Source organism: Leifsonia sp. Leaf264, assembly GCF_001422325.1.
Lineage (GTDB): Bacteria > Actinomycetota > Actinomycetes > Actinomycetales > Microbacteriaceae > Orlajensenia.
The window spans coordinates 400,351-1,090,986 of sequence record NZ_LMMR01000001.1 but is presented as its reverse complement, the minus strand read 5'-3'; the positions used below and the strand labels follow the sequence as shown (position 1 = coordinate 1,090,986).

Here is a 690,636-nt window from a genome sequence, read left to right as displayed (position 1 = left end):
CCGCTCTTTTGCTGCGGAAATGGCGTGTAACAGTGCCGCCGTGTCACCAAGAGAAGCGCGATACCCCACAACTGAATATTCGACGCCAGGAGGCGTGTGTAACACTCTTCGTGGTTTCTGCCGGTGTGGCGTAGTGGTAACGCGGCTGTCTTGTAAACAGTTGTCGCGGGTTCGATTCCCGCCACCGGCTCTCAGCTCTCTCACTTCGGCAAATCCGAGTGATTTCGGCGAGTCGTAGATGGGACAAGCCTCTGAGGCTCGCGCGCGCGAATGCATTGATCGGGCGTACGGAGATCCTGAGCGAGATCCAGACGCGCGACCTAGCTGACGCGTTCCACCTTGGGCGGCAGCCATGTGCCATCGATGATCGCCTGCTTCGGCCAGTAGGCGCGGATGTACACGGAGAACGCTTCGGCAGGAGCTGGCAGCCAGTTACTCGCGGGTGCATCGGCGGGCTTTTCGTTGCCGACGTAGATGGTTAAGGAGCCGCCGTTACCGAACTGCAGGTCCGGGTTCTTGGTACCGAGGGAGTACCGGCCCAGTTCGTTCTCGTAATAGAAGTGGTGCTGGTTGTACAGGGTGAGGGAGAAGAAGCCGTCCACCGGCGGAAGTTCGCCGGCGGCGAAGGTGACCGTGTAGCTGTGGGTGCCGTCGAGTTGGTTCCCGTCGACGTCCGTGTCGGTGAAGATGTACTTCGTCTCCTGGGGCGCGTTCTCGAACATGTTCGAGCGGGCGATCGCCGTGCGGGTGAGGTAGTCGGTGCCGAACGCCGAGTTGTTCTTCGGTGAGTACCATCCGTTGCCAGCTTCAGGACCGTTGTGCTCCCAGCGAAGCAGCGGGGTGATCAATTCCTGTTCCGCTTCACGGGCCGCTTCGACCAGCGCCGACTTCACCGATGAATCAGCGGCTGCAGCATCGAGCAGGGCGCTGAACTGCTGATACAGAGCTTCCTCGCCCGGGAGGGGAGGCACTGTTGCGAGCACGTCGACGAGCTGGTCGAAGAAGGTGTCTGGGTTCACCCAGTGGATCTCCCCCTCCGCTGCCGCTTCCGGCACCGGGAAGCTGGGCACGTTGGCCCAGTCGTACTCGTGCACTGTGCCGTCGAACTCGTCGAGCGGGTAGATGTTCACCTTCGGGATCAGGGCGGCAACCGCGGCTCGGTCTTCGGCCGTGTCCTCGATGAAGACCCGCGGGCAGAAGGCGGCGAGTGCAGTCGGCGAGCGGAAGACGCCGGTGATCCCGTCGGGAATCTCGCCGTTCCAGTTCGGTCCCACAACGGCGTAGAAGCCGGCCTCGGTTCCGTACTGCGTGCCCATCTGCGCGAACGAGTCCGTGCGGTGATCCCATGCGGCGGCCACCCAGAAGCGATCGCCGAAGTCGGGGATCTGGAAGACGGCCGGCTGCTCGTCGAGGCTTCCGAATCCGAAACCGTAGAGGACGTCCTGGTTCGTGCAGGCGACGAAACGCTGACTTGGCGCGATGTAGTCGGTCATCATGCAGACCCGACCGACTGGAGCGTTCGGTAGGACTCCTCCGCGCATTCCAGGCTCCGGTACGGAGGTGAGGCCTGTGCGGCGGTTGATCATCGACACCATCGGCCAGCCCCACACATATGCGAACCGGCCAACAGCCTTTACGTACGCATCCGTCATCGTGGTGCCTGAAACCGGCCCCGGAACAGTTGTCGACATCTACGCCCCCATCTCGTGTCCCCGCAGTCTGGGAACGTCCTCCTATCCTGTCTGGGGTCGGCAGGTAAGTCGAGGGCGTTTCTTACTGACGCGTGAATGCCCGCCCACTCGATGACGGCCCACGGCGCCGCCCCTCGCCGCGGTCGTCGGTGCGGTGTTGACCGACACCTTCACGCCCGCAGTCAGCCCTTCGCCCGCCCGGCGAGGCTGACGACGTTCTGGGCGGCATTGAGTTCCTCACGCAGTGCCCTGGTCTGCTCGGTCAGGTAAGCGATCTGAGTCGCAGCCTTCTTCACGTCCTTCCGGGCCTCTACGAGGTCGTCGTGATGGCGTTTGGCTCGTCCGCGAACTTTCGCCAGCTCAGAGCGAAGGTGCTCGATTTCGGCCACCCTCGGGTCCGGTGAGGTGCCCCGCATCTGGATTCGAAGGGTTTGCTCCTCGAAGTCCTCCGCGATGGATTTGTACTCAGCCCTGTAGAGGTACGGACGCGGTACTCCGGCTTCCTCAGCCAACGATTTGAGTGTGAGCTTCCCGTTCGAAACGGTGGCGCGCCCGGCAAGAAGCCGCTCTGCGGCGTCCCGAAGCCGCCGTTGATTTCGCTCCGTAACCGAGCTGGATGGTTCGTTCACTGCATCCTCCCCACGACGGGTGCGATCGTTTCTTCCATGCGTTGGGCTTTCGCGGCCAGTCGCTCTCGCTCGCCCTTAGGTACCCGAATGTCCTTCAGAGTTGCCCGCAGATCCTCAATTCCGGATACCCAGATGGGGGCATGCTTGTCGTGGATCGTCGCTTGAGCGCACAGGTCGGGTTGACATGATCCGACGATAGGTCGGCTCTTGTCGGCGACTCCACGTAGACACCGCGCGCGTTCGGGATCGGTGAACCAACAGTGCACGAGCGGCGTGATGTGGAGGGTGTCAGCGCGTGCGCGAGTGAGCGCAACGAGGGCATCGTCGCGGAGGCGCACTTGCGGCCCGTCTGTGGTCGCATCGGGCAGCGCGGCCACTGCGGCTACTAGGGAGCGTGCGCCAAGACCGGCAACAGGCTCACCACGTTCGACCGCTTCGATGACGACCCGCACCTCATGTTCGGCAGCTCGCCGTCGTTCGGACTCCACTTCGGCCAAGAATGCGTTGGCGGATTCGCCGCGCCGACCGGCATACCCTTCGGTCGTAGCGACCGATACGTGCTTTAGATGGATCTTGCCCGCGATCACACCGTTGGGCCGCCAGGCGAGTTCACGTGCCAGAGTGCGTCGGAACTGTCGTGGGCGCAGCTCCCAGTCGGACGGGATCTGTTCCAGTCCGTGCGCTGCGCCGGCGCCGTTTACCCAGCCGCGCAGTTCGGAAATCGACTCCGAGAAGTACTGGCCGTTCAACGGGTGGTTGTCGTCTGAAAGCTGTTCCGCGAGGCGCAGGGCGTCCGCGACCGGCTCGACCACCGTCCAGATCTCTCTGCGACCCCCAGGCGGTTCGCCTTTGAGGAGCTTGCTGTGGACGCGATAGCGGACGACTCCGCCGTCGAGAACTTCGCGGCGGTAGGCCGAGCGCTCGATGGCGGCCAATTCGCTTGAGCGCATGCCGGAAAGGGCAGCGACCACGACGTAGCAGGCGGTCGACACCACTCGAGTCATGTGGCTAATCATCGACCGGCTGAAGGAGAAGCGTGTCCCGGGGGTATTCAGGCCCGTCCGGGCCAGCCCGAGTTCGTCGGCCGCCTGCGTCAGCTTGGCCCAGCGATCTGGCCGCAGTAGAGCGCTCTGATCGCGCAGGCTTATATTGAGAGCGACCATGGGAAGGTCGATGGCGTGTGAGCGACCATACGAACGCTGCGCTTGCGGAATCGCTCGCTGATCCCGGCGGGCCGCAGCGAGGTAGTCGTCGAGTCGCGCATCGAAATCGACTCGCACACTGCCCCGTGATGACGGGATCGCGGTGAGTCTCGCTAGCTCCGCGCGGGCGGCGATCAGGTCCGGGCCGAGTTCTTGGACGAGGAGTAGGCACGCTGCCAACAGCGGCGCGAATACCCGATCCGGAATCGGAGGAGTCTTGTTGCCGGCGTCGCCAAGCCCTGGCTGCTCCGATGCGCTCTTAGCGCTCAAGTCTCCCCAAGGGCGGAAGTCCGCTGCGTAGCGGTCGTAGGTGAGCGCGGGACCGTAGTCCGCGAATGCGCGGATGGCGGTGATGGCGATGTGACGCGAGTCCGGAGTGATCGTCTTGAGGAACCCATCGCAGGTGGTCTGCGTCACTGTCGCCAAACTGGTGTGGCCGTTGCTTTGCAGGAATGCGAACCATCGTCGCCAGTAGGAGAGCCGCTGGTAGGGCATCGCCCATGGCGGGTATGGCTTTCGTCGCGCCCGAGGAAGGCGCCGCTCGATGGCTTCCTTCGGTTGCATGAGCAACAGCGCCACCTCCTTGGCGCTGACGCGCCAGTTCGGGTTCTCGATGGTGTCCCAGATCAGGTCGGATCGGGGGCTATAGGCGGGCCAGGTGGGAATGCTGTCGAGACGCCATCGAGCGTCGGCGAAACGTGTGGGCGGTGTTCCGGAGGGCGCCCGGGCAGGGAGGATCGCGTACACGTCGAGCTCCGGCGCAAACAAGGCGGACGGCGGTTCCGAAGGCGATTGGGTTAGCTCGAGTGCACGGTCGAGGCTCATCATGACTCCAAGGGTTCAATTGGCATCGGCAGGTCGAGGTTCTCTTCGACAATCCGCCTTGCTTCGGCGATCACCGATTCGGCGAACTTCGGGAAGATGCGGGTCGTGAGCTGAACCCAGGCCGGGCCGTAGATGCGTAGCCATTCCGTCTGCGTGACGGCTGCGGATTGGTCACGCAAGTACCCTTCGAGCCGCATCAGAGCTGGCAGTTTGGATGGGGTGATCACTGCGAGCGGACACACGAGACAAGACCAGACGGCGGCGGTGCAGAAGGTACCCTTCGGGCCGAACGGTGAAGAGAACGGGTCGCGACAGGCTGCAGCGAACATGTCCCAGCCCGAGCTGTTGGAGCCTTCCCCTCGTTGCGTTGCGAACGTGGGGTCATCGACCGCGTCGGCAAGTGTGTCCTCGTCAGCCACAACTAGGGCGACCGCTTGCGCACGCCTCATGAGGTCCTGCTGGGCTCCCTCGATCGTCGTATCGACTTCATCGAGGTCGGCCGATCGCGTCAGGTAGTTGTCCCCCTCCACCTTCGCGCTGTGGTTGGGATCGACGGTGACCGCGCCGTGCCAGTACTTGGACTTTCGTGCAGTCCACGTCGTCCTGAGCCTGCGCATGTCGAGGGAGAGTGGTCGGCCGTCGTCGTCTTCAAGGCCGGCAGCTTGGAGGAACGCTTTGCGCCGCCCCCACCACGCGATTGCCGAGAACCTGACGGTTTCAGCCTCACCCGGCCGTGGGGACCAGATCCATATCGCGCCGCTATCTTCATTGACGCGCAGCGGAGCGGAGGCTTGGAGCCATCGCTCGATGAGTTTTGGACCAGACCATCGGCCAGAAGCTCGGAACGTCCTGGCTTGCGGCCCGTCTGCGCGTCGCTTCACGAACTCGACACGGAGGTCACGTTCTCCTTGCCAGCGAAGGTCCTCGACGCGAAGCGCATCAACGCACTCAGGAGGCAAGCCGAGCTCAAGCCCCAGGAGGATGCGGAAAGCGAGAGTGACACGTGCATCAGGCAACGTCCGCGGACGCACTTGATCCCACGACTCAATCTCGGCACGACAAGCCGCAACGAGACGTTGATACTCGCCCGCTGTATAAGCGCGTAGAGGAGTCGATTTCGGCTTCGGTGGACTGATCGCTGGACCGTTGAGATGCTCCCGAACTTCATCGGTGACGGGCCGTTTGACGCCTGCAGCGGGTGTAGCCGATCGGAGGAGAGCACGGGTCCGCCGCTCTACACTTGACTCCTCATACCGTCCGAACTCGTAGAGATGGTCGACGGTCAGTTCGTCAAGGTCACCAGCGAACCCTTGGCTGTCCAGCCAACGGGCGAATCGTGCGATTGCCGCGGTGTAGTGACGTGCCGTCCAGTTCGTCTTGATGTCGCCCAACGCGTTCGTAGCGTCGAGGAGACCCAACGCGAGGGATCGAACGACTGGCCGGCAGGGCAGTCTGTGGAGCGGAATGTGGAGCGGGTCATCGTTGAGGAAGGCGAGTCGGAGGCCCAGCGGCACTTCTTCCAAGCGCTGGGGGCTGACAGTCATGATGCCCAGTCGTCGAGTTCGTCCGTCTCGGCAAGGTCTAGCTCTTCGAGGAGGTCAAGCTCGGCGTCCGTGAGCACGGTAGTGGCGTCTTGGGCGGCGAGGTAGACCTCTGTGGTGGACAGGTGCTTGTGACCGAGAAGGTCGCGCAGGACCAGAAGCGGATCGTTGCGACGGAGTATCGCCATCAGCAGAGGGTCGGCACCTGTAACTCGTGCGAGGCGCTCAGCGCGGGAGAGGGCACCCCGGGTCAGGGCGGTGAGCGTTTCCATCGCAAACGTGTGCCTCAACATGTGAGGAGTGACGTCTGGGAATGTCGGCGAGAACTCCCGGCATCGGTCGGCGGCCGAGGCGAACGTGTACCGCCAGTTGTTCTCCTCGACCGGCGAACCGTTGCTGCTGACGAAGAGTAGAGCACTTCCACCGTTGGGACCAACGAGCCGGCGTCGGTGCTGAATGGAGAGTTTCGCCCAAGTGACCCGTCGGCCATTGACGATGCCAGAACGCTCATTCGGCTCTTCTACATGCAGTGGCCGCTCAGGCATCCAGTCGGAGCCTTCCACTGCGATCGCACGTTCGAGATCGATGTAGGTTCGGACATCGTCCAGCGCCTCATTCGTCGCCCACGTGACACGCGCATGAGCGCCTTTGGCGATGGTCCGGGGGACCGGCAGAGCCACGTAGTCACTGAACGGACCGAGGGAGCGAGGTGCCTCCCAAACGAGCAGGTTGGAGAACTCCTGGCGCCGAAGACCGCTGCGCCTCACCAGGTGGCCCAACGCTCGATTTCGGGCTGCGAGACGACCGCGAAATGCTAGATCCGGCTTGCCGTCGAGGAGCTCACCACCCAGGCCGACCTTGATGAACATGTCAGCGAAGTCGACCTCGAGATGCCGCATCGTCGCCAGGGGAGAGCCCGCTCTTGCTTTCGCGAGGTTCTTCTGCGTGGTCTCGCCGGCGAGTGCTCCTTGCCACACTCGCACTTGCTTGTATCTGAACGGCTTCGACACGATTCGGCGTTCGTCGACGGCCCAGGAGTAGAAGTTCTCCATCGCCGCTACTGCGCGGTTCCACGCGCTCGGTCCGAGCAGCTCGTATGGTCCGTCGGGGTCGCCCTGCAAGCGGACTTCCCGATAGTGAGCGACCGCTTGGACGAGAGCTTCGTGCCCGTCAAAGACTGACTTGCCACGTTCCTGAAGGAAGGAAGCCCACGCGACCATGTCATCGGCGTAGCCGCTCCACGTGCGGGGCGAGTGGCATCCTCGCTGGGGCAATGAGCGTAGCCAGGTGTTGATCTCCTCGACCGGCGTGAAGTCGTCGTCCAGAACGAAGGGCATACCATCGGGGAGGCTCACAATTGGCGACGGGTGCAATTCGTCGACACTCTTCGAATCGAAGAGGAACTTCCTCATTGGAGCCCCTTGTCGTCGCAAATCAAGTAACACGATGGTGAGGTATTGCAAATGAGAATGCACCACAGTGGAGTAGGTCAAGGTATGACACGCCGGTTGACCGCAGCAAACGCTCTTGTAAAGCGGGGGTTGCGGGTTCGAGTCCGCAGCCGGCCCCGATCGGGGGAAACACACGTGACACAGCAGGACGCGCCGTAACACGATGGTGAGGTATTGCAAATGAGAATGCACCACAGTGGAGTAGGTCAAGGTATGACACGCCGGTTGACCGCAGCAAACGCTCTTGTAAAGCGGGGGTTGCGGGTTCGAGTCCCGCAGCCGGCCCCGATCGGGGGAAACACACGTGACACAGCAGGACGCGCCGGCCGAGACGGTGACGACTCACTCCCCGCCGGCTCGTTCCGCCGTCATCATCGCCATCGCCTGTGCAGTGGTCGCCGGTGTCCTCGTCGCCGTGCAGTCGCGCATCAACGGCGAGCTCGGCCAACGCCTCGACGACGGCTTCGCCGCCGCGCTGATCTCCTTCGGAAGCGGCCTCGTCATCCTGCTGATCGCCCTCGCCGTGTGGCGTCCGGGACGAGCCGGATTCCGCCGTCTGCCCGCAGCCCTCCGCGACGGCCGCCTGCGCTGGTGGATGCTCTGCGGCGGTGCCGCCGGAGCCTTCCTCGTGCTCAGCCAGGGACTCACCGCCGCCATCCTCGGCGTCGCGCTGTTCAGCGTCGCCACAGTGGCCGGGCAGTCGATCAGCGGACTGCTCGTCGATCGCACGACTCTGGTCTCCGGCGGACCCCGCCACCTCACGGTGCCGCGCGTCGTGGGTGCGGCGCTGGCGGTCCTGGCCGTCGTCATCTCCGTGGCGACGCAGTTGAGCGGGGCAGCGCCGCTCTGGATGCTGCTGCTGCCGTTCTTCGCCGGCCTGGGCCTCGGCTGGCAGCAGGCCGTGAACGGACGGGTGCGCGAGAGCGCCGAGAGCGCCCTCACCGCCACCGTCGGCAACTTCGCGGTCGGCACCGTCGTGCTGCTGGTCGCCTTCCTCGTGCACGGGCTCGCCGCCGGTTGGCCGCAGTCGCTGCCGACCGAACCGTGGCTCTACCTCGGCGGCGCCATCGGCTGCGTCTTCATCGCGGCCGCCGCCGTCCTCGTGCGCATCACCGGAACCCTGGTGCTCTCGCTGGCGATGATCGCCGGGCAGCTCGTCGCTGCCATCGTCATCGACACCATGCTGCCCGGACACGCCGGCTCCCTCGCCGTGTCGACGGTCATCGGCACGGTCCTGGCCCTCGCCGCCGTCGTCGTGGCCGGCGTGAACTGGCGCGGGTTCAGCCGAGCAGCGTGAGGAACGCTCCGGCGTCGACGGGCTTGCGCCTGGGCTCGCGGATGCCGTCGGGGACGCCGCCGACATAGAGCCAGCCGAGCAGTCGCTCGTTCTTCGCCAGGGCATGCATGCGCCGCACCGCCTTGGTGCGCGTGTAGGGACCGGTGCGCCACATGACGCCCCACCCGGCCTCGTCGAGCAGCAGGCTCATGGTGTGGGCGACGCCCGAAGCCACGGCGTCCTGCTCCCAGCCGTCGACCTTCTCGCTCGGTTGCCTGCGGCTCACTATCGCGAGCAGCAGCGGCGCCCGCAGCGGCTTTCCCAGCAGGGCGTCGCCGTCCCGGCCGGCGCGTCGTGCCGAGGCCGCCAGCGCCCGTCCGAGTCGCTCGCGGGCCTCGCCGCGCAGCTCGATCACTCGCCACGGGGCGAGCGACCCGTGGTCGGCGACGCGTCCGGCGGCTCCGAGCAGTCTCAGCAGCTCGTCGCGTGTCGGTGCGGCATCCGTGACCCGCGACCGGGAACGCCGCTCACCGGCGGCTTCGAAGGCTGACCCCACGAGTCAGGCGTCGGGGGTGAAGTTGAGCGCGATCGAGTTCATGCAGTAGCGGTCGCCCGTCGGCGTGCCGAAGCCGTCGGGGAACACGTGGCCGAGGTGCGAGCCGCAGCTGGCGCAGCGCACCTCGGTGCGCTCCATGCCGAGGGTGGTGTCGGCGATCAGCTGCACGGCCTCGGGGCGCACCGACTCGTAGAAGCTCGGCCAGCCGCATCCGGAGTCGAACTTCGTTCCGCTCTTGAACAGTTCGGCGTTGCAGGCGCCGCAGGTGTAGATGCCGCCGCGCTCCTCGTCGAGGAGCTCGCCGGTCCACGGCCGTTCGGTCGCGGCTTCGCGCAGCACCTGGAACTGCTCGGTGCCCAGCTCCTCGCGCCACTCGTCGTCGGACTTCGAAACCTGGTAACTCATGGGGATCCTTCCGGGAACACGTCGTCGAGAACGACAACGTCAGTATCGATGATCGCATTCCGACGAGCCGGGTCGCGCTCAGCTGCCGGACGATGGCTCGTGCATAGGATGGCGGCAAGCCGACCCGAACCGGTCGCGGTCGTCTGTGGGAGGTGCGCATGGCCGAGGCGAATGAGAGCCGACACGACCGTTCGCGCACGTCGTCCGGCCTGTCGGAACGCGACGAGGCCGTGCTCGCATTCGAGCGCCAGTGGTGGGTGCACGCCGGGGCGAAGGAGCAGGCGATCAGAGCCGAATTCGGCCTCTCCGCCGCCCGCTACTATCAAGTGCTGGGAGCCCTCATCGACTCGCCGCTCGCACTCGCGCACGACCCCATGCTCGTCAAGAGGTTGCAGCGTCTGCGCGACACCCGCACCGCTGCACGCCGCCGGCGCTCCCTCGGCACAACTGACGACACGAACTGAACCGGGAAGAATGGCCACCTCGTACCCTGAAGACCGCTTCGACGACATCCCCAAGGATCTCGAGCGGGTCGGAGCCCACCGTTCCCCCCGCAAGCGCGGCCGTGGCTGGATCGCATTCGGCTGGGCTGCTCTGGCCACCATCGTGCTCGTCGCGATCGGCGCCGTCGCCATCATGATGCTGAACTCCGGCCTGGATGCAGCTCCCGGTGACACCTCAGCGCCCGAGACGTCGACAGCCGCGCCCACGGCCACGGCAGAGCCGACCCAGGACCCGTCGGTGACGATCACCGTGCTGAACGGCACGGCGACCTCCGGCCTCGCCGGCGAGGTGGCGGACACCCTCCGCGGAGCGGGCTGGACGGTCGGGGCTGCATCCAACGCCGACAAGCAGGACTACAAGGACACCGTCGTCTACTACGCGGACCCCACGCTCGAAGGCGCTGCCCGCGGTCTCGCCGCGGCGGTCCCCGGGGCCGACGTCCAGCTCTCGCAGGACTTCGCCGACGCCGGAGCGCAGCTCGTGCTGGTGATCGGTTCCGACTACGAATCCCCGGCGTGACGCTCGCTTCGAGCGCCTGTCACGGGGTCTGTGACGAATCGTTGCCAATCTGCGATGAAAAGCAGCGTTCTTTCCCTTGTCGTCGCCGTCGATTTCAGTAACATCTGGTGCTGGTCGAACGTTTTCCGCGAGAGCGGGGAAGCAGGCGCAGTTCACTGCGACAGGCCCGGTACAGGCAATTGGGCAGGTGCTGCGAGTTACACAGCAATGGGAGCAACGAATGGCGAACGGAACCGTCAAGTGGTTCAACGCTGAAAAGGGCTATGGGTTCATCACGGTCGACGGTGGGGGTCAGGACGTTTTCGTTCACTACTCCGCCATCGACATGGCGGGCTACAAGGTTCTCGAGGAGGGCCAGCAGGTCGTCTTCGAAGTCGGAACCGGGAACAAGGGTCCTCAGGCCGAGTCCGTCCGACTCGCCTGATCAGCACGATCTGCGGGCTCAGCCCGTGTCCTAACGCCGTCCGGGTGACCGGGCGGCGTTAGTGTTTCGTCGAGGAACCGACTGAGGGGTGCGGATGCGTCGAAGAGTAGTGCTGTCCACGATCATCGTGTTGCCCATGCTCCTGCTGGCAGCGGGATGCACCGCGGCGCCACCGAAGAAGTCGGCGAGTCCGACGCCGACCGAGCCGGCGTACGTCTCGACCTATGAGGCGCCGGCCGCCACGGAGATCGCCCCACTGCGCGGAACGACGGTGCCGGCGGGGAGCCTCGCGCATCCGTCTCTCGCAGCCAAGATCGACAACCACGAGGAAGCGCGGCCGCAGTACGGACTCGACCGCACCGACATCGTCTTCGAGGAACTCGTCGAAGGCGGCCTGACCCGGTACGCAGCGGTCTGGCAGTCGGACGTCCCCGATGAGATCGGCCCTGTGCGCTCCATTCGGCCGATGGACCCCGACATCATCTCGCCGTTCGGCGGCATCATCGCCTACTCCGGCGGCCAGCAGATCTTCGTCGACATGATGATGGCCACCCCGGTGAAGAACCTCGTCTTCGACTACGACACCTCGGGCATCTTCTACCGCAACGACGTGCACGATGCGCCGCACAACGTGATCCTGCGTGCGAAGGATGTCGTCGGCCAGTCCGCCGCTCTCGCGGCTCCGCAGCAGCAATGGGCGTACTCGACCGACATCGCCACCTCGACCGCCGCGCTCGACGGTGCGCCCACGGGCAACATCGCGGTCTCGTTCTCCCCGGAGCGATACCCGAACTACACCTGGGACGAGGCCACGAAGGTCTGGCTGCGCAACCAGGAGGGGTCTCCCGACCTCGACGCCAACGGCAAGCAGCTGCAGGCGACGAACGTGATCACGATGCGGGTCGACATCGACGGCACCTACGGCGAAGTGCCGAAGACCGTGCTGACCGGGTCTGGAGCAGCGACTGTCTCCACCGGTGGCAAGACGGTGAACGCCACCTGGTCGAAGGCCGACGCCGGGAGCCCGATCCGCTTCGTCGACGGCAACGGCGTGGTCGTGCGGCTGGCGCCGGGCAACACCTGGATCGAGCTGGTGCCCAACGGCACGGGGTCCGTCACGCTGCAGTAGACGTTCGCTTCCCGGAGCGTCGCACCGGCTTGCACTCGGGGCATCAGAGTGCCAGAATTGAATTAGCACTCGTTTGGATTGAGTGCTAACTAGACGCAGATTGAAACGTCCGGGAAGGGACGAGAATCACACATGGCAAAGATCATTGCTTTCAACGAAGAGGCCCGTCGTGGCCTCGAGCGCGGACTCAACATCCTCGCGGACGCCGTCAAGGTGACGCTTGGCCCGCGCGGTCGTAACGTCGTCCTCGAGAAGAAGTGGGGCGCCCCCACCATCACGAACGACGGTGTCTCCATCGCCAAGGAGATCGAGCTCGACGACCCGTACGAGAAGATCGGTGCGGAGCTCGTCAAGGAGGTCGCCAAGAAGACCGACGACGTCGCCGGTGACGGAACCACGACCTCCGTCGTGCTCGCCCAGGCGCTCGTGCGCGAGGGCCTCCGCAACGTCGCCGCCGGTGCAGACCCCATCAGCCTCAAGCGCGGCATCGAGAAGGCCGTCGCAGCTGTGACCGCCGAGCTCGTCGCCAACGCCAAGGAGGTGGAGACCAAGGAGGAGATCGCAGCGACCGCTTCCATCTCCGCCGGAGACCCCGAGATCGGCGCGCTCATCGCCGAGGCCATCGACAAGGTCGGCAAGGAGGGTGTCGTCACCGTCGAGGAGTCGAACACCTTCGGCACCGAGCTCGAGCTGACCGAGGGCATGCGTTTCGACAAGGGTTACCTGTCGGCGTACTTCGTCACCGACCCTGACCGTCAGGAAGCCGTCTTCGAAGACCCCTACATCCTGATCGTCAACGGCAAGGTCTCCAACATCAAGGACCTCCTGCCGATCGTCGACAAGGTCATCCAGACCGGCAAGCAGCTCCTCATCATCGCCGAGGACGTCGACGGCGAGGCCCTGGCCACGCTCGTCGTGAACAAGATCCGCGGCATCTTCAAGTCCGTCGCCGTCAAGGCTCCGGGCTTCGGTGACCGTCGCAAGGCGCAGCTGCAGGACATCGCGATCCTCACCGGTGGTCAGGTCATCTCCGAGGAGGTCGGACTCAAGCTCGAGAACGCCACCCTCGACCTGCTCGGCAAGGCCCGCAAGGTCATCATCACCAAGGACGAGACGACCATCGTCGAGGGTTCGGGCGACGAGGAGGCCATCGCCGGCCGCGTCGCGCAGATCCGCGCCGAGATCGAGAACACCGACTCGGATTACGACCGCGAGAAGCTCCAGGAGCGCCTCGCCAAGCTCGCCGGCGGCGTCGCCGTCATCAAGGCGGGTGCAGCGACCGAGGTCGAGCTCAAGGAGCGCAAGCACCGCATCGAGGATGCAGTGCGCAACGCCAAGGCAGCCGTCGAGGAGGGCATCGTCGCCGGTGGTGGCGTCGCTCTCATCCAGGCCGGCAAGACCGCGTTCGAGAAGCTCGAGCTGGTCGGCGACGAGGCAACGGGTGCGAACATCGTGCGTGTCGCCATCGACGCTCCGCTCAAGCAGATCGCCCTCAACGCCGGCCTCGAGCCCGGCGTGGTCGTCGACAAGGTGCGCAACCTCCCCGTCGGCCAGGGCCTCAACGCCGCGACCGGCGAGTACGTCGACATGCTGGCCGCCGGCATCAACGACCCGGTGAAGGTCACCCGCTCGGCACTGCTCAACGCAGCGTCGATCGCCGGCCTGTTCCTCACCACCGAGGCCGTCGTCGCCGACAAGCCCGAGAAGAACCCGGCTCCGGTCGGCGACCCCACGGGTGGCATGGACTTCTAAGTCCCGCTGAAGCACGAGAAGAGGGCGTCTCCCGTTGCGGGAGGCGCCCTCTTTCGCGTCCTGGCGCGGGCCGACCCGGCCGCCCACCTTGCGCGCACGGGCCCACGGTACGTCGCGGGCCCGTGCGTCGAAGGTGGGCCGAACGGATGCAGGCGTTCAGCGTCCGAACAGCCGCAGGTTCGCCTGCTCGGTCTCGGCATACTGCGCACCGGCGCTGCCGAGCGCTGTGGTGATACCGACGAGGCTCTCCTCCACGCGCTGCTGGGTCGCACGCCAGTCGGCGACGACGGATTGGAAGGCAACGGACGCCTGCCCACTCCAGGAGCCCTCGAGGCTCGTGAGCTGTCCGAGGAGCGCCTGCACTTCGGTGCGGAGGCGTTCGATCGATCCGTGGGCGCTCCGAGTGGTCTGGATGACGGCGTCGCTGTCGACGTGGTAGGTGGTCATGGGTATGGGTCCTCTCCCTGTGGCCTCCGATCGTAGGAACCCCGCGCGATCGGAACTCGCGGAGCCGAGGATGGTGGGCTTCGTGCGCTGAATGGCGCGGCGGGGAGGAGCAGCAATATTCCGCTTCGCGTATGAGCTCGGGTGCGTTACCGAGTTGGAATATGACTCGCTGTCGCCCTGAACGATCCAACCGCTAGCTTGAGCCCATGACGAAGTCGTGGGGGCTGGCTACGGGGATGCTCGCGCTGGTGCTGTTGGCGGGATGTGCGTCTCCGCAGCGTTCGGGGGCCGAACCGCCACACCCCGTCGCTGCATCCGCCACCCCGACTCCAGCGCCGTCGGCCACCGTGACGCCGGAGTCCACGGCATCCCCGGAGGTCTCGTCGACAGGTGTCGATGCTCCTGAGCCGCGGACGCCGATCGGCTGTGATGATTCGCTTCCGGTGGACGTCGTCGCGTCCGTCCTCGGCCCGGACGTCTCCCCACTCGACGTGGCGACTGATGTCGAGTTCGATTCGCCGCTCCACGCTGCGCCGGCAGGACGGGGCGCGCTGTTCTGTTCGTGGGGATCGGAGATGCGGAATCGCTGGTGGATCACCCAACCCGGATTCGGCGGCGCGTCACTTTCGATCACGCCCGTCACCGACGACGAGTGGACCGAGTACGGAACCACGTGGTCGTACGACAACGGGGATGCCATGCACACCTGGTGCTGGCCGATCCGGGACGGCTCGGTGAGTTCATGCTACTTCGAGGGGCGCGTGAACGGGTACTTCGTCGAGTTCCGCTCCTCTCGCCTCGCCGGTGGAGCCGACCTGACCCAAGACGAACTTCTCAGTCTGATCCAGCCGGTCATCGACGGGATCACGGCCTCTCTCGAGGCCGAAGTGGCGGGCTCTCCCGAACCATGGACGCCCGCGGAGCCGTCGCTCGCCCTTCCGACGGAATGCAGTGAGTTCCTCACGACCGAGCAGGCGGAAGACCTCACCGGACAGTCGCCCCTCACCGTGGCTCGGTGGTGGGATGGGCCGAGCCGCGGCACCGCCTGGATCGTGAGCTTGTTCACGGGCGCGTCGCGCAAGTGCGACGTCGGATACTCCCATCTGGACTCGGTCATCGGCAGTGTGAATGCCATGGTCGACGGGGCGTGGGCCGGTGCCGAACGCATGGACGCCCATCTCCTTCTCGGTGATGCGGCGACTGTGGCGGTCCCCGGACTCGACGACGGGGAGCGGGCGACGCTGCGTTGCGACGACCCGGACGACCTGTGCGTGGTCGACTTCACCATCGACGGGAACTGGATCCAGGTCTCGGTCGCGTGGGAGCCCCGAGACGGTGATGGAGACGGGGTGGGAGATGGCCCGGACACTCTCATGGCTCGTCAGAACATCCTCGCCATCGCAGGATCCGTCGTGGAGAACCTGACGACCTGACGAGGGGCGCGTCAGACGACGGGCGTGGCCGCTGTCGGGGTGCCCGTGGCATCGAGCGACTGCGGTGCCGAGGACGAGGTGGCCAGCGGCAGGCTCACGCGGAACGTCGCTCCGCCGCCCGGGGTCTCGACGACGTCGACGGTACCGTTGTGCGCGGCGATGATCGCGGACACGATGGCCAGGCCCAGGCCGCTTCCACCCGTCTCGCGGGTGCGCGAGGTGTCGGCGCGCCAGAAGCGCTGGAAGATCTTCTCGCGGATCTGCGGCGGGATGCCGTCGCCGTGGTCGATGACCGAGAGCACGGCCCTGTCGGTCGACTCGTCGATGGCGACGCCGATCTCGATTGGGCTGCCCTCGGGTGAGAACCTCATGGCATTGCCCAGCAGGTTGGTCAGCACCTGCCGGATCTTGTTCTCCTCGGCGAGCACGATCGCCTCGGGGGCTTCGGCCTGTTCGGCGGCTGGAGTCGGGGCCGCGGCCGAGGCGACGATGGTCCCGGCGACGACGGATGCCGCATCCGCCTTGCGATAGCGGCGCCCGCGCAGTCGGGCGAGGGTGGCGCCGGCGAAGGCGACAGGGCCGGTGGCATTGCTCGTTCCGAGGCGCTCAGGGGTGGTCGTCGTGGACGCCGAGCTGTCGTCAGGGGAGACAGCGGCGTCGGCGTTCTCGAGGTGGTGCTGCGGGCTCGGCGGCAGGATGACCGTGACGGTGCGATCGGGCGATGACGCCATGGTGTCGAGGGCAGCGTCGCGGGCGATCGGTACGAGGTCGACCGGAGCGAGCTCGAGGGGCTTGGTCTCGTCGAGGCGGGCGAGGGAGAGCAGGTCCTCCACCAGGCCGCCCATGCGGATGGCCTCCTTCTCGATGCGCTCCATGGCCTGGGCGACGTCGTCCGGCGTCTGCAGCGCGCCCATCCGGTACAGCTCGGCGTAGCCGCGCACCGACACGAGCGGCGTGCGCAGCTCGTGGCTGGCGTCGCCGACGAAGCGGCGCATCTGCTCGATGCTGCGCGCGCGGTCCTTGAAGGCGCGATCGATGCGATTCAGCATGGTGTTGAGCGAGCGGTTGAGGCGACCGACCTCGGTGTTGGGCGTCGCACCGCCGAGTCGCTGGCTGAAGTCGCCGTCGGCGATGGCAGCGGCTGTGCGCTCCACCTCGCGCAGCGGCGAGAAGGTCGTCGTGACGAGCATCCGGGTGATGAGCCCGCCGAGGATGACCACCCCGATACCGAAGCCGAGGAAGATCGACAGGTAGGTGGCCATGATGTTGTCGGTCTCGCGCATCGAGACCGCGATGAGCGCGGTGCCGGTCGTGCCCTGGGCGTCGATCGAGATCGGCACGGCGATGGCGTGGAACATCGTGCCGTTGGAGTCGCGCAGTTCGCGGATGGATCCCCCGAGGGAGACCGTGGTCTCGAGCGGGAGGCTGCTCGTCATGACGGGCAGGTCGTCGAGCGGATGCCCCTGCCAGTTGTGCACGATCGGGTTGCCCTCGGTGTCGAACGCCGCCACGAAGTAGTCCGACGGAGCGGACTCGCTCGTCACGGTACTGATCTCGCCGTCGTCGTCTCCACCGAAGAAGCGGTTGAGGTTGCCCTGCGCGACAGTCTCCAGCCGCTGGTCGACCTGCTGGGTCACGTACTGGCGCAGCATGGCCATCGTGCCGATGCCGGAGACCAGGAGTCCGAGGGTGAGCATGAACACGGTGACACCGGTGATCTTGCTGCGCAGGGAGACGCGGTTCCACCGCTCGGAGAGTGATTCATGCATGGCGGCGTCAGTCTACGAATGCAGTCTGAGCATCAGCCCACCGATGACCGGGCATCTGCCCGCGACCTCCGGGATCAGCCCTTCGAGCTCTTCAACATGTAGCCGAAGCCGCGCTTGGTCTGGATGAGCGGCTCGGTGGAGTGCTGGTCGAGCTTGCGACGCAGGTAGGAGATGTAGCTCTCGACGATGCCGGCATCGCCGTTGAAGTCGTACTCCCAGACGTGATCGAGGATCTGCGCCTTCGACAGGACGCGGTTGGGGTTGAGCATCAGGTAGCGCAGCAGCTTGAACTCGGTGGGGGAGAGCTCGATCGGAACCTCGCCGACGAGCACCTCGTGGGTGTCCTGGTCCATGGTGAGTTCGCCGGTGCGGATGACGGCCTCTTCGTCGGCGTGCATCGTGCGGCGCAGGATGGCGCGGATGCGGGCCACGATCTCGTCGAGGCTGAAGGGCTTGGTCACGTAGTCATCGCCACCGACGGTGAGGCCGGTGATCTTGTCCTCGGTGTCGTCCTTCGCTGTGAGGAAGAGGATCGGCGCCGTGTAGCCCGCGGTGCGGAGGCGCTTGGTGACGCCGAATCCGTTCATGTCGGGCAGCATGACGTCGAGAATGATGAGGTCCGGCTCCTCTTCGAGGACGGCGGAGATCGCCTGGGCGCCGTTGCCGACAGCACGCACCGCGAAGCCGGCGAAGCGCAGGCTCGTGGTGAGGAGATCGCGGATGTTGGGTTCGTCGTCGACGATGAGAATGCGGGGACCGTCAGCCATGGCTCCAGTATCTGCGCGTTTCCTGAAACCTGCCTGAGAATCGAATGGAGGCGAGTCGGGTGAACACTATGCCCCGTCTCGGAGGCCGGTGACGGGCGTGCTGGGAGTCCGGCGACCATCTGCGACGGTGCTGGGCGGTCATGCGACCGGCATGGAAGACTCGGCGGTATGAGCGTTCAGCAACGGATCGTCATCGTCGGAGGCGGGCTCGCGGCGGCGCGAGCTGCCGAGAGCGTGCGCAGCGAGGGCTTCGACGGCGAGGTCACGGTAGTCGCCGGGGAGGCGCGGCCGCCCTACGAGCGTCCGCCACTGTCGAAGGGCTACCTGCTCGGCAGCGACGACGCCGCCGCGACGATCCCCTTGGATGCCGCCTGGTACGCGGCCCACCACATCGATCTGCGCACAGGGGTGGAGGCGACCGCACTCGACACCGTCGGCCACACGGTGAGCGTCGGCGACGAGAGCATCGCCTACGACAGGCTCCTCCTCGCGACCGGTGCCTCCCCCCGAGCGTTCACAGGCCCGGGAGCGGCACTCACGGGTGTGTACACGCTGCGCACCCTGCACGACTCCACGGTGCTGCGCACGGCGCTCGCCCGAGGCGGCCGACGCGTCGTCGTGATCGGTTCCGGATGGATCGGACTCGAGGTGGCCGCCGCCGCCACGACCTATGGGAACACCGTGACGGTCATCGGCCACGGTGCCGTTCCCCTTGCGTCGGCGATCGGCCCCGTGATGGGCGAGGTCTTCGCCGGGCTGCACCGTGACAACGGCGTCGACCTGCGCATGGAGTCGGCCGTGAGCGCCATCCGCGGCCCCGGGCACGGCTCGGGACACGTGACCGGCGTCGTGCTGGGCTCGGGCGAGGAGCTCGATGCCGACCTCGTGGTCGTCGGCATCGGCGCGACCCCGAACACGACCCTGGCCGCGGCATCCGGGATCACCGTGGACGACGGGATCGTGACGGATGCCGGCCTCCGCACGAGCGCGCCCGACGTGTTCGCGGCGGGCGACGTCGCCAATGCCTACCATCCCGTTCTCGGCAGGCGACTGCGCGTCGAGCACTGGGCCAACGCGGGCTCGCAGGGGGCGGCTGCGGGTCGGGCGCTGGCCGGAGCCGACATCGAGTACGACGAGATCCCCTACTTCTTCACCGACCAGTTCGACCTCGGCATGGAGTACTCGGGGTACGGCTCCCTCGCGGCAGGCGGCGAGCTGGTGGTGCGCGGCGACCTGGCCCGGCGCGAGTTCGTGGCGTTCTGGCTGCGGGACCGCCACGTGGTCGCCGGCATGAACGTGAACGTCTGGGACGTCAACGAGCACGTGCAGAAGCTCATCCGTGCCGGGGTGCGGGTCGATCCGGTCGCGCTGGCGGACCCCGACGTGGCCCTCGACTCCCTCCTGCCCGCGTGAGCGCGTCCAGGGCATCGGCCCCGGGCCCGAGCATCCAGCCGATCCGGCGGATCGGCCCGCGCACCTTCGACTTCTCGCGGCAGGTGGCCGTGATGGCCATCGTCAACCGCACGCCGGACTCGTTCTACGACAAGGGCTCGACCTTCGCCCTCGACGCGGCTGTCGCGGCAGCTCACCGGGCTCTCGCCGACGGAGCCGACTGGGTGGACGTGGGCGGGGCGAAGTTCGCTCCGGGGCCGCCGATCCCGGTCGAGGAGGAGATCGCCCGGGTGGTGCCGGTCATCGAGGCCCTGCGGGGGTCGGGGGCCGTCATTTCGGTCGACACCTTCCACGCGGCTGTCGCCGAGGCGGCCATCGCCGCCGGCGCCCACGTCATCAACGACACCACCGGCATCCACGACCCCCGCATGGCCGAGGTCGTCGCCGCCAGCGACGCGACCATCGTCGTCACGCACAGCCTCGCCGAGCCGCGCACGGCTTACCCGGCGCCCCGCTACGGCGACGTCGTGACGGAGGTCGTCGACTTCCTGCGGTCGCGGGTCGACAGGGCGCTCCAGGCCGGGGTGCCGGCGGAGCGCATCGTCGTCGACCCCGGCCACGACCTCAACAAGAACACGGTGCACTCGCTCGAGCTCACGCGCCGGCTCTCGGAGATCACCGCGCTCGGGCATCCGACCCTCGTCGCCCTGTCGAACAAGGACTTCATCGGGGAGTCGATCGCCCGCGACCGTGGCGACAGGGTGGAGGGGTCCATCGCCGCCGCCGTGTACTGCGTGCTGCAGGGCGCACGCATCGTTCGGGTGCACAACGTGCGTCAGACGGTGGACGCCATGCGGATGATCGAGACCATCGCCGGATGGCGGGAGCCCGCGGTGCTGCGGCACAACATGGCGGCTGATGAGGTGCGGGAGACCCGGCATGGCTGACGCGGCTGGGTTGGACCACGACACCCTCGCCGCCGCCTACGCGCTTCCCGACAGGGGGACGCCGCGGGTGCGGATGAACTTCGTCGTCTCCCTCGACGGGGCGGCGACAGTCGACGGCCGCAGCGGAGGACTGGGCGACGACGAGGATCAGCGGGTCATGCAGGTGCTCCGCGGGGCCGCGGACGTTCTGCTCGTGGGCGCGGGAACGGTGCGCGCCGAGGGCTATGGCGGCGTGCGGATGCCGCTGGCCGTGGTCTCCGGTTCACTCGACATCGATGCGCGGCATCCGGTGTTCACCGCGACCGATGCAGCCCGCTACGTGATCACCCACGCCGGATCGCCGGTCGATCGGCGCGAAGCCCTCTCAGCCGTCGCCGAGGTGCTGGTGCTCGGCGACGACGCCGTCGACCTGACTGCGGCGACGGCGGCGCTCGCCGAACGCGGCCACCCGCAGGTGCTCTCCGAGGGCGGACCGCACCTGTTCGGCGAGCTGGTGAACGCCGACCTCGTCGACGAGCTGTGCCTGAGCCTCAGCCCGGTACTGGTAGGCGGAGACGCCGGGCGCATCCTGAGCGGTGCCTCGGAGCAGCTGCGACGGATGCGGCTCCTGCACGCACTGCAGGGGGAGCGCCTGCTGTTCCTGAGGTACGGGCGCGACGCTCTCGTCGGGTAGGCGACGGCGCGGGCAGGTGGTCGGCGGGCGCCGGCGTCAGGCCGCCACCGCGTCCAGAGCATGCGCATCGAGGATCGTGTAGCTGTAGCCCTGCTCCGCGAGGAACCGCTGGCGGTTCTGCGCGAAGTCCTGGTCGACGGTGTCGCGGGCCACGAGAGTGTAGAAGTTGGCGGTGAGTCCGGACTCCTTGGGGCGCAGCAGGCGTCCGAGGCGCTGGGCCTCCTCCTGACGCGAGCCGAACGATCCCGACACCTGGATGGCGACTGTCGCCTCGGGAAGGTCGACGGAGAAGTTCGCCACCTTGGAGACGACGAGCACCTCCTCACTGCCCTCTCGGAACGCCTGGTACAGCCGCTCGCGCTCGTCGACGGGCGTGGCCCCGGTGAGCTTCGGAGCGTTCAGCGCCTCGGCCAGTTCGTCGATCTGGTCGAGGTACTGGCCGATCACCAGGATGCGCTCGCCCGGATGCCGGGCCACGAGCTGGCGCACGACGCCGAGCTTCGCGGGCGCCGTCGCGGCGAGACGATAGCGCTCGTCGTCCGCGGCGGCGGCATAGGTGAGTCGATCGCTCTGCGGCAGGTCGATGCGCACCTCGTAGCAGGACGCGGGGGAGATGAAGCCCTGGGCCTCGATCTCCTTCCAGGGAGCGTCGAAGCGCTTCGGTCCGATGAGGGAGAACACGTCGCCCTCGCGGCCGTCCTCCCGCACCAGCGTGGCGGTGAGGCCGAGACGACGTCGGGCCTGCAGTTCGGCTGTCAGCTTGAACACCGGCGCCGGCAGCAGGTGCACCTCGTCGTAGACGATGAGGCCCCAGTCGAGGGCGTCGAGCAGGGCCAGGTGCGCGTACTCGCCCTTCCGCTTGGCGGTGAGGATCTGGTACGTCGCGATCGTGACGGGCTTCACCTCCTTGATCTGGCCGGAGTACTCGCCGATCTCGTCCTCGGTGAGCGAGGTGCGCTTCAGCAACTCGTCGCGCCACTGCCGAGCCGAGACGGTGTTCGTCACCAGGATCAGCGTGTTCGTCTTCGCCGTGGCCATGGCCCCGGCGCCGACGAGGGTCTTGCCGGCGCCGCACGGAAGAACAACGACACCCGACCCTCCGTCGAAGAAGTTGGTGACGGCCTTCTTCTGGTAGTCGCGCAGGCTCCAGCCGTCTTCGGCGAGGTCGATGGCGTGCGGTGTGCCCGGCGTGTACCCGGCGAGGTCCTCCGCCGGCCAGCCGAGCTTGACCAGCTCCTGCTTCAGGGCGCCGCGCGCCCACGGCTCGATGAGGTAGGTGTCCGACGACGGATGCCCGATGAGCAGCGGCGCTATGCGCTTGGCGTGCGAGATCTCGGTGAGCACGGGTTCATCCGTCGACCGGAGCACGAGCTCGCCGTCGTCGTTGCGCTCGATCACCAGGCGGCCGTAGCGGCCGACGGTCTCGGCGATGTCGATCGTCACCGTCTGCGGCACCGGGAACTTCGAGTACCGCTCCAGCGTCGCCAGCATGTCGGATGCCTCATGCCCGGCCGCGCGGGCGTTCCACAACCCCAGCCGTGTGATGCGATAGGTGTGGATGTGCTCGGGAGCGCGCTCCAGCTCGGCGAAAACGGCGAGGTCGTGGCGGGCATCCTCGGCGAGCGGATGCGCCACTTCGAGGAGCACTGTGCGATCGCTCTGGACGATCAGGGGTCCGTCTGACATAACCGTCAATCCTAGCGTCGCTTGCTGTGGCATCCGAGTACCGCGAGGGGGTGCCACGACGCCCGCCGAGGTCGCTGTCAGGAGATCCCGTCGATGCTCGACAGCGGCAGGGTGCGCTCGATGTCAGCGCGGCGGTCGCGGGCGCGCATCCGTCCATTGGCCACGGAGGTGGGCTCGAGCAGGTAGTCGGAGACCGTGCCGCCCGGCATCCGCACGCTCACGGTCAGGGTGCGCTTCTCCCGGATGGCCGCCTCGATCTGACGGGCGAGGAAGGCCTGGCCGGTCTCGCCCATGTCGGCATCCGCTGCCCGCAACCGGACGACGAGATCGATGAGGGGATCGGGCTTGACGGCGGGCGGTGGGCGGCGGATGGTACGGCGGGCGATGTGCACGATCTGCTCGCTGTCGTTCTCGGCGGCGACGGGGTAGCGCGCGTCGCTGAGCGCCCAGAAGACGATGCTGGGCTCGAAGCGGCTGGCGACCCGATGTCGCCCCGTGCGCACCAGTGCGAGGGCGCCCAACGTCTTGTCGACGCTGATCTGGCCGATGAGCGACTCGTCGTCGCTGCGCACGTAGCTGCGGAACTGGTCCTCGCCGTTGGTCGCGCCGACCCGCACCCGACCGTAGCGGGCGGCCGTCTCGGAGATCAGGTAGCCCAGGGGCTGCGGCATCCCGGTGAGCGAGATCTCGCCCAGGAAGGAGAGCATCGACTCCGCGGTCTCGCCGACGGCGAGGGCCCGTTCGACCGATGCCGCCGTCACGCGGTAGCTCGACGCGAGCTCACGGCTCTCCACGTCGGCGAGGGTGCGCAGGCGGGCGTCGAGGCGTGGAGCCAGGGGTCCGGGGGAGATGACGGTGAGGTCGTGCTGCAGGTAGACCTTGTCGACCTCGTGCGGCAACAGGCCATCGAGGGCGGCGACGGCAGCTGCCCGCTCACCCCGGAGGACGAGCGCTCCGACGAGACCGGGCGTGCTGCCCGCAGTGATGCCGAGCAGCTCCGCATCGGCCGAGAACTCGTCGATGCGGGCCTCGAGGGCAGACCCTGACGCCGGATAGAGCCACGCGACGTACGCACGGATGCCAGGACCCCACGGCACCCGGGCGCTCGCCAGGATGTCGTGCACGTCGGTGGGCATCGCCTCGTACCAGGCCGAGGCGAGGGCCGACCAGCGCTCGGGGGTGGAGCCGTTCAACCAGTCGCCACCGGCATCCGTCTGCATCCAGTCGGTGACGTTCAGTGCGACGAGCCCGGCGCGAGCCGCCACCCTCAGGTGGCCGGCGACCTGCTCGATGGGGATCGACATGGCCAGCGCGAGCCGTTTCGCATCGGGGAGCGAGAGGCCGCCCTTGCCCAGCTCGCGGGCCGGCTCGGTGCCGACGGCCGCCACGAGTTCGGCTATCGCTGCCACTGTCGAGAAGGAGCGCTCGGCGGCGAGGGCATCGAGCATGCGCGTGTCAGCGGCACCATCGGCGACCGGTGTCGGAGGGAAGGGGGCGGCAAGCTCCATGAGTGACGGAAGCCCCTCGGACGGCCACGCCGCAAGTCGCTCACCGACGCCGCGGAACACGGCGATGCCGTCGTCGTCGGCCCGGCAGAGCAGCACGGCGGCGAGATCCCGGGCGGCGGTGCGCACATCGTCGGCTCCGATCGGCTCGACGCGCGATTGCGACAGCCGTTCTGCGACGGCGGCGTAGGCCACTGTGCTCTCGGGCTCGGCATCGGTCTCAGCGACGATGGCGGCTGCCGCGCCCAGGACCGCCAGATGGGTGCGGTCGAAGTCGGCGAGGGCCGACTGCACCGATGTCGGCGTCAGCAGCCACTCCGCCAGGTCGAACAGGTCGCGCATGCCGGTGCTCGGCACGCCGCGCGCGTGCAACGCCTCGACGAGAGCATCATCGCTCATCGATCGTGCGAGGGCGGCCAGCGCGATCATGGCAGGGAACGAATCAGCTCTGCCTCGACGAGGATTCTCGAGAGCGTCTGACGCCGGACACGATGATGAAGGCGATGATGAACAGCAGCCCGATCGGCAGGGCGATGAGCGGGATGACGAGCACGACGACCCAGATGCCGCCGCTCATGTCGAGCCCGGCGGCGCTGCCGATGAGCAGGGCGACGATGGCGAGCACGGCCAGGCCGACGGTCGTTCCGGCCATCGAGGCGAGCGCGCGCTCCAGGCGGTGCTTGCCGGGGACGGTCGGTTCAGAGGTCACCCGAACAACAATACGAGCATTCCGGGTGTGCCGAGCCCTCGCGCGGCAGCGCCGCCCCGAACGGGGTGGGCACGAACGATCAGCGGGCGGATGCCGCCGGCTCGGCGCGCGGCATCCGTCACCCCTCTAAACTAGGAGGAGGACTGCGTCGCGATTCGGCGCGCCCGCACACTAATCGAGGTTCAGTATGCCCACCGGCAAGGTCAAGTTCTACGACGACGACAAGGGATTCGGCTTCATCAGCGCCGATGACGGACAGCAGGTCCACCTCCCGGCGTCAGCCCTGCCCGCCGGCGCTGTCGTCAAGGCGGGCAGCCGCCTCGAGTTCGGCATCGCCGAAGGCAAGCGCGGCCCGCAGGCCCTCTCCGTGCGGGTGCTCGACACTCCGCCGAGCCTCGCCAAGATGAACCGCAAGCCGGCTCACGAGATGGCGATCCTGCTCGAGGACCTCGTGAAGTACCTCGACACTCTCGGCGGAGACCTGCGTCGCGGCCACTACCCCGACAACGCGAAGACCCGCACGACCGCTGCGATGCTGCGCAAGGTGGCTGACGAGCTGGATGTCTGATTCCGACGGAACGACCGACGCCGAGCTCGCCCGCGAGGACGAGGTCGTCGTCGAGGGCGAGTCGGCGACGGATGCCGCTGCCGACGACTCACGCACGGATGCCGCTGCCGGTTCCGAGCCGGTGACGGATGCCGCCGCCGACCAGGCTGAGGCCGCTGATGACACCGCGCCGGTCGAGCCGGTGGCGCCGCTCGTCGCCGACGACGTGCTGCTCGCCGCAGTGGCGCTCGCGCGCACGGCGCTCGCCGAGATCACTCCTGAGGAGACCATCGGCGAGCCAGCCGGTCACATCGTCGAGGGGGAGCACGCCCTCTCGCTGCTGTTCGAGACCCGTCTGGCCGGTTATCCCGGCTGGCACTGGACCGTGACGCTGGGACGCGTCGAGGGTGCGGAGCCGACTGTGCTCGAGGCCGAGCTCATGCCCGGTGAGCGCGCGCTGCTCGCGCCGGACTGGGTGCCGTGGTCGGATCGACTGGCCGACTACCGTGCCGCTCAGGAAGCCGTAGCCGCGGCGGCTGCAGAGGCTGCGGCCGAGGGTGACGATGACGGAGACCTCGACGAGGACGACGAGGACTTCGACGACGACCTCGACGTCGACGTCTTCGGCGACGACCGTGCCGAGTCCGATGACGACGAGCACGACGACGACGAGCACGATGACGAGTCCGACGAAGACGACGACGAGTCCGAAGACGACGACGAGTCCGAAGACGATGACGAGTCCGAAGACGACTCAGACGACGACGAGGAAGACGAGTCCGACGACGAATCGGACGCCGACGAAGACGAGTGACGCGGCCCGGGGCTGACTGCGGTCAGCCCCGGCGCATCACCTGCACGACCACCAGGCCGATGACACCGAGCGCGATGCCGGTGATGCACATCCAGAGCCACCAGCCGTAACCGGCGTCTGTGAGCGCGCCGTCCCAGATGAACCAGACGACGAGGGCGATGACCCACGCGGCTGTTCCGGCGACGACGGCCTTGCGCCCATCGGCCCGAGCGGGCTCAGGATCGGGTCTCCGCTCACTGTCCTTCAGCCAGATGCGCATGCCTCGACCCTAGCGACTGGTCTCGCGGATCAGCGGGCGGTGTTCTCGACCACGTACTCGATCGATGACACAAGCGCACGCACGTCGTCGGGCTCGATCGCGGCGAACGTGGCGAAGCGCAGCTGGTTGCGGCCGAGCTTGCGGTAGGGCTCGGTGTCGACGATCCCGTTGGCCCGCAGCGTCGAGGCGATGGCGGCGGCGTCGATTCCGTCCACGAAGTCCACGGTGACGACGACCTGCGACCTGTGCGCGGCATCCGTCACGAACGGCGTCGCGTAATCCACCCGCTCTGCCCACTCGTAGAGCACATCCGACGACTCCTTGGTGCGGGCGGCGGTCCACGCCAGTCCGCCGTTGCCGTTCATCCACTCGAGCTGGTTCTCGAGCAGCAGCAGGGTCGCGAGGGCCGGGGTGTTCAGCGTCTGGTTGAGACGTGAGTTGTCGACGGCGTTCTTGAGCGACAGGAACTCGGGGATGTACCGGTCGGATGCCGCGATGCGGTCGATGCGCTCGAGGGCCGCGGGGGAGAGGAGGGCCAACCAGAGGCCGCCGTCCGAGGCGAAGTTCTTCTGCGGCGCGAAGTAGTAGGCATCGACCTGCGACGCGTCGAAGTCGATGCCGCCGGCGGCGCTCGTGGCATCGATCACGGTGAGGGCTCCTGCATCGCCGTTCACGCGCTCGATCGGAGCCGAGACGCCCGTCGACGTCTCGTTGTGCGTCCAGGCGTAGACGTCGACGCCGTCGACGACCTCGGCCGTGGTACGCGATCCGGCCGGAGCGTTGCGCACGTCGGGGGCCTGCAGCCACGGCGCCTTCGCGGCGGCGGCGAACTTGCCGCCGAACTCGCCGAACACCAGGTTCTGGCTGCGGTTCTCGATGAGGCCGAACGCAGCGGCATCCCAGAAGGCGCTCGATCCGCCGTTGCCGAGCACGACCTCGTAGCCGTCGGGAGCACGGAACAGCTCGGACACGCCGGAGCGCACTCGCCCGACGAGGTCCTTCACCGGCGCCTGGCGGTGAGAAGTGCCGAGGATGGCGGCGCCGGCGGTGACGAGGTACTCGAGCTGCTCGGGGCGCACCTTCGACGGACCGCATCCGAAGCGTCCGTCAGTGGGCAGGAGTGACGTGGGAATGGTCAGCTGGGGCATGCGTAGATTCTAGATGGAGCCCCCAGCGAGTGACGGCGAGTGACGTCTCGGGGCGGGTAGGCTAGCGGGGTACGTGCCAAGGCGACAGGGGAGGCGTGAGTGACGGACCTCATCGACACGACGGAGATGTATCTCCGCACCATCCTCGACCTCGAGGAGGAGAACATCGTTCCCCTCCGGGCCCGCATCTCCGAGCGTCTCGGTCACTCCGGTCCCACGGTCTCGCAGACGATCGCTCGCATGGAGCGCGACGGCCTCGTCGTGGTCTCCGGTGATCGCCACCTGGAGCTGACGGATGCCGGACGCCTCAAGGCGGTCCACGTCATGCGCAAGCACCGCCTCGCCGAGCGCCTGCTCTCCGACGTGATCGGACTCGAGTGGGAGTTCGTGCACGAGGAGGCATGCCGCTGGGAGCATGTGATGAGCGAGCAGGTCGAGCGCAAGCTCCTGGAGATCCTCGATCACCCCACCGAGTCGCCGTACGGTAACCCCATCCCCGGGCTGGAAGAGCTCGGCGAACCGGCATCGACGCCGTTCATGACCGGCGTCGTGAACATCGTCTCGCTGGTCGCCGAAGGCGGAACCGCCGTGCCCGGCCGCATCCGTCGCCTCGCAGAACCCGTGCAGTTCGACCCGGAACTCCTCGCGCAGCTCAAGCAGTTCGGCATCCTTCCCGGTGCCCAGGCGTCATTCTCGAACGCCGGCTCGTACGTGCGCATCGAGGTCGACGGCGTCGACGGCGGCCTCGAGTTGCCGAACGAATCGGCCGGCCACATCTTCGTCGAGGCCTGATCTGCTGGTCCTCCGCACCCTGAGAAACCGCTCTCAAAGGCGGCATGCCGCGTCACCCGATGTGACATGACCGTGACCTTCGGCTAGCGTCGAGGAGTCCCACAGACCGTCCCCCCTGGTCGAAGGACTCGGATCAAGACGCCTCCCACCCCGTCTCTTGACCTTCCGATACGCACGCGATACCCGCAGTGGACGGACCAGCCGCATGGCTGCCGGAGGCGCCGGAGGTGACTTTGGCCCAGCTACACAATCGTCGAGACCCACAAGACAACTCAAGAACCATCGCGGCAGCCCCCGGCGCTGCGATCGAGAAGTCCAAGCCCCGCGCCAAGCGCCGTGGTGTGGCCTCGAACCTCACAGTGATGGCCGTCGCCGTCGGCCTCGTGGCCACAGTGGCGCTGCCCGCGTACGCCAGTGCGCCAGGAGTCGGCGAGCAGGCTTTCGCGGAATCCGACGTGAACCGTGCCATGAAGGCCGGCGAACAGGAGGTGACCGTCGACAAGAAGGCGGCCACGATCACCGTCGCCCGCGACGGCTACTCCGCGACCACCAAGGCCTCCATCGATGCCGCTGCTGCCGCAGCCGCGGCCCAGGCTGCCGCGACCGCCGCCGCCGAGATGAGTGCCTACAGCGCCGCCTTCTCGGGCCCCAGCGTCGGTGACCTCCTCGCCAACCCGCCGTTCCCCGGTGGCTTCGACCTGGGTGCCGTATACAACGTCGCGCTCCAGTACCAGGGCGTGCCGTACGTCTACGGCGGCAACACCCCGGCCGGTTTCGACTGCTCCGGCTACGTGCAGTACGTCTTCGCCCAGTTCGGTGTCAGCCTCCCGCACTCGTCCTCCGGGCAGGGTGCCATGGGAACCCCGATCTCCATCGCGGATGCGCAGCCCGGCGACCTGGTCATCATGGACGGCCACGACGGCTTCTACGCCGGCAACGGCAACATCCTGCACGCTCCCTACGAGGGTGCATCCGTGCGTATCCAGCCCATCTGGACCGGCGACTACACGATCGTGCGCCTCGGCATCTGAGAGTTGCGGCATCCGACTTCCCTCGTGAACGTCCTGTGACGATCGGATGACGACACTCGGCACTCGGCGCGCCTGATGGTGAGTGTTCCTCCGCGGTGGTTTAGCCTGAAGCTCTGACAACCGAGTTCTCAGGAGAGCCCATGCACGATTCACGCAGCATCCGCACCATGGATGACCGCTGTGCTTTCGTGCGTCGGCATTCGAGTCGCACGCAACTCCACCCGCGGGTGGTTGGTAGGGCATCGTCTGCGTGACGGTGCCCTTTTCTGTTCGCCCTCCCTCCTGAGATCCCGCACGTCGGGGTAGTTCGAATGGCTGGAAGCCGTCCAGCCTCATTCGAGAGGGAGAGACATGCGCACACTGGTCCTCAACGCCGGCTACGAGCCGCTCGCCGTCATCTCGTTCAAACGAGCACTCATCCTGGTGATGAATGGCAAGGCCGTCCTGCTGCAGTACGACGCTGATCACCCCGTGTGGGGTCAGTCCGGATCCTGGGAGCGCCCGTCGGTGATCCTGCTCACGCGCTACGTGCGTGTCCCATACGCCCGCGACGTTCCGGTCAGCCGCCGGGGCGTTCTCCGGCGTGACAATCACCGTTGCGGCTACTGCGGGAAGTCGGCCGCGACGATCGACCACGTGCTGCCACGTTCGCGCGGAGGGCGTGATTCGTGGGAGAACCTCGTTGCCTGCTGTGTGCGCTGCAACAACGTGAAGGCGGACAAGACGCCCAACGAGATGGGCTGGCACCTGCGCTTCACACCCACGATGCCGCAGGGCACGGCGTGGCTCGTGCGGGGCTTCGAGCGTCCCGAGCCGCAGTGGGACGAGTTCCTCACGCTTGCGGCCTGAGTTCTCGCGCGTGCCGTCGGATGCGATGCGCCCGCCTCGGCTGTGCATGAGAGCCCTCTCACGCGCAGGCGCGCACTTAGCCGTTTCCCACCGTGACAACCTCCGGGCTATCACGTAGTCTGGGGCAGGTCGCGCCGCGGGACCCCCATTCCAGCGGGCGATGTGCCCCCATGTACGACGACGCGGCGTTACCAGCGCCTCGAAGGACCATCTGTGACTGAACCCGGTAACCCCGACCGACTCGTACCAGAGTCGGCTCCGGAGACCACCGGCACCAGTCTGCCCGGCGAGCTTCCCACGCGCCGTTCGCTGCGTGCCGGGCGCGAAGCGTCGTCGGCGACGAGCACCGGATCCGTGCCGGCCGTGCAGTGGCCGACGCCAGGCACCATCTCCGGTCGCGATGAGCGAACGGATGCCGCAGACCCGCGGGCAGCCCACACCGTCGTCGCGCCGGACGCCTCGGCCGCGGTGGCTCCGGCGACTGCATCCGTCGTCCCAAGCTCAACGGCCGCAGCCGCAGCCGCTGCTCGCCCCGTCGCCTCGCCGGCGGCAGCACGCGCCGCAGCCTCAGGCAGCGGTGTGCCGCCGACCGGATCAACGCCCACCATCAGGACGGCTCCGCGCAAGCGCCGGAATCCGCTGGGCGCACTCGTCGCCCTGGTCGTCGTTCCGGGACTGTTCCTCACCGTCGCGCTGCCGGCTTATGCCTTCGCACCGACGGGGGAGGGGTCGGGGTTCGGCGAGACTGACTCGCACGAACTCGCAGTCGCATCCGCCCAGGAAGTCGACGTCTCGAGCTCGGCCGCCAAGATCACCGTCGCTCGCGACGGCTACACCGCTGTGAGCGGCGAGGAGATCCGTCGGCAGACCGAGGAGGCCGAAGCGGCGGCCCGTGCTCAGGCCGCGGCCGAACTGGCGGCCCAGGTCGGCTCCTATTCGGCGCCGGCGCAACGGCAGGAGGGCGACGACTACCCGTGGCCCGGCGGCCCGGTGGGCGTGCTCTCCCCGCTCAACTACGAATACCGCGAGTGCGTCGACTTCGTCGCCTGGCGCCTCAACCGCGATGCTGGAGCCACCGGCCCGTTCCGCTGGGTCTGGTCGAACCTCACACCCGGCGGCGGCAGTGCGTGGAACTGGGCCAACGCCTGGTACGCGAACGGCTGGCAGGTCAGCCACGACCCGATCGTCGGATCCGTCGCCTGGTTCACCGGCAACCACGTCGCCTACGTGCAATCGGTCAACGGCGACGGGACGGTGACGATCGAGGAGTACAACCAGAACTCCGACCACAATTATCACCGCCGCACTATCGGTGTCGGAGACGCGGCGCTCTACCTCTACCCGCCGCCCGCGTAGCTGTCTGCCCGGCATCCACCGCCGACGGGTCGTCGGTGAGCTGGACTTCCACCAGCGTGCGGGGCCTTCGTTCGCGGCTATCTCTCATGGCGTCCATAGCCGGGTCATAAGGTGCCAGTGCATTCTGGGAGCGTTCGGCGTGCGTGGGCGCGCCCGGAGGGCAGGTTCACCATGTCAGGCATCACCTCAGCAGCCGGTTCGGTACCTGCTCCGGCATCGGTTCCGGCATCGGTTCCGCCAGCGACGACGGCACCCGACGGCAGGAGTGCATGGGCGCGGCACCTGTGGCTCTGGCTGTCGCTCATCGCTGTCGGCATCGCCATCGTCTTCTTCGCTCTCGGATTCGCCACGTCGTCGTTGGCGCAAGCGGCATCGCACTCGGTGCAGCATCTCCTCGGCGGCGATGACCAGCGCGGACCCGGCCCCGGCTTCGACGGACGCGGCGATGGCACCGACGGCCGAAGCTTCCCGGGCCGACCCGGCGATCGGTCCGACACCGGCGGCGGTACGCAAGGCGGCGACGCCCCGACGAGCTAGCGTCGGCATGACCGGCCGCGTTCCCGCCGGCATCCGCGACCCGATAAACTCGGTGGGTCAGCCTCTGTAGCTCAATGGAAGAGCAGTTCCGTCCTAAGGAAAGGGTTGGGGGTTCGAGTCCCTCCAGGGGCACCGTTGAGAGCGTCGATTGATGACGGATCTCATTCAGAGTGAGACTCGTCTCATATCGGTGAGACTAGAACGGCTTCCGAGGTGCGAATACGCGAAGCTCACGTTGGGGCAATAACTGCTGGTCAGTGCTCGTATCCGTGCAGAGCCCGCGGCTAGCGATGCTGCGGGAGCTCCTGGGAGCCGACTCGCGACAGCTGTAGCTCGGCCTTGAACACCGCGGCTCTAAGGTGAGCGGCAGGCACTTCGCGGGATGGTTCGACGACCGTTGGTTCAAGAGTTCGTTGTCCTGCTGCTGTCGAAACTGGACTTTCCGCAAGTAACTGGACTCGTTCGGCATTTCCGAATCTGGACTGGTGTCGGTGTCGGCGTCAGTCGAGGTGGGCATTCGCTTGTCGGCGGACGTGTGGATTTGGTTGTTGTGCGGTCGTGACGGACGAGCGCATGGTTGTTGCGGTTGTCGCACCTTCACCGGGCATTTTCGCGGGCGGGGTCTACGGGACCGAAGATGCTTCGGCCGTCGCGCGGACTCGGCACGACATCAACCAACACGTTGAGGGACCCCTCATTGGAAGGCATCGAGCATCAAATCCTGCGACATGATGGTCGCATGCATGGGAGCGAACAGTCGAGACCACTGACCGAAAGTGTGCTGCGGCTGTTGACTGAACTGGATCCGTACGGTCTTACTCCCGGAGAGGCGGATGGTTCTCCTGCGGACGAGTACATCCTTGAGGCGAAGCCGATGGCCGATCTGCTTAGCGAGGAAGGGGTGATCAGAGTTGTCCAGGTCGATTCAATCTGGCGCGAATGGTTTGGTGAAACGTTGAGTTCGATCGTGAGCGATCAGGGAGTCGCTGACCTCGTCGTCAAGCTCAACCAACTCGCAATTCAATCGCCATAGACGGACCGGCTTGCGGGCGGGCACTATTGCTGGAGCTTGCGGGCGGGCACTATTGCTGGAGAGTGCAGCTGAGGCGGCGTCGGAGGAATATCAGCTCGATCCGTTCATGCCAGGCGAGCCTTCGGAGAAGTTTCACCGGCGTCCACGTTTCGCCTCGATGTTCCGTCGTGAAGGATCGCGGCATCTCCAGAATGACGCGCCCTATGTGGCGGGCTGATGCCTCCAACTCAGTGCGGAGGTCGTCGACTTGGCCGAGCTGAGGAAGCCCGCACCACCTGGGGTACGCGCGGGCCTCCGTGTCCGCTATGTGGTGCAAGATCTGTCGAGGCGTGCGCCAAGGCATCCACGGCGGCTGCTCCACGGTGGGATCCTGAGTATCCAAATCATCCTCGCTGACAGCATCGAGCAAGGAGAGGGTCCGGGATCGGTGCAGCTCGAGGAGCTGCAGCGTCCTGGCGATCTGCTCGTCGGATGCGGGCGCGAGGTCCTGCTTGAAGACGGCGCGAGGACCAGTGATGCGCTCGGCAACCCTTAGCTCGTTCGGAGCGACGTGGACGCGGCGCGAGAACAAGGTCAGAGCAGAGGTATCGTCAGGTGCTTGCGTGCATTCACCCCACGCCTCGAGGTCGAACGACCATATCGCGACCTCGCCGAGCCGAGCCATCACACTGCTGGAGTCAATCACCACGTCCACCCGGAAACGCTATCGCCATGCACGTTTTAGTCGCGAGGCATTGTCGGTTGCCGGTGCCGTCCATTATCCGTATGCGGATCCCATGGGGCACTGCTATCCGTATGCGGATCCCATGGGGCACTGCGCGATAAGGGGACGCGGGCTGGCAATCGGTGCTCGATCACCATCCGACCCATCACGCTCGTAGTCGAAAGCTGCATGTCAGCCTCGAACGGCGCGGCAGGAAGATTTGATCTGCTCGGCGGATTCTGCCCATTGAGCACGCGCGGATTGTGCGCTCGCTTATCGCCCTCTGCCATTGCCTCGCTGCTACGGCACAGTAGATTGTGGTCATGCCACCGACGCCGACCCCGACGCCGATTCTCATTCAGGTGGTAGGGAGTGGACCTAACCTCGATTGGCTCGGGTGGGTACTGACAGGCTTTTTCACACTCGCGGGTGTCACCTTGGGTTATCTCTTCAACCAGCGTGCTGAGAAGCGGAAGGCAGAACGCGAGCGGCTCGAGCGTTGGGACGAGAACCTGCTCAATCACACGTCGAATGTGATCACCCTGACTAAGCAGCTTCGGTCGGCGGCGGCTGACTTCCACACGGCCGAACGAGCCCAGACTGAGGTGATGCTCGATCAGCAAAAGAGGGGCGAGTCCATTGGCTACCCAACCATTGCGCAGCCGGCGTTGAACGCCTTCATGGACGCGTTCGAAGCACTATCGCATGAATGTGATCAGCTCGCGCTCGTTGCTCCGCCGAGTGTTCGCGATACCGTTGAGAGGCACTGGGAGCTCGCCGCGGCGGTTGTTCGAGCTAGTACCTCTGAAGACACCTTCACACCGCAGCACGACCTTGCGGAGCACTCGGATTTGCTTGCGAAGTCTGTCCGGATCTACTTCGGCATTGAAGAAGGACGGCGCCACTCTCGTAACGCTCCTGGAGTCTGACTTCGTCCCGGTGGGCCAACCTGACCACTTGCGTTTGGCCTTCGCCGTGTCTCAGGCCCTTCGCGCTTGCTTGGCCCATGATCTTCGGCGAATCTCCAATACATCGCGACCGCATGGCGGTCCGTCAGCGGACGTCCGGAAGCGGATCCTTCAGCGGACATCCGAGGTGGATCCGCAGCGTCGGCGCGCGCCCTGTCCAGATTCCGCTTCGATGCGACCCGATCACCTTGTGATCGGGCGGAAGGGGTTGAGAGGGCTCCGATTTTGGAACTTGGACGGCATAGGGGCCACGCTGCTTGCGGTCACAATGTGAGGTCGCGGAGATAGTCCATGAGTTGGCGGCGGGATGTGATCTCGAGTTTTCGGAACACCTTGCGGAGGTGGTAATCGACGGTGTTGGCGCTGATGAACAGGGTGGCGCCGATCTCGGCGTTGGTCGCTCCGCTGGCAGCAAGGCGGGCAACTTCATCTTCCTGGGGCGTCAGGGTCGGATTCACCTTGGGCCGATCGACTACAGTCGCGCCCGTTGCGCGCAGTTCGCGACGTGCTCGCTCTGCGAATGCCGTTGCACCCGCGATGCTGAACGCGCGCAGCGCGCCCTCAAGTTCGATGCGGGCGTCGGATCGGCGGCGTACTCGGCGCAGCCATTCGCCGTAAAGCAGCCGTGATCGTGCGCTGTCGCCGCGATGTCCGACGCCATGGAAACTCCGAATCGATGCACGGAACAGCGCTTCTGCTTGATCGGCCTCTGCGAGCAGAGCGTGGGATCGTTCCATGAACCCGCGGGCGACGGGCGATTCGCTTGACACGGCGTACATGTCGAGCGCTTTGGCGGCTTCCAAAGCTGCGGGTCGATTCCCGCTTCGGACGGCCGCTTCGACGAATTCTGGGATCTGATGGAACGTAGCCTGAAGGAAGGGGTGACGAACGATGGGTGTGAGCCGTTCGAAGGCTGGCGCGTATTCGCCGGCCGCGATCTCCTGTGTGGCGATCGCACCGGTTGCCATCCGAGCGATACCGCCCCAGCCTGCTTCATTGAGGGCGTAGCTGACCTGTTCGACAAGGGATGAAGGGGTTCCCTGCCACGCAAGCAGCGCCGCGTTGACGGCGAGCTCATCCAAGGATCCGAGAGCGCGTCGTAGTTCGGCCGCCTGCTCGAGGTACAGGCTGGCGAGGGCCGGGTCGCCGCGTGTCATCTCGACGGCGCTGAGAATCCAGAGAGCGCTGTCGACTGCTCTGAGTGCGCCTGTTTCACGGCCGATTCGAACAACCCGTCCGAGAAGCCGAGATGCCGCGTTCCAGTCCCAGAGGGCAATGGTCGGCACAGTCACCGCGAACGTGAACTCGATTACGCGAGCGTCGTCCAAGGCATCGAGTGCGGCGACCGCGCGGCGTAGATGTGGGACTGCGACGGGATACGGGTCCAGAATGAATGAGCTGACTGCCTCCAGGACGGCTGCGGTGGTGTGGTCTCCCGAGGACACGTCTCTCATCTTCTTGGCGAGGTCGAGCACGTTGGCCCCTGTGGCACGGTCCTCTTGCCCGGTTGCCGAGTTCATCGCCAACAGCAGCGCGTGTTGGGCGAGGTCAGGTGCTGACTGTTCCATCAGGTCGGCGGCATGGATGAGCTTTGCCATTCCGCCGCGAAGCGCGACGGATTCGGACAAGAACAGGCCGCACATGGCCTCGACGATGAGTGTTCGTCCTATCCCGACATCATCGAGTCGGTCTGAATCGGCATTCGAGAGCATCTGCAGCGCAAGAGTAGCTGCGCCCGCGCTCAGGCATGCTTCTGCTGCCGCGATGTAACGTTCGCTCCGGAGAGCCGGGTCCGGCGTGAGTTCGGCTGCGCGGCCCAGCAGGTGCGCGCGGGAGAGCATTCCGCCGCGAGATCCTGCGATACCGGCGGCATCCGCGACTTGATCGGATACCGCCTGGTCAGGCCCTGGAGTCGCCGCGGCCGCGTGCCATGCCGCCAAGTCAGGTCGATCATTGTCCCGGGCGTAAGCCGATAAGGCGTGATGCGCGCTGAGCCGATCACGTTCTGCGGCACTGAGGTAGATGGCGGAACGGATCAACGGATGCCGGAACCGGATCGACCCATGCACCACCGTGACGAAATCGATCTGCTCCGCAGGGCTGGAGGCATGCGCGGGGATGCCCCTCGCCCGCGCGGCCGCTTGCACCGCGGCGCTGTCACCGGTGGATTCCGCCGCTGCAAGCAGGAGCCACGCTCTGGTGGGCTCGGGCAGTGTTTCGATGCGCTGGGTGTAGAGCTGTTCGAGGTGGCGGCCGATCGGGATCGGCGAGTGCCCGATTGCGGATGCGGTCAGTTCTTCGGCCGTCCTCTCCGAGGCAATCTCCCGTAGTGCCAATGGGTTTCCGCCGGTGTACGTGACGTACTCGAGCACGACGGTCGGGTCGAGGTTGCCGCGTACCTTCTGGCGCAGCAGCGCTGATGCTGAGGCGGCATCCAGACCGCCGAGTTCGAGCCGAGGAACACTGGCGAGCGAGCTCGCGACGACGTCGCCGGGTCGTGAGGCAAACAGGAGGACCACCGATTCGGCGGACAGTCGGCGCGCGACGAACCCGAGAGCGAGCAAGCTTTCCTGATCGAGGTGGTGAGCGTCGTCGATGATGCAGACGGTTGGTTGATCGTCGCCAGCGCGTGCCAGCAAGGACAGGGCACCCAAGCCGACGAGTGGCAATTCGGGCGGCGGTCCTTCGTCAAGTCCTACCGCCACACGGAGGGCCGCACGCTGGTTCTCGGGTATGTCCGACGCGAACTTCGCCAGCGGTCGCCCGATGCGCTGCAAGGCCCCGAAGGCGATCTGCGCTTCCACCTCGACACCCTGCACGCGGATTACCCGCATGGACTCGTGTCCCCGCAGCGCCGCTTCGATCAGGGCCGTTTTACCGATTCCTGGTTCCCCCTCGATGAGCGTCGCCCCGCCAACGGCGTTTCGGGCAGCGGAGAAGAGCGTGCGGACCCGCTCGAGTTCGGCCGCACGCCCCAGCAGATCGGTCGCGTCAATGGGATCAAGTTATACCGACCGTCATCACGCGCGAAAGAGTTGTGAAACGCGTAGCGCTCGTCTCACACCGCCTCCGGGGACTACGAGCATCACGTGGTGCGGCCGAGTACCCCCACGGGGAACCATGAGCTCATCCGAGCCGCTGGAGGAACACCATGCCGTACGTGACAACTGATGACGGTGCCCAAATCTTTTACAAGGACTGGGGAACCGAAGGTTCACCCGTCCTTCTCAGCCACGGCTGGCCTCTGAACTCGGATGCATGGGAGGCGGCAGCCTTGTTCCTGGCCGAACATGGGCACCGCGCCGTCGCGCACGACCGTCGCGGTCACGGGCGATCCACTCAGACGTGGGCCGGGAACGAGATGGACACCTACGCAGACGACCTTGCCTGTCTGATCGGTCATCTCGACTTGACCGGCCTCACTCTCGTCGGACACTCCACCGGCGGCGGCGAGGTCGCCCACTATCTCGGCCGGCACGGTAGCGAGCGCGTCGCGAAGGTCGTGCTCGTGTCCGCGGTCCCGCCGATGATGGTTCGCACCGACGACAACCCAGGGGGCCTTCCCGTCGAGACCTTCGACGCGATCCGGAGCGGCGAGTCAGCGAACCGCTCGCAGCTGTACCGGGATCTCGCCGACGGTCCGTTCTTCGGCAACAACCGCACCGGAGGCGTGCCGCAGGGCACCCGCGACGCGTTCTGGCTCCAAGGTCTGGCATCCGGAACCCGCAACGCGTATCAGTGCATTGCCGCGTTCTCGGCAACGGACTTCCGTCCCGACCTTGCCAAGATCGATGTTCCAACCCTGATCATCCATGGCGATGACGACCAGATCGTTCCGTTCGAGGTAGCGGGAAAACTCTCCGTCCAGCTCATTCCAGATGCTCAGTTGATCGTCTACGAGGGTGGCGCCCACGGCCTGCCAGATACCGCACGCGACCGCCTCCACGCCGACCTGCTCGCCTTCATCGACTCCTGAGCCCCCACCCGAAAGGAACCTCATCATGACCGAAGAATCAGACACCCCCGACACCCCCGACACCATCGTGCTCGTGCACGGACTGTGGATGACACCCCGCAGCTGGGAAGGCTGGAAAGCACGCTTCGAAGCCAAGGGGTACACCGTACTTACTCCCGCTTACCCGGGGTTCGAGATCGAGGTCGAAGCGCTACGCGAGAACCCCGACATCATCGCCAAGCTCACCGTCCCCGAAACCGTCGATCACATTGCCTCGCAGATCGAGGCCCTGCCGAAGCCGCCGATCATCATGGGCCACTCCTTCGGCGGCACCCTCACCCAGCTGCTCCTCGCCAGGGGGCTCGGCGTGTCCGCTGTCGTCGTGGACTCGGCGCCAACTGAAGGAGTTCGGTTAAGCCCGCTGTCGCAGGTGAAGTCGCTGTTCCCTGCGTTGAAGAACCCGGCAAACCGGCACAAGGCGGTCGCGTTCACTCAGGAGGAGTTCCACTACGCGTTCACCAACACGCTCTCCCGAGAGGACTCCGACGCCGCCTGGGAACGCTACGCGATCGGCGCACCCGGCAACTGGGTGTGGGCCTACGGCCTCATCGCCAACTACAAGCCGGGCCACCAAGAGACGTGGGTGGACTACACCGCCGACCGTGCGCCGCTGCTTTTCATCGGCGGCGAACTCGACCACATCATGCCGCCGTCCGTGAACAAGTCCAACGCCAAGCACTATGCGGCCGGCCCGTCCGTCACCGACTACCACGAGTTCCCCGGCCGCGACCACTGGACCTGTGCGGCACCCGGCTGGGAGGCCGTCGCTGACTACGCCCTCGATTGGGCGCTGACCAACGCCCGAACGGCCGCTATCGCTGGCACGCCGGCAAGCTGACTGCCCAGCCGGCGAAGCGGTGAGGATCCGACATGCGTATGACCAGGATCGGCGGGCCGAGCATCTTCGTCGAGCTGGACGGATGGCGGATCCTCATCGACCCGACCTTCGACCCGCCGGGCAGGAGATACCCTTTCGCGCTGGGTACCTCCAGCGTCAAAACCCGCGGACCGGCCGTCACCGCCTCGAGCCTCGGCCGGATCGACCTGATCCTGGTCAGTCACGACCATCACGCCGACAACCTCGACACGGCCGGCCGCGCTGTACTGCCTTCCGCGACGCATGTGATCACGACTTCGAGCGGCGCGAAGCGCCTCGCGATGCCGCATGCCCACGGCCTCACAGCGGGCGAGAGCATCCGGATCGAAACCGACGGGAAGGCGCCGCTGGAAGTCACCGCGACCCCGTGCCGGCACGGCCCAGTGTTCAGCCACCCAATCGTCGGTGACGTCATCGGCTTCGCTATCCGCAGACCTGGACAGGCTCGGGTCGCACTGTGGATTACCGGCGACTCCGTCCTCTACCCGGCCCTCCGCCGCACAGCCGTGGAACTCGATGTCGATGTCGCGATCGTCAACGCCGGCGGAGTGGGGTTCCCCGCGACCGGACCGCTCAAGTACACGATGACGGGCGCAGACGCAGTGCGACTCATCGCCGAGATCGATCCACGCGTTGCTATCCCTGCTCACTACGACGGCTGGTCCCACTTCCGAGACGGTGAGAAGGGGATGTGCTCAGCCGTCGCCACAGCCCCACCCGACATCCGTTCACGCATCCGCTGGCTCCCCGACGGTCAACCGGTCGACGTCTGACCCACCCCGCCGAGGTCACCCGAAACACCCGACTCCACCATCGAAGGGAACACTCATGATCCGCAACAAACGACGAGGGCTCATCGCCCTCGCGGCGGCCGCCGCCCTCGTCCTCGCCGGCTTCGCGGCGCCGGCCGTCGCCCAGAACGAAACCAAAGCACCAGCGGTCGTGGCGGCAGCCAAGGCTGCGAAGCCGACCATCGTCCTCGTCCACGGGGCCTTCGCTGACTCGAGCGGCTGGACCCCGGTCGCAACAGCCCTCCAGCTCAAGGGCTATCCCGTGATCGCGTTCTCCAACCCGCTGCGCGGGCCGGCGTACGACGGCGAGTACCTGCGGCAGTTCCTCAGCACCATCACCGGCCCGATCGTCCTCGTCGGCCACTCCTACGGCGGGGCCGTCATCTCCAACGCTGCGACCGGAAACCCGAACGTGAAATCGCTCGTCTACATCGCCGCTTACGCGTTGGCTGAAGGCGAGTCGGTCCAAGCGGCGAATGCACTCGGCGGCGGACACACGGACGTCATCGACCATCTCGTCCTCCGCCCGTTCCCGGGAGCGACAGAAGGTGACGGCGATGCGTACATCGATCCGGCGTTCTTCCCACAACTCTTCGCACAGGATCTCCCGAAGATCATCGCGCAGGGTATGGCCGCGTCGCAGCGCCCCGGAGCGTTGGCGTCCCTGGTGACGCCCTCCGGGCCGGCCGCGTGGGAGTCCATTCCGAGCTGGTACATGGTCGCGAGCAATGACCGGATCATCCCACCCGAAGCGGAACGAGCGATGGCAGCACGAGCGGGTGCCACCACAGTCGAGATCAAGAGCTCGCACGTACCGATGCTGAGCCACCCCCTGGATGTGCTCAGCCTCATCGAGAAGGCAGCACGCTAGCGTCATCTACCAAATGAAAAATGAAGAGGAGGCTTCACCCCGATTCCATAGGGTGAGCCTCCTCTTCCCAACTGGATACACACCAGCCTCTAATCCGATCGCACTGAGAGATCCGTATGCGGTCACCGCACTTTGGGTGGACTGCAGGGCCGAATCGGTGCGAGGATCGCGCAATGGACCCTAAGCGGGACGATGAGCGCCGCATGCGGATCGCGACCGAGGCTTTTGACCTCATCGAAGCGGAGGTTCGTCCGCTCCTTGCCTCAGGTGGCCGGTTGTGGTCGAAGGGGTCGGGAGGCTACCCGAGTCGTCTACGTCAGATTCTTCATGGACTGGACAAAGCTCACGACGTCACATTCGCGACGATTGATGCGATTCAGCTACCGCGTGGTCAAAGAGTTGTGGAGCATGTGATCCCGTTCAAACGAATCGTCATAGAGATCGTCGATCCAAGCCAGGCGGACCCCAGATCGAACACTCACAATGCGCCGATCGCTGGTGGCCCTGCCACTTCTCCAGAACACCTGATCTCGATCTTCGACCAGCTTCTCCAGAAGTGTTGGGTCACGAAGGATGAGCACGACCGTCTGAATCGTGCCGGCAGCAGTCTCCAGTGGGACGCGCCAGATGGCGACGGATGGGCGCGCTATCGACATGCAGGGGTTGTCGCGCATTGCCTCACGGAGGTCGACGATCAATCTCTCTAGCCCCGCGAGGGATCCGGCTGCGGCATCACCCCGCGCCCGCCGTACTGACTGAGGCGCAGACGACGCACGAAGCAAACGGGCGGTAGTTGCCTCCCTGACAACTACCGCCCTAGCGGCTCTTCTGGGGGCGCTCTAGAGACGTCTAACCAAGAACGTCGTGCGACACACCTCGTCTACTCGCCTGTCCTTGCGTGTGTCTGACGCTGGATAGTTCTGTAGACGGTCGACCGTGCGACGTTGAATAGTTCGGCGAGCTCAGCTGTGGTGTGAGTACCGGAGTTGTGGACTTCCATGAGGTGACGCTGCTGGGGGACCGAGAGTTTCGGCTGCTTGCCGCGGAGCCGGCCCTTTGCTTTCGCAACTTGCATGCCTTCGCGAGTGCGAGCTCGGATCAAGTCCGACTCAAACTCAGCCACCATCGCGAGCACATTGAACAGCAGCCTCCCGACCGGGTCGAGTGGGTCGTGGACGGACCCGCCGATGCTGAGTTTGACGTGTTTCGCAGTGAGCTCATCGACGATGTCGCTGGCGTCGCGGAGCGAGCGTGCCAGCCGGTCAAGCTTCGCCACTNGGACCCGCCGATGCTGAGTTTGACGTGTTTCGCAGTGAGCTCATCGACGATGTCGCTGGCGTCGCGGAGCGAGCGTGCCAGCCGGTCAAGCTTCGCCACCATCGGCTGATGTGGTCTCCGCCCTCACGCCGGAGCTGCTCTTTGATGCCATCGCGATCCAGATCGACGGACCGCGAGCGTGGGACGAGAAGTTGAGCATCGAGATCGTGCTCACGGACACCGACGCCTGCTACCGACTTTGCCTCTCGAACGGCGCTCTCACCTACAGTGCCGCGCCGCAGAAGTGCGACCCCGACGTTACTCTGACGACGACCAGACGAGCCCTGCCCGCTCTGGCAACGGGCGCCCTCACCGCTGACAGTCTGGCTTCGGCTGGCATCGAGTTCAGCGGAGACGCCACAGTCCTCCAACGGCTCGCCGTCCTGCTCGATCCCGGCGACAAGGACTCGGCCATCGTGACGCCCTAGCCGCAACCGCCGTCGACGCCCGCTCGGGTGAGGACCTGTTCCTCACCGGGGCGGGCCTGCTAGAAACATCCGCAGCCCGGAGAGATGAGCGGTCGCAACGGGGCAGGTCGTCGGGCCGGCCTACACCTTGATCGGGAACGTGGCTCCGACGATGATGCATCCGATTCCCACGACGACTCCCATGCCGAGAAGCGCTCTTCGCATCCACGGCGTGAGTTCGCGTTGTGACATCGCCGTGAGGAAGAGCACCAGGGCGAACAGGACTGTGAGCAGCGAGTAGTTGTCGCCCCGCTGATTGCTCTCCAACGCCTGGTCGAACTTCGCGTCAGCCCGCGCATTCAGCGCTACCGCTTCGTTCGTGCCAGGTGGAACGTACTCCACCATGGCGAGGGGCCCCTTTTCGACTCGACCGCCTGCATCCCATGCGTCGAAAGCGACGCGGAACTCAGGGGTGAAGCGTTCCTCGATGAACTGTTGCAGCTCCGTGCGCTGGTCAGCCACGGCCAGCACCCACTGGGTATAGATCGTCAAGTCGTACTGGCGCGCATCACGTGCAGTCCCATCCGCGGCGGTGGCCTGGACCCGGGCACTCGATGCCTCGCTGAAAGCGATCGACATCTCGCCGCCCCACTTCGATGCCTCGAAGCCGCACCAGGCTGTCAGAACCGCAGTGATCGACAGCACGAACACAGTCACGATGTCGAGCGCGTGACGCTCTTTCGCGCCTGTACGACCCTGATCCATGTTTTGCCCCCTCGCTCGATTGAATCAGCACCGGGAAGCTCCGACAACCCTCTCTGAAGGCGGTCATTTATCCGCTCCGCTGAGGCTTGTGGGCAAGCGGATTCACTCAGCGACTGTGTGGAAAGCATCTCAGTCCTCGCCGCCCTCGTAAGGACCGGTTTGCGGGCGGCGGCCGCGAGACGTACTCGAGCTCGTCGGGAAAACGGCGCGTGCGTCTGGCCTCGTCCTGGAGCGCTTCACCGATAGATTCAGCTGAGCACCCATCACCGCCCCCTCCGAAAGGCGCCTGTGTCCGACACATTCACCCCCACAAAGCTGCGTGTTCGTCCTCGCGTCTGGATCGGCCTCGCCATCTGGGCCGCGTACGTCCTGCTCGTGTTCATCGTGCAAAGCCTTAGCGGCATCCCGTACACCGAGTGGGGAGAGAACGGCGGCAACCTCTTCCTCGGCGCCGGCCTCTCGCTGATCATCGGAACAATCTTCCTCGCTGTCACCGCGAGCCTGCTGGGGTGGTGGCGGCCGTCACTGTTCGACCGCCAGCACAGTGTTCGCTGGCCGGTCTTCGTCCCCGCCCTGATGGCCGTCGCGCTCCTGATCAACCTGGCGAGCACCGACTGGGGCTCCTACGACGCAGGGTTCTTCGCCGCGTCGATCGTGCTCATCCTCGTCGGCTTCACCGAAGAGATGGCGAACCGTGGCCTGCTCGTCGTGGGCCTCCGCAGCAAGCTCGGTGAAGGCTGGGTGTGGTTCATCAGCTCGGCCCTGTTCGCCGTGATGCACCTGACGAACGTGTTCACGGGACAGGGCCTCGCGCCCACCCTCCAGCAGGTCGGGCTCGCGTTCCTCGGCGGCACGGTCTTCTACATCCTGCGCCGCACGACCGGCACGCTCATCTGGGCGATGGTTTTGCACGGCCTCTGGGACTTCTCGACCTTCGCCGTCGGGCACGGCACCCCTGGCCCGTTCGCGGCATTCGGTGGCATCCTCAACATCATCGCGGGCGTCCTCGGGCTCATCGTCGTCGCCTTCGTCATCCGAGGCTCCAGCGAGCGGCTCAAGTAGGACGCCCGGCCATACAAGAACATCGCGCGCCAACCCGATCAACCACCGAGAGCCCCGCCTTATCGGCAGGGCTCTCGCCTGTTTGCCCCATGGTGCTGGTGGGGTCTCCAGCGGTGCCCCGCTGAGGTAGCCCCCTCGGGAGGAAGTGCTGATACGGGGTGAATAGGGAGCAGGCTTCGGCACCGGGCTATCCGGACCGGAGCCTGCTTTTGTCTAAGGGCCGGTAGGCCCTGTCTAGGCCTCCAAGGTTGTGTGCGACGCCCAGTCTTCGAGCTGCGCGGACGTTCGCACATCGCAAGCGCCCTCGACTAACCTGCCGCCCCGGTACAGGATGGGAGGACGTTCCCTAGACTGTGGGAACTCGAGATGGGGGCGTCGATGTCGACAACTGTTCCGGGACCGATTTCAGGCACCACGATGACTGACGCTTATGTGAAGGCCGTCGGGCGATTCGCGTATGTGTGGGGGTGGCCGATGGTGTCGATGATCAACCGACGCACTGGCCTCACCTCGGTTCCGGAGCCTGGAATGCGTGGCGGCGTTCTCCCGAACGCTCCAGTCGGTCGGGTATGCATGATGACCGACTACATCGCACCCAGCCAGCGTTTCGTCGCCTGCACGAACCAGGACGTGCTCTACGGGTTCGGATTCGGGAGCCTCGACGAGCAGCCGGCGGTGTTCCAGATCCCCGACTTCGGGGACCGCTTCTGGGTTGCCGCCGCGTGGGATCACCGCACGGACTCGTTCGCGCAGTTGGGCAAGCAGTACGGAACCGAACCGGGCTTCTACGCCGTTGTCGGACCGAACTGGGACGGGGAGATCCCTGACGGCATCACCGGCGTCTTCCGGTCATCGACCGCCCTCGCCGCATTCTGTCCCCGGGTCTTCATCGAGGACACGGCGGAGGATCGAGCCGCGGTCGCCGACCTGATCCCGAAGCTGAACATCTACCCGCTCGACGAGTTCGACGGCGCTGTCCACGAGTACGACTGGGCGAACGTGCCCAGCTTCCCGGTGCCGGAAGCGGCGGCGGAGGGAGAGATCCATTGGGTGAACCCCGACACCTTCTTCGACCAGCTTGTCGAGGTGCTCGCAACCGTGCCACCACTCCCCGGCGAGGACGCCCTGTACCAGCAATTCAGCGCCCTGCTCGAAGCTGCAGATGCCGACTCATCGGTGAAGGCGGCGCTGGTCGAAGCCGCGCGGGAAGCGGAGAAGGAATTGATCACGCCCCTGCTCCGCTGGGAACACAATGGCCCCGGTGCGGGCAACGGATGGTACTCGCCGAAGAACAACTCGGCATTCGGCACCGACTACCTCACCAGAACGGCGATCGCCCGCTCGAACATGTTCGAGAACACGCCCCAGGAGACGAAGTACGTCTTCACCGACACCGACGTCGACGGTAACCAGCTCAACGGCACCCACAAGTACACAGTCACCTTCACCGCCGACGGCCTCCCGCCGGTCGACGGATTCTTCTCTCTCACCCTGTACAACCAGCACCACTTCTACTACGAGAACGAACTCGGGCGGTACTCGCTCGGCACCAAGAACCCGGACCTGCAGTTCGGCGACGACGGCTCACTGACCTTCTACGTCGGCAATGAACTGCCGGCCGATGCGCCTGCGAGCAACTGGCTGCCAGCTCCGGCTGACGCCTTCTCCGTGTACATCCGCGCCTATTGGCCGAAGCAAGCGATCATCGATGGCACGTGGCTGCCGCCCAAGGTGGAACGCGTCAGGTAGGTCGCGCCCGGATCTCGTTCATGACCGTTCGGTCCACACGATCAGTACCTTCGCGGCACAGGGCGGACCTGGCCGGACCGGCGGGTCTGTACCGTTGAGAATTCGAGCGTTGGTGTTCAGGCCGCTCCTCCGTGGAACCGGAGTTGGTTTCTTCACCCCTCGCCGGAGTCAGGGTGTGACTATTGCGAAGTCGGGGTCTGGCGAGTCGATGTACGTGCGCAGCCGTGCGAGAGCGCCAGCGTCGCCGGTGGTCTCGCCGCCGGCGCCGGCCGGATCGGCAGCGGTCAGCGCGGCGAAGAGACGTCCAGACGGGACTGTGATCGTCACGTCCGCCGGTCGCTTCGACGACGCGGCGGTGTGGGTGAGGACGCCGTTGCGCAGGGTGACCCTCTAGGTCGTTTCGCGGTCCGGCAGCACGACATCCAGGTAGATGGTGTCGTGCCAGGAGCGTGGGCCGTCGATCTGCACCGCGATGGCGTCGAAGATCTGCGGTGGGGTGAGCTGGGCGAGAGTGTCGGCGGAACTGCTCGAGACGGGGGTCCGAAGTTGCCGTGGCGCAGCTCGTGGGTGCAGGCGAGGAAGACGTTGTGCCAGGTCCCGTTCTCGGCTCCGTACCCGAGCTGTTCGAGGGCATCTGCCAGGAGAGCCTTCGCCTCGGCGTTGTCCGGTTCTGCGAACACGACGTGACTGACCACCTCGGCGACCCAGCGCAGATCACCGTCGGCCAGCGACTGCCGTGCGCGTTCGAGGACGGCGGCGGCTCCGCCCATGTAGCCTACGTACCTTTGCCCTGCTCGACGGGGGTGTGCTGCCACAAATGGGCCGAGTTGCCGTCGAACCACCCCATGTACCGGTTGTAGATCGCCTTGACGTTGTGGCTGACGGATCCGTAGTAGCCACGCGCGTGCCACGCCCGCTCGAGTGCCGGCGGGAGTTACACCATCTCGGCGACCTCCGAGCCGACGTGGCCCTTGTTCAGCAGCCGCAACGTCTGGAGTCAGCAGGTTGTGCTGCGCGTGGGTGGCGTTCTCCGCCACGCACAACGCCCGATGGTCGGGCAGGTGGAAATGCATCTCGGCGGGAGCCTCGGTGCCCGGGGCGAGCTGGAACACGATCCGGACGCCGTCGATCGTGTGCTCCTGCCCGCCATTCAATCGGTGTCAATTGCCACTGGCAAGCAAGCCAGGTCCAAGCGACGTTGTGTCTCGACCATTTGCCGCTCACTCGCAGACATGGTCCAGGTCTACGACCCAGCTACCGCCATCGTCCATCCTGAAGCGGGTCCCGTGGCATGGGTCTAAACCGAGTCTGCAAATTGATTGCATTCTTAGCGCCCGCATGCGGATCCAACCCGGGCGGTCGGCTGCGAGCTAGGCGGCAGCAGCCCGCTCGGCGAGTGCCGCAGCGTCCCGTATCGCTTCCGTGAAGGCGAGCGGTGCTTCTTGCGCCAGGTTGTGACCCGCGTGCGGAACCTGGCGGTGCTCGTACGGTCCGGAGAATCGTGCGCCGGCTATGGCAGTGTCTCGGGCAGGGAAGTTACCGTCGGCGAGACCGTCCAAGGTGATGGTCGGCACGAAGATGGAGGGCAACTGCGCCAGCTGGGCTTCCAGCCGGGAGTACTCGGCGGCCCCGGATACGCGGAAGAGTCGGTGCCGATACGAGTGGATCACGACGTCGACGTAGTCGGGGTTCTCGAACGCTTCCGCGGCACGGTCGAGGTCACCTTCAGTGAACGCCCAATCCGGCGAGTTGCGACGCCAGATGACTTCAGCGATGCCCCGCCGGTTGTCCGTGAGCCCGGCACGACCACGCTCGGTGAGGAAATAGAAGAAGTACCAGAAGCCCGCCTCCAGGTCCGGGCGTATGGGCTGCATCGATGCGCTGATGTCCTGGATGAGGTACCCGTTGACGGACACGAGGGCGGTCACGCGCTCGGGCCACAGTGCTGCGACGACGCAGGCAGCGCGGCCGCCCCAGTCATAGCCCGCGAGGATCGCCTGAGGAATCTGAAGAGCATCCAGGAGCTCGAGAGTATCCCGTCCCAGCGCGGCCTGTTGGCCGCTGCGGGGAATGGTGTCGTCCAGGAAGCGTGTGTCACCGTGCCCGCGCAGGTGCGGCACGATGACACGATAGCCCGCGTCGGCCAGCGTCGGCGCGACGTCGACGTAGCTGTGGATGTCATACGGGAATCCATGCAACAGCAACACCGGCGGGCCCTCTGCTGGACCTGCTTCGAAGTAGGCGACATCGAGGTGCGCTGTTCGGATGTGTCGCAGCGGTTCGAGACGATGTGTCCCAGTCATGTGTGCTCCCTCTCCTGCAATGGCTCGTCAATGGCGTATCGCCTGGCACGTTGGCACGACCATGCCATCAGCTTCGACCGGGCAGAGCGCCGCTCTGTGACGAGGGCGTGACGAGGGTCGACGGAGCCGTCCACAGCGTTGGTCCGTCTGTCACAGTCGGCCGCTGGACCCGGTCGTAGCTGGCACGAGCATCCGTCAGAGATGTTCCTGTCCGACGAACGACGCACAACGGAAGGCACCCATCATGAACGCGCACATCCTCGACCCCGAGGCCCAGGCCATCGCCGACGCCTCGTCGACACCCCCGTTCCTCTATCAACTGGGCGCGGACGGCGCCAGGAAGGTCCTCGACGACCTGCAGGCCGCTCCCATCTCGAAGCTCGACATCGACGAGGAGTGGATCACCGTTCGCGCAGCCGTCGGCGACGTGCGGGTACGGATCGTCAAGCCGGCCGGCTCGATTGGTCTGCTGCCGACGATCCTCTACGTCCATGGCGGTGGCTGGGTCATCGGCGACGCCGCCACGCACGACAGGCTCGTGCGCGAGATCGCAGTCGGTGTCGATGCCGCCGTGGTGTTCGTCGAGTACAACCGCTCGCCAGAGGCGAAGTATCCGGTCGCCATCGAGCAGGCCTACGCCACCGCCCAGTGGATCACCCGATCCGGATCGGAGAAGGGCCTGGATGCCCAGCGACTGGCGGTGGCCGGCGACTCCGTCGGCGGGAACATGACCGCGGCGGTGACGATCCTGGCCAAGGAGCGCGGCGACGTGTCCTTCGTGCACCAGTCGCTCTACTACCCCGTGACCGACGCTGCCCAGGACACCGACAGCTACCGGGAATTCGTGGACGGGCCGTACCTGACGGCGGCGGCGATGGCGTGGTTCTGGGACAGCTACCTTCCGGATGTCTCGAAGCGGGCCGAGATCACGGCCTCACCGCTTCGCGCGTCGCTCGAACAGCTGGCTGGACTCCCTGAGGCGTTTCTGCTGACCGACGAGAACGACGTACTCCGCGATGAAGGCGAAGCGTATGCGCGGCGACTCGCGGAGGCAGGGGTGCGGACCACGAGCGTGCGATACAACAACACCCTGCACGACTTCATGATGCTGAACCCGCTCCGGCCCTCTCCTGCCGTGACCGCCGCAGTCGAGCAGGCAGTGCACGTGCTCCGCAAAGCCCTCGGGCGCTCTTGAGCGCGTGGGGGACCAGGTGACGACTGCGCTTCAGCGCACCGCCGCGTTGCTGGTCCCGACCTACGACTCGTTCATCGCGTTCCTTCAGGGAGCGCGGTGAACGTGTCGTAGCCGCAGAGCGCGAATGTCACGCCCTATCGCTCTGGAGCGATCACGTCCGCGTATTGCCCGTTCTCGGCGATGAACGCAGCGACGACCGGGCACTGCACCGTAACCTGCGTGCCACGATCACGGATGTCGTCGAGTGCATCGGCGATGAGTTCTGAGGCGATGCCCCGATTGCGGAACTCCGATTCCACTGTCGTGTCACGGATGATCACCCGACCATCCTCGACGTCATATCGGACGCTCGCGATCTGCTTGCCGTCGATCAGCGCAGCGTAGACATGGTCCTCGGATCGGTGACGCAACTGGATCTCGGAGTCGGCGTCGTCTGAGGGTCGATCGACCTCACGGACAGCCCTCAGCGTCACGTCGTCAACAGGGGCTGTTGTGCCCTCGTCCAGGAATCCGGCGCCGTCAGGGTAGCCGGCGGAATCGGGGTACTCGAACGGTCGGGTTTCATCGTCTGCACTCATGAGGACCTCCTAGGGTCGATTGCGAATCATGACAGGATTCGGCGGCGGGTGGGACCAGCCATGCTCTGCTTGGCGCAACCTCCGAGAAGGCCGCCTGAAACCCGGTACTCCCGCTCTTCTCTCACGACTCGGCCGAGCCTGTCGTAAGTAGTGACCGGGTTGACCACAGAGTTGTGACTGAACAGGAAAATCGCTCCAGTGGCCTTCTGCAGGCGAGCTCACGAAACGGACGACGTCGTCACAAGTCGCCATCCCTCGTGGTCAGAGTGTGTATCCCGTCCGCACCGGGCGGACGGGGGTTCGAGAAGGGCATCAGTCATGTCAGATCAGAATCCGACCGTCGTGTTCGTGCACGGCGCATTCGCGGAGTCCGCCAGCTGGAACGGCGTCATCGCCGCCCTCCACGCCGAGGGCATCACCTCCGTCGCGGTCGCCAACCCGCTCCGCAGCCTCGCCGGCGACGCCGCCTACGTTCGGGACGTCATCGCTTCCGTCGACGGGCCTGTAGTGCTGGTGGGCCACTCCTACGGCGGACTCGTCATCAGCGAGGCATCCGCCGGAAACGACCAGGTCGTCGGCCTCGTGTACGCCTCCGCCTTCGTGCCCGAGCCCGGGGACAGCGCCTTCACGCTCTCTGCAAGCGAGCCCGGCTCCACGCTCGGCGACTCCCTCGACGCTCACCCGATCTCGACCGGAGGTGTGGAACTGGTGATCCGCCGACCCTTGTTCCGCGACCAGTTCGCCGCCGACGTGCCTGTGCAGGTCGCCGGCCTCATGGGTGCGACTCAGCGTCCCGTGACGGAGACCGCCCTGAAAGACACAGTGCAGGCGACGACGCCCGGATGGAAGGACCGCCCGTCATGGCACGTGTTCGGCAGCGAGGATCGCAACATCCCGGCGGCGGTGTTCCGCGCCGGCGCTGAACGCGCGGGCTCGCGGGGCACGACCGAACTCACGGGTGCCTCGCACGCCGTCAGCGTCTCGCAGCCCGAAGCAGTGGCAGCAACGATCCTGGACGCGGTCCGCGGCGTGACCCAGGACCGTGCAGCCGCATAATCCACGGCCGCAGCTCCATGCTCGGAGTGCGCGGGGCGAACTTCTGTCCCGCGCACTCGCACCGCAGTAGCGGTCACACGGCATCTCTTTTCAGGGGATTCCCTTGATCACGTCACAACTGTGCGTTACAACCGGTCAGAGTTGGCAAGGACAGCTGGTGTTCCTCGACCGACCGGCAGGATGAGAAATGGATGCAACCCTCGACGATGCACTCGCCGCCTTCCAGGCCGTCCGCGGAAGGCTGTTCGGCATCGCGTATCGGATGCTCGGCAGCGCAAGCGAGGCGGAGGACATCGTCCAAGACGCGTGGCTGCGCTGGCAGGGGACTGACCGCACGTTGGTGCAAGACCCCCCAGCGTTCCTGGCAACCGTGACGACCCGCTTGGCGATCAATGCGCTCCACTCGGCGCGTGCGCAGCGGGAAACCTACATCGGGCCGTGGCTGCCGGAGCCGGTCGACACCAGCGCGGATCCGACCCTCGGCGCCGAGCGCGCTGAAGCGCTCGGCTTCGCGGTGCTCGTGATGCTCGAGCGCCTCACCCCGACGGAGCGGGCGGCGTACGTGTTGCGCGAGGCCTTCGCGTACCCCTATGAACAGATCTGTGAGATCGTGCAGGTGTCCGAGGCCGCTGCCCGGCAACTCGTCTCTCGAGCGCGGAAGCACCTGACAGGTGAACGCCGGCGTGAGGTGCCGCAGTCCGAGCAGCGGAGGCTGCTCACCGCGTTCTTGACTGCAGCGAAGACCGGCGATCTCGTCGAACTGGAGCACCTCCTCTCCGAGGATGTCGTCTCGTACTCCGATGGCGGCGGGGTCGTGCGAGCTTCGAAGTTCCCGGTGATCGGCCGCGAGCGGGTCGCGAAGTTCATTCGCGCCTTCCACACGCATTTCTGGGATGGCGTTGACACCGTCGAATCCGAGACCAACGGCCAGGCTTCGGTGCTCCTGTCGAAGGACGGCACGATCTTCGCAGTACTGACTGTCGTAGCGGGCGCCACGGGCATCGATCAGGTGCTCTGGATGATGAATCCTCACAAGCTCGAGGCAGTGACCCTTCGTGCCGTCGTATGACCTGACCGCTCGCCTGCGCGCCGCATTGGACCACGGCGACGACCTTGCTCTTGTCAGTGTCCTGCACCGTGACGTATCCCTGGTCACCGACTCCGGTGATGAGTCCGGCGGCGAGGTGAGCGGCCGCATGCGTGTCGTCAGTGCACTTCACGATCTCCAGACGCGACATCCAGATGCTGGCTTCTTCACGGCGAACGTCAACGGGCAGACGGGCCTCGCCCTTCGGCGTTCGGGCGGTGAGGTCATCGGTGTGCTCAGCGTCGAGGGCGCGACAGCGATCGCGAAACTATGGCTATGCACGTCGCCGCCGAAGCTCGCGAGCTGGAATCGGCGCCATTCGACCCACTGAACGAGTGTTCAAATGCCGTCACAGATCGCATGGGTGCCCGGTCTGAGCTTCATGAAGGCAGCGGACCAGCCGCTGCCCTGACAGAAGGCAGTGAAGTCATGAAGATCGTCGTCATCGGAGGTACCGGCCTCATCGGGTCCAAGGTCGTCGAGCGCCTCGCCCAACACGGCCACGAGGCCGTTGCTGCGTCGCCGAACTCGGGTGTGAACACCATCACGGGGGAGGGATTGGCGGAAATGCTCGGTGGCGCACAGGTGGTTGTCGACGTGTCGAACTCGCCGTCGTTCGCTGATGACGACGTGCTCGCGTTCTTCACCACGTCGACCGCCAACCTGCTCGCTGCTGAGCGTGAGGCCGGCGTCACCCATCACCTGGCCCTGTCGATCGTGGGCGCCGAGCGCCTGCCGAGCAGCGGCTACCTACGGGCGAAGGTGGCTCAGGAGAAACTGATCAAGGAGTCGGGACTGCCCTACTCGATCGTTCGGGCCACGCAGTTCTTCGAGTTCGTGGGACGGATCGCTGACGAAGCGACCGTCGGCGGCACTGCACGCCTGTCCACAGGACTCATGCAGCCGATTGCGGCAGCGGACGTCTCGGCGGCAGTCGCCCGCGTCGCGGCCAACGATCCAATCAACGGCACGGTCGAAGTCGGTGGACCCGAGCGCATTCCCCAGGACGAGCTCGTGCGTATTGCCATGGCAGCCAATGGCGACTCCCGGGTCGTGATCGGCGACCCTGAGGCCACCTACTTCGGCACGAAGATCACAGGCACCGAGCTTGTGCCCGAGAGCGCCGACGCCCAGCTCTCGACCACCACGTTCGCGGACTGGCTCGCCGCCCAGCCGACAGCCGTGTAGCGCGCCAGCGCATCCAGGGCTTTCAGCATCCGCCCCCCCCGGAGGGTCAGCCCGCGTCACGCCACGTGAGAGACGCCGGCATGCGCTCCCTCGGGCGTGACCGGCTGGCCCGCCGAAGGGAACCACCGTGCGACTGTCACGGAGGGAGTGCGCCGCCGGTCGTCGTAGTTTGCGGGCCGATACCCGCGGGAATGGAGTCAGAAGATGTCCGAAGAGAAGGATGCTCCCGCCCTGTTGGGTGCGCTGGGATCTGAGCAATTCCTGCTCCAGTCGATCGCCAGTTCCACGATCAGTGAAGCCGGAACTCGCTGCATGGTCTATCTGTCCACACTGTCCGGTGGCCTGGTGGCGATCGGGTTCACGAGCAGTTCCGAGGGTCTCCTCGGCCCACTCGCCTTCACGGTCCTCCCCACCATCTGGGTCCTCGGATGGTTCACGGTCGTACGCCTGGTGGACACCACCATCGAGAACATCACGGTCGCACGCCGGATGGAACGGATCCGAGCTCACTACGCCACCCTCGGCCCGTACGCCTCAACGTTCTTCACCGAGGAGGATCCCCTCACCACCGGGAAATACGGTGTGCACTATTCCAAGTGGTCCATCCTCTTCGGAATGGCCAGCATGATCGGCGTGGTCAACGCCGTGCTGGGCGGTGCGATCACGGCTCTCGCCTTGAGCGTCGGAGTCGGTGCGTCGAATACGGCCGCCACGGGGTCTGGCGTGCTCGCAGGCATCCTCGTGTTGGTGGCAACGTTCGCTTACCAGCGTCGCCGCGTCCGTGCGGTCATCGCTGGTAGCAGGGGTGCATGATGACACTCACGTCGAAACAGCAGATCCGGAACGATGCGGCTGGCACCAGCCGTGCCTGGCCCACCATGTGGGAATGGCTGGCCAGACCCATGCACTACAGAGCAGTGCGCAGGTTCCGTCTGGCAGCTGAGCACGCGGATGCGGCGGACCTCGCTGCTCTCCTCGATCCCGGAATAACGGTCGTCGTGGACTCCGGCGAGACGACTCCACCGACGATCAGGGTGGTGAGAGGAACCGATGACGCCGTCGCGCTGCTGCGCCACGGCATGCGAAGCCGAGACGGCTTGGTCATCGTCGAGCGCTCCGTGAATGGGCAGGCCGGTCTCGTACTCAGCCGAGACGGCACAGCGACCGCGGCGATGACCGTCGACTTCGCGGGCGAGCTGATCAGCATGGTGTGGATTCGCCTTCATCCGGAGACCCAGCGTCACTGGAACACCGTGTAGCGGCCGAGCATCGCCGCGGACGGTCCTCACCGGTCACAGATTCGTTCGGCATCCGGTCCTACTTAGTGAGAGGAGACGATCGTGAGGAAGATTCTTGTTGTAGGCGGAGGCTATGCCGGGTTCTACACGGCGTGGAAGTTGGAGAAGAAGCTCCGTCGTGATGAGGCTGAGATCACGATCATCGATCCCCGCCCGTACATGACCTACCAACCCTTCCTGCCCGAAGTCGCAGCGGGGTCCATCGAAGCTCGCCACGCCGCAGTCTCGCTGCGAAGCCATCTACGACGCACCAAGCTCATCTCTGCGACTGTCATCCGAATCGACCATGCGACGAAGACCGTAGTCGCTGCGCCGAAGGACGGGCCCGAGTTCGCAGTCGGCTACGACATCATCGTTGTGACTGCCGGCGCCGTCACTCGCAAGTTCCCTATCCCGGGCCTGAGTGACGAAGCGATCGGCCTGAAACACGTCGAAGAGGCTGTCGCGATCCGCGACCGCCTGCTGACGGCGTTCGACCGCGCATCCACCATGCCTGCCGGACCAGATCGGTCCCGCCTCCTGACCGTCACCGTCGTGGGCGGCGGGTTCGCCGGCGTCGAAGCATGTGCAGAGCTGCTCTCACTCGCGACCGCGCTGCTGAAGTCGTACCCGGAGGTGAGTTTCTCCGAGCTCGGTCTTCACCTCGTGGAGGCCTCCGGCCGGATACTCCCCGAAGTCACGGACAAGGCAGGAGCATGGGTTGTGCGTTCTCTCGAGGAACGCGGGGCGCACGTGCACCTCAACAGCCAGCTGCTGTCCGTCGACAGCGGCCACGTCATCCTGTCAACCGGGGAACGATTCGACTCGCCCCTCGTCGTGTGGACAGCCGGAAATGCCGCAAACCCGATCGTCGCACAGCACACCGACCTCCCGATCGATGCCCGCGGCTCCGTGATCGTTCGTGCCGACCTCCGCGTCGGAACCGACAGCGACCCCGTCGCAGACGCATGGGCTGCGGGCGACGACGCGGCAGTTCCCGACCTCGCATCGCCGTTGCCGGGCGCACGAACGGTTCCCAACGCCCAACACGCGGTCAGGCAGGGCAAGCACCTCGCGAAGAACATCGCGGCCAGCATCCGCGGCGGGCGCACCCGGGACTACGTCCACCACAGCCTCGGGGTCGTCGCGACCCTGGGCATCGGCCGAGGCATCTTCCAGTACCGGAGCCTCACCGTGACCGGCCTGCTCGCCTGGCTGATGCACCGCGGCTACCACGTCCTGGCGATACCGACATGGGAACGCAAGGTGCGGGTACTGCTCGTCTGGTTCTCAGCACTGCTGTTCGGAAGGGACATCGTCTCCCTGCTGTCTGTCCAGCATCCCCGGGAAGCATTCGTGCGCGGCGGTGATCCGACACTCGACATACCGCGGGTCGGAGCTTCTGATGCCCATTGACCGACGTGCGCCGAGGCGGCCCCTCACCGACCGCGCAGCTCACCTGCTCGCAACCACTCCGCTTGGCGGAAGGCTGAGCTCCTTCGTCGCCGAGCTCCGCACCCGGCGTGTTCCACTGCACTGGACGAACATGTTCGGCGTGGTCTCGATGGCCTGCGTCGCCGTCATCTTCGTCACCGGCGTGTTCCTGACGCTCCTCTACGAACCCTCCAGCGCCCCCGTCATCTACAACGGGCGGTACGCCCCACTGGATGGGGTGACGATGTCCGAAGCAATGCGGTCCACGATGAACATCTCATTCGAGGTCCAAGGCGGAATGCTCATACGTCAGGCGCACCACTGGGCGGCGCTTCTCCTGCCGGCATCCCTGATCCTGCAGCTCCTCGTCACCTACTTCACCGGTGGGTTCCGACGTCCGCGACGACTCGGCTGGGTCCTCCTGTTCTTGACCCTCATCGTCGCGCTCGTCGGAGGGTGGAGCGGGTACGCGCTCCCGGACGACGTGCTCGCGGGGACTGGTCTTCGCATCGTCGAAGGCATCGTGCTCGGCATACCGGTCGTCGGGACGTCCCTCGCATCCATTCTGTTCGGAGGCGAGTTCCCCGGGTCAATCATCGAGAACCTCTACCCGATCCATGTTGCACTGGTGCCGGGCGCCCTGATCCTCTTGCTCGCCGCACGCATCCGGGTCGGATGGTCGCGCAAGCCAGCCCAGTTCGCAGGTCCGGGAAGGACGGAACGCAACGTGGTGGGCCTCACCCTCTGGCCGGCAGCTGCGACCCGAGCATTCGGTCTCTTCGCGATCGTCAGCGGACTTCTCGTCCTCATATCGGCAACAGTGACGATCGGCCCATCCTGGCTGTACGGTCCGTCGTCCCCAGGAGACGCCTCCGCAGGCAGCCAACCGGACTGGTACACCGGCTTCCTCGACGGTGCTCTGCGTCTCGTGCCGCCGGGCTGGGAGGTCGAATGGCTCGGACACACGTGGACGCTCGCAATCCTGATACCGCTGGTCGTCGTCAGCCTCTTCCTCCTGGCAGTGGTGGCCTATCCGTTCATTGAGGAATGGACAACCGGTGACAGTCGCGACCACAACCTCCTCGACCGACCCCGAAACACTCCGGGCCGTACAGGATTCGGTGTTGCCGGGATCGTGTTCTTCGGAGCTCTGTGGGGAGCGGGGAGCGCCGACATCGCTGCGACGCATTTCCGGCTCGGAATCGAGAGCGTCGTCCACACGTTCCAGGTCTTGCTGCTCGTCGGACCGATCATCGCCTTCGTTCTGACCAGACGCATCTGCCTCGCGCTGCAGAACAAGGACCGCGAGTTGCTGCTGCACGGATTCGAGACAGGACGGATCGTACGGCTCCCCGGCGGCGAGTACACGGAAATCCATCAAGCGGTGGACACCTACGAACGATGGAGCCTCCAGAGCGCCAACGACCAGAACCCATACCAGGCCCGCCCTGATGAACGCGGGCGACTCCGGCCAGTGAACGTACTGCGAGCTCGGATCTCTCGGTTCTTCTTCGCTGACACACTCGCACCCATTCCTCCTGGCGAACTCGGCCAGCCGACCACCGGCGTCGTCCCTGCAGGATCAGCTCATGTCGAAGATGCCCAGCGCGTGGAGGTCGAAGATGCCCAGCGCGTGGAGGTGGCATGACGAAACCACGTGCTGGTCGTGCCTGCCGTGGTATCGAGCCTGCACTGTCCCGGTGAGCGATCCCTCTGCGGCTGTCCGCTGTCCGCCGGCCCGGCACCGCGAACGCTGCCGTGTAAGCGCAGCGTGAGAGCGATGAAAGTACCGGCCATCAGACTTGTTGGATGGCGGAATATCGATCAGTTGTTTCACGTGACGGCACCGAGATCAGTTATGCGCACGTGGGTACTGGTCCGGGTCTGGTGATCGTGCCCGGCAATAACCGGATGGCCCACAACTATCGCCGGCTAGTAGGCGAGCTTGCCCACCGTTTCGCGGTTTCAGTGATCGACCGGCGAGGGCGCGGCGCTAGCGGCCCCCAAGGCGCTGCGTATGGGCTTGACCGCGAGATCGAGGATCTGCGAGCGGTTCAACGCGCCGAGCATGCCGGACTCGTGTTCGGTCACAGCTACGGCGGCCTGATCGCGCTTCAGGCGGCGCGCGGGGATCGTCGCATCCAGCAACTCGCCGTCTATGAACCCGGCGTGTCCCTCAACGGCTCTTTCGATGCGTCATTCCTGCCTGAATTCGAGGAACTCCTTGCCGCGAACCGTCACATCGCTGCGATGTCCCTGTTCCTCAAACGGACTCGATTGACTCCGTTTCCGGCCTCAACCCCTCGCTTCGTGTTCAGTGCTCTCAGCGCTCTCATGGTGGGTGGGAGGAATGGCGCGGAGATGCGGAGCCTGATGCCGACCACACCACCTGAGATCAGGGAGATCATGAGACTCGACTCCGACGGAGCGAACTACGCAGAGATCACCGCCGACACGCTTCTCCTCGGTGGCTCGAAGACTCCCACGTATCTCACTGGGGTACTCGATCCTCTGCAACGGATGATCCCAACTGCTCGCGTGGCGATGCTTGACGGTGCTGACCACAATGCTCCCGATGAGAGTTCTCCACGTATTGTGGCGCAGCGGCTGGAGACATTCTTTGCTGGTTAGCGAATGGCTTCTAGACGACAGCGCCAGAGCTGTCTATGGGATCCGCTCCTCGTGGCGTGGCGTGGCGTGGCGTGGCGTGGCGTGGCGTGGCGTGGCGTGGCGTGAGCGGGCGCGGCAGGTTGTTCTAGCCGCGTAGCTCCCGGCACCAGGAACTCGCGGATTCCGGCCGTGCGCCAGTGTCTCGGAATCCGATCAAGGATCGGCATACGCTGTCGGTGATGCCGACCGAAGGATTCGCCGTGTCCGATGACAACACTCCTGACCACCACATCCCCTCCGCGGATGAGCCCAGCTTTCCTGAGCTCGAGGCTGACGAGACCATCCCGCCGCGGCCGGAGGAGGAGATCGCCGACGTGTTGCGGGCCGAGCCCGACCTCGAGGACCACAGCCGGCACCCAGACGCGTGAGCCGCGTCAGTTGACGATGGTTGAGCTGTCATAGAGGATCCGACGCGCTGCCCTCCTCGCCGGGTGCGGCAAAACGGAATCGGATGTCGTACAGACATTCACTGGCTGCTGTCGCGTCGGCGAGTGCACGGGTCGCAGCCTTCCGCCGGTCGCTCCAGCGCGCGGAGTCGGAGTCCAAATACTGCTGAAACAGGATCAGCCCGTCATCCGGTTTGCTCTCGAGGGGGGAGTGGAATGATTGACAGATGCCGTCGTTCCTATTCATCTACCGGGCTGGCCCTGACCCCGTACCCGCCGACCGTGTCGCGGAGAACCGGGAGGCATGGGGTGCCTGGAACGCCGCCGTCCAAGAGGATTACGGGATCCGTACCTCGGGCGGGAAGTTTGTGACCTCGTCAGGAGTGCACGACTCCGATGGCATCGCGCGCGGCGCGTCCATGGTCGAGTTCGAATCCTTGGAAGCCGCCGTCGCCATGGCGAAGAAGAGCCCCAACCTCGCATTCGGTGGCAGCGTCGAAGTCCTCGAAGAATGGGCGCGCCCCAACCAGTAGTTTGTGGCAGCCTGCCACGTTTCGCCGCTCAGCGGGCACGAAGCGCCCCTGGGCGAGGCTGGGTAGTAGGGGGAGAGTTGAATGAGGAGAGGCCTGCCGCGTTGACCGTGGGGCTTCCTCGTGGGTCAGATGTCTGCGAGAAGTTCTTGCACCCGCACCTTGATATCGTCGCGGACACGCCGAACCACGTCGATGTCCTGACCGGCGGGGTCTTCGAGTTCCCAGTCCTCGTAGCGCTTGCCAGGGAAGATCGGGCAGGCGTCACCGCAGCCCATGGTGATGACGGCGTCGGCGGCGCGGACATCGTCGGTCTGCAGCAACTGGGGGACGGCTTGACTGATGTCGATGCCCTCCTCGCGCATCGCTTCGACCGCGACCGGGTTGATGGCGGTTCCGGGCTCCGACCCTCCCGACAGGACGGTGACGCGACCGCCGGACAGGGCGTGGGCGTAGCCTGCGGCCATCTGGGAGCGGCCGGCGTTGTGGACGCAGACGAAGAGGATGGTGGGCTCGGTCATGGGGTTGCTCCGTTCGTGGTGCTGCGTCGTTCGATGAGGATGGTGTCTCGCCAGGCGCCGGCGTGGGGCCCGTGGGACATGAGCGCGATCCGTTCGCGGCGACCGACGGTCCGGAAGCCGGCGGTCTCGTGCAGGCGCAGGCTGGCGGTGTTCTCCGGGAAGACGGAGGACTGGATGGTCCAGTATCCAGCCAGGTCGGCGGCGGCGATGAAGGCATCGAGGAGCAGCCGTCCGACACCGGTCCCGCGGGCACCGGCGGCGACGTAGACGGAGTGCTCGATCACTCCTCGGTAGACAGGTCGGTTGGAGGCGGGCGTCGCTGCAGCCCAGCCGATCACCCGGTCCGCGGCCACCGCCACCAGCCGGAGGTCGTTGAGTCTGCTCGTGTCGAACCGCTCCCAGTCGCGCGGGGGCTCGGTCTCGAAGGTGGCCTGGCCGGTGGCGATCCCGTCGGCGAAGATGGCGCGGACATCCGGCCAGTCACTAGGGACCATCGGGCGAACGTCCATCATGACCAGGACGCCTCAGTGGCGGTTCCGCAGCAGGATGCCTCAGACGATTGATCGGAGGAGCCCACACCGGTGGCGGGGAGGGTCAGGGCGACGGCGGATGCGGCGGCGTGGTCGCCGTCGAGGTGCGCGACGATCGAGCGGACCTGTTCGTATCCGGTGGCGAGGAAGAACGTGGGGGCGCGTCCGTAGCTCTTCATCCCGGCGAGGTAGAAGTCCGGTTCGGGCTGGCGCAGCTCGGTGACCCCGTGCGGGGCGACGGTGCCGCAATTGTGGATGTTCGGGTCGATCAGTGGTGCGAGCCGGCGGGGTGCTTCGACGATCTCGTCCAGGTCGAGCCGGATCTCGCGGAGCATGTCGAGGTCGGGTCGGAAGCCGGTGGCGTTCACGACAGTGTCGCCGGTCAGTGTGGTGACGGTCCCGGCTCGGCTGCCGGTGAGGGCGATCCGGTCATCGTCGCGGTGCAGGCGGATGATCTCGAACCTGTCGACGACCTCGATGCGTCCGTCGGCGACGAGCTGGTCGACACGACGGCCGATCGATGCACGGGCGGCGAGCTCATCGTCGGCCGAAGACGTGACCCGTACCGCTGACGCGTTCCGGATGACCCAGCTGATGGTGGTTCCTGCTTCGGTGTCGGCGAGCTGGGCGAGGTTGAGCAGCGTGTTCGCGGCGGAGTGGCCGGCGCCGACGACAACGGTGTGGCGGCCAGCGAACTGGATACGGTCATGACCCAGCACATCGGGCAGGGCATGGCTGACGAGGTCGGCGACCTCAGGCAGTCCGAGCGGGTCCAATCCGGAGGAGGCCAGCGAGTTGGGGCTCCGGTAGGTGCCGGAGGAGTCGATGACGGCGCGGGCGGTGACCTCGGTGACGGTGCCGTCGTCGTCGCGCAGGCGGAGCAGGAACGGCGTCTGGGCGCGGCCGGCGGTTCGGGTGCGGTCCATCCCTGCCCGGCTCACGGCGACGATCTCCACGCCCGTGTGGATGTGTTCGGCGAGCTGTGGCAGTGCCGCCAGCGGGTGCAGGTAGGAACCGATGAGCTCACCGCCGGTGGGCAAGCCGTCGTTGGCTGGATGCTGCCATCCGGCGTCTTCGAGCAGTCGCCGCGATGCAGGGTCGACGAGGTGCTTCCAGGGGGAGAACAGGCGGATGTGCGCCCACTGCGCGATCGAGTCAGCGACAGCGTCACCGGCCTCGTAGACGACGAACGGGATGCCGCGTTCGGTGAGGTTCGCGGCAGCGGCCAGTCCGATCGGTCCGGCGCCGATGACGGCGACAGGCAGAACATCCAAGCGGTTGTCGCGGACGGCCGGTGCGGTCAGATCGATGAGGGTCACAGTGCTCCTCCAGAGCATCGAAGAATGTCGATGCGTTGAGCTTGGAACATCCATCGACGTTTGTCAATATTCGGGTACAGTGTGTTCCATGACCGGTCTGATCGAGCTTCCCCTGCTGCAGCCGGACGCCTGCTGCACTCCGCTGACGAAGGAGACCATCTCCGCAGAGGATGCCGAGAAGACCGCGCTGCTGTTCAAGGCGCTGGCGGACCCGACCAGGCTCCGACTCATCTCGATCGTGGCAGCCTCCGAAGGCGAGGAGGCCTGTGTGTGCGACCTCACGGATCCGATCGGGCTCAGCCAGCCGACCGTCTCCCACCACCTGAAGATCCTCATGGATGCCGGCTACCTCACCCGCTCCAAACGCGGCACATGGGCGTACTACAAGCTCGTCCCCGGTTCTCTCGACCGTCTCGCCCAGGTCCTCCTCACCGACTGACGGGATTGGTGTGGGCCACGGCTGAATGCCGCCGTGCGAGCACAGAACGCGGCCGCAGGTGGTTCGGGGACGTGCGCAAACCGATGGGTGGACTCGCGGTGAGCATCAGCACGTCCAACCACACCATTTTCCATTGCGTCAGAAATGGCCCCGACAGACTCCTACCGACGCCATCTGTTCGGACCGCGACTGGGGATTCACAGCCGCGCTGTCAGAGTGATCGCCTGCATGGTGCTCTCGAGACGATCTGTGCCGAAGCGTGCGACCAGGGCCCGCGCCGCGTCGTCCGTTGCCGCTTGCAGACCGTCGGCTTCCCGCGATTCGATCTCGGCTCGCACCGGGGTGCCCTGACACACTCCGATCGCCGCGTCGAGCGCTGCGTCTGCTCGACTGGGCAGGATCACCGTCTCGGCGGCGACCTCGGAGAAGCCGGATTCGATCAGTTGTGACCGGATCAGGTCGACGTCGAAGTACCCGAACGGCACGCGTTCGAAGAACGACGGAGGATCCTCGGGATACCGTGCCGTCAACGCGTCCGCGATGATGCGGGTGACCTCGTTGACTGCGAGTCTGTCCCAGACCGTGAAAATGAACGCGCCGTCGCTCGCCAACACCCGGGCGACCTCCTGGTACGCCCGGGTTCGTTCGGGAAAGAACATCACCCCGAACTGGCAGGCGACGAGATCGAAGCTGTCTCCGTCGAAGGGCAGCGCCATCGCGTCGCATTGCGTCCACGTGGCGTGGCCGGATCCCCGCGTCGTGGTGGCGACGTCGATCATCGCCTGATTCAGATCCGTGGCCGTGATGACCGTGTCCTCGCCGAGCACCCGTTCCAGCTCGCGGGTGACGACGCCGGTACCGGCCGCAGTCTCGAGCAGCCGTCGCGGGGCAAGCGGAGCGATGCGTTGTGCGATGTCAACCGCGTAGGGCTCGAAGAGCAACGGCGAGAGATATCGCTCGTAGATGACCGGGATGGAGCCTTCGAAGGCGGCGTCAGAGTTCGGCATGATCACTCCTCGTCCAAGGCAGGTAGAACTCGGTGCCGGCCGGTGCCGGTACGCACAGTATGCGCGTCATTGAAGGCCGGCGCCATGGACCATGCCCATCGGTGCGCCGGGAGGACAGCAGCTTCCGCTGGCGTGACGCCCCGGCCGATGCAACACCCCTGCGCGTCGCCCGAGCGACCACGTCTCAGATGGCGCGGATGCTGTTGTTGCGCGGGCCGTGGGTGAGTTCGGCCAGGCCGAGCGCTTCCAGCAGAGGCGGAAGATACATCCCGAACCGGCCGCGATACCCGTTCCGGAGTCCGTACCATCCTCCGACCGGATTCTGGGCGGAACGACCCCACGCCTCGACGGTGCCGGCGGCGGCGTCCTTCTTCTCGTCTGCTGCGCCCAACGGCACCCAGTCCCCTTGCGCGCGGAGCCACGCCGCCAGATCGTCCACCGCGCTGAGGTGGTACTTCAGCGTCGTCGATCCCACGACGCATACGAGAGCGGGCGGATCGCTCGCCTCGTCGCGGTACATCTCATAGCTTGAACTGCCCGGGGCCGTGGTGAGCCTCCAAGGATCCGACTGGGTTCCGTCGCCGTCGACCATGGTTCCCTCTTCTCGACCCGGCCAGTCTGGCACCGCGCCCGCGCAGAATCCAGGGCCGAATTCGGGTGGTATGAAGCTCAGTCGCCGTTCGGATACGGGCGCGGAATGTCGGTCTCCGTCGCCCAGGCAGCTGGCAGCTGGCAGCGGGCAGCGGGCGACTACCGCCCCGATTGGTAGTCGGTGTCTCGGCGATCTGAGTCTTTGTAACCCGCCTGGCAAGCCAGCACCGTAGCGCCCTACTTTCGTCTCGCTGGCTCGTCGGTGCGTGGCGTTGGGGCGGTGCTGATGGCCGCGCTTGCTCTCGGCAGACGAGGGGATCGCCGAGCTAGGGTCAGGAACGCGGTTCCGGCCAGGGCGACGCTGGTGATCGTGACGATGCCGAGGGGCAGGATGCTGGTTGCGCCGGCGATTCCGACGAGCGGGGCGGCGATGCCTCCGAACCCGAATCGCACCATGCCGAGTAGGGATGAGGCGGTGCCTGCGATCTGCGGGTAGCCGACCAGAGCGATGGTCGTTGCGGGTGGTGATGAGATGGCGACCCCGCTGGCGAGGGCAAGCAGCGAGACGATGATCACCCACAGTGGCAGCGCGGTGATGCCGGAAGCGAGTATGCCGGCAGCGCCCAGACCGGCGATGAGAATACCGATGCTGAGGGTGCCGGGGATGCTCCATTTTTCGGCGCTGCGGCCACCGAGGTATCCGAAGAGCATGAATCCGGCGGAGTTCAGCCCGAATGCGAGCGCATACTCCTGTGGGGAGAGGCCGTAGATGCCTTGCAGTACGAAGGTAGCGCCGGAAAGGTAGGCGAACAGGGCGGCGTAGAGGAAGCCTTGGGTGAGCACGGCGCCGAGGAATGCGCGGTCCGCGAGGAGTGTGCGGAAGTCGTGCAGGATGTGGGCGAATCCGCCGCGGGTGCGATGCTCGACCGGGAGAGTCTCGCGGAAGATGAGGAGGATGGCGATGAGGATCCCAGCTCCGATGGCGGCGAGGAAGAGGAACAGTCCTCGCCAGTCGGTGACGGTGTTGAGCAGGCCTCCGAGGAGCGGTCCGACGATCGCGGCTAATCCGCCGATGACGGTCAGTCGTCCGTAGAACCGGATCAGCGGTCCGCCGGAGTAGATGTCACGTCCGGCGGCTTGGGCGATGACGATGCCGACGCCGCCGGCGAAGCCTTGAACCAGTCTGGCGATGATCAAGAGTTCCACGCCTGGGCTGATCGCGCACAGTACGGACGTGAGGATATAGGCAATGGTGCCGATCAGCAGGATCCAACGGCGGCCGAATCGGTCGGAGAGGGACCCGGCGATCAACTGACCGCCAGCGAGTCCGATCAGGCAGGCGGTGACGGTCAACTGCGCGATGGATGTCGCTGCTCCGAGCTCGGTGGTGAGAGCGGGAAGAGCGGGGAGGTACAGATCCATCGAGATCGGGCCGAACACGGTCAGCAGGAGCAGCAGTGTGGGCAGCAGTCGACTGAATGCGGGTGTCTTCTCCGCGGGTCGAGCGTCGCTGGGTGATTCGGACACGGGTCTGTCTCGTTGTCGGGTCGGACTAGCGGCCGACGTAGCTCATGTGCTGCTCGTTGTACCGGTCACCGTGCACGCCGATGGTGTACGCGACCGCGTTCAGGTCGGCGAGTTCGTCCGCGGACAGGGCAACGACGGTCGCCCTTGCGTTCTCTTCGAGGCGTTCACGTCGTCGGGTGCCGGGGATTGGGACGATCCACGGTCGTTGCGCGAGCAGCCAGGCGAGCGCGACCTGGCCCGGTGATGCGCCTTTGGTGGCGGCGAGTTCGGCGACGTGGTCGACGAGGAGTTTATTGGCGGTCCGGTTCTCGGAGCTGAATCGTGGGATGGTGCCGCGCACGTCGCCATCAGCGAACGCGGTGTTCGGCTTGACGGTGCCGGTCAGGAATCCTTTGCCGAGCGGGCTGAATGGCACGAATCCGATGCCGAGTTCAGCGAGGGTGGGAAGGATCTCCGGTTCCGGGTCACGGGTCCACAGCGAGTACTCGCTTTGCACAGCGGTGACCGGGTGCACGGCGTGTGCAGCACGGATGGTTCCGGCCGCCGCCTCGGAGAGGCCGAAGTGGCGGACCTTCCCCGCTTGGACGAGCTCCCCGACCGTCCCGGCGACGTCCTCGATCGGAACGTCCGGGTCGACACGGTGCTGGTAGAACAGGTCCAGCGTGTCCACGCGCAGGCGGCGGAGGGAATCGTCGGCGACCTGGCGGATGCGGTCCGGGGTGCTGTCCAGCCCCACAGACCTGCCGTTTTCGATCCGCCAGCCGAACTTGGTTGCGATGACGACCTGATCGCGGATCGGTTCGAGTGCCTCACCGACGAGTTCTTCGTTGACGAATGGGCCGTACACCTCGGCCGTGTCGAAGAAGGTGATGCCGATCTCGACCGCGTCTCGGAGGACGCCGATCATTGCCTGCCGATCACCCGGGTTCGGGCCGTAGCTCTGGGACATGCCCATGCAGCCGAGGCCGATGGCCGAGACCTGGAGTCCCTGTCCGAGTGTGCGTGTGTGCATGAGTCGTGCTCCTTGCTGGGTGTTCTTCCGCAGGATCGGCCGTGACGGGCCGGAGGGCGGTTCAGTCGTTCTGGTCGTCTTCGTTGACACGGTCCGGCGCGAATGCGCTCTTGGCTGCGTTCATCGCCGACATGGCTTTGGGCCACCCGGTGTAGAAGGCGAGGTGCGTGATCGCTTCGATGAGTTCCTGCTCGGTGACGCCGTTGTCGTGGGCGAACGGCAGGTGGAAACGCAGCTGGTCGATGTTTCCTCCAGCGATCAATGCAGCGACGGTGACCAGGCTGCGGTCACGCTTGGACAGGCCGGGCCGCTCCCACACCTCGTCGAAGAGAACCTGGTCGGTGTAGTGAACGAGGCCGGGGGCGAAGTCGCCGAAGGCGCGTTGCCCTCCGGTCCAGCCGGTGGTCGGAGAATCAGTGTCGAGTGGCATGACCCCAGTGAACGCCCATGCGGAGACGTGAGGCAGTCCCTTGCGAAACGTGTACCGGCAGTGCATCCCTCAGCAGGAGTCACTGGCGTAGCGTCGACTGCGTGGACAACCGAGACGAGGTCCGCGAGTTCCTCACCTCGCGGCGAGCCAGGCTCACCCCCGCGGATGCCGGAATCACCGGCGGAAGCAACCGGCGTGTGAGCGGCCTTCGTCGCGGCGAAGTGGCGATGCTCGCCGATGTCAGCGTCGAGTACTACGCCAAACTGGAGCGCGGCAACATCGCCGGCGCCTCTGATGGTGTTCTCGACGCGGTCGCCACCGCGCTGCAGCTGGACGACGCCGAACGAGCCCACTTGTTCGATCTATCCCGGATCGCCAACGCCCCGATCAACGCGAAAGCGCGACGCCGCCCCAACAGGTCGACCGCCGTTCGCCCCTCGCTTCAGCTCGTGCTCGACACCATCACCGGTGGTCCGGCTTTCGTCCGCAACGGACGTATGGACATCCTCGGTACGAATGACTTGGGCCGCGCCTTCTACGCGGAGGTGTTCGACGGCCCCGGCCGAGGCAATATCGCCCGCTACAACTTCCTCGACCAGCGGGCCAAACAGTTCTACCCGAACTGGGAGATCGCCGCCGACATCGTCGTCGCCATCATGCGCACCGAAGCCGGCCGCAACCCCTACGACAAAGGCATGCAGGATCTCGTCGGCGAACTCTCCACCCTCAGCGACGCCTTCCGCACCCGGTGGGGTGCCCACAACGTGCGAGAACACGGAGCCGGCGTGAAGACCTTCCACCACCCGATCGTCGGCGATGTCACTCTCGTCTACGAAGACCTGACACTCACCTCCGATCATGGCCTCACGCTGCTGATCTACACCGCCGAACCCGGAACCTCCTCGGAGGAACGGCTCCGACTGCTCGCAAGCTGGTCAGCCCCCGGGAAGGCGAGCCGCAGAATGATCGAGTCGACGGGTACGACCGGCCCTCGCCCTGCAGTCGACTGACAACAACCTCCCCGACGCTCTGCGATCCCATGCGCCGCTGGCGTGACGTGACCTTGCTGATGCCGGCAAACAGGGCCCACCTATGCGCCGATGATCGGTCCGACGATCGGCGTCACGCCTAGTTCTCACTCGACCTATCGCACGACGGCGTGCGAAGGTTCCTCACGCGGCTCGATCCCCCCGCCGATGAGACTCCACATCCCTTATGCGGCTCAGGATCGACCAGTGAATGCGGGTATTTGGACGCGCGCAAGAAGCTGAAGTCAAGCCCTCTCCACCCGCGATCGTCGCGGCCTACCGTAGTGGCCTGGTTGGCGACGACGCCAGCACGGAAGGGAGCCCGTATGACGCCGTCGAGTAATACCAGCCTTCGAACATCTGGTGTCACAAGTGGCCCCTGCTGTGGCGGGGCCACCCCGCGAAGATGAGGATGCCCAACACCATGAAGATATGCCGAGAGCACGGAGTGCGCGTCAGCGAGGCGATGAAGCCCTCTCGAGACGTCAGGGTCGGCGGACCGCGGGCTGAGTTCGTACCCGCCGGATATGTCTGTCCCATGAGCCCCACCCGCGTGCTTCGCGAGGACGAAGTGATCGACCCAGACGACTGACTGCCTATCCGCGGGCTTCCATCTCGTCAGTATCAAGAGGATGGTTGGCGTCCTCACCGACTTATCTCGGCCGATGTCACCACAGCACCCGCTGCGATCGCGATGAGCGACCCGTTGATGAGCCGGTCTGGCGGTCGCTTCGGCGCATGTTCGACATCACCCTCGACTACGTGCAGGACGAGAATCAACGGGCACGTAACGACGCGGTGGACCGTATCGTGGAGGGCTTCCCACAACTCAGCGCCCGCTACCTGGAGAAGATGCAGCGCACCCAGGAACTTCCAGCGAACACCTCGACCAGGCGATGTCAGCGTTCCAGCTCACCGATTAGCGTGAAGAAGCCGCGACCGTTTTCGCAGGTCGCAGTGCCGCCTGCTGATTGATCGGCTGTCGAGCGGTCGGTGACAGTGAGTGATGAGGGTGTCGGCGGCCTCCGCGCTTGAAACGCGCCGTGCCTGGCGGCGTTGTAGTTGTCCGGCATCGCCATGTGGCCCCTACGGCAGTGCGGGGGTGAACGAAAGCGTGCCGAGCGCGCTGCCTTCCGGGGTCGTGCCGGTCGCTGTATAGGTGGCTCCGTCAAGCACGAGGTCGATGTCGTATCGATAGGGCGCTTCGCCCAGCGAGCTGGTCTCGTCGTCGGTGAGTTCGGAGTAGAGAGACACGTCCCCCGTTATTGCGCACTCCCCATCCCGCTGTGAGGGCGTGGAAGCGACCGGTTGCTCGCCGGAACCGGTGAGCACCACTCTCGCCGACACCGAATCAGGTGAATCAGAGAGGCCGGTGATCGTGAGGCTGACCGAGGCGGGTTCGTTCTCGACCGCGACCACATCGATCGACGCAACAGCCGGAGGCAGGGGGCGATCCGTCACTGTCTGCAGCGTGACGTATGCACCCGCCGCGCCCACCTCACCGCCGAGCGGCAGACCCGGACCGCTGCCCGCGCTGAGCTGAAGTGTGTAGGTGCCGGCCGGTCCTACTGGGCGGATGGCCCACCAGCCGCCACCGATGTCATCCTGCGCCGGCTCAAGGGATCGCTCGTCGCATTCGTACGGCTCGCCAGTGAACTGCATCGCGGACAGGGTCCAGCCTGCCGGTCGCACGAAGACATACAGATCGTCGGCGACGATGGATGGCAGGTCGTCGGTAATCGGATCGAGGTTCACAGCGGCATCCATTGAAGCGATGTGAAGTTCGGTGTCGTTGTACCTGATGACCAGATCGTCGTCCCCGTCAGGCGTTCCGAACGACTCGGTGGTCGACGGGGTGGGTATGCCGCTCGGCGCCGGGTCGGACAATGAATTCGGCGCCGCGCAGCCCGCCAGCAGAGCAACGAGGGCGATCAAGAAGACGGCGGGGGAGCGTCGCATGGAATCATTCTGGTGCCGCTGAGGCTCTGCGCCGGGCATTGCAATGCCCGGTCACCGCCACGGTGAGGGACGAAACGGATCCTCCATCGGTCACAGGCAGCGGACCTGAGAGGATCGCCGTCACCCCGAGGTGACGGCGGACCTCACCTGCTGGAGCTTCGTTGGCTTCCCGGGGCTGCTCGGAGTCATCCAGAACGTATGATTCGGCAGGTTTCGTGCGCTGGTAGCCTCCGTGAATCGCCGTGCGTTGAAATGACTGGTCGAAACCAGGTTCCGACCCTTCCACCGCTGGTTGCGACGACGTCCGACAAGCTCCAGCCGAAAGGGAAATCATATGTTCAACGACAATGGGTCGTTCCTGCTCGCACTCTTCGAGTTCTTCCTGTTCTTCGCCTGGTTCATGTGCCTGTTCTGGGTGATCGGCGACATCTTCCGAAGCAGCGACCTCGGAGGGGGCGGGAAGACCCTCTGGATCATCTTCGTGATCCTCATTCCGTGGCTGGGCATCCTGGTCTACGTGATCGCGCGCGGCAGCGGCATGCAGGAGCGCCAGCTGGAACAGGCGAAGGCCATGCAAGCGAGGCAGGCTGAATACATCCAGTCCGTCGCCCAGTCCTCCTCGACGTCAGCGACTGAACAGATCGCCTCGGCCAAGTCGCTGCTGGACTCGGGAGCCATCACACAGGCCGAGTTCGATGTCCTGAAGTCGAAAGCCCTCGCGTAGCGCTGACCGATCGTTGTTCAGGATCCGCTGAGGAGTAGCGGAAGGAGTTGCAGGCCGATCGCGCTTGCGACCAATCGATGACGTCGGTTGCTGGTCAGCTGCGCCACCCAGTCGAAGACTCCTAGATCCACGATCTCGTGAAACACCCCGTCACTGTCGTGGACGCCGTACCCGATGCGGAGGCCCTGGTAATAGGTCGAGTCCAAGTGCTCCTCTCGAATAGCGACGTCTGGGAAGGATGCGCAGATCGCAACGCGGAGGCGTGTGCTGATCGCGGGAAGTGCGTCGTTCGTACGAAGGATCAGAGCGGGACGCTCCCACGCGAGCCCGTGTGACTGCGCTGCGGCGTCGAGCAGTCGCCGATAAACGCTGAGGTGAGCGATGACGGCGGTGACTTCGAAGCCGTCCTCAGGCAGTCCCGCGCCTGCGTCGGCGAGCATCAACAGCCGGAAATGCTTCGAACGTCCGCTGTCGGTAGTGGTCGGCTGCATCCGAAGCAACTGATGAACCGTGCACAGGCGAACATGCGCAGCCGAGTCACGGCGGAGCCGCAGCGCGCACTCCAGCGCGAGCACGTTCGTCGCGTCCGAAACGACCTCGGTGCCGCGAATAGTCGATAAGACGCGGTCCTGAGACGTGGGCGCAAGCACCGAGGTCACGCCTATCGGCGCGACCGGTGACAACAGCAACGCCTCGTAGTCATGCGCGGCGTTGAGCGCGAGCACGTCCAACGCCACACTCGTTCGCAGATCGACTGCACTCGGACGCACAGTTGGATCACTCGTCCACTGCACGAGGAGATCCGCCGGCCGCCGTCTGCTCGCCTCAAGCCGCGCCCCAGCAAGCTGATCACCGCGGCGATCACTCGGCGCTGTTCTGCCTCCTCGACGGCGCTCTTCCACCCGTTCATCATCCACCACCAAGGAGATGAGCGATCCGATCCGCTTGCGGACGATGTTGGGCCGGGCTACTCCTGCGAGAGTCGGAGCATCGGCGAGCTGGGGGAGGATCGGCGCGCCCGTGCGCGTGCGCGGGTCGGTCCGTAAGACTGGCAGCATGCCTGTGTTCGATCACCTCGGAATTTCCGTCGAGAACCTCGACCGCTCCATCGCTCAATTCGGCCCCATCATGGCGGGGCTCGGATTCGAGCGCACGGACGGCGACGGATCGGTTTCCTGGTATCGCGAGGGCGAGGTCGAGTTCATCATCTTCCAGGCGCGCGAGACCGGCTCCGGCCCGCACGTCCACGGACGCGTCGGGTGGCAGCACCTGGCTTTTTCGGTCGATTCGCGCGACGACGTCGACGGGTTGCATGCGGCTGCGGTGGACGCCGGTTGGACGGTCGTGCGAGACCCGAAGCTCTACCCGCGGTTCAACGACCGCTATTATGCGTCGTTCCTCGAGGACGAGAACGGCATCCGCATCGAATTCGTCTTCAATCCCCCGAAGGATGCCGCTCCCGCCGGCTGAGGACGTGCGGCGTGCACCATCAGCCGCGCTGAGCGACCGCCGACGAGCGGCGACTACGCTCGGGATCATGGATGCCGCGACACCGCGGATTCTGGTGATCGGGCTAGACCCGTATCGGGTTCCCGGTCCCTGGGACCCCAGACCCGTAGCCGAAGCGATCGAGAGGTCCACCTCGCGATACGCCGAAGTAGGCCTCGAGGTGCAGAACTGTCTCCTCGGGCTCGACGGCGATGACATTCCAGCGGTGGTCACTGCTGCGTTGAGCGCCCACGCCTGGGACTGCGTCGTCGTCGGGGGAGGCATCCGAAAAGCTGAAGAACTGCTCGAGGTGTTCGAGGTGACCGTCAACCTCATCCGGCAACACGCTCCCGGTGCACCCATCGCCTTCAACCGGGATCCCTCTGACATCGTCGACGCCGTCACACGGTGGGTGCGTTGAGGCACGGCCAGTCGTCATGCCGGGCGGCAGTTCTCGCGTGAATCAACGACGACCCTGGATGCTGACCACGGATGTGGCCGAGGTCTTGACATCACACTTTCATTTTGGAAGTGTTGGCTGCATGAGCCTTTTCATCACCTGCCCTGTCGAGAATGTCGAGCGCGCGACTGCCTTCTACACCGCCCTCGGTTGGACTCTGAACGCCGAGATGTCAGATCACAACGTGTCGTGCTTCGCGATTGCGCCCGAACAGTACGTCATGCTCGGCAGCCGCGAGATGTACGCGAGCGTCGGCGCTACCGAGGAGTTGGTCGGCGGGCCCGACACCCCCTCGAAAGTGACGGTCTCGTTCGACCTCGGCAGCCGGGAGGCTGTCGATGAACTCGTCGAACGCGCCGGCGCTGCCGGCGGTCGTGTCGGTGACATCGATGACTACCCCTTCATGTACCAGCGCCAGTTCGATGACCCTGACGGCTACCACTACTCGCCGTTCTGGATGAAGCCGGACGCCGATCCGATCGCGTGAGCGACCTCGCCGCAGCCCTCGACATCGTCGGAGCACGGTGGGCCCTGCTCATCGTGGAGCGGCTGCTCGACGGGCCGCAACGATACGGCGACCTGCAGCGCGACCTCGGGATGGGGACGAACATGCTCGCGACCCGGTTGCGTGAGCTCGAAGCGGCTGGCGTGCTGCACCGTCTGCCCCTCCGGCACAACACCCGTGCCTACGCGCTGACCGATCGCGGGCTCGCCCTGCGCCCGGCGATCATCGCGCTCGGACAATGGGCCGCTGATCAGGGCTAGGTACGCCGAGATCGTCGAATCGCCCCGTCGACTCACTTGTAGCCCGCGTGCCAGGCGATATGGTCGGCCGATGATGCGGGTTGCAGCTCGAATACCACTCCTTATCGGAGTGATGCTGGGGTGCGTCTTCACCTTGGCCGGGTGTGTGAGCAGCGGGGGTTCGAGCTACTCGGATCTGGAGCGAGCCCAAACAGACGCGGATCAGCTCGTCGGCGTCGTTCCACCACGAGTGCTGGACGGCGTGAAAGAAGAATCCACCCGGTTCGTCGGGGAGTTCGACGAGCTGCCGATCTTCATCGGCAGCTCTGTCGACGGGCGCTCGCATTGCCTCCTCGTCAACACGAGCCCGGAGAACAATGACAGCTGGCTGGTGGGTCGCGGCGGCCCCAGCCTCGCGGTCAGCCTTCAGGATGACACCACGTTCAAACTCGTGCCCGACGGCGCGGTCGCGAAGGACGATGAGCAGCTCGTAGGAGTCAACGTCCTCGTGGAGCCATCCGAATGGCAGCGAGACGCGACTCTTTCGGGTTGATAGCGAGACCCAGGACCCGGCGATGCTAGTGGTTCACTCAGACTGACTTCGAGGCGCGCGCTGGGCGCACGGTTGTATGACCGCGCGGACCGCCCATGAGGGCCGAACCCCTACTGTTTTGCCATGGCGACGCGGAATCGCTCCTCGGGTGAGATGAGGTGGTCGAGGTCCTCGGCAGCCTCATCAATGTCCAGCTGGACCCATGCCACCTTGCCTGCGAAGTCGTTGCCCGACGGCCCGTACTCCTCCGAGACGGGCGCTCCTGCATCGCTGCCGACCTCGGTCGTCTCGTCCATGGAGAAGATGCCCCAGTGCGTGCGCTCGACTCGCCCGGATCCGACCGGCGCGCCATCGACGTAGAGGGTGACGTCTCCGCCCTTGCCAATACCGCCGCCGTCGTAGGCGAACTCCATGCGAACCTGGTGCGTGCCTGCCGGCAGATCGGCTTCGGCGCCGACGTAGTAGTAGCGCGCCCCGGTGAAGTTGTAGGCGTACCGCAGCTTCCCGTCTAGTGCGTACAGCGACCAGCCACCGGTGCTGCCACCCTGGGCGATGATGACACCGGATGCTCCGGCATCCGGAACCGTGATCTCGGCCGTCACCGCGTGAGACTTGTTGCGGATGTTGATGACCACGTTCTCCTGCAGGCGGCGCATCCCGCCGAACAGCATCTGGGTGTTGCCGACCACTGGGTTCGGTCGGCCGGCGAGATCCGCGTTGAATCGTTCGGCGAATCGCGGCTCGAGCGGGAACACGTTGTACTTGCCGGCCTCGAGCTCGAAGAGGCGCTGCAGGGACTTGAGCTTGTCGGGCATCTCGGCGGCGAGGTCGTTCGACTGCGACCAGTCGACGTTGGTGTCGTACAACTCCCACACATCGGCGTCGACGTCTTCACTGCGCCCGGAGAACTCCCACGGCGTCGCGTGCTTCGTGACCGCGGTCCAGCCCTTGTGGTAGATGCCGCGGTTGCACATCATCTCGAAGTACTGGGTCTCGTGCCGCTCGGCGGCCTTCTCATCGTCGAAGCTGTAGGCCATGCTCACCCCGTGCAGCGGCTCCTGCTGAACGCCGTTGACCGCCGTCGGGAACGGGATGCCGGCGGCCTCGAGCACCGTCGGGACCACGTCGATCACGTGGTGGAACTGCTCGCGCACCTCGCCGGCCGACTCGATCCGGCTCGGCCAGTGCACGATGGTGCCGTTGCGGGTGCCGCCGAAGTGCGAGGCGATCTGCTTGGTCCACTGGTAGGGCGTGTCCATGGCGTGCGCCCAGCCCACGGCGTAGTGGTTGTAGGCGCGGGGGCTGCCGAGGTCGTCGATCCGGTCGATGAGCCACTCGGGCGTCGAGAGGTCGGGGGCCTCGGAGACCATGATCTCGTTGGTCGTACCGATCAACGTGCCCTCGCCCGATGCGCCGTTGTCGCCGATGATGTAGTACACGAGGGTGTCGTCGAGGATGCCGAGATCATCGAGCGAGTCGATGACCCGTCCGACGTGGTGGTCGGCGTATTCGAGGAAGGCCGCGTAGACCTCCATCTGCCGAGCGAGCACGGGCTTCAGCTCCTCGGGCTGGTCGTCCCAGGCCGGGATCTCGCCTGGGCGGGCCGTGAGCACGGTGTCCTCGGGGATCACGCCGAGAGCCTTCTGGCGGGCGAACATCTCGTCGCGCAGGGCGTCCCATCCGGCGTCGAAGCGACCCTTGTACTTGGCGATCCACTCCTCGGGAACGTGGTGCGGCGCGTGCGTCGCACCCGGCGCGAGGTAAGTGAAGAACGGTTTGTCGGGCGCCATCGACTTCTGCTGCCTGATCCACGAGATGGTGTGATCGGCCAGGTCCCCCATCAGGTGGTAGCCCTCCTCCGGCGTTCCCCAGGGTTCGACCGGCGTCGTCTGCTCGTACAGCGCGGGATACCACTGGTTGTTCTCACCACCGATGAAGCCGTAGAAGTACTCGAAGCCTCCACCCGGATGCGGCCAGTGATCGAATGGACCGATCGGGCTCGACTCGAAGACCGGAACCTCGTGGCACTTGCCGATCTGGGCTGTCGAGTAGCCGTTCAGTCTCAGGATCTCCGCGAGAGGGGCGCATGTGTTCGGGCGAAGAGAGTTGTAGCCCGGGGCCGAAGTGGCCATCTCGGTGATCGCACCCATGCCCACAGCGTGGTGATTCCGACCCGAGAGAAGCGCGGCCCGTGTAGGCGAACACAGGGCTGTGGTGTGGAACCGGTTGTACTTGAGCCCGGATGCCGCCAGCCGCTCCGCTGTCGGCGTTGCGCAGGGACCGCCGAAAGCGCTCGATGCGCCGAAGCCGACGTCGTCCAGCAGGATCACGAGCACGTTCGGAGCGCCGGCGGGCGGACGCAGGGGTGTGATCGGTGGGAACTTCGTGTCGGGATCCTTCGTCGTATAGGTGGTGAGACTCACCGGCCTGACATCCGGAATCGGCAGGACCTGGCGGGGCACATCAGTCATCGAGGCACTCTCTTCTCTCAACACGCACGATTCCCCTCACCCTATGCACGAGTCGCTCCGTGAACCAGAGGCGGAAGGTAAACAGTTGCGCAGTGCGAAGCCCGGGTCGGTCACAAGCCATTCGCCCACGTTCGGCAGGAAGCGCTGATCGGGTTGTGTCTTCAGGGCAACCAGCACGGCAACGATGAAGACGGTGAAGGCTGCCACAGAACCGTCGATCTGATGTGCAAGTCACGATGCGGGTGAGCATGCCAACGTCGGTCGCCCGTTGGCGGATCGGCTTCCGGACGTCCGGTGAGGGACCGGCTTGCGGTCATTGAGCGGTCCGAGTTACGCCCGCGTGTCTGGCGCGGCATGAGTGGTTGTGGGCATGATGTGGGTGGGACGGAGAGCTGATGGCTGATGCGATTGCTGTGACTGTGGAGAACTTCCCGCGCGCGGAGACGGACCGCATGTTCGCGAGCTTGGCCGAGAGGGCAGGCGGAACGAACCGCTGGCATCACGATCGCGAGCCGGGCTCGATCGACGACCAGCGGGTGATCCGGCAGAACCGCGACACGCTCTACAGTCTCGCGATCGTGGACCTCCGCGACGGTGCAACCCTCACACTGCCGGATGCGGGCGACCGCTACATGTCCGTGATGGTGGTCAATGAAGACCACTACATCAACCGGGTGTTCCATTCCGGAGGCACGTACGACCTCACGACGAGCGAGTTCGACACCCCATGGGTACTCGTGGCATCCCGCATCCTGATCGACCCGGCGGATCCGGCCGACGTTGCCGCGGTCAACGCCCTGCAGGACGGGCTGAAGATCGAAACGTCCTCTACGGAGGACTTCTCGATGCCCGTGTACGACAAGGACTCGTTCGACACCGTCCGCGACGCACTGCTGACGCTCTCCCGTCACCTGACGAAGTTCGCCCATGGCTTTGGAAAGCGCGACGAGGTCGACCCGGTGCTGCACCTGATCGCGACAGCGAACGGGTGGGGCGGCCTCCCTGACGAGGAAGCAAGATACGCGACGATCGAACCGAACCTGCCGGTCGGCACCTACGAACTGACCGTCGGCGATGTGCCCGTGGACGCGTTCTGGTCCATCTCGGTCTACAACAAAGCCGGCTTCTTCGAGAAGAACGAGAAGGGCGTTTACAGCATCAACAGCGTGACCGCGGCGAAGAACGACGATGGCTCCACCACGATCAGATTCGGCAACGGAAACCTGCCCAACACGATCCCGATCATGGACGGCTGGAACTACGCCGTTCGCATGTACCGCCCACGCAAGGAGATCCTCGACGGGACCTGGACATTCCCACCCGTCAGCGACTCGGTCGGGTAACGCCAAGCGCCCGCCCGCGGGCCGATCCGCTCGCACGTCCGATGAAGGACCGCCCTTCGGGCGAGCTGAGTCTTGAACTCAGTTTCTGGCGGAGAAGCCGCTGTCGCCGGTCTGCTTCAGGGAGGCGCACAGCTCGTTCCCGCCAAACAAAGGGTCGAGTGTTGCGTCATGGATCCAGCGGTCAGGGGCGACCCGGAAAATCGCACCGCCCCTGACCTCGTCGGATCAGTGCTTCGCCGCCACAGCCTTCGCGGCCGCGATGATCACAGAGGTGACCACGAGAGGCTTGGAGATCATGGCCAGATGGGACGATTCCACCGAAGTCACTTTGGACCCGGCTCGCGATGCCTGCTGGAGCTGTGTCGCCGGCGGCAGTACGAGGTCCGACTTACCGAGCACGTACCAGCTCGGGAGGGTCTTCCACGCTGCACTGGTTGCCGGCTCACCCAGGGCGCTGAGAGTGATCGGCTTCTGGCCGGCGCCGAGCGCACGCGCCACCGGCTTGGAGAGGTCACCGGCGAAGAGTTGCTCGAAGGCGGCCGGCTTCAGGTAGGCATCGAGGTCGCCCGTCGGTGCGCCGGGGTAGGCGACGAAATTGAAGACGGTGGTCGGATCCGCCGCGTTGAGGGCAGACGACGAACCGCCCACGATCTGTCCCACGCTCTCACCGACATCGGGCACGAATGCATCGACGTAGACGAGGCCGGCGACGTCCGGGTCCGAGAGCGCTGCGTTGCTGATCACAGCGCCGCCGTAGGAGTGCCCGACCAGTACGACTGGCCCAGTCGTGGCCTGCTGGAGGTAGGCGCTGAGGTACGCGGAATCGCTCGACAGGCCTCTGAGCGGGTTAGGCGGGACGAGCACCGTGTAGCCCGCGGTCTGCAGCGCAAGCGTCACCGGCGTCCAACTCGAACTGTCAGCCCACGCGCCGTGAACGAGCACGATCGTGGGCTTGGCGGGTTGTGCGGGTGCGCTGGGCGCGGCGGCTTGGGCCGCCTGGTGTGGAAGCAGCACGGTGAGAGCCAACGCGAACGCTGCGAAGATGCCAAGCGCTCGCATCCCCGCTCGCCGCGGGAGCGAGCGGATCATGAGAGCACCGGCTTTGAGTCCTCGGCGTATGTGCCGTAGCGAGATGCGACTTTCAGGTCGTTGATGTCGACGTTCATTTGGTTCTCCTCAGAGTGACGCGGGCAGCGGGAAGCTTCCCGATGGTTGTGAAGCCAATGCCGGGAGGGCATTCGCACATGAACAATTCGGGGCGACGGTGGTGACCTCAGAACCCCTTGGACGCCAACCAAACGAGAACGTCGTCAGCGACGTCTTTCCATCCGGCGTCGAGGGTGAGCGAGTGCCCCTTGCCCTCGTACTCGTGGTACTCCGTCACTGAAGCGGTGTTGTCGGCGTAGAGCTTCGCGACAGCGGCGGTCACGACCTTCGGCACGGTGTGGTCTTCTGTGCCCGAGGTCAGCAGAAGCGGTCCACGCACGGCGGTGTGGGTGTCCACTGCTGCGGGCGAGTTGCGCACGAAGTTCGCGGTCGCGTCCTCGAACAGCGGGCGGCCCGGGCCGGGGATCGTCCAGGCAGCGTGCAGGGCATCCGATTCCTCATCGCTGATCGCATTGCCGAAGGCGTACTTGAACTGCTTCTCGTTCAGAGCGACGGTACGCGACTTGTTGCCGGGGTTGCCGAGCACCGGAAAACCGGATTTCAGCTGCGCGAACGGCAGCACCTTGACGCCCTTGATCGGAGCGGGGTCGATCGCCACGGCGGCGGCGACCAGGTCGTTCGCGAGCAGTTCCTGGGCGATCAGGCCGCCGAAGGAGTGCCCGACGACGATCGGCTTCTCATCGAGCTGAGCGATGGTCTCGGCGTAGTAGTGGCAGATCTCGGAAATGCCCTGGTTGTTGAGCCCTTCCGGGGTCGCCCGGGTCGCTTCGACGGTGTCCAGATCGCCGGGCCAGCCTGGAGCCGAGGTCGTGTAGCCCTGTTGTTCGAACAGATCCTGCCAGGGTCGCCACGCGCTGGAATGGATCCAGAGTCCGTGGATGAAGACGACGTTCTTGCTCATGCGTGCTCCTAGGTTGTGTGCGGGTGGATCAGAGGGTCTTGATGAGTCCGCCATCGATGAGGAAGTCCGCCCCTGTGACGTTGCCGGCGCGGTTGCTGGCGAGGATGATGGCGAGGTCGGCGACCTCGGACGGCTGGGTGAACCTGCCCGTGGAGAACCCGCCCTGGCTCGCGACCACGCGGTCGCGAGCGGTCTCGAAGTCGACGCCCATGCTGCGCGCAGCCGTGGCCGCAACGCCGTTCTCACCGAGCCAGAGCTGGGTGGCCACCGGCCCGGGGCTGATGGTGTTGAACCGGAGGTTCTGGGCGCCGAACTCCTTGGAGAGCGACTTCGACAGGTTCCACACCGCGGCCTTGGCCGCCGAGTAGTCGACCACGGGCGGGTCGGGCAGGAACGCGTTGACCGACCCGATCGTCACCACATTGCCGCCGCCACGCTCGATGAGGAGAGGTATCGCTGCGCGCGTTGTGCGCACCGCGGCGAGAAAGCTCAGGTTGAGGGTGTCGAACCACTCGTCGTCAGTGATTGCCAGGAATCCGTCGAAGCGCAGGGTGACCGCGCCGACGTTGTTCACCAGGATGTCGAGTCCGCCGAGGTCAGCCGATCGCGCGACGAGCCTCGCCGGAGCATCCGCTTCTGATAGATCGACGCTCTCGAACAGAACCGCGCCCGTCGCGATGAGCATGTCGAGTTCGGCAGATGAAGACCGGGCGCCGGCGATGACTCGCGCGCCTTCGGCGACCAATGCCTGCGTTATCGCGAGTCCTATTCCCTTGCTCGCTCCGGTCACGACAGCGGTCTTGCCAGTGAGTCCGAGATCCATGGGGCGAGATTAGGGCTCGGTGTTCACGCCGCGCGTGCCCGGGATGTGGCTAGTACTGCCGCTACCTGCCTGCGGCCAGATCGGCAAGTGCCGCCTCGGACCGAGTACCCGGTTCGGCGTAGTAGGCGAAGATCGTGTGATCGGTCGTGCCGGCGAGCGGGAATTGGGCGTAGTGGAGCGATAGCGACCCGGCGACGGGATGGTTCATCGGATGGGTGCCCTCGGTCATCCCCTCGATGTCGTGGCGGTGCCACAGCTCGCGGAACCGCTCACTGTGCTGGGTCAACTCGGCGATCAGCTCCTGGGTGCGAGCATGATTTGGATCGAGGCCGACTCTCGACCGCAGCAGCCCGATCGAGCGTCGACTCAACCCGTCCCAATCGACGTAGAGCTCACGGACCTCAGGGTCGAGCAACAGCACGGCGAGGGCGTTGTGGCCCTCCCGATACCCGTTGACCAGGGTGGCCATCAAGGAGTTGCTCACGACGATGTCGTTATGGCGATCCAGGATCATCGCCGCGGTCATCGGCCACGAATCGATCAGCCACCGGGTGCGCTCGAGGACAGGAGTAGTGAGCGGCTGGGCAGGCCGACTGACAAGACGGGCGAGCGCGTGCAGGTAGGAGTTCGCCGTGGCATCGAGCTGCAACGCCCGTGACAGTGCGTCGAGCACTTGGTCAGTCGGGTTGGCCTCCTGGCCCTGTTCCAATTTGACGTAGTACTCAGTGCTGATGCCCGCCAAGGCCGCAACTTCGGACCGACGGAGGCCCAGCACCCTGCGCATTCCCGGACCGTCAGGCAGCCCGACGTCTGCCGGGCTCAGGAGCTCGCGTCGGGCTCTCAGGTAGCCGCCGAGCGGATGAGGAATTGGTGTGCCGGATACCATCGGTCTACGCATGAATGGCGATGGCCAGCAGAGGATTAGTCCTCCGATGTCTGTCCGGAAGCGGATCCCCGTGGGCCCCCGGGGTGGCAAGGACAACAAACCCGGTCCAGACCTTTGGCGCAACGCACATTCCCACTCCACTTCATCGCTGGAAGCCCTTCGCAGGCGGCATTGAAGCTCAAACTACTGGATACGCATAACCAGAAGCGAGTGAATTGTTGACCTGACCGGTGGATCCTGCCGTCGGCGAGTCCGGGTCATCCTGCACAGAACGCGGCGATGCGCAGACCTCCGCAAACTCGATCGATCGATGGCCGCCGCCAGCTTGCATCGGTCGCAGGGGATCTCTGGTCGACCCCTCGACGCGTCATTGTCCCAGCCGCTCTTCTCGACTCAGGTTGGGGAGTTTTCAACCTCCGTCGTGAGCGCGCGACGGAGTTTCGCCTTGGCGGCGGAGTAGCGAGACCGTGCTGTGGATGGTGACACGGAGGTGATGCTTGCCGCCTCAGCGATGCTGAAGCCTTCCCAGTGCACGAGTTCGACAAGTTCCCGCATCTCGAGCGGAAGGTTATTCACCGCATCACGGACAGCCAGAACGTTGTCAGGGTCGTCGGCCGCCGAGACCAGACTGAGTTCCACGCGCAGGCGACTGGTGGCGTCATTTCGCCGGCTCGTCGCCCGTCTGGCGTTCAGCAGAGTGTTTCGGGTGATGGCAAACAGCCACATCCGTGCAGCGACGTCGTCAGAGGGCAGCCTGCTTGCCTTCTTCCACGCGACGATGAGCGCTTCACTCAGCACATCCGCAGCGTCAGCTCGCGGGTCGATGCGTCGCTCCAGGTACGCGAGCAGGTCTGAAGCGGTCGCGCGGATGACAGCTTCCAACCGGTCCTCTCGTTCCGCGCGCTTCACTCGCCGACCCTGTCGCACTGGGCGCCACCCTCGATCGAGAAACGGCTGTCGTCCAGACCGCGCTCCTTGACTCCGGCGACCACCACCTCATAGGCGGTTGCGGACAGCATCTCTGTTTCGGGATCCCACATCGGCGGTGCCATCGGTGCTTCGGGGTGTGCGGCGTTGTACTCGTCGAAGTACTTGATCTTCTCTGCTCTGCGCGCGTCGGAGTACCTGTCGTCATCGCGAATGTGGGCTGGGATCTTGAGCGTTTCGAAGTCAATCGCCCGGAAGATCTGTTGCGCCGCCAGGAACGATGGGTCGTCCATCTCGACGCCCTCCGGACGGACGATCATCCCGGCCGCGCAATAGTCGCCATCGGCGTTCCGGTGCTGGATGGTGTGATCGGGTGTGAAGCCCAACCAATCGAGAAGGTACTGCGATGCGAACGCGGTCGTCGTGCCGCCGAGGAGCACCACTGACAGGGTTGCCCCCGCTATCAACATCCGTGTGCGCCTGCGCCTTGGCGGCCGGCTCTCGGCAACAACGCCCTCAATCGCGGCGCGGACAGCCGGTGTCCGATGCGCAACCGACGGAGCTGATGACGCTACGCGTCTGTCGAACTCCTCATCGTCCATGTCGATCTCCCTGTCAGTGATGCTCTCACTAGACACATGTCCGGTCGGACGTGAAACGTCCATCCAAAGCGGAGATTGTTGCGATCGGACAGAACACGGGCTCGAGTCCTTCGGAGCATGGCAAAGCGAGTCAGCCTGGCTTCACCCGGCGATCCATGATCTTGACGGCCATCCGAGGCTGTCAGGAAAGCGAAATCGCGCGTCAAGCATCATCCCGATCTACCGAAGTGGCTCCGGACGGCGACGACCGCTAGCCGATCGGCTTGCGAGACGATAGGAACAGGCATCAAGCCCGCCGATCTCTGTAGCCCTGAGTATCGTCTCCGGAGTGAACACTTTGAGGTTGATCCGCTTATCGGATCTCAGCCACGCGGAATATGCCGACGCATCGATCGTCAGAACGGATAGCGAGACCGTCTTTCTCGCTGGGGTATGTCCTCTCGACGCGCAGGGCGCGGTGGTTGCCCTCGGGGACATCGCCGAGCAGACCCGTAGAGCTCTCCACAATATGGACGTGATCCTCGAGCGTTGTCGCGTCGCCCTCGACGACGTGGCGTTCTTGCGGATCCTCGTGGCAACGGACCGATCAGAGGATCTCGGATTGGCTTGGAACGTCGTCAGGGAGCACTTCGGCAGCCATGAGGTGCCCGCGACGTTGCAGGGAGTCTCCGTCCTCGGTTATCCGGGTCAACTTGTCGAGCTCGAACCCATCGCGACAAGATCGCCGCGCTAGTCGCGACTGTCTCGCTCGACGTTCCGCTTTCGAATCACCGTCTTTAGATCGGATGTCGCGACGCTCAGCTGCGTCGCCCTTGTGCGTGCGTCGGGCTAGCGTGGCGTCATGCCCACTCTCACGGTCTGCAACTTCGTCACGGTCGACGGACGGTACGAAGACGACGAGCACGACATCATCTCGTTCTTCGAGCATCAGCACCCCGACTACCACGGCGCCGACACATTCGACCACTACACGACGAGCCTTCTCGCCGAGGCGGACACCGTGCTGCTCTCGGGGCGCCGCTCATCGCTCGGCAACCTCTCCTACTGGGCGAGCGTCCGCGACGATCCGGGCGCCACTGAGATCCGCCGCAGATTCGCGGAGCTGTTCGCCCGCGTCGACAAGGTCGTCGTCTCTGACACCATCACGCCAGACGATCTCGAGCCCTACCCGAACACGCGCATCGTCGCCGTCGACGATGCGCGTGCCGAGGTCGCTGCACTCAAGCAAGGGGAGGGGCGCGGCATCCTGATCCTTCTCGGCCGCATCCTGTGGAACGACCTGATGCGAGCCAGGCTCGTCGACGAACTGCACCTCGTCACTTTCCCACTCATCGGCGGCGGCGGAGTGTCGCTTTTCGATGAACGGCCGTTCGTCGCGCTGAAGCTCCTCGAGACACGTGCATGGCCCGAGTCGGGCAACGTGCTCATGCGCTGGAAGATCGAACCCGCATAGGCCGTGCCGTCGCGGCTTCCTGATATGCATGCTCCGGCCGCCGGAGTAGCGGCCGCCGAACGGCAACGGCATGCGCCCGTCGGGCCGGTCGAGTGAGTGCGATTTCAAGTCAGACGAGGCGCCCCAACCCGACGCGATGATGTTCGCACGTTGCACCGAGGAGACCTAGCCGCTGATCGGCCCGCAGCGGGATTGCTGGCGGTTCAAGAGGTCAGTGCATGTTGTCGTTGCCGGTGGCGTGTGTGGCGTAGCCGGAGCATCCGGCGTCCTGCCATCGGTAGGCGGGTCCGACTCCGGCGTCGCCGTCCATGTCGGCGACCCACTGTGATTGCTGGTCGGGTGAGAGTCCTTCGGGCATGCCGGCCGGCAGGTTCGGATTGCTGGGTTGCGCTGTCGGATCCCATGATGATGTGAAGCCGAGGAACTCGTGTCCTTTCTCCGCCATGCACTTCCGGATGACGTCCTCGAATGCGAGTTGGGTCTGGCGGGGAGTCGGCCGGCCTGGATCGACAGTGGGCACGGCCCCGCTCAGCGGTGTCCCCGCCTCCCGTGCAGCCTCGGCTGCAGCTTCTCCGACACCGGAGCATCCGCCACCCGGTGATGGCATGTAGATGTCGTCGCCGTTGAGCGCTTTGAGGAATGCGATCGATGCTTCGAATGAGAGGCCATGAGGCTGGGGTGACTCACCGAAGCGTGGATCGGCGGCCAGGTACGGTTGTCCTTTCGACTCCATGCACTCCTTGATCACTTCCTGCTGGCCGAACCATTCGGAGAGCATGGCGGTGCTGAGGTAGTCAGGGTCGCCCGGTGTGGTGGCGGGGTTGTACTCCGCGGAGAACGGGTCGGTGCCGTCGTCAGGTGCCGGGGGACTGTTGTCTGACGCTGGCAGCGGGCTGCTTCCGACGGCAGCTGGGGCCGCCTCGACATCCGGGGCGACGTTCTGCTCTACCGTGCGCGGCGGCCCGGCGGTGAACGTCGCATAGGCGCCGGTCGCGAACCCGCCGATCGATGCCGCTCCTACGACCGCCCCGGCCAGCGCGACGATCGCTGCCACACGTTTACGTGTGTTCATTCGTCACCGCCGGCCGCGTGGGTCTGGAGGGATGCGGTGACCGATGTGAGTGATGGGAACCACCACACCGCCATGGCAGCGAAGAACAGCACCGCGCCGATGCTCAGCCCATGTGAAAGCTCGACGGGATAATCGGTCGTGAAGTACATCGCACTGATCGTTGTGCTGCTCGCGATCAACGCGTACATCCCGTAATGCACTACCAGGTAGGCCGCGGCGCTGAGCCAGACTGCACCCATCCACCGCTGTCGCGCACGGCCGGTCATGATGGCTCCGCAGACTGCGATGGCCGTGCCGAGGATGACGGCGAGAACCAGGTCGGCAGCACCGGCCCATTCACCGCGCGCCATCGCCATCAACACCCTGATAGAGACGAGGCATCCCCACGCGATCAACAGGGCGGTGACGACGGATGCCGTGATCGGCAGGCCGACGGGGAACGTTCCCCGTTGGTCGTCGGTCACGGCTTGGCGTTGCTGGTCCAGACGCCACGTGAGGTCTGCCGGGATGCCTCGGAGCCAGCGGCTGGCGACGTCGCGGCCCGTGGCTCCGTTCACCCGGTCTTCGTAGAGGTCGGAATCGATCTCGCCCGTCCTGTCGTCGACCGCGGCATCCGGCAGGTCGCGGGTGTACCACCCGACCCAGCGCAACACGAGCCGATCGATCTGGCTTGTCGGCTCCGAGTCCTTCGTCCCGTGGAAAACTGAGGTGAAAGCGTCGAAGTCCTCGTCCTCCGAGGCCAGGCTCACGCGAAGGCCGCCTTGCCCGCCGGGGCCTCACCCTCTCGCAGCACGGCCTCGGCCGCCTGAGCGCGCACACCTGCCCCGCTGACCAGATAGAGCCGGCGTCGGGGGCGCCCTTCTTCTTCGGCGATGTCCGGGTCTTCCCACACCGCATCCAAGAGCCCCGAGTCCTTCAGGCGTCCGAGCGCTTTGTACAGCGTGCCGTGGGCGGTCAGAGCAGTCGACGCTGTTTCCTCCGCCAGTTTGCGGGCGAGGGAGAATCCGTAGAACGACCCCTCCTCAGCCTGCAGTTGCATGCCGACGGTGAGGATGTCGAACTCGAGATCGACCAAACGACCTGCTCGTCTACGCACCATGCATCGATTCTAGGAAGATAGCTGCACAGAATGCAACCGTCGTCATCCGCGTTTGGTCAGCCCGTCGTGGCGGCTCGCCGCGAGGTGGTGGACGACCCGGCCGATTCCGTGAACCGCGACGCAGGCGGCGACGACAACCACCCCCAATGCACCGCATCCGGCCCCGAAGAAGCCGTAGATGAAGAAGCTCATCTCAGACCCTCCGACCCCCGCGGAAGGCGCATCGGGTAGAGAGCCGAGGTAATGGCCCCAATCCATGGATGCGACGCCCAGGAGGGACACCGAACTGCACACCAGCGCCGCGATGACATAGCGCCGACGCCCCGACAATGCGGTCGGTCTCAGCCTGGCGAGGAGCAGAAGGAGCAGGCAGATCGTCGCGATGGCGATCAGTGCCGCGACGAAGACCCACATCAGGTAGCACCTCCAGGTCGGGTATTGACATCTGAGAACCTATCTTCCCATAATCGGGACGGGGATTACTTCGATGAGTACGGGGGACTAGTGGCGATCACATTCGGGACCATCGCGGTGGAGCACCAGGCGTCGACTACACGGCTCTCTTCGCGCACGGAGCGGTTCGGCACTGGCGTCCTCGCTTTCATCAGCTTCATCGCCTTGAGCGCTGTCGCCGGGCTGCTGGTCGCCGTCGCGGTGACGCCCGCCATAGCGATAACCGGCCTCGGGGCAACGGCCGCCATCAACATCTTCGAGAAGCTGCCGAGCTACCTCGCCATAGGTCCGCTCCAGCAGAAGACCAACGTGTACGCCATGCAGAACGATGGTCAGCCGTACCTTCTCGCCTCGTTCTACGACCAAGACCGTGAGGAGGTCGGGTGGGGCGACGCCTCTCAGTTTGCGAAGGATGCCGCCGTCGCCGCCGAGGACCCGAGATTCTACGAACATGGCGGAATCGACGTGCAGGGAACCGCGCGCGCCATGGTGTCGACGTATCTGCTGAAGGGCCAAGCACAGGGTGGGTCGAGCATCACCCAGCAGTACGTGAAGAATGTGCTGGTTCAGAACGCCGAGAGTGAGGCGAAAACGCAGGAGGAGCTCGACGCCGGCTACGCCAAGGCCGTCGAGCAGACCCCCGATCGCAAGATCAAAGAGATGCGCCTCGCGATCGGCCTGGAGAAGAAGTACACCAAAGACCAGATTCTGCTCGGCTACCTCAACATCGCGCTCTTCGGGGGCCAGATCTACGGCATCGAGGCCGCCTCGAACTACTATTTCGGCGTCTCCGCGAAAGACCTGAGCCTCGAACAGGCCGCCACGCTGCTGGCAATGGTGAACAATCCGGTCAAGTACCGCATCGACGAGCCCGACAGCCTCAAGAACGGCGCGGCGAACGGCTACGCGGCCGCGAAGGAGCGCCGCGACTACATCCTCGACAAGATGCTGCTGCACAAGAAGATCACCCGCGAGCAGCACCAGAGCGCTGTCGCGACCCCGGTGACCCCGGCGATCCATCCATCCAGCACCGGATGCGTCACGGCTGGTGGCGCCGCATATTTCTGCGACTTCGTCTACCGGACGATGCTGAACGACCCGGCCTTCGGCGCCACCGAAGCCGACCGCAAGAAGACCGTGAGCCGGGGCGGACTCGACATCTACACCACCATCGACCTCGATCTGCAGACAGCCGCAGAGAGCGCCATGAACGACAACGTCCCGCGCACCGACCCGCGCTTCGACGTCGGCTCGAGCGCTGTCACGGTGCAACCCGGGACGGGCAGAGTGCTGGCGATGACGCAGAACAAGGCGTTCTCGAACGATCCCGACGTGATCGCGACGAGCACCGATTTCAGCGCCATCAACTTCAACACCGACTTCGACTACGGCGGATCGAGCGGGTTCCAGCCGGGCTCGACGTACAAGGTCTTCACCCTCGGTGACTGGATCGCTGAGGGCCATTCTCTCCGGGAGACCTTTGACGGACGCAAGCGCGCCTTCACAGGTTTCGTCAACACCTGCGACGGCAACTGGAGCGGCCGCTTCGAGCCGAACAACGATGACGGCCGCATCGCCAACAACGCCGTCGACGCCACGGCCTGGTCGGTCAACTCCAGCTTCATGTCGATGGCGTCACAGCTCGATCTGTGCAAGATCAAGGGAGTGGCTGAGGCGTTCGGCGTGCACCGTGCCGATGGCGACCCCCTGCAGATGAACCCCTCCGACGTTCTCGGCACCCAGGAGATCGCCCCGATCACCATGGCGTCGGCCTTCGCGGGAGTCGCCGCAGGCGGGCTGGTCTGCGAGCCGATCGTCATCGACAGGATCGTCAAGCCCGACGGAAGTGAGATGACACCTCCGTCGGCCGACTGCAGGCAATCCGTCGACCCCAACGTCACATCGGCCATGGCCTATGCCATGCAGCGCACCTTCGAATCCGACGGGACAGCTGCGGCATCCAACACCGGAACCGGTGTTCCCCACATCGGCAAGACCGGAACCACCGACTTCGCCAAGGACACCTGGATGATCGGCGCAAGCACCAAAGCGGCCACGGCTGTCTGGGTCGGCAACGTCACTCGCGACGCGAACCTCCGCACGCTGGATTTCGCCAGCGGTGCAGCGGCGACCGCCCGCCACCGGATCTGGCCACGCATCATGTACGTGGCCGACACCAAGTGGGGCGGCGACGCGTTCCCCGAGCCAGACGCATCCGCGTTCCGGCAGGTCTTCTTCGATATCCCTGACCTACGAGGAAGCAGCATCGCGGATGCCGAAGCCAAGGTCACCGCCGCCGGCTTCATCTTCGCCGACGGCGGTCCACAGGACTCGGTGCTACCCGCCGGACAGGTGACGGGCACGAACCCGAGCGGACAGGCCGGTCGTGACACCGTGGTCACCGTCTACACGTCGAACGGATCACTCATCCTGGTGCCCGATGTGGCCGGGATGGACGAGGCGGCCGCGCGACGGGCGATGGCCGCGTTCCAGGTGACGGTGCGGAGCGCAGAGGTGAACGATGCCGGTCAGGTCGGAAAGGTCGTCTCCACCGATCCCCCCGCCGGGGCCGAGGCGAAGTCCGGCAGTGCGGTCACGATCACTGTCGGCACGGCGAAAGGCAAACCATGAGCGGACGACAGGCGCCCGAGACTGGAGTCGGGCGACGTAGGAAGCGCTCACCTCGAGCGGGCATGAGCTCGAGGGAGTTGCACGCTTGAATTGGACCGTTGCGTCGCTACTCGTTCCTGTTGTCGCAGTGATCGGCGGAGCCGCCCTGTTCAGAAGCCGCCCGGGCACCCGGGGATGGGCTTGGTTCGCTGCAGTGTTCGGGCTGGCTGCCGCCGCTCTGCTCCTCAATCCGGTCACCTTCAACGCGTATCTGCCCACTACGGACCCCGAGCTGGCTGACGGACGAGGACTGGACCTCCGTGGACTCGGTTTCCTGATCGGCGGTGGGCCGCCCGGCGTGCTCACCACGATCATCGTCATCGTCGCGCTCATGATCCGAACCGCGCAGGGATTCGACCGTAGTCACGACGGGCGGCCCGACGAGCAAAAGGGGAACGAGTGACACCGTTCCGCGAGTCGATGAATGGGCACCATGTACCGCCGAGTGTCGGGCCGGACCGTATGCCGACGCGGCATCCGGCGAATCGTCACTCGGGAGCTCTTGCCGCCATCACGACCACGCTCCTGATCATCGGATTCGGGTTCGCGGTCTTCGGCTTCACCAGTGGACTGTTCGCTGCTCTCTACATGGGACTCTTTGCCGCTTACGCCGCGCTGCCCTATACCGTCCTGGCGATTGCCATGCGCGAGATAACCGCGAGACGCGGGCGACGCGTCCGCGCGACACTCGGGGACAGGAACTCCGACCGAAGCGACGAGGCGATGCGATTTGGCAGGTTCAGCCAGCGGGCATCGCTGACGACCGCGATCGTCATGCTGGTGGCCCTCCTTGTGCAGGTCGTTCTTGGCGGTCCGTGGGACGAACAGACCGGCTCCGCTACTAACTCGGTTGGGAACATGAGCCTGGCGTTGTTCGGCGCTTTCGCCGTCGTCGCCAGCGCCCTCGCGATCGTGGTGAATGCGCCCTCGATCTTTGCATCGGCAATCGTCGGGGCCGAGCGCCGTGCGGTCCGGGAGCGCATCGGGGCATGGAAGCTCATCCTCGCAACCACGGTCCTCACCACGACATCGTGGATCGCCTATTGCGGGTTCGCGATGCACATCCTCATCCACGTGATGTGGCAGCAGTAGCTGCTGGGCAGCCGATGACGCCTCCAACACGACCGGCTGCCGCGTCAGCGTGGCTGTGTACCGAGGCGAATCGTTCTTCTACGACCGACGATCGCTGTCGGGGAGCGTTTTCGGTGCTCTTCCTGCGCCCAGCCACTCGCCGGTCGCCTCGTATCGACGCACGGTGCGGTAGTGGTCTGCGAGAGCGGCACGGACCGCAGCCCGGATGATCGCATAACTCAGCCACAGCCCCGCTAGCACGAGCAACAGGTAGATGACGATGATGATCGCGCTCGCACCGGAGCTGGTCATTCGAGAGTCCTTTCGCCGCGTGAGCCACAACGTATCGGCGGACGACGTTCGAGCGTTGGTCGGCACGCCCTACGACGTAGGTTGGCCTCGACGAGGGAGTGTCACCTCAGGAGTATTCTCGCCCCATGAGTCGCAGACACCCGGCTGTTCCGATCTCCGTCACCGCCGCCGTTCTGCTTCTCACCGGGTGTACGGGCCCTTCGGCGATTCCAGCGCCGACAGTCACTACGACGACTACCGTCACCGCGACACCCACCACGCCGGCACCCACGACCACGGCCGCCGCGAAGACAGTCCCGGTGGAGCCTGGAGAGTGTCCGTTCGACCCCGCCGGCGGTGGCGCAGTGGCGTTCTCGATTCTCGCGGACGACGACACGACACCGATCACCCTGACCTGGTCGTCTTTCCGCCCGGAAGGGGAACCCGTGATCCGCACGGCCACAGTTGTCGGACCGGTCATCTCCATTCTGCAGAGCAACTGCGGCGAGGGTGTCGCCAGTCATCCGTGGACGTTCACTGCGACGAGCGCGACGGGCGGCGGCCTGAGCTGCGTCGCCAGTTACGGGGGCAAGATCATCGCGACGAAGAGTGACTTCTCCGAGGGCGACATCGCCCGTGGTGATTCCGTCGATTGCTCCGGCCATCCCGGAATGTGACCTGTTCGCGCTGTCCACGCCTGTCGAGAGGCGTCCTCAGCGGTACACGGTGAGGTTCGTCAGATCGTCAAGTGCGGAGACGTGGGTCAGTGACGTGGAGTTCCAGAGGTGGAGCTGGGTGAGCTTCGACAGTCCGGCGAGGGGAGTCACGTCTGACAGGCTCGGATCGTCGCTGAGATCGAGCCAGGTCAAGTTCGTCAATGGATGCCGCTAGACCGCCGGCTCGGGGATGCCTTGGCGCAGGTGGCGGCCGGTGAGCACGAGATCGAGCACGCAGATCGCGGCGACGAAGAGGAGGCATCCCTTGGTCACGACGTCGGCGTAGGGCTGCACGAAGATCGGACCGGCCACGACCCACCAGATGAGCAGGGCGACCCAGAGCACGTTCCCAGCGACGGCGAGCAGTCTGGTCGTGCGCGTCCAGCGGCCCGTGACGAGGAGGGCGATCATGCTCGCCAAGGTCGCCGCCCAGAGCACGAGTGCCCACGGAGCCCGCGTGGTCAGGAAGTCCTCGTCGATCACGAAGGCGTCGAGCACCGGCTGTGGCAGCGCCGGCCACCAGCTTGCGAGGTTGATCGCGGCCACCAGAGCCGCAATGCCCACGAGGGCGCCCGCGATCGCGAGCACATAGAGCGGGCGGCTGATGCGGTCGCGGTCGAGCCTCGCCGCCGCCTGGGGCGTCCACTCCGGAGCATCACCGCCGCGTCTCGCCGAGAACACCGCCGCGACGATGCTCAACGAGACGAGCAGTCCGGGCCACCAGAACGCCCCGAGCCCCGCGGAGAGCCACCATGTTCCGAGCCGGCTGAGCCAGTCGTCGCCGGCGCCGGTCGCGGGGGCGGCGTAGGTCGCGCTGAGCGTGATCACCCATTGGACCGCCACGCCGACGAGCGAGATCCACGCGAAGCGGGGCGCGTCCGCGGGTCGGATGATCGTGAACCCGGCCGGCCGGTAGCGGTCGGCCACCTCGGCGGGACGCCCGAAGTCTGCGAGCAGGTCGAGCGTGGTCGCGGTGTCGGGCTCGCTGTCGCCGGTGCGGCCGCGCAGTTCCTCGGTAAGCAGCGAGCGCAGTTCGAACCCGACGTCGGCGCGCTGCCTCTTCGGCAGGTGACGCACGACTTCGGCGACGTAGGACTCGATGAGGGCATCCGGCTTCATCGCTTCTCCCCTTCCAACAGCTCGGACATCACGGTCACGAGAGAGGCCCATGATTCAGACAGCTCTCGGCAGAGCTCGGCGCCTGTGGCGCTGAGCACGTAGTACCGGCGCGGTGGGCCGTTCTCCGCCTTCCACTTCGAGGCGAGAAGGCCCTGCGCCTCGAGCCGTCGCAGCAGGGGATAGAGCGTGCCCTCTTCGATGGGCATCCCGCGCAGGGCGAGCGCCTGCCGCAGCGAGTAGCCGTACTGCTCCTCGCGCAGCTGGGACAGGACCGCGAGCACGAGGACGCCCTTGCGAAGGTCCTGTTCGTGCTTCGCGATGGCTACCATGCGGCATACATTACATAGAGCCACACAGTATCGCAAGCACGCCCGTCGTGACGGCTTTTGGTGAGCGGAGGCGCTACTTGCTCAGGAAGGCGAGCTCCGTCTGCCATCGGGTCTTCCGTGGCTCGGAGCGCGGATCGGTGATGTAGATCTCGAATCGGCCTGCCCAATTGACCCCAGCGTCGGAGTCATCGGTGTCGAAACCGATCTGTTGCGATTCTGCCCATTCGAAGAGGAGGCGGTGCGCGCGAATGGAGTGATTGCAGTAGCGCAGGACAACGTATTGTCCGCCAGACATCTCGCCCGCGACCACCAATTCGTCGCCAGTCCCAGCCGCGAACGCTCCGACTTCCAGGTTCATCTCCCCGTTCATGTCGACGGTGTGCAGCCGCAGATAGAACGAACCGTCCGGCTCGACGCCGTTGTCCTGCATCCAGTCGATGAGAACCGCGAGCAAGCGATCGCGTTCCGCGAGCATCCCGCGAAACGGAGTGCGCTTTCGGATGCCCAGTGTCGGTCGCGAGGGTCGATTTTCGACGCGCGGACCGCTCAGCACCTCCACGTTCGTTCCTCTCCGCTCGGCCGCCTCAACGGTAGCCCACGCTCGCCTTTCTACTTCCGATACCTCACGCGAGATGCGCCCGATACTCTGTTTCTGAAGCGTTCCTGGGGGAAATCATGAGTGGCATCGTTCTTGCGTTCATCTGGACCGGAGCCGTCGTCGCGGCTATCGCCTTCATCGTGATCATCGGGCTTGCGAGTCGTCGACGTCGACTCTCCTCGAGCATCCATGATCCCGAGATGCAGCAGTCGCTGGACGAGATCCAGAGCCAGATCGACAGCGGACGTGGCAGGTTGTACTAGGCCGCGAGCTCTGCGGGCGAGTCACGGAACTCGATCATTCGGCTGAGCTATCGGCGAACTTCGCGCTGCCGGTAGCGTGGGCCAATGGCAGACAGCAGTCGGACGAGGGTGCTCACTTCCCAGGAGGATGATTTCCCCCGCTGGTACCAGGACGTCTTGGAGAAGGCCGAATTGGCTGAGAACGGTCCGGTGCGCGGCACGATGGTGATTCGACCGTATGCCTACGGACTGTGGGAGCGGATGCAGGCCGAGGTCGACGGGCGCATCAAGGCGACCGGAGCCGAGAACGTCTATCTGCCTCTGTTCATCCCGCAGTCCTACCTGGAACGGGAGGCGCAGCATGTCGAGGGTTTCAGCCCCGAACTTGCCGTAGTCACGCACGCGGGTGGTAAGGAGTTGTCTGAGCCGGTCGTCGTCAGGCCGACGAGCGAGACCGTGTTCGGCGAGTTGATGTCCAAGTGGATCCAGTCGCATCGAGATCTGCCCATGCTGTTGAACCAGTGGGCGAATGTCGTGCGGTGGGAGATGCGGCCGCGCCTGTTCCTGCGGACGTCGGAGTTCCTCTGGCAGGAGGGCCACACCGCGCATGCCACCCGCGAGGACGCGAACGCTTACGCGCTGCGCATCCACCTGGACGTGTATCGCGATTTCTTGCAGAACGTTCTCGCGATTCCCGTACTCGTCGGCGTCAAATCCCCGCGCGAGCGGTTCGCGGGGGCGATCAACACGATGACCTGCGAAGCCATGATGGGCGATGGCAAGGCGCTCCAGATGGCCACCAGTCACGAGTTGGGGCAGAACTTCGCGAAGGCATTCGACATCACCTTCGCCGACAGCTCGGGGCAGGTCGAGACGTGCTGGACGACGTCATGGGGCTCCAGCACGCGGATGGTCGGTGGGCTGATCATGGCCCACGGTGATGACCGGGGAATCCGCATCCCGCCCCGTGTCGCGCCGGTGCAGGTCGTCGTCCTCGCGGTGAAGGACGATGAGCGCACCATGACTACGGCGTCCTCGCTCGTCCACGAACTGAAGACGGCAGGAGTGCGAGCCCGGCTCGACGATCGGACGACGCAGGGCTTCGGCCGGCGTGCCACGGAGTGGGAACTCAAGGGCGTCCCGGTGCGTCTGGAGGTCGGTCCCCGCGATCTCGAATCGGGCCGAGCGACGATCGTGCGGCGCGACAGGGGCACCAAGGAAGCGGTCACGCTCGACGCGATCAGCACTACCGTTGTCGCTCTGCTCGAGAGCATGCACGCTGAGATGATCGCGACCGCCCGCCAGAGACTGATGGACCGCACAGTGGAGGCTGCGTCCGTGGCAGAGGCTCTCGACGCCGCCCGGTCAGGATTCGCGCGAATCCCATGGGCGCAACTCGGAGAGGAAGGCGAGGACGCACTCAACCGCGAGGCTGTCAGTGTCCGCTGCCTGCAGACCCGGGAAGGAACAGTGCCGGGCAGTGGAGGCTCGGAGTCCGACCTGATGGCGATCGTCGGCCGGAGTTACTGACCATCCACGTCGTGCGAGTCGGATGCTCGCCCTGATGTACGGGCTCGGTCTTCGTGGCGAATGTCATCTCGTTGCGACGTTGAGTTGCACGGCCTCAGCCACGAGCGCCTTGACAGCCGCTTCGTCCACGTGGTCGCCATCGAAGTAGTCGATTGAACGGACGACTTTGCTGTCCAGTCGGGTATTGAAGAGATCGTTGCTCTTCATGCGGGCGCCCCGCGCGAATGTCAGCCTGACAGCGCTCTTGAGCACGTCGGCGAAGCAGACGTCTCCGCCATGCGTCCAGAACGCAACTCCCTCCGGCTTGGAGGGTTTCTTGTACTTGACCACCTCGACGGCGGCCGGGTCGGCGGCCATGATCGCAGCGCGCAGCGCGACGAGCACGTCGTGTTTCCAGCCGGTCTGTTGCGCGATGATGTCGTCGATCTGCTCGCTATCGGACTTGTCACTCATGTGCGAATACTTGCGAAGGGAGCAGACAAAATCAACAGCGCGGTCGGTCGCACAGGCGCGTGAAGGGCAGCTCCCGTCCCGTCATCCGTTCACGTACGGTCTCAGGGCGTCGGCGGACCGTCGATGACACCGATGCCGATGGCCTCGTGATCAGGTTCAGCGTCGTCGGGTTTCGTAGCCCGTGGTTCTTCCCCGGGCTCGTTCTCTGTGCTCGGCTCTTCGAGCACCTCTTCGTCCGGCACCGTGGCGTCGGGAGCCTGCTCCGCTGATTCAGCCGTTTGAGAGACAGCATCTCCCTCGGAATCCGTGGCATCTGACATGTGGTCCTCCTCGACTGTCTCGTTCGCTGCATCCAGCATGGGGGAGGGAGTGCCGGATGGGTACCGGCTTGACGATGCGCGACGGGAGAGGTAGATCTCGCCCGTTCGAAATCGCCTGGCTGGTGTGAGCAACCCGTTGACGGCATGGGTTCAGCCAGACACGGTTGCAGGATGACAACTGACGACGACTCTGGCCGCACCGAACCCGGCCAGGCGGATGCTCCACAGGCCGAAGATCGGATGTCGGATGCGATCGACGACAATCCGGACGACGCGCACATCCGCCCGCCCGGAACTTCGGATGCGACGGTGGAGGCGCTGGGCAAACTGTCCGAGGCGTTCGAGATCGCGGAGGATGCTCGGGGTCACCTCTACGCCTTTCATCGGCTCACGGGGCAATCCGACCTCACTCTCGGTGAGGCAGCAAGAATGCTCGAGGCGGCCGGCCACGGCGAGCTCGCCGACCAGATCACGAACGAACTGAGCGGACGCAACGTGCTCGCCGGGCGTTGGACCTTCCAGATCGTCGAGGAGTACGACGACGACTACTTTGCGATGTTCCGAGCTCTCGAGCGCAAGGCACGTGACGAACTCGTGGGCGGCCGCCGGCACCTCTTCGAGGCGGAGATGAAGGAAGCGCGACGAACCCACGGCCACAGCGACCATTCAGCCAGACCCGACGACGGAGCGACCCTCACAGACACGACCGCGACCTGAGCCCGTCGCGAGCGAGGAACGTCGAGATGACGATGCTGCGCGAGAACGGCGCTGCTAGGGTTCCGACAAGGGGAGGGGACCGCGCATGGAGTTCGTCATCGCCGCAGTTGTGATTCTCGTGCTGGCAGTTGTACTCATAGTGGTGCTCGAATTGCGCGCCAGGAGATCCAGACCCACGTCGAATGACGATGCTCCCCAGGATTCGCACCATGCCGAGGCGATGGCTCGCGCATACGCGGCGGGGGTTGCACGCGATCTCGGTACGGGCCCTTTCTGACCGGCTCGAGAATCGGACGATCACGTCCGCGCGGCATCCGTCACCGCGCGGGTCTGTCGTGGTCGGCGTGGTCGTCCTCATGGTCGTCCTCGAGCAGCATGCCGACGGACGTGGCGCAGGCGTCGCCGCGCCAGGCTTCGACGCCTTCGCGGATGGCGAACGCTGCGATGACGAGGCCGGCGATCGCATCGGCCCACCACCATCCGAACAGGCTGTTGAGGACGAGCCCGACCAGCACGGCTGCGGACAGGTAGGTGCAGATCAGGGTCTGCTTCGAGTCCGCGACGGCCGTCGCCGAGCCGAGCTCGCGGCCGGCCCGGCGCTCCGCGAGCGACAGGAACGGCATGACGAGAACACTGAGTGCCGTGATGACCAAGCCGAGCGTGCTGGGTTCAACGTCGGCGTGCAGGATCAGCGCGAGCAGCGAGGAAGCGGTCACGTAGGCGGCCAGGGCGAAGAAGGCGACCGCGATGACGCGCAACGTGCCCGTCTCCCATCGCTCGGGGTCGCGGCGTGTGAACTGCCAGGCGACCGCCGCCGCGGAGAGCACCTCGATGGTCGAGTCCAGCCCGAACGCGATCAACGCCGACGAGGACGCGATGGCGCCGGCCGTGAGCGCGACAACAGCTTCGATCAGGTTGTACGCGATTGTCGCCGTGACGATCCAGCGGATCCGGCGCTGAAGGATGTGCTTCCGTTCGGCGGACTGCGTAGGCGTGTGGACCGTCATGCGCAGGAGCAGCCTTCTCCGGCGCAGCAGTCGGGATCGACGAAGAGCACGACCTGCAGCAGTTCGTTGAGCGCGGGCGCGAGGTGTGGGTCGGCTAGGCGGTACCAGGTGCGCCGCCCGTCCGGAACGGTCTCGACGAGACCGCATCCGCGCAGGCAGGCCAGCTGATTCGACATGACCTGGCGGGAGACGCCGAGCGCATCGGCCAGGTCGGATGGATAGGCCGGAGCCTCACGGAGTGCCAAGAGCACGCCGGCACGAGTCGCGTCCGAGAGTGCGTACCCGAGTCGGGCCAGTGCTGTGGTGTGCGTTACGGAGGCGGTGGCGGTCGACATGAGAGCGACAGTACAGGAATCGCTGAATTAATGCGGTGCTGTATCACTGCACAGATGCAAGTCGCTACAGCGGCGTTGATCACGAATCCGTTCGAAGCGGGCTGACCTCCTTGCCGTCCGATAGGGAGGGAACAAGGTAATGCTGCTGGGTGAGATCGGCGCCCGGTTGTCAAGCCTCAGCGACAACCCGCGCCGACACGTAGCCTCAGAGTGACGGATGGGGAGCCTCAACTGATGAGTTCAATGTTCTACGGCGAGACCGGAACCGAGATCGTCGTCGCCGACAGTGTCATCGTCCACCTGCGAGCCGCCATCACCGAGAAGCTGCGGCGGAACGAGAGGTTCCTGCTGTCGTGGCACGAGCCGGACGTCGTGGGCGACGGGACGAGTTCCGTCTGGCTGGATCCGTCGATCCCGCTGCGCTACCACGTCGACCACGGAGTGGACGCGACCGTCGATCCAGGCGTCGTGGAAGAGATGATCCTCGCGGCGTCGACAGACGAGGGATTGGTGATCGGATCGGTCTCGAGGCTGTCACGCGGCTGAGCGCACGAGGACCCGAGCGCGGAATACCGCCCGTCGTGCGATGCGGAGCCACGGCAGGTCGTGCGGCCAGTGCATCACCACGGTATGGATTCCGCGTCTCCACCGAAGAGCGCCTCTCCCATCGCTGAGAGGTCGGATCGAGATGCCGGCCCGCAGTGCCGGGATGTACCGGATGGAGTTCCGCACACCGATGTGGAACGACAGGTCGAGGTCATCGTGCGTCAGTGCGTCGTGGAGATGCACCTCGTCGCGGATGCTGTGCCACACGTGCCGTCTGAGCGCCAGGTTCGATCCGAACAGGGGGACGTGGCCGAGGGCCATCCCGGTGAGCGCGAAGTAGGAGCCGAGGTAGGCCAGAGCGGCGGGTGCTCGAAGCCATCGAGGCCCGTCGGTGAAATGCGCCGGCCCGGTGATGGCCGCGACGTCGTCGCGCACGCTGAACGTGGAGCTGACGGTCTCCACCCAATCGACCACGGGGATGGAGTCCGCATCCAGCCGCGCCAGAATGTCACCGGTTGCTGCGTTGTAGCCGGCCGCGCTGGCGATCCCGATCCCAGCCGAGGGCTCGAAGACGACCCGTGCGCCGAACCGCTGCGCAACGCTGGCCGTATCGTCGGTCGAGCCGTTGTCGACCACGATCACCTCGAATGGATCGATCGATTGCGATCGAAGAGCGACGAGGCACCGCTCGAGCTGGGCGGCGTCGTCCTTCACCGGGATGACGACGCTCACGAGGAGCGGTCCTGAGAGCGGTGCCGGCGACGGGGGAACGGATTTGAGAGCGCGGCGGCGGTTCATCGAGCACCACCGGCGGGCTCGCGCTCTGTTGCTCTCTCGGTGGCAGGAGTCGCACGGGAGAACCCGCCGTGGGGGAGGAGCGACAGGGCGAGGCCTGCGATGAGACCCCCGACTCCGTCTGCTGCGAGGTCTCCGATGGTGTCGTCGTAGCCGACGAAGATCACAGCGTCGGTGAACGTGTGCCCCGCCCACTCGAGCATCTCCCAGATGCTACCGACGGCGAGGCCGACGGCCGCACCCGACAGTACGAGGGCGAAGCGAGGAGAGCCCGTCTGCGGCAGGAGTCCGCCGCGCTGGGCCGCCGTGACGACGAGGATCGTGACGGCTCCAGTGAGAGCGGCATGCACGATCTTGTCCCAGCCGACGATCTCCGTGTAGAGATCGAACACGTTGCTCCACGCTGCGATCAGCATGGTCACGCCGATACTGATGTCGACCGAGGGACGGATGCGGAGTGCCCGTGGTGCGAGCGCCCCGAACAGCGCGAGCATGAAGATGCCCACCTGCACCGGGCCCCATCCGATCCCGGCGACGAGCACACTGACGATGACGAGTAGTCGGATGCCGTCCGCGGTGATCTCCGCCACACCGACCGGGCGCCGCACGAATGCCTGGACGAGGCCGGTGGACGTGATCGGACGCCGCGGCGCCCGAGGTCGTGGCGCTCGCACCAGGCGATGTCCAGCCCGCTGGACTTCATCAGCCGTCACGAACTGCCCCTCCGGCCTGTGCGCGGTCACCGGGAGGTCGAGTCGCGTACGCGGGTGAACCTCCGGTCGGGCCCGGAGCATCCGAGTGACGGATGCGGGCACTAATGGATCGCACCGGACTTCGCCGCGGTCCGTGATGCCGATACACGACGAGCGATGAGGAAGACGGCGGCGCCGGCGACGAGCACGATCGCTCCGAACAGCCACACCTGCGGCGACTGCTGGGTCAGAAGCAGCACGCAGGAGGCGATGCCGAGGATCGGCAGAACCGTCCACGCCCGGAAGTGCGGGTGATCGACCTCGTCGCGGCGCAGTACGAGCACCGCGATGTTGGTGCTGGCGAACACGAACAGCAGCAGGAAGACCACCGTCTCGGCGAGCACGGAGAGATCGCCCAGCAGGGTGAGGCCCATCGCGATGAGCGTGGTGGTGAGGATGGCGACCCACGGCGTGCGGCGCTTCGGGAGCACCCGTCCGAACACGCGGGGGAGGAGGCCCTGCTCGGCCATGCCGTAGGTCATGCGGCTCGCCATGATCATGGTGAGGAGCGCTCCGTTGGCGACGGCGATCAACGCGATAGCGCTGAACAGCCATTCCGGAACGCCGAGGCCGGATGCCGAGACGACGGCGAGAAGCGGACCACTCGACTCGCCGAGTTCCGAGGGGGAGAGGGTGATCGAGCTGGCGAGGGCGACGAGCACGTAGACGGCCCCGGCCACAGCGAGGGCGCCGAACAGAGCCCGCGGATAGTTGCGCGGAGTCCGCAGTTCCTCGGCGACATTCGCTGACGTCTCGAAACCGACGAACGAGTAGAAGGCGATGATGGTGGCGCCGAGCACGGCGCCCCAGGGCGAGACGCCGTCGCGGAACTCGAGCACGCGCGCCGGTTCGCCGTTGCCCGAGCCGAGTACGACCGCTCCGGCGACGATGACGATGAGCAGTCCGGTGAGCTCGATCACCGTCATGACCACGTTCCCGGCCATCGACTCGCGGATGCCGCGGGCGTTCAACGCAGCGACGAGCGCCAGGAAGACGATGGCCGCCGGGATGGGTGGCGCGTCGATGAAGGTGCCGAGATAGTCACCGGCGAAGGCGAGCGCGAGGCCGGCCGCGCTGACGACTCCGGCCGAGAGCATGCAGAACCCGACGAGGAACGAGACGACCGGACGCTTGAAGGCCCGTTCGGCGTAGACGGCGGAACCACCGGCCCGGGGGTACTTGGTGACGAGCTCGGCGTAGGAGCCGGCGGTGAAGAGTGCCATCACGAGGGCGAGAAGCAGCGGAAGCCAGAGCGCTCCGCCCACTTCCTCGGACAACACCCCCATGAGCGCGTAGATGCCGGCACCGAGGACGTCGCCGAGGACGAAGAGGAAGAGGAGCGGGCCTGTGATCGATCGTCGCAGTCGCGTGTCACCGCCGACGGCGTCGGTGGTATCGGCGGCCTCGGCGAATGTCGGCTGCGCCTCAGCCACGGGAATGCCCGGCCGGGAGCAGTGCGAGCTGGCGAGCTGGTGCGGTGTGGTGCATCCGCTCATTGTGCACGTCCGCCCTCACCCGTGCGGGCCCCTTGACGCAGGGTCTGAAGTATGGCGTCAGGATGCCTCGATGCGACACCGAGGCGGATCTCATGCCATGACCTGACCGCAGCGCGAGCTACGGTTGTGGCGATGAACCCCGTCCTTCGCATGCTGCTCGGGCTCGTTCTGGTGCTCGTCTTCGGGGCATTGGCCCTCGTGTCCCTGGCGTTCGGTGTCACGCTCGATGGCAAAGGCGACCCAGCGGTGCAGTGCACGTTGTCGGCGCCACGCCCCGAAGTCGGTGGCCCCTATTTCGAGTCCACGATCACGACCGGTGAACGAACGTGGTTCCCGCTCGGTGTGAACTGCACGTACGACTCACCGGATGACGAGGTCGGACCACAGACCGTCGTGAACAGCAATTGGACTGCGACCGGCGTGTGCCTGGCGAGCTCGATCCTCACCCTTGTGGGCATGAAGCTGCTGCTGAGGCCCGCTCCGCCGACGAAGCGCGTTGGAATGCGTCCGCGCGGCCTGTGACTCACCCCCCCCATGTCGCAACCGCTCGTGAGGGTGTTCGGTCAGAGACGCAGGACTCAGCGAGCAGAGCGCCCGCCGGTTTACTCCGCGATCCGGCCATCGTCGCTTCGTGGGCTCACGCGTGCGCGGACAGTTGCCTGATCCGCCCATCTCCGAGACGATGACTGGAGCGGCGGCGCGGCGTTCGTGCCCGGAACCGGAGGTGCTTGTGCGCGACACGACGGGAAAATCGGCTTGGACGAGGTTCTGGGACAACGGCCGGTGGTGGAAGGCACTGATCCTCGCCGTGGGCTATCTCGTGCTCTACAACCTCGCGTCGCTGCTGATGCTTCCGTTCGTCTCCGACACCGCCGACCCGAAGTCCGCGGTCTATGTCCTGCTCGTGTACGTCGTGCCGATCTTCCTCGGCGGAGTCATCCTGGTGATCTTCGGAGCATCGGTGGGATGGCTGCGCGATCTCTTCGGTCCGCAGCCGATCAGCGGTCGAGGATGGATGTGGGTCGCCGTCGCCGTCGTGCTGCTGTTCAACATTCTGCGGTTCCTCACGATCGATTACAGCGCAGCCGGCTTCCAGTACGTGATGACCTGGCTGCTGGCGGGCCTGTTCATCGGATTCGCTGAAGAAGTCCTCACCCGGGGATACGTCGTACGCATCATGCGGGAAGCGGGCCACCCCGAGATCGCGGTCGCGCTGGTCTCCGCTGGACTGTTCGCCCTCCTCCACGCCAGCAACCTGCTCACCGGTCAGGCCCTCCTGCCGACCCTGTTGCAGGTGGTGTACACCTTCTTCTTCGGCATCTGCATGTACCTCGCGCTTCGCGTATCCGGCACTCTGATCGCGCCGGTCCTGCTCCACGCCAGCACCGATCCGAGCATCTTCCTCCAGACGGCCTTCCCGGCGACGGGCATGCTCACGACCGTCTCGGGATTCGGCAACATCGCCGTCGTGGTCACCGGCCTCGTGCTGGTGTTCTTCATCCGAGGCCGCGTGCAGCAGAAGCCCGCCGGAGGGGTGCTCGCGGACCTGTGACGCTGGGCCGCATCCGTGGGCCATTACGCGACCTCGCGGCAGTTCGACGGGGGCACGCTCGAAGAAGAAGGGGCAGTCATGTCGGGGAAATCGGTATTCACTGCGGAGGAGTGGCGGACCGTGGGTGGTCTCCCGTACTACGCGGCGGCGTTCGTGGTCGCGTCGGGTCCGCATCACTCGCTCAACACGATCCGCAACATGCTCGCCGGCGCCAGCGAGTTCGCACACGGTCCTGCCACCACCAACCGGCTCATCACCGACGCCCGCGAGGACTCGGCCGGGCCCAACGGTAACCCCGGACCCACGAAGAACACCGACGAGAACCTCCACCGGCTTCGAGACGTCATCGAGCATGCCACTCGCCTGATCGACGACAAGGCAGGTGACGACGGAATCGGATTCAAGACCGAAGTGGTCAGGATCGCCACAGCTGCGGCAGCAGCGTCGAAGGATGGCCAGTTCGGGACTTCGGGGGAAGCCACCAACGAACATGAATCCGCCGCACTCACCGCCCTTGCGACGATGCTCGGCCTGAACCCGGCGACATAGAGGCCTAGAACCCCGGACGGTGGAACGGTCCCCTGACCGCGACACTCGGTGTGCCCCCCCCTGAGCGGCCGGTGTGGGGGAGGGGTGACCGGCGCGCCTCGTCTCCTAGGCTTCCCTTCATGTCGTCGATCGTCGAAGCTGCGTACTCGGACCGAGCCGACGAGTACGTGGACAAGATCGGCTCCATATCCTCTGCTCATCCCTCCGACGTGCAACTGATCACGTCGTGGGCTTCACAGGTGACGGGTCCACTCCTGGATGCGGGCTGCGGCCCGGGACAGTGGACCGCCTACCTCACCGAGCGCGGCAACGACGCCCGCGGCGTTGACCAGGTGCCCGAGTTCATCGACCACGCCCGCGCAACGTACCCCCGGGCGGCGTTCGAGCTGGGAAGCTTCGACCGGCTACCCGACGCGGCGGGCAGCATCGGTGGAATCCTGGCGTGGTACTCCCTGATCCACCATGAACCGCGCACGATCCGCGCCCCACTCGACGAGTTCTCTCGTGTCCTCCGGCCGGGCGGCACTCTTCTGGTGGGTTTCTTCATCGGGCCGGTCGTTGAGCCGTTCGAACATGCGGTGGTCACGGCCTACCGCTGGCCTCCGGAAGTTCTCGCCATCGAGTTGCAGGCCGCTGGATTCGAGGTCATCGAGACCCACACCCGCACTGGACGTGACCCCAAGCCTCGACCCCACGGAGCGATCATCGCCCGGCTCGCACCAGCGACCTGAGTCCCGGCTCGTCGTTGCTCACGGTTTGGTCGAGCCGTGGGCGGTCGAACGCGCGGTTGTCCGGGTCTCGATCCCCATCGCGAGCTCGGATCGGATCGAATCTGCGCATCCATCTACCGCTGCCGTGCGGCGCGGTGTCAGGATTGTCGTGCCTGCCTCGACCCGAAGGGAGTGCTCGCGATGACGGATGCGCCCGACTCCCTGGAGGCGCGCATCCGCCGCCTCCAGCGTCTGCTCTATGCAGCGGATGCCGATGCTCTCACAGAGCTCGAACGGGCAGCGGCCGCACGTGAGCTCGACGAGCTCGAGGCGCTGCAACGCGGCACTGGCGCTGGGTCAGCGAGAACGCATCCGTCGAAGAACAACGCAGCTGCGGTGATCCCGTCAGCCGTCGCCCGAACGGGCGTTTCCGAGGTCGACGGTCGAATCACCGCCCACTCGCATTCCGAGCGCCCCCACCGCCCCTGGATCGCCGTGGGCTTCGTGGCGTCGATCCTCGTCGTCGGTGTCGCCATCGGTGCGGTCTCGTCACAGGCGCTCACGGGCGAGACCCCCACCGCAGAGCCGACCTCTGCCCTTGCAGACGATGCCTTCGCCCGCTTCGACGCACCGCAGACCGCCGCCGACGTGCCGAAGATCTCACCACCGGCGAGCCTCGTGGAGGGCAGCTTCCGGCACCTCGTCACGGCGGGGCTCGACACGCTCTACCTCGCTCGTGATCGCTCGCACCAGGTGTGCCTCGTCGTCGTCATCGAGACGAGGCGGTTCGCGGCGACCTGTGCTCCGGAGTCCGAACTCACCGCCGACGGCCTCAAGCTGCTGTGGTCGAGCGAGACTCCGTACAGCGACCGTGCCGATGAGTCGAAGGCCGTGAACTTCATCTTCATCTGGCATCCGGACGGCGACAGGGAGATGCGCGCCGACGAGTAGCCGTGGGCGTTTGGCCGGTCGCCGACCCGGTCGCCAGCCCTCTGCATGTAGGGGAATGGCTGGCGAGTCCGGCAGAACTTGACGATCTCGCGACCAACCGTCACGATCGAGGCATGCGCCACGAGATGTCTCACTGTTGAAGGCCGACCTGCGCGACGAGGTCGCGCGCATGCAACCCTTCCCACGCGCACTCATCGACCGGTCTCGTGTCATCGTGGACGCCAACATCGCGCTGGAGGTCTGGGCCAGCAGGCCGACCGGAACGCTGGTCGGGATGCCTCTGGCAGGCGTGCTCGGTGTCGATGATGATGAGCTCGCCGCGGCGCTCGCCACCGGTAACCCGGGCGGCGTCCGCCTCGCGTCGACGACCCACAGCTATCAGGAGACCCGCAGCTCCATAGTGATCCGTGCCGTCCGGATATCCGGAGGGCACACGATCGTCGCATTCGACCCCGAGCTCGCGGCAGTGGGCGACCAGACCCGCGCCCTCGGACTGCGCGAAAGCGAGCGGCTGCAACTGCTGCTGTCGGCATCCGTCGCCTTCGCGAACACGCGATCGGAGGAAGAGCTCGGCGAGCTCCTGTCGGAGACCGCGCGCCGCGCGTTCAATGCGAACGCGTGCAGCGTGCACACCGGCGAAGAGGGCACGTACGCGCTGGTCGCGGGAGAGAACATGCTCGCCGCAGTGTGGCCGGATGACGCACCGCCGAGAGCCGGTACGACCGTGCAGCTGGGACGTGTGATCACGATCGAGACGCCCGATGAGGCTGACACCGTTGTTCCGGGCATCGGGTTGGGTGACATCTTCAGACGAGCCGGGGTGTTCTCGGTCATCGGCGCACCGATCATCGAAGACGGCACCCCGTTCGGTGCCTTCGCGTGTTACTTCGACCAGCCACGAACCTTCGACGACCAGGCTGTGCCGTTGGCCGAGGCGTTGGCGCAACTTGCCGGGCAGGTCCTCGTGCGGCTGCGCCTCGAAGCCCGCCTGCGGCGGGCGGCGATGCTCGACGAGGTCACCGGCCTGCCCAACAGGCGGCTGTTCGACGAGAACCTGCAGCAGACGCAGCGGGCCCCCGCCGAGCAGATCGCCGTGCTCTTCGTCGACCTCGACGGGTTCAAAGCCGTCAACGACACCCTCGGGCACTCCACCGGCGACGCCGTACTCAAGGAAGTCGCCGAGCGCCTGACCCATGTCTTCCGTCAGGAGGACTCGATCGCCCGCTACGGCGGCGACGAGTTCATCGCCGCCCTGCACGTCGCGGACACGGCCGATGCCGTCGAGCTCGCAGACCGGGCTCGAGTGGCCATCGCGCAGCCGTTCCGTGGCATTCCCGCGGGACTGGACATCACGGCCAGCGTCGGCATTGCGATCACTGACGGCGATGCCGCCGGGGCATCGATCGACCAACTCATCCGATTGGCCGACCAGGCGATGTACGCCGCGAAACGGGGCGGAGGCGACCGCGCGATCGTCTTCGACGCTCGGTAGCGAGCAGCAGGCATCGGCGGAGGGCCCTCCCAGGCCGGATCGTAGAGTTGAGTGGTGCGGTTCGACCTGGCTTCGTTGATCGATTCTGAGTTGTGGGCGTTGGCCGACGAATCGAACGCGTTCTATGCGAGCCGGAGGCCCGGTCGGGGCGCGAGCAGCCTCGACGAACTCCTGAGATTCCGGTCGGGTGCGCCGGCACCCGTTCTCTCAGACCCGCAGCCGATCCTCGAGGTGGCATCCGCCGGCGGTCGAAGCGTGCCGGTGCGGGTCCACCTGCCCGTCGACGACCCGCCTGTCGGCGTCGTCCTGGAGATCCATTCCGGCGGCTTCTTCATGGGCTCGGCGGCGTCGAGCGACGTTCGGAACCGGCAGTTGGTCGACGCTCTCGGCGTCGCCGTCGTCAGTGTCGAGTACAGGCTCGCGCCCGAGAACCCGTGGCCCTCCGCCCCCGACGACTGCGAGACGGCAGCGCTCTGGTTGGCCGAACACGCTCAGGAACGCTTCGGTACGTCGCGGCTCGCCATCGCCGGGTTCTCCGCCGGAGCGACCCTTGCGATGGCGACGCTCGTGCGCCTGCGCGACCGCGAGCTCGCGGCCTTCACATGCGGTGTGCTGCAGTGCGGAACCTACGATCTCTCCGCACAGACGCCGGCCGGTCGACGGATCGCCGACGAGTACTTCCTCGACGCTTATGCCGGGGCGGTGCCGGACCGCACCCATCCGGACTTCTCGCCCGTGTTCGCCGACCTGGAGGGCCTGCCACCCGTCATGATCGTGATCGGAACCGACGACATCCTTCTCGAGGACAACCTCGCGATGACCGCACGGCTCGCAACAGCAGGCGTCGACGTCGACCTGCGCCTCTACCCTGCGTCGCCCCACGCGTTCACCGGGCACCCGACTCCGATGGCTCGCGCAGCCCTGAACGACATCGACGACTGGTACCGGGCGCGGCTCGTCCAGGCCGACTGAACGCCCGACCAGCAGGTGCTCATTCAGAGGATCGGCGCTGGGCGAAGACTCGTGTCCGGCCGTCGGTCGTGCGGCATAGGCTCACCCCATGGCGACTCTCGACGACCTGCGCCGGACCGCTGCCGGGCTGCCCGGCAGCGAGGAGCGTGCGACGACCGGCGGCGCCGCATGGTTCGTTCGCGGCAAGCTGTACGCGTGGGAGTGCCATCCGTGGCCGAGCATCCCCGCAGACGTACGCGAGCTGATCGCGGCCGAACTCGTCGTCGGGGTGAAGGTCGCCGACAGACTGGACGCGCTGGCCCTCGTCGACATGGCGCCATCTGTGTTCCTGCGCACCACGACGCCCTGGGGCGAGCCGAAGATCGCATTCCGCATGGCCGGCATCGACCAGGATCATCTCGCCGAGCTCGTGACGGAAGCCTGGCGCGTGCAGGCTCCCAAGTACCTGCGGCGCGAGCTGGACGAGACCGACTCGTAGGAGTTCGGATGAGCCGTGGGTCGGCTCAGTGCCGGCTCACCGCGTCGACTAGCATTCGGGGATGACGAACCCGGCTCCGCTCGACGACATCGCGATCGGTGGTGAGTCCATCCGCCTGGGGCAGTTCCTGAAGTTCGCGGGGCTCCTCGACTCCGGTGGTGAGGTGAAAGAGGCCATCATCGACGGCTTCGTGACAGTGAACGGCGAGGTCGATCGTCGACGCGGGCGCCAGCTGCAGCCCGGCGATATCGTCGGCTTCGACGGCCGCCGGGTGCGCGTCTGCGTGTGAGGAGACTCGCGCGCGGCGATCGAACCGTTTTCGCCGTAGGGTGTGCGGATGGTGGACGGACGTAGCGGTAATCCCGGCGTGGCCGAGAAGCTCTTCGCGATCGCGGATGCCTTCCAACGCGGTGGCGAACTCACGCTCACCGAAGTCGCGCAACGCGCCGGCCTGCCGATCTCCACGACCCACCGCCTGCTGGCGGAGTGGACGAGATGGGGCGGCCTCGTGCGCGGGGAGGACGGGACGTACCGCGTCGGCATGAAGCTCTGGCGCCTGGGAGCTCGACAGCCCACGGCGAGGCGCTTGCGCGACGCCGCCCGACCGTACCTCGACGACCTCCTCGATGCCACGGGCGAGCACGTGCATCTGGCGGTACGTGATGACCTCGGAGCCGTGTACCTGGAACGCCTGTCAGGAAACGATGCCGTTCCCGTGATCTCGGATGTCGGCACACGGCTACCGTTGCACGCCACGGGCGTCGGCCTGGTGCTGCTGGCCCATTCGCCCCCGGAGGTCCTCGACGCCGTGCTCGCGGCCGGTCCCCGTCGCTACCTGCCGAACACCCTCACGACGGAGGGCGAGCTGCGGGCGCGTCTCGCCGAGATCAGGCTGACCGGCGTCGACGACTCCGTGGAGGAACTGACGCGCGGGGCGTTCTCGGTAGCCGCTCCCGTCCGGGACGCCGATGGATCGGTCGTGGCCGCGGTGTCGATCGTGGCGCGCGTCGAGCGACGCGGTGAACCGCAGTTCGTGCTCGGGGTCCGGATGGCGGCCCGGGGCATCTCCGCCGCTCTCGGCTGATGTCCTGACGCCGTCACGCCGCAGCAGAGTTTCCACTGAGTGGAAACGCGAGTGTCGCGAGGGTGGGCCGACGGCAGAGTTGGGAACACCTTCCCATCGACGCGAGAGGCGTTCCGTGCAGACGAGCGTGGCCATCATCGGAGCGGGCCCGGCCGGGTTGCTGCTCGGGCATATCCTCGGCAGGGCCGGTGTGCCCTTCGTCATCCTCGAGCGCAGCTCGAGGGAGCACGTGCTCGGTCGCATCCGGGCCGGAGTGCTGGAGCAGGGCTCCGTCGACATCGTCACGTCGCTCGGACTCGACGCCGGGCTCCGCGAGCGCGGCCTCGAGCACGGCGGCATCCACCTGCAGTACGAGGGACAACGGCGCCACGTCGACTTCCGTGACCTAGTCGGGCGCACAGTCACGATCTATGGCCAGCAGGCGCTGGTGACCGACATGCTCGCCGAACACGAGCGGCTCGGCTCGACCATCCTGTTCGACGCCGACGATGTCGCCCCGCACGGCACGGACGGACCCGATCCCATCGTCAGCTACACGCTCGACGGCACCCGGCACGAACTCCACGCCGACTTCGTCGTCGGCACCGACGGCTACCACGGCATCTGCAGGCAGAGCTTCCCGACCGGGACCCTCGAGTCCTACGAGCGCAGCTATCCGTTCGCCTGGCTCGGCATCCTCGCCGACGTCCCACCGTCGACCGACGACCTCATCTACGCCCTGCATCCCGACGGCTTCGCCATGCACTCGATGCGATCGCGCACGGTCTCGCGGCTCTACCTGCAGGTGGGGCCAGACGAGTCGATCGACGACTGGAGCGACGAGCGCATCTGGGACGGGCTGCAGACCAGGCTCGGCCTGAGCGGCTGGACCCTGGAGGAGGGTCGGATCACGGAGAAGTCCATCACCCCCATGCGCAGCTTCGTCACATCGTCGCTGGCCAGCGGTCGACTGTTCCTGGCGGGGGACGCCGGCCACATCGTGCCGCCGACGGGTGCGAAGGGCCTCAACTCCGCGATCGCCGACGTCGCCCTGCTGGGCCGGGCGCTGCTCGAGCAGCGAGCCGGCGACGATGCGCCGCTCGCGAGCTACAGCGACCGTGCCCTCGCCCGGCAGTGGCAGGTGCAGCAGTTCTCGCAGTGGATGACCGAACTGCTGCACGTTCACCACGAGGATCCGGATGCCTCCGCTCGGGCCTTCCGCTACCGCAGCCAGGTCGGCCAGCTCGAGTACGTCACCGGTTCGCGGAACGCCATGGCCGGTCTCGCCGAGCAGTACGCCGGCCTCCCCTTCTGAGAGCGAGAAACCCCATGACGATTCCGGCTGACCAGCTGACCCAGGACATGATCTCCGCGGAGATCTCCCGGATCCATGCCGAGCACGTGCAGAGCTCCCGAGCGGCCGGGAGCCCGGGCCCGGTGCATCCGCCCCGGGACTTCTCGGCGTATCGGAGCACCCTCCTGCGGCATCCGACGCACGAACTCGTGCGCGCAGACCCGGAGGGGATCGAGCTGGCCTCTCCGGCGTTCGGTCACACGGACGTCGCCGTGGAGGAGAGCGACCTCACCATCCAGCACTCAGGGGAGCCACTCGGTGAGCGCATCATCGTGACCGGACGGGTGCTCGACGGCGACGGCCGGCCGGTACGCAACCAGCTCGTGGAGATCTGGCAGGCGAACGGCTCCGGCCGGTACGTCCACAAGCGGGACCAGCATCCGGCACCCCTCGACCCGAACTTCACCGGGGTCGGGCGCCTCATCACGGGAGACGACGGCAGCTACAGGCTCACCACGATCAAGCCGGGCGCGTACCCCTGGAAGAACCATCGCAACGCGTGGCGTCCGGCGCACATCCACTTCTCGTTCTTCGGCTCGGCGTTCACGCAGCGCCTGATCACGCAGATGTACTTCCCCGGGGACCCGTTGTTCGGCCTCGACCCGATCTACCAGTCGATCGTCGACCCCGCGGCGCGAGAGCGACTGGTCGCGTGCTACGACCACGAGGTGAGCGAGCCGGAATGGGCCATCGGCTACCGCTGGGACGTCGTGCTGACCGGTCCGAGATCGACGTGGATGGAACCGGAGGACGCCGACCATGCCTGATGCGACCGAGCAGGGTTCGCCGCGGGAGTTCCTGCAGACCCCCTCGCAGACCGTCGGCCCCTTCTTCGGCTACGCGCTGCCGTACGCCGGGGGAGCGCAGGTGGCCCCGCCGTGGCATCCGCAGGCCATCCGACTGCACGGCACCGTGTTCGACGGGGCCGGAGAGCCCATCCCCGACGCCATCATCGAGATCTGGCACGCCGACGCCGATGGGGCCGTGCACACCGAGCGCGGCAGCCTCGAGCGCGACGGCCACTCGGTGACGGGCTTCGGTCGCGCGTCCGTCGATCGTGGCGGTCACTACGATTTCTCGACCATCAAGCCGGGAGCGACTCGAACGGATGCTGCTCCGTACGCACTCGTGACGGTGTTCGCACGCGGTCTCACCCATCACCTCTTCACCCGGGCCTACTTCGGCGACGAGACCGTGCGCAATCAGGGCGATCCGTTCCTCGCCGGCGTGGATCCGGCGCGGCGGCAGACCATGATCGCTGCGCCGGACGCTCCACGGAGCTACCGTTTCGACATACGACTGCAGGGCGACGGCGAGACCGTCTTCCTCGATTTCGATGCGGAGAGTCATGCCTGAGGATCAGACCGTCTGGGGATTGCTCGAGCCGCTGTCGGCATCCGCCGGGGCCACCGGCGATGACGCCGTGCTCGCTGCCCTCATCGATGTGGAGCGCGCCCTGCTGCGCACTGGGGGAGGCCTGGCGAATCGCGACCTCGACGCCGTGGCCGACGCGTTCCTCCCCGAAGCCATTGATCGGCCCGCGTTGCTGGCAGGAAACCGCAGCGGTGGCGTTCCCGTCATCCCGCTCGTGGTGCAGCTGCGCGCCATCGCCGAGTCCGTCGTGCCCGGCGCGGGCCCGGCGGTGCACGCCGGCGCGACGAGCCAGGACGTGCTCGACAGCGCGCTCGTGCTCGTGGCGAGCCGCGCCCTCCACGTCGCACGCTCACGCCTCACGGATGCCGGCACAGCACTCGTGGCGCTCGCCGAGGACGAGGTGCAGACCCTGGCGATCGCCCGCACCCTCGGCCAGCACGCCGCCCAGAGCACCGTCGGCGTGCTCGCCGCCGGATGGCTCGACGGCGTGACATCGGCCATCGAGGACATCGATTCCCTCGCGTTCCCGGTGCAGGCGGGCGGCGCGGTCGGCACCGGAGAGGACCTGGGCGCCGGCGTGCGCGCCGCGCTCGCCGCCGAGCTCGGACTCGACGACCCCGGCCGGTCGTGGCACACCGAGCGCGCCCCGATCCTCCGCATCGCATCCGCCGCTGCCGTCGTCGCCGCCGTGCTCGGCCGCCTCGGCCGTGACGTGGCATTCCTCGCCCGCACCGAGATCGGCGAGGTCGTGCTCGGTACGACGGGCGGCTCGTCTGCCATGCCGCACAAGCACAACCCCGTCGACGCCGTGCTGCTCACCGCGAACGGGCTGCGGGCCCCCGGACTGCTCGCGACCGTGCACACGGCCGCCGTCTCGCAGGACGCGCGTCCGGCCGGTGAGTGGCACGCCGAATGGTCGGCGCTCCGCGGACTCGTGCGGATCGCGCTCGAGAGTGCGGATGCCGCGTCCACGATGCTCGCCACTCTCACCGTCGACCACGCCGCGGTGGAGCGGTCCCGCGCCATCAGCCCGGGACTGCAGCACGATGCGGCCTCGACGATCGCCGCCTCCCGGCGCGTCGTCGGCGCCGCCGTCCGGCGTTTCCATTCCCTCCCGACGAAGGAGTCCCGATGACCGTCCCCCGACTGCACGGCTCGATCTCGCCGGCGGCCGCCACCGCGACAGAGACGGGGCTGCTCGTGCTGCTTCCGTCGCTCGGAACGACGACGGCAGTGTGGGACGGTGTCGTCAGCGAGGTGGCCAGGGCGGCACCGGCGCTCCGCATCCTCCGCGTCGACCTGCCGGGCCACGGCGCGAGCCCCGCAGCCGGTGCACCGTTCACCATCGCCGAGCTCGTCGAAGCCACCCTGTGCCTCGTCGATGAAGCCGGAGGCGGCCGCTTCCACATCGGCGGGCTCTCGCTCGGGGGAGTCGTCGCCCTCGAACTCGCCGCATCGCATCCGGAGCGGGTGCAGACGCTGGCCTCGTTCTGCAGCGGTGCGCGCATCGGCGACGCGGCCGGCTGGGCCGAGCGTGCCGCCCAGGTGCGCGCGTCGGGCACGGCGTCGGTGGTGACGGGGAGCGCGGCGCGCTGGTACGCGCCGGGGTACCTCGAAGCGCATCCGACAGGGGCGGGTGCGCGTGGGCTCGGCACCCTCGTCGAGGTCGACGACGAGTCGTACGCACTCTGCGCTGAGGCGCTCGGTGCATTCGATCGCACGGCGTCGCTCGGCGGGATCGCGACTCCAGCGCTCATCGTGAGCGGCGAGCACGACCTCGTCACGACGACGGCGTCGATGCGCGCTTTCGCCGAGGCGCTGCCGTCGGCGCATTTCGCCGAGATCGCCGGAGTCGCCCACCTCGCCCCCCTCGAGGATCCAGTGGCCTCGGCGGCCCTGCTGCTCGAGCTCATCGAGCAGCACTCGCCGCGGGACGCGCGCGCGACCGGCACGGCCGTCCGCCGCTCGATTCTCGGCGACGCCCACGTCGACGCGGCGACCGCAGCCTCCACGGCCGAGACCGCGCCATTCCAGGACTTCATCACGCGCTACGCGTGGGGGGAGATATGGGCCCGCCCCGAGCTCTCACGCCGGGAACGCAGCATCGCGACGCTCGCATCGCTCGTGACCGGCGGTCATGAGACCGAGATCAGGATGCACGTGAGCGCAGCCCTCCGCAACGGACTCAGCCGTGTCGAGATCGCCGAAGTCATCCTGCACACGGCGCTATACGCCGGCCTTCCGGCGGCGAACGCCGCCCTCGCCGTCATGCGCGAGGTGTTCGCCGACCCGACCACACCAGGAGATCCCGACCATGGATAAGACCGTCGCCAGTGCAGCCGAGGCCGTCGCCGACATTCCGGCCGGGGCGTCCCTCGCCGTGGGCGGCTTCGGGCTCTCGGGAGTTCCGATCGTCCTGATCCGGGCTCTCCTCGCCAGCGGAGTCGACGGACTCGAGGTGGTCTCCAACAACTGCGGCGTGGACGGCTGGGGACTCGGCGAACTACTCGGTGCCGGCCGCATCCGTCGGGTCATCGCGTCGTACATCGGCGAGAACAAGGAGTTCGCGCGCCAGTACCTCGGCGGCGAGGTGGAGGTCGAGCTCACCCCGCAGGGAACGCTCGCCGAACGGCTGCGTGCCGGCGGCGTCGGCATCCCCGCGTTCTACACAGCGACCGGGGCCGGCACGGCCGTCTCGGACGGCGGGATGCCGCTCCGCTACGCCGCGGACGGATCCGTCGCCCTCACCAGCCTGCCGAAGGAGCTGCGGCCCTTCGACGTCTTCGGTGCCCCGCGGGAGTACGTGCTCGAGCAGGCCATCCGCACCGATTACGGGCTGGTGCGGGCGGCGGTCGGCGATCGCCACGGCAATCTCCGCTTCGAGAAGTCGACCCGGAACTTCAACCCCCTGGCCGGAATGGCCGGGCGCATCACCATCGCCGAGGTGGACGAACTCGTGGAGCCGGGAGTGCTCGATCCTGACGACATTCACCTGCCGGGCATCTACGTGGACCGGATCGTGCAGCTCACGCCGGCGCAGGCCACGGAACTTCCGATCGAGAAGGTGACAGTTCGGCCCAGGCCGGGCACGAACGAGAAGCAGGAGAGCGACTGATGCCGCGCACACGAGACGAGATGGCGGCCCGCGCGGCCGAGGAGCTCGAGGACGGCAGCTACGTCAACCTCGGCATCGGACTGCCGACCCTCATCCCCAATCACCTGCCGGCCGGCACCCACGTGGTCCTGCATTCCGAGAACGGCATATTGGGGGTCGGTCCCTATCCGTGGGAGGGCGAGGAGGACCCGAAGCTCATCAACGCGGGCAAGGAGACCGTCACGGTGCTTCCCGGAGCGAGCTACTTCGACTCGGCCGCATCCTTCGGGATGATCCGCGGCGGTCGCATCGCGACGGCCGTGCTGGGTGCCATGCAGGTCTCGGCCGCAGGGGACATCGCCAACTGGGCCGTGCCGGGCAGGATGGTCAAGGGAATGGGCGGGGCGATGGACCTCGTGAACGGCGCCGAACGGGTGATCGTCGTGATGGAGCACGTCGCCAGGGACGGCACGGCGAAGCTCGTGGCGGAATGCACTCTGCCACTCACCGGGCGCGCCTGCGTCGATCGCATCATCACCGACCTCGCGGTCATCGACGTCAAGGCCGACGGCCTGGTGTTGCGTGAACTCGCACCGGGGGTGAGCCTCGAGCAGGTCATCGACGCGACAGGCGCCGAGCTGTCCATCGATCCCGCGCTGCAGGCCACATCGTGACCGAACTGCGCGACGTCGTCGTCTGCTCTGCCCTGCGCACCCCCGTCGGACGGATGGGCGGCTCGCTCGCCCAGGTCTCGGCACTCGACCTCGCGACGACAGTGCTCCGCGCCGTCATCGAGCGCAGCGGCATCGACCCCGCCGCCGTCGACGGTGTCATCGCTGCGCAGGGCTATCCGACCATGGAGGCACCGGCCTTCGGCCGGGTCGCGGCCCTCGATGCCGGGCTGCCCGTGACGACCACCGGTTACCAGCTCGACCGCCGCTGCGGCAGCGGCCTCCAGGCCATGCTCAACGCGGCCATGGAGGTGCAGACCGGCATCAGCGACGTCGTCATCGCCCTCGGCGCCGAGTCGATGAGCAACGCGCCGCTCTACACGGTGCAGGGACGGCGGGGCGTGCCGCCCGGCGGCCTGTTCCTGCACGACGCGCTCGCCCGCGGACGGGAGACCGTCGGCGGGCACCGTCATCCGACCCCTGACGGCAACGTCGGTACGGCCGAGACCCTGCGGGCCGAGTACGGGATCAGCCGGGAGGCCCAAGACGCTCTCGCGCTCCGCTCGCACCAGCGCGCCGTCGCCGCCCAGGCCTCGGGCGCCTTCGACGCCGAGCTCGTCCCCGTCGAGGTGCCGGGTCGCCGGGCCCCGATGCTCGTCGATCGCGACGAGCATCCGCGGGCCGACACCTCCCTCGAGGCTCTGGCCTCGCTGCGAGCCATCCTGTCAGGGTCGGATGCCGCAGCCACCGTGACGGCCGGCAACTCGAGCGGACAGAACGACGCCGCAGCGGCCGCCATCGTCACCACGCCGAGACGGGCGGCCGAGCTCGGACTCACGCCCATGCTCCGGCTAAGATCGTGGGCGCTCGCAGGCAACGAGCCGGAGCGGTTCGGTGTGGCACCGGTCGCCGCCTCGAACCGCGCCCTCGAGCGTGCCGGCGTGCGCTTCGACGACCTCGACGTCATCGAACTCAACGAAGCCTTCGCCGTGCAGGTCCTCGCCTGCCTGAGCGACTGGGGGATCGACGCCGAGGATCCCCGCCTCAACCCGCGGGGGAGCGGCATCTCCATCGGCCATCCGATCGGGGCGACAGGCCTGCGCATGCTCACGACGATCGCCCACGAGTTGCCGTCACTGGACGGCTCGCTCGCCCTGGCGACGATGTGCATCGGCGGAGGACAGGGCCTGGCGGCTATCTTCGAGCGGACCTGACGACTGCCGACCCCGTATTGCATGACGCCTCATTCGAATCTATGTTCGAGTGGTGAAGTGGCACCCGATCCTCGCCGCAGCCGAACCCGAACCGGGCGTCTGGGTGCTGATCGATGCGCAAGGCAACGAGTACGGGCGCGTCGCCGTCGTCCGGTTGAATGGGGACGTGCGCTTCCGTGCCGAGTTCCGGGGCGAGCTCCTGGGCTACGGCGCCTCTTTGCGCGGGGCGTGCGAACGGGTGCACCACGAGTTCATCCGGAGCCACGGGCCGGCGCCGTTTCAGGGGTACCCGGACTTCAGGCCGACCAGACCGACCAGGCCGAACCCACCGGAGCTGCGGTGACGGGCTCGTGGCCGACAACGAGCTCGCAGGATTCCAGAGGCGCCCCGATCGGCGTGCGGATCGAGACTCCGGATGCCGCACGCACGACTATCGGAACCGTCAGCTGAGTCGTCTGCGGCCGACCGCGAGGCCGCCGACGCCCAGGAGCAGCAGCATCGCCGCCGCGAACAGCAGGGGCGCCGGGTTGGTGCCCGTGCTCGCCAGGTCACTGGCATCCGGCGATCCGGCAGCGGTGTCCGGCAGTCCACCGGAACCCGGTGTCCCGGGGACAGGCGGTCCGGGGAGGGGCGGCTCGGGGTCGGGCGGCTCGGGAGTGGGCTCGTCGCCGACGACGGTCCAGACGCCGAGAGCGTCGTTGTCGGTCTCGGAGGCATCGGTGTCGGTGTCGATCGTCGGCACGACGAGGGGACCGAACTGCTCCACGATCTGGTCGACGAATCCGTCGCCGTCGAGATCGGTGTCCTCGGCCGGGGCGATATAGGCGACGTCGCGCATGGCGGACTGTCCCGATGGCGCCGACACGATCCGTACCACGACGGTCAATCGCGGACCATCGCTTCCGGGCGGGAGTTCGGCCGTCGCCGTGGCGGTGTCGTCGACGACGGTGTATTCCGCACCGCGGATGGAGACGAGTTCGACGCCGTCCGGCAGGAGTTGGGTGACGGACCAGCCCGCCGGCGCCGCGCGCGGGCCGTCGTTGTGCGGGGTCAGGAACCAGGCGACGATGTCGCCGATGCGGAACCGATGGCCATCGGACGCGTCGACCCTCTCGTTGAGTGACAGGTCGATGCAGGTCATCGGGTACAGGACCGGCGCCACCGTGAGTTCCTGCACCTGAGCCCCGCCGCCGTCGTAGTACGAGGCGTCGTCGAGGAAGCCCGTCGCTTTGCAGGCGGCGCCCCAGTCGTTCGGATCGTCGTAGTCCCGTGCGTCGACCGCGACAGGGCCGTCGGCCACAGCCACGAGAGGAGCGACATCCGTCGGAGTGGCGGTGTCGTCGCCCACGACTGCGTTCGGCAGCGTGACGATCGCGGTCGAGGCTGCGGGAATGCTGTTCCCAGTGAAGCGGACGGGGTCGCTCAAGGTGCGCCGGGTCGCTTCGTCGGATGCGCCGTCGACGGTTCCGACGCGTAGCCAAGTGCCGCCGCCGCTGAAGGTGTTCCCGATGATCTGCACCGCCGACGACGAGTACGACCCCGGCAGGGCGCCGTCCTCCCAGAGCGGCGCGACGACGATGGCTGCGGTCTCGTCGCTCCCGACCTGATCGATGGTGTTGTCGGCGATCAGCAGGTCGTGGGCGGATCCGACGGTGACGACATCCGGCTGTCCGCTCACGGTGTTTCCGGTCACCTGCACATCGGTGGTGCCCTGCAGGACCTGGATGCCGCTGTCGTTTCCGGTCATCGTGTTCCCATGCACCGCGATGTCGTGACTGATGCCGTTGGCCGGCGTCGTCACGACGAACAGGCCGACGGCCGAGTTGTCCGTGAAGGTGACGGCACTCACGTCGAGGTTGGCGACGCTGCGTCCGTAGACGCCGTACTCGAGGAGGTTCGCCACGGTCGCGTTGGTCACGGTCGAGCCGTCGGTGGCGGAGTAGAAGAATCCGTAGGAACCGGCGTCGATGGAGGCGCTGTCGACGTTGACGTCCTGCGATCCGTACGCGCGCAGGATGGCAGCGCCTGTCACCGACGTCGGTCCTTCGTGGCCGTGCACGGTGATGTCGTGGGCGTCGACCCCGACGGACTGGTGGATGACGAGCGCGGCGCCGGTGATGTCGGCCGTGACGTCTTCGATGGTGGCGTTCTCGACCCCGAGCAGGTAGACGGCGTTCGAGGCGTTCGCCGCCCCGGTCACGGTGAGGTGCGAGATCGAGATGTCGACCCGATCCGACGTGGGATCGAAACTGGACTGGGAACCGATCGCGTAGAGGAAGCCGTTGGCGGTTTCATTGGTGATGGTGACCCGACCCGCGTTGACGGTGTTGATGCCGGTGCCTCCCGACCACGTCCCGGCGTCGAGCACGGCATCCGTGATGATCGCCCCCTGCGTCGAACCCAGGGTGATGCCGCCCAACGCCGTGATGGTCGGCGCGCTGATGGTCGGCCCGTCACCGACATTCGCCGAACTCGTGGTGATGCCGTACTGCACCCCCGAGATCGTCGGCTGCTCGATCACCACACCCGTGGCCATGAGGGTGAGGATGCCCGTGGACTGGATCGCGTCGGTGCCCGCGATGTTCGGTCGCACGATCACGGCCGCCGATGTCGCGCCCAGGGAGATCCCCTCGCGGAAGGTTCCGCTGACCACGGCGTCGGTGATGGACGGCCCGGCACTCGTGTTGGTGGTGGCGGCCCCGATGCCGCGGGCGAAGCCGCTCACCGTCGCGCTCCGGACGTCAGCTCCGCTGGACTTCGCGAGGTCGATTCCCGTGCCGGTGCTGCCCGGGCCCGTGACCGTGAGACCCGTCACCGTCGGTGCTGTCGCGGTGCCGAGTGAGACGCCCGTGGTGGCCGCCGAGATCGAGCCGCCACTGATCGAGACGCCCTCGACCGTGGATGCCGCCGTCGCCGTCACACCGACAGCGACGCCGACGATCGTCGGGTCGGTGATGGTGGCAGCTCCGGTGGTGAGGTTGACCCCGTAGGAGAAGTCCTCTCCGTTCCCGTCCATGTCGAATCCCGCCACCACGACACCGGTGACACCGGCGCCCAGTTGGATCCCCGTCGGGCGCGGCACCGGGGTGGGATTGCGCACAGTGATGTTCGTGAGCGCAGCGCCTGCTCCGGTCACGCTGATCACGGCCCCCGTGTTCGCCGCGCCGATCGCGACGTCGTCTGCGAGCGTCAGGCCGCCTGCGCTGACGGTGAACCTGCTGTAGAGCATGGAGTCCGTCGCCGAGTCGAGCGTCACAGCCTTCGTGATCGACAGGGCCCCCGTGAAGGCGTAGTCGTTCGAGATGAAGGACACCGTGTTCGAGGTGGTCGTCGTGGCGTTGATCGCCGCCTGCAGAGTGAGAAGGGCCGCGTCTGCCGGTTGCTGGTCCGGAGTCCCGACCCACGCCATGCGCACGGTGTTCGCACTGGGCACGATGTCGGGGGAGTCCGGTGGAGGTACCTCGACGATCGTCTCGTCGGGGTCGGGTGTCGGCTGATCGAGGCCGCCAGGAGCGGACGGGTCGGCCGGTGGGGGCGGATCGCCGGTGTCGATGGTGTCGGGTGGTGATGCGGCGAGCGCCCCCTGAGTCGGCAGGAGCACGAGCGCCGTCCCGAGTGCGGCGATGCCGAGTGCGGCCGCACAGGCCCGCAGCATCGTGCGCATATCGAGCCCCCTCGCCGCGGCGTGTTCTGCGAAGACGCCGGCGATTCATCGTTCCACGCACCCGAGCATTCCTCAAGTGCGTGGTGGCCCGGAGCGCCGCTCAGTGCTGGAGCGACGCGGGGGAGGACGTCGGCCCGACGGGCGCGTCCGCCGCTGCGCTGCCGCGCGCTCGGACCAACCCGAACACGACGAATGCCGCGGCCACGGCGGTCAGAGCGAGACCGGCGATCGTGACGGCGCTCTGGAACTGGTTCGACTGCTGCGCCGTCCAGTCCGGCGCGGCGATGCTCCCGGTGAAGAGCGCGGCGAGGATGGTGCCTGCGATGGCGACCCCGACGCCGTTGGCGACCTCGGTGGTCGTGTCGGTCAGTGCTGCGCCGATGGAGGTGCGGTTCTTCGGCAGACCCGTCAGCACGTTGACCGCTGCGACGACGCCGACGACACGCAGTCCCGCGGCGACGAGTGCGAGCGCGATGGCGATCCACACGTACCCGAAGCTGTTGAACAGACCGTAGACGGCGAGACCCACGACGACCGTGGTCGCACTCATCCACGCTGCGCGGTTGATGCCGACGCGTTCGACGAACGGATTGACGAACGGGCCGAGTGCCAACAGCACGATCACCTGGGGCAGCATCCCGAGTGCCGCGAGCGCCGGCGGCCAGCCCCAGGCCAGCTGAAGCTGGAGGGTCACGAGGTAGCTGAGTCCGGCGGTCGCGAGCCCTGCGGCCGCCTTGAACGCCAGGCCGCTCGAGACGAGTGGGCGGGCGATGAGGGCGAGATCGAGCAGCGGATGCTTCGCGGTGCGCTCGCGCATGACGAAGCCGACTGCGGCGAGGAGCGCCGCTGCCGTCGTCGCCCACGGTCCCCACGAGCCAGCGCCCTGGTCGATGAACAGGGTCGGAGCGACGAGCGCGAGAACGATGGTCGCCGTCGCGAAAAGCGCGCCGACGATGTCGAGCGGGTCGCGGTGGAGTTCGGCCGGGTCGTCGGCAGCGATGCCTCGACGGATGCCGACGATCGCGAACGCCGCGATGGGCACGTTGATGAGCAGCAGCACCTGCCAGGGCGCGACTGCGAGCACCAGGCCTCCGACGGTCGGGCCGATGGCCAGTCCGACGAGACCCACCGTGGAGATGAGGGTGATGGCTCGAACACGCAGGCTCTCCTCGTCGAACAGCCTGAATGCGAGCGCCATCGAGCCCGGTGTCGTCATCGCGGCCGCGACGCCCATGGCGGCGCGCACGATGATCAGTTGTTCTGCGTTCACGACGAAAGCCGTCGCCAGACTTGCGAGGCCGAGCAGCACCAGCCCGACGAGCATCACCCGTCGACGGCCGAAGCGGTCGGCGATGGCACCGAAGAGCAGCATCAGCCCGCCGAAGACGACGGCGTAGACGCCGGTCACCCACTGGAGTGCCGTCGTCGAAGCCTGCAGGTCGCGGCCGATGGTGGGCAACGCGACGTTGAGGATCGAGTTGTCGAGCATCTCGAAGAGGAACACCGCCGACAAACCGGCCAGTGCCATCCACGAGCCGCGCAGGCTTACCTTGGAACGTTGTTCGTAAGTCACGAACACTGTTCTATACTTGGAACGGCGTTCGTGTCAAGTTAGGATGGGCCCATGGCTCCCTCCCCTCAGCTGCGCCGCTCGGCCCGTCACGCGACGGGCGCCGACGCGCCAGCGCCGCGCAAGGCACCGATCACGGTCGAACGGATCACCGACGCGGCCCTCGGGATCGTGGCATCCGACGGCTACGACGCCCTGACAATGCGCAACGTCGCCTCCGCCCTCGAGACCGGGCCCGCTTCGCTGTACGCGCACGTGGTCAACAAGGCCGACCTCGACGAGCTCATCATCGGCCGGCTGTGCAGCGAACTCGTGCTGCCGACGCCCGACCCCTCGACGTGGCGTGAGCAGATCACCGACGTCTGCACGCAGTTGCGTGACCAGTACCTGAGGTATCCCGGCATCTCGCGTGCGGCACTGGCGATCGATGTCACCGACCTCGACCTGCTCCGGGTGAACGAGGGGATGCTCGCGATCCTGATCGCCGGCGGGATCGCGCCGCAGACCGCGGCATGGACGATCGACGCCCTCTTCCTCTACGTCGGCGCCTACGCGATGGATGCCGACGCCGCCAGCGATGATTCGGTCACCGGTGAATGGAGGCGTAGCCCGCAGGGGCACGACGACCTCCTCGCCCGCTTCTCGGGGCTGCCGACCGACCGCTTCCCCATCATCGTTCGCCATGCATCCGAACTGACCTCAGGATCGGGGCATGAGCGGTTCGACTTCACGCTCGGCCTGATGCTGGGCAACCTGGGCTAGACGGGAACGATTCCCGTGATGAGCGGCCGCGAAACGCGACGACCGGATGTCGCCTCGATCGAACTGATCGGGGGTCCGGAGAGGCTCGAGCTCGAGCTGCACGACTACGACCACAGATGGGTGGACATCTACCTGGACCACCGTCGGCGGATCCGGAATGCACTCTCCTCCTCGGGCGTCGAGATCCACCACATCGGTTCCACCTCGGTTCCCGGCCTGGCAGCGAAGCCGATCGTCGACATCGTGGTCGTGGTGGATGACATCACTGCCGAAGAGGACTACCTCGATCCGCTCCTGGCGGCGGGATACGTACTGCGGGTGCGCGAACCCGGGCATCGTCTCGTGCGCACGCCCAACCGCGACGTGCACGTGCACCTGTACGAACGCGGCCATTCCGCCGTCGGCGACTACCTCCTTCTCCGCGATCATCTGCGATCCGACGCTGACGATCGAGCCCTCTATGAGAGCACCAAGCGGAACCTGCTCCTCAAGCGGTGGGACGACATGAACGACTACGCCGATGCCAAGACCGACGTGATCCTGGCGATCAAGACGCGCGCACGAGCGGCCCGCGCCTCAGGCTGAGTCGGCCGACGAGCAGCCGGCACCGTCGCGGCGGGTCGTGACTCGACCGATCGGCATCCGTCAAGCCCCCTGCGTGCGCGAGTGGCCGCACGTAGCGTGAAACGTGACGACGGAGGACCGAATGACAGAACGCACGCAGTACACCTTCACGAACCCGGCGGAGCTCTACGCGGAGTTCCAGCCCGAGAAGCAGCACCAGGCGGAACCCGGATCGGATGCCGAGCTGACGCCGCTCGCGGACCACGGCGAGGACAGCTATCAGGGCAGCGGACGGCTGGCCGGGCGCAGGGCGCTCGTGACCGGCGCCGATTCGGGCATCGGGGCGGCGACTGTGATCGCCTTCGCCCGCGAGGGGGCATCCGTCGCCATGTCGTATCTTCCAGACGAGAGGGAGGACGCCGACAAAATCGCGGCGATTGCGCGGGAGGCCGGCGTCGACGTGCTCCAGATCCCGGGCGATCTCCGGGATGCCGCCTATTGCCGCGACCTCGTGGAGAAGGCCGCACACGGGCTCGGCGGTCTCGACATCCTGGTCAACAACGGCGGAAAGCAGGTCTTCAACGAGGATCTCGAGAGCCTCACCGACGAGCAGTTCGACGACACCTTCACGACCAACGTGTACGCGATGTTCTGGATCACCAAGGCGGCCCTGCCGCATCTGGTTCCGGGATCGACCATCATCAACACGACGTCGATCCAGGCCTACTCGCCCTCCGAGATCCTCGTCGACTACGCGTCCACGAAATCGACCATCAACACCTTCACCAAGGCCCTCGCGCAACAGCTCGCGCCGAAGGGCATCCGCGTCAATGCCGTCGCCCCCGGGCCGATCTGGACACCCTTGCAGGTGACCGACGGGCAACCGCAGGAGAAGCTCGACTCCTTCGGCGAGAACACCCCACTGGGACGCGCCGGGCAGCCGGCCGAGCTCGCGCCCGCCTATGTGTTCCTCGCATCGGCCGAGTCGAGCTACGTGATCGGCGAGACGCTCAACGTCAATGGTGGCATCCCCTCGCCGTAGGCCAGCGACTGGAGCTCACCAGTTCGACTCGGGTCACGCGTGCGGCGGGAAGCCCAAGACGAGTCGGGCTGCGTCGCGGTAGAGATCGTCGGAGCTGCGATCGGCCGCGAAGTACTCGCCGATGGCCTGGAACATGACCGGGAAGCGACGTTGCAACTCTGCGACGTCGGGGGCCTGCTGGCCGGAGTCGACGGGGGCCTGCTCCTCGAGGACGTAGCCGACGGTGAAGCGCTCTCCAGCGAGCACCAGGAGCCGGGCGCGCTGCAGCTCGATCCCATGGCCGACGAGCGTCGACATGGCGGTCTCGGAGAAGTCGGCGCGTCGCAGCGCCGTCCTGGCGCCGGAGACGATCCGAGCCCCGTCACGACGACGGAGCATCGCGGCGCGTAGGGCGACGAGGGCGGCCAGGAGCCAGTCCGCCCAGTCGTCATGGGCGAGGGATGCCGGAACCCTCCCGATGGCGTCGTCCATGATGGCGTCGGCGAGTGCGTCGAGGAGTTCGGCCTTGCTTCCGATGTGCCAGTAGAGGGTGGGAGCCTGCACGCCGAGGCGTGCGGCGAGAGTGCGGAGGCTCAGCGAGTCCAGGCCCTCGTCGTCGAGCAGGTGCAGGGCCTCGTCGATGACCTGCTGTCGGTCCAGTGCCACTGCCCCTCCTTGCACGATCACTCTTACAGTGTTAGAAATAGCCTATCGCTCTAACGCTGTAAGAGAGAAGGGTCGCGAAAGTGAAGGCAGCAGTCGTCGACCGCTCTGGCGGCGTACCGCACGACTGACACCTGAAGGACCTCCCATGAACAAGCTCGTCACCGCAGCGCACGACGCCACCCATCTCGTACCGGGGGTGCCCGCCCACAGCGATGCTCCCGCCCAGCACGACCACCGCACGCACACCGGAGCCCGCCGACCCAGCAGGGGTCCGCGCTTGCAGAACTCGAATCGGCACCACCAGGCCCCGCCGCGGATCCTCGTCGCATGGCAGGGCTGGATCGGCCGTCGGGTCGCGCGCCGGAGTCGCGACGAGGCCTGACCCGGCCCCTCCACGCGTAGCCACCGGCGGTCGGATCCTCGACGTGAGAGTCGACCCGATCGGACCGCGATAGTAGGGTGCCGATCGAGGCTCCCGACGAGGCTGGATGGCGAAGGGGGCACCGTGATCGCAGAACTGAATCGTCTCGTCGAGTTCGTCGAGAATCGACTGACCGACGACATCGACGTGACAGCGTTGGCACTCGAGCTCGGCACGACGGAGTACCACCTCCGTCGGATGTTCTCGTCGCTGGCCGGGATGCCGCTGTCCGAGTACATCCGGCGCCGACGGATGACTGCAGCGGCGGCGGATGTCACCGGCGACGACGACCTGCTGAGCATCGCGGTGCGGTTCGGCTACGGCTCCACCGAGGCGTTCGGCCGAGCGTTCCGCTCGGTGCACGGCGTCGCACCCGGCGACGTGCGCCGAGACGGCGGCCCCCTTCGCACGCAATCGCAACTCAGGTTCCGCCTGACCGTGGAAGGGAACATCACCATGAACGCTCGCATCATCGATCGACCGGCCTTCAGGCTCGTCGGCCATTCGGCCCGGGTGCCGCTCGTCCACCTCGGCGCCAATCCGCATATCCAGGCTCACATCGCCGGGCTGCCAGCCACCGAACACGCCCGGCTCAAGGAACTGAGCAGCACGGAACCGGCAGGCCTGCTCCAGGTGAGCGCCGACGTCGATCCGGACTACACGGAGGGCAGCGAATTGACCTACCTCCACGGCGTCGCCAGCGCCGAGGAGGAACCGGTGCCCGCTGACCTCGACGTGATCGACGTGCCGGCCGGGGCCTGGGTGGTGTTCCGCGTCGAAGGAGACTACCCGACGGCCCTGCAGTCGACGTGGGCGGCGACGGCGACGGACTGGTTCCCGTCGAACCCGTGGCGTCTGCGCCCCGGCCCGTCGATCGTGGCCGTGCTCGACCGCGCCGCCGACTTCAGCTCGGCCACCTGCGAGCTGTGGCTCCCCATCGAGCGCGCCTGACGGCACGCCGCAGGCCGCGGTGCGCGAGTCTGCCTCTGTGAACCAAAGCCGAACGGTGTATGGTTTTGACGACTCAAGGAGGCGTCAGTGTCACAGCTTGCAGAGGCTCCGGCCGAGCCGTCGGCGATCCGCGAGACCATCGCGTCGCCGCTCTATCGCGGCGCGACCGTCGCGATGTTCCTGTCCGGCCTCGGCTTCTCTGGCGCTGCGCCGCAGATCGCGTCCTTCCTGGTCAACGAACTCCATGCCTCGCTGACGACCGCCGGCCTGTTCTATCTCACCAATCTCACCGCACCCGTCGTGGGCTACCTCGTCGGAGCGCGGTCCGATCGCACGGGCAAGCGCCTCGGCCTCTTCAGGCTGTGCGCCCTCGCGGGATTCCTCGGATGGCTGACGATCGCATTCTCGTCGGAGATCTGGATGCCGTTCGTGATCAGCGCGGTCGTGCTCGCGTTCGCGGGCGCAGCCACGTCCCAGCTCTTCGCTGCCATCCACGATGACCTCGAGGCCCACGCCAGTCCCGTGGCCGACGGAGTGACGTCCATCGTGCGCATGGCGCTGACCGCCGGATGGATCGTCGGCCCCGTGGTCGGGTCGTTCCTCGCCGCAGCGTTCGGTCCCCGGACCATGCTCGTCGCCACGGCGGTCTTCACCCTCGCCCAGATCCTTCCCCTCGGGTTCCTGGGCTCCGGCGAGAGGACGGCATCCGTTCCCGATGCTGGCGTGGCCGCAGGAGGGGTCGGCAGCGTGGTGCGACGTCCCGGCGTCCGGATGATGCTGCCGCTGCTGACCTTCACCGGGCTCTATGTGCTGGTCTACGCCGGCGAGCCGATCAAGTACGGGTACCTGCCGATCTACATGAACGACGACCTGCACCTGCCTGCCGTCGTCAGTGGCGCCGTCATCGGCATCCAACCGCTGGTCGAGCTGATCCTCATGCCGGTCGCCGTGATCGTGGCCCGTCGCATGGGGATCATGCATCTGATGATCATCGGCGCTGCCTTCGGCGTCGCGGCGAATCTGTGCTTCGCCCTCACCAGCAGCGCGGCCGGTATGTTCGCCGGACAGATCTGCATGGGTGCCGTGTGGGGAGTCTTCGCCGGACTCGGAATCGTCGTCGCGCAACGGCTGCTGTCCGGCGCGATCGCGACGGCGTCGGCCGTCTTCATGAGCGCCCCGGCTGTCGCCAGCGCACTGGGCGGCCTGACGGGCGGGCTCGGCGTCGGATGGCTCGGACTCCCGCTCGTCTTCCTCCTTCCCGCTGCGTACGCGGTCCTGGCCACCTTCGGAATCGCCGTCATGAGCCGCTCGCGACACGCGGTCAACTGAGGCCCGCTCGTCCTGCTGCACGGCTACCATGACGCCTGGGCGCGGATCGAGCACTATCCCCGCGCCACATTCGTGGCGCTGGACGCGGCCGGGCACAACGTGCATCTCGACCGGGCTGCCGTCGCCAGTGCACTCGTGGCCGACTGGCTCGACCGCATCCGTGCATAGACGGCGCCGCTGTCGTCAGTCGAAGTCCTCCACGCGCCACTCGTCATGCCAGTCGATGAGCACCCTGTCGCCGTCGAAACGCAGCGGCAGCCAGATGTAGTCGGCGATCGAGGTGTCGGGGTCCGGCAGCGGCACGGCACCCCACTCGGTCGGGTCGAAGCCGGGGCTGAACACCTTCTCGAAAAGCTCCGGGATGTCGGGCAGGTCGGCCGGAGGATCCACGACCCACCGGTCGGCCACAGCGATGTAGAGGTCCTTCTTCAGCGGATGCCGGAAGATCGACGAGATCTGCGAGCGGAACGACGTGCGGGTCTCGTCATCGGGATGCGGGTCGCCGACGATCGTCCAGGGCCCGTGGTATGTGTCAGCGACCGCGACCTCGGACTGGTTGGGGAAGTAGCCGGTCGTACCCGAGGTGATGAGGTGGTGCCTGCGGTTGCGCAGGAAGTACGCGGGGGCCTCGCGCACGAACGGCGGCTGCGGCCGTGGAAAGTGGGTCGAGTAGTACCCCGTGACATCCGTGTAGTCGTCGGTGAGGTCGGCGCAGATGAGCTCGCTGTGCACGCGCTCGAAGTAGTAGTAGCCCTTCCCGTCCGAGGGATCGACGACGAGGTCGAAGTCGCCGGCGTTCATGCCGAGAGGGCGGATGCCGCTGCGCACGAGTTCGTACGGACCGAGGATGTCGTCGGCGGTGAAGACGCTCGAGAGCTGGCCGCCGTCGCGCTGCATGACCTTGACCCAGCACACGTACTTGCCTGTCCGCGCGTTGTGGATGATGTGGGGTCGATCGGCGAGCTGCGACGGGTGCAGTGGATGCGTGGAGTCGCCTTCGACGGGCGGGATGATGAGCCCGCGATCCTCCCAGTTGTAGAGGTCCGTCGACGAGTAGCAGCGCATGCCCCAGTGCCAGATGTCGCCACCAGGCCGGGTGTGCTCCTTGTTCTCGCCGTACCAGTAGAAGACGCCGTCGACGTGGAGGACGGATCCGCCGTGGGCTTGGATGCGCTCTCCCTTCGTGTCGAGCCAGGGCTGACCGGGGCGGATGGAGTTCTGCATGATGTTCCGTTTCATGGTGGGGATGGTCGTCAGCGTATGGCGCGGGGCCGAGCGAGTTCGTCCTCGATGCGGCTCCAGGCTTCGTCGGTGAGGTGCACTCGTGGTGCGGCGAGCGAGTCCACGGCGGTCTCGGGGCGGTTCGCACCGGCGATCGCGATGATCGACGATGACTGCTTCAGCACCCAGGCGAGGAGCACGCGCTGGAGTGAATGCCCGGAGCCGGCCGCGATGGCAGCGGTCCGCGGATAGGCCTCGCGCAACGGGTGGACCCGCGAGGCACCCCCGAGTGGGGAATAGGCGAGAAAGGCGATGCCCAGTTCCTCGCACCGCCGAGCGACGCCGGTGTGAGTCGCATTCAGGGCGGAGAACTCGTTCTCCACGGCGTCGATCCCAGCAACGGCGAGTGCCCGATCGAGGTCGGCGCCGGAGACGTTCGAGAGTCCGATCGCGCGCACCTTGCCGGAGCGCCGCAACTCATCGAGGGCTCCGACGCTCTCCTCCAGGGGGACTGCCGGATCCACCTTGTGGAGAAGGTAGAGGTCGATGGCATCGACGCCCAGGGCGCTGAGACTCGCGTCGCAATCGGCGGCGAGGGCCTCGGGGGTGCCGTCCACGATCCACTCGTCCGCGCTGACGCGCACATGGCCGCCCTTCGTCACGATCATCGGGTCGGCACCGGGATGCTGACGCAGGGCGCGGGCGATGAGGGTCTCGTTGTGGCGGGCGGCATCCGCCGTCGTGTAGGCCGCCGCCGTATCGATGAGGTTCGCGCCCAGGTCGAGGGCAGCATGGATCGTGCGGATGCTGCGAGCCTCATCGACCGCGTCGCCGATCGACCACCACGCGCCCCCGAGGCCGACGGGCCACACCGCCCGCCCGGCCACCGGACGGGCGATGGGCTCCATGAACGTTGTCACCACCGCCGGAAGTCGGGCTTGCGAGCATCATCCGACGGATCCCGGAAGGTGCAGTGGAAGGTGTGTCGGCCGGCCGCGACCTCGTGCACCCCGCCGCCTCCCGGCAGCACGACAGTGGCCGTGGCGCCGGCTGGGACGACGACATCGAGCTCGAAGTTCGTGCCCTCCCTGCGCCAGGACGACGAGCTGAGGCCGAGGGGCCCGCGATGGGCTGTGGAGGCATGAGTCAGCCCGCCGCCAGGCTGGGGCTCGATCCAGAGACGCTCGAATCCGGGTTCCCGCGAGTCGAGTCCGGCGACGACGCGATGCATGAAGTCGGCGACGGCACCGAGCGCATAGTGGTTGAACGAGGTCATGTCGCCGGGGTTGACCGTGCCGTCGGGAAGCATGCTGTCCCAGCGCTCCCAGATCGTCGTGGCTCCCATCGACACCGGGTAGAGCCAGGACGGCAGCTCGTCCTGCAGCAGCAGATGGTAGGCGGCATCCAGGCCTCCGACACGTACGAGGGCATCGCAGATGATCGGTGTTCCGACGAACCCGGTGCTGATGTGGAAGTCGCCCGCCGCGACGAGTTCGAGCAACCGCCGGCCGGCGTGCCGCACCTGGCTCTCGTTCGCGAACAGGTCGAAGACTATGGCCAACGCGATGGACGTGACGGTGTCGCTCACGACGCGGCCGGAGGGGGCGATGAACTCGGCTTGGAATGCCGAGACGGCCCGAGCGGCGACGGTGTCGTAGTGGTCGGCATCCGTCGACTTGCCCAGCAAACGAGCGGTCTGCGCGAGGATGCGTGCAGTGCGTACGTGGTAGGCGGTCGCCACGAGGTGCTTGTCCGTGTGAGATTGCCCGGGGCTGTCGGATGGAGCGGCGGGATCGAGCCAGTCGCCGAGCTGGAAGGTCGTGTTCCACAAGCCGGTGTGCCCGGTCAGGTCGTCGACGAGGTCGACCCAGGCGCGCATGCTGTCGTACTGGTCGGCGAGGACACGTGCGTCGCCGTCGTGCCGGTACAGCTCCCACGGCACGATCACGGCCGCGTCGCCCCAAGCCGCCGTCGGGAAGTTCGGGAACCCGCACTCGATCCACGGTACGAAGTTGGGCACGTGTCCCTGGTCCCGCTGCTCGTGCGCCACATCGCGCAGCCAGCCCGTGAGCGTGCCGTGCGCACCGAACAGCGAGAGCGCCGTCGGGGTGAACACCTGGATGTCGCCGGTCCAACCGAGGCGCTCGTCGCGTTGCGGGCAGTCGGTGGGGAGGTCGACGAAGTTGTCGCGCATGCTCCAGACGACGTTCTCATGCAGGCGGTTGAGTCCAGGATGAGAGCTCTCGAACCAGCCCGTGCGCTCCAGGTCGGTGTGCACCACGAGTGCTTCGACGTCGAGGGCGGCCACGTCGCCGGGCCAGTTCTCGACCTCGGCGTAGCGGAATCCGTGGATGGTGAACCGGGGGCTCCATTCCTCGACGCCATGGCCGCGGCACGTGTAGCGGTCGATGGATTCGGCTGAGCGGAGCGGGCGTACTCCGAGGGTGCCGTTCTCGAGCACCTCCGCGTGATGCAGGGTGATCGTGTGCCCGGCGTTCCCGCGCACGCGCAGTCTCAGCTTGCCGGAGATGTTCTGCCCGAAGTCGAGCCGGATGCGCGATCCGGGCAACGGCTCGACGCTCACGGGTCGCAGTACCTCGGTGACCCGCACCGGCGGGCCGGTCGGCGCCTCGAGTTCGGCCGGGAATCCGGTGAGGGCGAGTCGCTTCGGCGACTGCCATCCGGTGGCGTGGAAGTCCGGTTCGCTCCAGCCGGCTGGGAGCAGTGTCGCGTCGTAGGTCTCGCCCTCGTACAGGCCGACGCGGGTGATGGGCGATGGCTTCCACTGCCAGGAGTCCTCGAGGGGCACTGACACGACCGAGCCGTCCTTCAGGGTCAGCTCGAGCTGCAGCAGGAGAGCGGCATCCGCTCCGTAGACGTCCCAGAGTCCGCCCTCGAAGCCGATGCGGCCGCGGTACCAGCCATCCGCGAGCCACGCGCCGATCGTGTTGCGACCGGGACGGATGCCGGCACTCACGTCGTAGGTCTGGTACCTCACGCGGTGGGTGTAGCTCGTCCAGCCCGGGGCGAGGATGTCCTCCGACACGGGCAGCCCGTTGAGCTCGAGTTCGTAGACTCCGTGCGCCGTCGAATAGACGCGAGCGCGGCTGATGGTGGACGGGTCGATGCCGAGGTCCTCGATGTTCCAGTCGGCCCGCAGCAGGTAGCCCGGCCGCAACTCTCCCTGAGGTGCAGTGACGGACGGCGAGACGAAGTCGTTCGTCCAGTCCGAACGCTCGAGCAGCCCCACCTCGATCGGCAGCGGTGCGCTCCAGTCGCCGATTCGGTCGTCGTCGTGGACGAGTCGCGCACGAAGCACGACCGCTGCACGGGACTGGAGCGGCGGGAACGGCCAAGCGAGGAGTCGGCGTCGGCCGCCGGCCTCGGTGTGGCGGTGCGCCGTTCCGCTCGCATCCGTGAGTTCGAACTCGACAGCGGAGACCGGGGCGGTGCCGTCGGACAGCCAGGACAGCCGCGGGCTGCGCTCGCCGATGCCGAGGGTCGACGCGCCACGACGGTTCTCGAGCCAGAGATCGGTGATGGTGTCAGTCGCGACTGTCGTCGCTGGAGTCGTTGTCGTCATTTCCTAGCCCTTGACCGATCCGGCCGTGAGGCCCTTCATGACCTGCTGGTTGAGGAACAGGTAGATGGCGAGTGTTCCGAACACGTTCACGGCGATGGCCGCGAAGGTCGGGCCGTACTGCACAGCCCCGTACTGCCCCGTGAAGTTGAGCAGGCCGACCTGGATCGTGCGCAGCGCGTTCGAGTTGGTGAAGGTCAGGGCGATGAGCAGGTCGTTCCACATGAAGAAGAACTGCACGAGCCCGACGGTGAAGACAGCGTTCTTGACCAGAGGGAGTCCGACGGCCCAGAAGGAGCGCAGGATGCTCGCGCCGTCCAGCGTCGATGCCTCGAAGATCTCGCGCGGGACCGATCGGAAGAAGGTCGCCATCATGAACACGGTGAGGGGCAGACCCGTGGCGATGTACGTGAGGATCATCGGCCAGTAGCTGCCGGTGAGCCCGGTGCGGAAGTAGATGGTGAAGAGCGGCAGAAGGATCATCTGCGTCGGCACCATGATGCCGGCGAGGAAGAGCAGCAGGACTGTTCCGCGCCCCTTCCACACCATGATCTCGAGCGCGAATCCGGCAGCGACGCCGAACACGAGCACGACGGCGAGCGACGGGAACACCACGATGACGCTGTTGAGGATGTACTGCCCGAACCCGCTCTCGAACACCGAGACGTAGTTGTCGAGCGACCAGGTGCTCGGCAGGGTCCAGAACGGGTCGTTGAGGAACTCGCTCTGCGTCTTGAACGATCCGAGGAACATCCAGACCATGGGGTAGATCTCGACGATGAGCAGGATCGCGATGATGATCCGCAGGGGGAGGCGGGCGAAGAAGCGCTTCGGTGCCCCCCTGCCGGTGCTGGGAACCGAGGTGCGGGCGAGGCGGCGAGGATTGACGCTCGGAATGGCGGTCGTCTGAGTGGTCACTGGCTCAGCCCTTCGTGAGGTCGCGGCGCGTGGACCGGAAGATGAACACGGTGAAGAGCAGGCAGAGGATCGTGAGCATGAGCGCGATCGTGCTGCCGTAGCCGTATTCGCCGTAGGTGAACGAGGTCTGGAACATGTACAGGGTGAGCGGAGTGGTCGCATTGCCCGGGCCGCCGTTCGTCAGTGCGACGACGGTGTCGAACACCTTGAGGGTGCCGTTGATGCTGAAGATCAGCGATGAGAGCAGCACGGGCAGAGAAAGCGGGAGCACGATGGTGCGGATGAGCTTCCACCCGCCTGCCCCGTCGAGCCGGGCCGACTCGAGCAGTTCCTCGGGGATGTCGAGGAGGCCGGCGTAGAGCAGCACGGCGTAGAAGCCCATGGAGCGCCAGAGGTCCATCAGGATGATCACCCAGAACGATGCATCCGGGGTTCCGAACCAGTCGACCGATGGGATCCCGATCAGGTTGAGGAACGAGTTGACCGGACCCGTCGTCGGCGCGGCCTCGAACAGGCGCTGGAACAGGAGCGCGACGGCCACAGTGGGGAGAACGACGGGGAAGAAGACGATGGTCCGGATCGCCGAGGATGCCCGCTTCAGCCAGAAGACGTAGAGCAGCGACAGGCCGAAGCCGACCCCGACCTGGAGGACGGTGAGCACGAGCGCATAGCGCAGGGTGAACCAGATGGCACTCCAGGCGGCCGGGTCCTGGAAGAACTTGGCGAAGTTCCCGAGCCCGTTGAAGGTGAACCCGAGGATCGGGTTGCCGTCGAAGACGGTGTAGCCGAGCGACCAGAAGATCGGCACGAGCATGATGATGGAGTAGACCAGCAGGGCGGGTCCGAGAAGGATGAAGATGGCGCGTTTGTCGCCGAGCACTCTGTCCATGGATCAACAATCTGTCAGCTGCGCAGGACGCAGCGGTGATGAACGGGGTCGCGGCGCGGACACCGCGACCCCGCATCAGGTGGAGAAGGGTCAGCCCTCGTCGTTGGCGGCCTGAACGAGCTTCATGAAGTCAGCTCCGCTCAGCGTGCCGTTCGCGAGGCCACCGCCGTTCGTCTGGCTCACGCTGGTGCCCTTCGAGGTGAAGAGGGCCTCGAACCAGAGAATGCTGGAGGGCGCGTCCTTGATGACCTGCTGGACTGTCTGCGTGGTCTCCGGCAGATCGGTGGGCGGGTTGTCGAGTGCGAATCCCGACACGACGCCGCTGTCCTTCAGGACAGTGTCGCCGTAGTTGGAGACTATGCACTTCAGCCAGGCGGCCTGGTCGTCGCCGAAGCCCTTCTTGGCGAACATCACGGGGATTCCGACGTTGGCCGGAACCTGGTCGATGGCGCCAGCGCCGCCCTCGACGGCCGGGAACGGTGCGTAGCCGATGTTGTCGGCGCCGATCGTGTTCTGTGTGGCGTCATTGAAGTTGGCGAGTGCCCAGCTGCCCATGTAGAAGAAGGCGGCCTTCCCAGTGAGGAACTCGTTCATGGCGGCGTTGTAGTCGACGGACCCGACGGCGTCACCGAAATAGCCGGCCTTGCCGAGCTTGGCGACCTCGTCGGCGGCCTTCACGTACTCGTCGTCGGTCAGCTTGGCCTTGCCGTCGGCGACGTCCTTCAGGGCGTCGGGGCCGAGGTCGCGGGCGATGTAGTCGCCGACGAGACGGGTGATGGGCCAGCCGTCCTTGCCGTCGGCAGCGAACGGCTGAACGCCGGCGTCCTGGAGTGTTCCGGCAGCAGCGACCAGGTCGTCCCAGGTGGCCGGAGCATCGATGCCGTTGTCGGCGAGGAGCTTCTTGTTGTACCAGAAGCCCTCGATGTTGAGCTCAGTCGGCAGCGAGTACAGCTTGTCCTCGCCGTAGAGGGCCTTGATGGTGGATTCGGCTGCCGGGAGGATCTTGTCGGCGACGCCGAGCTTGTCGAGCTCAGCGGACAGGTCGACGACCTGGCCCGCATCGATGAACTGCTTCATCAGGGAGGGCGTGCCTGCAGACATCGACATGTTCGACAGGGCGTCCTGGCCGGCGAGAAGCTGGAGCTTCTGATCCCACTGCGTTCCGGCGACCGAGTCTGCCGTGAGCTTCGCGGCCTTCTCCTCGGGGGCGCACTGGTTCTTCGCGAGGTCCTTCAGCGTTCCGATGATGGTGGTGTTCTCGGTCTGGCCGAGATACGTGAACTGGCCGTTGCTGGCGGAGCCGCCGCTTCCCGACCCGCAGGCGGTGAGCATCAACGCTCCCGCTCCGACGATGGCCACGAGCGGTGCGATACGCCGCAGTCGTGATTTCGGTGCTGTGGTCACAATTCCTCCTTGAATGGCGACGCCTCCGTTGAAGCGTTTCAAGAGTAGTAACCCACCAAAGCCGGGTCCGTGTCAAGTTGAATCCGCTAGTATTTTGAAGCGCTTCATCACAATTGGGCAACGAGCCGACAGTCGCGATCCGCGCGGAAGGCACGTGAGCCATGATGGGCGTCAGTCGACAGGTCGTGTGCAAGCATGGCAGCCGAGCTCACAGTTCTGCAGATGCACGAGGAGGTGTCCGATGGTGACCGACGACAGGCGCGCCAGCAAGGCACAACCCAGCATGACGGATGTCGCCCGCCGCGCCGGGGTGGCCCTCGGAACCGTCTCGAACACGCTCAACAGCCCCGACAAGGTCTCCGAACCGACCCGCCGTCGCGTCCTCGCTGCGATCGCAGAACTCGGCTTCGTCCGCAACGACGCCGCCCGCTCACTGGCCGCAGGCACCAGCACGACCATCGGCCTCGTTCTCGCCGACCTGGGGAACTCCTTCTTCGTCGACATTGCCCGGGGGGCCGAGGCGACCCTGCGCAAGCACGGCATGAACCTGCTCATCGCCAACAGCGACATCGACCTGGCCAAGCAGACCCGCAACCTCGAGACGTTCGAACAGTCTCGCGTCGCCGGCGTTCTCATGGCGCCGCTCGACACCGCACAGGTGCGAGAGGAGGGTGCCCACCTGCTGCGCAAGACCCCCCTGGTTCTCGTCAACTACGCCTCGCCCGACAGTTCCTACTCGGGGGTCGTCGTCGACGAGCGTCGAGGCGGGTACCTGGCAGCACGTCATCTCATCGACCTCGGCCGCACTCGACTGCTGTTCGTCGGCGGACCCTTCCTCCTCACAGCGGTCGCTGAGCGCTTCGAGGGTGTGCAGGCGGCGATAGCCCAGAGTCCCGGCGTCACGCTCGAGACCATCGAGACGCGAGGACTCAACATCCGCCACGGACGCCAGGCCGGGCGCGAGATCGTCGAGAGGGGAGCCGATCGCTACGACGGAATCATCGCGGCCGCCGACCTCCTCGCGATCGGTGCGATCCAGGTGCTCGAAGACGCTGACGGGTTCTCCGTGCCCGCCGACATCGCCGTCACGGGATACGACAACAACCACTTCGCCTCGGAGAGCGCGATTCCCATCTCCACGATCAGCCAGCCCGGGGAGGAGATGGGCAGGGTCGCTGCGGAGTTGCTGATGGATGAGATCATGACGGCCGACGGTGTCGAGAAGCGCACGGTCGTTCTCGAGCCCCACCTCATCCCGCGACGTTCCACCCTCGGGGAGATCTGGCGACGCGACTGAGAACCTGCCGCCGGGCAGCCTCGATCAGTTGATGATCTCGCCCCGCGCGTCGGCACTGAGTTCCGCCAGGCGCTCCTTCCACACCTGCAGTGCCTCCGGTGTCTGCCGGATCCAATCCGTCACCTCGCCGACGACTCTGAGCGGCTCGGTGCTCCGGTACGACCGGGTGGGATTGCCGGGGAACTTCTTGTCGGTGACGTTCGGGTCGTTCTCGAATGCGCCGGTCGGCTCGACGACGTAGACGCGCGGAGCGCCGTCACCTGCGGCGAGTTCCGCGGCGAGCCCGGCGCCGTTCGGAAGAGCCGTGAAGTAGATGTGGTTCATCACCACCTCGGGGCGGTAGTTCGAGCGGAATCCCGCCGTGAGCAGATCTCCCTCGCGGAGATCGGCCTTGGTGCCGTGGAAGAACGGACCGTCGTCCAATGCGTCGCTCACGACGACAGCATAGGCCGACGGTTCCTGCATCGCCGCGACGACCGAGCGCCGGCAGCCCATAGCCATCGCCTATGCGTCTCAGTGGAACTCGGTAGTTCTGCGCCGTGCATGCCGATGCCAGACTTGCGTGCCGTCCCCCCTGCCTCTTGGAGCCGCTGATGTCGAACCTGGTCACCTCCGTCGACAGGGAACCGGCGCTCGGGCTCGGACGGGGGATCGACGCCGCCACGCCAGGTCGGTCGACCGAGACAGAGCTCCTCGCATCGGTGCCGGATCGGCTCTTCATCGCCGGTCGCTGGGAGGCCGGCTCCTCGTTGCGCCACCTCGACGTGTTCGATCCGGCGACAGGTGGGCTGCTCAGGCGAATCGCCGATGCGACGCCAGACGACGGGGCGCGGGCGCTCGATGCCGCTGCCGCCGCCTCCGAGGACTGGGCGCAGACGGCGCCCCGCGTGCGCGGCGAGGTGCTGCGCAGTGTCTTCGACCTGCTCATGCAGCGACGCGACGAGGCCGCCCGACTCATCAGCCTGGAGATGGGCAAACCACTGTCCGAGGCCGCTGGAGAGGTCGCCTACGGTGCCGAGTTCCTGCGCTGGTTCGCCGAGGAGGCCGTCCGGATCTCGGGCCGCTACGGTGAGAATCCCGACGGGACCGGACGGATGCTCGTCTCCCGGAGACCCGTCGGCCCGAGCTACCTGATCACTCCGTGGAACTTCCCCCTCGCCATGGCGACGCGCAAGATCGCACCGGCCCTCGCCGCCGGCTGCACAGCCGTGGTGAAGCCTGCCGAACTGACGCCATTGTCCACGCTGTTCCTCACCCAAATCTTCGAGGAGGTGGGCCTGCCTGCCGGCGTGCTGAACGTGGTCACGACCTCGGATGCGGCTGGAGTGAGCGAGCGCATCATCGGTGATCCGCGCCTGCGGAAGCTGAGCTTCACGGGATCGACACGGATAGGACGGATCCTGCTGAAGCAGGCCGCCGACACCGTGCTCCGCACATCGATGGAGCTCGGCGGCAATGCCGCGTTCGTGGTGTTCGCCGATGCCGACATCGATCGCGCGGTCGAGGGGGCCATGACCGCGAAGTTCCGCAACTCCGGTCAGGCCTGCACGGCGGCGAATCGCTTCCTGGTGCACTCCTCGATTGCCGCCGAGTTCACGCGACGTCTGGCGGCTCGCGTCGCCGACCTCCGGGTCGGCCCGGGTACGGAGCAGGGAGTGGAGATCGGCCCCCTGATAACCCACGACGCCGTCGACAAGGTCGACCAATTGGTGCAGGATGCCGTGAGTCGCGGAGCCGAGCTCGCCACCGGTGGACGACGACGCGACGGGGTGGGCAGCTTCTACGAACCGACGGTTCTCGCCGCCGTGCCGTCGGACAGCGACATCCTGCGCGAGGAGATCTTCGGTCCCGTGGCGACGATCGTCGAGTTCGAGACCGAGGCTGAGGCGGTCAGGCTCGCCAACCACACCGAGTACGGACTCGTCGCCTACGTCTACACCGAGGATCTCGCGCTGGCGCAGCGCATGATCGACAGGCTGGACACCGGCATGATGGGAGTGAACGTCGGTGCCGTGTCCGATGCCTCGGCTCCCTTCGGGGGAGTGAAGCAGTCGGGCGTCGGCCGAGAGGGTGGCATCGAGGGGATCCAGGAATACCTCTCCACCAAGTACACCCTCATCCCCGGCGTCCTGACCACGATGAGCTACTGACCGAGGACGATCGACATGCCGACCACCCGTTTCGAAGTGACCGCCACCTCCTGGGTCACCCCGTCGCTTCGTCGACTGCAGCTGCAGACCGACGACCTGTCCGGCTTCCGCGAGAGTGTCTTCACCGACCGCTACGTCAAGCTCGTCTTCCCGAAGGCCGGCGTCGTCTACCCCGATCAGATCGACGTGCGGGCGATGCGCGGAACCATGCCGCCCGAGGACCTGCCCGTCGTGCGCACCTACACGGCACTGCATCCGGATGTCGATGCCGGCACTCTCGACATCGATTTCGTCGTGCACGGCGACGAGGGCATCGCGGGACTGTGGGCAGCGAACGCCACGATCGGCGACAGACTGCTCGCCAACGGCCCAGGCGGGGCCTACAGCCCCGACCCCACGGCGGACTGGCACCTCCTGGTGGGCGACGAGTCGGCGCTTCCCGCCGTGACCGCGGCACTCGAGGCGCTGCCGAGCGATGCCGAGGCGCGCGTCATCGTCCTCGTCGACTCCGCCGCACATGAGCCGACGCTGGTGGGCCCGGCCGGTGCGACGATCACCTTCCTCCACCGCGACGGCGGCTCCGTCGACGGGCTGCTCGCGAACGCGGTTCGCGAACTGGAGTGGATGGACGGACGCGTTCACGCCTTCGTGCACGGGGAGGCCGAGGAGGTCATGCGCGGGGTGCGACCGTACCTGCGCACCGAACGCGGCCTCGGTCGCGATCAGCTGTCGATCTCCGGCTATTGGCGCCGCGGTCGGACCGAGGACGGATTCCGGCAGTGGAAGGCCGAGTTCGCTCGAGTCGATTCCGACGGGAACGACGACGCGGGCGCGAACGCGGACTCGGTCCGCATCCACGCCCGCGGCAGATGACCGGTGGCGCCGGCGCTCAGGGCTCTGGCCCTGAGGCTCGGTGGCCTAGAGCTCGATCGGCAGGTTGAAGAGTCGCTTCGCGTTGCCCGCCAGCACGAGGTCGCGGTCGGCGTCGCTGATCTCGAGCTGGTTCTGCACGAAGTCGACCCCCTGGCTCATCCAGCTGTAGAACACCGGGAACGATGAGCCGAACAGGTAGTGGTCGGCGCCATTGATCTCGAGCGCCGCCTCCACCTGGGTCTTGCCCCACGAGTGCGGGTGGGTGAGGTCGAAGAAGATGTTCTCGCGGAGGTACTGCTGGATCTTCTCGCCGCCGGTGGCCTCCAGGCGCTGCATGGCCTCCTGCTTGGGTGAGGCGTGCGGCGTGAGCAGTGCCGTGTTCGCGAACCAGTTGCCGCCGAGCATCGTGTGGATGAAACGGAGGTTCGGGTACTTGTCGAACATCCCGCTGAAGAGTTCACGCCCCACGGCGATGCCCTGGTCCATGATCCGTCCGTACTCGCGACGCAGGTTGGTGTAGTCGACGACGGACTTCCACTCCACGGGAAGCGGGGTGTGGTGGACGATGACGGGAACATCGAGCTCGTTGAGCACCTTCAGGTACGGGTCGAACGCCTCATCGTCGAGGTAGAGCTGCCCGTAGTGGCAGGCCAACTGCACTCCCACGACGCCGAGCTCCTTCACGCAGCGCTCGAGCTCGTAGATGCTCGCCTTGTCGCCCCACGGCGGAACGCACGCCGTCGCGAACAGCCGGCCGCCAGAGCGGGCGACGATCTCCGCCGCATTGTCGTTGACCGCCCTGCACGTCTCGAGGTCGAGCCATTCCTGCCAAACGGGCACGCGCATGATGCCGTAGTCGACACCGGCCTCGTCCATGGCGGCCAGCTTGGCCTCGGCCGAGTAGTCGCCCTCGACGTAGTTGAGGTTCTGGAAGCCCTTCGGCTTCTCGAGGATGAGCTGCTTCTTCCCGCTCTCCATCTCGATCACCCGGGCGATCTCCCCGAATCCTCGGGGGGCGCTCCCGAGGAAGCCCTGGAGCATCTTCTCGTTGCTGAAGAGATCCTCCGGCAGGTGGTGGATGTTGATGTCGACGACTGTCATGGCCTGTACTCCTGTCTCGCTTCTTTGCGTTGTTCCGGACACAGCCTAGGTGAATTTCCGTCGATCGTGTTGGAAATCGTGTGTGATCCTATGTAGGATGATCCCACGCTTCACCGTCGAGCGCACGTCCTCGACCCGAACAGAGAGGACGACGAATGTCCCAGCTGGCCTCCCGCGATGTCGTGTACTCACACGCCGACATACGGATGATCGGGCGGCTCAGTTCGCCGGCTGACGGCGTCGGCCTGCCGGGTGTCCTCCTCATCCACGACGCGTTCGGACTGGGCGCGGACATGGCGGCCATCGCCGACCGCTATGCCGAGCTGGGCTATGCCGTGTTCGCAGCCGACGTCTGGGGCGAGCGTCTCGAGCCGACGTCGGGCCAGGAGATCGGCGGTCTCATCGGAGGCATGGCGAGCGACCGCGCCGCGTGGATGGGGCGCATCCGTGCCGCCCACATCGCTGCAGCGGCCCAGCCGGAGGTCGCGGCCGATCGGATCGCGATCGCCGGCTACTGCTTCGGCGGGTCATCAGCACTCGAGTACCTCCGCACCGGGGGAGACGTCCTCGGCGTCGTCAGCATCCATGGCGGACTCGACCTCGTCGAGGGCGACTGGTCCGACCCGACATCATCGACCCGCGTCCTGCTCTGCACCGGGGCCGACGACCCGATGGCCGCACCGCAGCACTGGCAACCCATCAAGGCGGGCCTGACGACAGCGGGCATCGACTGGGAGTTCGACCTGTACAGCGGTACCCGGCATGCCTTCACGAATCCGAAGGCGGACGGCCTCGGGATTCCGGGCGCCGCGTACAACGCACGCAGTTCTGCCCGCGCCTGGGCCCGCACTGTCGCCTTCCTCGACGAACTCTTCACGACCGAGTCCACGACGTCCTCGTGCGACGCCTGACAGAACCACAACGAAGGAACACCATGACAGACATCGCGATCATCGGCGCCGGGCCGGGCGGGCTCATCACCGCGCTCCGGCTCCATCAGGCGGGCATGACCCCGACGATCTACGAGTCCGTGCCCGAACTGCATCCCCTCGGTGTCGGCGTGGACATCAAGACCGTCGGCACTCGTGAGCTCGACGAGGTCGGCCTGCTCGAGGAGTTCCGTGCGATCTCGGTGGATGCCGAGGACTCCATCTTCTTCAACCACCACGGCCAGGAGATCTACGCCGAGAAGTGCGGCGTGCACATGGGCTATCTCCACGAGCAGCGATTCGTGCACCGCGGATACCTGCAGATGCTCCTGTACCGGACCGTGCTCGAACGACTGGGCGCCGATGCCGTCGTGCACGGTGCGCGCGTCGTGCAGTACAGCCAGGACGAGTCGTCGGTGACGCTCGACATCGAGCACCGTGACGGTCGAACCGAGCAGGTGCGTCACGAGGCCGTCATCGCCGCCGATGGCATCAAGTCCGCCGTCCGCAAGCAGATGCATCCGGATGCGGCCGAGCCGCACTTCTCGGGAATCACGATGTGGCGCGGCACGACGTTGCGGGAGCCGTTCCGGAACGGACACACCATCCTGCACATCGGCGACCCCCGAGTCTCGTCCATGATCATCTACCCGATCGCGAACGACTTCGAGGGCACAGGCCTCGACCTCGTGAACTGGGTCGTGGAGACGAACGGCGAGGAGACCATCGAGGACTGGAACCAGGTCGGCGACATCAGCGAGGTCGTTCCCCTGTACGACAGTGTCGACATCGACTTCATCGACGTGCAGCAGCTCATGCGCGACGCACGCGAGGTCTACCTGTTCCCCCTGATCCGTCACGATCCACTCGACAACTGGGTCGACGGCAGGGTCGTCCTCCTCGGCGATGCCGCCCACGCCATGTACCCGCGCGGCGGCAACGGGGTGACGCAGGCGATGCTCGACGCCCGCGTGATCGCGGAGAAGATCGTCGAGATCGGCGATCCGCATGCCGCGTTCGTGGCCTACGACGCCGTTCGCCGCGAGGCCGTCAACCGGATCGTCATGGCGAGTCGCGGCGAGGGCTACGAGGTCATTCGCCGCATCGTCGCCGAACGCACCGACGGAGCGCCCTTCGACGACATCGAGGACGTTCTCCCGCTCGCCGAGGCCGATGAGATCTTCAGCTCGTACCACGCCCTCGTCGGCGCGCCCCGCCCCGGGCACGAGGCCGGCGAGGCGACGGGCTACCGCACCTGGGAGACCGGCGACGCCGAAGTGGGTGCTCGGCATGACTGAGATCCGCGAGGCGCAGCCACGCGAGCGTGCCGACATCCTCGCCCTCGAGGCGAGCCGACAGGCGGCCCTGATCGACGGGGACCTCGACACGTTGGCCCGCATCTTCGACGACCACCTCGTGCACATCCACGCGCCCGGGCTCGTGCATGACAAGTCCAGGCTGCTCGAACACGTGGGCACGCGCCGCGCCTACCAGGCGATCACGCGTGGCGACCTGGAGATCCGGATCGTCGGCGACGTCGCGATCGCGACGGGCCCGATCGTCAACGAACTGCGCAACCCCGACGGCAGTCACCGTACCCAGCGCGGTGTCGTGACGCAGGTGCTCGTGCGCGACGACGACGATTGGCGGTTCGTCAACTTCCAACTCACACCGCTCGGCGATGAGGTGTGGGGCCAGCTCCCCTCGGAGCAGGCCGCCGACACCGACGAGGAGGCACGACGATGAGGCTCGCGAGATTCCGCGTGGGCGGCGGTCAGTCCAGGATCGGCCGCGTCGACGGCACGTCGATCATCGACGTCTCCGACGTGCCAGGGGTCGGCACCTCGTTGCGAGAGATCCTGCCGGCGCTGTCCGAACTCGCGCCAACCATCCACAAGGCTGACGGTGCGCGCTTCGCCCTCGACGATGTCGAGCTCGAGGCTCCGATCGACGGCCCGCAGAAGTACCTCGGCATCGGCATGAACTACAGGGGGCACGCTGAGGAGGCGCGCCAGGCGGGCATCCCCACCCCGACGAGCCAGCTGTGGTTCAACAAGCAGGTCTCCTGCATCGTCGGGCCCCACGACGACATCGTCAGGCCCGCCGTCTCCGACCAGCTCGACTACGAGATCGAACTCGGCGTCGTCATCGGGCGACGCGCCCGCCACGTGAAGGCGGCCGACGCACGGTCGGTCATCGCCGGCTACCTCGTCGCGAACGACGTGTCGGTGCGTGACTGGCTCCAGAAGCGTTCGCCGACCTTCACGCTCGGCAAGTCGTTCGACACGCATGGCCCGATCGGCCCGTGGCTGACGACGGATGACGAGATCGATGACCCGCTCGACCTGCGGATGACGCTCACGGTCAACGGGGAGGTGCGCCAGGACTTCCGCACCAACGACATGATCTACGACATCTACGAGCAGATCGAGTACCTGTCGACGGTCATGACGCTCATGCCGGGCGACATCCTCGCGACAGGCACCCCGGCCGGCATCGGCGCCCCAACGGGCAGGTTCCTGGAGGCCGGCGACGTCGTCCGGGCCGAGATCGAAGGCCTCGGCGCGATCGAGAACCGGGTCGTGGAGGAGGTCTGACATGGCACGCACGAGCATCCATCTCGATTCGTTCGCCCACGAGAACCCCGTGCCGGCGGCGAGCCGCATCGGCCCCTTCCTCTACTCCGGCGTCCTCACGGGACGCGACCCGCGAACCAAGGTCATACCCCAGGACCTCGACGGCCAGCTGTCCGAAGTGTTCGACCGTATCCGCGACGTCATGGCCGCGGCCGGCGGGGGAGTCGATGACATCATCAAGCTCACGTTCTGGGTCGCCGACTACCGCGATCGTGCCGCCCTCAATCGCGAGTGGACGGCCATGTTCCCCGACGAGCGCAGCCGTCCGGCCCGTCAGGTCATGGCGGCGCAGCTGGATCGTGGCTCGCTCGTGCAGTGCGACCTGGTCGCCGTCCTTCCGACGGGCGACTCGGAAGCGACCGCACGATGACGCCGCCGATCCAGCGCGGTATCGCATATGATGTCGCACACGATCATGTCGACGACGAACAGACGACGCCGATCGACAGCACGAGAGCAGTGCAACGCAATGAAGCGAAGACGGGAGCGCGAACAGCGATGACGGACACCAAGACGGTAACAACAGAGACGGTGTCGGTCGCCGCGGCACGGGCGGCGCAACCGCGTTCCCGATTCGGCTGGGCGTCGTCCCGCTTCGCAGTCATCGCCGTCTGGGTGCTTCTCATCGGCATCTTCATGGTGCTGCGCCCCCAGAACATGTTCCACGCGGGAACCTGGGCGTCGATCTTCGGCGGCCAGTCGGACCTGGTCTTCCTCGCGGCCGGCCTGCTGTGCACGATCATCGTCGGCGAGTTCGTCGACATGTCCGTCGCGTCCAACTTCGGCCTCGCCTCCATCCTCGTGGTGGTGCTGACGGTGAACAACGGCTGGAACGTCTGGCTGGCGGCGCTCACGGCCATCGTCATCTCCACGCTCGCGGGCCTCGTGAACGGTCTTCTCGTCGTCAGGCTCGGAGTGAACACGATCGTCGTCACGCTGGGCATGGGAACAGTCCTGCTCGGATGCGCGAGCTGGGCGAGCAACCTCCAGCCCGTCAGTGGCCTGCCGGCCGAGTTCACGCGGATCGCGACGTACACGATCGGCGGCCTGCCGACGACGTTCTACCTGGCCCTGATCCTCATGCTGGGCTTCGCCTACCTGCTGCAGTTCACGCCCCTCGGTCGCAACATGCGCTTCGTAGGCGAGAACCGCGAGGTCAGCCGCCTCGCCGGAGTTCGGGTGAACCGCATCCGGATCGGCGCCTTCGTCTCGGCCGGTGTCATCGCCGGCATCGGCGGGGTGCTCTCGGCGGCGTACTTCGGTGGAGCCGAGGCCATGACGTCGCAGACCTACCTGCTTCCGATGTTCGCGGCCACCTTCCTCGGCACGGCGATCTTTCAGCCTGGCCGGTTCAACCCGCTCGGCACCCTCGTCGCCGTCTACTTCCTCGCCACGGGCGTGCTCGGCCTCAAGTTCCTCGGGGCGAGCCCGGCCATCTCGAACATCTTCTATGGCGGCGTTCTCGTCATCGCCGTGTCCCTCTCCACAGTGCTCCACCGTCGCGCCCGCTAGGGCATCTCACAGCAACACCCGCACATCCGAACTGTCAAAGTCGCCAAGTAAGGAACACACCGCATGAACAAGACAACAGCCCACCGCCTTCGCGGACTGCTCGCCGTCGGGGCCATCGCCGCAACGGCCGTCACCCTGGTCGGCTGCAGCGATGCAGGCACCGACACGCCCTCGGGCGGCTCATCGACCTCGTCGAGCGGCGATGCATCGCTCGACTCGGCACTCGAGAAGGTCTCCAAGCCCCTCGACGCTTACCCGGTCCCGACCGAGAAGATCAGCGGGGTCGCAGACCTCGCCGGCAAGACCGTCTACTACGTGCCGATCACGCTGCAGTCGCCGCAGTTCGCCATCGTCAGCAAGCAGCTGACCGAGGCCCTCGACACAGCGGGCATCGACGTGCAGGTCTGCGACGGCAAGGGCAACCCCAGCGACATCGGCTCGTGCATCGGTCAGGCCACTCAGGCGGACGCCGCGGCGATCGTCACGGATGCCGTTCCCTACGGCCTCGCCGCGAACGCGCTCGATGCAGCCCAGGCGGCCGGCATCCCCGTGGTCATCAGCAACCAGATCCCCGATGACTCCCACCCCGCCTCGAAGACCCTCGGCTACGTTCCCGCCGGTGGCTCCGACCAGGAGATCGCCATCGCCCAGTGGATCACCAAGGACTCCGGCGGACAGGCGAACATCCTCCTCAACCAGACCTCCGACGGACCGTCGCCGGCCGTCTACGTGAAGGCCGGCACCGACGAGCTGAAGTCGATCTGCCCCGACTGCACGGTCACGATCAACGAGGTCTCGTCGTCGAACTTCGCCCAGGTCACCCCGTCGGTGAGCGCAGCCCTGCTCAACGATCCCGACATCGGCTACGTCGTCAACGACTTCGCCCAGTTCCTCCAGCCCACCCAGGGTGGCGTGCAGTCGGCCGGCGCCATGAACACCGTGAAGGGCGTCACCGGCTCGGTCGGCCTCGGCGGCCTGCAGGCCCTCGCTGCGAACAACTACCTCTACGCAGCGGCCGGCCAGGCGAACTCCTTCCAGGGCTGGGTCGAGGCCGACCTCGCGCTGCGTCTCATGACCGGTGCCACGGTGCCCGAGTACACGATCCCGGTGCGTCTCTTCACGCGCGACAACATCGACTCGGTCACCCTCACCGACGAGGCCGAGGCATCGGGCGAGTGGTTCGGCCCGACCACGTTCCGCGACGAGTTCGCGACTCTGTGGGGCGTGTGATGACTCTTGGTACCACCTCGGGGGTGCGGATGGCAGCATCCGCCCCCCGGGCCACCCGGCTCTCGGTCGAATCGCTGTCGAAGACCTTCGGCAGGAGCCGAGTCCTGAAGGACATCTCCTTCGACGTGCGCCCCGGTGAGGTGCATGCTCTCGTCGGCCAGAACGGATCGGGCAAGTCCACCGTCGCCAAGATCCTCTCCGGGCTCTACACGCCGGATGCCGGCGGCGTCGTGTCGTTCGACGGTCATGCCTTCGAGCTCCCCGTCACCCCGCTCGATGCCCGAACGCGCGGAATGGCCATCGTGCACCAGAGCCTCGGACTCGTCGACACCTTCACCGTGCTCGAGAACCTTCGCGTCGGGCGGTTCCAGCCGAACGGGATCCTGCGCCGCATCGATTGGAAGCGCGAGCGCGCAGCGGCCAGTGCCGTCTTCGAGCGCATCCAGCGCAGCGTGCCCCTCGATGCCCTCGTCGGCTCGCTCAACGAGGAGGAGCGCGCCGTCGTCGCTATTGCGCGTGCGCTGCAGGACGCGACGCCGGGCAGGGGCCTCATCATCTTCGACGAGTCGACGCGGGCCCTCGGGCGTCGCGCGCTCGAGGGGTTCTTCGCCCTCCTGGACGAGATCGTCGCGACGGGAACGGCGGTGCTCCTCATCACCCATCGCCTGGAAGAGGTCGTCGATGCGGCCGATCGCGTGACTGTGCTGCGCGACGGCGAGGTGGTCGAATCGGGTCGGGACGTCGCCGGCATGACGGAGGCGACGCTCACCTCTCTCATCCTCGGCCGAGAGCTCATCGACCTCGAGCGGCCCGCGTCGCGGACTGTCGCGGGCACTCCAGTGCGCGTCGAGGGCGTCACCGGACTCGGCGTGCACGACATCGGATTCGAGATCCGCCCCGGAGAGGTGCTCGGTCTCACCGGCCTCGCCGGGTCGGGCTACGACGACGTGCCGTACCTCCTGGCCGGGGTATCCCCGGCCTCAGCAGGCACCGTCACGATCGCCGACGCCAGTATCGCCGTCCCCGGGCTCACGCCCGGCACAGCGATCGCCGCCGGCTTCTCCCTCGTCCCGGAAGGGCGGGAGCACTCCGGCGTCGCCGCGTCGATGTCGGTATCCGAGAACGTCGCCTTCCCCCAGACGTCCCGATCGCGGCGCGCCCTCCTCCCGTACTCCACGAAGTCGGAGCGCACCCTCGCCGAGGACTGGATCGACAGGCTCGACGTGCGCCCGCCCCGACCCGACGCGCCCGTCGGAACGCTGAGCGGCGGCAACCAGCAGAAGGTCTTCGTCGCGAAATGGCTCGCGACGGATCCACGGCTGCTCCTCCTGCACGAGCCGACGCAGGCCGTCGACATCGGCGCTCGCCAGGTCATCGCCGGGGCGATCAGGCAGGCCGCGGCTGCCGGCACCTTCGTGCTCCTGGCCGGATCGGACGAGAACGAACTCGCCCTCATCTGCGATCGCGTCCTGGTGTTCTCGGACGGCGCGGTCAGGCAGGAGCTGTCGGCCCCGATGACCCCGGACGACATCGTGGGAGCGATCTACGCCGACGGTTCGCGCGCGAGACTTCGTCAGCGAGCCGCGGTGTTCACTCGCCACCAGGACGAGCAGCATGACTGACGACACCGACATCGACGGATTCTTCTCCACCGCTCGCGTCAGCGGGCGCGACGAGGCCGTCACCCTCGACTCGGACAGCTATCGCGCCTACGTCTACCCTCCCGACGACGAGGAACTGGCCCCGTGGCGAGGGATGTCGTACGAGGAGTTCACCGCAGCCCGGCAGGAGAACGAGTTCCTCAGGCAACTCCTCGCCGACTGGGACGCCCTGTACGACGAACCTTTCGTCGGCATCACGACCGATGGCACGCCGCGCACTGATGCGTGGCCCCTTCCGGCAGAGGGAGTCGTCGACTCGGCTCTGGCCGCGGCGGCTGTCGACGCCCTCGAGACACTGACCGCCGATCAGCGCGACAGCGTCCAGTATCCGATCGACGCACCGGACTGGCGCGGATGGAGCAACCCCGAGTTCGTCTTCCATCGCAACGGGCTGCGCCTGGAGGACCTCGCCGATGCGCAGGTCGAGGCGATCCTGCGACTCGTCGAGGCCTCGCTCAGCCCGGAGGGCTACGGGCGGGTGCGCGAGGCGATGGAGCTCAACGGCTTCCTCGGCGAGGTGACCGAACTGCCCACCATCATGAACGACCGGAGCTACTGGTTCTCGCTCTTCGGAACCCCGTCGACGGACGACCCATGGGGCTGGCAGCTCTTCGGGCACCACGTCGCCGTCAACTTCGTCACCGTGGCCGGCCGCGACGTGGTCGCCCCGATCTTCCTCGGCGCCGAGCCGGCCCTGTCCGACGGTGCGAGACCACCCCTCTTCGATGCGCGCGAGCGCCGGGCACTCGAGCTCGCCGGCTCATTGACCGATGCGCAGCGCTCCGAGGCCGTCGTGTTCGAGTCGGTGCTCGACCCGTCCATGCCGGAGGGCCGACTGCATCCGGCCGACGAACGCCACGTCGCCGGCGCATTCCGCGACAACCGCGTCGTGCCCTACGAGGGCATTCCCGCGGCGCGTCTGGACACGCACCAGCGCGACCTCCTCCGGCAGATCGTCGCAGACTTCCTCGGGCTCCTCCGAGAGCCGCACAGGGCGCTCGCGCTCGAGCGCTACGACGCCTGCATCGACGAGACGTGGTTCTCCTGGTACGGCGCCACCGACGGCACGCAGCCCGTGTACTTCCGCATCCAGAGTCCCGTGATCATCGCGGAGCTCGACAACCATGCCGGCGTCTGGCTCAGCAATCGGCTGCCGGCGCGATTCCACGTGCACACCACCCTGCGACTGCCGAACGGCAACGACTACGGCCGTGCCTGGGTCGAGGCCTGGAAGGCGCTCACGCGAGGCTGACGTGCTGTCGGCCGACAGCACGTGCCGAGGCGGCCTGGCGCGTCAGGCGAGCTGCGACTCGTTCGGCGAGTGGCCGGCGATCGCGCTGTCGTAGGTCGTCACAGCCACGAGGGTGTTGACCTCGTGCTGGCGTGCCGCAGTCTCGACGGCGTCGGCATCCGCGCCGCTCTCGATCAGTTCGAGAAGGGTCTCGTGCTCCTTCACGGATGCCTGGGCCCGGCCCGGGGCGTACCAGTAGGCGGAGCGACGGATGAAGTCCAACCGCGCCCACTCGTTGCCGACGAGCTCGTTGAGGCGCTCGTCGTCGCACTTCGAGCAGAGCAGCTGATGGAAGCGGCGATTGAAGACGCCGAACAGGTTCGTGTCGAAGTTCTCGAGCGCATCCGCCATCTGCGCGTTCAGCGCGCGTGCCTCAGCGAGGTCGTCGGCAGTGAGATTCGGTGCTGAGAGAGCCGTGGCCAGGCCTTCCAGGCGGGCCAGGAGCCGGATCGTGCGCTCGAAGGCGTGGGCGTCGAAGGTGCGCACCAGCGCCCCGACGTTCGGGACGATCTCGACCCAGCCCTCGGCCTCGAGTCGCCGCAGGGATTCCCGCCAGGGGACAGAGCTGATGCCGTGCTCGCGCGCGAGTTGGTCGATGACGAGGCGGTATCCGGGGCCGTAGGTGCCGTCCATGATCCGTGCCTTGAGGATGGCGTACGACTGCTCTGTCTTACTGGTTGCCATCCTTGGTCCTCCCGTGCGTTCCACGATTGTATGGGAAATCACACACGATTTGTGAGTACCGCGCCCTGGGGTGTCGCCAAGAGGTCGAGCAGCCGCCGCACGGTCGGATCCGCGGAGGCGCCACGGGGAGTCAGCACCAAGGCGCGAAGTGCGCCCGGATCCGGGTGGAGCGGGCGGACCGTGACGTCGAACCGTTCCAGGCTCGCCTGATCCGGGTCGGGCAGGATCGCGGAGCCGACGCCGGCCTCGATGAGCGGGAGGATCGTCTGGATCGTGTCGACTGTGCGTATCTCCCGTGGAACGATCCCGTGGCGCAGGAAGGCGGCCTCGACGAGTTCCGGCAGGCTCGGCACTGCGGCGGTGCGATGGGGGAGCAGCACGATGCGGTCGTCGAACGCTCGAAGCGGAACCGTTCCCGTCTCGGTGGCCTCGGGAGGCAGGACGGCGACGAGGGGGACGTCGCCCCAGTCGTAGACGTCGAAGGAATCGCGGTGACGGGCGAGGAACCGCCGATGATCGGCGATCATGACGGCAGCCAGGTCGACCTTCCGCTGGGCGATGAGGTCGATCGCCGTCCACGGCGGTGGGTCGACGAGTCGCACCTCGACATCAGGTGCCACCGCGGCGTGCCTGCGCAGGAGTTCCGGGATGCGGTGCCACATGAGCACGGGAACCGCGGCGATGGTCATGACCCTGCTCGCACCGCCGGACGAGCGCCGGATCGTCGCGACGATCTCGTCGAGCTCGCCGAGCACTCGGGACGAGGCGTCGAGCAGATACCGGCCGGCGCTCGTCGGTTCGACGCCGCGCGGGGAGCGGACGAGCAGGGGAACTCCGAGGTCCGACTCGAGCTGCGCTATCGCGACACTGAGCGGCGGTTGGGACATGTGCAGGTTCTTCGCGGCGGCGGTGAGCGACCCGGCCTCGACCACAGCGACGAAGTACCGCAAGTGTCGTAGCTCCATGAGGCAGAGTGTATCGCGTCACCTCCGATATACACGCGGCCTATGGCTGCTACAGGCGATCGGTAGTTCCGCGGTCAGGCCGTGACTGTCAGGCTTGCGCTGCACTCAACGGAAGGACACTGGCGATGCTGCCGGAATGGAACCAGAACCCGCCCTTCGCGATCACGCGTGCGAGCCATGTCGCGCTCGCGGTCACCGATCTCGAGGCGAGCCGCGACTTCTACCGCGACACGATCGGTCTCGTCGTCACCGAGGAGACCGACGACGCTGTGTACCTGCGCGGTCTCGAGGAGGCATCGCACCACAGCCTGCGACTCGAGCTGGCGTCCGAGGCCAAGGCCCTGCACGTGGGTCTCCGGGTCCGGACCGACGACGACATCATCGCCGCCGAGCGCCACTTCCGCAGCGTGGGCATCGACCACGAGCGGGTCGAGGTTCCCCACCAGGGGCCGACCCTCCGCTTCCGCGACCCCGTCGGCACGCATATGGAGCTGACATCGTCGATGGAGGTCGTCGACCGCCGGATGCAGCACTTCGACCAGTTCGTGGCCGGTGCGCCCCAGCGCATCGACCACTACCAGGTCGTCACCTACGACGTACAGGCAGCCACGGACTTCTGGACCGGCCTGGGCATGCGGATGAGCGAGTACACGGCCACCGACGGCAGCGACGAGCTCTGGGGAACGTGGATGGAGGTCAAGGGGAACACCCACGACCTCGTCTTCACCAACGGCCGTGGGCCGCGGCTGCACCACTTCGCGTTCACGGTGCCCGATGCGAGCGCCCTCATCCACGCCGCGGATGTCGCCGGCGCGCGCGGCTTCGGGCAGGAGATCGACAGGGGCCCCGGACGGCACGGCATCAGCAATGCGCTGTTCCTCTACCTGCGCGACCCCGACCAGCACCGCGTCGAACTCTTCACGACGCACTACCAGTTCATCGACCTGGAAGCCGAGCCGATCCGCTGGGACACCTCGAATCCGCAGCGTGCGCAGCTGTGGGGCATGCCGGCATCTCGTCGCTGGTTCTTCGAGGCGAGCGAGTTCCCGGGCGAGGCTGTGCTCGACCCGCTCGTGACAGCGAATCCCGCGACGCTCGAGGACTTCCTCGGCGTGCACTGATGCTTGAGACGGAACAGATCGCCACCATCGCCGACGACCTCTACGCCGCCCAAAAGGCGCGGACAGTGCTGCCGCGGCTCACAACGCAGTACCCAGGAATGGTCGTCGAGGACGCGTACGCCGTGCAGGCCGAGTGGGGGCGTCGCCGAAGGGCGGACGGCCGTCGCGTCGTCGGCCACAAGATCGGCCTCACGTCGAAGGTCATGCAGGCCGCGACCGGGATCACAGAGCCGGATTACGGGGTGATCTTCGACGACCAGATCCATGAGTCGGGCGTCGTGTTCGAGCACGCCGCGTTCAGCAACGTGCGCGTCGAGGTCGAACTCGCGTTCGTGCTCCGGGAGCCGGTCTCCGCCCCGGCCACGATCTTCGACGTGCTCCGCGCCACGGAGTACGTCGTGCCGGCACTCGAGGTGCTGAATTCGCACCTGGAACTCGAGGGCCGCACGATCGTCGACACGATCTCGGACAACGCCGCGCTCGGGGCCGTCGTCTATGGTGGCCGGCCGGTCGCCGTCGATGAGGTCGACCTGCGCTGGATCTCCGCGGTGCTCTACCGCAACGAGACGATCGAGGAGTCGGGCGTCTCCGCGGCTGTCCTGGGACATCCCGCGCTCGGCGTCGCCTGGCTCGCGGGCAAGCTCGCGCAGCACGGTGAGGCGCTCGCCGCAGGAGAGCTCATCCTCGCCGGTTCATTCACGCGGCCCATGTGGGTGCAGAAGGGCGATACCGTGCATGCCGATTTCGGTCCGTTGGGAGCGGTGACGTGCCGATTCGCCTGACGCTCCCGCCCACCCTCGCCGCCAGACTCGACGCCGCAGGCCGACCACTGTTCGGCATCTGGGTCGTCTCGGGCAGCCCCGTCGCGGCCGAGATCGTGGCGGGCAGCGGAATCGACCTGGTGTTCATCGACGGCGAGCACTCGGCGAACAGCCTCGCGTCGATCCAGGCCCAGTTGCAGGTGTGCGCGGCGTTCCCGGTGACCGTGGTCGTGCGGGTCCCGGCGAACGATGCCGTCGCCGTGAAGCAGTATCTCGACCTCGGGGCTCAGAACCTCATCGTGCCCATGGTCGACACCGCAGAACAGGCTGAGGCCGCCGTGCGGGCAGCGCACTACCCTCCGCGGGGCAGCCGCGGCGTCGGAAGCGCCCTCGCGAGAGGCGGTCGCTGGAACCGAGTGGAGGACTACCTGGCGGATGCCGCCGACCACGTCAGCCTCACCGTGCAGATCGAGTCGACCACTGCCGTCGCGAACGCCTCGGCGATCCTCGGGGTGGATGGGGTGGATGCCGTCTTCATCGGCCCCAGCGACCTCGCGGCATCGATGGGCCTCATCGGCCAGCAGGAGCATCCGGAGGTCCTCGCGGCCGTCGAACACGTCATGGCCCTCGCCCGCGCCGCCGGCGTGAAGGCCGGAGTCAACGCGTTCGCGCCCGCCGTCGCCGAACGCTACGCCGCTTCAGGCGCCGACTTCGTGTTCGTCGGGGCCGACGTCGGGCTGCTCGCGCGGGCCACGGAGTCGCTGGCGGACACCTTCATCGGCACGGTCGGTGAGACGGCGCGACCGAGCTACTGACTGGCCGAGCGTGTGATGTGCATCGGCGCGACGCGCTGACGAGAGGGAGAACCATGACAGAAACCGTGAACGACGGAGAGCGGAATACCGCCGACGTGACGGGGCTGCTGCCCGGAGGGCTGTCCCGTGAGCTGAGAGAGGCCCTCGAGGTCACGCCGGTGTCCACGCTGTCGAGCGCGTTGAGGAAGCGGGGCTACGTCGACGTCTTCATAGACGGAGTCTCGACCAACCAGCCGGGCGTGCGCATGGTCGGTCCCGCACGGACTCTGCGGTTCCTTCCGCACCGGCCCGACCTCTTCGCCAGCCACGCTGTCGGTCACAACGCCCAGAAGCGCGCTTTCGACACTGTGAACGAGGGCGAGGTGCTGGTCATCGACGCGCGAGGCGAACGCGGCTCGGGCACTGTCGGCGACATCCTCGCGCTGCGGGCGCACCTGCGCGGTGCGGCCGGCATCCTCACCGACGGCGGGGTGCGGGACTGGGCGCAGGTCGCAGCGATCGGGATCCCCGTCTTCAGTCAGGGCGCCCATCCGTCGGTGCTGGGCAGGCGGCACGTGCCGTGGGAGACTGACGTGGCCGTGGCCTGCGGCGGAGCCGCCGTCGTTCCGGGCGACATCATCGTGGGCGACGCGGACGGAGCCATCGTGATCCCTGCAGCCCTCGTCGGGGAGATCGTGGCGGAGGCCGTCGCTCAGGAACAGGAAGATGCCTGGGTGGCCGAGCACGTCGCCGCCGGGCACTCCATCGAGGGACTCTTCCCGCCGAACGCCGAGTGGGCGGCGAAGTATCGCGAGCAGCGTCGCAGCTGATCGGCCGTGAGGTGCTGACCTGCTGTCCGTCGAATGGACAGTGGGGGGACACGGCGAGGGCTCGCGGTGGCCTCGCGATCGCCACGCTCTCGTAGAGAGCCAAAAGTCATGTTCGTATGCACAGAAACAGTTTTGTTGACGATTTGAGCCTCATTCTCTACATAATTCCAATTTGTGTATACATTGGGATCATGATGATGGCTGTGAAGGCAAGCGCCCGGGCATACGAGGCTCTGCGCGAAGACATCATGGAATGGCGTCTGGCGCCCGGTACCGTGCTCGGAGAGGTCGAGCAGTCCGAGCGGCTCGGCGTCTCCCGCACGCCGTTGCGAGAGGCTCTGGCTCGCCTCGCCGCCGATGGGCTCGTCGTCGCCCAGGGCGGCCGTGGGCTCGTCGTCACGGCGGTCTCGGTCGAGAACATCCGCCAGTTGTTCGAGCTGCGCGTCGCACTCGAGCAGGAGTCGGCTCGTCTCGCCGCCCGGCGCCGCGACAGCGAGGTGTTCGTCGCGCTGCGCGATGAGTTCACGGCGGCGCCCGACCTGCTGGATGGCCGGGACCCCGCGCACGTCGACTATTACGACCTCGTCTCCCGATTCGACGACGCCGTCGATGACGCGACAGGCAATCCCTATCTCGTCGGAGCGTTGCGCGGCCTCCGGCCTCACCTGGTGCGCATCCGCCGTGTCGCCCAGGACGACCCGACACGACTCCGCGCGGCGGCGGCTGAGCACCTGCTGATCGTCGACGCCATCGTCGACGGGGATGCCGAGCTCGCGGCATCCGCCACCCGGATCCACCTGTATCGAAGCCTGCGCAACATCCTCGCGTCGGCCGAACGACTCACCGCGGTGAGAGAGGACGACAAGTGAGACTGCACCCAGTACGCGTTCATCGCAGTGACGAGAATCTCGCCCGCGAGGATCAGTTGGCGTGGAAGATCGCGGAGGTCGCCGCCGACCCTGTAGCCGTGAGCGATGACGTCACAGAGATGGTGATCAATCGCATCATCGACAATGCCGCCGTCGCCGCCGCGTCGATCACCCGCGGCCCGGGCATCGCGGCCCGGGCACAGGCCGAAGCGCATCCGGCGACTCCAGGCTCGACCGTGTTCGGCGTCACGGACCATGTCAGTCCCGAGTGGGCGGCCTGGGCGAACGGGGTGGCCGTGCGGGAGTTGGACTTCCATGACACGTTCCTCGCCGCCGAGTACTCGCACCCGGGCGACAACATCCCGCCCATCCTCGCTGTCGCCCAGCACGCCCGGAAGTCCGGCGCCGACCTCATCCGCGGCATCGCGACCGGATACGAGATCCAGGTCGACCTGGTGAAGGCGATCAGCCTGCACCAGCACAAGATCGACCATGTCGCCCACCTCGGCCCATCAGCCGCCGCCGGCATCGGCACCGTCCTCGGACTTCCCGTCGAGACGATCTTCCAGGCGGTCGGGCAGGCGTTGCACACGACGACGGCCACCCGCCAGTCGCGCAAGGGCGAGATCTCCACCTGGAAGGCGCATGCTCCGGCGTTCGCCGGGAAGATGGCCGTCGAAGCCATCGACCGTGCCATGCGCGGACAGACCAGCCCGACACCGATCTACGAGGGCGAGGACGGTGTCATCGCCTGGCTGCTGGACGGTCCGGATGCCGCCTACGAGGTGTACCTGCCCGAGGCGGGGGAGCCGAAGCGCGCCATCCTCGACACGTACACGAAGGAGCACTCGGCGGAGTACCAGGCGCAGGCCTGGATCGACCTCGCCCGGAAGCTCCACAACGAGTACCCCGAGCTGACGGCCGACCGCATCGAGCGGGTCATCATCCGCACCTCGCACCACACCCACTACGTGATCGGCTCGGGAGCGAACGACCCGCAGAAGTACGATCCGAACGCCAGCCGGGAGACGCTCGACCACTCGATCCCGTACATCTTCACCGTCGCCCTGCAGGACGGCACCTGGGATCACGAAGCCTCGTATGCGCCGGCGCGTGCCGGCCGCCCGGACACTGTCGCCCTCTGGAACTTGGTCGCGACCGAGGAGGACCCCGAGTGGACCCGGCGGTACCACTCCAACGATCCCGCCGAGAAGGCGTTCGGCGGCAGCGTGGCGATCACGCTGACCGACGGGTCGACGATCGTGGACGAGATCGCCGTCGCCGACGCCCACCCGCTCGGCGCCCGGCCGTTCGCCCGCGCCGACTACATCCGCAAGTTCCGCACTCTCGCGACCCCGGTCCTCGACGGGGCGGAGACCGACCGCTTCCTCGACGCCGTGCAGCGACTGCCCGAGCTCGCCGTCGGGGAGCTCGACGGACTCAATATCGTCGCCAAGCCGGGCGTTCTCGGCGCCGGCCCGAAGGGACTGTTCTGATGCTGTACTCCCAGACCACCGCAGCACAGAAGCGCATCGACCTGCGTGCGGCCCTCGCAACGGGTGAGCTGCTGCGCTTCCCCGGCGCATTCAACCCGCTCAGCGCCAAGCTCATCCAGGACAAGGGCTTCGAGGGTGTCTACATCTCCGGCGCCGTGCTCGCCGCCGACCTCGGGCTGCCCGACATCGGCCTCACGACGCTGAGCGAGGTCGCCGGTCGTGGCCAGCAGATCGCCCGGATGACCGAGCTGCCCGCCATCATCGATGCCGACACCGGGTTCGGTGAGCCGATGAACGTCGCGCGCACGGTGCAGACCCTCGAGGACGCCGGTGTCGCCGGACTCCACATCGAGGATCAGGTCAACCCCAAACGATGCGGACACCTCGACGGTAAGGCGGTGGTCGACCTGGAGACCTCGACCAAGCGCATCCGCGCCGCCGTCGACGCCCGCCGTGACCCGAACCTGCTCATCATGGCCCGCACCGACATCCGTGCCATCGACGGCCTCCAGGCGGCGATCGATCGGGCCAAGGCCCTCGTCGATGCCGGAGCCGACGCGATCTTCCCCGAAGCCATGGCCGACCTGAGCGAGTTCGAGGCCGTCCGCCGGGCCGTCGACGTGCCGATCCTCGCCAACATGACCGAGTTCGGCAAGAGCGAACTGTTCAGCACCCGCCAGCTCGCCGACATCGGCGTGAACATCGTCATCTACCCCGTGAGCCTGCTGCGCATCGCCATGGGCGCGGCGGAACGCGGACTCGACGCTCTCACCGCCGAGGGATCGCTCAACTCGCAGGTGCCGACGATGCAGACTCGAGCGCGACTGTACGAACTGCTGGACTACGAGGCCTACAACGCGTTCGACACGTCGATCTTCGACTTCCAGGTCCCCAGCGGCCGCTGACGTCCCGCGCACTGAACCATCACGAAGGAGTGACATGAGCACCGATACGACCACGAGCACGGCCGCGCCGGAGATCCGCAAGGGCCTGGCCGGAGTGACCGTCGACTACACGGCCGTCTCGAAGGTGAACCCCGAGACCAACTCTCTGCTCTACCGGGGCTACCCGGTGCAGGAACTCGCGGCGAACTGCTCCTTCGAGGAGGTCGCCTACCTGCTCTGGCACGGGGAGCTGCCGTCGCCGGAACAACTGGCCGAGTTCGAACGGATCGAGCGTGCCCAGCGGGCGCTCGACCCTGCGGTGAAGATGGTCATCGACGAACTGCCGCTCACGGCGCACCCCATGGACGTCGTGCGCACCGCCGTCAGCGTCATCGGCGCGCTCGACCCGACGTGGGACGACGCCAGCCCGAGCGGCAACCTCGCGAAGTCCTACACCCTCTTCGCGAAGCTCCCCGCGATCGTCTCCTACGATCAGCGCCGCCGTCGGGGCTTGGACGCGGTGCCGCCGGATGCGGCCCTCGGCTATTCCGCCAACTTCCTGGCGATGTCGTTCGGGGAAGTGCCCTCCGACGTGGTGGTGAAGGCGTTCGACGTGTCGATGATCCTCTACGCCGAACACTCCTTCAATGCGTCGACCTTCACGGCGCGCGTCGTGACGTCGACGCTCTCCGACCTGTACTCCGCTGTCGTCGCCGGCATCGGTGCGCTGAAGGGACCCCTCCACGGCGGCGCGAACGAGGCGGTCATGCACGTCTTCGACGAGATCGGCACCGCGGAGGCGGCCGGGGCCTGGCTGGATGATGCATTGGCGAGCAAGCGCAAGATCATGGGCTTCGGCCACCGGGTGTACAAGAACGGCGACTCCCGGGTGCCGACCATGAAGGCCTCGCTCGACCTGTTGGTCGAGGAGTACGAACGCCCCGACCTGCTCGCGCTCTACGACGCGTTGAACACGGCCATGCAGGCGCGCAAGGCCATCCAGCCGAACCTCGACTATCCGTCAGGCCCGGCATACCACCTCATCGGCTACGACACCGAGATGTTCACGCCGCTGTTCGTGGCATCACGGGTGACGGGGTGGACTGCGCACATCATGGAGCAGCTCGCGGCGAACGCCCTCATCCGCCCGCTCTCCGCCTACAACGGCGTCGACGAGAGACACGTCCCCGTCCAGCACTAGGGGGCGAGGACGGCCTGGATGGCCGGAGCGACGACCTCGACGAGCTTCTCGGTGTCGGCGTCGACCAGCAGGGGAACCCCGATGATCCCCCGGCTCGTCACGAGTCCGACGAGCATGGCTGACGCGAGGCCGGCCCGGAGGGCGGCATCGCTGCCGTCATCGGCGGTGCTGTGCGTACCGGCCAACAGTCGGGACTGGATGAAGTCGGCCAACTGGGCGCTGGCGTTGTCGTTCACGACGGCGCCGCGGAGCATCGCCATGAGCGGATGCGATTCCTCGGGGGAGCCCTCCCACGCACTCAGGTAAGCACGGACCACCCGCTCTCCGAGATGCTCGTCAGGGCCGTCGAACGCCGTGTCGAATCGCTCCAGGGCGGATGCGGGCACTGCCATCACCGCGGCGAAGAGCTCATCCTTCGAGCCGAAGAACTGCATCACCTGAGAGGCGTCGACCTGCGCATCCGCGGCGACAGCGCGGATGGTGGTCGCGGTGAAGCCATCGCTGGCGAATCGTGCTCGCGCTGCATCCAGCACTAGCTGTCGCGTGTTTCCGGGGCCTGGGCGCCGGCCCCGGCGCTTCGGCGTCTCGTCGGTTGTCATGCCTCTCAATCTAGCCGTTCCTGTGCATTATCTCAACGGGTGTTGAGTTATGAACGAAACCGACGTACGCTCGGCACATGGCGCGAGCCCGAATCCGGGCGACATCGATGTGAGGAGCCGACCATGAGCGAAGTCCAGAAGATCTACACACCATCCAGCCCGCTGCCCCCGGCGAGGACGGGTCGGTTGACCGAGTTCGATCCCTCTACCCGCACCCTGGAGGCGGGCTTCCAGATCGCGCCGCCCTTCCTGCCGCTCCCGGTCGACGTGGTGTTCGAGAAGGACGTCGCCGTGCAGATGCGCGATGGCGTGACGATCTACGCCGACATCTTCCGTCCGGCCGGTGCCGAGAAGGTCCCCGTCATCGTGGCGTGGAGCCCCTACGGCAAGGCGCAGGGCACCTCGCTGAGCGTCATGGGCGTCTTCGGACTGGTCGGTCTCCCGAATGGCATCGTCTCGGGCCTGGAGAAGTTCGAGGGAGCCGACCCCGCCTACTGGGTCGCCCAGGGGTATGCGATCTGCAACCCGGATGGCCGTGGCATCGTCAACTCGGAGGGCGACAGCGTTCTCTGGGACCGTCAGGACGGCCGCGACGCCTACGACCTGATCGAGTGGCTCGCCGAGCAGGAGTGGTCCAACGGCAAGGTCGGAATGAGCGGTACCAGCTACCTCGCCGTCTCGCAGTGGTTCACCGCGGCCGAGCAGCCGCCGCACCTCGCCGCGATCAACCCGTGGGAGGGCGTCAGCGACGTCTACCGCGACCTGGTGATGCGGGGCGGCATGCCCGACACCGGCTTCGCCCGCCAACTGCAGGAGGGAAGCTTCTTCGGTAAGAACCAGAAGGAGGACATCCTCGCCGAGGTCGAGACCTACCCGCTCGTCAACGAGCTGTGGGAGAACAAGATCCCCGCCTTCGACCAGATCACCGTGCCCGCCTACATCGTCGCCAGCTACTCGAACACGCTGCACACCGCCGGAACTTTCCGTGCCTGGCGCCGGATCGCGTCGGCGGACAAGTGGCTGCGCATCCACAACAGCCAGGAATGGCCCGACTACTACGACGAGGCCAACCGCGAGGAGCTCCGGCACTTCTTCGACCGCTACCTGAAGGACGTCGACAACGACTGGGAGCACACCCCGCGGGTGCGCTACTCGGTACTCGACCTGCAGGGCGGCGATGAGGTCAACGTCGCAGCCGACCAGTTCCCGCCAGCAGACGTCGCGTCGACCAAGTACTACCTCGACGGACGCACCCGCGCTCTGACAACGGATGCCCCCACGGACGAGGTTCCAGCGGCATACGTGGTGGCATCCAACCCGAACGCCGTGTCGTTCATCACGACCTTCGCCGAGGAGACCGTGCTGGTCGGCTACCCGAAGGCGCACCTCTTCGTCGAGGCCCGCGATTCAGACGACATGGACCTGTTCGTCCTCGTGCAGAAGCTCGACGCCCACGGCACCCCGCTCGAGGCCTTCACCACGCCCAACCACAGCGCGATGATCCACGACCTCACCGACCACGGCGCCACGATCCTCAAGTACAAGGGATCCGACGGACGTCTCCGCGTCTCCGCCCGCCACCTCGACGAGAACCTCACCACCGACGACGTCCCCGCCCACACCTTCGACCGCGTGGAGAAGCTCGCACCGGGCGAGATCGCCGAGATCGAGATCGACCTGTTCCCGATCGGGCTCAAGTTCCACCCGGGGGAGTCGCTGCGCTTCATCATCAGCTCGCGCAACCTCCTCGGCACGCTGATGCCCGCGATCGAGGAGTACGTCGGGGCCAACAGTGGACAGCACGTCATCCACACCGGAGGCCACCACGCCTCGTACCTGCAGCTCCCGGTGCAGGCGCTCTGACGGCAGGATGCCGGCGCGGGTGCCTCACCGGTCGGTGAGGCACCCGCTTCGGCCGCGATGCTCAGAACGGGTACCGGCCCGGCTCGCTGCTCATGGTCGTCATGCGAATCTCGGTGAAGTCCTCGATGGCATAGTGGCCGGAACGGCCCCAGCCGCTGTGCTTGACACCGCCGACGGGCAGGGACGCTTCGCTCGCCATCGTCGGAGCATTCACGTGCACGATTCCGGTGTCGAATCGCTGGGCCATGTCCAGGCCCCGGCCGCGATCGCGCGTCATGATCGACGCACTCAGCCCGTACGGAGTGTCCTGGGCGTCGCGGAGCGCGACCTCGGGGTCGTCGAAGGCCTCGACGACCAGCAGGGGACCGAACGTCTCATCGGCTCCGGTCGTGCAGATCGCGTCCGCGGGAACATCGGTGAGGATCGTGGGTTGGTAGAGCCGCCCGTCGGCCTTCCCGCCCGTGATCAGGGTTGCGCCGCGATCGAGGGCATCCTGTACCCGTGTCGCGATCTGCTCGACCGCCCTGTCGTCGATCAGCGGCCCGATGACGACGTCCGGATCGGTCGGATCCCCGATCTTCAGCGCTCGCACCCTGTCCGCGAGGCGGGCGACGAACTCGTCGTGGAGCGGGCGGGCGACGTAGACCTTGCGCGAGTTCATGCAGACCTGGCCCTGGTGCAGGAACGCTCCGAACGCCACGGCCTTGATGGACTCCTCGATATCGGCGTCGTCCAGGATGATGACCGGATTGAATCCGCCGAGCTCGAGGACCATGCGCTTGAGGGACCTGCCGGCGCGCTCGCCGAGGATGCGCGCGGTCCTGTCCGAGCCGGTGAAGTTGATGCAGCGCACGGCCGGGCTCTCGAAGAACACGTCGGCCACGGCGGATGCCGCTCCCGGCGCGTGCGTGACCACATTGAACGACCCAGGCGGAAATCCGGCCTCGTCGAGGATCTCGGCGTGCACGAGTCCGGCCGACAACGGCGCCAACTCCGAGGGCTTGATGACTGTCGTGTTGCCGAAGGCCATCGGCAGGAGGAACGTGCGCCACGCGAGGTAGAACGCCCCGTTCCAGGGCGTGAACCCGGCGACGACGCCGAGCGGCTTGCGGGTGACGAAAGCCATCCTGCCTGGCGTATCGCTCCGCAGCACATCGCCGGCGGGCTGGTAGCCCCATCCGGCCGCCTGACGCAGCATCGCGGCCGACAGTCGGATCTGGAAGGTCGAGAACGCCCGACTGGCTCCGCCCTCGACCGCCATCAACCGCACCAGCTCTTCCGTTCGGCGCTCGACGATGTCGGCCGCTTTCAGGAACAGCTCCTGCCTGGCGCCCGGTGCCAGGTTCGCCCAGGCGGGGAAGGCGGCGGCCGCAGCAGCGACGGCGGCCTCGGCTTCCGCGACGCCTCCGGCGGCCGCCTCGGCGACGAGGGCGTCGTCGAGGGGATTCCGAACCGGGAACGTCGTCCCGCCGGGTGTCGTCCAGGCGCCGTCGATGAAGTGCGACGTCACGGCGTGGCCATCGGGGCCGTCGAAGATGCTCATCTGGAGTTCCTTGCTGATTCGGTGGGTGCCGGATTCATGTCGCGCGCGGAGGCTCGCCTCAGATGCGAAGAAGCGATTCGGCATTGCCGTGGGCGATCTTCGCCCGATCGGCAGGGCTCACTGGCGCCGACAGCAGGTGTGCTGTCGCCTGTGCGCTGTTGCCGAAGGGGTGGTCGACCGAGAACAGCACGTGGTCGACCCCGAACGCTGAGAGGGCGCAGAGCAACGGCGCATCCGAGTTGTAGCCGGAGGTGGTGAGGTACAGGTTCCGGCGCAGCGTCTCTGCGACGCTCAGGGAGTGTCCGGTCACCACGGGATCGAGCATGTTCTCGATCCTGTCGAGATGGAACGGGAGCCCTTCACCCATGTGGCCGACGATGATCTTCAGCTCGGGAAGCTCCTCGAACACCCCGGCCGCGACCATCCGCAGGACATGCATTCCGCATTCGGAATGCCAGCCCCATCCTGACGTCGACAGGCAGGCGCTGATCGCCGGCGGCAGGCCCGAGTAGTACGCGTCGTGCACGACCTGCGGCGGTGGTGCCGGGTGCAGGTAGATCGGCACATCCAGTCGTGCCGCCGCAACGAGGACCGGCCTGACGGATGGATGGTCGAGGAACACCCCGTGGGTCTGGCCGTGGATCATCGCGCCGACGAAGCCCAGTTCCTCCACGCTCCGCGTGAGTTCGTCGACGGATCGGGCCGGATCGGCAACAGGCAGCGCGGCGAAGGCCCGGAAGCGATCCGGGTACGCCGCTACGGCCCCGGCCATCCGGTTGTTCAGCTCGCGGCTCCACTGCACCGACTGCTCGGGCGCGAGATCCTGCACGAAGTAGCCGAGTGCGGAGAGCACCTGAACGTCGATGCCGGCGTCGTCCATGACCTTCAGCCGGCCGTCGCCCAGGTCATCGAGAGCCGCGGCCCGACCGCCGGCGCGCAGCCCCAGGTCGATGCCGGCGGCCTCGATGACGTCGCGGGGCAGCATGTGCTCCTCGAGGGCGATGACTTTCATCCGGATCCCTCAGACTCGACGGATGCCGCCGCACCACACACCGGTGATGGTGCGGATGGCGCCGATGTCGGTGCTGGGATCGCGATCCAGGAGCACCAGGTCTGCCCGAAGTCCGGCCTCGATGCGACCGCGATCGTCCAGTCCGAAGTGCTGCGCGGCCTCGGACGTTGCAGCGTTCAGGGCCTCGACCGGCGTGAGCCCGGCATCCACCAGCAGCTCGAGCTCGTCATGGAGGCTCGTGCCGAAGGCGGGTGACGCCGGTGCTGCGGGCGTGGCGTTGGCATCGGTGCCGGCGAGGATCGGCATCCCGGCCGCGTGCAGAGCCGCGACAGATGCCCGCGCCGGCGCGTAGCTCGGCCCGGGGCCGCCTGCCGCCGCCACCCGGGCGACGATGCCCTGCATCATCGTCAGCGTCGGCACGATCACTGCGCCGGCTGCCGTGAGTTCGGCCGCCTGGGCTGCCTCGATCGGCCGATCGAGCGGCGCGTGGGTCAGGATGTCCACGCCGGCGCGCTGGGCCATGTCGACGGCATCGTGACGGGACGCATGCGCCACGACCTTCAGTCCGCGCGTATGGGATGCCGCGACGAGGGCGTCGACGGTCTCCTGGTCGAATCCGGGCAGGTCGATGACCACCTTGATGTAGTCGGCGCCCTGGTCCACGTGACGGGCGACCCACGCGTCGGCGTCGGCCGGGCCGGACACGTGCGCCTCCTGTGCGCCCGGGATGGCCTTCAGACGCTCGGCGTGGGCGCTCGTGGGGGAGCTTGCAGCGATGAGGGGGCTGCGGATGTCCGTCACTCCCGGCAGTCCGCGCAGCGCCGCCACCAGTGGAGCCGGTGAACTCATGTCCAGTCCCGTCGTGACACCGTGGGCCGACAGCGCCTCCAGGGTCTGCGACCCGTACAGGTGCACGTGGCAGTCGATGAGGCCCGGTACGAGGTAGCCGCCAGAACCGACCTCCTCGGCGCCCGCGGAATCCGTTCCGATGACGCCGCCGTCGATCACGACGTCCTCCGGTTCCCCGAAGGTGTCATCGCGGTAGACCCTGACACCGCGAAGGACGGTTCGCGTCATGCCGCGACCTTCACCGCACACGCCAGTGCGAAGTCGAGCTGCGAGCCCTGGAACTCGGAGCTCGGCAGGTGGAAGTCGATGCAGTGGCCTGCTCCGGGCTGCAGCCGGGCATCGATCGATGCCGCAGACGTGAAGCCGGCTCTGTACTCATCGACCTCGCCCTGGTCGGTGACCCAGAGGTGATCGAATTCGGCCTGCCTGTGGTGCACGGGCACGGTGACGCGGCCGCAGGTCTCGGCGCGCCGCTCGATCCACGCTCCGGTGATGTCGAGCAGCTCGACCTTGGGCACGAGAGTGTTCGAGGGGTAGCTCGCGGCGGGCATGGAGTCGTCGAGGGTCTCGGCCGGCCCGAACATGAGCTGGTTCTTCATCGGTACCGGCAGGTCGATCATCGGGATGGGCGGCAGTGCCGCCCACGCACCGGCCGACTCGGCGGGCACACGCACGAGGCAGCCGGAGGTCGCCAGGCCGAGCAGCGGCCACGACTGGGGAGTAGCTGCGATCGCCGTCGCCACGGCACCCCCGATGGAGTGGCCGATGAGCACGACACCGGTGGTGCCTGCGCCGTACTGCTCCCAGATCGATCCGATGGCGTCGCCGATGACCTCGGCGTTGGCGAGGATGATCGATCCTTCCGATGTCAGCGGCGAGGAGTCGATGTAGTTGGGGCGGTCGATCGCGATGACGGGGATGCCGCGCTCTGCCGCGTTGTCGAGCAGCGAGTGGCCTGCGATGTCGAAGTACTCCGACGAGTAGGTGCCGCCGTGCAGTGCGATGACCAGCGGGGCATCGGGGCGCACGTCGAGGTCAGCACCGATGTTGGTGCGGCCGCTGAAGCTGAAGCCGGATGCTGCGCCGGAGCCGTTCACGGAGTGGGTGAGGGGAGTGGACATCGTCGTCCTTTCGGTTGGGGTGGGTGGGGTGGTGGGGGTGGGTCAGAGGGGGGAGACTGCGAGCGCCGCCCGCACCTCGGCGCCGCCGGCGAGCGCCGCGTCGAGGTCGCGGTGTTCCGCGCGTTGCGCCAGGATCGCCGCGCCCTTGAGTTCGGGCGGAAGATCGGCGGGGCGGGTGATGACGAGGAAGTGGAAGTGCGGGTAGTTCTCGCCGAAGCTCAGGAAGTACACGGTGGGCGCATCCGTCGCCTGCTGGATGGCGGCGACGAGCCTCTGGGACAAGGGACCGAATCCGGCGAGCTCCTCAGCGGTGGCACCGGACCAGCCCTCGGCATGACGGCGCAGTCTGAGGATGAACCAGCCCGGGACGTCGTACCCGGAGGCGATCTCGCACGACCAGGTGTCGTCCCTGTAGACGACGGCCGCTGCGTCGGCTTCCTCGAGCTCGCAGGGCAGGCACGCGGTCATGCCGAGACCTGTTCGCGCTGGAGGGTCTCATCGAGGAAGGCCTCGATCGTGCGCGGTGCGTTCCCGGTGACGGATCGCACGGTGTCGGTGACGAACTCCGACTCGCCGGCCTTGAAGAGCTCGTACATCTCGCGGAAGTGGTCGGCCTCCCACGGCGCCATGCCCCGGTCGATCAGCGAGGCCCGCACGCCGTCGAGCGACGCGTCGACGACGGTCGGGGTGATGTCGCTGCGCTCCGAGACGAGACCGGCGATCTCCGGGTAGCTCACGGCGCGGGGGCCGGTGATGCTGAGTGTCTGACCGTCCCAGTCGTGCCTGGTGAGCACGTGGGCCGCGACAGCGCCGACGTCACGCGCGTCGACCAGGCTGATCCCGGCAGTCCCGATCGGGTTGATGAGGTTGCCGGTGGCCCGGAGTGACGGGAGCATGAGCTGTCCGACCAGGACCTGCAGGAACGAGTTCGGCCTCAGGATCACGAATGGCTGGCCACTGTCCTCGAGGACGCGTTCGATCTCCCAGTGTTCCCGGCAGACGTGAGGACCGTCCGGCGTGATGGCGGATGCGGTTCCCGAGAGCTTCACGATGCGGACGCCGGTGCGGCGCAGGGCGCGGATGACCCCGAGCTGGTGGTCGGCCATGGTGAAGCTGTGCGGGGAGAGTAGGAAGACGGTGTCGATGCCGGCGACGGCCGACTCGAGGGTCGCCGGATCCGTGGCGTCGCCCGCGATGATGTCGATGCCGTCGCCGAGGATGGTGCGGGCTCGATCGCCGTCGCGCACGAGAACACGCGGGGCGTGGCCGAGAGCGGTCAGTTCTGCGACGACGTGGGGACCGACATTGCCGGTGGCCCCCAGAACCAGAACAGACATCAGCGTCTCCTCGCTATTCGCTACGATATATTCCGCATGCTAGGTGAATCCGGGCGCGGACACAACCCGCGCATCCGGGTGGTGGTCAGTGCTCCTCGAGCGGCGCGATGTGAGCGCGGATCCGACTCTCGTTCGTGCTGAGGTGCACGCGGAGTGCTTCCGTCATCCCCGCCGGGTCGGCGATGAGTGCGGCATCCCGCAGTACCCGGTGGGTCTCATACCGACGGGCACGCTCCTCATCCGTGATCTGCGTGGGATCGAAGACGAGATGGGTGTAGCGCTCGGCCGCGAACCAGAGCGTGTGCAGCACGCGGTCGTCCCATGCGTTCGCGGCCGGGTGGACGAGGGCCTCGTGGAAGTCGTAGTGCGCCTGCCAGGCGATCTCGGGGTCGAGGTCTCGGCTCGCCTCGAGCAGGGCGTCGAGTTCGGAGACCTGCGGGGGAGTGCGCATCCCGGCTGACGCGCCGGCGAGGGGGAGCTCGATCTCGTAGCGCAGGCGGTAGATCGCGGCCAGGTCGGCCGTGCTGAGGGGGGCGACGCTCGCGGCCCTGGCCTGGCGCAGCACGATGAGTCCCTGCGACTCGAGCCGGCGGAGCGCCTCGCGGATGGGGATGTGACTGACGCCGAGTTGGGCAGCGAGGTCGCGGATGGAGAACTCGGCACCGGCAGCTAGGGTTCCCGTCAGGACGGCGCGACGGATCTCGGCGGTCACGAGATCGACGGCCGAACTGTTCGCGGATGCTATCGAGCGCACCTGTCCCTGAATCACCATGCAGCTCTCCTCGCCATTGCCTAGTCTCATCGTGTCACTGCGGCGGGGTTGATCGTTGCAGCGCCGCTCCGAATATCGCTACGCTATAAGATATAGTCTACGCGAACAAGGGAGTTCGGATGAGGACCGACGCCGGCTCGACGGGCACTGTCGCTCGCCGGGAACACGTCCTTCCACTCTCATCACCACCGATCTCGAAGGAGAGACCACATGCCTGAGAACAAGGCGACGAACTGGCCGGCGAACCCGCCCAAGCTGCACCACACCACGTTCACGACACTGCGTATGAACGAGATGGTCGAGTGGTACGGACTGGTCTGCGGCCTGCGCCCGGTCTTCCAGAGCGATGAGGCGTCGTGGCTCACCAACGACGACGCGAACCACCGCATCGCCCTGCTCTCCCCTCCCGGACTCAAGCACCCGACCGACAAGGGCCACGAGACCGGCATCCACCACACGGCCTTCGAGTTCGGCACCTTCGACATGTGGATGAACAACTACATCCGCCTGCGCGACCACGGCATCCTGCCGTTCCTGCAGCTCGACCACGGCATCACGATGTCGGTGTACTACCAGGACCCCGACGGCAACGGCGTCGAGATCCAGGTCGACGGCTTCGGCGACTGGGCCGACTCGAGCGAGTGGATCGCCAACGCCAAGGAGTTCGCCGAGAACCCCATCGGAACCTTCTTCGACTCCGAGAAGCTCGTCGCGGCGCGCGAGTCCGGCCTGTCGTTCCAGGAGATCCACGAGCGCACTCGCGCCGGCGACTACCTGCCCGATGTCATCCCCGAGGACATCTTCCTTCCCGAGGTGTGGTGACCCGCCTCGAAGCGCAGGCGGATGCGGCGGTCCAGACGCCCGTCGTCATCGTGGGCGGCGGGCCGGTCGGCCTGACCGCGGCAGTGGAGCTGGCCCATCACGGGGTGGCCTCGGTGATCGTCGAGCCCCGCACCGAGGTCGATCACTCCCGTCCGCGCGCGAAGACCACGTCGGCGCGCACGATGGAGCTGTTCCGTCGCACGGGGGCGGCCGCGGAGATTCGCCGGAGGGCGGCCATCCCCGCGGCGTGGTCCGACGAGGTGCGGTTCTGCACGACGGCGAGCGGGTACGAGATCACCCGCTTGGGCGGCGTGCTCGGACTGGAGCTCCTCGACTCCGATCTCACGGCCGAGGGTGCTCAACAGGTCACCCAGTCGGCGGTCGAGGAGGCCCTCCGCGCGCTGGTCGAGCGCCATCCGCTCGTCACGACCCTGTACGGGAGCCGGGTGGTCGAGGTCGACGCGACGGAGCCTCGACCTCGGGTGCGTGTCGAATCCGCCGACGGAACGGCTTCAGTCATCGGAGCCGAGTACGTCATCGGTGCCGACGGATCACGCAGCGTCGTCCGCGATGCCGTGGGTGCACGGTACGAGGGTGCGGCTGGCGGACGCCCTAACGTCAACATCACATTCCGCTCGGCCGAGCTCGGGGCAGTGCTGCCGCAGCGTCCAGCGATCCATCACTGGGTCCTCAACCCGGCATTCCCCGGGGTGGTCGGACCGCTCTCCCTCGACGGTGAGTGGTGGGCCATCGCCACGGGCACGGCCTCGATCGCGAACGACGACGAGGCCGTCGCCGTCGTGCGCGGCCTCGTCGGAGCCGACATCGACGTCGAGGTTCTGGCGACGGACCCATGGCAGGCACGGATGCTGCTGGCGGACTCGTACGGCGCCGGGCGGGTCTTCCTCGTCGGTGATGCTGCACACCAGAACCCGCCATGGGGCGGCCACGGCTACAACACCGGTGTCGGCGATGCGGTCAACCTCGCGTGGAAGATCGCTGCGGTTCACCAGGGCTGGGCCGGCTCCGAACTGCTGGAGAGCTATGAGGCGGAGCGGCGCCCGATAGCGCAGCAGACGATCGACCTCGCGGCGGGCAACATGCGCGCGCTCTCGCACGACCTGACGACCCCGGCCATCATGGCTGACGGCGAGGAGGGCGACGCGGCCCGGTCGTCGGCGGCGCTCGCCATCGAAGACGTCAAGCGCGCCGAGTTCTACAGTCTCGGGCTCGTGCTCGGATACGGCTACGGCCCGGAGTCCGCGAGTCAGGCTCCCACTCCAGACGTCTACCAGCCGATCGCAGCTCCGGGCAACAGGCTGCCGCACAGCCGCAACTCTGCAGGCGACTCGCTCTACGACGCTCTCGGGCCGGAGTTCACGGTGCTCGGTGGAAACGCCGAGGAGTGGACGCTGGCCGCGAGCCGCCGGAGCATCCCCCTGACGTACGTCGATCCCGGAGCCGAGGGCTTCCAGCCCCCGGCCGACGAGCTCGTCGTCCTCGTACGCCCGGACCAGCACATCGCCTGGATCGGGAGCACCTCGGACGATCCGGATGCCGCATTGAGTGCGGCGCTCACAGGCTTCATCTCGCACCACTGACGCACTGCGTGCAGACGCACTGCCTGAAAGGAATTCCCATGCGCATCGCCACTTCCGCCGGCCGGCTCGTCCTCGTCGAGGGGGACCACATCCTCGATGTGGAATCAGCGAGCGGGAGCCGTTTCGCGGCTGACCCCGCCCTCGTCTTCGCCCGGTGGAACGAGTTCGGAGACTGGGCGGCATCCGTCGACGTCTCCGGTCATCCGGATGCCGCGCCGCTCGGCGGCGCCGAGCTCGGCGCACCGTCGCCACGGCCGCGGCAGGTGATCGGTGTGGGCCTGAACTATGCCGATCATGCCGCGGAGTCCGGCCTGCCGATCCCGGAGCATCCCGTCGTCTTCACGAAGTTCGCCTCCTCGGTGAGCGGACCGTCGACCGAGGTGCGGCTGCCCGGGGACACCGTGGACTGGGAGGCGGAACTGGTGGTCGTGATCGGCACCGGCGGGCGCCACATCCCGATCGAGTCCGCTCGGGAGAGCATCGCCGGCTACACCGTCGGTCAGGACCTCTCCGAGCGCACAGTCCAGTGGCAGGGACAGCCCGCGCAGTTCAGCATGGGCAAGTCGTTCGAGGGCTTCGCACCGACAGGACCCGTGATCGTCACCCTCGACGAGTTCGCCGATCCGGACAAGCTCGCGATCTCGACGACGATAGTCTCGCCCGACGGCACCGAGACCGTCGTGCAGCAGGGCAGTACCGACCAGTTGATCTTTGCCGTCGACGACCTGGTCAGCCGTCTGTCGGACATCATCGAACTGCTGCCCGGAGACATCATCTTCACGGGCACGCCGCCCGGAGTCGGCGCCGGAATGGACCCCAAGCGGTTCCTCGTCGCGGGGGAGATGTTGGTGACCTCGATCGAGGGAATCGGCACCATCACCCAGCGATTCGTCGACTGAGGCCGGTCGCGTGATCCTGGTCACTGCGGCGAACGGGAACCAGGGCAGGTTGCTCGTGCCGAAGCTCGTCGCCGCCGGCGAGTCCGTGCGCGCGATCGTGCGGTCGGAGGCATCCGCGGTTCCACTGCACGCGATGGGCGCGACCGACGTCGTGGTCGGTGACGCCGCCGATCCGCGACTGCTCGCACGTGCGGTCGATGGCGTCAGCGCGATCTATCACGTCGGGCCGACCCTGAATCCCGACGAACGGGCGATGGGCTTCGCGATCATCGACGCGGCGCGGGCGGCTGGCGGCGCTCATGTCGTGCTCAGCTCGGTGCTCCACTCGATCGTCACGGACCTCGTGCAGCACGAGATCAAGCGGGACGTCGAGGAGCACCTCCTGGCTTCCGACCTCGAGTTCACGATCCTGCAGCCCTCGAACTACATGCTCCCGCTCAAGCTCCGTCCGGCCTTCGAACGCGGCGTCTTCGAGCTGTCGTGGTCGCTCGATCGGCGCCAGTCGCTGGTGGACCTCGACGACGTGACGGATGTGGCCGTCATGGCCCTGACCGATGCCGAGCGTCACGCCGGCGCGACGTACGAGCTCGTCGCCCCGGGCCGATACACGGCCTTCGAGCTGAGGGACGTCATCGCGCGGGTGATGGGCCGCCCTCTCGACGTTCGCGAGATCGACGCAGACACCTACGCGAAGGCGTGGCTCGGTGATCGTGATCCCGCCGATGCCCCCCACCAGCTCGCTGTGCTGCGATCGATCTCCGCCCGCTACAGCGCCCACGACTTCGTGGGCAACGCGAACGTCCTGACGTGGCTGCTCGGCCGCGAGCCCACCAGCTTCGAATCCTTCGTCCGGCGAGAGTGGCAGCGCCACACGGCGAGTGGAAGCTCACGCGACTCGACGAATTGAGCTCGCGGGATCTTCCGTCCGCCCGTGTGAAGGATATATCTTATAGGCTCTACAGTTCTATCGCTCATTCGACAAAGGAGTCGTTTCACGATGACAACAGCCCGTACCCATTTCCGTCCCATCGCCGAACGAACGCTGCTGACACTCGCGTTCGCCCTGGCCATCCTCGAGGGCTACGACCTCGCATCCCTCGGTGTCACCCTGCCGACACTGCTCCAGGAGCCCGGTCTGGGACTGACGACGGCACTCGGCGGGATCGCCGGAGCGGTCACAGCGTTCGGCATGCTCATCGGTGCCGCGCTCTCGGGTGCGTTCACCCACCGCGTCGGACCCCGGTGGCTGATCATCGCCTCGAGCATCCTCGTTCCCCTCGGCATGATCGTGAACACACTCGCCCCGACGGCCGGCGTGTTCATCGGCGGCCGAGCGATCGTCGGCATCGGTCTGGGCATCGTGCTCCCGACCCTGCTCGCCTTCGTCGCCGAGCTCTCTCATGCGGGGCGACGGGCGCGCAACGTCGGCATCGTGATGGCGGGAATGGCACTCGGCGGACTGTGTGCTCCGCTTCTCGCGTCGGTGCTGCTCCCGGGTCAGTCGTACCGCTGGATCTACCTGGCCGGGGTCATCCCCGCCGTGATCGCCATCCCGTTCGTCATCCGCCTCTTCCCCGAGAGCCCCGTCCACCTCGTTCGCACGGGACGCGGTGCCCTGGCAGAAGAGCTCACCGCAGGCATGCGCATCCCGATGCCCGCCATCGATGCCGGCGACAAGCCCGGCGCCCTCGGACTGCGTGTGTTGTTCCGTCCCGGGCTGCGTGCGGTCACCATCCTGTTCTGGCTGACCGTCGCCTGCGCGCTGCTCCTCGTGTTCGGCATCACGGCCTGGCTTCCGACGATCATGCAGGCGCAGGGCTTCGCGCTCAACTCAGCCCTGCTGCTCACGGCTGTCGTGGCGACGGGTGCCGGCGTCGGGATGGTGATCGGCGGTCGCGTCGCGGATGCCGTCGGGCCCAAGCGCGTCACGGTGACGGCGTTCATCGCTGGAGCCGTGTGCCTCGCCCTCATCGCTCAGAAGCCCGACCTCTGGGTCCTCCTCATCCTGCTCTTCCTGTGCGGCTTCGGACTCATGGGATCGCAGGCGTTCGTCAACGCCTTCATCGTGACCCGGTACCCCGCCGACCTGCGGGCGAATGGATTGAGCTGGGCTCTCGCGGCCGGCCGACCTGGTGCCATGCTCGGCCCGGTGCTGGGCGCCGCCGTCCTGGGTTCGAGCCTTCCCGTCCAGTGGAACTTCTACGCCTTCGCCATCGTCGCCGTCCTCGGCGCCGTGCTCGCACTGTTCGTGCCCGTGTCGGTGCGGCTGTCGGCGCCGAATTCTCAGCCTGCCGCCGCAGCTGCCACGGAGACTGTCGCCGGGGAGCCTCAGCCGACCGCGGGATGACGCAGAACGACAGCGCCCTCCGCACATCGCGTGCGGAGGGCGCTGTCGTGTCAGCCCACCAGGTCGAGCGCTGCTCGCACGATGCTCTCGGTGTCGATGCCGTGGTACCTGTACACCGACTTCAGGTCACCCGCCTGGCCGAAGCGAGAGACGCCGAGGTGCCGCGCCTTCACCCGATTGATGCCGGCGAGGAACGCGAGGGTGTGCGGGTGCCCGTCGAGCACTGTCACCATCGGGCGTGCGCGATCGGTCGGGAAGGCCTGGTCGATGATCCACGACGGGGCGTCCGACTCGCCGTGACGGGACTGCGCGGCCTCGAACAGCAGGCCGGCGCTCGTGACGCAGACGACGTCGGCGCGCACGCCCATGGCCTCGAGCCTGTCGGCTGCGGCCAGTGCATCCGTGATCATCGCGCCCATCGTGACGATGGTGGTCTGCGGATCGGTGGCGGCGCGCAGCAGGTATCCGCCGGCCACCACCTGTCGGCGACGGCGTTCCCGGGCGGCGGGATCCGCCGGGATCGCGGCGAGCTTCTGGTCGACGGGCCTGGTCGACAGGCGCAGATAGGCGGACTTCCCGCCCGGGCGTCCGAGCTGGCCCATCGCGGCCAGCAACGTCCATTCGACGTCCACGACGAATCCGGGTTCGTAGCTGATGCACTCCGGCTGCTCCAGGCCGATCGAGGGCGTCTTGATCGACTGGTGAGCTCCACCCTCGGGCGCGAGCGTGACACCGGACGGGGTGCCGACGAGGATCGACTGCCCGCCGGCGTACATCCCGTACGACCACGGTTCCAGGGCGCGCTCCACGAACGGGTCGTAGATGGTGCCGATCGGGAAGAGCGTCTCGCCCCACCGGCTCCACGTCGTGCCCAGTTCGCTGATGAGGCTCACCAGGTTGACCTCGGCGATGCCCAGCTCGATGTGCTGGCCTGTTGGCCGCTCGCGCCAGTGCAGCAGTGTCTCGCCGTCGTCATCGAACCAGTCGTGGCGTTCCTGGGTCGACCAGACTCCCACCTTGTTGATCCAGCCGGCGAGGTTGGTGCTCGATGAGACGTCGGGGCTGACAGTCACCACTCGGCGGGCCGCTTCCGGCGCGACTCTGGTGAGGTCCAGAAGCGCGCGGCCGAGTGCCGCCTGGGTCGTCGCCGATCCCGTCGGCGTGTGGCCGAGGTCGGTCGGGACCATCGGAGGGGCGAGAGCCGGTATCGCCGGGCGCTCCAGGCGCGATGCTGCGGCCTCGCAGATCACACCGGCGCCCGACTCGGGCGCGAACCGCGACCATGGCGCATCCGTGCGCTCTCCGAAGCTCGCGGCGAGACCCTCGTACTGCTCGACTGTCAGCAGCGAGGAGTGGTTCTGCGGGTGCCCCTCGATCGGCAGGCCGTGACCCTTCACCGTGTACGCGAGGATGACTGTCGGCCGGGTGTCGTCGATCTGCGCATAGGCGGCGCGGAGTGCGTCGAGGTCGTGACCGCCGAGATTGCGGATGCCCGCGGCCAGGGTCGCGTCGTCGATTGCCGCGATCAGTGCTGCCACCGCGGCGGCTCCGTCTCCGGCCCCGGGAAGGCGCAGCCGCAGTTCGTCGGGCGAGCAGCGCAGCAGTCTCTGGTACTCGGCGTTGGACATGTCCACGATCCGCCGCCGCAGAGCGTCGCCGCCCTGGCGTGCCATGAGGCTCTCGAGCAGGTGGCCGAACCGCACGGTGATGACCTGCCATCCGGCGGCATCGAACAGCTTCTCGATCTTGCCTGCTGCGATGTTGGGCACGACCCGATCGAGCGACTGACGATTGAGGTCGACGATCCAGACGATCTCGCCGAGGTCCTGAACGGCCGAATCGAGCACGGCCTCCCAGATGGCTCCCTCGTCGAGCTCGGCGTCGCCGAGCAGCGAGTACTGGCGTCCGCGGTTCGGGGTGCCGGTGAGGGTCTCGGTGTAGCGCCGGCTCATGGCGCCCCAGATCGGAGCCGTCGCCCCGATGCCCACCGATCCCGTCGAGTAGTCGGCGGGGTCGGGGTCCTTGGAGCGGCTCGGGTAGCTCTGCAGGCCTCCGAACTGACGCAGCGTCGTGAGGTAACGCTCGTCGAGGGTGCCCAACAGGTAGTTGATGGCGTGCAGCACCGGCGACGCGTGCGGCTTCACCGAGACGCGATCCTCGGCGCGCAGCTGCTCGAACCAGAGCGAGGTCATGATGGTGACCATCGAGGCGCTCGAGGCCTGGTGGCCGCCGACCTTGATGCCCGAGGTGTTCGGCCGCACCCTGTTGGCGTGATGCACGATCGAGGTGGCGAGCCAGAGCACGCGCTGCTCGATCTCGCGCAGGGCGTCGTCGGGTCCACGGCCGACTGTGGCGCCGGTGGTGGTGGGGAGGTCGACTGCTGTGGTCGGCTGCAGGATGGCGGCCGGAATGGTGTTCATCATTGATCCTTCGGAACGCGAGGCTGGATGGCGGCCGTCCGGAAGGCGGGATCCCCTCCCGACGGCCGCGTGCCTCCTCTTGTGGAGAAGGATGCTCGGCACGCGGTTGACGCATTGCTTGCAGATATTCGAACACCGCTGCCCGTGTTGCGCAATATGCGGCAGATGACATGCGCATAATGGTCGAATCAGGCATCCACCCCCTCGAGATCGGTGATCACAATGAGCAACCAGCGCCGTGCCGACGCGATCGACGTCGCCCTGCTGTCCCACCTCGTGGCGCATCCCGATGCCACGAACCTCGCCATCTCCGAGGCGACCGGCCTCGCCCGCAACACGGTGAGGGCCAGGCTGGCGCGCTATGCGGACGAGGAGTCGCTGCATTCCTTCGACAGGCGCATCGATCCGGCGTTCCTCGGCTTCCCCCTGCAGGCCTTCATCGTGACCACCGTCAAGCAGCGCAAGCTCGGCTCCGTGTCGGCCACTCTCGCCGAGGTGCCGGAGGTCCTGCAGGTGCACGGGCTGTCCGGGGTGGCCGACCTGCTCGTGCACGTCGTGGCCCGGGATGCCGACGACCTCTACCGGATCGCCGGGCGCATTCTCGCGATCGATGGAGTCAAGCGCACCACGACGGGACTCGTGATGGGGGAGTTCGTCGAGTACCGCATCGTGCAGCTTCTCGGTGCCTGATCGCCTACGAGGCCGCCTCGGTCATGACGGGGCTCCACAGGTCCCGGGTCAGTGCCGACTGGATGAAAGCCTCGAGCGGGGCGGCGAGCCGGGTGTCCTGAGGGCGCAGCAGCCATTGGAGCTGCAGCCCGTCCTGCACGGCGACGAGGTCCCTGGCGAACCGACGGGCGTCGATATCCGTCTTCAGTGCCCCCGATGCTCGGGCGCTGTCCAGCGCCCACTCGGTGCCATCGAGGATCCGCGCGTAGTGCTGAACGAAGTACTGGTGGGCCGGATGGTCGTGGGCCGTCGCCTCAGCGGAGAGTGCGACGTAGAGACGCACCAGGCCCGGGCGTTCCTCGTTGCGCTGGGCCAGGCGAACCATCCCGCGCAGCACTCCGATTCCCCCCTCCTTTCGTGAGCCGCTGGCGACGAAGACCTGCCGGTCAGATTCCTCGCGATGGTCGAGCACTGCCATCAGGAGGTCCTCTTTGGACTCGAAGTGATGGAGAAGCCCGGCGCGCGAGATGCCGACTTCGGCGGCGATCTCGACGACGGATGCCCCCTCGAAACCTGCGCGCGCGAACACCTCTGTCGCGGCCTCGACGATCGCCTGACGGCGGAGCAGACCTTTGGGATAGTGACCGGTGGACAGGGCGCCTCCAAAACAAACATCAGTGTAGGTTTTTCATGCTACATTGCATTTTGTCGTCGTCTCCTACAAATAGGAGGACGAGTCTCATTAGGACGAAGGAGTCACTAAATGTCACAAACCACGGCAGCCCCGGCGCCGTTCGCCGTCGATAGGCCCGGCAAGGAGCCTCGCGGCTACACGCCCACCTTCGCACTCGCGGCGTTCGGCCTGTACTTCGCCATCCTCACCCCGATCCTCGGCGGACTGTCGGTCAAGCTGCAGGGACTCGTCAGCCTCGACCAGGTCCCCGTCCAGCTCGGTATCGTGACCGCCGTCGGCTCGCTGTTCGCGCTGGTGTCCCAGCCGATCGCCGGCCGTCTGTCTGATGCGACGATGTCGAGGTTCGGCATGCGCCGTCCGTGGATCATCACCGGCGTCGTCGGCACCTTCCTCTCCTTCCTGCTCGTGGGCATCGCCCCGAACATGTGGGTGCTGCTCATCGGCTGGTGCGGCGCGCAGCTGTTCAGCAACTTCGCGCAGGCCGCAGAGTCCGCCACCCTGGCGGATCAGGTGCCCGAGCACCGCCGCGGCTTCGTCTCGGGTCTCGTCGGAGCAGCCACCCCTGTCGCCATCCTCGCCGGCGCCATCTCGCTGAACGCCTTCCCGAACGACTTCCTCCGCGCAGTCATCCCCGCGACGGTCGGCCTCGTGCTCGGACTCATCTTCGCCTTCGTGCTGAAGGACAAGGTCCGCACCGAGCGTCGCCAGGAGCGCATGGACATCCTGAACCTCCTCAAGACGTTCTGGTTCAACCCGAAGAAGCACCCCGACCTCGGCTGGGCCTGGCTCACCAAGGCCATGATCATGTTCGGCTACGGCAGTGTCGCGGCCTACCTGACGCTGTTCCTGGCCACCGCCTACGGCATGTCGATCACCGAGCAGCTGTCGTTCAACCTGACGGCCACGTTGGTGTCGACGGTCTTCCTCATCGTCGTCAGCATCATCGGCGGAAAGCTCTCCGACAAGCTGGGCCGGCGCCGCATCTTCGTCTCCCTGGGCGGTATCTTCCTCGGCGTGGGTGTCATCCTGCTCGGGTTCTCGCACGCGTTCGGCGACAGCGCCGGCCTCACGGCCATCCTCGTCGCCGAGGCGTTCATCGGCATCGGCGGTGGCCTCTTCTTCGCGGTGGACCAGGCGCTCTGCATCGATGTGCTCCCCGACCCCGAGAACACCGCCAAGGACCTCGGCGTTCTCAACATCGCGAACACCCTCCCAGCGATGGTCGTCCCCCTCATCGCCGGCATCCTGATCATCCCGATCGGGCAGAGCCTGTTCGGAGCGGGCTACCTGGCGTGGTTCGTCTTCGCTGGACTCGTCGCTGGAGTCGGAGGCGCCCTCGTCTTCCGGATCCGCGGCGTCCGCTGACCTGACACCTCTCTGAAAGGAATCCCCATGCCCGCCGCACACGCGCGCTTCCCGTACCAGGACCCGACATTGGCCCCCGAGGCCAGGGCCCGGGACCTCGTCAGCCGGATGTCCATCGAGGACAAGGCCGGAACGATGTTCCTGTCGATCGTGTCGGTCGGTCCCGTGGACGAGCCGAACACGATGTTCGGGCTGCCGTCGCTGGCGTCGCTCGCGATCAACCACCGACTCACGCACCTGTACGTGATCGGTGACGCGAACGACTCGCGCGAGTTCGCCCAGTGGGTCAACTCGGCGCAGGAGCTCGCGCTGCGGTCGGGCCTGGGGATTCCGATCACCTTCTCGACCGATCCGCGCCACGGCTTCGTGGACAACCCGGCGGCATCCGCTCTGTCGAGCATGTTCTCGCTGTGGCCGGAGAGCATCGGCCTCGCGGCCCTGCGCTCCCCGGAGCTGGTCGAGAGGTTCGCGGATATCGTGCGCCAGGAGTACGTCTCGGTCGGACTCCGGTCGGCTCTGCATCCGCAGATCGACGTCGCCACCGAGCCCCGCTGGGCTCGGGCGGGCGCCACGTTCGGCGAGGATGCGGGGCTGACCACCGAGCTGGCGGCGGCCTACGTCCGGGGCCTGCAGGGGGAGAAGCTCGGCGCCTCCTCGGTCTCGGCGATGGCGAAGCACTTCCCCGGCGGCGGCCCGCAGAAGGACGGGGAGGACCCGCACTTCACCTACGGCAAGGAGCAGGTGTACCCAGGAGGCAACTTCCGCTACCACCTCGAGCCGTTCATCGCCGCCATCGACGCCGGCGTCGCCTCGATGATGCCCTACTACGGCATGCCTGTCGGCACGGAGTACGAGGAGGTCGGATTCGCCTTCAACAAGGCGATCGTCACCGACCTGCTGCGCAACCAGCTCGGGTTCGACGGCGTCGTCTGCACCGACTTCGGACTGTTGACGGATATCGAGATCCTCGGCGCCCCGATGCCGGCCAAGGCGTGGGGCCTCGAGACGAAGACCAGGCAGGAGCGCATCGTGCGCCTGCTCGACGCCGGCGTCGACCAGTTCGGCGGCGAGATGTGCACGGAAGAGCTCGTCACGGCTGTGCGGCTCGGTCGCGTGCCGGAGTCGCGTCTCGACGAATCCGTGGTGCGACTGCTCACCCAGAAGATCGAGCTCGGCCTGTTCGAGCATCCCCTCGCCGACGAGGAGCAGGCCGTTGCGATCGCCGGCAATGCGGCCTTCCACGAGGAGGGGCTGCGGGCGCAGCAGGCATCCATGACACTGCTCAGCAACACCGAGCGCGACGGTGTCGCCACCCTGCCGATCACCGGCGCCGTCAAGGTGTACGCCGAGAACATCGACATCTCCGGCGAAGCGGGCTGGACCCAGGTCGACAGCCCGGAGGACGCCGACATCGCCGTTCTCCACCTCGGCGCTCCCTTCGAGCCGCGTGGGCCCGGTTTCGAGCTGTTCTTCCACGCCGGATCCCTCGAGTTCACCGCTGAGGAGCAGGACCGTCTGCGCACCATCTGCGACACGGTTCCGACGGTCATCGACATCACCCTCGACCGTGCGGCTGTGCTGGGCGACCTCGTCGATCACGCGGCCGCCGTCATCGCCGACTACGGCGCGTCGGACCGGGCCAGACTCGACGTCCTGACCGGGCGCGCGACGCCGATGGGCAAGCTGCCCTTCGATCTGCCGTCGTCGATGGACGCCGTGCGGGCGAGCCGTGAAGACACGCCGTTCGACACCGAGGCACCCACCTTCCGCTTCGGCCACGGCCTGAGTTACGCCGACTGACGCCGACTGACGCCGACCGCAGCCGACAGACGCCGACCGCCGCACCCATGCGCGCGGCGTCTCTCGGCGCAACCCGCACCCACCCGATCTGCACACGGAAAGACCTAGTCACCATGGAAACCAACCAAACCCAGGAGCGCGTCGAGATCCCGACCTCGGGGACTCCCGACGAGCGCGCAGCGTTGCTTGCGGCGCAGCTGACGATCGAAGAGAAGGCACAGCAGCTCGTCGGCATCATGCCGATGGGCCTGGTCGGCCCCCACGGGATCGTGCCGGCCGCCGTCGAACAGGCGCTCGGTGGCGGAATCGGCCAGGTGTCGGGGATCGGCATGTTCGGTGCGCAGAGCGCTCCGCAGGTTGCCGCCTCGGTTAATGCGCTGCAGCGCTACCTCGTCGAGAACACCCGTGCGGGGATCCCCGCGATCTTCCACAACGAGGCCTTGAACGGCGTCGTCGCCCCGGGCTTCACGTCGTTCCCGACCGCGATCGCGCTGGCGGCCACCTGGAACCCTGACGCCGTCGAGGAGATGGCCGAGCTCATCCGACGGCAGATGCGCTCGGTCGGCCTCACCCAGGCGCTCTCGCCGGTACTCGACGTCGCGCGTGACGCCCGCTGGGGCCGGGTGCACGAGACGTACGGCGAAGACCCCTACCTCGCATCGGCGTTCGGCGTCGCCTTCATCCGGGGCCTCCAAGGACCCGATCTCACCGACGGCGTGATCGCGACGGGCAAGCACTTCCTCGGCTACGCGGTCACCGAAGCCGGCCAGAACATGGCCGGCACGGCGGTGACGCGACGCGAGCTGCGCGAGGTCTACGCCCGACCGTTCGAGGCGGCGATCCGCCTCGCTGGCCTCGCCTCGGTCATGAACTCGTACTCGACGATCGACGGCGTTCCCGTCGCTGCGTCCCCAGAGATCCTGCGCCGGCTCCTGCGCGACGACCTCGGCTTCACCGGCAGTGTCGTGTCGGACTACATGACCACGCAGATGCTCGTCGAGCGCAACGAGGTCGCCGAGGACAAGGTCGAGGCAGCCGCCCTCGCCCTCGCCGCCGGCCTCGACGTCGAACTCCCCAACCCGTACGCCTACGGGCCGGTGCTGGCGGGTGCCGTCCGCGACGGTCGCATCGCGGAGAGCCTTCTCGATGAGGCCGTGCACCGGGCACTCCGCGACAAGTTCGCGCTCGGCCTGTTCGAGCACCCGTACGCCAGCGAGGACCCGATCGAGATCACCGAGGTCGCCGGGCGTGGCGGCGAGCTGGCTGCCTCGCTCGCCGTCGAATCGGTGACGATGTTGAAGAACGACGGTGTGCTGCCGCTCTCCGCAGCGACGCGCCGCATCGCCGTGCTCGGCCCCCACGCGGAGTCGGCGTACACCAGTTTCGCCGCGTACACGCAGCCTGCCGGGATCGAGCTCATGAAGGTCATGATGTCGGGCGGCATGGGGAACATGGCCGGCGTCGAGGCGCCGACCGACGTGCCGGAGGACGTCGCCGCCGAGGCGGCCGAGGCCATGGCCGCGTTCCAGTCGATCGACCTCGAACAGGTCGTGCGCGGCGCCTACGGTGCGCAATCGATCACCGACGCGCTGCGCGACGCCCTGCCGGCGGCCGAGATCGCGTCCGTCGTCACCCCGCTGCGCGATGAGGACTGGGACCCGGCTGAGGCGCTGCGCGTCGCCGCTGATGCCGACGTCGTCGTGCTCGCACTCGGCGGACGGTCGTCGTGGCTCGCCGGCGCTGTCGGCGGGACGGAGGGGGAGGGCGTCGACACGGCCGACATCGACCTTCCGGCCATCCAGGTGCGCCTGGCGCAGGAAGCAGCCCGACTGGGGAAGCCCGTCATCGCGGTCGTGCAGATGGGACGCCCCTATGCACTCAGCTCGATCGAAGGGTCCGTGTCGGCGATCGTGACCGCCTACTTCGGTGGTCCCGAGCAGGGTCGGGCGCTGGCATCCGTCATCGCGGGTGCGGCCAATCCAAGCGGAAAGCTGCCGTTCACGATGCCCCGCACGACGGGCCAGGTTCCGATCTACGCCGGCCAGCACCGTGGCACGGGCTACCGTCGTGGCGACGGCGACATGCACAAGGGCTACCAGGACCACCCGGCGACGCCCCTCTACGCCTTCGGACACGGCCTGTCGTACACGACGTTCGAGTACGGTGCGATCGACCTGGCGGATGCCGCTGTCACGACCTCCGGCTCGATCTCGGCGACAATCTCGATCACCAACACCGGTGGGGTGGCCGGCGACGAGGTCGTGCAGGCTTACGTGGCCGACCGCGCTCGCGGCGTCACCCGCCCGGCGCAGCAACTCGTCGGCTTCACGCGCGTCGCACTCGCGGCGGGCGAGTCCAAGCGGGTGACGGTCGACTTCGACCTCAGCCAGCTCGCCTACATCGGCATCGACGACGATGGCTTCGTCTTCGAGCCCGGCGCGATCGAGGTCGCGTTCGGGGCGGCATCCGACGACCTGCGGCAGTCGGCGCGCGTCGAGATCACCGGCCCGACGGTGCGGATCGGCGCTGACCGCAGCTTCCTCGCCCGGGTCAGCGTCGAGTAGCCGGCGTCGCGTAGCGCGGGGACCGGGGCGTCACGACGCCACCGCGTCCTCGCGCACGCTCGGCGCGAGGGTGAATGACGCGCCGGTGGAGGCGCGCACCTGCTCGAGGGAGACATCCGGGGCGAGCTGGGTGAGCACCAGCCCGTCGTCCGTGATGTCGAAGTCGGCCAGGTCCGTGATGATGCGCTGGGCCACGCGCAGTCCGGTGAGGGGCAGGGTGCACTCCTCGACGATCTTGGGGGAGCCGTCCTTGGCGACGTGCTCGGTCAGTACGACGACGCGTCGAGTGCCGGCGACGAGGTCCATGGCGCCGCCCATCCCCTTCACGAGCTTGCCGGGGATCGACCAGTTGGCGAGGTCGCCGGATGCCGACACCTGCATGGCTCCCAGGAAGGCGACGTCGATGTGACCGCCCCGGATCATGCCGAACGACGCCGCGGAGTCGAAGATGCTGCTGCCCGGCAGAACCGTCACGGTCTGCTTGCCGGCGTTGATGAGGTCGGCATCCTCCTCGCCCTCGAACGGGAACGGACCCATTCCGAGCAGTCCGTTCTCACTCTGCAGCGTGATCGAGAGGCCGTCGGGCACATTGTTGGCCACGAGGGTCGGGATGCCGATCCCGAGGTTGACGTAGTCGCCGTCGTGCAGTTCCGAAGCGGCGATGGCCGCCATCTGGTCGCGTGTCCATGGCATGGCAGGTGTTCTCCTTCTCGTTCGAACTCAGGCGACGGGTGCGTCGGTGCGCTGGCGGACTGTGCGCTGCTCGATGAGCTTGGGACGATCGGATGCCTGCACGATCCTGTCCACGAAGATGCCGGGCGTCACGATCACGTTCGGATCGATCTCGCCGGCTTCGACCACGCGCTCGACCTCCGCGAACGTGCGCCGCCCCGCCGTGGCGACGGCGGGATTGAAGTTGCGGGCGGTGTACCGATAGGTGAGGTTCCCCTCGGTGTCGGACAGGTGGGCGCGCACGAGGGCGATGTCGGCCGTGATGGCGCGCTCGAGGAGGTAGATGCGCCCGTCGAACTCGGCCGTCGGCTTGCCCTCGGCGACCAGGGTCCCGACGCCGGTCCGTGTGTAGAAGGCCGGGATGCCGGCGCCGCCGGCCCGCAGTCGCTCCGCGAGGGTGCCCTGCGGCACGAACTCGACGTCGAGACGCCCGTCGAGGTACTGGCTCGCGAACAGCCTGTTCTCGCCGACGTAGGAGGCGATGACCTTGGCGACCTGGTTGTTCTCCAGGAGCACGCCGAGACCTTGGCCGTCGATGCCCATGTTGTTCGACACGATCACGAGATCGGTGGCCCCCGACTCACGCACGGCATCGATCAGGTCGACGGGCACTCCACTCAGGCCGAATCCGCCGACGGCGATGGTCATGCCATCGCTGATGGCCTCACCGATCAGGGTGGTGGCGTCTGATGCCAGTTTCGTCATGGGGGTTCCTCACCGTTGAGACCTGCCGTTCAGCGATCAGAACCGACCCTAGGTCGGTCGGGCGCGAGGTGCCAACATGTGGATACGATGTGGAAACATCCGAGAGAAAGTTCCACAATATGGATCGCAGAGGCTTCGGTGACGCTCCGGCCGGCACCCAAGTAGTGCAGCGCGTCGGGATGCTGCTCCGCCAGGTGGCGGCATCCCGCAGCAGCGGCATGCGGTTGAACGGCCTCGTGGCCAACACCGGGCTGACCAAGCCGACGGTGCATCGACTGCTCAACTCCCTCGGTGCCGAAGGGCTCCTCGACCAGGACGAGAAGACCGGGCTCTGGCACCTCGGCCCCGAGATGTACGTCATGGGTTCGGCAGCGGCGAGCCGCTTCCCGATCGAGGAGATCGCGCATCCGTCGCTCCAGCGGTTGGCCGCATCGACGGGGGAATCGGCCTTCCTCTCGATGCGTCGCCGGGATGAGACGATCTGTCTCATGCGGGAGGATGGGAGCTTTCCCATCCGATCCTTCGTGCTGGCCGAGGGCACGCGCTTCCCGCTCGGCGTCGGTTCGGCCGGTCTCGCGATCCTCGCGCACCTCGACAGGGCCGAGCAGGAGGAGCACCTGTCCCGCCTCGACCTCAGCGACGGCCGCCACGGGGTGAACCAGTCGCTCGCCGCGATCCGCGCGACCATCGCCGACGCTCAGACGCTCGGCTACGTCGTCAACCCCGGGCGCATCGTTGAGGGGAGTTGGGGCATGGCGGCCGCGATCTTCGACAGGGCCAACCGCCCGATGTGGGCGTTGACCCTCACGGGCATCGAGAGCCGATTCCGACCCGACCGGCAGAAGGAGCTCGGGCGGGCGCTGCTGCTCGAGGCCCACCACGTGTCGCGGCGGATCGCGACTGGCGCCGTCGACTGACGCGTCGCCGATGGGCGAGACTGGCAGGGGTGCGACCGGGACTGTCGGTCCGCCGACCCGGAGGGAGACCGACATGGCGACGGGAACGGTTCAGCAGGCGAGCGTCGACAGCGTGCTGGCAGCGCTGGCCGCCCTGGAGGACCCGAAGATCCGTGCGGTGAACGAGCGGCACGGCGATGACCACGGCGTCAATCTCACGAAGCTGCGCGGCGTCGCGAAGGACCTCCGGATCCAGCCGGAGCTGGCCGTCGAGCTCTGGGGGACAGGCGGCACCGCCGCTCGACTCGTGGCCATCCTGATCAGCCGGCCCAAGCAGTATTCGGCGGCCGAGCTCGACGCCATGGTGCGGGAGGCCCGCGTGCCCAAGGTGCACGACTGGCTGGTGAACTACATCGTGAAGAAGAATCCGCACGCCGAGGAATTGCGGCCGCTGTGGTTCGGCGACGAGGATCCGGTCGTCGCCAGCGCCGGGTGGGCCCTGACCAGTGAGCGGGTGGCGAAGTCGCCCGGCGACCTCGACCTGGATGAGCTGCTGGACACCATCGAGGCGCACATGAAGCACGCCCCCGATCGGCTGCAGTGGGCGATGAACGAGTGCCTCGCGGGTATCGGCATCCATCACCCCGACCATCGTGCACGAGCCCTCGCGATCGGCGAGGAACTCGAGGTCCTCAAGGACTACCCGACTCCTCCGGGGTGCACCTCGCCCTTTGCTCCCATCTGGATCGCCGAGATGGTGCGTCGCCAGGCGACGACGTAGCCGCGTGGGTCAGCCGGCGGATGCGGGCCGGATCTCCGTCGGCTCGTCGCCGAGGATCAGGCCGGAGGCGCGCGACGCCGAGAGCATGAGGCTCTCGATCCATTCGCGGTTGATGCTCGGGGTGCGCGAACCGCTGTAGTAGAACCTGATGGGCACGCCGTTGTCGATCCAGATCGAGTGCCGCCCGCTGCCGCGCTCCATCGGCAGCGACCAGGTCAGGAAGAAGTCCTCCCGGCGGCGCAGCTTCGTCGAGACGACCAGCTGCAGGTGTGCGAGGACGCGATCGTCGAATTCGAACTCTTCGCCGTCGTAGTAGAGAGCACCCACGTAGATCCCGTCACCTTTCGCCGCCGCAACGCGGCACGTCCAGCACTTTACATCGCGCTGCGCCGTGCCTCGCGCCAGGGCGCGCGCCTCGCCTCGCGCCGGCGACGCCGACGACACCGGGCGCCGCGCCCACGTCAGCGAGCGAAGCGCTTCGACCGCCGTCGACGGAGTAGCCTTGGCGGGCGACCTGCTCGGGTCGCCGATCGAAGTGGAGTGGCTGGGTGATCATCAACAGACTGACTGTCGACGGCAAGGACTACTTCCTTCCGGATCCCGTCACCGAGCTCAAGAACGAGATCCTCGCGGCGATCAAGGCCGGCGGCGGCTACGTGAACATCCCGCCGCTCAAGTCCGGCGGCTCGGGGCTCGACATCCTGTTCTCCCCGGGCATGCCCGTCACCTGGACCCGGCTCGACGTCGGCGGTGCCGAGGCTGATGACAGTGCGGCCGCCGCCGCACAGGACTTCGACCTCGACGTCTGAGCCGTCCTAGCCGATCCGCTCGGCGATGAAGTCCTCGACCTCGTGCCGGGGGAGCGGCCGCGAGATCAGGTATCCCTGCACGCGATCGCAGCGCAGGCGCCGCATGCGCTCGAGCTGCTGCTCCGTCTCGACGCCCTCGGCGACCACGCGGAGTCCGCGGCGATGCACGAGGTCGACGATGGCGTCCAGCGTGCGCTGAGAATCCGGACCCACCTCCCGCACGATCACCTGGTCGATCTTGAGCTCCGTCACGGGCAGGGCGACGACCTGTTCGACCGTCGAGTGGCCGGTGCCGAAGTCGTCCACGGAGATGCCGACGCCGAGGGAACGCACCCGCTCCAGCTCCCTGACGGCTGCCGGCACGTCGGCGATCATCTGCGATTCGGTGATCTCGATGGTGAGTCGGCCGGGCTCGACGCCCTCGCGGGCGTGGGTCTCGCCGAGGTGATCGAAGAAGTCGACGGCGAGTTGCTTCGCTGAGACGTTGACGGCCACCTCGACGGGCAGCCCGGCACGTTCCCAGTCGGCGGCCAGGCGGCAGCCGTCCTCGATCATGAAGCGGCCGATGGAGTGGATGCTTCCGGTCTCCTCGGCGACGGGCACGAAGACATCGGGGGCGATGAGGCCGAACTCCGGATGCCGCCAGCGGCACAGCGCCTCCACGGCGACCACGCGCCCCGTCATGGTCGCGACCTGCGGCTGGTAGTGGGCCAGGATCTCCCCGCGTTCGACGGCCACCTCGAGGTCCCGCGCGATGCGGTCCGCGGTGAGTGCTGTGCGTGAACTCATGTGCCCCTGGTTCATGGTCGTGGGTCTGCGTCCATCGTGGGTGGTCACGGGGCTGGGTGCAACCGCCGCGGAGACCGCCGCGGATGCTGTACTCTCTGCCCAGCACGCCCTCAGTGCGCCCGTGGCACGTCGTCAGCCACCGGTCGCCGGCCTGTCGGCCAGTCGCGGATCGACCCCCCCCGACGCGCGCGGGACCGCACCGTGGGGGTCCGCATCCGTCTCCCATGTCCTGCGGCTAAACTGGGATCACCACTCAGGCCCGCGATTGTCGGGGGCTCGCAGAGCCGCCCCATAAGGAGCCCACAGTGACGATGGCCCCGCCTCTCGATACCGGCGTGCTGAGCCGCAACAACGTGAAGATCTCGGGGAATCCGGCTGGTCGTCCCATCGTCTTCGCCCACGGTTTCGGATGCAGCCAGGAGATGTGGCGGCTCGTCGCACCGGCCTTCGAGAACGAGTTCCTCGTCGTGCTCTTCGACCATGTGGGCGCCGGCGGTTCCGACCTCAGCGCCTACGACCGCGCGAAGTACGACTCGCTCCACGGCTATGCCGACGACGTGCTGGAGATCCTCGAGGCACTCGACCTGAGCGACGCAGTGTACGTCGGTCACTCCGTGAGCGCAATGGTCGGTGTTCTGGCCGCGACTCACGACCCGTCGCGCTTCGGATCGCTCGTGCTCGTCGGCCCGTCACCGCGCTACGTCGACGACGTCGACTACACCGGCGGCTTCACCCAGGCCGACATCGACGGCCTCCTCGACACCCTCGACTCGAACTACCTCGGTTGGTCATCGCAGCTGGCGCCGCTCATCATGGGAAACAGCGAGCGCCCCGAGCTGGGCGATGAGCTCACCTCGAGCTTCTGCAGGGTCGACCCGGCCATCGCCAGCCACTTCGCCCACGTCACGTTCACCTCCGACAACCGCGAGGACCTCAAGAACGTCGTGACTCCGACCCTGATCCTGCAGTGCAACGACGACATCATCGCGCCGCTGGCCGTCGGAGAGTTCGTGCACGGCCAGATCGCCGGCAGCACCCTGGTGGTTCTCGACGCCACCGGGCACTGCCCCAACCTCTCGAGTCCAGCCGAGGTCGTGACCCGGATCCGGGAATTCCTGCGATGACCGAGCCCGAGTCGTCCTACCGGGAGCTCTACGAGCACGCCCCCTGCGGGCACTTGACGTTGACGTCGGACGGCGTCATCGTGCGGGCCAACAGCACCTTCCTCGACTGGACCGGGTACACCTCCACTGAGCTCGTCGGCAGGCTCTTCGCCGAACTGCTCACCCGCGGCGGCCAGATCTTCGCCGAGACCCGCTACCTTCCCCTGCTCCGGCTGGAGGGCGCCGTCAACGAGGTCGCCCTCTCCATGAGACGAGCCGACGGTTCCACGCTGCCGACACTGGTCAACTCCGTGCTCGCCGAGCAGGCCGATGGGCAGCCCGGCCTCATCCACCTGGCCGTCTTCGACGCCACAGCTCGCCAGAACTACGAGCGCGAGCTCCTGACGGCACGCCGCCAGGCCGAGGCCTCGGAGGAGCGGGTGCGCGTGCTCCAGCACGCGTCGTCCGCTTTCATGACGAGCACCACCGAGAACGCCGTGGCGGAGGCCGTCGTCGACAGCATGCGGCACGGCTTCGCTGCGGCATCCGTCGCCGTGCTGCTCATCGACGAGTCGGGTGACCTCGTGCTCACCGCAGGGGAGATCCCGGGCCGGCCTGTTGGCGATGCCCCTGATGGCGATGCCCCTGATGGCGATGCCCCCGATGGCCACCCCCTCGATGGCGACACACCCGGTGGCGACGCCCCGGATGACGTCGCACAGAGCCGCCCGGAGGGCCCGGAGCACGAGGCCATCCACAGCGGAGAGGTCGTCGTGCTCGCCGACCGTCGGGCGTTGCGGGAGCGCTACCCGGCACTCGGCGAGGAGTTCCGCGCGGGACGGGTGGAGGCGCTCACGGCGGTTCCGCTGTCGTTCGACGGAACGGCATCCGGCGTGGTCCTCTGCTTCTTCGGTCGCGCCCGCACTTTCGACAGCGACGCCATCGAGGTGCAGGAGGCCGTGGCCAGGCAGGCATCCGAGGCCCTCGTGCGCGTGCGACTGCAGCGTCGACTGGAACGGATGGCTCTCTTCGACCAGCTGACTGGCCTCGCCAACCGCCAGCTGCTGAAGGTGCGACTCGAGGAGGCGCTCGGCACAGCTGAGCGCACCCGGCACTCGACAGCCCTCATCTTTCTCGACCTCGACGGCTTCAAGACCGTGAACGATCAGTTGGGGCACGTCGTCGGTGACGCGGTGCTGCGCGAGGTCGCCGGCCGCCTGCGGGCCACGATCCGCCCCAGCGACGTCGCCGGGCGGTTCGGGGGCGATGAGTTCATCATCATCTGCGAGGACGCCGACACCGATGCCGCGTCGGCCATCGCCGACAGGCTCCGCGCCGTCGTGGGCGCCCCGATGTCGATCGTGCCCGACGAGTACGCGATCTCGGCGAGCGTCGGGGTCGCCGTGTACTCGCCCGGTGTCTCGCCGTCGGTCACCCCCGACAGGCTGTTCACCCTCGCCGACACGGCGATGTATCGGTCGAAGAACGCCGGCAAGGACAGGACGACCGCGATCGTCTTCTCCTGACCCGTCAGGCGCGGCGTCGGGGTCCGAGGTCGCGCAGGATCCGGCGCAGCTCGCCGCACACCTCGGCCGCGGACGGTCGACGGCCCGGATCGCCGGCCGTCATCCGCTCGAGCAGGGGTCGCCACGGAACGGGCACGAGGTCCGGCGGCATCGCGGGGCCCTGCCGCAGGCGGGCTATCGCCGAGGCCACCGGGATGCCGGGGAAGGCCTGCGTGCGGGTGAAGCACTCGAGGAGCACCAGCCCGAGCGAATAGATGTCCGATGCCGTCGTCAGCGGCTGGTTCCGCACCTGCTCGGGACTGAGGTACGCGGGTGTCCCGGTGATCGTCTCCGACTGGAACACCGCCGACTCGGTCTCCACGGCGATGCCGAAGTCCGTGAGCATGGCCCGCTCACGAGCGTGCTGGGTGCCGTAGTTGACGATCATGACGTTCGAGGGAGTGATGTCACGGTGGATGACGCCGTTCGCGTGGATGTACTCGAGGGTCTCGGCCACCTCGTAGCCGATCTCCCCGACCTCGCGCACCGACACGACCCGAGCGGCGAGCCTGTCGCGCACGGTGGTCCCGCGCACCAGTTGCATCACCAGGAAGGGGCGGGGATCGTCGGGGGCCGAGGTGTCGACGCCGGCGTCGATGATCGAGACCACGCCGTGGTGACTGAGCCCGGCGAGCATGCGGAGCTCGGCACTGTAGGTGTCGATGTGCTCCTTGTTGCCGCCGCTGAACACCTTGATGGCCACATCGCGACCGAGGTATTCGTCACGTCCGCGGAAGACCGCTGCCATGCCGCCTCGTGCGATCAGGGCGATCGGGCGGTAGCGCTCGAGGAGGAGGGGTGCGTCGAGCGTTCGCCTCCCGCTCATGCCCGCCCCTCATCCATGCGCTCACCATATGCGGATGCGGGTTCGGCGGCGAAAATCGGACTGGGGGATTGACACGGATGCCGCGATGCTGTTCGGATCGGGCGGCATCCGTGCAGTCCGGCGGCTCAGGGCTGGATGACCACCTTGATGCATCCGTCGGCCTTCTCGTTGAAGGTGTCGTACATCTCGGGGGCGCGGTCGAGCCTCACCCGGTGCGTCACGAGGTCTTCGACGCCGAGCGGATCGCTCGGGTCCTCGACGAGCGGGAGGAGTTCGTCGCGCCAGTGGTGCACGTTGCACTGGCCCATGCGCAGTGCGATCTGCTTGTCGAACATCGACACCAGCGGCATCGGGTCGGCGGCTCCGGCGTAGACGCCGCTGAGGGAGACGGTTCCGCCACGTTGCACGGCGTCGATGGCCAGGTGGAGGGCGGCCAGGCGGTCGACGCCGGCCTTCTTCATGAGGGGCTTGGCGATGGCGTCGGGAAGCACGCCGACGGCGGACTGGATGAAGGAGGTCCCGGGGTTGCCGTGGGCCTCCATGCCGACGGCGTCGACGACGGAGGACGGTCCGCGCCCGTCCGTCGCGTCGCGCAGGCGCTCGAGGACGTCGTCGGTGAGGTCGAGGGTCTCGATGCCGTGACGCTCGGCCATGGCCCGACGCTCGACGACCGGGTCGACCGCTATCACGCGGTGCCCGAGGTGACGCCCGATCCTGGCGGCGAACTGGCCGACGGGACCGAGCCCGAGGACGGCGAGGGTGCCACCGTCGGGAACCTGCGCGTACTGCACGCCCTGCCACGCCGTCGGGAGGATGTCGCTGAGGAAGAGGTAGCGCTCGTCGGCCAACTCGTGGCCGACCTTGTACGCGTTGAAGTCGGCCCGGCGCACCCGCAGGAATTCGGCCTGGCCTCCGGGAACCGAGCCGTAGAGCTCGGAGAAGCCGTAGAGGTCGGCTCCGCTGCCGCTCTGGTGGTTCTGGGTGGTCTCGCACTGGCTGGTGAGACCGTGACGGCACATGTAGCAGTCGCCGCACGCGATCACGAACGGGATGACCACCCTGTCGCCGACGGCGAGGGTCGAGATGGCGGAGCCGACCTCGACGACGATGCCCATCGGCTCATGGCCGAGCACGTCGCCCTTGTCGAGGAAGGCACCCAGCACGTTGTACAGGTGCAGGTCGGAGCCGCAGATCGCCGACGACGTGATGCGGATGATCGCGTCGGTCGGTTCCTCGATCCGGGGATCGGGGACTTCTTCGACGCTCACGGTTCCGGTCGACTGCCATGTCAGAGCTCTCATGTATCGAGTAGACGCCCTATTCCGGATGCACGCGCGGGGGTTGACAGGCGCACGTCCGGGCTCCGCTGCCGACGCCTCCGCTCAGTGGCTCGGCGACCCGGGGGCGACGGCGGAGCGTCCCGGCCGAGGCAGCGCCGTTCGATCGACCTATCGCGTCGCCAGCGAGTAATCGCCCTCGGCGCAGCCCGTCACACTCCAGCCGCCCTCGACCGCCGTCGTCTCGACGTCGGCGATCCCGGTGACGGTGAACTCCGGCTCCGCGTCTCCGGGGATCCAGACCTCGAGTCCGCATCCGCGCTCCTGCGTCGTGCCCGCGAACTCGATCTGCGCCCCGTCGCCACGGAGGGAGGTCAGTGCTCCCGGAGCCGAGCGCGGGTACGCGCGGGTGAGGATCTGCAGCAGGTCGTCGCGGGGTGCAGCGTCGCCGCCGGTCTCGCAGTCCTGCACCATCAGCCCGTTGCCCGTCGGACCGATGCCGTTCTGCGGGTCGCCGCATGCCTGCTTCCACACCCAGTAGGCACTGCCGAGCAGATGGGCGTCCTCGGCGGCGGCATAGCGCTGCAGTCGGTCGACGACGTCCTCCTCCTCGCCCCAGTAGCCGTACTCGCCCGACCACAGCGGTGCGCCGTAACCGGCCGCGACCCGCTCGGCGAGGGTGAACTGGCGGTCCATGCCGACGATCGGCGGGATGCCGAGCGAACGGTCCATCGTCAGCGATTCGGCGTAGAGGTGGGGCGAGAACACGATGTTGGCGTCGTCGGTGAAGGCCGGCGGCGGACCGCTGTCGAACCCGAGCCCCGACCAGAAGATGCTGGGTTCCACGAACACGATCTGCGGGGCTCCCGCCGCACGGATCGCCTCGATGGCGCGGTCGTAGTAGCGGCCGAGGAGGTACGACGTTGTGACGGGAGCCGTCTCGCCGAAGCCGGGCTCGTTGAGCAGGTCGTAACCGGCGATCGACGGCTCGTCGTGGAAGACGGCGGCCAGCCGGCCCCAGGTGTCGACGAGGGCGCTCTGCACGCCGTCGGTGTCGAAGTAGAAATGCTGGAACGCGCGGTTGCCCGCGGGTGAGATGTCGCGCCCCTGGAACTGGCAGCGCGGTGCGTCGTCGGTGATCGTCGCCCACTCGGGTGCGCCGTCGTATCCCCACATCGGATCGGTCCCCGGTCGGCACTGCGTCCCGTCCGCGGTCGCGCCGTTGAACCAGGAGTCCTGGTGCATGTCGAGCACGGTGCGGATGCCGTACTGCTTCGCCCAGTCCACCGCGTCGGTGATGCGCCCGAGGTAGGCCTCGTCGAAGTCTCCGCGTTCGGGCTCGAGCGCCGACCACGACAGGTTGAGCCTCACGACGTTGAAGCCCTGCGCCGAGATCCCGGCGAAGTCGTCCTCGGTCAACGGGCGGGTCGTCGCCACGTCGGGGTCTGGAGCGTAGAAGTCGACGAGCTGGTTGACGTTCACGCCGCGCAGCAGCACCTGGTTGCCGTCGCCATCCGTGATGATGTCTCCCTCGGCGCGGAGGAATCCGGCCGGAGCGGCGACGGATGCCGCCCCCGCTGAAGCCGCACCCGCTGCCGGCAGCACGAGCGCCAGGCTCACGGCGATCACGGCGACGATCGCCGCAGCCAGCTGCAGTGCTCGTGCAGGCCGGCCGGAGCGAACCCTGTCGACGGCGATCGCCGTCACCCCCACGAGCCAGCCGAGGCAGGCTCCGAATGACAACCCGTCGGCGACGGCGATGTATGCGGTCATCGCAGGCCAGAGGTCTCCGCTCAGGCCTCCGTCGACCACCAGGGCGATGACGGCCTGGATGACGCCGACGATGCCGCCGGCGACGAGCGCCGCGAGCCAGCCGCCCAGGAGGCCCGGCACACGGGCGCGCATCCAGCGCAGGCAGAGCGCGGTGACCACGGCGATGAGCAGCACGGCGACCAGCAGGGACAGCGCCCCGCGATCGGCCCGCGCGGCCGGAACCCCCGGCGCGTACGCGGCCCCGGTCCACCACAGTCCGGCCAGCAACGGCGTGAGAGCAGCGAACACGACTGACGGCAGCCAGATCGCCACCGCCGGCGGCCACAGCGACGCCGGAGGGAACGACGTGCGAGTCGCGCGGCCTCCGAACCAGTGGGTGACGGCGGCGACGATGAGAGCGGCCGGTACGGCCTTCGCCGTCACGTAGCCGGCGGCCCACGTCGACAGGCCGAGATTCCACGTCATGACGAGGCAGGTGGCGGCCTGTGCCAGCAGCACGGCAAGCACGAACCCGGCCACCAGGGTCCAGAACCTGTCGCCCGCGCGGATCGTCACCCACCAGGCCACGGCGAGGAGAACGGGAATGAAGACGAGGTACGGAGCGAGGGGCCACACGCCGTCGTCCAGTCGCAGCTGGGCGCCCGAGAACCCCACCAACGCGAGCAGCCCCGTCGGGTCGGCGATCGCCTGGATGACGACGAGAACGAGCAGGGTCGTCAGGGCTGTGGCGGGACGTCGAACCGACTTCATGAGACTCCATCGTCGTGGGGGGCCTGCACAGCATCCGCTATGGCGTGCCAGCTGTCAAAACCCGCGTTCGGGGTCGTCCGCCGCGGGTCCGCCTCGGGTCGTCACGGTCGCCGAAGGAGACGTCATCCGTGCTCGACGGACGACGGCTCCAGCCTGCCGCCGGGAAGGCTCAGTCGGCTGCGGTGACGCCGCGCCCGAAGGTGAACGCGCGGATGACCTGCATCACGCCGAGCACGATGAGCGCGATTCCCGTCACGAGGAACAGCAGTTGGGCACCCCAGACCGGCGCGAACAGCAGGGCGATGCCGGCGACGATGCTCACGATCGCGAAGAAGACCGCCCAGCCCCTCGACGGTGCGTCGCCCAGCTGCACGAGGGTCGTGATCCCCTCGATGATCCACAGCACGCCGATCAGGATGCCGAGGAAGACGGCCAGGAACGCCACGGTGCCGGACAGGTTGGCGAATGCCAGCCCGGCGCCGACCAGGAACAGGAGTCCGAGGAGGATGTCCAGGGTCCTGGTGCCGCCGGAGATCCCGCGGGCGAAAATGCCGATCCCGACGTAGACGAGGCCGGCGACGATGAAGTAGATCCCCAGCAGGATGGCGATGGTGGTCGCCGCCGCCTGAGGCTGGAACGTCACCAGTAGGCCGACGACGAGCGCGACGATCCCACCGACGCCGAGGGCGACGCGGATGGTGTTCACGGCGGACTTGGTGAGTTCAGCCGAGTCGAGAGAGAACGCGCTCAGCGCCGAGCCTGATTCCGTTGGCACCTGATACCTCCTGGTATTCGGTAGTCGAATGCCCTCAGGGTATTGCGGGGCCCCGTGGCGCGCCACCCTCGCGTGTGGCGTGCCGCGTGCGGGGGCTGCTCACGGAGGCCCCGTGCGGGTGGCAGTCAGGCCGAACGTGGCTTCAGAAGGTCGGCGCGATCCGGATGGGCGTCGAACCACTCGGCGACGTACCAGCACATCGGGATGATCCGCAGCCGGGTGGACCGTTCGACGTCGTCGACCGCGTACTCGACCAGTCGACCGGCCAGGCCGTGCCCGCGGAGCCGGGGATTCGTGTACGCCCGTGTCATCGAGATCGAGTCGCCGCGCACGGAGTAGTCGAGGCTCGATGCGATGACGCCGTCGCGCAGCAGCACGTATCGCTGCGCGTCGGGTTCGTTGCTGAACTGGTCCGTCATGATTCGAGGCTACGCCTCGCCTCCTCGGGATGGTCGGCGGCCACCCGACGGCGGATGACGAGGGGGACGCCCACCCACAGGCATAGGGCCACGACAATGACGGCGCCGCCGGCGATCCATCCGGCCGGCGCCGGCAACAGGAAATCGAACAGGAACAGCACGATCCCCGCGAACAGCAGGGAGCTCGCCGCGAGGCAGGCCAGCAGGATGCGGCTTCCCGTGTTCACGAGGGTGGGCTTCGCGTGGCGGCGGAAAAGGAGGCGATGCAGGCTCACCGGCGTGAGCGCGAGCAGCGTGAGAAGCACGGCGCCGACCACCAACGTCAGGTAGACGCCGACGTCGAAGGGGCTGAGCTGATCGAACCGCGACTGGAAGGGAAGGGTCAGCAGGAATCCGGCGAGGATCTGGGTTCCGGTCTGCAGCACCCGGAACTCCTGCAGCAGTTCGTTCCAGTTGCGATCCGACCGCTCGTCGGCGGTCTCGTCGCGCCCGTCATGAAGGTCAGCGTCGGCGCTCAGATCGGGCATGGGGCCTCCGTCCTCGTCGAGGTCACGGTGCCCGAGCGTAGCCGACATCCGTCACTCGTCACGGGTGCCATGCGTCAGGCTCCGACGACGTGTCGCAACGTCGAGGCGTTCCGGACGGCGTTTCCTCCGCCGTCGTTGTTGAAGTAGACGTAGACGTCGCGCCCGTCGTCCGACCATTCGCGCACCCGGGCGGCCCACCACTGGAGGTCGGCGTCGGAGTACGAGCCGCCGTAGAGGTGGTCGTCGTCGGGTCCGTGCATCCGTACGTAGACGATGTCCGCTGTGGCCCGCAGGATGCACGGGAGCCCAGCACCACTCATCACGGTGTACGCGGCCCGATTCTGCTGCAGGATCTCGAACACGTCGTCGCAGTGCCACGACGGATGCCGGAACTCGACGGCGAGCCGCACCCGCGTCGGCATGGCCCGGAGGAAGTAGGACAGCCTGGCGTCGTCGCGGGGCATGCCCGGCGGCAGCTGCACCAGGAGCACCGCACGCGTGTCGCCGAGCTCATGCCAGCCCGCGGCGATCCTCGCGATCCAGTCCTCGGGAGCGTAGAGCTTCTTCGCGTGGGTGAGCCCGCGCGGTGCCTTCACCGACAGCGCGAACCCGTGCGGCAGGCGCTGGTGCCAACTGCGGAAGGCTGCAGGGCGAGGCCAGCGGTAGAAGCTCGCGTTGAGTTCGACGGTCGAGAACCGAGTGACGTAGTTCCCGAGCCGCTCCCGCGGCGGAAGCCCCGGCGCGTACAGCACGTTCTCCCAGTGGTCGTAACTCCACCCCGAGGTTCCGATCCGTATTGCCACGGATGCCGCCCTCAGCTGGTCGTGAGCCGCGGCAGCAGCTCCTTCTCGAAGAAGTCGAAGAAGCCGTCGGGGTCGGGCCCGGCGTTCATCAGGGCGACGTGATCGAAGCCGGCATCAGTGAAGGCGCCGATGACCTCGAGGTGCCGCTCGACGTCGGGCCCGCAGGCGAACTGCTCGCGGATGTCGTCCTCGCGCACGGTGGCTGCAGCGGCCTCGAAGTTCACGGGGTTCGGCAGCTCGGCCAGCACCTTCCAGCCCGCGACCGACCACGCGTTGGTTGTGTGGGCCGCAGTCACGGCGGCCGCCTCCGTCGTCGCCCAGGCGAGAGGAGCCTCGCAGTAGAGGGGTCCGGTGCCCCCAGCGGCGCGGTATCCGGACACCAGCTCCTCCTTCGGCTCGACGGCGAACAGGCCGTCGCCGTGCTCGGCGGCGAGGGCGATGGAGTCGGGACCGCTGACGGCGACGGCCATCGTCGGCAGCACGTCGGGCAGGTCGAAGATGCGGGCGTCCTCGAGCTTGAGGTAGGTGCCGTCGTAGTTCTGGTAGCCGCCCTGCCAGAGCAGGCGGATGATGTCGAGAGCCTCATCGAACATGGCGTGGCGCTCGTGCACTCCCGGGAAGCCGCGGCCGACGATGTGCTCGTTCAGGCGCTCGCCGGACCCGACACCCAGGGTGAACCTACCGTCGGAGAGGAGGGCGAGCGTGGCCGCGGCCTGGGCGATGATCGCGGGGTGGTAGCGAACGCTCGGACAGGTCACGCCGGTCGCGAGCCCCAGCGTCGACGTCTTCGCCGCGATGGCGCTGAGCACGTTCCAGACGAAGGGGGAGTGGCCCTGCGCCTCCACCCACGGATGGAAGTGGTCGCTCATCTCGACGAAGTCGAAGCCAGCCTGTTCGGCGCGTACGGCCTGGCGCACGAGGTCCTGTGGGCCGAAGCCCTCCGCGATGAGCTTGTATCCGATCTTCATGCTTCGACGCTACGCAGACTGCCGAGCGGGACAAGGCGCTTGCCGTGGCAGGCCGCAGGGGTGACAATGCGCCGCTGAACGGCGGCGGGTCAGCCGAGCAGTGCGATCTCGTCGAGTCGGGCCAGGAGATCGGCCGGGTCGTCGAAGACCACCCGGGCTCCGGCATCCGTCAGTGAACCGCTCGCGATCCCTCCGGAGAGAACGGCGTAGGGGGTGACGCCCGCTCGTGCTGCGGCCTTCATGTCCCAGACGGAGTCGCCGATGAAGAATGCGTGGTCAGCCTCGACGCCTGCCCTGGAGAGAGCGACCTGCACGATGTCGGGCTCGGGCTTCGCCGTGTCGACGTCGTCGGCGTTGGTGGTGGCGTGGATGAGGTCGTCTGCGTCGATCACCGGCAGCAGGAGATCGAGTTCCTCCTGCGGGGCCGACGTCGCGAGCACGATGACCACGCCACGGTCGGCGAGAGTGCGCAGCAACTGCGTGACGCCGTCGAACCGGCGCAGCCGCGGCGCGAGCTCGCTGTAGTACCGCGCGTTGAGGGCTGTCGCCTCGGAGGTCCAGGCCTCGCTCTTCTCGCCCACGAGCGAGGACAGCAGCTGGCCGCCGTCCTGACCGATCGATCGATGGATGCGAGCGGCGTCGACATCGGTTCCCAGGTCGTGGAGGGCGTGCTGCCAGGCCTCGACGTGCAGGTAGTTCGAATCGACCAGGGTTCCGTCGATGTCGAAGAGGGCCGCGATCCGTCCTGTCATCGATCTCTCCTCCGGTGCCGTGGCACGTCTCTAGGCGGCGACCGACGGGGTCGGCGGGCCGTTCTCGAGGTGCTCCTCGGTGAGCAGGATGCCGCCGGTCGTGCTCGCCGAACGCAGGATGCTCTCGATCCACTTCGTGTTGAGCTCGGGCTGCACAGGATTCAGGAACTCGAAGCGGATCGGGATCGACGGGTGGATCCAGATGGTCGATCGTCCGGGGGGCTGGTCGCCCGTGTGCACCCAAGAGAAGGTGAAGCTCTCGGCTCGGCGCATCTTCTGGACGATCGCGATCTTCACGTGCGCGAGCGTACGGTCGTTCATCTCGATGGCCACACCGTCGTAGTAGAGAGTTCCCACGCTGCGCACCCTACGCGATTCCTCGGCACTCCGGGGTGCGGCGCTGGGTGGTGCGACGACAGTCGTCGTCGGGGATTTCGTCGTGGATGCCTGTGGCATGTCGTCCTCGTCTCATTCGAGATCGACGCCGAAGCCCAACGTTCCTCCTCAGCTGAGGATACGCCCGATGCGACGCTCGAGCGTCTTAGGCTGGATGCACGCCCATCAGGAAGCACCGATCCGCCCCATGCCCGTCGTCAGCACGACCACCGCCCAGCCTCTCGATTCCGCCGAGATCGCCGCCATCCGGCGCGACTTCCCGGCGCTGGCGCAACAGGTGAACGGGCATCCGCTGGTCTATCTCGACTCCGGCGCGACCTCGCAGAAACCTCGCATCGTGCTCGACGCCGAGCGGGACTACTACGAGAACCGCAATTCCGCCGTGCACCGCGGAGCGCACACCCTGGCTGCCCTCGCCACCGAGGACTTCGAGGAGGCGAGGGAGGTCGTCGCCGCCTTCATCGGGGCATCGGCCGAGGAGGTCGTCTGGACCTCAAACGCGACGGAGGGCATCAACCTGATCGCCTACGCGATCTCGAACGCGAGCCTCGGGCGCGGGGGAGAGGCCGCAGCCCGGTTCAGCCTCGGAGCGGGTGATGAGATCCTCGTGACCGAGCTCGAGCACCACGCCAACCTCATCCCCTGGCAGGAGCTCGCCGCCCGCACCGGTGCGACGATGCGGTTCATCCCCGTCGAGGACGACGGATCGTTGCGCCTCGACGACCTCGACTCCCTGCTCACCGAGCGCACGAAAGTGGTCGCGTTCGCCCATGTGTCGAACGTGCTGGGAACCGTGAGCCCCGTCGAACTCCTCGTGGAGCGCGCCCACGCCGTCGGTGCCATGGTCGTGCTCGACGCCTGCCAATCGGCACCCCACCTGCCCCTCGACGTGCGCGCCCTCGACGTGGACTTCGCCGTGTTCTCCGGGCACAAGATGCTCGCGCCGACCGGCATCGGCGTGCTCTACGGACGCCGCGAGATCCTCGACGCCCTTCCACCCTTCCTCACCGGCGGATCCATGATCACCACCGTCACGATGGAGCGCGCGGAGTACCTGTCGGCGCCGTTGCGCTTCGAGGCCGGAACCCAGCGGGTGTCGCAGGCCATCGCCCTCGCTGCCGCGGTGCGCTACCTCGACGTCATCGGCATGGATCGCATCGCGGCGCACGAGACCGTGCTCGGCCGACGCCTCACCGACGGCCTGTCGACGATCGACGGCGTCCGCATCCTGGGTCCCGTGACCGGGGTCGACAGGGTCGGGCTCGCCAGCATCGACGTGCCCGGCATCCATTCCCACGATCTCGGCCAGTTCCTCGACAGCCTCGGCATCGCCGTGCGGGTCGGTCACCACTGCGCCCAGCCGCTGCACCGCCGCCTCGGCGTCACCTCGTCGACACGGGCGAGCACCTACCTGTACTCGAGCGCCGACGACGTCGACGCCTTCCTCTCCGGTGTCGCCGCCGGCATCGCGTTCTTCGGAGGTGCACGATGAGCGAACTCGCCTCGCTCTACCAGGAGCTCATCCTCGACCACGCCAGACGGCCGCACGGCTTCGGCCTGGTCGAGCATCCGTCGGCCGAATCGCACCAGCTGAACCCCACCTGCGGTGACGAGATCACCCTGCAGCTCAACGTCGCCGACGGCACCGTGACCTCGGTGACCTGGGAGGGGCACGGATGCGCCATCTCTCAGTCGTCGGCCTCGCTGCTGGCCCAGCTCTTCGACGGCCTGCCGGTCTCGGAGCTGGAGCCGCGCATCGACTCCTTCCGCACGATGATGCGCTCCCGCGGAACCGTCGAACCCGACGAGGAGCTCCTCGGCGACGCCGCCGTGCTCAGTGGCGCCTCGAAGTTCATCGCGCGCGTGAAGTGCGCGATGCTCGCCTGGGTCGCCGCCGAAGACGCGCTCAGCAAGCTTCCCGACGCTCCGCGACGCGGCGCCTGAACCGCACGCCGGGCGAGATCCGCCCGGGTCCCGGACGGAGGTGTCCGCTACGGCGCCGTCGGAGCCTGCCCGATGCTGAGCCAGCCGTCTGAATCGTCGCCCTTCGAACCGCGGATGCCGTCGGTCCCGTCGGACTTCATGGCCGCGAGTTGGCGCTCGATGTCGGCCCGTGAGGCCAGCTCCGACAGCTGACGCTCGATGTCGGCATCCGGTGCCGCCGTCAGGTCTTTGAGCGCGCCGCTGGAGAGCAGTTCGTCTGTGGCCTGTGCGCGGGCCTGCATCTGGGCGACCCTGTCGCGGGCGCGATCGAGGCTGACGCCGACGTCGTTCATGTTCGCACCGATGCCGGCCACGGCCTCGTTCGCGCGCACCTGCGCCTCGGAGGCGCTGTAGGTGGCCTTCATCGTCTCCTTCTCGATGCGGAACGCGGCGATCTGCTCGGCCAGCCGGCGTTCCCGCTCCTGAAGCTGAGACGTCTGCTTCTGCAGGGAGGCGTGCTGCTCCTGCAGTTTCGCCACCTGGCCCTCGAGGGCGGCGCGTCGTTCGAGGGCAGCACGCGCGAGATCCTCACGCCCGTGCTCCATGGCCTCGCGCGCCTGGTCGCCGAGGCGCCTGTAGCGGGCGCCCATCTCCTCGCCCTGCAGCTCGATGCGCTTCTTCGCCGTGGCGACTTCGGCGACGGCCTGGCGCACCTGGTGCAGCAGCTTCACCTGCTGCTCGTAGCTGTCGTCGAGCGCGTCGCGCGGGTCCTCCATGCGGTCGAGCGCCTTGGAGGTCTTGGTGCGGAAGATGGTGCGCAACCGTGCTGTGTTGTCGCTCATGACTGGACTCCCTTGTTCTGGAGGCGATCGGTGGGTGAGGGGCGAACGGCCTCGAAGCGGCCGTCCTCGGCGTTGAGATGGCGCAGCTCCTCGACCCCGGCGTGCAGGGCGGCGACCTCACGGTCGACCTCCGCGCGGAGGGCGGCGAGCGATGCGCCGGTCGGATCGCCCAGTCCGGCGGCGACCGATCCTCGCAGACGCTGGATCATCTCGGAGACCTGGTCGACGCGCAGGGTCGCTGCCGGGAGCTCATCGGCCAGGGCGGCTCCATCGGTCTCGGTCTCCAGAAGCCTGAGCTGGGCCTGGAGGGCGACACCCTCGGCCTCGATACGACGGAAGATGCGCGGGAGTTCGCCGCGTCGCCCGTTGCTGCGCACGGCGAGGTCGATGGCCGCTCGCCCGCTCTCGAGTGCGTCGTTGAGCTTGAGCTGCAGGCCGAGCACCTGTCGCTGCGGTCCCCAGCTCAGCCTGGCGCGACCCTTCAGCATGGCTCCGTTCAGGGTGCGACTGCGCCGGATGCGCTTGTAGACCGAGCGCACCACGAGAACGACGGTGGTGACGGATGCGGTGACGATGACCGCGAGCGAGAGGAGGACCGACATGAGCACGTCCATCAGCGCACCCGCCCTGCAGTCTGATTCGAGTCCACGAATACCCCCTCCGTCGGCGTCGTGTGCTCGGCGACGGTGTCGGCGCGCAAACGCGATATAACGCAATCTACGCTCGCTGTGGCTGGAACGTAAGGGCTCTCACGAGATCCCCAGATCCGCGCCTCGGAGAGATCGACGAACGGGCACGGACCGCAACACCGACCGGTGGCAGTGTCGCATCCCGGCTGCGGCATGTCTGTCGACGTAGCCTTACGGGATGGCCCATGCCCACACAGACACGCCCCAGTCCTTCGCTGATCGGCCCTGGCTGAGCTCCTACGCCGATGGTGTTCCCGCCGACATCGACGAGCCGACCGAGACGCTGGTCGACATGCTCGACGCCTCGGTCAAGCGATTCGGATCGAAGGTCGCGCTCGAGTTCTTCGGCGCGCAGACGAGCTACCGCGAGCTGGGCGAGCAGGTGTCGCGGGCCGCGGAGGGGCTGCGTCGGCTCGGCGTCGGCCCCGGCGACAGGGTGGCGCTGGTGCTGCCGAACTGCCCGCAGCACGTCGTGGCCTTCTATGCGGCTCTCCGCCTCGGAGCCATCGTCATCGAGCACAACCCGCTCTACACGGCGCGCGAGCTGAGACACCAGTTCGAGGACCACGGTGCCGGCGTCGCGCTCGTGTGGGACAAGGTCTACGACCTCGTGGCCGACATGCCGACCGACGTCAAGCTCGCGCACATCGTGTCCGTGGACATGACGGATGCCCTTCCGTTCGGCAAGCGCCTCGCCCTCAGGCTGCCGCTCAAGAAGGCCCGCGAATCGCGCGCCGCCATGACCGAAACGCCGCGGGCGCGCAAGGTGTTCACCTGGGGTCGCCTCATCGGAGGTGGGCGGCTGTCGAAGCGCGTCATCCGTCCCGTCATCGACGACACGGCCCTGCTGCAGTACACGAGCGGTACCACCGGCATCCCGAAGGGCGCCATCCTCTCGCACCGCAACCTGCGGGCGAATGCCGCCCAGGGCAGGGCGTGGGTGCCCGGCCTGACTGAGGGCGCCGAGACCTTCTACGGGGTGCTGCCCCTGTTCCATGCCTACGGCATGACCCTGTGCCTCACGTTCGCCATGAGCATCGGCGCCAAGCTGGTGCTGTTCCCGAAGTTCGACCTCGACCTGGTGCTCGGGGCGCTGAAGACGTCGCCGCCGACCTTCCTGCCCGCGGTTCCGCCGATCTACGACGCTCTGGCCCGGGCGACGAGCCGCAAGGGGGTCGACCTCTCCAGCATCCGTTTCGCCATCTCGGGGGCCATGAGCCTGCCTGTCGCGACGGTGACCCGGTGGGAGGAGGTGACCGGCGGGCTGCTCGTCGAGGGCTACGGGATGACGGAGACGTCGCCTGTCGCTCTCGGCAATCCGATCGGGCCGTCCCGTCGGCCCGGCACCGTCGGCGTGCCGTTCCCGAGTACCGACATCCGGGTCGTGGATCCGGATGCGCCGTCCCTGGATCGCGCCTTCGGCGAGCCCGGCGAGTTGCTGCTGCGGGGGCCGCAGGTGTTCCAGGGTTACTGGCGTCGGCCGGCCGACACGCGGGCGACGCTCCTCGAGGGCGGGTGGCTGCGAACCGGCGACATCGTGACGGTGTCGGCGGACGGCTTCGTGACGGTGATCGACAGGGTCAAGGAGATCATCATCACCGGTGGCTTCAACGTGAGCCCATCGGAGGTCGAGGAGGTGCTCCTCAGTCATCCCGACGTCGCGTCGGCCGCCGTCGTCGGCCTGCCTCGAGCCTCGGGCGGGGAGGACGTGACGGCCGCCGTCGTCATGCGGGCCGGCACCAGCTTCGACGGGGGAGCGCTGCGCGACTTCTGTCGCACCAGGCTGGCCGCCTACAAGGTGCCGAAGCGCGTGGTGCAGCTCGATGAACTGCCGACATCGCTCATCGGCAAGGTGCTCCGCAAGAAGGTGCGCGACGGGCTGCTCGGCGACAGCTCGAGCTAGACGTCGACGCCCTCACCGCCGATACGCCTCAGCGCCTCAGTGCATCTGAACCGTGAGAGGCGCGGATGTCCCGACCGAGCGCGCCCGTGTCGGTGCCTCCGAGATCCCCATCGCGTCGGACTCCCGCATGACCTGCATCCCGCTCTCGTTGACCGCCGAGGCGTCGAGTGCGGCCAGCCATTGACGGTTCAGCTCCGGTGGCCGGCTGCCCGAGAAATGGAACTGGATCGGGATCGATGGCGACACCCAGATGCACACGCGTCCTGATCCGAGGCTGGCCGGGTTCGTCCACATGACGTAGAACGACTCCTTGCGCCGCAGCCGCACGCCGGCGGCCACTTTCAGGTGCGCAAGTGTTCGATCGTCGAGTTGATACGCCGTGCCTGCACCGTAGATCAGTTCACCCATGCGTGGAGTATGTCACTAACTTGGTTAGCTAAACGACTTTCACACCGATTCCCAGTAATCCCTTCTCGCCGAACCGTGGCTTCCCTCGGCACTGGGACGAGCTGACCATCCGTCGTCGGTCCAAGCCTGTCAACCCCCAACCTCGCACGCAGCGCTCGACATATGCTCGCTCGATGAGCGACACACCAGAGAACGACCGGGACGACACCATGACCGGTACACCTGAGCCCGGCTCGAACGCGGCCGATGCCGCTGACAACGCCGAGAAGAAGAACGCGTCGACGTCGGCGACGGAGACCGACGTGCACGGCGAGCCCGAGAACCCCTCCGGAGGATGACGGGCCCGCGATCCCGTACGGTGGCGGGATGACCGCTGTTGATGCTCGACCAGAATCCCAGCCGAGCCGACGGGCGGCAGTGATCTACAACCCCGTCAAGCTCGACGCCGACGCCGTCCGGCCGCAGCTCGCCGCCATCGAGGCTGAGGCCGGGTGGGGGCCGGCGCTCTGGCTGGAGACCACGGTCGATGATCCCGGCGCCGGGCAGGCTGCCCAAGCGCTCGCCGACGAGGTGGACGTCGTGATCGCCGCCGGTGGTGACGGAACGGTTCGCGTCGTGGCCGAGGCGCTCCGCGGCTCGGGTGTGCCACTGGCGCTGTTGCCGTCGGGCACGGGCAATCTCCTCGCCCGCAACCTCGAGCTCACGCTCGACGACTCCGAGCATTCCCTCCGCACGGCCCTGACCGGCACTGATCGCCCCATCGACATGGCTGTCATCGACATCCGCGGCGACGACGGCACGACCAGCCGCCACGCCTACCTCGTGATGGCGGGGCTCGGGCTCGATGCGAAGATGCTGGCCAACACCGATGACGACCTCAAGGCGAAAGCTGGCTGGCTCGCCTACGTGAAGGCGATCGGCCTGGCGCTGCGCGACAAGAACCAGTTGCGCCTGCGCTACAACCTCGATGGTCGGGGGAACCGTTCACTGCGCGCCCACACCATCATGGTCGGCAACTGCGGGTCGCTGCCGGCGAACATCCTGCTGCTGCCGGATGCCGCCGTCGACGACGGCGAGTTCGACATCGTCGTGCTGCGACCGGAGGGCTTCTTCGGCTGGGTGCAGATCATGACGAAGATCTTCTGGGAGAACGGCGTTCTCCGTCGTACCACCGCTGGTCGACGCCTGATGGGTCTCACCAAAGAGGTACGCGCCCTCAACTACCTGAAGGGCAAGGAACTCGTGGTGTCGTTGAGTCGGGCCGAGCAGATCCAGCTCGACGGCGACTCCTTCGGTGAGGCACGAGCGTTCAAGACCTGGGTCGATCCGCTCAGCCTGATCGTGCGGATGCCGCCCGAGGGGTGATCTCGAGCGGCATCCGGTCGTCTACTTCGTCGGCACGGGTCCGAACATCGCCTCGACGTCAGCGAGTTCCATCTCGGCCGTCGCCTGGATGAGCTCCATGAGGTCGGCGTCGAGCCCCGGCGAGAACTCCTCGAGCCGCTCCGGCGAGATCGTCGACGGAACGCCCTCCGGCGCCTGTTCGGTCGCGTCGAGCTTCGAGCCGTCCTTCGACGGCGACATGCCCTGGAAGATGCGGCCGGCCTCGGACTTGCCCTCGAGGTCGAAGCTGTACTGCTTGGACTGCAGGCCCAGGTCGAGGAGCTTCTTCACCTCGGGGAACTGCTCGGCGTTCGTCTTCGGGATGGGCAGCAGCTTGTTCCAGTCGACTCCGAGCGACTCGAGTGCCTTGGCGTAGGCGTTCTCGTGGGCCTGGTCGCGCACGATCAGGTAGGCGACGGTCGAACGCGCGGTCTTGTTGTCGGTCATCTCGTAGATGCGGCACTTCTGCAGGCGTCCGGTCGACTCGAGCATGAGGTTGTAGAGCAGGTCGAGGGGCAGATTGCCGGAGTTGTAGACGTAGCTGCCGCTCCACGGGTTGCCGACGGAGTCGACGGGCAGGGCACCCTGTGCACCGACCAGGTAGTGATGGATGTTGCCCTCGCTCAGCGCGAGGTTGAGCGGGATCGCTCCGCCGGCGCCGGGGGTGTCGAGCGGGTCCGTGAGCTTGCCCGTGTAGCGGGGCGAGCCGTCGAGCAGGCGCGAGATCGTGGTTCCGATGAGCTCGACGTGGCTGATCTCCTCGGTGCCGATGCCCTGGATCAGGTCGCGGTAGGGCTTCGCTGCAGCCCCGCGGAAGTTGATGCTCTGGAACAGGTACTGCATCATCGTGCGCATCTCGCCGAACTGACCGCCGAGCCCTTCCTGCAGAGCATTGGCTGCCGCCGGATCCGGCTCATCCGCTGCGATCTCGTTGATGTAACGCTGTGCGTGGAAGTACATGGACGTCCCCTCAGATGATCCCGCGTCGTCGCGAGGTGGGGCAAACGTACGTCCGGACGGCGGTGCCCACTCCGGGCTTGACAACTGCCCGGCGTCGGGCCTCGGGAGTGTCATAGTGTCGATTCGTGCCCTTCGATCCAGAACACCCGGAGCGCGCGGAACGGCCGGCGCTCTCGGCCGAGGCCGTCGACCTCCTCATCGCCCGCATCACTTCGCTGACGGATGCGGCGGGTCGGCGGTTGCTCATCGGCATCACCGGCAGCCCCGGAAGCGGCAAGACGACGCTGGCGAAGGCTGTCGTCGACAGGATCAACGGCGGCGGTCCGGATGCCGACCCCCACGTGGGTTCCGACGTGCCGGGCACCGCCGTCCACCTCCCGATGGACGGCTACCATCTCGCCAATTCCACGCTCGATCGCCTCGGCATCCACGACAGGAAGGGTGCCATCGAGACCTTCGACGGCTGGGGATTCGTCGCCCTCCTCGACAGGCTGCGGTCCGAGAGCGGGCACACCGTCTACGCGCCGAGCTTCAAGCGCCGGGTCGACGAGGGCGTCGCCGGCGAGATCGCGGTCGACGACTCGGCCACGATCGTCGTGATCGAGGGCAACTACCTGCTCTCGGACGTCGAGCCGTGGAGCGGCATCCGGGACCGCCTCGACGCAGCGTGGTTCTGTGCGACCCCGCAGGACGAGCGCGAGCGCCGCCTGATCGATCGACACACCCGCCACGGACGCACCCCCGAGGCGGCCACGGCGTGGGCACGCGACGTCGACGGTGCCAACGCCGTGCTGATCGAGCGCTCACGGGAACGCGCCGAGCTCGTGATCTCCGGCGTCACAGGCGAGGTCGTGGCCGACGTCGTCTAGCGCCGATGCGCCCTGTGCCCTGTGCCGCACGCGCCCGTCAGACGATGTGGATCGTCACGTCGTCGACCCAGAGGGCCGAGGCGAGCAGGACGGCGAGGCTCCCGGTCACGGCAAGGAGGCCGGGATGGGCGAGCCCGACCACGACCGCATGGGTGCGGGGAGTGCCCTCGAGGAACCCGTCGGGCAGTCGGGTGCCCTTCGGGTGTGCACTCCACCCGCGCAATCGAGACAGGTACCAGGCGTAGCGGAAGGTCAGCACCAGCCAGAGGAACAGCACGACCACGGGGACCGCGGCCAGAAGCCAGCTCGCCCCGATGCCCAGGGTGGCGTTCTCGCTGCCCTTCCCCTCGCTCTGGAGCTGTGCGGCGATGGTCGCGCTCAGCACCACCGAGATCGTCCACGCGACGAAGGCGAAGGTGTAGCCGGCGAAGCGGCCGAAGAAGTGGGAGAGCACGGATTCCGGTCGCTCCAGGTGGGAGTGCGGGGTCTCGCTCAAGACGACGACTGTCGCCGCGAAGCTCGGAAGGACCGCGATCACGACGAGCACCACCCAGATCACGGCGTGCAGGGCGAAGTGGTCGGCGACGAACAGCAGCGCCACCCAGAACGCCGCCCAGATCCATCCGGCGGCGAGAGCGTGCTCCACCAGCCACCCGGGGTGGTGGTGCTCCATGCCACGGGCGAGACAGCCCGCCGGGGTGCGCGCCGATGCGCGCGGCAACGCTGCAGCGTCGGTCGGCGCCTGAGGCCGGTCGTCCCGGTTCGGTTCGTCCATCGACCCCATCCTGCCGTGCGCCGGTCGGTTACAGGTCATCCGTGCCTAGGCTGATGAGCATGTCGGATGCCGCCATCGAGCCGTTCAGTCCACACGCCGACCCTGCCGCCCTCGCCGATCTGCGCGCGCGACTGGTCGCGACACGCTGGCCCGATGCCCCCGACGATGCCGGGTGGTCGCTCGGCACCGACCTCGACTACCTGCGGGAGCTGGTCGCCTACTGGGTCGACGGCTTCGACTGGGCGGCGCAGGAGGCCGCATTGGCCCGCCTGCCGCGCTTCAGGGTGCGGGTGGGCGGGCTCGGCATCCATGTGGTGCACGCTGCCGCGGCTCCGGCATCCCCCTCCGCCCTCCCGCTCATCCTGACGCACGGCTGGCCGGATTCGTTCTGGCGCTTCTCGAAGGTGATCCCGCTGCTCACCGATCCCGCAGCGCACGGCGGCGACCCCGCCGATGCCTTCGAGGTGATCGTGCCCGACATGCCGGGCTTCGGCTACTCGGAGCATCCGTCGGCCCCGCTCGACTCACGGGCCGTGGCCGGACTCTGGGCCGAGCTGATGGGCACGCTCGGGCATGAGCGGTTCGGCGCGGCCGGCGGCGACATCGGCAGTCACGTCAGCCGCTATCTGGCCCTCGATCACCCCGACAGGGTGGTGGCCGTGCATCGAACCGATGCCGGCATCCCCTCGCCCGGCGTCGACCTCTCGGAGCTCGCCCCCGACGAGCGCGCGCTGGTCGCTGACGCCGCGTCGTGGAATGCGGCGGAGGGGGCCTACGGGGCGATGCACCGCACCAAGCCGCAGACGGCGGCGTTCGGCCTCACCGATTCTCCCGTCGGACTTGCGGCGTGGATCGTCGAGAAGATGCGGGCTTGGAGCGACTGCGGCGGAGACATCGAGCGCAGTTTCACGAAGGACGAGATCCTCACGAACGTCACGATCTACTGGCTCACGGGCAGCATCGGCTCGTCGATGCGGATGTACAACGCGAACTCGAAGCTGCCGCCCGAGCAGCTCGCCCGACGTGTCGAGGTGCCGTCGGGCTTCTCGATCTTCCCGGCGGACATCGTGCGCCCGCCGCGAGCCTGGCTCGAGCGCACCGCGAACGTCGTGCGGGCGACGGAGCCGGAGCGCGGCGGGCACTTCGCCGCCTTCGAGGAACCGGAGCTCTACGCACGGGAGTTGCGCGAGTTCTTCAGGCCCTTCCGGCAGTAGGCGTAGGCGCGGGAGCCGTCAGGCCGATGTCTCCACCCACTCGAACCCGTCGGGGTCGGTGAACGCACCACCGTCGCCCGCTATGCCGAGTCGGTGCGATCCGCTGCCGTCCGGCGTGACACCGGCTGCCTTGGCGAGGGCCTTGCGACTGTAGAGGCCCAGCTTGACCCCGCTCGACGCCAGGTCGAACTCGGTGTACGCACCGAAGCTCTTGCCGACCTTCAGGCCGCGCTCGACGTAGAAGCGCTTGGTCGCCTTGACGTCGGCGGCGGCGAGCAGCAGCACGACCTCGTCGATCCGACGGGTCTCCGGTCCGGTCTCCTTCTTCGCGGACGTGGCGATCTGCCAGATCGCGCCGTCCGGCGCCTGCACCACGCCGCCGTGACCCCACAGCGACTTCTGGGCGGGCTTGACCAGGGTCGCGCCGGCGGCGACGGCGGAGTCGACGAGGCTGATGACGGTCGACGGCTGCGCGACGATGAGCGACAGCGTGTAGCCGCGGAAGCCGGAGGATGGCGCGGCCGCATCCGTCACAGCTCGAAGTCGCAGCTGGGGGATGGAGCCGAAGGCGGCGGCGTAGAACTGCTCCGCGGCCGCGGTGTCGGGAACGTCGAGGACGACCGAGTCGATGGTGCTGAGTGCTGTGGTGGTGTTCATGACCATCACGCTAGGCGGGGGAGTATGCGCGCTGCTTCTCCGATCCTGCTCCATCGGCGCGCAGCGTCGTGGGCCATGCAAGAAGGGAGGGCCGGGGGCAATGTGCTCCCAACCCTCCCTGTCTCTGCGGCTCAGTGCCTCAGATGCTCAGCCCGTGGCCGAAACGGAACAGCGGGTCCTTCGTGTCGAACGGCACGTCCTCCCGGCTGGCCTCGACGGCGGCCATGCTCGATGGCAGGTCGAACGGCAGCCGGCCTTTCGCCTCGGCCGCACCCGTGAGCACGTCGAGGAGGGCGCGGGCGTTCGCGCCGTAGTTCCCGACGATCGCGACAGGGGCGCCGGGCTCGGCGACGATCGGCGTCAGGATCGCCGGGCGATCGAGGTGCACGTCGACGATGGTGGGAACGGATGCCGCCACCTCGCGCAGGTGCTCGACGGCCTCGTCGGTGAAGTCGAGCGATCCCTGGTGGAAGAAGTTCTCGAACATCGTGCCGCGCACCTCGAAGGGAGCCTGCGTGCGGATGATCGCGACGTCGGCGTCCGACGGCGAGTCGACGACAATGCCGTACTCGCCGGCGACTGCCGCGTCGATGCCCTCGACGTAGAGGCGCAGCCCCGTCGCAAGCGGCAGAGCCGGCGTTCCGGCATCCGTCACCGAGTTCGTCAGCACCGTGATCGAGGCGCGCTGGGCGGCCTCGCCGGCTGCGACGAACTCGGCCGAGCCGACGACGACACCGGCCTTCTCGATGTCGACGTAGGGCTGCTCGAACAGTCCGAGCACGAACTTCTCGCGCAGCAGCCTGCGTGCGGACTCGTCGAGGCGGGCCTCGCTGATCTCACCGGACTCGACGAGCTCGATGAGCAGTTCGGGGATGGCCTCGCCGCCGAACTGGTCGACGCCGGCCTCGATGACCTTCACCATGCGCTCGCGCGGGGTCAGGTGCTCGACGCCCCAGGCGCGGGCCGGGAAGGGCTGTCCGAAGATCTCGGAGTCCGAGATGAGTCCCCAGTCGGTGCAGACGATGCCGTCGAAGCCGTAGCGCTCACGCAGCAGGCCCGTGATCACGCTCTTGTTGAAGCCGAAGCCGACCTCCTCGTACTCGGTGCCGACGGGCATGCCGTAGTACGGCATGATCTGGCTGGTGCCGGCCGCGAACGCCGCCTCGAAGGGCTTGAGGTGCAGCTCGAACTCGCCACCGGGATAGACCTGCTCGCGACCGTAGGCGAAGTGGGCGTCCTCGCCGTTCATCTGCGGGCCGCCACCCGGGAAGTGCTTGGTCATGGTCGAGACCGATGCGGTGCCGAGGGCGTCGCCCTGGAAGCCGCGGATGTAGGCGGCTCCGAGGGCGCTCGTGAGGTCGGCGTCCTCACCGAAGGTGGCGACCTGGCGGCCCCAGCGCGGTTCGGTGGCGAGGTCGATCTGCGGATGCAGGGCGACGCGGATGCCGACGGCCGTGTACTCCTGCCGCGCGATGTCGGCGAACCTCTCGACCAGGGCCTCGTCGCGGATGGCGGCGAGTCCGATCGTCTCGGGCCAGCTCGAGAACGGGCCCGACAGCATGCCGGCGAGCGGGTTGTCGCTGAACGAGTGCCGCGGATCGGTGGAGATCGTCACGGGGATGCCGAGACGGGTGGATGCGGCCAGCTCCTGCAGCTTGTTGTGCCAGGCCGCCATGAGCTCGGCCGAGGGGGCCGAGCCGAGCACGTTGAAGTGCGTCATGCCGGTTCCGATGACCATGTCCTCGTTGGAGCGCAGCCCGAACGTGGGATCGGCCGGGGCGAGCTCGCCGTCCTGGCTCATGGCGATCATGGTCTGGAAGAACAGGCCGGCCTTCTCCTCGAGCGTCATCTGGCCGAGCAGGTTCTCCACGCGCTCCTCGATCGGGAGGCCGGCGTCGCGGTAGGTGGGGTCGACGGGTGCTGAGCCGGCGGCATCCGTCACGGTGGAATCGATGGTGTCTGTCATGGTGTTACTTCACTCCCTTGATGCGGTAGACGAGAACGGCGCCGGCGAGGGCGACGAGCGCGCCGAAGAGGTAATAGACGGTGTAGCCGCCGAGCGCCGTGGTGGCGCCGAAGGCGATGATGGCGGGGGCGATCGCCGGGGCGATGGACTGCGGGAGGGCGTTGGCGATGTTGAGCACGCCGAGGTCCTTGGCGGCGTCGGCAGCGTTCGGCAGCACCTCGGTGGCCAGCGCCATGTCGACCGACATGAACGAGCCGGCACCGAAGCCGATGATCGCCTGGGCGACGAGCACGGCGCCGACGCTGGGGGCGAAGGCGAGAACGACGAGGCCGATCACCATCACGCCGCCGGCGACGGCGACGAAGGGACGGCGCTTGCCGATCTTGTCGGAGAGGATGCCTCCGATGGGGCCGGAGACCGCCATGGCGGCCATGGAGGCGAGGTTGGCCATGAGGATGGTGCCGATGGCGTCCTGCTCGCTGAGCTTGAACTGCTCGACGAGGTAGAACGGCAGGAATGTGGCGATGCCGGCGTAGCCGAACATGACGAGGAACTTGGTGAGCCAGGTCCAGCCGAAGTCGGGGTGCTTGCGCGGGTTGAAGACGAAGGAGCCGAAGAACTCCTTGACGCCGTAGCGCTCGGACGGCTTCTCGGTGAGCACACGGTCCTTCAACACCACGACGAACACTGTGACGGCGATGACGGCGATCACGCCCGGAACGACGAAGCGGCTGATGTCGTCGGCGAGGAAGTTCACCAGGAAGCTTCCGCCCAGGATGCCGAGCGGCGTGGTCAGGCCGATGATGCCCGACACCTTGCCGCGGCCGGAGACGGGGACCTGGTCGGGAACCGTCGCGGTCGACGCCGCGAGCACTCCGTTGAGGGCGGCCTGCACGATGCACCAGGCCAGCAATACGATCCAGATGCTGGTGGCGACGCCGATGAGAGCGAAGGCGCCCAGGGCCACGATCACGCCGCCGAGCATCCACGGGCGACGCATGCCGAAGCGCGAGGTCGTGCGGTCGGAGAGGCGACCGATGAGCGGGTTGCAGATCAGGGCGAACAGGGCGCCGACACCCATGATCATGCCGAGCTGCGCCGTGGCCTCGGCTGCCGAGGAGGTGATGTGCTGCACCTTGAAGGCCAGTGAGACCATCACCGGGGTGAGGAGGGCGAGGTAGACGCCGAAGTTCGAGAATGCGAGACCGGGGATGAAGCCGCGAGGGGCGCGCCCGCCCTGCTTGCCCGGAATGGCCGATTCGGCCAGGAGGAGATCGGACTGCGCGCCGAGCGATGTCGCTGCGCCAGCCACTGACGACTCTGTCATGGGGGTTCCTTTCGAATGAACCTGAGCCGCCATCGGCTCGCGGACGAGCATACATGAAATTCGACCGATTGGTAACTCAATAAGGACCACGTGGTAATCGGATGCCGTCCGGCCGGTAACCGACTGTGGGAGGATGGGGCCCGACGAACCGATGGAGGACCGATGGGCGTGGCGATCGAGGCACTCGCCTCTGCGCGAGCAGTCGGGGCCGCGCGCACTCGCGCCGCGATCCTCGAGTCGGCCTCAGCGCTGTTCGTGGAGCGTGGATTCGGCGCCGTGTCTCTGCGCGATATCGCCGCCCAGGCCGGGCTGTCGCATCCGGGAGTCCTCAGGCACTTCGCCTCGAAGGACGAGATCCTCGACGTGATCGTCGACGATCTGGAACGCGCCAACGAGGATCGCATCGGCGAGCGCAGCATGGACATCGAGGTCTTCGTCGAGATCGCACGACAGAACTCTCTGCGACCGGGCTACATCCCGTTGTTCGCGACGTTGGCCGGGGAAGCGACCAGCTCGGCGCATCCCGCTCATGCGCGCTTCCGTGAGCGCCACCGTCGACTGCGCGGACTCTCGGGCGATTTCTTCGGGCAGGCCATCGCCAGCGGGATCCTTCCGGGCGAGACGGATGCCGTCGGCGAGGCGATCCGCCTGGCCGCGGCCTGGGACGGCCTGCAGCTCATCTCCCTCTACCTGCCCGATCGCGTCGATGTTCCGGCGATGCTCGAGACGCATCTCCGTCAGCTGCAGGGCGTCGCGCCGAGGGTCGACGTCGCGGCGCCGGTGGCGTCGGCCGGCTCGGCCGCGGAGTTCGCGACGTGGACGAACGATCTCGGCTACGCACCGGGTCGCGAGCGCCGCGAGCGCATCATCGTGGAGGCATCCGCGGTCTTCGCCAGTCGCGGCTTCTATGCCGCGAGCCTTCGTGAGATCGCCGAGCAGGTCGGCATCGGCAAGTCGACGCTGCTGCACCACTTCTCCAGCAAGGAGGACCTGCTCGCCGCCGTGATCGAGCGTCGCGACTCGACGATCGGCGAGCGCGCCGTCTTCGATCCCCAGACCGATCCACGCGGAACCCTGCTCGCCCTGCCCGATGGAGCACGACACGACGCGGCATCGGAGCCCGGACTCATCGAGCTCTACGCGGTGCTCTCGGCTGAGGCCGCGGCGCAGTCGCACCCGGCCCACGCCTACTTCGAACAGCGCTTCGCGATGGCCATCGACCGCTTCGCCGGGATGATCAGCCGGCTCGAGCTCGGGCCCGCCGTCGACCCGTGGTTCGAGGCGGCCTGGCTCGTCGCCCTGTGGGACGGCCTGCAGCTGCAGTGGCTCTACGATCCGGACAGCGTCGACGTCGGAGACCAACTCGAGGCGCACATCACCGGGCTGCTCGCTCGGTGAGCCGTGTCCCGCTGATCGAGTGCGCCGCGAGTGTGGCAAGTAGTCCGCTGATGGAGTAGCCCCCAAGCGCGGCGAGTTCCCGCAGCTGTATGTGGAGTATCCGCTGATTGAGTAGCCCGCGAGCGTAGCGAGCAGGCGTATCGAAACCACCCCTGTTGCGCGCTCCTTTTCCGCCCTCCTCCCCAGGGTGTCTCCTCTGCTCCGGTTTCCACAGACTGTGGAGAAGAATTTCCTGATCAATGGGTGTATTCGGGGGTTCGAGTGTCGGTGGGTGTCCGTAGCGTGGGGGTATGGAATCACTCAGGCGACGGATGCGGGAGGCAGTGGCGGCGAACCGTGCGCTGCTCGCCGAGGTCGCCGCGGCCGGGGTGCTGGATGGTGTGTCGGAGGAGGATCTGCTGCTCGTCGCCGCCGTGGGCGAGGCCGGCGGCCGGGCCATCGACGCGGTGCGGGTGCTGGCGGCGGGGGAGGTCGGCCACCGGTCCCGCCCGATCCTGGGATCCGAGTCATTGGCGAAACGGATGGGGTTCCCCACCCCGGCGGAACTGCTGGAGCATCTCACCCGGGTGGGTCTGCCCACCGCCCGGGCTCGGCTCCGGCTCGGGTCCCAGACTCGTCCGAACACGACTCTGACCGGGGAGGTGCTGCCGGCCGAGTTCGACGCCGTCCGGGCGGGCCTGGCGTGTGGCCGGTTGGGTCTCGATTCGGCGCGGATCATCACCCGCATCCTCGGTCAGGCGAAGGTGGGTGCCCCGACCGACACCTACTCGAGGTTCGTGCCCGCTGAGCATGAACTGGTGTGTGCGGCCATCGGGGAACCCGTCGAGCCGGGTGCGGTGGCCGAACCTGCGGTGCCGCCCTCTGTCACTGAGATCCACGCCCACACCTGGGCGGCGTACCTGAACCCCGACGGGGCCGAACCGACCGAGAAGGAGTTCGCCTCGCGGGGGTTCTGGTTCCAGCCCGCCCGCAACGGCATGATCCCCTGTGGAGGCTTGGTCGTACCCGAGCTCGCCGGGGCGATGCAGGCGGTGTTCACCTCGATGACGAACCCGCGCCAGTCGCAGAAGTTCCTGAGCGACGAGGACCGGGCAGAACTCGAACGACAGGTCGAAGAAACCGCGCTGGACCCGGTGCAACTCAAGGACCCCCGCACCCGCAGCCAACGCCAGCACGACGCGTTGGCGACAGTGTTCGGTATTGCCGCCCGCTCCGGAGAACTCCCCACTCTGGGCGGGGCAGCACCGACGATGGTGGTCACCGTGCATGCCGACGACCACACCTCCGGGCACGGGGTCGGACACGTCGACGGCCTCGACGTTCTGATCCCGATGATCGCCGTGCAACAACTCTGCTGTGCGAACGGCATCCAACCCGTCGATCTGGCCGCGAACGGGAAGATCCTCGCCCTCGGCACGACGGAACGATGCTTCAACCGCGCCCAACGCCGGGCCATGGACGCCCGCGACGGCGGCTGCGTCATCTGCGGCCGCCCCGCCGTCGAAACCGAAGCCCACCACGTGGTGCCCTGGGTGGTCGATCGCAGGACTCACGTCGACAACGGGGTGCTCCTCTGCTGGTTCCACCACCGCACCATCGACACCCGCAACGGCTGGCGAGTACGCATGATCGACGGCAGCCCCCAGATCATGCCCCCACCCGAACTCGGACCACCCGTCTGGCAACCAGCCCGAACATCCCGAGTACGACAATCCGACGCACTCCGACAACACATGCACCGACAACAGTGAACGGGAGGCGAGAGCGCCCGGTCGAGTGCTCAGCGGTAGTGCAGCTCGCCGCGCTCGGCCTTCTCGATGACGTCACGGATGCGCGCTGCACGCACGGCAGGGGTCTTGATGTTGCCGATACGGAAGTACACCCGGAACTTCTCGATCTTCGTCATCGTCTCGAAGAAGGCCGTCGCATCGGGGCTGGCGTCGAGGGCGAGCTGCAGGTCGGGCGGCGGCACGGCGTCCTTCTGGCGGTAGGCCGCGTCCCAGCGGCCGTCGGCCTTGGCCCGCTCGATCTCGGCGAGGCCGCCCGGGCGCATCCGTCCCTCCTCGATGAGCCGTGCCACGTGCTCGCGGTTGATCTGCGACCACGGGCTGTTCTTGCGGCGCGGAGTGAACGCCTGCAGCGTGTAGTCCTCGTCGAAGCGGCCGGCCTGGCCGTCGATCCAGCCGTAGCAGAGGGCCACGTCGAGGGCCTCCGACCAGGTGATGCCCGGGGCTGACGAGTTCTTCTTGCGGAGCTTCAACCGCACCCCGCCGTCGTCGGGGGAACCCGCGAGGTACGCCTCCCACTCCTCGATCGTGTAGTCGAGGATCGGCTTGTCGGCAAAGCTCACCATGGCTATGAAACTAGCGCGACCTACCGTCGCGCATCCGGAACCTCCATGCGCATCACGGTGTTGCCCTGGCCCTTCGGACGAACGAAGGTGAAGCCGACACGTTCGTAGAGGGTGCGGGTGGCGTTGTAGAGGAAGGACGCCGACGTCTTTTTGCCCGGCGGAAGGTCGTGCGGGTATCCCTCGACCATGCCGCCGCCTGACTGGCCGATCAACTCGACGGCACCACGGACCGCGATCTCGGCGATGCCCTCGCGGCGGTGGTGCTTGTCGACGAACAGGCACGTGATCCTGTAGTCGGGCAGGCGGTCCAGGGTGGCCGTGTACTGCTTCAGGTGATGGAGCACGGGCAGCTCGGCAGGAGTTCCGTACTCCGCCCACGCGATGGCGGTGTCGCCCTGGAAGACGAGGGCGGCGTGGGCGCGGCCCTCCCGAACCAGGCGCTCCTTGTAGGCGCGGTTGCCCTCGGCCGTCTTCCCCTTCTCCTCGCAGTCCGGATGGAACCAGGTGCACCAGCATCCGCCCCACACTCCGTTGTGCCGTTCCGCGAGGTCGGCGAAGGCGTCCCACGTCTCCACTGTGAGCGGCCTGATCTCGTGGTCGTCCATGCCGGGACTCTACGACGGCGCCGAGCACCGCGCTACGGTGGAGCGGTGATCCAGCACACAGTGAGCTTCGCCCTGCGGCATCCGGCCGGCTCGACCGAGGAGGGTGGGTTCCTCGCGGATGCCGCTGCCATCCTCCCCTCGATCCCGGGCGTGCAGCACTTCATCGTCTCGCGACAGGTCAGCCCGAAGAGCGCCCACGCCTTCCAGTTCTCCATGGAGTTCGCGGATGCCGCCGCCTACGAGGCGTACAACGCGCATCCGGCGCACGTGGAGTTCGTCGCGACGCGCTGGGTGCCCGAGGTGGCCGACTTCCAGGAGCTCGACCTCGTGCCGCTCGAGTAGTCGCTCGCCAGCGACGACCCACGGCGGGACAGACGGCGCTGGTCGATCGCGGGCAGCGGAGGGCCGCCTCAGCGGCGCGGGATGGTCGATCCGCGGATGACCAGTCGCACCGGCAGGTGCTCGGTGCCGCTGGCGACCTCGGTTCCCTCGAGGGCGTCGAAGATCCTGGTGGCGGCGGCGCGTCCCAACTGCTGGAGATTCGCGTCGATCGTCGTGAGGCCGGGACGGGAGTTGGTCGCGAGGATCTCCCAGTTGTCGTAGCCGATCACCGCCACGTCACCAGGCACCTCGCGCCCGAGGTCGCGGAGGGTGTCCAGGGCGCCGCGGGCGATCTGATCCGAGCCGCAGACGATGCCATCGACGTCGGGGAACTGGCGCAGCAGCATGGCCGACGCGTCGCGTCCCCAATGCTCCGACCAGTCGGAGTACATGGGAGAACCCACTAGCTCGAGGCCGGCGTCGCGCAACGCCTCCGTCACGCCCACCGAGCGATCCTGGGCGGCGGCGAAGGAGGGATCGCCCGAGATGAGGGCGATGCGGCGGCGGCCGCAGGAGATCAGGTGCTCCACGGCGAGGCGGCCGCCAGCGCGATTGTCCGGGGTGATCGAGATGTCCGTCGGATCGTCGGACGGTGCATAGGCGTAGACGACGGGCACCGGGATGTCGTGCCCGAGTGACGGACGCGGATCGGTCTGGCGGCCCACGACGATGATGCCGTCGACCCGGCGCGTGAGCAGGGCCTTGAGGTGATGCTGCTCGCGGATCGAGTCCCCGCGTGCATCGCACAGGAAGACGTTCACCTGGCCGGCCCCGAAGGCGTCTTCAGCGCCCATGAGGATGGGGATGACGAAACGACCCTCGAGGTCGCTGGTGAGCAGGCCCACAGTGCCCGTTCGTCCGTTGATCAGACTGCGCGCGAGCTCATTCGGCGTGAAGGATATCTTCTCGGCTGCTGCCATCACCCGTTGCCGCGTTGCCGGAGCCACTTGGTCTCGGCCGTTGATGGCCTTCGAGGCCGTGGCGATGGAGACCCCGGCCAGCTTGGCGACATCACTGAGGGTCGCCGCACGTCCGGTCGACCCGCTCGCTTCCCTGTCTGCCATCAACGTGCTCCCCTCGCGTTTCGTAAACGTTACAGGATGTGGCACTTGACGGGCCGGATTCGCCCGCGATACCGTACCGAAAGGCGTTTCGGATATTTCGGTCGCTCGACCGCGGATCGCACACCCGGGCACCACCCAGCACCACAGCACCGGGCCCCACCCGGCCCACTCAATGACGAGTTCGAAGGAGTTCTTCCATGACACGCACCATGAACCGACGGATGCGCAGGGTCGGGGCCGTGGTCACCGCCGGCATCCTGCTCGCGGGCCTCGCCGCCTGCAGCAGCGACGATCCGGGCACCTCAGCCTCGAGTGCCGGCCCCGAGGGAGTGGACGACGGTACGTCTCTCACTCTGTGGACTCGTGCCCCGCTCGAGAAGCAGGCGAACCTGCTGGTCGACGCCTACAACGCCAGCCACGACAACCAGGTCAAGCTCACCGTCGTTCCGAACGACGACTACGTCGCCAAGGTCGGCGCCGCTGCCGGCTCGAACAGCCTGCCCGACCTCTTCGCCGCCGACATCGTCTACGTGCCGAACTGGGTGAAGCAGGGCCTGTTCCAGGACCTCACCGCGAACATCGACGGTCTCGACTTCAAGGACTCGATCAACCAGGGCCATCTGGCCGCCGGAACCGCCGACGGGAAGGAGCACGTGCTTCCGTTCGTGCTCGATCTGTCGATGCTGTTCTGGAACAAGGAACTGGCGACCGAGGCCGGACTGGACGCTGAGACCGGACCGGCCGACCTCGCCGAGTTCGCCGAGTGGGCGAAGGCGATCCAAGGGCTGAACAAGCCAGACACCTACGGCACCGCGACCGGCCTCAACTGCGGCGGATGCCTCGTCTTCACGTGGTTCCCGAGCGTGTGGGCCGCCGGCGAGCAGGTCATGAACCCCGAGGGCACGGAGTCGCTGCTCGCCAGCGACACCGCCAAGGAGATCTACAGCACGTGGGCCGACCTGTGGAAGTCCGGTGCCGTGCTGCCGTCGTCGAAGGACGAGGCCGGCCCCACCTGGACCGCCGGCTTCACCGAGGGCAAGGTGGGCCTCATGCCCTACCCGGCCACGCTGCTGTCATCGACCCCGTTCGACGTCGGCGTCTCCGGCATCCCCAGCCCGAAGGGTGGTGGGTCCACCTTCGTCGGCGGCGATGGAATCGGCGTTTCGAAGGACTCCAAGAAGGCTGCACAGGCGTGGAACTTCCTCAACTGGATGATGTCGGAGGAGGCTCAGGTCGGTGTCCTCGCCAAGGACAACGACGTGGTCTCACGCTCCGACCTCGCGACCAACGAGTACTCCGAGAAGGACCCTCGCCTCATCACCATCAACGAGGTGGCAGGCAAGGGAGACACCCCCGTGTCGCTCAACTTCCAGGAGGCGTTCAACTCGCCGACGAGCCCGTGGCTGACGCTCGTGCGCAACGCGGTGCTCGACGGTACCGACACCGTCGACGCCGACAATGACGCGATCACGGACGTGCTCTCGCAGTAGGGGACTGACGGCTGCGCCGGTCGACCGACAGTCGGCCGGCGCAGCCCTCTCCCTCCGTGTCGACATCCAGCGCACCGAAAGGCATCACCATGAGCGTCACCGCTCCTCTCATCAGGGCGACGGAGGCACGGCCGATGCGCCGCCGCCGGACTTCCGGCAGAGCCGGCATCGGGTGGCTGTACGCCCTGCCGACGGCGCTGTTCGTGCTGTTCCTGTTCGTGCTGCCGCTATTGCTGGTCTTCAAGATGTCGGCATCCGACTGGCCGCTCCTCGGCGGTGATCAGGGCTGGAACTTCCCGGAGAACTACACGGCAGCAGTGACCAACCGGTTCTTCGTCGACTCGGTGCTGTTCACGCTGAAGTACGCCGTGCTGGCGACGATCCTGCTCATCGGCCTGGGACTCGGGCTGGCCCTGCTGGTGCAGGAGTCGAGTCGCTGGAAGGGATTCCTCCGTGCGTCGTTCCTCATCCCGAGCGCCCTGGGTCTCGCTTCGGCCTCCCTGCTCTTCTACGTGCTGTACTCGCCCATCGCCGGTCCGTTCGCCGAGCTCACCCAAGCATGGGGCTTCACCTTCCTCGGGACTCCGGATGCCGCCCTCTGGTCGACACTGTTTCTCATCGTCTGGCGCTATGCGGGCTTCTACATGCTGCTCATGCTCGTCGGACTGCAGGGGATTCCCGACGAGGTCTACGAGGCGGCACGCATCGACGGGGCGTCCCGGTGGCAGACCTTCCGCGACGTGACAATTCCGCTGCTCCGACCCACCCTGGCCCTCACGACGGTGCTCTGCGTCACCGGCTCCCTGCTGGCGTTCGAGCAGTTCTACATCCTCACCAAGGGCGGCCCCGACAACAGCACCATCACCGTCGTGCAACTCATCTACAGCATGGCCTTCCAGGGTCAGAACGACCTCGGGGTCGCCGGAGCGCTGTCCGTCATCGTGCTCGCCGCCCTCGTCGTCATCAACATCGTGCAGATCCGGGGCTTCAGCCGGAATGCGGAGGACTGAGCCATGACCAATACCCTCGCCCGACCACCGCGCACCGAGACGTCGTCCATGGCCTCAGTCGCTCCGCGCCCGAACCGCCGCAGATACTCCGTCGCCGGCATCGCCCTGCAGATGCCGTTCTGGGTCTTCACAGCCGCCATCGCCATCATCTTCCTGTACCCGCTCGTGTGGACGGCGGTGTCATCGGTCGCCCCACGCGCCGGCACCAATCAGACCGAAGGGTGGGGGCTCGGCAACTACACCACCCTGGCGAACTACCAGGACGGGATCGGGCAGTACATCCTCAACTCGGTGTTCGTCTCGCTTCTCACGGTGGTGCTCACGCTCGTGATCTCGCTGCTGGGCGGCTACGCCTTCGCGCGTTTCGAGTTCCGGGGCAAGAATGCGTTGTTCCTGGCCACCATTGCGATCCTCATGGTGCCCTACGCCACCCTGCTCATCCCGCTCTACGTGTTGCTGAACATGGTCGGCCTCTCGAACTCGTTGGTGGGGGTCGCGCTCGTGCTCACCATGTTCCAGCTGCCGTTCTCGACCTTCATGATGCGCATCTCGTTCGAGTCGATTCCACGTGAGCTCGACGAGGCGGCGATGGTCGACGGCTGCACCTCGTGGGGCGTGCTCTGGCGGGTGCTGGTTCCCGCGGTCAAGCCCGGGCTGATCACAGTGGGCCTGTTCGCCTTCCTCGCGGCCTGGAACGACTTCATGGCCCCGCTCATCCTCATCAACGACTCGGCGCGCATGACCCTGCCGCTGGCCATCTCCAACCTGCGCGGGCAGGTGCAGGGCGTCGTCGACTACGGAGCCACCGAGGCCGGCGTCGTCGTGCTCGCGCTGCCGTGCATCCTGCTCTTTCTGATACTGCAACGCCACTACGTGCGCGGATTCATGTCCGGCGCCTTCAAGGGATGACCATGACCACCACCACACGCATCATCGCGGCGCCCGTCGTCCCGTCCACAGGAGCACTGCGCCCACTGGGCGTCGACGAGGTGCACATCACCGACGGATTCTGGGCTCAACGCCAACGCGTCAACGGGTCGGCCACGCTGCCGCACATCGAGCACTGGTTGGAGAAGGACGGCTGGCTCGCGAACTTCGACCTCGCTGCATCCGGGACCCTTCCCGCAGGACGCCGTGGCCGCGAGTTCTCCGACTCCGAGGTCTACAAGTACCTCGAGGCCGTGGCATGGGAGATCGGTCGACGGGGAACGGATGCCGCTTTCGAGGCTCGATTCCGCGCCGTCGTCGACCGTGTCGCAGCGGCGCAGGAGGCCGATGGCTACCTGAACACGAACTTCGGTCGCCGCGGTCAGGGCGCCCGCTGGTCCGACCTCGAGTGGGGTCACGAGCTGTACTGCCTCGGGCACCTGTTCCAGGCCGCAGTGGCCAGGGAGCGCACGCGGCCGGGCGCCGACGACGGGCTGCTCGGTGTCGCCACGCGCGCGGCGGACCTGGTCTGCTCGGTGTTCGGCGAGAGCGGCATCCAGTCGGTGTGCGGGCACGCCGAGGTCGAGGTGGGGCTGGCAGAACTCGGCCGGCTCACGGGGGAGCCGCGCTACCTCGCGCAGGCGGCGCTGTTCCTCGACCGGCGCGGCCATGGAACCCTCGCCGACATCGAGTGGGGACGGTCGTACTTCCAGGACGACGTTCCCGTGCGTGAGGCCGAGGTTCTCACCGGCCACGCAGTGCGCGCAAACTACCTCGCGGCCGGGGCCGTCGACATCGCGGTCGAGGGCGACGACACAGAGCTGCTCGGAGCCCTCGGAGGGCAATGGGAGCGTACGGTCGCCCGCCGCACCTACGTCACCGGCGGACAGGGCTCCCACCACCAGGACGAGGCCTTCGGCGAGGACTGGGAGCTTCCCTCCGACCGCGCCTATTCCGAGACGTGCGCCGGAATCGCGTCGATAATGTTCAGCTGGAGACTGCTCCTCGCCGAGGGCGGCGGCTCCGGCGCCGACGGGCGGCCAGACGGTCGCTATGCCGACCTGATCGAGCGCACCCTCTTCAACGTCGTGGCGACCTCGCCCTCGGACGAGGGCACGGCATTCTTCTACGCGAACACGCTGCACCAGCGCCGACCGGGAGAGCCTGCCCCGTCCGATGTGATGTCGCCGCGGGCGTCGTCGTCGTTGCGCGCGCCGTGGTTCGAGGTCTCCTGCTGCCCGCCGAACGTCGCACGCACCTTCGCGAGTCTCGCCGGATATCTCGCGACGACAGATGATGACGGCCTGCAACTGCACCAGTACGCGTCGGCCTCGATCCGCACCCGATTGGCGGACGGGCGCCTCGTTGCCGTCGACGTCGCGACCAGGTATCCCGACGACGGCACCGTCACCGTCACCGTCACCGACGACATGCCGGAGGCGACGACCATCAGTCTGCGGGTGCCGGCGTGGGCTGCATCCGCGAGTCTGGTGCTCCGCGCAGTCGACGGCTCGATCGAGACGGTGGACTCGTCGCCGGGCTATGCGTCGATACGACGCGCGTTCAGTTCCGGCGACGTGCTCGAACTCAGCCTTCCGATGCGAGCCAGGTTCACCGTGCCGGACCCTCGCATCGATGCGATCCGCGACAGCGTAGCTGTGGAGCGAGGCCCGATCGTGTACTGCCTCGAGTCAGTCGACCTTCCGGCCGGCGCCGGAGCGTTCAGCGGGTTGCAGGTCGACAGGACTGCCGACCCGGACGACCGCGGCGACGGCGTCTCAGTGCTCCTCCGCACGGCATCGGCGGATGCCGAGGCCTGGCCCTACACGACGACTGATGCCGCAGGCCCCGATGCCGAGCCCGTCGAAGCACCTCTCGTCCCGTACCACCGGTGGGCGCAGCGAGGGCCATCGACGATGCGTGTCTGGCTGCCCGTGCATCACGCGCGATGAGACTCGGGCTGCGGCGGTCGTCCAGGACGCCGCAGCCCGTCATCCACGCGGGCTAGGCGAACGGGTCCACCAACGCGCTGTACCCGCAGCCGAGGCAGCGCAGCGAGATCAGCATGCCGACGTCGTCACCGCCGAGCACGCCGCCGTTCATGATGTCGCCGCATTGCGGACAGGGCTCCGGGCTCACGAACCGCGGGTCGTCGCCGTCGTCGATCTCCACGAGGGATCAGCGCAGCTCGGCCAGCGCCATCGCGCCGTTGAAGACCTGCCGCACCCGCCACGACGAGACGCCGCGGTGCGCGGCGATCCGCTGGGCGGCATCCTCGGCCTCGCTCTGCGAATGGAAGGTGCCGACCAGCTGGGGCTTGGTGTCGAACTCGATGACGTACTCCACCACTTCAGGCTAGCCCGAGCATGACGTTCGGACGACCTCGGGCGGGCTCGGGCGGGCTCGGGCGGCGTGGAACGACGAAGCCCCCGATCGTCGTGGATCGGGGGCTTCCTCGTGCGGATGCCGCGCGGGCTGCATCCGCGACGGCGTCGTGACTAGCGGTCGAAACGTGCGCCAGCCGGGTCGGAGTCGAGGATGAAGAAGACCAACAGGATGATGCCGCCCACGAACGGGATGAGGCCGATGAACCAGAAACCCCCGGAGCGGTTGGTGTCGTGCAGGCGCCGCCAGCTGATCGCGAGCGTCGGGATGATGATCGCGAGGCCCCAGACGATGTAGACGATCGTCATGATGATGGCGAACGCCGACGGATTCGGCGTCGTCACGCCGGTCACGGCGTCAGTCGTGACGCCCCCGCTGACCAGTCCGATGAGAAGCAGGATGTAGAGGACGGTGCTGATCGCACCGATGAAGAGGTACGACCACCAGAACTCGCTGCGGCTGGCGCGTCCGGAGAAGGTCGCGTACTTCGACCAGTACCGGGAGACGGCCTGCCCGAAGGAGGCGCCGTAGAGAGGGGCGTCGAGGGGAGCCGCGGGTGCGGGGGGAACGGTGGTCATCGGCAGGTCTCCAGAGGTGTGAACAGTCGAGTCGGGCAGGATGCGCCCCGGTGCGGGCGCTGCGGATTCGAGAGTGGCAGATGAGGAGGGCTCATGCACGGAGGCGCGCAACGTGAGTTCACGAAAGCACGGGTCGAACAGTCTGCGTCGACGAAAGTCAGCGTCGTTCACCCGGGGGTGCCAGACTGTGGGGCCAGTTGCAACACCGACGAACGGATTGCTCGAATGGCGAAGAAGAAGACCGAGAAGGCTGCCGAGAAGGCATTGGAGAAGGCCAAGGACGCCGTGGCCGAGGCCAGGCGTACCGCCAAGAAGGTCGATGCGAAGGCGAAGAAGCGCGCGAAGAAAGTCGAGTCGGAACTGAAGGACCTCGCCGCGAAGATCGAGAAGGATGCTGCGAAGAGGGCGAAGCGCGCGAAGAGGCTCGCGTCGAGTTCGACGGCAGCGCCGAAGCCGTCCACCGTGCTGAACACGCCTGCTGCGACGAAGAAGTCCGCGACGACGAAGACGACTGCAGCGCCGAAGCCGCCTGCCGCGCCGACCTCGGTGCCGAGCGACGACGATGTCGTGATCGTCGCCGTCCACGCAGAGCCGGCCAGCGTTGTCCCCGTCAGCACTCCGACGCCCCATCGGGCGACGGCCCTCGTGGACGAGGCCGTCGAGCGCGGCGACCTGAGCGCACTCACCGTGGTTCAACTGCGTGCCAGGGCACGCGAGGAGGGCGTGACAGGTTACGGGAAGTTCACCAAGGCGCAACTCATCGCTTCCCTCGCGGACTGACGCGCGACATACGATCGGCCGAGGGTCGTGCGGGCTGAACTCGCGGGCGCGCACCCCGTGATTCGATGCGAGTTGGAGTGAGCACGTGACCGCACCTCTCGCCGGAATCCTCGACCGCGCCTCCGAAGCGCCGCCGCCGCGCACCCTCCTCGACGTGCTCCGGCAGACGACGATGGAGCATCCGGACTCCTCAGCCATCGAGGATGCCGCCGGGGCACTCAGCTACAGGCAGCTGATGGCCGCCGTCGTGAGATCGGCGGCCCGATTGCACGATGCCGGGGTCCGCCGCGGCGACAGGGTCGGCATCCGCATGGAGTCCGGTGCGCGAGAGTTGTACGTCGCCATCCTCGGCGTCATCGCGGCCGGCGCAGCCTACGTGCCCGTCGACGCCGACGACCCGCAGGAGCGCGCCGACCTCGTCTTCAGCGAGGCGAAGGTGGTGGGCGTCATCTCGGGACGAGGGGGCTTCGTCGCCTCCGCGACCCCGAACGCCCACACGAACGCCCACACGAAGGTCGACACGAACGCCGACACGGATGCCGCCGTGTTTGCGGAGGCGGATGCCGCCTCCGCCGTCGAGCTCTTCGACGGGGCCGCGGCTCATCCGAGCACCCACGCCACGCCGAGCCTCACGTCTCCGACCGTCGCCGACGATGCGTGGATCATCTTCACCTCGGGCTCCACGGGAACACCGAAGGGCGTCGCGGTGACGCACCGGTCCGCGGCGGCGTTCGTCGATGCCGAGGCGCGGCTCTTCCTGCAGGACGCCCCGCTCGGGCCCGGAGACCGTGTGCTCGCCGGGCTGTCCGTCGCCTTCGACGCCTCCTGCGAGGAGATGTGGTTGGCGTGGCGCCACGGCGCCTGCCTCGTGCCGGCGCCGCGCTCCCTGGTGCGTTCCGGCATGGACCTCGGGCCATGGCTCATCACCCACGGGATCACCGTGGTCTCGACGGTGCCGACTCTGGCGGGGCTCTGGCCTGTCGAGTCCCTCGAGAACGTGCGACTGCTCATCTTCGGCGGCGAGGCCTGCCCGCCGGAACTCGCCCAGAGGCTGGCCTCGGCCGAGCGGGAGATCTGGAACACGTACGGCCCGACCGAGGCCACGGTCGTCGCCTGTGCTGCCCTCCTCGACGGATCGGTCCCTGTGCGCATCGGCCTGCCGCTCGACGGCTGGGCGCTCGCCGTGGTCGATGCCGATGGCAACCCGGTCGCCGACGGCGAGGTCGGCGAACTCATCATCGGGGGAGTGGGGCTCGCCCGCTATCTCGATCCGGCGAAGGACGCCGAGAAGTACGCGCCGTTTCCGAGCATCGGATGGGACCGGGCCTATCGCAGCGGCGACCTGGTGCAGTTCGAACGCGCAGGGCTTGTGTTCCAGGGCCGCGCCGACGACCAGGTGAAGGTGGGAGGCCGACGGATCGAGCTCGGCGAGATCGAAGCGGCCGTCCAGGCGCTCCCCGGCGTCACCGGTGCTGCTGTCGCCGTGCGCAGGACCGAGGCCGGCAATCAGGTGCTCGTCGGCTATGTGGCCGTGTCCGACCGCGCCGCTTTCGACCAGGGTGCTGCTCGTGCTCGCCTCGTCGAAGAACTCCCTGCCGCCATAGTTCCGCTGCTCGCCGTCGTCGACGAGCTCCCGACCCGCACGTCGGGCAAGGTCGACAAGGCTGCGCTGCCCTGGCCGCTGGAGGCCGAGCCCGTCGTCGACGATGACGTGGACTCGACGACGCAGTGGCTGGCCGCGCAGTGGCTCGCCGTGCTGGGAGTGCCGGCATCCGGAGCCGATGCCAGCTTCTTCGACCTCGGCGGCGGGTCGCTCTCTGCGGCCCAGCTCGTGACCCGCATCCGCGAGCGCGACCCCGAGTTCACCGTCGCCGACATCTACGACTACCCGCGGCTCGGCGCCATGGCAGCAGAACTCGACGTCAGGGTGCGCGCCCGGAGCGGCGACGATGCCGCGACGGGGTTCCGCGAATCGGCGCCGACGCCGCGGTCGACCCAATGGCTGCAGACCCTCGTCGGTGTGCCCCTGTTCATCCTGAGCGGGGTGCGCTGGCTGCTCTACCTGCTGACGGCCACGCAGGTGCTGGCCTGGGTCGGCGAGGACTTCTCCTACCTGCCGGTCGTGCCGCTCTGGCTGCTGATCGTCGGCATCCTCGTGTTCATCACCCCGTTCGGGCGCATGGCCATCGCCGTGGCCGGGGCCCGGATGCTGCTCGCCGGCGTCGAGCCCGGTGACTACGCGCGGGGCGGATCCGTGCACATGCGCATGTGGCTCGCCGACCAGATCGCGCACCAGATCGGCGCCGTCGGACTCGCCGGCGCTCCCTGGGTGAGCTACTACGCCCGTGCGCTGGGAGCGAAGATCGGCCGAAACGTCGACCTCCACACCATGCCGCCGGTCACCGGAATGCTCACCATCGGCGAGGGCGCGGCGATCGAGCCGGAGGTCGACCTGGCCGGGTACTGGATCGACGGCGACGTCGTGCGCATAGGCCGGATGCGCATCGGAGCCCACAGCACCATCGGCGCGCGCAGCACCCTGCTGCCCGGCGCCCGCATCGGCAAGTACGCCGAGATCGCGCCCGGTTCGGCGGTGTTCGGCCGGGTCCCGTCGGGTCAGCGCTGGGCGGGCTCGCCCGCGGAGCGGGTCGGCCCGGCGCCGGCGAGGCGCGATCGCCCCGAGCCGTCTCGGCGCACCCGCTGGGTCTGGGCCTACGCCGTGGCGTCCCTGGTGCTGTCGCTGCTGCCGATCATCGCCTTCGCGGCCGGTGGCATCGTCATCGCGGCCGGCATCCGGGGTGCTGGCGACCTCGCGTCCGCCGCGCTGGCGGCCGTGGCGTGGCTGGTGCCCGCGACCCTCGTCACGGGCGTGGTCTTCGCCGGTCTCGTCGTCGTGCTGGTGCGACTGCTCGCCATCGGGCTTCACGAGGGACGGCATCCGGTGCGCAGCCGCATCGGCTGGCAGGCGTGGAGCACCGAACGCCTGCTTGACGCCTCGCGCACCCTCCTCTTCCCGCTCTACTCCAGCCTGTTCACGCCGGTGTGGCTCCGCCTGCTGGGAGCGAAGGTGGGGCGGGGTGTCGAGGCGTCGACGGTGCTGCTGATCCCGTCGATGACGACCATCGACGACAACGCCTTCCTCGCCGACGACACCATGGTCGCCTCCTACGAGCTGCAGGACGGCTGGATGGTCATCGGCCCGGCCCGCATCGGCAAGCGGGCATTCCTCGGGAACTCGGGCATGGCGGCGCCAGGCCACAGGGTGGCCAAGGACTCGCTCGTCGCCGTGCTGTCGGTGGCACCGGCGAAGTCGAAGGCCGGATCCTCCTGGCTGGGCTCGCCGCCGGTGCGCCTGCGCCGAGCGAACGTCGCCGGTGATGAGACCCGCACCTACAGCCCGACCTCCGGGCTGCGGCTGGCCCGCACGCTCTGGGAACTCTGCCGCATCCTGCCGGTCTTCGTGACCTGCGGAATCGGTCTCGGGGTGTTCTTCGCCCTCGCCGTCCTCATCGAGTCCACGGGACCCGTCGCCACGGTGCTCCTGAGCGGCGTCGTCATGCTCGTCGCGGGCGGGGTGGCTGCGGCCGTCACGTCTGTCGCGAAATGGGTCGTCGTCGGGCGCATCAGGGTGGGGGAGCATCCGTTGTGGTCGAGCTTCGTCTGGCGCACCGAGGTCTCCGACACCTTCGTCGAGATGGTGGCTGCTCCGTGGTTCGCCCAGTCCGCGGCCGGCACGCCGGCGCTCGCCGTCTGGTTGCGCACCCTCGGAGCGTCGATCGGTCGCGGCGTGTGGTGCGACAGCTATTGGCTTCCCGAGGCGGATCTGGTGCGCCTCGGCGACGGATCGACCGTCAATCGCGGCTGCGTCGTGCAGACCCACCTGTTCCATGATCGAATCATGAGCATGGACGTCGTCACTCTCGATGCCGGTGCGACCCTCGGGCCGCACAGCGTCATCCTGCCCGCCGCCCGCATCGGCGCGCACGCAACAGTCGGCCCCGCCTCGCTGGTGATGCGCGGCGAGGAGGTTCCCGTCGGCAGCCGATGGAGCGGCAACACGATCGGACCGTGGCGCGTCGTCTCGACGGCTGACTACCACGTGCGGGTGCGGTGATGGCTGCTGCCGGGATCGGTGCCGAGAGCGCCGGTGATGCCTACCTGCCCGCCAGCGGCAACGGCGGCTACAGCACCGCGGCCTACGACCTCGACCTGAAGTACCGCATCAGCACGAACAGGCTCACGGCGATCGCGGTGATCTCGGCGGTCGCCACCGAGCCGCTCACCAGGTTAAGCCTCGACCTGGTCGGGCTTCGGGTGTCACGCGTGAGCATCGACGGCCGCCGGGTCGCATTCCGGCAGACAGCGACGAAGCTGCGCGTCGACCCGGCCCAGGCCCTGGCCGCCGGCGAGGCGTTCAGCGTCACCGTCGAGTACGCCGGTGCTCCGAAGCCGCGCCGCACGCGGTGGGGAACCCTCGGGTGGGAGGAACTCGACGACGGACTCCTCGTCGCCTCGCAGCCCTCGGGCGCTCCCACCTGGTTCCCGTGCAACGATCACCCGTCGGACAAGGCGAGCTACAGCATCCGTGTCGAGACCGATGCCGCCTATCGCGTCGTCTGCAATGGTCGCCTCACGGACTTCCGGGTCGCGTCGGGCCGGGGTCACTGGACCTACGAGCAGCCCGAGCCCACGGCCACCTACCTCGCGACGGTGCAGATCGGGCGCTATGCCGCGACGGATCTCGCTCTCGGCGCCACGCCAGGCACGCTGTACTTCCCCCAGGAGATCGAACGCGCCGTGCGGAGCGACTTCGCCGACGTCTCGCGCATGATGGCTGTGTTCGACCAGGCATTCGGACCGTATCCGATGGAGTCGTACGGCATCGTGGTGACGGCCGACGAACTCGAGATCCCGCTCGAGGCGCAAGGGCTCGCCGTGTTCGGGTCCAACCACGCCGACGGCCGTGGCGGTTCCGAGCGGCTCGTGGCGCACGAACTGGCGCACCAGTGGTTCGGCAACAGCGTCGGTGTGGCCGCCTGGAAGGACATCTGGCTCAACGAGGGCTTCGCCTGCTACGCCGAGTGGATCTGGTCGGAGGCCTCGGGGTCGGTGAGCGCCGACGCCCTCGCGAGGCAGTTCCGCGTCGGGCTGTCTCGGTTGCCGGCCGACATCCTGGTCGGGGATCCCGGCGCGGCCCACATGTTCGACGACCGCGTGTACAAGCGCGGGGCGCTCACGCTGCACGCGCTGCGGCTCACCGTCGGCGACGAGGCGTTCTTCGGGGTGCTGCAGGCGTGGACGACCCTGAAGCGCCACGCGACGGCCTCGACCGCCGAGTTCGTCACCCTGGCCGAAGCGCGCACCGGCCTCGCGCTGGGCCCGCTGTTCACGGCCTGGCTGTACTCGGCCGCGCTGCCCGTCCTGCCCCTGGGCTCGGCTCGCTGACCGGGTCCGCGATCGCGATGCTCATGACGGCACCGCGGCGAAGGCCCCGACGGCCGATGCTCCGATCGAACAGGGCGTAGTCCGCTTCGCTCCCGTCGACGGATGCCGCGAGCCTGCCGTCCGCCCGCTGCAGGGTGACGGCACTCGGGTCCACCCGCAGGCCGCGCCCGTCGGCCTTCAGTACGGCCTCGACGCGGGTCCACGCCCGGAGCGCGCCGCGGGTGCCGTGTCCATGACCTCGGGCACCCCGTGCTCCCCGGAGGTCGGGCGGCACCAGCGCATCGATCGCAGCGCGTCGCTCCGAGGAGCCGGCGACGGCCTCGACGTCGATCCCGAGCGCGGATCCGCGCGTCGCCGGCAGGACCGCAGCCACCACGAGTCCGGCGGTGTGGGAGAGGCCGGCGCGTAGGGGAATCGCTCCGTCGACGGCGATCTCAGGTCGGCCGTGCGGCCCGCCGCAGCTCGGGCACACCGCCAGCACCGTGACGGCCTCGAGCGGGATCTGCAGCGACTCGGCGCTCAGTTCGCGGAGCAGCATCCGCCCGACGAGGAATCGATCGCCCGGTTCGCCGGATGCCGCAGCCTCCCAGCGGGCGCGCTCCGCAGCGCTCAGCAGTTGGAGGATGCGTCGTCGGCGCTCGTCCGTCAGCGTCGGCGGTTGCCAGCGCACGATGGCGCCGCCCGCATCCCTGATCTACGCCACCGAATCGGAGGTTCGCGCGTGCAGCTTCTGCTTGGCTCCGCGCTCGACCAGCACCGGTACGTAGGTGCGTACGGGACGACCGTCGTAGGCGTGATGCTCGCTGTCGACCACGGCCTCGACATCGGCGCGAGGAGCATCCGGGAATCGAGTGGCCAGACGGGAGACGATCTCCGCCACAGCCTCGTCCTCATTCGGCGTCTTCATCCTCCGAGTGTGATGCAGCGCTCTCCCGACCGTCAAGTGCGCGTCGGCGACCGACAGGTGAACTCAGTGGTGCACAGCATCCGCCGTGGTCGACCGGACCTGCGTGCGCTGCAACTCGACCTCGAGCGAGTCGCCGGCCTCGATGGGGGAGCCGGTGCCGGACTCGATGAGGTCGCGCAGGCTGGCCGTGATGTACGAACCCCAGGCGTTGGAGCAGAGGTCGTAGCACTCGAAGGCCGGTGTCAGCCCGACGTGGGTGAATCGCACCTCGGTGCGCCCGTCGCGCTCGACGATGTCGAAGACGACGTCGGTGCCGTTCCACTCGTCCTGGTCCTCGACGAGGCTGATGATCGTGTCCGTCACGTGCCAGACCACGCGCCGGCCGGGCACCACCTCGGTCAGTGTCATTGTGCTGCGGTGCACGCCGGGGAAGTCGAAGACGAACACGTCGCCGAGCTTCTCGGTGTCGCCCGTGATCATCTCCGACCACCAGGCACGCGGATGCGTGATCGCGGCGAATGCGGCATCCGGGGTCTGCGTCACCGAGATCGTCGCCGTGTAGTCCTGCTCGCTCATGGGTTCGTCCTTCGCTCTCTTGTTCGCTTGCTTCGCGCTGTTGGCTGTTGGCTGTTGGCTGTGCTTCACTCGTCAAGTTACTCAACCATAAGGGTGAATATAACACCGAACCTCGGATGTCGACAGGGGCGGGCGTAGGGTTTCAGGAATGACCGAGATGTCCAACGACGAGAAGCGCCACGATCAGCTCACGACGGCACCGAAGGCGACCGAGGCCGACGCAGCGCCGCGCATCGAGGTGGAGGAACGGCTCGACGGAACGACTCGCATCGACATCGCCGACACCGCTGCCGTGCGCCCGGGGCGCCCAGCGGAGGAGTAGACCGAGCTCGACTTCGCAGTTTCGGTTGCTCGCGTCCGCACGCAGGCAGCCACGACTGCCAAGTCGATGCCGGGTGGGTCGTCAGGCCGGGGCGGCCCAGGCCGCGAGTTCGGAGAGGCAGTCTGTCCAGCCATCGAGGTGGGCGGCCCGCGCCGACTCGTGCGGCAGGTGCTCGTGGGTGACGGCGACCAGGGTCCCGGCATCCGTCGCCGTGAAGTCGACGGTCACGCGGGTGTCGGCGTCCTCGGTGAATCGCGACCGCCAGGTGAAGGCGAGCCGCCTGGGTCGGTCGACCTCGAGGTAGGTGCCGCGGTGCAGCACCGGTGCGTCTGGCATGTGCATCAGGATGCTGAACTCGCCCCCGACGCGGGCGTCGGCCGTGACCTCGGTGTGCGTGGTGGCGCCGGGCTGCATCCAGGCGGCGAGGCTGCTCGGGTCCGTCCAGGCGTCGAACAGCGCCTCGGGTGACGCCGCGATGACCCTGGAGACGACGAGGGCCGGTGCTGGTGCCGGGGAGCCCGCCGGTGCTCCGACGGTCATTCGGATGCCGCTTCGGCCGTGCCGGCCGGTGATGCGCCGATGGCCTCTGACCCGGCGGTGGCAGCCCCGGTGGCCGCCGCACCCGTCACGAAGCGGTCGAGTGCGGCCAGTCGATCCGTCCAGAACTCGCGGTAGAACTCCATCCACGCCGCGGCCTCGGCCATAGGTGCCGCATTCAACGAGAGCACGTGATTGCGGCCCTGCACCGACCGGGTCACGAGTCCGGCGCCCTCCAGCACGCGCACGTGCTTCGAGACGGAATTGAGCGACATGGAGAAGTGGCTCGCCACATCCGTCACGCGCTCGTCGGATCGCGAGAGCCGCAGCAGGATCTCGCGCCGGGTCGGATCGGAGATCGCACCGAAGACCCGATCCAGAGTCATCGTCGTTGGTTCACCCATGAGGGTGAATGTACCACGCCCCGGTAGCAGGCCAGCGAACCGGCGCCTCAGATCAGCCGGCGGAGCGCCTCATCGACGGTGATGCCGAGGTCGGCCGCTGTGCGCGCGAGGCGGGCGTGCTCGTCAGCGGTCAGTCGGACCGTCACCGGGTGCAGCTCCTCGGCGGCCGGCTCGTCGTCGAAGAGCGAGAGCTGCGGGGCAGCGGATGGCGCCGGCCGGGGGGCCGATGGCTCAGCAGGAGCCGGCGCGGCAGGAGCTGCGAGGGGAGTGGCGGCATCCGTCACCGACGTGCCAGCGCCCGGAAAGCCGGGACCACTCGGAACCGGGCGACCGCGCTGGTAGGCCTCAGCGGCGGCGCGGGCACGCTCGTCGGCGGCCTCGTTGAGCGGGTGGCCGGCGTGGCCCTTCACCCACTCGAACCTGTAGCGGCGGCCCGTGATGGCGGCGTCCAGCTCTTGGATGAGTTCGAGGTTCATGACGGGCTTGCCGTCGCCCTTGCGCCAGCCCTTGCGCTTCCAGCCCGGCATCCACTTGGTCACCGAGTTGATGACGTACTGGCTGTCGCAGAGGATCAGCAGGTCCTCGTCGAGGTGCGCGGTGGAGCGGAACAGTTCGAGCACGGCGGTGAGCTCGCCGATGTTGTTGGTGGCGTGCTTCCAGCCGCCGGCGGCCCAGGTGTTCTCGTCGATGTACCAGGCCCAGCCCGATGGTCCGGGGTTGCCGAGGGCTGAGCCGTCGGCTGCGGCGGTGATCGTCACGAGGGGCCTTCCGAAGGGGCGAGCGCAAAGCTCCATCGTATTCGGGTCGCGACGGGAGTCCGCGCAGAGGCTCCGCCGCGCGGTCACCTGTCGCTCGCTCCGGCCCGGGCTGCTGCGGCTCCGGCTCGGGCTCCGGCTCGGCCGGCGCCCACCCGGTTGGCCCCGGCTGCGGCTCCGGCTCGGCCGCTGCTGCCCTGCTCCGCCGAAGTCCTGCTCCGCCGAGGTCCCGCTCCGCCCTGTTCCGCCCCGCTCCGCCCTGCTCCGCCCCGCTTCGCTCGCCACTTGTGGCCGCAAGGCGGTGACGGATGCGGCCACAGGTGGCGAGCGACACCGGAGCATGCGGCCACGTGTGGCGAGCTGCCTACCGGGCGGGAGCGGAAGCGGCCACTAATGGCGAACGCCCGTTGCGGCGGGGCGGATGCGGCCACAGGTGGCGAGCGACGCCCGCGGCGCCCGACGGATGGGGCCACAAGCGGCGACCAGACCCGACGCGCCGCGCCGCGAACTACGACGTGGGGTCGGCGTCGGCAGCGCCTGACGTGGGATCGGCATCCGTCTTCGGATCCTTCTTCTGCCACGGCCAGCGTCCCGAGATCTCGAGCTCGAGCGAGAAGCTGAGGAACGTGCGGATGAGGACGATGCCGCCCAGCACCGCGACGCTCTCGAGCGTCGGCGTCAGGGCCACCGTGCGGATGATGTCCGCCGCCACCAGCAGCTCGAGCCCGAGGAGGATCGAGCGCCCGAGGGAACGCCGGAACGGCACGTAGACGGCACCACGCTTCGCCGCGAGTGCCCGCACCGCCACGACTGTGGCGATGAGGGCGCCGACGACGATGGCGGCCACGCCGGCAGCGTCGATGACGGTGCCGATGGCCTCGATCACGGATTGGAATGTCATGGTCGAGTCACCGTCGCCGCATCAACGCGTGTCGAGCCGGGGCTCAGTCGTGCCGCGGCTTGCGGTACGGGCGGTCGCCGCCGTCGGAGTCGCGGTTCGCACGCGACGGTCCTCCGCTGTCGGGGCGCAGCTCGATGAGCTTGCCCGAGATGCGCGTGCCGCTCAGCTTCGACAGCGTGTCGTCGGAGAGCCCGGCCGGAAGCTCGACGAGCGAGAAGTCGGGACGGATGTCGATGACCCCGAAGTCCTGGCGGCTGAGGCCGCCCTCGTTCGCGAGCGCACCGACGATCTGGCGCGGCTCGACCTTCTGGCGCTTGCCGATGGCGATGCGGTACATGGCCATCGGTCCGCTGCTCGGCCGCGAGCGACGCTCGGGACGGTCACCGCCGGCGCCACGGTCGGCGTAGCGGTCGGGGCGATCGCCGCGCCCACCACGGTCGGTGCGGTCGCCACGGTCCCAGCGGTCGCCGCCGCGCGAACCCCCGCGGTCGCCGCGGTCGCCACCGGAGCGCTCGTTGCGCTCCTTCTCGCGTTCGAAGCGCTCGGCGCGCTGCTGGGCGCGCTCGTCTTCGGCGGAGAGCAGCAGGGGAGTCTCGCCCTGCGAGACGATGGCGAGCGCCGCGGCCACGTCGGCCTCGGGCACGTCGTGGTGCTCCACGTAGTGGGCGATGATGTCGCGGAAGCGGTCGAGCCGTTCTTGCTGGCCGAGGGCCTCGGTGATGGCGTCGTCGAAGCGGGCCAGGCGCGTGGCGTTCACGTCGTCGACGCTCGGCAGCTGCATCTGGGTGAGGGTCTGGCGGGTGGCCTTCTCGATCGAGGTCAGCATCCGTCGCTCGCGAGGCGTGACGAAGCTGATCGCCTCGCCGCTGCGACCGGCGCGGCCGGTGCGACCGATGCGGTGCACGTACGACTCGGTGTCGATGGGCAGGTCGAAGTTCACCACGTGGGAGATGCGCTCGACGTCGAGGCCGCGGGCAGCGACATCCGTGGCCACCAGGATGTCGAGCTTGCCCGACTTCAACTGGTTGACCGTGCGCTCGCGCTGGGCCTGCACGACGTCGCCGTTGATGGCGGCGGCGGAGTATCCACGGGCGCGCAGCTTCTCGGCCAGGGTCTCGGTCTCGTTCTTGGTGCGCGTGAAGATGATCATGCCCTCGAAGTTCTCGACCTCGAGGATGCGGGTGAGGGCGTCGACCTTCTGCGGGTACGACACCACCAGGTAGCGCTGCGTGATGGTCGAGGAGGTCGTGGTCTTGGTCTTGACCGTGATCTCTTCCGGGTTCTTCAGGTACTGGGCCGAGATGCGACGGATGGCGGCGGGCATGGTGGCCGAGAACAGCGCCACCTGCTTCTCGTCGGGAGTGTCGGCGAGGATCGTCTCGACGTCTTCCGCGAAGCCCATCTTGAGCATCTCGTCGGCCTCGTCGAGCACGAGGTACTTGAGCTCGGTGAGGTCGAGCGTGCCCTTCTCGAGGTGATCCATGATGCGGCCGGGGGTGCCGACCACGATGTGCACGCCGCGACGCAGCGCCGAGAGCTGTACGCCGTAGCCCTGTCCGCCGTAGACGGGCAGCACGTGCACGCCGCGCACGTGGGAGGCGTACTTCTCGAACGCCTCGCACACCTGCAGGGCGAGCTCGCGGGTGGGGGCCAGCACGAGGGCCTGCACCGACTTCTGCGACACGTCGAGGTTGGAGAGGATGGGCAGCGCGAACGCCGCGGTCTTGCCGGTTCCGGTCTGCGCGGTGCCGAGCACGTCGCGGCCGGCGAGGAGCGGGGGAATCGTGGCCGCCTGGATGGCGGACGGGGTCTCGTAACCGACGTCTTTGAGGGCCTTGAGAACTGCGTCTGAAAGGCCGAGATCGGTGAAGGTAGGCTCGGCGGGGGTGGTCTCCGCCTCGCTCTGCGGGGTGGAGTCAGGGGACGTCATGGTTCCAACGGTACCGCGCCCTGCTGTGCAGCGGTGGTGCGGCCTCCTCCGACACGTACGGTCTGGGGTCGCCGTGCGCATTCGGGCGGCATCCGGTGCTTGGATGGACCCATGGCTGAGACGGATGACTCACTCCCCGGCTTCGCTCGCTTCAGGCGCGTGATCCTCGATCGTGGCGGGGCGACGGATGCGGCATCCGATGCCCACGGCGCCGACGAAGTCGCAGCTGAGACGACGCACCCCACGCAGGTGCAGCCGCCGGGCTGGCCGCACGAGCCCGGACCCTTCGACGAGCCCCCGACGGACGAGGTCGTGCTCGACGAGGACGAGCTGCCCTGGGAACTGCGCGACGAGGTTCCGCCGACCGAGCGGTAGTCGCGAAGCCCGCTGTTGACGGGGGTCGGCGCGAGCGGGACGATGGTGCCATCGACGCCGGCCTCTCGGTCGGCGCCTGGGCGCTGGCGAGCGACGACGCCGCCGGGCCTCCCGACCCGAAGGGGCAGGCACGATGGAGACACGTCCGCGACCGCTCGTACTCATCAGGGGCTTCGGCGGCCTCGACATCGAGGACGACAGGCGCAACGCCTACCAGGGCTTCAACGACGGCACGGTCTATCCGAGCAAGCGCGGCCAGAACTACATCTACGAGGGCTTCGTGCTGAAGGCGCTCAAGTCGTCCGAGCATCCGTACAACGACGCCACCGACGTCATCGGGTACTACCCGTCCGCCGTCGAGGGACCGGCCGAGATCGCCGGCTGGGACCCCGAGTTCGTGAAGGGCTCCGTCGTCATCGACCCGCGCATGGTCGACGATCACGACGGCTGGAACACCAGGGGAACCATCTGGGTGTACCGCTACTACGACCTGAACCCGCGCAACATCGACACCTTCGCGCAGGGACTCGTGCAGCTCATCGAGCGCATCGCCTACCTCGCCGAGCGCAACGGCGAGCCCGCTTTCGACGGGGTCGACGTCATCGCCCACAGCATGGGCGGCCTCGTCATGGTGCAGGCCATGCGGCTGCTGCACGAGGCGGCGGTGGCGAAGGACCCGAACGTCACGCAGGGGGCGGCGAAGTCCATCCACCGGGCTGTGACCCTGGGCACCCCGCACCGCGGGATCGCCTTCCAACGGATGCCCGAGGCCTTCCTCTCCTTCGTGCACGTGAAGGCGGCGAGCGAACTCGGCGCATTCGACCCGACGAGTACGGCGTTCCTCGACGTTCCGACGTGGTTCCCCCTGTCGAACCTCCTCACCGTCGTCGGCACGAACTACCGCGACTACAACATCAAGGTCTCCTCCGCCGGCAACAGGCTGGCCAGTCTGCTCGCCGGCGACGGCATGACCTACAACCGCAGCGACGGGCTGGTGAAGCAGGCCGCGGCCCAACTGCCGGGCGCGCCGCGCACCTTCGTGAACAAGTGCCACGGCGGAACCGATTCGCTGGTGACCAGTCGCGAGGCCTACGAGATCGCCATGCGGTTCTTCCACGGCACCCACAGCATCCGCCTCTCCCTCGACGATGCGAGGATCAACGGAGACGAGAAGGACTTCTTCGGCCGCAGCGAGTTCTTCTTCGGGGTGACGATCAAGCCACGTTTCGTCGACTTCTCCCTGTTCGAGCAATCGGCCGCCGCTGAGAATTGCTACGGACCCTTCCGCACGGTCGACCTCAGCGACGATGGACCCGGTGCACTTCCGGCCGCGCTGAGCAGGCCGCTGTCGGAATCCGACCGGGCCATGGGCTGGGCCGGTGACGGCAGACTCATCTGGGAGGGCTGGATCGACTCCAACGCCAATCCGAAGGCGCCCGACATGGTCTTCCGCCTCGACGTCTACGTGGCCGAACGCGACACCATCGGCATCGGTTTCTCCGACAACGTGATCTTCTCCGGCCAGTACTGGCTCCAGGTGATCAAAGGCACCCACCCGGTCATCTTCATCCACACCACCGAGCAGACCCTCAAGCTGACGAGCGGTCTGACCGACGCGGATGCCGACACCGTGATCGACCCGCGCATCAGCCGGGCGACCGAGGACGCGACTCCGGAGAACGCGTCAGCAGCAGCGTGGACCTTCCCCGTCGGTGGCCCGAACTTCGCGGCGACGCTGCGTGTCGAGGTCGCGGCGTCAGATCAGGCTGCGTGAGGCATCCGCATCCGTATCCGCCGCCGACGACGACGACCCGACGGTGCGCGCGAATGCGCCCCTTTCTGGAGGCGCGGACCCGCCCGCCGCATCTATAACGTCGAGAGCATGTCCTCGGGGGGAATCATCAGCATGCGGTCGTTCAGGATTCCGGTACTCACGGCTACGGTGGCGCTTCTGGGCGGGCTGCTCGCCCCGGTCCAGGCAGCAGTCGCCGACGACCCGGCATCGGATGCCGCGGTCCACCTCGTCGGCACCCTCGTCGTCATCCAGGCGGAGGAGTCGCCCACCCCGGTGACGCCGCCGCAGGCCGCAACGGGGGCCGCAGCCACGCTCGGAGCACACGTCATCCTCGCCGACGGTGCATCCGTACCGATCGAGGGAGGCCTCATCCCCGCGGATGCAGCCTCCGGTGCACCCGTGGATGTCGTGGCTGCGCCCAGTGCCGAGGTGCTGGCCGACGCCGGCGTCGTGGCATCCGGAACCGTCGCCGCCGACTCCGCCGAGGGCCAGCTGATCGTCGAAGCCGCCGTCGTCGCCGACGACCCGCTGACCGTCGTCGCGGGCGAGATCGGCGACGTCGACACGCAGGCCGCAGCAACGGCGCACACCATCGACGTCGCCGTCGTCTCCGACGGCTCGACTGAGCCGTCCGCGAGCACCGATTACGTCACGAGCGTGGTGGCGAAGGCCGGGGCGTTCTGGACGGAGCAGTCGGCGTCTCTGGTGCCGGCGATCACCCTCACCACGATCAAGCGCTATTCATCCACGAAGGGCTGCGGCACTGAGGACTCGACTCTCGCACTCTGGGACGAGGCCGCCAAGAAGTTCGGACACGCGGGCGGGATGGACGATTACCTCGTAGCCGGCACGAAGCACCTCGTCGTCATCAGCCCGGCGTCGTGCGCCCGTACCTTCAACGGCCTCGGATCGGTGGGCGACGGCATCGGGAACGGTGGCGTCGTGTGGGCGGCCTTCGACGGCGGCGACGGATCAGGGGACGAGCTGACCCTGGCCCACGAGATCGGTCACAACTTCTCGCTCGATCACGCGAACGTGCAGCAGTGCACCTATCCCGAGTCCGATGCCAAGGTCGTCGGCGCCTCCTACGGTTCGTCGTCGTGCGTCGAGAACCCTTACGCCGACCTCTACGACGTGATGGGCATGTCGTTCGTGGTCAACGACGGAACGAGGGTGCACGGGAATGACAACACCCCAGCCCTCAACGCGATCTCCAAGGTCCGGCTCGGACTCATCTCCGCAGCGGACGCGCCGGTCCTGACGGCGACAGTCCCCACGACCGCCGACTACACCCTCAACGGCGCATCAGCCCAGTCCGGCCGCCGCGCACTGAACATCGTCGACCCGATATCGAAGGAGCGCTACGTCGTCGAGTACCGCAACGCCCAGGGGCGCGATGCCGGGGCGCTCTACGCCCGTTTCGTGAACCCGCCCGCCGGTTGGAATATGTCCTCCATGGGCCCGGGTGTCCGCATTCTCAAGGCCGGCCCCGGGGGCACGAGCTCGGTCGTCATCCCCGACGCCGTGTCTGCGACAAGCCGTCGCCTGGCGTTCGTCGCCGGACACTCGTTCACATCACGCACGGGCGGCCTGAAGATCACCGTCTCCTCTCTGACGACGTCGGTCGCCACCGTCACCGTGGTCATCACGCCACCGGCCCTCGCCTTCGCTGGTACCAAGCCACCCACGATCGTCGGCAATCGTCAGGTGGGACTGACCCTCACGGCGACATCCGGCAGCGATTGGACACCCACCCCGACGACACTGGCGTACAAGTGGATGCGCAACGGGGCCGCGATCTCCGGGGCCACGTCCGTCAGCTACACACCGGTCGCAGCCGACGCCGGCACCTTCACGACTGTCGCGGTCACCGCGGCGAGGACCGATTACCCGAACAAGACGTGGACATCGACGACCACGATCAAGACCGTCGCCGACACTGCCTTCGCCGGGGAGAAGCTCCCCATCGTCACGGGAACACGCGCCGCCGGAAAGACCCTCACCGTGGCCCCCGGTGACGGCTGGACTCCCACGCCGACGTCCTACACCTACCAGTGGTATCGCGGCTCGGCGGCCATAGCCGGCGCCACCGAGTCCAGCTACACCCAGCGCCCCGATGACATCGGGGCCATCGTGACGGCATCCGTCACGGCGGTGAAGGCCGGGATCACGAGTCGGAGCTACCGCTCGGCGACAGCGGCCACGACGACCGGAGCCTTCAGCGGGTCCGCGGTGCCCACGATCGTCGGCGAGCCGTTCGTCACGCGCACCCTCACCGCGAAGCCGAGTGCGGCGTGGGTTCCCGCTCCCACGTCGTACGGGTACCAGTGGTACCGCAACGGCACGGCGATCGCCAAGGCGACGGCGAGGACCCACGTGGTCGTGATCGCAGACAAGGGTGCGAAGTTGAGCGTGCGCGTGACCGCGATGAAGACCGGGGTCACATCTCGCGCCGGAGTCAGCGCGGCGACCGCCACCATCGCATCGCTCAAGTCCTTCACCGGCACCGCCCTGCCGACGATCTCCGGCACCCGCAAGGTCGGCTCGACCCTCACTGCGAAGGCGGGCTCGAACTGGGCTCCCACGACGACGGGCACCACCTACAAGTACGCCTGGTATCGCGGCACGACGACCATCAGCGGTGCCACGGCGAAGACCTACAAGCAGGTGGCGGCGGATGCCGGCGCCGTCGTGCGCGTCAAGGTCACGGCCGTGCGCTACGGCTACGCCTCGAAGAGCGGGACATCGACCTCGACGGCCGCGAAGACCGTCAAGTAGTCGGCGGCTCGGTCTCGGCAGGCCCGGCAGGCCCGGCAGGCCTGGCAGGCTCGGCCGGCGCAGCCTCGGCGACGGCCGACTTCGGCCGCCCACCCGTGCGACTGCGGCCCTCGATCCGGGCCGCGACGGCCTCGATGTCGTCGGCCAGCCAGACCACGCCGCGGGCCAGGGGTTCGGGAAGGATCGATGGAACGCCACCCGTCGCCCCGGCATCGCGATGAGTGAGCCAGACGCGCACCGTCGAGGTCGACACGCCGAATCTGGCGGCGACGTCGGCGACGGTGAGCAGGGCTGGGCGGTTCTCGGAGGACATGAGCGCGATCGTAGCGCTGTCAAGCCCCTGCCGACGGGCGTGCGGCGAACTAGCGTCGAGGGAGCCGCATCCGAAGAAGGAGAATCCGATGACCGACACGACAGAAGATCCCCGCATCCGCATCGTCGAACTCGCGCGGAAGATCCCGATCGCCATGCTCACCACGATCGATGGCGAGGGCCACGTCGTGAGCCGACCGATGGCGCCGCAGGAGATCACCGACGAGGGCGTCATCTGGTTCATCGCCGAGGCGGGCTCCCGCGACGCCGGCGAGATCGGGATGAACCCGAGCGTCGGGATCTCCCTCACCAGCGGTTCCTCGTTCGTCTCGTTCTCCGGGTCAGCCGAAGTGCTGACCGATGCCGCCAAGCTGCACGAGCTCTGGAACCCCGCCGTGGAGGCCTGGCTGCCCGACGGGCCCGACAGCGAGCAGGCCGTGCTGTTCAAGGTGACGGCCGAGAGCGGCGAGTACTGGGACTCACCGGGCGGCCGCATCGCCACGGTCATCAGCTTCGTCAAGGCGAAGCTGACCGGCGAGCGCTACGACGGCGGCGAGAACGAGACTGTGTCGCTGCCCTGAGAGAACTCTGTCAGCCGTATTGTCAGCGGAATAGCGGCTGATCATCAGGCGTTCTTGTCATCGTAGGGCGAACGAAGTCAAGACTCACCAGCAGCCCTCGGAAGGCAGGGAAACCCCGTGAGACGTGTGAACGAAGAAGTCGAGCTCGAGAAGGGCGTCGTCACCAAGTACCGCCGGCACCCCAACGGCGGCGGATTCGTCTCGCCCAAAGCGCACGTGGATGCGACGGCGTTCGTGGCCTCGACCGCGTACGTCGAGAACGGCGCCAGCATCGCCCGTGACGCTTTCGTGGGCGCAGGCAGCTGGATCGACCGCGACGCCATGCTCGGATCGCGCTCCTTCATCGGTGCCAACGTGCACGTCGGAGCCGGAGCCGTCGTCAGCGACGGTGCCCGGGTCGGCAGCCACTCGCGCATCGGAGCCAACTCCAGGATCGTCGCCGGTCATCACCTCGAACGCGATGCCATGATCCCCGACAACGTCGTGGTCGGTGGCACCGAGGGACCGAAGACGCGCTACGTGCGCGCTGCCTGAGCTGATCCCGACATCGCCGGTCTGACGAAAACCCGACCCGCCTCCGACGGAATGCGCTCGTATCGATTTAGGGTGTCCGTGTGTGGCGCCTCGACCGAAAGACTGACGACGAACCTGATCCGACGTCGTCGAACGTTCCCCCTGCCCAGGTGACCGCTCCGCACGCCGTCACCACGGGCGATCCGGGGGATCGTCCGGCGAACATCGCCGAACCAGAATGGCAGCGCTGGCGCGACGAGTTGGCCGCCATCGGCGGCCGGTCGCCGCTGCTGCACTTCGACGACCAGCCGCGCACGCGCATCGAGCTGAGCGTGACGCATCCCGGCGGCCTGCCGCAGTTCATCACGGGCAAGACCGTGCTGCTGTCGAGCCTCATCCGCGACGAGCTCGCCCTGCGCAACGCCAGGCTCGCCGCCGGAGCCATCACGCAGAAGGGCATCGAGCTGCGCTCCATGCGCGGGATCGAGAGCGTGCACCTCGGCATCGGCCTCGCACAGTGGAAGCTCGACGGCGAGGACTACCTCGCGCCGGTCCTGCTGCGACCCATGGCCATCCGTCGTTACGGACGCGACTTCGAACTGAAGCTCAAGGGCGCACCGTTCCTGAACCCCGAGCTGGCCAATGCGCTCGAGGAGCAGTTCCAGATCACGCTCGACGCCGACGCGTTCGTGGCGCTCGCAGTCTCCAACGGCGCGTTCAAGCCTCAGCCCGTGATCGACCGCCTCCGCGGCCTCACGTCGCACCTCGCCTGGTTCAGCGTCGCCCCGCGTCTCGTGGTCTCGTCGTTCTCCGACGTCGGTCGACGGATGTCGACGGATGCAGCCAAGCTCGACCACCCCGTCATCGACGCCGTCGCCGGCAACCCCGCTGCGCGCGAGCGCATCGAGACCGCCTACAACCCCGTTCAGGCCATGGGCCAGGACTCGCGCCCGCCCGCCACCGACGTGCTGCTGCTGGACGCCGATCCCGAGCAGGAGAACGTCGTCGCGCAGATCTCGGCCGGCAACTCTCTCGTCGTGAAGACGCTGCCGGGCACCGGCGGCACCCAGACGATCGTCAACGCCCTCGGCACCCTCATCGGCCAGCACAAGCGCGTACTCGTCGTGAGCGCGCGGCGCGCGAGCCTCGAGGGCATCGCCCACAGGCTCGGACAGGTCGGCCTGCCCGGAGCCGCCGTGTCGGCGCGCACCCTGCGACGCGACCTCATGCTCTCGATCGGCCGCAACGAGAAGGCCGACCGACCTCAGGTCAGCGACGTCGACGACGCGCTGGTGCGCCTCCGCAAGGTGCTCCTCGACTATCGCGGCGCCCTCACCCGCCGCGACCCGGCGCTCGGTGTCTCGGTGCTCGACGCTCTCGGCGAACTCACCCGCCTGTCGCTGCTGCCGACGCCGCCGGCCACGACGGCCAGGCTCGACCACTCGTCGATCGTCGCCCTCGCGACCGATCGCGCCGGTGCTGCAGCCGCGCTCATCAAGGCGGCGGTGCTCGGCGAGTTCCGTTACGGTCCCGGCGATTCGCCCTGGTACGGGGCGTCCTTCACGTCGACCCAGGATGCCGACAGCGCTCACGCGCTGGCGAAGCGACTCAACACGCAGGAGCTGCCCCGCCTCATCGAGCGGGCGAACGCCCTCGTCGGCCAGACCAGGCTGCGCCCGTTCGAGTCGATCGCCGAACTCGGCATCTACCTGCGGCTGCTCCTCGACATCCGCGAGACCCTCGACAAGTTCCAGCCGTCGGTCTACGACCGCTCGCTCGTCGAGCTCATCGCGGCCACGTCAACGCGCCGCGACGCCCCTGAGATGTCCGGCGCGAACCGCCGCCGCCTCAAGAAGCTCGCGCATGAGTACCTGCGACCGGGCGTGCACGTCACCGACATGAACGAGGCCCTGCGCCGGGTGCAGCAGCAGCGCACGCTCTGGCAGCGCTACGTCGTCGCCGGGTCCACTCCGGCCGTTCCCGTCGGCATCGCCGACGTGCACGTCGCCTACCAGCGCGTCACCGACGACCTGGCCCGGCTCGATGCGCCGCTCGGAGTGTCTGGCACCCCGCGTCAGCTGGCCTCCCGCCCCATCCGCGAGCTCATCTACACGATGTCGGGCCTGGCGGCCGAGTCCGAGGTGCTGGCCAACCTGCAGGAGCGCACGGCACTGCTGGCTCGCCTCCGCGAGCTCAACCTCGACCCGCTGCTCACTGACCTGTCCCGTCGCCACGTCGCGGAACAGGATGTCGCGGCCGAGCTCGAGCTCGCCTGGTGGCAGTCCGTGCTCGAGTCGATGCTGGCCGGCGACAAGGCGCTGCTCAATGCCAACACCGGCGTTCTGGACAGGCTCGAAGCCGACTTCAAGCTCGTCGACGAGGCCCACGCCTCGGCATCCGGCGGGCTGCTCGCCGCGCTCCTCGCCGAGACCTGGAAGATCGGCGTCGTCGACTGGCCCGAGGAGGCCGACAACCTCCGTCGGCTGCTGCGGTCCGACCGGACCAGCCCCAGGAACCTCCATCTCGCCGCCCCGCACCTCGGCAAGGTCGTCGCCCCGGTGTGGCTCGCCTCGCCGTACGACGTGGCCGAGATCACCGACGACATCGTCTTCGACACCGTGCTCCTCGTCGACGCCGGCGCCACCAGCTTCGCCGAGAACCTGGGCGCCATCCGTCGTGGCAAGCAGATCGTGGCCTTCGGAGACCCCGTCACCCAGACGCCATCGCTCTTCGAGACCGGCATCCGTGATGCAACGGATGCCGCCCCCGAGGCCACGACGGGCCCGGGAGTCGACGCGCTGCACGCCGACTCGGCGCTGGCGCGCCTCGGCGAACTGCTTCCGACCCTCACCCTCACGCGCAGCTACCGCGCCGGGGGAGAGGACCTCGCCGAGCTCGTGAACCGCCGCTTCTACGCCGGGCGCATCGACGCCCTGCCCTGGGCCGGCAGCTTCCTCGGACACGGCAGCCTCAACCTGCATTACGTGGAGGGCGGCCACGGCATGCCCGACAACGAGAGCGGTGCGGTCGAGAGCGTCGACGCCGAGGTGGCGAAGGTCGTCGAGCTCGTCATCGACCATGCCGTGAAGCGTCCGCGCGAGTCGCTCATGGTCATCACGGCGTCGGGCCGGCACGCGGTGCGCGTGCACCAGGCCGTGCTCGCGGCGTTCGCGAAGCGCACCGACCTGTCGAGCTTCATCCTGAACGACACGGCCGAGCCATTCACCGTGCTCACGCTGGAGCAGGCGACGGCCCAGAGCCGTGACCGCGTGATCTTCTCGATCGGCTACGGCCGCACCCCGCACGGCCGACTGCTGTCGAACTTCGGTGCGCTCGGCGAGGCCGGCGGTGATCGACTGCTGGCCGTCGGCATGACGCGCGCCCGCCGCGCCATGGACATAGTCTCCTGCTTCCGCCCGAGCGACATCGACGAGGACCGCCGCCGCCACGGCATCCTGGCCCTGGCCCAGGTGCTCGAGCAGATCGACCTCGCCGAGACCACGCCGCCGACGGCCATCGCGAGCGAGGCCATGCTCATCGACCTCGCCGAGCGCCTGCGGGTGCGCGGCGTCACGGTCGAACTCGGACACCGCGAGAAGCTCGCCTTGGCGGCGTCGTTCCGGGGCAAGGCCATCGTGGTCGAGACCGATGCCGTCGTCGGCACCATGAGCCTGCGCGAGTCCCTGCGCCTGCGGCCCGACGTGCTGCGCCGCCTCGGCTGGCACTACCTGCGCGTGCACGCCTTCGAGCTGTTCGCTGATCCGGATGCCGTGGCATCGCGCATCGCCGGCGTCATCGGAGCACCCACGACGGTGGTTCCGGGCATCGACACCGAGACGGCGCCGATCACCATCGTGTCGCCCTCCGGTCTTCGCTGATCGGTCTCGCCCGCCGGGTGCTCAGAGGCAGCGGACCGGCACGACGTCGAGCGTAGGCTGGACGACGTGACTGAGGACGAGCCCCGCCAGCACGTGCAGAAGCACGGCACCCGCAATCGGCGCGCTCGGCTGACGGCGGTGCCCGGCACCGACACGAGTCCGGAGTCGCCCGTCGAACGCGAGGAGTCGCCTGCGGCATCCGGTCCGATCGGACCGAACGACGAGCGCCTCAAGCGCGACAGGCCGCCGCACTGGTGACAGTCGGCGCGTCGGCTCCGTCGTCGACGATCAGTCCCGCGTGCGCGACTGTGCCGCGAGAAGGTCGCGGATCTCGCTCAGCAGGTCGAGCTCGGTGTCTGGCGCGTCGGGTTCGGTGACACCGGCCTTGCGCCGGCGCTCCTGGGCTTCCTTGAGCTTGTTGATCGGCAGCACGAACACGAAGTACACCACGGCTGCAACGATCAGGAACGTGATGATCGAACCCAGGACGGCGCCGTAGCCGATCTCGGCATTGCCGATCGTCCAGACCAGGGAGTCCAGGCTCTTCGCGTCGAAGATCGCCCCGATGAGCGGATTGAACAGGTTCGTGACGATGGAATTGACCACCGCCGTGAACGCCGCACCGATGACGACCGCGACGGCCAGGTCGATGACATTGCCCCGGAGGACGAATTCCCTGAATCCCTTGAGCACGTGCTTCCCCTCGTCGTACGCAGACTGTCTGTCCATCGAGGCTATGACGAGGAGGTGCTTCCCGTCGAACCCGATCCGGATGACGACGAGGACGAAGACGAGGACGAAGACGACGAAGACGAGGAGGAGCCCGAGCCCGAGCCCGACGACGAGGACGAGGCACTCGACCCTGTGACGCTCCCGGCGGACTTCGAGCCTCCCGAGGCGCCGGCGCGGGAGTCGTTGCGATAGAAGCCCGAGCCGTTGAAGGTCACGCCGATGGTGTTGAACACCTTGCGCAGGCGTCCGCCGCAGACCTCGCAGATCGACAGGCTGTCGTCAGTGAACGACTGCTGGATGTCGAACGCGTTGTCGCACTCGGTGCAGCGGTAAGAGTAGGTGGGCACTGGTTCTCCGTGCTGTGTGGTGCTCGTGGGTCGAGGGGTTCGAGAAGGTCAGAACGCGAGGATGCGCGTGGGGGTGACGGCGCCGTCGACTGGAGCGTCGTGCCGTTCACGGGGCACGGAGTCGACGACCTCCGAGTCGAAGACGACGGCGTACACCGGAGGACAATTCTGCATCGAACCGAGCGTCTTGTCGAAATAGCCGCGGCCCCACCCCATGCGCATGCCCGTGGAATCGACGGCGGATGCCGGAACGATGATGAGGTCGACGTCGTTGATCGCGATCGGGCCGAGCAGTTCCCCGACGGCCTCGGGCATCCCGTAGATGCCCTCGGTCTCGACCTGCTCCTCGCCGACCGTCCAGTCCAACAGGCCGTCCTGCCTGCTGATGGGGAACAGCACCCTGATCCCCTGCGACTCGGCCCAGTTGATGTAGGGGCGCGTGTTCGGCTCGGTGGGGAGGGAGAGGTAGCAGGCGATGGAACGGGCCGACAGGTCGATCGTGATGGCCTCGAGGTTCTCGGTGAATCCGGCCGTCGCGGCCTCGCGTTCCCTGGTCGACATGTTCTGCCGACGTTCGCGGTGCTCGGCTCGGAGGGCGCGCTTCTGATGAGCTGCGTCGGTTGCCATGGGCTCAGTCTAGGCGGGGGGATGTTACGAGCAGATGAGCATCGTGTGCGCGAAACGAAACCGAGCCCGTCGCTTGTGTAGCCTTGCGAGCATGAGTCATCGGATCACCAAAGCCGTCATTCCCGCTGCCGGACTGGGAACGCGCTTCCTTCCGGCCACGAAAGCCATGCCGAAGGAGATGCTCCCGGTCGTCGACAAGCCGGCCATCCAGTACGTCGTCGAGGAGGCCGTCGCGGCCGGGCTCGAGGACGTGCTCATGATCATCGGGCGCAACAAGAACGCCCTCGCCAACCACTTCGACCGCGTCACCGAGCTCGAGAGCAACCTCGAGGCGAAGGGCGACCTCGACAGGCTCGAGCGCACGAAGGCGCCGAGCGACCTGGCCGACATCCACTTCCTGCGTCAGGGCGACCCGAAGGGCCTCGGTCACGCCGTGCTGCGCGCTCGTCGCCACGTCGGCGACGAGCCCTTCGCCGTCCTGCTCGGCGATGACCTCATCGACGCGAAGAGCCCCATCCTCCCCAAGATGATCGCCGAGCTCGAGAAGCGCGACGCCACGATCATCGCCCTGCTCGAAGTCGACCCCGCGCAGATCCACCTCTACGGTGCCGCCGCTGTCGAGGCGACGGATGACCCCGACGTCGTACGCGTCACCGGCCTCGTCGAGAAGCCGGCCACCGAGGACGCCCCGTCGAACCTCGCCATCATCGGCCGCTACGTGCTGAAGCCCGACGTCTTCGACGTGCTCGAGCGCACCCAGCCCGGCAAGGGCGGCGAGATCCAGCTGACGGATGCGCTGCAGGAGCTCGCGGCCGATGTCGAGGGCACCGGCGGCGTGTACGGGGTGGTCTTCCGCGGTCGTCGCTTCGACACCGGCGACCGTCTCGACTACATCAAGGCGATCGTTCAGCTCGCCGTCGAGCGCGAGGATCTCGGTCCCGACCTGCGTCCGTGGTTGCGGGAGTTCTCCTCCGACCTCGAATAGTCTGGAGCCGTGCCCGCCCCGACCCCCACACTGCGCGAAGGCGCGATCACGATCCGGCCCATCCGGTTGCGGGACTCGCGCGTCGTGGAACGCGAGCTCCTCGAGAACCGACGCTGGTTGCGCCAGTGGGAGGCCACGAGCCCGCACGCCCCGATGAACTTCGACATGAAGGCGAGCATCCGGAGCCTGCTGTCGCATGCGCGCCTGGGCACAGGCCTGCCGTTCGTGATCGAGTACAACGGCGAGATCGCCGGTCAGCTCAACGTGTCGAGCATCACCGGCGGCTCGCTCGCCTCGGCGACCATCGGGTACTGGGTGTCGGAGCGGTTCGCCGGCAAGGAACTCACCCCGACCGCCGTGGCGCTGGCGACCGACTACTGCTTCTACAGGCTCGGGCTGCACCGCATGGAGATCTGCATCCGTCCCGAGAACGGTCCGTCGCTTCGCGTGGTCGAGAAGCTCGGCTTCCGCTACGAGGGGCTGCGTCGGCGCTTCATCCACATCAATGGCGACTGGCGGGATCACTTCTGCTTCGCCCTCGTCGTCGAGGAACTCACCGACGGCGTGCTGCGCCGCTGGCTCGACGGCAGGGTGCCCGAGGATGCCGCACGGGTCAGCGATCACGACCGCGCGGCGGCGGCCGTTCCGCTCCCGGTCACGACGCGATTCTAGAAAGTCTTCGCAACACGCCCCCGGTGCCGCGGCCGCGTGGACTGACACTGCCCTACCGTGGACCCCATGGGTGACGCGCTCAGCGGTGGGGTGATGGTGGCGATCGCCGCTGCGCTCTGGATCGCCTACCTCGTCCCGAGCTGGCTGCATCGTCGGCAGTACCTCGCCACGGAACGCAATGCCGTGCGACTGCAGCAGACCCTGCGCATCCTCGCCGAGACGGCTGAGACCCCCGAGGCTGTGCGCCTGGAGACGACGGCACGCGCCGTCGCGGCCCAGGAGCATGTGCTGCGGGAACACCAGGCGGCGGAGCGCGCTCGCCTGAAGGCCGAGGCGACCATCGCCACCGAGACCCGTCGCGCCGCCGAGCGCGAGGCTGCCGAATCCGTGCGTCTGGCGCGTGCCGCCGCCGCTCGTTCCGCCTCCGCTGCGGGCCGTGCCCGTACTCGTGCCCGAGCCGTCCGCCGCAACCGCGCGCTCACCTCTCTCGGCCTGCTGCTGTCGCTCATCGCCCTCGTGGCCGGTGTCGTGACCGGAGCCCTCGGAGCCACGTGGACTCTCGCCGTCGCCGGGCTGGGCGGCACCGTCGTCGCCCTGTTCGTGCTCTCGTCGTTGGCGAAGGCGGGTCGGCGAGTGCCGGTATCCGTCGCTGCTGCCCCTGCCGCAGTCTCCGAGCGGTTCGTGCCCGTGGAATTCGCGGATGCCGCCCCGGTGGCGACCCGCCCAGCCTGGACTCCGCGCCCGTTGCCGAAGCCGCTCACCCTCGAGCGAGGCTCCGTCGCGGCCGCCGCGATGGACTCCGTGGAGGAGGCCGCCGCCCTGCGCCGTGCGGCCGTCTTCGCGGCGATGAGCGAGAAGGCCGCGGCCATGAACGCCGGTGCCCCGGTGCCGCTGCGTCGTGCTCCGGCAGCGTCGGCGCCGGCCGCAGAACGGACCGCCGCGCCAGCTTCCGCATCCGTCCCCGCCGTCGACAGCCGCTTCGCCCGCATGGGCATCATCGACGACGCTGCGCCCGGAATGAGCGACCTCGACGCCGTTCTGCGCCGCCGCCGCGTGGGCTGATTCCGGCTGGTTCGAGACCGTCCGGATCGGATGGTATCGTTGGAAATGTCAGGGCCTATGGCGCAGTTGGTAGCGCGCCTCGTTCGCATCGAGGAGGTCAGGAGTTCGAATCTCCTTAGGTCCACAGACACCGAAGAACCCCCGGGAGCCGAGCTCCCGGGGGTTCTTCGGTCTCACCAGCCCAGCGTGCCCGGCTCGCCCTTGAACGGTCCGACGACGGTCGAGGTGATCCAGCCGCCGTAGAAGCCTCCGGGCTGCGGCACGACGATCTCGCCGTCGACGCTCGCGTCATCGACCTGGCCGGCATAGACCGCCACGCGGTCGCGCAGCAGTTCGTATCCCGGCTCGGGAGTCGGATAGGTCCAGGCCGCGCGCTCGGCCGTGGCGTCGCCTGACGTGAGCGAGAAGTACCGGGCCGAGCCCTTGAACTCGCAGAACGAGGAGCCCGCGGCCGGAATCACGCTTCCCGGCGAGAAGTCGGCGATCGGCAGGTAGTAGACCGGCGGATGGCTGGTCTCGAGCACGCGCACGACGTCGCGAGTGTCGACGATGACAGTGCCGCCCAGGCGGATGCGCACCCGGGCGTCGATCTGCTCGATCAGCGGGGGCCGAGGGTAGTCCCACACCGATTCCTGGCCGTCGGCGGGTCGGATGGGCGTCACAGGAGTCCTCATGGCCGGATGCTACGCCGCAGGCTGGGTAAACACCCGGGAACGCGGAACGCCTCCGCCCGGATCGGGCGGAGGCGTTCTGTCGAAGGTCAGGGTCAGCTCTTGAAGGCGTCCTTGACGTCGTCGCCGGCCTGCTTGACGTTGGCCTTGGCCTGGTCAGCGTGCCCCTCTGCTTCGAGACGCTCGTTGTCGGTCGCCTTGCCGACGCCCTCCTTGACCTTGCCCACAGCCTCTTCGGTACCGTGCTTGATCTTGTCGTCCAAACCCATGAGAGTCCTCCTTCGATCGATTGATTCCACGCTCTCAGGATCGCCGGTGTGCTGCTAGGGGTTGACTTCCCAGCTGACCGACGTCACCTCCCGAGTCCGCGGTAGTGCGCCTTCTCGGCAGCGTCCAGGTGCTCGAGCGCGTTGCTCAGCATCACGCGAGGCATGGCGGCCGCGTGGGCCTCGAGGAACCCCAGGAGAGCCGGGCGGTCGGCGTCGCCGGCGTAGCGCAGCATCCATCCGGCCGCCTTCGTGACGAGGGGTTCCGGGTCGGCGAGCAGAAGTTCGGAGATGGCGAGGGCATCGGCGACCTCACCGGCCCTGATGAACCACGCCGTCGCCAGCAGGGCCGAGCGTCGGTCGGGCCAGAAGGAGGAGCGCGCCAAGGTGTAGAGCGGGTCGCGCGGCTTGTCGCTGAGCCAGCCGCCGAGCACGTCGCGAGCGGCGAGGTCGACCAGGTCCCAGTTGTTCACGCGGTCGGATCGCCGCAGGTAGAGCTCGTACAGTTCGCCGCGGCGTTCGACCGTCGCCGTCTTCGCCGCCGCCGACTTGCCCATGATGCTGCAGGCGCCGACCCTGACCTCGTGCACCGGGCTCTCGAGTATGAGCTCGAGCTCGGACACCGGCATGGCGAGGTGGCGCTTCGACAGCTCGAAGATCGATCCCATCCGCACCCCGATGAACTGCTCGTCGGGGCCCGCGGTGAAGTAGCGCAGGATCTTCGTCAGTTCGGCCGGGTCGCGGAGCGCCTCGAGCTCCGCGATGAATCCCGCCGCCGTCGACGTCATGGCTCAGCTCGTGGCATCCGTCAGCATGGTGAGGGTGGGGGTTCCGTCGACGTCGGCGAGTTCCAGCGACACCGAGAGCGAGCCGAGTTCGGAGAGGGCGGACACGTGGGTTCCGCCGCAGGGGATGCTGACGGATGCTTCGGCCAGGTCGGCCACCCACGATCGGCGGTCGGTCAGCCCGGGCCCGGCGACCTCGATGTGCACAGGGGCGTCCTCGGAGATCCAGGTCGCCAGGGTCGCCGCCGTCGCCGCCTCGATCTCGGCGAGCTGTTCGGCGAGGCCGTCGGTGCTGAAGCCCTTGCGGCGCAGGGACTTGTTGAGGCGGAACACGTCGGTGGAGCCCTGGGGACGGATGAGCGAGCTCGCGATGGCGGCACCGTCGAAGTCGGGCTCGCCGAGACCGTCGGCACGTACCTCCTTCGTCCAGCGGTCGGCGACTGCACGGTTGAGCGCCAGCGAGGCCAGGTGGCAGGCTGTGTGGCCGATGGAGAGGGCGTTGCGGTACTCCTCGTCGACCACGACGGTCACCTCGTCGCCGGCGGCGATGGCGGCATCCGGGTCGAGCAGGTGGGCGACGACGAAGGCCCAGCCCTCCTCGCCCTTCCGAACGGGGACATCGGCCCCGATGAACAACGTCTCGCCGTCGGTCGCGGCGACGACGGCCTCGGTCACAGCCACCTCATCGCCGGCACCGGTCACCAGGACGGCGCGGTCGGAACCCTGGTCGGGCCAGCCGGCGTCGACGGGGTGGCAGGACGTCTCATCGAGGAGAACGACGATGCGTCCGTCGGCCACGGTCTCGACGTGCAGCACCGTGGCGCCGTTGCGGGTGCTGCCGGCCGGGTAGAGGACGACGGTGTCGGTGGAGGGAAGTGTCATGCCTCTATTCTGCTGGAGGCTGCAGGACCGACAGGATGTTGCCGGCGGGATCGGTGAACCAGGCGATGTCGGGCCCGGGATGCTTTCCACCCGGCCGCTGGATGCCGCGCTCGTCCTGGCCGAAGCCCTCGTAGCGCAGCAGCCGGACGCCGGATGCCTCGAGCGAATCGACTGCCGCGTCGATGTCGGCGACCTCGAGGTTGAGGATCGTGTACGTCGCCGGCACGTGGTCGGGCTTCGGGTAGACGAAGATGTGGTGGTCGTCGCCGAGATCGAGCACGAGGCCTCCCATCTGCTCGGTGACGCCGAGGCCGAGGGTGTCGGCGTAGAAGGCCTTGGCGGCCGGGACGTCGGGCACGGCGAAGCCGCTGAAGATCCGCGTTGATTCGATCATCGCCCCAGCCAAGCACCGAGTGGCCCCGACGACAAGACCGACAACGAGTCCGTCGCCACGTCCGTCGCTCAGACCCGGTCGGTGTGCTCGTGCACCTTCTTGCGGCCGAGTTGGATCGGCAGCGCCATGAGCGGTCCGACGAAGCGGCGCTGCAGCTTCCGGGCCGGGCCGAGCGCTGCCTGCACCAGGTACTGGCCGAGGATGGCGCCCGCTGCCAGCGCCGCGGCGACGGCCGCCGCGGTGAGGAGCGACAGCAGGCCGTCGATGTCGGCATCAGCCACCTGCAGCAGACCCTGGAACAGGATGAGGCCGGGCACCAGCGGCACGAGGGCGGAGACCACGGCCACGAGGGGCGGCACCCGCACGACGAGCACCGCGATGGCGGCGAGGACGCCGACGATCACTGCGGCGCCGGCCGAGGCGAAGACTATGCCGGCCTCGGCTCCGACGAAGAGCAGGTAGAGCAGTTCGGCGGCGGCGCCGAGGAGGCAGACGGCCCAGAAGGCCCGCAGCGGAACCTGCACGGCGAGGGCGAAGCCGAGGACTATGACCACGGCGGCGACGAGCTGCATCGGCAGGTTGTCGATGGACGGCGACATGGTGGCGTCGATCTCGAGCACGATGCCGAAGCGCGTCAGCAGCAGGGTGGTGCCGAGCACGCCGGCGACGAGTCCGCTGGTGATGAGCACGGCCTCGACCAGTCGCGCGGTTCCGGTGACGTAGAAGCCGGACAGGGTGTCGTGCACAGCCCCGAAGGTGGTGACCCCGGCCAGCAGCATGATGATGGTCGCCACGACGACGAGCGAGGGATTCACCCCGGGATCGAGCGTGTAGACCACGGCGGCCACGAGCGGGCCGATGGCTCCGCCCACGACCGACTGGTAGAACACCGGGACCCGGCGACGTTGCAGGGCTGAGGTGATGAGGTCGATGAAGAGGGTGGCGATGAAGGATGCCGCTGCCACGATGAGACCGCCACCCAGCAGGAGCGCGGCACCGGTGCCCACGAGCGCCCAACCGATGCGGCGGAGCGCCTGCGGGTAGGCCGGCGCTCCGCTGACGATGGCGGCCACCTGGCGTCGGGCATCCGGAACCGAGGGCGGATCATCGATGATGCGGCCGATGAGCTCGGTCGCCCTGGTGAGCTTGTGGTAGTCGAGAGTGCGGTACTTGACGTTGCGGCTGCGCGAGATGGTCTCGTAGGTCGACGGGTTCTCCCAGCTCAACGAGATGAGCGTGTGGGTGATGTCGGCCTCGATGTTGCGCAGCCCGTAGGCGTGCGTCACGGCCTGCATGGCCGCCACGGCGTCCTCGGCACCGGCACCGTTGGTGAACAGCACCTCGGTCACCCTGATGGCGATGTCGAGGACGGCGCGCGTGTAGTCCGCGGCGTCGGTCGAGCTCATGCCCGCCGTGCCGTTGGAAACCGCCATACGAGCAGGTTAGCGGGGGAGCGCGCCTTCGATGAGGTCGACGATCTCGGGGGCGTCGGGCTCCGTCGTCGGGCGGAAGCGGTGCACCTGGCCGTCGGGGGTGATCACGAACTTCTCGAAGTTCCACTTGACCTTGCCGGCCTTGCCGTTGGCGTCCTCGGTCTTCACCAGCTCGGCATAGAGCGGGTGCTGGTTGCGCCCGTTGACCTTGATGCGCTCGAACATCGGGAACGTGACGCCCCACGTGGTCGAGCAGTACTCGGAGATGGCCTCCTCGCTGCCCAGCTCCTGCAGGAACTGGTTGCTCGGGAAGCCGAGCACGGTGAATCCGCGGTCCTCGTACTGCTTCTGCATCGCTTCGAGCTTCTCGTACTGGGGTGCCAGTCCGCAGCGCGATGCGACGTTGACGATGAGCTTGACCTGGTCACCGTAGTCGGCGAGCGTCGTCGTCTCGCCGGTGATGGTCGTGAGCGGAATGTCGTTGATGGTGGTCATATAGATGACAATGCCACCGCTGGCCGGATTATGCCCGCAGAAACCCGATTCGCGGTGGATCGACGGTTCCATCCGCCTCAGGAGGCGCGGGCCAACGCCCGGCGCTTGAGGGTGGCCTTGAACCAGCGTGCATCTGGGACGCGGGCGAGGATCGGGCCGAGGATGACCGTGATGAGCACGTACGCCGTGGCCAGCGGTGCCAGCAGCGGTGCGACGCCGGCCCCGACGGCGAGGCCGGCGATGACGATGGAAAACTCGCCGCGGGCCGTGAGCGCGAAGCCGGCGCGCCAGCGGCCGGGGACGCCGATGCCGGCGCGCTTCGCCGAGATGTAGCCCGTTGCCACCTTGGTCGCCATCGTGACGGCGGCCAGGATGATGGCGGGCACGAGCATGCCGATCAGCTCGCCCGCATCCGTCGCCAGTCCGAAGAAGACGAAGAAGACCGCCGCGAAGAGGTCTCGGAGGGGCGTGAGCACCTCGCCGGCGTTCTGCGCCACCCGTCCCGACAGGGCGATCCCCACGAGGAACGCCCCGACAGCCGCCGACACGTTCACCTGGGCGGCAAGGCCGGCGACGAGCATGGTGAGGCCGAGCACGCCGAGCAGGAGCGGCTCGTTGTGTTCCGGCGTGAAGATGCGCGAGATGACGTGCCCGTACCGCAGGGCGAGGAAGAGGATGAGCACGACGGCCCCGACGGCGATGGCGACGGTGATGGCGCCCTGCAGCAGGCTGACGCCGATCACGACGGCCGACAGCACCGGCAGGTAGAACGCCATGGCCAGGTCCTCGATCACGAGGATGGCCAGCACTGTCGGAGTCTCGCGGTTCGAGATGCGGCCGAGGTCGCGGATGGTCTTGGCGATCACCCCGGACGAGGACACCCAGGTGATGCCCGCGAGGGCGACGGCCGCGACGGGCCCCCACCCGAGGAGCAGGGCGAACGCAGCGCCGGGGAGCGCGTTGAAGAGCGCGTCGATGATGCCGGCGGTCTTGGACTGCTTGAGGTTGGTGAGCAGCTCGCTGGCGGTGTACTCCAGCCCGAGGAGCGCGAGCAGGAGGATGACGCCGATCTCACTGCCGATGGCGAAGAAGTCGCTGCTGGCATCGAGCGGGATGAACCCGCCCTCTCCGAACGCGAGCCCGGCGATGAGGTAGAAGGGGATGGGCGAGATGCCGATGCGGATGGACAGGCGCCCGAGCAGACTCATGCCGAGTAGCAGCGCGCCGACTTCGATGAGGATCAGCGTGTTGTCATGCACTGGCGCGCCCCCGGATCAGTCGGGGCCGTTGGCCATGAGCCGACCGGCGGCGTCGAGACCGTCCCGCGTGCCGACGGCGACGATGACGTCACCGGGGCGGAGGATCTCTGCGGGGGTCGGAGAGGGGATCACCTTCTTGTCGCGCACGATGGCGACGATGGAGACGTGCGTGCGGGTGCGCGTCTTGGTGTCGCCGAGCGGCCGATTGATGAAGGGCGAGTCGGTCGCGAGTTCGAGCTGCTCGGTGTAGAGCCCCTCGGTGTCAGCACTCAGCCGGGTCAGGCGGCTGAGGGTGACGGAGGTCCCGAGGACGTCGGCGAGAGCCTCGGCCTCGTCCTCGGTGATGGGGATCGAGTCCCGACAGGCGTCGGGGTCGTCGACGTCGAAGATCCCCAGGTTGCGCTCGCCGTCGCGATAGGACACGACGCTCAGGCGACGGCCGCTCTCGGTGACGAGATCGTGACGCATGCCGATGCCCGGCAGGTCGATCTTCTCAATGCGAATTCCCACGCATACAAACTACTCCGGTTGGGGACGGCATCCGTTCGCGCCCTCTCCGGGCGCTGGGGCACGTGCGAACGGAGATCTGGTGGGCATCGTCGAATTCGCAGTTTGGGCGGGTGGTGCAGCATCCGCACCCGCCGAGAGGTCGTACTCGGTGAGCGCCACTCGCAAGAACTGGGGAGTCGAGGAGCGGCAACTAGCCGATCGGGCCCAGCCAGGCGTTGGCGACCGTGCTGTGCGCGGATTCGGCATCCGACGGGTGGAAGATGCCGGCGAGAACGTCGCGGTAGAGCCGTCCCAGCTCGCTGCCGGCGAAGTAGGAGCTTCCGCCCGAGACCCGCACCGCCTGGTCGACGACGTGGCGGGCGTTCTCGGTGGCGCGGATCTTCAGGCCCACGAGCTTCGGGAACCACTGGGCGCCGTGGTCGACCTGCTCGTCGACGTCGCGGGCGAGGGCGACGAGCTGGGGTCGGATGCCGTCCTGCGCGATGGCGGCATCAGCAATGCGCCAGCGGATGTCGGGGTCCTGTGCGTACGAGCGGCCATCGGCCTTGAGCGAGGTGCGGCGGTGCGCTGCCGCCACGGCGAGCTCGAGGGCGCGCTGGCCGACGCCGGTGTAGACGGCGGCGAGCAGGATCTCGAAGTTCGAGAAGATCGCGAACACCAGTGGGTCGGGGTTGGGGCCGGGGTCGAGCCGTCGGATGATGCGATCCGCGGGGGAGTGGGCACCGGCGAGCACAGTCGACTGGCTCTGCGACGCCCTCATCCCCAGGGTGTCCCAGTCGTCCTTGCGGGTGACGCCGGGGTCGGCGCGGTCGACGAAGCCGTAGACGATCTTCGGCGCATCGGGTGACGTGGTGTCAAGGCCCATCGTGCCGAGCCTGGTCCACGCCGGGGAGAGCGAGGTGAACACCTTGGTACCCGTGAACGTGTAGCCGCCGTCAGGCTCAGGGGCGGCATCCGTCGTCGAACCGAACAGCACCAGGTCGTTGCCGGCCTCGCTGATGCCGAAGCCGAACACCTCGCCGGCGCCGGCCTCGCTCAGGAGGAAGTCGAGGGAGGAGTCGCCGCGGTCGTGCAGCACCTTGGCCACGCCGGTCCAGACCAGGTGCATGTTCACGGCGAGGGCCGTGGCAGGAGCAGCCGATCCGAGGCGCACCTGCTCGAGAGCGACCTGCTCGAGCGTGAGTCCCAGGCCACCGAACTCGACCGGGACGAGCGCGCGCAGGTAGCCGATGGCCACGAGTTCGTCGAAGTCCTCGGTGAAGAAGGCGTTGTCGCGGTCGTAGCCGGCTGCTCGCGCACGGATGCGCTCCAGCAGGGCGTCGTCGAGGAGCGGGGAGTCGGATGCGTTGCTCACGCTCCACACATTACGCGCGGGTGTCGACCGGATCGGGCTCTGGAGCAGGCTCCGGCGTGAGGTTCGCGTTCGGCGGAGCACCCGGTCCCGGGGCGGGTGCCAACGGCCCCGGCGGCGTTCGAGGCTTCCGTCGCGCCGCCCGCACGATGAGCAGCACGATGAGCGCGATCACGCCGAACAGCAGCAGCCAGGGCAGGAAGGCGCCGATCACGACCAGGGTGCCGGCGAGGAATCCGACGAGGGCGTTCCAGCCGGCGATGAAGCCGTCCCAGAAGGTCTGCGGGGAGCCCGCCGACACGACGCCGGGCGCGGTGAACTCGACCGAGAGCGTGGAGAACTCAACCTGGTCGGCGAGGAGGTCGCGTTGGGTCGTCAGGCTGTCGAGTTCCGCTTGGCGGGCCGACAGTGCGTTCTCGATCTCGATGAGGTCGGCGGTGCTGTCGGCATCGGCCATCAGGCTCTCGAGTCGCTTCGTCGAGGTCTCGAGCGCACGGATGCGGGCATCGATGTCCTGCTTCTGCTGCGTGACATCGGCGGCCTGCGTCGAGTACTGCGTCACGTGGCCGAGCTTCTCGAGGTCGGCGACGACGGCCTGATACCGATCGGACGGGATGCGCAGCACCACCGACGCACTGGCCGCCTGGAAATCCGTGCCGGGCTGCTCGTTCTGCGAGTCGATGCGTCCGCCGGCGGATTCGGTCAGCGTCACGGCCTTGCCCGCCGCCGACACCGGATCCTCGGCCGTCACCCACAGCGTCCCGGTGGTGACGACCTCGCGGGTCGTCGCATCGGACGCGAGCTGGCCGGCACTGTCGGCGGCACCGGCCTCCCGGCCCGCGTCGACCACGCCGTCGTCGGCCCCGGCCGGAGCCGGCTCGGCGACGGAGCCCCCGCCGTCATCGGAGTCGGAGGAGCCTGATGCCGAGCATCCGGCGAGGGTCAGCAGGGCGGCCACGGCGACGACAGTGGCGAAGTGCGCGCGCTTCATGTCTGCACTGTAGAACCGCAGGTCAGCGGACGGGTGCGACGCAATCCGATCGTGATGTCACGATCGGGTGTCGGCGAGGATGCCGGGGGATCACCGGGCCAGGAGCGCCGCGCTCGTCTCGATGTAGGCGTCGCCATCGAAGGCCTCGAAGATCGTCGACTGCACCATGTAGCCCTGGCAGATGCCGATGTAGACCCATGCCTCCCGGGTCGCGCGTGCCTCGGCCTCGGCCTCGCTCAATCCGGTCGAGCGAACGTGCCACGCCGCGAGATAGGTCTGGAAGACGTTCCGGATCGAACCGGCGATGGCGTCGGCGACACCGCGCAGTCCGGCATCCGTCGCTGCAGCAGCCCAGAGCTGGAGCAGCACGCTGAGGTCGACGAACTCGCGCTCCACGCCGCGCAGGAAGACTCCGATGAGCTCGCCCGGCTCCATGAGCTCCTCGCGCTGGAGGGCGATCTCCACCTCGGCCATGCGCTGGCCGAGCAGCTCCGAGACCGCCAGCTGGATGAGTTCGTTCTTGCTCTTGTAATGCCCGTAGATGGCGCCGGCGGACAAGCCGGACTCGGCGATGATGTCGGCCACCGAGGTACCGTCGAAGCCCTTGCGCGCGAAGCAGCGCATCGCGGCCTGGGCGATCTCGGTGCGGCGGGCGATCCGATGCTCTTCACTGACTTTCGGCATACTCACATAATAAAAAGAACGTTCGTTCTTGACAAGCCGATGCGGTGAGTTCACAATAAAGAACGATCATTCGTTTTCAGCGATCACTTTCCCCCGCGTAATACCCGTAGGAGCCGTCATGTCCGAGACCATCGTCACCAGCCCGCACACGAAGTGGGGGCGTTCCATCGGCATCGCCATCGGGGCAGCACTGGTCGCCGCCGTGTTCGTGCTCGCCTTCATCTGGCCGGGCATGACCAGCTCGATCAAGGACTTCCCCATCGCGGTCACCGGTGATGTGAAGCAGGTCACGGCATTCACCGACGCCCTCGACGAGAACGCCGCGGGGCGCTTCGACATCACGACAGTCGACTCCCGCGATGACGCCGTCACGGCCATCGAGGAGCGGGTCGTGTACGGGGCCGTCGTGCTGAGTGATGACCCCGAGGTGCTGACCGCCAGCGCCGGCGGAACCGTCAACGCCACCGTGATGGCCCAGGTCGCGTCCCAGCTGCAGCACCAGGTGACGGCGGCCGTCACCGAGGGTGTTCAGGCCGGCATCGCGAAGGCATCGGCAGCGCAGGCTGCCGGGCAACTGCCGGCCGATCAGGCCCTCGCCATCATCGAGAAGGCGAGCGCCGTCACAGCTCCGACCGTCACCACGACGGATGTCGTCCCCCTCGCCGACACTGATCCTCGCGGCGTCGGCTTCGCCTCGGCCGCATTCCCCATGGTGATCGGCGGCATGATCGGCGGCGTCCTGATCTCGCTGCTGGTCACGGGGGTCTGGCGCCGCCTCTCCGCCCTGGCTGCGTACGCCGTCGTCGCGGGGCTCGGACTCACGGCGATCATGCAGACCTGGTTCGGTATCCTGCAGGGCGACTTCCTCCTGAACTCCGTCGCCGTCGGGCTCTCGTTGCTCGCAACCGCCAGCGTCATCGTCGGAGCGACGGCCCTCATCGGTCGGGCCGGCATCGCCGTCGGCGCCCTGCTCACGATGCTCGTCGGCAACCCCCTGTCAGCGGCCACCCAGCCCATGCAGTTCCTGCCGGGCGCCTGGGGTGCGATCGGGCAGTACTTCGTTCCCGGCGCCTCGACCACCCTGCTGCGCGATCTGTCGTACTTCCCCGAGGCCGACGCCTCGCAGGCGTGGCTGGTGCTCGGCGGCTGGGCTGTCGCCGGAGTCGTCCTGAGCGTGCTCGGCCACTTCCGCAGCCAGGAGGTCGTCCACGTGGAGGGATCCCTCGAGGCGCCGCGTACCACCGGCAGCCTCGCCGCGCTGCCGGCCTGACGTCCCCCTAGTCTGGAACCATGGAGCATCACACCCTCGGACGTACCGGCCGCACAGTCTCGGTCATCGGACTCGGCACCTGGCAGTTGGGAGCCGACTGGGGTGAGGTGAGCGAGTCGGATGCGCGTGACGTGCTCGCGGCATCCGTCGACGCCGGGGTCACGTTCTTCGACACCGCCGACGTCTACGGCGACGGGCGGTCGGAGAGCGTGATCGGCGCGTTCCTGGCCGACAACCCCGGCCACGACATCACCGTGGCGACCAAGATGGGCCGTCGCCTCGAGCAGCTGCCGGAGAACTACGTGCTGGCGAACTTCCGCGAGTGGACCGACCGCTCGCGTCGGAACCTCCGCGTCGACACCCTCGACCTGGTGCAGCTGCACTGCCCGCCGTCTGCGGTGTTCACCAGTGACGAGGTCTACGACGCGCTCGACACGCTCGTGTCCGATGGGGTCATCGCGAACTACGGCGTGAGCGTCGAGACCACCGCGCAGGCGCTCGACGCGATCGCCCGACCGGGCACCGCGACGGTGCAGATCATCCTCAACGCCTTCAGGCAGAAGCCGCTCGATGAGGTGCTTCCTGCGGCACAGGCCGCCGGAGTCGGCATCATCGCCCGCGTTCCGCTGGCCTCGGGACTGTTGAGCGGCAAGTACACCCGCGCCACGACCTTCGCCGCGAACGACCACCGCACCTACAACCGCGACGGCTCGGCGTTCGACGTGGGGGAGACGTTCTCGGGCGTGCCATGGGAGACCGGGCTCGAGGCCGCGCACGAGTTCGCCGATCTGGTTCCGGATGCCGTTCCCGTGGCCGAAGCGGCCCTGGCGTGGATCGCCCAGCACCCGGCCGTCAGCGCCGTCATCCCCGGCGCGCGCTCGGTGAAGCAGGCCGTGGCGAATGCCGCGGCTGGTTCCACGCCTCCGCTCGGTGCAGCGTTCGACTCGGCCGTCGCCGACCTGTACGACCGCAGGCTGCGGGAGCTCATCCACCCGCGTTGGTGACTTCCCGTTGATCGAGTAGTGCCACGACGAAGTCGGACACGTATCGAGATCACGCTGAAGTGCGCTTCCTCGAGAGGCGCCGTCGGGAGTGGTCTCGATATGCCTGCTCGCTTCGCTCGCGGGCTGCTCGACCGGCGGGGTCTGCTCGCTTCACTCGGTTCTCAGCGAGCGGGGATGGCGAAGCGCACCTAGTCGTCGTCGGGGTCGCGACCCGTGCGCTCGCCGGCGTCGAGCCGGGCGATCGCCTCGAGGTCGGCATCCGTCAGCTCGAAGTCGAAGACGTCGGCGTTCGCGCGGATGCGCTCGGGCGACGCCGACTTCGGGATGACGACGTTGCCCTGCTGCAGGTGCCAGCGGATGGCGACCTGCGTCGCTGTCGCCCCGTGACGCTCGCCGATGGCCGTCAGCGTCGGGTCGTTCACGGCCCGGCCGCGGGCGAGCGGGGACCACGCCTCGGTGACGATGAGGTGCTCGGCGTGGAACGCGCGCAGCTCGCGCTGCTGGAGCCACGGATGCAGCTCCACCTGGTTGACGACCGGGTGCACGCCCGTCTCGTCGAGCAGGCGCTGCAGGTGGTGGGCGTGGAAGTTGGAGACGCCGATGGAGCTCGCGCGGCCCTCCTCGCTCAGCCTGATGAGAGCGCGCCAGGTCTGGACGTAGAGGTCGGTGCTCGGCACCGGCCAGTGGATGAGGTACAGGTCGATGCGGTCGAGGTTCAGCCGCTCCATGGTGGCGTCGAAGGCGCGCAGGGTGGCGTCGTAGCCGTGGTCGGCGTTGCCGACCTTCGAGGTGACGAAGACGTCGTCGCGCTCGATCCCGGAGTCGTCGATGCCGAGCCCGACGCCGGTCTCGTTCCCGTACAGGGCGGCCGTGTCGATGTGACGGTACCCGGCGTCGAGCGCGGCGACCACCACGGCGGGGGTGTCGGCATCCGAGATCTTGTACACGCCGAGACCCAGCTGCGGGATGCTCAGCCCGTCGCTCATGGTCAGCCGATGCGAGAGGTCCATCAGCTGGGCTGCACGCTCACTGGCTCGGTGTCGGGAAGCGGACTGGCGTCGCGACCGCGCAGGTCGGGGTGCCAGCGCTTGCCGACCACGGGGACGATGAAGCCGACGAGGGCGAACGCCGTGGCGGCCCAGAACGCTCCGACGGGACCGCCGGTGTCGATGAGGAACCCCGCCGCGGCGGAGCCGAGGGCGGCGCCGATGAGCTGTCCGGTGCCCACCCAGCCGTAGGCCTCGGCCGTGTCGCTGAACTTCACGCTGGCCGACACCATGGCGAACAGCACGGCGAGGGCCGGAGCGATGCCGATTCCGGCGACGAACAGGGTGACGGAGAGCCAGAGGAACTCGTTGCCCTCCATGGCGACGAGGCCGAGCATGGCCGCTGCGGTTCCGATGAAGACGATGAACATGCGTCGTGCGCTCGCCCACGGGCCGATGGCGATGTGGCCGAAGCTGAGTCCGCCCGCGATCGAGCCGATCGAGAAGATCGCGAGCACGATGCCGGCCTCGGCGCCGCCGTGCCCGAAGACGGCGACGACGCCGGCCTCGATGGCGGCGCAGGCGCCGACGAGGAGGAAGCCGACGATGGTCGCGAGCATGACCGGAGGACGACGCAGCACTGTGCCGAAGCGGCGCTTGCTGCGGGGAATGCGAACGCGACCGAGCTCTGGGGAGGACAGGAACCAGAGTCCGCCGCCGACGAGGAAGATGACGGCGGTCAGGATGCCCCACACCGTGCTGATCTGGGTGGCGATGAAGGTCGTCACGACAGGTCCGACAACCCAGATGATCTCCTGCGCCGTGGCGTCGAGCGAGAACAGGGGTGTGAGCTGGCGGGAGTTGACCATCTTCGGATAGATCGTGCGCACTGCAGGCTGGATGGGCGGCATGCTGAGCCCGGCGAGAGCGCCGACGGCCATGTACCAGGGGACTGTGAGCGGCAGCAGTGCTATCGCCGTCACGGCCGTCGCGCAGATGGCGATGGTGACGGCGATGACCTGGCGCATGCCCCACACGCCCATGAGGCGGCTCGTCAGCGGACCGGCGATGGCCTGGCCGATGCTCGTGGCCGCCAGCACGAGGCCGGCGGAACCGTAGGAGCCCGTCTGCTGCTCGATGTGCAGCAGGAAGGCGAGCGAGAGCATCCCGAACGGGAAGCGGGCCGTGAGCTGCGCGCTGATGATCCGGGCCACGCCCGGCGTCTTCAACAGATCCGAGTAAGCGCTCACGATGATCCAGACTATCCGGTTGGTCGGGACGCCCGTCAGGGGGTTAGCGTGTACTGATCACGAACCGAAGGGTGCCATGTCAGACCAGCTCATCAGTGTTGACGAGCTTGCCGCAGCGCTCTCGGGCGACGCCAGACCACGACTGCTCGACGTGCGCTGGAGCCTCGGCGGGCCGGATGGGCGCGGCGAGTTCGCGCTCGGCCACATTCCCGGCGCCGTGTACGTCGACCTCGACGAGGAGCTCGCGCGACACGGCGAGCCGACGGACGGACGGCATCCGCTGCCCGAGATCGCCGATCTCGAGCAGTCCGCCCGCGCCTGGGGCCTGAACGTCGGCGATGCCGTGGTGGTCTACGACGACCGCGGCGGACAATCGGCCGCTCGGGCGTGGTGGCTGCTGCGCCACGCCGGCCTCGCCGACGTGCGCCTGCTGGACGGCGGGTGGTCAGCGTGGACGGCTGCGGGTCTTCCCACGACGACGGATGCCGCCACTCCGCCTCCCGGCGACGTCGTCCTCGAGTACGGGCACCTCGCCGTGCTCGGCATCGACGAGGCGGCGGCCCTCCCTCATCACGGCGTGCTCATCGACGCGCGCGCGGCCGAACGCTACCGGGGCGATGTCGAACCGATCGACCCGCGCGCCGGCCACATCCCGGGTGCCGTCAATGCCCCGTCGGCCGACAACCTCGGCCCCGACGGACGCTTCCTGTCGCCCGCCCGTCTGGCCGAGCGCTTCGCGTCGCTCGGAGTCGACTCCCGGCATCCGGTCGGCGTGTACTGCGGTTCCGGCGTGACGGCCGCTCACGACGCCCTGGCCCTGACCATCGCCGGATTCGAGCCGGCGCTGTATCCAGGCTCCTGGTCGCAGTGGTCGAACCACCCCGATCGCCCAGTGGCCACGGGCACCCCCAGCTCCACCATCTCCACCAGCACCGACTAGAAAGTAGAACCCCCATGCGCCTCTCCAGATCACTGCCGGTCATCCTCGCCGCAACGGCGGCGACGGCACTGCTGCTCACGGGCTGCGTCGACAACTCGACGCCGGCCGCGACGACGGGCGGCGGCTCCTCGACGGCCGCAGTCGCGAAGGACGATGCCGCGGCCAAGCTCCTGCCGGAGAAGGTCGCCTCCTCGGGCAAGCTCATCATCGGCACCGACCCGACCTACGCGCCCAACGAGTTCAAGAACGAGGCCGGCGAGCCCATCGGCTGGGGCATCGAGCTCGCCGCAGCCGTCGCGGCCAAGCTCGGCCTGACCCCTGAGTACCAGGTCGCCAAGTTCGACAACATCATCCCGAGCGTCACCGGCGGCAAGGCCGACATCGGCGAGTCCAGCTTCACCGACACGGTCGAGCGCGAGAAGCAGGTCGACTTCGTCAACTACTACACGGCGGGCATCCTCTGGGCGTCGGCGAAGGGCAAGGACGTCGACCCCGAGAACGCCTGTGGACTCACCGTCGCGGTGCAGGCGACGACCTACGAGGACACCGACGAGGTTCCGGCCAAGAGCGACGCCTGCGTGAAGGCAGGCAAGGACCCGATCGACAAGGTGCAGTACGACACGCAGGATGCCGCGACCAACGCCGTCGCACTCGGCCAGGCCGACGCCATGAGCGCCGACTCGCCCGTCACGCTGTACGCGATCTCGAAGACCGACGACAAGCTGCAGGCGGCCGGCGAGTCCTTCGACGAGGCTCCCTACGGCATCGTCGTCGGCAAGGACTCGGGACTGACCGAGGCCATCCAGGCGGCCATGCAGTCGCTCATGGACGACGGCACCTACGGCGAGATCCTCGACACCTGGGGCGTCGCAGACGGCGGCATCTCCGAAGCCACCATCAACGCCGCGGCGAACGGCTGATCATGTCGGACGACGAGCGTCGGCCTGAGCCGATCAAGGCCATCAAGCTGAAGCATCCGTGGCGGAACGTGTTCGCCGTGGTGCTGATCCTCATCGTCGCGCTCGTCGTCATCGACGCCGCCCAGCGGCCGGCTTTCGACTGGGCGTCGGTGGGGAAGTACATCTTCGACCGTCGCATCTCGCAGGCCGCCGTCGTCACCCTCGAGCTCACCGTGCTCTCGATGGTGATTGCGATCATCCTCGGCATCGTGCTCGCCGTCATGCGGCTCTCGCCCAATCCCGTCGTGAAGAGCGTCGCCTGGGTGTACCTCTGGATCTTCCGCGGAACACCGGTCTACGTCCAGCTCACGTTCTGGGGCCTCATCGCCGTCATCTACCAGTCCATCGACATCGGCGTTCCGTTCACCGAACCGTGGATCTCCATGGAGACCAAGAACGTGATCAGCGTGTTCTGGATCGCCGTGATCGGCCTGGCGCTCAACGAGGCCGCCTACATGGCTGAGATCGTGCGTGCCGGACTCCTCTCGGTCGACCCCGGGCAGGAGGAGGCGGCGAAGGCACTCGGGATGAGCTGGTCGCAGACCATGCTGCGCGTCGTGATCCCGCAGTCGATGCGGATCATCATCCCCCCGACGGGCAACGAGGTGATCTCGATGCTCAAGACCACCTCGCTGGTGACGGCCGTGCCGTTCGGCCTCGACCTGTACAACCGGGCGCGCGACATCTCGGCCGAGACGTTCAACCCCATTCCCCTGCTCATCGTGGCGTCGCTCTGGTACCTGCTGTTCACGTCGATCCTCATGATCGGCCAGTACTTCCTGGAGAAGCGCTTCGCCCGCGGTGTCGGCGACCGCCGACCAGACAAGGGGGCTGGGCCCACCGGGACCCTGCCCGTCGTCGGCGCCGGTCAACCGACCGTCATCGCCCCTTCCCACGAGGCCGGAGGCCACTGATGACCGACACCACATCCGTCGCGGCGTCTGTTCCGATGGTCCTCGCCGACGGCGTCTCGAAGAGCTTCGGCACCAACGAGGTGTTGAAGTCCATCTCGCTCGAGGTGAAGCGCGGCGAGGTGATGTGCCTCGTCGGGCCGTCCGGCTCCGGCAAGTCGACCTTCCTGCGGCTGATCAACCACCTCGAGATCCTCTCGGCCGGGCGTCTCAGCGTCGACGGCGACCTGGTGGGCTACAGGGAGACGGCTGGGAAGCTCTACGAGCTGAAGCCGAAGGAAGCGTCCATGCAGCGACGCGACATCGGCATGGTGTTCCAGCGCTTCAACCTGTTCCCGCACATGACGGCGCTCGAGAATGTGATGGAGGCGCCCATCCGCGTCAAGGGCCAGCCGAAGCAGGAGGTGCGCAAGCGCGCACTGGAGCTCCTCGCCCGGGTGGGTCTCGCAGAGCGTGCCGACTACTACCCGGCTCACCTCTCGGGCGGCCAGCAGCAGCGCGTCGCCATCGCGCGGGCGCTGGCGATGGACCCCAAGCTCATGCTCTTCGACGAGCCGACCAGCGCGCTGGACCCCGAGCTCGTCGGCGAGGTGCTCGACGTGATGAAGGAGCTCGCGACGTCAGGGATGACCATGATCGTGGTGACGCACGAGATGGGCTTCGCCCGCGAGGTGGCCGACTCCCTGGTCTTCATGGACGGTGGCGTGGTCGTGGAGTCCGGCGATCCGCGCGAGGTGCTCTCGAACCCGACGCACGAGCGTACGAAGGCGTTCCTCTCGAAGGTGCTGTGATCCCGACGGTTCGCTGAGCGTCGGATGCGGCCCGCGGGCGAGCGCGGGTCGCACGTAACTCGACGCAACCGCGGCGATGCGGCATCCGCTGCCGACGTAGCCTGTCTGTCATGTCCATCGCCGAGTCGCCGTCGCCTGAGCTGTCGCCAGCGCTCGCGTCAGCCATCGACGCGCCGGCCTGGGAGGTGCTGCCCTCGGTGGCGCACCTCATCGGCGAGACGCCGATGGTCGAACTCAGTGTGCTGACGCGCGGGCTGCCCGTGCGCATCGTCGTGAAGCTCGAGGGTCGGAACCCCGGCGGCTCGGCCAAGGACCGTGCAGCGCTGAACATGGTGCGCGCGGCGGAAGCGTCGGGCGCGCTCGCTCCTGGCGGCACCATCGTGGAGTCGAGCTCGGGCAACACCGGCATCGGCCTCGCCCTCGTCGGCCGCCTGACCGGACATCCGGTCGTCATCGTGCACGACGCGAACACCTCCGCCGAGAAGAAGGCGCTGCTCGCGGCGTTCGGCGCGAGGCTGGTGGAGGCCGACTGGGACGCCTCGCCCGACGACCCGGCGAACCCACGGGCCATCGCCGCCGGCATCACGGCGGAGACGCCGGGCGCGTGGCAGTCGCGCCAGTTCGACAACGCCGACAACCCCGAGGCCCACGTGCTGACGACAGGCCCCGAGCTCTGGCGCCAGACCGCCGGCCTCGTCACCCACTTCGTCGCCTCGATCGGCACCGGCGGCACCATCAGCGGCGTCGGTCGCTACCTGCGCGACGTGTCCGGCGGAGGCGTGCGCATCATCGGCGCCAACCCCATCGGCTCGACCTACGGGGGCGGCCCTGACGGACCCATCCGCATCGACGGCGTCGGCACGCGCTGGCCGCGCGAGTGGTGGCCGCTGAACGTCGACTCCGCCGTCATCGACGAGGTGCGTACCATCGACGATGAACGCGTGCACGAGGTGGCGCGCTCCCTGGCACTCGAGGAGGGCCTGCTGCTCGGGCCGTCATCGGCCCTGGCCGTGGCCACGGCCCTGGAGGTCGCCCGTGAGGCGCCAGCCGGATCCGTCATCGCCGTGATCTCACCGGATTCCGGCCTCAACTACCTGAGCAAGGGACTGTACACATGAGCCTGCTGCACTTCGGATGGTTCCTGGGGGCCGGCTTCGGAGTGCAGGGGTGGGGTGACGACAGCTACGGCGTCGGATACGACTGGAAGAAGCCGCAGGTCTACCAGGACGCCGCACGCGTCTTCGAGGCATCCGGACTCGACCTCCTGGTCATCGAAGACGGTGTGACAGTACCCGACACCTACGGCGGAACGGCCGAGGTCAACCTCGCCAGCGCGCGCTTCGTGCCCAAGCACGATCCGCTGCCCCTCGTGCCCTACCTGCTCGGCGCCACGTCGAAGCTCGGAATCGTTCCGACGCTCTCGGCCAGCTTCTACGAACCCTTCACAGCCGCGCGCCTGTTGTCGACGCTGCAGCATTTCGCGGACGGGCGGCTCGGCTTCAATGTCGTGACGAGCGGCAGCGACCTCGCCGCGCAGAACTACGGCCTCGACAAGCAGATCGAGCACGACCTGCGCTACGACCGTGCCGATGAGTGGATCGACGTCGTGCGCAAGCTCTGGCGGTCGTGGGAGCCCGACGCGATCGTCGAGGACGTCGCCGGCGGGGTGTTCGCCGACTTCAGCAAGGTTCACACCATCGACCACGATGGCCGCTTCTTCAAGGTTCGCGGACCCCTCACGAACGCCCCGCTGCCCGAGGAGCCCGTGATGGTGCAGGCCGGCGCCTCCGGCCGTGGGCAGGCCTTCGCCGGCAAGAACTCCGACGTCGTGCTCGCCCTGGCGTCGACACCGGAACGGATGCGAGCCCACCGCGACTCGGTGCGCCAGGCCGCCGCCGACGCCGGCCGCTCGCCCGACGACATCCGCGTGCTCTTCGTCGTGCAGCCCATCGTCACGGCGAACGCCGAGGAGTCGGCCTCGGTGCGCGCCCGTCGCGCCGAGCTGACGACCGCCGCGATCGACGAGGCGCTCCAGTCCATCTCGTACCTCTCGGGCGTGGACTTCAAGCAGTTCGACCTCGACGCGCCGCTGCCCGAGCTCACGACGAACAGCAATCAGGGCACACTCGACAACTTCGTGAAGAGCGCGCCGGCTGGTTCGACGCTGCGCGAGATCCTGCAGACCCGGGCGAAGGGCGACGGCCTGGCCGTCATCGGAACGCCGGACGAGATCGCCGATCACCTCGCGACGCTGGGCGAGCAGGTAGGCGGCGACGGTTTCCTGTTCACCGGCCACGTGCACCCGGCGAACGTGCACCGCACCCTCGATCCGCTCGTCCCGGCACTGCGCCGCCGCGGGGTGCTGCGCACGGAACTCGGCGACGGCGGCCTGCGGCGGAATCTGCTGGACTTCTGATGACCGTCGAGCTCGGGGCCGCCGCGACGACGCCGGACGACATCCGTCGGATCGCCGCCGGAGAGGCCGTCGTGCTGGCGTCGGCCGCACTGGATCGCGTGCGGGCGTCGCGGATCGTCGTCGAGCGCGTGCTGGCGTCGGGGGAGTCGGTCTACGGACTCACGACGCGGCTGGGGTCCGGACGCGACGAGCGGATCGATCCGGAGGACCTGCTCGCCTTCCAGCGCCAGGTCGTGGCGAACCATGACGGCGGTGTCGGCGAGCTCCTCCCCGATGACGCCGTGCGGGCCATCATCGCCGCGCGCCTCGCCGTGCTGCTGAACGGCGGGGCCGGGGTTCGCGAGGAACTCGTGCACGCCGTCGCCGCCCTGCTCGACGATCCGCCCGCCGTGCGACGGCTCGGCTCCGTCGGTGCGGCCGACCTCACCCACCTCGCCGCGCTGCTCGCGGCCCTGGGCGAGCAGGGCTTCGTGCTGGCTCCCCATGAGGCCGCCGCCTTCCTGAGCGCGAATGCCGCCACGATCGGACTGGCCGCTCTCGCCGTGGGGGAGGTGCGTGAGACCGTCGCGTCCGCCGACGCCATCGTCGCACTGAGCCTCCAGGCCCTCGGCGCCCACGGTCCGGCGGGCTCCCTGACGCCGTACTCCGCCGTCGTCCAGGCAGCCACGGGTCGCTCGGGCGCCACCGCGAGCGCCGAACGCATCAGGAACGCCATCGCCGGAAGCTTCCTCGACGACCCGGACCGCATCGTCAGCGTGCAGGACCCGCTATCGCTGCGCACGGCGCCGCAGATCCACGGCGCGGTCTCGGACATCGCCGACCGCATCGACGACGAACTCGGCATCGAACTCGGCTCCCGCCCGGAGAACCCTGTCGTGGACGGCGACAGGATGCTGTCCGGCGGCAACTTCTCGGCTGTGGGGCTGGCGATCGTCATCGAGAGCGCCCGTCTCGGCCTGGCCCACCTCGCGGCGGCGAGCGAGCGCCGCACGGCGCTGCTCTCGTCCGAGCTGCGCACCTTCCGGTCCGCCGGTCGCACCACGCTGGCGGGCCTCAGCTGGTACGCCGCCGCAGATGCGCTGGCGGAGCTGCGCCAGATCGCCGCCCCGGTCTCTCTCGGTGCGACAGTGCTGTCGGGCGTCGAGGACGTGGCCTCCTTCGCGCCGGCCGCCCTGCGTCTGCTCGAGCGCAGCCTGGAGCTGACGCGATCCGTGCTCGCCGTTGAGGCATTGCACGCGGCCGAGCTGCTGGCGCTCGCCGAGCAGCCGCCTCGCCTGTCGGCGGAATCCGCGTCGCTCTACGGTGACGTGACGGCCCTCCGCGAACGCCCGGCGGCCGACGCGGTGGCTGCGGCATCCGTTCTCCTGACGCGTCTCCAGCGCTGAGGAGACGCGCGCGCACGGTCGTGCGGCAGCGGGACAGTGCGCAGGCGTCCCCTCAGTGCTGGGGGAGGTCCTTCTCGAAGGCCAGGTAGCCGACGGCCTCCCAGTCGCCGTCGAGGTCGAACAGCGGCGTGTAGCCGAGGCTGCGGTAGAGGGCGACGGCCTCGGGCTGACGGGCTCCGGTGGTGAGTTCGAGGCGACGGATGCCGCGACGCGACGCCTCGGCCTCGAGCTCGGCCATCACGCGCCGGGCGAGGCCACGGCGGCGGTGGGCCGAGTGCGTCCAGACGCGCTTGATCTCCACGGCGTCGTCGCCTGCGCGCTTGAACGCGCCGCCGGCGACGGGGTCCCCGGCCCCATCGAGCAGGAGCAGGAAGTCGCCGCCGAACTCGGGCGTGAACAGCTCCGCCGGATAGCGCGAGAGCTCCACCGACGACGGGATGCCGTCGTTCAGTCCGTAACGCTCGTCGTACTCGCGCGACAACTCCTCGACGAGGGGGCGGGCGAGCACGTCGTCGGAGCGGACGTGGACGACGGTGACGGATGCTGTGTCGACATCAGGCATGCGAGAACGCTACTCGCGTGCGGCCGGGTGGCCGCCCAGCATGACGAACCGTTGCGCCCGTGCGAGGTCAGCGCCCGCCCAGCACCTTCACGATGCGCTGCAGCGACACAGTCTCGGCGGCGCGCAGCTCCTGTGCGAACAGGCTGATGCGCAGTTCCTCGATCATCCAGCGCGCCCTCACCAGGGATGGCGTCGCGCGCGCGTCGATCGGGATCGTGCCGCCGGCCTCCTCGTAGCGCGCCGTCGCCTGCTGCACCTCGGTCATCCACACGCGGTCGCGCGCCGGGTTCTCGCGGAGCTTCACCACGCGGGCGAGGATGCCGCTGAGGTAGCGCGGAACGTGTCGCAACCGCTCGAGGCCCGTGGCCGAGACGAAGCCGGCGTAGACCAGTCCGCCCACCTGCTCCCGAGCATCCGTCAGCGCCGAGATGACCTGCATGCTGGTCGCCTCCTTCAGCGCCTTGTCGACGGAACGCGAGGCTGCCAGGGTGCGCGACACCAGGCCGACGGTCTCGAACATCGACTCCATGATCACGCCCGAGACGCGGTCGCGCACGGCCTCGAACTCCGAACGCTGGAACAGCATCCCGTCGGGAGCGATGCGGTAGAGCACGTCATCGATGCAGGCGAGCAGGCAGTCGTCGAACAGCGCGTTGGTGCTGCGGTACGGGCTCGCCGCGAGAGCGAGCTTCTCGGTGTTCGTGAGGTGCTGCTGCACGTAGCTCGACGGCGACGGCACGGCGAGGGCGAGCAGTCGACGGATGCCGCCCGGCATGGCCTTCGCCTGGTCCTCGGCCGTCGGCAGCAGGCGCAGGCTCACCGACGCCCCGTCATCGACGAGGGCGGGGTAGGCGCGGATCGAGTTGCCGGCGACCCTGGTGTCGACGTGCCGCGGGATCTCATCGGTGTCCCAGGCGGTGATGCCGGTGCGTTCGCTGAAGCCGCCGCTGGGCCGCAGGCGGGTGCCGGTGAGGGCATCACGCGCGGCGGCGACCTGCGTCGGTCCGCCGGCGCGCTGCCGCGGCGGACGCTCGGCGAAGGTGCGAGCGACAGCGTCGCGCGCCTTGTCGGCGAGCTGCAGCTGCAGGGCGCGCAGGTCCTTGCCCGAGGCGACGGGTCGTCCGCGGTCGTCGACGACGGAGAAGGTCACGCGCAGGTGACCGGGGATGCGATCGAGCTCGACGTCGGCCGCTGTCACCGCGGTGTACGTCAGTCGCTGGATGATCGCGGCGACGGCTGCTGTGAAGGGTTCGTCGGCCGGCTCATCCGGGAGCTCGGCCGCGATCTTCACGGCCCAGTCATTGGCCGGGACGACCTGGCGGCGGATCGCCTTCGGCAGCGCCTTGATGATCGCGGCGATCAGCTCGGTGCGGAGGCCGGCCACCTGCCAGTCGAAGCCGTTCGGGCTCACTCGGGCGAGCAGTGCGAGGGGGATGACGGCTGTCACGCCGTCATCGACAGCCCCGGGCTCGAACCTGTAGCGCAGGGTGAAGCGCTGGTCGTCCTGGCGCCAACTCGGCGGATAGGCGGTCTCGTCGACCTCGGGCGAGTCTTCGGGGGCGAGAGCCTCCGGCGTCATAGTCAGGAGGTCGGGGGTCTCGGTGCGTGCACGCCGCCACCAGCCTTCGAAGCTGCGCGTCGAATAGACGTCGGCGGGAATGCGCTTCTCGTAGAACTCGAAGACGGCCTCGTCGTCGAACAGGATGTCGCGGCGACGGGTGCGTTCCTCGAGTTGCTCGAGCTCGGTGCGCAGCTTGCGGTTCGCACGATCGAAGGCCTGCTTGGAATCCCATTCACCCTGCACGAGCGCGTGCCTGATGAACAGTTCGCGGGCGTAGGGCTGGTCGATGCGGGCGAACTGCACGCGGCGGCGCGGGATGATCGGAACCCCGTAGAGCGTGACCTTCTCGTACGCGACGACGGCGCCCTGCGTCTTCTCCCAGTGCGGTTCGCTGTGGCTGCGCTTGAGCAGGTCGCCGGCGAGCGGCTCCGCCCACGCCGGATCGATGGCGGCGTTCATGCGGCCGAACAGGCGACTGGTCTCGACGAGCTCGGCGCTCATGACGGCATCCGGCTGCTTCTTGGCGAGAGCGGATCCCGGGAAGATGGCGAACCGGGCCTGACGCGCACCGACGTACTCGATGCGCGGTCGACCGGCGGCGCCCTTCGCCGGCTTCTCGTCCTTGAGGCCGATGTGCGAGAGCAGGCCGGCGAGCAGCGCCCGGTGGATGCCGTCGCCGTTGATCTCGCCGCCGGCGTCAGTCACGGCCAGCCCGAGCGGCTTCGCGAGCTGGCGCAGCTGACGGTAGACGTCCTGCCACTCGCGCACGCGCAGGTAGTTGAGGAACTCGCTCTTGCAGAGGCGGCGGAACGCGCTCGACGAGAGCGCGCGCTGCTGCGTCTCGATGTAGGTCCAGAGGTTCAGCAGCGTCAGGAAGTCGCTCGTCGGGTCGGCGAAGCGCGCGTGCAACTGGTCGGCCTGCGCACGCTTCTCCAGCGGTCTCTCGCGCGGATCCTGGATGGTGATGCCGGCGACGATGGCCAGCACCTCGCGGCTCACGCCCTGCGCCTTCGACTCGATGACCATGCGCCCGAAGCGCGGGTCGATCGGCAGGCGCGAGAGATCGCGGCCGATGCGCGTGAGGCGCAACGAGCTGCCCACTTCCGCCGGTTCAGAGCGTCTCGCACTAGCTGAAGTGGGCGGTTGGCGGGACTTGTCCAGCGCGCCGAGTTCCGCGAGCAGGTCGAGACCGTCCTTGATGCCGCGGGAATCGGGCGGGGTGAGGAACGGGAAGTCCTCGATGGACCCGAGTCCGAGCGAGATCATCTGCAGGATGACGGCGGCCAGGTTCGTGCGCAGCACCTCGGGTTCGGTGAACTCGGGGCGACGGCTGAAGTCCTCCTCCGAGTACAGGCGGATGGCGATGCCGTCGCTGGTGCGGCCCGAACGGCCGGAGCGCTGGTTCGCCGAGGCCTGCGAGATGGCCTCGATGGGCAGGCGCTGCACCTTCGAGCGCACGCTGTAGCGGCTGATGCGCGCGGTTCCGGCATCCACCACGTACCGGATGCCGGGAACCGTGAGCGAGGTCTCGGCCACGTTCGTCGCCAGCACGATGCGACGGCGAACGCCCGCGGTCTTCGACGGCTCGAACACGCGGTGCTGGTCGGCGGACGAGAGCCGGCCGTACAGGGGGAGGACCTCGGTGACGGATGCCCCACCCTGGTAGTGCCCGCGCACGGCCTCCTCGGCGTCGCGGATCTCGTTCTCACCCGAGAGGAAGACGAGGACGTCGCCGGCCGACTCGCGCGCGAGCTCGTCGAGGGCGTCGAGGATGCCCTGCAGGTAGTCCTTGTCGTCGCGGGCGGCTCCGTCGTCGTCATCGTCGTCGCCCTCCGTCTCGGCGACCAAGGGCCGATAGCGGATCTCGACGGGGAAGGTGCGACCCGACACCTCGATGATGGGGGCGGGCCTGCCGTCAGCGTCAGCGAAGTGCTTCGCGAAGCTCTCGGGGTCGATGGTCGCCGAGGTGACGATGACCTTGAGGTCGGGGCGCCGGGGGAGCAGCTGCTTGAGGTAGCCGATGAGGAAGTCGATGTTGAGGCTTCGCTCGTGGGCCTCGTCGATGATGATCGTGTCGTACTTGCTCAGCAGCCTGTCGTGGTGCATCTCGTTGAGCAGGATGCCGTCGGTCATCAGTTTCACGCGGGTGTCGGCCGACGAGCGATCGGTGAAGCGCACCTGGTAGCCGACGAGACCGCCCAGCTCATCGCCGAGCTCCTCGGCGATGCGCTCGGCGATGGTGCGAGCCGCGAGGCGCCGGGGCTGGGTGTGGCCGATGTTCTTTCGACCCAGCTCCAGGCAGATCTTGGGCAGCTGCGTGGTCTTGCCCGAGCCTGTCGCGCCGGCCACGATCACGACCTGGTTGTCACGGATGGCGTCCGCGATCTCGCCGCGCATGCGGCTGACCGGCAGCTCCGGAGGGTAGGTGATGACCGGGATCGTGGGGGTGGTCGCGGTCTCAGCCATAGCCCTCCATCTTAAGCCGCCCGTGCGTGGGCATCGCTCCGTCCTCTCCGCTGAACGGATGCGGTCTGAAACGCGGTTAGCGTTGGAGGCACTATGCCGATGACCCCGGAACTCCTCGCCCTGCTGCAGAAGCCCAGCCCCTGCTTCCTGTCCACCCTCATGAAGGACGGCTCACCGCAGGTGACCGAGACCTGGGTCGACACCGATGGCGAGAACGTCATCATCAACTCCGTCACCACCCACCTCAAGGTGCGCAACGTCCGGCGCGACCCCCGCGTCGCCGTGGCCATCCAGGATCCCGAGAACCCGTTCCGTTTCATCCAGGTGCGTGGCAAGGTCACGTCGATGACGACCGAGGGCGGTGCCGAGGGCATCGAGGCCCTCTCGCAGAAGTACACCGGCCGGCCCTACCCCTGGTACGGCGGGCGCGACCAGCAGCGCATCATCCTCACGATCGACCCGGAGAAGGTCAGCGGGCAGGGCTGATCGACCTTCCGCGCCATTTCGTGGGCCTCAGCGCCACATCAGCTGGCGCAGCACCCCGCGAAATGGCGCAGGGCAAAGCTGGCCGGGAGCGGCAGGCACCAGCGCGGGTATTCCCGCATTCGCGCCGAGCGAACGCCACGTCAACCCCCGGGTGTGTCCGCGGCATCCGTGGTGGGATGGATGACATGACGAACACGGTTCCCAGCATCACCCTCAACGACGGCCACACGATCCCGCAGCTCGGCTTCGGCGTCTTCAAGGTCGACCCCGCCGAGACCGAGCGCATCGTCACCGACGCGCTGGAGGTCGGCTACCGCCACCTCGACACCGCCAAGGTCTACGGCAACGAGTCCGGCGTCGGCAAGGCCATCGCCGACTCGGGCATCGCCCGCGACGAGCTGTTCGTCACCACCAAGCTGTGGAACGACGACCAGGGCACGCAGTCGGCGCTCGACGCCTTCGACCGCAGCCTCGAGCAGCTCGGCCTCGACTTCGTCGACCTGTACCTCATCCACTGGCCGAGCCCGAAGAAGGACCGGTATGTGGAGAGCTGGAAGGCGCTCGAGCAGATCCAGGCCTCAGGGCGGGCGCGCTCCATCGGCGTCTCGAACTTCCTGGTTCCGCACCTCGAGAAGCTGCTCGCGAACACCGACGTGGTTCCGGCGGTCGACCAGATCGAGCTGCACCCCGCCCACCAGCAGCCCGCCGTCACGGCTTTCGCGCGTGAGCACGGCATCCACATCGAGGCCTGGGGTCCGCTCGGACAGGGCAAGTACCCGCTCTTCGAGGCCGAAGCCGTGACTTCGGCTGCAGCGGCCCACGGCAAGACGCCCGCGCAGGTCGTCATCCGCTGGCACCTGCAGACCGGCAACATCGTCTTCCCGAAGTCGAACCGCCGCGAGCGCATGGCCGAGAACTTCGACGTCCTCGATTTCTCGCTGACGGATGCCGAGGTCGCCGCCATCACGGCTCTCGAGCGCGAGGGCCGCGTGAGCGCGCACCCCGACGAGGTCGAGTAGGCGATCGCCTCAGATCGGTTCCGATCGGCTCAGATCGGTTCCGATCCGCTCAGCCTGTGAAGCCCACTGGCGACCCCGACAACGAGAACGTGCCGTCGCGGTTCCAGTGGGCCTCGACCTGCCACGGGGTCTCGGTCGGAACCGGACCGTCGGCGAGCAGGCTGACGGGCCGCGGCGGCGGGACCACCGCGGTGAGGCGCAGCCCTTCCGCGGCGATCTGGGCGGCGGAGCCGCAGTTCGCCTCGTACTTCTCACCCGACTTCAGCAGAACGAGGCAGAACAGGTCGCGGTTCTTGCGAGCGGCGAAGATGTCGTAGCCGCCCCCGTTGGTCGACGGATCGTAGATGCGCTGCACGTCGATCGCGTCGAACTCGGCCAGGATCTCGGTCGGCAGCGTGCGCACGTCGGGTGGCGTCTGGTCGAAGATCGCCAACACGTCGCCGGTCGGCGGCTCGGCCGCACCGAAGTACGACACCGCGCCCGTCGCGCCGGTACGAGCCGGCGGCTCCAGTCCCTCGATCACGTTCTGGGCTCCGGATGCCGCCACGAGGCCGACCGCCACACCGGCGGCGACGAGCGCGGCAGCTCGCCACCGGCGTCGCGTGCGCGGCAGCGGTTCGGCCTCCGATGCGTCGGCGCCGGGTTCCGCCTCGGTGTCGCGGGCGTCCGTCGTCGTCGCCGCCGCCGTCGCCGCAGCGGCGGTCAGGGCCGCCTGTTCGGCCGCCAGCCTGTCGAACTCGCGCAGCGCCCACTCGCTTGGCCGCATCCGCAGTTCGACTCCCGAGACCGGATCGACGTAGACCTGCTCGATCTCGGCCCCGCCCGCGGCTGAGTAGACGGCGGCGAGCAGCGCTGAGCGCTCGTCCACGCCATCGTCGGCAGCCGGCATGCGGCCAGAGTACGCCGCGACGCCAGCCGTAGGCTGGGAACATGGCGCCCAACCGCTTGGCCGATTCCACCTCTCCGTACCTCATCGCGCACGCCGACAATCCTGTGCCGTGGTGGCCGTGGGGTGCTGAGGCCTTCGCCGAGGCGAAGCGCCGCGACGTGCCGGTCTTCGTCTCCATCGGCTACGCCACCTGCCACTGGTGCCACGTGATGGCACGTGAGAGCTTCAGCGACCCCGTCATCGCCGCCTATCTCGATGCGAACTTCGTGGCCATCAAGGTCGACCGCGAGGAGCATCCTGATGTCGACGCCAGCTACCTGGCCGCTGCCGGCGCCTTCACGAAGGAGCTCGGCTGGCCGCTCAACGTCTTCACGACCCCCGACGGCCTCGCGTTCTTCGCCGGCACCTACTTCCCGCCCCGCCCGGTGCACGGCGTGCCCGAGTTCCTGCAGGTGCTGGGTGCGGTGACTGATGCCTGGGCGAACCGTCGCGCCGACCTCGAGGGCACGGCCTCGGCCATCGGCGACGCCCTCGCGGCGGCCGCCGCAGCCGCGGCCCAACCGTTGGACGGCAGCGTCGACCTCCCCGATGCCGCCACCCTGGACGATGCCGCCGCGCGCCTCATCGTCCACGAGGATCACAGCCACGGCGGTTTCGGCACGGCGCCGAAGTTCCCCGTGGCGCCGGTGCTGGAATTCCTGCTCGAGGGCGGAGGGGAGGGGGCGGCCTCCGCCGTGCGCACGCTGAAGGCCATGGGTGCCTCAGCACTCCGCGACTCGGTCGAGGGCGGCTTCTTCCGCTACGCCACCCGTCCCGACTGGACCGAGCCGCACTACGAGCGCATGCTCTACGACAACGCCCTGCTGCTCGACGACTACACGACAGTGTGGCTGCAGAGCCCCGACGACAGACCATGGGCCGCCACCGTCTCCGCCGAGGTCGCCCGCTTCCTGCTCGAACGGATGCAGCTCCCCGACGGCGGGTTCGCCAGCGCGCAGGACTCAGAGAGCACCATCGACGGCCGACGCTCCGAGGGCGGCTACTACGCGCTCGACCGCGAGGGGCGCACCCATGAGACGCCGCCGGCCCTCGACCGCAAGCTGCTGACAGGGTGGAACGGCCTCGCGATCGGGGCACTGAGCCGCGCCGGATTCGCCTTCGACCGCGCCGACTGGACCGCGGCAGCCGCCCGCGCCGCCGACCTCCTCCTCGACCGGCACGTGCGCTCCGATCGCCTCGTGCGTTCGTCGCTCGACGGCCGGGCTTCCGACGCCACGGCCACCCTCGAGGACTACGGCATGCTCGCCGGCGGCCTCATCGACCTCGCCCTCGCGACCGGAGTCGCCCGGTACGCCGTGGCGGCCCGTGACCTGGTCTCGGCGGTGACGACCCGACCCGACGCCCTCTTCGCGGTCCCGGGCGGCCCGGATCCGGTGCTCGCAGCGCAGGGCACGGCCCTCGGCGTCGACCCATCCGAGGGTGCATATCCCTCGGGCCTCACCGCCACGGCCGACGCGGCGTACAGGCTGTTCCTGCTCACGGGTGAGCGGGGCTTCCTCGACGCCGCGACCACGGCGGCCGGCTTCGCAGCATCCGGAGCCGTCGCCAACCCGCTCGCGGCCGGCGGCGCGCTCGCCCTGCTCCGACGCCTCACGCAACCGATCGTGCAACTCGTGACTGTCGTTCCGGATGCGGCGGGCGCGGTCGCGCCAAGCTCGGCCGCTGAGCACGCAGCCACCGCGTCGTCCGCCGACCCGCTCGCTGCGACAACCCGCCGGCATCCGGCATCCGTCAGCACGATCCTGACCGATGCCCAGGCCGCCGATTTCGCGCGTGCCGGGTTCGAGCTGTTCGAGTCGCGTACGAGCATCTCGGGGGTGGCGGCCGCCTACCTGTGCCGGGATTTCGTCTGCAGGCTGCCGATGACGGAGTCGGCCGAATTGCAACGGCAGCCGTAACAAAACGCACTCTTACGTCGTGTTGCTGGATCGCTGGCGGCACGCTGGGCACGCGCCTAGCGTCGCTGCCATGCCCATCCTGAATGTCGTCGCCGTCTCCGGAAGCCTGCACGCTCCCTCGAAGACCACAGCCCTCGTGCACGAGATCGTGCGAGTTCTCGAGCGCACCCTCGGCGGTGCCGTCGACGTGCGAACGCGGTTCGTGGAGTTGAGCGTCAGCGGCCCCGCCTTCGCGGGTGCGCTGCGGCGTGACCAGCTCTCCCTCGAGGCGGAAGACGAACTGCGCGCCATCGAGGCGGCAGACCTCCTCATCGTCGCCAGCCCCGTCTACAGGGCGTCGTTCACCGGGCTGTTCAAGCACCTCTTCGACTTCGTCGGGCAGTACGCCCTCATCGACAAGCCCGTGCTTCTCGCGGCCACCGGCGGCAGCGACCGCCACGCGCTCATCATCGAGCACCAGTTCCGTCCGCTGTTCTCCTTCTTCCAGGCACTCACCCTGCCGATCGGCGTGTACGCGAAGGATGCCGACTTCACCGACTACGTGGTGACGAACCCGGCCCTCGACGAGCGCATCGAGCAGGCCATCGGCCGGGGCCTCCCGATCATCCGCACCATCGTCGCTCCCGAAGACGTCTCGGCCTACGTCGGAACCTGGTGAGCGCAGTGACCATCGCCGAGAGTTCGCTGCTGGGGGTCGTCGGATCGTCGCTGCGCGTTCCCCTCGTCACGGGGCGCGAGCAGCGCTACGTCAACCTCGACTACGCGGCGAGCGCCCCGGCCCTCAGCGTGGTCGCCGAGCACGTGACAGAGCTGCTGCCGCTGTACGCCAGCGTGCATCGGGGCGCCGGCTACGCCTCGCAGGTCTCCACGAGCGTCTACGAGAACGCCCGCGCCATCGTCGGTGAGTTCGTCAACGCCCGCGAGAACGACGTCGTCGTCTTCACCCGCAACACCACGGATGCGCTCGGCCTGCTCGCCAGCGCGGTTCCGGGCGAGACCGTGCTGCTCGACATCGAGCACCACGCCAACCTGCTGCCCTGGCAGCGCGGCGCCTCCCGCATCGTGCTCTCGGGTGACACCGTCGCCGAGACCCTCGAGCGCCTCGACGCCGAGCTGGCCTCCCGCCCCGCCGCCCTCGTCACGGTGACGGGCGCGAGCAACGTCACGGGGGAGACCCTGCCGCTGCGGGCCATCGCCACGATCGCGCACCGCCGGGGCGCCAGGCTCGCTGTGGACGGTGCCCAGCTGGTGCCGCATCGCCGGGTCGACCTGCAGCGCGACGGCATCGACTACCTCGCCTTCTCGGGCCACAAGATCTACGCACCGTTCGGCGCCGGCGTGCTCGTCGGACGCAAGGACTGGCTCGACGTCGCGCCGCCGCTGCTGCAGGGCGGGGGAGCCGTGGCCGAGGTCACGCTGCACGGTGCGACGTGGCATCCGGCCCCGGCCAGGCACGAGGCGGGTTCCCCCAACGTCGTCGGTGTCGCAGCCCTGGCTCGGGCGGTCTCCGAGATCGGCCGCCTCGACGCCGAGAAGTGGGCCGCGCACGACCGCGCCCTGCGCCACCGCCTGATCACAGGACTCGAGGCCCTGCCCGGCGTCCACCCGCATCGCATCTTCAGCGACAGCACCGACGCCGTCGGTGTCGTCTCGTTCTCGATCGACGGCACGGATGCCCGCCTCGTCGCGGCCTTCCTCTCGGCCGAGCACGGCATCGGCGTGCGCGACGGGCGCTTCTGCGCGCATCCGCTTCTGGCCAAGCTCGGCATCGACGGCCCGGCGCTGCGTGCGAGCTTCGGAGTCGGATCCACGGATGCCGACGTCGACGCCCTGCTCGGGGCCCTCACCCTCTTCCTCGCCAACGGTCCGGTCTGGCGCTACGAGCTCGTCGACGGGCAGTGGGTTCCGCTCGACGACGCCCGTCCCCGGCCGGACTGGGCGCCGGCCCTCGACACGACGGCCGTGCGGTTCGGCTGCGCCGCCTGATGGGCACCGCCGCCAGAGAGCACATCATCATCGGGGCGATGGTGCGGGCGCTCGGCGCCTACCCGTCGGGCTGGCGCATCCCGGGTGCGCACGCCGACCCGCGCACCGACACGGCGGTGCTGCGGCGCACGGCGAAGCTCGCGGAGGCCGCCCACCTCGACTACCTGTTCTTCGGCGACTGGCTGGCGACGGGCAGCGACCTCGAGGTGCGGGATCCCTACCTGCTCGCGCGCATCGATCCGCTCTCCGCCATCACCTACCTCTCGGGCATCACCAGGCGCATCGGCCTGATCGCGACGGCGAACACGACCTACAGCGATCCGTACACTCTCGCCCGGGCGACGGCATCCGTCGACGCCCTCAGCTCAGGACGCGCCGGACTCAACCTGGTGACCGGTGCCGAACCTCGCGCCGCCGGCAACCACGGCCGCGACGCGCACTGGGGCAACGAGCATCGCTACGACCAGGCTGCGGAGTTCATCGAGGTGCTGCGGCTGCTCTGGGACAGCTGGGAGGATGACGCCTTCGTGCACGACAGGACGACGGGACGACTCATCGATCCGTCGCGCCTGCACAGCGCCGAATACAACGGCGAGCACGTGCGCGTCGCCGGCGCTCTCAACGTGGTGCGTCCGGTACAGGGACACCTGCCCATCGTGCACGCGGGAACGGCGCTGCGCTCCCGTCAGCTCGCGGCCGCGACGGCGGATGTCGCCCTCGTCGCCGTTCCGACTCTCGCCGAGGGCGTGCAGTTGAGCGCGGAGCTGCGACGACAGACCGTCGCGGCGGGGCGTTCGGTCGATGAGCTGCGCATCATCTCGCCCGTGCTGCCCGTGGTCGCCGAGACGCGCGAGCAGGCCTGGGCGATCTTCGACCAGTTGCTCGAGCTCGTGCCGCTCGACGACGGCTCCGAGCTCTCGCTGTCACCGGACTTCCCGGCAGGCCGCGGCATCCGTGCCCTGTCGCAGGCGGTCGGAGTGGCCCTCGGGCCGCAGCCTCTGGATTCCGTCGTCACCCGTCGTCTCGCCGAGCGCTTCAGCGATTTGGGCCAGCACCTCATCGAGCTGGTCGCCGTGCGCACGGGGCGTCGGGTGGGCGACGGAGAGCGGCCGATCACCCTGCGGCACCTGCTCGCGACGCACCTGGTTCCGAGCGCCGCCGTCGTCGGCGACGCATCGATCGTGGCCGATCACCTGCAGGAGTGGTTCGAGGCCGGCGCCGTCGACGGGTTCAACGTGCTGACGGCGTTCCACGGCGAGCAGTTCGAGGCCTTCACCTCGCTCGTCATTCCCGAGCTGCAGGGCCGGGGCCTGTTCCGCACGGCCTACGAGGGCCGTACCCTGCGTGAGCACCTCGGACTCGATCGCCCGGCGAACCTGCATGCCGCCGCACGCGAGGCGCGCGTCGCGCAGGCTGAACTGCGCCGCGCCTGACCTGCGCCTGAACTTGCGCCGCGCCTGACCTGCCTCGCCTAGGCCGCGTGCGGCAGCCGGGCGAGCACGCCCCAGACTGCTGTGGAGAGCTCCGGATGCTCGAGGGCGATGGAGCGCAGCAGCTTGTACTCGAACGCCTCGGCCGCACCGCGCGGCGAGGCCGGGTGGTGGGCACGGGCACGCTCACTGGTGAGGCGGGCGTCGGAGAGGCGCTCGGCGCGAATGGTCGCCACGACCTGCTCGTCGACGGAGGGCAGGTCGGGAAGGAACTCCCACGGGTCCTCGCCCTGTCGGCACTTGATCTCGATGACGGCCGACAGCTCGTCGCGTGCCTCGTTGCGCAACTGCTCCAGCAGCAACGGTTCCAGCGGTGCTTCCCACATCTGAATATCCCTCCCCTTGCTCACACAGTACGCACGCCGTGTGACACGCACGTTAACGGGATTTCGTCGTGTGTCGGCCGCTCGGATTGGGCGGTCGGCGTCATCCGGGTTCGGTGCAGCGGGTCGTGCTCAGGATCGTGACATGCGGAACCCCCGTGTCGGCCGTCGCGACGACGCTGACGATGATGGTCTGGGGAGTGACCAGCCGCACCTGGGCGTCGGCCTGCTGGTTCAGCTGTTCGAAGTCCGACGCCCAGCCCTCGCGCCCCCGGAAGGTCTCCTCGAGGTCGAGCATCCACTGCCGCCGGTCGAGCTCGGGATCCACCGTGATCTCGTGTCGGATGCGCATCTTCTGAGCGCCGCTGCGCACGCAGGCTGCAGTCTCGACCTCTTCGACGACATCGACGACGGATGCCGCCGGCACCATGCCATGGATTTCATCGACCACGGCCATGACCTCGGCCTTCACGCCGGCGAGAGTGGTGGGGGTGTCGGGGCGCGTGTTCATGACCACGATCCACACGGCGAGCACCAGTGCACCCGTGAGGACCGCGGCGACGACCGTGACGATCGTGTTCCTCGAGCGTCGCCCGCTCTTCATGCCCAGATGGTACTCCCGTGCCCATGGGCTCGGCGACCGTAGGATCGATCACCATGAGCTCCGATGCGCGTCCCCTTCTCGATCGCCTTCCGGAGTCGACGGATGCCGACGTCATCTTCGAGGCGTTCGAGGGCTGGGTGGCCGACACCGGCCTCAGCCTCTATCCCGCCCAGGAGGAGGCGCTCATCGAGATCGTCTCGGGCGCGAACCTCATCCTCTCGACTCCCACCGGCACTGGGAAGTCACTCGTCGCGGTTGGCGCCCACTTCGCGGCGATGGCCGCCGGAAAGCGTTCCTTCTACACGGCACCGATCAAGGCGCTCGTGAGCGAGAAGTTCTTCGCCCTCGTGGAGACCTTCGGGGCGGCGAACGTCGGCATGATGACGGGCGACTCGGCCGTGAACCCCGATGCGCCCATCATCTGCTGCACCGCCGAGATCCTCGCCAACCAGGCGTTGCGGCACGGCGACGACACCGAGGCCGACGTCGTCATCATGGACGAGTTCCACTTCTACGCCGACCAGGACCGCGGCTGGGCCTGGCAGGTCCCGCTGCTGCTGCTCCCCTCTGCCCAGTTCGTGCTCATGTCGGCCACCCTGGGCGACACCACCGAGATCGCCGACGACCTCACCCGGCGCACCGGCCGCGACACAGCATCCGTCACTGGCGTCGAACGCCCGGTGCCGCTCAGCTACTACTACGAGACCACGCCGGTGCACGAGACCATCGACGACCTGCTGCAGACGAACCGGGCGCCCGTCTACATCGTGCACTTCTCGCAGGCGTCGGCGCTCGAGCGCGCCCAGGCGCTGGCGAGTGCGAAGATCGCCAGCCGGGAGCAACGCGACGAGATCGCCGAGCTCATCGCGGAGTTCAGGTTCACGACGGCCTTCGGCAAGACGCTGTCGCGGCTGATCCGCATGGGCATCGGCGTGCACCACGCCGGCATGCTGCCGAAGTACCGCCGGCTGGTCGAGACTCTCGCCCAACGGGGGCTGCTCCGCGTCATCTGCGGAACCGACACCCTCGGTGTCGGCATCAACGTGCCCATCCGAACCGTCCTGCTCACGGCCCTCACGAAGTACGACGGCCAACGGATGCGGCAACTCACGGCACGCGAGTTCCACCAGATCGCCGGCCGGGCCGGCCGGGCCGGCTACGACACCACCGGCACCGTCGTGGCGCAGGCGCCCGAGCACGAGTCCGAGAACCTCAAGGCCATCGAGAGGGCCGGCGACGACCCGAAGAAGAAGCGCAAGATCATCCGCAAGAAGGCTCCGGACGGCTTCGTGTCGTGGGGTGAGCCGTCGTTCCGCAAGCTCATCGACGCCGAGCCCGAGGCCCTGCGCTCGCACATGCAGATCACCAGCGCGATGCTGATCAACGTGATCGGTCGCGGAGGCGACGTGTTCGCGAACGTGCACGCCCTGGTGTTCGACAACCACGAGCCGTGGAAGCGCCAGCTCGAGCTGGCCCGCCGTGCGCTCGGCATCTACCGCACGCTCCGGGCATCCGGAATCGTCACGCAGGACGGCGACGTCATCCGCCTCGCCGTCGATCTCGAACCCAACTTCGCGCTCAACCAGCCGCTGTCGCCGTTCGCCCTCGAGGCGTTCGAGCTCATCGAGCCCGAATCGCCGAGCTATGCGCTCGACATCATCTCGGTGCTGGAGTCGACGCTCGACGATCCACGCGCGATCCTCGCGCAGCAGCAGTTCGTCGCGCGCGGCGAGGCCGTCGCCGCCATGAAGTCCGAGGGCATCGAGTACGAGGAACGGATGGAGCTGCTCGAGGGCATCACGCATTCGCAGCCTCTCGCCGAGCTCCTCGACGCCGCCTACGAGACCTACGCGGCGGTGCAGCCGTGGGTGCGCGACTTCGCGCTCAGCCCCAAGTCCGTCGTGCGCGACATGTACGAGCGGGCGATGTCGTTCGGCGAGTTCATCGCGTTCTACAAGCTCGCGCGCTCGGAGGGGGTGGTGCTGCGCTACCTCTCCGACGCCTACAGAACGGCTCGGCAGACGATCCCGCTCGACCTGCGCACGGAAGACCTCGCCGACCTCATCGAGTGGCTCGGCGAGCTCGTGCGACAGGTGGACTCCAGCCTGCTCGACGAGTGGAACGAGCTCGCGCATCCGGATGCCGCAGCTCATCACGCGCTCGAGACGGCCGTCGTGCCCCCTGCGCCCAGCCGCCTCACCACGAACATCCGCGCCTTCCGCGTGCTGGTGCGCAACGAGCTGTTCCGCAGGGTGCAACTGGCGGCCCGCGAGGACTACGCAGCGCTCGACGAACTCGACTCTGCGCACGGATTCGGCGAGGTCGCCTGGCGGCAGGCCCTCGACGGCTACTTCACCGAGTACGACTCGATGGGAATCGGCCCGAATGCCCGCAGTTCGGCGCTCCTCGTGCTTGACGAGAGCACCCGCGTCTGGACGGCCCGCCAGATCTTCGACGATCCCGACGGCGACCACGACTGGGCGATCGAGGCCACGGTCGACCTCGACGCCTCCGACGACGCGGGCGAGGCCGTCATCCGCGTCACGCGCGTGGGCCCGGCCTAGCCGAGCGACGATCTGAGGTGGCTGCAGCCTCGATCTAGGGCATCCTCCCGATCCGCCGGGTAGGGCTCGGCGAGCACGCTGGACCTATCGAATCAGGAGGTCCACAATGCAGTTCGCAGCTCAGTACATGGCGGAGACGCTTCATCGTCACGAGTCGACCGCAGCCACTCAGTGGCTGGAGCAGCGCCGTCGCGTGGAGGAGGCAGGAGAGCCGGAGGAGGACGCCGGTCCGGTGCGACGACACCACGCCTGGGCGCCCCTGTTCCACCACAGGAACCCGACGGCAGCGCGACTCGCGCACCGATGACAGATGTCGGCGGTCCGTGGCACGATCGGAACGTGCCGTCGTCGATGTCGAGCCCGCAGATGGTCGGGCGTGAGGGTGATCTCGAGCGGCTTCGAGGACTCCTCGAGGCCGTGACCGACGGCGTGCCCCGCACGGCCGTGGTCGGCGGTGAGGCCGGTATCGGCAAGACCCGGCTGCTCGCCGAGTTCGAGGCATCCGTACCGTCAGAGGTGCTCGTGCTCCGCGGCCAGTCCGTCGACCTCGGCTCCGTCGCTGCACCCTACGCGCCGGTCAAAGACGTGTTGCGCAGCCTCGTCGCCGAGTTCGGCGCAGAAGCCGTGATGGATGCCGCGGGCCCGGGCCGATCTGCACTGATCGCCCTGCTCCCCGAACTCGCGCAGGGCGATGCCGACGCAGGATCGTCGGCGCAGCTGCACGAGGCCGTCGCCGTCGTCCTGGAGCAGTTCTCGCTCGGCCGATCCCTCGTCGTCATCGTGGAGGACCTGCACTGGATCGACGCGGCGAGTCTCACCCTGCTTCGCTTCCTCATCAGGGCCGTGCGTCGCGGCCGCCTGCTCCTCCTGCTGACCTATCGCAGCGACGACGTCACCCGTGGCCATCCCGTGCGCGGATTCCTCACCGAACTCGATCGTGGGCGGGCCGTCGATCGCTGGGAGCTGGGTCGACTCACGAAGGCGCAGGTGCGACGGCAGGTGAAGGCGATCCTCGGCGAGGCTCCCGATCCCGACATCCTGGCGCGTACGGCCGAACGCAGCGAGGGAGTGCCCTTCTTCGTCGAGGAGCTTCTCGGTCTCGGAGGCTGCCCCACCGATGACGGACTGCCCGACACCCTGCGCGACCTGCTCCTCGCCCGGTACGAGCGACTCGAGGCGAGCACCCAGGCCGTGCTGCGACTGCTTGCGGCAGGAGGCGTCCGTGTGTCGCACGCCCTGCTCACCGCCGTGCACACGGGCGGGCCCGAAGACCTCGACGCCGCCATCCGCGAGGCGGTGTTCGCCAGCGTGCTCGTGGCCGGCGATGACGATTATGCGTTCCGGCATGCCCTCGTGCGCGAGGCCATCCACGCCGAACTGCTTCCCGGGGAGCGCGGCCGCTTCCACGCCGCCTACGCCGAGGCCCTCGAACGCACGTCCGGCGGCCGCCGGGTCGCCGCCGAGGTCTCCTATCACTGGATGGCGGCGCACGTTCCCGAGAAGGCGTTCCCCGCCACGCTCGCCGCCAGGGAGGAGGCACGCGCCGCCTTCGCCTATGCCACGGCCGGGCAGATGGGCGAGCGCGCCCTCGAGCTCTGGGATCAGGTCGCCGACCCCGAGCGCGTCTCCGGCATGAATCGGCTCGAACTCCTCGGCCGAACGGCGTCGCACCTGCGCAATGCCGGTGAGAACGAGCGCTCCCTCGCGCTCATCGATCTCGCGCTGGCCGAGGGCGGGCCCGACCGGCCGCTGCAGTATGCCCGAGCCCTCCGCGACAAGGCGTTCTACCTCGGCAATGCCGGTCGTACGGGCACGGTGCCGCTCCTCGAGCGGGCTGTCAACCTCGTTCCGCCCGGCAGCCCCGGTGAACTTCGCTCCACCATGCTCACGGCACTCGCCGGGCGCCTGATGATCGAGGGGCGCACGCAGGAGGCCATCGCCATGGCGGCGGATGCCGCGACCGAGGCAGCGGCAGCGGGCTCCGACCGCTATTCCTCGGTCGCCCACAACATCGCCGGCGTGAGCATGGTGCACAACGGCGACATCGAGGGTGGACTGGCAATGCTCGAGCGGGCGCGTGTACTGGGCGATGGCGATCGCGTTGCAGGCCTGCGCTACAGGGTCAACATCTCCGACGTGCACTACCTGCTCGGCCGGTATCGCTCGGCCGTTGAATTGGCCGAGAGCGGCCTGATGCGGGCCCGCGAACTCGGCGTCGAGCGCATCTCGGGCGTCATCCTGGCCTCCAACGCCGTCGACCCGTACTACGCGCTGGGAGAGTGGGACCGCGCGGACGCTCTGATCGAACGGGGGCTCTCGCTCGATCCGCCGTTCGCCTTCAGGGTGTACCTGCAGCGGGCGCGCATGTGGGGGATGCTCTGGCGGGGAGACGTGACGGGTGCTGCCGTCATGTTCCGGTCGCTGGATTCCACCATCGCCTCTCTCGTCGAGGTCGAGATGCAGACGAGGCTCGGCATCGCCCGCCTCGCGGCCGAGATCGCCATCGCCGAGGGCGACGACGAGCGGGCGTGGGCCGAGGCGAGCGTTGTGTTCCGTCCCGAGCACCGCAGCATTCCGGGCTACGACCTGCCTCTCCTCGCCGTGGCCGCCCGCGCTGTCGCCGGCATCCGCCGCTCAGCAGGGGGTGCGGCGTCCCCGGTCGACGTCGACGCGGCGGCCACAGACCTGCGACTGGCCTCGGCCGAACTGGACTGGTGGCCCACGGCACCGGTGTGGAGCGCCTTCGTCGACGCCGAGTTGGGCGGCGACGCCGGCACCGGGCTCGATCCCGTCCTGTGGCAGCGGGCGCTGGCGGCTGCAGCTGGCGGACCGGTGCACCTAAGCCCGTATGCCGCCCTCCGGCTGGCCGAGGCGCAGATCGACGCCGGTGACAGGGTCGGCGCGCACGAGAGCCTGCAGTCGGCCGTCAGCGAAGCCGATCGCATCGGCATCGGGCTTGTCGGCGATCAGGCTCGCGCGCTGGCACGACGGGCACGGCTGAGCGCGGAACCCCAGCCACAGCCCGAGTCGGCATCGGATGCCGCGACCGAGCCGCTCACCCCTCGCGAGCAGCAGGTGCTCGATCTCGTCGCCCGGGGCCTGAGCAACCGTGAGATCGGCACCGAGCTCTTCATCAGCGGCAAGACCGCGAGCGTGCATGTGTCGGCGATCCTCCGCAAGCTCGGAGCGTCGTCGCGCACGGAGGCCGTGTTCCTGGCCGGAGCCGCAGCCGGAGCCGCACCCGGCGTCGGAGCCGCAGCCAGTGCCGGAGCCGCCCCTCGCTGACAGCGTGCCACGATCTCTCGCTTAGGATCAAGGGAGACCGACGAGGGGAGGCGGGTCCACATGACCGAGCAAGCACACACGGGGGACCGGGTCGACCGACCCGTCGCATTCGGGCGCCCGCCCGCGCCGAAGCGACGCCGCGGATCCCTCTCCGCCCTGCCCGAGCCGCTGCTGATCGGTGCTCCTGACGGCCGCACCCGCTTCGACCGCGACGACCTCGTGCTGCGCAAGGGCCAGTACGCCCTCGCGACGGGACACTTCACGCCGCGCGAGTCGATGATCGAGGACCTCATCGCCGTGCGCGACGCCCTCATCGCCGCAGGCATCGAGTTCCTGTTGGTGCGCGGAGACGGTGATCGTGCCGTCATCGCCGTCGACCGACGCAGCCGCCGAGAGGTGTGCGCCGCACTCGCGAGCGCGTTCGCCAATGAGCCGTTCTATTCGCAGACCGTCGACCATGACGACATCCGCGACGTGCTGGTGGCCGACGGAACCCTGTCCGCCAAGCGCAAGGCCTCGGTCTTCAGGCTCTACCGGCCGCGCATCGAGCCCATCGGGCGCCTCCGCTACGGCGCCGAGACCGCCTTCCAGCTGGAGTTCTGGCGCTTCGGCGACGAGGAGATCGTCGCCCCGCGCCCGAACAGCCTGATGCGGGCACGGATGCCGCGATCCGAGGCCGTCGAGGACTCGGTGGAGCTCTACGGCCGTCGCTGGCGCACGCTCGAGAACATGTTCGCTCCGCACGCGAGCGACATCGACTTCGACGTCGACATGGTGTTCTCCTGGGTCGACGGCTCGAGCGCCGACTTCGTGCGTGAGCGGGCGAAGCGGATGCAGGCCTACGTCGTCGGCGACGGCGACGACAACGAGGCGCGCTATCGCCAGATCGACGAGCTCAAGTACGCGCTCCGCAGCGTGTACATGTTCGCGCCGTGGGTGCGTCGCATCTTCATCGCCACGGATTCGCCGGCGCCCGAGTGGCTGGCGGACCACCCCCAGGTCACGATCATGCGCAGCGAGGACTTCTTCGCCGACACGAGCGTGCTGCCGACGCACAACTCGCACGCCGTCGAGAGCCAGCTGCACAACATCCCGGGCATCGCCGAGCACTTCCTCTACTCCAACGACGACATGTTCTTCGGCCGCCCGCTGTCACCCGAGCTGTTCTTCTCGCCGGGCGGCATCACCAAGTTCGTCGAGGCCTCCACCCGCATCGGCCTGGGCGAGAACGACCCGACCCGCAGCGGATTCGAGAACGCCGCCCGCGTCAACCGTCGACTCCTGCAGGATCGCTTCGGCAAGGTCACCACTCGGCACCTCGAGCACTGCGCCGCGCCGTTGCGCGCCAGCGTCATGCGCACCATGGAGACCGAGGAGTTCCCCGAGGACTTCACCCGCACTGCCGCCAGTCGCTTCCGCTCGGCCACCGACATCTCGGTGACCAACTCGCTGTACCACTACTACTCGCTCATGACGGGCCGCGCCGTGGTGCAGACGCAGGCGAAGGTCAAGTACATCGAGACGACGCTGGCCATGGCTCCCGACCAGATGTCGCGCCTGCTCAAGCGCCGAGACCAGGACATGTTCTGCCTGAACGACGGTTCCAAGCCCGAGATCTCGGTCGAGGAGCGCACCGCTGCGGTCACCGACTTCCTCGAGCGCTACTTCCCGTTCCCGGCGCCGTGGGAGAAGGTCAGGCCAGAATCTGGATCGGAGTCGTCGGCGGCGCGGAGCGATGCGCGCTCTGCTGCACCAGGGGCCTGACCGGATCCGCAATCCGGATGCCGGCGGCATCGAGCCTGCGCTCGGTCTCCGTGGCATCGACGTAGTCGAGCGCCGGGAACTCGCCCAACGGCACCACGGAGTGCAGCACCGTCGTCGGGTACACGTGCACGAGGTTGAAGGCGCGTGCGCCATCGCGGGGCCTGGTTCCCCCGACGGGCACAGCGAGGTCCTGCGTGTAGCAGCTCGCCGACGCGACCGACACTGGGATCCCGGCGAAGGTGGCCATCGAGGAGTAGTGCAGGTGGCCGGCGATGATGCTGCGCACGTCGCTGCCGGCGAGGACCTCCGCGAGGTCCATCTGGTCGCGCAGCTCCACGGAGACCGCGAGGTCGAGCACCGACGGAACTGGCGGGTGGTGCATCGCCAGGATCGTCCCGTCGGGTGCTGTCGTCGCCAGCTCGGCGGCCAGCCAGTCGAGCTGCGCGCCGGACACCTCGCCGTGGTGGTGACCGGGAACGCTGGTGTCCAGCGTGATGATGCGCAGGTCGCCGATCCAGGTCACGTCGTCGACGGGTGTCGTCGATGGCTGCTCGTCGCGCAGGCCGTGGCGGAACGCGGCACGATCGTCGTGGTTGCCCATCACCCACACGACGCGTGAGCCGAGCCGTTCGGCGACAGGGTCGACGATGGCCCGGATGCGGCTGTAGGCGTCGGCTTCGCCTTTGTCGGCGAGGTCGCCGGTGAAGATTATGGCGTCGGGGCGTCCGCCCGAGGCCTCGAGGGTGGCGAAGAGATCACGCAGGTGACTCTCGCTGTCGACTCGTCCATACAGCTTGCCGTCGCCGGCGAGAAGGTGGGTGTCGCTGATGTGCAGGAGGAAATGGTCGGGCCGCGGGTGTTCAGCCGTTCTGGGGATCACGGGGCAACCCAAGCAGAGAAGACTGAACGGCGAGTGAATATTGCTCCGCGAGTCGGATGCCGGATCGAGAATTGCTCAGTGGATCTCAGGACCCGCCCCGAGGGCCTGTGGGGCCATCCCCGAGCCCCTGGCGACAGGTTGAGGTCACGCTGGAGGAATGCCCGCACTCAGCCCGTACACAGCCCAGACCATCTTCCGCACCGACGACGACGTCGCCGTCGTGCGCGAGCTCGAGATCCGCCGTCGCCGCGCCCAGGCCGCCCGACGCCAGTCCCGCCACACCTTCCGCGCTCGCCTGCGGGCGTGGGTCCTCGTACCGGCTCGCACCGAACGCCACCGTGCGCAGTCGTCCGGCAGTCGCATCGTCCACGGCTGAGGTTCAATAGGGGTGTGAACCCCGTCGACCTGCTCCGAACCGATCTCACCGCCGCCGGCTATTCAGTACCGGCCCTCGCGGGACTCTGGGGCCCGGATGCCGCCGAGGCGTTGCACCGCGGCCATCGTGTTCCCGCCCGCCGTGCGATCGACGCGCTGCGCGACTCGCGTTCAGCGCTGCCGGCCGTGGCCATCCTCGCCGACCTCTTCGTGCTCGGCCGGGAGGTGCCCCGTTCCGAGCTCGACGCTGCCTTCCCCGCGCTGGGCGCTGCCGGCGCCGTCGACCTCGGCCTCGTGGCCATCACCGCCGATCAGGCGCGTGCGGCACTCGACCTGCGCCCGTACTCCTTCGAGGACACCGACGGCGCCGGCGCCTGGTGGATCGTCTCCGACCTCGGCGAGCTCGCCACGGGCGGGCCGCTCGCCGAAGACCACGTCCTGGGGGTCGGGGGAGCCTCGCTCACCCTCAGCGGCCTGATGTTCCAGGCATCAGTCGACTCCGTACTCGATCTCGGCACCGGATGCGGCATCCAGGCCATGCACGCGGCCCGACATGCCCGGCGGGTCGTCGCCACCGACATCTCGCAGCGTGCGCTCACCATCGCCGCCGTGAACGCGGCACTGAACGGCTTCGACAACATCGAGTTCAGGCTCGGCAGCCTGTTCGAGCCCGTCGCGGGGGAGCGCTTCGACCGGATCGTGTCGAACCCGCCCTTCGTCATCACTCCGCGGGTGGACGGGGTTCCGTCCTACGAATACCGTGACGGCGGGCTGGTGGGCGATGCTCTCGTGCAGGCCGTTCTCACCGGCGTCGCCGATCACCTGAATCCCGGCGGCGACGCCCAGCTGCTCGGCAACTGGGAGTACCACGACGGCGATGACGGACTCGAGCGCGTCCGCGGCTGGCTCGACGCCGTCGCGCTCGACTACTGGATCGTCGAGCGCGAGGTGCTGGGAGCGGCGCTCTACGCGGAGACCTGGATCCGCGACGGTGGCACGACCCCGTCGACGCCCGACTTCGACCGCCTGTACGGTGCGTGGCTCGACGACTTCGCCGGGCGCGGGGTCTCGGGCGTCGGATTCGGCTACGTGGTGCTGCGGGTGCCGCAGGCCGGCGCATCCGTCACCCTCACGCGTACCGAGCAGCAGCACGGCCCGCTCGGTGATATCGAGCCGCAGGGGGTCGGCGCCCACCTCGAGGTGGGCGTGGCCGCACACGACTGGCTGGCCGGCACCGACGACGCCGGGCTGCTCTCGACGTGCCTCACCGTCGCCGGCGACGTCACGGAGGAACGGCACTACTGGCCGGGCGACGAGAACCCGACCGCGATGATACTGCGCCAGGGCGGCGGCTTCGGGCGCGCCGTCACTCTTGACACGGCGCTCGCCGCCCTCATCGGAGCGTGCGACGGCGAACTGTCTGTGGGCGCCATCTGCGCAGCGCTGTCCCAGCTGCTCGAGGTCGACGAGGTCGCGCTGACGGCCGAGCTGGTTCCGGCGGTGCGCGAGCTCGTGCTCGACGGCATCCTCAGCCCGTCTTCGTCCAGTCGAGGTTGATGACGGTCCCGATGTAGATGTCCTCGCCGAAGTCGGGGATGCTCGGGTTCATGCGCAGCAACTGCTGCTGCGGGAGGTCGAAGCGCTGGGCGATGTCGAAGAAGCTGTCGCCCGCGACCACCGTGTAGCTCACCAGCGCCCCGTTGCCGTCGGTCGCGGGAGCGGCCGTGGCGCCGTCGCGGGCACCGAGATCCTGTGCCGGGCCTTCCTCGACGGGAGGAGCAGGTGCGTTCGGCACCGGGACGACGACCTCGAACGAGGGCTCCGGAGCCGGTGCCTCAGGGGTGGGAGTCGGGGTGGGTGTCGGCGTCGGCGTCGGTGTCACCGTGACCACCACTGTGACCGGAGGCGCGGGTGGAGCCGGTGTCGCACAGGAGGTCAGGGCGACGACCGCCGCGATGCCGAGGGCTGCAGTGCCCACTCTCAGACGTGCAACCATGCTGTCCCCCCGACAGAACGGATGCGCCGCCCTGGCGCATCCGTATCGTGACTCTACCCTCTCCTCCCCACGGGCCGGTGCACGTTGGGGCGTGCACCGATATCGGAGGTGACCTGCGATTCACGGATGCCGTCGAGGAGGCTGGAGCACATGACCCTCAGCGCAGACGAAGCCACGCAGCAGCCCATCACGAGCGATCAGCAGGTGCTCGAACGGGTGGATGAACTCATCGGGAAGGCTGTGCGACGCCAGCTCTGGCTGCTCTTCATCGACGAGCAGGATCGCCAGATTCCGCTCGTGATCCCGATGGCTGACTACCCGGCAGCCCCGTACAACAACAACGCGGAGCTGCTGGCTGCCCGCATCGCGGAGGTGGTGGAGAAGACAGGGGCGGCGCAGGTCATCGTCGTGTGGGAACGACGGCTGCGAGCGACGACCACTGAGGCCGATCGAGCCTGGGCGCGGGAGCTCGCCGCGGCGTGCGCCGACGCCGACGTGAGCATCCGTGCCCAGCTCATCAGCCACCGCGACGGCACGCGTTGGTTCGCACCGGATGACTACCTGTAAGTGGGTTAGCCTCGATCAATGCCCGACAGTCCGATCTCGGCGACGCCCTACGAGGTGCTCGGCGTCAGTCCCTCTGCGACCGACCGTGAACTGAAGCGCGCTTTCCGTGCCCTGCTGAGGCAGACCCATCCCGATGCCGGCGGATCGGCCGAGCGATTCCACGCCGTGCAGATCGCCTGGGAGAAGGTCGGAACGCCGGAGGCGCGCGCGGCCTACGATCGTGCTCGCCCGTTCGCGTCGGCCGACGCCCCGCCGGCCTGGTCGATGCCGCAGGAACGACCACGCACCGACTCGCGCCCGACGGCGCGATCCTTCGGCCACCCCGGCGGCTGGTCGCGCGAGTACTTCCTCGACCACATGCGCGAGTGGCTCGGTCGCGGCGAGACCGTCCCCGATCTCTACGACCCGCAACTCGTACGTCGCGCTCCGCGCGAGATCCGCCACCTGCTCGCCAACGCCCTCGCCGAGGAGGCCACAGCACGCCAGCTGTCGACCCTCGGCATCGGCTTCACCATCTGGCACGACGTGGCGACGGATGCCGCCGGCCCGCAGGTGCCGCCGAAGATCGACCACGTCGTCCTCGGCCCGAGCGGGCTGTTCGCGATCCAGAGCGAGGACTGGGGCGACCCCGTGAAGGTGAAGCGCGGCGAGCTGATCGGCCAGGCCCTCGGGGGCGAACGTCCGATGCACGACCTCGCCACCCGCGCGAAGTCGGTCGCTCGCGCGGCCAGGGTCAAGTTCACGGGCCTCGTCATCGTGGTGCCCGACGGCGCCCCGGCGCAGTCGCTCGAGGTCCTGGGGCACGCCCGCGGTGCGGTGACCGCCCTGGTGGAGCAGTCGAGACTGCCCGGAGTGCTCCGCGACGGGTTGCCCGGTGCGGCCCGCATCAACGGCACCGAGCTGTTCGAGGTGCGCACCCGCCTGCAGGAAGCCGTGCGGCACGTCTGAGGTCGGCGCGACCTCAGACGAGCAGGGGCGCCAGTCGGCGCGATCCGTCGACGAGGGTGTCGAGCAGTGCGCCCGGTTGCTGTATCCGGTCGCGCGTGGAGGAGAGGGCCAGACCGGCGACGAGGTGGCCCGATGCGTCGCGGATAGGCAGGGCGAGGCATCCGCGATTCGCCTCGAACCCGCCGACCTGCGTGGCGTAGCCACGGCGCAGGGTCTCGGCCACGACGTCCTCGCCGATGGCGGCGACCCCGAACGACTGCTCAGCCAGTAGCAGCCGGCCGAGTGCCGAGGTCGGCAGGTCGCGGAGCAGCCGCGGTTCGTCGACGAGCGGGTACTCGGGGTCGATGTCGACGGTCCGCAGGCTCAGGGCGTCGTAGCGCACCAGGTGGACGCCTCCGCGGATGCGCGAGCGCATCTCGTCGATGACCTCACGCGCCGCCTGCGGAGCCCGCTCGGGCACCGCGACGAGGGTGACGAGCTCGCTCACCTTCCGCCCCAGAGCGAAACCCGCCGGGTCGAGCAAGCGCACCAGGTACTCCTCCTGCACCAGCAGGTTGAGCAGCCTGTACGTCGTGGCCCGCGGCATCCGCAGGTTGTCCGACACCTCACGGGCGGTGACGCCGGCACCGCAGCGGGCGACCTCCTCCAGCACGGTGAAGGCGCTGTGGATCGCCTTGGGCTGACGGGCGCGCAGGTCGAGGGTGTCGGTCATGGGCCGGTGCTGCCCCCGAGCACGTCGGCCGCCACCGGGGAGTCGTAGACGCCGATGGCGGTTCGCAGCCAGGGCCGACGCGCCACGCGGATGGCGTAGCTTGCGACTCCGACCGCCAGCACGCTCCAGAACACCCAGACGCCGACGACACGGCTCGTAGACGACTCCTCGATCATGTACACCGCGAGGATGCCCGTGAGGGCCATCGCCGCGACGGCGGCCCGCACGACGGGCCATGCGGTGAGTTCGCCGATGCGGTGCAGGAACACCGGTGCGGCGACGCAGACGAAGACGTAGGCGGTGATGTACCCGGCCGCCGAGCACAGGATGAGCACCTCCATCACGGGCCAGATCGCGCCCGTGAGCAGCACGGCGACGATCGGAACCACGGTGACGACGGGCACGGCGATGGCGATGGCGACGATCGGGGTGCGGAACCGCGGATGCGTCCGGCCGACGGCGTAGGGCAGGCCGCCCTCCCGTCCCATCGCGAACAGCACCCGGCTGAGTGCCGTGATGCTCGCGAGGGCGCAGGCGAAGAACGAGGCGACGATCGAGACGTCGAGCAGGATGCCGGCCGCGGGAACGCCGAAAGCCGCCGTCAGGTCATTGGCCGGGATGCTCGACGCCAGGTCGACGCCGAGGCCGTCGAAGGCGCTCAACTGGGCGAAGGTGGTGACGAGGTAGAGGCCGCCCGATGCGATGACGGTCCAGGTGATGGCCCGCGGGATGACGGCGAAGGGTCGTTTGGCCTCGACCCCGAGGGTGGCCGAGCTCTCGAAACCCACGTAGGCGGTCATGGCGATGGCGGTGCCGACGACGATGCTCGACGGGGAGGCATCCGTGAATCCGAGCACGCCCCAGTCGAGCCCGGCTCCGGTGCTGACGAACAGGGCGACGACCAGCACCAGGATGATGGCGACGGAGACCAGCTCGATCACCAGCGTCAGCCGAGTGGTGAGCCTCACGCCGCGGGCCACCACGAGGAAGCCGACGGCGCCCATGACGGCCATGACGATGGCGGCGACGATGACTGCCGACGGCATCCCGGGCCAGAGCCTGGCGAGCAGGATCGACACGTAGAAGCCGGCGCCGGTCAGGGTGAACATGGCGATGAAGCCGTAACCGATGAGCAGCGCGATGCCGGCGACCACGGCTGACCCGGCGCCCAGCCCGCGTGCGACGAAGGTGTAGAGCGAGCCTGTGGCCGCGATGCGCCGGGTGAACTGGTTGACCGTGCTCGCGACGAGCAGCGCGACGACGAGAGCCGTGCCCATCGACCAGAACGAGGCGGATCCGGCGACGGCCGCGACGATGACAGTGGTCGTGGTGGCCGCAGCCGCCGGAGCGACGGCCGAGACCGACTGCCCCAGCACGTCCGCGAATCCGATGCTGCGGCGGGCGAGGCCGGCGACGGGGGAGACGGCGGGGAGTCCGCCCACCCGCACGGGAGAACTGACCGCTCGTTCCAGTGCACGCATCCGATCGACTCCCATCGCTGCTGCGACGGTAGGCCGCGCATGTTTCGGTCGTGTGTCGTCCAAATGAGACAGGGGGGACGGAACCGTCTCATTCGGGAGTCGTCAGCTTTTACCGGCGCAGCATTCCGGTGAAACGTCGCCGGTTCAGTCTGGCTGCATCCCCACCCGCCCCGTGCCCAGGAGAGACCATGACCAGTCTGAAAGTTCCCGTCGGAACCGCCGCCGGAACAACCGACGCCGCACCGCGCACCCTCACCGGATCGCTCGGCGTCACCGCCATCGTGTTCATGGTCGTGGCGGCGGCAGCCCCGCTCACGGTGGTGGGAGGTGCGGCCCCGCTCGGCATCCTGTTGGGCAACGGCGTCGGCTTCCCGTCGCTGTACGCGATCTCCGCCGTCATCCTGCTGCTGTTCTCGGTCGGCCTCGCCACCATGACGAAGCACGTTCCCAAGCCCGGCGCCTTCTTCACCTTCGTCGGCTACGGGCTCGGTCGGCCGCTCGGGCTCGCGGCCGCCTACCTGGCGCTGTTCACCTACACGGCCATCCAGGTGGCCGTGCACGGCTACGTCGGCTACATCATGAGCGTGACCATCGCCGGCCTCGGCGGACCCGACATCCCCTGGTACGTGTACTCCCTCGCGATCATCGCGCTGGTGGGAATCCTCGGGTACCGTCACATCGACCTGAGCTCCAAGGTGCTCGGCATCATGCTCGTCGGCGAGATCGCGATCGTGCTGGCGCTGGTCATCGCCGTGGTCGTCAGCGGCGGACCCGAGGGCCTCTCGCTCGCGCCGTTCCTGCCCAGCAACGTCTTCTCGGGCGCCCCCGGCGTCGGCCTGATGTTCGCCATCGCCGCCTTCATCGGCTTCGAGGCCACGGCGATCTTCCGCGACGAGGCCAAGAACCCCGGGAAGACCATTCCGCGGGCCACGTACGTCGCCGTCATCGGCATCGGAGTCTTCTACACCCTGGCCTCGTGGGCGCTCATCATGGCGTGGGGCCCGAGCAAGGTCGTCGAGGCTGCGGCGGCGGACCCCGGTGCGATGGTCATCATCACCACGCTCGACTACCTCGGCCCGATCGGCGAGATCATCATCAACGTGCTGCTCATCACGAGCATGTTCGCCTGCGTGCTCTCGTTCCACAACGTGATCACCCGGTACCAGCACTCGATGTCATCGGCCGGAGTCCTCCCCGGCAGCGTCGCGTCGGTGCACGCCAAGCACGTCTCCCCGCACGTGTCCTCGATCGTGCAGACGGCGACGGCCGCCGTGCTCATCGCCGTGTTCGCCGTCATGGGACTCGACCCCGTGCTGCAGGTCTTCACCTGGTTCTCCGGGGTCGCGACCCTCGCCATCGCCCTGCTCATGGCCCTCACGAGCATCGCCGTGATCGTCTACTTCGCCCGGACCAAGAAGGACACCAGGCTGTGGAACACCGTCATCGCCCCGTCGCTCGGCTTCATCGGACTGCTCGGCGCGGCCATCATCATCGCCCTGAACTTCCCGATGCTCCTCGGCGACGTGGATGCGGCGGGCGTGCCCACCTTCGGCAGCATCACCGGCATCATGCTCGGCCTCACGATCGCGTTCCCGGTGTTCGGCTACCTGCAGGCGCTGTACCTGAGGAAGTCGAAGCCGGAGGCCTACGCGAAGATCACCGAGGCGATCGCCGGCTGACGACCAGCATCGCCGGCCGACCGGCATCCGTCCAGCTCGAACCATGAAACACAGGAGACACCCATGACGATCATCGACGTCGAACTGACCACCGGCCCCACCGGCCACGACGCTGACACCACCACGGCCCAGCACCCCCTCGGCAGCCTCACCTCGGCCGAGATCGTGCGCATCCGCGACACCGTGACGGCGGCATCCGACTTCACCTCGACCACCCGCTTCGCCTACGTGGGCCTCGAGGAGCCGCACAAGGCCGAGGTGCTCGCCTGGCAGGCCGGCGACGCCGAGCTTCCCGACCGCCGGGCCCGGGTGATGCTGCTCGACATGGCGACGGGCCGGTCCACCGACAACGTCGTGTCGATCACGACTGGGGAGTTCCTGTCCACGGTGGAGCTCGACGGCTCGCACGGCCAGCTGCCCGTCCTGGTGGAGGAGTTCGACGCCGTCGGCGAGATCGTCTCGGCCGACGAGCGCTGGCTCGCAGCACTCGCGACGCGCGGCATCGACCCCGCGACGATCATCTACGTGCCCCTGTCGGCCGGCTACTACGAGTTCCCCGAGGAGGAGGGCCGTCGCATCCTCCGCGTCCTCGCCTTCCGCCAGGACTACCCGGAGGACCACCCCTGGGCGCACCCCGTCGATGGCCTGTCGGCCTACGTCGACGTCGCCGCGCGCACAGTGACCCGGCTGGTGGATGCCGCGGTGATGGCGATACCGGTGGAGGGCGGCAACTTCGACGACCCGGCCGTGCAGGGCGAGCCGCTGACCTCGCTGAAGCCGATCGTGATCTCGCAGCCCGACGGCCCGAGCTTCACCGTGGACGGCGAGTGGGTGGAATGGGCCAACTGGAAGTTCCAGGTGGGCTTCGACCCCCGCGAGGGCCTCGTGCTTCGCCAGCTCTCGTTCAACGACCGGGGCGAGCAGCGGCCCGTCATCTACCGTGCCTCGATCAACGAGATGCTCGTGCCCTACGGAGACCCGTCGCCGACGCGCTTCTGGCAGAACTACTTCGACACCGGTGAGTACCTGTTCGGCCGCTTCACCAACTCGCTGGCCCTGGGCTGCGACTGCGTGGGAGAGATCAGGTACTTCGACGCCGTGCTGGCCGACGAGACGGGCAACCCTGTCACCATCGAGAACGGCATCTGCATGCACGAGGAGGATTTCGGCACGCTCTGGAAGCACCAGGACATGTTCACCGGCTCCAACGAGGTGCGCCGTTCTCGTCGCCTGGTGATCAGCTTCTTCACCACCGTCGGCAACTACGACTACGGGTTCTACTGGTACCTCTACCTCGACGGCACCATCGAGTGCGAGGCGAAGCTCACCGGCATCCTGTTCCCGTCCTCCTACCCCGAGGCCGATTACCCCTACGCGAGCGAGGTGGCCCCGGGTGTCGGTGCTCCGTTCCACCAGCACCTGTTCAGCGCCCGACTCGACATGACCGTCGACGGCATCTCGAACGCGGTCGAGGAGGTCGACGCCGTGCGCGTTCCGATCGGACCGGGGAACGAACACGGCAACGCCTTCACGAACAAGCGCACCCGCCTCATCAGCGAGTCGATGTCGGGCCGCACCGCCGATGGATCCGTCGCGCGCAGCTGGCACGTCGTCAACACCGAGAAGACCAACCGGCTGGGCAAGCCGACGGGCTACGTGCTCTATCCGCAGGAGTCCCCGACTCTGCTGGCGGATGCGGCATCCTCGATCGCCCGGCGCGCGGAGTTCGCCCGCACCCACCTGCAGGTGACGCAGTACGAGCCGACGGAACGCTACGCGGCCGGGGACTTCGTGCACCAGAACCCGGGCGGAGACGGCGTTGCGGCCTATACGGCCGGCGACCGCTCCCTCGACGGCGAGGACGTCGTGCTCTGGCACACCTTCGGGCCGACGCACTTCCCGCGGCCCGAGGACTGGCCCGTCATGCCCGTCGACTACGCGAAGTTCACGCTCAAGCCAGTCGGCTTCTTCGACCGCAACCCGGCGTTGAACGTGCCGGCGCCGCAACCCGGTGGGCACACGGCCGACGCGCACGGCACAGCCGCCGCGCACGGCGCGCACGGCTCAGCCGGTGCCGCTTGCTCCTGCGGCCACTGAGGCGGCCCCAGGTGGTCGAGATCGTGCACATCGGGGCGGTGCTGCCCGCCACTGTGGGCATCTGCTGCACCATCGGCGCCAGGGAACGGCGGACGCGCTCGGTCGTGCCCGCGCTGGTGATGCTGCTCGCGACGCTCGACCTCGCCGTCGGGCCCGGCCTGATCCTCCCGTTGCTCTGGGCGGCGATCATGGTCGGGCTCGCGGTGTGGACCGTAGTGGGGGTGCGTGCGGGTCGCAGCCACATGCCGCTGCACCGCTCGCTGGGGCTGCTGGTGATGGCGGGTCTGACTCTCGCCATGGCGGCCCCGGCCGGCCCCGCTGCATCCGTCGCCGGGTCGGCCCACGCGCATGCGGCATCCGGGGTGCTGATCCCGCTCGTCGCGGCCGGGGTCGCCGGCTACCTCGTCTACACCGCGTGGCTCGCGCTGGTGGCCATGCGCCGCCGATCACTGCTGGCGCGGGTCGATGCGGCGAGCATGGGGCTCATGGCCGTCGTCATGGGGGCGGCGCTTCTGGTGTGACCTGCGGGCTCGCGAGCCGAGCCGGACCGGGCGCGCGGTCAGACGCCGGCCGGCACCCAGGCGCCGATGATGACGGACATCACGAGGACGGTCACGAGCTCATGGGCGATGTTGAGGATGGTGAGCCCACTCGGCCGTTTGTCGAAGGCGTCGTGCGTGATGAATCGGGCGGCGGTGAATCCGGCCCAGAGGATGGCGGCGGTGAACACGGTGTTCCAGAAGAAGCTTCCACCGTAGAAGTCCCACGCTATGTAGGAGGCGCCTGCCAGAACCCAGGCCGTGATGAAGCTCACGAACACCGTCACGACGATCGGGCCGATGGCGTCGGCCGAGTTGCCCGATGGCGTGACGCCGGCCTGCTTCATCCAGTAGTTGCCGAACACCTTCGGGGTGTACCAGATCGAGCCGACGACCATGCTCGAGAGCGTGGCGAGGATGACGGCCCAGTAGTTGATCTCGGGAACCATGGCGGGATCCTTTCGGCGGGCGCGATGCCGCTGTGCAGCGCGGTGGCCGCAGTCTATTCCCCGCGCGAAATCTGAGGGGGTTGGTGCCGGATCTGAGGAGGGGGTCCGGATGCGGCGGCCGGGTCGCGGCGGCAGCCTTGAGATGCGCGAAGCCCGCGCGTCGAAAGGCAGATCATGGTGCACGAGACCCGACTCCCCGCTGTGATGGCGGTCGCCTTCGTCGTGGGGGTCGGCATCTGCGCCCTCCTCTTCGGGGTGCCGACGGCAGACGCGACACCCGGACCGGATCCGGAGGCCGCGGGCACTGCAGTCGCCGTGGCGGCCACCGGAGCCGGTACGGCTGACTCCCTCGAACGCTTCGTCATCAGGCACGGCGGCGTCGAGGTGCGAGCCACCGTTCCGGTGGATCGTCGGGGAGCGCATCCGGCTCCGAAGCGACTGCCGAGGCCGCTCGCTCAGCGCTGAACGGGAGCCGCGGCTCTCCGGGCCAGGTCGATCCTGTTGCTGGCTCCGGTCTTGCGCAGCAGGTTGGACACGTGCGAGCTCACAGTCTTCTCGCTGATGACGAGGCTGCGGGCTATCTCCGAGTAGGTGCGCCCGGCCACCAGCTGGTCGAGGATCTCGCGCTCGCGGGCCGTGAGCCGGGGGAGCCCGTCGGCGACAGGGGAGGTCGCGATCGGAGCCGGGTCGGCCAGCGGGATGTGGGCCCCGCCGACGAGCGACTCGATCGTTGCGGTGATGCCGTCGGCGTCGAGCCGGCGACCCAGCTCCACGCCGCGCCGCGCGAGAACGGCTGCTCGTTCCCGCGAGCCCGAGCGGTGCGTGAGCTCGGCTTCGACGCCGCGCATGCAGGCGTAGGCCTCGTCCCACGGCAAGCCGGCCTCGCGGCAGAGTGTCGCGGTCTGCTCCCAGCCCTCACCGATGCCCGCCACCGCCCGAGCCCGGGCGACCTCCGTCCGGTAGAGCGCGAGGAGGGCCGCGGCATCCGCCGCCGGCGTCTCACCGATCCCGCGATGCTGGATGCCGGGATGGGCCAGCTCGAACGCCGTCAGCTGCGCGAGCGCCCGGTCCAGGCCCACTCCGGAGTCGCGCGCCCTCTGGGCCAGGTCGGCGAGGGCACGAGCCGCGACGGGAACGAGCCATTCGCTCATTCCGCCGGGGGGAGCGTGATCCAATCCGGCCGTTGCGGCGGCCAGCGCTGCGTCCGGCTCTCCTGCTGCCAGGTGCACGTGAGCACGCACAAGCGCGAAGTCCGATGCGAGGTAGCCGGATCGGCCGTCGACGAGCTCCTCGGCTCGACCGAGGTGGGCCGCGGCCTCGGCCGCCCGTGACTGCATCGCGGCGAGCCTCGCCGCCGTCAGCCTCACGCTGACGTCGGCGAGGAGCCCGGGGTCGGCGCCGAGAGCCGCGCGCACGCCCTGACGCACGGCTTGGATGTCACCCACGATCAGCCATTCAGCCGCCTCGTAGGCTGCGATCGTCGCCACACAGGAATGCGGAGCTCCCGCACTGCTCAGCCGGGACCTCCGGGCCGCGAGGCTGTCAGCACCCCTCCGCCTCGAACGGAGCGCCGTGGCCTCCCAGATGGCGCAGCGGATGACGGGCCAGAAGTCGTGGGCGCGCACCGAGGCCTCGAACACCAGGTCGCCCAGTCGCCTCGATTCGCCAGCGTCGTAGCGCGTGCCGGCGAGGAGGCCCTGGGCCGAGAGGGCGTAGGCGATGGCCTCGTCGCTGCGGCTCGCCGCCGCGACCTGCACGGCGTTGTCCACGGTCGCGGATGCCGCCGGATCGCGTTCGAACACCTGGGTGTGCCCGAGCTCGGCCAGCGCGAAGGCGTACTGCCAACTGGCCGGATGCGCCGCGGCGAGGCGCAGGGCCTCCCGGGCCTCTGCCGAGACCATGAAGCCGCGCCCGGTGCGGAAGCGCAGATGCATCCGTCTCACGAGCATCTCGGCCGCGAGGAGCGGGTCGGACTCGCGATCGAGGGTGGCGAGGATGCCGTCCACGGCCTCGAGCTCGTCAGTGACGGCTCCGGTCTCGGCCGCGGCCCTGCGGAAACGCAGGAGGAGCTCCTGCACCGGGACGGCCGAGTCGGGCAGGCCCCGCCGCAGCTCGATGCACCGGCGCAGCAGGCGCAGCATCTCGAGGTCGCCTCCGACCCGGTGCACGGCATCGGCCGCGATGAGCCCGGCGGACAGCGCCGCCTCATCGTCGCCCGCGCGATCCAGGTGCACGGCACGCGACACCAGCCAGTCCGCAGGAGCACTGTCCTCCGCCGCTATGGCCGCCGCGTAGAGGTCGGCGGCGTGAGCGTGGCGACGGCGCGCCTGTTCCGGCGTGATGGCGCCGATGACCACCTCGGCTATGAGCGGATGGTGGAACCAGGCGCGTCCGTCGGAATCGAGCGCGAGGATGCCGAGGCCGACGGCCTCGGTGAGCGCATCCGCCACAGCATCGGGGTCCGAGTCCAGGACTGCCGTGAGCGCTCGCTCGGTGAGCGGCCGCCCGCCGATGGCGAGCATCGTCGTGAGCTCGCGTGCCGATTCTCCGAGCCGGAGCCAGTCATGCCGCAGCGTCGACTGCAGGTCCGGCGGAAGCTCGCGGGGGATCTCCCTCGCATCGGCGGGCAGTCCCCGCGCGACGAGGGTGGTGAGGTAGGGGTTTCCTGCTGTCCGCTCGAACACGTCCTGGACCAGCGACTCGTGCGGTAGGTCACCGAGCAGCCGGGCGAGCTGTGCCGTCGTCGCTGAGCGATCGAACGGAGCGACCGGGAGCGAACTCACTCCGGGCAGGGTGGCGACGTCGGCCAACCACCTGGCTATCGGCTCGTCCTCCGCGTACTGGCCGTCCCGTACTGTCGCGAGGATGCCCAGAGTGCGGCGGGCGGGTCCTGCCATGAGGTACATGAGGGCGTCCAGCGTGCTGCGATCAGCCCACTGCAGGTCGTCGATCGCCATCACGACGAGGCCAGTGCGGCAGAGGCCGTCGATCCACTCGTCGAGGAGCACGGGAACGTATTCCGGCGTGTGATCACCTGTGCCGAGTCGAGGCTTCGGGTGCTCGGGAATCTCCGGGGAGCTCCGCACGATGTCGCGCAGGGCGAGGAAGGGCACGGCCAGACTGGCCAGAGGCAGGCAACGACCGCGCAGCACCACGGCCGAGTCGTTGACGGAGTCGCAGGCCGCATCCATCAGGGATGACTTGCCGACTCCGGGCTCACCGAGGATGAGAATCGAGGCGGCGGTGCCGCTGCGCGCGCGATCGAGCTCCGCGAGCATCGAGCTCAACTCGGAACCACGACCGACCAGACCCTCGGGTGGGAGCGCCATGCCATCAGTCTGGCAGGATGCCGGGCCTCCGTGGTCGGCGGATCTCGGCGCCGCTCTCGGCGCCGATCGCGGACTGCAGCACCGCCAGGCCCCTCGCCAACGCCAGGTCGGTCGGTGCCGCGTAGCCGAAGACGATTCCGTGATGGACGGATGCCGCCGGTACCGCCGCGTATTCGCGGAGGTCGGCGACAGCCACCCCGGCCTCGGCCGCGAGCGTGCGCACCCGCTCGGCCGCGGCGGCGGTCGGCAACTCGACGACGCCGTGCAGGCCGCCCTCGAGCCCGCGGAGCCGTGTGCCGGGCACGTCGCCGAGGGCGCCCATGACGAGGTGTCGACGGTGGGCGTAGTCCCGGCGTACAGCGGCGATGTGGCGCCGCACTGTGCCGTCGGCGAGCAGGGCCGCCATGGCCTCCTGCGCGATTCCGGCGATGGGGGCTGCGACGTCGGCGCGCACTCGTCGCAGTGCCGCGTGGAGCTCGGGTCGCCGCGGCAGCACGATGTAGCCGAGCCGCAGCCACGGGGTGAGCACCTTGGAGAAGCTGCCGATGAGCGCCACGCTCTCCGAGCGGTCGAGAGTCGCGAGGGCGGGGAGCGTGGCTGCGCCGTGGCGGAACTCGCTGTCGTAGTCGTCCTCGATCACGAGGGCATCCTGCTGCCGTGCCCACTCGAGGATCTCGAGTCGGGTGGAGACCGGCAGCCGGCCGCCGAGGGGGTATTGATGGCTCGGGGTGAGCAGGACGGCACTGGGCGCGGGGTCCACCGCCGCGAGTGCGTCGAAACGCAGGCCGTCGACATCGACCGGCAGGGGGATGACCTCGCACCCGAAACGCTGGAGCGCTCGCCGCGACGACGGATAGCCCGGGTCCTCCATGGCGACGCGGGCGCCCCGCGGATGCAACTCGCCGAGTGCGAGCGCGAGCAGCATGACGGCCTCGCTCGTGCCGGCAGTGACGAGGATGTCCGCGGCGTCGCAGTCCACGCCCCGGGCGCGGCGCACGTGATCGGCGATCTGCGCACGCAGCGCTGCGGTGCCGAAGTCGTCGGCCTGGACCGTGGGCACGGGCTGGGCGGCCGCCAGCCGCCAAGCGGCCCGCCAGGCGCGCTCGTCGAGGCGGGAGGTCGACGGATACCCGGGCAGCATGTTCACCTCCGTGGCGGGCGTGCTCGGTGTCGAGGGAACCTGCGGCCTGCCGCGTCTCATCGACGCGTCGACGGCAGCGACACGGCCGGCCGCGCCCTGCGACATCTCGAGATAGCCCTCGCCGGCGAGTTGGTCGTAGGCGACGACCACGACGCCGCGTGAGACGCCGAGAGCCGAGGCCAGCGCCCGGGACGACGGCACGACGTCGCCGTGGGCGAGGGAGCCCGCGAGTACGGCCGAGCGGATGGCGTCGACGATCTGGCGGGACAGCGGGGCGGCATCCGTGCGATCGATGCTGATGGCGAGGTCGGCCATGGATTCCTCACTGGTCTGGTTGGATCTGCATGCACTGGACTTCTGTGTATACCAGTCGAACCACGAGGCTGGCATCATGACCTCGCTGCCCACTTCTGCCGCCACCACCCTCAACCGCATGGCCGAACGCCAGGTGTTCGATCGCGATGCGCTCAACGCCCTGCTCGACGAGACCCTGATCGCGCACATCGCCGCGGTCGTGGACGGCGAGCCCCTCGTCATCCCGATGGCGTTCGCGCGAGACGGGGACGCCATCCTGATCCACCTGTCGACCGGGGCCGGAGCCGCCCTGCGTGCAGGGCGCGAGGCCGCTCCGCTCGCGATCAGCGTGTGCGCGGTCGACGCCCTGGTGTACGCCACGACGCTCTACGACAGCAGCATGAACTATCGCAGTGCCGTGGTGCACGGCGTACCGGAGGTGGTGCTGGGCGAGGCGAAGAACGCCGCCCTCGAGCTCATCGCCGCCAAGCTCATGCCGGGGCGGGCGGCCGAGGTGCCCGAGAACTCGCGACGCGAACTGGCCGGCACCCTGGTGCTGCGCATTCCGATCACCACGGTGAGCATGAAGGCGCGCAGCGGCGAGCCCGGTGTGAGCGAGCGGCTCGACGACGGAGCCTGGGCCGGGCTGCTGCCGCTCCTGCAGTCCTGGGGCGAACCGGCGACGGCGACGTTCGTGGCCGGAGGGGTGGAGGTCGCGGCATCCGTCGGGGCACGCGTCGGTGGCACCGTCGGCGCGCGTGCCGGTGGCACCGTCGACGGTGGCGCCGGCGTCGCTGCCGGCGGCAGCGCCCGAGGGAGCCGCGTGCCGGTGCTTGGATAGGGGTATGACGCTCGACACCGCCAGCTACATCGACGCCCTCGCCGGATTCATCCAGGCGGCCCCCTCCTCGTACCACGCGGCAGCCGAGGTGGCCGCACGTCTCACCGCTGCCGACTTCACCCGGCTCGACGAGACCGCGGACTGGCCGGAGGCGCCCGGCAGGTACGTCGTCGTGCGCGACGGCGCTGTCATAGCGTGGATCGTGCCCGAGGGTGCCGGCCCGCTCACGCCGTTCCGGGTGTTGGGGGCACATACCGATTCGCCGGGCTTCAAGCTCAAGCCGCACCCGACGACGTCGGTGAACGGATGGCTGCAGGCCGGTGTCGAGGTCTACGGCGGTCCGCTGCTCAACTCCTGGCTCGATCGCGAGCTCGAACTGGCCGGGCGTCTGGTGACGACGGACGGTACGGAGCACCTGGTGCGCACCGGCCCCTTCCTGCGCATCCCGCAACTCGCGATCCACCTCGACCGCGGAGTCAATAACGACGGGCTGACGCTCGACAAGCAACGGCACACGCAGCCCGTGTGGGGTGCTGGAGATTCGGCCCGGTTCTCGCAGGACGGCCTGCTCGAGCACCTGGCGTCGCTCGCCGGAGTGGCGGCATCCGACATCGCGGGCTACGACATCCTGACCGCCGACACCGCTGCACCGGCGCGCTTCGGGCTCGACGACGCGTTCTTCGCGGCGGGCCGCATGGACAACCTGACCAGCGTCTTCGCCGGGCTCACGGCGTTGCTGGCTGAGGCGTCATCCTCGGAGAGCGCGACGGGTCACATCAGCGTGCTCGCCGCCTTCGACCATGAGGAGCTCGGTTCGGAGTCACGGTCTGGGGCGGCCGGACCGTTCCTCGCCGACGTGCTGGAGCGCATCGGCGCCGGCCTGGGAGCGTCGGCATCCGACAGCCTGCGCTCGCTCGCGGGCTCGTGGTGCGTCTCGGCGGACGCCGGGCACGCCGTGCACCCGAACTACGCCGACCGGCACGATCCGGTGAACAAGCCCGTACCCGGTGGCGGTCCGCTGCTGAAGATCAACGCGAACCAGCGCTATGCGACGGATGCAGCCGGCTCGGCCCTCTGGGCACGGCTGTGCGCGGCCGCCGGGGTGCCGTTCCAGGCGTTCGTGTCCAACAACGCCCTGCCGTGCGGCTCGACGATCGGCCCGATCACGGCGACGCGTCTCGGCATCCGTACGGTGGACGTCGGGGCACCGCTGCTCTCGATGCACTCGGCCCGCGAACTCGTGCACGTCGATGACGCCGCAGCGCTCGCCGCGGCAGTGACGGCGTTCTTCGCGGGGGAGTAGGCGGCGCGGTCCGTCCCTGCGCCATTTCGCGCGGGTGTGCGCCACATCACGTGGCGCTGGCACCCGCGAAATGGCGCACAGGCCGGCCTCGGCGGGAACACGTGTTGCGGCGTGTGACAGGGGCGCGTGACTCCGGCGCCACCCCTCCTTACCCTCGAAGAACCAGCCCGCCGCACCAGCGGGGGCTCGAGCCGGGGAACGGAGGAACGTGATGTCGAATCTCAAGCCTGGAGTGCAGCGGGTCATGACATGCGTTTCCGAGACCTGCGAGACCCACGGTGCCGGCCACGCGATCAGCCCCATCCGCGAACGCGCGGCGAACGCGACGCCGAGCAAGTGGCGCGACGCCTTCGTGGCTCACGTCGACTCCGACGGCTGGATCGCCGTCGACCTGTTCGAGACCGGGGAGCGTGTGTGGGCGTGGCATCACGAGGACCTCACCGCGCGGGTGGACATCGGGCAGCCCGTAGCCCTGCACGGCGTCTACGACGTGCTGTCGATCGGGCACGCGCGCGTCAGCGTGCTGGTGGCCGCCGGGGCCTAGCCCTCCGCCATCATCTTCTGCATCGAGTCCATCATCTTCTCGCACGCCATCGCGGCCTGACGGCAGGCTTCGGCGCAGACGCGGCAGTCCTCGTGCATGTCGGCGTGCTTCATGCACTCGTCGGCGCACATCCGGCACTGCATCATGGTGGCGTCGAGCATCCGCATCATCGAATCCATCATCATGCCGCTCGGACGCAGCATCATCCGCATCATCGTGTTGCACATGTCGGCGGTGTTCATGCACATCTCCATGTGCATCGCCGTGCCCTCGCCCATCATGCAACTGGCGCACATGGTGCAGGCCTGTTCGCAGGCGGAACAGGCCTCGATACATTCAGCCATCAGCGTCATGTCCATCCCGGGCATCGACGACTCGGCCGAGTGCATCTCCATCATCTGCATCGTCATGTCCATCATCAGCGCTCTCCCCAGACTGTGGTCACCGAGCGCCGACGGGTGTTGACGCTGTCAGCGGCATTCCACGTTCCACTTCGCATCCTACGGACGCAGGCAGCTCCTGTCAGCGGGCCGACCAGCACGTTCACAGTCCCGAAACACGAGGCCCGGCTCTCCAGAGGCACCGGGCTCAGCGGTCGATGCGGAAGCCGCGGGAGCCCGAGGGAACGGCATCGGTCACGTCGACTGCTGTGACGGATGCCGCAGGCGGGCCGACCCGCAGCCACGCGAGCATCGCCTCCAGGGCCGCATCCGTCCCCTCGATCACGGCCTCGACGCTGCCGTCGCCGCTGTTCCGGATCCAGCCGGCCACCCCGAGCCGTCCCGCCTCTTCACGGGCGAACCAGCGGAAGCCGACCCCCTGCACGCCACCGCGGATGACGATGTGCCTGGCTGTCACGATCTCCCCGGACGTCATCGTGCATGGATACTCCGCCCCGCGAACCGGTGTCAAGGATCGCGGATGCGACTCTGGCGCGAAATCGTGGATCGTCGGCAGCCGACAGCGCGCGCGGACGGAACCCATCAGTCACCCTTGATGCATGACCGACACTCTGCTCAGCACCACCCCGAACACCCTCGCCGTCGAGCACTTCCGCGCGAAGCTCGCCCTCGAGACCGACGCGAGCGACGTCTTCGTCGCCATGCAGGAGGGCGCCGACTTCGTGCTGATCGACACGCGCGGTCAGGCGGCCTGGGACCAGGGACACGCCGCCGGCGCCGTCCACCTGCCGACTGCTCGCATCCCCGAGGAGGTGCCGGCGCGCTACCCGGCAGGCACGCGCTTCGTCGTGTACTGCTGGAGCCCGGGTTGCAACGGCGGCGACAAGGCCGCCCTCGCGCTCGCGATCCTCGGCTACGAGGTTCAGCTGATGATCGGTGGATTCGAGTACTGGGCCCGCGAGGGCTACCCCGTCGAGACGGCCATCGGCACCGTACGCCGTGAGGTCGACGAGCTCGTCGGGCCGCGAGCGACCGGGCTCTCGACGTCGGTCGCCGGCATCTCCTGCGAGTGCTGAGCGGATCCCAGGGTTCCTGCGAGTCGACCGCAAGGCCTCGACGCGCCGCCTCGCGGCGTGCCTAGACTGACCCATGACAGTCACCCTGCGCGGTCTCCGCACCGCAGTTCCTCCGACAGTGCTCATCCAGGAACAGGTGCGTGACGTGTTCGCGGCGCAGCCCGGACTCTCCAGGCTCGCTCAGCGCATAGTGCCGACCTCGTTCAACGTCTCGGGGATCGAGACCCGTCACACCGTGATCGAGGAGCTCACCTTCGACGAGGTCGACGGCGATCGCGAGTTCTTCGACCCGGCGACCGGCGAACTGCTCATGCCGGGTACCAAGGTGCGCAACGAGCTCTACATCCGCGAGGCGACCAAGCTCTACGTGGAGGCCGGTCGGCTTGCGCTCGACGCCCTCGATGACGTGGCGGCATCCGACGTCACGCACGTCATCACCGTCAGCTGCACGGGCTTCTACGCACCGGGGCCCGACTACATGCTCGTGCGCGAACTCGGACTCGACCTGGCCGTGCAGCGCTTCCACCTGGGCTTCATGGGCTGCTACGCCACCATGCCGGCGCTGCGGCTGGCCAAGCAGCTCGTCCAGGCCGACGCCGACGCCGTGGTGCTCGTGGTCACGGCGGAGCTGTGCACTCTGCACCTGCGGTCCTCCAACGATCCCGACACCATCGTGGCGTCGTCGTTGTTCGCCGACGGGGCCGGTGCCGGCATCGTCAGCAACCGGATGCCGGCGCCCGGCGAACTCGCCTTCGGACTCGACCGCTTCGAGACCGTCATCACTCCGGTCGGCGAGGCCGACATGGCCTGGAAGATCGGCGACAACGGCTTCGAGATGATCCTGTCGACCTACGTTCCGCACATCATCGACGAGCACATCGAGAGCGCCATCGCGCCCCTGCTGGCACCCGAGCCTGCTCTCCTCGCCGATCCCGCCGGGGCCGTGGCGCACTGGGCGATCCACCCGGGTGGGCGCAGCATCCTCGACAAGGTGGAGTCGAAGCTCGCGCTCAGCGAGGCGCAATTGGTGCCGGCACGGGAGACCCTGCGCGACTACGGCAACATGTCGAGTGCCACGATCGCCTTCGTGCTGCGCAACATCCTCGACGGCACGACAGCCCCGGGAGACCGCGTGCTCGCGATGGCGTTCGGGCCGGGCCTCACCGTGGAGACGGGCCTGCTCACTGTGCTCGAGGGCTAGGTGGTACCCGACCTGCGGCGGCGCGCCACCGACCTCAGCGAGCTGATGGATGCGCCGGACTGCGACCCGCGGCTGCTGGAGAACACCTACGCGCAGTTCGCCGCCGTCAACGCCGTGTTCTCGGGGTGGCACGGGATCTACCGACGCGGCATCCGTCCGCTGCTGTCGACGACGGTCGTCACGAGGGTGCTCGACGTGGGATCCGGCGGCGGCGACCTGACGCGCGCCCTGGCGCGCTGGGCGGCCCGAGACGGCCTGCGGCTGCGCGTGACGGGCATCGATCCCGACCCGCGGGCCGCCGCCTACGCTGAGGCGCTGCCACCGATGCGCGGAGTGGAGTTCCGCCGTGCCTTCAGCGCGGAACTCGTCAGGGCAGGGGAGCGCTTCGACGTCGTGGTGTCGAACCACCTGCTGCACCATCTCACTGCGGCCGAACTCGGCGGCCTCCTCCTCGACAGCGAGAAGCTCGCCCCCCGGTCCATGCACGCCGACATCACCCGGTCCTTAATTGCATATGCCGGATTCGGCATACTGACGGCGCCCTTCTTCCATGACTCCTACATCCGGTCGGACGGCATGAGATCGGTTCGTCGTTCGTTTACCCCGTCCGAGCTCGATGCGGCGGTTCCGCCGGGCTGGCGGGCCGTGCCCCGGGGACCGTTCGGCTACGTGCTGGAACACGATGCCGGGGTGACGGATGCCTGAGGTCGTCGTGGTCGGAGGCGGTCCGGTCGGGCTGCTGCTGGCCGTCCTGCTGGCGCAGCGGGGCGTCGATGTCGTCGTGCTCGAGGCGCGCGTCGACGGCTCGGCGCATTCGCGGGCCATCGGCATCCACCCGCCGGCTCTGGGCGTGCTCGAGTCGGCCGGCATCGCCGACGACGCCATCGGCAGGGGAGTCCCGATCACGGCCGGCGAGGTGCGCTGCGACGGGCGCATGCTCGGCAGCCTCGACTTCGCCGAGGCCGGTGCGGCGTATCCGTTCGTGCTCTCGCTGCCGCAGCGCGAGACCGAGGCGCTGCTCCGGCACAGGCTGCGCCAGCTCGCCCCCGATGCGGTGCGGCGGGGTGTTCGGGTGACGGGAGTGCTGCAGCGCAGCGACGGCGTCGATGTCGTGCTCGACGACGGGAGTGCTGTCGCCGCGTCGTTCGTGATCGGCGCCGACGGGTCGCGCAGCGTCGTGCGGGCGGCATCCGGGATCCAGTGGCTCGCTCGCGGCGACAGGGTGGACTACGTGATGGCCGACTTCCCCGATGACACGGGTCACGGGGAGAGGGCCCTGCTGTTCTTCGAGCGCGGCGGGGTGGTCGAGTCGTTCCCGCTGCCTCACGGCGAACGCCGATGGGTGGCGATGACCGATCGGGAATGGACGGGCGTCACGTCACAGCAGCTCGCCGAGCTCATCGAGGAGCGCACGGGGATGCGCACGACGCCGGGCCCTGGAGCCGTGAGCGCCTTCTCCGTGCGTCAGCACCTGGCGACGAGCATGGCCGTCGGACGGGTCGCCCTGGTCGGTGACGCCGCTCACGAGATCAGTCCGATCGGCGGACAGGGCATGAACCTGGGCTGGCTCGACGCGCGGATGCTGGCACCCGCCCTGACCGCGGCCCTCGGCGGCGACACCGAATCGCTCGGGCGCTACGACCGGGACCGTCGGCGCTCGGCGGCGATGGCATCACGACAGGCGGCCTTCAACATGGGCATGGGCAAGCCCGTGTCCGGCATGCGACTGGGTGCCCGGAATGCGTTGGTGCGCTCCCTCGCCGTGCCGCCGACGCGTGCCCTGGTGGCGCGGGCGTTCACGATGCGCTGGTTGTGAACCTCAGCCGGCGGCTGCCGTGACCAGCGGAGCGTCGGCATCGGCCGACCACTCGCCCAGCGACCCGTCGTACACGGCGACCGCCGTGCGACCCTCGAGGGTGAGCGCGAGAGCGCCGAGAGTCGCGGCGATGCCCGCGCCGCAGTAGAGGATGACGGGATCCTCGGATGCCGTCGCGGGTGCCAACCGCTCGGCCAACGCGTCTCCGCGCAGGAGGGTGCGGTCCTCGCGCTGGACGAGTCGACCCGATGGCACGTTGACGCTGCCGGGGATGTGTCCGAGCCGCGAACGGGCCCCGGTCTCGCCGGCGAAGTCGCTCGGCGGCAGCGAGCACACGAGGGTCGCTGCGCGCTCCCCGGCGAGGACAGCCTCGACGTCGGCCTTGTCGGCCCAGAACCCGGGGATGGCCGTCGCTTGGAAGGCGGCATCCGGGGTCACCGAACCCGCTGCGACATGCCCGAACTCGAGCGGGCGCTCGCCGGCCCGCCAGTTCGTGAGGCCGCCGTCGAGCACCGAGACGTTCTCGAAGCCGAAGGAGCGGAACAGCCACCACAGGCGCGAGGCCCACTGGCCGATGGAGGTGTCGTAGACGACGACCCTCGAAGCGGTTCCGATGCCGAGACCTGCGACGGCGCTGCTGAACTGCTCGGCGCTGGGGCGGGTGAACGCGAAGCGGCCCGACGGGTCGGAGAACTCCTCGAGCACCTCGGCGAACAGCGCCCCGGGGATGTGGCCCTCCACCAGGTACTGGTCGTAGCCGCTCAACCACGTGCGTCCGCCGGCGGGGGAGGCGACGTCGAGCACCGTCGCGTCGAGCACGACGAGGCCGTCGGTGCCCAGGTGGTCGGCGAGCCACTGCGTCGAGGCGAGCGGAGTGGACGGGGCGAGAAGGCGTGTGCTGTTGTCGTTCGACATGCCGCCACGCTAACCCGGAGCTTCGCGGCTCGCGATCGGGACCGCAACCCTGCGTCACACGTGTCCGTACACTGGGCGCATGACCGAGCAGAACCAGCCGTCCACCACGCCGCCGGCGTGGTTCCGCATCTGGTCGGCCGTGGCCATCGCCGGCGGCATCGTCGCCCTCATCGGCATGATCGCCCTGCTGGTTCCGGCTCCGGCGGCCTCGTTCGGCTGGTTCGCCTATCAGCCCCTCGACCAGAGCGTGTTCCTGCCGTCGATGTCGTTGCTCTCGCCCACGACGATCTGGGGCGCGCTCGCGCTCACCGTCGGGCTGCTGGTCGTGGCGTTCAGTGCCGGCTTCCTCATCGGTCGACGCACGCGGACGACGGCTTCAGACTGACTCCGCCACCTCGCGCAGCATGTGCGCCGAGGTGACGGCCATCTGCGGGAACGTGTCGCGGTAGTAGGCGAGCGCGATTGACGCCTGGGCGATGGCCCAGCCGCGACCTCGCCGCCAGGTGTGGTCGTCGACGCCGAGCACGTCCCGCAGTTCGGCTCGGGCATCCGCCGGCAGGATGCTCCAGGCGGCCAGCAGGTCGCAGGCCGGGTCGCCCACCCCGGCGCAGGCGAAGTCGAGCACGCCGCTGAGCCCGCCTGGCCCGCCGCCAGGGTCGTGCACGAGGAGGTTGCCGCTGAGCAGGTCGCCATGCGTCCAGACTGGAGGGCCCGACCAGGCCGGCGCGTCGAGGGCATCGTCCCAGAGGCGCAGCAGCAGCGGGGTGTCGACGAGATCGGACACCGCCGTGAGGCTCGTCCGTGCAGCGGAATCGAGCCCGTGGAACGAACCGCTGCGGTAGCCGGGCGGCGCATCCGTCGTGTCGATGCGGCGCAGGGCCGTCAGGAGGGCGGCGACGTCCGCGACCAGCGCTGAGGTGCCTGCGGCCTCGATGGCGCCTGGCGTCGGGGTGATACCGGGCAGCCAGGTGAGCACCAGCCAGGGGCACGGGTAGTCGGGGCTCGGAACACCCGCGGCCAGCACCCGGGGAATCGGCACGGCGAGCTCCGCGCCGAGCACCGGCAGCCAGCGGCGCTCGAAGACGATGTCGTCGGCCGCCCGCTCGACGACGGGCAGGCGCACCACCATCTGGTCGCCGAGCCTGAACATGGCGTTGACCGTGCCGGTGGCGAGAGGCGTCACCGGCAGCCGGGCCCAGGCCGGGAACTGCTCGGCGACGAGTCTGCGCACGAGTTTCGCGTCGACGGGGAGTTGGTCGTCGTGCATCCGGCCCTGCGTCATCGCGGGCTCAGCACTCGATGACGTTGACCGCGAGACCCCCGCGACTCGTCTCCTTGTACTTGGTCTTCATGTCGAGGCCGGTCTGGCGCATGGTCTCGATGACGGTGTCGAGGGAGACGATGTGGCTGCCGTCGCCGTGCAGGGCGAGGCGGGCCGCCGAGACGGCGGTCGACGATGCGATGGCGTTGCGCTCGATGCACGGCACCTGTACGAGACCGCCGACAGGGTCGCAGGTGAGGCCGAGATGGTGCTCGATGGCGATCTCGGCTGCGTTCTCGATCTGCTGCGGTGTTCCACCGAGGACCGCGCAGAGGGCTCCGGATGCCATCGCGCACGCCGAGCCGACCTCGGCCTGGCAGCCGCCCTCGGCTCCGGAGATCGACGCATTCGCCTTGACCAGCGAACCGATCACGGCCGCTGTCAACAGGAAGTCGCGGATGCCCTCCTGGGAGGCATCCGGAGTGAAGCGCAGGTAGTAGTGCGCGACGGCCGGGATGATGCCGGCCGCGCCGTTGGTCGGAGCCGTGACGACCCGGCCGCCCGAGGCGTTCTCCTCGTTGACCGCGAGGGCGAAAGCGTGCAGCCATTCGGTCGTGGTGTCGCGGCGGGCCGCATCGCCGCTCTGCTCGTAGGCCTCGAGCTGCGCCCGCACGGCCGATGCTCGGCGCTTGACGCCGAGACCGCCCGGCAGCACGCCGTCGGTCTCGAGGCCGGCGAGCACGCACTGCAGCATCGACGCCCAGATGAGGTCGAGCCCGGCATCCAGGGCCTCGGCCCCGTGCATGGCCTCCTCGTTGGCCCGCGCGATCTGCGCGATGCTCAGCCCGGTCTGCTCGCAGAGGGCGAGCAGCATGGCGGAGGAGGAGAACGGGTACGGCTGGGTGGCCGAGGGCGATGCGGCCGGAGCCGGCTGTTCGCCCTCGCGGCGGATGAACCCGCCGCCGACGGAGTAGTAGGTCTGCTCGGCGACGGGGAGGGCGGCATCCGTTCCCCAGGCCTGCAGGGTCATCGCGTTGGGGTGCGCCGGAAGCCGCGTGAACGGCGCGAAGGAGATGTCGTCCCGGGCGAGCTCGATCTCATGGCTGCCGTTGACGGCGATGGTGGTGTCCCGCCAGCTGCCGTGCACTGCCGCGGGATCGCAGGTCTCGGGTCGGAGTCCTGCGAGTCCGGCGACGATGGCATCGGGGGTGCCGTGGCCGATGCCCGTGGCTCCCAGGGAGCCGTAGAGGGCGCAGGTGATCCTGGTGACCTGCTCGAGCACTCCGTCCGAGGCGAGCGAGTCGGCGAAGTGCAGTGCGGCCCGCATCGGGCCCACCGTGTGGGAACTGGAGGGGCCGATCCCGATCGAGAAGAGGTCGAGGGCCGAGACGTACGCTGTCACGCTCCCAAGGCTACGCGGTGCTGCTGATGCAACGGCCCCGGTGCGCGAGTGAGCAGGCGTGAGCGGCTGTAAGCATCCCGTGATCGCCGTGAAAGCGGCAGGCCGCACCATCGAGACATGACACACACATCACTCACCAGCGACTGGGCCGTCGAGGCCGACGGGCTGGTCAAGACCTTCGGCTCGAATCGCGCCGTCGACGGAGTGGACCTCCGCGTCAAGACGGGCACCGTCTACGGCGTGCTCGGCCCCAACGGCGCCGGCAAGACCACCACCATCAGCATGCTCGCGACCCTGCTGCGGCCCGACGGCGGCAGCGCCCGCATCTTCGGACACGACGTGCAGCGCGAGTCGCAGGTCGTGCGCCAGCTCATCGGCGTCACGGGCCAGTACGCCTCGGTCGACGAGACCCTCTCGGCCACCGAGAACCTCTACCTCTTCTCCAGGCTGCACGGGCTCAGCGGATCGGCCTCGCGTCGCAAGTCCACCGAGTTGCTCGAGGAGTTCGGACTGACGGATGCCGCGAAGCGACCGCTCAAGAACTTCTCCGGTGGCATGCGCCGTCGACTCGACCTCGCCGCGAGCCTCATCTCGCAGCCGCCGCTCATCTTCCTCGACGAGCCGACGACGGGCCTCGACCCGCGTACCCGCATGCAGATGTGGGACACCATCCGTCGCCTCGTGTCCTCGGGCTCGACCGTTCTGCTCACCACGCAGTACCTCGACGAGGCCGATCAGCTCGCCGATCGCATCGCGGTCATCGACCGCGGACGGGTCGTCGCGGAGGGCACGGCCAACGAGCTCAAGGGCTCCGTCGGCGAATCCAGCCTCGAACTGCGCCTGGCCAACCCCGCCGACCTCGACGACGTGCGCGTGGCGATCGAGCGCGTGCTCGGCGTGGCCGCGACGGTCTCCCCGGAGGCCGGTCGCATCACGGCCCCCATGAACAACCCCGACCTCGTGACAGAGCTTCTCCTCACGCTCCGCGACGAGGGCATCCACCTCGCCGAGATGAGCGTGCAGAAGCCGACGCTCGACGAGGTCTTCCTCACCCTCACCGGCCACGGCGTCGAGACCGACGCCGACGACGCCGGCGCATCAGCAGAGCTCGAAGGGAGCCGCGCATGACCACGACAACGCTTTCCCCCAAGGCGACGACCGAGTCGCCGATCGTCCCGGGTGTCCAGCGCACTCTCCGCAACCGCGTCTCGATCCCCGAGACCATCTCGCACACGTTCACGATGGCCTATCGCGGACTGCTCAAGATCAAGCGGACCCCCGAGCAGCTGTTCGACGTGACGCTGCAGCCGATCATCTTCACGGTGATGTTCGTGTACATCTTCGGTGGGGCGATCTCGGGCGACATCCCGAGCTACCTGCCCATCATCATCCCGGGCATCCTCGTGCAGACCGTCATCACGGGCTCCATCGTGACGGGCGTGCAGTTGCGGGAGGACATGGACAAGGGCGTGTTCGACAGGTTCCGGTCGTTGCCCATCGCCCGCATCGCACCGCTCTCGGGAGCACTGCTCGCCGACACCCTGCGCTACGCGATCGCCACCACCATCACGCTGGCCATGGGCTTCCTGATGGGCTTCGAGCCCGGTGGTGGAGCCGGCGGAGTGCTGGTCGCGGGACTGCTCGTGATCGCCTGCGCCTGGGGGCTCAGCTGGATCTTCGCCTTCTTCGGCGTCGTGGCCCGCACCGCCTCGAGCGTGCAGGGCATCTCGATGCTCGTGCTGTTCCCGCTCACCTTCCTGTCGGGTGCCTTCGCTCCGACCGACACCATGCCGGACTGGCTGCAGACCGTCGTGGCCTACAACCCGGTCACCCACCTGGTCGACGCCGCTCGCGAACTCATGAACACCGGCACCTTCGGTGCCGACGCCTGGCTCACCCTGCTCGGTGCTGCCGTGATCGTCGCGATCTTCGCACCGCTCACAGTGAAGGCCTACATGCGCAAGGCGTAGTCCACGCCCCGTCCTTCGTCACCTGAGTCGCCCGTCTTCGTCGCCATGTCGCCCTCCGGGGCCCGTCGTGGCGACGAAGACGGGCGATTCGCCGCGTAGGGAGGGGCGGGGGCTGCGTCTACGGCGTGGAGACCGGCAGCGCGATCAGTGCGTAGGCGCGCGTGGCACGCGTGTCGAGCGGCAGGCTGGCGGCGGCATCCTGCGCCTCGTGCACCCTGTCGACGCCGAACGTCTGCCTGGCCATAGCGAGGTAGGGGGCGAGGTGCAGCGCCGGCAGGTCCTGGCGGGCGTGCATGGCCTCGGCGAGGGCGAACAGTTCGAGGCCCCTGTCGGCGAGCTCGGGCTGCGACATCGCCCAGACCGACCATCCGACGACGGATGCCGCCAGCACGGGCTTGTCGACGTAGTCGGGCCTCGCGCGATGGAGCGCGAGGATGCGGGCACGGAGGCGGGCGGCCCAGCGCGCGATGTCGCCGGCATCCTGGTCACCGTCGATGACGGCCGAGGAGACGCGTGCCGACAGCGTCATGTAGAACCACGGAGAGGCCCGTGACGCCGGAGTGGTGAACGACGCAATCGCGCGCAGGTAGCGCTCGGCGGCGTCCGCCGAACGGCCCTCGATCCTGGCGAGCTCGGCGTGACCGAACTCGCCGACGGAGACCATCTCGAGGCCGTCGTCGATCGTCAGGTCGTTCGTGACCATATCGTCGAAGAGTGCACGGGCGTCGTCGAGCCGGCCGAGGGAGAGCAGGCTGCCGCCGAGGATCCAGTTGATCTGCTGCAGGTCCTGCACCACCTCGAGCTGCACCATCCCGGTACGCGCCCGATCGACCCACACCAGCACCTCGTCGGCGTGAGCCGTCTGGCTGGCCAGCTGCGCGAGGGACATGGCCGCCATGGAGCCGATCCAGATGTCGCCGGAGGTCTGCGACAGGTCGTAGGCGCGGCGTGCTGCCACCCGTGCCGTGTCGGGATCGCCGTCGTTCTCGGCGATCTGCGCCGAGATGATGCTGCCGATCAGGGCGGAGGGGACATCGTCCGACGCCGCCATCCTGGCAAGCAGGGCTGGGGCCCGCTGCATGTCGGGGAACGCCAGCAGGAAGCCCATCGTCGCGGCGATCCACGGCTGGAGGACGAGGTCGCTCCGGCTGATCGTGCGCAGGCGCGACATCGCGCGGAAGCCCTCCCTGTTGCCGATCACGAAGTTGGTGCCGGTGAGCATGATGTACGCGAAGGCGGCGGCGTCGGCGTGCTCGGCATCCGCGGCGTACCCGCCGGTCGCGTCGAGCACGGCCTTGCTGAAGGAGAACACCTCGGTGTGAGCACCGCGCACGCTCCAGTAGTAGCCGAGCAGGGCGAACACGCTCAGCACCATCCGGGCATCCCGCGCCGCGATGGCGTCGCGCAGCACGGCGACGAGGTTGTCCTGTTCCATCGACACGTCGTGGAACATGCCGACCTGACGTGTCCCCATCGCATGGCGCATGGCGCGCATGCTGAACGCCTCGGCCCAGGCGAAGACCGCGTCGCGGGCGGATGTCTCGTCTTCGGCGTCGGCGAGCGCGGCCTGGCCGAACTCGCGCACAGTCTCGAGCATGCGGAATCTCAGGCCACCCGTCGCCGCATCGTCGGTGACGGTGAGCAGCGACTGGGTGACGAGAGCGTCCAGGAGCTCGGCGGCGTCGTCACCGGTCACCCACTGCGCGGCGTCGAGGCCGAAGCCGTCGACGAAGAGCGAGAGCCTGCGGAGGGCGCGCTGCTCCTCGGGGCGCAGGAGGGTCCAGCTCCACTCGATGACGGCCTGGAGGGTGCGATGCCGCTCGGGTGCCGACCTGTCGCCGCTGGTGAGCAGGGTGAAGCGGTTCTCCAGTCGCGCCTCGATCTGCTCGACCGACATCGAGCGCACCCGGGCGGCGGCGAGTTCGATGGCCAGGGGCAGGCCGTCGAGGCGGGTGCAGAGTCTGGCGACGGCGTCGGTGGGCAGAGCCACCGACGGGCGGGCGGCGCGAGCCCGCTCGGTGAACAGGCGCACGGCGGGCCCGGGTTCTCCGGCTGCACCGTGGGCCGGGAGGGATTCCAGCGGATAGGCCTGCTCGGCGCCGATCAGCAGCGGGCTGCGGCTGGTCGCCAGCACGCGCAGGCGCGGCAGGGAGGCCAGCAGGTCGGCCGCCCAGAGGGCTGCGCCCTCGACCACCTGCTCGCAGTTGTCCAGGATGAGCAGGGTGGGGCGCTCGCCGAGCTGGGCGATGATGCGCTCGCGCAGGTCGGGTCGAGGTGTCGTGTCGACGAGTTTCTGACCGGGGGAGACCTCGCGGATGCCGAGGGTCGAGGCCAGCGCGAGGGTGACGTCGGCATCGGTCCTCACGCTGGCGAGTTCCACGAAGACGACGGCCGGCGTCGTGGCGCGGGCGCCGAGCTCCTGCGCCAGGCGGGTCTTCCCGAGGCCGCCGGCGCCGAGCAAGGTCACGAGGCGTGCCTGCTCGAGCAGGCCCTGTACGGCCTCGATGTCGTGTTGCCGTCCGAGCAGCTCGTTGGGGGCGACGCGCAGGCCTATGCGCACCCGGGTGTCGCGCGGCGGCGGCGCGGAGTCCTCCTGCAGGAGGCGGGTGTTCAGTGCCACCAGCTCGGGAGAGGGGGAGGAGCCGAATTCGTCGCGCAGCAGGGTGCGGAACGCGGCGAAGGCTGCGATCGCCTCCTGCCTCCTGCCCAGCGCTGACAGGGCGCGCAGACGGACGAGCTGCAGGTTCTCGGCGAAGGGATGCGCCTCGATGAGGTACTCGAGGTCGCTGATCGCCCGCTCGGGCTGTCCGGCCTCCACGAGGCAGCGGGCGCGGGTCTCGAGCAGACCGCTGCGGGCGGCTGCGGCCTCGTCCATGAGCTGGGCGCGCACGGGAGAGTCCGGCAGTTCGGCGCCGGGCTCGCCGCGCCACAACGCGAGGGCCCGGTCGAGCAGGGCGACGGCCGCGAGGGGATCGTCAGTTGCGACGGACGTGGCCTCGCGGCCGAGCAGGCGCGCCTGGCCGACGTCGGTCTGATCATCGTGCACGGCCAGGGCGTAGCCTCTGGCCGTCGAGACGACGAGTCCCTCGGCGGCGACGGCGCGCAGGCGGGAGACGAGGGTCTGCAGCGCGGCCTTCGCGTTGCGGGGCAGCTCGTCGCCCCACAGTTCGTCGGCGATGGTCTCCACGCTCACGGCGCTGCCGGCCGGACGCCCGGGATCTCCGACCAGGACTGCCACGAGTGCCTTGGCGAGAGCGCCGGGCGGCTCGATCGATCGGCCGTCGCGGCCGTCGATGAGCACGGGTCCGAGAACCGCGACCCGCGGTGTCTCAGCGAGGGCTTTCAGCACTCTGCCGAGCTTACTTGGCAGGGTGTGCCGACGAGCGCAAGGGCCAGCGCCAGCCCGCACGCTCTGCGTAGGGTGAACGGATGCGTCTGCTCAGGATTCCGTTGATCGCCGCCGCCCTCCTCCTCGGCCTGACCGGGTGCGCGCCGGGCACCGGTGGCAGTCCGCTCGACCCGGCCGGCGAGCCGGTCGCTCCCGCCGCACCGAGCGGCCAGGCGTCCGCTGATGCCGATCAGCGCTGCGCGGACGGAGCGCCGCTCGAACTCGACGGGCAGGGACTCGAGTTCCACGTCACCGGAGACTGTGGGGCCGTGAGCGTGCGCGGCCAGGACCTCGAGATCGAGCTCGAGTCCGCCGCCTCGATCCTCATCGAGGGCCAGCGCAACGATGTCGAGGCGCGCGCCGACATCGGCAGCCTCGAGATCCGCGGCGACGACAACGACGTCTCCTCCGATGACGGCATCGGGTCGGTGTCGATCAGCGGTCAGTCGAACGAGGTCGAGGCTCCGACGATCGGGTCCGTGGCGATCCAGGGCGGAGCCAACGTCATCGAGTCCGACAACGAACCGGCGGGGGCCACGGACGCGACCGGCGACAACGTGGTGAAGCGCCGCGACTGACGACGGCGCAGAGGTCGGCTAGCGCCCGACGGCGCCGCGGCGGCTCGAGATCTGGCCGGTGTCGAAGCCGAGCAGGTGCAGTCCGCCGCCGAAACGGGCGTGCTCCACCTTGATGCACCGGTCCATCACGACGGTCAGGCCACGGGCCTCACCCTCGTAGGCGGCATCCTGGTTCCAGATGCCCAGCTGCACCCAGATGGTCTTCGCCCCCACGGCGACGACGTCGTCGATGACGCTCGGGATGTCGCTGCCGCGGCGGAACACCACGACGATGTCGGGAACCTCGGGAAGCGACGCCAGGTCGGGATAGACCTTATCGCCGAGGATCTCGGAGGCGTTCGGGTTCACGAAGTACAGGCGATAGTCGCTGGACTGCTGCAGGTAGGTGCCGACGAAGAAGCTCGAACGGGCGGGATTCGGCGATGCTCCGACGATGGCGACGCTCTTCGCGGCGCGCAGGATCCTCAGTCGCTCCTTGGCGTCGGGCCCGACCCACGTGCGCTGCGACTTGAGCAGCTTCGCGAGCGGGGAACTGGCCGGAAGGTCGCAGCTCAGTCCGTTGACGAGGCGGACGGTCTCGGTGTCTTCGACGACGGTGCTCATCACTTGCCTTCCGTAGCAGCGGTCAGTGCCTGGTCCAGATCGTAGATGATGTCATCGACATCCTCGATGCCGACGCTGATGCGCACGATGCCGGGGAGCACACCGGCATCCACCAGCTGCTGCTCGGTCAACTGCGCGTGAGTGGTCGATGCCGGGTGGATGATCAGCGTCTTGGCGTCACCGATGTTCGCCACGTGGCTGGCCAGGTTCACGCCCTCGATGAGCTTCTGGCCCACGGCGCGACCGCCCTTGACCTCGAAGCTGAACACCGAGCCCGGCCCCTTGGGCAGGTACTTGAGGGCCCGGTCGTGGTGCGGATGCGCCGCGAGGCCCGCCCAGTTGACGGCCTCGATACGCGGGTCGGCGTCGAGCCACTCGGCGACGGTGCGCGCGTTGTCGACGTGGGCCTGCACCCGGTAGGGCAGGGTCTCCACGCCCTGAGCCAGCTGGAAGGCGGCCTGCGCCGACAGCGACGGCCCGATGTCGCGCAATTGCTCGGCGCGCAGGCGCGTGAGGAACGCGTACTCGCCGAAGTTGCCCGACCACTCCAGTCCGCCGTAGCTCGGCACGGGCTGGCCGAACAACGGGAACTTGTCGCTGTGCCAGTGGAAGCGTCCGCTCTCGACGACGACGCCGCCGAGGGTGGTGCCGTGTCCGCCGAGGAACTTGGTGGCCGAGTGGGTGACGACATCCGCGCCCCACTCGATCGGACGGTTGAGGTAGGGGGTCGCGATGGTGGAGTCGACGATGAACGGGATGCCGTGGGCGTGAGCGACGTCCGCGAGGCCCTCGAGGTCGGCGATCTCGCCCGACGGGTTGGCGATGGTCTCGGCGAACAGCACCTTGGTCTTCTCGGTGATGGCCGCTGCGTAGTCGGCGGGATCCGAGGACTGCACGAAGGTGGTCTCGACGCCGAAGCGGCGCAGGGTCACGTCGAGCTGGGTGATCGAGCCGCCGTAGAGATTGGCGGAGGCGACGATGTGGTCGCCGGCGCCGACGAGGCTGGCGAAGGTGATGTACTGCGCGGAGAGTCCCGACGCCGTCGCCACGGCGCCGAGGCCGCCCTCGAGGCTGGCCACGCGCTCCTCGAAGCTCGCCACAGTCGGGTTGGCCAGGCGGGAGTAGATGTTGCCGTACTTCTGCAGCGCGAATCGGGCCGCGGCATCCGCCGTGTCATCGAACACGAACGCCGTGGACTGGTAGATGGGCAGGGCCCGTGCACCGGTCACTGCGTCGGGGATGTTGCCTGCGTGGATTGCACGCGTCTTGAAGCCGTACTCGCGATCTGCCATGCGGGCAACGCTACCGGTGGACTGATGCACGATTCCGTGCGCGGCGTAACGCGCCGAAACGCATACGATCGAATGCAGTGACCGTACCCGAGCAAGCCCCAGCCGCCCAGCGGCGTCGCTTCGTCGACCTCGCGCCGCTGAAGGAGTCCCCGGCCTTCGCCAGGCTCTGGATCGGTGCAGCGGTCTCCGGCATCGGGGCGCAGCTCACCATCGTGGCCGTCGGACTGCAGATCTACGACATCACGGCCTCCACCCTGGCGGTCGCCCTCGTCGGCGGCATCGCCCTCGTCCCGATGATCGTCGCCGGCCTCTGGGGCGGCATGCTCGCCGACGCCTTCGACCGCCGTATCGTCCTGATCATCTCCGCGCTCACCGGCTGGCTCGCCACCATCGCGCTGGTGGTGCTGTCGCTGGCGGATGCCGTGCTGGCGGCATCCGGAACCCGCGTGGAGGTGTGGCCGTTCTACGTCTTCACGACGCTGAACGCCATCGCTGCCACGATCACCGGAGCCACGCGCTTCTCGGTCTACCCGCGCATCCTCCCCGAGCACCTGGTGTCGAGGGCCAGCGCCCTGAACGGCATCTCCTCGGGGTTGCAGCTGACGGTGGGACCGGCGCTCGCCGGCGTGCTCGTCGCCCTCGCCGGCTTCCCGATCACCTTCGCCGTCGACGCCGTGCTGTTCACAGCGGGTTTCCTCGGCATCCTCTCGCTGCCGAAGCTGCCGCCGCTGACGCACACGGTGCGACCCGGCCTGCAGTCGCTGCGGGACGGCTACGCCTTCCTCCGCCGGGCGCCCAACATCCGGATGAGCTTCCTCGTCGACATCGTGGCCATGTCGTTCGGCCGCCCGTTCGTGCTGCTGCCGGCCGTCGGCGCCGTCGTGATCGGCGGGGGACCCGTGACCGTCGGCATCCTCACGGCCGCCGCCGCCCTCGGCACCTTCGCCACCGGGCTGTTCAGCGGCCCCGTCGCCCATGTGCACCGCTACGGGATCGCGATCGGGCGGGCCATCACCGTCTACGGCGGCTTCATCCTCCTGTTCGGGCTCGTCATCGCCGCGATGCAGACGGGCTGGTTCGGACCCGTCGGGCCGACCATGGGCGAGGTCAACTGGGTCGCGCTGGTCATAGCGGGCATCGCGCTCGCGGGTACTGGAGCCTCCGACGAGGTGAGCGCCATCTTCCGCTCGACGATCCTGCTCACGGCCGCCCCCGACGAGATGCGCGGCCGACTGCAGGGCGTCTTCACCGTCGTGGTCACCGGTGGCCCGCGCATCGGCGACCTCTACGCCGGCATCCTCGCATCGCTGGTGGCGCTCTGGTTCCCGCCCGTGCTCGGCGGGCTGCTCATCATGGCGATCATCGGCGTGCTCCTGCGCATGACACCGGGCTTCAGGGCCTACGACGCCCGCAACCCGACGCTGTAGCCGGCGGTAGATTCGAGTCCATGGAATCGATCACCCCTGCAGAGCTCTCCGCCCTCGACATCGCGGGCTCGATCATCGACGTGCGCGAGGTCGACGAGGTGGCCGGCGTTCGCATCCCCGGCTCCGTCAACATCCCGATGAGCGCCTTCATGGATCGCCTCGAGGAGGTGCCGCTCGACGAGACCGTCTACATCGTGTGCGCCGTGGGAGGGCGCAGCTCCCAGGTGACGAACTACCTCGACCAGCGCGGGTACGACGTCGTCAACGTCGACGGCGGGATCGTCGGCTGGGAACGAGCCGGTCTCGCCGTCGAGCACGGACCGGCCGCATGATCCTCGAGCACGTCGTGCTCCCGGTGACCCCGGGGCGAGAGCGGGAGTTCGAGGAGGCCTTCGCCGAGGCGCGCACCATCATCGAGCTGATGCCCGGATTCCAACGCCTCTCGCTGTCGCGCGGGATCGAGTCGCCATCGTCGTACCTGCTGCTCGTGCACTGGGACTCGGTCGAGGCGCACGAGGTGGGGTTCCGCGGCTCGCCGGAGTACCGCCGCTGGGCCTCGCTGCTGCATCCGTTCTACGATCCCTTCCCCGTCGTCGAGCACTTCGCCGAGGTGCACAGGGCCTGATCAGGGGCCGTTGCTATCCTGATACCAGGCCGCACGACAGCAGCCCCGGACGAGGGATCAGTACCCGGAACGCGACAAGACTGACCACAGGAGTGGATCAGTCATGGCATGGATCGTTCTCGTCGCGTCCGGAATCCTCGAGGCCGTCTGGGCCACGGCGCTCGGCAAGTCTGAGGGCTTCACGAGGCTCTGGCCGTCGGTGGTCTTCGGCGTCTCGCTCATCGCCAGCATGGGTGGCCTCGCCCTCGCGATGCGCAGTATCCCCATCGGAACGGCCTACGCCGTGTGGGTGGGCATCGGGGCGGCGCTCACCGTCGGCTGGTCGATGATCTCCGGCGACGCCTCGGTGTCGTGGGTGAAGCTGGCGCTCATCATCGGCCTGGTCGGCTGCGTGGTCGGGCTGAAACTGGTCGACCACTGACGTCGACCGACTGACGGCCGGGCTGCACCGAACGGGACAGGCAGCACCGAACGGAACAGGCCGGATGGGCTGGTCCCGAGGGAGCCAGCCGATCCGGCCTGTCGTGGTGCGAGCGGATGCCGCTAGTGCGTGCGGAACCGTGCCGTCATCGGGCAGTCGAACGGATCACGTGCCGAGAGGCCGACCCTGTTGAGGTAGTCGACGACGATCGCGTAGCTCTGCACGAGGCCGGTCTCCGTGTAGAGGATGTTGTGGTCGCGGCAGTACTCGCGCACGATCTCCCCGGCCTTGGCCAGGTGCGGGCGCGGCATGTTCGGGAACAGGTGGTGCTCGATCTGGTAGTTGAGGCCACCCATGAAGGTGAGCATGCGCCAGTCGCCACGGATGTTGCGCGAGGTGAGCACCTGGCGACGCAGGAAGTCGACCTTGCTGTCGTGGGCGAGCTGCGGCATGCCCTTGTGGTTGGGAGCGAACGAAGCCCCCATGTAGATGCCGAAGACGGCGAGCTGCACTCCGATGAAGGCGAAGGCCATTCCGAGCGGCAGGAAGTAGAAGATGACGGCGACGTAGGCGACCAGTCGCGTGACGAGCATGGAGATCTCGAGCCAGCGCTTGTCGACCTTGCCGCGTCCCATGACAGTGCGGAGGCCGTGGAGGTGCAGGTTGAAGCCCTCGAGCATGAGCATCGGGAAGAAGAACCAGCCCTGCTTGCGCGTGACGACGGCCTGCAGGCGGCCCACCTTGGCCGCTTCGGCCGGCTGGAAGACGATGAAGTCGTTGTCGATGTCGGGATCCTTGCCCACGACGTTCGGGTTCGCGTGGTGACGCGAGTGCTTCGTCATCCACCAGGAGTAGCTGATGCCGACGAAGGCGTTCGCCAGGATGCGTCCGGCGGTGTCGTTGGCCTTGCCGGACTCGAACACCTGGCGGTGCGATGCCTCGTGCGCCAGGAACGCGAACTGGGTGAGGATGATGCCGAGCGCGCCGGCCATGAGCAGCTGGTACCAGGTGTCACCGAGCAGGATGAAGCCTGTGACGGCGCCGCCGAGTGCTGCGAGCAGGATGGCGAAGACCATCCAGTAGAAGCCGGTGCGGCGGCGCAGGAGCCCGAGGTTGCGCACTGTGTGCAGCAGCGCCGAGTACTCGGTGGTCGGATTGGCACGATCCCCGCCGGGCTTGGTTCTGATGATGCGGACCCCGGTGGAGGGTGCGACAACGGCTTCTGACACGTGTCTGCCTTCGATCGGTGTGACTTCCCAGTCGAAAAGATGAGGCAGGTGCCGCGCATCGCGGGTGGATCCCCAGCGATCGGATGCCCCCCAGCGTAGGGGAGAAGGCTGGGGATTGCCCGGTTATTTCCGCGGATCGCATGCCGTGGCGGGCATATGCCAGGCGGTATCAGGGCAGCAGCACGGCGCCGTAGGCGAGCACGGCGATGAGGGCCCAGGAGGTCAGCCCCACCACGAGGGCGCGCCATCCCGTCCGGGCCAGCTCGGCGACCCGGATCGACGCTCCGAGCGCGAACAGCGCCATCGCCAGCAACGTCGTCTGGGCGATATCGGCCACGTCGAGGACGACATCCGGAACCGGCAGGACCGTGCGCACCAGCACGGCGCCGAGAAATCCCAGGACGAATAGCGGCACGATGGCGGGGCGTGGCCCGGAGGCATCCGTCGATCGGCGGCGTTCGACGACGGCCGTGACGGCCACCATGGGCGCGAGCAGGAGGACGCGGGTGAGCTTGACGACGACGGCGACGGCCAGCGCGGCCGGCCCGGCGATCTGCGCCGTCGCCACGACCTGTCCGACATCGTGCACGCCGGCGCCGACCCAGTGGCCGAACTGCAGGTCGCTGAGGCCGAGCGGATGCCACAGCAGGGGGAGCACGGCGATGGCGAGCGTTCCGCACAGCGTCACGAGCGCTATCGGCGTCGCCTGCTCGTCGTCTCGCGCCTTCACGACACCGCCCATCGCGCCGATGGCGGAGGCGCCGCAGATGGAGAAGCCGCTCGCCACCAGCAGCGGCTGGTGGCCCGGCAGGCCCATGGCCCGCCCCAGCCAGAGCGTTCCGGCGAAGGTGACGACCACGATGAGCACGGTCGTCGCGATCGTGAGAGCTCCGAGCCCGGCGATGTCGCCGAGGCTGAGCTTGAGGCCGAGCAGCACGATGCCCACGCGCAGCAGCCGACGCGCGGCGATCCGCAGGCCCGGGGCGAGCACGCCGTCGAGGAGACCCCTCGCTCCGGGGAGCTGACCGACGACGATGCCCAGGGCGACGGCAGCCGTGAGCAGTGGCACGGCGGGCAGGAGCGCGTGCACGCCCCACGCGAGGAGGGCGGCTGCGCCAGCGACCAGCAGGCCGGGCAGCAGGCGGGTCACGTCAGCGCCAGCTCGGAAGCCAGATGTGCAGCTGCCAGTACCAGAACGGGATGCGCTCACCGGTCCACAGCGGCCAGAAGAACACCGACACCAGGACGGCCACGGTGAGGAACACCGCGACGACGCCGATGCCGCGTTGTCGTCGCCAGGTGACGTCGTCGGGTTGGCCGAGGATCAGCGCGATGACCGCGGTCAGCGCGAGCATCAGGTAGGGCTCGAAGGCGATCGTGTAGAACTGGAACACCGTGCGGTTGGCGTAGAGCAGCCAGGGCAGGTAGCCGGCGGCGAGTCCCATGAGGATGAGGCCCACCCGCCATTCGCGGTACCGGGCGAGCCTGTAGACGAGGTAGAAGGCCGCCGCCGTCGCCGCCCACCAGATGATCGGGTTGCCGAGCGAGGTGATGGCGTCGGAGCACGAGTCGACGGGGCATCCGTTCTCCGACGTCGTCCCGAGGTAGTACATGCTCGTCGGGCGGATCATGAAGAGCCAGGTGAACGGATTGGCCTGGTACGGATGCGGCGTGGCCAGCGAGATGTTCCATTGGTACGCCGCCGCCTCGTAGTGCCAGAAGCTCTGCAGCGAATGCGGCACCCAGGCGAGCGCGCCGGTCCAGGCGTTGCCGGCCTCGTCGGCCCAGTGCCGGTAGTAGCCCGTGGCCGTGGCGAACCAGCCCGTCCAGGCCGCGAAGTAGGTGACCACTGCGATGGGCACCATCAGCAGGAAGGAGATCGGACCCTGCTTGAGCAGTGCGCCTGTGGCCCAGAAGGTGATGCCGGCCCGACGCCGCGCGAGCATGTCGACGACGATCACGTACAGGCCGAAGCCGGCGAGGAAGTACAGGCCGGACCACTTGACGCTGCTGGCGAGCCCGAAGGCGAGTCCGGCGGCGAGCAGCCAGGGCCGCCACCACAGTGCAGGACCCCAACTGCCGGCATCCGGGTCCGAGGCCCGACGCCGGTCGAGCCACAGCGTGAGTCGCCGCTCGTTCCAATCGCGGTCGAGCAGGATGGCGCCGAACCCGAGCAGGGCGAAGAACATGATCGAGTTGTCGAGGATGGCCACCCGCGACATCACGATCGCGTGGCCGTCGATCGCCAACAGGAACCCGGCGATGACGCCGATGAGGGTGGAACCGCGGAACAGCCTGCGGGCGATGACCGTGATCAGCAGAACAGCGAGGATGCCGACGATGGCCGTGCTGATGCGCCATCCGAAACTGTCGCCGGCGCCGAAGACGGCGAGCCCGAGGGCGATGATCCACTTGCCGAGGGGCGGATGCACGACGTAGGAGCCGTCGGAGTTGTAGATGTCGGTGTCGCCGGCGTTGAATCGCGCGTCAGCGTCGTCGGGCCAGGTGCTCTCGACGCCGTTGCGGAGCAGGGTGTAGGCGTCCTTGACGTAGAAGGTCTCGTCGAAGACGAGACTGTGCGGGTTGCCCAGGTTCCAGAGTCGCAGCACGGCGGCGAGCAGCGTGACGGCGATGGGGCCGCCCCAGTACCAGAGCCGCAGTCGCAGGGGCGTGGACAGCATCCGTCCCCACCAGGCGTCGAGGCGCGTGCCGCGGGGTTCGTCGACGTCGTCCCGACTGTCGTCGGCCTCGAATCCGTCGTGTCCGTCGTCGCCGGGGCCGTCGATGATGTCGTCGATGGCGATCTTCGGGGCGTCGACACTCATGGCGCAATGCTAAACGAGCGCGAGGGGCCCTCGGGCACGCCACGGTGCGAGAGACTGGGGGCATGATCATCCTGGCGGGCACCCCCATCGGCAACCTCGGGGATGCATCCGCCCGGCTCATCGAGGCTCTCCGCACGGCAGAGGTCATCGCCGCGGAGGACACCAGGGTGACGCAGAGGCTGCTCGCCGCCCTGCACGTCGAGAATCGGCCGCGCCTGATCCCGCTGCACGACCACAACGAGAGGCTGAAGGCCGCCGAGCTCGTCGAGCTCGGACGCGACGCCGACCTGCTCGTGCTGAGCGATGCCGGCATGCCGACGGTCTCAGACCCCGGATTCCACCTCGTCGAGACCGCCGCGGCGGCCGGCGTTCAGGTCACTGTGATCCCGGGTCCGAGTGCCGTGCTGGCGGCGCTCGCCGTCTCGGGGCTCCCGACCGACCGGTTCACCTTCGAGGGCTTCCTCCCGCGCAAGCACGGAGACCGCACCTCCACGTTCCGCGAGCTCATCGACGAACGCCGCACCATGGTGTTCTTCGAGTCGCCGAACCGGCTGGCCGCCGCTCTCACCGACCTCGGCGCCGTCTTCGGCGACGACCGCACCGTCGTCGTCTGCCGCGAGCTCACGAAGTTCTACGAGGAGGTGCGGCGGGGGTCGGCCTCCGAGCTGGCGGCCTGGGCCGCTGAGGGCGTGAAGGGCGAGATCTGCATCGTCGTGGCCGGGGCCCCCAAGCGGGTGCACAGCCTCGAGGACGGCATCCGTCAGGTGCAGGCCCTGGTCGCTGCGGGCGAGCGGATGAAGGATGCGACGGCATCGGTCGCGCTCAGCACCGGCCTCGGCAAGCGCGAGCTGTACGAGGGCGCGCTGGCTGCTCGCTAACCGAGTTAGCGATTCACCGCCCATTCCCAGCCCGCCGGGAGGACGCTGGGGAGAGGTCCACCACCTGATCCACGGAGGTGCGCGATGGTGCGAGCAGTTCGTTTCTCAGAGTTCGGCGGACCGGAGGTTCTCGAGGTCGTCGACATCGAGATGCCGGTCCCGGGCGTCGGTGAGGTGCTCGTGCAGGTCGTCGCCGCCGGCACCAATCCCGTCGAGAGCGCCATCAGGTCCGGAGCGGCTCCAGAGCGCTGGCCCGTCGTCTTCCCCGAAGGGCAGGGCCGGGACCTGGCCGGCATCGTGGCTGGGGTCGGACCGGGTGTCACCGAGTTCGCCGTCGGAGACGAGGTCATGGGCTTCGTGGCGCGCGGTTCGCACGCCACCCACGTCGCCGTGCCGGTCTCGCAACTCGCCGTCAAGCCTCGCAGCGTGCCGTGGGAGACCGCCGGCAGCCTCTACGTCGCCGGAACGACGGCCCTCGACGCACTCCAGGACACCGCCGTCGGGGCTGGCGACACCGTCGTCGTCACCTCGGCGGCCGGCGGTGTCGGCTGCCTCGTCGTGCAGCTCGCCGTGCGCAGGGGTGCCAGGGTGATCGGAACCGCGGCAGCGCGCAACGCCGACTACCTGCGGCAGATCGGGGCCACGCCGATCGAGTACGGACCCGACCTCGCCGACCGCATCCGTGCCGTCGCCCCTGACGGGGTGGACGCCTTCATCGACTTCCTCGGCGACGGGGTCGCTGCAGCCGTCGAGCTGGGCGTTCCGTTGGGACGCATCAGCACAGTGCTCGACTGGCGCGCCGTCGACGAGTACGGCGTGCAGCGTGCGACCGCCGGCAGCGTTCGCGAACTCCTCGTCGTCGCCGAACTCATGGAGCAGCACGCCGTGCGGATGCCCATCGCCGACGTGTTCTCACTCGAGGATGTCGCCGACGCTTACCGCAGGCTCGACCGTCGGGAGTCCGTCGGCAAGATCGTCATCGGCATGAACGTCGTCGCCTACAAGAACCAGCGACTGCACCAGAGCGCGATCAAGCAGCAGGATGCGACTCTGGGAGTGGCGACTCCGCATCCTCAGACTCAGGCTCACGAGGTTCTTCCTCCGGTGTTCGGTCACCGGAAAGGCTTCGTGCCCACGTCCCCCGCGGATCGGCATCCAGCAGCAGGAGCTTGAGCAGCAGCGTCAGCGGAACCGCGAGCAGCGCACCGAGCGGCCCGAGCACGAAGCTCCAGAAGATGACTGAAGCGAAGGTGATCGTGAAGCCGAGGCTCACGGCCACCGCCACGAAGCGCGGTTGCACGAGCACCTGCAGGGTGACGTTGACGATGCAGTAGACGGCGAGCACGATGAGCGCGAGCCCCCATCCGCCGGTCACCAGCGCCATGACGGCCGGCGGGATGACACCGATCACGAAGCCGATGTTGGGGATGAAGTTCGTGATGAACGCCAGCACCGCCCAGATGAAGGCGCCCGGAATGCCCAGGGCCCAGAGGATGAGGCCGTCGAGGACGGCGACGATGAGCCCGAAGATCGCGTTCACGATCATGTACTGGCGTACGCCGTGCGCGTAGCCGGCCAGAGCGGCGATGACGTGAGCGTGCGAGTCGCGGAACCTGGCGAACAGCGGCGCGATATAGGCGGCATCCGCGGCCATGAAGAGCGGGTAGGCGAAGACCAGCACAACCACGGTCAACGAACTGAGCGTGGATTCAGCGAGGCTGAGGGCGACTCCGAAGAAGGCGGAGGGATCGACGGCGCCGGTCAAGGCCTCGGTCTGGGAGCTGCTGAGCCCCAACGTGCCGATCCAGTCGGTGAGCGCAGTCGCCTGTGCCTTGAAGGCATCGGCACTCTCGGAGACGAGCCTGGCGAACTGCGCGAGTGCCGTGACGAGGAGCACGCCGAGGGCCAGCAGGATCAGGTAGACGACCACGATCACGGCCGTCGTGGCCGCCCAGCGCGCCCAGCCCCTGCGCTCCAGGATCGCCCGCACCGGGTGGGCGATGATGACCAGCACGATCGAGAGCACGATCGGGCCGATGATCTCCTTGGCGGCGGCCATTCCGGCGATGGTGATCGACGCGGCTGCGAGCGTGATGAGCACCCGGGTCGCCAGGCCGAGGCCGACGGGTCCGACGGGCGGCTGCAGGGGAGGAGTGGCATCCGTCATGCCCTCATGGTGGCCCGGTAACACGGCAGGGAGGCCTCGGCGCGCCGAATAGGATGGTCACCATGTCCGACGGCTCCTCCTTCTACATCACCACGCCGATCTTCTACGTGAACGACGTTCCCCACATCGGGCACGCCTACACGGAGGTCGCCGCGGACGTGCTCGCGCGCTGGCACCGCCAGAGCGGAGACGACACCTGGTCGCTCACGGGAACAGACGAGCACGGCCAGAAGATCCTGCGCACGGCCACGGCCAACGGCGTCACCCCCAAGGAGTGGGTCGACAAGCTGGTGGCCGAAGCGTGGAAGCCGCTGCTCGAGGTCGTCGACCTCTCGAACGACGACTTCATCAGGACGACGGACGAGCGTCACGAGACCAACGTGCAGAAGTTCCTGCAGCACCTCTACGACGCCGGCCACATCTACACGGGCGAGTTCCAGGGCTACTACTGCGTCGGCTGCGAGGAGTACAAGCAGCCGGGCGACCTGGTCGACGGCGAGGGCGACTACGAGGGCCAGAAGGTCTGCGCCATCCACTCCAAGCCCGTCGAACTGCTCAACGAGAAGAACTACTTCTTCCGCATGAGCGCGTTCGCAGACCAGCTTCTCGCCCTCTACGAGGAGCGGCCCGACTTCGTGCAGCCCGAGAGCGCCCGCAACGAGGTCGTCTCCTTCGTGAAGTCCGGCCTCGCCGACCTCTCCATCTCGCGCACCTCGTTCGACTGGGGCGTGAAGGTCCCGTGGGACGAGTCGCACGTCGTCTACGTCTGGTTCGACGCCCTGCTCAACTACATCACCGCCGTCGGCTACGGCGCCGACGAGGAGGAGTTCGCCCGCCGTTGGCCCGCGACCCACATCGTCGGCAAGGACATCCTGCGCTTCCACGCCGTCATCTGGCCCGCCATGCTGCTGGCCGCCGGCCTCGAGGTTCCGAAGCAGGTCTTCGGCCACGGCTGGCTGCTCGTCGGCGGCGAGAAGATGAGCAAGTCCAAGCTCACCGGCATCGCGCCGTCGCAGATCATCGACACCTTCGGTTCCGACGCGTTCCGCTACTACTTCCTGCGCGCCATCTCCTTCGGCCAGGACGGCTCGTTCTCCTGGGAGGACCTGGCGGCCCGCTACCAGGCCGAGCTCGCGAACGGCTTCGGCAACCTCGCCTCCCGCGTGATCGCCATGGTGTCGCGGTACTGCGATGGCGTCATCCCGACGGCGGGCGAGCTGACCCCGGCCGAGGAGTCCATCGTGGCTCTCGAGCGTTCGGTGACGGATGCCGCCAGCGAGGCCATCTCGCGCCTCGCCATCCACGAGGCGATCACCTCGGTGTGGGAGCTCGTCGACGCCCTCAACCTCTACATCACCGAGCAGGAGCCGTGGGCCCTTGCGAAGGACCCGGCGAACCGGGCCCGTCTCGAGACCGTCCTGGCCACGGTCGTGCGCGGCCTCGGCACTCTCGCCGTGCTGCTCTCGCCGGTGACGCCGAAGGCCACGGCCAAGCTCTGGACCGCCCTCGGCGGCGAGGGCTCGGTCACCGAGCAGCGCATCGACCGGGCGTGGGAGTGGACCGGCGGAGCATCCGTCGCCCCGCTCGAAGCCCTGTTCCCGCGCATCGAGGCGAGTGGTGAGTAACGAGGAGCCGACAGGCGACTTCGTGCGCGTCCGCGAGCAGACAGCCGGACGCGACCTGAACTATCCGCCGCTGCCCGAGCCGCTGCCGGTGGGCGTGTACGACAACCACACCCACCTCGAGATCGCCGACGGTGAGGGACTCGACTACCGCGAGCACCTCGACCGTGCGGCTTCCGTCGGCGTGCTCGGAGTCATCCAGGTGGGCGGCGACATCGAGACCTCGCGTTGGTCCGCTGCGACTGCAGCCATCGAGCCGCGCATGCTCGCGGCCGTGGCCATCCACCCCAACGAGGCCGCCGAGTACGCCCTGCGCGGCGGGCTCGACGAGGCCATTGCCGAGATCGACAGGCTCGCCGGGCAGCCCCGGGTGGTCGCCGTCGGTGAGACCGGGCTCGACTGGTTCCGCACCGAGAGCGCCGAGGGGCGGGCCGCCCAGCAGCGCTCCTTCGAGGCCCACATCGACATCGCCAAGCGGCACGGCCTCGCCCTGCAGATCCACGATCGCGACGCGCACGCCGCCGTCATCGAGACCCTGCTGCGCGTCGGAGCGCCCGAACGCACGGTGTTCCACTGCTACTCGGGCGATGCCGAGATGGCGCGTGTCTGCGCCGACAACGGCTGGTACCTCTCCTTCGCCGGCAACGTGACGTTCAAGAACGCCGAGAACCTGCGCGAGTCCCTCGCCGTCGCGCCGCGCGAGCTGGTGCTGGTCGAGACCGACGCCCCCTTCCTCACGCCCACGCCGTTGCGCGGGCGGCCGAACGCGCCGTACCTCATCCCGCACACCCTGCGGGCCATGGCCGGCTACCTCGACACCGACGTCTCGGTGCTCGCCGCCCAGATCGGCTCGAACACCGAGCAGGTCTATGGACGCTGGGATGCCGAGCCCGTCGCCAGCACCGTCGTCCCGTCAGGAGGACTCGCATGAGTGGAGAACACAGCGCGGGCGGTGCCCGTCTCCTCGGGCCGGCCGAGATCCGCGATCTCGCCGAACTGCTGGGGGTCACGCCGACCAAGAAGCTCGGCCAGAACTTCGTCATCGACGCCAACACGGTGCGCCGCATCGTCAAGACCGCCGGCGTGCAGGCGGGGGAGCAGGTCGTCGAGATCGGGCCGGGGCTCGGCTCGCTGACCCTCGGGCTCACCGAGGCTGGAGCATCCGTCATCGCCGTCGAGATCGACGGACGACTGGCCGAGCAGCTGCCGAAGACGGTCTCGTTGATGCAGCCGGATGCCGCCCTCGAGGTCGTGCACCAGGATGCGCTGCGCATCCGCGAGCTGCCCGGAGCGCCCGTGCGCCTGGTCGCGAACCTGCCGTACAACATCTCGGTGCCCGTGCTGCTGCACTTCCTCGAGCACTTCCCGTCGATCCACGCCGGCATCGTCATGGTGCAGGCCGAGGTCGGCTTCCGCATCGCCGCGCCGCCCGGATCGAAGGTCTACGGCAGCCCGAGCGTGAAGGCCGCGTGGTACGGCGACTGGCGCACTGCCGGCAACGTGAGCCGTCAGGTGTTCTGGCCCGTGCCCAACGTCGACTCCGTTCTCGTCGGCTTCGATCGACGCACCGACGCCATCGGCACCGAGGCCGAACGCCTCGCCACCTTCGCGCTCGTCGACGGCGCCTTCCAGCAGCGCCGCAAGATGCTGCGGCAGTCGCTCTCGGGCGTGCTCGGCGACTCCGCGACGGCATCCGCCGCCATGGAGGCGGCCGGGGTCAAGCCGACAGCCCGTGGCGAAGAGCTGACGGTGCACGACTTCCTCGCCGTGGCGCGGGCATCGCACCTGACGGACTGAGCGGATGCCGGCCGCATGCACGTCGGGGTGGCTGACGGCGGCGGCATCCGGGCTAGGTTAGAAGCATGACCCTGCCTGCCGCATCGCCTGCCGCGCATGCGCGGGCACCGGGCAAGATCAACGTGTTCTTCAAGGTCGGCGCGCGTCAGGACGACGGATACCACGATGTCGCCTCCGCCTATCAGGCCGTCTCGCTCTTCGAGGACGTGCGCGCCTATCCGGCCGACGACTTCTCGGTGACCTTCAGCGGCAGCGTCGACACCTCGGGGTTGGCGACCGACGGCAGCAACCTCGCCATCAAGGCGGCCAGGCTGCTCGCCCGCAAGACCGGATTCCGCGGGGGAGTGCGCCTCGAGGTCGAGAAGCACGTGCCCATCGCCGGCGGAATGGGCGGGGGTTCGGCGGATGCCGCCGCCACGCTCCTCGCCTGCGACGCGCTCTGGGGCACCGAGGTCGGGCGCGACGAGCTCATCACCCTGGGCGCCAGACTCGGCGCGGACGTTCCGTTCGCGCTCCTCGGAGGCACGGCCATCGGCACCGGCAGGGGCGACCAGCTCAGCCCGGCGCTGGCCAAGGGCACCTTCCACTGGGTGCTCGCCATCGCCGAGTTCGGCATGTCGACCCCGGCGGTGTACGAGGAGCTCGACCGGCACCGCACCCGCAACGCCCGCGACATCCAGCCGGCCGAGACGGCGCCGACCGTCGACACCGAGGTGCTGCAGGCCCTCCGTGCCGGTGACGCGCGCATGCTCGCCAACGCACTCTCGAACGACCTGCAGGCTGCAGCGCTGCACCTCGCTCCCGGGCTCGGCCACATCCTCGAACTCGGCGAGGAGAACGGCGCCCTGGCCGGGATCGTCTCGGGGTCCGGCCCCACCGTCGCGTTCCTCGCCCAGGATGCGGACTCGGCACTCGAGCTGCAGGTGGCCCTCTCGGCAGCACGCCTCACCGCCGTGCGTGCCACGGCGCCGGTGCACGGCGCGCGCCTGCTGCACGACTGAGCCGCGGCATCCGCCCTGTCCGGGTCGGGGATCCGTCGTCTCGGCGGAGGTTCGGTGACACGGCGGATGGTCGTGCGTCCGCCAGGTCACCGACACCCCGCCAGGTCACCGACACCCCGCCGTGTCACCGAGACTCCGCCAGCTCCCGACGACGGAATCCGTCGCCGGCCCACGCGGGTAGGGTTGACCGGATATGGCACACCTGCTCGGCGGCGAGAAGCTGCGACTCGAATTCCCTACGCGCGTCATCTTCGACGGCGTCACGGTCGGCCTCAATGAGGGCGATCGCGTCGGCGTCGTCGGCAAGAACGGCGACGGCAAGTCGACGTTGCTGCGCCTGCTCGCCGGCCGCATCGAACCCGACGACGGACGCGTCACCCGACGACGCGGCGTCGACATCGGCATGCTCGACCAGTCGGACACCGTCGACCCGACGCTGACCGTGGCGCAGGCGGTGGTCGGCGGCATCGACGAGCACGTGTGGGCCGGCGACGCCCAGGCCCGCGACGTGATCGGCGGACTGCTCGGCGACGTGCCGTGGGACGCGGTGGTCGGCACCCTCTCCGGTGGCCAGCGCCGGCGGGTCGGCCTCGCCGCCCTGCTGGTCGGCGACCACGACGTGATCTTCCTCGACGAGCCGACCAACCACCTCGACGTCGAGGGCATCGCCTGGCTCGCCGGGCATCTCCGCAAGCGCTGGGCGCAGAACTCCGGCGGCCTCATCGTCGTCACCCACGATCGCTGGTTCCTCGACGAGGTGTGCAACTACACCTGGGAGGTCCACGACCAGATCATCGAGCCCTTCGAGGGCGGTTACGCGGCCTACATCCTGCAGCGCGTCGAGCGCGACCGGATGTCGGCGGCGAGTGAGGCCAAGCGGCAGAACCTCATGCGCAAGGAGCTCGCCTGGCTGCGCCGCGGCGCGCCCGCCCGCACGGCGAAGCCCAAGTTCCGCATCGACGCCGCCAACGAGCTGATCGAGAACGAGCCGCCGCCCCGCGACACCGTCGAGCTCAAGCAGATGGCGACCTCGCGCCTCGGCAAGGACGTCGTCGACATCCTCGATGCCGGCGTCGTCTACGACGGCCGCACGATCCTCAAGGACATCGAGTGGCGGATAGCACCGGGGGAGCGCACCGGCGTCCTCGGCGTCAACGGTGCCGGCAAGTCCACCCTGCTCGGCCTCGTCACCGGAACCGTCAAGCCCACCAGCGGCAAGGTCAAGCGCGGCACCACGGTGCGCATCGCGAGCCTCACCCAGGAGCTCAACGAGCTCAAGGACGTGCAGCACGAGCGCGTCTCGACCATCATCGGCCGCCAGCGCTCCAGCTACGTCGCCGGGGGCAAGGAGCTCACTCCCGGACAGCTGCTCGAGCGTCTCGGCTTCACCAGCGCCCAGCTCGCCACACCGGTCAAGGACCTGTCGGGCGGCCAGAAGCGCCGCCTGCAGCTGCTTCTCATCCTGCTCGACGAGCCGAACGTGCTCATCCTCGACGAGCCGACCAACGACCTCGACACCGACATGCTTGCGGCCATCGAGGATCTCCTCGACTCGTGGCCGGGCACCTTGCTCGTCGTGAGCCACGACCGCTACCTCATCGAGCGCGTCACCGATCAGCAGTACGCCGTCATGGACGGCCACTTCAGGCACCTGCCCCGCGGCGTCGAGCAGTACCTCGAACTGCGTCGGGGAGTGACGGATGCCGCGACGGATGCAGCGCGCAAGCCTGCGGCATCCGGAGCCTCGGCCGCATCCGGAGCCTCAGCGAAGCCGGGCAAGCCGGCCCTCGGCGGGGCGGACAAGCGCAACGCCGAGAAGGAGCTGTCCTCGCTCGACCGGCGCCTGAAGAAGTACCAGGGCGAGATCGCCGCGGCCCACGAGAAGCTCGCCGTGCACGACCAGAGCGACTACGCCGGACTCGGCGCCATCACCGCCGAGCTGCAGAAGCTCGAGTCGACGGTGGCCGACCTCGAGGTGCGCTGGCTCGAGGTCTCGGAGCTGCTGGAGGGCTGAACCGGAGAGTGCTGGCGCGCCACGAACCGCATGCGGCGGTGCTGTACCCCGATTCGCGCCCGGCGTGACGAAGTGTGACCCGCCGATTCCGCCCGTGACGACCACGCTGGATACCGTCGAAGACATGTCACGCAGCAGCAAGAAGTCTCTGTCCATCGTCGCGGCCCTCGCCGCCATCCCCCTCGTCGTCGCCCTCGCGGGGTGCGCCAACGGTTCAGCCAGCGCGTCGGGCGACGACGCTGACAAGACCGTCACCATCGGCGTCGTCGGCAAGAGCGACCCGCAGTGGGCGCCCTTCGTCGAGGCGGCCAAGGACGAGGGCATCACGGTCGACCTGGTCGACTTCGCCGACTACGCCCAGCCGAACCCGGCGCTCACCGAGGGCGAGCTCGACCTCAACCAGTTCCAGCACATCGTCTACCTCGCCGGCTACAACGTGTCGGCCGACGAGGACCTCGTGCCGATCGGTTCCACCGCCATCTACCCGCTGGGCCTGTACTCCACGAAGTACGACTCCGTCGAGGACATCAAGAAGGGCGACACCGTCGCGATTCCGGATGACGACGCCAACCTCGCGCGTGGCCTCCTCGTACTGCAGTCGGCCGGCCTCGTCAGCCTCAAGGGCGGCGGCAGCATCTACTCCGGCCTGAACGACATCGACACCGACAAGTCCAAGGTGAAGGTCACCACGCTCGAGGCGTCGCTGACCCCGTCGTCGCTGCCCGACGTCGCCGCCGCGATCATCAACAACGACTACGTCGAGGATGCCGGACTGAAGGCCTCCGACGCCATCGCCCAGGACGACCCGGCCGACGCCTCCGCCCTTCCGTACGTGAACATCTTCGCCGCCAAGGCCGAGGACAAGGACAACGCAACGTACAAGAAGCTGGTCGAGATCTTCCAGGACACGAAGGCTGTGCAGGACGGCCTGCTCGAGGCATCCGGTGGCACCGCCGTCGCGGTCAAGACCCCTGTCGCCGACCTCGAGGCCTCGCTCAAGACCGTCGAGGCCGACACCCGGAAGAACGGCTGAGCGCACCGCGTGAGCCTCGTCAGTCTGCGCAACGTCACCAAGACCTACCCGTCGCCCGACAAGGGCGGTGAGCCGATCGTCGCCATCGACGACGTCTCCCTCGACATCGAGGCCGGGGACGTCTACGGCATCATCGGCTACTCCGGAGCTGGGAAGAGCACGCTCGTGCGTCTCATCAACGCCCTGGAGCCGGTGACCGATGGCAGCGTGGTGATCGACGGCGAGGAGATCTCGGGGCGGCCGGAGCGGGAACTCCGCTCCGTCCGCCTCGGGATCGGCATGATCTTCCAGCAGTTCAACCTGTTCAACGCCAAGAACGTGTGGAACAACGTCGCCTACCCCTTGAGGGTCGCCGGCTGGCCGAAGGACCGGATCGCGGCTCGCGTCGACGAACTCCTCGATTTCGTGGGGCTGCGCGAGAAGGCCCGCAGCTATCCCGACCAATTGTCGGGAGGTCAGAAGCAGCGCGTCGGCGTCGCCCGCGCCCTCGCGACGGAGCCGCGTATCCTGCTCGCCGACGAGGCGACGAGCGCCCTCGATCCCGAGACGACGCAGGAGGTTCTCGCCCTGCTGAAGCGCGTGAACACCGAGTTCGGCGTGACCATCGTGGTCATCACCCACGAGATGGACGTGATCCAGTCGATCGCGACGAAGGTGGCCGTGATGGACGGCGGTCGTGTGATCGAGAAGGGCGACGTCTTCGACGTGTTCTCCGCGCCGCAGAACGCGTCGTCACGCCGCTTCGTGTCGACCGTCATCAAGGGCGTTCCGTCGCCGGCCGAGATCTCCGTGCTCCAGGAGCGCCACCGCGGACGCATCGTCACCATCTCCTTCCGCGACGGCAACGCCGACCAGGCCGCCGTCTTCCTCGAGATCGTGAACGCCGGAGTCGCGTTCGAGCTCGTCTACGGCGGCATCAACGACATCCAGGGCCGGGCCTTCGGCCATCTCACCCTGGCTCTCCGCGGCGACGACGCGGCGATCGACGCCGCCATCGCCCGTATCGCTGAACGCACCCACGTGACCGAGGTGAGCTGATGGACGCCCTCATCGAGCTGCAGTCCGAGTTCTGGAAGGCCGCGGGCGAGACGCTCTACATGGTCTCGATCACCCTCCTCGTGGGTGGCGCCGCCGGATTGCTGATGGGCCTGGTGCTCTACGCGACAAGAGCCGGCAGCCTGCTGCCCAACCGTGCGATCTTCGTGACGCTGAACGTCGTGATCAACTTCTTCAGGCCGATCCCGTTCATCATCTTCATCGCCGCCGTGCAGCCGCTGTCGCGTCTCATCATCGGCACCGGCATCGGCATCAACGCCGTCATCTTCGCGCTCTCGCTGGCCGCGTCGTTCGCCATCGCCCGCATCGTGGAGCAGAACCTGGTGACCGTCGCCCCCGGGGTCATCGAGGCCGCGCGGTCGATGGGCGCCGGGCCGTACCGCATCCTCGGAACCATCGTCATCCCCGAGGCCCTCGGGCCGCTCATCCTCGGCTACACCTTCATCTTCGTGGCGATCGTCGACATGTCGGCCGTGGCCGGACTGATCGGCGGCGGCGGCCTCGGCTACTTCGCGCAGCTCTACGGCTACAGGCAGTTCGAGCCCGTCGTCACCTGGGCGGCTGTGCTGCTGATCGTCGTGTTCGTGCAGATCGCGCAGTTCGTCGGTAACAGGCTGGCCCGACTGGCCCTGCGGCGCTGAGCCGGGCCCGCATCTGTTCGACGTTCCGACGAGAGCGGCTATGACGCGAACCTATGCGGAGAATTCGTAGCGGTGCCGGATGTGGTTCCGATCGTGCCGCGCCTGCCAGAACTCGATCTCGCGGGGATGTACCGCGTACACCTGCCAGGTCGGGTTCGCCGAGCCGTCGGAGCTCGGCCTGGCCGCCCAGTCCGCCGCCGACGTCTCGTCCGAGAGTTCGACGGCGTCGCCGGTCACCCGCACCTGCCGACCGAGCTCGGCCCAGAAGAAGTTCAGCGCGACGGCAGAGTTCTCCGCCAGTTCGCGACCCTTGCGCGAGAGCCGTGAGGTGGCGAACCACCAGCCGTCGGCGTCGATGTCCTTGAGGATCAGCATCCGCGACGACACCAGGCCCGCGGCATCCGTCGTCGCGAGAGAGAAGGCATGGGGCTGACGGATGCCGCGGACCACAGCGGCCTCGAGCCAGTCCTGGAACAGTTCGACGGGGTCCGACGGCGCCGTGTCGGGGTCGAAATCGGGGAGTTCGTCGGGGAAGTCGGGCAGGGCGCGCAGCATCCGCCTGAAGGATTCACTCACGTGCCCCACCCTATTAGGCTCGCCCCATGACTGATCGGTCCGAGCGGGTGGAACGTCGCACCGGCGCCGAGAATCGGTACAAGCGCCTGCTGACCCAGGGCTCGAGCATCGAGCGGACCGTGTTCTTCAGCGACGCCGTGATGGCCATCGCCATGACTCTGCTGGTGCTGGAGATCCATATCCCCGATGTCGCGCCCAGCGACATCGGCGCTGCGCTCCTCGATGACCTGCCCGTGTTCGGCGCCTACGTGCTGAGCTTCGCCATCATCGGCATCAACTGGATCACGCACAACCGCAAGTTCACGGTCATCCGCCGGTACAACGCCCCGCTGCAGGCGATCAACCTGGGCGTCCTGTTCTTCGTCGCGCTGCTGCCCGTGTCGACCAGCGCGCTGAGCATGTACCAGGAGCCCGTCACGGTCGTGATCTACGCCGTCAACGTGGCTGCCATCAGCCTGATGCAGCTCTGGCTCTGGGTGTACTCGTGGCGTCACGACTTCCTCGACGAGATCGTCGACTTCGACGTCTACGCGCTCAGCGTGCGCAACCAGTTCCCGACGCCGGCGATCTTCCTCCTGTCCATTCCGATCGCGCTGTTCGTGGACCCCTCAGTGGCGATGTACTTCTGGATCCTCATCCTGCCGCTGTCGATCATCACCCAGCACCTGCCGCTGCCGAACCAGCGACGCAGCGAGAAGCTGGTGCAGATCCGGGTCGAGGCCAGAACCGCCGAGAACGAGCAGCTCGAAGAGGAGGACCTGGCCATCGCCGCCGTGGAGGCGGCCGCAGCGCTCGGGCGCCGGCCTCAGTCGTAGTCGAGGCTGAGCTTGCGCAGCAGCCCGGCCAGACGATCCTGATCCGTCGCGCTCAGCGTGTCGAGGAGGTCGGCCTCGGCGTCGACGAGCTGGGTGATGGCGGCGTCGACCTGGTCGAGGCCCGCCGGTGTCATGACCACGAGCACGCCGCGGCCGTCGCGAGGGTCGGTCTGCCGCGTCACCAGGCCGACGTCGACGAGCCTGTCGATGCGGTTCGTCATGGTGCCGCTGGAGACGAGAGTCTGCTGCAGCAACTGCTTGGGAGAGAGCTGGTACGGGGCGCCTGCGCGTCGCAGCGCCGAGAGCACGTCGAACTCCCACGACTCCAGGCCGGCCCGGGAGAAGGCGCTGCGGCGCTCGCGGTCGAGGTGCTTCGCGAGTCGACCGACTCGGGACAGCACCTGGAGGGGGGAGAAGTCGAGATCGGGGCGCTCGCGTCCCCACGCATCCACGATGCGGTCGACCTCGTCGTTGCTCGGCATGGCTCCATTATCCCGTTCGAATGCTCTCCGTCGCGTCACGGGCGCGTCATGCGTTCTGGCAGACTGGAGGGCGCGTTCGGCCTCGTGGCCCGGCGTGGTCCGCCGTGGTGTAATGGCAGCACGACAGCCTTTGGAGCTGTTAGGTCCAGGTTCGAGTCCTGGCGGCGGAGCCCTTCGAGCAGCATCCAGGGAGACCCATGACCGATCCGAAGCTCGCCATCGTCGTCCTCGCCGCAGGCCAGGGCACCCGCATGAAGTCGTCGCTCCCGAAGCTGCTGCATCCGCTCGGCGGCATGCCGATCGTGTCGCACGTGCTCGCCACGGCCCGCAAGCTCGACGCCGCGCACGTGATCAGCGTCGTGCGCTACGAGCGCGACAGGGTGGCCGGCGTCATCGGCGTCGACATGCCGGAGAGCGTGATCGTCGATCAGGACGAGATCGCCGGCACCGGCCGTGCGGTGGAGCTCGCCATCGCGGCGCTGCCGGCCGACTTCGCCGGCGAGGTGCTCGTCGTCAACGGCGACGTGCCCCTCCTCGATGCCGAGACCCTCGGGCGCTTCGTCGAGGCGCATCGGGCCGATGCCGCGGCCGCCAGCGTCATGTCGCTGTTCCCGCACGACGTCACGGGTTACGGGCGCATCGTGCGCACCGAGGACGGCGCCTTCGACCGCATCGTCGAGCAGAAGGACGCGACGGAGACCGAGCGCGCCATCGGCGAGGCCAACGCCGGCATCTACGTCTTCGGGGTGAACGAGCTCCGCGACCAGCTGGCCAACGTGACGACGGACAACGCCCAGGGCGAGAAGTACCTCACCGATGTCATCGGCCTGCTCCGCGAGGCCGGCAGCGAGGTCGCCGCCGTCCCCGTGGACGAGGCCTGGCTCGTGGCCGGGATCAACGATCGCGCCCAGCTCTCCGAGGCCGCCCTGCAGCTGAACGCGCTCATCGTGCGCGGATGGCAGCTGGCCGGCGTCACCATCCAGGACCCGGCCACGACGTGGATCGACGTGAAGGCCGTGCTGGCTCCAGACGTCACGGTGAAGCCGGGCACCCAGATCCTCGGGGCTTCGGTCATCGCCACCGGAGCCGTGATCGGTCCCGACACCACCCTCGTCGACACCGAGGTTGGCGAGGGAGCGACGGTCAAGCGCACCGACGCCACCCTCAGCGTGATCGAGGCCGGCGCGACCGTCGGCCCGTTCTCGTACCTGCGTCCGGGCACCATCCTCGGCGCCGATGGCAAGATCGGCGCCTTCGTCGAGACCAAGAACGCGAACATCGGCGTCGGCAGCAAGGTGCCGCACCTCTCCTACGTCGGCGATGCCACGATCGGCGAGGGCTCCAACATCGGCGCCGGTTCGATCTTCGCCAACTACGACGGCGTCGAGAAGAACCGCTCCGAAGTGGGCTCGCACGTTCGAACCGGGTCGCACGGGGTGTTCGTCGCCCCCGTTAGGATTGGTGACGGAGCGTACACCGGCGCCGGAACAGTCGTCCGCAAGGACGTCCCACCCGGGGCCCTCGCCATCTCGGTCGCGCAGCAGCGCAACCTCGACGGCTGGGTCAGCCGCAAGCGCCCCGGAACGGCCGCCGACACAGCGGCCCGGGCCGCCTCACCGGCGTCCGACGACTAAACGGCCATCGAGTCGCAGAGCAGAGCGGAGTCCGAGTGTCCGGCATCAACATCACCGGCCAGAAGCACCTCGTCCTGGTTTCCGGGCGTGCGCATCCGCAGCTCGCGAAGGACATAGCGACCGAGCTCGGCAGCGAGTTGGTGCCGACGGATGCCCGCACCTTCGCCAACGGCGAGATCTACGCGCGCTTCGACGAGAGCGTGCGCGGCTGCGACGCCTTCGTCATCCAGTCGCACACCTCGCCGATCAACGAGTGGCTCATGGAGCAGCTCATCATGGTCGACGCCCTCAAGCGTGCCTCGGCCAAGCGCATCACCGTCGTCTCGCCGTTCTACCCCTACGCCCGTCAGGACAAGAAGGGCCGCGGTCGTGAACCGATCAGCGCCCGCCTCGTCGCCGACCTCTACAAGGCCGCCGGTGCCGACCGCATCATGAGCGTCGACCTGCACGCCGCCCAGATCCAGGGCTTCTTCGACGGCCCCGTCGACCACCTCTTCGCGATGCCCGTGCTGCTCGAGCACTTCCAGTCCAAGCTCGACCCGGCCACCCTCACCGTGGTCTCGCCCGACATGGGCCGGGTGCGCGTCGCCGACATCTGGAGCGACAAACTCGGCGTTCCCCTCGCCATCATCCACAAGCGCCGCGACCCGCTGGTGCCGAACCAGGTCTCGGTGCACGAGATCGTCGGTGAGGTCAACGGACGTGTCTGCCTGCTGGTCGACGACCTGATCGACACCGGCCGCACGATCGTGAAGGCGGCTGAGGCCCTCAAGGCCGCCGGCGCCATCGGCGTCGTCGTCGCAGCCACCCACGCCGTCTTCAGCGATCCGGCCACGGAGATCCTGCAGAGCGACGCCGTCGACGAGGTCGTCGTGACCGACACCCTGCCGGTGCCGGAGGAGAAGCGCTTCGACAAGCTCACGATCCTTCCGATCGCGCCGCTTCTCGCCCAGGCCATCGACGCCGTCTTCAACGACGAGTCGGTCACCTCGATGTTCGACGGGGCTGCGTAGGCGCCTAGCCCCAGGCGTCTGTCGGCGCCTTGACCATGTCGGCCGGGCGCGAGCTCCAGTGCGCCCCGTTTGCGTAGTGGCTCGACGCCCACGGCGACGCCCAGATCGCCGCTTCGATCTCACTCGTCGGAGCGGACGCCGCGAAGCCGGCCGCGATGGCGGAGTAGCCCGAGTTGCGGTGCAGGGCGTCGGCGCACTGCTCGGCCGCCGTCACGAGCGAGTCGTAGCTGCCCAGGCCGCTGCCGCCGCCGGAGCCCCAGCCGTTGTTCAGCGGGTTGTTGCGGTTCCACCAGTTGTCGACGCCGTTCTCCTGGCGCATCCAGCGCGTGAACACCGTGATGTTGCTCTCCGTCGTCGGCCAGCCGGCGAACACCAGCACGAGCTTGGCCCAGTCGTAGTTGGTTCCGTTGGCGGCCAGGGTCTGCGCGCCGTCGGTGGCGCTGTAGCCGTCGCGGTCCACGGAGATGTCGGGCACCGTCGCCGCGACGGTGATCGACTGCTCCGGCAGCGTCGTCCCGCTCGCCTGAGCCGTCTCGGCAGCGCTCGGAAGCGGTGGGGGCGCCATCATGAGGGCGGCGCCCCAGGCGATGACGGCCAGCGCCGCCGGGATCGCCATCCGGTTGCGCGGATGCGATGTCGTCTTCCGCGGCGCGCCCCGTCGCGCCGCGGTGTGCCGCGACGAGCTGCGAGGTCGGATGTGTTCGGAGGTCATAGGCCTTCGCCCGAGGGTAGCAGGGCACCCTGATGATGAGCCCGGCGCTACTGTAAAGGGGTGATCACGACCCCCCGCCCCTGGCTCGACTCCTACGCCGAGGGCGTGCCCCACGACATCGAGCTGCCCGACGGTTCCCTCTACGACATGCTCGCGGCGTCGGTTCGGCAGTATCCCGACAACGTCGCCCTCGAGTTCTTCGGCCGCACCACCACCTACGCCGAGCTCGGCGCCCAGGTCGACCGGGCGGCGGAGGGCCTGCGCCTGCTCGGCGTGCAGAAGGGCGACACGGTCGCCCTCGTGCTCCCGAACTGCCCGCAGCACGTCGCGGCGTTCTACGCCGTGCTGCGACTCGGTGCCATCGTCATCGAGCACAACCCGCTCTACACGCCGCGGGAGCTGCGCCACCAGTTCGAGGACCACGGGGCCACGGTGGCCATCGCGTGGAACAAGGTGGTCGAGACGATCCAGGACTTCCCGGCGGATGTCGCCGTCGAGACGATCATCTCGGTCGACGTGACCCGGGCCATGCCCTTCCTCACCCGTGCCGCGCTGAAGCTGCCGGTCGCGAAGGCGCGCGAGTCGCGTGAGGCCCTCACCACGTCGGTGCGCGGCACGACCCCGTGGGACGAGCTGCTGAAGGCTGCGCCCATCGACGAGCACATCGTGGCGCCATCCGTCGACGACGTCGCGCTGATCCAGTACACCAGCGGTACGACGGGGTCTCCGAAGGGCGCGACGCTCACGCACCTCAACCTCGCCGCCAACGCCGCACAGTCACGGGCATGGGTGCCGACCATCGAGCGCGGCACCAGCGTCGTCTACGCCGTGCTGCCCATGTTCCACGCCTACGGCCTCACCCTCTGCCTGACCTTCGCGATGAGCATGGGGTCGCGACTCGTGCTGTTCCCGAAGTTCGACCCCGACCTGGTGCTCGCCGTCATGAAGAAGCGTCCGGCCACCTTCCTGCCGGCCGTGCCGCCCATCTACGAGCGCCTACGGCACGCCGCGGAGAAGGAGGGCGTGTCGCTCGCTGGCATCCAGATCGCCATCTCCGGCGCCATGCCCCTCTCGGCCGAGGTCGTCGAGCCGTGGGAGGCGCTCACCGGCGGCTACCTCGTCGAGGGCTACGGGCTCTCCGAGACCTCTCCGGTGCTCATGGCCAACCCCGTCGCCCCGACGCGCAAGGCCGGAACCGTCGGCCTGCCGCTGTCATCGACCGAGGTACGCGTCGTCGACCCGGAGGACCCGACGCAGGATCGCGGCACAGACGAGGAGGGCGAGCTCATCGTGCGCGGGCCGCAGGTGTTCTCCGGCTACTGGAAGAAGCCCGACGAGACCGCGGCCGTCTTCGTGACGGCGACGGATGGCGGAGCCGACTGGTTCCGCACCGGCGATATCGTCGCGCTCGATTCCGACGGCTTCGTGAGGATCGTCGACCGCATCAAGGAGCTCATCATCACCGGCGGCTTCAACGTGGCGCCGAGCGAGGTCGAGGAGGCGCTGCGCGCGCACCCCGACGTGCTCGACGCTGCAGTCGTCGGTCTCCCGAACGAGCACAGCGGTGAGCAGGTCGTGGCCGCGGTGGTGCTGCGCGACGGCGCCGAGCTCGACGAGGCGTCCATCCGAGCGTTCGCGCGCGACCAGCTGACCGCCTACAAGGTGCCGAAGCGCATCGTCGCCGTCGACGAGCTGCCCAAGTCGCTCATCGGCAAGGTCATCCGTCGACAGGTACGCGATCAGCTGCTGAACGGCTGAGTCAGGACGTCTGCTGCGGGATGTGCGGTGCTGACGGGATGAGGCCGAGCGATCCCAGGTACTCCCGCGGACCGCTCGTGCTCACGGCGTAGCACTGCCAGCCCGGGCCGTCCTGCGCGAACAGCTGGAAGTCGACCGACGAGCCGCCGGCGTCAGGGCGCAGGTACGCCGCATAGGCGGCGCAGGCGCGGGCGGCCGTGCCCTGGGCGACACCCCAGGTCACCAGGACGCCCGGGAGCACGAGGGCGACGATGCCGACCCAGACCACGGCCCGGAGCATGCGACCGCGGCGGCCGCCGCGGAGCGGGCGGGCGAAGTCGTCGTCGTCCTCGTCGGCGCCGAGCAGCTCCGGATGCGTCGTCATGGTGGCGACCCTAACAAACGTTCACGCTGCATCGCTAAGGTCGGCCTCGTGAGCGCACTCCTCCGGCGGATCGGCACAGGCCAGGCCATGGGCATCGGCTTGGCATCGATGGTCGGGGCCGGTGTCTTCTACGTCTGGGCACCGGCCGCCGCTGCGGCCGGTGGAGCGCTGCTCGTCGGGCTGGTCCTCGCCGGCATCGTGGCCTCGCTCAACGCCCTGAGCACGGCCCAGTTGGCGATGGCCCATCCGGTGTCCGGCGGCGCCTACGCCTACGGGAGGGCGACGATCGGGCCGTGGACCGGATTCGCAGCGGGCTGGCTCTTCGTCTGCGGCAAGACAGCCTCGGTGGGCGCGATCGCACTCATCGCCGGGAGCTACCTCTGGCCGGAGCAGGCGAAGCCCGTGGCCGTGGCCGCCGTGGCCGTGCTGGCCGGAGTCAACGCGACGGGCATCCGCAGTACCGCCCGCGTCAGCCTGGTGATCGTGGCCGTAGTGGGAGCCGGCCTCGTCACCCTGATCGGTGCGACCCTGCTCTCGGGAGCGGCGGTCGGACCCGTGCTCGAGCTCGGAGCGACGGATGCCGGCTGGTACGGCGTGCTGCAGTCCGCCGGCCTGCTGTTCTTCTGCTTCGCCGGCTACGCCCGCATGGCGACGCTGGGGGAGGAGGTGCGTGATCCCCGGCGCACCCTCCCGCGGGCGATCATCTCGGCGCTGGCCATCGCACTGGCGCTCTACGCGACCATCGGCGCACTCTGCCTGAGCGTGCTCGGGCCCGACGGTCTGGCGGTCTCGGCGTCGCCGATCGCGGATCTGGCCGCCGTGGCTCTCGGCGGCACCGGATGGGCCGTCGTCGTGGGTGCCGTCGCCGCCCTCGCGAGTCTCGGGTCGTTGATCGGCATCCTCGCCGGGCTCAGCCGCACCTCGCTCGCGATGGCACGGGAGGGCGACCTGCCCGGCGCGCTCGGCCGCATCTCGACCCGGACGTCGGCGCCGGTCGTGGCCGAGGCATCCGTCGCCCTGATCGCGATCGCGGCGGTGGTACTGCTCGATCCGCGCCAGCTGGTCGGATTCTCGGCCTGCGCCGTGCTCGGCTACTACGCGATCGCGCACGCCTCGGCACTGCGGCAGCCGCGCTCGGAGCGCTGGCTGCCGCGCGCCGTGCAGTGGATCGGGCTCGCCGGATGCCTCCTGCTGGCCCTCACCCTGCCGTGGCAGGCCGTCGTCGGCGCCGTCGTGGTGCTGGCGGTCGGGCTGGGCGCCCGCTCGCTGAGCGTCATGATGAGGCGCCGGGAAGCCGCCCCGAAGTAGCGGGGACGGCCAGCGCGACTAGTGGCTGGAGCCTGCCGATTCGATCTCGGAGCGGTCGCCCGACCACAGGGTGTGGAAGGTGCCGTCCTTGTCGACGCGCTTGTAGGTGTGGGCTCCGAAGAAGTCGCGCTGGCCCTGGATGAGGGCTGCCGGCAGTCGGTCGGCACGCAGGCCGTCGTAGTAGGCCAAGCTCGACGAGAACGCGGGCGAGGGGATGCCGGCCTGGGCCGCCACGACGACGACGCGGCGCCACGCCTCCTGGGTGCCCGCGAGGGCCTCGGCGAAGTACGGGGCCGTCAGCAGCGCCACGAGTCCGGGGTCGGCGGCGTAGGCCTCCGTGATGCGGTTGAGGAAGCGGGCCCGGATGATGCAGCCGCCGCGCCAGATGGCCGCGATGTCGCCCTTCTTGATGTCCCAGCCGTACTGCTCGGCGCCCGCGACGATCTCGTCGAAGCCCTGCGAGTAGGCGACGATCTTCGAGGCGTAGAGGGCGCGACGCACGTCCTCCACGAACGCGTCCTGGTCGGCATCCGCCACGGTCCACGCCTCCGACGGGCCGGGGAGGGCGGATGCCGCCGCGCGCTGGGCGGGCTTCGACGACAGCGACCGCGCGAACACGGCCTCGGCGATGCCGGACACCGGGATGCCGAGGTCGAGCGCTGTCTGCACGGTCCAGGCTCCGGTGCCCTTCGCGCCGGCCTGGTCGAGGATGACGTCGACGAGCGGCGTGCCGGTCTCGGCGTCGACCTGGCGCAGCACCTCGGCCGTGATCTCGATGAGGTAGCTCTCGAGCTCGCCGCGGTTCCACTCCGAGAAGATGTCGGCGATCTCCGACGGCGACTTGCCGGTTCCGCGACGGATGAGGTCGTAGGCCTCGCCGATGAGCTGCATGTCGGCGTACTCGATGCCGTTGTGCACCATCTTGACGAAGTGGCCGGCGCCGTCGTGCCCGACGTGGGTCACGCACGGCTCGCCCTCGGCGATCGCTGCGATGGACTTGAGGATCGGTCCGAGGGTGACCCACGACTCGTCGGAGCCTCCGGGCATGATCGACGGGCCGTTGAGGGCGCCCTCCTCGCCGCCGGAGATGCCGGCGCCGACGAAGTTGATGCCGGTCTCGCGCACGGCCTTCTCGCGGCGGATGGTGTCGGTGAAGAGCGCGTTGCCGCCGTCGACGATGATGTCGCCCGGCTCGAAGACCTCGGTGAGGGCGTCGATGACGGCGTCGGTGCCCCGTCCGGCCTGCACCATGATGATCGCAGTGCGCGGCTTGCTGAGCGTCGCGGCGAATTCCTCGTAGGAGGAGGCGGGCACGAACTCGGCCTCGGGGTGCTCGGCGAGCAGGGTCTCGGTCTTCTCAGGAGAGCGGTTGAACACTGCGACGGTGTTGCCATCACGGCTGGCGAGGTTGCGTGCCAGGTTGGATCCCATGACGGCCAAGCCGACGACGCCGATGTTTGCTGTTGCCTCGGGCACGATTGCGCTCTCCTTCGATAGTCGGATTCCAGCGTAGTGTTCGCGCCTGCTTCATGACGCTGTGCTGCCGCATCCGCCAAGCCTGATAGACTCACAGACTGGTTTCCCGTGCCGCTCGCGGTGCAGGGGACTGAAGACTTCGGCGAGGGATGCTCCGGCATCCGTTATCGACGCGGCGGATGCGGCTTCCCCTGGCTTTTCCTCACGCTGACATGCGTTCGAGTTGAACACACAGACCACTGATCTGGGCCACGAGCCCGCAAGGAGATACATCATGAGTGATGACAACAAGGTTGTCGCCGAGGTTCGCGAGTCCTTCGGCAAGGGCGCTGCCCGCAAGATCCGCGCCGTCGGCAAGATCCCGGCCGTCATCTACGGCCACGGTTCCGACCCCCGCCACGTGACCCTGCCCGCCCACCAGATCGGACTCATCCTCCGCAAGGCCAACGCCCTGCTCGAGCTCGACATCGACGGCAAGACCGAGCTCGTGCTCGTCAAGGACGTGCAGAAGGACCCGGTCCGCCAGATCATCGAGCACCTCGACCTCATCGTCATCCGCAAGGGCGAGAAGGTCCAGATCGAGGTTCCCGTGCACGTGACCGGTGAGAGCTTCTCCGGCACCATCGCCGACCTCGACGCCAAGACCCTCCTGCTCGAGGCCGAGGCGACCCACATCCCCGAGAACGTCGTCGTCGACATCGAGGGCCTCGAAGAGGGCGCCCAGATCTTCGCGAAGGACGTCGAGCTGCCCAAGGGCTCCTCGCTCATCAGCGACCCCGAGACGCTCGTCATCAACGTGCACGTGCCCGCCGCCGGTCGTGGCGAGGGCGTGGAAGAGGAAGAGGCTGACGCCGAGGCCGCCGCCGAGGCTGCCGAGTAGTCATCCTCGGTCTCTTCCGTTCACGACAGAACGTTCACGACGTGGACGAGAACACCTGGCTGGTAGCCGGGCTCGGCAACCCCGGGCCCGGCTACTCCGGCAACAGGCACAATGTCGGGCAGATGGTGCTCGACGAGCTCGCCGGCCGCATCTCGGCGTCGTTCAAGACGCACAAGGCGAACGCGCTCGTCGCCGAGGGGCGGCTGCGCCCCGGCGGACCGAAGCTCATCCTGGCCAAGCCCGGCACCTTCATGAACCTCTCGGGCAAGCCCGTCGCGGCGCTGCTGAAGTTCTACTCTCTCGACGCCTCGCGGCTCATCGTCATCCACGATGAGCTCGACGTGCCGTTCGACACCGTCAAGCTCAAACTGGGCGGCGGCCACGGCGGCCACAACGGCCTGCGCGACATCATCGCGGCCATCGGAACCCCCGACTTCACCCGCGTGCGCGTCGGCGTCGGTCGTCCGCCCGGGCGACAGGATGCCGCCGACTTCGTGCTGCACGACTTCTCATCGACCGAGAAGAAGGTGCTGCCGAATCTGCTGACGGATGCCGCAGACGCCGCCGAGCACGTCATCACCGACGGCCTCGCCTCGGCCCAGCTGCGCTTCCACTCACCGGCCTGACGTCGGCCGGAGCATCCGCGCCCCCGAACGCAGTGAGTCCCGGCTCCGAGGAGCCGGGACTCTGCGAGGGTACTGCGTGGTTCCACGTTTCGGTGTTCCGCCATCGTCGTAGGGGACTCCGGCGACTCCGACACTAGGGAAGGCCGATCACCCCCTGCGCGTCCCAGATCGGGTGCTGCCCGTCCGGGTGATTCCCCATCCGGGGGACGTGACGACGGATGCCCGTCGGTGGCCGGCCGTAGACTCGTACGGTGATGCTCCAGGGCTTGATAAACGCGCTCGAGCGCGCCTCCACGTTCGACGCCGCCCTCGCACAGGCGAACCGCGATGCCGACTTCTCGCTCCCCGAGGGGATGAACGCGCCGCTGCTCGCGGGGCTCCTCGCCCGCCGCGGCGCCGAGCGCGGCGCGCAGGCCGCCTTCGTCATCACGGCGACCAGCCGTGAGGCCGAGGCGCTCGAGGCGAGCATCGCCGCCTACGCCCCCGACGCCGTCGTGCTCGACTTCCCGGCGTGGGAGACCCTGCCGCATGAGCGGCTGAGCCCCAGCGCCGAGATCGTCGGACGCCGCATCGAGGCCCTGCGCACCCTGCGCGTCTGGAGCGAGGCCGATGCCGCAACGCGCGCCCCGCTCGTCGTCGTCGCCTCGGTGCGCGCCGCGCTGCAGCCCATAGCCGACAACCTCGCCGACAGGCCGGCGGTCGTGCTCACGCAGGGCGGTCGAGGCTACGACCTCTCGGCCCTGGCCGGGGAGCTCGTCGACCTCGCCTACACTCGCGTCGACATGGTGACCAGGCGCGGGGAGTTCGCCGTGCGCGGCGGCATCCTCGACGTCTTCCCGCCTGTCGCCGACCACGCGTACAGGGTGGACTTCTTCGGCGACGAGATCGACCAGCTCCGGGCCTTCTCCGTGGCCGACCAGCGCTCGCTGCCCGAGCCGGTGGCATCCGTCAGCCTGATGCCGAGCCGAGAGATGCTGCTCAGCGACTCGGTTCGCCAGCGTGCCCGGGAGATGCGGCACGAGTTCCCCAGCCTGGCGCAGATGCTCGAGAAGATCGCAGAGGGCATCCCGGTCGAGGGCATGGAGTCGCTGGCTCCGGCCCTCGTCGACCGACTGGTACCCGTCACCCACTACCTGCCACCGGATGCCGTGATCGCCGTGGTCGGGCCCGAACGCGTGAGCGGCCGGGCGCAGAGCCTGGCTGAGACGAACCGGGAGTTCCTCGCCGCAGCCTGGAGCGCCGCGACGGCCGGCGCCGAGGCGCCGATCGACCTCGACTCCGGGGACTTCCTGTCGCTGGGCGAGCTGCGTGACTCCGTACGCTTCTCGGCGCCGGGCCAGAAGGCGCCGGACCACCCCTGGTGGACGTTCTCGGCCTTCGACGCCGGCGACGCCGATCTGTCCGACTACATCCGGGTGGCCGCCGAGGCCGTGCCGAGTTTCGCCGGCAACGTCGAGGGCGCCCTCGAGCACGTCGGCGCTCGCCTGTCCGACGGCTGGTCCATGGCCATCGTGGCTGCCGGCCACGGCCTCGTCGAGCGTGCCCGCGACGTGCTGGCCGACCGCGGTTTCGCCGGTCGTGTCGCCGACGAGTTCCCGGCCCAGCCAGAACCCGGTGTCGCCTACCTGCTGCAGGCCGGGGTCTCGCGCGGCTTCGAGGTGCCGTCGGCGAAGATCGGCGTGCTGAGCGAGGGCGAGTTCTACGGCCGCACCGCAGGCTACGACTCGCGGCAGATCAAGAAGCTCGCCAGCCGCCGCAAGAACGTCGTCGATCCGCTGCAGCTGAAGCCGGGCGACTACGTGGTGCACCAGACCCACGGCATCGGTCGCTTCGTCGACATGACCCAGCGCACTGTCGCGTCGGGCAGCCGTCCGACGGGCCCGAGTCGTACTGCCGGCATAGCCCAGCAGCCCACCATCGTGCGCGAGTACCTCGTGCTCGAGTACGCGTCGTCCAAGCGCGGACAACCGGCGGACAAGCTGTTCGTGCCGACGGACCAGCTCGATCTGCTCACCCGCTATGTCGGCGGAGAGGCGCCGGCGCTGTCGAAGATGGGCGGCAGCGACTGGTCGAACGCCAAGAGCAAGGCCCGCAAGGCCGTGCGCGACATCGCCGTCGAGCTGGTCAAGCTCTACTCGGCGCGCATGGCGTCGCGCGGGCACGCCTTCGGACCAGACACCCCCTGGCAGCGTGAGCTCGAGGAGGCGTTCCCCTACGCTGAGACCCCCGACCAGCTGCAGACCATCGACGAGGTGAAGGCCGACATGGAGCGGCCCATCCCGATGGACCGCCTGCTGTCCGGCGATGTCGGCTTCGGTAAGACCGAGGTCGCCGTGCGCGCCGCGTTCAAGGCGGTGCAGGACGGCAAGCAGGTCGCGATGCTGGTGCCGACGACGCTGCTTGTGAAGCAGCACGTCGAGACCTTCCAGGAGCGCTTCGCCGGCTTCCCTGTGCATCTCAAGGCCCTCAGCCGCTTCCAGACCGACAAGGAGGCGCGGGAGACCCTCGCCGGGCTCACTGACGGCACCGTCGACGTCGTGATCGGGACCCACCGCCTGCTCGCCGACGGCGTGATCTTCAAGGACCTGGGCCTGGTGATCATCGACGAGGAGCAGCGCTTCGGCGTCGAGCACAAGGACAAGCTCAAGAAGCTGCGCACGAACGTCGACTTCCTGGCGATGAGCGCGACCCCCATCCCGCGCACGCTCGAGATGGCCGTGACGGGCATCCGCGAGATGTCGACGCTGGCCACGGCTCCCGAGGACCGGCATCCGATCCTCACCTTCGTCGGCCCCTATTCCGAGAAGCAGGTGACCGCCGCCATCCGCCGCGAGATGCTGCGCGAGGGCCAGGTGTTCTTCGTGCACAACAGGGTGTCGAGCATCAACCGCGTGGCGGCCCAGCTCGCTGAGCTCGTGCCCGAGGCGCGCATCGCGGTCGCCCACGGCAAGCTCCCCGAGAGCGTGCTGGAACAGATCGTCGTGGACTTCTGGGAGCGCAAGTTCGACGTGCTCGTCTCGACCACGATCATCGAGACCGGCCTCGACATCGCCAATGCGAACACGATCATCATCGACAGGGCCGACAAGTACGGCCTCAGCCAGCTCCACCAGCTGCGCGGTCGCGTCGGCCGCGGTCGTGAGCGTGCCTACGCCTACTTCCTCTACGACGAGAACACCCCGTTGAGCGAGACCGCCCACGACAGGTTGTCGACCATCGCCGCGAACAACGAGCTCGGATCGGGCATGCAGGTCGCGCTCAAGGACCTGGAGATCCGCGGGGCGGGCAACCTGCTCGGCGGCGAGCAGGCCGGTCACATCGCCGGGGTCGGATTCGACCTCTACCTGCGCATGATCGGCGAGGCCGTCTCGACCTTCCGCGGCGACGTCGCCGAGGGCCAGACCGAGCTCCGGCTCGAGCTGCCCGTCGACGCGCACATCCCCGAGGACTACGTCGACAGCGAGCGACTGCGGCTGGAGGCGTACCAGAAGCTCTCCACGGCGAGCTCGCCGGCGGCCAAGGACGGCCAGATCGACAGCGTGCTCGAGGAGCTGACCGACCGTTACGGCGAGCCGCCGCAGGCCGTGCTCACGCTCATCGCCGTGTCGCGGCTGCGGCGTCAGGCACAGCGGGCGAGCCTCGGCGAGGTCGTCGCCATGGGGTCGAACCTGCGCGTCGGCCCCGGCACACTGGCCGACTCCATCCAGGTGCGACTGCAGCGCATGTACCCGGGTTCGCGCTACTTCACGCAGACCGGTGTGCTGTCGGTCCCGCTGCCCGACAAGCACGGCCAGCCCCTCGACGACGCCGAACTCATCGCGTGGGTCACGCAGTTGCTGACGGCGATCTTCCCGGCTCCGGTTGCGGAAGCGGCACCGGCTGGCTCCGCAGACGCCGGTAGTGCCGAGCGCGCAGGCTGACGGCCACGGCGGAGACGGCGATGGCGACGCCCGATCCGATCAGGACGGCGAGGACGCCCTCATCGGCGACCTCGCGGTTGCCGCGGAACGCCAGTTCGTTCATCAGCAGTGACACTGTGAAGCCGATGCCCCCGAGGGCGGCGACGGGCACCAGATCGGCGATCCCGAGGGCACCGGATCGGCGGCGGAAGATCCACCCTCCGATGAGTCCGCCGACGGTGATGCCGACGAGCTTGCCGACGGGGAGTGCGACGAGGATGCCCCAGAAGGCCGGGCTGAGTTCACTCAGGGAGACCGCTGGGATGACGACGAGTGCAGCCGAGAAGGCGAAGACGGGGAGGATGACCCCGTTCGACCACGGCTCGATGGCGTGCACGGCACGACCGCCGGGGCGTCGGCTGATGACGAAGCCCAGTGCGACGCCCGCGATCGTGGCGTGCACGCCGGACTGATAGGTGAAGAACCAGGCGAGGACGGCCAGCACGACCATCGCCGTGATGACGGGCCAGTGCGGCCGCCGCGACAGGAACCAGGGTGAGCGTGGCCGGAGCAGCCTGCTCAAGGCGCCGAAGGCCGTGATCGCGATGGCGGCGAACCCGATGGACGCGAACCTGACGTCGGTCGTGAAGAAGAAGGCGATGATGAGGATCGCCACGAGGTCGTCCAGCACCGCGAGGGCCATGAGGAAGACCCGCACCCGGGTCGGCAGCGCCGACCCGAAGATCGCCAGGACCCCGAGGGCGAAGGCGATGTCGGTGGCCGTCGGGATCGGCCAGCCGTCGACCACGGCCGTTCCGGCGGTGAACGAGAAGTAGACGAGTGCCGGCACGACGACGCCGCCGATGGCGGCGATGGCGGGCAGGGCTGCCTTCGCGAGCGAGTTCAGCTCGCCGATCACGAGTTCGCGACGGAGCTCGACAGCGACGATGAAGAAGAAGACCGCGAGGAGTCCGTCGCTGATCACATGACTCACCGAGATGTCGAAGCCGATCGCCGCGATGGCGAGGTGGTCGCCCATGAATTCCAGCAGTCTCGGCCCGACGACGGTGTTCGCGACGACGAGGCCGGCGATGGCTGCCACCAGAAGCAGCCCGGCCGCGACCCGCTCGGAGCGGAACGGCGACGTGCGGTGGCCGTCAGTGTGCTGGATGGTCATCGATGGATCCCCTCGAGGCTCGCGTTCTGCGCTCAGAGCGGCTCCGCCGCCCGCCGACCAGACTTCCCGGCGCACCGCGGCCAAGTCTAGCGAGGGCCCCGACGGGCCTGTCGGACGACGCCGCCTAGCATGATGGCATGACCAGCGAACTCGACAGCCTCATCGCGACAGTCGCCCTGCTGCGTGCCCCGGGCGGTTGCCCCTGGGATGCCGACCAGACCCACGAGTCGCTCGTGCGCTATCTCGTCGAGGAGAGCCACGAGCTCATCGACGCGATCGAGGCCGGCGACAGGGCCGAGATGATCGAGGAACTCGGCGACGTGCTCTACCAGGTGCTGTTCCACGCAGACATCGCCGCGCACACGGCGGGGGAGGACTTCGACATCCAGGATGTCGCCGCCCACATGAACGCCAAGATGATCGGGCGGCATCCGCACGTCTTCGGCGATCGCCAGGCGTCCACGGCCGAGGACGTCGTGGCCTTTTGGGACGACCTCAAGGCGGAGGAGAAGCCGCATCGCACCAGCGTGCTCGACGGCGTGCCCCAGGGCATGCCGGCACTCGCGCTCGCCGACAAGACCCTCGGCAAGGCCGCGAAGGTCGGGGTGCGGAGAACGGATGCGAACGTCGACGACTTCGACGACGAGTCCGCGCTCGGCGCCCACCTGCTGGCGCTCGTGGCGAACGCCCGGGAGAAGGACCTCGACCCCGAGCGCGCGCTGCGTGCCGCCATCCGTGCGCTCGGAGACGACGTGCGATCGGCTGAGAGCGCCTGAGCAAGCGCTGACCGATTGCGGCCCGTGACGAGCCGCCGGGTCAGGCCACGCGCATTCCCTTCGGCAGGCGCTTGGCCGGGGTGTCCGTGCGCCGCCAGGCCCAGACGAGAGCCCCGGACGCGATCACGACGTGGATGATCGCCCCGACGAACCACGACGGCACGGATTCCGCGTAGATCTGCTCGGCCGTCTGCGCGGGTTGCTGGGACTGGAGGCAGTCGTTGTACTCGTCGACCAGCTCCGGCGTCTGCTGGGCGCCCCGCACCGCGACGCTGATCCAGGTGAACAGGTCCTCCGGAGCACCGACGGAGCTGAATGCGGCCGGGGAGGCGTCCGCGAGGATGACATAGGGGTTGGCGGCGAGGATGCCCCAGTAGTGGTCGAAGCGCGGGATCTGGTACTCGTAGCTGGTCACTTCGGTACAGGTCGCGCCTGGAGCGAGTTCGCCCGTCTGCGGGTCCCACGCACTCTCGGGATACCCCGTCGTCGTCACTGCCACGGTCGACTGCGTCGCTGCGCCGGCGAGTCCGAAGGCGATGAGGGTGCCGACGCTGAGGAACGCGATCACCAGGTAGGTGACGACGATCGAGAACAACGGCCGGGTGATGACCCCGGAGAGGCCGACGCCGATCGCGGCCACGACGCCGAGCTCGAACGCGAGCACCATAGTCGACACCGCGATGGTGAGCGCGGACACCTTGCCCAGGGCGACGGCGAAGACGAGGAACGGCAGCGCTCCGAGCAGGAAGGCGAGTGCAGTGATCCACGCGGCGATCCATTTGCCCAGGACGATCTGCCAGGTCGTGACGAGGGTGACCTGGGTGGTCGCCAGGGTGCCGCCTTCCCGCTCGCCGTTGATCGCGTTGCCGCTGAGGGCGGGCGACACGAGGGTGCCGAGCAGGAGAACGAAAAGGATGATCGTCGAGAAGGTGCCCCCACCGCCGTCGCTCCAGGCATTGGTCGCGATGACCAGCAGCACGGTGACGCACAGCACGATGAGCATGAAGATTCCGAGCAGCACGTACCAGGCGACCCCGCGAACGCGCTGGCGCAGTTCGACCGTGGCGATGAGCCAGGTGCCGCGGATGGTGCCCAGGGAGGCTGACGGGGCGCTCATGCCGAGCCCTCTCCGCGGTTGAGCTCGAGGAACACGTGCTCGAGGTCGCCGACAGCCGGCCCGTAACTGGAGACCTGCACTCCCGAGGCGATGAGGGCCGAGAGCAGGCGCGCGGCCTGGGCCTCGTCGCCGATCGGAACGAGCGAACCGAGGTTGTCGGTGCGGATGAGTTCGACGGGCACTCCGGCCGCGATGAGCGCCGGTGCGAGGACGGCCGGGTCGATGGCACGGATGCGCCAGTCGCGCGCAGTGCGCTCGGAGCGGGCGACGGCCTCCGCCGTGGCGGTGACGCCGGCTGAGACGTAGACGGCGGCATCAGCCATCTCGTCGAGCTCGGCGAGCACGTGGCTCGACACCAGGACGGCCTTGCCCTCTCCGGCGAGGCGGCGCACCGAGTCGCGCAGGTCGGCGCGGGCGTGGGGATCCAGGCCCGACGCCGGTTCGTCGAGCAGCAGGACGTCGGGGTCGTGCACCAGCGCCCGCGCGAGGCTGAGCCGTTGCTTCTGGCCGCGCGAGAGGACGCGGGCCGGTCGATCGGCGAGGGCGTCGAGCCCGACGAGCCTGATGAGCTCCTCGGCGCGCACTGCGGCCTTCTCCCGGTCGATGCCGTACATCCGTCCGGTCGTGGTGATGGTCGAGCGCACAGACAGCGACGGCCACGCGCCCAGGGTGTCGGGCATCCAGCCGATCCGCGAGCGCACCTCGCGGGCATCCGTCACCGGATCGAAGCCGCCGATGCTGATGGTTCCGGAATCGGGCTGCACCAGTGTGGCGAGCATGAGCAGCAACGTCGTCTTGCCCGAGCCGTTGGGGCCGATGAGGCCGGCGACGGAACCCGGTTCGACTGTCAGCGACACGTCGCGCACGGCATGCACGTCGCCGAACGAGCGTGCGACCGACTCGACGACTATTCCCCCTGAGATCGACATGGATCTCCTTCCCGAGGGCGATCCTATGGGTGGGCTGTGAGCTGAGGGCGATCGTTCGCTGTCCGGCGCGTCACGGCGCCGATCAGGGCAGCCTGTCCTGCCTAGCGGAGCTCCGGATGCCGCCGCTAACGTCGGAGCCATGACTGAGCAGAGCTTCAACGACCTCCTGACAGCCCAGATCGGGAACGAGTTCTCGGCGTCGCAGCAGTACATCGCGATCGCCGTGTGGTTCGACGACCACGACCTCCCGCAGCTCGCCAGGCACTTCTACCGGCAATCGCTCGAGGAGCGGAACCACGCCATGATGCTGGTGCAGTACCGCCTCGACCGCGACCTCGGCGTCAGCATCCCCGGCGTCGACGCCCCGCAGACGGCGTTCGCGAACGTCGTCGAGCCCATCGCGCTCGCGCTCGCGCAGGAGAAGCAGGTCACGACGCAGATCGAGGCGCTGTTCCGGGCGGCCCGTGCCGACGGCGACGCCCTGAGCGAGCAGGCGATGCTGTGGTTCCTCAAGGAGCAGGTCGAGGAGGTCGCGTCGATGTCGACCCTGCTGACAGTGGCCCAGCGCGCCGGCGACAACCTGTTCGACCTCGAGAACTTCGTGGCCCGCGAGGCCATCGGCGACGGCGGCCTCGACGCCGATGCTCCGGCCGCTGCCGGCGGCGCCCTGTAGCCACGCTGCGCTGGAGGTGTACAGACCTGCCGCCGTGTGAAGGCGACGCGCCCGCCGTGTGAAGGCACCGGTCCCATGAGTCGCGGAATCCCGCGGATCACCGGCGGCGGGTGCCTTCACACGGTGGAGCGGGGGTCGATGCCGGGAATGGAAGAATGGGCGCATGGCCCAGACTGTGACCCCGCCCCGCGGCATGCGCGACTTCCTTCCCGCCGACAAGGCCCGCCGGGAGCACGCGCTCGGGACGATCCGCTCCGCCTACGCACTGCACGGCTTCGATGAGATCGAGACGCCGGTCATGGAGGACGCCGCCTACCTGCACTCCGGTCTGGGCGGGGACAACGAGAAGCTCGCCTTTGCCGTGATGCGCCGCGGCATCACGACCGAGATGCTGGCGGCAGCCGCCGAGGCCGACGATGCGCTCGGCCTCGCGGACCTCGGGTTACGCTTCGACCTCACGGTGCCGCTGGCCCGCTTCTACGCCAGCCACCGCGCTGAGCTCCCGGCCGTGTTCCGCGCGATCCAGATCGCTCCGGTCTGGCGCGCCGAACGCCCGCAGAAGGGGCGATTCAGGCAGTTCCTGCAGTGCGACATCGACATCATCGGAGAAGCCGGCGCGCTCGCCGAGGTCGAGCTCATCACGGCGACGGCCGCGGCTATCTCAGCCCTGGGACTCGACGGATGCCGCATCCGCATCAACGATCGACGCATCCTGACCCGCCTGCTCGAGACCTGGAGCGTGCCGACCGAGCAGCACGAGCGCGCCCTCATCACCATCGACAAGCTCGACAAGATCGGTGTCACGGGCGTCGTGGACGAGCTCGGATCGCTCGGCATCGACACCGCGGGGATCGCCGACACCCTCGCCTCGATCGAGAACGCCGGCTGGCACCTGCACGACGGAACGCTGCCGCCCCCAGCCTGGCTCGACCTCGACGTCTACGCCGAGCTCCGGGCCATCCGCGACGCCGTCTCTGGCATCGAGCTCGACTTCGACCCCACCCTGGTGCGTGGCATGGGCTACTACACCGGGACCATCTTCGAGATCTCCCACCCCGAGCTCACCTACTCGCTTGGCGGAGGAGGGCGCTACGACGGCATGATCGGCCGCTTCCTCGGAACGGATGTGCCCGCCTGCGGGTTCTCGATCGGCTTCGAGCGCATCGTCGACCTGCTCGACACCGACGCCGCAGGCAGGGCCGATGCCCTGCTCCTGGTGCACGACAAGGACGCCGAGCCCGCAGCCCTGGTGGCGCTGAAGGGCTCACTCGTCGCATCCGGTGCCCGTGTGCGACTGGCCAAGCGCACCAAGAACGTGCGTGCGCTCCTCGAGCGGGCCGAGGCCGACGGGTTCACCCGCTACGCCTTCGTCGCTTCGGGCGAGACGGATGCCGCCGCTCTCGAGTTCAAGACCATCGGCTGACCGAGCCGCTCACGTCTGCCGCAGCGGGCCGCCTGCAGGGCGGACGCGGGCAACTCGCGGGCCGCTGTGACCGCGCCCTAGACTGACCACCGAGGAACAACGGCGTTCTCATACAAAACACACCCGGTTCCAAAGGAGATAGTTGTGGCTCTCATCGAGGCTGTAGGCGCTCGCGAAATTCTTGATTCCCGTGGCAACCCGACCGTCGAGGTCGAGGTTCTGCTGGACGACGGCACGGTGGCTCGCGCCGGCGTTCCCTCCGGCGCCTCCACGGGCGCCTTCGAGGCGTACGAGCTGCGCGACGGCGACAAGGACCGCTACGACGGCAAGGGCGTTCAGAAGGCCGTCGACGCCGTCATCGGCGAGATCTCCGACGAGATCGAGGACATGGAGTCCACCGAGCAGCGCCTCATCGACGCCGCCCTCATCGCGCTCGACGGCACCGAGAACAAGAGCCGCCTCGGCGCGAACGCCATCCTCGGCGCCAGCCTGGCCGTGGCGAAGGCGTCGGCCGACTCGCTCGACCTGCCCCTGTTCCGCTACCTCGGCGGCCCGAATGCGCACACCCTGCCCGTTCCGCTCATGAACATCATCAACGGCGGCTCGCACGCCGACAACGACGTGGACATCCAGGAGTTCATGATCGTCCCGCTCGGTGCCGAGACGTTCAGCGAGGCGCTCCGCTGGGGCGTCGAGACCTACCACGCCCTCAAGGGCCTGCTGAAGTCGAAGGGCCTCGCCACAGGCCTCGGCGACGAGGGCGGATTCGCCCCCAACCTGCCGAGCAACCGCGCCGCCCTCGACCTGATCGTCGAGGCCATCGGCATCGCCGGTTACGTTCCCGGCAAGGACATCGCCCTCGCGCTGGACTGCGCTGCGAGCGAGTTCTACAAGGACGGCGCCTACCACTTCGAGGGCAAGCAGCTCTCGGCCACCGAGATCGTCGCCTACTACGCCGAGCTCGTCGACGCCTACCCGCTGGTCTCCATCGAGGACCCGCTGGAGGAGGACGACTGGGACGGCTACACGCACCTCACGGAGCAGCTCGGCCACAAGGTGCAGATCGTCGGCGACGACCTGTTCGTCACGAACCCCGAGCGCCTGGCCAAGGGACTGAAGCTCAAGGCCGGAAACTCCATCCTCGTCAAGGTGAACCAGATCGGAACCCTCACGGAGACCCTCGACGCCGTCGCCCTCGCGCAGCGCTCCGGGTACACCGCGATCCTGTCGCACCGCTCCGGCGAGACCGAGGACACCACGATCGCCGACCTCGCCGTGGCGACCGACAGCGGCCAGATCAAGACCGGTGCGCCTGCAAGAAGCGAGCGCGTCGCTAAGTACAATCAGCTTCTGAGGATCGAAGAGGAACTGGGCGACGCAGCCGTCTACGCCGGACGCAGCGCGTTCCCGCGTTTCTCGGCCTGAGGACTGAACGGAGGAGGGGCACATGCCGACCTCTCCTGACGGAACACTGAACCAGCGGTCGACGCGCATCCCCGTCGCCCTCCGCCGTGAATCGGCGGCGGGCGGCTGGATGCGCGGCCTCCGCTTCTCCGGGTTCTCGCTCATCATGATGGGCCTCGCGGTGCTCGCCGTCGTGGTGCTCGCTCCCACGGCACAGGCCTGGGTGACGCAGCGCCAGCAGATCGCCGCCCTCCAGCAGGCCGTCGCCGCCGAGAAGAGCGAGGTCGACTCGCTCACGGCCGAGCGCGAGCGCTGGAACGACACCACCTTCATCACGACGCAGGCGCGCGAGCGCCTCGCCTACGTGATGCCCGGCGAGGTCAGCTTCCTCGTCATCAACGATCTGCCGGCGCTCGACGCCGCCGCGGAGCCGGCCAGCGTCTCGACCGAGGTGCAGGCCACGAAGTCCGACTGGATGCGCTCGTTGTTGGCCTCCACGATGGCCGCGGGCCTGGCTCCGGTCGCGCCGGAAGGAAAGACCAAATGACCACGCCGCCGTTCGACCCGCCGTCGAAGCGCGACATCGCCATCCTGTCGGCGCAGCTCGGTCGCCCCGTCCGCAGTGTGATCGGCGTCGCAGCCCGCTGCGTCTGCGGCGCCCCGACGGTGGTGGCCACGGCGCCGCGACTCGACGACGGCACCCCGTTCCCCACCCTCTACTACCTCTCGCACCCGGCCGCCACCGCCGCCATGTCCTATCTCGAGGCCGCTCACGTCATGGTCGAGTTCCAGGACCGGCTGGCCGAGGACGAGGAGCTGAAGGCCGCCTACCAGAAGGCTCACGAGAGCTACCTGGCCGACCGTGAGTCGATCCTCGTCGTGCCCGAGATCGCGAACTTCTCCGCCGGAGGCATGCCGGAGCGCGTCAAGTGCCTGCACGCGCTCGCGGGCCACGCCCTCGCTGCCGGCCCCGGCGTGAACCCCATCGGCGACCTCGCCCTCGCGCAGTCGGTGTGGAGCCCCGCAGTGTGCGCCTGCGTCGACTACCCGGGAATCGACGAGATCGGCGACGAGTGACGGTGCGAGCGAGGCGCTCGGCGGCGGGGGCGCTGATCGTCGCAGTGGCACTCCTCGGTGCGAGCCCCATCGTCCTCGACGCGCAGCCGGCGCATGCCGACCCCGTGCGCGACCTCGAGTACTGGCTCAACGACTACGGCTTCAGCCAGGCATGGACCACGAGCAAGGGCGCCGGAGTCACCGTCGCCGTCATCGACACCGGTGTCGACGGCTCCGTCGCCGAGTTGAAGGGCGTCGTCGTCGGGGGAACGGATGTCTCGGGCATAGGCTCCGCGAACGGGCAGAAGCCCGTCGGAGACGAGAACTCGCACGGAACGCAGGTGGCGTCGCTGCTCGCGGGACGCGGGACCGGCGAGGGCAACGGCGTGCTCGGAGTCGCTCCTGAGTCCCAGCTGCTGAGCATCTCCGTCGCGTTCGGCTCCGACTCGACGTCGGAGGTGTCGACAGACGACCAGATCGCGAAGGCCGTGCGGTGGGCCGTCGACAACGGGGCCGAGATCATCAACATGTCCCTCACCCGGAACACCCTGGACTGGCCGCAGAGCTGGGACGACGCCTTCCTCTACGCCTTCCAGCACGACGTCATCGTGGTGGCCGCAGCCGGCAACAGGGCCGGCGGAACCTCGCAGGTCGGTGCTCCGGCCACCATCCCGGGCGTGGTCGTGGTCGCGGGCGTCGACCGCAACAAGGAGGCCAGCTTCGACGCATCCTCGCAGGGGATCGTCATCTCGGTCGCAGCTCCCAGCGAGGAGCTCGTCGGCGTGGTTCCGGGCGGCGGCTACGTCGCCTGGAACGGGACCAGCGGTGCGACCCCGCTCGTCTCCGGACTGCTCGCCCTCGTGCGCAGCGCCTATCCCGACATCAGTGCCGCGGATGCCATCAATCGCGTCATCGCAACGGCCGACCCGAACGGCCACGATGTTCCGAGTCCGATCTACGGCAACGGGCTCATCGATGCGGCGGCCGCAGTCACGGCCGATGTCGCTCCGGCCACCACCACGCCGGAGGAGCAGCTCACCGATTGGATCCGCATCCATCGCCGGGCGCAGCCGCCTGCGGAGGAGACGACGGCGCCGACACTGACGCCGACGACGCCGGTGCCGGATCCGATTCCCGAGGTCGAGGCCGAGGACCAGTCGTTCATGGCCACGGACTGGACCCTGCGCTATCTGACGGTGCCGTTCGCCGTGCTCCTGGGGTTTGGTAGTCTTGCTGTGCTGCTGGGCATCGGCGCCACACGGCATATCAAGCGGGCGTTGCGAAAACAGTGACGGTCCGCACCAACGTGATCATGTAGGAGACCGTTCCACTGTGCCCAGAATTCTGATCGTCGGCGGAGGCTACGCCGGGTTCTACACCGCCTGGAAACTCGAGAAGCAGCTGCGCAAGGGCGAAGCCGAGGTCACGATCGTCGACCCGCTGCCCTACATGACGTACCAGCCCTTCCTCCCCGAGGTGGCGGCAGGTTCCATCGAGCCGCGCCACGCCGTGGTCTCGCTCCGTCGTCACCTCAAGAAGACGACGATCCTCGCGGCCAAGGTCACGAACATCAACCACGCCGACAAGCGGGTCACGATCGAGCCCATCGCGGGCGAGGCGTACCAGCTCGACTACGACATCGTCGTGGTCACGGCCGGTGCCGTCTCGCGCACCTTCCCGATCCCGGGCATCGCCGACAACGCGATCGGCCTGAAGACGATCGAGGAGGCGGCCGCGATCCACCAGCGCGTGCTGACCAACTTCGACAAGGCGTCGATGCTCCCGGCCGGTCCCGAGCGCGACAGGCTGCTCACCTTCACGGTGGTCGGCGGCGGCTTCGCCGGCATCGAGATCTTCGCCGAGCTCCGTTCGCTCGCCAGCGCCCTGATCCCGAAGTACCCGACGATCTCCTTCGAGGACACGCACTTCCACCTCATCGAGGCCATGGGTCGCATCATGCCCGAGGTGTCGCTGGAGACCAGCTACTGGGTCATCAAGAACCTCGATCAGCGCGGCGCGCAGATCCACCTCGACACGCAGCTCGCCAGCGCCGTCGACGGCAAGATCGAGCTCTCGACCGGTGAGTCGTTCGAGTCCGACCTCATCGTCTGGACCGCCGGTGTCATGGCCAACCCCACCATCGTGCGGAATACCGACCTCCCCATCGAGGAGCGCGGTCGCCTCCGGGTGCGCGCTGACCTCCGCGTCGGGACCGAGGACGAGTTCATCGAGGGCGCCTGGGGCGCCGGCGACGTCTCGGCCGTTCCCGACCTCTCTGGTGGTGGCGTCGGCGGCTACTGCGTGCCGAACGCCCAGCATGCCGTCCGCCAGGGAAAGCTGCTCGCGAAGAACCTCGTCGCCGACCTCCGCGGCGAAGGCGTCAAGGAGTACAACCACAAGAACCTCGGCGCTGTCGCTGGCCTCGGCATCGGCATCGGCGTGTTCCAGTCGGGCAAGCTCGCGATCAAGGGCTTCCCGGCCTGGGTCGCCCACCGCGGCTACCACGGTCTGGCCATGCCGAGCTGGGAGCGCAAGCTCCGCGTCGTCGGCGGCTGGGTCGCCAACTTCTTCCTGGGGCGCGACATCGTCGCCATCGAGGCCGTGCAGCACCCGCGCGCAGTCTTCGAGGAGTTCGCCGCTCGCCCGAAGCCGCCGGCAGCGGCTGCTCCGGCCGCTCCCGCAGCCCCCGCCGTCGAGGCTGCGCCGAAGAAGGCTGCGGCCAAGCGCAAGCCTGCTGCCGTCAAGGCTGCGCCTGCAGCACCGGCCGAGCCCGCTGTCGAGTCGCCGGCATCCGTCGAGGCAGCTTCCGCCAAGTAGTCCGGTCCTCACGAATCGCCCCGTCCGTTCCTTCGTTCCGCGAAGGACGGGCGGGGCGTTCTTGTAGGTTGAACCTGCGGAACACCACCAGCTCCCGTAGCCCAATCGGCAGAGGCAGGCGACTTAAAATCGCTCAAGTCAGGGTTCGAATCCCTGCGGGAGCACTGTGTGCGACGGATGCGCGCCGTGCGCGTGCGTGTCAGGATGCGTCTCATGACGCGTTTCGTGATCGGACCGGATGTCGCTCTCGTGCTCGCCGCCGAGCGGGCGACGATCGCGCCCGACCACCAGCTCGTCGCTCCGACGCTCCTGCGCTCCCAGGTGCTCACGATGCTCTTCGAGGCAGTCGCGCGTGGGGAGCTCGACCGCGCCGAGGCGTCACGACGGCTCGACTTCCTGCGGGGGCTGAGGATGCGGCTGCTCGGCGACAGGGTGCTGCAGGCCAACGCCTGGCGCATCGCCGACGAGCTGGGGTTCCCCGACACGTACACGGCCGAGTACATCGCGTTGACCCGGCTGCAGGCCGACGCCTTCGTCACGCTCGACCCTCGACTGGCCGAAGCCGTGCGGGGGCTGGTGCGCGTCGCGCCGCTCGACGACCTTCGCTGAGCTCACGCCGGGGAGGCGCTGAATCACGACTCGGTCACGACCCGACCGCATCCGGCGCGACACGTGCATGCGCATCCGTCGCGATAGTGCATACTGAGTCATCGCCTCGAGTGGGTCGATCGTCCCACTTATCCTGTCCCGTCGTCGTGTGAGGAGTCGCAGTGCCCCGCATCCCCGCCTCCGAGCGCCGCGTCGCTCTCGTGCTGGCCGCGGTGCAGGTCATCGGGCGCGGGGGAGTGTCTGCCGCCACGACCCGGGCCATCGTGGCCGAGGCCGGGATGTCGCTGGCCAGCTTCCACTACGCCTTCACCTCCCACGACGAGCTGATGGCCGAGGTCGTGCGCTGGGTGATCTCCGAGGAGCGTGGCGCGATCCTTCCGGAGGGCGTCGCGGCCGGGTCCCTCGAGGACGTCGCGCGCGCCGGTCTGCAGCGCTACTTCGAGCTGCTGCGCGCCGACCCCGACCGCGAGCAGGCCGTCAACGAACTCGCCCTGCACGCCCTGCGCACACCGGGCATGCAGCACCTCGCACGCCAGCAGTACGCGGGCTACCACGCCCTCGCCGCTGCTGCCCTGACTTTCGCCGCCGAGCACACCGACAGCGAATGGAAACGCCCCGTCGAGGAGGTCGCGCGACTGCTGGTCGCCCTCACCGACGGTCTCACCCTGTCGTGGCTGGTCGACCGTGATGACGCGGCGGCCTCCCACCTCATCGACAATGCGGCCGCACTGGTCGCAGGAATGGCGCACACACGATGACCACAGCATCGGCGACCCAGCCGGCCGTCTTCAGCGAACCGACGCAGCGGGTGACCGGCGCCTGGATCGCGGCGTTCGGAGCCGCCTGGCTCGGAATCTGGATGGCGCAGCTCACGCCCATCCAGCTGCTCCTGCCCCAGCAGATCGATGCTGAACTGCATCCCGAGAACTGGATCGACAGCGTCGTCGCCTTCGGGATCATCTCGGGCATCGCCGGCCTGTTCGCCATCATCGTCTACCCGCTCACTGGCGCACTCTCCGACCGCACGACCTCGCGCTTCGGCCGACGTCGGCCGTGGATCGCCGGGGGAGCGCTGCTCTTCGCCGTCGCCCTCGTGCTGCTCGGCCTGCAGCACGACCTCGTCGGAATCGGCGTCTTCTGGGTGCTCGCCCTCTCGGGCTTCTGCGTCATGACCGCAGCCCTCACCGCCACCATCTCCGACCGCGTGCCGGTCGACCAGCGCGGCTACGTCTCGGGCTGGCTCTCGGCACCGCAGGCCGTCGGCACCATCCTCGGCATCCTGCTCGTCACGGTGCTGGCTCTCAGCCTGCTGGCCGGATACGCCCTCGTCGCCGTGCTCCTGCTGGTGCTCACCATCCCGTTCCTGATGCGCCCGGATGCCGTGCTCGCCCCCGAGCAGCGCGAACGCATGAGCGCCCGCGGCGTCATCGGCAGCCTCTGGATCTCCCCGCGCGAGCAGCCCGACTTCGGCTGGACCCTCCTCGGCCGCATCCTGGTCAACTTCGGCAACGCCTTCGGCACCACGCTGCTGTTGTACTTCCTCATGTTCGGACTCGACCGCACCGACGCCGAGGACGACCTGCTCATGCTCACGGCGGTGTACATGGTCTTCGTCATCATCGCCGCGCTGGTGCTCGGACGCCTGTCGGACAAGCTCGGCCGTCGCAAGATGTTCGTCATCGTCGCGTCGGTGCTGCAGGCCGTCGCGGCCGTGCTCCTCGCGTTCTTCCCCGACTTCACCGTCGCGCTCGTGGCAGCCGGTCTGCTGGGGCTCGGCTACGGATGCTTCCTCTCAGTGGACCAGGCCCTCGCGACGCAGGTGCTGCCCGATCCGGAGAACCGTGGAAAGGACCTCGGAATCATGAACATAGCCTCGGCTGTGCCCCAGGCCATAGCGCCCCTGCTCGGAGCCGGCATCGTCGCCATGATGGGCGGCTTCACGGGCCTCTTCCTGCTGGCTGCAGTGTGTGCGGCGCTCGGCGCCGTCGCCGTCATGCGCGTGAAGAGCGTGCGCTGATGGCCGCCGCATCGAACACGGCATCGAGCTCCGTGCCCAGCACCACGCTGCTCGGCCTCGACAAGGTCCCCACAGCGCAGCCGTGGCTGGAGACGGGCCCGTTCTGGTCGAGCCTGGACCGCGCCACGGCCGAACTCGACCCGCCGTTCGGCGTACTGAGCCTCGACGCCATCCGCCACAACGCCCACGACATGCTGCGCCGAGCCGGCGGAACCCCCATCAGGGTCGCCAGCAAGTCGATCCGGGTGCGCAGCGTGATTGAGGAGCTGCTGCAGCTGCCCGGCTACAGCGGCGTGCTCGGTTACACCCTGGCCGAGGCGCTCTGGCTCGCCGAGACCATCGACGATGTCGTCGTGGGATACCCGACCGTCGACCGCGCGGCCATCCGTCGCCTCGCCACGTCGCCGCAGCTGGCCTCCCGCGTGACGATCATGGTCGACTCGCCGGCGCAGCTCGACGTGGTCGACGCCGTGCTGCCTCCCGGGCAGCGGGAGAACATCCGCGTCTGCCTCGAGCTCGACGCCTCCTGGAACTCGCCCGTCCTCGGCCACATCGGGGTCCTGCGCTCTCCGGTGCACGACGCCGACGCAGCGGCCTCCCTCGCCCAGTACATCGCGGGTCGCGCCGGATTCACCCTCGTGGGAATGATGGCCTACGAGGCCCAGATCGCCGGAGTGGGCGACAGGCCCGTTGGCAAGCCCCTCGACGGAGTGGTGAAGCGCTGGATGCAGTCGCAGTCCATCGAGGAGCTCCACGCCCGCCGCGCGGCTGCGGTCGCCGCCGTCAGGCGCGTCACCGACCTCGAGTTCGTCAACGGCGGCGGCACCGGCTCGCTGGAGTCGACCCACGAGGACGGCTCCGTCACCGAGATCGGTGCAGGCAGCGGCATCTTCGGCGGCCACCTGTTCGACAACTACAGCCGCTTCACGCCGGCACCCGCGGCATCCTTCGCCATGTCGATAGTGCGTCGCCCGGTGCCCGACACGGCGACGATCCTCGGAGGCGGCTGGATCGCGTCCGGACCTCCCGGACCCGACCGCCTGCCGAAGATCGTGTGGCCCGCCGGACTCTCCATGGCACCGCGCGAATCCGCCGGTGAGGTGCAGACCCCCGTCAGCGGACGGGCAGCGCGGACCCTCCGGCCCGGCGACAGGGTGTGGATGCGCCACACCAAGTCCGGCGAGCTCGCCGAGCACCTGAACGAGTACGCGCTCGTCGACGGCGACACAGTCGTGGGTGCGACCCCCACCTACCGCGGAGAAGGGAAGGCATTCCTGTGAGTGCGACCGGCGCCGTCTGGCGCAACTGGGGACGGACCGAGTCGGTTCGTCCGGCTCGGGTCGAGCGGCCGGCCACGACCGGAGCCGTGCAGCGCGCGGTCGAGGCTGCGGCACGCACGGGGATGCGCCTGAAGCCCGTCGGCGCCGGGCACTCCTTCACCGGCATCGCCGTGGCCCCCGGCGTGCAGCTCGACCTCACCGACCTCAGCGGCATCATCGACGTGGATGTCGCCCGGCAGCGGGTCACCTTCGCCGCTGGCACCCGCCTGCATCAGCTCCCGCGCCTGCTGGCGCCGTACGGCCTCGGCCTGACCAACATGGGCGACATCGACCGGCAGTCCATCTCCGGAGCCACCTCGACGGGCACGCACGGCACGGGCGGGCGCTTCGGCGGGATCGCGACGCAGATCCGCGCGCTCACTCTCGTGACGGCATCCGGCGAGCTCCTCCGCATCAGCGAGACCGAGAACTCCGAGCTGCTCGGTGCCGCCGCCCTCGGGCTCGGCGCCCTCGGTGTCGTCGTCGACGTGACCCTGCAGCTCGTTCCGGCGTTCGCCCTGCAGGCCGTCGAGCGTCCCGAGCCGCTGGAGGACGTGCTGGAGCAGTACCTCGACCGCAGCCACTCGGCCGACCACTTCGAGTTCTATTGGTTCCCGCACACCGCGACGGCCCTCACGAAGACCAACACCAGGCTGCCGGCCGATGCGCCGCTGCACCCCCTCGGCAGGTTCTCCCGCTTCGTCGACGACGAGGTCATCGCGAACGGTGCCTACCGCGTGCTCTGCGCGCTCGGCACGGCGTTCCCCGGCACCGTGCCGGCGACGGCCCGTCTTGCCGAGAGGTTCTCGGGCAATCGGGACTTCACGGATGCCGCACCGTCGGTGTTCGTGACGAACCGGAGCGTGCGCTTCCGCGAGATGGAGTACGCGCTCCCGCGCGAAGCCGTTCCGTCGGCCATGCGCGAGGTGCGCGAGCTCATCGATCGCAACGACTGGAAGGTCTCCTTCCCGTTGGAGGTGCGGTCGGCGGCCGCCGACGACCTCTGGATGTCGACGGCATCGGGTCGCGACTCCGGCTACATCGCCGTCCACCGCTACTACCGCGAGGACCAGCGGCCGTACTTCAGCGCTGTCGAGGCCATCATGCGCGCCCACGACGGCCGCCCTCACTGGGGCAAGATGCACGGGCTGGATGCCGCGGAACTGGCGACGATGTATCCCCGGTTCGACGACTTCGTGGCCCTGCGCGATCGCCTCGATCCCACCGGAATGTTCGCGAACCCCTACCTCGACCGTGTTCTGGGCGTCGCTCCGGGCCGTCCCAGTCCGGGGGGCGCGCAGTCCCTTCACCGATCTCGCTGATTATCTGCTTGATCAGGAAATCCATCCAAACTGAGGGCTTCTCGATTAACCCCCTCTTCGGGTGGGCGGCCGTCGCCGTGCTCGCACGGGGGCGTTGACAGTCATTTCTCCGCGCTGAGAACCTGTGGCTGTCGGCACCCCCTACAGTGCCGGTGGCCTTGCCTCCCAACTCCCTACGGTTGCGTGGCGACCGCGTGTCGCCCGAATGGAGACCTGATGCACCCGAACCGCTCCGACGCCTCGACGACCGAGCGCAGCAGAAGCCCGTGGTTCACGGCCGTGGCGATCCTCCTCGCCACGGTCGTGATCTCGGCCGGAACCACCGCTGCAGCGGCTGCCCAGGCGGCGGAACGCAGTGAGCGGGTCGCCGAGGCCCGCACCGCGGCCATCGCCGAGGCCGCCCACCGCGTCGGCCTCGGAGCCGGGGGTCTGGACCTGTCGGCCGCTCGCCTCGCCTCGGCCCGCGACCTGGTCGCCACCGAGCTGGGCCTGGCGGCGACGGCCTTGTCGGCGAGTGCCGGCAAGGCGACCGATGCCACTCGCGCGTCGTTGCAGGAGGCGACGGATGCCGCCGGCATTGCGTCGTCGACCGACGTCGACGCCGTGCTCGCCTCGGTCTACACGCTCCGCGAACTCGAGAAGAAGACCACGGAGGAGATCGCCGCCTGGCAGAAGGCCGAGGACGCCCGCATCGCCGCAGCTGCCGCTGCTGCGGCCGCAGCCCAGGCCGCCGCCGATGCCGCAGCCGCGGAGGCCGCTGCCGCAGCCGCGTCGTGGTCGGACGAGTCCTCTGACGACGCCTGGGTGGAGCCCGCCGCTGCTGCGGCGACGCCGGAGGGGGCCGCAGCGCCCGCTCCGACATCCGAAGCACCGGCCAATGACAGTTGCGGTCCCTGCCCCGGTGCGACGCTGGTACCCGTCGTGTACGAGGGCGTCACCTATTGGGGCTGCCCGTAGGGCCCCATCCCCAGCCCGGGCGCAGTCCCGGTTGCAGCGCTTCGGGTGCGCTCCGACCGGGACCGCGTCCGCCTCTCGATCGGCGGCGGTCCGCTATGGCGTCCGCCGCCGCAGCGTGATCGAGCCGAGGACGATGGCACCCACGATGAAGGCGCCGATGATGGCGATCTGGCCCCAGATCCAAGCCGCGCTCTCGCTGTCGGCTGCGACGGCGTTCAGGGCGTCGATCGCGTGCGACAGAGGCAGCCAGTCGCTGATGGCCTCGAGCCCGGCCGGCAGCTGATCGCGCGGAAGGAAGATTCCGCCCAGCAGGATCTGCGGGAAGACGAGCAGCGGCATAAACTGCACGACCTGGAACTCGGTGCGGGCGAAGGCGCTGGCGAGAAGGCCCAGGGCCGTGCCGAGGATCGCATCGGCCAGGGCGACGACCAGCAGCAGTCCGATGCTGCCGTCGATCGTGAGCCCGCACACCCACACGGCGAAGGCGACGGCGATGGTGGCCTGGAACACGGCGAGCACGCTGAACGCCAGCGTGTAGCCCAAGATGAAGTCGCCCTTGCCCAACGGCATCGCGAGCAGGCGCTCGAGCGTTCCCGAGCGGCGTTCACGCAGGGTGGCGATGCTCGTCACGAGGAACATCACGATGAACGGGAACAGCGCGATCATCGCCGGTCCGATCGTCTCGAAGACGTCGGTGTCGACGAAGATCCACGCCAGCAGTCCGATGAGCAGGGTCGGAACGACCAGCAGGAGGGCGATGGTGCGGGGGTCGTGCCTGATCTGCATGAGCACCCGACCGGCAGTGGCGAAGGTGCGGCGGGCGTTCATCGCTCGCCCTCCTCGCCGCGCGAGGCGATGATGGCCAGGAAGGCACCCTCGACATCGGAGGCGCCGGTGGCTCCGAGCAGCGCCTGGGGCGTGTCGTCGGCGAGCATCTCCCCGTCGCGCATGAGCAGCAGCCGATCGCACCGGGTGGCCTCGTCCATGACGTGGCTCGAGACCAGCAGGGTGGTTCCGGCATCCGCGAGCCTGTGGAACAGCTCCCAGAGCTGCACCCGCAGCACGGGGTCGAGGCCGACGGTCGGCTCATCGAGCACGAGCAGCTCCGGTCGCCCGAGCAGAGCGGCTGCGAGCGAGACCCGGGAGCGCTGGCCGCCCGAGAGGGTGCCGACGACGCGGCCGGCATACCGCGTGAGGTCGGTCTCCTCGATGACGCGGGCGACGTCGGCTCGCGGGGCGCCGAGCACGGAACGGAAGTAGGCGATGTTCTGCGTCACGGTGAGATCGTCGTAGACGCTCGCGGCCTGGGTCACGTAGCCGACCCTGTGCCGCAGCGGCACGCTGCCGGCTGGCTCCCCGAGCACGGTAACGACTCCCGACTTCACCACCTGCACGCCGACGATGGCGCGCATGAGCGTGGTCTTGCCGCTTCCGCTCGGCCCCAGCAGGCCCACGACCCCGCCGCGGGCGATGGCCAGGTCGAGGCCGTGCAGAACCGTGGTGGTTCCTCGCTGCACCCGCAGATCCCGGATGTCGACGGCCGGGGCCGCGCTATTCATCATGTGATGAATTATTCGCCTGCCGTGACGGCTCCGTCAAGGGGGAAGCCGGTCAGGTGCCACTGCACCGCCGGCCCGAGACGGGCGACGAGGTCGTCGATGGGGGCGCTGGCGAGCGGCTCCAGGCGCAGGACGTAGCGTGTCAGCATGATCCCCACGATCTGCGATGCGGCGAGTGTCGCCCGCAGATCGGCGTCGGGGGTGTCGAGCGCGGCCGCGATGCGCCGGAACACCTCGCGCACGAGGAAGTCGCGCAGCAGGTTCGTGCCGTCGGTTCCGACGACGGATCGGATGAGGGCGGTGCCACGGGCACGCACGGCCGGCTTCTCGAACTCCTCGAGCAGGAACCGCACGATGTTCACGCCGATGTCCTCGCGGGGCCCGGCGAGGACCGCCTTGATGGCGCGGTCGGGGCGCAGGGGAGCGGCGATCACCTCGGCGAACAGGTCGGCCTTGTCGTCGAAGTAGTGGTGCACGAGCGCCGCGTCGACGCCGGCGCGCCTGGCCACGGCACGCAGCGACGTCGCGTCGTAGCCACGAGCTGAGAACTCGCGCTCGGCCGCGGTGACGATCCGCGCCCTGGAGTCGCCTGCGGCGCCGAGGCGAGGGCGTCCGCGCCGACGCGGGCCGGCGTCCTCCGGGGTCTCGGCCGCTCTCTCGCTCACGAGTGCAGAGCCTACGCCTGCCGTGTTGCTTGGAGAGTGATGGGAACGCGCTGCGAGCCGAGTATGCCCCGTTTAGGATGAAGGAGTCGCGCGATCGCGCCTCTCACGCCCAAGGAGTCCTCGCCATGGAATGGCTCATTCCCCTCATCGTCGTCGTCGTCCTTGTCGCCATCGTCGGCCTCTACCTCTGGGCGACGTACAACTCCCTCGTCACGCTGAACGTGAGGGTGGATGAGGCGTGGAGCGACATCACGGTGCAGCTGAAGCGCCGGGCGGACCTCATCCCCAACCTGATCGAATCGGTCAAGGGCTACGCGGCGCACGAGCGCGGCGTCTTCGAGTCGGTGACCCGTGCGCGGGCCGAGACCCTCTCGGCGCAGGGCCCCGTCGAGGCATCCGCCGCTGAGAACCACATGCAGCAGGCGCTCAGGTCGATCTTCGCCGTCGCCGAGGCCTATCCTCAGCTGCAGGCGAGCCAGAACTTCCTGCAGTTGCAGGCCGAGCTCGTCGACACCGAGGACAAGATCCAGGCGGCGCGCCGGTTCTACAACGGCGGCGTGCGCGAGCTCAACACCAAGATCAAGGTGTTCCCGAACAACGTCTTCGCGAAGCGCCTCGGCTTCTCCGAGCGGGACTTCTTCGAGGTCGCGGATGCCGCGGCCATCGCAGAGCCCCCGCGCGTCCAGTTCTAGCCGTCAGGAGCCCTGAGGCCCCTTGTACAGCGCCATAGCCAAGAACAAGCGCAACACCGTCGTCATCATCATCCTGTTCATCGCGATCATCGCCGGACTCGGATGGTTGGCCGGATACGTCTACGACAGCCCGACGATCGTGGTCGTCACCATCGTCGGTGCCCTCGCCTACGCGATCTTCCAGTACTTCTTCGCCGCCTCCCAGGCCGTCGCCATCTCCGGCGGCGTGCAGATCGAGAAGGCCGACAACCCGCGACTCTGGCGCACCGTCGAGAACATCGCCATCTCGCAGGGACTGCCGATGCCGAAGGTGTACATCGTCAATGACCCGGCCCCCAACGCCTTCGCGACGGGCCGCGATCCGCAGCACGCCGTCGTGGCCGCGACCACCGGACTGCTCGATCTGATGGAGGACTCCGAGCTCGAGGGCGTCATGGCCCATGAGATGGGGCACGTCAAGAACTACGACATCCGCGTCTCCATGATCGTGTTCGGCCTGGTGGTCGCCGTCGGCTTCATCGCCGACATGTTCCTGCGCATGGCCTTCTTCGGCCGCGGGCGCGACAACAACAATCCCGTCGTGCTCGTCTTCGGACTCGTCGCCATGCTGATCGCCCCGCTCGTCGCCGGCCTCGTGCAGGCGGCGGTGTCCCGCCAGCGGGAGTACCTCGCCGACGCGACCGGGGCGCTCATCACCCGCCACCCCGAGGCCCTCGCCAGCGCCCTAGCCAAGCTCGGCGCCTACGGCAGGCCGATGCAGAAGCAGAACAGCTCGATGGCGCACCTCTGGATCTCGAACCCGCTCGCCGGCGGCGGTATCGCCAAGCTGTTCAGCACCCACCCGCCCCTCGAGGAGCGCATCGAGCGCCTGCAGACCATCGGCGGGCAGTTCTAGCAGCGCTTCGGCCGCGCGCTCCGCGCGGGCCTCAGCGAGCGGATCTGGGATCGCCGCTTGTCGAGGGCAGAGCGAAGCGACCGCCCGAAACGCTTCAGCGTGACGCCAGCTCCGCCTCCAGCGCCGCGCTCAGCGTGCCGCGACCGACGACCTCGATCGAGTCGAGCGCCTGCCACCCCGAGATCTCGTGCAGCACCCCGGCCACCCTGGCGGCGATCTCGGGAACCGATGCCGCTGGCACTCCCTCCTCCAGCCAGGCCGACTGCACCCGAAGCACCTTCGCCTGCCGGTCGTTCTTGAGGTCGATGCGTCCGACGAGGGCGTCGTCGAGGAGAATCGGCAGGCTGTAGTAGCCGAAGATCCGCTTCTCGGCCGGCGTGTAGATCTCGATGCGGTAGTGGAACCCGAACATGCGCTCGGTGCGCGCGCGCTCCCACACCACGGGATCGAAGGGCGACAGCAGCGCTGCGGCCTGGACACGGCGGGGGAGTCTGGCGTCGCGGTGCAGCCACGCCGGGAAGCGCCATCCGTCGACCGTAACCGGCACCAGGGTTCCGGCCTCCTCGAGCTCGGCGATGGCGGCCTTGGTGTCGGCACGCTTGAGCCTGTAGTAGTCGGCGAGGTCCTTCTCGGTGCCGATGCCATGGGCGGCAGCAGCCCGCTCGACGAGCTGCACGTGGGCCTCGTGCCGCGGCACCTCCCGTTCGATGACCGCGGCAGGCAGCACCTGCTGCGGAAGGGCGTAGGTGCGCTCGAACCTGGTGCGTCCGGCCGACACGACGTCGCCCTGGCGGAACAGCACCTCGAGCCCGCGCTTCACGTCGGACCAGCCCCACCACGGTCCGCGGCGGACGTTCGAGTCGTGCTCGATCGCACTCGCAGCCATCGGGCCGTTGGCCGCGAGCTCCTTCACCAGCCACTCGAGCATCTGCGGGTTCGCCGCGGCCCAGGAATCGCGGCCGCCGAAGTAGGCCCTGTAGTCCTCCATGCGCCAGCGCCACGACGACCAGGTGTCGACGGGGATGACGGCGGCCTCATGCGCCCAGTACTCGACGTAGCCGCCGCGCGTCGGGAAGGTGAGCCTGTCCAGTCGGGCCTTGTCGTAGGCCCCGAGGCGGGCGAACACGGGCTGGTAGTGCGAGCGCTCGTAGACGTTCACGGAGTCGAGCTGCAGCAGTCCGAGCCTGTCGATGACGCCGTTCAACTGGCGGGTGCCGACGGATGCCGGCCGCGGCCGGCCGAAGCCCTGGGCGGCGAGAGCGATGCGGCGAGCGAGGGCTGGAGAGACGGACTCAGGCATGGTCCTGCGACGATAACAGTCGGTGCCGACACCGGCGATGCGCGCCGGCGAGCCCGAGCTGGCGGCATCAGCGACCATAGACTGAACCGATGAGCGAATCTTCGGGTGAGCAGCGCGGGTGGTGGCCGTTCGGGCGACGGAAGCCTGAGGCGGAACCCCCCTTCAGCGTCGAGTCGTCGATCCCCGACGGAGTACGCCTGGCTGGCGGCTGGTCGTGGCGCCTGCTGGTGATCGGCGCCGTCGTGGCGGTGCTGATCTTCCTCATCATCCAGTTGCGACTGATCGTCATCCCCCTGTTCGTGGCCGTGCTCCTGGCCGCCCTGCTCGTTCCCTTCGTCGGCTTCCTTCGGCACCACCGCTGGCCGGCGTGGCTGGCCATCGCCGTCGCGATGCTCGGCACCCTCGTCGTGGTCGCCGGCCTGCTGGTGCTGGTGATCACCCAGATCCAACGTGGAGCGAGCGACATCGCCGGACGCGCCGTCGAATCGTTCGACGATCTGAAGGCGTGGCTGCTCGCCTCTCCGCTGGAGCTCAGCGAACGCGAGATCAACGACTGGATCGCGCAGGCCTGGGCCGGCATCCAGCAGGACAGCGAGGTCTACGTGTCGGGCGCGCTGTCGCTCGGATCCTCCATCGGACACCTGGTGGCCGGGCTGTTCCTCACCCTGTTCAGCCTGCTCTTCATCCTCATCGACGGCAGGGGGATCTGGCGCTGGATCGTCAGCCTGTTCCCGAAGAAGGCCAGGGCGGCCGTGGACGGCGCCGCCATCGCGGGCTGGACCACTCTCACCAACTTCGCCAGGGTGCAGGTGCTGGTGGCGGCGATCGACGCCGTGGGCATCGGCCTCGGCGCCTTCCTGCTCGGGGTGCCCCTGGCCATTCCCATCGCCGTACTGGTCTTCCTCGGCTCGTTCATCCCCATCGTCGGCGCCGTCGTGACGGGCACGCTGGCGGCGGTCATCGCCCTCGTCTACAACGGACCGTGGATCGCCTTCTGGATGATCGTCGTCGTCCTGGCTGTACAGCAGCTCGAGGGCCACGTGCTCCAACCCCTCATCGTGGGCAGCGTCGTGAAGGTGCATCCGCTGGCCGTCGTACTCGTGGTGGCGACGGGATCCCTGCTCGCCGGCATCCCCGGAGCGCTCTTCGCGGTCCCGGTGGCGGCGGTCATGAACGTCATGGTGCGGTACATTTCCAGCGGGGTCTGGAAGACGAGACCCCCGGTCGAACCGGCGCTACCGCAGTCGATGCTGTGGCAGACGGTTCCCCAGCCCCGCCCGGGCTATCGAAAGGACGACACGACGGATGCCTGATTCCGCGAACACCCCGCTCGCCTCGACCGGAGCGGCCGGCACCATCGCGGGGCCGCAGCTCGCCGAGTTCGAGGCGGCGCGCGCCACCGTCGCGCGAGTCGTGCGCATCACTCCCGTCGAGACCTCGCGTCACATCGCCGAGGTGCTCGGTGCGCCGGTGTTCCTGAAGTGCGAGAACCTCCAGCGCACGGGCTCCTACAAGCTGCGCGGGGCGTTCAACAGGCTGTCGTCGCTGAGCGACGAGGAGCGCGCCCGCGGCGTCGTCGCGGCATCCGCCGGCAACCATGCCCAAGGCGTTGCGCTCGCGGCACGGGAGCTCGGCATCCGGGCCACGATCTTCATGCCCGTCGGCGTCGCCTTGCCCAAGCTCGAGGCCACCCGGGACTACGGGGCCGACGTCGTGCTGCGCGGCAACGTCATCGGCGAGACCCTCGAGGCCGCCGCAGCGTTCGCCGCGGAGTCGGGCGCTGTGCTCATCCCGCCGTTCGACCACCCCGACGTCGTCGCCGGCCAGGGAACCCTCGGGCTCGAGATCCTCGAGCAGGTTCCGGATGTCGACACCGTGATCGTGCCGATCGGCGGAGGCGGTCTCGCCTCGGGCGTCGCTAGTGCCATCCGCCAGCAGTCGCTCGCGACGGGACGCAGCGTGCGCATCGTCGGCGTGCAGGCGGCCAACGCGGCGCCGTACCCCGTCTCCCTCGCCGCGGGGGAGCCCGTGAGCATCCCCGTCGTGCCGACCATCGCCGACGGCATCGCCGTCTACAGGCCGGGCAACCTGAACTTCGAGATCATCCGCGACACCGTCGACGAGATCGTCACGGTCTCGGAGGACGACGTGGCGCGCGCCATCATCGTGTTGATGGAGCGCGCGAAGCTCGTCGTCGAGCCGGCCGGAGCAGTCTCCGTGGCCGCGATCCTCTCGGGCGCCGTGACGGCCGACGGGCCGACCGTCGCGATCCTCTCCGGTGGCAACATCGACCCGCTGCTCATGCAGCGCGTGATCAGCCACGGCCTGGCGGCATCCGACCGCTATCTCACGATCTCGATCATGCTTCCCGACCGCCCCGGCCAGCTCGCGCGCACGGCCGAGCTCGTCGCTGCCGCGAACGCCAACGTGGTCGAGGTGCTGCACACCAGGCACGGTGCCGGTCGCGAGATCAGCGACGTCGAGCTGCAGCTGTCGATCGAGACCAGGGGACCGGCGCACAAGGACTTCGTCGTCGAGACCCTGCGTGCTGCCGGCTACGACCCGCGCATAGTCTGACGCACGGCGCGCGCCGCGCCGCATCCCTGCCCCCCAAACGCCGAACTGCCCACTTCCGCTAGTGGCGAGGGCCTCGCACTGGCGGAAGTGGGCAGTTCGGTGACGGATGTGACGGACGGACGGACGGACGAGCTGCGCTGCTACTGCCCGGTCCAGGTCTCGACGGCGGTGATGGTCACGGCGATCTCGCGCCCGTTGGGGGCCGTGTAGCTGGTGGAGTCGCCGACGGCGAGGCCGATGATGGCGGCGCCGAGCGGGCTCTGCTCGCTGTAGGCGTCGAGCTCGCTGCCTTCGGCGATCTCGCGGCTGCCGATGAGGAACGTCGTCTCGTCACCCGCGATGGTGGCCGTGATGATGGTGCCGATCTCGACGACACCGTGGCTCTCCGGCGCCTCGCCGACCTCGGCGGTGCGGAGCAGCTCGGTGAGCTGACGGATGCGCGCCTCCTGCTTGCCCTGCTCCTCCTTGGCGGCGTGGTAGCCGCTGTTCTCCTTGAGGTCGCCCTCCTCGCGCGCCGACTGGATGCGGTCGGTGATCTCCTGGCGCCCCGTGGTGCTGAGGGTCTGCAGCTCGTTGTTCAGGCGGTCGTAGACCTCCTGGGTGAGCCACGTGACGGATGCGTCCTGCGACATGTTTCTCCTCGAGAAGTGTGTACTGCTCAGATGGTGCTGCGGATAAGAATGACGCCCCAACGTGACCGTCGGGGCGAATGAGCCATGTTAGGTCGCCCAGCAGCTCGAAATCAAACCCGTGTTGCTCTGGCGTGACGTGCGCACCTCTTCGGTGAACGAGCGCGTGTACACCGACGCCGCAGGAATGTCGACGACCTTCCAGCCGACGATGGAGAAGTCCTCGTTCAGCGCCTGCACGGCGCAGCTCGCCGTGGTGCCAGCCGGCATCGAGATCTCGAACGTCACGCTCACAGTGCGGGCGTCGATGATGGTGTGCTTGGTGTCCTGGGCGTCGATGGTGGGCTTCGCGCCGTCGAGGCCGGCCCAGACCACCCAGGCGGCGAACACCACGACGAAGGCCGCCGCGACGATGCCGATGATCCAGCCGTCGCGTCGGCGCCGCGTGCGCGTACGTCCGTAGCGCGCGTCGAGTTGGGTGGTCATGGAGCTCCTGGCTGTCGGGACACGTGCCCCGCAAAGGTTAAGCTGGGTCTCTAGGCTAACAAGAGCGATTCAAGGAGTTGTCACGCGTGCTCGTGAGCATCACCGACCTGCTGGTACGGGCATCCGTCGTCATCGAGACGACGGCGCCGACTCCTCCCGATGAAGACCTCATCACACCGGGCGTGGTCGGCTTCATCGCCACCTTCTTCGTGGCCGTGGCCACGGTGCTGCTCATCATCGACATGGTGCGGCGCGTGCGTCGGGTGAACTACCGCGACCAGATCCGCGAGAAGCTGCTGCTCGAGCAGGCCGAGGCCCAGATGGCGACGACGGATGCCGCAGACCCCGACGCCGACCCCGATGCGGCGCCGGCGGTGCCGACGACGCAGGCCGGCGATCCCGCGGCTCCGGGCGACGAACCGAGGTAGCTGCCGCTATCCCGCGTGGTAGGCGGGAGCGAGTGCGATCAGCAGCACGGCCGTCCAGTGGCACAGGAACGCGAACAGCGTGCAGGTGTGGAAGATCTCGTGGAAGCCGAACCGCCCCGGCCACGGGTTGGGCTTCTTCAGTGCGTAGACGATGGCCCCGCCCGTGTAGAGCAACCCGCCGATGACGACGAGCACCATCATCGCCACGTTGGCGTTCAGCAGGTCGACGATGTACATCATCGCCGCCCAGCCCAGCGCGATGTAGATGGGGACGTAGAGCCAGCGCGGGGCGCCGATCCAGAAGACCCTGAAGCCGATGCCCAGGAGGGCTCCCGTCCAGACGAGTGCGAGCAGGAGCCAGCCCTTCTCGGGCGGCAGGGCCAACACGGCCAGCGGCGTGTAGGTTCCGGCGATGAGCAGGAAGATGTTGGCGTGGTCGATGCGCTTCAGGATCACCTTGGTGCGCGGCTGCCAGTCGAAGCGGTGGTACAGCGCCGAGTTGCCGAACAGCAGCAGCGAGGTGAGCACGAACACTGCAGACGACCACTGGGCCCACGGACCATCGGCGAGGCAGATCAGCACGATCCCCAGCACCAGGGCAAGGGGGAACGTCCCTGCGTGGATCCAGCCGCGCCAGGTCGGCTTGACGTCGTCGGGATTGGCCGGAGAGGCATCCAGGAACGGGATGTTCGGCAGGTCGGGGCCGAGGTCCTCATCGGTCGCCACAGCGGCGTCCGAGCCGCTCAGTTCCGCTCGGGGCTCATCGAGGTGCTCGCGCACATCCTGGGGTTCGCGGGGGTCGACGGCGCTCATGCGCCCAGCCTACGACAGCGGGCATCACGCCCCGCTGTGAGGGCGGCGCGGCTCGTGCACTACCGTTGACACCGTGCAGAAGAGGGAAGAACCGCTGGGGCGTGGCCTGCTCTACGACCTCTACCAGCGTCGTCTCCGGGGCGGTCTGAGTCCCGAGACCATGCCGCGACACGTGGCCATGATCATCGACGGCAATCGTCGGTGGGCCCGTCAGCTCGGCCTCGCGACGGCAGCCCACGGGCATCGGGCCGGCGCTGCCAAGATGAGCGAGTTCCTGCAGTGGTGCGACGACCTCGGAATCAGCGTCGTCACCCTGTACCTGCTCTCCAGTGACAACCTCTCGAACCGTGCCGGCGAGGAACTCGATGCCCTCGTGGAGATCATCGCCGAGCTCGCCGAGGACCTCTCCCACCACGGCGACTGGAGGGTGAAGCACGTCGGCTCGACGAGCGGCCTCCCGCAGGCTCTCGTCGACAGCCTCGCCGCGGCTGAAGCGCGCACGGCCGGTCACACCGGGCTGCACATCAACCTCGCCGTCGGCTACGGCGGCCGCACCGAGATCACCGATGCCATGCGCTCGATCGTCGCCAGTCACCATGCCGAGGGCCGCAGCCTCGAGGACCTCGCCGAGAGGCTCACGCCCGAGCTCATCGGCGAGCACCTCTACACAGTCGGCCAGCCCGACCCCGACCTCGTCATCCGCACCTCCGGCGAGCAGCGGCTCAGCGACTTCATGCTCTGGCAGGCGGCGCACAGCGAGTTCTACTTCGTCGAGGCGCTCGGACCAGACCTCCGCGAGGTCGACTTCCTCCGCGCCCTCCGCGACTACGCCAGGCGTCACCGCCGCTTCGGTGCCTGAGCGCGCCGGGGGCAGGCGCCCCGACATCCTTCCCAGTTCCCACGAAAGGCAGGCGCGATGACAGCGCTCGACGACTACCGCGACGGCTTCCTCGAGGAACCCGGCTACCTCGACTTCGGCCGCGTCGGCCCGCTGTCGGCGCGGGTGGTCGCCGAGTCGCAGGGGATGCACGACATCCTGGCCAAGGCGCGGTTCGGCTCCCTCGCCGACTTCGACGCCCAGGAGGAGCGTGCTCACGCCGCGGTCGCCGCGGCCACGGGCTTTCCGGCCGAGCAGATCGTCACCCAGCCCAACACCTCGATGGGCGTCACCCATGCGATGTTCGGCCTGACCGGCGGCGTGCTGCTCTCTGCTGGCGAGTTCCCCACCCTTCCGATCTCGGCTGTGCGTGCAGCCGAGGCCCTGCACGTCGTCACGCCGGTGTGGCTCGAGACCGACCACGGCAGGGTCACCCCGGGCCAGGTGCGCGATCAGCTCACCTCGTCGATCGAGGCCGTCGCCGTCACCCTCGTCGATTCGCGCACGGGCTACCTGACCGATCTCGACGGCATCAGGCAGGTGATCGGCGACCGCCTGCTCATCGTCGACGCGATCCAGGGATTCGGGGTCGTCGATGCCGCATACGAGGCGGCCGACGTCGTCGTGTCCGGTGGTCAGAAGTGGTGCCGCGCGGGCTGGGGCACCGGATTCCTGGCACTCAGCGAACGCGGCATCGATCGACTGACGCCCGTGATCAGCGGCTACAGCGGAACCGGAGCGGCCGAGGTCTGGGACGAGGTGCCGCCGCCGGCCCCCGGCGCCCGGGCCTTCCGGGTGACGAACCCGGATCGCATCGCCCAGGGCAGGTTCGCGGCCGCGCTCGAGGAGATGAACGAGGTCGGTGCCGACGTGATCCAGTCGGCCATCGCCGAGAACGTCGACCGCGTCATCAACCTCGCCGATGAGTTCGCCATCCCCGTGTCGTCGTCCCGCGACGAGGGCGAGAGGGCCGGGCTCGTCGTCCTGGAGCCGCCGATCGACCAGCTCACCCTGCTGACCGCATCGCTGTTCAACCACGGTGTCACGGCGACGACGCGCACCAGCTCGGTGCGTCTCAGCGTGCACGCCACGCTCCACGACGACACCGTCGAGATGCTCCGCGGAGCCTTCACCTCGTACTCGACCGCCGCCATCTACTGAGCCCATCGGCGTGTCGTGTGACGGGCGGGAGTCTTCCCGCGTGTCGTACCGGCATCCGTCTCGACCGGACGTACGTTGCCCTCATCAGATAAGGCATCTGATCGAGTCGGCCACATAAGACGGCTCGAAACCCGCCACGTGGCCGCTCGCAAGTTCCGAGTGCGAAGCTCGGGGTGGGAGCGGTTGTGACCTCACTGGAAATCCAGAAGTCGGTTCAGCACGGTGCGGATGCCGGGACCCGAACGCTCGAGCGCACGTACGTGCTCGACACGTCGGTGCTCCTCAGCGATCCGGGTGCGCTGTTCCGCTTCGCCGAACACGCCGTGGTGCTGCCGGTCATCGTGATCGCAGAGCTCGAGTCCAAGCGACACGACCCCGAGATCGGCTTCTTCGCCCGCAAGGCGCTCCGCACCCTCGACGACCTGCGCGTCGAGCACGAGCGACTCGACTTCCCGATCCCCGTCGGTGACGACGGCGGCTCGCTGCGAGTCGAACTCAACCACTCCAACATGTCGGTGCTGCCGAACGGCCTCCAGCTGAACGACAACGACACCCGCATCCTCGCGGTCGCCCTCAACCTCGCGAACGAGGGCCTCGACGTCACAGTGGTCTCCAAGGACCTCCCGTTGCGCGTCAAGGCGGCGTCGATCGGACTCGCCGCCGAGGAGTACCGGGCCGAACTCGCCGTCGACTCCGGTTGGACCGGCATGGCCGACGTCACGCTCGGTTCGCGGGAGATCGACGACCTCTACGAACAGGACTACCTCGAGACCCGCATGGTCGCCGACCTGCCGATCAACACCGGCGTCGTCGTGCATTCCGACCGCGGCAGCGCGCTGGCCAGGGTCATCCGCAAGGGTGAGCTGCGGGTCGTGCGCGGCGACAGGGAGCTGTTCGGCCTGCACGGTCGCTCGGCCGAGCAGCGACTCGCCATCGACATGCTCCTGGATCCCGAGATCGGCATCCTGTCACTCGGGGGCAGCGCGGGAACCGGCAAGTCGGCCCTCGCGCTGTGCGCCGGACTCGAGGCCGTGCTCGAACGGCAGCAGCACAAGAAGATCATGGTGTTCCGCCCGCTCTACGCCGTCGGAGGCCAGGAGCTCGGCTACCTGCCCGGTGATGCCGGCGAGAAGATGAACCCCTGGGGGCAGGCGGTGTTCGACACCCTCGGCTCGGTGGTCTCCGACAACGTGCTCAACGAGGTCGTCGAACGCGGCATCCTCGAGGTGCTGCCGCTCACGCACATCCGCGGTCGCAGCCTGCACGATGCCTTCGTGATCGTCGACGAGGCGCAGTCGCTCGAACGCAACGTGCTGCTCACGGTGCTCTCGCGCATCGGCCAGAACTCGCGCGTCGTGCTCACCCACGACGTCGCGCAGCGGGACAACCTGCGCGTCGGCCGTCATGACGGCGTCGCGTCGGTCATCGAGACGCTCAAGGGCCACCCGCTGTTCGGGCACGTCACCCTCACCCGTTCCGAGCGCAGTGCGATCGCGGCTCTCGTCACCCAGATGCTGGAGGGCAACGAGCTGGCCTAACAGCCCGACTCAGGGGTCCTCGCACCCGAAGCGAGGGCGTCCTGCTCGAAACGCCCCCATCCGTTGCGGATGGGGGCGTTTCAATCCGCTCACCTCGTCGATCGTGAGGTCGGGCGGGAGGTGCTACATCCTGACGGGCGGACGCGTCATCGACAGCACGTCGAGGGCGCTGTCGAGCTGCTCGAGCGAGACCTCGCCGCGCTCGACGAATCCGAGGTCGATGACGGCCTCGCGCACGGTGATGCCCTGGGCGACGGAGTGCTTGGCCACCTTGGCGGCGGCCTCGTAGCCGATCACCTTGTTGAGCGGGGTGACGATCGACGGCGACATCCCGGCGAGGGCTGCGGCGCGCTCGACGTTGGCCTCGAGGCCGTCGACGGTCTTGTCCGCGAGCACACGGGTGGCGTTCGACAGGAGGCGGATCGACTCGAGCAGCGCCGTGCCCATCACCGGGATCTGAACGTTGAGCTCGAACGCTCCGGAGGCACCGCTCCAGGCGATCGTCGCGTCGTTGCCGATGACCCGCGCCGCGACCATGAGAACGGCCTCGGGGATGACGGGGTTGACCTTGCCGGGCATGATCGATGATCCGGGCTGCAGGTCGGGGATGCTGAGCTCGCCGAGTCCGGTGTTGGGGCCTGAGCCCATCCAGCGGATGTCGTTCGAGATCTTGGTGAGGCTGACGGCGATGGTGCGGAGGGCACCGGATGCGTCGACGAGGCCGTCGCGGTTGGCCTGGGCCTCGAAGTGGTCGGCCGCCTCGGTGATCGGCAACTCGGTCTCCTGCTGGAGCAGCTCGATCACGAGCTGGGGGAAGCCGGCGGGGGTGTTGATTCCGGTGCCGACGGCGGTGCCGCCGAGCGGGACCTCGGCGACCCGGGGGAGTGCAGACTGCACGCGCTCGATGCCGAGGCGCATCTGGCGGGCGTAGCCGCCGAACTCCTGCCCGAGGGTGACCGGGGTCGCGTCCATGAGGTGGGTGCGGCCGGCCTTGACGACGCTCGACCACAGCTCCGCCTTCGCCTCGAACGCCACAGCGAGGTGGTCGAGGGCGGGGATGAGGTCATCGATGAGCGCGCTGGTCACGGCGATGTGCACGGAGGTCGGGAACACGTCGTTCGAGGACTGCGAGGCGTTCACGTGGTCGTTCGGGTGCACCGGGCTGCCGAGGCGGGTGCTGGCGAGGTTCGCGAGCACCTCGTTCATGTTCATGTTCGACGAGGTGCCGGAGCCGGTCTGGTAGACGTCGACGGGGAACTCGGCGTCGTGGCGCCCGGTGATGACCTCGTCGGCCGCCCAGGCGATGGCGCCGGCGACGTCACTGCTCAGCACGCCGAGGCGCTCGTTGGCGATGGCGGCCGACTTCTTGATGCGCGCGAGAGCGGCGATCTGCGCCGGCTCCAGCGTCGATCCGGAGATCGGGAAGTTCTCGACGGCACGCTGGGTCTGGGCGCTGTACAGGGCGTTCACGGGAACGCGCACCTCTCCCATCGTGTCGTGTTCGATGCGGTACTCGGACTCAGCCGCGGTGCTCACGTTGTGTGTCATGCCTTTCGAAAGGAGGGGTTCGGCACTAGACCGTGCCGACGACGATGTCGGTCTCGGCGCGGCCCTCGACGAGCCGGTAATTCGCGCCGACGATAGCCAATCTACCTTCTGCGATCGCTTCGCTGATCATCTCGCTGGACTCCAGCAGCTCGGCCACGGTGTCGCGCAGGTGCTCCCGTCCGACGAACGATGCGTCGATGTCGGATGCGTCGATCGGCGCATCGCCCACGGGACCGACGACGCGGTGGACGGCCGGCATGATCTTGTCGACGAGGCTCTGGATGTGCACGGGCAGGGGAGCGGCATCCGGACCCACCGAGTTGATGGCGGCGCCGACGGCACCGCACTCGTCATGACCGAGCACGAGGATGAGCGGAACGCCGAGCACGCCGACCGCGTACTCGAGCGAGCCGAGTACGGACTCCGAGATGGTCTGACCGGCGTTGCGCACCACGAACAGGTCGCCGAGGCCCAGGTCGAAGATGATCTCGGCCGACAGTCTGGAGTCGCTGCAGCCGAAGAGCGCGGCGATGGGAGCCTGACCGGCCGCGATGACGCCCCGACGGCCGACATCCTGGTTCGGATGCAACGGCTCACCCGCGACGAACCTCTCGTTGCCACGACGCAGTTCCCGCCACGCGCTCGACGGGGTGTGCGTTGTGTGTGCCGGAACTGTCGTCATCGGTGTCTACTCCTCGGCGGTGATGGTGGGGGCGAGAGTCGTGGCCAGGGTCTCGAACTCGGACGGCGTCCCGGTACCGGCCAGCACCCAGGTGCTGTCGCCCGATGTCGTGACGAGGGCGTAGCGTGCGTTGCCCAGATCATCGGTCGACGCGCGGTTGTCGTAGACCGTCCAGTCGACGCCCGCGACGGTGACGGAACCCGTCGCGATGGTGTTCTTCAGCTCGGTGGCGACCCAGGTGTCGTTGGCGTCGAAGGCCTGGCTCATGCCGATGAACTCGTCGCTCGGGGTGAGGAAGCCGATGAACCAGACGTCGACGCCGTCGGCCGCTCCGTTGCGGTACGCCGCCGTGTTGGCCCGCCAGCCCTCGGGCAGCTCAGGGCTGCCGAGGGTCTCGGGCACGCCGGTCTGGGCCGTGGCGGCGAGCGACCGCCAGTCGACGGTGTTGTCGAAGCTCGTGTCTCCGCGCGGAACGGCGAGGAAGATCACGAAGGCCACGGCGACGCAGACGATCAGCGAGAGCACGAGGTTGTTGGGGGTCTTCCGGGCACGGTAGAGCCGCGAGTTCTCGGCCTTGCGGGCGGCAGTCTCCTCCGGAGTCTCGGGGCGACCCAGTTCGGCGACGACGCGGGGAGGCTTGGCGGCCATCAGACCGCATCCGATGCTGCAGGCGCTGCGGATGCCGCAGCCGAGGACGACGCCCCGGCACGTGCAGCCTCGAGGCGCGCCTTTGCACCGATGAGCCATTCCTCGCAGCGCCGGGCGAGCTGCTCGCCGCGCTCCCACAGGGCGAGCGACTGCTCGAGCGTCGACGACCCCTGCTCGAGAGCGCTCACGACGCGGATGAGCTCGTCGCGGGCCTCCTCGTAGCTGAGGGTGGCTGTGTCGTCGTTCGTGGGCATGGTGTCCATTCTATTTCGTCGCCGAGTGCACTCTCTGAGCCGGACCGCCGGACTCGGCGCCGATGACGCCGTCGGCGAGGGTGAGCACGAGCTCTGTTCCGGCCGGCGCCTGCTCCGCTCGTCGCAGCACGTGCCCGTCGGGCAGCTGGGCGATGGCGTAGCCGCGGTCGAGCGTCGCCTGCGGAGACAGGGCACGCAGCCGTGTCGCCAGCTCGGTCGTCGAGGCCTGCGCCCGTTCGATGGTGCGCTCGAGGAGGTCGGATCCGCGGGCGAGGTAGTACGTCAGGTCCTGCGCGCGCTGGTCGATGATCCAGTCCGTGCTCGCCAGCACAGGCCGGCTGCGCAGCTGCCCGATGCGGTCGGCCTCGTGGCTGAGCAGGTGGGTGAGCCGCGTGCCCAGGCGGGCGCGAGCCTGATGCACGCGGGAGAGCTCGTCGGAGACATCGGGCACGACGCGCTTGGCGGCATCCGTCGGCGTCGATGCACGGAGGTCGGCCACCTCGTCGAGCAGCGGGCGATCGGCCTCGTGTCCGATCGCGCTCACGATGGGGGTGCGTGCGGATGCCGCGGCCCGCAGCACGCGCTCGTCGCTGAAGCCGAGCAGGTTCTGGAAGTCGCCGCCGCCCCTGGCCACGATGATGACGTCGACCTCGGGGTCGGCGTCGAGCTTCACGATGGCGGCGGTCACCTCGGGGGCGCAGCGGTCACCCTGCACGGCGGCGTGCACCACCCTGAAGTCGACGGCGGGCCAGCGCAGCTGGGCGTTGCGCAGCACGTCCTTCTCGGCATCCGAGTCCTTACCGGTGATGAGGCCGATGCAGTGCGGGAGGAAGGGCAGCGCCTTCTTGCGGGACGCGTCGAACAGGCCCTCCCCGGCGAGTTGCCTGCGCAGGCGCTCGAGGCGTTCGAGGAGGTCGCCGAGGCCGACGTGCTTCAACTGCACGACGTTCATCGTGAGGCTGCCGCCCTTGACCCACCAGTTGGGCTTCACCAGGGCGACGACGCGGTCGCCCTGCTTGAACTCCTCGCTGAGTCGGGCACGCACGGAGGACCAGAGCTGGATGCTCACCGTGACGTCGGCGTTCAGGTCTTTGAGCTTGCCGTAGACGTTTCCGCCCGAGACGCTCCACTGCGTGAGTTCGCCCTCGACCCAGACGGTGCCGAGGCGGTCGATGTAGTCCTTGATCTTGGTGGTGAGCACCGAGACCGGCCAGGGCGTCTCCATGCTGGGGCCGGTGGAAGCGGGCGGAGCGGTGGTCGCATCCGTCGTCGCATCCGTCATGTAAGCCCCTCACCAAGTCGTGCCGGAACATCCCGGTAGAATCGGAGACGTGACCAGCAGTACGGAAGCCCCGCCCATCGGCCTCGGAATGCCGCGGATTCCCGGCGTGCGGGGGCGGCTCAAGAATACCCCGGTGCTCGGACAGAAGAAGGTGCTCCTCGCTGCGCCGCGAGGATACTGCGCCGGCGTCGATCGTGCGGTGATCGCTGTGGAGAAGGCCCTCGAGCACTACGGCGCTCCCGTGTACGTGCGCAAGCAGATCGTGCACAACATCCACGTGGTGACCGAGCTCGAGAAGAAGGGCGCGATCTTCGTGGAGGAGGTCGACGAGGTGCCATCGGGCGCCCACGTCGTCTTCAGCGCCCACGGTGTATCGCCCGCCGTCGTCAACGCCGCGGCCGATCGCGGCCTGCTGGCCATCGACGCCACCTGCCCGCTGGTCACCAAGGTGCACCGCGAGGCCGTGCGCTTCGCTCGAGACGACTTCGAGATCCTGCTGATCGGCCACGAAGGACACGAAGAGGTCGAGGGAACCGCCGGCGAGGCGCCGGACCACGTCACCATCGTCAACAGCCCGGCCGACGTCGACACCCTCGTCGTGCAGGACCCAGACAAGGTCGTCTGGCTGTCGCAGACCACGCTCTCGGTCGACGAGACCATGGAGACGGTGCGCCGCCTGCGGGAGAAGTTCCCGAACCTTCAGGACCCGCCGTCGGATGACATCTGCTACGCCACGCAGAACCGCCAGGTGGCTATCAAGAAGGTGGCGGCGGATGCCGAGCTGGTCATCGTCGTGGGCTCCGCGAACAGTTCCAACAGCGTGCGCCTCGTCGAGGTCGCGCTCGAGTACGGCGCGTCGGCGGCCTACAGGGTCGACTACTCCAGCGAGATCAAGCAGGAGTGGCTGGACGGCGTCGCCACGGTGGGTGTCACGAGCGGCGCGTCGGTTCCCGAGGAACTCGTCGAGGAGGTGCTCCGCGATCTGGCGGATGCCGGCTACGGCGACATCGAGGTCGTGAAGACGGCGGAGGAGGACCTCATGTTCTCGCTCCCCAAGGAGCTCCGCAAGGACCTGCAGGGCAAGCAGGACGAGCGGGCTCTCGGCGGTCGCGTCTCCTCGTAGCGAGGATCGCCGCGGAGCGGCGTGCAGGCGCGAAGCGACCGCCGACGTGTCGTGGCGCTAGCTCGACATCTCGGCGAAGTGGTTGAGTAGGGCCGTGTCGGTCAGCAGCACCGACGTCAGCACGAAGATGACGGCAATGACCGAGAGCACGCCGACCAGGATGGGAATCCAGAACGCCCGGCGCCGGCGCCGGATTTGCAGCAGGGAGAGCCCTGCCGCCAGCAGCCAGAGCACGATCTGCACGATTCCGCCGATCAGCACGATGGTCGGCACCACGGGCGATGGCGTGTAGTCGGCGATGCCCTCCTGCGCGTGGATGATCGCGATGGACTGCGTGATGCTCGACTGCAGCTGGATCGAGATGATCACCCCGAAGATCCCGAACACGAGCAGGGCGAGGGTCACGGCGCGATCCCACGGCGGTGCAGCCTTGGCATCGGTCGGAACAGCGGATGACGCCCCTGATGCCGCTGCCGGAGGTGTCGGCGCCTCGCCGAAGAGGGTTCCCGATGCCGCCTTCGCCGGCTTAGCCGGCTTCTGGGCCTTGGCGGGCTTCGGCGGTGTCTGCGGGGCGTTCTGGCCGTGCGCCGGCTTGTGCACCACCATCGGCTCCTGCTGGTGGCCCGTCTTCGAGTCGGCCGGCGGCTTCCACACCCAGCCAGGAGGGGCGAGCTCGCCGAACTGCGGCTTCGGCCTGGTGTCGGCGGGCGGAGCGGTGGCGGGCTGGGAACCCGACCCTTCCACAGGGTCCGGAGTCGGGTTCTCAGCCATCAGCGACCTACGCCGAGTGCCCGGCGGAGCCGAGCTGCTTGGTGGACTCGACGACGCGAGCGGCCATGGCGGTCTCGGCCACCTTGCCCCAGGCGCGGGGGTCGTAGAGCTTCTTGTTCCCGACCTCGCCGTCGACCTTGAGCACGCCGTCGTAGTTCTTCAGCATGTAGTCGGCGATGGCGCGGGTGAACGCGTACTGGGTGTCGGTGTCGATGTTCATCTTCACGACGCCGTTGGCGACGGCTGCAGCGATCTCGGCATCCGTCGATCCCGATCCGCCGTGGAAGACGAGGTCGAGCGGCTTGGGTCCGGTGCCGAACTTCTCGGCGATGCCGGCCTGGATCTCGCCGAGGAGCTCGGGGCGCAGCTTCACTCCGCCGGGCTTGTAGACGCCGTGCACGTTGCCGAAGGTGAGAGCGGCGATGTACCGGCCGTTCTCGCCGAGGCCGAGGGCCTCGACGGCGCGAGTGACGTCGCCGACCGTCGTGTAGAGGGCCTCGTTGCTGCCCTCGTGCTCCACGCCGTCCTCTTCGCCACCGACGACGCCGATCTCGACCTCGAGGATGGCGTTGATGGCCTTGGTGCGCTTCAGCATGTCCTGGGCGATCTCGATGTTCTCATCGAGCGGGACCGCCGAGCCGTCCCACATGTGCGACTGGAAGATCGGGTTGCGGCCGGCCTTCACCTCCTCCTCCGAGGCGGCGATGAGCGGCAGCACGAAGTCGTCGAGCGCGTTCTTGGGGCAGTGGTCCGTGTGCAGGGCAACGGTGATCGGGTAGTTCTTGGCGACCTCGGTGGCGAACTTCGCGAAGGCGAGCGCACCGGCAGCGCGGTTCTTGATGGTCTGGCCGGCGAAGTAGTCCGCGCCACCCGTGGTGACCTGGATGATCCCGTCGGATCCGGCCTCGGTGAGGCCCTGGAGCACGGCGTGGATGGTCTGCGACGACGAGACGTTGAAAGCGGGGTAGGCGAATCCGCCGGCCTTGGCCTTGTCCAGCATCTCGGCGTACTGCTCGGGTGTTGCAACGGGCATGGCGACTCCTTCGGGAATGTCTGCGGGGTGTTCTCGAAGTCTATCCAGTCGTCGGCGGGGGCGGCGCCGGGCGGATGCCTCGCCGTGGTCCGGGAGGATGGAACCATGACCGTCATCACCCCGGCACTCGAGCAGGCCTTCGTCGATGCGACCCGGGTGGCGGCGCGGGCGGTGCATCCACTGGTCGGATCGGGCGACAAGGACGCCGTCGACGACGCCGCCGTGGTGGCACTGCGTGGCGCGCTCGATGGCATCGCTGTCGACGGCCGGGTCGTCGTGGGCGAGGGCGAGAAGGACGCGGCGCCGATGCTGTTCGTGGGGGAGCGGTTCGGCTCCGCCGTGGGCTCAGCGGCATCCCTGCCCGCCGTCGACATCGCCGTCGATCCGGTGGACGGCACCCGATCGGCCGCCGCCGGGGTGCCTGGCGCCATCGTCGTGCTCGCGGTCGCCCCGCGCGGGTCGTTGCTCGACCTCGGCCCGGCGTACTACCTGCAGAAGCTGGTGTCGTGGGTTCCGGATGCAGCCCGCTCGCTCGACGAACCCGTCGCCGTCACGCTCGAACGCCTGTCCGTGAGGACGGGCCGCCCGTTGTCGGAGTTGACCGTCGCCGTGCAGGATCGCCCGCGCAACGCCCGATTCGCGCAGGATGCTGCTGCGGCCGGCGCCCGAGTGGAGCTCTTCGCCGACGGCGACGTCGAGCGCGCGTTCCGAGCCCTGCTGCCCGGGGGCGACATCGACCTGCTCCTCGGGATCGGCGGCGCCCCGGAGGGCGTCATCACGGCCGCTGCAGCGCGCATGCTCGGCGGCACGATGCTCGCCCGTTTCGCCCCGCAGAGCGCCGCCGAGGGGGAACGACTGCTCGCGGCTTCACTCGACGCGAGCCGCACCTACGAACGCGACGAGCTCTGCGCAGCCGACGCCTTCGTCGTCATCAGTTCGGTCACGGGAATCGACCTCGGGGAGGGCGCGCTGCTCAGCCCGGTGTCGGCCGCCGGCCGCGTCCACACGTGGACGCTCGGTGCCGACGGAACCACGGTGTCACCCGGCTGACGGCATCCGATTCGTGCGACATTCTGTCGGCGGACCGCCGGATCCGGGGCAGATACCCAGGCGGAACATTAACATCGGGCGATCTTTCGGTGTCGGGTGGCGGGATTCGCCCGCTGCCGACTGGAGGCTGTGGCTAGGCTCGAAGAGGCGGTGGCCGACCGGCCGACCGCGGTCCGATGACGGGCCATCAGTCGAAGGAATGCGTCCGGGAGGACCCAGATGAGCACCACGGAAACCGCCAGCCTCGATCAGCACCCCGATCGCAACCTCGCCCTGGAGCTCGTTCGAGCCACGGAGGCGGCGTCCATCCGCGCCGTGCCCTGGATCGGCCGCGGCGAGAAGAACAGCGCCGACAAGGCCGCTGTCGACGCCATGCGCGCATTCCTCGCCACGGTCAACTTCGACGGACTCATCGTGATCGGCGAGGGCGAGAAGGACGAGGCGCCCATGCTCTTCAACGGCGAGCACGTCGGCAACGGCCGGGGCCCGGCCTGCGACATCGCCGTCGACCCGATCGACGGCACCAGCCTCACCGCCGCTGGCCGCCAGAACGCCCTCTCCGTCATCGCCGTCTCCGACCGGGGGACCATGCTCGACGCGTCATCGGTCTTCTACATGGACAAGATCGTCACGAACGCCGCCGGTGCCGGGGTCATCGACATCGAGCGCCCGATCGGCGACAACATCCGGGCGTTCGCGAAGGCGATCGGCAAGGACGTCGGCGAACTGCGCGTCGCCGTGCTCGACCGCCCGCGCCACGAAGGGCTCATCGCCGACATCCGCGCCGCCGGAGCAGGCACCCGCCTCATGCTCGACGGCGACGTGGCCGGTGGCATCAACGCCGCCCGCTACGAGTCGCGCATCGACATGTGCGTGGGCATCGGCGGCAGCCCGGAGGGCATCACCACGGCCGCGGCCATCAAGGCGCTCGGCGGATTCATGCAGACCAGGCTCGCCCCGCGCAACGACGAGGAGCGCGAGAAGGGCATCGCAGCCGGCCTCGACATGGACCGCACCTACGAGGCCGACGACCTGGTCGCCGGCAACAACACCATCTTCGTGGCCACGGGCGTGACCGACGGCGGACTGGTCGCCGGCGTCAGCCGTCGTGGACCGACCCTGCGCACGGAGTCGATCGTGCTGCGGTCGCACTCGGGCACGATCCGTCGCATCGTGGCCGACCACCTCGCCTCGAAGTGGCACTAGTTCGTCGGTCGATGGCCCATCGGCCCTGCCGCATCCGGGCCTCGCTGTGTAGCGTGAAGAGGTAGCGCTCGAGCCGGGCGCAGACGCTCGATGGGGGAGTCGACATGGCGACGACGGATGCCGCGACGCGCCTCCCGCGTGCCCTCAAGCCCTTCGCCGACGGCCAGTACAGGCTGCTCATCGTCGCGTTGACCTTCTCGCTGTTCAGCGGCGGCTGCTGGCTCGTCGCCTCCGTCTGGCAGGTCGTGCAGCTCGGCGGGAGCCCGGCGGACCTCTCGCTCGTCGCCGTCGGAGCGAGCGTCGGACTCGTTCTCGCCGTGCTGTTCGGGGGCGTGGCAGCGGACCGCATCCCGCAGCGGCGAATCCTGCTCGTCTGCGAGAGCCTGCGCGGGCTGGCCTTCACTGTTGCCGCCGTTCTCGCCCTCACCGGAACCATCGAGATCTGGCACCTCGCCGTGATCGCCTTCGTGCTCGGCGTCGCCGACGGCTTCTTCTACCCGGCGTACTCGGCCTGGCTGCCATCGATCATCCCCGCCGAGCAACTGCTCGCCGCCAACGGCATCGAAGGGGTGCTGCGCCCGGCCGTCATGAACGCCGCCGGTCCGGCGGTCGCGAGTGCGCTCATCGCCGTCTTCGCTCCGGGGCTGGCATTCCTCGTGATCGCCGTGCTGCAGGTCGGGGCCGCGGTCTCGCTGTTCCTCATGCGCACGACGCCGGTGCGCCGCGATCTCGAGGGCGAGCGGCGGCATCTGCTCGTCGAGACCTTCATCGACCTGCGTTCCGGCTTCGGCTACATGGTGAAGACGCGGTGGCTGTTCGCGACCCTCATGTTCTCGATCCTGCTGATCCTGGTGATCATGGGACCGATCGAGGTGCTCCTCCCGTTCGCCGTGAAGGACCAGACCGGCGGCGGAGCCGGCGCCTTCGCGCTGGCGCTGGCCGCCTTCGGTGTCGGCGGTGCGATCGGCTCGCTCACCGTCGCCTCACTCAAGCTTCCGCGCCGCTACCTCACGCTCATGATCCTCGGCTGGGGCGTCGGCTGCGCTCCGCTGGCCGTCATCGGCTACACCAGCCAGCTCTGGGTCATGGTGATCGCCCTGCTCGTCACCGGCTTCCTGTTCTCGGGGGCGAGCGTCGTCTGGGGAACGCTGTTGCAACGGCGGGTGCCGCCGTCGATGCTCGGTCGCGTCTCGAGCCTCGACTTCTTCGTCTCCCTGGCGTTCATGCCCATCTCGATGGCCATCGCCGGACCTGTCGGAGAGTCGATCGGCATCGCCCCGGCCTTCCTGTTCGCCGGTCTCGTGCCCGTGGGGCTGGCCCTGGCCACGCTGCTCATCGCCAGGCTCGGACCGGACGAGCTGGCGCATCCGTTGGACGACCTGCCCCCTGACGCCGATGGCGGTTCCGACGCCGTCACGGGGCCCGAGGTCGCAGCGGGGTTCGACGCCCCAGCGGACGAGCGGCACGACGAGGAGGCCGATCGTGAACGGCGGCCTGGCGGCTGACGCCCGGCTGGTGGCCGAGATCCTGGCCACGGCTGAAGGGGAGGCGCTCAGCTCGGGCGCACCGCACATCGGTGCTGAACACCTCGTGATCGGATGCCTCACGGCCAGCGACCCGTCGGCGCGAGCTGCCCTGGCCGCCGACAGGGTCGATGATCGCGCCGTCCGTGCCGCACTGGCGCGCGTGCTCGATCGCGCAGTGCTCCGGGCCTCGGTCGATCCGATCGGGGAAGTCGATGACCCCGATTCCGTGGTCGAAGGCACGCCGTCGCTGTCGGCCGACGCCGCCGCAGTCCTCGCCCGGGCACGGGTGCTGTCCCGATCGCATCGCCCCCGCGGGCTGCAGTCGGCCGACGTACTGGTCGCGGTGGCAGAGCAGCGTGACGGCGTCGCGGCCGAGGTGCTCGACGATCTCGGGGTGGACCGGCAGCGGTTGTTCGACTTCCGGGACTGGTCCGCCGGACGCTGAGGCGCTCGGCCGGCGGGCCGGAATCGCCCGGTGGCCGCAGTCGGTCAGATCGAGCGGATGCGCTCGTCGATCTCTGCGGTGACGTCGACCTCGAGGTCGTCGTCGCCTGCCTCGGATGCGCTCGTCGGGGCCGGCTCGATCACGAGCGTCGCATCGTCGGCGTCGGTCACAGCATCGATGCTCACGTCGTCATCGGTCAGCTCGGGAGCCGTGAGCGGGCGCGGGGCCTCGTGGATGACTTCGGGCTCGGTCAGCAGCGCGATCTTGGTCTCGTCGATGCCGGGGAACTGTCGGGCCGTGACAAGCACGCGGGACTCGAGCGAGTTCGCGAAGTTGTTGTAGCTCGCCACGGTGCGCTCGATGGCCTTGCGGAGGCTGTCGGCGTGACCGGCCAGCGTGCCGATGCGCTGGTAGAGCGTGTTGCCGAGATCGAACAGCTTCTTGGCGTCGTCGGAGACGGCCTGCTGCTGCCAGGTGAAGGCGACAGTCTTGAGCACGGCCCAGAGGTTCACGGGGGAGGCCAGTGCGACGCGCTTGCCGAAGGCGTAGTCGAGGAGGGCCGGGTCGGCTTCGAGGGCCGACGACAGCAGTGATTCGCTGGGGATGAACGCGATGACGAACTCGGGGCTGGCATCGAGGCCCTCCCAGTAGGTCTTCTTGGCGAGGGCGTCGATGTGTCCGCGCACGGCCTTCACGTGCTTCTCGATCAGCGACTTGCGGCGTGCACCCTCCTCACCCGTCGCCGTCATGGCGATCTGGCTGGCTTCGATGTAGGCCTCGAGCGGAACCTTGGCGTCGAGGGGGATGGTCTTTCCGCCGGGAAGGCGCACGACCATGTCGGGGCGGCCGGAGCCGGCATCCGTCGTGATCGACTGCTGAGTGTAGAAGTCCACGTACTGCGTGAGTCCGGCGGCCTCGACCACGCGGCGCAGTTGGGTCTCGCCCCAGACGCCACGCGTGCTGTTGGATCGCAGAGCCGAGGCCAGCGACTCGGTGGTGGCACGCAGCTCGGCGTCGGAGACCTGCGCCTGCTTGAGCTGCTCGGCGAGTGAACCGTACTGCTCACTGCGCTGGCGCTCGAGTTCGGTCACCTTGGTCTGCATCGTCTGGAGCGTCTCGCGAACGGGGCTGAGAGCCTGGAGCACGGCGCTCTCCCGCTTCTCCCGCTCGGCGCGCTCGGCCTGGTCGGAGCGGTTCTGCTCGACCAACTCGCGATACTGGCCCCGGTGGTGCTCGATCTGCTGCTCGAGCGACTCGGCCTTCGCGAGGGTGGATGCCAGCTCGGACTGCAGGGCCGACCGCACCTCGTGCTCTGCCGCTCGGATGTCGGCCTGGACGGCCAGCTCGGCTGCCCGCAGTTCGGCGAGCTGCGCCTGGTGCCGCATCTCGACGACGGCCGGGTCCTCCACGACCACGCCGGACTGCGCGGCAGCTTCGCGAGCCGCCGCCGCACGACGCTGCAGCAGGAACGCGGTCGCGAGGGCGCCGAGCGCGATGCCGACGACGAGGCCGATGATCAGTCCGAGGATGTCCATGGCTCCAGTGTCGCCTGCCCCGCCGACACTCGACGTTCGCGCCGCCGCGAGCCGCGGCATCCGTCGGCCCGAAACGTCAGGCCAAGGCCATCGGACCGTGCGTGGCGGCCTTCTCGGCCGTGGCGACGGGGCCGATCGCGCCGAACTTCACGCCGACGACGCTCGCCAGGGCGTCCATGTCGTCGACCCCGTGGCGCGCGGCCGCGTCGATCATGATGTGCGCGCACGCCTCGGCGTCGGCCAGGGCGTCGTGGTGGGTGAAGCCCTCGAAGCCGGCGGCCATGGCGGCGACGGGCAGTCGGTACGAGTCGAGCGCGTAGGTCTTGCGCGCCACCTGCAGGCTGCAGAGGTAACGGAAGTCGGGCACGGCGGAACCGACGAACGTCGACGCCGCCTTGATGACGCCCATGTCGAAGCCGGCGTTGTGCGCGACGAGCACATCGCCTTCGGCGAAGGCGAGCAGGTCGGGGAGCTGGTCGCCCCATTCGAAGGCGTCGGCGCACTGCTCCGGCTGGATGCCGTGGATGCGGATGTTCCACTCGTTGAACTCGTCATGCGGGAACGGCGGGCGGATGAACCAGCCGACGCGTTCGACGACCCTGCCGTCGCGCACCTTGGTCATGCCGACGGAACATGCCGAGACATTCGATCCGTTGGCGGTCTCGAAGTCGATCGCGGTGAAGTTCACTGGCACCCTGACATCGTTACACGCTCCGACGACACGGCCGGCACCGGCGGCGGCCTGTCGGCATCCGTCGGCATCCGACGGCATCCATCGCCGTGGCCAGACGACGCTCGTCGCCCTCAGCCGCTCGCGCGCACCACCCGTCACCCGTCGTTCACACCGATGTCAGGGGGCGGTCGTATCGTGAGCGCACCCGGTCACCCGGCTCCGTCGCCCCGTCGGCTCCGCAGTGATCAGGCAGAGACGGAGTCGCAGTGCCGCACGACCATGCTGATCGCCTCATCGAGACGCTGTTCCTCGACCTCGACGGAACCATGCTCGACTGGAGCAGGCTCCGCGAGGCCATCAGGTCGACCTGCGAAGGGCTCTCCGTCGCCCACCCGGGCCTCGACGCACTCGAGATCGAGAAGGTGAACGACGCGGTCTGGGACACGTACTGGCCCGAGATCGAGCTCGACTGGTATCGCGGCGACCTCGACAACAACGAACTCGGCCTCGAGGCCTGGCGCCGCACGTTCGAACGGTTCGGCCTGCACGACGCCGAACTGCTGCAGGCGACGACGGATGCCTACCACCGCGCCGAGCGCGGAGGACACACGCTCTTCGACGACGTCGTCGACACCCTCGCGGAGGCACGGGCGGCCGGCATCCGTCTCGCCGTCGTCACGAACGGACCGTCGGGCGCCCAGCGCGCGAAGCTGGAAGCCCTCGGCATCGACCTGAGCTTCGACGCCGTCTTCGTGTCGGCCGAGGTCGGTGCAGCCAAGCCGGAGCGGGCCATCTTCGACTTCGCCCTCGCCGAGCTCGACGCCGACGCGGCCACGGCGTGGCACGTCGGCGACCTGCTCGACAAGGACGTGGCCGGGGCGCAGGCTGCCGGCATCCGGGGCATCTGGCTCAATCGACTGGGCGAGCGGGTCGGTGTCGGTGACGCCGTGCCAGACCTCGAGATCACCTCGTTGCGCGAGCTCCTTCCCGCGCTGCAGACCCCTGCCCGCACCGGAGCGCGCCGGTAGGCGTCCTTCACGCATCGCTCGGCCCGACTTGGGCGCTCGGGCCCGCGTTCCGGCACGGGCCGCAGCGCTCACGGTGGGCCGAACGCAGCTGATCGGCATCCGTCGGCGCCATCGATACCGTGTGTGGACAGGCCCCCGCGCCCGTGCACGGCGGCGACAGGTACGATTGACCCCCGTGGCTCTTACAATCGGCATCGTCGGCCTGCCCAACGTCGGCAAGTCAACCCTCTTCAACGCACTGACCAGGAATCAGGTGCTCGCGGCGAACTACCCGTTCGCCACGATCGAGCCGAACGTCGGTGTCGTGAACCTGCCCGACCCGCGCCTCGAGACCCTGGCCGGCATCTTCGGCAGCGAGCGCATCCTGCCCGCCCCGGTGTCGTTCGTCGACATCGCCGGCATCGTGCGCGGAGCGAGCGAGGGCGAGGGGCTCGGCAACAAGTTCCTCGCGAACATCCGTGAAGCGGATGCCATCGCCCAGGTCGTGCGCGGATTCACCGATGACGACGTGGTGCACGTCGAGGGTGTCGTCGACCCCAAGGCCGACATGGAGACCATCAACACCGAGCTCATCCTCGCCGACATGGAGACCCTCGAGAAGGCGATCCCGCGGTTCGAGAAGGAGCTCAAGACCAAGAAGATCGGCTCCGACGTCGTCACGGCCGCCCAGGAGGCGCTGTCCGAACTGCAGAAGGGCATCCCGCTCTCAGCGTCGAAGGTCGACATCGCGCCCATCAAGGAGCTCGGCCTGCTCACGGCGAAGCCATTCATCTACGTCTTCAACGTCGATGAGGCCGTGCTGACGGATGCCGCCAAGCGGGCCGAGCTCGAGGCCCTCGTCGCTCCGGCGCACGCCGTGCTCCTCGACGCGAAGATCGAGTCCGAGCTCATCGACCTCGACCCGGCCGACGCCGCGGAGCTCCTCGCCTCCACGGGCCAGGACGAGTCGGGCCTCGACCAGCTCGCCCGCATCGGGTTCGAGACCCTCGGCCTGCAGACCTACCTGACGGCCGGTCCCAAGGAGACGCGCGCCTGGACCATCCCGCAGGGCGCGAAGGCACCCCAGGCGGCCGGCGTCATCCACACCGACTTCGAGCGCGGCTTCATCAAGGCCGAGGTCATCTCCTTCGAGGACCTCGTCGCCACGGGTTCGATCGCCGAGGCCCGTTCGCACGGAAAGGCCCGCATCGAGGGCAAGGACTACGTCATGCAGGACGGCGACGTCGTGGAGTTCCGCTTCAACGTCTAGAGCCACCCGTCGGCGGGAGCGAAGCGGTACCTAGGTGACGCAAACGGTCCCATCCTCGGGCCCTGGGCAGCGGTTCGCGTCACTTCGCTGAGTGCAGCGGCCGTCGCGCAGGCTCCGGGGAGGTGCGGTCAGGGCTACGCGTCGACGTGGCTGTCTCGCAGCTCCGCGGCATCCAGGGCCACTGTCGCCGCCCGGCGTCCCTCGGCGATGAGACGCGACGCGTCCCTCATCGTCCACTGGGCCATGCCCTCCATCTCGGGCTGGATGAGCACGACAGACGAGTCGTTCCTGAGGTCGCTGGTGCGGGTGACCGTGCGCATCATGCGCACGTTCTCCCACTTCGCGTGCAGACGCACCACGATCACCCGTGATGCTCCGAGTCCGCGAGTGGCCGTGACGGGAACGTTGTCGATCATGCCGCCGTCAGCCAGCAGTGCACCGTCGCGGCGGACGGGCGGAAGCAGCCCGGGGACGGCGATGGTCGACTTCAGCGCCACGCTCAGTGGTCCCCGATCGATCGTCACGGTGCGACGGGTGCGGAGGTCGGTGGCGACGGCTCCGAAGTGTCGGGGGAAGCTCTCGATGAGCGGATCGGTGCCGAACACGCGCAGCACGGCGTCGTCGAGGGCATGCGTGTCGAGCAGGCCCCATCGCGGGGCGAACGACCACCGGGCTATGGCGCGCCAGCGAAAGGCGAGAACCGCGCGCTCGATCTCCGCCGGTTCGAAGCCGGCGGCGTAGGCCGCTGCGACCAGAGCGCCGGAGCTGGTCCCCGACACGATCCCCGGGCGGATGCCGCGTTCCTCGAGCACCTGCAGGACGCCCACATGCGCCGCGCCGAAGGCGGCGCCGCCGCCGAGCGTCAGCCCGAGAGCACGATCATCACCCATGTGTCCTCCGCTCGGGTCTGCCGCCCAGAATCTAGCGTGCGGGCATTGGAACTTTCTGGGCGTTCGTGGTGGGCTTCCTGAGCGCACGCTGACCGACTCGCATTCGTGTCGGGGGCCCAAGCGCGTGCCAGCGGTCGCGGCGGCCACTACCGTTGGTGGGACCGTTGCTCCCAGGAGGACCCATGTCGTACGTCGTCGACTTCGTGAACGTTTCCACCGTCGGACTGGAGTCGTCTCCGGTCGCGGACGCCCTCGCCGGCCTGCGCGCCAACGAGGCGCGCTACTACAAGAACAAGTTCGACCACACCTTCACCGTCAGTACGGCCGACGAGGACCCGGATGCGCTGGAGCGGGTGAGCCGCGTCCTCAAGGAGGAGCGCGACATCGTCATCGAGTCCCGCCCGCTCGAGGTCACCGACTTCGAGGTCGACGGCACGCGGATGACCTACGTGTTCTACGAGTCCGGGCTCTCGATCAACGTGATGTACGGGCTCGAGGAGGGAGGCAAGCGCGCCGTCGGCTTCAAGCTCTCCGACGGGATGGAGGTTCCCGAGGAATTGGCCTCGCGCTTCAAGTTCGCGCGCCAGAAGTCCAAGCTGGCCGGCACCATCCGTGGCTCCTTCTTCGTGATCAAGGGCGAGTACTGAGCGACTACCGCCACGCATTCGCTGGCGAGTGATGACGATCCGGTGCAAGATCCATGGCGGCCGAGACACAGACAGGGTGTGAGGATCGCCAGCACAGCAGCCGACGCCGACGTGACCGAGGGAGCAGGGATGCCCGAGAGCGCCGACCCGCCACGAGCTGATCCGCCCCGAGGGGCCGACGCGGCGAGCCACGATGCCCTGTGGTTCACCGAGGTCGTGCGCGCGTACTCGACGGCCCTGGTTCGTTATTTCGCGCGACGCGGACCCAGGCAGGATGCCGACGACCTCGCCGCCGAGGTGTTCGCGACAGCTTGGCGCCGCCGCGACGACGTGCCGGACGACGCCGTACTGCCCTGGCTGTATCGCACGGCCGGGTTCACCCTCGCCAATCACCGGCGCAAGACGATCGATGTCCCCGTCGACGAGGTGCCGGAGGCCGGCACTGTGCGGGTGGGAGAGGACCCCGAACTCGCCGCCCTGTTCGATGCGGAGCTGCGGGGCGCCCTTGCGGCCGTCGGCGAGCGCGACAGGCAGATCCTCCTCCTGCACGCGTGGGAGGGTCTCGACGGCGAGGAACTCGCCGCGGTTCTCGGAATCTCCAGGTCGGGGGCGGATGCCGCTCTCTCGCGTGCCCGCAAGCGGCTCCGCGCATCCTGGGGCGAACGGATGTCGTTCTAGGCCTCGTGCAAGGTTCCCCGCTCGGCGCACATAGGCATGAGTAGGCGCACACACGGAGGCTGACATGAACGACGACAACGAACTCGACCCGGTCGCGCGGCTGCGCGCCGCCGATCCGGCATCCGAGGTCGAACCCCGCGCGGGATTCATCGACGACGTCGTCGTGGTCGCCACCGGGGAACACCCGGCGGGGGAGCCGGCCTCACCGGCGGCGGGGGAGTCTGAGGTCGAACCGACCCCCGTCGTCGATCTCGGCACCGAGCGTGCGCGCCGCAGCCGCCGCTGGATCCCGATCGTCGCTGTCGCGGCCTCCCTGGTGGTCTTCGGCAGCGCCGGCTACGCGGTCGGGGCGTCCACCGGCGCACCGTCGACGGTCGCCGAGGGTGCGGCACCGCCCATTTCGCTGCAGGGCGCGAGTCGGGACTCGGGCAGCGAGGCCGGCGTCGGATCGGGAAGCGAGCCGAATGCCGCTGCCGGGCAGGCCCCGTCGGCGCAGAAGATGGCCGGGGGCGTCGACTCGATGTACGCCTACGGGTACGGCCGCAACAGCTTCAGCTCGTCGGGGCTCTCGACGGCGACCGGAACGGCGGCTGGCTACGGATTCGACGCCCGCGCGGCCTCGAATGCGGAGACTGTAGCGGCGCTCGCCGCAGCTCTCGGCGTGGACGGCACCCCCGAATTGAAGGACGGGGCGTGGATCGTCGGCTCCCGCGACGGCACGGCGCCTTCGCTGACAGTGAGCCTGGACGGCCTGCTGTCCTTCTCCTACTCGGATCCGCTGATCGTGCCGTGGCCCTGCGTGGACGGGGCCGAGCCCGCTCAACCGTGCGAGCAGACCGGCACCGGCGTGGTCCCCACCGAGGAGGAGGCGATCGGCAGCATCCGTTCGCTCATCGAGGCGGCCGGACTCGACCCCGAGGGCTTCGAGTACACCTCGGAGACGTGGGAGGGCTCGCTCACCCGCACGGCCCAGGCGTGGCCCGTCGTCGACGGTCAGCGCATCGACCAGCCGTGGAGCATCGAACTCGCCTCCGACGGGATCTTCTCCGCCTACGGCCCATTGGCGACTCTCGTGGCGCTCGGGGACTACGACGTCGTGAGCGAACAGCAGGCCTTCGAGCGACTCTCCGATCCGCGGTTCGGCGCCCAGATGACCAATCTGCCGATAGCGCTGCGCGACCCCGCTGCCGGTGCCGCACCGGCCGACGCACCGCAGGAGTGGGTGCCTCCGACAGAGCCGCCCGCGGCCCCGAGCGCCGGTGCCCCGGTCTCCTGGCCCGTCACCGACGTCGCCATCGTCAGCGCCAGGCTCGGCCTCGCGAGCCAGTGGCAGCCCGACGGAAGCGTGCTCGTCGTTCCCGCCTACGAGTTCACCGACGAGGGCGGCGGCACCTGGTCCGTCATCGCCGTCGCGGACTCGAAGCTGGACTTCGCGACGCAGTGACGCGACGCCGGCGGAACGGCATCCGTTGCCCGGGTTCACGGTGTCGGCCGTCTGTGGGAGGCTGACGTCATGCCGGAATCACCGGAAGTGCAGGCACTCGCCGAGGAGCTCGACGCCCGATTGACGGGTCGAGCGCTGTCGGATGCCGACGTGCTCGAGTTCCGCACGACGAAGACGAGGACCCGCCCGCCGGCATCCCTCGTCGGTCAACGGGTCACCGGCGTCACGAGACACGGCAAGCTCCTCGATCTCGCCTTCGGACCCCAGCATCTCGTGGTCTCGCTCGGTCGCCACGGCTGGGCCCGCTGGGGAGGAGCGGATGCCGCGGAGCCGCCCGCCGCCTCCGATGCCGCAGCGCCACCGCCCACCCTCGTGACGCTCGGCTTCGACGAGGAACCGGCGCTCGAGTTCACCGATGCCGGCGGCTGGGTCTCGCTCGGTCTCTGGGTCGTCGACGATCCCGCTGCTGTGCCCGCCGTGGCGAAGCTCGGTCCCGACCCCGCCGACCCCGCCTTCTCACGTGACGACTTCGACGGAGCCTTCGTCGGGCGCCGCAAGCAGCTGAAGGCCGTCCTGCAGGAGCAGGAGTCGCTCGCCGGCATCGGCAACGCCTACTCCGACGAGATCCTGCACGCGGCGAAGCTGTCACCGGTCGTGCACGCGTCGGATCTCGCCGCCGACGAGCTGACCCGGCTCTTCGACGCCACCGTGACCACCATCAACGGCGCGATCGATGCGCGGCGCGGCGTGCCGATCGCCCGGCTGAAGGAGACCAAGGTCGCCGCGATGCGGGTGCACGGCCGCACGGGCGAGGCCTGTCCGGTCTGCGGGGACACCATCCGCGACTTCTCCTTCGCGAGCACGACGGCGCAGTACTCTCCCGACTGCCAGACCGGTGGCGAGGTGCTTCCACTGAAGTCGTCCTGACCGACGACGACATCATCGAGCGAGGTTCCGATGCGCCGGAGTAGGGTCGGAATCGCCCAGCGCCGCAGCGGTCGTGGGCCGAGGGGAGCATCATGAGCAACCACACGTACCGGGTCACCGAGATCGTCGGAACATCGCCGGAGAGCACCGACACCGCCATCCGCAACGGCATAGCCCGGGCCTCGCAGACCCTGCGGAACATCGACTGGTTCGAGGTCGTGTCGACGCGTGGCGAGGTCGCCGACGGCGGTGTCGCGCACTTCCAGGTCACGCTCAAGGTCGGGTTCAGGCTCGAGGACTGATGGGTCGGCAGTGTCGAATTCGGTGAGGCGTCATCGATGGCTGTGACGGATGCCGACCGTCGGGTTCTCGCGCGCGCCGTCGAGTTGGCCCGCGAGGCGCTGGAGGCCGGCGACGAGCCGTTCGGCTCCGTGCTGACGGATGCCGCAGGCTCGACGCTGTTCGAGGACCGCAACCGGACGTCCGGTGGCGATGAGACCCGGCATCCGGAGTTCGAGATCGCTCGCTGGGCCGCGAACAACCTCGACCCGGACCAGCGTGCGCAGGCCGTCGTCTACACCTCCGGCGAGCACTGCCCGATGTGCTCGGCCGCGCACGCCTGGGTGGGCCTCGGTCGTATCGTCTACGCGGCATCGGCGACCCAGATCAGCGGATGGCGCTCCGAGTGGGGTGCTGCACCGAGCGCCGTCGCCGTGCTTCCCATCACGACGGTCGCGCCGGGCCTGCAGGTCGACGGCCCCGTGGATCCGTTCGCCGCCGAAGTGAGAGAACTGCTGAGACTGTCGACTGCCCGCGCCTGAACGCAAGCTCTCGCGAATGTCTCACGCTCTTGCCACACTGGAAGCGTGCCCGAGATGCCCGAGGTCCACGCGCTGGTCGCCTTCCTGGCGGAGCGCACCGTCGGCCACGCCATCAGCAAGGCGACGATCACCTCGTTCTCGGCGCTGAAGACCTTCGACCCGCCCATCGACGTGCTCTCCGGAGCCACGATCACGGCGGTGCGGCGGCACGGCAAGTTCATCGACATCGAGACTGATGCCGCCCATCTCGTGTTCCACCTCGCCCGCGCGGGCTGGCTGCGCTGGTCGGACGTGGTTCCTCCGACAGTCATCAAGCCCGGCCGCTCACCCATCGCGCTGCGCGTCAGGCTCGACGACGACTCGGGTTTCGACCTCACCGAAGCCGGCAGCAAGAAGTCGTTGGCGGTCTACGTCGTGCGCGATCCACAGGACGTCCCCGGCATCGCCCGACTCGGACCCGATGCCCTCGCCGACGACTTCACCCTGGAGGAGTTCGCCGAGCTGCTGCGTGGGCGCCGCACCCAGATCAAGGGACTGCTGCGCGATCAGTCCGTGATCGCGGGGATCGGCAACGCCTACTCCGATGAGATCCTCCACGTCGCCCGACTGTCGCCGTTCGCCATCGCGGCGTCGCTGACGCCCGAGACCGTCGAGAGCCTCTACGGCGCCATGCGTTCGACCCTGGCGGATGCCGCCGCGACGGCCTCGGGCAAGCCGCCGGCCGAGCTCAAGGATGCCAAGCGCGCCAACATGCGCGTGCACGCCCGGTCGGGCCTGCCGTGTCCGGTGTGCGGTGACACCGTGCGCGACGTCAACTTCCACGACTCGAGCCTGCAGTACTGCCCCACCTGCCAGACCGGGGGCAAGGTGCTCGCCGACCGCATCCTGTCGCGGTTGCTGAAGTAGGCGCGCCGATTCAGATGCCGGCGACGAGCGCGTCCCTCAACTCCTCGGTGATGTCCGGCGTCTCGTCGACGTCGACGGCGAGGGCCTGCACCGCGCGGCTGTAGTAGTTGCGAGCCGCGGCGGCCAGGGTGATGTCGAGGATCTCGCGGTCGGTGAAGCCGACGTCCCGCAGGCGCCGGCTGTCGGCATCCGTCATCACCGAGGCGTCGATGCTCACCTGCTCGGCGAAGGCCATCATCGCGACCTCGGCCTCGGTCAGGTCGGCGTCACGGTAGTCGCGCGCGAGGCGCACCAGCTGATCCTCGTCGAACAACGACAGGGTGAGCGTGCGTCGGCCGTGTGCCAGCCTGCAGTGCTGCGAACGGGCACCCCGGGCCGCGGCGAGGGTCACGAGCTCGTAGCGCCGCTTGCCCATCGGGCGACCGATCGCGGTGATCAGGGCCTCCCAGGCGTCGTAGGCCTCCGGATGCAGCCCCATCACGCGCGTGTGAGCGGCGACGAAGCCCTGATCGGCGATGTCGTCCGCGTAAAGCTCGGCCAGCCTGCCCGTGGCCTCGTCGTCGGGGACTGTGCGGATGATCGCCATGATCGTGCCTCCTCTGCTGGCCGTCCGTCCATGCTCGCACCGGGCCGGGCCGGGCGGAAGAGACGATTTCCTCGTCGGCCGCGCGCTATTCCGGCTCGGTGAGCAACCGGGCGTAGTTCGCCATCGAGCGCCGGTACCGGGGGAGGTGAGGCACGAGCGCCTCGATCGCCACACGGAGGGCCTCGTCGGAACGGCCGAGGTCGTGCAGGATCAGCGCCCGTACCGCGCTCGGTGCCCCGCCGAGGGCATGCGGGTCGGCGTCGGCGATGATCGCGAGAGCGGCATCCGGATCTCCCAGCACCCGCCGAGAGCTCGCCATCTGCACGAGGGTGCGCGCGTGGCGCACGGGGGCGAGTCCCGCGGCGAGACCGGCTTCGTAGTGGCCGACGGCCTCCGCGGTCCGACCCGTCGAATCGCGGATGCAGCCACGCTCGAACTCTGCGCGGCCATCGGCCGTCGGGCACTCGGCCGCGAGCGCGTCGAGACGCGCGACCAGGGGATCCGCTTCCTCATCGCTCTCCGGAGGAGCGGCGTCGAAGGTCTCCCAGAATGCGCGGATGCCCTGTTCCCAGTCGTCGATGCTCATGCGGCAACGCTACAGAGCCGCCCGGTGCTGCCGTGGCAGGCGGTGCCGCGGGCGGGTGACCGGGCAACGACCGGGCGACGACCGAACGACGGCCGGGCGTCAGGCCGCTGCGTACCTCTTCGCCGAGCGTGCCCTGGCCTTCTCGGCCTCCTCTTCGCGGCTCTTGGGCGGGGAGCTGCTCACGAGGTCCTCGAGGAGGTGCCCGGTGATGTGGGCGATCTCGGCGACGGCCTTGTCGAAGGCCTCGGCGTTGGCCTTCGACGGCTTGGTCGTCCCGCTGATCTTGCGCACGTACTGCAGGGCTGCGGCGTGCACCTCGTCATTCGTCGCGGCGGGCTCGAAATTGTGGAGGGTGTGGATCGATCGACACATGCATCAAGGGTACGCAGCACCCCCGACGTCTGGAAAGGCCTCGCCACCCCGAACCGCGCCGCTGATTCCTGTCCTCTGACCGTGAAGCATGGTCATCTCCGCCGTGACGTGGTTCGCTGGCATCATGGCCGAGCAGTCGCACGGGTGACCACCGTGGGCTTCGCGCGACGGCCGTGACGGACTGGGACTGGGGGATGCCATGCCGACCGATGACATCGCGACACTCGCGATCTACTCCGACCACTTGAGCGCAGCGGCCGTCACGACGGCGCTGGGGGTGGAGCCGACCTCCATCCACGAGATCGGCGACACCCGCCGGCGCTCACGGTCGCGACGGGCGGGCAGCCATTCGCCGACGCAGTACACGCACTCGCTCTGGGAGCACACAGTGCGAGCGGATCCGGGGCTGTCGACGGTGGCGGATGCCGCAGGCTCGACCAGCATCCGTCTGCTCGTCGAGGTGTTCCGCGAGAAGCAGGCGCAGCTCGACCGGCTGCGGGACGACTACGAGCTGCGCCTGTGGTGGTCGGCCATCTCGTCCAGCACCCAGGCGCCGTTCGTGTTCGACGCCGAGCTCATCCGCGGGCTCGCCGTCATCGGCTGCGACCTGTACGGCACCGCGTACCTCGAGGCCGACGGCATCGATGCCGTGCTCTGAGCGCGGCCCGGGTCGCCGACGCCGATTCGTCGTCAGTCGGTGACGGATGCGGCATCCGGCAGCCGGGTTCCCGTGAGCTGTTCGGCGACGGTCCACAGCGACGCGGCGAGGTCGACACCCCGTGCCGAGCGCGGCGGATCGACGCGTTTCGTCGGCCCGACCAGTCCCAGTCGGTTCGGTCCGTAGTAGGCACCCTGCGGTGCGTGGGGAGCTGTGGCCGCGAACAGCAGCGGCTCCGTGCCCTGCTCGACATCCTGCGACGGCACGATGGTGCGGTCGCCGGCGAGCAGCGACCGGCGGGGTGTCTCACGGCCGAGGTTCGCGCCGGAGCTCTGCAGGTTGGTGCGGGTGAAGCCGGGGTGGGCGAGCGTGCTGATCAGAGGCCAGCCCCGCTCCTCGGCGATCCGGGCGAGGTGCTGGGCAGCGAGCATGTTCGCCAGCTTCGACTGGGCATAGGCCAGCATGGGCACATAGCGCCGGTCGACGTACTGCAGGTCGTCGAAGTGGATCCGCCCGGCGTTGGCCACACCGCTCGTCAAGGTGGTGACGCGAGGCCGGGCGCCTTCCAGGACGAGCGGGAGAAGCAGGTTGGTCAGGGCGAACGGACCGAGGAAGTTGGAGCCGAACTGCAGCTCGAACCCGTCGCGGGTCTCCATCCGCTTCGGCGGTGCCATCACACCGGCATTGTTGATCAGGGTGTCGACGGGTCGGCCATCGGCGATGAGCGAGTCCGCGAAGGCGTGCACCGTCGCCAGCTCGGACAGGTCGATGTGCCTCACCTCGAGGCTCGCGGCCGGGACCTGGTCCAGGATGTCGGCGCGGGCCGCCTCGCCCTTGTCGGGGGAGCGAACGGCCATGACGACGTGGGCACCCGCTGCAGCCAGGCGCTTGGTGGCCTCCCGGCCGGTGCCGCTGTTCGCGCCGGTGACGACGATGAGGCGTCCTGACTGATCGGGCACTGTGTACATGGAGGCTCCTTCGGGCGATAATAGACCGCTGGTCTGTTATGGCCACGGTAACAGACCGCGGGTCTGTTATTTCCGACGATGAGGAAAGACTCAGGATGAACGTCGCAGCACCGTTCCATCGGGCTCGCAGCGACGAGCAGCGCGCCGAGCGGCGCGAGGCGATCCTGGATGCCGCTGCAGCGGTCCTCGCCGAGTCGCGCGTCTCCGAGCTGAGCCTCACGGCCCTGGCGCACCGCGTCGGACTCGCGAAGTCGAATGTGCTGCGCTACTTCGATTCTCGCGAGGCCGTGCTCCTCGAGCTCTACGATCGGGAGTTCCGTGCCTGGCTGGCGTCGGTGACGACGTCGACGGATGCGGACCCCGCTGCGGCCGCGACGATCGACGGCCTCGCGGCCATCATCGCCGCCACCGCCGCCGACAGGCCGGTGTTCTGCGACCTCTGCGCCAGTGCCGCCGTGGTCCTCGAACGGAACGTCTCCGTGGCGGCGGCCGCCGCCTACAAGCGCTCGGCGCTGGAGACCACGCGTGCCCTGGCCGACATCGCCCGTCCCGTGCTCGGTGACGATGCGGATGCGGCAGCCCTCGCCTTCTCGGGTGGCACGATCATCGTCATCGGCGGACTGTGGGCGGCATCCCAGCCCTCCCCGGCGATGGCGGAGGCCTACGCCGCCGATCCGGCCCTCGCGGCCATGCGCATCGACCTGCGCACGGGGATCAGGGAGCTCGTCGCCACGCTGCTGGCCGGCCTGCGCGAACGGGTGCCGCGGCTCGACTGAACGACCTCGTGCGATCCGTCGCGCTTCGGATACACTGACGGCGACCCCCTGACGGGGGACAACCACAACTGCACGTACTCTGGCTGCTGACGGCCTCGTATCGACAATGGAGTGATCGTGGGACGTCACACAGTGAAGCGACGCCGTCCGGGCCTGATCTGGGGTTCCATTTCCGCGCTGGTCGCCGTGTGCCTCGTCGCCGGCGGCGGCATCGCCTGGGCCAACGGCTCACTCGACGACATCCTTCCCACGGGCTCTGCCACTCCTGACTGCGAAGCGACGACCTCGTTGTCCGTCGTCGTCGATCCGGCCATGGCGCCGGTCATGAAGGCCATCGCCGCCGAACACGATGCCGACACGGGCTGCGCCGAGACCACGGTGACAGCCCAGGACTCGGCCGATACGGCCGCGGTGCTCGCTGCCGGCGGCGACCCTCACGCCGACGTCTGGATCCCGGATTCCGCCGCCTGGGGCAGCCGCACCGACGCGACGGCCGCGTCGCTCGGTCGCCCGGCTCCCATGGTGGACTTCGGCGAACCCGTCGCGACCACGCCCGTCGTGTTCGCCGCCCCGGCCGCGCAGGCGTCGACCTTCGCCGAGAAGCAGGGCGTGGGGTGGTCGTCGGTCCTCGACGGGTCAGTGGTCGCCCTGCTGCCCGACCCCGAGGCCAACGGAGCCAGCCTCGCCGCGCTCGGCGCCCTGGGCCAGCATGCGCCTGCTGACGACCCCCGCCTGTTCGCCGGTGCGATGATCGCTCTGGGCAAGTCCATCCCGCGGTCGCTGGACGCCGCGCTCGCCTCGGCGGAATCGGCATCCGATCCCACCGTCGTCATCACGACGGAGCAGGCCGTGGCGGCGGCCAACGCCACCCCCGGCGAAGACCAGTTCCTCGCCCTCTACCCGTCGGACGGCACGGCGGGCGTCGCGTATCCCTTCGTCCGCATCGGTGGGGAGTCGACCGGCGACGACGGTCTCGACGCCGCCATCGACGATTTCGAGAAGGCCGTGCACGCCGCGGCCGACATCATCACGGCTGCGGGTTTCCGCGAGGGCGACGGCACCGGAGCCGTCGACGCTCCGGGCGTGGTCGCCCAGCCCGTCGTGCTGATGGCCGGAGCCGACGGCGCATCGCAGCTCGGCATCCTGCGCACGTGGGGCGTGCTCACCCTGCGGTCGCGCATGCTCGCCGCCATCGACGTCTCCGGCTCCATGGCGGAGCCCGCCGAGAGCGGGCTCCGGCGCATCGACATCTTCCAGCAGGCGGCATCCGGAGCCCTGCAGAAGTTCTCGGGCGAAGTGGAACTCGGGGTCTGGGTGTTCTCGACCCGACGCGACGGGGAGCAGGACTGGGAAGTCCTCGCGCCGATCTCACCGCTGGGGGATGCGGCGCACAGTCGACTGATCGCCGACATCATCGCCTCGCTGCCAGCCCGGCTCGGAGGGGCCACCGGCCTGTACGACACCACCCTCGCCGGCGTCGAGCGCGTGCGTGACGGCTACGACGCGTCGAAGGTCAACTCGCTCCTGGTCATCACCGACGGGAGGAACGAGGACGAGAACGGCATCTCCCTCGACGAGCTGTTGGCGCGATTGGAGCAGCAGGCCGACCCCGACAAGCCCGTGCCCGTCATCATGATCGGCTTCGGCCCCGACACCGATCTCGACGCCATGACGAAGATCGCCAAGGTCACGGGAGGAGCCGCCTATTCGGCGACCAAGCCCGAGGACCTGGGTGACGTGCTCGTCGACGCGCTCTCGCAGCGCTCCTGTCGCCCCGACTGCTGAGCCGACGGCGCTTCGAGTGCCTGCCCGATCCGCCCCGCGATCAGGGAGATTCCTCCGAGAGCGCTGGGAGCTGTGCAGAGGGGATGCGCCCCGAACGGGGGAGTCGCTACTGTAACCACTAATGGTCACAGAAGGGATCAACGAATGACCGACGAGTACACCCGACGTCTCGCCTCTCAGTTCGCCGTCGATCGCACCCAGATCGACAATCGCCGTATCCTCGGCGACGACCTGTCCCGGCTTCGCGAGGTCGAACATTTCGCCTCCTTCCCGACGGATGACGACGCCCAGGCGGCCGTCCGCGAGCTCGAACGGCTGTCGTTCCGGTGCTCGACGATGTCGACGAGCTCGTCGCACGTCATGTGCGCCGTGCGCCTCGACGCTGTCGACGAGGAGAGCGCCCGGTACTTCGTGCGTGCAGTCACGGCCATCGTCGACGCTCACGCCGGAGACTACGACGGCTGGGGCGCGCCCGTCGTCACAGCTCGTCGGCCCCTCGTGGTGGTTCCCGATTCTCCTGACGAGATCCGCTGGGCGTGACGGCCCTCCGTCTCGCACCGTGGCGGATTCTCGACGAAGTGTGACCCTCGACCGGCGGCCGTGGAGCGAGCTGCACTGGCAGAGTTGACTCCCATGAGCATCGTGATCGTGCCCGGGATCGACGGGTCGGGTGACCGGCACTGGCAGACACTCTGGCAGCGTGCCGACGCCGGCATGGTGCGCATCGAGCTGGCCTCCTGGAGCGAACCCGACCTCGAGGACTGGATCGCCGCACTCGATGACGCCGAGGCACGCGCGCGGGCGGTCGACCCCGGATCCGGCATCCTCGTCGTGGCCCACAGCCTCGGATGCCTCGCCGCCGTCGAATGGCTGGGGCGCGGGCACGGGGCGGGAGTCGTCGGCGCTGTCCTGGTGGCACCGCCCGACGAGGCGATCGCCGTGTTCCCGGAGCGCTGCCCGAGCTTCATCGGGATCGCCCGGCACCCGCCATCGGTTCCGCTGCTGCTGATCGCGAGCAGCGATGACCCCTTCTGCTCGACGGATGCCACGGCTCGGCTGGCGGAGCGGTGGAGCGCCGAGCTCGTCGTCGCCGGCGATCTCGGGCACATCAACAGCGACAGTGCGCTCGGGACGTGGGCCGACGGCCGGAGGCTCGTCGACGACTTCGCGGGCAGGGTGTTCAGCGCCGCAGCCTGACCGGCGTCAGTGCGCCATGACTCCCTCGGGGGCGTCGACGGGCTTGCGGATGAAGAACGCCGCGACGATGCCGAACATGGAGATGATCGCTCCGGCCAGGAACGCCGCCTGCACGCCGCCGGCAGCCGCCGCGTCTGCACTCGCCCCCGCAGCACTCAGCGTCGCCGTCTGGGTGGCCATCAGGGTGATGAAGAGGGCGGTGCCTGCAGCGCCGGCCACCTGCTGCACGGTTCCGATCACGGCGCTGCCGTGCGAGTAGAGGTGCGGTTGCACCGAGCCGAGTCCCGCAGTGAACAGTGGGGTGAACAGGAAGGCGAGGCCGACGCTCAGCACGATGTGGGCCGCGAGCACGAAGAGCGGCGACGTGTCCTCGGACACCGTCGTCAGCGCCCACAGCACTCCGCTCACGACGATGGCGCCGGGAACGAGGAGAACGCGCGGACCGACCCTGTCGTAGAGGCGCCCGACCAGCGGTGCGAGCAGGCCCATGATGAGCCCACCGGGCAGCAGGATGAGGCCGATCTGCCAGGTCGGCAGGCCGAGCACCTGCTGCATGTAGATCGGCAGCACGATGATGGTGCCGAACAGCGCCATCATGCTGACGGCCATCATCACGACGGAGAACGAGAACGTCCGTGAGGTGAAGACGCGCAGGTCGAGAAGTGCGCGGTCCCGGCGCTGCAGCAGGAGCTGGCGCAGGATGAACGCGGCCAGCGAGAGGATGCCGACGCCGAGCGAGATCCACATGGGCATCGCGGCGATGACGGCGTCCTCGCCGGCTGCCGGAGTCTCGCCGATGCGGCTGAGCCCGTAGACGATGCCGCCGAATCCGAAGGCCGACAGCACGACCGAGAGGGCATCGATGGGGGCCTTGCGCGTCTCGCCGACGTTCTGCAGGCGGCGGTAGCCGAGCAGGAGCATCGCCAGCGCGATGGGAAGCACGATCCAGAACATCCAGCGCCAGGACAGCAGCGAGAGCACGACGCCCGAGATGATCGGACCGATGGCCGGGGCCACCGAGATCACGATCGACACGTTTCCCATGGTCCTGCCGCGTTCGGCCGTGGGAACCACGGTCATGATCGTGGTCATCAGCAGCGGCATCATGATGGCCGTTCCCGAAGCCTGGATGATGCGGGCGGCCAGGAGCACCTCGAAGCCCGGAGCAAGGGCGGCCAGCAGGGTGCCGATCGAGAACAGCGTCATCGCCGTGATGAACATGGCCCTGGTGGTGAAGCGCTGCAGCAGGAAGCCCGTCACGGGGATGACGATGGCCATGGTGAGCATGAACGAGGTCGAGAGCCACTGGGCCGCACGTGCGTCGATTCCCAGGTCGAGCTGGAGCGTCTTGATGGCGACGCTCATGATCGTCTCGTTCAGGATGACGACGAATGTGGCCACCAGCAGTACCCACAGGACGTTGCGTTCGCGGCCGGCGCGTGACGAGCGTTCTGCGGCGGTCTCGGCAGCACCGACGGCATGGCCGGTGGCGAGATCACTCGGCGCCGGGGCGTCGGCGGTGGTCTTGTCGGTCACGGGGATCCCCTTAGCGATGCGAGGTCTGGGCTGGGCGAACGAGGGCGGCGCCGGCCCCGAACAGCTTTCGCGTGTACTGAATGCGAACCCGACCGGGAGGATGCACATTCCCGATCCGATCGAGAATTCACTTCGAGGTGCGAGTCTTCAGCGAGGGTAACGCGACCCGCCGACAGGGCGGCGTACTCTGAGGCCGTCCGTCCGCCCCACCGAAGGATCCCATGGCCGTCATCGACAACGCCGTCTACGTCGACGGGAAGCGGGTGGCGACGCCCGAGACCCTCGACCTCACCCTCGAGGCCAAGGCCGAACTCGGCGGCTTCGCCTGGATCGGGTTGTACAGGCCCAGCGAGACCGAGCTGAGCGCCGTCGCGGCCGAATTCGGCCTGCACCACCTTGCGGTCGAGGACGCCAGCACCGGACACCAGCGCGCGAAGCTGGAGCGCTACGGCGACACCCTGTTCGTCGTGCTGCGCCCGGCACGCTACCTCGACGACGTGGAGGAGGTTGAGTTCGGCGAGGTGCACATCTTCGTCGGGCCGGACTTCGTGGTCAGCATCCGTCATGCCGAGGCACCCAACCTCGCTGCGGTGCGACACAGGCTCGAGGCGGCACCAGACCTGCTCGCCCAGGGACCCGAGGCCGTGCTCTACGCCATCCTCGACGAGGTCGTCGACGAGTACACGCCGGTCATGGCGGGCCTCGAGAACGACATCGACGAGATCGAGGACCAGATCTTCGATGGCGACCAGGCCGTGTCACGCCGCATCTACGACCTCTCGGGCGAGGTCATCAAGTTCCAGCGCGCCACCCAGCCTCTCGTCGGCATGCTCGCCGGCCTGCAGGCTGGTTCGGAGAAGTACGGCGTCGACATCGAACTGCAGCGCCATCTGCGCGACGTGAACGACCACGTGCTGCGCATCATCGACCGCGGCGACTCCTACAGGCAACTGCTGCAGAGCGCCCTCACGGTGCAGCTCACCCTGGTGGGCCAGCGCCAGAACGACGAGATGCGCAATCTCTCGGAGACGAACATCGCCCAGAGCGAGGAAGTGAAGAAGATCTCCAGCTGGGCGGCCATCCTGTTCGCGCCCACCCTCGTCGGAACCGTCTACGGCATGAACTTCGACCACATGCCCGAGCTGCACTGGACCCTGGGCTACCCGTTCGCCCTGCTGCTCATGCTGGCGATGGGGTTCGGGCTGTACAAGGTGTTCAAGAAGCGCGGCTGGCTGTAGGGCGCCAGCGCGTAGGCGTGTCGGCGGTCGGCGCGTCGGCGCGTCGGCGTGTCAGTGCTTCAGCCGCGGATGCCGGAGACGGCCTCGACGGCCTGAGCCGTGGCGGCGGCGGCCGTCGCGAGCTCGTCGGCCGTCGTCGTGCTCGCGAGGGTGAAGCGCACGGCCGTCTGCGCGACCTCGGCGTCGAGGCCGAGCGCCAACAGCACGTGCGATGCCTCCTCGCTGCCGGCCGCGCACGCCGATCCGCTGGAGCTGATGATGTCGCGCTGCTCCAGTTCGAGGAGCACGGCCTCGCCGCTGGTTCCCGGGAAGACGAAGGATGCGGTGCCGGGCAGTCGCCGGGTCGCGTCGCCGGTCAGACGTGCCGAGGGGACGGACGCGAGCACGGCCGCGATGAAGGCGTCTCGGCGCTCGGTCGCCCCGGCCGCCGCGTCAGCCCGCTCCGCCTCGGCCAGGCGCAGCGCTGTGGCGAAGGCGACGGCTCCGGCCACGTTCTCGGTGCCGCTGCGGCGTTCGCGCTCCTGACCGCCACCGTGGAGCACGGGTTCGAGCGGGATGCGTCCGCGCACGATGAGGGCGCCGATGCCCTTGGGTGCGCCGACCTTGTGCCCGGCCAGCGAGAGGGCGTCGACGCCCAGCTCGTCGATGCCCAGGGGGAGCCATCCGGCAGCCTGCACGGCATCGGTGTGGAACGGGATCCCGCGTGCCGAGGCCACGGCCGCCAACTCGGCGATGGGCTGGACCGTGCCGACCTCGTTGTTCGCGTACTGGATGCTCACCAGGGTCGTGTCGTCGCGGATCGCGGCGGCGAGATCGGCGGCCGAGACGAGGCCGCCGGCGTCCACGGGCAGCACCGTGACCTCGAAACCGTGCACCCGCTCCAGGAACGCGACGGACTCGAGCACGGCCTCGTGCTCGATCGGCGTGGTGACGATGTGCCGGCCCCGAGGCGTCGCCAGGGTCATGCCCTTGACGGCCAGGTTGTCGGCCTCGGTGCCGCCCGAGGTGAAGATCACGTCGCCGGGTCGGCATCCGGTCACGCGGGCGACCTCGGCACGGGCGTCGCGCAGGGCACGGGCGGCGATCTCGCCCACGGAGTGCACGCTCGACGGGTTGCCGAAGCTTCCGGTGAGGAACGGCCACATGGCCTCGATCGCCTCGCGCCGCACCGGCGTCGTCGCGGCGTTGTCGAGGTAGATCACGGTGAGCTCGTGCTGGCGGATGGAGCCGTGACGGATGCCGCGGATCCTGCGGTCGCTGTCGAGTTTGCGGTCGCCTCGATCACCACGTCGAGCCCGAGGTCGAGTGAGCGCACGGAGTGGGTCAGGGCGCCAACCGAGATGACGTCGACGCCGGTGGCGGCGATGGCGCGGACGGTGTCGAGGTTCACGCCCCCGCTGGCCTCGACGATCGCACGTCCGGCGACGATGGCGACGCCCTCCCGCAGCTGATCCGGTGCGAAGTTGTCGAGCATGATGGTGTCGATGCCGGCCGCCAGCACGGGCTCGATCTGGTCGATGCGGTCGACCTCCACCTCGAGATGCGTCGTGTGCGACAGGCTGGCGCGCACGGCGAGGAGCGCATCCGTCACCGACAGGCCTCCGGCGGTGAGAACGGCGAGGTGATTGTCCTTGGCCATGACCGCATCCGAGAGCGAGTGTCGGTGGTTGTGGCCGCCGCCATCGCGCACGGCCTGGCGCTCGAGCACCCGGAGCCCCGGCGTGGTCTTGCGGGTGTCGACGATGCGCGCCCTCGTGCCCTCAGCCTCGGCGACGTAGCGGGCCGTGAGGGTGGCGATACCGGCCATGCGCTGCACGAAGTTCAGCCCGATGCGCTCGGCCTGCAGGATGCCGTGGGCCGGGCCAGAGACCTGGGCGAGCACGGCGCCGGCCGCGAAAGGCTCGCCGTCGGCCACGTCGAGCGTCACGACGATGCGCGGGTCGGTGAGCCTGAAGGCCGCCTCGAAGACGCTGGCGCCGCTGAATACGCCGGACTCGCGCGCCACGAGACGGGCTGTCGCCGACGCGGCCTCGGGGATGAGGGTCGCGGAGGTGATGTCGCCCCACGGAGCGTCCTCCTCGAGCGCGGCGGCCACGATGCGGTCGATGGCGGCTGGGGTCAGCATGCGAGCGAGTCCTCTCGAAGGGGAGCGCGAACCGCCTGGTGCGGGTTCGCGACGGGGAAGTCGGAGCGGAAGTGGGCGCCGCGCGACTCCTCGCGGGCGAGGGCGGCGTCGACGATGAGTCGGGCGAGGTCGAGCAGGTTCGCATCCTCGATGACGGATGCCGCACACGCACGCGTGGTGGCTGGTCGCTGCAGCCCTGCGAGTTCGGCGCGAGCGGCGCGGAGGCCGTCGCCCGATCGCAGCACTCCGGCCCGCTCCCAGAGCAGCCCCTGGATCCGCTCACGGAGGGTGCCGGCAACCTCCGCGTCCGCCGCATCCGCCGCCGCATCCGCCGCCACGTCCGCTGGCAGAGCCACAGACGCGCCAGCGGCTGCGGCGAAGCCGAGGAGACCAGTGCGTGGTCCCTTTGCTTCGCGGCGCTCGCTTCGCTCCCGTCGCTCTGCGAGCGGGGCAGTCCCCAGGTCACGCACGGCCCGATCCGCGAAGACCGCAGCCTCGAGCAGCGAGTTCGACGCCAGGCGGTTCGCACCGTGCACGCCCGTGCACGCGACCTCGCCCACGGCGTACAGGCCGGCGAGCGAGGTGCGCCCCCACGTGTCGGTCGCGACGCCGCCCATCCAGTAGTGCGCGGCCGGCGACACCGGAACCGGCTGCACGGCCCAGTCGTAGCCGGCGGCCCTGCACGCTGCGGTGATGGTGGGGAAGCGGGCTTCGAGCTCCTCGCGGCCGATGGCCGTGGCGTCGAGCAGCACGGGGGAGCCGCCCTGAGCCGCCATCTCGACGGCGATGGCCCGAGCGACCACGTCGCGGGGAGCGAGTTCGGCGAGCGGATGCACGTCGAGCATGAGGCGCTCGCCGCGGGCGTTGCGCAGCACGGCGCCCTCGCCACGAACGGCCTCGGAGACGAGGGGCGTCCCCGGGACGGCCAGCGCCGTGGGGTGGAACTGCAGGAACTCGAGATCGGCCATCCGCGCACCGGCCCGCCACGCGGCCGCGGCGCCGTCGCCCGTCGCAACGGCGGGGTTCGTCGTGTGGCGGTACAGCTGGCCCGCGCCTCCGGTCGCGAGGATCACGGCGTCGGCGCGGATCTCCCAGCGCGAGACCGGAGTCGCTGCGGGTGGGAAGGGCTTCGGACCCGCAGCATCGTCGTTCTCGGCGGCGCGAGGGGCGCCGGCGGCAACGCCCGACCACTCGGGACCCTGCAGCAGGGCACCGACGACGCCGCCGGCATCGGTCATCAGCTCGACGAGCAGGGTGTGCTCGTGGATCTCGGCAGCACGCTGCCGCACCGTCGCGATGAGGGCGTGCTCGATGGCGGCGCCTGTCGCGTCGCCGCCGGCGTGCAGCACGCGAGCTCGACGGTGCGCGGCTTCGAGTCCCCGTGCCAGGCCGGAGCCCGACGCGTCGCCGTCGAAGGCGACGCCGAAGCGGATGAGGTCGCGCACCCGGGCCGGTCCCTCCTCCACCAGCACGCGGGCGGCATCGATGTCGCAGAGGCCGTCGCCGGCGCTCAGGGTGTCGAGCAGATGGGCGTCGGTCGAGTCGTCGGGGAACAGGGCAGCCGCGATGCCGCCCTGGGCGTAGGCGGTGTTGCTCTCGGCGAGGGCGCCCTTCGTCACGAGCGTGACGCTGTGGCCGGCATCCGTCGCCCGCACGGTGGCGAACAGCCCCGCGAGGCCGCTGCCGATCACCAGCACGTGCATGGTCAGGCTCCGACGACGGCGGTGACAGGGGCCGGGGCGGTGACGGATGCGGATCCGCCGCCGGATGCCGGAGGCCTGGCGGCCAGCATCCGCTCCAGTGCGACCCGGGCCGGAGCGGCGACGTCGTCGCCCACCGTGATGCGGTTGAGCACCTCGGCCGGCCGCTCCGCCGAGCCGACGAGGGCCTCGAGCACCCACGCGAGGTAGCCCGGGTGGATGCGGTACATCGTCGAGCAGGGGCAGATCACCGGATCGAGGCAGAAGATCGTGTGCTGCGGGTACTGCGCGGCGAGACGCTGCACGAGGTTGATCTCGGTGCCGATGGCGAAGGTCGAGCCCGCCGGCGCCGCGGCGATCGCCTTGGTGATGTAGTCGGTCGAGCCGTACTCGTCGGCCGCATCGACCACGGCCATCGGGCACTCCGGGTGCACGATCACGCGCACGCCGGGGTGGTCGATGCGCGCCTGCGCGATCTGGTCGACCGTGAAGCGGCGGTGCACGCTGCAGAAGCCGTGCCAGAGGATGACCTGCGCGTCGAGCAGCTCGGCCTGCCCGTTGCCGCCCAGCGCCTTGCGCGGGTTCCACATCGGCATCTGCTCGAGGGGTACTCCCATGGCCTTGGCGGTGTTCCGGCCGAGGTGCTGGTCGGGGAAGAAGAGCACGCGCTGGCCGCGCTCGAACGCCCACGCCAGCACCGTCTCCGCGTTCGACGAGGTGCAGACGATGCCGCCGTGCTCACCGCAGAAGCCCTTGAGCGCCGCCGACGAGTTCATGTAGGTCACGGGGATGACGGGAACACGGCCGTCCGCATCGGGCTCGGTGCCGTAGAGGGCCTCGAGCTGCTCCCAGCACTCCTGCACGGAGTCGATGTCGGCCATGTCGGCCATCGAGCAGCCGGCGGCGAGGTTCGGCAGGATGACGGCCTGCTCCGGCCGCGACAGCAGGTCGGCGGTCTCGGCCATGAAGTGCACGCCGCAGAAGATGATGGCCTCGGCGTCGGGCTTCGCCTTCGCCGCGTTGGCGAGCTGGAACGAGTCGCCCACGAAGTCGGCGTAGGCGATGACCTCGTCGCGCTGGTAGAAGTGCCCGAGGATGACGACGCGCTCGCCGAGGGTCTCCTTCGCTGCTCGGATGCGGGCGTCGAGCTCGTCGGCGGATGCCGTGCGGTAGGCGGACGGAAGCTCACCCTGCCGCGGTGAGCCGACGGGGATCACGTCGCCCATCGACGACCCGGGTCCGTAGCCCAGGGGGCCGGCGTCGAACTCCCAGGGGCCGGCGGCGAGGTCGGGGGAGCAGGTGCTTCCCTCGGCCTGGCCGGCCTGGACGAGCTGGATGGTGCGGTCGACGGATGCATCGACGGATGCGCCGCCGAGCTCGATGCGCGAGATGGTCATCGCTGTTCTCCTGTGGATGGAACGGACGGAGCGGACACTGACGGGCCGGCCACTGACTGGCCGCCCGGAACGGACTCTGGGCCGAGGGGCCCGCGGTCGGCGAGGTCGATGGAGGCGTCGTAGCGGTACAGCCGCGGCGGGCGATGCCTGGTGCCGGCGACGACCTCTCCGGTCGCGACGACGGTGCCGGATGCCTCGACCGTGCGACGGAAGTTGGCCGGGTCGATGGGGCGTTGCAGCACGGCCTCGTAGACCTCGCGCAGCTCGGCGAGGGTGAAGGTCGCCCCGAGGAAGGCGTGCGCGATGGCGGCGTACTCCACCTTGGTGCGCAGCCGCCAGAGCGCGTAGTCGATGATGCGGTTGTGGTCGAAGGCGAGCGGCGGCAGTTCGTCGGCGACGAACCAGCGCACGTTCTCGCTCTCGGACGCCCGTTCGGCCTCCGCGGACTGCACCATCGCCCAGTAGACGACCGAGACGACGCGGCGGCCGGGGGAGCGCTCCAGCTCACCGAAGGTGTAGAGCTGCTCGAGGTAGGTGGGCGCCAGCCCCGTGGTCTCGCCGAGCGTTCGAGCCGCAGCGCTGACCAGCTCCTCGTCGACGGGGAGCCAGCCGCCTGGCAATGCCCAGAGGTCCTTCTGCGGGTTCCTCGTGCGGCGCACCAAGGGGATCCAGAGCGTCATGCGCCCGGTCGTCTCGTGCGGACGCAGCGCGAAGATGACCGTCGAGACGGCCAGGGCGGCGGCGTCCGTCGCCCCCGGTGCCCGTTCCGGCATCGCTCCTGCTGCAGTCATGGCCGCATCCGTTCGAGTGGAAGTCGAGTAAAGGTCAGAGTGACCGTAACTCACTGGACTCACCTTACAGTCATATCGACCTGAACTCCAATCCGAGCACGCGGCCACCGTCTGAAGGCGAAGCGGCCTCGGTGTGAAGGCGCCGGTGCCTCGAGCCGCGGATTCCCGGGCACGCCGCAGCGCCGATGCCTTCACACGGTGGCGGCACGAGGCCGAGCATGCGCCTGCACCCGGTAGACTGTGGCGCACAATCGCATATCGGGCCATCGACGCCTTGCGGGAGAGCCGGATCAACCGGCACCGACGGAGCAAGCCTCCCCGCCAATCTCTCAGGTCACTACACCGCAAGAACGAGGCCGCTCTGAAAAGCGGATGTCGCCACGCGACGTCCCGCCGACGGTGAAAGTCCGAGCGCCTCGCGCGCCGGGTGAAACTCTCAGGCCAATGACAGAGGGGGAGTTCCCAGCGGCTTCGGTCGCGCCTTTCTGCGCACACTCTGGAGAACTCTCGTGTCCGATCGTTCGAGCCCCCTGCACGACCTGCACGTCACCGCCGGTGCGAGCTTCACCGACTTCGGCGGCTGGCAGATGCCCGTCCGCTACTCCAGCGATCTCGCCGAGCACCACGCCGTGCGCACAGCCGCCGGCATCTTCGACATCTCGCACATGGCCGAGATCCTGGTGGAGGGCGCCGAGGCCCCGGCGTTCCTCGACCACGCGCTCGCCGGGAAGCTGAGCGCCATCGCCCTGGGCCAGGCCAAGTACAGCCTGCTCCTGGCCGAGTCCGGCGGCATCATCGACGACCTCGTCGTCTACAGGCTGGAGGAGCTGAAGTTCCTCGTGGTCGCCAACGCCGGCAACCGCGAGGCTGCCGTCGCCGCCCTCACGGAGCGCGCCGCGGGGTTCGACGTGCGCGTCGAGGACCAGAGCGACGACATCGCGCTCATCGCGGTGCAGGGCCCGAACGCCCGCGCCATCCTCGAGGCCACCACGGCCATCACGGAGCTTCGCACCCCGCTGGCCGACCTCAAGTACTACTGGTCGAGCGACGGCTACTTCGAGGGTGTTCCACTCTTCATCGGGCGTACGGGCTACACCGGCGAGGACGGCTTCGAGCTCTACATCCGCACGGATGCCGCAGCCAGGCTCTGGATCGCCCTCACCCAGGCCGGCGCCGACCACGGCCTCGTGCCCGCCGGCCTGGCCAGCCGCGACACCCTGCGCCTCGAGGCCGGGATGCCGCTCTACGGCCACGAGCTCGGGCTCGACACCTTCCCGGTGCAGGCCGGCCTCGGCCGCGTCGTCGCACTCACCAAGGAGGGCGACTTCGTCGGTCGCTCGGCGGTCGAGGCCGGTCCTCCCGCCGACGCCCGCATTCTCGTCGGCCTGACCGCCGATGGCAGGCGCGCCGGCCGCGCCGACTACGAGGTCTACGCCTCCGCCGAGACCGAGGCCGCACCGGTCGGCGTGATCACGAGTGGCGCACTGTCCCCGACGCTCGGCCACCCGATCGCGATGGCGTACGTCGACGCCAACCGATCCGAGGTCGGCACCGCGCTCTTCATCGATGTCCGCGGCACCCGCATCCCGGCATCCGTCGTCGCGCTCCCGTTCTACAAGCGCCAGAAGTAATCCCAACCCCCTGAGAGGACGCCATCATGGCTGACAAGACCACGCTCCAGTACACCGCCGAGCACGAGTGGGTGCTCGTCGACGGCGACACCGCCACCGTCGGCATCACCGCCTACGCCGCCGACAAGCTCGGCGACGTCGTCTTCGTCGACCTCCCCGCCGTCGGCACCGAGGTCGAGGGCGGTGTCGTCGTCGGCGAGATCGAGTCGACCAAGTCCGTCGGCGAGCTGTTCGCCCCCATCGACGGAACCGTCGCCGAGATCAACGACGCGGTCGTCGACAGTCCTGAGCTGGTGAACTCCGACCCCTTCGGCGACGGATGGCTCATCAAGGTGACCTTCACGGAGCTCCCCGCCCTGCTCTCGTACGACGAGTACAGCGCGATCGTCGGCGAATAGCCGAACCTCCTCCTGCATCCACGAATCTGATCGGATCACGCGCGCAATGACTTCAGCCTCCTCGGCCTTCGACATGGACGCCTTCGGGCGTCGCCACATCGGCGTCGGCCTCGACGCCCAGGCCGCGATGCTCACCGAGCTCGGCTACGACTCGCTCGAATCGCTGATGTCGGCCGCCGTGCCGGCGTCGATCGCGATCGGCGAGCACCTCACCTCGGTCATCCCCGAGGCTGCGACCGAGCGCGAGGCCCTGGCCGAGCTGCGCTCCCTGGCCGACCAGAACACCGTGCGCACCTCGCTCATCGGCCTGGGCTACTACGGCACGATCACGCCGGCCGTGATCAAGCGCAATGTGTTGGAGAACCCGAGCTGGTACACGGCGTACACGCCGTACCAGCCCGAGATCTCGCAGGGGCGCCTCGAGGCGCTGATCAACTTCCAGACCATGGTCACCGACCTCACCGGGCTCGACACGGCGAACGCATCGATGCTCGACGAGGGCACGGCCGTCGTGGAGGGCATGCTTCTGGCCCGACGCGGGTCGAAGTCGAAGAGCCCGCGCTTCATCGTCGACGAGGACGCCTTCCCGCAGACTGATGCCCTTCTCGCCTCGCGCGCCGAGGCCGTGGGGATCGAGCTGGTGCGGGCTCCGCTCGCCCGCCTCGACGAGGCCGGTTTCGCCGAGCTCGGCGAGCACTTCGGCGCCTTCATCCAGTACCCCGGCGCATCGGGCAACCTCTGGAACCCCGCCGCGATCATCGCGGCCTCGAAGGCGCAGGGCGCCCTCACCGTCGTCGCGGCCGACCTCCTCGCGCTCGCCTTGGTCACCAGCCCGGGTCAGCTCGGCGCCGACGTCGCCGTGGGCACGAGCCAGCGCTTCGGCGTTCCGATGGGATTCGGCGGACCGCACGCCGGCTACATGGCCGTGCGCGCCGGACTCGAGCGCCAGCTCCCCGGCCGCCTGGTCGGAGTGTCGCAGGATGCCGACGGCCACCCCGCCTACAGGCTCAGCCTGCAGGCCCGCGAGCAGCACATCCGCCGCGAGAAGGCCACGTCGAACATCTGCACCGCCCAGGTGCTGCTGGCCGTCATGGCCTCGATGTACGCGGTCTACCACGGTCCCCGCGGCATCCGCTTCATCGCGACCAAGACCGCGCTCTCGGCGCGCGCCCTCGCCGCCACCCTCACCGAGTACGGCCTCACACTGGCGAGCGACGACTTCTTCGACACCATCCGCGTGAACGTGCCGGGCCTGGCCTCGACCGTGGTCGAGCGCGCCCGCGAGCTCGGCTACAACGTGCACCTCGCCGGCGAGGCCACGGTCGGCGTCTCGGTCGACGAGACCACCACGACCGACGACCTCGCAGCCATCGCGCACGCCTTCGGACTGCCCGAGCGTCTCGAGTTCTCCCTCGACTACTCGGCCGACGCCGTGAAGGCGGCTGTTCCGGCCGACCTCGCCCGCGACGGCGGATACCTCGAGCACCCGGTGTTCAACACGCACCACTCCGAGACCGCCATGATGCGCTATCTCAAGCAGCTCGCCGACCGCGACTACGCGCTCGACCGGGGGATGATCCCACTCGGCTCCTGCACCATGAAGCTCAACGCGGCGACCGAGATGGAGGCCGTCACCTGGCCCGAGTTCGGCGCGCTGCATCCCTTCGCCCCTGAAGCCGACGTGGTCGGCTCTCTCGCCCTCATCGAGCAGCTCGAGAACTGGCTGGCGGAGGTCACCGGGTACGACTCGGTGTCGCTGCAGCCGAACGCGGGCAGCCAGGGCGAGCTCGCGGGGCTCCTGGCCATCCGCGGGTACCACCGCTCCAACGGGGAGGCCGAGCGCACTGTGTGCCTCATCCCCTCCAGCGCCCACGGAACGAACGCTGCGTCGGCCGTCCTGGCCGGGATGAAGGTCGTCGTGGTCGCCTGCGACGAGCTCGGAAACGTCGATCTCGACGACCTGCGCGCGAAGATCGCCGCCAACGCCGAGACCCTCGCCGCGCTCATGATCACCTACCCGTCGACTCACGGCGTGTACGAGCACGAGGTCACGGCCATTACGCAGGCCGTGCACGACGCCGGCGGACAGGTCTACGTCGACGGCGCCAACCTCAACGCGCTGCTCGGCTTCGCCCGTTTCGGCGACTTCGGCGGCGACGTCTCGCACCTGAACCTGCACAAGACGTTCTGCATCCCGCACGGCGGCGGCGGACCCGGAGTCGGTCCCGTTGCGGCGAAGGCGCACCTCGCACCGTTCCTGCCCGGCCACCCGATGGCCCAGCGCCGCGACCACGGCATCTACAACCACGACGGCGGGCCCATCTCGGCCGCTCCGTACGGCAGCCCGAGCATCCTGCCCATCTCGTGGGCGTACGTGCGCATGATGGGCGCCGAGGGCCTCAAGCAGGCCACCGGAGCCGCCGTGCTGAGCGCCAACTTCATCGCCGCCCGCCTGCGCGAGCACTACCCCGTGCTGTACACGGGCGACAACGGCCTCGTCGCCCACGAGTGCATCCTCGACCTGCGCCCGCTCACTGCGGCGACCGGTGTGAGCGTCGACGACGTGGCCAAGCGGCTCGTCGACTACGGCTTCCACGCGCCCACCATGTCGTTCCCCGTCGCTGGGACGCTCATGGTGGAGCCGACGGAGTCCGAGGACCTCGCTGAGATCGAGCGCTTCATCGAGGCCATGATCGCCATCAAGGGCGAGGCGGATGCCGTAGCCCGGGGTGACTGGCCGGCCGATGACAACCCGCTGCGGAACGCCCCGCACACGGCGCGGTCGGTCATCGAGGGGGAATGGACCCACCCGTACACCCGGGAACAGGCCGTCTACCCCGTGCACACGCTGGTGCGGAACAAGTACTGGGCTCCGGTGCGCCGCATCGACCAGGCCTACGGCGACCGCAATCTCGTCTGCGCCTGCCCGCCGATCGAGGCCTTCGCGGACTAGGACTCGCTGAAGTCCGGCCGGAGGCCGCGACCGAAGCGGTTCGAGCGCGGGCTTCGCCCGGCTCTCAGCGAGCAGAGACTCTAGCCATCCGGCCCCTCCCGGCGTACCGTTGCGAATCTACGCGACGTCTACGTCGGGAGGACTGCCATGAACGTCTTCGACCTGCTCTGGACGACGGCCTCGTTCGGTTTCATCGGACTCATCGTCGCCCTGTCAGTGATCGGCAATCGGCTCAGCCTGGAGTCACGGGCGGCGGCGCTGCAGCGGACGGACCCGGGGAGGGCATCCGCTCTCCTGCAGGCCCAGGCCGTGAGCGACCACGCCTACGGGCTCGGGATGTGGCTTCCCGAGGTGATGGTGGTCTGCACCCCGTCTCGGCGGGCCGCCCTCGCCCACGACGACGACGTCGAGCGTCCGGTGACGCCCCCGCAGCCCGTCCTGCCCCTTCATGTCGCCGCTGAGGCGCACCTCGCGACGGGACGTGTCAGAACAGTCCCGGCCACCACGCGACGGCCAGCGGGTACCCGACGAACGACACGACGTCGAGAATCGTATGAGCTATGACGAGTGGCATCGTCCGTCCCCATCGCCAGTAGCACCAGCCGAACACCACGCCCATCGCCGCGTTCCCGACGAAGGGACCGAAGCCCTGGTACAGGTGGTAGCTGCCACGCAGGACCGCCGCCGAGAGGATGATCGTCCACTTGCCCCAACCGAGTTCGCGCAGCCTGGTGAACAGGTAGCCCACCACGATGATCTCCTCCGAGAGGGCCGACCGCAGGGCTGAGAGCACCAGGATCGGGATCGTCCACCACGCAGCGTCCAACGGCGACGCCTGCACGTCGACGGTGATGCCGAGCAGGCGGCCGCCCGCGTAGAGCGCCAGGCCGGGAATGCCGATGGCGGCCGCGAGGCCGAGCCCGCCCAGGGCGTCGCGACCGGGACGCGTGAGATCGAACCCGATGCGCCGGAACGGACTGATGCCGGGCTGCCAGAGCAGGTACAGCACCAGCGCCACCGGGAACAGGTCGAAGAACACGCCGAGGAACTGGTACGTGAAATCGAGCCACTCGCGCGGCGACTGCGAGGGGTTCAGCGCGGCGGACTGATCGCCGAGGGCGGTCTCCGCTGTCACCCGCGCGATGATGGCGACGATCGAGTACACGGCGCTGGCCCCGAGCGAGAGGCCCAGAACTATGGTGATCTCGATCCAGAGTCGCCGGCGCTGGCTTCCGGATGCTGTACCCCGAACGGCATTTACCCCTGCTGATCGGGTGGAAAATGCGTCATGCGCGTCACTCATGTGGCCATCCTGTCATTCTCGAGCGCGAAAGCGGGGACAGGGTTCGGCAAACGCGCGTCGGGCGCAAGGATCTTGCGAGGAACCGTCACCTCGTGCAGATTCACGGTCGGCCAGGTTTCTGATCTGTAACGTTTCCCGGCACAGTTTGGTTTCTGCCTCCGCGCTCCATATTTTGTAGTTACTCAGGCCATCGTGCGCGCTCGAAAACCGAGGCGGCGAAGCCCTTTTCACCAGGAGGAAAATTGAGAACCAAGAGATTTGGCGTTGCAGCCATCGCTCTTGCCGCGGCGGGAGCACTCATCCTGTCCGGCTGCAGCACCGGCGGCGGCGGAGACGAGGCGCCCAAGGGCGACGCGACCGCAATCATCACCACGAACGGATCTGAGCCTCAGAACCCGCTCATCCCGACCAACACCAACGAGGTCGGCGGCGGAAAGATCCTCGACGCCATCTTCGCGGGCCTCGTGTACTACGACGCCAAGGGTGCCCCCGTCAACGACATGGCCGAGTCCATCGAGTCCGACGACGCTCAGAACTACACGATCAAGATCAAGCCCGACCAGAAGTTCACCAACGGTGAGCCCGTCACGGCCGAGTCGTTCGTGAAGGCCTGGAACTACGGCGCCGCTCTCGACAACGCCCAGCTCTCGAGCTACTTCTTCGAGTCGATCAAGGGCTTCAGCTACGACAAGAACGTCCCCGAGCTCGAGGGCCTCAAGGTCGTCGACGACACGACCTTCACCGTCGCGCTGAGCCAGCCGGAGTCCGACTTCCCGCTGCGCCTCGGCTACTCGGCGTTCTACCCGCTGCCCGAGGCAGCGTGGAAGGACATCGCCGCCTTCGGTGAGAACCCGATCGGAAACGGTCCCTACAAGCTCGCTGAAGACGGCGCGTGGGAGCACAACGAGAAGATCTCGCTCGTGAAGAACGACGACTACAAGGGTGGCCGCAAGGTCGTCAACGGTGGCCTCGACGTCATCTTCTACGCCACGCAGGAAGCGGCATACGCCGACCTCCAGGGTGGAAACCTCGACGTTCTCGACGCGATCCCCTCGGGCGCGCTCGGAACCTACGAGGACGAGTTCGGCGACCGCAGCGTCAACCAGGCTGCTGCGATCTTCCAGTCGTTCACCATCCCGGCGCGACTGCCGCACTTCTCCGGTGAAGAGGGCAACCTCCGTCGCCAGGCCATCTCGATGGCCATCAACCGCGACGAGATCACCGACGTGATCTTCTCGGGCACCCGTACGCCGGCCCACGACTTCACGTCGCCGGTCATCGACGGTTACTCGGAAGACCTCGACGGCAGCGACGTCCTGAAGTACAACCCGGACGAGGCCAAGAAGCTCTGGGCCGAGGCTGACGCCATCGCTCCGTGGGACGGCACCTTCAAGATCGCTTACAACGCCGACGGCGGCCACCAGGGCTGGGTCGACGCTGTGTCGAACAGCATCAAGAACGTTCTCGGCATCGACGCCTCCGGCGACCCGTACCCGACGTTCGCTGAGGCTCGCACGAAGATCACCGACCGCAGCATCCAGACGGCGTTCCGCACCGGATGGCAGGCCGACTACCCGGCTCTGTACAACTTCCTCGGACCGCTCTACGGCACGGGCGCAGGCTCGAACGACGGCGACTACTCGAACCCGGATGTCGACAAGCTCCTCTCCGAGGGCCTTGCTGAGACCGACCTCGACGCCGCGAACAAGAAGTTCCAGGACGTTCAGGTCCAGCTCTTCAAGGACCTGCCGGCCATCCCGCTCTGGTACGCGACCGTCAACGGCGCATGGAGCGAGAACGTGGACAACGTCCAGTTCGGCTGGAACTCTGTCCCGCTGTACTACGAGGTGACGAAGACCGCCGCCGAGTAATTCTCGCGGCACACCGCTGAGGGGTTAGTATTCCTGAAGCACTCTGTGGGGCGGTAGCTATCAGCTGCCGCCCCACTCCCACGCTCATCCTGCAGATTGCGTCACAGCGCTACTCTGGAGTCATCGAGCTTGAAAGACAGATTGGTTCTCTCATGCCAAAAACCCCGGATTGCGGGGCCTGATCCATGGCCGGTTACATCCTTCGTCGAGTGCTTCAGGCCGTGCCTGTCCTGCTCGGCACCACCTTCCTCATCTACTTCATGGTGTTCGCCATGCCGGGTGACCCGATCGTGGCCCTGTTCGGCGACAAGACGCCGAATCCCGCCGTGATCGAGCAGCTCCGTGAGCGCTATCACTTCGATCAGCCGTTCATCGTGCAGTACCTGCTCTTCCTCAAGGGGATCTTCGTCGGCGACTTCGGCATCTCCTTCTCCGGCCAGCCGGTCACCGAGATCCTCGCCAAGACCTTCCCGGTCACGTTGCGCCTGGCCGTCATCGCCATCTTCTTCGAGATGATCGCCGGCATCAGCGTCGGCCTGATCTCCGGTCTGCGCAAGGGCAAGTTCTTCGACTCGAGCGCTCTCGCCGTGAGCCTCGTGCTGATCTCGCTGCCGATCTTCGTGATCGCCTTCGTCGCCCAGCTCGTGTTCGCCATCAACCTCGGTTGGTTCCGGGCAACGGTCGGGCCGGGTGCTCCACTACAGGACCTGATCCTGCCCGCGATCGTGCTGGCCACAATCAGCTTCGCCCAGATCCAGAGACTGACACGGTCGTCAGTCATCGAGACCGGCGGACAGGACTTCGTGCGCACAGCGGCGAGCAAGGGCCTCAGCCGTCGTCGCATCGTTCCCGTGCACATCCTGCGCAACTCCCTCATCCCCGTCGTCACCTACCTCGCCGTCGACTTCGGCACGCTGATGGTCGGCGCGACGGTGACCGAGGGAATCTTCAACGTGCCCGGCGTCGGGCGCACCCTGTACCAGGCCATCATCCGAGGAGAGCGCCCCACCGTCGTCGCGTTCGTCACGGTGATGGTGCTGATCTACCTCGTGGTGAACCTGCTGGTGGATCTTCTGTACGCCGTTCTCGACCCGAGGATCCGTTATGCAAAGTAGGAATTCCCAGCAGAATCACTTCGTCGCCCCGCTCGAGGAGACACCGCTCGTCGCGATCGACCAGGTGAAGACCGACGGCAAGCCGTCCAACCTTTGGATCGACGCCTGGCACGACGTGCGCAAGCGCCCGATGTTCTGGATCTCGTCCGTCATGATCCTCGTGATCGTCATGGTCGCCCTCTTCCCGAGCCTGTTCACTTCTGTCGACCCGGCGTTCTGCGAGCTCTCCAAGAGCCTCGACGGGCCCGGAGACGGCAGCGTGCTCGGCTACACCAAACAGGGTTGCGACATCTACGCGCGCATCGTCTACGGCACGAGCACCTCCCTGTCGGTAGGCATCATCGTGACTGTGCTGGTCTTCGTGCTCGGCATCGTCTTCGGAGCGCTGGCCGGGTTCTACGGCGGCTGGGTCGACGGTGTGCTGTCCCGGGTCGGAGACATCTTCTTCTCGATCCCCTACATCCTCGCCGCCGTCGTGATCATGAGCGTCTTCTCCGCTTACCGCAGCGTCTGGGTCATCTCGCTCGCGATCGGAATCTTCGCGTGGCCGTCCACGGCCCGCGTCCTCCGAGCCGAGATCTTCAGGGTGAAGAACGCCGACTACGTCATGGCCGCGACGGCCATCGGAGTCTCGCGCTTCCGCATCCTGCTGCGTCACGTGCTGCCCAACTCGATCGCGCCCGTGATCGTCGTCACGACGATCTCGCTCGCGGCCGCGATCGTCGCCGAGGCGACGCTGTCCTTCCTCGGTGTCGGATTGCCGGGTACGACCATGTCGTGGGGCAATGACATCAGCCAGGCGCAGAACGACCTCCGCGTCGCTCCCCAGACCCTGATCTACCCGTCGATCGCCCTGTCCCTCACCGTGCTGAGCTTCATCATGCTCGGCGAGGTCGTGCGTGATGCGCTCGACCCGAAGGCGAGGGCCGCACGGTGAGCACAGTGACGACAGGCAAAGACGGGAACACCGTGAACTCTGAGAACACCGAACGCCCGATCCTCGAGATCAAGGACCTCCAGGTCGGCTTCACAAGCCAGACCGGCACGGTCAAGGCCGTCGACGGCGTGAACATCACCCTGTACCGCGGGCAGTCGCTCGCGATCGTGGGGGAGTCCGGATCCGGCAAGTCGACGACGGCGCACGCCATCATCAACCTGCTCCCCGGCACCGGCAAGGTGACCGGAGGGCAGATCCTGCTCGACGGACAGGACCTCACCAAGGCCAGCGCCAAGGAGATGGACGACATCCGCGGACGTCGTATCGGCTTCGTCCCGCAGGACCCGATGTCGAACCTCAACCCCGTCTGGAGCATCGGCTTCCAGGTGGAGGAGGCTATCCGCTCCAACGGGATCGCCAGCGGCAAGAAGGCCGTGCGCGCGCGGGCCATCGAGGTGCTGAAGCAGGCGGGCCTCGGCGACGCCGACCGCCGCCTCAAGCAGTACCCTCACCAGTTCTCCGGCGGCATGCGCCAGCGCGTGCTGATCGGCATGGGCCTGGCCGCCAACCCGCAGCTGCTCATCGCCGACGAGCCCACCTCGGCGCTGGACGTGACGGTCCAGCGGGTGATCCTCGATCACCTCGAGACCCTGACGCGCGACCTCGGCACGACCCTGCTGTTCATCACGCACGACCTCGGCCTCGCAGCCGAGCGCGCCGAGCAGCTCGTGGTCATGTACAAGGGCCGCGTCGTCGAGTCCGGCCCGTCGGCGAAGATCCTGAAGGACCCGCAGCACCCGTACACTCAGCGTCTGGTGGCCGCGGCACCGAGCCTCGCCTCGCGCCGCATCCAAGCCAGTGACAAGCCGCTGGGTGAGCTCGTCGTTCACTCGCACACGCACACGCCTCCTGTCGCCGAGGTCGTCGACCTCATCGCGACGGCCGAGGCGCGCGCCGAGCTGCACTCGGCCGCCGAGGCGCTGCCTCCTGCGATCGTGGTCGAGGACCTGACCAAGGTCTACAAGATCCGCGGATCCGGCGACTTCAAGGCCGTGGACGGCGTCTCGTTCCAGATCGCCAAGGGCACCACGATGGCGCTCGTGGGCGAGTCGGGTTCCGGCAAGTCGACCGTCGCGAAGATGCTGCTCAAGCTCGAGGACGCCACGAGCGGCAAGATCATCGTCGGTGGCAAGGACCTGAACGCACTGGGCGGCAAGGAGCTGTTCAACCTGCGCAGCCGGATGCAGCCGGTGTTCCAGGACCCCTACGGTTCTCTCAACCCGCTGCGCAACATCGGCAACACCATCAGCGAGCCGCTCGCCGTGCACGGCGTCGGAACGCGCAAGTCGCGTCAGGCCCGAGTGTTCGAGCTGCTCGACCAGGTGTCCCTGCCGAAGATGCTGGTGAGCCGCTACCCGAACGAGCTGTCGGGCGGACAGCGTCAGCGCATCGCCATCGCGCGGGCGCTCGCGCTGAAGCCCGAGATCGTGATCCTCGACGAGGCCGTCTCGGCTCTCGACGTGCTGGTGCAGGCTCAGATCCTGCGACTGCTCGCCGACCTGCAGGCGGAGCTCGACCTGACGTACCTCTTCATCACGCACGACCTCGCCGTCGTGCGCGTGATCGCCGACCACGTCGCCGTCATGCAGAAGGGCCGGATCGTCGAGTACTCGGCGACCGACGACGTCTTCGACAACCCGAAGAAGCAGTACACGCAGGATCTCCTGGCCGCCATTCCGGGCGGGAACATCGAGCTCGCCTCCTGATCAGGCGACGACTTGGTGAACGGCGGGTCCACATGGACCCGCCGTTCAGCATTACAGGCTAAACTCGAGTGATTGGGCTGTGCGCACTTCTGCGCGCCGACCCGCAGACCCCACCTGAGCGCCGCATCCGCGACGCCTTGCGCGCCCGACACCGAGCCGACGCCCGATGATCGCACAGAGCGCGAACCGAAGAAACCAAGGACAAGACTTATGGCAATCGCCCTGCGCTCAGACATCCGGAATGTGGCCATCGTGGCTCACGTCGACCACGGCAAGACGACCCTCGTCGACGCCATGCTCGGACAGACGCACTCCTTCTCCGACCACGCCCACGTCGAAGAGCGTGCCATGGACTCGAACGAGCTCGAGCGTGAGAAGGGCATCACGATCCTCGCCAAGAACACGGCGATCTCGTACAAGGGCGTCCACGCCACCGACGGTGCCATCACCATCAACGTGATCGACACCCCCGGCCACGCCGACTTCGGTGGAGAGGTCGAGCGCGGCCTGTCCATGGTCGACGGCGTCGTCCTCCTCGTCGACGCCTCCGAGGGCCCCCTGCCCCAGACCCGCTTCGTGCTGCGCAAGGCGCTCGAGGCCAAGCTCCCCGTCATCCTCCTGGTCAACAAGACCGACCGGCCCGACGCGCGCATCGACGAGGTCGTCGCCGAGAGCCAGGACCTCCTGCTCGGCCTCGCCTCCGACATGCACGACGACGTCCCCGACCTCGACCTCGACGCGATCCTCGACGTTCCCGTGGTGTACGCCTCGGGCCGCAACGGCGCCGCGAGCCTCAACAAGCCCGAGAACGGCACCCTGCCCGACAACGACGACCTCGAGCCGCTGTTCGGCGCCATCCTGGAGCACATCCCGGCTCCGAAGTACGACGACGAGGCTCCCCTCCAGGCCTGGGTCACCAACCTCGACGCCTCGCCGTTCCTCGGCCGCCTCGCGCTGCTGCGCGTCTTCAACGGCACGCTCAAGAAGGGCGAGACCGTCGCCTGGGTGCGTCACGACGGCCAGGTCAAGAACGTGCGCATCACCGAGCTGCTGAAGACCCGCGCGCTCGACCGCTACCCGGCCGAGAGCGCCGGCCCCGGCGACATCGTCGCCGTCGCCGGCTTCGAGGACATCACCATCGGTGAGACCCTCGCCGACCCCGACGACGTTCGTCCGCTTCCGCAGATCCACGTCGACGACCCCGCGATCTCGATGACCATCGGAACGAACACCTCGCCGCTCGTCGGCAAGGTGAAGGGCCACAAGCTCACCGCGCGCATGGTCAAGGACCGCCTCGACCGCGAGCTGGTCGGAAACGTCTCGCTCAAGATCGTCGACATCGGACGCCCGGATGCCTGGGAGGTCCAGGGTCGTGGAGAGCTCGCTCTCGCCATTCTCGTCGAGCAGATGCGTCGTGAGGGCTATGAGCTCACCGTCGGCAAGCCGCAGGTGGTCACCAAGCGCGTCGACGGCAAGCTGCACGAGCCGTACGAGCACCTCACCATCGACGCTCCCGAGGAGTACCTCGGCGCCATCACTCAGCTGATGGCATCGCGCAAGGGCCGCATGGACAACATGGCCAACCACGGCACCGGCTGGGTGCGCATGGAGTTCATCGTTCCGTCGCGCGGCCTCATCGGCTTCCGCACCGAGTTCCTCACCACCACACGCGGAACCGGCATCGCCAACGCCATCTCGCACGGCTACGACGAGTGGGCCGGTGAGATCGTCACCCGCAACAACGGCTCGATCGTCGCCGACCGCGCCGGCGTCGTCACGCCGTTCGCCATCATCGCCCTCCAGGAGCGCATGAGCTTCTTCGTGAACCCCACCGAAGAGGTCTACGAGGGCATGGTCATCGGCGAGAACTCGCGCGCCGACGACATGGACGTGAACATCACCAAGGAGAAGAAGCTGACCAACATGCGTCAGTCCACCTCCGACACCTTCGAGTCGATGACGCCGTCTCGTCAGCTCTCGCTCGAGGAGTGCCTCGAGTTCGCCCGCGAGGACGAGTGCGTCGAGGTCACGCCGGCCAACGTGCGCATCCGCAAGGTCGAGCTCGACGCGCAGTCGCGTGCCCGCTCCACCTCGCGCCTGAAGAAGCAGAACCAGAACTAGTCGTTCGCGACACCTCGGGTGTCGGCATCCGCTCTCCTGCAGAACGGATGCCGGCACCCTTTGTCGTACCGGATGCCCCGCGTACGCTGGAACGACCCGAACCTCTGGAGACACCATGCCGATCCGCGCCCGTCTGGCTGTTCCCGCGATCGCCGTCGCCCTGCTGCTGACCCCGGCCCTCGCCGGCTGCGGGATCGTCGAATCGGCGGTGGATCAGGCCACAGGAGGCAAGGTGAGCGTCGGCGGGAAGCTGCCGAAGGGGTGGCCTGAGGAGGTTCCCGTCGTCGACGGGAAGATCCTGGTGGGCGCCGGAGGCCAGGGCGAGAACGGAAGCGGCTGGATCGTGACCGTCGATGCGACGGCCGCCGATCCGATCGCGGAGGCCACGGCACAACTCGAGGATGCCGGCTTCGTCACCGACGACACCGCTGCGACCGCGACGACGGAGGACGGCGGCTTCGTCGCGATGACGAACGACGACTACACGGTTCTCGTCGCCGGCACGAAGGACGGCCTGCTCTACACCGTGACGCCGGTCGCGAAGTAGTCGGACCCGGCCCGACTCAGGCGAACAGCGGCGCGCCCACGTAGGAGCCGTCGTGCGCACCGGGCGGGACGGCGAAGATCGCCGAGCCGACGTGCTTGATGTACTCGTTCAGGGCGTCGGACGCGAGACTGCGTTGGATGTCGATGAACTGCTGCGGTGAGCGCTGGTACGACATGAAGAACAGGCCGGCGTCGAGGCGGCCGAGTTCGTCGTTGCCGTCGACGAAGTTGTAGCCGCGGCGCAGGAGGCTGGCGCCGTTGTTGACGTCGGGGTGCGCGAGCCGCACATGAGCGGCATCGTCGATCGCCGGCGTGCCCGCAGCCGTCTGCGCCTCGAAGTCCGGAGCCGTGAACTCGGTGCCGCCCGAGAGCGGTGCTCCCTCGCCCTTGTCGCGCCCGATGACCCGCTGCTGCTCCTCGAGCCTGGTGCGGTCCCAGGTCTCGATGATCATGCGGATCTTGCGGGTGACGAGGTAGCTGCCGCCGGCGAGCCAGGCCGGCGAGTCGCCGGAGCCGACGAACACCTGGTCGTCGACGAGCTTGGTGTCCTCGGCCTTCACGTTCGCCGTGCCGTCCTTGAACCCGAACAGGTTGCGCGGCGTGACCTGGGAGGTCGAGGTCGACGATGTGCGGCCGAAGCCGAGCTGCGACCAGCGGATGGAGGCGCGCCCGAAGGCGATGCGGCTGAGGTTCCGGATGGCGTGGACGGCCACCTGGGGGTCGTCGGCGCACGCCTGGATGCACAGGTCGCCGCCGCCGAGAGCGGGACGGAGCGAGTCACCCGAGAAGCGCGGCAGCGTGGTGAGCAGGTCCGGCCGCTTGGCCGCGATGCCGAAGCGGTCCTCGCCGTCGTCGGTGCTGAACAGCGTCGGGCCGAACCCGAAGGTGATCGTGAGGCCGGCGGCCGGCAGGCCGAGGGCCTCCCCGGTGTCGGCGGGCGGCGCGAGAGGCGAGCCCCCGACAGCTCCGCCATCGGTCACCTCGAGGCCTTGGGTCATGCGGGCCGCGGCGTAGGTCCAGTCCTGCAGCAGCTCGATGAGGTCGGAGCGATCCGCACTGCCCGACATGTCGTAGGAGGCGAAGTGCAGGCGGTCCTGGGCCGGCGTCGTGATGCCGGCCTGGCGGGCGCCGTAGAAGGGGTAGACGGCAGCGCTCTGCGACGATGCCGACGCCGTTGCCGCTCCCACCGCAGCCCCGGCCGCTCCGCCCACGACGAGTCCGGCTGCTCCGGCGCCGACGAGCCCGAACAGGCCACGCCTGGACAGGCCGGATGGCGCTGCAGGGGCGGGCGAAGGCGCTGCCGCGACAGGCTCGGCCGGGATCGGGTTCTCGGGCGCCGAATCGGTGCCGGCGTCAGGATTCATCCCGCTCATCGTACTTCCTGCATCCGTGGAGAAGCTGATGAGCCGACCGGCGGATGCACTCCGCGGGCCGGCTCATCGAGCTGGGGTCTCTGCTACTCGCCGAGCACCAGGGCCGTGAGCTGCGAGAGCGGCTCCGACAGGGCGTTGACCTGGTCGGAGAGCTCCTTGCGCTGCGCGTCGGTCACCGTCGCGTAGTCCACGAAGCCGTCGTCGATGCTGCCGTACTGGGCGAGGAGGGCGTCGAGGGCGTCGAACTCGGTCTGGATGTCGGCGACGAGCCTCTTTCCGTCGTCGCCCTTGCTGAGCGCGATGGCCTCGACGTTGCCGAAGGCCACCTCTGCGCCCTGGACGTTGGCCTGGAAGTCGGTCAGGTCGGTCCCGGACCACCAGTCCTCCTCGCCGCTGATCTTGCCGCTGGCGACCTCGTCGAGCAGGCCGATCGAGCCGTTGCTGATGTCGGCGACGCTCACGGTGAAGTCGTCGGCGTTCACGAGGTCGTGCAGCTGCTGGGTGTCTGCGACGAGCCCGGCGGCGAACGCCGCCCGCTCCTCGGTGGTCGACGGTGCCCAGTCGAGGAAGGCGCTGGTGCCGTCGGAGTTGAGGTCACCCTGTGCCGGCGGCCAGAGGTCCTTCTCGATGCGGTGGAAGCCGGTCCAGTCCAGGCCCTCGGCCACGGCGTCGACCTCGCGGTAGTCGATCTTGGGGTCGAGGTCGCCGAACGCCTCGGCCGTCGGCTCGATGCGCTCGTAGAAGGCGCGGGTCTGGGCGAACAGTCCGCGTGCGGTCTCGTCGTCGCCGGCGGCGTACGCCGTGGTGAGGGCGGCCACGGCCGGGATGAGCTCGCCGACCTGCGAGCGGATGTAGGCGATGTAGTTCGTGACGGCGGCGTCGTTGAGCTCGGCGGCATCGGCGTCGACCGCTGTGGCGTCACCGGTGACGGTGAACTCGGCCAGTCCGATGGGGGAGCCGATGAGCTGGAACTTGCAGGCCGTGTAATAGGTGCCGGGCTCGAGCTGCGCGACGTAGGAGACGGTCTGCCCCGGTGTCACGTTCTCCTTCTCCCCGACGATGCGGAGCTTGTCCTCGGCGAGGATCTCGAACTCGTTCACGTCGGTGCCGCTGTTGCTGAGCTCGAAGGTGACGGCGCCCGACTCCGTGGTGTCGGTGGAGACGTCGCAGGCGTCATCCGCGATGGCGACGGACACTGCAGTGCCACCGGCGTTGTTGGGGACGCACCCGGTGAGGGTGAGGGCGATCAGCCCTGCGCCGACCAGGCCGACGGACAGAGTTCTCTTCATGGATGGGCTCCTGTGATGGACGTGCTGTGGGAAGGGGGTCAGGCCGAACGAGCGACACCGCTGTCGGCGAGGGGGGCGTCGACCGGACGTGCTGCCGTCGGCGCCGTCGCAGCGGGTGCTGTGCGGGTGAAGATCTGGCGCAGGAAGAAGAAGGTCACGACGACGGCGTAGCCGAGCCAGCCGATCACCTGGGCCCAGGTCGGCTCCGGCGTGAAGTTGAAGACGCCGCCGAGCAGCGCGCCGTACCAGCTGGAGGGCGGGATGGCTCCGGCGAGGCTGTAGGCGGGCTGGCCCCAGCCGGGGATGACGCCGGCCTCCTGCAGGTCGCCGATGCCGTAGGCGAGGACTCCGGCGGCCACGAGGATCAGGAACAGACCGGTCCAGGTGAAGAACCGCGAGAGGTTGATGCGGATCAGGCCGCGGTAGATCAGGTAGGAGATCGCGACGGCGGTGAGGATGCCGAGCAGCGCTCCGATGGTGGCGATACCGGCGTTGCCGCTCGCGTTGACAGTCGCCCAGACGAACAGGGCCGTCTCGATGCCCTCGCGGCCGACGCTGAGGAATCCGAGGACGACGATCCCGGATGCTGCACCCACGAGGGCCACGTCGAGCTTGGACTGCAGGTCGTGCTTCAGCCCGCGGGCGTGGTTGCCCATCCAGAAGATCATCCAGGTGACGAGGGCGACGGCGAGGATCGACAGCGTGCCGCCGAGGATCTCCTGCGCCTGGAAGCTCAGCCCGTACGGGCCCCAGGTGAGGATTGCGCCGACACCGAGGGAGAGCGCCACCGCGATCCCGATGCCGATCCAGAGTCGCGGGAGCACGTCGCGCCGCCCGAGCTTCTGCAGGTAGGCCACGAGGATGCCGACGATGAGGCCGGCTTCGAGGCCCTCACGCAGGCCGATGAGAAAGTTTGCGAGCACGCTGATTCCGATGGAGCGATGGGGGAGGGCTGGAAGTGATGGTAAGGCTAACCTAACCGGCTACGACTCTAACCCGCCCTCTCGGCGCTGTCCAGCCCGCAGGGTCTCGGCGGCCGACGCCGCCTAGAATCCAAGCAGTGGCGCGAGCGCGCCGATCGGGTCACGGGACGGAGAAGGCATGGCGAATCGAGCGGATCGCGCCGTGTTCGTCTTCCCCGACGCCCGCTCCGCCGTCGCCGTCGCCGGAGGCACCATGGCCCGAGTCGTCGAGGAGGGTGGTACGAGCACGCTCATCACGGCTCTCCCGCTGTCGCCGGGCGAACACGACGCCCTCGCACGTCTCACCGGGGGCGATCACGTCGTCGCGGCCGGGCCTGGCGACGTGGTCGACGTTGCGGAGAACCGCGCTGCGACGGTGCTGATCGCTCCCGGTGTCGCCTCGCCGGCGGCCGCTGCCGTCGCCGTGGCCGCCGGCGAGGCCGCCCACCGCCTCGGCGTGCCGCTGTTCCGGGTGACCGATGGCGCCGAGCCCTCGCGCCGCATCGACATCGGACTCCAGCGCGACGCCAAGCTCGACGCCCTCGTCGTCCTCGGTGGAGCGACCGGAGCCACGGCCGACGCCGCCGGCGCCGCGACGGAGAGCTTCCAGCTGGTCGACGACGCAATTGACGGCGGGTCAGCGGATGCCTCGACGACAGCGGCGACGGCCTCGCGGGCCGCATCCGTCGCCGAACCGACGACAGTCGGCAACAGGATCTGGTCCGTGGTGCTCGCCTTCGTCATCGGTGTCGTCGTGGGAGCCGTCGGAACGGTCGCGCACACCACGACAGTCGCGATCGCCGGGGTCGACGTCCCGATCGGGCTGATCCTGGCCATCATCGCCGTGGTGTCGCTGCTCGTCGGCCTCCGGCTCGTGATGCACGACAGGCTCATCGTCGGCGCCTGCGCCGTCGGTCTCGTCGGCATCGTGGCACTGTTCACCCTCCCGAGCTTCGGCGGGTCCGTGCTCATCCCGGAGGGGATCCTCAGCGTCATCTGGACCCTGACACCGGCTTTCACGGCGGCGCTCGTTCTCGCCTGGCCGTCGCTGCCACCGCGGGCGCAGCATGCTCATCGCGCAGCGGGTTGAGTCCGCTCCATCGTTCGGCCGACTGCGCTCACACCGCCGGAGGTTGCGTAGACTTGCCGTTACGGCTCGTTGAAGGGATTCCTGCACTGTGACCTATGTGATCGCTCTTCCCTGCGTGGACGTCAAGGACCGCGCCTGCATCGACGAATGTCCGGTCGACTGCATCTACGAGGGCGAACGTTCGCTGTACATCCATCCCGACGAGTGCGTGGACTGCGGCGCCTGCGAGCCGGTCTGCCCCGTCGAGGCCATCTACTACGAGGACGACCTCCCCGAGCAGTGGGCCGACTACTACAAGGCAAACGTCGAGTTCTTCGACGACATCGGGTCGCCCGGTGGAGCGGCCAAGATCGGCGTGATCCCGAAGGACCACCCCGTCATCCTCGCGCTGCCGCCCCAGGCCCACTAGCCGGCGTCCGCGTGCTGAAGCCGCTGCCTGACTACCCCTGGGAGTCCATGGCGCCGTTCGCCGAACGTGCCCGCCGTCATCCCGGCGGGATCGTGGATCTCTCGATCGGTTCACCCGTCGACCCGACTCCCGTCGTCATCCGAGACGCACTCGCTTCCGCGACGGATGCTCACGCCTACCCGCTCACGGTCGGCACGCCGGCGCTGCGTCGAGGCATCATCGACTGGTACGAGCGCCGCCGCGGGGTCACCGGGATGTCCGAGCGCAACGTGCTGCCGACGATCGGCTCCAAGGAGCTCGTGGCGCTGCTGCCCTTCATGCTGGGAGTCGGGGAGGGTGACATCGTCGTGCATCCCCGGGCCGCCTATCCGACCTACGCCATCGGCGCGGCTCTCGCGGGAGCGGAGTCCCTCGCCTCCGACGATCCTGCCGAGTGGCCCGAGGGTACGAAGCTCATCTGGCTGAACTCGCCGGGCAACCCCGACGGACGGGTGCTCACCATCGAGCAGCTGCAGGCAGCCGTCGCCCGCGCACGCGAGCTCGGGGCCGTGATCGTGAGCGACGAGTGCTACGCCGAGCTCGGCTGGGACGCCCCGTGGAACGAGGAGCGCATCCCGAGCATCCTCGACCCGCGGGTGATCGGACAGAACCGGCGCGGGACCCTCGCCATCTATTCGCTCAGCAAGCAGTCCAACATGGCCGGTTACCGTGCGGCCTTCGTGGCCGGATGCGGCGACATCGTCGCCCAGCTCACCACTGTGCGCAAGCACGCCGGCCTCATGCTTCCCGCACCCCTGCAGGAGGCGATGGTCGCTGCCCTCGGCGATGACGAGCACGTCGACCGGCAGCGCGAGCTCTATCGGGCACGCCGTGCCGTGCTCCTGCCGGCAGTGCAGGCCGCAGGGTTCCGCGTCGACGACAGCGAGGCCGGGCTCTACCTGTGGGCGACGGAGGGTCGCGACGCCTGGGAGAGCATCGACAGACTGGCCGAGCTCGGCATCCTGGCCGGCCCCGGCCACTTCTACGGTGACATCTTCCCGGAGCACGTTCGCTTCTCGCTCACGGCGACCGACGAGCGCATAGCGGCGGCGGCTGAGCGGCTCTCGTCGGTTCGCTGAGCCGTCGTCCTGTCGGTTCCGTCAACGGATGCTGCCGGGTCTTGGCCGATGCGACAGTATGCCGCCGTGCCGATTAGGCTGTATGCGGGGTTCTCACGGTTGCTTCACAGAGCATTGCCGTGTTCCCCGCCATGATCTTCAAGCGCTCAGGAGGCGATGTGGGCAACGAGGCACTGGACGGCCAGTCACAGAAGGCTGTACTCAGCTACCCCGGCGGTCAGGCCGAATTCCCGATCCTGCCCAGTGCAGACGGGGCATCGAGCATCGACTTCTCGACGCTGACGAAGCAGACGGGCCTGACGAGCCTCGACTACGGGTTCGTGAACACCGCCGCCACCAAGTCGGCGATCACGTACATCGACGGCGACGCCGGCATCCTCCGATACCGCGGCTACCCGATCGAGCAGGTCGCGAAGAACGCCACCTTCCTCGAGACGGCCTGGCTGCTCATCTACGGCGAGCTGCCGACCCCGAGCGAGCTCAGCGACTTCGACAACCGCATCCGTCGCCACACCCTCCTGCACGAGGACCTCAAGAAGTTCTTCGGCGCCCTGCCGCACGACGCGCACCCCATGTCGGTGCTGTCGAGCGGCGTCTCGGCCCTGTCGACGTACTACCAGGACTCGCTGAACCCGAAGAACCCCGAGCACGTCGAGCTGGCCACCGTGCGCCTGCTGGCCAAGCTTCCCGTGATGGCGGCGTACGCCCACAAGAAGTCGATCGGCCAGGCCTTCCTCTACCCCGACAACTCGCTGAGCTTCGTCGACAACTTCCTCAAGCTCAACTTCGGCAACCTCGCCGAGACCTACGAGGTCAACCCCGTGGTCTCGCAGGCCCTCGAGCGCCTGCTCATCCTGCACGAGGACCACGAGCAGAACGCGTCGACGTCGACCGTGCGTCTCGTCGGCTCGACCGAGGCCAACCTGTTCGCGTCGGTGTCCGCCGGCATCAACGCCCTCTTCGGGCCGCTGCACGGTGGCGCCAACGAGGCCGTGCTCACCATGCTCGCGGAGATCCGCGACTCCGGCGAGGGCGTCGCCCGGTACGTGGAGCGGGTGAAGAACAAGGAGGCCGGTGTGCGCCTCATGGGCTTCGGCCACCGTGTCTACAAGAACTACGACCCGCGCGCCAAGCTCGTCAAGGAGAGTGCGGATGCCGTGCTCGAGGCGCTCGGAGTGCAGGACCCCCTGCTCGACATCGCCAAGGAGCTCGAGCAGATCGCCCTCGAGGACGACTACTTCAAGGAGCGCAGGCTCTACCCCAACGTCGACTTCTACACCGGAGTCATCTACAAGGCCATGGGCTTCCCGACCCGGATGTTCACCGTGCTGTTCGCGATCGGCCGCCTGCCCGGGTGGATCGGCCACTGGCGCGAGATGAACGAGGATCCGCAGACCAAGATCGGTCGCCCGCAGCAGCTCTACACGGGCTCCGTCGAGCGCGACTGGCCCGTTCGATAGGCGAGACACCATGCCCCAGCTGATCACCGAGGACGACCTCCAGAAGCTCGACGAGAGCTACGAGGAGATCGTCGACCTGCCCGACGACCTGGCCGAGACCGGCGACGAGGTTCCGCTCACGCCCGATGAGCACCGCGAGATGGCCGACGTCATCGAGGCCTGGGCCACCGACACGGCGGCCTACACCCTCGGTGGCGAGCTGACCGCCCCGCTCCTGCTGCTCATCGCGGCCGAGCACAGGCACGCTGCTGGTGACCTCGAGCACGCCCACAGTCTGGCCGGCCGGGCGCGCGACCACGCCGACGCCGAGCCGTTCGAGGCGCATCCGACGTTCATCGAGTTCGCCCTCGTCGCCGGCGACCTCGAGACGGCCGGCGCCCTCGCCGCCGAAGTGCTCGACGCCCGCCCCGTCGATCTCGCGTTCTACACGATGATCGGCGAGTCCTACGAGGACAACGGCGACGAGACCACCGCAGAGCGCTGGTACACCCTCGGCCTCGAGATGATGGCCGAGACCGAGAACACCGACGATCCCGAGTACCTCGGCCTGCTCATCAGTCGGTCGATGCTGCGCCGCGACCTGGGCCTGCCCCTCGACGACTTCGACCAGCAGCTGGAGCGCTTCACCGAGGACTGAGCCTCATCCGGCTCGTACCGCCTTCGGGGTGCGCACCGGTGCCGCCGACGGGATCCCGCGCGAGAACAGCAGCGAGAAGAACGCGATGAGGATGAGGCCGAAGAAGGCCACTCGCAGGGACGACACCTGGGCGTCGCCGTAGATCCGCGTCAGGTTCGCGGCATCCGTGCTCGACAGCCCCGCGTCGGTGGCGATGGTGTCGACGGTCGACGACGGGATGATCTCGACCCCGCCCTCCGTCTGCTCCGCGATCACGCTCTTCGCCTCGGCGGGCAGGGTGCTGGCTGCGACTCCCGCGGCGAACGACGTCGACAGGGCTCCGATGAGCACCGAGCCGATGAGCGCTGTGCCGAGCGATGATCCGAGGTTCTGGAACACGCCCTGGAGTCCGCCGACCTCACTGGTCTGTTCGGGCGGCACGCTGGACATGTTGACGTTCCCGAGCTGGGAGGCGAGCAGTCCGAGGGCCGATCCGGCCGTGAACATGCCGATGCCGAACGCGAGGCCGCGGAGGTCTTCGTCGACGGATCCGAGCAGAACGACCGAACTCACTACCAGGATCACCTGCCCCCAGCGCACGATGCGCCGTGGCGACCAGCGACGGGACAGCACCGTGCCGACGAAGGAGAACACGATGAGGGAGACGGAGAGCGGGAAGATCTTGAGGCCGGTCTCGACGGCGTTGAGGCCGAGCGTCATCTGCAGGTAGACGGGCACCATGAAGAACAGGCCGGCCGTGATCGCGTACTGCGCACCGAGCACTGACAGGCCACTGCGCAGCTGCGTGATGCCGAACATCGAGACCTGCAGGAGCGGTGGCCGGCCGGTGTCGACCAGACGGCGTTGGCGTACGACGAACATCCAGATCAGGAAGCCGCCGATGAGCATCAGCCAGGCCGACGGTGAGATGCCGAACGGGGCGATCTCCACCCCGTTGATCTGCGGGGGAGCGAGGGGGATCACCCAGCCCCAGACCTTGGTCTGCAGCATGCCGAAGACGAGCAGGATCAGTCCCGAGGCCGACAGCACGACGCTCAGCACGTCGATGCGCACGGCACGGGGAGGCGTCGCATCCGTGATGAACCGGGCGCAGAGCACGACTCCGGCCATGATCACGACCTCGGCCACGAAGACGTAGCGCCAGTCGAAGTACGTCGTGACGAACCCGCCGATGAGCGGACCTGCGGCGACGGCGGCTCCGGAGGTCGCTCCGATGATCGCGTAGGCCGTGATCCTTGCCCGGCCGGTGTAGTTGTCGGCGATGAGGGCGGCGATGGCCGGGATGACGAGCACGGCTCCCAGTCCCTCGATGACCGACCAGCCGAGGAACAGGACGCCGATGTTCGGGGCGAGTGCCGTCAGCCCCGAGCCGACGGCGTAGATGCAGGAGCCGATCACGAAGGCCCGTCGACGGCCCCAGACGTCGCCCAGCTTCGCGCCGAGGAGCATGGCCGAGGCCATCGTGAGGGTGTAGAAGGTGATCGCGGCCTGCATGGCCGAGACCGTGGTGTCGAGGTCCGCGACGACGGTGGAGATCGACACGTTCATCACGGTGCCGTCGAGGACCATGACGAACTGCGCCGCCGCGAGGATGATGACGACAGTCCATGACTTCATGTACAGCACCTGACCTTCTGAGCGCGTGCTCCCGGTCAGTATGGCAGCGGACGTCCGCCGGACGGTATGGATGCGGCCGGGCGAGCCGCGACGCTACTGCGTGGCCTTCAGCACCAGGGTGTCCTTCGCCGCCTTCTCGATGGCGGAGAGCGTGAACTTCCATGGTCGCGTCTGGTTCGACTGCCAGAGCGGCGTCTGGTCGTCGTAGTTCGGGTGGAAGGCGTGGCCGGATGCCCCGGTGAGGTTGATCCAGGTGGAATCGTTGAAGTCGGCGAGGCTGATCACCTGGCGCATCGACGGCACCCAGTGCACGTCGTAGCTGCTCTCCGTGGCATCCCAGCCGACGGCGTTCACGACCGAGGAGCTGCCGCCGACGGAATACGGTCCGCGGTTGAACAGCCACTCGATCGGCGCGATGCCGGATTCGCCGAAGCTCGAATTGGTGAGCTCGAGCGTGTGCAGCTGCCCCCACGTCCAGCGCTTCCGGTCGGATCCCATCGACTCGACGCCCTCGTCCCATGCCTGCTCCGCCGCATAGGCGAGCATCGCGTCGCGGCCCTCGATGCCGAGCTTCTCGTTCCTCCACCACGGCGATTCCGGATCGTCGAGCAAGGAGCCGACGACACCGAACCAGCGGTCGCCGCCGGCCGGCTTCGTGCCGTCGGGGAGCTTGTCGTCGAACATGGCCGTGAGCAGGTGTCGCCAGGTCATGTTGAAGTAGGCCGCCGCCGCACTGTCGACGTCGTCATGGTGGTCCCACGTCGAGAGCAGCGTCGCCCCCTTCTTCGCATCCCCGGACAGGTCGAGCTTCGCGATGATCGGCGCCAGGGTGACGGCGTTCAGGTCGAGGTCGTCAGCCTGGATCGAGGACATCGTCTTCGTCGTGATCGGATGCTTCGCCTCGACCTCCTTCTGCAGCCGCGTGGTGATCTGCTGGGCACGGTAGCCCAGGTCCCAGTCTTCGGTGATGAGCGCCGGATAGTCGGGACCGACCGCCGCGTTGTTCGCCGTTGCGATGTATCCGCTCGACGGATTCAGCACGCTCGGCAGGGCGTCGAAGGGAATGAAGCCAGACCAGCCGTTGGCGCTCGTCCAGCCGGGGAGGGGGACAGTGCCGTCTCCGGACTTGCGCACGGGGATGAGGCCGGGAGCCTGGTAGCCGATGTTCCCGTCGACGTCGGCGTACAGCAGGTTCTGCGACGGCACGTCGAACAGGGCAGCCGCGGCGCGGAAGCCGTCCCAGTTCGCGGCCCTGTCGAGCGCGAAGATGGCCGCGCCGGTGCGGCCCGGCGTCAGGGCCGTCCACTGCAACGAGAGCGCGTAGTCGGCCGTCGGCAGGTCGGCGGATTCCGGATAGTCCGACGCGATCGATGCGAAGGCGTCGCTGATCCCCGTGACGAGGGGCCCGCGCTCGGTGGAACGGATCTCGATCGTGACGGGATCGCCGCCGGCGACGTTGATGGTCTCGGTGTGCGAGCGCAGGGCGATCGTCGCGCCGTCGAGTTCGTAGTCGTCGCCCGACACCTTCTCGAGGTAGAGGTCGGCGACGTCGGGCCCGAGGTTGGTGAAGCCCCAGGCGACCTTCTGGTTGTGCCCGATGATGACCCCGGGCACACCCGAGAAGCTGTAGCCGGCCACGGCGAAGGGACAGTCCGTCGTGACCTCGACGCACCGCAGTCCCACCTGGTACCAGACTGAGGGCATCACGGCGCCGAGGTGCGGGTCGTTCGCGAGGATGGGGGCCTTGGTGTCGGTCAGGTCGCCGGAGGCCACCCACGAGTTCGAGCCGATCTCGTTTCCTGCGGGGCCGAGCAGTTGAGGAAGGCCGGCGAGAGTGGCCTGCAGCTGGCGGAGCGCCGGGGCCGATGCCGTCGCGGCCGTGCTCGCCGCATCCGTGTCGATCGGGGTCGATGAGACGGATGCCGGAGCGGCGACGGCGCCGCCGACGATCGTCGGGTGCGAGTCGAAGGGGTAGGCGGGGTGCAGCTGGGCCACCTCCTTCGGCGTGAGCTTCGTGGAGAGCAGGGCGCGGTCGATCTCGTCCTCGAGGTTGGAGCGGAGGTCCCAGGCCATGGCCTTGAGCCACGCGAGCGAGTCGGCCACGGTCCACTTGTACGGCGTGTAGCCGGGGTTCTGCAGGCCGAGCACGGCGTACTCGAGGGAGATGTCAGCACCGGAGTGCGTCTTCAGGTAGGCGTTCACGCCGTCGGCGTAGGCCTGGTAGTAGCTCACCGTGGTCTTGTCGAGCAGCTCCACCTCCTTCTCGGCCACAGCGCGCCAGCCGAGGGTGCGGATGAAGGTGTCGGTCGGCACCTGGCTCTCGCCGAAGAGCTCGGCGAGGCGGCCGCTGGTCACGTGCCGGCGGAAGTCCATCTCCCAGAAGCGGTCCTGCGCGGTCACGTAGCCCTGCGCCATGAACAGGTCTGTCGCCGTCTCGGCGACGATCTGCGGGATGCCGGCGGAGTCGCGGTACACGGTCACGTCGCGGTGCAGCTCGGAGAGGTCGATGCGACCGGACAGGGTGGGGAAGGAGCGATGGACTGTCCAGACGCCGACACCCGCGGCGACGACGGCGATCACGAGCACGCTGACGAGGAGCCCGACGAGAACCTTCGTGCCGCGGTGCCTGCTCGTGCGGGGGGAGTCGGTGCCCACGTCACTCCTTCGTGATCAACGCCAATGCAGTCTGGGCAGCCTATCCGTCGGCTCGCCGACTGGGCTACGGGCGCGCCAGTAGCCGCAGTGACGGCCGCCGGTGCTCGTCATTCCACCAGGTCGCCGGGGAGACGATCCGACGAGTCTCGCCGGGCTCTAAGCGTGCAGCGCCTCGTTGAGCAGGATGCCGTGGCCGCTGCGCGCCAGCACCTCGACGGCGCCCGAGACCGAGTTGCGGCGGAACAGCAGGTTCGGCACGCCCGAGAGGGTCGCGGCCTTCACGCTGCGCTGGATCGGGTTCGACGGGTCGACGACGACGACCTTGGTGCCTGCCGTCACGTAGAGGCCGGCCTCGACGACGGTGTCGTCGCCGATCGAGATCCCGATGCCCGAGTTGGCGCCGAGGAGGGCGCGCTCGCCGATGCTCACCCGCTGAGTCCCGCCGCCCGAGAGCGTGCCCATGATTGAAGCGCCGCCGCCGATGTCGCTGCCGTCGCCGACGACGACTCCCTGCGAGATGCGGCCCTCGACCATCGAGGTGCCGAGAGTGCCGGCGTTGAAGTTCACGAAGCCCTCATGCATGACCGTCGTGCCGGGGGAGAGGTGCGCGCCGAGGCGCACGCGGGAGGCATCCGCGATCCGCACCCGCTCGGGCACGACGTAGTCGATGAGCCGCGGGAACTTGTCGAGACCGAGGGCACTGATGCCGGCGCGCTGCAGCGTCGGGCGCAGCCGCGCGAAGTCGTCGGGGTGCACGGGGCCGGCTGTCGTCCAGGCGACGTTGGGCAGGTGGCCGAAGATGCCGTCGAGGTTGATGGTGTTCGGAGCCGTGAGCAGGTGCGAGAGCAGGTGCAGGCGCAGGTAGGCATCAGGGGTCGACGCCGGGGGAGCGTCGAGGTCGATCTCGACCGTCACGATCTCGGTGCGCACGTTGCGGCGGTCGTCGGGTCCGCCGGCGTTCTCGAGATCGAGGGGCACGGATGCCGAGGCCGGCCGTGCGCCGAGCTGCGGCGCCGGGAACCAGGTGTCGAGCACAGTGCCGTCGCCGGCGATGGTGGCCAGGCCGTGGCCCCAGGCGGCGCGGGCGGACGAGGGTGCGGAGGCGTCGGTCTCAGGCATGCCCTCCAGCGTAACGGCGGCGAAGGCCGGGGCGGTGCGATCAATAGACTGGGGGCATGCCGGTGAACGACGTCTCCACGCCCGTGCTCGACCTGTCGGCGGACGTCGTCTCCATCACCAGGGCCATCTGCGACATCGAGTCGGTCTCGGGCGGCGAGACCCCGCTGGCGGATGCCATCGAGGCCGCGCTCGCCGGCCTCGCTCACCTCGAGGTCATCCGCGAAGGCGACACCATCGTGGCCCGCACCAACCTCGGTCGCGCCAAGCGCGTCGTGATCGCCGGGCACATCGACACCGTGCCGCTCAAGGACAACCTGCCGACCCGATTCGAGACCGAGGACGGCATCGACTACCTCTGGGGTCGCGGAACCGTCGACATGAAGGGCGGAGTGGCGGTGCAACTCGCCCTCGCACCCGAGCTCACCGAGCCGAACGTCGACATCACCTGGCTGTTCTACGACGGCGAGGAGGTCTCCTCCGACAAGAACGGCCTCGGGCGGCTGGCCCTGACCCGACCCGACCTCCTCGAGGGGGATTTCGCCATCCTCGGCGAACCGAGCAACGCCTCCGTCGAGGGAGGCTGCAACGGCACGGTTCGGGTGGAGCTGCGCGCCTTCGGTCGGCGCGCGCATTCCGCCAGGTCGTGGGTCGGGGAGAACGCGATCCACAAGGTCGGTCCGCTGCTCGACAGGCTCGCCGCCTACCAGCCGCGCTCGGTCGAGGTCGAGGGCCTGGTCTACCGTGAGGGCCTCAACGCCGTCGGCATCAGCGGAGGGGTGGCCGGCAACGTGATCCCCGACGAGGTGATGGTGCACCTCAACTACAGGTTCGCGCCGAGCCGGACAGCCGCTGAAGCGATCGATCACCTGCGCGAGCTCTTCCCCGAATACGAGCTCACCGTCGTGGACCAGGCGGAGGGAGCGCGCCCCGGCCTCGATGCGGCGCTGGCCCAGGAGTTCATCGCGGCCGTCGGAGCGGAGGCGAAGCCCAAGTACGGCTGGACCGACGTCGCCCGCTTCAGCGCCCTCGGCATCCCCGCCGTCAACTTCGGCCCCGGTGATCCGCTGCTGGCGCACCACGACCAGGAGCGCGTGCCGGTCGAGCAGATCACCGCGTGCGTCCGTGCGCTGCGCACATGGCTGAACGGACGCTGACCCCCGATTCCGAGGCCCCTCGCGTCTCGGAGCGGCCGCAGAAGCGCATCCTGCCCCTCGGCGTCGTCGTGCGCTGGCGGCTCATGCCGTGGTGGCTGCGGGTGATCGTCGTGTACGCGGCATCACGCGTCATCACCACCGTGCTGATGCTCGTCCTGGCGGGGATGCAGGAGGCGAACCCGTGGACGGGCGCGCATCCGGCCTACGCCGCCTTCGCCAACATCTGGGACGGCCGCTGGTACGAGATCATCGCGGGTTACGGCTATCCGAGCACTCTTCCGCTGACGGATGACGGCCACATCGGCGAGAACGCCTGGGCGTTCATGCCCGGCTACCCGGCGCTCGTGCGGGTGCTCATGGAGATCACCGGACTGCAGTGGAGCGGCCTCGCCGTGTTCGTGTCGGTCGCCTTCGGCCTGGGTGCCGCCCTGCTCTTCCACCGGCTGCTGCGCACCCGCCTCGACGCATCGTCGACGTTGTTCGCCGTCACCCTGTTCTGCTTCGCACCGCTGTCGCCGATGCTCCAGGTGGGCTACGCGGAGGCGATGTACCTCTTCCTCCTCACCCTGGCCCTGCTGCTGCTCGTGCGGCGGCGCTACTGGCTGCTCTTCCCGGTGGTCGCGGTCATGGCGCTCACCCGCCCGAGCGGACTGGCCTTCGCCCTGGCGCTCGGCCTGCACGTGATCCACCGGTGGTTCACCCGTGCCCGGGATCCGTTCCCGGCGGGGGAGGTGGTGGCATCCGTCTCCGTCACGATCTTCACGGGGCTGATGGGCCTCGCGTGGCCTGCGGCCGCGTGGATCGCGACGGGCAGCATGACGGCGTACTTCGACACCGAACTCGCCTGGCGGGCCCCGTACATCGGCTACCAGGAGCTCATCCCCTTCACGGCCTGGTTCCAGAGCGGTGCCTGGTGGCTCGGGAGCCCGCTCGGCTACATCGTGGTCGCAGCCGTCATCCTGGGTTTCGGAGCAGCGCTGTTCCTCCCGTCAGTGCGGCGGTTGGGAGTGGACCTACGGTTCTGGGTGGCTAGCTACGGGCTCTACCTGCTCGCCGTGTTCTTCCCGCAGTCGAGCACCTTCCGCCTGCTGACCCCGATGTTCCCCCTGTTGGGTGCGCTCGCACAGCCGCGGTCACGCCTGTACAGGGTCGCGCTGGTGCTGGTCTTCACGGCGCTGCAGTGGGGCTGGTTGTACATCTGCTGGGCCTACATCGGTTACGACTGGAGCCCACCGTGACGTCGGAACGGCCATCCGGGCGTACTGGGGGCATGGCCGCGATTTCGGATAGTTCTCCCAGCAGGGGATAATAGAAGCAGTCTTGCCACGAAAGGGGAACTCAATGGCGGCGATGAAGCCACGCACTGGTGACGGACCGATGGAGGCCGTGAAGGAGGGTCGTCTCATCATTGTTCGCGTTCCACTGGAGGGCGGCGGTCGACTGGTCGTCTCAGTGAACGACGCCGAGGCCAAGGAACTGCACGACGCCCTCGAGAAGGTCGTCGCGCCGGTCTGACCTGCGCAGATGTGAAGCTGGTCCGGAAGCCATGAGGCGCCGGGCCAGCTCTTTCTGTCTCAGCGGCGGAGCTCGAGGCACCAGCTCCCGAGACGTGCTCGTTCCACGTACGATGCGGATGCTGCAGACCCCGGCGCGCTGGGGCCAGTGAGACGTCAGCGCGACCCGCTCTGGGAGTTACTCGCTCTAGGAGAGCAGCTTCGAGATCTGCAGCAGGCCGTCGCCGGCCGGTGACACGGCGCTCAGGACTGCGCTCGAGCCGGAGATCTCCGAGATGAGCGACCTGAAGCCGCTGGCGACCTCGTCGCGCTGGGCCGGATCTGCCACGCGTCCGCGCCAGAGGGCGTGAGGAACCAGCACGGTGCCTCCGGGCTTGGCCAGGCGCAGGCCGTGCTCGACGTACTCGATGACCGACTGGGGATCGGCGTCGATGAAGACGACGTCGTAGGAATTCTCGTTCATGCGGGGGAGCACCTCGCTGGCCCTGCCGGCGATCAGGCGGATGCGGTTGGCCGCGACGCCGGCATCGAGCAGGTTCGTGCGGGCGTGCTGCTGGTGGTCGACCTCGGAGTCGATCGACGTGAGGGTGGCATCCGGGGCTCCGCGCAGCAACCAGAGGCCCGAGACTCCCACCCCGGTGCCGATCTCCACGATTGCCGTCGCGGCGTGAGCCGCGGCGATCACGGCCGACTGTGCTCCGATCGCGGGGGCGATGGGTTCGATGCCCAGCTCGAGCGACTGCTGACGCGCCTTCGCGATGGTTTCGGGCTCGCCGACGATGTCGTCGACGTACTTCCAGTTGAGGTCTTTGTCAGACACGTTCGCTCCCAAGATGATCGCTTCCAGCCTAGAGCCGGCCCCGAGCGGCGAGTGGATGCCTCGCCGCGGGTTATCCTGATGGCATGTTCGGGCTGACCTTCGAGAAACTCCTCATCATCGGGGTCATCGCGGTGTTCCTGCTCGGGCCGGAGCGCCTGCCCCACTACGCGGCCCAGCTCGGCCGACTCGTGCGCCAGCTCCGCGACATGGCGAACGGCGCCAAGGACCGCATGCGCGACGAGATGGGTCCGGACTTCGACGACGTCGACTGGAAGAAGCTCGATCCGCGGCAGTACGACCCGCGTCGCATCATCCGTGAGGCGCTCCTCGACGAGGAGCCGGTGACGCCGACGGTGTCCAGGTCGGGAGCCGCAGTCGGCGCCGTGGCCGGTGCTGGTGCTGGTGCTGCGGCATCCGGAACTATCGGCGTGAACCCGAACTCCGCCTACCTGCAGAAGAAGCGGTCGGCCGAGATGGCTGCGATGCCGACCCCGTTCGACTCCGAAGCCACCTAGGTCTCTCCGCGGCTCAGCCCTTCGTCAGGTCCTCGGCGAGCATCACGATGATCCCGCTCGGGCCGCGGAGGTACGTGAGCTTGTACACGTCCTGATAGTTCGCGACGCCGCGAAGCGGGAAGCATCCGTGCCTGGCGGCGATGGCCAGCGACTCATCGATGTCGTCGACGGAGAAGGCGACGCGGTGCATGCCGATCTCGTTGGGACGAGTCGGTTCCGTCTCGATCGCATCAGGGTGGATGTACTCGAACAGTTCCAGCCTGCCGTGGCCGTCAGGCGTCTGGAGCATGGCGATCCTCGCGTGATTGCCATCGAGGTCGACGGCGGTGTCAGCCCACTCGCCGCTGACGGTGTCCCGGCCGATGAGGGTGAGGCCGAGGTCGGTGAAGAAGGAGATCGTCGCTTCGATGTCGCGCACGGCGATGCCGACATTCTCAAGAGTGATGGGCATGGATGCATGGTACCGATGGTCTCCGGACGATTGAGTGGCGCCGGAGAGTTCCACTCGCCCTCGGTGGAGTGGTGCCTGAGCGGAGCGAGGTTGGTATCCCTGACGACGGACTTCTCCGGGCTGTCCTCGGCGTCGGATCCTCCTCCTCCACAGACGCCTCAGGTGGGGCGGATTTCCACAGGATGTGGATCGATAATTCCCGGTCAGGCACTGTATTTCGAGTGGTTGAGTGTCGGTGGGTGCACGTAGCTTGAGGGTATGGAGACGTTCCAGACTCGGATGCAGGAGGCGATAGCGGTTGGGGCCGCCATCCTCGCTGAGGTGACTGCGGTGGGGATGCTGCCGGGATCAGCTGATACGGAGCTCTTGGCCGGTGCTGCGTTGATGGAGGAGTTCGGTCGGTTGGCCGATGCCGGCCGGATCGCGTTCGCCGGCGAGGTGGCCGACAGGTCGCGGGCGATTCTGGGTCCGCAGACGCTGCCGGACCGCGTGGGATGCGCCACCGCGGTGGAACTGCTGGAACGCGTCGCCCGGATCAGCCCGCAGACGGCGCGGGCCAGGTTGAAGCTCGGCGCCCAGACTCGTCCGGAGGTGTCGTTGACCGGGGAGGTGTTGCCGGCCCCGTTCGACGTGGTTCGCCGCGGCCTCGCCGCCGGCCGGTTGGGTGTGGACTCCGCGACTGTGATCACGACAGCCCTCACGAAGGCGATGGTCGGTTGTCCGACTGACACCCTGTCGAGGTTCCTGCCCGCCGAACACGAGTTGGTGTGTGCGGCGATCGGCGCCGCCCCGTCGGCCGATGCGAGCGCACTGCCGCCGGTGACTCCGACCGAGACGAACGATCAGGCGTCGGTCTGGGTGCTGGCATTGAACCCTGATGGTGCCGAACCGTCGGTGACGGAGTTCGAGTCGCGATCGTTCCGACTGCATCGGGCGCGGAACGGCCTGATCCCGGTGAGCGGGTCCCTGTTGCCCGAAGTCGCCGGACAACTGCAGGCCGTCTTCGACGCCACCACCAACGTGCGCTCATCACTGAAGTTCCTCACCGACGAGGAACGCGCCGCCGTGGAGGCAGATGATGGGCCACGCGATCCACGCACCCGTGGCCAACGCCAGCACGATGTGCTCGCGGCCGTGTTCGGGATGGCCGGCCGGTCCGAGGAACTCCCCACCCTCAACGGTGCCTCCGCGACGATGGTCACCCATGTTCTGGCGACCGACCTCGACGAGCACACGGGAGCGGTCACCGGACCCGGCCGCATCGACGGCGTCGACCTCCCGATCTCTGCGCGAGCGGTGGAGCAACTCTGCTGCGCGAACGGCATCCAACCCGTCAGCATCAGCACCGACGGCGCCATCCTCCGCCTGGGCAGCACGGAACGCTGCTTCACCCGCACCCAACGGCGGGCATTGGCCGCTCGCGACGGCGGGTGCATCATCTGCGGCATCCCGCCCCAGTACACCGAAGCGCACCACGTCATCCCGTGGGCCATCGTTCACACCACGCATGTGTCCAACGGGGTACTGCTGTGCTGGTACCACCACCGCACCATCACCACATCCGGGTGGAAGATCCGCATGATCAACGGGCATCCCGAGACCATGCCGCCTCCCGCCCTCGGACCCCAGGCATGGCGACCAGCCCGCGGCTCCCTCACCTGTCAGACCGACACCATCCGCAGGCGACTCCGGCAGTGATCTGCCGAAGTCACGACAGGTCTGTCGATCGCTGAAGCACGGGCCGCGAATGGATGCCTGTGGCTCGTTCCACGCTTGCGCAACGGCCGGTGTTCATTCCGACACGCGAGCGGCGGTCGTCAGCGCTGGCGGGCGCCCTTCATGACACGAGCCAGGAGAACCATCGGGCCGGCCATCGACGCGAACTCCGAGCCCGTGCGCGGCAGCTGCAGCAGGCCGGTGGAACGCGACACCGTGACGGCATCCACGAAGCGCAGAAGGCCCTCGCGGCCGTTGCGGCGGCCGAGGCCCGACTGCTTGATGCCGCCCATGGGGGCATCGACGGTGGAGAACGAGCCGCGGTAGCCCTCGTTGATGTTCACGCTGCCGGCGTCGATCACGGCGGCGAGCGATCGTGCCCGTGCTGTCGATCCACTCATGATCGAGGCGTTGAGGCCGTAGTCGGAGTCGTTGACCGCGATGACGGCCTCGTCGTCGGTGTCGACGGTGTAGATCGACACCACGGGGCCGAAGGTCTCGCCCGCGGCGCAGTCCATGTCGGCGGTCACGTCGGTGAGAACGGTGGGCTCGTAGAAGAACGGACCGAGGTCGGGGCGTGCCTTGCCGCCGGCGAGGACCGTGGCGCCCTTGGCGACGGCGTCGTCGACGTGGGCCGTCACGCGAGCGAGCTGGGCGGCGCTGGTGAGCGATCCCACATCGGTCGTGTAGTCGAACGCCGAGCCGATGCGCAGCGATTCCACCCTGGCGGCGAAGGCCTCGGTGAAGGCGCGGGCGACACCGCGCTGCACGTAGATGCGCTCCACCGAGACGCAGAGCTGCCCGGCCGAGGCGAAGCATCCGTAGGCCGCATCGGCCGCGGCCTTCAGCGGGTCGACGTCGTCGAGCACGATCATGGCGTTCTTGCCGCCGAGCTCGAGGGATGCCCCGACCAGTCGTTCGGCAGCGGTCACGGCGACGCTGCGACCCGTGGCCGTCGATCCGGTGAAGCAGATGTAGTCGGCGTTGCCCGTGACGGCGCCGCCGATGACGGGGCCGTCACCGGTGACGACGGACCAGAGCTCGGGCGGGAGTCCGGCGTCGACGAAGGCGCGGCGGAGCGCGAGCACGCTCAGGGCGCCCTGGTCATCGGCCTTCTGCACGACGCCGCAGCCGGCGGCGAGGGCGGGCACGACGTCCATGGCGGCGAGGCTGAGCGGGAAGTTCCACGGGGTGATGACGCCGACGACGCCCTTGGCCCGGTACCGCACGGTGGTGTCGACGATGAGCGGCAGGGCCGAGCGGCGTCGGCCTCCGCGCAGCACTTTGGAGGCGGCCAGGGCGTTGTAGCGAGTGACAGTCGCCGACTGGAAGACCTCCTCGAAGGCCTGCCCGCGAGTCTTGCCGGTCTCCGACTGCAGGATGTCGAGCAGGTCCTCGCGTCGCTCGAGCAGCAGGTCGTGCGCACGCAACAGAACGGCGCGGCGTGCTGCGAAGCCGGCGCGGGCCCAGGCCAGCTGGGCGAGGCGTGCCCGCGCGAACGCGTCGGCGACGTCATCGGGCGTGCTGACCGGCAGCTCGTGCAGCACCTGGCCCGTCAGTGGGGCGATCACGGTCGTCGAGGACCCCGAGGTCGCGGAGACGTCGGCGTCGAGGTCGTTCAGGATCGCGAGATCCGGCATCGTTGCGGGCATTGCGCCATTCTAGGACAACTGTCCCACTTCATCGGCCCCACTTCGCGGGGCCGGATCCGGACGGTGCGGCGAGATCGCGCCGACGAGGTGCGCTCACCTTCGGCGACTGGTCCGGCACCGCGCGGAACGACGGCTACACTGCCGCAATGATCGCTACGCCGCGGGTGCTCACGCGCACCACCGTCGCCGGATACGCCGCCGGTTCCCTGGGCACCGGTGGCTTCGCCACACTGCCCGGCCTCGTGCTGGTGTTCTACCTCACGGACACCCTCGGCGTCGCGGCCCTGCTCGCCGGACTCCTGGTGACCCTGGCGAAGGTCTGGGACGTCATCATCGACCCCTTGATCGGCGCCTGGAGCGACCGTTGGCTGGTGCGCACCGGCAGCCGTCGCGGATTCATGCTGCTCGGAGCATGCACCCTGCCACTGTTCTTCGTGTTGACCTTCTCGGTGCCGGCGACGCTGTCGCCGCTGGCTGCCGGGATCTGGGTCTTCGTGGCGTTCCTGCTCACGGCCACCTCCTTCAGCCTCTTCCAGGTGCCGTACATCGCGCTTCCGGCTGAGATCGCCGACAGCTACGACCAGCGCACGCGCCTCCTCACCTGGCGCGTCGTGGTGCTCACGCTGGCCATCCTGCTGTTCGGTGCCGGCGGCCCGGCGCTGCGCAAGGTCGCCGACGACGAGTACGTCGGCTACATCGTGATGGCCGTCGTGGCCGGGGTGGTGATCGGCGTCGGAATGCTCATCGCCGTGCTCGTCGCGGTTCCGCGGCGTGCACGCGGTACCGCGGTCGAGGCGGCCGTTGCCCCGCCGGAGAAGACCTCGCTCCGCCGTCACTACGCCGAGGGCTTCGGAGCGCTGCGCCGCAGCCAGCCGTTCCGGGCCCTGCTCGCCACCTTCCTGCTGCAGGGCCTCGCCACAGGTCTCATGCTGGCCGCCGCGAACTACGTTGCCGTCTGGGTGCTGGACTCGGAGGACGCACTCACCTTCCTCTTCGTCGCCCTCATCGCGCCGGCCCTCCTGTTCGCACCGCTCTGGGGAGTGATCGCGCGCCGACTCGGCAAGGAGCGCAGCTACCTCTACGCGAGCATCCTCTACGGCGTCGCAGCGCTGTCGCTCATCGGAATGCTCTGGGCCCCGAGCGGCTGGGTGTACCTGCCCGTCGCCCTCGCCGGAGCCGGCTACGCCGGAATGCAGTCGCTCCCGATGGCCATGCTTCCCGACGTGATCTCGCACGACGCCGTCACGGCCGGCCCCGGTCGGGCCGGCACCTTCGGTGGCATGTGGACCGCGGGCGAGACGACGGGCATGGCGCTCGGAGCCACCGCCCTCTCCATCGTCTTGGCCGTGACCGGATACACGCAGTCATCGGGGTCCGAGACCGTGACGCAGTCGCCGACGGCCATCGCCGGTATCGTCGTGAGCTTCAGCGTCGTGCCGGCCGTCATCATCCTCGCCAGCCTCTTCACACTGCGCGGCTACAGGCTGCGCAAGGCTGACATCGACCTCCTCGCATCGTCGTCAGCCGGCGATCTCGCAACACAGACAGGACAGTGAGAGCGTGACCGCCTTCGCCCAAGAACCATCGGACATCCTCGACCGCCTGGCGGACCTCCGCCGCGCCGACGCCCCCACCCATGGCGGACGCGTTCTGTCGTACGTCTACGACTCGGGCCTCGCAGCGCTCGACGAGCTCGCGGCATCCGCGATCCGCGCCGTGCAGCCGCTCAACGGACTGGACCCGACGACGTTCACCTCGATCGCCGTCATGGAGCGCGAGCTCATCGGCTTCGCTCGCGAGGTACTGCACGGCGACTCCGATGTGGTGGGCACGATCACGACCGGCGGCACCGAGAGCTGCCTGCTCGCGGTCAAGACGGCGAGGGACGTCTGGCGTGCTGCCGGCGGCACCGGGGTCCCGCGGCTGCTCGCGGCGACGACGGTGCACGCTGCCTTCCACAAGGCTGCGCACTACTTCGGCCTCGACCTCGACCTCGTGCCCGTCGACCCCGCAACAGGCGCTCCCGCCGTCGAGGCCATCGACGCCAGGCTCGACGCATCCGTCGCCCTCGTCGTCGTGAGTGCGCCGTCGTATCCGACGGCCACCCTCGACCCCATCGCCGAGGTCGCCGCCCTGGCAGCGGAGCGGGGGATCGCCTGCCACGTCGATGCCTGCATCGGCGGTTTCGCCCTGCCGTGGTGGCGGGGCGGCACGGTGCCGGCCTGGGACTTCAGGCTGCCCGGTGTCACCAGCATCTCCGCCGACCTGCACAAGTACGGCTACGCCCCGAAGGGCGCTTCGGTGCTGCTGCAACGCGGTCGTGACAGGCAACGGATGCAGTACTTCGCCACGACGCGATGGATGGGCTACCCCGTCGTCAACCCGACCATGCTCGGCTCGAAGTCGGCCGGGCCGCTCGCGGCCGCCTGGGCCATCGTGAACGCGCTGGGCGCCGACGGCTTCGCCGAGCTCACGGCGACGGCCGAGCGGGCCACTGACGCCCTCGTCGAGGTCGTCAACGGCATCGAGGGCCTGCGCGTTGTCGGCGACCCGGTCGGACCCCTGTTCGCTGCAGCTGTCGACGAGAGCGTGGACGCCGATCGCCGAGTCGATCCGCATCGCTGGGCGGATGCCGTCCGCGGCCACGGATTCGTGATCCAGCTGCAGCCGGGTCTCAGCCAGGCCGACGGCACCCGCGTTCCGCACACGACTCACCTGACCATCACGCCGGTGACCGAGGTGCAGCTCCCGGCTCTGACGGCGGCGCTCGTCGCTGCCGCCGACGAGGTGCGCGGCGTTCCGCAGGCATCGGCCGACGGCATCCTGGAGGCCCTCGGCCCCGTGCTCGCGGCATCCGGCGGAGCACTGCCGAACTCGGAGGAGGCGGCGGGGCTGCTCGCCGCCGTGGGCATCGGCGCGGACGGCTCGGGCCTCCCGTCGGAGCTGGCGCCGCTCCTCGCCCTCATCGAGGCTCTGCCGTCGGCTCTCGCCGAGAGGCTCCTCACGGAGCTGCTCGCGCGTCTGGTAGAACCGGTCTGAGAAGCGGGCGAGGGGTCCTCAGTCGCCGCAGACCTCGCTGATGTACGAGTAGACCTGCGCCTTCACCGCGGGCGGCAGGGGCAGCAGGTAGCGCCCCTCGCGGCCCGTCGACGTCGCGGAATCGATCACGAGCACGGTGCCGACCTTGTCGTCCGCGAGGGCGTGCGGGTCGCAGCGGGTGGGTCGCATCGGCAGGGTCACGGGGCGGGGTTCGGATGCCGCATCCACGGTGAATCCGAGGGGCCAGCTGTCGGCGCCATCGGCCGGTGACATGAGCGTCGTCGAGCGGATGCCGTCGAAATCGGCGCTCCCGTCGGCGCCCGTGGGCGTGAAGGTCAGGTCGATGAAGGCCTGCGCTGACGACCCTGTGCCCTCGACACGCAACGCCGTCGGCGGCTCGATCCTCACGACGGCGTCCACGTCCTCGACGAGGCAGCCCTCGCGCAACAGCCTGTCGACGGTGTTGTTGGGGTCTGTCGGCACCAGCGTCAGGGCTGTCGGCGTCGCGCCTGATGCGCCGTCGGTCACGGTGAGCTCGACGGTGCCGATGTCGCCGGTGCCATCGGCGGCGGCGTGGTCGCAGGCGAGGGCGGGGATCGGCGCCCGCAGTGCGATCCGCTGGCCCGGACTCAGGGTCACGGGGTCCCCATCGCGCACGGCGGCATCAGCGAAGCGCGGCGAGCTGAACGAGGCATCGACGATGGTGACGGGGGCCGGCGCCGTGTTCGTGACCTCGATGGAGAACACGCCCCGGGTGTAGTCCGTCCTGCCCTGCACGATGGCGGCCTCGGCGCTGAACGACGGGGTCGAGGGCGATACCGACGGCCCGCTGGTGCAGCCAGTGAGAGCCGATGCGGCCAGCACCGCCGTGCACGCGATGACGCCCGCGACGGCGGAACGAACGCGGACCCGGCCCATGGGTCTACCGCGGCGAGAAGGGCAGTGGACGCCCGGCCAGGTTGCGCGAGCGGGTGGCGAGGGCATCCGCGACGGCCCGGATGGCGACGCTCGCCGGCTCGTCGGGGTGGGCGAGCACGACGGGTTCGCCGGTGTCGCCGCCGCTGCGCAACGCGATGCTCAGCGGAACCTGGGCGAGCAGCGGCACGTCGGCGCCGTCGACGGAGAGTCGACGGGCCACCTCGGCACCGCCGCCGGAACCGAACAGCTCGAGCACGCTGCCGTCGGCCTGGGGGAGTCCTGCCATGTTCTCGATCACGCCGTAGACGTGCTGGCCGGTCTGCCGGGCGACGAGGGCGCTGCGCTCGGCGACGTCCGCGGCCGCCGGCTGCGGGGTCGTCACGACGATCACCTCGGCATGCGGCAGCAGCTGGCCGATCGAGATGGCGACGTCGCCGGTTCCCGGGGGAAGGTCGAGCAGCAGCACGTCGAGGTCGCCGAAGTACACGTCGGTGAGGAACTGCTGGATGGTGCGGTGCAGCATCGGTCCGCGCCAAGCGACGGCGACTCCGGCACCGTTCGCACCGGGCTCCACGAACATGCCGATGGAGATGACCTTCACGCCGTAGGCGACCGGCGGCAGGATCATGTCGCCGACCTGTGTGGGACGGGTGGCACGCTCCGTGCCGGTCGCGGCATCGGTCTCGACGAGACCCAGGATGCCGGGGATCGAGAAGCCGTGGACGTCGGCGTCGACGATGCCCACCCGGAGCCCCGACGCGGCGATGGCGACCGCGAGGTTGGCTGTGAGCGTCGACTTGCCGACTCCGCCTTTACCGCTGGTGACCAGGTAGACCCTGGTCAGGGACTCCGCCGTGAACGGGATGCCGCGCTTGGCCTTGCCTCCACGCAGCTTCTCGGTGAGCGCCGTGCGCTCCTCGCGGGTCATGATCGTGACATCGACGGATGCGAGCCCGGCGCCCACGACACTCTCGGCCGCTGCGAGGGTGTCGCGCTCGATGCGGTCAGCCGCCGGGCAGCCGACGATCGTCAGCTTGATGCCGACGTCGACGCCGCCGTCGGGCCTGGCGAAGACGCCGCCCACCATGTCGAGCTCGGTGATGGGCTTGCGGATCTCCGGATCGATGACGCGGGCCAGTGCGGCTCGCACCCTGGATTCGAGCGCGGCGTCGACGGTCGCGTCAGCGGGCATCCGGCTCGTCGTCCGTGGTGTCGTCGTTGCGCTCGTCCGACCGCTCGTCGATCTGCTCGAGAAGTGCGCGCAGCTCGGAGCGGATGAAGTCCTTCGAGGCCATGTCGCGCATGGCCAGTCGCAGTGCGACGACCTCGCGGGCGAGGTATTCGGTGTCGGCGAGGTTGCGCTCGGCGCGTTGGCGGTCCTGCTCGATCTGCACCCTGTCGCGGTCGTCCTGACGGTTCTGGGCCAACAGGATGAGCGGTGCGGCGTACGAGGCCTGCAGCGAGAGCACGAGAGTGAGGGCGATGAAGCCGTAGTCAGCACGGTCGAACTGCAGGTCGGTGGGGGCGAAGAGGTTCCACACCATCCAGGCGACGACGAAGAGGGAGAGCCCGAGGAGGAACCACGGCGTGCCCATGGCGCGGGCGACGCCCTCGGTGAAGCGACCGAAGCGGTCCTTCGATGCGCGGTTGCGCTTCGCGGAGTTGCGCAGACCCTTGGGAGCGTCGAGACGCTGGTCGGCTCGGCTAGCGCGTGCCATTGGCGTTCCTCCTTCCGTTCTTCTGGGGCTGCCCCTGGATCGGGATGCTGCCTGTCTTCAGCTGGGCTCGTGCGGCCGCGCGTCTCGAGACGTGGTCGTCGTCGGCGTGCGATCGCCAGTCGTCGGGGAGCAGGTAGTCGAGGATGTCGTCAATGGTCACCACCCCTACGAGGCGATGGTTGTCGTCGACAACGGGAACCGAGACGAGGTTGTAGCTCGCCAGGATGCGGGAGACCTCGGCCGCCGACGCATCGACCGTGACGGGATCGAGGCCCTGGTCGAGCAGGGTGCCGAGGCGTTCGTGCGGCGGATAGCGGAGCATCCGCTGGAAGTGCACCATGCCGAGGAAGCGGCCGGTCGGGGGTTCGAACGGCGGCAGGGTGACGCAGACTGCAGCGCCGATGGCCGGGGCGAGCTCGTGGCGACGGATGAGCGCGAGGCCCTCGGCGACGGTCGCGTCAGCCGAGACGATGATCGGCTCGGTGGTCATGAGGCCACCCGCCGTGTCAGGGGCGTAGCTGAGCAGCATCCGCACGTCGTCCGCCTCTTCGGGCTCCATGAGCTCGAGCAGGTGCTCGCCACGTTCCTCCGGCAGCTGGGCGATGAGGTCGGCGGCGTCGTCCGGCTGCATCTGGTCGAGGACGTCGGCGGCGCGGTCGTCGTCGAGGCGGCCGATGATCTCGACCTGGTCGCTCTCGGGCATCTCCTCGAGCACGTCGGCGAGCCTGTCGTCCGAGAGCTCCTCCGCGACCTCGTGACGCCGTTCCTGCGGCAGGTCGAGCAGGGTGTTCGCGAGGTCGGCCGGCTTCATCTCCGAGTAGGTGGCGATGAGCTGCTCGGCCGACTGCGCCTCTCCGACGATGGCGCTCTCACGCACCTCGCGCCAGCTGACGAACGCCGTCGTGCCCTTGGCGAAGGGCGATCCGCCGGTCTTCGGACGGCGCACGAAGAGCTGGCTGACCTGCCACTCTCCGGGGGCGGCCTCCTCGATGGCGACGTCCTCGACGATGGCCTCGCCCGAGTCGTCGGCGAACAGCACGCGGCGGCCGAGCATCTCGGCGATCACGCGCACCTCGCCGCCGCGCTGCTCGAAGCGTCGCACGTTGATGAGGCCCGTCGTGATGATCTGGCCAGCACTGATGCTGGTGACGCGGCCGATCGACACGAAGACCCGGCGCTTGCCCGGGATCTCCACGATCAGACCGACGACGGATGGCGCGTCTGCGCGTCGATAGACCACGAGGACGTCGCGCACCTTGCCGACCCTGTCGCCTGCGGGGTCGAAGACGGCGCACCCGGCGAGCCGGGCGACGAACACTCTCGTGGCACTCACGAGACAAATCTATGCCCTCGACGACCGGCCGGCTGCCGCCGCCGTCGCCGATGCCCCTGCTGCAGCGATCCGGTGCGTGGGAGAATCGTGGGCATGAGCACTCAGAACCCCTTCGCCGGTCGCCGACCCACCGCATCGCCGGTGCTGCCGCGCGGCGAGGTCGTGGCGACGTACGAGACCTACGCCGAGGCCCAGAACGCCGTGGCAGCTCTGGCCCGCGCCGACTTCCCGGTCACATCGCTCTCCATCGTCGGCAACGACCTCAAGACCGTCGAGAACGTCACCGGACGCATGACCTACGCCAGGGCGGCCCTCGCCGGTGCGGCATCCGGAGCCTGGCTCGGTGTGTTCTTCGGACTGCTGTTGTTCATCTTCGTCGCCACGGGGGTCGACTTCGCCCTGGTGCTCGCCGCCGTGCTCATCGGAGCCGGATTCGGCATGCTGTTCGGCATCGTGACCTTCAGCGTGAACCGCCGGCGCCGCGACTTCACCTCGACCATGCAGGTGATCGCCTCGAACTACCAGGTCATCGTCGACGGCGCACTCGTGAACCGGGCCCGCAACGTGCTGGCCGGGGTGGTCGAGGAGGCCGAGCCCGAGTTCTCACTGGGAGACGCCATCCCGATCGATCCGGGCCCCGAGGAGCCTCGCGCCTCCTAGCGCCGACCGGTCAGCCGCGCTGCCGACCGGTCAGCCGCGCTTCGCAGCCATCCACGCCTCGACCTCGTCGGCCGTGCGGGGGATGCCGGCCGAGAGGTTCTCGGCTCCGTCGGCCGTGACGAGGATGTCGTCCTCGATGCGCACGCCGATGCCGCGGAACTCCGCGGGAACGGTGAGGTCGTCGCTCTGGAAGTAGAGGCCGGGCTCGATGGTGAACACCATGCCCTCCTCGACCACGCCGTCCTTGTACATCTCACGTCGGGCCTGCGCGCAGTCGTGGACGTCGATGCCGAGGTGGTGGCTGGTGCCGTGCACCATGTAGCGGCGGTGGTGCTCATTGTCGGGCTGCAGGGCCTCCTCGGCGCTCACCGGCAGGAAGCCCCACTCGGCCGTGCGCTTCGCGATGACTTCCATGGCTGCGGCGTGCACGTCGCGGAACACGATTCCGGGGCGCACGATGGCGAAGGCCGCATCCGCCGCCTCCCGCACGGCCTCGTAGACCAGGCGCTGCTCGGCGCTGAACTCACCGTTGATCGGCAGCGTGCGCGTGATGTCGGCCGTGTAGAGGCTGTCGACCTCGACGCCGGCGTCGATGAGGATGAGCTCGCCCGGCTTCACGGCGCCATCATTGCGGGTCCAGTGCAGGATGGTCGCGTGGGCTCCGGATGCCGCGATGGTGTCGTAGCCGACGGTGTTGCCGTCGAGCCTGGCGCGGGTGTTGAAGACGCCCTCGACCACTCGCTCACCCCGCGCCTCGGCCGTCGCCCGCTCGAACGAGCCGAGCACGTCCTCGAAGCCGCGCTGCGTCGCGTCGACGGCGAGGCGCATCTGCTCGATCTCGTAGGAGTCCTTCACCAGGCGCATCTCGCTGAGCACCTCGGCGAACTTCGCGTCGGGGGCGTGCTCGGATCCGACCTCGATGCTGAAGGCGCTGTCCGAGGCGTTGGTCGACAGCGCCTGTTCGGCGGCGAAGCGCAGGCGCGCGTCGTCCACGTGGTCGGCGATGGCGGCATCCGCTTCGCGCATGACGAGGGTGGCCGTGTCGACGGAACGGATGACGGCGTCGAAGCCGGCGATGCCCGCGGTGGTGACGGCCAGGTCGCCGGCGACCTGGGCGAGCGACGGGCGCGGGCCGATCCAGAACTCGCCGATCTCGGGGTTGGCGTAGAACTCGTCGGAATCGCGTCCGGCGCGCTCGCGGAAGTAGAGGGTGACGTCGTGACCCTCGACTGTCGGCTCGAAGACCAGCACGCTTCCGGGCTCGGAGTCGGAGCCCCAGCCGGTGAGGTACGAGAACGCCGAGTGAGCGCGGAAGGCGTAGTCGGTGTCGTTCGAGCGCTGCTTCGGGCTGCCGGCCGGAACGATCAGGCGCTGCCCCGGGAAGGCCGCCGAGACGCGGGCGCGGCGTTCAGCGGCGAACGCGGCCTGCTCACGGGCTGCCGGCACGGTCTCGTCGCGTTCGGCCCACTGGCCGCCGATGTAGGCCTTGAAACCCTCGGACCCTGGCGTGGTGGAGCGATTCGTCGTGGCGCGAGGCGCTTCAGTGGTCGCCTCGGGCGCATCGGCGTGCGCGGACGTGTCGGGGCGGGCGGATACAGAGGTGTCGGTGCTCGTGGCCATGCGTCCATTCTCGCACCGCCGACTGGGTGCGGGCCAAGGCCGTCTCCGTCCGGGATGGGCGCTGGCCAGAGCCGGGCGCAGGCGAATCGGTACGAGTCAGGAGCGCGTGAGTGTTGACACGATGGGCCGGTGATCGCTGCCCAGCGAGTCCAGGCTGGTGATGACCTCGAAGGAGGTGGCCGTCCAGCCGTCGGTCGTCATGACGTGGTCGATGGGGGCGCCGAGCAGCAACGGGATGTCGCTCGGCCAGGTGCCGAGAGCGGCGGCGCCGTTCGCGGCGGCGGCGTCGCGGCACGCGCCGAGGTCGCCGCCATCCGTTCCGCGTCCGATCATGTGGTCGATGGTGGCGTTGAAGTCGCCCGCCATGATCACATCGCTGCCCGCGGCGCACTGCGCGGCGAGCCAGTCGAGGTCACTGCGCCAGTTGGTCATCTCGCCGCGGAGTGGTGACACGGCGTGCACGGCCACGATCGTGGGCCCGTCTCCGGAGTCCGGCGTGGCGACGACGGTCGGGGACACGTTGGTGTTGCCGGGAGGACCGGTGCCGCCGGCCGATTCCACGCTGTACTCGCCGAGGTCCGGGCTGATGAGCACGGCGGTGGAGCGGGCCTCGTAGATCTCGCTGAACGAGAGGCCGAGCGCCCACATCGGGCTGCCGCCGTCGCGCATGAGCTCGGCCACCTCGGTGGCGAAGGCGTCCGTCGTCTCGGGGAGCGACACGATGTCGGCACCGCGATCGAGGGCGAGCCGGGCCACCTCGTCAGCGCCGGGGGAGCCGCCGAGGGTGTTCCAGCTGAGAACCGTGATGGTCTGCGCCTTCGTGCTCGGGGCGGCGGATGCCGGTGCCTGGCTGAGACCGCGGACCCCGAGGATGGCGGCATTGGCCACGGCGAAGACGAGCAGCACGACGCCCAGCATCACGGCGATGCGCCGGAGCGGGCGCAGCAGGGCGAGCAGCGACAGCACGACCACGCCGACGACGGCGCCGATGGCCAGCAGCGCGCGGAACGCCACGAGCTGGGCGATGACGATCTGGTCCTGCAGGCCGAACACGGCCGGCCACACCAGGATGAGCGCGACCAGGGCGGCGATGAGAGCGACGACGGGGGCGACGAGACGGGCGACCATGGCCCGTTCACCCTAGGCGAGAAGGCTGAGCGGATGCCCGCGCGACGCGCAGGGTCGTCGCCCCGCTCACCATCGCGGCAGACGATGCCGTTGCTGCGTGGTCCCCCGTTCGGGGGAGTATCCTCGTTCGCGTCAACGGACGTTCACTCGGGTAGGAAGGGGCCACGGACATGGACATGGACATGTTGTCGCGTGGGGAGATCGCCGAGGCCGGCCTGACCGACTGGCGCAAGCTGGCCCAAGGGCTGCATGCCCGCTACCTGGTCGACGACTTCGGCACCGGCGCACGATTCGTTGTCGCGGTGGGCGAGGCGGGCGATGCTGTCGGACATCACCCGAGCGTGTCGATCGGCGCCGGGTACGTCGACCTCAAGCTGGTCAGCGCCGACGCCATCTACAGGGACGACGAGGGCACTGAACACGTCGTCGAGTGGGTGACCCGTCTAGACGTCGACCTCGCACGACGGATCACGCAGATCGCCGCCGAGCACGGCGTGCCCGCCGACCCGGCCTCCGTCAGCGTCGTCGAGCTCGGCCTCGACACCGGGCGCTCCGCGACCATCGCCCCGGTGTGGGCCGCCCTGCTGACCGGCGACGCCGAGGCCCAGGGCCACGGGTCTCCCAGCGACGAGATCCGGGACCCGACGGGGCGCGTGCCGAACCTGTGGTTCGGCGACGCCGACGAGCTCCAGACCGAGGGCCAGCGGTTCCACCTCGAGGTCTACGTGGCGCCCGAGGTGGCCGCGCAACGAATCGCGGCCGCCGTCGCAGCCGGCGGTACCGTCGTCGACGACAGCGACGCGCCATCGCTCACAGTGATCGCCGACCACGACGGCAACACTGGGGTCATCTGCGTTGCCGCGTCGCCCGAGTCGACGTCCTGAGCGCCGAGACTGCGACGGCCGGATGCCGGAAGAGATCGGCGACACCGCAGCCCGGACCTAGCATGGGGTGATGCAGCGCTTCCGGGGTCCGATCGACCTGCACGCCCACTCGAGCGTGTCGGACGGGACCGAGTCGCCGACGCAGCTCGTGCGTCAGGCGGCAGAGGCCGGTCTCGGCACCGTGGCGATCACCGACCACGATGCGACCGCGGGCTGGAGCGCCGCCGCCGAGGAGGCCCGTCGCGTCGGCATCACGCTCATCCCGGGGATGGAGCTCTCGACGCAGGTGCAGTTCGCGAGCGTGCACATGCTGGCCTACCTCTTCGATCCGGCCAACGAGGCCCTTCAGATCGAGACGGCGCGCATCCGTGCCGCCAGGCTGACCCGGGCCGAGGAGATCGTGCGCCGCATCTCCCGCGACTACGACCTCACCTGGGACGACGTGCTCGCGCAGACGACGCCTGACGCCACGGTGGGCCGACCGCACATCGCCGACGCCCTCGTCGCGCGCGGTCACGCCCCGAACCGCTCGGACGCCTTCGCGGGCATCCTGCACTGGCGCCGCGGCTACACGCAGCCGCACTACGCGCCCGACCCGCGGGAGGGCGTGCGACTCGTGCGCGAGGCCGGGGGAGTGCCGGTGCTGGCCCATCCCGGTACGCGAGGGGCCGAGGCCGTGATCCCGGCGGAGCGGCTGCGCGTGCTGGTCGACGACGGGCTGTTCGGCCTCGAGATCGACCACCGCGAGAACCTGCCCGACGCGAAACGGCGTCTGCGCGAGCTCGCTGCGCGATTCGGGCTCGAGATCACCGGGTCGAGCGACTGGCACGGTTCGGGCAAGCCCAACCGGCTCGGCGAGAACACGACGTCGCCGGAGGTGCTCGAGAAGCTCATCGCCGAGGCGACCGGGTCGGCGCCGGTGTATCCGGAGATCACCGGCCGCTGAGGCCGAACGCAGGCGCGTTACTGCGGGGCCGACGTCGGGCGCGGGCCGCGACGACGACGACGGCGCGGTGCGCTGTTGCCGTCGTGGTGCTCGTGACCCTGACCGTCGTGGGTGCCCGCTGCGACATTCGTGTCGACGGATGCGGCATCCGTCGTCGCCTCAGACGACTCCGAGGCCGGGGCCGTGGTCGATGCGCCCGGGCCCGACGTGCCCTGACCGCCGCGTGTGCGACGTCGGTTGCGGTTGCTCGAGCCTTCGGAGGAACCGGAGCCCTGACGGCCCGATCCTCGGTTCTCGGCGGCGGCACGGGGCGCCGTCTCCTTGACCGGAGTCGCCTTCAGACGGCCCTTCGACCCGGCGGGGATGTCGAGGTCGCTGTAGAGGTGCGGCGACGAGGAGTAGGTCTCGACGGGCTCGGGCTGGTTCATCTCGAGCGCGCGGTTGATGAGCGCCCACTTGTGCATGTCGTCCCAGTCGACGAAGGTGACGGCGATGCCCGTCTTGCCTGCGCGGCCGGTGCGGCCGGCGCGGTGCAGGTAGGTGTCGTGGTCGTCGGGCACGGTGTGGTTGATCACGTGCGTGACGTCGTTGACGTCGATGCCGCGGGCGGCGACATCCGTGGCGATGAGCACGTCCTTCTTGCCGGCCTTGAAGGCCGCCATGGCGCGCTCGCGCTGGTCCTGGTTGAGGTCGCCGTGCACGGCGGCGGCGTTGAAGCCGCGGTCGTTGAGCTCCTCGACGAGCTTGGCTGCTGCGCGCTTGGTGCGGGTGAAGATGACGGTCTTGCCGCGGCCGTCGGCCTGCAGGATGCGCGAGACGACCTCGTCCTTGTCGAGCGAGTGCGCGCGGTAGACGACGTGCTTGATGTTGGCCTGCGTGAGGCCCTCGTCGGGGTCTGTCGCACGGATGTGGATGGGCTTCGACATGAAGCGGCGGGCCAGAGCCACGATCGGGCCGGGCATCGTGGCCGAGAACAGCATGGTGTGGCGGGTGGGCGGAGTCTTGGCGAACAGCTTCTCGATGTCGGCGAGGAAGCCGAGGTCGAGCATCTTGTCGGCCTCGTCAAGCACCATCTCGGTCACGTTGCCGAGGTTGAGCAGGCGCTGCTGCGCGAGGTCGAGGAGACGGCCCGGGGTTCCGACGACGATCTGGGCGCCGGCCTTGAGCTGCTCGACCTGACCCTCGTACGCCTTGCCGCCGTAGATGGCGACGACGGAGGTGGCGCGGTTGCTGGTGGCCAACTCGAGGTCCTCGGCGACCTGCACGCACAGCTCACGCGTCGGGACGACGACGAGGACCTGTACGCCGGGCTCGGGGTTCAGGCCGATGCGCTGGATGATGGGGAGTCCGAAGCCGAGGGTCTTGCCCGTTCCGGTCTTCGCCTGACCGATGATGTCCTGGCCGCTGAGGCCGAGGGGGATGGTCTGCTCCTGGATGGGGAAGGGCTCGATGATGCCCTTGGTTGCGAGGGCGTCGACCATGTCCTGGTCGATCTGGAGATCTGCGAAAGTCACGTGTGCCTGTCAGTACTTGAAGAGGAATGCGCCGGTTTCGTGAGAGGCGCACGGTTGGGGTCCGATGCCCGCAACGCGACCAGTCTATCCGGGCGGCCTGAGCGGGCGGCTCCGGACGCTCCGGAGCACGCGGCACGGATGCAGATGACAGCGAGCCGCGGCTGCCGGCGGCGGTCGGCATCCGCCCCACGCTCTAGGCTGTCAGCGTGATGAAGTGGTTCCCGCAGGCTCGACGGCGCACTGAGGCGCCTCGCCGGCAGCCCCGTGCGTCCGCCGTCGCGACGACGAAGGTCGAGTTCGGCGAGCTGACCCCGGAGACCCTCCCGTTCCTCGGCCAGGCGGCCTACATCCAGCTCGAGCTGTTCGAGAACCTGGCGCGCGCCATGGCGACGGCACCGACGCTCGCGGCGAAGGCCGAGCTCAGCACGGCCGCACGTTTCACCCTCCGCAAGCACCACAGGCTCGCCGAGGAGATCCGCGCCCTCGATGAGGAGCCGGCCGTGGTCATGGCGCCGTTCGCGCCGGCCATCGACGCGTTCCGTGCGGCCACGACGGGATCGACCTGGCCCGAGCTCATGATCACGAACCTGATCACGGCGGGCATGCTCGACGACTTCTTCATCAGCCTGTCCGGGGCTCTGCCCGACGGCATCGGCGGGCGGGTCGCCGCGATCCTGTCGCGTCGACCGCGCACGGATGTCGTCGCCGATTCCCTCGCAGCGGCCATAGCCGCGGATCCCCAGCTGGCGTCGCCGCTGGCGATGTGGGGGCGCCGCCTGGTGGGCGACACCCTGCTCGTCGCCCGCTCCGCGCTGCGGGACGCGAATGCGCGCGGACCGGTCGACGCGAGCATCGAGCCCGTGTTCACCGAGCTGATCGCAGCTCACACGCGGCGGATGGACAGCCTCGGCCTGACGGCCTGACGGCCTGACGGCCTGACGGCACTGACGGCCTGACGGCACTGACGGCCTGTCCGCGAGCGCGTCAGCGCGTCAGTGGGCGACCGCGGCGGTGCCGGTGAGCTTCGTCAGCAGTGCGGCATCCGTCTGCACGCGGTGTCGTCCGATCAGCAGGTCGAAGGCGACCACCGCGACAGCGGCGGCTCCGAGGCTCGCCCACCAGATCCAGCCGCCGTCCCATGCCCAACCGAGCCAGGTCAGTGCGACCCAGACGACCATGGCGACGACGGCGCCGACAGCCGGGACGAGCACGGCTCCGTGCTCATCCCGGTGCGGAAGCGAATAGCGTGCGATGGCGCCGAGGATGGCTCCGCCGAGGAAGACGAAGAGCAGCTCCATGTCAGCCGACGAATCCGATGCGGCGGGCCTCGTCGCTTCCGAGTTCGACGTAGGCGATGGTCGCCGTCGGGACGATGTACGTGGTGCCCTTGGAATCGAGCAGCTTCAGGTAGCCGGTCTTCTCTGCGAGAGCGGATGCGACCGCCGATTCGAGCTCGGCAGCCGGCTGGCTGGTCTCGAAGCTGATCTCACGCGGGGAGTTCTGGATGCCGATGCGGATTTCCACCTGTATGCGCCTTTCGTTGCGTCTTCGCTCAGGTTACGACAGATCGACCACGGCGCTGCGCCGGTTCACTGTCGGCGGAACCGCTTAGCGTTGTCAGCGTGACGATCACGGCATTTCAGAGCACATCAGCTGGAGCGGGCGCTGCCGTGGTCCCGGCGTCTGAGCGCGTCCCCCTCGACCCGGCCCAGCTGGCCGTGCTCGCGCTGCCCGACGGCCGATCGGCCGCCGTGATCGGCGCCCCGGGCTCCGGCAAGACCACCGTCGTCGTCGAACTGGTGCGCGACCGCATCCGCACGCGGGGATACGCCCCCGGCGAGGTCCTCGTGCTCGCCGCGACCCGCGCATCCGCGACCCGTCTCCGCGACCGCATCGGCCTGCGCGTGGGCGTGCCCACCAACGGACCGCTCGCCCGCACCGGCAACTCGCTCGCCTTCCAGGTCGTCAGGGGCGCGTCGACGGATGCCGACAATCCCGTGCTGCTCACCGGTGGCGAACAGGACCAGATCATCTCCGAACTGCTGGCCGGCCACCTCGCCGACGGCACCGGGCCGGACTGGCCATCGCCGCTCACTCCCGAAGTTCGTGGGCTGCGCGGGTTCCGCACCGAACTGCGCGACCTGATGGCCCGCTGCACCGAGTACGGCGTGTCGCCCCATCGTCTCGCCGGACTCGGCCGAGACCTCGAACGCCCCGAGTGGGTGGCGGCGGCCGAGTTCATCGACGAGTACGGCGAGGTGACCGACGCCTACCGCTCGCGTGCCTTCGACTCGGCGTCGCTCGCCCAGGAGGCTGCCGCGATCGTGCGCGAGGCGCCGGCCGGGGCCGCGGCATCCGTCACCCTCGGATCCCTCGCCGGACTGCGCCTGCTCGTGGTCGACGACGCCCAGGAGCTCACCCGATCGACCCTCGCTCTGCTGCGGCGGTTCGCCGCGCGTGGCGTCGCCATCGTCGCCGTCGGCGACCCCGACGTGAGCACGGGGTCGTTCCGCGGCTCCCACCCCGATTCGCTCGGCCGCCTGGCGCAGCACCTCGCGCTCGAGAGCGTCGACACGATCGTGCTCGACAGGGTCCACCGCCACGGCGCCGGCATCCGCAGCGTCGTCGCCGCCGTCAGCGGCCGCATCGGCACAGCGGGCACGACAGGGCGCCACCGTCGTGTCGGCGCGGCCTCGCCCGCCGGCGTCGCCGCCGGCACCGACGCCGTCGCAGCCGCTGATTCCGGCCCGGGCCGTGTGCCGCCGGTCCGCACCCGTGTCGCCGCGAGCCCGGCCCAGCAGCTCGAGGTCATCGCCCGCTCCCTGCGGGAACGACACGTCTTCGACGGCGTCGCCTGGAGCGACATGGCGGTCGTCGTGCGCAGCGGCTCGCTGGTGGAACCGCTCTCGCGAGGGCTCGCCGCCCTCGAGGTGCCGACGACGGTCACGACGGCGGGTTCGGCCCTGCGGGACGAACAGGTCGTGCGTGCCTTCGTGCTCGCTCTCGACGTGGCCATGGGTCGACGCGAGCTCGACGGCTCCGCCGCGGTCGAGCTGTTGTCGGGGGTGCTCGGCGGCCTCGACCCCATCGCGCTGCGTCGTCTGCGCTCCGCCCTCCGGCGCGAGGAGCTCGCCGGCGGCGGCAGCCGAGGGGCCGATGAGCTGCTCGTGGAGGCGCTCGATCGGCCCGGCGCCCTCGCCACCATCGACACGGCGACAGCGCGGCGAGCCGCACGTGTGGCCGAGAGCGTTCGCACGGCGTCGGCCGAGGCCGCTGCCGGGGCGACGATCGAAGAGCTGCTCTGGGGCCTCTGGCAGCGCAGCGGCCTCGAACGGGCGTGGACAGCCCAGGCCAGGGAGTCCGGCATCGCGGCCGACGAAGCCGATCGCCACCTCGACGTCGTCGTCGCCCTGTTCACGTCGGCACAGCGCTTCGTCGAGCGCGAACCCCTCGCGCCGCCGGCGCTCTTCATCGACGAGCTCACCGGCCGAGACGTCGCCGAGGACACCCTCGCGCCGCGCGCCGTGGGTCAGGCCGTCACGGTCTCGACGCCGACGGGCGTGGTCGGGCGCGACTTCGAGATCGTCGTCGTCGCCGGCCTGCAGGAGAACGTCTGGCCCGACATGCGGGTGCGTGGTTCGCTGCTCGGATCGGGCGACCTCGCCGCCGCCGCGGCCGGCTTGTCCGACGACACGACGGATGCGCGCACCGCGGTCCTGCACGACGAACTCCGGCTGTTCGCCCATGCCGTCTCCCGCGCCCGCGGCGAACTGCTCGTCACCGCCGTGAGCGACGAGGACCAGGCCCCGTCGGCGTTCTTCTCGCTGCTGCCCGAGCCCGACGACAGCCCGGTGGAGCGGCATCCGCTCTCCCTGCGCGGTCTCACTGCCCGGCTCCGTCGCACGCTCACCACCGACGCCGACCCGTTGCGCAGCCGGCAGGCCGCGTTCGACCTCGCCCGGCTCGCCTCCGAGGGTGTCGCCGGCGCCGACCCGGTGGACTGGTACGGCATCGCCGACGTCTCGACGGAACTTCCCCTGCACTACGCGGAGGGCGGCGACGGTCCGGTGCGAGTCTCTCCCTCCCGCATGGAGGCCTTCGAGACGTGCGAGCTGCACTGGCTCATCGACCAGCTCGGCGGATCGGCCCCCAACACGGCCTCGAGCCTCGGCAGCATCATCCACTCCGTGGCCGAGCACGCGACCCCCGAGACCGACATCAGCCCGGCCGGCCTGCTCGCCGACGTGCGCGAGCGCTGGGAGGAGATCCCGTTCGAGTCCGAGTGGCAGTCGGGGCTGGAGGCTGCCAGGGCGGCCGACCTCACCGAGAGGCTCTCCGCCTACCTCCGCGACTTCCGCGCTGCCGGCGGGGAGCTGGTGCAGGCCGAGGGCGGGTTCTCACTGCCCGTCGGCGACGCCGTCCTCAACGGCAAGATCGACCGGGTCGAACTGCGCGGCGGCGAGCTCTTCATCGTCGACCTCAAGACCGGTCGCAGCGAGCCGACCTCCGATGAGGCCGTCGCCGAACACGCGCAGCTCGGCGCCTACCAACTCGCCTTCGCCGCAGGGGCGTTGGGCGAGCTGCCCGACGCGCCCCTCGGCGGCGCCAGGCTGGTGGTGGTCTCCGGGGGCACCAGGGCGCAGCCATGGCGGCAGCCGACACAGGCGCCGCTCGACGACGACCAGCTCGCGGCATTCACGGCCCGAGTCGAGGAGGATGCCCGCCGCATGGGTGGAACCACGTTCATCGCCCAGATCGGATCGCACTGCGTCGATCCGTACTCGCACGGATCCTGCCGCATCCACGTCGTCGGGTCGGTGAGCGCATGAGCACCGCTGGCCGCGACCTCGCCCCCCACGTCCTCGCCCAGCGCATCGGCGACGAGTTCTCACCCACCGACGAGCAGTCCGCCGTCATCCGTGCCGACCTCTCACCGACCCTCGTCATCGCCGGGGCGGGCAGCGGCAAGACCGAGACCATGGCCAACCGCGTCATCTGGCTTCTCGCCACAGGCCGGGTCCGCCCGGAGCAGGTGCTCGGCCTGACGTTCACGCGCAAGGCCGCCGGCGAGCTCGCCGAGCGCATCCAGCGCCGCATCGGCCGTCTCGAGGAGAGCGGGCTGATGCCCGGACACGTCCGCGACGACGACGAACCCGGATCCGCCGGTGCCACGGCCCTGTTCGACCGCCCGACGGTATCGACCTACAACGCCTTCGCCAACAGCATCTTCCACGACAACGCCGTCATCCTCGGGCGTGAGCCGGAGTCCCAGCTGCTCAGCGAATCATCGGCGTGGCTCCTCGCCCGTCGCGTGACCGTCGAACACGGCGACGACAGGCTGGTGCGCATCGGCAAGCGAGTCGACGACGTGACGGATGCCGTGCTCCGCGTCAGCCGAGCCCTCGCCGAGAACGAGGCCGACGCAGACGACGTGCGCCGGTTCATGCAGGACTTCACCCGCCTCGGGGAGCTGCCGTACAACGAGAAGACGGGCGCGGCCAAGCAGTACGCCGACGTGACAGCGGCGCTCGCCCACGTCGATTCGCTGGGCGTCCTCCTCGACCTCGCCGCGCGCTTCGACGCCGAGAAGCGGCGCCTCGGCCTCGTCGAGTTCTCCGACCAGGTCGCCCTCGCCCGGGCGGCCTGCGAACGCAGCCCGCGGGTGGTCGAGGGCTATCGCGAGCGCTACAAGGTCATCCTGCTCGACGAGTACCAGGACACGTCGGTGGGCCAGACCCGCCTGCTCTCCACCCTGTTCGCCGGCCAGGGAGTGATGGCCGTGGGCGATCCGCATCAGTCCATCTACGGATGGCGCGGTGCCAGTGCCGACAACCTCAGCCGCTTCTCCTCCGACTTCGCCGTCGCCGGCTCCCTCGCCCAGACGCTCAGCCTGTCGACGAGCTGGCGCAATCCCACGGTCGTGCTCGATGCGGCCAACCGTCTCGTCGAGCCGTTGACGGCGATCACGAGGGTGGGCGTCGCGACCCTGGCGTCGCGACCGGCGGCACCGATGGGTGTACTGACAGCGTCGTTCCACGAGCAGATGGCCGACGAGGCTGACTCCGTCGCCGACTGGTTCGCGGAGCGACTCGATCCGGCCGCGGCTGAGACCGAGCAGCCGAGTGCGGCGATGCTGTTCCGGGCTCGTCGACACATGGAGTTCTACGCAGAGGCACTGCGCCGCCGAGGCGTCCCGTGCCACATCCTCGGCATCGGGGGCCTGCTGTCGACTCCCGAAGTGGTCGACCTGGTCGCCACCCTGCGGGTCGTCCACGACCCGGCCGCCGGGTCGTCGTTGCTGCGTCTGCTCGCGGGTGCCCTGTTCCGTATCGGTCCGCGCGACCTGGCCGAGCTCGCCCGCGTGTCGACCTGGCTGCAGAGCCGGGACTGGCAGCAGAAGGACGTGGGAGACGAGGTGCGTCGAGCGCTCCGTGAATCCGTCGCCATCGACGATGCCGCCTCCATCGTCGACGCCCTCGACTTCGTCTCGACGGCACCCGCCGAGCACCGCCAGCTGGCCGGCTTCAGCGATCTCGGCCTCTACAGGCTGCGGGGTGCAGGAGCGCGCCTGGCGTTCCTGCGCTCCAGGGTCGGCCTCGCCCTGCCCGACTTCGTGAGGCTGGTCGAACAGGAGTTGCGGCTCGACATCGAGGTGAGCGCCAACGAACGGAACGAGCGCGGGCTCGCGAACCTCTACGCCTTCCACGACGAGGTCGCCGCGTTCGTCGCCGCCGACGAGCGGGGAGCCCTCGGCAGCTTCCTCGCCTGGCTCTCCCGCGCGGAGAAGGCCGACGACCTGGGACCGCGCAGCGATCCCGGGGAGCACGGTGTCGTGCAACTGCTCACCATCCACGGGTCGAAGGGCCTCGAGTGGGACTACGTCGTCGTTCCCGGCATGACTGAGGCCGGACTTCCCAGCGCGCCGCGCGAAGGCGGCGGGTGGGTCTCCTTCGGCCAGTTGCCCTACGAGTTCCGTGGCGACAGCCTCGAACTGCCCGTGCTGCCGTGGCGCACTGTCGCGACGCAGCAGCAGTTCCGCGACGAGTTCGTGGCCTTCAAGGCGCAGCTCGCCGAGCGGAGTGCGCTCGAGGAGCGTCGCCTCGCCTACGTCGCCGTCACCAGGGCCCGGCAGGAGCTGTTGCTGACTGGGTCGTTCTGGGCCGACGGCTCCAGGCCGAGGCGACCCAGCCGCTACCTGCAGGAGCTTGCTGATGTCGGCCTCATCCCACAGCCCCCCGAGGCTCCGGTGAACGAGGAGAACCCGTCCGACCGCGCCGGTCGCACCGGCGAGTGGCCGTTCGATCCGCTCGGCACCAGGCGCACCGCGGTCGAACAGGCTGCCGACGCCGTACGCTCGGCCGCCCGCGAGCGCTCCAGGACCCTGCAGCATCCGGCGACCCCGTGGAGCCGGGACATCGACCTGCTCCTCGCCGAACGACATCGTCGCGCCCAGCCGGAGCCCGTGGCGCTGCCCGCTCGCATCCCGGCGTCCAGGTTCAAGGACTACGTCGACCGACCGTCCGAGGTCGCCGAGGGCCTGCGCCGACCGCTCCCGCAGCGTCCGTACCGGGCGACCAGGCTCGGCACGCTGTTCCACAGCTGGGTCGAACACCGATCCGCCGGGGTGGCGTCATTCGATCTGCTCGATGTCGACCCGCGGGAGACCGACGCCGAGGCCGTGAGCGAGCACGACGCCGTGATCGCGACGCCGGAGAGCGACAGGCTCGCCGAGCTCCAGGCCACCTTCGAACGCTCGGAGTGGGCCGACCGTGCGCCGGAAGACGTCGAGATCGAGATCCACCTCGCCCTCGCCGGCCAGGTGTTCATCTGCAAGCTCGACGCGGTCTACCGCACCGAGAGCGGGTACCAGGTCGTCGACTGGAAGACCGGGCGCGCGCCGACGGACGCCCGCGACCTCGAGCTGAAACAGACCCAGTTGGCGCTCTACAGGCTCGCCTACGCACGTTGGAAGAACGTGGACCCGTCTAGTGTCGACGCCGTGTTCTACTTCGTGGCCGATGACGTGGTCATCCGCCCCGAGCGCATCTACGAGGAGGAGGACCTGCTCGCGCTGTGGTCGTCGGTCTCGTCGGACACGGACTCGGCGCCGGACGCAGCATCCGAGGCATCCGAGTCCTCGGCGTCATCGGCCGGCATCGTGAACAGCTCGATCGGGCCGGTCTCCACGTCGTCATGAGCCGCGAACGGCTCCCCGGTCTTCGACAGGGTGTGCCAGGCCGGCTTCTCGGGTTCGCCGTAGCTCTCCAGCTCGAACGACGACTGGTCGTAGGAGTCGGTGTGCAGTTCGGCGCCGCCGCCGCGGCGCAGCTCGGTGCGGGGAGTGTCGGCCAGCATGGCCTCCACGTCGGAGACGGCCATGATCGGTCCGGTCATGGGAGAGATCGGGTTCATCACGTCGGCGTGCACGCTGTCGACGAGCCCGTCGAGCATCGCGACTGCGTCGGTGACGACGGTCTCGTCGTGCGTCTCGACGCCGTGCAGCAGCCAGCGTGCGAGTTCGAGCTCCGCGTAGAGCATGGCGCGCTGGGTGATCAGGCGATCGGATGCCGAGCCTCGGCCAGCCGTGTAGGCGGCGATCGCCGTCTCGGCGGCCTCGCCGCGGGAGGCCAGCAGCCAGTGCAGGTCGCGAGCGCTGTCTCCCACGCGCAGGCCCGACCAGCCGATGATCGCCGAGACCGCGTCATCGGAGACGAGCAGCGAGGCGGCGCTCAGCGTGCCGTTGATCACGACCGGAGCGAACTGCCAGAGGCTGTCGTCGTCGGTCGCCTCCTCCCACCGGCGCAGCAGGGCTGCAGGAAGGTGGCCGGTGTCGGCAGCGCGCCCGATGAGGGTGATGGCGGCGGCTCGCGCATCCGGAGCCGTCTGCTGGGGGAGACCGGCATCGGAGATGAACGCCGTCGGCAGGGAGTGCACGGCGGCGATGGCACGACCGACGCTCGCGGCGAGGCCGGCGTCGCCGGTGAGGTGATCGAGGCCGACGGGGTGGCCGGGGAGGAAGTCGTAGGCGAGTGCCCGGGTGCCGTTGATCGGCGCCTGGCCCAGGTACTCGGGCAGGTCGAACGGAAGACGACTGCGCACGCCCGTGGTGAGCGCCCGCAGGGCGACGAGGTCCGCAGCCTGCTCGGTCTCGGCCGCCTGGCTGCGCGGCATCCGCACGATGACCTCGCGACCGTCGCGCGCTGTCACGACGGCGGAATCGAACTCCCCGTGACCGGAGCCCGTGTGGCTGCGTGCTGACTGCACGTCGAGGCCAGGGACGGCTGCGGTGGCCAGCGCGGCTAGAGTGAGATGGGTTCGGGCCATGCCTTCAGGGTACGTCCTCGTGCTTCGGCTCCGGCCGACCGCCACGCCTTCGCCGAGAGCCTCGTTCACGACTCGGTCGGCGGGCGCAGACGTGATGGCGAACGCACGCGCCCGGCGTCGACAGTGCGCCAGTGAGTTGAGGAGAAGCCCGGTGAGTCAAGGCCCCCTGAGCGTTCCGCTCGCCAGGCACCTGCTGGATCGCGATGCCGACGCGCGCTCCAGAGACGGCCTGCTCGACCAGCTCCTCGGCGATCCCGGCACCCGTGTGATCGCCGTGCACAAGGGCCGTGCCCTGATGACCGGGGCGGATGCAGTCCCGGCGCTCGCTCTCCTGGCTCCCGACGCTGCCGTCGGTGCGGAGCAGTACCTCTACCTGGGACGCACCACGGTCGACCACGGCGTCGACCACGGCGTCGACCACGCCGTCGGCACCGTCCGTGTTCCGCGCGGAACTCCACTCGTCGCGGCCATCGTCGGTGACACCCTCGCCGCCGCGATCGAACCGGATGCCGCAGCGTGGATGGCGTTGCGCGCGGCCGCCCCGCTGCTGTCCGACTCCGATGCCGGGCTGTTCGCCGAGATCGTCGCCATAGCCAACTGGCATGGCACGCACGGCTACTGCCCGCGATGCGGCACCGCGACCGAACCGCAGCAGGCAGGTTGGGTGCGACACTGCCCCAAGGACGACATCGACATCTTCCCGCGCACCGACCCCGCGGTCATCGTGCTCATCACCGATGCCGACGATCGCGTGCTCCTCGGCTCCAACGCCAACTGGACGCCCGGCCGCTATTCGCTGCTCGCCGGCTTCGTCGAGCCCGGGGAGTCGCTTGAGCACGCCGTCATCCGCGAGATGAAGGAGGAGGCCGGGGTCGACGTCGTCGATCCGCTTTACCGCGGCTCGCAGCCGTGGCCGTTCCCGGCCTCGATCATGCTCGGCTTCCACGCCCGCCTGTCCGCGGACCAGGCTCCGGAGAGCGTCGTCCCCGACGGCGTCGAGATCGTCGACCTGCGCTGGCTCAGCCGCGAGCAGCTCGCGTCACCGGGTGCTGGCGTGCTCCTGCCCGGCGCCGCCTCCATCGCCAGGGCCCTGCTCGAGGACTGGTACGGCGGGGCGATCCCCGATCATGGCGGCCGCTGGTGAGCCCTGACGACCTGCTCGCCGGCCTCGACGTGCAGCAGCGGGTCGCCGCCGAGGCGCTGGTCGGTCCGGTGAGCATCCTCGCCGGCGCCGGAACCGGCAAGACCCGCGCCATCACCCACCGCATCGCCTATGGAGTCGCGACGGGCGCGTACGCTCCCAACCGCGTCATGGCGCTCACATTCACGGCGCGCTCGGCGGCTGAACTGCGCGGACGACTCCGGATGCTGGGAGCCGGCGGTGTCGCCGCGCGCACCTTCCACGCCGCAGCCCTCTCGCAACTGGGGTTCTTCTGGCCGCAGGTCGTCGGCGGCACGGCCCCGGCCATCATCGATGCCAAGGCGCGCGTGCTCGCCCACGCCGCCGAGACCATCCACCTCAAGGTCGACACGGCGACGCTGCGGGATGCCGCGGGCGAGATCGAGTGGCGCAAGGTCAGCGGGCTGTCGATGGAGCAGTACGCCGCAGCCGCCCACACGCGATCGCTCCCCGGCCAGCTCGACCTCGAGCGCACGATCGCGTTGCAGCAGGCCTACGAGGACCTCAAGGACACCCGCCGGCAGTTGGACTTCGAGGACGTGCTGTTGGCCGTCGCCGGAATGATCGAGCAGGAACCGTCCGTCGCGATGCAGGTGCGCGAGCAATACCGCTTCTTCGTCGTCGACGAGTTCCAGGACGTCTCGCCCCTCCAGTACCAGCTGTTGCAGCTCTGGCTCGGCGACCGTCGCGACCTGTGCGTGGTGGGCGACGCCAGCCAGACCATCTACTCCTTCGCGGGCGCCCGGTCGGACTACCTGCTCGACTTCCCCACGCGATTCCCGGACTCCACGGTCGTGAGGTTGGAGCAGAACTACCGCTCGGCTCCGCCCGTCATCGACACGGCCAACAGGCTGATGCGCGGTCGTCCCGGCGCTCTCACCCTGCTGCCGACGGTCGGTGACGGAGCCGTGACCGGTCCCGAGGTGGCGGAGCGCAGCTTCCAGACCGACATGGGGGAGGCGCGCGGCGTGGCCCAGCGCATCATCGAACTCCTCGACGCCGGGGCGAAGGCCGAGGACATCGCCGTGCTGTTCCGCGTCAACGTGCAGTCGGCCGCGTTGGAGCAGGCCTTCGTCGAGGCGGGCCTCAGCTACCTGATCCGCGGGTCGAAGCGCTTCTTCGACCTGCCGGAGGTCAAGCAGGCCGTGCTGGCCCTGCGGGCGGCATCCGTCTCGATCGTCGGAGAACCACTGTTCAAGTCGGTCAGTGACGTGCTGCGTTCCATCGGCTGGAGCCAGAGTCCGCCGGAGGCACGCGGCGCCGTGCGGGATCGCTGGGAATCACTCGACGCCATCATGGGGCTCGTCGACGTGGCGCCGCCGGAGACGACATTCCGTGCCTTCACGGACGAGCTGCTCGAGCGCCAGCGCTCCCAGCACGAGCCGACGGTGTCTGCCGTGACCTTCGCAACGCTGCACTCGGCCAAGGGGCTCGAGTGGGACCACGTCTTCGTCATCGGACTCAGCGAGGGGCTCGTGCCGATCAGCTACGCGAAGACCTTCGAGCAGATCGACGAGGAACGCCGCCTGCTCTACGTGGGAATCACCAGGGCCCGACGCTCGCTCACGCTGACCTGGGCTCAGCTCGGACCCCATCAGCGCGCACTGCGGGAACAGTCGAGATTCCTGACAGAGCTCGGCAGCCGCACTCCGCGTGCGGCTGGAGCGTCCGGAGCGAGTTCGCGCCAGTCCTCGCGTCGATGACGATGGCCGCCCCGGTGAGCCCTGATTCGCCGGTGCGAAGCCAGCGGTCGATCGCGCTGCCGGCAACAGCCGCACCCAGCAGGCGCGCGACGGGTTCCTCGCTCGACGGCGGGCGATAGGCCAACTGCGTCGCGATGACCTGCCACGCGGGATCGGCGTCCTGGCGGGCCAGGTCGAGGCAGCACAGGCAGGGCGCCTCGGCACCCGGCAGAACGAACGGGCCGACGGTGAGAGTGGTGTCGCCGAACACGACGGCGAGGTGCGGCACGTCGCGGCGGAGCCAGTAGCCGTAGCGTGCCGGCCTCACGACGTGGTGGGCGACGAGCACGACGACGTCGGGCCGGCTCTGCCGCTCTACTGGGTCGGGCAGGCCATCGGAGCGACGGATGCCGTGGCCGAGGCCGCCGAGGGTGTCGGCGATGGCGTCGGCTGTGGGGCCGCATCCGTCGACGACGACAGTGCCGATGCGCGGCGTCGTCACGTCGTCGCTGTCGAGGATGACCGGAGCGAGTTGTCGGAGCAGAGCGTCGACCTCGGCCGGATCGCTGCCGACCAGCCGCGCGACCACGTCCAGGGTCGCGCGCGGCAGACCGGCCTGCAGTGCAGCGATCAGGCGCTCATGGGTCGTCGTGACCCCGCTGATCGTGGCGACGGGCGTGTCGACGCCGACCTGGAGGGTGTCGGGAGTGCGCCAGACGAGTGGGATGCGGGGGTCGAGTCGCAGCGACATCCCAGCAGTGTGCTCCGGTCGCGCCCGGCGCGCCCAGAACCGTCCACAGGGGGAGTGGTCCGCTGCGACCCGCTCGCCTCGGGCTGGCCCGCGAGCTAGACCTGCGGCTCGTTGGGCCGCTCGGGCCCGTCGTCGCGCAGCAGGTCCTCGAGGGCCTGGTCGATGTCGTCGAGGACGGGTTCGCCGCCCTCGGCCGTCTGGGTGAGGCGGCCGACGAGTCCCATCGGGTCGTCGAGGTCGTCGGAGGTCGGCAGGATGTCGGGGTGCGCCCACAGCGCATCGCGTGCTTCGCCGCCGACGGCATCCGTCACCGCCTGCCACATGGCCGCGGCCTCGCGCAGACGACGCGGCCGCAGTTCGAGGCCCACGAGCGTGGCGAAGGCCGACTCGGCCGGTCCGCCGGCTGCGCGGCGACGGCGAACCATCTCGGCGATGGCGACGGACTTCGGTAGACGCGCCGTGGCGGCAGCGGTCACGACATCGACCCAACCCTCGACGAGGGCGAGCATGGTCTCGAGCCGGGCGAGAGCGCTCAACTGCGCCTCGGTCTTCGGGGGGATGAGCGAACCGTTGGTGAGCGCGTCGCGGAGCTGCTCGGCGTTCGACGGATCGAACTGCTCGGCCAGTTCCTGCAGCTGATCGTTGTCGATGCGCAGCCCGCGGGAGAACTCGGTGATCGAGGTGATCATGTGCAACCGGAGCCAGCGTGCGTGCCGGAACAGCCTGGCGTGAGCGAGCTCGCGCACAGCGAGGTAGATCTGCACCTGGTCGTCTTCGACGTCGAGTCCCTCGCCGAAGGAGGCGACGTTCTGCGGGAGCAGTGCGGCCTCGCCGTCACCGAGCAATGGGATGCCGACATCGCCGCCGGAGACGACCTCGCTGGCGAGCTGTCCGACGACCTGGCCCAACTGCATGGCGAACATCGTGCCGCCGATGGAGCGCATGAGTGAGCCCGCGTTGGCCACCATGCCGCGCATCTCTTCGGGCGCCTGCTCCGTGAGCGCCCGGGTCAGCGCATCCGCGATGCTCGATGCGACCGGCTCGGCGAGCTGGGTCCAGACGGGCATGGTCTTCGTGACCCACTGCTTGCGGGTGATGATCTGGGGCGTGTCCGAGAGCTCGCTCACGCTGATGACCTCGTCGAGCCAGAGCGAGGCGATGTTGAAGGCCGCGTCGAGCTGGCTGCGCTGGTCGTCGGTGGGGAAGAGCTGCGTCGCGGCAGCCCTGTCCTCGCCCGCCTTGAGAGCGATGCTCCAGTCGATGCCCTGGCCCGTGGAGCGAAGCGCTCCCTGCAGCTGGCTCATCAGGGCGGCGATGGATGCCGGGTCGTTCGGCAGGCCTGCCGCACCGGCGAGCTGGCTCGGATCGAAGCCGGATCCACCCGCCAGGAACTGCTGCAGCATGTCGCGCAGTTCGTCTTCGGAACCGGGCTCGTCGTTCCGGTCGGGGTTCTCGGCCACTTCAGGCACCTCTCAGTCGCGTATCCCTACGCTAGCCCCGGAACCTTGGTAACTTGTCGGGAAATGCGTCCGCAGGCGGGCCTTGGCGTCCGCCCGTCGCGAACAGCGAGAGCGCGGGGTCGTACAGATGAAGGGAACCCGTTGTCACTGTTCACGGATGCCGCCGCCGATGACGGCGCCAGGCCGCCGCGTCGTGCGCGCCCAGGCTGGATCCTCCTCGGCATCGCCCTCGTCGCGGTCATCGTGCTCGGGCTCATGCCGGCTCCGTACGTGATCGACCTCCCCGGGCCGGTGTACAACACCCTCGGCACGGCGGAGCACGACGGCAAGCAGGTTCCGCTGATCAGCATCCCCGACGAGAAGATCTACGACACGAAGGGGTCCCTCAACCTGCTGACGGTGTCGCAGAAGGGCAATCGCGAGCAGCAGCCCGGCTGGTTCGAGGTGGCCACCTCGTGGTTCGACCCGACGCGGGCAGTGCTGCCGATCGACTCGGTCTTCCCCGAGGACGTCTCGGACGAGCAGATCCAGAAGCAGAGCCAGGCCATGATGGTCGACTCGCAGCAGGACGCCATCGCTGCGGCCCTCGTGGAACTGGGCTACGACTTCCCCCGTGAGGTCACTGTCGCCGGCCTCACCGAGGGGTCGCCGGCCGACGGCGTGCTCGAGGAGGGAGACGTCATCACCGCCCTCAACGGCACCGCAGTGCACGACACCCAGGCACTGCGCGACGCCGTCGCCGAGAACGGCACCGACAAGCCGGCGACCGTCGACTACGAGCGCGACGGCACAGCCGCCACCGCTCAGATCACCCCGATCGACTCCGGGGGCACCCCGCTCCTCGGCGTCGGAGTGCGCATGAACTACGAGTTCCCATTCCAGGTCGACATCCAGCTCGACAACGTCGGCGGTCCCAGCGCCGGCCAGATGTTCGCGCTCGGCATCATCGACAAGCTCACCCCCGGCCTGCTGAACGGCGGCGAGGATGTCGCGGGGACGGGCACGATCGATTCCGCCGGGAACATCGGAGCCATCGGCGGCATCCGCCAGAAGCTCTACGGTGCGAAGGATGCCGGAGCCGACTGGTTCCTCGCACCGGCATCGAACTGCAACGAGGTCGTGGGGCACGTGCCCGACGGGCTCACGGTGTTCAGCGTGACCACTCTCGACGACTCGATGAAGGTGCTCGATGCGATCGCGAATGGCGACGACACCAGCGGATTGCCGTCCTGCGCCGCGGCATCCTGAGTATCGGCTGGGCATCCCGTGCACGGCAGCACGCTCAGTGAAACGTTATCCGGCAGTGCCTAGGATGAGTCCTTGAAGCAGTTCAACAGACGAGCAATGAGGCATCTTTCGTGACATCAGCCACCTCCGACCCCTCCGATCGCCGTAGACGGGCACCACTCGTCATCACGATCGTGATCGTCGCCGCCCTCGTGGTGGCGTTCTTCGTCTTCGCGGGCGTCTACGCCGACGTGCTGTGGTTCGACGATCTCGGGTTCCTCTCCGTGCTCACCACGCAGTGGATCGCCGGAGCATCGATGTTCGTCATCGGCTTCCTCGCCATGGCCGTTCCCGTGTGGGTCGCGATCCAGGTCGCGTATCGTTCGCGTCCGGTCTACGCCAAGCTCAACTCGCAGCTCGACCGCTACCAGCAGGTCATCGAGCCCCTGCGCCGCCTCGCCATGTGGGGCATCCCGGTGCTGCTCGGCCTGTTCGCCGGCGTCTCGGCCTCCTCACGCTGGGAGCTCACGGCTCTCTGGCTGAACCGCACCCCGTCGGGCACCACCGACCCGCAGTTCCACCTCGATATCTCGTTCTACCTCTTCGACCTGCCGTACTTCCACGCGCTGCTGGGCTTCGCCTCGGCCGTGGTGCTCATCGCCCTGCTCCTCGGAGTGGCGACGAGCTACCTCTACGGAGCCATCAGGGTGAGCGGCCGCGAGGTGCTCATCGCGAAGGCCGCCCGCATCCAGATCGCCGTGACGGCCGGTCTCTACCTGCTGCTGCAGGCCGTGAGCATCTGGCTCGACCAGTACACCACCCTCACCGACGCCAACGCGAACATTACCGGTGCGGCATACACCGACGTGCACGCCACGATCCCGGGTCGCGCCATCCTGGCGGGCATCGCCCTCGTCGTCGCCGTCCTGTTCTTCGTCACGGCCTTCATCGGCCGCTGGCGCCTGCCCCTGGTCGGCACGGCTCTGCTGATCGTCTCGAGCCTCATCCTCGGCTCCCTGTACCCGTGGATCATGCAGCGCTTCACAGTCGACCCGAGTGAGAAGACGCTCGAGGAGCCGTACATCCAGCGCAACATCGACCTCACCCGTCAGGCCTTCGGCGTCGACTCCGTCGAGGAGATCCCATACAACGCCACGACGGATGCCGAGCCCGGGGCTCTGCGCTCCGACGCCGAGACCACGGCGAGCATCCGCATCCTCGACCCCTCGATCGTGGGAGACACCTTCTCGCAGCTCGAGCAGTTCCGGCAGTACTACCAGTTCCCGAAGGAGCTGAACGTCGACCGCTACACGATCGACGGCAAGAGCCAGGACACCGTGGTGGCTGTCCGCGACCTCAACCTCGCCGGCCTCGACGACGCCCAGACCTGGGTCAACTCCTCCCTCGTGTACACCCACGGCTACGGTCTGGTCGCCGCCTACGGCAACCAGCGTTCCGCCGACGGCCAGCCGGTGTTCCTCGAGTCGGGCATCCCGACGTCGGGCGAGCTCGGCGACTTCGAGCCGCGCATCTACTTCGGCACCAACTCGCCGACGTACTCCATCGTCGGCGCCCCCAAGGACGCCAAGCCGGTCGAGCTCGACTACCCGTCAGGCGACCAGGGCGAAGACCAGAAGTACACGACCTTCGACGGCGACGGCGGGCCCAAGCTCGACAACGTCTTCAAGAAGCTCGTCTACGCGCTGAAGTTCCAGTCGGAGCAGATCTTCCTGTCGGATTCGGTCACCACGAGTTCGCAGATCCTCTACGAGCGCGACCCCAAGGCGCGCGTGCAGAAGGTCGCCCCGTACCTGACGCTCGACTCGGAGACCTACCCGACAGTCGTCAACGGACGCATCGTCTGGGTCGTCGACGGCTACACGACGAGCGAGAACTACCCGTACTCGACGAAGCTCAGCATGGGCGATGCCATCGCCGACACCGAGACGCCGACCCCCACGTTCGCGATCGACAACGTCAACTACATCCGCAACTCGGTGAAGGCCACGGTCGATGCGTACGACGGCAAGGTCACGCTCTACGCGTGGGACGACACCGATCCGCTGCTGAAGAGCTGGCAGAAGATCTACCCGTCGACGGTCAAGCCGCTCTCGGCGATGTCGGGTGCTCTCATGAGCCACGTGCGGTACCCGTCCGACCTGTTCAAGTTGCAGCGCGCCACCCTCGGCCGCTACCACGTGACCGACGCCTCCTCGTTCTACTCGCGGAACGACGCGTGGGTGGTGCCCGACGACCCGACCGCGGCCGAGGCCTCCAACACGCTGCAGCCGCCGTACTACCTGACGATGCAGATGCCGGGCCAGGACGCCCCCGCCTACTCCTTGTACTCGACGTTCATCCCCGAGTCGAAGGGCTCGGTCAGTCGTAACGTCCTCACCGGTTATCTCGCCGTGGATTCGGATGCCGGTGCCGAGAAGGGCACCAAGTCGAAGGGCTATGGAAAGCTCCGCCTGCTGACCCTCCCGAAGGACGACACTGTTCCCGGTCCCGGCCAGGTGCAGGCGAACTTCGACGCCGACACGAGCGTCTCGCAACAGCTCAACCTGCTGCGTCAGGGCCAGACCAAGGTTCTCAACGGCAACCTGCTGACCCTGCCCGTCGGTGGCGGCCTGCTGTACGTGCAGCCTGTCTACGTGCAGTCCAGCGGTGGCACGAGTTACCCGCTGCTGCAGAAGGTGCTCGTCGCCTTCGGTGACAAGATCGCCTTCCAGGACACCCTCGACGAGTCTCTCGACGTGCTCTTCGGCGGTGACTCCGGTGCGAATGCCGGCGATCAGGGTTCCGAGCAGCCCGGCGACACTCCGGCCGATCCCGATACCGATCCCGGAACGACGCCGACGACAGGGGATCCCGCCGTCGACGCCCAGCTCAAGTCGTTGTCCAACGACGCCAGGCAGGCGCTCAAGGACAAGCAGACGGCACTGACATCAGGCGATTGGGCGGCCTACGGCGCGGCCGACGCGAAGCTCGCGGAGATCGTCGGCTCGATGATCGCCCTGCTCAACGGCTAGCGGTCGGGGAGGACGCGAATGGTGGACCTGAGCGACGGCGACTGGCTCGATGACAACCGGGCCAACTGGAACGAGCGGGTGCCGGTGCACCTGGCGAGCGGGTTCTACGACTCGGCTCCGTTGCGTGCAGGGGGGAGCGTCCTCGACCCCATCGTCGCCGCCGAGATCGCCGAGCTGTTCCCCGACGGTCTCGACGGCAAGCGCGTGCTGCACCTGCAGTGCCACTTCGGGTCGGATTCGCTCTCGCTGGTGAACCTCGGAGCGACGGTCGTCGGTCTCGACTTCTCCCGTCCGGCCGTGCAGGAGGCCAGGCGGATGGCAGCGGAACTGGGGCTCGCCGATCGGGCGCGCTTCATCGAGGCGAACCTCTACGACGCCCGCCACATACTGCCCGAGCCGGAGTCGTTCGACCTCGTGTTCACCACCTGGGGCACCATCGGCTGGCTCCCCGACGTGGCCGAGTGGGCGCGCATCGTGTCGTGGTTCGTCAAGCCCGGCGGACGGTTCTACTTCGCCGACGGGCATCCGACGGCCTTCGTCTTCGACGGAGACTCGGCGGCTGACGGGATGCCGTCGTTCGCCTATCCTTATGTGAGCGACGAGCCCGACATCATCGACGACCCCGGGGACTACGCGGACGAGGACGCCGTGCTGGAGAATGCACGCACCTGGGAGTGGATGCATCCGCTCGGCGAGGTGATGGCGGCATTGCGCGACTCCGGACTGCGCATCGACATGTTCCGCGAGCACCTGCAGGTGCCGTGGCGCATGTTCCCCGTGCTGGTCGAGAAGGAGTCCGGCATGTTCGGCTGGACCGACCAGCAGTGGCTGCCCCTGGCGTACTCGCTCGTGGCCGCGAACCCGGCCACCCCTGGGCGCTGAGTCCTGGGGGAGTCCGCGGTGCACCGCGATTCGGGATGCGGAACAGCTCGACAGGGATCGACCGAGCGCTCGATTCGTCGGATGGCGAAAGCCGTGATAGGTTATTCCTTGTGCCGCGGGGTGGAGCAGTTCGGTAGCTCGCTGGGCTCATAACCCAGAGGTCGCAGGTTCAAATCCTGTCCCCGCAACAAGAAGGCCCGATCAGAAGAGATTCTGATCGGGCCTATTTCTTTCCCATCGGCTTGATCAACCGACGGACGATCCACGACGGCGAGCGATTCCCCAGCCGATCAGGGCGAGGCCCACGATCACGACGATCGGACCGAGCACAGCCCAGAGGGTCGCGCCGCTCATCGCCGATCCGGGCAGGACGTTCAGGCCCTGCAAGGTCCAGACGACGCCGACGAGCACCAGCAGGATGCCGCCTCCGAGGATCAGCCAGTTCTTCATCTCTGCGCCTTCCCTGCCTCGGCGACTCGTGCGGACGCCGGTCACCCATGAACGTAGTCCCCGCGCTGTCGTTGCGGAAGCGGAGCGACACTGCTGGTCGAGCGGCCCTCGAGCCATGCCATAGACTGATGACACCGGCACGGCCGGCCCGATCGAGTAATCGAACGTGGCTGGAGCAGTGCGAAGGTTGACCGCCGTCACGGCGGTCGGTGCCGCGGGGTGGAGCAGTTCGGTAGCTCGCTGGGCTCATAACCCAGAGGTCGCAGGTTCAAATCCTGTCCCCGCAACAGAACAGTAGATACGAAGAGGCCGGAAGCGAAGAGATTCGCTTCCGGCCTCTTCTGTTCCCATCGCGCGAACGGGCACGAGGCTGCGGGAGACGCTGCGGCATCCGCTCGAACGGCATCCGGCAATCATTCGGATGAGGTGATCTGCTCGGCGAACCGACTCTCTACAGTGAAGGCGTCGAACACGGTGTGGAGGCCACATGAAGATCGAATCCCCGATCGTGCCGAGGGTGGTCGCCACGGCCGCGGGCGTGGCTCTCGTCGTGGCCACTCTCGCCGGCTGCTCAGGCGACCTGAGCCGGGTGGATGTGGCCCAGGCGAAGGTGACGGCGGCGGAGAAGACCGTGACCGAGGCCGAGGCGACCCTGAAGGACGCTTCGAGCGACTTCTGCGCCGCGAGCGAGGAGTACATCGAGGCGCTCGACCGGTACGGCGACGTGCTCAACGCGACGGAGCCGACGGTCGGAGACGTCACTGTGGCTGGAGCCGATCTCGCCAAGCCGAAGGACAGAGCCTTCGACGGTGCCGATGTGGCGCTCGACGCCCACGAGGCCCTCGGTGTCGCGCAGCAGGAGCTCACCGACGCCCAGATCGCCCTGGAGCAGGCCAAGGCAGGCCCGACGGGCACGCCGAGCCCCGTGGCCACAGTGCCGCCGAGTGCTCCTCTCGTGCCCACGGCGACGGTCGAGGCGGTCGAGAAGGCCGAGTCCGACTTCGATGCGGCACAGAGCTCGGTGACCGAGGACACTCCGTTGGCCTTCGCCTCCGAGCAGTTCAACAGCGCAGCCGTTGCGCTCGAGATGGCGTGGCTGCGTCTGTTCGCCGACGCCGGCTGCCTCTCCGACGAGCAGAAGCAACAAGCTGCGGATGCCGTGGGCTCGTACACGGCGGCGCTCCAGCAGAGTCTCGCCGATACCGGCTACTACTCCGGTGCGGTCGACGGCGTGTACGGACCGGACACCGTCGCGGCGGTCGAGAGTCTGCAGACCGCGCACGGGCTGCCGGCGACCGGCACAGTCGACAAGGCGACGGCCGATGCGCTGCAGGCGGAGCTCGAGGCGGTCCACGGCGTTGCGACACAGGAAACCGTGGCCGTGACGGCGGCCGTGCAGCAGACCCTGCGGCTCGTCGGCTTCTGGGACGGACCGGTGGACGGCATCTGGACTCCCGCGCTGACTGAGGCGGTGAAGGCGTTCCAGACGAAGCTGGGCGTCGAACCGACGGGAACGATCGACGCCGCGACGATCACCGCTTTCGAGAAGGCCATCGCCGATCTCACCACCCCGCCGCCTCCGCCGGCCCCTGCGCCGACGCCGACGCCGACGCCGACGCCGGCACCGTCAGCGGAACCCGATCCGACCCCGTCGCCGACAGCATCGACCTGAGCCGCATCGCCTGCGAATCGTCCGCCATCCGTTCATCCACCACGGCCGATTCGGGCCCAGCAGGCGCGACCGTCGGACAGGATGGGACCATGACATTCGAACCCCTGTCGGCCGACGGTGCGCGGCCTGCCGGCCACGCCGCATCCGACACCGGGCGGCGGTGATCCACGGCGCGCCGGCGCGGGCCTCGTTCCTGAGGCTCGTGCTCACCGGAGCGGTCGGCGGACTGCTGTCGGGTTCCTTCGGCGGAGGTGGCGGAATCCTGATGGTTCCGCTGCTCGTCACCTTCGTCGGCATGGACCAACGGCGCGCCTCGGCGACCTCGCTTGTTGCGATCATTCCCGCGGCGATCGTGGGGTCGCTGACCTACGTCGCCCATGGCAGCGTCGACGCCTTCGCGGCCATCTTCCTCATCATCGGCGGCGTGATCGGTTCGGCTTTCGGCTCCCAGGTGATGCGCCGAACTCCGATCGGGGTATTGAGGTGGCTGTTCATCGCGCTGCTCCTCGTCGTCGCTGTGCGGATGCTGCTGATCGTGCCTACGCGCGGCGGTGCCGACACCGTTGAGAACTCGTGGGTCGCCGCGCTCCTCCTCATCGGCGTCGGACTGTTCATCGGCGTCGCCTCCGGGCTCTTCGGCATCGGCGGCGGCGTGATCGCGGTCCCCGCCCTCATCGCGCTGTTCGGTGTCGGGGACCTCGTCGCGAAGGGCACGTCGCTCCTGGTCATGATTCCGACCGCCGTGAGCGGCACGGTGGGAAATCTGCGCGGGCATGTGGTCGACATGCGAGCCGGCCTGATCGTGGGGGCGGCGGCCGCCATCGCATCCTTCGCCGGGGTGGCGCTGGCCCTCGTCATGCCACCGCAGGCGTCATCCGTGCTCTTCGCCGCGCTTCTGGTCGCCTCGGCGATCCAACTGGCGGTGAGGGCGCGGCGGGATCGCGGGGAGCCCGGCGACCCGGCACAGGATTAGCCGCGCTCCGGTCGACCTGCCGCCGAGCGACACCGCGTGGTCGACACCGAGTTCGTTCGAGTTCGTCTGAGTCCGGCCGGTCGGCGATGAGTGCTCCTCACCCTCAATAGAGTGGGACATGTCGAACGGAGACCCACATGACCGACGCGCCCTACCGCGTCCTCGTGATCGAAGATGACGAGGACGTCGCGCTGTTCACGCGCACGGTCCTCGAGAAGCGCGCCGGTTGCGAGGTGCGCGTGCTGTACTCGGCCATCGGCGCTATTGACGTGGTGCGGGAGTTCCGCCCCGATGTCCTGGTGACGGATGTCGAACTTCCCGGCGCCAGCGGACTCGACGTCCTGGAGCAGTCCCGCCTCGTCGACCCGTCGCTCCCCGTGATCGTCATGACGGCGCACGCCTCCGTCGACTACGCGGTCCGTGCGCTGCGCGATCGAGCCGACGAGTTCCTCACCAAGCCGGTGCCGAGCTCCGTGCTCGTCGACACCGTCAACCGTCTGGGCGCGAAGTCCCGCGCGGCTGCAGCCGCCCGCCGCACCCGCACCGTGCTCGCGATCGGCGCCCACCCCGACGACGTCGAGATCGGCGTCGGCGGGGTCCTCGCCGCCCACGCCGCTGCCGGCGACCCCATCGTCATCCTCACGCTCTCGCGAGGCGCCCGTGGGGGAGCCGCTGACGACAGACAGCACGAGTCGCTGGCCTCGGCCGAGATCCTCGGGGCGCGCCTGTTCATGGAGGACCTCGAAGACACGCGCATCCCGAATGCCGACCCCACCGTCGGCATCATCGAGCGCGTCGTCGCCGAGGTCTCGCCCGGCATCGTCTACACCCACACGAAGCACGAGCGGCACCAGGACCACCGTTCGGTGCACGAGGCCACGCTCATCGCGACGCGGCGGGTTCCGACCGTCGCCTGCTTCCAGAGCCCCTCGTCCACGATCGAGTTCCAGCCGAGCCGCTTCGTCACGATCGACGGCCACACCGACACCAAGCTGGCTCTGCTCCGGGCGTTCGCGTCGCAGAGCGGCATCCGCGACTACCTCGAACCCGACTTCGTGCTGGCGACAGCTCGGTACTGGTCGCGGTTCGGCACCGGGCGCTACAGCGAGCCGCTCGAGATCATCCGTGACAGCGCCTCCATCGGCGCTCCGTCATCCATCGACAGCTCGGCCGGCGTCATCTCGTCGAGCCCGAGAGCAGGGGAGGAAATGTGACCATCTCACGAGTGCTCGTCACGGGCGCTGGGGGACCGGCGGGAGTCGCGGTCATCCGTTCGCTGCTGAAGCGCGATGACCTGGAGGTCTTCGCCGCCGACATGGACGGCTGGGCGAGCGCCCTCTACCTCGTGCCTGCCGAGCGCCGTCGGATCATCCCGGCCGGCCTCGCTCCGGAGTTCGTCGACGCGATCATCGCTCTCGTCGCCGCCGACGGCATCGACGTGATCGTCTCGACGGTGGATGCCGAACTCCCCGGCCTCGCCGACCGCCGCGGCGAGCTCGGTGCCGAGCTCGCCGCGCCCTCGGCCGAGGCACTGCACACCACGCTCGACAAGTGGCTGCTCATGCAGGCCGTCGAAGGCAAGGCACGCATACCGCACACCGAGCTGCTCACCCAGGAGGGTGCGGAGTACGACTGGGTCTTCCCCGTCATCGTCAAGCCGCGCAGCGGCGCAGGCTCTCGCGGTGTCCACCTGGTGCACACCCGAGCGGAGCTCGAGGCGGCCGCCGGCGACACCAGCCAGATCATCCAGGAGAACCTCCCGGGCGACGAGTTCTCGGTCGACGTCATCCTCGGCGCCGACGGCCACGTCATCTCGGCCGTTCCCCGCCTGCGCGCCCGGGTCGACTCCGGCGTCGCCGTCGCGGGCCGCACCGTTCACCGCGCCGAGCTCGAGGACACGGCGGCGGCCTGCGCGAGCGCAGCCGGACTCGTCGGCGTCGCGAACGTGCAGCTGCGCTACGCGACCGACGGTACGCCGGCGCTGCTCGAGATCAATCCGCGATTCTCGGGCTCGATGCCATTGACCGTGGCGGCCGGCGTCGACATGCCGTCGCTCGCCGTAGACCTCGCCCTCGGGCGCGAGCTGCCGCACGCGGTGCCGTTCCGGGAGATCGCCGTCACCCGCTTCCTCGAGGACATCTTCCTGCCGGTCGACGAGATCATCGCGTCGTCATGAGCGCGCCCTCGCATCCTGAGCTGAACGGCGACTGGCATGTCCACTCGCAGTTCTCCGACGATGCGACCAGCACGATGTCGGAGAACATCCGCGTCGCGGCCGAGCGCGGCATCCGTCACCTGCGACTCATCGACCACGTGCGCGTGAGCACGACGTGGGTGCCCGAGTTCCTCGCCGCCATCGCCCTCGAACGCGCGGCAGTGCCCGACTCGCTGACGTTGCACACCGGCGTCGAGGCCAAGATCCTCGATGCGTCCGGAGCTCTCGACATCCCGTCGGATCTCGTCATCGGTGCTGGCGGCGTCGACGGCATCGTCATCGCCGATCACCAGTTCCCGGGCGTCGACGGCCCGTGGACCCCCGATCGCACCCGGGCGGAGCTGGCTGCAGGCCTCTCGGCGACGGATGCCCTGGCCACCCTCGTGCACGCCACGATCGGCGCGATGCGACGCGCGCCCGGCGGCCAGCTGGCGCATCCGTTCTCGATCCTGCCCAAGATCGGCCTCGACGAAGACCAGATCTCCGACGACCTGCTCGCGGAATGGGCGGATGCCGCCGCCACGACGGGCACCAGCATCGAGGTCAACGAGAAGTGGGCCTGTCCGGGTGCGCGGGTGATCCGTGCAGCGCGAGCCGGGGGAGCCGTCGTCGTCGCCGCCACGGACAGCCATGTCGCCGCGGACGTCGGGCGTTACGACAGGGTGGTCGCCCTCCTCGATGCCGCCGACGACCGGACGACGTCGTGACAGCCGACGACTGGTGGACCCTCCTCGAGAACGTCCTCGTGGTGATCCTGGTGATCTTCGTCGCGGTGGGCGTGGTGCCGGTGGTCATGATGGCGTACCAGTTCCTGTTGATCCCCTTCCACGCCGTGCGCAATCACTACAGGAAAGCCGCTCCCTACCTTCCGAACGTCGCCGTGATCGTGCCGGCGTGGAACGAGGGCGCCGTGATCGGCGCATCGATCGACAGGCTGATGGCACTCGAGTACCCGGCTGGGGCCCTGCGCATCTACGTGGTCGACGACGCGTCGACCGATGACACGCCCGACGTCGTCAAGGCCAAGGAACTGCAGTACCCGGGATCCGTCGTGCACCTGCGTCGCGACGTCGGCGGTGAGGGCAAGGCGCACACGCTGAACCACGGCATCCGTCACGTGCTCTCGGGGGACTGGATGCAGGCGCTGCTGATCATGGATGCCGACGTCATCTATCTGCCCGACTCACTGCGGCGCATGACGCGCCACCTGGCCGACGAACGCGTCGGTGCCGTGACGGCGTACATCCGCGAGGGCAGCCGCGAGAAGAACTACCTGAGTCGGTTCATCGCCTTCGAGTACGTGCTGTCCCAGATCGGAAGCCGGCGCGCCCAGAACGTTCTCGGTGCGCTGGCCTGCCTAGCCGGTGGGGCGCAGCTGCACTCCCGCGTGAACCTCGAGGCCATCGGCGGAGCCATCGACACCAGTTCCCTCGCCGAAGACACCGTGACGACCTTCAAGACGCAGCTCGGGGGCAGGCGGGTCGTCTTCGAGCCATACGCCGTCGTGCTCGCCGAGGAACCGCATCAGATCGGCGCCCTGTGGAAGCAGCGCCTGCGCTGGGCCCGCGGCAACGTGCAGCTGACCAAGCGCTACAAGAATGTCTGGTTCCGTCCGAAGCGGGAACACAACCTCGGCAATATCTCCTTCGGACTGTTCTGGTTCAGCGTGTTCCTGCTCCCGGTGATCATGATCGCGTCGTCCACAGGACTCATCGGGCTCTACCTGATCGGCTCGCCGCTCGCCTCGACGGTGTTCCGCGCGTTGTGGATCATCGCCGCCTGCACCTACGTCTACACGATGATCCTCGCGGCACAACTCGATCCGGCGACGGGGCGCTCGAGTTGGCGGGAGGCGATCCTGTTCCCCGGCTTCGTCTCGATCCTCGTGATGATCACGGCCTTCTTCCCCGGCCTGCTCGAAGTGCGGATCCCGGCGCTGTTCGGAGTGACGATCAGCGACGATGCGCTCGTCGTGTGGACGCTGTTCACCTATGTGTGGATCTCGGCGGCCATGCTCGCCGCATGGGGAACGAAATGGGTCGACACGACGAGAGCCGGACGCATCCTCAGTCCTCTGCTCGTCTACCTCATCGGCTACGGACCCATCCTGTGCGCGATAACCTTCGATTCCTACATCAAGGAGGCCCGTGGAGCCGCGATGGTGTGGGACAAGACCGAGAAGACTGGACGGGTGATGGGATGACCGAGCTGGGTGACCGCTTCCTCCAACGCGAGATCGACGAGAACCGTCGCTCCGAGCGCCGCCTCTTCCCGCAGGCGCTGTTGGCGCTCGTCATCGTCGTGATCCTCGTCGTCGTGCGTCAGGTGTACTTCCAGTGACGGATGCCGCCAACCCGCGCCGCGTGCTCATCGTCGAGGACAGCGACGACCAACGTGCGCTGCTCGGCCGCCATTTCGCGAAGGCCGGGTGCCTGGTCGAGTTCGCTGCGACAGGTGAGGCCGCTCTCGAAGTGGTGCTCGAGTTCGGCCCCGACATCATCGTGATCGACCTGTTCCTCCCCGGCCTCGACGGCTGGATGATCGCATCGCGCATGCGCGCACTCTCGCCGCGGTCGGCCATCGTCATCTCCTCGGTTCTCGACCCCCACGACTATCCCGCGGCGGATGCCGTCCTGCCGAAGCCGTTCACCGGCCCGCAGGTGCGAGCCCTCGTCGAGCGGTTCGCGAAGGAGCGCCCCGATGTCGGCTGAGTCCACGCCGCTGCGTACACTCGTCGCCGACGACGACCCCGACATCCGTTCCCTCATGGAGATCACAGCGATCATGGCCGGCCTCGACGTCGTCTCGGTCGTCAGCAACGGGCGTTCGGCCCTCGAGGCGATCGAGGCGGGCGGCATCGACCTCGCCATCCTCGACATCTCGATGCCCGAGATGAGTGGTCTCGAGGTATTGCAGCGGGTGCGCACGAGTCTTCCGCGCACCGAGCCACGGGTCGTCCTCGTGTCGGCGAGCGTCGATGCCGCCTCCCTGGCCGCCGGCCTCGACTCCGGTGCCGATGACTACGTGACGAAGCCCTTCAGCCCTCGTTCCTTCGCCGGGCGGCTGCGTGAACTCGCTCAGGAATGGGAGACGCAGTCATGAGCGGTCCGGGGTGGGTCAGTCGTCTGGTCCTCGACTCTCCGACGCCCGGCTTCAAGCAGCTGCCGTCAGCGGCTGGGCTCCTCCTGGCGCTCATCGCCATCGGAATCCTGCCGGAGGCGGTGGTGTCGCAACCGCTGGAGTGGTGGTTGGGGGTCGCCTTGGTCGCGCTGGCCACCATCGCAGCCTTCGCGTTGCCGTGGCTTCGCATTCCGCACGGGTGGACCATCGTGCTGCCCCTGGTGACCATGGCGGGATTCGGACTGTTCCGGGTCGGTACCGGCGGCATCAATTCACCCTTCGGTGCGCTGATCATCCTGCCCGTCGTGTGGATCGCCAGCGAGGAGGGTCGCCGCCATATCGCCATCGCCGCTGCTGCAGCCTGCATCGCCCTCCAGCTGCCGTATCTCCTCGGCGACGCATCGTGGAACAACGGGTTCGCGTTGCGCGGCTTCTTCACGCCGGTGATCTACCTGATCGTCGCAGCCATCCTCAACGACCTGGCGCATCGCCAGAGGCTGCAGATCGCCTCCCTGCGATCTCTCGCGGACCAGCGGGCGATCCTGCTCGCCGATGCCGACGAGCACGCGGTCGAATTGGAGGAGAGCGAGGCCAGGCTGCGGGAGTCCGAGCAGTTCAACCGGAGCATCTGGGACGCCGTCGTTGCCGAATCCGTCGTCGCCGTCGACATGCACGGCCTGGTGGTGGCGTGGAATCCCGGTGCCGAGCGGATGCTCGGATTGTCGGCGGACGAGGCCGTCGGCATCCGCTACATCACGGATTTCATCGACCCTGCCCAGTTGATCGAGCGGGCGGCCGGATTCGACTCGTCGATCGACCCCGTCAACGACCACGATCGCTTCGCCGAACTCCTCGAGGCTGCGCGTGCCTCCTACGGCGACAACGCCGAATGGACGTATGTGCACGCCGACGGAACGCACATCCCAGTGCAGCTCTCAGGCTCGCCGCGCACCGACGGCTCGGGGAACGTCGCCGGCTTCATCTTCATCGGCACGGACCTCACGAAGGCCCGCGAGGTGAACAGGCTCAAGGACGAGTTCGTCGGCATGATCTCGCACGAGTTGCGCACCCCGCTCAGCTCCATCCTCGGATACCTCGAGCTCATCCGCGAGGAGGCCGAGGAACCGCTCACCCCTGAGCAGCTCACCTATCTCGCCGTCGCCGAGCGCAACGCCAACCGGCTGCTCTCACTCGTCGGCGACCTGCTGTTCACGGCTCAGGTCGAGGCCGGCAAGTTCCCCCTCGAGCGGCAGATCGTCGAGCTGGGCGAGATCGTTGCAGCTGCGGTGGAATCGGGACGCCCCGCGGCGGAACGAAACGGCGTGAACCTCATCGCAGACCTTCCGGCCGGGCAGGTCGTCGTCGATGGAGACCCGACGCGCCTCGCACAGGCCTGTGACAACCTCATCTCCAACGCCCTGAAGTTCACCGGACGCGGCGGGTCCGTCACGGTGTCGCTTGCCGAGACTGATCTCGAAGCGGTGATCAGTGTGCAGGACACGGGGATGGGCATCCCGGCGGCAGAGATCGACCGCCTCTTCACGCGGTTCTTCCGGTCATCGACGGCGACGCGGCAGGCCGTGCAGGGAGTCGGACTCGGCCTCAGCATCACGAAGGCCATCGTCACGGCGCACCACGGACGCATGGACGTCGCGAGCGTCGAGAACGAGGGAACCACCTTCACCATCTCACTTCCCCGCACCCTGGTGGCCAGCCGCACAATCGAGGTCATCGGGGACCCGACAAACGAGGAGACGACGGCATGAGCGATATCGACATCAGGCGCAACGACGAGGGCAGCCGCTACGAGCTGTCGATCGACGGCGAGATCGCGGGATACGCAGAATTTAGGTCGGTGCCCGGCCAGATCATCGTGACCCACACGCAGACCCTGCGCGACTACAAGGGTCAGGGGGTGGCCACGCGCCTCACCGAATGGCTGCTCGCCGATGCGCGCGCTCGAGGGGAACGGATCGTGCCCAAGTGCCCCTTCCTGGTGGAGTACCTCGAGACCCACCACGACTTCGACGACATCATCGATCGAGGCTGACGGATGCCGCCCTTCGACGACCGGGCAGGCGGTGAGGCAGCGGCGATCGGTGTCGCCGTCGCCCAGTTCGCGCCGACGGATGACGCAGGCGCCAACCTCGCCGAGATGACACGGCTCGCGCGCCTGGCGGTGTCGCGTGGTGCGTCTCTCGTCGTCTTCCCCGAGTATTCGGCGTTCTTCCGCCCCGACATCGATCAGGACATGGTCGACGCCGCCGAACCGCTCGACGGTGAATTCGTGCGCGCGATCGCCGCCCTGGCGAGCGAGCTCGGGGTGCATATCGTCGCCGGGGTGCTCGAGCAGACGACGGATGCCGCCCGCTTCTCGAACGCTCTCGTCGCCCTGAACCCGCGGGGCGAACTCGTGGCGGTGTACCGCAAGCAGCACCTCTACGACGCCTTCGGTCAGACCGAATCCGACCGCGTCGTCCCCGGCGCCATCGACGAGCCCCAGACGTTCGTCGTCGGAGGCATCAGGGTGGGCATGCAGACCTGCTACGACATCCGCTTTCCAGAGGTGACCCGTCGGCTCGTCGATGCCGGCGCCGACCTGGTGCTGGTTCCCGCCGAATGGGTGCGCGGCCCGCTCAAGGAGCACCACTGGCGTACCCTCGCGACGGCCCGGGCCATCGAGAACACGGTCTACCTCGCCGCGGCCGACCACGCGCCTCCCGTGGGCGTCGGCACCAGTTTCGTGATCGATCCCATGGGCGTTGAGCTCGCGACGATCGGCGAGACGACGGATGTCGCGCTGGCGTTCATCACGGCCGAGCGCATCGCGGCGGTGCGCCGCACCAACCCGGCTCTGGCGCTGCGGCGCTATTCGGTGGTGCCGCGCTGAGCCTCGGCGGCCCTAGGCTCGGCGTCTCGTCGCCTCGGCGTCGCGCGTCTAGGTCCGCAGGCGCGCCAGCTGGTCGACGGCACGCTCGATCACCGCGGTCTGCTTGCAGTATGCGAATCGCACGAGTGACGCGTACTCGGCTCGCCGCTGCTCGTGCACGAACGCCGTGATGGGCACGCCGACCACGCCGGCGAGCTCGGGCAGGGCGCGGCAGAGGGCCACGGCATCGGGGTGACCCAGGGGAGCGGCATCCGCCACCACGAAGTAGCCGGCCTGGGGGAGGGAGACGCTGAAGCCGGCATCCGTCAGGCCTGACGACAGCAGGTCGCGCTTGGCCCGCAACGTGCGCGCAGCCGTGTCGAAGAAGGCGTCGGGCAGTCCGAGTCCCACGGCGATGGCCGGCTGGAACGGGGCACCGTTGACGTAGGTGAGGAACTGCTTGACAGCGAGCACGGCGGTCACGAGCTCCGCCGGTGCTGTGATCCAGCCGATCTTCCATCCCGTCGTGCTGAAGGTCTTGCCGCCGGAGGAGATGGTGATGGTGCGCTCGCGAGCGCCGGGCAGCGTCGCGATCGGAACATGACGCTGCTCGAACACGAGATGCTCGTAGACCTCGTCGGTGACGATGATGGCGTCGTGCCGGTGGGCGAGTTCGACGATGAGCTGCAGCACCTCGGGTCCGAACACCGACCCTGTCGGATTGTGCGGAGTGTTGATGAGGATGAGCCGGGTTCGGTCGCTGACGGCGGCGCGCAGTTCGTCGAGGTCGGGCTGGAAGTCGGGGGCGCGGAGCTGCACGGTGCGGTGGACGCCGCGAGCCAGGGAGATCATCGCCCCGTAGGAGTCGTAGAACGGCTCGAAGGTCACCACCTCGTCGCCGACGTCGACCAGCGCGAGGATCGTGGCGGCGAGGGCCTCGGTAGCGCCCGCCGTCACCAGTACCTCCGTCTCAGGGTCGACGTCGAGACCGTAGAAGCGCTTCTGGTGTGCGGCTACAGCCTCGCGCAGGACCGGCATTCCACGGCCGGGCGGGTACTGGTTCACGCCCGCCGAGATGGCGGCACGGGCGGCATCCAGGACCTCTGCGGGGCCGTCCTCGTCGGGAAAGCCCTGCCCGAGGTTGATGGCTCCGGTGCGGGTGGCGAGAGCGCTCATCTCAGCGAAGATCGTCGCCGCGATGCTCCCGTCGGGCGCCAGGAGCCCGGCCCCGCGTGCCGCCCGCTGCCAGGGTGCGTCGGTCGTCATCGATCTCCCGTCGTTGCCACGAGGCATCCGGGACACGGATGCTCCTCCCCACCAACGGTAGGCGATGGGCGCGCGGCTCCTGTGGATTTCTCCCACGAGAGGACTCGAGCATGGCCTACTGTGACTGGATGCGCGTCGCATCGCACCGCTCCACGCTCGTGAGTGCGGTGCTGCTCGCAACGCTGCTGTCCGCCGCCGCACTCGCCGGCTGTGCAGAGACGCCGAAGCCACAGCCGTCGGCCAGCGGCACCCCGGATGCTGCCCCGGTGTTCGCCTCCGACGACGAAGCGCTCGCGGCGGCGGAGAAGGCGTATGCCGCGTACCTGGCTGTCGAGAGCGAGGTTCTCGGTGATGGTGGCAAGGATGCGGGCCGGTTTTCCCGTGTAGCGACAGGTGAGGCATTGAGCACAGCGGTAGAAGATGCTGAAGGGTTCGAGGACAAGGGTTGGCGGGGCGATGGAAAATCTCTCTTCAAGACTCACTCGATTGAAGCCATAGAGATCAGCGATAGCGCCGTTTCGATATCGCTGTATGTATGCGACGACGTAGGTTCCGTTGATGTACTGGATCAGACCGGTGCGTCCGTCGTTAATCCAGATGGAACGTCCGTCACACCGTGGGAAGTTGTACTAGAAGGCGCTACGGGCGAGCCACTATTGGTGAGTCGAAAGAGCTTCTGGACTGGTGGCAACTTTTGCGAATAGCACGGTTGACCCTGATATTTCTCTCGGTGGGCGTGGCTACGGCACTTACTCTCGTGACCGTGCCGGCACGTGCAGCAGGGACTTGCGCAGTAGCCGACAAGTGGACTCGAACCTGTGTGACCAACGACGGCGACTCTGTGGATCTGACTGGTCATAGCGATGGAGGAACAGACGCATCCAGCGATGACGGCGATCAATCTGGATCGGACGACGACGACGACTCCGGCCCGCCACCCGACCTGATCATCCACCCCGTCGTCGGCGATGACGGCACCGATGTGAGCCTGCGCACGATCACCGGGGGCGACGGCGATGGCGGATCCGTGACGTGCGGGGCCGTCGTCGACTGCGACCCGGCGGAGCCGACGCCTCCCACAACGCTCTCCCTCGACGACATCGCATCGTTCCGACCGGCCTCTCCGGTGCAGGGCATGGAGCCGGATGGCTGGGCTGTCGCAGGTCTGCCGGCCAACTTCTTCATCACGGCGGAAACCGAGACCGTGGCAGGGACCCTGCTCGGATTCGACGTCCGGGTGAGGTTCACGCCCGTCGGCTACCACTGGAGCTCGAGCGACGGCGCTTCGGCCTCCAGCTCGGTCGGCGGCGCGAGCTGGGCGGCCCTCGGAGTGCCCGAGTTCGCGCCGACACCCACCAGCCTCACCTTCACCAGCATCGGTCGGATCAGCGTGAGCGCATCCGTCGACTACGCAGCCGAGTTCAGCTTCGGTTCACAGCCCTGGCGGGAGATCGCCGGTACGCTGGCAGTGTCGGCGAACGAGATCATCGTCACCGCTGCAGACGCGGAGACCGTGCTCGTCGCTCGGAACTGCGTACGGAATCCGTCGGGTCCGGGCTGCTGACAGCACGCACGTCTCGCGTCATAGGGAACTCTTATGTGCGCGCAAGACTGCTCTCAGCCTCCATGAATCCAATGCACAGCTACGGACGACATGCTGGCAACGCTTGGAAGGAGCAACCATGACCGAGAGCAACACCACCCCGGACGGCGCCACGGAGCCCGAGGCTTCGAACAACGCCCCCGAGCAGACCTCCCCTGAGGCAACGACGCCCACCGGACCCACCGAGGTCATCGAGCCCGCGGCAGCGCAGGTCGCAGCCCCTGCTCCCGCAGACAACACTCCGGCGGCACCCGTGGCCCCCGAGCCCGCGACTCCGGCAGCGCCCGTCGTGACGCCGCCTGCTGCGGCAGCGCCGGTCACGCCCGCTGTGCAGCCGGCGCCCGTCGCAGCGACCCCCGCCCCGGCCACCCCGGCGCCGGTCACCCCCGCGCCCGCTGCCCCCGCAGCAGCCGTCGCTCCTGCCGCTGCGCCCGCCCACCCCGGTGCCCACCCGCAGACGACCGACGCCTTCGGCCAGCCTGTCGCTCCTGCCGGACCCGCCGCCACCGTCTACGCGCCCGGAACGGCACCCCAGCCCTACGCGCAGCAGACGCAGCCCACCCAGCCCTACATCGGCATCCCCGCTCCCGCTGGAGCCGGAGCTGCCGGCGGCAACGGCAACGGTGGCGCAGGCGGATCAACGACCAAGCGTCGCGCGACCCTTCCGATCGTCGCAGCCCTCATCGCCGGCGCCCTCATCGGCGGCGTGTCCGGTATCGGCGTCGCCGCAGTGCTGTCGAACAACGACGACTCCACCCAGTCGTCGACCTCGGCCGAACCGCAGAACGTCGTCGTGAACAACACCGACTCCGTCAACGAGATCACCGCCGTCGCGGCCAAGGCCTCGCCGAGCGTCGTGACCATCTCGGTGCAGTCCGACAGCGGCGCCGGAACCGGATCCGGCATCGTGCTGTCCAAGGACGGCTACGTTCTGACCAACACCCACGTCGTCACCCTCGACGGCAGCGCCAGCGACACGCAGATCCAGGTGCAGATGTCCGATGGCACGCTCTACGCGGCGAAGCTCGTCGGAACCGACCCCGTCTCCGACCTGGCTGTCATCAAGCTGACGGATGCCTCCGGCCTCACGCCGCTCGAGTTCGCCGACTCCAGCAAGCTCAACGTCGGCGATTCTGCGATCGCCATCGGCGCACCGCTGGGCCTGGCCGGCACGGTCACAAACGGCATCGTGAGCGCGCTCAACCGTTCCATTCAGGTGGCGTCCTCGGCGGCTCCGGACGACTCGTCGCAGGACCAGCAGGACCCCAACGACCAGAACGGTCAGGGCGGCGACAGCCCGTTCAACTTCTGGAACCTGCCCGATGACGGCAGCGGACAGCAGCAGACCCAGACCCAGGCGACCTCGACGATCTCGCTCCCCGTCATCCAGACCGACGCCGCCATCAACCCGGGCAACTCGGGTGGCGCCCTGCTCAACTCGAAGGGCGAGCTCATCGGCGTCAACGTGGCGATCGCCAGCGCCGGTGCCACCAGCGAGGGCAGCCAGTCCGGCAGCATCGGCGTCGGCTTCGCCATCCCGGCGAACCTCGCCGAGCGCGTCGCGAACGAGATCATCAAGGACGGCGAAGCATCGCACGGCCTGCTGGGCGCCAGCGTCCAGGACGCCACGAGTGCCGACGCCGGCGTCGTCGGCGCCCTGATCAAGGAGGTCGTCTCCGGCGGAGCCGCCGCCGATGCGGGCCTCGAGGCCGGGGACATCGTCACCAGCTTCAACGGTGTGCCGATCTCCAACGCGACCGACCTCACCGCCCAGGTGCGCTACCTGGCCGGAGGCGACAAGGCCGACCTGACCTACGACCGCGACGGCAAGACCGTGACGGCCACCGTGACCGTCGGCGAGTACACCGCCGGCTGATCCGCAACATCCGGAAGCCGCCGCACAGAGCCCCTCTGTGCGGCGGCTTCCTGCATGTGCGGCTCCCGTCGGCGTGAATCCCGTGCGGTAGGCTCAATCGACCGTCTGACGAGTGGATGCAATGACCGAGAACGCCCCCAGCGGCCCAGCAGAGCTGCTGCCTGGCGTCTCCTATGTCATGCCCGTGCTCAACGAGGTGACGCACGTGCGCGCCGCCGTGAAGAGCCTGCTGGAGCAGGACTACGCCGGCCCCTTCGAGGTGGCGATCGCGCTCGGCCCCAGCATCGACGGCACGTCTGAACTTCTGGCCGACATGGCCGCAGAAGACCCGCGCATCAGGGTCATCGACAACCCGATCGGCTCGACGCCGGCGGGGCTCAACGCCGCCATTCGTGCCTCGACGCATCCGATCATCATCAGGGTCGACGCGCACTCGAGTCTCCCCACCGACTACGCCCGCGTCGCCGTCGAGACCATCCTCGAGACCGGGGCTGCCAACGTCGGCGGCATCATGGACGCTCGCGGTCACAGTCCGTTCCAGAAGGCGGTCGCCATCGCGTACACCACCCGCGTGGGGTTGGGCGGTTCGTCTTTCCACGTCGGCGGCGTCGCCGGTCCGGCCGAGACCGTGTACCTCGGATGCTTCCGCCGCGAGGCCATCGAGGCCGTCGGACTCTTCGATGAGGGCATCAAGCGCGGCCAGGACTGGGAGCTCAACCGACGCCTCCGAGCGGCGGGGGAGACCGTGTGGTTCACGCCGCGTCTCAAGGTGGTCTACAGGCCGCGGCCGAGTGTCTCGCGTCTGGCCCGGCAGATGTTCTCGACCGGCCTCTGGCGCGGCGAGCTCGCACGCCGATTCCCGGCCAACAACGGCCTGCGCTACTTCATCCCGCCGGCCATGGTGGTCGGTGTGGTACTCGGCGTGCTCCTCGGACTCGCCGGCATCGTGCAGGCGCTCGTCGGCGCCACCCCGTGGCTGCTGCTCGGCTTCGCCGTGCCTGCCGTCTACGCCCTGTTCGTGATCGTCGCGACTGTCCTGTCAACCAGGGGGGCCGGAATTCGCGTGTCCCTGTGGTTTCTCCTAGTCTTGCCCTGCATCCACTTCTGCTGGGGTCTCGGCTTCCTGCCGGGCTATCTCTCACTGACCAGCAACATCGCGGCGCACACGGGGAGATGAGCTTGGCGGCAACACACGAGTCGGCGGCGGCTCCCGAGCGTCCGGCGCGTCCGTCGTCGATCGCCGAGCTGCGCGCTGTCGCGCAGCCGCCCGAAGTGCGCGGCCGCCGGAACGCCGAGCACTGGACGGCATCGCTGTATCTGCGCAATCTCTCGCCGTACCTCACCTGGATGCTGCTGAAGACCCGCATCTCGGCGAACGGCGTGACGGGGCTGATGATCCTCGTCGGCTGGTCGACCGCTGCCGCGCTGCTCATCCCCGGCATCTGGGGTGCCTTACTCGCGCTCATCCTCGGCCAGCTGCAGATGCTCGTCGACTGCTGCGACGGAGAGGTCGCCCGGTGGCGCCGCACCTCGTCGCCGGCCGGCGTCTTCCTCGACAAGGTGGGGCACTACTCCACCGAGGCGCTCATCCCCATCGCTCTCGGCGTCCGTGCTGCAGCGTGGCCGTTCGATGCTCCGGAGGACTACCTCTGGACCACTCTCGGCACCCTGCTCGCCCTGCTCATCGTGCTGAACAAGGCTCTCAACGACATGGTGCACGTCGCTCGGGCCAACGCCGGTCTCACCAAGCTCGCCGACACGCACGGCGAGTCCGCACCGACCCACAGCGTCATCGCGACCCTGCGCCGTGCCGCCCGCTTCGTGCCGTTCCACCGGCTGTACCACTCGGTCGAGCTCACCATGATCGCCTTCGTCGCCGCGGTGATCGGGCTCTTCGCCGGTCAGCCGGAGGTCGACCGCATCCTCATCGTCGTTCTCGTTCCGCTCGCCCTGCTCGCCCTGGTCGGTCACTTCGTCGCGATCATGGCCTCCAAGCGTGTCCGTTCCTGATCCCACCGTCGGCGTCGTCGTGCTCACCCAGGGCACGCGTCCCGACGACCTCGGCCGCGGCATCCGCTCGCTCCTCGACCAGCGCGGCGTGCAGCTCGACATCGTGTGCGTGGGCAACGGCTGGGAGCCGTCAGGCTTGCCGGCGGGCGTGAAGGCCCTCGCCCTGCCCGAGAACCTCGGCATTCCGGCGGGCCGCAATCGCGGAGTCGCCCAGGTGAGCGGCGAGTATCTGTTCTTCCTGGACGACGATGCGAGCCTTCCCGACCTGGGCTTCCTCGCCGCGGCGGTGGCGAAGCTGCGTGCCGATACGTCGATCGGGCTCATCCAGCCCCGTGTCGTCGACCCGTCGGGCATCACGCCGCCGAAGCGCTGGATCCCGCGCATCCGCAAAGGTGATGCCGAGCACTCCAGCAATGTGTTCTCCGTGTGGGAGGGGGCGGTGATCCTGCCGCGCGCCGTGTTCGACGCGACGGGCGGCTGGGCCGAGCCGTTCTTCTATGCCCACGAGGGCATCGAACTGGCATGGCGGGTCTGGGACCAGGGAAAGCGCACCTGGTACGCGGGCGACCTCGTGGCGAACCACCCGGTGATCACGCCGACCCGGCACAGCTACTACTACAGGCTGAACGCACGCAACCGTGTCTGGTTGGCCCGGCGCAACCTTCCGGCCGCGTTCGTGCCGCTCTACGTCGCATCGTGGACCGGGGTTCAGCTGCTGCGTTCAGTGCGCAATCGCGATGGGCTGGCTGCCTGGTGGGGCGGCTGGCGCGAGGGCTGGAGAACGGATGCCGGCGAGCGGCGGCCCCTGCGCTGGCGCACGGTGTGGCGCATGACCCTGGCCGGGCGACCTCCGGTCATCTGAGCGCGCTCGTCGGCGGAGCTGGCCTCCGACCTTCTCTGCGGCTGCCAGCGACACCACCGGCGGCATCAAGGGCGGCATCCGTCGTGGGAGCCGTCCGAGTGCCCGGGTAGGCTGGCATCCGTGGGTGTGATGAAGGATGCGAAGCTCGGCTATCGATTCGTGCGGAGCGTCTTCGCCAACCGTCGCACCCAGTCGGTGCTGCGCCAGAAGCTGGCCCAGCTGCCGCCGCTCGAGCCGCATCGGTTCAAGGTCGCCGTGTACTTCGCCGACGGCAAGGTCAACCTCTACCAGATGCGCCAGTGGTACAAGCCGCTCGAGGAGCTCTCGAAGACCTGGCCCGTGCTCATCCTCAGCCGGGCATCGGGCTCGGCGACCGCACTGCTCGACGAGGCTCCGCTGCCCGTGGCCTATGTGCGCAAGGTCGTCGACCTCGAGCGGGTCATCGACGAGCAGGACCTGCACGTCATCTTCTACGTCAACCAGAACGCCAAGAACTTCCAGATGATGCGCTACGGGCGCCGCTGGCACGTTTTCATCAACCACGGTGAGAGCGACAAGATGTACATGACCACGAACCAGTTCAAGGCGTACGACTACGCACTCGTCGCCGGCGACGCTGCGCTCTCGCGTCTGAACAAGGTGCTCTGGGACTACGACTTCGACAAGCGTGCACTGCCCATCGGCCGCCCGCAGGCCGACCACTACTCCGGTGAGCTTCCGTACACCCCGGATGCCCGTGAGGTCGTGCTCTACGCCCCGACCTGGGAGGGTGACCGGGCGGCGGCCGCCTACGGCTCCATCGCCACCCATGGGGTGGCTCTGGTGTCGGCGCTGCTGGCGAGCGGGCGCCACCGCGTGATCTACAGGCCGCATCCGCGGTCCGGTGTCGTGGACGACGCGTACGGCTCCGCCAATCGCGAGATCATCCGCATGATCGCCCAGGCCAACGCCGCCGATCCGACCGCGCAGCACGTCTACGACCAGGGCCCGGAACTCGGCTGGCAGCTCGCTGCGGCCGACGTCGCCGTCGTCGACATCTCGGCCATGGTCTACGACAGGTTGGCGACGGGCAAGCCGCTGATGATCACGCGGCCGGCGAATCCGGCCGCCGAGATCGACACCGGGGGATACCTGTCCGACTGCGAGTGGCTGACGACGGCGGATGCCCCCGGCATCGTCGCCCTCGTCGACGAGCTGGCGCACGGCGACGACGCGCGCGAACGGCTGAAGGTGTGGGTGGAGCGCTACTTCGGTGACGCGACGCCTGGAGCCGCCACGGCCAGGTTCCATGCCGCCGTGCAGCACCTCATGGACGAGTGGGAGCGCAACGCCGCCCTGCACGCCGGCGACGGCGACGTCGACGAGCACGACGTCGGCGAGGACGACGAGCCCGGACTGCTCGGAGAGTAGCCGTCGCCCGAGTCCTCGCTTCGGCCCTGACGCCGACGATCGGAGCAGGCGCGGCCGCTCGTCAGCGCTGGCCCGGAGTCCCGTCCGTGCGGCCGTCGTCCGGCCGGCCGGCGGCATCCGACTCGGGCAGGGGCTCGCCGAACAGGTCGTCGAGAGGGTCCGGCTCCAGAGCAGCATCCGATGCTCTCGCGCCCTTCCGGCGTGGGCCGATGGAGCGCACCCGCACGTTGATGGCGTTGCTCATGCGGGAGACGCCGCCGTTCACGCCGCTGACCGCCCGGATCGCGAGGTTGCCCTTCGATTCGCCGATCACCACGTCGTCGAGGCTCGGTTCGAGCTCGCGGGGGAGCCGGGCCGGCGCCTGTCCGAACGCCAGGCGTGATGACTGCACCACTCGACCCGAGACAATGCGGTTGCCGACGCCGCCGATCACGGCACCGACGCCGAACGGGATGGCCTTCGAGAACACGCTCGCGCCGGCCCCGACGGCGAACTTGCGCACGAACATGGTCTTCAGCCTGTCGGCGAGCGGCCCGACGAGGGTCCGCGGCAGGTTGGCTGTGACGAGTTCGCCCCAGTACGCCGATCGTACGGCCCCGGTGCCCGTGGCCTGCCCCGCGAGCTGACGGACGAGGTTGGAGCCCTCCGAGCCGAGCATCATCGTCATGATGAGAGCGCGGGCGCGATCGGGGTCGGCCACAGCGATCCCGTGCACCTCGGCGACGGACTGCGCGAACAGTGCCGTGGCCTCGAGGAATCCGGCTGTCTCCACGCCCGAGAGCACGATGGTCAGGCCGGTGCCGATGCCGGGGATGACGGCCGTCGCTCCGACGGCGGCCCCGCCCGTGGTCGTGGCCGCCATGTAGCGTCGCTCGAGGATGCGCACGAGCTGCGCCGGCGTCGCATCCGGGTTCCGCCGACGGATGCTGCGGATGTGCGCCAGCACCACGGGGCGCTGCACGCCCAGTCCGAAGTCGATCGTGCGGATGAGTCGAGGCGGCAGCTCGCCGCCGACGGGGGAACCGCCGGTTGACGAGACGATGGGCTTCGGTGTGCGTGCCATAGGCTCCGAGCCTATTGCCGTCGGCTGGGGGATCCCCCTCCCTTGCGCATGGACACCGGATGTGGCACGCGGTGCCGGATCCGACTCAGGCCCCGGGGGCTTTGGGCACTCCGTAGTCGGCGTTGTAGGCGTCGAGCACATCGCCGATCGGCCCGTCGAGCTTCAGCACTCCCTTGTCGAGATAGAGCCCGCGCGTGCAGAAGCGGCGCAGGTCGCGCTCGTTGTGGGAGACGAAGAACAACGTGCGTCCGCCGGCGAGGAGCTCCTCGATGCGGGCGTAGCACTTCTCGCGGAACGCCTTGTCGCCGACGGCCAGCACCTCGTCGACGAGGATGATGGGCTCCTCGAGGCGCGAGATCACCGAGAAGGCTATGCGCACCTTCATGCCGCTCGACAGGTGCTTGTAAGGCGTGTCGAGGAAGTCGCCGATGTCGGCGAAGTCGATGATGTCGTCGAAGCGCTCGTCGATCATCCCGCGGGTCATGCCATGCAGGCCCGCCGTGAGATGGATGTTGTCGCGCACCGTGAGGTCGTCCACGAACCCGCCGGTGATCTCGATCAGTGGCGCAACGCCCCCGTGGACCGTCACGCTGCCCTCGTCCGGCAGCATGACGCCGGCCACGAGCTTCAACAACGTCGACTTGCCCTGGCCGTTCCGGCCGACGACGCCGATGGCCTCGCCCTGGTGCACGTCGATCGACAGGTTGCGCAGCGCCCAGAACTCGCCGGGGCGGCTGCGCCGTGACTTTCCGGCGAAGAGGTCCTTGAAGTTGCGGCGACCCCGTTTGTTGCGACGGAAGCGGATGCCGGCATCCGCCACCCGGATGTCGACGGCCGGAGTGCCGGCCGGGGTGTCGATGGCAGCGTCGCTCATCAGATCTCCTTCAGCACGGAGCGCTCGAGGCGGCGGAACAGCAGGATGCCGACGACGAGGAAGGCGACGGACACGAGGGCGGAGATGCCGACGTCGAACCAGTTGAGCTGCTCGGCGAAGAATCCGGCGCGGTAGATGCCGAAGATGCCGGAGAGCGGGTTGAACGCTGCCCACACCTGCAGGTTGTCGGGCAGGTCTGTCGTGCCGTAGATGATCGGCGATGCGTAGAACAGCAGGCGCAGGATCAGTTTCACGGCACGTTCGATGTCGCGGAAGAACACGACGAGCGGGGCCACGATGAGGCCGACTCCGACTGTGAGCACTGTCTGCAGCACTATCGCCAGAGGGAAGTACAGCAGGTCGATGTTCACCTGAGCGCCGGAGAACACCGCGAACAGGGCCAGCACCGGCAGGGAGGCGATGAACTCGATGCCCTTCGAGACCACGATGCGGTTCACCCAGATCGTGCGGGGGATCGTCGTCGAACGGATGAGCTTCGCCTCGCGCAGGAACGCCCGCGTCGAATCCGAGATGGCACCGTTGAACCACATCCAGGGCAGCAGGGCCGTGAGTAGGAAGACGATGTACGGCTCGGCTCCGACGGTGCGCTCGAAGATGACGGTGAAGACGAACCAGTAGATGGCCGACATCAGCAGCGGATCGAGGATCGACCAGACGTAGCCGAGGGCCGAGGTGGAATAACGCACGCGCAGGTCGCGGCGGGTGAGCAGCCAGAGCGAATGGCGGTAGCGCGAGAACGGGGTCCACTGGGGGCGCGACTCGGCGTAGGAACTCACGCCGTCCATCGTATGCGTCGGGCGGCGTGCACCCGTTCACCCCGCTCACCACGCTCACCACGCTGGCGAGGGTGGGCGCGTCGCACCGACCGACTGCGGAGGTGACCGAGAACGGGATGAAATGACGAAAGCAGGCCCGATGGGCCTGCTTTCGCGAGAATCAGCCGTTGCGGCCTGTCACGGCGCTCACACGAAGTGGTTGGCCCGCTCGAGGTCTTCGGCGAAGTCGATCTCGACGGCGTACAGGTCGGAGATGTCGACCGGCTCCACCAGGATGCGCTCCTTCTCGATCGCGAGCTCGAGGCCGCGCTCGAAGTAGTCCTGGTCGTTCACCTTGATGAGGTGGCGGATGAAGGTGGCCTTGTCGGCGCTGGAGATGTAGTTGATGCCGACGGCCTCGCCGAGCCCGCCCTTGACGGTCTTGGAGAGTTCCTTGATGTAGCCCTCGGCGCTCATCGTGTACTTGACCTCCTCGTCGGAGACCTTGGAGTGGTTCACGGTGACGAAGGACTGGTCACGGGCGATCATCGCGGCAGCCCGGTCGAGAACTGTCGGGTCGAAGACGACGTCGCCGTTCATCCAGAGCACGCCGCCCGCCTGCGACGCCTGCAGCGCGCGGAGGAGGCTCTTCGAGGTGTTCGTCTGGTCGTACTGCTCGTTGTAGACGAACGATGCCTCGGGGAACGCCTCGATGATGTGCTCGAGCTTGTAGCCGACGACGATCGTCACCTTGGCGTTCCGACCGAACGCGTGCTCGATGTTGTCGAACTGCTGCTGCATGATCGTGCGGCCGTCGCTGAGCTCGGTCAGCGGCTTCGGCAGCGAACGGCCGAGACGGCTGCCCATGCCTGCGGCAAGAATGACGACCTGGGTGGTCATAGTGATCTCCTCGATGGATTCGGGTAGATCGCCTGTTCGGTGACATCCTCCATCGGACGTTCACCTGCGATTCACCCACACGTGTATGTGAAGACACGCCTTCATGCCCGATTCACCATATCGTGCCGGGTCGCCCGGGGGCCAGACATGGGGGACGGCGTGCCCGGATTGTGACCACGTGCTGAGCGGATTCACAGGGAGCAGCGTCATCTGTCGTTCGGCTGTCGCAGGGGAGTTGGTAGGTTTGCTGCGTGAGTTCTGCGCAGCGATTCCCAGACCCGCACGACCAGGGGGCGACGGCCGAGGAGGCCGCGAACGCGAGCGCTTCCACGACCGCGAATCCTGTGAGTCCGGCGCGTTCACGGGGGACATCGCCGGTCGCTTCGACGACTCCGGATGCCGCTCCCGAGGCGAACGCAGCCACGTCCGCGTCCTCTGACGAGCAGCCCGAGCCGGCCGCGCGCAAGCCTGCCGCCCGCAAGCCCGCTGCCCGTAGACCCACCGCACGCAAGCCGTCTGCGAGCCCCGCACCTGCGGCGCCGACGACTGACACGGAGTCAGCCCCGAGCGCACCCGAGAGCGTCGCCTCGTCGACCGGATCCGCGCCGTCGACGCGATCAGGCTCCACCAAAGCGCGGCCGGCCACGGCCAGGAAGCAAGCCGCACCCAGGAAGCCTGCAGCTCCCCGGAAGCCCGCCGCTGCTGCGACCTCCACGGACTCGACCGACTCGGCTGAGGCGTCGACTGCCACCCCATCGACGACCCCCAAGGCCGCCGCGAGGCCCAGCACCGCGAAGTCCACGACGGCGCGGCGCACCACCACGAAGTCCTCGACCGCGAAGACCTCTGCGAAGACTCCCGCGGCCTCGGCCTCGCCCAAGGCCGCGGCCAAGGCGCCGAGTCCAGCACGATCCACCAGCACCCCGGCTCGAGCCGCGGCGAAGGCCGCGGCGGCATCGGCGGCGGCATCCGAGTCCGCAGCGAGCGAAACGGGGGACAACGTCACCCCGATGCCGAAGGCGACCGCACCTGCGCGCACACGCCAGGTGCGCGCTCCCAAGGCACCTCCGGCCGCAGCGAAGCCCGCGCCGACGGTGGCCGCGGCCGAGGTCGTGCGCGACACCGCGACGGCCGAGCCCCGCCATCCGGTGACCGGCAAGGACGCAGTGACGGAGCTTCCCGAGTCCGCCGCAGCGGCTGACGCACCCCCGACGGCCGAGCCGGAGACGGTCGAGGACACCGCCGTCATCGCCGCCTCGGAGGCCGAATTCCCCACCGAGGACGAGCTCGTCGCCATCGGTCTGGTCGATGCCCCGCCGGCCGAGCTGACCATCGAGGACACCGCCGCTGCCATCGCCGAGTTGGAGCTCATCGAGGAACTCACGATCGAGCAGATCGATGAGGCCGAGGCCGACGCCGAGGCGGCAGCTGCAGCGGCGAAGGCCGCAGCCCGCAAGAAGCGCAGCGCTCGCTCGAAGCTGCCCGTGGCCACCAAGGCGCCCCCGGCATCCGCCCCAGTCGTGCTCTCCATCGCGGGACTCGCCAAGAGCTACGGCGCGACCCAGGCAGTGAGCGGCATCGATCTCGAGGTGCGCACGGGGTCGTTCTACGGCATCGTCGGTCCCAACGGAGCCGGGAAGACCACGACCCTGTCGATGGTCACGGGTCTGCTGCGACCGGATGCCGGAACCGTCATCGTGCACGACGTCGACGTCTGGAAGGAGCCGGCGAAGGCCAAGCGCATGACGGGCGTCCTGCCCGACCGCCTGCGCCTCTTCGACAGGCTCACCGGCGCGCAGCTGCTCTACTACTCCGGCGTGCTCCGCGGCCTCGATGCGCAGACCGTGCGTACCCGCTCCGCCGACCTGGTCTCGGCGTTCGGGCTCGACGAGGCGATCAACCGCCTCGTCGCCGACTACTCGGCCGGCATGACCAAGAAGATCGCCCTGGCCTGCGCCATGATCCACTCGCCACGGCTGCTGGTGCTCGACGAGCCCTTCGAGGCCGTCGACCCCGTCTCGGCCGCCAACCTGATCGAGATCCTCCAGCGCTACGTGGCTGCGGGCGGCACCGTCGTGCTCTCGAGCCACGGCATGGACCTGATCGAGCGCGTGTGCGACAGTGTCGCCATCATCGTGCAGGGGAAGGTCCTGGCCTCGGGAACCCTCGACCAGGTGCGCGACGGCGAGAGGCTCGAGGATCGCTTCGTCGAGCTGGCCGGCGGCCGCAAGGTAGCAGAGGGGATGGAATGGTTGCACAGCTTCTCGGACTGAAGGTCCGGCTCTTCGGCAACCTGTTCCGCCGCGGCCCCTGGCAGATCGTCGGCATCATCGTCAGCCTGATCTACGGGCTCGGCATCGCGGTGTTCCTGATGTCCCTGCTCATCGGACTGCGTTTCGCGCCAGACGTCGAGTTCCTGCGCGACGGCATCGTGCTCGTCGGTTCGATCGTCACCGTGTGCTTCATCATCGTTCCGCTCTTCATGGGCTCGGATGACGCCCTCGATCCGCGACGGTTCTCGCTGTTCGGCATGCGCAACCGCGAGCTCTCGTTCGGGCTCGCACTGGCGGTCTTCATCGGCATCCCGGCCGTGGCCCTCGCGATCACGCTCGTCGGCTTCATCGTGACGTGGACGCGCGGCTTCGGCGAGACCGTCCTGGCCGTGATCGCAGCCGTGCTGGCCCTCGTCACCTGCATGATGCTGTCCCGCGTCTCCACCTCCCTCGCGAGCCTCTTCCTCGCCACCAGGAGGGCACGAGAGGTGAGCGGGGTGCTCGGCGTGCTGGTCCTGGTGCTGATCTCCCCGATCATCGTGCTCCTCGCCCAGGTCGACTGGGCGTCGTCGGGTCGCGGCCTCATCCGCGACGTCAGCGGCATCCTCTCGTGGACGCCCATCGGGGCCATGTGGGCGATCCCCGGCGATGCGGCGGCCGGCGACTGGGGGGCTTCCGTTCTCAAGCTGCTCATCGCGGCCGCCACGGTGTGGTTGCTGTGGCTGGCGTGGCAGGCCCTCGTCGCGAAGACCCTGGTGACGCCAGGGCGCCAGACGCAGTCGCACGCGTACCACGGCCTCGGATGGTTCGACAAGATGCTGCCCGGCGCGACGGGAGCGGTTGCGGCCCGATCGCTCACCTACTGGATCCGGGATGCCCGCTACTGGGTGTCGCTCATCATGATCCCGGTGCTTCCCGTGCTCCTGGTGGTGCCGCTGGCCGCGGTCCACGTGCCGACGGGCGTGCTGGCCCTGCTGCCGGTTCCCGTGATGTGCATCTTCCTCGGGTGGACCGTGCACAACGACGTCGCCTACGACTCCACGGCCGTGTGGCTGCACGTCGCCTCCGGTGTCAGCGGCCTCGCGGACCGCATCGGCAGGCTCGTGCCGGCGTTCTTCCTGTCGATCCCGCTCATCGCCCTCGGCACCATCGTGAGCATGCTGCTGTACCGCGACTGGAGCGTGCTGCCGTCGTTCGTCGGCGTGTGCGCGAGCCTGTTCCTGGTTGGACTCGGATGCAGCAGCTACACCTCGGCGCGGTTCCCCTATCCGGTCCCCAAGCCCGGTGCCAGCCCGTTCGCCCAGCCGCAGTCCTCGGGCACGGCAGCCGCCGCCGTGCAGTCGCTGACCTTCCTGGTCGCGTTGATCCTCACGCTCCCGGCCCTCGCCTTCGGCTACCTCGCCCTCTTCGTCGACCCGGCCTGGCACCTCGCCACCCTCATCGAGGGCGTCGGCGTAGGCGTGGTGGCGCTCGTGCTCGGCGTGGCCTGGGGTGCGCACACCTTCAGCAAGCGCGGGCCCGAGATCCTGGCATCAGCGATCCGGGCGTGACAGCCACCGAACCGGCCCTGATGCTGCATCCGAACCCCGCGGATGCCGCAGTGGTCGTTCTACACTGGAACCCATGAGCGAAACCTTCCGTGCGAGCATCGCCGACCCCGGTCAGCCCGGAGGCGGCACGTCCACCCTCGACCGTGAACTCGAGGAGCTGCTCGAGCAGGAGTCGATCGAACCCGGTGATCACGAGCGCTTCTCGCACTACGTGAAGAAGGAGAAGATCCTCGAGTCGGCCCTGTCCGGCAAGCCGGTGAAGGCGCTGTGCGGCAAGAAGTGGACGCCGGGGCGCGACCCGGAGAAGTTTCCGGTCTGCCCCACCTGCAAGGAGATCTACGAGAAGCTGAAGGCCGAGTAGGCCCGCTCGGCGTCGGGAGCAACGCTCCGCGCCGACCCGCGACTACGTTCGAGTCAGCGGTAGACCGTGGGGATGGCGGCTTCGCCGGCCCCGAGCCTGAACGCCTCGATCGGCAGCTCCTGCATCACGAGCGCGCGGTGCTCCCGCGCTGCGCGGGTGCCCTCGGCGCCGAGGAACGCGCGATCAGCGACCCCGTCCCGCATGAGGGTCGCCTGCAGCGGGCGCTCCCGCGACTCGTCCTGGGTGCCCTCGGGCTCGCCATCGGGGCCATCGCCCAAGTACACGATCTCCTCGCGCGCCGTGCGCGTCGAGTCGATCCGGCGCACGGCGGTCTTCCGGCCGCCGACGCTCACCTTCTCGGCGCTCGCCTTGGCGACGGAGACCCACTCCCCGTCATCGCCGCGCCGGGCGACGAGCTTGTAGACCATGCCGGCCGTGGGGGCGCCGGAACCCGTGGCCACGGAGGTGCCGACGCCGTAGGCGTCCACGGGTGACCCCGAGAGGGCTCCGATGAGGTATTCGTCCAGGTCGCTGGTGACGGTGATACGGGTGTTCACGGCACCGAGCCGATCGAGCTGGTCGCGAACCGACGCCACGACCGATGGCAGGTCGCCGGAGTCTATGCGCACGGCGCCCAGGCCTGTGCCGGCGACGCGCACGGCTGTCTCGACGCCCTTCTCGACGTCGTAGGTGTCGACGAGCAACGTCGTGCCGGCGCCGAGCGCCTCGACCTGGGCCCGGAACGCCGCCTCCTCGGTGTCGTGCAGCAGTGTGAACGAGTGCGCGGCCGTGCCCATGGTCGGAACGCCCCAGGTGCGACCCGCCTCGAGGTTGCTGGTCGCGCCGAAGCCCGCGATGTAGGCGGCACGCGCCGTGGCGACGGCGGCGTACTCGTTGGTGCGACGCGACCCCATCTCGGCGAGCGGGCGGCCCAGGGCGACAGACACCATGCGAGCGGCGGCGCTGGCCACGGCCGAGTCGGAGTTCAGGATGCTGAGGATCAGGGTCTCGAGGATGACGCCCTCGGCGAAGCTCGCATTGACGATGAACAGCGGCGAACCGGGGAAGTACGCCTCGCCCTCGCGATAGCCCCAGATGGTGCCGCTGAACCTGTAGTCCGCCAGCCAGTCGAGGGTCGACGGATGCACGACATCGGCGGCGCGCAGCCAGTCGAGTTCGGCATCCGTGAACCTGAAGCGTGTGATGGCCTCGAGCAGCCGCCCGGTTCCCGCGACGACGCCGTAGCGGCGTCCGGCGGGCAGGCGGCGCGCGAAGGCCTCGAACATCGACTCACGATGAGCCGTGCCGTCCCGGAGGGCGGCGTCGAGCATGGTGAGTTCGTAGCGGTCGGTGAGGAGCGCAGAGGAGCCGGTCACGAAAGATCACCCTATCCCGCACGACTAAGCTTGCACGTCGTGACGGATGCGCCGATTGGAATCTTCGACTCGGGCGTGGGCGGCCTCACGGTGGCCCGCGCGGTGAAGGACGCGCTGCCGAACGAGTCGATCCTCTACATCGGCGACCTCGAACATTCCCCGTATGGTCCGAAGAAGATCGCCGACGTGCGCGGCTACGCCCTCGACGTCCTCGACGACCTGGTCGACCAGGGCGTCAAGATGCTGGTGATCGCCTGCAACACCGCATCCGCCGCCATGCTCCGCGATGCCCGCGAGCGCTACAGCGTTCCCGTCGTCGAGGTCATCCAGCCGGCTGTGCGCCGTGCCGTGGCCGCGACCCAGAACCGCCGGGTCGGCGTGATCGGCACCGCGGGAACCATCAACTCGCGCGCCTACGAGGACGCCTTCGCCGCCGCTCCCGACCTCCAGCTGTTCACGGCGGCATGTCCGCGTTTCGTCGAGTTCGTCGAGTCGGGCGTGACGACAGGCGCCGAAGTGCTGGCCGTGGCCGAGGAGTACCTCGCACCCCTTCGCGACGCCGACATCGACACCCTGGTGCTCGGCTGCACGCACTACCCGTTCCTCCGCGGCGCGATCTCCTACGTGATGGGGGAGAAGACCACCCTCGTCTCCAGCGACACCGAGACCGCCAACGACGTCTACAGGGTGCTCGTCTCCCAGCGGCTCGAGCGAACGGCGACGACCCCGCCCAGCTACCACTACGAGGCGACGGGCCCGAGTGTCAGCGCCTTCCTCGACCTGGCCCACCGACTCATCGGCCGCGACATCGACGCCGTCGACCTCGTGCAGACCGGAACCATGCACATCATCCGCTGACCGGCCCGCCGGGGCGCCCGCCTCGGCTGCCGCATCCGTTCGATCCCACAGACAGGAATCCACCGTGACAGACCTCATCCGCGTCGACGGCCGCGCCGCCGACGACCTGCGCCCCATCACCATCGAGCGAGGCTGGAGCGACCAGGCGGAAGGCAGCGCGCTCATCTCGTTCGGACGCACCAAGGTGCTCTGCACGGCGTCCTTCACCAACGGCGTTCCGCGCTGGATGTCCGGCAAGGGCAAGGGCTGGGTGACGGCCGAGTACTCGATGCTGCCGCGCTCGACGAACAGCCGCATGGACCGCGAATCGGTCAAGGGGAAGATCGGCGGCCGCACCCACGAGATCAGCCGCCTCATCGGCCGCAGCCTCCGCGCCGTCGTCGACATGAAGGCCCTCGGCGAGAACACCCTCGTCATCGACTGCGATGTTCTCCAGGCGGATGGCGGCACCCGCACGGCCGCGATCACCGGTGCGTACGTGGCCATGGTCGACGCCATCGAATGGGGTCGCCAGCACAAGTTCATCGGCCAGAAGGCCAAGCCGCTGATCGACAGCGTCTCAGCCGTCTCGGTCGGCATCATCGACGGCGTCCCCATGCTCGACCTGGCCTACACCGAGGACGTGCGAGCCGAGACCGACATGAACATCGTCGTCACCGGACGCGGGCTGTTCGTCGAGGTGCAGGGAACCGCTGAGGGAGCGCCGTTCGACCGGCGCGAGCTCGATGCCCTCCTCGACCTCGGTGTCGCCGGGGGTGCCACGCTGCGGGATCTGCAGACGGCGGCTCTTGCCGACGCCGACGACGCGGCATCCGTCACCGCCTGATGTCCCTCGAGGTGGTGCTGGCCACGCACAACCAGCACAAGGTGGAGGAGTTCCAGCGCATCCTCGGAGCAGCCATGCCGTCGATCACTGTCGTGGCCTACGACGGTCCCGAGCCCGTGGAAGACGGCCTGACCTTCGCCGAGAACGCCCTCATCAAGGCGCGAGCCGCAGCGGCGCACACCGGTCTCGTAGCCCTCGCCGACGACTCCGGCATCTGCGTCGACGTCCTGGGCGGCGCGCCCGGCATCTTCTCGGCACGGTGGGCCGGTGGGCGCGACAGCGCCGACAACCTCGCGCTGCTGCTCGCGCAGGTGAGCGACATCGCCGATCCGCATCGTGGCGCGCACTTCACCTGTGCCATCGCGATCGTGGCTCCGGATGCCGCGGGCCGGCCGGGGTTCGAGGAGGTGGCGTCGGGCGAGTGGCCGGGGCGTCTGGCCTCTGCGGCATCCGGTGCCCACGGCTTCGGCTACGACCCGATCTTCGTGCCGGACGGCCACGACATGTCGGCGGCGGAACTGGCGCCCGAGGTGAAGAACGCCGAGAGCCACCGGGCCCGCGCGTTCACCGCTGCGATCCCGGTCCTGCAGCGCCTGGTCTGACGCTTCGCCGTCGGCGGGTGGATCGGGCCCTGCTGATAACGATTCCCGGAGTCGTTCCCAACTGCGCGGAAGCGTCCGATCGGGCGGGTTTCCGGCCTACCCTTGAAGAGCCATGGCCCACGATCACGCCCACCGGAGCTCGAACAGGTCCCGACTGCTCATTGTCATCGGGATCGTCTCCGTCGTGCTCGTCGCCGAGGTGGTCGGCGCAGTCGTCAGCGGGTCGCTGGCGCTGTTCGCCGATGCCGGACACATGCTCTCCGACCTCACGGGCCTCGTCGTGGCACTGGTCGCCGCCATCGTGGCCGCGCGGCCGGCATCCGAACGGCAGACCTACGGCTACCAGCGTGCCGAGGTGTTCGGGGCGCTCATCAACGCTCTCATCCTGATCGTCGTGGCGCTGTTCGTCGGCATCGAAGCCGTTCGCCGCCTGGTCGAGCCCGGAGCGGCCGAGGTGCAGGGCGGCCTGATGCTGATCGTCGCCGGCATCGGCCTGGTCGCGAACGTGATCGCGTTCCTCGTTCTGCGCCGTGGTGACACGACGTCGCTGAACATGCGCGGGGCAGCCCTGGAGGTGCTCGGCGACCTTCTCGGCTCCATCGCGGTGATCGTGGCCGGCATCGTGATCATCGCCACGGGATTCTCGGCGGCGGATGCGATCGCGTCGCTGCTGATCGCCGTCATGATCGTGCCGCGGGCGGCGTCGTTGCTGCGCGACGTCGTGCGGGTGCTGAGCCAGTCGGTCCCCGTCGACACCAGCGTGGCCGAGATCCGCGAGCACATCCTCGGAACCGACGGCGTCGTCGACGTGCACGACGTTCACGTCTGGGCGATCACCTCGGGGGAGTACGTGTTCAGCGCACACGTGGTGGTCGAGCCCGACGCCCTCGCGGGGGAGCGGGCCGGATGCCTGCTCGACGAGCTCAGCGACTGCCTCGCGCACCACTTCGACGTGGAGCATTCCACGTTCCAGCTCGAGCCTGCCGAGCACGCGGCGCACGAGCAGCCGCATCACGCGTAGCGGCATCCTCGCGCCGCCGCACGTCGACCGTGCGATGCGGCGGGAGCCTAGACGCCGTCGGGGCGGTGCTCGAACACGTCGGGATCGAGGGCGAGGTGGGCGGCCTCGTCGGCATCGGTCACCACGTCTTCTCCGGCTTGCGCCGCTCTCTTGGCCTCGCGCGCCGAGTGGACGTAGTGCCACAGGGTGGGGATCAATGTGATGACGACGGCTCCGAGCAGGATGAGGTCGATGTACTCCTGCACGAAGTTCGCGACCGGCGGGATGTAGCCCAGCAGGTAGCCGAAGTAGGTGAGGCCGGCACCCCAGATGAAGGCGCCGATGAAGTTGTAGAGCGAGTACCTGCGGTAGTTCATGTGACCGACGCCGGCCGCCACCGGCGCGAAGGTGCGCACGATCGGCACGAAGCGGGCCAGGATGACGGCGAGGGCGCCGAAGCGGGTGAAGAAGGCGTTCGTGCGTTCGACGTTCTTGACGCTGAACAGGCCGGATTCCTTCTTCTCGAAGACCCGTGGGCCGAGCTTGTGCCCGATCAGGTAGCCGACCTCGCCGCCGAGGAATGCCGCGAAGCCGATGGCCAGGCAGACCCACCAGATGTCGACGCCGAACACCAGCGACGTGTGCGTGAGAAGGCCGGAGATCACGAGAAGGGTGTCGCCGGGGAGCAGGAATCCGACGAGGAGACCGGTCTCCGCGAACACTATCGCGCACACCACCACGAGGGCCCAAGGGCCTGCGCCGGCGATGATGGTCTCGGGGTCGAGCCAAGGGATCAGGGCGGTGTGCATGCGCCGCAGTCTACTGGGCCGAGGAGACGTCAGCCTGAGCAGAAGCTGCGCGGTCGGCGCGTTCCAGACGCCACGCGCGAATGCCCGCTATGACGGATGCCGTGATGAAGACGCCGGCGATCACGTAGGCCAGGACCTTCACGCCGGGGATGGATGCGGCGTAGTAACCGATCACGGTGATCCCGACGCCCCAGGCGAGCGCGCCGACGATGTTCGCGGTGACGAAGCGGGCGTAGCCCATCCGTCCCACGCCGGCGATCACCGGCACGAAGACGCGCCCCCACGGGATGAACCGGGCGATGACCACCGACCACCAGCCGAACGTGCGGTAGAAGTGCTCGGTGCGGGTGATGACCCGCTGCATCCGAGGCCCACCCCGTCTGTCGAGGTACGGTCGCCCGTATCTGCGCCCCAGGAGGAAGCCGACCTGGTCGCCGAGGAAGGCGGCGATGCCCACGCCGATGGCGAGCACCCAGATGTCGATTCCCGATGCCCCGGCCGCGATGATGCCCGAGGCGAAGAGCAGGGAGTCACCCGTGATGAACGGCACGAAGACACCGACGAACAGGGCGGTGCCGGCGAAGACGAGGCCCCACACGACGAGGTAGAAGACCACGACGCCGACCTGGCCGAGCAGGTCGGAGAGCTGGCCGTCGAGCGCCGCCGTGCGGAGCACGAGCTCAGCCTCCGAGCGCGTCGAAGACGGCGCTGTTGAAGTCGAAGGCGGCGTCGGCCTCGTTCACGAATGCGTCGACCTCGGCGGCATCGAAGCCGAGGGCGTTGAGGTTCTCGCGGTAGGCGCGCTTGTAGAGCACGATGTCGTCGATCTCGGTGAATCTGAAGAAGCTCAACTGCTCGGGGGAGGCGTCGTAGTGACGCGCGACCAGGCGGGCGATGGCCTGCCCACCCGACAGATCTCCGAGGTAGCGGGTGTAATGGTGTGCCAGGTAGCGCGGGAGGTCGTCGGGCGCGATGGCGCGCAGGTCGTCGGCGTAGGCCGCCGTCGCGGGGAGCGCAGGGTGGTCGGTGCGCCAGGCCGAGGTGCCCAGGGCGGCGAGGTCGCTCTCCATCGCCGCGAAGCGATCGAGCCTGTGAGCGTCGATGATCGCCGGGTCGCCGGTCTGCGACGGGCGGGATTCGAGCGCCTCGTAGATCCACGCCAGCTGGGCGAGGTAACGCGTGTAGGCGGCGAGATCGAGCTCGCCCTTCATGAGAGCCGTGATGAACGGCTTGCTCTCGGCGGACCTGTGGGCGTCCATCGTTCGCTCGCGGACGATGGCGGCGACATCCGTCGCGTCGACAGTGAGGTTAGGCATACCTAAGACAATATCGGACGCGAGCTTCCGTGTCTCACCCCGAAACGGGCATCGGCGTGGCGCAGTTCTCAGCGATGCACCTGACACCGCAGCCGCGGCCGGGCGCTGCGGGCCCGTGGAGGCACAGTGCGGAAGGTGGGACTCGAACCCACACGCTAAAAGCACAGGAACCTAAATCCTGCGTGTCTGCCAATTCCACCACTCCCGCTGGTGCCGTCCCAGTGTAAAGGTCCTCGCCCTGTGGACAGTTCCTGCGACCGCCGGAGCGGCCGCGGCACGATGAACGGATGACCGAGGCGGTTCGCACCATCACCGAGCACGTGCGAGCCCGGGTGCGCGACGACGGCGTCGATCTGGCGACGGACGCCGCTCTCGCCGAGCGTTACGCCCGCGACGCCCTGCGTGACTACGTCGAGCGCTCGATCGGCGGGGCCGGCCCTCTGATCACCGACGAGGAGCAGGCGACGCGCGAGGTCATCGCGTCGCTCACCGGGTTCGGCCCGCTGCAGCCCTACCTCGACGACCCGACCATCGAGGAGATCTGGCTCAACTCGCCGACGAGGGTCTTCGTCGCCCGCAACGGCGTCCCCGAACTGACGCCGACGGTGCTGACCGAGAGCACCGTTCGCGACCTGGTGGAACGGATGCTGCAGTCCAGCGGCCGCCGTGTCGACTTGTCGAGCCCGTTCGTCGACGCATCGTTGCCCGACGGGTCCAGGCTCCACGTTGTGATCCCCGACATCACGCAGAGGCACTGGGCCGTGAACATCCGCAAGTTCACCCGTCGCCTCCGCGACCTCGGACGTCTGGTGCAGTTGGGCTCCCTGTCGCTGCAGTCCGCCGAGTTCCTCCGGATGTGCGTTCTGGCCGACCAGAACATCCTCGTCTCCGGCCCGACTCAGGCGGGAAAGACGACGCTCCTCGGCGCTCTGCTGTCGAGTGCCCGGCGCGACGAGCGCATCGTGACGGTGGAGGAGACCTTCGAACTCGACATCGACGCCCGCGACATCGTCGCCATGCAGTGCCGTCAGTCGAGCATCGAGGGAACCGGCGAGATCACGCTGCGACGTCTCATCAAGGAGGCCCTGCGGATGCGCCCGGACCGCCTGGTGGTCGGCGAGGTGCGCGAGGCCGAGAGCCTCGATCTGCTCATTGCCCTGAACAGCGGACTGCCCGGCATGTGCAGCATCCACGCCAACAGTGCCCGCGACGCACTGGCCAAGCTATGCACCCTGCCGCTGCTGGCCGGGCGCAACATCGACGCGGCCTTCGTCGTTCCCACTGTCGCGGCGTGTGTCGACATCGTCGTGCAGTGCGAGATCGACCGCTCCGGCGCACGCCGGGTGACCGAGATCGTCGCGCTCAGCGGGGCCGTGTCGGGATCGGTGGTCGAGGCGAGTCCGCTGTTCCAGGTGCGCGACGGTCTCCTGCAGGCGACGGGTGGCCATCCGCTCAAGCTCGCCAAGTTCCGAGCGGCGGGCCTCGATCCCTCCATCGTGCTCGCCCGGAACGCGGCATGATCTCGGCCCAGGCCGTCGCCGTGGCCTGCGTGGCCGGTGCCGGCGTGCTCCTGGTGGTGTCGCCCTGGCTGTGGCCGCGATCGGCCGAGCGCGTTCCCCGGTCCGACACCGCCGGGCAACGGATGCGCACCCGACTCGCTCTCGCCGGGTTGGGCGGAGTGCCGCCGGTGGCGCTCCTGCTCCTCTCCGTCCTCGCCGGCCTCGCCGCCGCCGGCCTCCTGCAGTCCGTGGTCGGAGTCGCCGCACTGTCCATCGCCGCCGGACTCGTCGGCTTCTGCGCTCCGGCGCTCGTCGTGACGCTCCGCGCACGGGCACGCCGGGTGGCCAACCGCGCTGTCTGGCCCGACGTCGTCGATCATCTGCTGTCGGCCGTGCGCGCCGGGATCGCGCTGCCCGACGCCGTGGCGTCGCTGGCGCAGTCCGGGCCGGCCGGAACCCGGGCGAGCTTCTCAGCGTTCGAGCGGGAATACCGGGCCACGGGCAACTTCTCCCACTCCATCGATCAGCTGAAGGAGGACCTCGCCGACCCGGTCGCCGACAGGCTTCTCGAGACGCTGCGGATGGCCCGCGAGGTCGGCGCCGGCGATCTCGGCGAGGTGCTGCGCTCCCTGGCCGCCTACCTGCGTGAAGACGCCGTGGTGCGGGCCGAACTGAGGGCCCGCCAGTCTTGGATCGTGAATGCGGCCCGACTCGGCGTCGTCGCGCCGTGGATCGTGCTGCTGATGCTGGCCACCCGTCCGGAGGGGGCCGCCGCCTACAACTCCCCGGCCGGAGCCGTGCTCATAGTGCTGGGACTCCTCGTGTCCGTGCTCGCCTACCTGCTCATGATCCGCGTCGGGCGCCTGCCCGAGGAACAGCGTTGGTTCCGATGACTGTGGATAAGTCAGGCGTGGTGCACTCGGAGGAGGCCATGATGCCGCAATGACCGGCGTCGATGCGGTGGTGGGCCGGCGGAGCAGCCGATGAGCGCGCCGCAGGCATTGTCCCTCGTCTTCGGCTGTACCTTGGGGCTCGGCCTCTGGTCGCTGGCGGCCATGCTCCCGAGCCTCCGCCGACCTCGTCTCGCCGATCGCATAGCGCCCTACATCCTGGATGTGTCGCCGGCCGCGCGCGAGCACGTCCGACGACGCACCGTCGACCCGCTGCCCGTGATCGGAACCCTTGCCGCCCCGGTGATCGGCGCCTTCTCCACTCTCCTGTCGCGCCTGTTCGGGGGACCGGAGACCGCTGGCCTGCGGCTTCGGCAGGCCGGATCCGCGGCATCCGTCGAGAGATTCCGTGCCGAGCAGGTGATCTGGGCCCTGTTGGGCACTGCTGTCGGCATCGTCGTGGTCCTCGTCTCCGGCACACGACTGCCTCCGGCGCTCGCCGTGGTCGTGCCGGTGCTCGGCGCGTTCTCGGGCGCGGCGTTGCGCGACCAGATGCTGCGTCGAGTGGCCTCGGCACGGATCTCGCGGATGACCGATGAACTGCCGACGGTCCTCGAGTTCCTCACGCTCAGCCTGTCGGCCGGTGAGGGCATCCACGATGCCCTGCGCCGCGTGGCCAGGACGAGCTCGGGCGAACTGGCCGGGGAGTTCGCCGGGGTGCTCTCGCACGTCGGCGCCGGGGTCCCGCTCGCTCGTGCGCTCGAGGAACTCTCCACCGGACTGCGGATGCCACCGCTGAGTCGTGCGATCGAGCAGATCACTGCGGCCATCGAACGGGGAACTCCGCTGGCCGGCGTCCTGCGGGCGCAGGCGCAGGACGCGCGCGGTGAAGCCAGGAACAGGCTTCTCGAACGCGCCGGTCGGAACGAGATCGCGATGCTCATTCCGCTGGTGTTCCTCATTCTGCCGCTCACGGTGGTGATCGCGATCTTCCCCGGACTGTTCGTACTTCAGGCGGGTTTCTAGGTGACTGATGACAGGAGAGGTGAGGCGATGACGACTCGGATGCTGAGTGCAGCCATGGCGCTGCGGTGGCGACTGGTGCAGGAGCGAGACGATGAGCGTGGCGACGTGCCCGGCTGGGTGCTCATCACATTGATGACGGCCGGACTGGTCATCCTGATCTGGGCGCTGGCGGGCCCCGCGCTGACCGGCGTGTTCCAGGACGCGATCGACCGCGTCTCCGACTTCTGAGCGCACGGGTGACAGCCAGGCCGACCATGTTCGGGCGGATGCTGCACTCGGTGCTGCGTGACCAGCGGGGCTCGGCGGTCGTCGAGTTCACGCTGGTATCGGTGCTGCTCACGACGCTCGCCCTCGCGGTCGTGCAGCTGGCGTTGGCGCTGCACGTGCGCAACACCGTGCTCGACGCCGCGGCGGAGGGCGCCCGATTCGCGGCGCTGGCCGACAACACGTTGGCCGACGGCGAGGAGCGCACCCGCCTGCTCATCACGACAGCCCTCGGTGGCGACTACGCCAGGCACGTCACCGGCAGCTACGGGAACTACGCCGGATTCTCGAGCGCCGAGGTGCACGTCACGACGCCGCTGCCACTCGCCGGCCTGCTCGGCCCGGACCGTGCGATGGAGGTGGTCGGCCGTGCCGCTGTCGAGAGTGCGCCGTGAGCCCGCTGAGCCCGCCGAGCGCCCTGAGCCGGCTGAGTCGGCTGCGCGTCTGGCCGACGAGTCGGGGTCCGCGTCGCTGGAGTTCATCACGGTGGGGCTCATCCTGCTCGTGCCCCTCGTGTATGTCGTGCTCGCGGTGTCGGCCATCCAGTCGGCGTCCCTCGCCGCCGAGGGCGTCGCCCGCCAGTCGGCCCGCGTGTACGTGCAGTCGGCCACAGTGGACGAGGGCCGCGCCGGTGTCGACAGGGCGCTCGCGGTCGGTCTCGCCGACTACGGGCTGGCGACGGCGGTCCCGTCCGTCGGAATCGCCTGCGATGATCCGACCAACGGATGCCTCTCCCGAGGGAACTCCGTCACCATCACGGTGCGACTGCAGGTCGCACTTCCCCTGGTGCCCGACGTGCTCGCGCTTCGCGATGTCGTCAGCGTGCCGCTCGAGGCGCAGGCCACGCAGACCGTGTCGCGGTTCTGGGGAGCCGCCGGATGACCCGGCCCGCCGGGCGCCTGCGAGCGGTGCTGCGCGACGAGGGCGGCTCGACCCTGCCTCTCGCGATCTTCTTCATGTTCCTCGCGGTCGTCGTGATCCTCGGAGTGATGGGCGCTACCAGCCTGTACATCGAGCGGAAGCGCCTGCTGACTCTTGCCGACGGCGCGGCGCTCGCCGGTGCCGAGGCGTTCGAGCTCACCGCCGTGACGCCGACCGAGGCCGGGCTCCGCGTCACCCTCGACTCGGCTGACGTCGGTGCTGCAGCCGCCGATTATCTCTCCGAGGCGCCGCACGGGTCGCTCGAGGGGATCAGGCTCGAGTCCGCGGGGTCGCCCGACGGTCGCAGTGCCGAGGTCGCGCTGTCGGCCTGGTGGCGGCCTCCGGTGCTCGTGCTGGTGCTGCCCGACGGCATCCGCCTCGACGTGACATCGACGGCCCGGTCCGTGTTCGGCTGAACCTGATTCTGAGTCTGGGCCTGCGCGCCGGCTCCGATGCCGTACCGGCTGCTAGTCGATCGCGGCCGCACCGGCGCCGCGAGGACGCCGGGGCACGTAGCGCGGCACGTAGCGTCCGAGGACGGCGGCACCGATCAGCCCGAGCATGCCCATCACGCCGGCGGCTGCCGAGATCGAGACGACAGCCGTGATGCCGGCGACGGCGAGTGGGGCGGCCGCCCCGCCGAGGTCGCCAGTGAATCGCCAGGCGCCGAGGAACGGAGCCGGGTTGGCCGGCGGGGCGAGATCGGCTCCGAGGGTCATCAGGATGCCGCTTCCGATGCCGTTCGCGAGCGACAGGAACATCGCGATGCCGACGAACCACTGCACGTTCGTGGGCAGGTCGTGGGTGAAGGCGAGAACCAGGTGGCCGAGTCCGAGGCCGATCATCGACGGCAGGGCGCTCCAGAGCCTGCCGAAGCGATCCATGATCTGTCCGCTGGCATAGAACAGGGCGAAGTCGATGGCACCGGCGAGGCCGATGATGATGGCGGTGTCGCGCTCCGAGATGCCGATCGAGAGCGCCCACAGCGGCAGGATGACCGTGCGGCTGGCCCGGAGGGCGCCGATCAGGCCGGCGCCGGTGCCGAGGCGCAGCAGCACGGCGCGGTTGTCCCACAGGGTGCGGCCGAGACCGTGCGACTCCTCGGCGGCGAGCTCCTCACCCGGCGTGCGGGAGCCGCCGTCGGGTACCGGCACCCGCTCGGCCCGGCCGAACATGGTCTCGGGGTCGGGGAGCACGAGCAGGACCACGACGGCGCCGAGGCACGCCGTGATGAACACCCAGAACACGATCTGGGTGTCGTCGATGACATGGAGCAGTGCTGCCGACAGCAGTGGGCCGATGAACCACCCGGCGCGGAAGATGCCGCCGAGGGTCGACAGCGCTCGTGCACGGTAGCGCTGCGGCACGTAGCTGGTCATGAAGGCGTGCCTGGCGAGGGCGAACACGGCCGTGGCGATGCCGATGAGGAAGATCCCGATGCCGAGCATCCACGGGGTCGTGGCCACGAGGCAGAGGATCGTCGCCGCGATGGCGAGGACGGCGCCACCGATCATGGCCGTGCGCTCTCCGATGCGACTCACGATCCAGCCGCTCGGGATGTCGCCCACGAGTTCGCCGAGCATCACCATGGAGGCGATGAGGCCGGCCACGGCGAGCGTGGCGCCGAGGTTGTTCGCCACCGTCGGGATGAGCGGGATGATGGCGCCTTCACCCACCGAGAATAGGAACGTCGGCAGGTAGGCGGCGAGGGCGACGGAGCGGAGGGAGAAGGGGCGCTCGGTTTCCGTCATGACCATTCCACCCTATGCCTGCGCTGCCAGCCGCGGGTCGCCGCCGCCTCGGCCACGTTCCCCGGTGCCGAACTGCCCACTTCCGCTGGTCACGGGTGGCCGGCACTGGCGGAAGTGGGCAGTTCGAGGCGACGGCCCACGCCGGTAGGCTGGCTGCAACATGATTGACCTTGATCTCTCTGAACAGATCGCCGCGTTGCGCGTCACCTTCGGTGACATCAGCTCCGTCGTCGATGTCGAAGCCCTCCGCACCGAGATCGACCGCCTCAGCGAGGAGGCCGGCGTTCCCGACCTGTGGGATGACACAGTGAACGCGCAGCGCGTCACGAGCGCCCTCAGCCACCGGCAGAGCGAGCTGGCGAAGATGACCAGCGTCGCCTCACGGCTCGATGATCTCGAGGTGCTCATCGAGCTGGCCAACGAGGCGGGCGACGAGGAGAGCGCCGAGGAGGCGCGCGTCGAACTGGTGAACCTGCAGAAGGTCATCGGCGAGCTCGAGGTGCAGACTCTCCTCGACGGCGAGTGGGATTCCTACCCGGCCGTCATCACGATCCGTTCGGGAGCCGGGGGAGTGGATGCCGCCGACTTCGCCGAGATGCTCTTCCGCATGTACCTGCGCTGGGCCGAGAAGCACAAGTACCCCGTCACCGTCATGGACACGTCCTACGCGGAGGAGGCCGGCATCAAGTCGGCGACCTTCGAGGTGTCGGCGCCCTATTCCTTCGGCACCCTCAGCGTCGAGGCCGGCACGCATCGCCTCGTGCGGATGAGCCCCTTCGGCGCGGCCGGCAAGCGCCAGACCAGCTTCGCGGCCGTCGAGGTCATCCCGCTCATGGAGGAGGCCGGCGAGGTCGAGATCCCCGAGAACGACATCCGCGTCGACGTCTTCCGCTCCAGCGGTCCCGGCGGCCAGTCGGTGAACACCACGGACTCCGCCGTGCGCATCACGCACCTTCCCACCGGCACCGTCGTCTCGATGCAGAACGAGAAGAGCCAGATCCAGAACCGAGCCGCCGCCATGCGCGTGCTGCAGTCGCGACTGCTCCTGCTGCAGAAGGAGGCTGAAGCCGCACAGAAGAAGGAACTCGCCGGCGTCATCACGGCCAGCTGGGGCGACCAGATGCGCTCCTACGTGCTCGCGCCGTACCAGATGGTCAAGGACCTGCGCACGGACTACGAGGAGGGCAACCCCTCGAAGGTGTTCGACGGAGAGATCGACGGCTTCATCGGTGCCGGCATCCGGTGGCGCAAGCAGAAGACCGACGACTAGGTCCGAGGACTGAGCGAGTCGCTAGCCACATTGCGGCATCCTCTGCTTAGCATCGAGTGAAATGATCCGCTTCGACAACGTCTCCAAGAAGTACCCGGGCACCAGCAGGCCGGCGCTGAACAGCATCGACCTCGAGATCCTTCGGGGCGAATTCGTGTTCCTCGTCGGAGCCTCGGGCTCCGGCAAGTCCAGCTGCCTCCGCCTGATGCTCAAGGAGGAGAAGCCCAGCACGGGATCCATCCACGTGCTCGGCCAAGACCTGGGCTCCATCTCGAACCGCAAGGTTCCCTACTTCCGGCGCAATCTGGGCGTGGTCTTCCAGGACTTCCGACTGCTGCCGAACAAGACCGTGGCCGCCAACGTCGCGTTCACCCTCCAGGTGATCGGCAAGTCCCGCGGCTTCATCCAGGAGGCAGTGCCTGACACGCTCAAGATGGTCGGCCTCGAGGGCAAGGCGCAGCGACTTCCGCACGAGCTCTCGGGCGGTGAGCAGCAGCGCGTCGCCATCGCGCGCGCCATCGTGAACAAGCCGCAGGTGCTCCTCGCCGACGAGCCGACGGGAAACCTCGACCCCGTGACCAGCGCCGGGATCATGACCCTGCTCGAGCGCATCAACGCCTCAGGCACCACCATCGTCATGGCCACGCACGAGGCCGGCATCGTCGACCAGATGAAGCGTCGCGTGATCGAGCTCTCGGCCGGCAACATCGTCCGTGACGAGCGTCGCGGAGGCTACGGCGCCACCACGGCGATCCCCGTCGTGGCCGAGACCGCTGACGCGTCGACCCGGACCGGCGAGGCCCCCGTCGTCGCGGCCGGGACGGCATCCGTCACCGCAGGTGGCATCGCGGTCGAGCAGGCACCGGCCGCAGCGGCCCCCAAGGTGCCGACCTCGGTCATGGAGAACGCGCAGCCGCTCTACATCGAGCCCGAGGTGACGGATGACGTGACGGATGCCGCAGCAGCCATCACCGCGGCCGCCACGAGCTCCATCCCGGTGGTGCCCGTCGAGCCGCCGCCCACGACGATGTCGCGTCCGGTGCTTCCGGTCACGGCCGAGAACGACGTACCCGAGCAGCTGACCCTGGCCGAGAAGCTCGGACTCCGGGCGCCGGGAGCACCCTCGAACGACACCGGTGAGCAGGAAGTTGGGCCGACCCGATGAGACTCGGTCTCGTACTCACTGAGGCCGCGAACGGCCTGCGACGGAACGCGTCGATGGTGGTCTCCGTCGTGCTCGTCACGTTCATCTCCCTCACTTTCGTCGGCACGGCGATCCTCATGCAGATGCAGATCGGCCAGATGAAGGACTACTGGTACGACCGCGCCCAGGTGGCGGTCTACATGTGCACCGACATCTCGGGGTCCTCCAATGAGAACTGCGTCGGCGGTGAGGCGAACGAGGAGCAGCTCGCCGCCGTCAAGGCCGAGCTCGACGGCCCCACCCTGTCGCCGTTCATCAAGAAGTTCTACTTCGAGGATCACGACCAGGCCTACGAGAACTTCCAGAAGCAGTTCAAGGACAACCCCGTCTCGGCGTACGTCACTCCCGACCAGCTCAACCAGACCTACTGGGTGAACCTCAAGGACGTGACCCAGGCCGACGTGCTCGTCGAGAGCCTGTCGGCACTGCCGGGCGTCGAGGCCGTGACCGACCAGCGCAGTTATCTCGACCAGATCTTCGCCGTGCTGAACGCGGCCAGTTTCACGGCCATCGCCATCGCCGCGATCATGCTCGTGGCGGCTGCACTGCTCATCGCGACGACCATCCGCCTGTCGGCGTACTCGCGCCGCAGGGAGCTCGGCATCATGCGTCTCGTCGGCGCGTCGAACCGGTTCATCCAGACGCCGTTCATCCTCGAGGGCATCTTCGCCGCCCTCATCGGCTCGCTGCTCGCCGGCGGTGCCATCTGGGCGATCGTGCACTTCTTCATCCAGGGCTGGCTGAAGGACCGCCTGCAGCTGACGTCGTTCGTGACGGAGAGCAGTGCACTGGTGGTGGCACCGATCCTGCTGCTCGTCGGCATCGTGCTGGCGGCGTTCTCGGCCAACTTCGCGATCACGCGGTACCTCAAGGTCTAGGCACTGTCCGAGGGGCGCGGGTCAGCGGGTCGACGACGACCGGATGCCCCTGCGCGCGTTCCGGGCCCGCTGGCCCGGTTCGCGCGCGATCGCCTGCTGGTCGCATCCGTCGCACTGCTCGCTGTGACCCTGCTCGCGACGGCCGGCCTGCAGAGCGCGGCGGCGACGGCGCTGCAGGCGACCCTCGACGCCCACTGGCGCGGCGCCTACGACATCCTCGTCACCTCGAAGAAGGCGGCGAGCGATGATCTGATGTCGCCCAATGCCTTGATCGGCGATGACGAACGGATGCCGCTCGACCTGCTCGCGCGCATTCGGGGCATCGACGGGGTCGCGGTGGCAGCACCGATCAGCCAACTGGTGGTGCCATCGTCCAACTTCGGTCAGATCAGTCTCGCCGCGCCTGTCGACACCTCCAAGCGCGAGCTCGACCCGCAGCGCTATCGGCTGCGTGTGCAGTACCTGACCGATGACGGCCTCGGCCAGCGCCTCGCCTTCGCCAGGACGTACAGACTCACCCTCGACCAGACCGATGCTCCCCGCGACATCGCCGTCGACCGCAGCGCGTACGACGACTCGAGCGGATGCACCACCCAGGTCGGCGACATCACCGTGGACTGCACGTACGTCTATCCCGAGACCGAGCCGCGCTTCACCGCGGTGGTGCAGCCGGAGTCGCCGGATCTCGCCGATATGGGATCGAACATGTCGAACACTCTCGTCGACGGCGAGGTGCAGGTTCCGATCCCGTCGATCGCCCTGCCGCCGAGCAGGATCACCCTTGTCGACCCCGTGGCCGAGCAGGCGTTGCTCGGCGCCGGAGGCGGGTTCCTCGATCCGCTCGTCGGTGTCGGACCCGGCGCACCGCGCTCGATCGACGAGATCTCCGACTGGATGGCGACACAGCCGACGACGGACTTCTCTGCGACGGTCGCCTCGGCGGCGGAACAGCAGCAGGCCAGCCTCGACGGCTTCGAGGCCAGTGATCTGTACCGCAAGTACGTCGCCGAGAAGCTCAAGCGCGGCGAGACCCCGCTGCCGGTCGAGGACGTGTATCCCGCGGGCCGCTATCTTCCGGTGATCGTCGCCCCCAGCACCGATGTGCCGCTCACCATTCGCATCGAGGTGGAGGGCATGGGCCCCGGGACCATGCCCGACATCGCTGCGATGGGCTGGATGGACCCGACGATCGACGACGCCGGTGTCGCCGGAGTTCCGCTCGGCACCATCTCGGCCGATGCGCGGCAGCTCCTCGATCCATTCTCGACGCAGCTGTTCACCATGCCCTGGCTCGGCTCGACGTCCGCGACGCCCGAGAACGGCCCAGCGGGATTCATCGGCGGCTGGTTCGGCCAGGCTGCCCGTTCCTCGCCGGCCCGCCCGACGATGAAGGACGGCGTGCGAACGCTCGAGTCCACCGGTTATCTCGGCAATGACGTGCAGGACTATTGGGGCGGCGACCCGAGTGTCTGGGTGAAGCGCGGCCCCGGAACGGCGACGGGATCGCAGTCGACGTACTCGACCGTGCAGACCGAGCAGGTGGTGCAGGACTTCGATGGTGGCGGCAGCTCCTTCCTCCCTGTCGGCGGCTTCGACGCCGATGACCTGGTCGCCGCGGAGGACCCGCTGTCGTATGTGCCGCTCGGCGCCTACGACCCGGCCGGGATGACACTCGTCGCGGATGCATCCGGCGCCGCGACAGGTCCGACCGAGCTGAAGCCGCTGGCCGGCGGACTCGGCCTCGTCGGCGCCCGCACCACGGCGATCGCCGACATCGCAGCGGTGTCGAGCGCACTGCAGACCCCCACGATGGACGCCGTGCGCGTGCGGGTCGCCGGTGTCGACCGCTACGACGGCGCCGGCATCGCCGCTGTGGGTGCAGTCGCCGACGAGATCGAGAAGCTCGGGCTCTCCGCCACCATCGTCGCCGGGTCGAGCCCGCAGACCGTCCGGATGGCTGTCGACGGCTATGCCTTCGGAACGACGGATGCCGCCGGTGTGCAGAAGGTCGGGGCGCTGGGCACCGTCGAGCAGCAGTGGTCGGCGCTGGGAGCGGCCGCCAAGCTCGGCACGAGCGTCTCGGAGGCGACACTCGCCCTGCTCGCCACGGTGATCGCCGCCACTCTCGCGTTGTTCGCGGTCGGTTCGCTGTCGGGCAGAGGCACGCGCCGCTCGGAGTCCGCGACCCTGCGCACCGTGGGCTGGACCCGTGGCCGCATCATGCGTTGGCTGCTCGCCGAGCAATGGCCGGCCGTGGTCGCCGTTCTGCTCGCCGGCGGGCTCGCGGTACTGCTCGCAGCCGATGATGCCCTCGTGCTCTCGACCACCGCATCCGTGGTGCTCGGCGTGCTCGTGATCGCCGTGCTTCGTGCCGTCACAGGCTCGAAGGGGCAGCGCGTGCGTCTCGCCACGAGCGACGAGCTGCACCGGGATCACCCGGCGGATCGGCCGGAGGTGCGCTGGACCAGCGCACCCTCCGCGGAGATCCACGGCGGCTACGGCCTGCCATCCGAGGTGCCCGATGCGCCTCAGGCTCCGGATGCCGCTGCCGGCGTCGCCGACGGGATACAGCGCGTGGGCCGGCGCACCCGGCGCCTGCGCCTCGGTGCCGAGTCCCTCGTCGGCTTCGGCCTGCGTCTGGTGCGCGGCCACGTCGGCGGCTCGATCGGCAACGCGGCAGCTGTGCTCATCGTGATGGCCACGACGGCCTGCTTCGTGCTCAGCATCGACCTCGGCCGGACGGCGGCAGGCACCAGCCTCCTCGCGCAGTTCGGAACCGCCCAGGCTCTCGTGCCGCAGGTCCTGCTCGGTCTCGTGGGAGTCGCGACCGGAGCGCTGCTGACCGTGCTCGTCAAGGCGCAGACGCTGCAGCGCCGAAGCCGGGCGCGCGCCGTGCTGCGCGAGCTCGGCTGGGTCGGCAGCGACATCCGCCGCGCTGAACGCGCGGAGGTGCTGTACGTGGGAGTACCGGCCGCGCTGCTCGGCTGCTACCTGCTCTGGTTCTCCCTCTATGCCGCCGGGCTCGACGGCATCGACACTGCGGTCTCCGCAGCCCTCGTCTCCGGGCTCGCCGTCGTGGGGATCCTGCTCGCCACCACCAGGAAGGCCACCCCGACGCCATGAGTGCAGCCCTCGAGTTCGACGACGTCACGGTCGCCTACGCCCGCCAGAACGCGGCACCGCTGGTTCTCGTCTCCGGATGCGACATCACAGTGCGCCCCGGCCGGCTGCACTGCGTCGCCGGTCGCAGTGGCTCGGGCAAGACCAGCGTGCTGCGCGTCGCTGCAGGCCTCGTCGCGCCGAGCGAGGGGCGGGTGCTCTGGGACGGCCTCGACCTCGCCGGCCTGGCCGACGACGCCGTGACGCGACTGCGGCGCGAGCGCGTCGGCTTCCTCGATCAGTCGGGGGCGCTGATCGACGGCATGAGCGTTCTCGAGAACGTGATGGTGCCGGCCGTTCCGGCGCGGCGTGTACGCGAACTGGGGGAGAGGGCCATCGGCCTGCTCGACAGGGTCGGCATCGCCGACAGGGCGTCGGCTCGTCCGGCCGAACTCTCCGGCGGAGAACGCCAGCGCGCGGCCCTGGCCCGCGCCCTGCTCCTCTCTCCGCAGTTGCTCATCGTCGACGAGCCGACGGCCGGGCTCGACCGGGCGACCGCTGACGACATCATCGAGCTGCTCGTCGCGCAGCGCGACGCCGACGTCGCCGTGTTGGTCGCCTCGCACGACCCGCACCTCATCGACGCGGCGGATGCGCGCACGCATCTGGCGTGACGACGGCGAGGCCAGCCGGCCGACGCCGGCCGATGCGCGAGTGCGGCCCGCGGCATCCGTTAGACTGAACGGCTGCCCGAGCAACGGGCATACCAGCAGACATCCACCGAGGAGGAGGAATCATGCCGAAGGAACGCGGAGAGAACGTCGTCGCGACGAACCGCAAGGCGCGCCACGACTACCTCATCGGTGAGACCTACGAGGCCGGCCTCGTGCTGACGGGCACCGAGGTCAAGTCGCTGCGCGCAGGGCGTGCGTCACTCGTCGACGGCTACGCCTTCATCGAGGGCGGCGAGATGTGGCTCGACGCCGTGCACATCCCCGAATACAGCCAGGGCACCTGGACGAACCACCCGCCGCGACGCAAGCGCAAGATGCTGCTGCACAAGGCCGAGATCATCAAGATCAGCCACAAGACCAAGGAGGGCGGCTACACGCTCGTCCCCCTGAAGATCTACTTCTCCGACGGCCGCGCCAAGGTGGAGATCGCCGTGGCCAAGGGCAAGAAGGACTACGACAAGCGCCAGGCGCTGCGCGAGCGCCAGGACAAGCGCGAATCCGATCGGGCGATCTCGAGTCGCAAGCACCTGGGGGAGTAGAGCATGCCGGCGAACGAGGCCATCCGGGTACCCGGCACCTACAACCTGCGCGATGTCGGGGGATACCCGGCGAGGGACGGCGTCGTACGCTCCGGCGTGCTGCTGCGCTCCGACGGCCTCGGCCGCCTCGACGACAGCGGTCGGGACGCCCTCCGCGCCCTCGACGTTCACACCATCATCGACCTGCGTGACGGTTTCGAGAGCACCTCGATGCCGGATGCGATCGACGGCCTCGACATCGACACGGTCTCGCTTCCGGTGTTCGAGGGCTCCGGGGCCTCGCACACGGAGAAGACGATCACGCTGGAGGCGCTGTACGAGCGCATAGTCACGCAGCACGCGCCGGTCGTGATCGAGGCGATCCGCACGATCGCCCGGCATCGCGACGGCGCCGTGCTCGTGCACTGCACAGCCGGCAAGGATCGCACCGGCGTCATCGTGGCTCTCGCGCTTCTCGCCGTCGGCGTCGACCGCGGTCTCGTGATCGAGGACTATGCGGCCACCGAGGCGAACCTCGCGGGCGAGTGGCTCGAGGGCATGATCGCGATGATCGGCGAGTACGGGGTCTCAGACACCCCTGAACTGCGGATGCTGATGGGCGCGAGCCCTGCAGCCGCCCTAGAGGCGACCATCGACCTCATCGAACGCGATCACGGAACGGTGCGGCAGTACCTGCTCGAGTCCGGCCTCACCCTCGACGAGCTCGCCGACCTGGAGAAGGTGCTCGTCGACCGTCAGGCATAACCGCGCGAATTGCACTCGATCCACTGAAGTGCAAGAATGCACTACGTGACTGAGAGTGCAACTACGGGACTGCGTGAGCGGCGGATGGCGGAGACCCGTCGCGCCCTGTCGCAGGCGACGCGCACTCTCACCGCCGAGCACGGCCTGCACGGGTTCACGATCGAGCAGGTCTGCGAGAGGGTCGGCGTCTCCCGCCGCACCTTCTTCAACTACTTCGAGGCCAAGGAGCAGGCCATCGTCGGGCACCCACGCGAGTGGTTCGACGACGCCGCCGTCGACATGTTCCTGGCGATGCGACCACCCGGCGACGGCATCTCGGTCACGCTGTTCGATGACCTCGTCGCCCTCGAGATGGCGCACGTCGCCCAGCTCGCCCAGTCGCACCAGGAGCTCCGTGACCTCCTCGCCGCCATCGAGACCGAGCCGCAGCTCCTGCAGCGCATGATGAAGGCTGGGATGCTGCGCAACGACCAGCTGAGCGATCTGGTCGCGCGACGCGAAGGTCTGGAAGCCGGCGACCCCGTGGCATCCGTCGCGGTGCTCATCGTCACCACGCTGATGCATTCCTCGGCAGAGATCTACTTCACCCCCGAGAACACCCTCACCCTCGAGGAGATCGTCGCTCCGCGCGTCGCGGCGGCCCGGAACATCCTCGGCGGCACGGCCACCTCACAACGCTGATCGCGCATCACCACCCGCTCCACCCGTCGCGCCGTCCCCCCCCCCCCCCCCCGCTCTCCATCCACCGACCCCGTCAGAACCTCCACGAACAGGAACCGCATGTCCTCCCAGCCCACGGCATCCGTCGGCGCAGCCCCCGTCCTGCTCACGCAGAAGCGCATCTGGATCATCTTCTCGGCGCTCATCGCCGGAATGCTGCTGTCCAGCCTCGACCAGACCATCGTCTCGACAGCCATGCCGACGATCGTCGGCCAGCTCGGCGGCGTCGAGCACCAGGCCTGGATCACCACGGCCTACCTGCTCGCCACCACGATCGTCATGCCGATCTACGGCAAGTTCGGCGACGTGCTCGGTCGGCGCAACCTCTACCTGATCGCCATCGCCCTGTTCACGCTGGCGTCGGTGGGACTCGCCTTCTTCGCGACCGACTTCTGGACCTTCGTGGCACTCCGTGCCGTTCAGGGCCTCGGTGGCGGTGGCCTCATGATCCTCTCGCAGGCGATCATCGCCGACATCGTGCCGGCGAACCAGCGCGGCAAGTACATGGGTCCGCTCGGTGCGATCTTCGGTCTCTCGGCCGTCGCCGGACCGCTGCTCGGCGGCTACTTCGTCGACCACCTGACGTGGGAGTGGGCGTTCTACATCAACATCCCCGTCGGCATCGCCGCCTTCGCCATCGCCTGGTTCGCACTCACTCTGCCGACGAAGAAGGCCGAGAAGCGCATCGACGTCATGGGCGTGGTCTTCCTCTCCATCGCCACCACCTGCCTCATCTTCTTCAGCGACTTCGGCGGTTCGGCCCAGCACGGCTGGGACGTCATCGAGACCTGGGCGTGGGGCGTCGGCCTGCTGGCTGCGATCGCGGCGTTCATCTGGACCGAGGCCAAGGCCGACGACCCGATCATCCCGCTCTCGCTGTTCAAGAACCCGATCTTCATCAACGCCACGGCCATCGGCTTCACGCTCGGCCTCGGCATGTTCTCCGCCATAGCCTTCGTGCCGACCTTCCTGCAGATGTCGTCTGGCACCTCGGCAGCCGAGTCCGGCCTGCTCATGCTCCCGATGATGGCCGGCCTCATGGGCACGTCGATCTGGTCGGGAATCGCGATCAGCCGTTCCGGCCGCTACAAGATGTACCCGATCCTCGGAACCATCATCACCGGTATCGCGATGCTGGCGTTCACCACGCTGACGGCGGCCACGCCCATCTGGCTCATCTGCGTGTTCCTGTTCTTCTTCGGAGCCGGCCTCGGCCTCATCATGCAGGTCGTGGTGCTCGTCGTCCAGAACGCCGTGAGCCCCGACATGGTCGGAACCGCCACGAGCACGAACAACTACTTCCGCGAGGTGGGTGCCGCACTCGGCGTCGCCATCTTCGGAGCCATCTTCACCAACTCGCTCTCGAGCAAGCTGACGGATGTCTTCACCCAGGCCGGCGCCACCCCCGACCAGGCCGGCAACGCGACGGCCACGCTCGACCCGCAGGCCCTGAACGCGCTGCCGGACTCCGTGCGCGACGGCATCGTGAACGCCTACGCCGACTCGCTGGCTCCGGTGTTCTGGTACCTGATCCCCTTCATCGTCATCGCCCTCGTGTTCGCGATCTTCATGAAGCAGATCCCGTTGTCCGATGTCTCCGGCATGGTCGCGCGCGGTGAGGCGATCGGCGGCGAGGAGGCCGAACGCCTCGAGGCCGAGAGGTTGGAGTCCGAGCGCATCGAGCGCGCCGGGCGCGTCGCAGCGGGTGACGTGATCGACGCGAACGACGACGAACTGGAGTCCGAGCTGAAGTAGCGGGCTGGGTGCCCCGGCCGCGCGGACGCGCGGCCGGGGCACTTACGCCGTCTCGAACCGCACGTGCACCGTCGCGGCGATGGTGATCGACTGCGGAGCGAAGCCCATCGCCGGGGCAGACCCCTTCATGCGGAGCGACGCTCCCATCGGAACTGCGCCGTGGTCCGGCGCGCCGCTGTCGAGCAGGCCGGGATCGGCTACGGCGACAGGCGTCAGTCCGGTCAGCGCGAGTGCGGCGGCGTAGGTGGCCGCTGCGCGTACTGCGGCCTTCACTGCCTGCACGCGCACGTCGGCGGTCACCTCGGCCGTCGTGGCATCCGTGAGCGACCACTCGACGCCGTTCACGACCACTGCGTCATTCGTCGCCACGGAGCCCAGCCAGTCGGAGAGCCTGCCGGCATCCGCGAAGGTGACCGAGATCGGCGCCGTGGCCGTGTGCACGAACGGGAGCCGGAGTCCGTCCTGGTTCCAGGGTCGAGACGATGACACTGTCACGCCGTCGCTCGTCCAGCGCGTGATCACGCCGGCCTCGGCGTCCTGAAGCGCGACGATTCCGGCGATGATCACCGCGTGGATTCCGCCGGCCTCGTCGACGACGCCCTGCCGATCGGGGCCCTCGGTGCTCACGCTGAGATGGACGGTTCCGAGTTCGGCCGCCCGCTCGACCTCGGCCTCGCCCGCCACGGTGATGGTCGTCATGAAGGGATCCTCTCGCGCCGCCGCGGTCGTTCCGCGGGCCCTCCACACCCTAAACCGACCGGCTTCCGAGGAGTAGGAGAACTCCGGCGCATCGTTGTAGAATGGAGGGCTGCATCCGTTTCCCGAACGGGGCGGATGCAGCACTTGGTAATTCAACAGCGTGTGACAGCGGCCCACTCAGTGCGTCCGACCTCAGGGCCGGTCGCGAGTGCTCATGGGGATGATCGGTTTCGACATTGCCTGTGAGACTGTGAGAAGCGGGCCGAGGATCCAGGGTTATCTCGTAAACGATCTCTGGAAAACACAAGTGCCAATTCAAAGCGCACTGACTTCGCTCTCGCTGCGTAAGCAGTAGAGCCCTAAAAGTCCGTCAGACCGGGCCAGACCTCGCCCCGGACCCTGACGTCATCTAGAGGACTAGCTGCGTACCGACGCCTCGAGCGGTACGTGGGACTTGCACTCGGGCTGGGCCCGTCCACCTAGATGCCTGCAGCAAAGGTGGGGGCCGAGTAGAACGACTTGGCAGGCTACGCCCGTAGAAGGCATGGAATCTCAGCAGTGGACCCGGGTTCAATTCCCGGCATCTCCACCACTGGTCGCTGTCACACGTTGTTGAACCCCTGTCTCGGCCTGCGGCATCCGCGGCTCTACACGATGCTGCCCGCGAAAGCGATCCCTTCCCCCTGGGCGACTGCCGAGCCTAGGCTCGACGAGCAGACACCGGACTTCCCGGTGCGCAGATTCAGATGGGGGCATCATGCGCAGATTTCTCACCCTGCTGCTCGTCGCCGCGATCCTCGCCGTCGGCTACGTCTACGGTTCGAGGGCAGGCAAGGGCCCGTACCGCGACGTGATGGCATCGCTCGACGCGCTGTGGAACGACCCGCGCGTCAAGAAGGCACGCAAGCACGCCCTGAAGGACGCCCAGAACGCGGCCAAGGCCGCCGAGAAGAAGATCGCGAAAGCGGCAAAGGGATAGAACCGATGGCAGAGAACACCACGAACACCTCTGACGGCGCATTCGACGACGCTCGCGAGAACCTGGCCTCGGCGGCGGACCGCGCCGCTGATGCGGCCAAGTCTGCGGCGTCGAGCGCGAAGAAGACGGCGACGGATGCAGCAGGCAAGGCTCAGAAGGCCGCATCCGAGGCTGCTGCCAGTGCCAGGAAGAGTGCAGAGACCGTCGCCGACGATGTGAAGGTCTCCGCCTCGAAGGTCGGCAGCGAGGCCAGTGGTGCCGCTGCCGACGTCGTCGGCTCCGTCTCGGATGCGACAGAAGACGTCGTCACGCGCATCAAGCAGGCCGGTGCCGACGTCGCTGGCACGGTGTCAGCGTCCACGGCACGCATCGTCGACGAGACGAGCGAGCAGTACCGGCGCAACCCCGTCGTCGTGATCGCGATCGGAATCGTCGCGGTGGCGGGCCTCGTGGCCATCCTCCGCGCCATCTCGAAGCGCTGACGCCGCATCACCTCTGAAGCCGGTCCTTCCTTATGGGGGCCGGCTTCGGCGTTCCCCGTCGGTCGGCGCCTTCCTGCTCACGGACGGATGCAGCCGTAAGGCGGGTTCAGCCGCCCACGGCCTGCGCGCACGCGATGCAGAGCGCGGCTTCAGGGCGGGCGCGCAACCTGTCGATGGGGATCGATTCCCCGCAGCGCACGCAGGTGCCGTAGCTGCCGGCCGCGAGACGTTCGAGGGCGGCGTCCAGCTGCACGAGTTCGTCGTCGACGGCCAGCTGGGTGCCTGCCAGTCGTGACCACTCCGACGACATCGTCGGGCCCTCGGGGTCGTGCTCGTCGTCGGCCATTCCGTCGCTGCGCGATTCGCGCACATCAGCGAGTGAGCCGTCGAGCCGGGCTCGCTGGGCGGCGACGTCAGCTCGGCGTGCCAGCAGCACGCCCTCGAACTCGGCGACCTGGGTGGCGTTCAGCGTGCGACGATGCATCCGCCGATGCTACGCGCCCTGCAGCCGAGATCAGCGCAGCGCGCTGACGACGGCGTCGTGCAGGAGTCCGTTCGTGGCGAGCGAGCTGCCATGGGCGAGTTCGACGTCACCGGTCACACTGGTGAGACGGCCGCCGGCCTCCTCGACGATGGGCACGAGCGCGGCCAGGTCGTAGGGCTTCACGTCGAACTCGGCGACGATGTCGACGAGGCCCTCCGCCAGGAGCATGTATGACCACAGGTCGCCGTAGGCGCGGTCGCGCCACACGGTCTCGGCGAGGCCGAGGAGTCGATCGAGGTAGCCGGCATCGCGCCACTGGCCGATGCTCTGGAAGCTCAGCGAGGCGTCGGCGAGTTCCCGGACGCCCGATACCGCGATGCGTCGGGCGCCGCCGTCGGCTGCGGCATCCGCGGTCCACGCTCCGGCGCCCCGGGATCCCCACCAGCGGCGTCCGAGCGCGGGACTGGAGGCGACGCCCACCACGGGAACGCCGTCGATCGTGAGGGCGATCAGGCTGCCCCACACGGGCACGCCGCGCAGGAAGTTGGCCGTGCCGTCGATGGGGTCGATGATCCATTGCCTGTTCGAGTCGCCCTCGACGCCGTACTCCTCGCCGAAGATGCCGTCACCGGGGCGAGCAGCGGCGATCCGCTCGCGGATCGCACGCTCCACGGCCTGGTCGGCATCGGTCACCGGCGTGCGGTCGGGCTTGGTCTCGATGACGAGATCCGCCGCACGGAACCGATCGATGGCGATGGCGTCTGCCGCGCCGGCGATCGCGAGGGCCAGGGCCAGGTCGGCGGAGTGGTCGAGGGGAGCGGATGCGGCGGTCACGACACCCAAGCCTAGCGACGTCGGCGCGGCGGCATCCGTCGGCGGAGAACACGCTGGGCCGGCCTCGATTGGCGTTGACCGCCGATCGGATGCTAGAGTCATCACTCGGTTCGGGAAGCAATTTCCGGGCCGAAAACGCACCTCTAGCTCAATCGGCAGAGCAACTGACTCTTAATCAGTGGGTTCTCGGTTCAAGTCCGAGGGGGTGCACGAAAAGCCTCGAACCTCTCGCCAGGTTCGGGGCTTTTTTGCTGTGCGCTGCACTGCGGTGGGGGACAATCGGATGGTGGACCTCGGACCCGTTGCGCAGGATGCCACCGCCTCATCGACCCGGCGGAGTCGCCGTCGCGGCCTCGCGATCGTGGTGGGGGTTGCCGTCCTGGTCGTCGCGGTCCTGACCGGTGCGACCTGGTACGGCGTCTCCTCGTCCGAACTCGCCGCTGCCCGCTCCAGCTTCACCGAGTCATGGGCGGTCCTTGCGGAGCGCGCAGCCGAGGTCTCCGCCATCGTCGAGCGGGTGGGAGAGGACGTCGCGACGGCGGAGGACCTGCACGCGAGCTCGGCCGACCGCACGCTCGACGAGGCCGCCCGAGAGACCCTCGCGCACACCGTGGCGAAGATCGGCGTCGAACTCGCGGATGCTCGCACGGCGGTGACGGAGGCGACCACGACGTTGGCCGCCACCGAGAGCACCGAACGCTGGGGCACCGCCGAGTACCGGGCGGGAAGGCGGGCCGTCGACACCGCATCCGTCGGACTCGACAGGGTTGCCGGGCTGTCGACGGCCACAGCCCTCCTGCCCTCAGCCGTCGCCGCCGTCGACGCCGCCATCACAGCGCGGGCGGCTCGCGACGCTCTCATCGCCTCGGCCTATCGCGAACACGTCTGGGCCGCGGGGTGGGACCCGGAGCTCGACGCCTGCCAGGGGTCTGTCGACATCAGCGCCCACTACGGCGTCCCCGCCATCGCGGAGCACTGGTCGTGCACGGGCAAGGAGTTCCCGCGGGATGCTGGAGCCATCGTCGTGTTCGACGGCGTCGTCACGGGCGTCTTCCGGGTCGATGGCATCGCGGCGATGCTGGACTCCAGCGTGAACTCGGTGGCCGACCTGCCCAGTGGCCATGATCTGCTCTACCAGACCTGCATCGACGGGCAGCCGTCGACGATGGCCGAGGTCGCTCTGACCAGGATCGGTTGAGCGCACCGCAGCATCACCGGAGCGCCCGGGTGAGGGCCCTCGGCGCTTCGAGGAGCCGGTGTCAGCCCAGCCGGGTGGTCTCGTGGGCGTCGAGCAGGCCGAGCTGGATCGCTCGTTCGATGGCGGCGTCGCGCCCCGTCACGCCCAGCTTCCGATAGATGTGGCCGAGGTGCGTCTTGATGGTGTTCGTGGACACGAAGCAGTGGGCGGCGATGTCGGCGACGGTGTACCGGCTCGGCAGGTAGGTGAGCAGTTCCAGCTCGCGCGGTGTCAGGTCGTCGACGGGGCGTTCATCTCGGGGGGATGCCATCGCCCGCAGGCGTGCCGTGACGACGCGACCGAACTCCGATCGCCCGCCCGGCGCCTCCTCGAGGGCATCGACGATCTGGGGCCCGACCTTGGTGAACGGATGCAGCAGGCGTTCCTGCTCCGCCATCAGGAGCGCGGCGGCGAAGCGATCGCGGCTGTTGGCGCGACGCCCCTCAGCGATGCACAGCCAGCCGCCGAGCAGTTCCATCTCGACGGCGGCGAGCGGTGTGACGGGCGCGGTGAGCGCCCCGAAGTGGGCCAGGCGGACACGGGCCGCGGCGGCGTCGCCCGACGCGAGGAGCGCGGCGACCTCCTCGAAGGCGACGGCCGTCCACGTCGTGGCCGGCGTCCGCGGCGAACTGGGGATGCCGCGCCGACGAGAACGCCGGAGTTCGAGCGCGGTCAGTCCTCGGCGCACGAGCGGTGGCGGGGGACCGGGGGGCTCCTCATCGAAGGCCGTGCCCGATAGATCCATCATCCGGGCGGCGAGATGGGCGATCCACATCAGCTGGGTCCGGTGGTTCGCGGCGGCCCTCAGCTCGCCCTCTGACAGCGCGATTGCGGCGGCGGCGGGTTCGTCGCGCTCGATGGCCACCACTGCTCGGGCGAGGAAGGCCTCCGACGGCGCCGGGTGGGCCAGAAGGTCGAAGTCGCGGGCCGCTTCGAGAGCCTCGTCGGCGTGGCCGGCCGCTGACACCAGTCGGCCGGACATGGCCTCGACCAAGGCGAGGCAGCCGAGTGTCTGCACCCTGTACGGCGCGTAGGTCAGCAGTCCCGAGTCGACGGCCGCCAGAAGGGCGTCGCGGGCCTCCACGAGGCGCCCGAGAAGCAGCAGGGCACGTGCGAGTGACACCCGACTCGTCATGATGAGCATCGCGCGGGAGGTTAGGCCCATCAGGTCGGGCAGCTCGGCGTCGGGGTGCTCCTGCAGCAGGGCGAGCGCCCGCCGGGCGGAATCGAGGAAGACTTCGGCGTTCGGTTCGAACTGCACCCCGGCTGCGATGTAGGAGAGAGCGACCTGTCGCTGCCCGATCGTGAGGGCATCGGTCGCGAGCAGACTGTGGAAACCACTGGCTGCCAGCACCGGATGCCCGCCGAGGCTGAGCGTGATGGCCAGGAGCAGCTCGGCGTCGGGCCGGGTGGCCCGCACCTCCTCGGGAACCGATGACAGCCACCGAGCGACAGTCGAGGTGCGGGTGTCCTCGTAGACGTCCCGACCGCTCCGCAGCACAGTGTCGAGCACGCGCTCCCAGCTGCGCGCGCGCAGCAGGCACTCCACTGCATCGTCGATCTCGCCCCTGGCGGCGTACCAGTCGGCCGCAGCCTGGTGCACGCGCGACTCGGCAGGGCCATCCGTGGCCCGGAGACGATAGAGGAGCAGATCGCGGAAGAGGTGATGGAAGCGGAACCAACCCGGACGTGAGGGAACGGGAACGATGAAGAGCGAGTCCCGCCCGAGTCGTTCCAGGAACTCGGCACCGGGAACGTCCGCCACGGCCTCGACCAGCCCCGCGCTGACCTCATCGAGCACGGCCAGCCGCATGAGAGCGCCGCGCCGCGCCGGATCCATCGGATCGAGCACCTCTTCACTGAAGTAGTCGACGACGAGCCGATCGGTGTCGGTGAAGCCTTCTCCGAGATGATCCGGCTCGGTCGCGAAACGCAGGCTGAGCGCTGTGAGTTGCACGCCGACAGCCCATCCCTCGGTGCGAGCCGTGACGGCGGCGGCCAGGTCGTCGGCGACCTCATGCCCCGTGATCGATTCGAGCACCTGCGCTGTCGTCTCCGTGTCGAAGGCGAGCTCCCGCTGGCGGATCTCGACGAGGCCGTGTCGGAGTCGGTGTCGGCTCCACCCGAGTTGAAGGTCGACTCTCGAGGAGAACACGGCGTGAACGTTCGGGGGCAGCAGGTCGACCATCCGCCACAGATCCGTCAGCAGTCCGCCCGCCGGCAGGCGATCGAGGTCGTCGAACACCAGCACGATCGGGCCGAGATCAGCAAGGTTTCCCGCCAGGTCCTCGAGGAACGCCTCACCGAGCCGGCCGGCGGTCGCGCTCACCGGCGTCGAAGGTGCAAGGAACTCGGGCGCGACGGCGGCGATCCCCGCGACGAGTTCGGCGGCGAATCCGGCGACGGCGGTGTCCGATGAGGCTATGTCGAACCAGGCGACGATCGCGTCGGGTTGTCCCAGCGCCCACTGAGTCAGCAACACCGTCTTTCCTGCGCCGGCAGGAGCGACGACGAGGGAGAGGGGCGCCGCCATGCCGGAGTCGAGCCGACTGCGTAGGGCCGGCCGATCGACGGCGTGCTGCGGGATCTCTCGCGGTCTGGTGTTTGGCATTCGTTCCCCCTGAGGTTCGCTCACCCCTGTTCTCGAATCATTCCACAGGGGTGACGCCAAGGCGAGCAGGACGCGGGCACACTGTGCTGACGAGCCGGGTACGCCCGGCAGCCCCATCGATCTGCGGGGAGGAACCCGATGGAGAGCCAGGAGATCGAGATCGTCGTGCGCGGGAAGCTCGGGCCGGATCTCGTCGCTGCCCTTGACGGATTCTCGGTGAGCAGCAAGGCCAGCGGCCGCACGCGCGTCGTCGGGGTGGTCTTGGATCAACCGCGGCTACTCGGCATCCTCGCGATGTTCGACGAGCTGCACATCGACGTCATCTCGGTGAACCCCGTGGACGCCGGATCCGCGTGATTCTCACCCGCCCCGGGTGACGTGGAGCCGCTGGGCTGCTCGTAGCTTTCGGACTGTGGTGGACGATCGGTCCACTCGATGACGAGGGGTGTTGACATGGACTTCTGGGGCTGGATCGCGTGGTTCTTCTGGGTGTTCGTCTTCGTCGCGTACCTCATGGTGATCTTCTCGATCATCGGGGACATCTTCCGCGACCACACGTTGAACGGGTGGCTCAAGGCGCTCTGGATCATCCTGCTGGTGTTCGTGCCGTTCCTGACCGCCCTGGTCTACCTCATCGCCCGCGGAACGGGGATGCAGCGCCGGTCGCTCGAGCAGGCGCAGGGGCTTCGGGCCCAGCAGGATGCGTACATCAGGGCCACGGCTTCGGCCGGCTCACCGGTCGATGAGATCGCGAAGGCCAAGGCCCTGCTCGAGTCGGGGGCCATCACGCAGGCCGAGTTCGACGCGCTCAAGGCGCGAGCCCTGGCCGCCTGAGCCAAGATCACCCGGCCCGCATGACGCGAGTGCCGGATCCGCAGCAATAACGTCCAGACAGCGCCGGCGCGGGAGTGGATCCCGCTCGATCGGAGCGCATTTCCAGTTCGATGAATCGAGGAGGTTGACCAGATGAGTACAGTCGGCAGCGAAAGGACCGCATGGGTCGGGTGGGGCACATTCGCCGGGGTGATCATCCTGATGAGCGGATTGTTCAGCGTCCTGCAGGGACTCGTCGCCCTGATCGGCTCCAACGTCTACTACGCGGTCGTGGACGGGACCCTGTTCCTGTTCGACGTGACCGGCTGGGGCTGGTGGAACCTCATCATCGGAGCTCTGCTCGCACTGACGGCCATCGCCCTCCTCGTCGGCCAGACGTGGGCGCGGGTCGTGGCCATCATCCTCGCGATCCTGAGCGCGATCGGCCAACTGCTGCTGATCCCGGTGCAGCCGTGGTGGGCCATCATCATCATCGCCGTCGATGTGCTCGTCATCTACGCGCTGACTGCTCACGGCAAAGAGATGCGCTCGGAGTAACAGCTTGGTGGCAGTGACCACCTGACGTTTGGAGAGGAGTCGCCATGGAGTACCTGGTGGTCGCCCTGCAGGGGTGCATCGTCATCGGCGCGATCGTCATGGGCGTGCGCACCGGAGGTCTCGGCCTCGGGCTCTGGGGTGTCGTCGGCACCGTCATCCTGGTCTTCGTCTTCCATCTGCCGCCCGGCGCGATCCCGGTGGACGCGTTCTTCATCATCATCGCGGTGATCACGGCGTCCTCGGCGATGCAGGCGGCAGGCGGCATCGACTACCTCGTCGCGATCGCGTCGAAGATCATCCAACGCAACCCGAAACGCCTCACCTATGTGGCTCCCCTCGTCGCATTCGTGTTCACGGTGCTCTCGGGCACGTCGAACATCTTCTTCGCCCTGATCCCGGTGATCTACGAGACGGCGTACCGCAACGGTCAGCGACCTGAGCGGGCTCTCGCTGCATCGACCGTGACGTCCGGCCTGGGCATCACCGCCAGTCCGGTCTCGGCGGCGATGGCCGCGTACCTCGTGCTGATGGCTGGCACGGGGTACGGGCTCCCGCAGATCCTGCTCATCACCATTCCCGCGGCCGTCGTGGCCTGTTTGGTCGCGTCGCTGGTGCAGCAGCGGCTCGGCAAGGACCTGCTCGATGACAAGGAATTCCTCAAGAGGGTGAAGGCCGGCAATGTAGCGGTGCCCGCCGCCCTCCAGGCCCGCTACGAGGCCAGGTTCGGCACCGCCGGCGTGGCCTCGGTCGGAAGCACGACGGCAGCGGGTGGAACGGCTGCGACAGCAGTGAAGGAATCGCCCGCGCTGATCGAGCATCCTGTGCCGAAGGGCGGCAAGACCGCGGCGATGATCTTCGTGGCTGGAACCCTCCTCATCGTCCTGCTCGGACTGTTCCCCGACCTGCGACCGGCCTTCCCCGACGAGGACGGTGAGCTCGTGCCGATCGGCATGTCGACAGTGATCGAGATGATCATGTTCACGGTCGCCCTCGTGATCATCCTCGCCCGCAGGATCAAGCCGAGCCTCGTCGTCGAGCAGCCCCTCCTCAAGGCCGGTTTCGTCGCCGCCGTCGCACTGTTCGGAATCGCGTGGATGGCCGACACCTTCATCGCGGCGAACCAGGAGACCATCATCGAGCCGCTCGGCGCGATGATCGAATCGAACCCGCTGCTGCTCGCCGTCGCTCTCTTCATCGTCTGCGGTCTCACCACGAGCCAGTCGGCCACGACCAACACCATGATCCCGATCGCTCTGGCCGCCGGCCTCGCGCCCGGTGTCATCACGGCGATGTGGCCCTCCCTCATCGGAGTGTGGCTGTTCCCGGCGAACGGTTCGCAGATCGCGGCCGTCGAGACCGACCTCACCGGGTCGACGAAACTCACCCAGGTGCCGGTCTGGCACTCCTTCACCATCCCGATGCTGGTGTCGTGGGTGGCCGTCGTCGCCGCGGGACTGTTGATCCAGCTCCTCATCCCGGCGTGACTCGAGCACACGCCCTGCACTCGCACTGACCGAGTCGGTGCTCGGAAGACCCAATGAAGGGGGACCTCATGTCCGATTCTGCCGACCTCGAGGCTGCAGTCGCGCAGCTCATGCCGGAGGTCATCCACCGGCTCGAGACTCTCGTTCGGATCCCCTCGATCGCCTTCCCCGGCTTCGACGCGGCACCGGTGCACGCGATGGGGGCCGCGGTCGTCGACCTGTTCATCGACGCAGGCGTCTCCGGCGTGAAGCTGCTCGACGTGCCGGACGGCTATCCGTGCGTCTACGCAGACATCCCCGGTCCTGACGGATCCCCGACGGTGCTGCTCTACGCGCACTACGACGTGCAGCCGGCGCCCGCCAGCCAGAACTGGACGAGCGAGCCTTTCGAACCCGTCACGAAGGACGACGGCCGGATCTACGGACGTGGCGCCGCCGACGACAAGTCGGGGCTGGTCATCCACTACGGGACGCTGAAGATGCTCGGAGCCGAGCTGCCCTGCAACCTGAAGATCCTCGTCGAAGGCGAGGAGGAGACCATCTCGCACCTCGAGGCCTTCGTCGAGGCGAATCCCGAGCTCTTCACCGCTGATGCCTACGTCATCGCCGACATCGGGCCCCAGCGTGTGGGCCGTCCAGGGCTGACCACCGCTCTCCGCGGCGACGTGGCCTGCACCGTGACGGTACGCACCCTGGCGAATCCGGTGCACTCCGGCATGTTCGGCGGAGCGGCGCCCGACGCGCTGACCGCGATGATCCGCATCCTCGACACCCTTCACGACGAGAACGGCGACACCGTCATCCCCGGCGTCGACAGCTCCCGGTGGGAGGGCGCCGACATGGACGAGGACGTGTACCGCGAGGGATCCTCGATCCTGCCCGGCGTGGAGTTCCTGGGCACGGATTCGCTCTCCGACCGCATCTGGGCGAAGCCGTCGGTCACAGTGCTCGGGATGGACCTGCCCAACACGACCGAAGCGTCGAACGTGCTCTTGCCCGCGGTGACGGCCAAGCTCTCGATGCGCATAGTCCCCGGGGCCGACGGCGATGCCCAGCTCGAGGCCCTGATGGTCCACCTGCGCTCGCAGCGCCCGTGGAACTGCGAGGTCGAGGTGGCCAAGGTGAAGGTGGGCCACGCCTTCGCTGTCGATGCCTCGCACCCCGCCGTCGTCGCCGCGGAGGCAGCGCTGGAGGAGGCCTACGGTTCACCGGTCGAGAACATCGGCAGCGGGGCGTCGATCCCGCTCGTCGCATCGCTGAAGAAGGTCTCGCCCGACGCGGCGATCCTGCTCTGGGGCGCCGAGGACACGGCGCAGTCCCGCATCCACGCGTCCGACGAGTCCGTCGACCCGGCCGAGATCGAGCGCATGATCACGGCCCAGACCCTGTTCATCCGCAACCTCGCCGCCTCGGCCCGGGGCGAATAGTCCGATTCGGGTTCGATCGTCGGTCGGATGCCGGCATCCGACCGACGGCCAGCCGGTCCGCCCGGTGGTCGGTGCCGGGTGGTCGGCGTCAGGCCAGGAGCGTCTCGGATGCCGGCGCTGCCGGGTCGGGGAGCTTCCGCATGCGCAGGGCGTTCAGTGCGCCGCCCAGCGCGGCGAGGATCGGGACCGCGAGGGCGATCTGGAGGGCGAAGGGGCCGGCCTCGTCGTTGATGCGGATGATCTCGTCCGACACCTCCGGCGGCTCGTCGGCCAGGAGCGTCTCGAGTCCGGCCGTCGACATCAGCTCGGCATCATCCTCGAGCACGGTGGAGACCTGGGTCTTCTGCTCACTGGAGAGCACCGTGCTCGCATCGGAGAGGTTCGTGAAAGTGAGCGCCAGCGTGGCGAGCATGATGGCCCCGGCGAAGGCGAGTCCGAAGGAGAGACCGAAGGATCCCGCGGCGGAGTTGACGCCGGCGGCCTCGCTGACGCGCTCCTCGGAGATCGGCGACAGGGTGTAGTTGTTGAGCTGGGATACCAGCAGCCCGAGCCCGCATCCGCAGATGATCAGGGGAATGACGAGGAACCAGCCGCTCGAGGCTATCGGCACGATCGGAACGAGCACGACGATGCCGACGAAGGCGAGGACGAAGCCCATCAGGATCAGGTTGGCCGGGCGTCCCTTCGCCCGCCGCCCGGCGAGCAGGGCGACGGCGAACATGCTGAGGGAGAGCGGGGCGATCGAGAGTCCGGCCTGGAACGCGTCGTAGCCGAGCACCATCTGCAGATACAGGGGAAGAACGATCATGGTGCCGCCGAGCGTGACCTGCTGGAGGAGTTGCCCGCTGGCCCCGGTGCGGAAGGGCTTGGACTTCATCAGGTCCGGGTCGAGGAGGGTCGACCGGTTCCTGCGCTTGCGCGCGACCAGCCAGAATCCGAGACCCACCAGTGACGCCACGCCGACGGCGATCGTGGCGCCGACGTAGCCGCCGCCTTCCTGCCAGACCAGGATGCCCAGCACGATCCCGCCCATGCCGATGACCGACAGCGCCGATCCGACGACATCCAGGGAACGTCTCCCGGCGAACGCCACATCCTTCACCAGGGGCGAGCCGATCAGGACGATGGCGATGATCACAGCCTCGAGGAGGAACCCGACGCGCCAGGAGAGGAACGTGGTGATGGCGCCGCCGATGAGAGGTCCCACCGCGGCTGCGATGGCGGCCGACGCGCCGACGAGGGCGTACACCCGCTTCTGGTGATCGCCGGAGAAGTTGCCATGGATGAGCGACTGCATCGCCGGGAGGAGCAGCGACGCCCCCAGCCCGCCGATCACCGCCCAGAAGACTATGACCGCGGTGAGGCTCGTGGCGAGAGTCATCGCTATGGCGCCGATGGCGTAGCCGAGAAGACCGAGGATGTAGGCGAGCTTGCGTCCGATGAGGTCGCCGGTCTTGCCTCCGATGAGGATGAACGCCGCCGAGACGAGGGCCTCGAGCGCGATGGCGCCCTGCACCCCGCTCGCCGTCGCTCCCAGATCGTGCACGACGGCGGAGATCGACACGTTCATCAGTGAGGTGTCGACGACGAGAACGAACATCGCCATGGCCAGCAGAATCGCCAGGCGGCCGTTGAAACGTGCAGGCACCGCATCCCCATCGGTCATAGCGGAAGCCAATCACAACGGCGTTTCCGGGCGAATGCCTGCGGTGAAAATCACCTAGCACGGGTGAGCGGGGGCGGCCGTACACTGACCCCATGAATTCGCCAGGCACTCAAGCGCCGCCGCAGCCCGTCACTCCTGTCAGCGCGACGCCGCACACCGAGTCCGAAGCGATCTACGCCGCGTTCGCCGCCGGTGTTCTCGGCGCCGTCTACGGCTACGTCGTGTCCCTCGTCGTCGGCTCCCTGGAGCTCGCCGGCGAGAACCCGTTCGCCGTCTGGGCAGCCACGGGGGCGATGGTGGTGGCAGCCGCATCCGCCACCGCCGGATACTGGCGCGCGAGGGGGAACCCGGGCCAGGAATGGCGCCGTGACCTTCCGGCGTGGAAGTTCACGGTCAACACCGTGTCCGTCGTCGTCGTGCACACAGCCCTCGCCTTCCTCGCGACCTACGCCCTGTTCCGGCTGCTCGCGCTGGGTTTCATCGGGCTTCCTGTCGTCACCTTCTGGGCGGTCGTGCTGATGTCGGTGACCCTCGGACTCACGAGTTATGTCGTCTACCTGTCCTCCTCCAGCATGACCACGCAGCGCACCTCGTCGCTGCTCATGCAGTTCATCGTCATCGGAACCCTCACATCGATGATCACGTCCCCCGATCCGACGTGGTGGAAGTTCCACTTCAGCCAGTTGGGCACCTTCGACACCCTGTCGAGCTGGGTCTTCAACGGCACCCTCATCGCCGGGGGACTCCTCGTCACCACCTTCGCCGTCTACATCGCCAAGGAACTGACCACGCTGGTCGGTGCGGGAGCGCTGGGCAACCAGCACGCGCCACGCACCGTCTCCACGTTGTTCGTGATCATGGGCATCATGCTGGCCTGCGTCGGCATCTTCCCGGTCGACATCAACCTGGCGCTGCACAATCTCTCCGCGACAGGCATGGCGGCGATGTTCCTCATCCTCCTGATCAGTGGCCCGAGGGTGCTCCGCGGGATGCCGCGGACCTACTTCGTCGCGTCGTGGACCTTCCTGGCCGCGACAGTGGCATCCGTCGTGCTGTTCGTGGTCGGATACTTCTCGCTGACGGCATTCGAGATCATCGTTTTCGCCCTGATTTTCGGGTGGATCTCCGTGTTCGTCCGGTTCCTCGGTGCCGCGGGCGCTCGGGCGTGAATCGGTGCCGGTCTGCCCGGGCGCGGCGGTCCGTGGCGTGATGACGCAGCGGCGATCGAAGATCACCCCGCCCGGGTGACGGGCCGGGAGTAGCGTTTTTTCATGAGCACCCTGTCGAGCGCCCCAGACCGCCCGTGGTACACGCAGGATGCGGATGCCGTCATCGCCGTGGTCGACACGAATCGCGAGGTCGGACTGTCGCGGGCCGAGGCCGCCCGACGGCTGGCCGAGCACGGTCCGAACTCGATCGCCGCCGAACCAGCCCCGTCGGTCTGGCAGGTGTCGCTGCGGCAACTGGCCGATCCGATGAACGTGATGCTCATCGCCGTCGCCATCATCAGCCTGTTCATCAACCAGGTCAGCGTTGGAATCCTCGTCGGCGCCCTCGTCCTCCTGAACGTCGTGCTCGGCGCACGGCAGGAGCTCAAGGCGATGGCCTCGGTCGACGCGCTGGCGAAGATGCAGATCCCGTTGGCGAAGGTCATCCGTGACGGGGTGCTGGAGCAGGTCGACGCGACCACGATCGTCCCGGGTGACGTCGTGTCGCTCGAGGCCGGAGACATCGTCCCGGCGGATGCGCGCATCATCCGCTCCGCGACGCTCGAGACGCAGGAGGCCGCGCTCACAGGCGAGAGTGCGCCCATAGCCAAGGACCCGTCCGTGATCGACGATCCCGAGACGACGCTCGGGGACCGCGCCAACATGGTGTTCCAGAACACCCAGGTGACCAGAGGCACGGCATCCGTCGTCGTCATCGGCACGGGCATGGCCACCCAGATGGGCCAGATCGCCTCGATGCTGTCGGCTGTGAAGCCGGCCAAGTCGCCGCTGCAGCGCGAGCTCGATTCCCTCACCGGTGTACTCGGATGGATCGCCTGGGGAGCCGTCGCGATCATCATCATCACGGGCCTGCTGCGCGGTCAGGAGATCGCCTCGGTCATCCTCCTCGGCATCTCGATGGCGATCTCGGCCATCCCGACCGGAATGCCGTCGTTCGTGCAGGCGATCCTCTCCTACGGATCACGACAGCTCGCCGAGCACCAGGCCGTGGTCAAGAACCTCACCGATGTCGAGACGCTCGGTGCGACGAGCGCTATCAACTCCGACAAGACCGGCACCCTCACCATGAACGAGATGACGGTGGAGTCGCTCTACTTCGCGGGGGAGTGGTTCACCGTCGCCGGCACCGGGTACGAAAAGACCGGGGAGATCCTCCAGGCAGCAGGCCAGCCCGTCCCCGACTTCACCCAGCTCGCACTCGGCCTCACCCTCTGCAACGACGCCACGGTGTCCGACGAGGGCGACGTGATCGGCGATCCGACCGAGGCGGCCCTCGTCGTGCTCGCAGCGAAGATGGGCGCCGACTCCGACCTCAGCCGCGCGCAGTATCCCCGTGCCGCCGAGGTGCCGTTCGACTCCGCGTACAAGTTCATGGCCACGTTCCACGAGCTGCACGAGGCGGGCTCGTCGCGCCTCGTCGGGCTCGTCAAGGGCGGTCCGGATGTCGTCCTCGACCGCTGCACCTCGGTCGCCACTGCCGACGGCGACAAGCCGATCGCCGAGCTGCGTGAGACGGTCCTCGAAGCCAACCGCGTGCTGTCCGAGAAGGGCCTGCGCGTTCTCGCCTTCGCCGTGCGGCGTTTCGCCCCCGGAGTGGCCGTTCCCGCCGACCCGATGAGCGCGATCGAGGATCTCACCTTCATCGGTCTCGTCGGCATCATCGATCCCCTGCGCCCCTCATCCGCGGAGGCCGTGCGCATCGCCAGGGAGGCCGGGATCGAGGTGCGCATGATCACCGGCGACCACGCCATCACCGCGGCGGCCATCGGAGCGAAACTCGGGCTGGGCCCCGGCGCTGCGAGCGGTGCCGAGATCCAGGCGATGACAGACGCCGAACTCAAGTCCCGCCTGCCCAACCTGCACGTGTTCGGTCGCGTGACGCCGGAGGACAAGCTGCGGCTCGCGCGCCTCATGCAGGAGGAGGGCGCGATCGTCGCGATGACCGGTGACGCCGTGAACGACGCCGCCGCGCTGAAGCAGGCCGATATCGGCGTCGCGATGGGCTCAGGCAGTGCCGTCACGAAGCAGGCCGGCAAGATGATCCTCATCGACGACAACTTCGGCACTCTCGTCACAGCCGTCCGTCTCGGGCGGGCGATCTACGAGAAGATCGTGAGCTACGTCCGCTTCCAGATGTCGCAGCTCTTCGCGCTCGTGCTGCTGTTCCTCGTCGCCAGCGTCTTCGCGATCAACGACGGCGTACCACTAACGCCCATCATGGTGCTGTTCCTCAACTTCTTCGTCGCGATCTTCCCGGTGATCGTGATCCTCCAGGATCCCGCGCCCGCCGGAATCATGGTCAAGCCGCCGCGCGATCCCAAGCGCACCATCGCCAACCGCGGCGCAGTCGTGCTCTGGTTCCTTTACGGCGGCCTCATCTTCATCACGACCCTCATCCCGCTCCTGATCTACCCGGATGAGCTCAGCTCCACCGAGCCCAACGTTCCGGTCACGATGGCGTTCGTGGTGTGTGCGCTCGGCTCCATCTTCGGCGGCCTGGTCATGCGCCGCGATCCCGAGTCGGGCCTGGCCGCACCGATCCTCGTCGCCGTGAAGTGGCTGTCGATCCCCCTCGCCCTCACTGTCGCCGCCGTGGAGATCGGCTTCATGCAGCGCCTCATCGGAACGACCTCGCTGAGCGGGAACGAATGGCTCGTCTGCCTGGGACTCGCGCTCCTCGTCCCGTTGCTGATCGAGTTGGAGAAGTGGCTGCGTCGCCGGCGTCTTCGCCATGCGAGTGCGGTCGAAGCTCTCCGATGACCGACGAGCAGATCGGCCTCACACCACGACTCCAGCGCATCCTCACGACGGAGGAGGCCGTTTACGGCCTCATCCTCGTGTCGGGCATGATCGTCTTGAGCGGCACGACGACGGGCACCTCGGTCGATGCGTTGATCACGGTCATCGTCACGGTGCTCATCTTCTTCGCCGCCCACGTGTATGCCGACACTCTCGCTCGGCTCGCCGCGAGTGCTGGGCAATCGGGCATCCGTGCGAGCCTGCTCGCCGCGATCAAGCAGTCCTCCGGTCTGCTGGCCGCCAGCGTGATCCCCATCGCGATCCTCACCCTCGGCACGACGGATGTGGTTGAGGACAGGACCGCCATCTGGCTCGCCCTGATCGCGAACACCGTGCTGCTCGGCGCCCTCGGCTGGATCGCGGTCGCCCGCTGGAGTTCGCACTGGACGGCCCGAGTGCTCGGTGCCCTGATCACGGCATCGTTCGGCGGTGCGCTCATCCTGTTGAAGGTGCTCGTCCCGCACTAGGTCTGTACGCTGCATCCGACGGTGATTCCGCGGTCGAGGCACTCCCCAGTCCGCGCGATAGCGTGGAGGCAACTCGACGGAGGGCATGATGATCGAAGCGGGACTGTACCGCCATTTCAAGGGCGGTCTGTACGAGGTGGTGGGCGAGGCGACGGACTCGGAGACCGAGGAGCGGGTCGTCGTGTACACCTCGGCCGACGGGCGGCTCTGGGTGCGCCCGGCCGCCATGTTCGCGGAGTCGGTCGTGCACGACGGAGTCCTCGTGCCGCGGTTCAGTCCGATCGCCCGTGCCGAGTCGTCAGACGGTGAAGCCGCCAGCCCGGCGCGCTGAGAGTCCGTGACGCCGTCCACGCTGAGGACCTACTGAATGTTCACCAACAGCCACTTCCCTCAGCCCCCACTCAGGGGGCATACTCGATCCACGCGGGTCGGGGGATCCGTGGAACGGGGGAGACGATGACGACTCAGATCGACCTGGCGGTCCTGATCGCCGAGCAGCTCGCGGCCGTCGCAGCCGCCGATGCAGAGCTCGGCGACTGACGCCCTCGGTGCAGGCGGGGCCGGCCGCCTGACGCTCGATCGAGCCCGGGCCGATCAGACGTCGGGCGTGAGTCGGCTGATGACCGCCAGAAGGGCATCGAGGTCGGTCGGGACAGCGACGGATGCATCCAGCCCGTCGTCGGCGATGGCCGAGTTGTAGTACAGGCCATCGCTCACGAGCATGATCAGGCGCGCCACGGCCGGGTCGCCCACGGCCTCCTCGATGGCCTCGAGCCAGCCCGAGTTCACGGTGGCGATGGCCGACTTCGCACCCTCGTGCCGGCCCTGGGCGAGGCGGTAGGCCCCGATCATCGCGCGATCGAGGGGAGAGCCCGTGTCGACGGAGTTGCGGATCAGGTGGTCGACGGCGCCTGACGACGCGGTGCGGATCTCCTCGGCATCGACGGCGGCCAGCACCCGCAGCCGGTCGAGGAGTCCGACGGCCAAAGCGTCCTTCGAGGCGAAGTGGTACAGCAGCCCGCCCTTGGACACTCCGGCCGCGGCCGACACGGCGTCCAGGGTGGCTGCACGCTCGCCGCCATCGATGAGGAGATCCTGGAAGGCATCGAGGATGCGGTCGCGGGTGGTCGAGGCCATGGCGCCATCGTAACCAATCGCTCGAGCCTGGGGCCGAGGCGCGGGCGCTGGACCGCGTCCGCGACTGGCAACTGTACCGGGTAGACGGTACACTAAACAGATCAGTCACGAAACGAACCATGAGTAGAAGAATGAACACGCAGAGCGCATCACCGTCGACGGCATCCGTCGCCATCCAGCCCGAGACCTCGAGCCCGACCAGCGGATCCCGCCGACGCTGGTTCGCCCTCGCCGCCCTGATGCTCCCGGTGCTGCTCGTGTCGATCGACAACACCGTGCTCAACTTCGCCCTTCCGGCCATCTCGGAGGCCCTGCAGCCCAGCGGCGTCCAGCTGCTCTGGATCATCGACGTGTACCCACTGGTGCTGGCCGGACTCCTCGTCTCGATGGGCAGCCTCGGCGACAGGATCGGTCGTCGTCGGCTGCTCCTGATCGGGTCCGTCGGCTTCGGCGCCGTCTCGGTCGCCGCGGCCTTCGCGCAGAGCGGGGAGTCGCTCATCGCGGCTCGCGCGTTGCTCGGTTTCTTCGGCGCGATGCTCATGCCGTCGACGCTGTCGCTGCTGCGTTCTGTGTTCACCGATCGCAACGAGCGCCGGCTCGCCATCGCGATCTGGGCGACGGGCTTCGCGGCCGGCAGTGCGCTGGGTCCTGTCGTCGGCGGCATCCTGCTCGAGCACTTCGCCTGGGGGAGCGTCTTCCTCCTGGCCGTGCCGTTGCTGCTGCCGCTCGTGGTGCTGCTTCCGATCCTCGTGCCGGAGTCCCGCGACCCGAACCCCGGCCGCATCGACGTCCTCAGCATCGTGCTCTCGCTGCTGACGATGGTGCCCGTCGTGTTCGGCATCAAGAGCATCGCCGAACACGGCCTCGACGCGCTGGGCGTCGGCTCGATGCTGGTGGGACTGACCGCGGGCTTCCTGTTCGTGCGTCGGCAGAACCGCATCCCGAACCCGATGATCGACATGGAACTGTTCCGCCGCGGCTCGTTCAGCGGCGCCATCGGGGTGAACCTGTTGAGCGTGCTCGCCTTGGTCGGCGGACTCTACTTCGTGTCCCAGCAGCTGCAGCTCGTGCTCGGCCTGTCGCCCTTCACGGCGGGCCTCGTGCTCGTTCCCGGGCTCATCGCGATGATCGTCTCCGGTCTGGTCGTCGTGCCGATAGCCCGACGCGTGCGGCCGTCGCGCCTGGTGCCCGTCGCGCTCCTGATCTCCGCGAGCGGCTACCTGAGCGTGGCGCTGACCGGTGGCCGTATCGACGCCATCGGCATCGGGGCCGCGTTCGTCGCGCTCGGCATCGGCATCGGCGCGGCGGAGACCGTCTCCAACGAGCTCATCCTGGCGAATGCGCCGGCCGCGAAGGCCGGTGCGGCATCCGCCGTCTCCGAGACGGCCTACGAAGTCGGCGCCGTCCTCGGCACGGCCATCCTCGGCACGATCCTCACGGCGTCGTACCGGGCGTCGGTCGAGCTCCCCGCCGTCCTCGACGCCGCGCAGCGGCATGCGGCCGGCGAAACCCTCGGCGGAGCCGTGTCGGTCGCGGGGGAGCTTCCCTCGACGGACGCGGCCACCCTGCTCGCCTCGGCCACGGAGGCGTTCGGCAGCGGTGTCGGCCTGACGGCCTGGATCGGCTTCGCGCTGGTGATGGGAGCGGCCATTGTGGCGGCCACGAGCCTGCGTCGAGCGCGCTGACGCCGTTCAGTCGTCGACGCCGCGCGCGATGAGGGCATCGCCGAGCTCGTCGGAGGACTGCAGCGCGCGCACGATGACGGGCACCGCGATGGCCCGCAGCGAACGGTCGACGCCACGTGCCCGCCTGGCTTCCAGCACCGAGCCCACGATCTCGCCGAGCAGAGGGATGGCGCGGATGGTGAGGGCGAGCAGCAGTCCGACGCGATCGGCGTCGACGCGGGGAAGCGGCCTCAGGAGCGTGTCGACGGCGCCGAGCACCTCGGAGACGGTGGTGGTGAGGGTGAACAGCCCAGCGAGAGCCACGACAGTCACGACGCGGATGCCCATGGTCAACGCGGACTCCCATCCGACCAGCCAGCCGTTCAGGGGAACAGCCAGAAGGAGCACCCAGAACACGGGCAGGATCACGCGGCCGGCGAGCCTGGGCGGTATCCGCGCGATCAGGTACAGCAGGACGGTGATCGTCAGGGCGATGCCGAGGGCCTCGGGAGAGCGGAGGAACGCGACGACCGTGACCGCGACGGCCAGGATCAACAGCTTCGCGGCAGCCGGCATCCGGTGCAGCAGCGATCTGCCGGGGTGATAGAAGCCGTTCACCGGATCAACGCCCTGTAGAGATCGAGGGCGACGGCCGGTTCGTCGTCGGCGACGACGCGACCGCCGTCCATCACGATCACGCGGTCGACATGCTCGAGCAACTCGAGCTGGTGGGTGACCACGATCAGCTGCTGGTCGAGGGAGTCGAGGTAGTCGGTCACGATGCGGGCATTCCGCCCGTCGAGCAGGGTGGTTGGCTCATCGGCGATGACGATCGACGGCTCGGAGACGAGCACCGCCGCGAGGGCGAGGAGCTGCTTCTGCCCGCCAGACAGCTTGTGCGCGGCCCTGTCGGCGAGAGCCTCCAGACCGAAGCGTTCGAGTGCGGCGTCGACCCGTGCAGCGGCCTCGTCCGAAGGGAGCTTCAGTCGACGCAGGCTGAAGGCCACGTCCTCGCGCACAGTCGGCATGACGATCTGCGTGTCGGGGTTGGTGAACACGAATCCCACGCGGCGCCGCACCTCTCGCGCGTGCTTCGACACATCCTGCCCGTCGACGAGCACCCGGCCCGATCGTGGCGTGACCAGTCCGTTGACCAGGCGCACCAGGGTGGACTTGCCCGACCCGTTGGCGCCGACGACGCCGATGCGCTGCTCGGTGAGGTGCAGGTCGATGCGCTGGAGCACGACCTCGTCGCCGAAGCTGTGCCCGACGCCCTCGAAGCGGATGTCGCCCATCCGTCAGGCGTCGACGGCTGCGGTGGAACTGCCTGCCGCTGCGCCACGGCTGCGCCGCCACGGGCGGGGAGTGATGAGTCCGGGCCAGGCGCGGTGCACGGCCTTGGCGACCGAGACGGTCACGAGCACCTTGATGATGTCTCCGGGGAGGAAGGCCACCATGCTCGCGGCGACGGCCCCGATCGGTGTGTTGGTGGTGACGGAGAGCCAGGGCACTCCGATCACGTAGACCGAGAGGATGCCGCCGACGGCGGTCAACGCGAGCGCGGGCCAGAACGGGTACGAGGGGAGCAGACGAGCGGTCAGCCAGCCCACCACGAACGCGCACAGGATGAAGCCGAACAGGAAGCCGCCGGTGGGACCGAACAGGACGCCGAGTCCGCCGGTGCCGCCGGCGTAGATCGGAAGCCCGATCGCGCCGAGGGCGACGTAGACCACGACGGCCAGCGTCCCGTTGCGCGGGCCGATGATCGCGCCGGCGAGCAGGACCCCGAGGGTCTGCAGGGTGATCGGCAGCCCGAGGGCGCCTGTCGGAATGGAGCCCGGCAGGGTGAGGGCTGCGATGAGCGCGGCGAACACGGCGATCTGGGCGATGTCGCGGGCGGTTATGCGGGCGGATGCCATGGGCGAACTCCGTTGGGCGTCAGGGCCGCATCATTCGCGACCGGGTGACTCTCAGACTAGGAAATCACCGGGGTCGCTCGCGGCGATCGGCGTACAAGATCGCGGGCAGGATTTTGTACGCGCGTCGGAACCGCCGGGGCGGCGCGGCGCGGCGATGGCCTGCAGGAGGGAAGGATCAGGTCAGGCGACGAGGCGGGCGTGCTCGGAGGCATGCCGCGCCGGAACGATCTCGTTCGCGTCGGTGTCGGTGGTGTCGAGGAGCTCGCTCATCGGAGCCTCGGCGATGTCGACGGCGTCACGCTCGGCCCACTCGGTGATCGGAGCGGGAACCCAGGACAACGCTGCGGGCTGCGGGGCCGGCTCGCCGCGGAGTGCGGAACGCTCGGCCAGGAGCGCCTGCGTCAGCTCCGACGCGACCTGGTGCGTGAGCATGGCGTGGAAGATCTCGTCGGTGTCGGCATCCGTGCGTCGAACCATGGTCCAGCTGCCGTGCGCGCCGATCACATCGGCGAGGCGGCTGTTCAGCAGGTCGAAGACCTGCTCGGGGGTGAGCTCGGGGACGGAATTGGCCACGACAGGAGCATCGTGCCTCCGTCGCCGGAACATTCCGGTGCCCTTCGCCATGCTGATGCCCTTTCGTACCGCGGATGCTACCCACAGTCTCGTTCAACGCAAGCCGCGCGAGCGGGGGACACGCCGCGCGAAAACGCCGGAATCAGCGGATTTCCGCGGATCGACGGGGTTCGGATGCCGAAAACTGCTCGTGTCGGCATCGTGAAGGGTTCGCGGGTCGTGGATCAGTCGCCGATCGACTTCGCGTCGGACTCCTCCTTGACCGTTCCGATGGCGACGGCGAGGGTGAGGCCCCAGGTGATCCAGGTGAGCAGGAGCTTCCAGTCGCGCGGTCCACTGCGGGTGCGCTGCACGACAGACCAGCCGCCGATGACGCTTCCGATCACGGCTCCGTTGAACAGGTACTTGCGCATGTGACATCCCTTTCGTCGTCGTCAACGCTATCGCTCGGCGTCGATGTGCAGCAGGGGTATTCTTTGCGAGGCATATCGTCTAAGAGGCGAGCCGACTGGAGGCTCGAAGCATGAGGACGGCGCTCATCGGCGCAGCTCTGCTCGTCGTCGGCGGAGTCGCCCTGATCACGGGCATCCTGCCCCTGGACGAGGCTGCCGCCCTCGTGGATCGCGTCTGGCCCGTACTGCTCTTCGTGCTGGCCATGACTGTCGTCACCGAACTCGCCGCCGAGGCCGGCCTGTTCGACTGGCTGGCCCAGCACGCCACGACCTGGGCGCGTGGCCGGTCCTGGCTGCTGTGGCTCATCGTCGTCGCGCTGGCCACGGTCTGCACGATCTTCCTGTCGCTCGACACCGCGGCCGTCCTGCTCACTCCCGTCGTCATTGTGATGGCGAGGCACGTGGGACTGAGTCCGCTTCCCTTCGTCTTCACGACGGTCTGGCTGGCCAACACGGCCTCGATGCTGCTGCCTGTCTCGAACCTCACCAACCTGCTCGCCGAGTCGAAGCTCGAGCAGATCGTGGGGCATCCGGTGGGCCCGGCGGAGTTCGCCGCCCTGACCTGGGCGCCGGCTCTCGTCGCGATCCTGGTTCCGGTGGTCATCATCGCGCTTCTCCACCGGCGCAGGCTGTTCACGCGCTACGACCCCGAGCGTCCAGAGCGCATCGCCGACCCGACGCTGCTCGTCGCGAGCGCCGTCGCCGTCGTGATCCTCATCCCCGGCCTCCTCTCGGGGCTGCCCGTCTGGATCCCGGCCTGCGTGGCTGCCGGCACCCTCGTGATCGCCTTCGGCGTGTCGCGGCCTGCCGTCCTGCGGATCGGCCTCATCCCGTGGCCGTTGCTCCTCCTGGTCTCCGGTCTCTTCCTCGTGCTCGAAGCGGCCCACGCGCTCGGTCTCGGCGATGCCCTCGCGACAGTCGCCGGCACCGGCGACGATCCCCTGAGCCTCCTCCAACTCGCCGGCATCGGTGCCGGCGGTGCGAACATCGCCAACAACCTGCCCGCGTACCTGGCACTGGAACCGTCCGTCGATTCACCGGCCCGGATGGTGGCCCTGCTCATCGGGGTGAACGTGGGGCCGCTCATCACGCCGTGGGCGTCGTTGGCCACCCTGCTCTGGCACGACAGGCTGCGCGCGATGGACGTCGAGATCCGGTGGTCGCGCTACGCCCTTCTCGGTCTGCTGGTCGCGCCTCTCGCCGTCGTCGCGGCCACGGGCGCGCTCGCGCTCCAGTGACGATCAGGTTGCCGATCGCTGGGAGATCGCCGCGAATCTGACCGATCGTGCAGTTGCTGACCGATCGGTCAATTAGCGTCGGATCATGCCTGTCGACCCACCTGTCTCCGCGCGCGCCAAGCCCGGTCTCGAGCTCCAGGCCGTCGCCCTGGAACAGTTCGCCACCCGTGGCTTCGCCGGCACCTCCCTCCAGCAGATCGCCGACGTCGCCGGCTATTCGAAATCGAGCGTGCTGTACCACTTCGCCTCCAAGGAGGCCCTCCTCGATGCCGTGCTCGCACCGGCGATCGACGAATTCGGCCGCATCCTCGACGCGTGGCTGTCTGACGGATCGACGGATGCAGCCCGCCAGTCCTTCCTCGAGTCCTTCGTCGACCTGCTGCTCCGGTACAGGCTCGAGGTACACACCTTCATCAGCCAGGGCCAGTCCCTCGAGGACGTTCCCGTCGTCGCCCGCGCCAATGCAACGATCCTGCGGATGGCCGAGGCGGTCTGCCCTCCCGGGGCGAGCGTCGAGGACCGGCTGCGCTTCGGCATCGCCCTCGGCGGAGCCGCCTACACGCTCACGGCCGACCTCACCTTCGGCGGCGGAATGGCTGGTGGCGGCACGGCGAGCGACGCCGAACTGCGTCCAGCCCTGATCCATCTCATCTCAGAACTTCTCTCGCCAGTCCCGGCGCACTCCGTGCCGGCCTCGACCCGTTAGGACCCGCTCGTGGCCACCTTCCTCTACCGCGTCGGTCATTTCGCGTATCGCCGTGCCTGGCTCGTCGTCGCCGTCTGGATCGCGCTCCTCGTCGGCATCCTCGGTGGCGGCCTCGCCCTCGGCGGGCAGACCCAGGAGTCCTACGCCATCCCTGGCACCGAGTCGCAGGAGGCCATCGACAAGCTGGCTGCGGTGTTCCCGCAGACCGCTGGAGCGTCGGTGCAGGTCGTCATGCAGGCGCCGAAGGGCGAGACCCTGACGGGCGGTGAGCAGAAGGCCGCCATCGAGAAGATGGCCACAGAGCTCGAGTCCATCGACGGCGTCGAGTCGGTGGTCGATCCGTTCGACGAGTACGCGGGCAACGCCGTCTCCGACGACGAGCGCACCGCCTACACGCAAGTTCAACTCGACTCCCCGTCGACGGATGTCGCCCCTGAGACCCTCACGGCCATCCAGGACACGGCGAAGACCGGCGAGGACGCGGGACTCGACGTCGCCTTCGGCGGTCAGGTGTTCCAGGACCAGACCTTCGGGCTCACCATCACCGAGGGACTCGGCGTCCTGTTCGCCGGCGTCGTGCTGTTCATCGCCTTCGGCTCGCTGCTCGCCGCCGGCATGCCGCTGTTCACCGCGCTGATCGGCGTCGGAGTCGCCGTGGCCGGGGTCACCGTGGTGTCGGCCTTCACACCGGTGTCGAGCACCGCGCCCATGCTGGCCGTCATGCTGGGACTCGCCGTCGGCATCGACTACGCGCTGTTCATCCTGTCGCGCCATCGCACCCAGCTGGCCAGGGGCGAGGATCCCGAGGAATCGGCGGCCACGTCGGTGGCGACGGCGGGGTCAGCGGTGATCTTCGCCGGCGTGACAGTCATCATCGCCCTGCTCGGCCTCCTCGTGGTCGGCATCCCGTTCCTCAGCACCATGGGCATCGCTGCGGCCTTCGCCGTGTTCGTCGCGATGATCGCCGCCGTCACCCTGCTGCCGGCAGTGATGGGGATCTTCAAGGCCAGGCTGGTGCCGAAGCCCACCAGTCGCGCCGCCCGACGAGCCGTGGCCTCCGACGATGCGAAGCCCACCATGGGGCGGCGCTGGGTGAACCTCGTGCTCAAGGCACCCGTCGTGGCCGTCGTGCTCGTCGTCGGCATCCTGGGTGGTCTGGCCATCCCGGCTCTCAGCCTCGACCTCAACCTCCCGTCGGGGGCGAGCGAGCCCGAGGGCTCCACCACCCGTGACGCCTTCGAGATGCTCTCGGACGGCTTCGGGCCCGGCTACAACGGGCCGCTGATCGTCTCCGTCGACATCACGCAGACCACCGACATCCTCGACGACCTCAAGGACATCGGCACGGAGCTCGGACAGCTCGACGGCGTGGCCGAGGTGGGCCAGGGCATCCCGAACGCCTCAGTCGACACGGCCATCATCCGCGTGATTCCGGACACGGCGCCCGACGATCCGGCCACCAAGGTGCTGGTGCAGGAGATCCGTGATCTCGCACCGCACATCGACGACGAGTACGGCACGCCCATCACGGTCACCGGGGCGACAGCCGTGTCCATCGACATCTCGAATCGGCTGACGGATGCCCTGGTCCCGTTCGCCCTCGTGGTCGTCGGACTGTCCGTGCTGCTTCTGATGATGGTGTTCCGCTCGGTGTTCGTGCCCATCAAGGCAGCGCTGGGCTTCCTGCTCTCGGTGTTCGCCGCCATCGGCGTCTCCGTGGCGATCTTCCAGTGGGGGTGGTTCAGCGACCTGCTGCACGTGGAGACGACCGGACCCATCCTGAGCTTCCTGCCGATCCTGCTCATGGCGGTGCTGTTCGGCCTCGCCATGGACTACGAGGTGTTCCTCGTGTCGGGCATGCGGGAGGAGTACGTGAAGACGCGCGATCCACGGGGATCGATCGTGCACGGCTTCCAGCATTCCGCGCGGGTCGTCACATCGGCGGCGCTCATCATGTTCTTCGTGTTCTTCGCCTTCGTCCCCGAGGGCAGCGGCCCGATCAAGGGGATCGCGCTCGCGCTCGCCGTGGGCGTGGCCTTCGACGCCTTCCTCGTGCGCATGACGCTGGTGCCGGCGGCCATGGCCCTGGCCGGCCGGGCGGCCTGGTGGCTGCCCCGCTGGCTCGACCGCATCCTGCCCGATGTCGACATCGAGGGCGAGCACCTGCGCCATCACCTCACGGATGCCGCCTGGGCGCGTACCGAGCACGCCGCGATCTCTGCGGTCGGCGCCACCTTCGGCGTCGACGACGCACCGATCGGCCCGCTCGACCTCGCGGTCCCCGCCGGGGACGTGCTCCTGGTGACAGGGGGAGCGGCAGACCGTCGAGTGGTCTCGGCCACCATCGCCGGCCGCCTCGCGCCGGTATCCGGCCGACTCCAGGTGCTCGGTGCCCCGCTGCCGTCCGAGAGCCGGCGGGCCATGCGCCGGGTGGCGCTCGTCGACATCGCCGCCGGAGAGGCGGCCTTCGGCGACCGCACCGTCGGGGAGGTGCTCTCCGAGCGCATCGACCTCGGGCAGCCCTGGTACCGCGCCCGCACCATCGACGCGCAGGCACGTCGCTGGATCGACCAGGTGGGCATCGCGCTCGCCGACGACACGTCGTCCGATCGCGTGCGCTCCGAGGCGCAGATCTCCTCGCTCGACAGGCTCGAACGCTCCGCCGTGCTGGTGGCGGCCGGTCTCGCCGAGCGTCCCGGCATCCTCGTGGTCGAACTCGGCGACGACTTCGACAGCGACGATTCGGGCGACGAGCTCATGCTCCTGATCGGGACCCTCGCCCCGGTCGGGACGACGATGGTGCTCACCGGCTCCGGCCTGGACGCACCCGAACGACTCGGAGCCCGCGTCGTGCACGCCGTCGCGCTCGCCGACAGCTCTCCACTCACCATCTCGAACAGGAAGGCCGTGCTGCGATGAGCTCGCGACTCGACAGTCTCTTCGGACGCACCCGCACCCAGCGCCGGTGGCGCTTCGCGGCCGTCATCGTCGGTGTTCTCGTCGTGCCCCTCGCCGTCGCCGGGCTGGTGACCGGCGGCCTCGCCAGCGCGGACGATCGCCTCGACACAGTTCCCGCACTCATCGTGAACAACGACGAGATGATCACGACGACGGCCGCCGACGGAACGAAGACGCAGATCCTCGCCGGCCGCCTGTTGGTGACCCAGCTGACGGATCCGGGCGAGGCCGGGTTCGACTGGCAGCTCTCGAACACCGAGGAGGCGGACAAGGCCCTCGAGGCCGGAACCGCCTATGCCGTGCTCACGATCCCGAAGGACTTCTCGGCATCGATCAGTTCGATCTCGGGGTCCGATCCGCAGCAGGCCGATCTCAACATCCGCACCGATGACGCCCACTCCTACCTCGCCGGTTCCGCCGCCCAGTCCGTGGGCGGGGCCATGACGGATGCCTTCGGCCGCGCCATCACGGAGCAGTACCTCAAGGGCTTCTACTCCAACCTGGCCGGTATGGGCGGCTCGCTCTCCTCGGCGGCCGACGGCGCGACGAAGGTCTCCGACGGCGTCACCAGCCTCGCGGGCGGCCTCGACCAGCTCGCTTCCGGGGCGTCGTCGGCGGCATCCGGTGCGGCGGATGCGGCATCCGGGGCCGACCAGTACGCCGACGGTGTGACCGACTACACCAACGGTGTCGACGGCCTTGCCGGTGGACTGCGCACCCTGAGCAGCCAGACCTCGGCGCTGGGCGACCTCGGCACCGGCGTCGCGAGCTACACGCAGGCCGTTTCCGGTACGAGCGCCCAGCTCGACGCCCTCACCCAGCAGGTGCTCGGCGGCACCATCGCCCCGGCCGACCTGGCCACCCAGCTGGCGACGATCAGTGGCACCTTCGACGCCATCGCGGCGCAGGGCCAGCCCTTGGCGGACGGCGCAGCGGGACTCGGCGCCCTGTCGACCGGGATCGCCCAGACCTCGGCCGGCGCCGATCAGCTCGCCGGCGGATCCGCGGCGCTGCGCTCGGGCGCGGACGACCTCGCGAGTGGTGTCGGCTCGCTGTCCGACGGCCTGTCGACGCTCTCGACGGGAACCGCCTCCAGTGCCTCAGGCGCCCACCAGCTCGCTGACGGCGCAGGGACCCTGGCCACCGGCCTCAGCGACGGCGCCACCCAGGCGTCGGCCCTCGGCGACATCGATGCCGACCAGACGGCGAGCGTCGTCTCGCAGCCCGTCACGGTCACCACCCACCGTGACAACCCCATCGAGAGCATCGGCGAGGTGATCGGAATGGTGTTCGTGCCCGTCGGCCTCTGGATCGGCGCTCTCGCCATCTTCCTGCTCCTGCGGCCGATCAACGCCACGGCGCTGCAGAGCACGGCGTCCACGAGGCGCCTCGTGATGCGCTCGCTCGCCCGAGCCTCCGGCCTAGCCCTCGCCCAGGCGGTGCTCGTGGTGTCGCTGCTGCACACAGTGCTCGGGGTGAGCTGGGAGACCTTGCCGGCGACCCTCTCGTTCGCGATGCTGATGGCGCTGGCCTTCTCCGCCATCCACCAGTTCCTGACCGTGGCGTTCGGCCGCGTCGGCATCGTCATCTCGTTGCTGCTCGTGATAGTCCAGCTCACATCCGCGGGCGGGATCTACCCCGTGGAGATCCTGGCCGTGCCGTACCAGATCATCACGCCCTTCCTCCCGCTCACCTGGGCGGTGCAGGGCATGCAGCAGATCATCGCCGGCGCCGGGGGAGCATCCGTGGCCGCTGCGGCCGCCGGTCTCGCAGCGCTCGGACTGCTGGCCCTCCTCGGCTCGTTCGTCGCCGTGGCCCGCAAGCGCGGTGCCAGGTCATGGGGCTTTGCACTCGCCCGGGGGTGATCGCAACCCCCGGGTCGGGGCCGGCCGCCCGCTGGTAGCCTGAGAGAACGCAAGGAGGCGCTGGCCGACAGGCCGGTGTCGGAAAAGGATCGTCGCCATCTCGCAGCCCACTCAGACCCCGAACCGCGACCAGTCCTACAGCATGGTCGTGGTGTCCAACCGCCTGCCCGTCGATCACGTCGTCAACGCCGACGGCTCCGCCGGCTGGAAGTCGTCGCCAGGCGGACTCGTCACTGCCCTCGAGCCCGTGATGCGCGCGGCCGAGGGCGCCTGGATCGGCTGGGCCGGAGTCGCCGACACCGAGTTCGAACCCTTCGAGAACGACGGCATCGAGATCATCCCGGTTCCGCTCAGCGCGTCCGAGGTCGAGCAGTACTACGAGGGCTTCTCCAACGACACCCTGTGGCCGCTCTACCACGACGTCATCGCCCCGCCGCAGTACCACCGCGAGTGGTGGGAGGCCTACGTGCTGGTCAACCGGCGCTTCGCCGAAGCCGCAGCCCGCTATGCGGCGAACGAGGCCGTGGTCTGGGTGCAGGACTACCAGCTGCAGCTCGTTCCGGAGATGCTGCGCGAGCTCCGCCCCGACCTCGTCATCGGATTCTTCGACCACATCCCGTTCCCGCCCTACGGCATCTTCTCCCAGCTCCCGTGGCGCAAGCAGATCCTGAAGGGGTTGCTCGGCGCCGACGTCATCGGGTTCCAGCGGGTGGCGGATGCCGGCAACTTCACCCGTGCCGTACGCCGCCTCTACGGTTTCACGACCCGCGGCAACGTCGTCGAGGTCATCGGCGACGACGGAGACGTGCGACACGTCGTCGCTCGCACCTTCCCGATCTCGATCGACGTCGACGGCTACGAGGAGATCGCAGCCAGGCCGGAGGTCCAGGAGCGCGCCCGCCAGATCCGGCACGACCTCGGAGACCCGAAGGTCGTCATGCTCGGCGTCGACAGGCTCGATTACACCAAGGGCATCGGCCACAGGCTGAAGGCGTACGGCGAACTGCTCGCCGAGGGCAGGCTGCAGGTGGAGGACGTGACGCTGGTGCAGGTCGCCAGCCCCAGCCGCGAGCGCGTCGCCACCTACATGGCCCTCCGTGACGAGATCGAGCTGCAGGTCGGGCGCCTGAACGGCGAGTACTCCACCATCAGTCACAGCGCCATCGCCTACCTGCACCATGGCTACCCCCGTGAGGAGATGGTGGCGCTCTACCTGGCCGCCGACGTCATGCTGGTCACGGCCCTCCGCGACGGCATGAACCTGGTCGCCAAGGAGTACGTCGCCTGCCGCCGCGACAACAGCGGCGTCATGGTGCTGAGCGAATTCGCCGGCGCCTCCGATGAGCTGCGCCAGGCGATCATCGTGAACCCCCACGACATCGCAGGCCTGAAGGACGCCATCGTCGCGGCCGTCGAGATGCCGAAGAGGGAGCAGGCCAAGCGGATGCGGGCCCTGCGCAAGTCCGTGCACGGGAACACCGTGAACGACTGGTCGAAGTCGTTCCTCGACACCCTCACCGGGCGTGCAGCCGTTCCCCGCGGCATCCCCGAGACCCTCGTGAATGCTCTCCGCGAGCTCGCATCGGCCGATCAGCTCCTCGTCGCCCTCGACTTCGACGGCACCCTGGCTCCGCACGTCGACCAGCCGGAGGAGGCACGCGCCCTCGACAGCGCTCGCGAGGCCGTGCTCAGGCTCATCCGCCTGGCCGACACCCGTGTCGCCTTCGTCTCCGGACGCGCACTCGTGAGCCTGCAGCAGGTCGCCGATCCGCCGGAGGACGTCCTGCTCACGGGGTCACACGGTGTCGAGCTCAAGCTCGACCAGCCCGATGTCACCCTCGATCTGCTCGCCAGCGAGATCGACAGACTCGAGCACGTCACGGCGATCCTCGAACGCATCGCGGGCAGTGCCGAGGGTGCGTGGGTGGAACGCAAGCCGGCCGGCCTCGCGCTGCACACCCGCCTACTGTCGCCAGCGGCCGGCCAGAGCCTGCAGCGCAGCGCCCGCACCAGGGTTCGTGCAGCCGAACCCGGTCTCACGGTGCGCGAGGGCAAGAACGTCATCGAGTTCGCGCTGCGGCCGGGCAACAAGGGCGACGCCATCGCGAAACTCCGTGAGCACACCGATGCCACGAGCGTCTTCTACGCCGGAGACGACGTGACCGATGAAGACGCCTTCGTCGCCCTCGGGGCCGACGACCTCGGCATGAAGATCGGACAGGGACGCACCGCGGCCGGGCACAGGGTGCGCGGTCCGGAGGAGGTCGCCGAGGCGCTCGCGCTGCTGGCCGACTTCCGAGCCGGATTCCTCGAGGCGCAGAAGCGCGAGCGTGCGAACACCGGCGCGCATCCGGTCATCACGGGCTGACCCCGCGATGCGCGGGGGTCGGGCCGTTCGCCGATCCGCGCGCGGCCTGCGGCATCCGTCGTATGCGAAATGGGCATGTTCGCAGGTCATAGACTTCTGACCATGGCGGAGATCGATCTGAAACCACGTTCGCGAGTAGTCACCGATGGCATCGAAGCCACCACGAGCCGCGGCATGCTGCGCGCCGTCGGCATGGGTGATGAGGACTGGGACAAGCCCCAGATCGGCATCGCGAGCTCGTGGAACGAGATCACCCCCTGCAACCTGAGTCTCGACAGACTGGCCCAGGGCGCGAAGGAGGGCGTGCACTCCGGCGGCGGCTACCCGCTGCAGTTCGGCACCATCTCCGTCTCCGACGGCATCTCGATGGGTCACGAGGGCATGCACTTCTCGCTGGTGTCGCGCGAGGTCATCGCCGACAGCGTCGAGGTCGTCATGAACGCCGAGCGCCTCGACGGTTCCGTGCTGCTGGCCGGATGCGACAAGTCGCTGCCCGGCATGCTCATGGCCGCCGCCCGCCTCGACCTGGCATCGGTGTTCCTCTACGCCGGCTCGATCGCTCCGGGCTGGGTCAAGCTCAGCGACGGCACCGAGAAGGAGGTCACGATCATCGACTCGTTCGAGGCCGTCGGCGCCTGCAAGGCCGGGACCATGAGCGAAGAGGACCTGAAGCGCATCGAGTGCGCCATCGCGCCGGGCGAAGGCGCCTGCGGCGGCATGTACACGGCCAACACCATGGCATCCGTCGCCGAAGCCCTCGGCATGAGCCTGCCCGGCTCGGCATCGCCGCCCTCCGCTGACCGTCGCCGCGACTACTTCGCCCACCGCTCGGGCGAGGCCGTCGTCAACATGCTGCGCCTCGGCCTGACGGCCCGCGACATCATGACCAAGAAGGCGTTCGAGAACGCCATCACCGTCGCCATGGCCCTCGGCGGCTCGACCAACGTCGTGCTGCACCTGCTGGCCATTGCTCACGAGGCCGAGGTCGAGCTCACGCTCGACGACTTCAACCGCATCGGCGACAAGGTGCCGCACCTCGCCGACATGAAGCCATTCGGCAAGTACGTCATGAACGACGTCGACCGTCACGGCGGCATCCCCGTGCTCATGAAGGCCCTGCTCGACGCCGGCCTCATCCACGGCGACGCCCTCACGGTGACGGGCAAGACCGTCGCCGAGAACCTCGAGGCGCTGAACCCGATGCCGCTCGACGGCGAGGTCATCCGCACCCTCGACAACCCGATCCACGCCACGGGCGGCATCACGATCCTCAAGGGCACCTTCGCTCCCGAGGGCGCCGTCGTCAAGACCGCCGGCTTCGACGCCTCGGTGTTCGCGGGCCCGGCGCGCGTGTTCGAGCGCGAGCGCGGGGCGATGGACGCCCTCACCAACGGTGAGATCAAGGCTGGAGACGTGATCGTCATCCGCTACGAGGGTCCGAAGGGCGGCCCCGGCATGCGCGAGATGCTCGCGATCACCGCCGCCATCAAGGGCGCAGGCCTCGGAAAAGATGTACTACTCTTGACTGACGGTCGATTCTCAGGCGGCACAACCGGACTGTGTATCGGCCACATAGCACCCGAAGCGGTGGACGCAGGTCCTATCGCCTTCGTGCGCGATGGTGATCTCATTAGGGTCGATATCGCAGCTCGCTCCCTCGACCTACTTGTCGACGAGGCTGAGCTGGTTGCTCGCCGTGAAGGCTGGGCTCCGCTTCCCCCGCGCTACACCCGTGGCGTCCTCGCGAAGTACTCCAAGCTCGTGCACTCCGCCGCTGTCGGCGCAGTCACAGGCTGATCTTCGCGCCAGATCATCCATACGCAATCAAGGGACCACACACGCATGTCCACGGAAACCTTCCCCGTGCCATCGCCCGCTGCCCCCTCTCCGAAGGGGCCTGAACTGCTGACCGGGGCCCAGGCCGTCGTCCGCACGCTGGAGCTGCTCGGCATCACCGACGTCTTCGGCCTGCCCGGTGGCGCCATCCTCCCCGTCTACGACCCCCTCATGGACTCCACCAAGCTCCGCCACATCCTGGTGCGGCACGAGCAGGGTGCCGGCCACGCCGCCGAGGGCTACGCATCGTCGAGCAACAAGCTCGGCGTCTGCATCGCCACCTCCGGCCCCGGCGCGACGAACCTGGTCACGGCCATCGCCGACGCGCACATGGACTCGGTCCCGATGCTCGCCATCACCGGCCAGGTCTTCTCCACCCTCATGGGAACGGATGCCTTCCAGGAGGCCGACATCGTGGGCATCACGATGCCGATCACCAAGCACTCCTTCCTCGTGACCGACGCCAACGACATCCCGTCGACCATCGCCGCGGCGATGCACATCGCGACCACGGGGCGACCCGGCCCGGTGCTGGTCGACATCACCAAGGACGCGCAGCAGGACACGGTGCCGTTCATCTGGCCGCCCAAGGTCGACCTCCCCGGCTACCGCCCGGTCATGAAGGCGCACGGAAAGCAGATCCACGCTGCGGCGCAGCTCTTCGCCGAGGCGAAGAAGCCCGTGCTCTACGTGGGTGGCGGCGTCATCCGTTCGCAGGCGTCGGAGGAGCTGCTTGCCCTCGCTGAGACGACGGGCGCTCCGGTGGTCACCACGCTCATGGCGCGCGGCGCGTTCCCCGACTCGCACCCGCAGCACCTGGGCATGCCCGGCATGCACGGCACGGTCCCGGCCGTACTCGCGCTGCAGGAGGCCGATCTGCTGATCTCCCTCGGAGCCCGCTTCGACGACCGTGTGACCGGCAAGGCGTCGCTGTTCGCCCCCAACGCCAAGGTCGTGCACGTCGACGTCGACCCCGCCGAGATCTCGAAGATCCGCGTCGCCGACGTTCCCATCGTGGGAGACGCGCGCGACGTGATCATCGACCTGACGGCGGCCTACGCCGAAGCGGTCCGCGATGCTCCGGCAGACATCAAGGACTGGTGGGAGTACCTCGACGGACTCCGCACCGAGTTCCCGCTCGGCTACGCTCCGACGACCGACGGCGCCCTGGCTCCGCAGTACGTGATCAGCCGTATCGGCGAACTCACCGGCCCCGAGGGCGTCTACGCCGCCGGCGTCGGCCAGCACCAGATGTGGGCGGCGCAGTTCATCAAGTACGAGCGTCCCAACTCCTGGCTCAACTCCGGCGGCGCCGGAACCATGGGCTACGCGGTTCCGGCCGCGATGGGAGCCAAGGTCGCCCAGCCCGACCGCCACGTGTGGGCGATCGACGGCGACGGATGCTTCCAGATGACCAATCAGGAGCTCGCGACCTGCACGATCAACGACATCCCCATCAAGGTGGCCGTGATCAACAACTCCTCGCTCGGCATGGTGCGGCAGTGGCAGACCCTGTTCTACGAGGGCCGCTACTCCAACACCGACCTCAACACCGGTGCCGACACCATCCGCGTTCCCGACTTCGTGAAGCTGGCCGAGGCCTACGGGGCCCTCGGCATCCGTGTCACGAAGGAGGAGGAGGTGGATGCCGCCATCAAGCTCGCGCTGGAGACGAACGACCGCCCCGTCGTCATCGACTTCGTCGTGAGCCGCGACTCCATGGTCTGGCCGATGGTGCCGCAGGGCGTCTCGAACAACTACGTGCAGTACGCACGCGACCACAGCCCGGCATTCGACGAGGAGGCGTAGCCACCATGAGCACCCATGTCCTGTCCCTCCTCGTCGAGGACAAGCCCGGTCTGCTGACCCGTGTCGCCGGCCTGTTCGCACGCCGCGGCTTCAACATCGAGAGCCTCGCCGTCGGCAAGAGCGAGATCGAGGGTCTGTCCCGCATCACCGTCGTGGTCGATGTCGAGGACCTTCCGCTCGAGCAGGTCACGAAGCAGCTCAACAAGCTCATCAACGTGATCAAGATCGTCGAGCTCGACACCGCCCAGTCGGTGCAGCGCGAGCACCTCCTCATCAAGGTGCGTGTCGACAACGCCACGCGGTCGCAGGTGCTCGAGGCCGTCAACCTGTTCCGCGCCCGCGTCGTCGACGTGGCCACGGACGCCCTCGTCATCGAGGTCACCGGCGACTCGGGCAAGACCAACGCGTTCCTCAAGGTGCTCGAGCCCTACGGCATCAAGGAGATCGCCCAGTCGGGCCTCCTCGCCATCGGTCGCGGGTCGAAGTCCATCACCGAGCGCGTCTTCAAGAACTAGCGCCTTCACGAATTAGCTGTACGAACACAAGGAGAGAAACACCAATGGCTGAGATCTACTACGACAAGGACGCCGACCTGGCGATCATCCAGGGCAAGAAGGTCGCCGTGGTCGGCTACGGCTCGCAGGGCCACGCGCACGCGCAGAACCTCCGCGACTCGGGCGTCGAGGTCGTCATCGGACTCAAGGAGGGCTCGAAGTCGAAGCCCAAGGCCGAAGAGGCCGGATTCCGCGTGCTGAGCGTCGCCGAGGCAGCAGCCTGGGCCGACGTCATCGTCATCCTGGCTCCCGACCAGTTCCAGCGTCACATCTACGCCGAGTCCATCAAGGACAACCTGGCCGACGGCAAGACCCTCGTCTTCGGACACGGCTTCAACATCCGCTTCGGCTACATCGAGGCCCCCGAGGGTGTCGACGTGATCATGGTCGCCCCCAAGGGACCGGGCCACACCGTTCGCCGCGAGTACGAGGCCGGCCGCGGCGTTCCCGTGATCGTCGCCGTCGAGAAGGACGCCACCGGCAACGCCTGGCCGACCACGCTGAGCTACGCCAAGGCCATCGGCGGCCTCCGTGCCGGCGGCATCAAGACCACCTTCACCGAGGAGACCGAGACCGACCTGTTCGGCGAGCAGGCCGTGCTCTGCGGCGGCGTGTCGCAGCTCGTCCAGTACGGCTTCGAGACCCTGACCGAGGCCGGCTACCAGCCGCAGGTCGCCTACTTCGAGGTGCTGCACGAGCTCAAGCTCATCGTCGACCTCATGTGGGAGGGTGGCATCGCCAAGCAGCGTTGGAGCGTCTCCGACACGGCCGAGTACGGCGACTACGTCTCCGGCCCCCGCGTCATCGACCCGAGCGTCAAGGAGAACATGCAGGCCGTTCTCGCCGACATCCAGTCGGGTGCCTTCGCCGAGCGCTTCATCGCCGACCAGGATGCCGGAGCCCCCGAGTTCCTCGCGCTCCGCGCCAAGGGCGAGGCCCACCCGATCGAGGCCACGGGCCGCGAGCTGCGCAAGCTGTTCGCGTGGAACGCGTCGAACGACGACGACTACGTCGACGGCGAGGTCGCGCGCTAGTCGCGCTGGGCTCACCACACCACTCCCGCGCTACCGGAACTCCGCCGCGCTGCTGTTCTTTCAGCAGCGCGGCGGGGATTCGGTAGCGCGACCTCGTTTCAGGAGCACCATGACAGCTGTCGAGATCGCCGTACAGGACCTGGCCGGCGTCCGCATCGCCCTCGAGGAGGGCGCCGACCGCATCGAGCTGTGCATCGCCCTCGACCTCGGCGGGCTCACGCCGTCGATCGGGCTCGTCGAGGCGGCGGTCGCGGCGGCAGCCGAAGCGCGGGTAACCGACTTCGTTCACGTGCTCGTGCGCCCGCGCGGCGGCGGCTTCGTCTACGACGAGAGCGAACTCGCCGTCATCGAGCGCGACATCCGCGCCGTCTTCGCGGCAGGCGCCGACGGGATCGTCGTCGGCGCGGCCCACGCCGACGGCACGCTCGACGAGACTGCGCTCGCGCGCTTCGTCGAGGCATCCGATGGCATCGCCGTCACAGTGCACCGCGTCATCGACGCCGCACCCGACCCCGTCGGGGCGCTCCGCCCACTCGCTGCTCTCGGCGTCAGCAGAGTGCTGAGCTCCGGGGGAGCTGCGGACTGCCGCGCCGGGGCGGCCGTGCTGGAACGGATGCGGGACGCCAGCGGCGGCGCCGTGCAGATCATGGCGGGCGGCGGCGTGCGTGTCGAGGACATCGCGCTGCTGGTCGCATCCGGCGTCGACGCCGTGCACCTGTCGGCTCGAGGGCGCACGGAACGTGGCGGCGCCAGCGGGCCGGGCGGGGGAGCGGCAGGCTTCGACGTGACGGACCGCGCCCTCGTGAGCGCCGCGGTCGCTGCCGCTCGGGCCACGCAGCGCTGACCCCGGCCACCGCACTGCCGTTCCACCCGGGGTCGATCTCGGCGGGCTGATCCGGCTGTGCCGACGGGTGGCCATCGACCCTCCCGGTAGTCTGAGTGAATGGCTGCAGCACGCGACGACGACGCTCTCAACTGGGCGGGCGACGACGATCCGACGCTCGTGGCGAAGGACTCGGACGCCGTGACGGATGACGCAGTGCAGGAAGCCGTGCCGACGAAGCCCGGCGCCGAGGCCGGAGCCCTTCCCGCCGGCTGGACTCCCGTGGGGGAGCCGGGCCGCGTCGAGGACGCCGAGACGACGGATGCAGCATCCGACGCTCCTGCGCAGACCAGTTCCGCCACTCTCATCACGCTCGGCGTACTCGGCGGCGTCTACCTGATCTACATGCTCGGGTGGGGCGTGGTCGCGACGCGGATGTCGACGGGGACCCTCGATCCCGTGGCGCAGTTCATGTTCGGACTCGGCAACTGGTTCGCCATCCTCGCCGTCCCGCTCTGGTTCGGCGTGACGCTCTGGCTCACGGCCGGCCGACCCCGCCGTCGGCTGATCTGGCTGTTCGCCGGAGTCGTGGTTCTGCTTCCATTGCCGTTCCTCCTCGGAACGGGGGTGACCTCGTGAGCGCCGAGACCATCGACTCCGCCGAGTCGACCCGCCCCGCCACCCCGCTCTGGCTGGCGGTCGCCCTCGCCGTGCTGTTCGGCCTGTTCTACGCCTACGACGTGTTCGAGGCCCTCGGCAACCTCATCGGGATCTCCGATTTCGCCAATCAGCTCGACGCATCGATCAACGGCTTCGGCTGGACGCTGCTCGTGCTCGGCCTCGTGCTGCCGCTCGCACTGTTCGCGACGGCGTTCGCGCTCGGTCGTCACCGCGGCCCGCTTGCACAGATCGCCTTCTACGCCGTCGGCCTCGGCGTGTCGGCAGCGCTCAGCCTCGACATCATCGCGGCGTTCGCCCGCTGGATCCCGATCGGCTGATCCCCGCGCTCACAGGGCGGCGAAGAGGCACAACCCGATCAGCACCACCTGGGCGATGAGCCGCGGAACGAGCGGGATCGACAGGGACCGGAAGGTCTCCGGATGCCGTGCCGCGTACGCGTTCGCCGGGAAGACGCAGACCAGGAACACGGCGAGCAGGATGCCGGCGGCGAACTGCGTCGCCGGGATCAGCAGGCCGATGCCGCCGGCGATCTCGCAGACGCCGGTGAAGCGCACCAGGTTGATCGGGCTCAGCACGCCCTCGCGCCGCATCCGGGGCGGGATCATCTTCGCCATGATCTTCGCGGATCCTCGACGGAAATGGTTGACGCCCATCCCGATGAAGACGATGGCGAGAAGGATGCGCACCACCCACTGGGCGATCTCGACGATGTCGTGCGCCGTCATGAATTCCTTTCGACTTCGAGGCCTCGGCTAGAGTTTCACATGATTGCGTCCCCGTGACGGCGACGCGCGTCATCTCCCTCTGCTGCAAAGGAATCGATTCGTCGTGTCAAAGCCGGTCGTGCTGATCGCTGAAATCCTCTCGCCCGCCACGATCGACGCACTCGGTCCCGACTTCGACGTCCGCCAGGTCGACGGAACGGATCGGCCGGCGCTGTTCGCCGCCCTCGCCGATGCGAATGCCATCCTCGTGCGCAGCGCCACGCAGGTCGACGCCGAGGCCATCGCCGCGGCGCCGAAGCTGCAGGTCATCGCCCGTGCCGGCGTCGGCCTCGACAACGTCGACATCAAGGCAGCCACCACGGCCGGCGTCATGGTCGTGAACGCGCCCACCTCCAACATCATCTCGGCGGCCGAGCTCACGGTGGGCCACATCCTGAGCCTCGCCCGCCACATCCCGGCGGCGCACAACGCTCTCGCCCAGGGGCAGTGGAAGCGGTCGGCCTACACCGGCACCGAGCTCTACGAGAAGACCGTCGGCATCATCGGCCTCGGCCGCATCGGTGCGCTCATCACGGCCCGCCTGCAGGCCTTCGGCACCAACGTGATCGCCTACGACCCCTACATCACCAGCGCCCGCGCCCAGCAGCTCGGCGTGCAGCCTGTGAGCCTCGACGAACTGCTGGAGCAGTCCGACTTCGTCACCATCCACATGCCGAAGACGCCAGAGACCACGGGCATGATCAGCACCGAGCAGCTCGCGAAGATGAAGAAGACGGCCTACGTCGTCAACGTCGCCCGCGGCGGCCTCATCGACGAGGACGCCCTGCACGACGCCCTCGTCGCCGGTGAGATCGCCGGAGCCGGACTCGATGTCTTCGTGAGCGAGCCGCCGAAGGACTCGCCGCTCCTCGCCCTCCCCAACGTCGTCGTCACCCCGCACCTCGGCGCGTCGACCGACGAGGCTCAGGAGAAGGCCGGTGTCTCGGTGGCGAAGTCGGTGCGCCTCGCCCTCGCCGGCGAGCTGGTTCCGGATGCCGTGAACGTCGCCGGCGGCGTCATCGACCCGTACGTGCGTCCGGGCATCCCCCTGCTCGAGAAGCTCGGCCAGGTGTTCTCCGGCCTCGCGCACTCCAGCCCGCTCACCAGCGTCGACGTCGAGGTGCGCGGCGAGCTCGCCGACTACGACGTGAGCGTGCTGAAGCTCGCTGCTCTCAAGGGCGTGTTCACGAACGTCGTGAGCGAGACGGTCTCCTACGTCAACGCCCCGCTGCTCGCCGAGCAGCGCGGCATCGGCGTGCGCCTCATCACCGATGCGGTCTCCGAGGAGTACCGCAACGTGATCACCCTTCGCGGTGCCCTGGCCGACGGCACCCAGGTCTCGGTCTCGGGAACACTGACGGGCACGAAGCAGACCGAGAAGATCGTCGAGATCAACGGCTACGACGTCGAGGTGCCGATCGCGAAGAACCTCATCGTCATGCAGTACACCGACCGTCCGGGCATCGTCGCCGTCTACGGCCGCGAGTTCGGCGAGGCCGGCATCAACATCGCCGGCATGCAGATCGCCCGCCACACGGCGGGCGGCGAGGCCCTCAGCGTGCTGACCGTCGACTCGCCGGTTCCCGCCGAGATCCTCGACGCCGTGCGCGTCGCCATCGCCGCCGACGTGATGATCGAGATCGACATCACCGAGTAGAACGCGCAGACAGACATGACGAAGGCCCCGGATGCGAGCATCCGGGGCCTTCGTCGTTCGGAGGTCGTGCAGGCTAGAGCTCGGGTGTCGAGCTCTCGTTGCGGGTGACCTGGCTGCCGTTGGCGGGATCGACGGAGGTCGCCGTGACCGACGTCGACTGGCGACGACGGAACATCAGCACGAGGCCGATGATCACGATCACGACGCCCGCGATCATGAGCACGTAGCCCACCATGTCGAGGTTGATCCATTCGACCTCGACATTGAGTGCCCAGACGAGGATCGCTCCGACGGCGATGAGGAAGATGCCCAGACCGATACTCATCGGGTCAGGCCTTGTTGCCCGAGACGACGCGGATGAGCCAGGCGATGATCGCGATCACCGCGAGGATGATTCCGACCCAGAGGAGCCAGCTCAGCGCGCTGTTCAGGCCGCCGAGGATGGCGAGGACGACGGCGACGACGATGATGATGATGAAGAGGAGATTCATGGTGGATCCTTTCGTGGGGAACCGGTTCAGCGCCGATTCACGACGAGAGGAGACGTCCGCTCGCAGCTTCATCGACACCTGAGCCCCTGATCGGGGGCAACCCGACGATACTCAGCATCTGCGCCCAGAGATAGACCGTTGCGGGCGAGTCGGATCTGTGATTACGGCGTGGACGAGCCGACATCGCACGACGACTACGCTGGAATGACACCTTTTCACCGCTGCGAGGAGCGAAATGTCGCGTGTCATCTCCCTGGCCGTCATCCCCGGTGACGGCATCGGTCCCGAAGTCGTCACCGAGGGTCTCAAGGTGCTCGATGCCGTGACGGATGGCGGCGACGTCGCCTTCGAGAAGACCACCTTCGCGCTGGGAGCCGCACGCTACCTCGAGACCGGGGACACGCTCACCGACGAGGACCTCGCGGCGATCTCTGGTCAGGATGCCATCCTGCTCGGTGCCGTCGGCGGTGTTCCCGGAGATCCCCGCCTCGCCGGCGCGAACATCGAGCGCGGGCTGTTGCTGAAGCTGCGTTTCTCCCTCGACCACTACGTGAACCTGCGGCCGTCGGTGCTGCACGCCGGCGTCACGAGCCCACTGGCCGATCCCGGCGCGATCGACTTCGTCGTCGTGCGTGAGGGAACCGAAGGACCGTACGTGGGCAACGGCGGCTCGATCCGCCAGGGCACGCCGCACGAGGTCGCCAACGAGGTGTCGGTCAACACGGCCTACGGCGTCGAACGCGTCGTGCGGCACGCCTTCGGAGTGGCATCCGCTCGCCCCCGGAAGCACCTCACGCTGGTGCACAAGACCAACGTGCTCGTCTTCGCCGGCGGCATCTGGAAGCGGGTCGTCGACGAGGTGGGTGCCGAGTTCCCCGACGTCACGGTCGACTACCTGCACGTCGACGCGGCCACGATCTTCCTGGTGACGAATCCTGCTAGATTCGATGTCATCGTCACGGACAACCTCTTCGGCGACATCCTCACCGATCTTGCGGCCGCGATCAGCGGCGGCATCGGCCTCGCAGCCTCCGGCAACATCAACCCGGACGGCCGATTCCCCAGCATGTTCGAGCCGGTGCACGGTTCCGCGCCCGACATCGCCGGGAAGGGCATCGCCGACCCGACTGCCGCCATCCTCTCCGTCGCGCTGCTGCTCGATCACCTCGGGCTCACGGATGCAGCGACTCGAGTGCAGGCGGCCGTCGCAGCCGACATCGCCGAACGTGGTGAGGCCTCCAGGTCGACGTCCGAGATCGGCACAGCGATCGCCGACCGGATTCGCGCACACTAGACGTAATCGAAGAAAGAGCAGCCCATGACGATCCAGCTTCCCCTCGCAAGCCAGAGCCTCATCTGGCAGGTCGTGCGCAATGACAGCCCCGTCTCCGTCGAGGAGCGCGAGGCCATCCTCGCCGACCCCGGATTCGGCAATCACTTCACCGATCACATGGTCGACGTGTGCTGGTCGGAGAAGGGCGGCTGGCACCGACCGCGCGTCTCGCCCTACGGTCCCATCCAGCTCGACCCGGCGGCCGCCGTGCTGCACTACGCGCAGGAGATCTTCGAGGGCCTCAAGGCCTACAGGCACGCCGACGGTTCCGTGTGGACGTTCCGTCCCTACGAGAACGCCGCGCGGATGCAGCGCTCGGCGCACAGGCTCGCCCTGCCGGAGCTGCCGTCCGAGCACTTCATCGCCTCGCTCAAGCAGCTCGTCGCCGTCGACGCCGACTGGGTGCCCACGGCGCCGGAGACCAGCCTCTACCTGCGTCCGTTCATGTTCGCGAAAGAGGCGTTCCTCGGTGTGCGACCGGCCAAGAAGGTCGCCTACTACCTCATCGCCAGCCCCGCCGGCGCCTACTTCAGCGGGGGCGTGCAGCCCGTCAACATCTGGCTGTCGACCGATTACGCCCGCGCCAGCAAGGGCGGAACCGGAGCGGCCAAGACCGGCGGCAACTACGCGTCGAGCCTGCTTCCGCAGGCCGAGGCCTACGAGCACGGCTGCCAGCAGGTGCTGTTCCTCGACGAAGGCAGGTACCTGGAGGAGCTCGGCGGCATGAACATCGTGCTCGTCCGCAAGGACGGGACTCTCATCACGCCGGAGTCCGAGTCGATCCTCGAGGGCATCACGCGCGATTCGGTGCTGCGCCTGGCCGCGGACCGCGGCCACCTCATCGAGCAGCGCAAGGTGACGCTCGACGAGTGGCGTGAGGGTGCGGCATCCGGCGACATCGTCGGAGCCTTCGCCTGCGGCACCGCCGCGGTCATCGTACCGATCGGCCGACTGCTCTCCGAGGACTTCGAGATCGTGCACAACGGCCCGCAGGCCGAGGAACTCGCCCTGTCGCTGCGCGAAGAGCTCACCGGCATCCAGTACGGCCGCGTCGAGGATCGCCACGGCTGGCTGGTGCGTCTCGACGCGTGAGCGGTGGACTGACTGACGCCGCCGCGCTGCAGCTGCGTGCCTTCGAGCGCGACGACACCGAGAGCGTCGTCGCGCTCTGGCACGCCTGCGGACTCGTCGTGCCCTGGAACGACCCGCACCGCGACATCGAGCGCAAGCTCGCCGAGCAGCCCGAGCTGTTCCTCGTGGGGGAGCGCGATGGCCGCGTCGTGGCCTCGGTCATGATCGGCTACGACGGTCACCGCGGCTGGATGAACTACCTCGCCGTCGACCCGGCCGAACAGGGTCGGGGCCACGGGCGAGCCCTGGTGCGGGAGGCCGAGCGGATGCTGACAGCACGCGGATGCCCCAAGCTCAACCTCCAGGTGCGCGGCACGAACACCGCAGCCCTCGGCTTCTACGAGGCGATCGGCTACGCGCCCGACAACGCCGTGAGTCTGGGCAAGCGTCTCATCGCCGACGACTGAGGAGTCGGTGCAGCTGCGGCATCCGCCCGCCGTGTGAAGGCATCGCCGCGGACCCACCCGCGAATTCCGGGGCCTCTGCCGCCCGCGGCCTTCACAACGCGTACGCGTCGCCTTCACACGACGGGAGGTGGGCGGCGCTGGACTGCGCCCGGTAGCGTTGAGCCATGAAGATCGCACGGTTCAGCCACGACAATCGCATCGCTTTCGGAATCGTCGACGACGACGACCTGGTCGTCCTGGCGGGCGACCCGATGTTCGCCGGCTACGACACCACGGGGGAGCGGGTTCCGATCGCGGATGCCACCCTTCTGGCTCCGTCGATCCCACGGTCGAAGGTGGTCGGCGTCGGCAAGAACTACCGCGACCACGCCACCGAGATGGGCACGGCCGTTCCGGACGAGCCGCTGCTGTTTCTCAAGCCGAACACCGCCGTCACGGGACCCGGCGACTACATCGTCCTGCCGAAGCAGAGCAGCCGCGTCGAGTTCGAGGGCGAACTCGCCATCGTGATCGGCACGATCACCAAGAACGTGACCGAGGAGAAGGCCATGGAGCACGTCTTCGGCTTCACCATCGCCAACGACGTGACCGCGCGCGACCTGCAGAAGTCCGACGGCCAATGGACGCGCGCGAAGGGCTTCGACTCGTTCTGCCCGATCGGTCCGATCGTCGACACCGAGTTCGACTTCCCGTCGGCCGAGATCGTCACGCGCGTCAACGGCGTGGTGAAGCAGCAGGCGCCGCTCACCGACATGGTGCACGACATCGAGACGATCATCGCGTACGCGTCGAGCGTCTTCACGCTCCTGCCGGGCGACATCATCCTGACCGGCACTCCGGCCGGCGTCGGCCCGATCGAGAACGGCGACACCGTCGAGGTCGAGATCACCGGGCTCGGCATCCTGACGAACCCTGTCGTGCGTCCGCGCGGCTGAGTCTCAGGTCGGCCTGCCGAGCGCCGTAAGCGCGTCGGCGACGTCCTGCTCGTCGTTCCAGAGGTGGAACGCCACGCGGGCGCATCCGGCGCGCCCCGATGCAGTGATCCCCGATGCCGTGAGCCGGGCGAGGTCGCTGCCATCGGCGTCGGGCCAGGTGATGATCGCCTGACCGGGCCGACGTTCGAGCCCCAGCCCGTCGGTGAACGCCCCGGCCAGCCCGGTGACGTGAGTGTGCACCTCCGCGATGTCGAGCGCCGCGAAGAGCCCGATGGCAGCCTCCGCTCCCACCCAGATCGGCCATGCCGGTGAGACGTCGAAGCGGCGGGCATCGGTGGCGAGGGTCATCGCCGGGCCGTAGCACGACGACCAGGGGTCCACTCCCGCGTACCAGCCCGTCTGCGTCGGCGCCACCGCGTCGGCGAAGGTCGCCGAGATGGTGAGGAACGCGGCTCCACGAGGGGCGCACAGCCACTTGTAAGAGTGGCAGATCGTGGCGTCGAAGAGCGCTGCGTCCACCGGCATCCAGCCGACGGCCTGCGTGGTGTCGCAGAGGGTGCGGGAGCCGTGCCGGCGCGCGGCCGCCACGATGGCGTCGGCATCGGCGACGGCACCGGAAGCGGACTGCACGAGTGAGAAGGCGATCAGCCACGTCGATCCGCTGACCGACGCCGCCAACTCGGCCACCGGCACCGAGCGCACCACGACGCCCCGGTGCGCCTGGCTTAAGAACGGGAACACGATCGAGCTGAAGTCGCCGTCGGCGCAGAGCACCTCGGCACCGTCGGGAACGCTCGCCGCTATCACAGCGGCCATGACGGAGGTCTGCGAGCCGATGGCGACGCGGGAGGCGTCGACGCCCACGAGGGAGGCGTAGGAACTCCGGGTTCGTTCGACCACGGCCGTGTAGTCGACCGCGCAGGCCTCACCCCGAGCCCAGCGCTCGGCATCGCCACGCATGGCGGCGCTGGTCTCCAGCGACGGCAGGCCGAGCGTGCAGGCGGCGAGGTAGCCGCGACCGGCGGCGAAGCCGACGCGAGCCTCATCGAGGGTGAGTCGGGTGCTGACTGTGGTCATGCCTCCATCGTGCGACGGACGCTCTCATTCGACAATCGCAGATGAGTGCTGTCATTCATAACGTGGCATTATGTGATGACCGAACCCGCGCTGCGCGCCCGTATCTGCGTCCCGCTACTGAGATCACGACAGCGTCGCGAAAGAACGACGGCGCAGAACTAGGAGGACACCATGGTCGGCACGCCCGACATCGACATCGACTCGCATGCGTTGCGCGTCGTGCTGGCCATCGCCGAGCACGGTTCCATCACTGCGGCATCCGAGGCCCTCGGCTACAGCCAGCCGGCCATCAGCCAGCAGATGAAGCGCCTCGAGTCCCGGCTCGGCATGCCCGTGCTCGAGCGCACAGGGCGCAGCATCCGTCTCACCGAGGCCGGAGCGATCCTGGCGAGGCACGCCCAAGCCGTCGCCACGGCGCTGGATGCAGCTGCAGGCGAGATCGCTGAGCTGCGGGGGCTCCGCTCCGGGCGGGTGCGCATCGCGGCCTTCCCCTCGGCGTCGGCCACGATCGTGCCCAGGCTGCTCGCGGTGATGGCGGCACGGCATCCGGCGGTCGCGATCAGCTATCTCGAGGCCGAACCGCCGGAGGCCGTCGCCGCCGTGCGCGAGAACCGCGCCGACATCGCCCTCACGTTCAGCTACCCCGGAGACCGCGACGACCCCCACCGAGAGAGCGCCCGCGGACTGTCGGTGCGCACGGTGGGACAGGAGCCGGTGCACGTCGTGCTTCCGGATGCGCATCCGCAGGCAGCGGCAGCATCCGTCGACCTGGCCGCCCTCAGCGGCGAGAGCTGGATCGCCGGATGCCCGCGCTGCCGCGGTCACCTGGTCGAGCTCTGCGACGCCAGCGGCTACGTTCCGCGCATCGGCTACGAGACCGACAATTTCGTGGCCGTACTCAGCATGGTGGCGGCCGGGCTCGGTGTCGCCACGCTGCCGCGACTGGCCCTCGCCTCGACCCGGCTTCCGGCGGGAGTCGTCGCGCTGCCGACGACGCACGCCGACCACCGCACCCTGCATGTCGTGACTGCCGAAGGAGCAGAACGCGTGCCCGCCATCGGTGCCAGCCTGCGCGCGCTGGCCGGCATCGACCGCACAGAGTGGACCGGCGACGGGGCCTGATGCCGCTGGCTAGACTTGAGGGCGATGTCTGACACCGCGCACCCCTTCTCCACAGCCACCGGAACCGACGTTCGCGTTCGCTTCTGCCCGTCGCCCACCGGAACGCCGCACGTCGGCCTGGTGCGGACGGCGCTCTTCAACTGGGCCTACGCCCGTCACACCGGCGGCAAGCTCATCTTCCGCATCGAGGACACCGACGCAGCGCGCGACAGCGAGGAGAGCTACGAGCAGCTCCTCGATGCCCTGACCTGGCTGAACCTCGACTGGGACGAAGGGGTCGGCGTCGGCGGACCCTACGAGCCGTACCGCCAGTCCCAGCGCAGCGCGATCTACCTCGCCGTGATCGAGCGCCTGAAGGCCTCCGGCCACATCTACGAGAGCTTCTCGAACGCCGAGGAGATCGACGCCCGCAACGAGGCCGCCGGCCGCCCCAAGCAGCTCGGTTACGACAACTTCGACCGCGACCTCACCGACGAGCAGCGCGCGGCCTTCCGAGCCGAAGGACGCGAGCCCGCCCTGCGCCTGCGCGTTCCCGACGACGACCTCTCCTTCACGGACCTCGTGCGCGGCGAGATCACCTTCCCGGCCGGATCGTTCGTCGACTTCGTCGTCGTCCGGCCGAACGGTGCTCCGCTCTACACGCTCGTGAACCCCGTCGACGATGCCATCATGCAGATCACCCATGTGCTGCGAGGCGAGGACATCCTCTCCTCGACTCCGCGCCAGATCGCGCTGTACCACGCCCTCATCGACATCGGGCTGACCACGTTCGTCCCGCAGTTCGGTCACCTGCCCTACGTCATGGGCGACGGCAACAAGAAGCTCTCGAAGCGCGACCCCGAGTCGAACCTGTTCCACCACCGTGACCGCGGCTTCATTCCCGAGGGCCTGGTCAACTACCTGTCGCTGCTCGGCTGGTCGCTCTCGCACGACAGGGATGTCTTCACCGTGGCCGAGATGGTGGCCGCGTTCGACGTGGCCGACGTGAACCCGAACCCGGCGCGTTTCGACCTCAAGAAGGCCGAGTCGATCAACGGCGACCACATCCGCATGCTCGGCGTGCAGGACTTCGCCGCGCGCACGGTTCCCTACCTCGAGGCCGCCGGCATCCTCACCGGCCCCATCACGCCGTCGCAGGAGGCGATCCTCGCCGAAGCGGCCCCGCTCGTGCAGGAGCGCATCGCCCTGCTGGGAGAGGCGCCGGGCATGCTCGGCTTCCTGTTCACGGATGCGGCGAGCCTCGCGTACGACGACGGTGTGGTGTCAGGACTCCCGGCCGACGCGGCTGCCGTGCTCGCGGCATCCGTCGACGTCCTCGATCGTATTCCGCCGCTGGAATGGACTCACGAGACCATTCAGGAGGCTCTGTCCGGCGCCCTCATCGACGGTCTGGGCCTCAAGCCGCGCGTCGCGTACACGCCGTTGCGGGTCGCCGTCTCCGGGCGCCGAGTGTCACCGCCGCTGTTCGAGTCGATGCAGATCCTCGGCAAGGACGACACCCTGGCGCGTCTGACGCGCCTGCAGGGGGAGCTAACCGTCTAGTCGACTCGACGCCCGCGGCACGAGGCTCCCTCGATTTTGAGGGGGCCCCATCCGTAGGTTAGAGTTGCATGTCGGCCGGGGGTTCGCCTGCGGCTGGTGGGGTATGGTGTAATTGGCAACACGGCGGTTTCTGGTACCGTTGTTCTTGGTTCGAGTCCAGGTACCCCAGCTCGAAAGGCCCGGATTTCCGGGCTTTTTCTGTATCTGCAAGAGGGTAGCCAGAGTTGTAATAGGCCGAACTCCCCATAATCTCCCCATAAATTGCGATCGCATCGACGGTCAAGGCACGCAAAAGCGCCCCTCCACCCTGGAGAGGCGCTTCTGCTGGATGAGTCAGGCGGCCGACCGACTGGACAGTCGTTCGAGGACGGCGCGAAGGTCTGGGGCCTTCTTCTTCCTTTCCACATAGATGTCCTGAGTAGTGCGCTGGTCCTCGTGGCCGAGCTGAGCCTGCGCTGCAGCCAAGCCGACGACGTCGGCGATCTCCGATGCGGCGGTCTTGCGGAAGATGTGGCTCGACACCCACTCAAGTTCAGTGCCCTTGGTGACCTTGTTGAGCTGGACAGCGAACCTAGAGCGCCACATCGGACCACCGTCCCGGTTCGTCCAGAGCCACGTCCCGCCGCCGTAGATCGTACGCCGCAGAATGAGTTCCGCGGCAGACTTCGGGACGGCGATCTCGCGGTTGGATGCGTCGGTCTTGGGACGATCCTGACGATGGATGCCGAGGCCCTTCGCGTAGACGAGTGTCGAACGGAGGCGGAGGCAGACGACGTCCTCGCCATCGTCGTTCGTCTCGACGAACACATCATCGGGCTGCAAGGACAGAATCTCCGAGATGCGAGCGCCGGTCCCGAGCATTACGTCGATGAGGTCGATCAGGTCGTTCGTCGGACGAGGTCCCATCGTGCCTGGCGCCGTCCGCCACTCCGAAACGAGTTTGCGGAGCTCGATGAGATCGCCCATGGTCAGGCGCCGCGGGGACTTCTTCGGCACCTCGATCCGGACTGCCGCGGCGACAACGGGGTTCATAGCGATGGCCTTCGCCTTGACCGCTTCGTGGAACACGCCCCGCAGGACAACACGGCAGTTGCGAGCCTCGGAGAGATGGTTCTCCGACACCTCGTCGAGGAAGTCGATGATGTCACCGGCTTCGACTTCGCTGGCTCGGAGCGCTCCGAACCCATCCAAGACGCGGTTGTTGGCGGAGGACCGGTACCGTTCCTCCGTCTGGACCGCGAGTTTTCCCTGCTCTGTAAGTCGCCGTACCCGCGCCAAGTAGAGGTCGATGAACTCAGAGACGAGCGGGTCCTTCGACACCGCGGGTTTGCCGGCACGGGCGCGTCGTCCACACTTATCCTTGATGTCGTCGGCCGCCAGCTCCTTGGACTCGCGGGTCACTTCGATGTCGAATGAGCCGCCACGCAGGTCTCGGCCGCGTCCACGGGAGAACCAGCGGCCGGCGGAAACCTCGACGGGCTCGGTGAAACTCCAGGAGCCGCGGGCGCGGCCGGGCCGCCCTACGCCGGCCATCAGGCAGCCTTCTTCCGGCGGCGGTCCGAGCGCAGGTCGACGCCGACATACTCGTTGTCTTCGCGGACCGCTGCCACGACTGGAGTCGGCTCCTTCTGCTCGGCGGCCCAGTCGATGACGTCCTGCGGCTCCCAGCGGACGTTGCGGCCGACGACGATGGCGGGCGGGAAGGTGATGCCTGCCACCTTGCCGGAACGCCAACGCTCGACGGTCTTGACGGAGACGCAGAAGTATTCCGCGACGTCGTCGAAGGTCCAGACGCGGATGGGGGTTACGGGAGCGATCCCGGCCGGTTCGATTGAAGTCATGCTTTGTGCTTTCTGTGCGGGGTAACTAGATGAGGGCCCCTGAGGGCTTCGTGTTAGTTACATGCGCGGCACACCCCAACTTTCTGATTTCAGACCTTGCTGATGGCACTTCTCATCAGGTCGACGTACTTCACCTCTTTCTCCACGGCGATAACCCGCCCGCCGCCGCCCAACTCAGCCAGCCGCCGCGCCGCGGCCAGCGCAAGACTTCCCCCGCCGGCGAAGGGCTCGAGGATGGTCATGTGTGGTGCCACAGTCAGTTCCGCCAGCCAGGTGGCGAGCGACTCGGCTTTGGCCGTCGGATGCCCGCCGGGTGTTGCGCGTGGCGCGTAACGGACCTGGCTGAACAGGCGTGAGGCCCGCTCGCGGCCAGCGCGGTACTTCTGCCGGCCGCCTTCATCGACGACGGTCGCCGGGCACGTCTCGGCGCACTCCGAATCGGTGCACCGGGGCTCGTGCTCCAGCACGACGTTGCTCGGCCACCGGCCAGCAGCGTGCGCGTCGACCCGACCGTGGCCGCGACGCTGAACACGGACCGCGTGCTCGGCCCGCACCTTCCCGGGCATTCGTGATCGGTCCTCATTTGTTGGGATTCGAACCGCGTCGACATCGAAGGCGTGTGCTTCGCCCGCTCGCAGCGAGCCTCCGAATGTCTGGCCGGGCGCCAGGTTGGCTGCGACAACGATCGGCTCGACAGCCGGGCGCAGACGGGTGTGGCGGCCGTCGACCTGGACGTCGCCGGCCGGGAAGCCGTGACCGCGGAGTGTCACGATCTGATCGAGGATAGTGAACCCCGCATCCTCCAGGGCGGTGGCCACCCGGTGACCGGTCCGCGTGGCGGTGAACGATAGGACGAGCGCGCCGGGACCCAAGGTTCGGCGAACGCCCGCCCAGAAGGCCGAAGAGAAGGCGAGCGAGTCGTGGTCGAACTTCGGCTCGCCCGGCGTCCGGTCGGTCTGGCCGATCCCGAAAGGGGGGTCGGTCAGGACAAGGTCCACGGACCCAGCGGCGATCGTCGGCAGAAGATCGCGGACGTCAGCGTGATGAATCGAGAGGTAGTCAGACAGAGGCACGATCACAGACCCTACATGCGCGGCACGTCGCTCGTCGCGCCGACCGTTGCGCCGCCACCACCGTCAGGCCGGACCTGCGTGGCTGCGTCGGGTTGGGGCCAGCATGAGGCCGTCGAGGCCGTCGACGTACTGCGGGTCGCTCTCGGCCCGGGGCTCGGTCAGGTGGTCGCGAGGGGATTCGTGCCGCCCCTACGTTTGCGGCCCCATCCGCGCGCGCCTCGGTTCACCGCGTCCCGTGCTCGATCCGATCCCCGGCCAGGCTGGTGAACCCGCCCGCCCGCCACAGGCTGGCGATGAGAGTTGACGGTGATTGCGGATCGATGGTCAGCAGTTCACCGTCGCCCACGCCCATCGGCATCTCGTAGTGACCGGCTAGAACGACGACCGGAACCCGCCCGGCATAGACGTCGCTGGGCGGTGGCCCGAGCCGGTGGTGCCGAGCCCATGCGACCTCCTCGTCGGTCAGCATCGTGATCCCGAGGGCCGGGGCGCGATCGAGGAACCTGACTGTGAGCATTTCGGCTGCGGCCGCCGAGAGCCGTCGGTAGAACGCCGGCAGTCCCTCGAGTCGATCGAATCCGCGCGGTGCCGGTTCGACGGCCAGGAAATCAGCGATCACATCGAGCAGATATGCGGGGGAGTCGCAGACGGTAAGGCCGGGCAAGAGGGGGCCATCGGCCAAAATCCGGTTGGCGCGCGGATCCTCGCGCCCCTCGAGACGTTCCGCACGGAGCAGGCCTGCCCGGACCAGGGACTCCGCGAGCGGCTGAGCACCGGACGCGTCGAGGATCCGTAAGTTGAACTGCGATCGACTCCAAAGGATCTTGGCGCGTTCCTCGCCCCACGCGTCGGCCACGACCGTCCTCGTTGGATACTCGGGCTTCCAGCCGCGGAGGTCCTTGGCCGTGTGGATGACGACGGCGTCCGCGTCCCAGACGCAGTCGGGCGCCTGGCGGTTGGCGGCAGTCCAGCGGGCTCGGGTCGCCGTGTTCTCATCCTCCGCCAGCTCGGTCGCCCATGCGAGGAGCGCGGTGTGGCGATCGGCGGACTCGATCGGCGGGAGGTCGTTGATGAGTGTCTCGACCACCTCGCCGAGCGTGTCGACCAGGATGTGGCGGTCGCCGAGCAGACGGCCGGAAACGGCGAGTGGCATGGTGGGGTCCTTTCCACCCGACTCATGCGCGGCACTTAGCCGCACACTTACTCAGCAGACCTCCCGCGCCCATCCCACCGACGGAGAGGAACACCTGGGATGGCATTCAACGAAGAACAACGACGACACGATGACGGACGCTGGCGAGCAACCCTGCTCTCCTCACCCGAGCTCACGCTTGACCGCTGGTCCCCGGAAGCCCGCTTCCGCCCGTCATTCGACGCACAGTGGACGCCGCCCGGTGACCCGCTCCTAAAGACCTCGGAGCGTGCCGACGGCCGTGTCAGCATCTCCGGGTGGGGGTTCGACCAGGGTGTCCAATCTGCCGTCCGCCAGGGCGCTGGTGCTCGCTGGGACCCGGACGGCAAGACCTGGCACGTCGACCGCGGCTACTTGGTGACGGTCGAGCAGATCATCGCAGACCACCGACCCGGCGCCCGCCGGTTCGCGGTCGTCGAGTCGACGGTCGACACCGATGACACGGAACAGTGGGCGACGCCCGTGCTCGCGAACGTGCTCGGTCCAGGATCGCTGCTCCGCGCATACGACGACGGCAGCATCTGGGCGATCACCGAGCTCGGACGTGGTGGCCAGGTCGTCTGCCGGCTCGCCACACCCGACCAGGTGCTTGAAGCTCGGCACAGGATCGAGTCCGGCCAGTCTCGGGCGCACATAGACCCTGAGCTCGACCTGGACGACGCGGAAGGTGAGGTCGGCGAGGTGCTCGACGCCCTCGCCTGGCAGGAAGCGGCGCTCCGCGAGCGTCTGGCGGCCTAATGCGTGCACGAGGCGCATCGGCATCCCACTGATGTAGTGGAGACCGGTGGACCGTCGACCGCTTCGATCTGACGGATGCCGACCAGGCCGCGGGTCCGGCAGAAGGCGAGCAGCAGGCTGGCGACCGCGCGGCGGGACGAGCGGGGGTCGAGGATGATGACCGACGTGCGACCGCAAACCGGTGGGTCGAACGGCTCGTATATGGGCCGGACTAGCACAAGCGGGACGGGCGCTTGCCATTCGGCACCGGCCAGCGACCAGTGGACCTGGCCCTCATCGAGAGCCCGGATCTCCTCCGCGGTCAGACGGCTCCATGACAGCCCGGCGTCGGTTGCAGCCGAGATCAACGTGAGCTGCGCCCGAGTCCGGTAGCCCTCGAGTACGCGCTGCGCACGCCGGGCCGATGCCGGCGCCGGCAGGTCAGGGGCGACGGCCGCCAGGACGCCGGGGAGCCCGTCAGCGAGCACCGTGTCGCCGACGGCGTGACCCTGTGCCCAGAGGAGGGCGGTGGCCGTGTGAGGTTCTGCTGTCATGCCAACCACATGCGCGGCACGACGTCCAGGCCGAGAATCGGCCGGCACCTCAGCCGCCACTGATCCAGGTGATCGCGCCCTGCTCACGGAGCTCGCACACGAAGTCGTCGACGCTCCGGCATTCGGCGAGAGCCACCTCCACACGCCGTTCATGAAGCTTGGATTCCAGGCGCCGGGCATAGGCGTTTGTGTCCTCCTGATCGTGGCGCGGGAGCAGCGCCTCGAGTATGTCGTCCGGTGTCATGCCGACGGCCACCACCTCGTCGGCTCGGCGAAGCGCACGGACCGCGGGACCGCCGAGAGCCACGTCGCCCACTGCGTCCACCATCTCCTCTTCGGCGATCATCCCGATCAGCTCATCACATCCGATCCGCCCGTCGACCGTCGCACGGTGAACCTGCCAGCCAGCCGTCCTGCGGAATGGGTACATCTCGAAAGCCTCGTCGAGCGGCAGGGAGACGGTGCGGAACGGATTCGGGATCCGGGCGAGCTCCCGGATCAGGTGGTGGCGGCCGATGACACCGCTCGTGAACTCGCCGATCAGCCTGGTCACCGCCGTCTCGATCTCAGCCCCCAGCGCGCGGATCTCCGACCAACGTTCGGTGACTAGCTGGCGGACGGCTGCGGGGCTCACGACGGTTCGGCGTCGTCCAGGCGGAGGGTAGGCAGGTGCCCGGCCGCCGCCAGCTGTGCGAGGTCGGCTTCGGTCCAAAGCCTCTGCGCTTCGAAAGCGGCGGAGGACAGGGTGATGTAGCCGTCGGGTGGTCGTTTCATGGTCATGTGTGGTTCATGCGCGGCAACGGACGGCAAACGGTCGGACCGGTGTCCGAAGGGGCGGGCGAGCGTGGCACAGGCTCAACGGCGCAGGTGTGCGGGATGGGGGTCGGTCAGCCGATCAAGTCGGCCCTGTCCGCAGCCCTCGATCAGGTCAGCAAGTCCGTGTCGCCGAAGCTCTGCTCCATCCCGCGGGCACCCACCCGCCGAGGTCGGTGAGCTTCTGCGTGGCGGTCGCTTCGGCTCGCTGCTCGATCTCGCAGATGTTCAGGATGCTGCCGTCTCCGTCCACCTGCGCGACACGGGACTCGTGGTCCGCGCGGTGCTGCTCTTCGTGAGCGAGCGCGTCGATCGTGAACGCGGCCTTCTCGAGCGCGAGTGGTGTGACGGTCAGTCCGAAGTTCCACCCGTACTCGCCGAGTTGGCCGCCGACCCCGTCGACGATCGAGACCGGGGCGGTGATGCCGAGCGTCTGAACGCCCCAGGCGAGACGCTGCTCGTTGGTCATCGACGGCCAGTCGATGCCGGCCGGCGACCACTCGGTCGGGGCCGCTGGCGCAGGTGCCAGTGCAGGCTCGGGTGTCACAGGCGTGGCAGCTACCGGCTCGGCGACGTGCGCCGGTTCGACGGTCGGCTGGGCGACCGGCTCGGCCGGCGACGCGGCGGTTGCGGGTGCAGGTCGGGGCTTGGCCGGAGCATGCGACGCGGCAACCGCGGTTGGTTGTGGTGCCAATGCCACGGCGACGGACGTGCCGGCTAGGGCCAGGGCGACGGCGCCCGCGGTGATCGTGATGGTTAGGGTGCGCTTGCGCATGTGGGTTCTCCTCCGTTTGGCACGCTGCCCTGTTCGGACGGTCGAGCGCTCATCGTGAAGGCATGTGGCGAAACGAGGGGTCAGGGTGAGGATCCGCGGAAAGTTCCTCAACGCCGAACCAAATCAAAAAAATGAGGCGCGTTCAGGTACCAGAATTACCGAGATCGCCAGCGCTGGTATCGCTCTGGGTAACGGCTACAGCCCAGCAAACATAAGGCCTCTACTACTACTTACTACTACAGTTACCCAATTACCCATTCAAGTTAAGAGTTAAAGGGCCTTCCCTTTCCTTCCTTTTGAGAGAAGAGGTATATGCCCCTCTGTATATGCACATGGTGCTGCAACTGGGTAATCGGGTAACGCGATGCATATTCCTCCAGAAATGCCTGATCACCTAGATAATCTGGCGATACCCGACGCTGGTCCCAAGCTGGTATCCGGGTATCGCCGAGATTCTCGGTGAGTGCGGCGCATGTGGTCTCCGTGACCACCGAGGAACCCAGTACCCGCCTAGTACCTGCCTACGCCGCCGAGACCCAGCTCGCCCGCCGCATCCGCCGTCGCGGGGATCGCCCGGTGACACGAACTCGGGGGAGTGCCGCGCATGTTGCGTGCATGACCGACCAAAACCCTGACGCCCCACAGCCCCTCGACGCACAGCTGATCGCCGAGGCCATCGCCACGTATTGCCGGACGGCGCAGGTCGGAGGCCGGCTCGGGCTGGTTGGCGGGCGGCTCGTGTTGGAGGCGGAGCTTGGAAATCCGGACGTGGGGAAGGCCGCGTTCTTCACTACTCGTTCCGGCTGGGCGTCGTTCTCTTGCTGGCCCAACAGCTGTGGATTTTGCGATAGTTGCTGACCGGCGGGCGTGGAGGTGACCCGTCTGGGATCGGGGGCCACGGTCAGCCGGACGTCAAGGGATGCCCAGGGAGGGGCGCGGGCAGAGGGTTGAGTTGGTCGAGGTGCGTTCAGTTCCCTGGCAGCGAGGCGGCGAGTGGGCGGAGCGAGCGCGCGCCGCGGGTACGTTCCCTGTGCGAAGTGCACTCCGGAATCATGAGCGACAGAATATCGCCCCGGCTGGCCGCGGCAGCGTTGCATCAAGGTGCCGCTGAGGACCAGCGACGGAAACCCGCCGTTTCGGGCGCCACAGCCATGCTTCCTTCCCGGGGACGCCGAACTCTGGTCGAGAGGGTCGCCGTGTTGCACAGGACCGCCTTCAGCTGCCTGCCCTTTGAGAAGAACCAACGTGCTGGGGCGGTTGCGTCCCGACACTACGCTGGAGTAGCCGCACGAGGGAGGCAAGAACCATGATCGAACGACCGGCCGAACCACTGGTCAAGTCGAAGAAGCGGGTTGCTGATCACGGCGAGGTGTTCACGCCCGACTGGATGGTTGAAGGCATGCTCGACCTGGTAAGAGATGAGTCGGCACGCATTGATTCGAGGGTGCTGGAGCCCGCGTGTGGCTCAGGTAACTTCCTTGTGCCTGTGTTATCCCGAAAACTGGCGACCGTCGAAGCCCGCTATGGAACGAGCGAATTCGATCGACGGCATCACGCTCTACTCGCTCTCATGTGCATCTACGGAATTGAGCTGCTCGAGGACAATGCTGTCGAATGCCGGGGAAATCTTCTCGGGGCATTTGCCAAGGGCGTCGGAACGAAACCGGGCGATGACTTGTATCGTGCTGCCGAACACGTGCTCGGCACGAACATCATCAGGGGCGACGCCCTATCTATGACCACTTTCGAAGGAAACCCGATCGTCTTCCCGGAGTGGGGGTACATCGGCAAGGGTCGGTACCAGCGCCGTGACTTCCGCTATGACAGCCTGACCCAGCGGGCTTCCTTCCAGGGCACCCTTTGGGACCACCTGGAGGAGCACGAAATCTTCACGCCGACGAGGGAATACCCACTGATGACTATCGAGGAGCTGGCGGGATGAGCCGAGCGACCTTCGCGTTACGTGGCCGAAACCCGGATGTGCTTACGTGCATCGCGAACCTGTCGAATGACGAGGTCTTCACACCGCCCGAATTCGCGAACTGGATGCTCGACACACTGGAAACCGCGTGGGCGGAAGCGCACGGCGGCGCGAGCATCTGGGCCGACTCGACGGTGACCTTCTTAGACCCTTTTTCGAAGTCGGGCGTCTTCCTCCGAGAGATCACATCGCGACTGACCGACGGGCTTGCGACAAAGATCCCGGACCTGTGGGAACGGGTCGATCACATCCTCACGAAGCAGGTCTTCGGTATCGGCATCACACAGCTCACCGCCATGCTCGCTCGGCGGAGTCTGTATTGCTCGAAGTGGGCGAACGGCAAGCACTCCATTGCGAAGTCCTTCACGACGGAGGCAGGCAACGTCTGGTTCGATCGGACTGAGCACACCTGGAGGAGGCGAAAGCGGGAACGACAGGTCGACCCAATCAACGGAGGAGAAGTTCTCGTTGAGGTTGCGGGTACAGGGCGCTGCGAATTCTGTGGGGCGAACGAGGCGGAGTACGCGCGAGGAGACGATCTTGAGTCGCACGCCTACGCATTCATACACGCCGCAGACATCAACGCGCGGATCGCGCAGATATTTGGACACGACATGCACTTCGACGTCATCATCGGGAACCCGCCCTACCAACTCGACGACGGTGGCAACAGCAACTCGGCGACACCTATCTACCAGCTCTTCGTCGAGAACGCGATGGCCCTCGATCCGAAGTGCCTGGTGATGGTCACGCCTTCCCGCTGGTTCGCGGGTGGACGGGGCTTAGATAGGTTCCGGGAGCGTATGCTCCGCTCCCACCAGTTGAAGAATCTCGTTGACTTCCCGAAGCTGTACGACGGGTTCCCGGGCGTGAAGATACGTGGCGGCATCTCATACTTCCTGTGGGAACGCGACTACGACGGCCCCTGCACGATCCAGACGATGTGGGACGGAAAGCCTCTAGGTGCCGCGGTCGCTCGGCCCCTAGACGCTTATGACGTACTCGTGCGTCGCAACGAGGCAGTGTCCATCCTCGACAAGGTGCGCGCCAAAGGGGAGTCGGCTCTCGACACAGTGGTGTCAAGCCAGAAGCCATTTGGTCTCCGCACGTTCTTCCACGGTAAGTCGTCCCCTGAGGGCATCAAGGACCCTGTCCGGCTTTACGGCTCTCAGAAGATCAGTTGGGTCGAACGCTCGGAGATCCCGCAGAACCTCGGGTGGATTGATGAGTGGAAGGTGTTGATGACGCGAGTTCAGGGCACCAGCGCGGCAGTTGAAACAAAGTTTCTGAGCAAGCCGATTCTTGCGGGGCCAGGAACTGCCTGCACGGAAAGCTACTTGGTTGCGGGACGCTTCAACTCCGAGGTCGAGGCAGGTCGATATGCGCAATATCTTCGAACCCGCTTCATGCGTTTCATGGTCTCGCTCCGCAAATCAACTCAGGACGCTCCGAAGAACGTTTACGCCTTCGCGCCGTGTGTGCCTCTCACCGAAGAGTGGACCGACGCGAAGCTCTACGCACGCTATGGCCTCACCGCTGAAGAGATCGCGTTCATCGAATCTCAGGTTGCGCCGCACAAGGATGAAGCCCTCCCTGATGAGGAGTTCTCGGATGAGCCGGCCGATGAGTAAATCCCTCGATGAGCTGATGCCGGAGCGTCCTGACGGACAGCTTCGCATCTACGCCTATGCGATTCACGACGACCGCCACCACGGCTGGTTGAAGGTCGGACAGACCGCGAAGGACGTGAAGGCACGTGTCTCGCAGCAAGTGAAGACCGCCGCGGTAACGAACTACACGATCGAGGTCAACGAGGCGGCGATCCGCGACGACGGCACCTACTTTCGAGATTTTGATGTGCGGGAGCGACTGAAATCCAAAGGGTTCGCGAACCCCACGCTCGAGTGGATGGAGTGCTCGGTCGCCGACGTACTGACTGCAATCACGGAAATACGTACCGGGCAACGCGTTCGCGGCACTCACCACGAGACCTTCCTGATGCGTCCGGAGCAGAAGCGGGCGGTCGAGAAGACGCACGACTACTTTCACTCAATCTGGAAGGAGGATATGCACGCGGTTCCGCGCTTCCTTTGGAACGCGAAGATGCGCTTTGGAAAAACCTTCACGAGCTACCAGCTCGCGAAATCGTTGGGGGCGACCCGTGTGCTAGTTGTCACATTCAAGCCCGCAGTGGAGGACGCTTGGGCGACCGATTTGCTGTCGCACCACGACTTCGATGGCTGGCAGTACGTCTCGAAGTCTTCCGGCATTGACCCGGCAACTGTCGACAAGCGGAAGGCTCTCATTTATTTCGGTTCGTTCCAGGACCTGCTCGGCCGAGACAAGGACACTGGGCTGATCAAGGCCCGGAACGAATGGATTCACGCAATCAACTGGGACCTCGTGATCTTCGATGAGTACCACTACGGCGCGTGGCGAGAGAGCGCGAAGGAACTCTTCGAGGGCGAGGATGAGAAAGAAGCGAAGAAGGAGCTTGCCGGGGCGTACAACGAGGCTCTCAATACCTTCGACGAGGAGCTCGACGAGCTCGGGAGCGATGAGAAGGACTTCCTACCGATCACGACTCGCGCCTACCTATACCTCTCCGGGACGCCGTTCAAGGCGTTGGCCACTGGGGAATTCATCGAAGAACAAATTTTCAACTGGACCTACACCGATGAACAGCGGTCGAAGTCTGAATACGCGAGCAAGCATCCGGAAAAGCTGAATCCTTACGGTGCTCTCCCGGAGATGCGACTTCTGACATATCAGATGCCCGATGAACTACTGACGGTTGCAAGCCAGGGCGAGTTCGACGAGTTCGACCTCAACGCGTTCTTTGCCGCTACTGGCGTCGGTCCGAATGCGGCGTTCACGTACAAGGACGACGTCCAGAAGTGGCTCGACATCATTCGCGGCCAACATCTGCCGACTCAAGTCGATTCCCTCAAGACGGGTACAAGGCCGCCATTTCCGTACTCAGATGCACGCCTGCTTCCGTACCTGCAGCACTCATTCTGGTTCCTGCCGAATGTCGCGGCCTGCCGGGCGATGGCGAACCTGCTGACGGAGAAACAGAACCTGCCCTACTGGGGGCAGTACCAAGTGCTCAACGTCGCAGGTCCCGGCGCCGGAATCGGGTTGGAGGCGCTTCCGCCGGTCCGCGAGGCTATCGGCAACGGCGTCGATACCAAGACGATCACACTTTCTTGCGGGAAACTGACCACTGGTGTGACGGTCGCGCAATGGACTTCGATTCTCATGCTCCGCAATCTCAAGTCCCCGGAGACGTACTTCCAGGCAGCTTTTCGTGTCCAGTCGCCCTGGTCAATCAAGAATCCGAATGGTGACGATCCGAGCGAAGAAGAGGTCGTCAAGCCCGTCTGTTTCGTCTTCGACTTCGCGCCGACACGCGCTCTCCAACAGTTATCGGATTACGGAATCGGGCTGTCACCCGACGAGCCGAATCCGGAACGCGCTGTCGAAGAGTTGGTGTCATTCCTTCCGGTACTGGCGTACGACGGCGCAAATATGACTCAGGTCGACGCAGGCGCCATCCTCGATATTGCTATGGCTGGCACGTCCGCCACGTTGCTCGCCCGCAAGTGGGAGTCGGCGATTCTCGTGAACGTCGACAACGACACACTGAAGAAGATCATGGGTAATGCGGCTGCGATGGCCGCGGTGATGAACATTGAGGGATTCCGAGCCCTTGGCAACGACGTCTTCGAGACGGTGGTTAACAAATCCGAATCGGTAAAGGGCACGAAAAAGGCGAAGGGTGATGTCCTGACCCCGAAGGAGAAGAAGGAACTCTCCGACGAGGAGCAGGAGTACAAGTCCAAACGGAAGAAGATTCAGGAGAAGCTGATCAAGTTCGCAACGCGAATCCCGGCGTTCATGTACCTGACTGACTACCGCGAGAACACGTTGAAGGATGTGATTACCAAGCTGGAGCCCGCGCTCTTCAAGGCCGTGACCGGTCTCAGCGTCGAAGACTTCGATCTGCTCGTCTCGCTGGGCGTCTTCAACTCATCACACATGAACCAGGCGGTGTTCGCGTTCCGCAGGTACGAAGATGCTTCCCTTTCTTATACGGGCATCGCCTCGGATGATGGGGTCCGGCGAGTCGGCCTGTACGACACAGTCGTCGCCGTGAATGCGAGTCAATAGGGTGGGGCCGGTTTCAGCTTCACGAGGCCTCCGAGAGTCGCCCCTGATGTTCGCCTGCCCGTTCACGCGTGCGTCGAGCCACCGAGCCGCCACGTTGCTCGAGGCCACTGCGATTGGCGAGGTCGGCAACCATCGCGCCTGCACTGATCCGCCGAACCAGCGGACCTTTCAGCCGTCACGGCCGTGGCGCCGGGGCGTCGTGAAAACTTTGCGCACATAATTCTGAATGAAGCTGATGACGCTGTGGCAGGAGTGTCGTACATGCATTCGAGTTCGGCTACGATCGACCCATGGGTCAGCAACGCCGGTACGCCGCATGGAGCGCCGCTGGCATATCTCGCCAAATCGAGAAGCTGGCGCACAAACCGGAGCCGGTCTCCTTGTTCGAGGATGAGATCGCCGGCACTGGCAAGCGCCGTCAAGCCGAGGGCGATGGCATCCCGGTCGAGGCGTGGGTCAGGCACATCGTCCACTACGAAGAAGCTCACCGCGTCGTCGGCCGCGCCGTGGAGTTCACCGACAGTGCGGTACTCGTCGAGTTCAATGGTGAAGCCGGTCAGACGCACCGAGCTTGGGTGTGGGCGAGCGCCGTCCGCCGAGCCCAAAGAGAGAAACCATGAAGATCATCGCCACCGTCGCATCCTCGGAAACACAGCGCATCGAAGTCGAAGCAACAGACTACGAGCGCGGTCTTGCCGATGCCCGCTCTCAGGTCCCCGAAGGCTGGCATCTGATCTCGATCCGCGTTCAGCGGTAGCCATGGTCGCCGAGTTGCCACCCGGCTACACCGCCGTCACCACCGATCGCGTCGAGCATCGCACCGGCAACCTGATCGATGCAGTCCTCTCAACGAGCCGTGCCGGCCGGCGATCAATGCGCCTCTTCTGGTGCGTGAGAGTGCTGGTCGACGGGCGCTGGTTCGATGGATACTGCCACGAGACGCTGGACATCGCTATCGAGGCGACGGAATTCGTTCTGAGCGGCGACGGGCAGGCGATCAAGAAGCTGGCACCGACGTTCCCGCCGGACGGGGTGCAGTGGCGGTAGTCGGTGAGGCAGCGGGCCCGTCAGCCTCGCTGCCGTGGCTCCGGCACTACCCCGCCGTTGGCGCGCATCGCGGCGTCGCGTGCGCCCTGCCGTGACAGGCGCGCGGCCGTCGCGATCCGCGCCCATGGGTACCCTTCACGCCGTGCGGCCGCGATTGCCTCGTCGCGCCTCACAGTTGCCGCATCGATCACAGCCTGTGCATCCACGATCGTCTCGGCAGCCGTCTCGATCCGCTTCAGGTCATCCACGTCAGCCGACCATACGGCAGGGCTGCGGGGCCGACTCGGCGGCGCGCTGGTGTGGGTCTGACGGCGGCGGGCGGCGGACAACGTCGAGCTTGGGGACCGGGACCGGAGCCCGGCACCGGAACCCGCGCAGCTGAACGACCCGGTAAGCCATGCCGGACATCGGCGGAGCGAGCGGAGCCCCAGTCGGAGGGCCGCTCGCATTGGGGGAGATGCTTCGTCTGACCTCGGCACCGCACGCAGATAGTTTGGTTTGATGCCTACCGAACCCGCGACCGTCATTGTCACGGCCACTGTTCGTGCCAGGTCCGGGCTCCTAAGCGTCCTCGAAGCGACCGCCTCGACCTACGCCGTGGCGGTCGAGCTGATCGACGGACAGCTCGATGACGACCAGACGGTCCTGCACCTGCGGGCGAACAGGTAGTCCGTGTTCAACTCCTTCGTGGCACGGTCGTGGAGCTGATCGCCTAGGCGGCCTTCTGGCGGCACCAGCGACCCGAAGTCTGTGACAACCGATAGGTAGCCGTGATTCGTCGATGCTTGGACCGCGACATCGCAATCACGAACCACGCTGGGTCCGCAATCGTCCCCAGCTTTGGGAGACGCGAAGTGTCTGCCCGCACCGGTAGCTTTCGGTCATGCCGTCACACGCCCCGGAACAGCTCGCCGCATTCCAGTCCGGCGACGTGAGGATGGTCTACGGCCGCGACAAGTCGAATGGTGCGCTCTACCTACTCGATCACGGGTCAGCCAACGATGTTCGCGTCTGGGCGAAAGCGAACCTCCAATGCGTCGTCCCGGGCTGCCCGACCGGCAATCTGACGACAGTGTCCCGTCCCCAGCACAGAGATGGGTTCCGCCACCTCGTTGCAGCTGATCACCCGGGAATGAGCGAGCTGCACGCTCAAGCGCAGTACCGGCTCCAACACTGGTTAAAGTCACAAGCACCCGAGGCGAGTGTCGACTTGGAAATCAGCACCGAACGGCGCGACCGCCGCGCGGACGTCATGCTCAGTCGTGGAACCAGCCATCACGCATTCGAGATCCAATACTCAGCACTGGAATACAACTACTTTGCCACCCGCAGCGACTCCTACATGCGCCAAGACGTCGCCGTGACCTGGTTGTTCGGCTCCGTCGGCCCGCAGCTGAAGGTCGGGAGAGACGGCTACGTTCGCCTCACCAAAGTGCAGAAGGCGTTGAGCTCTGCGAGCGAACCAGTTCTCTGGTTCAACCCCATCACGTTGCAGGTCGCGGTGGCCTACGACATCGAGTACGTCAGGGCGAAACAGGTCCCGGTCTTCCCCCGCGGGCCGAAGGCTCGGCTCCAGATATTCAGCCTGGACGATTGCGAACTTCTGGAGAGCGGCATCCGTTCCGACGTTCTTCGGAAGCTCTACGACGGTGAGGCCGCGTTTCGGTCCGACCTCCGTGAGCGAGCTGAGCGTGTCCGGGCCAGAGAGGCGGAGCTGGCAGCTCAGGAAGCAGAAGCGGATGCACGTCGGACTCGAGAACTCGGCCAACTTCGATCTGCGATCGTCAACTGGCAGGGGTCGAGTGCTCGTGCCGATCTGCTGGCAAGGTACGCCGGGCGGTTGCCGGACCATTTGACGTGGCGGATCCCACGCAGAACGCGACCGTTTCGCGGCAAGGAAGTCAGGGAGCCGCGGCCCAGTATCCATTTGCCACGCCAGCAGTGGCAGGCCGCCATCTGGTTGGAACATATCCAAGGGGCTCGGAAGAGCGCCAAGCTTGACTTGGATGGGATGATCGCCACAGTAGACGAGCTTGCGTTGGCCGCCGGCGTGCCGACCGATCCCGTGGAACACCGAGGCGCCGTCCTCGAGTGGCTGGACCATCTCGCTGCGCTGAAACTCGTGCAGGTGATCCGCCACTATGTGAACGGAAGCCAAGACCCGACGTACTACGCGCCCAGACCGGATCGCAACGAAAACGTTGTCCGAGATGGCGCCAACTTCCCTGAGTGGGCGGCGCTGTATGTGAGGAGCGACGGGACGCGAACAGACGACAGCGCTGGCGGTGCCTACCGTCGGCCGCCGTGGGAACTCAGCCGCGCTCAACGCGAACAGATCCGCCCACGAAAAGAGACGGGGTACACATGCGTGCAGTGTGGCCTGCCGCTAGACCCAATCCTCGCTGACACCGGCCGCCATATTCTCTGTTGACCCTGAGGCTGGGCCGTTCACCGCGTTGGTGCCGTCTATACCTGGCGGGGCAGCGGATAGCGCTCCGTTTGTGGCGCCGCCCCCGGGGGTTGCCGCCCGGCGTGCTGACGAGCCGAGGCGCGTGATCAAACCTGGGCTCCAACGCAAGGCTGGGCGTGGGGTGACACGAACGGGTTGTGCCTCGTTGTCATGAGCTGGCGCCTCACTGGCTCATCTGCCGACCCGGCTGGGAAGGATTTCGTTCGCTGCTCAAGGCCTCGCCTGTGGACAACGAAAACGCCATCGCGAGGACCGCGATTAGCCTTCTTCGATGCGCGCGGACCCGCACACACTCCTCGTCGCCGAACCCACGGGGGCGATGGTCGAGCCGCCGGTCGAGCTGGACCTTGCGGACGCATTGTGGAGCACCCTTGATGACCCACACATAGCGTTGGAGGAGGGCCGGTGAGGGTGATGAATCACCAGTTGAGAGCGTGCTGGGCGAGGCATGGTTCTCGACCCTCGGCGAAAGGTACAGGCTTGGCGGGCGGGACTAGGGCCTGTCTCCCAATGGCTCTAGCCGTTTGTGGTGATGCTTGATGGGTGTCGCGTACTTCTGTTCTGTCTGATTCTCAGTGGGCTCTGATCGAGCCGATTCTGGTGACGTTCCCGGCGCGCCAAGGACGGTGCCATCCAGACGTCGAATTCTCTGCTCGCTATCGACGGCATCGTCGTCGTATCAGGTGCTTGCCCGGCGCTGATCGAGCACGCGCCGGGTTACCTGTGGGATCCGAAGGCGGCGGCGCGTGGCGAGGATGAGCAGATCAAGGAGAACGACGACGAACTCGATGCGTGGCGATACGTCGTGTACTCGACCCGGCGTTTCTGGCGCGACATCGTGCGAGTGTCTGCCGCGTCGGACCATGCGGCGGGCGTTCGGGACCTGGATGAGTACGCCGCCGCTTGACGACGGAAGCCTCTCCATGACCTCTGGAGCCTCAGGGGCTCGTCGCATTTCCAAGGTCACGGAAGACCCCACGGGATGCCGAGGACCGGCTCATCGCGATAGCCTCTGCGGCGGATCAACTCCTCGGACAGCTAATCTCGGGCAATGGACGTCTTCTGGGCCACGATGGTGGGCGCGATTGTGGGTGCCGGGGTGGGCGCTTTCTCGTCTTGGCTGTTTGCACTGGACCTGCGACGTCGAGAGGCGAGAGAACGGGCAGAGAACCGTGAGCACGAGCGTCTGGATCGCGCCGCTGAACGCGAAGATGCGAGACGAGAGCGCCAGATCGAGATGAAGCAGCTTTCTAACCAGAAACGGATTCTGACGATGCGCGGCGGGCTAGCGGGTGTCTGGAGCATTCTGTGGGACTGGACGTTGGCTGAAACGGCGGTCGAACGGGCGGAGCGACAAGCGCTGTTTGTTCAAGCGCTCCATGAAGCCAAAAGCGAAACCCGTCACGAAGAGTCGGACCTGTGGTGGGAGCTCTACCGGATGGCGAGATACCCGATCTTCGAGCGCCTACCCCAGGTGGCTGATCTTCTCCAGGACTACCTCGCAGGATACGGGAGGATCTCGAACCCGCGCAGGGCGGCAATCCGCGCCACTTCCAAGCCGTTGCGTCCCGTGGAATCCATTGAGGACTAGGCGTACCGGTCAACTATGGCGTGTCTCCTCATGCCTTTGACCAGATGGTGATGGCGCGGAGGACCGCTCCACCGCGGTAGGTGAGGGCGAGTTTGTCGTAGCGGGTGGCGAGGCCACGCCACTCCCTGAACGTTGAGAAATTGCGTTCGAGGACGTTGCGGTTCTTGTAGTCGTCACGGTCGAAGCCCGGTGGCCGCCCACCCTTGCTGCCCCGGCGGATGCGGTGCCCAACCTGGTCTTAGGGTTGCGGGATGACAGCGCCGATACGTCGTCGCTCACGCAGGTGAGAGCGGATAGCGCGCGACGAATACGCCTTATCTGCCCGAACCCGATCCGGTCTGGTCCGCGGGCGCCCCGGGCCGGCCTCCTACGTGTGGTGCGTCAGTCGTCGAGGTTCCGCAGCCGTGTCGGCACCGTTGCCGCGGCGACCGTACCCTGCCCCGGGCGGTCGTAGACCAGTCCGTCGAGGTGAGCGGCGACCATCGGCAGCTGCCAGAGCTTTGGAATCTCCAGCCGGTTGTCAGCCCGCAGCCGGACCCGCTGTACCGGCGCCGTCTGTCGGAGCAGTGCCGCATTAGCCATCGATGCCCGTGCACGCGGGTTGGCCGCCCACTCGGCAGGTGGAGTGACAGCCGCCGGGTCGAGAAGCGAGACCCGCTCCCACCCTCCGGCGATCAGCGGGCGCTCAGCCGCGAGGTGGAGGAATGCCGGAGTGGTGACTGGGCCATCCTCGCCTGGCGTCGGGAAGAAGTCCGTGCTCCAGTCTGCGATGAACACGCGTTGCCAGACCTCCCGCGCGCCTGAATTGAGAGGCGGCTGCTCGTCCATGAATTTGCGGAGGCCTGCGACGACGGATGCCCGAACGCTGTTGGTGAGTCCGGCATCGGCCGGTGAGTTGCCTGTGCGCTTAGCGACGGTCACGACGAGCAGCGTCAGCTCAGGGCTGCCGAGAAGCACTCGGCAGAGTGCGAGGATCTTGTTGACCAGCCGGGGCGACCCACTAGATGCCTGCAGCTCGCAGAGGATCGGCAGGCCGTCTATCGCCCTGATTAGGACACCGTCGACCGTCGCCTGAACGTCGGACTCATTCGACTTCTTCACCTTCGCCTGAGCCGGTGCTTGGGCTTTGGCAGGCCACCGGCCAGACACCAAGTAGTGCCCTCCGAACGCCTCTCCGAAGGAGCACGCGACCTCCGGAATCCATGCCGCAGTACGCCGCAGCAACTCAGTCATATGCCCATCGTGACGCGCGAAACGACGCTTGGTGGACAGCTCCGCGCTGCCCGATCCGGTCACGCTTACGAGCTCGGAGAAGGTCAGGAGCGGACTGACTTCGCGCTCGAAAACGTCGTTCGACGCGAGCCGCCACAGTACAAGTCCGGGCGTCCGGCGGAAGTGCGACGTGGTCGCTGTTTCGATCAAGTTGGCGCTCCACAGGATGCGGAGGATCTGTGACCGGGAGTCACGAAGGCGTGCGTCACCAGTCCAGAATGCGAGCTGTTCCGACGTCGCCTCGTGCACCGAATTGAGAACGGCCAAGACCGTGAGACCGACGCTTCTCGTCTCCTCACGGCCCACCCATTCTTGACCTTTCGCGCGTGGTTCGAACACCGCCGATGGCAGCGGAACGCCGGTGGCCAACGCCACCTTCTCGGCCGCCGCCCGACCAAGAAAAGCAGGCGCCGAATCATGCCAGCGGTGCCAATGAATGTCGAGCTCCGCGGCCCGCGATCCGTCCTTATCCAGCGGTCCGAGCGGAGGCAGCGCGGAGAAGGGCACTCGCTCGGAATTCGTTGCAGTCGTCATGCACGTTACGTGTGCGGCGCGCGCCGTCCGTCCGTGAACTGCGGCGGGTCTTGGCGTAGATCGTCGACTTGTCGGGGCCGCAAAGCCCTGAAACAGCGGCAAGGCCGTCGCGAGCCCGCTCCCTCCCTCTCCACCATCACCCTCCGGTGCTGCCAGACAGCTCACTCGCACCTACGCAGTGGGTCCCACCCAGGCCCTCCGCTCGCGCCGTCGCAACTCCTCTGCGATGAGCCACGCCGCCACTCGCTCGGCAGCACAACCTGCGCACCTGTCGAACCACCGCACGCGCACCGCACGCCATCCGCTCACCGACACCAACGTCGCGCTGCGCGCAACATCGTCGCCGGCTCGCTGGTTCCGAGGTAGGTCACACCCTGCGTTCCTGCGTAACGTGTGTCGTCTCGACAGCCGAACCGACGTCCGTTGCGCATCGATCATCAGAACGCCATCCGATCCGAACCGGTGGTGTCGGAGGCCACCTGGCCGATGAACGCCAGATCGTGTGGCACGTCGGTCATCTGAACGGAGGAACATCGCTCAGCTGGCTGACCGAAGGACAGGCGAACGGAGTGAGCCGCTGGACGTTGCCCGGGCCGAGTACCTGCAGATCGTCGGGCGGAGCGACGGAGGCGCGGAGCCCATGACGTCGGACTCGGAGGGGATCAGGATGATGGGCGTGGCGAGACGCGCAGCGTGGAGCCACATGAAGATCGGCTCGGCGGGGGACAGGTCGCCTGGGCGGGCGGAGACAGCCGCAGGCTGGCGGAGCCCATGGCGTTGACCACGACGGAGTGCACACGGATGGTCGGGGCGGAGACAGCCGGCAGGCTGGCGGAGCCCACATGGCGATGGACAGGGCGTGGCACAGCTGGATGGTCGGCGGAGACGGCCGGAGGCTGGCGGAGCCATCATGGCGATGGGCAAGGCGCGGCACAGGTAGATGGTCGGGGCGGAGACAGCGCAGCCGGCGGAGCCCTCGGCTCGGTTGGAACGTCGGCAGGCAGCTCGGCTACGCCTCGTGGAAAACAGGTCGGACGGCATGGAGGGAATCGGGTAGAGGAGGCCGAAGGCGGACGGCGGGCGCGAAGCGAACGGCAGGAGACGGAGGCCTCTACTTACAGCAGACCTCACCCGCTCCAGTGCCGCTCGGGCACTTCCCACGTCGTATGGTCCGTCGGCGGCTATCGCCGGGGGCTTGCCGACCGGGGTCGGCTCGTGTCGTGGTTCGAGAGCTAGTGTCGGCAGCTCGGCGCGGGAGGCTGACACTCGGGGCCGAACTTGGAGTTACGCGGTCCGTGGCCTCCGAGACGCGGTCACCGAAGCGGCACGCCGCGGCGGTCAGTTCCAGCTGACCAGTGGTGCATCTGCGCGCACGTACAGCGGATGCCGTGGGTGTCCGGCATTAGAAATGCCGAGAACTCTGAACTGCAGTGCGGGTATGAGCGCGCGCACCTGGTCGACGCGGGCACGGGTCGCGTTGACTCCCCAGGCCGTCACCACAGGGCGGCCATCGCTCACATTCGCCTGCGCAGACACCGGACGGTGCTGCACAGACGTACGTGTGCGGCCCGCGGATGGTTCAGGGCAGCGGTCGAGCAAGCCGTCCACATCGCTTCTCCATGACGAGCGCCGGCGTAACTATCCTGAGCAGATGCGCTTCCGGACGCCGCGATTCCTCGTTGAGTTCCGCGCGTCGTCCATCAGGGCCGTTGACGCTTTCCGGACTTCGCCTTCTCTCGCAGCCGTAGAGCCCCCGCCGGTGGAGCCGGACATCGCCCAGCCGAGACAGTTCCCAGTGGTCTCCACCGCGGCCGCGGCCGTCCTCGCCATCATCTGCCTCGTCCTATTCGTGCCGGCGGTCGCAGACGCCCAACCTTCCGCAGGCGAGCGCGACCGGATCGTGATAGACGGCGGTCCGGGCTCCGACGTCTGGGAAAGTGGGCGGGATGTGAGTTTCTATGTGAGCTATGACACGCAAGCTGAGGGTGGACGGGCGCACGCCGGGCTAGAGGTCACTGTGGCCTCTACAACCGGTGCCGATGTAAGCATCGCGGCCTACGGCCCGGCTTCCCACCTACTACAAAGCTGCGACACCGACGCAATCTTCGGCCCGAACGGTGGGGCTGCGAAGGTCGTAAAAACCACCGAGGACCGAGGCAAATACGCCAGGCCAGGAGAAGCCAGCAAGACTGTGCTCATCCACCTCCTAGCCGACTCCGGAAGTGTCACGATCGACTGCGACTTCGACGCGGCATACGCTGCAGCGTCGCGGATAGGGTCCCGGCGCACCTACGTTCCGACGATCATCGTGCGGGGGCTGAATAACCCGACCTGCATCGAGAACACGTACAGCCGGACGACCGGAGACCAGAGTTACAGGTCCCAGTCAGTCAGTTCCGGATGCGTTGACCCTGACGGTGTCATCTTGGATGAGGCGGGAACCGGGAAGGACGTCACAGCGTTCAGCGTGCCGTCAGACGCTCGCCTGTGGGAGGTCCCCACTGAACAGGCGGCCAGAGACGCATACCTGCTCTGGGCGGGCCTACTCGGGGGTTTCGCCCTCGCCCTGGTCGGCCCGCTGCTCTCATGGGCGGATGACCACGCTAGTTACGCGTTGAAGCGAAGATGGAAACCCGACGGGAACTCCTGAGGATGAGGAAAGCCCCGCCCTGCCGAGGAGGGGGAGCGGCAGATGCGGGGCTTCGTGGGGAGAGGATCCACATGAGGCCCGGGGTACCTCACCAACGTCATGCGCGGCACCTTACAAGTTCTGCTGTGGCCGGGCGAACATGACGCAGACCAAGTCAGCATCTGTCAGCGGCACGCTGCCCGGTCGGGTCCTTGCACGGAGGGCCGAGCGGTCCAGTGTTGATGACCGACCCGCCGGAGCCGACGGCAGCACTTCCGACTTCACCCCACGCGCCCCCGTAGCCGTACCAAGGTGAGGTGACTGCGTTTCGCATCGGTACGGCCCACGTCTGCCAGACTGCGCCGCCCGGACGGTGACATCGCCTCGACCCTCAACTCGACCGCACGCCGAGCTCTTGCGCAGGTCGACAAGCCACGGGTAGGAAGCGTGGGAACCTTGTGCGGAATAGACGATCGGGTGGGTTCCGTTGGACACGGCACCGTTTCCAGCCGTACTGTCGGTCATCGCTGCCCAGGGGACCGCGGGCCAAGTCTCCGGTCGACACGTGTGGACGAAGTACTGGACGGACTTGGCTGTGTTGTCGGCGTTCAGGTTCACCATGATGCGTTCCCATTCACCTTCGTGCCTGTCGACGAGTGCGCCCGCTGCCGTGGCGGCGGGATTGAAGCCGTACATGAACCAGTAGGTGATGTACTTGCCGGGCACGAAGTTGTAGCTGAGCGGGCTGCTGACCTTCCCATTCACGGGCTGGTCTCCGACTCGCATGGCATTCGGCAGGTCCAGGAAGAAGCCTTCTCTGCGGTCCAACCCGGATGGTTTCCCTGTGGTGTTGTCTGGGCGGGTGAGCTGGGCGGAGTTGTAGCGCGTGCCGGTGTGCCGGCAGGTCCAGTTGGTGGTCTCCTGATGGTCGTAGCCGCCATCCCCGAGCGTGGTGAGGTTGATCTGGCCTGCACGTACCACTGTGTCATCTGGGCACGCCCAGTCATGCGACCACCTCAGCGCTGACGCGGCCGCGAACTCGTCGACACCCATAGGGAAGTTCGTTTCGCCCGGGTGAAGCCGAACTTCCGGTGCGTAGCAGAGGACCGGGTTGGATTGCGGCGTAGTGCACTTGTTTGCTGGGGGCGGTGGAGGGACGGAGGGGTCCGTCGGTGCCGGGTCGGACGTGTCTGGAACGCCATCGTTGTCATCATCGGTATCCGTGGCGTCGGGGATCCCGTCACTGTCTGTGTCCAAAGGAGGCGGAGTGGTGGTGCAGGAAGGCGCTCCGGTGACAGGGTCGGTTCCGCATGGGTCGACCGGGTCGGGGATGCCATCATCGTCAGTATCGGTGTCCGAGGCGGAAGTCTTCTGTTCGTATTCGGCGCAGTCGCCCATGCCGTCGCCGTCTGAGTCAACTGAGATGTCGCAGACCGTTCTGCGGAACACGATCGTTGAGACCCGGTCACTGCGTTCATACCCGATCGACGTGGAGTCGGAGCTCTCCTCGTCGCATGTTTGAACGAACGACTGTTGGTTCAGGTTCAAAATAGTGAAGTGGCAGTGAGCCCCTGCGATGTTCCACGAGTTCTGGAGCGTGCTGCTCACGACAGTCCCGTCGATGCAGTTGCCCTCTGTCCAAAAGGACGTAACGGGGAGAGGGGCGTCGGACCCGAAGCCAGCGAAGGCCTCATCGCTGATGGAGAGCGGCCAGTCGATGAAAGCCCATCCGTCTCCTTTGGCGCGGCCGGCGCCCTCGTGGGTAAGCGGTGCGCCGTGCAGGTCATCGCACCGGTTTGTGCCTTCCCCCTTCTCGTGCGCTCCTGCGGAAACCGTAGCCCCGCAGGTCGTTGGGTCTTGAACCGTGACCCCCGGCTGACTTGAGTACAGGGCGACCGAGGATTCCCTTCGAGTGCCGCTGCCTTGTTGACCGTCGTTGTAGTGCTCCTCGAACCCGTATGTGAATACGGCCGACCCGTACCACTGGCAGGCCTGGTCAACTTGCGGTGGCGGGATCGGATCGAACTCGACCGGCAGGTAGCCACCATCGAGAGGGTTCGGGTCAACTGTTGCGTAGGCGGCTGGCGCTATTGCGAGCGCGGCTACGAGCCCTAAGGCTGCGAGCACAGACAGTATTGCTCTGGCGGCTCGATTGTTTGTTCTTCCGTGCACGGGTCGGGATCCCATGACGCCTCGCTTCATTGCGACTGACGGGTGACGCGTCAGGGTCCCACAGAGGGATCGGAAGCGCTAATACCCCGAATGGGGGTCACGAGCCTATCTGGCCCTCGAACCGCACCGACCGCACCGACCGCACCGACCGCACCTGCCGCGCATGAGAGAGCATGGAAACCCTTCTGCCCGCTGACGCGTTCCCGGCTCCGGGGTCGCCTTGGCCCTCGACATCGACGGTGTGCTGAACGCGATCGATGTTGCCCAGTGGGAGCGGAACAGCAGGGCTGGAATGACTTTCGAGAAGGCGATGCCTCCGATCGCTGACGGTTGCCAAGGGAGCACGCGACCTCAGGTTCGGCGATCATCCAGTGCCACAGCAGGGTCCATTAGTTCCCATGCGTCCGCTCAAGCCGGTCCGCTGAGCCGAGGAGCCGGAGGGCGATACCCGGGACGTTACGGCGTTAGGCCGCGAACCCGTTCCAGGCCGGCGCAGCAGAATTTGTACCTGCGCCCGCTGCCGCACGGACAAGGTCGATAGTCGCCCTGCTGGTAGCCTTCGATTTCCTTGACCGGGATCGGGAAGTCGCCAAGTAACATCCCGGCTGTTATCTGAACCTGCATGGACGGTTCGGTAGCGCCGGGCCAACCACTGCCTTCGGCCACCTTCAGGCGTCCGGAGAGCTCGGACTGCACCGTTCTGCCGTGCCGAACAAGAGCAGACCAGATGCGCTTCGTCCCTGGCTTCCCCGAATTCTCGCTGTACCCATCGGCGATCGCGCCGCCCGCCCCGAGCAGGACACCAAGTCCACCTGTCTGGAACACAACATCGCTGATGAGCCCTGCGGCGACTGTGTACTTCGCACTTGTGACGGCGGCCCCCGCCCGTCGGAGGAACCCTTGGTCGAGCGCACCCTCGGTCCTGCGGAGGATCGGGGCGAGCAGCGTCCGTTCTTGGTCACGAACATACGCGCCGAGCTCGGCTGACGACGAGTTGAGAGGCGCATTCTGGTAAAGCCCATGCAATTCCGAACGGAACTCGCCGAACGCGTCGTCATCATGGATCTTGCTGATGAGGAAAGGTGTCAGCCCTGCGAAAATCGGCAGCTCCGATTGCAGCAGAGCCTGGCTCACAGCCGTGGAGGGCCCGGCGATCTGGGCAACGCCCTCGCGACAAAGGTGGCGCTCGTGATCGAAAGGCGCCACGTAGGTCGCCCCATACTCGTTGGCGAAAATGTACTCGCGTGCGAAGTACCGGAACCCGTGACGCATCGCCCGGCGTATTTGCTCTTCAGGCTCGAGTGAAGGGGCGAAAACGAACAAGCCGCGGACGTTTCCTTCTGTCGCGATGTCTGCCGGCCCGAACTTTTTCGCATAAGCAGTGAAGTCCGAGCCGACCGCCGATTCCAGCAGCCCTGTCAGAGCCTCGACCTCCGGACTTCGTCTGCGGTGCACGCTCTCCGCAGGTGTCATCACAATGATTCCCGCATCAATAAGAGGGCGAAGCCGGTAGAGCTCAGGTACCACGGTGCAGAGAAAAGCTCTGGTCCGATCCATGCGAATCGCATAGCCGTCGCTCGAATCGCGGTACCCCGGCCTGGACGGAATCATGTGCTCTATGAAGTACTGATCATCGGAGAACCAGTCCGCGAGAGGGTCCCGCACGAGAACCTGCCCGCTGTACAGCAAGTTGCTGAGAATGAGATCGCCTTCGACGGCCCAGAAACTCGCTGACGGCCAGCCGCCGATGTAGACCGGGTGGGCGCTTTCCTCGAGAGCAGGCGTGGCTTCCTCCGCATACGACCGGATCTTCTCACCGAGCTCATGAATGGCTCTGCCCGGCATCGTGGCGAAATCCAGATCGCCGCGCAGGACGCTGAACTCATCGAGGACGTCGAGCACAGACCGCATTTGAACTCCCGACTCCTAATGCACATGCGACGGCGATAGCCGCTGCCAACCCGTCGTCGGCTCAGACCAAGAACCTACCGCGGGCACCATAGCGGGATCGATCAGATCGAACAGCGCAGCTGTGTGGAAGACGGATACGACGAGCTGAAGGAGCCAGGGATGACCGCGGCCGAGGCCGTTCAGGACGTGCGCTGCCAGTCCCGGACATGTAGCGGTCAACGGCCAGCTGTGCGCGGCGGTCAACTGACCGGCCAGGATGCCGACGCGGACATGACGCGGAGACCGGGCCGCGCGGAACCGCGGGCGGTCCGATTTTCGTTCCGCCGCCCACCCGGAAGGTCAGGTCGGAGGATGGAACGTGAGGCTGACCGCCCGCCGGCCCTGTCAGCTCGCCGACACTTGCCGTCCTCCGGAATGAGAATGGGCCGCCCCGAAGGACGGCCCGTTCACCTGCGCGTCAGTCAGTCGGCCTGCGCGGACTCCCACTCCGAGCGGGCACGCTTCGCTGTCGACTCCGAGCACTTGGCCTCTGTCACGATCAGCGGGATCGACGGCCGGACTCCAGCTGTGGCGGCCAGACGGTCGATGACCGCTATAACATCCGCCCGCGACCCCAGTACCGCTGGCTTCCGCAGCGCGCGGACCGTCGGTGTCACCACCACCTCGGCGGCCAAGACGTCGGCGGCGGCCGCAGCACGAGCCGCCGCAGCCTCGGCCTTCCGCTGGGCGGCAAACTCCACCTCGATCTGCTGGCGGATCTCCAGGTCGGACAACGGCCTCACCGCCGGCTTTAGGAGGAGGGTGAGGAGGTGCGTTCCGAGCACCAGAGCTACCGGGGCTGTGGCGCCGACGATCCACCGCTCCGACGGGTCAAGATGGTCGGTTCCGGCGCTGTGAAGTCCGTTGGCCCAGATCGAGATCGAGGCGCCGAGGGCCAGAACGAGGAATCCGTAGACACGCAGAGCGCGTGACCGCGGCTCCAGGATTACGGCGGCGAATGTGGCGACTGCGATCAAGCCATCGACTGCCACGGGAAAGGCCGGTGCGATCCATTCCGGGATCCGACTGGCGACGGCGACCGCCGTTAGGCTCTGGAAGGAGATGAGGAACGCTGCGCCGAGGATGACTACGACGCCGACGGCCGTCGCCCAGATCAGGCCGGGCGCGTCCGGGCGCAGGACGCGAGCGTCTTCGGAATTGCGGCGGGTTAGGTTGAGCGCGGTCATACAGTTCTCCTCGGTTCAAGCGGTTCAGAACCTTCATGCGCGGCACAGGTCGGGAGAACCGTTTGGAACCGGTTCAAGGTCCAGCGGTTCATGCCACCCTCCAGAACTGGTTCTGCGTCGGTTCAGGCAACACTGCGCTGGACCGGTCATCCAGAATTTCGGCGAACTGGTCGTGGACGGGTCCGAACACCTGGTCGACAGCCGCGGCCACAGCATCGGCCACCTCGGACTCGTGCTGCTCGATCAACAGCTCGACCAGCTCCGAGATGTTGGCCTGCTCGGGTTCCAGGTCGAAGAGGGTGACGAAGGACGGCTCGGGCGACGCAGCGGCTTGTTTCGTGCGAACACGTTTCGCCGGTTCGACGGTCTCGACGGCATCCAGGTCGAACAACCCAGCCGGCTCAGTCTGGTGGTCGGCTGGGCTGATGGGCGTGACGGTCCGCGCTTCGGTGGTCTGGGCGGTGGCCGGTGCGGTGGCCTGCGGGGTCATTGCGAATCGCCAGAGACCCTCGTCGAGCAACTCCTCGGCATCGGTCGTTTCGAGGTAGCCGGCGCCCGCGAATACCTGCCGGGCCACGTAGTCGAGAACACCGTGCAGTTTGCGAACGGTCCACGATGACACGTTGAGCGTTGCGGCGAGCTCATCGACGGTCGGTGCGACATGGGTCTCGAGGAGCTTCGTGAAATGGATGCGAGCGGCGATACCGACCAAGGGGTTGTCGAATGCTTCCAGGTCGGCGATGGTCCTCTCGATGACGACAGCCATGTCGAGCTCGTCGACGGTCTCCTCCTCGAATGAGGGCTCGGATGCCGCCTTGGCGAACGCGGCGTAGGCCACCGGTTCGGTGGTTGCGTCGATGTCGAGCGAGACCGTCGCATGGCGGTCACCGTTCAACGCCGTCTCGACATCCTCGGTAGTGACGAACGCGCCCTGCTTGACCGGGTTGACGCGAGACTCGAGGGCTTCCGCGTTCATGGTCTCGGCGACGTGCTCGACGGTTGGCACATGCCCGAGCTCCTGCGTGAGCTCGTCAGCGCGAGCCACGATCCGCTGACGGCGGCGGTGGTCACCGGTTGTGCCAGCGACTTGGCGGGCGCTGGCGCCGTTCAGGTAAAGAGAGGTTCCGCCGCGGGCGACTCGGATGAGCCAGCCGGTGGGGTTCTCGATCAGCTGGCCACGGTCAGGGCTCTTCACCAGAGCTGCGAGCTCTCGTGAGATGGCGACGAGTGCGGCACCGAGAACATCCTCGGAATTGGCGAGGCCTGCTTTACGAGCTCGTTTCGACGCGCCGTTCGCGAGGAGCGGCCACAGCTCAGCGACCAGCGCATCAGAGAGGCGGGCACGCCGGTGTTCGACCGGTTCGGTGACCAGCTCGTGGAACAGGCCGTTTGCGCGGGTGGCGTTCGTGGACTTGGTCATCGGGTCACCTCCCCGTCTTCGACGAGTGCGACCAGGTCGGCATCGGTCATGTCGGCGCTCCAGATGCCGAGCGACTCGCGTGCCTCGGCGATCGAGCTGTAGGAGGTGGAGTTGGCGGCCTGGGCCTCGGTCGGTGCTGTGGCCGGCTCGGCGCTCGGCACCTGATCCCATGGGCTCGGTGCTGGCTTGATAGGTGGCTGGGGGAGTGGCTCACCCCAGGCGTCCGTCGTCGGACGGGTGGTGGTCGGCCGGGGCGACGTAGGCAGGGCTGCGAACGGGAAGCCCCGCCGGACGAGTGCGCGGCGGCCGGATGGCAGGAGCTTGCGCTCCCGGGCGACAGCGTCGGCGAGGGCTTGGATGCCGCGGCCTCCGTGGCGGGCGTCCACGATGTGAACGAGGAGCAGGCGGCGGTCGCGGTCTGCGGCGGTTGAACCGAGCACGACGTGATAGCGAGACTCGATCCGGCGGACCGCTGCATCCCCGATGCCATCGAGCTCCAGAAGGACCTGGCGGAGGGACAGGCGGCGGATCGCCCTATCGCGGGCGGCCTGCTCAATCGCGTCCGCCAGGGTTAGGACACCCTCGGAGATCCCGAGGAGGAGGTCAGCTCGGTCGCGGTCCGCCTGGGCTGCGGCAGAGTGGAGCTTGGCGGGTGGGTTGATTGGCGGGCGGGTCATCGGGAGGCCCGCTCGTCGGTGCGAGCTTCGGCGGCTTCGTACTCGTTGACGGTGCGCTGCCAGATCGCGGTGGCCGTGCGGCGGTTGCGTCGGGCCTCGCGGCGAGCGGCGGTGATCTGGTGGCGGCTGGCGTTTCCGGATCCTGCGTGGAATGAGTTGGACATGGGTTCCTCCTGTGGGTTTGGCCTTCTTAGGCCTCACACAGAGGTGCCGGGTTGTTTGCCGGCCCCAGCTCAGGACGGTGCCATTCCGGTGAAATCGGCCACCGGAATGGCGCCGGAATGCCCAACAGGCCCGGAATCACGAGGATCGCGGGGGTGTCATTCCGGAATTCCCGGTATGCCGCCAGATGTGGCATGCCCCCTGTAGGAACTGTCATGAGTGACAACGAATCGTTGAAGTAGTTGCCAACCCTCTCTTCTCAGAAGGGGGGTGCTGTTTTCACCGGAATGCCCTATGTATCTCTCTCTTGCTCTCAAGAGAGAAGAAGAAGAGAGGGACAGGCCCGGAAACAAGCCGATCTCGGGGTGCTGGCTGATCGGCTTTGCCATTCCGGTTGCCATTCCGGTCGGCCGTTTCACCGGAATGGCAACCGGATTCGGGCTCGCATGATGTACGACAACACCCCTGAGGACCGCGGAAACATGCCGATCTTGGCTCTGATCGCCGTCGATTCCGATCGTCGTTGCCATTCCGGCTACCGGAATGGCCCGGAATGTCGGCTGGGATCACCGGCAAACAACCCGGCACCTCTCTGTGAAGCCCGAAGCGGCCGATCACAGAAGGACACCCATGTTCAACGAATCCATTCCCTACGACGACACAGACGTTCCTGCGTACGCCGACGCCGATGCCCCGAAACCTGATGCAACGGAACCAGACGTCCCGGGGTTCGACGGCGAGGACGTCGTTTACGCGACGATCGAGGATGACGAGCCGGCCGAGGTTGACGAGCGCCCGGTCCTCACGATCACCGACAAGCACCGCGAGCTCCTGGAACACGTTGGGCGCATCCTCATCCTCGATGCTCCGGACGATGTTGCGGTTGTCGCTGAGCATGCCTCGGGTGGGCTGATCGTCGTTGGGCTGGACGGGGCTGACGGGTGGCACGAGGAGGCCAGCCTCCCGCGGCCCGAGATCGCGGATCTGCTGAGGCGTGACGACGCGCACATCACGATCGCATTCACCGGCATGAAAGGTCGCGCCAGCATCCACGCCGAAGCCGCTGCACTCGGCGCCCACCTCGGCACGCTCGCCAAGGTCGACTACCTCCAATTGGGCGCTGCCTCGCCGGCAGCCACCCTCGCCGTGACCCCTGACGCACGGCGGACTGCCTACCTCGACGGCCTCCTCAAGAGCGCGAAAACGTCGGTGGGCGCCAAGCCGCCGGCTGAACGCGTCGTGGCCGAGAGGGCGGTCGCGGTGGCTGTCCCGAAACCGAAGCCGCTCGCCCCGATGGTCGACGTCGCGCGCGGCGTCATCGTCACCCCGGGTGCGGAGCTGATGGATCCGGAGACGGTGTGGCTGAACGCGGCCGTCGAGCGTGTTGTCACCTACCGGGCCTGGAACGACCTGACCAACCCGAAGGCACAGAAGCCGGTCATCAGTCACGACCTCCTGATTCATATCCCCACATCGTTCGGTCTCGAGAAGTATTTGGTCGAGGATGTCCGCGATGAGGATCTCAAGTTTCCGCGCCGGTATCTGAACTCGGCGCCAGGCGGCGAAAGTGTCACCCTCAACTACATGTTCGCTGCGGGCAGGGTCGGAGAGACGGTCGACGCTGCTATCCGCGGTCACGGCGAGGACAACATCGAGAGGCGAGAAATCATCCTGCGTAACGGGTTCCGACACCGCCTCGACCGCTGGGGTTACCTGACACCGGACGGGACTGTCACCGGCATGGGGATGGATGTCTCCGCTCGGGCGAAGCTGTCCAAAATGCACCAGGCGCACACGCTCCTCGACACTGCCGGCATGTCTCGCGACGAGGAGCTCGCGGCGGCCGTGGAGGCACTCGCAGCGCTCGGTCACCTCGGAACCTGGGGTATCCGCACCGGGCTCATGGGCGCGCTCGCGTACGGGCTCGGGGCGATGACCGGTGCTGGCCGCGGTGCTGGCTCCGTGACCGTTCTCGTCGGGATTCGCGGTTCCGGAAAATCTTCGATCCTCCGCCGATTCCATAAGGCGTTCGTCGCCCCTAATGCGATCGGCCCGACGATGCGTGCGCACGACAAAGCCGCTATCCACCGCAACGGTTACCGAGGCATGGAGAACGGGATCGTCACCGTCGACGACTTCAAGGCTGTGCACTACGACCCCCGCGACGACAGCGAGTACGCCCGTTTTGATTCGGCAGTGCGCCCCGGATACGAAGGCGGGGCGGGCGGCAGCGCGAAGAGCGTCCAGGATGTGGTGACCGGTGAGTGGGACTCCGACACCTCAGATCCCAGCTGCCCAACGATGTACATCGGTACGGAGAAGGTCCCCACCGGTCCGGCGCGTGACATCGGCTCGACGATGGAGCGTCTGTTCGCTGTGCGTGTGACAGCGGCGAACGCGTTCACCAGCGGCCGTGCCCTCGAGTGGGAGGAAGCGACGAACAACAACCCGCTCCTGCACCTCCACACCTCCGCGTACGTCGCCTGGGTGTGCCGTCAGCTGGACCGTGCCGGCACCCTCGACGTCTGGCGAGCACCGTGGTTGGAGATCGAGCAGGAGGAACGCGCGAAACTGCACTCCGTTCACTCGAAAATAACTCCCCGTGGCCGTGAGGTGGCTGTCGCCCCGGTCATAGGAATGATGATCTGGACCACCTACCTCCTCGAGATCGGTGCGATCTCCGAGGCGGAGCGCGAGGAGATCATCTCCAAATCCCGTGAGGCTGCGTGGGCGATCGCTGTAGAGCACAACCGTGCGATCGGTGATGACGTTCCGCTGCACGCCCGGATACTGGACGTGCTAACGGCCGGCGTCATCTCCGGGCGGTACCGCCTCAACCACGGCAATGACGACGAGTCGACGAGCAACGCACCGGTCCTGGCACTGGGGCGGGTGGTCGACGGGATCGACGCTGTCGCGGTCATTCCGACGATCGCCGTCCAGGCGCTGCGTGCCGACCCGGAGTTTGCGTCGTTCGACCGCACGATGCTCGTCGAGGCGATGAAGCCGCTGATTGCCGCGTCCACGACCGGCCAGGCGACGAAGAAGCTGCATTTCGCCGGTGCGAGCGGCAACTTCATCGTCATCCGTCGCGAGGAATGGGGCGATGCTGGCCTGCTCGACCCGGACGCCGAATCCATCGACGAAAACTAACAGTCCCGTCATTTGAAAGGGCGCCCTGGCCATCGAGTGCCAGGGCGCCCTTTCCTTTGATTTCGGGACGGTGTAACGGGTTCATAACAGTCCTGTTCAAGCAGAAAAATCCCTCTCCAGAGCTGGTTCTTCGCCACATGTCTCACCTCTGCAACCGACGAAACGCGTCGGGGCAGAGAGCGAGACAAAATGTCCCTCCCCACCCTCACCAACGAGGTCATCCGTTCCGAGATCGCCCGCATCGAAGCACGGTCGATCACCCCGTCTAGGAAGCCGACCGCTGACGTGGCTGGCCGATACGGCACCGGCTGGCAGCGTCAGGAAGCGGCGCCGCTCATGCGGGCGATCATCGCCCGGTTCGGCGGCATCACTGTCCGTCGTCACCTGGATCGTGCCGACGCTGCGACCATGGCCATCGAGGCGTGGCTGGCTGTGGGCATGAACATCCCGGCCAGCGCCGACGCCGTGAAATGGACCGCCGGCGCCATCAAGGCTCTCGCCCGCGGTGAGCAGCAGTTCTCGATGTTTCTGACATCCGGCGAAACGAACAACGCGGAGTACGTGCCGCAGACCAAGACCGTGAAGCCTCCTAAGCCGGTCCCCGGTGCACCGTTCGACGGTGTCGTTCACAACACGGAGGGTGCCAGTTTTGCCGAGCCCTCGTGTGTCCCTACCCGTTTCGGTGTCACCCCTAACCCGGTGATCGGCGCGATCCCCGGCAGTACCGCCATCACGATCAACCGCCTGTCTCTGCTCGTGGCCGAGGCCGCCGTGGTCTCCGCGGGCATGGACGACATGACGGCTGGCGCGCTGCTGCACGAGCTGGTCCGTCGGGTCGCTCCTACCCAAGCGCAGCTCGTCGGAGAACTTGAGCAGCGCACTGGTCGTCCGTCCGGCGCATCGACGCGTCGTTCCGCGGTCGTCACCCTTCAGAACGCGCGTCAGGACATCGCGGGACGCGCTCGCGTTTCCGAGGATGCGGTGACGATCGTCACGCAGATGCTGTTCGGTTCCCGCACCGCCGGCGGTCTGCTGGAACGGGAGCTGGACGTCGACTCGGAGTTCCAGGAGATGCTCGCGGAAATGAGCGGGGAGGTCGGATCCGACTACCTGTTGGACCGTCGCACTCAGTTCGTGACGGAGGAACTCACCGACTACGCGCAGCCGTTCGTCACCCGTCTGCGAGAGCTGGCTTGAGCGCGGCCGGCAAACAACTCCGCACCTCAGTGCAGAAGCCTAGAAAGGGGCAGTCATGACAATCGATCTTGAGACCGTGGATGCGCAGGTGATCCGTGAGGCCATCGCCACGCTGGAATCCCTCGCGCGCTTCGCTGAACACCGCCAGACAAGCCTGGGAGTCGACCTTGCCCGTGGGCGCTCCGTTGTCAACCGCGTCCTGTCGACTTGGCCGGGCGACCGAGGCGGGGTGAACTGATGACCCGCGTCGAACTTCTCTCCGAAGAACTACTGGCCAACGATGTGCTTCACGCAATCCTGCGCGCGAGCATCGAGGTGGGTGGCGGGAACCCCGATGTGGAGACCGACGTCCGGGTCGCGTTGCTCGAAGCGGCATCCCGTCGGATCCTGGCGGACGCCATCGACGAGATCGATGGGCAGCCGGCACGGAGGTCGGACCGGTGACCATCGAGCTGCACAAGGAGCAGTGGCTGGCGCAGTATGCGGCGGTTTGGGGCGGGTACGACTGGGGTGACAGCGGCGACCTTCTAGTGATCAAACACCCGTTTGTGAACAAGAAGGGGCAGAACACGTTCCGCGTTGCTGGTCGTGTCCCGATCGCGGACGATGAAGGCGCGTGGCGGATCATCGCGCGCGTCGCGGAACGCGGAGTTTCCACCTATGTCGACGTCCATACGATCGACCCGGCGATGATCGACGCCCCCGACTACCGAACCGGGACCGGGTCGGAGCACCGGTACATGGTGGCGTTGATCCTGGACCTGGACACGGTTGACGGGGAGCACTCGAATCTCAACCAGCCGACCCGCGAGCAGGCGCTCAGGTTGCTCGCTGACGCCCCGATCGCCCCGTCCAGTGTCGTCGATTCAGGTGGCGGATTTCACGTCACGTGGAGGCTGCGCGACGCGCTGGAGCTGCATCACGAGTTCACCCTCGAACTGGTCGACCGGTGGCGGTTTTACTGGGAGTGTGTCGCGGCAGCAACCGGTTTGAACATCGACGTTCCGTACATCTCGTCAGCGACCTCTGCTGTCCGCCCGGCCGGCTCATGGAGCACGAAAGCGGGAGGCCGCCCGGTGCGACTGGTCAGCGCTGACGGCACCCAATACGACTATGAGGAGCTCATGGAGCTTCTCGAACCTCGCCCCGAAACAGAGAACGAGTGGGAGGGCGGTGGAGCATTCTCTGGTGCACCTGAGCCGGGCGACCCAAACGAGAGGATCGGCTGGCGGTTCTCCCGCCAGGTGGGGGCGGACGAGTTCCTCATCAGGGTCTTCGGCGCTGAACTGCGGGGTTCTCGAATGAGTCTGCCACTGGCTCACGAAACCAGCCAGTCATCGACGGCGATCGTCACCGATGACCAGGGAATAACCCGTGCGATCTTCAATTCGACCACCGTCCAGCAAGGATTTCTCCTCGACGGCCCCGGTGGGCTGAAAAGCTTCGACCTGCTCGCCGCCTGCCTCGGGCAGGATTTTCACGCCGCCACCCGCCTTGTGGGGGAGTGGGAGGTCGATGGGAGTTGGACGGGGAACCCGGCGTTCATCGACGCGATCCGTGGCCACATGTGCGCCCAGGTCCGTACGTTCTTCGGAATTCCGGAGCCGTCGATGATCCCGTGGGGTCCTAACCATCGCCGGCGCCGGCAGGCGACCACACCTACCGAATCGAAGGTCACTGACGAACCGAGCGAGGCGGATGACAACCTCGCCCTTGCGCGTCTACTCGGACGGGCGCCGCTGCCTGTCTCTCCCGAGACCGCTGACCGTCTCCGCTCCGCGGTCACAGGCCTGCTGTCCGCGGCCAGCCGCAATCAGGACGGCGGCGAGTTCATCCTCACGACATGGGGGACTGACCTGGAACGGATCCTCGAGCGCACGACGATCGCCCGTGCCTACGCGGCTGCCGGACCAGCATTCGACCTGACGATTCTCGCCAAGCAACTCCGTCGTTACGCGCAGCCGTTCGACGGCGGGGAATCGATTCGATTGCGACTGCCGGAGGGACAGTGGGGGATCGCCGACCGGGTGTTCGCTCGCCTGGCGGCGACCACGGTCACGGACTCGCGGGGAGCTCTGCGGATCGAACTGGCGCAGGCGCCTGCCTCTCCTAATGCCGCGGCGCCCGTCACCACCGGGCAGCTGTTCGAGCTCGGTGAGCTGATGGCGGCCCGCAGGCGGACGCTGGACGAGACAACTGCCTTGACTGTCGCGCATCAGAACCTCACCTCGCGGATTGGGGAGTGGCTATTCCACCGATTCGAGGGTGGTCGCATCATCGGTCGGACTCCGGATGGCGGTCAGATCGTGGAGACAGCGGCGGGGGAGCAGTTCGAGTTTGGTGGAGCTGCGCTGCCGTTCAACTCGATCTTCACTCTCACCCCGTTCGTCAACGGTCACCTGCCCGCGAACCGGGTGGTGCGTTCGGCCGAGTACCGGGCCGCTCATTTCGCTATCGAGTCACTGGAACGTGCCGCAACTGAGTGGCTTCTCGGGCACCCGATACTCCGGACCGCGCTGCAGCTGGCCCCAGAACCAACGACGATCATCCGTCCTCCAGCGCAGCAGGGGCCGTCGGCGCTTCCCCAGTCAGAACCGTTTGAACTGGTCATCCTCTGACTGGCGGCAAACAACCCGCCACCTCTCTACGACCGACGCGAACACCGCCACGGTCCACGATTCGCCGCTCAGGCGGCAGAGAGGAGGTCCACGAATGGACCTTGGTCAGGACATCAGAACCGTCGACGAGGAGGGAGTTGTCTGCCTGTGCGAATGGGAAGGCGCCGTCGAACACCAGCACGACATATGCGAGAACCGCACCGCCGGCCGCTGCACTCACCGTGAGGACACCGGTCTCCGTTTCGGTTTCTCCTCCGAGGATGAGTACCGACACTCGATCGGCTCTCCGTTCGAAACCGCAGACGGTTGGCGTATCCCGATCCTCGCCGCGTGGGAGACCGAAACCGAAACGGTGACGGACATCGACGGCACGACATTCGAAGCGCCGTACTCGTTCCAGAGGATCGTCTCCAGGCGAGCGTCGCATGACGAGAGTCGGGTAGGGCAGCGGGAACGCACGACGGCGCAGGCTGTCGACGAGGCGCTCGACAACGAGGTGCGGGAGGTGGGACGCGCGGAGGAGGGGTTCACCGCGTTCGCGTGGCAGCAGATCCGCGGAGCTGCGTTCACCCGCGCCTACCTCGACGTCGATCAGCTGCGCGCCACACTCGATGCAGGCGAAGCGTGTCGGTTCACGGTCACGGCTGAGCGGCGCGGATGGCACGCTGCGTTCGCCATCGTCCAACAACCGGGCTCCGTTGACCGGAGGATTTGGATCGAGGAGACCGTAGGCGGTAACGGCGTGAACAGGCCCCACACATCCACGCTCCACGCGTTCCGCTGGTCAGGGTCGCTGGACGAGCTCGTCGCCCGTCTGGGCCGTCAGATCACCGCTACGCGGGGCGGCCAGGGCCGGGAGGTGGACTACCGATGAACAGCTCCAACGTGATGCTCGACGCCAACATCGGAGGAGAACTGTGGCTGCCCCGATACCCCGAGTTCGAGTCCGTGGTCGGCGAATCGGCAATCCGGCTGGTCGAAAACGACGTCCGCGATTTCCGCGCAGAGGTGGGCGACGTTGAGGGATGGCCGCAGCTCGGCTGGCGGTACACCGACCTGGTGCGCGGGGCGCTGGCCCTGGCCGATGACGCGATCCTCGCCGCCAAGGACACCGACGGCCTCTACGTGAGCCCGCGCGGCGACATCCAGGTGTCGCATCTGGTCCTGCTGCCGTCGATCCACGGCGGGCATTTCCGCGTGCGGATGACGCTCGCCGAGACCTTTGGCGTCGTCCACACGGGCCTCACCGTGTGGAACGACTACCTGGTCGGCGATTTCCGCGGGCAGGCGGCTGACCACCCGGACTTCGACGAGCACAACGACGCGATCGCCGATGCCGTTGCCGATCTTCTGGAGGCTGTGTTCGACGGGCGGCCGGTCGGCGAGGGGACTCGAACCTCGACTTCTGACTAGCGGCAAACAACTCGGCACCTCTATGTGAGCGGGACGAAGAGCCCGGAAGAACACAACCGAAGGACAGCCAATGCCAACCGACCGTCAGATCTCATTCCCCCTCTCGCTCCTCGCGAAGAGCGGCTACTCGAGCAAGTACATGACCGCTGCCTACTCCTTCACCAACAGCCCCGAGGTCAACACCCTCCTGAACGAGGTCGTCTCCGGCCGCCGCAGCCCGGTAGCAATTGTCGGCCGCCATGGTTCCGGCAAGACCAAGCTGATCCAGGCTGTCGCCCGCCTCACCCTGCACAACCTCCCGGAGCGCGCCGGCTCTTTCGTCCCGCTGATCGAGGTGGAGTCCGCCTCGCTGGTCTCGCACCACATCGGCGCCGACCGGATCATCGACCTGGACGAGGTCGGCCTCGACATCGATGCGATCCGCGCTGCACTCGTCGATGTCCCGACTGTCGGCCTGGCTGTGCCGGGCGACGGATGGGTGACGACCGTGACCGGACTGCGCTGGGCGATCAGCGAGACGCGTGGCGAGACGCCGACGAAGGCCCGATGGGTGAACGGCGGCTTGGGCATCAGCTCTCCTGAGCCACTCACCGCCCCGGTCGTCGACTACGGCGTCTGACAACCCCGTTCCCCGCCACTAGCGGGGGTTGCCCTTCGACTAGCCAGCCGAAGAGCACACCGAACCGAACCGAACCGAACTGAACCGAACCGAGCCGAGAGAGAAGAGAGACCTGAAATGACTTCATACATGCTGGCGGCTATCGCCCTGACCTTGATCGCGGGCGTCATAGCTGCGGTAGTGCTCGGCCCTGTGACGTACGCAATCGCGACGATGGTCGTGGCCGCTCACGCCAACCGGGTGCACCGGAAGGCTGGCCGATGAACGCTGCTCACACCCAGCTGCTGTCAGCTGGCGCCACACCGCCCGACGCCACCCACCTCCACGGTTTCACCGCGGTCCGCGACGCCCTCACCGACCTGACACTCCGCACCCTTGTCCGGGAGACCAACACTGTCGAGCTGACGTTCGGTCGCGACCACGGGCCACGACACGACGTCGATGTTCGCGTCGGTGACCTGGCCGTTGACGGTTCGGCGGACGACGGGTTGCTGAGGCTGGTTGCGGAGGAGGTCGCGCAGGCGATGGTCGACGGCGGTCTGCGCGGGCGGGTCGCGTTCGGGCATTGGTCGCGCGGGGTTCAGGCGATGGACGTGACGACAGAGGTTGGCTCCGTGCGTCGGGTTTCGAGGTCGGGGGAGCGGCGCGGCATCCGTCAGCAGGCGGCGTCCACCGCACACAGCGTCTTGCAGGGCCGACGGGTCGGCGAGGGCCGGGTCGTTTACGGCGATGACCGTCGCTTTCACGACTTCGTGGACGTTGCGGTGACCGACCCCGGTGTCCTGACGGACGGTGAGATCCGGACGATCCTGCGCATGGCAACGATGGCTCGGCAGTGGCAAGTTACGACGTCAACCGGCGGCTCGCTGAGCCATCAGAACAACTACGAAGCCAGCTGGGATCTCAGCTGGTGATGGCGACCGGAAGGTCAGACAAAGGAGAACGCAATGCAAACAACAACAACAACACGACGCGAACTCGAGGTCCAGCTGAAGGAGGCCTTCACCTTGGTGGAGCCTCGGCCCGGGTCACTCCTCGAGTACCGGATCGAAGGCGTACTCGGCAGGGATACCCCTGTCGAGTTGACGGTGCACGGTTTCCGCGGGGCGGTCGCCGTGAGGACGTCCGTCGCCGAGATCGAGATCGCCTCGTACCGGTCGTCCGTTGACTCGTACGACGACGTGGAGACGGCGATCACACGGGTGGCAGATGCACGCGGACGGGCTCTCGCGATGAACCTCTGGCCACCGCGGCGCGAGGAGGCCGCTGCGCAAGGACAGCTGACCTGGCTCGGCAACGGTCTCAACAACGACTACTACCGCGAACAGAAGGAGTTCGGCCGTTTCGACAGTGCGGCGGAGCAGTTCGACGCGGTGGTTCGCATCCTGCAGGTGCAAGGCGGAGCCGACGAGGCAGAAGCGCGGCGACTGGCGGGCTTCCGCGGGCTCCGCCACGGGCTCACTTGGTGGCAGATTCGCCAACTGCACGTTGGTGCTCTGTCGACGACGTTCGAAACTGGCCAGCATGGCCGAGGATCCGATGACTTCGGCTACGGCACCGGGTTCTGGGTTCTCGGCGCGATGGCGACTGAGGAGTCCGCGACGCCGGAGATGCTCGCGACGGTCACCGAGCGGATGACCGAGACTCTCGCTCAGCTGGGCAAGACCGGTCGTGTCGAAGTGACGCACGAGAAGTACGACGGCGCGCGAGACCCGTTGCCCAGGATCACCGTGCACGTCGACGATCGATGGGCGCTCGGGACCGACGCAGTGAGCGATGTGGAACGCGTTGCGACGCCGTATGCGACGTCCGGCTACATCCCGAACTTCACGGTGGGGTTCCGAGATGACGACGGCCCGTTCACTTGGCACTCGATCTGGCGGCCACGCAGCACCGCGGAAACCGCCGGCGAGAACGACGTGGACAACTTCTGATGAAGACGCGTACCGAACCTACGGCGGCCTCGGGCACCCAGGCTGAGGAGAACCTGCTGGCCATCGGCGTGCCGCCGGAGTGGGCGCACCACGCGGCCCGATTCGCGCAGGTGCAGTGGGCGGCTGGCCGCTTCACGTCATGGGAGGACTGGGACTCTCGCCTCATCCTCGGTGAGAACGGCTACGAGTTTGTTCACTACATCGGGCGGGACGCCCACCCCGGCGATGTGTCGGTCGACGAACTTCAACGCCTGGTTCTCAAGCTCGAGGAAGTACTCCTGGCCATCGGCCTTCACGGCGACGTCGAGTTCGCCTATCGGTTCAACTACCGATGGCCTCAGGTGGATGTGATGGTCACCGGGTGCGTGACCGAGGAGTTGCGGCTTGCGGCTTGCCGTACCCTCGACGGGATCATCAGGCCGATCGAGGTTTTGATGTGCGGCGAGAACGGACACGGGAGGAACATCCAAGTGCAGGTCTCGACCGATGCCGACTTCGGGGTGTCAACTATCGTTCACCTCAGAGCCCGGTCGCCGCGCCTTCGATCTATGAAAACAGCGATGTCTTCTGACCAGCTTGACGAAGAGCCCGGCCGCCATGACTGGCGTGCCGGACTCTTGGGGTGATGATGGAGGACGGCAGGGTTCGTCGACCTTGAGCTAGCTCATGGTCGACTTAGGGTCGTGCTGTGCATGATGGCCGCAGAGGGGACCTACCGGGCCATCGGGATCCGCATCTACTGGCTCGGCTTAGATCGACGACTGCCAGCCGGACCCATACACCGTGCCGGGCACCGCGGATGTGAAGGTCCTCGACCACATGTCCTGGCGAGGAGACCCGCCGTAGCGAGCGTTTTCAGACAGGGCGTCACGTACGGGTTCTGTGATGTAAGTCGAATAGCCGAGATCGAGCGCTGCCATCTTGGCCGCGTTATTTGCGGCATTCCCGACCCAAACCAGGTCGTTGGACGCTCGTACGCCGGTCTTTGCAACGAAGAGTTCAGAAATGTCGATGCCGACCTTCTGCCTGAGCACGAAACCTTTGAGGCCGTCGCCGAACTGACGTACGAGGGCGGGGTTGAGGATCTCGCGGACGGCGTAGTTGATTTTCAGGCCGGCGAGTGCCGCATCATCGGCTTTGGTATCGCCGATGAACACGCCCATCACTCTGTCCCCGTCGTAGGCGGTGATCGAGCCACCGCAGCTGGTGATGATCCGGCCTGCGCAATAGAGGTAGGTCTTGTAGATGTCTGCGGCGAACCAGTTGTAGTAGCCGCGCACAAGCGCGGTTGACTCGGTGAGGTCTGCGTAGAGTACGGCGCCTTCGAATGTGACGGCTTGGTTGCCAGCAGTGAGGTCATCGACGTCAGGAACCTTACGTCCCGCCCGTGTCGTCCAAGCGGCGCGATATGTCTTGTCTGCAAAGCCGACGAGCTCGTTCTCGAAATAGGTCATCTTCGTCGGGTTTCCTTTTCGTGTCGGCGGTGAGGCCGACTGCTGCCGTCTGGGCGTCTCATGCCGCTGGCCAGAACGATGCGATCAACCCACAAGCCACCAGAGCAAGGCCGCCGAGTGTCGCCGACCACAGCGACCATTGCACCCGGACATGCTTCTTCCACGAGATCTTGGCCATCGCGGTGATCTGCCGGGAGAGCTGCGGGAGTATGTCGGTTGTCCGGAGGGCGGCTTCCAGATCGGTTGCCTTCCAGTTGCGGGCGTGCCCGAAGTAGATGTAGTTCGAAGCGGACTCGGACCTGGCTGTACGGCCCCGTAGACGAGGGGCCACGACGGTCACGGCGAGCCCGGCGCCGACTAAGAGCAACAACAGACCGGGCCAGTACAGCCAAGGCGTGAGTCCGGGCAGAGCAGAGAACAGCCGGTCTTTCGCGGACAGCGCTACGACGGTGGCGATCGCTGCCGACTCGAGTGCGAACGCGAAGGACGCCTTCGCGTCGACCTTGCCAGTCCATTCGGTCTGGGCGGCATGGATACGCCAAGCGGTGTCGATAGCGTTCGGATTCGTGGAAGCCGCCTCCTCGGACGTCCGCCTCTTCATGGCTTCCGCATCCAGCCGCAGCTGTAAGTGGAGACGGCGTGAGGGCCGACCGCGGCTTCATCCCTCTTCTTCCACATGGCTGTGTCGCCGGACATTTTGTTGCCTTCGCTGAGCACGTCGTACACGCGGCTCGTGATCGTGATGCTCCCGCTTTCGCCCCGAATGCCGCTGAGCTTCGCGGCTATATTCGGCGCGTTGCCGATTGACACGAGGTCGCTGTTGTTGCGGGCACCTCCGCGGACGATGAGTGTCTCTCCGTCATCGATGCCCGACCGGTGGGCGACAGACCATGTAGCCGAGTTCGACCTTGCGAGCCATGCCTTTAGTTTCGGGTTGATGACCTGATCGACAACCCATGAAAGGTTGAGGGCAGCCTCGACGGCGTCGTTCCTGCGCCTGTCGCCGATGAACACGCCCATCACCCTGTCCCCGTCGAAGCTGCGGATGTGACCGCCCCTGTTGCGGATGCAGTCGACGGACGCGCGCATGTACATGCGAACGACTCGGGCTGCGAATTCCTTCTTGTACCTCTTGACGAGGAGGGTGGAGTCGGCCATGTCCGCGTACATGAACGTCGCCTCGATCAGCTTGGCGCCGTCACGCTGGGCGACGTCTTCCGTCTTCGGCACAACCCTTGCATTCTCCGAGTTCCAGGGCGTGGCGAGGATCTCGTTCATCTTGCCGTCGAACGCGTCACCGAATTGCGTCATCGATCTCCCTTGGTCACTGGTGGTCGTCACTCTATCTGCGGCTTCAGACATGCATGTCGTATCCCTTCTCCGGCACTCCCTGGGTCGTCGCACATACGTGAGACGCCTTGGCGACGCCCGTAGATGGTCTAGTCGCGCCTGCGTTCTCAGCGAGGGAGGCCAAGATCTCGGTCCTGGCTGATCCCGACACACGGCTATTGGGATCGACGAAAGGCGGACTTGGAAACGAATGACTTCTGAACGTGCCTCACGAAGAGCCCGGCCACCACGACTGGCGTGCCGGGTTTCGTCGCGGGCGGCTACCTAGCCGATGAAATTCCAGAGTTCGCGCTAGAAGTTCTTCGCGATGGTCTGGCCCTCGTGGCGAGCGTTACCCGGCCAACGACGAGGAGATCACCGAGTTCATCAATCGCTAAGTCGCCAGTGCGGATCGTTTTCGCCGGTCAGTAGAGCGTGTTCGGTCGTCACCGGTGCCTCATTCCTCCTGAGATGGTGGATCGACATCAAGTTCAATGTTCGAATCCGCCGCATGGATCGGTTCTTCGAGCTCGTCGTCTCCGTCGTCCAGGTCGACCTCTTCCAACTGCTCAGCTTCGGCGACCAGCGACGCAGCGACCGCCAACGTCTGGATGGCAGCAGTGATGTTGGCGAGTGAATCAGTAGAGAGGTTCAAGGCGGGCCAGTTCGTCGGGAGCTTGATAGTGGGCACCACCCCCCGATTCTTTGCTACGACAGCGAAGGCCTTCTGCATCCCCTCAAGCACCCCTGGGCTGAGGAAGACGGGCGGGGGAGGCGGTGGAAAGAACGAAACGTTCGGCACGTGGACTCTCGCATGCGTGGCGGCGGTAGCAATTTCGCGGGTGACTTCGTCGACGGTGGCTTGCTCGACCGTCGCGAACCGCTTGGTTACCCCACGGTAGAACGCGGCCGAGTCGATGACGTCTACTAGCTCGCCGGTGTTCCTATAGAACTCCGTGAGCAGTTCGGGGAGTGGCCGACCGCCGCGGCTCCAGTCATCCTTCGTGCTGTCGTCCGTCACAAGGATGACGCCTCGGCGCGACCTCTTCGCCTGGCGCATCGTTTGAACCCAGAGGAACTGATCCCCGAACGCCGCGTCGCCAACCTTGTCTACGTCCGAGAACCCCGGCGGGATCTTCTCGACGATGCGCAGTTCGGCTCGAGCACGCTCCTTCGTCAGCCGCTTCGGGGAGAAGGGCTTACCGACGCGTTCGTCCGTGTAGAGCTGATCGAGCTCGTCGAGTACGGCATCCCGGTTACCCGCACGTTCCGTCTCGAAGCGCTTCCTGGAGTCATCCAGCGCCTCTTTGACCTTGCTGACCGCCTCTTCGAGGGCGACCAGGTGAGCGTCGGCCTGGAGGAGTTCATCGCGTGCGCCGAGCCGTTTCACCTCGCGTGCGGCAGTCTTCACTGCATCCTCAAGCGCCTTTGTGGCTGACGCGTGGGGTGTAGTCGCATCTTTGGCGACTCGACGGCGGTTTCGATGGAACTCAGTGCCGACTTGGTGCGGCATCCACAGCCGGTCCGCGACTGACTTGAGTCCTTCGATGTAGGAGGTGCGGGCTGAGTCCCCGAAATCGTAGAGGGCTAGAAGCACGTTGCTGTCGAGAACGAACGTCGCGTTCTGCCAGAGATGTTCGCGCTCGTCGTGCGTGAGCGGGTAGTGCCCGCGGAACTGTTCCTTCATTGCATCCTCTGCCCTGGCAGCCACCCACTGAGGTCGCCGGCCGCCGGCTTCGTCCTGGTACTCGCATCGCTGACCGTCGAGTACCGGTCTGGCTGCCGCGGTTCGGCGGATGGTCCGACTCCGAAGCTTGTGTTGCAGACGACACAGGTGAGCCAGTCACCGTGATCACGGACGACGTCTGTGGATTCGCAGAGTGGGCATTCTATGTCATATCCGAGCATGGTGCGCAGCCTATCGACGCTGGGTCGTGCAGGGGGCGCCCCAGTCAGGGTGGTGGCCTATTTGGACTGCGCTCCGTCCATCTTTCCCTGGACGCACTCCCTGTGCTCTCGATCCCACCTCACGCCGACCTCCCCGCTCGCCGCACACGTAAACCCCACACGAGCTCACCGCCTGCCATCCCGGCCGTCGCAACGCTCGCCAACATGGGGAGGCCACATCCAATGAACTCAGACAGCGAACTCGACCTCAAGGGGGCCTGGGACACGTTCTGGACCACGATCAGTGGCACATACTCCGGCTCGCCGATCGAAACCATCGTCACCTGCGTTGGTATCGGTCTGATCGCGTTCTCTGTTCTGAAGTACTTCTGGGACAAGCGCCGCGGCAACGCCGGCATCCGCGGGCACTCAGCCATCTGGTGGAGCCTGGGATTCGGGGCCCTCTTGACGGGACCTGCGGCAACCATTCCCTTCGTCCTCGGCCTTCTGCAGGTCGTGATCGACATCGCGATGAACCTCATCTCCTCGGCCACCAGTACCGGCGCTTAGACGCGCAAGGACCGGAACCCACCATGAGAACCCACATCCTCATCAAACTCGGCGTCGCCGCGGCGATCGTCATGGCGTCCCTCGGGGCGACAGCCGGCACGGCGCAGGCGGCTGAAATGCCAGCGGGTGTGGCTGTGTCGCAGGTGGCCGTGACCGGTATTGACGACGACGGCACCGACCTCCCGCGTGCCGAAACTGTCGGACCGCGATCCGATCTGATCCCTATAAACAGGTGGTATGCCGCGGACCGGCTCATCCACAAACCCGGCTCGGTTGACCCGGCGGTCGCGGCGGCAGGCGCCGTCGCCGGTATTGACGGGCTGACGCTGCGCGGAGCCAATGCGCTCTGGATCATGACCACGGTCTTCGTCGTGGGCGCTGCCGGCCAGGGTTTCCTCGACTCGGTGTTGGCGATCGCCGACCAGTTTGCCGGGGCGATCGGCGAGGTGCTGAGCGCCAACCTTGTATGGGCGGTGGCGGCAGGTGTCGCGATGGTCGGGGCGGTGCTCTGGGCGGGTCTCCGAAATCGATCCACCCGGCATCTGTGGCGGCGGATGGCGACCGCCACCCTCCTCCTCGCCTTCCTATTCGTGACGACAAACGCAGCCACCCTGACAACGGGTGGCAGCAACGGCGAGCCCCTCAAGCCCGGCACCGGTAGCCCAGCCTGGATCGTCAAAGGCGTCTCGAACTTCTCCGGCAACATTCTGAATGGTGCCATCTCCGGCATCACGAACTTGACCATCGGCGACAACGCCGGGAAAGGCCCTGCGGGGGAGATGAGTTGCGACCGCTACATCCAGAACCTGGACGACTACACGACGGCCGGGGCTCGTGTCGATGCGACGCCCGTCCGCACCATCTCGAATCTATTCATGCGGTCTTGGGGTTGGGCTATTGCTCAGACAGGGGACGGGGCAGTCGGAGTCAAATACGTGGCGTGCCATGTGGCCGATTGGCAGGCCGACACCCCCGCAAAATCCCAGATTCTGATGTCGACGGTCGGAGTGGCTGGCGGCGACAAACTGCGTGCAGCCGCGGACCCCGAGTCGCCTGCATTCGCGCCGAAAAACGACCGCGAATCGACAAAGGCCGCCGCCGGTTGGGCAGCATGCACGTGGACAGGTGACGCCTGGGCGGTCCGCCCAGGGTGGGAATTCGTCGATCCGGCCGTGTGCACAAAATGGTGGTCCGGCGGCAAGGACGCCAATCTCGATATGGGGGTTGGGTCCACCAGCGGTCTGAATCTGAGTGCCCGCGAGCAAGGCGCGCCGCCCAAAACCATCTCCCAGCTGACTGACGACGAGGACGTCATCAATTTCGTCAGGACCCAGCTGGGCGTGACTGGTGGCACACCGTCTGCCCTTCCAGCGATCGCCGGGTTGATCGCCGCGCTCACGGTGTTCGTCGTTTTCGGGCTCGGGCTCAGCCTGCTGATCCTCGGTGCGAGCGCGCTGGCCGGTGTCGCCGTCGCAATCTCGCCGTTCCTGCTAGTGGCGGCTGTCTTCGCCCCGGCCGGACCCGGCAGGCACATCAAACGTCTCTCCGCCCAGGCGTTCGGTGCCGTGATCCTCGCGAATTCCGCCAAGCTCGTGCTTTGGGCGGTGACCCTGTCCACGCAGCTGATTCAGTCGCTGGGTGCTGGTTTCGGTGGCTCCGGGAGCCTGGGCGGCGCGATCTTCGCGGCCATCACTCCGATCCTGGCCATCGTCCTCCTCCAGCAGCTGTGGAAGCGATTCGCTGGCGGCAAGGCGAATCCGTTCACGGTGGGCGGTGCCATGAAACTGGCTAAAGGCTTCGGCGGCGACCTGGGGGCGAACGCCGCCTCGAGAATCGCGGGCGCAGCGAGGGGCTACGGCAAGGCGGGCGCCCGTGCAGGCGGTCGAGCACTTCTCCGGAAAGCGACAGGCGGAGCACTCGGGAACGGGCCGACCGGCACCGGTCGGACTGGTGCCCCAGCACAGGCCCGCCGCGGTGAAGGCTCGATCCCTCGCAACGAGCCGCGCCAGCAGACCAAGAAGGAGGAGGCCGAGCACCTGGCATCAGGCCGTGCGCTGCTAAAGACCGCTGGCGCCGTCCTCGGTGAGAATGTCACCGTCGGCCAGAAGGCGGCGGCAGCCATGAAATCCGCCACCGTGAAGGTGGCGGCGAAGACCGCAGCGGCAGCGAGTAGCGCCGCCCGGTTCGCCACCGACCCGGCGGCTCGCAGTCAGGCCCGGGAGCGCGCCTCCGAGCGGCTGCGCAATCTCAGTCCGGCGACCCGGGCTGCCGTCGCGACAAGCGTCAAGGCTGTGAACCGCGGTTTGGATCGGCTCGATGAGGGCCGTGAGCACGAACGCCAGGTTGTGGGAACCGCTCTCCGCGAGCAGGCCAAACGGCTCGGAACCCACGTCACGGAGCACCCGTTCCAAACTGCGTGGTCGGTGACGAAGACGGCCGCGACCGCGACCGCAATCATCGGGACAGCCGGCCTCGCAACGCCGATCGTCCTGGCTCCGACGGTCGGACGGACTGTGGTCGCAGCGAAGAAGAAGGCAGCGGCCATGACCGCCGCACGCGTCGCCAACAGGGTCGCTGGCGAGCAGGCACTGATCCAGCGGGCGTCGGAAGCCTACGCACCCGATCGTGGGCCGATCCCAGCCACACCGCCACGGCCCGTGCCGATGCCCGCACGACCTGCTGAGCGACGTCGGGTGCCGTCAAAACCGCGACCGACAACCACGCCCAGGCCGACCCCCCAGCCCAGGCCGACAACTCAGCCGAAGCCTGCACCGAAGCCGCCTGCCAGCTGACATGAGGGCGGCGCCCGCGGACAACACCGGGCGCCGCCCACATATAGGTGTAGATCCACCTACCGAACGGAGAATTCACCCATGAGCATCAACGAAGTCCTCGACTTCAAGCCCCAGGCTGCCGCCGAATGGCTGGCTGCGAACCCGGCCGCGACGCAGGCCTATTCGGAGGCGCGCGTCAATCAGACGCTGGCGACGCTCCCGACCCTCCCACCGCTCCTCGGCCCGTACCTCGCCGAGAATTTCGGGACGCGCGTCGAATGGGGGCTGGCACCTGAGAATGGTGTGGACGGCCAGTTCCGTGGCGTCTACTCTCTGACGACGACCGTCGACGGCCTGCCAGTCGAGATCCCAGCGGAGGCAACCAGGTGGGATTCTGTCGACCCGGAGTCAGACGTCGAGCTCGTGGCGATGATCGTCGGATTCTCCGCGGACGCGCAGACCTATGTGCGTGAGACGCCTGGCGCCGAAACTCCGTGGACACCCGAGTGGCAGCACCTGCTGGTGCACCGCGCCGGGTTCATGCTCGACCTGGCGGAGAACGCCGTGGCATGGAACCCGGACGCGTATCATTTCGCGTCCTATGTCGCCCTTCACCTCGTTTCGCAGGGCGTCGATCTGGAAACGGCCGTCGAGTTGGTGACTGACGAGTCCGAACAGGTGGCCGGGTCGCAGCTCGCGGGGGAGACCCCTGAGGTGTGCGCAGCGCAGCTACTGAACGGCTAGTCAGAGATGGTTGCCGCCGAGGCTGCGAAGGCCGCGCTGAAAGTGGCGCCGGTCCTGTCGTCGGCGATCCCCGAGAAGCTCGACGCTGACGGCAACCCGCTCGGTCCGGGTGCGGTGGTGGGTGCCGCCGAGCTCGCGGTCGGCGTCGGCGGGAATCTGGCGGTGGGCAATGTGGCTGGTGCCGTCATCTCCGGACTCAAGACCGTGGCCACGAACCGGGTTTTTCGGAAGTGGGCGATCTGGGTCGTAGCTCTGACCGTCGGTGTCACCGCTATTCCGTTGACCGCGGCCGTCCTCCTGCCCGTCCTCGCGACGTCGTCGCTGACCTCGGCGGTCGACGGCGCGCAGACCGAGTCGGTGCTGGCCAGCGGCATGACCTCGGACGAGTTCGGGTCTGTATTCAACGAAGCATCGGACGCGAAACTGCCGGTGGCGATTGTCGCAGCGCTCCGCCAGCAGCACCCTGAGGTCCAGCTCGAGGCCCTCGCTGACAAGCTGGCCGAGGGCGGGAGCGATAGCACTTCGCAGAACCTGCTTGCCGGGCACCTGATCTCGGCGGACGGCGGATTCGAGGCTGATCAAGATTCAGCGGGTATTGCTGCAGCCCAGCGTGTGAAGGAGGTGTGGGTGACGGCCCTCGTTGGTGTCGGGCTCTCGCAGACAGATGCTGAGCGGACGTTCGCGACGGCCCTCAGCTACGCGCTCGGTGAGGTGGTGCGGTGCACGACATCCTCCAGCCCCGCGACCGTCGACGGCATCCCGCTGACCGCTGACCAAACGTCGATCGCCCAGACGATCATCGGCGTCACGAAGTCCGCAACGACGAACGTCCCGGCCGCCTCCCGTCAGCGTGCGGCGGAGATCGCTATAGCCACCGGGCTCGTCGAAACCCACCTGACGAATCTCAACCATGGAGACCTCGACTCCCTGGGCGTCTTTCAACAGCGCGCGAATTGGGGCTCTGCCGAGCAACGCACCGACCCGACGTGGGCCACAGCCAAGTTCCTCTCAGTGCTCTTCACGATCCCCGACTGGCAGCAGGGTGACGCCGGCGCCGTTGCACAAGCCGTCCAGGTCTCGGCGTTCCCCACTCGCTATGCGGAGCAGATGCCGCAGGCGAAGGCGATCGTCGCGTCCCTGTGGTCATCAAGTACCGCCGTTCCGTTGCCCGCCGACCTGGATTTCAGCTCAACAACCCAGCCGGGCATCGCCCCAACCCTCTGTGTGACTGCAACCACCGGCTGGGTCTTGCCCTTCGACCCGGCGACCGGCGCGAAAATCTCCGATTGGTTCTCGTCGGGCGACGTCATCCGACCTGGTGCGCGCCGGCACGACGGGGTTGATATTTCGATGCCATCGGGTGCGCCGATCATTGCCGCGGCCCCCGGCACCGTGCTCGAGACGAGCGGTGCGAGTCCGTCGTCCGGGCTCGGCTTCTACGTGGTCGTCGATCACGGCAGGGGAGCGGTCATGCGGTACCTGCACATGGTGTCGATGCCCCTGGTGAAGAAGGGTCAGGCCGTCACCGCCGGCCAGCAGCTCGGAGGCGTCGGAACCACGGGTGATTCCACCGGCGACCATCTCCACATTGACGTCTCAGTTGACGGGAAGCGCGTTGACCCGGTGCCGTTCCTGCTGGAACGCGGCGTTGATCTGACCGTGATTCCGCGCCTCGGGGACTTGTGGGCTTACTGAGCGTCGCCGGTGTAGAACTTGGCGAGGAGTTCCGCGGCGCCTGCCGGGTCCAGGGCAAAGATCTCGTCTTCACTGACCCCGAACTCCTGCAACGCTCGCACGAGATGGAGAGGTACCGCCTTCCGCTCCGCGCGGGGAGCGGGTTGGCCGCGATCAGGTAGGAGACCGTCCTGCGCGCATGACCAGAACTCGTCAGCAGTCACATGCAGCTGCTCGCGGAGGATGTGCCCCCAGACTTTGGCGCCGTACGTTGTTCCGTCAACAGGCTTTGAGATCCGCGTCCGGTAGATGCGGCCGTCCCACAGCGTTAGCTCGTAGGTGCGATGGTGTTGCACTGGGCGTCCGGTGGCGCCGCGCACGAGTGTCCACCTCTCGGTGTCGCAGAACTGGTCGTGATGCTCGCGGGTCGGAGCGGGATGGCGGTCACTCACCGCCGTGGTCGAGCCATTCGAGCAGCTGCTCGTCGGTGGAGAGCTTCACGAGCTGAACTAGCGCCCATGCATTTGCGTGGTTCGGTGCGTGCTGCAGCCGGTCTTCCCAGTCCTCGGCGTACTCACGGAGGCTAAGAGCAAGATCGTCGAGCGCCTCGTTCACGTCAGATCCTTCGGAGACGAACGGTCGATCCTTCATCAGGGCGACGACCACCTCGCCTTCCTTGAATACCTCAACCCGTGGCGACACTGTGCGGAAGAAGAACGTGCGGAGCTTTTCGGCTGGCAGCACGGCGGTGAGCTGTTCGTCGCGACGAACTGTGACTGTGCGACCTCGCGCGGTGGCGTCGAGCACGTCCTTTAGATGGTTGCGCGCATCAGTGAATGAGCCGTAGTCGGCTACGAGTGACATTTTTCCTCCGTTGCGTACGTGAAGTACGTCATGTACATCTTACGGGTCTGTGCACAAGGTAGTGCATTGCAGTTCGGTCTCAGTCGCCGATCTCATGCGCGGCAGTGCCGAATTCGATCCGGAGTCGCGGCCTGTCGCTTTCGCCACATGTCTCCCGCACACGTGTGCGGCTCTCTCGTCAACAGAAGTTGACGCGTGCCGCGCATGATGCATTCGAGAGCCCATGGTTCTCGCCCCTGGCTCACCAGCCGCCATACGAAACCAACAGGATGCGAAACCGACGACCGAGGAGACATTCGAGCAGCTAGACGACCAGGGGACCGAAGCGAACGGATTGGAACCCACACTATGAAGCTCACCACTCGAACCAAGGCAGTCACCAGGAGCATCGCCGCTCTGGCCGTTGCCGCGGCCATCGCCGTGCCGCTAACCATCACGCCGAACGCTGAGCCGGACCCGGCAGCCTCGGCCAGCGCCACCGACTGGCATGCAGAGAAGGTTGCCGCGGCCGACGCACGGGCACGCGCGCAGAAGGTCGAGCCGGATGGCAGGGGCGGCGGTGCGCCGGCTACGCGGGTCAAGAAGCCGCCAGCGGCGGCACCCGAAGCGGTGTCGAAGGCGGCTCCGGCTCCGGTCGTGGACGCACCGGCTCCTGCACCGGCTCCAGCTCCTGCACCGGCTCCAGCTCCTGCACCGGCTCCAGCTCCTGCACCTGCACCGGCTCCTGCTCCTGCGCCTGCGCCAGCTCCCGCTCCTGCGCCAGCTCCGGCTCCAGTTCCCGCTCCAGCGCCGCACAATGGCGTCAAAGTTCAGACGAACTCCGCCTACCTGCCAGGGTGCGGCGGCCAGGGCATGGTTGAAGAGGGCTCTCACAACCCGGGCGCAGGTGGGACGTCGGTGTCAACTCTCACCCTGCCATGGGACTACCTGATCGATGACGACGGCACGGTTCACTACTTCTACTGCGCGATCTTCTAGGCCACAAAGACCAGTAAATCGTCGCCAATTCGACGCGAGGCCGCTTCGATCCTGATTTTCGCCACATGTCTCCTCCATGAGGCTGTCCGCACTGTCGTGGACAGCGGGTTGGGAGACTCAAATGAACCTTTTCTTGGGGCGTAGAAACGCTCGCACATCACAAGCGGCCCATGTCGCAACCGCCCTGCCGCCGCGCAAGCGGGTCGCGCGCTGGGCCGGGGCCGCCGTCGTCACTTCTCTGATCGCCGGCATTGTCGCCGTGACGGTTCCTGCGTCGGCTGCGACGACCGGGGCCGGTTTCGAAGACCAGACACCAGCTGGAGGCTTCCTTGGCAACTACGTCCTGCCGGACGGGACCCGTGGGTACTGTGCTGACGTCCAGCTCGACTGGCCTTCGGGCTCGACGGGCGGCAACAGCTCGATCTCCACGCTCGACGCCACCACTGGAACCCGCGCTGTCGGCGGCGACGACATCCGCCGGCTGAATTTCATCCTGGGCAAATACGGTCAGACCGCCGACCCAGTACAGGCAGCAGCTGTTTCAGCGGCCGTCTACGGGTTCACGAGCGCCAACTGGGCATACCCCGGCGGTTCGTTGGCCGGGGCACAGCATTACGTTGACGCGGACGGTCACGGCATCAACGCCAGGCTGCAGACCATCTGGGATGACATGAGCAATCACTGGGCGGATGGCGTGACCGGGAGCCCGAGCGGTTCCATCACCTACTCGATCGCCCACAAGACCAACTACTCGGGCACGGTCAGTGTTGCCTATGCACCCGCCGCCATGACCGGCACCCTGACTCTCTCGAACGCGGTGTTCACGGACTCCGGGTCGACGAGCCGTGCGATCAGCGGCCCGGGCACGTTCTCAATCAAAGGCAAGCCGGCTGACGGCCAAACACATTTCAACGTCGCCACGACAGTCAATGTGGGTGCCGCAGGAGGCTACGACCAGGAAATCAAGGTTGCATACACCGGCAGCCAGCAACGCCTCATCTCTGGAACAGGCGCGACGCCAGTTACGTGGAAGATGACGGTCTCTGACCCCGATGAAATCGCAGGCGTCTTCTCACCGGTCATTTCCACGCAGGTGTCGACACGATTCTTGGACGCCGGGGAAAAGCCCGTTGACCGCCTGACATTCTCGACAGCTGCGGGCAGCGATCCGTGGCGCCGACTCGTGGACGGCCGATACATTCCGGTCGAAGCGACCGGCACTCTGTACGGGCCGCTTGCAACCCAGCCTGCCCGCATGGCGACAGTCAAACCGTCATGGCCGGTGGCTGCGACGACCACGCTGACGACATCACTCGCTGACGGACCAACTAAGGCTTATACCGCCGAGATGCCGGCGGTGGCAGCAGACGGTTACTACACGTGGGTGTGGCGCATACAACGAACTGACCAAGCCGCGCTCACGCAGACTTACCTTCCCGGGTCGTATTCATGGCGAGACGACGCCTGGATCCCTGGCGAGTCCCAGCTGGTCCTCCCGAAATGGCACACCGAAACATCGGCCGCCCAGACAACGCCCGGCACCTCGATCACCGACACCCTGGTCACTGACGGCATCGCCGTCCCTTCCCAAACGACAGTCCGGTTCAGCTCATTCAAGAACCCGCCTGCGGGCGCCCTCACCTGCAGCGCGGCGAACCGTCTCACGCAGAGCGGATGGCTGACCGTCGGATCGAAATCGAAGAGTTCGGCCGCGCTCCCGCTGACGATGGCACATGTGAACACGCGTGTCGTTTGGCAAGCCGAAGTCCGCGTCGAGGGCACCCCGGTGTGGACGGAGCCATGCGGCTCGCCCAGCGAAGTGACAAAAGTCACGGTCCCAACATTCGCCACAACCGCGTCAACGGCCGAGACGACACCCGGAACCTCCGTCAGCGACCTGGTGCAGGTGGTCGGATTCGTTCCCGCTGCAGGGATCGAAGTCACCGTACAGGCATTCCGGATCGACCCGGCTTCGCCCGTATGCAGCGCGTCCACCCTGGCCTGGTCGTCACCCATCATGCGGGTGATCACGGCAGGAACGGTGACAACTGCGGAGATGCCCCTGACCATGGCAGATGCCGGGACCATCACGTTTGTGGCGACCTCGAAGATCGGCGGAGTTCAGATATGGCAGGACGACTGCGGAGTCCCGGCCGAGAGTGTTCGTGTGTCGGTTCCGACCTTCAAGACGGATGCGACGGATGAGTCCACACCCGGCTCCACCGCCGCTGACAGGGTGACCGTGGATGGATACGTGCCAGCAGTCGGCGTCGACGTCACTTTTGAGGCCTTCAACCAGCCCGAGGATGCTGTCGCACCTGTCTGCTCTCCGGAGAACCGGGTGCTTCTGAGCTCTTCTCCAACGCGCCTGACTGCTGCGGGCCCGGCCACATCGGAAACGTTCAACCTCGACATGACTCACGCCGGCACTCTGCTGTGGGTGGCGACAGCCACGATCGGCGGGATCCAGGTGTGGCAGGACACATGCGGCTCCGACCCAGATGAGTCGACGTTGGTTTTAACTCCCGTGATCATCACCGACGCACTCGACCGGTCAGTTCCCGGCTCCACTGTGACTGACACCGCCACCGTCACCGGGTTCCTCCGCAGCGAAGGAATCGACCTGACCTTCGAGGGCTTCCGTCAGGATCCGGCCGGCGACGGCACCCCGGTGTGCCTCCCGGAGAACCGTGTCTACAACTCCACTGCTCCCACCCACCTCGCTGAGGCCGGCGACGCACTGTCCGAACAGTTCGAGGTGCTGATGTCCGACGTCGGCGAAGGCGCGAACGACGTCACCATCCTCTGGGTGGCCACCGCCCACATCGGGACAGTGCAGGTCTGGCAGGACGTCTGCGGCCAGAACCCGGACGAGGCGTCCAAGCTGACCTTGCCGACGGTCACGACGACCGCTGAGCCGTTCGCCACTCCGCTGTCCACTGTCCGCGACCAGGTGAAGGTGGACGGGTTCCTCCCTCCCGAAGGATTGAACATCCAGTACAACGGATACCTGCAGCCGACGAAGGACGACAACGACGAGACCACACCGATCACCCCGGTCTGCAGAGACAACAACCGCATCTATCAGTCCAGGGATCTGCAGCACTTCACCGACGAGGGTGACCGCAAAGGCACGTCCGAGGACTTCAACGTGCTGCGCACCGACGTCGGCACCATCTACTGGCAGGAGGTGGCGTCCGTCGACGGCACCGTCGTTCACGTCGGTGAGTGCGGCAACCCAGACGAGACCACGCAGGTCGCTTTCCCCACGTTCGTCACTGACGCAGCCCAGGGTTACATCGGTGAGAACGCCTACGACGTAGCGACGGTCACCGGACTGGTCGCCGAAGGCAGCTACCTCCGGTTTACCGCCTATTTGCAGCCGAAGGGCGACGAAGCCGTTCAGGCCGATTCCGCGATCTTCAACAAGAGCTGGGCTGACAAGAGATTCCCGGTGACGGGCGAGTCCACAGCCCCGGCCGGCCAGCTGCAAAACGACCAGACGAGCACCATCCAGTCAGACGGAGTCCTCGTCACGCAGCTCGGAACAATCCGGTGGATCGGCTCCCTGTACGGTCCGGACGACCAGCTGATCTCGGCCGGCGATTTCAACGACCCGAGTGAGATGACGGTCCTGAAAAGGAGCAAGATCAAGGGCATCACGATGGAAAGCTTCGCCTTCTCCGGTTTCAACGCCAGCTCGCTGCTCACGGCGATCGGGGCCATCACACTGCTCGCAGCCGCCTTGATGTTGGCAGCACTCATCATGTACCGCCGCCAGCGGAAGGCCTAAACCGCCAGCCGCACACACATTCCCCATAGACCGGCGGCGAGGTGCCCTCTCCCAGCCCCCTCGCCGCCCTAGCACCCCGTCCAGCACGTCTGGATGGGTTCCGCCCCGTCACACGATTCGAAGTGGGTTCCGATCGTGTGGCGGAGCCCCGCTTAACCTGCGCGCGAGCAAGGTGAGCGCCGCACACGTATGTGTCATGGCCAGAGGCCTCGACTCAGAAACGGAACCCACCACAATGCAAGGATCAGCACCTTTCCGCCGCCGCTTCCGTGGCATCGCCTCCAATGTCCGAGCCGCGATCGATCTCGCATCAATCATGGTCGGCGTCATCGTCATCGGGATCATCGGTGGTGTCATCTCCGCCACCGTGTTCGCAGTCATCCCGTGGGCGCAGAACGAGGCTGCTAAGCAAGCCCTTCAGAGCGTGGCGGTGGCCGAGTCCGCCTATCATCTGTTGGGCGACGGCGTCTGGGGCACCTTGGAACAGCTCGCCGCCGAACCGAACAGTTTCGTCCGTCGGACCGACACGCTCTGCATCGCCGCGACCGAAACGGGATACACGGCGATTGCCGCATCGGTCGCAGGCACCTTCTTCTCGATCACGAATTCGTCCCCAAAACCGGCCGAGTCTGATCAGGGGGCCTGGGATGGATGCACAGGCACGGCCGCTCCGGCACCCATCAACTATGTCGACTCGATTACGTGCGGCGGCACCACCTACGGATACACAGCCGAGGAGCGCGACCGAGACCCCTCCACCCCCACCGCCGACGGATGGTCCTCGGTTGTGTCAGACATCCCGAGCCCGGGGTACCGCCGGATCGTCTGGTTGGACGCTATTGGCAACCCGATGGGAAACCAGACCACTCCGTCTGAGGTGATGATCTACACCGATGGATCTTGCAATGCGTCTTGGTACAACTGGTCGGGCAACTTCCAATATGAAGGGCTTTATGTGATCAAGTCGTTCTGGCCGAACGGCAACCCCCAGACGGATATGGCGACCTACTACTCGACAGGCATGACCGCATGGATCCTCAACTATTACGAGGACGGAACCAAGGAGTCGGAGACCTTCCACACCGAGTTCAACGTCCTCTACCGGGAAGACGGACCCGCACATAAGGTTTGGTGGCCCAACGGCCAACCGAGGTACGAAGAGTGGTACCTCAACGGCGTTGAGCACCGCGAAGACGGCCCGTCCTCCACCGAATGGGACGAAGAAGGGAACGTCATCGACCAACGCTGGGAGTGAACTACAACCGGCCTGACCTCCCGCACCGAGGTGCGGCCGTTCGCCCTGCTCGCCACATGCCTCATCGGCGCCGGTCCCAATGACCGGCAAAACGACATCGGCCCACATGACCGCGGCGGTGGCGAAGCGAAGCACGCCCTGATCCTCGGATCGGCGGAACGGCGGCCCGGAATGAAAACCGGGCCGCCGTGCCTTTTCTCCGGGCGGCAGTTTTCGCCACATGTCTAACTAACGTGCCAGCCGCTCTCTCCCGGCGGCACAGTTCGGTTCTAACAGGGCCGGGCCAGCACGTTTTGATCTCCTCGGCGTGCGGGCCCGGCCTTCTCCGTTGTATCGGCTGATCTGGCACGCGCGAGTGGTGGTCAGCCGCACACGTACTGGGCATCGGCAGGCCGCCGACCTTGACGATTGGAACCCACCGATGATCAGCCCACAGGAGAGTCTTGAGATGGCGTTCGCCGCCGACCCAACGAAGATGCTCGGCCTCCCTCAGCAGGCTCTCGCCGACCTGCTCGCCGAGTACCCGGGTCTCACTGAGCCGCTTGTTGATGTCAGGGTGGCCGACCTTCTCGAGGCGATTTCGGAGGGCTCCGCCGATCTGGGGCTGCTCGATCCGGAGCGCTTGGCCCTCGATTTCGTGGAGACCGGAGCGCCGTTTGTCCTCCGCCTCATCGTGATCGACGTGCGGTCCGGTGTGCGACATGACTCCGGGATAAAGTGGGACGCCGCCGACCCGTTCACCGACGGCCTCGCGTGGGTTTCATGGGCGATGCACCTCGTTGAGATGAGCCTGCTCGAGGCCGACCACGCTGCGGTCCTCGATATAGAGGGTTCCGTCGAACGTGGCGAGCTGGCGTGGTCGAGCGCCGCATTCGCCCTGCCGGCTCTGTGGTCGCGAGTTGGTCACGGTGAGACTGCCGATGACCATGATGTTGCGGGCGAGCTGACGCATGCTGCCGAGGTCGTGTCGTTGGCCGTCGCCCTCGAAGGCATCCCGTACGGCCGGGCGATCGGGGCTATCGCTGGGCAGCGTCCTTATGTTCGGTCATGCTTCGTCGCTGGCCGTTCCTCGGCTGATGTTGCGGCCGAGCTCGCGGAGCACCTAGACGGGGGAGTCGCAGCATGAGCACCAAGATCGTCGTCCACCAGCCGCGCGTCCACACCAACAACCCGCGTCAACCGCACGCCATCGTCTCCGCGCTCATCTCACCAGCACCACGCTGGGGTGAGACGGTCCCTGCTGGTATCAGCCCGCAGGCGCATGCCCTCAGTCACGCACGCGAGGACCTGGCGTTCGAGCTGGCGCAGCTTGCCGGCACCCATGCAACGCTGCTCCTGGCTGGTGACGGCTGCACGGTTCCGTTCCATGAAATCTGGCTGCGCGGGGATGTCGAAGCGCAGTTGGCCGCAGCGTTCACCGCCGCGTTCAGCCCGTGGCCGGTGGCCGACGGAAAGCCGGTTCTGCGGTTGGTCGGCGCCTGACCGAGAGGGGCTAGCGCAAAGGTCGCCTCGCGCCCAGATGCTTAATCTCGGCTGCCCAGATGATCGGAGCGCCGGTCTTAACTACCATCGCAGCGTCGCCAGCATCGTGGTGTGCACGGGTCAGGATCATCGCTCGGGCCCGCCCGAGCTTCCGGACGGCGCGGGTTCGAGCGCGTTTCTCGACAGCTGTCAGCGTCCGGTCTACGGTGACCATCGACAGCTGATCGAGGATCTGCTCGGCAGTCGCAGCCTGCGCCAGGAGATGAGCGTCGGGCGGGAACGGGCGGGCGGTCGGCATGGGATCTCCTCTGCTGATCAGGTTCGATGCTCACTACGTGTGCGGCTCCAGCACCGGGCCCGAGGCGACCCACGAGCAATCGCTCAGTCCGACCTCTGTGCCCGCCCAACCTCGCCGGGACGCGGATTGTCCGTACCCAATCGCAGCTCTCAACGAGGCCAATCCCATGGCGCGGAAGCGCAGTGCACTGGGATTTTCTGAAAGTCGTGGTGATTCACCATGAACCGTGATAGGTTAGTGCTCGTTCACGAAGAATCAACCGAAAGGCGTCGATTATGACGATCCCGCAAGACACTCCCGCGTCGCAATTCCAATTCGTCCCCGTCCCGAACGAGCAGGTGCCGGCCGTCTACCGGCTCCTCGCCGAGCTGGCCGCGACCAGCGCGCGTACCGGCGCTGGCACCGAAACTGCGTTGCGGGTCGGCTCCACCGATGACTGGACCGACGAGCAGCTCCAGAGACTCGCACGAGGCGATGCAACCTCAACGCAAGCTCTCACCGACATCATGGATTTCCTCTCAAAGCACCCCGGCGAGTGGTTCTCGCAGGAGAGCCTTGTCGAAGCCACGGGCCGTACCCGTGGGCAGCTCCTGGTCGTCTGGACAAAACTCACCCCTCACTTCGAGAAGCACTACAACACCGCAGCTTGGCCGCTGAACGCTGAGCGTGGCGATCTCCTCACCCCGCCCCGCCCCAGCACGGCTCACTACTCTGTGACCCCTGCCCGCGCAGAACAGTGGAAGCGCATACGCGGCAACTGAAAGCGCCAGACCTAGCACCTGCGCGGTCCATCGCGCTCCCAATACTCCCGCCCTCATGGGCGGTTCAACTCTCCGTCACTCACCCCACACGAAGGTAAGACAATGACGAACGGTATCACCGACCGCACCGGCCACGAGAAATGGCTCATCTACTGCCCGCAGATCACCCCGAACACCCTGCTGCACCTGAGCATCCAGGGAACCAGCTACGCCCTCCGCGACTTCACTGGGCACCTCATCGGCACGGAGTACCGCAGCGGCGCCGGCCAACCATTCCAGGTTCACGATGAAGCGGGTCGGACCCTCGCCACGACTGCCGAGTTTGAGCGGGCCTTCGACTTTGAGTGGAAGGTCGATGTCTATGACGAGGGCGTCGCGCTCACCAAGGTGGACCGCTGGCGCGACATCATCACCCGACGCAACCTCCGGCTCGGCATCGGCTAGTTGATTGTTCTCAGCTGGAGCCCGACGGGCCATTCAAGGAGTGATCTCGGTTCGGGATTCAACCGAGATCCGAGGATGAAGAATGCTGCGGCCGCCCCACGGCATGCCACCTAGCTCGCAATCCATCCCGGCGAGCGCCTCTGTGCACCGCTCCGGCCAGGCTCCCTACCGGACTTCCGACCGTCCGCTGCTCCCGGATCCGGGTCCGGGTCGTGACCGTCTGAGCGTCGTGGAGGAGGTCGGACCGCCGGTCGGCCAGGATCGTGGGTGGGTGGACACCGGGTTGGTGGCGGTGGCTGGTGGAGTTTTCCCGCCGGGGGAGCGGGCTGCCGCACACGTAGAGGGGCATGACGAACCCACGAACTTACGACCAAGTGTCCCGCGGACGACGTTCCGCCACAACGCTCCGCTCGGCGACCAGATCTGCGCGCTCTGTGCGCGCCATGATCGATTTGGCCTCGATGATGGTCGGCGTCTTGGTCGTCGGGATCATCGGTGGCGTCATCTCGACCACCGTGTTCGCCGTCATCCCGTGGACGCAGGATGAGGCAGCGCGCGCGGAGGTCACCGAGGTCCGGGAGGCGGCGGTCGCCTTGAAGTTGCGTGACGGCATGGCTGGTTTCCCGACGCTGGCGCAGGTGCGGGCAGCAGGGTTCTTGCCCGCTCCGACAGTCACCGCCGACGCGCACGCTTTCGCGGGCGGTAGCGGCGCCGGGATCCGCGCGGCAGCGCCGGTCCCAGTCGACAACCTTGGGATTTCGTTGGGGACGGACCACACCTGCGCAGTGTTCGCGGCTCGCAGCGCGACCGGCCGGGTCTTCTGGGCGGTCAATGACCAGATCAAGGTTGGGAAGGTTGAAGCCGGGGGAGTGGCACCCACTGTTGACTGTGTCGGAGCGACCGTCCCGATGGTCAGCCCTCCACCCGCGACGGGCCCGTGCGACTCCGGCACAGCATGGGTGCTGCCAGACGTCGTTCTTCGCGACGCGGTCACCTACAGGCTCCGTTTGCCCCGCGGCGCAACTCTGACGATGGCGCAGGCGTGTGCCTTCACAGCGTTCTCCAGCAAAGGTTGGACGACCTGGCCGGGAGTCGTCGATGATCAGGCGTCGACGGCGCCGGCGGCGTTGCGCGGGTACTGGTCGGTCTACGGCGCGCAGAAGCAGCCGTCTCAGTTCAACGTCCGGGACTGGGCTGGAATCGGAAAAGCCAACCTCACGGTTGCAGAGTTCGACGGCACCGCAGCCAACACCACCGAACTCCTCACCCTCGATAGCCTCACCAACCTGACGATCTACCGCGCCTCAGATGCCGTCCTGCGTGAAGTAGCTGATCTGCCCACCCTGATTGGGCTGAGCCTCCTGTCGCCGAGTGGGACCAGTTTCACTCCGCTGGCAGGCAGCAATGTCGAGGTCCTCAACATCGGCAGCGGTTCGAACTATGGACTGGCGCCGGTCGGGACCAAGTTCCACTGGACCCTGGACGGCCTCGGCGGGCTACCAGCCTTGAGCTACCTGACGGTGAAAGACACCGACATCACGGACTGGAGCGCCGGATCAGAGGTGCCCCACCTGTCGCACTGACCGGCTCCAGCCGACCGTTGGGCGACGAGTCAGGGTCCGTCCGCGCATGAGGTCTCCGACACCAAAAGGAGACCCATTCATGCGCCTGATCGATCGCTCAACCCTCAGTTTCCGCGGTTGGCCCGCCGAGCTGATCCCGAAGTACCTGAGGCCGGCCGCCTACGTCCCAACCCGCAGCGGTCACCGCTACCCAGTTTGGGATCTGGAGGCCGTCATCCAGGCAGAGTCCGTCGTCAACATCACCCGCCCTGTCCTCGAGTTCCGCCCGGCCATCCAGCCGCCCCGACCTATGCCGCCCGCTCGGAGGTCGTGGCGGCCGCCGCACCGAAAGGTGGCATGACTGCGTGCTGATGAGAACTCGGAGGAGTGCCGCGCATGTTGTTCTCGGACGACCTGCACCGCTGTCATCGACGAAAACTCGGAGGCTGCCGCGCATGAAGTCCTCGGAGGCAGGAAACCCATCCTGCCTCCGGTTCTCCCGGTCAGCTTGACGGCCCGCTTCTCCTTAAGAGGCGGGCCGTCGGCACTGGAGCGGGAGGACTACTCATCTGCAACACACCTTGACCGAGGAGAACAAACATGCACACCACACGAATCAACTACGCCGACCCGAAGATCATCGTCACGTGCAGCCGATGCGGAAATACGGAACGCAGCGTCGTCGCCGGCAAGCTCGGCTGGAACACGGATGCACGCGCCGGCGTCATCGTGGCCATCATCTGCTCGGGCTGCCAGACCGCGGAGGAGAACGCTGAGGCGGAAATCAACCTCGCCACCACCCGCTACAGCGTCGACGCGTTCGGGCGGATGGTCGGCTTCGCGCGCATCTGAAGAAGCACCACCACCGGCGCTTGCCGCCTCACACATACATGACTATGGGCGCCCACGGTGGCTCACCTTCGCGTCGAGATTCGGCGCGGACAACTGACCGAAGGAGAAGAACGACGTGAGTTTCAATGAGCAAGAACACCCGCGAGGGGCCGGTGCACGATTCGTCAAAAAGGGGCGGTCCGAGCCTGAACTTCAGTTGGGCGGAACTCACAGCATCGCCCTGCTGGACCTGATGCGCTTCTCATCGCGCCCGGATCAAAGGTGATTCTCGAAGCTGTTCGAGGGACCGGGAACGGGCTGGCTCGGGACCAGAGATGTCGGTGCTGGGCAGATGCAGGTCGACAGCTCCACGGTGCCCGAGGGGTTGGCACGAGCACCGTGGATCTGTGAACGGCATTTACCAGCACCAGGGATAGCCATTCTTCACGTAGGCAAAGCGCGAGCCGTAGTATCGGCAGACCGAATCCCAGCTGTAGTACTTCTTTACAGTGTGAGGGAAGCCAGCGCCCCACGGGATTACCCACCATTTGCAGGTTACGCCCGATGCTTCCTTATAGGCGTTCATGTAGCCGGCCTTCGCCGAGGTGATACCCACTGGACGTGTGTTCGCACAGAACTGGTACCACTCCGGGATCGAAACCGTCCTCACGTTGAGGTTAGTAGCCTCCTGAACGCGATTGCCCGCAGCCAACGAGGGGCTTGTCGTCAACGGCGCTAGCACTAGCAGTGCCGTGATCGCTCCTATCAGGGCCAACTTCATCGTTTTCATCGGATCTCCTTTGGAGTGTTGGGTGAGAGCTGGTCGCCCTTCCTACATTCACCTTGGATTCAATTGCGCGCCCTGGTATATCCGAACACGTGCGCTGAACATGAAGTTGTGCTGGACGGCTGTATAGAGCCCAGTACCCTGCATTTCGTGAGTGAAAGCTGGGATGCGCCTATAGACAGCCGAAGACGGCATGGAATGCTGTGTCCTGTGTGTGGATCACCTACGTCCGTGCCAAACACCCGCCCGAGTTCCGAGAGCTCGCGCGTCCAACGCCTAAGGCGTTGCGAGAACGGCCACAGTTTCCGAACTGTCGAGACGCCGATCGCCCCTGACATAAGCCTGTATGCGCTTCGGCGGTCCAGCGACAATGCTCTAGCTCGGGGGACCTTCAGTGGACAGCGCCTGCGCGACGATCTTGAGCGAATCCTCTTCGGACGGAAGGGGCCACTTGATTCCACAACTCTGGAGAACGTGGCGGCGCGGGCGACTGAACGGATTGAACGGAAGTTGAGTTCGAATACGACGCGACTCACCCCTGAGGAATTCCGCAGCCGTCCGGACATTGTTGGTGCTATCCCCGACACGCAAGTGTCGGAGGCGGTGGAGGCGATCATGAGGATCGGTACCGGCAACCAGTACAGGATGGCCGAATTGCTCTACGTCATGGCGATCCAGGGTCGCAATGACTATCGCGAAGGCTGGTTGGACGCGGAATGCGTACTGGCGTGGGTGAATCGGCGGTACCCGAACCTTAGAACGCGTGCCCAGCAAGGGCACTTCACCGATGGTGTAGGTCCACGGCCGCCGGCTCCCAAGCGGCTTGAGTGGCGACCCGAGAGCGTTCTCAAACGTGACGGCCGCACACCGGATTTTGCGTTGCGACAACTTCTAAAGGGCGTAAGCGCAGCGCTGTGGGGTAGACGAGATGCCGACGCCAAGTCCTTGATCGTTGCTCACTTGGTCTTGAACGACCTTCGAGGTCAGCGGGCCGTCCACTCCACCCAGGTCTCAGCGTCAGTTCTGGCTGGGCTACGGCGTGTCGACGACATCGGGTATCTCAGATGGGCGACGGTCGCGAAGAACATTCGTGGGGTCCGAGAGTTCGCGGACGAAGTCGACGACCTCATCCGTGCTCCGTCTCACCGACTCATCGTGTCGAAAGACTGGAGGCGGTGGGCGAGAGCGCTGTGAGACGTTGTTTCGCCCATTGGCGCTGCTCTAGTTTCTCGCTATTGCGCAGGCTGTCACGCATACCGCCGACACGAGACTTCCACGTTGGAATCCTGGTTGGGCTGATCTGACCCTTCAGAAGGATCACTATCGAACTTGGAGCAGCTGTCCGTGGGCGCTGTCTTCCAACCATCGGAGCCGCCATCCATGTCAGAAAGAGGGCGATCCAATTTCTGCGGTAGCGGCTTGAATCGGACTAGGAGGCCACTCCTCTTCCTCTTGAGAGGTCTCCGGAAGGTTGCCCGTCACTGGGTTGTCCAGCATCTTATGCTTCACCGCAAAGGGCACCGCTGCGGGCAACCACACCGGGCGGGCTAAACGGGCACGACCTATTGCAGCCTCCACCTACGCGCGAGAACTCGATCATCAGGTCCCGTTGGCGACTGCCTTTCGGGCTACACCTCCAGGACGTATCGCGTTCGCAGGGCCAGCCTGTCTAAAGACCGAAGTCCCCAAAGAACTCGCCCTCGCTCGTTTCCATAACCGCTTCTGTGGGAGCAGCCGTATCGGCGGAGATGGCCTGGCTCAGGAAGTATGCAGTGGACAGGTCTGAGGCGATGGAGTAGCTGACGAACAGGTAGAACATGGAGTTCGGGTCGCCCCAGAGGGGGTTGGCGCCGGCGTTGCCGAACAGGCGTTTGATGGACCCGGGCTGTCTTTTCTCCACCAGTGTCGCGGTGGCTGCGAGTGAGGCGGGGGTCGCGTCGGCTGGTCTTTCGTCGTTTGCGGCGGCTCGGGCGACGAGCTGGTCGAACATCAGGTCTCGCTGCGCGTAGCTCATTTTCGCGAACGCTTCGGTGTGTACCTGTTCGACCGTGTCGGGGCTGGCGTTGCGAAGGAGGTATTCGTAGCGCTGAACGGCGAGTTCGTCAGCTGTTCCCGGTGTCGGGGTGAAGGGTGCGGGGACGGTCGGTTCGCGGAGCTTGCGGCCGAAGAGGGTGTCGATGATGCCCATGAGGTTCTCCTGGATGTTGTGGGTGCGCCCGCGTCGTTCCGGTATGCGGAGCGACGCGGGCGCTGGTGGTTTCCGTGTGGCGAGCGGTGTTGGCTACGGGCGGGTGGGGTCCGCGCCGGGGATGTAGTTCGGGATGGCGTAGAAGTACGGGCTGATGACGACGAAGCCGGCGCTGTTCGCGAGGTAGGCGTAGCTGATGAGGCCGCCGACGCTCATGAAGCTCCATCCGCCGAACCAGCGGTTCAGGGCGGCACGGATCCTGCCCTGCTTGGCGTGCTGGGGGGTGCTCTGCAGGCCGGCCTCGGTGAGGAGGTTGTGGAACTGCGGGAGGGTGAGGTCCTGGAATGCGTCTGCCGGGGCCTGGGCGGTGTTCTTGTCTGCCGCGGGGAGTGCGGCCTGGAGCTGGTTCATGAGAATCGGTTCTCGGATCTGCGTAGGTGTTACTTGGGTTGCTTAGCTGTTGAAGGAGACGTCGCTGAGGGCGAGGGTGATGGGAACCCAGGACAGGTCGGGTGTGCGGTCGTCGTTGCGGATGTGGACGTACCGGAGGGTGGGTACCGGAAGTCCGTCGATGAGGTCGGTCTCCTGGATGTAGTGGGCGGTGGGGGAGTAGCCGTTCACGACAGGCTGGTAGTCCATGCGGCGGAGCAACCCGGCCTCGTTGAAGTAGTACAGCTCGACTTCGTTGTGGGCATCGATGGTCTTCGGGTAGGTGACCTGCAGGACCCGCCAGGTCTCGTCGCCTTCGGTCCACGGCTCGATCTCGTGAGCCTCGACGCCGGGGAGGGTGAAGACGATGGGTTCGGCGAGGTAGTGCCATACGGCGTAGCTGCGGAAGTACCCGGCCTGTGCGGCGGTCCACTTGGTCTCTGTCGTGTAGCCGTCGAAGCTGGCGCGTGGGTTCTCGAGCTCGTCGACGACCTTGCCGTCGGCGTCCATGATGATGACCTTGTCGGCCTTCTTGTAGTACTCGATCACGCGGCCGGTTTCGGGTTCGGTGTGGCGGATCCATTCCTGGTAGAGGTCGGCTTCGACGATCTCAGTGACGGCGAAGTCCGCGTTTCCCTTGAACTCCCAGAACGGGCCGCCGTAGGTGATGGTTGCCTTGACGGTCTTCAGTTCGTCCCAGCGGGCTTTGCCGCCATGAGCTTCGAGAACCTTTTCGAGTAGTGCGTCCATGATGTTTACTCCTTGTTTAGTACTGCGTAGTCCTAAAGTAGCACCAACTGGTGCGTTTAGGGTAATCTTTTTTTATGAGCGAACGAAGTTATGCAGATGAGTGCGGCGCAGCCCTGGCCTTGGATGCCGTCGGTGAGCGCTGGGCGTTGCTCATCGTGCGCGAGTTGATGTTCGGTCCGAAGCGATTCGCCGACCTTAGATCGGGGCTTCCGCAAGCCAGCCAGAACGTGTTGAGTCAGCGGCTGAAGGAACTGGAAGGGGCCGGCGTCATCCAGCGCGTCAAGCTCGGCCCTCCGGCCAGAGCTCAGGTGTATGAGTTGACTTCGGCCGGCGTCGCACTAGAGCCAGCGGTCGTCGCACTGGCGCAGTGGGGTGCGCGTCTGGACGTGCACCACGGTTCCAAGATGAGTGCCGACTCCTTGGCATTGCTCCTGAAGGCTCTCTACAGGCCTGCCGGGCCGTCCACCGTATCGGTCGCTCTCCAGCTCGGCGATGACCAGTTCGCCATTCACCTCGACAGCGACGCGATCCAGATCAAGCGGGGCGCAGCGCAAGAACCCGACGCAGTGCTGCGGGGGACAGTGCAGAGTTGGTGGGATGTACTCTTCGGCAGCGTCGGCGTGGAGGCTTCACTCGATACCGGGGCGATCGAGATCACGGGTGACCGAGCCGCGGCCGACCAGTTCCTTGAGTCATTCCCCGCACCTGGAGTCTTCACGGGAACTGGATCGCTCGTGGATCGCGCAGCGGGCTGAGAGACGCTCCCGAGCCGCGCTGGGCGCTCGCGACGTCATCTTTGTCGACATGATGTGCTCCAACACTCTTGGGCTACCTCACCGGCATCGAGAAGCCCCGCCGTCACAACACCGCTGACGCGTCAAGGGGCTTGACTGCAAAGTCATTGTGTTGGGACTTTCCGACAGTTAGCCTGAATGCGGAGTTCTAAATTGTCCGAAGCTCGGAGCATCCGGATCGACGACTAGACCCACACCGGGGGCAGACTCAGCGGATCGAGACGACCATGGTGACGGACAACGGGGATGATGTTGTCACGTTCGCGGGCGGGATCCTCGACCAACACCGACATGTGTGCGCCTTCGTCAACTGGCAGGACGAAGACCTCGCGGTGCTCGATTCGTTCGTACGCCAAGGGATCGAAAGCGGAGACCGGATCGTGTACCTCGTTGATCCGGCAGACGTGGCCGAGCCAGTCAACCGCCTGCAACACCTTGGGTACGACGCTGCCGACTTACTGAATCGTCGCCAGTGCGAAGTGCAGAGTTGGGCTGACACCTATCTGAACGGTGGGCGCTTCGACCCGGACGCTATGCTCACCCTCCTCGACCGGATGTTCGACGACCAGGACTCTCCCCGTGTCCGCCTCGTCGCCAACATGGGCTGGGCAATCGGCGAACCCGGCCTCACTGACCAGCTCATTGAATTCGAAGCGCGAGCCAACTTCGTCAACCTGCGGCGCCGACACATCGCCATCTGCGCCTACGACACCGCCCAGTTCGATGGTGCACTCATCATCGACATCCTCCGTACCCATCCGATGGTGCTCGTCGGGGGAGTGCTGCAAGAGAACCCGTTCTTCGTGCCGCCTGCAGAGTTCCTCCGCCAGAAGAATCTCCGTTAGACGGAATCGACGTCACCATGAACATGGAAACGACACTGGCCGACAACCTCTACGGCCGAGACGAAGGTGACGTTTCCGCGTCAGAGTCGAGGCGCTGGATGCGCGACCTCGGCGCACTCCTGGCCTTGCCGGCCATGTGGGTGGACCAGGACCCGATCGAAATTGTCACCGGTCTGCTGAGCGTCCTGTTCGGCATGCTGCAACTGGACGGCGTGTACGTTCGATTCGATGAACACCAACCGGCGCTTCTTGTAGAAGGGTGGCGACCGATCGGCCCCAACGTCCCTGCCGAACTCCGCGACTTGAGCGCAACGAACTCGACATTGGTGTCCGGAGTGAAGACGATCGCCGTTCACTCTTCCGATCTGGGCGCGGTTCGCGTCGCCAGCCTGCAGATCGCGCTGCCCTGGGAAGCTGGCATCGTCCTTGTGTCGTCAGTGCGCACCGACTTCCCCACCGTCACGGAAACACATCTGCTTCGCGTGGCAGCCGGACAGGCGGCGATTGCCATCCACACCGCCCGCAGCCTCTTGAACGAACGCCAGAGCCGAACAGCAGCTGAGGCTAAACTCGCCCGTCAAGCTGAGATCCTTCGGACACTCATCGACGATGTCGAACCCTCGCTCACCTTGGTCTCAGACCGAATCCGGGATGCCGCTGCTGCCGTCGCCGAAGGCGCGCCGCCCGGCGACCTCGAGTCGGCCTCGGCCACAACACAATCTCCTGTCCCCATTCTCGGAGCCATCCGTGTCAGCTCGCCGGGACTGCCGTTGACGCGACGGGAAACAGAAGTCCTGGGACTCCTCGCGCAAGGGCTCACCAATAAAGAGATCGCAGCGTTGATGTGGCTCAGCGACCGGACCGTGGAGCGTCACGTCACCAGCCTCTACCGGAAGATCGGTGTACGCCGCCGCAGCGAAGCCACCGCTTTCGCCCTGCGGAACGCACTCATCTGACCCATCGGCCGCCCTCCGGTCACCAGGCTTCAAAGATGAGGGGTTCACGCCACGGGCAGACCGCTCGAGCTCTTCATACCGACGGGCACTACGGATGCCGGGCCGATGCGACGGGGCGATATTGGTCTTGCAGGTCTCTCTGACCTGAGGACACAACCACCCAGGTGCCCTCACGCCGCGTACAGCTCGACGGACCACCCACCGTCCACAGCAACCGGCGACCCTGCGCGCTGCTCGTCTTGTCGAGCGGCTATCCCCGTCTGCACTCTCCGACGGCTATTGAAAGGGGACCAGCGTGTCCCAGTACACAGCGCCTAATCTGCACATCGACGGTCCGAACGGCAACTCGTACGCATACCGAAGGTTCGGCCGAACCGGCACCACCCCGGTCATCTTCCTGCAACACTTCCGCGGCAACCTCGACGGCTGGGACCCCGACCTGGTCGACCCGATCTCGGCCGAACGGGAAGTCGTTCTCTACGACCCGAGCGGTATCGGGCTATCCACCGGTGCGATCCCCGACACTTTCCGCGACTTCGCCCGCGATGCTCTGACATTCATCGACACCCTCGGCTTCGACCAGGTGGACATCTTCGGCTTCTCCATCGGCGGGATGATCGCCCAGGAAGTCGCCCTCCAACGGCCAGCGCTCGTCCGCCGGTTGATCCTTGCCGGTACCGGCCCGGAAGGCGGCCGCAACATGCACGGCTGGACCGACACCCCCCGCGCCCATGCCATGAAAGACGAGCAAGGCGCTGAAGACATCCTCTACCTCTTCTTCGCCCCAAACCCCGACAGTCAAGCCAAAGGGGGCGAGTTCGTCGGCCGCATCTTCACCCGGGCCGATGACCGCGACACCCTCCCCAGCCTCGCCGTGCGTGACGCACAAGCCGCAGCCGCCATCGAGTGGGGGATCAAGGACTACGCCCGCTTGGCCCGACTGGAGAACATCCTGCAGCCCACCCTGGTCGCCAACGGTGACAACGACATCATGGTGCCGACCGAGAACTCCTACCTCCTCGCCGGACACCTGCCGAACGCCCGCCTCACGATCTACCCCAACGCCAACCACGGGTTCCTCTTCCAATACCCCACCGAGTTCGCCGCAGAAGTGAACGCCTTCCTCTCCGAATAACAGGCACCGCCCACATACCGCCCAATGAAAAGAGCCCCATCATGGACATGAAACTTGAAGTCGTCGTCATCCCAGTCAGCGACGTCGACCAGGCCAAGAACTTCTACGAATCACTTGGCTGGCGCCTCGACGCCGACTTCGCCGTCAGTGACGACTTCCGCGTCGTCCAGCTCACACCACCCGGTTCGGAAGCCTCGATCATCTTCGGCACCGGCCTCACCACCGCCGCTCCGGGCTTCGTCCAAGGCCTCCAACTCACCGTCTACGACATCGAAGAAGCCCGCCAAGAACTCCTCGACCACGGCGCCGACGTCTCCGAGATCTTCCACGACGCCGGTGGCATCTTCCACCACGCCGGAACCGAGCAGCGCCTTGCCGGCCCGCACCCGGAACGTGCCGACTACGGCAGCTTCGCCAGCTTCGAAGACCCCGACGGAAACGGCTGGATGCTGCAGGAAATCAAGAAGCGGGCACCCGGACGATGAACGACACCTCAGCTCCGCTCACACCGGAAGCCACCCTCACCGTCGTCCTCGACATCCTCAATAAGGCTGCCGAAGCCCACGGTGTGCACGAAGCCACGGTCCTCGGTGGCGTCCACGACGACGAATGGCCGCAATGGTACGCGGAACACATGGTCGCCAACCTCGAAGCCCACGGATACCAGATCGTCGGCCCGACACCATGAACCGGCTGTCGACCCACCAAGGGTCACCCCAAGGAACGTCACCTCCCCGCCACCCGGGTCGGGAGGACCCTGTTGCGGAGCAGCTGATGAACCTCGAGCAAGTCCGCCAGTACCGGCGACGCTTCAGCGCAGGTCAGCACACAGCGATCACCACCACCCAGATCGACGCATACGAGGGCCTCACGCTCGCTCAGTTCGACCTTCTCTACCGGCGGGCATTCCCAACGCCCGCAGACAATCATCAACGCGTCCGTTCCATGCTGAGCACCATGCTGCGGTATATCCGCCTCCTTGGATGGGATCTGACCGCATCAGGTCTCGGCCAAGCACTCCTAGTGAACACCGGCTGCGGATACCTGGCGCTCCCCGCGTGCCAACCACCCACTCCCAACACCCGCAGCTACTAATCCGCCCCGTCCAGGAAAAGAATCCACCATGGTTACGAACGAATACGATCTCATCGTCCTGGGCGCTGGAGCTGCCGGCGAGAACGTCGCTGATTACGCCGTTCAAGGCGGGCTGACTGCTCTCCTTGTTGAGAGCGAGCTCGTTGGAGGCGAGTGCTCCTACTGGGCCTGCATGCCATCCAAAACGCTTTTGAGGTCAGCGCAAGCACTTCGCGCAGCTCAACATGTCGACGGGGCCGCACAGGCAATCACCGGGACCCTCGACGTGCAGCGAGTCCTTGATCGCCGCGATTCCTTCACCCACCACTGGTCGGATGCCAGCCAAGTCAGCTGGGCGGAAGGAGCCGGCATCGACGTCGTCCGAGGGATCGGCCGGATCAGCGCACCCAAGCAAATCACCGTCACCGCCCCTGACGGTGCCGTCACCACGTACACGGCACGTCACGCTGTCGCCGTCGCCACAGGTTCCCGACCGCTCATTCCCCCAATTGCCGGTCTCGTAGACGCACAGCCGTGGACGAGCAGGGAAGCCACCAGCGTCAAACACCTTCCCGCCCGGTTCGCAATCATCGGCGGCGGCGTCGTGGCAGCCGAGATGGCAACCGCCTACGTCGGGCTGGGATCGACAGTCACCCTCATCTCCCGGGGCGGACTGCTCGCCGGAATGGAACCGTTTGCCGGCGAGATGGTGCACCAATGGATGAAGGAGCAAGGCATCACCGTCCTGCTGAACACGGAAACCACAGGCGTCACCAGAAGGGATGGCGAAGTCACCATCACCATGAACGGCGGGGACACGATCGTCGCCGACGAATTCCTCGTCGCCACAGGCCGCACACCAGCAACATACGACATCGGGCTCGAAACCATCGGCCTCACGCCCGGCGACTGGATGAACACCGACGACACCCTCCGCGTCGACGGATTCGACTGGCTCTACGCAGTCGGCGACGTCAACCATCGTGCCCTGCTGACCCACCAAGGCAAGTACCAGGCACGGGCCGCGGGCAGTGTCATCGCCGCCCGCGCACTGGGCGAGACGATACTCGACCAGCCTTGGGGCGAGCACGTCGCGACAGCCGATCATCAAGCCGTTCCTCAAGTCACGTTCACCGAACCCGAAGTCGCTTCCGTGGGTCTCACCTCTGAAGCCGCCACGAAGGCCGGCTACGAGACCCGTGTCATCGACTACGAGATCGGCTACCTCGCCGGATCCAGCGTCCGCGAAGACGACTACAGGGGCTCCGCCCGCATGGTCGTTGACGAGAAACGGCAGAGGATCCTCGGGGTCACGTTTGTTGGTCCCGACGTCAGCGAACTCATCCAGACCGCCACCCTGGCAATCGTCGCAGACGTACCCATGGCCCGGCTTTGGCACATGGTCCCGGCCTACCCCACGGTCAACGAAATATGGCTCCGGCTGTTGGAAACCTATGGCCGGCCAGCGCAACACCGGGAAGACGAAGAACGCCAGCCGGACTACCCCTCCGAAGCTGTCGCGTAATCCGCATGGACATAAACCACCCCAACGAAACGGAACAAGACCATGCCCACCAAAATCACAGTCCTCTACGACAACCCAACTGACCCCGTCGAGTTCGAACGAGCATACGAGGCCAATCAGTTGGTCGGACTGGCCCGCAAGGTGCCAGGGCTGGAGCGATTCGAAACATCCAAGATCTGGCCCAAGGAAGACGGGACTCCGACTCCCGCCTACCGTCAGATCGACATGTACTTCTCCGACTACGCATCCGCATCCGCCGCAGTCACGACCGCGGAGGCCGGCGCACTCTTTCCGGCGCTAGGCGAACTGGCTACCGGCGGCGTCAAGTTCATGTTCATGGACGTCGAGGAATCAGAGCTCACCGCGGCCGCGCCCAATCGAGACGCTGGCGCAGCCTGACGCTCGATATGTCACTCCGCATTGAGGACTACGCACTGATCAGCGACTGCTACACAGGCGCTCTTGTTGGCAGTGACGGCAGCATCGACTGGTTGTGCATGCCCCGCTACGACTCGTTGTCACAATTCGGTGCACTCCTCGGGTCTGAGGAGCACGGGCGGTGGCTCCTCGCCCCCGCTGATGCCGCCGCCACGTCCACACGGCGGTATGACGGCGACACGATGATCCTCATCACGCACTGGACAACTGACACAGGAACGGTGGAGGTCACCGACGTCATGCCCATGGACGACCGACGCGCCAACCTCATCCGGCGCGTAAGAGGCGTCACCGGCGCAGTCCGCATGAAGCAGGACCTTCGATTCCGCTTCGGTCACGCAGCCACCGTCCCGTGGCTACGGAAAGACCACTCCGAACAACCAGCATCGATCATCGCTGTCGCCGGACCAGACTCGATTGTGGTTCGAGGCCCACTACTTCACCCAGCCGGGCACAGCCACGTCGGCGAATTCGCCGTACAAGCCGGGAGCACAGTTGACCTGAGCCTGACCTGGTATCCCGCCCACCGTGACACTCCGCCCGCCCCTGACGTCGACGCTGCAATGCTCCTCACACACGCGTGGTGGAAGAAGTGGGCGGGAGATTGCGATCACGAAGGACCGTACCGGACTGCTGTCGTTCGGTCGCTCCTCCTTCTGCGTGCGCTAACCCATTTGCAGACCGGAGGCGTCGTTGCGGCAGCCACCACATCGCTCCCCGAGAGCTTCGGCGGAGAACGCAACTGGGACTACCGCTACGTCTGGCTCCGGGACGCATCACTGGCAATCTCCGTCCTCCTCACCCACGGGTACAGCGATTATGTGAGCTCGTGGCGCGGGTGGTTGCTCCGAGCGGTCGCTGGTGATCCCGCAGACCTGCAGATCATGTATGGCCTGTCGGGGGAGCGAAACCTTGCCGAGAGCGTCATCACCACCCTGCCCGGCTACAAAGGAGCCGCCCCTGTTCGGATCGGCAACGGCGCATCGACACAGTTCCAAGCCGACGTCATCGGCGAGGTCATGATCGCTCTCGACGACGCGCGTCGCAGCGGCGTGCCAGACACGCGATTCTCCTGGGCACTACAACGGTCCCTCATCACATACCTCGAGGACCACTGGGAGGACCCCGACCATGGCATCTGGGAAATCCGCGGAGAACAACAATCCTTCACCCATTCCCGAGTGCTGGTCTGGGCCGCGTTCGACCGCGCAATCCACGCCGTCGAGGAGTACGGATTGGACGGCGACCTCGCCCGGTGGCGCGTGCTACGCGAAAGAGTACGAGCAAACATTGAAGAGAACGGGTTCGATGCTTCGCGAAACACGTACACGCAGACCTACACCGGTCCTGAGGTCGACGCCTCGTTGCTGCAGCTCGCACAGGTCGGCTATCTGGATTGGGCCGATCCTCGGATGCTCGGAACCGTTGCTGCCATCGAAGCGGACCTCCTCCGTGATGGCCTTGTTCTCCGCTACCGCACCGAAGCCGGTGTCGACGGGCTCCCGGGAGATGAACATCCCTTTCTCGCCTGCTCCTTCTGGCTCGTTGAGCAGTACGCGCGATCGGGTCGACCCGATGAGGCCATCGAGCTCATGGACCGGTTGGTTTCGTACGCCAACGATGTCGGCATGCTCTCCGAGGAGTACGACGTAGACGGTCAAACCCAAGTAGGCAACACACCCCAAGCACTCACGCACCTCACGCTGGTCCGCGCCGCCGACGCCATCTCGGAGATGGCGGCGAATCCGCTTCCAAGCCTGTCCACCTCTGTGATGTGAACGAACGTTGAGGAGCACGCCGTGATCCAGTTCGAATCCGTCTCGAAGACCCACCCGGACGGCACAACCGCGGTCGCCGACGTCAACCTCACCATCCCAAGCAGGTCCACAGTCGTGCTGGTGGGGTCGTCCGGTTCGGGTAAGACAACGCTCCTCCGCATGGTCAACAGGATGATCGACCCGACCGCCGGACGAGTCCTCATCGACGGCGCAGACCTCGCCGCGACAGACCCGGTGGAGCTGCGCAGGTCGATCGGCTACGTGCTGCAATCCGGGGGACTGCTGCCACATCGAACCGTCGTCGAGAACATCTCGGTTGTACCCCGCCTGAACGGAGCATCCAAAGCAGAAGCGCGCACTCGTTCATTCGAGATGCTCGAACTGGTGGGCTTGGACCCGGAGTTGGCGCAACGGTACCCGGCACAACTCTCCGGCGGGCAGCAACAACGCGTCGGGGTGGCTCGAGCGTTAGCGTCCAACCCCAACATCTTGCTGATGGACGAACCGTTCGGCGCTGTCGATCCGATCGTGCGACGCACCCTGCAACAAGAACTGATCGCTCTGAAACGCGAGCTTTCCAAGACCATCCTGTTCGTCACTCATGACATCGACGAAGCATTCGCTCTCGCCGACGAAATTGTGATCATCAAGGCTGGCGGGGTCATCGCCCAACGAGGAACACCCACGGAGATTCTCGCGCAACCTGCAGACGAGTTCGTGGCTGAGTTCGTCGGCGTCGATCGTCCGGAACGGCGACTCCAACTGCACACTCGGAACGGTGTCGAGCTGGTCCTCGACGCAGAAGGCCGGCCCATAGGAGCTCTGCAACGATGAAGTGGCTCAGCCAGAACATCGACGGAGTCGCCCAACTGTTCATCGTTCACCTCGCCCTGGCGATACCTGCGGTGATCCTCAGTGTCATCATTGCCGTGCCAATCGGCTGGGTTGTGCAGGGTCGGGGGTGGGCACGCGAACCATCCCTCGCCGTCGTCGGGCTGTTGTACGCCATTCCTTCCCTACCGCTTTTCGTGTTAATCCCCGTGATATTCGGGGTCGGGCTGAGGTCTGCATGGAACGCCATCATCGTGCTGACCGTCTACGCGACGGCGATCATGGTCCGCGCCTCAGCAGATGCATTTTCGTCCGTGCCAGAGCAAGTACGACTCGCGGCGTCCGCAATTGGCTACTCGTCCCTCGGCCGGTTCTGGGCCGTCGACCTCCCCCTCGCCGTGCCGGGACTCATCGCAGGCTTGCGTGTCGTTGTTGTCAGCACGGTGAGCCTGGTCACCGTGTCGTCAGTCATCGGCATCAGCAGCCTCGGCACACTCTTCACGGACGGGTTCCAACGAGGGATCGTCGCTGAAGTCATCACAGGGATCTGCCTCGTTGTACTCATCGGCGTCCTCCTCGACGGTCTGTGCGTGCTCACCGGCCGAGCGGTCGCTCCGTGGGCGCGCCGCCAGAAGGCGGCGTGATGGAGCTCATCGCTCAGGCACTTCAATGGCTCGCGGACCCCGAATCGTGGAGCGGCGACGGGGGAATATGGGCGCGGCTGGCAGAGCATCTCGCGATCACCATCGTCGTGGTGCTCATTTCAGCTGTCATCACAATCCCCGTAGGCGTCGTGGTTGGGCATCGACGTCGAGGGACGGTCGGCGTCGCTCTCGTCGCGGGAGCTGCCCGGGCTGTTCCGACTCTCGGCCTGCTGACCCTGCTCGGCTTGGCCGTCGGCATAGGGCTGGTCGCTCCGATGATCGCGCTCATCGTGTTGGCCGCCCCATCCATTCTCGCCGGGACGTATTCCGGCGTCATGGCCGTCAGCAGCGAAGTCGTCGACGGTGCCCGAGCCCAAGGTATGTCCGAGATGCAGATCGTCTTTGGCATCGAGATTCCGCTCGCCGCACCGGCCCTCCTCGGCGGTATTCGCTCCGCCACCCTCCAGGTCGTCGCCACCGCCACCCTCGCCGCCTATGTAGCCGACGCGGGTCTCGGCCGCTACATCTTCATGGGCTTGAAGACCCGGAACTACGCCGAATTGATCGCCGGCTCCTTGCTGGTCGTTGCACTCGCCCTTCTTCTCGACGGCATCTTCGTCCTGATCCAGAAACGATTCTCGTTCCGATCGAACGCCACCCGGCATCACCTCACCGAAAGAACATCATGACGAAACCAAGCCGTCGGCACCTCACAGCTCTCCTGACCCTAACGACTATGAGCGTCCTCCTCTCTGGTTGCGCGACCGGCAACCTAGATGGCAATTCCGCTGGAGCGGACAGCGCCATCGTTGTCGGGTCTCAGGACTACTACTCGAACGAGATCATCGCCGAAATCTACGCACAAGCCCTCGAAGCCGGTGGTTACTCAGTCGAGCGCGACCTCCGAATCGGTCAACGAGAGGTGTACATCCCGGAGATCGAGAGCGGAGCCATCGACCTTTTCCCGGAATACACAGGCCCACTCCTCCAGGTCTGGGAACCGGAAACCCCAGCTCGGCTCGACGCAGACGTCTACGCCGCACTCGTAGACGCTGCTCCGGCAGGCGTACGCATCCTTGACGAGTCGTCAGCAACCGACCAAGACGCATTCGTGGTCACGGAGGAGTTTGCCGAGAAGTGGGGGCTCACCACAATCAACGACCTCTCCAAAGTCACCGAACCGCTAACGCTCGGTGCCAACTCCGAAGCAGAAACGCGTCCGTTCGGACCCGCCGGCCTGGAAGCAACCTACGGAGTCGACGTTGCATTCACGCCGATCGAAGACGGCGGTGGACCCTTGACGGTGAAAGCACTGCGCGACGACTCCATTCAGCTGGCGGTCATCTATACAGCTGATCCGTCCATTGAGGAGAACAACCTCGTCGCACTCGAAGACACCGAAGGCCTGTTCCTGGCCTCCCACGTCGTCCCCGTCGCCAGCGACGCTCTCGACAAGAAGGGCACCGCCATCGTCAACGCAGTGAGCGCCGCACTAACCGCCGATGGCTTGGTCGCGCTGAACGCGGAGAGCGTGAACGAGCAGGCGCCGGCCGAGAGCATCGCGAAGCAGTGGTTGACGGAAAATCCGATGCCCTAGTTCGCATTTGCGGATGAGCGGTCCAGTGATGGGTCGACGCGTTAGGGGATCCCTTCCGGGCGTCCGGTGGAGGACCCCCCAACGGGCTCAACAGGTTGGTCTTATTGCCGCGTGGTGATGATGCGCATGCGTTCTTCGGGGCTGATGAGGTGGTCGTTGTCGTTGGCATCGTCGCCGAGGTCGATTTGCACGCGGTGGATGCGGCCGGTGAAGATACTGCTGCGGCTGTCGTAATCCTCGCTGACCGGGGTCGCTGTGTCGGAGCCTACGTCCATGGTCTCGTCGCCGGAGAACGCCAACGGCACCGTGGCATCGATGCGACCGGTGGCGATCTGGACCCCGTCGAGGTACAGGTCCGCGCTGGCGCCCTTGCCGAGTCCGCCACCGTCGTAGGTGAACTCGAGCCGTACCTGGTGATCGCCGGCAGGTACCGGTTGCTCAGCGCGGATGTAGGAGTGCTGCATGCCGAACAGGTTGTAGCAGTATGTCGGCCGGCCGTCGTGGAGGTAGATGGACCATCCGCCGAAGGCGCCGCCCTGGGCGATGATGACACCATTCGCGTTGCCGTCGTCGGGCACGGTCAAGTCTGCGGTGACCGCATGGGATTTGTTCTTGACGTTGAGGACGACGTTCTCAGTCAGTCGACCCATGCCACCGAACAGGACTTGGCTGTTGCCGTGAATCAGGGTTGGTCGCCCGGCGAGGTCGGAGTTGAACCGCTCGATCCGTCGGTCGTCCAACGGGAAGACCTTGTATTTGGATGCCTCGAGCAGGAACTTCTGCTGCAGGTGAGCCAGCTGCGCTGGGTTCTCTGCTGCGACGTTATGGGCTTGGGTCCAGTCGTCGGGGCCGTAGAGCTCCCACATGTCGTCATCGATCGGTGGGAGCGGTTTGCCCTGGTCCCAGGGGATG

The 690,636-nt window shown here is 67.8% G+C and carries 669 protein-coding genes, 11 tRNA genes, 1 other RNA gene, 9 pseudogenes and 2 riboswitches (1 of these 692 only partly in view); of the genes and pseudogenes, 419 read left to right on the top strand and 271 right to left on the bottom strand.

Annotated elements, in window-relative coordinates:
• Positions 1–119: 119 nt before the first annotated feature.
• A tRNA-Thr gene (locus tag ASF30_RS05210) sits at positions 120–190 on the top strand.
• 130 nt (positions 191–320) lie between these two features.
• Here the strand turns inward: ASF30_RS05210 and ASF30_RS05205 are convergent.
• The 5 genes from ASF30_RS05205 to ASF30_RS05180 all read right to left on the bottom strand — a co-directional run bounded on the left by ASF30_RS05205 (position 321) and on the right by ASF30_RS05180 (position 7,300).
• Positions 321–1,493: a DUF1254 domain-containing protein gene (locus ASF30_RS05205; RefSeq protein WP_200918421.1), complete on the bottom strand. Its 1,173-nt coding sequence runs from the start codon at positions 1,491–1,493 to the stop codon at positions 321–323.
• 380 nt (positions 1,494–1,873) lie between these two features.
• A complete protein-coding gene (locus ASF30_RS05200; RefSeq protein ID WP_055902313.1) occupies positions 1,874–2,320 on the bottom strand; it encodes a hypothetical protein in 447 nt (148 codons plus the stop codon).
• Entirely contained in the window at positions 2,317–4,350 is a 2,034-nt protein-coding gene (locus ASF30_RS05195; RefSeq protein WP_055902312.1) for a hypothetical protein, read from the bottom strand. The genes ASF30_RS05200 and ASF30_RS05195 overlap by 4 nt, the downstream gene beginning before the upstream one ends.
• Positions 4,347–5,891 (bottom strand): hypothetical protein, encoded by a 1,545-nt coding sequence (locus tag ASF30_RS22570; protein ID WP_157496992.1) that lies wholly within the window; start codon positions 5,889–5,891, stop codon positions 4,347–4,349. Before ASF30_RS22570 ends, ASF30_RS05195 begins: the two co-directional genes overlap by 4 nt.
• A complete protein-coding gene (locus tag ASF30_RS05180; RefSeq protein WP_055902304.1) occupies positions 5,888–7,300 on the bottom strand; it encodes a tyrosine-type recombinase/integrase in 1,413 nt (470 codons plus the stop codon). The genes ASF30_RS22570 and ASF30_RS05180 overlap by 4 nt, the downstream gene beginning before the upstream one ends.
• A gap of 259 nt (positions 7,301–7,559) precedes the next feature.
• On the opposite strand from ASF30_RS05180, the gene ASF30_RS05175 reads away from it, so the two are divergent.
• Both ASF30_RS05175 and ASF30_RS05170 read left to right on the top strand, forming a co-directional pair.
• Positions 7,560–7,624: transfer RNA gene (locus tag ASF30_RS05175), tRNA-OTHER, on the top strand.
• Positions 7,625–7,643: 19 nt separating this feature from the next.
• Positions 7,644–8,636, top strand: a complete 993-nt coding sequence (locus tag ASF30_RS05170; protein ID WP_235480266.1) for a DMT family transporter — start codon at positions 7,644–7,646, stop codon at positions 8,634–8,636.
• Here ASF30_RS05170 and ASF30_RS05165 read toward each other — a convergent pair.
• Positions 8,620–9,171, bottom strand: a complete 552-nt coding sequence (locus ASF30_RS05165; RefSeq protein WP_055902301.1) for a nitroreductase family protein — start codon at positions 9,169–9,171, stop codon at positions 8,620–8,622. The two genes, ASF30_RS05170 and ASF30_RS05165, sit on opposite strands and share 17 nt — an antisense overlap.
• A 3-nt stretch (positions 9,172–9,174) precedes the next feature.
• The gene (gene msrB / locus ASF30_RS05160) at positions 9,175–9,576 is read right to left on the bottom strand and encodes a peptide-methionine (R)-S-oxide reductase MsrB (RefSeq protein ID WP_055902299.1); all 402 of its coding nucleotides are present in this window, start codon (positions 9,574–9,576) and stop codon (positions 9,175–9,177) included.
• Between the two features lie 158 nt (positions 9,577–9,734).
• Here msrB and ASF30_RS05155 point away from each other — a divergent pair, with 158 nt between their 5' ends.
• From ASF30_RS05155 to groL, 5 genes are all read left to right on the top strand, one after another.
• Positions 9,735–10,040, top strand: a complete 306-nt coding sequence (locus tag ASF30_RS05155) for a DUF3263 domain-containing protein (protein ID WP_055902295.1) — start codon at positions 9,735–9,737, stop codon at positions 10,038–10,040.
• 10 nt (positions 10,041–10,050) lie between these two features.
• Complete coding sequence (locus ASF30_RS05150) at positions 10,051–10,599, top strand: LytR C-terminal domain-containing protein (RefSeq protein WP_055902292.1); 549 nt, start codon at positions 10,051–10,053, stop codon at positions 10,597–10,599.
• Between the two features lie 220 nt (positions 10,600–10,819).
• Positions 10,820–11,023 (top strand): cold-shock protein, encoded by a 204-nt coding sequence (locus ASF30_RS05145; protein WP_055820931.1) that lies wholly within the window; start codon positions 10,820–10,822, stop codon positions 11,021–11,023.
• 94 nt (positions 11,024–11,117) lie between these two features.
• Positions 11,118–12,152 (top strand): DUF3048 domain-containing protein, encoded by a 1,035-nt coding sequence (locus ASF30_RS05140; protein WP_082467454.1) that lies wholly within the window; start codon positions 11,118–11,120, stop codon positions 12,150–12,152.
• A gap of 132 nt (positions 12,153–12,284) precedes the next feature.
• The gene (gene groL / locus ASF30_RS05135) at positions 12,285–13,904 is read left to right on the top strand and encodes a chaperonin GroEL (RefSeq protein ID WP_055902287.1); all 1,620 of its coding nucleotides are present in this window, start codon (positions 12,285–12,287) and stop codon (positions 13,902–13,904) included.
• A gap of 156 nt (positions 13,905–14,060) precedes the next feature.
• Here the strand turns inward: groL and ASF30_RS05130 are convergent, their stop codons facing one another.
• A complete protein-coding gene (locus tag ASF30_RS05130) occupies positions 14,061–14,351 on the bottom strand; it encodes a WXG100 family type VII secretion target (RefSeq protein ID WP_055902283.1) in 291 nt (96 codons plus the stop codon).
• Positions 14,352–14,557: 206 nt separating this feature from the next.
• Between ASF30_RS05130 and ASF30_RS05125 the strand changes: the two genes are divergently transcribed.
• A complete protein-coding gene (locus ASF30_RS05125) occupies positions 14,558–15,784 on the top strand; it encodes a hypothetical protein (protein ID WP_157496990.1) in 1,227 nt (408 codons plus the stop codon).
• An 11-nt stretch (positions 15,785–15,795) separates the two neighbouring features.
• Here ASF30_RS05125 and ASF30_RS05120 read toward each other — a convergent pair whose 3' ends face one another.
• Complete coding sequence (locus tag ASF30_RS05120; RefSeq protein ID WP_055902276.1) at positions 15,796–17,553, bottom strand: sensor histidine kinase; 1,758 nt, start codon at positions 17,551–17,553, stop codon at positions 15,796–15,798.
• 74 nt (positions 17,554–17,627) lie between these two features.
• The gene (locus ASF30_RS05115; RefSeq protein ID WP_055902273.1) at positions 17,628–18,320 is read right to left on the bottom strand and encodes a response regulator transcription factor; all 693 of its coding nucleotides are present in this window, start codon (positions 18,318–18,320) and stop codon (positions 17,628–17,630) included.
• 168 nt (positions 18,321–18,488) lie between these two features.
• Between ASF30_RS05115 and ASF30_RS05110 the strand changes: the two genes are divergently transcribed.
• The 3 genes from ASF30_RS05110 to ASF30_RS05100 are packed head-to-tail and all read left to right on the top strand — an operon-like array spanning position 18,489 to position 21,332.
• On the top strand, positions 18,489–19,733 hold the full coding sequence (locus ASF30_RS05110; RefSeq protein WP_055902269.1) for an NAD(P)/FAD-dependent oxidoreductase: 1,245 nt from the start codon (positions 18,489–18,491) through the stop codon (positions 19,731–19,733).
• Positions 19,730–20,659 (top strand): dihydropteroate synthase, encoded by a 930-nt coding sequence (gene folP / locus ASF30_RS05105; RefSeq protein WP_055902265.1) that lies wholly within the window; start codon positions 19,730–19,732, stop codon positions 20,657–20,659. Before ASF30_RS05110 ends, folP begins: the two co-directional genes overlap by 4 nt.
• Entirely contained in the window at positions 20,652–21,332 is a 681-nt protein-coding gene (locus tag ASF30_RS05100) for a dihydrofolate reductase family protein (protein ID WP_055902262.1), read from the top strand. The genes folP and ASF30_RS05100 overlap by 8 nt, the downstream gene beginning before the upstream one ends.
• Positions 21,333–21,368: 36 nt before the next feature.
• Here the strand turns inward: ASF30_RS05100 and ASF30_RS05095 are convergent, their stop codons facing one another.
• The 3 genes from ASF30_RS05095 to ASF30_RS05085 all read right to left on the bottom strand — a co-directional run bounded on the left by ASF30_RS05095 (position 21,369) and on the right by ASF30_RS05085 (position 25,232).
• Positions 21,369–23,018, bottom strand: a complete 1,650-nt coding sequence (locus ASF30_RS05095) for a DNA repair helicase XPB (RefSeq protein WP_055902259.1) — start codon at positions 23,016–23,018, stop codon at positions 21,369–21,371.
• A gap of 77 nt (positions 23,019–23,095) precedes the next feature.
• A complete protein-coding gene (locus ASF30_RS05090; RefSeq protein ID WP_157496988.1) occupies positions 23,096–24,922 on the bottom strand; it encodes a helicase-associated domain-containing protein in 1,827 nt (608 codons plus the stop codon).
• Between the two features lie 43 nt (positions 24,923–24,965).
• Entirely contained in the window at positions 24,966–25,232 is a 267-nt protein-coding gene (locus ASF30_RS05085; protein WP_055902252.1) for a hypothetical protein, read from the bottom strand.
• A gap of 187 nt (positions 25,233–25,419) precedes the next feature.
• Here ASF30_RS05085 and ASF30_RS05080 point away from each other — a divergent pair, with 187 nt between their 5' ends.
• Positions 25,420–25,800, top strand: a complete 381-nt coding sequence (locus ASF30_RS05080) for a cold-shock protein (protein ID WP_055902249.1) — start codon at positions 25,420–25,422, stop codon at positions 25,798–25,800.
• Entirely contained in the window at positions 25,793–26,593 is an 801-nt protein-coding gene (locus ASF30_RS05075; RefSeq protein WP_055902247.1) for a DUF3027 domain-containing protein, read from the top strand. Before ASF30_RS05080 ends, ASF30_RS05075 begins: the two co-directional genes overlap by 8 nt.
• 22 nt (positions 26,594–26,615) lie before the next feature.
• Here the strand turns inward: ASF30_RS05075 and ASF30_RS05070 are convergent, their stop codons facing one another.
• Together ASF30_RS05070 and serC are read right to left on the bottom strand one after the other, a co-directional pair.
• The gene (locus ASF30_RS05070; RefSeq protein ID WP_055902245.1) at positions 26,616–26,852 is read right to left on the bottom strand and encodes a DUF2530 domain-containing protein; all 237 of its coding nucleotides are present in this window, start codon (positions 26,850–26,852) and stop codon (positions 26,616–26,618) included.
• A 29-nt stretch (positions 26,853–26,881) separates the two neighbouring features.
• Positions 26,882–28,000, bottom strand: a complete 1,119-nt coding sequence (serC, locus tag ASF30_RS05065; RefSeq protein WP_055902241.1) for a phosphoserine transaminase — start codon at positions 27,998–28,000, stop codon at positions 26,882–26,884.
• A 99-nt stretch (positions 28,001–28,099) separates the two neighbouring features.
• On the opposite strand from serC, the gene ASF30_RS05060 reads away from it, so the two are divergent.
• The 7 genes from ASF30_RS05060 (at position 28,100) to ASF30_RS05030 (ending at position 33,598) form a co-directional block, all read left to right on the top strand.
• Positions 28,100–28,792, top strand: coding sequence for a metal-dependent transcriptional regulator (locus ASF30_RS05060; RefSeq protein WP_055902237.1), 693 nt, complete (start codon positions 28,100–28,102; stop codon positions 28,790–28,792).
• 341 nt (positions 28,793–29,133) lie between these two features.
• Positions 29,134–29,823, top strand: coding sequence for a C40 family peptidase (locus ASF30_RS05055; RefSeq protein WP_055902235.1), 690 nt, complete (start codon positions 29,134–29,136; stop codon positions 29,821–29,823).
• A gap of 351 nt (positions 29,824–30,174) precedes the next feature.
• The gene (locus ASF30_RS05050; protein WP_055902233.1) at positions 30,175–30,672 is read left to right on the top strand and encodes an HNH endonuclease; all 498 of its coding nucleotides are present in this window, start codon (positions 30,175–30,177) and stop codon (positions 30,670–30,672) included.
• A 213-nt stretch (positions 30,673–30,885) separates the two neighbouring features.
• Entirely contained in the window at positions 30,886–32,028 is a 1,143-nt protein-coding gene (locus ASF30_RS05045) for a CHAP domain-containing protein (RefSeq protein WP_055902229.1), read from the top strand.
• A gap of 171 nt (positions 32,029–32,199) precedes the next feature.
• Positions 32,200–32,565 (top strand): hypothetical protein, encoded by a 366-nt coding sequence (locus ASF30_RS05040; protein ID WP_055902226.1) that lies wholly within the window; start codon positions 32,200–32,202, stop codon positions 32,563–32,565.
• Between the two features lie 60 nt (positions 32,566–32,625).
• Positions 32,626–32,697: transfer RNA gene (locus ASF30_RS05035), tRNA-Arg, on the top strand.
• Positions 32,698–33,262: 565 nt separating this feature from the next.
• The gene (locus tag ASF30_RS05030; RefSeq protein ID WP_157496986.1) at positions 33,263–33,598 is read left to right on the top strand and encodes a hypothetical protein; all 336 of its coding nucleotides are present in this window, start codon (positions 33,263–33,265) and stop codon (positions 33,596–33,598) included.
• A gap of 49 nt (positions 33,599–33,647) precedes the next feature.
• On the opposite strand, the gene ASF30_RS05025 is transcribed toward ASF30_RS05030, so the two are convergent.
• Positions 33,648–34,292 (bottom strand): DinB family protein, encoded by a 645-nt coding sequence (locus ASF30_RS05025; protein WP_055902223.1) that lies wholly within the window; start codon positions 34,290–34,292, stop codon positions 33,648–33,650.
• Between the two features lie 332 nt (positions 34,293–34,624).
• On the opposite strand from ASF30_RS05025, the gene ASF30_RS05020 reads away from it, so the two are divergent.
• Positions 34,625–35,230: a hypothetical protein gene (locus tag ASF30_RS05020; protein WP_055902219.1), complete on the top strand. Its 606-nt coding sequence runs from the start codon at positions 34,625–34,627 to the stop codon at positions 35,228–35,230.
• 302 nt (positions 35,231–35,532) lie between these two features.
• On the opposite strand, the gene ASF30_RS05015 is transcribed toward ASF30_RS05020, so the two are convergent.
• Positions 35,533–38,247, bottom strand: a complete 2,715-nt coding sequence (locus ASF30_RS05015) for a helix-turn-helix transcriptional regulator (RefSeq protein ID WP_235480275.1) — start codon at positions 38,245–38,247, stop codon at positions 35,533–35,535.
• 173 nt (positions 38,248–38,420) lie between these two features.
• Between ASF30_RS05015 and ASF30_RS05005 the strand changes: the two genes are divergently transcribed.
• The 5 genes from ASF30_RS05005 to ASF30_RS22565 all read left to right on the top strand — a co-directional run bounded on the left by ASF30_RS05005 (position 38,421) and on the right by ASF30_RS22565 (position 42,530).
• Complete coding sequence (locus tag ASF30_RS05005) at positions 38,421–39,245, top strand: alpha/beta fold hydrolase (protein WP_055902209.1); 825 nt, start codon at positions 38,421–38,423, stop codon at positions 39,243–39,245.
• A gap of 25 nt (positions 39,246–39,270) precedes the next feature.
• Positions 39,271–40,122: an alpha/beta hydrolase gene (locus ASF30_RS05000; protein ID WP_055902206.1), complete on the top strand. Its 852-nt coding sequence runs from the start codon at positions 39,271–39,273 to the stop codon at positions 40,120–40,122.
• Positions 40,123–40,154: 32 nt separating this feature from the next.
• The gene (locus ASF30_RS04995) at positions 40,155–40,934 is read left to right on the top strand and encodes an MBL fold metallo-hydrolase (RefSeq protein WP_055902204.1); all 780 of its coding nucleotides are present in this window, start codon (positions 40,155–40,157) and stop codon (positions 40,932–40,934) included.
• A gap of 55 nt (positions 40,935–40,989) precedes the next feature.
• The gene (locus tag ASF30_RS04990) at positions 40,990–41,823 is read left to right on the top strand and encodes an alpha/beta fold hydrolase (RefSeq protein ID WP_055902202.1); all 834 of its coding nucleotides are present in this window, start codon (positions 40,990–40,992) and stop codon (positions 41,821–41,823) included.
• Positions 41,824–41,996: 173 nt separating this feature from the next.
• Entirely contained in the window at positions 41,997–42,530 is a 534-nt protein-coding gene (locus tag ASF30_RS22565; protein ID WP_157496982.1) for a hypothetical protein, read from the top strand.
• A 173-nt stretch (positions 42,531–42,703) separates the two neighbouring features.
• Here ASF30_RS22565 and ASF30_RS22195 read toward each other — a convergent pair.
• Positions 42,704–43,100, bottom strand: a pseudogene (locus ASF30_RS22195) (recombinase family protein); the annotation flags it as partial.
• Positions 43,101–43,211: 111 nt separating this feature from the next.
• On the opposite strand from ASF30_RS22195, the gene ASF30_RS04975 reads away from it, so the two are divergent.
• On the top strand, positions 43,212–43,568 hold the full coding sequence (locus ASF30_RS04975) for an alkyl sulfatase C-terminal domain-containing protein (RefSeq protein WP_055902193.1): 357 nt from the start codon (positions 43,212–43,214) through the stop codon (positions 43,566–43,568).
• Positions 43,569–43,688: 120 nt separating this feature from the next.
• Here the strand turns inward: ASF30_RS04975 and ASF30_RS04970 are convergent, their stop codons facing one another.
• Positions 43,689–44,312, bottom strand: a complete 624-nt coding sequence (locus ASF30_RS04970; protein WP_055902190.1) for a hypothetical protein — start codon at positions 44,310–44,312, stop codon at positions 43,689–43,691.
• Positions 44,313–44,600: 288 nt separating this feature from the next.
• Between ASF30_RS04970 and ASF30_RS04965 the strand changes: the two genes are divergently transcribed.
• Both ASF30_RS04965 and ASF30_RS04960 read left to right on the top strand, forming a co-directional pair.
• On the top strand, positions 44,601–45,374 hold the full coding sequence (locus ASF30_RS04965) for a CPBP family intramembrane glutamic endopeptidase (RefSeq protein WP_235480265.1): 774 nt from the start codon (positions 44,601–44,603) through the stop codon (positions 45,372–45,374).
• Positions 45,375–45,791: 417 nt separating this feature from the next.
• Positions 45,792–47,123, top strand: a complete 1,332-nt coding sequence (locus ASF30_RS04960) for a DUF1254 domain-containing protein (protein WP_055902187.1) — start codon at positions 45,792–45,794, stop codon at positions 47,121–47,123.
• A 168-nt stretch (positions 47,124–47,291) separates the two neighbouring features.
• Here ASF30_RS04960 and ASF30_RS23110 read toward each other — a convergent pair.
• The 3 genes and pseudogenes from ASF30_RS23110 to ASF30_RS04945 all read right to left on the bottom strand — a co-directional run bounded on the left by ASF30_RS23110 (position 47,292) and on the right by ASF30_RS04945 (position 49,426).
• Positions 47,292–47,696: pseudogene (locus ASF30_RS23110) on the bottom strand (alkyl sulfatase C-terminal domain-containing protein).
• Positions 47,697–47,731: 35 nt separating this feature from the next.
• Positions 47,732–47,997 (bottom strand): annotated as a pseudogene (locus ASF30_RS23565) (alkyl sulfatase dimerization domain-containing protein); the annotation flags it as partial.
• 496 nt (positions 47,998–48,493) lie between these two features.
• A complete protein-coding gene (locus ASF30_RS04945) occupies positions 48,494–49,426 on the bottom strand; it encodes an alpha/beta fold hydrolase (RefSeq protein ID WP_055902180.1) in 933 nt (310 codons plus the stop codon).
• Between the two features lie 244 nt (positions 49,427–49,670).
• Here ASF30_RS04945 and ASF30_RS04940 point away from each other — a divergent pair, with 244 nt between their 5' ends.
• Positions 49,671–50,621: an alpha/beta hydrolase gene (locus ASF30_RS04940; RefSeq protein WP_055902177.1), complete on the top strand. Its 951-nt coding sequence runs from the start codon at positions 49,671–49,673 to the stop codon at positions 50,619–50,621.
• A 134-nt stretch (positions 50,622–50,755) separates the two neighbouring features.
• On the opposite strand, the gene ASF30_RS04935 is transcribed toward ASF30_RS04940, so the two are convergent.
• On the bottom strand, positions 50,756–51,199 hold the full coding sequence (locus ASF30_RS04935) for a GNAT family N-acetyltransferase (protein WP_055902174.1): 444 nt from the start codon (positions 51,197–51,199) through the stop codon (positions 50,756–50,758).
• Between the two features lie 318 nt (positions 51,200–51,517).
• On the opposite strand from ASF30_RS04935, the gene ASF30_RS04930 reads away from it, so the two are divergent.
• From ASF30_RS04930 to ASF30_RS04880, 11 genes are all read left to right on the top strand, one after another.
• The gene (locus ASF30_RS04930) at positions 51,518–52,255 is read left to right on the top strand and encodes an alpha/beta fold hydrolase (protein ID WP_055902172.1); all 738 of its coding nucleotides are present in this window, start codon (positions 51,518–51,520) and stop codon (positions 52,253–52,255) included.
• A 187-nt stretch (positions 52,256–52,442) separates the two neighbouring features.
• Positions 52,443–53,324 carry an RNA polymerase sigma-70 factor gene (locus ASF30_RS04925; protein ID WP_055902170.1) on the top strand — a complete coding sequence of 294 codons (882 nt, stop codon included), beginning with the start codon at positions 52,443–52,445 and terminating at the stop codon, positions 53,322–53,324.
• The gene (locus ASF30_RS04920) at positions 53,311–53,673 is read left to right on the top strand and encodes a hypothetical protein (RefSeq protein WP_055902169.1); all 363 of its coding nucleotides are present in this window, start codon (positions 53,311–53,313) and stop codon (positions 53,671–53,673) included. Before ASF30_RS04925 ends, ASF30_RS04920 begins: the two co-directional genes overlap by 14 nt.
• A 98-nt stretch (positions 53,674–53,771) precedes the next feature.
• Positions 53,772–54,530 carry an SDR family oxidoreductase gene (locus tag ASF30_RS04915; protein ID WP_055902168.1) on the top strand — a complete coding sequence of 253 codons (759 nt, stop codon included), beginning with the start codon at positions 53,772–53,774 and terminating at the stop codon, positions 54,528–54,530.
• A gap of 204 nt (positions 54,531–54,734) precedes the next feature.
• Positions 54,735–55,343: a hypothetical protein gene (locus ASF30_RS04910; protein ID WP_055902165.1), complete on the top strand. Its 609-nt coding sequence runs from the start codon at positions 54,735–54,737 to the stop codon at positions 55,341–55,343.
• On the top strand, positions 55,340–55,789 hold the full coding sequence (locus tag ASF30_RS04905; RefSeq protein ID WP_055902161.1) for a hypothetical protein: 450 nt from the start codon (positions 55,340–55,342) through the stop codon (positions 55,787–55,789). Before ASF30_RS04910 ends, ASF30_RS04905 begins: the two co-directional genes overlap by 4 nt.
• 81 nt (positions 55,790–55,870) lie before the next feature.
• Positions 55,871–57,223 carry an NAD(P)/FAD-dependent oxidoreductase gene (locus ASF30_RS04900; protein ID WP_055902158.1) on the top strand — a complete coding sequence of 451 codons (1,353 nt, stop codon included), beginning with the start codon at positions 55,871–55,873 and terminating at the stop codon, positions 57,221–57,223.
• Positions 57,213–58,889 carry a cytochrome bc1 complex cytochrome b subunit gene (gene qcrB / locus ASF30_RS04895; RefSeq protein ID WP_082467449.1) on the top strand — a complete coding sequence of 559 codons (1,677 nt, stop codon included), beginning with the start codon at positions 57,213–57,215 and terminating at the stop codon, positions 58,887–58,889. The genes ASF30_RS04900 and qcrB overlap by 11 nt, the downstream gene beginning before the upstream one ends.
• Before the next feature lie 161 nt (positions 58,890–59,050).
• A complete protein-coding gene (locus ASF30_RS04890; RefSeq protein WP_082467448.1) occupies positions 59,051–59,872 on the top strand; it encodes an alpha/beta fold hydrolase in 822 nt (273 codons plus the stop codon).
• A gap of 239 nt (positions 59,873–60,111) precedes the next feature.
• Positions 60,112–60,279 carry a hypothetical protein gene (locus ASF30_RS04885; protein WP_157496978.1) on the top strand — a complete coding sequence of 56 codons (168 nt, stop codon included), beginning with the start codon at positions 60,112–60,114 and terminating at the stop codon, positions 60,277–60,279.
• Positions 60,280–60,524: 245 nt separating this feature from the next.
• Positions 60,525–60,830 carry a YciI family protein gene (locus ASF30_RS04880; RefSeq protein ID WP_055902146.1) on the top strand — a complete coding sequence of 102 codons (306 nt, stop codon included), beginning with the start codon at positions 60,525–60,527 and terminating at the stop codon, positions 60,828–60,830.
• A gap of 125 nt (positions 60,831–60,955) precedes the next feature.
• On the opposite strand, the gene ASF30_RS04875 is transcribed toward ASF30_RS04880, so the two are convergent.
• Genes ASF30_RS04875 through ASF30_RS04865 form a run of 3 tightly spaced genes read right to left on the bottom strand, consistent with a single transcriptional unit; the run spans position 60,956 to position 63,197 of the window.
• The gene (locus ASF30_RS04875) at positions 60,956–61,348 is read right to left on the bottom strand and encodes an arsenate reductase ArsC (RefSeq protein WP_055902142.1); all 393 of its coding nucleotides are present in this window, start codon (positions 61,346–61,348) and stop codon (positions 60,956–60,958) included.
• On the bottom strand, positions 61,345–61,860 hold the full coding sequence (locus ASF30_RS04870) for a GNAT family N-acetyltransferase (protein WP_055902140.1): 516 nt from the start codon (positions 61,858–61,860) through the stop codon (positions 61,345–61,347). The genes ASF30_RS04875 and ASF30_RS04870 overlap by 4 nt, the downstream gene beginning before the upstream one ends.
• A complete protein-coding gene (locus ASF30_RS04865) occupies positions 61,857–63,197 on the bottom strand; it encodes an NAD(P)-binding domain-containing protein (RefSeq protein ID WP_055902558.1) in 1,341 nt (446 codons plus the stop codon). The genes ASF30_RS04870 and ASF30_RS04865 overlap by 4 nt, the downstream gene beginning before the upstream one ends.
• Before the next feature lie 88 nt (positions 63,198–63,285).
• Here ASF30_RS04865 and ASF30_RS04860 point away from each other — a divergent pair, with 88 nt between their 5' ends.
• The gene (locus ASF30_RS04860; protein WP_055902136.1) at positions 63,286–63,636 is read left to right on the top strand and encodes an ArsR/SmtB family transcription factor; all 351 of its coding nucleotides are present in this window, start codon (positions 63,286–63,288) and stop codon (positions 63,634–63,636) included.
• 197 nt (positions 63,637–63,833) lie between these two features.
• Here the strand turns inward: ASF30_RS04860 and ASF30_RS04855 are convergent, their stop codons facing one another.
• From ASF30_RS04855 to ASF30_RS04835, 5 genes are all read right to left on the bottom strand, one after another.
• On the bottom strand, positions 63,834–64,643 hold the full coding sequence (locus ASF30_RS04855) for a class I SAM-dependent methyltransferase (RefSeq protein WP_055902555.1): 810 nt from the start codon (positions 64,641–64,643) through the stop codon (positions 63,834–63,836).
• A gap of 184 nt (positions 64,644–64,827) precedes the next feature.
• Positions 64,828–65,235, bottom strand: a complete 408-nt coding sequence (locus ASF30_RS04850) for a DUF6855 family protein (protein WP_055902133.1) — start codon at positions 65,233–65,235, stop codon at positions 64,828–64,830.
• Between the two features lie 236 nt (positions 65,236–65,471).
• Positions 65,472–66,761: a multidrug effflux MFS transporter gene (locus ASF30_RS04845; RefSeq protein ID WP_055902131.1), complete on the bottom strand. Its 1,290-nt coding sequence runs from the start codon at positions 66,759–66,761 to the stop codon at positions 65,472–65,474.
• A gap of 25 nt (positions 66,762–66,786) precedes the next feature.
• Positions 66,787–67,773: an aldo/keto reductase gene (locus ASF30_RS04840; RefSeq protein WP_055902128.1), complete on the bottom strand. Its 987-nt coding sequence runs from the start codon at positions 67,771–67,773 to the stop codon at positions 66,787–66,789.
• Positions 67,774–67,834: 61 nt separating this feature from the next.
• Entirely contained in the window at positions 67,835–68,203 is a 369-nt protein-coding gene (locus ASF30_RS04835) for a carboxymuconolactone decarboxylase family protein (protein ID WP_055902552.1), read from the bottom strand.
• Positions 68,204–68,304: 101 nt separating this feature from the next.
• Between ASF30_RS04835 and ASF30_RS04830 the strand changes: the two genes are divergently transcribed.
• Together ASF30_RS04830 and ASF30_RS04825 are read left to right on the top strand one after the other, a co-directional pair.
• Positions 68,305–69,213: a helix-turn-helix transcriptional regulator gene (locus ASF30_RS04830; protein WP_055902125.1), complete on the top strand. Its 909-nt coding sequence runs from the start codon at positions 68,305–68,307 to the stop codon at positions 69,211–69,213.
• 756 nt (positions 69,214–69,969) lie between these two features.
• Positions 69,970–70,206: a hypothetical protein gene (locus ASF30_RS04825; protein WP_055902124.1), complete on the top strand. Its 237-nt coding sequence runs from the start codon at positions 69,970–69,972 to the stop codon at positions 70,204–70,206.
• Positions 70,207–70,317: 111 nt separating this feature from the next.
• Here ASF30_RS04825 and ASF30_RS04820 read toward each other — a convergent pair whose 3' ends face one another.
• Complete coding sequence (locus tag ASF30_RS04820) at positions 70,318–71,190, bottom strand: hypothetical protein (RefSeq protein ID WP_055902121.1); 873 nt, start codon at positions 71,188–71,190, stop codon at positions 70,318–70,320.
• Positions 71,191–71,524: 334 nt separating this feature from the next.
• Here ASF30_RS04820 and ASF30_RS04815 point away from each other — a divergent pair, with 334 nt between their 5' ends.
• Positions 71,525–71,914 (top strand): SHOCT domain-containing protein, encoded by a 390-nt coding sequence (locus tag ASF30_RS04815; protein WP_055902119.1) that lies wholly within the window; start codon positions 71,525–71,527, stop codon positions 71,912–71,914.
• Between the two features lie 17 nt (positions 71,915–71,931).
• On the opposite strand, the gene ASF30_RS04810 is transcribed toward ASF30_RS04815, so the two are convergent.
• Complete coding sequence (locus tag ASF30_RS04810; protein ID WP_157496974.1) at positions 71,932–72,645, bottom strand: hypothetical protein; 714 nt, start codon at positions 72,643–72,645, stop codon at positions 71,932–71,934.
• 325 nt (positions 72,646–72,970) lie between these two features.
• Here ASF30_RS04810 and ASF30_RS04805 point away from each other — a divergent pair, with 325 nt between their 5' ends.
• The 5 genes from ASF30_RS04805 (at position 72,971) to ASF30_RS04785 (ending at position 75,159) form a co-directional block, all read left to right on the top strand.
• The gene (locus ASF30_RS04805; protein ID WP_055902549.1) at positions 72,971–73,384 is read left to right on the top strand and encodes a VOC family protein; all 414 of its coding nucleotides are present in this window, start codon (positions 72,971–72,973) and stop codon (positions 73,382–73,384) included.
• A gap of 199 nt (positions 73,385–73,583) precedes the next feature.
• Positions 73,584–73,823 (top strand): hypothetical protein, encoded by a 240-nt coding sequence (locus ASF30_RS23095; protein WP_200918418.1) that lies wholly within the window; start codon positions 73,584–73,586, stop codon positions 73,821–73,823.
• Between the two features lie 121 nt (positions 73,824–73,944).
• On the top strand, positions 73,945–74,349 hold the full coding sequence (locus ASF30_RS04795) for a VOC family protein (protein ID WP_055902114.1): 405 nt from the start codon (positions 73,945–73,947) through the stop codon (positions 74,347–74,349).
• Positions 74,346–74,627, top strand: coding sequence for a winged helix-turn-helix transcriptional regulator (locus ASF30_RS04790; protein WP_055902111.1), 282 nt, complete (start codon positions 74,346–74,348; stop codon positions 74,625–74,627). Before ASF30_RS04795 ends, ASF30_RS04790 begins: the two co-directional genes overlap by 4 nt.
• Before the next feature lie 70 nt (positions 74,628–74,697).
• A complete protein-coding gene (locus ASF30_RS04785; RefSeq protein ID WP_235480263.1) occupies positions 74,698–75,159 on the top strand; it encodes a hypothetical protein in 462 nt (153 codons plus the stop codon).
• 110 nt (positions 75,160–75,269) lie between these two features.
• Here ASF30_RS04785 and ASF30_RS04780 read toward each other — a convergent pair whose 3' ends face one another.
• Positions 75,270–77,630, bottom strand: coding sequence for an arylsulfatase (locus ASF30_RS04780; RefSeq protein WP_055902104.1), 2,361 nt, complete (start codon positions 77,628–77,630; stop codon positions 75,270–75,272).
• 395 nt (positions 77,631–78,025) lie between these two features.
• On the opposite strand from ASF30_RS04780, the gene ASF30_RS04775 reads away from it, so the two are divergent.
• Positions 78,026–78,973, top strand: a complete 948-nt coding sequence (locus ASF30_RS04775) for a DUF1214 domain-containing protein (protein WP_055902101.1) — start codon at positions 78,026–78,028, stop codon at positions 78,971–78,973.
• A gap of 225 nt (positions 78,974–79,198) precedes the next feature.
• Here ASF30_RS04775 and ASF30_RS04770 read toward each other — a convergent pair whose 3' ends face one another.
• The 6 genes from ASF30_RS04770 to ASF30_RS04745 form a co-directional block, all read right to left on the bottom strand.
• Positions 79,199–79,987 (bottom strand): alpha/beta fold hydrolase, encoded by a 789-nt coding sequence (locus ASF30_RS04770; RefSeq protein WP_327063128.1) that lies wholly within the window; start codon positions 79,985–79,987, stop codon positions 79,199–79,201.
• Between the two features lie 259 nt (positions 79,988–80,246).
• A complete protein-coding gene (locus tag ASF30_RS04765; protein WP_055902098.1) occupies positions 80,247–81,041 on the bottom strand; it encodes an alpha/beta hydrolase in 795 nt (264 codons plus the stop codon).
• 28 nt (positions 81,042–81,069) lie between these two features.
• The gene (locus ASF30_RS04760) at positions 81,070–81,864 is read right to left on the bottom strand and encodes an SDR family NAD(P)-dependent oxidoreductase (RefSeq protein ID WP_055902094.1); all 795 of its coding nucleotides are present in this window, start codon (positions 81,862–81,864) and stop codon (positions 81,070–81,072) included.
• A 61-nt stretch (positions 81,865–81,925) separates the two neighbouring features.
• Positions 81,926–82,750: a helix-turn-helix domain-containing protein gene (locus tag ASF30_RS04755; RefSeq protein ID WP_055902089.1), complete on the bottom strand. Its 825-nt coding sequence runs from the start codon at positions 82,748–82,750 to the stop codon at positions 81,926–81,928.
• 393 nt (positions 82,751–83,143) lie between these two features.
• Positions 83,144–83,659 carry an RNA polymerase sigma factor gene (locus ASF30_RS04750; protein ID WP_055902086.1) on the bottom strand — a complete coding sequence of 172 codons (516 nt, stop codon included), beginning with the start codon at positions 83,657–83,659 and terminating at the stop codon, positions 83,144–83,146.
• The gene (locus ASF30_RS04745; protein WP_157496968.1) at positions 83,656–84,279 is read right to left on the bottom strand and encodes a hypothetical protein; all 624 of its coding nucleotides are present in this window, start codon (positions 84,277–84,279) and stop codon (positions 83,656–83,658) included. The genes ASF30_RS04750 and ASF30_RS04745 overlap by 4 nt, the downstream gene beginning before the upstream one ends.
• Before the next feature lie 328 nt (positions 84,280–84,607).
• On the opposite strand from ASF30_RS04745, the gene ASF30_RS04740 reads away from it, so the two are divergent.
• Together ASF30_RS04740 and ASF30_RS04735 are read left to right on the top strand one after the other, a co-directional pair.
• The gene (locus ASF30_RS04740; RefSeq protein ID WP_082467445.1) at positions 84,608–85,012 is read left to right on the top strand and encodes a RidA family protein; all 405 of its coding nucleotides are present in this window, start codon (positions 84,608–84,610) and stop codon (positions 85,010–85,012) included.
• A gap of 108 nt (positions 85,013–85,120) precedes the next feature.
• A complete protein-coding gene (locus tag ASF30_RS04735; RefSeq protein ID WP_055902078.1) occupies positions 85,121–85,732 on the top strand; it encodes a dihydrofolate reductase family protein in 612 nt (203 codons plus the stop codon).
• A gap of 211 nt (positions 85,733–85,943) precedes the next feature.
• Here ASF30_RS04735 and ASF30_RS04730 read toward each other — a convergent pair whose 3' ends face one another.
• From ASF30_RS04730 to ASF30_RS23305, 4 genes are read right to left on the bottom strand one after another with little or no spacing between them, the layout of a single operon-like run.
• Positions 85,944–86,804: a hypothetical protein gene (locus ASF30_RS04730; protein WP_157496966.1), complete on the bottom strand. Its 861-nt coding sequence runs from the start codon at positions 86,802–86,804 to the stop codon at positions 85,944–85,946.
• Positions 86,801–87,553, bottom strand: a complete 753-nt coding sequence (locus tag ASF30_RS04725) for a hypothetical protein (RefSeq protein ID WP_055902074.1) — start codon at positions 87,551–87,553, stop codon at positions 86,801–86,803. The genes ASF30_RS04730 and ASF30_RS04725 overlap by 4 nt, the downstream gene beginning before the upstream one ends.
• On the bottom strand, positions 87,550–87,903 hold the full coding sequence (locus tag ASF30_RS04720; RefSeq protein WP_082467444.1) for a PadR family transcriptional regulator: 354 nt from the start codon (positions 87,901–87,903) through the stop codon (positions 87,550–87,552). The genes ASF30_RS04725 and ASF30_RS04720 overlap by 4 nt, the downstream gene beginning before the upstream one ends.
• A gap of 42 nt (positions 87,904–87,945) precedes the next feature.
• The gene (locus ASF30_RS23305) at positions 87,946–88,317 is read right to left on the bottom strand and encodes a hypothetical protein (protein ID WP_055902069.1); all 372 of its coding nucleotides are present in this window, start codon (positions 88,315–88,317) and stop codon (positions 87,946–87,948) included.
• A gap of 90 nt (positions 88,318–88,407) precedes the next feature.
• Between ASF30_RS23305 and ASF30_RS04710 the strand changes: the two genes are divergently transcribed.
• From ASF30_RS04710 to ASF30_RS04700, 3 genes are all read left to right on the top strand, one after another.
• Positions 88,408–90,987: a transglycosylase domain-containing protein gene (locus ASF30_RS04710; protein ID WP_235480262.1), complete on the top strand. Its 2,580-nt coding sequence runs from the start codon at positions 88,408–88,410 to the stop codon at positions 90,985–90,987.
• A gap of 127 nt (positions 90,988–91,114) precedes the next feature.
• On the top strand, positions 91,115–91,429 hold the full coding sequence (locus ASF30_RS04705; RefSeq protein WP_055902066.1) for a hypothetical protein: 315 nt from the start codon (positions 91,115–91,117) through the stop codon (positions 91,427–91,429).
• The gene (locus tag ASF30_RS04700; RefSeq protein ID WP_157496962.1) at positions 91,426–92,118 is read left to right on the top strand and encodes a hypothetical protein; all 693 of its coding nucleotides are present in this window, start codon (positions 91,426–91,428) and stop codon (positions 92,116–92,118) included. Before ASF30_RS04705 ends, ASF30_RS04700 begins: the two co-directional genes overlap by 4 nt.
• A gap of 78 nt (positions 92,119–92,196) precedes the next feature.
• Here ASF30_RS04700 and ASF30_RS04695 read toward each other — a convergent pair whose 3' ends face one another.
• Positions 92,197–92,409, bottom strand: a complete 213-nt coding sequence (locus ASF30_RS04695) for a hypothetical protein (RefSeq protein ID WP_055902061.1) — start codon at positions 92,407–92,409, stop codon at positions 92,197–92,199.
• Between the two features lie 125 nt (positions 92,410–92,534).
• On the opposite strand from ASF30_RS04695, the gene ASF30_RS22550 reads away from it, so the two are divergent.
• Positions 92,535–93,065 (top strand): hypothetical protein, encoded by a 531-nt coding sequence (locus ASF30_RS22550; protein WP_157496960.1) that lies wholly within the window; start codon positions 92,535–92,537, stop codon positions 93,063–93,065.
• Positions 93,066–93,101: 36 nt separating this feature from the next.
• Here ASF30_RS22550 and ASF30_RS22545 read toward each other — a convergent pair whose 3' ends face one another.
• The 4 genes from ASF30_RS22545 to ASF30_RS04675 all read right to left on the bottom strand — a co-directional run bounded on the left by ASF30_RS22545 (position 93,102) and on the right by ASF30_RS04675 (position 95,111).
• Positions 93,102–93,257, bottom strand: a complete 156-nt coding sequence (locus ASF30_RS22545) for a hypothetical protein (RefSeq protein WP_157496958.1) — start codon at positions 93,255–93,257, stop codon at positions 93,102–93,104.
• Positions 93,258–93,275: 18 nt separating this feature from the next.
• On the bottom strand, positions 93,276–94,223 hold the full coding sequence (locus tag ASF30_RS04685) for a hypothetical protein (protein ID WP_055902054.1): 948 nt from the start codon (positions 94,221–94,223) through the stop codon (positions 93,276–93,278).
• The gene (locus tag ASF30_RS04680; RefSeq protein ID WP_055902051.1) at positions 94,220–94,552 is read right to left on the bottom strand and encodes a PadR family transcriptional regulator; all 333 of its coding nucleotides are present in this window, start codon (positions 94,550–94,552) and stop codon (positions 94,220–94,222) included. Before ASF30_RS04680 ends, ASF30_RS04685 begins: the two co-directional genes overlap by 4 nt.
• A 73-nt stretch (positions 94,553–94,625) precedes the next feature.
• Positions 94,626–95,111 carry a GyrI-like domain-containing protein gene (locus ASF30_RS04675; RefSeq protein ID WP_157496956.1) on the bottom strand — a complete coding sequence of 162 codons (486 nt, stop codon included), beginning with the start codon at positions 95,109–95,111 and terminating at the stop codon, positions 94,626–94,628.
• A gap of 116 nt (positions 95,112–95,227) precedes the next feature.
• On the opposite strand from ASF30_RS04675, the gene ASF30_RS04670 reads away from it, so the two are divergent.
• Positions 95,228–95,413, top strand: a complete 186-nt coding sequence (locus ASF30_RS04670) for a hypothetical protein (RefSeq protein ID WP_055902047.1) — start codon at positions 95,228–95,230, stop codon at positions 95,411–95,413.
• An 84-nt stretch (positions 95,414–95,497) separates the two neighbouring features.
• Positions 95,498–96,922 carry a proline--tRNA ligase gene (gene proS, locus ASF30_RS04665; RefSeq protein WP_055902045.1) on the top strand — a complete coding sequence of 475 codons (1,425 nt, stop codon included), beginning with the start codon at positions 95,498–95,500 and terminating at the stop codon, positions 96,920–96,922.
• 63 nt (positions 96,923–96,985) lie between these two features.
• Here proS and ASF30_RS04660 read toward each other — a convergent pair whose 3' ends face one another.
• Together ASF30_RS04660 and ASF30_RS04655 are read right to left on the bottom strand one after the other, a co-directional pair.
• A complete protein-coding gene (locus ASF30_RS04660; protein WP_055902031.1) occupies positions 96,986–97,375 on the bottom strand; it encodes a DUF1801 domain-containing protein in 390 nt (129 codons plus the stop codon).
• Positions 97,376–97,476: 101 nt separating this feature from the next.
• Complete coding sequence (locus tag ASF30_RS04655) at positions 97,477–97,734, bottom strand: hypothetical protein (RefSeq protein WP_055902028.1); 258 nt, start codon at positions 97,732–97,734, stop codon at positions 97,477–97,479.
• Between the two features lie 201 nt (positions 97,735–97,935).
• Between ASF30_RS04655 and ASF30_RS04650 the strand changes: the two genes are divergently transcribed.
• Positions 97,936–98,412 (top strand): hypothetical protein, encoded by a 477-nt coding sequence (locus ASF30_RS04650; RefSeq protein ID WP_200918429.1) that lies wholly within the window; start codon positions 97,936–97,938, stop codon positions 98,410–98,412.
• Positions 98,413–98,497: 85 nt separating this feature from the next.
• Positions 98,498–98,689 carry a hypothetical protein gene (locus ASF30_RS22540; protein WP_157496954.1) on the top strand — a complete coding sequence of 64 codons (192 nt, stop codon included), beginning with the start codon at positions 98,498–98,500 and terminating at the stop codon, positions 98,687–98,689.
• A 40-nt stretch (positions 98,690–98,729) separates the two neighbouring features.
• On the opposite strand, the gene ASF30_RS04645 is transcribed toward ASF30_RS22540, so the two are convergent.
• Entirely contained in the window at positions 98,730–99,419 is a 690-nt protein-coding gene (locus ASF30_RS04645; RefSeq protein ID WP_055902026.1) for a cation diffusion facilitator family transporter, read from the bottom strand.
• The gene (locus tag ASF30_RS04640; protein WP_055902023.1) at positions 99,416–99,754 is read right to left on the bottom strand and encodes an ArsR/SmtB family transcription factor; all 339 of its coding nucleotides are present in this window, start codon (positions 99,752–99,754) and stop codon (positions 99,416–99,418) included. The genes ASF30_RS04645 and ASF30_RS04640 overlap by 4 nt, the downstream gene beginning before the upstream one ends.
• 234 nt (positions 99,755–99,988) lie before the next feature.
• On the opposite strand from ASF30_RS04640, the gene ASF30_RS04635 reads away from it, so the two are divergent.
• Positions 99,989–100,300: a DUF7882 family protein gene (locus ASF30_RS04635; protein WP_157496952.1), complete on the top strand. Its 312-nt coding sequence runs from the start codon at positions 99,989–99,991 to the stop codon at positions 100,298–100,300.
• Here the strand turns inward: ASF30_RS04635 and ASF30_RS04630 are convergent.
• From ASF30_RS04630 to ASF30_RS04620, 3 genes are all read right to left on the bottom strand, one after another.
• Positions 100,289–101,032, bottom strand: coding sequence for a glycosyltransferase family 2 protein (locus tag ASF30_RS04630; RefSeq protein ID WP_055902528.1), 744 nt, complete (start codon positions 101,030–101,032; stop codon positions 100,289–100,291). The genes ASF30_RS04635 and ASF30_RS04630 overlap by 12 nt on opposite strands.
• A 62-nt stretch (positions 101,033–101,094) precedes the next feature.
• The gene (locus ASF30_RS04625) at positions 101,095–101,808 is read right to left on the bottom strand and encodes a hypothetical protein (protein WP_157496950.1); all 714 of its coding nucleotides are present in this window, start codon (positions 101,806–101,808) and stop codon (positions 101,095–101,097) included.
• A gap of 101 nt (positions 101,809–101,909) precedes the next feature.
• Positions 101,910–103,343: an APC family permease gene (locus ASF30_RS04620; RefSeq protein WP_082467441.1), complete on the bottom strand. Its 1,434-nt coding sequence runs from the start codon at positions 103,341–103,343 to the stop codon at positions 101,910–101,912.
• A 132-nt stretch (positions 103,344–103,475) separates the two neighbouring features.
• Between ASF30_RS04620 and ASF30_RS04615 the strand changes: the two genes are divergently transcribed.
• The 19 genes from ASF30_RS04615 to ASF30_RS04525 all read left to right on the top strand — a co-directional run bounded on the left by ASF30_RS04615 (position 103,476) and on the right by ASF30_RS04525 (position 119,160).
• Positions 103,476–103,865 carry a hypothetical protein gene (locus ASF30_RS04615; RefSeq protein ID WP_055902016.1) on the top strand — a complete coding sequence of 130 codons (390 nt, stop codon included), beginning with the start codon at positions 103,476–103,478 and terminating at the stop codon, positions 103,863–103,865.
• A gap of 208 nt (positions 103,866–104,073) precedes the next feature.
• Entirely contained in the window at positions 104,074–104,895 is an 822-nt protein-coding gene (locus ASF30_RS04610; RefSeq protein ID WP_055902014.1) for a CPBP family intramembrane glutamic endopeptidase, read from the top strand.
• Positions 104,896–104,973: 78 nt separating this feature from the next.
• Positions 104,974–105,444, top strand: coding sequence for a hypothetical protein (locus ASF30_RS04605; protein WP_157496948.1), 471 nt, complete (start codon positions 104,974–104,976; stop codon positions 105,442–105,444).
• 119 nt (positions 105,445–105,563) lie between these two features.
• The gene (locus ASF30_RS04600; protein WP_055902010.1) at positions 105,564–106,175 is read left to right on the top strand and encodes a class I SAM-dependent methyltransferase; all 612 of its coding nucleotides are present in this window, start codon (positions 105,564–105,566) and stop codon (positions 106,173–106,175) included.
• Positions 106,176–106,355: 180 nt separating this feature from the next.
• Complete coding sequence (locus ASF30_RS04595) at positions 106,356–107,105, top strand: hypothetical protein (RefSeq protein ID WP_157496946.1); 750 nt, start codon at positions 106,356–106,358, stop codon at positions 107,103–107,105.
• Positions 107,106–107,274: 169 nt separating this feature from the next.
• A complete protein-coding gene (locus ASF30_RS04590) occupies positions 107,275–108,597 on the top strand; it encodes a GGDEF domain-containing protein (RefSeq protein WP_157496944.1) in 1,323 nt (440 codons plus the stop codon).
• 54 nt (positions 108,598–108,651) lie between these two features.
• Positions 108,652–109,569 (top strand): alpha/beta hydrolase, encoded by a 918-nt coding sequence (locus ASF30_RS04585; RefSeq protein ID WP_055902523.1) that lies wholly within the window; start codon positions 108,652–108,654, stop codon positions 109,567–109,569.
• Positions 109,570–109,657: 88 nt separating this feature from the next.
• On the top strand, positions 109,658–110,047 hold the full coding sequence (locus ASF30_RS04580; protein ID WP_055902003.1) for an MmcQ/YjbR family DNA-binding protein: 390 nt from the start codon (positions 109,658–109,660) through the stop codon (positions 110,045–110,047).
• A 61-nt stretch (positions 110,048–110,108) separates the two neighbouring features.
• Positions 110,109–110,336, top strand: a complete 228-nt coding sequence (locus ASF30_RS04575; protein WP_055902000.1) for an RNA-binding S4 domain-containing protein — start codon at positions 110,109–110,111, stop codon at positions 110,334–110,336.
• Positions 110,337–110,384: 48 nt separating this feature from the next.
• Positions 110,385–111,131: an IclR family transcriptional regulator gene (locus ASF30_RS04570; RefSeq protein ID WP_055901996.1), complete on the top strand. Its 747-nt coding sequence runs from the start codon at positions 110,385–110,387 to the stop codon at positions 111,129–111,131.
• Positions 111,132–111,246: 115 nt separating this feature from the next.
• Positions 111,247–112,425, top strand: coding sequence for a 4-hydroxybenzoate 3-monooxygenase (locus tag ASF30_RS04565; RefSeq protein ID WP_055901993.1), 1,179 nt, complete (start codon positions 111,247–111,249; stop codon positions 112,423–112,425).
• Positions 112,426–112,439: 14 nt separating this feature from the next.
• Positions 112,440–113,231: a protocatechuate 3,4-dioxygenase subunit beta gene (pcaH, locus tag ASF30_RS04560; RefSeq protein WP_055901990.1), complete on the top strand. Its 792-nt coding sequence runs from the start codon at positions 112,440–112,442 to the stop codon at positions 113,229–113,231.
• Positions 113,224–113,820: a protocatechuate 3,4-dioxygenase subunit alpha gene (pcaG, locus tag ASF30_RS04555; RefSeq protein ID WP_055901987.1), complete on the top strand. Its 597-nt coding sequence runs from the start codon at positions 113,224–113,226 to the stop codon at positions 113,818–113,820. The genes pcaH and pcaG overlap by 8 nt, the downstream gene beginning before the upstream one ends.
• Positions 113,813–114,973 (top strand): lyase family protein, encoded by a 1,161-nt coding sequence (locus tag ASF30_RS04550; RefSeq protein WP_055901986.1) that lies wholly within the window; start codon positions 113,813–113,815, stop codon positions 114,971–114,973. Before pcaG ends, ASF30_RS04550 begins: the two co-directional genes overlap by 8 nt.
• Positions 114,970–116,160, top strand: coding sequence for a bifunctional 3-oxoadipate enol-lactonase/4-carboxymuconolactone decarboxylase PcaDC (gene pcaDC / locus ASF30_RS23300; protein WP_082467438.1), 1,191 nt, complete (start codon positions 114,970–114,972; stop codon positions 116,158–116,160). Before ASF30_RS04550 ends, pcaDC begins: the two co-directional genes overlap by 4 nt.
• Positions 116,153–116,953, top strand: coding sequence for a CoA transferase subunit A (locus tag ASF30_RS04540; RefSeq protein ID WP_055901985.1), 801 nt, complete (start codon positions 116,153–116,155; stop codon positions 116,951–116,953). Before pcaDC ends, ASF30_RS04540 begins: the two co-directional genes overlap by 8 nt.
• Complete coding sequence (locus ASF30_RS04535) at positions 116,953–117,606, top strand: CoA transferase subunit B (RefSeq protein ID WP_055901982.1); 654 nt, start codon at positions 116,953–116,955, stop codon at positions 117,604–117,606. Before ASF30_RS04540 ends, ASF30_RS04535 begins: the two co-directional genes overlap by 1 nt.
• Entirely contained in the window at positions 117,603–118,817 is a 1,215-nt protein-coding gene (locus ASF30_RS04530; protein ID WP_235480260.1) for an acetyl-CoA C-acetyltransferase, read from the top strand. Before ASF30_RS04535 ends, ASF30_RS04530 begins: the two co-directional genes overlap by 4 nt.
• 52 nt (positions 118,818–118,869) lie before the next feature.
• Positions 118,870–119,160, top strand: coding sequence for a hypothetical protein (locus ASF30_RS04525; RefSeq protein WP_200918417.1), 291 nt, complete (start codon positions 118,870–118,872; stop codon positions 119,158–119,160).
• Between the two features lie 99 nt (positions 119,161–119,259).
• On the opposite strand, the gene ASF30_RS04520 is transcribed toward ASF30_RS04525, so the two are convergent.
• Both ASF30_RS04520 and ASF30_RS04515 read right to left on the bottom strand, forming a co-directional pair.
• On the bottom strand, positions 119,260–122,481 hold the full coding sequence (locus tag ASF30_RS04520; protein WP_055901979.1) for a beta strand repeat-containing protein: 3,222 nt from the start codon (positions 122,479–122,481) through the stop codon (positions 119,260–119,262).
• 100 nt (positions 122,482–122,581) lie between these two features.
• Positions 122,582–124,054, bottom strand: a complete 1,473-nt coding sequence (locus tag ASF30_RS04515; RefSeq protein ID WP_327063126.1) for an MFS transporter — start codon at positions 124,052–124,054, stop codon at positions 122,582–122,584.
• A gap of 51 nt (positions 124,055–124,105) precedes the next feature.
• Between ASF30_RS04515 and ASF30_RS04510 the strand changes: the two genes are divergently transcribed.
• The 3 genes from ASF30_RS04510 to ASF30_RS04500 all read left to right on the top strand — a co-directional run bounded on the left by ASF30_RS04510 (position 124,106) and on the right by ASF30_RS04500 (position 126,419).
• A complete protein-coding gene (locus ASF30_RS04510) occupies positions 124,106–124,813 on the top strand; it encodes a TetR/AcrR family transcriptional regulator (protein ID WP_055901974.1) in 708 nt (235 codons plus the stop codon).
• Positions 124,814–124,831: 18 nt separating this feature from the next.
• Positions 124,832–125,398: a GrpB family protein gene (locus ASF30_RS04505; RefSeq protein WP_055901971.1), complete on the top strand. Its 567-nt coding sequence runs from the start codon at positions 124,832–124,834 to the stop codon at positions 125,396–125,398.
• 121 nt (positions 125,399–125,519) lie between these two features.
• Complete coding sequence (locus tag ASF30_RS04500; protein WP_055901968.1) at positions 125,520–126,419, top strand: SDR family oxidoreductase; 900 nt, start codon at positions 125,520–125,522, stop codon at positions 126,417–126,419.
• A gap of 33 nt (positions 126,420–126,452) precedes the next feature.
• Here the strand turns inward: ASF30_RS04500 and ASF30_RS04495 are convergent, their stop codons facing one another.
• Positions 126,453–127,064, bottom strand: a complete 612-nt coding sequence (locus ASF30_RS04495; RefSeq protein WP_055901965.1) for a TetR family transcriptional regulator — start codon at positions 127,062–127,064, stop codon at positions 126,453–126,455.
• Between the two features lie 145 nt (positions 127,065–127,209).
• Here ASF30_RS04495 and ASF30_RS04490 point away from each other — a divergent pair, with 145 nt between their 5' ends.
• The 3 genes from ASF30_RS04490 (at position 127,210) to ASF30_RS04480 (ending at position 129,765) form a co-directional block, all read left to right on the top strand.
• Positions 127,210–127,446, top strand: a complete 237-nt coding sequence (locus ASF30_RS04490) for a hypothetical protein (protein ID WP_055901962.1) — start codon at positions 127,210–127,212, stop codon at positions 127,444–127,446.
• A gap of 123 nt (positions 127,447–127,569) precedes the next feature.
• Complete coding sequence (locus tag ASF30_RS04485) at positions 127,570–128,436, top strand: AraC family transcriptional regulator (protein WP_055901959.1); 867 nt, start codon at positions 127,570–127,572, stop codon at positions 128,434–128,436.
• 87 nt (positions 128,437–128,523) lie between these two features.
• Positions 128,524–129,765, top strand: a complete 1,242-nt coding sequence (locus ASF30_RS04480) for an MFS transporter (RefSeq protein WP_055901956.1) — start codon at positions 128,524–128,526, stop codon at positions 129,763–129,765.
• Between the two features lie 183 nt (positions 129,766–129,948).
• Here ASF30_RS04480 and ASF30_RS04475 read toward each other — a convergent pair whose 3' ends face one another.
• From ASF30_RS04475 to ASF30_RS04450, 6 genes are all read right to left on the bottom strand, one after another.
• Positions 129,949–131,004, bottom strand: coding sequence for a family 43 glycosylhydrolase (locus ASF30_RS04475; RefSeq protein ID WP_235480259.1), 1,056 nt, complete (start codon positions 131,002–131,004; stop codon positions 129,949–129,951).
• Positions 131,005–131,018: 14 nt separating this feature from the next.
• A complete protein-coding gene (locus ASF30_RS04470; protein ID WP_157496941.1) occupies positions 131,019–131,909 on the bottom strand; it encodes an aldo/keto reductase in 891 nt (296 codons plus the stop codon).
• The gene (locus tag ASF30_RS04465; RefSeq protein ID WP_082467436.1) at positions 131,903–134,569 is read right to left on the bottom strand and encodes an alpha-L-rhamnosidase; all 2,667 of its coding nucleotides are present in this window, start codon (positions 134,567–134,569) and stop codon (positions 131,903–131,905) included. The genes ASF30_RS04470 and ASF30_RS04465 overlap by 7 nt, the downstream gene beginning before the upstream one ends.
• Before the next feature lie 3 nt (positions 134,570–134,572).
• A complete protein-coding gene (locus ASF30_RS04460; RefSeq protein WP_055901953.1) occupies positions 134,573–135,484 on the bottom strand; it encodes a carbohydrate ABC transporter permease in 912 nt (303 codons plus the stop codon).
• Positions 135,485–135,488: 4 nt separating this feature from the next.
• The gene (locus tag ASF30_RS04455; protein WP_055901951.1) at positions 135,489–136,373 is read right to left on the bottom strand and encodes a carbohydrate ABC transporter permease; all 885 of its coding nucleotides are present in this window, start codon (positions 136,371–136,373) and stop codon (positions 135,489–135,491) included.
• A 90-nt stretch (positions 136,374–136,463) separates the two neighbouring features.
• Positions 136,464–137,777 carry an ABC transporter substrate-binding protein gene (locus ASF30_RS04450; RefSeq protein ID WP_055901949.1) on the bottom strand — a complete coding sequence of 438 codons (1,314 nt, stop codon included), beginning with the start codon at positions 137,775–137,777 and terminating at the stop codon, positions 136,464–136,466.
• 241 nt (positions 137,778–138,018) lie between these two features.
• Here ASF30_RS04450 and ASF30_RS04445 point away from each other — a divergent pair, with 241 nt between their 5' ends.
• A complete protein-coding gene (locus tag ASF30_RS04445; protein ID WP_055901946.1) occupies positions 138,019–139,074 on the top strand; it encodes a LacI family DNA-binding transcriptional regulator in 1,056 nt (351 codons plus the stop codon).
• Positions 139,075–139,098: 24 nt separating this feature from the next.
• On the opposite strand, the gene arr is transcribed toward ASF30_RS04445, so the two are convergent.
• The gene (gene arr / locus ASF30_RS04440) at positions 139,099–139,539 is read right to left on the bottom strand and encodes an NAD(+)--rifampin ADP-ribosyltransferase (RefSeq protein WP_442914949.1); all 441 of its coding nucleotides are present in this window, start codon (positions 139,537–139,539) and stop codon (positions 139,099–139,101) included.
• A 128-nt stretch (positions 139,540–139,667) separates the two neighbouring features.
• On the opposite strand from arr, the gene ASF30_RS04435 reads away from it, so the two are divergent.
• Positions 139,668–141,224 (top strand): NAD-dependent succinate-semialdehyde dehydrogenase, encoded by a 1,557-nt coding sequence (locus ASF30_RS04435; protein ID WP_082467435.1) that lies wholly within the window; start codon positions 139,668–139,670, stop codon positions 141,222–141,224.
• 15 nt (positions 141,225–141,239) lie between these two features.
• Complete coding sequence (locus tag ASF30_RS04430; protein WP_082467434.1) at positions 141,240–142,097, top strand: siderophore-interacting protein; 858 nt, start codon at positions 141,240–141,242, stop codon at positions 142,095–142,097.
• A gap of 45 nt (positions 142,098–142,142) precedes the next feature.
• Here the strand turns inward: ASF30_RS04430 and ASF30_RS04425 are convergent, their stop codons facing one another.
• Complete coding sequence (locus ASF30_RS04425; RefSeq protein ID WP_055901943.1) at positions 142,143–143,198, bottom strand: amidohydrolase family protein; 1,056 nt, start codon at positions 143,196–143,198, stop codon at positions 142,143–142,145.
• Positions 143,199–143,353: 155 nt separating this feature from the next.
• Between ASF30_RS04425 and ASF30_RS04420 the strand changes: the two genes are divergently transcribed.
• The 9 genes from ASF30_RS04420 to ASF30_RS04380 all read left to right on the top strand — a co-directional run bounded on the left by ASF30_RS04420 (position 143,354) and on the right by ASF30_RS04380 (position 152,418).
• Positions 143,354–144,109 carry a dienelactone hydrolase family protein gene (locus ASF30_RS04420; RefSeq protein ID WP_055901940.1) on the top strand — a complete coding sequence of 252 codons (756 nt, stop codon included), beginning with the start codon at positions 143,354–143,356 and terminating at the stop codon, positions 144,107–144,109.
• A gap of 23 nt (positions 144,110–144,132) precedes the next feature.
• Positions 144,133–145,425 carry an FAD-dependent monooxygenase gene (locus tag ASF30_RS04415; RefSeq protein ID WP_055901937.1) on the top strand — a complete coding sequence of 431 codons (1,293 nt, stop codon included), beginning with the start codon at positions 144,133–144,135 and terminating at the stop codon, positions 145,423–145,425.
• The gene (locus tag ASF30_RS04410) at positions 145,418–145,873 is read left to right on the top strand and encodes a nuclear transport factor 2 family protein (protein ID WP_055902503.1); all 456 of its coding nucleotides are present in this window, start codon (positions 145,418–145,420) and stop codon (positions 145,871–145,873) included. The genes ASF30_RS04415 and ASF30_RS04410 overlap by 8 nt, the downstream gene beginning before the upstream one ends.
• Positions 145,870–146,724, top strand: coding sequence for a fumarylacetoacetate hydrolase family protein (locus ASF30_RS04405; RefSeq protein ID WP_055901934.1), 855 nt, complete (start codon positions 145,870–145,872; stop codon positions 146,722–146,724). The genes ASF30_RS04410 and ASF30_RS04405 overlap by 4 nt, the downstream gene beginning before the upstream one ends.
• 1 nt (position 146,725) lies before the next feature.
• Entirely contained in the window at positions 146,726–147,133 is a 408-nt protein-coding gene (locus ASF30_RS04400; RefSeq protein WP_055901931.1) for a RidA family protein, read from the top strand.
• 128 nt (positions 147,134–147,261) lie between these two features.
• Positions 147,262–148,275 carry an ABC transporter permease gene (locus tag ASF30_RS04395; RefSeq protein ID WP_055902500.1) on the top strand — a complete coding sequence of 338 codons (1,014 nt, stop codon included), beginning with the start codon at positions 147,262–147,264 and terminating at the stop codon, positions 148,273–148,275.
• Positions 148,276–148,338: 63 nt separating this feature from the next.
• Complete coding sequence (locus ASF30_RS04390; RefSeq protein WP_055901928.1) at positions 148,339–149,505, top strand: sugar ABC transporter substrate-binding protein; 1,167 nt, start codon at positions 148,339–148,341, stop codon at positions 149,503–149,505.
• Positions 149,505–151,127, top strand: coding sequence for a sugar ABC transporter ATP-binding protein (locus ASF30_RS04385; RefSeq protein ID WP_055901925.1), 1,623 nt, complete (start codon positions 149,505–149,507; stop codon positions 151,125–151,127). Before ASF30_RS04390 ends, ASF30_RS04385 begins: the two co-directional genes overlap by 1 nt.
• Entirely contained in the window at positions 151,120–152,418 is a 1,299-nt protein-coding gene (locus ASF30_RS04380) for a DUF3500 domain-containing protein (RefSeq protein WP_055901923.1), read from the top strand. The genes ASF30_RS04385 and ASF30_RS04380 overlap by 8 nt, the downstream gene beginning before the upstream one ends.
• A 42-nt stretch (positions 152,419–152,460) precedes the next feature.
• Here ASF30_RS04380 and ASF30_RS04375 read toward each other — a convergent pair whose 3' ends face one another.
• Together ASF30_RS04375 and ASF30_RS04370 are read right to left on the bottom strand one after the other, a co-directional pair.
• Positions 152,461–153,141 (bottom strand): GntR family transcriptional regulator, encoded by a 681-nt coding sequence (locus ASF30_RS04375; protein WP_055901920.1) that lies wholly within the window; start codon positions 153,139–153,141, stop codon positions 152,461–152,463.
• 38 nt (positions 153,142–153,179) lie between these two features.
• Positions 153,180–154,106, bottom strand: coding sequence for a LysR family transcriptional regulator (locus ASF30_RS04370; protein ID WP_082467433.1), 927 nt, complete (start codon positions 154,104–154,106; stop codon positions 153,180–153,182).
• Between the two features lie 125 nt (positions 154,107–154,231).
• Here ASF30_RS04370 and hpaD point away from each other — a divergent pair, with 125 nt between their 5' ends.
• From hpaD to ASF30_RS04330, 8 genes and pseudogenes are all read left to right on the top strand, one after another.
• A complete protein-coding gene (hpaD, locus tag ASF30_RS04365; protein WP_055901916.1) occupies positions 154,232–155,227 on the top strand; it encodes a 3,4-dihydroxyphenylacetate 2,3-dioxygenase in 996 nt (331 codons plus the stop codon).
• On the top strand, positions 155,227–156,009 hold the full coding sequence (locus ASF30_RS04360; protein ID WP_055901913.1) for a fumarylacetoacetate hydrolase family protein: 783 nt from the start codon (positions 155,227–155,229) through the stop codon (positions 156,007–156,009). Before hpaD ends, ASF30_RS04360 begins: the two co-directional genes overlap by 1 nt.
• On the top strand, positions 155,994–156,803 hold the full coding sequence (locus tag ASF30_RS04355) for an HpcH/HpaI aldolase family protein (protein ID WP_055901911.1): 810 nt from the start codon (positions 155,994–155,996) through the stop codon (positions 156,801–156,803). Before ASF30_RS04360 ends, ASF30_RS04355 begins: the two co-directional genes overlap by 16 nt.
• Positions 156,804–156,868: 65 nt before the next feature.
• Positions 156,869–157,612, top strand: a pseudogene (locus tag ASF30_RS04350) (fumarylacetoacetate hydrolase family protein); the annotation flags it as partial.
• Positions 157,613–157,815: 203 nt separating this feature from the next.
• A complete protein-coding gene (locus tag ASF30_RS04345) occupies positions 157,816–158,481 on the top strand; it encodes a GntR family transcriptional regulator (RefSeq protein ID WP_055902498.1) in 666 nt (221 codons plus the stop codon).
• Entirely contained in the window at positions 158,478–159,977 is a 1,500-nt protein-coding gene (locus ASF30_RS04340; protein WP_055901908.1) for an MmgE/PrpD family protein, read from the top strand. Before ASF30_RS04345 ends, ASF30_RS04340 begins: the two co-directional genes overlap by 4 nt.
• Positions 159,977–160,882: a methylisocitrate lyase gene (prpB, locus tag ASF30_RS04335; RefSeq protein ID WP_055901907.1), complete on the top strand. Its 906-nt coding sequence runs from the start codon at positions 159,977–159,979 to the stop codon at positions 160,880–160,882. Before ASF30_RS04340 ends, prpB begins: the two co-directional genes overlap by 1 nt.
• Before the next feature lie 34 nt (positions 160,883–160,916).
• Complete coding sequence (locus tag ASF30_RS04330) at positions 160,917–162,062, top strand: bifunctional 2-methylcitrate synthase/citrate synthase (protein ID WP_055901904.1); 1,146 nt, start codon at positions 160,917–160,919, stop codon at positions 162,060–162,062.
• Here the strand turns inward: ASF30_RS04330 and ASF30_RS04325 are convergent.
• Positions 162,059–162,661, bottom strand: coding sequence for a TetR/AcrR family transcriptional regulator (locus ASF30_RS04325; RefSeq protein WP_055901903.1), 603 nt, complete (start codon positions 162,659–162,661; stop codon positions 162,059–162,061). The two genes, ASF30_RS04330 and ASF30_RS04325, sit on opposite strands and share 4 nt — an antisense overlap.
• A gap of 123 nt (positions 162,662–162,784) precedes the next feature.
• On the opposite strand from ASF30_RS04325, the gene ASF30_RS04320 reads away from it, so the two are divergent.
• A complete protein-coding gene (locus tag ASF30_RS04320) occupies positions 162,785–164,524 on the top strand; it encodes a CocE/NonD family hydrolase (protein WP_055901900.1) in 1,740 nt (579 codons plus the stop codon).
• 61 nt (positions 164,525–164,585) lie between these two features.
• Here the strand turns inward: ASF30_RS04320 and ASF30_RS04315 are convergent, their stop codons facing one another.
• The 7 genes from ASF30_RS04315 to ASF30_RS04285 form a co-directional block, all read right to left on the bottom strand.
• Positions 164,586–166,067 (bottom strand): aldehyde dehydrogenase family protein, encoded by a 1,482-nt coding sequence (locus ASF30_RS04315; protein WP_055901898.1) that lies wholly within the window; start codon positions 166,065–166,067, stop codon positions 164,586–164,588.
• A gap of 58 nt (positions 166,068–166,125) precedes the next feature.
• A complete protein-coding gene (locus ASF30_RS04310) occupies positions 166,126–167,079 on the bottom strand; it encodes an amidohydrolase family protein (RefSeq protein WP_055901895.1) in 954 nt (317 codons plus the stop codon).
• Between the two features lie 9 nt (positions 167,080–167,088).
• Positions 167,089–168,156, bottom strand: a complete 1,068-nt coding sequence (locus ASF30_RS04305; protein ID WP_055901893.1) for an amidohydrolase family protein — start codon at positions 168,154–168,156, stop codon at positions 167,089–167,091.
• Positions 168,153–169,049: an alpha/beta hydrolase gene (locus ASF30_RS04300; protein WP_055901885.1), complete on the bottom strand. Its 897-nt coding sequence runs from the start codon at positions 169,047–169,049 to the stop codon at positions 168,153–168,155. Before ASF30_RS04300 ends, ASF30_RS04305 begins: the two co-directional genes overlap by 4 nt.
• A 42-nt stretch (positions 169,050–169,091) precedes the next feature.
• A complete protein-coding gene (locus ASF30_RS04295; protein WP_055901882.1) occupies positions 169,092–169,517 on the bottom strand; it encodes a hypothetical protein in 426 nt (141 codons plus the stop codon).
• The gene (locus ASF30_RS04290) at positions 169,514–170,386 is read right to left on the bottom strand and encodes an NmrA family NAD(P)-binding protein (RefSeq protein ID WP_055901879.1); all 873 of its coding nucleotides are present in this window, start codon (positions 170,384–170,386) and stop codon (positions 169,514–169,516) included. Before ASF30_RS04290 ends, ASF30_RS04295 begins: the two co-directional genes overlap by 4 nt.
• Positions 170,387–170,471: 85 nt before the next feature.
• Positions 170,472–171,158, bottom strand: a complete 687-nt coding sequence (locus tag ASF30_RS04285) for a GntR family transcriptional regulator (protein WP_055901876.1) — start codon at positions 171,156–171,158, stop codon at positions 170,472–170,474.
• A gap of 210 nt (positions 171,159–171,368) precedes the next feature.
• On the opposite strand from ASF30_RS04285, the gene ASF30_RS04280 reads away from it, so the two are divergent.
• The 5 genes from ASF30_RS04280 (at position 171,369) to ASF30_RS04260 (ending at position 176,827) form a co-directional block, all read left to right on the top strand.
• Entirely contained in the window at positions 171,369–171,980 is a 612-nt protein-coding gene (locus ASF30_RS04280) for a VOC family protein (RefSeq protein ID WP_055901873.1), read from the top strand.
• Positions 171,977–173,581 carry an FAD-dependent monooxygenase gene (locus tag ASF30_RS04275; protein ID WP_055902495.1) on the top strand — a complete coding sequence of 535 codons (1,605 nt, stop codon included), beginning with the start codon at positions 171,977–171,979 and terminating at the stop codon, positions 173,579–173,581. The genes ASF30_RS04280 and ASF30_RS04275 overlap by 4 nt, the downstream gene beginning before the upstream one ends.
• Positions 173,582–173,619: 38 nt before the next feature.
• A complete protein-coding gene (locus ASF30_RS04270) occupies positions 173,620–174,480 on the top strand; it encodes a fumarylacetoacetate hydrolase family protein (protein ID WP_055901870.1) in 861 nt (286 codons plus the stop codon).
• Between the two features lie 10 nt (positions 174,481–174,490).
• Entirely contained in the window at positions 174,491–175,387 is an 897-nt protein-coding gene (locus ASF30_RS04265) for an SDR family oxidoreductase (protein WP_055901867.1), read from the top strand.
• Between the two features lie 90 nt (positions 175,388–175,477).
• Positions 175,478–176,827 carry an MFS transporter gene (locus ASF30_RS04260; protein ID WP_082467430.1) on the top strand — a complete coding sequence of 450 codons (1,350 nt, stop codon included), beginning with the start codon at positions 175,478–175,480 and terminating at the stop codon, positions 176,825–176,827.
• 50 nt (positions 176,828–176,877) lie between these two features.
• On the opposite strand, the gene ASF30_RS04255 is transcribed toward ASF30_RS04260, so the two are convergent.
• Entirely contained in the window at positions 176,878–179,247 is a 2,370-nt protein-coding gene (locus tag ASF30_RS04255; protein WP_200918416.1) for a transketolase-like TK C-terminal-containing protein, read from the bottom strand.
• Positions 179,248–179,469: 222 nt separating this feature from the next.
• Here ASF30_RS04255 and ASF30_RS04250 point away from each other — a divergent pair, with 222 nt between their 5' ends.
• The gene (locus ASF30_RS04250; protein ID WP_055901861.1) at positions 179,470–179,937 is read left to right on the top strand and encodes an Lrp/AsnC family transcriptional regulator; all 468 of its coding nucleotides are present in this window, start codon (positions 179,470–179,472) and stop codon (positions 179,935–179,937) included.
• 4 nt (positions 179,938–179,941) lie between these two features.
• Here the strand turns inward: ASF30_RS04250 and ASF30_RS04245 are convergent, their stop codons facing one another.
• The gene (locus tag ASF30_RS04245) at positions 179,942–180,505 is read right to left on the bottom strand and encodes a TetR/AcrR family transcriptional regulator (RefSeq protein ID WP_055901858.1); all 564 of its coding nucleotides are present in this window, start codon (positions 180,503–180,505) and stop codon (positions 179,942–179,944) included.
• A gap of 174 nt (positions 180,506–180,679) precedes the next feature.
• On the opposite strand from ASF30_RS04245, the gene ASF30_RS04240 reads away from it, so the two are divergent.
• The 3 genes from ASF30_RS04240 to ASF30_RS04230 all read left to right on the top strand — a co-directional run bounded on the left by ASF30_RS04240 (position 180,680) and on the right by ASF30_RS04230 (position 186,339).
• Positions 180,680–181,975 carry an MFS transporter gene (locus ASF30_RS04240; RefSeq protein ID WP_055901855.1) on the top strand — a complete coding sequence of 432 codons (1,296 nt, stop codon included), beginning with the start codon at positions 180,680–180,682 and terminating at the stop codon, positions 181,973–181,975.
• A gap of 27 nt (positions 181,976–182,002) precedes the next feature.
• Complete coding sequence (locus ASF30_RS04235) at positions 182,003–183,775, top strand: glycoside hydrolase family 3 protein (protein ID WP_055901852.1); 1,773 nt, start codon at positions 182,003–182,005, stop codon at positions 183,773–183,775.
• Positions 183,776–183,888: 113 nt separating this feature from the next.
• Positions 183,889–186,339 (top strand): beta-glucosidase family protein, encoded by a 2,451-nt coding sequence (locus tag ASF30_RS04230; RefSeq protein WP_055901849.1) that lies wholly within the window; start codon positions 183,889–183,891, stop codon positions 186,337–186,339.
• Between the two features lie 30 nt (positions 186,340–186,369).
• Here the strand turns inward: ASF30_RS04230 and ASF30_RS04225 are convergent, their stop codons facing one another.
• On the bottom strand, positions 186,370–187,032 hold the full coding sequence (locus ASF30_RS04225; RefSeq protein WP_055901847.1) for a CoA transferase subunit B: 663 nt from the start codon (positions 187,030–187,032) through the stop codon (positions 186,370–186,372).
• Between the two features lie 27 nt (positions 187,033–187,059).
• Positions 187,060–187,776 (bottom strand): CoA transferase subunit A, encoded by a 717-nt coding sequence (locus ASF30_RS04220; protein ID WP_055901844.1) that lies wholly within the window; start codon positions 187,774–187,776, stop codon positions 187,060–187,062.
• A gap of 119 nt (positions 187,777–187,895) precedes the next feature.
• On the opposite strand from ASF30_RS04220, the gene ASF30_RS04215 reads away from it, so the two are divergent.
• Together ASF30_RS04215 and ASF30_RS04210 are read left to right on the top strand one after the other, a co-directional pair.
• On the top strand, positions 187,896–188,693 hold the full coding sequence (locus tag ASF30_RS04215; RefSeq protein ID WP_055901841.1) for an IclR family transcriptional regulator: 798 nt from the start codon (positions 187,896–187,898) through the stop codon (positions 188,691–188,693).
• Positions 188,694–188,766: 73 nt separating this feature from the next.
• Positions 188,767–189,453, top strand: a complete 687-nt coding sequence (locus tag ASF30_RS04210; protein WP_055901839.1) for a DNA alkylation repair protein — start codon at positions 188,767–188,769, stop codon at positions 189,451–189,453.
• Between the two features lie 9 nt (positions 189,454–189,462).
• On the opposite strand, the gene ASF30_RS04205 is transcribed toward ASF30_RS04210, so the two are convergent.
• Complete coding sequence (locus ASF30_RS04205; protein ID WP_055901836.1) at positions 189,463–189,780, bottom strand: DUF7882 family protein; 318 nt, start codon at positions 189,778–189,780, stop codon at positions 189,463–189,465.
• A gap of 221 nt (positions 189,781–190,001) precedes the next feature.
• Between ASF30_RS04205 and ASF30_RS04200 the strand changes: the two genes are divergently transcribed.
• Positions 190,002–190,262, top strand: a complete 261-nt coding sequence (locus tag ASF30_RS04200; protein ID WP_055901833.1) for a hypothetical protein — start codon at positions 190,002–190,004, stop codon at positions 190,260–190,262.
• A gap of 6 nt (positions 190,263–190,268) precedes the next feature.
• On the opposite strand, the gene ASF30_RS04195 is transcribed toward ASF30_RS04200, so the two are convergent.
• Positions 190,269–191,051 (bottom strand): EAL domain-containing protein, encoded by a 783-nt coding sequence (locus tag ASF30_RS04195; RefSeq protein WP_055901830.1) that lies wholly within the window; start codon positions 191,049–191,051, stop codon positions 190,269–190,271.
• Positions 191,052–191,362: 311 nt separating this feature from the next.
• On the opposite strand from ASF30_RS04195, the gene ASF30_RS04190 reads away from it, so the two are divergent.
• A complete protein-coding gene (locus ASF30_RS04190) occupies positions 191,363–192,175 on the top strand; it encodes an alpha/beta fold hydrolase (RefSeq protein ID WP_055901827.1) in 813 nt (270 codons plus the stop codon).
• The gene (locus ASF30_RS04185) at positions 192,172–193,680 is read left to right on the top strand and encodes a diguanylate cyclase (protein ID WP_055901826.1); all 1,509 of its coding nucleotides are present in this window, start codon (positions 192,172–192,174) and stop codon (positions 193,678–193,680) included. The genes ASF30_RS04190 and ASF30_RS04185 overlap by 4 nt, the downstream gene beginning before the upstream one ends.
• 4 nt (positions 193,681–193,684) lie before the next feature.
• Here the strand turns inward: ASF30_RS04185 and ASF30_RS04180 are convergent, their stop codons facing one another.
• The 10 genes from ASF30_RS04180 to ASF30_RS04135 all read right to left on the bottom strand — a co-directional run bounded on the left by ASF30_RS04180 (position 193,685) and on the right by ASF30_RS04135 (position 202,946).
• A complete protein-coding gene (locus ASF30_RS04180) occupies positions 193,685–194,545 on the bottom strand; it encodes a serine/threonine-protein kinase (protein WP_055901823.1) in 861 nt (286 codons plus the stop codon).
• A 125-nt stretch (positions 194,546–194,670) separates the two neighbouring features.
• On the bottom strand, positions 194,671–195,846 hold the full coding sequence (locus tag ASF30_RS04175) for an alcohol dehydrogenase catalytic domain-containing protein (protein ID WP_055901820.1): 1,176 nt from the start codon (positions 195,844–195,846) through the stop codon (positions 194,671–194,673).
• Positions 195,847–195,993: 147 nt separating this feature from the next.
• Positions 195,994–198,345: a cellulase family glycosylhydrolase gene (locus tag ASF30_RS04170; RefSeq protein WP_055901817.1), complete on the bottom strand. Its 2,352-nt coding sequence runs from the start codon at positions 198,343–198,345 to the stop codon at positions 195,994–195,996.
• 169 nt (positions 198,346–198,514) lie between these two features.
• The gene (locus tag ASF30_RS04165; protein WP_235480258.1) at positions 198,515–199,120 is read right to left on the bottom strand and encodes an HdeD family acid-resistance protein; all 606 of its coding nucleotides are present in this window, start codon (positions 199,118–199,120) and stop codon (positions 198,515–198,517) included.
• Between the two features lie 125 nt (positions 199,121–199,245).
• The gene (locus tag ASF30_RS04160) at positions 199,246–199,539 is read right to left on the bottom strand and encodes a GNAT family N-acetyltransferase (RefSeq protein ID WP_055901814.1); all 294 of its coding nucleotides are present in this window, start codon (positions 199,537–199,539) and stop codon (positions 199,246–199,248) included.
• On the bottom strand, positions 199,536–200,066 hold the full coding sequence (locus ASF30_RS04155) for a DUF6328 family protein (protein WP_055902492.1): 531 nt from the start codon (positions 200,064–200,066) through the stop codon (positions 199,536–199,538). Before ASF30_RS04155 ends, ASF30_RS04160 begins: the two co-directional genes overlap by 4 nt.
• 74 nt (positions 200,067–200,140) lie before the next feature.
• Complete coding sequence (locus tag ASF30_RS04150) at positions 200,141–200,869, bottom strand: DUF72 domain-containing protein (RefSeq protein WP_055901811.1); 729 nt, start codon at positions 200,867–200,869, stop codon at positions 200,141–200,143.
• Between the two features lie 11 nt (positions 200,870–200,880).
• On the bottom strand, positions 200,881–201,837 hold the full coding sequence (locus ASF30_RS04145) for a TIGR03557 family F420-dependent LLM class oxidoreductase (protein WP_055901808.1): 957 nt from the start codon (positions 201,835–201,837) through the stop codon (positions 200,881–200,883).
• Between the two features lie 89 nt (positions 201,838–201,926).
• Positions 201,927–202,589, bottom strand: coding sequence for an HAD family hydrolase (locus tag ASF30_RS04140; RefSeq protein ID WP_055901805.1), 663 nt, complete (start codon positions 202,587–202,589; stop codon positions 201,927–201,929).
• Between the two features lie 30 nt (positions 202,590–202,619).
• Positions 202,620–202,946, bottom strand: coding sequence for a DUF7882 family protein (locus ASF30_RS04135; RefSeq protein ID WP_055902490.1), 327 nt, complete (start codon positions 202,944–202,946; stop codon positions 202,620–202,622).
• 226 nt (positions 202,947–203,172) lie between these two features.
• Between ASF30_RS04135 and ASF30_RS04130 the strand changes: the two genes are divergently transcribed.
• Entirely contained in the window at positions 203,173–204,477 is a 1,305-nt protein-coding gene (locus ASF30_RS04130; protein WP_055901802.1) for a SufS family cysteine desulfurase, read from the top strand.
• Entirely contained in the window at positions 204,474–204,929 is a 456-nt protein-coding gene (gene sufU, locus ASF30_RS04125; protein WP_055901799.1) for a Fe-S cluster assembly sulfur transfer protein SufU, read from the top strand. Before ASF30_RS04130 ends, sufU begins: the two co-directional genes overlap by 4 nt.
• A 47-nt stretch (positions 204,930–204,976) precedes the next feature.
• Here the strand turns inward: sufU and ASF30_RS04120 are convergent, their stop codons facing one another.
• Both ASF30_RS04120 and ASF30_RS04115 read right to left on the bottom strand, forming a co-directional pair.
• Complete coding sequence (locus tag ASF30_RS04120) at positions 204,977–205,750, bottom strand: PspA/IM30 family protein (protein WP_082467427.1); 774 nt, start codon at positions 205,748–205,750, stop codon at positions 204,977–204,979.
• Complete coding sequence (locus tag ASF30_RS04115; protein ID WP_157496939.1) at positions 205,747–206,352, bottom strand: hypothetical protein; 606 nt, start codon at positions 206,350–206,352, stop codon at positions 205,747–205,749. Before ASF30_RS04115 ends, ASF30_RS04120 begins: the two co-directional genes overlap by 4 nt.
• 265 nt (positions 206,353–206,617) lie before the next feature.
• On the opposite strand from ASF30_RS04115, the gene ASF30_RS04110 reads away from it, so the two are divergent.
• Positions 206,618–208,342, top strand: a complete 1,725-nt coding sequence (locus ASF30_RS04110) for a long-chain-fatty-acid--CoA ligase (RefSeq protein WP_055901794.1) — start codon at positions 206,618–206,620, stop codon at positions 208,340–208,342.
• A 36-nt stretch (positions 208,343–208,378) separates the two neighbouring features.
• Here ASF30_RS04110 and ASF30_RS04105 read toward each other — a convergent pair whose 3' ends face one another.
• On the bottom strand, positions 208,379–208,750 hold the full coding sequence (locus ASF30_RS04105; protein ID WP_055901792.1) for a DUF7882 family protein: 372 nt from the start codon (positions 208,748–208,750) through the stop codon (positions 208,379–208,381).
• Positions 208,751–208,923: 173 nt separating this feature from the next.
• Here ASF30_RS04105 and ASF30_RS22535 point away from each other — a divergent pair, with 173 nt between their 5' ends.
• Both ASF30_RS22535 and ASF30_RS04100 read left to right on the top strand, forming a co-directional pair.
• The gene (locus ASF30_RS22535; RefSeq protein WP_157496937.1) at positions 208,924–209,088 is read left to right on the top strand and encodes a hypothetical protein; all 165 of its coding nucleotides are present in this window, start codon (positions 208,924–208,926) and stop codon (positions 209,086–209,088) included.
• A 28-nt stretch (positions 209,089–209,116) separates the two neighbouring features.
• Positions 209,117–210,115 carry a diacylglycerol/lipid kinase family protein gene (locus ASF30_RS04100; RefSeq protein WP_055901790.1) on the top strand — a complete coding sequence of 333 codons (999 nt, stop codon included), beginning with the start codon at positions 209,117–209,119 and terminating at the stop codon, positions 210,113–210,115.
• 21 nt (positions 210,116–210,136) lie between these two features.
• Here the strand turns inward: ASF30_RS04100 and ASF30_RS04095 are convergent, their stop codons facing one another.
• Positions 210,137–211,093, bottom strand: a complete 957-nt coding sequence (locus ASF30_RS04095) for a manganese catalase family protein (RefSeq protein WP_055901788.1) — start codon at positions 211,091–211,093, stop codon at positions 210,137–210,139.
• Positions 211,094–211,218: 125 nt separating this feature from the next.
• Between ASF30_RS04095 and ASF30_RS04090 the strand changes: the two genes are divergently transcribed.
• Entirely contained in the window at positions 211,219–211,962 is a 744-nt protein-coding gene (locus tag ASF30_RS04090) for a nucleoside/nucleotide kinase family protein (RefSeq protein WP_055901784.1), read from the top strand.
• Positions 211,963–211,999: 37 nt separating this feature from the next.
• On the opposite strand, the gene ASF30_RS04085 is transcribed toward ASF30_RS04090, so the two are convergent.
• Positions 212,000–212,737: a hypothetical protein gene (locus ASF30_RS04085; RefSeq protein WP_055901781.1), complete on the bottom strand. Its 738-nt coding sequence runs from the start codon at positions 212,735–212,737 to the stop codon at positions 212,000–212,002.
• 59 nt (positions 212,738–212,796) lie between these two features.
• On the opposite strand from ASF30_RS04085, the gene ASF30_RS04080 reads away from it, so the two are divergent.
• Positions 212,797–213,951 carry an epoxide hydrolase family protein gene (locus ASF30_RS04080; protein WP_055901778.1) on the top strand — a complete coding sequence of 385 codons (1,155 nt, stop codon included), beginning with the start codon at positions 212,797–212,799 and terminating at the stop codon, positions 213,949–213,951.
• A gap of 18 nt (positions 213,952–213,969) precedes the next feature.
• Here the strand turns inward: ASF30_RS04080 and ASF30_RS04075 are convergent, their stop codons facing one another.
• The 3 genes from ASF30_RS04075 to ASF30_RS04065 form a co-directional block, all read right to left on the bottom strand.
• The gene (locus ASF30_RS04075) at positions 213,970–214,608 is read right to left on the bottom strand and encodes a hypothetical protein (protein WP_055902488.1); all 639 of its coding nucleotides are present in this window, start codon (positions 214,606–214,608) and stop codon (positions 213,970–213,972) included.
• Positions 214,609–214,747: 139 nt separating this feature from the next.
• On the bottom strand, positions 214,748–216,574 hold the full coding sequence (locus ASF30_RS04070; protein ID WP_055901776.1) for a glycoside hydrolase family 3 protein: 1,827 nt from the start codon (positions 216,572–216,574) through the stop codon (positions 214,748–214,750).
• Positions 216,575–216,578: 4 nt separating this feature from the next.
• Positions 216,579–217,901, bottom strand: a complete 1,323-nt coding sequence (locus tag ASF30_RS04065) for an MFS transporter (RefSeq protein ID WP_055901773.1) — start codon at positions 217,899–217,901, stop codon at positions 216,579–216,581.
• Positions 217,902–218,063: 162 nt separating this feature from the next.
• Here ASF30_RS04065 and ASF30_RS04060 point away from each other — a divergent pair, with 162 nt between their 5' ends.
• Together ASF30_RS04060 and ASF30_RS04055 are read left to right on the top strand one after the other, a co-directional pair.
• Complete coding sequence (locus ASF30_RS04060) at positions 218,064–219,299, top strand: TetR/AcrR family transcriptional regulator (protein ID WP_055901769.1); 1,236 nt, start codon at positions 218,064–218,066, stop codon at positions 219,297–219,299.
• A 290-nt stretch (positions 219,300–219,589) separates the two neighbouring features.
• A complete protein-coding gene (locus tag ASF30_RS04055) occupies positions 219,590–221,050 on the top strand; it encodes an HNH endonuclease signature motif containing protein (protein ID WP_082467426.1) in 1,461 nt (486 codons plus the stop codon).
• A gap of 29 nt (positions 221,051–221,079) precedes the next feature.
• Here ASF30_RS04055 and ASF30_RS04050 read toward each other — a convergent pair whose 3' ends face one another.
• Complete coding sequence (locus ASF30_RS04050; RefSeq protein ID WP_055901764.1) at positions 221,080–221,652, bottom strand: YdeI/OmpD-associated family protein; 573 nt, start codon at positions 221,650–221,652, stop codon at positions 221,080–221,082.
• A 20-nt stretch (positions 221,653–221,672) separates the two neighbouring features.
• A complete protein-coding gene (locus tag ASF30_RS04045; RefSeq protein WP_055901761.1) occupies positions 221,673–222,257 on the bottom strand; it encodes a hypothetical protein in 585 nt (194 codons plus the stop codon).
• Positions 222,258–222,302: 45 nt separating this feature from the next.
• Between ASF30_RS04045 and ASF30_RS04040 the strand changes: the two genes are divergently transcribed.
• Positions 222,303–222,599 carry a Dabb family protein gene (locus ASF30_RS04040; protein ID WP_055901759.1) on the top strand — a complete coding sequence of 99 codons (297 nt, stop codon included), beginning with the start codon at positions 222,303–222,305 and terminating at the stop codon, positions 222,597–222,599.
• A 68-nt stretch (positions 222,600–222,667) separates the two neighbouring features.
• On the opposite strand, the gene ASF30_RS04035 is transcribed toward ASF30_RS04040, so the two are convergent.
• A complete protein-coding gene (locus ASF30_RS04035) occupies positions 222,668–223,702 on the bottom strand; it encodes a LacI family DNA-binding transcriptional regulator (protein WP_055901756.1) in 1,035 nt (344 codons plus the stop codon).
• Positions 223,703–223,899: 197 nt separating this feature from the next.
• Here ASF30_RS04035 and ASF30_RS04030 point away from each other — a divergent pair, with 197 nt between their 5' ends.
• The 4 genes from ASF30_RS04030 (at position 223,900) to ASF30_RS04015 (ending at position 229,081) form a co-directional block, all read left to right on the top strand.
• On the top strand, positions 223,900–225,192 hold the full coding sequence (locus ASF30_RS04030; RefSeq protein ID WP_055901753.1) for an ABC transporter substrate-binding protein: 1,293 nt from the start codon (positions 223,900–223,902) through the stop codon (positions 225,190–225,192).
• An 89-nt stretch (positions 225,193–225,281) separates the two neighbouring features.
• Entirely contained in the window at positions 225,282–226,202 is a 921-nt protein-coding gene (locus ASF30_RS04025) for a carbohydrate ABC transporter permease (protein WP_055901750.1), read from the top strand.
• A 3-nt stretch (positions 226,203–226,205) separates the two neighbouring features.
• Positions 226,206–227,111: a carbohydrate ABC transporter permease gene (locus tag ASF30_RS04020; protein WP_082467425.1), complete on the top strand. Its 906-nt coding sequence runs from the start codon at positions 226,206–226,208 to the stop codon at positions 227,109–227,111.
• Positions 227,108–229,081, top strand: coding sequence for a glycoside hydrolase family 127 protein (locus ASF30_RS04015; protein WP_055901744.1), 1,974 nt, complete (start codon positions 227,108–227,110; stop codon positions 229,079–229,081). Before ASF30_RS04020 ends, ASF30_RS04015 begins: the two co-directional genes overlap by 4 nt.
• Before the next feature lie 52 nt (positions 229,082–229,133).
• On the opposite strand, the gene ASF30_RS22530 is transcribed toward ASF30_RS04015, so the two are convergent.
• From ASF30_RS22530 to ASF30_RS04010, 3 genes are all read right to left on the bottom strand, one after another.
• Entirely contained in the window at positions 229,134–229,301 is a 168-nt protein-coding gene (locus tag ASF30_RS22530; RefSeq protein WP_157496935.1) for a hypothetical protein, read from the bottom strand.
• 6 nt (positions 229,302–229,307) lie between these two features.
• The gene (locus ASF30_RS22525) at positions 229,308–229,475 is read right to left on the bottom strand and encodes an SPOR domain-containing protein (RefSeq protein ID WP_121004574.1); all 168 of its coding nucleotides are present in this window, start codon (positions 229,473–229,475) and stop codon (positions 229,308–229,310) included.
• Between the two features lie 152 nt (positions 229,476–229,627).
• The gene (locus ASF30_RS04010; protein WP_055901741.1) at positions 229,628–230,092 is read right to left on the bottom strand and encodes a DUF805 domain-containing protein; all 465 of its coding nucleotides are present in this window, start codon (positions 230,090–230,092) and stop codon (positions 229,628–229,630) included.
• Between the two features lie 225 nt (positions 230,093–230,317).
• On the opposite strand from ASF30_RS04010, the gene ASF30_RS04005 reads away from it, so the two are divergent.
• From ASF30_RS04005 to ASF30_RS03995, 3 genes are all read left to right on the top strand, one after another.
• Positions 230,318–230,872 carry a Rho termination factor N-terminal domain-containing protein gene (locus ASF30_RS04005; protein ID WP_055901738.1) on the top strand — a complete coding sequence of 185 codons (555 nt, stop codon included), beginning with the start codon at positions 230,318–230,320 and terminating at the stop codon, positions 230,870–230,872.
• An 85-nt stretch (positions 230,873–230,957) separates the two neighbouring features.
• Positions 230,958–234,986, top strand: a complete 4,029-nt coding sequence (locus ASF30_RS04000; protein WP_055901736.1) for a Pls/PosA family non-ribosomal peptide synthetase — start codon at positions 230,958–230,960, stop codon at positions 234,984–234,986.
• On the top strand, positions 234,986–236,317 hold the full coding sequence (locus ASF30_RS03995; protein WP_055901733.1) for a M1 family metallopeptidase: 1,332 nt from the start codon (positions 234,986–234,988) through the stop codon (positions 236,315–236,317). Before ASF30_RS04000 ends, ASF30_RS03995 begins: the two co-directional genes overlap by 1 nt.
• On the opposite strand, the gene ASF30_RS03990 is transcribed toward ASF30_RS03995, so the two are convergent.
• The 3 genes from ASF30_RS03990 to ASF30_RS03980 form a co-directional block, all read right to left on the bottom strand.
• On the bottom strand, positions 236,259–236,987 hold the full coding sequence (locus tag ASF30_RS03990) for a 4'-phosphopantetheinyl transferase family protein (RefSeq protein ID WP_055901732.1): 729 nt from the start codon (positions 236,985–236,987) through the stop codon (positions 236,259–236,261). The genes ASF30_RS03995 and ASF30_RS03990 overlap by 59 nt on opposite strands.
• Before the next feature lie 24 nt (positions 236,988–237,011).
• Positions 237,012–237,224: a three-helix bundle dimerization domain-containing protein gene (locus ASF30_RS03985; RefSeq protein ID WP_055901730.1), complete on the bottom strand. Its 213-nt coding sequence runs from the start codon at positions 237,222–237,224 to the stop codon at positions 237,012–237,014.
• A 63-nt stretch (positions 237,225–237,287) separates the two neighbouring features.
• Positions 237,288–237,800 (bottom strand): SRPBCC family protein, encoded by a 513-nt coding sequence (locus ASF30_RS03980; protein ID WP_055901728.1) that lies wholly within the window; start codon positions 237,798–237,800, stop codon positions 237,288–237,290.
• A gap of 148 nt (positions 237,801–237,948) precedes the next feature.
• Between ASF30_RS03980 and ASF30_RS22520 the strand changes: the two genes are divergently transcribed.
• Positions 237,949–238,122 carry a hypothetical protein gene (locus ASF30_RS22520; protein WP_157496933.1) on the top strand — a complete coding sequence of 58 codons (174 nt, stop codon included), beginning with the start codon at positions 237,949–237,951 and terminating at the stop codon, positions 238,120–238,122.
• 81 nt (positions 238,123–238,203) lie between these two features.
• Here ASF30_RS22520 and ASF30_RS03975 read toward each other — a convergent pair whose 3' ends face one another.
• The 5 genes from ASF30_RS03975 to ASF30_RS03955 form a co-directional block, all read right to left on the bottom strand.
• Entirely contained in the window at positions 238,204–238,662 is a 459-nt protein-coding gene (locus tag ASF30_RS03975; protein WP_055901726.1) for an SRPBCC family protein, read from the bottom strand.
• On the bottom strand, positions 238,659–239,063 hold the full coding sequence (locus ASF30_RS03970) for an ArsR/SmtB family transcription factor (protein ID WP_082467424.1): 405 nt from the start codon (positions 239,061–239,063) through the stop codon (positions 238,659–238,661). Before ASF30_RS03970 ends, ASF30_RS03975 begins: the two co-directional genes overlap by 4 nt.
• 47 nt (positions 239,064–239,110) lie before the next feature.
• Positions 239,111–239,821 carry an RNase H family protein gene (locus tag ASF30_RS03965; protein WP_055901723.1) on the bottom strand — a complete coding sequence of 237 codons (711 nt, stop codon included), beginning with the start codon at positions 239,819–239,821 and terminating at the stop codon, positions 239,111–239,113.
• 505 nt (positions 239,822–240,326) lie between these two features.
• The gene (locus tag ASF30_RS03960; protein WP_055901720.1) at positions 240,327–240,719 is read right to left on the bottom strand and encodes a DUF1622 domain-containing protein; all 393 of its coding nucleotides are present in this window, start codon (positions 240,717–240,719) and stop codon (positions 240,327–240,329) included.
• A gap of 43 nt (positions 240,720–240,762) precedes the next feature.
• Positions 240,763–242,649, bottom strand: a complete 1,887-nt coding sequence (locus ASF30_RS03955) for a DEAD/DEAH box helicase (RefSeq protein WP_055901717.1) — start codon at positions 242,647–242,649, stop codon at positions 240,763–240,765.
• Positions 242,650–242,760: 111 nt separating this feature from the next.
• Between ASF30_RS03955 and ASF30_RS03950 the strand changes: the two genes are divergently transcribed.
• The 3 genes from ASF30_RS03950 to ASF30_RS03940 all read left to right on the top strand — a co-directional run bounded on the left by ASF30_RS03950 (position 242,761) and on the right by ASF30_RS03940 (position 247,597).
• Positions 242,761–243,024 (top strand): hypothetical protein, encoded by a 264-nt coding sequence (locus ASF30_RS03950; RefSeq protein WP_055901713.1) that lies wholly within the window; start codon positions 242,761–242,763, stop codon positions 243,022–243,024.
• A gap of 133 nt (positions 243,025–243,157) precedes the next feature.
• The gene (locus tag ASF30_RS03945) at positions 243,158–244,798 is read left to right on the top strand and encodes an esterase/lipase family protein (RefSeq protein ID WP_055901707.1); all 1,641 of its coding nucleotides are present in this window, start codon (positions 243,158–243,160) and stop codon (positions 244,796–244,798) included.
• Between the two features lie 108 nt (positions 244,799–244,906).
• Complete coding sequence (locus ASF30_RS03940) at positions 244,907–247,597, top strand: hypothetical protein (RefSeq protein ID WP_157496931.1); 2,691 nt, start codon at positions 244,907–244,909, stop codon at positions 247,595–247,597.
• On the opposite strand, the gene ASF30_RS03935 is transcribed toward ASF30_RS03940, so the two are convergent.
• The gene (locus ASF30_RS03935) at positions 247,590–247,910 is read right to left on the bottom strand and encodes a helix-turn-helix transcriptional regulator (protein WP_055901701.1); all 321 of its coding nucleotides are present in this window, start codon (positions 247,908–247,910) and stop codon (positions 247,590–247,592) included. The genes ASF30_RS03940 and ASF30_RS03935 overlap by 8 nt on opposite strands.
• 88 nt (positions 247,911–247,998) lie before the next feature.
• On the opposite strand from ASF30_RS03935, the gene ASF30_RS03930 reads away from it, so the two are divergent.
• The 4 genes from ASF30_RS03930 (at position 247,999) to ASF30_RS03915 (ending at position 253,139) form a co-directional block, all read left to right on the top strand.
• Complete coding sequence (locus ASF30_RS03930; RefSeq protein ID WP_055901698.1) at positions 247,999–248,490, top strand: pyridoxamine 5'-phosphate oxidase family protein; 492 nt, start codon at positions 247,999–248,001, stop codon at positions 248,488–248,490.
• A gap of 117 nt (positions 248,491–248,607) precedes the next feature.
• Positions 248,608–249,024 carry a DapH/DapD/GlmU-related protein gene (locus ASF30_RS03925; RefSeq protein WP_147430886.1) on the top strand — a complete coding sequence of 139 codons (417 nt, stop codon included), beginning with the start codon at positions 248,608–248,610 and terminating at the stop codon, positions 249,022–249,024.
• An 80-nt stretch (positions 249,025–249,104) separates the two neighbouring features.
• Positions 249,105–252,881 carry an ATP-binding protein gene (locus tag ASF30_RS03920; protein ID WP_055901693.1) on the top strand — a complete coding sequence of 1,259 codons (3,777 nt, stop codon included), beginning with the start codon at positions 249,105–249,107 and terminating at the stop codon, positions 252,879–252,881.
• A gap of 66 nt (positions 252,882–252,947) precedes the next feature.
• Positions 252,948–253,139 (top strand): hypothetical protein, encoded by a 192-nt coding sequence (locus tag ASF30_RS03915; RefSeq protein ID WP_157496929.1) that lies wholly within the window; start codon positions 252,948–252,950, stop codon positions 253,137–253,139.
• Between the two features lie 30 nt (positions 253,140–253,169).
• On the opposite strand, the gene mscL is transcribed toward ASF30_RS03915, so the two are convergent.
• A complete protein-coding gene (gene mscL / locus ASF30_RS03910; RefSeq protein ID WP_235480257.1) occupies positions 253,170–253,610 on the bottom strand; it encodes a large conductance mechanosensitive channel protein MscL in 441 nt (146 codons plus the stop codon).
• Positions 253,611–253,628: 18 nt separating this feature from the next.
• Between mscL and ASF30_RS23515 the strand changes: the two genes are divergently transcribed.
• Positions 253,629–253,805 (top strand): hypothetical protein, encoded by a 177-nt coding sequence (locus tag ASF30_RS23515; protein WP_327063129.1) that lies wholly within the window; start codon positions 253,629–253,631, stop codon positions 253,803–253,805.
• Positions 253,806–253,819: 14 nt separating this feature from the next.
• Here the strand turns inward: ASF30_RS23515 and ASF30_RS23510 are convergent.
• Together ASF30_RS23510 and ASF30_RS03900 are read right to left on the bottom strand one after the other, a co-directional pair.
• Positions 253,820–253,960, bottom strand: a pseudogene (locus ASF30_RS23510) (FmdB family zinc ribbon protein); the annotation flags it as partial.
• Between the two features lie 48 nt (positions 253,961–254,008).
• Positions 254,009–254,587: a 5-formyltetrahydrofolate cyclo-ligase gene (locus tag ASF30_RS03900; RefSeq protein WP_055901682.1), complete on the bottom strand. Its 579-nt coding sequence runs from the start codon at positions 254,585–254,587 to the stop codon at positions 254,009–254,011.
• Between the two features lie 91 nt (positions 254,588–254,678).
• On the opposite strand from ASF30_RS03900, the gene galU reads away from it, so the two are divergent.
• The 4 genes from galU (at position 254,679) to ASF30_RS03880 (ending at position 257,430) form a co-directional block, all read left to right on the top strand.
• Positions 254,679–255,572 (top strand): UTP--glucose-1-phosphate uridylyltransferase GalU, encoded by an 894-nt coding sequence (galU, locus tag ASF30_RS03895; RefSeq protein WP_055901680.1) that lies wholly within the window; start codon positions 254,679–254,681, stop codon positions 255,570–255,572.
• 9 nt (positions 255,573–255,581) lie between these two features.
• Positions 255,582–256,244, top strand: a complete 663-nt coding sequence (locus ASF30_RS03890) for a GNAT family N-acetyltransferase (protein WP_055901677.1) — start codon at positions 255,582–255,584, stop codon at positions 256,242–256,244.
• 66 nt (positions 256,245–256,310) lie between these two features.
• Positions 256,311–257,306 (top strand): hypothetical protein, encoded by a 996-nt coding sequence (locus ASF30_RS03885; protein WP_055901675.1) that lies wholly within the window; start codon positions 256,311–256,313, stop codon positions 257,304–257,306.
• Positions 257,307–257,357: 51 nt separating this feature from the next.
• Positions 257,358–257,430 (top strand) — tRNA-Ala (locus tag ASF30_RS03880).
• 49 nt (positions 257,431–257,479) lie between these two features.
• On the opposite strand, the gene ASF30_RS03875 is transcribed toward ASF30_RS03880, so the two are convergent.
• The 12 genes from ASF30_RS03875 to ASF30_RS03820 form a co-directional block, all read right to left on the bottom strand.
• Positions 257,480–257,980 carry a DUF427 domain-containing protein gene (locus tag ASF30_RS03875; protein WP_055901672.1) on the bottom strand — a complete coding sequence of 167 codons (501 nt, stop codon included), beginning with the start codon at positions 257,978–257,980 and terminating at the stop codon, positions 257,480–257,482.
• Positions 257,981–258,072: 92 nt separating this feature from the next.
• Positions 258,073–258,246 (bottom strand): CsbD family protein, encoded by a 174-nt coding sequence (locus ASF30_RS03870; RefSeq protein ID WP_055901669.1) that lies wholly within the window; start codon positions 258,244–258,246, stop codon positions 258,073–258,075.
• Between the two features lie 83 nt (positions 258,247–258,329).
• Positions 258,330–259,031, bottom strand: a complete 702-nt coding sequence (locus tag ASF30_RS03865; RefSeq protein WP_055901665.1) for a DNA alkylation repair protein — start codon at positions 259,029–259,031, stop codon at positions 258,330–258,332.
• A 3-nt stretch (positions 259,032–259,034) separates the two neighbouring features.
• Positions 259,035–259,910: a hypothetical protein gene (locus ASF30_RS03860; RefSeq protein ID WP_055901662.1), complete on the bottom strand. Its 876-nt coding sequence runs from the start codon at positions 259,908–259,910 to the stop codon at positions 259,035–259,037.
• Positions 259,911–259,914: 4 nt separating this feature from the next.
• Positions 259,915–260,304 carry a VOC family protein gene (locus tag ASF30_RS03855; protein ID WP_055901660.1) on the bottom strand — a complete coding sequence of 130 codons (390 nt, stop codon included), beginning with the start codon at positions 260,302–260,304 and terminating at the stop codon, positions 259,915–259,917.
• 68 nt (positions 260,305–260,372) lie between these two features.
• Positions 260,373–261,737, bottom strand: a complete 1,365-nt coding sequence (locus ASF30_RS03850) for a threonine/serine ThrE exporter family protein (protein WP_055901657.1) — start codon at positions 261,735–261,737, stop codon at positions 260,373–260,375.
• A 9-nt stretch (positions 261,738–261,746) separates the two neighbouring features.
• Positions 261,747–262,232: a glutathione peroxidase gene (locus ASF30_RS03845; RefSeq protein ID WP_055901655.1), complete on the bottom strand. Its 486-nt coding sequence runs from the start codon at positions 262,230–262,232 to the stop codon at positions 261,747–261,749.
• Between the two features lie 77 nt (positions 262,233–262,309).
• Positions 262,310–263,491, bottom strand: coding sequence for a cation:proton antiporter (locus ASF30_RS03840; RefSeq protein WP_055901653.1), 1,182 nt, complete (start codon positions 263,489–263,491; stop codon positions 262,310–262,312).
• Between the two features lie 15 nt (positions 263,492–263,506).
• A complete protein-coding gene (locus ASF30_RS03835; protein WP_055901650.1) occupies positions 263,507–264,001 on the bottom strand; it encodes a cation:proton antiporter regulatory subunit in 495 nt (164 codons plus the stop codon).
• Between the two features lie 190 nt (positions 264,002–264,191).
• Positions 264,192–265,355: an acyl-CoA dehydrogenase family protein gene (locus tag ASF30_RS03830; protein ID WP_200918414.1), complete on the bottom strand. Its 1,164-nt coding sequence runs from the start codon at positions 265,353–265,355 to the stop codon at positions 264,192–264,194.
• A 10-nt stretch (positions 265,356–265,365) separates the two neighbouring features.
• Positions 265,366–266,343 (bottom strand): DUF4349 domain-containing protein, encoded by a 978-nt coding sequence (locus ASF30_RS03825; RefSeq protein WP_055901645.1) that lies wholly within the window; start codon positions 266,341–266,343, stop codon positions 265,366–265,368.
• A gap of 90 nt (positions 266,344–266,433) precedes the next feature.
• Positions 266,434–267,027, bottom strand: coding sequence for a TetR/AcrR family transcriptional regulator (locus ASF30_RS03820; protein WP_055901642.1), 594 nt, complete (start codon positions 267,025–267,027; stop codon positions 266,434–266,436).
• A 118-nt stretch (positions 267,028–267,145) separates the two neighbouring features.
• On the opposite strand from ASF30_RS03820, the gene ASF30_RS03815 reads away from it, so the two are divergent.
• Positions 267,146–268,297 (top strand): hypothetical protein, encoded by a 1,152-nt coding sequence (locus ASF30_RS03815; RefSeq protein WP_055901638.1) that lies wholly within the window; start codon positions 267,146–267,148, stop codon positions 268,295–268,297.
• Between the two features lie 20 nt (positions 268,298–268,317).
• Positions 268,318–269,301 carry an aldo/keto reductase gene (locus ASF30_RS03810; RefSeq protein WP_055901635.1) on the top strand — a complete coding sequence of 328 codons (984 nt, stop codon included), beginning with the start codon at positions 268,318–268,320 and terminating at the stop codon, positions 269,299–269,301.
• Between the two features lie 188 nt (positions 269,302–269,489).
• Here ASF30_RS03810 and ASF30_RS03805 read toward each other — a convergent pair whose 3' ends face one another.
• Together ASF30_RS03805 and ASF30_RS03800 are read right to left on the bottom strand one after the other, a co-directional pair.
• Entirely contained in the window at positions 269,490–270,287 is a 798-nt protein-coding gene (locus ASF30_RS03805; protein ID WP_235480256.1) for an aldo/keto reductase, read from the bottom strand.
• Between the two features lie 23 nt (positions 270,288–270,310).
• Positions 270,311–271,537, bottom strand: a complete 1,227-nt coding sequence (locus ASF30_RS03800) for an MFS transporter (RefSeq protein WP_055901627.1) — start codon at positions 271,535–271,537, stop codon at positions 270,311–270,313.
• A gap of 76 nt (positions 271,538–271,613) precedes the next feature.
• On the opposite strand from ASF30_RS03800, the gene ASF30_RS03795 reads away from it, so the two are divergent.
• The 7 genes from ASF30_RS03795 to ASF30_RS03765 all read left to right on the top strand — a co-directional run bounded on the left by ASF30_RS03795 (position 271,614) and on the right by ASF30_RS03765 (position 278,939).
• Entirely contained in the window at positions 271,614–272,477 is an 864-nt protein-coding gene (locus ASF30_RS03795) for a sulfurtransferase (protein WP_055901624.1), read from the top strand.
• Between the two features lie 14 nt (positions 272,478–272,491).
• Entirely contained in the window at positions 272,492–273,397 is a 906-nt protein-coding gene (locus ASF30_RS03790; protein WP_055901620.1) for an ABC transporter substrate-binding protein, read from the top strand.
• A gap of 2 nt (positions 273,398–273,399) precedes the next feature.
• Positions 273,400–274,350: an amino acid ABC transporter permease gene (locus ASF30_RS03785; RefSeq protein WP_055901618.1), complete on the top strand. Its 951-nt coding sequence runs from the start codon at positions 273,400–273,402 to the stop codon at positions 274,348–274,350.
• The gene (locus tag ASF30_RS03780) at positions 274,350–275,138 is read left to right on the top strand and encodes an amino acid ABC transporter ATP-binding protein (RefSeq protein ID WP_082467421.1); all 789 of its coding nucleotides are present in this window, start codon (positions 274,350–274,352) and stop codon (positions 275,136–275,138) included. Before ASF30_RS03785 ends, ASF30_RS03780 begins: the two co-directional genes overlap by 1 nt.
• 110 nt (positions 275,139–275,248) lie before the next feature.
• On the top strand, positions 275,249–276,256 hold the full coding sequence (locus ASF30_RS03775) for a PLP-dependent cysteine synthase family protein (protein ID WP_055901616.1): 1,008 nt from the start codon (positions 275,249–275,251) through the stop codon (positions 276,254–276,256).
• Positions 276,253–277,554 carry an NtaA/DmoA family FMN-dependent monooxygenase gene (locus tag ASF30_RS03770; RefSeq protein ID WP_055901614.1) on the top strand — a complete coding sequence of 434 codons (1,302 nt, stop codon included), beginning with the start codon at positions 276,253–276,255 and terminating at the stop codon, positions 277,552–277,554. The genes ASF30_RS03775 and ASF30_RS03770 overlap by 4 nt, the downstream gene beginning before the upstream one ends.
• Positions 277,554–278,939, top strand: coding sequence for an aromatic amino acid lyase (locus ASF30_RS03765; RefSeq protein ID WP_055901612.1), 1,386 nt, complete (start codon positions 277,554–277,556; stop codon positions 278,937–278,939). The genes ASF30_RS03770 and ASF30_RS03765 overlap by 1 nt, the downstream gene beginning before the upstream one ends.
• Positions 278,940–278,991: 52 nt before the next feature.
• Here ASF30_RS03765 and ASF30_RS03760 read toward each other — a convergent pair whose 3' ends face one another.
• Positions 278,992–279,501 carry a GNAT family N-acetyltransferase gene (locus ASF30_RS03760; RefSeq protein WP_055901608.1) on the bottom strand — a complete coding sequence of 170 codons (510 nt, stop codon included), beginning with the start codon at positions 279,499–279,501 and terminating at the stop codon, positions 278,992–278,994.
• A gap of 67 nt (positions 279,502–279,568) precedes the next feature.
• Positions 279,569–283,528, bottom strand: a complete 3,960-nt coding sequence (gene hrpA / locus ASF30_RS03755) for an ATP-dependent RNA helicase HrpA (protein ID WP_055901605.1) — start codon at positions 283,526–283,528, stop codon at positions 279,569–279,571.
• 93 nt (positions 283,529–283,621) lie between these two features.
• On the opposite strand from hrpA, the gene ASF30_RS03750 reads away from it, so the two are divergent.
• Complete coding sequence (locus tag ASF30_RS03750) at positions 283,622–284,014, top strand: PPOX class F420-dependent oxidoreductase (protein ID WP_055901602.1); 393 nt, start codon at positions 283,622–283,624, stop codon at positions 284,012–284,014.
• A gap of 185 nt (positions 284,015–284,199) precedes the next feature.
• Positions 284,200–285,033, top strand: a complete 834-nt coding sequence (locus ASF30_RS03745) for an aldo/keto reductase (RefSeq protein WP_235480255.1) — start codon at positions 284,200–284,202, stop codon at positions 285,031–285,033.
• A gap of 49 nt (positions 285,034–285,082) precedes the next feature.
• Here the strand turns inward: ASF30_RS03745 and ASF30_RS03740 are convergent, their stop codons facing one another.
• A complete protein-coding gene (locus ASF30_RS03740) occupies positions 285,083–285,922 on the bottom strand; it encodes a hypothetical protein (RefSeq protein WP_157496927.1) in 840 nt (279 codons plus the stop codon).
• A 41-nt stretch (positions 285,923–285,963) separates the two neighbouring features.
• Here ASF30_RS03740 and ASF30_RS03735 point away from each other — a divergent pair, with 41 nt between their 5' ends.
• The 4 genes from ASF30_RS03735 to ASF30_RS03720 all read left to right on the top strand — a co-directional run bounded on the left by ASF30_RS03735 (position 285,964) and on the right by ASF30_RS03720 (position 291,299).
• The gene (locus ASF30_RS03735) at positions 285,964–287,880 is read left to right on the top strand and encodes a thioredoxin domain-containing protein (protein ID WP_055901594.1); all 1,917 of its coding nucleotides are present in this window, start codon (positions 285,964–285,966) and stop codon (positions 287,878–287,880) included.
• A gap of 70 nt (positions 287,881–287,950) precedes the next feature.
• On the top strand, positions 287,951–288,538 hold the full coding sequence (msuE, locus tag ASF30_RS03730; RefSeq protein WP_055901591.1) for an FMN reductase: 588 nt from the start codon (positions 287,951–287,953) through the stop codon (positions 288,536–288,538).
• Complete coding sequence (locus tag ASF30_RS03725) at positions 288,535–289,866, top strand: aminotransferase class V-fold PLP-dependent enzyme (protein ID WP_235480254.1); 1,332 nt, start codon at positions 288,535–288,537, stop codon at positions 289,864–289,866. Before msuE ends, ASF30_RS03725 begins: the two co-directional genes overlap by 4 nt.
• Positions 289,866–291,299: an NtaA/DmoA family FMN-dependent monooxygenase gene (locus ASF30_RS03720; RefSeq protein WP_055901584.1), complete on the top strand. Its 1,434-nt coding sequence runs from the start codon at positions 289,866–289,868 to the stop codon at positions 291,297–291,299. The genes ASF30_RS03725 and ASF30_RS03720 overlap by 1 nt, the downstream gene beginning before the upstream one ends.
• Positions 291,300–291,337: 38 nt before the next feature.
• On the opposite strand, the gene ASF30_RS03715 is transcribed toward ASF30_RS03720, so the two are convergent.
• Entirely contained in the window at positions 291,338–291,682 is a 345-nt protein-coding gene (locus ASF30_RS03715; protein WP_055901581.1) for a hypothetical protein, read from the bottom strand.
• Between the two features lie 100 nt (positions 291,683–291,782).
• Complete coding sequence (locus tag ASF30_RS03710; protein WP_055901578.1) at positions 291,783–292,283, bottom strand: hypothetical protein; 501 nt, start codon at positions 292,281–292,283, stop codon at positions 291,783–291,785.
• Positions 292,284–292,336: 53 nt separating this feature from the next.
• Here ASF30_RS03710 and ASF30_RS03705 point away from each other — a divergent pair, with 53 nt between their 5' ends.
• From ASF30_RS03705 to ASF30_RS03690, 4 genes are all read left to right on the top strand, one after another.
• Positions 292,337–294,847 carry a DEAD/DEAH box helicase gene (locus ASF30_RS03705; RefSeq protein WP_082467478.1) on the top strand — a complete coding sequence of 837 codons (2,511 nt, stop codon included), beginning with the start codon at positions 292,337–292,339 and terminating at the stop codon, positions 294,845–294,847.
• 106 nt (positions 294,848–294,953) lie between these two features.
• Complete coding sequence (locus tag ASF30_RS03700; protein WP_055901568.1) at positions 294,954–295,154, top strand: hypothetical protein; 201 nt, start codon at positions 294,954–294,956, stop codon at positions 295,152–295,154.
• Entirely contained in the window at positions 295,151–298,132 is a 2,982-nt protein-coding gene (locus ASF30_RS03695; protein WP_055901566.1) for a helix-turn-helix transcriptional regulator, read from the top strand. The genes ASF30_RS03700 and ASF30_RS03695 overlap by 4 nt, the downstream gene beginning before the upstream one ends.
• Before the next feature lie 60 nt (positions 298,133–298,192).
• The gene (locus tag ASF30_RS03690) at positions 298,193–299,896 is read left to right on the top strand and encodes a stealth family protein (RefSeq protein WP_082467420.1); all 1,704 of its coding nucleotides are present in this window, start codon (positions 298,193–298,195) and stop codon (positions 299,894–299,896) included.
• Here ASF30_RS03690 and ASF30_RS03685 read toward each other — a convergent pair.
• The gene (locus tag ASF30_RS03685; RefSeq protein ID WP_055901565.1) at positions 299,826–300,776 is read right to left on the bottom strand and encodes a phosphodiesterase; all 951 of its coding nucleotides are present in this window, start codon (positions 300,774–300,776) and stop codon (positions 299,826–299,828) included. The two genes, ASF30_RS03690 and ASF30_RS03685, sit on opposite strands and share 71 nt — an antisense overlap.
• Before the next feature lie 157 nt (positions 300,777–300,933).
• Here ASF30_RS03685 and ASF30_RS23295 point away from each other — a divergent pair, with 157 nt between their 5' ends.
• Both ASF30_RS23295 and ASF30_RS03675 read left to right on the top strand, forming a co-directional pair.
• A complete protein-coding gene (locus tag ASF30_RS23295) occupies positions 300,934–301,152 on the top strand; it encodes a hypothetical protein (protein ID WP_055901563.1) in 219 nt (72 codons plus the stop codon).
• A 14-nt stretch (positions 301,153–301,166) separates the two neighbouring features.
• Positions 301,167–302,708 (top strand): DUF7059 domain-containing protein, encoded by a 1,542-nt coding sequence (locus ASF30_RS03675; protein ID WP_235480253.1) that lies wholly within the window; start codon positions 301,167–301,169, stop codon positions 302,706–302,708.
• On the opposite strand, the gene ASF30_RS03670 is transcribed toward ASF30_RS03675, so the two are convergent.
• On the bottom strand, positions 302,680–303,147 hold the full coding sequence (locus ASF30_RS03670) for a LysM peptidoglycan-binding domain-containing protein (protein WP_157496925.1): 468 nt from the start codon (positions 303,145–303,147) through the stop codon (positions 302,680–302,682). The genes ASF30_RS03675 and ASF30_RS03670 overlap by 29 nt on opposite strands.
• A gap of 150 nt (positions 303,148–303,297) precedes the next feature.
• Here ASF30_RS03670 and ASF30_RS03665 point away from each other — a divergent pair, with 150 nt between their 5' ends.
• Both ASF30_RS03665 and ASF30_RS03660 read left to right on the top strand, forming a co-directional pair.
• The gene (locus ASF30_RS03665; RefSeq protein WP_055901558.1) at positions 303,298–303,714 is read left to right on the top strand and encodes a hypothetical protein; all 417 of its coding nucleotides are present in this window, start codon (positions 303,298–303,300) and stop codon (positions 303,712–303,714) included.
• A gap of 18 nt (positions 303,715–303,732) precedes the next feature.
• Entirely contained in the window at positions 303,733–304,662 is a 930-nt protein-coding gene (locus tag ASF30_RS03660; RefSeq protein ID WP_055901552.1) for a J domain-containing protein, read from the top strand.
• Positions 304,663–304,675: 13 nt separating this feature from the next.
• Here the strand turns inward: ASF30_RS03660 and ASF30_RS03655 are convergent, their stop codons facing one another.
• Together ASF30_RS03655 and ASF30_RS03650 are read right to left on the bottom strand one after the other, a co-directional pair.
• Positions 304,676–305,374, bottom strand: a complete 699-nt coding sequence (locus ASF30_RS03655) for a helix-turn-helix domain-containing protein (RefSeq protein WP_055901548.1) — start codon at positions 305,372–305,374, stop codon at positions 304,676–304,678.
• On the bottom strand, positions 305,371–306,855 hold the full coding sequence (locus ASF30_RS03650) for an APC family permease (protein ID WP_055902481.1): 1,485 nt from the start codon (positions 306,853–306,855) through the stop codon (positions 305,371–305,373). Before ASF30_RS03650 ends, ASF30_RS03655 begins: the two co-directional genes overlap by 4 nt.
• Positions 306,856–307,043: 188 nt before the next feature.
• On the opposite strand from ASF30_RS03650, the gene ASF30_RS03645 reads away from it, so the two are divergent.
• The 3 genes from ASF30_RS03645 to ASF30_RS03635 all read left to right on the top strand — a co-directional run bounded on the left by ASF30_RS03645 (position 307,044) and on the right by ASF30_RS03635 (position 311,152).
• Positions 307,044–308,534 (top strand): APC family permease, encoded by a 1,491-nt coding sequence (locus ASF30_RS03645; RefSeq protein WP_055901545.1) that lies wholly within the window; start codon positions 307,044–307,046, stop codon positions 308,532–308,534.
• Between the two features lie 63 nt (positions 308,535–308,597).
• Positions 308,598–310,631, top strand: a complete 2,034-nt coding sequence (locus tag ASF30_RS03640; RefSeq protein ID WP_082467418.1) for a primary-amine oxidase — start codon at positions 308,598–308,600, stop codon at positions 310,629–310,631.
• 11 nt (positions 310,632–310,642) lie between these two features.
• A complete protein-coding gene (locus ASF30_RS03635) occupies positions 310,643–311,152 on the top strand; it encodes a hypothetical protein (protein WP_055901541.1) in 510 nt (169 codons plus the stop codon).
• Between the two features lie 38 nt (positions 311,153–311,190).
• Here ASF30_RS03635 and ASF30_RS03630 read toward each other — a convergent pair whose 3' ends face one another.
• A complete protein-coding gene (locus ASF30_RS03630; RefSeq protein WP_055901538.1) occupies positions 311,191–311,619 on the bottom strand; it encodes a DUF1761 domain-containing protein in 429 nt (142 codons plus the stop codon).
• A 174-nt stretch (positions 311,620–311,793) separates the two neighbouring features.
• On the opposite strand from ASF30_RS03630, the gene ASF30_RS03625 reads away from it, so the two are divergent.
• Positions 311,794–312,084, top strand: coding sequence for a hypothetical protein (locus ASF30_RS03625; protein WP_055901535.1), 291 nt, complete (start codon positions 311,794–311,796; stop codon positions 312,082–312,084).
• On the opposite strand, the gene ASF30_RS23505 is transcribed toward ASF30_RS03625, so the two are convergent.
• Both ASF30_RS23505 and pdxR read right to left on the bottom strand, forming a co-directional pair.
• Positions 312,075–314,948 (bottom strand): helix-turn-helix transcriptional regulator, encoded by a 2,874-nt coding sequence (locus ASF30_RS23505; protein ID WP_055901532.1) that lies wholly within the window; start codon positions 314,946–314,948, stop codon positions 312,075–312,077. The genes ASF30_RS03625 and ASF30_RS23505 overlap by 10 nt on opposite strands.
• Before the next feature lie 4 nt (positions 314,949–314,952).
• Complete coding sequence (gene pdxR / locus ASF30_RS03615; protein WP_055901530.1) at positions 314,953–316,404, bottom strand: MocR-like pyridoxine biosynthesis transcription factor PdxR; 1,452 nt, start codon at positions 316,402–316,404, stop codon at positions 314,953–314,955.
• A gap of 76 nt (positions 316,405–316,480) precedes the next feature.
• Between pdxR and ASF30_RS03610 the strand changes: the two genes are divergently transcribed.
• The 3 genes from ASF30_RS03610 to ASF30_RS03600 all read left to right on the top strand — a co-directional run bounded on the left by ASF30_RS03610 (position 316,481) and on the right by ASF30_RS03600 (position 319,071).
• Positions 316,481–317,224, top strand: coding sequence for a pyridoxamine 5'-phosphate oxidase family protein (locus ASF30_RS03610; RefSeq protein ID WP_162240720.1), 744 nt, complete (start codon positions 316,481–316,483; stop codon positions 317,222–317,224).
• Between the two features lie 4 nt (positions 317,225–317,228).
• Positions 317,229–318,527, top strand: a complete 1,299-nt coding sequence (locus ASF30_RS03605; protein WP_055901528.1) for a M18 family aminopeptidase — start codon at positions 317,229–317,231, stop codon at positions 318,525–318,527.
• Between the two features lie 244 nt (positions 318,528–318,771).
• Complete coding sequence (locus ASF30_RS03600; RefSeq protein WP_157496918.1) at positions 318,772–319,071, top strand: hypothetical protein; 300 nt, start codon at positions 318,772–318,774, stop codon at positions 319,069–319,071.
• Here ASF30_RS03600 and ASF30_RS03595 read toward each other — a convergent pair.
• Positions 319,068–319,490: a hypothetical protein gene (locus ASF30_RS03595; RefSeq protein ID WP_235480252.1), complete on the bottom strand. Its 423-nt coding sequence runs from the start codon at positions 319,488–319,490 to the stop codon at positions 319,068–319,070. The two genes, ASF30_RS03600 and ASF30_RS03595, sit on opposite strands and share 4 nt — an antisense overlap.
• 169 nt (positions 319,491–319,659) lie before the next feature.
• Complete coding sequence (locus ASF30_RS03590; RefSeq protein WP_055901521.1) at positions 319,660–319,947, bottom strand: acylphosphatase; 288 nt, start codon at positions 319,945–319,947, stop codon at positions 319,660–319,662.
• Positions 319,948–320,071: 124 nt separating this feature from the next.
• Between ASF30_RS03590 and ASF30_RS03585 the strand changes: the two genes are divergently transcribed.
• From ASF30_RS03585 to ASF30_RS03570, 4 genes are all read left to right on the top strand, one after another.
• Entirely contained in the window at positions 320,072–320,548 is a 477-nt protein-coding gene (locus tag ASF30_RS03585) for a rhodanese-like domain-containing protein (protein ID WP_055901519.1), read from the top strand.
• Positions 320,549–320,621: 73 nt separating this feature from the next.
• The gene (locus tag ASF30_RS03580) at positions 320,622–321,749 is read left to right on the top strand and encodes a type III polyketide synthase (RefSeq protein ID WP_055901516.1); all 1,128 of its coding nucleotides are present in this window, start codon (positions 320,622–320,624) and stop codon (positions 321,747–321,749) included.
• Positions 321,750–322,454, top strand: a complete 705-nt coding sequence (locus tag ASF30_RS03575; protein WP_235480251.1) for a class I SAM-dependent methyltransferase — start codon at positions 321,750–321,752, stop codon at positions 322,452–322,454.
• Positions 322,447–323,565, top strand: coding sequence for an FAD-dependent oxidoreductase (locus ASF30_RS03570; RefSeq protein ID WP_055901513.1), 1,119 nt, complete (start codon positions 322,447–322,449; stop codon positions 323,563–323,565). The genes ASF30_RS03575 and ASF30_RS03570 overlap by 8 nt, the downstream gene beginning before the upstream one ends.
• A 3-nt stretch (positions 323,566–323,568) precedes the next feature.
• On the opposite strand, the gene ASF30_RS03565 is transcribed toward ASF30_RS03570, so the two are convergent.
• On the bottom strand, positions 323,569–324,480 hold the full coding sequence (locus ASF30_RS03565) for a sulfurtransferase (protein WP_055901509.1): 912 nt from the start codon (positions 324,478–324,480) through the stop codon (positions 323,569–323,571).
• Positions 324,481–324,559: 79 nt separating this feature from the next.
• Between ASF30_RS03565 and ASF30_RS03560 the strand changes: the two genes are divergently transcribed.
• Positions 324,560–324,865: a hypothetical protein gene (locus ASF30_RS03560; RefSeq protein ID WP_055901508.1), complete on the top strand. Its 306-nt coding sequence runs from the start codon at positions 324,560–324,562 to the stop codon at positions 324,863–324,865.
• Here the strand turns inward: ASF30_RS03560 and ASF30_RS03555 are convergent.
• Together ASF30_RS03555 and ASF30_RS03550 are read right to left on the bottom strand one after the other, a co-directional pair.
• Positions 324,857–325,747: an aminoglycoside phosphotransferase family protein gene (locus ASF30_RS03555; protein WP_200918413.1), complete on the bottom strand. Its 891-nt coding sequence runs from the start codon at positions 325,745–325,747 to the stop codon at positions 324,857–324,859. The genes ASF30_RS03560 and ASF30_RS03555 overlap by 9 nt on opposite strands.
• A 22-nt stretch (positions 325,748–325,769) precedes the next feature.
• A complete protein-coding gene (locus tag ASF30_RS03550) occupies positions 325,770–327,143 on the bottom strand; it encodes an L-serine ammonia-lyase (protein ID WP_055901502.1) in 1,374 nt (457 codons plus the stop codon).
• Between the two features lie 117 nt (positions 327,144–327,260).
• Between ASF30_RS03550 and ASF30_RS03545 the strand changes: the two genes are divergently transcribed.
• Positions 327,261–328,271: an ATP-binding cassette domain-containing protein gene (locus ASF30_RS03545; protein ID WP_055901499.1), complete on the top strand. Its 1,011-nt coding sequence runs from the start codon at positions 327,261–327,263 to the stop codon at positions 328,269–328,271.
• The gene (locus ASF30_RS03540; RefSeq protein WP_055901497.1) at positions 328,268–329,113 is read left to right on the top strand and encodes an ABC transporter permease; all 846 of its coding nucleotides are present in this window, start codon (positions 328,268–328,270) and stop codon (positions 329,111–329,113) included. The genes ASF30_RS03545 and ASF30_RS03540 overlap by 4 nt, the downstream gene beginning before the upstream one ends.
• A gap of 118 nt (positions 329,114–329,231) precedes the next feature.
• Here ASF30_RS03540 and ASF30_RS03535 read toward each other — a convergent pair whose 3' ends face one another.
• A complete protein-coding gene (locus tag ASF30_RS03535; RefSeq protein WP_055901495.1) occupies positions 329,232–332,462 on the bottom strand; it encodes an ATP-binding protein in 3,231 nt (1,076 codons plus the stop codon).
• A gap of 80 nt (positions 332,463–332,542) precedes the next feature.
• On the opposite strand from ASF30_RS03535, the gene ASF30_RS03530 reads away from it, so the two are divergent.
• Positions 332,543–333,079, top strand: a complete 537-nt coding sequence (locus ASF30_RS03530; RefSeq protein WP_082467415.1) for a DUF3060 domain-containing protein — start codon at positions 332,543–332,545, stop codon at positions 333,077–333,079.
• A gap of 18 nt (positions 333,080–333,097) precedes the next feature.
• Here the strand turns inward: ASF30_RS03530 and ASF30_RS03525 are convergent, their stop codons facing one another.
• Both ASF30_RS03525 and ASF30_RS03520 read right to left on the bottom strand, forming a co-directional pair.
• Complete coding sequence (locus tag ASF30_RS03525; protein ID WP_055901490.1) at positions 333,098–333,682, bottom strand: CoA-binding protein; 585 nt, start codon at positions 333,680–333,682, stop codon at positions 333,098–333,100.
• Positions 333,682–334,974 (bottom strand): O-acetylhomoserine aminocarboxypropyltransferase/cysteine synthase family protein, encoded by a 1,293-nt coding sequence (locus ASF30_RS03520; protein WP_055901487.1) that lies wholly within the window; start codon positions 334,972–334,974, stop codon positions 333,682–333,684. Before ASF30_RS03520 ends, ASF30_RS03525 begins: the two co-directional genes overlap by 1 nt.
• A gap of 77 nt (positions 334,975–335,051) precedes the next feature.
• On the opposite strand from ASF30_RS03520, the gene ASF30_RS03515 reads away from it, so the two are divergent.
• From ASF30_RS03515 to ASF30_RS03500, 4 genes are all read left to right on the top strand, one after another.
• Positions 335,052–336,401, top strand: coding sequence for an MFS transporter (locus tag ASF30_RS03515; RefSeq protein ID WP_200918411.1), 1,350 nt, complete (start codon positions 335,052–335,054; stop codon positions 336,399–336,401).
• A gap of 20 nt (positions 336,402–336,421) precedes the next feature.
• Positions 336,422–336,733: a rhodanese-like domain-containing protein gene (locus tag ASF30_RS03510; protein WP_055901484.1), complete on the top strand. Its 312-nt coding sequence runs from the start codon at positions 336,422–336,424 to the stop codon at positions 336,731–336,733.
• Positions 336,730–337,026, top strand: coding sequence for an antibiotic biosynthesis monooxygenase family protein (locus ASF30_RS03505; protein ID WP_055901482.1), 297 nt, complete (start codon positions 336,730–336,732; stop codon positions 337,024–337,026). The genes ASF30_RS03510 and ASF30_RS03505 overlap by 4 nt, the downstream gene beginning before the upstream one ends.
• A 24-nt stretch (positions 337,027–337,050) precedes the next feature.
• Positions 337,051–337,115, top strand: a riboswitch (guanidine-III (ykkC-III) riboswitch).
• A 14-nt stretch (positions 337,116–337,129) separates the two neighbouring features.
• A complete protein-coding gene (locus tag ASF30_RS03500) occupies positions 337,130–337,447 on the top strand; it encodes a DMT family transporter (RefSeq protein WP_055901478.1) in 318 nt (105 codons plus the stop codon).
• Positions 337,448–337,569: 122 nt separating this feature from the next.
• On the opposite strand, the gene ASF30_RS03495 is transcribed toward ASF30_RS03500, so the two are convergent.
• From ASF30_RS03495 to ASF30_RS03485, 3 genes are all read right to left on the bottom strand, one after another.
• Positions 337,570–338,676, bottom strand: coding sequence for a fatty acid desaturase family protein (locus ASF30_RS03495; protein WP_235480250.1), 1,107 nt, complete (start codon positions 338,674–338,676; stop codon positions 337,570–337,572).
• 169 nt (positions 338,677–338,845) lie between these two features.
• The gene (locus tag ASF30_RS03490; RefSeq protein WP_055901475.1) at positions 338,846–339,826 is read right to left on the bottom strand and encodes a YeiH family protein; all 981 of its coding nucleotides are present in this window, start codon (positions 339,824–339,826) and stop codon (positions 338,846–338,848) included.
• Position 339,827: 1 nt separating this feature from the next.
• Positions 339,828–341,501 carry a dolichyl-phosphate-mannose--protein mannosyltransferase gene (locus tag ASF30_RS03485; protein WP_055901474.1) on the bottom strand — a complete coding sequence of 558 codons (1,674 nt, stop codon included), beginning with the start codon at positions 341,499–341,501 and terminating at the stop codon, positions 339,828–339,830.
• A gap of 62 nt (positions 341,502–341,563) precedes the next feature.
• Between ASF30_RS03485 and rsmI the strand changes: the two genes are divergently transcribed.
• Both rsmI and ASF30_RS22170 read left to right on the top strand, forming a co-directional pair.
• A complete protein-coding gene (gene rsmI / locus ASF30_RS03480) occupies positions 341,564–342,379 on the top strand; it encodes a 16S rRNA (cytidine(1402)-2'-O)-methyltransferase (RefSeq protein WP_055901471.1) in 816 nt (271 codons plus the stop codon).
• Between the two features lie 84 nt (positions 342,380–342,463).
• Positions 342,464–343,348: pseudogene (locus ASF30_RS22170) on the top strand (NADP-dependent oxidoreductase); the annotation flags it as partial.
• 61 nt (positions 343,349–343,409) lie between these two features.
• Here ASF30_RS22170 and ASF30_RS23280 read toward each other — a convergent pair.
• Positions 343,410–344,546 (bottom strand): AI-2E family transporter, encoded by a 1,137-nt coding sequence (locus tag ASF30_RS23280; protein WP_055901465.1) that lies wholly within the window; start codon positions 344,544–344,546, stop codon positions 343,410–343,412.
• 62 nt (positions 344,547–344,608) lie between these two features.
• Here ASF30_RS23280 and metG point away from each other — a divergent pair, with 62 nt between their 5' ends.
• The 8 genes from metG (at position 344,609) to ASF30_RS03430 (ending at position 353,710) form a co-directional block, all read left to right on the top strand.
• Positions 344,609–346,171: a methionine--tRNA ligase gene (gene metG / locus ASF30_RS03465; RefSeq protein WP_055902472.1), complete on the top strand. Its 1,563-nt coding sequence runs from the start codon at positions 344,609–344,611 to the stop codon at positions 346,169–346,171.
• Positions 346,164–347,099, top strand: coding sequence for a TatD family hydrolase (locus ASF30_RS03460; protein ID WP_055902471.1), 936 nt, complete (start codon positions 346,164–346,166; stop codon positions 347,097–347,099). The genes metG and ASF30_RS03460 overlap by 8 nt, the downstream gene beginning before the upstream one ends.
• A complete protein-coding gene (rsmA, locus tag ASF30_RS03455; RefSeq protein WP_055901462.1) occupies positions 347,096–347,965 on the top strand; it encodes a 16S rRNA (adenine(1518)-N(6)/adenine(1519)-N(6))-dimethyltransferase RsmA in 870 nt (289 codons plus the stop codon). Before ASF30_RS03460 ends, rsmA begins: the two co-directional genes overlap by 4 nt.
• Before the next feature lie 65 nt (positions 347,966–348,030).
• Positions 348,031–348,966 (top strand): 4-(cytidine 5'-diphospho)-2-C-methyl-D-erythritol kinase, encoded by a 936-nt coding sequence (locus ASF30_RS03450; protein ID WP_055901459.1) that lies wholly within the window; start codon positions 348,031–348,033, stop codon positions 348,964–348,966.
• Between the two features lie 193 nt (positions 348,967–349,159).
• Entirely contained in the window at positions 349,160–350,980 is a 1,821-nt protein-coding gene (locus ASF30_RS03445) for an ABC-F family ATP-binding cassette domain-containing protein (protein ID WP_055901456.1), read from the top strand.
• Between the two features lie 124 nt (positions 350,981–351,104).
• Positions 351,105–352,013, top strand: a complete 909-nt coding sequence (locus tag ASF30_RS03440; RefSeq protein ID WP_121004629.1) for a MetQ/NlpA family ABC transporter substrate-binding protein — start codon at positions 351,105–351,107, stop codon at positions 352,011–352,013.
• 9 nt (positions 352,014–352,022) lie between these two features.
• Positions 352,023–353,051: a methionine ABC transporter ATP-binding protein gene (locus ASF30_RS03435; RefSeq protein ID WP_055901452.1), complete on the top strand. Its 1,029-nt coding sequence runs from the start codon at positions 352,023–352,025 to the stop codon at positions 353,049–353,051.
• A complete protein-coding gene (locus tag ASF30_RS03430) occupies positions 353,051–353,710 on the top strand; it encodes a methionine ABC transporter permease (RefSeq protein ID WP_055901449.1) in 660 nt (219 codons plus the stop codon). Before ASF30_RS03435 ends, ASF30_RS03430 begins: the two co-directional genes overlap by 1 nt.
• Before the next feature lie 51 nt (positions 353,711–353,761).
• On the opposite strand, the gene ASF30_RS03425 is transcribed toward ASF30_RS03430, so the two are convergent.
• On the bottom strand, positions 353,762–354,286 hold the full coding sequence (locus ASF30_RS03425) for a pyridoxine/pyridoxamine 5'-phosphate oxidase (RefSeq protein ID WP_055901446.1): 525 nt from the start codon (positions 354,284–354,286) through the stop codon (positions 353,762–353,764).
• 26 nt (positions 354,287–354,312) lie between these two features.
• On the opposite strand from ASF30_RS03425, the gene ASF30_RS03420 reads away from it, so the two are divergent.
• Complete coding sequence (locus ASF30_RS03420; protein ID WP_055901443.1) at positions 354,313–355,101, top strand: TMEM175 family protein; 789 nt, start codon at positions 354,313–354,315, stop codon at positions 355,099–355,101.
• Here ASF30_RS03420 and ASF30_RS03415 read toward each other — a convergent pair.
• Positions 355,092–355,583 carry a MarR family winged helix-turn-helix transcriptional regulator gene (locus ASF30_RS03415; RefSeq protein WP_055901441.1) on the bottom strand — a complete coding sequence of 164 codons (492 nt, stop codon included), beginning with the start codon at positions 355,581–355,583 and terminating at the stop codon, positions 355,092–355,094. The two genes, ASF30_RS03420 and ASF30_RS03415, sit on opposite strands and share 10 nt — an antisense overlap.
• 98 nt (positions 355,584–355,681) lie before the next feature.
• On the opposite strand from ASF30_RS03415, the gene ASF30_RS03410 reads away from it, so the two are divergent.
• The 3 genes from ASF30_RS03410 to ASF30_RS03400 all read left to right on the top strand — a co-directional run bounded on the left by ASF30_RS03410 (position 355,682) and on the right by ASF30_RS03400 (position 358,230).
• Positions 355,682–355,753: transfer RNA gene (locus tag ASF30_RS03410), tRNA-Gln, on the top strand.
• 27 nt (positions 355,754–355,780) lie between these two features.
• Complete coding sequence (glmU, locus tag ASF30_RS03405; RefSeq protein ID WP_055901438.1) at positions 355,781–357,217, top strand: bifunctional UDP-N-acetylglucosamine diphosphorylase/glucosamine-1-phosphate N-acetyltransferase GlmU; 1,437 nt, start codon at positions 355,781–355,783, stop codon at positions 357,215–357,217.
• 35 nt (positions 357,218–357,252) lie between these two features.
• Positions 357,253–358,230: a ribose-phosphate diphosphokinase gene (locus ASF30_RS03400; RefSeq protein ID WP_055901437.1), complete on the top strand. Its 978-nt coding sequence runs from the start codon at positions 357,253–357,255 to the stop codon at positions 358,228–358,230.
• A 4-nt stretch (positions 358,231–358,234) separates the two neighbouring features.
• On the opposite strand, the gene ASF30_RS03395 is transcribed toward ASF30_RS03400, so the two are convergent.
• Entirely contained in the window at positions 358,235–358,942 is a 708-nt protein-coding gene (locus tag ASF30_RS03395; protein WP_157496914.1) for a hypothetical protein, read from the bottom strand.
• 63 nt (positions 358,943–359,005) lie between these two features.
• Here ASF30_RS03395 and ASF30_RS03390 point away from each other — a divergent pair, with 63 nt between their 5' ends.
• The gene (locus tag ASF30_RS03390) at positions 359,006–360,700 is read left to right on the top strand and encodes a long-chain-fatty-acid--CoA ligase (RefSeq protein WP_055902470.1); all 1,695 of its coding nucleotides are present in this window, start codon (positions 359,006–359,008) and stop codon (positions 360,698–360,700) included.
• A 1-nt stretch (position 360,701) separates the two neighbouring features.
• On the opposite strand, the gene ASF30_RS03385 is transcribed toward ASF30_RS03390, so the two are convergent.
• Positions 360,702–361,064: a hypothetical protein gene (locus ASF30_RS03385; protein ID WP_055901431.1), complete on the bottom strand. Its 363-nt coding sequence runs from the start codon at positions 361,062–361,064 to the stop codon at positions 360,702–360,704.
• Positions 361,065–361,112: 48 nt separating this feature from the next.
• Between ASF30_RS03385 and ASF30_RS03380 the strand changes: the two genes are divergently transcribed.
• Entirely contained in the window at positions 361,113–362,372 is a 1,260-nt protein-coding gene (locus ASF30_RS03380; RefSeq protein WP_235480249.1) for an APC family permease, read from the top strand.
• Between the two features lie 18 nt (positions 362,373–362,390).
• On the opposite strand, the gene gndA is transcribed toward ASF30_RS03380, so the two are convergent.
• Complete coding sequence (gene gndA / locus ASF30_RS03375) at positions 362,391–363,848, bottom strand: NADP-dependent phosphogluconate dehydrogenase (RefSeq protein WP_082467412.1); 1,458 nt, start codon at positions 363,846–363,848, stop codon at positions 362,391–362,393.
• Positions 363,849–364,122: 274 nt separating this feature from the next.
• Between gndA and ASF30_RS03370 the strand changes: the two genes are divergently transcribed.
• From ASF30_RS03370 to mfd, 3 genes are all read left to right on the top strand, one after another.
• Positions 364,123–364,728 carry a 50S ribosomal protein L25/general stress protein Ctc gene (locus ASF30_RS03370; protein WP_055901426.1) on the top strand — a complete coding sequence of 202 codons (606 nt, stop codon included), beginning with the start codon at positions 364,123–364,125 and terminating at the stop codon, positions 364,726–364,728.
• A 41-nt stretch (positions 364,729–364,769) separates the two neighbouring features.
• Positions 364,770–365,354 carry an aminoacyl-tRNA hydrolase gene (gene pth / locus ASF30_RS03365; RefSeq protein ID WP_055901423.1) on the top strand — a complete coding sequence of 195 codons (585 nt, stop codon included), beginning with the start codon at positions 364,770–364,772 and terminating at the stop codon, positions 365,352–365,354.
• Positions 365,355–365,605: 251 nt separating this feature from the next.
• Positions 365,606–369,274: a transcription-repair coupling factor gene (mfd, locus tag ASF30_RS03360; protein WP_055901420.1), complete on the top strand. Its 3,669-nt coding sequence runs from the start codon at positions 365,606–365,608 to the stop codon at positions 369,272–369,274.
• Here mfd and ASF30_RS03355 read toward each other — a convergent pair.
• The gene (locus tag ASF30_RS03355) at positions 369,180–370,430 is read right to left on the bottom strand and encodes a Na+/H+ antiporter NhaA (protein WP_055901417.1); all 1,251 of its coding nucleotides are present in this window, start codon (positions 370,428–370,430) and stop codon (positions 369,180–369,182) included. The genes mfd and ASF30_RS03355 overlap by 95 nt on opposite strands.
• 137 nt (positions 370,431–370,567) lie before the next feature.
• On the opposite strand from ASF30_RS03355, the gene ASF30_RS03350 reads away from it, so the two are divergent.
• Positions 370,568–371,206 (top strand): MazG family protein, encoded by a 639-nt coding sequence (locus ASF30_RS03350; protein WP_055901415.1) that lies wholly within the window; start codon positions 370,568–370,570, stop codon positions 371,204–371,206.
• A gap of 40 nt (positions 371,207–371,246) precedes the next feature.
• On the opposite strand, the gene ASF30_RS03345 is transcribed toward ASF30_RS03350, so the two are convergent.
• Positions 371,247–372,323, bottom strand: coding sequence for an ABC transporter permease (locus ASF30_RS03345; protein ID WP_055901412.1), 1,077 nt, complete (start codon positions 372,321–372,323; stop codon positions 371,247–371,249).
• Positions 372,320–373,252, bottom strand: coding sequence for an ABC transporter ATP-binding protein (locus ASF30_RS03340; protein WP_055901409.1), 933 nt, complete (start codon positions 373,250–373,252; stop codon positions 372,320–372,322). Before ASF30_RS03340 ends, ASF30_RS03345 begins: the two co-directional genes overlap by 4 nt.
• Positions 373,253–373,391: 139 nt before the next feature.
• Here ASF30_RS03340 and ASF30_RS03335 point away from each other — a divergent pair, with 139 nt between their 5' ends.
• From ASF30_RS03335 to ASF30_RS03270, 14 genes are all read left to right on the top strand, one after another.
• Positions 373,392–373,925, top strand: coding sequence for a ferritin (locus ASF30_RS03335; RefSeq protein WP_055901405.1), 534 nt, complete (start codon positions 373,392–373,394; stop codon positions 373,923–373,925).
• A 163-nt stretch (positions 373,926–374,088) separates the two neighbouring features.
• On the top strand, positions 374,089–375,348 hold the full coding sequence (gene hisS / locus ASF30_RS03330) for a histidine--tRNA ligase (RefSeq protein ID WP_055901402.1): 1,260 nt from the start codon (positions 374,089–374,091) through the stop codon (positions 375,346–375,348).
• A 144-nt stretch (positions 375,349–375,492) separates the two neighbouring features.
• Positions 375,493–376,773 carry a phosphopyruvate hydratase gene (gene eno / locus ASF30_RS03325; protein ID WP_055901398.1) on the top strand — a complete coding sequence of 427 codons (1,281 nt, stop codon included), beginning with the start codon at positions 375,493–375,495 and terminating at the stop codon, positions 376,771–376,773.
• 22 nt (positions 376,774–376,795) lie between these two features.
• Positions 376,796–377,299 (top strand): FtsB family cell division protein, encoded by a 504-nt coding sequence (locus ASF30_RS03320; protein ID WP_082467411.1) that lies wholly within the window; start codon positions 376,796–376,798, stop codon positions 377,297–377,299.
• Positions 377,296–377,829 carry a DUF501 domain-containing protein gene (locus tag ASF30_RS03315; RefSeq protein ID WP_055901395.1) on the top strand — a complete coding sequence of 178 codons (534 nt, stop codon included), beginning with the start codon at positions 377,296–377,298 and terminating at the stop codon, positions 377,827–377,829. The genes ASF30_RS03320 and ASF30_RS03315 overlap by 4 nt, the downstream gene beginning before the upstream one ends.
• Positions 377,826–379,100 carry a S8 family peptidase gene (locus tag ASF30_RS03310; RefSeq protein WP_327063120.1) on the top strand — a complete coding sequence of 425 codons (1,275 nt, stop codon included), beginning with the start codon at positions 377,826–377,828 and terminating at the stop codon, positions 379,098–379,100. Before ASF30_RS03315 ends, ASF30_RS03310 begins: the two co-directional genes overlap by 4 nt.
• Positions 379,101–379,140: 40 nt before the next feature.
• A complete protein-coding gene (locus ASF30_RS03305) occupies positions 379,141–380,625 on the top strand; it encodes an NAD(P)/FAD-dependent oxidoreductase (RefSeq protein ID WP_055901392.1) in 1,485 nt (494 codons plus the stop codon).
• A 90-nt stretch (positions 380,626–380,715) separates the two neighbouring features.
• Positions 380,716–380,789 (top strand) — tRNA-Leu (locus ASF30_RS03300).
• Between the two features lie 49 nt (positions 380,790–380,838).
• A complete protein-coding gene (locus ASF30_RS03295) occupies positions 380,839–381,234 on the top strand; it encodes a type II toxin-antitoxin system VapC family toxin (RefSeq protein ID WP_055902463.1) in 396 nt (131 codons plus the stop codon).
• Between the two features lie 161 nt (positions 381,235–381,395).
• Positions 381,396–381,992, top strand: a complete 597-nt coding sequence (locus tag ASF30_RS03290; protein WP_055901389.1) for a TetR/AcrR family transcriptional regulator — start codon at positions 381,396–381,398, stop codon at positions 381,990–381,992.
• Positions 381,989–383,251: an MFS transporter gene (locus tag ASF30_RS03285; protein ID WP_055901385.1), complete on the top strand. Its 1,263-nt coding sequence runs from the start codon at positions 381,989–381,991 to the stop codon at positions 383,249–383,251. Before ASF30_RS03290 ends, ASF30_RS03285 begins: the two co-directional genes overlap by 4 nt.
• Complete coding sequence (locus tag ASF30_RS03280; RefSeq protein ID WP_162240719.1) at positions 383,251–384,531, top strand: amino acid deaminase/aldolase; 1,281 nt, start codon at positions 383,251–383,253, stop codon at positions 384,529–384,531. The genes ASF30_RS03285 and ASF30_RS03280 overlap by 1 nt, the downstream gene beginning before the upstream one ends.
• Entirely contained in the window at positions 384,528–385,892 is a 1,365-nt protein-coding gene (locus ASF30_RS03275) for a D-arabinono-1,4-lactone oxidase (RefSeq protein ID WP_055901383.1), read from the top strand. Before ASF30_RS03280 ends, ASF30_RS03275 begins: the two co-directional genes overlap by 4 nt.
• A gap of 216 nt (positions 385,893–386,108) precedes the next feature.
• A complete protein-coding gene (locus ASF30_RS03270) occupies positions 386,109–386,849 on the top strand; it encodes a hypothetical protein (RefSeq protein WP_055901380.1) in 741 nt (246 codons plus the stop codon).
• A 93-nt stretch (positions 386,850–386,942) separates the two neighbouring features.
• On the opposite strand, the gene ASF30_RS03265 is transcribed toward ASF30_RS03270, so the two are convergent.
• From ASF30_RS03265 to ASF30_RS03255, 3 genes are read right to left on the bottom strand one after another with little or no spacing between them, the layout of a single operon-like run.
• Complete coding sequence (locus tag ASF30_RS03265) at positions 386,943–387,677, bottom strand: ABC transporter permease (RefSeq protein ID WP_055901377.1); 735 nt, start codon at positions 387,675–387,677, stop codon at positions 386,943–386,945.
• The gene (locus tag ASF30_RS03260) at positions 387,674–388,408 is read right to left on the bottom strand and encodes an ABC transporter ATP-binding protein (RefSeq protein WP_235480272.1); all 735 of its coding nucleotides are present in this window, start codon (positions 388,406–388,408) and stop codon (positions 387,674–387,676) included. The genes ASF30_RS03265 and ASF30_RS03260 overlap by 4 nt, the downstream gene beginning before the upstream one ends.
• Before the next feature lie 11 nt (positions 388,409–388,419).
• Positions 388,420–389,073 (bottom strand): TetR/AcrR family transcriptional regulator, encoded by a 654-nt coding sequence (locus ASF30_RS03255; RefSeq protein ID WP_082467410.1) that lies wholly within the window; start codon positions 389,071–389,073, stop codon positions 388,420–388,422.
• A gap of 125 nt (positions 389,074–389,198) precedes the next feature.
• On the opposite strand from ASF30_RS03255, the gene ASF30_RS03250 reads away from it, so the two are divergent.
• Together ASF30_RS03250 and ASF30_RS03245 are read left to right on the top strand one after the other, a co-directional pair.
• Positions 389,199–389,765, top strand: a complete 567-nt coding sequence (locus ASF30_RS03250) for a LemA family protein (RefSeq protein WP_055901368.1) — start codon at positions 389,199–389,201, stop codon at positions 389,763–389,765.
• Between the two features lie 22 nt (positions 389,766–389,787).
• The gene (locus tag ASF30_RS03245; protein ID WP_055901365.1) at positions 389,788–390,660 is read left to right on the top strand and encodes a M48 family metalloprotease; all 873 of its coding nucleotides are present in this window, start codon (positions 389,788–389,790) and stop codon (positions 390,658–390,660) included.
• 94 nt (positions 390,661–390,754) lie between these two features.
• Here ASF30_RS03245 and ASF30_RS03240 read toward each other — a convergent pair whose 3' ends face one another.
• Complete coding sequence (locus tag ASF30_RS03240; protein WP_055902457.1) at positions 390,755–391,960, bottom strand: winged helix-turn-helix domain-containing protein; 1,206 nt, start codon at positions 391,958–391,960, stop codon at positions 390,755–390,757.
• Between the two features lie 89 nt (positions 391,961–392,049).
• On the opposite strand from ASF30_RS03240, the gene ASF30_RS03235 reads away from it, so the two are divergent.
• Both ASF30_RS03235 and ilvA read left to right on the top strand, forming a co-directional pair.
• Positions 392,050–393,273: an AI-2E family transporter gene (locus ASF30_RS03235; RefSeq protein WP_055901361.1), complete on the top strand. Its 1,224-nt coding sequence runs from the start codon at positions 392,050–392,052 to the stop codon at positions 393,271–393,273.
• The gene (gene ilvA / locus ASF30_RS03230; protein WP_055901359.1) at positions 393,266–394,537 is read left to right on the top strand and encodes a threonine ammonia-lyase; all 1,272 of its coding nucleotides are present in this window, start codon (positions 393,266–393,268) and stop codon (positions 394,535–394,537) included. Before ASF30_RS03235 ends, ilvA begins: the two co-directional genes overlap by 8 nt.
• Before the next feature lie 140 nt (positions 394,538–394,677).
• Here ilvA and greA read toward each other — a convergent pair whose 3' ends face one another.
• On the bottom strand, positions 394,678–395,169 hold the full coding sequence (gene greA / locus ASF30_RS03225; RefSeq protein WP_055901356.1) for a transcription elongation factor GreA: 492 nt from the start codon (positions 395,167–395,169) through the stop codon (positions 394,678–394,680).
• Between the two features lie 87 nt (positions 395,170–395,256).
• Positions 395,257–395,652, bottom strand: coding sequence for a DUF4307 domain-containing protein (locus ASF30_RS03220; RefSeq protein WP_055901353.1), 396 nt, complete (start codon positions 395,650–395,652; stop codon positions 395,257–395,259).
• 86 nt (positions 395,653–395,738) lie between these two features.
• Here ASF30_RS03220 and ASF30_RS23085 point away from each other — a divergent pair, with 86 nt between their 5' ends.
• Complete coding sequence (locus ASF30_RS23085) at positions 395,739–396,080, top strand: hypothetical protein (RefSeq protein ID WP_183060725.1); 342 nt, start codon at positions 395,739–395,741, stop codon at positions 396,078–396,080.
• A 6-nt stretch (positions 396,081–396,086) separates the two neighbouring features.
• Here ASF30_RS23085 and trhA read toward each other — a convergent pair whose 3' ends face one another.
• Entirely contained in the window at positions 396,087–396,893 is an 807-nt protein-coding gene (gene trhA / locus ASF30_RS03210) for a PAQR family membrane homeostasis protein TrhA (RefSeq protein WP_082467409.1), read from the bottom strand.
• 73 nt (positions 396,894–396,966) lie between these two features.
• On the opposite strand from trhA, the gene ASF30_RS03205 reads away from it, so the two are divergent.
• The 3 genes from ASF30_RS03205 (at position 396,967) to ASF30_RS03195 (ending at position 400,469) form a co-directional block, all read left to right on the top strand.
• On the top strand, positions 396,967–397,752 hold the full coding sequence (locus tag ASF30_RS03205; protein ID WP_055901350.1) for an isoprenyl transferase: 786 nt from the start codon (positions 396,967–396,969) through the stop codon (positions 397,750–397,752).
• 57 nt (positions 397,753–397,809) lie between these two features.
• The gene (locus tag ASF30_RS03200) at positions 397,810–398,931 is read left to right on the top strand and encodes an aminotransferase class V-fold PLP-dependent enzyme (protein WP_055901348.1); all 1,122 of its coding nucleotides are present in this window, start codon (positions 397,810–397,812) and stop codon (positions 398,929–398,931) included.
• Between the two features lie 194 nt (positions 398,932–399,125).
• On the top strand, positions 399,126–400,469 hold the full coding sequence (locus ASF30_RS03195) for a PhoH family protein (RefSeq protein WP_235480271.1): 1,344 nt from the start codon (positions 399,126–399,128) through the stop codon (positions 400,467–400,469).
• A 123-nt stretch (positions 400,470–400,592) separates the two neighbouring features.
• On the opposite strand, the gene ASF30_RS03190 is transcribed toward ASF30_RS03195, so the two are convergent.
• Genes ASF30_RS03190 through xseA form a run of 5 tightly spaced genes read right to left on the bottom strand, consistent with a single transcriptional unit; the run spans position 400,593 to position 404,883 of the window.
• A complete protein-coding gene (locus ASF30_RS03190; RefSeq protein ID WP_055901345.1) occupies positions 400,593–402,017 on the bottom strand; it encodes a class II fumarate hydratase in 1,425 nt (474 codons plus the stop codon).
• A gap of 25 nt (positions 402,018–402,042) precedes the next feature.
• Positions 402,043–402,699, bottom strand: coding sequence for a carbonic anhydrase (locus tag ASF30_RS03185; protein WP_055901342.1), 657 nt, complete (start codon positions 402,697–402,699; stop codon positions 402,043–402,045).
• 6 nt (positions 402,700–402,705) lie between these two features.
• On the bottom strand, positions 402,706–403,347 hold the full coding sequence (locus tag ASF30_RS03180; RefSeq protein WP_055901339.1) for a DUF4245 domain-containing protein: 642 nt from the start codon (positions 403,345–403,347) through the stop codon (positions 402,706–402,708).
• Complete coding sequence (locus ASF30_RS03175) at positions 403,347–403,601, bottom strand: exodeoxyribonuclease VII small subunit (protein ID WP_235480248.1); 255 nt, start codon at positions 403,599–403,601, stop codon at positions 403,347–403,349. The genes ASF30_RS03180 and ASF30_RS03175 overlap by 1 nt, the downstream gene beginning before the upstream one ends.
• 10 nt (positions 403,602–403,611) lie before the next feature.
• Positions 403,612–404,883 carry an exodeoxyribonuclease VII large subunit gene (xseA, locus tag ASF30_RS03170; protein ID WP_055901333.1) on the bottom strand — a complete coding sequence of 424 codons (1,272 nt, stop codon included), beginning with the start codon at positions 404,881–404,883 and terminating at the stop codon, positions 403,612–403,614.
• Between the two features lie 88 nt (positions 404,884–404,971).
• Between xseA and ASF30_RS03165 the strand changes: the two genes are divergently transcribed.
• The gene (locus tag ASF30_RS03165) at positions 404,972–406,006 is read left to right on the top strand and encodes a 4-hydroxy-3-methylbut-2-enyl diphosphate reductase (RefSeq protein ID WP_082467408.1); all 1,035 of its coding nucleotides are present in this window, start codon (positions 404,972–404,974) and stop codon (positions 406,004–406,006) included.
• A 57-nt stretch (positions 406,007–406,063) separates the two neighbouring features.
• Here ASF30_RS03165 and ASF30_RS03160 read toward each other — a convergent pair whose 3' ends face one another.
• Together ASF30_RS03160 and fbaA are read right to left on the bottom strand one after the other, a co-directional pair.
• The gene (locus ASF30_RS03160; RefSeq protein WP_157496912.1) at positions 406,064–406,777 is read right to left on the bottom strand and encodes a DUF6264 family protein; all 714 of its coding nucleotides are present in this window, start codon (positions 406,775–406,777) and stop codon (positions 406,064–406,066) included.
• 7 nt (positions 406,778–406,784) lie between these two features.
• Entirely contained in the window at positions 406,785–407,810 is a 1,026-nt protein-coding gene (gene fbaA, locus ASF30_RS03155; RefSeq protein ID WP_055901326.1) for a class II fructose-bisphosphate aldolase, read from the bottom strand.
• Between the two features lie 105 nt (positions 407,811–407,915).
• On the opposite strand from fbaA, the gene ASF30_RS03150 reads away from it, so the two are divergent.
• The 4 genes from ASF30_RS03150 (at position 407,916) to ASF30_RS03135 (ending at position 412,037) form a co-directional block, all read left to right on the top strand.
• Positions 407,916–408,860, top strand: coding sequence for a fructose-bisphosphatase class II (locus ASF30_RS03150; protein ID WP_055901323.1), 945 nt, complete (start codon positions 407,916–407,918; stop codon positions 408,858–408,860).
• Positions 408,861–409,079: 219 nt separating this feature from the next.
• Complete coding sequence (gene glpX, locus ASF30_RS03145; protein ID WP_055901320.1) at positions 409,080–410,066, top strand: class II fructose-bisphosphatase; 987 nt, start codon at positions 409,080–409,082, stop codon at positions 410,064–410,066.
• Positions 410,067–410,170: 104 nt separating this feature from the next.
• Positions 410,171–411,571, top strand: a complete 1,401-nt coding sequence (locus ASF30_RS03140) for an MFS transporter (protein ID WP_082467407.1) — start codon at positions 410,171–410,173, stop codon at positions 411,569–411,571.
• Entirely contained in the window at positions 411,549–412,037 is a 489-nt protein-coding gene (locus ASF30_RS03135) for a Clp protease N-terminal domain-containing protein (protein WP_055901317.1), read from the top strand. Before ASF30_RS03140 ends, ASF30_RS03135 begins: the two co-directional genes overlap by 23 nt.
• Before the next feature lie 44 nt (positions 412,038–412,081).
• Here ASF30_RS03135 and rmuC read toward each other — a convergent pair whose 3' ends face one another.
• Positions 412,082–413,572, bottom strand: coding sequence for a DNA recombination protein RmuC (rmuC, locus tag ASF30_RS03130; protein WP_082467406.1), 1,491 nt, complete (start codon positions 413,570–413,572; stop codon positions 412,082–412,084).
• 76 nt (positions 413,573–413,648) lie between these two features.
• On the bottom strand, positions 413,649–414,266 hold the full coding sequence (locus ASF30_RS03125; RefSeq protein WP_055901314.1) for a 3'-5' exonuclease: 618 nt from the start codon (positions 414,264–414,266) through the stop codon (positions 413,649–413,651).
• Between the two features lie 245 nt (positions 414,267–414,511).
• Here ASF30_RS03125 and ASF30_RS03120 point away from each other — a divergent pair, with 245 nt between their 5' ends.
• Both ASF30_RS03120 and ychF read left to right on the top strand, forming a co-directional pair.
• Positions 414,512–415,273 (top strand): HAD family hydrolase, encoded by a 762-nt coding sequence (locus ASF30_RS03120; protein WP_055901312.1) that lies wholly within the window; start codon positions 414,512–414,514, stop codon positions 415,271–415,273.
• Positions 415,274–415,448: 175 nt separating this feature from the next.
• Positions 415,449–416,522, top strand: a complete 1,074-nt coding sequence (gene ychF / locus ASF30_RS03115) for a redox-regulated ATPase YchF (RefSeq protein WP_055901309.1) — start codon at positions 415,449–415,451, stop codon at positions 416,520–416,522.
• A gap of 134 nt (positions 416,523–416,656) precedes the next feature.
• On the opposite strand, the gene ASF30_RS03110 is transcribed toward ychF, so the two are convergent.
• Positions 416,657–417,412, bottom strand: coding sequence for a patatin-like phospholipase family protein (locus ASF30_RS03110; RefSeq protein ID WP_055901306.1), 756 nt, complete (start codon positions 417,410–417,412; stop codon positions 416,657–416,659).
• A 182-nt stretch (positions 417,413–417,594) separates the two neighbouring features.
• Here ASF30_RS03110 and ASF30_RS03105 point away from each other — a divergent pair, with 182 nt between their 5' ends.
• The 7 genes from ASF30_RS03105 to ASF30_RS03075 all read left to right on the top strand — a co-directional run bounded on the left by ASF30_RS03105 (position 417,595) and on the right by ASF30_RS03075 (position 422,835).
• Complete coding sequence (locus ASF30_RS03105; RefSeq protein WP_055901303.1) at positions 417,595–418,059, top strand: hypothetical protein; 465 nt, start codon at positions 417,595–417,597, stop codon at positions 418,057–418,059.
• Positions 418,060–418,137: 78 nt separating this feature from the next.
• The gene (locus ASF30_RS03100) at positions 418,138–418,737 is read left to right on the top strand and encodes an RNA polymerase sigma factor (RefSeq protein WP_235480247.1); all 600 of its coding nucleotides are present in this window, start codon (positions 418,138–418,140) and stop codon (positions 418,735–418,737) included.
• 64 nt (positions 418,738–418,801) lie between these two features.
• Positions 418,802–420,181, top strand: coding sequence for a hypothetical protein (locus ASF30_RS03095; protein ID WP_055901298.1), 1,380 nt, complete (start codon positions 418,802–418,804; stop codon positions 420,179–420,181).
• 69 nt (positions 420,182–420,250) lie between these two features.
• Positions 420,251–421,108: a DNA-formamidopyrimidine glycosylase family protein gene (locus ASF30_RS03090; protein WP_055901295.1), complete on the top strand. Its 858-nt coding sequence runs from the start codon at positions 420,251–420,253 to the stop codon at positions 421,106–421,108.
• A 92-nt stretch (positions 421,109–421,200) separates the two neighbouring features.
• Positions 421,201–421,410, top strand: coding sequence for a dodecin (locus tag ASF30_RS03085; protein ID WP_055901291.1), 210 nt, complete (start codon positions 421,201–421,203; stop codon positions 421,408–421,410).
• Positions 421,411–421,446: 36 nt separating this feature from the next.
• Entirely contained in the window at positions 421,447–421,929 is a 483-nt protein-coding gene (locus ASF30_RS03080; protein WP_055901287.1) for a nucleoside deaminase, read from the top strand.
• Positions 421,930–421,974: 45 nt separating this feature from the next.
• Entirely contained in the window at positions 421,975–422,835 is an 861-nt protein-coding gene (locus ASF30_RS03075; protein ID WP_055901284.1) for an Fpg/Nei family DNA glycosylase, read from the top strand.
• Between the two features lie 10 nt (positions 422,836–422,845).
• Here ASF30_RS03075 and ASF30_RS03070 read toward each other — a convergent pair whose 3' ends face one another.
• The 3 genes from ASF30_RS03070 to ASF30_RS03060 all read right to left on the bottom strand — a co-directional run bounded on the left by ASF30_RS03070 (position 422,846) and on the right by ASF30_RS03060 (position 424,379).
• A complete protein-coding gene (locus ASF30_RS03070) occupies positions 422,846–423,421 on the bottom strand; it encodes a carboxymuconolactone decarboxylase family protein (RefSeq protein ID WP_055901281.1) in 576 nt (191 codons plus the stop codon).
• A gap of 85 nt (positions 423,422–423,506) precedes the next feature.
• Complete coding sequence (locus tag ASF30_RS03065) at positions 423,507–424,007, bottom strand: tetratricopeptide repeat protein (protein WP_055901277.1); 501 nt, start codon at positions 424,005–424,007, stop codon at positions 423,507–423,509.
• 99 nt (positions 424,008–424,106) lie between these two features.
• Positions 424,107–424,379, bottom strand: a complete 273-nt coding sequence (locus ASF30_RS03060; protein ID WP_055901274.1) for a DUF2277 domain-containing protein — start codon at positions 424,377–424,379, stop codon at positions 424,107–424,109.
• A 199-nt stretch (positions 424,380–424,578) separates the two neighbouring features.
• Here ASF30_RS03060 and ASF30_RS03055 point away from each other — a divergent pair, with 199 nt between their 5' ends.
• On the top strand, positions 424,579–425,037 hold the full coding sequence (locus ASF30_RS03055) for a DUF4279 domain-containing protein (RefSeq protein WP_055901271.1): 459 nt from the start codon (positions 424,579–424,581) through the stop codon (positions 425,035–425,037).
• A gap of 32 nt (positions 425,038–425,069) precedes the next feature.
• Here the strand turns inward: ASF30_RS03055 and ASF30_RS03050 are convergent, their stop codons facing one another.
• Complete coding sequence (locus tag ASF30_RS03050) at positions 425,070–426,005, bottom strand: SDR family oxidoreductase (protein WP_055901268.1); 936 nt, start codon at positions 426,003–426,005, stop codon at positions 425,070–425,072.
• 95 nt (positions 426,006–426,100) lie between these two features.
• Between ASF30_RS03050 and ASF30_RS03045 the strand changes: the two genes are divergently transcribed.
• From ASF30_RS03045 to ASF30_RS03030, 4 genes are all read left to right on the top strand, one after another.
• Entirely contained in the window at positions 426,101–426,781 is a 681-nt protein-coding gene (locus tag ASF30_RS03045; RefSeq protein WP_055901265.1) for a TetR family transcriptional regulator, read from the top strand.
• A 117-nt stretch (positions 426,782–426,898) separates the two neighbouring features.
• Complete coding sequence (locus tag ASF30_RS03040; RefSeq protein ID WP_157496910.1) at positions 426,899–428,566, top strand: substrate-binding domain-containing protein; 1,668 nt, start codon at positions 426,899–426,901, stop codon at positions 428,564–428,566.
• Positions 428,567–428,710: 144 nt separating this feature from the next.
• A complete protein-coding gene (locus tag ASF30_RS03035; protein ID WP_055901259.1) occupies positions 428,711–429,106 on the top strand; it encodes a ribonuclease E inhibitor RraB in 396 nt (131 codons plus the stop codon).
• 93 nt (positions 429,107–429,199) lie between these two features.
• On the top strand, positions 429,200–429,763 hold the full coding sequence (locus tag ASF30_RS03030) for an RBBP9/YdeN family alpha/beta hydrolase (RefSeq protein ID WP_055901258.1): 564 nt from the start codon (positions 429,200–429,202) through the stop codon (positions 429,761–429,763).
• Between the two features lie 6 nt (positions 429,764–429,769).
• Here the strand turns inward: ASF30_RS03030 and ASF30_RS03025 are convergent, their stop codons facing one another.
• Positions 429,770–431,299 (bottom strand): DHA2 family efflux MFS transporter permease subunit, encoded by a 1,530-nt coding sequence (locus ASF30_RS03025; protein ID WP_235480246.1) that lies wholly within the window; start codon positions 431,297–431,299, stop codon positions 429,770–429,772.
• Between the two features lie 221 nt (positions 431,300–431,520).
• On the opposite strand from ASF30_RS03025, the gene ASF30_RS03020 reads away from it, so the two are divergent.
• Positions 431,521–432,537 carry a magnesium and cobalt transport protein CorA gene (locus ASF30_RS03020; RefSeq protein ID WP_055901255.1) on the top strand — a complete coding sequence of 339 codons (1,017 nt, stop codon included), beginning with the start codon at positions 431,521–431,523 and terminating at the stop codon, positions 432,535–432,537.
• 59 nt (positions 432,538–432,596) lie between these two features.
• Here the strand turns inward: ASF30_RS03020 and ASF30_RS03015 are convergent, their stop codons facing one another.
• From ASF30_RS03015 to ASF30_RS02995, 5 genes are read right to left on the bottom strand one after another with little or no spacing between them, the layout of a single operon-like run.
• Positions 432,597–433,739 carry a cysteine desulfurase family protein gene (locus ASF30_RS03015; protein ID WP_055901251.1) on the bottom strand — a complete coding sequence of 381 codons (1,143 nt, stop codon included), beginning with the start codon at positions 433,737–433,739 and terminating at the stop codon, positions 432,597–432,599.
• Positions 433,736–434,662, bottom strand: coding sequence for a carboxylating nicotinate-nucleotide diphosphorylase (gene nadC, locus ASF30_RS03010; protein WP_082467403.1), 927 nt, complete (start codon positions 434,660–434,662; stop codon positions 433,736–433,738). The genes ASF30_RS03015 and nadC overlap by 4 nt, the downstream gene beginning before the upstream one ends.
• The gene (locus tag ASF30_RS03005; RefSeq protein ID WP_055901248.1) at positions 434,656–436,365 is read right to left on the bottom strand and encodes an L-aspartate oxidase; all 1,710 of its coding nucleotides are present in this window, start codon (positions 436,363–436,365) and stop codon (positions 434,656–434,658) included. The genes nadC and ASF30_RS03005 overlap by 7 nt, the downstream gene beginning before the upstream one ends.
• A 2-nt stretch (positions 436,366–436,367) precedes the next feature.
• Entirely contained in the window at positions 436,368–437,759 is a 1,392-nt protein-coding gene (gene nadA / locus ASF30_RS03000; RefSeq protein WP_055901245.1) for a quinolinate synthase NadA, read from the bottom strand.
• On the bottom strand, positions 437,756–438,550 hold the full coding sequence (locus ASF30_RS02995; protein WP_235480245.1) for an NUDIX hydrolase: 795 nt from the start codon (positions 438,548–438,550) through the stop codon (positions 437,756–437,758). The genes nadA and ASF30_RS02995 overlap by 4 nt, the downstream gene beginning before the upstream one ends.
• A gap of 267 nt (positions 438,551–438,817) precedes the next feature.
• Positions 438,818–438,905, top strand: a riboswitch (glycine riboswitch).
• Positions 438,906–439,059: 154 nt separating this feature from the next.
• On the opposite strand from ASF30_RS02995, the gene gcvT reads away from it, so the two are divergent.
• The 4 genes from gcvT to ASF30_RS22515 all read left to right on the top strand — a co-directional run bounded on the left by gcvT (position 439,060) and on the right by ASF30_RS22515 (position 444,096).
• Positions 439,060–440,181, top strand: a complete 1,122-nt coding sequence (gene gcvT / locus ASF30_RS02990) for a glycine cleavage system aminomethyltransferase GcvT (protein WP_082467402.1) — start codon at positions 439,060–439,062, stop codon at positions 440,179–440,181.
• A 26-nt stretch (positions 440,182–440,207) separates the two neighbouring features.
• Positions 440,208–440,579, top strand: a complete 372-nt coding sequence (gcvH, locus tag ASF30_RS02985) for a glycine cleavage system protein GcvH (protein WP_055901240.1) — start codon at positions 440,208–440,210, stop codon at positions 440,577–440,579.
• Positions 440,580–440,625: 46 nt separating this feature from the next.
• Positions 440,626–443,532 carry an aminomethyl-transferring glycine dehydrogenase gene (gcvP, locus tag ASF30_RS02980; protein ID WP_055901237.1) on the top strand — a complete coding sequence of 969 codons (2,907 nt, stop codon included), beginning with the start codon at positions 440,626–440,628 and terminating at the stop codon, positions 443,530–443,532.
• A 147-nt stretch (positions 443,533–443,679) separates the two neighbouring features.
• Positions 443,680–444,096 (top strand): hypothetical protein, encoded by a 417-nt coding sequence (locus tag ASF30_RS22515; RefSeq protein ID WP_157496908.1) that lies wholly within the window; start codon positions 443,680–443,682, stop codon positions 444,094–444,096.
• On the opposite strand, the gene ASF30_RS02975 is transcribed toward ASF30_RS22515, so the two are convergent.
• On the bottom strand, positions 444,017–444,835 hold the full coding sequence (locus ASF30_RS02975; protein WP_055901234.1) for a CPBP family intramembrane glutamic endopeptidase: 819 nt from the start codon (positions 444,833–444,835) through the stop codon (positions 444,017–444,019). The genes ASF30_RS22515 and ASF30_RS02975 overlap by 80 nt on opposite strands.
• Positions 444,836–445,077: 242 nt before the next feature.
• On the opposite strand from ASF30_RS02975, the gene ASF30_RS02970 reads away from it, so the two are divergent.
• The 6 genes from ASF30_RS02970 (at position 445,078) to ASF30_RS02945 (ending at position 453,192) form a co-directional block, all read left to right on the top strand.
• The gene (locus tag ASF30_RS02970) at positions 445,078–446,706 is read left to right on the top strand and encodes a peptide ABC transporter substrate-binding protein (protein ID WP_055901231.1); all 1,629 of its coding nucleotides are present in this window, start codon (positions 445,078–445,080) and stop codon (positions 446,704–446,706) included.
• A gap of 185 nt (positions 446,707–446,891) precedes the next feature.
• Positions 446,892–447,821, top strand: a complete 930-nt coding sequence (locus tag ASF30_RS02965) for an ABC transporter permease (RefSeq protein ID WP_055901228.1) — start codon at positions 446,892–446,894, stop codon at positions 447,819–447,821.
• A complete protein-coding gene (locus tag ASF30_RS02960; RefSeq protein ID WP_055901225.1) occupies positions 447,811–448,758 on the top strand; it encodes an ABC transporter permease in 948 nt (315 codons plus the stop codon). Before ASF30_RS02965 ends, ASF30_RS02960 begins: the two co-directional genes overlap by 11 nt.
• 5 nt (positions 448,759–448,763) lie before the next feature.
• Positions 448,764–450,524, top strand: a complete 1,761-nt coding sequence (locus ASF30_RS02955; RefSeq protein WP_442914948.1) for a dipeptide ABC transporter ATP-binding protein — start codon at positions 448,764–448,766, stop codon at positions 450,522–450,524.
• 210 nt (positions 450,525–450,734) lie between these two features.
• Positions 450,735–452,645, top strand: coding sequence for a translational GTPase TypA (gene typA / locus ASF30_RS02950; RefSeq protein ID WP_055901223.1), 1,911 nt, complete (start codon positions 450,735–450,737; stop codon positions 452,643–452,645).
• A 115-nt stretch (positions 452,646–452,760) separates the two neighbouring features.
• Positions 452,761–453,192, top strand: coding sequence for a hypothetical protein (locus ASF30_RS02945; RefSeq protein WP_055901220.1), 432 nt, complete (start codon positions 452,761–452,763; stop codon positions 453,190–453,192).
• A gap of 16 nt (positions 453,193–453,208) precedes the next feature.
• Here the strand turns inward: ASF30_RS02945 and efeB are convergent, their stop codons facing one another.
• The 3 genes from efeB to efeU form a co-directional block, all read right to left on the bottom strand.
• Positions 453,209–454,555: an iron uptake transporter deferrochelatase/peroxidase subunit gene (gene efeB / locus ASF30_RS02940; protein WP_082467401.1), complete on the bottom strand. Its 1,347-nt coding sequence runs from the start codon at positions 454,553–454,555 to the stop codon at positions 453,209–453,211.
• Between the two features lie 92 nt (positions 454,556–454,647).
• On the bottom strand, positions 454,648–455,853 hold the full coding sequence (efeO, locus tag ASF30_RS02935; protein ID WP_055901217.1) for an iron uptake system protein EfeO: 1,206 nt from the start codon (positions 455,851–455,853) through the stop codon (positions 454,648–454,650).
• 38 nt (positions 455,854–455,891) lie between these two features.
• Positions 455,892–456,776: an iron uptake transporter permease EfeU gene (efeU, locus tag ASF30_RS02930; RefSeq protein WP_055901214.1), complete on the bottom strand. Its 885-nt coding sequence runs from the start codon at positions 456,774–456,776 to the stop codon at positions 455,892–455,894.
• Between the two features lie 178 nt (positions 456,777–456,954).
• On the opposite strand from efeU, the gene ASF30_RS02925 reads away from it, so the two are divergent.
• From ASF30_RS02925 to ASF30_RS02905, 5 genes are all read left to right on the top strand, one after another.
• Positions 456,955–457,905 carry a hypothetical protein gene (locus ASF30_RS02925; RefSeq protein ID WP_055901211.1) on the top strand — a complete coding sequence of 317 codons (951 nt, stop codon included), beginning with the start codon at positions 456,955–456,957 and terminating at the stop codon, positions 457,903–457,905.
• A gap of 88 nt (positions 457,906–457,993) precedes the next feature.
• Positions 457,994–458,314, top strand: a complete 321-nt coding sequence (fdxA, locus tag ASF30_RS23080) for a ferredoxin (RefSeq protein WP_055901208.1) — start codon at positions 457,994–457,996, stop codon at positions 458,312–458,314.
• Between the two features lie 11 nt (positions 458,315–458,325).
• Positions 458,326–459,432, top strand: a complete 1,107-nt coding sequence (dapC, locus tag ASF30_RS02915; protein WP_327063119.1) for a succinyldiaminopimelate transaminase — start codon at positions 458,326–458,328, stop codon at positions 459,430–459,432.
• Positions 459,433–459,563: 131 nt separating this feature from the next.
• Positions 459,564–460,892, top strand: a complete 1,329-nt coding sequence (locus tag ASF30_RS02910) for a citrate synthase (protein WP_082467469.1) — start codon at positions 459,564–459,566, stop codon at positions 460,890–460,892.
• A gap of 10 nt (positions 460,893–460,902) precedes the next feature.
• Positions 460,903–461,529, top strand: coding sequence for a hypothetical protein (locus tag ASF30_RS02905; RefSeq protein ID WP_055901203.1), 627 nt, complete (start codon positions 460,903–460,905; stop codon positions 461,527–461,529).
• A gap of 3 nt (positions 461,530–461,532) precedes the next feature.
• Here the strand turns inward: ASF30_RS02905 and ASF30_RS02900 are convergent, their stop codons facing one another.
• The 3 genes from ASF30_RS02900 to dapD all read right to left on the bottom strand — a co-directional run bounded on the left by ASF30_RS02900 (position 461,533) and on the right by dapD (position 466,920).
• On the bottom strand, positions 461,533–463,146 hold the full coding sequence (locus ASF30_RS02900) for an MFS transporter (RefSeq protein ID WP_055902437.1): 1,614 nt from the start codon (positions 463,144–463,146) through the stop codon (positions 461,533–461,535).
• Between the two features lie 93 nt (positions 463,147–463,239).
• Complete coding sequence (locus tag ASF30_RS02895; RefSeq protein WP_055901200.1) at positions 463,240–465,801, bottom strand: penicillin acylase family protein; 2,562 nt, start codon at positions 465,799–465,801, stop codon at positions 463,240–463,242.
• Between the two features lie 156 nt (positions 465,802–465,957).
• Positions 465,958–466,920: a 2,3,4,5-tetrahydropyridine-2,6-dicarboxylate N-succinyltransferase gene (gene dapD / locus ASF30_RS02890; protein ID WP_055901197.1), complete on the bottom strand. Its 963-nt coding sequence runs from the start codon at positions 466,918–466,920 to the stop codon at positions 465,958–465,960.
• A gap of 56 nt (positions 466,921–466,976) precedes the next feature.
• Here dapD and dapE point away from each other — a divergent pair, with 56 nt between their 5' ends.
• From dapE to ASF30_RS22165, 3 genes are all read left to right on the top strand, one after another.
• Positions 466,977–468,074, top strand: a complete 1,098-nt coding sequence (gene dapE, locus ASF30_RS02885; protein ID WP_055901194.1) for a succinyl-diaminopimelate desuccinylase — start codon at positions 466,977–466,979, stop codon at positions 468,072–468,074.
• Complete coding sequence (locus tag ASF30_RS02880; RefSeq protein WP_235480243.1) at positions 468,056–469,312, top strand: hypothetical protein; 1,257 nt, start codon at positions 468,056–468,058, stop codon at positions 469,310–469,312. Before dapE ends, ASF30_RS02880 begins: the two co-directional genes overlap by 19 nt.
• A 103-nt stretch (positions 469,313–469,415) precedes the next feature.
• Positions 469,416–469,589: a DUF3117 domain-containing protein gene (locus ASF30_RS22165; RefSeq protein ID WP_082467399.1), complete on the top strand. Its 174-nt coding sequence runs from the start codon at positions 469,416–469,418 to the stop codon at positions 469,587–469,589.
• A gap of 186 nt (positions 469,590–469,775) precedes the next feature.
• Here the strand turns inward: ASF30_RS22165 and ASF30_RS02875 are convergent, their stop codons facing one another.
• Entirely contained in the window at positions 469,776–470,408 is a 633-nt protein-coding gene (locus ASF30_RS02875; protein WP_055902433.1) for an O-methyltransferase, read from the bottom strand.
• A gap of 83 nt (positions 470,409–470,491) precedes the next feature.
• Between ASF30_RS02875 and ASF30_RS02870 the strand changes: the two genes are divergently transcribed.
• Positions 470,492–470,923, top strand: coding sequence for a twin-arginine translocase TatA/TatE family subunit (locus ASF30_RS02870; RefSeq protein ID WP_055901192.1), 432 nt, complete (start codon positions 470,492–470,494; stop codon positions 470,921–470,923).
• Between the two features lie 13 nt (positions 470,924–470,936).
• Here the strand turns inward: ASF30_RS02870 and ASF30_RS02865 are convergent, their stop codons facing one another.
• Positions 470,937–471,374, bottom strand: coding sequence for a VOC family protein (locus tag ASF30_RS02865; RefSeq protein WP_055902432.1), 438 nt, complete (start codon positions 471,372–471,374; stop codon positions 470,937–470,939).
• 258 nt (positions 471,375–471,632) lie between these two features.
• Between ASF30_RS02865 and ASF30_RS02860 the strand changes: the two genes are divergently transcribed.
• A complete protein-coding gene (locus tag ASF30_RS02860; protein ID WP_055901189.1) occupies positions 471,633–473,072 on the top strand; it encodes an HNH endonuclease signature motif containing protein in 1,440 nt (479 codons plus the stop codon).
• A 119-nt stretch (positions 473,073–473,191) separates the two neighbouring features.
• Here ASF30_RS02860 and ASF30_RS02855 read toward each other — a convergent pair whose 3' ends face one another.
• A complete protein-coding gene (locus ASF30_RS02855) occupies positions 473,192–474,742 on the bottom strand; it encodes a succinic semialdehyde dehydrogenase (protein ID WP_055901187.1) in 1,551 nt (516 codons plus the stop codon).
• A gap of 146 nt (positions 474,743–474,888) precedes the next feature.
• Here ASF30_RS02855 and ASF30_RS02850 point away from each other — a divergent pair, with 146 nt between their 5' ends.
• Positions 474,889–476,298, top strand: coding sequence for an MFS transporter (locus ASF30_RS02850; RefSeq protein ID WP_055901183.1), 1,410 nt, complete (start codon positions 474,889–474,891; stop codon positions 476,296–476,298).
• A gap of 4 nt (positions 476,299–476,302) precedes the next feature.
• Positions 476,303–477,781, top strand: a complete 1,479-nt coding sequence (locus tag ASF30_RS02845) for a pyridoxal phosphate-dependent decarboxylase family protein (protein WP_055901180.1) — start codon at positions 476,303–476,305, stop codon at positions 477,779–477,781.
• Between the two features lie 18 nt (positions 477,782–477,799).
• On the opposite strand, the gene ASF30_RS02840 is transcribed toward ASF30_RS02845, so the two are convergent.
• The 4 genes from ASF30_RS02840 to ASF30_RS02825 are packed head-to-tail and all read right to left on the bottom strand — an operon-like array spanning position 477,800 to position 481,750.
• Positions 477,800–478,699 (bottom strand): hypothetical protein, encoded by a 900-nt coding sequence (locus ASF30_RS02840; RefSeq protein WP_055901177.1) that lies wholly within the window; start codon positions 478,697–478,699, stop codon positions 477,800–477,802.
• A 4-nt stretch (positions 478,700–478,703) separates the two neighbouring features.
• Positions 478,704–479,891 (bottom strand): Mrp/NBP35 family ATP-binding protein, encoded by a 1,188-nt coding sequence (locus ASF30_RS02835; RefSeq protein ID WP_055901174.1) that lies wholly within the window; start codon positions 479,889–479,891, stop codon positions 478,704–478,706.
• On the bottom strand, positions 479,881–480,417 hold the full coding sequence (locus tag ASF30_RS02830) for a DUF1003 domain-containing protein (protein WP_055901171.1): 537 nt from the start codon (positions 480,415–480,417) through the stop codon (positions 479,881–479,883). The genes ASF30_RS02835 and ASF30_RS02830 overlap by 11 nt, the downstream gene beginning before the upstream one ends.
• Positions 480,404–481,750, bottom strand: a complete 1,347-nt coding sequence (locus ASF30_RS02825) for a magnesium transporter MgtE N-terminal domain-containing protein (RefSeq protein WP_055901169.1) — start codon at positions 481,748–481,750, stop codon at positions 480,404–480,406. Before ASF30_RS02825 ends, ASF30_RS02830 begins: the two co-directional genes overlap by 14 nt.
• Positions 481,751–481,843: 93 nt before the next feature.
• Here ASF30_RS02825 and ASF30_RS02820 point away from each other — a divergent pair, with 93 nt between their 5' ends.
• Complete coding sequence (locus ASF30_RS02820; RefSeq protein ID WP_200918410.1) at positions 481,844–482,410, top strand: general stress protein; 567 nt, start codon at positions 481,844–481,846, stop codon at positions 482,408–482,410.
• A gap of 30 nt (positions 482,411–482,440) precedes the next feature.
• Here ASF30_RS02820 and ASF30_RS02815 read toward each other — a convergent pair whose 3' ends face one another.
• Both ASF30_RS02815 and ASF30_RS02810 read right to left on the bottom strand, forming a co-directional pair.
• Positions 482,441–484,030 carry an aminopeptidase P family protein gene (locus tag ASF30_RS02815; RefSeq protein WP_055901166.1) on the bottom strand — a complete coding sequence of 530 codons (1,590 nt, stop codon included), beginning with the start codon at positions 484,028–484,030 and terminating at the stop codon, positions 482,441–482,443.
• Between the two features lie 96 nt (positions 484,031–484,126).
• On the bottom strand, positions 484,127–485,158 hold the full coding sequence (locus tag ASF30_RS02810) for an endonuclease/exonuclease/phosphatase family protein (protein WP_055901163.1): 1,032 nt from the start codon (positions 485,156–485,158) through the stop codon (positions 484,127–484,129).
• A 176-nt stretch (positions 485,159–485,334) separates the two neighbouring features.
• On the opposite strand from ASF30_RS02810, the gene ASF30_RS02805 reads away from it, so the two are divergent.
• Together ASF30_RS02805 and ASF30_RS02800 are read left to right on the top strand one after the other, a co-directional pair.
• A complete protein-coding gene (locus tag ASF30_RS02805; protein WP_055902429.1) occupies positions 485,335–486,042 on the top strand; it encodes a 4a-hydroxytetrahydrobiopterin dehydratase in 708 nt (235 codons plus the stop codon).
• A 70-nt stretch (positions 486,043–486,112) separates the two neighbouring features.
• Complete coding sequence (locus tag ASF30_RS02800) at positions 486,113–486,988, top strand: PHP domain-containing protein (protein ID WP_055902427.1); 876 nt, start codon at positions 486,113–486,115, stop codon at positions 486,986–486,988.
• Positions 486,989–487,005: 17 nt separating this feature from the next.
• On the opposite strand, the gene ASF30_RS02795 is transcribed toward ASF30_RS02800, so the two are convergent.
• Positions 487,006–488,502, bottom strand: a complete 1,497-nt coding sequence (locus ASF30_RS02795; protein ID WP_055901159.1) for a DEAD/DEAH box helicase — start codon at positions 488,500–488,502, stop codon at positions 487,006–487,008.
• A 209-nt stretch (positions 488,503–488,711) separates the two neighbouring features.
• On the opposite strand from ASF30_RS02795, the gene ASF30_RS02790 reads away from it, so the two are divergent.
• A complete protein-coding gene (locus tag ASF30_RS02790) occupies positions 488,712–489,425 on the top strand; it encodes a ferritin-like fold-containing protein (protein ID WP_055901156.1) in 714 nt (237 codons plus the stop codon).
• A gap of 69 nt (positions 489,426–489,494) precedes the next feature.
• On the opposite strand, the gene ASF30_RS02785 is transcribed toward ASF30_RS02790, so the two are convergent.
• Positions 489,495–489,800, bottom strand: coding sequence for a hypothetical protein (locus ASF30_RS02785; protein ID WP_055901153.1), 306 nt, complete (start codon positions 489,798–489,800; stop codon positions 489,495–489,497).
• 1 nt (position 489,801) lies between these two features.
• On the bottom strand, positions 489,802–490,026 hold the full coding sequence (locus ASF30_RS02780) for a DUF3107 domain-containing protein (protein WP_055819690.1): 225 nt from the start codon (positions 490,024–490,026) through the stop codon (positions 489,802–489,804).
• Positions 490,027–490,124: 98 nt separating this feature from the next.
• Between ASF30_RS02780 and ASF30_RS02775 the strand changes: the two genes are divergently transcribed.
• Both ASF30_RS02775 and ASF30_RS02770 read left to right on the top strand, forming a co-directional pair.
• Positions 490,125–493,331, top strand: coding sequence for an ATP-dependent helicase (locus ASF30_RS02775; RefSeq protein WP_082467398.1), 3,207 nt, complete (start codon positions 490,125–490,127; stop codon positions 493,329–493,331).
• Complete coding sequence (locus ASF30_RS02770) at positions 493,328–496,699, top strand: ATP-dependent DNA helicase (protein WP_082467397.1); 3,372 nt, start codon at positions 493,328–493,330, stop codon at positions 496,697–496,699. Before ASF30_RS02775 ends, ASF30_RS02770 begins: the two co-directional genes overlap by 4 nt.
• A 386-nt stretch (positions 496,700–497,085) precedes the next feature.
• On the opposite strand, the pseudogene ASF30_RS23500 reads toward ASF30_RS02770, so the two are convergent.
• Positions 497,086–497,826: pseudogene (locus ASF30_RS23500) on the bottom strand (phosphotransferase); the annotation flags it as partial.
• Positions 497,827–497,977: 151 nt separating this feature from the next.
• Here ASF30_RS23500 and nudC point away from each other — a divergent pair.
• Both nudC and ASF30_RS02755 read left to right on the top strand, forming a co-directional pair.
• Positions 497,978–498,970 carry an NAD(+) diphosphatase gene (gene nudC, locus ASF30_RS02760; protein WP_055901150.1) on the top strand — a complete coding sequence of 331 codons (993 nt, stop codon included), beginning with the start codon at positions 497,978–497,980 and terminating at the stop codon, positions 498,968–498,970.
• Positions 498,967–500,709, top strand: coding sequence for an ATP-dependent helicase (locus tag ASF30_RS02755; protein ID WP_055901148.1), 1,743 nt, complete (start codon positions 498,967–498,969; stop codon positions 500,707–500,709). The genes nudC and ASF30_RS02755 overlap by 4 nt, the downstream gene beginning before the upstream one ends.
• Here ASF30_RS02755 and ASF30_RS23275 read toward each other — a convergent pair.
• Both ASF30_RS23275 and ASF30_RS02750 read right to left on the bottom strand, forming a co-directional pair.
• Positions 500,696–501,439, bottom strand: a pseudogene (locus tag ASF30_RS23275) (TOMM precursor leader peptide-binding protein); the annotation flags it as partial. The gene ASF30_RS02755 and the pseudogene ASF30_RS23275 sit on opposite strands and share 14 nt — an antisense overlap.
• Positions 501,440–501,534: 95 nt before the next feature.
• Positions 501,535–502,899, bottom strand: coding sequence for a zinc-dependent metalloprotease (locus ASF30_RS02750; RefSeq protein WP_442914945.1), 1,365 nt, complete (start codon positions 502,897–502,899; stop codon positions 501,535–501,537).
• Positions 502,900–503,040: 141 nt separating this feature from the next.
• Here ASF30_RS02750 and ASF30_RS02745 point away from each other — a divergent pair, with 141 nt between their 5' ends.
• The 4 genes from ASF30_RS02745 to ASF30_RS02730 all read left to right on the top strand — a co-directional run bounded on the left by ASF30_RS02745 (position 503,041) and on the right by ASF30_RS02730 (position 508,228).
• Entirely contained in the window at positions 503,041–504,147 is a 1,107-nt protein-coding gene (locus ASF30_RS02745) for a YlbL family protein (RefSeq protein WP_055901145.1), read from the top strand.
• Positions 504,148–504,257: 110 nt separating this feature from the next.
• Entirely contained in the window at positions 504,258–507,158 is a 2,901-nt protein-coding gene (locus ASF30_RS02740; protein WP_200918409.1) for a UPF0182 family membrane protein, read from the top strand.
• A gap of 18 nt (positions 507,159–507,176) precedes the next feature.
• Positions 507,177–508,040 carry a class I SAM-dependent methyltransferase gene (locus ASF30_RS02735; protein WP_055901143.1) on the top strand — a complete coding sequence of 288 codons (864 nt, stop codon included), beginning with the start codon at positions 507,177–507,179 and terminating at the stop codon, positions 508,038–508,040.
• A gap of 114 nt (positions 508,041–508,154) precedes the next feature.
• Positions 508,155–508,228, top strand: a tRNA-Met gene (locus tag ASF30_RS02730).
• A 58-nt stretch (positions 508,229–508,286) separates the two neighbouring features.
• On the opposite strand, the gene ASF30_RS02725 is transcribed toward ASF30_RS02730, so the two are convergent.
• Positions 508,287–508,490: a hypothetical protein gene (locus ASF30_RS02725; protein ID WP_055901140.1), complete on the bottom strand. Its 204-nt coding sequence runs from the start codon at positions 508,488–508,490 to the stop codon at positions 508,287–508,289.
• 213 nt (positions 508,491–508,703) lie between these two features.
• Here ASF30_RS02725 and ASF30_RS02720 point away from each other — a divergent pair.
• From ASF30_RS02720 to ASF30_RS02665, 13 genes are all read left to right on the top strand, one after another.
• A tRNA-Met gene (locus ASF30_RS02720) sits at positions 508,704–508,777 on the top strand.
• Between the two features lie 200 nt (positions 508,778–508,977).
• The gene (locus ASF30_RS02715; protein WP_055901136.1) at positions 508,978–510,162 is read left to right on the top strand and encodes a peptidoglycan-binding domain-containing protein; all 1,185 of its coding nucleotides are present in this window, start codon (positions 508,978–508,980) and stop codon (positions 510,160–510,162) included.
• Between the two features lie 160 nt (positions 510,163–510,322).
• Positions 510,323–511,135, top strand: a complete 813-nt coding sequence (locus ASF30_RS02710; protein WP_157496906.1) for a sulfite exporter TauE/SafE family protein — start codon at positions 510,323–510,325, stop codon at positions 511,133–511,135.
• 137 nt (positions 511,136–511,272) lie between these two features.
• Entirely contained in the window at positions 511,273–512,349 is a 1,077-nt protein-coding gene (locus ASF30_RS02705; RefSeq protein ID WP_055901133.1) for a response regulator, read from the top strand.
• Positions 512,350–512,351: 2 nt separating this feature from the next.
• Entirely contained in the window at positions 512,352–513,311 is a 960-nt protein-coding gene (locus ASF30_RS02700; protein WP_055902417.1) for an ATP-grasp domain-containing protein, read from the top strand.
• Complete coding sequence (locus ASF30_RS02695; RefSeq protein WP_055901130.1) at positions 513,308–514,057, top strand: PHP domain-containing protein; 750 nt, start codon at positions 513,308–513,310, stop codon at positions 514,055–514,057. Before ASF30_RS02700 ends, ASF30_RS02695 begins: the two co-directional genes overlap by 4 nt.
• A complete protein-coding gene (locus tag ASF30_RS02690) occupies positions 514,054–515,553 on the top strand; it encodes a glycosyltransferase (RefSeq protein ID WP_055901127.1) in 1,500 nt (499 codons plus the stop codon). Before ASF30_RS02695 ends, ASF30_RS02690 begins: the two co-directional genes overlap by 4 nt.
• Entirely contained in the window at positions 515,550–515,690 is a 141-nt protein-coding gene (locus ASF30_RS23075; protein WP_183060254.1) for a hypothetical protein, read from the top strand. The genes ASF30_RS02690 and ASF30_RS23075 overlap by 4 nt, the downstream gene beginning before the upstream one ends.
• Positions 515,687–516,061 carry a response regulator transcription factor gene (locus ASF30_RS02685; protein ID WP_055901124.1) on the top strand — a complete coding sequence of 125 codons (375 nt, stop codon included), beginning with the start codon at positions 515,687–515,689 and terminating at the stop codon, positions 516,059–516,061. The genes ASF30_RS23075 and ASF30_RS02685 overlap by 4 nt, the downstream gene beginning before the upstream one ends.
• Entirely contained in the window at positions 516,051–516,452 is a 402-nt protein-coding gene (locus tag ASF30_RS02680; RefSeq protein ID WP_055901121.1) for a response regulator transcription factor, read from the top strand. The genes ASF30_RS02685 and ASF30_RS02680 overlap by 11 nt, the downstream gene beginning before the upstream one ends.
• Positions 516,449–518,236, top strand: coding sequence for a sensor histidine kinase (locus tag ASF30_RS02675; RefSeq protein ID WP_082467391.1), 1,788 nt, complete (start codon positions 516,449–516,451; stop codon positions 518,234–518,236). The genes ASF30_RS02680 and ASF30_RS02675 overlap by 4 nt, the downstream gene beginning before the upstream one ends.
• The gene (locus ASF30_RS02670; protein ID WP_055901117.1) at positions 518,233–518,520 is read left to right on the top strand and encodes a GNAT family N-acetyltransferase; all 288 of its coding nucleotides are present in this window, start codon (positions 518,233–518,235) and stop codon (positions 518,518–518,520) included. Before ASF30_RS02675 ends, ASF30_RS02670 begins: the two co-directional genes overlap by 4 nt.
• Before the next feature lie 3 nt (positions 518,521–518,523).
• Positions 518,524–519,360, top strand: coding sequence for a carbon-nitrogen hydrolase family protein (locus ASF30_RS02665; RefSeq protein WP_055901114.1), 837 nt, complete (start codon positions 518,524–518,526; stop codon positions 519,358–519,360).
• 48 nt (positions 519,361–519,408) lie between these two features.
• Here the strand turns inward: ASF30_RS02665 and ASF30_RS02660 are convergent, their stop codons facing one another.
• Positions 519,409–520,605: a pyridoxal phosphate-dependent aminotransferase gene (locus ASF30_RS02660; RefSeq protein ID WP_055901113.1), complete on the bottom strand. Its 1,197-nt coding sequence runs from the start codon at positions 520,603–520,605 to the stop codon at positions 519,409–519,411.
• A gap of 110 nt (positions 520,606–520,715) precedes the next feature.
• On the opposite strand from ASF30_RS02660, the gene ASF30_RS02655 reads away from it, so the two are divergent.
• The 7 genes from ASF30_RS02655 to ASF30_RS02625 all read left to right on the top strand — a co-directional run bounded on the left by ASF30_RS02655 (position 520,716) and on the right by ASF30_RS02625 (position 528,366).
• Entirely contained in the window at positions 520,716–521,309 is a 594-nt protein-coding gene (locus ASF30_RS02655) for a hypothetical protein (protein WP_055901110.1), read from the top strand.
• A 116-nt stretch (positions 521,310–521,425) separates the two neighbouring features.
• Positions 521,426–522,169: a hypothetical protein gene (locus tag ASF30_RS02650; RefSeq protein WP_055901107.1), complete on the top strand. Its 744-nt coding sequence runs from the start codon at positions 521,426–521,428 to the stop codon at positions 522,167–522,169.
• 118 nt (positions 522,170–522,287) lie between these two features.
• Positions 522,288–524,084 (top strand): S1C family serine protease, encoded by a 1,797-nt coding sequence (locus tag ASF30_RS02645; protein WP_055901104.1) that lies wholly within the window; start codon positions 522,288–522,290, stop codon positions 524,082–524,084.
• 121 nt (positions 524,085–524,205) lie between these two features.
• A complete protein-coding gene (locus tag ASF30_RS02640) occupies positions 524,206–525,261 on the top strand; it encodes a glycosyltransferase family 2 protein (protein ID WP_055901101.1) in 1,056 nt (351 codons plus the stop codon).
• A gap of 2 nt (positions 525,262–525,263) precedes the next feature.
• Entirely contained in the window at positions 525,264–526,094 is an 831-nt protein-coding gene (locus ASF30_RS02635; protein ID WP_235480242.1) for a CDP-alcohol phosphatidyltransferase family protein, read from the top strand.
• On the top strand, positions 526,081–526,956 hold the full coding sequence (locus ASF30_RS02630; RefSeq protein WP_055901096.1) for a glycosyltransferase family 2 protein: 876 nt from the start codon (positions 526,081–526,083) through the stop codon (positions 526,954–526,956). The genes ASF30_RS02635 and ASF30_RS02630 overlap by 14 nt, the downstream gene beginning before the upstream one ends.
• Before the next feature lie 120 nt (positions 526,957–527,076).
• A complete protein-coding gene (locus tag ASF30_RS02625) occupies positions 527,077–528,366 on the top strand; it encodes a CDP-glycerol glycerophosphotransferase family protein (protein WP_055901092.1) in 1,290 nt (429 codons plus the stop codon).
• 61 nt (positions 528,367–528,427) lie between these two features.
• Here ASF30_RS02625 and ASF30_RS02620 read toward each other — a convergent pair whose 3' ends face one another.
• The 4 genes from ASF30_RS02620 to ASF30_RS02605 form a co-directional block, all read right to left on the bottom strand.
• Positions 528,428–529,429 (bottom strand): hypothetical protein, encoded by a 1,002-nt coding sequence (locus ASF30_RS02620; protein WP_055901090.1) that lies wholly within the window; start codon positions 529,427–529,429, stop codon positions 528,428–528,430.
• An 85-nt stretch (positions 529,430–529,514) separates the two neighbouring features.
• A complete protein-coding gene (locus ASF30_RS02615; RefSeq protein WP_055901086.1) occupies positions 529,515–530,303 on the bottom strand; it encodes an ABC transporter ATP-binding protein in 789 nt (262 codons plus the stop codon).
• Entirely contained in the window at positions 530,303–531,100 is a 798-nt protein-coding gene (locus tag ASF30_RS02610) for an ABC transporter permease (protein ID WP_235480241.1), read from the bottom strand. The genes ASF30_RS02615 and ASF30_RS02610 overlap by 1 nt, the downstream gene beginning before the upstream one ends.
• Before the next feature lie 186 nt (positions 531,101–531,286).
• Positions 531,287–531,979, bottom strand: coding sequence for a phosphocholine cytidylyltransferase family protein (locus tag ASF30_RS02605; protein ID WP_055901080.1), 693 nt, complete (start codon positions 531,977–531,979; stop codon positions 531,287–531,289).
• Positions 531,980–532,230: 251 nt separating this feature from the next.
• Here ASF30_RS02605 and ASF30_RS23270 point away from each other — a divergent pair, with 251 nt between their 5' ends.
• From ASF30_RS23270 to ASF30_RS02585, 3 genes are all read left to right on the top strand, one after another.
• On the top strand, positions 532,231–534,252 hold the full coding sequence (locus tag ASF30_RS23270) for an ABC transporter ATP-binding protein (RefSeq protein ID WP_235480240.1): 2,022 nt from the start codon (positions 532,231–532,233) through the stop codon (positions 534,250–534,252).
• Entirely contained in the window at positions 534,228–535,802 is a 1,575-nt protein-coding gene (locus ASF30_RS02590; RefSeq protein WP_055901074.1) for a hypothetical protein, read from the top strand. Before ASF30_RS23270 ends, ASF30_RS02590 begins: the two co-directional genes overlap by 25 nt.
• A gap of 73 nt (positions 535,803–535,875) precedes the next feature.
• Entirely contained in the window at positions 535,876–536,163 is a 288-nt protein-coding gene (locus ASF30_RS02585) for a DUF3039 domain-containing protein (RefSeq protein ID WP_055819602.1), read from the top strand.
• A 53-nt stretch (positions 536,164–536,216) separates the two neighbouring features.
• Here ASF30_RS02585 and ASF30_RS02580 read toward each other — a convergent pair whose 3' ends face one another.
• Positions 536,217–537,539, bottom strand: a complete 1,323-nt coding sequence (locus ASF30_RS02580; protein WP_082467388.1) for a nicotinate phosphoribosyltransferase — start codon at positions 537,537–537,539, stop codon at positions 536,217–536,219.
• 39 nt (positions 537,540–537,578) lie between these two features.
• Here ASF30_RS02580 and murI point away from each other — a divergent pair, with 39 nt between their 5' ends.
• From murI to ASF30_RS02560, 4 genes are all read left to right on the top strand, one after another.
• Positions 537,579–538,397, top strand: a complete 819-nt coding sequence (gene murI, locus ASF30_RS02575; protein ID WP_055902410.1) for a glutamate racemase — start codon at positions 537,579–537,581, stop codon at positions 538,395–538,397.
• A gap of 64 nt (positions 538,398–538,461) precedes the next feature.
• Positions 538,462–539,223 (top strand): ribonuclease PH, encoded by a 762-nt coding sequence (gene rph, locus ASF30_RS02570; RefSeq protein WP_055901071.1) that lies wholly within the window; start codon positions 538,462–538,464, stop codon positions 539,221–539,223.
• The gene (gene rdgB / locus ASF30_RS02565) at positions 539,223–539,825 is read left to right on the top strand and encodes an RdgB/HAM1 family non-canonical purine NTP pyrophosphatase (protein ID WP_055901068.1); all 603 of its coding nucleotides are present in this window, start codon (positions 539,223–539,225) and stop codon (positions 539,823–539,825) included. Before rph ends, rdgB begins: the two co-directional genes overlap by 1 nt.
• A gap of 112 nt (positions 539,826–539,937) precedes the next feature.
• Positions 539,938–540,846, top strand: coding sequence for a cation diffusion facilitator family transporter (locus ASF30_RS02560; RefSeq protein ID WP_055901065.1), 909 nt, complete (start codon positions 539,938–539,940; stop codon positions 540,844–540,846).
• Between the two features lie 47 nt (positions 540,847–540,893).
• On the opposite strand, the gene ASF30_RS02555 is transcribed toward ASF30_RS02560, so the two are convergent.
• The 4 genes from ASF30_RS02555 to ASF30_RS02540 form a co-directional block, all read right to left on the bottom strand.
• The gene (locus ASF30_RS02555; RefSeq protein WP_055901062.1) at positions 540,894–541,634 is read right to left on the bottom strand and encodes a DedA family protein; all 741 of its coding nucleotides are present in this window, start codon (positions 541,632–541,634) and stop codon (positions 540,894–540,896) included.
• Positions 541,635–541,644: 10 nt separating this feature from the next.
• On the bottom strand, positions 541,645–542,310 hold the full coding sequence (locus tag ASF30_RS02550; protein ID WP_055901059.1) for a DedA family protein: 666 nt from the start codon (positions 542,308–542,310) through the stop codon (positions 541,645–541,647).
• A gap of 4 nt (positions 542,311–542,314) precedes the next feature.
• Positions 542,315–542,950: a biliverdin-producing heme oxygenase gene (locus ASF30_RS02545; protein WP_055901056.1), complete on the bottom strand. Its 636-nt coding sequence runs from the start codon at positions 542,948–542,950 to the stop codon at positions 542,315–542,317.
• A 127-nt stretch (positions 542,951–543,077) separates the two neighbouring features.
• Positions 543,078–543,158: transfer RNA gene (locus ASF30_RS02540), tRNA-Leu, on the bottom strand.
• A 79-nt stretch (positions 543,159–543,237) separates the two neighbouring features.
• On the opposite strand from ASF30_RS02540, the gene ASF30_RS02535 reads away from it, so the two are divergent.
• The 7 genes from ASF30_RS02535 (at position 543,238) to ASF30_RS02505 (ending at position 547,966) form a co-directional block, all read left to right on the top strand.
• Complete coding sequence (locus tag ASF30_RS02535) at positions 543,238–544,470, top strand: CpaF family protein (RefSeq protein WP_055901054.1); 1,233 nt, start codon at positions 543,238–543,240, stop codon at positions 544,468–544,470.
• Complete coding sequence (locus ASF30_RS02530; RefSeq protein WP_055901051.1) at positions 544,467–545,342, top strand: type II secretion system F family protein; 876 nt, start codon at positions 544,467–544,469, stop codon at positions 545,340–545,342. The genes ASF30_RS02535 and ASF30_RS02530 overlap by 4 nt, the downstream gene beginning before the upstream one ends.
• Positions 545,343–545,432: 90 nt before the next feature.
• Positions 545,433–546,365: a type II secretion system F family protein gene (locus ASF30_RS02525; RefSeq protein ID WP_055901048.1), complete on the top strand. Its 933-nt coding sequence runs from the start codon at positions 545,433–545,435 to the stop codon at positions 546,363–546,365.
• Between the two features lie 27 nt (positions 546,366–546,392).
• Positions 546,393–546,593 (top strand): hypothetical protein, encoded by a 201-nt coding sequence (locus ASF30_RS02520; protein ID WP_442914950.1) that lies wholly within the window; start codon positions 546,393–546,395, stop codon positions 546,591–546,593.
• 8 nt (positions 546,594–546,601) lie between these two features.
• Entirely contained in the window at positions 546,602–547,024 is a 423-nt protein-coding gene (locus tag ASF30_RS02515; RefSeq protein ID WP_327063117.1) for a TadE/TadG family type IV pilus assembly protein, read from the top strand.
• Positions 546,999–547,511 (top strand): hypothetical protein, encoded by a 513-nt coding sequence (locus tag ASF30_RS02510; protein ID WP_235480239.1) that lies wholly within the window; start codon positions 546,999–547,001, stop codon positions 547,509–547,511. The genes ASF30_RS02515 and ASF30_RS02510 overlap by 26 nt, the downstream gene beginning before the upstream one ends.
• The gene (locus tag ASF30_RS02505; protein WP_055901042.1) at positions 547,508–547,966 is read left to right on the top strand and encodes a pilus assembly protein TadG-related protein; all 459 of its coding nucleotides are present in this window, start codon (positions 547,508–547,510) and stop codon (positions 547,964–547,966) included. Before ASF30_RS02510 ends, ASF30_RS02505 begins: the two co-directional genes overlap by 4 nt.
• Positions 547,967–548,017: 51 nt before the next feature.
• Here the strand turns inward: ASF30_RS02505 and ASF30_RS02500 are convergent, their stop codons facing one another.
• A complete protein-coding gene (locus ASF30_RS02500; protein WP_055901039.1) occupies positions 548,018–549,301 on the bottom strand; it encodes an MFS transporter in 1,284 nt (427 codons plus the stop codon).
• 160 nt (positions 549,302–549,461) lie between these two features.
• Here ASF30_RS02500 and prfB point away from each other — a divergent pair, with 160 nt between their 5' ends.
• From prfB to ASF30_RS02455, 9 genes are all read left to right on the top strand, one after another.
• The gene (prfB, locus tag ASF30_RS02495; protein WP_055901036.1) at positions 549,462–550,571 is read left to right on the top strand and encodes a peptide chain release factor 2; all 1,110 of its coding nucleotides are present in this window, start codon (positions 549,462–549,464) and stop codon (positions 550,569–550,571) included.
• A 61-nt stretch (positions 550,572–550,632) separates the two neighbouring features.
• On the top strand, positions 550,633–551,736 hold the full coding sequence (gene ftsE, locus ASF30_RS02490; protein ID WP_055901033.1) for a cell division ATP-binding protein FtsE: 1,104 nt from the start codon (positions 550,633–550,635) through the stop codon (positions 551,734–551,736).
• Positions 551,733–552,653, top strand: a complete 921-nt coding sequence (ftsX, locus tag ASF30_RS02485; RefSeq protein WP_055901030.1) for a permease-like cell division protein FtsX — start codon at positions 551,733–551,735, stop codon at positions 552,651–552,653. The genes ftsE and ftsX overlap by 4 nt, the downstream gene beginning before the upstream one ends.
• A gap of 123 nt (positions 552,654–552,776) precedes the next feature.
• Positions 552,777–555,776: a hypothetical protein gene (locus ASF30_RS02480; protein ID WP_055901027.1), complete on the top strand. Its 3,000-nt coding sequence runs from the start codon at positions 552,777–552,779 to the stop codon at positions 555,774–555,776.
• Positions 555,773–556,426, top strand: a complete 654-nt coding sequence (locus tag ASF30_RS02475) for an ABC transporter ATP-binding protein (protein WP_055901024.1) — start codon at positions 555,773–555,775, stop codon at positions 556,424–556,426. The genes ASF30_RS02480 and ASF30_RS02475 overlap by 4 nt, the downstream gene beginning before the upstream one ends.
• Before the next feature lie 122 nt (positions 556,427–556,548).
• Positions 556,549–557,025 carry an SsrA-binding protein SmpB gene (smpB, locus tag ASF30_RS02470; RefSeq protein WP_055819495.1) on the top strand — a complete coding sequence of 159 codons (477 nt, stop codon included), beginning with the start codon at positions 556,549–556,551 and terminating at the stop codon, positions 557,023–557,025.
• A 3-nt stretch (positions 557,026–557,028) separates the two neighbouring features.
• The gene (locus tag ASF30_RS02465; RefSeq protein WP_055901021.1) at positions 557,029–557,769 is read left to right on the top strand and encodes a tyrosine-protein phosphatase; all 741 of its coding nucleotides are present in this window, start codon (positions 557,029–557,031) and stop codon (positions 557,767–557,769) included.
• Positions 557,770–557,814: 45 nt separating this feature from the next.
• The gene (locus tag ASF30_RS02460) at positions 557,815–558,450 is read left to right on the top strand and encodes a TetR/AcrR family transcriptional regulator (RefSeq protein WP_162240718.1); all 636 of its coding nucleotides are present in this window, start codon (positions 557,815–557,817) and stop codon (positions 558,448–558,450) included.
• Positions 558,451–558,549: 99 nt separating this feature from the next.
• Entirely contained in the window at positions 558,550–560,244 is a 1,695-nt protein-coding gene (locus ASF30_RS02455; RefSeq protein WP_055901014.1) for an MDR family MFS transporter, read from the top strand.
• A 42-nt stretch (positions 560,245–560,286) separates the two neighbouring features.
• Here the strand turns inward: ASF30_RS02455 and ASF30_RS02450 are convergent, their stop codons facing one another.
• Entirely contained in the window at positions 560,287–560,943 is a 657-nt protein-coding gene (locus tag ASF30_RS02450) for an SIMPL domain-containing protein (RefSeq protein ID WP_055901011.1), read from the bottom strand.
• A gap of 216 nt (positions 560,944–561,159) precedes the next feature.
• Between ASF30_RS02450 and ssrA the strand changes: the two genes are divergently transcribed.
• The 3 genes from ssrA (at position 561,160) to ASF30_RS02440 (ending at position 562,404) form a co-directional block, all read left to right on the top strand.
• Positions 561,160–561,535: a transfer-messenger RNA gene (ssrA, locus tag ASF30_RS22150) on the top strand.
• 165 nt (positions 561,536–561,700) lie between these two features.
• Positions 561,701–561,922 (top strand): hypothetical protein, encoded by a 222-nt coding sequence (locus tag ASF30_RS02445; RefSeq protein ID WP_055901008.1) that lies wholly within the window; start codon positions 561,701–561,703, stop codon positions 561,920–561,922.
• A gap of 5 nt (positions 561,923–561,927) precedes the next feature.
• Positions 561,928–562,404 (top strand): hypothetical protein, encoded by a 477-nt coding sequence (locus ASF30_RS02440; protein ID WP_055901005.1) that lies wholly within the window; start codon positions 561,928–561,930, stop codon positions 562,402–562,404.
• Positions 562,405–562,510: 106 nt separating this feature from the next.
• Here ASF30_RS02440 and ASF30_RS02435 read toward each other — a convergent pair whose 3' ends face one another.
• Positions 562,511–562,888, bottom strand: coding sequence for a TraR/DksA family transcriptional regulator (locus tag ASF30_RS02435; protein WP_055901002.1), 378 nt, complete (start codon positions 562,886–562,888; stop codon positions 562,511–562,513).
• Between the two features lie 30 nt (positions 562,889–562,918).
• On the bottom strand, positions 562,919–563,722 hold the full coding sequence (locus ASF30_RS02430; protein ID WP_055900999.1) for an inositol monophosphatase family protein: 804 nt from the start codon (positions 563,720–563,722) through the stop codon (positions 562,919–562,921).
• A gap of 137 nt (positions 563,723–563,859) precedes the next feature.
• Here ASF30_RS02430 and ASF30_RS02425 point away from each other — a divergent pair.
• Together ASF30_RS02425 and ASF30_RS02420 are read left to right on the top strand one after the other, a co-directional pair.
• Positions 563,860–563,932, top strand: a tRNA-Lys gene (locus ASF30_RS02425).
• 73 nt (positions 563,933–564,005) lie between these two features.
• Entirely contained in the window at positions 564,006–564,920 is a 915-nt protein-coding gene (locus ASF30_RS02420) for a hypothetical protein (RefSeq protein WP_157496904.1), read from the top strand.
• Positions 564,921–564,981: 61 nt separating this feature from the next.
• Here ASF30_RS02420 and ASF30_RS02415 read toward each other — a convergent pair whose 3' ends face one another.
• Positions 564,982–567,570 (bottom strand): LuxR C-terminal-related transcriptional regulator, encoded by a 2,589-nt coding sequence (locus ASF30_RS02415; protein WP_157496902.1) that lies wholly within the window; start codon positions 567,568–567,570, stop codon positions 564,982–564,984.
• A gap of 138 nt (positions 567,571–567,708) precedes the next feature.
• Between ASF30_RS02415 and ASF30_RS02410 the strand changes: the two genes are divergently transcribed.
• The 5 genes from ASF30_RS02410 to ASF30_RS02390 all read left to right on the top strand — a co-directional run bounded on the left by ASF30_RS02410 (position 567,709) and on the right by ASF30_RS02390 (position 571,852).
• Complete coding sequence (locus tag ASF30_RS02410; RefSeq protein WP_055900989.1) at positions 567,709–567,927, top strand: hypothetical protein; 219 nt, start codon at positions 567,709–567,711, stop codon at positions 567,925–567,927.
• 96 nt (positions 567,928–568,023) lie between these two features.
• Positions 568,024–568,404, top strand: a complete 381-nt coding sequence (locus tag ASF30_RS02405; RefSeq protein ID WP_055900987.1) for an SHOCT domain-containing protein — start codon at positions 568,024–568,026, stop codon at positions 568,402–568,404.
• A 132-nt stretch (positions 568,405–568,536) separates the two neighbouring features.
• Entirely contained in the window at positions 568,537–568,941 is a 405-nt protein-coding gene (locus ASF30_RS02400) for a DUF7144 family membrane protein (RefSeq protein WP_055900985.1), read from the top strand.
• Positions 568,942–568,985: 44 nt separating this feature from the next.
• On the top strand, positions 568,986–570,425 hold the full coding sequence (locus ASF30_RS02395) for an anaerobic C4-dicarboxylate transporter (protein ID WP_055900981.1): 1,440 nt from the start codon (positions 568,986–568,988) through the stop codon (positions 570,423–570,425).
• A gap of 68 nt (positions 570,426–570,493) precedes the next feature.
• Positions 570,494–571,852, top strand: a complete 1,359-nt coding sequence (locus ASF30_RS02390; RefSeq protein ID WP_055902404.1) for a M20/M25/M40 family metallo-hydrolase — start codon at positions 570,494–570,496, stop codon at positions 571,850–571,852.
• Positions 571,853–571,940: 88 nt separating this feature from the next.
• On the opposite strand, the gene ASF30_RS02385 is transcribed toward ASF30_RS02390, so the two are convergent.
• Entirely contained in the window at positions 571,941–573,518 is a 1,578-nt protein-coding gene (locus tag ASF30_RS02385) for an MFS transporter (protein ID WP_055900978.1), read from the bottom strand.
• 92 nt (positions 573,519–573,610) lie between these two features.
• Here ASF30_RS02385 and ASF30_RS02380 point away from each other — a divergent pair, with 92 nt between their 5' ends.
• From ASF30_RS02380 to ASF30_RS02365, 4 genes are all read left to right on the top strand, one after another.
• Positions 573,611–574,687 carry a DUF998 domain-containing protein gene (locus ASF30_RS02380; RefSeq protein WP_055900975.1) on the top strand — a complete coding sequence of 359 codons (1,077 nt, stop codon included), beginning with the start codon at positions 573,611–573,613 and terminating at the stop codon, positions 574,685–574,687.
• 102 nt (positions 574,688–574,789) lie between these two features.
• Positions 574,790–577,507 (top strand): cation-translocating P-type ATPase, encoded by a 2,718-nt coding sequence (locus ASF30_RS02375; protein ID WP_055900972.1) that lies wholly within the window; start codon positions 574,790–574,792, stop codon positions 577,505–577,507.
• Complete coding sequence (locus tag ASF30_RS02370) at positions 577,504–578,013, top strand: hypothetical protein (RefSeq protein WP_055900969.1); 510 nt, start codon at positions 577,504–577,506, stop codon at positions 578,011–578,013. The genes ASF30_RS02375 and ASF30_RS02370 overlap by 4 nt, the downstream gene beginning before the upstream one ends.
• A gap of 88 nt (positions 578,014–578,101) precedes the next feature.
• A complete protein-coding gene (locus ASF30_RS02365; protein ID WP_235480238.1) occupies positions 578,102–578,344 on the top strand; it encodes a DUF1653 domain-containing protein in 243 nt (80 codons plus the stop codon).
• A 263-nt stretch (positions 578,345–578,607) separates the two neighbouring features.
• On the opposite strand, the gene ASF30_RS02360 is transcribed toward ASF30_RS02365, so the two are convergent.
• Positions 578,608–579,150 carry a TetR/AcrR family transcriptional regulator gene (locus tag ASF30_RS02360; protein WP_082467385.1) on the bottom strand — a complete coding sequence of 181 codons (543 nt, stop codon included), beginning with the start codon at positions 579,148–579,150 and terminating at the stop codon, positions 578,608–578,610.
• A 131-nt stretch (positions 579,151–579,281) separates the two neighbouring features.
• Here ASF30_RS02360 and ASF30_RS02355 point away from each other — a divergent pair, with 131 nt between their 5' ends.
• The gene (locus ASF30_RS02355) at positions 579,282–580,835 is read left to right on the top strand and encodes an MFS transporter (protein ID WP_055900963.1); all 1,554 of its coding nucleotides are present in this window, start codon (positions 579,282–579,284) and stop codon (positions 580,833–580,835) included.
• Between the two features lie 6 nt (positions 580,836–580,841).
• Here ASF30_RS02355 and ASF30_RS02350 read toward each other — a convergent pair whose 3' ends face one another.
• The 5 genes from ASF30_RS02350 to ASF30_RS02330 form a co-directional block, all read right to left on the bottom strand.
• Entirely contained in the window at positions 580,842–581,432 is a 591-nt protein-coding gene (locus ASF30_RS02350) for an energy-coupling factor transporter transmembrane component T family protein (protein WP_055900960.1), read from the bottom strand.
• The gene (locus ASF30_RS02345; protein WP_055900957.1) at positions 581,429–582,109 is read right to left on the bottom strand and encodes an energy-coupling factor ABC transporter ATP-binding protein; all 681 of its coding nucleotides are present in this window, start codon (positions 582,107–582,109) and stop codon (positions 581,429–581,431) included. Before ASF30_RS02345 ends, ASF30_RS02350 begins: the two co-directional genes overlap by 4 nt.
• Positions 582,110–582,112: 3 nt before the next feature.
• Positions 582,113–582,733 carry a biotin transporter BioY gene (locus ASF30_RS02340; RefSeq protein ID WP_055900954.1) on the bottom strand — a complete coding sequence of 207 codons (621 nt, stop codon included), beginning with the start codon at positions 582,731–582,733 and terminating at the stop codon, positions 582,113–582,115.
• Positions 582,734–582,913: 180 nt separating this feature from the next.
• A complete protein-coding gene (locus ASF30_RS02335; protein ID WP_055900951.1) occupies positions 582,914–583,357 on the bottom strand; it encodes a hypothetical protein in 444 nt (147 codons plus the stop codon).
• A gap of 173 nt (positions 583,358–583,530) precedes the next feature.
• Positions 583,531–583,719, bottom strand: a complete 189-nt coding sequence (locus ASF30_RS02330; protein WP_055900948.1) for a hypothetical protein — start codon at positions 583,717–583,719, stop codon at positions 583,531–583,533.
• Positions 583,720–583,829: 110 nt separating this feature from the next.
• Between ASF30_RS02330 and ASF30_RS02325 the strand changes: the two genes are divergently transcribed.
• The 12 genes from ASF30_RS02325 to ASF30_RS02270 all read left to right on the top strand — a co-directional run bounded on the left by ASF30_RS02325 (position 583,830) and on the right by ASF30_RS02270 (position 599,947).
• Positions 583,830–584,996, top strand: coding sequence for an SLC13 family permease (locus ASF30_RS02325; protein WP_055900945.1), 1,167 nt, complete (start codon positions 583,830–583,832; stop codon positions 584,994–584,996).
• A gap of 85 nt (positions 584,997–585,081) precedes the next feature.
• The gene (locus tag ASF30_RS02320) at positions 585,082–585,702 is read left to right on the top strand and encodes a TetR/AcrR family transcriptional regulator (protein WP_055900942.1); all 621 of its coding nucleotides are present in this window, start codon (positions 585,082–585,084) and stop codon (positions 585,700–585,702) included.
• Between the two features lie 9 nt (positions 585,703–585,711).
• A complete protein-coding gene (locus ASF30_RS02315) occupies positions 585,712–588,621 on the top strand; it encodes an MMPL family transporter (RefSeq protein WP_055900937.1) in 2,910 nt (969 codons plus the stop codon).
• A complete protein-coding gene (locus tag ASF30_RS02310; protein WP_055900934.1) occupies positions 588,618–590,525 on the top strand; it encodes a YhgE/Pip family protein in 1,908 nt (635 codons plus the stop codon). The genes ASF30_RS02315 and ASF30_RS02310 overlap by 4 nt, the downstream gene beginning before the upstream one ends.
• A gap of 142 nt (positions 590,526–590,667) precedes the next feature.
• Entirely contained in the window at positions 590,668–592,893 is a 2,226-nt protein-coding gene (locus ASF30_RS02305; RefSeq protein ID WP_055900931.1) for a bifunctional alpha,alpha-trehalose-phosphate synthase (UDP-forming)/trehalose-phosphatase, read from the top strand.
• Between the two features lie 102 nt (positions 592,894–592,995).
• Complete coding sequence (gene ilvD / locus ASF30_RS02300; RefSeq protein ID WP_055900928.1) at positions 592,996–594,690, top strand: dihydroxy-acid dehydratase; 1,695 nt, start codon at positions 592,996–592,998, stop codon at positions 594,688–594,690.
• A gap of 45 nt (positions 594,691–594,735) precedes the next feature.
• A complete protein-coding gene (locus ASF30_RS02295) occupies positions 594,736–596,538 on the top strand; it encodes an acetolactate synthase large subunit (RefSeq protein WP_055900925.1) in 1,803 nt (600 codons plus the stop codon).
• Positions 596,539–596,543: 5 nt separating this feature from the next.
• Positions 596,544–597,053: an acetolactate synthase small subunit gene (gene ilvN, locus ASF30_RS02290; RefSeq protein WP_055900921.1), complete on the top strand. Its 510-nt coding sequence runs from the start codon at positions 596,544–596,546 to the stop codon at positions 597,051–597,053.
• A gap of 44 nt (positions 597,054–597,097) precedes the next feature.
• Positions 597,098–598,126 carry a ketol-acid reductoisomerase gene (ilvC, locus tag ASF30_RS02285; protein ID WP_055900918.1) on the top strand — a complete coding sequence of 343 codons (1,029 nt, stop codon included), beginning with the start codon at positions 597,098–597,100 and terminating at the stop codon, positions 598,124–598,126.
• A gap of 109 nt (positions 598,127–598,235) precedes the next feature.
• Complete coding sequence (locus ASF30_RS02280; protein ID WP_055900913.1) at positions 598,236–598,970, top strand: copper homeostasis protein CutC; 735 nt, start codon at positions 598,236–598,238, stop codon at positions 598,968–598,970.
• Between the two features lie 99 nt (positions 598,971–599,069).
• The gene (locus ASF30_RS02275; RefSeq protein WP_055900911.1) at positions 599,070–599,588 is read left to right on the top strand and encodes a hypothetical protein; all 519 of its coding nucleotides are present in this window, start codon (positions 599,070–599,072) and stop codon (positions 599,586–599,588) included.
• Positions 599,585–599,947 carry a hypothetical protein gene (locus ASF30_RS02270; protein WP_055900908.1) on the top strand — a complete coding sequence of 121 codons (363 nt, stop codon included), beginning with the start codon at positions 599,585–599,587 and terminating at the stop codon, positions 599,945–599,947. Before ASF30_RS02275 ends, ASF30_RS02270 begins: the two co-directional genes overlap by 4 nt.
• Before the next feature lie 9 nt (positions 599,948–599,956).
• On the opposite strand, the gene ASF30_RS02265 is transcribed toward ASF30_RS02270, so the two are convergent.
• Positions 599,957–600,355, bottom strand: a complete 399-nt coding sequence (locus tag ASF30_RS02265; RefSeq protein ID WP_055900906.1) for a DoxX family protein — start codon at positions 600,353–600,355, stop codon at positions 599,957–599,959.
• Positions 600,356–600,458: 103 nt separating this feature from the next.
• Here ASF30_RS02265 and serA point away from each other — a divergent pair, with 103 nt between their 5' ends.
• Positions 600,459–602,051 (top strand): phosphoglycerate dehydrogenase, encoded by a 1,593-nt coding sequence (serA, locus tag ASF30_RS02260; protein ID WP_055900903.1) that lies wholly within the window; start codon positions 600,459–600,461, stop codon positions 602,049–602,051.
• Between the two features lie 73 nt (positions 602,052–602,124).
• Here serA and ASF30_RS02255 read toward each other — a convergent pair whose 3' ends face one another.
• Both ASF30_RS02255 and ASF30_RS23065 read right to left on the bottom strand, forming a co-directional pair.
• On the bottom strand, positions 602,125–602,376 hold the full coding sequence (locus tag ASF30_RS02255) for a DUF6458 family protein (protein WP_055900900.1): 252 nt from the start codon (positions 602,374–602,376) through the stop codon (positions 602,125–602,127).
• A 4-nt stretch (positions 602,377–602,380) separates the two neighbouring features.
• Positions 602,381–602,542, bottom strand: a complete 162-nt coding sequence (locus ASF30_RS23065) for a hypothetical protein (protein ID WP_183060268.1) — start codon at positions 602,540–602,542, stop codon at positions 602,381–602,383.
• Positions 602,543–602,777: 235 nt separating this feature from the next.
• On the opposite strand from ASF30_RS23065, the gene ASF30_RS02250 reads away from it, so the two are divergent.
• The 4 genes from ASF30_RS02250 to ASF30_RS02235 all read left to right on the top strand — a co-directional run bounded on the left by ASF30_RS02250 (position 602,778) and on the right by ASF30_RS02235 (position 606,348).
• Positions 602,778–603,836 (top strand): 3-isopropylmalate dehydrogenase, encoded by a 1,059-nt coding sequence (locus tag ASF30_RS02250; RefSeq protein ID WP_055900897.1) that lies wholly within the window; start codon positions 602,778–602,780, stop codon positions 603,834–603,836.
• 24 nt (positions 603,837–603,860) lie between these two features.
• The gene (locus ASF30_RS02245; RefSeq protein WP_055900893.1) at positions 603,861–604,967 is read left to right on the top strand and encodes a branched-chain amino acid aminotransferase; all 1,107 of its coding nucleotides are present in this window, start codon (positions 603,861–603,863) and stop codon (positions 604,965–604,967) included.
• A complete protein-coding gene (locus ASF30_RS02240) occupies positions 604,964–605,413 on the top strand; it encodes a GNAT family acetyltransferase (protein WP_235480237.1) in 450 nt (149 codons plus the stop codon). Before ASF30_RS02245 ends, ASF30_RS02240 begins: the two co-directional genes overlap by 4 nt.
• Positions 605,414–605,577: 164 nt before the next feature.
• On the top strand, positions 605,578–606,348 hold the full coding sequence (locus tag ASF30_RS02235; RefSeq protein ID WP_055900890.1) for a fumarylacetoacetate hydrolase family protein: 771 nt from the start codon (positions 605,578–605,580) through the stop codon (positions 606,346–606,348).
• Positions 606,349–606,351: 3 nt separating this feature from the next.
• Here ASF30_RS02235 and ASF30_RS02230 read toward each other — a convergent pair whose 3' ends face one another.
• Positions 606,352–607,425 (bottom strand): aminotransferase class V-fold PLP-dependent enzyme, encoded by a 1,074-nt coding sequence (locus tag ASF30_RS02230; protein ID WP_055900887.1) that lies wholly within the window; start codon positions 607,423–607,425, stop codon positions 606,352–606,354.
• A 171-nt stretch (positions 607,426–607,596) separates the two neighbouring features.
• Between ASF30_RS02230 and ASF30_RS02225 the strand changes: the two genes are divergently transcribed.
• From ASF30_RS02225 to ASF30_RS02215, 3 genes are all read left to right on the top strand, one after another.
• Positions 607,597–608,547 carry a LysR family transcriptional regulator gene (locus tag ASF30_RS02225; RefSeq protein WP_055900884.1) on the top strand — a complete coding sequence of 317 codons (951 nt, stop codon included), beginning with the start codon at positions 607,597–607,599 and terminating at the stop codon, positions 608,545–608,547.
• A 24-nt stretch (positions 608,548–608,571) separates the two neighbouring features.
• On the top strand, positions 608,572–610,089 hold the full coding sequence (gene gltX, locus ASF30_RS02220) for a glutamate--tRNA ligase (RefSeq protein WP_055900881.1): 1,518 nt from the start codon (positions 608,572–608,574) through the stop codon (positions 610,087–610,089).
• 97 nt (positions 610,090–610,186) lie between these two features.
• A tRNA-Gln gene (locus ASF30_RS02215) sits at positions 610,187–610,258 on the top strand.
• Between the two features lie 164 nt (positions 610,259–610,422).
• Here ASF30_RS02215 and ASF30_RS02210 read toward each other — a convergent pair.
• From ASF30_RS02210 to ASF30_RS02195, 4 genes are all read right to left on the bottom strand, one after another.
• Complete coding sequence (locus tag ASF30_RS02210; RefSeq protein ID WP_162240716.1) at positions 610,423–611,490, bottom strand: tyrosine-type recombinase/integrase; 1,068 nt, start codon at positions 611,488–611,490, stop codon at positions 610,423–610,425.
• A gap of 131 nt (positions 611,491–611,621) precedes the next feature.
• Positions 611,622–611,930 (bottom strand): helix-turn-helix transcriptional regulator, encoded by a 309-nt coding sequence (locus ASF30_RS02205; protein WP_055900875.1) that lies wholly within the window; start codon positions 611,928–611,930, stop codon positions 611,622–611,624.
• A gap of 89 nt (positions 611,931–612,019) precedes the next feature.
• On the bottom strand, positions 612,020–613,003 hold the full coding sequence (locus ASF30_RS02200; protein WP_162240715.1) for a DNA methyltransferase: 984 nt from the start codon (positions 613,001–613,003) through the stop codon (positions 612,020–612,022).
• A gap of 223 nt (positions 613,004–613,226) precedes the next feature.
• Positions 613,227–614,156 carry a hypothetical protein gene (locus tag ASF30_RS02195; RefSeq protein WP_055900870.1) on the bottom strand — a complete coding sequence of 310 codons (930 nt, stop codon included), beginning with the start codon at positions 614,154–614,156 and terminating at the stop codon, positions 613,227–613,229.
• Positions 614,157–614,255: 99 nt separating this feature from the next.
• On the opposite strand from ASF30_RS02195, the gene ASF30_RS02190 reads away from it, so the two are divergent.
• Positions 614,256–614,933 carry a hypothetical protein gene (locus tag ASF30_RS02190; protein ID WP_055900868.1) on the top strand — a complete coding sequence of 226 codons (678 nt, stop codon included), beginning with the start codon at positions 614,256–614,258 and terminating at the stop codon, positions 614,931–614,933.
• On the opposite strand, the gene ASF30_RS02185 is transcribed toward ASF30_RS02190, so the two are convergent.
• The 4 genes from ASF30_RS02185 to ASF30_RS02175 all read right to left on the bottom strand — a co-directional run bounded on the left by ASF30_RS02185 (position 614,930) and on the right by ASF30_RS02175 (position 617,054).
• Entirely contained in the window at positions 614,930–615,466 is a 537-nt protein-coding gene (locus tag ASF30_RS02185; protein ID WP_157496900.1) for a hypothetical protein, read from the bottom strand. The genes ASF30_RS02190 and ASF30_RS02185 overlap by 4 nt on opposite strands.
• Positions 615,467–615,515: 49 nt before the next feature.
• Positions 615,516–616,100, bottom strand: coding sequence for a hypothetical protein (locus ASF30_RS02180; RefSeq protein ID WP_055900863.1), 585 nt, complete (start codon positions 616,098–616,100; stop codon positions 615,516–615,518).
• Positions 616,097–616,246, bottom strand: a complete 150-nt coding sequence (locus ASF30_RS22505) for a hypothetical protein (protein ID WP_157496898.1) — start codon at positions 616,244–616,246, stop codon at positions 616,097–616,099. Before ASF30_RS22505 ends, ASF30_RS02180 begins: the two co-directional genes overlap by 4 nt.
• A gap of 148 nt (positions 616,247–616,394) precedes the next feature.
• Positions 616,395–617,054, bottom strand: coding sequence for a hypothetical protein (locus ASF30_RS02175; protein WP_055900860.1), 660 nt, complete (start codon positions 617,052–617,054; stop codon positions 616,395–616,397).
• A gap of 1,306 nt (positions 617,055–618,360) precedes the next feature.
• On the opposite strand from ASF30_RS02175, the gene ASF30_RS02165 reads away from it, so the two are divergent.
• From ASF30_RS02165 to ASF30_RS02145, 6 genes are all read left to right on the top strand, one after another.
• Positions 618,361–618,996: an N-6 DNA methylase gene (locus ASF30_RS02165; RefSeq protein WP_055900854.1), complete on the top strand. Its 636-nt coding sequence runs from the start codon at positions 618,361–618,363 to the stop codon at positions 618,994–618,996.
• The gene (locus ASF30_RS02160; protein ID WP_055900851.1) at positions 618,993–620,666 is read left to right on the top strand and encodes an Eco57I restriction-modification methylase domain-containing protein; all 1,674 of its coding nucleotides are present in this window, start codon (positions 618,993–618,995) and stop codon (positions 620,664–620,666) included. Before ASF30_RS02165 ends, ASF30_RS02160 begins: the two co-directional genes overlap by 4 nt.
• Positions 620,659–623,208 (top strand): DEAD/DEAH box helicase family protein, encoded by a 2,550-nt coding sequence (locus tag ASF30_RS02155; RefSeq protein WP_055902400.1) that lies wholly within the window; start codon positions 620,659–620,661, stop codon positions 623,206–623,208. Before ASF30_RS02160 ends, ASF30_RS02155 begins: the two co-directional genes overlap by 8 nt.
• Before the next feature lie 290 nt (positions 623,209–623,498).
• Positions 623,499–623,828 carry a hypothetical protein gene (locus tag ASF30_RS02150; protein WP_055900848.1) on the top strand — a complete coding sequence of 110 codons (330 nt, stop codon included), beginning with the start codon at positions 623,499–623,501 and terminating at the stop codon, positions 623,826–623,828.
• Entirely contained in the window at positions 623,825–623,965 is a 141-nt protein-coding gene (locus ASF30_RS22500; protein ID WP_157496896.1) for a hypothetical protein, read from the top strand. The genes ASF30_RS02150 and ASF30_RS22500 overlap by 4 nt, the downstream gene beginning before the upstream one ends.
• A 2-nt stretch (positions 623,966–623,967) precedes the next feature.
• Positions 623,968–624,255: a hypothetical protein gene (locus ASF30_RS02145; RefSeq protein WP_055900845.1), complete on the top strand. Its 288-nt coding sequence runs from the start codon at positions 623,968–623,970 to the stop codon at positions 624,253–624,255.
• 20 nt (positions 624,256–624,275) lie between these two features.
• On the opposite strand, the gene ASF30_RS02140 is transcribed toward ASF30_RS02145, so the two are convergent.
• Positions 624,276–624,503 (bottom strand): hypothetical protein, encoded by a 228-nt coding sequence (locus ASF30_RS02140; protein ID WP_055900842.1) that lies wholly within the window; start codon positions 624,501–624,503, stop codon positions 624,276–624,278.
• Positions 624,504–624,756: 253 nt separating this feature from the next.
• On the opposite strand from ASF30_RS02140, the gene ASF30_RS22495 reads away from it, so the two are divergent.
• From ASF30_RS22495 to ASF30_RS02130, 3 genes are all read left to right on the top strand, one after another.
• Complete coding sequence (locus ASF30_RS22495) at positions 624,757–624,924, top strand: hypothetical protein (protein WP_157496894.1); 168 nt, start codon at positions 624,757–624,759, stop codon at positions 624,922–624,924.
• A 214-nt stretch (positions 624,925–625,138) separates the two neighbouring features.
• Complete coding sequence (locus ASF30_RS02135) at positions 625,139–626,686, top strand: competence protein CoiA family protein (RefSeq protein ID WP_082467383.1); 1,548 nt, start codon at positions 625,139–625,141, stop codon at positions 626,684–626,686.
• Between the two features lie 1,090 nt (positions 626,687–627,776).
• Positions 627,777–628,316 carry a hypothetical protein gene (locus tag ASF30_RS02130; RefSeq protein WP_055900837.1) on the top strand — a complete coding sequence of 180 codons (540 nt, stop codon included), beginning with the start codon at positions 627,777–627,779 and terminating at the stop codon, positions 628,314–628,316.
• A 28-nt stretch (positions 628,317–628,344) separates the two neighbouring features.
• Here ASF30_RS02130 and ASF30_RS23265 read toward each other — a convergent pair.
• The 3 genes and pseudogenes from ASF30_RS23265 to ASF30_RS23560 form a co-directional block, all read right to left on the bottom strand.
• Positions 628,345–628,671 (bottom strand): annotated as a pseudogene (locus ASF30_RS23265) (transposase); the annotation flags it as partial.
• A 26-nt stretch (positions 628,672–628,697) separates the two neighbouring features.
• Positions 628,698–629,549, bottom strand: a complete 852-nt coding sequence (locus ASF30_RS22490) for a hypothetical protein (RefSeq protein ID WP_157496892.1) — start codon at positions 629,547–629,549, stop codon at positions 628,698–628,700.
• A gap of 1,911 nt (positions 629,550–631,460) precedes the next feature.
• Positions 631,461–631,640, bottom strand: a complete 180-nt coding sequence (locus ASF30_RS23560) for a DUF1643 domain-containing protein (protein ID WP_442914944.1) — start codon at positions 631,638–631,640, stop codon at positions 631,461–631,463.
• 133 nt (positions 631,641–631,773) lie between these two features.
• Between ASF30_RS23560 and ASF30_RS02120 the strand changes: the two genes are divergently transcribed.
• Complete coding sequence (locus ASF30_RS02120) at positions 631,774–632,772, top strand: hypothetical protein (RefSeq protein ID WP_055900831.1); 999 nt, start codon at positions 631,774–631,776, stop codon at positions 632,770–632,772.
• A gap of 111 nt (positions 632,773–632,883) precedes the next feature.
• On the opposite strand, the gene ASF30_RS22140 is transcribed toward ASF30_RS02120, so the two are convergent.
• The 6 genes from ASF30_RS22140 to ASF30_RS22480 form a co-directional block, all read right to left on the bottom strand.
• Positions 632,884–634,359 (bottom strand): thrombospondin type 3 repeat-containing protein, encoded by a 1,476-nt coding sequence (locus ASF30_RS22140; protein ID WP_162240713.1) that lies wholly within the window; start codon positions 634,357–634,359, stop codon positions 632,884–632,886.
• Between the two features lie 1,020 nt (positions 634,360–635,379).
• Complete coding sequence (locus ASF30_RS02110; protein WP_157496888.1) at positions 635,380–636,825, bottom strand: YecA family protein; 1,446 nt, start codon at positions 636,823–636,825, stop codon at positions 635,380–635,382.
• Positions 636,826–637,295: 470 nt separating this feature from the next.
• Positions 637,296–638,060: a DUF2637 domain-containing protein gene (locus ASF30_RS02105; RefSeq protein ID WP_055900822.1), complete on the bottom strand. Its 765-nt coding sequence runs from the start codon at positions 638,058–638,060 to the stop codon at positions 637,296–637,298.
• An 88-nt stretch (positions 638,061–638,148) separates the two neighbouring features.
• On the bottom strand, positions 638,149–639,480 hold the full coding sequence (locus ASF30_RS02100; protein ID WP_055900819.1) for a hypothetical protein: 1,332 nt from the start codon (positions 639,478–639,480) through the stop codon (positions 638,149–638,151).
• Positions 639,477–640,157: a hypothetical protein gene (locus ASF30_RS02095; protein WP_055900816.1), complete on the bottom strand. Its 681-nt coding sequence runs from the start codon at positions 640,155–640,157 to the stop codon at positions 639,477–639,479. Before ASF30_RS02095 ends, ASF30_RS02100 begins: the two co-directional genes overlap by 4 nt.
• On the bottom strand, positions 640,154–640,321 hold the full coding sequence (locus tag ASF30_RS22480) for a hypothetical protein (RefSeq protein ID WP_157496886.1): 168 nt from the start codon (positions 640,319–640,321) through the stop codon (positions 640,154–640,156). Before ASF30_RS22480 ends, ASF30_RS02095 begins: the two co-directional genes overlap by 4 nt.
• Before the next feature lie 628 nt (positions 640,322–640,949).
• Here ASF30_RS22480 and ASF30_RS02090 point away from each other — a divergent pair.
• The 11 genes from ASF30_RS02090 (at position 640,950) to ASF30_RS02040 (ending at position 651,879) form a co-directional block, all read left to right on the top strand.
• Entirely contained in the window at positions 640,950–643,472 is a 2,523-nt protein-coding gene (locus ASF30_RS02090; protein WP_055900812.1) for a hypothetical protein, read from the top strand.
• Between the two features lie 189 nt (positions 643,473–643,661).
• Positions 643,662–644,669 (top strand): hypothetical protein, encoded by a 1,008-nt coding sequence (locus tag ASF30_RS02085; RefSeq protein ID WP_055900809.1) that lies wholly within the window; start codon positions 643,662–643,664, stop codon positions 644,667–644,669.
• A 55-nt stretch (positions 644,670–644,724) separates the two neighbouring features.
• Entirely contained in the window at positions 644,725–644,907 is a 183-nt protein-coding gene (locus tag ASF30_RS02080; protein WP_055900805.1) for a hypothetical protein, read from the top strand.
• A complete protein-coding gene (locus ASF30_RS02075; protein WP_055900802.1) occupies positions 644,907–645,113 on the top strand; it encodes a hypothetical protein in 207 nt (68 codons plus the stop codon). Before ASF30_RS02080 ends, ASF30_RS02075 begins: the two co-directional genes overlap by 1 nt.
• Positions 645,110–647,287, top strand: a complete 2,178-nt coding sequence (locus ASF30_RS02070; RefSeq protein ID WP_055900799.1) for a hypothetical protein — start codon at positions 645,110–645,112, stop codon at positions 647,285–647,287. Before ASF30_RS02075 ends, ASF30_RS02070 begins: the two co-directional genes overlap by 4 nt.
• On the top strand, positions 647,268–648,161 hold the full coding sequence (locus ASF30_RS02065) for a hypothetical protein (protein WP_157496884.1): 894 nt from the start codon (positions 647,268–647,270) through the stop codon (positions 648,159–648,161). The genes ASF30_RS02070 and ASF30_RS02065 overlap by 20 nt, the downstream gene beginning before the upstream one ends.
• Positions 648,158–648,700, top strand: a complete 543-nt coding sequence (locus tag ASF30_RS02060; protein ID WP_055900793.1) for a hypothetical protein — start codon at positions 648,158–648,160, stop codon at positions 648,698–648,700. Before ASF30_RS02065 ends, ASF30_RS02060 begins: the two co-directional genes overlap by 4 nt.
• Positions 648,701–648,770: 70 nt before the next feature.
• Positions 648,771–649,319, top strand: a complete 549-nt coding sequence (locus ASF30_RS02055) for a hypothetical protein (RefSeq protein WP_055900789.1) — start codon at positions 648,771–648,773, stop codon at positions 649,317–649,319.
• A gap of 260 nt (positions 649,320–649,579) precedes the next feature.
• A complete protein-coding gene (locus ASF30_RS02050) occupies positions 649,580–650,233 on the top strand; it encodes a hypothetical protein (RefSeq protein ID WP_055900786.1) in 654 nt (217 codons plus the stop codon).
• A gap of 33 nt (positions 650,234–650,266) precedes the next feature.
• A complete protein-coding gene (locus ASF30_RS02045; RefSeq protein ID WP_055900783.1) occupies positions 650,267–651,253 on the top strand; it encodes a hypothetical protein in 987 nt (328 codons plus the stop codon).
• A complete protein-coding gene (locus ASF30_RS02040) occupies positions 651,253–651,879 on the top strand; it encodes a hypothetical protein (protein ID WP_055900780.1) in 627 nt (208 codons plus the stop codon). The genes ASF30_RS02045 and ASF30_RS02040 overlap by 1 nt, the downstream gene beginning before the upstream one ends.
• Before the next feature lie 123 nt (positions 651,880–652,002).
• Here the strand turns inward: ASF30_RS02040 and ASF30_RS02035 are convergent, their stop codons facing one another.
• From ASF30_RS02035 to ASF30_RS02020, 4 genes are all read right to left on the bottom strand, one after another.
• The gene (locus ASF30_RS02035) at positions 652,003–652,707 is read right to left on the bottom strand and encodes an adenylate/guanylate cyclase domain-containing protein (RefSeq protein ID WP_055900778.1); all 705 of its coding nucleotides are present in this window, start codon (positions 652,705–652,707) and stop codon (positions 652,003–652,005) included.
• Positions 652,708–652,765: 58 nt separating this feature from the next.
• Positions 652,766–653,308, bottom strand: a complete 543-nt coding sequence (locus tag ASF30_RS02030) for a Pycsar system effector family protein (protein ID WP_055900775.1) — start codon at positions 653,306–653,308, stop codon at positions 652,766–652,768.
• Entirely contained in the window at positions 653,305–654,069 is a 765-nt protein-coding gene (locus ASF30_RS02025; RefSeq protein WP_157496882.1) for an adenylate/guanylate cyclase domain-containing protein, read from the bottom strand. Before ASF30_RS02025 ends, ASF30_RS02030 begins: the two co-directional genes overlap by 4 nt.
• Before the next feature lie 424 nt (positions 654,070–654,493).
• Entirely contained in the window at positions 654,494–655,723 is a 1,230-nt protein-coding gene (locus ASF30_RS02020) for a PIN domain-containing protein (RefSeq protein ID WP_055900769.1), read from the bottom strand.
• A 443-nt stretch (positions 655,724–656,166) separates the two neighbouring features.
• Between ASF30_RS02020 and ASF30_RS02015 the strand changes: the two genes are divergently transcribed.
• From ASF30_RS02015 to ASF30_RS02000, 4 genes are all read left to right on the top strand, one after another.
• Positions 656,167–656,493 carry a hypothetical protein gene (locus tag ASF30_RS02015; RefSeq protein WP_055900766.1) on the top strand — a complete coding sequence of 109 codons (327 nt, stop codon included), beginning with the start codon at positions 656,167–656,169 and terminating at the stop codon, positions 656,491–656,493.
• Between the two features lie 23 nt (positions 656,494–656,516).
• Complete coding sequence (locus ASF30_RS02010) at positions 656,517–659,285, top strand: hypothetical protein (RefSeq protein WP_055900763.1); 2,769 nt, start codon at positions 656,517–656,519, stop codon at positions 659,283–659,285.
• 81 nt (positions 659,286–659,366) lie between these two features.
• Positions 659,367–660,011, top strand: a complete 645-nt coding sequence (locus ASF30_RS02005) for a hypothetical protein (protein ID WP_055900760.1) — start codon at positions 659,367–659,369, stop codon at positions 660,009–660,011.
• Between the two features lie 6 nt (positions 660,012–660,017).
• Positions 660,018–661,706, top strand: coding sequence for a M23 family metallopeptidase (locus ASF30_RS02000; RefSeq protein ID WP_055900757.1), 1,689 nt, complete (start codon positions 660,018–660,020; stop codon positions 661,704–661,706).
• Here the strand turns inward: ASF30_RS02000 and ASF30_RS01995 are convergent.
• Positions 661,700–662,065, bottom strand: a complete 366-nt coding sequence (locus tag ASF30_RS01995; protein ID WP_200918408.1) for a cytotoxic translational repressor of toxin-antitoxin stability system — start codon at positions 662,063–662,065, stop codon at positions 661,700–661,702. The two genes, ASF30_RS02000 and ASF30_RS01995, sit on opposite strands and share 7 nt — an antisense overlap.
• Before the next feature lie 64 nt (positions 662,066–662,129).
• The gene (locus tag ASF30_RS01990; RefSeq protein ID WP_055900751.1) at positions 662,130–662,549 is read right to left on the bottom strand and encodes a hypothetical protein; all 420 of its coding nucleotides are present in this window, start codon (positions 662,547–662,549) and stop codon (positions 662,130–662,132) included.
• A 348-nt stretch (positions 662,550–662,897) separates the two neighbouring features.
• Between ASF30_RS01990 and ASF30_RS22475 the strand changes: the two genes are divergently transcribed.
• From ASF30_RS22475 to ASF30_RS01970, 5 genes are all read left to right on the top strand, one after another.
• Positions 662,898–663,527, top strand: coding sequence for a hypothetical protein (locus tag ASF30_RS22475; protein WP_157496878.1), 630 nt, complete (start codon positions 662,898–662,900; stop codon positions 663,525–663,527).
• A gap of 121 nt (positions 663,528–663,648) precedes the next feature.
• Entirely contained in the window at positions 663,649–667,320 is a 3,672-nt protein-coding gene (locus tag ASF30_RS01985; RefSeq protein ID WP_157496876.1) for a hypothetical protein, read from the top strand.
• A gap of 196 nt (positions 667,321–667,516) precedes the next feature.
• The gene (locus ASF30_RS01980; protein WP_157496874.1) at positions 667,517–668,575 is read left to right on the top strand and encodes a toxin-antitoxin system YwqK family antitoxin; all 1,059 of its coding nucleotides are present in this window, start codon (positions 667,517–667,519) and stop codon (positions 668,573–668,575) included.
• Positions 668,576–668,930: 355 nt separating this feature from the next.
• Positions 668,931–669,701: a hypothetical protein gene (locus ASF30_RS01975; RefSeq protein ID WP_157496872.1), complete on the top strand. Its 771-nt coding sequence runs from the start codon at positions 668,931–668,933 to the stop codon at positions 669,699–669,701.
• Entirely contained in the window at positions 669,698–670,057 is a 360-nt protein-coding gene (locus tag ASF30_RS01970) for a hypothetical protein (protein WP_055900740.1), read from the top strand. Before ASF30_RS01975 ends, ASF30_RS01970 begins: the two co-directional genes overlap by 4 nt.
• Before the next feature lie 10 nt (positions 670,058–670,067).
• Here ASF30_RS01970 and ASF30_RS01965 read toward each other — a convergent pair whose 3' ends face one another.
• Entirely contained in the window at positions 670,068–670,355 is a 288-nt protein-coding gene (locus ASF30_RS01965) for a hypothetical protein (protein ID WP_055900737.1), read from the bottom strand.
• Positions 670,356–670,630: 275 nt separating this feature from the next.
• Between ASF30_RS01965 and ASF30_RS01960 the strand changes: the two genes are divergently transcribed.
• The 4 genes from ASF30_RS01960 to ASF30_RS01940 all read left to right on the top strand — a co-directional run bounded on the left by ASF30_RS01960 (position 670,631) and on the right by ASF30_RS01940 (position 673,974).
• On the top strand, positions 670,631–671,116 hold the full coding sequence (locus ASF30_RS01960) for a hypothetical protein (protein ID WP_055900733.1): 486 nt from the start codon (positions 670,631–670,633) through the stop codon (positions 671,114–671,116).
• Positions 671,117–671,218: 102 nt separating this feature from the next.
• Positions 671,219–671,560 carry a hypothetical protein gene (locus tag ASF30_RS01955; RefSeq protein WP_055900729.1) on the top strand — a complete coding sequence of 114 codons (342 nt, stop codon included), beginning with the start codon at positions 671,219–671,221 and terminating at the stop codon, positions 671,558–671,560.
• A gap of 443 nt (positions 671,561–672,003) precedes the next feature.
• Positions 672,004–673,143 carry a hypothetical protein gene (locus ASF30_RS01950; RefSeq protein ID WP_157496870.1) on the top strand — a complete coding sequence of 380 codons (1,140 nt, stop codon included), beginning with the start codon at positions 672,004–672,006 and terminating at the stop codon, positions 673,141–673,143.
• Between the two features lie 579 nt (positions 673,144–673,722).
• On the top strand, positions 673,723–673,974 hold the full coding sequence (locus ASF30_RS01940) for a hypothetical protein (RefSeq protein ID WP_200918407.1): 252 nt from the start codon (positions 673,723–673,725) through the stop codon (positions 673,972–673,974).
• Positions 673,975–674,371: 397 nt separating this feature from the next.
• Here the strand turns inward: ASF30_RS01940 and ASF30_RS01935 are convergent, their stop codons facing one another.
• Positions 674,372–674,743, bottom strand: a complete 372-nt coding sequence (locus ASF30_RS01935; RefSeq protein WP_055900719.1) for a hypothetical protein — start codon at positions 674,741–674,743, stop codon at positions 674,372–674,374.
• A 195-nt stretch (positions 674,744–674,938) separates the two neighbouring features.
• Between ASF30_RS01935 and ASF30_RS23555 the strand changes: the two genes are divergently transcribed.
• Complete coding sequence (locus tag ASF30_RS23555; RefSeq protein ID WP_442914947.1) at positions 674,939–675,934, top strand: NrdR family transcriptional regulator; 996 nt, start codon at positions 674,939–674,941, stop codon at positions 675,932–675,934.
• A 475-nt stretch (positions 675,935–676,409) separates the two neighbouring features.
• Here ASF30_RS23555 and ASF30_RS01925 read toward each other — a convergent pair whose 3' ends face one another.
• The 3 genes from ASF30_RS01925 to ASF30_RS01915 form a co-directional block, all read right to left on the bottom strand.
• Entirely contained in the window at positions 676,410–676,928 is a 519-nt protein-coding gene (locus ASF30_RS01925; protein ID WP_055900713.1) for a hypothetical protein, read from the bottom strand.
• A 93-nt stretch (positions 676,929–677,021) separates the two neighbouring features.
• A complete protein-coding gene (locus ASF30_RS01920) occupies positions 677,022–677,339 on the bottom strand; it encodes a hypothetical protein (protein ID WP_055900710.1) in 318 nt (105 codons plus the stop codon).
• Positions 677,340–677,381: 42 nt separating this feature from the next.
• The gene (locus tag ASF30_RS01915; protein ID WP_055900707.1) at positions 677,382–678,107 is read right to left on the bottom strand and encodes a hypothetical protein; all 726 of its coding nucleotides are present in this window, start codon (positions 678,105–678,107) and stop codon (positions 677,382–677,384) included.
• Positions 678,108–678,181: 74 nt separating this feature from the next.
• Here ASF30_RS01915 and ASF30_RS01910 point away from each other — a divergent pair, with 74 nt between their 5' ends.
• From ASF30_RS01910 to ASF30_RS01845, 14 genes are all read left to right on the top strand, one after another.
• Complete coding sequence (locus ASF30_RS01910) at positions 678,182–678,862, top strand: winged helix-turn-helix transcriptional regulator (RefSeq protein WP_055900704.1); 681 nt, start codon at positions 678,182–678,184, stop codon at positions 678,860–678,862.
• Positions 678,863–679,128: 266 nt separating this feature from the next.
• A complete protein-coding gene (locus ASF30_RS01905) occupies positions 679,129–679,746 on the top strand; it encodes an MEDS domain-containing protein (RefSeq protein WP_055900701.1) in 618 nt (205 codons plus the stop codon).
• A 17-nt stretch (positions 679,747–679,763) separates the two neighbouring features.
• Positions 679,764–680,702 (top strand): helix-turn-helix transcriptional regulator, encoded by a 939-nt coding sequence (locus ASF30_RS01900; protein ID WP_055900699.1) that lies wholly within the window; start codon positions 679,764–679,766, stop codon positions 680,700–680,702.
• A gap of 295 nt (positions 680,703–680,997) precedes the next feature.
• Positions 680,998–681,837: an alpha/beta fold hydrolase gene (locus ASF30_RS01895; RefSeq protein WP_055900696.1), complete on the top strand. Its 840-nt coding sequence runs from the start codon at positions 680,998–681,000 to the stop codon at positions 681,835–681,837.
• A gap of 41 nt (positions 681,838–681,878) precedes the next feature.
• Complete coding sequence (locus ASF30_RS01890) at positions 681,879–682,322, top strand: VOC family protein (RefSeq protein ID WP_055900693.1); 444 nt, start codon at positions 681,879–681,881, stop codon at positions 682,320–682,322.
• The gene (locus ASF30_RS01885) at positions 682,319–682,525 is read left to right on the top strand and encodes a hypothetical protein (protein WP_055900690.1); all 207 of its coding nucleotides are present in this window, start codon (positions 682,319–682,321) and stop codon (positions 682,523–682,525) included. The genes ASF30_RS01890 and ASF30_RS01885 overlap by 4 nt, the downstream gene beginning before the upstream one ends.
• Before the next feature lie 86 nt (positions 682,526–682,611).
• On the top strand, positions 682,612–682,932 hold the full coding sequence (locus tag ASF30_RS01880; protein ID WP_055900687.1) for a hypothetical protein: 321 nt from the start codon (positions 682,612–682,614) through the stop codon (positions 682,930–682,932).
• A 28-nt stretch (positions 682,933–682,960) separates the two neighbouring features.
• Positions 682,961–684,436, top strand: coding sequence for a dihydrolipoyl dehydrogenase family protein (locus ASF30_RS01875; protein ID WP_055900684.1), 1,476 nt, complete (start codon positions 682,961–682,963; stop codon positions 684,434–684,436).
• 42 nt (positions 684,437–684,478) lie between these two features.
• Positions 684,479–684,835 (top strand): EthD family reductase, encoded by a 357-nt coding sequence (locus tag ASF30_RS01870; protein WP_055900682.1) that lies wholly within the window; start codon positions 684,479–684,481, stop codon positions 684,833–684,835.
• Between the two features lie 8 nt (positions 684,836–684,843).
• On the top strand, positions 684,844–686,652 hold the full coding sequence (locus ASF30_RS01865; RefSeq protein WP_055900680.1) for a glycoside hydrolase family 15 protein: 1,809 nt from the start codon (positions 684,844–684,846) through the stop codon (positions 686,650–686,652).
• A 21-nt stretch (positions 686,653–686,673) separates the two neighbouring features.
• Positions 686,674–687,486, top strand: coding sequence for an ABC transporter ATP-binding protein (locus ASF30_RS01860; RefSeq protein ID WP_055900677.1), 813 nt, complete (start codon positions 686,674–686,676; stop codon positions 687,484–687,486).
• Positions 687,483–688,127, top strand: a complete 645-nt coding sequence (locus ASF30_RS01855) for an ABC transporter permease (protein WP_055900675.1) — start codon at positions 687,483–687,485, stop codon at positions 688,125–688,127. The genes ASF30_RS01860 and ASF30_RS01855 overlap by 4 nt, the downstream gene beginning before the upstream one ends.
• A complete protein-coding gene (locus ASF30_RS01850) occupies positions 688,127–688,816 on the top strand; it encodes an ABC transporter permease (RefSeq protein WP_055902396.1) in 690 nt (229 codons plus the stop codon). The genes ASF30_RS01855 and ASF30_RS01850 overlap by 1 nt, the downstream gene beginning before the upstream one ends.
• Positions 688,817–688,863: 47 nt before the next feature.
• Complete coding sequence (locus tag ASF30_RS01845; protein WP_055900672.1) at positions 688,864–689,724, top strand: ABC transporter substrate-binding protein; 861 nt, start codon at positions 688,864–688,866, stop codon at positions 689,722–689,724.
• Positions 689,725–689,825: 101 nt separating this feature from the next.
• Here ASF30_RS01845 and ASF30_RS01840 read toward each other — a convergent pair whose 3' ends face one another.
• Positions 689,826–690,636, bottom strand: partial view of an arylsulfatase gene (locus tag ASF30_RS01840; protein WP_055900669.1) — the 3' end only. The gene runs 1,556 nt beyond the window's last position; only the last 811 of its 2,367 coding nucleotides appear in the window; its start codon lies beyond the right edge, outside the window; it ends in the stop codon at positions 689,826–689,828.

Excerpts from the sequence above, each read along its gene's own strand:
- ASF30_RS04175 (WP_055901820.1), bottom strand. The coding sequence starts at position 195,846 with ATGAGAGCTCTGACATGGCAGTCGACCGGAACCGTGAGCGTCGAAGAA.
- ASF30_RS04050 (WP_055901764.1), bottom strand. The coding sequence starts at position 221,652 with ATGGTGAGCTTTGCCGACAAGCCGATCCTCGACTACACGATCGAGGAG.
- ASF30_RS02080 (WP_055900805.1), top strand. The coding sequence starts at position 644,725 with ATGACAATCGATCTTGAGACCGTGGATGCGCAGGTGATCCGTGAGGCC.
- ASF30_RS22165 (WP_082467399.1), top strand. The coding sequence starts at position 469,416 with ATGGCGGCGATGAAGCCACGCACTGGTGACGGACCGATGGAGGCCGTG.
- ASF30_RS03335 (WP_055901405.1), top strand. The coding sequence starts at position 373,392 with ATGACTGAGCAGAGCTTCAACGACCTCCTGACAGCCCAGATCGGGAAC.
- ASF30_RS03765 (WP_055901612.1), top strand. The coding sequence starts at position 277,554 with ATGACCGTCGAGCTCGGGGCCGCCGCGACGACGCCGGACGACATCCGT.
- ASF30_RS04130 (WP_055901802.1), top strand. The coding sequence starts at position 203,173 with ATGCCCGTCGTCAGCACGACCACCGCCCAGCCTCTCGATTCCGCCGAG.
- ASF30_RS03540 (WP_055901497.1), top strand. The coding sequence starts at position 328,268 with ATGACCACGACAACGCTTTCCCCCAAGGCGACGACCGAGTCGCCGATC.
- gcvH (WP_055901240.1), top strand. The coding sequence starts at position 440,208 with ATGGCTGACAAGACCACGCTCCAGTACACCGCCGAGCACGAGTGGGTG.
- ASF30_RS02330 (WP_055900948.1), bottom strand. The coding sequence starts at position 583,719 with ATGCGCAAGTACCTGTTCAACGGAGCCGTGATCGGAAGCGTCATCGGC.
- ASF30_RS02365 (WP_235480238.1), top strand. The coding sequence starts at position 578,102 with ATGATCGAAGCGGGACTGTACCGCCATTTCAAGGGCGGTCTGTACGAG.
- ASF30_RS03690 (WP_082467420.1), top strand. The coding sequence starts at position 298,193 with ATGACCGAGCAAGCACACACGGGGGACCGGGTCGACCGACCCGTCGCA.
- ASF30_RS03645 (WP_055901545.1), top strand. The coding sequence starts at position 307,044 with ATGACCAGTCTGAAAGTTCCCGTCGGAACCGCCGCCGGAACAACCGAC.
- ASF30_RS02105 (WP_055900822.1), bottom strand. The coding sequence starts at position 638,060 with ATGACCGCGCTCAACCTAACCCGCCGCAATTCCGAAGACGCTCGCGTC.
- typA (WP_055901223.1), top strand. The coding sequence starts at position 450,735 with ATGGCAATCGCCCTGCGCTCAGACATCCGGAATGTGGCCATCGTGGCT.
- ASF30_RS03605 (WP_055901528.1), top strand. The coding sequence starts at position 317,229 with ATGACGCTCGACACCGCCAGCTACATCGACGCCCTCGCCGGATTCATC.
- ASF30_RS02250 (WP_055900897.1), top strand. The coding sequence starts at position 602,778 with ATGTCGCGTGTCATCTCCCTGGCCGTCATCCCCGGTGACGGCATCGGT.
- ASF30_RS04550 (WP_055901986.1), top strand. The coding sequence starts at position 113,813 with ATGCCTGAGGATCAGACCGTCTGGGGATTGCTCGAGCCGCTGTCGGCA.
- ASF30_RS03050 (WP_055901268.1), bottom strand. The coding sequence starts at position 426,005 with ATGTACACAGTGCCCGATCAGTCAGGACGCCTCATCGTCGTCACCGGC.
- ASF30_RS02175 (WP_055900860.1), bottom strand. The coding sequence starts at position 617,054 with ATGCGCAAGCGCACCCTAACCATCACGATCACCGCGGGCGCCGTCGCC.
- proS (WP_055902045.1), top strand. The coding sequence starts at position 95,498 with ATGGCAGACAGCAGTCGGACGAGGGTGCTCACTTCCCAGGAGGATGAT.
- ASF30_RS03935 (WP_055901701.1), bottom strand. The coding sequence starts at position 247,910 with ATGTCCTCCGAGAACCGCCCAGCCCTGCTCACCGTCGCCGACGTCGCC.
- ASF30_RS04925 (WP_055902170.1), top strand. The coding sequence starts at position 52,443 with ATGGATGCAACCCTCGACGATGCACTCGCCGCCTTCCAGGCCGTCCGC.
- ilvN (WP_055900921.1), top strand. The coding sequence starts at position 596,544 with ATGAGCACCCATGTCCTGTCCCTCCTCGTCGAGGACAAGCCCGGTCTG.
- prpB (WP_055901907.1), top strand. The coding sequence starts at position 159,977 with ATGCTGTACTCCCAGACCACCGCAGCACAGAAGCGCATCGACCTGCGT.
- ASF30_RS02800 (WP_055902427.1), top strand. The coding sequence starts at position 486,113 with ATGCAGCGCTTCCGGGGTCCGATCGACCTGCACGCCCACTCGAGCGTG.
- ASF30_RS02910 (WP_082467469.1), top strand. The coding sequence starts at position 459,564 with ATGATCTTCAAGCGCTCAGGAGGCGATGTGGGCAACGAGGCACTGGAC.
- ASF30_RS03860 (WP_055901662.1), bottom strand. The coding sequence starts at position 259,910 with ATGACACTTCCCTCCACCGACACCGTCGTCCTCTACCCGGCCGGCAGC.
- ASF30_RS03570 (WP_055901513.1), top strand. The coding sequence starts at position 322,447 with ATGCCTGAGGTCGTCGTGGTCGGAGGCGGTCCGGTCGGGCTGCTGCTG.
- ASF30_RS03270 (WP_055901380.1), top strand. The coding sequence starts at position 386,109 with ATGCACCCGAACCGCTCCGACGCCTCGACGACCGAGCGCAGCAGAAGC.
- ASF30_RS02000 (WP_055900757.1), top strand. The coding sequence starts at position 660,018 with ATGGTTGCCGCCGAGGCTGCGAAGGCCGCGCTGAAAGTGGCGCCGGTC.
- ASF30_RS03525 (WP_055901490.1), bottom strand. The coding sequence starts at position 333,682 with ATGAGCACCGTCGTCGAAGACACCGAGACCGTCCGCCTCGTCAACGGA.
- ASF30_RS03030 (WP_055901258.1), top strand. The coding sequence starts at position 429,200 with ATGAGCATCGTGATCGTGCCCGGGATCGACGGGTCGGGTGACCGGCAC.
- ASF30_RS01870 (WP_055900682.1), top strand. The coding sequence starts at position 684,479 with ATGCCCACCAAAATCACAGTCCTCTACGACAACCCAACTGACCCCGTC.
- ASF30_RS03385 (WP_055901431.1), bottom strand. The coding sequence starts at position 361,064 with ATGACGACGCATCCGGAGCTGCTCGGCGCCGACGAGGACGACGACGAC.
- ASF30_RS04940 (WP_055902177.1), top strand. The coding sequence starts at position 49,671 with ATGAACGCGCACATCCTCGACCCCGAGGCCCAGGCCATCGCCGACGCC.
- ASF30_RS04505 (WP_055901971.1), top strand. The coding sequence starts at position 124,832 with ATGAGCGGCCGCGAAACGCGACGACCGGATGTCGCCTCGATCGAACTG.
- ASF30_RS23555 (WP_442914947.1), top strand. The coding sequence starts at position 674,939 with ATGCTGTGTCCTGTGTGTGGATCACCTACGTCCGTGCCAAACACCCGC.
- ASF30_RS02150 (WP_055900848.1), top strand. The coding sequence starts at position 623,499 with ATGGGTCAGCAACGCCGGTACGCCGCATGGAGCGCCGCTGGCATATCT.
- ASF30_RS04180 (WP_055901823.1), bottom strand. The coding sequence starts at position 194,545 with ATGAGCGGGAGGCGAACGCTCGACGCACCCCTCCTCCTCGAGCGCTAC.
- ASF30_RS03265 (WP_055901377.1), bottom strand. The coding sequence starts at position 387,677 with ATGAACGCCCGCCGCACCTTCGCCACTGCCGGTCGGGTGCTCATGCAG.
- ASF30_RS03600 (WP_157496918.1), top strand. The coding sequence starts at position 318,772 with ATGACATGCGTTTCCGAGACCTGCGAGACCCACGGTGCCGGCCACGCG.
- ASF30_RS02555 (WP_055901062.1), bottom strand. The coding sequence starts at position 541,634 with ATGCACACCGCCCTGATCCCTTGGCTCGACCCCGAGACCATCATCGCC.
- ASF30_RS04860 (WP_055902136.1), top strand. The coding sequence starts at position 63,286 with ATGACCGGTCTGATCGAGCTTCCCCTGCTGCAGCCGGACGCCTGCTGC.
- ASF30_RS02370 (WP_055900969.1), top strand. The coding sequence starts at position 577,504 with ATGACCGACGAGCAGATCGGCCTCACACCACGACTCCAGCGCATCCTC.
- ASF30_RS23280 (WP_055901465.1), bottom strand. The coding sequence starts at position 344,546 with ATGACGGATGCCACTCCTCCCCTGCAGCCGCCCGTCGGACCCGTCGGC.
- ASF30_RS04405 (WP_055901934.1), top strand. The coding sequence starts at position 145,870 with ATGAGGCTCGCGAGATTCCGCGTGGGCGGCGGTCAGTCCAGGATCGGC.
- ASF30_RS22550 (WP_157496960.1), top strand. The coding sequence starts at position 92,535 with ATGAGTCGCAGACACCCGGCTGTTCCGATCTCCGTCACCGCCGCCGTT.
- ASF30_RS03855 (WP_055901660.1), bottom strand. The coding sequence starts at position 260,304 with ATGATCGAATCAACGCGGATCTTCAGCGGCTTCGCCGTGCCCGACGTC.
- ASF30_RS04010 (WP_055901741.1), bottom strand. The coding sequence starts at position 230,092 with ATGACCACCGTTCCCCCCGCACCCGCGGCTCCCCTCGACGCCCCTCTC.
- ASF30_RS04960 (WP_055902187.1), top strand. The coding sequence starts at position 45,792 with ATGACTGACGCTTATGTGAAGGCCGTCGGGCGATTCGCGTATGTGTGG.
- ASF30_RS22490 (WP_157496892.1), bottom strand. The coding sequence starts at position 629,549 with ATGACTGAGTTGCTGCGGCGTACTGCGGCATGGATTCCGGAGGTCGCG.
- ASF30_RS04780 (WP_055902104.1), bottom strand. The coding sequence starts at position 77,630 with ATGACTGATGTGCCCCGCCAGGTCCTGCCGATTCCGGATGTCAGGCCG.
- ASF30_RS04870 (WP_055902140.1), bottom strand. The coding sequence starts at position 61,860 with ATGATGGACGTTCGCCCGATGGTCCCTAGTGACTGGCCGGATGTCCGC.
- ASF30_RS02025 (WP_157496882.1), bottom strand. The coding sequence starts at position 654,069 with ATGTCTGAAGCCGCAGATAGAGTGACGACCACCAGTGACCAAGGGAGA.
- ASF30_RS02560 (WP_055901065.1), top strand. The coding sequence starts at position 539,938 with ATGGCCCACGATCACGCCCACCGGAGCTCGAACAGGTCCCGACTGCTC.
- ASF30_RS04080 (WP_055901778.1), top strand. The coding sequence starts at position 212,797 with ATGTCGGATGCCGCCATCGAGCCGTTCAGTCCACACGCCGACCCTGCC.
- ASF30_RS01940 (WP_200918407.1), top strand. The coding sequence starts at position 673,723 with ATGCACACCACACGAATCAACTACGCCGACCCGAAGATCATCGTCACG.
- ASF30_RS02035 (WP_055900778.1), bottom strand. The coding sequence starts at position 652,707 with ATGACCTATTTCGAGAACGAGCTCGTCGGCTTTGCAGACAAGACATAT.
- ASF30_RS02195 (WP_055900870.1), bottom strand. The coding sequence starts at position 614,156 with ATGCCACTCGCCGTTTCCGGCCGTCTGCTCGGCGACCGCCACATCCTG.
- ASF30_RS05155 (WP_055902295.1), top strand. The coding sequence starts at position 9,735 with ATGGCCGAGGCGAATGAGAGCCGACACGACCGTTCGCGCACGTCGTCC.
- ASF30_RS02475 (WP_055901024.1), top strand. The coding sequence starts at position 555,773 with ATGAGTGCAGCCCTCGAGTTCGACGACGTCACGGTCGCCTACGCCCGC.
- ASF30_RS05115 (WP_055902273.1), bottom strand. The coding sequence starts at position 18,320 with ATGGCTGACGGTCCCCGCATTCTCATCGTCGACGACGAACCCAACATC.
- ASF30_RS05205 (WP_200918421.1), bottom strand. The coding sequence starts at position 1,493 with ATGACCGACTACATCGCGCCAAGTCAGCGTTTCGTCGCCTGCACGAAC.
- ASF30_RS02155 (WP_055902400.1), top strand. The coding sequence starts at position 620,659 with ATGAGTAAATCCCTCGATGAGCTGATGCCGGAGCGTCCTGACGGACAG.
- ASF30_RS01985 (WP_157496876.1), top strand. The coding sequence starts at position 663,649 with ATGAACCTTTTCTTGGGGCGTAGAAACGCTCGCACATCACAAGCGGCC.
- ASF30_RS04535 (WP_055901982.1), top strand. The coding sequence starts at position 116,953 with ATGCCGCGCACACGAGACGAGATGGCGGCCCGCGCGGCCGAGGAGCTC.
- ASF30_RS03110 (WP_055901306.1), bottom strand. The coding sequence starts at position 417,412 with ATGGGTGATGATCGTGCTCTCGGGCTGACGCTCGGCGGCGGCGCCGCC.
- ilvA (WP_055901359.1), top strand. The coding sequence starts at position 393,266 with ATGCCTGATTCCGCGAACACCCCGCTCGCCTCGACCGGAGCGGCCGGC.
- ASF30_RS02010 (WP_055900763.1), top strand. The coding sequence starts at position 656,517 with ATGAGAACCCACATCCTCATCAAACTCGGCGTCGCCGCGGCGATCGTC.
- ASF30_RS03695 (WP_055901566.1), top strand. The coding sequence starts at position 295,151 with ATGACAGATGTCGGCGGTCCGTGGCACGATCGGAACGTGCCGTCGTCG.
- ASF30_RS03285 (WP_055901385.1), top strand. The coding sequence starts at position 381,989 with ATGACCACAGCATCGGCGACCCAGCCGGCCGTCTTCAGCGAACCGACG.
- ASF30_RS04250 (WP_055901861.1), top strand. The coding sequence starts at position 179,470 with ATGAGCAACCAGCGCCGTGCCGACGCGATCGACGTCGCCCTGCTGTCC.
- ASF30_RS03520 (WP_055901487.1), bottom strand. The coding sequence starts at position 334,974 with ATGGCAGATCGCGAGTACGGCTTCAAGACGCGTGCAATCCACGCAGGC.
- ASF30_RS02660 (WP_055901113.1), bottom strand. The coding sequence starts at position 520,605 with ATGACGACCGACGCACCCTGGCAGCGGGCGGCACGCGGGGCCGGGCTC.
- ASF30_RS03035 (WP_055901259.1), top strand. The coding sequence starts at position 428,711 with ATGACCGACGAGTACACCCGACGTCTCGCCTCTCAGTTCGCCGTCGAT.
- ASF30_RS04075 (WP_055902488.1), bottom strand. The coding sequence starts at position 214,608 with ATGAACACCACCACAGCACTCAGCACCATCGACTCGGTCGTCCTCGAC.
- ASF30_RS22520 (WP_157496933.1), top strand. The coding sequence starts at position 237,949 with ATGACCGAGATGTCCAACGACGAGAAGCGCCACGATCAGCTCACGACG.
- ASF30_RS05020 (WP_055902219.1), top strand. The coding sequence starts at position 34,625 with ATGCCACCGACGCCGACCCCGACGCCGATTCTCATTCAGGTGGTAGGG.
- ASF30_RS04685 (WP_055902054.1), bottom strand. The coding sequence starts at position 94,223 with ATGAAGCCGGATGCCCTCATCGAGTCCTACGTCGCCGAAGTCGTGCGT.
- ASF30_RS04230 (WP_055901849.1), top strand. The coding sequence starts at position 183,889 with ATGGAAACCAACCAAACCCAGGAGCGCGTCGAGATCCCGACCTCGGGG.
- ASF30_RS03795 (WP_055901624.1), top strand. The coding sequence starts at position 271,614 with ATGTCAGACCAGCTCATCAGTGTTGACGAGCTTGCCGCAGCGCTCTCG.
- ASF30_RS02945 (WP_055901220.1), top strand. The coding sequence starts at position 452,761 with ATGCCGATCCGCGCCCGTCTGGCTGTTCCCGCGATCGCCGTCGCCCTG.
- ASF30_RS03720 (WP_055901584.1), top strand. The coding sequence starts at position 289,866 with ATGGGCACCGCCGCCAGAGAGCACATCATCATCGGGGCGATGGTGCGG.
- ASF30_RS02810 (WP_055901163.1), bottom strand. The coding sequence starts at position 485,158 with ATGGTCGCCCGTCTCGTCGCCCCCGTCGTCGCTCTCATCGCCGCCCTG.
- ASF30_RS04305 (WP_055901893.1), bottom strand. The coding sequence starts at position 168,156 with ATGACGCGAACCGTCCTTCGCGGTGTCAGGGTCTACCGCGATGACACC.
- ASF30_RS03415 (WP_055901441.1), bottom strand. The coding sequence starts at position 355,583 with ATGCCGAGCAACGACGAGGTCGACCGCATCGTGGATGCGTGGGGACGC.
- ASF30_RS04660 (WP_055902031.1), bottom strand. The coding sequence starts at position 97,375 with ATGAGTGACAAGTCCGATAGCGAGCAGATCGACGACATCATCGCGCAA.
- ASF30_RS22535 (WP_157496937.1), top strand. The coding sequence starts at position 208,924 with ATGAGCGACACACCAGAGAACGACCGGGACGACACCATGACCGGTACA.
- ASF30_RS02005 (WP_055900760.1), top strand. The coding sequence starts at position 659,367 with ATGAGCATCAACGAAGTCCTCGACTTCAAGCCCCAGGCTGCCGCCGAA.
- ASF30_RS05040 (WP_055902226.1), top strand. The coding sequence starts at position 32,200 with ATGTCAGGCATCACCTCAGCAGCCGGTTCGGTACCTGCTCCGGCATCG.
- ASF30_RS02030 (WP_055900775.1), bottom strand. The coding sequence starts at position 653,308 with ATGAAGAGGCGGACGTCCGAGGAGGCGGCTTCCACGAATCCGAACGCT.
- ASF30_RS03660 (WP_055901552.1), top strand. The coding sequence starts at position 303,733 with ATGCCCGACAGTCCGATCTCGGCGACGCCCTACGAGGTGCTCGGCGTC.
- ASF30_RS04195 (WP_055901830.1), bottom strand. The coding sequence starts at position 191,051 with ATGAGTTCACGCACAGCACTCACCGCGGACCGCATCGCGCGGGACCTC.
- ASF30_RS22475 (WP_157496878.1), top strand. The coding sequence starts at position 662,898 with ATGAAGCTCACCACTCGAACCAAGGCAGTCACCAGGAGCATCGCCGCT.
- ASF30_RS03200 (WP_055901348.1), top strand. The coding sequence starts at position 397,810 with ATGACAGCGCTCGACGACTACCGCGACGGCTTCCTCGAGGAACCCGGC.
- ASF30_RS04390 (WP_055901928.1), top strand. The coding sequence starts at position 148,339 with ATGAACAAGACAACAGCCCACCGCCTTCGCGGACTGCTCGCCGTCGGG.
- ASF30_RS03650 (WP_055902481.1), bottom strand. The coding sequence starts at position 306,855 with ATGCGTGCACTGGAACGAGCGGTCAGTTCTCCCGTGCGGGTGGGCGGA.
- ASF30_RS02095 (WP_055900816.1), bottom strand. The coding sequence starts at position 640,157 with ATGACCCGCCCGCCAATCAACCCACCCGCCAAGCTCCACTCTGCCGCA.
- ASF30_RS02040 (WP_055900780.1), top strand. The coding sequence starts at position 651,253 with ATGAAGACGCGTACCGAACCTACGGCGGCCTCGGGCACCCAGGCTGAG.
- ASF30_RS04650 (WP_200918429.1), top strand. The coding sequence starts at position 97,936 with ATGTCGGATGCGATCGACGACAATCCGGACGACGCGCACATCCGCCCG.
- ASF30_RS02975 (WP_055901234.1), bottom strand. The coding sequence starts at position 444,835 with ATGAGTGACGCGCATGACGCATTTTCCACCCGATCAGCAGGGGTAAAT.
- ASF30_RS02230 (WP_055900887.1), bottom strand. The coding sequence starts at position 607,425 with ATGACCACAGTCAGCACCCGACTCACCCTCGATGAGGCTCGCGTCGGC.
- ASF30_RS02590 (WP_055901074.1), top strand. The coding sequence starts at position 534,228 with ATGGTTGCACAGCTTCTCGGACTGAAGGTCCGGCTCTTCGGCAACCTG.
- ASF30_RS03235 (WP_055901361.1), top strand. The coding sequence starts at position 392,050 with ATGAGCGAATCTTCGGGTGAGCAGCGCGGGTGGTGGCCGTTCGGGCGA.
- ASF30_RS04095 (WP_055901788.1), bottom strand. The coding sequence starts at position 211,093 with ATGTACTTCCACGCACAGCGTTACATCAACGAGATCGCAGCGGATGAG.
- ASF30_RS04020 (WP_082467425.1), top strand. The coding sequence starts at position 226,206 with ATGACCAATACCCTCGCCCGACCACCGCGCACCGAGACGTCGTCCATG.
- ASF30_RS03505 (WP_055901482.1), top strand. The coding sequence starts at position 336,730 with ATGATCCTCGAGCACGTCGTGCTCCCGGTGACCCCGGGGCGAGAGCGG.
- ASF30_RS03825 (WP_055901645.1), bottom strand. The coding sequence starts at position 266,343 with ATGAAGCGCGCGCACTTCGCCACTGTCGTCGCCGTGGCCGCCCTGCTG.
- ASF30_RS02530 (WP_055901051.1), top strand. The coding sequence starts at position 544,467 with ATGATCTCGGCCCAGGCCGTCGCCGTGGCCTGCGTGGCCGGTGCCGGC.
- ASF30_RS04580 (WP_055902003.1), top strand. The coding sequence starts at position 109,658 with ATGGCGACTCTCGACGACCTGCGCCGGACCGCTGCCGGGCTGCCCGGC.
- ASF30_RS02965 (WP_055901228.1), top strand. The coding sequence starts at position 446,892 with ATGGCCGGTTACATCCTTCGTCGAGTGCTTCAGGCCGTGCCTGTCCTG.
- ASF30_RS02815 (WP_055901166.1), bottom strand. The coding sequence starts at position 484,030 with ATGGCCACGAGCACCGACACCTCTGTATCCGCCCGCCCCGACACGTCC.
- ASF30_RS03350 (WP_055901415.1), top strand. The coding sequence starts at position 370,568 with ATGACCAGCGAACTCGACAGCCTCATCGCGACAGTCGCCCTGCTGCGT.
- ASF30_RS04990 (WP_055902202.1), top strand. The coding sequence starts at position 40,990 with ATGATCCGCAACAAACGACGAGGGCTCATCGCCCTCGCGGCGGCCGCC.
- ASF30_RS04045 (WP_055901761.1), bottom strand. The coding sequence starts at position 222,257 with ATGGACGACCACGAGATCAGGCCGCTCACAGTGGAGACGTGGGACGCC.
- trhA (WP_082467409.1), bottom strand. The coding sequence starts at position 396,893 with ATGAGCGCCGTCGACCCCCGCGAACCCCAGGATGTGCGCGAGCACCTC.
- ASF30_RS04600 (WP_055902010.1), top strand. The coding sequence starts at position 105,564 with ATGTCGTCGATCGTCGAAGCTGCGTACTCGGACCGAGCCGACGAGTAC.
- ASF30_RS02805 (WP_055902429.1), top strand. The coding sequence starts at position 485,335 with ATGGACATGTTGTCGCGTGGGGAGATCGCCGAGGCCGGCCTGACCGAC.
- ASF30_RS02900 (WP_055902437.1), bottom strand. The coding sequence starts at position 463,146 with ATGAAGTCATGGACTGTCGTCATCATCCTCGCGGCGGCGCAGTTCGTC.
- ASF30_RS04295 (WP_055901882.1), bottom strand. The coding sequence starts at position 169,517 with ATGACCGCGTGCCTGCCCTGCGAGCTCGAGGAAGCCGACGCAGCGGCC.
- ASF30_RS03510 (WP_055901484.1), top strand. The coding sequence starts at position 336,422 with ATGGAATCGATCACCCCTGCAGAGCTCTCCGCCCTCGACATCGCGGGC.
- ASF30_RS03165 (WP_082467408.1), top strand. The coding sequence starts at position 404,972 with ATGCCGCGGATTCCCGGCGTGCGGGGGCGGCTCAAGAATACCCCGGTG.
- ASF30_RS22505 (WP_157496898.1), bottom strand. The coding sequence starts at position 616,246 with ATGACCATGAAACGACCACCCGACGGCTACATCACCCTGTCCTCCGCC.
- ASF30_RS04215 (WP_055901841.1), top strand. The coding sequence starts at position 187,896 with ATGGATCGCAGAGGCTTCGGTGACGCTCCGGCCGGCACCCAAGTAGTG.
- ASF30_RS03750 (WP_055901602.1), top strand. The coding sequence starts at position 283,622 with ATGCCGATGACCCCGGAACTCCTCGCCCTGCTGCAGAAGCCCAGCCCC.
- ASF30_RS04220 (WP_055901844.1), bottom strand. The coding sequence starts at position 187,776 with ATGACGAAACTGGCATCAGACGCCACCACCCTGATCGGTGAGGCCATC.
- ASF30_RS04120 (WP_082467427.1), bottom strand. The coding sequence starts at position 205,750 with ATGAGCGACAACACAGCACGGTTGCGCACCATCTTCCGCACCAAGACC.
- ASF30_RS01920 (WP_055900710.1), bottom strand. The coding sequence starts at position 677,339 with ATGAACCAGCTCCAGGCCGCACTCCCCGCGGCAGACAAGAACACCGCC.
- ASF30_RS03295 (WP_055902463.1), top strand. The coding sequence starts at position 380,839 with ATGACGCGTTTCGTGATCGGACCGGATGTCGCTCTCGTGCTCGCCGCC.
- ASF30_RS01955 (WP_055900729.1), top strand. The coding sequence starts at position 671,219 with ATGACGAACGGTATCACCGACCGCACCGGCCACGAGAAATGGCTCATC.
- ASF30_RS02135 (WP_082467383.1), top strand. The coding sequence starts at position 625,139 with ATGCCGTCACACGCCCCGGAACAGCTCGCCGCATTCCAGTCCGGCGAC.
- ASF30_RS02680 (WP_055901121.1), top strand. The coding sequence starts at position 516,051 with ATGTCGGCTGAGTCCACGCCGCTGCGTACACTCGTCGCCGACGACGAC.
- ASF30_RS03985 (WP_055901730.1), bottom strand. The coding sequence starts at position 237,224 with ATGAAGACGCCGAATGAGGACGAGGCTGTGGCGGAGATCGTCTCCCGT.
- ASF30_RS03780 (WP_082467421.1), top strand. The coding sequence starts at position 274,350 with ATGACCGACACCACATCCGTCGCGGCGTCTGTTCCGATGGTCCTCGCC.
- ASF30_RS04520 (WP_055901979.1), bottom strand. The coding sequence starts at position 122,481 with ATGCGCACGATGCTGCGGGCCTGTGCGGCCGCACTCGGCATCGCCGCA.
- ASF30_RS03595 (WP_235480252.1), bottom strand. The coding sequence starts at position 319,490 with ATGATGGACATGACGATGCAGATGATGGAGATGCACTCGGCCGAGTCG.
- ASF30_RS02905 (WP_055901203.1), top strand. The coding sequence starts at position 460,903 with ATGCCCCAGCTGATCACCGAGGACGACCTCCAGAAGCTCGACGAGAGC.
- ASF30_RS04400 (WP_055901931.1), top strand. The coding sequence starts at position 146,726 with ATGGCACGCACGAGCATCCATCTCGATTCGTTCGCCCACGAGAACCCC.
- ASF30_RS03320 (WP_082467411.1), top strand. The coding sequence starts at position 376,796 with ATGCCGACCTCTCCTGACGGAACACTGAACCAGCGGTCGACGCGCATC.
- ASF30_RS01925 (WP_055900713.1), bottom strand. The coding sequence starts at position 676,928 with ATGGGCATCATCGACACCCTCTTCGGCCGCAAGCTCCGCGAACCGACC.
- ASF30_RS23065 (WP_183060268.1), bottom strand. The coding sequence starts at position 602,542 with ATGAATCTCCTCTTCATCATCATCATCGTCGTCGCCGTCGTCCTCGCC.
- ASF30_RS03565 (WP_055901509.1), bottom strand. The coding sequence starts at position 324,480 with ATGTCGAACGACAACAGCACACGCCTTCTCGCCCCGTCCACTCCGCTC.
- ASF30_RS04995 (WP_055902204.1), top strand. The coding sequence starts at position 40,155 with ATGCGTATGACCAGGATCGGCGGGCCGAGCATCTTCGTCGAGCTGGAC.
- prfB (WP_055901036.1), top strand. The coding sequence starts at position 549,462 with ATGATTGACCTTGATCTCTCTGAACAGATCGCCGCGTTGCGCGTCACC.
- ASF30_RS04775 (WP_055902101.1), top strand. The coding sequence starts at position 78,026 with ATGGCTGATGCGATTGCTGTGACTGTGGAGAACTTCCCGCGCGCGGAG.
- ASF30_RS03580 (WP_055901516.1), top strand. The coding sequence starts at position 320,622 with ATGACAGTCACCCTGCGCGGTCTCCGCACCGCAGTTCCTCCGACAGTG.
- ASF30_RS02345 (WP_055900957.1), bottom strand. The coding sequence starts at position 582,109 with ATGGGCGACATCCGCTTCGAGGGCGTCGGGCACAGCTTCGGCGACGAG.
- rsmA (WP_055901462.1), top strand. The coding sequence starts at position 347,096 with ATGAGTGGAGAACACAGCGCGGGCGGTGCCCGTCTCCTCGGGCCGGCC.
- ASF30_RS04260 (WP_082467430.1), top strand. The coding sequence starts at position 175,478 with ATGACAACAGCCCGTACCCATTTCCGTCCCATCGCCGAACGAACGCTG.
- ASF30_RS03745 (WP_235480255.1), top strand. The coding sequence starts at position 284,200 with ATGACGAACACGGTTCCCAGCATCACCCTCAACGACGGCCACACGATC.
- ASF30_RS05110 (WP_055902269.1), top strand. The coding sequence starts at position 18,489 with ATGAGCGTTCAGCAACGGATCGTCATCGTCGGAGGCGGGCTCGCGGCG.
- ASF30_RS05195 (WP_055902312.1), bottom strand. The coding sequence starts at position 4,350 with ATGATGAGCCTCGACCGTGCACTCGAGCTAACCCAATCGCCTTCGGAA.
- ASF30_RS04730 (WP_157496966.1), bottom strand. The coding sequence starts at position 86,804 with ATGAACACACGTAAACGTGTGGCAGCGATCGTCGCGCTGGCCGGGGCG.
- ASF30_RS02225 (WP_055900884.1), top strand. The coding sequence starts at position 607,597 with ATGGTCGGCACGCCCGACATCGACATCGACTCGCATGCGTTGCGCGTC.
- ASF30_RS02850 (WP_055901183.1), top strand. The coding sequence starts at position 474,889 with ATGATCGCTACGCCGCGGGTGCTCACGCGCACCACCGTCGCCGGATAC.
- ASF30_RS01890 (WP_055900693.1), top strand. The coding sequence starts at position 681,879 with ATGGACATGAAACTTGAAGTCGTCGTCATCCCAGTCAGCGACGTCGAC.
- ASF30_RS02605 (WP_055901080.1), bottom strand. The coding sequence starts at position 531,979 with ATGACCACCCAGGTCGTCATTCTTGCCGCAGGCATGGGCAGCCGTCTC.
- ASF30_RS04670 (WP_055902047.1), top strand. The coding sequence starts at position 95,228 with ATGAGTGGCATCGTTCTTGCGTTCATCTGGACCGGAGCCGTCGTCGCG.
- ASF30_RS02785 (WP_055901153.1), bottom strand. The coding sequence starts at position 489,800 with ATGGAGCTGCTCTTCGTCTTCCTCGGCGGAGCCATCCTCGGCGCCATC.
- ASF30_RS02335 (WP_055900951.1), bottom strand. The coding sequence starts at position 583,357 with ATGGCGAAGGGCACCGGAATGTTCCGGCGACGGAGGCACGATGCTCCT.
- ASF30_RS02640 (WP_055901101.1), top strand. The coding sequence starts at position 524,206 with ATGACCGAGAACGCCCCCAGCGGCCCAGCAGAGCTGCTGCCTGGCGTC.
- ASF30_RS02870 (WP_055901192.1), top strand. The coding sequence starts at position 470,492 with ATGTTCGGGCTGACCTTCGAGAAACTCCTCATCATCGGGGTCATCGCG.
- hrpA (WP_055901605.1), bottom strand. The coding sequence starts at position 283,528 with ATGGCTGAGACCGCGACCACCCCCACGATCCCGGTCATCACCTACCCT.
- ASF30_RS04380 (WP_055901923.1), top strand. The coding sequence starts at position 151,120 with ATGACTGACGACACCGACATCGACGGATTCTTCTCCACCGCTCGCGTC.
- ASF30_RS04815 (WP_055902119.1), top strand. The coding sequence starts at position 71,525 with ATGTTCAACGACAATGGGTCGTTCCTGCTCGCACTCTTCGAGTTCTTC.
- ASF30_RS03665 (WP_055901558.1), top strand. The coding sequence starts at position 303,298 with ATGACCCTCAGCGCAGACGAAGCCACGCAGCAGCCCATCACGAGCGAT.
- ASF30_RS04425 (WP_055901943.1), bottom strand. The coding sequence starts at position 143,198 with ATGACAGTCGTCGACATCAACATCCACCACCTGCCGGAGGATCTCTTC.
- ASF30_RS03355 (WP_055901417.1), bottom strand. The coding sequence starts at position 370,430 with ATGACCATCCAGCACACTGACGGCCACCGCACGTCGCCGTTCCGCTCC.
- ASF30_RS04315 (WP_055901898.1), bottom strand. The coding sequence starts at position 166,067 with ATGAGCATCTTCGACGGCCCCGATGGCCACGCCGTGACGTCGCACTTC.
- ASF30_RS04035 (WP_055901756.1), bottom strand. The coding sequence starts at position 223,702 with ATGGCAGACAGGGAAGCGAGCGGGTCGACCGGACGTGCGGCGACCCTC.
- ASF30_RS02860 (WP_055901189.1), top strand. The coding sequence starts at position 471,633 with ATGGAGACGTTCCAGACTCGGATGCAGGAGGCGATAGCGGTTGGGGCC.
- ASF30_RS04820 (WP_055902121.1), bottom strand. The coding sequence starts at position 71,190 with ATGCGACGCTCCCCCGCCGTCTTCTTGATCGCCCTCGTTGCTCTGCTG.
- ASF30_RS23295 (WP_055901563.1), top strand. The coding sequence starts at position 300,934 with ATGCCCGCACTCAGCCCGTACACAGCCCAGACCATCTTCCGCACCGAC.
- ASF30_RS03085 (WP_055901291.1), top strand. The coding sequence starts at position 421,201 with ATGAGCAACCACACGTACCGGGTCACCGAGATCGTCGGAACATCGCCG.
- ASF30_RS03555 (WP_200918413.1), bottom strand. The coding sequence starts at position 325,747 with ATGCACGACGACCAACTCCCCGTCGACGCGAAACTCGTGCGCAGACTC.
- ASF30_RS03500 (WP_055901478.1), top strand. The coding sequence starts at position 337,130 with ATGGCATGGATCGTTCTCGTCGCGTCCGGAATCCTCGAGGCCGTCTGG.
- ASF30_RS04825 (WP_055902124.1), top strand. The coding sequence starts at position 69,970 with ATGTTCGACATCACCCTCGACTACGTGCAGGACGAGAATCAACGGGCA.
- glmU (WP_055901438.1), top strand. The coding sequence starts at position 355,781 with ATGACCGATCCGAAGCTCGCCATCGTCGTCCTCGCCGCAGGCCAGGGC.
- ASF30_RS04645 (WP_055902026.1), bottom strand. The coding sequence starts at position 99,419 with ATGACGGTCCACACGCCTACGCAGTCCGCCGAACGGAAGCACATCCTT.
- ASF30_RS02045 (WP_055900783.1), top strand. The coding sequence starts at position 650,267 with ATGCAAACAACAACAACAACACGACGCGAACTCGAGGTCCAGCTGAAG.
- ASF30_RS03420 (WP_055901443.1), top strand. The coding sequence starts at position 354,313 with ATGACTGATCGGTCCGAGCGGGTGGAACGTCGCACCGGCGCCGAGAAT.
- ASF30_RS03065 (WP_055901277.1), bottom strand. The coding sequence starts at position 424,007 with ATGAGCATCGACGACTGGGAACAGGGCATCCGCGCATTCTGGGAGACC.
- ASF30_RS04370 (WP_082467433.1), bottom strand. The coding sequence starts at position 154,106 with ATGGAGCTACGACACTTGCGGTACTTCGTCGCTGTGGTCGAGGCCGGG.
- ASF30_RS02960 (WP_055901225.1), top strand. The coding sequence starts at position 447,811 with ATGCAAAGTAGGAATTCCCAGCAGAATCACTTCGTCGCCCCGCTCGAG.
- ASF30_RS03670 (WP_157496925.1), bottom strand. The coding sequence starts at position 303,147 with ATGGTTGCACGTCTGAGAGTGGGCACTGCAGCCCTCGGCATCGCGGCG.
- ASF30_RS05125 (WP_157496990.1), top strand. The coding sequence starts at position 14,558 with ATGACGAAGTCGTGGGGGCTGGCTACGGGGATGCTCGCGCTGGTGCTG.
- ASF30_RS02120 (WP_055900831.1), top strand. The coding sequence starts at position 631,774 with ATGCGCTTCCGGACGCCGCGATTCCTCGTTGAGTTCCGCGCGTCGTCC.
- ASF30_RS02440 (WP_055901005.1), top strand. The coding sequence starts at position 561,928 with ATGGCAGAGAACACCACGAACACCTCTGACGGCGCATTCGACGACGCT.
- ASF30_RS01880 (WP_055900687.1), top strand. The coding sequence starts at position 682,612 with ATGAACCTCGAGCAAGTCCGCCAGTACCGGCGACGCTTCAGCGCAGGT.
- ASF30_RS03740 (WP_157496927.1), bottom strand. The coding sequence starts at position 285,922 with ATGCCGGCTGCCGACGATGGCGTGGACGAGCGCTCAGCGCTGCTCGCC.
- dapE (WP_055901194.1), top strand. The coding sequence starts at position 466,977 with ATGCCGGTGAACGACGTCTCCACGCCCGTGCTCGACCTGTCGGCGGAC.
- ASF30_RS04570 (WP_055901996.1), top strand. The coding sequence starts at position 110,385 with ATGGTGGACGGACGTAGCGGTAATCCCGGCGTGGCCGAGAAGCTCTTC.
- ASF30_RS04225 (WP_055901847.1), bottom strand. The coding sequence starts at position 187,032 with ATGCCATGGACACGCGACCAGATGGCGGCCATCGCCGCTTCGGAACTG.
- ASF30_RS02015 (WP_055900766.1), top strand. The coding sequence starts at position 656,167 with ATGAACTCAGACAGCGAACTCGACCTCAAGGGGGCCTGGGACACGTTC.
- ASF30_RS04735 (WP_055902078.1), top strand. The coding sequence starts at position 85,121 with ATGCCCACTCTCACGGTCTGCAACTTCGTCACGGTCGACGGACGGTAC.
- metG (WP_055902472.1), top strand. The coding sequence starts at position 344,609 with ATGTCCGACGGCTCCTCCTTCTACATCACCACGCCGATCTTCTACGTG.
- ASF30_RS04785 (WP_235480263.1), top strand. The coding sequence starts at position 74,698 with ATGATGCGGGTTGCAGCTCGAATACCACTCCTTATCGGAGTGATGCTG.
- msrB (WP_055902299.1), bottom strand. The coding sequence starts at position 9,576 with ATGAGTTACCAGGTTTCGAAGTCCGACGACGAGTGGCGCGAGGAGCTG.
- ASF30_RS04410 (WP_055902503.1), top strand. The coding sequence starts at position 145,418 with ATGACTGAGATCCGCGAGGCGCAGCCACGCGAGCGTGCCGACATCCTC.
- ftsX (WP_055901030.1), top strand. The coding sequence starts at position 551,733 with ATGAGACTCGGTCTCGTACTCACTGAGGCCGCGAACGGCCTGCGACGG.
- ASF30_RS22515 (WP_157496908.1), top strand. The coding sequence starts at position 443,680 with ATGAACGTCTTCGACCTGCTCTGGACGACGGCCTCGTTCGGTTTCATC.
- ASF30_RS02435 (WP_055901002.1), bottom strand. The coding sequence starts at position 562,888 with ATGCATCGTCGCACGCTGAACGCCACCCAGGTCGCCGAGTTCGAGGGC.
- ASF30_RS03790 (WP_055901620.1), top strand. The coding sequence starts at position 272,492 with ATGCGCCTCTCCAGATCACTGCCGGTCATCCTCGCCGCAACGGCGGCG.
- ASF30_RS01905 (WP_055900701.1), top strand. The coding sequence starts at position 679,129 with ATGGTGACGGACAACGGGGATGATGTTGTCACGTTCGCGGGCGGGATC.
- ASF30_RS04015 (WP_055901744.1), top strand. The coding sequence starts at position 227,108 with ATGACCATGACCACCACCACACGCATCATCGCGGCGCCCGTCGTCCCG.
- ASF30_RS01875 (WP_055900684.1), top strand. The coding sequence starts at position 682,961 with ATGGTTACGAACGAATACGATCTCATCGTCCTGGGCGCTGGAGCTGCC.
- ASF30_RS04110 (WP_055901794.1), top strand. The coding sequence starts at position 206,618 with ATGGCCCATGCCCACACAGACACGCCCCAGTCCTTCGCTGATCGGCCC.
- ASF30_RS04100 (WP_055901790.1), top strand. The coding sequence starts at position 209,117 with ATGACCGCTGTTGATGCTCGACCAGAATCCCAGCCGAGCCGACGGGCG.
- ASF30_RS03530 (WP_082467415.1), top strand. The coding sequence starts at position 332,543 with ATGCGTCTGCTCAGGATTCCGTTGATCGCCGCCGCCCTCCTCCTCGGC.
- ASF30_RS05070 (WP_055902245.1), bottom strand. The coding sequence starts at position 26,852 with ATGCGCATCTGGCTGAAGGACAGTGAGCGGAGACCCGATCCTGAGCCC.
- gltX (WP_055900881.1), top strand. The coding sequence starts at position 608,572 with ATGTCTGACACCGCGCACCCCTTCTCCACAGCCACCGGAACCGACGTT.
- rmuC (WP_082467406.1), bottom strand. The coding sequence starts at position 413,572 with ATGGACATCCTCGGACTGATCATCGGCCTCGTCGTCGGCATCGCGCTC.
- ASF30_RS03700 (WP_055901568.1), top strand. The coding sequence starts at position 294,954 with ATGCAGTTCGCAGCTCAGTACATGGCGGAGACGCTTCATCGTCACGAG.
- ASF30_RS02380 (WP_055900975.1), top strand. The coding sequence starts at position 573,611 with ATGAATTCGCCAGGCACTCAAGCGCCGCCGCAGCCCGTCACTCCTGTC.
- ASF30_RS05075 (WP_055902247.1), top strand. The coding sequence starts at position 25,793 with ATGTCTGATTCCGACGGAACGACCGACGCCGAGCTCGCCCGCGAGGAC.
- ASF30_RS04930 (WP_055902172.1), top strand. The coding sequence starts at position 51,518 with ATGTCAGATCAGAATCCGACCGTCGTGTTCGTGCACGGCGCATTCGCG.
- ASF30_RS02360 (WP_082467385.1), bottom strand. The coding sequence starts at position 579,150 with ATGGCCTCGACCACCCGCGACCGCATCCTCGATGCCTTCCAGGATCTC.
- ASF30_RS04575 (WP_055902000.1), top strand. The coding sequence starts at position 110,109 with ATGACGAACCCGGCTCCGCTCGACGACATCGCGATCGGTGGTGAGTCC.
- ASF30_RS02715 (WP_055901136.1), top strand. The coding sequence starts at position 508,978 with ATGAAGATCGAATCCCCGATCGTGCCGAGGGTGGTCGCCACGGCCGCG.
- ASF30_RS03735 (WP_055901594.1), top strand. The coding sequence starts at position 285,964 with ATGGCGCCCAACCGCTTGGCCGATTCCACCTCTCCGTACCTCATCGCG.
- ASF30_RS03885 (WP_055901675.1), top strand. The coding sequence starts at position 256,311 with ATGGGTGACGCGCTCAGCGGTGGGGTGATGGTGGCGATCGCCGCTGCG.
- ASF30_RS03485 (WP_055901474.1), bottom strand. The coding sequence starts at position 341,501 with ATGAGTGTCGACGCCCCGAAGATCGCCATCGACGACATCATCGACGGC.
- ASF30_RS04465 (WP_082467436.1), bottom strand. The coding sequence starts at position 134,569 with ATGACGACAACGACTCCAGCGACGACAGTCGCGACTGACACCATCACC.
- ASF30_RS05100 (WP_055902262.1), top strand. The coding sequence starts at position 20,652 with ATGGCTGACGCGGCTGGGTTGGACCACGACACCCTCGCCGCCGCCTAC.
- ASF30_RS04325 (WP_055901903.1), bottom strand. The coding sequence starts at position 162,661 with ATGACAACCGACGAGACGCCGAAGCGCCGGGGCCGGCGCCCAGGCCCC.
- ASF30_RS05080 (WP_055902249.1), top strand. The coding sequence starts at position 25,420 with ATGCCCACCGGCAAGGTCAAGTTCTACGACGACGACAAGGGATTCGGC.
- ASF30_RS02255 (WP_055900900.1), bottom strand. The coding sequence starts at position 602,376 with ATGAGTATCGGTCTGGGCATCTTCCTCATCGCCGTCGGAGCGATCCTC.
- ASF30_RS03940 (WP_157496931.1), top strand. The coding sequence starts at position 244,907 with ATGTCCTCGGGGGGAATCATCAGCATGCGGTCGTTCAGGATTCCGGTA.
- ASF30_RS03190 (WP_055901345.1), bottom strand. The coding sequence starts at position 402,017 with ATGACACACAACGTGAGCACCGCGGCTGAGTCCGAGTACCGCATCGAA.
- ASF30_RS03805 (WP_235480256.1), bottom strand. The coding sequence starts at position 270,287 with ATGAGCGACGGGCTGAGCATCCCGCAGCTGGGTCTCGGCGTGTACAAG.
- hpaD (WP_055901916.1), top strand. The coding sequence starts at position 154,232 with ATGCTGCCGGAATGGAACCAGAACCCGCCCTTCGCGATCACGCGTGCG.
- ASF30_RS04680 (WP_055902051.1), bottom strand. The coding sequence starts at position 94,552 with ATGGTAGCCATCGCGAAGCACGAACAGGACCTTCGCAAGGGCGTCCTC.
- ASF30_RS02835 (WP_055901174.1), bottom strand. The coding sequence starts at position 479,891 with ATGCCCGCTGACGCGACCGTCGACGCCGCGCTCGAATCCAGGGTGCGA.
- ASF30_RS02620 (WP_055901090.1), bottom strand. The coding sequence starts at position 529,429 with ATGGCACGCACACCGAAGCCCATCGTCTCGTCAACCGGCGGTTCCCCC.
- ASF30_RS02505 (WP_055901042.1), top strand. The coding sequence starts at position 547,508 with ATGACCCGGCCCGCCGGGCGCCTGCGAGCGGTGCTGCGCGACGAGGGC.
- ASF30_RS02880 (WP_235480243.1), top strand. The coding sequence starts at position 468,056 with ATGGCTGAACGGACGCTGACCCCCGATTCCGAGGCCCCTCGCGTCTCG.
- ASF30_RS03980 (WP_055901728.1), bottom strand. The coding sequence starts at position 237,800 with ATGAGCGAGCAGGACTACACGGCGACGATCTCGGTGACGCAGACCCCG.
- ASF30_RS02415 (WP_157496902.1), bottom strand. The coding sequence starts at position 567,570 with ATGCCAAACACCAGACCGCGAGAGATCCCGCAGCACGCCGTCGATCGG.
- ASF30_RS02325 (WP_055900945.1), top strand. The coding sequence starts at position 583,830 with ATGAGGACGGCGCTCATCGGCGCAGCTCTGCTCGTCGTCGGCGGAGTC.
- ASF30_RS03760 (WP_055901608.1), bottom strand. The coding sequence starts at position 279,501 with ATGCCTGATGTCGACACAGCATCCGTCACCGTCGTCCACGTCCGCTCC.
- ASF30_RS03150 (WP_055901323.1), top strand. The coding sequence starts at position 407,916 with ATGACCGTCATCACCCCGGCACTCGAGCAGGCCTTCGTCGATGCGACC.
- ASF30_RS03715 (WP_055901581.1), bottom strand. The coding sequence starts at position 291,682 with ATGTGGGAAGCACCGCTGGAACCGTTGCTGCTGGAGCAGTTGCGCAAC.
- ASF30_RS05145 (WP_055820931.1), top strand. The coding sequence starts at position 10,820 with ATGGCGAACGGAACCGTCAAGTGGTTCAACGCTGAAAAGGGCTATGGG.
- ASF30_RS02265 (WP_055900906.1), bottom strand. The coding sequence starts at position 600,355 with ATGACGGCGCACGACATCGTCGAGATCGCCCAGTGGGTGGTGCGCATC.
- ASF30_RS04070 (WP_055901776.1), bottom strand. The coding sequence starts at position 216,574 with ATGACAGACACCATCGATTCCACCGTGACGGATGCCGCCGGCTCAGCA.
- ASF30_RS22570 (WP_157496992.1), bottom strand. The coding sequence starts at position 5,891 with ATGACTGTCAGCCCCCAGCGCTTGGAAGAAGTGCCGCTGGGCCTCCGA.
- ASF30_RS01935 (WP_055900719.1), bottom strand. The coding sequence starts at position 674,743 with ATGAAAACGATGAAGTTGGCCCTGATAGGAGCGATCACGGCACTGCTA.
- ASF30_RS01990 (WP_055900751.1), bottom strand. The coding sequence starts at position 662,549 with ATGTCACTCGTAGCCGACTACGGCTCATTCACTGATGCGCGCAACCAT.
- ASF30_RS03865 (WP_055901665.1), bottom strand. The coding sequence starts at position 259,031 with ATGACGTCGACGGCGGCGGGATTCATCGCGGAGCTCGAGGCGCTCCGC.
- ASF30_RS01980 (WP_157496874.1), top strand. The coding sequence starts at position 667,517 with ATGGCCAGAGGCCTCGACTCAGAAACGGAACCCACCACAATGCAAGGA.
- ASF30_RS02275 (WP_055900911.1), top strand. The coding sequence starts at position 599,070 with ATGGCTGCAGCACGCGACGACGACGCTCTCAACTGGGCGGGCGACGAC.
- ASF30_RS04270 (WP_055901870.1), top strand. The coding sequence starts at position 173,620 with ATGCGCATCGCCACTTCCGCCGGCCGGCTCGTCCTCGTCGAGGGGGAC.
- galU (WP_055901680.1), top strand. The coding sequence starts at position 254,679 with ATGAGTCATCGGATCACCAAAGCCGTCATTCCCGCTGCCGGACTGGGA.
- ASF30_RS04945 (WP_055902180.1), bottom strand. The coding sequence starts at position 49,426 with ATGACTGGGACACATCGTCTCGAACCGCTGCGACACATCCGAACAGCG.
- ASF30_RS04115 (WP_157496939.1), bottom strand. The coding sequence starts at position 206,352 with ATGTCGGTCCTCCTCTCGCTCGCGGTCATCGTCACCGCATCCGTCACC.
- ASF30_RS03785 (WP_055901618.1), top strand. The coding sequence starts at position 273,400 with ATGTCGGACGACGAGCGTCGGCCTGAGCCGATCAAGGCCATCAAGCTG.
- ASF30_RS03850 (WP_055901657.1), bottom strand. The coding sequence starts at position 261,737 with ATGGCGGTTTCCAACGGCACGGCGGGCATGAGCTCGACCGACGCCGCG.
- ASF30_RS03655 (WP_055901548.1), bottom strand. The coding sequence starts at position 305,374 with ATGACCGACACCCTCGACCTGCGCGCCCGTCAGCCCAAGGCGATCCAC.
- gcvP (WP_055901237.1), top strand. The coding sequence starts at position 440,626 with ATGACTTCAGCCTCCTCGGCCTTCGACATGGACGCCTTCGGGCGTCGC.
- mscL (WP_235480257.1), bottom strand. The coding sequence starts at position 253,610 with ATGGACAGACAGTCTGCGTACGACGAGGGGAAGCACGTGCTCAAGGGA.
- ilvC (WP_055900918.1), top strand. The coding sequence starts at position 597,098 with ATGGCTGAGATCTACTACGACAAGGACGCCGACCTGGCGATCATCCAG.
- ASF30_RS02790 (WP_055901156.1), top strand. The coding sequence starts at position 488,712 with ATGAAGTGGTTCCCGCAGGCTCGACGGCGCACTGAGGCGCCTCGCCGG.
- ASF30_RS02615 (WP_055901086.1), bottom strand. The coding sequence starts at position 530,303 with ATGAGCGACGCTGCCATCGACACCCCGGCCGGCACTCCGGCCGTCGAC.
- ASF30_RS01965 (WP_055900737.1), bottom strand. The coding sequence starts at position 670,355 with ATGCCGACCGCCCGCCCGTTCCCGCCCGACGCTCATCTCCTGGCGCAG.
- ASF30_RS03280 (WP_162240719.1), top strand. The coding sequence starts at position 383,251 with ATGGCCGCCGCATCGAACACGGCATCGAGCTCCGTGCCCAGCACCACG.
- ASF30_RS23505 (WP_055901532.1), bottom strand. The coding sequence starts at position 314,948 with ATGGCGCTCCCACCCGAGGGTCTGGTCGGTCGTGGTTCCGAGTTGAGC.
- ASF30_RS04395 (WP_055902500.1), top strand. The coding sequence starts at position 147,262 with ATGACGGACACCAAGACGGTAACAACAGAGACGGTGTCGGTCGCCGCG.
- ASF30_RS04300 (WP_055901885.1), bottom strand. The coding sequence starts at position 169,049 with ATGTCCACTCCCCTCACCCACTCCGTGAACGGCTCCGGCGCAGCATCC.
- ASF30_RS03395 (WP_157496914.1), bottom strand. The coding sequence starts at position 358,942 with ATGACCTCCGAACACATCCGACCTCGCAGCTCGTCGCGGCACACCGCG.
- ASF30_RS03185 (WP_055901342.1), bottom strand. The coding sequence starts at position 402,699 with ATGACGACAGTTCCGGCACACACAACGCACACCCCGTCGAGCGCGTGG.
- dapD (WP_055901197.1), bottom strand. The coding sequence starts at position 466,920 with ATGCCTGAGACCGACGCCTCCGCACCCTCGTCCGCCCGCGCCGCCTGG.
- sufU (WP_055901799.1), top strand. The coding sequence starts at position 204,474 with ATGAGCGAACTCGCCTCGCTCTACCAGGAGCTCATCCTCGACCACGCC.
- ASF30_RS04910 (WP_055902165.1), top strand. The coding sequence starts at position 54,735 with ATGTCCGAAGAGAAGGATGCTCCCGCCCTGTTGGGTGCGCTGGGATCT.
- ASF30_RS04330 (WP_055901904.1), top strand. The coding sequence starts at position 160,917 with ATGAGCACCGATACGACCACGAGCACGGCCGCGCCGGAGATCCGCAAG.
- ASF30_RS04255 (WP_200918416.1), bottom strand. The coding sequence starts at position 179,247 with ATGAACACCATTCCGGCCGCCATCCTGCAGCCGACCACAGCAGTCGAC.
- ASF30_RS05150 (WP_055902292.1), top strand. The coding sequence starts at position 10,051 with ATGGCCACCTCGTACCCTGAAGACCGCTTCGACGACATCCCCAAGGAT.
- ASF30_RS05130 (WP_055902283.1), bottom strand. The coding sequence starts at position 14,351 with ATGACCACCTACCACGTCGACAGCGACGCCGTCATCCAGACCACTCGG.
- ilvD (WP_055900928.1), top strand. The coding sequence starts at position 592,996 with ATGGCGGAGATCGATCTGAAACCACGTTCGCGAGTAGTCACCGATGGC.
- ASF30_RS04640 (WP_055902023.1), bottom strand. The coding sequence starts at position 99,754 with ATGTCGACCGCCACCGCCTCCGTAACGCACACCACAGCACTGGCCCGA.
- ASF30_RS04795 (WP_055902114.1), top strand. The coding sequence starts at position 73,945 with ATGAGCCTTTTCATCACCTGCCCTGTCGAGAATGTCGAGCGCGCGACT.
- ASF30_RS03445 (WP_055901456.1), top strand. The coding sequence starts at position 349,160 with ATGGCACACCTGCTCGGCGGCGAGAAGCTGCGACTCGAATTCCCTACG.
- ASF30_RS03175 (WP_235480248.1), bottom strand. The coding sequence starts at position 403,601 with ATGCCCACGAACGACGACACAGCCACCCTCAGCTACGAGGAGGCCCGC.
- ftsE (WP_055901033.1), top strand. The coding sequence starts at position 550,633 with ATGATCCGCTTCGACAACGTCTCCAAGAAGTACCCGGGCACCAGCAGG.
- ASF30_RS02160 (WP_055900851.1), top strand. The coding sequence starts at position 618,993 with ATGAGCCGAGCGACCTTCGCGTTACGTGGCCGAAACCCGGATGTGCTT.
- ASF30_RS02925 (WP_055901211.1), top strand. The coding sequence starts at position 456,955 with ATGGCGAATCGAGCGGATCGCGCCGTGTTCGTCTTCCCCGACGCCCGC.
- smpB (WP_055819495.1), top strand. The coding sequence starts at position 556,549 with ATGCCGAAGGAACGCGGAGAGAACGTCGTCGCGACGAACCGCAAGGCG.
- ASF30_RS04695 (WP_055902061.1), bottom strand. The coding sequence starts at position 92,409 with ATGACCAGCTCCGGTGCGAGCGCGATCATCATCGTCATCTACCTGTTG.
- ASF30_RS03560 (WP_055901508.1), top strand. The coding sequence starts at position 324,560 with ATGACCGAGCAGAACCAGCCGTCCACCACGCCGCCGGCGTGGTTCCGC.
- ASF30_RS03140 (WP_082467407.1), top strand. The coding sequence starts at position 410,171 with ATGGCGACGACGGATGCCGCGACGCGCCTCCCGCGTGCCCTCAAGCCC.
- ASF30_RS02655 (WP_055901110.1), top strand. The coding sequence starts at position 520,716 with ATGGCCTACTGTGACTGGATGCGCGTCGCATCGCACCGCTCCACGCTC.
- ASF30_RS03770 (WP_055901614.1), top strand. The coding sequence starts at position 276,253 with ATGAGCCTGCTGCACTTCGGATGGTTCCTGGGGGCCGGCTTCGGAGTG.
- ASF30_RS03845 (WP_055901655.1), bottom strand. The coding sequence starts at position 262,232 with ATGACCACCATCAACGACATTCCGCTCACGACCATCACCGGCGAGACG.
- ASF30_RS05095 (WP_055902259.1), bottom strand. The coding sequence starts at position 23,018 with ATGTCAGACGGACCCCTGATCGTCCAGAGCGATCGCACAGTGCTCCTC.
- ASF30_RS02670 (WP_055901117.1), top strand. The coding sequence starts at position 518,233 with ATGAGCGATATCGACATCAGGCGCAACGACGAGGGCAGCCGCTACGAG.
- ASF30_RS04160 (WP_055901814.1), bottom strand. The coding sequence starts at position 199,539 with ATGACGGACCAGTTCAGCAACGAACCCGACGCGCAGCGATACGTGCTG.
- ASF30_RS03815 (WP_055901638.1), top strand. The coding sequence starts at position 267,146 with ATGTCCGAGACCATCGTCACCAGCCCGCACACGAAGTGGGGGCGTTCC.
- ASF30_RS05180 (WP_055902304.1), bottom strand. The coding sequence starts at position 7,300 with ATGAGGAAGTTCCTCTTCGATTCGAAGAGTGTCGACGAATTGCACCCG.
- ASF30_RS02075 (WP_055900802.1), top strand. The coding sequence starts at position 644,907 with ATGACCCGCGTCGAACTTCTCTCCGAAGAACTACTGGCCAACGATGTG.
- ASF30_RS03955 (WP_055901717.1), bottom strand. The coding sequence starts at position 242,649 with ATGACGTCCCCTGACTCCACCCCGCAGAGCGAGGCGGAGACCACCCCC.
- ASF30_RS02545 (WP_055901056.1), bottom strand. The coding sequence starts at position 542,950 with ATGCCTAACCTCACTGTCGACGCGACGGATGTCGCCGCCATCGTCCGC.
- msuE (WP_055901591.1), top strand. The coding sequence starts at position 287,951 with ATGCCCATCCTGAATGTCGTCGCCGTCTCCGGAAGCCTGCACGCTCCC.
- ASF30_RS03610 (WP_162240720.1), top strand. The coding sequence starts at position 316,481 with ATGACCTCGCTGCCCACTTCTGCCGCCACCACCCTCAACCGCATGGCC.
- ASF30_RS02520 (WP_442914950.1), top strand. The coding sequence starts at position 546,393 with ATGACGACTCGGATGCTGAGTGCAGCCATGGCGCTGCGGTGGCGACTG.
- ASF30_RS04145 (WP_055901808.1), bottom strand. The coding sequence starts at position 201,837 with ATGAAGATCGGATACAAGCTCATCGCGGAGGGCTTCGGCCCACAGGAC.
- ASF30_RS04085 (WP_055901781.1), bottom strand. The coding sequence starts at position 212,737 with ATGGACGAACCGAACCGGGACGACCGGCCTCAGGCGCCGACCGACGCT.
- ASF30_RS05090 (WP_157496988.1), bottom strand. The coding sequence starts at position 24,922 with ATGAGCGATGATGCTCTCGTCGAGGCGTTGCACGCGCGCGGCGTGCCG.
- ASF30_RS02020 (WP_055900769.1), bottom strand. The coding sequence starts at position 655,723 with ATGAAGGAACAGTTCCGCGGGCACTACCCGCTCACGCACGACGAGCGC.
- ASF30_RS04755 (WP_055902089.1), bottom strand. The coding sequence starts at position 82,750 with ATGGTATCCGGCACACCAATTCCTCATCCGCTCGGCGGCTACCTGAGA.
- ASF30_RS02995 (WP_235480245.1), bottom strand. The coding sequence starts at position 438,550 with ATGACTGCAGCAGGAGCGATGCCGGAACGGGCACCGGGGGCGACGGAC.
- ASF30_RS03975 (WP_055901726.1), bottom strand. The coding sequence starts at position 238,662 with ATGACCGTCGGAGCACCGGCGGGCTCCCCGGCACCAGCACCGGCCCTC.
- ASF30_RS02465 (WP_055901021.1), top strand. The coding sequence starts at position 557,029 with ATGCCGGCGAACGAGGCCATCCGGGTACCCGGCACCTACAACCTGCGC.
- nadC (WP_082467403.1), bottom strand. The coding sequence starts at position 434,662 with ATGCTGACCCCAGCCGCCATCGACCGCATCGTGGCCGCCGCGCTCGAG.
- ASF30_RS05005 (WP_055902209.1), top strand. The coding sequence starts at position 38,421 with ATGCCGTACGTGACAACTGATGACGGTGCCCAAATCTTTTACAAGGAC.
- ASF30_RS03930 (WP_055901698.1), top strand. The coding sequence starts at position 247,999 with ATGACCGACACGACAGAAGATCCCCGCATCCGCATCGTCGAACTCGCG.
- ASF30_RS04455 (WP_055901951.1), bottom strand. The coding sequence starts at position 136,373 with ATGGACAGAGTGCTCGGCGACAAACGCGCCATCTTCATCCTTCTCGGA.
- ASF30_RS05120 (WP_055902276.1), bottom strand. The coding sequence starts at position 17,553 with ATGCATGAATCACTCTCCGAGCGGTGGAACCGCGTCTCCCTGCGCAGC.
- ASF30_RS02675 (WP_082467391.1), top strand. The coding sequence starts at position 516,449 with ATGAGCGGTCCGGGGTGGGTCAGTCGTCTGGTCCTCGACTCTCCGACG.
- ASF30_RS03020 (WP_055901255.1), top strand. The coding sequence starts at position 431,521 with ATGGCCGTCATCGACAACGCCGTCTACGTCGACGGGAAGCGGGTGGCG.
- ASF30_RS01950 (WP_157496870.1), top strand. The coding sequence starts at position 672,004 with ATGATCGATTTGGCCTCGATGATGGTCGGCGTCTTGGTCGTCGGGATC.
- ASF30_RS02525 (WP_055901048.1), top strand. The coding sequence starts at position 545,433 with ATGAGCGCGCCGCAGGCATTGTCCCTCGTCTTCGGCTGTACCTTGGGG.
- ASF30_RS02130 (WP_055900837.1), top strand. The coding sequence starts at position 627,777 with ATGGACGTCTTCTGGGCCACGATGGTGGGCGCGATTGTGGGTGCCGGG.
- ASF30_RS02375 (WP_055900972.1), top strand. The coding sequence starts at position 574,790 with ATGAGCACCCTGTCGAGCGCCCCAGACCGCCCGTGGTACACGCAGGAT.
- hisS (WP_055901402.1), top strand. The coding sequence starts at position 374,089 with ATGGCCCAGACTGTGACCCCGCCCCGCGGCATGCGCGACTTCCTTCCC.
- ASF30_RS02385 (WP_055900978.1), bottom strand. The coding sequence starts at position 573,518 with ATGACCGATGGGGATGCGGTGCCTGCACGTTTCAACGGCCGCCTGGCG.
- ASF30_RS03340 (WP_055901409.1), bottom strand. The coding sequence starts at position 373,252 with ATGTCGATCTCAGGGGGAATAGTCGTCGAGTCGGTCGCACGCTCGTTC.
- ASF30_RS05140 (WP_082467454.1), top strand. The coding sequence starts at position 11,118 with ATGCGTCGAAGAGTAGTGCTGTCCACGATCATCGTGTTGCCCATGCTC.
- ASF30_RS02205 (WP_055900875.1), bottom strand. The coding sequence starts at position 611,930 with ATGACTTCAATCGAACCGGCCGGGATCGCTCCCGTAACCCCCATCCGC.
- pcaG (WP_055901987.1), top strand. The coding sequence starts at position 113,224 with ATGCCTGATGCGACCGAGCAGGGTTCGCCGCGGGAGTTCCTGCAGACC.
- ASF30_RS04280 (WP_055901873.1), top strand. The coding sequence starts at position 171,369 with ATGCCTGAGAACAAGGCGACGAACTGGCCGGCGAACCCGCCCAAGCTG.
- ASF30_RS04060 (WP_055901769.1), top strand. The coding sequence starts at position 218,064 with ATGGGCGTGGCGATCGAGGCACTCGCCTCTGCGCGAGCAGTCGGGGCC.
- efeO (WP_055901217.1), bottom strand. The coding sequence starts at position 455,853 with ATGAAGAGAACTCTGTCCGTCGGCCTGGTCGGCGCAGGGCTGATCGCC.
- ASF30_RS03705 (WP_082467478.1), top strand. The coding sequence starts at position 292,337 with ATGAGCTCCGATGCGCGTCCCCTTCTCGATCGCCTTCCGGAGTCGACG.
- ASF30_RS03870 (WP_055901669.1), bottom strand. The coding sequence starts at position 258,246 with ATGGGTTTGGACGACAAGATCAAGCACGGTACCGAAGAGGCTGTGGGC.
- ASF30_RS04765 (WP_055902098.1), bottom strand. The coding sequence starts at position 81,041 with ATGAGCAAGAACGTCGTCTTCATCCACGGACTCTGGATCCATTCCAGC.
- ASF30_RS01960 (WP_055900733.1), top strand. The coding sequence starts at position 670,631 with ATGACGATCCCGCAAGACACTCCCGCGTCGCAATTCCAATTCGTCCCC.
- ASF30_RS03440 (WP_121004629.1), top strand. The coding sequence starts at position 351,105 with ATGTCACGCAGCAGCAAGAAGTCTCTGTCCATCGTCGCGGCCCTCGCC.
- ASF30_RS01910 (WP_055900704.1), top strand. The coding sequence starts at position 678,182 with ATGAGCGAACGAAGTTATGCAGATGAGTGCGGCGCAGCCCTGGCCTTG.
- ASF30_RS02190 (WP_055900868.1), top strand. The coding sequence starts at position 614,256 with ATGGCATTCAACGAAGAACAACGACGACACGATGACGGACGCTGGCGA.
- ASF30_RS04025 (WP_055901750.1), top strand. The coding sequence starts at position 225,282 with ATGAGCGTCACCGCTCCTCTCATCAGGGCGACGGAGGCACGGCCGATG.
- ASF30_RS03240 (WP_055902457.1), bottom strand. The coding sequence starts at position 391,960 with ATGCCTGAGTCCGTCTCTCCAGCCCTCGCTCGCCGCATCGCTCTCGCC.
- pcaH (WP_055901990.1), top strand. The coding sequence starts at position 112,440 with ATGACGATTCCGGCTGACCAGCTGACCCAGGACATGATCTCCGCGGAG.
- ASF30_RS04850 (WP_055902133.1), bottom strand. The coding sequence starts at position 65,235 with ATGGTCGACGGCGACGGAACCCAGTCGGATCCTTGGAGGCTCACCACG.
- qcrB (WP_082467449.1), top strand. The coding sequence starts at position 57,213 with ATGCCCATTGACCGACGTGCGCCGAGGCGGCCCCTCACCGACCGCGCA.
- ASF30_RS02735 (WP_055901143.1), top strand. The coding sequence starts at position 507,177 with ATGGTGGACCTGAGCGACGGCGACTGGCTCGATGACAACCGGGCCAAC.
- ASF30_RS04065 (WP_055901773.1), bottom strand. The coding sequence starts at position 217,901 with ATGACAGAGTCGTCAGTGGCTGGCGCAGCGACATCGCTCGGCGCGCAG.
- ASF30_RS04030 (WP_055901753.1), top strand. The coding sequence starts at position 223,900 with ATGACACGCACCATGAACCGACGGATGCGCAGGGTCGGGGCCGTGGTC.
- ASF30_RS04445 (WP_055901946.1), top strand. The coding sequence starts at position 138,019 with ATGGTGACCGACGACAGGCGCGCCAGCAAGGCACAACCCAGCATGACG.
- ASF30_RS03945 (WP_055901707.1), top strand. The coding sequence starts at position 243,158 with ATGGAGACACGTCCGCGACCGCTCGTACTCATCAGGGGCTTCGGCGGC.
- ASF30_RS04805 (WP_055902549.1), top strand. The coding sequence starts at position 72,971 with ATGCCTGTGTTCGATCACCTCGGAATTTCCGTCGAGAACCTCGACCGC.
- fbaA (WP_055901326.1), bottom strand. The coding sequence starts at position 407,810 with ATGCCCGTTGCAACACCCGAGCAGTACGCCGAGATGCTGGACAAGGCC.
- ASF30_RS01900 (WP_055900699.1), top strand. The coding sequence starts at position 679,764 with ATGAACATGGAAACGACACTGGCCGACAACCTCTACGGCCGAGACGAA.
- ASF30_RS02400 (WP_055900985.1), top strand. The coding sequence starts at position 568,537 with ATGAGTACAGTCGGCAGCGAAAGGACCGCATGGGTCGGGTGGGGCACA.
- ASF30_RS03900 (WP_055901682.1), bottom strand. The coding sequence starts at position 254,587 with ATGGCAACCGACGCAGCTCATCAGAAGCGCGCCCTCCGAGCCGAGCAC.
- ASF30_RS04490 (WP_055901962.1), top strand. The coding sequence starts at position 127,210 with ATGAACAAGCTCGTCACCGCAGCGCACGACGCCACCCATCTCGTACCG.
- ASF30_RS02725 (WP_055901140.1), bottom strand. The coding sequence starts at position 508,490 with ATGAAGAACTGGCTGATCCTCGGAGGCGGCATCCTGCTGGTGCTCGTC.
- ASF30_RS03970 (WP_082467424.1), bottom strand. The coding sequence starts at position 239,063 with ATGGGTGAACCAACGACGATGACTCTGGATCGGGTCTTCGGTGCGATC.
- greA (WP_055901356.1), bottom strand. The coding sequence starts at position 395,169 with ATGTCGCAGGACGCATCCGTCACGTGGCTCACCCAGGAGGTCTACGAC.
- ASF30_RS04055 (WP_082467426.1), top strand. The coding sequence starts at position 219,590 with ATGGAATCACTCAGGCGACGGATGCGGGAGGCAGTGGCGGCGAACCGT.
- ASF30_RS02280 (WP_055900913.1), top strand. The coding sequence starts at position 598,236 with ATGACAGCTGTCGAGATCGCCGTACAGGACCTGGCCGGCGTCCGCATC.
- ASF30_RS03220 (WP_055901353.1), bottom strand. The coding sequence starts at position 395,652 with ATGACCACCCAACTCGACGCGCGCTACGGACGTACGCGCACGCGGCGC.
- ASF30_RS04590 (WP_157496944.1), top strand. The coding sequence starts at position 107,275 with ATGCAACCCTTCCCACGCGCACTCATCGACCGGTCTCGTGTCATCGTG.
- arr (WP_442914949.1), bottom strand. The coding sequence starts at position 139,539 with ATGCAGGAACCGTCGGCCTATGCTGTCGTCGTGAGCGACGCATTGGAC.
- ASF30_RS04475 (WP_235480259.1), bottom strand. The coding sequence starts at position 131,004 with ATGAAACGGAACATCATGCAGAACTCCATCCGCCCCGGTCAGCCCTGG.
- ASF30_RS22500 (WP_157496896.1), top strand. The coding sequence starts at position 623,825 with ATGAAGATCATCGCCACCGTCGCATCCTCGGAAACACAGCGCATCGAA.
- ASF30_RS03625 (WP_055901535.1), top strand. The coding sequence starts at position 311,794 with ATGGTGCACGAGACCCGACTCCCCGCTGTGATGGCGGTCGCCTTCGTC.
- ASF30_RS02830 (WP_055901171.1), bottom strand. The coding sequence starts at position 480,417 with ATGGCACGCGCTAGCCGAGCCGACCAGCGTCTCGACGCTCCCAAGGGT.
- ASF30_RS04635 (WP_157496952.1), top strand. The coding sequence starts at position 99,989 with ATGAGTTCAATGTTCTACGGCGAGACCGGAACCGAGATCGTCGTCGCC.
- ASF30_RS02340 (WP_055900954.1), bottom strand. The coding sequence starts at position 582,733 with ATGGCATCCGCCCGCATAACCGCCCGCGACATCGCCCAGATCGCCGTG.
- ASF30_RS02310 (WP_055900934.1), top strand. The coding sequence starts at position 588,618 with ATGAGCTCGCGACTCGACAGTCTCTTCGGACGCACCCGCACCCAGCGC.
- ASF30_RS04310 (WP_055901895.1), bottom strand. The coding sequence starts at position 167,079 with ATGAAAGTCATCGCCCTCGAGGAGCACATGCTGCCCCGCGACGTCATC.
- ASF30_RS22565 (WP_157496982.1), top strand. The coding sequence starts at position 41,997 with ATGGACCCTAAGCGGGACGATGAGCGCCGCATGCGGATCGCGACCGAG.
- ASF30_RS04435 (WP_082467435.1), top strand. The coding sequence starts at position 139,668 with ATGTCGAACCTGGTCACCTCCGTCGACAGGGAACCGGCGCTCGGGCTC.
- ASF30_RS02585 (WP_055819602.1), top strand. The coding sequence starts at position 535,876 with ATGAGCGAAACCTTCCGTGCGAGCATCGCCGACCCCGGTCAGCCCGGA.
- ASF30_RS03160 (WP_157496912.1), bottom strand. The coding sequence starts at position 406,777 with ATGGCTGAGAACCCGACTCCGGACCCTGTGGAAGGGTCGGGTTCCCAG.
- ASF30_RS03995 (WP_055901733.1), top strand. The coding sequence starts at position 234,986 with ATGGCTGCTGCCGGGATCGGTGCCGAGAGCGCCGGTGATGCCTACCTG.
- ASF30_RS04210 (WP_055901839.1), top strand. The coding sequence starts at position 188,767 with ATGGCGACGGGAACGGTTCAGCAGGCGAGCGTCGACAGCGTGCTGGCA.
- ASF30_RS04190 (WP_055901827.1), top strand. The coding sequence starts at position 191,363 with ATGGCCCCGCCTCTCGATACCGGCGTGCTGAGCCGCAACAACGTGAAG.
- ASF30_RS03090 (WP_055901295.1), top strand. The coding sequence starts at position 420,251 with ATGCCGGAATCACCGGAAGTGCAGGCACTCGCCGAGGAGCTCGACGCC.
- ASF30_RS03180 (WP_055901339.1), bottom strand. The coding sequence starts at position 403,347 with ATGGCCGCCAAGCCTCCCCGCGTCGTCGCCGAACTGGGTCGCCCCGAG.
- ASF30_RS03260 (WP_235480272.1), bottom strand. The coding sequence starts at position 388,408 with ATGAATAGCGCGGCCCCGGCCGTCGACATCCGGGATCTGCGGGTGCAG.
- ASF30_RS05000 (WP_055902206.1), top strand. The coding sequence starts at position 39,271 with ATGACCGAAGAATCAGACACCCCCGACACCCCCGACACCATCGTGCTC.
- ASF30_RS02535 (WP_055901054.1), top strand. The coding sequence starts at position 543,238 with ATGACCGAGGCGGTTCGCACCATCACCGAGCACGTGCGAGCCCGGGTG.
- ASF30_RS04170 (WP_055901817.1), bottom strand. The coding sequence starts at position 198,345 with ATGAAGTCGGTTCGACGTCCCGCCACAGCCCTGACGACCCTGCTCGTT.
- ASF30_RS03820 (WP_055901642.1), bottom strand. The coding sequence starts at position 267,027 with ATGCCGAAAGTCAGTGAAGAGCATCGGATCGCCCGCCGCACCGAGATC.
- ASF30_RS03250 (WP_055901368.1), top strand. The coding sequence starts at position 389,199 with ATGGAATGGCTCATTCCCCTCATCGTCGTCGTCGTCCTTGTCGCCATC.
- ASF30_RS03370 (WP_055901426.1), top strand. The coding sequence starts at position 364,123 with ATGAGTGATGACAACAAGGTTGTCGCCGAGGTTCGCGAGTCCTTCGGC.
- ASF30_RS04880 (WP_055902146.1), top strand. The coding sequence starts at position 60,525 with ATGCCGTCGTTCCTATTCATCTACCGGGCTGGCCCTGACCCCGTACCC.
- ASF30_RS04915 (WP_055902168.1), top strand. The coding sequence starts at position 53,772 with ATGAAGATCGTCGTCATCGGAGGTACCGGCCTCATCGGGTCCAAGGTC.
- nadA (WP_055901245.1), bottom strand. The coding sequence starts at position 437,759 with ATGACCATCTCGCGCATCGAGCTCGGCGGCGCATCCGTCGATGCATCC.
- ASF30_RS03640 (WP_082467418.1), top strand. The coding sequence starts at position 308,598 with ATGACGATCATCGACGTCGAACTGACCACCGGCCCCACCGGCCACGAC.
- ASF30_RS02055 (WP_055900789.1), top strand. The coding sequence starts at position 648,771 with ATGCCAACCGACCGTCAGATCTCATTCCCCCTCTCGCTCCTCGCGAAG.
- ASF30_RS04140 (WP_055901805.1), bottom strand. The coding sequence starts at position 202,589 with ATGACAGGACGGATCGCGGCCCTCTTCGACATCGACGGAACCCTGGTC.
- ASF30_RS05050 (WP_055902233.1), top strand. The coding sequence starts at position 30,175 with ATGCGCACACTGGTCCTCAACGCCGGCTACGAGCCGCTCGCCGTCATC.
- ASF30_RS04105 (WP_055901792.1), bottom strand. The coding sequence starts at position 208,750 with ATGGGTGAACTGATCTACGGTGCAGGCACGGCGTATCAACTCGACGAT.
- ASF30_RS03430 (WP_055901449.1), top strand. The coding sequence starts at position 353,051 with ATGGACGCCCTCATCGAGCTGCAGTCCGAGTTCTGGAAGGCCGCGGGC.
- ASF30_RS23075 (WP_183060254.1), top strand. The coding sequence starts at position 515,550 with ATGACCGAGCTGGGTGACCGCTTCCTCCAACGCGAGATCGACGAGAAC.
- ASF30_RS04970 (WP_055902190.1), bottom strand. The coding sequence starts at position 44,312 with ATGGATCAGGGTCGTACAGGCGCGAAAGAGCGTCACGCGCTCGACATC.
- ASF30_RS03630 (WP_055901538.1), bottom strand. The coding sequence starts at position 311,619 with ATGGTTCCCGAGATCAACTACTGGGCCGTCATCCTCGCCACGCTCTCG.
- ASF30_RS02855 (WP_055901187.1), bottom strand. The coding sequence starts at position 474,742 with ATGCCCGCAACGATGCCGGATCTCGCGATCCTGAACGACCTCGACGCC.
- ASF30_RS04605 (WP_157496948.1), top strand. The coding sequence starts at position 104,974 with ATGTCGGGGAAATCGGTATTCACTGCGGAGGAGTGGCGGACCGTGGGT.
- ASF30_RS03450 (WP_055901459.1), top strand. The coding sequence starts at position 348,031 with ATGACCCTGCCTGCCGCATCGCCTGCCGCGCATGCGCGGGCACCGGGC.
- ASF30_RS04615 (WP_055902016.1), top strand. The coding sequence starts at position 103,476 with ATGAACCCCGTCCTTCGCATGCTGCTCGGGCTCGTTCTGGTGCTCGTC.
- ASF30_RS04430 (WP_082467434.1), top strand. The coding sequence starts at position 141,240 with ATGCCGACCACCCGTTTCGAAGTGACCGCCACCTCCTGGGTCACCCCG.
- ASF30_RS04745 (WP_157496968.1), bottom strand. The coding sequence starts at position 84,279 with ATGGACGATGAGGAGTTCGACAGACGCGTAGCGTCATCAGCTCCGTCG.
- ASF30_RS01970 (WP_055900740.1), top strand. The coding sequence starts at position 669,698 with ATGAGCACCAAGATCGTCGTCCACCAGCCGCGCGTCCACACCAACAAC.
- ASF30_RS02705 (WP_055901133.1), top strand. The coding sequence starts at position 511,273 with ATGACCGACGCGCCCTACCGCGTCCTCGTGATCGAAGATGACGAGGAC.
- ASF30_RS03585 (WP_055901519.1), top strand. The coding sequence starts at position 320,072 with ATGACCGACACTCTGCTCAGCACCACCCCGAACACCCTCGCCGTCGAG.
- ASF30_RS03070 (WP_055901281.1), bottom strand. The coding sequence starts at position 423,421 with ATGGCGATCATCCGCACAGTCCCCGACGACGAGGCCACGGGCAGGCTG.
- ASF30_RS03055 (WP_055901271.1), top strand. The coding sequence starts at position 424,579 with ATGCCGACCGATGACATCGCGACACTCGCGATCTACTCCGACCACTTG.
- ASF30_RS02395 (WP_055900981.1), top strand. The coding sequence starts at position 568,986 with ATGGAGTACCTGGTGGTCGCCCTGCAGGGGTGCATCGTCATCGGCGCG.
- ASF30_RS02050 (WP_055900786.1), top strand. The coding sequence starts at position 649,580 with ATGAACGCTGCTCACACCCAGCTGCTGTCAGCTGGCGCCACACCGCCC.
- ASF30_RS02305 (WP_055900931.1), top strand. The coding sequence starts at position 590,668 with ATGGTCGTGGTGTCCAACCGCCTGCCCGTCGATCACGTCGTCAACGCC.
- rdgB (WP_055901068.1), top strand. The coding sequence starts at position 539,223 with ATGTCCCTCGAGGTGGTGCTGGCCACGCACAACCAGCACAAGGTGGAG.
- ASF30_RS02320 (WP_055900942.1), top strand. The coding sequence starts at position 585,082 with ATGCCTGTCGACCCACCTGTCTCCGCGCGCGCCAAGCCCGGTCTCGAG.
- ASF30_RS02820 (WP_200918410.1), top strand. The coding sequence starts at position 481,844 with ATGAGCACTCAGAACCCCTTCGCCGGTCGCCGACCCACCGCATCGCCG.
- rsmI (WP_055901471.1), top strand. The coding sequence starts at position 341,564 with ATGATCATCCTGGCGGGCACCCCCATCGGCAACCTCGGGGATGCATCC.
- ASF30_RS02450 (WP_055901011.1), bottom strand. The coding sequence starts at position 560,943 with ATGACGACCATCACCGTGGCGGGCGAGGCCGAGGTCGAGCGGGCGGCC.
- ASF30_RS02235 (WP_055900890.1), top strand. The coding sequence starts at position 605,578 with ATGAAGATCGCACGGTTCAGCCACGACAATCGCATCGCTTTCGGAATC.
- ASF30_RS04360 (WP_055901913.1), top strand. The coding sequence starts at position 155,227 with ATGCTTGAGACGGAACAGATCGCCACCATCGCCGACGACCTCTACGCC.
- ASF30_RS04890 (WP_082467448.1), top strand. The coding sequence starts at position 59,051 with ATGGCGGAATATCGATCAGTTGTTTCACGTGACGGCACCGAGATCAGT.
- ASF30_RS04720 (WP_082467444.1), bottom strand. The coding sequence starts at position 87,903 with ATGGTGCGTAGACGAGCAGGTCGTTTGGTCGATCTCGAGTTCGACATC.
- ASF30_RS04620 (WP_082467441.1), bottom strand. The coding sequence starts at position 103,343 with ATGAGCGGATGCACCACACCGCACCAGCTCGCCAGCTCGCACTGCTCC.
- ASF30_RS03775 (WP_055901616.1), top strand. The coding sequence starts at position 275,249 with ATGTCCATCGCCGAGTCGCCGTCGCCTGAGCTGTCGCCAGCGCTCGCG.
- ASF30_RS02390 (WP_055902404.1), top strand. The coding sequence starts at position 570,494 with ATGTCCGATTCTGCCGACCTCGAGGCTGCAGTCGCGCAGCTCATGCCG.
- ASF30_RS04420 (WP_055901940.1), top strand. The coding sequence starts at position 143,354 with ATGTCCCAGCTGGCCTCCCGCGATGTCGTGTACTCACACGCCGACATA.
- ASF30_RS04500 (WP_055901968.1), top strand. The coding sequence starts at position 125,520 with ATGACAGAACGCACGCAGTACACCTTCACGAACCCGGCGGAGCTCTAC.
- glpX (WP_055901320.1), top strand. The coding sequence starts at position 409,080 with ATGAGCACCACGGAAACCGCCAGCCTCGATCAGCACCCCGATCGCAAC.
- ASF30_RS03950 (WP_055901713.1), top strand. The coding sequence starts at position 242,761 with ATGGCTGAGACGGATGACTCACTCCCCGGCTTCGCTCGCTTCAGGCGC.
- ASF30_RS02165 (WP_055900854.1), top strand. The coding sequence starts at position 618,361 with ATGATCGAACGACCGGCCGAACCACTGGTCAAGTCGAAGAAGCGGGTT.
- ASF30_RS22495 (WP_157496894.1), top strand. The coding sequence starts at position 624,757 with ATGCCTACCGAACCCGCGACCGTCATTGTCACGGCCACTGTTCGTGCC.
- xseA (WP_055901333.1), bottom strand. The coding sequence starts at position 404,883 with ATGACGGATGCGACGACGGATGCGACCACCGCTCCGCCCGCTTCCACC.
- ASF30_RS01850 (WP_055902396.1), top strand. The coding sequence starts at position 688,127 with ATGGAGCTCATCGCTCAGGCACTTCAATGGCTCGCGGACCCCGAATCG.
- ASF30_RS04375 (WP_055901920.1), bottom strand. The coding sequence starts at position 153,141 with ATGGCAACCAGTAAGACAGAGCAGTCGTACGCCATCCTCAAGGCACGG.
- ASF30_RS02085 (WP_055900809.1), top strand. The coding sequence starts at position 643,662 with ATGTCCCTCCCCACCCTCACCAACGAGGTCATCCGTTCCGAGATCGCC.
- ASF30_RS22480 (WP_157496886.1), bottom strand. The coding sequence starts at position 640,321 with ATGTCCAACTCATTCCACGCAGGATCCGGAAACGCCAGCCGCCACCAG.
- ASF30_RS03105 (WP_055901303.1), top strand. The coding sequence starts at position 417,595 with ATGTCGTACGTCGTCGACTTCGTGAACGTTTCCACCGTCGGACTGGAG.
- ASF30_RS04415 (WP_055901937.1), top strand. The coding sequence starts at position 144,133 with ATGACAGACATCGCGATCATCGGCGCCGGGCCGGGCGGGCTCATCACC.
- ASF30_RS02770 (WP_082467397.1), top strand. The coding sequence starts at position 493,328 with ATGAGCACCGCTGGCCGCGACCTCGCCCCCCACGTCCTCGCCCAGCGC.
- ASF30_RS02865 (WP_055902432.1), bottom strand. The coding sequence starts at position 471,374 with ATGCCCATCACTCTTGAGAATGTCGGCATCGCCGTGCGCGACATCGAA.
- ASF30_RS02185 (WP_157496900.1), bottom strand. The coding sequence starts at position 615,466 with ATGACAGCAGAACCTCACACGGCCACCGCCCTCCTCTGGGCACAGGGT.
- ASF30_RS03875 (WP_055901672.1), bottom strand. The coding sequence starts at position 257,980 with ATGAGGACTCCTGTGACGCCCATCCGACCCGCCGACGGCCAGGAATCG.
- ASF30_RS02410 (WP_055900989.1), top strand. The coding sequence starts at position 567,709 with ATGGAGAGCCAGGAGATCGAGATCGTCGTGCGCGGGAAGCTCGGGCCG.
- ASF30_RS02405 (WP_055900987.1), top strand. The coding sequence starts at position 568,024 with ATGGACTTCTGGGGCTGGATCGCGTGGTTCTTCTGGGTGTTCGTCTTC.
- ASF30_RS02355 (WP_055900963.1), top strand. The coding sequence starts at position 579,282 with ATGAACACGCAGAGCGCATCACCGTCGACGGCATCCGTCGCCATCCAG.
- ASF30_RS04155 (WP_055902492.1), bottom strand. The coding sequence starts at position 200,066 with ATGCCCGATCTGAGCGCCGACGCTGACCTTCATGACGGGCGCGACGAG.
- ASF30_RS04005 (WP_055901738.1), top strand. The coding sequence starts at position 230,318 with ATGGCGAAGAAGAAGACCGAGAAGGCTGCCGAGAAGGCATTGGAGAAG.
- ASF30_RS02100 (WP_055900819.1), bottom strand. The coding sequence starts at position 639,480 with ATGACCAAGTCCACGAACGCCACCCGCGCAAACGGCCTGTTCCACGAG.
- ASF30_RS04540 (WP_055901985.1), top strand. The coding sequence starts at position 116,153 with ATGGATAAGACCGTCGCCAGTGCAGCCGAGGCCGTCGCCGACATTCCG.
- pcaDC (WP_082467438.1), top strand. The coding sequence starts at position 114,970 with ATGACCGTCCCCCGACTGCACGGCTCGATCTCGCCGGCGGCCGCCACC.
- ASF30_RS03045 (WP_055901265.1), top strand. The coding sequence starts at position 426,101 with ATGAACGTCGCAGCACCGTTCCATCGGGCTCGCAGCGACGAGCAGCGC.
- ASF30_RS04655 (WP_055902028.1), bottom strand. The coding sequence starts at position 97,734 with ATGCTGGATGCAGCGAACGAGACAGTCGAGGAGGACCACATGTCAGAT.
- ASF30_RS04760 (WP_055902094.1), bottom strand. The coding sequence starts at position 81,864 with ATGGATCTCGGACTCACTGGCAAGACCGCTGTCGTGACCGGAGCGAGC.
- ASF30_RS02245 (WP_055900893.1), top strand. The coding sequence starts at position 603,861 with ATGACGATCCAGCTTCCCCTCGCAAGCCAGAGCCTCATCTGGCAGGTC.
- ASF30_RS02695 (WP_055901130.1), top strand. The coding sequence starts at position 513,308 with ATGAGCGCGCCCTCGCATCCTGAGCTGAACGGCGACTGGCATGTCCAC.
- pdxR (WP_055901530.1), bottom strand. The coding sequence starts at position 316,404 with ATGGCCGACCTCGCCATCAGCATCGATCGCACGGATGCCGCCCCGCTG.
- ASF30_RS04595 (WP_157496946.1), top strand. The coding sequence starts at position 106,356 with ATGACGGATGCGCCCGACTCCCTGGAGGCGCGCATCCGCCGCCTCCAG.
- ASF30_RS03590 (WP_055901521.1), bottom strand. The coding sequence starts at position 319,947 with ATGACGTCCGGGGAGATCGTGACAGCCAGGCACATCGTCATCCGCGGT.
- ASF30_RS03710 (WP_055901578.1), bottom strand. The coding sequence starts at position 292,283 with ATGAAGAGCGGGCGACGCTCGAGGAACACGATCGTCACGGTCGTCGCC.
- ASF30_RS03345 (WP_055901412.1), bottom strand. The coding sequence starts at position 372,323 with ATGAGCGCCCCGTCAGCCTCCCTGGGCACCATCCGCGGCACCTGGCTC.
- ASF30_RS02500 (WP_055901039.1), bottom strand. The coding sequence starts at position 549,301 with ATGACGGAAACCGAGCGCCCCTTCTCCCTCCGCTCCGTCGCCCTCGCC.
- ASF30_RS02295 (WP_055900925.1), top strand. The coding sequence starts at position 594,736 with ATGTCCACGGAAACCTTCCCCGTGCCATCGCCCGCTGCCCCCTCTCCG.
- groL (WP_055902287.1), top strand. The coding sequence starts at position 12,285 with ATGGCAAAGATCATTGCTTTCAACGAAGAGGCCCGTCGTGGCCTCGAG.
- ASF30_RS01845 (WP_055900672.1), top strand. The coding sequence starts at position 688,864 with ATGAGCGTCCTCCTCTCTGGTTGCGCGACCGGCAACCTAGATGGCAAT.
- ASF30_RS04855 (WP_055902555.1), bottom strand. The coding sequence starts at position 64,643 with ATGCCGAACTCTGACGCCGCCTTCGAAGGCTCCATCCCGGTCATCTAC.
- ASF30_RS02090 (WP_055900812.1), top strand. The coding sequence starts at position 640,950 with ATGTTCAACGAATCCATTCCCTACGACGACACAGACGTTCCTGCGTAC.
- ASF30_RS01915 (WP_055900707.1), bottom strand. The coding sequence starts at position 678,107 with ATGGACGCACTACTCGAAAAGGTTCTCGAAGCTCATGGCGGCAAAGCC.
- ASF30_RS04235 (WP_055901852.1), top strand. The coding sequence starts at position 182,003 with ATGCCCGCCGCACACGCGCGCTTCCCGTACCAGGACCCGACATTGGCC.
- ASF30_RS01855 (WP_055900675.1), top strand. The coding sequence starts at position 687,483 with ATGAAGTGGCTCAGCCAGAACATCGACGGAGTCGCCCAACTGTTCATC.
- ASF30_RS03080 (WP_055901287.1), top strand. The coding sequence starts at position 421,447 with ATGGCTGTGACGGATGCCGACCGTCGGGTTCTCGCGCGCGCCGTCGAG.
- ASF30_RS02840 (WP_055901177.1), bottom strand. The coding sequence starts at position 478,699 with ATGGGCCGGGTCCGCGTTCGTTCCGCCGTCGCGGGCGTCATCGCGTGC.
- ASF30_RS03095 (WP_055901298.1), top strand. The coding sequence starts at position 418,802 with ATGAACGACGACAACGAACTCGACCCGGTCGCGCGGCTGCGCGCCGCC.
- ASF30_RS03960 (WP_055901720.1), bottom strand. The coding sequence starts at position 240,719 with ATGACATTCCAATCCGTGATCGAGGCCATCGGCACCGTCATCGACGCT.
- ASF30_RS02420 (WP_157496904.1), top strand. The coding sequence starts at position 564,006 with ATGGTGGACCTCGGACCCGTTGCGCAGGATGCCACCGCCTCATCGACC.
- ASF30_RS04840 (WP_055902128.1), bottom strand. The coding sequence starts at position 67,773 with ATGCACACACGCACACTCGGACAGGGACTCCAGGTCTCGGCCATCGGC.
- ASF30_RS02455 (WP_055901014.1), top strand. The coding sequence starts at position 558,550 with ATGTCCTCCCAGCCCACGGCATCCGTCGGCGCAGCCCCCGTCCTGCTC.
- ASF30_RS04935 (WP_055902174.1), bottom strand. The coding sequence starts at position 51,199 with ATGAGTGCAGACGATGAAACCCGACCGTTCGAGTACCCCGATTCCGCC.
- serC (WP_055902241.1), bottom strand. The coding sequence starts at position 28,000 with ATGCCCCAGCTGACCATTCCCACGTCACTCCTGCCCACTGACGGACGC.
- ASF30_RS04285 (WP_055901876.1), bottom strand. The coding sequence starts at position 171,158 with ATGGTGATTCAGGGACAGGTGCGCTCGATAGCATCCGCGAACAGTTCG.
- ASF30_RS04385 (WP_055901925.1), top strand. The coding sequence starts at position 149,505 with ATGACTCTTGGTACCACCTCGGGGGTGCGGATGGCAGCATCCGCCCCC.
- ASF30_RS03545 (WP_055901499.1), top strand. The coding sequence starts at position 327,261 with ATGACACACACATCACTCACCAGCGACTGGGCCGTCGAGGCCGACGGG.
- ASF30_RS02445 (WP_055901008.1), top strand. The coding sequence starts at position 561,701 with ATGCGCAGATTTCTCACCCTGCTGCTCGTCGCCGCGATCCTCGCCGTC.
- ASF30_RS01885 (WP_055900690.1), top strand. The coding sequence starts at position 682,319 with ATGAACGACACCTCAGCTCCGCTCACACCGGAAGCCACCCTCACCGTC.
- ASF30_RS02645 (WP_055901104.1), top strand. The coding sequence starts at position 522,288 with ATGACCGAGAGCAACACCACCCCGGACGGCGCCACGGAGCCCGAGGCT.
- ASF30_RS04835 (WP_055902552.1), bottom strand. The coding sequence starts at position 68,203 with ATGCCACTCGACACTGATTCTCCGACCACCGGCTGGACCGGAGGGCAA.
- ASF30_RS04905 (WP_055902161.1), top strand. The coding sequence starts at position 55,340 with ATGATGACACTCACGTCGAAACAGCAGATCCGGAACGATGCGGCTGGC.
- ASF30_RS03315 (WP_055901395.1), top strand. The coding sequence starts at position 377,296 with ATGACCACGCCGCCGTTCGACCCGCCGTCGAAGCGCGACATCGCCATC.
- ASF30_RS22540 (WP_157496954.1), top strand. The coding sequence starts at position 98,498 with ATGGAGTTCGTCATCGCCGCAGTTGTGATTCTCGTGCTGGCAGTTGTA.
- ASF30_RS04185 (WP_055901826.1), top strand. The coding sequence starts at position 192,172 with ATGACCGAGCCCGAGTCGTCCTACCGGGAGCTCTACGAGCACGCCCCC.
- ASF30_RS04290 (WP_055901879.1), bottom strand. The coding sequence starts at position 170,386 with ATGTCTGTTCTGGTTCTGGGGGCCACCGGCAATGTCGGTCCCCACGTC.
- ASF30_RS02060 (WP_055900793.1), top strand. The coding sequence starts at position 648,158 with ATGAACAGCTCCAACGTGATGCTCGACGCCAACATCGGAGGAGAACTG.
- ASF30_RS04320 (WP_055901900.1), top strand. The coding sequence starts at position 162,785 with ATGAGCGAAGTCCAGAAGATCTACACACCATCCAGCCCGCTGCCCCCG.
- ASF30_RS03060 (WP_055901274.1), bottom strand. The coding sequence starts at position 424,379 with ATGTGTCGATCGATCCACACCCTCCACAATTTCGAGCCCGCCGCGACG.
- ASF30_RS03005 (WP_055901248.1), bottom strand. The coding sequence starts at position 436,365 with ATGCACGTGCTGGTGATCGGCAGCGGCCTCGCGGGGCTGTTCGCCACC.
- ASF30_RS23305 (WP_055902069.1), bottom strand. The coding sequence starts at position 88,317 with ATGTGGGTCTTCGTCGCGGCACTGATCGCCATCGCGACGATCTGCCTG.
- ASF30_RS04875 (WP_055902142.1), bottom strand. The coding sequence starts at position 61,348 with ATGACCGAGCCCACCATCCTCTTCGTCTGCGTCCACAACGCCGGCCGC.
- ASF30_RS02145 (WP_055900845.1), top strand. The coding sequence starts at position 623,968 with ATGGTCGCCGAGTTGCCACCCGGCTACACCGCCGTCACCACCGATCGC.
- efeB (WP_082467401.1), bottom strand. The coding sequence starts at position 454,555 with ATGAATCCTGACGCCGGCACCGATTCGGCGCCCGAGAACCCGATCCCG.
- ASF30_RS03810 (WP_055901635.1), top strand. The coding sequence starts at position 268,318 with ATGGAGCATCACACCCTCGGACGTACCGGCCGCACAGTCTCGGTCATC.
- ASF30_RS04510 (WP_055901974.1), top strand. The coding sequence starts at position 124,106 with ATGGCTCCCTCCCCTCAGCTGCGCCGCTCGGCCCGTCACGCGACGGGC.
- ASF30_RS01865 (WP_055900680.1), top strand. The coding sequence starts at position 684,844 with ATGTCACTCCGCATTGAGGACTACGCACTGATCAGCGACTGCTACACA.
- ASF30_RS04240 (WP_055901855.1), top strand. The coding sequence starts at position 180,680 with ATGTCACAAACCACGGCAGCCCCGGCGCCGTTCGCCGTCGATAGGCCC.
- ASF30_RS02665 (WP_055901114.1), top strand. The coding sequence starts at position 518,524 with ATGCCGCCCTTCGACGACCGGGCAGGCGGTGAGGCAGCGGCGATCGGT.